This window comes from Micromonospora sp. WMMD998 (genome assembly GCF_029581235.1).
Taxonomy (GTDB): domain Bacteria; phylum Actinomycetota; class Actinomycetes; order Mycobacteriales; family Micromonosporaceae; genus Micromonospora.
In genome coordinates, this window is record NZ_CP120740.1 from 1887052 (window position 1) to 2809797 (window position 922746).

Here is a 922746-nt window from a genome sequence, read left to right on the forward strand (position 1 = left end):
CGGGCCCGGAGCTTCCTCGCCGCCGAGGCCCGGAACCTGCTGCCCGGCAAGCCGCAGACGAGCGAGGTCGAGCTGACCGTGGTCCGGCTGCGGGCCAAGCCGGAGAGCACCCCGGCGAACCCCCAGGGCATCTTCACCGTGCGGATCAAGGTGCAGCAGGTCGGCGTGTTGCGCGCCGACGGCACGCTGGGCCCGCCGGGGGCCACCGAGACCGAGTACGTGTTCCAACTGCGCCGCGCCGAGACCGGGCTGCTCATCACCAACCTGCCGAACGTGCTGTTGACGAGCGACGCGGCGCTGCGGGAATACTACCGGTCGCGCACCGTCTACTTCTGGAACTCGGACCAGACCCGCCTGGTGCCCGACCTGCGCTACCTTCCGTCCTCGGTGCCGGCCGAACGGCGCGTCACCGAGGTGGTGAAGTGGCTGACCGGCGGCCCCTCCGACTGGCTGGCGTTCGGGGTCACCGGGCTGCCGGACGGCACCCGGCCGATCAACAACGCCACCGGCGCGGACTCCCAGTGGGAGGTCAACCTGAGCATGCCCGGGGCCACCGAGGCGCGGCTGGCCCGGCTCGGCACCCAACTGGCGTGGTCGCTGCCGGAGCTGACCGGCCACCTCGACCTGAAGATCCAGAACCAGAAACGGTTGACCGTCGACCTGGAGCGGGAGCGCGACACGGATCCGGCGTACCCGCGCGGTGCGAACCCCAGCCGGTTCAGCGTCTATGACGGCGTCGTCCACCCGCTCGCCATCGGCAACGAGCGGCGGGACCCCGTGCCGCTGCCGGCGGCCGAGAACCGGAACGTGGTCTCCGCGTCGTTCGCCCGCGCCGACGAACACGTGCTGGCCGCCATGGTGGTGACCGGGCCGGACCGGAAGGTCCAGCTCAAGGTGGGCACCGGCCCGGAGCCGGTGGCGGTGTTCACCCGCAGCGACCGCGCCTACCACTCGATGAGCCGGCCCACCTGGCTGCGCTCCCTGGACGAGAACCATTCGGCGGGGCTGGTGGCGGCCGACGGCAAGCTCTACCGGTTCGACGGGACGGCCGAGATGAACCTTGTTCCGCTCAACGTCTCCGGGAGCGTGGTGGCGGTCGCCGGCTCCCTCGACGGCCACCGGATCGCGCTCGTCGCCGGCGGCGCCGTCTATGTCGCACCGGTGAGCGTCGAGGGCGGCGTGGTGAGCCTGGGCCCGCCCCGCCGGCTGCCGACGCTGCTGACCGGCGTGACGGCGGTCGACTGGATCACGGAGGACCAACTGGTCCTGGCCGGCAACGACCCGGAGCGCCGCTCGGCCATCCATCAGCTCACCATCGACGGCGCCTGGGAGTCCACGCTGAAGTCCGAGATCGGCGCACCGGTGACCCAGCTCGCGGCGTACCCCGGAGGTGGGGACCGGGGGCTGCCGGCGTTCTCCTACATGTGGGAGACGAACGGCGGGGCCTGGCGGAACAACCCGTTCGACTTCGTCACGCCGGAGCAGGTGCTGGGCCTTCCGGCGGGCAGCCGGACGGCCAACCCGACCGCGCCCTTCTTCCTCTACTGAGGTCCCGGTGCCGGGCCTGGGGGGACTCTGGTCCGACCTGACCGATCTGGTGCTGCCGATCGGCTGTGCCGGCTGCGCGACGCGCGTCCCGACCCTGCGGCAGGGCTTCTGCCCGCGCTGCGTCGACGAGTTGGAGTCGCTGCGTCCCGCGCCGACCACGCCGGATCCGGTCCCGCCCGGCCTGCCGCCGTGCGTCGCGCTCGGGCCGTACGGCGGGGTGTTGCGCGAGGGGTTGCTGGCGTACAAGGAACGGGGCCGGCACGGGCTGGCCCGGCCGTTGGGCGCGTTGCTGGCCGAGGTGGTGGCGACGGCGGTGGGGCGACCCGGCCCGGTGACGCTCGTCGCGGTGCCGGACACCGCCCGGGCCGCCCGGTCCCGCTACGGCGACCACCTGGAGCGGCTGGTCCGTCCCGCCGCGGCCCGGCTGCGCGCGGCCGGCTGGCCGGTACGGGTGCTCCGGCCGCTGCGGGCACTGCCCCGGCCGGACTCGGTGGCGTTGGACAGCGCCGGGCGGGCCGCCGCGGCGGAGGCGGCGTTCCGGCTGCGCCGTCCGGCTCCGGCTCCGGCGACACCGGCCGGGACCGTGGTGCTGCTCGACGACATCGTCACCACCGGCGCCACCCTGGCAGCGGTGAGCCGCAAATTGCGCCGCGCGGGAATGACGCCAAAAGTCGCGGCGGTGCTCGCGGCAACGCAAAAGCGGCACCGACGGTAACGCTTCGTGTATCCCTTTCACCCCAAGGTGTATGAGCTGTTAAATTTCGCGACCACCTTCGGGCACCGGGGGTGACTGACGACCGAACAGGAGTTAGCGTTTCGGTGTCGGGGGTAGTGAGGATGCACACCTTCCCCGGCACTGGAAGGAGGCGTAGCCGAACACCACCGGTCGACGCCGAGCGGAGCTCTCCCCGGCGGGTCGACCGGAAGATCCGGACCGAACGACCGTCCGAACAAGGGAGGTCACGTGGACATCGTGGTCAAGGGCCGTAACGTCGAAGTGCCGGACCATTACCGGGTGCACGTAGCCGAAAAGCTCGCGAAGATCGAACGCTACGACCACAAGCTCATTCGCGTGGATGTCGAGTTGTTCCACGAGCGCAATCCGCGCCAGGTCGACCACTGCCAGCGGGTGGAGATCACCTGCGTCACGCGGGGTCCGGTGATCCGGGCCGAGGCATGCACGAACGACTTCTACAGCGCGCTCGACGCCGCCATCGCCAAGCTGGACACCCGCTTCCGCCGGGCGGCCGACCGCCGCCGGGTGCACCGTGGGCGGCACGCCCCGCTCTCGGTGGCCGCCGCGACCGCCGGCCTGCCGGTGGCCGACCTCGACGGGCCCGGCCTCGCGGCGCGCGACGGTCACGGCACGGCCACGGCCGTCGCCGACCGGCCCGACGAGAACGTCCGTGAGGAGCCCGACGACCAGCCGTGGCACATCGCCCGGGCGAAGGTCCACCCCGCCGATCCGATGACCGTCGACGACGCGCTGTTCCAGATGGAGCTGGTCGGCCACGACTTCTACCTGTTCCTCGACAAGGAGTCCGGCCGCCCCAGCGTGGTCTACCGCCGGCGCGCGTACGACTACGGCGTCCTCCAACTCGACACATGACCCCTTGACCGGTCAGGACGGGCCCCCGCGCGGGGGCCCGTCCTCACTCTTCGTCGGTGGCGAGCCGGCCGTAGACCACCGAGTCGACACGGACGCCCTCCGGGCCGGGCAGCCGGCCGCGCAACAGCCCCTCCCGCCGGAAACCGGCCCGTTCCAGCACCCGCTGCGAGGCGACGTTGTCCGGCCGGGTGCCGGCCCACAGCCGGGCCACCCCGATGCCGAACGCCCACCCGGTGACCAGCCGGACCGCGCGCGCCGCCACGCCGCGCCGGCGCGCCTCGGGCAGCAGGCTGTAGCCGAGCATGGCCTGCCCGGTGGCCGGCTCGTCGTAGAACAGCGCGCAACCACCGAGGACGGCGCCGGTGGCCGCGTCGAGGATCGCCAGGTCGGCGGCCTCGCCCGCGAGCCAGCGGCTCGCCGCCAGCCGGCAGCGGCGCGCGAGCGCCGCACGCTCCGGCGCCACCGGCGGCACCCGGTTCGCCACCACCTCCGGCAGTGAGTGCAGCCGGTACAGCGCGTCCGTGTCCGCCGGCTCCACCGGGCGCAGCGTCACGACGCCGTCGGTGAGCCGGCCGTCCGGCAGGTCCGGCAGCAGTCGGGCGACCGGCCCGGGCGGGTCGTCGGCCAGCCGCACCCAGGCGATCAGATCCTGGCGTACGCCGTCGCCGTCCGCGCCCGCCGCCCGGCGTACGCCCTCGTGCCGGTAGCCGCAGGTCAGAGCGATGCGCTGGCTCGCCACGTTGTCCGTGCGGGTGAGCAGCTCCACCCGGGCCGCGCCGGCGGCGAACGCCCGCTCGGTCAGCAGCCGGGTGGCGGCGGTCGCCACGCCCCGGCCGCGCGCCGCCGCTCCCACCCAGTAACCGATCTCGTACGTCGCCCGCTCCGCGCTGAGCCGGGTCAGCCCGACGCTGCCGAGCAGCCGGTCGGTGGCCGGGTCGGCGATCGTGTACGCGGCCCCGCCCGCCGCCCACGCCGCGAGCGCGCCCTCGTCGATCCACCAGCGCGCGGCGTCGGCGTCGTACGGGTCGGGCAGCAGGGGCATGAACCGGCGGATCTCGGGGTCGTTGCACCCGGCCACCATGTCCGGTACGTCCGCGAGGTGGCACGGTCGCAGCCGGACCCCGTACCCCTCGATCGTCTCCGGGGTCATCACAGGTCCTGCGGCAACAGTCCGCCGATCCACACGTCCGGGCGCTCGCCGCGGTGCGGGACGCCGCCGCGCAGCGTGCCCTCGACGGTGAAACCGGCCTTCTCGGCGGCCCGGCGGGACGCGGTGTTGCCCACGTTGGCCCGCCACTCGACGCGGGCCAGGCCGAGCGTGGTGAAACCCCAGGCGCAGAGCGCGGCCAGCGCGGCCGGTAGGTAACCCCGGCCCCGGGCGTGCGGGGCGGTCATGAAGCCGACGTCGGCGACCACCGGGTCGGTGGGAAGGATGCGCAGGTCGACCGAGGCGACGTAGCGGTCGTCCGGGTCGGCCACCGCGAACATCGCGGCGGTGCCGCGGGCCCAGGCCGGCCGCACGAGGTCCCGCAGGTAACCTACGGCATGCTCGCGCTGGTAGGGGTGCGGCACCGTGGTCCAGCGGACGGTGTCCTCGTCCCGGCAGGTGGTCACGATCGCGTCGAGGTCGCGTTCCTCGGGCGCGCGCAGCCGCAGCTCGACGTCGCCCGCGGTGGCGAACAGGACCGGCTGCGGCCGGCCGAAGACCGCCGCGCGGCGGGCCTGGAGCGTGGCCGGACCGTACGGGACCGGATCGCCCGGCGCGGCCAGGTCGGTCGGGATCAGCGAGCCGATCCACCCCTCCGGCCGGCCCTCCTCGGACGGGTGGGCCAGGCGCAGCTCCCCGTCGACCCGGAAGCCGGCCCGCAGCGCGACCAGCCGGGAGGCGTGGTTGCCGATCTCGGCCTGCCAGGTGATCCGACGCAGGTCGAGCGCGTCGAACGCCCAGCGGGCGACGGCCCGGGTGGCGCGCACCGCGACGCCCCGCCCGCGGGCCCCCGGCGCGGTCCAGTAGCCCACCTCGGCCGAGTTCAGCCCGCGGTCGACGGAGACCAGGCCGCAGGAGGCGAGCAACTCGCCGGTGCCGGCGTCGCAGACCGCGAACGGCGCCCCGGTGCCGTCCGCCCAGGTGCTCGCGCTGACCGTGGTCACGAACGCGAGGGCGTGTTCGGGCAGGTACGGGCGCGGTACGGTGGTCCAGCGCTGGATGTCCGGGTCCTGGCAGGCGCGGTGCACCGCGTCGGCGTCCTCCGCCCGCCAGGGGCGCAGCACCAGCCCGTCCTCGACGATCTCCACAGGCTCCATCCGAGCCATGGTGCCGGATCGTTCGCGGACGGCGTAACCCGATTTGCCGCCGCCGCCCGCGCGGTCGCGGCATTATGTCGGGTTCGCGGGTCCGGACCGCCGCCACCAGTGACCATCGCCGCGCCGGAGCGCCTACGATGGTTCGAGACCGTCTAGGGGAGCGTTGATCCGTGTCGATTCTGGAAAAGGTCCTTCGCGCCGGCGAAGGCCGCATGGTGCGTCGGCTGAAGGCCATCGCTGCCGCCGTCAACTCGATCGAGGACGACTACGTCAACCTCGGCGACGACGAGCTGCGCGGCATGACCGACCAGTTCAGGGAACGGCTCGCCGACGGCGAGACGCTCGACGACCTGCTGCCCGAGGCGTTCGCGGTGTGCCGCGAGGCCGCCTCCCGGGTGCTCGGCCAGCGGCCCTACGACGTCCAGGTGATGGGCGGCGCGGCGCTGCACTTCGGCAACATCGCCGAGATGAAGACCGGTGAGGGCAAGACGCTCACCTCGGTCATGCCGGTCTACCTGAACGCGCTCGCCGGCAAGGGCGTGCACGTGATCACGGTGAACGACTACCTGGCCGAGCGGGACGCCGCCTGGATGGGCCGGGTGCACGACTTCCTCGGGCTCACCGTCGGGGTGGTGCTGCCCAACCGGCCCGCCACCGAGCACCGCGCGGCCTACGAGTGCGACATCACCTACGGCACCAACAACGAGTTCGGCTTCGACTACCTGCGCGACAACATGGCCTGGTCGAAGGAGGAGCTGGTCCAGCGCGGCCACTTCTTCGCGGTCGTCGACGAGGTCGACTCGATCCTCATCGACGAGGCCCGGACCCCGCTGATCATCTCCGGCCCGGCCGAGCACTCCGCCCGGTGGTACCAGGAGTTCGCGACCGTGGTGGCCCGTCTCCAGCCCGGTACCGACGGCGAGGGCGACTACGAGGTCGACCACTCCAAGCGCACCATCGCGGTCACCGAACGCGGGGTCGCCCGGGTCGAGGACCGGCTCGGCATCGACAACCTCTACGAGTCGGTCAACACGCCGCTTGTCGGCTACCTGAACAACGCGATCAAGGCCAAGGAGCTCTACAAGCGCGACAAGGACTACATCGTCAGCGACGGCGAGGTCCTGATCGTCGACGAGTTCACCGGCCGCATCCTGCACGGCCGCCGCTACAACGAGGGCATGCACCAGGCGATCGAGGCCAAGGAGGGGGTGGAGATCAAGCAGGAGAACCAGACCCTGGCCACCATCACCCTCCAGAACTACTTCCGCCTCTACGAGAAGCTCTCCGGCATGACCGGCACCGCCCAGACCGAGGCGGGCGAGTTCAACAAGGTCTACAAGGTCGGCGTCGTGACCATCCCGACGCACCGGCCGATGGTCCGGATGGACCGGCCCGACGTCATCTACAAGACCGAGAAGGCCAAGTTCAACGCCGTCGTCGAGGACATCGCCGAGCGGCACGAGCAGGGCCAGCCGGTGCTCGTCGGCACCGTCTCGGTGGAAAACTCCGAGATCCTGTCGCACATGCTGCGCCGCCGGGGCATCCCGCACGCCGTGTTGAACGCGAAGTTCCACGCCAAGGAGGCGGAGATCGTCGCCCAGGCCGGGCGCAAGGGCGGAGTCACGGTCGCCACCAACATGGCCGGCCGCGGCACCGACATCCTGCTCGGCGGCAACCCCGAGTTCCTGGCCGCCAACGAGCTCCGCCAGCGCGGCCTCGACCCGGTCGAGCAGCCGGAGGAGTACGCCAAGGCGCTGGAGGAGATCCTGCCGACCTGGAAGCAGGCCTGCGACGCCGAGGCGGAGGAGGTCGCGGCCGTCGGTGGGCTCTACGTGCTCGGCACCGAGCGGCACGAGTCCCGCCGGATCGACAACCAGTTGCGCGGTCGCGCCGGCCGGCAGGGCGACCCGGGCGAGTCGCGCTTCTACCTGTCCCTCCAGGACGAGCTGATGAAGCGCTTCCGGGCCGGCGCGGTCGAGGCCGTGATGGAACGCTTCAACATCCCGGAGGACGTGCCCATCGAGTCGAAGATGGTCACCCGCCAGATCAAGAGCGCCCAGGCCCAGATCGAGGGTCAGAACGCCGAGATCCGGAAGAACGTCCTCAAGTACGACGAGGTGCTCAACAAGCAGCGCCAGGTGGTCTACGCCGAGCGCCTCCGGGTGCTCAACGGCGAAGACCTGTCCGACCAGGTCCGCAACATGATCGACGACGTGGTCGGCGCGTACGTGGTGGGCGCGACGAGCGACGGCTACGCGGAGGACTGGGACCTCGACCAGCTCTGGTCCAGCCTGAAGCAGCTCTACCCGGTCGCCGTCACGGTGGAGGAGTTGGAGGAGGAGGTCGGCTCCCGGGCCGGCCTCGACCAGGACTTCCTGCTCGCCCGCCTCAAGGAGGACGCGAACGCCGCGTACGACAGGCGTGAGGAGCAGCTCGGCGAGGAGGCGGTCCGTCAGCTCGAACGGATGGTCCTGCTCCAGGTGATCGACCGCAAGTGGCGCGAGCACCTGTACGAGATGGACTACCTCCAGGAGGGCATCAGCCTGCGGGCGTACGCCCAGCGCGACCCGGTGATCGAATACCAGCGCGAGGGCTTCGACATGTTCGCCACCATGATGGACGGCATCAAGGAGGAGACGGTCGGGTTCCTCTACAACCTGGACGTGCAGGTCGAGGAGGCCGAGCCGGAGGCCGAGGAGGTGCAGCTGCTGGACAAGCCGGTGGAGATCCGGGCCAAGGGTCTCAACCGCACGCCGCAGCAGCAGGGCCTGCAATACTCCGCGCCCGCGGTCGACGGGGAGGCCGGTCGTGGCTCCCCGGTGATCGAGCGGGTCGAGCAGCAGGCGCCGGCGCTTGGCATCGGCCAGGCCACTCCGGAGCGTCCCGCCGCCTCGACGCCACGCCGGACCCGGGCCGGCGCCGGCGGGTCGAGCGGCCAGGCGGTCGCCGCGGGCACCGCCAGGCGGTCCGCCTCGCCGCAGGTCGACGGCGGCGAGGGCCCGTCCCGTAACGCGCCCTGCCCGTGTGGGTCGGGGCGGAAGTACAAGCGCTGCCACGGTTCGCCCAACGGCGGCAACTGACCTTCAGGTACAGCTCGACGGGCCCCGGCCACCGGCCGGGGCCCGTCGACGTTCCGCGGTCCCGTACGTGCGCAGCGGCCCGGTCCGGTCCCGCTCGATCCGCCCCGCCCGACGCCGGTTCGGCGAGGTGGCGGCATCCGGCCGCACGGAAAGCACCACTTCGCCGAGGTGGTGCGGATCAATGCTCAGAGGACGTCCAGGACGAGGCAGAACCAGTTGCCCCGGTGGCGCTCCAGACGCACGGCGACCGCCCAACTGGTGCCGCCGGCACCGAGGAACACGGCGGTGGCCTCGACCGCGCCCGCCCGGGGCTCGCAGACCCGCAGACGGCGCAGGTGCAGGGTGGGCCGGGCGGTGCGGCGGCGGACCGGGGTCACCCGGCGCGCCGCCCGGGTCAGCTCGGCTGACACCGTGCTGACGGCTTCGGGCAGGCAGAGCGGTCGTAGCTGCCCGGGCGGCCGGAAGCCGTTGACGATCTCCAAGAAGGTGCGGATGAACCGGTACGCCGCCCGCGCGGCCTCGGGCGTGGCGGCGGGCACGTCGGGCGCCGCCTGATCTGCGGCACCGGGCGGGGTGCAGCCCGCCGGTGGGCCGGCGGAGGACCAGCGGGGCCAGCCGGGAGCGCGGTCGGGGGCCCGGTTGGCGGGCCGGTCGGGCTCCCGTCGGCGCGGGTCGACCAGGTCGAGGGCGAGTTGGCCGGCATGACTCCAGGCTGGGTCGTCGTCGATGCAGGGCGGGTCGAGGGGCGGGGCGGGCCGGAGACGGACCGGTGGACGCGGTGCTCGGGGACGGCGGGTGTCAACCATGTCAGCCCTCGAATCCTTGCGTTTGCCTCTGTTTGCCTGCGACAGATGCTCATCTTCGGGCACGACAACCGCGCGCGTCAATGGCCCACCGTCAGCGGAAGGTCACTCCATGTCGCGCTCGCCGAGCGGATTTCCGCGTACCCATTCCGCGGTCTCGGCGTACTTGCGCTCGATGTACTCCTCCAAGCGCGCGCGCTCGACCCGCCACTGACCCCGTCCACCGATCTTGATGGCGGGCAGCTCGCCGCTGCGCACCATGTGGTAGACCTGCGAGTCCGACACGTTCAGCTCGGCAGCGACGTCGGACAGCAACAGGAACCTCGACTCCACGGTGACTCCCGGGGTTGGTTTCGTTTGCCTCAGTTTGCCACCAGGCGGTGACACCTCCCAGGCCCCATTTCGGCGGACACACCGGCGGAACGCTTCTCCTTCCGCGGGGGCGGGTGTATGACGGTCACGGCGTACGGCATGATCGGCGCCCGGAGCCGGCACCCGCCGGCGAGCGGCGGAGAGTGCGGGGAGAGACCGTGACCGACGAGCTTGTCCGGGTGTACCTGCCGGCGACCGTTCCGATGCTCGCCCGGCTGCGCGACGAGGGCCTGAGCGTCGAGGCGGCGCACGCGGTCACCCCGGAGCTGCGCGAGTGGTACGCCGAGGGTGACGAGGAGGAGTTGGAGTACGTGGCCTTCACCCGGGCCGCCCAGGACGCGCTGCTCCTGCTGCGGGGCGATCCCACCGCCTCCCGCCGGCGGGTGGTGGTCTCGGCCGACCTGCCTGTCCGGGCGATCGGTCGACACGGCGGCGAGTTGGGCTCCAGCGTGGTGCGTCCGGCCGGGCCGGTGCCGGTGACGTCCATCGCCGCGATCCACGTGGACGGCGCGGAGGCGGCCGAGGACGTGGCCGCCGCCGTCGAGGTGGTGGCCGAGGCGCAGGCCGGTGACCCGGACGCCCAGTTCACCGTCGACGGCGTCGAGGACCACGAGCTGGAGTGGTACGACGTGACCGAGCTGGATCTGCTGCTGCGCCAGGTCGGCTGAGCCGGTCGGACGCCGGGCTCAGGACGCCGGCGTGTCGTCGTCGTCCTCGTCGGCGACGGCGCGTGGCCCGAGCGAGCGCCCGAAGACGATGAGCGTGGTGAGCGCGCCCACGAAGAGCACCCAGATCCCGTTGTCCACCCGGGAGGTGCCGAGAGCGGTCTGCGCCACCCGGTCGGCCTCGCTGAGCGCGGCGGCGAGGTCGAGCAGGCCGCGCCCACCGACGCGGATGATCACCTCGGTGAGCAGCAGGAGCAGGCCGGCCCCGGCGCCGGCCACCAGGTACGCCGGCCAGCGCAACGGCGACGCCGCACCGTCCCGGCGTTCCGCCCGCCGGCGCGACCAGGTCAGGTAGAGGTAGGCCACCAGGCCGGCGAGCAACCCGGCGAGCAGCGACTCCGTCCGGGACACCCACTTGGCGGCGTCGAGCACCGACTGCTGGGTCTCGCCGGCCCCGAACAGCTCGGAGAGCGGGTCCCGGGCCCGGCTGAACACCACCACGAAGACCTGCGCGGCGAGCGTGGCGGCGGCGAGACCGGCCACCACCCGCGCCTGGCGCGCGCCGGCCATCGCCCCGCCGATGATCGTGGCCGCCGCCGTGGTGCCGGCGATCGTGTTGGTGGTGGCGTTGTCGGCGTACGTCAGGTTGATCGCCACCGCGGCGGCGAGCCCGGCGAGCAGGCCGGCGCCGACGGTGGCCAGGAAGCGCAGCGAGACCCGGCCCAGCCGGTTGGTGGCCGCCAGGGCGACCGTGGCGCCGGTGACGAGCGCCGCGGTGATCACGCCGGGCAGCGCGTACGCGGAGAGGCTGATCGCGGTGACCCCGGCCGCGGTCGAGGTGATCGCCTCGCGGGTGGACCAGAGCATGGCCGCCAGCCAGGCGATCGACAGCAGCGCCAGCGGCAGCGCGGCCGGCGCGTACTCCGGTCGGCCGACCGCCGGCGCGCCCTCGCCCACGGACTTGTCGCCGCCGGCGGGCGGCGCGACGGCCTCGGGCTGGTCCGGCTCCGCGGCCGTGGAGCTGCCGGGCTGGTTGCTCATCGTCTCCCTTTCGACGGACGCCGGATCTCCCCGCGCCGGGCGGGCAGGTCACCGGCCACCCAGCGTACGCGGCGCGGGACGCTCTCCCGGGCGGGCGGCCCACCGCGCCGACGTGCCGGGCGGGTGGCGGGAGGGTGCCGAAGGATCGCATGCCGAGTGTGGCTGTCGCCGATGTTTCGTCGGTCGTGACGCGGTCGGGCCGAGGGTCCGGAGAATGCGGGTGCCGTCTGTCGTGTGATGCCGAGCCCGGTGCGCGCGGGCCGCGTGAAACAATCGGCGCAGGTCCCGCCGCCGCGACCGGTCCGCCGCGCGGTGTCCGGCACCCGACCGCCCGGTCGGTGCCCGCGGGTCCGGTTTCGCCATCGCCGTCGAGATCGCACAGGAGCCTGAGATGGACGCCGTCTTCTCCGTCCCCGAGCCGCGCAACGAGCCGGTACACACCTACGAGCCCGGCAGCGCCGACCGGGAGCGGCTCCAGCGGCGGCTGGCCGAGCTGGCCGCCGAGCGGATCGACCTGCCGATGACCATCGCCGGCGAGCAACGGATGGCCGGTGGCGCGTCCATCGACGTGGTCCAGCCGCACAAGCACGCCCACGTGCTCGGCGTCACCGGGCACGCCACCCACGACGACGCCCGCGCCGCGGTCGAGGCGGCCAAGGGCGCCGCCGGGATGTGGCGGGCGCTGCCGTTCGAGGAGCGGGCCGCGATCTTCCTGCGCGCCGCCGACCTGCTCTCCGGCCCCTGGCGGGACACGCTCAACGCGGCGACCATGCTCGGCCAGTCCAAGACCGCGGTCCAGGCGGAGATCGACGCGGCCTGCGAGCTGATCGACTTCCTCCGGTTCAACGTCCACTTCGCCCGCCGGCTCCTCGCCGAGCAGCCGCTGTCCTCGCCGGGCGTGTGGAACCGCTTCGACCACCGGCCGCTGGAGGGCTTCGTCTACGCGGTCACCCCGTTCAACTTCACCGCGATCGCCGGCAACCTGCCGTCCGCGCCGGCCCTGCTCGGCAACACCGTGGTCTGGAAGCCGGGCCCGACCCAGCAGTTCGCCGCGCACTTCACCATGCGACTGTTCGAGGCCGCCGGCCTGCCGCCCGGCGTGATCAACATGGTCACCGGGCGGGGCGAGGAGGTCTCCGACGTCGTCCTCGCCGACCCGGACCTGGCCGGCATCCACTTCACCGGCTCCACGAAGGTCTTCCAGCAGCTCTGGCGGACCGTCGGCGACAACATCGCCCGCTACCGGGGCTATCCCCGGCTGGTCGGCGAGACCGGCGGCAAGGACTTCGTGGTCGCGCACTCGAGCGCCGACGTGGACGCGCTGCACACCGCGCTGCTGCGGGGCGCCTACGAATACCAGGGGCAGAAGTGCTCGGCCGCCTCGCGGGCGTACGTGCCGCGGTCGATCTGGGAGGGTGGACTGCGGGACCGGCTCGCCGCGTCCGCGGACGCGCTCACCTACGGCGACGTGACCGACTTCAGCAACTTCGGCGGCGCGGTGATCGACGACCGGGCGTTCGGCCGGCACACCGCCGCGCTGGAGCTGATCAGGGGCGACGACTCCTGCCGGGTCCTGGCCGGCGGCACGGCCGACGACTCGGTCGGATACTTCGTCCGGCCGACGCTCTTCGAGTGCTCGGACGCCGCGCATGAGACGTTCACCACCGAATACTTCGGCCCGATCCTCGGCGTGCACGTCTTCGACGACGCCCGCTTCGACGAGGTGGTCGCCCAGGCCGAGTCGATCGCGCCGTACGCGCTCACCGGGTCGATCTTCGCGACCGACCGCCGGGTGGTCGACCAGGTGGCGGAGAAGATGCGGTACGCGGCCGGCAACTTCTACATCAACGACAAGCCGACCGGCGCGGTGGTCGGGCAGCAGCCGTTCGGCGGCGCGCGGGCCAGCGGCACCAACGACAAGGCGGGCTCCTGGCACAACCTGGTCCGCTGGACGTCGCCGCGGACGATCAAGGAGACCTTCGTCCCGCCGACCGACCACACCTACCCCCACATGGGCTGAGGTGTAAGGAGGGGCCCCTTCTTAACAGACGTCTGTTAAGAAGGGGCCCCTCCTAACATCTGTCGTCGGGGGACGGTGCACTTCGGACCGCCTGGGAGTGGCGAAAACGGCAAAACCTGGACGCCGGAGTCGACAAAGTGGCAGCTTAGAGGGCATGGCGGAATCCGGAGTCAACCCGACGGCGGCAGCCCTGCTCGGTCTGCTGCACGACGGCCCGATGACTGGCGGCCAGTTGATGGCCGCTGCCGAGCGCCGACTGGCGCCGTACTGGTCGATGACCCGCAGCCAGGTCTACCGGGAGCTTCCGGTCCTGGCCGAGAAGGGTCTGGTGCGGCTCGGCAAGCCCGGGCCGCGGATGAGCCAGCCGTACGCGCTCACGGCGGCCGGGAAACGGACATTCTCCCGCTGGTTGGCGGAGAATCCCGGCAAGGACACCATCCGCAACCCGATCGCGTTGCGGATGGCGTTCGGCAGCCTGCACTCGTCCAGCCAGCTCAAGAACCTGTTCGCCTCGGCGAACGAATACCACACCGAGGCGCTGGCGGCGGTCCGGGAGCAGGTCAAGAACGCGAAGAAGGAGGGCGACAACTACGACGCCAGCGCGCTGGAGTTCGCCGTCGCGTACCACCGGGCGGCGCTGTCCTGGCTGAAGACCGCGCCAGCCGGCTGACCACCTGCGACAAGTCGCCGGACGTACGCAGTAGTCTTGTCTGTCGTGACCGCTGCCGATTACGCCGAACAGCTCAAGGAACTCGACGCCACGCTGCGCAACATCGAGGCCGTGCTCGACCTCGACAAGCTGCGCGAGCAGAAGGCCCGCCTGGAGCAGGAGGCCTCCGCGCCCGACCTGTGGGACGACCAGGCCAAGGCGCAGCAGGTGACGTCGCAGCTGTCGTACGTCAACGGCGAGATCAACAAGCTGGGCGACCTGCGCTCCCGGCTCGACGACGCCGGGGTGCTGCTGGAGCTCGCCCAGGCGGAGTCCGACCCGGGCGCGCTGACCGAGGTCGAGTCGGAGATCACCGGGCTGACCAAGGCCATCCAGGAGATGGAGGTCCGCACGCTGCTCTCCGGTGAGTACGACTCCCGGGAGGCGCTCGTCGCCATCCGGGCCGGCGCCGGTGGGGTGGACGCCGCGGACTTCGCCGAGATGCTGCTGCGGATGTACCTGCGGTGGGCCGAGCGCCACGGCTACCCCACCGAGGTCTACGAGACCTCGTATGCCGAGGAGGCGGGCCTGAAGTCGGCCACCTTCACGGTGAAGGTGCCCTACGCCTTCGGCACGCTCAGCGTGGAGTCCGGCACCCACCGGCTGGTGCGGATCAGCCCGTTCGACAACCAGGGCCGCCGGCAGACCAGCTTCGCCGGCGTCGAGGTGCTGCCGGTGGTGGAGCAGACCGACCACATCGACATTCCCGAGAACGAGATGCGGATCGACGTCTACCGGTCCTCCGGGCCGGGTGGGCAGAGCGTCAACACCACCGACTCGGCGGTCCGGATCACCCACATCCCGACCGGCATCGTGGTCACCTGCCAGAACGAGAAGTCCCAGCTCCAGAACAAGGCCTCCGCGCTGCGGGTGCTCCAGGCCCGGCTGCTGGAGCGCAAGCGGCAGGAGGAGCAGGCCAAGATGGCCGGCCTGAAGACCGACGCCGCCGGGTCGTGGGGCGACCAGATGCGGTCGTACGTGCTGCATCCTTATCAGATGGTGAAGGATCTGCGTACCGAGCAGGAGACGGGCAATCCGTCCTCGGTCTTCGACGGTGAGCTGGACAGTTTCATCGAGGCGGGTATCCGCTGGCGGAAGCAGCAGCAACTCAGCGCTGACGGTGCGTGATCGCGGCCGGACGGAGTGCGTCATCGATCTCGGTCTGACCCGGTAAATCGATGACGCGCACCGCATCTGGGGGGCGTGGGGCTTGGCTCTGCGGTTACACCGCGTAGACTCTCGACCCGTGATTCAGCTTGAGCAAGTGACGAAGACGTACCCGAAGGCGTCCCGGCCTTCGCTCGACAACGTGTCCGTCTCGATCGAGAAGGGCGAGTTCGTCTTCTTCATCGGTCCATCCGGCTCCGGCAAGTCCACCATCATCAAGTTGCTGCTGCACGAGGTGACGCCCAACAAGGGCCGCGTCGTCGTCAACGGCAAGGACGTCACATCGATGCGTTCCTGGAAGCGACCCCACTTCCGGCGTTCGATCGGCTGCGTCTTCCAGGACTTCCGGCTGCTGCCGAACCGCACCGCGTACGAGAACGTGGCGTTCGCGCTCGAGGTGATCGGCAAGACGAAGGCGGTGGCCCGTCGGGTCGTGCCGGAGGTGCTGGAACTGGTCGGTCTCGGCGGCAAGGAGCACCGCTACCCGCACGAGCTCTCCGGTGGTGAGCAGCAGCGTGTCGCGGTGGCTCGGGCGTTCGTCAACCGGCCGCTGATCCTGCTGGCCGACGAGCCGACCGGAAACCTGGACCCGGACACCTCGATCGAGATCATGCGCCTGCTGGACCGGATCAACCGCACCGGCACGACCGTCGTGATGGTCACCCACGACTCCAACATCGTGAACCAGATGCGGCGCCGGGTGATCGAGATCGAGAGCGGCCGCATCGTGCGCGACCAGGCCCGCGGCGTCTACGGCTGAGCCGACCAGGCGACCCGTTGATCCCGACGACGAACACCTCACGCCGGAGAGCCGGAGGAATATCCCGATGCGGATGAAGTACGTCCTGTCCGAGGTACTGGTCGGACTGTGGCGCAACGTCACCATGACGATCGCCATGATCATCACCATGGCGGTGTCGCTGTTCATGCTGGGCGGCAGCGGCCTTCTCTACCAGAAGGTCGGCGACATGAAGGATCTCTACTACGAGAACGTCCAGGTCTCGATCTTCCTGAAGACCGACGTCCAGGAGCAGCAGCGCGCCGACCTGGAAAGCAAGCTCAACGCCGACCCGTTGGTCAAGGACGTCACGTACGTCAACAAGGACGAGGCGTACAAGCGCTTCCAGCAGATGTACGCCGACGCGCCGGACCTGGTGAACGCCGTCAAGCCCGACCAGCTCCCGGAGTCGTTCCGGCTCACGCTCAACGACCCGCAGCAGTACAAGCAGATCTACGACCAGTACAAGACCGCCGAGGGCATCGACACGATCGTCGACCAGAGCAAGCTGCTCGACAAGGTCTTCGGCGTGCTCACCGGCATCCAGAACGGCGCGCTGGCGCTGGCGATCGTGATGGCCGCCGCCGCGCTGCTGCTGGTGGCGAACACGATCCAGGTGGCTGCGTACAGCAAGCGGCGTGAGGTCGCGGTCATGAAGCTGGTCGGCGCGTCCAACTGGTTCATCCAGGCGCCGTTCGTGCTGGAGGCGGTGGTGGCCGGCCTGATCGGCTCCATCCTCGGCCTGGTCGCGCTGATCGGTGTGAAGACGCTGGCGGCCGGCAGTTCGATGGCGGCCCTGGAGGGGCTGATCACCCCGATCTCCTGGTCCGAGATCTTCCTGACCTTCCCGCTGATGGCCGCCGTCGGTGGCCTGGTCAGCGCGATCACCGCGTGGGTCACGCTCCGCTTCTACCTGCGGGTCTAGTTGCCCGTACGGCTCTCCGAGGGCCCTCCCGCGCCGGAATAAACGGCGCGGGAGGGCTCTTGTGGTTCCGGTAGCATGATCTTCAGTCGATCGAGAGGGGGTGGCGCCGTGCCACGGGAAAAAGGGCGCAAGGTGGTCGCCTCCAACAAGAAGGCGCGTCACGACTACGCCATCCTGGACACGTACGAGGCGGGCATGGCGTTGACCGGCACCGAGGTCAAGTCGCTGCGAGCCGGGCGGGCGTCGCTGGTCGACGCGTTCGCCCAGGAGCGCGACGGCGAGCTCTACCTGCACGGCATGCACGTCCCGGAGTACGCCCAGGGCACCTGGACCAACCACGAGCCCCGGCGCACCCGCAAGCTCCTGCTCAACCGGCTGGAGATCAACCGGCTGCTGGGCAAGCTCAAGGAGAGCGGTCTCACGCTGGTGCCGTTGCAGGTCTACTTCTCCGACGGCTGGGCGAAGGTGGAGATCGGCCTGGCCCGGGGTAAGAAGTCGTACGACAAGCGGCAGGACCTCGCCAAGCGGGACGCCGACCGGGAGATCGCCCGGGCGGCGGGCCGGCGCGGCAAGGGAATGGATGACTGAAAAGTCCGCTTCGTCTGGTTGTCGGCTCGGCGGGCCGGCCTCGGGATGAATTCGGTTGCGGCAGGCGTTAGGCTTGGTGGTGCTGCCGACAGGGGCAGCCCGTCGAGGGGGTGACTGGTTTCGACTTCGTACGCAGCGACAGGGGAAGCGAGCCGAGGAAGCCGACGTCGTCTCGAGAATCGGTCGTCGGAAACCAATAAGCGCCAAGAACAATCGCGCTGACTTCGCTCTCGCCGCCTGAGGCGAGTAGCAAGTCTGTCGGCCTGGGAGCGCCTTCGACCCAGTTAGCCGGCATCAGCTAGAAGGCTGGCCAATCGGACCCGGTCGCGGGGTCCGTGCGGCGAGATCAATCAGCGACTGGGCCCGTCACACCAACTTGCTCGCGTGAGCGGTGGGGCCGAGTAGAGGCATAGCGAGCTGCGCTCGGAGAAGCCCTGACAAACCGGCGAAGGACCCGGGTTCGATTCCCGGCACCTCCACCACCCTGTGCGCCCCGGTCCACCAGGACCGGGGCGCACACTCGTCCCGCCCCGCCCCCCCCACTCCGCCGTCCCCGCGCTTTCACGGAAAGAGTGGCTATGCGGCGCGAAACAGCCACTCTTTCCGTGAAAGCGTGCGCTCGGGGCGGGGCGGGGCGGGGCGGGGCGGGGCGGGGTGGGGAACCGGGGCGGGGGGTGGGGCGTCCAATCCGTATGCGCCGATCTGTCGCCCTGTTCGGGCTTCCGCTGCTGGTCCTCTCCGGTTGCGCCGCGCCCGGGGCCGGCACCGCGCCGCCCGCCGGCCCGGACCAGCCCGCCGCGTTCACCCAACGCGCCGAGGAGGTGGCCGGACGCTGGCAGCCGGGGCAGCAGTGGCACGACGGGTACGTCCCGCTCCAGGACGCCACCGTGCTCACCGGCGACCCGGGCCTCACCGGCGACACGAAGGTGGCGTTCAACGCCGGCTGGTATCGGGATCAGATAAAGATGCCGGCCGCCGTCCCGCCGGACGGGTCGATCCGGTTCCCCGACGGCGAGCTGCGGGTGCCGCTGATCAGCGCCGCCGACGCGTACGCGCAACTGGACCAGGGGGATCCGCCGCCTTGCGACGGGCGGCCCGGTGAACCGCGGACGTCCCGGCCCGGATCGCCGGAGCCGGGCGGGCCGACCGTCGAGCCCGGCCCGGAGGGCCCGGCGTCGACCACCGCCGCGACGCCCTGCATCCCGCTCACCGTGACCGCGGTGCGGCTGGGCAGCGCGCCGGTGTGGACCAGCCGGGGCCGGGCCGAGGTGCCGGCGTGGCTGTTCACCGTGGACGAGATGGCCGTACCGGTGGCCCGGCTCGCGGTCGCGCCGCGCGCGGTGGGCGCGGCGCCGAGCGGCGCGGCGGACGGCCGGCCGCTGCCGGGCGGCCTGGTCGCCGCGGAGGGGCTGCGGGCGGTGGCGGGCGACCGCCTCGACTACACCGTCGGTGTCGGCGCCTGCGACAGCGAGCCCACCCCGCTGGTGCTGGAACGACCGGACGTGGTGGTGGTCGGCGCCTCGGTGGTCCGGCCCACCGGCGTCTGCACCCTGCAACTCAAGATGGCGCCGGTGAGCGTCACGCTCGACGCCCCGCTCGGCGACCGCACCGTGCTCGACGTCGGCAGCGGCCTCCCGCTGACCGTCCGACCCGGCTGAGCCGCCCCGGCCGGGCCGCCTCGGCGGGGCCGCCCCGGCCGGGCCGCCCCCGGATCACAGGATCCGGGGCACCTCGGTGCTGATCGGCGCCGCCAGCACCGTGGGCCGGTCCGCGGCCAGCGCCTCGGCGAGCGCCGCGCCCAGCCGGTCCGGCGACACCACCTCGGCGGCACAGCCGTAGCCGCGCGCCACCGCGGTCACGTCCAGCCCGGGCAGGTCCAGCGCCGGCACGCCCGGCGTGTGCTTCAGCTCGGCGAACGCCTTGAGGATCGCGTACTGCCGGTTCACCGGGACCACGACGGGCAGCGGCAGCCGCAGCCGCGCCGCGGTCCACAGCGCCTGCACCGAGTAGTGGAACGAACCGTCGCCGATCACCACGACCACCGGGCGACCGCGCCCGCTGTCCCGCTCGGCGAGCGCCAGCCCCACCGCCGCCGGCAACCCGAAGCCCAGGCCGCCGCTGGCCATCGTGAAGTACGAGCGTGGCCGGTCGATCCGCAGCCGGCGACGCAACGCGGACAGGTTGGACGGCGACTCCTGCACCAGCACCCCGTCCGCCGGCCAGGCGGCGGCGAGCGCCACGAAGAGCGCGTCGGCGCTGGGCGGGTCCGCCGGCTCCGGTTCCGGCGGTGGCTCGCGGGGCGGCGGCGTGGGCCGGTCGCTCGGCGGCAGCAGCTCCCGCAGCGCGGCCATGGTCAGCCCGGCGTCACCGAGCAGGCTCTCCCCGACCGGGGCCCGACCCGCCTCGTCGGGGTCGTCGGTGACGTGCAGCAGCCGGGTGCCCTCGGGTAGGTAGTCGCCCGGCACGTGCGGGTAGTAGCGGAACACCGGCGCGCCGACCACGAGCACGGTGTCGTGTCCGCGCAGCGCCTCCGACAGCGGCCCGATCGCGTACGGCAGGACGCCCCGGAACAGCGGGTGGCGTTCGGGGAAGACGGCCCGCTCCGGCGCCGGGGCGGCCCACACCGGGGCGGCCAGCCGCTCGGCCAGCGCGACGGCCGCCGGCCACCCGCCGGCCCGGTCCACGGCGGCGCCCAGCACCAGCGCCGGGGCGCGGGAAGCGGCAAGCGCGGTGGCGAAGCCACGCAGCCGGTCCGGGTCCGGCCCGAACCGGGTGGCGACGGTACGCACCTGGGGCGGCGGGCCGGCGACGCGGTCCCAGTCGTCCATCGGCAGGGACAGGAAGACCGGCCCGGCGGGTGGTTGCACCGCCGTGGCGTACGCCCGCATGAAGGCCGCCGGAATGTCCTGCGCGCGCGGTGGCTCGTGGGCCCACTTGACGTACGGCTGGGCCAGCTCGACCGCCCGGGGGCTGGCCAGCCGGGGCTCGATCAGCAGCATCTCGCGGGTCTGCTGGCCGGCGCTGACGATCAGCGGGGTCCGGTTGTGCCAGGCGGTGACGAGGTTGCCCATGCCGTTGCCGGTGCCCGGCGCGGTGTGCAGGTTGACGTGGGCGGGTCGGCCGGTGCCCTGCGCGTAGCCGTCGGCCATCGCGACCGCCGACGCCTCCTGGAGCGCGTGCACATAGCGGAAGTCGGCCGGGAAGTCGGCCAGGAACGGCTCCTCGGTCGAGCCGGGGTTGCCGAAGACGGTGGTCAGCCCGAGCGCGCGCAGCAGGTCGTACGTGGCCTCGCGCACCGTCGCCATCGCCGGCTGCCTCCGTCCCGGGCCGCGGTGCCGGAGACGGCCCGGTGCGCAGCCCCCGACCCACCGAATCTAGCGGGCCGGGGCGGACTTTTCGGGCGCTTCGCTCAGGGCAGGGGGAACGGCAGGGTGATGCCGTCCAACGCGGCGCCGCAACGGCAGTCCCGCTCGGCGGGCAGCGCGGCGACCGCGTCGAGCAGCAGCCCACGCAGCCGGTCGGTGTTCTCCGCGAAGACGGCGAACACCTCCTCCTGGGTGACCTCCTCGCCCGCCTCGACACCCGCGTCCAGGTCCGTGACGAGCGCGATCGAGGTGTAGCAGAGCGCCAGCTCGCGGGCGAGCACCGCCTCCGGGTGCCCGGTCATGTTGACGACCGTGCCGCCGATCGAGGCGAACCAGCGTGACTCCGCCCGGGTCGAGAAGCGCGGCCCCTCGACCACCACCACCGTCCCGCCGTCCACCGCCGCCACGTCCCGGCCGGCCGCCGCCGACAGCAGCGTCCGCCGCCCGGCCGGGCAGTACGGGTCGGCGAAGGAGACGTGCACCGCGCCCCGGTCGTAGTAGGTCTGCGCCCGCCCGCTGGTGCGGTCGATCAACTGGTCCGGCACCACGAACGTGCCCGGCCCCAACTCCGGCCGGAGACCGCCGACCGCGCAGGGCGCCAGCACCTGGCGTACGCCGAGGGAGCGCAACGCCCAGAGGTTGGCGCGGTAGGGGATCCGGTGCGGCGGATGCCTGTGGTCGCGGCCGTGTCGCGGTAGGAACGCCACCCGGCGCCCGCCCACCTCGGCGACCGTGATCGGATCCGACGGCGCGCCGTACGGAGTGTCCACCACGTGCTCCACGCCGTCGAGCAGGGCGTAGAGACCCGACCCGCCGATCACCGCCAGTTCGGCCTCCGTCGCCATCCGATCCTCCCTCGATCCGTTGCGCTCACCCGCCGGTCAGACCTTAGCCAGCGGGCGGGACGCAAGCTATGGTGCGTGACATGGCGTTGACAGCGTGGACGGTCGACGGCGTCAGGCCCGCACGGGCGCACGGCTGACGGGTGTCGGACATGCAGGGTGAGGGGCAGGCGATCGGTGGCCGAGCCATGGAGTCGATGACCGGACGACTGCTGGTCGCGACGCCTGTGCTCAAGGACCCGAACTTCGACCGTACGGTCGTGCTTCTGGTCGCGCACGAGCCCGGCGGCGCCCTCGGCGTGGTGCTCAACCGGGCCACCGAGGTCGCGGTGGCCGACGTCCTCGGCGACTGGAGCGACCTGGCGCGCGACCCCGCGGTGCTCTTCGAGGGCGGCCCCGTGCAGCCCGACTCCGCCATCTGCCTGGCCCGGATGCGCCACCCGGTCAAGCCGGTCCGGGGCTTCCACCGGGTCTCCGGCGCGGTCGGCACCATCGACCTCTCGGTCGACCCGGAGAAGCTGCGGGACGCCGTCGGCGGGATCCGGGTGTTCGCCGGCTACTCCGGCTGGGGCGCCGGTCAGTTGGAGCGGGAGATCGAGGAAGGGTCCTGGTTCGTGCTTGACGCGCTCCCCGGCGACGCCTTCGTCGACCGGCCGGATGATCTCTGGCCGATGGTGCTGCGCCGGCAGGGCGGCATGATGGCGGCGGTGGCCCATTTCCCGCCGGACGTGGCGCTCAACTGACCCCGTCGCGTGGGGGACCCCCGCCAGATGACCATGCCGAGCGGCGTGTGTATAGTTCTTCCCGTGCCCGGGCGACCGGGCCGATCGCAAGGGGCCGTGGCGCAGCTGGTAGCGCACCACACTGGCAGTGTGGGGGTCAGGGGTTCGAGTCCCCTCGGCTCCACCTCGCGTTTATGCAGGTGAACGGGCATCAGTCGTCGACTGGTGCCCGTTTCTCGTGGTCACGCCGTGGCCACCCCAGGCCGCCGCAGGGGTGCCTTGTGCCTCGTCAGGGTGCGAGCAGGCAGAGCGGGATCACCGCGATTCCGTCGGCGCGGCGGTACGCCTGAGACCCGGTGGTGATGACCGCCGCATCGAGTAGATCGTCGCCGAGTTGTCCACGCAGCCAGGTGAGGTGACGGACGTCGTCGTCGCTCACCGACGGAGACAGCTTGACTTCGAGCGCCACGATTCGTTGATCGGCGCGCTGGATGATGAGATCCACCTCGTGCCGACTGTCCCAGGTACGTAGGTGATGAACCGTGGCTTCAGCCGCCTGCGCGTAGACCCGCACGCTGAGCGTCACCAGCGACTCGAACAAGGCGCCCAGCAGGGGGCCGGGCTGGCGGACGGGCGAGTCCGGTGCGGAATCGTCGAGCAGGGCGGGCACGTCCACACCGAGGAGTCGGGCGGCGAGGGCCGGGTCGGCGAGGTGGTGTTTCGGTGCGGCGCCGAGTCTGCTGAAGGCGCTGTGGCTGGGCAGCCAGCCGGGCACGGGATCGAGTAGCCACAGTTGCGACAGCACGTCGCGGTACACGGTCGTTGTCGTCTTGGCGGGCTTGTTGGTCTCGCCCGGGGTGGCCGCGTCCAGGATGGCGTTGTAGGAACTTGTGGTTGCCGTCGCGGCGGCGTACGCGGCCAGCCATCCGCGCAGGGTGTCGGGGCGGCGTACCAGGTGGCCTTGCTCGGGAAAGTCTCGTTCGACGATACGGTTCAGGTAGCCGTCGAGCTGTGCCCTGCGAGCGCGCGGCGGCAGTTGACGGATGGCGGGGAATCCGGAGCGCACGATCTCCTCGGCGTAGTCGACCAAGCTCAGCGCGGTGCCTCCGCTCACGGCCAGTCGCCGTCCGGTGAGTAACTCCCGAAGGCTGACCGTCGGCTCGACCAGGGCCCGCTCGGCGAGGCTCATCGGTCGCATCCGGAGCTGGACGATGCGCCCGGCTCCGGAATGTGTCGGCGCGGACGTGGGGGTGGCGCTGCCGGTCAACAGGAACCGGGCCGGTGTGGGATTACGGTCGACGCTGCGCCGCACAAAGTCCCAGACCGCCGGTTCGCGCTGCCACTCGTCGATGAGGACCGGTGCCAGGGCTCGGTCGAGGCGCTGCGGATCGGCGGTGAGCAGTTCCCGCTGTGTCGCGTCGTCCATGGCGAAGACGGTGGCGGCGCGACGCTGTGCCGTCGCGGTTTTCCCGACGCCCTTCGGCCCCTCGAGACTGATGGCAGGCAAGCCGCCGAGCAGCTCATCCAGCTCTTGATCGACGGACCGTAGCTGATATGGCAGCATGCTGCAACGCTACCGCGGAACCATATCAAAGGCTACCGTTCACACATCTCCCATGCTCCCGTACAGGCAGACTCCGAGACTCCCGAAGGTGGAGCCAGCCATGTGTTCTCCCGGCGCGGTTTCGAAGGGATGGCGGCGCTCGGCATCGTGCCGGAGAGAGGTACGATGTTCCGGTGGGTGATAGAGTTGCGCGCTGCGCGGCTACCGGTATATGTCCGGACATATCCCCTGCCTACCTCTGGAGTGAGAGTTGACGATCGACCAGCGGACCGAGGCCGGAGCCGACGGGCGTACGGTCAACGGCCTGGAACGGGCGCTCGACGTCCTGCTGCTGTTCTCCCGCTCCGGCGTGACGAACCTCGGCGTCTCGGAGATCGGCCGCGAACTCGGCGTCTCCAAGGCTGTGGTGCACCGGATCCTGACCACGCTCTGCGGCCGGCGGCTCGTCACCGTCGACGAGGGGAGCCGGCGGTACGTGCTCGGTCCGGCCGCGCTGGCTCTCGGCCGCGCCTTCCTCGATCGCGTCGACGTGCGCCAGCTCGCCCGCGAGCCGCTGCGCCGGCTCAGTGAGCAGACGAAGGAAACCTCGACCCTCTCCATCCGGGTGCGTGACCTGCGTGTCTACCTCGACCAGGTGACGCCGGCGCGGGACGTGAAGATGGAGGTCCAGATCGGTGCGGCGTTTCCGCTGCACGCGGGGAGTTCCTCGAAGGTGTTCCTCGCCTATCTTCCGTCGGCGGAGCGCGAGGCGTATCTCGCCTCCGGTCCGCTGCCCGCGCTGACCGACCACACGCTCATCGACGCCAGCCACCTCCGGGACGAGCTGCGCCTGATCCGCGAGCGGGGTTACGCGGTGTCGTTCGGCGAGCGGCAGGCCGGTGCCGGCTCCCTCGCCGCGCCGGTGCTCGACCACGAGGGCAAGCCGGTGGCGGTCATCAGCGTGTGCGGCCCGGTCGAGCGGATCCGCGGCCGGATCGACGAACTCGCCAAGCCGCTGCTCGTCGAGACCGCGGAACTCTCCGCGCGGCTGGGCTTCGAGGGCTAGCCCCGGTCGTCGCTGGAACGATGATCCGCCCAGGGAAACGGTGAGGGCCTGGGGTTGAGCGTGACCAGCGGCGGCGGGTGAGGCTGCGGGAGCGACGGTCCGGACCACGGCGGACGTCGCGGTAGCCCGCCGGTCCGTGCCCGGTGTCCGGCTAAGCCGGCGACGGCTCGGCCCGCGGCGCGGCGTCGTCGCCCGGCGTGGTCGGCCGGCGTTCGGCCCAGCGGCGGGCGAGGACGGTGCCGGTGACGAGCTGGAGCTGGTGGAAGATGATCAACGGCAGGATGAGCAGGCCGGCGGCCGGGCCGGAGAAGAGGACCGTCGCCATCGGCAGGCCGGCCGCCGCGCTCTTGGTCGACCCGCAGAACGCGATGGCGATCTTGTCGGGGCGGTCGAAGGGCAGGGTGGCGAGCGTCAGCAGGACGGCGGCGAGCAGCGCGGCCTCGACGACGAGGAGCACCAGCAGGTCGGAGACGCTGACGCGGCTCCAGACGCCGCTGACGACGCTGGCGCTGAACGCGGTGTAGACGACGAGCAGGATCGAACCGCGGTCGACGACGGTGAGCGGTTTCCGGTGTCGCTTCATCCAGCCGCCGAGCCAGGGCTGGACCAGTTGACCGGCGACGAACGGCAGCAGCAGGCGGAGCGCGATGCCGGCGACGCTGGAGATGGACGCGCTGAAGATGGCGGCGGGCACGTTGCCGCCGGCGATCGAGGTGAGCGCGATCGCGCTTTGCACGGTCGACGGCACCGCGCACAGGAACAGCAGCCCCTGGTGGAGCTGGGGGTCGAGGACGCTCGGGGAGAGCAGTCCGAGCAGCAGCCCGTACGCGGGAAAGAGCGCGAAGGTGGTCAGGAGCACGGCGAGGTGCAGCCGCCAGTGTGCGGCGCCGGTCCACGCCTCGCGCCGCGAGATGCGGGCGCCGTAGAGGAAGAACAGCAACGCGACGGCGGCCGTGGTCGCCCAGCCGGCGATGGTCGCGGCGTCGCCGCGGGCCGGGAGCACGGTCGCGACCGCGACCGTCGCGACCATCGCGGTGACGTACGGGTCGACGGGTAGGCGTCGGGGCCGGCTCATCCGGTCGTCAACCGATCAGCGGCGCGAGGCCGAGGCCGCCGTCGGCGGCGACCACCTGGCCGGTGGTCGCGCCCGACCTCGGCGAACAGAGCATCGCCACGACGGTCGCGACCTCGTCCGGCGAGGTCATCCGGCCCAGGGGGATGGTCGCCGCCTCGTCCGCGAGCGCGGCCTCGGTCGACCGCCCGGTGGACCTCGCCACCTCCGCGAGATGCGTGCGCCGTCGCGGCGAGTCGACGCTGCCGGGTCGCACCGCGTTGACCCGGACGCCGTGCGCGGCGAACGTCACGGCGAGCAGGGAGGTGAGATGCTCGACGGCCGCGTTCACCGCCCCCGACTGGGGATTGCCGCCGGACGGTCGGACCGCCGCGACACCGGACATGTTGACGACGCTGCCGCGCTGCTCCCGCAGCGCCGGTAGCGCGGCCATCGCCATGGACCAGTAGCCGTAGCCCTTGGTCTCCACCATTTCCAGCCAGCCACCCAGGGTGGGTCCGGTGGCCGGCAGCGAGGCGTTGTTGACGAGGACGTCCAGCCGCCCGTACCGCGCGACCACCTGCTCGACGAGGGGCCGGTGCGCCGCCTCGTCACGCAGGTCGGCGCGCAGTGTGTCGTCGTCCTCGGCGGCGGCGGCCGGGTTCGGCCGGCCGACCACCACGACGTGGGCGCCCTCGGCGCGCAGGGTCCCGGCGATGGCGCGGCCGATACCCCGGGTGCCGCCGGTGACGAGCGCCACCCGGCCGGAGAGTTCGAGGTTCATGCCGCCACCCGGGACTCCACCACCCGGGACTCACGACGGATGATGCCGGTCAGGGTGTCGACCACGGCGGCGTCGTCCGCTATCGCGGCGGCGAGTTCCTCCCGGCACCGTTGCGGCTCGCGTACGCCACCGGCGGCGGCGTCACGGTCGAACTTCGACCTGGCCGCCTCGGCGACCCGGTCGTCGACAGTGGTGCCGAACGGATGGTCCGCGCTGCGCTCGACGACCCGGCCGTCCGGCGACGTCACCCGCACCACGGCGGGCCACACCTCCCGGTCGTTCTCGAGCCGGGCGCTCAACCCCTCGTCGCCCCGGATGGTGACCCCGTCGAACCTCGCCCGGGTCGCCTCGTCGCGCAGGCCGGCGGCGATGTCGTCCGGCCAGAGGAAGTCGCGCGTGGCGAGCACCCGGGCGCAGCAGTACCTGAGGTTCAGCGCGGCCTGGGCCGGCGTGTCCGGGAACGCGGACGAGGACCGGGCCAGGTCGAGGTGCTCCTGCGGAACGCGCACCTCGACAAGCGCCTGTTGGTCGCCGGCCGCGACGACCCGCACGAGATCCAGCGCGGTGGCGAAGTTGTGCGGCGCGCAGTGGAACTTCTGCGCCGCGTCGCGGATGTGCCACCCGGGACGCGGATCCGTCGGCGGCGTGGCTGTCGCGTGATGGGCGCGCAGGAAACCGTCCGGGGCCTCGAAGACGTCGGGGGCCGACCTCACCCCGGCGCGGGCCAGCGCGACCGCCTCGAAGCCGGCACGTACGGAGCTGCCGGCCTGCATGCGGATGGCCGAGTCGGCGCCGCGCGCCTGCCTGGTGAGCCCACCGACCAGGTCACAGGCGATGCCGAAGGCCGCGGCGCTCGTGGCGGTGGGTAGCCGGTCGAGGACGGTGAGCACGCCGACCGCGCCGAACGCGCCGCACAGGGCCGCGCTGCGGAAGCCGGCCCGCTGGCTGCTCAGCCGGGGGACGCCGTCGTTGAGGGCCCGCCCGACGACCTCCATCGCCTCGTAGCCCGCCGCGGTGGCGGTCGCCAACTCGTGCCAGCGGACCGCCCGCCCGGCCGCCGCCGCGAGCAGCGCGGGCAGGACGGCCGCCCCGGGGTGGGCCAGCGACCGCAGCGACGTGTCGGCCCAGTTGTTGGCGCCGGCCGCGACCCCCAGCCCGAACGCGGCCCGGGCCGGTTCGGCCCCGGCGAGCGTCAGCAGCGCGTCGAGGCGGGAGAGCGGCGGGCCGTCCGCGACACCCAGGTACGAGTAGGCGATGCGGGCGGAGGACGTCGCGTTTCCGCGCAGTGTCACGCCGACCCCGTCGACGAGGCGTCCGGTCGCCACGTCGAGGGGAACCTCGTCGGACGCCGCCCTGATCGCGTCGCACCGCTCGGCGAGAAGGTCCCGCAGGGACACGGCGCTCACCGTCCCGTGCCGCTGTCGGCCACCTCGACGACCATCTCGGTCTCACAGCAGATGTCCAACCCCAGCCCGGCGACCGCGATGGCGGAACGCGAGTGCCGGCCGCGCTCGCCGTACAGATCCATCAGCAGTTCCGAGCATCCGTTGGCGACCTCGGAGGCGCGGTTGAATCCGGGTACGGCGTTGACGAAGGCGACCACCTTGAGGATGCGGGTCACCTGGTCGAGGTCGCCGATCGTGCCCTTGAGCGTGGCGAGCAGGGCCAGCGCGTTGTACCGGGTCGCCCGACCGGCCTCCTCGACGGTGATCGCCTCGGGCACCGGCCCCTTGAACGGGTAGCCGCCATCCTTGTAGGGGCCGTGGCCGGCGAGGAAGACGAGGTTGCCGGATCGGGTCGCCCGCACCCGCCGGGTCTTGACCACGGGCAACTCGGGCAACGTGAACCCCATCGCGCTGATTTTCGCTTCGATCTCCACGGTTCTCCCTCTGGTTACGTGCGCGACGCGGCCGGTTGTCCGAGCATGCTTGTCACGCGCGGCGCGGCGGGAAGGTCACGGATCCGGCGGGCGACGTCGGCCGCCTCGGGTGACGGCAGCACGCGCGTCGCGTTGAGCATGAACTTGGTTTCGATGTCCTCGGCGGACAGCGGATGGTCGGGACCGCCCCGGGACGAGTGCACCCGGTGTTCGTGGGTGCGACCGTCGTCGGTCGTCAGGCGTAGCACCGCACTGAACGCGCGCGGGAACTCGTCGTCGCAGATCGGGTCGGCCACCACGGTGACCTTGGCGGCCAACGCGAGCCGGGCCGGGTCGGTGAGCGCGGCGTCGGTGAAGTCGTCCAGGTAGACGCCGAGGCCGCCGCCGCCGAGCATGGCCGTGGCGATGGCGAACGGTCCGGAGAACTTGGCGTGGTAGCCGGACCGCGGCCGGATCTTGTCCGGGCGTGGCTCGCCGATCGTCCGCAACGGCGCCGCGGCGACACCGAGTTCGGCCGAGACCACATCGGCGGCCGAGATCCCCCGGGCGCGCAGGGCGAGCGCGCAGTCGATGCCCGGGTGGGTGAAATGGTTCGACGGGTACGGCTTGTACACCGTCCGCAGCACCTCCCACCGCTCGCCCAACTCCTTCGTGATCTCCTCGGGAAACTGGTCGTCGCCGAGGAACGCCCGGAGGAAGCCGAAACGGCCCTCGATGACGGTGGGCGGTCCGGTGATGCCGGCGGCGGCGTACGTCGCGGCCTCGACGCCGGCGTGCGCGGCCCAGCCGCAGTGGATCCGCTTCACCGTGCCGCCGGTCCGGTTCGCCTCGATCAGACCCGCGCCCATGCTCGCCGCGATGCCGATGGCGTCGCTGATCTGCTTGTCGGAGAGGCCCAGCAACATCGCCGACGCCACGGCCGCGCCGACGGTGCCGCAGATGGAGGTGGCGTGCAGGCCGCGCTCGAAGAAGCTGGAGTTGCGCAGCCGCGGCACGTACGAGGCCAGGCCGAGCCGGTTGCAGACCTCGTCACCGACAGCGACGGCCGCCAGGAGGCTCGGACCCGAGGACTTCGCCGCCTCGGCGACCGCGAGCGCCGCGGGTACGACCGCCGCGCTCGGGTGGAGCACCGAGGGCAGATGCGTGTCGTCGAAGTCGAGCGCGTGGGCCAGGGTTCCGTTGACCAGGGCCGCGGCCGACGCCGGCAGCCGGTCGGCGCCGAACAGCGTGCCGGCCTCGGCGAGTCCGCCGCGGCGGCTCGCCACCTCGTGGATCACCTGGGCGGGCTCGGTCGCGCCGTCCGCCTCCCGTGCGGCCAGCGCGTTGCCGACCACGTCCAACAGTCGACCGACCGCGTCGGTCCGCACCGCCTCCGGTACGTCGTCACGATGGCTCGCCGCGAACTCGGCGAGCGTCTGGGCGATGGTCGGGCTCACGCGGGAATCACCGCCAGCGGCCGAACCGGCCCGCCGGTCGCGCCGACGACGTTGAGCGGGTTCAGGACCAGGCCGAACTCGGTCACCCCCAGGTCGATCAGCGGGGCCAGGTTCATGGTCTCCACGATGTTGACGCCCCGCTCGACGAGGAGCATGGAGTGCACCGGCAGGAGGGCGTGGCCGTCTCCGGCCGGAATGTGTTCGAAGGCGATCGTCTCGGCGCCGACGGCCCGGGGGCGGTGCTCGGCGAGCCAGTGCGCGGCGGCCGGTCCGGGGCCGGGAGCGCCCCACTCCTGACCGGTGAACAACGCCTTGTCGCCCCAGTTCCGCGACCAGCCGGTGCCGACGAGGACCACCTCGCCGGGCTCGATCTCGACCGCGGCGTCCCGCTGCGCGCGTTCGAGGTCGTCGACGGTGACCTCGTACCCGGGTGGGAGGCTGGCGACGCCGTGTACGGCGGTGACGTCGAGCAGGACGGCACGTCCCACGTACGGCTCGAACTCGTCGATCCCCAGGTGCGCGAATCCCTTGTTGCTCTGCAACGCCTGTGCCGACTGGCCGCCGTGCACCCGTCCGTCCTTGGAGACGTGGGCGAGAGCGTCGACGTGGGTGCCGACGTGGCCGCCGATGACGATGAGTTCGTTGGCCGCCGAGGCGCCGTCGCCGCGGACGTGGTCACCGTGGCGGCGCTCGAGCGCCAGCCGGAACGGCGGATGGTTCGGCGACTGCGGCATGCCGACCCGGTACGGGTGCGAGAGGTCCACGACCTTCGACTCCCGGAGCATCCGCCACGCGCGTTGTGGGCTCATACGATTCCGTTCACTCGTGGGAAGACCGCCGCCTCGATCGTGGAACAGTCCCGGTGGCTGAGGGCTTCGGCATTCACGGAAGTGACTGTTCCTTCCAGGGAAACGGAGTTCCACCGGCGACCGTACCGCATGTCGGCTGGTGGCGGAAGCGTCATCTCAATCGGTCGGCGCTGGTGGGTGGAGGAGGAAGCTCCGCTGCTCACGGCCAAGATTCGACCGTTGACGCCCTCCGGGTCGGGGTCTACTCTTCGGCCAAGTGGAACAGCGTTCTTCGCAAAGGAACGATGTGCCACGAGCTGTCTGAGCTGATGAAGACGTGCCGCTGTGACGCGGCAACACCGGTCGAAGTCAGGAGTGCTTGATGGATCTGGGGCGATTGAGGCTCAGTACGGTTGCGGACCAGATCGTCCGGTCGTGTGTGGCCGTGGCACCCGGCGAACAGGTCGCCGTGGTCGCGGACCTGGCCTCGGACTTCGCCGTCGTCGAAGCCCTGACGGGAGCGGTCCTCGCGGCCCGCGGCGAGCCGACCGTCGTGGTGATGCCGCCGCGGCAACAGGCGGGGGACAAGGCGACCGCCGTGGTACGCGCCGCTCTCGCCGGCGCCGACGTCATTCTCGCCCCGACCACCACGGCGTTGGGCTTCAACGAGGAGTTCAACGAAGCGCTGCAACGCGGCGCACGCGGTCTCGTCCTCACCGGCATCCGTGGCGAGAACCTGGTCGCCGGGGCCGCGCTGGCGGACTACGACGAGGTCAACGCCGTCACCGGCCGGCTGGCCGACCTGGCCGAGGCGGGCACGACGATGCGGGTCACGAGCGAACACGGCTCCGAGCTGACCGCGTCGATCCGGGGCGTACGGGTCGGCCGCGGGGCCTCCTTCGCGCGTGAGCCCGGCCAGGTCTCGGGGTTCCCCAGCGGCGAGTGCTGGCTGACCCCGGCGGAGGGCTCGGCGAACGGCGTCCTCGTCGCGGACGGCAGCGCGCACATGCTGGGCCGGCTGGACCAGCCGCTGGCGGTGCGGTTCGAGAACGGGTGGGCGACGGAGGTCACGGGCGGCACACAGGCCGTCGATCTCGTGAAGATCATCGACGCTGCCGAGAACGGTCGGCATCTGGGTGAGCTGAGCATCGGCACGAACGCGATGGCGCGCTTCACCGGAAACATCACCGAAGACAAGAAGGGGATCGGCCGGGTGCACTTCGCGCTCGGCCACAGCGTTGTGGGCTCCGGCGGACCACCCAGTCCCATCCACATCGACCTTCTCATCCTGCAGCCCAACGTCTGGATCGACGACACACCTGTCGTCGAGCACGGCCGGGTCTGCGTGTAGCGAACATCGACTCCGGGAGTTCCCACATGGCGACGACGACCCCCGCCGTCCAGACTTCGCAGCCCATCCAGATCCGGAACGTCTCCAAGGTCTACGAGGCGGCCGACTCAACCTCAGTGCACGCGCTGGATCGCATCTCGCTCGACGTACGTCCGGGTGAGTTCGTGGCGATCGTGGGTCCGAGCGGATGCGGCAAGAGCACCTTGCTGCGGATCGTGGCCGGCCTGGACGACGCGACCGACGGCGCGGTCCTCATCGACGGCGTGAACGTCGACAGGCCGACGGCGAACGCCGGCTTCGTCTTCCAGGCCGCCGTGCTGCTGCCGTGGCGGTCGGTGCTCGCCAACGTGACGCTGCCGTTGGTGGTGAAGAGGAAGGCCGGCCGCGAGGCGACCGAGCGGGCCCGGGGCCTGCTGGAAGCCTTCGGGCTCGGCGGCTTCGAGAACAAGTACCCCGGCGAGCTCTCCGGCGGCATGCAGCAACGGGTCGCCATCGCCCGCGCGTTGGTCTCCGACCCGGTCCTGCTGCTGATGGACGAGCCCTTCGGCGCCCTCGACGCACTCACCCGCGAGCAACTCAACGTGGACCTGTCCCAGCTCACCCACGAGAGCCGGAAGACGACGCTGTTCGTCACCCACAGCATCTCGGAGGCCGTCCTGCTGGCCGACCGGGTGGTGGTCTTCGGCGCCCGCCCCGGGCGGATCCTCGCCGACATCGAGGTGCCCTTCGACAAGCCACGCACGATGGCGATCACCGAGACGTCCGAGTTCGCCGCGCTCACGGCCCAGGTGCGGCACGTGCTCGTGGATGGATCCGACCTGACCGCATCGACGACTGGAGCGACGTCGTGACCGACATCTCGCTGAACACGAGGAACCCGTCCCTCACCGATTCGTCGGTGTCGGCGCGCTCCAGTAAGGCGCGACACCGCCGGGAGCTGTTGATCGGGTTCGTGCGCACCATCGTGGTGCTCGGCGCCGGCGTGCTGATCTGGCACCTGGTGGTGACCGCGTTCGACGTGAAGCCGATCATCATCCCGAGCCCGGCGGCGGTCTGGGACGCGTGGTGGACCGGGTGGACGACACCGGGCCTGGCCGGCTTCGCCGAGAACGCCCAGGCGACACTCATCGCCATCGTGCTGGGTTTCACCATCGGCACCGTCGTCGGCCTGCTGCTCGGGTTCCTCATCTCGCAGGCGCCGGTCATCGACAAGATCCTCTACCCCTACATCGCGATGTTCAACGCGGTGCCCAAGGTGGCCATCGCACCGCTCTTCGTGCTGTGGTTCGGGTTCGGGCTCGAGTCGAAGGTGTTCCTGACCGTCACCGTGACCTTCTTCCCGATCATGATCAACTCGATGGCCGGGTTCCGGTCGGTCGAGAAGGACAAGCGGGACCTCTTCCGTTCGATCCAGGCGGGCCGGCTACAGACCTTCCGGATGCTCACCCTCCCGGCCGCCATGCCGTTCCTGTTCGCCGCGTTGGAAGTCGGCATCGTCTACTCCATCATCTCGGCGATCGTCGGCGAGTTCGTCGGCGCGCAGCGGGGACTCGGCGTCCAACTGCTCAACGCCAACAACAACCTCGCCACCGCCGCCGTCTTCGCGATCCTGCTCAACCTCGCGATCCTCGGCCTGGTCGCGCTCTACGGGCTGCGGGCGATCCGCAAGCGCGTGCTGTTCTGGGAAGGTGGGCGGTGACCGCCAACGTCATCACCCCCATCCTGGTCGGCGTCGCGCCGGACGTGGACAAGTCCGCGTTCCTGTGGGGTATGCAGGCCGGTCAGCGGGTCGACAGTCCCAGCATCATCTGGGCGGTGACCGGAAGCTGGGGCACGATCGTGATGGACACCGGCTCCGGCACGCCCGAGTGGGTGAGCGCCCACCACCGCCCGTTCCGTCGCACCCCGGAGCAGGAGCCGCTCCGCGCGCTCACCGACGCGGGTGTCGACCCGGCGTCGGTGCGCACGGTGCTGCTGTCCCACCTGCACTACGACCACTGTGCCAACAACAGCCTGTTCAGCGCGGCCGAGTTCGTGGTCCACCGCGCGGAGGTCGCCTACGCGACCGCACCGTACCCGGTGCACGGCGCGGTCTACGAAGCGCCGACCGCCGGCCTCACGCCACAGTGGATGGGCGTGGCCGGACGGCTGCGCCCCGTCGACGGCGACGTCGACCTGGCACCCGGCGTAGGGGCGATCCACCTGCCCGGACACACGCCCGGCATGATGGGCCTCGTCGTGGAGACCCGGACCGGCCGGTACGTCCTCGCGGGCGACCACTGCTCGCTGCGGGAAAACTGGGAAGGCGTCGGAGCGCACCGGCACATCCCGTCGCGGACCTACGTCGACCTGGGCCACTACTACCGGTCGTACGAGAAGATCGAGGGTCTCGACGCGACCGTGCTTCCGGGCCACGACATCCGGGTCTTCGATCAGAAGTCGTACGGATGACTCCGTACCCGCACCTGCTCGCGCCCGGGCGGATCGGTGGCCTGGACCTCTCCAGCCGGGTGGTCATGTCGCCGATGGCGACAAACCTCGCGAACGCCGACGGCACCGTCAGCGAGGACATGATCGCCTACTACGCGCGGCGCGCGCGGTCGCGGCCCGGACTCATCACCGTGGAGATGACAGTCATCGACGCCCCGCGCGGCAACGCCGGCACGGTGTCACTGCGGATCGACGGCGACGACGTCATCCCGGCCCTGCACAAGCTCGTCGACGCGGTCGAGTTCTTCGACACCCCGGTGGCGTTGCAGATCGGCCACGCCGGTGGCAACACGACCCTGCGCAAGACCAGAGGCGTCCCACCGGTCGCACCCAGCGCGACGAGGTTCCTCGGCGGAAACACGCTCGCGGTCGAGGCGGATCACGCCACGTTGGAGCGGCTGTGCGTCGAGTTCGGCGAGGCGGCGGCCCGCGCCAAACGGGCCGGCTTCTCGGCGGTCAACCTGCACGGCGGCCACACCTATCTGCTCGCCCAGATGCTGTCCCCGCTGCGGAACCGGCGTACCGACGCCTGGGGTGGCGACCTGGACGGCCGGATGCGGTTCGTAACCCGGGTGATCGAGCAGATCCAGTCCCGGGCCGGGGCCGACTTCCCCATCATCTACCGCTTCAGCGCCGACGAGTTCCTCGACGGTGGCCGCGACCTGGCGGAGTCCAAGGAGGTGGCCCGGCGGCTGGAAGCGCTCGGCGTGGCGATGCTCGACGTCACCGCCGGAGCCTCCGCGCCGGTCGTGGACACCTCGGCCGGCGCCGAGGGGCGCTGGAAGGCCCTGCGGGCGGCCATCGAGCCGATGTCCTTCGCCGAGGGCTGGAAGGCCGGACTCGCGGGCGAGATCCGGTCGGTCGTGTCCATCCCGGTCTCGGCGGTCGGTGTCATCCGGACCCCCGCGACCGCCGAAAACCTATTGGCGAACGGCGTGGCGGACTACGTGACGCTCGGACGTGCCCTCATCGCCGACCCGGACTGGCTGACGCGGGTCCGCCGGGACACCGCCGGTCGCATCCGGCCGTGCATCTCCTGCAACGAGTGCAGCCGGGTACGCCAGGAACTCGACCGGCCGATCCGCTGCGCGGTCAACCCGGAGGTGGGCCGGGAACGGGTCCACCTCGCACGCCCGGAACCGGGCGGGAAGATGATCGTGGTGGGCGGGGGCGCCGCCGGGCTGGAGGCGGCCCGCCGGGCGGCGCTCGACGGCTGGCACGCCGAGGTGTGGGAGGCCGGTGACCAACTGGGCGGACAGCTCATCTGGGGTGCGATCCCCCCGTTCAAACACCGGCTGGAGAGCCTGCGCCGCTGGCTCGTCGACGAGGCCGGGCGAGCCGGCGCCCTGCTCCGGACCGGGACGACGGCCACCGTCGAGTCGGTCGCGGATGCGGCGCCGGACGCCGTGGTGGTCGCCGTCGGCGTCGACCCGCACACGCCGGACGGTGCGCACTCGATGACCGCGTACGACCTGCTGCGGACCGGAGAGCGGCTGCCACCGGGCCCGGTCGTCGTCATCGGCGGCGGGCCGACCGGGTGCGAGGCGGCGATGCTCCTGGCGGAACGGGGCCACCCGGTGCGACTGGTGACCCGGTCGATGCGCGCCGGCCTGGCCCAGGGTCTGGAGAACCTGTCCCGATCCGACGTCCGGGCCACGCTCGACGATCTCGGCGTCACCGTCGAGGAGTCATGCGTCTGCACGCCGGCACCGGACGGTGTGCTGATTTCCCGGCCCGGCCCGCCGGCCGAGCTGTGGACCGGAAGCGTGGTGTGGGCCGCCGGCGTGCGGTCCAGACCATTCGACGTACAACGGTTGCGCGATCGCCTGCCGCGCCAGGCGGTCGTCGTCAACGCGGGGGACTCACGGAATCCACGCAACATTCTGCACGCGGTCTCCGACGGCGCGCGTGCCGCTGCCCTGGCTACGGCCGGATTCGGCCGCGACGACGCCGACCGATCGGCGTGAGCTGGCCCGCTACCCCAAGCCAGTGCCAGAAGCAGACTTCGTACACGAAAGGAAACGGCAATGGCACGTAGAGCGAGATGGGTCGTTGTCCCAGTCATCCTCGCACTCACCGCGAGTGCGTGTTCGGAATCGGACGGCGGATCGAGCGCCGATGCCGGAGAAAAGCCGGTCATCCAGCAGTATCACTGCTCGCCGACGCTGTCGAGCAACTCGTCGGCGATCTTCCTCGGCCCGCAACTCGGCCTGACCGACAAGTTCACCATCAACGTGACGAGCGTGTCCGGAACCGGGGCCTGCGTGCAGGCGCTGTCGACCGGGCAGGCCAACGTCTCGTCGCCGGCTCCGGCGGCCCTGGCCACGCCCGTGTCCGAGAACGGCGACATCGGCGTCAAATACTTCTACGAGCTGGCCCGGTCGGACACCTTCAACATCATGGTGAAGCCGGATTCGCCCATCCAGGGCTACAAGGACCTCAAGGGCAAGCGGGTCGGCATCAACGGGGCCGGCGGCGTCGAGCAGTCCTTCGCGATCGGCGCGCTCAAGTCGGTCGGCCTCGCCGCGTCCGACGTCACGTTCATCGCGGTGGGCAACGGGGCGGCGGCGGCCAAGTCGCTCCAGGACGGAAAGGTCGACGCGATGTCGCAGGTCGACATCCGGTGGGGGACCTACAAGGCGCAGGGCTTCGAGTTCCGGGACCTGACCGCCTCGGAGCCCAAGTCCCAGACCTTCGGCGCCTCGTACGCCGCCAACACGAAGTGGCTCGAGTCGAACAAGGAACTCGCCGTCGAGTTCGCCCGCATGATCGCCCGGGCCACCATCATGACGATGGTCAACCCGGAGGCCGTGATCAGGAAGTTCTACCAGGTGTACCCGCAGTTCATCACGCCCGGCCTGTCGATCGACAAGCAGATCGAGGCGGACCTGCCGGTGCTGGCGGCCCGGTCCGCGAAGTACGGATTCGACCTGGAGAAGCAGACTCCGGACCTCGGACAGTTCACCGCGGAGCAGTGGGCGGCCGTGCTCGAGTTCAACGACCTCACGGTCAAGGACCCGACCGTCATGTACACCAACGAGATCGCCGCCGCCATGGGCGACATCGACGTGAAGAAGTGGGTCGAGTACGCCAAGAACTACAAGGACGGATGACAACACCGATGAAACTGACGACTGCTGAGATCGTTGGCGGCGTGCGTCGGGTGGTGGCCGTCCGGGCCGACGAGTCCCTCGTCGACCTGGCGGCCATGTCGGCCGGGCTCAACCTGGGCCCGGTCGGCTTCCCCCGCGACATGCTCGACCTGATATCGGCCGGACAGACCATGACGTACTTCCTGGACCTGTGCCAGGAGGCGATCGACGCCGGCCGGTCCGACGACTACACCCTCGCGGCCGGCTCGGCCCGCTACCTGGCCCCGATTCCGCGCCCGACCAAGATCGTGTGTGTCAACTCGAACCGCGCGAACTCCAACGTGGAGCTGCTCGAACCGAAGTGGGGCGGCGTCTGGCCCCGGCCCCAGTTCTTCCTCAAGGCGCCGAGCGCCGTCATCGGTCACGAGGAGCACATCCTCGTCGAGCCGCAGATGGGGCCGGTCCAGCCCGAGGGCGAGATGTGCCTGATCATCGGCCGGCAGGCGCGGCGCCTGACGAAGGAGAACGCGTTGGACCACGTGGCCGGCGTCTCACTCCTGGGCGACTACTCGGCGTCGACGTTCGGCCTCCAGGACGGCGTGATCCTGCACATCTCCAGCAAGGACGGCGTCGAGGACTTCATCAACCGACCGATGGCGCGGGCGAAGGGCGTGGACACCTTCTCGCCCATCGGCCCGTGGCTGATCCCGCTCACCGCCCTGCCCGACCTGGGGAGCATCCGGCTGACCACCGACATGGTCGACGCCGACGGCAAGCGGCTGACCATCCAGGACGGCACCATCGGCGAACAGCGGTTCACCCCCGCCGAGGCCCTGGTGACCATCACCGAGTGGATGACGCTGGAGCCGGGCGACGTCGTCGCACTCGGCGCGGTCAGCAACGTACCCGGCCGGCACCTGCGCGACAACAACATGGCGGAGTACCACAACGGCGCGATCGAGCTGCACGGCTCCGGCATCGGCACGTTGCGCAACCCGATCACCGTCTGCGCGGACGGTGAGTCCACCGCACTTCCGCCGGCGGTCATGCAGAGGAGGCTGCACTCGTGAAGCTGGGTACGGTCGACACCCCACACGGCGCGATCGCCGTGGTCGAGCGCGACGGCGCGTTCCGGCGGCTCGAATCGAGCGTGCGGGAACTGCTCCGATCCGGACCGGAGGCGCTGGCCGAGGCCGCGAGCCGCGCGACGGAACCGGTGACCTTCACCGACGCCGACCTCCTCCCGGTGATCCCCGACCCTGGCAAGATCCTGTGCGTCGGGCGGAACTACCTCGAACACGTCGAGGAACTCGGCAACACGGTGACCAAGTCACCCGAGATCTTCGTCCGCACCCCGACGACCCTCGCCCGGCCGTACGGCCCGGTCATCCACCCGAAGCTGTCGGACCGGTTCGACTGGGAGGTGGAGCTGGCGGTCGTCATCGGCAGGGCGGGTCGCCACATCACGCCCGAGGACGCCTACCACCACGTGGCCGGCTATACGATCTTCAACGACTTCACCGCTCGGGACTACCAGCGCCGGACAACACAGTGGACGCCCGGCAAGAACTTCGACCAGACCGGACCGCTCGGGCCCTACCTGGTGACCTCCGACGAGATTCCGGACCCGTCCGGCCTCGACATCAGCCTGACCATCGACGGCGAACAGATGCAACGCTCCAACACGCGCATGCTGATCCACTCTGTGCCGGCGCTCATCGCCTTCCTCAGCTCCTTCGCGACGCTGCTGCCGGGCGACGTCATCGCCACCGGGACGCCCGGCGGCGTGGGCGACGGGCGCGACCCGAAGGTGTTCCTGCGCAGCGGCCAGGTCGTCGTCAGCACCATCGAGGGCCTCGGCGAACTGCGCAACGTGGTCGAGGACGAAGTAGCCGGCTGAGCCGGCGAACCGAATGTCCGGCGAGCGCCGGCCGGATGAGTCCGGCCGACGCTCGCCGGCACCTGTCACCCCGGCACGTCGGGCAGATTCAGGGGTATGCCGTGGTGATCGTCGTTCCGCGGCATCGTGGTGGTGTTCGGCCTGACGGTGGGCGGCGTGCTCCTCCTGCGCCGAGCTCGACCACATCGGGCCCGCACCACGAGGGCGGCGGGACCGAGGTCGCCGCAGCGTGGCTGACCTCAGCGGCCCGCGACCACGAGCGCCCAGCAGAGCGCCCCGAAGCCGGCGGTGCTCGCCAGCGCGCGGACCACGTTCCAGGTGACCCAGGTGGCCTCGAACCGCTGCCGAGCGGCGTCGAGGTCGTCCGCGCCGGCCGTCGCGAGCGCGTCGTTCAGCGGGACGTTCACCGCGGCGGTGATGCCGACCATCACCACGTGGAGCGCGAGCCCGCCGAGGATCCACGGCAGGGCCGGACGGCCCGCGCCGCGAGCGGCCAGCACCGCCGACAGCACGGCGAGCGCCGGCGTGCCCAGGAAGATCAACAGAAACCAGCCGTTGACGATGGACACGTTGATCCGCTGCATCGCGTCCACGAACGTCCGGTCGTCCGCGCCCCGCAACGCCGGCATCACGGCGTAGGCGAACGCGGCGAAGAGCCCGGCCGTCAGCCCGGCTCCGAGAGTGGCCCCGAGCAACGACAGGTGCTGTGTGAGTCGCATGTGCTCATCTCACCGCCGGACGGTGAGACGCCCCATGGTCAGGACGCGCGATTGCATGTGTAATCGTCTCCGTGGACGTCGTCGCCGGCCTGCTCGACGGTCCCCGGGCCCGGGGCGCCTTCCTGCTCCGTTCCATCCTGACCCCGCCCTGGTCGATGCTGATCCGGGACGAGGCGCCGCTCACCCTGGTCGCGGTGGTGCGTGGGGACGCCTGGCTCGTGCCCGAGCAGGGCGTCGCCGCCCGGCTCGGCACCGGGGACGTGGCGATCGTGCGCGGCCCGGGTCCGTACACCGTCGCGGACGATCCGGCCACGCCGCCGCAGGTGGTCGTCCACCCCGGCCAGCGCTGCACCACACCGGACGGGCGCGAGCTGTACGAGATGACGCGCCTGGGCGTACGCACCTGGGGCAACGGCCCGGACGGCCGGACGGTGCTGCTCACCGGCACGTACCCGGTCCGGGGCGCGGTCGGCCGGCGGCTGCTGGACGCGCTGCCGGCGCTCGCCGTGGTCCCGCGCGCGTCCTGGGACTCCCCGCTGGTCCCGCTGCTGGCCACCGAGATCGTCAAGGACGACCTCGGGCAGGAGGCCGTATTGGACCGCCTGCTGGACCTGCTGCTCATCGCCGCGCTGCGGGAGTGGTTCGCCCGGCCCGGGGCGGCGGCGCCCGCCTGGTACCGGGCGCACGCCGACCCGGTGGTCGGCCGCGCGCTGCGGATGCTGCACCACGATCCCGCCCGCCCGTGGACGGTGGCGTCCCTGGCCGCGGCGACCGGGATCTCCCGGGCGGCGCTCGCCCGGCGCTTCACCGGACTGGTCGGCGAGCCACCCATGTCGTACCTCACCGGGTGGCGGCTGGCGCTCGCGGCCGATCTGCTCCGGGAGCCCGACGCGACCGTCGGCGCGGTCGCCCGCCGGGTCGGCTACGGCAGCTCGTTCGCGCTGAGCGCGGCCTTCAAACGCCGGTACGGCGTGAGCCCCCGGCACCACGTCGACGGCGGCAAGCCGCTGGTGGGCCAGTGAGCACCACGGACGATCGAGGCAGCCGGTAGCGGGTACGCCGGCCCGGCCGGACCGCGACGCGCGCGGTCCGGCCGGTCGCGTCAGCGGGGGCGCCGGGTCTTCGGCAGGTCGAACTGGTCCGCCCGGCGGCAGTCCTTCGGGCCGCCGACCGCGGCCGGGCCGACCCGGTCGAGGGCCTGGCGGGCCCGGTGCCGGCCCAGGTTCCAGGCGTACCAGGGATCGGGCTCGTCGAGCTCGTCGGCGATCCAGCTCAGCGTGCACCGCCGCACCGGGTCGGGGAGCCGGGTGAGGGCGGGCGTGGCGTCGGCGGACAACGCCCGCAGGTACCAGGCGTCGATCTTGCCGGTCTGCTCGTACCGCAGGGTGTTGCGCCGGGCCGCGTAGTCCTCCGGGTTGAGCACCGCGAGGCCGAGCAGCATCGCCACGGCCAGCGCCACGGTGGCGCCGGGGACCCACCGGCCCTGCCACCGCACGCCGGCCGCCAGGATCATCAGGAAGACCGCGCCCAGCAGCAGCTCGAACGCCATCACGAAGATGCGCTCGCCGGTGAAGCTGTAGACCTTCTGATAGGCCCACATGCGGGACAGCGCCGACGCCACGATCACCACGCTCAGCGCGCTGAGCAGACCGAGCAGTACGCGCAGCAGGGTGCGCTCGACCTGCCGCTCCCGGCCGGCCCAGCGGGTCACGCCGCCGAGCACCGCCACGGTCAGCAGCGTGACGAAGAGAAGCTGCCAGAAGCCGCTGCGGGCGTATTCGGCGTAGCTGAGCCCGGCGACCTTCTGCACGTGCCGCTGGCCGCCGAAGAGCACGGTGAACTGCACCACCACGAAGCCGGCGAAGAGCAGGGTCAGCGCCCCGATGGCAGGTGCCCACTCCAGCAGGCCGAGGTGGCGCTTGGCCGGTCGGTCCACCGTGGACAGATCCGGTGGGGCGGCAAGCGTGTAGACCGCGGCGACCGCGATCAGCCCGCCCACCGCGGCCAGGAACAGCCCGCGGAAGACCGACCCGACCTCGACCTCCGGTACGAGCGCGCCGAGTGCCTCGGAGAACGCCGCGTCGGCCGAGGCGAGCAGGCTGCCGAAGACCACGAGCACCACGAGCGTGGCGACCACCGAGACGGTGACCTTGCGGGCGGTGGCCACCTGCGGCGAGGCGGTGACGTGCCGACGCACCCAGGGCAGGCCACGCAGCGCCGCGAAGGGCGTGGCGAGCAGGCCGAACAGGATCGAACGGACCAGCCGGCCGCCGACGATGGCCAGGGTGGCGCAGCCCAGCGCGCCGAACACGCAGAACGTCACGAGCCACCAGGCGTTGCGGAACGCCGGCACGGCGAGCAGGGCCAGGGCGGCGACCGCCCAGCCGGCGCGGACCAGCCGGTCGACGCGGGGCAGCTCGGCGACCCGGGTCCGGACCGCCAGCAGCACCGCGACCGTGAGCGTGAGCCAGCCGAGGAACCAGCCGATGCCGACCCGGTTCAGCGGCACGAAGATCGCGCTGCCGAGCGCGCCGGCCAGCACCGCGAGCGGAACCGCCCGGCCGGTGGCCGGCTTCGGGCCGGGCCACCGGGCGCCGAGGAAGGAGGTGCGGGGCGTCGGCGGCCGGGCCGCCCAGCCCGGCGCCGGCGGGTAGTGCACCCAGGGCCGAGGGTCCTGGTGTCCCGGTCCGGGCGCCGGCGGCGCCGCCGCGCCGTGGACGGGCGGGGAGACGTGCCCGGGGGCCACCGGCGTACCGCCCGGCGCGGCGGTCGTCGGGGCGGCCCCAGGGGTGACCGGCCCGGCGCCCGCCACGGCGGAGACCGTCGGCCCGGTCGGGCTCGCGCCGGTCGGGTCCTCCGCTGCCGGGGCGGCGTCCGCCGGCCTGGCCGGGCTCGCGCCGGTCGGGGTTGCGCTGGTGGGGGCTGCGCTGGTCGGGCTCGCGCTGGTCGGGCTCGCGCTGGTCGGGCTCGTGCCGGTCGGGTTCTCCACGGCCGGGGCGGTCGCCTGGGTGGGCACCCCGGGCGTCGGCGCGTCGCCCGGGACCAGCGGCAGGAACAGCGCGTAGCCCTGGGTGCCGGGCGGCACGGTGACCGGGATCGCCCAGCCCGGGCGGCCCTCCGCGCCGGGCCACGGCACCGGCGGCGGCGCGCCCTCCGTCGGGGGCAGCACCAGCAGGTACGGCTGGACGGCGGGGGGCGCGTCGCCCGGCGGAGGCCCGCCCGCGGGGGCGGCGCGGGGCGGCTCGGAAGGCTGTTCCGGCTCGGGCAAGGCGCACTCCTCGATGACAGGGTGCCGTCACTCTAGGGCCCAGCCGGGCCGGCGCGCCGCCCCGCGCCCCGTTCGGCCCCTCACCGGTCGTGACACCGAGGTGGATCGAACCATTGCGGTCCCGCGTCCGTACCAGTGCCCGGGAGGTCGATCACATGGGCACACGTCGCGCGCTCGTCGCGTTCGCCGCCGTCGCCGCGACGCTGCCGCTCACCGCCGTGCCGGCAAGCGCCCACGGCGCGCCGACCAGCCCGATGAGCCGCGGGGCGGCCTGCGGACCGGAGGGTGGCCGGGCGGAGACGCCCGCCTGCCGGGCCGCGATCGCCGCCGGGGCGGCGGTGCGCGAGTGGGACAACATCCGGGTGGCGCGCGTCGACGGGCGGGACCGGGAACGCATCCCGGACGGAGAGTTGTGCAGCGGCGGCCTCTCCGCCTACCGGGGGCTGGACCTGCCCCGGGCCGACTGGCCGGCCACCACGGTGACCGCCGGTGCCCGGCACACCTTCCGCTACCGCACCACCATCCCGCACAAGGGCACGTTCCGGTTCTACGTCACCACCGACTCGTACGCCCCGGAACGGCGGCTGACCTGGGCGGACGTGGAGGCCAAGCCGTTTCTGGCGGTCACCGACCCGCCGATCCGCGACGGCGCGTACGAGATGCCGGGGCGGCTGCCGGCCGGGCGCACCGGGCGGCACGTCATCTACGTCATCTGGCAGAACTCGAACACCCAGGACACCTACTACTCCTGCTCCGACGTCGTCTTCCGGGCGGCCTCGGGCGGCTCCGGGGCACGGGCCACCCGGAAGGCGACACCGGCGACGAGCGCGGCGGCTCCGCGTACCCTCGCCGAGGCGGCGACCGGCGACGAGCCGGGGGTGCCGGTCGCGGCGGTGACCGAGACCGGCCCGCTGTCCCGGCCGCTCGTCATCGGCGCGGCGGCGGTGGTGGTCGCCGCGATGCTCGCCGCCGTGGTCGGCCTGCGCCGGCGACGGGCCGGCGGGCCGCCGCCCGGGCGGCCGTGCGGGGTCCGCAACCACCGCGCCGGGCGGCGCCGGATCTGGTGACGCTCAGCCGAGCAGGCGTTCGATCTCGGCCAGGTCCTCCCCGGCGAGGTCCAGGTTGTCGAGCGCGGCGACGTTGCCCTCCAGTTGGGCGACGCTGCTCGCGCCGATGATCAGGCTGGTCATCCGCGGGTCGCGCAGCGCCCACACCAGGGCGAGCTGGGCCAGGGTCTGCCCCCGTCGCCGGGCCACCTCGGCGAGCGCGCGAACGGTCGCCATCTTCGCCTCGTCGAGGTCGCTCTCGTTGAGGAAGACGCTCGTCCGCACGCGCGAGTCGGCCGGGATGCCGTCCAGGTAGCGGTCGGTGAGCAGGCCCTGGGCCAGCGGGCTGAACGCGATGCACCCGGCGCCGACCTGCTCCAGCGTGTCCAGCAGCCCGTCGGACTCGGTCCAGCGGTTGAGCATCGAGTACGACGGCTGGTTGATCAGCAGCGGGGTGCCCAGGTCGCGGAGGATCTCGGCGGCCCGGGCGGTCTGCTCCGAGTCGTAGTTGGAGATGCCGACGTAGAGCGCCCGGCCGGAGCGGACGATCGCGTCGAGTGCGCCCATCGTCTCCTCAAGCGGGGTCTCCGGGTCGAAGCGGTGCGAGTAGAAGATGTCGACGTGGTCCAGCCCCAGCCGGCGCAGCGACTGGTCCAGCGACGAGATCAGGTATTTCCGGGAACCCCACTCGCCGTACGGGCCGGGCCACATCAGGTAGCCGGCCTTGCTGGACACCACAAGCTCGTCCCGGTACGGCTTCAGGTCGGTGGCGAGCAGCCGGCCGAACGCCTCCTCCGCCGCGCCCGGCGGCGGACCGTAGTTGTTGGCCAGGTCGAAGTGGGTGATGCCGAGGTCGAAGGCGCGGCGGACGATGTCGCGCTGCCGCTCGAACGGCCGGTCCGGCCCGAAGTTGTGCCACAGCCCGAGCGAGATGACGGGCAGCTTGAGCCCACTGCGGCCACTGCGCCGGTAGTGCATCGAGTCGTAACGGTCGTCGCTGGCGAGGTAGGTCACCAGGTCATTCTGCCGCCACCGGCGAACAGGCATACGACCGCACCGGCGCGGGTAGCGTCGAGGTCATGCGTTTCGTGCGGCTCGACACCCCCAAGCCCATCTCGAAGATCGGCCTCGGCACGTGGCAGTTCGGCTCGCGCGAGTGGGGCTACGGACCCGACTACGAACGTCGGGCCGCCGAGATCGTACGGCGGGCGCTCGACCTCGGGGTCACCCTCTTCGACACCGCCGAGATGTACGGCTTCGGCCGCAGCGAACGCATCCTCGGCGCGGCGCTTCGACCACGCCAGCTCGGCGCGTCCGACGCCGCGCCGCGACCTGGCGCAGTCGGCGACGACCGGGCCAAGGTCGTGGTGGCCAGCAAGATCTTTCCGCTGCTGCCGGTCGCGCCGGTGGTGCAGCAGCGGGCGGTCGCCTCCGCGGCCCGGCTCGGCGTCGACCACATCGACCTCTACCAGGTGCACCAGGCCAACCCGGTGGTCGCCGACACCACCACCATGCGCGGCATGCGCTCGTTGCAGGACGTCGGGCTGGTCGGCGAGGTCGGCGTCAGCAACTACGACCTGCGCCGGTGGCGGTTCGCCGAGGCCGCGCTGGGCCGCCGGGTGCTGAGCAACCAGGTCCGCTACAGCATGATCGACCGCGGCCCGGAGGAGGACCTGATCCCGTACGCGGAGCAGGCCGGGCGGATCGTCATCGCATACTCGCCGCTGGCGCAGGGTTTCCTCTCCGGCCGCTACGACGCCTCGAACCCGCCGACCGGGGCGGTGCGGCGCGCCAACCCCTACTTCCTGCCGGAGAACCTGGCGCGCGGCGCCCAGCTCATTGCCACGCTGCGCGAGGTGGCCGACGCGCACGACGCCACGCCCAGCCAGATCGCGTTGGCGTACGTGCTCCGGCACCCCAACGTGGTGGCCATCCCCGGCGCGTCCGGGGTGGAACAGGTGGAGCGCAACGCCGCCGCCGCCGAGATCGACCTGACCGACGACGAGTACGCCGCGCTGGTCGCCGCCGCACACGCGTTCCGGCCGGTCACCGGCCTGGCCGCGGTGCCCCGGATGATCCGCGCCCGACTGGGGAAGTGATCGCATGGACGACATCACCGCACTGATCCTGGACGACCACGCCGCCTTCCGGCGCGGCTTCGCCCGGCTCGACGACGCCCGCGACCCGGCCGAGATGCTGGCGATCTGGGAGGCGCTCGCCCTGCACCTGGACATCCACGCCGAGGCGGAGGAGGCGATCCTCTACCCGCATCTGGTCAAACACGGCGACGACGGCGAGGACGAGACCGCCGACGCCATCGGCGACCACAACAAGATCCGCGACGCGATCGCCGAGGCCAAGCTGCACGAGGTCGGCTCGGACGCCTGGTGGGCGGCCGTGGGCGAGGCGCGCAAGGAGAACAGCGAGCATCTCGCCGAGGAGGAGGACGAGGCGCTGCCCGACTTCCGCCGGCACGCGAGCGCGGAACTGCGGGCCGAGTTGGGGGCGCGCTGGCTCACCTTCTACGGCGAGCACAAGAACGGCCGGGACCTGCCGTTCCGCGACAAGGACCCGGAGGGCTACGTGCGCGATCACCGCTGAGGTCCACCGGGCGGCGCGGGATTTCTGAGCTAGCGTGGGTCGGGTGACCGCTTCCCACCAGGTTTCCCCGGTCCCGCCGGCGGAGTTGCCCGGCACGCTCGGCGCGCTGCGCGCGGCGGGCCACCACTACCGCACCGTCAAGCAGGAACTCCGCGACAACCTCCTGGCCCGGATGCGCGCCGGCGAGGACCGTTTCCCCGGCATCGTCGGCTACGAGGACACGGTGCTGCCCGAGGTCGAGCGGGCGCTGCTCGCCGGCCACGACATGGTCCTGCTCGGCGAGCGTGGCCAGGGCAAGACCCGGCTGATCCGCTCCCTCGGCGGGCTCCTCGACGAGTGGACCCCGGTGATCCCCGGGTCGGTGCTCAACGAGCATCCGATGCGCCCGCTCACCCCGGCCTCCCGCGCGCTCGTCGACTCCGCCGGTGACGACCTGCCGATCGGCTGGCTGCACCGCTCGATGCGCTACGGCGAGAAGCTCGCCACGCCGGACACCAGCGTCGGCGACCTGATCGGCGACGTCGACCCGGTCCGGCTCGCCCAGGGGCGCACCCTCGGCGACCCGGAGACCATCCACTTCGGCCTGGTGCCGCGCACCAACCGGGGTGTGTTCGCCGTCAACGAGCTGCCCGACCTGGCCGAACGGATCCAGGTGGCGCTGCTCAACGTGCTTGAGGAACGCGACATCCAGGTCCGCGGCTACCAGTTGCGGCTGCCGCTGGACCTGCTGCTGGTCGCCAGCGCCAACCCGGACGACTACACCAACCGGGGTCGGATCATCACCCCGCTCAAAGACCGCTTCGGCGCCGAGATCCGCACCCACTACCCGCTCGACCTGGAGCTGGAGCTGGCGCTGATCCGGCAGGAGGCCGACCTGGTCGCAGGCGTCCCGGAGCACGTGCTCGAGGTGCTCGCCCGGTTCGCCCGCGAGGTGCGCGAGTCGCCGTCGGTGGACCCGCGCTCCGGCGTGTCCGCCCGGTTCGCCATCGCCGCCGCCGAAACCGTGGCCGCCGCCGCGCTGCGTCGCTCCGGGTTGCTCGCCGCCGAGGTGTTAGGCGGGGGCCCCGCCACCTCCGAAAGCGTTAACCGGGGCCCCCGCCTTACACCCGAGGCGCCGGTGGCGCGGGTCGGCGACGCGGTGTCGGTGACGTCCACGCTGCGCGGGAAGGTGGAGTTCGAAAGCGGTGAGGAGGGGCGCGAGATCGAGGTCCTCGCGCACCTGCTGCGTACCGCCACGGCCGAGACGTTCCGCACCCGGCTGGCCGGGCTGGACCTGTCCGGCTTCACCGCGCTGGTCGCCGAGGGCGGCGCCGTCGAGACCGGGGAGCTGGTCTCCTCGGCGGAACTGCTGCGCCAGGTCGGCACCGTACCGGGCCTGGCCAAGGTGCTCGACCGGCTCGGCCTCGGTGACGCGCCCAGCCCGGAGGAGGCCGCCGCCGGCATCGAGTTCGTGCTCGAAGGGCTGCACCTGACCCGCCGGCTGGGCAAGGACGTCACCGAGTCCGGGCGCACCGTCTACGGCGGCCGGGGCTGACCGTGGCCGGCAACCGGTTCCGGTACGGGCAGTGGCGTGGCGGCCCCGACCCGCTCGCCCCGCCGTACGACGTGCGTGCCGCGGTGGACGCGGTCGGCGCGGAGGTCCTCAACGGCGGCAGCCTGCGGGAGGCGCTGCGCGACCTGCTGCGGCGCGGCCCGGACGGGCGCGGCGGCCTGGCCGACCTCGCCGCCCGGGCGCGCCGCCTGCGCCGGGAGGCGCTGCGTCGAGGCGACCTGGACGGCGCGGTGACCCGGGCCCAGGCGCTGCTCGACCAGGCGCTCGCCGCCGAACGGGACGAGCTGCGGGGACGCGACGGCGACGACGCCCGGTTCGCCGAGGCGGTGCTCGACAACCTGCCCCGGTCCACCGCGCGGGCGGTGTCGGAGCTGGCCGGGTACGACTGGGCCAGCGCCGAGGCCCGGCAGACCTACCAGCGGATCCTCGACGGGCTGCGCGGCGACGTGCTGGAGCAGCGCTTCGCCGGGCTGCGGGACGCGGCGCGCGCCGCCGGCGACCCGGCGGTACAGCGGCAACTCGCCGAGATGATGGCCGACCTCAACGCGTTGCTCGCCCAGCATGCCCGCGCGGAGGACACCACCGACGCCTTCGCCGAGTTCATGCGCCGCCACGGCGAGTTCTTCCCGGAACGGCCCAGGAACGTCGAGGAGCTGATCGACGTGCTGGCCCGCCGGGCGGCGGCCGGGGAACGGCTGATGCGGTCGCTGTCGGACCGGCAACGGGAGGAACTGGCCGGGCTGATGCGCCAGTCCCTCGGCGACCGGCTCGCCGGTGAGCTGACCCAGCTCGACGGTCACCTGCGGTCGCTGCGCCCCGACCTGAACTGGCAGCGGGGCGAACGGGTCCGCGGCGACCAGCCGCTCGGCTACGGCGAGGCGGCCGGCGCGCTCGACGAGATCGCCGAACTCGACGAGCTGCTGGACTCCCTCGACCAGGACCAGCCCGGCGCCACCCTGGACGACGTCGACGTCGACGCGGTGGCCCGCACGCTGGGCCGCGACGCCGCCGACGACGTACGCCGCCTGCGCGACCTGGAACGGGAACTGCGCCGCCAGGGCTGGGTGAGCCGGGACGCGGACGGGCTGACGCTCAGCCCGAAGGCGCTGCGCCGGCTCGCCGGCACCGCGCTGCGCCGGGTCTTCGCCGACCTGACGGCCGGTCCGCGCGGCCAGCACGACCTGCGTTCGGCCGGCGCGGCCGGCGAGGTCAGCGGCGGGTCCCGCCCCTGGGAGTACGGCGACGAGCAACCCCTCGACGTGGTGCGCACCCTCACCCGGGCGGTCCGCCGCGCCGGCACCGGAGTGCCGGTGCAGCTCGCGGTCGAGGACTTCGAGGTGGTGGAGACCGAGCGGCGGGCGTCGGCGGCGGTGGTGCTCTGCGTCGACCTGTCGTACTCGATGATCTCGCAGGGGCGCTGGGGTCCGATGAAGCAGACCGCGCTGGCCCTGTCGCACCTGATGGCGACCCGGTTTCCGCAGGACGCGCTGCAGATCGTCGGCTTCGGGCGGGAGGCGATGCCGCTGACCCAGCAGGAGCTGGCGGCGGCGGAGCCGGACATGCAGCAGGGCACCAACCTCCAGCACGCCTTGCGGCTGGCCGGGCGGCACCTGCGCCGCCACCCCGGCGCCGAGCCGGTGGTGCTCGTGGTCACCGACGGTGAGCCCACCGCGCACCTGGACCCGGAGGACGGTGAGGCGTACTTCAACTGGCCGCCGCTGCCGGAGACCATCTCGGCGACCATCCGGGAGGTGGACCGGCTGACCCGGTACGGGGCCACGCTCAACCTGTTCATGCTCGGCGACGACCCGGGGCTGCGCCGGTTCGTGGACGCGGTGGCCCGTCGATCGGGCGGCCGGATGTTCACCCCCGACCTCAACGACCTCGGCGAGTACGTGGTCTCCGACTACCTCCGCGCCCGCCACGGCCGCCGCTGACCCCCCCACCCCGCCGCCCCGCGCCGTCGTGATTCCCGCAGATTCACGGAAAGTGTGCTCATCGCGCGCCGAATAGCCACGCTTTCCGTGAATCTGCGTGGGCGTGGGCGCGGGCGTGGGCGTGGGCGCGGGTGTGGGGCGGGCCCCGTATGGGTGAACGGGGTTGGGTAGGTGGGGTGCGGGTGGTGGTGGCGAGGGTTGGATGCGGGCATGGACGAGGTGGACGCCGCCGCGTTGCGGCGGGCGTACGACGAGTTGCTCGCGGAGGTGGACGCGGGCGGGTTCGGGCCGCCGCCGGAGGGCGAGCTGAGCGCCGAGCAGATCGTGGCGCACCTCGCCGCCAACGACGAGCTGATGAGCGAGGCGACCGAGGCGGTGCTGGCCGGGTCGCCGTTCGCGTACTACGACATGGACACCGTCCACCGCCCGCAGCTCGACGCGCTGGTGTCCGAGTGCGGCGGGCTGGACGGGCTGGCTGTCCTGCTCCGGGCCACCAGCCGGAAACTGTGCTCGCTGGCCGAACGGCTCGGTCCGGCCGCCGACACGCCTGTGGAGACGGTGCTACGTGAGGGCTTCGACCTCGACGTGGACGACTCGCTCCCGTGGGGGCGGGCCCTGGACCTGCACCTCCGGGTGCACCTCCCGCTGCATCTGACCCAGCTCCGCGCGCTACGTCGCCAGCCCCACCTGGCCTGAGACCGAAACCGGGGCCGAGGGCGCGCGGAAGGTGCGGCGGTAGGCCGTCGGGGACACGCGGTGGCCTGGTACGTGGCGGGCGCGCTGTCGATCGGCGCGGCCGGGCTCTCCCTGCTGCTGCGCCGGCGCGGCGCTCCGCCGGCGTTCGTACTGCCGGTGGCGGCCGGCCGGGCCTGGAGCTATCGGGGCTGACCGGTCAGCCGAGCGCCCACTGCTGCTCGGCGGCGCCGCCGCACGGGGCCTGTTCGAGCTCCCGCCCGGCCTCGGTGCCCGCGTCGTCGACCTGCGCGCACTTGCCGCTGTGCGCGGCGACCAGGAGCACCGGTCCGGCGCCTGTCGGGTTGAGTTTCCACTGCTGGTTGGCCTGCCCGTTGCAGGACCACTGCTGCACGTCGGCGCCGTCGTCGGTGCGCGCCTCGTTGACGTCGAGGCACTTGCCGCTCGCCGCGTTCACCAGCAGGTAGGTGTCGGCGGTCACCGGCGTGACCACCCACTGCTGCTCCGGCCCGCCGGTGCAGTCGGCGAGCGCGGCCTGCGCGCCCTCCGGGTCGTCCCCGGTGACGCCGACGCAGCGCCCGGACGGCACGCCGCGGATCACCTTCGGCGTGGCCACCGGCGCGGCCGGCGTGGTCGGCTCGGCGCTCGGCGAGGGCGTCGGCGCGGCCTCCGTGGTGGGCGGCGGCGCCGGACTCGACTCGCTCGCCGCCGGGGTCGGCGCCGCCGCCGGCACCACCGGCCGGTCGGCCCCGCCGCCGAGCACGCCGGTGGCGAAGAACACCCCCAGGAGTACGCCGACCAGGGCGACGCCCAGCGCGATCCGCATCAGCGGGTCCTCTGGCAGTCGGACGCCGCGCGCGCGGGGGGCGCGGTAGACGGTGCCGGACGGGTCGGAGTGCGGGTCGGCCATGGGGGCATCCTGACCCACCGGGCCGCCGAGGGCCAGTCGTCCCGGCGAGCGGGTGGGCTCGGGCCTTTTACATCCCACGAATTGTCGGGGCCGGGCGTAAGGTGCTCTCATGCGAGCTGTCCGTGATCATGAACGGGCGGTGGACACGCTGCGGCAGTCCTACGCCGCGGTGCCCGCCGGCGAAACCGTACGGTTGGCGAAACAGACCTCGAACCTCTTCCGCCCGCGATCCGCGCCCCGCACGCCGGGGCTGGACGTGAGCGGGCTCACCGGCGTGCTCGCCGTGGATCCGGCGGCCCGCACCGCCGACGTGCAGGGCATGTGCACCTACGAGGATCTGGTCGACGCGACGCTGCCGCACGGGTTGATGCCGCTTGTCGTGCCGCAACTGCGCACCATCACACTCGGCGGCGCGGTGACCGGGCTGGGCATCGAGTCCACCTCCTTCCGTAACGGTCTGCCCCACGAGTCGGTGCTGGAGATGGACATCCTCACCGGGGCGGGGGAGCTGGTCACCACCCGTCCCCAGGGTGAGCACGCCGACCTGCACCGGGCGTTCCCGAACTCGCTGGGCAGCCTCGGCTACGCCACCCGGCTGCGCATCGAGTTGCAACCGGTCCGCCGGCACGTGGCGTTGCGCAACATCCGGTTCACCCGGCTGGAGGAGCTTGTCGACGCGATCGGCGAGGTGGTCGCGACGGGCGCCTGGGCCGGTGAGCCGGTCGACGCCATGGACGGGGTGATGTTCAGCCCCGGCGAGTCCTACCTGGTGCTCGGCGCGTTCACCGACGAGCCGGGGACCCGCCCGTCCGACTACACCGGCCAGGAGATCTACTACCGCTCGCTGCGCCGCCGCACCCGCGACGTGCTCACCGCGTACGACTATCTCTGGCGGTGGGACACCGACTGGTTCTGGTGCTCGTCCGCGTTCGGCGTGCAGCATCCGGTGGTCCGGCGGCTCTGGCCGCAGCGCTACCGGCGCAGCGACGTCTACCACCGGATCGTGCGGCTGGAGCACCGGCACCAGGTGGCCGCCCGGGTCGACAGGTGGCGGGGCCGGCCGGCGCGCGAGCGGGTGGTGCAGGACGTGGAGATCCCGCTGGCCCGCACGCCCGAGTTCCTGCGCTGGTTCGCGGGCAACGTGAAGATGAACCCGGTGTGGCTCTGCCCGCTGCGGTTGCGTGAGCCCTCCGGCCCGGGATCGGCCCGGGCCTGGCCGTTATATCCGCTCCAACCGGGCGAGACCTATGTGAACATCGGCTTCTGGGGAAGTGTGCCGATCGCGGCGGGCGCCGCCGACGGGGATGTGAACCGGCAGATCGAGCACATGGTGTCGGAGACGGGCGGCCACAAGTCGCTCTACTCCGACGCGTACTACGACCGGGCCGCGTTCGACCGGCTCTACGGCGGGGAGACCTGGCGCGCCGTGAAGGATCGCTACGACCCGGATCACCGACTCACCGGACTGTACGAGAAGGCGGTATCCCGAGCATGAGTCTGACCGACCGAACACCAGGGGCGGCGAGCGCCCCCGCCGGCCCGCCGTCGGGCGGCCGGCGCACCGGACCCACCGTTGCGGACGTCATCCGCGCCGTCACCACCGGCGACCTGCCGGTCCGGGTCACCGCGTACGACGGCAGCGAGGTGGGCCCGGCCGACGCCGGGATCACCCTGTCGATCCGCACCGAGCGGGGCCTGTCCTACCTGCTCACCGCGCCCGGTGACCTGGGCATGGCGCGGGCCTACGTCAGCGGCGACCTGGGCCTGGACGGCGTGCACCCGGGCGACCCGTACGAGGCGTTGCGGGTGCTCAAGGACGAGATGCCGCTGCGGATGCCGCCGGTGGCCGACGCGCTTGCCCTGGTCAAGGGGCTGGGCTGGGAGCGGCTGCGGCCACCGCCGCCCCCGCCGCAGGAGGCGGCGCCGCGCTGGCGGCGGGTGATGACGGGCCTGCGCCATTCGCGGGTCCGGGACAGCACGGCGATCTCCCACCACTACGACGTGTCGAACGCCTTCTACGAGAAGGTGCTCGGCCCGTCCATGACGTACACCTGCGCGGTCTTCCGCAGCCCGGGTGACACGTTGGAGGAGGCGCAGCGGTCCAAGTACGACCTGGTCGCCGGCAAGCTGGCGCTCAAGCCGGGGATGCGGCTGCTCGACGTCGGCTGCGGCTGGGGCGGCATGGTCCGGCACGCGGCCCGGGAATACGGTGTCAAGGCGCTGGGCGTGACGCTGTCCCGGGCGCAGGCGGAGTGGGCGCAGGCCGCGATCGAGCGGGAGGGGCTGGGCGATCTCGCCGAGGTGCGGCACCTCGACTACCGGGACGCGCCGCGTGAGCAGTTCGACGCGATCTCCTCGATCGGGTTGACCGAGCACATCGGGGTGCGCAACTACCCGGCCTACTTCGGCGCGCTGAAGTCCCGCCTCAAGCCCGGTGGGCGGCTGCTCAACCACTGCATCACCCGCGCGGACAACCGTGCCCCGCACCGCTCCGGCGCGTTCATCGACAGGTACGTCTTCCCGGACGGCGAGCTGGCCGGTCCGGGGCGGCTGATCAGTGAGATCCACGACGCCGGGTTCGAGGTGCACCACGAGGAGAACCTGCGCCAGCACTATGCGCTGACGCTCGCCGGCTGGTGCCGCAACCTGGTCGACAACTGGGACTTCTGCGTGAACGAGGTCGGCTCGGGCACCGCCCGGGTGTGGGGCCTCTACATGGCCGGCTCCCGGATGGCGTTCGAGCGCAACGGCATCCAGTTGCACCAGGTGCTCGCCACGCACAACGGCCCGGAGGGGGTCAACGGTTATCCGTTGCGTCCCGACTGGACGCCCTGACCCCGTACCGACGAGAGGCCGCGCGGTCCGCGCGGCCTCTCGTCGACGCTATTGACAAAGAAGTTTTGTACGTACAAACTGATTTTGCCATGAGAGACGTCCTGTACCTGGAAGCACGTGAGCAGGCCGAAGTCCTGCTCAAGCCGCAACGCATCGAGGTGCTGCGGCAACTCGCCGAGCCCCGCACCTGCACCGAGGTCGCGGCCCGGCTGGAGCAGACGCCGCAGCGCGTCTATTACCACGTCAAGCAGTTGGTCGCGGCCGGGCTGGCCGAGCAGGTCGCCGAACGGCGGGTGCGCGGCATCACCGAAGGCATCTACCAGGCCGTCGCCCGGTCCTACTGGCTCTCCCCCCGGCTGGTCGGCCGGATCGGCGGCGCCCGCCGGGCCCGCGACGAGCTGAGCCTCGGCTACCTGCTCGACCTGATGGAGGAGGTCCAGGCCGACATCGCCGCGCTTGATCGCGCCGCCCCCGAACTGCCGTCGATCGGCGTCTCCGGTGAGATCCGGGTGCCGGCCGAGCGGCGCCAGGAATTCCTGCACGACCTGCAGTCGACGCTGCGGGACCTGTTCACCCGCTACGGCGGCGCCGAGGGTGACGCCTTCAGACTCGCCGTGGCCTGCTACCCGAAAGGTGACCACCATGAGTGAGCCACTGGTCGTCCGCGCCCGCCTCGCCGCCGCGGTGGCGGACGTCCGCCGGGCCCTGACCGACCCCGCCGAGCTGCGCGTGTGGCTGGCCGAGCACGCCGAGGTCGACCTGCCCCGGCGGTACGAGTTCTGGGGCCGCTTCACGCCCGAGGGCGACGCGCCACACCAGCGGCTGCTGCACGCCGACGACACGACGCTGCGCTTCGCCTGGACGCTCGACGGGGTGGAGACCACCACCGAGTTCGAGTGGGCGCCCGACGGCGAGGCCACGCTCCTCACGCTGCGGCAGAGCCACTTCAGCTTCGCCGAGGCGATGGACGGCAGCACCATCCGGGGCGTGCTCCAGACGTACTGGGCGCTGTCGATCGCCAACCTCAACGCCCACCTGGAGGGGCGTCCGCTGCTGCCGCGCACCGACTTCACCTCGGCCGACCTGCGCGGCGAGCTGCTGATCGACGCGCCGGTGGACAAGGTGTGGACCTCGCTCACCGACTCCGAGCAGGCAAGCGCCTGGTTCGGCTACCCGATCGGCATCGAGCCGTGGGAGGGCGGCCGGTACGCGATGGGCGGCTTCGAGAGCGGCTACGCGGCGAAGGTGCTCGACGTGACGCCGGGCCGGGCCATCTCGATCGACTGGGGGCCGACCGGCGTGACCAACTGGGAGCTGGCCGAGTCCGACGGCCGGACGAAGCTGACGTTCGTGCAGTCCGGCTTCGACGAGGGCAACCCCCCGTACGCGGCCTGGAGCGGCACCGTGGCGGGCCTGGCCGAGCTGCGCCGCTTCCACGAGCTCCCCACCTGGCACCCCATCTGGCTCTGAGGTGTAAGGAGGGGCCCCCGCTTAACGCATTCGGTAGAGGCGGGGGCCCCGCTTAACACCTGCCTCGGGTGGGTAATGGCGAGCGATGTTCTTCATCTTCGGGCTGCGGACCAAGGTCGACCGGTCCGGTGTCGTGAACCAGGTCTGCCGGCACTGCGGCAACCAGGCCGCACAGGTGATCACCCGGCGAGTGACCAAGTTCAGCCTCTTCTTCATCCCCCTGATCCCCGTACGCACCCGCTACGCGCAGCAGTGCACGTTCTGCGGCGCCCAGTACGACATCTCCCGCGCCGACGCCGAGCGCCTCCCGGTCGGCTGACCGTGACCAACTTCCTCTGCTGGCTGATCGGCCGGCCGCCGGTCACCCCGCCCGCCGTACCGGTCCACACCGCCACCCGCCCACCGTGCACGCCGGGCCGCCGGCACCGTCGCCGGCGCCGGCCGGTGGCGGGCGCGTCGTCCCCGCGTTCCCCCTGGAACCGCTCCGCCGACCGTTGACCGGCCGGTGGGGTGTTAAACGGGGCCCCCTCCTCTACCGGAGGCGTTAAGCGGGGCCCCCTCCTTACACTTCAGGGGTGGAAGATCGGCTGGGGGAGATTCGGGGTGGGGGGCCGCCGCGGCGGCACAACGCCCGCACCATCGCCGCGCTGACCGGCAACCCCGGCTGCACCCGGCGCGCCGTGCTGGACAGCGCCGGGGCGGACAAGCCGGCGCTCGCGCAGCGACTGGGCTTCCCGGCCTGGTTCGGGCAGTCCCGGTTCGCGATCACCCGGGGCAACGCGTTCGAGGCGCAGGTCAAGGCGGACGGCGGGGTGGAGCTGTTGCGCCTGGTGGCGGAGCGGCTCGGCGTACCCGTGCCGGCCGGCGCGACCTGGACCGACCTCGGTGGCGACGACGACCGGCCGGAGCGGTCCCGGGCGGCGCTGACCGCGGGCGGTGCCGGCCCGGCGCTGTTCGACCATCCGCTGCTCGGGCTGGACGTGGCCGGACGGCGGGTGCACCTGGAGCCGGACCTGGTGGCCGCCCGGCTGGGCGGCCGGTTCCACGTCGTGGAGATCAAGTCGTTCCCGGTGATCGACGGGCAGGCCGACCCGGCGAAGGTGGCCGCCGCCGCCATCCAGTCCGCCGTCTACGTGCTGGCGTTGCGCGAGCTGCTCGCCGCCGAGGGGCACGATCCGGAGCTGGTCTCGCACGAGGTGGTGCTGATCTGCCCGCGTGACTTCGCCAACCGGCCGGTGGCGAGCCTGCTCGACGTCCGTAGGCAACTGCTGGTGCTGCGCCGCCAACTGGCCCGGATGGCCCGCGTCGACGACCTGCTGGCCGCCGTGCCGGCCGGCTTCACCGCCGACCCGGCGGCCGACCCGGCCACGTTGGCCGCCGCGCTGCGCGAGGTGCCGGCCCGGTACGCCCCGGAGTGCCTGGCCGCCTGCGAGCTGGCCTACTTCTGCCGGCACGAGGCGCGCAACCGGACCGAGGCGTTGGGCCGGCCGGTCCGCGAGGCGCTCGGCGGGGTGGTCGAGGTGGCCGACGTGCTGGCGCTCGCCGACGGCGTACGCGCCCCCGAGCCGGAGCAGGCGGAGGCCGCCGCGCTGCTGCGGGCCGCCGCGCGCCTGCGCGCCGAGGCCCGCGCCGGAACCCCCGCGTGAGTACGCCTCGAAGCGCGCGCCGAGGCCCGTGCCGGGAAACCCACGTGAGTACGCCCCGAAGCGCGCGCCGGCCGGCGACCGAGTCCCGCGTCGGGGGTACGTGGTGAGCACGCTGCGCGCGTTGGCCCGGGCGCAGGCGGTCGCCGCCGGGCGGGCGCAGCCGGTGGCCACGGTCCGGCACCTGCACCTGGCGCAGCGGCCCCTGGTGCTGGTGCCGCTGGCGTTGGCCGGTGAGGCGAACGCCCCGCTGGCCGCCCTGGTCGGCGCCGCGCCCGACGAGGCCCGGCTGCTCGTCGTGCCGCAGCCCCGCAACCGCGACCAGCGGTTCGCCTTCGCCGCCGAGCTGGCCGGGGTCGTCCTGCCCTACCTGGACTCGTTCCGTGGCGTGACCGAGGCGGTGGCGGTGGACCGGGGCCGGGACGTCCGCCACCGGTACGTCGACGCCCCGCAGTTGCTGGTGCCGAACCCGGCCGGGGTCACGTTCCTGCGGTTGTTCGGCCGGTCCACCCGGTTCCGTCGCCCGGACGGCGACCACCCGGTGCACCCGTCGGTGCCGCTGCTCGGCCGCTGGCTGACCTTCTTCGCCGAGCGCGCCGAGCACCCCGGCTCGTCGGCGCTGGTGGCGCTGACCGAGGCGCTGACCCTGCACTGGGCGACCGGGCAGAGCGCGGTGGAGGATCTGCACCTGCCGGCGGTGCTCGGCTGGCTCGACCCGCCGCCGGGGCTCACCGGCGCCGAGGCGGCGGCCCGGGCCGAGGATCCGGCGTCGTGCCCGCCGGCCGGTCCGGCCACCGATCCGGACTTCGACAACCGCCGGCTGGCCCCGGCGATCGAGGCGTACGCCGGGACCGAGGGCGACCCGACCGCTCGCGCCGCGGCGTACGACGAGCTTGTCGGGCTGGTGCGCGGGCAGCTCGCGCCCACCTGGGAGCTGATGTGGCGCGGCGTCGGGTTGCTGCGGGCGCTGCCGCCGGGGGCGCGGGTGGCGGGCCGGTGGGCCGGTGACCGGGACGCCTTCTCCGGGTACGCCGAGCACGTGGACGCCGGGGGCGGTCCGCAGCCGCGCCGCGACGGCGCGGTGGCGGCGGCGCTGCGGTTGCAGCGGCTGGAACGGGCGCTGACCGCGTGGGCGGTGCAGCGGGCGTACGACGATCCGCTGGTGATGGCCGAGCACCGGCTGGCCGGGGAGGCGTTCGTGGGCGAGGTGACGCTCGCCGACCCGAAGCGGGTGGACGACTCGGGTAAGCGGCCGGTGCTGCGCCCGCGGATCCAGGTGGTGACCACCGAGCCGGTGCCGATGCCGGTGGGCGCGACGCTGTGGTCGCCGGCCCGGCCGGGGCAGAAGGCGAAGGTGGTGTTCGTGACCCCGGGCGGCGACGGCAAGACCGAGGTGGTGGTGGAGCTGTCCGGTGGGATGGGTCGTGGGCTGAGCGCGCCGCCGGGCAGCGTGCCCGAGGTGGGGGAGCGGATCTGCCTGACCAGCCTGTCGGACGGCTTCCTGCCGGGCGGCGCGTTCCCGGCGCCGGAGGAGACACCGTGGACGCACGGCGGGCCGCCGGGCGCGGCGGGGGATCCCGGAGAGCCGGCGCCGACGGAGGCGTGGTCCTGAGCGGATGCCGCTCTTGATCCCTTATGTCCCGGCGTGCAACACGCGGCGTGGCGGACCGCTAACATCCTGCGGACCCGGACCGGAGCCTCCGGTCCGTGCCGGTCCGATCAACGGGGGATTCGTTGAACGTTCATGCCACCCGCCGGTGGGGAGCCGCTCTCCTCGGCGTGGTCACCGTCTCGACCCTGCTGGGCGGGGGTACCGCCTCGGCCGTCAGCGGCGCCACCCCGGTGCCCGACGGCGTCCACGCCTTCACCGCCAAGATCACCTTCGGTGACCTGCGCGCCTGCACCGGCGCGCTCGTCGACCCGAGTTTCGTGGTCACCGCGAAGTCCTGCCTCACCGACGGCGGCACGCCGGCCACCGCCGGGACGCCTGCCCGCCCGACCACCGTCCTCGTCGGGCGCACCGACCTGACCTCCACCGCCGGCCACGAACGCGCCGCGGTCGCCGTCCTCCCGCACCCGGACCGCAACCTGGCGCTGCTCCGGCTCGCCGACCCGGTCACCGGCGTCGCCCCGGTCGCGCTCGCCACCACGGCGCCCACCGCGTCGGAGACGCTCACCATCGCCGGCTACGGGCGCACCGCCACCGCGTGGGTGCCGGACCGGCTGCACACGGCCGACTTCACCGTGCAGGGCGTCGACGCGGCCACCGCCGACATCAGCGGCGCCTCGACCGGGGCGACCCTCTGCCGGGGCGACGCCGGCGGTCCGGCGTTCCGCACCGTGGCCGGCACCCCGCAGCTCGTCGCGATCGGCGACACGTCCTGGCAGAAGGGCTGCCTCGGCGAGACCGAGACCCGTGACGGGGCCACCGTCACCCGGGTCGACGACGTGGGTACGTGGATCCGCGAGCAGACCGCCGACGTGCAGATCTTCGGCCTGACCGCCGCCGGTCAGCTCACCTACGGCGTGATCGACGCGGCGAGCGGCGAACTGCGCGCGAACCGGGTGTCCGCGGCGACGCTCGGCTTCACGCCGACGGCGATGGCCACGCTGAACGCCGACACCATCCTGGTCATCGACAGCGGCGGCCGTCTCCGTCGGGTGGACGTCACCGGCGTCGACCCGTTGACCTTCGACGTGGTGTCGGTGGACCCCGGCTGGTCGCCCTTCATCAACATGACCTACGACGGCTACGGATCGCTGTACTACGTCGACAGTCGGGACGGGGAACTGATCCGACGCACGGTGACCACGGCGAAGCCGGCCAGCCGCGACGACCTGACCCGCCCCGTCACGGTCGCCAACAGCGGATTCACCCAGGTGTCGCTGACCTCGCCGGCCGCGGGACGGGTGCTGGGTCAGGTGGCCACCGGTGAGCTGACGTCCTACCGGATCAACGGCGCCGCCGTGGCCGGCGAGTCGTTCTCCCGTAGTTCGCTCGCGGCGACCGGCTGGGCCGGCTACACCCACGTGCTCTCGCCGGGCGGCGGCTGGTACTTCGCCCGCACCTCGGCCGGGGGCCTGGACCGGTTCCGGGACGCCAACCCGGTCGACGGCAGCGGCACCGACCTGACGAAGTTCAGCACCCCGGTCAGCACCAGCGGGTGGAACCAGGTGCTGCTGTCGGCCCGGCCGTGGACCGGCGTCGTGTCGGTCTTCGGCGCCCGGCCGGACGGCCGGATCTCCTACACCGCGCTCGACCCGGTCACCGGTCAGAAGGTGGCCAGCACGGTCTCCCGGGCCACGCTCGGGTTCACCCCGAAGGCGCTGGCCACGCTCAACTCGGACACCCTGCTCGTCACCGACGGCGGTGCCCTCCACCGGGTCGACGTCACCGGCACCCAACCGCTGACGTTCACCCGCACCGCCGTCACCGGCTCCAGCAGCGGCTGGAGCCACGACCGCCTGGTCTACGACGGGTTCGGCACCCTGTACGGCATCGCCGGCGGTTCGATCCTGCGCCGCTACACCGTCACCAAGACGAAGCCGGCCGCCGCCGCCGACCTCGTGGGCGTGGCGGTCTACAACAGCGGGGGCGGCTTCACCCTGCCCACGCTCGCGACCGTCGGCAAGGACCGGATCATCGGCACCACCACCGACAACAAGCTCGCCATGTACAAGATGGCCGCCGGCACCGCGCCGTGGGCCCGCAGTGACCTGGCGGCCAGCGGTTGGGGTGGATTCACCTCGATGTTCTCGCCCGGCAACGGCGCCTACTACCGGCGGGACGCGAACGGCGTGGTGACCGGCTACCTCGACACCTCGCCGTACGACGGCAGCGGCGCCGACCTGACCGCGTACACGCCGACCGGCACGGCCAGCGGCGGCTGGGACGCGATCCTCTCCGCTCGGCCGTACGACTCCTGGCCGGACAGCACCCGTCGCTGGTGAGCGGCACGGAGGTCCACTGAGGACGCGGGCCGTCTCCACCTGGTGGGGGCGGCCCGCGTCAGGTCCGGTGGCCGACACCCCACGGCTCTGGCGGCGGCCCCCGGCGCTGACTAGGCTTGCGCCGTTCGTCGTCCGCCGTCCGGTCCTCGTCACCGAGGGCGCACGTCTGGAAGAGAGCCGGAGCGCATCGTTGTCCCCCCGCACGACGTGAGCCTCGCCGCCGCGGCGCCGGCCCGTCCACCGCTCACCGGCCGTGTCGGACTCGTCGCGGCCACCGTCGTCGTACTCGGGGAGATGGCCTGGCTGGTCGCCGGCCTGCCCGGTGCGGCCCTGGTGAGCGACCTCGGCGCGATGGCGGTGTCGAGCTGGGCGGCGGCGCTCTGCGTCGGCGCGGCCCGCCGGCACCCGGTCAACCTGCGGCGGTTCTGGTCACTGCTCGCCGTCACCATGATGCTTGCCGCGCTCGGCCGTGCGGTGTGGACGGTCGAGCGGCTCGGCGGGATCGAACTGCCCCACACGCCGCTTGTCGGTGGGCTCTTCACCGCCGGGATCGTCACCGGCACCGCCGCGTTGCTCGTCTCCCGGGCCGGCGGGCGCAACCTGGTCGGGCAGGCCCGCACGCTGCTCGACGGGGTGATCGTCGCGCTGGCCCTGATCCCGGTCGGCTGGGTGGTGGTGTTCCGCGACCTCGCCGACTCCGACGTGTCGGATCCGCTGCGCACGTTCGGGCTGCTCTATCCGATGTTCGACCTGATGCAGCTCACCATCCTGGTGGCGGTCGCCGGGCCGGGCCGCCCGATGTGGCGGGCGCTCACCGTGATCGGCGCGGGCCTGGCGATCCGGGCCGGCGCCGACGCGGTCTACGTCTCCCTCGTCGCGCACGGCAACTACGCCCCCGGGCATCCGGTCGACGTCTGCTGGCCGTTGAGCTATCTGCTGGTCGGCCTGGCCACCGGTCACCCACCGCCGGGCGCTGAGGAGGGGGAGGACGACGCCGGCGAGTCGCCACTGCCGCCGTGGTGGCGGGTCGCTCTGCCGTACCTGCCGGTCGGCGGGGCGATCGTGGCCGTGATGCTGTCCCGGCGGCCCACCGGGCAGACCCCGCACCTGGTCTTCGTCGGCATGATGGCGCTGCTCGGGGTCCTGGCGCTGCGGCAGGGGCTGGCCGCCAACGAGAACCTGCGGCTGGTCGCCCGGCTGCGCCGGCTGGCCTACTCCGACCAGCTCACCGGGCTGCCCAACCGGCTCACCTTCATCCGGCGGCTGCGCCGCGCGCTGCGCCAGGGCGGCCCGGTCGCCGTGGTGCTGCTCGACCTGGACGGCTTCAAGCAGGTGAACGACCGGTTCGGGCACGCCGCCGGGGACCGGCTGCTCACCACCACCGCCGAGCGCATGCGGGACGCGATCGGCCCGGACGGGATGATCGCCCGGCTCGGCGGCGACGAGTTCGCCGTGCTCGTCGCCGGCGACCGGCCGGTCTCACCCGAGCGGCTCGCCGCCCGGTTGCTCGCCGCCCTCGAACCGCTGCCCGGCGAGGAGGACCTCGGCGTCCACCCGTCGGCAAGCATCGGCATCGCCGAGTACGGCCCGCAGCACAGCTCGCACACCGACCTGCTCCGCGACGCCGACATCGCCATGTACGCGGCGAAGGCGGCCGGCAAGTCCGCGTACCGGACGTGCACGCCGGAGCTGCGTGAGTCGGCGGTCAGCCGGGCCGAGCTGATCGCGGACCTGCGCCGCGCGGTCGACGAGGGTCAACTGCTGATGGAGTTCCAGCCCATCGTCGACCTGGCCACCGGCACGGTACGCAGCGCCGAGGCGCTGGTCCGCTGGCGGCATCCCCGGCTCGGCGTGCTCACCCCGGCGAGGTTCCTGCCGCTGGCCGAGGAGACCGGGCTCATCCTGGCCATCGACCGGTGGGTGATCCACGAGGCGTGCCGGGCCGCCGCGACCTGGCGGGAGCGCGCGCCCGAGGTGACCGTGGCGGTGAACATCGCCGCCGCCCACCTGTGCCGACCCGACCTGATCGCCACGGTCACCGGCGCGATGGGCGCCGCCGGCCTGCCGCCCCGGGCACTCACGCTCGAACTCACCGAGTCGGCCCTGATCGAGGGCAGCGAGGCGGTGCTCGACCAGTTGGCGCAGCTCCGTGACCTGGGCATCCGCATCGCCATCGACGACTTCGGCACCGGCTACTCCTCGCTGAGCTACCTGCACCGGATCCCGGCCACCGAGTTGAAGATCGACCGTTCCTTCGTGTCCCGGTTGGATGCCGGCGACGCCCGCGCGTATGCCACGGTGGAGATGGTCAACCGGCTGGCCGGCGCGTTCGACCTGGCGGTGGTGGCCGAGGGGGTGGAGACCGGCGCGCAGCACGCGGCGGTCACCGCGATCGGCTGCCGGCAGGGTCAGGGCTGGCGGTACGGGCGGCCGACCGCCCTGCCCGACCTGCTCCCCACGCTCGTCCACGAGAAGATTTCCGGGTGACTTGACCCTCACGCTGCGGGAGGCGGGAGCCTTGGCGGCGGAAGGGAGGGAAACCATGGCGTACACGGTGGGACACGTGGCGCGGGCGGCCCGGGTGACGGTCCGCACGCTGCACCACTACGACGAGATCGGCCTGCTGCGGCCGAGCGGGCGCACGCCGGCCGGCTACCGCCGCTACGACGACGCGGACCTGGACCGCCTTCAGCTCATCCGCTACTACCGCGAGCTGGGTTTCCCGCTGGACGAGATCGCCGACATCCTGGACGACCCGCACGCCGACCCGGCGGCGCACCTGCGCCGGCAGCACGAGCTGCTGTCCGGGCGGATCGGCAAGCTCCAGGAGATGGTGGCGGCGATCGAGCACGCGATGGAGGCGAGAAAGGTGGGTATCCAGTTGACGCCGGAGGAGCGGTTCGAGGTGTTCGGGGACTTCGACCCGGACGAGCACGCCGAGGAGGTCCAGCAGCGCTGGGGTGACACGGAGGCGTACCGGCAGTCGCAGGAGCGGGCCAGCCGCTACTCGAAGGAGGACTGGCTGCGCAACAAGGAGGTGAACGAGGACTGGGGGCGGCGATTCGCCGCGCTGATGGACTCGGGCGCGCCGGCCGACGGGCCGGAGGCGATGGCGCTGGCCGAGGAGCACCGGCAGCTCATCACCGAGTGGTGGTACGACTGCCCGCTGGAACTCCACACCGGGCTGGCCGACATGTACGTGGCGGACCCGCGCTTCACCGCGTACTTCGAGACGATCCGGCCGGGGATGGCCGCCTACCTGAACGAGGCGATCCACGCCAACGCGATCAGCCGGGCGTGATGCCGGTGGGACGGCCCGAGTCGGTGGCCCCTCGCTGCGGCGCGAAGGCATCCTCAGCCGAGCTAGACGAAGACGTCGAGCAGGAGGACGCCGAGGAAACCGACCACCGAGATGATGGTCTCCATCACCGACCAGCTCTTGATGGTCTGCCCGACGGTCAGGCCGAAGTATTCCTTGACCAGCCAGAAACCGGCGTCGTTGACGTGCGAGAAGAACAGCGACCCGCAGCCGACCGCCAGGGCCAGCAGCGCCACCTCGGGGCCCTGGAGCGTGGTGGCCAGCGGCGCGACGATGCCGGCGGCGGTGATCGTGGCGACGGTGGCCGAGCCGGTGGCGACCCGGATGCCGACCGCGACCAGCCAGCCGAGCAGCAGCGGCGACAGGTTGGCGCCCTCGGCGGCGTCCGCGACCAGGTTGCCGACGCCGGCGTCGACGAGCACCTGCTTGAACCCGCCACCGGCGGCCACGATCAGCAGGATGCCGGCGATCGCCGGCAGCGAGCCGCCCAGGAAACCGGAGACCTGGCTGCGGCTGAAGCCGGTCCGGTAGCCCAGGAAGACCATGGCGAAGATGACGCCGGCGAGCAGGGCGACGATCGGGGTGCCGACGATGTCCAGCGTCTTGCGGCCGGCGGTGCCCTCGTCGAGGGTCAGCTCGCCGATGGCCCGCAGCAGCATGAGCGCCACCGGCAGCAGCACGGTGACCACGGCGGCCCAGAGCGCCGGCGCGCGGCGCGAGCGCGGCCCGGCCGGCTCGTCGATCGACGCGCCGGGACGACCGGCGCCGGGGTTGATCAGGTCGTCCTCGGTGACCAGGTCGCCGTCGGCGTCGACCCGGCCGTCGCCGGGGCGGGTGGGGCTGCGGTCGCCGGCGACCGCGACGTCGCGGCGGGTGGGCAGCAGCGCCTCCGGCGCGGTGGCCGGCACGTACCGGGCGATGAAGGTGCCGAAGACCGGACCGGCGATGATCACCGTGGGGATTGCCACCAGCAGGCCGAAGGCGAGGGTCTGACCGAGGTTGGCGCCGAGCGCGTCGATCGCGACCAGCGGGCCCGGGTGCGGCGGCACCAGGCCGTGCAGCACCGACAGGCCGGCCAGCGCCGGGATGCCGATCTTCATGAGGGGCACGTCGACCCGGCGGGACACCAGCAGCACGATCGGCACCAGCAGCACCACGCCGACCTCGAAGAAGAGCGGCAGGCCGATGAGCGCCGCCACCCCGGCCATCGCCCAGGGCAGTGCGCCGCCGGTGACCCGGGCGACCACCCGTTCGACGATGCCGTCCGCCCCGCCCGACTCGGCCAGCATGCCACCGATCATCGCGCCGAGCGCGATCAGCAGGCCGACGCCGCCGACCGTGGAACCGACCCCACCGCTGAACGAGGTGACGATCTTGTCGGCGGCGACGCCGGCGACCACGCCGAGCACCGCCGCGCCGAGGATCAGCGCCAGGAACGGGTGCACCTTGCCCCAGGCGATGAGCAGCACCACCGCGGCGATGCCGAGCACCGCGGCGAGGACGAGTTGGGTGTTGCCGGCGTTGGTGAGCGGTTCCGCCGGTGCGGCGAGCAGTGTTACCACGACGATCACGACCTCTGTTCGGTCATCGGGGAGGAGCGGTGGGTGGTGGCTCCGGCGGCAGGCTCGGGGCCAACCGCCGCAGCGACGCGAACGTGGGCACGAGCGCGTCGTACAGCTCGGAGAAGAGCGGGAGCAGCGCGCCGTACGTGGCGGCGGCGGCCGGGTCGGGGCGGACCGTCTCCTCGATCTGGACCAGGTCGGCGGCGACCTCGATCGAGGAGATCAGGCCGAGCGCCTGCATGCCCAGCAGCGCGGCGCCGAAACCGGACCCCTCGTGCCCGGCCGGGAAGCGCACCGGCATGCCGAGCGCGTCGGCGAGGATCTGCCGCCACAGCGGGCTGCGGGCGAAGCCGCCGCTGGCGCGGATCTCGCGTACCTCGTTGCCGGCCGCGCGGACCGACGCCAGGACCAGCGCGAGCTGCTGGCAGACCCCCTCCAGCGCGGCCCGCACCAGATGAGGGCGGCCGTGGCCGTGGGTCAGCCCGACGTACGCGCCGCGGGGCAGCGCGCTCCAGTGCGGGGCACGCTCGGAGAGCAGGTACGGCAGCATGATCAGCCCACCGGAGCCGACCGGCGCCTGGGCGGCCAGGTCGAGCAGTTCCTCCTCGGCCTGCTCGCCCAGCTCCGGGGCGAGCGCGTCGTGGGCCCACTGGAGCACGATCCCGCCGTTGTTGATCGCGCCGCCGACCACCCAGCGGTCCTCGGTGAGCGCATAGCAGAAGACACCGCCCAGCGGGTCCACGCCGGGGCGTTCCACCATCACCCGCATCGCGCCGCTGGTGCCGATCGAGCAGGCGACCACGCCGGGCCGCACCGCGCCGAGCCCGAGGTTGGCAAGCGGCCCGTCGCCGGCGCCCACCACGAGCGGGGTGCCGGCCGGCAGGCCGGTGGCCCGGGCGGCCTCGGCGGTCAACCCGGGCAGCACGTGGGTGGTGGGAACGAGCTGGGGCAACTGCTCCTCGGTGATGCCGGCGATGCGCAGCGCCTCGGTGTCCCAGGCCAGCCGGTGGATGTCCATCAGGCCGGTGGCGGAGGCGACCGAGTGGTCGGTGACGAGCGCCTCGGCGAGCCGCCGCAGCACGAGGTCCTTGATGCCGACCCAGTGGGAGACCCGCTCGTGCAGCTTCGGCTCCTGCTCGGCGAACCAGAGGAGCTTGGGCAGCGGCGCCATCGGGTGCACCGGCGTTCCGGTGCGCCGGTGCAGGGCCAACCCGGACGGCGTGGCCCGCAGCCGCTCGGCCTGCGCGCTGGCCCGGGAGTCGGCCCAGGTGATCGACGGGGTGAGCGGGTTGCCGACGGCGTCGAGCCCGATCAGGCTGTGCATGGCGGTGCTGAACGACAGGCCGGCGATCGGCGCGCCCAACTCGTCGACGACCGCGCGGATCACGCCGACCACGGCCTCGTAGATGAGGTCCGGGTCCTGCTCGGCCCAGCCCGGGTTCGGCTCCTCCAGCGGGTAGCCGATCGAGTGGCTGGCCAGTTGCCGCCCCTCGGTGTCGAACGCGACCGCCTTGCTGCTCGTGGTGCCGATGTCCACGCCCACCACGACGGTCGGGTCGCCCACCGATGCACCTCCACTCGTCACCGGGGGTCGCGTACGCCCCGCGCCTGCGGCTGACGTTACCGACGAGTCGGCCGACCCGCATGGCGAAGCGACGCCCCGCGGAAGCGGGTCAATCAGCCGTTCGGTCTAATCGGCGACTTTCGCGTGTCTTTGTACCCCCGCATTGCCGTTGATAGGGGTGAACACCCCGAATGGTGGGCTCGCGCGGCGGAGGAGTCGGCGTGGCGATGACTGATTCGACGGGTTCCACATGGCGCTACCGGTGGGCGCACCGGCAGAACGAACGGCGGCAGCGGGTCTTCCGCGCGGCCGACGAGGCGTGGCGCCGACGCGACGACGAACTGCGGCGGCTGCGTACCCTCGCGGTTTCCTTCCACGGCTCGGTCCGGGCCGGCGACGGCCTGCCGATGGAGCTGGCCCCCGGCGAGGTGGTCTTCTGGACGCTGCCCGCCGCGCAACTCGTCGAGGTGCGGCACACCGCCGTGCTCCCGGCCCCGGAACTGCTCGTCGACCCCGACCCGCCGGTGCTGCGTCCACGCCGCCCCGAGGGGGTCCGGGTGGTCGACGCCGGGCTGGCCGTGCTCACCAACCGGCGCCTGGCGCTGCTCGGCGGACGCGGCCGGCGCGACTGGGCGTACGGAAGGATGACCGGGCTGTCCCACGACCCGGCCGCGCCGGTCACCCTGATCCAGGTGCTGGACCGGCGGCGTACCTCAGGTCTGCTGCTGCCCACCGGCGTGGTGGCCGACTTCCGGTTCACGCTCACCCTGGCCTTCGCCGACGCGATCGAGCAGCGCGCCGCCGTCGTCGCCGAACTGGACGAGCTGATCGAGGAACACGCGGAGCTGCGCCCGCACCGACCCGCCGTGCTCACCCCGGCCCAGGCCAGGATCTCCACGCTGGTGCCCGGTGGCCGGCGGACCATCGCCGTCGGCGTGGCGCTCGCCCTTGTCGTGCCGGCGATGCTCGTCGAGTCCGACCCGCCGACCGGAGCCGGGTCGGAGCGCGCCGCCGCCGCCACGCCAGCGGCCACCGGCACGCCCCCGCCGCCGGTGGTCGCCCCCGCCGTCCAGGTCCGGCCCAGCACCAGCCCGGCCCCGCGCGGCACCCGGTCCGCGCCGCCGCGCGACCCCGACCGGCAGCCGGTCGCCGAGCGGCGCTGCGGCGCCCCACCGAACCCCTTCGGGTACGACTACTGCGGCGGCGACCGGATCCGCAAGCCCGCCGCCGGGGTCTGCGACTGGTTCGAGTGCGTGCCCGGGTTCTGGTCCGGGCGGGGCTGGCTGGTGCAGTGCCGCGACGGCACGATCAGCCGGACCGGCGGGCAGCCCGACGCCTGCGCCGACCACCGAGGGATGCGCCGCACCGTGTGGAGTTGAGGTGTAAGGCGGGGGCCCCGCTTAACGCTTTTGGTATCGGCGGGGCCCCCGCCTAACACCCCGGACGCGCAGCGGCAGCACGCCGGCCAGGATCAGCGCGGCACCGACCGGTAGCAGGTCCAGGTCCACCGCGATCGCCACGAACCCGACCAGCACCAGCACCGGCGCCCACACCGGCAGCAGCCGCGTCGCCGCCGCCCGGCACAGCAGCACCAGCAGGCCCAGCCCGAACAGCGCCGGCCCGCCGAACAGCACCACGTCGGGGGTGTCCACCGCGTCGGCGAAGAGCGGGAACAGGTCGCCGAGGATCACCCACACGAAGGCGGCGGCGCCGACCAGGCCGGCCATCGCGGCCACGTCGTCAAGCGTCCGCAGCCGGGTCGAGCGGGTACGCAGCAGGCCGTGCAGCCCGACGATCAGCGCGGCGAACCCGAGCGCGCCGAGCAGGAGCTGGCCGTGCCCGATGTTCCACGCCCAGGCGCCCTTGTCGCTGTGCCCGTCCAAGTGGTCGACTCGGCGCAGCAGTCCGGAGCCGATCAGCAGCAGCGCGGCGGTCACCGCGACCGGCCGCAGCCAGCGGTACGAGGGATCCGTCCGGGAATCGAGGAGGCTCATTGCCCCAGCCTGGCCGTCGCCCGTCCTCGGGACAACCGGGAGCGGCCCCGCACGGCTCCCGGAGGAAATGATTCGTGTCCCGTAGGGGTGCTCGGTTAGCGTCCCGACCGTGTCCCGCACCGTGACCCTGGTCCTGGTCGACGACGCCGGCCGGCCGCTCGGCGCGCTGCCGCCGTTCGAGGTGCCGGACCCGTGGTGGCAGCAGGTCGCGTCGATCGTCGACGGGGCCCGCCGCCGGTACGGCGTCGACGTGGCCGTGCTGCGGCTGCTCGACGCCGACCGTCCGCACCCACCCGGCGGTCACGTCCGCTACCTCGCCCAGCTCACCGGGGCACCGGCCGGGCCGGGAGCGGCGGGCGGCGTACCCCTGGAACCGGCGACCGTGGACCTCGCGCCGCATCTGCTACGCCAGCCGTGGGCGCAGGTCGGCGGGCCGGCCCGCAGCGTCGCCTGGGCCATCGACGAGCTGCGTCGTCTCGGCCGCCCGGTGACCGCCGTGGCGCAACAGCGCACCTGGAACCTCTCCGCGATCTGGCGTCTGGACACCCCCGAGGGCCCGGCGTGGCTGAAGCAGCTCCCCCCGTTCGCCCACCAAGAGCCCACAGTCCTGACCTGGCTGGCCACCGGCGCCGGGGTCGAGGCCGGGCCGGTGGTGCTGGCCGTGGGTGAGGAAGGGCGCCTGCTTCTGGAGGACGTGCCTGGGGAGGACCTCTACGGGGTGGGGGAAGAGGCACGGGCGGGGATCGCGGCGGCGCACCACTCGGTGCAGCTCCGCAGCGTGGGGGCGGTGGACCGATTGGTCGCGGCGGGCGTACCCGATCTCCGTGGGGTGGCGCTCGCGAGGTGGGTGCGGGAGCGGCTGGCGGGCCACGACGTGTCGGTGGCCGCGGGGCTGCTCGGCGGGCTCGACGAGCGGGTCCGGCGGCTCCGCGACTGCGGCCTGCCGGACACGCTCGTGCACGGCGACCTGCACCCCGGAAACGCGCGCGGCGGCGACGCCCGGCGGGTGGTCATCGACTGGGCGGACGCCTTCGTCGGCCACCCCGGCTTCGACATCCTGCGCCTCACCGAAGGTCTCGACGCGCCCGCCGCCGCCCGGCTGGTCGCCGAGTGGGCCGACCGGTGGCGGGCCGACGTGCCCGGCTGCCAGCCGCACCGGGCGGTCGACCTGCTCCGGCCGGTCGCGCCGCTGCGGCTGGCCGCCGTGTACGCGATGTTCCTCGCCGGCATCGAGCCGAGCGAGCACCCCTACCACGTGCACGACGTGCCGGCCGCGTTGGCGCAGGCAGCCGCCGAGGCGCGACGCTAGACCCGGCGCACCGGGATCCACAGCTCCGCGTCGGCGGTGCCGCCGCCCTCGGCGATCCGCACCTGGGAGATCTCCGGCCCGGGCCGGATCTCGTACGGATTCGACGGGAACCACTGGGTGAACACGTCCCGCCACAGATACTGCAACGCCTGCGGGAACGCGCCGGAGCTGCGGAAGACCGCCCAGTCGCCGGCCTCGACCGGCAGGCTGTCCAGATCGTCCGGCACCTCGGCGCCGGTCACCACCCCGTGCCAGTAGTCCAACTCGGTGCCCTCCGCCCGGGAACCGGCGAGGTCGTCGCTGACGTTGACGATCCCGCGCGGCTCCTGGTCGGACAGCGCCTCGATCCGGCGTGCGGTCTCCGGGTCCACGCTCTTGACGAACGCCACGATGTGCGGGTTCATCCCCTCGTGGACCAGCGGCACCCGGGCCTTGCGGCCGGCGAGCCGGAAGGCGTCCTTGGTCACGATTCGGTAGTCCATGCTGATACTCCCTTCGACGACGAGCCGGAAGGACATCCGGGGCTGGGACCGCAGCACCGAACCGCTGCGCCGCGCCTGCGCCGGGCCGACCCCGTGCACGGCCCGGAACGCGCGGGCGAACGCCTCGTTCGAGCCGTACCCCCAGCGGATCGCCACGTCGAGCAGCGACGCCCGGTCGGCGAGCACGTCGGCGGCGGCCAGGGTGAGCCGGCGGCGGCGCACGTACTCCGACAGCGGGATCCCGGCCAGCGCCGAGAAGAGCCGCCGGAAGTGGTGCTCCGACACGCAGGCGATCCGGGCCAGCTCGGTCACGTCGAGCGGCTGGTCGAGCCGCTGTTCGAGGTGGTCCATGGCCTGGTTGAGCCGATCCAGCACCCGATGCTCCTTCCTGATGACGCCCTCGACGTTAGGGAGCCGGCCGCCCTCCGACCCGACCTCACCGGACCCGTTCCGATCGGCTTCCGCCCCATCTGCGACGCGACACGCCGGCTTCGAATCGCTGACCGACGCCCGGCAGCCCATAGCATCAACGCTATGGGCTGGGGTAGGTCGAGCTGGAACCAGAGGTACGGGACTGGTTGGAGGAATTGTCCACCGCGGAGTTCGCACGAGCCGCCTTTTATGTCGATCTGCTCGCCGATCGAGGCCCGCTGTTGGGGGAGCCACACACCCGGCAACTCGACGGAAAGCTTCGCGAGCTGCGCTTCTACCTGGAGCGCGAAGCGATCAGGCTGACGTACTGGATTGCCTCCGATCGGAGCGGCACACCGTGGTTGAGGGGGTTGAGTGATGACGGAGCGGTCCGACTGGGGAGAGCTACGGCAGCAGCGAATGGTCGAGCCGGGCGCAAAGGAGGCGTACGCAGCGGCGCGTCTCGCCTTCGAACTCGGACAGGCCGTTCGCGAGTTGCGGGAGGGACTCGGCTGGAGTCAGACCCGGCTGGCACGTGCGGCCGGCATGACGCAGTCCGCCGTGGCCCGGTTCGAAGCCGGGGGAACGGTCCCGACCCTCGTCATCCTGGAACGACTGGCCGGCGCGCTCGACATGCGGCTCGACGTTCGGTTCTCGCCGCTCGCCGACGCCGCCTGATCTCCGACGCGGCCAGGGCAACTGGCGGCCGTGTCGCATCATGGCATCGTGATCATGCGGAAGCGGCACCACCGGAAAAAGAAGAAGGACCGCGGGTGCGACTGCGACCTGCCCGACTGCGACGGGCCGGGCTGCTGCGACCTGGGACTCTTCTCGACGCTGCTCACCCTCGGCTCGGTGACCGCCGGCGTGGTGCGGACTCCGGCCGTCGACCGGGCCGGGCGGGCCGCCATCCTCGGCTACCGGCGTTGGCTGTCGCACCGCTGGCCGGGGACCTGCCGCTACACGCCGACGTGCAGCGCGTACGGGTTGGCCGCGGTGGAGCGGCACGGGCTGGCGGTGGGCGGCCGGATGGCTGCCGACCGGGTACGCCGCTGCCGCCCCGACGTCCCGCGCGGCACCCACGACCCGCTGCGCTGACTCCGCGCTCGTTCCTGCGTGGCGCCCTCGTTCCTGCTTTGACCGAGGACCGATTCAGGGGAGTGCGGTGGGGCCACCGAAGACGACCGGGACGCCGGGGGAGTGGAGCACGCTCACCGGCGGCCCGTCCGGCGCGGGCAGGCCGGCGGCGGTGACCAGCTCGTCGTCCAGGTGCAGCAGGTCGGCGCGGTGCAACGGCCACCGCGGATGCCAGTTCGGCAGGTGCCGGGTGCGTGCGTACGCCCGGGTGTGCAGGCCCCAGCGCGCGGTGAGGAAGTGCTCCAGCGGCGTCGGCTCGGGGATCGGCGGGCCGACACGCACGGTCATCCGGCTGCGCGTGCCGGCCGGGCCGGGCCAGCGGCGGCGGCAGCGGTAGGTGAGCGTGTCGCCGGCGCGGTCCAGCCGCATCGCCGACCACTTGTAGGGCAGGCGCAGGCTGAGTTGGGCGACAAGCACCGGCACCAGCCGGGAGGCGTCGAGCGAGCGGAACACCACCGCCCGCCGGCCGGCGCCGTCGACCGAGTAGAGCCGCACGTTCGTCTCCCAGAACGTGCCGAAGAACGGGACGCCCGGCCCTCGGCCGAACCCCACCCCGACCATCCGGAAGCCGATCAGCCCGACGTAGGTGAGACCGTCGAACGTGTCCGGGCGGGTGCCGGCGGGCAGCAGCGGCGCGACCCGTTCCGGCGGCACCGCCCAGTGCAGGAACGTCAGGTCGTGCCAGCGTTGCGTCAGCCAGGACCGGCGGATGGCGCGGACCGGCGCGTGCTCGACCGGCTCGATCTCCACCGTGCTCACTCCGGCCGGTGGCAGACCGCCTCGATGTTGTTGCCGTCCGGGTCGCGGACGAACGCGCCGTAGTAGGTGGCGTGGTATTCCGGCCACACCTTCGGCGCGTGCAGCACCTCGGCGCCGGCGGCCACCGCGGCGTCGTGGAACGCGTGCACGGCCGCCCGGTCGGGCGCGGTGAACGCGATGTGCAGCGGCGCCGGGACGGCGTCGGCCGGCGCGGGCTCGACCCAGAAGTCGGGCGTGTCGACGCCGTAGCCGATCGGGCCCGGCTCCATGATCCGCCGACCGCCGAGCGGGGCGAGGACCGCGTCGTAGAAGGCGCCGCTGACCCCCAGGTCGTGCACCGCTATGGAGAAGTGGTCGAGCACGTCGCCTCCCTGCGATCGTCGATGCCCGTCAGGCTACGAGCCACGTACGACACTTCCGTACCGACACCCGGATCTTCATCGCAAGGTCGCGCGGCGTCCGAAAAGGATTGGCTACCGACGTTAGGATGCGGGGGACACAGTCGAATTCACGGGGGAAGCGATGTTCGAGCGACTGGGCAGATTCGTCGTCGGCAAGGCGTGGTGGGTGATCGGCGGCTGGCTCATCGCCGCGATCGCGATCATCGCCACCAGCCCGTCGTTGAGCGACATCACCTCGGCCGACCAGGAGAGCTTCCTGCCGCACTCCTACGAGTCGGTGCAGGCCACCGAGCTGGCCAGCAAGGCGTTCCCGCAGTCGGCGACCGCGACCGCCACCATCGTGGTCAAACGCGACGACGGCAAGCCGCTCACGCCGGCCGACGAGGCGCGAGTCGGGCAGCTCGCCCAGGCGCTCAAGGCCCGCGACATCCCGCAGACCTCCGGCTATCTCACCGGCCCGCAGGCGGTCGCGCCGGACAAGTCGGTGCAGATCATCTCCGTCGGCCTCGACGCCGACACGCCGGACGACCCGAAACTGCTCGACGCCGTCCGCGAGCTGCGCGGCAGCATCGGCTCGGAGCTCGCCGGCAGCGGCCTGACCGCCGGGGTGGCCGGAGACGTGGCCAGCTTCGTCGACAACGAGGACACGTTCAACTCGGCGTTCGCGATCGTCGGCGTCGCCACCATCGTCCTCATCATCGGTCTGATCTTGATCATTTTCCGCAGCCCGATCGCCGCGCTGCTCCCGGTGGTGGTGATCGGCGTGGTCATGTCCGTGACCACCGGGCTGGTCGCCGCCGCCGGCAAGGCGTTCGACCTCAACGTCAGCCAGGACCTCCAGACCATCCTGCTGATCGTGCTGTTCGGCATCGGCACCGACTACATCCTGTTCCTGCTGTTCCGCTACCGCGAACGGCTGCGCGCCGGCGACGACAAGCGCACCGCGATGATCGTCACGGTGCAGCGGGTCGGCGAGGTCATCACGTCCGCCGCGGGCGCGGTCATCGTCGCGTTCCTGGTGCTGCTGCTCGCCTCGCTCGGCTTCTTCGGCTCGCTCGGCCCGGCGCTCGCCATCGCCGTCGCCGTCATGCTGGTCACCTCGCTGACCCTGATCCCGGCGATCGTGTCGCTGCTCGGCCGGTGGGTGTTCTGGCCGTCCAAGGCGTGGCAGCGTACGCCCACGGCGAGCCTGTCCCGGCGGCTCGGCGCCGCGGTCGGCCGCCGGCCCGCCGTGGTGGCCGCGGCCTCCGGCGTGCTGCTCGTCGCGCTCGCCGCCGGGGTGCTCGGCTACAAGGCCGACTACGACTTCAGCGCCGGCTTCCCGCAGGACACCGAATCGGCGCGGGCCGCACAGGACCTCCAGCGCGGCTTCGCAGCCGGCGCGCTCGCGCCCACCGAGGTCTACCTGACCACCGGCGACGGCAGCCCCCTCACCGACCAGCAGATCAACGACTTCGCCGCCGCGTCGGCGAGCGCGCCGGGAGTGGCCCGGGTGCAGCCGGCCGAACGCAGCACCACCGACCCGAGCGTCGCCCGGATCAACCTGCTGCTCGATGAGAACCCGGTCTCCAACGAGGCGATCAGCCTGGTCCGCGACGACCTGCGGGACGCCCTGCACGCCAAGGCGCCGCAGGGCACCAAGGCCCTCGTCGGCGGGCCGACCGCGATCTTCGCCGACATCAACTCGGCCAACAACCGCGACCTGTCGGTGATCCTGCCGGTCGCCGCCGGCCTGATCGCGCTGATCCTCGCGCTGCTGCTGCGCAGCCTCGTCGCGCCGGTCTACCTGGTGATCGCGGTGCTGCTCAACTTCGCCGCCACGCTCGGCGCGACCGTCTACGTGTTCCAGGGGCTCCAGGGCAACCCGGGCGTCACGTTCCAGCTCCCGATCATCCTCTACCTGTTCGTGGTGGCGATCGGGACGGACTACAACATCCTGATGATCGCCCGACTACGCGAGGAAGCACGGGAGGGCAACGAACCGCACGAGGCCGCCGCCATCGGCGTGGAACACGCCGGGCCGACCGTCGCCGCGGCCGGGCTGATCCTGGCCGGCACCTTCGGGGTGCTGATGCTCGCGCCGATCTCGTTCCTCCAGCAGATGGGCTTCGCGGTGGCCATCGGGATCGTGCTGTCCGCGTTCGTCATGTCGATGTTCTTCGTGCCGGCGCTTACCGGGCTGATCGGGCACAAGGCGTGGTGGCCGGGGCACGGCGACGAGCGGCGGGTAAGTGAGCCGGACGTCCCGCCGGAGCCGGTGGGCGTGGGCCGGGTGTAGCGGGCGGCGGCGGGCATTTCGGGACCGGGGTGCCCGCCGCTGTCCTGCTCCATCGGTATTGATTGATGGATGGCAAGACCCGGGACACACTTTACGCAGCTGTGGCAGCCGGGGATCGTCCACGGGCACCTTCACCACGCCGCCTTCCGGCGCGCCTCGCCGAAGGAGTCGCATGAGGAGTACAGGACGATCCTCGCTGTCGGATCTCGGACAAGTTGAGGGTCTTGCTCATATGCCTTCGAGGCATGGGGAGGCCCGTGCCCGCTCGGTCATCGCTGCGGCTCTGCCTCACGGAGAGGGGAGGAAAGTGCCCTTGAGCAGGGCAAACCGCCACCAAGATCTGACTGCTTTCCCCGCAGCAATATCAACTTGCGGGGCTATTGACAGCGCAGACAGGGCAGCCGGGACCGGCTGAACGGCTGAAGACTCGGGGGTCCCGCTGGCAGGACGCGGGGCGATATGGTCCGAGCACCGTCAGTGGGGAGTGGGGTGACGGTACTTACCGAGGTGCCTTTCTCGACGGGGGGTAGGGTCGAGCGCGCTCCTAGCGGTCCTGGCAGCAGTGGGCTCGGGCGAATGCTGTGGCGGTGCCGACGTTCTGCCCTCCGCGGCCGGCGGTTCAACCTCGGTCATGCGCTGCCGTTGAGCTCGCAACCCCTGCAAGGCGTCAAGCCATGCTGCAACTTGGGCACGTTCTGCAGGGAGGGATCTGGGATGTCTCGCTGGGAAGCGTATGACGCTTGGAATGAAGCGATAGCCGAGGTCTTCTTCTCGGAAGAGCTAGGAGGCCAGCCGGTATATATCGATGTCGACAGTGACACCATTCCGTTGCTTGGTGAAAAAACCGGGACTCCATCTGATGAGGTTGAGGAGGCTCTCGCCACAGCTGTACGGGAGATTCTGCGCCTCGGGGGGAGTCGGCACACCTTCGGTGAGATCCTCACGCAACTCACCACTTGGCTTGGAACCTGGCGCCGCACTGCCCACACCTCGCGTCCAACTCTCAATCCACCCCCTGTCCTGGCCCTGTTGGCGGTGTTCAGCATGGCTGCAGAGCGCATGGGCCGTGACGCCGATATGGGGCCAAACAACTACTTCGGCAGGCTGGCGCAGCTCCTCGGAGCCCGGGATCAACACGAAAAGCAGCGGCTTAAGGCGCACTACCGCCAGCACGTCGTGACTTTCTGGAATGTGCTGGCGACCTGGCTCACCGGCCTCGACGGTATGCGCGGCCTCCCGTCGGCCGTGGCCATCTCCCACCGATACATTGGTCTCTCCATCTCGCAGGCTCTGGTTCGCGAACATGACCGGAGTAAGCTGCCGCGATTTTTCGCCGACTACGGGCTCCATCCCGGGCAGGAGGTGGCACCCCACGAAATGCAGCCACTCCTCGACGAGTGGATCCGGCGAGACCCACCTCCGATCAGTAAGAATCTCGCTGCGCTCTGGACCCGGCACGCGGCCACGCGGGAACGTATTGCCAGTGTCGTCTCGCTCGAGTTGCAGAACTGGGACGGCAGCGGCATCGAGGTAATTCCGCTCTCTGCAGAGGCTCTTCGGCCGCGTGGAGAGGTGAGGCTGGTTGCCTTAACTCGATCGAGCATGTTCGGGAGCAGCCTGGAGATCAGTATCGTGACTCGCATCCCGGGGGCTGCTGAGCCCCACTGCATGCAGATCGACAGCGCGATTGGCGATGATAAGCCGGTCCTCGAATTCATGCCGTGGGTAAATGGCTGGCACCGCCTTCCGCGGCCGGCGGGCCTCGAGAAGTCCTCGATCCTCGATGGCGTCCTGGTCCTGTCCGGTGAAGATGGCCAGATCGTCCAACGACGGCCTCGACGAGTGGTGCCCCTGCGCAAGGACGAGACCCTCGGCCTGTTCCTCGAAGTGGAGCGGCTGCAGCTGGCCGAGGACGGCTTGGTCTTTGCGTCCAACTCGCTGGCTGGGGAGGTCGCGGATGTGCTCAAGCAGGTGGCTCGCCCGGGATTCCAGAGAGTGGAGGGCGGATCTGAAGGTGTGCCAACCGGCTGGGTACTCTTCCGGGATGTGCAGATCCTGGGATTGCTGCCGCCCGAGGCTAGGTCCCGAGCGCGCGCCGACGTCAATGTGCTCCTGCCCTCGGTCTCCTCGCAGGTGGCCTTCGCCGAAGGGCTCAAGCTTCCGGGCCGGCTGCGAAAGTTCTCGGCATATGCGCCGCCGGAGATACGAGCAGTGTCGACCGGCGCAGAGCACATCCGCCTTCAGGTAGCGCGTCGAGACGCTGAAAGCATCGTGGGCGACGTCGACCCAAACGCCCTCGAGCGGGTGATCTGCGAGCGTGAGGGCGACGGGGCCGCGCTAATTCTGCATAGCGCCGATGAGCATCTCCCCGTGGGTGACTACGAGGCTTTGCTGTTTGTTGACGGTGCCAACGATCCCACGCAGCGCCTGCCCTTCCTGCTGCGGTCGGCTGACTCGGTAGACCTCGCAATGTGGACCCGCTGCCGGCGCCTCGCGCATCAGCCGGCGGTCCACCAGGGGTGGGCCGCGTTGAGCGCAGAACCGTATGAGGAAGAGTCGTCGCCCGTCATCGATGGGGCCGTGGCAACCGAGGCGTCACCGCTATCTCCAGCCGTGCAGGCACCCCGCTCCGTCTGGTGGACGCAGCAGCGGCCAACCCAGTATGGCGAGGTCGCTAGTGCGGTCCTGACTACCCCTGACGCGAAATCGTGTCTTGTCACCGGCGCTCACTACTACGAGCTGCCCTGCGCGAGTACTTCGTTTGTAACCGGGGTCTGCCGTAACTGCGGCCTTGTGAAGCGATTTCCGAACAATCATTGGGCAGCTCAGAAAAGCAAGCGGGCTCGGGACAAGGTCGAGGCAATGTATCGCGTCGACGTCTACGACGTGGAGCCGGTGCAGGCGAAGCCTTTGACCTGGGACGTTGGCCTCGATGGGCTCATGCACGCCGGTGGTGGCGCAATGTCTGCGCTTGAGGGTATCGCTCTGCAAATTGAAGGTTCTTTACTCTTCGTCGACACCTTCACTCGGACTCTTGAAGCGCTTGCCCACATCGCACTCCGACGGGATGAGCGGACTCTGGAGGCGGTCGAGTGGGAGATCGCCCCGCCCGCCTTGGCCCAGCTCGCCGACGGTGCCTACTTGCTAACCGGCTACTGGCCGCCAAGCTATGTCGAAACTCTTGAGGAGCTGGCGGCCGAGGCTGGGGCCAAGGTCGGGATCGAAAGCACCAGCCCGGGACTGAGCCGACGGACCCTCAGCGGATTGGCGCCGAAGACCGCCCAGGAACTGGCCAGCGCAATGGGGGACGTGACGGTCGCCGCGGATGCCGCCCGGGCCATCCTCCGCGCTGCTCCGGATCTCACCGCACTGGAGGCGTCGCTTCCGACAATCACCATGCCAGGTGCTCGTCGAATCCAACATTTTCATCTTGGTTCGGCCGCCTGGATCCCCCAGCATCATGCCGAAACTTCGGGTGCCTTCCGCCTTGAGTCGTTCGGCAGCACCTACATCGTACGACGGGACGTTGACCTCGTGAACGGAACGGCCCGCGTCGGCACGGCGCAACTCGTCAAACACCTTGAGGCGCTCAGGGCGGGCCGGCCGTTGCTGGCATACGACCCAGCGGCCCAGGCGCTTGACGTGCCGCTCGGTGCCGACTTACCAGGGCTTTATGGGCGGGCGGCGGTCCTATGTGCAGGGCGTCCACCTGCTCCGATCAAAGAGCGTCGGCTTCTTCGCTACTACAACGTGCCGGCCGACGTCGCTGACATGCTGGCTACCCGTCTCGCCCGCTGAGGAACAACATGACTAATCGCACCTTGTCCGCCAGTAGCAACCGGTCGTCGACGTTCCCCGCGCCCACCCAAGTTTACGGTGAGCTCCGGGATGCCTACCTTAGGTACTTCGATACAGCATTCTGGTTGCGGGACGAACCGCTCCGGCGGGAGCGACGACAACTACTGCAGGACCCCGGCCTCATCTTCACCGACATCCTGCTTGAGCCGGTCGTGCCATACGATGCGGACTACCCGCTGAAGCAGGCGGCAGAGGCGGCAGGTCTCGATCCCGTGGCGGCTCGCATTGTCGGCGAGGCGTTGTTTGGCGACTTCGTCGCCCCTGGCGAAGAGATCTTTCTGCGGTGCCACCAGGCCGAGGCGCTCATCCACTCGCTTAGCCCTGGCGAAGGACGGCGGAATGTTGTCGTCACGTCCGGCACAGGTTCTGGCAAGACTGAGTCCTTCCTGCTCCCGGTACTCGCCCGACTCGTTCGCGAGGCACTTACCTGGCGCAGTCAACCTGCACCCGACCGCTGGTGGCAGGCACCGGACAACGCGCTGCAGTGGCGGCCGCTGCGCGACCTGGAGAACCGCCCTGCCGCCCTACGGACGGTTGTCCTTTATCCGACCAATGCGCTCGTCGAGGACCAGATCGGCCGACTCCGCCGGGCTCTGCGGCGGATCGCCGCGACAGGACAAGTCCCACAGCTGTGGTTCGGCCGATACACGGGTGCCACCCTCGGCTCAGGCAGCCGGCCAGGTTCCGGGGATAGGTCGAAAGTCCGTGAAGCGGCGGCCGAGATTAGGAGCACGGAGCAGGACTATCAGGCACTCGTGCGTGCCTATCAGGATGACACGGATCGACGTGCGGTCGAGCAGATGTTGTCTCAGTTCTCCGACCCCACCGTCGGCGAGATGGTCACGAGGTGGGACATGGTCGCCTCGCCACCCGACCTCATGGTGACCAACTACTCCATGCTCAACGCAATGCTGATGCGGGACATCGAGCAGGAGATCTTTCAGAAGACGGCAGACTGGCTCGCTGCCGATCCGCAGAATAACGTTTTCACCATTGTGATCGACGAGATGCACCTGTATCGGGGGACCCAGGGCAGCGAGGTTGCCATGGTCGTTCGCAATCTGCTTTCCCGCATCGGTCTCGACGCAGACTCGCCGCAACTGCGGTGCCTCGCCACTAGCGCGTCGCTGAGCGACGACGAGAAGGGCGGCGAGTATCTGGAGCAGTTCTTCGGCGTGCCTCGCTCGAGCTTCCAGGTCACGGCCGGGGTGCCCCGACCGGTGCCTAACCGCGAGCCGCTGTCGCGCATAGAGTTCGAGGAAATCGCGCGATCCCTTCCTGAAGAACCGACGGTCCGTTCTGCGGCCCTGGCCGCTATTGCCGACAAGCGTCGCCTTTCGGAGGCGATAGCCGCTGCCTGTCGAGAGAAGCCGAACCAGCCGCTGCGAGCCACACGTCTCTCCGTCATCGAGGGGCGGCTGTTTGATAAAACTGTGGACGTCGGCGCCGCGATGGACGTCGTGCTGTCGGCGGTCGCCGAAGCGGGAAGCGGTCCGGCCAGCATCCCGCTGCGCGCCCATATGTTTGTCCGCACCGCGAGCGGACTCTGGGCCTGCGCGAACCCGAGCTGCGGTCAGGTTTCGCCCGAGCACGCCTACGCTGGGCGCGCGATCGGCAAACTTTTCAGCCGCCCGGCTACCACCTGCCCGTGTGGCGGTCGGGTTCTGGAGGTGCTGTATTGCTTCGACTGTGGCGAGGTCAGTCTAGGCGGCTACATCATCGAACGGCATACGGCCAGCAACCCGCCGGAGTTGGTCATCGGCTCTAATCCCGTCGAGATCCCGTCACCGCAGACCCGCCCGGTCAACATGCGGCCTCTAAACCAGTACATGTGGTATTGGCCGGGACAATCAGCCACGGGCACCTGGCAGCACAAGACGCCGCAGGGCCGGAGCGCGACCTTCAGCTTCCGGCCCGTGGAGCTGGATCCCACATCCGGCCGCATCATCGAGACGATGACAAGCGCGACCGGATTCATTCTGGCCGTTTCCGGTCTCGGCGCGAGCACAACGGCGAAACCGCCAGCGCTTCCAGAGCGTTGCCCGCGGTGCGATGCCAAGAACTACAACGGGGACCTGCGGCGATTCTGGCGCGGGATTGTGCGGTCGCCGATCCGGGGCCACCGATCTGGTCAGTCGCAGGCGATCCAGTTGTACCTCTCGCAGTTATTTCGGAGCATGGGCTCCACCGCGGCTGAGTCTCGCACGATTCTCTTCACCGACAGCCGCGACGATGCCGCCCGCACCGCCTCTGCGGTGGCCCGGAACCATCATCGGGATCTGGTGCGTCAGCTCATCCGGCACGAGCTAGAGCAGCGCCAGCCAGATCCTGTCGATCTGGTGTTCAAGTCGGCAAAGGAGCCGCTGGCCCCGGATGAGCTCCCTGCCCTGATGACGTTCCAGCGACAGCATCCGGATGTCTACGGCGCGGCCATGCGGGTAGCCGTCGGCGCGACGTCCCCGAGTGACGACGCACTCATTGCCAAGTACCGGCAGGCGAACGATCCTGCAGCGCGGATCCCCTGGACGCAAGCAGCCATTCGGCTGGAAGCGAGCATGCTCGCACTCGGGATCCACCCGGCCGGACCAGCGCGATCGGTGCGGGAGTGGCAGGGCGAGCCATGGTATCGAATCTTCGATCCTCCCGAGCCGGAGCTGTGGAGCCCGCTAGCCCCCCATACACGCATGGCCGGTGTCCAGCTCTACCGGCAAATGCTCGCTACAGGCATGGCGGAGGCGGTGTTCGACCGGGCCCGCCGCGACCTAGAGTCCACCGGGTTGGTGACGGTGGAGCCGCGTGCTCCGCAGCTCTCTGGCAGCGGCGTTGACACCGAAACCAGCCTGCAGATTCTGCGCTCGGTCATTCGGATCATGGGCATCCAAGGACGGTACGCGGGTGGCCAGTGGTTCAGCCCGAAGACCGACATGCCACGACCCGTCCGGACCTACATCCACGCAGTTGCCGACAAGCTGGGCGTCGACCGAAGCGGGCTCGAGGTCTGGGTAACGCGCGAGATCCGCGACCGCATCGCCCCGGACTGGGGGCTTCGCGTCAACAGCGCCGACGCGCCGTTCGTGCTGGTGAAAGGCAGTGATGCTGTCTGGGTCTGCCCCAAATGTAACTACCGGCACCTGCATGCGTCCGCTGGCGTGTGCGCCGCACGGGGCTGCCACCACGTCGGACTTGAGCAGCGGCCCGGAGACCCGATCGAGCAGGACTACTATGCCTGGCTCGCCGACCTGCCTCCGCGACGGATGGCCGTCGCGGAGCTGACCGGGCAGACCAAACCCCTGGCGTTGCAGCGAAAGCGCCAGCGCTGGTTCAAGGAAGCGCTGCTCAAACCCCCGACCGAGAACATCCTGACCACGCCGCTGGACGTTCTCAGCGTTACGACCACCATGGAGGTGGGCGTTGACATCGGCTCGCTGCGTTCGACCATCATGGCGAACGTTCCGCCGCAACGATTCAACTATCAGCAACGCGTCGGTCGGGCCGGTCGGCAGGGGCAGCCCTACTCCTACGCCCTGACCGTCGCCCGCTCCCGTACCCACGACGACTATTACTTCAACGCCACCGAGCGGATCACCGGCGACACTCCCCCGCAGCCGTTCCTCGACCTGCGACGGACGCGGATCGCGCGGCGCGTGATCGCCGCTGAGCTGCTACGCAGGGCCTTCGCCGCCAGCGATCCGGCCCCGGAGCGTACTCCGGACAGCATTCATGGGATTTTCGGCGGGCGCGACGACTGGCCGACATACCGCGCACAGGTTCAGGCATGGCTGGCTGCGGCACCAGACGTCCCCGCGGTCGTCGCCGCGCTGACGGTCCGATCGGGCATCGCCTCCGCCGAGATCAAGGAATTGGAGCGGTGGGCCGGTGCCGATCTGATCGGCGACGTCGATGCGGCTGTCTCCAACCCCTTCTACCAACAGAAGGAGCTCAGCCAGGTCCTGGCTAATGCGGGGGTGTTGCCGATGTTCGGCTTCCCGACGCGGGTGCGCTATCTCTACAAGAACCACCCGAGGGACAAGCGGCAGCTTGAGGCAGCGGTGGCCTCTGACCGATCGCTGGACATGGCAATTGCAAGCTTCGTTCCCGGCGCAGAGGTCGTCCGGGACGACGAAATCCACACTGCCGTGGGATTCGCCGCCTATGAGGTCAAAGGGCATGCCGTCTTGCCCGTCGACCCGCTCGGCACGGCAATCAGCGTCAGCAGGTGCGAGGACTGCGGCAGCACATCACTGGCCGCGCCGGCCGGCATGTGCGCAGTCTGTGGCGGAATGGTGAACACGTTTGACATGTACCAGCCGCTCGGATTCCGCACCGACTACCGGGCGCGTGACTACGACGTTGACGGGGAGACGGTCGCAGTTGTCGGTGCGCCCGAGCTGGCGATCGCCTCGGAGTCGAGCCGCTCGTCGTCGGTCGGCGGCCTCCTCGTCGAGGTATACGAGATGGCCGATATTCTCCGAATCAACGACAACCTCGGCCGGCTCTTCCCAATGGAGGATGCGGTCGACCGGAGCGTCGTGGTGTCCGACCAATCTCTCTACAGCAACGAAGTCTTCATCCCCAAGACCCGGGGACGGCGCGGCGAGGCCGCCATCGGCGATGTCCGCAAGACCGACGCCCTCGTCGTCACCCTCAACCGGCTGGCTCTGCCTGGTGGCATCATTCCCACCACACGCGAGGTCCAGCCTGCCGGGCTCCCGGCGCTATGGTCGCTGGCCGAAGTGTTGCGCAGGGGCTTCCAAGCAGAGTTGGACGTGGACTCCAGCGAGCTGACCGTTGGTCTCAGCCCCGCCCGGGTAGGCGACGAACAGACCCACCGCATCTTCGTCGCGGATAGCCTAGAGAACGGTGCTGGATACGCTTCGCTCCTCGGCCAACCCGAGATCTTCACGCAGGTGCTCAATCGCGTGCTCGACGACCTGCGACAGCGGTGGCAAACAAGCCGGCATGCCGTGGAATGCACAATGTCGTGCCCCGACTGCCTCAGGTCGTTCGACAATCAGCGGATTCATGGCGCGCTGGACTGGCGGCTCGCGCTTGACATGGCCGAACTTGGACTGGGCCGGGAGGTCGACTGGGGGCGTTGGCTTGATCGTGGTGACGTCCTCACCCGGGGTTTCATCAACTCCTTCGGTCAGTACGGCATCGAGCGGCACCAGGTGAACGAACTCTGGGTGCTGTCGAGCTGCGCTCGGCGGAAGGCGTTGGTCCTCGTCCACCCGTTGTGGCGTACCGATCCGGCGCTCTTCCGTCCGGAGCAGGCCGAGGCAATGCGCCAGGTGCAGGAGACGTTTCAGAGTGTGAAGACGGTGGATCTCTTCGAGCTCGATCGGACGCCTGTGGCAGTGGCTGGGCGCTTGCTGTCTTCGGCCTGACGGACACCTCCCTTCACGACGAAAACACCGCTGCGTCTGGACCTCTTCGTCCGCTACGGGTCGAACGAGTTCCAGCGCTTCCGTAAGCTGCCCGAGCTGTCTATGTGATGGGGGTGCGTAATGGATTTGGTTTGGCTGAGAGCAGAGCCGATCGTTGAGGACCTGATCGAGTCGTTGGAGGTCTGGCGGGAGACCAAGCGCAACAAGAAGGGCGGCATCGACGCGAACGTCTTCTGCGCTGGGCTCTACGTGACCGAACATCTCGGGCGGCACTACCCGCTGAGCCGTTCCGACTACCTTGCGGAATCCCAGGTGAAGGGCGCAGGCGGTCCGCAGGCTCAGCGCATCCTGAGGAAGCACGGGGAGGAGCGGACCTTTCTGAAGGAGGGAGGCAGGACCTCTCGAATGACCAAGGAAATCGCGGTCGAAATCGTAAACCTGATCGACGGTCATGCTCGGTCAGGAGATCTCCGCATCCTGTCCGCCATGGAGCTAGGCCAGGTCGCGAGGACCTTGCAGGCATGGTTCGTTGACCAGATCAAGGTCGAGTACTTCGGCAAGCAGCGGCTCAGGGCGGAGTTTGTTCCGGCGACCCCGGTCAAGCTCGTCGTCGCCGCTGTGCTGAGGGCAGCCCAAGAGCGAGGGGGCAATATGGCGGGCGCTGTAGCGCAGCACCTTGTGGGCGCAAAGCTCGCACTCCGATTCCCCGCCCTCACTATCAGTAACGAAAGCTACACGACTGCCGATGGTCAGACCGCTCGGCCCGGCGACTTCCTCGTGGGCGACACGGCGATTCACGTGACGATGAGTCCCGGCCAGTCGCTGTTCGAGGGGCGGTGCAAAGCCAACCGGGCTGCGGGTTACCGGTCCCGCGTGCTGGTGCCAGAGGCGAAGCTCGCCGCCGCCCTGCAGCTGTCGGAGCTCGCGCAGGTAGGGGATCACGTCGCGGTCCAGGCTGTGGAGGACTTCGTGGGCACCAACGTGGAGGAGATGGCGGAGTTCCGCGATCAGAGCATCCGGTCAGGGCTGCGGAAGTTGCTGGAGACATACAACAAACGCACAGCCGAGGTGGAGACCGACCCGTCGCTCTTGATTGAGCTACCCGAGAATCTGTAACCCGTCAAGGCGCGACTGGCCGGGTGGCTGCCCGGTTGACCCGCCCGACCGCGAACGAGCCCTCGTGTCGACTGCCTCGGCCCCGCTAGGTGGTTGATCAAGGTTAGGCCAGTAAGGTTGGGCCGTGACCCAGCTAGCGTTGATCTCCTCGGATGCCGGCATTATCAAGCCCACCGCTGCCGAGTTCTTCGCCGGCATAGGGCTTGTCCGCATCGGCTTGGAAGAAGCTGGCATTAAAGTCATCTGGTCGAACGACGTCGAACCGGACAAGCGAGACATGTATGTTCGGCACTTTGACGACCTGGAAGACGAGCACACCTTCCAACTCGGTGACGTGGCCGAGGTGACAGGTGACGAGATGCCCGACGGGCTGAGTCTCGCTTGGGCATCGTTCCCATGCACTGACCTGTCCTTGGCCGGTGCTCGACGAGGCCTGGCAGGCAGCGAGTCGGGAACGTTCTGGCACTTCGCGCGAGTGCTGGAAGAGATGGGCGGGCGACGCCCCCCCGTCGTGGCGCTGGAGAACGTGGTGGGACTGGCCACCAGTCATGGCGGCGATGACCTCGCTGCCGCCATCCGTGCGCTCAATGATCTTGGCTACTCCGTGGATGTCCTCACGCTCGACGCGCGCCGGTTCGTGCCGCAGTCGCGACCACGGCTGTTCCTCATCGGTGCGATCGATCCTCCAGCGGATGAGCCCGTGCCCAACAGTGAGTTGCGGCCGGACTGGCTCCAGGCGCCTTTCGGTGATTCCAGCCTGAGAACTCACCGGGCGATGTTGCCTGCACCCCCGGCTCCCCTGACCACCGGATTGACTCAGCTGGCTGACAAGCTGCCGCTCAACAGCGATCTGTGGTGGGATGAGCTGCGCAGAGCCGCCTTCATCGACTCCTTGTCGCCCATCCAGGCGGAGCGACTGGAAGCCTTGCGAAAGTTGCGCCGAATCTCGCGTCGGACCGCGTACCGCCGGACCCGAGGCGGTAAGCCGACCTGGGAAATCCGTCCCGATGACATCTCGGGATGCCTGCGCACCGCGCGAGGTGGCTCCTCGAAGCAGGCCGTCGTGGAGGCTGGTCACGGCAAGGTGCGGGTGCGGTGGATGACTCCCAGGGAATACGCCCGTCTCATGGGTGCCGGTGACTACCACCTCGAGGGGCTCCGCACGAACCAGGCCCTGTTCGGCTTCGGTGACGCTGTGTGCGTGCCTGTGGTGTCGTGGCTTGCCCGCGAGTACCTCATGCCGCTCGTACGCGGGGAGCTGCGGGCTGCCGAGTCGCTGCATCTGGCGGTGGTGGGTGCCTAGCATGCCCCGGCGGCTAGGACCCGCATTTCGACCGATGGTGAGGGGCATACCAGAAGAGTCTTGGGCCTCCAGCCCTGCGATCCGACGTGCCATGCAGGGCAATCGCAGTCGCAACACCACGCCAGAGATGGCGCTGCGGCGAGCCCTTCACGCCAAAGGGTTGCGATACCGCGTCTGCGCCCATCCGCTACCCGATTTGCGTCGGAAGATCGACATCGTCTTCAGGCCGGCCCGCGTCGCCGTTGAGGTCCATGGCTGTTTTTGGCACGGTTGCCCAGAACATCACCGTCGACCGTCGGCGAATAGCCAGTACTGGCGTGACAAGCTTGCCAGGAACATAAATCGCGACCGGCAGACCCGCCAGCAGCTTGAGCAAGCTGGCTGGCTATTGATCACTGTGTGGGAACACGATGATGTTGAGCTAGCCACGGAAAGGATCATCGGCGCAGTCCGAGCACGTCGACCCTAACTTGATTTTTAACCTGTGCAGCGTGGAAGGGGATTGACAGACTTCGTCTTCTTCGCGGCCGGTGTCGTGGCGTTCTTGGTGGTCGCGAAATGTGGGGGCTGCCGTACTAAGCGCGGTTGTTCTCTATCAATCTCGGCATGATCGGCTTCGTCCGCACCTCGAACAGGGGTGCACCCTCCCAGGACGGCCGAAGCCGTCCGATCGGCTCCCACCCCCATGCGTCGTACGCATGCTGGGCGGCGTTGTTGTCCGGCCGCACGAGCAACGCGGCCCGTTCTTCTCCCCGACTGCCGAGCAGTTCGTCGTGCAGAGCCCGAGCGATGCCTTGGCGTTGCCAGGAGCGCCGCACCACTAACTCACTGACGCCAAAGGTCCGTCGACCGTTTTCCTCCGTGAAGCCGTCCGGCACCGTCCCCTGGATGCCGTCCCACCACCGTGTGTCCGCTCCGAGCGGGAATCCATAGATGTAGCCGACCAGCTCATTACCAACCCAGGCCGTCACCGACGCCCAGCCCGGCCGGGGCATGTGCGCCGCGAGCTGCCGCTCGTACCGTTCGGCGGTGTAGAGCGGCCCGTCGTCGGCGTGGGCGTCGAGATACACGTCCACGAGTTGGGTCAGCAGGCCCTCGGCCTGCGAAGCCGAGTGGTGGTGCAGCCGAATATCCGCCACCATCAGGCCAACGAGCCGTCGTAGACGTCGAAGAACTGGCGGGCCTCGGGCACAGAGCGGTGAGCATCGAGGCCGGACCGCACCTCGGCGAGCACGCGCAGCGTCCGCCCGGAGCGCACCTGGCGAAGCTCGGGCAGCACTGCCATCGCGGCGTGAGCCGCGCCAGGCACGTCACCCTGCCGGATCGAGGCCCGGGCAAGTTGGGCGGTGGAGTAGACCCGGTTACGCCGGTGCGCGTCGGGCGGGCTGGTCGTGATCGCCCGGAAGCAGCTCGCGGCCCGTTCCGGCCGGTCGAGCGCCAGATACGAGAGCCCGTTGATGGCCGTGATTTCCTGCTCGGTCACGAACGAGATGAAGGGCAGGTCGTCCTCGTGGCTGCCACCCTCGAATGCCCGACGTGCCTTGGTCATCTCGCGCTCGAAGCCGAACGTGTCCCGGAGGATGGCGTGGGCGTGGGCGGCGCGCAGGTGGAGCAGCGTGGTCAGACGCGGCGTGGTCCATCCGGCGGCGACCCGCAACGCTGCTTCCGCACAGTGCATCGCCTCGGCCGGACGGTCCTCGCGCAACAGCAGGGACATGCAGGCGAGGGCGCGTACCTCCACGCGCGCATCATCGGCGATGCGTGCTCGGGCGATGGCCTCGTTCAGGTATGGCCTTGCCTCGGCGCGCCGGTCCGCGTCGATGGCGAGCCAGGCTGCCTGGATCGCCAGATGCGCCAGCGCGCTTTGCAACGCCTCGCCGACCGACCGGCTGTACGCGGCCTGTTCCGCCCAGGCGGACAGGCGCTGGTGTACCTGCATGGCGACGTCGCAGAGTGCGTCCGCGCCCACGGCCGCATCCGCCGAGCGGAACTGGTCGACGAGTGAGGCCGCGTACCGCACCTGTTCCATACCGAGGTTCGGCGGCGGCTCTACGCTTGCTGTCAGCAGGTCGAGGCCGCTGCTGGCCTGGATTCCGGCCAGTGCGGCCAGCGCGTGGAACTGGCGGCGATTCGTACTATCACCTTCTTCGATGCATGCGCCTGTCACCACTGTAGGTGCGGGCTCGCCGGGTAGAGCGAACCAGAGACGTGCCGGCGGAATCCGGAGCAGCGTCGCCCAGTGCGCCAGCCGGTCCAGGTGCACAAGCGCTGGCCCGTTCTCGATCCGGCTCAACTGCGCCTGCGTGATCCCCAACCATCCCGCCACCACGCTCTGCGGCAACGGATTCCGCCCGTGGTACGGGTGGTACCGGTACGCCCGGATGGCCCTTCCCAGGTGCCGTGACGTGAGCGCATGCCGCGCCGGTTCGTGGTCCCAGAACGACTCCGGCACCACCGGCGGCGCGCTCAATCGGTCTCGCTCGGCGGCCTGGCAGGGCGCGCACCGACCGCTGTCGTTGTCGCGGGCCAGGCGTCCGCCGCAGCGGGGACAGTTCGCGTGTCTCACCGGCAACCTCGCTCCACGCGGGTAGCTGTGTCCGAAATCGAGCCTAACCATTCAAACCGTTCCACCGCGTCCCGGTATGCATGCCACGCATACCGACGCCGCCGAGCGCGACAGTAACCGACCGCATACCGAGCGTGCATGTCCTCGACGATCGCGAGGGCATACGACCGCCGGCCACCAAGGTCGACAGTCGGCGCATGGCCCGGGGCGGGTGCTGGGCTCCGGTGGTGCCGCGTCCCCCCGACAGTGGCGGCCCGCCGACCCCGCCCGCCCCGGCGCCACTCCACGACACCCGACCCGGAGGCGCCCACCGATGTCCGCCGTACCCGCCGACTTCCCCACCCCGGCTACCGAGCTGCACCACGAAACCGAGTCGGCCAGCCGGTTCTGGGCGGCCGTGCAGGACCGTTGCCCGGGGTTGCTGCCGGAACGGGACGCCCCGCTGCTGCACGCCTCCCTACTCCGGCTGCTCGACGGCGGCGACGACCACGCCGGGCGCTCGGCGTTGCTGCGGGCGCTCGGGTCCGCGTACCGCAGCTTGGGGTTGCGGCCCTGGCACGCGGCGGCGATCGGCGACGCGATGCTGGCCGCGCCCGGTATGGGCTGGTGGCGCGCGTGGCGGCTGGTGGAACGGGCCGCCGCCCGGGTGGGCGACGGGCCGGCCTGGTGGGCGGCCGAGGTGGTCGGCCACCACCGCGACGTCGACACGGTCGCGGCGGTGACGGTACGGCCCTCGCGGCGGCTGCCGTTCCGGGCCGGGCAGGCGGTGCCGGTGTGCACGCCGCGCCGGCCGGGACGGTGGCGGTGGCTGTCGCCGGCCAACGCGCCGCGCGCGGACGGCACCGTCGAGTTCCACGTCCGCGCGCTGGCCGGCGGGTCCGTCTCCGGCAGCCTGGTCCATGAGGTACGCCCCGGAGAGCTGCTCCAGCTCGGCGCGCCCGCCGATTCCGGCCTGGAACTGGCCGGCGGTGCCGACGATCTGCTGCTGGTGGCCGGCGGCACCGGGCTGGCGCCGCTGCGCGCCCTGGTCGAGCAGGTCGCCGAAGCGCCCGCCGGCCGGCGGGTCACGCTTGTCGTCGGCTCGCGCACGTTCGCCGATCTGTACGACGCGATCGCGTTGGACAAGCTGCAACAGGCCCACGACTGGCTGACCGTCGTGCCGGCGTTCTCCGCCGACCCGGAGGCCGAGCCGGCCGAACGGGGCTCCGCCATCGCACTGGCCGGCTACCACCACCGTGCCGGCCAGCACGTGTACGTGTGCGGCCCGCCGGTCATGCTCGCCGCCGCCCGTCGCTGGCTGACCATCGCCGGCGTGCCCGCCGACCGTCTGCGCCTGCCCACGCTCGGGTGGCGTTGAGGGCTGGCCACGGCCGCGAAAATGCATTCCGCAACTGCATCAGGAAAGCGGCCGTGTTGGAAATTCCACCGATTTGGTCGACCGACCGTGCGGCGTGGGACATATTTCGGCATGGCGACAGGTTGCGCCCCGGCCGGGCCTGGTGATCAGGGAAGACGTCTCCCTATTCTGAGTTGATAGAGGGCTTCATCTATTTTCTGCGGGGGTTGTGGAATGGCTTTTCTTTCCGCGTACCGAATGGTGTTGGCCGTCGTCCTGATCGCCCCGCTCGGTGGCTTTCCCGCGCCGGCGGTCGCCGCCGCGAACCGCGAGATGACCGGCTACCTCGCGGCCCACCCGGGCGGCGTGCCGGTCGGCGACAACGAGATCAGCTATGGCGACGGCGCGCTCCTGGTCACGCTGCGCGCGCCCGCCGGCACCTACGCGACGGCCGACTGCCCCCTGGGCTGGTACTGCTTCTACGACCGGCCGGACTTCGGCTATCCCCGGGGCAAGCTCTCCGACTGCGGCCGGCAGAACCTCGCCACCTGGCAGTGGCAGTTCCGGGTGGCGTCCGCGCACTACAACCTCTCCAGCGGGTCGGTCACGTTCTACTACAACCAGACCGCGCTGTTCACGGTCAGTGCCCGCAGCCGGGTGCTCGCCGACGCCGGGCCCGACCGGGACTGGGCCAACTACGTCAACCGCCCCTGTTAGTCGACGCACGGCCGGTCGATGATGGTGTCGGTCCAGCCGCTGCTTAGAAACAGGTAGTAGGCGAGCGTCTCGTCGCCGGCGCCGATCTTCTCGTGGCTGAGCAACCGGCCGGTCCGCTCGTCGAACTGGAGCGTCTCCCGCTGGCCCTCGCCGTTGTCGGCGCTGATCGCGTGCCCGTCCCGGCCGGCCCGGTCGGGGTAGCTGCCACCGTCGATGACGCCGTCGGTCTCGGCGAGCAGCCGCCGCAGCGCCTCCCGCTGCGCCCGGGAGAGGGGCCAGAACTGGTGCATCTCGGCGACCAGTTCCAGCGTGCCGGCCGCGTTGCGCAACTCCGGCGGCTTCCGCTCCAGCAGCTCGGCGACCTGCTCACGCAGCCTGGCCAGGTGCTCCGACGGCGCGGGTGGCACGCCGGTCAGCTCGCCGCGGCCGAGCGTGGAGATCTTCGGCGGCGACCGGTGGCCGTGGGCGACGACCTGGACGGTACGCCGGCCGCTCCTCTCCCGCGTCCACCAGAGCCGCTCCTCCCGAAACCGGTCCAGGCGGTCCGAGTAGGGCCTGAGGTCGTCCGGGGACCACACCCGCAGGCAGGTGAACGCATACCGGCCGGGGCTCACCGGCGCGAACGACGGGGGTTCACGCTCGTCACCACGGCTCGTCGGCGGTGTCTCGGTCCGCACGGACGGGTGTGCCGGCGGGGTGGCGTTCCGGTCCGACGCGCCCTCCGCCGCCACGTACGGCACGAGGCAGCCGCCGAGCGCGACGACCAGCGCGAGGTTGACCCTGATCCGACGCCGGCCACCGATCCTGGCCCGGTGCCGTCCCCGCGTACCCGGCGCGTGTCCCAGGCCCGGAAGCAGGTGATAGTCGGGCCCGTCGACCCGCGGCCAGGCCACGTCCGGCGGCCGGGGCGCGTCGACACCGGCGGCCGGCGGCGTCAGCGTGGGGTGATGCTCCGCACGGTGGGCGTCCAACGCGGACGCGGCCAGCCGCAGGCACCACGACGGACCCGCCGGCCCCAGGTTGTCGTACGTGGTGGCGACGAGCGCGTGGACGGCCAGCGACAGCAGGTACTGCGTGCGCCACTCCGCTCGCCAGCCGTAACGCTCGGCGTACGCCGTCCCGGCCTCGTAGGTGAGCCGCACGAGATCGGCCAGTGCTCCCGGTAGTTGGCTCGGCGTGCGCTGATCCGGTCGGACCAGATATCGCAGGAGAGCATCCGCCTGCTTACGTGGCAGACCGGACGGCCACTCCCCGTCCGGGTCGCGTCGGGGCGCCACCGAGGGAAGAAGCAGCGACAGGAGCAGGACGACCGGGTCGCGGGTCAGCGGGGCGCGACTCTCGTACGACTCCAGGTCGACGAGGACGAACCGGCCCGGGTGGAGCCGGCCGTCGACGGACTCCGGGATCAGCACGTTGCCACCGTGCAGGTCGCCGTGGGCGAAACCCTGGAGGTAGCGGATGGTCAGGTCGCCGAAGAGCCCGCCCGGCTCGGCCAGCCGCAACGGATTCGGCAGCGCCCCACCGTCGATCTCCAGCCAGTCCCGGTCCAGGTCGTCGAGCCCCAGCCGGTCGGCGGCCGACCGGACCGCCCCCAGCGCCTTCGCCGCCGTCAATTCCCGGCGGACGTACGCGCGCACGGTGGTGACGTCGGTGGACGGTCCGCCGTTCCCCTCGGGGCGGTTCCAGTCCAGGTGCAGGGCGCTGACCACCTTGCCGAAGGACTCGACGAGGAGATCGTCGTCCTCGATCCGATCCATCGGGATCGCCCGGTCACCGCCGTTGGCGACGTCCTGGAAGGAGAGGTGACGACCGTCGCCGACCGGGTGCCACCCGACGTGCCGCCCGACCATGTGCCGTTCGGCGAAGCCGCCGCCCTCCCGCTTCGCCTGTGCGTGCCGGTCCGACTCCGGCGAACCGCCCTCGTCCGCCGGGTGCACCTTGACCAGCTTCTTGTGCTCGCCGGTGCGTCTCCGGCCGACGACCCGCGCCAGGCTGATCAGGGCGAGGTAGGCGTCGGTGTATCCGCGTAGGGGCTCCTTCTGCGGCAGGAAGGCGACGACGAGACCTTCGCCCTCCGCCCATTTCCGCAGCGCCGCCTGCACGCGCCGGTCGTGCCGCAACTGGGTCGGCGCGACGTCGAGACCTTCGATCATCGTGGTCGTTGATCCTTCTGGAGAGGTTGAGCGTCGGCTCAAAATACACGAAGCCCGACCAAGCGTCTGCTAGCTCGCACACCAGCGTAAAGAGTACTTTTCGACAGGGTTGAGGGGGGTGCCGTGCCGTCCCGGGCTGATTCCCTGCTCAGACGCCAGACCGAGCCGCCGATGATGTCGATGCTCCGGGCCATGACGGTCTGCCACACCCGCGCCCAACGCCTCGACGCGCTGCGCATCCTGGTCTCCATGGCGATCGCCGGCGCCGGCGCGACGGTCGCCTTCACCGGCATGTCGGCGACCGGCGTCACCGCGCTCGGCGCACTCTGGGCCGTGATCAACGCGCTCGGGCTCGCCTCCTGGTCACGCGGGCAGCTCCGACGGGCCGCCACCATCCAGGAGATGTTCGACGTGAACCTCTTCGGCCTGCCGTGGAACGAGGTGGCGGCCGGGGAACGGTTGACTGCCCCCGAAATCAGCCGCCGCGACCGCGCGTTCCGGGGCACCGAGCGCTACCTCCGTGACTACTACGAGATCCCGGAGTTGCCCGCGCCCTACGACGTGCTCGCCTGCCAACAGCAGAGCCTCGGCTGGGGCGCCCGGCTGCGCCGCCGCTACGCCCGCGCCGTACTCGCCGTCGTGGCGGCCTGGGCGGCGACCGGCGTCGTCTACGGGGTGCTGGCCGACCTGACCGTGGCACACCTGCTGCTCGCCTGGTTCGTGCCGTCACTCGGCGCGCTGCTGCTCGGCGTCGAGATTTACCGGGGGCAGCGCGACGTCGCCGTCGAACGCGACCATGCCATGACCATCGTGCAGCGGCACATCAACTCGGCCGCCCGCGACCCGTCCGCGCCCGTCGGGGACCTGCTCACCGTGGCGCGGCAGGTGCAGGATCTGCTCTTCCGCACCCGCTGCACCCAGCCCCGCGTGCCGAACTGGTTCTTCCGCCGATTCCACGCCGCCGACCGGGTGGACTTCCAGTCCACCATGGCCGGTCTGGACCAGATCCTGCACGCGCCGATCGCGGCGGCCCGGCCCGACGGGTGATCACGCCAGCACCGGGCCGGGCCGCGACCCGCGACGACATCGCCGGGTGGCTGGGGCGGTGCGAGGTCCGCTGGCAGGAGACCGACAACCCCGAGGGTACGAAGGAAGCGCTGGTGCTGGCGCTACGTTCCCGCTTCAACCGCCAGGTGTCCCGCTCCCGCTGACTGATCGGAGATCTACTTCAGTTCACGAAGACTGAGGGGGTAGGCGGTCGAGCGCTGGCTATCCTGAGTGTTCGATCCGTGACTCTAAGGAGGGGTGATGGCTGGTCGATGGGAAGCGGAACCGGCCGCGACGTTCACCCGGCGGCTCGGGCGGTCCGCCGCCGAGCTGGGCGAGAGCGGCGGCACGACCACCTGCCCCGACATCTGGGAACTCTCCAACGGTGACGTGGCGGTCATCGGCCGTGACCTGACGGACGCGTACGACGGGCGGCTGCCGGACGGGGTCAGCGTGGGCCGGGACGAGCGCCTGGTGGTCATCCCGCGCAGCATGATCCGGGCCGCCAAGCCGGACATCCCGGATGCGTGACCTCCTGCGGGCGGCGTCCGCGCGACGACTGAGCCTGCCCGAGTACGAGGCCGACTTCTACGCCACGGTGGAGACCGTGGACGGGGTGATTCTCAAGACCGAACGGCTTCAGACGTTCCGCGAGCCGGGCAGCCCGAGCTGGGAGGCGTTCGCCGCCGGTCGCTGGGACGAGGCGTTGCGGATCGCCGCCCAGCCCAACCCCGAGCTGGCGCAGTTCTTCGCCCGCCTCGACGAGATGGGGTCCGGGCTGCACCGCCTGCGGATCGTGGAGCTGCCCCTCACGCCGTACCTGATCTGGGAGCTGAACTTCCTCCGCTTCCGCGCCGAGGCGGGGGAGCGGATCGGTGTGCTCGACGCGGAAGCCGTGTCAGACCTTGAGGCAGACCATGGCCGGGTTCCGGAGCTGATGGTGGCCGGCAGCCGGGCCGTCTACGACGTTCGTTACGACGACGCGGGGACGCCGGTCGGCGCGGAGAAAATCGTCGAACCCGAGATCGTCGAAGGCTGTCGGGCGCAGGTCCTGGCGTTGCTCGACCGCGCCGAGCCGATCGAGTCCTTCTTCCATCGGGAGGTCGACGGCCGGACGCCCTCCACGGCCGAGCTGTAGTAGCCTGCCCGGACCGGCGAACGTGGAGGCAGGGATGCCCCGACCGCGGATGGCCACCAGCCTGGCCCGCCGGTCGGCCACGCCGACCGCGCTTCTGTTCGCCGTGCTGGCCATCCTCGCCGCCGTGCTGCTCACCCCGGTCGGTTATCGGTCGGCAGTCGCGGCGGGCCCGGCAGAGGACGCGGCACCGGCCGGGCCGGAACCGAGCGGACCGGTGCCGAACCGCGCCGCTGTCCACCTGGCGAGGGGTGTCCTCCTCGGCGGTGGCGTAGCTTTCGTCGGCCACTACCTGGCGCGACGGCTCACCGCTCGACGGGATTCGTCGTAGGAAGGCGTGCCGCGCGCAGCGCGTCGACCACCACCGCCCACCGGCTCGGCGTCATCTCGTCCGGCGCCCGCAGCACCTCCCCGTCGTGCACCACCACCCCCGCCTCCCGCAGCCGTCGCAGGTTCGGCCCGTACGCCGGGTGCGCGGCCAGCGCGGCCTTGACCCGGGGGAAGACGTGGATCGGCAGCCCGGTGCCGAGCAGCTCGTTGAGGATGCCCAGGGCCAGCGTGTCGCTCGCCCCCGCGGCCCACTTGTTGAGCGTGTTGAAGGTGGCCGGCACGACCGCCGCGGCGTCGGCCGGCGGGTGCGGCTCGGGGTCGCCGGGGCGGCGCCACTCGACCCGTACCGGATGACCGGTCTGGTCGGCGAGCGCGTCGCGGTCGAGCCAGCTCGCGGCGGTCGGGGTGATGATCAGGCAGACCCGCCAGCCGTCGGCCGCCAGCAGGTCGGCGAGTTCGCCGATCCGCTGGGCCGGGGGAGCGGCGCAGACGATGAGGTAGAGCACCGGGGCTTCACTCATGCCCGCAGTCTTACCCGGCGCGTGTTAAGAAGGGGCCCCGCCTATACCGAATGCGTTAAGAAGGGCCCCCGCCTTGCACGTGGTGGAGAGTGTGCTGCGCGATGTGCGCGAGGGTGCGCACCGGGGCGTCGTCGTCGACTCGCCGCCGGGCGCCGGCAAGAGCACCCTCGTGGTGCGCGCGGCCGTGGAGACCGCCGCCACCGGTGTGCCGCTGATGATCGTGGCGCAGACCAACGAGCAGGTGGACGACCTGATCGACCGGCTCGGCGGGAAGGCGCCGGAGCTGCGCGTCGGCCGGCTCTCCGCCACCGACTACCAGCCCACGGAGCGGGTGCGGAACCACCCGGCGGTCCGGGTCGCGGCGAAGGTCGCCGACCTGGGCGGGCCGGCCGTGACCATCGGTACGGCGGCCAAGTGGGCCACGGTCACCGAGGGGAGCTGGCCGTGGGCGATCGTGGACGAGGCGTACCAGATGCGCGCGGACGCGCTGCTGCGCGTGGCCGGGCGGTTCGAGCGGGCGCTGTTCGTCGGCGACCCGGGGCAGCTCGACCCGTTCTCCACCGTCGAGACCGCCCGCTGGACCGGCCTGACCTGGGACCCGATGCAGTCGGCGGTGGCCACGCTGCTGCGACACAACCCGGAGCTGCCGGTGCACCGGCTTCCGGTGTCGTGGCGGCTGCCCGCCTCCGCCGCCCCGGTGGTCTCCGCCGCGTTCTACCCGTTCACCGGGTTCCGGGCCGGCACCGGGCCGGCCGACCGGGCGTTGACGTTCACCGAGACCGGCCCGGGTGACGGCTACGACGCCTCGGTCGAGCTGGCCGCCGCCACCGGCTGGGCGTTGCACGAGCTGCCCGCCCGGCACACCGTGCGTACCGACGCCGAAGCCGCCGCGGCCTGCGCGGAGCTGGCGTTGCGGGTGTTGCGGCGCGGCGCGGTCGCGGTCAGCGAGGCCGCGCCCGGCGGCGCGCCGGTGACCGCGGACCGGATCGCCGTCGGGGCCGCGCACCGCGACCAGGTCGCGGCCATCCGGTCCCGGCTGGGCGCGGCCGGCGCGGGCATCACCGTGGACACCGCCAACCGCCTCCAGGGCCGGGAGTACGACGTGACGATCGTGCTGCACCCGCTCTCCGGGCGGCGCGACGCCACCGCGTTCCACCTGGAGTCGGGGCGGCTGTGCGTGTTGGCGTCCCGGCACCGGCACGCCTGCGTGGTGGTGGCCCGGGCCGGCATCGGTGAGCTGCTCGACGCCTACCCGTCGACCGAGCGGGTGCACCTGGACGTGCCGGTGAAGTTCCCGGACGGCTGGGAGGCCAACCAGACGGTGCTCACCCACCTGGACACGCACCGGGCCTGAGTACGCACACCTGGGTACGCGCACGGGTCGGAAGCGACGGGCGGGCCGGCCGGGCGGTCCGTTCGGATCTTCCGACGGCGGCGGGCGGTGGGCAGGATGGCCGGGTGCATCCTTACGACCCGTACCAACAGCAGCCGCCGTATGCCGCGTACCACCCGCCGCAGCCGGAGGAGGACGGGATCAACTGGTCGACGGTCCTCTGGGTCGCGGTGCCGGCGCTGCTGGTGATCCTGTGCTGTGCCGGGTGCGTGGTCTCCGGGTTCGCCGGGGCGTTCATGGAGGGCTTCCAGGAGGGCTACTCGTCGTCGTAGGACGGGGGCACCCCGAGACGCGCGGTTGGCGGCGGTGCGTTAGACAGGGATCATGACCGCGAGCGTGCTGCCCTGGCTGGTCGGGGCCGTGGTGGCGGTGGCCGCCGGGTTCCTCGCCACGCTGCTGCCCCGGCGTCGGGACCGGGACCGGGGCCGGCGGGTCGCCTGGTCGTCGGCGCGGGCGGCGATCCACGACGCGACCGTCAGCCGGGACGCGGCGACCGCGCCGGTGCCCGAGGCGGAGCGGCTGCTGGCCCGCGCCGAGATGCTCGCCGCCGCGCGCGGCGGCGGCGCGGACGCGGCGCGGGAGGCGGCCGAGCACGCCCGCCGCGCCGACGACCTGTGGCGGGCCGGCCGGTGAGGGTACGCCTGGAGGTGCTGCGCTGGTCGCTGCTCGTCGTCGCGGCGGTCGTGCTCGTGGTGTTCCTGGTGGCGCAGCGGCAGAGCGTCGAGGTCAGCTACGGGCAGTCGCCGTCGACCGCCTCGCTGCCCGCGGAGGGTTCCGCCGGGGAGCTGAGCGACGCAACCGTGCCGTCGGTGGCGGAGATGACCGCGATGGTGGCCGCCGATCCGGTGGTCCGCCTGCCCGGCGCGGTCGCGCGCTGGGACGAGGCGCGGGTCCGGGCGGCGGCCGGCGACACCCGGATCCTGGTCGCCCCGCCCGGGCTGGACGAGGCGGAACGCCGGCGGGTGAAGGACGTGGAGAACGCCGAGATCCGGATCGTCGGCACCGAGGTCAGCGGCGGTCTCTACCTGGCCACGTCGGACGACTTGCCGAGCTGGCGGTCACAGTTCGCCACCGCCGACGTCACCAGCCAGATCCTCACGCTGCTCGCCGCGTTGCACGAGCAGCCGTCCCCGCCGGACCGCGACGACCTGCGCTGGCGGGACCCCACCGCCGCCGAGCTGGCCCCGGTGACCGCCGCGCTGCGCGCCACCGGCCGGTACGCCGCTCCCGGCGCGACGCTGCCCCGGCTGCCGGAGAAGACCGCGAAGGAAGCCTTCCCCGGCGACGCCTGGTTCGTGGCGCTCCCGGTCCAGCCGTACGGGACGCCGCTGCCCGCGTACGGGCCGGCGCTGCACCGGCTCGCCCCGGACCGGCCGCTCGTGGTGATGTACGGCGGCTGGATCGAATACCACGGACCGGGCGCGGCGGAGTTCGCCGAGGTGGCCGGCGCGAGCTTCTACGCGCAGTACGCCGGTCGGCTCAGCCGCTACGACTATCCGCAGCTCAACGTGCTCGGCGCGTACCTGGCCCGGGTCACCGACGTGCGGTACGCGGGGCTGTTCGACAGGCCTCTGCCGTACCGGCAGTTGGACCCGCTGCGGGTGGCGCTGCCGGCGCTGCCGTGGCTCTTCGCCGGCTGCGTGGCCGGGTTCGTGGTGCTGTCGATCCGCACCGTGCGCGGCGCCGGCCGGGGCCGCCCGGGCGCCGTCGGGCCGGGCGGCACCCCGGCCCGGTTGGCCGGGCTCTCCGCGCTGGCCGTGGAGTTGTCCCTGCTCACCGACGCGCGTAGTGACCCGGCGCTGGTGCGGGGCATCGGCCGGCTGCGGTCCGCCCGGTCCGCGCTCGACGACGGGCTGCCCGACAACCACGTACGCGGGCTGCTCGCCGGCGCGGAGGCCGAACTTGACCACGTGGCCCGGGACGTGCGGATGCCCGGCTACCGGCCGGACGTCTACCTGCGGGGGAGGCTGTCATGACGGCGGTCGCGCGCCGGCTGCTCGGCCGGCTGGTCGGCAGCGCGTTCGGTCGGGCGGTGCTCGCCTGCCTGGTGCTGGCCGGTTGGGCGCTGTGGTCCGGCGGCATCCTCGACGGGCCGGTCGCCCGGCAGGTGCGCGCCTCGTCGGTCTACGTGGCGCCCGGCGTCGACGTGGACCGGGCCGCCGCCGAACGGGTCATCGGCAACCGGCGGCTGGTGGTGCTGATGATGGCGCCGGGTGCCGATCTGCGCGAGGTCTGCGACGACACCGAGCGCGCCACCGCGGGCACGCTGGTGCTGGCGATGAGCCGCGACGGCGAGGACTGGGACACGTACGGCTGCTCCCGCGTCGGCGGCGACAGCGCGCGTGACATCGGCCGGTCGATGGTGGTGGAGACCGTGATCAGCCAGGGGGCGGACGCCTTCGTGGACCGGCCGGTCGAGGCGCTGAAGGTGATCGTGCTGAACTACGACCGGCTGGTCCGCACCGGTCTGCTGCCCGACGGCGGGCGGACCATCAGCCCGTCGCTGCCCCGCTACCTGCTGGCCGGCGGCGCGATCGGCGGCGTGGTGGTCGGCGCGGCGGCGCTCTGGCTGGGGGGCCGGCGGGCCGGTCGGCTGGCCGACGCGCGGCGGGCCGGGCGGGACGCGCGCGCCGACGAACGGGCCGCGCTGGGTGCCGCCACCGCCGTGCTGGCCCAGCAGATCATCGACCTCGACCGGGCCGGCGGGCCGGGCGGTCCGGCGTACCGGCGGCTGGCCGGCGACTACGTCGGGCTGCTCGACGAGGTGTCCGAGGCCGACGGCGACTCCGTGGGCCGGCTGCGTGAGCGGGTCGAGACGTTGAGCCGGCGGGCGGCCGACCTCGCCGCCGAGCCACCGGCCGCGCGAGCGCCGCGCCAGCGGACCGGCGGGACGGTGACGAAGACGCGCGAACGGGGCCGGCGGTGACCCGCCGACCCCGTCACCGGTGCGTCGTCAGCGACCGGCGCCGACCACCGTGGCGGCCGGCCAGCTACCGCTGAAGACCTGGGCGGACGTCGCGCTGCGGGCGGCGAAGCCGAACAGCGAGTCGACCCGGGCGGCCTCGGCCGAGCTGGGGTACGGGTTGGTGCAGCTGGTGCCGGCGCTGCCGCCGGACATCAGGATGGCGCAGTTGCCGTTGTAGTTGTCCGGCAGGCCGAGGATGTGGCCGATCTCGTGCGTCATGATGCGCAGCGGGGAGTACTGCTGGGCCTGGTAGTAGTCGATGACCACGCGGCCGTTGCCCAGGCTGGTCCGCTGGGCGTACGACCCGCCGCCGTAGGTGTAGTAGATCATCAGGTTCGACCCGCACTGGGCCATGTTGATGTTGTTGGTGTAGTTGTTCCAGATCGATGCCGCCTGCACCGCGTAGCTGGCGAACGGGCCGGCCTGGCTGGTGTTGTAGCAGACGTTGCGGACCGCGGCGGAGGCCGGTGCCGGGTTGACGGCGACCGCGCCCAGCGCCGTCAGCGTCACGGCCGCGAGGGTGGCGAGGATCCGGGACAGCTTCGGCGTACGCATGGTTCACACTCCTGGGGGATGGGGGGTGTGCGGGAACGCCGACAGCCTATAGATAGGGATCCATCGATATCAAGTGTTACAAGGAAGGGCCCCCGCTTAACGTCTCCGGCATAGGCGGGGGCCCCGCTTAACACCTCAGGTGGCGGCGTGCGGGTCGGCCGCGTTCAGGGTGGCGACGACCTGGGCGTAGTCGCCGCGCGCCTCGGCGTGGCGGAGGAACTTCACCCGTTCGACGTGGATCTCGGTGGCGTCCGGCTGCGCCTCCAGCAACGCCACCACCTCGGCCACGAACTCGTCCAGCGGCATGGCGAACTCGCTGCTCTCCTGGCCGGGCAGCAGCCCGGTGCGCACCGCCGGCGGCACCAGCTCGACCACCCGTACCCCGGTTTCGGCCAACTGGAGCCGGACCGACTCGCTGAGCATGTGGATCGCGGCCTTGGAGGCGTTGTAGCTCGGGGTGACGCGCAGCGGCACGAACCCCAGGCCGGACGAGACGGTGACGATCGTGGCGTCCCCGCGTTGCCGCAGGTGCTCGACGAACGCGCCGATCAGCCGGATCGGACCGAGCACGTTCGTGGTCACCACCTCCTCGGCCGAGGCGAGGAACGTCTCGGGCGAGCGCCAGTCCTCGACCCGCATGACGCCGGCCATCGCCACCAGGACGTTGAGGTCCGGGTGCCGGGCCAGCACCGCCTCGGCCGCCGTGGCGATGCTCGCCGGGTCGGTGGTGTCGATCGGGACGGTGTCCAGGTCGGGGTGGGCCGCGGCGATCTCGTCGAGCAGCTCGGTACGCCGGCCGCCGACGATCACCGTGTTGCCCCGATCGCGCAGGGCGAGCGCCAGGGCCAGGCCGATCCCGCTGGTGGCGCCGGGGATGAAGATCGTGTTTCCGGAGATGTCCATGTGATCAGCATGGCCCGGCCGCCGTGGTCGGTGCAGAGATCCGCGATCGAGGGATCGCGGATCCCTGGTTCAGCCGGCCGGACGACGGATACTCGGACCATGGATCGCGTTGCCCTGGCCGACTTTCTCCGTCGCCGCCGTGAGGCGCTGCGCCCCGGCGACGTGGGGCTGCCGGAGGGCGCCCGGCGGCGGGCGCCCGGGCTGCGGCGGGAGGAGGTCGCCGCGCTCGCCGCGATGTCCACCGACTACTACAGCCGGCTGGAGCAGCGGCGCGGCCCGCAGCCGAGCCCGAACCTGCTCGCCGGGCTGGCCCGGGCGCTGCGGCTGACCGGCCACGAACGCGACTACCTGTTCCGGGTCGCCGGGCACAGCCCGCCCGCCGCCGTCGCCACCGCCACCCACGTCGCCCCGGCGCTGCTGCGGGTGCTGGACCGGCTGGCCGACACACCGGCGTTGATCCTGTCCAACCTGGGCGAGACGCTCGTGCAGAACCCGCTTGCCGCCGCGCTGCTCGGGGACAACTCCGGCCACACCGGGCCGGCCCGCAGCGGGATCTACCGGTGGTTCACCGACCCGGGGGAGCGGCGGCGCTACCCGGCCGAGGACCACGACCGGCAGAGCCGCGCCCAGGTCGCCAACCTCCGCGCCGCGTACGGGTCGATGGGCCCGCGGTCACGCGCCGGAGAGCTGGTACGGGTGCTGGGCGCGGCCAGCGCGGAGTTCGCCGAGCTGTGGGAACGGCACGAGGTGGCCCAGCGTTTCGCCGACCACAAGACGCTCATCCATCCGGAGCTCGGCCCGATCGAGTTGGACTGCCAGGTGCTCTTCACCGAGGACCAGTCGCAGTCGCTGCTCGTGCTGACCGCGCCGCCGCGCAGCGAGGGCGCGGAGAAGCTCCGGTTGCTGGCGGTGCTCGGGCACGAGCGCTTCCCCGCCTGATCGGTGCGGCGCCCCGGGCGTCCGTGCCGCGACCTGCGTGGCGGCTCGGGCACAGGAACGCAATTCACGCCGCCGGGAATCCCCGGTCTAGCTGTCAACCTCCCGTCACGCCTGGTGTTCAACTGACCTTTTCCGGTCGATAGCGTCGAGCCATTGCGCGTCGACGAAGGGCCGACCATGAACGACAACGGACACCCGTTCGATCGCCGGCGACTCCTCGCCGGCGCGGCGGCGGCCTCGGCGGTCACCCTGACCGGCCTGACCGTCGTCTCCACCACCGGCGCGGCGGCGGCTCCGGTCCGCACCGGAACGCCGCTGCTCACCCGGGACCGGATCGCCGCCGCCGCGCTGCGCTCGCCCGACGGCTCCGCGCCGGCGGTCGGCGTGCAGGCCGACTTCCACGCCCGGCTCGCCGCCTGGCTGGCGTTCTGGTCGGCGAACTCCCCGCCCACGTGGAGCGCGCCCACGCAGGTGGTCGCCCGGGTCGAGCCGGCCGGCGACGCGCTGGTCCTGCACGCGATCCGCTACCGGCGCGACGACCAGACGTACGCCGGGTTCGCCGCCGCCCGGCGCGACGCCACGCACCTGGCCACGCTCGCCAGCCTGCACCACCACTTCCCGAGCGTGCGGATCCGGCCGGACGGCACGATCCGGGTCGGCGACGGGCCGGCCGGGTTCACCGGCGCGCCGGAGCAGATCGCGTTCGCGGTCGCCGCCTGCCGCGAGCTGTGGGACGACGCGACGGCCACCGCCGGGCGCTGGCAGGAGCACGCCGGCCGGGTCCTCGCCCGCGCCGGCCAGCCCGCCGACGCCGCCTCGCACGCCGGCTGGGCGGCCTTCACCCGGACCAGCCTGCGTCGCGGGCTGGGCACCGAATCGTACGAGTGACCGGAGGTAACACATGGCCCGCAACGAGTTCCGCTTCGTGGTCGACGGTGTCGACCTGACCGCAGACCAGCAGACCCTGATCGCCGGCGAGATCCAGAAGGCCGGCCTGGCCGCCCTGCGTACCGCCAACGCCACGCTCGTCAACCCGCTCACCCTCGGTCACGGCAACCTCAAGCTGCGTCCCGAGTGGTACGGGCTCTGGGTGCTCGACGGCGTGCTCGCGCAGGACCTCGGGCAGAAGATCAACGACCTCGGGTTCTGGATCCAGCGGTGACCGACGCCACCCCGCCCGCCGGCCCGCCGGAGCGGATGTGCCCGAGCACCCCGGCGTCGAACGCCACGGTGTTCCTCGGCATGATCACTCCGGCGGGCCGGGTCGCCTACGTGACGCCGGCGGTGCCGGCCGAGGTGGCGCTCGCCGGTGCCGACGACTCCGCCGGGCCGATCGAGTCGCGGGTGCGGCTCGCCGGACCCTGCGTCACCTCGTCCTGCGGCTTCTGGACCGGCTCGCACTGCGGGCTGGGCGCCCGGATGGCCGCCTCGTACGCCGATACCGCGCCGCCCGCCGAGGAGACGCTGCCGAAGTGCGCGATCCGGCGTACCTGCCGGTGGTTCGACGAGCAGGGGCCGGCGGCCTGCCCGGCCTGCTCGCACGTGGTCACCGACGCCCGCCTCCCTTGACCGGCCGTTCACACTGGGTGCAACTACCGTCACCGACGGATGGAGGACGCCATGCGCTGGCTCATCGTCATTCTCGTCGTCGCGGTCCTGGTGGCCCTGGTGGCCTGGCGCCGACTGCGGCGCAGCGCGGCGGACCCGGCCGGTGAGGTCCGCGACCTGGCGGCGTCCGCCGAGGCGCGCCGCCGGCTCGACGACCACCGCAACCCGACCGACGGCAGCAACCTGCGCAGCACCGGAGGCGGCAGCCTCTGACGCCCACCGCCATGTCGGCGGCCCCAGGTGTCGGACCCGTCGACTAGCGTCGGGAGGCCATGGAGCCGCGGTTCGGCGAGGAGATGATCGGCCGGGAACACCCGGCGGGATTGCTGCGCGCCGAGGTGGCCCGGGTGATCGACAGCCACGGCGGCCTGGTCCTCGTCACGGGCGAGCCGGGCATCGGCAAGACCACCCTGGTCTCGGCCGCCGCCGGCGAGGCCCGCCGGCGCGGGGCGCTGGTGTTCGGCGCCGCCTGCTGGGACTCCGACACCGCCCCCGACCACTGGCCCTGGTTGCAGGTGCTGCGCCGGTTGGCCCGGTCCACCGACGTCCCGCCCGCCGCGCGGGAGGCCGCCGCGGCCGGGCAGGCGGCCCTGCTCGGCGAGCACGAAGCCGCCGACGCCGCGATCGCCGACCGCGGCGGCCCGGCCGACGACGGCGAGCGGGCGGAGTTCGTCCGGCACGACGCGGTGACGAGCGCGCTCGTCACCGTCGCCCAGCACCGGCCCGTCGTGGTGGTCCTCGACGACCTGCACTGGGCCGACCCGGCGTCGCTGCGGATGCTCCAGTTCGCCACCCAGCACACCTGGTTCGAGCGGCTGCTGCTGATCGGCACCTACCGCGACGCGGAGGTCGAAGCCGGCGACCATCCGCTGCGTCCGCTGTTGCTGCCGTTGACCGCGAAGGCCACCACCGTCACGTTGGCCGGCCTGGACCGCGACGAGGTGGCCGCGCTGATCAGCCGCACCGCCGGCCGGGAGCCCGGCGCGGGCCTCGTCGACGAGGTGCACCGGCGCACCGGCGGCAACCCGTTCTTCGTCGAGCAGACCGCGCGGCTCTGGCACACCGGTGGTCTCGCCGACACCATCGCACCCGGCGTGCGGGAGGCGGTGCGCCGCCGGCTCGACCAACTGCCCGCCCCGGTGGTCGAGGTGCTGACCGTGGCCGCCGTGCTCGGCCGCGAGTTCCACCGGCAGACGCTCGCCGGCTGCGTACCCGGTCCGGCCGCGCAGGTGGACCGGCTGCTCGACCGGGCCGCCGCCGCTCGGCTGGTGCTGGCCCGGGGCGGCGGCCGGTTCGCCTTCGTGCACGACCTGGTCCGGGAGACGCTCTACGACGGGCTGCCCGAGGACGACCGGCGCACGCGGCACGCCGCCGTGGTCCGGGCCGTCGACTCCGACCCGCTCGCGGGCCGGCTCATCCCGGCCGACCTGGCCCGCCACGCCTGGCTCGCCGGCGCGGAGCTGGACCCGGTACGCGCCGGTGACCTGCTGCTGGCCGCCGCGCGGGACGCGAGCGGCCGGCTCGCCGTGGCGGAGTCGGTGCGGCACTTCCGGCGGGCGCTCGACGTCACCGACGAGCCGGTCCGGCGGGTCCGGGTGCTGCTGGAGATGGCCGGCCTGCTGCATCACGCCGGGACGCCGGGGGAGGCCGAGCCACTGCTCGTCGACGCGGCCACGCTGGCCCGCGGGCTCGACGAACCGGTGCTACTGGCCCGGGTGGCGCTCACCGTCCACGGCCAGCACGCGGCCACCCGCCGCCGGCTCGACGCCGACGCGCTGGTCCGGGAGGCGTACGCGGGGTTGATCGGCCCGCCCGACCCGCAGCGGTCGACGCCGGCCATGGTCACCGACCTGATCACCGCCACCGAGACGTTGGCCCGGCACGGCCGCGACGACGAGGCGCTCACCTTCAGCCTGTGGGCCCGCCACGACACCACCTGGGGGCTCGGCACCGCGCCGGAGCGGGCCGCGGTCACCGCGGAGATCCGGGAGGTGGCCCGCCGTGGCGGCGACCGGGACACCGAGTTGTGGGCCACCTCGCTGCGCTGGGTGGCGCTGCTGGAGCTGGGCGATCCGGGCTACCGGCACGAGCTGACCGCGTTCGTCGCCGGCTGTCGCGCGGGTGACGTGGCCCGGCAGCGGATGGCGGCGGCCATCGACAGCGGCATCATCGCCGCGTTCCAGGGTGACTTCGCCGCCGCCGAGGCCAACTATGCCGAGCTGGACGGCTATGGCGAGTGGGAGCACTCCGAACACGCCTTCATGGCACACCACCTGCGCTGGTCGCTGCTGGTGCTGCGGGGGCGGCTCGCCGAGGCCGAGTCCCTGCTCGACCGGCCCGGCCCGGCCAACCACCCGCAGGTGGAGCTGCTCCGGGGGATCACCGCCGCCGAACGCGGCGACGCGGCGACCGTACGCCGGATCATCGGCGGGATCGAGGCCGCCGGGACCGCGTACCCCCGACCGGTGTCGACGTTGTGGCTGCGGCTGCGGGCCCAGGCGGCGGCCGTGGACGGCGATCCCCGCCGGTGCGCCGAGGCGCGGACGGCCCTGGCGCCCCACCGCGGGGGGTGGTTGGTGGCGTTGTTCGGCTGCGACATCGGCGGTCCGGTCGACCTCTGGCTGGCCGTGGTGGACGCGGCGGAGCGGCGGTGGGACGACGCGGTCGCCGGCTACGCGGCGGCCCGGGACACCGCCGACCGGCTCGGCGCCCGGCCCTGGTCGGTGCTGAGCCGGGCCGGGCTGGTCCGGGCGCTGGCCGGGCGCGACGGGCCGGGCGACGCGGCCGAGGCGGCGCGGTTGCGGGCCGAGACGGTGGCGCAGGCGCGGGCGCTGGGCCTGGCCCAGGTGGTCGAGCGGCTGGCCGAGGCGTCCGCGCCGGACGTGGTCCCGGTGGGGCGGCTGGCTGCGGCGTCCGCGCCGGACGTGGGTTCCGTGAAGCGGCCGGCGGCGGCGACGCTGGACACGACGCAGGACCGGCCGGCCGGGGCCGGGCGCCCGGCCCCGGACGGTACGGCCGGGCAGGCGGTCCCGGGCGGGACGGCCGGGCAGGCGGGTGTGCCGGTCGACGCGGGTGCGGGTGGGCCCGAGTTCTGCTTCGACGGGTCGGTGTGGCGGCTCGCCTACGCGGGCGCGGTGGCGCACCTGCCCGACGCGAAGGGTCTACACGACCTGCGGCTGCTGCTGAGCCGGCCGGGCGTGGACGTGCCCGCGGTCGAGCTGCTCGACCCGGCGGCCGGCGCGGAGCTGGTCGCCGCCCGCCGGCTCGGCGCCGACCCGGTGCTCGACGACGAGGCGAAAACCCGCTACCGGCAGCACCTGAGGCGGCTCGACGAGGAGATCGACCGGGCCGCGTCGCGCGACGACACGCGGCGGCTGGCCGCCCTGGACGCCGAGCGCGCGGCTCTGCTCGACGAGTTGCGCGCCGCCGCCGGGTTGGCCGGGCGCACCCGTCGGCTCGGCGACCAGGCCGAACGGGCACGTAAGGCGGTGAGCGGCCGGATCCGGGACACGCTGCGGCGGATCGAGCAGCGGCACCCGGCGCTCGCCGCGCACCTGCGCGAGTCGGTCACCACCGGCGGCACCTGCCGCTACCTGCCGGCCGAGCCGGTGTCCTGGCGACTCTGACCGACACCGTTACGCCGGGCCCCCGCCCGCTGAGCCCTCGCCTGACCCGGTGCGCTCGCCCGCCGCCCGCCGCCGACCATCGAGAGCGAGCTGGTGTCGATCAAGAAGGTCAGCGGCGGTTGTAGCGGCGCATGGTCAGGGTGCCGAAGACCACCACGAAGCCGGCGCTCCACAGCAGCAGCCACATCGTGTTCGTGGCGTCCGTGGAACCGGCCATCACGGCCCGGACCGAGGCGACCAGATGGGTGATCGGATTGACTTTCACGAACGCCTGCAACCAGCCCGGCATGGTGGCGGGCTCGACGAACACGTTGCTCAGGAACGTCAGCGGGAACAGCACCATCATGCTGACGCCCATCACCGACTTCTCGCTGCGCAGCACCAGGCCGAAGAACGTCCACACCCAGGAGAACGCGAACGAGAAGACCACCAGCAGGCCGATTCCGGCGAGCACCCCGAGCAGGCCGCCGTCGGGGCGGAACCCGAGCACCAGCCCCACCCCGAGGATGACGACCGCGGCCAGGATGTAGCGCAACACGTCGCCGAAGATCATGCCGACGAGCGCCGCCGGCCGCCACACCGGCAGGGTACGGATGCGGTCGAAGACGCCCTTCTCGATGTCGTTGTTCAACCCCACCCCGGTATACATGGTGATCATCACGACGCTTGTGACCATGATGCCGGGCAGGAAGAACTGGAGGTACGCCCGCGGGTTGTCGGCGAGCGCGCCGCCGAACAGATAGGTGAACATCAGCACCATGATGATCGGGAACGCGGTCACGTCGAACAGTTGCTCCGGCACGTGCTTGATCTTCAGCACGGCCCGCCAGCCGAACGTCAGCGACGCGGCGAGCGCGCTCGGCCGGGCCGGTCGTTCGGTGGGCGCGAGCACGGTGGCCAGCGCCTCGGTGGAGGGCACGTAGACGGAGGGCGCCGGCCCGGTGGTGGTCACGGTGTCGCTCATCGGGCTGCCTCCAGCTCGTCGTCCCGTGCGTCCGCCTCGACGGCCGGGTGGTCGGTCAGGGCCAGGAACACCTCGTCCAGGCTCGGCTGGCCGAGGGAGAAGTCGTCCACCACGATTCCGGCCCGGGCCAGCTCGCCCAGCGCGCGGGAAGCCTGCTCGCCGGCCTCCAGGTCGGTGCCGTCCTCGCCGACCCGGGCGGTGAGCGCCACCGGGTCGGCCGCGAGCTGCACCGGCACGTTCAACACCGTCCGCAGCACCTGCTCGGCCCGGGGCCGCTGCCCGGCGTCGCGTAGTCGTACGTGGACGGTGCCGGACCCGACCGACGACTTCAACTCGCCCGGGGTGCCCTCCGCGATCACCCGGCCGTGGTCGACCACCGCGATCCGGCCGGCGAGCTGGTCGGCCTCGTCCAGGTATTGCGTGGTCAGCAGCACGGTGGTGCCGTGTGCGACCACCGCCCGGACGATCTCCCACACCTGGTTGCGGCTGCGCGGGTCCAGCCCGGTGGTCGGCTCGTCCAGGAACAGCAGGTCCGGCGTGTTCAGGATGCTCGCCGCGATGTCGATCCGCCGCCGCATCCCGCCGGAATACTTCTTCACCTGCCGGCCCGCCGCCTCGGTCAGCCCGAACGCCGCGAGCAACGCCTCGGCCCGCTCCCGTGCGGCCGGACGGCTCAGCCCGAGCAGCCGGCCCAACAGGATCAGGTTCTCCGCGCCGGTCAGGTCCTCGTCGAGCGAGGCGTACTGGCCGGTCAGGCTCATCCGGGCGCGGACCGCGTCGGCCTCGGTGACGACGTCGTGGCCGAAGACCCGGGCCGTGCCGCCGTCGGGGCGCAGCAACGTCGCCAGCACGCGCACGGCGGTGGTCTTGCCGGCGCCGTTGGGACCGAGCATCCCGTACACGGTGCCGGCGGGGACCCGCAGGTCCAGCCCGTCGAGCGCCCGGGTCGAGCCGAACGACCGGACCAGGCCGTCGGCCTCCACGGCCAGGCCGGTGTTCCGGTTACTCATGATCGCTACCTCTCTCCGTGGGTGGTTCCACGGTCATCCCGTGCGGCGCGGTGAACGCCGTCCGGAGCTGGTCGACCGCGTGCAGGCCGACGGACCGGCAGCCGTACGCGACGTCGATCGCCTGTTTCAACGAGGCCGGCAAGCTGTGGTTGTACTCCGGGGTGACCACGACGAACGCCACCGCCCGCGCCACCTGCCGGCCTCACCCACCAGACGCCAGAAGGCCCGCCAGATCCGATCTGGCGGGCCTTCTGTCAGGGGGTCCTGGTCCAATCGACGGCATGAGCGAGGTACGCATCGTGCGATGGAGCGCCGACGACCTGGCGCTGCTGCAAGCGCTGAACAGCCCCGAGGTGCGGGCGCACACCGGCGGCCCGGAGACCGACGAGCAGGTCCGCGACCGGCACGAGCGTTACGTGCGCGGCCCCGGCCCGCGCAGCGGCCACATGTTCGCCGTGGTCACGCCGGACGGGACGAAGGTGGGCAGCGTCGGCTTCTGGCCGCGCGAGTGGCACGGCGAGCCGGTCTACGAGATGGGGTGGGCGGTGCTCCCCGGGCACCAGGGTCGGGGGCTGGCCACCGCCGCGGTGCGCGCGGTGGTCGAGGCCGCCTCGGCGGTGGGTGATCGCCGCAACGCGCACGCCTATCCGTCGGTGGACAACCCGGCGTCCAACGCGGTCTGCCGCAAGGCCGGCTTCACGCTGCTCGGCGAGACGGAGTTCGAATATCCGCCGGGCAGCCTGATGCGTTCGAACGACTGGCGGATCGACCTGACGGGCTGACCGGTCAGTGCGCCGCGTCCAGCCGGGTCCGCTGCGCGGCGGTCAGTTCCAGGTCCACCGCGCCCAGGGCCTCGTCCAGTTGTGCCACCGAGGAGAAGCCGACGAGCGGGATCGCCGGCGACTCGCCGCCCATCAGCCAGGCCAGCACGACCTGGTTGACCGTGGCGCCGGTCTCGGCGGCCACCGCGCGCAGCGCCGCCAGCCGCGCCGGGGTGCCGGGCAGCGCGTACGCCTCGCTGAGCCGCTCCGGCTTCGCGTACGCGCCCTTGAGCAGCGGTGAGTACGCGACCAGGGTGAGTTGCGGCTCGGCCCGCAGGTAGCTGGCCAGGTCGGGGCCGACCCAGCCGATGTCGCCGTCCGGGTCGAGGTCGCTCGGCAGGTCCACCCGCGGCGGCAGGTAGCTGCGGTGATATTGGAGCACCTCGTATCCGGGCAGGCCGGCCGCGGCGGCGAGGGCCCGCGCCCGCTCCACCCGCCAGGCGCGGTGGTTGCTCGCGCCGAGCAACCCGACCGTGCCCTCGGCGACCAGATCGGCGAAGCCCTCGACGGTTTCCCGCAGCGGGACGGTCCGGTCCTCGATGTGGGCGTAGAGCAGGTCGATCCGGTCGACGCCGAGCCGTTCCCGGCTGCGCTCGGCGGACTCGCGGATCACCTTCGCCGACAGCCCCTCCGGGTTGTCCAGGTAGCTGGTGCCGGGGGCGAGCGGACGGGCGCCGAGCTTGGTGGCGAGAACGATCTCGTCGCCGATCCCGCGGCTGCGCCGCCAACGGCCGAGCAGCGTCTCGCTCTCCCCGCCCTGGCCGCCGTTGTGCCAGAAGGCGTAGTTGTCCGAGGTGTCGACGAACGTGCCGCCGGCGGCGACGTAGCGGTCGAGGATGGCGTACGAGGTGGCCTCGTCGGTGGCGGTGCCGAACAGCATCGCGCCGAGACTGAGCACGCTCACCTGCCGGCGGGTGGCCGGGTCGGTGCCGATGGTGCGGTAACGCATGGAAGTTCCTCCCCGTCGGAGCGTTTCCGCCAGCCTGCCCCTTCGAGCGCGCGCGAAGTCAAACCCCGACCAGCGGCCGGCCGACCAGCGAGTCGCCGGAGGTCGAGCGTTGGTAGAGCACCAGGTGCTGGTCCCGCCGGCGGCGCACCAGGCCGGAGCGGAGCAGCACGCCCAGGTGGTAGGAGACGGTGGCCGGCGCCAGGTGGTGCCGCCGGCTCAGCTCACCCGTGGAGCGTGGCACGTCCAGATCGGCGAGGATGTCGGCCCGGCTCACCCCGACCAGGTCGCCGAGGCGTCCCCGGCGGCCGGGCGGCGGACTGGCAGCCGGGTAGGTCAGCACGGCGTCCCGGGCGTCGCAGAGCTGCACGGTGACCTGCGGCCAGGCCAACACCGAGGGGGTCACCACCACCTCGGTGTCGGACAGCGTCGTCTCGGTGCGGAACCGGCTCTCGACCGTCAGCGCCCCGGCCGTCCAGTGGATCGTCGGGTGCAGGTCGTCGAGCAGGCTACCGACCCCGCCGGCGGCCATCCGGGTGGCCCGCTCGGCCAGCTCGGCGTCCAGCAGCGTGCGCACCTGCGGCCACCGGTCGGCCAGGGCCTCCTGCCAGAACCGGCGCAGGCCCGCCGACACCCGCGTGGCGAGTGTGCCGTCGGCCACCGCGGCCCGCACCGTCGCAGGCGCCGGACGGCGGCCGTAGCGGGCCGCGACCTGCGCGGCCACCTGCTCGGCCGGGGTGGCCGCGATCGCCGCGAACTGTCTTTCCAGGACGGTCGCCGAGGGACCCGACGCCGGCTTCGGAGTGAGCAGGTCCGGCATGTAGCCGGGCTGGCCGACCGGGGTGAGCAACTGCGCCGCCAGTGCCGTGTCCGGGTGGCGCAGCGCGGCGCGGGCGACCGGACCCGGGTCGCCGTGGACCGGGTGCCCGGACCGGGTCAGGGCGACCCGCATCCAGTGCGTCGCCTCGGCGACCGGCGAGGCGGCCAGCCGGAGCCGGGACAGGCTGAGGCCGTCCAACCGCGCGACCATCACGCTCGCAGCGTACCGGGGCGCCGGCCGGCGCGGGGGCACCGTTCGAGCAGGATCGAATCATTACCACTCGATGGATGTGCCGGTATGCAATGGCTGGGCGCAGGGTTCGGCGGGTCGGATCTGACGGGGGTCGGCCCGCCGCAGGGCGCGGAGGAGGGGCCGCGTCGGCCCCTCCTCCGGCACTGCTCAGCTCGGCACGTAGTCGAACGTGTCCGGGTTCGGGCCCTGCCGACCGGCCTCGCCCTTGTCCAGCGCGGTGAGCCGCTCCATCGCGGCGTCGTCGAGCGTGAAGTCGAAGATGCCGACGTTCTCCTCGATCCGCTTCGGCGTGGTCGACTTCGGGAAGACGATGTCGCCGCGCTGCACGTGCCACCGCAGCACCACCTGGGCCGGGGTCCGACCGGCCTGCTCGGCGACGTCGACCACGGTCGGGTCGTCGAGCACCTTGCCCTGCGCGATCGGCGACCACGCCTCGGTGAGGATGGTGTGCGACAGGTCGTACGCCCGCACCTCCTCGTTGCCGAAGTAGGGGTGCGCCTCGATCTGGTTCACCGCCGGCACCACGTCCGCCTCGGCGGCCAGCCGCTCCAGGTGCGACACCTGGAAGTTGGACACGCCGATCGACTTGACCTTGCCGTCGCGCTGAAGCTCCTCCAGCACCTTCCAGGTGGAGACGTAGTCGCCGTCGTAGAGCGTGGGCAGCGGCCAGTGGATCAGGAACAGGTCGAGGTAGTCGAACTTCATCTCGTGCAGCGACTGCTCGAACGCCTTGCGGGCGTCGTCCGGGCGGTGGAAGCCGTTGTTGAGCTTGCTGGTGACGAAGACGTCGCCCCGGTCCAGCCCGGAGGCGCGTACCGCCTGCCCCACCTCGGCCTCGTTGCCGTACATCTGCGCGGTGTCGATGTGCCGGTAGCCGACCTCCAGCGCCGTGCCGACCGCCCGGGCGGTGTCCTTGGGGTCGATCTGGAACACCCCGAAGCCGAGCTGCGGGATGGAGTTGCCGTCGTTGAGCGAGATGTCCGGAACGCTGATGCCCATGTCGTGTCTCATCTCCGATCGTTCGGGGGCCCGGAAGCGCTTTCACGTGGCGGCTCCCGGGTCGTGCCACCCGGTCTACCTACCCGATCGGGGGGCATCCTCACATCTGAGACATCCGTCACCCCCAGATCGCCCGCGCCCACTCCGGGTGGTCGACGAACGGGTTGCGGTTGCCCTGCCAGCGCTCGTAGATGCGTTGGTTGCGGCGCTGCTCGAAGGCGTCCGGCGGGTCCTGGTCGTGCCAGGCCAGCAGTTTGGTCAGCCGCCCGAGCCGGGGCGTGCTGCCGTTGGCCACCGAGTCGTTCGGCTCCAGGTCCGGCCAGCCGTCGTCGCCCTCGTACCGGATCGCCATGTAGAGGATCATCCGGGCGACATCGCCCTTCACCGCGTCGCGGGGCTCGAACGAGTCGGCGTCGGTGTAGCAGCCGGGCGCCTGGGCGACCGCGCTCCCGCCGGTGTCGAAGTCCTTGTTGCCGCGGGCCGAGTTGACCGACACGTCCTCCGGTCGCAGATGGTGCACGTCGGTCCCGGGTCCGGTGGCGGTGCCGAAGTCACCGTGCGACTTGGCCCAGACGTGTTCCCGGTTCCAGTCGTCGACGCCGCCGCCGTTCGCGGTCTTGCTCTGTGAGCGTCCGCTGTAGAGCAGGATGACGTTGGCCGGGTTCGCCGGGTCCTGGTCGGTGTCCTTGAGCGCCTCCCACACCTGGTCGTAGGTGAGCCGGGTCTGCGTCCTGATGATGGTGTGCAGGGCGGTGCGCAGCGCCGGCCCGGTCTTGCCGGCGGCTGCCGCGTAGTAGGCGCTCGACGAGGTGGTGGGGCTCGGCGTGGCGCCGCCGCCCAGGCTCATCGTGCTGGGGTTCTTCAGGCCGCCGTGGGCGAAGTAGGCGGTCAGGGTGCCGGTGGCGGTAACCTGCCGACCCCGCAGGGACGGGTTGGTCAGCAGCCCGAAGCTGTTCCGCCAGGCGGCCGTCACCTGCACGTACAGCATCCGGGCGGTGCTGGTCTCGCCGGCCTGGTCGGCGATCGCGATCGCGGTGTCCGCGGTGTAGCCGGACGTGATCACCGTGGTCGTGGCTGTGGGCTGGCCGACGACCCAGCCGGCGACGGTGGCGGTGCGGCCGTCCTGGGCGGCGAGCGCCTGCGCCACGGTCAGGGTGGCCGCCGCCGACGCCGCGTTGGTCACCACGAGTGGGGTGGTGACGGTGACGGTCAGCACGACCGCCGTGATCAGCCGCCCGGGTCGCGAGCGGGTGATGCTCCTGATATTCATGACCGACAATGCTAGTGGTTGTCGGTGGACAGCCGCGCTCAGTCGGCGGTCAGGTCGCGCAGGGCCAGCACCGACTTCCAGTTGCGGGCCGTCGCCACCACGCCCAACTTCTTCTCCAGGTACGCGGTGGTGAACTTCGTCCGCCCGTAGTTGCCGGTCCGGTAGTGCAGGTGCACCTCCCGGCCGGTCACCGCGTACTCCAGGTCCTCGCCGGCCGGCACCGCCAGCTCGCCGACCCGCGCCGGCTCGGGCGCGGCGGACAGGAACGTCACGAGCACCCGGGTCGGGTCGTCCTGACGTCCGGCGTACGGGTTGGCGGCGACCACGGCGGCCAGCTCGCCGCCGTCGCGGACCAGGACCGGCACCCGCAGGCCCAGCTCGTCGGCGAGCCGCTTCGCGATGCCCTCGGCCAGGGTCTCGGCGCGGGCCGGCGGGCTGCTGAGGACCACGTTGCCGCTCTGGAGGTAGGTCTTGACGTCGGTGTGCCCGAGGTCGGCGACGACGCGGCGCAGGTCCGCCATCGCCAGCCGGGTGGTGCCGACGTTGACGCCCCGCAGCAGGGCGGCGTAGCGAGCCATGGCCGCCAGCCTAGATCAGGCCGACGCCAACCGGGCGTAGACGTCGCCGGAGCGACCGGCCGGACGGTACGCCTCCAGCAGCCGCACCAGGCCGGCGGCGTCCAGCCACTCGTCGGCGGCGAAGCGCATCGTCTCGACCGGCGAGTAGTTGTAGCGGTAGCCGCCCGCCCGCGCGCCCAGCCGCTCCACCAGGTCGAGCGCGCTGAGCGCGGCGTCGTGCGCCGGCGGCAGGTATTCGAAGGAGAGCCCGCGCACCGGCCGGCTCAGCCCGGCCAGCACGTCGACCTCGAAGCCCTCCACGTCGACCTTGCAGAACGCCGGTACGCCGTGCCGGGCGATCAGGTCGTCGAGCGTCACCACCGGCACCTCGACCGACCGGTCCCACCGCACCCCGGCGAAGCTCGGGTCGGCGGTGACCGAGTCGATCCAGGACGACGACATGGTGGACACCGTCGGCGTCGCCGACGACAGCTCCAACCGGGCCCGCCCGGATCGGGCGCCGACCGCGGTCGGTTCGATCACGACCCGGGCGTCCCGCCCGAAGGCCAGCCGCAGCACCCGCAGGCAGTCGGGCTGCGGCTCGACCGCGACCACCCGCGCGCCCAGCCGCCGCCAGGTGCGTACCCGGCCGCCGACGTGGGCGCCGATGTCGAAGCCGAGGTCGCCGGGGGAGAGGAACCGGCCGTAGAGGGCGCGGGCCCGCCGGTGCTTGGCCGGCTGACCGTGGTAGATGGCCAGGGACCTGGTGATCCCCCAGGCCCGTGCGAGCACCGTCACGACGTTCCTAACTGTGAGTCGTGGACTGCGGTCCGAAGGCCCGCAGGAACCGGTCGCGGAACGCCTCCATCGGCCACACCGGGGCGTCCGGGCCGGGGTTGAGGCCGTCCTGCCAGCGCCAGCCGGAGATCTGGTCGAGCACGGCCGGGTCCTTGGCCACGATGGTGATCGGCACGTCCTTGCCGGCCCCCTCCCCGGTGATCGCCCGGGCCGGCTGGTGGTCGCCGAGGAAGACCAGGACCAGGTCGTCGTCGCCGTACCGCTCCACGTAGGAGACCAGGGTACGCAGCGAGTACACGATCGAATTCCGGTACGCCCTGCGGGTGCCCTCGTCCGCGCGGTCGGCGTGGTTGGTGCCCTGGAAGACCGACCCGTCGCCGAGGGAGTCCCAGTCGACGAGCTTCGGCACCGGCGTCCACGGGATGTGACTGGAGAGCAGCGGGATCTCGGCCATCACCGGGGCGTGCCCGGGCGTCCGCTCGGCGCGCTGGAACGCCTCGAGCGTGAACTGGTCCGGCGGCGAGGAGAAGCTGAACGTCGGCCCCCGGTAGCCCAGGTCGTTCGCGCCGTAGACCTGGTCGGCGGCGAAGAAGTCGGCCTCCGGCCAGGCCCGGGTGAGGGCCGGCATGACGAGCGAGGTCCGCCACCCGGCGCGCTTGAACGCGCCGTTGAGCGTCAGGTGGTCGCTGTGCACCAGGTTGGTGTAGCGGAGCTGGTTGTCGGCCCGGATGCCGGTCATCAGCGTGGCGTGGGCCAGCCAACTGCCGCCGCCGGTGGTGGACGAGGTGAGGAACGCGCTGCGGCTGCCGTAGCCGGCCGCACCCAGCCGCCGGGTCCCCTCGTCCAGCGCGGCGTCCACCTCCGGGGCCAGCTCCGGGTCCTCCACCGCCACCCGGCCGTAGCTCTCCACGAACGCGACCAGGACGTCCTTGCCGCGCAGCCCGGTCAGCAACTGGTCGCCGGGGGTGTCCCGGAACGGGTCGCCGGCGAGCTGGGTACGCAGCCGCTCCTGGTCGTGCAGGCCGGCGTTCACCTGCCGGCCGCGGTCGTACACGCCGGTCGCGACGGTGTCGGCGGCGATCGGCAGCCCCGGCACGATCTGCGCGCCGAGCACGGCGCAGGCGACCCAGACGGCGCCGAGCGCGGCGGCGGCGCGGGCGCTCACCACCCGGTGGCCGGCCACCACCCGGGCGAGCCGCCGCACCGACAGCGCCACCAGCACCGGTACGGCGAGGACCGCGCCCACGGCCACCGCCACGGCGGCCACCTCGGCGGCCGACCCGTACGACTCGGACAGGAACTCCGCGCCGGCGGCGAGGAAAGCCCAGTCGGAGATCAGGTCGAAGGGGCGGTCCAGGACGGTCGAGAAGCCCAGGTCGGTGATCTTCAGGACGAGGACCAGGCCGAGCAGCGCGCCGAGCACGGTGGCCACGATCCGGCGCGGCTTCGGCGGCAGCACCAGGAGCAGGGCGACCGCGATCAGCCCCTCCACCGGGATGCGCAGGAACGCGGCGGGGGTGAGGTCGTTGACGTCGGTCGGCGCGACGAGTGCGACAAGTACGAGCCCGGCGGCCAGCACGGTGGCCGCCACCGATCGGATCCGGCGGTGCCGGCCACCCAGGTCGGCGGCCTGGCCCGCGGTGCCGTCGACCGGGCCCGTGGTGGCGTCGGGCACGGTCGCGTCGGCGCCGGTCACGAGCGCCGCCCGCCGACCTCGGCGCGGCCGACAAGCACGGGGGCGCCGGGTTCCCAGCCGGTTCGGCGAGCCGCCGGCACGGGAGCACGCATCGCCGCCGGACGGGCGACCTCCGGGCGCGCGACCTCCGGACGGGCGGGCTCCGAACGCACGGCCGCCGGGCGGACGGCCGCCGGACGGGCGAGCTCTTGTCGGACGGCTCGGGCGCGGTGCCGCCACAGCCAGAACACGTCGCGGCCGAACGACTCGACGAGCAGTGCGAGCGCGCCGACGAGCACCGCGACGGCCAGCGGCGCCGGCAGCACCCCGGCCGCCACCACGGCCAGCGCGATGCCCTGGGTCGCGGCGACGGTCTTGCGCCAGTAGCGGGGCGGCAACGAACCGTGCAGCCAGGGCAGCGCCCAGCCGGCCGCGACGAAGGCGTACCGCATCGCGCCGATCACCAGCACCCACGGTCCCACCTGGCCGGTCACGTACGCGCAGAGCACCAGCACGAGGAAGGAGTCGACCTCCATGTCGAACCGGGCGCCGAGCGCGCTCACCGTGCCGGTGCGCCGGGCCACCTGCCCGTCGACCCAGTCGAGGGAGAGCGCGACCGCGGTGAGCCCGACCAGCGCCGGAACCGCGATCGGTCGGCTGAACGAGTCCACCACCAGCGCGGTCACGCCGCCGGCCAGCGTCGCCCGAACCAGCGTCACCCAGTCGGCGGGTCCGAGCCGGTCCGCGCCCGAGCGGCGTCGGCCACGGTCGAGCACGGCGAGCAGCACCATCCCGTAGGCGAGGCCGGCCGCCCAGCCCGCCCGGCCCAGGCCGACGGTGCCGGCGAGCGCCGCCAGCACGCCCACCTGGAGGATCGCCCCCGCGAATGGATCAGTCCGAACCACTGACACTGTGCCTCCGAGTTGCGCGCCCACGACCCACTGGTCTGTACGAAGAACATGCCCGAACGGTTCGGTCTGATGCGCGGGTCGGGGCTTTCTTCGTTTGCACGTAACTACGTACTGGCGTAGTTTTGGGTCATGGCGAGCGTGGAGGAACGACTGGCGGCCCTGGAGGCCCAGGTGGCCCGGCTGGCCGCCGACCGGGCGACGGCACCGGTCGCGGCGGCCGGCGCGGCCGACCCGGAGGACGTGTTCTGGGCGCTCGACGGGCTCAAGCGGCGGCTGCCCACCGACAGCGCGGGCGCGGTGCTCTACACCGGCACCGTGCGCACCGCCGACCGGCACTACGACTGGCAGTACGGCGCCGGCGTCGACGACCTGCTCGACGGTGACTGGCCGGCGCTGGCCGGCACGCTCACCGCGCTGGCCCACCCGGTGCGGCTGCGACTGCTGCGCGAGATCCTCGGCGGCCGGCACGGCACCGCCGAGCTGGCCGACCTCGACGGCCTCGGCACCACCGGGCAACTCCACCACCACCTGCGGCAGCTCGCCGCCGCCGGCTGGCTGCGCAGCGGGGCCCGCGGGCACTACGACATCCCGCCCGAGCGGGTGGTGCCGCTGCTCGCCATCCTCACCGCCGCCCGCCGCTGACCGATTACCCACCCCCGACGGAAGGCAGCACCATGCGTACCCCGACCGTCCTCACCGTCGTCGCCGGCCTCGTCGCGGGGGCCGCCGCGACCGGCCTGATGCCCCGCGCCCCGGAACTCGGCCCGCGACAGACCGGCGACGCCGACCTGGCCGCGACCGTCCGCGCCGCCGTCGACGAGCCGCGGGGTTGGCGCGGCCTCGCGGTGGCCTCGATCGAGAGCGGTCGGGTCCGCGTCGCCGGCCTCGGCGACCGGGCGCCCGGCGGGCCGGCCGTCGAGCCGGGCACCCCGTTCGAGATCGGCTCGGTCGGCAAGCCGCTCACCGGCATGCTCCTGGCCCACCGGGTGGCGGCCGGCGCGGTCCGCCCCGACGACCCGCTCCGCAGCGTCCTGCCCGAGGTGACCGGCCCGGCCGGTGCGGCCACCCTCGCCGAGTTGGCCAGCCACCGCTCCGGGCTGCCCCGGCTGCCGACCGGTCCGGCCGCGCTTGCCCGGAACTGGTGGGCGTCGGTCACCGCCGGCAACGCGTACGCCGGTGACGACGTGGACAAGGTCGTGGCCGACGCCGCCGGCACCGAGCGGGACGGCGAGCGCGGCACGGTCTCGTACTCCAATCTCGGCCCGTCGCTGCTCGGCCAGGGACTTGCCGCGCAGGCCGGTGTCGGCTACCCGGAGCTGGTCCGACGCGACGTGCTCGGCCCATTGGGCATGACCGCGACCGTGGTCGCCACCGACCGGGCCGGGCTGCCCGCCGGCCGCGCCGAGGGCGCCACCGCCGGCGGCCGGCCCGTCGAGGAGTGGCTGGGCGCGGGCTACGCCCCGGCCGGCGTCGGCGTCTGGTCCACCGCCGGGGACCTGGCCCGGCTCATCGCCGGCATGCTCGCCGGCACCGCGCCCGGGGTCGACGCCGCCACCCCCCGCTTCGCCGACGAGGGCGGGCGCCGGATCGGCTACGGCTGGTTCACCAGCCGGTACGGCGACCGGGAGATCGTCTGGCACAACGGCGGCACCGGTGGCTTCCGGGCGTACGTCGGCTACGACCGCACCGCCGACCGGGGGATCGTGGTGCTCGGCAACACCGCCCGCGACGTCGACGCGCTCGGCCTGCGGCTGCTCGGTGTCCGTGGCGACGCGGCGAGCGAGTCGAGAGGTCTGCCCCGCTGGATCGGCGCGATCCTGGCGCTGGCGTTCACCTTCCTCGGCGGCCTGTCGCTGTGGAGCACCGCCCGACGCGGACCGGACCGGCTCACCGTGCTCTCCGCCGCCGTCTGGGCGGTGCTCTACCTCGCCCTCGGCCACCGGCTCGGCGACTGGTCGATCGTGCCCGGCTGGCTCTGGCCGCTCGGTGCGGCGCTGACCGGGGTCGCCGCGGCGCTCGCGGTCCGTCGCTGGCGCGGGCTGCCGGCCGTCGCCGGGGCGCCGCCGTGGCGGCGGTGGACCGGCGCGGCGCTCTCCGCCGCCTTCGCCGCGCTGGCCGTGGTGGTGGTCGTCGCCTGAGGACCGCGACGGTCAGGACACCTCGCGGCGCAGCGTCCGGATCAGCCCGGCGACAAGCGGCAGGAACACCCAGACGGCGAGTGAGACGCCGAGCCGGCCCCACTGCCCGGCCGTCACGTCCGACCCCAGCAGCGGCTCCATCGTGGCGGTGGTGTCCAGCCAGCGGGCCGGCTCCCGCAGCCCTTCGATCATCGCGGCCAGCACGCTCCACACGGTCGGCAGCAGCAGGTAGGTGACGATCGCCAGCGGCGTGCTCAGCAGCAGCAGGCCGAACCCGGCGCCCAGCAGCACGTTCGCCACCTGGAACACCGCCGCGTGCGGCAGCATCTGCCAGTCGAACGTCCAGGCGCCGGCCCCGCCGGTGGCCCTGGCGGCGAGCGTTCCGGCGGCGGCGACGAGGAGGCTGACCAGCACCGAGCCGAGCGCGGCCAGCACCACCGCGGCGAGCTTGGCGACGATCACCCGCTCCCGGCGGGGCACCAGCGCGAACGTGGTCAGCGCGGTGCGCTGCGACCACTCGCCGGTGATGGAGAGGATGCCCAGCACCGGCAGCAGCAGCCCGACCGGCAGCAGCGACGGGGCGAAGAACGCGGCGAACGTCTGTTCCGGCGCGTCGGTGACGAAGAGCTGCACCACCACGATGGCGACCGCGATCAGGCCGATCGTGATCAGTAGCCAGCGTCCGGCCCGGGTGTCGGCGAGCTTGCGCAGCTCCACCTCGGTCAGCCGGGCCAGCGAGGGGCCGGCGGTGACCGGCTCGTGCCGCGCCTGGGCGGCGGTGGGAGTGGTGGTGGCGGTGGTCATCGGACGGCCTCCTTGGTCGACGAGCCGGCGGTGAGGGTGAGGAAGAGCTGTTCCAGCCCGCCGGTGCCGGCCGGACGCAGCTCGGTGAGGACCAGCCCGGCGTCGGCCGCGGCCTGACCGACGGCTCCCGGCTCGGCGCGGACGACGAAGCCGCCGTCGGTGCCGGCGGTGGCCGGCAGCGCGGCCCGGTCCAGGGTGAGGCGCAGCGCGTGCTGGTCCCGGGCGCGGACCAGGGTGCCGGCGCCGGCCAGCAACTCGTCCTTGCCGCCCTGGGCGACCACCTGGCCGCCGCCGATCACCACCAGCCGGTCGGCCACCGCCTCCACCTCGCGCAGCAGGTGCGAGGAGAGCAGCACGGTGCCGCCCCGGTCGGCGTAGTCGCGCAGCAGGCCGCGCATCCAGTAGATGCCCTCCGGGTCGAGGCCGTTGGCCGGCTCGTCCAGGATCAACACCCGGGGGTCGCCCAGCAGCGCCACCGCCAGGCCGAGCCGCTGCCGCATGCCCAGGGAGTACGCGCCGACCCGCCGCCGCGCGGCGGTGCCGTTCAGCCCGACCAGGTCGAGTTTCGCCGCGACCTGCTCCCGGTCCACGCCCATGGTGCGGGCGGCCAGGGTGAGCGTCTCCCGGCCGGTGCGCCCGGCGTGCTGGGCCGAGGCGTCGAGCAGCACCCCGATCTCCCGCCCCGGGTTCGGTAGCTGCCGGTAGGGCCGGCCGGCCACGGTGGCCCCGCCCGAGCTGGGCGGCGTCATCCCGCAGATCATGCGCATCGTGGTGGACTTGCCGGCACCGTTGGGGCCGAGGAAACCGGTCACCGTGCCCGGTTCGCACCGGAACGTGACGTCCTCGACGGCGACGTGCGGGCCGTACCGCTTGGTCAGGTGGTCGACGTCAATCATGCCGAGAAGCCTGCCGGGGCCACCCGGCCGCCCGCTGCGGCCGGCGGTCGGTGCCGGCACCGACCTCGGTTCACCCTAGGCGTCGACTTTGGTAGCTGGGCGTCGGTCCGGTCGGCTCCCTAGCATTGGGCAGGTGAGCAGCGCCGTCGCACCCGATCATCCCTGGCTCCTGCCGGGCTCCCTGGTGCCCGCCCGGTCCGCCCGCCGGACCCCGCGGGACTGGTTCGTCGACGGCTTGCTGTTCCTGATCTCGCTGGGCTGGGTGCTCATCGCCCACGACGACGCGGTCAGCGGCAGCCCGGACTTCGCGCTGAACGCCGGCCCGGACTGGCTGATCGGGGTGGACCTGGTCGCCGGCCTGCTGGCCACCGGCGGGCTCTGGCTGCGCCGCCGCTGGCCGGTGGGGCTGGCGGTGGCGACCGCGCCGCTGACGCTCTTCTCGATCACCGGCGGAGTGGTGCTGCTGGTCGTGCTCTTCACCGTGTTGGTGCACCGGCCGCTGCCGATCGGGCTGGCGCTCGTCGGCTGGAACGTGGTCACCGCGCTGCCCTACGAGATGCTACGTCCCTCCCCGGCGCTGCCGCCCTGGGCTGCCGTGGCCTGGACCGCGCTGTTCATCGGCATCGCGGTGGCCTGGGCGCTGTTCGTCCGGGCCCGCCGCCAGTTGGTGGTGTCGCTGCGCGACCGCGCCGAGCGGGCGGAGGCCGAGCAGCAGCTCCGACTCGACCAGGCCCGCCGGCTCGAACGCGACCGGATCGCCCGGGAGATGCACGACGTGCTCGCCCACCGGATCTCGCTGCTCAGCCTGCACGCCGGGGCGCTGGAGTTCCGCCCGGACGCGCCCCCGGAGGAGGTGGCCCGGGCGGCCGGCGTGATCCGCGCCAGCGCGCACGCCGCCCTGCAGGACCTGCGTGAGGTGATCGGTGTGCTGCGGGCCGAGGTGCCTTCCGAGGCCACCCCGGAACGGCCGCAGCCGACGCTCGGCGACGTGCCCGCGCTGGTCGCCGAGAGTCGTGACGCCGGGGTACGCGTCAGCGTGGTCGACGAGGTGACCGAGCCGGCCGCGGTGCCGGTGGCGATCGGGCGCAGCGCGTACCGGATCGTGCAGGAGGGGCTGACCAACGCCCGCAAGCACGCCCCGGGCGCGGTGGTGGAGGTCCGGCTGTCCGGCGCTCCCGGCGACGGGCTCGCGGTCGAGATCAGCAACCCGTGGCCGGTGGGTGGACCGGTCACGTCGATCCCCGGCACCGGCACCGGGCTGGTCGGGGTCGCCGAGCGGGTCACCCTGGCCGGCGGGCGGCTCGACCACGGCCGGGACGCCGACGGCGACTTCCGGCTGACCGCCTGGCTGCCCTGGGCTCCCGCATGAACGAACGCACCGAGCGGAGCGAGGGCCGTGAGGGCATGCCCGGTCAGCTCGGCATGAACGAACGCACCGAGCGGAGCGAGGGCCGTGAGGGCATGCCCGGTCAGCTCGGCATGAGCCCGGTGCGGGTGCTGATCGTCGACGACGACCCGCTGGTCCGGGGCGCGCTGTCGATGATCCTCGGCGGCGTTCCCGACCTGCACGTGGTGGGCGAGGCCGCCGACGGCGCGGAGGTGCCCGCGGCGGTCGCCGCGCACGCCCCGGACGTGGTGCTGATGGACATCCGGATGCCCCGGGTGGACGGGCTGGCCGCGACCGAGGCGCTGCGGGCGGCGGCGGACCCGCCCGAGGTGCTGGTGCTGACCACGTTCGACGCCGACGAGCAGGTGCTGCGGGCGTTGCGGGCCGGCGCGAGCGGTTTCCTGCTCAAGGACACCTCGCCGGCCGAGATCGTGGCGGCGGTGCGCCGGGTCGCGGCGGGGGAGGCGACGCTGTCCCCGGCGGTGACCCGCACGTTGATCGCGCACGTCACCGGCGCCGCGCCGGCGCCCGGCCCGGATCCGAAACGGGAGCGGGCGGTGCGGCTGCTGGACGGGTTGTCCGAGCGGGAGCGGGAGGTCGCGCTGCTGCTGGGTCGGGGGCGGACCAATGCGGAGATCTCCGCCGAGCTGTTCATGAGCGTGGCGACCGTGAAGGCGTACGTCTCCCGGCTGCTCGCCAAGCTCGACCTGAACAACCGGGTGCAGGTGGCGCTGCTGGTGCAGGACGCCGACCTGGTGTGACCCCACCCCCACCGCGCTGCCCGTTTTGTCGCCGTTAACTTCATGATCAGTGTGCCTGGATGGAGATCTTGGAAGGGGAGGGCCCCTGGAGGGGCCGGGAGCTTCCAAGATCTGCGGCGCGTACGAACACCGGGCCCGACTGCCGGGAGCCGACGATCGCCCGCCGGTCGTCGGCGTGGTGCGGAACGGGTGTGCGGTCGACGGCGTGATCGCGCTCGGGCCCGAGGAACTGCTCACCGCGTGGCGCGATTGAACTGTCGCCGGTGTCCGGCCGTACCAGTGGGCGAGGATGTGGTGCGGCCGGTCCGCCGCACCGCTGCCGAGCTGCGGGAGGCCTGCCGTGCGAGTTGGTGAGCAGTCGAGGGATCCCATCGACCAGATCCTGGGCGACGTGCCGGTACCGGCGTCGTTGACCCCCGAGGACGTCCGCCTCGCGGTGCGGGCGGTGGTGGTGCACGCCGCCGAGGAATGGCCCGCGGGGCCGAAGTGCCGTAACGACGGGGCGGCGTTCCCCTGCCGGTTGCACCGCTGGGGGCGCCGGGTGCTGGAGACCCACGGTCTCAACGAGCGTCAGATCGACGCGCTGATCCGGCACGGCAACCCGTTCGTGCACGTGCCGTTCCCGTTCGTGTTGAGCGGCCCGTCGGCCCGACCCGGCGCTGGCCCGTCGGCCCGACCGGGTGCCGGCCAGGCGGCCCGGCCCGGCATCGCGCAGGCGGCCCGACCGGCTTCGCCCCAGACTGCCCGGCCGGGCGCGGGTCAGGCGGGCCGGCCGGGTGCCGCCGTTCCGGCCGCCCGGCCGGCCGCCGGGCAGGCGCCACGCGGCCCCGTCCCGCGAGTCGCCGCGCCGCCGGTACGGCCCGGACCGCGTCCCGCCGCCGGCCGGCCGGCTCCCGCCACCCGCCCGAGCTGGCCCCGGGCGAGCTGACCGACCGCCGCTCGGCTGCGGTGTTAAGCGGGGCCCCCGCCTATGCATAAAGCGTTAACCGGGGGCCCCGCCTTATCAGTTGACGCCGCAGTCCGAGGCCGACCAGTCGGTGGTGTTGGCCAGCCCGTCCTGCTTGTTCTCCCGGCGCGAGTCCACGTGCACGTGGTCACCGTGGTCCGGGTAGCCGGGTCCGAAGATCCCGCTGAAGCCCTGGTCGCGGGCCGACCGGGCGACCTCGCACAGCGTCCGGCTGCGTGAGATCAGGTCGGCCGCGTTGCCGTACAGGTGCTGGCTGCCGGCGGTGCCGCCGACCTTCCGGTTGCAGGCGACGCTGCGGAATCCGCTCGTGACGTAGAGCGGCTTGTCGCCGAGGCTGTGGCGCAGCGCCTCCAGCTTCCACATGGCGCGCAGCGCGTTCGCCCGGGTGGCCGACGTCGAGAGCGGACCACCGCTCCACCCGCCCGTGCCGCAGCCGTTGTCCAACTCGGCGTAGCTGAAGTGCTTCGGCGTGCAGTCGTTGTCCTGCAAGGCGTAGATCTTCGCGTACGTCTGCGGGCCGGCGATGCCGTCGACCCGCAGCCCGTACGCGGCCTGGAAGCGCTTGACGGCGGCGGCGGTCTCCGGGCCGTACCGACCATCGATGTGGACGATGTCGCCGTACCCGGCCCAGCCGGCCACCCGGATCTGGAGTTCGCGGACGTCGGCGCCCGATCGTCCCTGGGTGAGGGTGCGAGGCCAGGTGTAGCAGCCGTCGGCGTGGGCCGGCGGCGCGGCGACGACGGTCGCGACGGCGGCCCCGGGCAGGGCCAGCGCGAACGCGACGGCCGCCCGCTTCAGGGTGTTGACGCGCACAGGAGCCTCCCGGTGAGAAAGTGAATTCCTCCTCACCGTGACACCCTGTGAGCGTTTTCGTGGCGATAAGCGGAAATTGTTCACATTCGGCGGTTGCGGGAGGGGCGGGTAACGTCAGCTCCCGGGCCCCGGACCGACCCGGGCGGCGACCCGCGCGCGGGGAGGTGGGCGTTGGCACGTGGCGGCGTGTTCTGCGTCGAGGGGCAGTGGCACCGCGACCTCAACGAGCGGGGGTCTGTCCTGCCCACGCTCGAACTGCTCGAACGGCTGGGCCGGATCCGCTACATCCACAAGGACGCCGCCACCCGGGACGAGCTGTTCTACTTCCTCGACCGCTGGCTGCTGAAGCAGTACGCCGACCACCGGGTCGGCTTCTTCGCCATGCACGGCGAGCCGAGCCGGCTCTGCCTCACCGACTGGGACTCGGTCGAGCTGTCCGACGTGGCCGAGCGGATGGCCGGCCGCTGCGAGGGTCGGCGCCTCTACTTCGGCAGTTGCTCGGTGCTGCGCGCCTCCGACGCCACGCTCCGCGGCTTCCTCGACGTCACCGGCGCCGCGCTGATCTGCGGGTTCACCCGCGACGTGGACTGGGTCGAGTCGGCCGCCTTCGAGACCGTGCTGCTCGACGTGCTGGCCAACGGGCATCGGCACAACGCCGCCGAGCTGCGGATGGGCTCGGCGCACTGGGCGCCGCTCGCCGCGTACCTCGGTTTCCGGGTGATCTATGCCAACGGCCGCGCCTGGCGGCCCACCGCCCGCCCGCGCGTGCCCGAGCAGGTCGCCCCGCGCCGGGCCGCCGCCCGCCCGCGCTGAGATCCGCCCGCCGGCCTGGTAGAACCGAGGCATGCCACGCAGCATCGCGCGCAACACCCGGGTCGACCGGGACGCCCTGACCGAGTTCCTCCGCCCCCGGCACCGCGTCGTGCTCATGACCACCCGCGCCGACGGCCGCCCCCAGTCCTCGCCGGTCTCCTGCGGCGTCGACGCCGAGGGACGGCTGGTCATCTCCACCTACCCGGAGCGGGCCAAGGTGACGAACATCCGCCGTGACCCGCGCGTCTCGGCGTGCGTGCTCTCCGACGACTGGGACGGCCCGTGGGTGCAGGTCGACGGCGTGGCCGAGGTGCTCGACCTGCCGGCGGCGGTGGAGCCGCTCGTCGACTACTTCCGCAGCATCTCCGGCGAGCACCCGGACTGGGACGAATACCGGGCCGCCATGGTCGCGCAGGGCAAGTCGCTGATCCGGGTGACGATCGAGTCCTGGGGTCCGATCGCCACCGGCGGCTTCCCCGCCCGGCTCGCCGACTGACCGGATCAGTACGCGGCGGTGAACCGCGCGTTGCCGAACCTCGGGTTCTCGATCTCGTCGACGATCGCCACGGCCAGGTCCTCGTAGGTGAGCACCGAGCGGCCCTGCGCGTCGGTCACCGGCTGGTCGGTGCCGGTGCGGTAGTGCCCGGTCCGCTCACCGGGGTGGAACTCCAGCGGTGGCGGGGAGACGTACGTCCAGGTCACCCCGTCGGCGCTGGAGCGGTAGAACTCCAGTGCGTCGGCCTGACCCTCGGCCGAGTCGCGGTAGTCGGCCGGGAAGTCAGGTTCGTCCAGATAGCGGGTGCCCCTCGGGGTGAGGAGCGTCGCGCCACCCCCGACGTGGATCACCCGGGGTGGGTCGGGCAGGTCGCGCAGCGTGTCGACGAGCGTCCGGGCGGCGTCGCGCCACAGCTCTCGCTCGCCGCCGCCGATCGCCACCACCAGCGCGTCCGCGCCCTCGGCCAGCTCGCGTACGCTCCGCGCCGAGGTCGCGTCGCCGGTCACCGTGCGGACGCCGGGCGGCAGGTAGCCGACCGCCTCCGGCCGGCGGACGGCGGCGGTGACCCGGTGGCCCCGCTCGGCCGCCTCGGCGGCGATCCGGGAGCCCGCCGTCCCACCCGCGCCGAACACGACGATGTCGCTCATGCCTCACAGGCTAGGCAGCGGGGGGCCGCCCGGGTGCCGTTCCGCCGAACCGGCCGGAGCCGTCAGTCGACGAGCGCCGAGTAGACGAGCTGGCGCAACTGGCTGCGCAGCGGATAGACGCTCGACGGCATGAGCTGGGTGAAGAGCAGCGCGGTGACCTCCTCCACCGGGTCCACCCAGAACGCGGTGCTGGCCATGCCGCCCCAGTAGTACTGGCCGACGCTGCTCGGCACCCGTGCCGGCACCGGGTCCAGTACCACGGCGAAGCCCAGCCCGAAGCCGATCCCGTCGATGACGGTCTCGCTGAACCCCTCCGGCGAGAACGAGGCGAGGTCCCGGTTGCCGGGCAGGTGGTTGCGGGTCATGAAGCGCAGCGTGCGGGGGCCGAGCAGGCGGACCCCGTCCAGCTCGCCGCCGCGCAGCAGGCACTGGGTGAAGCGGTGGTAGTCGGCGGCCGTGGACACGAGCCCGCCGCCGCCGGAGTGCCAGCCCGGCTCCGCGAGCGCGGCCCGGCCGATCTTGTCGGCGCGTACCGCCTGGCCGGTCGCCGGGTGCGGGGTGTAGAGCGCGGCCAGCCGCTTGGCGTCCGCCGCGTCCACCCACCACCTGGTGTCGGTCATCCCGAGCGGACGGAGGATCCGCTCGGTGAAGAAGGCGTCGAGCGACTGCCCGGACACCACCTCGACCAGGCGGCCGAGGACGTCGGTGGAGACGCCGTAGTTCCAGCTCGTGCCGGGCTGGAAGAGCAGCGGCAGCCGGGCCAGGCCGGCCGACGCCGCGGCGAGGTCCGCCCCCGCCGGCACGCCCAGGTCGAAGCCGGCCGCCCGGTAGAGGCCGTCGACCACCGAGACCTGGGCGAAGCCGTACGTCAGGCCGGCGGTGTGGGTGAGCAGGTGCCAGATCCGGACCGGCTCGGTCGCCGGCACGGTGTACGGCTTGAGCACCGAACCCTTGTCGTAGACCCGGACGTCGGCGAACTCCGGCAGCCAGCGGCTGACCGGGTCGGTCAGCTCGAACCGGCCCTCCTCCCAGAGCATCATCGCGGCGACCGAGGTGATCGGCTTGGTCATCGAGTAGATCCGCCACAGCGTGTCCGCCTCGACCGGCGTGCCGGCCTCCCGGTCGCGCAGCCCGTACGTCGTGGAGTGGGCGACCTCGCCCCGGCGGGTGACCACGATCTGCCAGCCGGCGAGCCGGCCGTCGTCGACGTAGCGGGCGAAGTGCTCGTCGATGCGCGCCAACCGGGCGGGATCGAAGCCGACACGGCCGGGATCGGTGCTCACTGGAACGCTCACGCCGCGAACCTACCCGCCGGTACGCCTGGTCGGAAGTGTCGGCCGCCGGCACTAGTGTCGGTGGCATGTCGGAGCCGGTCGAGGACGCCACCTACCGCAAGCAGGACTGGTACGCCGAAGAGTTGGTCGACAGGCACTTCGTGCGGTGCGAGTTCTTCGACGTCGACCTCACCGAGGCGGCCACCCGGGGCGCCGTCTTCACCGAGTGCGTCTTCGGCACCGTGGCGTTCAACGCCTCCCGGCACACCGACTCGGCGTTCACCCGCTGCACGTTCACCCGGTGCAACCTGTTCGAGGCCGAGTTCACCGGCTGCAAGCTGGTCGGCAGCAGCTTCGACCGGTGCGACCTGCGCCCGCTTCGGGTCGACCGGGGCGACTGGTCCTTCGTCGCCCTGCCCGGAGCCGACCTGCGCGGGGCGCGGATCACCGACGTGCGGATGCGTGAGGTCGACCTGTCCGGCGCCGACCTGACCGGTGCGGTGCTCACCGGGGTCGACCTGTCCGGCGCCCACCTGCGCGGCGCCAAGCTGACCCGCGCCGACCTGCGCGGCAGCGACCTGTCCGGGCTGGACCCGACCGTTGTCGAACGCGCCGGGGCGCGGGTCGACGTCGAGCAGGCCGTGGCGCTGGCCCAGGCGCTCGGCTTCCAGGTCGGCTGAGTTCGCCGGGGCAGCGACGCCGTCTCGCCGAGGAGGCGGGGACTTTCGCCGTGCCGACGTGCGGCAGGTGACGGCCGTCGGGAAATTGGCCCGCGCCGACGACTTCTCGAAGATCGAAGCGTGTGTCATCCTGCCCTGCGGTGGGCCGCGTCGACGGCCGCCGGCTCCGGCAGCCGAGGGAGGGGCGGTGGCTGACGACGACATCACGCAGGCCGGAATCCGGGTGGGTGGCTGGCTGCCCGACGTGCCGGTCGAGCCGCCCGCCACGCCGCCGCCACCCGCCGGCCCGCGTCGCCTGCCCGGAGATCCGGACCTCGCCGCCATCGAACCCGAGCCGACCGAACCCGCACCCGCCGGCCCTCCGCTGGTCGGCCCTCCGCTCGCCGGCCCTCCGCCGGTCGGCCCTCCGCTCGCCGGCCCTCCGTCGGTCGGCTCCCTGCTCGCCGGCCCTCCGCCGGTCGGGTCTCCGCCCGGCGGCCCGGCGGCCCGCGGTGCCGCGTCGACCGGCCCCGGGCTGAGCGGCGGCCCCGGGCTGGGCGGCGGTGCCGGGCTGGGCGGCGGTGCCGGGCTGGGCGGCGGCTCCGGGTCCGGGCTGAGCGGCCCCGGGTCCGGGCGTGCCCCGCTGGTCGGGCCCGCTCCGATCGGGCTCGGCGTGGCCGGTCCGGCATCCGGCCGGTGGACGCCGGGAGCCGGTCGGGCCGCATCGAGGCCCCCGGGCCGCCCCCGGCCGGCCGGTGGTCATCCGTCCGGGGACGGCGACATCCGGCCGGCGACATCCGGCCGGCACACCGCCCCGGAGAGCCTCCGGGCACGGCTCGCCGGCCTGGCCGGCCCGCTCGCGACCCGGCTGCGCGCGGCGTCCATCCGGCTGCGCGCGGCGTCCGCCCGGCTGCGCGCGGCGTCCGCCCGGCTGCCGCGCGGTCGGCGTCCGGCGCCCGGTGCCGCGTCCACGCGCGTCGGTGCGGCCCGGGTCCGGCGTCGGCGCCGGCGCGTCGTCCTGGCCACCGCCGCGCTCACCGTCGCGGTGGTGGCGCTCGCCTACTCCGCCCGGTCACCGGCGCCGCCGGAGCGTCGTCCGAGCACCGCGCCGGTGGCCGCGCCGACGATCTCGACGCAGGCGCCGACGGCGGCGCCCCCCACCGTCGTGCCGGTCACCGGCGACCCGGCGTTGCCCGGCGAGCCGCTGCTCAACCTGGACCAGCAGTCGGTGCCGCCGTCGGCGTCGCTCACCCTGCTGGGTACGCGGGACTGGCGGCACTGGGGCGGCACCGGAGCGGACAGCGTCCAGCGTAAACAGCGCGGCACCGGCGAGATCGAGGACCCGGGCGGCGAGCGGCTGGAACACAACGCCGGGGTGTCGGGTCTCAGTTGGACCGACGGGACCCCGGTGGCACGGCAGGAGGGCACCCGGGCGGGCGTCTTCCAGCGGGGCGTCGGGAAGAGGTTCACGCTCGCCGTGGCCGGCAGCGGGGACCTGCGGACCGTCCGCCTGTTCGCCGGCGTCTTCTCGGCCGGGGCCCGGCTCGACGTCTCGCTCTCCGGCGGTGGCGACCCGGCGGTCCGGGAGGTGGCGCTCGCCCGGGGTGACCGGTTCTACCAGTACGTCGTCCACTTCCGGGCACCGCGCGGCGAGCGGCTGCTGATCAGTTGGCGCGCGCTCTCGGTGACCGGTGGGCAGAACGACGGGGTGTCGTTGGAAGCGATCACGGTAAGCTGACCGCCGGCTCGCCTACCACTTGGTAACGAACTGGAAACGCCCGTCGGTTCACATATGGCGCAAACGACCGGCCGGTGACAGCGTGAAGCCCGTCGCGCTCCGCCGCTTCCGGCGTCGCCGCGGGACACGAAGCGGAGGGTGTGGTGGGCGAGGAGGACCGTTCGCGAACCGGCCCCGGCTCGCATCGAGAGGGCCGCCCGCGTACCCGGTCCGCCTTGCGCCGGCTGCGGCGCCGACGGCGGTTGATGCTGGAGGGCCTGGCCGCGTTCCTCTGCCTTGCGGCGCTCGTGGCCTACCTCGGCACCGAGCGGCACGACACGCCGCGGGAGGAGAACGCGATGCTGCCGGTGGCGCCGACCGGCCGGGTGGGGCTGCCGAGCGAGGGCGACGGCGCGGTCGCCACCCCCGGCCTGCGGCCCCGGCAGCGGACGCCGTCGCCGAGCCCGTCACCGTCCGCGGTGGCGCCGTCCACGGTGGCGCCACCGACCGTCGCGGTCAGCCGCGCCGAGGTGCCCGCCCTGGTCGATCTCACCGCCGTGGGCGCCGTCGACTGGGTCCAGTGGGGACTGCTCGGCGCGGACCGGACGGTCCGCAAGAAGGGCGGCTCCGGCGAGATCCGGGACGAGGGCGGCCGGGGGAAACGGGTGAGCTACCGCAACAACCCGGAGGAGTACGCCTGGCGTGACGGTGTCCCGGTGGCCTCGGCCAGCGGCACCATGTCCGGGGTCTACACCTGCGATCGGGGCAGCGGCTTCCGGCTGTCGGTGGCCGGCAACGGTCAACCGCGCACCGTGCACCTCTACGCGGGACTGTGGATGGCCCGCGGCCGGCTCGACGTGCGGGTGGCCGACGGCCCGGTGAGCACGATCCGACTGGAGGACCCGCACACCGCGCTCACCGCCGACTTCACCCTCCGGTTCCGGGCGCCGCGCGGCGCGAAGCTGCTGGTGAGCTGGACCGTGGAGGAGTCGCTCGGGCAGTACGGCAACGTCAGTCTCCAGGCCGTGGCACTGCGCTGACCGCACACGGGACCGGCGCGCCGGGACAGTTTGTCCGTCGCGGGCCGGGCCGGGCGTCGTACCTTTCCGATGTCCCGTCCGACCATCCCCTGTGGAGGCTTGACCGATGAGCCGCCTCGCGCCCGTCGCCCCCGTCCGCCCGCCCGCCGACGGCGGTGTGCTGCGGGAGATTCCGCTGCCGCCCTACGTGACGGTCGAGGATGTCCAGTTCGCGGTGCGGGCGGTGGTGGTGCACGCGCCACGGACCTGGTCGGGCGGGACGATCTGCCGCAACGACGCCAGCCCGCACCCGTGCCGGCTGCATCGCTGGGGGCGGCGCGTGCTCGCACTGCGCGGCCTGCCGCCGGCCGAGATCGACGCGCTGGTCGAGCGCGGCGACCCCACCGCCGAGCCGCACCCCTACCGGCCCGGTGCCTGAGCGTCGGGCCACCGGCCTCACGGGCGTGGGGTGACCACCCGTTGCGCCGGGCCGCGTCCGCCCGTGCCCGGGCGCAGGACCAGCGGCGCGACGAGGGCGGCGAGCGCGCCACCGAGCAGCGGGAAGACGATGAACACCCAGAGTTGGCGCAGCGCGCTGCCGCCCTGGAACAGGGCCGGGCCGAACGACCGCGCCGGGTTGACCGAGGTGCCGTCCAGGGTGAGCCCGACCAGGTGCGCGGCGGCGAGGGCGAGGCCGATCGGCACCCCGGCGAACGCGGATCAGCAGCAGCGAGCCGAGGAACTCGGCGGCGTACCTGCGTGGGTCGTCCATGGCCCGAGCCTATGGACCGTCCGGCCGGCCGGCGGGAAAACGCCTGTTCACGCCAACCGCAGCCGATCACGTGGCTCTATTTGACGGATCCACCGGCAGGGTGCACGGTGGGAGGAGAGGGGCCGTCCGACCGCCCCGCTTCCGTGCGGCGAACGACGTTTCGTCCGCTTCTGCCGGTCGCGAGCCGACCGCGTGGGCCGAGTCGCCCGCGAATTCTCACCAGCCACGAGGAGTTCCGCCATGCTGACCATGACCGACAACGCCGTCCTGGTGATCCGTGACCTCGCCGCCCAGCAGGACCTGGCCGACGCGGGCGGGCTGCGTATCGCCGCCGACACCGACGCCGGCTCGCTCTCCATCGAGTTGGTGCCGCAGCCCGTGCAGGGCGACCAGGTGGTGGACACCGAGGGAGCGCGGATCTTCCTGGACTCCGACGCCGCCGAGTTGCTCAACGACACCTCGGTCGACGCGGTCGTCGACGACGAGGGCGTCGTCCAGTTCGGGTTCACCGAGCAGGACTGACTCAGCCGGCGCGGCGGGACTCCCCGCCGCGCTGCGGCCGGCCGGCCCGCCCCCGCTCCAGGGGGTCCTGGTCGGCCCGCCAGGCGCCGCGCGGCTCCCGATCGGTCCGGGCCAGCGCGGCCAGCACGTACGCCAGGTGGTGGGAGGTGCTCCAGGCGATCCGGAAGGACTCCGAGCCCGCACCGGCGCCGCGCCGGGCCCGGCGCAGGACCTCGTGGTCACCCCAGGAGAAGCCGGCGCCGGCCGCCGGCCAGTGCGGCGCGGCCACAAGCGTGCGGCACAGGTCGGCGAAGCGCTCGTCGCCCCGCCCACCCCGCCGGCACCACCGATAGATCCACCACGCGCCGCCCGCCGTCCAGCGCAGCGTCGGCAGCCGGTCACCCGGGGCGTCCGCGCCGCGCACCGCGCAACCCACGCCGTAGTCGCCGTACCCCAGGCGCAGGTCGGCCAGGCGCTGCCAGAGCAGCCAGTCGTAGCGGTCCAGGCGAACCGGCTCGTCGGTCGGGAGCCGGGACAGCGTCGGCGGCATCCCGCCCGCCGCCACGGTCACCGAACGCCAGGCGTGCCGCCGGGCCCACTGCGCCGCCCGCCGCACCCGTGGCTCGGCCACCCGGACGTCGGCCAGGCAGCACACGTCACCCGCGTCCAGCAGCAGGTCGCACTGCTCCGGCACCAGCCCGGTCGACCGCCACACCCGCTCCACCGCCGCGGTGGCGGCGTCCGGACCGATCCGGTCCGGGCCGGTGCGCAGCCGGACCACTGCCCGCCCCGCCCAGGCCCGGGCCGCCGCCCCGTGGGCCGCCAGCCGTCGGTCACTCTCCGCGAGGCCGATCACCGGCACCACGGGTACGCCCCATCGCACCGGATCGTGTTCCGGCACGTCCGGCAGCGCCGACACGTCCACCGCGGGCAGGACGCCGGCGGGCAGCCGCCCGAGCGCGTCGACCGGGCCCGGCTCGGTCGCGAGGACGTCGACGACCGGTGCGAGCAGCGCGGCGACGGTGTCGTCGAGGTGGGCCAGAGCTTCCAACTCACCCCGACGACCGGGCAGCACGGGACGGTAGATCGGGTCCGGCGGTCGGCCTTCGGGTGCGAGGACCATACTTCAAATGTAGCGGCTCGATTGCTCAGCGTCACCAGTCGCTCACGCGGGCGATGTGGATGACATTGACACGTCGAGCGTCGCGGTGGTGGCATGGTCGGGCGGGCGCGGCCGGGCAGGACGGGCAACCACCACCCCTGAGCCGACCCGTGCCACGGGTCGGCCCGCCTGGAAGGCCAACCCATGACCCCGCAGTCCCGCCTCCGGTCCGCCGCGGCCCTGGCCGCCGCCGCGACCGCGTTGCTCGTCGCCGGTCAACTGCCCGCGCTCGCGGTCGACGACCCACCCGCGCCGGTCACCGGCAACGCCACCCACTTCGACGGACTCGGCTCCCCGTACGGCGGCTGCGGTTTGCCGCAGTCCGAACTGGACTCGCCGGACTTCGTCGCGCTCAACGTCTACGACATGCCCGGCGACTACACGTCCTATCCGGTCCGGCCGCTGCCGCCGGCACAGGCGGACCGGATCGGGCTGTGGAACAACGGCCTCAACTGCGGCCGGTTCGTCCAGGTGACCATCGGCGACCGCTGCACCGGCACCAACGACGGCGCGCCGGGGCAACCGTTCTGCCGCAACGGATCCTGGGTCGCCGACGGCTACAACGGGGCGACCCTGACCATGGTGGTCGCCGACTCCTGCGGCGACGGCAACGCCTGGTGCCGGGACGACCGCAACCACCTGGACCTGTCCACCGCTTCGCTGAACCGCTTCGCCCGCGACGGCGTCCCGGTCGGCGACCTCTACCCGAACCACTGGAACAACCGCCGGGTCTCCTGGTCGTTCGTGCCGGCGCCCGGCTACTCCGGCGACATCCGGATCGCTTTCCTGCGTGGCGCGCAACGCTACTGGCCGGCCATCGCGGTCTCCCACCTGGCCAACGGCATCCACGGCGTGGAGTACCTGGCCGACGGGGTGTGGCGGGCCGCCACCATGAACAGCGACATGGGCCAGGCGTACGTGCTCGGCGCGGGCACCGACTTCCAGATCCGGGTGCGGGACGTCACCGGGGCGCTGATCAACGGCGGCCGGGTGTACCGGTTCTCGCTGCCGTCCTCGTGCGGCGGCACCTGCTCGGCCGCGTACACGCCGGTCGCCTACACCACGTCGGACGGCTCGACGGGGTCACCGACCGCCTCGCCCAGCCCGACCGTTTCGCCGAGCCCGACCGTCTCGCCCAGTCCGACCGTTTCGCCGAGCCCGACGCCCACCGGCACGCCCCCGTCCGACACGGGCTGCGCGGCGACCTGGACGGTCACCGGCGCGTGGGCGGGCGGCTTCCAGGCCGAGGTGACCGTGCGTAACACCGGCACGTCCGCCGCCGCCGGCTGGAGCAGCGAGATCGTGTTCGCCGGCGGGCAGCGGCTGGTGAACGCCTGGAACGCCGGCGCGACCCAGTCCGGCGCGCGGGTGACCGCCACGAACGCGGCCTGGAACGGTGCCCTGCCGGCCGGCGGTGCCACCAGTTGGGGCCTGGTCGCCTCCGGTGACAACCAGGCGCCGGCCGAACTGCGGTGCACGCTGCGGTGAGAACGGCGGGGCCGGGTACGGAGACCTCTCCGCACCCGGCCCCGCGGCCCCCGTTCGTCACGTCAGTCGTCGCCGCGAGCGCGGCCGTGGTCGTCGCCCCGGTCGTCCCTGCCCCGGTCGTCCGCCTCGGCTCGTTGCCGCTCGGCCTCCACGACCGTGCCGGTGCCCCGGTCGACCTTGATCTCGTGCCGCCATCCGTCCCGGACGACCTTGACGCTCCACGCCGGACGGCCGTGCTCGGTCTCCGCCTCGATCTCGGTGACCCGGCCGCCACCGGTCCGGGCCAGCGCCACCTCGGCGGCCCGCTGCCGGCTCACCCCGCCGCCGGCCGCCGGGACGGCGTCCGTGCCGTCGTCGTCCCGGCCCTGCCGGGCCGGGTTGTCCTCGCCGCTCGTGACGGCCGGAGCCGGGTCGTCGTCGGCCGTCCCGTGCCGGTCCGGATTGTCCTCGCCCCCGTTCGCCGACCGGTCCGGGTTGTCGTCGCCGGGCGTCGTCCCGGCCGGGTTGTCGTCGCCGGACGTCGCTCCGGCCGAGTCGTCGTCACCGGCCCGGGCCGGGTCGTCCGCCACCGTCACGGCGGCCGGCGCGGAACGCCCGCTCGACCGGTCCGCCGCGGTCACGCCGAGCGCCACGCCGGTCACCGCCAGCACGGCGACCCCACCGGCCGCCGCCAGCATCAGGGAAGTACGTCGCATGGTCGTCACCTTTCCTCGAATCCTGGCGTCGACGATGCGCGCCGGACGGTGAGGGTCGCGCTAGCCGAAGGACAAGGCGGGGTTAAGGGCTGCCGGCGGCGGACCGGAGGACACCACGCCTTCACGAGATCGATCATCACCCCCGGGCCTCGCCATTCCCGGAAGCGTGACGCGCTCCCTCGACCGCCCCCGCCCGCGTGATCCTGAAGTGGCGGCGCCAACGGCGGGGCGGTCAGTGTGGACGCACGACGTCCAGCCGGAGCACCACCCGGGCGCCGCCGCCCGGATTCGTCGACAGCTCCAGCCGGCCGCCCCCCGCGCGGGCGGCCCGCTCGGCGATGTCCAGACCGAGCCCGGTCGACCCGGCCCGGCTGGCCCCCCGCCGCACCGGGCCGGGCGGCAGCCCCGGGCCGCGGTCGGCCACGGTCAGCGCCGCCTCGTCGTCCTCCGCCGTGAGCCGCACCGCGAACGGGGTGCCGTCGGGCGTGTGGGCGAACACGTTGCCCAGCAGCGCGTCCACGGCGGCGGCCAGCTCGTCACCGCCCAACCGCACCGGCAGCGGACCGGGAGCGAGGTCGAGCGTCACGACCCGGCCGGTGTCCTCCGCGAGCACCGACCAGAACGTCACCCGCTCGCCGACCACGGCAGCCGCGTCGCAGGTGCCCCCGGCCGCCGCCGTGCTGCGCCACCGGGCCTGCCGGATCACGCCGGTCACGGCGCGTTCCAGGCCGTCGACCGCGGCGGTCAGGCGGGCGGCGTCGTCCCGGTCCCGCAACGACTCGGCCTCCAACCGCAACGCCGTCAACGGGGTACGCAAGCGGTGCGACAGGTCGGCCACCTGCTCGCGTTCCTCGCGCAGCAGCACCTGGATCCGCTCGGCGAGGTGGTTCAACGCGCCCGCGACCTCCCGCAGCTCGACCGGCCCGGCCGGTTCGACGCGGGCGTCGAGCTCGGCGTTCGCGAGCCGGTGGGAGACGGCGGACAGCGCCGAGATCGGCCGGACCAGGGTGCCGGCCAGCCGGTCGGCGACCACGAGGCCGACAAGCACGAGCAGCGCGCCGAGCAGCGCCAGGACCAGCCAGGCGCGGGTCACGCCGGCGGTCAGCTCGGCCGGGGGGACGACGGTACGGATGACGCCGGTCCCCTCCGGGCGGCCCTGCACCGCGACCACCACCTCCCGCCCGGCGTCGGACTCGACGGTCAGGCTCTGCCCCCAGGCGGCCAGCGCGACCGCCGGGGTGCGCGGCGCCCGCGCGCCGAGCACGGTCCCGTCGGCGAGGTAGACGCTCACCTCACGGCCGGTGTCGGTGGCGAGCTGGTCCACGGTCAGCCCGACGGTCTCCGGTGTGGCCGTGCCGACGACCGCGACCAGGCGCTGCACGTCGGCGGTGGCCCGGGCGGTCGCGCGGTCCGCGGCGACGGTGCGCACCAGCACCGCGAGCGGCACCAGGAACGCGATCATGACGAGCACCCCGACGGCCGCGACGAGGAGGGTCAGCCGGCCCCTCACCCGTCGTGCCCCGGCACGTCCAGCCGCACCCCGACGCCGCGCACCGTGTGCAGGTAGCGCGGCGCCTGGGCGCTCTCGCCGAGCTTGCGGCGCAGCCAGGACAGGTGCACGTCGACGGTCTTGTCGGCCCCGCCGTACGGGATCCGCCACACCTCGGTGAGCAGCTCCCGCTTGGTGACGACCTGCCCGGGCCGGCCGGCCAGATGATGCAGCAGGTCGAACTCGCGGGGGGTCAGCTCCACCGGCGCGCCGTCGAGTGTGACCTGGCGTGCGCGCCTGTCGATCCGCAGCCCGCCGACCACGAGCGCGGTCTCGGTCGCGCCGCCACTCGCGGCGCGTCGCAGCACCGCGCGGACCCGCGCGTCCAGTTGGGCGGCGGTGAAGGGCTTCACCAGGTAGTCGTCGGCACCCGCGTCGAGCAGGCGGACGATCTCGACCTCGTCGTCGCGGGCGGTCGCCACCACGACCGGCACCGCGCTGACCGCGCGCAGCATCCGCAGCAACTCGCCGCCGTCCAGGTCGGGCAGGCCGAGGTCGAGCACGACCAGGTCGGGCCGGTCGTCGAGCGCGTCGCGCAGTCCACCCAGGGCGGTCGACGCCGCCGCGACGGCGTGCCCGAACTCGCGTAGGGCGCGCAGCAGCGGAGTGCGGATGGTCAGGTCGTCCTCGATGAGCAGCAGGCGCGCCACGCAAGGCAGAGTAGCCCCCACCGGGGACGCCGCCGAGGCTCCTTAACCGGACCTTAGCGTTGCCCAGAGACCCGCCCAACCCGGTCGCGGGGCACACTCGGGGCATGGACCGCCGTACCCTCCTCGCCGTCACCGGCTGGCTGGCCACCACCGTCGCCGCCACGCTCGTCGGGTTGGCCGCCGTCGACCTGGTGGGTGCGGGCATCACCGGTACGGCGGGCGGGGTGCGCACCGAGCGGGACGTGGCGCGGGCGCTCGCCGTACCCGATCCGGGGGTGCCGAGCCCGACCGGCGCGAACCCGGCCGCGACGGCGACGACGCGCGGCCCGCGGTCGGCGACGCCGGCCGCGACGGGTGCCCGGCGCAGTTTCGTGACGCCCGGCGGCAGCGTGCTCGCCGAGTGCGTGCCCGCCGGGGTCCGCGTGGTGACCTGGTCCCCGGCGCCCGGATATCGGACGAAGGACGCCGAGGCGGGGCCGGACGAGCACGTCGAGGTGCGCTTCGTGGGCGGTGGGCAGGAGTACGAGCTTCGGCTGCGCTGCCGCGGCCAGGTGCCGACCCGTGACCCGGACGATTGACGTTTTCGCAGCTCACAGCCGCTGACTGTCCATGATCGGACAGCGCTGTCAGTGGTTGGTGGGCGGTGCGTCGGCATAGCTTCGGAGCAGGAGAGTGATCGGCGCTGATCGCCTGGCACACCACGAACGCCTTCCGCCGGCGTACCGGTAGTAGAGGGGACCACGATGTCCAGCCCCAGATCGAGGAGGGGAGCGACCGGCCAGCCCACTCCGAGCGTGCCGGAGGTCGCACGGGTCGACACCGAGATCAACTCGAACGGGGCGGCCGGACTGCCGGCGACCGCCCGCGTCCTGTTCGCCGTGGTCGACGCGAACGGCAGGCTGGTCCGCGGCCTCGGCGCCACGTCGGCCACCCGGCTCGCCGCCGGGATGTACCAGGTCGCCTTCGACCAGGACGTCGCCCGGGCGGCGTACGTCGGCACGGTGGGTCCGGCCAACGGCGGCGGGCTCGCCCAGCAGGGCGTGCTGACGGTGGCGCCCCGGGCCGGCATCGCCAACGCGGTCTTCGTCGAGACGCACGCGGCGAGCGGGCACGCGGACCGCCCGTTCCACCTGGCCGTGCTCGCCTGACCCGGCACACGAGCGCGCGGCGCCGCACGACCGTCCGGTCGTAACGTCGCCGCGCTCTGGCCGTCTCCCACCGTCGCAGCCGTACGGCGGTACGTCAGCGGGGACCTGGCTCGACCGGCCCAGCCCGCACCGGTCTTGTCGACGGCAGTTGCCCGTCCGGAGCGGATCCAAACCTGTCCGGCGTGGGGAATTCCGCCATCCGTCACTCCCGGCGTGGCGGGCACGCGAACGGGGTATGACCGGGACATGGAGCATTTCACGATCGCGACCGTCGCCGAGAAGAGCCCCGACTTCCGCCGCGTGCTCTGGACCGGGGAGCACACGCAGTTGGTCATCATGACCATCCCGCCGGGCGGCGAGATCGGCGAGGAGGTCCACGAGGGCATCGACCAGATCCTCACCTTCGTCAGCGGCACCGGCGAGGCGCGGGTGGCCGGGGAGAAGCAGGAGGTCGTCGCCGGCGACCTGGTGGTCGTGCCGTCCGGCACCAAGCACAACTTCGTCAACACCGGGCCGAACCCGCTGGTGCTCTACACCGTCTACGGGCCGCCGGAGCACGCCGACGGCGCGGTGCACCGGACGAAGGAGGAGGCGGACGCCGCCGAGGAGGCGGGCCGGGACGAGCCCCCGACGTCCTGACGCGCGCTCGCGCGCGCTGGTGTTAAGAAGGGGCCCCGCCTCTACCGGAAGCGTTAAGCAGGGGCCCCTCCTTATACCAGGTCGGGGTATTTGATGCCGGCGCCGGTGTTGAGCACGACGACGCGCTCGCCGGGCCGGATCCAGCCGCCGGCGCGCAGGTGCCGGGCGGCGGTCAGGCAGGCCGCACCCTCCGGGCAGAGCAGCAGCCCCTCCCGGGCGGCGAAGTCGCGCAGGTCGGTGAGGATCTCCGCGTCGTCCACCGCGATCGCGGTGCCGGCGCTGTCCCGGAGCGCGCTCAGGACCAGTTCGTCGCCGAGCGGGGCGGGCACGGTGATGCCGAACGCGACGGTCCGCGCGTCCGCCCACGGGGTGGCCCGCGCCTCGCCGGCCGCGAACGCGCGCACGATCGGCGCGCAGCCGGTGGACTGCACCGCCACCAGCCGGGGCGGCCGGTCGGAGACCCAGCCCAGCTCACGCAGCTCGTGCAGCGCCTTGTGGATGCCGATCAGCCCGACGCCGCCGCCGGTCGGATAGATGATGACGTCGGGCACCTGCCACCCGAGCTGTTCGACGATCTCGTACCCCATGGTCTTCTTGCCTTCGAGCCGGTACGGCTCGCGCAGCGTGCCGGCGTCGAAGATCCGCCCGTTCGACTCGGCGACCAGCCCGGCGATCTCCCGGCCGGCGTCGTTGATCAGGCCGTCGACCAGCCGCAGGTCCGCCCCGGCGGCGACGCACTCCTGCCGGCAGATGGTCGGCGCGGCCAACGGCATGGCGATGGTCGCGCCGATGCCGGCCCGGGCCGCGTACGTCGCCCAGGCCGCCCCGGCGTTGCCGTTCGTCGGCATGGCGATCCGCTCGACGCCCAGCTCCCGGGCCCGGCTCACGCCGACCGCCGCGCCCCGGGCCTTGAACGACCCGGTCGGGGTCAGCCCCTCGTCCTTGACGATCAGCTCGTCCACCCCGATCTCGTGGCCGTACGCCGGGGCGTGCCACAGCGGCGTCCAGCCCTCGCCGAGCGTGGTGACGAACCGGGGATCCGCCACCGGCAGCAGCTCCCGGTAGCGCCACAGGTCGGCCGGGCGGAGCCCGAACTGCTCCGGGGCCACCGTGGCGGCGACCGTGGCCAGGTCGTAGCGGGCCAGCAGCGGGGAGCCGCACCCGCACAGGTTCTGCAACGTGTCGGCGGGGTGTTCCAGGCCGCAGCGCGGGCACTCCAGGTGCGTCAGGTGCACGGTGGTCCTCAGCTCGCGTCGATGCTCAGCCAGTGCCGGCTGCGCCGGCCCGGCTCGTACGGGGAGTCGAGGCGCTTCGCCACCACTCCCGGGAGCTTCTGCTCACGGGCGGCCCGCAGGGCGTCCGCGCCGACTCCCGGGAACCACGGCGGAGTCTGCCAGTGCGGACCGGCGAGCGCCAGCGAGTCGAGCAGCTCGCGGCGCTGCGCGTACGGCACGTCCAGGGTGGTCAGGCCCTCCAGCCAGAGCAGGTCGACGGCGAGGAACTGGCCGTCCCGCCTGCTGGGCGGCTTGACCCGCCCGGCCGGGTCGATGCGCACCAGCACGCCGTCGAGCACCACCTCGGTGGGCGCCAACTCCTCGGCCATGGCCCGCAACCAGGGGTACGCGCCGGTGATCTCCGCGTCGTCGCCGTCGAGCAGCCGCAGTCGGCCACCGGAGACGTACGCCATCGCCCGCACGCCCGCCCAACGCGGCTCGTACCCCCAGGCGTCGGCGTCGTGCGGCAGCCGCCGGCCCTCGGCGGGTCGCATCGGGCGGACCAGCTCGGGCATCGGTGTCCAGCCCGCCGGCGCCGGGTCGGTGCGCCGGACCATCCAGTCCCGGCCCCGGCCGCCGGTGGCGAACAGGACGTACCGCCCTTTCGTGCGCCGCCCGTCCAGCACCACGACCACCTCGTCGTCGCGCCACTTCTCCGCGCGGTAGGTGCCGGTGTCATGGACCGTCATCCGCCCGCCGCCGTATTCCCCGGCGGGGATCTCGCCGTGGAACGTCAGGTATTCCATCGGGTGGTCCTCGGTGTGGACGGCGAGGTGGTTGCGGCCCGGGTCGCGGGGCAGGCCGCGCGGCACCGCCCAGGAGGCCAGCACGCCGTCGTGCTCCAGCCGCAGGTCCCAGTGCAGGCTGCGGGCGTGGTGCTGCTGGATGACGAAGCGGGGGGCGCGCCGCGTGGCCCGCTTCCGGGCCGGGGACCGCTCGGGCACCGGTTCCGGGGTACGCGCGGCGTCCCGCTTGCGCCGGTAGTCCGCCAGCCGGTCCGCCATTTCCGCATTCTCCGTCAGACCCGGCCCGCCCGCCGGAATGCCGGCGACGATCACGGGTAGAACGGTCGGCATGGACCTCGACCAACCCACCCTCCCGCTCCCGGGCGACGTCCGGATCCCGCTGCTCGGCTTCGGCACCTGGCGGGCCACCGGCGAGGACGGCTACCGGGCCGTGCTCGCCGCGTTGGACGCCGGCTACCGGCACCTCGACACCGCCACGATGTACGGCAACGAGAAGGAGGTCGGGCGCGCGGTCGCGGAGAGCGGGCTGCGCCGGGAGGACCTGTTCATCACCACCAAGCTGCCGCCGGACCGGGTGGGCCGGGAGCGGGAGACCATCGAGGCGAGCCTCGCCGCGCTGGGCGTCGAGTATGTCGACCTGTGGCTGGTGCACTGGCCGCCGTCGGCGCCGGGGGACAGCATCCCGCTGTGGCGGGAGATGCTCGCGGCCCGGGACGAGAACCTGGCCCGCGCCGTCGGGGTGAGCAACTACTCGATCGCGCAGCTCGACGAGCTGATCCAGGCCACCGAGGAGACGCCCGCGGTCAACCAGATCCGCTGGAGCCCGTCACAGTACGACCGGGGTACGCACGTCGCCCACCGGGACCGGGGGGTGGCGCTTGAGGGCTACAGCCCGCTCGCGACGAGCGACCTGTCCGACCCGGTGCTGGTCCGCATCGCCCAGGCGCACGACGTCTCGCCGGCCCAGGTGGTGCTGCGCTGGCACATCGACCACGAGATCGTGGTCATCCCGAAGTCGGTCACGCCGGAGCGGATCCGGGCCAACGCCGACGTGTTCGGGTTCTCGCTGACCGCCGAGGAGATGCGCGACATCGACGCCCTCGCCGGCTGAGCCGGCAGATGGTGCGGGGCGCGGTCCGCACGGACCGCGCCCCGCGTCGTTTCCGGTGTCAGCCCCGGGCGCAGGTGGTGCCGTTGAGGGTGAAGCTGCTCGGCGACGAGTAGCTGCCGTTCAGGTTCCCCTGGTAGCCGAAGCTGGTCGACGCGCCGGGGGACAGCGTGCCGTTGTAGCTGACGTTCCGTGCGGTCACCGCCGAGCCGTTCTGCGTCACGGTGGCGTTCCACGCGCTGGTGACCGTCTGCCCGGAGGGCAGGTTGTAGTTCAGGGTCCAGCCGTTGATGGTGCTGTTGCCGGTGTTCTTGACCGTCACGTCGGCGGTGAAGCCGCTGTTCCACGCGTTGGCCTTGTAGGTCACGGTGCAGGCGGCGTTGCCCGACGGCGGCGGCGTGGTCGGCCCGCCGGTGGGCGGCGGGTTGTTGCCGCCGAGGTTGACGCTCTGCGAGAACGAGGTGACCGCCAGCCCGACGCCGCCCTGCCACGGCTCGAAGCCGGCCTGGATGCTGGTCAGGTACCAGTCGTTGGTGATCGCGCCCCGGTTGCGGGTGTCGTTGATGAACGCCATCGCGTCGAAGCTGAAGCTGGAGACGGCGGACGGCGCCACGTACGAGATGACGTTGTTGGAGCCGTTGCTGCCCCGCCAGACCTCCCAGTTCCGGCCGGCGATGGTGGTGTTGCCGACGGGGGAGCCGATGGGCTGGATCGAGCCCTGCCGGTTGAGCCAGATCATGATCTCCATCTGGTTGACGCCGTCCTTCTTGGGCGACGGGTCGAGCCAGATGTCGTACGCGGCGTCGTAGGTCGCGCCGCCGACGTAGTTGAAGCTGATGCTGCTCGGTGCGCTGCTGATGTTCTTGACCTGGGCCGGCAGGTTCGTGCCGGGGGAGCAGTTGGTGTAGTGGCAGCCGAAGAAGATCGACGGGTAGGAGACCGGCGCGCCGTTGGTCGGCGCGGAGCCGTCCGCCCGGGTGATGGAGAAGCCGGACGAGGTGACGTTGATGCACTGCTGGGCGCTGGTGCCCCAGCGGTTGTTCTGGACCACGTACCGGCCGCCGACCGTGGTCGAGCCGTACTGCTCACAGATCTGGGTGTCGGCGGAGGCGCTGCCGCCGAGGGCGACGGCGACGACGGTGCCGGCGACCAGAAGACCGGCCGCGGCGAGGGCCCTGAGTGGACGCTTCATGATGCTCCTTGGGTCGGCGCGAGGGGCGCCGGTCGGTCGGGGGATAGGTGCGGGAGCGCTCCCATGGACCAGCATAGATTTACATGTTTGAAACTCCGCCGCAAATGAACCGGTTAAGATGAGAGGTTCACTAGGCACGAACGGCGTGCGAACCAGGGCCGACCGGCACTTCCGCCACCCGGTTGCGGCGAGTAGTGTCTTGCCTCCGTCGCGTTCCACACCCCTCCGGAGGCGTACCCCACGATGGGTGGTTCTCCCCTGCGCATCCTCGTCGTCGGCGCCGGCATCGCGGGCCTCGCCGTGGCCCGGGCGCTGCGCCTGGCGGGGTTCCGACCGGACGTCACCGAGCGGCTGCCACCCACCGAGCGCGTCGACACCGGTCTCTATCTCCCCGGCAACGCGGCCCGCGCGATGCGCCGGCTCGACCTGGACGGGCCGCTGCGACCGCTCGGGCAGGTGATCCACCGGCAGCGCTTCCTCGACGCCGACGGGGCGCCGCTGTGCGAGGTGGACCTGGACGCGCTCTGGGCCGGGGTGGGCGAGTGCCGGGCCCTGCCTCGCGCCGAACTGCACCGGGTGCTGCTCACCGGCGCCGGCGGAGCCGTCCGGCATGGCGCCGAGGTGAGCACCGTCGAACCGCTGCCCGGCGGCGTCGCGGTCGGCTTCACCGACGGCACGGGCGGGGAGTACGACCTGGTCGTCGGCGCGGACGGCCCGCGCTCCGCGGTGCGGGCCCTGGCCGCCCTCGGCGGTCCGCCCCGCCCCGCCGGGCAGGTGATCTACCGAGCCGTGGTGCGCGACGGCCCACCGGTCGCCGACTGGACCGCGCTGCTCGGCCAGCGGGCCGGCTTCCTGATGGTGCCGCTCGGCGCCGGGCGGCTCTACTGCTATGCCGACGAGGCCGGCACCACGGTGCCGGCCGACCCGCAGGCCCGGATGCACGAGCTGTTCGACGGCTACGGCGGGCCGGTGCCCGAGGTGCTCGCCGCGCTGGAGACGGTGCACGTGGACCGCACCGAGGAGGTCGAGTTGGGGCGCTGGTTCCACGGTCGGGTGCTGCTCGTCGGTGACGCCGCTCACGCCACCGCGCCGACCCTCTCGCAGGGGGCGGCGATGGCGTTGGAGGACGCCGTCGTGCTGGCCGAATCGCTCAAGGCGGCCGGCAGCGTCGAGGCCGCGCTGATCGCGTACGAGAGTCGCCGTCGGCCGCGTACCCGCTGGGTGCGGGACCGGACCCGGGACCGCAACCGCACCCGCGACGTGCCGCCGGCGCTGCGCGACCCGTTGCTGCGCGGACGCGGCGGGCGGATCTTCGGAGAGCACTACCGGCTCCTCACCGGCCCGCTGTAGGAGACCGAAGATCGTAGCTGCCCACCCCCGGCGGCGGGGCCACCTACCGGGGACTATCCTCCTTGCGGATGACGGCTGCGCCGATGACCAGCGCGCCGAGCGGGACAACCCAGAACCGGAGGCCACTCGTGACCACCGTCGCACCCAAGCCGGTCGTGACCCGGCCCTGGCCGGTCCGCGAGCCGGTCAAGGGGTCGGCCATCGCGCGGCTGCTGCGCACCACGGACGCGAAGCAGATCGGGATCATGTACATGGTCACCGCGTTCGCGTTCTTCATGATCGGTGGCCTGATGGCCCTGATCATGCGCGCCGAGTTGGCGCGGCCGGGGCTGCAGTTCCTGTCGCCCGAGCAGTACAACCAGCTCTTCACCATGCACGGCACGATCATGCTGCTGTTCTTCGCGACGCCCATCGTGTTCGCCTTCGCGAACTACGTGGTGCCGCTCCAGATCGGCGCGCCCGACGTGTCGTTCCCCCGGCTCAACGCCTTCGCCTACTGGCTCTACCTCTTCGGTGGCACGCTGGCCGTGGCCGGCTTCATCAGCCCCGGTGGCGCGGCCGACTTCGGGTGGACGGCCTACACGCCGCTGAGCACCGCCGAGCACTCGCCGGGCGTCGGCGCGAACATGTGGGTGGTCGGCCTGGCCATCTCCGGTCTGGGCACCATCCTCGGCGCGGTCAACCTGATCACCACGATCCTGACCCTGCGCGCCCCCGGCATGACCATGTTCCGGATGCCGATCTTCACCTGGAACATGCTCGTCACCAGCCTGCTGGCGATCCTGGTCTTCCCGCTGCTGGCCGCCGCGCTGTTCGCGCTCGCCGCGGACCGGATCATCGGCGCGCACGTGTACGACCCGGCCACCGGCGGGCCGATGCTGTGGCAGCACCTGTTCTGGTTCTTCGGGCACCCCGAGGTCTACATCGTGGCGTTGCCGTTCTTCGGCATCATCACCGAGATCATCCCGGTCTTCTCCCGCAAGCCGATCTTCGGCTACAAGGGCCTGGTCGCCGCCACCGTCGCCATCGCCGCCCTGTCGATGAGCGTGTGGGCGCACCACATGTTCGCCACCGGCCAGGTGCTGCTGCCGTTCTTCAGCTTCCTGAGCTACCTGATCGCCGTGCCCACCGGCATGAAGTTCTTCAACTGGATCGGCACCATGTGGCGGGGCCAGATCACCTTCGAGACGCCGATGCTGTTCGCCATCGGCTTCCTGGTGACCTTCCTCTTCGGCGGCCTGACCGGGGTGCTGCTGGCCAGCCCGCCGATCGACTTCCACCTGCACGACTCCTACTTCGTGGTGGCGCACTTCCACTACGTGCTCTTCGGCACCATCGTGTTCGCCGTCTTCGCCGGCATCTACTTCTGGTTCCCGAAGATGACCGGCCGGATGCTCGACGAGCGGCTCGGCAAGATCCACTTCTGGCTGACCATGATCGGGTTCCACACCACGTTCCTGGTGCAGCACTGGCTCGGCGCCGAGGGCATGCCCCGCCGGTACGCCGACTATCAGGCCACCGACGGCTTCACCACGCTGAACATGGTCTCCACCATCGGCGCGTTCATCACCGGCATCTCGACCCTGCCGTTCATCTGGAACTGCTGGAAGTCGTACAAGACCGGCCCGGTGGTCGAGGTCGACGACCCCTGGGGCCACGGCAACTCGCTCGAGTGGGCCACGAGCTGCCCGCCGCCGCTGCGCAACTTCGACCGGATGCCGCGGATCCGCTCCGAGCGGCCGGCCTTCGACCTGAAGTTCCCCGAGCTGGCCGCCGGGCAGAGCGTCGCCGGCCCGCCCGAGGGTGGTGCCAAGCCACTGAGCAGCGCGGTCAACGGTGGCGCCAGCTACCAGGAGGACACCGCGGGCAACCTCGACCAGCGCTGACCCCGCTCCGCGCCGACCGACGCGACGGGCGCCGCAACCCCTGCCGGGGTCGCGGCGCCCGTCGCGTTCCCCCACCCCGCCCAGCCGAGGGCCGGGTGGCGCGTCGAGCGCCGGGTGGCGCGTCGAGCGGGTGATCAAGGAGTTTGTGGAGCCACGCCGGCCAGAATTCGACGCAAACTCCTTGATCACGCCCGGGGAGGGTGGCCGGGTGGCGACAAGACGGGGAGTGGGGCGGCCAGGGTTGTTGTCCGGTGGTCCATTTGGCGGGAGTGTGCTCCCGGTGGGCGGGAGGCCACGCTTGATCGACTCCATTCCGCCGAGGTGGTGGGGTCGAGCGGTGGGGGATACCGCCACCTCGCCGAAGCGGAGTCGATCATGGTGCGGCAGCGGCATCTGTTTCCGGTCGGGCCTCGGGCGGTCACGTCGACGCTTCTATAGGTGGGCCGGTTCCGGGAGGCTGGTATCGGTAGGGTTCGACGTTGGTGATCGACGAGTGACTTATCCAAGATCTGGCCGCTGTCAGATGGTGTGCCGTGGAGTCGACTTGTCCTCGTGGGTTGCCGGCGTCGGCCCGGCCCACCTTGTTGGCCTGATCAGAAGCCTGTCCGTGACAGGGGTGTGCAGCCCGTGTCGCGTGACTCATCACAGATGTGCCGCCGGGTGATCGTCTCCCGGGCCGACGCCGTCCGAACGTCGTCCCGTGCAAGGGAGAACCGTCCGTGCTTCCTATCCTGGCAGAACGTCTGGCCGAGCGTGTCGACGCGGTCATCGGTGTGGATACCCATACCGATACGCACACCGCTGTGGTGCTCACCCCGGTCGGGACGGTGTTGACCGAGATCACCGTGCCGGCCACCGATGACGGCGCCGCTGTCCTGCTGGCCTGGGCCGGCCGGCAGACGACGGGGTTGGGAACGGGCCGGCGGGCCTGGGCCCTGGACGGCGCCCGGTGTCACGGTGTCGGCCTGCTGCGCGTCCTGCGCGCCGCGGGCGAGGACGTCCTGGAAGCACCCAAACCCGCTGCCGGTCGCCGCCGGCGAGGCGGCAAGTCCGACGTGTTGGACGCTGTGCACGCCGCTCGTGGCGTGCTGGCCGCCGACCACGTCGCCGCGCCCCGCGTCGACGGCGACCGGGAAGCCCTGCGCCTGCTGCTCGTCTGCCGCCGCCACTACAGCGACACCCGCACCGCCACCATCAGCTTGTTCAAATCGGTGATCCTCACCGCCGACGACGACCTCCGCTCACAGATGCGTGGCCTGAGCACCCTGCGACAGGTCCACCACGCCACCACCCTCACCACCACCAGCAGCGGCAGCGGCAGCGGCCTCGACCGACTGCGTCGCACTCAACTGGCAGCCCTCGCCGAGCAGATCCTGATCCTCGAACGGCTCCTGAAAGCCAATCTCACCGAGATCCGCACCATGGTCGACAAGCTCTGCCCGACTCTGCTCGACCAGCCCGGGATCGGCCCCGTCACCGCCGCGATCGCCCTGACCGCCTGGTCACACCCCGGCCGTTTCCGCAACGAAGCCGCCTTCGCCTCACTCGCCGGCGTCAGCCCCATCCCCGCCAGCTCCGGGCGTATCACCCGCCACCGCCTCAACCGAGGCGGCGACCGGACCCTCAACGCCGCCCTACACACCATCGCCAAAACCCGGCAACGATGCCACCAACCCACCAAGGACTACATCAACCGCCGCACCACCGAAGGCCGCACCCCAGCCGAGATCACCCGCAGCCTCAAACGCTACATAGCCCGCCAAATCTGGCGCACTCTCGAAACCACCGCTTGACAGAAACCTTCACAGATCTTGGACTTGCGGCACTTCCGACACCGGCCCGAAACCGGCATATCCTGGCACCACAAGTCCAATATCGAAGAAGCGCCAACCCGAACCCGCCCGACTCTCCGGCGGCAACCGCGCGCGGTCAGGAAGGTGGGGCGTGGGTGGTGAGGAACTGGGCCAACTGGTCGCGCAGGTCGACGTCGCCGCCCGCCTCCAGCACGACCAGGTTCACCCCGTGTGCCCCGGTGGGCGCGAGCACGAGTTGCCGGGCGGTGGTGCGCGGGGTGGCGTCGTAGAGCCGTCGGGTCGACTCCGCGAAGCTCGTCTCCAACTCCCCGACGCCGTAGAAGACCGGCGAGGTGATCTTCGGGACGGCCGCGAGGGCGTCGGCGTCGCCGTAGCCGGCGGGCGGGGAGAGCGCGACGACGGCGACCGGCGCGGGATCGAGGGTCGGCGCGGCGGCCAGCACCGCGCTGCCGCCCATCGACCCGCCCGCCAACACGATCCGGCTGGCGCCGTCCGTCCGTAGCGCGCCGGCTGCCGCCGTGATCTGCTGTGCCAGCGACACCCCGTGCGCCCGCGAGCCCTCGGAGCCGGCGAAGTCGAAGGCGAGCACCCGGTAGCCCCGGTCGGCCAACTCCCGCCCGTAGGGCAGCCACTGGCACACGTCGCCGGCGGCCATGTGCGCCAGCACCACGCCGGTGGGGCCGGAGCCGAGGAGGACGCCGCCCAGCTCGGCCTGGATCTCGTCGCCGAACACCACCTGTCTGCCGCTGTCGGCCAACGCGGGACAGCCGACGCCGACGCCGAGCCCGGTCGGCTCGGGTGCCGGCGCGGCCTCGGCGCAGGCGGCCGACGCCGCGATCAGGGCGAGTGCGACCAGGCGGCCCACGGTGCTCTTCACGGCGTGCCTCCCGGAGGATCGGCTTGGGAACGCTCCCATCGTCGCCCACACCACCACCCACCGTGGTCCCGTCCCCGCACACCGTGTCGAACCTGTGACCAGCCGGCACCGGCAGGCGGTGATCAAGGAGTTCGCGCCGGGAACCGGGCCGCCGCCGACACAAACCCCTTGATCGTCAGGGACGCCGCCGGTCGGCGGAGTGGATCAGGAGGTGAGGGGCGCGAGGTCGGGTTCGGTGGTCGTCGCGGACCGGGCTCGGCGGTGGCGCAGCTCGACCGGCAGCACCGCCAGGGCCACCAGGACGCCTATCGCGCCGGTCACCGCGAAGCCCCAGGCCGGCGCGGACGCGTCGATCACCGCGCCGGCGAGCGGCGCGCCCAGGGCGATGCCGACGGTGACGGCGGAACCGTGCAGGCCCATGGCCATGCCCCGGACGCCGGCCGGGACCAGCCGGCTCACCGCGTCCGCGGTGGACGCGATGGTGGGCGCGCAGAGCGCACCGGTCGGGATCAGCGCGAGGCAGAGCAGCCACCAGTGCGACCCGCCCAGGCCCACCGGGATCGTGGTGAGGCTGAGCGCCGCCATCAACGCCAGCGGCGAGAACGAGCGCCGCACCGCGCCGTAGGCGAAGCCGCCCACCAGGGAGGCGACCGCCCAGGCGGCCAGCACCGCGCCGGTCCAGCCGACCTCACCGCCGGCGCGGAGCACCGCCACCACGGCCACGTCGGTGCCGCCCAGCACCAGCGTGGCGGCCAGGCTGACCGCCAGCACGGCGAGCAGGCGCGGGGTGAGCCACTCGCGGCGGGGCGCCGGGCCGCGCACGTCGACCGGCTCGTCGGCGGCCCGGGTCGGCGGATCCAGCAGCCAGAAGCAGACGCCGGAGGCGACGATCCCGGCGCCCACCGCCCAGAGCGTGAGGCGTGGGGTGACGGCGGTGGCCAGGGCCACCGCGAGGGCCGGGCCGACCATGAACGACAGCTCCACCGACATGGAGTCCAGCGCGTACGCCGGGCGGCGCTGCTCCGCCGGGACCAGCGCGGCGATCGACTGGCGGACCAACGAGAAGACCGGCAGGGCGAGCAGCCCGGCCAGGAACGCGGTGGGCAGCAGCACCGGGTAGGACAGGGTGGGCGCGACAGCCCAGAACACGGCCTCGGCGACCGTGGTGAGCAGCAGCACCGGCCGTAGCCCCCGGCGGTCGACCAGCCGGCCCAGCAGCGGGGCGCCGACCGCGGCGCCGACGGTCGCGGCGGCGCCGACCAGCCCGGCGGCGCCGTAGCCCCGCCCCAGGTCGAGCACCACGTAGAAGGTGAGCGTCACCCCTACCGCGGTCAGCGGGATGCGGGCCAGCACCGACACCAGCAGCAGCGACCGCAGGCCGGGCAGGGCGAGCGCGTCCCGGTAGGGCTTCAGGTTCACGACGGGTCGTACCTCCCGCGCCATCCTGGGCGTCGGGTACGACAGTCGCAAGCGATTACCCGGTCAAGCGGTCCTGATCACAGGCTCACCCACCGTGGCCACCCCGGCGCCGTCGAGCGCGCGCAGCGCCACGTCGAGTGTCTCCGGCGCGACGGCGGCGGTCAGGTCCAGCAGCACGGTGGTGCGGAAACCCTCCCGCGCGGCGTCCAGCGCGGTCGCGCGTACGCAGTGGTCGGTGGCGATGCCGACCACGTCGACCCGGTCCACGTCGTGGCGGCGCAGCCAGTCGGCCAGGCCCTCGCCGTCGGGCGCGTGCCCCTCGAAGCCCGAGTATGCCGCCGCGTGCTCGCCCTTGTGGAAGACCGCCTCCACCCGGCCGGTCTCCAGCTCGGGGTGGAACTCGGAGCCGGCGGTGCCGACCACGCAGTGCCGGGGCCACGAGTCGACGAAGTCCGGCGGGTCGCCGAAGTGCGCACCCGGGTCGACGTGGTAGTCCTTCGTCGCGACCACGTGGTCCCAGCGGCCGGGTTCGGCGGCGAGCAGCCGGGAGATGTCGCCGGCCACGCCGGCCCCGCCGCCGACCGCGAGGGAGCCGCCCTCGCAGAAGTCGTTCTGCACGTCCACGATGATCAGGGCGTTCGGCATCTGGTCGGTCCTTCCTCAGGTGGCGGGTACGACGGTCAGCGGCACGGCGGGGTCGCCGCCGGAGAGCTTGAGCCCCTCCCACGGGATGGAGATCAGGCACTGCCGCAGGTGCTCCCGGGACTCGTCCAGGGTGGGCAGCGACACCGGTTCACCGGACACCACGTACGAGTGTTGGAGCAGCCTGTCGTTGGGCTGCCGGTCGGGCACGCCCTGCGGCACGACGATCTCCTCGGTGGCGGTGCCGGTCGGCTTGTGCCGGCGGACGGCCACCTTCCGGCCGCCGATGGTGGCCTTGTGCTCGGAGCGCTTGACCACCGGTCGCCCCTCCACCTCGACCAGCTTGTAGACCAGCCCGGCGGTGGGCGCGCCGGAGCCGGTCACCACGGCGGTGCCGGCGCCGTACATGTCGACCGGCTCGGCGGCGAGCGAGGCGATCGCGTACTCGTCCAGGTCGCCCGAGACGATGATCTTGGTTTCGGTGGCGCCGAGCGAGTCGAGCAGCTCGCGGGACTGCTGGGCGATCACCGCGAGGTCACCGGAGTCGATCCGGACCGCCCGCAGCTCCGGGCCGGCCACCGCGATCGCGTTGCGGATGCCCTGGGCGATGTCGTACGTGTCGACGAGCAGCGTGGTGTCCTTGCCCAGCGTGGCCACCTGGGACGCGAACGCCGCCCGCTCGTCGTCGTGCAGCAGGGTGAAGGCGTGCGCGGCGGTGCCCGCGGTCGGGATGCCGTAGCGCTGCCCGGCGGCCAGGTTCGAGGTGAACCGGAACCCGGCCAGGTACGCCGACCGCGCGGCGGCGACCGCTGCCTCCTCGTGCGCCCGGCGGGACCCCATCTCGATCAGCGCGCGGCCCCGGGCGGCGGTGACCATCCGGGCCGCCGCCGCGGCGATCGCGCAGTCGTGGTTGAGCACCGACAGCACGAGCGTCTCCAGCACCACGCACTCGGCGAACGTGCCCGACACGGTGAGGATCGGCGAGCCGGGGAAGAACAGCTCGCCCTCGGCGTAGCCGTCGATGTCGCCGGTGAAGCGGTAGTCGGCGAGCCACCGCGCGGCCCGGTCGTCGACCACTCCGGTGCGGCGGAGGAAGTCGATCTCGGCCGGGTCGAACCGGAAGTCGCGGATCATGTCGACCAGCCGACCGGTGCCGGCGACCACCCCGTAGCGGCGGCCGGCCGGCAGCCGCCGGCTGAACACCTCGAAGACGCAGCGCCGGTCGGCGGTGCCGTCGGAGAGCGCGGCGCTGACCATGGTCAGCTCGTACTGGTCGGTCAACAGCGCGGGGCGAAGGGTGCTCACCACCCCAGCCTAGAGTTCAGGCCGGATCCGTGCCGTCGTGCCCCGGCATCGACCGCAGCGCGGCCCGCAGCTCGCTGCGTCGGGCGACGCCGAGCTTGCTGTAGACCCGGTGCAGGTGGTTCTCCACGGTGCGGGCGGAGAGATAGAGCCGGGCGGCGATGGCGCGGCTGGTCAGCCCCGCGGCGGCGAGGTGGGCGATCTCCCACTCGCGGTCGCTGAGCGCGGGGCGGAGCAGCCGCAGCGCCGGCGTGGAGATCTCGTCGCAGCGGCGCAGCAGGTCGCCGAGGCGTTCCCGGGCCGGCCCGGGAACGCCGGCGCGGGCGTCGCGCATCCGGTGCAGCGCCATCGCGGTCGCCTCGGCCGCCCAGACGACGAGCTCCCGGGCGGCGAAGCCGTCGGCCACCGCGAGCAGGTCGTCCGGGGAGCCGTGGAACGCGGCCTGGCCGTACCTGGCGACAAGCGGCGGCAGCACGCCGTCGACCTGCTCGGAAAGCTCGGCCAGGCGCTGCGCCACGGTGCGCCGGCCGCCGTCGGTGCAGGTCGGTCCCACCGGCGCGGCGGCCTGGTCGAACCGGACCAGGTCGAGCAGGACGAGGAGCTCGTGACCGGCGAGGCCGTCCTCGCGCAGCCGGTCGGCAAGCGCGCAGAGGTGCTTGGCGGCGCCGGGCAGGTCGCCGGCCGCCGCCTGGGTCGCGCCCCGGGCCTGCTCCAGCCACGGGTAGAGGACGGCCATCCCGGGCGCGTGCGTCCGGTCCGCCTCGGCCATCGCCTCGGTCGCGTGTTCCGCGTCCCCGCGCAACGCCGCGGCCTGGGCGCGTTCGGCGTGCGCCAGGCCGGCGTACACCCGGCTGGTGGCGAGCACCGCGCAGGCGCCCAGGCTGGTCTTGAGCGCGTCACCGCCGCGCCCGCGCAGTCGCGCCGCGTACGCCTGGAGGATGGCCAGGTAGCCGGTGCCGAGCCGGAAGTCGCCGGCGCCGGCCAGGTCGGCGAACTCGTCGGCGACGATCGCGTCGATGCCGGCCAGGTCGCCGGAGAGCGCCAGCCGGGTGCCCCGGGCCAGCTCCATGGCGAGCTGGAGGTAGGGCATGTCCGACCGCCAGCACGCCGCCTCGGCCTGCACCCGGGCGATCGCGCTCGCGCTGCGGTGGTAGTGCCCCTGGGCGGCCTGGAGGTGGGCGAGGGTGCACCGGGCGAGTTCGCGGGCGGCCATCGGGGCGGCCGGGCGGTCCAGCACCCCCTGGGCCAGCCGCACCGCGACGTCGACGTCCAGCCGGTGCAGCCGCATGATGGCCTCGAAGGCGCGCACCCGGGCCCGGTCCGCGGGGTCGGTCAGCTCCTCGCCGCGGGCGGCGATCTCCTCCACCGTGGACTCCCGGTCGAGCCCCCAATAGCTGACCATGCCCCGGACGGTCAACCAGCGGCTGCGCCGCCGGTCGTCGCGGATCTCCCCGGCGACCTGGTCGAGCACCCGGAGCGCCTCCTCCGGGCGGTCGCCGAACATCAGGATGGTGGCGAGCAGCTCCGCCGCGTCGGTGCCGCCGCCGGCCTCCAGCGCGGCCCGGGCCAGCCGGGTGGCAAGCGGCACGTCGTACCGGCCGAACGCCTGCACGGCCGCGTCCAGCAGCAGCTCCACGTTCTGCGCCGTACCCGAGTCGAGCCGCCACACCGCGACCCGCAGCAGGTCGTCCCGGCGGCGCTTGCCGACCTGTTCCAGCAGCCCGGCCAGGGTGGCCTGAAGCCGGCGGGTGCGGCTGACCGGGCAGTGCCGGCGCATCACCTCGCCGTAGAGCGGGTGGGCCAGGCGGACGTCGAGCCGCCTGTCGTCGCGGACCATGGCGATCAGCCCGCGCTCCTCGGCCGCCTCCACGTCGGTCGGCTCGACCGCCTGCTCCAGCAGGTGCAGGCCCAACGGTTCGCCGAAGGCGACCAGCTCCACCACCGCCCGGACGCCGGGGGTGAGCTGGCCGATCCGGGCGTCGATCAGGTCGGTGAGGCTGGGCGCCAGCTCCAGCCGGCCGGTCCACTTCCAGATCCCGTACGTGCGCCTGAGCTCGTGGTCGGCGGCGAGCACCAGCTCGCGCAGCAGCAGCGGGTTGCCGGCGGAGAGCCGGAACAGCCGGTCGGAGGAGCCGGCGTCGACCGGGCCGCCGAGGATCGCGGCGAGCAGCCCGGTGGTCTCGCCGCGGTCGAGCGGACCCAGCTCGGCCAGGTCGGCCAGGTCGTCGGTCCACAGGGCGCGGATCGGCAGCGGGATCTGCTCGCCGTTGCGCAGCGTCCCGATCACCCGGGCGTTCTCCGCGCGGGCGATCAGGTGCACGAGCGCCGCCGAGGACGGGTCGAGCAGGTGTGCGTCGTCGATGGCCAGCACGATCGGCCGCCCGGCGGCCTGCTCCTGGAGCAGGTCCGTGGCCCAGCGCAGGACCCCGGCGGGGGAGAGACCCTGCGGTTGGGCGGCGGGGAGCACCTGGACCAGCCCGCCGAAGGGCAGGGCGGCCGTGGCGGCGCTGGCGGCGACCGACCAGATCGCGTAGCGCTCGGGGGAGAGCGTGGCGACCCCCTCCCGCAGCAGGCGGCTCTTGCCGACCCCCGCGTCACCGGTGAACATCAGCCCTCGGCCGTCCGGGCCATCGACCGCCGACAACAGACGGTGGAGTTCACCCGTTCGGCCGACGAAGCCCCACCTGGTCATCGTCGCAGCATATCGATGGTGCTCCGGTCGTGCGTGGACCGTCACGCAGCGAAGTTGAGTAATTCGCCCCGCATTCGTGAGTAGCGGACGTGTTCGGTGTCGGATGCACGACACCCGTACTCTTCGGACATCCCTGCCAGGGAGAATCCCCACGACCGGGCCAGGCCCGGTCGCCTCACCGGGAGGCCGCCTGATGAAGCCGGGTCCACTCCCTTCGGTCGACGTGCCCGGTCCGGGCGGGCGCGCCGGCCCACCGCGGTGCGTCCCGCTGCCCGTCCGGCCCGGTCCGACGGAACCCGGGCCGGGCGAGCCGCTCGCCGTCGTCGTGGCCGGCCCGGCCGGCGCGGGCCGGCGTGAGCTGATCGCCGGCCTGCTCGGCACGCCGGCCGGGACCCTGGTCGTGCCGAGCGGCAGTCACCTGCTCGTCAACCACGCTTCGGTCGCCACCCGCGCGGCGTACGTGCCGGGCTACCGCCAGCCGCACGCCTACAGCCCCGACCCGCTCGCCGCCGGCCCCGCGCTGGCCCGGCCGCCGCGCCGGGTCGAGCTCAGCCTGCCCGTGGCGCTGCTGCGGCACTTCGCGGTGCTCGACGCGCCGGACACCACCGCCCTCGGCGTGGCCGGTGGCCGGGTGCTGCGGGACGCCGTGGGCCGGGCCGGGGCGTTGCTCTTCGTGATCTCCGCGGACCAGACGTTCAGCGCGGCCGAGCTGCACCTGCTGGCCGAGGTGGCGCGTGCCCGGGTCACGGTGTTCTTCGCCGTCACCCCCGGCGTCACCGGCGGGGCGGCGTCGGCGGACGGCGGGACGGGGTCCGTCCGGTCCGGTCCCGCCGGCCGGCTCGACCCGGTGGTGGTCTCCATCGCGGCCCACCGCGCGGCGCTGCTCGCCGCGGTGCCCGCGCTCGCGGCGGCCCAGTGGTTCCCGGCCCGCCGGGCCGGGCTGCCGCACCTGCGCCGGGCGCTTGTCGGCTGGGCCGTGGCCGAGGGGCTGCGCCGGGCCGCCGCCCGACCGCCGGAGCCGCCCGGCACGCACGGCCGGGTGCCGGTGCTGGCCGGGGTCGACCCGGCCGACCTGGCCGACCGGCTGGACCGCGACACCCGCGGCTGCGCCCGGCGGATCCGCCAGCATCTCGCGCTGGAGTTGGCGAACATCCACCTGCGGGTGGTGCAGGAGATCGTCTTCGGGGTCGGCTGCGCCGGGCTGCCGCAGTTGCTCGACCGCGAGCTGGAGGCGTTGTCGATGCTCGCCACCGCGCAGTGCGACGAGGCGGTCCGGAGCATCGTCGACGACGCCGCCGCCCGCACCTTCGGCGCTCCGCTCGCCGAGGGCGTACGGCGACGGATCACCCATGCCGTGCGCGGGGGCCTGACCGACCATCCGGACGGTCGGGAGCTGGACCGCGTACTCCTGGTCACCAGCACGGCCGGGGTCGCCGGGCTGTCCGGAGCCGGCGCCCTGGACGCGCTTGCCGCCCTGCCCGGCGCGGAGCGCGACGAGGTGCTCCCGCCGCTCGGCGTGGCGCTCAACGGCGGCTGCTGGCAGCACTGGCGGGTGCCCGGCAACGACGACCCGAACGTCGCCCGGTCCTGGGCCCAACGCGCCCTGCGGGAGGTCGAACTCGACGTGTCCCGCGAGGTGTCCCGCCGTTTCGGGGTGATCCGGCTCTCGCTTGGCGCGGTGCTCGCCGATGCTGTCGACCACGGCATCCTGCTCGCCTGAGCCGGGGGCCGCCACGGTCGGTCCCGACCCCGCGTCCACGGTCCCGGCGGGCGATCCCGACCGCCGCGCCGTTCCGGTTCATCGGTTACCCGGATCCGGTGGCACGATGGGGGGCATGGCGGCTCCACAGGTTGCGCCGGTCGAGACGCCGGACACCGACGAGGTGCCGGTCTCCGACCGGCCATGGGTGACGATCGTCTGGGACGATCCGGTCAACCTGATGACGTACGTGGCCTGGGTGTTCCAGAAGCTCTTCGGCTACAGCCGGGAGAAGGCGGAGCGCCTCATGCTGGACGTGCACCACAAGGGCAAGGCGGTGGTCTCCAGCGGGGCCCGGGAGCGGATGGAGCACGACGCGGCGCAACTGCACGCGTACGGGCTGTGGGCGACGGTGGAGAGGTCATGAGCATGTTCCGTCGCCGGGGCGACCGCTACGTGGCCAGTTTCGCCGTCGACGAGGTGCGGGTGCTGCGCAAGGTCGCCTCCGAGGTGGTCGGCCTGCTCACCGACGGGTTCGACCACGGCGACCCGGTGGTCGGCCGGCTCTTCCCCGAGGTCTACCCGGACGACGACGCCGGCACCGCCGAGTTCCGCCGTTACACCGAGGGCGACCTGAAGACCGCGAAGATCGACCAGGCCGGCGCGATCCTCGCCGCGCTGCCCGACGGCGACGCCGGCGGTGAGGTGCGGCTGGACGCCGAGGCGGCCGAGGCGTGGCTGCGGGCGCTCAACGACGCCCGGCTGGCGATGGGGGTCCGGCTGGAGATCAAGGACGGCACGGACCTGGGTGACGAGCTCGACGAGGCGGTCGCCGCCGATCCGGCCTCGTCCCGGGTGTTCCAACTGTCGGTCTACGCCTATCTCGGATATCTCCAGGAATCCCTGCTCAACGCGCTCATCGACTGAGTGGTGACGGTCGCCACCTCGCCGCTCGCCACGGCCAGGCGCTAGGCTGGTCCGCGTGCTGAGCATCGACCGGTCGATCATCGACGCGATCGTCGCCCACGCGCGTCGGGACCACCCGGACGAGGCGTGCGGCGTGGTCGCCGGCCCCGTCGGCAGCGACACCCCGACCCGGCACATCCCGATGGACAACGCCGCCCGTTCCATGACCTTCTACGAGTTCGACTCGATGGAGCATCTGCGGGTGTGGCGCGAGATGGACGACCGCGACGAGGAGCCGGTCGTGATCTACCACTCGCACACCGCGACGGAGGCCTACCCGTCCCGCACGGACGTCTCCTTCGCCGGCGAGCCGGGCGCGCACTACCTGCTCGTCTCGACCCGTGAGCCCGACGCCGAGGAGATCCGCTCCTTCCGGATCGTCGACGGCGTGGTCACCGAGGAGCCGGTCGAGATCGTGGACGCCGCCGTGGACCCGCACGCCGTCCAGTCCTACATGTTCGGGCAGAGCCCGGCGACGGTCGACTACGAGTGTTCCGACCGCTGATTCCAGCACCGGCACACCCTTCCCTTTCCGTCACCCGGCACGACCCCGAACGAGGAGCACGAGACACCATGGCCATCGAGGTTCGCATCCCCACCATCCTGCGCAGCTACACCGGCGGCGCGAAGGTCGTCGAGGGCAGCGGCGACACGCTCGCCGACCTGCTCACCGACCTGGACTCCCGGCACGCCGGCCTGCGCGGACGCCTGGTCACCGAGGCCGGCGCGCTGCACCGGTTCGTCAACGTCTACGTCAACGACGAGGACGTCCGCTTCCTCGGCGCGCTCGACGCCAAGCTCAACGACGGCGACAGCGTGACCATCCTGCCCGCCGTGGCGGGTGGCGCGTTCGGCTTCGCGGCGGCAGCCGCGATCGCCTCGCACAGCGCGGCGGCAGCCGCGATCGCGTCGCACAGCGCGGTGACATCCGCGCAGGCGGTGTCCGCGCGCGCCACCGTAGCCCGCTAGGGGAGGCCCGCCATGGCGCGGTACGACAGCCTGCTCGACGCCTGCGGGGGCACGCCGCTCGTCGGCCTGCCCCGGCTCTCCCCGACCGTGCCCGACGGCGCGCCGCCGGTGCGCCTCTGGGCGAAGCTGGAGGACCGGAATCCGACCGGCAGCGTCAAGGACCGCGCGGCCATGTTCATGGTCCGCGCGGCCGAGGAGGCCGGCCGGCTCCGTCCCGGCGACACCATCCTGGAACCGACGAGCGGCAACACCGGCATCTCGCTGGCCATGGTGGCGAAGCTGCGCGGCTACCGGTTGGTCTGCGTGATGCCGGAGAACGTCTCCACCGAGCGGGTGCAACTGCTCCGGATGTACGGCGCGGAGATCATCTTCTCGCCGGCCGCCGGCGGCTCGAACCAGGCCGTCGCCACCGCGAAGCAGATCGCCGCCGAGCACCCGGACTGGGTGATGCTCTATCAGTACGGCAACGAGGCGAACGCCCGCGCGCACTACGAGACGACCGGGCCGGAGCTGCTGCACGACCTGCCGGGCATCACCCACTTCGTGGCCGGGCTGGGCACCACCGGCACCCTGATGGGCACGGGTCGCTTCCTGCGGGAAAAGGTCGACGACATCCAGATCGTGGCCGCCGAGCCACGGTACGGCGAGCTGGTCTACGGCCTGCGCAACATCGACGAGGGCTACGTGCCCGAGCTGTACGACGCCGGCGTGCTCTCCCGGCGCTTCTCGGTGGGCACCCGGGACGCCGTGCTGCGTACCCGGCAGCTCGTCGAGGTGGAGGGGATCTTCGCCGGCTTCTCCACCGGCGCGATCCTGCACGCGGCGTTGGCCGTGGCGCACGAGGCGGTCCGCGACGGCCGCCGCGCCGACGTGGCGTTCGTGGTCTGTGACGGCGGCTGGAAATACCTGTCCACCGGCGCGTACGGCGGCACGCTCGCGGACGCCGAGGACGCGCTCGACGGTCAACTCTGGGCCTGACGGCCCACGGTGGTCCGGCCGGTGGGGGTGCCCCCTCCGGGCCGGATCGCCGCGTTGTCCCGGATCCGGACGTGTATGGGTGTCACGTTGATGACAACTTCCGGTAGATGATTCTTGCTCGACCGGGCTGCCGCGTAGGCTGCCCAGCGTGGCGAGCGCGTCAATGGTGATCAACGGCGGGGCGGCTGCCGACGCATCGACTACCCACCGTGAGATCGAGGCAACCGGATGCGACTGACCGTCCTCGGCTGTGCCGGCAGCTTCCCGGGCCCCGAATCACCCTGCTCGGCCTACCTGCTCGAGGCGGAGGGGTTCCGCCTCCTGATCGACTTCGGTCCGGGGTCGCTCTCCACCCTCCAGCGTTACGCCGGGCTGCACGCCCCCGACGCCATCCTCCTCACCCACCTGCACTGCGACCACATGTTCGATGCGGTGAACTACGTGGTGGTGCGCCGGTACGCCCCGGACGGCCCCTATCCGCCGTTGCCGATGTACGCGCCCTCCGGCGCACCCGACCGGCTGGCCACCGCGTACGGGCAGGAGGACGCCACGGTCGAGGACGTCTACCAGTTCTACGGCCTCCAGCCGGGCACGTTCCCGATCGGCCCGTTCACCGTCACCGTCGATCGGATGAACCACCCGGTCGAGACGTACGGCGTGCGGTTGGAGCACGGTGGTCGGGTGCTCTGCTACTCCGCCGACACGGCACCCTGCGAGGCGCTGCTGCGCCTGGCCCAGGGCGCCGACGCCTTCCTCTGCGAGGCCAGCTACCTCGACGGGGTGGACAATCCGCCGGACCTGCACCTGACCGGCCGCGAGGCCGGTGAGGCGGCCACCAAGGCGGGGGTGGGCCGGCTGCTGCTCACCCATCTCGTCCCGGCCTGGGGCAGCGAGTCGCACACCATGGAGTCGGCGGCGGGGGCGTACGCCGGGCCGATCGAGGTGGTCCGGGCCGGCGCCGGCTACGACGTCTGACGACGCGCCCGCGGTGCGGGCACCGGCAGGCGGTGCGATCGGCGCACCGCATAGGGTGCAGGCATGGCGCGACCTGACGGGCGGCGGCCCGACCAACTCCGACCGGTGACCCTGACCCGTGGCTGGAGCACCCACCCGGAGGGTTCGGTGCTCGTCGAGTTCGGCGCGACCCGGGTGCTCTGCACGGCGAGCGTCACCGAGGGGGTGCCCCGCTGGCGCAAGGGTTCCGGGCTCGGCTGGGTGACCGCCGAGTACGCGATGCTGCCCCGGGCCACCAACACCCGCTCGGACCGGGAGAGCGTCCGGGGCAAGATCGGCGGCCGGACGCACGAGATCTCCCGGCTGATCGGTCGCAGCCTGCGCGCCTGCGTCGACCTCAAGGCGCTCGGTGAGAACTCGGTCGTGCTCGACTGCGACGTGCTCCAGGCCGACGGCGGCACCCGCACCGCGGCCATCACCGGGGCGTACGTCGCCCTGTACGACGCGGTCACCTGGCTGGCCGAGCGCAAGTCGCTCACCGGACGGGTGGAGAAGGTGATGCACCGCTCGGTGGGCGCGGTGAGCGTCGGCGTGATCGGCGGCGAGCCGATGCTCGACCTCTGCTACGCCGAGGACGTGACCGCCGAGGTGGACATGAACGTGGTCTGCACCGGGACGGGCGACTTCGTCGAGGTGCAGGGGACGGGCGAGGCCGGCGTCTTCGCCCGCGACCAGCTCGACGCGCTGCTCGACCTGGGCGTGGCGGGCTGCCTGGAACTGGCCGACGCGCAGCGGAAGGCGCTCAACCTGTGACCGACAACAAGGTGCTCCTGGCGACCCGCAACCGTAAGAAGCTCGTCGAGTTGCAGCGGATCCTCGACGGCGCGCTCGGCGCCCACCGGGTCGCCCTGCTCGGCCTGGACGACGTGGCGGAATATCCGGAGCTGCCGGAGACCGGCCTCACGTTCGGCGAGAACGCGCTGATCAAGGCGCGGGAGGGCTGCCGGCGCACCGGCCTGCCGACCGTCGCCGACGACTCCGGCATCGCGGTGGACGCGCTCAACGGCATGCCCGGCGTGTTCAGCGCCCGCTGGTCCGGCCGGCACGGCGACGACCGGGCCAACCTCCAGCTCCTGCTGGACCAGGTGGGCGACGTGCCGGACGAGCACCGCGGCGCCGCCTTCGTGTGCACCGTGGCGTTGGTGCTGCCCGGCGGCAAGGAGCACCTGGTCGACGGCCGGCAGCCGGGCCGGCTGCTGCGCGCGCCGCGCGGCGACGGCGGCTTCGGCTACGACCCGATCTTCCTGGGCGACGGGCAGGACCGCACCAACGCCGAGCTGACCCCGGAGGAGAAGGACGCGGTCAGCCACCGCGGCAAGGCCCTCCGCGAGCTGGCCATGCTGATCGCCAAGGTGCTCCCGCCGCTCAGCTGACCGCTGATGCACGGAAAGCGTGGCTACCCGAGCGCGAACAGCCACGCTTTCCGTGAATCGGCGCGCTGTGTGCTCAGGCGAGCGGGCCGACCTCCCGCTCGATGGCGGCGCGTAGCTGCGGGCCGGCTACGACGGATCGCGCCGCCTCCATCAGCGGGGCGAGGAACACGTCCGGCCCCGGGTCGCCGATCGTGTCGCCGAGCGCGTCCAGCGCGGCCCGGCCCGCCGGGGACGGCTCCAGCGGGGCGCGGAGCTGGAGTCCGCGTACCGCCGCCAGCAGCTCCACCGCGAGCAGGCTGGTCAGGTTGTCCAGCACGGTTCGTAGCTTCCTGGTGGCCGCCCAGCCCATCGAGACGTGGTCCTCCTGCATGCCGCTCGTGGGCAGCGAGTCCACCGAGGCGGGCGCGGCCAGCCGGCGGTTCTCCGCGACGATGCCGGCCGCCGTGTACTGGGCGATCATCAGCCCGGAGTTCACCCCGGCGTCGGGGGAGAGGAACGCGGGCAGGTCCCGGTTGCGGGCCACGTCGAGCAGCCGGTCCACCCGCCGTTCGGCGATCGCGCCCACCTCGGCGGCGGCGATGGCCAGGTAGTCGGCGGCGAAGCCGAGCGGCGCGCCGTGGAAGTTGCCCGTCGACTCGACCCGCCCGTCCGGCAGCACCACCGGGTTGTCCACCACCGACCGCAGCTCCCGGCCGGCCACCACCTCGACGAAGTCGAGCGTGTCCCGGGCCGCGCCGGCCACCTGCGGCGCGCAGCGCATCGAGTACGCGTCCTGCACCGCGTGCGCCAGGTCGTCGCGGTGCGAGTCCATCACCGCCGAACCCTGCAACAGCCGGTGGATGTTCGCGGCCGAGGCGGCCTGGCCGGGGTGCGGACGGATGGCGTGCAACTCGGGCCGGAACGGTCGCTCCGAGCCGAGCATCGCCTCGATGGCGAGCGCGGCGGTGACGTCGGCCATGGCGAACAGGTGCCGGGCGTCCGCCACGGCCAGCAGCAGCATGCCGAGCATGCCGTCGGTGCCGTTGATCAACGCCAGCCCCTCCTTGGCGGCCAGCTCGATCGGGGTCAACCCGGCCCGGCGCAGCGCGCCTGCGGCGTCGAGCCGTTCCCCGGCCGGGCCGAGCACCCAGCCCTCGCCGAGCAGCACCAGCGCGCAGTGCGCCAGCGGCGCCAGGTCGCCCGACGCGCCGAGCGAGCCGTGCTCCGGCACCCACGGGGTGATCTCGTGGTTGAGCAGGTCGACCAGGGCCTCGGCGACGAGCGGGCGGACGCCGGAGCGGCCGAGGGCGAGCGAGCGTACCCGCAGCAGCATCATGGCCCGCACCACCTCCCGGGGCATCGGCGCGCCCACCCCGGCCGCGTGCGAGCGGATCAGCGCGTGCTGCAACTCGGCCCGCCGTTCGGGCGCGACGAACGTGTTGGCGAGCGCCCCGAACCCGGTCGAGACGCCGTACACCGGGCGGCCGGCGGCCTCGATGCCGTCCACGATGGACCGGCTGGTCGCCATGGCGTCGACGGCGGCGGGGTCGAGCCCGACCGTGGCGGTGCCGCGGGCGACCGCGAGCACGTCGGCCGGGGTGACCCCGGTGGGCAGGATGGTGACGGTGGTCATCGTGGCACTCCGTTGTGCAGAACCTGGCGGATCAGTGGCACCCCCGGCCGGTAGGCCAGGTGCAGGTGGGTCGGGGCGTCGAGGACGACCAGGTCGGCCCGGGACCCGGGGGTCAGCCGGCCGACGTCGGTGCGGCGCAGCGCCGCCGCCCCGCCGGCGGTCGCGGCCCACACCGCCTCCGCCGGGGTCATCCGCATCTCGCGTACGGCGAGCGCGACGCAGAACGGCATCGACGAGGTATACGACGAGCCGGGGTTGCAGTCGGTCGCCAGCGCCACGGTCACGCCCGCGTCGAGCAGCCGGCGGGCGTCCGGGTAGGGCGACCGGGTGGAGAACTCGGCGCCGGGCAGCAGCGTGGCGACCGTCTCCGCGCCGGCGAGCGCGTCCACGTCGGCGTCGGACAGGTGGGTGCAGTGGTCCACGCTCGCCGCGCCCAGTTCCACTCCGAGCCGCACGCCCGGCCCGGGGCCGAGCTGGTTGGCGTGCAGCCGGACCCCCAACCCGGCGGCCTGCCCGCAGGCCAGGATCGCCCGGGCGTGGTCGGCGTCGAACGCGCCCCGCTCGCAGAACACGTCGATCCAGCGGGCGTACGGCGCGGCGGCGGCCAGCATCGGCCCGCACACCAGGCCCACGTAGTCGTCCGGGCGGTCGGCGTACTCGGCGGGGACCACGTGCGCGCCGAGGAACGTGGTGTCGTCGGTGAACTCGCCGGCGATCCGCAGCGAGCGGGCCTCGTCGGCGACGGTTAGCCCGTACCCACTCTTGATCTCGACGGTGGTGGTCCCCTGCCCCAGCATCTCCGCGCGGAGCCGGCCCACCGCGGCGCGCAGGTCGTCGTCGGAGGCGGCGCGGGTCGCGCCGACGGTGGTGCGGATGCCGCCGCCGGTGTAGGGCGCGCCGGCCATCCGGGCGGCGAACTCGGCCGCCCGGTCCCCGGCGAAGACCAGGTGGGCGTGGCTGTCCACGAAGCCGGGCAGGACGGCCGCGCCGCCCGCGTCGAGCCGCCGGTCGGCGGCGGGCGCGTAGCGGGCCGGACCGACCCAGGCCACCTGCCCGTCCTCGATCAGCACGGCGGCGTCCCGCCGGACCCCCAGCGGGTCGCCGTTCCGGCCGTCGTTGGTGACCAGCTCGCCGATGTTGTCCACCAGCAGGCTGCCCCTCATGACAGCACCGCCGCGATCGCGTCCCGCAACTCGGTGGGGACGTCCACGGTCAGGTGCCGGCCGTCGGCCACCACGGTCCGGCCGTCCACCACCACCTGCGTCACGTCGGCGGCGGTGGCCGCGAAGAACACGCCGACCGGCGGCACCCCGGCGGTGCGGGCGCTGTCCAGCCGTACCGTCACCAGGTCCGCCCGCTCGTCGACGGCGAGCCGGCCGGCGTCACCCCAGCCGAGCGCGGCGTGGCCGGTGACGGTGGCGGCGGCGAGCAGCTCGGCGGTGCCGAAGTGCCCGCGTCTGCGGGTCCGCAGCCGCTCGTCCAGCTCCACCGCGCGGGCCTCCTCGAACAGGTCCACCACGGCGTGGCTGTCGCTGCCCAGGCTGAGCGGGCTGCCCGCCTCGGCGATCCGCCGGGCCGGGCCGATCCCGTCGGCCAGGTCCCGCTCGGTGGTGGGGCAGAGGCAGACGCCGGTGCCGCTGTCGCCGAGCAGCGCCACGTCGGCGGCGGTCGGGTGGGTGGCGTGTACGGCGGTGGTGTGCCGGCCGAGCACGCCGTGCTCGGCCAGCAGCCGGGTCGGGGTGCGGCCGTGCACGGCCCGGCAGGCGTCGTTCTCGGCCGGCTGCTCGGAGAGGTGCACGTGCAGCGGCAGCCCGTGCCGGTCGGCCCAGCCGGCGACGGTGGCGAGCTGCCCGGCCGGGACCGCCCGCACCGAGTGCACCGCCGCGCCGCGCCGGACGTGCCCGTCGGCCGGGTCGAAGGCGTCGACCCGTTCCGCCCAGCGCAGCGCGTCGCCGTCACCGAACCGGCGCTGCGGCCCGACCAGCTCCGCGCCGTCCACACTCCCGGTCAGGTAGGCGGTGTCCAGCAGGGTGAGCCGGACACCGGCGTGCGCGGCGGCCTCCACGAGCGCGGCGGACATCGCGTTCGGGTCGTCGTACGGGGTGCCGCCGGGGCCGTGGTGCAGGTAGTGGAACTCGCCCACGCACGTGATCCCGGCGAGCGCCATCTCCGCGTACGCGGCCCGGGCCAGCGCCAGGTAGGAATCCGGGTCGAGGCGGGCGGCCACCGCGTACATCAGGTCCCGCCAGGACCAGAAGTCGCCCCGGCCGGCGTGGGTGCGCCCGCGCAGCGCCCGGTGGAAGGCGTGCGAGTGGGTGTTGGCCAGGCCGGGCAGCGTCAGCCCGGGCAACCGGGTCGCGTCCACCTCGACCCCGGCGGCCGGCGGGCCGCCGCCGGTCAGCGGCGTGACCGCGGTGAGCCGCCCGTCCGTCGCCTCGATCAGCACGTCCGGGGTCGGCTCGGCGTGGTCGGGCAGCCAGGCATACTCGGCCAGCCAGCGGGTCAGCGGCATGCCAGCTCCTCCAGCACCCGGGCCAGGGCGGCCACCCCGGCCGCGCAGTCGGCGTCGGTGGCGGACTCGGCCGGGGAGTGCGACACCCCGGTCGGGTTGCGCACGAACAGCATCGCGGTGGGCAGGTGCGCCGCCAGCACACCGGCGTCGTGCCCGGCGCCGGTCGGCAGCACCGGCGCGTCGAGCAGCGTCACCAGCCGCCGGGCCAGCCCGCCGTCGAACGCGACGAGCGGAGTCGTCGACTCCGGCGCGCAGATGAACGCGGTGCCGTCCCGGCCGGCGCGCTCGGTGGCCTTGGCGCGTACCGCCTCGACCAGACCGTACAGCGTCTCCGCCTCCGCGGCCCGCGCGTCCAGCCAACCGGTGACCCGGGACGGGATCGCGTTCGTCGCGTTCGGCTCCACCGACACCCGGCCCACGGTGGCGTGCGCGTCGCGCAGCCGGGCCTCCTTGTTCGCCGCGAGCACGGTGAACGCGAAGGTGAGCATCGGGTCGCGGCGGTCGGCCATCCGGGTCGTACCGGCGTGGTTGCCCTCGCCGGTGACGTCGAACCGCCACCTGCCGTGCGGCCAGATCGCGGACGCCACCGCGACCGGCGCGTCCGCGTCGACGAGCGCGCGGCCCTGCTCGACGTGCAGCTCCACGAAGGCCGCGAAGCGGCCGAGCAGGACCGGGTCGGCGCCCGCCGGCCGCTCGCCCAGCGCCTCGGCGAAGGTCACCCCGGCCCGGTCGCGCAGCCCGGCCGCGCGCTCGGTGTCGATCTCGCCGGTGAGCAGCCTCGACCCCAGGCAGGGTACGCCGAACCGCGCGCCCTCCTCCTCCACGAACGCGGCCACCACGATCGGCCGGTCCGGGGTGATCCGGGCGGCCCGCAGTTCGTCCACGGCGAGGAACGCGCTGACGATGCCGAGCGGCCCGTCGTACGCCCCGCCGTGCGGCACCGAGTCGAAGTGGCTGCCGGTGAGCACCGCTTGTCCGGCCGCGGGGTCGCCCCACCAGGCGAACAGGTTGCCGTTGCCGTCCTCGCCGACCGGCATGCCGCGCCGGTCCGCCTGCTCCCGGAACCAGCCGCGCAGCGCGCGTTCCGGCTCGCTGAGCGCGTACCGCAGGTAGCCGCCGCTGCCGGCGTCCCGCCCGACCGGCGCGATCTCGTCCCACAGCTCCCGGAACCGGTTAGGAAGGGGCCCTTCCTCTACCGAATGCGTTAACAAGGGGCCCCTCCTTACTCCGCCATCGGGACGCGGACGCCGGTGCGCGCCGCGACCTCGCGGGCGTCGTCGTAGCCGGCGTCGACGTGCCGGATCACGCCCATCGCCGGGTCGTTGGTCAGCACCCGCTCGATCTTCTGTCCGGCCAGCGCGGAGCCGTCGGCGACGCAGACCTGACCGGCGTGGATGGACCGGCCGATGCCCACCCCACCGCCGTGGTGGATGGACACCCAGGACGCCCCGCTGGCGGTGTTGACGAGCGCGTTGAGCAGCGGCCAGTCGGCGATCGCGTCCGAGCCGTCGGCCATCGCCTCGGTCTCCCGGTAGGGGCTGGCCACGCTGCCGCAGTCCAGGTGGTCCCGGCCGATCACCACCGGCGCGCTCAACTCACCCGAGGCGACCATCTCGTTGAACCGCACCCCCGCCTTGTCCCGCTCGCCGTAGCCGAGCCAGCAGATCCGCGCCGGCAGGCCCTGGAACGCGACCCGCTCGCCGGCCATCCGGATCCACCGCGCGAGCGGCTCGTTCTCCGGGAACAGGTCGAGGATCGCCCGGTCGGTGGCGGCGATGTCGCGCGGGTCGCCGGAGAGCGCCGCCCACCGGAACGGCCCCTTGCCCGCGCAGAACAGCGGCCGGATGTACGCCGGCACGAAGCCGGGGAAGTCGAACGCCCGCTCGTACCCGCCGAGTTTCGCCTCGCCGCGGATCGAGTTGCCGTAGTCGAAGACCTCCGCGCCCGCGTCGAGGAAACCGACCATCGCCTCGACGTGCTTCGCCATCGACGCCCGTGCCCGGTCGGTGTACTCGGCCGGCTTGGCCGCCGCGTAGTCCCGGGCGTCCGTCAGCTCCACCCCTTCCGGAAGGTACGACAGCGGGTCGTGGGCGCTGGTCTGGTCGGTCACGATGTCGATCCCGACGCCGCGCGCCAGCAGCTCGGGGAAGACGGTGGCGGCGTTGCCCACCACGCCCACGCTGAGCGCCCGCCGGTCCCGTTTGGCGGCCAGCACGCGGGCGACCGCGTCGTCGAGCGAGTCGGCGATCTCGTCGAGGTAGCGGTCGTGCGCCCGCCGCTCCAGCCGGGAGCGGTCCACGTCGACGATCAGGCAGACGCCGCCGTTCATGGTGACCGCGAGCGGCTGCGCCCCGCCCATCCCGCCACAGCCGGCGGTGAGGGTGAGGGTGCCGGCCAGCGTGCCACTGAACCTCTTGGCGGCGACCGCGGCGAACGTCTCGTACGTGCCCTGGAGGATGCCCTGCGTGCCGATGTAGATCCAGGAGCCGGCGGTCATCTGCCCGTACATGGTCAGGCCCAGCGACTCCAGCCGGCGGAACTCCGGCCAGGTGGCCCAGTCACCGACCAGGTTCGAGTTGGCCAGCAGCACCCGCGGTGCCCACTCGTGGGTGCGCATCACCCCGACCGGCCGGCCGGACTGCACCAGCATCGTCTCGTCGTCGCGCAGCTCGGTGAGCGTCCGCACCAGCGCGTGGTAGGACGGCCAGTCCCGGGCCGCCCTCCCGGTGCCGCCGTAGACCACCAGGTCCTCGGGACGCTCGGCCACCTCCGGGTCGAGGTTGTTCATCAGCATCCGCAGGGCGGCCTCCTGCGGCCACCCCTTCGCGGTGCGTACGGTGCCGCGGGCGGCGCGGACGGGCTGGTGCATCTCGTACTCCTCTCAGCCGAGGAACAACTGGCGGCGGGCGGCGGACGACTCGAACGCCTCGAGCCGGACCTGTGCCTCGGCCGGCGCGGCGTCGCAGATCGCCTGGAGCACCACCATGGCCAGGGTCATCGGGGCGGTGTGCAGGTCGAAGACGAGGTCGGTGCCGACGGCGGCGGACAGCACCACCTCGGCGTGGTCGATGGCCGGACTGACCGGGGAGTCGGTGATCGCCACCACCGTCAGCCCGGCGTCGCGGGCCTCGCGCAGCGCGTCCAGCGTCTCCCGGGGATAGCGCGGCAGCACGAACGCGAGCAGCGCGGTGGCGCCGGCCACGACGGCCTGGTCGAGGCGGTCGGCGAGCAGGCTGCCCCCGTCGTCGAGGACCCGCACGTCCGGGTGCACCTTCGCGGCGAAGTACGCGAAGTATGCGGCAAGCGGCGCGGCGGCGCGCAACCCGAGCACCGGTAGCGGGCGGCTGGCCGCGAGGAGCTTGCCCACCTCGGCGACCCGGTCGGCGTCGGCGAGTTGGGCGGCGAGCCGGTCGAGGTTGTCCATCTCGGCGTGCACCGCCCGTTGCAGCGCGTTCCCGGCGGCGGCCGGCTGCGCGGCGCCGGGTGCGTTCAGCTCCCGCAGCCGGCGGCGCAGCGCGGGGTAGCCGTCGTGCCCGAGCGCCATGGCGAACCGGGTCACCGACGGTTGGCTGACGCCGGCCAGCTCGGCCACCTCGGCCGCGGACAGGTAGGCCGCCGCGCCCGCGTGCCGCACCAGGCAGTGCGCGATGCGCCGCTGGGTCGGGGTGAGCCGGACGCCGTGGAAGAGATCGAGCAGGCGATCGGCGCTGGAGGCACCGCTTTCATTCACGCCACGACTCTATGCATGAAAACTTTCACCTGGCAAGGCCGGTGATTCCGGAGTTGTTTTCCCTGCTGAGCGCGGTGCGCGCGGACCGGACGGGGAGTGAGCACCCTTTGACCGCTTGTGCAGGGTGATGGGGATCTATAGCGTGCACCTGTCTTGTCTCGCTTCCACGGGGGTTGCCGTGACTACACGGTCGATGCATGCTGTCCACGTCAGATCGAGTCCCACGCAGGCATTCCGCATCGATGGCCGGCAGGCCACGTGGGCGTCCGATGAGCGCCTCCGGGCGGCGACCGCCCCTGCCGTGACGCGAGCGCTCGCCGGGGGACGGGCCGCGTAAGCAGCGGCAGGCCGGGGCCGGCGCTGCGCTGAGGGTGTCGAAATGCGGCCACCCTTCCTCGTCGCACGGGTCTTTTCGAGAGAACGCCAAGGGGTTTGGTGACGGTTCTCTCGACGGTTTTTCCTGAATGCCTGAGCGCATGTGAAAGCCGCCCGTCGGTGTTCTTCCTGCGCCAAATCTGATTGGAGTTGTAGATGAAAATCGTGCGATGGGCCGTGGCGGCGACGGTGGCCGCCGGCGGTGCCGCAGTGATCGTGCCGGCAACCATGTCGGCGGCGGCGGACACTCCGCCCTCCCTTGAGGAGGACTTCAACTACCCGGGCGCCGACAAGATCCTGGCGGACCACGGGATCAAGCTGTTCAAGGGTGACGGCCACATCATGTGGACGGCGACCCGGCCGATCGACGACGACCAGCCGTGCGCCGTGGGCGAGATCCAGGTGGAGCAGATCCCCGACGTCTCCGGGTTCTACCACTGCTTCAAGGTGCTGGGCGCATCCGGCTATCTCACCCTGGAGATTCCGGGGACCTTCGGGATCCGGGCCGGTAACGAGACCGTCGAGGCGACGGCGAAACTGCCGGACGGCGACAAGAAGTTCACCATCCCGCCGAACCGGCCGGTGCCGATCGATCCGGGCGACGGCGGTAGCCTGCCGCAGGCCATCCTGGTCGAGCTTCGGGTGAACTGACCGAGCGATACAAATGATGGGCCGTCACCAATTGGTGGCGGCCCATCATTCCGTCCGACCGGGCCTTGTGGACACTGCTGTTGATCGATAGCATTCCGGCTGTCTTGTCTCGCTTCCACGGGGGTTGCTGTGACTGCACAGTCAATGCGGGCTGCGCTTTTCAAAAATCATCGACTGACACCCGGCTGGGTGCGACGTGTCGCCGTCGCGACGGCGGCGGTGCTGATCGGATCGTTCATTCAGGCGGCGCCGGCGAGCGCCGAGGACGAGGAATATCCCTGGGACCCGGCGGTGGCCCGGGAGGTGCTCGTCACCTACGTGACCGAGGGCACCCCATCGGTCAAGCGTGCCGCCGCGGAGATGCTGCTGGCCGACGACGCCGCGATACGTACGTTCCTCGAGGGCGGGGTGGACGAGGCGTGGGCCGCCGACGCGCGTGCCGCGGCGGAGTCGCTCGCCTCGATGGACGGTCCCGCGATGCGGGCCGGCGCCCTCCAGGCCCTGGCCGGAACGCCGGCTGACGTTCAGGCGTACGTCGACGGGGGCTGGCGCGCGCCGTGGGCCGCGGACGAGCGGGTGCGGGCCTACCGCCTGCTGGAGTCCGGCGGGCCGACCATGCGGGCAGCCGCGCAGAAGGCACTCGACGGCACCCCGGAGCAACTCACCGAGTTCCTCGCCGAGGGGCGCGACGCGGCGGCGGTCGCGGACGACCGGCTGGCGGCGACCCAGATGCTCACCGGTGGGGCCAACAACTCCGGTCCGGTGCTCGACACGGCAGCCGCCCAGGCGCTCCAGGGCTCGGCCGACGACCTGCGGGAGTTCATCACCGCCGGCCAGTTCGTCGCCCGCGCGCGGGACAAGGAGCTGGCCTCCATCCGCAGCCTGACCGAGCAGGCGAAGCAGGCGAGTGAGACCACCGCCCGGGAGTCGCTCGCCGCGACGGAGGCCTCGAACCGGGCGGCGAACGCGGCCGAGGAGGCCAAGAAGCAGGCCAAGATCGCGGCGGACGAGACCGCCGCGGCGGGCGGGGCCGCCGCCAAGGCGTCGGCCGCCGCCGGCCGGGCCGCCGACGCGGCGGACGGCGCCGCCGACGCGGCCCGGGACGCGGTGAGCGCCTCGAACGCCGCCATGCGTGCGGCCCGAGTGGCGTCCGACGCCGCCCGGAAGGCGACCACCGCCGCCTCTCTGACCGCCCAGGCCGCCGCGCGTGCGCAGCGGGCCGCGGCGGACGCCCGGACCGACGCGGGCAAGGCCGCGGCGGCTCGACAGGCCGCGCAGCAGGCCCGGGACGCGGCCCGCAAGGCGCGCGAGCTGGATCAGGTACGCGCCCAGCGGGACCGCGCGCTCGCCCAGGCGAAGTCGGCGAGCACCGCGGCGAAGGGCGCGAGTGCCAACGCGGACGCCGCGGCGGCGGAAGCGCGGAAGGCGGGGGCCCAGGCCGGCGTCTCCGAGGCGCAGGCGAAGCGGGCGCGGGACGCGGCGGCGCGGGCGCAGGCGCAGGCGGCGGCGGCGTCGCGGGCGGCGGACCGGGCGTACGCGCTGGCGGTGGCGGCGGCGAAGGCGTCGGATGAGGCGTTCGAGTTCGCGCGGCGGGCGGCGGCGCATGCGGAGGCGGCGGCGGACGCGGCGGAGGCGGCGGCTGCGGCGGCGGGTGACGCGGCGAAGGCGGCGGCGGAGTCGGCGAAGCACGCGGCGGCTGCGGTGGAGGCGGCGAACACGGCGGTGGAGGCGGCGAACAAGGCTGTCGAGTTGGAGCGGCTGGCGCGCGAGGAGGACGACGCGCGGCTGGCGGAGTCCACCGAGCAGGGTGTGTTGGCGGCGCAGGACGCGCAGGCGTTCGAGCAGGCGAAGAACGCCGCGGTGGGTGATGTGGTGGCGTGGAACCGCAAGTTGTTGTGGGACACCGCGGAGGAGGATCGGGTCGACCCGGCCACCCGTCAGTTGCTCACCGAGGCGACCGCGTCGGGTGTCACCACCGCGGTCATGCTCGACCGGGGCCGGCGGGCCGCGATCAACCTGTTGACCACCGGCGGCGAGCACACGAAGGCATCGGCGTCGGAGGCGCTGACCGGCGGTGAGGTGGAGCTGCGGTCGTGGTTGACCGACGGTCGTCGGGTCGCGGTGGGTCAGGACGATCGGGCGCGGGTGTGGCACCTGGTCGACACGTTGCCGGACGGGAACGAGAAGTCGGCGGCGCAGGCGGCGTTGGACGGCGACGACGCGGCGGTGCAGGCGTTCCTGCGGACGCGGAGCTACCCGGGTAAGGCGACGGTCGATCGGCAGGCGATCTACAAGATCCTGGAGACGTCCGGGCCGACGCTGACGACGGCGGCGGAGCGGGCGTTGGCGGGGACGAACGCGGACCGCCACGAGTTCCTGCGCTCGGGGCAGTACACGGCCCGCACCGCCGACGAGCGGCTGGAGGTCTACCGGACGATCGATGCCGGTGGGCCGCAGGTGAAGGCGGCCGGGCAGGTGGCTCTGGCGGGGCCGCCGTCGTACATCTCGTACTTCCTGACGGCGGGCCGCTACCAGGCCGCGCAGCGGGATCAGGAGCAGGCCGCGCACGTGGCGGCGGTGCAGACGCTGATCGCGGAGGCGCAGCGGTACGCCCAGTCGGCCGTGTCGGACGCGGCTGAGGCGAACCGGGTCGCGGCGGTCGCGGCGGGCAAGGCGGCGGAGGCGAAGACGTACGCCGACCAGGCCAAGGCGTCGGCGGACAAGGCCGCGGAGTACGCCAATGACGCGAACACCTCGGCGGTCGCGGCGAAGAACTCCGCGGATCAGGCGGCCCAGTCGGCCACCACGGCACGCAACGCCGCGAACTCCGCCCAGGCCAGCGCCAACCAGGCCGCCCAGTCCGCCGCCACGGCCGGCGCGGCGGCCAAGCGGGCCCGCCAGGACGCCGCGGGGGCCGCGCAGGCCGCCCGGGACGCCCGCCAGGCGGCGAAGCAGGCCGGCGCCGACGCCGCCGCCGCGAACCAGGCGGCCCGGGAAGCGGAGCAGATCTACAACACCAAGCTGAAGGAGTGGGAGGCCGCCCAGCGGAACACCGCCCCGGGCAGCGCCTGGGACGGCGACGGTACGGCGCTGGAGCAGCACCGGACCTGGAGCTGCATGGTGCAGCCGTCCCAGCTCACCGCGGAGTGCGCGAAGGTCTACGTCGACTTCGCCGACGCGCTCGTGCGGCCCACCAAGTGCACCACCGCCGGGCTGAACACCGGGCCCGGCTGCGAGATGGTCGACGACATCAAGGAGTTCGTGAAGGACAACCCCGACCTGATCCTCGACGTCGTGCAGCTCGTCCTCATGGTGTGCGGCCTGGTGCCGGCGTACGGCGAGGCGTGCGACGGGGTGGACGCCGGCATCTCCTTCGCCCGGGGCGACTGGGTGGGCGGTGTGCTCTCCGGGCTCAGTGCGATCCCGATCGCCGGTTATGTGCCGGCCGGCATCAACATGGGTCGACTCGGGGACAAGTTCCGCGACGCGTGGCGGGTGTTCGACGAACTCGCCAAGAAGTGCGACAACGTGCCGAACAGCTTCGCGCCCGGCACGAAGGTGCTGCTCGCCGACGGCAGCCGTAAGGCCATCGAGCGGCTGCGGGTCGGCGACGAGGTCCGCTCGGCGAACGCGCTCGTCGGCGTCTCGGCGACCGGCCGGGTGATCGAGACCATCAAGGGCTCGGGCACCAAGGTGCTGGCGAAGGTCACCATCGACACCGACGGCGACCGGGGCACCGCGACCGAGACGCTCACGGCCACCTGGAACCACCCCTTCTGGACCACCGACGCCAACGCCTGGGTCAAGGCCGGCGAGCTGAGGCAGGGTCAGTCGCTGCTCACCGCCGACGGGCGCCGGGTCGAGGTCGACCACGTCGACACCCGCACCGAGCGGACGACCGTCTACAACCTCAACGTCGCGGACCTGCACACCTACTACGTCTTCGCCGGCAACGTCCCGGTGCTCGCCCACAACTGTGGCAAGATCGATCTCGATCACGGGGTCGCGGGCGCACATCCCAAGGACCACGTGGGGAAGACGGACACCGAGATCAAGACACGTGCCGAGACGGACCCGAAGGCCAAGGGTGTGGCGTCCACCCTCAACGGCGACACCTACCAGCAGACCGTGGACGCGGTCGTCGCCGACAACATCGACAAGATCAACAAGTGGGCGGCCAAGTCGCAGTCCGGCGCGGAGATCGAATACACCAAGCGGTTCAGTTACCCTGTGGGCCGGGTCGCGAAGAAGGGCGAGGCCACGCCCAAGGACGCGTACACGGTCACGCTGGTCCTCAAGCGAATCGACAAGGGCTACCAGGGACACAAGGGCGCCTGGGTGGTGAAGACCATCAAGGCGTTCTAAGCAGAGGACACGGTGGGGGTCTGAGCTCCGTGCGCGAGTGGGACGCGGCACCCGAGGCGGTCGCCAGCGACGTCGTGGCGTCGCTCGGCCGGTGCGACCGGGAGTTGGGCGACTTCGCGACCGGCGTCACGCTCGACTACGACTTCGGGCCGGACAGCGGCCTCTACCCGCACCTGATCCTCAGCACCGAGCAGGACGGGGTGCAGCAGGCGGACATCCGTAAGACGATCCGGATGCCGATCTCGCTGCACCCCTTCCTGAGCAACGAGATCTCCATCCGTCTCACCCTCGGCTTCACGCCGTCCGCGTGCCGTGTCACATCGGTCATCGAGGTCCACCTCGACCAGCCGATGGGGACCTTCGCCGCCGGCTCGCACATCCTCTACCACCGAGCGTCCGAGGGCCTGCCGCTCGCGGAGGCGTTACGGGCGGCGGAGGCGCACGTCCGCGACCTCTACCGGGTGGCGACATTCCCGGAAACGCTGGGGCTGCCGGCACGCGAATGAGCAGCGTGGGCGGACCAGCCGGCGGGCGCTGCCTCTGTATTATCCGCACGGCGGGTGAGCAGAGGAGTGGGGATGCAGCCGGAAGGTCCGTACAGGTTCACCGAGGTGCTCGGGGAGTGCCAGGTCGGCCGGGGCTGGGCGGCACTCGACGGGCAGGACCGGCCGGTGACCGTGGCGACGCTCGACGGCGCCGCGGCCGGCGACCAGCGCTGGCGGGAGGCTTTCACCAACGCGGCGAACGTGCTGGCCCAGACGCCCGGCGGTCACCGTTATGTGCACGCCGACTTCACCGCCGACCAGCCCTGGGTGGCGTATCCGTCGGAGGCCACGACCGCCGCCGACCGGCTGTTCCAGTCGCTCGGCATGGACTATCAACGCACCGCCACCGCTGACCTCCTCCCGCCGCCACCGCCGGTCTCGGCGCCGCCGCAGCCCGTCTCCTCCCCACCGCAGTTGCCGTGGAGCCCGCAGCCGTGGGCGATGGCCCCCGCGCAGCCGGTTTCCGGCGCGCCGTCGTCAGGTGTGCCGGTGTCGCCCGGCATGCCGGTGCCGGCCGCCCCGGCCCAGGCCACCGCCCCCGATCCGCTGGTGGCGACCGGCGGGCCCCGGATCACCCCGGTCCCGCGTCCGCCGCGCAACCGGACCGGCCTGTGGATCGGCGGCGTGGTCATGGCCGCCGTGCTGGCCGGCGGCGCCGGGCTGCTCGCCGGCCGCGCGCTCGCCGGTGACGGCGCGCCGGCCACCCCCGCGGCCAGCGCCTCCCCGGCGCTCTACGAGGCCACACAGTATTCGTTGAACAAGGCGAAGTTCGACGCCGGCCTGATGCCGCTCGCCGAGCTATGGCTCGACGAGGTCGGCGGCTGCGCGATCAACACGGAGAAGAGCGGCCCGGCGCTCGCCGCCGGCGAGAAGCAGCACGTCTTCTGCCGCTACCTGGGCGTGTCGCTGCACTTCGCGGCGTACGAGTCGGCCGAGAAGAAGGAAGCCGCCCGGGCCTTCCGCCAGCAGATGGGCATCATCGGCCGCGCGCTCGCGCCCGGGATGCGGGAGGCCGCGCAGGTCACCGGCGGCACCAGCAACGCCCCCGGCAGCTACGTCGAGTACGCCGGAAACGGCCAGGACGGGCGCCCGGTCTGCGGCATCTGGTGGGGCCGGGACGACAGCGTCGCCGCGATCTACATGGAGACGCCGTGCGGGGCCGGGCTCGGCGGCAACTGGGACGCCCTGCGCGACCTCTGGCACCGCCACAGCTAACGGAGCCGGGCGCCGTTCGGCGGTGGCACCAGGCAGACGTCGCTTCCCTTGGTGACGCCCGCCGCCAGGTCGAAGCGGACCACGCGCGCCCCGTTGAACTGCCGCTCGGTGACCGCCACGCCACCACCGCCGAGCCGGACGATGACGTCCCGGTTCGCCCCGTCCGCCCAGTCGGTGGCCTGGAAGAGCCACATCCGGGACCGGCCGGCCAGCAGCGTCGACACCACCCGGTTCGGGCAGCCGCCCGGTCCGGCCGCGACCACGTAGGCGTCCGCCGGTGGGCCGTACCAGGACTGGGCGTTCCAGGAGACGGAGGTGGCGAGCACCAGGTCACCGGGGCGCCGCTGGGCGTCCAGGTGGCGTAGCGCGGTGCGGTAGTCGGCCGCGTTGGCGCCGCCGCCCTGGGCGAAGGCCCGCGCCGGGTGCGCCGTGGCCACCACGTCGGTGGCGAGTTGCGGGACCGCCAGCGCGAGCAGGAGCAGAGCCCCGAGCGCCCACCGGATCCGGCCGGGCAGGCCGGGCCGGGCGACCGGCGGCGCGACGGCCAGGCTGGCCAGCAGCAGGCACGCCGGCACCGCGTAGAGCGCCAACCGGCCGTTGAACGGGTAGACCGACACGGCCGCACCGGCCAGTCCGGCCGCCAGCGGCACGAGCAGGACCAGCACCGCCACGCCGGAGAGCCGGCGTCGACCCACCACCGCGCCGAGGACCAGCAGCGGTACGACCACCCACGCCGACCGGGCCACGAACGGCACGGTGGCCAGGCTCCGGTAGGTCGCGGTGAACCAGTCCACGGTGGCCGGCAGGTCGGTCAGCGGACGCGCCGGATAGATCGACTTGCCGCGCCAGTAGGCGGCGAGCTGGGCGTCGTCCAGCCCCGGGGCCAGGAGCAGGACGTACACCACGAGCACCACCACCGCCCAGGCCGGCGCGGGCGCGACGAACCGCCCCAACTCCCGCCACCGGGACGCCCAGGTGCGGCCGGCGCGGGTGAGCGCCCGCGCGGCGAGCAGCACGCCGAGCGCGCCGGCGACCGGGATGGACAGCGTGCTGAAGAGCGCCGCGACGAGCGACACGGACCAGAACAGGGCCGCGCCGGCCCAGGTCGGGGCGCCCCGGGCCAGCAGCAGGGCCAGGCCGACGAGCAGCGTGACGCAGAACGCCTCGGCGCTGTACTGCTTCAGCTCGTTGGAGTAGCCGATCAGGAACGGGGCGACCGCGACCAGCAGCAGCGCCGCCAGGGCGGCCAACGGCGGCAGGAGCCGTCGCCCGAACCAGGCCACCAGCGGCAGCAGCGCCAGCCCGAACAGCAGCGGTACGAGGCGAAGCGCCCGTTCGCCGTCGCCGAGGCTGTCGAGCGTGAGCCGTTCCAGCCACAGCCAGCCGGGCGGGGCGGACTGGCTGAACGCCAACGGCCGCAACAGCTCCAGGTAGCCGCGTTCCCGCAGGTTGTGCGCCACGTACAGCTCGTCGCTCCAGAGGCTGCGCGCGTACGCCCACTGCCGGATCCGCAGCCCGGCGCCGAGCACCACGAGCAGGCCCGCGATCGCCCAGTAGGGGGACCGGGTCAGCCGGATCCACCCGCCCACCAGACGGGCCGACGGATGCGGCCCGGGCACCGGCGGCGCGGGGGAGTACGCCGCGGGGAGGACCGCCGCCGGGGGGCGCGTCACGGACACGGCGAGACGCTACCAAAGCGCCGTTCGCGTTCAGGTCCCCCGCGTGACCGGACCGGCACCGTCCGGCACCGGCGACCCGACCAGCCGGGCGGCCTCCCGGTGCCGGCTGTCCGGCCGCGGAAGTCCGACCAGGAACTCGGGGAACATGCCGAAGAAGGTCCGGGCGGAGCGCAGTTCCAGGCGGTGCGCCCGGGACCACCGCAGCGTGTTCGTCGCGCGGGCCCAGTGGTGCGTCCACCGCACGTCCCCGCGCACCGCGACCGGCCGGCCCCGCCGCCAGGCGCGCAGACCCAACTCGTGGTCCTCGTAGTAGAGGAAGAACCGCTCGTTCCACCCGCCCAGCGCGGCGACGTCGGCGGTCCGGCCGGCGACCGCCGCGCCCATCACCCAGGCCACGTAGCGCGTCTCACCCGGCGCGACCACCTGCCGGTACGAGGCGTGCAGCCGGGACAGCGGCCAGACGTTCCGGTTGCCCAGCTTGGCGGTGGCGTACGGGAAACCGCGCCCGTTGGCCTGCGGTGTGCCGTCGGTGCCGAGCAGTTGCGGGGCGACCAGGCCGCCGTGCACGTCCAGGTGCCCGGCCAGCACGGGCAGGTCGTCGGCGCGTACCTCCAGGTCCGGGTTGGCGAACAGGACGTAGCGGCCGGCGGCCTCGCGCAGCGCCACGTTGTTCGCGCGGGCGAAGCCGACGTTGCACGGCAGCCGGATGACCCGCGCGCCCAGCTCGGCGGCGACCGCGGCGGAGTCGTCCGCGGAGGCGTTGTCGACCACCAGCCACTCGTACGGTTTCCGGCCGCGCCAGCAGCGTCGCAGCGTCCCGGCCGAGTTGTAGGCGACCGTCACCACGGTCCACCGGTGCGTCATCGGGCCTCCCGGGTGGTGAGAAAGCCGCGCAGCGACGCGAAGCCGAACCGGCTGCCGGTCCACTGTCGGCGGGCGGCCGGCGCCTCGACCAGCCCGCGCCCGACGCCGCGCAGGAACGGCCGCAGCAGGCCCTGCCGGATCCGCCGGGCGGCCAGCGCGACGTGCGCCAGCGCGAGGACCGGCAGCGCGACGAGCAGCAGCGGCCCGGTGAAGGTGCGCGCCGCGACCAGCAGCCGGTTGCGGGCCAGCAGGAACGCCCGGTACGCCGACAGCCGGTCGTCGCCGGACACGCTGTGCCCACCGGCGTGCGGCAGCACCAGGTCCAGCCCGCGTGTGCGCAGGCCGGCGGCGTAGAGCCGGAACGCCAGGTCGGCGTCCTCGCCCCAGGCGAACAGGTGCTCCCAGAAACCGTCGAAGCGGCGGAACAGCGCGGTCGGGAAGACCGCCGCCCCGCCGGACGGGCCGAGCGGGGCCCGGCCGACCGTGGCCGGCCGGTCGATGAAGAGCGAGAGCGGGTTGACGTCGATGCCCACGTACTCGCCGCCGTGCATGGCCAGGCCCACCGCGACCGGGTCGTCCGGGCGCGCGGTGACGGCGGCGCAGATCCGGGCCAGCGCGTCGTCGGGCAGCCACACGTCCGGGTTGAGCAGCAGCACGTGGGACGTGTCGACGGTCGCCACGGCCCGGTTGCAGCCGGCCGCGAAGCCCGGGTTCGACGGGTCGGGCAGGTAGGCGTACCGGCCGGCGGGCAGGTGACCGGCGACGATCCCGGCGCACCCGTCGGCCGGCTGGTGGTCGGCGAAGACGAACCGGACCGGCAGGTCGCGCGCGGCGCGTACCCAGGTGGGCAGCGTCTCGGCGAGCATGCCGGCGGACCGGTAGAGCACGGTCACCACGGTCAGCCCGTGAAACGGCGTCCCGGTCACGTCGTGGTCCTTCCCAGCCGGTGCAGAACCACCAGGCCGGGCACCAGGCTCAACCAGGTCGGATAGATCAGGGGGTACAGCTCGTAGACGCCGAACAACGCGAAGTAGACGACGAACGCCCGGGCCAGTTGCCCGGCCGGCGCGGCGGAGAACTCGAACCACCGTTCCGTCCCGCCGACCGCCAGCCCGAGCACGGCCAGGAAGACCACCGCGCCGAGCGGACCCCAGTCGAGCAGCGGGATGGCCACGAAGGTGGCGGTGTTCATCAGGTACGGCTGGCTGAGCTGGGCGGTCAAGCCGTACAGGTCGGCCGTGCCGACGAGCGGCTCGACCCGGGAGCCGAGGAACGTCAGCGAGTAGGCGCCGTGCCGGGGCTCCAGGTGGGCCCGCTGCGACCAGACCCGCCCGAACGTCTCGGTGGAGGAACTCAGCGACAGGTCGAGCGATCCGGCGCTGCTGGTCAGCGCGTTGCTGCCGTACCGGGCCCGGAACTCGGTCTCGAACGCGCCGGTTCCGGCCATGGTGCGCTGCCCACCGAGGAACACCGCCGCGCCGAGCGCCACCGCGCCGATCAGCAGCACCACAGGCGTCCGCGCGGCCAGGAACGACGCGGCCCGACCCCGGGTACGCCGCACCGACAGCGCGGCGATCAGCGCCGGCGCGATGCCGACGAGCACCGAGTTCTTGCTCGCGCCGAGCGCCGCGCCGACGGTGAACACCGCCGTGAGCGCGTAGTAGAGCGGCAGCGCCGGCCGGCGTCCGGACAGCGCGCGCAGCAGCGAGACGGCCATGCCGAGCGTCCACGCCTCGGACAGCAGGCCGACGACCAGGTTGGACTGCTCGCGGAGCACCTGCCGGGCGGCGTCCGGGTTGTCGGCGAGCAGCGGCGGCAGGGTGCCGCGGAAGCGGACCGCCGCAGTCACCACCGCCACGCCGAGCAGCACGAACAGGTACGCCCGCAGGCGCCGCTCGGACGGCCAGGACAGCTCCGGGCGGGACGGCGCCGACCGTCCGGCGTCACGCCGGTCGACCAGCCGCCGCCCGGCCGCCCACGCCAGCAGGAAGACGGTCACGTAACCGGCGAGCACCGGCAGCACCCCGCGACCCGCCCACGAGTCGTACGGGCCGGGCAGCACCCGCACGGCGATCAGCGCGGCGGTCCACACGACGGCGCACGCGGCGAGCGCCCACATCCGGGCGCGGGCGGCGAGCGACGCGCCGACGGTGAACGCGAACGTGACCGCGATGCCCGCGTCCCAGGTCGCCAGCAGCAGGGCCGCACCGAGCGCGAACGGGAGCCCGACCGACCAGAGTCGACGTTCAGCCGGCGTCACGGGTCACCGTCCGGTAGAGGTCGAGCCAGGTGTCCACGCAGCCGGCGAAGGAGTGCCGGGTGGCGTACCCCCGGGCCAGCTCGCGGCGACGGTCGTCCCACGCCTGCGGGCGGGTGGCCGTGCGCACCGCGGCGGCCATCGCCTGCGGGGTCGGCTCCGCCCGGTAGGCGAGCACGCCGTCGCCGGCCGCGGTGACCTCGGCCAGGCCACCCACGCCGGAGTGCACCACGGGCACGCCGAGCGACATCGCCTCCAGCGCGCTGCGCCCGAACGCCTCCACCCGGGACGGCACCAGCAGGCAGTGGATCCGGTGCAGGAAGGGCGCCGCGTCCACCCGCCCGATCAGGTGCAGGTTCGGCCGGGCGGCGAGCGGCAGGTCGCCGGCGCCGGCGACCAGGAACTCGACGTCCGGCAGCGCCGCCGCGACGGCCGGCAGCAGGTCCGCGCCCTTCTCCCGTTCCAGCCGCCCGAGAAAGCCGACCCGGACCGGCTCGTCCGGCGCGGGCGCGGGCCGGTCGGCCGCCTCCGGCCAGATCGCCGGCAGCGGGTTCGGAATCACCCGCACGTCCCGCACCCGTCCGCGTACCCGCAGCTCCCGGGCCTCGAAGGCGGAGACCGCGACGGTCGCGTGCGGCCGGAGCCGGCGCATCATCAGGTCCGTGGCGATGTTCGCCTGCACGGCCGCCTTCGCCCGCAGCGACCCGGCCGCGTCGCGATACTGCCAGAGGCTGTTGTGCAGCGTCACCACGAGCGGTGTGCGCCGGCCGCGCACGCCCAGCCCGGCGCGGGCGTGCATGGCGGCGGAGAGCAGGTGCGCGCTGACCACGTCCGGCCGCAGCTCGTCGACGACCGCCCGGATCCGCCGCGCGTAGCCGAGGTCGACCCGCCCGGCGGCGGCGAGCGGCAGCCAGCGCACGCCCGCGGTCCGCAGCGCCGCCGCCACCTCGTCGTCTCCGGTGGCGGCGACCACGTCCACGCCCCGGTCGGCGAGCGCCGGCAGCATCTCGATCAGGAAACGCTCGGCGCCGCCGAGCTGCCGCCGGCCGGACCCGCCGGTGGTGCAGACGAACAGCACCCTCATCGGGCGGCCATGCCTTCGAGCGCGCCCCGGGCGACCGCCCGGCGGGCGCCGCCGCCCACCGCGGCCCGCGCCAGCACCCCGAGGGTGTACGCGGAACAGGCGACCGTGCCACGCCACCCGGCCAGCTCGCGGCTGGCCCGGATGAACTCCCGGGTCTGCCGGCGGGCGATCTCCTCCGCCGGCCACCGGCGCTTGGCGCTGGCGTCGTCCTCGTGCGTGACCACGGCGTCCGGCAGGTACGCCAGGCGCAGCCCCAGCCGGCGCACCGCCCAGCACAGCCGCAGGTCCTCGGAGTAGAAGAAGGACGACTCGTCGACGCCGCCGATCCGCTCCAGCGTCTCCCGCCGGATCGCCACGAACGGCCCGGAGAGCCAGTCCCCCCGCTCCGGCGGCGCGACGATCCGCAGCCTCGGGAGGACGAGGCTGAGCCCGGTGGCGTGCGCCACGCCGGCGCGCACGGTCAGGAACCGGCCGGCGGCGGTCCGGTCCACGCCGTCGACGTCGCGCACCCTCGGGAACGCGGCGCCCACCGCCGGGTCGTCGAGTTCCGCGGCCAGCCGCTCGACCGCGCCGGGGCGTACCTCGATGTCGTTGTTGGACAGCACGACCCGTGAGCGGGTGCTGTGCCGGACGCCGAGGTTCATGCCCCGGGCGTAGCCGAGGTTCGTCTCCGAGCGGACGTAGGTGGCGCCGGTCTCGGCGCACAGGGCCCGCAGCGCGTCGGCGATGCCGGCGGCGCTGCCGTTGTCCACCACCACCGTCTCCGCTCCGGCCGGCAGGGACCTGACACAGGCCCGGGTGCGCTCGAAGTCTTCCCAGGTCAACACCACGATTGAAACGTCCACCACTAGGCCATCCGACTGACGAGGAGGGGCGTGGCCCGGCGCAGGCGCGCCCGGGTCCGGAGCGCGTACACGACGTAGGCGACCGAGGCGGCGACCGCGGCGCCGAACGCGCCGGCCCACGGGATGAGCAGAACGTACAGCACCACCGACACCGACATGGTGGTCAGGGCCACGGCGGTGGTGGCCCGCTCACCGGCGCGCTTGAGCAGCGCGGCGCTCCACGTCTTGCCGGCCGACAGCGCCAGCGTCCCGGGCAGCAGGAGCAGCCCGAACACCCAGGCGTGCCGGTAGTCGGGGGAGAGCACGCCGAGCACCGCCAGGCCGGCCACGGCCAGCACGGCGATCGGCGTCGCGCCCCTGACCACCTCGCGGCCGTGGTCGCCGATGGCGTCCGGGTCCCGCTCGGCCAGGATCCGCTGCGCCCGCACCACGGCGCCGGACTGCGCGAACTCCAGCGCCGCCACGGCCAGCGCGAAGACACCGAGCGGGCCCGCGCCGGCGAACCGGGCCACCAGGACCTGGCTCAACCGGTACGTCAGCATCTGCGCGCACACCCCGACGTGCAGCCGGCCCACGGCCAGCAGGTCGGCACGGTAGTCGCCGCGCCCGGCGGTCGCCGTCGGGACCGGCCCGAACCGCCGCGCCCAGACCAGCACCGCCACCGCGAGCACGGACGCGGTGGCGAGCTGCACGCCCAGCCACAGCTCGCTCCAGTCCCCGCCGTCGAGCCGGCGACCCGACCAGAGCAGCGCGTACCCGGCGACCAGCACGGCCCCGCCGGCGGCCCGCACCGCGTAGACGAACCAGAACCGGCGCAGCCGCAGCCCCAGCGCGCCCGCCGTGTTGAAGACGGTGAGCGCGCACCCGGCCGTCACACCGACCGGGTGGCTGCCCAGCCCGGCCAGCGTGGTCAGCAGCGCCGCCGCGAGCGCGGTGAGCCCGAGCGACCCGGCGAGGATGCCGACGATCCACAGTCGCCCCCGGGACATGATCCAGCCGGCCGGGCGGGACAGCAGGAACGTGTCGACGGACAGACCGCCGAGCGCGGCGCCCACCGTGGCGCTCACCATGTTCGCGGCCAGCTCCCCCCGCTGGGCCGCCGGCAGGGTCACCGAGACCAGCGCGGCCAGCCCGGTCAGGCCGAGGGAGGCCAGATAGAGACGCTCGGGGGAGACGTAGCGTCGTACCACGTCGTCCTCCCCCGGGATGCGATGTCGCCGGCCTGTTCTACCCGACCGACGCGGCCCGCCGCAATCGCCCGCCGGCCGTGCCCGGCCGCCCGGTAGTCTGCCGCCTCATGGACCTCGCCCGCGTGCTCCGGCGTTCGTGGCCGATCGTGGTGGCGCTGGCGTTGCTCGGCGGCGTCGGCGCGGGCGTGCTCGCCGAGCGTCGCGAACCCGTCTACCGGGCGCAGACCCGGCTGCTCGTCACGTTCGCGGCCGACGGGTCCGCCGCGCCGCAACCCCCGCCGTCCGAGGAGGTGGCCGACCAGCTCATGCAGCGGCGGGTGAAGACGTACGCCACCATGATGAACACGCCGCGGCTGACCCGCCCGGTGATCGACTCGCTGCGGCTGCCGTACCCGCCGGACGACCTGACCGACCGCGTCGTCGCCTGGTCCACCGTGGACACCCTGACCATCGACGTGGCCGTGACGGACCGGCGGGCCGACACCGCCGCGGCGATCGCCAACGCGCTCGCCGCCGAGCTGCGACGGATCGCCCGACGCGACCTGCCGCCGGCCGGACTGGGCCTCAAGGCCCACGTGGCGGTGGCGACGCCCGCCGTCCCGCCGCGCCGGCCGGAGCGGGTGTGGTGGCCGCCGTACGCCGCCGCTGGCGCGCTCGGCGGACTCGCGATCGGCCTCGCCCTGGCCCGGGCCCGGGAGAACGGCCGGGCCGGTACGCCGATCGGCGCCGACGCCCGTGCCGTGTGGACGGCGGCGCGGGCGGCCGTGCGGCGCCGGCCGGTCGGCCCGGAGCCGGCAGACGGCCCTGCCCCGGACGGCCCTGCCCCGGACGGCCCTGCCCCGGACGGCCCTGCCCCGGACGGCCCTGCCCCGGACGGCCCGGCCCCGGACGGCCCTGAGCAGGACGACGCGGCTCAGGACGACGGGCCGGCGTCCCGGTCGGCGGTGAAGGAGCGGCAGGTGTCGTAATCCGGCAGCAGGCCCGCCGCGCGCGCCTGCGCCAGGCTGGGCGCCGCCGCGTCCCGCGCGGAGAGCAGCGGCGTCGCCGCCGGCCAGTCGATGGCGAGGTCGGCGTCGAGCGGATGCACGGTGTGCTCGCCCGCCGGGCGGTAGGTGGTGGAGCAGAGATAGCTGAGCGTGGCGTCGTCGGTCAGGGCGCAGAAGCCGTGCCCCAGCCCTTCGGCCAGGTAGACGGCCCGCCGGTCGGTGTCGTCCAGGCGTACCGTCTCCCACCGGCCGTAGGTGGGTGAGCCGACCCGGACGTCCACCACCACATCGAGCACGGCCCCCCGGACGCAGGTCACGTACTTCGCCTGACCGGGTGGGACGTCGGCGAAGTGGACGCCGCGCACCACACCGCGCGCGGACACCGAGAGGTTGCCCTGCGCCAGCTTCAGCGGGTGCCCGACCGCCTCGGCGAGCCGGTCGAAGCGGTACCACTCGACGAACAACCCGCGCGGGTCGCCGTGCGGCACCGGGGTGACCTCCCAGGCCCCCTCGATGCCGAGCGGCCGGATCTTCACGACCCGCTCCGGGGCGCCGGCGGCTCGGCCAGCAGGCCCAGCAGATAGCTGCCGTAGCCGCTGCGGGCCAGCGGCAGCGCCAGGCTCCGCAGCCGCTCGTCGTCGATCAGCCCGGACCGCCAGACGACCTCCTCGACGCAGCCGATCTTCATGCCCTGGCGCTCCTCGATCACCCGGACGAACTCGGCGGCTTGCATCATCGAGGTGAACGTGCCGGTGTCCAGCCACGCGGTGCCCCGGTCGAGCACGGTCACGGTCAGCTCGCCCCACTCGCGGTAGGTCTCGTTCACCGCCGTGATCTCCAGTTCGCCCCGCGCGCTCGGGGTGAGCTTACGGGCGATCTCGACCACCCGGCGGTCGTAGAAGTAGAGGCCGGGCACCGCGTACCGGGACCGGGGGCGGGCCGGCTTCTCCTCGATGGACAGCACCCGGCCGGCCGCGTCGAACTCGACCACGCCGTAGTCCGCCGGGTTGGCGACCGGATAGGCGAACACCCGCGCGCCCGCCGGGTCGCCGTGTTGCGCGAGCTGCGGGCCGAGCCCGACGCCGTGGAAGATGTTGTCGCCGAGGATCAGCGCGACCGACTCGCCGCCGATGAAGTCCGCGCCGAGCAGCAACGCCTGCGCGATGCCCTCCGGGCGGGCCTGCTCGGCGTACGCCAGGCGCAGCCCCCACTGGCTGCCGTCGCCGAGCAGCCGCTCGAACTGCGGGCGGTCCTCGGGCGTCGTGACGATCAGGATCTCCCGCACCCCGGCCATCACCAGAGTGGACAGCGGGTAGTAGACCATCGGCTTGTCGAACACCGGCATGAGCTGCTTGGAGACGGCCCGGGTGATCGGCCAGAGGCGCGACCCGGTGCCGCCGGCGAGAAGGATTCCACGCACCCGCGGAGACTACCGTCGCGTAAGCTCCTCCTCCCGTGAGGATTCTCGTCACCGGCGCGGGTGGGATGCTCGGGCGGGACCTGGTGACGGTGCTGCGCGCCCGGCCCGACCGGTCCGTCACCGCCGCCGCCCGCGCCGACCTCGACGTCACCGACGCGGAGGCGGTGCGGGACGCCGTCGCCGGGCACGACGTCGTGGTCAACGCCGCCGCGTGGACCGATGTGGACGGTGCCGAGACCCGCGAGCGGGACGCCATCGCGGTCAACGGGGACGCCGTCGCGCACCTGGCCCGGGCCTGCGCCGCGACCGGCGCGCGACTGGTGCACGTCTCCACCGACTACGTGTTCGGCGGCGACGCGACCGAGCCGTACCCGGAGGACGCGCCGACCGGCCCGGCCAACGCCTACGGGCGGAGCAAGCTCGCCGGCGAACGGGCGGTGACCCGGCTGCTGCCCGAGCACGGCTACGTGGTGCGTACCGCCTGGTTGTACGGCACGCACGGGCGCAACTTCGTCACCACCGTGCTGCGGCTGGCCGACGAACGCGACCGGATCGACGTGGTGGACGACCAGCGCGGGCAGCCCACCTGGTCGTACCGGCTCGCCGGACGGCTCGTCGCCCTCGCCGACGCGGCGCTCGCCGGCGACGCCGCCCCGGGCGTCTACCACGGCACCGCGGCCGGCGAGACGACCTGGTACGGCCTGGCCCGTGCGGTGTTCGCCCGGCGCGGCCTGGACCCGGACCGGGTCCGCCCGACCACGAGCGACCGCTTCCCGCGCCCGGCCCCGCGCCCCCGCTACAGCGTGCTGGGCCACGGCCGGTGGGCCGCCGCGAACCTGCCACCGCCGAGGGACTGGCACGCCGACCTGACCGAGGCACTGGCCGACCTCAGCGGCCGGCGCCCCGGAACACCTCCGTGACCGTCCGCAAAACGATCTTGATGTCGAGCCAGAGCGACCAGTTCTCCACGTAGTAGTTGTCGAACCGCGCCCGGTCCGAGATCGGCGTGTCCCCCCGCAGGCCACTGACCTGCGCGAGGCCGGTCAACCCCACCGGCACCCGGTGCCGCATCGCGTAGGCCGGGTATGCCACGGAGAACTTCTCCACGAAGTACGGGCGTTCCGGCCGCGGCCCCACCACGCTCATCTCACCGCGCAGGATGTTCCACAACTGGGGCAGCTCGTCGAGCGAGGTGCGACGCATGAACCGCCCGACCGGGCCGATCCGCCGGTCGTGCGCGATCGACCAGGTGGTCTGCGACTCGTGCTCGTCGGCCGGCCGCATCGAGCGGAACTTGACCACCCGGAACGGCCGACCGTAGCGGCCGATCCGCTCCTGCCGGAAGAAGATCCCCCGACCGCCGTCGAGGAACGTGGCGACCGCGCAGAGCAGCAGCAGCGGGCTCAGCACGACGAGCGCCACCACGGCGAAGACCACGTCGGACGCGCGCTTGACCATCCACCGTGGCCCGCCCAACGTGGTGTCACCGATCTTCACGATCGGGATGGCCCCGATGTGGTCCGGGTGGCCGCCCTGCGACCGGGACCCCCACAGGCGCGGCACCGCCCACAGGTCGCACCGCGAGCTGGCCGGCCGGAGCAGCGCCTCCATCAGCTCGGACTCGGAGCAGTCCGGGTCGGCGATGACGAGCACCTCGCACTCCACCACCGTGACGAGCTTCTCCACGTCGGCGAGCGTGCCGATCAGCGGCAGCGACCCGGGCTTCTGCCGCGACGGGACGTCCACCGCGCCCACGAAACGCAACCCGTACTGCGGGTAGCGCCGGAGCAGCCGGGCCAGCTCGCCGCCGATCGGCCCGCCGCCGACCACGATCGCGTTGTGCTCCACCCAGCGGCGCCTGCGGGCCAGCAGGACGATCCGGGTGTTGACCGCCCGCCCCACGACCACCAGGCCGGCGGAGAGCGCGACATCCCGCATGAAACCGCTGACGTAGGGCACCGAGTCGTGCCGCAGCGCCGCGATGATGGCCACCACCGCGCCGGAGGCCAGCAGCCGGCCACCGAGGCTGGGCAACTCGTCCAGGATGCTGATGTGCCGGCGTGGCCGGTAGAGCCCACCGGTGGCGAAGAACCCCACCGTGAGCGCGGCGTTGACAAGCGTCCCGCGCCAGTAGGTCTGGGCCAGCAGCAGCGGGGCGAGCAGCGCCGCGACGTCGATGGGCGCCGTCACCATCCAGGCCCGCAACCGGCGGGTACGTGTCGAGGCCCGGGACCCCGCGTACGGCAGCACCGTGGTCGCGTCCATGCTGCCGGTCATCGCCGCGGCACCGCTCGACAGCGCGGCCGACTGCTCGAACGCCGGTAGGCGTGCCATGGTCGAACCTCCCCCGTGACGCCCCCTACTTCCCGCTGGCCGCGAGGATGTCGGGAACGGAGTCGCGGCGGACCGCCTGGAACAGCGTCCGGGCGCGGGCCGGATCCGGGAACACCACACTCTCGCTGCCGACCCGGCCGGTGCCCTTCACCGGGCAGGTGAAGAACGTGAGGTTGCCGCCGCGCAGCCCGCGCATCTCCAACGCCAGGTCCGCGAGCGACAGCGACTTGTCGACCGCGACCGAACTGGAGGTGGCCCGTACGAACGAGTTCAGCTTGGCCGGGTTGGTCAACACGCCGCCGGACGCCGCCCGGTCCAGGATCGCCTTGATCACCTGCTGCTGGTGCCGGATGCGGGCGAAGTCACCGTCGGCGAAGGCGTGCCGCTCCCGCGCGTAGTCGAGCGCGGCGGCCCCGTCCATCCGCTGCCGGCCCGGCTTGAACGTGCGCGTGCCGATCAGCGAGTACTTCGTGGTGAAGCCCTTCTCCACCTCGACGTCGACGCCGCCGAGGGCGTCGATGATCTCCTTGAAGCCGGCGAAGTCGACCATCGCCACGTTGTCCACCCGTACGCCGCTGAACTTCTCCACGGTCTGCACCATCAACGGCACCCCGCCCCAGGCGTACGCGGCGTTGATCTTCGCGTCGCGGCCACCGCGACCCTCCTTCGACCGCGGCACGGCGGTCCAGGTGTCCCGGGGGATCGAGATGAGCTGGGCGCTCGCGCGGTCCTTCGGCAGGTGCGCCAGGATGATGGTGTCGCTGCGCGAACCGCCGGTGCTCTCCGGATCGCGGGAGTCACTGCCCAGGATCATGATGTTCATCGCGCCCCGGGCCTCGACCCGCGGCCGGGCCTCCTCGGGGACACCGATGAACGCGTCCACCCGGTCGATCGAGTTGTCGACCGACCGGTAGTAGAGACCGCCGGCCAGCGCGACACCACCGGCGAGCAGCGCCACCACGAGCAGCGCGATCAGGACGATCCGCCGGCCCCGGCGACGCCGTGGCGCCGGCTCCGCCACCGGCCCGTCGCCCTCCACATCGGAGGTCTGCGCCGGGGCGTCGGGATCGGCGAACGGGTGGCGATCGGACATGCCGAGGATGCTACTGATTCACGTTCCCGCGCGTGGACCCTCGTCCGGACGGACGACCCGCCCGGCCGACCGGACGGCCCGTCCCCGGTGGGCCTTGTCCGGCGAGGGCCACCGGATCGATGATGAACGAGACCGCAGGAGCGACCCGAGGAGTCGAGATGCAGGTGATCCACCAGCCACGGGTGGCGTGGGACACGGCGCGGACGATCGGCGACGCGCTCGCCGACGAGGCACTGTTCGGTTGGCTCAGCCACGAGTTCGACGCCCTGCTCGGCCCCACCGCCGGGGAGGCGCTCGCCGAGAGCCGCGACCGGGTCCGCCGGGCCGGCGCCGCCCGGCTGCCGGTCGAGACCGGCCTCTGGCGGGTCCGGCTGGAGGACACGCTGCGTCAGCGCCCCGAACTCGCCGGTGAACTGACCGGCCTCGCCGCCATCGCGCGCGCCCGCCGGTCTTAGCTTTCGCTTAGCCAGCTTGTCCGGCGGCCGGGCGGTCCGGCAGCATCGGCTGGCGTGACCGACGGCAGCACACCCCACCCACCGACCCCCACCGGCGACGGGACCCCGGCCGGCCGCCGGATTCCGCCCCGGACCCGGCGCCGGCTCGTCGCCGCCGGCCTGGCCACGCTCGCCGCCGTGGTCGCGGTCACCCTCGCGGTACGCGGCGGCGCCGCACCCGCCTGCGCGGCCCCACCCCGGGCCGCGGCCCCGCTCGCCGCCCCGCCCGTCGGTGGCGCGACGCACACCGGCAAGGCCACGTTCTACGACTCGAAGGGCGCCGGCGGCAACTGCTCCCGGCCCGCCGCGCCGGCCAACCGGCTCTACGTCGCGCTCGGCCCGAGCGAGTACGCGGCCGGCGCCTCCTGCGGCGGCTTCCTCGACGTCACCGGCCCGCGCGGAAGCGTCCGGGTGCTCGTCATGGACCAGTGCCCGGAGTGCGCCGCCGGCCACCTCGACCTCTCCGCCGAGGCGTTCGCCCGGATCGCCGACCCGGTGCAGGGCGTGGTGAAGATCAGCTACCGGGCCGTGGTGAACCCGTCGCTGCCCGGCCCGCTCACGTTCCGCCTCAAGGAGGGCTCGTCGCAGTGGTGGTTCGCCGTCCTGGTCGGCGACCACGGCAACCCGCTGCGCTCGGTCGAGGTCCGCCAGAACGGCTCGTGGCGGGCGGCGGACCGCCAGGACTACAACTACTGGCTGATCCCGTCGGGTGCCGGCCCCGGCCCGTACTCGATCCGGGTCACCGACGTGTACGGCCACCGCGCGACCGCCACCGGCATCCGGATGCGTCCCGGCCAGGTGCAGCGCAGCACCACCCGGATGTACGGCGCGGGCGCGGCGACCACGGCCCGCTCGGCGAAGCCGTCCCGCTCCCCGTCCACGCGCCCGCGACCCAGCGCCCGCGCCTCGGCGTCCCCGTTCCCGTCCCAGCCCACCCCGGCGGAAACCGCGGCCCTCTTCGACGCCGCCGCCCCGATTACCCCGTCCACCGTTACCGCCGCGTGCGGCTGACCCGCTCGGACGTCGACTGGCGCGGATTCGGCGTCCGCTACGAGCGGTAGGCGTCGCGCCGATGGCGGATCGAGTGAATCTCGACGACTCGCTTCGCCTCGTTTATCCGGTAGATGATCCGGTAGGTGCCGCGACGAGCGGAGTGGAAGCCGTCGAAGGGTTCATCGAGCGGCTTGCCGACCCGATAGGGGTTGACCGCGATCGCATGCTCGATGGTCTCCGTCGCGGCGATCGCCACCTCCAACGGCAGATCCTCGTGCAGGTTGCGGCGGGCCCGCCGGGAGAACATCACGGTGTAGGAACTGGGTGGTTCGCTGGAGAGGCCGTCCACCCGCCGGTCCGCCATCAGGCCGCTCTGCTTCGCCGCCGGTCCAACTCGGCGCGCACCTCATCCATGGAGAACGTGTCGCCGGAGACGAAGTCGTCCCGTGACTGACGCAGGTCCGCCAAGGCCTCGTCGTCCGACAGCAGGTCGAGTGTCTCGCGCATCGACTCGTACTCGGCAACCGAGATCAGCATGACGTCGGCGCGGCCGTTGCGGGTGATCGTGAAGTGGTCATGCTCCCGAGCGACCCGGTCGGCGAGCTCGGCGATCCGAGCCTTCGCCTCCGTGATGGGGATGATCTCCATGCAGGTCAGTATAGCGACCGGTCAGCATTCTGGTCTTCGGCTGGACCGGGCAAGTCGCGCCACATGAGGATCTCGTCGCGGGAGCCGGTGGGGGAGACGCGGAGGGCGGCGGGGAGGCGGCCTACCTCGCGGTAGCCGAGGCGGCGGTAGAAACCGTCCAGTCCGAGGCCGTCGCGGACGGTCACGTGCAGCGCCGCCACGCCCATCGTCCGGGCGACCCGCTCGGCCTCGCGCATCAGCGCCGCGCCGTGACCACGCCCCTGGGTGTCGGGGTGCACCATGACGCGCTTGAGCACCCGCCAGTGCGCCTTCAGGTGGAACCGGTTGTCGACGATGACGAGGACGGCGACGAGCCGGTCACCCTCGTAGCCGGCGAGCAACCGGTCCGGCCCGTCGGCGACCTCGGCGAGGGTCGACGCGGCGACAGGGTGCACCTCGGCCGCGGTCACCGGCGCGACGAAGCCGACCGCGCCACCGGCGTTCGTCGCGTCCACCCAGAGGGCGACGAGCTGCTCCCGCAGCTCGGGGGTGAGGTCGGGGTCGAGCACGAAGCGCAGGTCCACGCCCGCCATCCTGCGGGTGGTGACCCGGCGACGCCCCGCGTTCGTGACGCGGCCGACACCGATGATAGTGCGGGAGGGGGGTTTCGAACCCCCACGTCCTCTCGGACACGGGCTCCTAAGGCCCGCGCGTCTGCCGTTCCGCCACTCCCGCCGACCCGCTGAGTCTAGAGCGTCGCACCGAGAGGGTGTGCAGTCCGGCCCGCTGCGGTATGCGCGATGCCGTCGCCCTTGTTGCGGCCCGCGAAGGTGTCCGTCTGGCTGTGGCAGTTCGGGCAGAGGATCCGCAGGTTGGGTGGCCGGTTGTCGAGGAAGTCGCCGTTGATGTGATCGACGTGCAGGGTCAGTGGCCGACCGCGCCAGACCGGGCCGCAACCGCATTCCTCGCACTGCTCCGGCACACCGATGTCGCCCAGCGCCCACTTGAGGCGGGTGCCGGGCGTGCGCCGTGAGCCGGCCGGCAACAGCAGGAGCAGCTGTGCGGAGGAGGTGCGCCGCACACCACGCTGACCCTTGTTGTGCGGCTGCCTGGTGAAGTGCGACGTGTCGATGCCGAAGCGTTTGAGCTGCCGGCTGATATGCGCGTGCGACCCGCCGCTGACCCGCACCCCGAGCAGCCGCATGACCTCGGTGACGTTGCGCGCCCGTGCGGCGGTCGCGGCCAGCAGGTCGGGCGGGTATTTGTAACGCACCACGTGCCGACGGTAACGGCAGCCCCCGACAGGATCAGTCGAGCCCGAGGTCGCGGCGCAGTTTGGCGACGTGGCCGGTGGCCTTGACGTTGTAGAGCGCCCGTTCGATCTTGCCGTCCGGGTCGATGACGAACGTGGAGCGGATCACGCCGGTGACGGTGCGGCCGTACGACTGCTTCTCGCCGTACGCGCCGTACGCGGTCAGCACGGCCCGGTCCTCGTCGGCGACGAGCGGGAACGTGATCGCGTCCCGGTCGCGGAACTTCGCCAGCTTCGCGGGCTTGTCCGGCGAGATGCCCACCACCTCGTAGCCGGCGGCCTGGAGCGAGGCGAGCGAGTCCCGGAAGTCGCATGCCTGCTTCGTGCAGCCGGGCGTCATGGCGGCCGGGTAGGCGTACAGGATGACCTTACGGCCGCGCAGGTCGGCCAGGGAGAGCGTCCCGCCGTCGTCGGTGGGGAGGGTGAACTCGGGGGCGGCGTCGCCGGGGCTGAGACGGTCGGTCATGGCGGTGACGATACCGCCGCGCCTGCGGCGGTGGCCGACGGCGACGCGCGGCCGACGGTGATCATTCCCATGCCTTGTTGCAAGGTATTGGCAACAACGCCTGACGGGAAATAGGCTCGCCTCCGTGGACACCCTGGCGATGCACATCTCCAACGGGATCATCGATGGTCCCGTGGCCGCGATCTTCGCGGCTCTCGCGCTCGCCGCGCTCACGTTCTGCGTGCTGCGCGGCCGGGCCGACCTCGACGACCGGCTCGCGCCGATGGCCGGCCTGGTGGCCGCGTTCATCTTCGCGGTGCAGATGCTCAACTTCCCGATCTTCACCGCCGGGGTCAGTGGTCACCTGCTCGGTGGCGCGCTCGCGGCGCTGCTCGTGGGGCCCTGGGTGGGCGCGCTCTGCGTGGCCGTGGTGCTCGTGGTGCAGGCCCTGGTCTTCGGCGACGGCGGGGTGGCGATGCTCGGCCTGAACATCACCAACATGGCGATCCTCGGCACCGCCGCCGCCTACCTGCTGATCGCGTTGCTGCTGCGGGTGCTGCCCCGCAGCCCGGCCGGCCTGGCGGTCACCGCGTTCGTCTCCGCGCTCGTCAGCGTCGTGGTCGCGTCCCAGGGTTTTGTGCTCGAATACTGGCTGGGCGGCACCACCGACCTCGGCAGCAACCTCGGCGGGCTGGCCGGCACCATGGCCGTCGCCCACCTGCTGATCGGCATCGGCGAGGGCCTGATCACCGCGACCACCGTGGTCACCGTCGCGAAGGTCCGCCCCGACCTGGTGTACGCGCTGCGCGCCCTGAAGAAGCCGGCCGCGCCGGTGCCCGCCGTACCGGTCGCCGGAGGTGCCCGATGAGCAAGCGTTCCTGGCCGTTCCTCCTCGGCGGCCTGCTTGTCGCCCTGGTGCTGGCCGGTGTGGTCAGCAACTACGCCTCGTCGCACCCGGACGGGCTGGACTCGTCCCTGCTCAAGGGCTGCACGGTGAACGCCGACGACGAGATCACCGGCGGGAGCTGCCCGGCCCAGCAGGCCAGGGAACACGAGCTGGCGGACAGCCCGCTGGCCGACTACGGCGTACGCGGGATCGGCAACGACTTCCTCTCCACCGGCCTGTCCGGGGTGCTCGGCGTGCTGCTCACGTTCGCGCTCGGCGGTGGCCTGTTCTGGCTGGCCCGCCGCCGCAACCCGGCGAGCGCCACCTCGACCGGCGACCGCTGAGCCGGGGGCCGACGAATGGGCGCCGGGCACGGGCACGTGCTCTACCGCGAGTCCGGATCGCCGGTGCACCGCCTCGCACCGGAGGTGAAGATCACCGCCATGGTGCTGTTCACCGTGGCGGTGGTCGCCACCCCGCGGGAGGCGTACTGGGCCTTCGGCGGCTACGCGCTGCTTGTGGTCGCCGTGGCCGCGCTGGCCCGGGTCGGCCCGCGCTGGCTGCTCGGCCGGGCGCTGATCGAGCTGCCGTTCGTGCTGTTCGCGTTCGCGCTGCCGTTCCTCGGCGCCGGGGAGCGGGTCGACGTGGCCGGGCTGAGCCTCTCCGTCGACGGGCTGCACGGGGCGTTCAACATCCTGGCCAAGGGCACGCTCGGCGTACTCGCGTCGCTCCTGCTGGCGGCGACCACGACGACCCGTGACCTGATCCTCGGCCTGGACCGGCTGCGGTGCCCGCAGATCCTCACCCAGATCGCCACGTTCATGCTGCGCTACCTGGAGGTGCTGGTCGGGGAGGCCCGGCGGATGCGGGTGGCCCGGGTGTCCCGGGGCGACGACCCGCGTTTCCTCTGGCAACTGCGCGGCTTCGCGGCCGGCGTCGGCGCGCTCTTCCTGCGCGCGTTCGAGCGCGGCGAGCGGGTCTACCTGGCGATGGTCTCCCGGGGCTACACCGGCCGGATGCCGGCGGTGTGGCAGGGTGCGGGCGCGGCCACCGCCGGCCAGTGGGCGGTCGCCGCGACGGTCCCGGTGATCGCGGCCTCCATCGCCGCCGCCGCGCTCGTCCTGCAATGATCGGGTACGTGCAGCAGCCGCCCTCCCTGGACGTCCGTGGCGTCCGGTACGCGTACCCGGACGGTCACGTCGCCCTGCACGGCGTGGACCTGACCGTGCCGCGCGGCGACCGGGTGGCGCTGCTGGGGCCGAACGGCGCCGGCAAGACCACGCTGGTGCTGCACCTCAACGGCATCCTCACCCCGACCGGGGGGACGGTCGAGGTCGGCGGTCTGACGGTGACCCGCGACCGGGGCACGCTCGCCGAGGTGCGCCGCCGGGTGGGCATCGTCTTCCAGGACCCGGACGACCAGCTCTTCCTGCCCACGGTGGCGGAGGACGTCGCGTTCGGCCCGGCCAACCTGGGGCTGCGGGGGGCGGAGCTGTCCGCCCGGGTCGACGAGGCGCTCGCCGCGGTGGGGATGGTGGAGCACCGGGACCGGGCGCCGCACCACCTGTCGTTCGGGCAACGGCGCCGGGTGGCGGTGGCCACCGTGCTGGCGATGCGCCCGGAGATCCTGGTGCTGGACGAGCCGTCGTCGAATCTGGACCCGGCGGCCCGCCGTGAGCTGGCGGAGATCCTGCGCGCGTTGCCGGTGACCCTGCTCATGGTCACCCACGACCTGCCGTACGCGGCGGAGCTGTGCCCCCGCGCGGTGATCCTGGACGGCGGTCGGATCGTCGCCGACGCGCCCACCGCCGAGCTGCTCGCCGACGAGGCGACGCTTGCCGCGCACCGCCTGGAGCTGCCCTACGGTTTCGCTCCCCGCCCGGCCTGAGCGGGCTCGGCGGGCCGGGTCGCGCGGGCGTGCCGAGCGGCGGTGCGCAGGCGGAGCAGGCCGGCGGCCAGCGCGCCGGCGCCGGTGGCCAGGGCCACGGCGACGAGCACGCGGACCAGGCCCGGTGGGCCGGCCGCCGGGGGCACCGAACGGGACAGGACGGCGAGGTTCGCGATCCCGGCGAACAGGGCCAGGCACGCGCCGGCGAGCGCCAGCGCGAAGTCGGCGGCCGGGCGACGGGCCAGCGCGTACCCGCCGGCGGCGAGCGCGCCGAGGCCGGTGAGCAGCGTCCACACCTGGCCGGTGAGCAGGTCGGTGAGCACGCCGCCGGTGCCGGGGGCGCCGCTGTCGAGCGCCCGGGCGACGGTGAGCGCCACGGTGGCCGCGCCGCCCACGGCGAGCAGCCCGCCCACCGCGCGCAACGCGCGGACGCCGGCCGCCGTGCCGCCGGGCACCACCCCGGCCGCGCCGAGCACCAGGAAACCGAGGGTGACGGCGACCCACCACGGGTACGGGTCGGGCGGCGGCACCCAGTCCAGCGTGCCGCGTACCTCGGTCGGGGTGTCGCCGGCGCGCAGCGGGACCGTCCAGTCGCGGACCCGCTGCTCGCGGTCCGGGGCGGCGGCGACGGCGGCGGGGGGCCCGTCGCCGCGCCAGAGCGTGCGCTGGTCGTGCCAGCGGTAGGTCGGCCCGTCGTCGATCCGTCGCCAGGCCGGCGCGGCGGCCGGGTCGGCCTCGGCCGGCAGCTCGGTGTCCCCGGCGATGGTGCGGTTCAGCCAGGTGGCGGGGGAGCGGCTGTTCTCGAACACCCCGCCGGGGCCGATCCGCAGGTAGGGCTCGCCGGAGTAGCCGAGCACGGTGACGTCGGCGCCGGTGCGGTTGGTCAGTTCCAGCCGCGCGCCGGCCTCCACCATCCGGGCGGTGAGCCCGGGCCGGTGCGGGGCGACGCCGGTGACCGCGGCCCGGTAGTCGGTGCCGTCCGGGGCGTCCGCGCCGTGCGCGGCGGCCGGCGCGGCGAGCGCCAGCAGGGCGGTGGTCGCGACGGCGGCGACCAGCCCGGCCCGGCGCAGCGGGGCGGGGATCACTTCCCGGCCGCCGCCACGGCCGCCTTGATCCCGTCCGGGGTCTTGTCCTGGACCTCGGTGCCGTTGACCTTGACAGTCGGGGTGCCGGTCACGCCGGATCTGCTCGCCTCGTCGGTCACGTGCCCGGTCCACGACGTGTAGGTGCCGTCCCGCACACAGGAGCCGAAGTCGTCCCGGTTCAGCCCCACGCCCACGCCGATGTCGATCAGCTCGTCGTTGCTGAGCCCGGCGCTGCCCTCCGCCGGCTGCCGGGCGAAGAGCTGGTCGGTGAACTCACGGAACTTGCCGCCCTCGGCGGCGCAGCCGGAGGCGGCCGACGCGCGGGTGGAGTATTCGGTGGTGGAGAAGCGGTTCAGGAAGGCGACCGGGTGGAACACCACCCGCGCCTTGCCCTCGCTGACGAGCTGGTTCACGGTCTCGCCGTTGACCTGCTGGAACTGCTTGCAGACCGGGCAGAGGTAGTCCTCGTACAGGTCGATGGTGACCGGGCCGTCGCCGTAGACGATGCCGGTGCCGGCGTCGTTGGCGCCGGGCGGGGCGGTGAAGTCGTCCGACTTCTGGGAGGAGTAGACGGCCCAGCCGATGCCGCCGGCGATGACGAGCACCAGCACCGCGGCGATCGTGGTCCAGAGCGCGCGCTTGCGCCGCTTCTCCCGGGCGATCTGCTCGCGCACCACCCGAGCGGCGTCCCGGCGTCCCTTACGGCTGCTCATCGTCGTCCTCCACGGTGTCGCCCGCCAGCCAGCCGTCCACCGAGAACGGGGTGCGGGGCCAGATCAGCAGGAACCCGGCCAGTGCCAGGAACCCCAGGTCCCGGAGGATCTCCGGGAGGTAGCTCGGCGCCTGGCCGGCGCCGAGTTGACCGCCGCTGCCGAAGCACCCGCAGTCGATGGCCAGGCCGCGGGCCCAGGCGGAGGCGATGCCGGTGATGAAGATCACGAGCAGCGCCGCGGAGACGCCGGCGCCCACCCGGGTGGCCAGTCCGGCGAGCAGGAGCAGGCCCAGGGCCAGCTCCACGAACGGCAGCGCCGCCCCGATCACCGTGGCCACGTCGTACGGCATCACCTGGTAGGCGTTCACGGCCCGGCCGGAGGCGGCCAGGTCACCGACCTTCGTGGCGCCGGCGACCAGCCAGACGGCGGCCAGCCCGAGACGGGCCACGAAGCCCAGCCAGGGGCGCAGAGCCGGCCAGCGCCCGGCCCGGGTGGTGGAGGGGGTCACAGTTATTCGTCGTCCGAGCGCCACGGATGGTTCCCGCTATCCGGCGAGCGTGTCGCCGACGGCGTCGACCAGCTCGTCGCGGGCCCGGGCGACGCGGGAGCGGATGGTGCCCACCGGCACCCCCTCCACGTCGGCGGCTTCGGCGTAGGACAGGCCGAGCAGTTGGGTGAGCACGAACGCGGAGCGCCGCTCGGCGGGCAGCCGGCGGACCAGGTCGGTGGCGCAGAGCTGCCCCGCCGGGTCCGGGTGCGGCCGGTCGGTGGCCGCCTGGGCGGCGAGCCGCTCGTCGAGCCGGCGGCGGCGCACCACCGTACGCAGGTGGTCGGCGCAGGCCCGGCGGGCGATGCCGAGCAGCCAGGTGCGGGCGGTGGAGCGACCCTCGAAGCCGGGTAGCGCCCGGAACGCCCGCAGGTAGGTCTCCTGGGTCAGGTCGTCGGCGCTGTCCGCGTCGACCAGGGCGGCGGTGAAGCGCCACACCTCGGCCTGGGTGGCCCGGACGAAGGCGGCCTGGGCGTCCGGGTCGCCGTCCCGGGCGGCCAACGCCCAGGTGGTGGCCGCTTCCCGCGCAGCCCCGGACCCCGGCCGGGGGCGGTCGGCGGCGGTGTCGCGCGGGGCGGGGATCACGACAGACGAGGTTACGCGGCGTACCTGTGCGGCACAGGGTCCTTCGGCCCATTCCGTGTTCCGGCACACGCCGGGAACTTTTCCCGCCCGCCCGCCGACTACCCCGCCATGACCTCCGACCAGGTGCGGCGTGGCGCGCGCCGCCGCGCCGATCGGGCATCCGGAATCTCCGCCGGAGGTCGGCTCGCCGGCAACCGCGCCGTTCGGGAACCATGGCGGTCATGACTGCTGCCGTACGCCGCCCGCCCGGGGTGCTCGCCGCCCGCTCCGGGACCGTCGCCGGGCTGCTGCTCCTCCTGACCACCCTGCTGCTCGTCCCGGCCGGCCCGGCCAGCGCGCACGCGGTGCTGGTGAGCAGCAGCCCCGCCGCGTCCGCCGTGGTGCCCGAGGCGCCCGCCCAGGTGGTGATCACCTTCAGCGAGAGCGTCCGCAAGGTGCCCGGCAAGGTGCGGGTGATCGCCCCGGACGGTTCCCGGGCCGACCGGGGTGAGCCGACGTTCCAGGGCGCGGAGGTCACCATTCCGGTGGACCCGTCCGGCGGGCGCGGCACCTACCTGGTGAGCTACCGGGTGATCTCGGCCGACAGCCACCCGGTGTCCGGCGCGTTCACCTACTCGGTCGGCGCGCCGTCGGAGCCGCCGACCGACACCGGCTCGGACAACCGGGCGAACCCGGTGGGCGAGAACGCGGTCAAGGTGGCGAAGTACGTCGGCTACCTCGGGTTGCTGTTGCTGTTCGGTCCGGCCCTGGTGCTGGCCGCGCTCTGGCCGCGCCGGTTGTCCCGGCGCGGGCCGGCGCGGCTGGCCTGGGCCGGGCTCGGCGTGCTGGCGGTCGCCACCGTCGCCGAGCTGTGGCTCCAGGTGCCCTACACCAACGGCGGTGGGCTGTTCGACGTCACCTCCGCCAGCCTCGGCGACGTGCTCGGCAGCGCCTACGGCACCACCCACCTGGTCCGGCTGGGCCTGCTCGCCGCCGCGGCGTTCCTGCTCCGCCCGCTGTTCGCCGGGCCGGTCGGCCGCACCGACGGGATCATCCTGGCCGTCCTGGGCGGGGCGACGCTGTTCACCTGGCCGCTCGCCGGCCACCCGGCCGCCTCGCCGGCGCCCGCGGTCTCCGTGGTGGTGGACGCCATCCACCTGGGCGGCATGGCGGTGTGGCTGGGCGGCCTGGTGATGCTGGCGGCCTTCCTGCTGCCCCGGGCCGACGAGCGGGAGTTGGACGCGATCCTGCCGATCTGGTCCCGCTGGGCCGCGCTGGCGGTGGCCGCGCTGCTGCTCGCCGGCACCGTGCAGGGCCTGATCGAGGTGGCCAGCCCGGCGGCGCTCGTCGACACCACGTACGGGCGGCTGCTCCTCGCCAAGATCGTGTTGTTCGCGCTGGTGATCGGCGTGGCCGCGTACTCGCGGGCGCTGGTGCGGCGGCGGGTCGCCGCCGGCCGGCCGGGCGCGATGCGGCGGGCCGTGGTGGCCGAGCTGGTGATCACCGCGGTGGTGCTGGGCGTGTCGGCCACGCTCGTGCAGACCACCCCGGCGCGCACCGCGTCCGCCGACGTGGCGGGCGCGCAGGCCGGCTACTTCTCCGCCACGTTGAACAGCCCGATCTATTCGCTCCAGGTGGAGGTGGACCCGGCCGAGACCGGGAACAACTCGATCCACCTCTACGCCTACACCACGGACAACCGGCCGCAGCCGGTGCAGGAGTGGAAGGTCACCGCCGCGTTGCCGTCGGCGGGGATCGAGCCGATCACGGTGCCGCTGCTGCCGCTGAGCGACAACCACGCCACCGGCGAGGTCAGCCTGCCGGCCCGGGGTGACTGGCAGCTCCGCTTCACCGTCCGCACGTCCGACATCGACCAGGCGACGGTGACCGCCACCGTGCCGATCAAGTAATGGAAGGTCCCATCTGATGATCCGTCTCCGGCGCCCCGCGACCGCCGCCGCGCTGACTCTCGCCGCCGCCGCGGCCGTGCTCGGCCTGGCCGGGCCGGCCTCCGCGCATGTCACGATCAACCCCAAGGAGGGTACGCAGGGCGGCTACGGCCGGTTCGCCTTCCGGGTGCCGAACGAGAGTGACACGGCGTCGACCGTCAAGGTCGAGGTGACCCTGCCGGACAACGCCCCGGTGGGCTCGGTCTCCACCATGCCGGTGCCGGGCTGGACGGTGGCGGTGGAGAAGCGCAAGGTCGACCCGCCGGTCGAGGTGCACGGCAGCCAGCTCACCGAGGCGGTCTCCAAGCTCACCTACACGGCGGCGGGCAACGGCGGGGTGAAGCCGGGCGAGTTCCAGGAGTTCCCGGTGTCGATGGGGCCGCTGCCGCAGGTCGACACCATGGTGTTCAAGGTGCTCCAGACCTATTCCGACGGCAACGTCTCCCGGTGGATCGAGGAGCCCACGCCGGGCGGGGAGGAGCCGGAGGACCCGGCCCCGGTGCTCGCGCTCGCCGCGGCGGCGCCCGCGTCGGCGGGCGCGAGCGCGCCGGCCGCCGCTGCCGCCGCCGACGACGCCGATGACGACGACGGCGACTCCGGTGCGGGCACCGCGTTCGGGGTGGCCGGTCTGGTCGCCGGGCTGGCGGGCCTGGTCCTCGGCGGGCTGGCGTTCGCCCGTACCCGGCGGGAGCCGACCGCGAAGTCCTGAGCACGACCCGCACGACCGGCCCGGCGGATCCGTTCCGTCGGGCCGGTCGTGCTCGGTGGGTTCGGGTGCCGTGGATGTCCGGCGCTCAGGCGACCGGCCTCGGTAAGGTCGGCCGGGTGGTTCGGCTACCGAGAGGGACGACACGAATGCGTTTCGTGCGCACGATCGCCGGCGTGCTGCTGCTGGCCGTGGGAATTCCGGCGCTCCTGGCGGGTGTCGGACTGTGGCACGTCGCCCGGCACGCCGACCCGGCCGACGGCTACGCCGCCCGGTTCGGCGGGCTGGAGCTCGCGCTGCGCGGCGAGCTGCGGGCCGGTTGGTTCCCCGCCGTGGTGTGGGCGCTGCTGGCCGGCGGGACGCTGCTGACGGTCCTCGCCGTGGCCCTGCTGCTGCGCCCGCACCAGCCGCGTGAGGTGGTCTTCGTGGTCGAGCCGGAGCAGGTGCCGGTGTTGGCCGGGCGGCTCGGGATCACCTCGCTGCACGAGCTGGGCCGGCAGCCGGGTCCCCGGTCCGCGCCGGAACGGCACCTGGTGGCCGTCGGCTCGCCCGCCGGTGGGCGGACCCGCGCGCCGAGCGGCGGAGCCCCGGAAACGGCGGGCCCTCCGCGCTGCCGACGCGGAGGGCCATCGTCACCGGGGGATTCGGTGTAGCTGGGGCAATATTACCCTCGAACGTCATCTTTCACGAGGTCTGTACGGTTAACGACCTTCTCAGCGCGTCGGCGGGCCGGCAACACGGCCAGCAACAGCAGACTCAGCAGCACATAGGCGTTGCGGACGACGAAGTCGACCGGATCATCCGTGTGCACCGTCCCGGTGCCCCAGTCCTGGAACGTCACCACCCCGTACACGATCACCACGCCCGTGAACACGGCCAGCGCGAGCAGGCCGCGGCGCCGTCTCGTCGCCCGGCCGGCGTCGAGCGCCGCGTCCACGAGCACCACCACCGCCGGGATGAACCAGTACAGGTGGTGCGTCCAGGTGATCGGCGAGATCAGGCCACCCACCAGGCCGGTCAGGGTCAGGCCGGCAAGCGCGTCCCCGGCCCGCGCCGCCCGCGCCGCCCGCCACAGGCCGAACCCGGCGACCAGCACCACCAGCAGCAGCCACGGCAACCGGCCCGGCTCCGCCGGCGCGGTGATGCGGCTGAGCAGGCCGAACAGGGACTGGTTACCGGTGTAGTCGGTGCGGCCCACCCGGTCGGTGGCCCACAGTTCGTGGGTCCAGAACCGCCACGAGTCGCCCGGGGCGACCGCAGCCGCCAGCAGCGTGGCCGCCGCCGCGGTCGCCGTCGCCACCAGCGCCGCCCGCCAGCGCCGGGTCACCAGCAGATAGAGCACGAAGATCCCCGGGAACAGCTTGAGCGCCGCCGCCAACCCCACGCCCACACCGGCCCAGCGGCGCCCCTGGGGTACGGCGAACAGCAGGTCGGCGAGGATCAGCACCACCAGCAGCATGTTGATCTGCCCGAGCGTGATCGTCTCCCGGGTGCTCTCCACCGCCAGCACCAGCAGCACCGCGACCGTCAGCCCGAACCCGACCGGCAGGCCGTGCCGCCGCAGCACCGGCAGCACCAGCCAGCGGGTGGTCACCACCACGCCGGCAAGCGTCGGCAGCACGAAGGCGGCGATGGCGACCCCGAGCCGCAGGTGCGCGAACGGCGCCAGCAGCAGCGCCGCGAACGGCGGATAGGTGAAGTAGAGCGCGCCCTGCACCCGGTCCGGCTGGACGTAGTCGTAGAGCGGGTGACCGGCCGACCACCAGTCCATCGCCCGCATGTAGATCTTCAGGTCGTAGTAGTCGTGCCGCAGCGCGGGCAGGTAGAGCGCCGGCAGCAACGCGGCGAGCGCCAGCACGGTGACCACCCGCCGGGCCGTACGACCGCCCGCGTCGTCGTGGCTGACGGCGGGTGGGGCGACGGATTCGGCTGGCACGGGGAAACCCTAGCGGTCCACCTGGTCCACCGGGCCGAGGCGCGGGTGGGTCGGCGGCGCGTAGTCTGTTCCGGTGGCTGATCTTCTCGTCTGGATCGATTGTGAGATGACCGGGCTGGACCTGCGTCGGGCCGCCCTGATCGAGGTCGCCGCGCTCGTCACCGACCCCGACCTGAACGTGCTCGGGGACGGCGTGGACGTGGTGATCCACGCCGACGACGCGGCGCTCGACGGCATGCCGGAGATCGTGCGCACCATGCACGCCAAGTCGGGCCTGACCGAGGAGGTGCGCCGCTCCACGGTCACCCTGGCCGAGGCCGAGGACATGGTGCTCGACTATGTCACCAGCCACGTGAAGGATCCGCGCACCGCGCCGCTGTGCGGCAACTCGATTGCCACCGACCGGGGCTTCCTGGCCCGCGACATGACCCGGCTCGACGCCCACCTGCACTACCGGATGATCGACGTCTCCTCGATCAAGGAGCTGTGCCGGCGGTGGTACCCGCGGGTGTACTTCGGCCAGCCGCAGAAGGGCCTGGCCCACCGGGCGCTGGCCGACATCCGGGAGAGCATCCGGGAGTTGGAGTACTACCGGCGAACCCTGTTCGTGCCGCTGCCGGGGCCGGACGTGGAGACCGCCAAGGGGATCGCCGCGCAGCTCTGACAGCCGGGCCGGAACCCGGTGGACGGGCCCGGCCGGGATATGGCTATTATTGGTCCGCGCACCGCCCGGGTCGACCGGAGCGGCGAGCATGGTGGCTGTAGCTCAGTTGGCAGAGCACCGGGTTGTGGTCCCGGTTGTCGTGGGTTCAATTCCCATCAGTCACCCCAGACGACGAAGCCCCCTCCGGTCGGAGGGGGCTTCGTCGTAGGGGACTGGTAGGGGACGTCAGGCGGTCGGCTCGGCGCTCGGCGTCGCGCCCGCCGGCTCGTACGGCAGGGCGCTGCCCTTGACGTACTCATCCCAGGACATGTTCCAGTCCGTCCAGCCGTTGCCGTTCTTCAGCTTGCGCTCGGTGCCCTTGACCGTGATCGGGTCACCCAGCCGGGTGTTGCTGAACAGCCAGTTGCCGTCCTTCATCGACACGTTGACGCAGCCGTGCGAGACGTTCGTCTTGCCCTGCACGCCCTCCGACCAGGGCGCCGCGTGGATGAACTCGCCGCCCCAGGTGAGCCGCTGGGCGTAGTCGATCTCGGTGCGGTAGCCCTCCTCCGGGCCCAGCTCCTCCATCGTGTCGAAGACCGTGTGCCGCAGCTTCTCGATCACCACCATGGTGCCGCTCGACGACGGGGTGCTCTTCTTGCCGAGGCTCACCAGGATCGTCTTGATCTTCTTGCCGTCCTTGGTGACGGTCATCCGCTTGGTGCGGTTGTCCACGGTCATCACGAACGACGGGCCGATCTTGACGTCGACGGTCAGGTCGGAGCGGCCGTACCAGCCGTCGCCGAGCGGCAGCCCAGCCGCCTGCACCTGGTAGGAGACGGTGCTGTTGGCCTTCCAGAAGGTCTTCGGCCGGTAGTGCACCTCGGTCGGGCTGATCCAGTGCCAGATGCCCTCCTGGGCCGGCTTCGCGGTCACCGTCATCCGGCGCTGGAGGTCGTCGCGGTAGTCCTCCGGGATGGCCCGACCGAACTTGACGATCAGCGGCATGCCCACGCCGACGACCTGGTTGTCGCCGAGGAAGCTGCTCACCCGGACCTGCTTGGACGGCTTCGCCATGGTGGTGAACGTGCTGGTGGCGGTGGCCGGCTTGCCGTCGTCGCCGGTGGCGGTCACGGTCGCCGTGTAGGTCTCGGCGTAGGCCAGGGCGGCGGTCGGCTGCCAGCTCTTCCCGTCCGCGGTCATCTCGCCCTCGACCGCCTCGCCGGCGGCGTCCTTCAGCTCGACGGCGGTCTGCTGCGCCTCGGTGGTGGTGATCGTGATGGCGGTGGTGACCGGCACGTCCTTGGCGTCGGCGGCCGGCTCGCTGATGGTGGCCGCCGCCTTCGGGGCCTTCTCGCCAGCGTCGTCACCGCCCTGCCAGCTCGACGGCTTGTCGCCGCCGCCGCCGGTGCAGGCGGAGGTCAGCGCCATGGCGGCGACGAGCACCGCGGCGGCGAGTGCGCGGCGCCCGCCGCGACGGGCGCTCCCGTCCCGGATCAGTTCGTCCTGGCCAGCTCGCATGTCTTCCTCACAAGTGTGTTGCCGATCCCCATCGTCTGGTCAGACGCGCCGGACCGGCCGCCCGTTGCCGGGAGTGAAGCGGAACACCCCGACGACGATGTAACGATTCTGTTGTCGTCCGGCGCTTCGTTGCGGGGACGTGTCCCGACCGCTGCCCGAGGCAGCGCGTCAGACCACGTTACGCCGCATCAGAACGGTGAGCCCTGACCGCCCTCCGGCACCGGCAGGGCGCTGCCGGCGACGAACTCCTTCCAGGTCATGCTCCACGCCGTCCAGCCGTTGCCCGGCGCGAGCCGCCGCTCGGTGCCCTTGACCGTGATCGGGTCGCCGACCATCGTCCGCCCGAACAGCCAGCGGCCCTCGGCCATCGACACGTTGACGCAGCCGTGCGAGACGTTCCGGCGCCCCTGCACGCCCTCGGACCAGGGCGCCGCATGGATGTACTCGCCGCCCCAGGTGATCCGCTGGGCAAAGTCGATCTTCGTGACGTACTGGTTGTCCGGGTCCGGCTCGTCGCGGGTGTCGAAGACGGTGGACTCCTTCTTCTCCATCACCACCATCGTGCCGCTGGAGGAGGGGGTGCTCTTCTTGCCCAGGCTCACCGGCAGCGTGCGGATCACCGCGCCGTTCTCCTTGACGGTCATCCGCTTGGTCGCGTTGTCCACCGTCATCTCGAACGCGCGACCGATCTTCGCGGTGGCGCTCCGGTCCAGGTTGCCGTAGCGGCCGTTGCTCAGCGGGATCCCGGCCAGCGCCAGCCGGACGGTGAGCGTGGTGCCGGTCTTCCAGTATTCCGGGGCGCGGTAGTAGGCCTGGGTGCCGTTGCCGAGCCAGTGCCAGGCGCCGGGCTGCGGCGGGTCGGTCTGCACGAACATCCGCTTCTGCACCGCGGCCCGGTCCTTCTTCGGGATGCCGGGGGAGAACTCGGCGACCACGGGCATGGCCACCCCGTACGTCTTGCCGCTGAACAGGTAGAGCCCGGAGCCGATCATCGACTTGGGCTTGGCCATCGTGGTGAACGTGCTGGTGTCCTGGTGGGTCGCGCCGCCGGGATCGGTGCCGGTGACCGTGGCGGTGTACTTCGTCGCGTACTTCAGCGGGGCGGACGGCACCCAGCTGGAGCCGTCGCGTCGCATCCGCCCCTTGACGGCCTTGCCGTCGGCGGTGGTGAGCACGACCTTCGACACCGTGCCGCCGCCCGGGATCTTGGCGCTGATCTCGGTGCTGGCCGGCCGGCCGGTCGCCCCGTCGGCCGGACTCACCGACAGCGCCAACGCCGGCGCGGAGTCGGACGTGCTCGCCGAGGCGCTCGGATCCGGCGCGGCGGACGAGACGTCACCGACCTGCTGCTGGCCGGGCACGAACGCCGGCTTCTCCTCGTCGCCGCCGCACCCGGTCAGTGCCAGCGTCGCCGTGAGAGCCAGGGCGCCCACCGTCGCCCCGGCCCGCGCGAACCTACCCATGCCCACCCCTGTCGTAGCGTGCCTGGCGGACATCGTGCCCCATCGACGCTCCGAAGCCGTTCCCCGGACCGGCACGTGAGGGTTTTTTGTGCCCTTTTGCCGGTTAAGCTCGACCGAAGGGGTGAGCCCCGTATCGGATTGGAACCCGGTTCGGCGGGCGTGCTAAGGTTCTTCCCGTTGTCAGCGAGCGCCGCTAGCTCAACTGGCAGAGCAGCGGACTCTTAATCCGCGGGTTCGGGGTTCGAGTCCCTGGCGGCGCACCAACGAGCAAGGCCCCGATCGGCACATCCGTGCCCGTCGGGGCCTTTTTCGCGTACGATCGCGTTGACTACATATAGACGCTCAGTAATATGTCTGCGGGTTCGGCCCGTCCCGGGCTGATCGTCGGCGGGAGTCTCTGATGGGTGTGCAACGACGGCGCAAACCACGTCCGACCACGGTGATCGGCGTGGCCGGAAGTCTCGTGGCGGGATTGTTGACCACCCAGGCCGTCGCCGGCCCGGCGGTGGCCGACACCGGCCTCACCCTGGCGGTGGACGTCTCCGCCGCCCGGCATCCGATCAGCCCCGACATCTACGGCATGAACGGCGGCGACCCCGCGCTCGTCGCCGAGCTCGGCACGCCGGTGGCGCGCTGGGGCGGCAACGCGAGCAGCCGGTACAACTTCAAGAACCACACCTACAACACGGGCAGCGACTGGTACTTCGAGAACATCGTGGCCGGGCCGGACAACACGGTCGAGGCGTTCGTCGAGCGGAACCGGGACCACGGGACCAGGCAGGTGGTCACCGTGCCGTTGATCGGCTGGGTGGCGAAGGACTCGCCCTCGTCGCACCCGTTCGCCTGCGGCTTCCCGGCCACCCGTTTTCCGGAGCAGGACTCCTTCGACCAGTGGGACCCCAACTGCGGCAACGGCCGGCACGCCGAGGCGAACCTGGTCGGGGCGGTCCCCTCGGACACCTCGATCCCGGCCGACGCGTCGTTCGCCGGCGAGATGGTGTCCCACCTCGTGAGCCAGTTCGGTCCGGCGCGACGTGGCGGGGTGTCGATCTACGAACTCGACAACGAGCCGGTGTTGTGGAACTCCACCCACCGCGACGTGCACCCCGAGCCGGTGAGCTACGACGAGCTGGGCGGCAAGGGCACGGCGACCGCCGCGGCCATCAAGGCCGCCGACCCGCACGCGAAGGTGCTCGGCCCGTCCGGCTGGGGCTACTGCGAGTGGGTGGCCTCCGGCGTGGACGGGTGCGCGCCGGGTGCGGACGCGGCGGCGCACGGCGGGCTCAACCTGTCCCAGTGGTATCTGAAGAACATGCGGGACTTCAGCGACGCCCACGGCGGGAAGCGCTTCCTCGACTACTTCGACCAGCACTACTATCCGCAGATCAGCGGCGGTAAGGACCCGGACTCCAACGCGCTGCGGCTGCGCTCCACCCGGTCGTTGTGGGATCCGACGTACCAGGACGAGTCGTGGATCGGCGCCGGCGGGGTGAACGCGCCGCCGTTGCAGTTCATCCGCCAGATGAAGGCGTGGGTCGCGCAGTACTACCCCGGTACGAAGGTCGCCATCACCGAATACAACTGGGGCGCGCTGGACGACATCAACGGCGCGCTCGCGCAGGCCGACGTGCTCGGCATCTTCGGGCGTGAGGGTCTGGACCTGGCCACCATCTGGGGCGAACCGAAGCCGACCGACCCCGGCGCGTACGCGTTCCGGATGTACCGGAACTACGACGGCGCCGGCAGCAGGTTCGGGAACGTGAGCGTCTCGGCGGCCAGCGGCGACCAGGGGAAGCTCGCGGTCTACGCCGCGCAGCGCTCGTCCGACAAGGCGCTCACCGTCATGGTGGTCAACAAGACGGGCGAGGATCTGACGTCACGGATGGCGCTGGCCGGGTTCCACGGCAGTGGCAAGGCCCAGCGGTTCACCTACGGTCCGGCCGACCTCACCTCGATCGTCCGCGGCGAGGACCTGCGGGTGACCCGTGGCGGCGTCCGCGCGACGTACCCGGCGAACTCCGTGACGCTGCTCGTCCTGCCCCAGCGCCACCACTGAGCGTCCCACCCCCACCCCCGCACGCGCACCAAAGCGGTTAGGAAGGGCCCCCTCCTATACAAAAAGCGATAGGAGGGGGCCCCTTCCTAACCTCCGGCCGGAGCCGGGGTGACCGCCCGTCAGGCCACCGTGCAGGGGATGCCGTTGAGGGTGAACGCGGTCGGTTTGGCGGTGTTACCGGTGTGGGTGGCCTGGAAACCGATGTCGACGGTGGCCCCGGGCGCGATCGTGCCGTTGTAGCTGACGTTGCGGGCGCTCACCTGCCCGCTGGAGGGCGAGTAGGTGGCGTTCCAGCCCGAGGTGATGGACTGGCCCGAGGGCAGGGTGAAGACAAGCGTCCAGCCGTCGATCGTCGACGTGCCGGTGTTGGTGATGCTGATGCTGCTCGTAAAGCCGGAGTTCCAACTGTTCATCGTGTAGGAGACCCGGGGTCCGGTGCCGCCACCGGGCGTGGGCGAGGTGGTGGGCGTGGGCGTGGGCGTCGGCGATGCGGTGGGGGTGGCCGTCGGGCTGGGCGACGAGGTGCCGCCGCTGATGCTGGTCACGAACGTCATCACGCTGCGGGCGGGGAGCGTGACGGTGAGGGAGCCGTTGGACATGCTCAGCGCGCTCTGGGGCGCGACGTTCCGGCTCCCGTCGGTCAGCCAGTTCGAGACACTGCCGGACGCGGAGGTGTTCGACAGGGTGAACTGCTGGCTCACCGACGAGGTGTTCTTGTTCACGGCGACGATCACGACAGTGTTGTCACTCCGGTACGCCGAGACGAAGACGTTCGACGTCGGGTTCGCCGTCGCGTCGATCCGCACGTACCCCGGGCGGACGAACCTGGCGAAGTGCGTCATCATGGCGCCGCGCTTGCTGATCTGACCGTCCTCCCGCATGGGGCCGTAGCTGCGCCGGAGATACCACCAGACGTATGCCTGGAACTCGGCGTCCACCATGGCGTGGTGGATGTGCTCGCCCACGTCGAGCGCCTCGGGCCAGGAGTCCCCCGAGTTCGCGTTGCTGTTGGGGTAGTAGACCTCGGTCATCCAGAGGTCCTTGCCCGCGCCCTTCTGCTTGAAGAGGGGATAGGGGAAGTTCGAGTACGAGGTGCCGTAGAGGTGAGCCCCGATGATGTCCACGTTGGCGAGCGCCGCGGAGTCGTTGAGGATCGGGTCCGACATGGACTTGACGTACTGGAACGACTCGGGCGCCATGACCCTGGTGCTGATCGAGCCGGCGTTCTCCCGCAGGAACCGGACCATCTCGGCGGGCGTCCACCACGTCCAGTCGTACGCGTAGTCGGGCTCGTTCTGGACGGAGATGCTGTACAGATTCACCCCGTTGTTGCGCATGTACGCCGTGAAGTCGTTCAGGTGCTGGGCGTAGGCGGCGTACGAGCTGTACCTGAGGCGCTTGGCGTTGGTCTGGCTGCCGCGGGTGAAGGTCTCGATCATGCTGGCGGGGGGATTCCACGGCGACGCGAAGACGGTCGCGCCGAGTTCCACCGCCCGTTTCGCCGTCGCCAGGTCACGGCTCCAGTCCGACTGGTTCTCGCCGACCGGAATCCGCAGCAGCGAGAAGCCCAGGCGGCCCTCGCCGACGCCGAAAGCCGTGTCCCGTTGGGCGGCCGTCAGGTCGCCGATCCAGGCCGCGTGGGCCATGGCGCCGAAGCCTCGGATCGTCTGCCGCGTTGCCGACGGGTTGATGTTCGCCGTCGCGGCCGAGGCTTCCGTGGCCCCCACGACCGTCGCGACCGCCGCGACCGGCACGGCGCCCATCGTCGCCAGGACGGTGCGGCGGCTCAGCAGCCTCCGCTCGCCGCTCACCGGTTGCTTCTGATCGTGCGTCATGTCTCGTCCTCCTGGGTGTTGGTGGTGGTACGGGCCGGCTCGGGGCCGAGCCGGCCCTTGGTGGTCGGGCCCGACCTCGGTGTCGGTGGTCGTTTCGGCGTGGGTCGAGCTACCAGGTCAGCGGCAGGGTGCCGATGAACCGGGTGAGCGCGCCGGCGAGGAGTTGGTCGTCGCGCCGGGAGGGGTGCCAGTCGCAGCCCAGCTTGTCCAGGCCCAGGGCGTTGTCGTCGTAGTAGAGCGAGCGGACCCGGGTGTCGCCCCGGTCGGCGCGGGTCCGGACGATCTGCTGGATCGAGGAGGCGAGCGGCGTGTTGGACAGGTCCGGGTAGGTGAGGACGATGTACGTGTCGGGGCCGTACCGGGCCCGCAGTTTGTCGAGGAAGCCCAGGTACGCGGTCCGGAAGTCGGCGGCGAGTTGGTCGAGGGTCGCCCACCGCTCGCCGGCGTTGAGGGCGGTGGAGAAGTCGTTGATGCCCAGGCCGACGACGACCACTTGTGGTTTCCAGGTGCCCGGGTTCTGCCACGCCGTGCTGTTCCAGAGCGCCTGTAGGTCGGTCTCGTAGTAGGTGCGGAAGTTGTCCGTGCCCCCGCCGTTGTAGTTGCGCACCATGCCCAGGCCGGACCAGGCGATGAGCTGGTAGTCGGCGTTCAGGCTCTGCGCGGTGAGGGCGCCGAAGGTGAGGTCGGCGTTGGAGTTGCGGGTGACGCCGCCGTTGCTGGAACAGTCACGGGTCGTCGACATGTTGCCGTAGCCGGCGGTCCACGAGTCACCGATGAACTCGATCTGCCGGCTGCGGGCGGCCGGCTTCGCCAGGATCGCGCCGCCGGGTGCGGCGACGAGGCCGCCGAACTCGCCCGCGGCCCACGGGCTCTCCGTCCGCTTGACCAGTCGTACGGTGTGGTCGGCGTCGGCGAGGTTCCGGACCCAGTGGGTGGTCTGCCCGGGGGTGACCAGGGTGGCGACGGTCGTGCCGTCGATCTGCACGGCGTAGTCGTTCTGACTGTCGTTGAGGACGATCCCGACGCCGGTGCCGCGGAACCGCCCCTCGAAGTAGATGCCGGGCCAGGTGTACTGGACGCTGGTTCCGGCCGCCCTGAACCGCCCGACCGTGTTCGTCTGGGCCAGCGCGCCGGAGGCCGGCGGCGGGGCGGTGGTGGGCGGAGCGCTGGTTGGTGGGGTGCTGGTGGGTGGGGTGCTGGTGGACGAAGTGGTGGGGGCCGGGCGTCCGGTGCACGTGACGCCGTTGAGCGCGAAGTCGGTCGGCGCCGGGTTCGACGTGTTGTTCCACGAGCCGCTGAAGCCGAACTGCGCGCCGGCCCCGGTGCCGAGGTTGCCGTTCCAGCCGGCGTTGGTGACGGTGACCCGGTCGCCGGACTGGGTCACCGTGCCGTTCCACGACTGCCCGACCACCTGCCCGGCGGTGAACGACCACGTCAACCGCCAACCGGTGAGCGGGTCGCCGAGGTTGGTGACGTCGACGTTCGCGCCGAAGCCGCCGGGCCACTGACTGGTCACCGTGTAGGTGACCCGACAGCCGGCGGCGGCCTGCGCGGAGACGGCGGTGGTGAGTGCGCCGGCCGCGGCGACGGTGGCGGTGGTGCACACCGCCACCGCCAACCGCAGCCGGGTACGGGTGCGTGGCATCTGTGGTCCTCCGGACGATGGGACGGCGGTGGCGTCACGCGCCGGTGCAGGTGATCTCGCTCGGCGCCGGTGAGCTGTTGCCGTTGCCGAGGAAGCCGAAGCTCGTCGACCCGCCGGCGTTGAGGGTGCCGTTGTAGGGGGCGTTGCGCACGCTTACCGAGCCGCTGGTGCCGGTGGCCACGCCGTTCCACACGTTGTTGATGCTCTGCCCGCCGGCCAGGGTCATCCGGACCGTCCAGCCGGTGATCGCCGTGGTACTGCTCACGGTCACCTCGCCCTGGAAACCGCCGGTCCAACTGCCGATCAGCCGGTAGGTGGCGGTGCAGGCGCCCGACGGGTCCGGCGGCGGGGTGGTGGGCGGCGCGGTGGTCGGAGGCGCCGTCGTGGGCGGCGCGGTGGTGGGCGGTGCCGTCGTGGGCGGCGCGGTGGTGGGGGGTGCGGTGGTGGGCGTGCCGCCGTCCGGGGCGACCGCTCGTCCGGTGGCCGGCGAGATCATGCCGGCGCAGAGGCCACGGCCGGCGAGGTCGTTGACGATGCGGGGGATGGCCGCGATCGTGTTGGCCGGCCAGTCGTGCATGAGGATGGACTGGCCGGCCTGGAGCCGCCGGGCGTTCTGCACGATCTGGTCGGTGCTGGCGTTGTTCCAGTCCTGGGAGTCCACGTCAGCGTTGATCTCGGTCAGCCCGAACTGGGCCTCGACCGCCCGCAACGTCGCGTTCGACTCCAGGTAGGGCGGACGGAACAGCTTGGGCGCCGTGCCGGTGGCCTGCTGGATCACCTGCTGGGTCTGGGAGATCTCCGAGGTCATCTGCGCCTGGCTGAGCTGGGTCATGTGGGGGTGCGTCCAACTGTGGTTGCCGATCCACATGCCGGCGTCCCGCTGGGCCCGGACCAACGCCTGGTTGCCCTGCGCGTTCTGGCCGACGTTGAAGAAGGTCGCCCGTACCCCGGCGGCCTTGAGGGTGTTGATCAGCGTGGTGGTGTTGCCGGGGGTGGGCCCGTCATCGAAGGTCAGCGCCACATAGCCGGTGCACGCGGCGGCCATCGAGGGCGCGGCGGTGACGGCCAGGCCGGACGCCACCGCGGTCAGGAGCGCGGCGGTGGTGGCGACCACGGCCGCCGTACGCCGTGCGGGTCGGGTCGGGCTGGTCGAGTCGGTCGTGGCAGTCGTTCGTCCGGGTGGAACGGATCTCATCGGTGTCGTCTCCCGCTGGCGTTCGAGTGCCGCTCGGCGCCGTGCGGATCGATGTGCCCGGAGTCGGTCCGCGCCGTGTCCCGTCGAGGGCGCGCCGGTGGAGGGGGCGGCGGGCGTTCTCGACGATGCGCTGGCGGCGATGTCGTGTCGGTGGCCACGATGCGCCGGCCGGCAGCTCTCGTCGGCAGTGCACGCATCATGTAGTGCGGCCTGTGGCCAGCCCGGCTCCGGTGCGATTATGCCCGCATACTTCGGTGATCGTCAATTGGTTGCGCCGGCGCGGAACGCGCCCCGCTCGCGACGACGAGGGGTCACCCGGCCGGCACGCCCGGTGCGGGGAACGGCTCGCGGAGCGTGAACGCCTCCGCCGACGGCCCGTTCCGCCGCAGCAGCGCCAACCGCGCGGCGGCCTCCTCGATGGATGGCAGTGAGCCGGCCGGAATCCACCACAGCACCAGGTGCGCCCGGTCGAGCGGCACGAACCAGTCCCGCCGCCGGCGCATCGGCTCCAGGTGTGCGGTCCGGTAGACGAAGGCGCGCAGCGACTCGACCGTCTCCCACACGGTCAGGTTCACGATGACGTCCGGCTCGAACGGCCGGAACGCGGTCGCGTCCCCGGAGTCGTCCTGGAGCCGCCACACATAGCCGGGGGAGCGTTCGGCCAGGTCGTGGATCTCGGGTAGCCGGGCGACGAAGTCCGCGAGCTCGGGACTGTCGATCGGGGCGCGCAGCCGGGCGATGTTCAGTTGCGCGAGGTGATGGTCGGCCATGCGGCCAGACTAACGTCTATGTCAACGCTGATTGTTTTTAGATTGGATCGCCACGCAGCAGCCGGTCGGGCCCGGGTCCAGCCGCACCACCCGACCGCCGTCACCCACCACCGCTTCGAGCAGCGCCAGGTTCAACCCGCAGACCAGCCCCGGGTGCGAGTGCGCCAGCGCGTCGAACGGGCAGTTGCGCAACCGGATCGTCCGCTCGGCGTCCTCGTACGGCTCGTACCCGAGCGCCTCCAACCGGCCGACGGCGTCGCCGTCCGCGAGCTTCGCCCCCTGCTCATGGGCGGCGGCGTAGGCCGCCGGCTCCGCACCGACCCGCTCGATCGCGCTCGCCAGCACCCCCGCCAGCAGCCGGTAGTCGCGCGGCGGCAGCGTCACCGCGTGCTCGGCCGCCGAACGACGGTAGAGCTTCGCCGGCCGTCCCGCCCCCGGCCCGCCGGCGCGGGGCGCGAACGTCGCCTCCAGCAGCCCGGCGTCGGTCAGCTTGTCCAGGTGGAACGCCGCCAGGGTCCGACCGATGCCCACACCCTCGGCCACCTCGTTGCGGCTCACCGGCTCCGCCCGCGCGACGACAAACTCGTACACCGTCCGGCGCGCCGGCTCCCGCAGCGCGGCGATGGCCTCCAGCGACATGCCACCGACGCTACCCGCCGGATCTCCCGCCCCCGACAGCACACCGGGACCGGCGGCCAGGTCCGCCTGGACCGCACCCTCCAGATCACGGGGTACGCCGAAACGGGCGGGCGATCTCACGCCGGTGCTCGCCCGCAGCCTCCACCGGACCGCGAGGGGCCTGGTCGGGCCCCTGGTGCACGGAAGCTGCCCCTGCCGGCGCCGGTCGGCGCGAGGGCTGCTAACGTCTCGTCCCGTTGCCGATGAGCGCCGCTAGCTCAACTGGCAGAGCAGCGGACTCTTAATCCGCGGGTTCGGGGTTCGAGTCCCTGGCGGCGCACCAACGATCAAGGCCCTCACCCGGTGGTTCCGCTGGGAAGGGTCTTTCCTGAGCGTATGTTGGCCCGCTCCGGGCTCGGATTGTGCGATTATCGCACCATGGCCGGGGAGCAGCAGGATTGGCGCCGTATAGGCGAGCAGGTGCGGCAGGCGCGTCTGTCGGTGGGCATGTCCCAGCAGGACCTCGCTGATGGTGTGGGGCTCGACCGAACCATGTTGGCCAAGGTTGAGGCAGGTAGCAGACGCCTCGACGGGGTTGAACTGGCGCGTTTGTCCCGTGCGCTCAGGGTGTCGATGGAGTACCTGATCGAGCCGCGGCCGTCGGTGCTGTCCCGTCGGGCCGCGATGCTGACCGAAGAGACCGACACGGTGGCCGCGCGGTCCTCCGAGCGTCTGGAAATCGCCTTGGTCGAGTGGCTGCGAAATGTGCAGCAACTCGTCGAACTCGGCGCCCTGCGGTCAGTGCCGCTGCTGAGATACCCAGGCACGGTGGCATCCGAGGGTGACGCGAGACAAGCGGCTCGATGGTTGCGACAGCAGACCGATCTCGGGACCGAGCCGGTCGGACGCGTGATGGATCTTTGTGAGCGCGCAGGGCAGTGGGTGCTGGTGACCGACCTGCCGGGCGATGGCGCGTCTCTCGTCGAGGGAGATCTAGCTGTCGCGGTGGTGAGCACAGAAGGTGACCCTGGCCGTCGCCGAGCTACCGCCGCACATGAGCTGGGCCACCTGGTCGTCGGCGACGAATACTCCAGTGACCTGGGAGTCAGCACGTCCCGCGCAGAGCGCGAAGGGGTGATCGACGCATTCGCCGCAGAGCTGCTGCTACCGGTCGATGCGATGACCGGTGTCCTGAGCGGTGGCCGCGCGAGCCGGGAGCGGCTGATCTCCTACGCTGCTCGATACCGCACCTCCTGGGTGCTGGCTCTACGGCAGGCTGAGCGGGCCGGGGTGATCGACGCCGCGACACGTCAGGCGTGGAGCTTCCCTCGGCCCACGCGGGCGGAGTTCATGGAGGCACTGGGCTGGGCACCCCAGCCGGATCTTGCTTCGGTACGTGTATCGCCGGGCTATGCGCAGGCGGTCATCGAGGCGTGGCGAGCCAGCCGGATCACCAGAGCCAGGGCGCTCGAGTTGATGTACGGCGAGCTGGCCGATGCGGATCTGCCCGAGGAGGATGACCTGGAGACGGCTCCGTGAGTCATTCGGTGCCGCCGGGGTCGGTCCTCGTACTCGACACGATGCTGCTGGCCCACTTCACTCTTGCTGATCGGCTGGACGTTCTACAAGACCTGCTCGTCGGCGTCGACTGCTGGACGACGCAGGTGGTCCACGAGGAGCTGAGGGCCGGAGCCGCGATTCGACCGGAACTGCTGGCCGCCTGCGAGGTGGACTGGCTGAGACGGGCGCAGTTGGACACGCTCGATGCGGTCAGGTGCTTCGCCGCATGGGCCAGAAGACTCGGCGCCGGGGAGCGTAACCTCGGCGAAGCTTCTGTTCTGGCCGCCGCTGAGCTGCGTAAAGGTATCGCGATCACGGATGATCGGCAGGCCAGCAAGGTTGCCCGTTCTTACGGCGCAGAGGTCCATGGCACGATTTGGCTTCTCGCGGCGGCTTGCCGGATCGGCAAGCAGACGGAGACAGGCGCGGGAAACCTGATCGACGCCCTGCGGGCGACGAACGCTCGCCTGCCCTGTTCGGGCGCGGAGTTCCCGGCCTACGCCCGCCGGCACCGCCTGTTGTGAGCGGCCGTCAGAGCACCGGTCCAGGCGTAGCACCGCCTTCGTGATCGAGGAATTGCGGGGACGGAGAGGGTCAGGGGGTCCACTCCGGGTCGCGGCCGATGAAGCCCAGCAGCCGGGTCTGCGGGTCGCTGTCGTCCTTCACCGGCACGCGCGGGCCATACTGCCCGGACGAGCGGATGATCTCCTCCATCGGTTGCATCCCGGCCAGCAGTTGCGCACAGAAGTCCTGGTCGAGGCGGTCGTCCTGGCCGGTGGCGCGGGCCAGGTCCCAGGTGTGCATGAACACGTCGGAGGTGTAGAACCTGTCGATCGCGCGGTCCAGCGGCAGTTCGCCGAGGTGCGGGTTCGACAGGCGGCGGTCGGCCGTGGTCGGGTCGTCGAGCAGGGACTGCACGGCGTCGCTGTGGGTCTGCCACGCGGCGACCGGATCGTCGTCGACCGACGGCCCGGCGGGGAGCTGGACGCCGGCGCCGGCGGCCAGGAACGGCGGCAGCCATTCGACCAGGTGGCGCACCACGTCACGGGCGGTCCAGCCGGCGACCGGCGCGGGCGCGTCCCACGACCGGGTGCCCCGGACCCGGTCGGTGAAGCCGACGCTGACCTGTCGGTGTCGCTCGGCGGGCCGGTCAGAGAGTGCCATCGGCGAGCATCCCGTCGATCTTGGCGTAGCCCTCGTCGACCCCGACCTCCATGCCGCTGGCGAGCCAGGCGTCGCGGGCCTCGAAGCTGTCCACCAGGGACTGCGCGCGCAGGCGTGTCCGCCCGTCGCCGAGGGGCTCGAACCACAGCGTCTCCAGCGCCACACCGTCGGGTTGTCCCTCGAACGTGAACGTCTGGACGATCCGGTCCGGACGTACGTCGTGGAAGCAGCCACGGAACGCGTACCGCTGCCCGTCGCGGGTGGACACGTAGCGCCAGGCGCCGCCGGAGCGGGCGTCCCACTCCTCGATGGTGGTGTGCATCCCGTCGGGGCCGACCCAGCGCGCGAACAGCAGTGGATCGGTGTGGGCGCGGAACAGTTGCTCGGGCGTGGCCGTGAACTCCCGGGACATCCGGATGATCGGCACCTTGGGGTCGGCCTCGATGGTGGTGCCGGCGATGGCGCTCATGCCGCGCTTCCCCTCTCGGTCTGGTCGGTCTGGTCCTGGTCCATTTCCGCCAGCACGGCGTCCAGTCGGCGGTAGCGCTCCTCGGCCCGGCGGCGGTAGCGCTCGATCCACTTGTCCATCAGGTCGAAGACCTCCGCCTCCAGCCGCACCGACCGGGGTTGCGGCCCCGCCGGTCGGCTCACCACCCCGGCCTCCTCCAACACCCTGAGGTGCTTGTAGACCGCCTGGAGCGTCATCGGGTAGGACTCGGCGAGCTGGTTCACGGTCGCGTCGCCCGTGGTGAGTCGAGCCACCATGTCGCGCCTGGTCGGGTCGGCGAGTGCCGCGAAGACCCGCGACAGCGTGTCCGCCTGCATCGGCGCCTCCCTTGAACCGTCTGGTTGAAACGAAGCTACACCCGTTCATCGGCGGTGTAAACCAACTGGTTGAAACAGCAGGCGAGGGGCGGTCGAGGCGGCGTTGGCGCGCAGGCCGGGCATCCGCACGAGCGGCGCGAACGTCATGCCCTGCCCGGCCCGCTCGGTGCCACCACCTCGCGGGAGGTCAGCCGCCGGTCGCTGCGGTCGGGAAGCGGCGGAGGCGGGCCGCAACGCGCCGGACATGGCATTGACATATTTCACTGGCCGTCCTAGGGTTCGGCCGAATCGGTTCGACGTCGCGCTGTGGCGTTCCAGCGGGGCCGCGGCCGGTTCGATCGTGCCGCGGAGGCGGTCCTCGCCGACGCCACAGAAGCCGGCTGGTCCTGCCCGGGCAGGCGGACCAGCGGCGGAGTCCGGGCAACCGAGTCGACCGTGCCGGGTCCGGCGTACGCACTCAGCAGTGGTGGGTCGCAGCTTCCCGTACCCGAGCCGGTCCTTTTCCCGATGGCGAAGGAGCCGCAACATGGCATTACGCAGATCCATCTTCGGGCCCGTCGCGGCCGTCGCGATCCTGGTCGCGGCGGTGGCCGGAGCGACAGTGGCCGGCGGGGCGGGCGGGACCGCATCGGCCGCGACGGTCGGCGCGTCCGCGGTGACCGCCGGGTGCGGCAAGGCGCCCACGCTCACGAGCGGCCAGCGGTCGATCCAGAGCAGCGGGCAGAACCGCAGCTTCATCCTCCGGATCCCCGACAACTACGACCGGAACCACGCCTACCGGCTGATCTTCGGATTCCACTGGAACGGCGGCACCGCGAACGACGTCGACTCCGGCGGTGCGGACCGGGAGGCGTGGTCCTACTACGGGCTGCGGCAGCAGGCGAACAACAGCACCATCTTCGTCGCGCCCCAGGGCAACAACAACGGCTGGGCCAACCCCGGCGGTCAGGACACCACCTTCGTCGACGACATGATCAGGCTGATCGAGGCGGACCTGTGCGTCGACACGACGCAGCGGTTCGCGCTCGGCTTCAGCTACGGCGGCGGCATGAGCTACGCCCTGGCCTGCGCCCGGGCGAACGTCTTCCGCGCCGTCGCGGTCTACTCCGGTGGTCAGCTCAGCGGGTGCTCCGGCGGCACGCAGCCCATCGCCTACATGGGGATTCACGGCATCGGGGACCCGGTGCTCAACATCTCCGCCGGTCGGTCGCTGCGGGACACGTTCGTGCGTGCCAACGGGTGCGCCGCGCAGAACCCGCCCGAGCCGAGGGCCGGCAGCCTGACCCACATCACCACGACGTACTCCGGTTGCCGGTCCGGCTATCCGGTGGTCTGGGCCGCGTTCGACGGTGGTCACACGCCGGGTCCGGTCGACGGCGGCGGCGACAGCGGCGTCCGGACCTGGACCAAGACCGAGGTGTGGCGGTTCTTCACCCAGTTCGACGGCAGTGGGCCGACGCCGACGCCCACGCCGACCGCCAGCCCGACCACCCCGCCGCCGGGTGGCACCTCGACCGTCCGCAACGTCTCCGCCGGCCGGTGCCTGGACGTCAACGGCGCCTCGCAGACCAACGGCGCCGCGGCGATCATCTGGGACTGTCACGGCCAGAGCAACCAGACGTGGACCGTGACCTCGGCTCAGGAGTTGCGGGTCTTCGGCGGCAAGTGTCTCGACGTCAGCGGCGCCGCCACCGCCAACGGCAGCCCGGTGATCATCTGGGACTGCAACGGGCAGTCCAACCAGAAGTGGCGGCTCAACGCCGACGGCACGATCACCGGGGTCGGTTCGGGCCGGTGCCTGGGCGTGGCCGGCAACGGTACGGCCAACGGCACGCGAACCCAGATCCAGGACTGCACGGGTGCCGCCAGCCAGCGGTGGGTCCGTTGACGGACATGTTGTGTGAACGTTAACATGTGATGTCTTTAGAGATCGACGATTGTCAATTAACTGTGCTCGGGAGGCGGATCGATGTTCGGTACAGCAAGTCGTCCACGACGGCCGTGGCGGGCGGTGATGGCATCGGCGGCGGCATCGGTCCTGGCGGCGAGCGCCGTACTGACCGCGTCCGCCTCCCCGGCCCAGGCGGCGACCGCCATCACCATCAACGGCGGGTCCGGTGGGCGGGCGCTCGACGGGATCGGCGCGGTGAGCGGCGGCGGCGGAAACAGCAGACTTCTGATCGACTATCCGGAGCCGCAGCGCAGCGACATCCTGGACTACCTGTTCAAGCCGGGCTACGGCGCCGCGATGCAACTGCTGAAGGTGGAGATCGGCGGCGACACCAACTCCACCTCCGGCGCGGAGCCCAGCCACGAGCACACCCGGGGCAGCGTCAACTGCAACCGCGGCTACGAGTGGTGGATGATGGAGCAGGCCAGGGCGCGTAACCCCAACATCGCGCTGATCGGCCTGGTGTGGGGCGCGCCCGGCTGGATCGGCAACGGCAACTTCTGGTCCACCGACTCGATCGACTACCTGGTCGCCTGGTTGGACTGCGCGGGCACGCACGGCCTGAACATCAACTACCTGGGCGGCTGGAACGAGAAGGGCTGGAACACCACCTGGTACAAGAACCTGCGGTCCACGCTCAACGCCCGCGGCTACGGCAACGTGAAGATCGTCGCCTCGGACGACTGGGGGTGGGGCGCGGCCGACGACTCGCTCCGCGACCCGGCGTTCGCAAACGCCGTGCAGGTGTTCGGCAGCCACTACATCTGCGGCTACCGCGGTCCCCAGAGCAGCTGTCCCAGCTCCGCCAACGCCATCTCGACCGGCAAGCCGTTGTGGGCCAGCGAGAACGGCTCCGACGACTACAACGCCGGCGCGCCGGCGCTCGCCCGGGGCATCAACCGCGGCTACATCGACGGCAAGATGACCGGCTACATCAACTGGCCCGTGATCGCCGCCATCACCCCCAACATCCCCTGGGCGACCACCGGTGTGGCGGTGGCCCAGCAGCCCTGGTCCGGCGCCTACTCGATCGGCAAGAGCACCTGGGTCATGGCGCACACCACGCAGTTCGCCGCCCCGGGCTGGCGCTACCTCGACTCGTCGAGCGGATACATCGGCGGCAACCGCAACAACGGCAGCTACGTGTCGCTCAAGTCGACCAACAACAGCGACTACAGCACCATCATCGAGACGCAGGACGCCGGCTCGGCCCAGCAGCTCGACTTCACCGTCACCGGCGGGCTGTCCACCGGCACCGTGCACGTCTGGGCGACGAACGTCAGGTCGAACAACAGCGCCGACCACTTCGTCCGGGGTGGTGACATCACGCCGAACGGCGGTCGCTTCTCGCTCACCGTCCAGCCCGGCTACGTCTACAGCATCACCACCACCACCGGGCAGGGTAAGGGCACGGCGGTCAGCCCGGCCCAGGGCAACCTGAAGCTGCCGTACAGCGACGACTTCGACAGCTACGCCACCGGCCGCGAGGCCAAGTACCTGATGGACCAGCAGGGCTCGTTCGAGATCGCCGGGTGCGGCGGCGGCCGGAGCGGGCAGTGCGTCCGCCAGATGTCCGACCAGGCGCCGATCTACTGGACCTCCGGCAAGGCCGAGCCGTTCGCCCTGCTCGGCGACCTGACCTGGCGCAACTACACCGTCTCCTCGGACGTCCTGCTGGAGAAGTCCGGCTACGTCCAGTTGATCGGGCGCGGCAACACCTACAACCACCAGGGGCCGCAGAACCTGAACGGCTACTACTTCCGGGTCACCGACGGCGGCGCCTGGTCCATCCGGAGCAACAACACGAGCGGCAACTGGCGCACGCTCGCCAGCGGCAACATCGCGGCGCTCGGCACCGGGCGCTGGCACAACCTCTCGTTGAAGGTCAACGGCAGCACCCTCACCGCGGCCGTCGACGGCAACACGGTCGGCACGGCATCGGACTCCGCCTGGGTCGCCGGTCAGATCGGGTACGGCACCGGGCAGGGTGTCACCGCCCAGTTCGACAACCTCTCGATCACGCCGGGCGACGGCTCCAGCAGCCCGACCGGAGAGGTGCGCAGCGCGAGCGCCAACCGCTGCCTGGACGTCAACGGCGTCAGCCAGGCCGACGGCGCGGTCGTGCAGATCTGGGACTGCAACGGCGGGCCGAACCAGCAGTGGACGGTCGGCCCGAACAACCAGCTCACCGTCTATGGCAACAAGTGCCTCGACGTGCCGGGCACCGCGTCCGGCAGCCGTGCGCGGATCATGGGCTGCAACGGCGGCAGCAACCAGCAGTGGCGGCTCAACGCCGACGGCACCATCGTGGGCATCGGCTCGGGTCTGTGCCTGGACGTCAACGGCCAGGGCACCGCCAACGGCACCGCCGTCCAGATCTGGACCTGCAACGGCGGCAGCAACCAGCAGTGGGTACGCGGCTGACCCGCCGCGCGTCCTGACCGTACCGTCGCCAGCCCGGCCGCCCGCATCGGCGGCCGGGCTGGCGCGCTCTTTCTAGGATGACGGACATGGATGTGGCGATCGTGACCAACGCGGTCGTGGCCGCGGTCTCGGTGATCACCGTCGGTGTCTCGGCGTTCTTCGCGCTCCGGCAGTTGCGGCTGTCCCAGGGCGCGAACCACACTCTGGTCGCGATCGAGTTGCTCACCCGCGACCGGATGAGCGACGCCTTCCTGGACAGTCAGCAGTACGTGCTCTCCGAGCTGAGGGCCGCCTGCCCGCCGGGCATGTCGGTGAGCGAGCTGCCGGCCGACGCCCGCAAGCACGTGAACCGGATCGCGCTCTACTACAACGGGCTGGGCCAGATGCTTGCCTTCCAGGTGGTCGAGCCGGCCCTGCTGCTCGGCACGGGCGGATTCCGGGCCCGGGAGGCGTGGGCCGTGCTGGAGCCGTACATCCTCGCCGAGCGGGCGGCGCGCGGCGAGTCGTATCTGTCCAACTTCGAGCATCTCGTGGTGCTCGCCACCGAGACGCCGTGGCCGGTGGCGGTGCGCAAGCTGGGCCTGCGTCGGTTCGACCACTACCCGGCCGAGGTGGGTCTGCCACCGGCGGCCCCATCCAGTCGTCAACCCGAGGTTGACGATCGGGTGGCGTCAACCTAGAGTTGACGCATGACTGAGATTGAGCCGCTCAAAATGAGCCAACCGGTGCGCCTCGACGAGTTGATCGAGGGCATCAAGAAGGGGCGCACCGACGCGCTCGACCAGCTCGCCGACGCGGTCCTCGTCGCGGACCACCTGGGCGACATCGCCGACCACCTGATCGGCCACTTCGTCGACCAGGCCCGCCGCTCGGGCGCCTCGTGGACGGAGATCGGCCGCAGCATGGGGGTGAGCAAGCAGGCCGCTCAGAAGCGCTCCGCGGCCAAGGCGGAGACCGCCGCCGCGCTCGACCCGAACGCCGGGTTCGGCCGGTTCACCACGCGCGCCCGCAACGTGGTGGTGGCCTCGCAGGAGGAGGCGCGGGCCGCCGGCAACGCCGAGATCACCCCCGGGCACGTCGCGCTGGGGCTGCTCGCCGAGCCGGACGGGCTGGCAGCGGCGTTGATCGTGGCCAAGGGCGTACCCCTGGAGACGCTGCGGGAGGGCGTCACCGCGACGTTGCCGGCGAAGGCCGAGGCGGTCCCGGAGCTGATCCCCTACGACGCGCGGGCCAAGAAGGTCCTGGAGCTGACGTTCCGGGAGGCGCTGCGGATGGGACACAACTACATCGGTACGGAGCACATCCTGCTCGCCCTGCTCGAGGAGGAGGGCGGCGACGGCCCGCTCGGCGGGCTCGGCCTGACGAAGGAAGCGCTGGAGTCCGCGGTGGAGGGCGCGCTGGCCGAGCTGAACCGCAAGCGGGTTTGACACCGTGCCGGGCACGCGCCACGGGGGCGGGTGCCCGGCACGCGGGCGTCGTCAGCCGGCGGTCGGGAAGCCGTAGCGGGCGGCGTGCTCCGGGTCGGCCGGGTCGATCTGCCGGATGCCGGCGTCGGCCAGACGCTTGTTCACCTCGTCGAGGCGGTCCCGGACCAGTCGGGCCTCCTCCTCGGTGACCCGGCCCCGGTGCGGTCGGCCGGCGTGCTCGACCGTGCCGTAGTCGATCTTCTCGGCGGCGCGGCGGGCCTTCGGCGGCTTGACCCGCTCGGCGGTACGCAGCAGTTGCGCCATCGGCACGTCGGTGGCCATCGCGTCGAACTCGCTCGCGGTCAGCACCACCCGGCGCGGCTCGCCGAATCCGTGCCGGTCGTGGATCTCCACCACGGCCACGTCCAGCGCCGCGTCGTCGATGCTCTCCACGTCGACCGGCGTGGCGTCCAGTTGCACGGGCCCGGCGACCAGGTCCGGGTGCTCCAGCACGACGACCCGGACCACCTCGTCGTCGGGGGACAGCACCTGGCCGGTGAAGTCGGAGACGTGGATCGTCTTCTTGCCCATGCGCGGAGCTTCTCCTGTCGTAGGCCGGAATCGGACCAGAAGACGCTACCGCACACCTGTGCGAAGGCCCCGCACACCCGCCATCGGCGTGTGTCGCCCCCGCGTGCCGTCAGAGGCTGCCTCTCGGCGCGACCCATTCGGTGGGTTGGCCGGTGAGGGTGGCGATTCGGTCGTAGTCGACGTCGTAGTGCAACACGACCGCTCCGTTCAGCTCGGCGGTCGCCGCGATGACGAGGTCCGGCAGACGGAAGTGGCGGTGCTGGCTGTCCGCCGCCAACATGCGATGAACCGACATGGCCCGGTCCATCGCTTCGGTGGTCACGTCCAGCCAGCGTTGCCCACGCACTGCCTGCCAGAGGATCTCGTAGCCCTTCGGGTTGGGCGCGTTGTTCAGGTATTCGAGGGCGGTCATCTGGCACGTCGCCAGTCGTCCTTCCGCCAGCAGCGTCTCGAAGCGCTTCCGCACCGAAGGGTGACGGGCCTGCAGTACGTACACAGAGGTGTCGGCCAGGTAGATCCGGCCAGCCATCAGGCCGCCGCCTCGCCCTCGCGTGCGTCCTCGGCCAGCCGGCTCAGATCACGCCCTCCGCCGTAGCGCCACGTCTCCTCCGAGTCGGTGAAGTCCATCTCGACCTGGTCGAAGGCCGCGACGATCTCTTTGGCCTGCCGTCTGGTCGCGAACGCGTGCAGCGCGGCGTTGATGGTGGCGACCTTGGTGTCGGTGCCCAGGACTTCGCGGGCCGCCTCAAGCCATTCGTCGTTCACGTCCACCGTGATGCGTGTCATGCACCTGAACGTACACCAGTAAGTCTGCGACGGGCGCACCAAAGGTTGCGTGTTCTTGGTGTGTTATCCGGTGGTGAGGCCGCGCCAGGCGGACGTCTCGGCGGGCTGCGCGTTCAGCTCGGCCCAGGAGAGTCGTCGGTGGCGGGTCTCGCGGTACTCCGCCTGGACCGGGAAGCGGCCGGCGGAGGCGGTGGCCGGCCAGCTCCGTTCCGGGTCCTGCTGGAATCGGTCATTCGGCTTCTGAGGCATGACCACTACCGTCCCAGAGAAACTTGTCCATGTATGGAAATGAATATGACGGAGGATCGATGTGTTCGGTTCCCCGGTGATGGGTCAGATTGCGGCGATCGGCAGGCGGACCACGAACCGGCATCCGTCGCTGACGTTCCGCACCTCTACCCGCCCGCCGTGCGCTTCAACCAACCCGCGCACGATCGCCAGCCCGAGCCCGCCCGAGCCACCCGGCTCGACCGCCGCCGGCGTCCGGGCCGGCTCGCCACGGAACGCCACGTCGAAGACCCGCGGCAGGTCGTCCTCCGGGATGCCGCCGCAGGTGTCCGCCACGGCCAGCCAGGCGGTGTCCACCTCCCGCCCGGCGTCCACCCGCACCGTCCCGTCCACAGGTGTGTACCGGATCGCGTTGAGCAGCAGGTTGCCCACCACCCGGGCCAGTTCCCGCTCGCTGGCGAGCACCGACGGCCAGCCCGCCTCGGGCGCGACCAGCCGGATCCGGCGGGCGGCGGCCAGCGGCGCTGCACCGGCCAGCGCGTCGGAGACCACGTCGCCGAGCGCCACCGTGGACAGCGTCAGACGCAACGCGCCGGCGTTGATCCGGGACAGCTCGAACAGGTCGTCGACGAGCCTCGTCATCCGGTCGGTCTCCACCCGGATCCGGCGGTGGTACTCGGCCACCGTCACCGGATGGTGAACCACCCCGTCCTCAAGCGCCTCGGCCATCGCCCGCAGCCCCGCGAGCGGGGTGCGCAGGTCGTGCGAGACCCAGGCGACCAGGTCCCGGCGGCCCTTCTCGATCTGCCGCTCACGGGCGCGCGCCTGGTCGGCCCAGACGGCGGCGGCGGCCAACCGGCGGCCGAACGACCAGCCCACCGCCAAGGTCACCACGGCCGCGGCGGAGACCGTGATCAGCACCACCTGGAGGTCGTGCGGGGAGAGGAACATCGCCTGGGCGACGCCCGCCACCCCGGCGGCCACCGCGGCGACCGTCATCACCAGCAGCACCGAGATGTGCACCGTGATCGACCGGCCGCGCAGCAGCCGCAGCGCCACCGCGCCGGCCAGCCCGACCGCGAGCGCGGCGGTCAGCGCCACGCCGAAGATCAGCAGGAGGTCACGCATCGGCCGGCTCGTACCGGTATCCGACGCCCCAGACGGTGACGATGCGGCGCGGCCGGGCCGGATCGGTCTCGATCTTCTCCCGCAGCCGGCGCACGTGCACGGTCACCGTCGACTGGTCGCCGAAACTCCAGCCCCAGACCCGCTCCAACAGCTCGGCCCGGCGCAGCGCCCGCGCCGGATGCCGCATCAGGTGCGCCAGCAGGTCGAACTCGCGCAGCGTCAGGGTCAGCTCACGGCCGTGCAGGCGAGCCACCCGGGGGCCGGTCTCCACCTCCAGGCCGCCGTCGACGAGCAACTCCGGCGCGGCGCCGGCCGGCTCGCCGGCCCGGCGCAGCACCGACCGGACCCGCAGCACCAGCTCCCGCGGGGAGAACGGCTTGCTCAGGTAGTCGTCCGCGCCCAGTTGCAGGCCGAGGACCCGGTCGGCCTCGTCGCCGCGCGCGGTGAGCATCACGATGGGTACGCCGTCCGGCCGCTCCCGCAGCCGCCGGCACACCTCCAACCCGTCGACCACGGGCAGCATCAGGTCCAGCACGACCAGGTGCGGCGTGTGGCGGGCCACGCTGGCCAGAGCCGCCGCCCCGTCGCCGACGTGCTCGACCTCGTAGCCGGCGTGCTCCAGATAGCGGCAGACCACGTCGGCGACCGTCCGGTCGTCGTCGACCACGAGGATCCGCTGCGCCACACCGCACCTCCCACCGGCCGCGAGAAGCAAGCGTAGCCACGGGCGGGGCGGCGATCCATTGCCAGGTTCTTACGGTCGGGAGCGGTCCGGGCCGGTCGGAGCGGCGTACGATGATCATGTGCTTGACCGGCGGCTCTCCCTGCACCTGGCGACCCGGTTGGGGCAGTGGCCGGCGGGCCCGGGGCTGCACGTGGTGCGGTCCTACCGCCGCGCCCGCCCGGCCTGGGACGGGCGGCCACGTCCCGCGGTCGGCGTGACCGCGGGCGACAGCACCGTCCTCTCGGTGCCGCCGCAGCGCGTCGAGGAGGTGCGGGGGCTGGTCCGCGGGCGGCCCCTCGGGGAGTGGCTGCCCGCGCTGCCGGCGGCGGTCGGCACGCCGGAGCTCACCTGGCACTGCGGTGTCTTCCGCTGGTGCACCCGTCCGGCGCCACTGCCCGACGTGGGGGAATGGCTGCCGCCGACGGTGCCCGGCACCCCGCCCTGGCTGCACCTGTTCGACGCCGACGTGCTCGTGGTCCGGGACGCCGACGGCGCGTACCTCGCCGGTGTGGGGATCAAGCGGCACGACGCCTACGGGCACGAGCTGGCGGTGGGCACGGTCCCGGCGGCGCGGGGACGGGGACTGGCCCGGCGGCTGGTCGCGCAGGCGGCCCGGCGGGTGCTGGACGAGGGGCGGATCCCCACCTACGTGCACAACGCCGGCAACCACGCCTCCGCCCGGGTGGCCGAGGCGGCCGGCTTCCCGGACCGAGGCTGGACCTCGTTCGGCGTCTCCCCCCACTGACCGGCGGGCGCGGACCGTGGATCCCGGGCCGGATCCACGGTCCGCTGCCTCCTCCCCCCAGGCACCAACGCTGATAACGCTAAGTGCATCAACGAGTGCGGGACAAGAGGGCCGCCGCTGTCCAATTGCGGACTTGAGCTGGGAAATCCGTGTGGATCACGAGCCGTGCGGGCGTGACGCAGCGTACGGATCAGTCGGTGAGCCCGAGCACGTGCGCCGCCGCCCGACCGTTCGCGTGGCTGGCGCCGAAGGTGGCGACGAAGGCGCGCGCCCCGGCCGGCCGCCAGCCGCCCGGCCAGCCCATCTCCACCACCGTCACCGGATGCGCGGCGGCCAGCGCCTCGACCAGCTCCCGCGCCCCGGGCAGCCGGTGCAGGTGCCGCCCGACCAGCACCACCGGCCGCGCCCCGGCGAGCCGGCGCAGCCGCGCCGGGTCGGTCTCGCCGGCCACCGCGCTGGCCTGCTCGACCCCGGCCGCCAGATGCGGGCCCAACCCCCACGGCACCCGCCCCTCGGCGACCGTCGACGTGGCGTGCACCTGCACCACGAGTGGGACGCCCGGCCCGGGAAGGTCGCCCTCGACGCGGACCGCCCGCAGCGCGGCGGCGTAGCCGAGACCGTCGACGACCGGGGCCGGTGCGTCGGCCGGACGGGTCCAGGCGGCCAGCGCGGCGGTCCGGCCGGCGGCCTCCTCCACCCGGGCGCGATCAAGCCGGCCGTCCCCGATCGCGGCGACGACCTCGGCGGCGACCCGCTCCACCAGCTCGGCGTCGACCCGGGCACCGACGCAGAGCAGGTCGGCGCCGGCGGCCAGCGCGCGTACCGCCGCCGGACCCACCCCGCCGGCGGCCAGCGCCGCGCCCTGCATCTCCAGCGCGTCGGTGACCACCGCGCCGGTGAAGCCGTACTCGGCGCGCAACAGGTCGTGCAGGACCGCGCGGCTGAACGTGGCCGGACCGTCGCCGGTCAGCGCCGGCACCCGGATGTGCGCGGTCATCACGGCCCGCACGCCGGCGTCGATCACCGCGGCGAACGGCGGCAGGTCCCGCTCCCGCAGCACAGCCGGCGACACATCGACCGTGGGCAGCTCGTGGTGCGAGTCGGCGACCGTGGCGCCGTGCCCGGGGAAGTGCTTGGCGCAGGCGGCCACACCTGTCGACTGGAGGCCGACGACCGCGGCGGCCGAGTGGACCGCCACCCGCCCCGGGTCCGCGCCGAACGAGCGGGTGCCGATCACCGGGTTCTCGTCGGCGGTGTTCACGTCGACGGTGGGCGCCAGGTCGAGGGTGAGGCCGAGCGCGGCCAGCTCCGCGCCGATCGCCGCGTACACCGCCCGGGTGAGGTCCGGGTCGTCGACCGCCCCCAGCGCGGCGTTGCCCGGGTATGGGCTGCCGGTGGCGTGGGCCAGCCGGGTGACGTCCCCGCCCTCCTCGTCGATCGCCACGATCACGTCCGGGCGACCGGCGCGCAGCGCCGCCGTGGACGCCGCGAGCTGGGCCGGGTCGTGGACGTTGGTGCCGAACAGGGTGTGCCCGGCGAGACCGTCGCCGAGCAGCTCGACCGCCCAGTCCGGCGGGACCGGGCCGGGGTACGCGGCCAGCAAGGTGCCAAGCGCCAACCGGCGCAGTCCTGGATCCAGCCCCACTTGGTGCCCCTTTCCCTGCCGGATCGTCCGACCTCTGTCGGGCCGGCATGGCCGATACGCTAACGGGCACCTTTCGGCAGGCGTTTCCTGGTGCGAAACCTAACGGAAAATTGAGGACGTTGGCATGAGTGCGACCCGGCTGCCCGGCACCCCCCGACTGTTGCGGGCGCTCAACGACCGCGCGGCGCTGGAGTTGCTGCTCGAGCGCGGGCCGCTGACCCGGGCCCGGATCGGCGAGCTGACCGGGTTGTCCAAGGTCACCGCGTCCCAGCTCGTCGAGCGGCTGGAGGAGCGTGGCCTGGTCGCCCGGGTCGGCGAGCAGGCCGGCGGGCGGGGCCCGAACGCCCAGCTCTACGCGGTGCGCCCGGGCAGCGCGTACGTCGTCGGGGTGGACGTCGGCGCGGAACGGGTGGTGGCCGCGTGCGCGGACATCACCGGCGTGGTCGCCGGGCGGGTGGAGCAGTCCACGAAGGACACCGACGACCCGGTCGGCGTGGTGCACAACGCCGTCGTGCAGGCGGCCAGCAGCGCCGGCGCGGAGCTGTCCGCGGTCCGGCGCGTCGTGCTCGGCACCCCCGGCCTGGTCGACCCGCAGACCGGCGACATCACGTTCGCGTTCAACCTGCCGCGCTGGCACAGCGGCCTGCTCGCCGCCCTCCGCGAGGACCTGGACACCCCGGTGCTGTTCGAGAACGACGTGAACCTCGCGGCGGTGGCCGAGGCGCAGTCGGGCGCGGCCCAGGGCACCGCCGACTTCGTGCTGGTCTGGGTGGACGCCGGCGTCGGCCTGGCGATCATGCTGGGCGGCCGGTTGCACCACGGCAGCAGCGGCGCGGCCGGCGAGATCGGCTACCTGCCGGTGCCCGGCGTGCCCATCCCGCGCGACGTGTCTCGGCGCGCCAAACCGGCGTTCCAGCAGCTCGCCGGCGCCGACGCGGTGCGCGCGGTGGCCGCCGAGCACGGCTTCGCCACGGCGGACGCGGCCGAGCAGGGCGTCGCGGCGGCGCGGGCCGCCGAGGCCGTGCGGGCGGCCATCGCGGCCGGCGCCGCCGGCGGGCCGGTGCTCGACGAGTTGGCCCGCCGGCTGGCCCTCGGCGTGGCGAGCACCTGCGTGGTGCTCGACCCGCCGCTCGTGGTGCTGGCCGGCGCGGTCGGCCGGGCGGGCGGGGCCGCGCTGGCCGAGCGGGTGCAGCGCGAGGTCGCCGCGATCACGCTGGTCCGGCCCCGGGTGGTCACCACGGGCCTGACCGAGGAGCCGATCCTGCGCGGCGCGTTGCGCACCGCGCTCGACGCGGTCCGCGACGAGGTGTTCGGCTCGACGGTCGGCTGATCGCCGCCCCGGCCGGGGCGGCGATCAGCCGACACGCTCAGATCAGGTCGCGGCGGCGGAACACCGCGAACGCGGCAGTCACCAGCGCTGCCGTCAGACCGAGCAGGACCACCAGGCCCTCCGGCCAGCCGAGCGTGTACGAGCCGTCGCAGAAGCCGGAGATCCCGCCGCCGCAGGCGTTGCCGTCCCAGAACCGCACCTCACCGGCGAGCCAGGCCCCCAGGTAGCTGGAGAGCATGAACCGGTCCGGGCGGCCGACCTGGAGGATCTGGAACACCAGTCGCGCGCCCAGCTCCCACACCACCACGTACGCCGCGACCGTGCCGAGCGCCGCCGAGGTGTGCCGACCCAGCGTGGCCACGGCGAACCCGAGCGCCGCGGTCAGCAGCACCAGCACCACGCCGCGTGCCCAGACCGCGCCGAGCGACGCCCAGAACTCGCCGCCCATCCGGCCGGTCAGCCCGGACACCTGGCCGATCAGCCAGAACGCCGCGAGGTAGGCCACCGACGCCAGCACGGACAGCCCCAGCAGGCCGCCCAGCAGCGTGCCGAGCTTCGTGGCGAGCACGGTCCGCCGGCGTGGCCGCCACAGCAGCAGGTTGACCACCCCGCCCGAGTTCAGGTCCGCCCCGATGTAGGACGCGCCGACGAGGAACCCGAACAGCGCCAGGAACGCGATCAGGAAATAGAGCAGCGGCTCGGCCTCCTTGCTGAAGACGAAGACGCCGCTGAGATAGTCGGACGCGGTCGGCAACTGGTCCGACAGGGCCGGGTCGATCTGGGCGCAGTCCCGGGGCAGGTAGTCGTTCTCGTCCGGGCTGAGCGTGCCCGCCTTGATCCGCAGGCAGCGGTCGAACGCCATCTCCAGCCGGCGCACCTCCTCGGCGGCCTGCGCGTTGGCCCGGCCCAGCTCCACCGCCGTCGGCCGGTGCGACCCGCCGAGCGTGGTCACCACCGTCACCGCGAACGCGGCGGCCAGCAACACCACCATGAGCTGCACGAAGCGCCGGGCGGCGAGCCGCTCCAACTCGGCACGGACCAGGTTCACGCGCCCACCTCCCGGCTGTCCCGGACGTCCAGGTCGATCACTCCGTCGTACGCCGGGGCGCCGTCCACCTGCCGTGGCACCGCCACGTGCTCGTGGTCGCCGGTCAGCTCCAGGAAGACGCTCTCCAGATCGGGTCGCAGCGGCACCAGCTCGCGCACCCACAGCCCCTGCTCACCAAGCGTGCGGCTGATCACCTCCGGGTCGACCACGCCGGTCACCACCAGGTGGTCGGGGTTGCCGGTCACCGACAGCCCGGCCCGACCCAGCAGCTCCGCCGCCCGGCCGAGGTCGGCCACCCGCACCTGCCACTGGTGCTCGTCGAAGCCGGCCAGCACCTCGGCCACCGGCCCGTACGCGACCCGCCGCCCCCGGCTGACGATCGTCACGTGGTCGCAGATGAGCTGGATCTCGGCGAGGATGTGGCTGGACAGCAGCACGGTCACCCCGGCCTCGGCGAGCGAGCGGGTGAGGTCGCGCATCTCCCGGATGCCGGCCGGGTCCAGACCGTTCGCCGGCTCGTCCAGGATCAGCAGCTCCGGGCGCTTGAGCAGGGCCGAGGCCACCGCCAGGCGCTGCTTCATGCCCAGCGAGTAGCCCTTCACCCGCTCCCCGCCCCGGTCCCGCAGGCCGACCCGCTCCAGCACCTCGTCGACCCGGCTGGTGGGCACGCCGCCGGCCAGGGCCAGCAGCCGCAGCGTCCGGTGCCCGGTGAAGTTGCCGAAGAACTGCGGGCTCTCCACGATCGCGCCGACCCGCCCGGCCACTTTCGGCAACTGCTCGGGCGACCGGACGCCCAGCACGTGCATCCAGCCGTGGTCCGGCCGGACCAGCCCGAGCAGGGCACGCAACGTGGTCGTCTTGCCGGAGCCGTTCGGCCCCAGGAACCCGTGCACCTGGCCCGCCTCGACAAGCATGTGGAAGTCGTCGACGGCGACCCGCCGACCGTGGCGCAGGGTCTGGAACGTCTTGCGGAGACCGGCGATCTCGATGACCGCGCTCATCCGCCTTGCTCCCGGCAGGGGTCGGGCATGAGCCGTCCTTCCTCAGGCGGTGACCAACGACACGGCGCCCCACCCTATGGCGGCGGCGCCGCCCGTGGGGGGCGACGGGCCGGTGCGTGGTTGGATGGGGCGGTGACTGGTGACCTGATCCCCGGCGCCGTCGGCGCCCCCGCCCCCTCGACCGTGGACGCGGATCTGGTGGTCAGCCTGGACGGGGTCGGCGTCAAGCGCTCCGGCACCGCGCTGGTGCGCGACGTCGACTGGCGGGTCGAACTGGACGAACGGTGGGTGCTGCTCGGCCCGAACGGGGCCGGCAAGACCACCCTGCTCAACCTGGCCGCCGGCCGGCTGTACCCGAGTGACGGCGTCGCACACGTGCTCGGCGAGCGCATCGGCCGCACCGACGTCAACGAGCTGCGTACCCGGATCGGTCTCTCCACCGCCACCCTCGCCGAGCGGATCCCCGCCGACGAGCGCGTCGTCGACGTGGTGGTGACCGCCGCGTGGGCGGTGGTCGGCCGCTGGCGGGAGAGCTACGACCGCACCGACGAGGCGCGGGCCGCCGCGCTGCTCAGCCAGTTCGGCGTCGGTCACCTCGCCGACCGGGCGTACGGCACGCTCTCCGAGGGCGAGCGCAAGCGGGTGCAGATCGCCCGCGCGCTGATGACCGACCCGGAGATGCTGCTGCTCGACGAACCCGCCGCCGGGCTCGACCTGGGCGGTCGGGAGGACCTGGTCGCCCGGCTCGCCAAGCTGGCGTACGACCCGGACGCGCCGGCCATCGTGCTTGTCACCCACCACGTCGAGGAGATCCCGCCCGGCTTCACCCACGCGCTGCTGCTGCGCGAGGGCGAGGTGGTGGCGCAGGGCCTGCTCGCCGACGTGCTGACCGCCGACAACCTGTCCAAGACGTTCGGCCTGCCGCTCGTCGTCTCGCGGGCCGGCGACCGCTGGACCGCCCGCGCCGCCTGACAGTCATGTCGCAGACCCGGATCGCCGTCGTCGGCAGCGCCAACATGGACCTGGTCGGCACCGCCGCCGCGCTGCCCCGGCCGGGCGAGACGGTGCTCGGCAGCGACTTCGTCATGCTGCCCGGCGGCAAGGGCGCCAACCAGGCGGTCGCCGCGGTACGCGCCGGCGCGTCCTGCGTCTTCCTCGGCGCGATCGGCTCGGACTCGTTCGGCGTCACCCTCCGCGCCCGGATCACCGCGGCCGGCGTCGACACCGCGCACCTCCGGGTGGCGTACGGCCCGTCCGGCGTCGCCCTGGTCATGGTGGGCGGCGCGGGGGAGAACGCGATCCTGGTCACCCCCGGCGCGAACGAGGCGTTCCTCGGGCTCACCGACGACGAACTGGCCGCCGTACGCGAGGCGGACGTGCTTGTCGCGCAGCTTGAGGTGCCGGTCGAGACGGTGACCGAGGCGGCGCTGGCGGCCCGGTCCGCCGGCACCCGGGTGGTGCTCAACGCGGCACCGGCCCGGCCGCTGCCGGAAGGGCTGCTGGCCGCGACCGACCTGCTGGTGGTCAACGAGCCGGAGGCGCAGGCGCTTACCGGTCGTGGCCGGGACGAGCCGGCGGCGCTGCTCGACCTGGTGCCCCGCGCGGTGCTCACGCTCGGCGGCGACGGCGCCTGGTACGTCGACCGCGACCGGGCGGCGCAGCACGTGCCGGCGGTGCCGGTGGACGTGATCGACTCCACCGCGGCCGGCGACGCCTTCACCGCCGCGCTCGCCGTGGCCTGGGGCGAGGGCCGGGAGCTGGCCGAGGCGGTGCGCTGGGCGGCGGCGGCCGGTGCGGCCTGCGTCCGCAAGCTCGGCGCGTCCGTGGCGCTGCCGCAGCGCGCCGAGATCGACGCGCTGTTCGGCAGGTGTTGAGCGCGCTGTTCGCCCGGTTGTTAGGCGGGGGCCCCGCTTAACGCCGCTGGTTAAACGGGGCCCCCGCCTCTACCGAATGCGTTAAGCGGGGGCCCCGCCTTAACCCTCGGCGCGCTCGCCGCGCCGGCGGAGCATGCCGAGGCCGGGGATGCCGGCCACCGCGAGCTTCAGGTCACGGGTCACGTCCAGCAGGTCGTGCAGGTCCGGGCCGACCCGGTCCAGGGTGGCCAGGATCGGCAGCACGTCCGAGGTCAGGTGCTCCTTCAACTTCGGCAACTCGTCGACGAGGCGGATCGCGGCGGTCACCTCCTCCGGGCTGAGCTGCTCGACGAAGCGGGCCGCCATCGGCGCGGCCCGGCGCAGCGTCGCCTCGTACGCCGCCAGCAACTCGCTCGCGGTGCCGGCCGCCGCGTCGGCGGTGGCCACCGTGCCCGCCGCCCGGGTCGCCACCGTGTCCGCCTCGGCCACCACGCCGGCCGCCGCCCGCGCCACCCGATCGGCCTCGCCGACCACCGTGGCCGCGGCGGCGGAGACCCGCTCCGCCTCGCCGACCACCACCGCCGCCGCGGCGGCCACCTCGGTCGCGGTGTCGATCGCCCCGGTGGCGGCGGCGCTGATCACGCCCACCTCGCGCACCGCGGTCTCCGCGTCGGTGAGCACCCGGTCGGTGCGGTCGAGCGTGCCCTCGATCCGGTCGACCACCCCGTTGATCCGCCGGACCAGCGCCTCCACCTCGTCGAGCACGGCGAAGGCGCGGGCGGGCACGGCGGCGAACGCGGCGGCCGAGCCGAGGGCCTGGTCCAGCGCGGAACGGGTGAGGCCGACGACGGCGCCGGGCCGGGGGAGTGGGATCGCCATGCGGTCAAGTGTGCGTCGTGCCGGCCAGTGCTGCCCGGCGGCGCCGGATGGCGAACCCTCACTGCCAGTGCGACTGTCGAAGAGGCGCCCGAGCCTGCCTAACCGTTGCCCCCGGTGGATGTAATGCCGGAGGTGCCGTCAGTCGTCTTCGTCTGTCGGCTTGGGCCGGCGGTAGTCGCGGATGTATGCCTCGACATCGGATCGCAGCCACACCGAACCAGCTTGCAGGGTCTGAAACGGACGCGGGAAGTAGGGCTGCAAGATGATCTGCCTGAACCGCGACCTGCCCACGCCGAGCATGTCCATGATCTCGCCCGGACCGACAAGGGGACCAGGGACCTCCGGCTTACCCATGCGAACGACGGTAGACATCTGCTTGTCTACCCGAAGTGGTGCGGACTAATCGGTCTACGTGTACAGGTCTACTTGTATCGGTCTGCCAATATTGACAGAGCGCCACGCGCGGTGTGGAATCGGTTGCGCGGTGCCCCCGGTTCGGTGGAGCTGGGCTCGGCGGGCCGGGGTGCCGCAGAACCCACTGCTCGGGAGGCGGGATGCCGGACCTCGAAGTGCCTTTCCTCATCCAGGTCGCATGGCTTGTTCTCGACGACCACGCCGTCAATCGCTGCAATCGCTGCCACCCGGACGGCTGGTGCCCCCGCCTCGCGGTTTCGCGTGCCCGGGTCCTGGCCTGGCGACGGGCGAGGAACCTGGGGTGAGCGCCGTACTGCCGAAGGTTGGGGATCTGGTGCAGGTGACCCGAGCGGCCAGCCCGCAGTTCGTCAAGCCGATCATGTTCCGAGTGATCCGCCAGCTCGAATGGACGACCTATGACGGGTGGGTATGGCTCGACGGATACCAACTTGACCGGCATGGGGATGCGGTCGCCCGGCGGTCGCTCTTCGTGAAACCCGCCGCCCTGGTCATCCAACGACGGCCGCCCATGCGCCGGTTAACTAAACAACACGGGCGGTCCAGTGCGCGCGTGTAAGAGCCTGAACGGGCGCGGTATACCAGCTCTCAAGCCTGTGCGGCGAGGAGATGCGCCGCTGTCGATGGGGGCGGCGAGGGGATCAGCGGCTCGGCCGGGCCACCCGCAGCGCCCACCAGATCAGCGGGGCCTGCATCGGCACCCGCCCGTAGGCGATCGCCCGTTTCACCGGTCGACGCCGACGCCAGTCCCAGGCCATCTGGGCGTTGGCCGGCAGCACCGCGAGGAACAGCGCCGCGGCGGCGAGGCCGCCACGTCGTCGGGTCGCCGGATGCGCCACCGCCGCCGCCACGGCCAGCTCGGCGACGCCGGAGGCGTACGTCCAGAAGCGGGCCGGCCCGGGCAGGGCGCGCGGCACGATCGGGTCGTAGAAGCCGGGACGGGCGAAGTGGGTGACGCCCGCGGCGGCGAGCAGCCCGGCGAGCGCGACGGCCTCGCCTCGGCGGTGGGTCATCGACGGTCCCCCTGCTGTTCGACGGCGCGTTGCACGGCCCGGTAGATCTGCCCGAACCGTAGCGCGTCGGGCGTGCGGACCAGCATCGTCTCCCGCCCGTGGACCTGCACCCACAGCTCGTGCACCCGGTTGCCGCGTTCGTAGGACCGGTCCAGCCACCCGAGCGGCACCTCCAGGAACGGGGTGAGCGCCAGCCCGACCACCACGAACGCGGCCAGGATGATCAAAGCCAGCTTCCAGTTGCCCCGGTCCTGCGCCGCCCAGGCCAGCGAGAGCACGCAGACCAGCGCCACCAGCGGCGGCAGCGACAGCAACAGGACCAGCACGCCCCGGCCCAGCACCCGGCCCCGGACCGCCGCCGTGGTCCGTCCCCGGGCGTGCCAGACGTACGCGACGTCGGCGAGCGGGACGACCTGCCCGCCGGCGTGGATGGACTGCGAGGTGACCTGTACCGCGTCGTCCCGGTAATAGAGGGTCATAAATTAGCCTAACCACCCGCGCGCAACCGCTCTTGATCGACTCCATTCCGGCGGAGTGGCGGCATCGAAGCGCGTTCGTTCACGCCACCTCGGCGAAGTGGAGTGGATCAACAGGATAGGTGGGGGTGATGGGGCGTTCGCGTCACCAACTCGACAGGGAGCGCGCGGGCATCTCCGACCGGTGGCCCGCGACGGACGTAAGCGCGGATCGCTAGCGTGAGGGGTATGACCGATCAGGAGGCGCGCAACGTCGAGGTGGTCCGGCGCTACCTGCGCACGTTCGTCACCAAGGACCTCGCCGAACTGGCCGAGGTGGTCGACGAGGACGTGGAGGTCTACGGCTCCGGCGCGGCGGTGCGCGGGCGTCGCTACCCGGAGGCCGCCGTCTCCTCGCCCGGCCTGACCGTGCTCGACCAGCAGATCCTGGAGATCTTCGCGGCCGGTGACCGGGTGGTGGTGTCGATGGCGCAGACGTACCGGCGGGACGCGACCGGGGCGACCGCGGTGCAGAGCGCCTGCAAGATGTACCGGCTTGCCGGCGGCCGGATCGTGCAGTTCTGGGGCGAGCAGGACACCTACGGTCTGCTGTGCGGGCTCGGCCTGCTGCCGGACGAGCCGATCACGTTCTGAGCGGGAGCGGCGGGCACCCGCTCCATGGCGCGCTGCACGGCCCGGTAGATCTGGCCGAAGCGCAGCGCGTCGCGGGTGTGCAGCAGCCGCACCTGGCGGCCCTGCCAGGTCGCCCACATCTCCAACTCGCGGCTGCCCCGCACGTACGAGCGGTCCAGGTGTTCGAAGAGCACGTCGGCGAGGGGCCCGACGGCGAGGCCGACGAGCGCGGACGCGCCGACGACGGCGATGGTGACGGTGAGCGAGCGGTGCAGCCAGACGGCGAGCGCGACGCCCAGCAACGCGGCCACCAGCGGTCCGGCGAGCGCCGCGCCGATCGCGCCCCGGCCGGCGAGCACCCGCCAGGAGCGGCCACCCCGCCGGTGCCACACCGTGGTCAGCTCGGCCAGCGGGTAGCTGCGGTCGTCGACCCGCAGCGCGGTGGAGGTGACCCGTACCGACCGGTCGTCGTAGTAAGTGATCATGTGCACTCCCCGGGTCGGCTCTCCCACCGCAATATCTACCCCAACGACCCGGGTCGTAAGGTTGGCACGCGACTTCGACGAGGAAGTGAGGGCACCGTGGGCGAGTTCGTCAGGCTGGAAGTGAAGGACGGCGTCGGCACGATCCGGCTGGATCGGCCGCCGATGAACGCGCTCAACACCCAGGTCCAGGAGGAGTTGCGCGCCGCCGCGAGCGCGGCCACCGCCGACCCCGAGGTCCGCGCGGTCGTCGTGTACGGCGGCGAGAAGGTCTTCGCGGCCGGCGCGGACATCAAGGAGATGGCCGACATGTCCTACGTGGACATGGCGGAGCGGGCCGCCGACCTGTCCGGCGCGCTGGGCGCGATCGCCCGGATCCCCAAGCCGGTCGTCGCCGCGATCACCGGGTACGCGCTCGGCGGCGGGTGCGAGCTGGCGCTCGCCTGCGACTGGCGGATCGTGGCCGAGGACGCCAAGCTCGGCCAGCCGGAGATCAAGCTCGGCATCATCCCCGGCGCCGGTGGCACGCAGCGGCTGGCCCGGCTGATCGGCCCGGCCCGCGCCAAGGATCTGATCATGACGGGGCGGATGGTCGACGCCGAGGAGGCGCTACGCATCGGCCTGGCCGACCGGGTGGTCCCGGCCGCCGAGGTCTACGACGCCGCGCTGGCGTACGTGAAGCCGTTCCTGACCGGGCCGGTGCAGGCGCTGCGGGCGGCGAAGGCGGCGGTCGACGGTGGTCTGGACATGGACCTCACCTCCGGCCTGGCCTGGGAGAGCCAGCTCTTCGCGGCGCTGTTCGCCACCGACGACCGGCGGGAGGGCATGGCCGCGTTCGTGGCGAAGCGCAAGCCCGGCTTCACCGGCCGCTGACGCGAGGGTTGTTCACATCCGGCCTACCGGCCAGTAGCGTGTGACTCCGGTCGCGCGACGAAGGGGAGTGGCATGACGGAACGGGTCGAGGGGCACGGCGGCGTGCTGGCGCTCGCGGCGCTGCGGGCGCACGGCGTACGGGAGATGTTCACGCTCTCCGGCGGGCACGTCTTCCCGCTCTACGACGCCGCGCACTCCGCGGGCTTCCCGCTCTACGACGTCCGGCACGAGCAGACCGCCGTCTTCGCCGCCGAGGCGGTGGCCAAGCTCCAGCGCCGCCCCGGCCTGGCCGTGCTCACCGCCGGCCCCGGCGTCACCAACGGCGTCTCCGGCCTGACCAGCGCGTTCTTCAACGCCTCGCCGGTGCTGGTGATGGGCGGGCGGGCCCCGCAGTTCCGCTGGGGCGCCGGCAGCCTCCAGGAGATGGACCACCTCCCGCTCGTCGCCCCGGTCACCAAGCACGCCGAGACGGTGTTCAGCGCCGACGACATCCCGCGGGCCGTCTCCGCGGCGCTCACCACCGCGCTCACCCCGCACCGCGGGCCGGTCTTCCTGGACTTCCCCCTCGAAGCGGTCTTCTCCGTCGGCGACGCCGACCTGCCGGCGGTCACCGCGCCGGCACCGATCGAGCCCGACCCGGACGAGGTCGCGAACGCCGCCGCCCTGATCGCCGGCGCGTCCCGGCCGGTCATCATCGCCGGCTCCGACGTGTACGCCGGGGACGCCGTCGAGGCCCTGCGCGCCGCCGCCGAGGCCCTGCGGGTGCCGGTGTTCACCAACGGCATGGGCCGGGGCGCGCTGCCCCCGACACACCCGCTCGCCTTCGCCAAGGCCCGCCGGGTCGCGCTGAAGGGCGCCGACGTGGTCGTGGTGATCGGCACACCGCTCGACTTCCGGCTCTCCTTCGGCGACTTCGGCGACGCCAAGGTCGTGCACGTGGTGGACGCGCCCAGCCAGCGCGCCGGGCACGTGCAGCCGGCCGCCGCCCCCGCCGGCGACCTACGACTGATCCTCGGCGCGTTCGCCGAGCACCCCGGCGACCGGGTCGACCACACCGACTGGATCGCCGAGCTGCGCACCGCCGAGGACGCGGCGAAGGCCCGCGACGCCGAGGAGATGGGCGCCGAGACCGACCCGATCCGGCCGGCCCGGATCTACGGCGAGCTGCGCAAGGTGCTCGCCCCGGACGCCGTCACCATCGGCGACGGCGGTGACTTCGTCTCGTACGCCGGAAAATACCTGGAGCCCGCCCAGCCCGGCACCTGGCTCGACCCCGGGCCGTACGGCTGCCTCGGCACCGGCATGGGCTACGCGATGGGCGCCCGGGTCAGCCACCCGGACCGGCAGATCTGCGTGCTGATGGGCGACGGCGCGGCCGGGTTCTCGCTGATGGACGTGGAGTCCCTGGCCCGGCAGAAGCTGCCGGTGGTGATCGTGGTCGGCAACAACGGCATCTGGGGGCTGGAGAAGCACCCGATGCGCGCCATGTACGGCTACGACGTCGCCGCCGACCTTCAGCCCGGGCTGCGCTACGACAAGGTGGTCGAGGCGCTCGGCGGCGCGGGCGAGACGGTGGAGAAGGCCGCCGATCTCGGGCCGGCGCTGGGCCGCGCCTTCGACTCGGGCGTGCCCTATCTGGTCAACGTGCTGACCGACCCCGCCGACGCGTACCCTCGCTCGTCGAACCTGGCCTGACCGCGACGCCGCCGGGCCGCCGACCGGGTGACCGGCGGCGGCTTCGCGGCGCTCAGACCTCCGGGCGGTCCCGGTCGTCGGGACGGTCGCGTAGCTGCTCCTCGCGCCGACGCAGGTCGTCCTGCCGGCGCTGGAGGCGCTCCCGGTCCTCGTCGCGGGAACGCTTGTCGAGCGAGGCGAGGAAGTCCGGGTCGTCGTCCGGCGCGACCGGCCGGTGGGCCGGGGCGGTGGAACCGGCCGTCCCGGCGGCGCCGAGCGGGCCGTCCGGGCGCTCGCGGCCGGCCACGAACCAGGCGATCGGGCCGACGATCGGGAAGAACAGGATGACAAGCACCCAGACCAGCCGGGGCAGCGCCTTGACCTGCCCGTCCTCGGCGGAGAGACAGCCGATCAACGCGCTGGCGGCGAGCACGACCTGAGCCAGGAACAGCAGTACGTAGAGGCGGGCCATGCCCCATGATGGCGCACCGGCGGCGGTCAGTGCACCCGGCCGAGCACGTGCGCCACGCCGAGCAGGGCCAGCCCGACCGCGCCGAGCGCGGTCAGCGGCATCGACAGGCGCGCGAGACGACGCGGGCCGGACCCGGTGGCCCGACGCCAGTCGGCCGCCAGCACGACCAGCCAGATCACGACCGCGGCCCCGGCCAGCACCGCGTCGACGACGCGGCCGGTGAACGCCGGCCGGAGCTGGAGCAGCAGCACCGCGGTCAGGGTGAGCAGGGTGCGCCGCCAGGCCAGCCGGGTGCGCTCCGGCTGAAGGCCGGCATCCCCGGTCACGGGGTACCCCGCACCAGGACGGCGGCCACCAGCAGCAGCGCGCCGGCCGCGACGATCAGCGCCAGCACGGCCGGGAAGCGGGACGCCGGCAATTCCTCGCCGAGCCGGATGGCGCGTTCGGTGCGGGCCCAGTGGTCCACCGCCCGGATCGACACGGTCGCGCCGAGCAGCAGCAGTCCGACGGCGAGCGCCTCGCGCAGGTGGGCCAGGGGCAGCGGGGGCAGGAACTGCGCGGCGGCCAGCCCGCCCGCGACAAGCGCCAACCCGGTACGCAGCCAGGCCAGGAACGTCCGTTCGTTCGCCAGCGAGAAGCGGTAGTCCGGCGGGGTGCCGACCGAGCGCAGCTCCCGCGGGTCGAACCAGCGCCTGATCGACTCCCACACGACGCCGATTATCCGCTTTGCCCCCGGCCTAGCCTGGACGGGTGACCGATCTTGACGCTCGCGTGCTGCGCGAGACCTACGACAGCCAGATCCGCCCGGAGCTGCCGAACCCGGTGCCCGCCGGGGTGACCATCGAGCGGGACGGCCCGCTGTTCCGCGTCCTCGGCCTGGACCAGCGGGGCTTCCTCACCTACCGGACGCTCGACGGCCTGGCCGGCGCCGAGTTGGACGCGCTGATCGCCCGGCAGGTCGACTTCTTCCGGGCCCGGGGCGAGGCGGTCGAGTGGAAGCTCGCCGGCCACGACGAGCCGGCCGACCTGGGCGACCGGCTGCGCGCTGCCGGCTTCGTCCCGGAGGACGAGGAGACCGTCGTGGTCGGCCCGGTCGCGCCGCTGGCCGCCGCCGTCCCGGTGCTCCCCGAGGGGGTACGCCTGCGTGAGGTCACCGGCCGGGCCGACCTGGAGCGGATCGCCGCCATGGAGGAGGAGGTGTGGCACGACGACCGCAGTCACCTGGTGACCGGCCTGGAGCGCGAGATCGCGGCCGACCCGCAGTCGATCACGGTCGTGGTGGCCGAGGCGGGGGAGACGGTGGTCAGCGCCGGCTGGGTCCGCTACGAGGGCGACACCGGTTTCGTCAGCCTCTGGGGCGGGTCGACGCTGCCGCGGTGGCGCAAGAAGGGCATCTACCGGGCGCTGGTGGCCTACCGGGCGCGGCTGGCGCAGCAGCGCGGCCGGACGCTCGTGCAGGTGGACTGCTCGCCGGACAGCCGGCCCATCCTGGAGCGGCTCGGGCTCGTTGCGGTCACCACCACCACGCCGTACGTCTACACTCCGTGATCATGGACCGGTTGACGGCGGACGAGCAGCTCACCCTCAAGACCGGCGCGTTCGGTGCGGTCTTCCTGGTCTCCAACGCGGTGCCGGGGGTGCTGGGCATGGTGCGGGAGAGCATCGCCGCATCCGGCGCGCTCGCCGACGTGAGCGGCGTGGTGAAGGAGGCGCTCACCACCGGCCCGCTGCCGCAGTTGCCCCGCGACTCCGCGCTGGAGATCGAGTCGGTGGTGCTGCCCGCGCTGGGCCGGGCGGTGGAGATCCTGCGGGCCAAGTCGCCGGGGGACGTCGAGGCGTACCGGTCGGTGGTGCTGACGGCGGCGGACCGGGTGGCGCAGGCGCACCGGGGGGTGGAACCGGCCGAGGTGGCGGCGATCGACAAGATCCGGACAGCCCTGACCGAAGCGGCGTGACGGCGACCGGGTTACGGTGAGTCGCGTCACTCCGGGGTCCCGGCGAGGCGAAGCTACTTGCGGGTAACATCGGTCCGTGGGCAACCGCACAGCAGCCCGCGGTTGACCGACCGTTAAGTAACGCGGGAGGCTGCGCCCGTGACCGGGCGAGTGATCGCTACACCCAAACAGGAGGGTCGTCGAAGCGCGATGAACATCGTCGTACTCGTCAAGCAGGTGCCCGATTCGGGCGCGGACCGCAACCTGCGTCCTGACGACAACACCGTCGACCGCGGCTCGGCGAACAACGTCATCAACGAGATGGACGAGTACGCCATCGAAGAGGCGTTGAAGATCAAGGAAGCGCACGGCGGTGAGGTCACCATCCTGACCATGGGGCCGGACCGGGCCACCGAGTCGATCCGCAAGGCGCTCTCCATGGGGCCGGACAAGGCCGTCCACGTCGTCGACGACGCGCTGCACGGCTCCTGCGCGGTCGCCACCTCGAAGGTGCTCGCCGCCGCCCTCGGGCAGCTCAACGCCGACCTGGTCATCTGCGGCGCCGAGTCCACCGACGGCCGGGTGCAGGTCATGCCGCACATGATCGCCGAGCGGCTGGGCGTGGCCGCGCTGACCGGCGCGCGCAAGCTCACCGTCGACGGCTCCACCCTGACCGCCGAGCGGCAGACCGAGGAGGGCTACGAGGTGGTCACCGCCTCGACGCCGGCCGTGGTCTCGGTCTGGGACACCATCAACGAGCCGCGCTACCCCTCCTTCAAGGGCATCATGGCCGCGAAGAAGAAGCCGGTGCAGACGCTCTCCCTGGGTGACCTGGGCGTGGCCCCGACCGAGGTGGGCTTCGACGGCGCCACCAGCGCCGTGGTCGAGCACTCCAAGCGCCCGCCGCGCTCCGGCGGCGAGAAGATCACCGACGAGGGCGAGGGCGGCGTGAAGCTGGTCGAGTTCCTCGCCACCGAGAAGTTCGTGTGAGAGGTCTGGACATGTCTGAGGTTCTCGTCGTCGTCGAAGCCACCCGGGAATTCGGCGTCAAGAAGGTCACCCTCGAGATGCTCACCCTCGCCCGCGAGCTGGGCACCCCGAGCGCGGTCGTGCTCGGCGGGGCCGGTGCCGCCGAGGCGCTGAGCGCCAAGCTGGGCGAGTACGGCGCGGAGAAGATCTACGCCGCCGAGAGCGAGGAGATCGACGGCTTCCTGGTGGCCCCGAAGGCCACCGTGGTCGCCGAGCTGGTCAAGCGGGTGCAGCCGGCCGCCGTGCTGCTCGCCTCCTCGCAGGAGGGCAAGGAGATCGCCGCCCGGCTGGCGGTCAAGTTGGACAACGGCATCCTGACCGACGTGGTCGCCCTCGACGCGGACGGCACCGCCACCCAGGTCGCGTTCGCCGGCTCCACCATCGTCAAGTCCAAGGTCACCAAGGGCCTGCCGCTGGTCACCGTCCGGCCGAACTCGCTCAACCCGACCCCGGCCGCGGCCACCCCGGCCGTCGAGCAGCTCACCGTCTCGGTCACCGACGCGGACAAGCTGGCCAAGGTCGTCGAGCGGGTCGCCGAGCAGAAGGGCTCCCGTCCCGAGCTGACCGAGGCGTCGATCGTCGTCTCCGGCGGTCGCGGCGTCGGCAACGCGGACAACTTCAAGCTGGTCGAGGAGATGGCCGACCTGCTCGGCGGCGCGGTCGGCGCGTCCCGCGCGGCGGTCGACTCCGGCTTCTACCCGCACCAGTTCCAGGTCGGCCAGACCGGCAAGACCGTGTCTCCGCAGCTCTACGTCGCGCTGGGCATCTCCGGCGCGATCCAGCACCGGGCCGGCATGCAGACCTCGAAGACCATCGTCGCGGTGAACAAGGACGGCGAGGCGCCGATCTTCGAGCTGGCCGACTACGGCGTGGTCGGTGACCTGTTCAAGGTCGTCCCACAGGCCGCCGAGGAGATCCGCAAGCGTAAGTGACCCGGGGTCACGACACGAAGGCCGCCGCCCGGATCACCGGGCGGCGGCCTTCTCCCACGTGGGGAGCTGATCGGCGGGCCGGGGAGCTGAGCCGGCCCGCCGATCAGCCCGTCAGGGTGCCCCTCAGCAAACTGTCGCCGGAGTGGCGGGTGTTGTTGTCGTACCGTTCGGCGCTGATGTCGACCACCGAGTAGGTGCGCAGGTCCACGTTCGAGGGGATCGGCAGCAGCGCGTCCCCCGAACCGTTGCTCAGCGTACCCACCGAGAACATCTCCATCGTCTTCGGATCGATCAGCCAGACCTCGTAGTACCCCGGAACGCTCGGGAGATTCGCGACATGCAGGTGCAACCGGTTGTCACCGAGCACCCGGGCGTCGCCGGAGGCGTCCTTCGGCGTCGCGCCGAACGCCGCCAGCGGGGCGCTCGCGAGCACCGTCGGCTGCGGCGCCGGCTCGTCGGCGCCGGTGCCGAGCACCACGGCGGTGCCCGCCACCCCGATCACCGCGGCGGCGGTGGCGGTGACCGCGGTGCTCGCCCAGCGCGGCCAGCGGCGGCCCCGGCGCGGACGGCCCGTGGTGACCGCCGGCCCGTCCGGCTCGCCGGAGCGCGGTGGGCGCCTGTCGGTGAGCGCGGGCAGTTCCTCGGCGGCCCGGATCTCCGCGACGATGTCCGCCCAGAGGTGCTCCGGCGGGTCGGGCAGGTCGGCCAGGCCCTGGGTGCCGGCACCGAGGCCGGCCACGTGCCGGAGCGTGTCCAGCTCGCCCCGACAGTGCCCGCAGGCGCCGAGATGGGTGGCCTCACCGTCCACCGCCTCGCTCTCACCGAGCGCCAGAAAGACCAGCCGGTCGTGGTCCAGGTGCTGCACCGTCCACCTCCCATCTGCGCTTCAGGCTCTGCATGCCGCGCCGGATATGGCTCTTGACCGTGCCGAGCGGCACTCCGGTCACGGTTGCGATCTGCTGGTGGGTCAGGTCGTCGTAGAACGCCAGCTCCAGCATCCGACGTTGCTCGTCGGGGAGCCGGGCCAACTCGTCGGCGACCACCAGCCGGTCGACCACCGTGTCCGGGTCGGGGCCGGTGTTTGCCGGCTCGGGCAACTGCTTCACCGTCTCGACCACGCGGTTCTCCCGGGCCGTGGCGCGGATCCGGTCGACCACCTTGCGTCGCCCGATGCCGAGCAGCCAGCCGACAAGCGAACCCTTCGCCGGATCGAACGTCTCCCGGCCGAGCCAGGCGGCCACGAACGTGGCCTGGGTCACGTCCTCGGCGTCGCTCCGGTTCGCGAGCGTCGTGGTGGCCAGGTGCAGCACCGCCCGGCCGTACCTGTCGTACGCCTCCCGCAGGGCGGCCTCGTCGCCGTCGCGGAACCGCGTCGCGAGATCGTCCTCGCCCGGCGGCTCGGGGCCCTGCCTCGCCGCCGTCACCGGGCGGCTCGCCTTTCGTGGGGCATGCCGCACTGTAGCTCTCACCGCCCTCACTCCACTCCGCCGGTGTGACAGGCACGACCCTCGTCACCTCCCCTTCGTCGCCGAGGACCCGGACGGATGCGTCGTACGGCGGAAAAAGAAAACACATCGCGGGCGCATCCGGCGGTGGCCGGGCCGGCGTAACCCGTTCTGCACGCCAGTCCTGACGAATCAGCATGAACCATCAGGAGGAAGACAAATGTCTCTCACCATGTTCCGTCGGGTCGCCGCGGGCGGCGCGGTGGCCGCCCTGACCTTCGCCGGCGTCGGGGCCGCCACCATGAGCCCGGCCTACGCCGCCTCGTCCAAGGTCTCCGTGGTCCACGGCATCCCGGACACCCCGGTCGACGTCTACGTCAACGGCGAGAAGACGCTCGACAACTTCAAGCCCGGCGACGTGGCCGGCCCGCTCACCCTGCCCGAGGGGGAGTACGACATCGCGCTGACCAAGCCCGGCGAGGCGATCGACAAGGCGATCCTCACCGTCGACGACGCCGAGGTGCCGGGTGGGGCGAACATCAGCCTCGCCGCCCACCTGAGCGCCGACGGCAAGCCGCAGATCACCCCGTTCGTCAACGACGTGTCCAAGGTGGGCGCCGGCAAGGCCCGGTTGATCGTCCGGCACACCGCCGCCGCGCCGGCCGTCGACGTGCGGGCCGGCGGCAAGCCGGTCTTCGAGGGCCTGACCAACCCCAAGGAGGCCAAGGCCGACGTGGCCGCCGGCACCGTCGAGGCGGACGTGGTGCTCGCCGGCACCGACACCGTCGCCATCGGCCCGGCCGACCTGAACCTCAAGGAGGGCACCGCCACCATCGTCTACGCGATCGGCTCCGCCGACGACAAGAACCTGGACCTGGTCGCGCAGACCATCAGCGGGCTGCACTCGGCCCCGGGTGGGGTGCCCAGCGGCACCGGTGGTCAGGCCGGCACCGGCGTGGACACCTGGTGGTACGTGCTGGCCGGCGCCGGCGTGCTGCTCCTGGTCGGCGGCGGGGCGCGGGTGGCCACCGCCCGGACCGCTCGCCGGTGACGGTACGCAACCGCGGGGCGCTGGCGGCGATGGCCGCCGGCGCCGCCGCGCTCACCGTGGCGGCCCTGGTGGCCTGCGGGTCGCAGCCCGCCGACGACGTCGGCGCCGACGAGGCGGCGGCGCTCGCCAGCAGCACGCCCGCCCCGACGCCGACGGCGACCACGACGGGGGGCGCGTCGGTGCCGGTGAACGCGGGCACGCTGCCGGCGGACGGGACGACCGTGCCGCCGGTACGGCTGCGCATCCCGCCGATCGGGGTCACCGCCACGGTCGACCCGGTCGGCATCAACGAGCGCACCGACGAGTTCGAGGTGCCGCCGAGCGTGGACCAGGTCGGCTGGTACCGCCACGGCCCGGGCCTGGAGGCGGACGCCGGCTCGGTGGTGATCGCCGGGCACGTGGACAGCGCCGAGCAGGGCAAGGGGGCGTTCTTCCGGCTCCGCGAGCTGGACCGGGGGGACACCCTGACCGCCACCGGCTCGGACGGCCGGGACCGCCGCTACCGGGTGGTGGCCCGGGAGGAGTACACGAAGACGAAGATCCCGCTGGACCGCTACTTCGCCCGGGACGGCAGCCCGCGCCTGACGTTGATCACCTGTGGCGGGCCGTTCGACCCGAAGACCCGGCACTACCGCGACAATATCGTGGTCACCGCCGTACCCGCCTGAGTGCCGGGCCGCCCGTCCCAGCGGCACGGGACGGGCGGTCCGGCCACCGGCCGCCGGTGCGCCGGCCGTTAGGCTGACAGGTGATGGCATACCTGGATCACGCGGCGACGACCCCGATGCTCGACGAGGCACTCGAGGCGTACGTCGCCACCGCCCGCGAGGTGGGCAACGCGTCGTCGCTGCACGCGGCGGGTCGCCGGGCCCGGCGACGGGTGGAGGAGTCCCGCGAGCGGGTGGCCGCCGCGCTCGGCGCCCGCCCCTCCGAAGTGATCTTCACGGGTGGCGGCACGGAGAGCGACAACCTCGCCGTCAAGGGCATCTTCTGGGCCCGTCGGGACGCCCGGGCCGAGCGGATCCGGGTGGTTTCCAGCGCGGTCGAGCACCACGCGGTGCTGGACTCGGTGGACTGGCTGGTCGGGCGCGAAGGCGCGGAGGTCGGCTGGCTGCCGGTGGACGCGGCCGGCCGGCTCGACCCGGAGCGGCTCCGCGCCGAGTTGGCCGCGCACGGCGACCGGGTGGCGGTGGTGACCGCGATGTGGGCCAACAACGAGGTCGGCACCGTCCAGCCGGTGGCCGAGCTGGCCGCGGTCGCCGCCGAGCACGGGGTGCCGTTCCACACCGACGCGATCCAGGCGGTCGGTCAGGTGCCCGTCGACTTCGCCGCGAGTGGGGTCGCCGCGCTCACCGTGACCGGGCACAAGCTGGGCGGGCCGACCGGCGTCGGCGCGCTGCTGCTGGCCCGCGACGTCGCCGCCACCCCGCTGCTGCACGGCGGTGGCCAGGAGCGCGACGTCCGCTCCGGGACGCTCGACACCGCCGGCATCGTCGCGTTCGCGGTCGCCGTCGAGACGGCGGTGAAAGGCCAGCAGGAGTACGCGGCCCGGATCGCCGCGCTCCGCGACGAGCTGGTCGAGCGGGTTCGGCGGGCGGTGCCCGAGGTGGTCTTCAACGGTGATCCGACGGACCGGCTCCCAGGTAACGCGCACTTCTCCTTCCCCGGCTGCGAGGGGGACGCGCTGCTGCTGCTCCTCGACGCCCAGGGCATCGCCTGCTCGACCGGGTCGGCCTGCTCGGCCGGTGTGGCCCAGCCGTCGCACGTGCTGCTGGCGATGGGCGCGGACGACGACCGGGCCCGCTCGTCGCTGCGCTTCACGCTCGGGCACACGAGCACCGGTGCGGACGTCGACGCGCTCATCGCCGCGCTGCCGGCCGCGGTGGAACGGGCCCGCCGCGCTGCCGCCCTCCGTACGCCCCGCTGACCCGGATACCCTCGACAGGACGAGGGGAGTGGGCCGGTGAGAGTTCTGGCGGCGATGTCGGGCGGGGTGGACTCCGCCGTGGCGGCGGCACGTGCGGTGGAGGCCGGGCACGACGTGACCGGGGTGCACCTGGCGCTGGCCCGCAATCCCCAGACCTACCGCACCGGCGCGCGGGGCTGCTGCACGCTTGAGGACTCCCGGGACGCCCGGCGCGCCGCCGACGTGCTCGGCATCCCGTTCTACGTGTGGGACATGGCCGACCGGTTCCACGACGACGTGGTGGACGACTTCGTCGCCGAGTACGCGGCCGGCCGTACCCCCAACCCGTGCCTGCGCTGCAACGAGAAGATCAAGTTCGCCGCGGTGCTGGACCGCGCGGTGGCCCTGGGCTTCGATGCCGTGGTGACCGGCCACCACGCCCGGCTCGGCCCGGACGGCCTGCTGCGGCGCAGCGTCGACGCGGCCAAGGACCAGTCGTACGTCCTCGCGGTGCTGACCCGCGCGCAGCTCGACCGGTCGATCTTCCCGCTCGGCGACTCCACCAAGGCCGAGGTCCGCGCGGAGGCCGCCCGGCGCGGCCTCGCCGTGGCCGACAAGCCGGACTCGCACGACATCTGCTTCATCGCCGACGGCGACACCCGCGGCTTCCTGGCCGAGCGGCTCGGCGAGGCCCCGGGCCAGGTGGTGGACGCGCTTACCGGCGCGGTCGTGGGCAACCACAGCGGCGCTTATCAGTACACCGTCGGGCAGCGGCGCGGGCTGCGCCTGGACCGGCCGGCGGCGGACGGCCGCCCCCGTTACGTGCTCTCCATCACGCCGAAGACCAACACCGTGACGGTCGGCCCGGCCGAGGCGCTCGAAGTCTCCTCGGTGCGGGCCGCCCGTCCGGTCTGGACCGGCGGACCGCGCCCGGACGGGCCGATCGAGTGCGAGGTGCAGTTGCGGGCGCACGGCGACGTCGTCCCGGCCGCCGTCTCGGTGGACGCGGACGGGCTGCACGCCTCGCTGCGCCGCCCGCTCCGCGGCGTCGCCGCCGGCCAGGCGATCGTGGCCTACCGGCCGGACCCGGCCGGCGACGTGGTCCTCGGTTCCGCGACCATCGCCGCTGCCTGACGACGGGCGCGACTGCCAGCCGGGCGGCGCCCTGCCCTCGCCGGAGAGCAGCCCGCGGCCGGACCGTGATCCGCGCCAATCTTCCGGGTCCGGTTTGCGGGGTGACGGCACGGGCGGAGGAAGTCACCTTCAGGCGCCTAGAAACTTGATGACGTGGATGGGTCACCGCGACGGACGGCGGTCGGACTCCCACGGCGAAGGTCTGCCCGGAGCCGGGTTGACCATGACGAGTCATTTACGCCATCACGTTTCTAGGCACTTGATGGGGCATCCACGCGCCCGTCGGTCACGTGCCCGGACCATGCGCTGCCGTGCCGCACTGACGGGCGGTCGGGCCGGGCTGCCGCCGGCTCGCTGACCGCCGCGTCGTCCGCTGGGGCGGCACGGTGGATAGGCTTCGGCGGTGACTGATCAGCAGTGGCCCTGGCCGGCCGGGGCGGCGACCGGAATCGGTTCGCTGCCCGGCACCGACATCGCCGAGGCGCAGCGGATCGTGCTCGGTGAGCTGCCCGACCTGCCGTACCTGCCGGAACTGCCCGCCCGGGGGCCGGGAGCGGACCTGGTCGGCCGCACCGGTGGCCTGCTCGTCGAACTCCCGGTCGAGCTGTACGCGGCCCGCTGGCGGATCGCCCCGCGACCCGGCCGGGACCTGCGCCGCGCCCGTGACCTGATGGAGCGCGACCTCGACCAGCTCGCCGAGCAGGCCGAGGCGTACGCCGGTCCGGTCAAGATCCAGGCCGCCGGGCCGTTCACCCTGGCCGCCGCGCTGGAGTTGCCGCTCGGCGGCCGGGTGCTGCGCGACCCCGGCGCGGTGCGGGACCTCGCCGGCTCGCTCGGCGAGGGGCTGCGGGGGCACGTGGCGGCGGTGGCCCGGCGGCTGCCCCGCGCCTCGGTGCTGCTCCAGCTCGACGAGCCGTCCCTGCCGGCGGTGCTGGCCGGTCGGGTGCCCACCGAGAGCGGCTTCGGCACCCATCGTCCGGTGGAGGCGGAGGCGGCCCGGGGGCTGCTGCGCGGGGTGTGCGACGCGGCCGGCGTTCCTACGCTCGTGCACTGCTGCGCGCCGGACGTGCCGCTGGAGCTGATCCGCTCCGCCGGCGCGGCCGGGGTCGCCCTCGACCTGTCGCTGGTCACCGACCTGGACCCGCTCGGCGAGGCGATCGACGCCGGATTCGGGCTGCTGGCCGGCGCCGCGCCGACGCTGCCGCCCGCGTCCGGTCGGGCGCCGACCTCGGCCGAGGTCGCGGATCGGGTCCGCCGCGTCTGGGATCAGCTCGGTTTCCCCCGCCGCCGGCTGGCCGAGCAGGTGGTGGTCACGCCCGCGTGCGGCCTGGCCGGCGCCACCCCGGCGTACGCCCGGGCGGTGCTGGCCGCCTGCCGCGACGCCGGCCGGCGGCTCGCCGAGGAGTGACGTTTTTGGTCGTACCCCGGGGGCAGGATGACGGGCATGATCGGACGACTGCGTTCCACCGTGATCGACTGTCCCGACCCGCGCGCGTTGGCGGGTTTCTACGCGGAGCTGCTCGGCCTTCCGCTGCTCGAGGAGAACTCCGAGGGCGACGAGTGGGTGGTGCTCGGCGGCCCGCCCGGGCACCAGCCGCGGCTGGCCTTCCAGAAGGCGCCCGACCTGCGTGCCCCCGACTGGCCCGACCCGGAGCGTCCGCAGCAGTTCCACCTGGACGTGACCGTGGACGACATCGAGGCGGCCGAGAAGGCGGCGCTGGCCCTCGGGGCGCGGCGGCTGCCCGGCGAGGGGGAGGGCTTCCGGGTCTACGCCGACCCGGCCGGCCACCCGTTCTGCCTCTGCTGGGACTGATCGCGCGAGGCTTGCCCGGCCGGTGCATGATCGCCACCGTGACCGCCTCCACCGAACGCCGTGCCGCCGGCTCGCTCTTCGGCCTCGCCTACGGTGACGCCCTCGGCAAGCCGACCGAGTTCCTCACCGTCACCGAGATCGTCCGGCGCTACGGCCCGGCCGGTCCCCGCGAGCTGGCGGGTGATCCGGCGCTCGTCACCGACGACACCCAGATGGCGCTGGCGGTGGCGTGGGCGCTGCACGACGCGCCCGCATACACGGCGGAGGCGGTGGAGCCGCTGCTGCGGCAGCGCTTCCTCGACTGGGCGGCCAGCCCGGAGAACAATCGTGCGCCGGGCATGACCTGCCTGCGCGCCTGCGCCGAGCTGAGCCGGGGCGTCCGATGGCAGGAGGCCACGGTGGCCGGCTCGAAGGGCTGCGGCGCGAACATGCGGGTCACCCCGGTCGGGCTGCTCGACGTCGACCTCGACACGCTGGCCGGGCTGGCCCAGCTCCAGGCCGGCCTCACCCACGGCCACCCGACCGGGCTGGCCGCCAGCGAGCTGACCGCGTACGCGGTCCGGCTGCTGCGCGACGGCGCGGCGCTGCCGGCGCTGCCCGGCCTGCTCACCGCGCGGGCCCAGGCGCAGCGCACGGTCTACCGGGGCGACTGGCTCGGTGACCTGTGGCAGCGTCCCGGCGGCACCACCGCGGCCGAGTTCATCGCCCGGGGATGGGACGACTGCCTGCGGGTGCTCGGCCGGCTGGAGGCGGCGCTGGCCCGCCCCGACGACGGTGGCGACCCGTGCCGGCTCACCGGCGAGGGGTGGGTCGCGGAGGAGGCGCTCGCCACCGCGCTGCTCTGCGTGCTGTGGCATCCGGACGACCCGGTCGGCGCGTTGGCCCGGGGCGCCACCACCGCCGGCGACTCGGACTCCATCGCCGCGCTGGCCGGCGCGTTCGTCGGGGCGGCCTACGGCATGGCTGCCTGGCCGGCCGGCTGGGCGGGCCGGATCGAGTACGCCGACCAGCTCACCGCGCTGGCCGGCGCGCTCGACTGAGCGGCGTCGCCGTCACGCGGTGAGATGGGGAAGCCGGCGGACGCCGCGCCACACGTCGGCGTCGCAGTCACCGGCCCGGTCGGCGAACGCGGTCAACGGGACCGGGATCGGCTCGCTGACGTCCAGCCAACTGTCGTGCTCGGCGTCGGCGTCCCAGCTCCGGGTGGGGATGGACACGTGGTCGTCCCGGTCCGACTTGTCCTGACTGGTGATCTTCAGGACCTCGGCGTTCCGACCGTCGACCCGGAGCACCAGACAGGGGCGCACCTTCGAGCCGGTGCCGTCGGCGTAGGGCACCTCGGCCCACCAGACCTCCCCGGGGCGCGGGGCGTCCCGGCCCGGCCGCCCGGCGTCGCGCGGTCGCGGCGGCGCGCCGGCCCGGCGACCGTCGTTCCCGCCGCCGGCCCGGCCACCGCGGGGAGTCCTCCCGGGTCGGCTGCCGCCACCGGTGTGCCGGTCGCCGGGCCGCGCGCCGCGGCCCGTCCGGGCGGGCCGGTCGGCGGACCGACGACGCCACTCGTTCCACAGCCAGCCCGCGGCCACGCTTGCCACGATGAGAAGCGCCCAGATCAGCCCGTCGCGCATCCGTACCCGCCTTCCGTCCGCTTCGGCCCAGCGCCGCCGCCGCGATCGTCGCACGGTCGGCGCCCGACCGCCGGGCCGGCGCGTCGCACGCCGCCGAGGCGTCGGTCGCCTGCTCAACGCCGGTGGCCGGACGGTTGTCACCCCCGACCGTTACGGTTCTCGGGTAGCGCGAGCACGGGAGGTCGACAGCGGTGTCCGAAGACGGCGGCGTGTCCGAAGAAGCGGTTCCCCTGACGGTCGACGCCGCCCAACAGGCGGCGGCCGGCGCCGAGCCGACCCCGGAGGCCCGGGAGCGGCACGCCACGCTCAGTCAGGAGCTGACCGAGCACCAATACCGCTACTACGTGCTGGACGCGCCGACGATCACCGACGCGGAGTTCGACAGGCAGTTGCGCGAGTTGGAGGCGCTGGAGGCGGAATATCCGGCGTTGCGCACCCCCGACTCGCCCACGCAGCGGGTCGGCGGCACGTTCTCCACCGATTTCACCCCGGTCACCCACGCCGAGCGGATGCTCTCGCTCGACAACGCGTTCGCCGACGAGGAACTGGCCGCCTGGGCCGAGCGGGTCGAGCGGGACGCGGGCGGCCCGGTGCCCTACCTCTGCGAGCTGAAGGTCGACGGGCTGGCCATCAACCTCACCTACGCCAAGGGCCGGCTGGTGCGGGCGGCCACCCGTGGCGACGGGCGCACCGGCGAGGACGTCACGGCAAACGTGCGCAGCATCGAGGGGGTGCCGGCGCGGCTCACCCCGGCCGAGGGCTTCCCCGAGGTGCCGGAGTTGCTCGAGGTGCGCGGCGAGATCTACTTCCCGGTGGCCGCGTTCGCCGACCTCAACGCGAGCCTGGTCGAGCAGGGCAAGGCGCCGTTCGCGAACCCACGCAACGCCGCCGCCGGCAGCCTCCGCCAGAAGGATCCGCGGGTCACCGCCTCCCGGCCGCTGCGCCTGGTCGTGCACGGCGTCGGCGCCCGCGAGGGCTACCGCCCGGCCGCGCAGTCCGAGGCGTACGCCGCGCTCCGCGCGTGGGGGCTGCCGACAAGCGACCGCTGGAAGGTGGTCGACGACCTGGCCGGCGTGGCCGAATACATCGCCTTCTACGCCGAGCACCGGCATGACGTCGAGCACGAGATCGACGGTGTGGTGGTCAAGGTCGATCCGGTCTCCATCCAGGGCCGCCTCGGCTCGACCAGTCGCGCGCCACGCTGGGCGATCGCCTTCAAATACCCGCCCGAGGAGGTCAACACCAAGCTGCTCGACATCGACGTCAACGTGGGGCGCACCGGCCGGGTCACCCCGTTCGCCGTCCTGGAGCCGGTCCGGGTGGCCGGTTCCACGGTCGCGCTGGCCACCCTGCACAACGCCCGCGAGGTCGAGCGCAAGGGCGTGCTCATCGGCGACACGGTGGTGCTGCGCAAGGCCGGCGACGTCATCCCCGAGGTCCTCGGCCCGGTGGTCGAGCTGCGCCCGGCCGACGCCCGGCCGTTCGTCATGCCGACCACCTGCCCGGCCTGCGGCACGCCGCTCGCGCCGGCCAAGGAGAGCGACGTCGACATCCGCTGCCCCAACTCCCGCAGTTGCCCGGCGCAGCTACGGGAACGGGTCTTCCACCTGGCCGGTCGCGGCGCCTTCGACATCGAGGTGCTCGGCTACAAGGGCGCCGCCGCGCTGCTCGACGCCGGGATCATCGCCGACGAGGGCGACCTGTTCGGTCTCGACGCCGAGCGGTTGAGCCGGTCGCCGTTCTTCGTCAACAAGGACGGCACGCTCGGCAGCAACGCCACCAAGCTGATCGACAACCTCGCCGTGGCCAGGGAACGCGAGCTGTGGCGGGTGCTGGTGGCGCTCTCCATCCGGCACGTCGGACCGACCGCGGCCCAGGCGCTGGCCCGGCACTTCCGCTCGGTCAGCGCGATCGAGGAGGCCGCCGAGGAGGAGTTGTCCTCGGTGGACGGCGTCGGCCCGACGATCGCCGCGAGCATCAAGGAGTGGTTCGCCGTCGACTGGCACCGTGACGTGGTGCGCAAGTGGGCCGAGGCGGGCGTACGGATGGCCGAGGAGGCGGGCGAGGAGGGGCCGCGACCGCTCGACGGGGTCACCGTGGTGGTCACCGGCACGCTTGCCGGGTTCAGCCGCGACCAGGCCGCGGAGGAGATCCAGAGCCGGGGCGGGAAGGTGACCGGGTCGGTCTCCAAGAAGACCGGCTTCGTGGTGGTCGGCGACAACCCGGGCTCGAAGGCCGACAAGGCGGCCACGTTGAAGCTGCCGATCCTCGACGAGGACGGGTTCCGGGTGTTGCTGGAGTCCGGCCCGGAGGCGGCCCGGGCGGTGGCCCGCGTGGAGGAGTGACCAGCGCCCACAGCCGGATACCAACTTAATTACGACTGCCGCCTATTCGTGTCTGTCATGCCGGGCAAAGCCGCCCGGAGGGCGTTTCATTGGCGTACGGCGCGTGACCGCGCGCGCCGGAACCGTTTCCCGGGAGGTGCGATGGCGGCCGGCGACCCGCGCAACTCCGTCCCGCCGGGACGGAGCGGGCCGTTCTTCGGCTTCGTCGGCGCGGTCGGCCTGTTCGCGCTGCTCGTCTCGATCGGGCCGCTGACCGAGCTTCCGGGCCGGCTGACCGAGCTTCCGGTCGCGTTCTGGACCATGGCGGCGCTCGCCGTGGCCTGCGACGCCCGTCCGTTCGTCCCACCCGGGCGGCGGCAGACCTCGGCGGTGTTCCCCTCCACCTGTTTCACCTTCGCCATCCTGCTCGGCTGGGGGCTTGGCCCGGCGGTGGCCGTGCAGGCCGTGGCCGTGGCCGTCTCCGGTTGGCGGCTCGGTTACGCCGCGTGGCGCACCGCCTTCAACGCCGCCCAGTACGCTTGCGCGCTCGCCGCCGCGTACGCGGTCACCCGGTTCGGCCCCGGTGAGCTGTTCGGCGGCGGCCGGCTGCACTGGACCGACGTGGCGGCGGTGGGCGGTGCCACAGTGGCCTGGTTCGTGGTCAACTACGGCCTGGTCAACACCGCCATCCGGCTGCGGTTCGGGCGCCGGTGGTGGCCCACCGTCCGGCTCGGACTGGCCTACGAGCTGCTCTCCACCGGCTCGCTGCTGCTGCTCGCGCCGGTGCTGGTGGCCGCCGCCGCGACCAGCGCGGCGCTGATCCCGCTGGTGCTGGTGCCGCTCTTCGCGGTCTACCGGATGGCCCGGCTCTCCGACGAACGGGAACAGCTCGCCGACCTCGACCCGTTGACCGGGCTGCCGAATCGCAAGGCGCTGCTGACCGAGGTGGCCGAGCAGGTGCACCTGCACGCCGAGCGGGCCGCCCGGGGCGAGCCGGACGCCCACCTGGCCCTGCTGCTGCTCGACCTCGACCGGTTCAAGAACGTCAACGACGCGCTGGGGCACGCCGTGGGCGATCGGCTGCTGGTCGAGGTGAGCGCCCGGCTGATCGACGTCGCCGACGACGGCGAGCTGGTGGCGCGACTCGGCGGCGACGAGTTCGCCATCGTCGTACCCCGGCTGGCCGGCATCGAGGCGGCGCGGGAGCGGGCCGACCGGGTGGTCGCCGCGCTCGCCGAGCCGGTGCCGCTGGACGGGCTGCCGCTCGACGTGGGCGGGTCGATAGGCGTCGCGCTCTTTCCCGAGCACGGCGAGGACTTCGCCACCCTGATGCGGCACGCCGACGTCGCCATGTACGACGCCAAGCAGCGCAACGACACCGTCGCGGTGTACGCCCCGGAGTCCGACCATAATTCGGCCGAGCGACTGAGCCTCCTGGCCGACCTGCGCCGGGTGCTGGAATCCACGTCGTCCACCTCGGTCGGCGAGCCGGCGGGCGTACGCGGAGGTGACGGCGCCGCGCTGGCGCAGGGCCTGCCCGCCGCCCCGCCGCCTGGCGACGGGCGGCCGGTTCGCGAGGGCCGGGCGGTTCGTGATCATGGCCGGGACGGTGTGCGCCCCGAGGACGCTTCGCCCCGCCGGGGGCTGCGGTGGCGCCGGGCCCGGGTCGAGACGCGGACCGACGACGAACTGATCGACCGGATCCTCACCGGCGCCGACCCGATCCGGCGTCGGTCCGCGCGTACCGGCGCTCCGGCCGGCCCGGTTCGGCCCGGCGGCGACCCGGCCCCCGCGCCCGTGTCCGCTGCGCCCCCCGCGCCCGCCCCCGCGTCCGCGCCCACGTCCGCTGCCGTGCCCGCGTCGGCCGCGGGCGTCGCGCACGCCGTCGCGCCGGCCCACGCCGGGTCCGCTGCCGCGCCCGCGTCGGCCGCGGGCGTGGCGCACGCCGCCGGGCCGGTGCATGCCGCGTCCGCTGCCGGGGCGTCCCCGGTCGTGGAGGCCGCGCGGCCGGGCGGCGAGCCGACCGCTCCCGCCGATGCGACCGATCTTGCCGGTGCGACCGGGGGCGGTGCGGCCGACGGCGGTGCGGCCGGCGAGCGGATGCGGGCGCGCGAGACGGAGGACCCGGGCGAGATCACCATGTACTACCAGCCGCAGATCGCCATCGCGACCGGCGAGGTGGTCGGCGTCGAGGCGCTGCTGCGGTGGCGGCACCCGCGCCGGGGAATGGTCGATCCGGGGGAGCTGATCCAGGTCGCCGAGCAGAGCGCGGTCATGCGGCTGCTCACCCGCCGGGTGGTGGACGACGTCGTGGAGCAGCTCGCCAAGTGGTTCGCGGCCGGGCTCACACTGCGCGCGGCGCTCAACGTCAGCGTCCGGGACCTGCACACCGGCGAGATCGCCGACCAGATCGCCGACCGGCTCTCCCGGTACGGGCTGCCGCCGGAACGGCTCCAGGTGGAGATCACCGAGGGCGCGCTGATGGCCGACCCCCGACGGGTGCTCGCCAGCATCACCCAGTTGCACCGGATCGGCGTCGGCATCGCGCTCGACGACTTCGGCACCGGCTACTCGTCGTTGCAGCACCTGCGTCGACTTCCGCTGTCCGAGGTGAAGGTGGACCGGTCGTTCGTGCTGGGGATGGCCGACGACCCGGACGACGCGGCGATCGTCCGCTCGACGATCGAGCTGGCCGGCGCGCTCGGGCTGCGGGTGGTCGCCGAGGGGGTGGAGGACGAGCGCACCTGGCGGCTGCTGCACGCCGCCGGCTGCGACGTGGCGCAGGGTTGGTTCCACGCCCGGCCGATGCCGGCGGAGGAGCTGATCACCTGGCTGTCGCGGTACCGTCCGATCCACCCGGTGACGGCGGAGGGCGAGGGCCGGGAGGGGCCGGAGGCGGAGGGGGAGTCGAAGGCGTCGTCGTGACGGCGGGACAATAGACTCGCTCCGGTCACCGCGCGTCATCGTTCACCGTCGTACGCGCGGCCGGCCCACCGCAGACGTTCAGGACAGCCACGAAGGGGGCACCCGATGGCCGCCATCTCCCGCGAGGAGGTCGCGCACCTCGCGCGACTGTCGCGGCTCGCCGTCACCGAGGAGGAGTTGGACACCTTCGCCGGCCAGCTCGACGTGATCCTCCAGTCGGTCGCGCAGGTCGGCGAGGTCGCCGCGGCGGACATCCCGCCGACGTCCCACTCGGTGCCGCTGACCAACGTGCTCCGCGAGGATGTGGTGACGCCGAGCCTGACCCCGCAGGAGGCGCTGTCGGGTGCGCCCGACGCCGAGGAGCAGCGGTTCCGCGTCCCGCGGATTCTGGACGAGGATGTGGCGTCATGACCGACCTGACGAAGATGACCGCCGTCGAGATCGCTGGTCTGGTGGCGAACGGGGAGACCTCGGCGGTCGACGTCACCCGCGCCCACCTCGACCGGATCGGCGCTGTCGACGACCGGGTGCGCGCGTTCCTGCACGTCGACACCGAGGGCGCGCTCGCCGCCGCGCGGGCCGTGGACGAGCGCCGGGCCGCCGGCGAGGAGATGGGCCCGCTCGCCGGCGTGCCGGTCGCGGTCAAGGACGTGCTCACCACCAGGGGCGTGCCGACCACGGTCGGGTCGAAGATCCTGGAGGGCTGGCGTCCGCCGTACGACTCGACGATCGTCGAGCGGCTGCGCGCCGCCGGCACGGTGATGCTCGGCAAGACCAACATGGACGAGTTCGCCATGGGCTCCTCCACCGAATACTCGGCGTACGGGCCGACCCACAACCCGTGGGACCTCGACCGGATCCCGGGCGGCTCCGGCGGTGGCAGCGCCGCGGCGCTCGCCGCGTACGAGGCGCCGCTGTCGATCGGCTCGGACACCGGCGGCTCGATCCGCCAGCCCGGCGCGGTCACCGGCACCGTCGGCGCGAAGCCCACCTACGGCGGCACCTCCCGGTACGGGCTCGTCGCGTTCTCCTCGTCGCTCGACACGCCCGGCCCGTGCGCGCGTACCGTGCTCGACGCCGCGCTGCTGCACCAGGTGATCGCCGGCCACGACCCGCGCGACTCCACCTCGATCCCGGCCCCGGTGCCGGACGTGGTGGGCGCGGCGAAGCGGGGCGCGAGCGGCGACCTGACCGGCGTCAAGCTCGGCGTGGTCACCGAGTTCACCGGCGAGGGCGCCGAGCCGGGCGTGATGGCCGCGTTCCGGGAGTCCGTGGAGGCCCTGGCCAAGCTGGGCGCCGAGATCGTCGAGGTGTCCTGCCCGCACTTCTCGTACGCGCTGCCGGCCTACTACCTGATCGCGCCGAGCGAGTGCTCCTCCAACCTGGCCCGGTTCGACGGCGTCCGGTTCGGCCTGCGGGTCGGCGACGACGGCAACCGGTCGTTGGAGGAGGTCATGTCGCTGACCCGCGAGGCCGGCTTCGGGCCCGAGGTGAAGCGCCGCATCATGATCGGCACGTACGCCCTCTCCTCGGGCTACTACGACGCCTACTACGGCCAGGCGCAGAAGGTCCGCACGCTCATCACCCGGGACTTCACCGCCGCGTTCGAGCAGGTGGACGCGCTGATCTCGCCGACCACCCCGTTCGTCGCGTTCCCGATCGGCGCGCGCACCTCGGACCCCTACCAGATGTACCTGGCCGACCTGTTCACCATCCCGACGAACCTGTACGGCGGCCCGGCCATCTCGGTGCCGTGCGGGCTGTCGGACGGGCTCCCGGTCGGACTCCAGATCATGGCTCCGACCATGGCCGACGACCGGATGTACCGGGTCGCCGCCGCGCTGGAGTCCAGCGTCGGCACGTTCACCCCGCCGGCCCTGTAACACCGCCGCCGACCGGCGTCGACGGATCCCCGTCGGCGCCGGTCGGCGTTTCCGGGCGGTTCGCCGCCGCGCCGAGGTAGCGCCGTGCCTCCCGGATGCGGCGCCGGTGCCACCACGCCGCGCCCGACCAGAGCAGGACGGCGGCCATGGCGATCAGCCGGCTGGACCATCGGGACGCGGCGACCGCCAGCAGCGCCTGAACAGCGGCCAGGACGAGGCAGAACCACACGTACCAGCCCTGGCCGAGCCGGCGGTCGGCCTCCCGGCGGGCGGCGGCGTCGACGGCCGGGTCGGTGGCCCGGCCCGCGCGCAACGCGTCCCGCGCCGCGCGGGCCGGGCTCGACGCGGGGGTACGCATCGACGGCACCAGCCGCCGGCCGAGCAGCAACGCCGCCCCGGCGCCGATGACGGCGGATATCGCCGTGATGGCGACCATGGCCACCACGTCCTGGAAGTCGTGCTCGCTGTCGGCCACCCATATTGCGGTCAGCAGCGCGGGCAGGCCGAGCGTCACCGCCCCGGCGACGAGCACCACGCCGGTCGTCACCGGTCTGGCGGTCATGCCTCGGCCCGGTTCCGCATGGTCGACGCGTACCCCCGGGTCGGTTTTTCCATGCCGGCGCGGCGGGCCCCCGCGCGGCGATCTCGAAGCCCGGCAGCGGGGTGGCCGGGCCAGCCGATTAGGCTGGAACGGTTCTGTCCGGATCGCGCCTGGAGCTCAGATGACGACGACACTGCCCGCGTACGACGAGGTCGTCGCGCGCTACGAACCGGTGATCGGCCTGGAGACCCACGTCGAGCTGGGCACGAACACCAAGATGTGGTGCGGCTGCCCGACCGACTTCGGCGGCGAGCCGAACACCCGGGTCTGCCCGGTCTGCCTGGGCCTGCCCGGTTCGCTGCCGGTGGCCAACAAGGCGGCCATCGAGGCGACGATCCGGATCGGGTTGGCGTTGAACTGCTCGATCGCGCAGTGGTGCCGGTTCGCCCGGAAGAACTACTTCTACCCGGACATGCCGAAGAACTTCCAGATCAGCCAGTATGACGAGCCGCTCTGCTTCGACGGTTACCTGGACGTCGAGGTCAACGGCGAGCTGGTGCGGATCGGCATCGAGCGGGTGCACCTGGAGGAGGACACCGGCAAGACGCTGCACGTCGGCGGCGCGACCGGCCGCATCCACGGCGCCACCGAGTCGCTCGTCGACTACAACCGGGCCGGCATCCCCCTGGTGGAGATCGTCACCAAGCCGATCCCCGGCACCGGCGCGCTCGCCCCCGAGATCGCCCGGGCGTACGTGGCGGAGCTGCGCGACGTGGTCCGCTCGCTCGGCGTCTCGGACGTCCGGATGGAGGAGGGCTCGCTGCGCTGCGACGTCAACACCTCGCTGAACCTGCCGGGCGCGGAGTGGGGCACGCGCACCGAGACCAAGAACGTCAACTCGCTGCGCTCGGTCGAGCGGGCGGTCCGGTCGGAGATGCTGCGTCAGGCGTCGGTGCTGGACGCGGGTGGCCGGATCGTCCAGGAGACCCGGCACTTCCACGAGGACACCGGCGACACCACCTCGGGCCGGTCCAAGGAGACCGCCACCGACTACCGCTACTTCCCCGAGCCGGACCTGGTGCCGCTGGCGCCGGACACGGCGTGGGTGGCCGAGCTGAAGGCCGCCCTGCCGGAGCTGCCGCGGCTGCGCCGCAAGCGGATCCAGCAGGAGTGGGGCCTGTCCGACCTGGACATGGAGTCGGTGGTCAACGCCGGCGCGGTCGAGCTGATCGAGGCGACCGTGGCCGCCGGGACGACCCCGGCGGCGGCCCGCAAGTGGTGGCTGGGCGAGATGTCCCGCCGCGCCAACGAAACGGGCGTGGAGTTGGCCGACGTGGGCGCCACCCCGGCGCAGGTGGCGGAGCTTCAGGGGCTGGTCGACGCGGGCAAGCTCAACGACAAGCTGGCCCGCGCCGTGCTGGAGGGTGTGGTGGCCGGCGAGGGCTCGCCGACCGAGATCATGACGAACCGCAACCTGGAGGTCGTGTCGGACACGGGCGCGCTGACCGCCGCCGTGGACGAGGCGATCGTCGCCAACCCCGCCATCGCCGACAAGATCCGCAGCGGCAAGGTCGCGGCGGCCGGCGCGCTCGTCGGCGCGGTCATGAAGACCACCCGTGGCCAGGCCGACGCGAAGACCGTGCGCGAGTTGATCCTGGAGCGCCTCGGCGCTGCCTGACAAGTGTTAAAAGGGGCCCCCGCCTATGCAGAATGCGTTAAGCGGGGGCCCCTCCTTACCCCCCAAAGTGGGCGTCAACGGCGACGCCCGGATGGAGCAAGCGTGAACGAGCACGTCCTCGACGAGATCCAGCGCCGGGTGCTCTGGCTCGCCACCCGCATCGTCGACGCGGCCAACCACGACCGGGGCACCGGCGACGGGGTGAAGGTCGGCGGCCACCAGGCGTCGAGCGCGTCGCTGGTCACCGCGATGACCGCGCTCTGGTTCCAGCACCTGGACGCCGAGGACCGGGTCGCGGTGAAGCCGCACGCCTCCCCGGTGTTCCACGCCATCCAGTACCTGCTCGGCAACCTCGACAGGGCCTACCTGCCGAAGCTGCGCGCCCGCGGCGGCCTCCAGTCCTACCCGTCGCGCACCAAGGACCCGGACGAGGTGGACTTCTCCACCGGCTCGGTGGGCCTGGGCGCCGCCGCGCCGCTGTTCGCCGCCGTCACCCGCCGCTACGTCGACGCGCACTTCGGCGCACGGCCGCACTCCCGGTTCGTCGCGCTGATCGGCGACGCGGAGTTGGACGAGGGCAACATCTGGGAGGCGGTCGCCGACCCGGCCACCACCGGGCTGGGCAACGTGATGTGGCTCGTCGACTTCAACCGGCAGTCGCTGGACCGGGTCGTGCCCGGTGTGCGGATCAACCAGTGGCGGGGCCAGTTCGAGGCGGCCGGCTGGCACGTCGTGGAGGTCAAGTACGGCCGCCGGCTCGCCGAGGCGTACACCCGGCCGGGCGGCGCGGCGCTGCGCGACTGGATCGACCTGATGCCCAACGAGCAGTACCAGTCCCTGTTCGGGCTGGCCGGTCCGGCGCTGCGCAGGCAGTTCCTGGACGGCGCTCCGGAGCCGGTGGCCGCGTTCGTCGCCGACATCCCCGACGACGAGTTGGGGCCGCTCGTCACCGACCTGGGCGGGCACGACGCGCAGGCGATGCTCGACGCCTACGCCCAGTGCGACGCGGTCACCGACCGGCCCAGCGTCGTCTTCGCGTACACGGTGAAGGGCTGGGGGCTGCCGATCGCCGGGAACCCGCGCAACCACTCGGCGCTGCTCAGCACCGAGCAGGTGGACGCGCTGCGGGCCGCGCACGGCCTGACCCCGGAGACCGAGTGGGACCGCTTCGACCCGGCGTCGGCGGCCGGCATCCGGGCCGGCGAGCGCCGGGAGGCGCTGTCCCGCCCGCCGCGCGAGCGGGCGCTCGGCGTCACCGTCCCGGAAACCACGAGGGTACGCGTCAACAAGCCGGTCTCCACCCAGGAGGTCTTCGGCCGGGTGCTCGTGGACCTGGCCCGGGACCCGCAGGTCTCGCCCTACCTGGTGACCACCGCGCCGGACGTGGCCACCTCGACCAACCTGGCCGGGTTCATCAACAAGACGGGTGTGTTCGCTCCCACCGAGCAGCGGTCGTGGACCTCCGACCGGATGCTGCGCTGGACGGAGAGCCCCGCCGGGCAGCACATCGAGCTGGGCATCTCCGAGATGAACCTGTTCCTGCTGCTCGGTCAGCTCGGCCTGTCGTGGGACCTGTCCGGCCAGCCGCTGCTGCCGGTGGGCACGGTCTACGACCCGTTCGTGCTGCGCGGGCTGGACGCCTTCCTCTACGGCACCTACTCGGGTTCCCGGTTCGTGGTGGCGGGCACCCCGTCCGGCATCACGCTCGCCCCGGAGGGCGGCGCGCACCAGTCCACCATCACCGCCTCCGTCGGCCTGGAACTGCCCGGGGTGACGTTCTGCGAGCCCGCGTACGCCGGCAGCCTCGACTGGCTGCTCTGCGACGCGCTCGGTCAGATCGCCGGCGGCGGCGCGCCGACCGCCACCGCCGCGCCGGCCGAGGACGGGGCGTACTACTTCCGGCTCAGCACCCGGCCGGTCGACCAGGCGCCGTTCGAGGCGGCCCGGGCCCGGCTCGGAGACGCGGTGCTGCGCCGGCAGGTGGTGGCCGGCGCGTACCGGCTCGTCGACGCGCACCAGGCGTACCCGGATCTCGTGGACGCCCCGGTGGTGCAGCTCGCCGCGTCCGGCGCGGTGCTGCCCGAGGTCCTGGCCGCCGCCGCGGAGCTTGCGGAGGAGGGCGTCGCCGCGCACGTGGTGGACGTGACAAGCCTGGACCGGCTCTACCGGGCGTGGCAGCGGACCCTGCGTCAGGGCGTGCGGACCGCGACCGTGCCGAGCGTGCCCGGGGCGCTGCGGTCGGCGTTCGCCGACCGGGTGCCGGTGGTCACCGTGCACGACGCGGCCTCGCACGCGATGGCCTGGCTCGGCTCGGCGGTCGGCGCTCCGGCGGTGCCGCTCGGGGTCGACGAGTTCGGTCAGTCCGGCAGCGTGCGGGAGCTGTACGAGCTGCACGACCTGCTGCCCGGCAGCATCGTCAACGCCGCGCTCGCGGCCTTGGCGCTGCGCTGACCCGCCCGCCCCGCCGCCCCGCTCCGCCGGTGCCGCGCGGCGCAGATTACGTAGCGCAACCTTGGCGTGTGATTACTGATCGTAAGAGCGCTGCCTCGGGCGGACGAAGGGTCTTCGGTGCCTTTGCTCTGCAGCCACATCCGCACAACGGCGCTGAGCTGGCTCTATAGAAGCTGACCCATTCACGGTGCCGGGCCGATTTGGTGACGCTGGGTGCCTGCTGCGCGGATGGCTGCAGAGCAAAGGCGCGGACGGCCCATCCTCCGCTCGAACGCTTGTGTTACGCAGGGTGATGGGACGTGGGGGTCAGCCGGTGGTGGTGGGGGTCGGGCTCGTCGCGTTCGCCGACGGGGACGGCGACAGCGACTCCGGCGCACCGCGGGTGGGCGTCGGGGTGACCGGCACCTCGTCGCCCTTGGCCGGGTCCTGGATCACGTGCCGCTCCAGGTTCACCTGCGACTGCCCGGTGCCGCCCACGGTGATCTCGTCGTACGCCTGGAGCAGCTTCTGCTCGTCGAAGTAGAGCACCGTCATGGTCAGCGGGGTGGGCTTCTCGCCCTCCAGCCCGCGCAGCCCGGCTCCGCCGGTCGAGCCCTCCACCATCAGCGTCGTCGGTTGCTCACCCGGCACCTGCGGCAGCTTCGACACCTGCCGGGCGTGCTTGTGCCCGGAGAGCACCAGCGGTGTGATGCCGGAGAGCGGCCCGGCCGACGCCGGGTCGTGCACGAGCGCGATGTCCACCTTCCGGGGCGACTTCTCGACCGTGGCGGCGAGTTGCTCACCGGCGCCGATGACCTGGTCGGCGACCGTTGAGGTGAGGCCGCTGCCCGCCGGTGAGGTCTCCTTGTCCGGGGTGAACCGGGGGTCCCCGATGCCGGCGATGGTCAGCCCGCCGACCGTCGTCACGGCGTTGTCCAGCACCACCGCGTTCGGCTGCTGGGCCACTGCCGCGGCGGTGCGCGGCGAGTCGTGGTTGCCCCGGATGTACACGTACGGCTTCTTGAGCAGGCCGATCGAGCCGACGAAGGACGCCTCCGGCTCACTGCCCCAGTCGGTGATGTCGCCGGTGTCGATCACGACGTCGATGCCGAACTGCTCGACCACGGTGCGGATGAGCTGCCAGCCGGTGGGGTTGAGGTGCATGTCGGAGACGTGCAGCACCCGGGTGGTGCCGGGGGACGGCTGCACCACCGGCAGCGAGGAGACGGTGGTGTAGAGCTTGCTGACGTTGCCGACCAGATGTTGGAGTTGCTCGGCGTACTTCGTGTAGTCGTCGGCGATCCGCCGCGCGTCACCCACGATCGCCGGCGCGTTGACGAGCAGACCCTCGTACCGTGGCTCCTCGATCGCCTGCGGTCGCACGGTGGCCGCGGCCAGGCCGAGACTGCCGGCGGTGACGGCGAGGGCCAGCCCGCCGGCCCACGCGGTACGCCGGACGTCGCGGAAGATCAGCCCGGCCAGGATCAGGGTGGCCAGCACCGTCGAGCCGAGCGTCTTCAGGCCGAGCCGCATCACCCCACCGCGGACGTCCGCCACCGCCGACTGGCTGGCCCGGCTGATGCTCGCCGGATCGCCGATCAGCGCCTCGGTGCGCCCCTGGTCCAGTGAGCCCACCTTGACGGTCAGGTACGCCGGCCCGGTGTGGCTGTCCAGCAGCAGCGCGCCCAGCGGTGGGATGTCGACGGTGGTGCCGCCGTCCAGTGACGGGCTGAGCGTCAGTTCGGCCCGGAACGGGCCGATGTCGGTGCCGACGTGGCCACCGGCGTACGTGCCGATCACGATGCCGCCGAGCGTGACCGCGAGCACGGCCAGCACCACGCCCACCCGGCGCAGGTGGGGGCCGGGCCGCCACGCCGGGAAGCGGCGGGCACGCCCGGTGGCCGGGGACGTCGGGTCCCCGGGGCGCTGCTCTTCGTTCTCCTGGCCGTCCATGGTGAGATTCTGCCTGCCCGCTGCGTGATCTTGGCAAACCTGTCGGAAGTGGATCAGCTCCGGCCCGCGCCGCCGTCGGCGAAGACCAGGCGCAGGATCCGGTCGTCATCGGCCGCCGGCTTGCCCCGGCCGTCCCGGTTCGAGGTGCTGACCCAGAGCGAGCCGTCCGGCGCCACGGTCGCGGCACGCAGCCGCCCGTACCGGCCGGTGAGCAGCTCACGCGGCTGGCCGAGGACGGTCCCGTTGCCGGCCAGTTCGACCAGCCACAGCCGCTGACCCCGCAGGCAGGCGGTCACCAGCAGCCGCTCCACCGCGGCCAGGCCGGAGCAGGAGGCGTCGCCGGTGCGCCACTGCACGATCGGGTTCACGTAACGCGCGTCCTCGCCGCGCCCCTCGACCTGCGGCCAGCCGTAGTTGCCGCCCTGGTTGATCTGGTTGATCTCGTCCCAGGTGTTCTGGCCGAACTCCACCGCGTACATCCGCTTGTCCGGCGTCCAGGCGAAGCCCTGCACGTTGCGGTGCCCCAACGACCACACGGGGGAACCGGCGGTCGGGTTGCCCGGCGCCGGTTTCCCGGCCGGGGTGATCCGCAGGATCTTGCCGCCGAGGCTCTTCGGGTCCTGGGCGTTCTCGGTGCGCCCGGCGTCCCCGGTGCTCGCGTAGAGGAAACCGTCCGGGCCGAAACCCAACCCGCCGCCGTCGTGGTTGCCGGCCTTGGGGATGCCGGTGAGGATCGGCGTCGGCGCCTGGCCGAGTTGCAACCTGGCGATCCGGTTGTCCTCCTCGGCGGTGTAGTAGATGAAGACCGTGCGGTCCTTCGCGTATCCGGGGGAGACGGCGATGCCGAGCAGACCGCCCTCACCGCCGGCGGCCACCCCGGGCACCGTCTGCACCGGGCGCACGCTGAGCCCGTCCGGCCCGGACTCCGGGCCGACCTGGAGGATCCGTCCGCTGTCGCGCTCGGTGACGAGCGCCGCGCCGTCGGGCAGGAACGCGATCGCCCACGGCACCGCCAGCCCCTTCGCCAGCACCGTGGCCACCACCTGCTGGTTGGCCCCGCCGGAACTGGCCGGGCTCGACGGCGTCGGCAGGTTGGGCGGCTCGCCGGCCGGGTCCGGCTCGGGCTCGCCGAGGGAGCAGCCGGCGGCGGCCAGCAGCATCGCCACGCCGGACGCCGCCAGCGCCGTCCGGGGGCGGAGGAAGCGGGGGTACGTCGGGCGCGGGCTCACCCGACCAAGCCTAGCCGGACGCGCCGACGGACCGGGCGGGTCGGCCCAGCCGCCGCTCAGCCGGCCCGCAGGGCGAGCATGGCGACGTCGTCCTCGCGTCGGTCCGCCGCGGCGAGGAGGCGGTCGCAGAGGGCGGCCAGCGGGACCTGGGGCCCGTCGGCGACGAGTCGCTCGATCAGTTCCGCCTGCCCCTCGTCGATCGGCTGGTCCCGGCGTTCGATCAGCCCGTCGGTGTGCAGCAGCAGCGTGTCGCCCGGGGCGAGGGTCAACGTCCGCCCGGAGCGCCGGGGCGGGCGGGCCAGGCCGAGCAGGGGACCGCGACCCTCCGCCGCCGACACCGTGCCGTCGGCGCGGATCAGCAGCGGCGGCGGGTGCCCGGCGTTGCACCAGCGGACCCGCAGCCCGTCGTCGGCCGGGCGGACCCGGGCCAGCACGGCGGTGGCGACGGTGGGCACCCGCAGCCCGCCGATCGCCCGGTCGAGGCTGGCCACCAGATCCTCCACCGGATCGTCCCGCCCGTAGGCGTTGCCACGGACCAGGTTGCGCAACTGGCCCATGGTGGCGGCGGCCTCGATGTCGTGGCCGGCGACGTCACCGATCGCGGCGACCAGCTCGCCGTCGGGCTGGACGAAGGCGTCGTACCAGTCGCCGCCGACCTCGACCCGGTCCGCCGCCGGCAGGTAACGGGCGGCCATCTCGATCCCCGGCACCGTCGGCAGCACCGGCAGCATGCTGTGCTGGAGCACCTCCGCGACGTGCCGCTGCTCGCCGTAGAGCCGGCTGTTGCCGACCGCCTGCCCGGCCCGTACCCCGATGTCCTGCGCGGTCCGGAGGTCGCTCGTGTCGAAGCCGCGGCGGCCCGGACGGTTGACGAGCGTGACGGTGCCGATCACCCGGTCGCCGACAGCGGTGATCGGCACCGTCAGGTGGGAGCCGATGCCGAGCCGGTCGGCGAGCGGCACCAGCTCCGGACGGGTGGTGCCGCGCGCCACGTCGTCGGGGCCGGCGGTGGCGCGGATCACCGGCCGGCCATTGCGCACCACCGACCGGATCAGCGACTCCGGACCGAGGCCGGTGACCAGCAACTGGGCGAAACGGTGCAGATCGGCCTCGTGCCCGGGGTCGCGGTGCGCGCCGGAGACGCTGCGGGGTCGCCCCGCCGGATCGACGAGCGTGATCAGGCACCAGTCGGCGAGCAGCGGCACCATGGCGTGCGCGAGACGGTCGACCGCCGTGCCCAGGTCGAGCGTGGCGCCGAGCATCTCGCTCATTCCGGCCAGCATGGCGAGCCGGTCGTGCGCCTCCTCGGCGCGGCGGCGGGCCTGCTCGGCGCCGCGGACCGCGATCCGCAGCCGCAGCTCCGAGGAGCAGGCGGCGGCCAGGTCGGCGAGCGTCCGCAACTGCTCCTTCGTCCAGGCCCGCGGCTTGCTGTCGATCGCGCAGAGCGAGCCCAGCACCCGCCCGTCCAGGTCGGTCAGCGGCATCCCCGCGTAGGCCACCACGCCCAGGTCCTCGATGGCGAGGTTCCGCCGGACCCGGGGGTAGAGGCGGGCGTCGGGCAGCACCATCGGCGCCTCGGTGTCGACGACGTGCTGGCAGAACGAGTGGCTGAGCGGGGTTTCCCGGCGGGCCGCCCAGGGCTGCGGCAGCCCGGTCTCGCCGGGGAAGAACTGGCGGTCCGCGTCGACCAGGGACACCAGCGCGACCGGCACGTCGAGCAGGTCACCGACCAGCCGGGCGAATCGGTCGAACGCCTCGTCGGGCTCCGCGTCGAGGCGGGTCTCGTCGAGGGACAGCAGCCGGTCGGGATCGGTGAGCGCGGGCATCGGCGCCGCCCTCCGCTCCGGGTCGTCCTCGCTCATCGCCCCCCTGTCCTGCGCCGTCGCGACGCCGGCAGGCGTCCCGCCCCCGATTAAACCCTGTCGCACGTGTGTCCGACCGGCGGCGGGGCGTTCGCCACTGCCCGAACGGCACCGACCTGCGGGTACGGCTATCGTCGACGATCGTGAAGGCATGGATCCCGCACCCCGAGGGCCGCCGACTGCTCGGCGAGCTGCCACCCGACGTCACCGTGGAAGTGCTCGCGGATCCGGCCCGGCTTCCCTCCGCGCCGGAGGACGTGCGGTTCTGGGTGCCCCCCTTCCTGTCCGGCGCGGACGCCGGCGCGCTCCTGGCCGAGCTGCCGGACGTCGAGGTGGTGCAGCTTCTCTCCGCCGGCGCGGACGCCTGGGTGGAGCGGGTGCCCGAGGGTGTGACGCTCTGCGACGCCCGGGGCGTGCACGACTCGGCCACCGCGGAGTGGGTGGTCACCGCGATCCTGTCCGCGCTTCGCGGGTTCGCGCCGCTGGCCCGCGCCCAGGCCCGCCGGGAATGGGCGTACGACGAGGTGGCCCCGACCGACGAGCTCGCCGGCAAGCGGGTGCTGATCGTCGGCGCCGGCTCGATCGGCGCCGCGGTGCGGGCCCGGCTCGCCCCGTTCGAGGTGAGTTTCACCCTGGTCGCCCGCACACCGCGGCCGGACGAGCAGGTGCACGGGGTGGCCGAACTGCCGACCCTGCTGCCCACGGCGGATGTGGTGGTGCTGCTGGTGCCGCTGACCGAGCAGACCCGGGGCCTGGTCGACGAGCGCTTCCTCGCCGCGATGCCGGACGGCGCGTTGCTGGTGAACGCCGCCCGGGGGCCGGTGGCCCGCACGCCGGCACTGCTCGCCGAGCTGGCATCGGGACGGCTGCGGGCCGCGCTGGACGTCACCGACCCGGAGCCGCTGCCCGCCGACCATCCCCTGTGGGAGCTACCGAACGTGCTGCTCACCCCGCACGTCGCCGGGTCGGTGCGCGGACTGTTGCCGCGCGCGTATCGGCTGGTGGGGGCGCAGTTGCGCCGCTTCGTCGCGGGGGAGGAGCTGGCGAACCGGGTGGTCGACGGCTACTGACCGGCGCTGTCGTCGGCGGGCACCGCCTGGCCGGTGGCGGCGATCAGTCGGGGCAGGTCGGAGGCGCGCACCGCGGGCAGCACCAGCGCCTGACCGTCGTCCAGCCGGACGATCGCCCGGCCGCGGGGACCACCGCCCAGCTCGGTCACCCGGTCCCACGGCACCCGCCGTTGCCCGACGAGAGCGCGCAGTCGTAGCTCGCGGGCGTCGGCATCGGTGCCGGCCCGCCACACCCAGACCCCGACCACGAGCGGGACGAACAGCACCCAGAGCAGCCACCAGCGGGCGGTGGCCAGGGGCAGCGCGCCGATGAAGGCGACGATCGCGGCCACCAGGATGGCCTGGTTGTGGCGGAAACTGACGGTGTCGGCGCGGCTCACCCTCCGATGATCCCACCCGCCCAGCCCACGCTCCCGCCCGGCCACGCCTGTCACCGCATGCCGGCTCGGAGAGACCGAAAACTACCTTGCCCCTGTTCGCCCGCTTGCGCGTCTGCGTGGCGTTTCGAAGGGACGGAGTTACCTGGTACGCCGCCGCCCCGCTGAGGCCGCTCGCGTACCAGGACTCAGGCGTCGACCCGGCCCAGCTCCCGAATCGGCCGGTTCCCTTTCACCCTTGATCGACTCCACTTCGGCGAGGTGGCGGTATCTCGGCCCCTCGACCCCGCCACTTCACCGAACTGGCGTCCGGCCACCCGGCCGGATCCTCTCCGTGGGGGAGGGCGGGGGAGCGGGAACGGGTCATCGATGTGCATGTGACGGACGTCACTAGTGGTGTCGCGTCACCCGCCGCGTCCGGAATCGTTTCTAGGCATGGCCGAATCGGTCCCCGCCGATGCGGCCTTCCCACCCGGACAACCCACACGTCGCACCGCAACCGCACCGCCCCGTGCCCCCTCACGAAGGCGACCGCCGTGCCCGTCATCCCTTCCACCGGTCCCCGCCGGTGGCCGCCCCTGCCCGACCTCGCCGCCTCGCTCAGCGGCGCGTTCTTCCTCCTGGCGGGCCTCGCCGGGCTCGTGCCCGGCCCCGCCGCCGCGGCGCTCGCCGTCGCCGGTGGCTCCGCCCTCGCCTGTGTCCGGCTCGCCTGGCTCGCCGGCGTCCCACCCACGCCGGCCGCCACGCGCCACGAGCGCGCGGTGGGCTGGGCGGGGGGTTCGCCGACCGGGCGGCAGGCGCGCCGGGTGGCGCTGTCCCGGCGGGTCGCGGCGATCCTCGACGCCGCCGTCCTGGTCGCCGGCCTCACCGTCGCGGTGTTGCCGCTGAGCGATCGGGCACACCGGCTGCCGGTCGCGCTCGTCGGGTTGGGCCTCGCCACGCCGCTCTACGCCACGGCTCTGCTCCGGCTGCCCGGCCGTTCCCGGCTGCCGGGTCGGGAGCGGATGCGTCGGGCGGTCGACGCGCTCGCCCTCGGTGTCAGCCTGGTCTTCGCCGGCTGGATGCTGCTGCCCGCCGGTCCGGTGCCGCCGGCCGGGCTGGTCGCCAGCGTGGGCGGGGCGGCGACGCTCGCCGTGCTGGTGATGGCCGCGCTCGCCGAACGCCGGCGGCGGCCGGGCGCCGCGCGTTGCCACGCCGGGGCCGGGCTCACGCTCGGCGGGTTGGCGCTGCTCGTGGTGCTGCTGGCGTACGACGCCCCGGACCGGGCGCTGTCGGCCGTCGGGCCGCCGGTGCTGGCCGGCGCGCTGCTCACCGCCGCCGGCGCGCGGCGTACCTCGGCCGGGGAGCGACCGCGCCGCGGCCCCGCGCCGGCCGCGTGGCCCCGACTGACCGCGCCGGCCGGCATCGCCGCCCTGGCCGCCGGCGTGCATCTGGGTACGGTCGGGGAGTTCACCCCGGTGGCCATGGCCCTGGGCTTGTCGATCATTCCGCCGATCATGGTCAGCGAGTTGCTGGCCGCGGCCGACCAGCGGCACCGGGTGGAACGGCTCGCGGCCAGCGAGGAGTGGCTGCGGCGCCTCGTCGGTGGGGACGGCGACGCCGGTGAGCCGGCGCCGTTGACCCGGGCCGAGCTGGTGCGGGCGATGCCCCTGCGCAGCGGCGGCGCGCTGCTCCTGGTGGACCTGCACGACGACGTGGTGCCGGCCGGGCCGGTCCTGGCCGAGGTGGGGCGGCGGCTCCGCGCCGGCTGCGGCGCCCACGACCTGGTCGCCCGGGTCGGCGACGCCGGGTTCGCCGTGCTCACCGACCTCGGGCCGGTCCCGGCGTACGCGCTGGGGAACCGGTTGTTGGCCGCGCTCGCCGAGCCGTACCCCGGTCCGGGTGGGGTGGTCCACGTGCGGGCCAGCATCGGGCTGGCGGAGACCACCGGCGGCGATCCGGAGGATGTGCTGCGCCAGGCCGACCTGGCCCGGCGGCGCGCGGTGCAGCTCGGCCGGGACCGGGTCGAGTGGTACGACGCCTACCTGGAGGAGCAGTTGGTCCGCCGGCTGGACCTGGAGCGGGAGCTGCCCGGCGCGGTGGCCCGGGGTGAGCTGGACCTGGTCTACCAGCCGGTGGTGGCGCTCGCCGACCGGCTGCCGGTGGGCACGGAGGCGCTGCTGCGGTGGCGCAGCCCGGCGTTGGGCACCGTGCTGCCGGCGGAGTTGCTGCCGGTGGCGGCCGACCTCGACCTGCTCGGCGAGGTCGGCTGGTGGGTGGTGGACCGGGCCTGCCGGCAGCTCGCCTCCTGGTCGGAGGGGGGTCGGGAGCTGTGGATGGCGGTGAACGTCACCCCGCGGGAGCTGACCGCGACGGATTTCGTGGCGCGGACGGCGACCGCGCTGGCGGCGTACGACGTGCCGCCGGAGCGCCTGGTGGTGGAGGTGGCCGAGCCGGCGGTGGGGGCGGAGCTGTCCACGGTGGTGGCTCGGCTGGCCGGTCTGCGGTCGCTCGGCGTCCGCACCGCGCTCGACGACTTCCGTGCCGAGCACGCCTCGCTCGCCCAGCTCCGCCGGTTGCCGATCGACCTGCTCAAGGTCGGTCCGCACCTGGTCGCGCCGGGCGCCGACGGGCAGCGCCCGCTGATCGACGTGGTGGCGAACCTGGGGAGCCGGCTCGGTGTGGAGGTGGTGGTCGAGGGGCTGGAGTCGGACGGCCAGGTGGCCGGCGCGCGGCGGGCCGGCTGCCGGTACGGCCAGGGCTTCGCGCTGGCCCGGCCGGCGACGGCGGAGCGGGTCGAGGCGTGGTTCGAGGAGTTCCCGTCGCCGTCGCGGTGAGGCGTCGGGGGCGGAGCGTCGCGGTGCGGCGTCGCGGTGACGCCGATCCACTGAACCGGTTCAGCGGGCGCGCGGCGGTGCGGTGCTGCCCCGCGGGGTGAGGTGGGCGGTCTCGTCCTGCACGCCCGTCACCTCCGCGCCGGCGATCACGGCGAGGAGTTGCCGGGCGGCGTGCGCGCCGTACGCCGGGATGTCCCGGCCGAGCGCGGTCAGCGGCGGGTGGACGAGCTGGCAGAGCGGCGAGTCGTCCCAGGCCACGATGGACAGGTCGCCGGGGACGGCCAGGCCCATCTCCTGGGCCACGCTGAGCCCGGCGATGGCCATCACGTCGTTGTCGTAGATCACCGCGGTCGGGCGGTTGGCGGAGCTGAGCAGCCGGCGGGTGGCGCGCGCCCCCTCCTCGCCGGTGTAGTCGGACCAGACGGTGCTCGCCTCGTCCAGGCCGAGCCGCGCGCACACGTCGGTGAACGCGCCGGTGCGGATCTCGGTGTGCAGCAACGTCGGCAGCCCGCCCACCCGGGCGATCCGCCGGTGCCCGAGCGCGACCAGGTATTCCACCGTCTCGACCAGGGCCGCCGCGTCGTCGGACCAGACGCTTGCCAGGCCACCGGTGTGCCCGGGGCCGCCGATGACCACGGCGGGCAGTTGCAGTTCCTCCAGCGCGGGCACCCGCCGGTCGTCGGTGCGCAGGTCGCAGACGAAGACGCCGTCCACCCGGCGTTCGGCCCACCACCGCCGGTAGACCGCGATCTCCGCCTCCTGGTCGGTGACCACCTGGAGCGTCAGCGCGTACGAGCGGGCCGACAGTTCGGCCTCGACGCCGCTGATCAGCTCCATGAAGAACGGCTCGATGCCGAGTATCCGGGCGGGCCGGCACAGCGCCAGCCCGACCGCCTTGGCGGTGGCGCCGGAGAGCGCCCGGGCGGCACTGCTCGGGCTGAACCCGATCTCGGCGGCGATCGCCAGGATGCGCTGCCGGGTCGCCTCGGAGACGCCGGGTTGCCCGTTCAGCGCGTACGACACCGCGCCCTTGGAGACTCCGGCGCGCCGGGCGACGTCGGCGATGGTCGGCCGCTTCACCGAAGCGTTCCTCCCCTGTTGTCCGGCCCTCGCGGGCGCCTCTCGACCGCCGGGGTGGCCGGCGGGTGTGACGCTACTGCACCGGCGCGGCGGCGGGCCGGCCGGGACTGAACCGCGCACAGTGCGGAACTTGCCCGGTTCAGCGTACGACGGCCGGTGCGGTGGACGTGCTCCGGAAAGCGCTCCACCATGCATGGTTGAGCGGGAAAACCGCCGTGGAGGTTGCCGGACGGCCGCACTGTTAACCGGCCGTTGACACGGCCAGGGGTGGACCGTACGGTGTCGTCACTTATCCGGTTCAGTCGACGTCTCTCGATATCGGGAGCGTTTCCATTCGGCGCGGAGGATGACATGAAACGGTCCTGGACGCATGTGGCGCGCACGGCCGCCGTCGGCGCCCTCAGCCTGGCCATGGTCGCCGCATGCAGCGGCAGGAGCACCACCGGCGGCTCGGACGCGGCCGACGGTCAGGTCACCTTGAAGATCAATTTCTGGGGCGACTTCGGCCTCCAGGACCTCAAGACCAGGTACGAGGCCGAGCACAAGAACGTCAAGATCCAGCTCAACTCGGGCGAGTACAACGCCCAGCACGAGGACCTACAGAAGAAGCTCGTCGCCGGCAACGGCGCGCCGGACATCGCGGCGATCGACGAGGGCTTCATGGTCCAGTTCCGCAGCCAGTCCGACAAGTTCGTCAACCTGCTCGACAAGGGTGCCGGGTCGTACGAGAGCAAGTACCTGCCCTGGAAGTGGAAGCAGTCGCTGTCGGCCGACGGCAAGACGCAGATCGGCCTCGGCACCGACGTGGGCGGCCTGGCCATGTGCTACCGCACCGACCTGTTCAAAGCAGCCGGCCTGCCCACCGATCGCGACCAGGTGTCCGCGCTCTGGCCCACCTGGGACACGTTCATCGAGGTCGGCCAGCAGTACACCGGCCGGACCAAGAAGAAGTTCCTCGACGCCGGCACCAACCTGTTCAACCCGGTCCTCGGGCAGCAGCAGGTCGGCTTCTACAACGACCAGGAGCAGCTCCAGATGGACGGCGGCCCGAAGGTCGCCTTCGACTACACGGTCAAGGCCGTCGACGCCGGCCTCTCGGCCAACCTGGTCAGCTTCCAGGCCGACTGGGACAAGGGTTTCACTAGCGGCGCGTTCGCGGTGCTCGCCTGCCCGGCGTGGATGCTCGGCCACATCAAGGACACCGCGCCCGGCACCGAGGGCAAGTGGGACATCGCCGCGGTCCCTGGTGGCGGCGGCAACTGGGGCGGCTCGTTCCTCACCATCCCCAAGCAGGGCAAGCACGTCGACGAGGCGTACAAGCTGCTGGAATGGCTGGTCGCGCCGGAGCAGCAGATCGAGATCTTCAAGAAGGTCGGCAACCTCCCGTCGCAGCCGGCGCTCTACACCGACCCGGCCATCGCCGACTTCAAGAACCCGTTCTTCAACGACGCCCCGGTCGGGCAGATCTTCCCGACGATGGCGCAGGGCCTCACCCCGCAGTACCTGGGCAAGAAGAACGGCCCCACCCGGGTCGCGGTGGAGAACGTCATCCGGCGGGTGGAGAACAAGTCGCTGACGTCGGACGCCGCCTGGAACGAGGCGGTCAAGGAAGCCGAGAAGGCCGCCACGTCCTGACCCGCCACAGGCGCCGGAGCGGGACCCGACCCGCTCCGGCGTACCCGTCCACCGTCCCGGCCCTGGAGTGACCCGATGTCCAGCACCCGTGCCGCACCCGCGTCGCCGAACCGCCGCCCCGCGCGCGAGCGCGGCCGTTCCGGGGCCGACGACCGGCGACTGACCTGGCGCAACCGGCTGTACCGCTTCGACATGCGCTACATGCCGTACCTCATGATCGCGCCGTTCTTCCTGCTCTTCCTCGTGTTCGGGCTCTTCCCGCTGCTGTTCAACGCGGTGGTCTCGCTGCGCAACTACCGCCTGGACGATCCGACGTTGCCCTACTGGGCCGGCGTCGAGAACTTCAGCCGGCTCGTCGCCGACGAGGACTTCTGGAACGCGCTCTACAACACGTTCGGCATCTTCCTGCTCTCCACCGTGCCGCAACTCCTGCTCGCGCTGCTTGTCGCCTCGCTGCTCAACCGGAAGCTGCGGGCGCAGACCTGGTGGCGGGTCGGCGTGCTGCTGCCGTACGTGACGCCGATCGTGGCCTCCAGCATGGTGTTCAGCGTCTTCTTCTCCCGCGACTTCGGCATGGCCAACTGGGTCCTCGGCCTGCTCGGCATCGGCGGCGCCGACGACCCGATCGACTGGCGGGCCGACAAGCTGCACGCCTGGATCGCCATCGCCACCATGGTCAACTGGAAGTGGATCGGCTACAACGCGCTGCTCTACCTGGCCGCCATGCAGTCCATCCCGCGCGACGTCTACGAGGCCGCCGCCATCGACGGCGCCAACCAGTGGAAGCAGCTCTGGCGGATCACCGTCCCGATGATCCAACCGGTGGTGCTGTTCACCGTGATCCTCTCCACCATCGGCGGGTTGCAACTGTTCACCGAGCCGATGCTCTTCGACCCCAACGCCCAGGCCGCCACCGGCGGGCCGAACGGCGAGTGGCAGACCATCGCCCAGCTCATCTACAAGGTCGGCTGGAAGGACCTCAACCTCGGCTACGCCGCGGCCATGTCCTGGGCCCTGTTCCTGATCGTCCTGATCGTCGCCGGCCTGAACTACCTGCTGACGAACCGACTCTCCGGAGGTCGTCGATGACGACACGACGTGTGGTGGCCCGGGCGCCGCAGGACACCCCGGCGAGCCTCTGGACCTACCTGCTGCTCGCGGTGAGCATGCTGTTCGCCGCGTTCCCGCTCTACTGGATGTTCGTCATCGCCACCAGCAACGACGAGGCGTTGGCGAAGCTCCCACCGGCGGTCGTCCCCGGCGACCGGTTCCTCACCAACGTCGACGAGGTCTTCTCCCTCCAGGACGTCTACTTCGCCGCCTCGCTGGTCAACAGCGTCATCGTGTCGACCGTGGTCACCGCCTCGGTGCTGTTCTTCTGCTCGCTCGCCGGGTTCGCGTTCGCCAAACTGCGCTTCAAGGGCAGCAACGCGCTGATGGTCTTCGTGGTGCTCACGCTCACCGTGCCGAACCAGCTCGGCATCGTCGCCCTCTACATCGTGATGGGCAAGCTCGGCTGGAACGGGACGCTGCTCGCGGTCATCGCGCCCGGCCTGGTCACCGCGTTCGGCGTGTTCTACATGCGGCAGTTCATCGTGAACACCGTCCCGGACGAGCTGGTCGAGGCGGCCCGGGTCGACGGCGCCACGACCATGCGGGTGTACGCCACCATCGTGCTGCCCGCGATCCGCCCGGCCCTCGCCGTACTCGGCCTGCTCACGTTCGTGGCCACCTGGAACGACTTCCAGTGGCCGCTGATCACGCTGAACGGGACCGACTTCCCTACCTCGATGGTGGCCATCTCCGACCTGGCCAGCGGCAACTACGTTCTCTACCGTCGGGTGCTGGCCGGCGCGCTCATCGCCACCGCACCCCTGCTGCTCATGCTGTTCATCGGTGGACGCCAGATCGTCCGCGGAATCATGGAAGGCGCGGTGAAGTCGTGAGCCGTTCCACGCTGCTGCACGAGGGTTGGACGCTGCGGGCGGCCGACCCCGGCCCGGCGGTGCCGCCGGAGATCGCCGCGACGGCGGTGCCGGCGACCGTACCCGGGTGCGTGCACACCGACCTGCTCGCGGCCGGCCTCATCCCCGACCCGTACCTCGACGACAACGAGAACCGGCTGCTCTGGATCGGGCGCACCGACTGGACCTACGAGACCACGTTCGCCTGGCAGTCGGGCGACGACGACCGGGTGGACCTGGTCTGCGCCGGCCTGGACACGGTCGCCACGGTCACGCTCAACGACGTCGAGGTCGGCCGCACCGAGAACCAGCACCGCGGCTACCGGTTCGACGTCCGGGCGCTGCTGCGTCCCGGCGACAACACCCTGGCCGTACGCTTCGACTCGCCCTACCGCTACGCCGAGGCGCACCGGGACCGGCTCGGCGACCGGCCCAACGCCTACCCGGAGCCGTTCCACTTCATCCGCAAGACCGCCTGCAACTTCGGCTGGGACTGGGGACCGACAGTGGTCACCGCCGGCATCTGGCAGCAGATCGGCCTGCACGCCTGGTCCACCGCCCGGCTCGCGTCGGTCCGGCCGCTCGTCACGGTGGTCGACGGCGCCGGCCGGGTGGAGCTGCACGTCGAGGTCGAGCGGGCCGCCGACGGGCCGCTCACCGTCCGCGCCGCCGTCGCCGGCGTCACCGCCGAGGTCACCGTGCCGGCGGGGGAGCCGACCGCCGCGCTGACCCTCACCGTGCCCGACCCCGCGCTGTGGTGGCCGGTCGGGTACGGCGACCAGCCGCTGCACGACCTGGACGTGACCCTGCACGCCGCCGACGGGCGGGAACTGGACGCCGCGTCCCGCCGGATCGGCTTCCGCTCGGTGCGGCTCGACACCACCCCCGACGCCCACGGCACCCCGTTCACGCTGCACGTCAACGACGTGCCGGTCTTCGTCAGGGGCGTCAACTGGATCCCCGACGACGCCTTCCCCCACCGGGTCACCCGGGAGCGCCTGGCGCAGCGGTTCGGCCAGGCGGTCGACGCCAACGTCAACCTGCTGCGGATCTGGGGCGGCGGGCGCTACGAGTCGGACGACTTCTACGACCTGGCCGACACGCTCGGGCTGCTGGTGCAGCAGGACTTCCTGTTCGCCTGCGCGGCGTACCCGGAGGAGGAGCCGTTCCGCACCGAGGTCGAGGCGGAGGCCCGGCAGCAGGTGGCCCGGCTCGCCGGGCACCCGTCGCTGGTGCTCTGGACCGGCAACAACGAGAACATCTGGGGCTGGCACGACTGGGACTGGCAGGAACCCCTGGCGGGCCGCACCTGGGGGCGCGGCTACTACCTGGAGCTGCTGCCCGCGATCGTCGGCGAACTGGACCCGACCGTGCCCTACTGGCCGGGCAGCCCCTGGTCCGGCCGCGACGACATCCACCCCAACGACCCGGCGCACGGCACCACGCACATCTGGACCGTCTGGAACGACGACGACTACACCAGGTACCGCGAGTACGTGCCGCGCTTCGTCGCCGAGTTCGGCTACCAAGGGCCACCCGCGTACGCGACGCTGCGCCGGGCCATCTCCGACGATCCCCTCGCCCACGACTCACCCGGCATGGCCCACCACCAGAAGGCCGCCGACGGCGACCGCAAGCTCCAGCGCGGCCTCGACGCCCACCTGCCGCCGCCCGCCGACTTCGACGACTGGCACTACTACACCCAGCTCAACCAGGCCCGCGCCATCCAACTCGGCGTCGAACACTTCCGCTCGCACCGGCCCGCCTGCATGGGCACCATCGTGTGGCAGCTCAACGACTGCTGGCCGGTCACCTCCTGGGCCGCCGTCGACGGCGACGGCCGACGCAAACCCCTGTGGTACGCGCTACGTCGCGCCTACGCCGACCGGCTGCTCACCGTGCAACCACGTGACGGCGGGTTGGCGCTGGTCGCGGTGAACGAGACCCCGCGGGCGTGGACCGCGCCGGCCACGGTCACCCGGGTCACCGTCACCGGGGAGCCGAGGGCGAAGACCTCGGTCGACCTCGACGTCCCGGCGTACTCCTCGGTGGTGTTGACCTTGCCGGCGGAGCTGGCGCGGCCGGATGAGGACCGGCGTGAGCTGCTTGTCGCGGAGGCCGGCGACACCGCGGAGCGGGCACTGTGGTTCTTCGCCGAGGACCGCGACATCGACTGGCCGGCGGCCGAGTGGGACGCGACGGTCGAGCCGGTCGACGGCGGCCAGCGGATCGTGGTGACCGCCCGGACGGCGCTGCGCGACCTGACGCTGTTCCCCGACCGGCTGGACCCGTCAGCGCAGGTCGACACGGCGTTGGTGACGCTGCTGCCGGGCGAGAGCGCGACGTTCACGGTGCGTGCGCCCGCGCCGCTGGACGCGGCGGCGCTGACGCGCCGCCCCGTGCTGCGCTGCGTGAACATGTAAGGCGGGGCCCCCGCTTAACGCATTCGGTATAGGCGGGGGCCCCGCTTAACCACGATCATCTCACCCGAGCGCACTCTTCGTGGGATCAGCGGCCGTCGGGTGTGGGGGTCCGGTCCGGCCCTCGGGATGGAAATCCGGCGGTCGGCCGAGCCGTGCGCGGTGGTGACGCCACGGCTGCTCGCAGAGAGGCAAGGAGCCGCCATTCCCGCATCGGCGGCGCCTGCCCGGCGGGCGAGATGACCTGAAGGCAGACATGATCGGCGCCCGCTTCCAGATGCGAGCGGACGCGTTCGGCGGCCTGGTCGACGTCACCGCGGCAGAGCAACGCCTCGACGAGGCGAGCACTTCCGCCGTCGGCTAGGTCGGCCGCGGTGAAACCGCACTGGAGCAGGCTGTTGCGGTAGTTCGTCATGGCGAGGTAGCGGCTGAGATGCGCGCGGGCGAAGTCCAGGGTGTCGGCCGGGTCGCCCAGGATCACGCCCTGCTCCACGCACAATATCCGGTCCGGGCCCAACGCCGCTCGTGCCGACGCGGTGTGCGAGACGGGGACGAGATAGCTGAGGGCGCCGTCCGCCCGGGTGCGGGCCAGGTCGAGCATGCGCGGCCTGAGCGCGGCGAGCAGGCGGGCGGGCCGCAGCGCGGGCCGGTGACCTTCGTACCGGTCGACGACGCTGTCCATGCGGTCGAGGTACCGGGTCATGGCCTGGACCGGCCGCCGGTAATCGGCGCCGCGCTCGCGTCGCACGAAGCCGGCGTGACTGACCCCGAGGCCGAGCAGGAAGCGTCCGGGGTGGGCGTCGTGCAGGGTGAGTTGTGCGGTCGCCGTGGCCATCGGGTCGCGGGCCCAGATGCTCGCGACACCGGTCCCGATGACGCACCGGCGGGTGGCGCTCAACAGGACGCCGGCGTGTGTCAGCGCCTCCCGGTATCCGGTCTCGCCGATCCAGATCGTGTCGAACCCCAGATCCTCGACGAAACGGGCGGCGTCCGCGGCGACGCGCGCGGGCACGAAGTTGAAGGACCGCGTCCAGATCCCCAACCGTCCCAGGGCGTTCCGATCAGGTACGGCGTTGCCCATGCCGTGCCTCATGGTCGGCGCGTGCCGGTGCGGGCCGGCGCTCGGCGTCGTCGATGGATCTGACCCGTGCCAGCTTCGCCCCGGAGCGGTGCGGATCGAACTCGGCGTCCAGCCAGCACGTGACGATCGCGGCGACCACGGCGGCGTCGACGACGAGGGCGCCCATGGTGATGATCTGCGCGTCGTTCGACGCTCGGGCCCGCACGGCCGAGTAGGGGTCGTGCACTGTCGCGGCCCGTACGCGGTGGAATTTGTTGGCCACGATGGCCATGCCGAGGCCGGTTCCACAGACGAGAATTCCACGTTCGCACCGGCCGGACTGGATGGCTCCCGCGACGTCGGCGGCGATGTCTGGATAGGTGCGGGAAGGGCCACCGGAGAAATCGACCCACTCCAGTCCGCGATCGAGGAAGACCGCGGAGATCGTGGGGGCGAGCGGCATTCCCCACGAATCCGCTCCGAAGGCGATAACTGGCATTTTACTCGCCTTTTCCACATCGACACTCGTCCACGTCGGCGATAGACTATCGCGGTCCCACGCCATTGGGAACGGAGCGGCGATGAGCGACGAAGATCTGATCTTGAAGCTCGCTCGGCCGGGCACCACGAAAATATTGTTCTTCGTGATCGATGGGTTCGGTGGTTTTCGGAGCGCCACCCGGGGCTCCGAACTCGCCCTGGCCGTCACGCCGCACCTGGACGCGCTCGCCGAGGTGAGCGTACTCGGCCTCATCGATCCCGTCGGGCGCGGCGTGACGGCCGGCTCCGGCGCCGGGCACCTCGCCCTGTTCGGCTACGACCCGGTCGGTGAGCAGGTCAGCCGGGGCGCGTTCACGGCCGCGGCGCTCGACGTCCAGATGCGCCCCGGTGACGTCGCGGCGCGGGCGAACATCTGCACGTTGCACCCGGACGGCACGATCGCGGACCGCAGAGCGGGCCGGATGTCGACGGCCGAGGCCACCGAGGTGTGCGCCGCGGTGGCGTCCATCCCGCCGATCGACGGGGTGGAGTTTCGGCTCGTGCCCGAGATGGGGCACCGCGCGCTGCTGCTTCTGCGCGGCGACGGCCTGTGCCCCGCCATCGCGGACACCGATCCGCAACACACCGGCGTTCCACCCCTGGAGCCGCGGGCGCTGACCGATGCGGCGGCGCGCACCTCGGCCGCGATCCGGCAATTCCTGGAGCACTGCGCACGTGCGCTCGCCGACCGGCGGGACGGCAACTATCTTCTCCTGCGCGGGTTCGGCGGCCATCGGACGATGGCGCAATTTGGAGAAAGATTCCGGATGTCCGCCGTCTCGGTGACGAGTCACCCCTTCTATCGAGGAATCAGCCGCCTTCTCGGTTTCGATTGTCGGGTGGCGGACGATCTCGATCACGCCATCGCCCTGCTGCCGTCGCTGTACGACCACGGCAGCGAGTTCGTCTACCTCCACACCGGCGAGGTCGATCTGGCCGGGGAGGACGGCAACGTCGACCGGAAGGTCCAGCAGATCGAGGAGATCGACGCACGTATACCTGCTCTGCTCGCCTCCGGCGCCGATGTCATCGTGATCACCGGGGACCACGCCACGCCCACCCAGCTCGCCGCGCACTCCCATCACCCCGTACCCGTCCTGCTGCACGGCGGACACGCGGGAGCCGACGGTGTCCGGTGCTTCGACGAGGTTTCCTGCCGGGCCGGGTCGCTGGGGCGGTTCCCCGCACGGGCGCTGATCGGTGAGGTGCTCGCCGCGGCCGGCCGGCTGGACAAGTACGACTGCCAGGCGCTGCCGTGACCCCGGTGGCAGTCGAGCGGGTCCGGGCCCGGGAGGTGCTGAGCAGCCGAGGGCGCCCCACGCTGTCGGTGGCCGTGCGTCTGACCAGCGGTACGGAGGGCGTGACGTCGGTGCCCTCCGGCACCACCGACGGCGCGGGCGCCTGTCGGCAGCGGCGCGACGGCGACGAGCGTCGGTACGGCGGTGACGGTGTGCTGTCGGTGTGCCGCGCGATCGAGGAGGAGATCGCCCCCGCGCTCGCCGGCCGGGTCTTCGCGTGCCTCGCGGACCTGGACGACGCCCTGACGGAGATCGACGGCACCCCGGACCGGGCCCGGTACGGCGCCAACGCCTCCCTCGGCGTGTCGCAGGCCTTCGCGGTCGCGCTGAGCCGCCACCGGCGCCGTCCCCTGCACGCGCTCCTGAGCGAGGAGGCCGGCGTCCCGCCGGTGCTGCCACGGCCCTTCTTCAACGTGCTCAACGGCGGAAAGCACGCGGCCAACGGCCTCCGCATGCTGGAGTTCATGGTGGTTCCGACGGCGGCGCCGACGATCGGGGAGGCGATCCGGTGCGGCGCCGAGGTCTACCGCGCGCTCAACGACGTGCTCCAGCGGTCGGGCACCGCGTCGGGCCTCGGATTCGAGGGAGGTTTCGCGCCGGAGGTCCGGACCCCGGAGGAAGCGTTGGACCTCCTTGTCGAAGCGTTGTCGACCGCCGGCTACACACCGTCGGACGAGGTGGCGTTCGCCATCGACGTGGAGGCCGACAGCATCGTCGACGCCGACGGGTACGACGCGGGGGACGGGTCGCTGGGCACCGGAGAGCTAATCGAGCGCTATGCGGCGCTGTGCGCGCGTTACCCCCTGGTCAGCCTGGAAGATCCACTGGCCTCCGCCGACGTGGCCGGCCTGCGGAACCTCACCCGGCTGCTCGGGGCACACGTGCAGCTCGTCGGCGATGCCCCCCTCGGCACGAACGCCGCGCTCATCCGGCAGGCGGCTGCGGCGTCGCTCGGCAACGCGGCCCTCATCAAGCCGAACCAGGCCGGCACGGTCACCGCCGCGTTCGACGCGGTGCGCGCCGCCCGATCCGCCGGCTGGGGTACGTTGATCTCCCACCGGTCGAGCGACACGTGTGACTCCTTTCTCGCCGACTTCGCGGTGGGCTGCGCCGCCGGGCAGATCAAGGCCGGGGCGCCGGCCGGCGGCGAGCACGTCGCGAAGTACAACAGGTTGCTGGAGATCGGCGAGTCGGCTCCCGCGCTCCCGTTCCCGCCGCTCATCCAGGTGCTCAGGGGTTGATGCGGGCTACCTGACGCAGCAGGTCGAGCCACGCGTACCGGCCGAGCGGGCCCCAGTGCGCCCCGGTCCGCACCACCACCGTCCGGGTGGTCGGGCACACATATATGTATTGTCCGTAGTGGCCGATCGCGGCGAATTCTCGCTGTGCGGAAAGCCCGTCGTCGCGCGGGATCCACCAGCCGTACTTGTATGCCATGCCCTCCGGCTTGAAGGAGTGCGTGCGGACGTTGGTGAGCACGTCGGCCTCGGCGGCGTCGATCGATGTCGACTCGTCCACCCATTGGGCCGGAACCACGCGGCGGCCCTCGAATTTGCCGCCGTTCAGATAAACGAGCCCGATCTTGGCAAGCGTCTCCAGGGAGAGATACAGCCCCCCACCGGCGTTCTCCTGGGCCTCAGGTGACCTGGAGTCCAACAACCAGCATCCCGGTACGCGCATGCCGATGCGGTCGAACAGCACCCGGCGGCTGTAGTCGGTGAACGAGTCGCATCCGCCGACGGCGGTCAGGACCATCGCCAGGTGCACGGGCCCGAAGTCGTTGTAGGCCCAGACGGTGCCCGGTGGATGGCCGACGCGCGCCGACCGTGCCGCACTCGTTCGGCGCGCGGCGGTGTAGTACGCCGCCGCGGCGGTGGACCACGGTGTGTGGCCCTCCCGAAGGCGGAACCCGGAGGTCATGTTGAGCAGATGGCGGATGGTGATGCCCGCCGGGACCCGCCCCGGCAGGTAGTCGGCGACATGGTCGTCCACCGACGCGATCTCGCCCCGGCCCATCGCGATGCCGACGAGCGCGGAAACCACCGCCTTGGCCGTCGAGAACGCCGCGAGGGCGCTCGCCTCCGTCCGCCCGGCCAGGTAGCGCTCGTACCGCACCCGACCGTCGCGTACGACCATGAAGCCGGTCGTCCGGTTGGCCGCCAGCAGGGCGTCGAACCCGCCGTGGCGGTCGGTGTCGGGGGCGTCCGGAGCGATCCCGTCGAGGTCGATCTCCGGCCCACGGTCAAGCGTGGAGGGATGGGTCGACGGTTCGATGACCCGTACCGGAAACCGCAGATTGTCCTCGTGGGTGGGAAAGCGCCACAACGCGATGCGGGTGGCGTACGTCAGCCCGTGCCGAGCGCTCCGGCCGAATTGCGCAACGGTGCCAAGGATCTGGTTCGGCATGTGTCATCCTCGATGTTCGGGTCGCTCGAACCGTCTGTGCGACACCCTACTCCGCCCCGGTCCGACAGATCGTGCTGTGTTCGGCGGAGGGAATGCTGTCGTGTACCAGACCCATAATTGAGGGAGTCCCATCGGCGACGTACTGTCCGCTCAAGTTTCGCGATGATCAGATGGCCGGCTGCGCACGGTGAGGGGTGCCAATTGCGACCACGCCGAGCGCTGCGAGTGGCCGCCGTCGTGCTGTCGACCATCGGGCTGCTGATCCTCGCCGTCATCGCCCTCAACGGAAAGCTCCAGGCCGCCGACGCGCTGGCCAGTGTCATCTCCGGCACGTGCCTGCTGGTGGGTGCCATCGCCTGGGCGATGGGCCTGGGCCGGCCGACGAGTGGCGCGAGCGATCCGGACCAGCTCGACCTGGCGGCGAAGGCGCTCGCGGAGGCGGTCGAACACCAGTGGACGGGTGAGGCCGTGCAGCGCGGCGTCCGCAACTCGACGCCCGCGTCGCTGCGCTGGTCGTTCTCGCGCTCGACGAAGCCGAACAAGCGCCGGTCGGTGAGCCTGGAGAACCGGATCCTCGGCGTCTGGCGTGCCGCTCGCGGCGGCCGTCTGGTCGTGGTCGGCCCGGCCGGCTCCGGCAAGTCCGTCTTCGCGATGTTGCTGCTGCTGTCGCTCGTGCGCACGCCGAAGAACGGTGAACCCACCCCGGTGCTGCTGTCGCTGGCACCCTGGGACCCGAACGAGATGGAGTTCGACGACTGGGCGATCCGTCGGCTGAAGGAGACGTACCAGTTCCTCTCCGACGCGTCGTACGGCGGCGCCGCCGCGGAGGGTCTGGTGCGTTCCAAACGTCTGCTGTTCATCCTGGACGGCTTCGACGAACTCTCCGACGCCAACCGGTCCGCGGCGGTGGCGTCGCTCAACCGCACGGTGCCGGCCGACCGGCCGCTGGTGGTGACGGCGCGTGCCGACGGCGCGGCGACGCGGCCCCAGGACTTCGGGTTGGCCGGCGAACCGTCCGTGCTCACCCTCCAGTCGTTGTCACCGGAGAGCGCGATCACCTATCTGGAGGAGGGCAGACCCGGATCGTTCGCGCCGGTGTACGGCCCGCTGCGGGACACGTCGTCGCCGGTGGGCGCGGTGCTCCGGATGCCGCTCTACGCGGCGATCGTCAAGCGGCTCGCCACCGAAGGCGCCCTGACGCCGAGCGACATCGCGGCCATCTCCGACGACGTGGTGCTGCGCACCCGCCTCATCGCCGGCTTCCTGCGCTCGGCGCTGGCCTCGCTGGACCCCGCCCGACGGCGGCACCCGACCGAGGTCCGGGTCCGTCGCAAGCACGAGGTCGACCTGCGCTCCACGGCGCGGTACCTGGTCAAGCGGGGCGGCCACAACCTGCGGTGGTGGCGGCTGCACGACTCGATCCCGGCCCGCGACTGGGCCCTCGCGGTGAGCATCGTCGCGGGTCTGCTGTACGGGCTGACCGCCGGTCTGCCGAGTGGCCTGCGACGGGGCACGGCGCTGGGTTTCACCGTGGTGGTGATCTTCGGGTTGAGTCGGCTGAGGCTGCGGGGCTGGCGGGCCGGGGTGCTCACCGGCGTGGCCAGCGCCGCCGCGATCAGCGTGGTGGGCGCTTTCCAGATCGGCCCGGTGCCGGCGATGGTGGACGGCGTCGAGCTGGGGCTTGCCCTCGGCATCGTCGCCGGAATGTCACCGACGCTGGTTTCCGGCCGCAGAGGGATGTTCCTCGTGTCCGGCCTGGTCGGCCTCGCGCTCGGGCTCATGATGGGGACGCTCGACGCGATCGAGCAGGGTCCCGTCGGCGGCCTGGTCCGGGCGGCGACCACGGGCCTCGGGTCCACTCTGGTGATCATGATGCCCGCCCGGCTGATCCGGGGGCTGGGCATCCACGAGGAGCCACCACAGCCGGGCCGGATGAGCATGCAACTGATGGGCCGGGCCCGGCCGCTGCTGCTGCACCTTACCGTGGGCACCGTCAGCGGGATGGTGGTCGGCCTGAGCGGTGGCGTGGTGGCGGGCGTCCGCTACACGATGATGCACGGCGCCGAGCAGGGCCTTTCCTACGGCGTCCGCACCGGCTTCGTGTACGGCCTGAGCGTGGGGGTGGGGATCGGTCTGATGGGCGGACTGGTCAAGTGGTTCAGTCTGCCGTCGAGCACCCGCCTGGCGGCGTCACCCGTGTCGACGCTGCGGACGGCACGGGCGATCGCGCTCGCGTACCTGCTCGTTCCCGCCGTGGGCGGGGGAGTCACCATGCTGCTGCTCGCGGCTGCTGGGATCCGGATCCCGGGTGACACGGCCGGGACGGGCGCGGAGGCCTCACCGCTGGTCGGCCTGATGCTCGGCGCGAGCCTGGGCCTGGTCTTCGCCACCGCCTTCACCCCGTGGCCGACGTACCTCGCGGTCTGCTTCTTCGACGGGCTGTTACGCCGCCGCCCCTTCGGCCGGATGAAGCTGTGGCGGACCGCTCACGAACAGGAGATCTTCCGGCAGGAGGGCGCGTCCTACCAGTTCCGCCACGTCGAGATCCGAGACACCCTGGCGCGGTCCTGACGCCGCTCGGGGCGGCCGGCATCTCCACCGGCGGCAACGCGGACGCGGCAGCCGCTGCGGCGGCAGGGCTCCGACCGCCATCCGGCACGCCCGGGAGGCCGCCCTCACCGCGAGCCCACCAGCGGTGGCCGCTGAGCGGTCAGCGAAGCGCCAGCACCAGCCGCCAGACCATCGTGGAGGGGTTGGCCTCGGGTCGATCGCTAAGCCTTTGCGCCCGTTCGACGGCGGCGTCGAGCCCGTCACGGAAGTCGTCGAAATCGAGCCGGGTCTTGTCCCAGTTCCGGAGGTATCTGCGCAGCAGCTCCTTCGCCTTCTCCGCGTTCTCCAGGTGCCGCGTGCACGTGTCGAGGTGCAGGATGAGCCAGACCTCGAAGCAGGGGTTCGACCAGAGCAGGGTGACGTCGTGTCGCCGGGCTTCCCGTTCAGACTCGGCGGGCGGGAAGTGGTCGACGTCGCACACGACGTACGCCTGGTCGAAGTCGTTGTCGTCGCGACGGCGGGCGGCGCCCCGCACCGCGTCGATCGGTGAACCCTTTTCCACCGCCACGACGAGGCGATGGGCAAGCCACCGTTCCCGTCGGAGCCCTTCGAGGTACGCGCGCTCGGTCGACTCACCGTTGGTGACGGCGAGGACGGTTCGTCGTTGCTCCCGGGTGGCGAGCCTGCGTCGAAGGTCAGTCTCGCGGGTCGTGAAGCCCTTGCGCTGCGGTTCAGTCCGCCGCTTTGTCATCCACCGGTCCTCGTGCCGCGAGTGCCTGCTCGAACAGATACGCCGAAAGGTCCGGCACCGCGCCGTAGTTGCCGTTGAGGTAACGGCGCTGTCGGTTCTCCCCGTCCTTGCGCGGCTTGAAGTCGGTCAGCGGATACAAGGTGGAGGCGCCGTCCGCGTCCTTTTCGGTGAACCAGATCTCGTCCCGGCGCAGGATCTCCTCGGTGTCGATGGCGCCGAGGAGAGCGGCGTCGTGACTGGTGAAGATCAACTGGCTGCCCCGGGGGTTCGACGCGGCGGACTGAAAGAGACCGATGAGCTTCGCGGTCAGCAGCGAATGCAGGCTGGCGTCGATCTCGTCGACGCACATGGTGCCGCCACCGCTGAGCACGTCGGCGGCTTCGATGGCGAGCCCGAGCAGTTGTTGCGTTCCGGTCGATTCCTCGGCCAGTTCGAATTGCACCTCGCCCGCCGGCCCCTGATGGGCGAACCTCAGCCGTTTTCGTTCCCGTTCCAACGGGTTGCGAGGGTTTCGGAGCATCCTCCGCTCATTGCCGGGGTCCCGAGAGAGCGCTGGCTGGTCTTCGGTCACCGTGCTGGTCACCTCGACCACATCGACGATGCCCACGTCGGCCGCTCGCAACAGGTCGATCACGGTACGTCTGCTGGCGTCGCTCTCCGGCCAGCCGGGTCGGTAGCCGCCGCTCAATCGGCCGCCCAGGTGGGGCTGGCTGCGGCTGGACATCCGCTGGAACCACCGGTAGACATCGCGAAGCGGTTCGGGCTCGGCCCCGTCGGTTGCGGCCGGTCGGTGGTCGAAGCGGGCGATGGTGCTGAGGAAGAGGGCTGCGGGAGCGGTGACTTCGGCGATCCGCTCCAGCAGCGCTCGTTGGCCGGAATCCTCGCCCCAGGAGAAGGAGTCGCCGTTGCGCTCGAAGACCCGCCGCTTCCGCTTCAGTGGATAGTGGTAGAGCCACTCGTCGATCACGCCGTCGTTGTCGAGGGTGTAGCCGTAGGTGTGCCGGACGCCGTCCAGGCTGAGGTCGACGACGTAGTGCGACGGGGCATCGAGAGAGTCGGGGGTCATTCGGTACGGCTCGCGGGCCACGCCGAGGCCCGGCTCGACCTCCCGGTCGGAGAAGATCACGAAGCGACGCATGAACGCCAGGGCGTGCAGGCAGTTGGACTTTCCGGACGCGTTGGCGCCGAAGATCCCCACCACCCGGACCGCCTGGTCGTGGGCGTCGTCGCGGTAGGCCGGGGTCAGGTTGAGTTGCTGCTCGTCCCGGAACGATCGGTGATTGGCGAAGCGGAAGCTCAACAGCATTACTGTGCCCTCTGATTTCCGGGCCTTGCGGCCGTTCCATGCGAGTAAACCACGCGGAACGTCCTGAAGCCGCCACCGTGCCAGGGTCAGTCCTTCGACGAGTCGGCTGCTGGACGGAGAAGGCCACGTCATCGGTTCGGGCCGTGCCGGTGGTTCTGTCCGGTAGCTGACTGCGGGCCGGGCTCTCGCACGATCGGGTGAGCATCGCGTCGGATGGCACGCCGGGAACATCCCGGTGCCGGGAGTCCTTGCCGGTCGCACATGCGACTACGGTGGGGGCGGCACGGATTCGTGACCGTACGCGCACGAGGAGACAGCACCAAGCATGACCCATGACCGGACCGCGACATGACCGATCGTTATGCGCGGGCTTCCGCGGCACCCCGTGACACGCTCGCCATCCCGCTCAGCCTCTCGGAGCTGGAGCAGTATCTGGCCCGCGCCGCCGACCTGCTGCGCGGCAGCATCGACCAGGCGGACTTCAAGGCGTACATCTTCCCGCTGATGTTCTTCAAGCGGATCAGCGACGTCTACACCGAGGAGTACGAGCGGGCCCTGGCGGAGTCGGACGGCGACCATGCGTACGCGTCGTTCCCGGAGAACCACCGCTTCGGCATCCCCACCGGCAGCCTCTGGGAGGACGTGCGCGCCCGCACCGAGAACATCGGGCAGGCGCTGGTGACCGCGTTCCGGGCAATAGAGAAGGTCAACCCGGATGTGCTGTACGGCATCTTCGGCAGCGCCGCCTGGACCAACAAGGACAAGCTGCCCGACGCCAAGCTGCGCGATCTCATCGAGCACTTCTCCACCCGGACGCTGAGCAACGCGGTCGTCGCGCCGGACGTGTTCGGGCAGGCGTACGAATATCTCATCAAGCGGTTCGCGGACCAGTCGAACAAGAAGGCCGGCGAGTACTACACCCCGCGCCCGGTGGTGAGACTGCTCGTCGACATCCTCGACCCGCAGGAGGGCGAGACGGTTTACGACCCGGCCTGCGGCACGGGCGGCATGCTCATCGAGGTCATCGAGCACGTAAAGCGCCAGGGCGGCCGACCGCAGACGCTCTGGGGCAAGCTGTTCGGGCAGGAGAAGGTGCTCGCCACCTCCGGCCTCGCCAAGATGAACCTCCTCCTGCACGGCGTCCAGGACTTCAGGATCGAGCACGAGGACACGCTGCGTGCGCCGGCCTTCTTCGACGGCGGTCGCCTCACCCAGTTCGACTGCGTCATCGCCAACCCGCCGTTCTCGCTCAAGAACTGGGGCGAGCAGGCGTGGGGCACCGACCCGTGGGGCCGCAACCGGCTCGGGGGCGTGCCACCCAAGGGGTACGCCGACTGGGCGTGGGTCCAGCACATGATCGAATCCGCGGCGCCCGGCACCGGCCGGGTGGCCGTCGTACTCCCGCAGGGTGCGCTGTTCCGCCAGGGCGCCGAGGGGCGCATCCGCGAGTTCGTGCTGAAGGCGGACCTGGTCGAGGCCGTGATCGGCCTCGCGCCGAACCTCTTCTACGGCACCGGCCTGGCCGCGTCCGTGTTGATCCTGCGTCGGCGGAAGGCCGAAGAGCGCGCGGGCCGGGTGCTGTTCGTCAACGGCGAGACGCTGTTCCGGCGTGGCCGTAACCAGAACACGCTCGAACCCGAGCACGCCGACACGCTGCTGCGCACCGTCCAGTCGTTCACCGACGCACCCGGCCTGGCGGCCGTCGCCACGCTCGACGACATCAAGGCCAACGGCTTCAACCTCAACATCCCGCTGTACGTCGCGCCCGTCGACGACGGCGAGCAACGCACGTTGGAGCAGACCCTGGCCGACCTCGAAGCGGCCCACGCCGCAGCACGCGAGACACGCGCCGCGCTGGAGGTTGAACTGGCCAAGTGGGGCCTCGGCCCGACGGAGGTGACGGCATGAGCACCCGCATCACCCAGCGCGAGCTGGAGTCCTATCTGTGGGGCGCGGCCGTCGTGCTGCGCGGCCTCATCGACGCCGGGGACTACAAGCAGTACATCTTCCCGCTGGTCTTCCTCAAGCGGCTCTCCGACGTCTACGACGAAGAGCACGCCGCCGCGCTGGCCGCCTACGGCGAAGAGGCACTGGCCGACCTGCCGGAGAACCACCGCTTCGCCATCCCCGACGGCGCCCACTGGCAGGACATCCGCGCGGCCGGCGCCGATGTCGGCGCGGCGGTCCTGACCGCCATGCGGGCGATCGAGGCGGCCAACCCGGACACCCTGGCCGGCGTGTTCGGCGACGGCGAGTGGGGCAACAAGAGCCTGCTGCCCGACCGGACCGTCAAGGAACTCATCGAGCACTTCTCCACCAAGACGCTGTCGGTGGCGAACCTGCCGGAGGACGAACTCGGTCAGGGGTACGAATATCTGATCAAGAAGTTCGCCGACGACTCCGGCCACACCGCGCAGGAGTTCTACACCAATCGCACGCTCGTGCACCTGATGACGATGATGCTCAAGCCCGAACCAGGTGAGTCGGTCTACGACCCGACCTGCGGCACCGGGGGAATGCTCATCTCCACCGCCGCCGAGCTTCGCCGGCAGGGCAAGGAGTGGCGTAACCTGCGGCTGTACGGGCAGGAACTCAACTACGGCACGTCGGCCATCGCCCGGATGAACCTGTTCCTGCACGGCATCGTCGACGGCGACATCGCGTACGGCGACACGCTCACCAAGCCCGCCTTCCTCGACGGCAACCGGCTGCGCACGTTCGACGTGGTGCTCGCCAACCCGCCCTACTCCATCAAGGCGTGGAACCGGACCGCGTTCACGAACGACCCTTACGGCCGTAACATGTGGGGAGTGCCTCCGCAGGGGCGCGCCGACTACGCGTTCTTCCAGCACATCGCGGCCAGCCTCGATCCGGAGTCCGGCCGGGCCGCGATTCTTCTCCCGCATGGGGTGCTGTTCCGGCGGGACGAGCTTGCGATGCGGTCTGGGCTGATCAAATCCGACCTCGTTGAGTGCGTGTTGGGGCTGGCAGAGGGCCTGTTCTACAACTCACCCATGCCGGCGGCTGTGGTGATCCTACGAGCGCGTAAGCCGGCCGACAGGAAGGGGAAAGTCCTCTTCATCGACGCTCGGACGGAAGTCGCGCGGGAACAGAGCCAGTCGTTCCTGCATGGCCGCCACCAACAGAAGATCCTCGCTACCTATGAGGGCTTCGAGGAACAAGACGGCTTCGCTGCGGTCGCCACGCTCGACGAGATCGGCGACAAGGGGAACAGCCTCGCCATCCCGCTCTATGTCAGCCGCAACGGCGTGGACGATTCAGCCGAAGCTGTAGACGTCATCGACGCAATCGCCGCCTGGCGAGCCTCGGCGGCGGAGGCGGAGCGCGCCATCGGTGACGTGCTCGCCATGCTGCGGCAGGAGGTAGCCAAGTGAGCCTCAATCTGGACAAGAGCGGCTGGAAGCGCGTCGCGCTCGGAGACGTGATCAGGCACGTCACCGACCGGGTGGACCCGGAAACCTCTGGTCTGGAGCGATTCCTCGCCGGAGAACACATCCCCAGCAACAGCCTCCACATCACGGATTGGGGCGTCATCGGGCGCGACCCCATCGGCCCGATGTTCTACAAGCGCTTCCGGCCCGGCCATGTGCTCTACGTGTCGCGTCGTTCCTACCTGCGCAAGACGGCCGTGCCTGATTTCGAGGGGATCACCGGCGAGAAGACGTTCGTCCTGGAAACTCGTGATCCGAGCGTCCTACTACAGGAATTCCTGCCGTTCCTGCTCAGCGCGGATGCGTTTCACGCCTACGCGGTTGCCAACTCGCGTGGCTCAGTCAATCCCTATATCAACTGGGGTGATATGGCGAACTACCAGCTCGATCTTCCGGGCCTTGAGGAGCAGAAGCGACTTGCTGACCTGCTTTGGGCGATGGAGATTCATCGTCGCTCCCTTGTGCGCGTGCGGATCGCGGTAGTGCGTGAGCGTCTTCATGCCGTGGATCGACACGTTCATGCTGCTCTAGGCGTTAAGCAGGTTCCGCTCGCGGCAGTGGCCGAGGTCAGAGGTGGAATTCAAAAGGGCAAGGTCGCTCGTGGTGCACGGGTTGATCGACCATACCTTCGAGTGGCGAATGTTCAGAATGGAGCCCTAAATCTGGACGAGGTGAAGACCATTGAGGTCTCGGAGGAAGAGGCCGAACGCTATGCGCTCCGCGCTGGCGATGTTCTTATGACCGAGGGTGGCGATATAGACAAGCTAGGCCGCGGTGCTGTCTGGCGAGAGCAAGTCGAAGATTGTCTCCATCAGAACCATGTCTTTGCTGTGAGAGTTAGGCGCGATATCGTTTCGCCGGACTGGATAAGCCTGCATACCGAATCTTCTCACGGGCGATCCTACTTCCGTATTGCCGCAAAGAGAACCAGTAATCTGGCTTCTGTCAACAAGTCCCAGGTGGCATACTTCCCTGTTGGCCTGACGCCTCTCGACGAGCAGCGTCGAAGTGTTTCTGAAATCGGTTGCTTCAATCGCGCAATTGCAAGCTTAAAAAAAGAAGAAAATGCTGTTGTCGCGAATTCTTCAGCGTTGCTGAGGTCAATTTGTGGTGGCGATGTATGAGCTTCAACGAGGCCAATTCGGTTCGGGACTTTGTGCGTGATCTTGTCGCTTCGCGTGACATTCAGTTCGTGCCCGGTAAACAGTTGCCTCGCCGCGAGGACGAAGTCCTGCTGGAGGGGCCGCTCAAAGGGGCCCTGATCCGGTTGAACCCCTCGATCGAGGCGGATCCGCGACGCGCCGACGAGGTCATCTACCAGCTTCGGGCGATCATCCTGGCTGCACGCCGTACGCCGAACCCGGTGGTCGCCAACGAGCAGTTCGCCGCCTGGTTGACCGGGCAGAAGTCGATGCCGTTCGGCCCGGCTGGTGAGCACGTCACGGTCCGCCTCATCGACTTCGACAACCCGGATCCAAGTACCAATCAGTGGATCGTCTCGACGGAGGTGACCTACCGGGTCGGGCGGGTCGAGCGCCGCTTCGACCTGGTGTTGTGGTGCAACGGTTTTCCGCTGGTCGTCGGCGAGGCGAAGTCGGCAGTCCGCCCCGCGTACTCCTGGATCGACGCGGCGGCGCAGATCAACGAGGACTACGAGGTCAACGTACCGGCGTTCTTCGTGCCGAACGTGTTCAGCTTCGCCACCGAGGGCAAGGACTTCCGCTACGGCTCGGTCGGTATGCCGGTCGGCCTCTGGGGTCCGTGGCGGGAGGAAACAGACGACGACGCCCCGGCGCGGTCCGGTCTGGCGGTGGTGCGCGAGGCCGCCGAGGGTGTGCTGTCACCGGCGGCGGTGCTGGACTTCCTGCGCTTCTTCACGGTGTTCGCCACCGACAAGAAGCACCGCAAGATAAAGATCATCGCGCGGTTCCAGCAGTTCCAGGCGACGAACCTGATCGTCGAGCGGGTGCTGCACGGGCGGATCAAGCAGGGGCTGATCTGGCACTTCCAGGGTTCGGGCAAGTCGCTGCTGATGGTGTTCACCGCGCAGAAGCTGCGCGCCACGGCGGGGCTGACCAACCCCACCGTCATCATCGTGGTGGACCGGATCGACCTGGACACCCAGATCACCGGCACGTTCAACGCCTCGGACGTGCCGAACCTCGTCTCGACCAACAGCCGTCGAGAGCTTCAGGACCTGCTCAGCACGGGTGCGCGGAAGGTCATCATCACCACCGTGCACAAGTTCGGTGAGGCGCCGGGCGTGCTGGACGCCCGAGACAACATCATCGTCATGGTCGACGAGGCCCACCGCTCTCAGGAGGGTGACTACGGTCGCAAGATGCGTGAGGCCCTGCCGAACGCGTTTCTCTTCGGCCTGACGGGCACTCCGATCAACCGCCGTGACCGCAACACGTTCATGTGGTTCGGGTCCACAAAGGATGAGGGCGGCTACCTGTCGCGGTATTCGTTCCAGGACTCGATCCGGGACGGGGCGACGCTGCCGCTGCACTTCGAGCCGCGCCTGTCGGAGATCCACCTCGACGAGGCCGCGATCGACGCCGCCTTCGCGGAGTTGGCCGAGCAGCACCGGCTCACCGAGGCCGACAAGTCGACGCTGTCCAGGCGGGCCGCCTCGCTGGAGTCGCTGATCAAGTCTCCCGGGCGGGTTCGCCGGATCGCCGAGGACATCGCCGAGCACTTCCGGGCCAAGGTTGAACCGCAGGGGTTAAAGGCGCAGGTGGTCGTCTACGACAAGGAAACCTGCGTCGCCTACAAGGCGGCACTCGACGACATCCTCGGCCCCGACGCCTCCACGGTCGTGATGAGCCGCACCGCCCGCGACCCCGAGGAGTGGAAGGAATACACGCCCGACCGGGACGAGTTGGAGCGCATCACCGCCCGGTTCAACGATCCGGCCGATCCCCTGAAGATCATCATTGTGACGGCGAAGCTGCTCGTCGGCTTCGACGCGCCCATCCTCTACGCGCAGTACGTCGACAAGCCGCTCAAGGAGCACAACCTGCTCCAGGCCATCACCCGCACCAACCGCGTCTACCCGCCGAGCAAGACGCACGGCCTGATCGTCGATTACCTGGGCATCTTCGACAACGTCGCCAAGGCGTTCGCCTTCGACGAGAAGAGCGTCCAGCAGGTGATCAGCAACATCGACGTGCTGAAAAACCAGCTCCGCCCGGCTGTCGAGGCGGCACTGGCCTTCTTTCCGGGCGTCGACCGGACCGTGGGCGGCTACGAAGGGCTCGTCGCCGCGCAGAACGCTATCAGCAGCGACGAGGCCCGCGACGCCTTCGGCGCGGCCTACAGCATCGTCGCCCAACTCTGGGAAACCCTCAGCCCCGACCCGGTCGTCTCGCCCTACGCCACCGACTACCGGTGGCTCACCGACGTGTACGAGTCGGTGCGACCCTCGGACATCGCCGGCCGGCTGGTCTGGCACACCCTCGGGGCAAAGACGTTGGAACTCATCAACGAACACGTCACCGTCGAGGTGCCCCGCACCGACCTCGACACGATCGTGCTCGACGCCCAGGTGATCGAAGACCTGATGACCGGCCGGCGGCCGGACGTCGACCCGGTCGAGGTCGAAAAGTGGATCACCGCCCGCATCGCCAAGCACAAGGGCAACCCGGCCTTCGTCGAACTCGGCAAGCGACTCGCGGCGCTGCGGCAGAAGTATGCCCACGCTCAGCAAGCCAGCCTTGACTTCCTGAAGGAGCTGTTCGCCCTCGCCCGGGACACCGTCGCCGCGGAGAAGGCCGCCGCCCAGATCCCCCGCGAGGACCAAGGCAAGGCGGCGCTCACCGAGCTGTTCCAGTCGCTCAAGGGCAACGGAACGCCGATCATCGCCGAGAAGATCGTCGAGGAGGTGGATGAGGTCGTGCGAGCGGTGCGCTTCGACGGCTGGCAGGACACCCGCGACGGCGACCGCCTGGTCCAGCAGTCCCTGCGCAAGGTGCTCTACATCAAATTCAAGATCCGCGACAACGACGTGTATGAGCGCGCCCTCGGCTACATTCGCGAGTACTACTGAACGGCCCTGACCCGAGGGCGCCTGGTCTGGGCGGTGAAGGTGGTCCAGGCGGCGGGGGTGAAGGTGAGGACCGGACCCGCCGGGTCCTTGCTGTCGCGTACGGCGACGAGGCCGGGCAGGTTGTCGGCAACCTCGACACACTCGCCGCCGTTGCTGCCACTGCGGGTGCTTTTGCGCCACTGGGCTCCGGTCAGATCAGCCATGGTGTACCTCCCCGATGATCTTGTCGATCAACCGTCTCGACGGGCCCTGGTCGAGAGCAAGCTCATCGATGCTCGCCCAAACTTTCTCATATGCGGCGAGTTCCTGGGGTCGGTCCAGGTACAGCGCGCCGGTCCACGATTCGCTGTAGACGACTGGCGGCTCGGGCGTTGCCCGGTTGCCTGCGGGGAACGCCAACATGACGAATGTGCCAGCTTCGACGCCTCGATGCAGTCCGGCCATGAGCGGTAGCACCCGAATGGAGACGTTCGGTCGGTCGCTCAGGGCTGCCAGGTGACGCAGTTGACCTGCCATCGTCGCGCTGCTCCCGACGACCCGCAGCAGCGCTGCCTCGGAGAGGACGACGTCGCAACGTGGGGCAGGCGGCAATCGGCGGCTCAACAACGCTTGGCGTTGCAGTCGGACCTCGACCAGGCGTTCCCGATCCTCGTCGCTGACCTCGGACCGGTGCTGGAACACGGCGTGCGCGTATTCCCTTGTTTGGAAGAGACCCGGCACCATCGCGTCGTAGTAGAACCGGAGTCGGCTGGCTGACTGTTCCAGGCTCACGTACAGCTCGAACCAATCGGGGATGGCGTCGCCGTAGGCGTGCCACCAACCCTTCGCCTTCGTCTCGCTCGCCAGGGCGGCCAGCGCGCCGGTCAGCTCCGCGTTCGCGTCGTAGAGCTGGCACATCGCCCGCACGTCGACCCCGCGCGCCGAGCCGAGGCCGCTCTCGATCCGCCACACCTTCTGCCGGCTGCACTCCAGCGCCTCGGCCGCCGCGTCGAGCGTCACCCCGGCCTCGGTGCGCAACTGCCGCAGCGCGCGGCCGAGCTGCCGTCGCGGCACCGTCGAACCCATGTCCTCGGCCAACGCCCCCGCCTCCGTCCAATTTTGCAACACCCGGAATGCCCTCTCCGGAATGCATATCGGTTACGGAGAAATAAGTCAAGAATCGGGGCTTGAGTACGTTGCGCCGATGCCGGCAAAGCCACAAGATGGCCAGCGCGAAAGCTTTGTCCTAGCGGTTATCGGAAATAGGAGTGGCGTTCTCGTGTACGTATTCTGGGAATCCCATGGGTGAGCGTTTCGTGGCGCACCTGCCGTTCACCGCGACCGACCTGTCCGCCGCCCGGCACTTCGCCGGCACGCTGGCCCGCTCGGTGAGCTTCCTGTCCGAGGTGGACGCCGGTGAGGTCACCGTCAGCTTCGAGGACGAGCAGTCCGTACGCCATCGGGTCTTCTGCGACCTGCCGCTGCCCGACCGCCGCCGGTGCGCGCGTCGCGTCGACCACGACGGTCCCTGCGCGCCGAGGCCGCCGCGGTGAGCGACACGGCCGCGTGCCCGGAGTGCGACGGCGGCTGCCCGCGCTGCCACTGGCGGGGCCGCCGCCGCGCGCAGCTCCTGCTCACCGTCGCCAACACCGACACCGGCGCGGTCGCCTCCCACCGGGTGACGCCCGCCGACCTCGACCCCCGACCGGATCCGGCCGGCGGCGCGGTGGCCGACCTGACCACCCGGGTACGCGACCTCGCGTCCACCATCGCCGTCGCGCTCGACCCCGACCCGCTGCGGGTACGCCTCCCGCCGGCCTGGCGTCCCGAGCTGCCCGCCACCGAGCGGCACACCCTCGCGGCGCAGGCCCTCGCCGACGCGGCCCGCCGCCCGTGGCGGCTCTGGGTGGGCGGCTCGACCGCCCGGTCCCCGGTGGATCCCCAGATCCGGCTCGCCCAGCTCTGCCGCCTGGCCGACCTGCTCCTGCTCGACCTCGTCGTGACGGTCCGCCGATGCGACGGCCATCGGGTGTGGACGGTCCGCTACGAAGTGCCCGGCTCACCCGTTCCCGGCGGGCCGGTCGAGGGCAGCCCCGACCTGGCGACCGCGCTGACGCTGACCGACGCGCGGGCAGCCCTGGCCGGCCTCACCGAGCGGGGACGGTCCGCGCCGGCCCGGCCGCTCGACGCCGGCCCCCGGCGCTGCGGCACGGCGCAGGGACCGCCGGTTCCGGCACCGATCGAGCCGGTCGGCCGGATCGAGCGACGCGTCCTCGCCGAGCTGGCCGGCGGTGTCGACCGGCCGGGCGCCCAGGCGGTGTGGCGGGAGGGCGGCTGGTGGCTCACCGGCCTGCGGCGGGCCGGCTCACCCGGTCGGTCGGCGGTTCGGGGACGGCCGCCCCTGTGTCGGGTCGCCGAGCCACTCGAACCGTCCCGGCTCGGCGCACCGGCTCCCGATCGGGACCGCCCGGCGGTGCTGGTCACCGTCACCGACCTGCGGTACCGGGTGGTGCACCTGACCTGGCGGAGCGGCACCCCGGAGACCACCGGCACGGTGGCCACCGCGCCGGACGGCCGGTCGGTGGTGCAGCTCCCCGAACGCTACCGGCTCGGCGCGTGGGCGCGCGTTTTCGGCGTACGTGGGGAGGACCTGGCGGAGGCGGACGGCGGCCACATGATCGCCCGCGACCTGCGCGACGGATACGTCACCCTGCCCTGGGTCGGGGCCGACCCGGTGGGGGAGTACGTGCGCCGGGCCGGGGCGGACCTGCCCGCCGGTCGGCTTCTCGTCACCGCCGCCCGCCCGACGGTGCCGCCGCCTTCCGAGCTGGTCCGGCTCGTGCTCGGCCTGGACCTGGCGCTGCACCTCAGCGTGCTCGACCTGCGGCGGCATGCCGGCCACCCGCTGTGGCTGGACGGCCGGTGGTGGTCGGTGGAGGTACGCCCGCGCGACGCCCCGGTGCATCCGGACGACCTGCCCACCCGGCCCAGCCTGGCGGCAGCGCTCGACGACTGCCTCACCCACCTGACCGACGACGTGGCCGAACTGGTCCCCACCGACCCGGACGAGCCGCTCCCGGTGCCCGGCTCACCGGCCCGCGAGCCCGTCACCGACCCGGTGCCCGCGTTGCTCCGGCTCGCTGCGCAGCACGCCGGCCGGGCGTTGACCCTGCGCGTGACCCGCGACGGCCACACCGTGCACCGCCATGACGACGACGGCGTGCGCCTAGTTGGGTAGGGCAGCCAGCCCGGCCAGCAACTCCCACCGCTCGGCGTCGGTGAGCACCGCGTACGCGGGCTCGTCGCGACGGTCGGTGTCGGCCTCGATCGCCGCGCGCTCCGGCCCGTCGGGCAGCGCGCGGATCTCGTCGGCGGTCAGGCCGGCGGCGCGCCACGCGGCCCGGTGCGCGTCGGCGCGGTGGTGCCGCAGCGAGCCCAGCCGCGTCACCAGCAGCAACGCCGGGGACGCGCCCGCCGGCTCGTACGGCGGCGACATGGCCCGGAACGCCGGCCCGCCGGTCGCCTGCCCGTGCGTCAGCACCCGGCCGACCAGGTCCGCTAGCCGGGGCACGATGGTCAGGCCGGGCAGTACGCCGGGCAGCAGCGCCCCCCACAGTTCCTCGGCGGCCTCGCCGGTGGCCCGCTGCGCGAACAGCGTCAACTCCCGGCCCAGCTCGGTCAGGTGCCAGGCGCCCTCGTCGTCGCGGACGAAGATGCCCTGCTTCAGCTCTTTCTCCATGCTGCCGGAGGTGTAGACCAGGCCGTCGGCGAGCGCGTCGGCCGGGACCGGCCGGGCCAGTACGCCGGAGAAGAAGCTGTTCTCGGCGCCGAGGTCGCAGCCGCGTTCGGCGTAGAACGCCTCCATCCGGGGCCGGGCCGCCCACCGGGCACCCACGTAGACCCGGTCGATCGCCGGTCGGATCAGTCGTGCGTAACTCACCGTCGTCTCCACGTCGCCGGACCCTACCGGCGGCGGGTGTTAAGCGGGGGCCCCGCCTATACCGCAGGCGTTAAGCGGGGGCCCCTCCTTTCACTCCGGGACGCGGCGGTAGGCGCCGTCGCTGGCGGAGGTGGCCATCGAGGCGTACGCGCGCAGCGCGGCGGAGACCGGGCGCTGCCGGTCGAGCGGGGTGTAGGGGCGGTCGCGCTTCTCCTCGGCCACCCGGCGCGCCTCCAACTCGTCGGCGGGCACGTTCAGCTCGATGGAACGGGCCGGGATGTCGATGACGATCTCGTCGCCGTCGCGCACCAGGGCGATCAGCCCGCCGGAGGCGGCCTCCGGGGAGGCGTGTCCGATGGACAGGCCGGAGGTGCCGCCGGAGAACCGGCCGTCGGTGAGCAGCGCGCAGGACCGCCCCAACCCGCGTCCCTTGAGGAACGAGGTGGGGTAGAGCATTTCCTGCATGCCGGGGCCGCCCTTGGGGCCCTCGTAGCGGATCACCACGACGTCCCCGGCGACGATCTCCTTGGCGAGGATCGCGGTGACCGCGTCGTCCTGCGACTCGTAGACCTTCGCCGGCCCACGGAAGGTCAGGCACTCCTCGGGCACGCCGGCGGTCTTCACCACGCAGCCGTCCGGCGCCAGGTTGCCGTGCAGGATGGCCAGCCCGCCGTCGGCGCTGTAGGCGTGTTCGCGGTCCCGGATGCAGCCGCCGGCGGCGTCGGTGTCCAGCGAGGACCAGCGGTTGGTGGTGGAGAACGGTTCGGTGGTGCGCACTCCGCCGGGCGCGGCGTGGAACAGCTCGACCGCCTCGGGGGTGGCCGAGCCGCCCCGGACGTCCCAGTCGGCCAGCCACTGCTGGAGGCTGGGGGAGTGCACGGCGCGCACGTCGCGGTGGAGCAGGCCGGCGCGGTCCATCTCGCCGAGGATGGCCGGGATGCCGCCAGCCCGGTGCACGTCCTCCATATGGTAGTCGGGCGAGTTGGGGGCGACCTTGGCCAGGCACGGCACCCGCCGGGAGATGGCGTCGATGTCGGCCACGTCGAAGTCCAGCTCCGCCTCGCGGGCGGCGGCGAGCAGGTGCAGGACGGTGTTCGTCGAGCCGCCCATGGCGACGTCGAGCGCGACGGCGTTCTCGAACGCCGGCCGTCCGGCGATCGAGCGGGGCAGCACGGAGGCGTCGTCCTGGTCGTACCAGCGCTTGGCGATCTCGACGGCGGTGCGGCCGGCCTCGACGAACAGCGACCGGCGCGCGGCGTGGGTGGCGAGCGTCGAGCCGTTGCCGGGCAGCGCCAGGCCGATCGCCTCGGTCAGGCAGTTCATCGAGTTGGCGGTGAACATGCCGGAGCAGGAGCCGCAGGTCGGGCAGGCCGAGCGTTCGATCTCGCCGAGCTGGTCGTCGGTGACCGCCTCGTTGGAGGAGGCGATCATGGCGTCGATCAGGTCGATCTTGGAGTGGACGACGCCCTCGACGGCCACCGTCTTGCCGGCCTCCATCGGGCCGCCGGAGACGAAGACGGTCGGGATGTTGAGCCGCAGCGCGGCGAGCAGCATCCCGGGGGTGATCTTGTCGCAGTTGGAGATGCAGACCAGGGCGTCCGCGCAGTGCGCGTTGACCATGTATTCCACCGCGTCGGCGATCAGCTCCCGGCTGGGCAGCGAGTAGAGCATGCCGCCGTGGCCCATGGCGATGCCGTCGTCGACGGCGATCGTGTTGAACTCCCGACCCACGCCGCCGGCGTCGGCCACCGCGTCGGCGACCAGGCCGCCGAGGTCCTTGAGGTGGACATGACCGGGTACGAACTGGGTGAAACTGTTCGCGATGGCGACGATCGGCTTGCCGAAGTCGTCGTCGGTCATCCCGGTGGCCCGCCAGAGGGCCCGGGCGCCGGCCATCGTCCGACCATGGGTGGATGTCCTCGACCGCAGCTCAGGCATGGATACCAGTCTGACACCGCCGGGCCGTCCGTCCCCACCCGCGCGCCCCGTGTCCCAACAGTTGCACACCCGACGCCCCACGGGAGGCGCGAATCCGGCACAGTTGGACGTGTGCAGTCGTCCCCGGGGATGGTCACCGTCGCGTCGCTGAGCGGTCTCGTCGCGGCCGGCGCCGTCGCGATGCTCGCCGTGTCGGCCCGACGCCCCGTCTGCCCCCGCCGACAGGCCCACCTGCTGCTGGCCGTCGCCGGCGTGGCCGCCCTGCTCAGCCTGCTCCTCGGTCTCGGCGGCCTGCTTGCCGCCGGCGACCACTGGGCGCACCGGCAGGGCCAGCGCACGGGTTGGGCCACGCTGGTCTCGGTGTCGACCACCCTGGCCGGGCTCGGCCTCGGGGCCGCGCTGCTCCGGCTGCCCGGCGCGGCGGCGACCCGGGCCGCCATCGCCCGGCTGCTGCTCGACGGCGTCATCATGGCCACCGCGCTCTGGTTCGTCGGCTGGGTGGCCGTCAGCGCGCCGACCCGGCTGCTCGGCGCGGCGGCGCCGGTCGCCTGCCTGCCCATCCTGCTGGCCACCGTGAGCGCGGCGCTCACCGTCGGGCTGACGCTGAGCCTGGTGCTCCGGGCCGCCCCGCCGCGCGGCTGGCTGGCCCTGCTCGCCGCGGGGGCGATCGCGGTGACCGTCGGCGGGCTGGGCGTGTCCGCCGGGCTCTGCCAGGGCGGCCCGGGCATGCTGGCGGCCGGCGCCGCGGTGACCGCCGCCGGCCTGCTGGCCGTCGCCGTCGCCGGCCGGCACGCCGCCGCGACGCGGTTCGACGTCGACCTGATCCGGCGCGACGGCGAGTACGCCTTCGTGCCGATGTTCGCCATGGCCGCCTCCGCGATGTACCACCTCACCCAGGGCGGCCGGTTCGACGGATTCGGCATCGTGGCCGGCAGCGCCGAGGGGTTCGCGCTCGTGGCCCGGCAGTACCTGGCCCTCAACGACGTCCGCGGCTATGCCGTCCGGCTGGCCGAGCGGGAGGCGCACTTCCGTGAGCTGGCGCACACCGATCCGCTCACCGGCCTGGCCAACCGGCGCGGGCTGCTGCGCGCCCTGCACCGGTGCGCCGAGTCCGGCGTGCCGTGCGTGCTGCTCGGGCTCGACCTGGACGGCTTCAAGAACGTCAACGACATGCGCGGGCACGACGTGGGTGACGCGGTGCTGGCCGAGGTGGGTCGGCGGCTGCGCGGCAACCTCCGCCCGGGTGACCTGGCCGCCCGGCTCGGCGGCGACGAGTTCGCGGTGCTGATGCACGGCTCGGCCGAGCCGGGGCCGGTGGCCGAGCGGCTGCTCGGGGTGCTCGGCCGGCCGTACGAGCAGGCGGACGGGCCGGTCTTCCTGTCGGTCAGCATCGGGGTGGCCGGCAGTCACGGCAACCACGACGTCGAGCTGCTGCTGCGCAACGCCGACCTCGCGCTGCGCTACGCCAAGCAGCGCGGCAAGAACCGGATCGAGCGCTACGACGCGACGTACGACCAGTTGCTCAGCCGGCGCACCCGGTTGGAGCACGAGCTGCGGGGCGCGATCGAGCGGGACGAGCTGCGGCTGGTCTTCCAGCCGGTGGCCTCGCTGCCCTCGGTCCGGCCGGTCGGCGCCGAGGCGCTGCTCCGCTGGCACCACCCGGAGCTGGGCAACGTCCGGCCGGACGAGTTCATCCCGCTCGCCGAGGAGTGCGGGATGATCGCCAAGCTCGGCGCGTGGGTGCTGCACCAGGCCTGCTACCAGCTCTCCCGCTGGCTGGCCGACGGGCACGACGTCTGGGTGTCGGTGAACGTGTCGCCGCGCGAGCTGCACGCCCCGGAGTACGTGGTCCAGGTCGCCGACGCGCTGCGCGCCCACCACGTGCCGCCGCAGCGGCTGGTGCTGGAGGTCACCGAGCACGCCGTCGCCACCGACCTGGACGAGCTGATCCGGCGGCTGACCGCGTTGCGGCTGACCGGCGTACGGATCGCGCTCGACGACTTCGGCGCCGGCTACTCCTCGCTCGGGCAGCTCCGGCGGCTGCCGATCGACATCCTGAAGATCGACCACAGCCTGGTCGCCGAGCACGAGCCGGTCCGGCCGGTCGGCCGCGAGGGGCCGGCCTTCGCCCCGATGGTCGACATCGTCATGCGCCTCGGTCACCAGCTCGGCCTGGAGGTGATCGCGGAGGGGGTGACGAGCCCGGCGGAACTGGCCGCGGTGGTGGCCGCCGGCTGCCGGTTCGGGCAGGGCGCGCTCTTCGGCTGGGGGGTGCCGTCCGAGCACCTGGAGGCGATGTTGGAGGCGGCCACCGCGCCCGGCAACCGGCCCGCCGCGGCCCGGCCGGCGCCGCCGGCCCCACCGGTGCGAGCCCCGTCGCCGCTGCTGCCCAGGCTGCGGAACAATCCGCCCGCGCCGCGCCCTCAGGTGGAGGCTCCGCCGCAGGTGACACCGGGTGCGGAGGCGGTGCCGGCGGCCGAGCCGTCCACCCCGGTGAACCAAAATGTGGGATCAGTTGACTCATCGCGTGAGATGCGTCAGGCTTAGCCACATGTCGTCGAACCGGTCGCTGCGAGTACTTACCTGAGCGCACTCTCCCACCGAGAGTGCGCTGGCCCCGTGCATCTGCACGTGGGCTTTTTTGTTGCCGTCGGACCATCGCCGGGACGTCCGCGTCCCATCCTGACAACCGCGTCACCCACTCACAGCCGAAGGCCTGAACCGCCATGACGAGACCCACGCCAGAGACCCTCGCCCACTCCGCCCGACGAGCCCGCCCGGGCGCCGGCGCGGCCGGCGACCCCGATCACGCTCCCGCCCCCCGCCCGGGCGCCGCCCCGGCCGGAAACCGGGCCGCCCCGGCCGCGGACACCGCCGCCGCGCCCGCCCGGCAGCCCGCCACCGCGCAGGTCTCCGGCGCCGGCTCGCTGGTGCGGTCGCTGGAGGCGCTCGGCGTCGACGTGGTCTTCGGCATCCCCGGCGGCGCGATCCTGCCGGCGTACGACCCGCTCTACGACTCCACGGTGCGGCACATCCTGGTCCGCCACGAGCAGGGCGCGGGGCACGCGGCCACCGGTTACGCGCAGGCCACCGGCCGGGTCGGCGTCTGCATCGCCACCTCCGGCCCGGGCGCGACGAACCTGGTCACCCCGATCGCCGACGCCTACATGGACTCGGTGCCGATGGTGGCGATCACCGGCCAGGTGGCCCGGCCGTCGATCGGCACGGACGCCTTCCAGGAGGCCGACATCCAGGGGATCACGCTGCCGATCACCAAGCACAACTTCCTGGTGCAGACCGCCGACGAGATCCCCCGGGTGCTGGCCGAGGCGTTCCACCTGGCCTCGACCGGTCGGCCCGGCCCGGTGCTCGTCGACATCCCCAAGGACGTCCTCCAGGCGGAGGCCACCTTCTCCTGGCCGCCTACGCTGGACCTGCCCGGTTACCGGCCCACCCTGCACCCGCACGGCAAGCAGATCCGGGAGGCGGCCCGGCTGATGGCCGCGGCGCGTCGCCCGGTGCTCTACGTCGGCGGCGGCGTGCTCAAGGCCGGGGCCACCGAGGGGCTGCGCCGGCTGGCCGAGCTGACCGGGATTCCGGTGGTGACCACGTTGATGGCGCTCGGCGCGTTCCCCGACTCGCACCGCCAGCACCTGGGCATGCCCGGCATGCACGGCACGGTCGCCGCGGTCTACGGCCTCCAGAAGGCCGACCTGATCGTGGCGCTCGGCGCCCGCTTCGACGACCGGGTGACCGGCAAGCTGGACTCGTTCGCGCCGGACGCGACAGTGGTGCACGCCGACATCGACCCGGCCGAGATCGGCAAGAACCGGCACGCCGACGTCCCGATCGTGGGCGACGCGCGGCACGTGATCGACGAGTTGATCGCGGCGGTCGTCGCCGAGCGGGCCGCCCACCCCGCGGTCGACCTGGCCGACTGGTGGACCCAGCTCGACGACCTGCGCGAGCGTTACCCGCTCGGCTTCGAGGAGCCGGGCGACGGCACGCTCGCCCCGCAGCACGTGATCAAGCGGCTGGGCGAGCTCGCCGGCCCGGACGCGATCTACGTCGCCGGCGTCGGGCAGCACCAGATGTGGGCCAGCCAGTTCATCTCGTACGAGAAGCCGAACACCTGGCTCAACTCCGGCGGCCTGGGCACCATGGGCTACGCCGTGCCGGCGGCGATGGGCGCGAAGGTGGGCCGGCCGGACACCGCGGTGTGGGCGGTCGACGGTGACGGCTGCTTCCAGATGACCAACCAGGAGCTGGCCACCTGCGCGCTGGAGGGCATCCCGATCAAGGTCGCCGTGATCAACAACGGCAACCTGGGCATGGTCCGGCAGTGGCAGACCCTGTTCTACGGGGAGCGCTACTCCAACACCGAGCTGGGCACGCACAAGCACCGCATCCCCGATTTCGTCAAGCTCGCCGAGGCGCTCGGCTGCGTCGGGCTGCGCTGCGAGAACGCCGCCGACGTGGACAAGACCATCGAGGCCGCGATGGCGATCAACGACGCGCCCGTGGTCATCGACTTCGTGGTCGGCAAGGACGCGATGGTGTGGCCGATGGTGGCCGCCGGCACCAGCAACGACGAGATCATGTTCGCCCGGGGCGTGCGCCCTGTCTTCGACGAGGACGATATCTGATGACCTTGCACACGCTCTCCGTGCTGGTGGAGAACAAGCCGGGTGTCCTGGCCCGGGTCTCCGGGCTGTTCTCCCGGCGCGGGTTCAACATCGACAGCCTCGCCGTGGGCGAGACCGAGCACCCCGACGTCTCCCGGATCACCATCGTGGTCAACGCCGAGTCCTCGCCGCTGGAGCAGGTGACCAAGCAGCTCAACAAGCTGGTCAACGTGCTCAAGATCGTGGAGCTGGACCCGCAGGTGTCGGTGGCCCGGGAGTTGCTGCTGGTCAAGGTCCGCGCGGACCGCAGCGCCCGCGCCCAGGTGCTGGAGACGGTGAGCCTGTTCCGGGCCCGGGTGGTCGACGTCGCGCCGGACACACTCACCGTGGAGGCCACCGGCACCCCGGACAAGCTCGACGCGCTCCTGCGTGACCTGGAGCCGTTCGGCATCAAGGAGATGGTCCAGTCCGGCACGGTGGCCATCGGGCGTGGCTCCCGCGCCATCACCGCCGGCCCGGCGCTGCGCGCCGCCTGATCCGTACCCACCAGTTTTTCGACGGGCCGACGGGCACCGCCGTAGGAAAGGGAAGTCAATGAGCGTTGAGGTGTACTACGACGACGACGCCGACCTGGGCCTGATCCAGGGCCGCAAGGTCGCCGTGATCGGGTACGGCAGCCAGGGCCACGCGCACGCGCTGTCGCTCCGCGACTCCGGCGTCGACGTGGTGATCGGTCTGCCCGCCGGCTCGAAGAGCCGGCCGAAGGCGGAGGAGCAGGGCCTGCGGGTGCTCACCCCGGCCGAGGCGGCGGCCGAGGCCGACGTGATCATGATCCTGGCGCCGGACACCGCCCAGCGCGGCCTCTACACCGAGGCCATCGCGCCGAACCTGGCGCCCGGCAAGGCGGTCTTCTTCGGCCACGGCTTCAACATCCGGTACGGCCTGATCAAGCCGCCGGCCGAGGTGGACGTGGCGATGGTCGCCCCGAAGGGCCCCGGTCACCTGGTCCGCCGCCAGTACGTCGACGGCAAGGGCGTGCCCTGCCTGGTCGCCGTGGAGCAGGACGCCAGCGGCAACGCCTTCGGCCTGGCCCTGGCGTACGCCAAGGCGATCGGTGGCACCCGGGCCGGCGCGATCCGGACCACGTTCACCGAGGAGACCGAGACCGACCTCTTCGGCGAGCAGGCGGTGCTCTGCGGCGGCGCGGCGGCGCTCGTGCAGACCGGCTTCGAGGTGCTCACCGAGGCCGGCTACGCCCCCGAGGTGGCTTACTTCGAGTGCCTGCACGAGCTGAAGCTCATCGTCGACCTCATGTACGAGGGCGGCATCGCCCGGATGCGCTACAGCATCTCCGACACCGCCGAGTACGGCGACCTGTCCCGCGGCCCCCGGGTCGTCGACGCCCGGGTCAAGGAGGAGATGCGCAAGATCCTCGGCGAGATCCAGTCCGGCGAGTTCGCCCGCGAGTGGGTGGCCGAGGACGAGTCCGGCCGGCCCAACTTCGCCAAGTGGCGGGCCGAGGGCGCGGCGCACCCGATCGAGGAGACCGGGCAGAAGCTGCGCGCCATGATGAGCTGGGTGGACCGGTCGCTCACCGAGACCGCCTGACCCGACACACACCGCGCGGCCCGCGACCCGACGCTCTCCCCGGCGTCGGGCCGCGGGCCGCCGCATGTGTACGTGAACGGCGGATGTCGGGCGTGCGACGGGGCTGTGTGAGGGCACTCACCCCACGGTCCGGGACCCGGAGGGCGGGCCGCGCCCTACCATCCTTGGTGTGGTGCCCTCGCGCGGCACCCGACGGCCATGGCACGGATCGGCGCAGGGCGCAGCGCGGCGTCCCGACGCCCCGGGCCAACCGACTCCGAGCGTCTACGAGGACCGATGAATCCTGTCGTACTGATCGCCGAAGAACTCGCCCCCGCCGCCATCGAGGTGCTCGCGCACGACTTCGACGTGCGCCACGTGGACGGCACCGACCGCCCGGCCCTGCTCTCCGCCCTCGCCGAGGCGGACGCGGTGATCGTACGCAGCGCCACCCAGATCGACGCCGAGGCGGTCGCCGCGGCGCCCCGGCTGAAGGTGGTCGCCCGGGCCGGCGTCGGCCTGGACAACGTCGAGGTGCCCGCCGCCACCGCACGGGGCGTCATGGTGGTGAACGCGCCCACCTCCAACATCGTCTCCGCCGCCGAGCAGGCCGTCGCGCTGCTGCTCGCGGTGGCCCGCAACACCGCGAGCGCCAGCGCCGCGCTCAAGGCCGGCGAGTGGAAGCGGTCGAAGTACACGGGCGTGGAGCTTCAGGGCAAGACCGTCGGCGTGGTCGGCCTCGGCCGCATCGGCGTGCTGTTCGCGTCCCGCATCGCCGCGTTCGGCACCCGGCTGATCGCGTACGACCCGTACATCCAGCCGGCTCGGGCCGCGCAGCTCGGGGTGCGCCTGGTCGGCCTGGAGGAGCTGCTGCGGGAGAGCGACTTCATCTCGATCCACCTGCCCAAGACGCCGGAGACGGTGGGCCTGATCGGCGAGAAGGAGCTGGCGATCGTCAAGCCGGGCGTCCGGATCGTCAACGCCGCCCGGGGCGGGCTCGTCGACGAGCAGGCGCTCGCGGACGCGATCGCCGAGGGCCGGGTCGCCGGCGCCGGCATCGACGTGTACGCCAAGGAGCCCTGCACCTCCTCGCCGCTGTTCGCGTTCGACAACGTGGTGGCCACCCCGCACCTGGGCGCCTCCACGAACGAGGCGCAGGACAAGGCCGGCCTGGCGGTGGCGAAGAGCGTCAAGCTGGCGTTGCAGGGCGAGTTCGTGCCGGACGCGGTGAACGTGCAGGCCGGTGGCGTCGTCGCCGAGGACGTCCGGCCGCTGCTGCCGCTGGCCGAGAAGCTGGGCCGGGCCTTCACCGCCCTGGCCGGCGGGGTGGCCGCGAGCGTCACCGTCGAGGTGCGCGGTGAGATCGCCACCCACGACGTGTCGGTGCTCAAGCTCGCCGCCACCAAGGGGCTGTTCAGCTCCGTGGTGGAGGAGCAGGTCACCTACGTCAACGCGCCGCACCTGGCCGCCGAGCGGGGCGTCGAGGTCACGCTCGCCACGCCGGCCGAGACCGCCGACCACCCGAACCTGGTGACCGTGCGTGGCGCGCTGCCGGACGGGCGTACCGTCGGGGTCTCCGGCACGGTGACCCACTCCGGCGCCCGCGACGTGCTGAAGCTGACCGAGGTGGACGGTTTCGACGTCGAGATCGGCGCGGAGGGCATCCTGGTCTTCCTGCGCTACGTCGACCGGCCCGGTGTGGTCGGCACGGTCGGCACGCTGCTCGGCGAGGCCGGCGTCAACATCGCCGCGATGCAGGTGGCCCGGCGGGAGGCCGGCGGTGAGACGCTGATGACGCTCACCGTCGACCAGGCGCTCGGCGCCGACCTGCTCACCTCCGCGGCGGACTCGATCGGCGCGGTCGCGGCCAGCGCGGCGGACCTGCGCGACGAGTAGTCCGAACAGGACTGATCGGGGCCCGGCCGGTGCGGCCGGGCCCTTCGTCCCTTCCGGAGGGTCAGGAACGGACGCGGGCCGGGGGCGGGTAGACCGAGCCGTCCTGTGCGTCGAAGAGCATCAGGTCGTGCTCGCCGGCCAGCCGCTCGATGTCCAGCAGGACCTGGTCCGGGCACGTCGGGTGCAGGTTCATCTCGACGTGGTCGGCCGCCGCGTGCAGCGGCGCCACCGCCCACGGGGTGTCCGGGCGGGCCGGACGGTCGGGGTAGCGCGCCGTGATGGCGCGGTAGAAGCCGACCACCCGCGGGTCGGGGTGCTGCTCGCTGTGCCATCCGTCGCGGCACTGCCGCACCGCCGCCTGTACCCGTTCCGGTGTCGCCCCGTCCGGCAGGGCCCACACGCTCAGATCGAAACTCACGGCGGACAGCGTGCCATCCCGGGCGGCGCTCGTCACTTCTGCCCCGCCCCGGGGATTCACCTGCTGATTGTCGACACGACACCGAGAGGTCCGGTGTGGAGACTCTTGCGTCGAGTTGCGTCGATTCGCTAGCGTACCGGTGCGGTGCTTGGCTGAGTCGATTTCCCGGCCCGTCTTCGGGTGGCGCGGTCGGGGCGTGCGGCCGGTCGGCCCGCACCCCTCGATTGCGCGAGCCACGCGCACTCGTCGCTGACCGGCCCCCACGGTCGTTGCCGAGACCGCGGGGGCCGATCGCGGCCCACCTCCCGGATCCGAGCGCGGGGTGTGACGGCGGGTCAGCGGCGGTGGTGCGCGAAGAGCGCCCGGTAGTCCGAGCCGTCGTGGAACCAGGCCAGTCCGGCCGGGCCGGCGGCGTACAGGGCGGTGGCGTAGGCGTCGGCGACCGCCAGGTCGGGGCCGACCACGGTGGCGGCCACCAGCCGGTCGGTCGGTTCGCCGGTGTGCGGGTCGACGACGTGCCCGCGCCGGCCGGTGACGCCGGACGTGCCCACCGCGCCCGCGGTCATCTCCAGCACCAGCGGCGCCCGGCGCGCGTCGGTCGGGTGGTGCACGGCGACCCGCCACGGGCCGCCGTGCGCGGCGTGGCCGCGTACGGTCAGGTCGGCGCCGGTGAGCACGGCGTAGTCGTGGATGCCGGCGGCGCGCAACCGGGCCGCGGCCCGCTCCACCGCCCAGCCGCCGAGCAGGCCGCCGGGGTCGAAGCCGCCCGGGACCGCCCAGGCGTCGAACCACCCGTCGGTGACCGCCCGCATCGCGGCGCAGCGGTCCACCAGGTCGGCCAGCGGCGGGTACGAGTCGGGGCTGATCTCGTCGCGGCGCAGCCGGGACACCAGGCTGTCCGGCTGGTTGGGGCCGTAGGTGAGGTCGATGGCGCGCAGCTCGGCCACGGCGTCCCGGAGCGCCTCGCCGACGCCCCGGTGGCCGAACCAGTCTGGCGCGTTGAGCAGCAACGTGTATTCCGCGGTGGAGGTGCTGACGGTGTGGCGGACGCTGATCCGGTCGTAGGGGGCGGTGCCGTCGCGCTCCACCCGGTGGCTGCGGGCACCGAGACGCAGGTCGGGCCGGGGCTGGCGGAACGCGGACTGGTCGACCCAGCGGGCCCGGGGTTGTTCGTCCGCCCAGTGCGCCCGCCGCTGGTCGATCCGCATGACACCCGCCCCCTCGCTGGCCGCCGCGCCGTCGCGGCGATGCCGGTCCCGGGCGCCCGTCAACCCGGTGACCTGACCCTAAGCAGCGGAGATGACCGCGTCATGAATGCTGGCTGGGAGCATGCTGTGCATAGCATGTCCCGAATGTTGGACGATTCGTACCGGGAGGCGGGACAGCGACGTACCGTTGCGCAGAACGACGAGGTGAGGAGCGCCAGGTGGCACGCATCGCGGTGGTGGCCGGTGACGGCATCGGTCCCGAGGTGGTCGGGCAGGCCCGCAAGGTCCTCGACGCGGTGCTCCCCGGCATCGAGGCCACCGAGTACGACCTGGGCGCGGCGCGCTGGCACCGCACCGGCGAGGTGCTGCCGGACACCGTCCTCGACGAGCTGGCCGGCCACGACGCCATCCTGCTCGGCGCGGTCGGGGACCCGACCGTGCCGCCGGGCGTGCTGGAGCGCGGCCTGCTGCTCAAGCTCCGCTTCGCCTTCGACCAGTACGTCAACCTCCGCCCGTCCCGGCTCTGGCCCGGCGTGACCGGCCCGCTGGCCGCCGTCAAGCCCGGCGAGGTGGACCTCGTGGTGGTCCGCGAGGGCACCGAGGGGCTGTACGCGGGCGCCGGCGGCAGCCTGCACCGGGACACCCCGGCGGAGGTGGCCACCGAGGAGAGCCTGAACACCCGGCACGGCGTCGAGCGGGTGATCCGGGACGCGTTCGCGCGCGCCGGCCGCCGGGAACGGCGCAAGGTGACGCTGGTGCACAAGACCAACGTGCTCACCCACGCCGGCTCGCTGTGGTCCCGGGCGTTCGCCGCGGTGGCCGCCGAGCACCCGGACGTGACCACCGAATACCAGCACGTCGACGCCGCGGCGATGTTCCTGGTGACCAACCCGTCCCGCTACGACGTGGTGGTGACCGACAACCTGTTCGGTGACATCCTCACCGACATCGCCGCCGCGGTGACCGGCGGCATCGGGCTTGCCGCCAGCGGCTGCATCAACCCGGAGGGGCGCTACCCGTCGATGTTCGAGCCGGTGCACGGGTCCGCGCCGGACATCGCCGGCAAGGGCGTCGCCGACCCGGTGGCCGCCGTGCTCTCCGCCGCGCTGCTGCTCGACCAGCTCGGGCACGCCGACGCCGCCGCGCGGGTCACCGCCGCGGTCGCCGCCGAGCTGGCCGCGCGTACCCCCGGGGCGCCGGTGCGCACCGAGGAGGTCGGCGACCGGCTCGCCGGCCACGTCGTAGCCTGACCGGGCCGACCCTCCTGGCGGCCCGGATCCGGGCCGCCAGACCCGTCTCCGGGCCAGCTCCTCCCGATTGGCATCGTCGATGTACGGGGCCGGAGCTATCCGCTGAACGACCGTTCGGGGTAAGTTTCTGGCACCAGTGACGTCGGCGTGCGATCCCGCGCGCCGTGGGACCCGCAGGGAGGTCAGCGCGATGAGCGGTGGTGACAAGCTCGATTTCGAGATCCGTCCGAATTCCGCTTCGGTATCCGCCGCCGACCGGGCCGCCCTGCTGGCGAACCCCGGCTTCGGCCGGGTGTTCACCGACCACATGGTCACTGCCCGCTACGCCGAGGGCAAGGGCTGGTACGACGCCCGGGTCGAGGCGCGCGCGCCGATCCCGATGGACCCGGCCACCGCGGCGCTGCACTACGCGCAGGAGATCTTCGAGGGACTGAAGGCGTACCGGACCGGCGACGGGGCGGTCACCATGTTCCGCCCGGAGGCCAACGCGGCCCGGTTCGCGGCGTCCGCCCGGCGGCTGGCCATGCCGGAGCTGCCGCCCGCGACGTTCGTGGAGTCGCTGCGCCGGCTGGTCGAGATCGACCAGGAGTGGATCCCGGAGGACGAGGACGCCAGCCTCTACCTGCGTCCGTTCATGTTCGCCAGCGAGGTCTTCCTCGGGGTGCGCCCGGCCAACGAATACCTCTACTGCGTCATCGCGTCGCCGGCCGGGGCCTACTTCGCCGGCGGGGTGAAGCCGGTGACGCTCTGGGTCTCGCCGGACTACACCCGGGCGGCGCCCGGCGGCACCGGCGCGGCCAAGTGCGGCGGCAACTACGCCGCCTCGCTGGCGGCCCAGGCCGAGGCGATCGAGGCCGGGTGCGACCAGGTGGTCTTCCTGGACGCGGTGGAGCGGCGGTACGTCGACGAACTGGGCGGCATGAACGTCTTCTTCGTCTACGACGACGGCAGCCTGGTCACGCCGCCGCTGGGCGGCACGATCCTGCCGGGCATCACCCGCGACGCGGTCCTGACCCTGGCCGCCGAGGCCGGGCACGAGGTGCGGGAGCAGCCGGTCAGCTTCGCCGACTGGCAGGCGGACGCCGCCAGCGGCCGGCTGCGCGAGGTCTTCGCCTGCGGCACCGCCGCGGTGATCACCCCGATCGGTGGGGTGCGCTTCCCGGACGGTGAGTTCCTCGTCGGCGGCGGCGAATCGGGCCGCACCACGATGGCGTTGCGCCAGCAGCTCGTCGACATCCAGCGCGGTCGCGTCGAGGACCGCCACGGCTGGGTCACCCGCGTGCTCTGACGGCCGCACCGTGGCCGGCGCCGCCCCTCCGGGCGACGCCGGCCACGCGGTCACTCCAGCAGGTGGGCCGGGAGGGCCCGGAGCTGCTCGTCGGTGACGCCGGCGTGGGCCAGGTAGCCCTCGACCGAGCCGTGGCCCGCGCGCAGCTCGGCGAGGAACAGCTCCATCGCCTCGGCGGGGGAGGCCAGGAACGGCGGGGGTGGCTCCTCCGCGTCCGGCAGGGTGGCCCGCACCCAGGCGCCGAACCGCTCGGACGCCGCGGTGCTCAGCGCGTAGTCGGCGACGATGTCGGCGTCCGGCACGCCGAGCACGGCGAGGGTGAGCGCGCAGACGATGCCGGTGCGGTCCTTGCCGGCGACGCAGTGCACCACCACCGGGGCGTTGGCGCTGTCGGCGATCAGGCCGACCGCCTCGGCCAGCCCCGCGGTGCCGGTGCGGGCCAGGTCGGCGTACCGGTCGGCGAGGTAGCGGGCCAGGCTGACGCCGGAGGACTCGTAGCGCCGGGCGGCCCAGTCCTCGTGCTCGGGGTGGATGTGCCGGTAGGCGAGCCCGTCGTAGGCCGGCACCCGGCCGTCGCGCTCCACCTCGGTGGGGCGGCGCAGGTCGATGACCGTGCGGATGCCGAGCGCGGTGAACGCCGCCCGGTCGGTCTCGTCGATGCGGTGCAGGGAGTCGGAGCGGTAGAGCCGGCGGCGTCGGACGGTGCGCCCGTCCCGGGTGCGGTAGCCGCCGACGTCGCGGAAGTTGAACAACGCGGGGAAGGGATTCTCCGGTGCCTCCATCCCTGACACGGTAACGGCCGGCGGCGGCACCGGTGTGCCCCCGCCGGCCGTGTCCGGTGCCGGGTCAGGTCCGGGGCGGGCCGTCCGGCGGGAGCGCGGAGTGGTTCTCGCCGTAGTAGCCGCCGAGCTTGTCCCGGTAGGTCGGGTCGGCGTGGTCGGCCTCGTCGTACTCCGGGGCGGCCTTGATCTGGTCCTTGTCCCGGTCGACGAAGACCTTCCGCTCGTCGTGGTCGACGTGGTTCACGGTGCCGGCGGGCAGCATGACCTTCCGGTCGAAGATCCACGGGCCGACGTCGACCACCAGGTAGCTGTCGTCGACGTCGTGGCTGGCGCGGTCGATCTTCCCGATGCCGCCGTCGGTGGCCTCGACCTTGTAGCCGGTCAGGTCCGCGCTTGCCACTCCGGCCTCGTCCCGGTAGCGCCACGGGTCGAACGCGCCGCCCGGGGCGCCGCCCGCGACCGCGCCCCGACCGTCGTCGACGATCGGTTCGGTGCCGGCGTGCGTGGCGTGCGGGTCCAGTCTCTCCATCTGCCCACTCCCGTCCCGACGGCGGTGGCCGTCGCTTGCGACGCTCTCCTCCGACCCGGGGGTTACCCAGCGGGTCCGGGTGCCAACCCGGCGGCGGCGTCCCGGAATGTGGATTACGCCTCCCAAAAACCGGCGGAGGTGGCAGAGTACCGGTCGTGACCAGCTCCGTCCTGATCATTAGCAGCTAGCGCGCCGGCCTTTCCCCTCGCCGAGCGCGCCGACCTCCCGCATTCGCGGGGGGTCTTTTTGTTGCTCTCCCCAGGCACGAGAAGAGGACTCCGATGACCTTCCAGGTGTACGACACGACACTGCGCGACGGCGCCCAGCGCGAAGGGCTCAGCTACTCGGTGGTCGACAAGCTGGCGGTGGCCCGCCTGCTCGACGACCTCGGGGTCGGCTTCATCGAGGGCGGTTGGCCCGGCGCGGTGCCCAAGGACACCGAGTTCTTCCACCGGGCGCGCACCGAGCTGAAGCTGCGGCACGCGGTCCTGGTCGCGTTCGGCGCCACCCGCAAGGCCGGCCTGGCGGTCTCCGACGACCCGCAGGTGCGCGGGCTGCTCGACGCGCAGACCCCGGCCGTGGCGCTCGTCGCCAAGGCGGACCTGCGGCACGTCGAGCGGGCGCTGCGCACCACCGCCGAGGAGAACCTCGCGATGGTGCGGGACACCGTGGCCTACCTGGTGGCGCAGGGACGGCGCGTCTTCGTCGACGGGGAGCACACCTTCGACGGCTTCCGGCACGACCCGGGCTACACCGCCGCCGTGGCGGAGACCGCGCTGGCCGCCGGCGCCGAGCGGTTCGTGCTCTGCGACACCAACGGCGGCATGCTGCCCTCCCAGGTCACCGCCGTGATCGCCGATCTGGTCGGGCGGACCGGGGTCGCGCCCGGGCAGCTCGGCATGCACGCCCAGAACGACACCGCCTGCGCGGTGGCCAACACCATCGCCGCGGTCGAGGCGGGCGTGCGGCACGTGCAGGGCACCGCGAACGGGTACGGCGAGCGCCCCGGCAACGCCGACATCTTCGCGATCGTCGCGAACCTTCAGCTCAAGCTCGGCATGCCCGTCCTACCGGAGGGCTGCCTGGAACAGATGGTGCGGGTCGCGCACGCCATCGCCGAGATCGCCAACATCGCCCCCGACACCCACCAGGCATACGTCGGGGCCGCCGCCTTCGCCCACAAGGCGGGGCTGCACGCGAGCGCGATCAAGGTCGACCCGTTGCTCTACAACCACGTGGACCCGGCGGTGGTGGGCAACGACATGCGGATCCTGGTGACCGAGATGGCCGGCCGGGCCAGCATCGAGCTCAAGAGCCGCGAGCTCGGGCTGGACCTGGCCGACCATCCGGACGCCCTGTCCCGGGTCACCGGGCGGGTCAAGGAACTGGAGGCCGGCGGCTGGTCGTTCGAGGCCGCCGACGCCTCGTTCGAGCTGCTGGTCCGCTCGGAGCTGCCGGACGCCGCGCCGGCCCGGCCGTTCGCGCTGGAGTCGTACCGGGTGCTGGTCGAGCACCGCGAGGACGGCGCGGTGGTCTCCGAGGCGACCGTCAAGATCCGGGTACGCGGCGAGCGGGTGATCGCCACCGCCGAGGGCAACGGCCCGGTCAACGCGCTCGACGAGGCGCTGCGGGTCGGGCTGGCCCGGCACTACCCGGAGCTGCGCGAGTTCGAGCTGGCCGACTACAAGGTGCGCATCCTGGAGGGCAGCCACGGCACCGGCGCGGTGACCCGGGTGCTCGTGGAGACCGCCGGCGCGGGCCGGGACTGGACCACTGTCGGCGTGCACCCCAACGTGGTGGAGGCGAGCTGGCACGCGCTCGTCGACGCGCTCACCTACGGCCTCAGCAAGGCGGGGGCCCCGCTTAACGCCTCCGGCAGCGGAAGGGGCCCCGCCTAACACCCGTCGACCTCACGCCGCCGGCAGGCGCAACTCGGCCAGCAGCGCCCGGTGGTCGCTGCCGGGCACCGGCCGGGTGCCGGTGGCGAGGACCGCGATGCGCCGGTCGACGAGCACGTGGTCGATGGTGACCGGCGGGATCGGGTCGCCGCCGTACGGGCCCCAGGTGCCGGCGAGCCCGGCCCCGACCGCGTCGGCGGCGTCGGTGTAGCCGGTCGCGATCAGGCGGCGCATCGTGACGTGGTCGAGCGTGGCGTTGAAGTCGCCGGCCAGCACGCTGAGCCCGGCGGTCGGGGTGGCCGGCGGTTGGGCGCGCTGGTCGGTCCACCACTGCGGCACCGCGTCGAGGGTGTACGGCGCGCCCGGGTGCGCCGACTCCACCCGCAGCGGCGGCGCTCCCGGCACCAGCACGGTCGCGTACGCCTGGGTGAGGAACCATCTCCGATGACGCCGGTGGCCGGGGTCGCGCAGCGGGTGGCGGGCGTACAGGCCGGAGCCGGTGGAACCCACCTCCGGGCTCAACGACCGGTGCGGCAGCAGGGCGGCCAGTCCGAGCCGGTCCAGGTCGGCGGCGAGCTGCGGGGTGAGCTCCTGCACGGTGAGCACGTCCACCCGCTGCGCGCGGACCAGGTCCACAAGCGCCGCCGGGTCGGCCGATCCCAGCCGCAGGTTCGCGGTGAGCAGCCGCAGCGTCGGGCCGTCGGCCGGGGGCCGGTCGTCGGCGACCGCCCGCGGCGCCACCGCGCCGACGAGCGCCAGCGCGGCAAGCGCCGCGACCACCGCGGGGGCGCGGCGGCGCAGCGCGAGCGCCAGCACCGCCGCGACCGGCGCCACGGCGGCGACGTACGGGGTGAACGCGGTCGTCAGCACCAGCGGACCCCGCTCCAGCCCGGCCAGCCGCAGCACCGCCCAGGCGGTCACCGGCGCGACCGCCGACCAGCACGCCGCCGTCATCCACCGGCCGCCCCGGCGCAGGGGATCCTCACGTGTGATCACGACGGTGAGGCTACCGACGAAGGGCCCGTCGGCGCTGCCCACGAATCAATTTCGTGAATGGTCGAGCGTTAGTCTCTCGCAATTTTTGTCGAGTTCTACACGGGTGTCGGTCTCGCGATATCCGCTATTGACCTCCCCATTTTCCGGTGTTAGGTTCCACCTGGTTGAGGCATCTCAACTTGCCGTGTAACACCAGCTCAGCAGCGGTGCAGACGGAAATCGGATACCCGATTATCCGCAATTTCGCGCACCCGCCGTATCACCACGGTCAACCGAGGGGGATCTGTCATGGCTACATTCTTCAAACGCAAGGCGACGGTGGTGGCGCTTGCCGCGCTGGCCCTTACCGTGGCCGGCGGCGGGATCGCGGTCGCCGCCCAGCCCGAGTCGACGGGCCAGCCGGCCCGGGTGGCCGGGCAGCAGCCGACGGTGAGCGCCGCCGAGAAGCAGGCCGCGCGGTCCGCCATGCGGGCCACCCTGGCGCCGCCGGCCTCCGGTCAGGTCGCCTGGGCGGTGGTGTCGTCCACCGGGACCCTGTTGCAGCACTCCGGCAACGTGGTGTCCTCGTTCCGGTTCCCGGCCGGGCCGGGCGTGTGGCCGGGGCAGTACCAGGTGCTGCTCGACTACGACGTGAGCCACAAGGCGTACGTGGCGACGATCGGCACCAACGACTCGGCGAACGTCCCGCCCGCCGGCGAGATCTCCGTGGCGCCGCGCCTGCTGACCCCGAACGCGGTCTTCGTGCAGACCCGTACCTCCGCGGGTTCGCCCTCGTCGCGAGGCTTCCACATCGTGGTCACGAGCTGATCCGCTCCGCCGCGCACCGGCCCCCACCGTGGTGGGGGCCGGTGTCGTGTTCCGTCCCGGTCCGACCCGCGCGTCCCCGGTTCGCGTCGTTGCCGCCCGGTCGGGGAACTTCTCCCGGTCCGGGCCGTCCCGGGACGGAGTGGGGCCGATAATCCGACGTTTGTCCCCGGTCCGGCCCGGGAAGCAAGCACCGTGACGGACATCTCGGACACCCTGGCCAGCGTGCCCAGCCCGGTCGATGCGGACGCGAGCGGCGTCGAGCTGGACCAGACCCTCTTCGAGGTCAAACGCGTGATCGTCGGGCAGGATCGGCTCGTCGACCGCCTGCTCACCGCCCTGATCGCCGACGGCCACTGCCTGCTGGAGGGCGTACCGGGGGTGGCCAAGACGCTTGCCGCGCAGACGCTCGCCACCGTGGTCGGCGGCACGTTCTCCCGGATCCAGTTCACCCCCGACCTGGTCCCGTCGGACATCGTCGGCACCCGGATCTACCGGGCGTCCACCGAGGCGTTCGACGTGGAACTGGGGCCGATCATGGCCAACCTGGTGCTCGCCGACGAGATCAACCGGGCGCCGGCCAAGGTGCAGTCGGCGCTGCTGGAGGCGATGGCCGAACGGCAGGTCTCCATCGCCGGGCGGAGCTGGCCCGTACCCGACCCGTTCCTGGTGCTGGCCACCCAGAACCCGATCGAGTCGGAGGGCGTCTACCAGCTTCCCGAGGCGCAACGCGACCGGTTCCTGATGAAGGTCGTGGTCGACTACCCGAGCGACGCCGACGAACTGGCCATCCTCTACCGGATGAGCGCCGAGCGCCCCACCGCGCGGACGGTGCTCGACCCGGCCCGGCTGCGCGAACTCCAACGCCGCGCCGCCGACGTCTTCGTCCACCACGCGCTCGCCGAGTACGTGGTCCGCCTCATCCTCGCCACCCGCGACCCGGGACGCTTCGGCCTGCCCGACGTCGCGCCGCTGCTGGCGTACGGGGCCAGCCCCCGGGCCACCCTCGGCCTGGTCGCCGCCGCCCGCGCGCAGGCGCTGATCCGGGGACGGGACTACGTGCTGCCGGCGGACATCCGGGAACTGGCGGTGGACGTGCTGGCCCATCGGCTGGTGCTCTCCTTCGACGCGGTGGCCGACGGCGTCTCCGGCGAGGACGTGGTGCGCCGCCTGGTCGAGGCCGTGCCCCCGCCCCGGCTGGTGGCCGGACCGACGGCGGCGACGCCGGACCTGGCGGCGGCATGACCCGCCGGGCCGTCCCCGCGCCCACCCGGCCCGGCCCGGCCGCGTACGCCGGGACGGCTCCCGGTGCGTCCGCCGCCCGCCGGCATCTCGGCGGCGCCGAACCGCAGCTCGCCGACCTGGCCCCCGACGAACGGCTGCGCCGGTTGGAGCTGACGGTCACCCGGCGGCTCGACGGCCTGCTGCACGGCCGTTACCGGGGCCTGCTGCCCGGACCCGGCAGCGAGGCGGCGGGCAGCCGCGAATACCGCCCCGGCGAGGACGAGGTACGCCGGATGGACTGGGCGGTCACCGCCCGGACCACGGTCCCGCATGTGCGGGAGGTCGACGCCGACCGGGAGCTGACCACCTGGATGCTCGTCGACGCCAGCCCGAGCATGGAGTACGGCACGTCCATCCTGGACAAGCGGGAACTGGCGGTGGCGGCGGTGGCCTGCGTCGGCTTTCTCACCGCCGGCGTGGGCAACCGGCTCGGCGCCCAGGTGCTCGCCCCGGACGGGCTGCGCCGGTTCCCGGCCCGCAGCGGACGTACCCATCTGCTCGGGTTGCTCCGCGCGTTGCTCGGTGCCCCGCGTACCGGCGACCGGTCGGAGCCCGGCGCGACGGGCCTGGCCGACGGCCTGGCCGGGCTCCAGCGGGTGGCCACCCGGCGGGGGCTGGTCGTGGTCGTCTCCGACTTCCTCGACGAGCTGCCCGACGACCCGGACGCGCCGCCGCCCTGGGCGATCGCGCTGCGCCGGCTGGCGGTGCGGCACCAGGTGCTCGCCGTGGAGGTGACCGACCCGCGCGAGCTGGAGCTGCCCGACGTCGGGCTGATCACGCTCGTCGACCCGGAGAGCGGACGCCACCGCGAGGTGTGGACCGGCGACCCGGCGCTGCGCGAGCGGTACGCGCGCGCCGCCGCCGCCCAGCGCGACCGGGTGCGCCGCACCCTGCGCCGGGCCGGCGCGACCCACCTGGCGCTGCGCACCGACCGGGACTGGTGCGCGGACGTCGTCCGGCACGTGCACGAGCAGCGCCGGCTGGCCACCGCGCCGGCCGCCACCCGGGGAGGTGCCGCGTGAGCTGGCAGTCGCCCGCCCGCCTCTGGCTGCTGCTCGCGGTCGCCGCGCTCGTCGCCGGCTACCTCGTGCTCCAGCGCCGGCAGAGCCGGTACGCGGTCCGCTTCACCAACCTGCGCCTGCTGGACCGGGTGGCCCCGCGCCGGCCGGCGTGGCGGCGGCACGTCCCGGCCGGACTCTTCCTGGCCATGCTGGCGCTGCTCGTGGTCGGGTTCGCCCGGCCGGAGGCCGAGGTGCGGGTGCCCCGGGAACGGGCCACCGTGATGGTGGCGGTGGACGTGTCCACCTCGATGCTCGCGAGCGACGTGGACCCGGACCGGCTGACCGCGGCGAAGGAGGCGGGCCGGAAGTTCGTCGACGGGCTGCCGGACGAGTTCAACGTGGGCCTGGTGGCGTTCGCCGGCAGCGCCGCGGTGCTGGTGCCGCCGAGCACCGACCGCGAGGCCCTGCACGAGGGGATCGAGCGGCTCGCCGAGGGGATCACCGGCGTGCAGGGCACCGCCATCGGCGAGGCGATCAGCACCTCGCTGGGCGCGGTGAAGAGCCTGGACGCCTCGGCCGCGAAGAACCCGCCGCCGGCCCGGATCATCATCCTCTCCGACGGCGCGAACACCTCCGGCATGGACCCGATGGAGGCGGCCGACCAGGCGGTGGCGGCCAAGGTCCCGGTGCACACCATCTCGTTCGGCACGCCCGGCGGGTCGGTGGACCGGGGCGGCCGGGCGATCCAGGTGCCGGTGGACGGGCAGACGCTCAAGGCGGTCGCGGAGGCGACCGGCGGCGGCTTCCACGAGGCGTCGACGAGCCGCGAGCTGAAGGACGTCTACGAGGACATCGGCACCTCGGTCGGCTACCGCACCCAGCGGCAGGACATCTCAGCCCGCTTCATCGGCTTCGGGCTGGTCCTGGCCATGGGCGCCGCCGCCGGCTCGCTGCGGTGGTTCTCCCGACTGCCCTGACCGCACACCTGCGGCGGACGACCCACGACACGTGAGGAGCCAGGCATGGCAGTGCAGACCGGACTCGGCGAGCCGCGCGGCCCGTGGTTCGTCTCGCCCGAGCTGGACCCGGACGGGCGCGGCTGGTCCGACGTACCCGGGTCCGGCGGGCCGGCGGGGCGGCGGAGCTGGCGCGACCGGTTGCTGAGCGCGGCGGCCGTGGTGGCGCTCTCCACCGTCTCCGGCGCGGCGGCCGGCACCTGGGCGGCCGACCGGGACGGGCCCGGCCCGTCGGCGGCCTCCGCCGCCCCGGTGCCCGCCGAGCTGGTCACCGCCGCCGGCAAGACGGTCCCGGGGGTGGTCTCGGTGATGGTCGCGGGACGGGCCGGCGCGGGGGCGTCCGGTTCCGGGTTCGCCATCGACAACGAGCAGCACATCGTCACCAACGACCACATCCTGGCCCGGGGCGGCTCCGGCCCGGTGACCGTGGAGACCTCGGACGGGCGGCGGTTCGCCGCCGAGGTGGTGGGCCGGGCGCCGGACAGCGACCTGGCCGTGCTCAAGGTCCCCGCGTCGGCCGGGCTGCCACCGCTGCCGCTGGCGAAGGCGAACGCGACCCGGGTGGGCGAGCCGGTGCTCGCGGTCGGCTCCCCGCTGGGGCTCTCCGGCACGGTCACCGCCGGTATCGTCAGCGCGCTCAACCGGCAGGTCCGGATCGGCAACGGCCGGCACACCGCGGTGCAGACCGACGCCTCCATCAACCCGGGCAACTCCGGCGGGCCGCTGGTGAACGCGCGCGGTGAGGTGGTCGGGGTGAACACCGCCATCGCCACCATCGACGGGACCGGCTCGATCGGCATCGGCTTCGCCATCCCCATCGACCAGGTGCAGCACACCGCCGACACCATCATCGGCCGGGGCGGCTGACCTGCGCCGACAAGCCGGAACTGTCGGATATCCGGCCCAGAATCATCGGACCATGGAAATATCACGCTGAGTATGGATACTGGCGGAGGTGGAGCAAGCTGTCATCGCGGCCCTCCTCCTGGTGGGCCTGGTCATCGGCGCCGGGGTCGGCGCGTCGTACGCCCGCGCCAAGCGCGGCTGGAAGGACTACCGCGCCGCCCGGAACAGCGTGCCCGGCGCCCGGCGCAACGCCTGGACCGCGATCCGCGGCGTCGCCGTCAAGGCCGCCGTGATCGCCCTGCTGCTTGTGGGCGCCGCCGCGTACGCGGCGTCCGGCTCCGGCGAGGAACGGGCCAGCCCCACCCCGACCGCCACCACGAGTCACCGGCCGGGACGCTAGCCTCGGGGCGTGGACGACGGACTGCGGGTGACCGACCGGCTCGTGGTGCCGGCCGCCGAGCTGCGGGAGCGGTTCTCCCGGTCCTCCGGGCCGGGTGGGCAGGGCGTCAACACCACCGACTCGCGGGTGGAGCTGAGCTTCGACCTGGCCGGCTCGCCGAGCGTGCCGGAGGCGCTGCGGGAACGGGCCCTGGGCCGGCTCGCCGGCCGGCTCGTCGACGGCGTGCTGACGGTGGCCGCGAGCGAGCACCGCGCGCAACTGGCCAACCGGGAGGCGGCCCGGGAGCGGATGGCCGCGCTGCTGCGCGAGGCGGTTGCCCCGCCACCGAAGGCGCGCCGGCCGACCCGCCCGTCCCGGGGCGCCAAGGAGCGCCGGCTGGCCGAGAAGAAGCGCCAGTCCCAGCGCAAACGTGACCGCCGGGTGGACGGCGACTGACCGTTAACCCGGTTGAGCCGCCGATCGCCCGGATCGGAGAATCTGTTCCGTGTTGATCGACTTCTCCGTCAAGCCCACGCTCACCGGCGAGCGGGTGGTGCTGCGTCCGTTCACCGACGACGATCTGCCGGCGCTCGCGGCGGTCCTGGCCGACCCGGAGGTCGCCCGGCTCACCGGCAGCCCACCCGGCGAGGGGTTCGCGCCGGCCCGCCTGCGCGCCTGGTACGGCACCCGCAACCGGCAGACCGACCGGCTCGACCTGGCCGTGGTGGACCGGGCCACCGGTGTGTGCGTCGGCGAGGTGGTCCTCAACGAGTGGGACCGGGTCAACGCGAGCTGCAACTTCCGCACCCTGCTCGGCCCGGACGGGCGCGACCGCGGCCTCGGCACCGAGGCGGTCCGGCTGACCGTCGGATACGGCTTCGAGCGGCTCGGCCTGCACCGGGTCGGGCTGGAGGTGTTCGCGTTCAACCCACGTGCCCGCCGGGTCTACGAGAAGGTCGGCTTCGTGGCCGAGGGCACGCTGCGGCAGGTGCTGCGCGACGGCGACGACTGGGTGGACGCCACGGTCATGTCGGTCCTCGCGCCCGAGTGGACCCGACATCGGGGCCACCCGGAGGGTTGAGTCGCAGGCGTCGAAGCGCTTCAATGCGTACGGGAGCGTCAGGGCCGTCACCGTTGATCCGTCACGTGACAGGAGTCCCCACCGCATGTCCCGAAACCGCCTGCGCGCCGCGCTGACCGCACTCGTCGCGCTGCTGCCCGTCCTCGGCCTCGGCCTCGCCCTCACCTCCGCCACCGTGCCGGCCGCCGCGGCCGTCGCCCCGATCCGTGTCATGCCGCTCGGCGACTCCATCACCGGATCGCCCGGCTGCTGGCGCGCCGTGCTCTGGAACCGCCTCCAGTCCACCGGCTACACCGACGTCGACTTCGTCGGCACGCTCGGCCCGCAGGGCTGCGGCACGCCCTACGACGGCGACAACGAGGGCCACGGCGGCTACCTGGCCACGAACATCGCCAACCAGAACCTGCTGCCCGGCTGGCTCGCCGCCACCCACCCGGACGTGGTGCTGATGCACCTCGGCACCAACGACGTCTGGAGCAACATCGCGCCGAGCACGATCCTGGCCGCGTACTCGAAGCTGGTGGACCAGATGCGGGCCGCCAACCCGGCCACCACCGTGCTGGTCGCGAAGATCATCCCGATGAACCCGGCGAGCTGCGCCGAGTGCGGGCAGCGGACCGTCGCGCTCAACGCCGCCATCGACGGCTGGGCGGCGGGGAAGACCACCGCCGCCTCGCCGATCGTGGTGGTGGACCAGTGGACCGGCTTCAGCACCGCCACCGACACGTACGACGGGGTGCACCCCAACGCCGCCGGTGACCAGAAGATGTCCGACAGGTGGTATCCGGCGCTGACCGCCGCCCTGCGCCGGACGAGCCCGACGCCCACCGGTCCGCCGTACCCGACCGACAGCCCGTCGCCCACGACCACGCCGTCACCGACCTGGAGCCCGACCGGCCCACCGCACCCGACCGACTACCCGTCCCCGACCCGCACCATGGGCGGCTGCACGGCCACCTGGCGCACCGTGGGGCAGTGGCCGGGCGGCTTCCAGGCCGAGGTGACCGTCCGCAACACCGGCGGGGTGGCGATCCCGTCCTGGGTGGTCCGCTTCTCGTTCCCCGGCGACCAGCAGCTCAACCAGGCATGGAACGCCCAGATGACGCAGAGCGGGGCGGCGGTGGTCGCCCGCAGCGCGAGCTACAACGGCGCGCTCGCCCCGGGCGCCGAGGCGACGTTCGGCTTCCTGGCCACCGGCGCCGTCCCCAACCCGCCGCCGACGCCGGTCTGCGCCCTCGGCTGACCGCGCGCGTCCGGCCGGCTCCGCCTCGGCGGGGCCGGCCGGACGGGCGTCAGGTCTGATCGGACCGGTCCACCGCGGCCAGCAGTCGGGCCCGCAGCGCGGCGGCCCGCTCGGCGAACCCGCGCTGGGCGGTGGCGTACTCGGCCCGGCCCTCCGGCGTCTCCACCCGCACCGGCGGGTGGCCCAGGTCGGCCAGATCGTACGGGCTGGCCCGCATGTCCAGGGTGCGGATCTCCCGGGCCAGCGCGAACCCGTCCGCCACCAACTCCGACGGCACCAGCGGGGAGAGCTTGTACGACCACTTGTAGAGATCCATGTTGGCGTGTAAGCAGCCCGGCTGCTCCAACTCGTGCTGGCGCTCCCGGGTCGGCTGGAGCACGTTGAGCGGCCGGGCCGGCGCGGTGAAGAAGCGGAACGCGTCGAAGTGGCTGCACCGGACGCCCCGCTCCTCGACCACCGCGGCGGTCGCCTCCGGACCCAGCCGCAGCGGCCAGGCGTTGTGCCGCACCTGCTCCTGGCTCTGCCGGTAGACCATCGCCCACTCGTGCATGCCGAAGCAGCCGAAGTGCGCCGGGCGGCCGGCGGTGGCGGCCAGCAGCGCACGGATCCAGGCGATCGACTCGGCGCGACGTGCGCGTACCCGATCGGTGTCGAGGGTGAGACCGGCGGCGCCGGCGGTGTAGTCCGGGCCGAACTCCGCCGGGTCGGCGTCGCGCAGCGTCACGCCCGCACCCGGATGCCAGCGGCGAAGCTGGGCCGGGCGGTGCGAGTAGTAGGTGAAGAGGAAGTCCTCCACCGGATGCCGGCCGCCGGTGCGGCGGCGGGCCAGGTGCGGCGCCAGCCAGGCGTCCACCCGCTGCTCGTGGTCGCGCCGGCGGGCCCGCCAGTCGGCCGCGTCGAGCACGGCGGGGGCGAGGGCGGCGGTCACGGACCCAGGGTACGCACCGCCGCCCGGCTCCCCGATCAGTCCACGTCCACCCGCACTCCGGCGGAGAACACGCCGCTCCGCAGCTCCAACTGCTTCGGTGGCTGCGTCCCGGGCACGGTGAACACCAGCGGCAGCAGCGCCCGCCGGCCGGCGGCGACCGGTTGGGCGAACACGTCCCGGCCCAGGTTCGCCACCCTGGTGGCGTCCTCGTCGGCGGCCACCCAGTTGCCGCTGGGCAGGTAGGCACGCTGCAACTGCCCGTGCCACGTCTGCTGCTCGGACGTGACGTTACGCACGCCGACCGTGGCCAGGCAGGGCCGTCCGCCGCCCGGAGCGGTCGGCACGACACCGGTGGCGCAGGTCATCCGGTAGACGGTGAACTCGAACGCGGTCTCCCGCAGCGGCACGCCGAGCGTCCCGGTGACGCTCCTGCCCACCCACGCGCCGCTCGTCGGCTGTTTGGTGGTGTCCATCGCCGAGACCCGTTGGGTGGCGCTCCACGCCGCCGCGCCCACCACGCCGGCCAGCACCGCCGCCGCCAGGCCCACCGCCACCCAGACCGGCGGCCGGCGACGGCGGGACGCGGGCGCGGGGAGCGCCGGGCGGGGGTAGACGGTGCCCCGGTCGGTCGTGGCGGTGGTCGCCGTCACCGGGCCGGTGGGCTGCCGGCGTCGCCGGAGCGCCCACCAGAGCGCCCCGCCGGCCAGCACCAGCAACGCGGTGAGCGCGGCCAGCAGCACCGGCGGGCGGCGCCAGGCCGGGGCCGCCGCCGATTGCGCGGCCGGGGCCGTCGCCCCGCCCACCCAGGTCGCCGTGGCGCAGTCGTACGGGCGGGTGCCGTCGGTGCCGTAGACGCAGGCGGGAGCCGTCACCGCAGTGCCCGGACCGGTCACCGCCAGCGCGGTGTGCAGCGTGGTGGTGCTCCGCGCCGGCAGTCGCAGTCGCCAGACGATCGCGCCGCCGCCCGCCCCGCCCGTGCCGGTGGCGTGCCCGCCGCCGGTCACCGTGGTCGCCCGGGCGTCACCCGGCATCTCCTGCCGGACCATCGTCTCGACCATGCCCGTGCCGGCGTTGCGGACCTCGATCCGGTACCCCGGCGCCGGGGTGCCGGCCGCGCCGACGGCCACGCTCACCGGTGGCTTCGACGGCCGCACCGGCGCCGGGCCGGTGGTCGGCGCCGCCGGGGGCGCCGCCGGCACGCCGGTCGGGATCGGGGTGGCCGCCGCGGCGGGCCGGGCGGACGCGGCGGCCACGGCCGGCGGTGGCGCCGACGGGACGGGCACGGCGGTCGCCCGGAGCGCCGCCGGGGTCAGCGCCGGCACGGCGGCGATGACGCCGAGGCAGTTCACCAGCACGGCCAGGGTCCTGTGGTGTCGTCTCGATGCAGGCATACCAACGAACCTCCGGTCCCGAAGCTATGGGCCGGGGCCCGCCGGGCGGGTACGAAGCCGCCTTTCCCGCCCGGACCGGCGAGATCCGGCGTACCCTTGCGCCCTTTCCCGGTCGTGCCGGGTGTCACCTGGCGGTGTCCGACGGCCGGCCCGGCGGGCGGGGATAGATTGGCCGGGTGCGTATCGCTCGTTTCGCTCATGCCAAGGGAATGTCGTTCGGGGTCGTCGAGGGCGAGATGGAGGCCGGGCCGCAGGGCCTGACCATCGCCGAGATCGAGGGCCATCCGTTCGGGCAGATCCAGTTCTCCGGCGCCCGCTGGGCGCTCTCCGACGTGCGGCTGCTCTCGCCGATCCTGCCCAGCAAGGTGGTGTGTGTCGGCCGTAACTACGCCGAGCACGCCGCCGAGCACGGCAGCGAGGTGCCGAAGGAGCCGCTGCTCTTCCTCAAGCCCTCCACCTCGGTGATCGGTCCGCGGGACGCGATCCGGTTGCCGATCTTCTCGAAGCAGGTCGAGCACGAGGCGGAGTTGGCCGTCGTCATCGGCGCACCCGGCGCGCGCCGGGCCGACCGGGCCGCCGCCGAGCGGGCCATCTTCGGTTTCACCTGCGCCAACGACGTGACCGCGCGGGACCTCCAGCGCTCCGACGGGCAGTGGACCCGGGCCAAGGGCTTCGACTCGTTCTGCCCGATCGGGCCGTGGATCACCACCGGGCTCGACGTCAGCGACCTGGAGATCCGCTGCGAGGTGGGTCGCAACCCGGAGGAGATGGAGGTGCGCCAGCTCGGCCGGACCAAGGACATGGTGTTCGACGTGTCCGGCCTGGTGTCGTACATCTCCCACGTGATGACGCTGCTTCCCGGCGACGTGGTGCTCACCGGCACGCCGGCGGGGGTTAGCCCGCTCACCGAGGGGGATACGGTGACGGTGCGGATCGAGGGGATCGGGGAGCTCAGCAACCCGGTGGTTCCGGTCGCCTGATCCGGTCCGATAGCCCCGTTTCCGCAGCTCAGGTGCGGTTCGGGAGGTTGGATTTGGCCTGTCGGCACGGGAAGGGTAAAGTTCACTCCCGGCGCCGCAAGGGGCCAATGGGGTATGGGGTAATTGGCAGCCCGACTGATTCTGGTTCAGTTAGTCTAGGTTCGAGTCCTGGTACCCCAGCGCAGCCGCGGGTTCGTGAGGATCCCGGCCGCTGGATTCCGGCAGTTGCCACTGCCGGAGTGCACGAAAGTTCTGGCCCCGTCGTCTAGTGGCCCAGGACGCCGCCCTCTCAAGGCGGTAGCGCCGGTTCGAATCCGGTCGGGGCTACAGCACCGTCAGCCCGTCCCGTTTTCCGGGGCGGGCTGTTCTGTTTGTCCGTGGTGCCGGGGGTGACCCCCCCCCACGGCGGCGCTGAACCTGGTGCCGCTAGACTACTGCCGCACCGCCCGCGAGGGTCGGTGAAGCAGGAAAAAGTGCCTGGCCCCGTCGTCTAGTGGCCCAGGACGCCGCCCTCTCAAGGCGGTAGCGCCGGTTCGAATCCGGTCGGGGCTACGTTCACCGAACGGCCCGTCTCTCCGCGAGGCGGGCCGTTCGCCGTTTCGCGGGTCAGAGGCCGGAGAGGCGTTGGCCGGCTCGGACCACCGCCATGGCGTGGCGTTCGCCGGGGCGGCGGCCCAGGCGCTCGATCGGGCCGGAGATGCTGACCGCGGCGATCACCCGGCCCGTCCGGTCCCGGATCGGGGCCGAGACACTCGCCACACCGGCCTCCCGCTCGGCCACGCTCTGGGCCCAGCCGCGCCGGCGTACCTCGGCGAGGGTGCGGCCGGTGAACTTGGACCGGGGGAGCAGCGGCATGACCGCCTCCGGTGGCTCCCAGGCGAGCAGGATCTGCGCCGCCGACCCCGCCGTCATCGGCAGCACCGAGCCCACCGGGACGGTGTCCCGCAGGCCGCTGGCGCGCTCGGCGGCGGCCACGCAGATGCGCTCGTCGGCGCGGCGCAGGTAGAGCTGGGCGCTCTCCCCGGTGGCGTCGCGCAGCGCGGCGAGCAGAGGCTCGGCCGCGGTGAGCAGCACGTCCGGCGCCGCGTTGGCCAGCTCGCCCAGGCGTGGGCCCGGGCGCCATCGGCCCTGCGTGTCCCGGACCAGCATCCGGTGGATCTCCAGCGCCTGCGCCAACCGGTGTGCGGTGGCTCGGGGCAGCTTGGTGCGTTCAACGAGTTCGGCAAGGCTGGCGCCGTCGACACAGGCGGCCAGGATGACCACCGCCTTGTCGAGAACGCCGACACCGCTCATACTGTGTCCCACAAGCCGAAATTTACCTCCCAGAATTTAGGATGTCCAGATGGTGGGAGTCACTCAACCGAGGACCCTGGCCGAGAAGGTCTGGGACGCACACGTGGTCCGCGCCGCCGAGGGCGAGCCGGACCTGCTCTTCATCGACCTGCACCTGCTGCACGAGGTCACCAGCCCGCAGGCGTTCGACGGCCTGAGGTTGGCCGGCCGCGGCGTCCGCCGGACCGACCTGACGATCGCGACCGAGGACCACAACACCCCGACCGGGTACGACGACCCGGCGTTCCGCGCGCGACGCGGCGACCTGCTCACGATCGCGGACCCCACCTCCCGCACCCAGATCGAGACGCTGCGCCGAAACTGCGCCGAGTTCGGCGTGCGGCTGCACCCGCTGGGTGACGAGAACCAGGGGATCGTGCACGTCATCGGCCCGCAACTCGGCCTCACCCAGCCGGGCATGACGATCGTCTGCGGCGACTCGCACACCGCCACCCACGGCGCGTTCGGCGCGCTCGCGTTCGGCATCGGCACCAGCGAGGTCGAGCACGTGCTCGCCACCCAGACGCTGCCGCAGGCCCGGCCGAAGACCATGGCGGTGAACGTCGTCGGCGAGCTGGCACCCGGCGTCACCGCCAAGGATCTGGTGCTCGCGCTGATCGCGCAGGTGGGCACCGGCGGCGGGCGCGGCCACATCGTGGAGTACCGGGGCGAGGCGATCCGCGAACTCTCCATGGAGGGGCGCATGACGATCGCCAACATGTCCATCGAGTGGGGCGCGAAGGCCGGCATGATCGCGCCGGACGAGACCACGTTCGCGTACCTGAAGGGGCGGCCCAACGCGCCCCAGGGCGCCGACTGGGACGCGGCGCTCGAATACTGGCGGACGCTGCCCACCGACGAGGGGGCGACGTTCGACACCGAGGTGACGCTCGACGCGGGCCGGATCACCCCGTTCGTCACCTGGGGCACCAACCCCGGCCAGGGCGCGCCGTTGGGCGCGACCGTGCCGGACCCGGAGGAGTTCGTCACCGAGCCGGAGCGGGTCGCCGCCCGCCGGGCGCTGGAATACATGGACCTCACCCCGGGCACGCCGCTGCGCGATCTCGCCGTGGACGTGGTCTTCGTCGGCTCCTGCACCAACGGGCGACTGGAGGACCTGCGCGCCGCCGCCGACGTGCTGCGCGGTCGCCGGGTCGCCGACGGCGTACGCATGCTCGTGGTCCCCGGCTCCGCCGCGGTCCGGGAGGCGGCCGAGATCGAGGGGCTGGACCAGGTGTTCACCGACGCGGGCGCCGAGTGGCGGTTCGCCGGCTGCTCGATGTGCCTGGGCATGAATCCCGACACGCTGAAGCCGGGCGAGCGCTCGGCCTCGACCTCCAACCGCAACTTCGAGGGACGCCAGGGCCGGGGTGGGCGTACCCACCTGGTGTCCCCGCCGGTCGCCGCCGCCACCGCCGTGGTCGGCCGGCTGGCCGCCCCCGCCGACCTGTAGAAGGGCAGCCGAGATGGACAAGTTCACCGCACACACCGGCACCGCCGTGCCGCTGCGCCGGTCCAACGTGGACACCGACCAGATCATCCCCGCGGTGTACCTCAAGCGGGTGACCCGGACGGGTTTCGCCGACGGGCTCTTCAACGCGTGGCGGGAGGACCCGTCATTCGTGCTCAACAACCCCGCCTATTCGGGAGCGTCGATTCTGGTCGCCGGTCCCGAGTTCGGCACCGGCTCGTCCCGCGAGCACGCCGTCTGGGCGCTGCGCGACTGGGGCTTCCGGGCGGTGATCTCGCCGCGGTTCGGTGACATCTTCCGGGGTAACGCCCTGAAGGAAGGTCTCCTTCCGGTGGAGCTGGAATTGAAAGCCGTCGAGGAATTGTGGGATCTGGTGGAGTCCGAGCCGACCACTCCCATCACGGTCGACCTCACCGCCCGCGAGGTCCACGCCGGTGACGCCACCTGGACCTTCCCGCTCGACGACCACAGCCGGTGGCGCCTGATGGAGGGCTTGGACGACATTGGACTCACCCTCCGCCACGAGGCGGAGATCGGCACGTTCGAGGCCAGCCGGCCGGCGTTCCTGCCCTCGATCGCCTGACCGCGGACCCCTTTTCGCCCCCACCGGCCCCGCCGGTGGGGGCGAATCCGTTGCGACACAAGGGGTTTTTTCCACCGAATGTTTGTGTCCAGGCAGCACAGGGCATACGGTGCGCGCAGAATGGCTCGCGTCGAGTCAGTTGCACAATCGGGAGGAAGTCGTGAACAAGGCCGAGCTCATCGAGGCGCTCGCCGTTCGCCTGGGGGACCGGAAAACGGCGACGGCCGCGCTCGACGCGGTTCTCGCTGAGGTCCAGGCGGCGGTCACCAAGGGCGAGAAGGTGGCGATCACCGGTTTCGGAGCGTTCGAGAAGCGCGTTCGGGGAGCCCGAACAGCTCGCAACCCGCGGACCGGCGAGGCGGTGAAGGTCAAGAAGACCTCCGTCCCGACCTTCCGGGCGGGTGCGGGTTTCAAGGAGATGGTGGCCAGCGGCAAGGTTCCGAAGGACACCAGCGCCGCGAAGAAGACCACCGGAGCCGCCAAGAGCACCGCGGCGAAGAAGACCACGGCGGCGAAGACCGCCGGAGCCGCCAAGAAGACCACGGCGGCGAAGGCCACCAAGACCACCGCCGCGAGCAAGAAGGCCGCGCCGGCCAAGAAGGCCGCCGCGACCAAGACGGCCGCGGCGGCGAAGAAGACGACCGCGGCGAAGTCCGCCACGGCCAAGAAGACGACCGCGGCGAAGAAGACAACCGCGGCGAAGAAGACGACCGCGGCGAAGTCCGCCACCGCCAAGAAGACCACGGCGGCGAAGAAGGCGCCCGCGAAGAAGGCGCCGGCCAAGAAGGCCGCCAGCCGACGCTGACCGGACGGCCCACCCGAGGGCGCCCACCGTTCGCGGTGGGCGCCCTCGCGCGTGGGTACGCGCGTTGACCGGCCGCCACACCGGCCCGCAGAATCGCCGTGCCGAAACCCCCGCCGGTCACGAGAAGAGGCGCCCGTGCGGCACCGTCACCTCCCCACCCTCACGCTCGCCCTGGGCGTCGCGGTTCTGCTGGATGTGCTGCGGGTCTGGCTCCCGTCGGTCATCACCCTCTTCGGTCGGGCCGCCGAGACTCCCGCCGAACTGCTGGGTGCCTTCGCGCTCGGCTGGTTCGTGCTCGCCCTGGCCGCGCCCACCCTGGTACGCCGGCTCGGCGCCCGCCCGGTCGGCCTCGCCTCGGCCGGCGTGCTCGCCGCCGCCCGGCTGGCGCTGACCGCCGGACCGGGCGGCGCGCCCCAACTCTGGCTCGCGTGTGCCGGGCTGCTCGCCGGCCTGGTCTGGCTCGCCGCCACCGCGGCGCTTGTGGACCGGCCCGTTCCCGGGCTGGCGCTCGGCCTGGCCGGACAGGCCACCGGGCACGCCCTGCTCGGCACCGAGGATCTGGTCTGGCGCGGCGGGACGAGCGGCTGGACCCTGAGCGGCCTGCTGGTGCTGTCGTTCCTGGCCGCCACCGCGCTGGCGGCGCGGGCACGGCCCGGGACACCGGCGTCGACCGCGCCGGACGCGGCACCGCCGTCGACGGGCGGGCGTCGGGCGTGGTTGCTGTGCGGCCCGGCGCTGTTGCTGGCCAACCAGATCGCGCTCGCCCCGGCGGTCTGGGCCGCGGCCTCGGGCACCGGCTCGTCCGGCTTTCCCGGCCTGTCCCACGCGCCCGGCGGCGCCGCACCGCTCGGCGCGTTCGCGGTCGCGCTGTTCCTGCTGGCCGCCCTGTACCGGCCGCCGGCCCGGCTGGCCCGGCTGGCCCGGGTGCTCTGGCCGGTCGCCGTGTTCGCCGGGGCGGTGCTGTTCGCGGCCGGGCGGCTCGTGCCGGCGTACCTGCTCACCGCCGCCGGAATCGGCGGCTGCCTGGCGCTCACCGACACGGCCGGGACCGGCGGACAGGTCACGGGAGCGCGGGCGGCGCAACGGCGCGGTCGCGCGGCGGCCGTCGGGATGGTGGTCTTCGCGGTGGCCACGGTGGTCTACTACGCCGCCTACGACCTGGGGTACCCCAACGGGTGGGTGCCGATCGTCACGGCGGTCCTCGTCGTTCTGGTGGCGTTGGCCGGGCCGTCCTGGTCGCCGGTGGCGTTGCCCGAGCCGGCCCGGCGGTGGAGCACGTTCGCGCTGGTGCTGCTGACCGCGTTCGGGCCGCTGTTCCATCGCCCGCCGCCACCCGCGCCGCGACCGGCGAGCCCACCGACGGTGATCCGGGTGGCCGCGTACAACATCCGGATGGGCTTCGGCCTGGATGGGCGGCTGGACCTCGACGCGGTGGTCCGAGTGCTGCGCGGGGCGGACGTGGTGCTGCTCAGCGAGGTCGACCGGGGCTGGTGGCTCAACGGCGGCCACGACACGCTGGCGCTGGTGGCGGACCGGCTGCGGATGCCGTACGTCTTCGCGCCCGCCGCCGATCCGCTCTGGGGCGACGCGGTGCTCAGCCGCTTTCCGGCGCGTTCCGCCCGGAGCCGCGCGCTGGCCGCGCACGGCGCGCCGACCGGGGCGCAGGCCCTCGGCGTCACGCTCGACCTCGGCGGTCGCGAGCTGGCCGTGGTCGCCACCCACCTGCAACCGCCACCCGGCCGGGATCCGGTGGAGCAGGCCCGGGAGGTGGCCGCGTTCGCCCGCGGATACGCGGCGGGCCGGCCACTGGTGCTCGGCGGCGACCTGAACACCGAGCCGGACGACCCGGCGTTCGCCGAGTTCACCCGCGCCGGCCTGGCGGACGCGCTGGGCGCGGCCCGGCCGCTGTGGACCAGCCCGGCGGACGACCCGCGCACCCAGATCGACCACGTCTTCGTCTCGCCCGGCCTGAGCGCCGGCGGGGCGCGCGCCCCGCGCACCGAGGCCAGCGACCACCTCCCGGTCCGGGTCACGGTGGCGCTGCCCTGAGCGCCCCTGCGGGCGGTTAGGCGGGGGCCCCGCTTAACAGGCGGCGTTAAGCGGGGGCCCCGCCTATACCGAAAGCGTTAAGCGGGGCCCCCGCCTTACAACCGGTCGGGGGCGAGGAGGCGGTCGCCGGTGAACGCGAGCAGCCAGCCGCCGCCCTTGGCGGTGGTGAAGTCGTCGGCGCGGCCGGTGAGCCGTTCCAGCGCGCCCGGGATCACCTTGCCCTGGCTGCACACCGCCACCGGCTCGGCGGCGTCGGCCAACGCGGCCAGCCGCGCCGCGGCGGCAAGCGCGCACTCCGCGGCCTGCTGGCCCGGCTTCGGCTCGTCCAGGTCGCCGCAGACCTCGATCGGCAGGTCCAGCCGGGCCGCCGCCGGATCCAGCGTCTGCACGCACCGGCGGGCCGAGGCGGAGAGCAGGCGCACCGGGCGGACCAGGGCCACCAACGGGACCAGCGCCCGGGCCTGCGCCCAGCCCTCGGCGTCCAGCGGCCGGCCGTCGTCCGGACCGGACCAGGTGCCCCGCTTGCCGGCGTGCGCGTGCCGGACCAGCAGCACCGTGGCGGTGACCGGCGGCAGCGCCGCGTACGCGCCGATCACCTCGGCGTCGTGCGGGTAGCTGACCCGGCGGGCCGCCACGTCGACCGGTAACCAGGCCACCTCGTCCACCTCGGTGCCGGGCTGGAAGCCGCCGCTGCCGACGGCCCGCATCGACCACCAGTCGACCGCCTTGGCGCGGCCCTCGCTGCGGTAGCGGACGGTGGGCAGCCGCACCTGCGGCACCGCCCGGACGTCGGTCTCCTCCGCCACCTCCCGCACGGCGGCCACCAGCGGGTGCTCGCCGGCGTCCAACTTGCCCTTGGGCAGTGACCAGTCGCCGTACCGGGGACGGTGCACCAGGCAGATCTCGACGCCGGTGGGGCCCGGGCGCCACACGACGCCGCCCGCCGCCCGGATCCGCACCGGCTCGTCATCGCTCATCGGATCACCGTAAGCCGTCCGAACCGCTCAGTCCGCCCGCCCGCCGACGCGGCGCAACAGCAGGTCCTGGAGGTGGGTCAGCGGCTCGGCGCCGGTACGCCGGCTCCAGGTGCCGTCCGCGGCCAGCTCGAACGTGTCCACGTCGGGGTCGAACGCGGCGGTGAGCACGTGGTCCAGCTCGGCCCGGGCCACCGGGTCGCTCACCTGCACCAGCGCCTCCACCCGGCGGTCCAGGTTGCGGTGCATCAGGTCGGCCGAGCCCATCCAGAACTCCGCGTCGCCGCTGTTGCCGAACCGGAAGATGCGCGAGTGCTCCAGGAACCGCCCGAGGATGGAGCGGACCCGGATGTTCTCCGACAGCCCGGGCACGCCCGGGCGCAGCGTGCACATGCCCCGGATCAGCAGGTCCACGTGCACGCCGGCCCGGGACGCCCGGTAGAGCGCGTCGATGATCTCCTCGTCGACGAGCGCGTTCACCTTGAACTGCACCAGGCCCGGCATGCCCAGCCGGACGTGCTCGATCTCGCGGTCGATGCGTTCGATCAGGCCGCTGCGGATGCCCTGCGGCGCGACCAGCAGCCGCCGGAAGGCGGTCTGCCGGCTGTAGCCGGTGAGCACGTTGAACAGGTCGGTGAGGTCGGCCCCGATCTCCGGGTCGGCGGTGAGCATGCCGAAGTCCTCGTAGAGCCGGGCGGTCTTCGGGTGGTAGTTGCCGGTGCCGATGTGGCAGTAGCGCCGGATCTGGTTGCCCTCCTGCCGCACCACGAGCGCGGTCTTGCAGTGCGTCTTCAGACCCACCAGGCCGTAGACCACGTGGCAGCCGGCCCGCTCCAGCGTGCGCGCCCACCCGATGTTGGCGACCTCGTCGAAGCGCGCCTTCAACTCGACGAGCACCACCACCTGTTTGCCGGCGGCGGCGGCGTCGACGAGCGCGTCCACGATCGGGGAGTCGCCGCTGGTGCGGTAGAGCGTCTGCTTGATGGCGAGCACGTTCGGGTCGCCCGCGGCCTGCTCGACGAAGCGCTGCACGCTCGTCGCGAACGAGTGGTAGGGGTGGTGCACGAGCACGTCGCCGTCGCGCAGGGTGGCGAAGACGCTGCGCGGCACCTCCCCCTCGGCCAGGCGGGGGTGGGTGGCGGGCACGAACGGCAGGTCCTTCAGGTCGGGGCGGTCGGCCTCGCCGTACACCTGCCAGAGCGCGGAGAGGTCGAGCAGGCCGCGGACCCGCAGCACGTCGTGGTCGTCCACGTCCAGCTCGCGGACGAGCAGCTCCAGCATGTGGTCGGAGATGGAGGCGGCCACCTCCAGCCGCACCGGCGGGCCGAACCGGCGTCGGGCCAGCTCCCGTTCGAGGGCCTGGAGCAGGTCCTCGTCACGGTCCTCGTCGACCTCCACCTCGGCGTTGCGGGTGACCCGGAACAGGTGGCACTCGACCACCTGCATGCCGGAGAAGAGTTGGCCGAGGTGGACCGAGATGAGGTCCTCCACGGGCAGGAACCGGACGCCGGGCCGGTCCCGGGCGACCCGGACGAACCGGGGCACGTTGTTCGGCACCTTGACCCGGGCGAACAGCTCCGAGCCGCCGTCCGGGTCGCGCACCGACACGGCCAGGTTCAGCGACCGGCCGGAGATGTAGGGGAAGGGGTGCGCCGGGTCGACCGCGAGCGGGGTGAGCACCGGGAAGATGTGTTCCCGGAACCAGGTGCGCAGCCGTTCCCGCTCGGCGTCGTCCAGGTCGCTCCAGCGCAGGATGCGCACGTCTTCCTCGGCGAGCTTGGGCAGCACGTCGTCGACGAAGCAGGCGGCGTGCCGGGTGACCAGGTCGGCCGCCTTCTCGGTGATCAGTTCGAGCTGGGTGCGCAGCGGCAGCCGGTCGCCACCGCGCACCGGCAGGCCGGCGGAGAGCCGTCGCTTCAGCCCGGCCACCCGGACCATGTAGAACTCGTCCAGGTTGCCGGCGAAGATGGCCAGGAACTTGGCCCGCTCCAGCAGCGGCGTCCGCGGGTCCTCGGCGAGCGCCAGCACCCGCGCGTTGAAGTCGAGCCAGGACAGCTCCCGGTTGAGGAAACGGTCCTCCGGCAGTGGCTCCGTGGGCGGTGGCCCGGCGTCCGGGCCGGGCCCCTCGACCGGGTCGAGGGGGTCGTCCAGCCCGCTGGCGCCGGTGGCCTCCGGGTCGGTGTCGAGGCGTTCCTCGGGCGGGCGGGTGGGGCGGAATCGCCCGTCCGGGCCGCGGGTGGGGCGGCCGTTGCGGGGCGCGTCGGGGTCGAGAAGGGGCGGCGGTGGACCGGCGGGCTCGCGAGGGGTGCTCACCTCTTCATGATTCCCCGACGAGGGTGAACAGAAAATGAACTCCGCCCAGGTTTGTCAGGCCATCGTCGGCAAGGTCACCCGGATGATCTCGCCGGTGGCGTCCCGCTCCACCCGCACCCGCTGCCCGAGCCGCAGCAGGCGCAGCCCGGAGGCGTCGAAGGCGCGGGCCGGGAAGGCCAGCTCGGTCCCGTCGTCGAGCAGCAGCACCCCGCTGCGGGTCGACCCGTCGAAGGTGGCCACCGTGCCCTGCATGCCAGCACCGTACCGGACCGGGACGCCACGCCGGGCCAGCAGCGCGCCGGTGCGCGGACCCACCCCGAGCCCGGCGGCGGTGGCCAGGTCGGCGGCGGTGTCCACGTCCCGGCGCAGGCCGGGCCAGTCGCCGGTCAGCGGCAGCGCCCCGCTCGCCGCGTGCGCGTCGGCCGAACCGGGCCCGAACTCCGGCGCCAGCGGCACCCCGGCCGGCGCGGCCAGCAACACGGTGCCGCCGCCCGGGGCGTCGGCCACGAACCCGCGTACCCCCTCGGCCGCGCGCAGCGCCGCGGCCAGCTCGGCCGGGCGCAGCGCGGGCAGGTCCGCGGTGACGCCGGCCACCGCGGCGCGCGGCCCGGCCACCTCCGCGCCGTGCCGGAAGGCCGCGTTGAGCCCGGCCGCCGGGTCGGCCGCGACCCGGGCGCCCGCCGCGGTCACCGCCGCGGTCACCCGCGGGTCGTCGGTGACCACGAGCACCCGACCGACCGCCGGACACGCGAGCGCCGCGCCGACCGTGTCGGCCGCCAGGGCCAGCGCCAGATCCTCGTGGGGTACGCCGGGCAGCGCGCCCCGCAGGCGGCTCTTCGCCGCCCCGAGGCGCTTCACCGGCATCACCACGGTCCAGCTCGGCTCAGGCACGGTGACCATCCTGCCAGCGCGGGCGGTGGCACCCGCACTGGCCGGACCGGGGGCGAGCAGGCATGATTCTCACCCGGGGCGCGTGGGGCGGAACGAGGAGGCAGGGTGGCACCGCGGAGGCTGGGATTCTGGCCACGGTTCGCCGTGGTGCTGGTGAAGCCGGTGTTGACCGTCTGGACCCGGCGCACCTGGCGGGGCATGGAGCACCTGCGGCGCGACGGGGGCGTCATCATCGTGCCCAACCACATCTCGCACGCCGACCCGCTGGTCTCCGCGCACTTCATCCACGACGCGGGGCGCTGGCCGCAGTTCCTCGGCAAGGCGAGCGTGTTCCGGGTGCCGGTGGTCGGCTGGATCCTGCACCGGTGCAGGCAGATCCCGGTCGAGCGGGGCAGCGTCGAGGCGGTCAAGTCGCTCGACAAGCTGATCGCCGCGCTGGACGAGGGAGGCGCCGTGGTGATCTATCCGGAGGGGACCACCACCCGGGAGCCGGACCTGTGGCCGATGCGGGGCAAGACCGGCGCGGCCCGGCTGGCGCTGGCCACCGGCGCCCCGGTGATCCCGGTGGCCATGGTCGGCCCGGAGCGGATGTTCGACCCCCGTACGGCCCGGATCGGGCTGCGCCCGCGTATCCCGGTGACGGTGGTCGCCGGGCCGCCTGTCGACCTGGGCCGGTGGGCGGGCGCCACGCCGACCCGGGCGATCCTGGAGGAGATGACGGACACCATCATGCTGCGGATCCGGGACCTGGTCGCGGAGATCCGCGGCGGCACGCCACCGCCGCTCTGGCAGCGGCCCGCCCGCACCGGCACGCCGGAGGTGTCCGAATGAGCGGGCACGTCGCGGTGCTGGGCGCGGGGTCCTGGGGGACCGCGTTCGCCAAGATCCTCGCCGACGCCGGGCGGGACGTGACCGTGCTGGCCCGCCGCGCCGCCGTCGCGGAGGCGATCCGGACCGGGCGGCACAACCCGGAGTACCTGCCGGACGTGCGCCTGCCCGAGCGGGTCACCGCCACCGGCGACGCCGCCGAGGCGATCGAGGGGGCCGAGGTGGTGGTGCTCTCGGTGCCCTCGCAGACGCTGCGCGGCAACCTCGCCGAGTGGACCCCCCACCTGGCTCCCGACGCCACGCTCGTGTCCCTGATGAAGGGCATCGAGCTGGGCACCACCAAGCGGATGAGCCAGGTGATCACGGAGACGGCCGGGGTGCCGGCCGACCGGGTGGTCGTCGTCTCCGGGCCCAACCTGGCCCCCGAGATCGCCGCCGAACAGCCGGCCGCCACCGTGGTCGCCGGCACCGACAGCCGGCGTACGGCGCTGGTCCAGGCGTCGATCCGGACGCCCTACTTCCGCCCGTACACCAACGACGACGTGATCGGCTGCGAGCTGGGTGGGGCGGTGAAGAACGTGATCGCGCTGTCGTACGGCATCGCCACCGCGATGGGCTTCGGCCACAACACCCGGGCCATGCTGATGACCCGCGGCCTGGCCGAGACCGCCCGCCTGGGGGTGGCGCTCGGCGCCGACCCGATCACCTTCGCCGGGCTGGCCGGGATGGGCGACCTGGTCGCCTCCTGCTCCTCGCCGCTGGCCCGCAACCGCACCTTCGGTGAGCACCTCGGCCGGGGCGAGACGCTGGAGCAGGCCCAGGCGGCCACCCGGCAGACCGCCGAGGGTGTGAAGAGCTGCCTGGCCATCCGGGACCTGGCCCGGGCGCACGGGGTGGAGATGCCGATCACCGAGCAGATCGAGCGGATCTGCCACGAGGGGATGGACCCGCGCCTGGCCGTGGACACGCTGATGAGCCGCACCGCCAAGCCGGAGTCGTACGAGTGAGCGCCGACTGGGGGGACGGCACCCGCAGCGTGCACGCCGGGCTACCCGCGCCCGCGCCCGGTCAGCCGTTCCTGCCCGGCCCGGTCTTCGCCGCTCCCTACCACCTGGACCCGTGGCGCGGACCGGCGGCGGCCCCCGACGGGTACGGGCGGCCGGACAATCCGACCCGCCGGCTCCTGGAGGCGGCGATCGGCGAACTGGAGGGCGGTGACTGCCGGGTCTTCGCCAGCGGCCAGGCGGCCATCACCGGGCTGCTGCTGACCGTGCTGCGTCCCGGTGACACCGTGCTGCTCCCCGCCGACGGCTACTTCCCGGTGCGGGCGTTCGCCACCGACACGCTCGAGCGCGTCGGGGTGCGCGTCGGCTTCGTGCCGACCGCCGGGCCGTACCCGTCGTTCGACGGGGTCCGGCTGGTGCTGCTGGAGACGCCGGCGAACCCCGGGCTCGACGTCGCCGACGTGCCGGCGCTGGCCACGGCGGCACACGCCGCGGGCGCGCTGCTGGCGGTCGACAACACCACCGCGACGCCGCTCGGGCAGCGTCCGCTGGACCTCGGCGCGGACGTGGTGGTCGCGTCCGGCACCAAGGCGCTCACCGGCCACTCCGACCTGCTGCTCGGCTACGTGGCGACGCGCGAGGTCGCGCTGCGCGACGCGGTGACCGCCTGGCGGACCACCACCGGTGGGGTGCCCGGCGCGTTCGACTGCTGGCTGGCCCACCGCTCGCTGGCCACCGTCGACCTGCGGCTGGCCCGGCAGAGCGCCAACGCGGAGGCGCTGGCCGGGTTGCTCGCCGGACGGCCGGACGTCACCGGCCTGCGCTGGCCGGGGCGGCCGGCGGACCCGGCGTACCCGGTGGCGTCGGCGCAGATGCGGCGGATGCCCGGCGTGCTCTCCTTCGACCTGGGCGACGCCGACCGGGTCGCCCGCTTCCTCGACGGGTCCCGCCTGGTGGCCGCCGCCACCTCCTTCGGCGGGCTGCACACCACGGCCGACCGGCGGGCCCAGTGGGGCGACGACACCCCGCCCGGGTTCGTCCGGCTCTCCTGCGGCATCGAGGACAGCGCCGACCTGGTCGCCGACGTGGCCGCGGCGCTCGACGCCGCCACGGGCTGACGGCGGCCCGCGCGCTCCGCTATCGTGACGGGCAGCCACGGCCCGTGCGGCCCCGACGCGAGGAGGTGAGTCCGATCCACAAGCAGAGGACCGGCGCTCCCTCCGAGTCCGTGTCGCCCCAGGGCTGAGGCGACGCCGGGGGCGCCGACGAGCGTTCCCCGAAAGGCTTGCCATGGCATCCACCGTGTTCACCCCCGACCGTCCCACCCTCGTCCGCCGGCTGCGCGCCGCCGGTTGCGTCTTCGCCGAGGACGAGGCGGACCTGCTGATCGCCGCCGCCGACTCGGCGCGGGCACTGACCCGGCTCGTCGAGCGCCGCGTCGCCGGCCTGCCGTTGGAACACCTGCTCGGCTGGGCCGAGTTCTGCGGACGGCGGGTCGCCGTCGATCCCGGTGTCTTCGTCCCGCGCGGGCGTACCGCGCTGCTCGTCGACGCCGCGGCGGCGGTCGCCGGGCCGACGCCGGCGGTGCTCGACCTGTGCTGCGGGTCCGGCGCCGCCGCGCTGGTGCTGCACGAGCGGCTGGCGCCCCGCTGGCTGGCCGCCGCCGACATCGACCCGCTGGCGGTGGCCTGCGCCCGGCGCAACCTCGACCCGCTGGGCGTGCCGGTCTACCAGGGCGACCTGTTCGACGCGGTGCCGGCCGACCGGCGTGGCCGGCTGGACCTGGTGGTGGCGAACGCCCCGTACGTGCCGAGCGGCGCGCTGGCGATGCTGCCGGCCGAGGCGCGGCTGCACGAGGCGCCGGTGGCGCTCGACGGCGGCGCGGACGGGCTGGCGGTGCTGCGTCGGGTGGCTGCCGGCGCGGCCGAGTGGCTGACCCCGGGCGGGCACCTCGCGGTCGAGGTGAGCGTCGAGCAGGCGCCGACGCTCTGCGCGGTGCTCCGCGCCGCGGGGCTCGATCCGACCGTGGTGCGCGACGAGGAGCGGGAGGCCACCGCCGTGACCGCGTGTCGTCCCGGCTGATCTCCGCGTGGCGGGTGGACCCGGCGGGAACTAACCTCAGGTCAGGCTCGGCGGGGAGGTGACGGCGGTGGGCAACGCAGGGGTGCCGGTGGTGGTGGGGCTGGACAACGGCGGCACGAGCAACAACGCCACCGTGCTGACCGTCGACGGCCGGTTCCTGGTGGACGGGCTGCTGGAGATCCCGAGCGAGGTCGGCGCCGGCCCGGAGGCGGCGATCGAGGCGCTCGCGCGGGCGTTCGACGGCGTGCTGGCACACACCGGGGTGCCCCGGGAGCTGGTGCACGCGGTCGGCCTGGACACGCCCGGCCCGGCGAGCGCCACCGGGGTGATCTCCTCGCGCGGGTCGACCAACTTCGCCCAGCCGGCCTGGCGGGGCTTCGACGTGCGCGGCGCGTTGGAGCGGCGGCTCGGCCTGCCGGTGGTGTACGCCAACGACGGCAACGCCGCCGCCCTCTACGCCCACCACGTGCACTTCGGCGTGGCCGCGAAGACCCGCTCGTCGGTGTCCGCGATCGTCGGCACCGGCCTGGGCGGGGGCGTGGTGGAGAGCGGCCGGGTGGTCGGCGGCGCGGCCGGCATGGCGGGGGAGTTCGGGCACGTGCACATCCCGCTGGACGGGCTGCTCGAACCGGGGCAGCCGGTGCCGGTCTGTGCCTGTGGCTTCGCCGGTGACGCGGAGAGCGTCGCCTCGCTCACCGCCATCCGGCGCAACCTGTTGCCGTACTGGCTGTCCCGGTATCCCGATCACCCGCTGGCGGCGGAGGAGCCCGCCCGGGCCGCGAAGCTGCTGCGTGACCACGGCGAGCGGGGCGACCCGCTGGCCCGCCAGGTGTTCGGCCAGCAGGCCCGGGCGCTGGGGCGGCTGTTCACCATCGCGGCCAACTTCACCGACCCGCACGCGTACTTCGTCGGCGGGGGCGTGGTGGAGGCGGCGTCGGAGTTCCGCGACTGGTTCCTCGCCGCCGTCGCGGAGCACACCGTGCTCCGCGACGAGCAGCGTGCGCTCGCCACCTTCGCCCTGGTCCCCGACCGGGACATGGCTGGCGCCCGTGGCGTCGCCATCGCCGCCCTCGACCGGATGAAAGGCGGGGCCCCCGCTTAACGCCTTTGGTAGAGGCGGGGCCCCCGCTTAACGCCTTTGGTAGAGGCGGGGGCCCCGCTTAACACGCCCCGAGCGCGCCGAGCGTCGCGGTCAGGCGCGTGGGGGCGCGGCGGTGAAGGCGCTCCAGGCGGCCGGTGGGAACTCCAGCACCGGGCCGGCCGGGTCCTTGGAGTCGCGAACCGCGACCGACTCGGGTAGCGGCGCCATCTCGACGCAGGCGCCCTCGTCACCGCTGTGGCTGCTCTTGCGCCAGCCGGCCGCCGTCGGGTGGGGGCGGTTCGAGTCGTTCATGCGGTTACCTCTCGTTCAGCAGACGGAGGAGCTGGTCCCGACTGGCCGCCGGGCTCAGCGCCACGGTCCGCAGGTGCTCCATGATCTTGGTGCAGGTACGCAGGTCGCCCGGCCGGTCCAGGATCATCTGCCCGGCGACGGTCTCCACCGAGGCGATGATCGGGTCCTCGGGGTCGGCGAACTCCAGGATGTGCAGCGATCCCCGGGTGCCCCGGTGGTAGCCGGCGGCCAGCGGGATCACCTGGACGGTGATGTTCGGCAGCTCGGTCATCTTCAGCAGGTGGTGGAGCTGGTCGGCCATCACCGGGTGGCTGCCGACCGGGCGCAGCAACGCGCCCTCGTCGATGATGGCGTCGAGGATCGGCGGGTCCTCGCCGGAGATCCGTTGCTGGCGGTCCAGCCGGAGCTGGACACGTTGTTCCACCTGCTCGTCGCTGAGCGTGTGGGGGCCGCCGCGCATCACCCCGCGGATGTAGTCGGCGGTCTGCAACAGGCCCGGCACCACCGACGGCTCGAAGTTCGCGATGCCGGTGGCCTCGGCCTCCAGCGCGATGAAATCGATGGTGCGCCGGTCCAGCAGGTACGAGTAGGAGACCCACCAGCCGGGCTGGCGGGCGTCCTTGGCCAGTTGCACGGCCGCGGCGATCTCGTCGGGCTCCACGCCGTAGCAGGTGAGTAACGCGCGGACGGTGGCCGGACTGACCAGCGTCTGGGCGTTCTCGTAGCGGGACAGCGTGCTCCGGGTGCTGTTGATCTCGTTGGCTGCGGTCTCCAGGGTGAGGCCGGCGGTCTCACGGTGGGTTCGCAGGAGGATGCCGAGCCGTCGGGCCCGGGCGGTCTTCGGCGCCATGTATCGATGGTCGCACATCTGCTGGGAAATTGGGCATGAGAGAAAGCCGATGAGAGTTGCATTCACGGCTGTCCACCTGTCAATCTGTGACGGCATCCTCACCACCGGTTGTCGTGGCGACGGTGGTGGTGAGCGATCGGAGGGGATGGGGTGCGCGACGATCGGGTTTTACTCCCCCACGACCCGATCGTCGCGTGCCCGCACCGCCGAGACGGGGAGGAGTTCGCGATGACGGTGACGGCCCGCCCGGGGGACGGGGGTGGCCGGGAATGACGCCGACCCGGTTCCTCGTGGTCCTCACCGACGTGCGTCCGGCGAGCGGTCGTGCGCGTGACGAACGCACCAGCCCGGAACGCCGCCGGCAGGTCGTGGGCGCGAGCAGCCGGGAGGCGGCCGACCGGATCGCCGGCGCGTTCATGGCGCTGGGCATGGTGCGGGCCGGTCGGCAGCGGGTCAAGGTCATCGCGGTCGGTCGCCGGCTCCGGCATCCGGCCACCTGAACCACACCGGGCCCGGCCCTGGAACACGCGGCGACCAGGGTCGGGGAGAGCCGGGCGGCCGGTGGCAGGTCCCGCCACCGGCCGCCCGCGCTGGTTCGCGCATGTCGCGCCGTTACTCCCCGTATACGGCATCTTGACCGTTTGCCACGTGCCGCCGTGTCTCGCCGGGTATCAGCCACCGGCTCCGACGACGCACAGTAAGGTCAACCGGGTGAGCGCCACCGGCGAGCACGGCCAGCCGCAGCCGCGAACGATGAGGTGACCATGACCACCCCAGGCAAGACCCGTGTGGCGATCGTCTTCGGCGGCCGCAGCCCCGAGCACGGCATCTCCTGCGTCAGCGCCGGCAGCGTGCTGGCCGCCCTCGACCCGGACGAGTACGAGGTCGTCCCGGTCGGCATCACCCGGAAGGGCCAGTGGGTGCTCGCCGACGGCGACCCGGCCCGACTCGCCATCGCCGACCGCAGCCTGCCCGAGATCACCGCCGGCTCCGGCGCCGAACTCGTGCTGCGCGCCGACCCGGCCGTCGGCGGCCTGATGGTGCTCGACCCGGCTCAGGGCCCGGTGGCCCTGGCCGACGTGGACGTGGTCTTCCCGGTGCTGCACGGCGCGTACGGCGAGGACGGCACGATCCAGGGCATGCTGGAGATGGCGGACATCCCCTACGTCGGGGCGAACGTGTTCGCGTCGGCCGCCGCCATGGACAAGGAGTTCACCAAGAAGCTCTGCGCGGCCGAGGGCATCCCGGTCGGCCCGTACGCGGTGCTGCGCGCCGGGATGTCGCTGAGTGAGGAGGACAAGGCGCGTCTCGGGCTGCCGGTCTTCGTCAAGCCCTCCCGGGCCGGCTCCTCGTTCGGCATCACCAAGGTCGACGACTGGGCGCACCTCGACGCCGCGCTCGCCGCCGCCCGGGAGATCGACAGCAAGGTGCTCGTCGAGGGCGCCGTGGTCGGCCGCGAGATCGAGTGCGGCGTGCTGGAGGGCGAGGCCGGCGGCGCGCCCGAGTCCTCGGTGCTCGCCGAGGTGCGGATGATCGGTGACCGCGACTGGTACGACTTCGAGGCCAAGTACATCTTCGCCGACGAGGTCTGCGAGTACGACGTCCCGGCGGACCTGCCCGAGGCGGTGACCCGGCAGGTGCGCGACTACGCCGCCCGGGCCTTCACCGCGCTCGACTGCTCCGGCCTGGCCCGGGTCGACTTCTTCGTCACCCCGGAGCTGGACGTCGTTCTCAACGAGATCAACACGATGCCGGGCTTCACCCCGACGTCGATGTTCCCGCGCATGTGGGCGGCGAGCGGGCTGGAATACCCGAAGCTCGTGAACCGCCTCATCCGGACCGCCCTGCACCGCCGCGCCGGCCGCTGACGGCCGGCGCGGGCGTCAGGCGGAGCAGCCCGAGGGGGCCGTCTTCGCCGAGGGAACCGCGCTGACGATCGCGTCGGAGATCGGGGCCACCCACTGCAACGGCTGCTCGTAGGTCTTCGGCACCCGCACCTGGACCGGGGTCTCCCGATCGACGGCGGTCAGCACCGTGGCGTCGGTCTCCTGCACCGGGTGCCAGCAGACCTTGTTGACGGTCCACACCTCGTCGGTGTCCGGGAAACACCCTGCGGGCAGGTCGCCGCCGGCCGTGGGCGACGGGCAGGGCTTGACCGGCGCGGTGCCACCGCAGGCCACGGTGAGCGCCGGGTCGCCGTACGCCGCGTTCTGCTCCGGGCCCGCGGTCACCGGGCGCTGCCGCAGCTCACGCACGGTGTCGGGCAACTGCGACACCAGGGCGCGACAGAGGACGGCCGAGCGTTGGGCAAGCGCCGGGGCGGGCACCTCGACAGGTGTGCTGGACTGCGCCCGGGGGCTGGCCGACGCGCTCGACGTGGCGTCCGGGGACTCCGGGGCGAGCTTGGCGAACGTGAAGCCGGCCACCGCCACGGTCACCGGCACCGCCACCAGGGTGGCCCAGAGCGCGGCGCGGCGGGTGGCGTGGTCCCGGCGTGGGGTGGTCTCCGTCTGCTCCACTTACAGCCGCACCACCGAACACGTGAGGGTGCGGGTGATGCCGGGCACCATCTGCACCTTGCTGACGATGAGTTTGCCCAGCTCGTCGACCGTGTTCGCCTCGGTGAGCACGACCACGTCGTAGGGCCCGGTGACGGCGTCGACCCGCACCACGCCGGCAAGGTCCGCGATCAGACCGGCCACGTCGCGCGCCCGACCGACCTCGGTCTGGATGAGGATGTACGCCTGTACCACGACTCGACCTCCGTCCGTCGCCGCCTGGGGCGGCCCGAAGGGTGAAACTACCGTACCGAGCGGGGGTGATCCCTATCGGTCGCCTGGTGAACGCGGTGAGCGGGCACACGTCGGTGCGGGACAGGGGTGGGTCGTGCGGGATGACGGAGCGGGACGAGGGGACGGCATGACGGTCGCGGGTGTCGGGGAGTTCGGGCTGATCGACCGGGTCACCGCCCGGTTGTCGTACGGGGAGAGCTGCCTGCTCGGCCCCGGCGACGACGCCGCGCTGGTGGCGGCGCCGGACCGGCGGGTGGTTGCCTCCACCGACGTGCTGGTCGAGGGCCGGCACTTCCGGCGGGACTGGTCGGGCGCGCGGGACGTGGGGCATCGGGCCGCGGCGGCGAACCTCGCCGACGTGGCCGCCATGGGCGCCACCCCGACCGCGCTGCTGGTGGCGCTCTGCATGCCGGCCGAGCTGGACCCAACCTGGGCCGAGGAGCTGGCCGACGGGCTGGGCGCGGAGGCGGGTCTGGTCGGCGCGAGCGTGGTCGGTGGGGACATGTCGGCGAGCCCGACGCTCACCATCGCGGTGACCGCCCTCGGCGACCTGGGCGGCCGTCCACCGGTGGTCCGCTCCGGGGCGCGGCCGGGTGACGTGGTGGCGCTCGCCGGGCGTACCGGCTGGGCGGCGGCCGGCTACACGGTGCTGTCCCGGGGCTTCCGCACGCCCCGGCTGCTGGTCGAGGCGTTCCGCCGCCCGGAGGTGCCCTACGCCGCCGGGCCGTCGGCCGCCGAAGCCGGTGCCACCGCCATGATCGACGTGTCGGACGGGTTGCTCGCCGATCTCGGGCACGTGGCGGCGGCCAGCGGGGTCGCGATCGACCTGAGCCGGGACGCGTTCGAGGTGCCCCGGCAGATGCGCGACGCGGCGCAGGCGCTCGGCGCCGACCCGTACTCCTGGATCCTGGGCGGCGGCGACGACCACGCCCTGGCCGCGACGTTCCCGGCGGGCACGGCGTTGCCGGCGGGCTGGCGTCCGGTCGGGCGAGTGGCCGCGGGCGCCGGCGTCACCGTCGACGGCGCCGATTACGACGGCCCGCGCGGCTGGGATCACTTCCGCAAGGCGGAATGACCGGCTCGGCCGCGGGGCGGAATGACCGGCTCGGCCGCAAGGCGGAATGACCGGTTCGGCCGCGGGGCGGAATGACCGGCTCGGCCGCAAGGCGGAATGACCGGTTCGGCCGCAGGGCGGAATGACCGGCCCGGCTGCGGGCGGAATGACCGGCCCGGCTGCGGACGGGTGCCGGAACCGGTCGTAACCTGGCCTGGTGAGTGAGATCGAGATCCGGGAGCGGCCCTTCGACGCGCCCGAGTCGCAGACGTTGATCCGGGCGGCGCTGGCGGACCTCGGTGAGCGGTACGGCGGCAGCGGCGACGACACGCCCGTCGACCCGGCGGAGTTCGTCGCGCCGGTGGGCGTCTTCCTCGTCGCCTACGTCGACGGGCGGCCGGTGGGCTGCGGCGGCTGGCGCAGCCACGGCACGGACGGGGAGACGGCCGAGCTGAAGCGGATGTACACCGTGCCCGCCGTCCGGGGGCGGGGCGTGGCCCGGTCGGTGCTCGCGGCGGTCGAGCGGTCCGCCCGCGACGCCGGCCGCAAGCGGATCGTGCTGGAGTGCGGCGACAGGCAGCCCGAGGCGATCGCCATGTACACCTCGTCCGGCTACGAGCGGATCCCGAACTTCGGTTTCTACCAGGACGAGCCGGGCTGCCTGTCGTTCGGCCGTACCCTCTGACCGCCCGCGACGACCGCCCGCGACGACCGCCCGCGACTGGCGTCAGCCGACGGTGATGCGGATCTCTCCGGCGGCCCGGCGGGCGGCGACCGCCGCCTCGTCCGGCGTCGCGCCCCAGGCCATCAGGTGCCCGCTGCGGTGCGCCGAGGAGCGCATCTCGGGGACGGTCTGCCCGACTTTCGTGTCGACCCGCACGTCGAGCACGCCCGGCACCCGCAGCGCGTCGCGCCGGCCGTCCACCGCGGTCACCCGGCCGGGTGGGGCGACGAAGAACTCGATCGCCACCGCACCGGTCGGCCGGGTCGGCAGCGTCGGCCGCTCGCCGCGCAGCACCCGCAGGTACGCCTCGATGACGTCCCGCTCGTAGGCGATCGAGATGAGCGCGGTGATCATGTCGCCGGGCATCCGGGCGGCACACTCGACGAGCGTGGGCACGCCGCCGACCAGGATCCACTCGCTGTGCAGCATGCCGCTGCGGAAGCCGGCCGCCGTGGCGAGGCGGGTCGCCGCCGCCCGCAGCGCGTCGTGGTCGGACGGGGGTAGCGCGGACGGCACGGTGTGCCCGGTCTCCACCGGGTGCCGGCCGCCGGCGATCCGCTTGTCGGTCACGTTGGCGAAGAGCACGTCTCCGTCGGCGACCAGCAGCTCGACGCTGTGCTCGGAGCCGACGAGCAACTCCTCGACGAGCACGCCGGTGGGCAGGCCCCGATCGGTGGCCTCGGTGGGGGCCGGCGGGTCGGCGCTCGCCGCCCACCGGTCGGGCAACTCGCCCGGGTCGGTGATGAGCTGCACGCCGAGGCTGCCCGAGCGGCGGGTGGGTTTGAGGACGCACCGGCCGCCGTGCGCGCGGGCGAACCGGGCCGCCCGCGCCGGGTCGTCGACCAGCTCGTAGGCGGGGTTCGCCAGGCCGATCTCGTCGGCCAGCAGCCGCATCCGGTGCTTGTCCGAGAAGACGTCCGCGGCGGCCACCCCGGCGCCGGGCAGGCCGAGCCGGTCGGCCAGCCGGGCGGTGGCGCCCACCGCGTACTCCAGGCCGGGCAGGACCAGCCGGGCGGCGGTCAGGCCGGGTTCCCGGTTGAGCAGGGCGTCGACGTCGAGGCCGGTCTGGTATTCCGCCGCCACCAGCCGGCCGATCATGGGCAGGTCGTCGGCGAACCGGACCAGGTCGCGGCGACGGATCACGTCCGGTTCCTCGACCAGCACCACGCTTCCGGCCGGCAGTTTCTCGTCGAACCACCGCAGCGAACCGAGCGACGCGCCGACCACCACCAGTTGCTCGCGACCCAGATCGAGGTCCACCGGTCGTTCCTCCCCACGGCTCGCGCCAAGACCGGACGGCTGGCGCAGCAGCACCCTAACCGGCCCGGACCAGCGGGTCGCCGTACGGTTGGTCAGCCGTCGTCGCGGGTCGGACGGCGCGGAACGACAGCCAGAAGCCGCCCGGAGTCATCCGGGCGGCTTCTGGCGATGTCGCGGGGCGGGTCGTGATCGTGACCCGCGCGCCGGGTCAGGCGCGGACGACCTTGCCGGCCTTGATGCACGAGGTGCAGACCTGAAGCTTCTTGGTGGTGCCGCCACCGGCCGGGGTGCGCACCGACTGGATGTTCGGGTTCCAGCGGCGGTTGGTCTTCTTCTTGGACCAGGGCACGTTGTGGCCGAAGCCCGGCCCCTTGCCACAGACGTCGCACACGCTAGCCACGGGATACTCCTGGGATTGATACGTTCATGAGGTCGCCGGCAGGCGCTGCACGGACAACCTGGCCAGGTTACCCGATGCCGGGTGGCCCCGGCCAACCCGCCCCCGAGCGCGCCGGACCGGGCGCGTGTCGGTGTGCGCCAGTAGGCTTCCCGACGTGCTGGACACCCTCGACGCCGCCGCGGTGCGCCGCTGGTGCACGAGCGGGCTGGCCGCCCTCCAGCGGCACCAGGGCGAGATCGACGACCTCAACGTCTACCCGGTGCCGGACGGCGACACCGGCACCAACCTGGTGCTCACGCTCACCTCGGCCCAGCAGGCCCTCGCCATGGACCTGGAGACGCTGCCCGACGGCGGGCACACCCCGCACGGGCACGCGCTGCGGCTGATGGCCCAGGGCGCGCTGCTCGGCGCGCGGGGCAACTCCGGGGTGATCCTCTCGCAGATCCTTCGCGGCCTCGCCGACGCGCTGGCGCCCGTGCCGGTGGTCCGGGGCCGCCAGCTCGCCGACGCGCTGGCCGCCGCCACCACCGCCGCCTACGCCGCGGTCTCCCGGCCGGTCGAGGGCACACTGCTCAGCGTGGTCGCCGCGGCGGCCGGCGCGGCCCGGCGGGCGGACAGCGACGACCTGCCCGCGGTGGCCCGCGCCGCGGCCGTCGCGGCGACCCGGGCGCTGGCCCGCACCCGGGAGCAACTGCCCGAGCTGGCCCGCGCCGGCGTGGTCGACGCCGGCGGGCGCGGGCTCTGCCTGCTGCTCGACGCGCTGGTCGAGACGATCACCGGGGAGAGCCCCGGGCAGCCGGCGTCCGCGCCGCCCCCGCTCCGCCGGCCCGGGACGGCCGCGCGGGAGACCGGCTCCGAGGCGTACGCCTACGAGGTGCAATACCTGCTCGACGCCACCGACGAGGCGGTGGCGCGGCTGCGCGCCGAGTTGTCCGCGCTCGGTGACTCGCTGGTGGTCGTCGGCGACGGCTCCGGCACCTGGAACGTGCACGTGCACGTCAACGACGTCGGCGCCGCCGTCGAGGCGGGCGTGGTCGCCGGCCGGCCGCACCGGATCAGCGTGACCCGCTTCGCCGACCGGACCGCCCCGCCGCCGGCGGTGGCGCGGCCCGACGGCCGGGCCGCCGTGGTGGTGGCGACCGGCGCCGGCATCGCCGACCTGTTCGCCGCCGAGGGCGCCGTGGTGGTGCCGGCCAACCCGTCCACGGGTGAGTTGCTCGACGCGATCCGGGCCACCGGCGCGGCCCGGGTGGTGGTGCTGCCGAACGACCCGAACACGCAGTCGGTGGCGAGCGCGGCGGCGCGGGAGGCGCACGGCCTCGGCGTGAAGGTCAGCGTGGTGCCCACCCGCTCCCCGGTGCAGGCCCTCGCGGCGCTTGCCGTGCGCGACCCGGCGCGACGCTTCGAGGACGACGTGATCGCGATGGCGGAGGCCGCCGGCGCCTGCCGTTACGCCGAGGTCTGCCACGCCGGCCGGGAGGCGCTCACCGTCGCCGGTCCGTGCCGTCCGGGCGACGTGCTGGCCCTGGTGGAGGGCGAGGTGCACCTGATCGGGCAGGATCTGACCGACACCTGCACCGCCGTGGTCGACCGGATGCTCGGTGGCGGCGGTGAGCTGGTCACGCTGCTCTGCGGGGCGGACGCCCCGGCCGGGCTGGCCGACCGCGTCCGTGCCCATGTCGAGCGCTCCTGGCCGTTCGTCGAGGTGCAGGCGTACGAGGGCGGCCAGCCGCACTATCCGCTCCTGCTGGGGGTCGAATGACGAGCGAACCGGCCACCGTGGACACGCCGCTGACGAAGCTGGTGGGGGAGAAGACCGCCAAGGCGCTCGCCGCCCACCTCGACCTGCACACCGCCGGTGACCTGATCTACCACTTCCCGCGCCGCTACGACGAGCGCGGCGAGCACACCGACATCCGCTCGCTGGACGTGGGGGAGCAGGTCACCGTGCTGGCGCAGGTGCAGCGCACCGCGGTCCGGCCGATGCGCCAGCGGCGCGGTAACCTGCTGGAGGTCACCGTCGGCGACGGCTCCGGCGGCGTGCTCACCTGCACCTTCTTCGGCAACCAGGCGTGGCGGGAGCGGGAGCTGCGCCCGGGCCGGTGGGGGCTGTTCGCCGGCAAGGTGACCGAGTTCCGGGGCAAGCGGCAGCTCAACGGCCCGGAATACGTCCTGCTCGGCGAGGGCGGCGACGGCGAGGCGGCGGCCAACGAGGAGGTCGAGGAGTTCGCCGGCGCGCTGATCCCGGTCTACCCGGCCGCCGCCGCGGTGCCGACCTGGGTGATCGCCCGCTGCGTACGGGTGGTGCTCGACACGTTCACCCCGCCGGACGACCCGCTGCCGGCCACCGTGCGGGCCACCCGCAACCTGGCCGGCATCGACGTCGCGCTGCGGGAGATCCACCGGCCGTCCAGCAAGGAGGCGCTCTACCGGGCCCGCCGCCGGCTCAAGTGGGACGAGGCGTTCGCCGTGCAGCTCACCCTGGTGCAGCGTAAGCACCGGGCGGCGGCGTGGCCGGCACGGTCCCGGCCGGCGAAGGCGGGCGGCCTGCTGGACGCCTTCGACGCGCGGCTGCCGTACGAGTTGACCTCCGGCCAGCAGGCGGTCGGGCGGGAGATCGCCGCCGACCTGGCCACCGCGCACCCGATGCACCGGTTGTTGCAGGGCGAGGTGGGTTCCGGCAAGACGGTGGTGGCGTTGCGCGCCATGCTCCAGGTGGTCGACGCGGGCGGTCAGGCCGCGCTGCTGGCCCCGACCGAGGTGCTCGCCGCCCAGCACCACCGGGGCATCCTCGACCTGCTCGGTCCGCTCGGCCGGGCCGGTGAGCTGGGCGCCGCCGACGACGCCACCCGGGTGGAGCTGGTCACCGGGTCGCTCGGCGCGGCGGCCCGGCGGCGGGCCCTGGCCGAGGTGGCGGAGGGCCGGGCCGGCATCGTGCTCGGCACGCACGCCCTGCTCTACGAGGGGGTCGACTTCGCCGACCTGGGCCTGGTGGTGGTGGACGAGCAGCACCGGTTCGGTGTGGAGCAGCGGGACGCGCTGCGCGCCAAGGCCGACCAGCCGCCGCACGTGCTGGTGATGACCGCCACCCCGATCCCGCGTACGGTCGCGATGACCGTCTACGGCGACCTGGAGACGTCCACCCTGTCCCAGTTGCCGCAGGGCCGTTCGCCGATCGCCTCGCACGTGGTTCCGGCCGCCGAGAAGCCGGCCTTCCTGGACCGGGCCTGGCGCCGGTTGCGCGAGGAGGTCGCCAAGGGCCACCAGGCGTACGTGGTCTGTCCCCGGATCGGTGAAGGCCCGGTCTCCGACGAGGAGGCACCGCGGGAGGACGACAACGGTCGACGCCCGCCGCTGGCGGTGACCGAGGTGGCGCCGCTGCTCGCCGAGGGGCCGCTGCACGGGCTGCGGATCGGGGTGCTGCACGGTCGGCTGCCGGCCGACGAGAAGGACGCGGTGATGCGCGCGTACGCCGCCGGCGACCTGGACGTGCTCGTCGCGACCACGGTGGTCGAGGTGGGTGTCAACGTGCCGAACGCGACCGTGATGATCGTGCTGGACGCGGACCGGTTCGGCGTCTCCCAGTTGCACCAGTTGCGCGGCCGGGTGGGCCGTGGCTCGGCCGCCGGCCTCTGCCTGCTGGTCACCGAGGCGGCCGAGGGTTCGTCGGCCCGGGAGCGGCTGGACGCGGTGGCCTCCACCACCGACGGGTTCAAGCTGGCCGAACTCGACCTGGAGCAGCGTCGCGAGGGCGACGTGCTGGGCGCGACCCAGTCCGGCCGGCGGTCGCACCTCCGGCTGCTGTCGCTGCTGCGCGACACCGACCTGATCCGCGATGCCCGGGCCGAGGCGATCACGCTGGTCGAGGAGGATCCGGAGCTGGCCCGGCACCCGGCGTTGGCGGCGTCGGTCGCCGCGCTCGTCGACGCCGAGCGGGCCGAATACCTGGAGAAGGGCTGACCGCCAGCGCCTAGGCTCCGGCGGATGTCGACCTTTTCTCACGATCGCGGTGTGCTCCTGCTGGCCCGGGGCGACGAACTCCTGGTGGACGAGGTCGCCGGGGTCGCCGACGAGACCAGCGGGGCGCCCTGCGCCCCGGCCACCCGCTTCCAGATCGCCTCGATCAGCAAACAGATGGCGGCCGTCGCGGTGCTGCTGCTCGCCGAGCGGGGCGCGCTGCGCCTGACCGATCCCGTCGTGCGGTGGCTGCCCGACCCGCCGCCGGCGTGGTCCGGCATCACGCTTCACCACCTGCTCACGCACACCTCGGGCCTGGGCCACTGGGAGGAGCATCCGGCGGTCGACCTCGCCGCGCCGGCCGAGCCGGACGCCCTGCTCGCCGCGTTCGCCGCCGTGCCGCCGCTGTTCCGGCCCGGCGCGGCGTGGCACTACAGCAGCCCCGGCTACGTGCTGCTGGCCCGGGCTGTCGAGCGGGCCTCCGGTCGGCCGTACGCGGAGTTCCTCGCCGAGGAGGTCTTCGTGCCGTTGGGGATGACGGGTAGCTTCGCCGGACCGGGCGACGGGCGGCCGGACGTGGCGGTCGGGCACGAGGGCGGGCGGCCGGTGCCGTCGTGGGACCTGCGGACCGTGAGCATGGGCGCCGGTGACGTCTGGTGCACCGGGGCGGACCTGCTCACCTGGCTCGACGTGCCGCGCCGTGGCCGCCTGCTCGCCCCGGCCTCGGTGGCCGCGCTGACCGCGCCGCACGCGCCGACCGGCCGGCCCGGCGAGGCGTACGGATACGGGTTCTTCGTCGGCCCGCTGGCCGGCCGTCGGGCGGTCCACCATTCCGGGGACAACGGCGGCTACAAGGCGTTCGCCGCCTGGCTGCCCGACTCGGACCAACGGCTGGTGCTGCTGACCAACCAGGCCGAAATCGATCCGGCGGCGGTCACGTCGGTGCTCGACTCCGACCCTGCGTGATCCACACCAGCTCGGCGTGGTGGGGGTGTCCCGCGTGGTGTGATCCCGCCATCTCGGCGTGCCGGAGTGGATCAAGCGCCGAGGGCGCGCCGACCGGTTGGTCGACGCGCCCTCGGGGGCGAACCGGATGGATCAGGCGGTGAAGCTGATCCGGCGGCGGCGGGCCACCACGTACAGCACGGCGCCGGCGGCCAGCAGCAGCGTGGCGCCACCGGCGATGGCGCCCGCGGCCGGGCCGGTCACCGGCAGGCCGCCACCCTGGCCGGAGCAGTCCTCCGGCTGGGTGTACGGGATGGTCTCGGACTCCTCGGCCACGTCGTACCGCACGGTGACCTTGAGGCCCGGGTAGGCGTCGAACTCGACCGAGGCGGCCTTGCCCGGCTCGGAGACGAGCTTCTTGGTGACGCCCTTCTCGGTGGTGAGCGTGGCGGTGAAGGGGGCACCCGTCGCCGGGTTCTCCACGATGAAGGTCATCGAGTCGCAGTCCTGGTCCAGCTTGAAGATCGGCTCCGCCGGCGCGGCCGGCGTGGACGGGCTCGGCGGCACGGAGGCGGACGGCGTCGGGGTGGGCTCGGGCGACGTGGGCGACGGCGACGGCGACGCGCTCGGCGACGGCGAGGTCGCCGACGGCGACGGCGACGGGCTCTCCACCACCTCGCAGTTGCGGCTGGGCCGGGCCACGACGGTGCGCTCACCGTCGTGGGACTGGCGGCCCCGGTCCCAGTGCGCGCCCACGGTCAGCTTCAGCTCGGGGATTCGGCCGGTGAACGTGTGGGTCTGGGTGCCGGTCAGCGGCCCGTCGCCCTGCTTCTTCAGCTCCGCGCCCACGGCCAGGCCGCCGGTGATGTCACCGGGCACGGTGGATTCGAGCTTGGTGATCCGGCCGGAGATGTCACGCTCGCTGCTGATCACCGACCAGGTGACGGTGACCGTGCCGTCCTTGGTGGCGCAGTAGCTGCCGGACGGCTCGGGGTGGTGGGCGGCGGCCGGGGCGGCGACGACGGCCACGCCCGCGAGGCCGATCAGCGCGCCGGTGGTGAGGGCGGCGGCACGCCGGAGGTGGAGACGGTTCACGTCTTCTCCTGAGGAGGGGAGGATGGGAGAGGGCGGCGGCGGACGGGCCGAAATCGCGCGTCCGCACGGCAACCGGGGCAGACCCTAGCGAGATCGACACGACGGGCGTTACCGCGATCGACGGGTCGTAAAGGGTCCGTTATGGATCTGAGATCATTGATGTACGCCGGGTCACAGGTCGTTGCTCCGGGTGGTCGACCCGCCCGTTTCCGGCGTCGCGTAGCGTCGGGGGATGCGCAGGGATCACCGGTGACCCGGATCGTGGCCGGCACGCTCGGCGGGCGGCGGATCGCCGCGCCGCCCGGCGCCGGCACCCGGCCGACCTCGGACCGGGTCCGGGAGGCGCTGTTCAGCGCCGTACAGGCCGATCTCGACCTGGACGGGGCACGCTTCGCCGACCTCTACGCCGGCTCCGGCGCGGTCGGTCTGGAGGCGCTGTCCCGGGGCGCGGCGCACGTGCTGCTCGTCGAGTCGGACGCCCGGGCCGCCCGGGTGATCCGGGAGAACATCGCCGTGCTGCGGGCCGCGCCGGCCGCCCGCCTGGTCAGCGGCAAGGTGGCCGGGGTGCTCGCGGCCGGGCCGGACGGCGGGGCGTACGACGTGGTCTTCGCCGATCCGCCGTACGCGGCGCCGGACGCGGAGCTCACCGCGATGCTCGCCGCGCTCGTCGGCGGCGGCTGGCTCGCCCCGGACGCGCTCGTGATCGTGGAGCGGTCCCGGCGCACCGGCCCGGTCGGCTGGGTGGAGGGCATCACGCCGGAGCGCAGTCGCCGCTACGGCGAGACCACCCTTTGGTACGGTCGCCGATCATGAGACGTGCGGTCTGCCCGGGCTCGTTCGACCCGGTAACCAACGGTCACCTCGACATCGTCGGCCGGGCCAGCCGGCTGTTCGACGAGGTGATCGTCGGGGTGCTGGTCAACCAGTCGAAGCAGGGGTTGTTCACCGTCGAGGAGCGGATCAAGATGCTCCGCGAGGTGACCGCCTCCTACGACAACGTCCGGGTGGAGTCGTTCCGCGGCCTGCTCGTCGACTTCTGCCGCGACCAGCGGGCGAGCGTGCTGATCAAGGGCCTGCGGGCGGTGAGCGACTTCGACTACGAGTTGCAGATGGCCCAGATGAACGTCGGCCTGGCCGGGGTGGAGACGCTCTTCATGCCGACCAACCCGCTCTACTCGTTCCTCTCTTCCAGCCTGGTCAAGGACGTGGCCAAGTGGGGTGGCGACATCTCCGCCCACGTGCCGGACGTGGTCCGCGAGCAGCTCGTCACCCGCCTGCGCCCCTGACCCGCGACCGGGTCTCCGTCGACGGGCCCGAAGCGGCGACGCGCCGGCCGGGGGCGGGTGGGACGGGAGTGGTCGGCGCGCGACATGATGTGTGCAGCGCCGAAACCGGGCGCAGGCCGCATGATGGAGGGCGGCCGACGAGGACAGGAGTGAGGTACCGGTGGACCCGCTCGATCGCATCGACGAACTGATCGCCATGGTGGAGCAGGCCCGCTCCGTCCCGATGTCGCGCAACAACTGCATGGTCGACCGGGGCGAGATGATCGCCGCGCTCGACGAGATGCGCGCCGAGCTTCCCGCCGACCTGCGCCGGGCCGCCGCGTTGCTGGAGGAGCGGGACAAGATCATGGAGGCCGGCAAGCGTGAGGCCGACCGGATCATCAGCGAGGGTGAGGCGGAACACGCCCGGCTGGTGTCGGTGAACGAGATCACCGTCTCGGCCGAGCACGAGGGCGCCCGGATCATCGGCGAGGCGCGCGCCGAGGCGCAGCGCCTCCGCGAGGAGGTCGACGACTACGTCGACACCGCGCTCGCCAACTTCGAGCAGTTCCTCACCCGGGCGCTGGCCTCGATAGAGCGTGGCCGCGACAAGATGCACGCGCTGCGCGAGATCGGCACCTTCGGTGGGGACGAGGCCGACCGCCCGCTACCCTTCTGAGCGGCGCGCGGGCCGGTCGCCGACAGCCGGCTGCCGCCGGACCAGGGCGGGTGTGCCCCCGGTTCGACGGTCCGCCGGTCTCCCAGGTAACCTTTTTTGTCGGCCTCTCACCGGCCGGAGTCTGACTATGCCCAAACATTCGCCTCGCCAACTCGACCCCAGGGCGCCGCTGGTCCTCGACACGAGGGACCTGCCGCGTCGCCCTGGCGCGTTGCGTGAGCTCCGGCGGGTCGTGACGGCACCGGCGGACCTCGGCGTGGAGTTGATCGGCGTGCCGGAGGGCGCGGACCTCGACCTCGACCTGAGGTTGCAGTCGGTGTCCGAGGGCGTGCTCGTCTCCGGGACCGTCACCGGTCCCGTCCGGGGCGAGTGCGGCCGTTGCCTACGCGAGATCGACGACTCGGTGGCCGTGAACGTCCAGGAGCTGTACGCGTACGAGGACAGCACCACGGACGAGACGACCGACGAGGACGAGGTGGGCCGGATGCAGGGCGATCTGATCGACCTGGAGCCGGCGGTGCGGGACGCGGTGGTGCTCGCGCTGCCGACCAACCCGCTCTGCCGGCAGGACTGCCCAGGACTGTGCCCCGACTGCGGGGTGCACTGGGACGATCTGCCCGCCGACCACAGTCACCAGCAGATCGACCCGCGTTGGGCGGGCCTGTCGCAACTGACCCGTACAGAGGAGTAGGAACCGTGGCCGTCCCCAAGCGCAAGATGTCGCGCAGCAACACCCGCGCCCGCCGGGCGAACTGGAAGGCCTCGGTGGTGGCGACCGTTGCCTGCCCGCAGTGCAAGTCGCCGAAGCTGCCGCACGCCGCCTGCTCCGTCTGCGGCACGTACAACGGCCGCCAGGTCCTCGAGGTCTGACCTGGACGCCGAGTGACGCCCCCGACCACTTCTCGGGTGGCGCGCGCACCACGGCTGAAGCCCGGTGCCCCGGCTCCCTCCGCCGCCGGCCGTTCCTCGGCCGGCGGACCGTCGGAGCCGGGCACCGCGCGGATCGCCGTCGACCTCCTCGGCGGGGACGATGCTCCCGCCGTCGTGGTTGACGGCGCTCTGCGGGCGGTGCGCACCGACCCTGACCTGCGCCTGCTGCTCGTCGGCCCGACCGAGGCCGCCGACGGGCTGATCGGCGCGCTCGACTCGGCGCAACGCGCCCGGGTCACGGTCCGCCCGGTGCGGGCCGCCGTCGGCATGGCCGACGACCCGACCGCCGCGCGCGGCGAGAGCACGGTACGCACGGCCGTGCAGGCGGTCCACGACGGGCTCGCCGACGCCGTGGTCTCCGCCGGCTCGACCGGCGCCACCGTCACCGCCGCCGCGCTCGGCCTCGGTCGCTGGCCCGGGATACGCCGACCCGCGCTCGTCGCCACGCTGCCCGCCGTCGCGGGCCCGGTGGTGCTGCTGGACGTCGGTGGCACGCTCGAACCCGGCCCCGCCACGCTGGCCCGGCACGCCGTCCTCGGCGCCGCCTACGCGGCCGTGGCGCACGCTGTCACCGCGCCCCGGGTGGGGCTGCTCTCGGTCGGCCACGAGGCGGGCAAGGGCGACCGGCTCCGCCGTGCCGCCGACCCGGCCCTGGCCGCCGTGCCGCTGCCCTGCGGGGGCGGCTACGTCGGCCTGGTCGAGGGGTACGACATCGCCCTGGGCGCCCGCGCCGACGTGGTGGTGACCGACGGGTTCACCGGCAACGTCCTGTTGAAGGCGATCGAGGGCGCGTACGCGATGGCCGGCGGGCCCCCGGCGAACGGCGGCGTGCCGCGGGCGGCGGCCCTGCTCGGGGTGGCCGGCACGGTGGTGGTGTGTCACGGCGCGGCGGTCCCGGAGGACGTCGCCTCGGGCATCGCGCTCGCCGCCCACCTCTGGCGTCGCGACGCCGCCGGCACCGTCCGCGCGCTGCTCGCCGAGATCCCGCACGATCCCGCACCTGACCGCAACGACACCGAGGTAGCACCATGACCAACGAGAAGCGGCGGCGTGCTCCCGTCGGCCACCTGGAGACGGCGTTCGGGGTGTCGCTCGACCCGGAGCTGCTGGAGCGCGCGCTCACCCACCGCTCGTACGCGTACGAGAACGGCGGCCTGCCCACGAACGAGCGGCTGGAGTTCCTGGGCGACTCGGTCCTCGGCGTGGTGATCACCACCGCGCTCTTCCACAACCACCCGGACCTGCCCGAGGGGCAGTTGGCGAAGCTGCGGGCCAGCGTGGTCAACATGCGCGCGCTCGCCGACGTGGCGCGCGGCCTGGGCCCGGACGGGCTCGGCGCGTACCTGCTGCTGGGCAAGGGCGAGGAGGCCACCGGCGGCCGGGACAAGGCGAGCATCCTCGCGGACACGCTGGAGGCGCTGCTCGGCGCCATCTACCTCCAGTACGGACTGGACACCGCCGCCATCGTGATCCACCGGCTCTTCGACCCGCTGATGGCGGAGTCGGCCGGCCGGGGCGCGGCGCTGGACTGGAAGACCAGCCTCCAGGAGTTGACCGCCGCGCTGGGGCTGGGCGTGCCGGAATACCGGATCGAGGGCACCGGGCCGGACCACCTGAAGACGTTCACCGCCTGGGTCGTGGTGGCCGGCAACCGCTACGGCGGCGCGGAGGGGCGCAGCAAGAAGGAGGCCGAGCAGCGGGCCGCCGAGTCGGCGTGGCGGATGCTCACCGAGCAGGCGGAGGCCGCCGCGCGGGCCGAGGCCGCGACCGCTCCGGAGGGTCCGGCGGCGACCGCTCCGGACGCGGCGGCTCCGGAGGACGCGGAGGCGGGCGCCGGCCGTGCCTGAGCTGCCCGAGGTGGAGACCGTCCGGCAGGGACTGGCCCAGTGGGTCGTCGACCGGCGGATCACCGCCGTCGAGGTGCGCCACCCCCGGGCGGTACGCCGGCACGCGCCGGGCGGCACGCACTTCGCCGACGTGCTGGCCGGCCGGACGATCACCGACGTACGCCGCCGGGGCAAATACCTGTGGCTGCCGCTGGACAGCGGGGACGCGGTGATCGGCCACCTGGGCATGTCCGGGCAACTGCTGCTCCAACCGGTCGGCGCGGCCGACGAGCTGCATCTGCGGGTCCGGTTCCGGTTCGCCGACGACGGGCCGGAGCTGCGCTTCGTGGACCAGCGTACGTTCGGCGGGCTGTCGGTCTCGGCGGGCGGGGCGGACCTGCCGGCCGAGATCGCGCACATCGCCCGGGACCCGATGGACCCGGAGTTCTCCGACGCGGCGTTCGTGGCCGCGCTGCGCCGCAAACGCACCGAGATCAAGCGTGCGCTGCTCGACCAGACGCTGATCTCCGGGGTGGGCAACATCTACGCCGACGAGGCGCTGTGGCGGGCGAAGCTGCACGGCGCGCGGCCGGCCGACGCGCTGACCCGCCCGGCGGCGTTGCGCCTGCTCGGCCACGTGCGGGACGTGCTCGGCGAGGCGATCAAGCAGGGCGGCACCAGCTTCGACGAGCTGTATGTCAACGTCAACGGCGAGAGCGGCTACTTCGACCGGTCGCTGAACGCGTACGGCCGGGAGGGGGAGCCCTGCCCGCGCTGCGGCGCCCCGATCCGGCGTGAGGCGTTCATGAACCGTTCCTCCTACAGTTGCCCGCGGTGCCAGCCGCGTCCCCGGGGCGTCCTCCGGGGATGACCCCGAGCCGGCTCGGGGTTGCGCCGGTGTGCTGCGCCGTCCGGTCCCCGGCGGCGCGCCGGAACGTACCCGGAAACGCCCTTTTCCGCCCGACCGGCGCGGCCGGTTCCGGCCGGCTGGTGGGGTCAGCCCTATCGGGGAGGAGCCGGGGCCGTTCCCCGATGTCCGGGCCGCGCGTGCCTCCTAACGTCGGCAGACGTCGGCACGGGGCCGACGTCTGAAGGGGGAACCCGGATATGGGCAGGCGACCGGTGACCGTGCGGTTGGCGCGGTGGAGTGCGGAGCATCCCTGGCGGGCCATCGCGCTGTGGGTGGTGTTCGTCGCGGTGTGCTTCGTCGGCGGCAGCGCCGCCGGGCTGAGGGAGGCCAGCAACGCCGACCAGGCGATCGGTGAGTTCGGGCGGGCCGAGCTGATCGTCGACAGTGGCGGCTTCCACCAGCCGGCGACCGAGAACGTGCTGATCACCGCCCGCTCGGGGCCGCTCGACCCGGCCGCCGCGAAGGCCGTCGCGCGGGACGCGGCGGACCGGTTGCGGCAGGTCGAGGGCGTGGCCTCGGTCGGTACGCCGGTGTCGTCGCGGGACGGGACCGCGCTGTTGCTGCCGATCACCATGTCCGGCGACCCGGAGACCGCCGCGGACCGGGTGCAGCCGCTGCGCGACGCCACCGCGACGGTGCAGCAGGCCCACCCCGAACTGCGGGTGGAGGAGGTCGGCGGCCCGTCCATCGACAAGGCGCTCGACGAGACCCTCGGTAACGACTTCAAGCGGGCCGAGCTGCTCAGCCTGCCGGTGACGCTGGCGATCCTGATCATCGCGTTCGGAGCGCTGATCGCCGCCGGCGTGCCGGTGTTGCTCGCGCTCTCCTCGGTGGCCGCCGCGATGGGCCTCTCCACGCTCGCCTCGCACCTGGTGCCGGCCACCGACACCACGGCCAGCGTCATCCTGCTGATCGGCATGGCGGTGGGCGTGGACTACTCGCTGTTCTACGTGCGGCGTGAGCGTGAGGAACGGGCCAAGGGCCGGTCCGGCCTGGACGCGGTGGAGATCGCGGCGGAGACCTCCGGGCACGCCGTGGTGGTCTCCGGCACCGCCGTGATCATCTCGATGGGCGGCCTGCTGCTCGCCCAGGACGCGATCTTCTCGTCGCTCGCCGTCGGCTCGATCCTGGTGGTCGCGGTGGCGGTGATCGGCTCGCTGACCGTGCTGCCGGCGCTGCTGGCGAAGCTGGGCCGCTGGGTCGACCGGCCCCGGGTGCCGCTGCTGTGGCGGCTCACCGCCGCGCGCGGCAGCCGGGACGGGCAGCCCGCCCGGCCCCGGTTCTGGCCGGCCGTGCTGCGACCCGCGCTGCGCGCGCCGGTGGCCACCCTGGTGGTCTCGGTCGGGCTGCTGCTCGCCCTGGCCGCGCCCGCGCTCGGCATGAAGCTCAAGTTCCCCGGCACCGAGGACGTGCCGCGGACCACGGCGGCCATGCAGGCGTACGACCGGCTCGCCGCGGCCTTCCCGAGCAACGGCACCAGCCACACGGTGGCCGTGCGGGCCCCCGCCGACCAGGCCGACCGGGTGCACGCCGCGCTCACCGGCCTGGCCGGCCGGGCCGGCACCGACCCGCTCTTCGCGCCGGCCGAGGGGGACGGCCCGGAGATCCGGGTGTCGGACGACCGGCGGGTGTCGGTGCTGGAGGTGGCCACCCCGTACGCCAGCCGCTCGGACGAGGCGTCCCGGTCCCTGCACGAACTGCGCGACGACCTGGTCCCGGCGGCGCTCGGGGGCATCCCGGGCGTGGAGTACGCGGTCGGCGGCGGGGTGGCCGCCAGCGAGGACTACGCCGACCACATCTGGGCGAAGCTGCCGGTGGTCGCGGCGTTCGTGCTGGCGTTGACGTTCCTGGTGATGGCGTGGACGTTCCGGTCGGTGGTGGTGGCGCTCACCTCGATCCTGCTGAACCTGCTCTCCGCCGGCGCCGCGTACGGGCTGTTGGTGCTGGTCTTCCAGAGCCACTGGGCGGAGGGGCTGCTCGGGTTCACCTCGATGGACGCGATCGTCACCTGGTTGCCGCTGTTCCTGTTCGTGGTGCTGTTCGGGCTCTCCATGGACTACCACGTCTTCGTGGTCAGCCGGATCCGTGAGGCGGTCGACCGGGGCGTGCCCAACCGGGACGCGGTGGCGTACGGCATCACGTCCTCGGCCGGCGTGGTCACCAGCGCGGCCATCGTGATGGTCGGGGTCTTCTCGATCTTCGCCACGCTCAGCATGATCGACTTCAAGCAGCTCGGCATCGGCCTGGCGGCGGCGATCCTGCTGGACGCCACGATCATCCGGGCGGTGGTGCTGCCCTCGGTGATGACCCTGCTCGGCGACGCGAACTGGTGGGCGCCGCGCTTCCTGCGCCGCCGCTCGGCCACCCCGCCGCCCGAGCCGCCCGCCGCCCCGGCGCCGGAACTGGTCGCCGTCCCCTGACCGTCGGGGGGCCGGGCCGTCCCGGTCCGGCCCCCCGACACCCGGCCGACCCGGTCTCACGGCAGCGGGCAGGGTTCCCGCCAGGCGTCCAGCCGCCGGTCCTTGCGGATCGAGGCGAAGCCGTAGCCGACCGTGGTGACGCAGAACGCGGCCGGCTCGCCCGCGAACTCGACGTGGAACACCGGTTTGTGGGCGTCGGCGAACGGCAGCAGCTTCGCGCACTCGCGGCGGCGTACGCACTCCTGGTTGACCGCGAAGTCGAAGTCGGGGGCCAGCGCGGCCACCTGCGCCACGTCGTCGACCAGGCCGGGGGAGAGGTCGAACTGCCGGGCCAGCCCGGAAAGCCGGCGGTTGAACAGCAGTTGCTCGTCGAAACCCAGCGGGAAGCCGGAGCGACGCCGGTAGCCGTCCACGTCGGACAGCGCCACCGCGCCGAAGCCCTTGCCCCGGCACAGCCGGAACCGGTCGGCCAGCACCGGCGCGAGCGAGTCCCAGCGCCGGACGTCGAGCCACCGGCTCCCCGGCCGGCCCGGCACCGCCGCGCCGCGCACCACGGCCGGGAAACGGGCGGCGTCCGGGTCGCCGGCCGCGGACGTGCCGGCCCGGACGAGACAGACCAGCCGGCGGCCACGGGCGCGGAGCGAGGCGGTCTCGGTGGAGGTGGTCCGGACCGGGTCGAGCAGGAAGACGTCCGCGTCGACCGCGACGTCCACCGGGCCGGTGACCTGCCACTGCCACGTCCAGCGGGTGGCCATCCCGGTCGGCCAGGAGGTGGGCGCGCCCGGCGGCACGGTGACCTGCTCGCGGCAGGCCGGCACCGGGGCGACGAGCAGCGCGGTCAGCGCCAGTGCCACGCCCCGGCGCGGCCCGCGTCGGCGGACGCGGGCCGGCCGGGAGCGCGGCACGGCGCACGCCGGCCGGATCCGCATCGACCGCTCCCCGGACGCGGGCGGCCCGACGCCGCCCCCGACCGGTCAACGAGCGCCGGCCCGGTCACGACGCGCCGGTCAGCGGGGCGTGCCGAAGTCCTGCGTCCAGTACGGCCCGTTGCTGCGCGCCACGCCCACCCCGATCTGGGTGAACGTGCAGTTCAGGATGTTGGCCCGGTGACCCTCGGAGTTCATCCAGGCGTCCATCACCGAGGCCGGGCTCTGCTGGTTCCAGGCGACGTTCTCGCCGTACGCCCGCCAGGCGTAACCGACCCGGTCGAGCCGCTGGCCGACGTCGCTGCCGTCGCTGCCGTCGTGCGTCATCTTCTTGTGGTCGGCCTGGTCCTGGCTGTGCCGCTGGGCGGCGAGCGTCAGCTTGGTGTCGACGCTCAGCGCCTTGCAGCCGGCCTTGGCCCGCTCCTGGTTCACCAGGTCGACGACCTGCTGAAGCTCGGCGCTCAGCTCGCCCGAGGAGGAGGTGGTCCGGGCGGCGGTGCTGCTCGGCGCGCTGTTCCGGTCCCGCTGCCGCGACGGTGCGGTGGTCCGGCTCGGCTTCGGCGTGACCTTCCTCGTCGGGCTCGGCTTCGGCTTGCCCGTGGTCGGCACGGCCGACGGGCTGGCCGATTCCGGGACGAGCGCGTCGGCGGGGGGCGCGCTCGCGGTCTGCTCCGGCCCGTCCGGGGCGACGGCCAACGGCGCGTCGGCGGCGGTGCGCTCGGCCGGACCGTCGCCGTCGGGCAGCAGCACGGCACCCACTCCCAGGCTCACCACGAGGGTCGCCACGGCGGCGGCCCCACCGATCACGAGCGGACGGGACAGGCGTCGCTTCGGGCGGTGGCGGCTGCCGTCGACCGGGGCGTCGGTCACCGGCTGCCAGGCCGTGTCGGGCCGGTCCCAGCCGCCGGTCGGCTGCTCCTCGCCGTTCCAGCGGTCCCGGCCCGGCTGCCCGGCGCCGACCGGCTCGAACGGCGCCGGGTGGCCGTACGCCGGGTGCCCGGCGTCGTATCCGGGCTGGGCGTGGCCGTATCCGGGCTGCGCGGCGTCATACCCCGGTCGTGGGGCGTCGTATCCCGGCTGCGCGACGTCGTATCCCGGCTGCGGGTGGCCGGCTCCCGGCCATGCGGCGGTCCGATCGTGGTCCGGCCACGCCTCGGTCGGGCCGGCGTCGGGAGCCGGGCCGTATCCGTAGCCGCCGTATCCGTAGCCGCCGTATCCGCCGGTGTCGCCGTATCCGCCGGTGTCGGCGTACCCGCCGGGCTCGGGCGCGGGCGGGTGGGCCGGCTGGTCCCCGAAGAGGTACGACGACTGCGGCTCGGGCCGGCCGGTGTGCCACGCCGCACCGTTGTCGGTCGGAGACGGCTCGGGGCGCCGGGAGGCGTCGTCCGGGTCGATCGGGTCGGTCCAGCGGTACACGCCTGTCCCCTCCACGGGTCGGTGGTAAGCCGGGGTGACGCTACGGGCGCAGCCGAAGCTGCGGCAACGTGGCTAAGAAAGAGTTAAGGCGAAGCAGGCGGAAGGGTGAGGTGTTCCGACAATCCCGGGCGTACAGTGAAGGCGTCCGGACAGAGCGTGTCCGCGCCCTTGTGGCAGCCCCCCGACGAGTGGCCCGGCCGACGTGGAGATGATCTACGGCCTGCGCCAACTTGACGAACGAGGGGGGTTCAGCTCAATATGTAGGTGTCGCCAGTCGCGCCCAGCCACGCCCTGATATCTCGGGAATGGCAGCCGCGAACATCATGGGCGCGCGTTGGCCGGCCTTTCCGGCAGCGCATATCGAGGAGTTCAGCATGGCGAAGGCCCTCTACGGCCACGTAGGTGCAGCGTCCGACCGGCGTCTGCTCGACGAGGTCACCCGACTGCGGTCCAGGGTTCAGGCACTGGAGTTCGAGATCACGCGGCTGCGTGCCGAGAACGATCGGCTCGCGGCGGCAGCGGCGGAGGCCGACGACCTCCTCCGTCTCGCCGAGCCCGCGCTGACCTGAGTTCCGGTCGTCGGAAAACTGAATCGCACCACACCGAAAAGCGCGCCGACACTTCAGTGCCGGCGCGCAGCCATGTGCGTACCCGTTTTGTCGCCGACCGCAATTATCGATCTTGTCGGCGGTTCCGGGAATTGCGTCCGGAAATTGTGATCTTGCGGTTTCGGCGCGCGACGGCGGCGGTGCGGTTACGCACGCCGGGTGGGTCGCGTGCCGCCGGGGTCCCGGTCCCGGGTTAGTCTGCGGGTTCACCAGGTCCGCGCAGCCGGCGACGGTACGGCGGCCACCGGACGAGGATCGAGAAGGTGCATCTCAAGAGCCTGACGGTCAAGGGCTTCAAGTCCTTCGCCTCCGCCACGACGCTGAAGCTGGAGCCCGGGATCACCTGCGTGGTGGGCCCGAACGGCTCCGGCAAGTCGAACGTCGTCGACGCCATCGCCTGGGTGCTCGGCGAGCAGGGCGCCAAGGCGCTGCGGGGCGGCAAGATGGAGGACGTCATCTTCGCCGGCACCGCCGGGCGGGCGCCGCTGGGCCGGGCCGAGGTCACCCTCACCATCGACAACACCGACGGCGCGCTGCCGATCGAGTACACCGAGGTCTCCATCACCCGCCGGATGTTCCGCTCCGGCGAGAGCGAGTACGAGATCAACGGCGACTCCTGCCGCCTGCTCGACATCCAGGAGCTGCTCTCCGACTCGGGCATCGGCCGGGAGATGCACATCATCGTCGGGCAGGGCCGCCTCGACGGCATGCTGCACGCCAAGCCGGAGGACCGGCGCTCGTTCATCGAGGAGGCGGCAGGCGTCCTGAAGCACCGCAAGCGCAAGGAGAAGGCGCTGCGGAAGCTCGACGCGATGCAGGTCAACCTCAACCGCCTGACCGACCTCACCGCCGAGCTGCGCCGCCAGCTCAAGCCGCTGGGCCGGCAGGCCGAGGTGGCCCGGCGCGCCGCCGCCATCCAGGCCAACCTGCGCGACGCCCGGCTCCGGCTGCTCGCCGACGACCTGCACACGCTGCGGACCACGTTGGACAAGGAGATCGCCGACGAGACCGCGCTGCGCGACCGGCGCGAGCAGATCGAAGGCGAGCACGGCGAGGTGCAGGGTCGCCTCGGCGAGTTGGAGGCGGCCCTGGCCGAGGACGCGCCGCTGCTCGCGGCGGCGCAGGACACCTGGTACCGCCTCTCCGCGTTGCAGGAACGGTTCCGCTCCATCGAGCAGCTCGCCCGCGAGCGGCTGCGCCACCTCAGCGCCACCGGCGACGACGAGCGCCCCGGCCGTGACCCCGAGCAGTTGGAGGCGGAGTCGCGGCGGGTCCGCGAGCAGGAGGAGGAACTGCGCGCCGCGCTCACCGAGGACCAGGTCCGGCTCGCCGAGGCGGTCGAGCACCGGCAGGAGCTGGAACGGCAGCTCGCCGCCGCGGAACGGGAACTGGTCGCCGCCGCCAAGGCCATCGCCGACCGGCGCGAGGGGTTGGCCCGGCTGACCGGCCAGGTCAACTCCGCCCGGGCCCGCACCACGAGCGCGGGCGAGGAGATCGAACGGCTCGCCGCCGCGCACACCGACGCGCTCGGTCGCGCCGACAAGGCGCAGGCCGACCTGGACGCGGTGGCCGAGCAGTCCACCGAGGCCGACCGGGACAACGCCGACCTGGACGCCCGGCACGCCGAGGCGGTGGCCGTGCACGAGCAGGCCCAGGCGGCGGTACGCAGCCTGACCGACGGTGAGCGCGCCGCCGAGAAGGACGCCGCCACCTGGAAGGCCCGCGAGGAGGCGCTCTCCCTGGGCCTGCGTCGCAAGGACGGCGCGGGAGCGCTGCTGTCCCGCGCCGACCAGGTGCCCGGCCTGCTCGGCAGTCTCGCCGGCCTGCTCACCGTCGCCCCCGGCGACGAGGCGGCACTCGCCGCCGCGTTGGGCGGGCTCGCCGACGCGGTGGCGGTCACCGGCGTGGACGAGGCGGTCGAGGCGATGCGACTGCTCAAGATCACTGATGCCGGGCGGGCCGGGCTGCTCGTCGGCAGCCCCGCCGGGCCGGGCATGGACGGTTCCGCCGACGCGCTGCGACCGAAACTGCCGGCGGGCGCCCGGTGGGCGCCGGACCTGGTGGAATGCGCCGCCGGCATCCGTCCCGCCGTGCACCGGGCGCTGCGTGACGTGGCGCTCGTCGACGATCTCGCCGCCGCGGCCGAGCTGGTCGCCGCCAACCCGGAACTGCGCGCGGTCACCCCGGACGGTGACGTGGTCGGTGCGTACGCGGCGGCCGGCGGATCAACCAGGGCGCCCAGCTTCATCGAGGTGCAGGCCGCGGTCGAGGAGGCCCGGACCAACCGGGCCGCCGCCGAGCACGCCGCCGCCGAGCTGCGCGAGCAACTGGCCGAGGCGCGGGCCGAGGTGACTGGCGCCAAGGAGGCGGTGCAGCACGCCGCCGCCGCCAGGCGGGAGGCCGAGAGCCACCGCAACGCCGCCGCCCGACGCCTCGCCGAGCTGGGCGCGGCGGCCCGGTCGGCCCGGGCGGAGACCGACCGCCTCGGCGAGTCCCGGGCCCGCGCCGAGGCGGCCCGGGCCCGTGACCTGGAGGCGCTCGCCGAGCTGGCGGAACGGCTGCGGCTGGCCGAGGTCACCCCGATCGACGCCGAGCCGTCCACCGAGGAACGGGACCAGCTCGCCGCCATGGTCCCACCGGCCCGGCAGAACGAGATGGAGGTCCGGCTCGCGGTGCGTACCGCCGAGGAACGGGTGGCGTCGATCGCCGGCCGGGCCGACTCGCTGGCCCGGCAGGCGACCGCGGAGCGGGCCGCGCGGGAACGCGCGGCGGCCCGGCGCGCGGCCCGCACCCGCGGCGCCCAGATCGCGCGCGCCGTGGTCGGCGGCGCCCGGGAGGCGCTCACCCGGCTCACCGTCTCGATCGCCCGGGCCGAGGAGCACCGCGACGCCGTGGCCCGCGAGCGCGCCGCCCGCGAGGCCGAGCTGTCCGAGGTACGCGGCGCGGCCAAGCGACTCGCCGCCGAGCTGGAACGGCTCACCAGCCAGGTCCACCGGGACGAGGTGGCCCGCGCCGAGCAGCGGCTGCGCATCGAGCAGTTGGAGGCCAAGGCCGCCGAGGACTTCGGCCTGGACGTGGCCACGCTCGTCGCCGAGTACGGCCCGGACCAGCTCGTCCCGCCCACCGACGCGGACGTCGCGCTCGCCGAGTCCGACGGCCGGCCGGTGCCCGAGCCGGTCCGCTACGAACGGCCGGTGCAGGAGAAGCGGGCCGCCAAGGCGGAGCGGGAGCTGGCCCTGCTCGGCAAGGTGAACCCGCTCGCGCTGGAGGAGTTCGCCGCGCTGGAGGAGCGCTTCAAGTTCCTCTCCGAGCAGTTGGAGGACCTGAAGGCCACCCGGCGGGACCTGCTCACCGTGGTCAAGGACGTGGACGAGCGGATCCTGGAGGTCTTCGCCAGCGCGTTCGAGGACACGGCGCGGGAGTTCGAGCAGGTCTTCACCGTGCTCTTCCCCGGCGGGGAGGGCCGGCTCGTGCTCACCGAGCCGGAGGATCTGCTCACCACCGGCGTCGAGGTCGAGGCCCGGCCGCCGGGCAAGAAGATCAAACGGCTCTCGCTGCTCTCCGGCGGCGAGCGGTCGCTGACCGCGGTGGCGATGCTGGTGGCGATCTTCCGCGCCCGGCCCAGCCCGTTCTACATCATGGACGAGGTGGAGGCGGCGCTCGACGACGTGAACCTGGGCCGCCTGATCACCCTGCTGGCACAGTTGCGGGAGAAGAGCCAGTTGATCGTGATCACGCACCAGAAGCGGACCATGGAGATCGCCGACGCACTCTACGGCGTGACCATGCGCAGCGGCGTGACGCAGGTGATCAGCCAGCGGCTCAACCGGGCCGAGGACGACGGGCAGGAGACAGACGAGTGAGTCGGGAACGCGCCACGGCGCTCCTGGTGGACTTCGACGGCGTGCTGCGCCGCTGGGACCCGGCGGTGGCCGCCGGCGTCGAGCGGGAGTACGGGTTGACCGAGGGGGTCCTCGGTGAGATCGCGATGTCCTGGGGGCTGCTCCAGCCGGTGCTCGTCGGGCAGATGAGCCACGCCGCGTGGATGGCGAGCGTGGCCGACGCGCTGACCCCGTCGGTCGGCGACCCGGCCCGGGCCCGCGCCGCGGTCGACGAGTGGCAGCGCTACCGCGGCGAGGTTGACCCCGACGTGCTCGCGTTCGTCCGGGAGGCGCGGGCCGCCGGCATCCGGGTCGGGCTGGGCACCAACGCCACCGACCTGCTCGACGCCGACCTGGCCGCGCTGGGCCTGACCGACGAGCTGGACGTGGTGGTCAACTCCTCCGCCGTCGGCGTGCACAAGCCGGCGAAGGAATACTTCCAGGTCGCCTGCGCGGCGCTGGACACCCCGCCGGCCCGGGTGCTCTTCGTCGACGACGAGGACCGCGCGGTGGCCGGCGCCCGCGTCGCCGGCCTCTCCGCGCACCGGTGGAGCGGGCCGGCCGACCTGCGCTATCTGCGGGCCGCGCTGGCGTACTGAGCACGCCTCAGTCCGGGGCGGGGCGGGGCGGTGTTTTGCCGTGCAGGGCGTCGGTGAGTCGTTGGGCCAGATCGTCCGGGAGGGTGCCCTTCCCGTCGAGCACCGTTCCGACATAGCCGCGCAGCACCCGGCTGAAGTTGACGTACTGCGGCGAGACCGGCCGGAGCCGAGCGGTCTTGATCGCTTCCAGCAGCAGCGGAAGGTACGGGTACTCGTTCTGGATGTCCACGTCCTCGTAGACGGCGGCCCGGGTCGCGGCGAAGCCACCCTTCTCGAAGAGCGTCCGCTGGCCCTGCTCCCCGGTGAGATATTCGATCAACAGTTGGGCGGCCCGGGGCTGTCTGGTCTGCCGGGCGATCGCCAGGTTCTGGCCACCCAGCACGCTCGGCCCGGGCAGGGCCGCGACGCCGACCTTCTTCGCCGCCTCCGCCATCGCTCCCTTCGGGGCGGCCGACGACGGTGCCGACGTGGCGTCGTCACCCACCAACTTGCGGTACGCGACCGGCCAGTTGCGCATGAACGCGACCTGCCCGTCCGCGAACGCCTGCCGGCTCTGTTCCTCGGTCTGCTGCCCGCGCTCCTTGCCGAACGCCACGGACGGCCCGGCGTCGGACGGGGTCAGTGGCTTCAGCGCGGCGGCCAACCGCGTGGGGTCGATCGAGGCGTTCCCCTGATCGTCGACGCGCAGGTCGCCGCCGTGCGCCCAGAGGGCCTCCAACGCGTTGACGGTCAACCCCTCGTAGTCGCCGAGCTGGCCGGCGTAGCCGGCGGTGAGCCCGGGCGTCCTCGAAAGCAGCCGGGCCGACTCGGCCTCGATCTCCGGCCAGTCGAACGGGGGTTTGAGCCCGAGGTCCTTGCGGTAGTAGAGCAGCCCGGCGTCGGTGTTGAACGGCAACGCCCACAGCCGGTCACGGTAACGGCAGGTGCGCAGCGGCTGCTTGAGGAACACGTCGTCCGGCCGGTCGGCCAGCCTGGCCTCGTCGATCGGGCGCAGGAGGTCCTTCTCGGCGAACGCCGCGGTCCAGGTGACGTCGAGGTTGAACACGTCGATCTCCCCGCCGTCGTCCTTCCCCTTCTTCTCGCCGCGGTTGACCATCTCGGCGTACTGGGCGTCCGCCGTCTCGGACAGGGAGATCATCTTGGCCTGGTTGCCGGGGTTCGCCGTGTTCCAGAGGTCGATGAGAAACTGCCGCTGCTGGCCCTTGCTGTCGTCTCGGCCGGTGAGGATCAGCAGGTCACCCGGCTCCGGGCTCGTGGGCCCGGCGACCCTCCAGACCAGGACGGACGTCAGCGCGACCACCAGCGCGCCGCTGATCAACCCGAGCCCGAACGCCCACCACCAGCGTCGCCGCTCGTTCCGTGGCATCGAGCCGGTGCTCGGCGTCCGTGGCATCAGTCCACTCCCTTCCACAGCGCGGTGAACAACCCGTCCAGTGTCCCGTCGAGACGGTCGGTCCGGGTGTCGTAGCAGTCGCCGCCGGTGCCCTGAGCGAGGCGGTCGAGCGGCGAGCGGGCGCAGGTCGCGTCCCCCACCGCGAGGACGTAGAGGCGCACGCCGGCAAGTTCCGTCACGGTGGGCGGTCGCCGTCCGCTGGTGTCCCTGCCGTCGGTGACCACCACGAGCGCGCGCAACGCCTCGCCGCCGCCGTTGCGGAGTTGCGCCGCGCCCTCCTGGATGGCCTGGTGCAGCGGGGTGTCGCCGGAGGGCCGGATCCGCGCGACCTCGGCACCCAGGCGGCCGGCGCCCGCAGCGTTCTTCGGCCCGATCGGCACGATCTGCCGGGCGTTGGCGGCGACGCTGGAGAAGGTGAGGAGGCCGAACTCGTCCCGCGCGCCCACCCGCTTCAGCGACCGTTCCACCCCGTCCACCGCCACCCGGAACCGGCTGCGCCGCCGGTCCTCGCTCGGCTCGCGCATCGAGCCGGACGCGTCAAGCGCGACAAGCACCCGGCCCGGCCGGTGCGCCTTCCGGTAGACCTCTCGGACCTCTTCCTGCTCGTCGGGGTCGAGCTCGCTCAGGTCCCGGTTGTTGCCGAACGGCCAGTCGAACATCGCGCCGTGGGTGCGGTCCACCGGCGTGGTGGCCGACACGCCCGGCGCCCGCAGGCCGACCCGGAGCAGCGCCTGTTGACCCTCCTCCTCGTCGGACAGCCACCGGGCGAAGCTCGACGCCCCGGCCCGGACGGCGGGGCTCTGCACCGCGTCCGGCCAGTGGAGCCGGGTGACCGTGCGGAAGACCACGTGTGAGTCGGACGGATAGAACGCCTGCAGCCGTTCGGGCGCCGGTGGCGTCTGCTGGGCCGGGCAGCCGGCGCCCAGCGGCCGGCCCTGGTTGTAGCGCACCAGATCCTGCTCGGTGAGGATCACGGCCGGTGCGCCGACCCCCGAGGTGGCGACCGGGGTGGCCGCCGCCCGGGTCCGCTGCCGGCAGAGCACGGCGAGGTCGTCACCGATCGGGTACGAGCCGGAGTCCAGCGCCTGGTCCACCCACCGCTCGACGTCCTGCCGGGCCACCGACGGTGACGCCAGCCTCCGGTCACCGCCGTAGAGCGCGTGGGTGGCCAGGCGGGCGGGGGCCGACACTGCCGGGTCTCCGCGTACCACGCCGTTGCCAGCGGCGAAGCTGCCGAACAGCGCCAGCCAGGTCTTGCCCATCCGGCGATCACCGTCGACGACGCCACCGGCGGCGACCTGAGCCTGCGGTACGCCGAGCACCACCGGCGACGCGGCGATCTCGTCGGTGTCCTCGATCAGGCTCGCACCGGCCTGACCCAGCCGGGCCACGTCGTCCTCCGATTCCGGCAGCCACAGGTCCGGGTGCGGCCCGACGTCCTGAAGGTAGGAACGACCCGGCTGGCCGGGCGGGGTCCAGTTGGCGCCGATGCCGGCCCGCACGTCGTCGGCCGCCGCGGGATAGAGATAGAGCCGGGCCAGCGGGCAGCCCCGGTGCTGCCGGGCGGACCACTGCTCGAACGCGTCCGCCACCTCCTGGTAGGAATCGAGGGTCGTGGCCGAGGTGGCCACCCGCACCATCGGCGGTTGGAAGCAGCCGGCTTCGGCGGCCCCGACCGGGCCGGCATGGCCGACGGCGCCGCAGAGGAGCGCCCAGAGCACGAGGGCCGGCACGACGACCCGGCGTGGCAGCGAGCCGCGGCGGCCCGTCACCACGGCGGCCAGGCGCCCGGGTCGACGGCGCGGTGGTGGGGGCGGCGGCACCCGACCCGCCCACGCCACCCGGATCACCCCCTCCTTCCGGTAGACCGAGAGCGTGGGCCGCTGCCGGGTGCGCGCCTCGGCGACCCGGTCGGTGACGTACTGGTGCAGTTCGTCGGTGTCGACGACCCCGTCGCCGTTGCGGTCGGCCCGACCGGTGCGCAGCCCCTCGACCACCGCCCGGGTGAACACGCCCTGCCCGTCCCGCTCGAAGCTGAGCTCGGTGCCGGCGCAGGCAGTGATCACCACGTGGCCGCGCCCCTGGAACGGCACGGTCAGGTCGGTGGCGCGTGCGCCCCGGGCCCGCGCGTCGTGGGCGAAGGCGCCGCTGTAGCAGCAGTCGAGCAGCACGACGATCTGCTTCGCCCGGCTGTCCGCCATCTGGTGCCGGATGTCGGCGGCCGACAACGCGGTCGCCCGGATCAGGTGGCTGTCGTGTTCCGAGTCGCGTGCGGCGAAGAACAGGTCACCGCGTGCGTCCTTCAGCCCGTGCCCCGAGATGTGCAGGAGCAGCAGGTCGTCGGGCTCGACGTTGTGGAAGAAGACGGCGACGGCCCGGCCGATGTCGTGGACGGTGCGGTTGCGCAACACCCGTACGTCGTCGAAGGCGCCGATCGCCGGGTGCTCCAGCACCTCGCGGAGGGAGTCCGCGTCCGCCACGGCGCCGGGGAGGGAAGCGAACTGAGGATCCGTGTACGCCTCGTTCGCGATGATCAGCGCGCGTCTCATCGATCCGGTGGGAACACCCGGTCGACGAACGCCTCGATCAGCCGGCGCTGCTCGTCGGGGGTCGCGTTCTCCAGGACCAGCTCGTTGTCGCCGATGCGCACCTCGACCCGGCCGCGACCGCGCCGCCGCTGCCAGTCCCCGACGACGCGGAGCACGTCGACGACGAGGTCCGACTGGGCGGCCAGGGCGGCGAGCAGCGTGCCCAGCTCGACGAGTTCGCCGCCCCGGGCGCCGTCCGGCGCGACCGTGGCCGACGTCGCCGGGCGGACCGAACGGACGCCGTCGAGCTGGTGCAACTCCCGGCGCAGGCGGCGGGAGGCTTCCTCGGTCGAGTCGTTGTCGTCGTCGAAGGTGACGAACCGACTCACCACTGTGTCCATCAATCGAAGATTATCAGCCTTCCGCAAACCGGCGGTGACCTTCCGTGCACAGTGGTGGGTACGCGCCGACCGGGCGGCCCGTGGTCACGCCCCGGCCGCCGGCGGGGTTCCGGTGGGGCGGATCAGGAGCCGGTGACGCCGTCGATGCGTTCCCGGATCAGGTCGGCGTGGCCGTTGTGCCGGGCGTACTCCTCGATCATGTGCACGTAGACCCAGCGCAGGCTGATGTCACGGGTGCCCCCGTCGGGCCGGGTGTGCGGGAACGTGTGCTCCAGCGGCAGGTCGGCCACCGCCCGGTCGGCCGCCTCGATCTCCTCGACCAGGGTGGCGAACGCCTCGGCCGGGTCGGCGTCGGCGATGTCGTTGAGATCGGCGTCCGGGTCCTTGTCGTAGTCGTACATGTCGGGCAGCTTCTGGCCGGTGGCGCGGACGCGGAACCACCAGCGCTCCACGTCGGCCATGTGCCGCACCAGCCCGAGCAGGGTCAGCCCGGACGGTTCCACGCTGCGGGTGCGCAGTTGCTCGGCGGTCAGCCCGGCGCACTTGTGCCGCAGCGTGTCGCGGTGGGTGTCGAGCCAGCCCTGCAGCATGGCGCGCTCGTCGGCGATGAAGGGCTCGTGGCGGCGGTCGACGTCGGGTGCTCTCCAGGTCATGGTGCGGGATGTTAAGCGGGGGCCCCTATACAACGCTATGCGTTAACCGGGGCCCCCTCCTTACCCCTCATCAGGGGACGACGACGACCGGCCAGCGGCCGGTGCGGACCAGGCGGGTGGCGACCGAGCCGACCAGCTTGTGGCCGGCCTGCTCGGAGGAGCCGACCACCACCAGGTCGGCCCGGTGCTCGTCGGCGGCCCGGCACAGCTCGGCGTGCGCGTCGCCGCGCCGGCACAGGAACGTCACCGGCAGGTCCAGCTCCTCGGCGCCGCGCCGGCACTCGGCCCGCAGCTCGTCGGCCAACTCGTCGTGGGTCTGCTGCACCGCGCCGGCCACCACGCCGGACATGATCCCGCCGTACGGGGGCGGCGAGCTGACGAACACCACCACCAGCCCGGCGCCCTGCCGGCGGGCCAGCCCGGCCGCGTAGGAGGCGGCCCGCAGCGAGGTGCGGGTGCCGTCCACGCCGACAAGCACCACCCGGGGCCCGTCGGTGCCCCGCTCGAACGGCAACGGCCGGGCCTGCGGGCCGTACCGCTCACGCTCCGGTGCGTCCATCGCCTCAGTCCCGCCCGCCGGTCCGGATCACCACCGCGTCGTTGCCGGCGGCCACCGTCGACTCCCGCTCGACCTCGCCCGCGACCGGGTCGTGGTTGGTGCGGCGCAGCGGCACCTCCCGGATCAGCACCACGGCGATCAGGGCGAGCAGCCCGAACGGGGCGGCGGCCAGGAAGATGTCGCCGGCGCCGTGCCCGTACGCGGACTCCACCACGGCGCGGATCGGCGCGGGCAGCGCGTGCACGTCCGGCAGCGCGCCGCCGCCACCGGAGCTGGACGCCGGCACGCCCAGCCGGCTCAGTCCGTCGGCCAGGTAGCCGGTCACCCGGTGGCCGAGCAGCGCGCCGAGCGCGCTCACGCCGACCGCGCCGCCGAGGCTGCGGAAGAAGGCCACCACCGAGCTGGCCGCGCCGAGCTCGTGCGTGCCGACGGTGTTCTGCACGGCCAGGACCAGGTTCTGCATGGTCATGCCGAGGCCGAGGCCGATCAGCGCCATGAAGATCGCGAGCCGCCAGTACGGCGTGTCCTGGCGCATGCTGCCCATCAGCGCGAAGCCGGCGGTGAGCAGCGTCGAGCCGGTCACCAGCCAGCGCTTCCACCGGCCGGTGCTGGTGATGATGCGGCCGACCACGGTGGAGGCGACGAGCAGGCCGCCGATCATCGGCAGCGTCATCAGTCCGGCCATGGTCGGGCTCTCGCCGCGGCTGATCTGGAAGTACTGCCCGAGGAAGACGGAGGCGCCGAACATGCCGACGCCGACCGCGACGCTGGCGACCACGGCGAGCGTGATGGTGCGGTTGTGGAACAGCCGCGGCGGGATCATCGGCTCGGTGGCACGCTGCTCGACCCGGACGGCGAGTGCCCCGAGCAGGATCGCGCCGGTCACCATGGCCGCGCTGGTCCAGGAGATCCAGTCGTACTTGTCGCCGGCCAGGGTGATCCAGATGAGCAGCACCGAGACGGCGGCGGTGATCAGGGTGGCGCCCCACCAGTCGATGGTCACCGTGCGCTTGACCACGGGCAGGTGCAGCGTCCGCTGGAGCACGATCAGGGCCAGCACGGCGAACGGCACGCCGACGTAGAAGCACCAGCGCCAGCCGAGCCAGTCGGTGTCCACGATCACGCCGCCGATCAGCGGGCCGCCGATGGTGCCGACCGCCATCACCGCGCCGAGGTAGCCGCTGTACCGGCCGCGCTCGCGCGGGACGATCATCGTCGCCATGATCACCTGGGCCAGGGCGGTGAGGCCGCCCGCGCCGACGCCCTGCACCACGCGGCAGGCGATCAGCTCGCCCGTCGTCTGGGCCTGCCCGGCCAGCACCGAGCCCAGCACGAACACCACCAGGGCGAGCTGGACCAGGATCTTCTTGCTGGTCAGGTCCGCGAGCTTGCCCCAGATCGGGGTGGTCGCGGTGGTCGCCAGCAGGGTCGAGGTGACGACCCAGGTGTACGCGGACTGGGTGCCGTGCAGGTCGGTGATGATCCGCGGCAGCGCGTTCGAGACGACCGTGGAGGAGAGGATCGCGACGAACATGCCCAGCAGCAGGCCGGAGAGCGCCTCCAGGATCTGCCGGTGGGACATGTCGACGGCGGTCGCCCGGGTGGGCGCGGTCGCCTGGGTCATCGTGGAGTGCCTCCGAAGGGGAAAGGTGGAGCGTTGCCTCAGGCAACCGTATGGTTTGGTTGCCCAAAGCAACAACCTCGGGTGGTGTGCGTCCTATTCCCTCGCGGCGCAGGTCAGAACGTCTCGTTGAACCGGTGCATCAGCCGGGCGAAGTCCGCCACGTCCTCTTTCGGCCATTCTTCAAGCGAACGCCGGATCTGGCCCAGCCGGGCCGCCCGCGCGCCGTCGAACCGCCGGGTGCCCTCCTCGGTGAGGCTGAGCTGGGCGGCCCGCCGGTCGGTCGGGTCCGGATCCCGCCGGACCAGGCCCAGCGCCTCCAGGCCGCCGATCTGCCGGCTCAGCGTGCCCTTGCCGATGCCCAGCTTCACGGCCAGGTCGGTGAGGCGGATCTGCCCGGAGCGGCGCAGCCACAGCAGCAGCCCGTAGGCGTTCGGCTCCAGGTTCGGGTGGACCTCGCGGGCGATCTCCCAGGACAGCGCCCGGCCGCGACGCAGCAGCGCGGTCAGTTCGTCTTCCACGGCGCGCAGCGGCTCGTCCACGCTCAGAGGATAGTCATTCCCCGTCGGTGAGCCGCTGGCGCGCCACCGGCCGCAACTCGCCCCCGCTCGTGGTGCCCTCGATCACCACGGCGGCCGAACGACCACGGTGGGTGAGCGTGGCCACCGCGTTGCCGAAGTAGGGGCCGGCCAGCTTCCGCCACCGCACCAGCGGCCGGCGTACCCCGGCCGACCGGGCCAGCGCCCGGGCCGCGCCGGCCGGACCCGGGTTCCAGCCGAGCGTCATCAGCGGACGCATCGCGGCCGGCACCTGGTTGTGGATCGGCGAGCAGGTGAGCTGGTGCACGGGCGTGCGGACGCCCCGGTCGGCGAACCGGGCCCGGGCCACGTACGAGTGGTGCACGTCGCCGGAGAGCACGCTGATCGACGCCGGGCGCGGATACGCCGGCCCGGCGCCCACCCGGGCGCCGGTGCGCGCCGCGCCGCCGCTGCCCAGCCGGGCGAACACGTCGCCGAGCGCGTCGAAGGAGCGGGTGAACGCCGCCCAGTGCTCCAGGTCCCAGGCGCGGCGCATCCGCTCGGCGAGCCGACCCACCCAGGGCCGGTCGGAGTCGGCCAGGCGCTCGTTCCACGCCTCCACGTGGTGGATGCCCGGCGGCAGCAGCCACGGCAGCGACGTGCCCACCACCAGGTGGTCGTAGGCGCCGTGCGCCTGGTCCAGGAACCAGGACCACTCGCCCGGCGGCAGCATCGCCCGGTGGCCCGGCAGCAGCACCCGGCTGGACCGGTTGTCGAGCATGACCAGGCGGGTCCGCCCCAGGTCCAGCGCGTAGCTCCACTGGTATTGCACGGCCCGCCAGCGCTCGGTGTCGTGCGCCAGGTCGGCCTCGGTGTCCACCCGCTCGCCGAACTCGTGCAGCACGCCGGTGGCGTCCTCGGCGGCCGTCACCTTCGCGTACACCGGGTCGGCGGCGATCTCGTCCGGGCTCAGGTTGCCCAGGTGCTGGTAGACCCAGTAGGAGGCGAGGCCGCTGCGGATCCGCTCGGCCCACCACGGCTGCTCGCGCATGTCCGCCCGCCAGGACTGCGAGGTGTTCCAGTCGTCGATGACCTCGTGGTCGTCGAAGATCATCACGCTCGGCACGGTGGAGAGCAGCCAGCGGATCTCCGGGTCGCGCCAGGACTCCAGGTAGAGCTTCGTGTATTCGTCGAAGCTCACCACCTGGGTCGCCGGGGCGTCCTTCGGCCGCCGGCGGCGCCGCTTGAGCAGCTTGCGCACCGTCGGCGAGGTCTCGTCGGCGTAGACCTGGTCGCCGAGCAGTACCAGCAGGTCGGGCAGCGCGACCTCCTCGGGCGCGGCCATCACCCGTCGGGCGTACGCGTCGAGCGCGTCCGGCGGCAGCTTGCGCGCGGTGGAGTGCTGGGTGGTCTCCCGGCAGGAGCCGAAGACCAGGCTCACCGGCTGGTCGGCGTCGTCGGCCGCGCGGGTGCGGATCACGCTGGGCGGGAAGTCGCTGTTCGGCAGCGGCCAGGCCACCTCGTCGTCGATCAGCACCTCGTAGCGGGTGGTGGCGTCCGGGGTGAGCCCGGTCACCACCACGAGCGCGTAGTGGTGGTCGTACGCGGAGAAGGTGGGCGCGCTGCCGCCCGCGCCGTCGGCCGTGCGGACGGTGACCACCGCGGGCTCGCTCGTCTCCACCCAGATCGTCGCCCGCGTGTCGACGACCCGACGCAGCAGCGGGCCGATGAGCAGGCGCGAACCGGGCACGACGTTACCTCCGACAAGATCGTTTCGGTCACTTCCTACCCGGTCGGCGGTTGCGGCGCGCCGTCCAGCAGCGAGCGTACCCGCAGGTTGTTCGCGTGCCGAGGCGGTGAGTGGGACGCCGTCGCCGGCATCTGACAGGATTTCGGGCATGAAGGAATACCTCCTCGTCGCTCTCGCCCTGCTCGGCGTGCTCATCATCGGCGGCCTGAGCCTCGTGGTGCCCCGGCTGCGCCGGCGCCCGCAGCCGCCGCTGCCGCGCACGGAGGTCGACACCCGCACCGAGGAGGATCTGGCCGGCCCGCCGGTGGAGGCCCCGGAGGCGGACCTGAGCACCGGCGTGGTGGTCGAGGCGCCGCCGGTCGAGGCCCCCCCGATCGAGGTGCCCGAGCCCACCGCCGGCCGCCTGGTCCGGCTGCGCTCCCGGCTGTCCCGCTCCCAGAACGCCTTCGGCAAGGGCCTGCTCGGCCTGCTCAGCCGGGACCGGCTCGACGAGGACACCTGGGAGGAGATCGAGGACAGCCTGATCACCGCCGACGTCGGCATCGACTCCACCCGGGAGATCGTCGACCGGCTGCGGGAGCGGACCCGGGTGCTCGGCACCCGCACCGGCGACGAGCTGCGGACGCTGCTCGCCACCGAGCTGGTCAACGCGCTCGACCCGAGCCTGGACCGGTCGCTGCGGACCACCCCGACCGAGGGCGTCCCGGCCGTGGTGCTCGTGGTCGGCGTCAACGGCGCCGGCAAGACCACCACCTGCGGCAAGATCGCCCGGGTGCTGGTCGCGGACGGCCGGAGCGTGCTGCTCGGCGCGGCGGACACGTTCCGGGCCGCCGCCGCCGACCAACTGGAGACGTGGGGCGGCCGGGTGGGCGCGGAGACGGTGCGCGGGCCGGAGGCCGCCGACCCGGCGAGCGTCGCGTTCGACGCGGTCCGGCGCGGCATCGACACGGGCGTCGACACCGTGCTCATCGACACCGCCGGCCGGCTCCAGAACAAGGTCGGCCTGATGGACGAGCTGGGCAAGGTCAAGCGGGTGGTGGAGAAGCACGGCCCGATCGACGAGACGCTGCTGGTGCTCGACGCCACCACCGGCCAGAACGGCTTGGAGCAGGCACGGGTCTTCACCGAGGCGGTGAACGTCACCGGCGTGGTGCTGACCAAGCTCGACGGGACGGCCAAGGGCGGCATCGTGATCGCCGTGCAGCGCAAGCTCGGCATCCCGGTGAAGCTGGTCGGCCTCGGCGAGGGCAAGGACGACCTGGCCCCGTTCGACCCGGCGCAGTTCGTCGACGCGCTGCTCGGGACCGAGCCGCTCGGCCGGGACGCGTAGCCTCTCCCGTGACGAACGACGATCGCGCCTACGCGGGGTGGCGCGACCCCGACCACCCGGCGCCGCGCCTCGGGAGACCGTACGTGACTTCGCAGGAGATCCCGCTGCACGGCGGGAACGTCAGCACCGTGGTGCGGGTGGGCGACACGGTCCGGCGCAACGCCGGCCCGTGGACGCCCTCGGTGCACGCCCTGTTGCGCCATCTGGAATATGTCGGCTTCACCGGCGCCCCGCGCGCGCTCGGCATGGACGAGCGCAACCGGGAGGTCCTGTCCTACCTCGAAGGGGAGTGCGGGGAATATCCGCTCGCCCCGCACTGGGTGACCGACGAGGCCCTGGTCACCGTGGCCACCATGCTGCGGATGTTCCACGACGCCCAGTACGGCTTCACGCCGCCGCCCGGCGCGGTCTGGCGCTCGTTCGGGCCGCCCCCGCCGGACACCGAGGTCATCTGCCACCACGACGCCGCGCCGCACAACGTGATCTGGCGGCCCGACGGCACGCTCGGGCTGATCGACTTCGACCTCGCCTCACCCGGCGCCCGGATCTACGACGTGGCGTACGCGGCGTGGACCTGGGTGCCGATCTTCTCCGACCGGGACTCGATCACGCTCGGCTGGAAACATCCCGACCGGCCGCGCCGGCTGCGCCTGTTCGCCGACGCCTACGGGTTGATCCCGCGGGACCGGCACCGGCTCATCCGCACCATCCGCAAGCGCATCGTCGACCACGTCGAGGGCATCCGGCGGATGGCCGCCGCGGGTGAGCCGGCGTTCGTCCGGATCGTGCACAAGGGCCACCTCCGCCGGCCGATCCGGGACCTGCGCCTGCTCGACTACGAGCGTCACCACCTCGAGTACGCGCTGCGCTGAGCAAGATCCACCTTCTTCACACGCCGGAAACAACCCGTCACGTGTCGGAAATCGAGCGGTGTCGGTGCCGGAAACAGCGGCCGACCAAGCTTCCGCGCAACCGGCTGACGGGCGATGCTGCCAGGACTCAGTCGGAGGGAGGAATTCGACACCGAGAGGAGGCAGCGTGGAGATCGATACCGGGAACACTGCCTGGCTGCTTGTTTCAACTGCGCTCGTGCTGCTCATGACCCCCGGTCTCGCGCTGTTCTACGGCGGCCTGAACCGGTCCAAGGGCGTTCTGAACATGATGATGATGAGCTTCTCGTCCATCGGGCTCATCAGCATCCTGTGGTTGTTCTACGGCTTCACCGTCGCCTTCGGCGAGGGCGGCAAGTTCTGGGGTGACCTCGGCCAATACCTGGGCACCAAGACGTTTGTCGGCGAGAGCGACCTGTGGGGCGAGACCGGTATCCCGCTCTACGTCTTCATCACCTTCCAGATGATGTTCGCCGTCATCACCGTGGCCCTGATCAGCGGGGCGCTGTCCGACCGGGCGAAGTTCGCCGGCTGGCTGCTGTTCGCCTTCGGCTGGGCCACCCTGGTCTACTTCCCGGTCGCCCACATGGTCTGGGGCGGCGGGCTGATCGGCGGCGACATCGGCGCGCTGGACTTCGCCGGTGGGACCGCGGTGCACATCAACGCGGGTGCCGCCGCGCTGGCGCTGGTGCTCGTGCTCGGCCGGCGGGTCGGCTGGCCACGGGAGAGCATGAAGCCGCACAACGTGCCGCTCGTCGCGCTCGGCGCCGGTCTGCTCTGGTTCGGCTGGTTCGGCTTCAACGCCGGCTCGGAGCTGACCGCCGACGGGGTCACCGCGTTGGCCTTCGTCAACACCCAGGTCGCCACCGCCGGCGCGCTCCTCGGCTGGATCGTGGTGGAGTGGCTGCGGGACCGTAAGCCGACCCTGGTGGGCGCCTCGTCCGGCGCCGTCGCCGGCCTGGTCGCGATCACCCCGGCCTGTGCGTTCATCACTCCCGCCGCCTCGGTGCTGCTGGGTCTGGTGGCCGGCGCGGTCTGCGCCGTCGCGGTCGGGCTGAAGTACCGGCTCGGCTACGACGACTCGCTCGACGTGGTCGGCGTGCACTTCGTCGGTGGCTGGATCGGCTGCCTCTGGATCGGCCTGTTCGGCACCGCCTCGGTGAGCGAGCTGGTGACCTCCGACGGCCTGCTCGTCGGCGGCAACGCCTCGCTGCTCGGCAAGCAGTTCCTGGGCGCGCTGATCGTGACCGTCTACTCCTTCGTGATCGCGTACGCCCTCGGCTTCGTGATCGACAAGACGATCGGCTTCCGGGTCTCCGCCGAGGCCGAGGTGGAGGGCATCGACGTCGCGGAGCACGCGGAGAGCGGCTACGACATGTCGCCCACCACGGGCAGCAGCGCCGGTGGCGCGTTCGCCATGGCCGGGATCGGCGGCACCAAGCCGGCCTCGGAGTCCGCCGACGAGGCGGACGAGTCCGCGCCGGTCAGCGAAAAGGTCGCCGGTTAACGTTCCAGGGATGGAGGGGTTGGACATGAAGCTGGTGACCGCGGTCATCAAGCCGTACCAGTTGGACGCGGTGAAGGAGGCCCTGCACGCGCTCGGCGTGGCCGGGCTGACCGTCAGCGAGGTTCAGGGCTACGGCCGGCAGAAGGGGCACACCGAGGTCTATCGGGGCGCCGAGTACACGGTGGAGTTCCTGCCCAAGATCCGGGTCGAGGTGCTCACCGACGAGATCGACGTGGACAAGATCGTCGACGCCATCGTCGGCGCCGCCCGGACCGGCAAGATCGGCGACGGCAAGGTCTGGGTGACGGGCGTCGAGGAGGTCGTCCGGGTGCGTACCGGCGAGCGCGGGCTCGACGCCCTCTGAGTACGGAATCCGCCGACGTGACCTCGTTGACCACGGCAACCGGCCCCGGAGGGGGCGGCGTGTCCGTGGTCAACGAGGTCGCCGGCGTCCCGGGGGGCATCGGCCAGGCGGCCCGGTCCGCCCGGGCCGACGCGCTCGACGCCTGGCTGCGTCGGATCTTCCCGGGCCGGCCCGGCGTGGCGCTTGTCGCGGTGGGCGGGCTGGGCCGCCGCGAGTGCGCCCCCTACGGTGACCTCGACCTGGTGCTGCTGCACGCCGGGGTGCCCGGCATCGACGAGCTGGCCGCCTCGCTCTGGTATCCGATCTGGGACGCCGGGTTGCGGCTGGACCACTCGGTGCGGACCGTCGCCGAGGCGCTGTCGGTGGCCCAGGACGACGTGAAGGTCGCGCTGGGCCTGCTCGACGCGCGGCACGTGGCCGGCGACCCGGCCCTGACCGGCCAGCTCGCCCGCACCGCCACCGACCACTGGCGGCGCACCGCGATCCGCCAGCTACCCGGGCTCCGCGAGATCACCACGGCCCGCTGGGAGGCTCACGGGGAGCTGGCCTTCCTGCTGGAGGGCGACCTCAAGGAGGCGGCCGGCGGGCTGCGCGACGTCGGCATCCTGCGGGCCATCGCCACCGCGGGCGTCACCGACGCGCTCCGCCCGGCCGTGTACGCCGCGCACCGGCGCCTGCTGGACACCCGCGACGCCCTGCACCAGCAGGTCGGCCGCCGGGTCGACCGGCTGGTCGCCCAGGAACGCGACGGCGTGGCCGCCCTGCTCGGGCTGCGACAACCCCCGTTCGCCGTGTCCGACGCCGGGCCGGGCGGCAACGGTGCCGTTCCCGGTGACGCCGCCCCGCCGGCCGAGGGGGACGTGCTGCTGCGACGGGTGGCCGGGGACGCCCGCACGGTCCGCCACGCCCTCGACGACGCCTGGCGGGCCGCCGACCGGATCCGCTCCGGCCGGCACCGCGCCGCCCCCGGCCGGCCGTTGCGTCGCCCGGTCGCCCGCGACGTCGTCGAGCAGGACGGCGAGCTGGTGCTCGCCCGCACCGCGATCGGGGCCCGACCCGACCCGAGCCTGTCGCTGCGGGTGGCCGCCGCGGCGGCCACCACCCGGCTGCCCATCGCGCGCGCCACCTGCGAGTGGCTGGCCGCCTACTGCCCGCCGCTGCCCGCGCCCTGGCCTCCGGCCGCCCGGGCCGCGCTGATCACCCTGCTCGGCGCCGGTCCCGGCCTGGTGCCGGCCTGGGAGACCTGCGACAGGTACGGGCTGATCGACGGCTGGCTGCCCGAGTGGACTCGGCTGCGCAGCCTGCCCCAGCACAACCCGGTGCACCGGTTCACCCTGGACCGGCACCTGGTGCAGACCGCGTACGAGGCGAGCCGGCACACCCGGGACGTGGAACGACCGGACCTGCTGCTGCTCGGCGCGTTCCTGCACGACATCGGCAAGGGACTGCCCGGCGACCACTCGACCGTCGGGGCCCCGCTGGCCGAGGCGGTGGCCGGGCGGATCGGGCTGCCGCCGGCCGAGGTCGCGCTGATCGGCGCGCTGGTCCGGCTGCACCTGCTGCTGCCCGACGTGGCCACCCGGCGGGACCTGTCCGACCCGAAGACGGTCGCCGGTGTCGCCGAGCGGGTCGGCGACACCACCACCCTGGAACTGCTGCACGCCCTGGTCCAGGCGGACGCCGCCGCCACCGGCCCGGCCGCCTGGTCGGGGTGGAAGGGGCGGCTGGTCGCCGAGCTGGTGTCCCGGGTGCGCACCACGCTCGACACCGGCGTGGTGCCCGCCCCGCCGGCCCCCGACCCGGCGCTCGTCGCCGGGCCGCTGCCGGTCGTACACCTGGGGGAGGACCGGGTGTCGGTGGCCGCCGCCGACCGGCGCGGGCTGCTCGCCACGGTGGCCGGGTGCCTGGCGCTGCACCGGCTGGAGGTGATCTCCGCGGACGCCGCCACGGTGGACGGGCGGGCCCTGGTCGAGTGCCGGGTGCAGCCGCGCTACGGGCTGGCCCCGGACCCGATCGCGCTCAGCGCCGACCTGCGCCGCGCGGTCGCCGGCGACGTCTCGGTCATCCAACGGCTGCGCGGCCGGGCGCTCGCGGCCCGGGGTCGGGGCGCCGCGCCCCGCGTCGTGTGGCACCGGGAGGCGGCCACCGACGCCGTGCTGCTGGAGTTGCGCGCCGCCGACGCGGCCGGCCTGCTCTACCGGGTGGCGTGCGCGCTCGACGAGGCCGGCGCCCAGGTGCGCGCCGCCCGCATCTCCACCCTGGGCGGCGACGTGGTCGACGCCTTCTACCTGATCGGCGGCTGGCCCCCCGACGAGCAACGCGCCCGCGTCGAGGCCGCCGTCCTCGCCGCGGTGTAAGGCGGGGCCCCCGGTTAACGCCTCCGCTAGAGGCGGGGCCCCCGCTTAACCTCCGCGGCGTGCTGTACGCCCGCTGACGTACGCCGGGAACCGTCGCCGGGCCGACGCGCCGGGCACCCGGGAGCGGGACCCTCGGGGGCAGGAACCTGCCAGGGTGGACGCGGCGGGACGTCGGCTGGCCGGGACGGGGGCGTGGACGTGGATCACGGGCGCGGTGACCGGCAGCGGTGGTTCCTCGACGGACTGCTCGGCTTGGCCCTGCTGGCGATCGGGCTGGCCGGCACCGCGCCGGCCGGCTTCAACCAGGGCGTCCACACCGGTCCCGCCGCCTACCCGCCGGTCGTGGTGGCGGCGCTCGCGGTGACGGTGCGCCGGCGGTGGCCGCTGCCCGCCCTGGCCGTGGTCGCCGCCGCGACCACCGCGTACCTGATGCTCGGCCAACCGTACGGGCCGATCCTGCTGTCGTGCTTCGTCGCGGTCTACACGGTGGCCGCGCACCGGCCGGTGCGGGTCGCGACGGTGGCCGGCGCGGTCGTGCTGGCGGCGCTGCTGGCGCACGCTCTCGTCGGCGTGCGCCCGCCCGGCCCGGTCGGTCTGATGCCGGTGGCCGCCTGGGTGGTGGTGCCGTTCGCGGTCGGGGTCACCGTGCGGCTGAGCCGGGAGGCCGCCGCCCGGAACCGGACCGACGAGGCCCGGCGGCTGGCCGACGCGGAGCGGCTGCGGGTGGCCCGGGAGGTGCACGACGTGGTGGGTCACGGGCTCGCCGCGATCCACCTCCAGGCCGAGGTGGCGCTGCACCTGCTGGCCCGCCGGCCCGAGCAGGCCGAGGCGGCGCTCACCGCGATCAGCCGGACCAGCAAGGAGGCGCTGGACGAGCTGCGGGTCACACTGACAGTGGTCCGCCGCGAGGAGCCCGCCGACGAGCGCGCGCCGGCGCCGGGGCTGGGCCAGCTCCCGCACCTGCGCGAGCGGCTGGCCGGCGCCGGGGTGCCGGTCACCGTCGAGACGACCGGGGAGCCGCGCCCGCTGCCGCTGGCGGTGGACCTGGCCGCCTACCGGGTGGCGCAGGAGGCGCTGACGAACGTGCTGCGGCACGCCGGGCCGGCCACCGCCACGGTCCGCGTCGGGTACGCGCCGGGCGAGCTGACCGTGGAGATCACCGACACCGGCCGGGGCCGGGCCACCGGGCCGGACCGGCGCACCGGCTCCGGCCTGGCCGGCATGCGCGAGCGGGTCACCGCGCTCGGCGGTACGTTCAGCGCCGGGCCGGCCCCGCCCGCCGGCTTCCGGGTGTACGCCACGTTGCCCACGCGGGAGGCCACATGATCCGGGTGCTGCTCGCCGACGACCAGGACCTGGTCCGGATCGGGCTGCGGGCGCTGGTGGACAGCGAGGACGACCTGACCGTCGTCGGGGAGGCCGCGGACGGGCTGGCCGCCGTGGCGGTGGCCCGCCGGGAACGCCCGGACGTGGTGCTGATGGACGTGCGGATGCCCGGCGTGGACGGCATCGAGGCGACCCGCCGCATCGTCGGCGATCCGGCGCTGGCCGGCACCCGGGTGGTGGTGCTGACCACGTTCGAGCTGGACGAGTACGTCTTCGACGCGCTCCGGCACGGGGCGAGCGGCTTCCTCACCAAGGACACCAGCCCGGTCGAGCTGCTGCGGGCGATCCGCCTGGTCGCCGAGGGGGAGGCGCTGCTGTCCCCGTCGGTGACCCGCCGGGTGGTCCGGGAGTTCGCCACCCGGCCGGCCCGGGTGCCGCGCCCGCATCCCCGGCTCGGCACGCTCACCGACCGGGAACGTGAGGTGGTGGCGTTGGTGGGGGAGGGGCTGAGCAACGCCGAGATCGCCGACCGGCTGGTGGTCAGTCCGGCGACCGCGCGTACCCACGTCAGCCGGGCCATGGTCAAGCTGGGCGCGCGGGACCGGGCCCAGCTCGTGGTCTTCGCGTACCAGTCGGGCCTGGTCGGGTCCTGACAGCCGGCCGGGTCGGAGCGGCGCGGGAGGCGGCGGGCTACCCTAACGGTGGGCTGGACAGCCGGCCCGGCCGCTGTGCCCGCCGATGACGACAAACGGGATGTTCGCGTGTTTGACACCTTGAGTGACCGCCTGTCCGGGATCTTCACCAAGCTCCGTGGCAAGGGCCGGCTCACCGACGCCGACATCGACGCCACCGCGCGCGAGATCCGGATGGCGCTGCTGGAGGCCGACGTCGCCCTGCCGGTGGTCAAGGGCTTCATCGCGGCGGTGAAGGAGCGGGCCCGCGGGTCCGAGGTCTCCCAGGCGCTCAACCCGGCCCAGCAGATCGTCAAGATCGTCAACGAGGAGCTGATCAACGTCCTCGGTGGCGAGGGCCGGCGGCTCCAGTTCGCCAAGAACCCGCCGACGGTGATCATGCTGGCCGGCCTCCAGGGTTCCGGCAAGACGACCCTCGCCGGCAAGCTGGCCCGCTTCCTCAAGGGGCAGGGGCACCAGCCGCTGCTTGTCGCCGCCGACCTCCAGCGCCCCAACGCCGTCGGGCAGCTCCAGGTGCTCGGGGGCCGGGCCGGGGTCGAGGTGTACGCCCCGGCGCCCGGCAACGGCGTCGGTGACCCGGTGCAGGTCGCCCGCGACTCGATCGAGCACGCCCGCCGGGCCGCCCGCGACATCGTCATCGTGGACACCGCCGGCCGGCTCGGCATCGACGCCGAGATGATGCGGCAGGCCGCGGACATCCGCGACGCGGTCCAGCCCGACGAGGTCATCTTCGTCATCGACGCGATGGTCGGCCAGGACGCGGTCCGCACCGCCGAGGCGTTCCGCGACGGCGTCGGCATCACCGGCGTGGTCCTCTCCAAGCTCGACGGTGACGCCCGCGGTGGCGCGGCGCTGTCGGTCCGGGAGGTCACCGGCCAGCCGATCCTGTTCGCGTCCACCGGCGAGAAGCTGGAGGACTTCGACGTCTTCCACCCCGACCGGATGGCCAGCCGGATCCTCGGCATGGGCGACGTCCTCACGCTGATCGAGCAGGCCGAGGCGGCCTTCGACTCCGATCAGAAGGAGAAGATGACCGCCAAGCTGATGGGCGGGGAGACCTTCACGCTTGAGGACTTCCTCGATCAGCTCATCGCGGTCCGGCGGATGGGCCCGATCGCCAACGTGCTGGCCATGATGCCCGGCATGGGGCAGATGAAGGACCAGATCGCCGAGCTGGACGACAAGCACTTCGACCGGGTCACCGCGATCATCAGGTCGATGACCCCGACCGAGCGCACCAACCCTAAGATCATCAACGGGTCGCGGCGGGCCCGCATCGCCAACGGCTCCGGCGTCACCGTGATGGACGTCAACCAACTGCTCAACCGCTTCGCCGACGCGCAGAAGATGATGAAGCAGATGGGCGGCATGATGGGCCTGCCCGGCGGCGGCCGGCGCAAGGCGACCAAGTCGCCGAAGAACAAGCGCAAGGGCACGAAGGGCGGCAACCGGCCGCGTACCGGGGCCGGCGCGGCGGGCGGCTTCCCCGGCGGCATGCCGCAGCTCCCGCCGGGCCTGGACCCGGGCGACCTGGCCGGAGGCCAGGGCCTGCCGCCCGGCTTCAAGCTGCCGAAGATCGACTTCAACAAGCTCGGCAAGGGTGGCGACAAGGGCCCGCGCTGACGGCGTGTCGGTGACGGTGGGCGATGTCATCCTCTCTTAGGGTGACGTAGCCCCCTGGAAGGAGATGTCAATGACCGCGGCCCCGATCCTGCCGGAGCGGCACGAGTGGACGGTTGACGACCTGGGCGACCTGCCCAAGGACCTTCCGTACGAACTGATCAACGGAAGGTTGATCGTGCCGTCCCCCACTGCCCTGCACCAGGAAATCTGCGTCGAACTGCTGCTCGCGCTGCGCACCAACTGCCCGCCGGAGTTTCTGGTGACCATCGACCTGTCCATGCGGGTCGACCGCCGCAACGAGCCGCGCCCGGACGTGGTGGTGATCCGGCGCAAGCACGCCGGCCGCTCGCCGGTCCCGATCGAGGACACGCTGCTCGCGGTGGAGGTCGTCTCCCCGACGTCGCACTTCCGCGACCTCTACGACAAGGCGAAGGTCTACGCCCGCGCCGGTGTCCAGTCCTACTGGGTGGTGGACCCGCAGCAGGAGCGGATCGCGCTCACCGAATACACGCTCGGCGGCGGCACCCGCGAGTACGAGCAGGTGACCCACACCGAGGACCTGTTCGTCACCGAGCGGCCGTGGAAGGTCTCGGTCGACCTGCCGGCGCTGACGGCGCGCCGCAACGACCTGCTGGCCGGCGAGGACGGGTGATCGGGTAGGACTGTGCACATGGCTCTGCATGTGCGCGGTGTGTTCCTCCCCGACGACGAGGTCCGGGACGCCTGGCTGGTCGGCGACCGGGTCACCTTCGACCCGGTGCCGGGCGCCGAGACGGTGGCCGACGGCGGCTTCGTGCTGCCCGGCCTGACCGACGCGCACTGCCACATCGGCATAGCCCGGGGCGGCGCCCCGATCACCTCGCTCGACCAGGCCCGGGAGTTGGCCCGCATCGACCGGGACGCCGGCGTGCTGGCCATCCGCGACGCCGGCTCGCCGTACCCGTACCCCGAGTTGGAGGACGAGCCGGGACTGCCGCGACTGGCCCGCGCCGGCCGGCACGTCGCGCCGCCCAAGCGCTACCTGCGCGACATCGGCGTGGAGGTCGACGCCGCCGAGGTGGCGGCGACCGTGGCGGCGCAGGCCGCCGCCGGCAACGGCTGGGTCAAGCTGGTCGGCGACTGGATCGACCGGGGCGTGGGCGACCTCGCGCCGGCCTGGGACGCCGACACCATGACCGCGGCGGTCGCCGCCGCGCACGCCGCCGGGGTACGCGCCGCGGTGCACACGTTCTCCGAGTCGGCGGTGGCGACGATGGTCCGGGCCGGGGTGGACTCGGTGGAGCACGGCACCGGCCTGAGCCTCGACCTGATCGACCTGATGGCCCGGCAGGGCACCGCGCTGGTCCCCACCATGATCAACATCCGGACCTTCGGCCACATCGCGGACCAGGCCCGGGCCAAGTTCCCCGGGTACGCCGACCACATGATCGCCCTGCGCGACCGCTTCCCCGAGGTGGTCCGCGCCGCCCACGAGGCGGGTGTGCCGATCTACGTCGGCACCGACGCGGGCGGCGGCATCGACCACGGGCTCGCGGCCCAGGAGATGCTGCTGCTGCACGAGCAGGCCGGGATGTCCGCCGAGGACGTGCTGGCCGCCGCCTCCTGGCGGGCCCGGGAGTGGCTCGGCTTCCCCGGCCTGGTCGAGGGCGGCCTCGCCGACCTGGTGGTCTATCCCGAGGACCCGCGCCGCGACCTGCGCGTGGTCACCGCACCCACCCGCATCATCCTGCGCGGCCAGGTGATCCGCTGACCGCCCCGCCCCCCCCCCCGCCCCGCCCCCCCGCCCCGCCGCAGGCCGCTGATTCACGGAAAGAGTGCCTTCCCCGCCCCGGATAGCCGCGCTTTCCGTGAATCAGGGTGGGGGCGGGGGTGGGGTGCGTGGGGTGGGGGTGGGGGTGGGGTCAGTGGGGGGTGGCGGCAGTGTGGAAGAGGTGCACGGCCAGGTCGGCGAGGTGGGTGGCGGTCTCGTCCGCCGGGGCCGATGGCAGCACGATGTGACTCACCACCAGCCGGACGATGCTGTCGGCGGCGAACGCCAGGGCCGCCGGGTCGGCGTCGGGCAGGTGCCGCCCCGCCCACTCCAGCAGCGCCGTGGTCGACTCGGCGAGCACCATCTCGGACCGGGTGGTCAGATAGGGCAGCAACGCGTCCGAACCGCCCCGCGCGCTGGTCAGGATCGCCTTGATCAGCGGATTGTCGGCCGCCGAGGCGAGCGTGCGGCCGATCGCCGCGTACGCTGCCGCCCGCACGTCGGTGCCGTGCTCGTCCAACGCGGTGCGGACCTCACCGACGAACCGGTCCACCTCGTGCCGGGCGAGCGCCTCGGCCAGGCCCGCCTTGGTGCCGAACTCGTTGTAGACCGTCTGCCGGCTCACCCCGGCCGCCTCGGCCACCGCGCCCATCCGGACGCCGTCCCAGCCACCGGCCACGGCCTGCGCCCGGGCGGCCTCGACGATCGCGTCCCGCGCCTCACCCATCGCCGTCGAAGTCTACGGCCGCCGGCGCGACACGGCGGGGGCCGGCTCCCCGGCGCAGCGGCGGCCCGCGCGGCGCATAGGATGTGCGGTCATGGCGCGCGTGCTCACTCCCCGTGCGGAGGACTTTCCCCGCTGGTACCAGGATCTGATCGCCAAGGCGAAGCTGGCCGACAACGGCCCGGTTCGGGGCACCATGGTCATCCGACCGGCCGGCTACGCCATCTGGGAGCGGATGCAGGCCGAGATGGACGCCCGGATCAAGGCGGCCGGCGCGGAGAACGCATACTTTCCGCTCTTCATCCCGGAGAGCTACCTCAAGCGCGAGGCCGAGCACGTCGAGGGCTTCTCGCCGGAGCTGGCCGTGGTCACCCACGGTGGTGGCAAGCAGCTCGCCGAGCCGGTCGTGGTCCGCCCCACCAGCGAGACGGTGATCGGCGAGTTCATGGCCAAGTGGATCGACTCCTACCGGGACCTGCCGCTGCTGCTCAACCAGTGGGCGAACGTGGTCCGGTGGGAGCTGCGTCCGCGGATCTTCCTGCGCACCAGCGAGTTCCTCTGGCAGGAGGGGCACACCGCCCACGCCACCCGGGACGACGCCCGCGCCTACGCCCGGCGGATCCTGCACGAGGCGTACGAGGACCTGATGGTCAACGTGCTCGGCATCCCGGTGGTGGTCGGCCTGAAGACCGCCCGGGAGCGCTTCGCCGGCGCCACCGCCACCTACACGTGCGAGGGCATGATGGGCGACGGCAAGGCGCTCCAGTTGGGCACCAGCCACGAGCTGGGCCAGAACTTCGCCAAGGCGTTCGACATCAGCTACTCCTCGGCCGAGGGCGGCCGGGAGCACGCGTGGACCACCTCCTGGGGCACCTCGACCCGGATGCTCGGCGGGCTGATCATGTGCCACGGCGACGACAACGGGCTGCGGGTGCCGCCGAAGCTGGCGCCGGTCCAGGCGTACGTGATGATCGTGAAGGCCGGCGACGGTGTCGGCGAGGCGGCGAAAAAGCTCTCCGACGCGCTGCGCGACGCCGGGGTGCGGGTGGCGCTCGACGACCGGACCGACACCGCGTTCGGCCGCCGCGCCGTCGACGCGGAGTTGCGCGGCTACCCGGTGCGCGTCGAGGTCGGCCCCCGCGACCTGGCCGCCGGCAACGCGGTGGTGGTCCGGCGTACGGACGGATCGAAGGCCGCCACGCCGCTGGCCGACGTGGTCGGCGCGGTGCTCGCCGCGCTGGAGGCCGACCAGCGGGCGCTGCACGACCAGGCGCTGGAGTTCCGCCGGTCCCGCACCGTCGAGGTGTCGACGCTCGCCGAGGCGATCGAGGCGACCGCCACCGGTTGGGCGATGGTGCCCTGGTCGGCGGTCGGCGTGCCCGGTGAGGCCGAGGCGAACGCGCAGGGCGTGACGGTCCGTTGCCTGCTGCGCGCCGACGGCTCGGTCCCGGACACCGAGGACGAGCCCAACCTCGTGGCCATCCTCGCCCGCGCCTACTGAGATGCAAGGAGGGGCCCCCGCTTAACGCATTCGGTAGAGGCGGGGCCCCCGCTTAACAAGTGAGGGATGGTGAGCGTGCGCTTCGAACCCGGTCGGCTGGTCCTGCACCGCAACGTGCGGCACGGGCGGATCGGGTGGGTCCGGTCGGCCCGTGTGGTCTGCGACGACGATCGTGGGCTGCTGCTCTGGGTGGCGCGGAACGCGCCGGTGGCGTACGAGGTGACCGCCGCCGGGCTGGGCATGCGTGCGGTGCCGTTCACCGAGTGGATCACCTCGTCGTACGCGCTGAAGCGCGACACGTGGAACGGGCCGTCGGTGCTGAAGTTCCTGCCCACGGGCGCCGCCCACTCGGTGTGGTGGTTCACCGACGAGCGGGGTCGGTTCCAGAACTGGTACGTCAACCTGGAGGAGCCCGGTGTCCGCTGGGACGACGGCACGGTGGCCGGCGTCGACATCGTGGACCAGGACCTCGACGTGGTGGTGCACCCGGACCTGACCTGGCAGTGGAAGGACGAGGACGAGTTCGCCGAACGGCTCGCCTTTCCGGAGCACTACTGGGTGACCGACGAGAAGGCGGTCCGGGCCGAGGGGGAGCGGGTGATCCGGCTCGCGGAGTCGGCCGCGTTCCCGTTCGACGGGACGTGGCGTGACTTCGCCCCACCTCCAGAATGGGACATTCCGGACGGGCTGCCGCCCGGCTGGGACCGCCCGCCGGTGCGCTGAACACGTGTCCTTCGTCACCGCCCGGCCCGTCCGGGGCGTACGCGCCGGGTCCGGTGTGAGCGTTCCGGCGCGGATCTGGCAGAATGGACCGCTGGTATCCGGCGCGCGTCCGGCGCCCTCTAACCCGGGCGCGTCGCCAGTTCACCGAGCAGTCTCCGGCCCAAACCCCACTGTGCCGGTCGGCGCTCACCCGCCACACCGCCCGTACGGGCCGGTGAGATCGCAACAGGAGCGAAACAACTGTGGCCGTAAAGATCCGGCTCCTGCGGATGGGCAAGATCCGCAACCCGCAGTACCGCATCGTCGTCGCCGACTCGCGCACCAAGCGTGACGGTCGCGCGATCGAGTTCGTCGGTGTGTACCAGCCGAAGGAAGACCCTTCGGTGATCGAGGTCAGGTCGGAGCGGGTCCAGTACTGGCTGTCCGTCGGCGCTCAGCCGAGCGAGGCCGTGCAGCGCCTGCTGGAGCTGACCGGTGACTGGCAGAAGTTCAAGGGCCTGCCGGCGCCGCCGCCGCTGAAGGTCGCCGCGGAGCGGGCCGACCGCAAGGCGGCGTACGAGGCCGAGGCGAAGGCCGCCGCCGGCGTGGCGGAGACCCCCGCCAAGCCGGCCAAGAAGGCCGCCAAGGCGGAGGCCCCGAAGGCAGAGGCCCCGAAGGCGGAGGCCGAGGCGCCGAAGACCGAGGAGCCGAAGGCCGCCGAGCAGACCGGTGCCGAGTCCGGTGAGCAGGCCTGACATGCCACTGCGTCCCGCCCTGGAGCACCTGGTCAAGGGGATCGTCGACCACCCGGACGACGTCCGGGTGCGGATGGTCGATTCCCGTCGGGGCAAGCGGCTCGAGGTCCGCGTGCACCCGGAGGATCTCGGCACGGTGATCGGACGGTCCGGCCGGACCGCCAAGGCACTGCGCCAGGTGATCGGCTCCATCGGTGGGCGTGGGGTGCGCGTCGACATCGTCGACTCGTACTGATGCTTCTCGTCGTCGGCCGGATCGGCAAGCCGCACGGCATCCGCGGTGAGGTCACCGTGGAGGTGCGGACCGATGAGCCCGAAGCGCGCTTCGCCCCCGGTTCGGTGCTGGTCACCGAGCCGGGGGCGGTTCCGGCCGAGCCGGGCGCCTGGCGGGTGCCGCCGGAGCTGACCGTGGAGTCGGCGCGCTGGCACCAGGGCCGGCTGCTCGTCGCGTTCGTCGGCGTGGCCGGCCGGGACGTCGCCGAGGCGCTGCGCAACACGCTTGTCGGGGTGGACAGCGCCGACGTCGACGCGCCGGACGACCCGGAGGAGTTCCACGACCACCAGTTGGTCGGGCTCGCCGTGGTCACCCCGGACGGTGAGCGGCTCGGTGAGGTGGACCGCATCGACCACGCTCCCGCCTCCGAGCTGCTTGTGGTGCGGCGTCCCGAGGGGCGCACCGCGCTCATCCCGTTCGTCAAGGCGATCGTGCCCGAGGTGGATCTCGCCGGCGGTCGCGTCGTCGTCGACCCGCCCGGCGGTCTGCTCGACCTGTAGCTGGAGCCACCGCATGCGCGTCGACATCGTGTCGATCTTCCCGGACTACTTCGCCCCGCTCGACCTGTCGCTGATCGGCAAGGCCCGTGCGAACGGCACGCTGCGGCTGGCCGTACACGATCTGCGGACCTGGACCCACGACGTGCACCGCACGGTCGACGACACGCCCTACGGGGGTGGCCCGGGCATGGTCATGCGGCCGGAGCCGTGGGGTGAGGCGCTCGACGCGCTGGCGCCCGACGAGCTGAGCCCGGACGGGCACACGCTGCCCCGGTTGCTCGTGCCGTCGCCGGCCGGTGTCCCGTTCACCCAGGCCATGGCGCACGAGCTGGCCGCGGAGTCGCACCTGCTCTTCGCCTGCGGCCGGTACGAGGGCATCGACCAGCGGGTGCTCGACCACGCGGCGACCCGGATGCCGGTGACCGAGGTCTCGCTCGGCGACTACGTGCTCTTCGGCGGCGAGGTGGCGGTGCTCGTCATCCTGGAGGCGGTCACCCGGCTGCTGCCCGGGGTGCTCGGCAACGCCGGCTCGCTGGACGAGGAGTCGCACGCCCACGGGCTGCTGGAGGCCCCGCTCTTCACCAAGCCGGCGACGTGGCGCGGGCTCGACGTGCCCGAGGTGCTCCGCTCCGGCGACCACGCCCGGATCGCCCGCTGGCGGCGCGACGAGGCGCTGGGGCGTACGGCGGCCCGCCGCCCCGACCTGGTCGCCGCGCTGCCGTCGGAGAGCCTCGACCGGCGGGACCGGGCCGCCCTGGACCGGGGTGGGTTTCCGGTGCCACCGGAGCGTGTGGCAGAGTAGAGGGGTTGCCGCATCTGTCCACGCCGTGGGCGGCTGCGAGGACCCTCGACCGGGGTCGGCGTCGCCGGCCGTCACCCGGGGGTCAGAATCACCCGTTCGCGCATCGACTGACGATGCGCCGTGAGCCGCACGAGGACACCGCGATGAACATCCTGGACGCCCTTGACGCCCAGTCGAAGCGTGCCGACCTGCCCGACTTCCGCGCCGGTGACACCGTCAAGGTGCACGCGCGGGTCGTCGAGGGCAGCCGGTCCCGGGTCCAGATCTTCCAGGGCGTCGTGATCCGTCGCCAGGGTGACGGCCTGCGCGAGACCTTCACGGTCCGCAAGATCAGCTTCGGCGTCGGCGTGGAGCGGACCTACCCGCTGAACAGCCCCGGCATCGACCGCATCGAGATCGTGACCCGTGGCGACGTGCGGCGCGCCAAGCTCTACTACCTGCGCGAGCTGCGTGGCAAGAAGGCCAAGATCAAGGAGCTGCGGGAGAAGCAGCCGGCGAACTGACGAACGTTCGCCACGCCGCCCGAGCTGCGCGGATGTCGTATCGACCAGATCGCATTACCCTGGTCGGTACGGGCGCAGCCGGACGGCACGAAGCGATCCACTGCCGCCCGTGGGGTCTCCGCGAGGAGACTCCCGGGCGGTAGTGTCGTTTCCGCGGACCGGAGAGTGGCATGGTGCAGATGCTTGACGAGGACGGCACCGTCGATCCCTGGCGTCGACGGCCCCGGCGCTCCCGCCGGCAGATGCCGCTCTGGCAGGAGTTGCCGCTGCTGCTGATCGTGGCGTTCTGCCTGGCGGTGCTGATCCGCACGTTCCTGCTTCAGGCATTCTTCATTCCCTCCGGGTCGATGGAGAACACGCTGCTCATCGGCGACCGCGTGTTGGTCAACAAGGTCGTCTACGACATGCGTGACCCGATCCGGGGCGAGGTCGTGGTGTTCCGGGGCACCGACCGCTGGGTCGCCCAGGAGGCGCCGGCCCCGCCGACGAACCTCACCGGCAGGATCGGCCGCACCCTCGGTGACCTGGTCGGCGTCAGCCGCCCCGGCGAGAAGGACTTCATCAAGCGCGTCATCGGTGTGCCCGGCGACAAGGTCTGGTGCTGCGACGACGGCCGGGTCGTGGTCAACGGCGTGCCGCTGGACGAGCAGGCGTACGTCTCCGAGAACTCCCCGCTCGACCTTCCGCCCAACCCGAAGGAGTGCCGCTCCCGGCAGTTCACCGAGGTGGTGGTGCCGCCGGGGCAGATCTTCGTGATGGGCGACCACCGGCTGGTGTCGCAGGACGCCCGGTGCCAGGGCCCGGTGCCGATCGACAACGTCATCGGCCGGGCCTTCATGATCGTGTGGCCGTCGCAGCGGTGGACCAGCCTTCCCGTACCGGAGACGTTCGCGGGTCTGCCCCGTCCGGACGCCGCGGCGGCCCGCCCGGCCCCGGCCGACCCCGACCCGGTGGGCGGAGTCGTGCTCATCGTTCCGGTCACGGCCACGCTCGCCGTTCTCGCGGGTTCGGGGCGACTGCGCCGTACCCGGCGACGTAGGCTCCTCCCGTGATTGACGAGCAGACCGAAAAGCCGCGCAGCTCCTTCTGGAAGGAGCTGCCCATCCTCCTCGGTGTGGCGATCCTGGTCGCAGTGCTGGTTCGCGCCTTCGTGCTGCAGACCTTCTTCATCCCGTCGCCGTCCATGGAGAACACCCTCAAGATCGACGATCGGGTGCTGGTCAACAAGCTGGTCTACGATTTCCGTTCGCCGCACCGCGGCGAGGTGATCGTCTTCAAGGCGCCCACCGAGTGGAGCGGCAACCCCGACGGCGAGGACTTCATCAAGCGGGTGATCGGTGTCGGCGGCGACCACGTCGTCTGCTGCGACCGCGACGGCGGGCAGGAACGGCTGATCATCAACGGCAAGCCGATCGACGAACCGTTCGTCTACCCCGGAAACAAGGTGGCCGACCAGGACTTCGACATCACGGTGCCGGAGGGTCGGCTGTGGGTGATGGGCGACCACCGGGAGGCCTCCGGCGACTCGCTGGAGCACTGGCAGCAGTCCGGCGAGGACATCACCGAGGCGACCATCCCGGAGGGCGAGGTCGTCGGCCGGGCCTTCACCATCTTCTGGCCGTTCGACCGGGCCACCTGGCTGACCGTGCCCGAGCAGTTCGACGGGATCCCCAATCCCTGAGGCGGCGGTCGTCCCCGGCGTCTGGCAGGCTGGTGCGGTGACCGTCTACACCCCACGTCGCGCGGCCCGGGTGCTGCTTGTCGACGGGTCCGGCCGGGTGCTGCTGTTCGACGGCAGTGATCCGGGCCGACCGGGGCACCGCTACTGGTTCACCCCCGGCGGTGGGCTCCACCCGGGGGAGTCCCCGGCCGAAGGCGCGGCGCGTGAGCTGGCCGAGGAGACCGGCCTGCGGCTGGCCCCGGCCGAGTTGGGCGCGCCGGTCTGGTCCGAGACGATCGATTTCCCGTTCGACGGCGTGTGGTACCGCCAGGAGCAGGAGTTCTACCTCGTCCGGGTGCCCGGGTGGGAGGTCGACACCGCAGGCTTCGACGAGATCGAGCGGGCGAGCGTGCACGGGCACCGCTGGTGGGCGGTGGCCGAGTTGGCCGCCACGGCCGAGCGGTACTACCCGACCGACCTGCCCGACCGGCTCGGTCGCGTGCTGGCCGGGAGCGGCGGATGCTGACCCCGCCGCGCACGGTGGTGCGCCGCGACGGCGGGCTCTACGCGCTGGAGCGGGCCCTGCAACGACGGGGCTTCCGGCACGTGGCGGGCGCAGACGAGGCCGGCCGGGGAGCGTGCGCGGGGCCGTTGGTGGCCGCCGCCGCGGTGCTGCCCGAGGGGCGACGCGGCGAGATCGACGAGCTGGCCGACTCGAAGCTGCTCACCCCCGCAGCCCGGGAGCGGGTCTACCAGGAGGTGGTGGCGCGGGCCCTGGCGTACGCGGTGGTGATCATTCCGGCCGAGGAGGTCGACGCCCGGGGTCTGCACGTGTGCAATCTCGCCGCGATGCGCCGTGCGCTCGCCTCGCTCGCCACCCGCCCGGACTACGTGTTGACCGACGGCTTCGGCGTCGACGGGCTCGACGTGCCGGGGCTGGCGGTCTGGAAGGGCGACCGGGTGGCCGCCTGCGTCGCGGCGGCGAGCGTGCTCGCCAAGGTCACCCGGGACCGGATCATGGTGGACCTGGACGGGCGGTTCCCCGGCTACGGTTTCGCCGAGCACAAGGGCTACATCACCGCCGAGCACAGCGCCGCGCTGCGCGAGCTGGGGCCGTGCCGGGAACACCGCTTCTCGTACGTGAACGTGGCGGCCGTCTCCGGGCGGGACGGACGACCTCCCCGTGCCCGTCGACCGGCCTCGCCGGAGCCCGGCACGGCGGTGGCCGGCACGGCGGTGGCCGGGGCGTCCACCGGGCGTCCGGACGAGCCGATGGAGCACTCCGGCCCGTCAGGGGGTACCGTCGGCGTGGCGTTGGGCGACCAGCCGCGACCTCCGGTGTCGGTGGGGGAAGATGTGGTCATGGAAGGCGGAGTGCGATGAGCGCGGAAGATCTCGAGAAGTACGAGACCGAGATGGAGCTGCAGCTCTACCGGGAGTACCGCGACATTGTCCGCCAGTTCTCCTACGTGGTGGAGACCGAGCGCCGTTTCTACCTGGCCAACCAGGTGGACCTGCACGTCCGCAACTCCGACGGCGAGGTCTACTTCGAGGTCGAGATGCATGACGCCTGGGTGTGGGACATGTACCGTCCCGCCCGTTTCGTCAAGAACGTCCGAGTAATGACGTTCAAGGACGTCAATGTGGAAGAACTCGAAAAGCCCGACATCTCGCTTCCCGCAGATTCCGGCTTCGGCGGCTGAGCACGGCTGTCCGCTTTGGCGGCTGAGCGCGGCTCAGTCCGCCGGCACCACCACTGTGACGCGCTGCACCAGGTTGTTCGCGAACCCGCCCCGGTTCCACGGCTGCTCCACCGGCTGCGTCCGCCCCGAGGCGTCCGTCGCCCGGGCCCCCAGCACGTGGCGCCCCGGCGTCGCCGCCCAGTCCACCGACCACCGGCGCCACGCCCACCCACCACCGGTGGGCTCGTCCAGGGTCGCCGCCACCCACGTGTCGCCGCCGTCGAACGTCACCTCCACCGACGTCACCGGCCCGTGCCCCGACCAGGCCCGACCGTCCACCGTGCACCGGCCCGCCCGCACCACCCGGGTACGGGACATGAAATCGGGAAAGCCGGGCGGACGCACGAGCGCGCGCGGCTCGATCCGGGTCACCGGCACACCCGGGTCGTCGGCGTCGGCCCGCAGCCGGTAGGCCACCGCGTTCTGGTAGCCCTCGAAGGGCGCGGTCGTCACCCGGATGTCGCGCAGCCACTTGACGTGCGCCATGCCGTACCAGCCCGGCACGATCAGCCGCAGCGGGGCACCGTGCTGCGGCAGCAGCGGAGCGCCGTTCATCTCGTACGCCAGCAACACCTCCGCGCGCAGCGCGTCGGCCACCGGCAACGCCCGCTGGTAGTCCTGCTCGACGCCGCGCTCCACCCCGTGGTCGGCGCCGGTGAAGACCACGTCCACCGCGTCGTCAGCCAGGCCGGCGTCCCGCAGCAGCGGGGCCAGCGGGGTGCCCGTCCACTCGGCGTTACCCACCGCCTCCACCAGCCAGGGCTGGCTGACCGGGCGCGGATGCAGCAACGCCCGCCCGTTGCCGGCGCACTCAAGCGTGACCTGGTGGGTGACCCGGGGACGCGCCCGCAGCGCCGCCAGGTCCACCCGGAGCGGACGCTCCACCGCCCCGGACACGGTAAGCGTGTGCGCGTCGTCGTCGGCGTCCGGGATGTCGTAGTGGATGAGCAGATAGTGCAGGCCCGCCGGGGTCACGTCGTAGCGCAGCGCCTCCAGCGGGATGCCGTGGTTGCGCGCGGCGAGCTGAAGCTCCTCGGCGCTGATCGCCTCGTCCGGCCCGGCGACCCGGCCGGGCCGGCTGACGTCGTCCACGGTGGTCAACGCCGCTCCAACTCGTCGTAACCCACGAACTCGAACATCCGCGCGCCGCGCGCCAGCGGTCGGGGCGTGCCGGTGAAGCGGTGCGCCCCGACGCCCACGCCGTCGGCCGGGCTGCTCACCACCACCGGGACGAAGCCCTCCTCGGCGAACCAGGCGCAGATGGTGGGCACCAGGTCCGGCTCCCGGCGGTGCCGGGTCCACAGCACGGTGCCGCCGGTGGCGCAGAGCGACGCGCAGTGCCGCACCGTCGAGCGGATGCCGTCGTCGTCGATGTTGCCGAAGACGCCGCAGACCAGCACCAGATCCGCCGGCGTCAGGTCGGCGTACCTGTCGGTCACCGCCGCGTCACCCGTCACCACCTCCACGCCGGTCAGCCCGGCGTCCGCGGCGGCCCGGCGGGCCAGGTCGGCGTTGCGCGGGTCCAACTCGACCAACCGGGCGGTCACGTCACCGCCGCGCGGGTGCGCGGCGAGCACCGGGATCAGGTCGCGGCCCTGACCGGCGCAGAGGCTGACCGCGCGCAGCGGGCCGGACGGCGCCGCGTCAAGCGCCTCGACGATCCGCTGCCGCACCTCGTCGAGCCGTCGGGACAACGCGGAGTCGGGCTGGTCGTAGTCGCGATGCCAGTCCAACCAGTCCTTTGTCACGCGGCCAGCATAGGCGGCCCGGCCATAGCGCATCCGCCCCGATTTCGGGGGCTGTCCACAACCCGGTGTCTGTCCACAGCGTCGATCCCGGCCGGTGGCCTCGCGTCCGGCCGGCCGGGCAGAGTGCGCGGCATGAGGTTTCCGCCCGGCCCGGCCCTGCTGCTGCTCCTGCTCCTCGTGCCGGGCCTGCCGGCCGAACCCGTCGCGTCCCCGGCCGGTCCGGCGCTGTCCGCGGGTCCGGCGTCGTCGCCGCCCGCAGTTCCGGCGTCGTCCGCGTCGTCGCTGCCCGCGGTTCCGGCGTCGGCCGTGGGAGCGCCGCCGTCGGCAGCTCCGGTCCCGTCCGCGGCGTTGCCGCCGCCGGCAGGCCCGGTGCCGTCGGCCGCGTTGCCCCCGGCTACGAACGCGGCGCGCTTCCGGTGGCCGCTGCCCGGCCCGCCCCGGCTGGCCCGGCGGTTCGACCCGCCACCGGAACCCTGGCTGCCCGGGCACCGGGGCGTGGACCTGGCGGCCGAGCCGGGCGCCGCGGTGCACGCCGCGGGCGGCGGAACGGTCCTCTTCGCCGGCCCGGTCGCCGGACGGCCGGTGGTCACCGTCGGGCACGGCGACGGGCTGCGGACCACCTACGAACCGGTCCGGTCCCGGCTCGCGGCCGGTGACCGGATCGACGCCGGCACCCCGGTCGGTGACCTGCTCACCGGGCACCCCGGCTGCCCCGTCGTGGCGTGCCTGCACTGGGGGCTGCGGCGCGGCGACGACTATCTGGACCCGCTCAGCCTGCTCGGGCTGGGCCGCGCCCGCCTGCTGCCACTCGACCCGGACGACCGGGCTCAACCCTGGGCGAGCAACGCGGGCAGCCGCGCCGCCAGCCGGTCGTACTCCTCGGGACTGTTGTAGACCTGGCCACACAGCCGCAGATAGCCGCGCCCGTTCCAGCCGGCGACCGACACCTCCGCGCCGAGTCGGGCCGCGATCTCGGCCCGCAACGACCGGGCGGCGTCCAGCGTCGTCGCGACGCCCGGCGGCAACGGCACGAGCCGCATGGCGACCGCCGGTCCGCCGGGCGCGAGCAACCGCTCCGGCGCCACCCCCAGCGCGTCCCCGACGACCCGTTGCCCGTACGCGGCAAGCGCCGCGTTGTGCGCCCGGACCCGGTCCACACCGAGGCTACGCAGCGTGAACAGACCGACCGGGGCGGCCAGCCAACCGGTGTAGTCGAGAGTGGCCTGCCACTCCACCCGGGTGGGAAACCCGCTGCCCTGCTCCCACGAGACGACGAGCGGCTGGATCCGTTCCCGCCACGGCTCCGCCACCACGAGCGCGGCGGTGCCGCGCGGCGCGTACGCCCACTTGTGCAGATTGCCGACCCAGAAGTCGGCGCCGACCGACGCCACCGTGGTCGGCAACATGCCGGGCGCGTGCGCCGCGTCCACAAGCACCGGCACGCCCCGCTCCCGCGCCACCGCGGCGAGCGCAGCCGCCGGGAACAGCCGGGCGGTCGGCGAGGTGAGCTGGTCGACGATCAGCAGTCGGGTCCGCCCGGGGCGCAGCCCGGCCCGGACTATCTCGACCACCTCCTCGTCGGTGGCGGTCAACGGCACCGGCAGGGTCCGGGAGACCGCCCCGGTCCGCTCGCACTCCCGCGCCACCGACAGGGCGACCGCACCGTACCCGTGGTCGGTGGTCAGCACCTCGTCACCGGGGCGTAGCGCGAGCGACTGAAGGACCACGGCCGCACCGGCGGTTACGTTGCCGACCAGGGCGGTGCCGTCCGGGTCGGCGCCGAGGAAGGTGGCCAGGTGCCGCCGGGCGTGGCTGATCCGGTCGACCAGGCCCGCGCTGAAGAACCGCAGCGGATTGGCCTCCATCTCGTCGCGCAGGCGCTGCTGGGCGCGTTGCACGGCGATCGGCACGGCGCCGAACGAGCCGTGGTTGAGATGGCTGACGGACGGGTCGAGGGAGAAGAGCAGCCGAGCCCCGGGGATCGGCTCGGGCGGCTGCGGCACCGTCATCCGTCGATCCTAGCCCGCCGTGGATCATCGCCTCGCCGCTTCGGTCAGGCCCGCGGATGCGCCTGCCGGTAGGCCGCCCGCAGCCGCTCGACCGAGACGTGCGTGTAGATCTGGGTGCTCGCGAGCGACGAGTGCCCGAGCAGCTCCTGCACGGCGCGCAGGTCCGCGCCGCCTTCGAGCAGGTGGGTGGCGGCCGAGTGGCGCAACCCGTGCGGGGTCACCCGCGGCACCCCGGCCGCGTCGGCCCAGCCGGCCACGATCCGCCGCGCGGTGGTCGGGTTGAGCCGTCCACCCCGGGTGCCGAGCAGCAACGCGCCGCCCGATCCCGGCGTCGCCAGAGCCGGCCGGCCCGCGCTCAGCCACACGTCCAGCGCCCGCTGCGCCGGCACCCCGTACGGCACCGCCCGCTCCCGCCCGCCCTTGCCCAGCACGCGCACCACCCGGCGGCCCTGGTCGACGTCCGCGACATCCAGGCCGCACGCCTCGCTGATCCGGACCCCGGTGCCGTAGAGCAGTTCGAGCAGCAGCCGGTCCCGCACCAGGACCGCGTCGTCAACGACACCCGGTGCGCCGCCCCTCGCACCGTCGCCCGCCCCCGTATCGCGAACGGACCCAGGGCCGGCGTTCCTCGTTCCGCTGGCGTTCCTCGTTTCGTCGGCACGTGCCGTGGCGGCGCGGTTCGGCGTCCGGGTGGCGGTGCCGTGCGCCGGGGCGTCCATCAGCGCGGCGGCCTGGTCGGCGCGTAGCACGGTGGGCAGTTCCCGGCGCGCCCGAGGGCTGGCCAACGGCGCGGCGACGTCGGCGGGAAGCAACCCGGACCGGTGCGCCCAGGCGCTGAAGGTGCGCGCGGCGGCGGCGCGTCGGGCCATGGTCGTCCGGGCGGTCCCCATGGTCCGCTGCTTGGCCAGCCAACTGCGCAGCACCGCGAGATCCAGCGCGGCCGGCTCCGTGCAGCCCATCCGCACCGCGTGGTCCAGCAGCGAGACGAGATCCGTGACGTACGCCCGGACGGTGTGCGCCGAGCGGTTGCGCACCCGGGCCAGGTGGTCGGCGAAGTCGTCCACCGCCTCGCGCATCGGCGTCGGCAACTCCTGGTGCGCGACCCGCGTGCCGCGCCGCCGCTCACCCATCTGAGGTCTCCGCCCGCGCCCGGCGCATGTGGTAGCGCCGACCGGGTCGGGTGCTGTGGTCGGACACCGGTCCAGACTACGGGCGGAGCCCGCCCCCGCCCGGGGACGACCGGCCCGCGCTCGTCACCAGCGCGATGGCCCCACCCGCGGCACCGGGCGGCCACGTGGTGTCGCACGCGAGTCGCGGTGTCGCCCGCAAGACCCGGCGGCTCGATCCTGGTGCCCCCGACCGTCACGGCCCGCCGCCGTCGGCCGCCGTCACTGCCCGCCGCTGGCCGTCGTCGCCGGCCGCCGCCGCCATCGCTGGCCGCCGTCGCCGTCGGCCGCCTGTGTCAGCCGACCGCCGTCGAGTCCTACCGTCTGGGTGCGTTTGTTGCCGCCTGGACGACAACAGGTGCACCCCAATCCGGAAGACAACCGGTTACGCCGAACGGGGGGTGGCCCGAGGGGCTCTGGACAGGGGAAACTCGTGTGGGGGAAGAGGTCGGTGCCGGTCAGATCGGGCCGGCTTGGCCGGGCCGGGCGTCCCCGCGACGGTGACGCCGGTGCGAGGAGGGACCGGGCGTGGGAGTGGATGCCGTCCTCTACCGGCGGGTGCGGGTCGGGGCGGGCCGCCGAGGGCCGTCGTACGTGTCGATCGAGGTCGTGGCGGACCGGCAGGACGTGCTGCTCGACCTGCTCACGCGGGTGCGGGGCGGCGGGCGTACGCCGCTGCTGGACCGCGTCGAGCCGCTCGGTGAACTGACCGTGGACGCCGGACAGGTGCCGCACCTGCTCACCGAGCTGCGCTGCCTGCTGGAGGCGGCCCGGGCGCCGTACGAGGTCGACCAGATCCGCCGGCTTGCCCGGCTCGCACACCGCTGCCTGGAGGGCCGCGACGTCGAGCTGCGGTTCGAAGGCGACTGACGCCACCGGCGCGCTCACCGGCCGGCCCCGGCATCACGCCGGATGTCCATCGGCGGGGCCGTGTGGTGCCGCGCGTCGGTCGGCCGGGGCGTGTCGCGCGTGGCGGTCGGCGGGGCAGTGCCGTGCCGTGGCGGTCGGCGGGGCGGTACCGTGCCGCGCGTCGGACGGCCGGCGAGCGCCGCGTCCGTCGTCGGTCGGTGCCAGCGCGTAGCCGTCGTCGCGGCGTACCACCAGGGCCAACTCCTCCAGCATGGACAGCTTGCGCATCGCGGTGCGCAGGTCCACGCCGGCCCGCGCCGCGATGTGCTCCAGGTCGATCGTCCGGCGGCGGGGCATCGCCTCCAGCACCTGGGCAGCATCGTCGTCGAGCCGGTCGCGCGGGCGCTCCGGTCCGCGCGCGAGGGGCGCCAGGTCGTACCCGATCCGGCCCACCTCCTCCAGGACGTGCGCCGCGTTGGCGACCAGCCGGGCTTCGGGTTTCTCGCGGAGCACCTGGTGCCCGCCCACCGACAGGGCGGACGTGACCGGCCCCGGCACCACCATCGCCGGACGCTTGAGGCCGAGCGCCCGGTTGAGGGTCTGGGTGGCACCGCTGCGCGCCGCCGCCTCGACAAGCACCGTGCCCAGGGTCGCCGCGGCGATGACCCGGTTGCGGATGAGGAACCGTGGACGCAGCGGCTCCGCGCCCGGCATCCATTCGCTCACCAGCAGGCCGGTCTCGGCGATCCGGTCGAACAGCGCGGCGTTGCCCATCGGGTACGGGCGGTCCAGCCCGCAGGCGAGCACGGCGACCGTGCGCCCGCCGGCGGTCAACGCCCCGCGGTGCGCCGCCGAGTCGATGCCGAACGCCCCGCCGGACACCACCGTCCACTCCCGATCCGCGAGCCCGTAGCCCAGCTCAGTGGCGACGTGCGAGCCGTAGGGGGTGGCCGCCCGGGCACCGACCACGGCAACCGAGCGCTCCAACGTCTCGCCGAGCGGCCAGCCGCCGCGTACCCAGAGACAGAGCGGAGGGTCGGTCTCCACATCGACCCGACGGGTGGCCTCGGGCAGCCGCAGCTTGCTGAGGTCGGCGACCCGCGTCGGCCACTCGTCGTCCTCCGGGGTGACCAACCGCGCCCCGATCCGTTCGGCGCGCGCCAGCGCCTCCGCCGCGACCGCGTGGGCGTCGCCGGCCGCCGTCCGGACCGCCACGGCCGCCCGTCGTGCCCGGTCCGGCGCGTCACCGGACAGCAGCAGGTCGAGCGCGGCCACCGGGCCGTGCCGCTCGACCAGGTCGTGCACCGAGCGGGTGCCGGGCTCGGCGAGCCAGGTCAACGCGATCCGGGCCAGCCTGCGGTCGTCGTCCTCGTTCACGTGCCCTCTCCCGTCCTCAGTTGGATGGCCTCCGCGATGTCGTGCTCGTCCGGTCGATCCCGCCCGTCGAGGTCGGCGATGGTCCACGAGACCCGCAGGACCCGGTCGTATCCGCGCGCCGACAGCGAGCCGGTGTCCAGGCGGCGGCGCAGCTCCCGGGTGACCCGCGCCGGCAGGTGCCACGGCGGGCGGCGCAGATGGGGGCCGGGGACATCGGCGTTCACCCGGTGCCCGGTGGGCGTCCAGCGGTCGGCCGCGGCGCGGCGGGCCTCCACCACCCGGGCGGCCACGGCGGCCGAGGACTCGTGCGGCGCGTCCGTCCGCAGCAGCTCCGCCGCGCGTACGGGTGGCAGTCGGACCTGCACGTCGACCCGGTCGAGCAGGGGACCCGACAGCCGTCCCAGGTAGCGTCGCCTGGCCAGCGGGGTGCACTCGCAGTCGGCGTCCCCGGACGGCTTCGCGCAGGGGCAGGGGTTGGCCGCGAGCACCAGTTGCGTACGGGCCGGGTATTCCGTCGCGCCCCGGGTGCGGGCGACCCGGACCACTCCGCTCTCCAGCGGCTGGCGCAACGCCTCCAACGCGCCCTTGCCATATTCGGGGGCCTCGTCGAGGAAGAGCACGCCCCGGTGGGCCAGGGACACCGCGCCGGGCCGGGCCAGCCCGGAGCCGCCGCCGACAAGCGCCGGCACGGTGGCGGTGTGGTGCGGCGCCTGGAACGGGGGACGGCGCAGCAGCCCGCCCCCGGGTGGCAGCAGCCCGGCGATCGAGTGCAACGCGGTCACTTCCAGGGCGGCCTCGTCGTCCAGCTCCGGCAGGATCGACGGCAATCGCTCGGCGAGCATCGTCTTGCCGGCGCCGGGCGGGCCGAGCAGGGCGAGGTGGTGACCGCCGGCGGCGGCGATCTCGATGGCCCGCCGCCCGAGCGGCTGCCCGGCGACGTCGAGGAGGTCGGGGCCGGGCGGGACGGCGACGGGTGCCGGCTCGGGCGGGGCCAGCAGGGGGGTGCCGTCGCGGACGTGGGCGACCAGCCGGTGCAGGGTGTCGACCGCGTGCACCCGTACGCCGGGGATGACGGCGGCCTCGGCGGCGTTGCCGGCGGGTACCACGACGCGCGCGTATCCGGCCCGGGCAGCGGCGGCGACCATCGGCAGGGTGCCGCGGACCGGACGGACCGCGCCGTCGAGGCCGAGCTCGCCGAGGATGACTGTGGCGTCGAGGGCGACCGGCGGCAGTTCGCCGGACCCGGCGAGAACCGCCACGGCGAGGGCGAGGTCGAACGCGGAACCGTATTTGGGCAGGGTGGCGGGGAGCAGGTTGAGGGTGATCCGGCGGTTGGGCCATTTCTGGCCGGAGTTGACGATGGCGGCGCGGACCCGGTCGCGGGCCTCGTGCAGCGCGGTGTCGGGCAGGCCGGAGATGAGCACGGCGGGCAGGCCCGGGGCGAGGTCGGCCTCGACCTCGACCACGTGCCCGGCCACGCCGGCCAGGCCGACGCTGAGCACCTTGGCGTAGCCCATGTCAGAACGCCCCCCGGAGGTGCTCGACCCGGGCGTGGCCGGCGGCCGGCAGCCGGACGGAGAGCACGTCGAAGCGAACCTCGTCGGCGGTGGTGCCGGTTTCGGCGAGCCAGCGGGCGGCCAGGCCGCGCAGCCGGCGGGCCTTGGCCCGGACCACGGCCTCGGCGGGGGAGCCGAACTGCTCGGTACGGCGGGTCTTCACCTCGCAGAAGGCGAGGATCTCGCCGTCCCAGGCGATGATGTCGATCTCCCCGGCGGAGCAGCGCCAGTTGCGGGCGATCGGGCGCAGCCCGGTCTCGATCAGGTGCCGCAGCGCGCACCGCTCGCCGTAGGCGCCGACGGCCTGGTTCCGGTTCGTCATGCCGGTCAGGATGCGGGTATCGGGTCCGGCGGAGGGGGTGAGCGGAGTCCGCCTGTGGACAGAGACTGCCTTGTGGACAGAACCCCGACCGCCGGTCCGATCTGCTATGGCGAGACCGGTGGAGGCAGGTCGTCGTAGGACCGCTGAACACGTGGACGGCCTCGACGAAATGGGGGAACGCGGAGCGGCACGTCGTCCACTACGCTCCATCCGGATCTTTACGGCTGCGGGACGAGCGTTCGGGGGGGGGGGGGGGGGGGGGGGGGGGGGGGGGGGCCGGATGAAGTGGTTGCGGTGGCCGGGTCTGCTCGCTCCGACGGCGGTGCTGGTGTCGGTGCTGGTGGGCGTGCTGCTGTGGCTGACGTGGCCACGGGCGGGGGAACCGGCGCCACGCGAACGGCGGTACGAGGCGTTCACCGCCTGCCTGCTGACCGACGACCGGGGCCTGGCCGGCGCGGAGGCGAAGGCGGCCTGGGACGGCATGCAGGCGGTCTCCAACGTTCATCGGATCAAGGTGCAGTACCTGGCCGTCGACGGCCCGCAGACAACGGCGAATGCCCTGGCGTACTTCAACACCCTGGCGTTGGAGAACTGTGGGGTGGTGGTGGCGGCCGGAGCGGCGCCGGTAGCCGCGCTGAGCCAGGGCAAGGCCCGCTTTCCGGATGTTCGCTACGTGACGGTCGGGGCCGAACCGGCCGCTGCCGGGATCTCCGGCGTTCCGGCCGGCGTCGCCGAGGAGATTCGTACCGGCGTCGAGTCGGCGGTGGACCGCGCGCGAACCGGCGCTACCGCTTAATAATCTTATATACTTGGATGCTTGTGCTGACAGCAAACGTACAGGAAGACTCTGCTCCGTTGACGTGATCACGGGGGAGGGCTGCCATGGGCGGTCGGCGGCAGCATGCGCAGATGGCGGTTCCGGGCCGCCCGCGTCGCCATGGTCGGGCCGTGATGCGCCTGGCCACGGTCCTGGTACTGACGATGTTGATCAGCACGACCGCGCCCCAGGCGCCGCTACACCACCCCGGTCGCAGCGGCTTTCCCCTGTCCTGGCTCTCGGAGCTGCTGTCGGTGCGGTGGTCCTGGGCCGATCCACCCACGCCCAAGCAGCAGAAGGGCCGTTCGCCCGACCGTGGCCACTACGTGGCCGCACCGAGGATGCGGGACAACGCTCCGGTCCGCCCCGCGAAGGGCGAGCTGAAACTGCGGAAGTCGTATCGGCCCGAGACGGGTAACCGAACGACCCGGGCCGCACAGGGATTCCAAGCAGGCGTCAGCAAGCACGTTCCCGACGCGTCGACGAGCACGTCCGACGTCTTCCGGAACGCGGACGGTTCCTACACCCGCCGGGTCCACGCGTCCGCCGTCAACTTCAAGGACGGTCAGGGACGCTGGCAGCGGATCGACAACGGGCTGGTCGGCAAGGACGGGCGGCTGCGGGCACGAGCGGTTCCGATCGACGTCAGCCTGAGCTCCACGTCCGAGTCCACCGTCGACCCGCTGGTGCGGATGAGCCTCGGTGGGGGGCGGACGCTCGGCTACGACCTGGCCGGGGCTGCCGTCAGCGAGGCGGTCGTCGCGGACAACGTCGCCACCTATCCGAGCGTGTTCCCCGGTGTCGATCTCACGCTCCGCCTCAACGGCAGCGAGGTGAAGGAGACGCTCACCTTCCACTCGGCGGACGTGGCCACCGAGTATCTCTACCCGCTGCGCCTGTCCGGCCTGACCGCTCGGCTGGACGACGACGGCCAGGTGATCTTCGTCGACGAGGCGGGCAAGACGGCCGCCGTCATGCCGGTCGGCTGGATGCAGGACTCGACGGTCGACCGGACCGGCGCGAGGACGACCTCCCACGGAGTCCGGTACGACATCGTCGCCCATGGTGACGGGCAGGCGCTCAAGGTCAGCATCGACGGGGCGTGGCTCAGGGACCCGGCCCGCGCCTTCCCGGTAGAACTCGACCCCACCACCGGCACCATCGCGACGACCACCGGGGACACCTACGTCCAGTCGGGCAGCACCACGGTGCGATCCGGCGAGGACAACGTCGCGGTAGGTACCTTCGGAAGCGGCAAGGCCAAGGCCCTGTTGCCGTTTCCCACCTTCGGTGCCACCTACGCAGGCAAGCGCCTCAGCGCCGCGGACCTCAACGTCTTCATGAGCTACCAGGGCGTCGGGGGCACCTGCGCGGCCCGGAGCTTCAACGTGCATCGGGTGACTGAGATCTGGTGGGCGGCATCGGTCACCTACGACACGTTCCCCTCGTACGGCTCGTCGATCGGAACGGCATCGCCAAGCAGCACCGCCGCCTGCGGGAACAACGGCAACCCGCCGAACCGGACGGTCGGCACCTGGGTGTCGGTGCCGCTCAACGCGGCCGAGGTCAACGAATGGGTGACAGGTGAGGGCAATCGCGGGCTCGCCCTCACCGCGTCGGAGACCGACACCGCGGCATGGAAGCGGTTCACCTCCGCCAGCGCGGGCGTGAAGTGCAACAACAGCGTCTACGGCCTGATCGACTGCGGCCCGTTCATCGACGTCACCTACACCGACAACGTCGCCCCTCAGGTCGACACCCGGTATCCGTCGAACAACGCCACGCTCGACACGCTGACTCCGGAGCTGATCGCCCAGGGGCACGACTCGGACAACTGGCCGGCGAAGGGGCTGCGCTACAACTTCATCCTCTACAACGAGCAGGGGACGCAGATCACCAGCTCGGGCTGGGTCGCCGACGGAGTGTGGAAGGTTCCCGCCGGGGTGCTGGCGTGGAAGAAGTCGTACCTGTACGAGGTCCAGGCGAACGACTTCTCCTCCACCGGTCCCACCACTGCGAGGTACGCCTTCACCACCCAGGTGCCGCAGCCGGTGGTGACCTCGGCGCTCGCCCAGAACGGCGACAAGGGATATGACGGCAACGTCGGCAACTACACCACGTCCGACACGGACGCACAGATCTCCGCCGTCGGGCCGGCGCTCGCCGTCAACCGGGACTACAACAGCCTCGACACCCGACTGGACAACGCGTTCGGGCGTGGTTGGTCGTCGATCCTGGACATGGGGGCGACGGAGGTCCGGGACGCGGCGGGTGACCTGCGGACCGTCGCCGTGCGTTACCCGAACGGCCAGGAGGTGGCGTTCGGCCGCAACAACGACGGGACCTGGGTTGCCCCACTGGGACGCCAATCGGTCTTCAAGCCGATCACCGGCGGATACTCCCTGATCGACAAGGACGTGACGTCCTACGAGTTCACGCAGACGGTCGCAGCGGGCCGCTACGGGCTAACCAAGATCACGGACGCGCGTCCGGACGGGCCTTGACCTTCCGGTACGACGCCGCCGGTCGGGTGGACCGGATGACGTCGGTGGCCTCCGGGCGGACGTTGTCGATCGCCTGGTCCACCCCGCCAGGCGACACGCTGCCCCACGTGGCGAGCGTCACCACCGATCCCGTCGTGGCCACCGATGCGGCGTCGACGCAGACCTGGACCTACACCTACGACGGCGACCTGCTGACCTCGGTCTGCGAGCCGGGCACCGGCAGCGGGTGTGCCACCTACGGCTACACGTCCGTCTCGCAGCACGCCAATACCGTGCTGAACAGCGACCCGTACGCGTTCTGGCGGCTGAACGACGCCGCGGGCGCCACGGCGGCGACCAGCGCGGTGATCTCCGCCGACGGCGCGGACACCGGCTCATACACGGACGTGACCCTCGGCGGCGACGCGGCGCTGCCCGACTCGACATCCACCTCCGCATCCTTCAACGGCACCTCCTCGCTGGTGACCCTGCCGGACAAGGCGGTGGCCGAGAGTTCGTACCAGTCGATCGGCATGTGGTTCCGGACGAGCGCGCCGGGCGGTGTGCTGTTCAGCTACCAGAAGGATCCGGTGACGCCCGGCGCCTCCACCACCGCCGCCTATTCGCCCGCGCTCTACGTCGGTGCCGACGGCAAGCTCTACGGCGAGTTCGGCACCACCGACCCGGCGAACGCGATGTCGTCACCGGACGTGGTCACCGACGGCCAGTGGCATCACGTCGCGCTCGTCGGCAACGGCGCGAGCCAGCAGCTCTTCCTCGACGGCTCGCGGATCGGCAACCTGAACACTCCGGTCAACCTCTACAGCCTGGACGCCGGCAAGGCGTATCTCGGCGCGGGCTTCCTCGGTGGCACCTGGCCAGGCCGACCGAACAGCACGCCGACCGCCACGTTCTTCACCGGTTCGATCGCCGACGTCGCCTACTACAACCGGGCTCTGACCGACCGCGACGTCACCTCGATGTACGACTCGGGCCGGGCCGGGGCTCCACAGATGTCGCGCGTCACCAGTTCGGCCGGTCGGGTTCAGGCGCAGGTGGCCTACCACAGTGTGACTGGTCGGGTCAGTGAGATCACCGACGAGAACGGCGGCGTGTGGCAGGTCGGCGCGCCGACGGCGTCCGGGTCCAGCCTGGTCTACGTGTCGTCGGTGCTGGGGTCCCAGCCGACCGACTACTGGCGCCTCGGGGACACCGAAGCGCCGGCCGACGCGGTGAACGTCGTGCACAGCAACGAGGCCCGCTACAACGCGGTCACCTTCAACACCGGTCAGGCCGACACGAGTCCCTTCTCGGACACCTACGGCGCGATCTTCAACGGCACGTCCTCCTTCGTGCGGCCGTACGACCCCACCAACCAGTTGTATCCCGGGACTGACTTCCCGGGTGTCGACGAGGCCACGGTCGAGATGTGGTTCAAGACGCCGGCGAGTCACGCGGCGAGCGGGGTCCTCTACTCGTACCAGCTCAACGAGCTGAACAATTCCCCCGCCACGCCGAGCTGGACGCCCGCCCTCTACGTGGGCGCGGACGGGTTGCTGCGAGGAGAGTTCTTCAACGGCACCTGGAACGCGCCGATCACGTCCAGCACCAAGGTGAACGACGGCAAGTGGCACCACGTGGTGCTGTCGGCGTCCACCGCGCAGCAGACCCTTTACCTCGACAACAAGATGGTCGGGTACATGGGCGCGATGGTCGCCACCAACGCGCTGGTGTCGTACATCGGCGCGGGCACCACCAAGTCGTGGCCCAGCTCGTCGAGCGACGTCAGCTACTTCAAGGGCAACATCGCCGAGTTCGCCTACTACGATCGGGAACTGCCGCCCTGGGAGGTGGACGCCCACTACCGTGCCGCGAGGAGCGTCGCGCAGTCCGGGCCCACGGCGACCCTGACGCCGGTCGCCACCGTGAGCACCGTTGATCCGACAAACAAGACGGCAACCGACACCTTCGACCTGGTCAACGGGAATCGCCTCATCGCCTCCACCGACGCGCTGGGCCGGACCACCTCCTACGGCTACGACGTGGGGGGCTTCGAGTCGGTGGAGTTCGACCCGCTCGGCATGAAGACGGTGTCCGCACGCGACGTCCGGGGCAACATCATCCGCTCGACCGTCTGCCGGGATCAGATCTGGTGTGACAACACCTATTACAAATACTGGCCGGACGCGACGACGGTCAACCTTCCCCCGGATCCGCGCAACGACCAGTTGATCGAGGTACGGGACGGCCGCTCGCAGGATGCGTCGGACAACACCTACCTGACCAAGCTGGGCTACGACACCGCCGGAAACCGGGTCAGCGTCACGTCGCCGCCGGTCGCCGGGCATGCGGCCGGGCGCACCACCGCGATGACCTACTCGAACGCGTCGACCCCCGCGGTCGGCGGAGGCACCGCCCCGCCCGGCCTACCGCTCACCACGGTGTCCGCCAAGGGCGCGACGCAACGGACGGAGTACAACTCCGCCGGTGACGCCATGAAGATCACCGACCCGGCCGGACTCGTCACCGAGTTCACCTACGACGGGCTCGGCCGAACGCTCACCAAGACCGTCAAGGCCGAGGCGCCGCTGGGCGACCTGACCACCACTTACGTGTACGACGCCGCAGGGCAGGTCGTGGAGCAGACCGACCCGCCGGTCCTCAACCAGGTGACCGGCGCGGTCCACACCGCCCGGACCACCACCACCTACGACGCCGACGGAAACGTCACCAACCGCACGGTCGAGGACACCACCGGCGGCGACTCTCCACGTGCCACCAGCAGCGACTACGACACGCACGGCCGGATGGTGAAGTCCGTCGAGCCCGACGGCGCGGTCACCCTGTTCGCGTACGACGACTACGGCAACCGCACCAGCACCGTCGCGTGCGGCAGTTCCCCGCCGGCTGGGGAGTCGTGTCCCCAGGGAGACGTGCTGCGGATCAAGGCGGAGACCTACGACGCCGCCGGGCAGCAACTGACCACCACGATCACGGGCGCAGACGGCGTCAGCACCCAGGTGTCGTCGAAGGCATACTTCGCCAACGGAAATCTCGCCTCGGACACCGACGCGATGAACTGGGTCACCGAGTACGAGTACGACTTCAACGACAACGTCACGAAGGTGACCCGTACCGACGGCGTGAAGCGGTTCGTGCGGGAGGAGAACAGCTACGACGCCCTCGGCAACCTGAGCCTGCAACGGTCCGACAACGGCGCCAACTGGACCGTCTACGACTACGACGCGGCCGGCCGGCTCGTCTCCTCCACCGAGCAGCCGTTCGACCTGGAACGCGTCACCAAATATTCCTATGACGCGGACGACCACCTGGTCACCACCCAGAGCCTTGTCGGTCAAATGCAGACCCCGCTCAAGACGGTGCAGAACGACTACGACGCGATGGGGCGGGTGACGTCCGAGAGCGTCACGGTCAAGAGCGGAGCGCTGCCCACGGGTTGGTGGCGGATGGACGAGGCCGCCGGTTGGGAGGCGCACGACTCCTCACCGTCGCAGCGGATGATGTATTCCGAGTACAACCCGATCGGTCGCTCCGACGGCGCGGCCGTGTTCAACCGCACCGCCATGTACCGCACGGACCAGCCGGCGTTGAACACGACCCAGTCGTACTCGGTGTCGGCCTGGGTGAAGCTCAGTGACCTCAACCAGGACCAGGCGATCGTCGGTGAGGGCGGCTACAACAACGGGGCGTTTTTCCTGAAGTACAGCAAGTACTTCAACCGGTGGGAGTTCATCTCCGCGCTCGCCGACACCGCGTCCACGAGTTGGACCGCGGTCGCCCGGTCCAGCGCTGTTCCCGCCGTCAACACCTGGGTCCACCTGGTCGGCGTCTTCGACTCCGGCACGAAGGACATGAGCCTGTACGTCAACGGCTCGCTCAACGGCAGCGGAACGAATCCGAGCCCCTGGAACGGCATCACCCCGCTCTCCGTCGGCGGCATCCTGATCGGCCCGAACGACCTGCAGATGGTCAACGGCGCCATCGACAACGTCCAGATCTTCCAGGAGGCGCTGTCGGCCGACGAGGTCTCCAGCCTCTACGGCTCGGGCAACGGCCGTAAGGCGGCCACGACGGTGGTGCCGAAGAATCTCACCACCGACTACACCGTCGACAAGCGCGGCCTGATCACCGCCGTGACGGACCCGATGGGTAACCGGACCAGCTTCGAGTACGACTCGGCCGGAAACCTCGCCAAGGCCGTCGCCCCGTCGGTGTCCACCGAGACGTTCGGCGGCGGCGCGCCGGTCGCGGCCGTCCCGGTCTCGCGCACCGGCTACAACACGTTCGGCGAGCCGACCGAGACCCAGGACCCGCTGACCAACGTCCTCACCACCCGCTACGACGCGATGGGGCGGCCGATCAAGACGATCAGACCGTCCTACACCCCACCGGGCGGTGACCCGATCCCCGCCGCCGAGACCACGACCACCTACGACCAACTCGGCCAGGCCGAGTCGAGCACGGACGCGCTCGGCCGGACCACCACCTACGAGTACGACTCGCTGGGCAACACCGTCACGGTCACGAACCCGGCGGGCAAGGTCACCAGCGCCTCGTACGACAAGGTCGGCGACCTCATCGAGACCGTCGACCCCACCGGTGCCAAGACCACCGCCACCTACGACTACCTCGGCCGCGTCCTGACCAGCAGTCAGGTCGTGCGGCAGCCGACGCCGGCCACCAACACCACGGTCTACGACTACGGCACCGGCGCGTACGGCACGACGCCGGCGGCCGGGCCCTGGCTGCGGAAGGTCACCACGCCGGAGGGGGTCTCGACCTCCACCACCTACAACTGGGTCGGCGAGCCGATCAGCGTCACCGACGGCGCGGGCAACACGACTACCACCGACTACGACGGTCTCGGGCGGCCGGTCCGGACCGTCCTGCCCGACGCCACGAAGAAGACCGTCACGTACGACGGCGTCGGCCGCGCCGTCATGACGCAGAACCTCGATGCCGGGAACGTCGTCCAGACCACCGAACGGATGGGATACGACGACAACGACAACCTGATCTGGGCCAAGGACGCCCGGGGCACCACCACCAATTTCGGGTACGACGCCCGCGGCAACCTGACCAGCGAGACGCAGCCGGTCACCGGCACGAGCGCGATCGGCACGTCGTTCGGCTACGACCTCGCCGGCAACCGCACCCGCTTCACCGACGGCCGGGGCAACGCGTTCTGGACCACCTACAACTCGTGGGGGCTGCCCGAGTCCCGCATCGAGCCGGCCACGTTCGCGTACTCGAATGCCGTCGACCGCACCTTCACGGTGGCGTACGACGCCCTGGGCCGACCGGTCCGCCAGGACTCGCCCGGTGGTGTCAGCGTCACCAACGACTACGACGAACTCGGTCAGCTACGCCATGTCTCCGGCACGGGTGCGGAGGCGGCCACCGCGGACCGGGTCTTCGACTACGACGACGCGGGTCGCGTCACCGCGCTGTCCGTGCCGGACGGCACCAACACCATCACCTACGACGACCGTGGCCTGCCGTTGAGCATCAGTGGGCCGGTCGAGGCGAACTCGTTCACGTACGACCGCGACGGCCGGATGGCGTCACGCACCGACGCCGCCGGAACCACCGGCTACACCTACGACGTCGCCGGCCGGCTCAAGACGGTGGCCAACGCCACCACCGGCATCAACGTCGCCGTCGGCTACAACAAGACCTCGCAGCCGGCGACCATCACCTACGGCGCCGGGTCCCGCTACACATGGACCGACCAGCACACCGACGTGGTGGCGCAGTTCACCGCGACCGGCACCACGCTGGCGGGATCGACCACCTACGACCCGCTCGGCAACGTGCTCGGGACCAGCGGCATGGTCGGCAACCTCGGCTATCAGTCCGAGTGGACCGAGTCCGTCACCGGGCGGGTCAACATGCACGCCCGCTGGTACAACACCGCGACCGGCCAGTTCGACACCCGCGACACCGCCGACGTCAACCCGGTGCCCGACTCGATCGACGGCAACCGCTTCCAGTACGGCGACGGCAACCCACTCACCATCCTCGATCCCACAGGCCACTTCGGCTGGTCGTCGTTCAAGCGCGGGGTCAGCAGCGTCGCCCGAGCGGTGACGAACCCCGTCTCCACCTTCCGGGCGGCGACCAGCTACACCCGCTCCGCGTTCACGTACGTCTCCTCCGGCCGGGCCTGGAACGATGCCAAGAAGGTCACCAAGAAGGTGACCACCAAGGCTAAGAAGGCCTGGAACGTCACCAAGACGTCGTTCGAGCGCTGGAGCAAGAAAAAGGTCCAGAAGCTCAAGGACTCCTATCACGCGGCTCGGAGTTGTCTGTCCAAGGGCGTGGGCAAGTGCGTCAAGGAGACCGCGAAGAAGACGGTCAAGAAGGCGATAACCAGCGCCAAGGCGACCGTCGCGGCGATCAAGAAGGACCCGTGGCGTTTCGCTGCGACTGCTGCGGCGGGGTTGGTCGCCACCGTGGCCGTCGGCGCGTTGTGCGCCACCGGGGTCGGCTGTCTCATCCTGGCCGGTGTCGCCGCCGGTGCGTTGTCCGCGGGCACCGGCTTCATGGTGGACGTGTCCCGGGGTGACGAGGAGTTCTCGTGGAGTGGCCTGGCCGGCACGATGATCGAGGGCGGTCTCGACGGTGGGCTCTCCGCCGGCCTGAGTCGCCTCACCGGTGGGTTGGGTGCCAAGGCCCTCGGCGGTGGTGCCAGCCGGTTGCCGAGTCTCCGCAGCCGGATGCCGGGCGGCGGGTCCGTGCGGGCCGGCGGTGGTTCCGTCCGGGCCGCCGTGACGGCAAAGGGCGGTGGCGCGGGTGTGTCCGCTCCCCGCAGTGCTGGTCGCGCGCCAGGCGGAGATTCGCCTGACTACGCCCGGCGGGCCCGGCAGGACGACCCGGGCTGTCACAGCTTCGACCCGTCGACTCGGGTCCTGCTTGCGAATGGCACCCGCCGGCCCGTCTCGGACCTGAAGCTTGGCGACCGGGTCCTGGCGACGGACCCGGCGACGGGAAAGACGGCCGCGAGGCCCGTTACCCGCCTTCACCTCAACCGGGACAGTGACCTGACTGACCTGACTGTCCGTGACGGTAGGTCGGGCAAGAAGACGGTTCTCAAGACAACCGAGAACCATCCGTTCTGGGATGCCACCGACCGGCGCTGGGTGGACGCCGGGCAGTTGCGGCCAGGCCACCAGCTTCTCGTGCACGACGCCAAACGCCTCGAAGGCGACGGCACCGGCGCCGGCATGGGTGGTGGCGGCCCTGGACGTGCGGTCACCGTCGTCGCGGTCAGGAACCACAGCGGCAACAAGGAGATGCGCGACCTCACGGTCGCCGACATCCACACATACTATGTGCTCGCCGGCAACAAGCCCGTCCTCGTGCACAATGTAGGCGGGAAGAAAGGCGGGTATGGCGATGCCTGTGGTCTGTTCACCCCTGGCCCCAACGCGCATGAGTCGATTCCTGCACGTGGTCCTGAGCGTGACTTCACTGCCCAGGAGATCAGGGATGTCAATGCAATTGGTGACAAGTACGGATGTCACACGTGCTCTGCAGCCTCTTCGGGCTTTCCGAGCGGCACCTGGGTCAAGGATCATCAGCCGGTATCGACTTTCATTGTTCCAGCACGTCCGCAGTTGATTGTTCCGCAGATTCTTCTTCCGCAGTGTCGTGACTGCAGTGGCGCACAGGGCAGGGCGGCCGCTCAAATGAAGCGTGACGGCATAAACCCTTACACAGATTTCTGAGGTGATTTGATGTCTGATCAGGCCGGATTTTCTGCAACCTATCGGCATGGTGTTCCCTGGAGCACGCTTCGGATCGAAGGGGTAGGGACGTCCGGGGAGATCCCTGAGATCGACTTCTCTGAGTCACTCTTCGCCTTCAACGAAGGGTGCCTGACACTGGCTGTTGCGCCGGCGGAAGTTGAGGTTGAAATCAGGGTTTCAGACGAGGGCCCTCCTTCTGACCAAACGGTAGTCTTCGCTGGATTATTAGCGGTTCCTGATGGTGTGCTCGAGATCGGCGATCTAGTCGGTGATGACTTTGTGCACCGATTCCGAGTTCCTGCGGGTGTGACGGAGATAGTTGTCTCGGCCGACGTTCCAGAGGAGGCTATAAAGGTTGGGATAACGGTGCCGGCAATTTTAGGTGACCTGCCCTGAAGGAATGGTTATTTCAACATCAGGATGTGACGCCGGGGTGGCGGTGGAGATGGCTCGGCCGAGCCTGAGGTGGTCGGTTCTCGCCCAGGGCCCCGGCAAAGTCGTGATGGTGTCTGACCTGTAAGGCTTGGAGTAGAACCCGGTTTCCACAGATCAGGTGGTTGGCTAGTTCGCGAAATCGCGGGTTGAGCTGGGGAAACGTGGGTTGGCCCGGTGGCGGGGCGTGTCACTAGGCCGGGGTGTTCGTGCTGGTCAGGAGGTTGCGGGGGTGGCCTTGAAGGCCGACCAGGACGCCAACCGGCGCAAGAAGGGGTCGAAGGGTGGCCGGCCACCGGCCTTCGACCCGCACATCTACCAGCAACGTCACGCTGTGGAGTGCGGCATCAACCGCCTCGAACGCCACCGGGCACTGGCCACCCGCTTCGACAAACTCGCCGTCCGCTACGAGGCCACCGTGCACGTCGCCGCGATCAACGAGTGGCTGTGACCGACTTCGACACAGGCCCTAACCGCACCCCCGGCCCGAATGGCGCGGCTGGTGCCGGTCGCATACCGTGCCGGTCGTGGACGGACGACGGAGCTACCCCGAGGACCAGCAGGAACCGCGGTGGGGCGACCGCGGGTACGAGTCGGACTGGCGCGCAACGGGGGAGCCGCGCTACCGCGACGACGACTACCGCGCCCCGGAGCAGCGCGCCGGCGAGAGCCGCTACGGGGGTTACTCCGCAGCCGACCCGCTCGTCGACGACACCAGCGGTTGGCGGTCGCAGCGCCCGGACGACCCGGAGGTCTCCGGTGAGCTGCCCGGTCGCGCGGGTCGACGGGCGGCCCGGGAGGCGGCCGGCGGTGAGGATCCGCTGTCCCGCAGCGGCGTGGACGCCCTCGGCACGGCGTCGCGCGGGGCGACGAACCCGCTGGCCGACCCGATCCAGGCCGCCCGTGGCGGGGGCACCGACCCGTACGGGCTCGGGGCGCGCGGCGCGGACGGGCTGGCCGGCAGCGCCGATCCGGCTCGTCCCGGCCCGCTCGGCGGCTATCCGATCGTGGACACCGGCCGGTCGGCCGAGCCCGCCGCGACCGGCGGGACGCAGATATCCCTCGGCGGCCGGACGGATCCCGGCGCGGCCACCCCGCTGAGGGTGGGGGAGCGCCCGACCGGCGCGGCGGACCCGGCCGCGCCGGTGAACCCGCTGGAGATGCCGACCGGCCCGATGCCGGCGGTGGTGCCCCGTTCGGAGGGGCCGCCGCCGGGGGATGGCGTCTACCGGACCCGGCGTCCGGCGCTCGCGGTGCTGCTGGCGGCGTTGGTGGTGGTGCTGGAGGTGCCGGCGGTGCGGGTGTTGCTGCACGGGCTGATCGGGGACCCGGTGTCGACGTCGCACGTCGTGGTGGGCACGTTCCTGGTGGTCGGGCTGCCGATCTTCGGCGCCGGGCTGTACGGCCTGCGTACCGGCGGGTTGGCGCTCGCCGACGGCAGCCGCGGGTGGCTCCGGCCGCCGACCGCGTACCTGACCGTCGGTCTGGTGCTCTTCGTCGCCGCCGCGCTCGCGGCGCGCTGACCGCGGGGCGGTCGCCGGCCCGCTTGATCCACACGTCTACGCCGAGATGGCGGCATCCCCGCCACGGTGACACCGCCACTTCGCGAACCGGAGTGGATCAAGCGCCGGCTGGGCCGCCGCGAGGAGTGGATCAGGCCGGGCCGCCACGCGGAGGGGAAGCGCGGAAGGGACTCCGCACCCTGGGGCCGGGGTGCGGAGAGAGCGCGTACACTCGACGACGGCGACCGCCTCGTGCGGTCGACCTCGCGCGCCCTCTCCACGGTCTTCCCGCGGAGCGGCGGCCTCCCTGGTCCCGGCTCTTCACCCGGGCCCACCCTGGCCGACGACCGGGCGCCAGGCGTCCGGCCGCCGGCCGGACGGACAACCAGGGACAAAGTAGGAGTTAGCCACCATGGCCGTCGTGACCATGCGTCAGCTGCTGGAGAGCGGTGTGCACTTCGGGCACCAGACCCGGCGCTGGAACCCGAAGATGAAGCGTTTCATCTTCACCGAGCGCAACGGTATCTACATCATCGACCTGCGCCAGACCCTCGACTACATCGAGAAGGCGTACGAGTTCATCCGCTCCACCGTCGCGGGCGGCGGCAGCATCCTGTTCGTCGGCACCAAGAAGCAGGCCCAGGAGGCCATCGCCGAGCAGGCGACCCGGGTCGGCCAGCCGTACGTCAACCACCGCTGGCTCGGTGGCATGCTGACCAACTTCCAGACCGTGTACAAGCGGCTCCAGCGGATGAAGGAGCTTGAGGCCCTCGGTGACCTGAGCGGCACCGCCGCCGGTTACACCAAGAAGGAGACCCTCCAGCTCTCCCGCGAGAAGATCAAGCTGACCCGCACCCTGGGTGGCCTGCGGGACATGCAGAAGCTCCCGGCCGCGGTCTGGATCGTCGACACCAAGAAGGAGCACATCGCCGTCGACGAGGCCCGCAAGCTGGGCATTCCGGTGATCGCGGTGCTCGACACCAACTGCGACCCGGACGAGGTCGACTTCCCGATCCCGGGTAACGACGACGCCATCCGGTCGGCCGAGCTGCTGACCAAGGTCGTCGCCGCGGCCGTGGCCGACGGCCTGATCGCCCGTTCCGGCCGTGGCCGGGGCGGCGACGAGAAGCCCGAGGCGGGCCAGGTCGGCGCCGACGAGCCGCTGGCCGAGTGGGAGCGCGAGCTGCTTGAGGAGCCGAAGAAGGCCGACGAGCAGCCCGCCGCCACCGCGCAGCCGACCGCCGCTGCCGCCGAGCAGCCGGCCGCCACCGAGCAGCCGGCCGAGCAGCCGGCGACCGCCGCCGCCGAGTGATCGCAGCGCCGTGTCCCGCCGTCGGAGGGCGGCGGGACACGGCGGACACACCGGGGCGACATCGGCCCGGTTCCGGGTAACCGGCAGCTTGACCAACCCACCGCAGTAGTCACAGACACCGAAGAGAGAGTCATGTCCAACTTCACCGCCGCGGACGTCAAGAAGCTCCGCGACCTCACCGGCGCCGGCATGATGGACTCCAAGAAGGCGCTGACCGAGGCCGAGGGCGACTTCGACAAGGCCGTGGAGATCCTGCGCGTCAAGGGCGCCAAGGACGTCGGCAAGCGGGCCGGCCGCACCGCCGCCAACGGTCTCGTCGCCCACTCCGGCCAGGCGCTCCTCGAACTCAACTGCGAGACCGACTTCGTCGCCAAGAACGACGCCTTCATCTCGCTGGCCCAGCAGCTCGTCGAGCACGGCGTGACCAGTGGCGCCAGCAACGCCGAGGAGCTGCTCGCCAGCACCGTCGACGGCAAGAGCGTGGCCGACCTGATCCAGGAGCAGTCCGCCAAGATCGGCGAGAAGCTGGTGCTCAACCGCTTCGCCAAGCTCGACGGCACCACCGCGGTCTACCTGCACCGCAAGAGCCAGGACCTGCCCCCGGCGGTCGGCGTGCTGGTGCAGTACGCGGGCAAGACCGACGAGGCGGCCGACGCCGACGCGCGCGGCGTGGCCATGCAGATCGCCGCCATGCGGCCGAAGTACCTGACCCGCGACGAGGTGCCCGCCGAGACGGTCGAGTCCGAGCGGCGCATCGCCGAGCAGACCGCCCGCGAGGAGAACAAGCCCGCGGCGGCGCTGCCGAAGATCGTCGAGGGGCGGGTCAACGCCTTCTTCAAGGACTTCGTCCTGCTGGAGCAGGCGGCCGTCGCCGACAACAAGAAGACCGTCAAGCAGGTGCTGGCCGAGGCCGGCATCGAGGTGACCCGCTTCGTGCGGTTCGAGGTCGGCCAGGCCTGAGCCGCCGCGCCCGGCCGGTGAGTCCGGGCGCACGGAGAACGTCGACGAGGAGGCCGCCGGTGTACGCGACAGGCACCGCGGCCTCCTCGTCGCATAGGGTCGGCAAGGGCAGGTACGCGATGCCCGCGCGATGCGCGGGGAGAAGGGGCGGGGCGGATGACGCAGGTTGTGAGTGACCGGAGCCTGGCGGCGGAAGACCCCACCGCCCCGCCGCCCGGTCGGTCCCGTCGGGTGGTGCTGAAGCTTTCCGGCGAGGTCTTCGGCGGCGGCGCGATCGGCGTCGACCCGGACGTCGTGCAGGGCATCGCCCGGCAGATCGCCACCGTGGTCCGCCGTGGCGTGCAGGTCTCCGTGGTGGTCGGTGGCGGCAACTTCTTCCGCGGCGCCGAGTTGCAGAAGCGGGGCATGGACCGGGCCCGCGCCGACTACATGGGCATGCTGGGCACGGTGATGAACTGCCTCGCGCTCCAGGACTTCCTGGAGAAGGAAGGCATCGAGACCCGGGTGCAGAGCGCCATCACCATGGCCCAGGTCGCCGAGCCGTACATTCCGTTGCGCGCGATCCGGCACCTGGAGAAGGGCCGCGTGGTGATCTTCGGTGCCGGCGCCGGGATGCCCTACTTCTCCACCGACACGGTGGCCGCCCAGCGTGCGCTGGAGATCCGCGCGGACGTGGTGCTGATGAGCAAGAACGGCGTGGACGCGGTCTACACCGCCGACCCCCGGATCGACCCGACGGCGAGCAAGCTCGACTCGATCACCTTCTCCGAGGTGCTGCGCCGTAACCTGCGGGTGGCCGACGCCGCGGCGTTCAGCCTCTGCATGGAGAACGGCCTGCCGATGCTGGTCTTCGGCGCCCAGGGCGACGACACCATCGTCCGGGCCGTCGGCGGTGAGAAGATCGGCACGCTGATCACCGCCTGACCGGCCCGCCGGACCGGCAGCGGTCCTCTGCCACAGCCCCACAGCACAGCCCACGACGAGCGACAGAAGGAGGCGAGGAGACCGGTGATCGACGACACCCTCCTCGAGGCGGAGGAGAAGATGGAGCGTGCCATCGAGCACGCCAGGGAGGAATTCGGCGGGATCCGCACCGGTCGCGCCAACGCCGCCATGTTCTCCCGGATCGCCATCGACTACTACGGCAGCCCGACCCCGCTGCCGCAGATGGCGTCCATCGCGGTGCCCGAGCCGCGCATGGTGATCATCAAGCCGTACGACAACTCGCAGTTGGGCGCCATGGAGAAGGCGATTCGCGACTCGGACCTCGGGGTCAACCCGAACAACGAGGGCACCCAGTTGCGGATCGTGCTGCCGCAGATGACCGAGGAGCGGCGGCGGGACATGATCAAGATCGCCCGGCAGAAGGGCGAGGAGGCCAAGGTCGCCGTCCGCAACATCCGCCGCAAGGCCAAGGAGGAGCTGGACCGCCTGGTCAAGGACGGCGAGGTCGGCGAGGACGAGGGCCGGCGCGCGGAGAAGGACCTGGACGACCTGACCCAGCGCTTCGTCGCCACCGTGGACGAAATGATCAAGCACAAGGAGAGCGAGCTGCTCGAGGTCTGAGCGGCCCGCGTACCCGTCACGGCACCGCGTCGCCGCCGCCCGCGACCCGGGCGGCGGCCCGGTGCCGTCGTCGTGCCCGGACGGCGTCCACCCTCGGCGCGTTCCGGGTGCAGTAGGCTCGGCACGATACCCGACCACTACGGGGTGAACGGCGGGAATCGCCCGGCCGTCGGTCGGTCAAACAGGAAGTCTCACGCCGGTAGGGGATGGTCTTGGTCTTGCGTCATGTGGTGGCTTTCGTACCCTCTGCCGGTGCGTGATGTCCCACCCCGACCCCTACGGCAGCGCCGAGCCGCGAGGCTGGGACCGCCCGGCCGCCGCCCTGCCCTGGCCGGAGACCGACCTGGAGCCCGGCCCGTGGCGGCGTCCCGCGCCCGGCCCGGACGCGTACGCCCCGTCCGTCGACCGGGAGGCCTACGCCCCGCCGTACCCGAACGGTTCGCCGCGCCGCGACGGGCCGCGGCCGTCCGCCGGACCCCCGGCCGCGGAGCGCGGCCGGCGGGTCGGGCCGGGGCCCGGCGGTCCCGGTCCACGGCCCGACGACGAGTTTCCGACCGCGCAGATCGCGCCGGTGCGGGACGAGCCGACCGAGCACCTTCCGGTGGTACGCGACGAGCCCGCCCCCGAGCCGCCGGCCGGTCGCCGGTCGAAGGGGCGTCGGCGGGCGAGCGCGGAGCGCCCCCCGACCGCCGCGCCCCGGGCGTCCCGGGCGGGGCGCAACCTGCCGGCGGCGATCGGCGTCGGGTTGGGTCTCGGCGCGGCGATCGTGGTGCCGCTCTTCTTCTTCCTGCCGGCGTTCCTCGCCGTGCTCGTCGCCGCCGTGGCCGTCGGCACCTGGGAGATGACCCGGGCGGTCCGCCGCGGCGGCGCGCACCCGCCGCTGGTGCCGCTCGTCGCCGGCGGGGTGATCATGATCGGGCTGGCCTGGTTCGCCGGCCCGGACGCGCTCTGTCTCGGGCTGCTGGTCACCGTGCTCGGCACGATGATCTGGCGGCTGGGCGACGGCCCCGGCAACTATCAGCGTGACCTGACCGCGGGCACGCTGATCGCCGTCTACGTGCCCTTCCTGGCCGGTTTCGCCGCCCTGCTCGCCGCCGCACCCGACGACGGTCACCTGCGGGTGCTTGTCACGCTTGTGGCCGTGGTGCTCTCCGACACCGGCGGGTACGCCGCCGGGGTGGCCTTCGGCAAGCATCCGATGGCCCCGAGGATCAGCCCGAAGAAGTCCTGGGAGGGCTTCGCCGGCTCGGTCACCGCCGCCGCGGCGGGTAGCGCGTTGCTGCTGTGGCTGCTGTTCGAGGTGGCGCCGTGGTGGGGCGCGTTGTTCGGGGTGGCGATCTCCTGCGCGGCGGTGCTCGGCGACCTCGGCGAGTCGATGATCAAGCGGGATCTGGGCGTCAAGGACATGAGCAACCTGTTGCCCGGTCACGGTGGCCTGATGGACCGGCTCGACTCGATCCTGTTCGCGGTGCCGACGGCGTACCTGCTGCTCGCGGTCTTCGTGCCGGTGGTGGGCTGAGGGATGGATCACCTCGGCGCCCGGGGGCGGAATGGCCGGTCGGTCACGATTCGGGACCCACGGACGGGTGCGTGCGGCCCGGCGCGTGTCAGACTGGACGCGCCATGACGAGCCTCCCGCTGATCTCCGTAGACCCCGACGCCCGTGGCCGCCGGCCCACGATGCCTCCCCGCCACCTCGCCGACCTGGACCTGCCGGGCCGGCAGGCGCTCGTCACCGAGCTGGGCGAGCCCGCGTTCCGCGCCAAGCAGGTCTCGAACCACTACTTCGGCCGGCTGGTCCGCGACCCGGAGCGGATGACGGACCTGCCGGCGTCGACCCGGGAGCGGCTGGCCGGCACGCTGCTGCCCACCCTACTCACGCCGGTGCGCGAGCTGGCCTGCGACGACGGCGCGACCCGCAAGGCGCTCTGGCGGCTGCACGACGGCTCGCTCGTGGAGAGCGTCCTGATGGGCTACCCGGACCGGGTCACCGTCTGCATCTCCAGCCAGGCCGGCTGCGGCATGGCCTGCCCGTTCTGCGCCACGGGCCAGGCCGGGCTGACCCGCAACCTCTCCACCGCGGAGATCGTCGACCAGGCGGTCTACCTGGCCGGGGTGGCCGCCTCCGGCGCGGTGGCCGGCTCGCCGCCGCGGCTGTCGCACGTGGTGTTCATGGGCATGGGCGAGCCGCTTGCCAACTACTCGCGGGTGGTGGCGGCGATCCGCCGGTTGGTGTCGCCGGCGCCGGAGGGCCTCGGCCTGTCCCAGCGGCACATCACCGTTTCCACGGTCGGGCTGGTCCCGGCCATCCGCCGACTGGCCAGCGAAGACCTCTCGGTGACCCTTGCGTTGTCGCTGCACGCCCCCGATGATGGGCTGCGCGACGAACTCGTCCCGGTCAACCAGCGCTGGAAGGTGTCCGAGGTGCTGGACGCGGCGTGGGGCTACGCGGCCACGACGGGGCGTCGCGTGTCCATCGAGTACGCGATGATCAAGGACGTGAACGACCAGCCGTGGAGGGCCGATCTGCTCGGGCGACTGCTGGCCGGCAAGTTGGCCCACGTGAACCTGATCCCGCTCAACCCGACCCCGGGCAGCCGCTGGGACGCCAGCCCGAAGCCGGTCGAGCGGGAGTTCGTCCGGCGGTTGCGCGACGCCGGGGTGTCCACCACGGTGCGGGACACCCGAGGTCGCGAGATCGACGGGGCGTGTGGGCAGCTCGCCGCCGCCGAGGACACGGACAGCGACCCACGCGCGGCAACCGCGTAGCGGTACGAGACCAGGAGACATAGTGGCGAGTCAGGGGCAGCGTTTCCGGCGTAAGGCACTCCGCCGGGGATACAAGGTCGACGAGGTGGACGCCTTCCTGGACCGGGTCGAGGCGACCCTCGACGGCCAGCCGGTGGGCGCGCCCGTCGCCTCTCAGGAGGTCCACGACGTCGTCTTCCGGGTCCGGTTCAACGGCTACGACGAGTGGCAGGTCGACCTGCACCTCGACCGGGTCGAGCGGCAGCTCGCCGAGCTGGAGGAGCGCGGCGGCGCTCCCGGCGGGCGGGGCGTCGATCCCCGGATGGCCGACCGGCACGGCCCGCCGATGCGAGACGACCGGGGCCTGTCCCCGGTCCCGCAGCCGCCGATGCCGCCGCGCCAGATGCCGGCGCAGGCCGGCCCGCCCGCCGACCGCTACGGCAACCGCTACGACGAGCCGACCGGCGCGTTCGCCGGGGGCTACGACAACCCCCGCGGCGGCTACGACGCGCCGCGCGGCCCGGCCGGTCCCGGTCCGATGGGTCCGCCGCCGGGCGCGCCGATGGGCCACGGCGGCCCGCCGCCCCGTGGCCTGCCGCCCGGCCCGAGCGGGTACGGCCAGGACCCCGGCCACGGTGGCTACGGTGCGCCGGACCAGGGCCCGGGCGGGTACGGCCCGGAGCCCGGCCAGGGTGCGTACGGCGGCCCGAGTGACCGGTTCGACGGCTTCGAGGCGGGTCGGCACGGCCGCGCCGACATGACCGCGGAGATCCGGATGCCCGAGCGTGACCTGCGTGAGCTGCGCGGACGCGGCCCGGCCGGTCCGCCGGCGCTGCCGCAGCAGGGCTACGGCCCGCCGGACTCCGGCTACGGTGGTGGCCCCTCGATGACGGGTCCGCCGCTTGTCGGTCCGCCGGCCGCCGGCCCGCCGATGGTGGGTCCGCCGATGGCCGGCCCGCCCGGCAGCGACCTCTACCGGGTCGACCAGATCCGGCGCAGCTTCCAGGTCCGCCGGTTCGGCAGCGGGTACGACCCGGACCAGGTCGACCGGTTCTTCGAGACGCTGCTCGGCGGCATGCAGGGACGCAACGCGATGCCGGTGAGCCCGAAGGAACTCGACACGCTGCGGTTCGGGCTCGTGCCCGGCGGCTACTTCGAGGCGGAGGTCGACGCCGCGCTCAAGGACGTGCAGGACATTCTGCTGGGCCGTTGAGCCTGCTGCCGACGGCGAAGGGCCCGCCCCCCCGGGGGGGGGACGGGCCCTTTCGCGTACCGCTGGCGCCGGGCGTCAGGACCGCAGGCCGTTGCGGCGCAGCACCGCGTCGCCGATGACGATGGCGAGCAGCAGCGCGGCGATCCCGAACAGCCAGATGTGCTCCACCCGGCCCTGCTCGGTGCCGCAGAGCGCCATCAACACCAGGGCCACCGCCGACACCACCGCGCCGATCCGCCCGGACCTGCGGTGCCCGGGCTTGTGCTGATCTGGCGCGGTTACCGGCTCGTCTCCTGCCACTGTCGGTCCTTCCCTCGCGATCGGATCTCCGGTTAGTCTGGCACGCCCCGTGATCGGCCCGGCGCAGGGTCCGGCCGGACGGGACGCGGATGACCCGCGAGGGCGACCGCTACGGGCGTCGCGGAACGGCGACCACACTGTCTCCGGTAGCGTCGTGGCGTACGCCTGATGCCTTTTTCGAGGGGGACTACGGTGCGAGTGACCGGTACGGGCCACGCCAGCATGCGGATCGACACGCCCGCGGGCAGCATCCTGTGCGACCCGTGGGTCAACCCCGCCTACTTCGCCTCGTGGTTTCCCTTCCCGGACAACTCGCAGCTCGACTGGGCGACGCTGGGCCAGGTCGACTACCTGTACGTGTCGCACCTGCACCGGGACCACTTCGACGCCAAGCACCTGCGTGACGTGATCTCCAAGGACGCCACCGTCCTGCTGCCCGAGTTCCCCACCTCCGAGATGGAGGACGAGCTGCGGGCGTTGGGCTTCACCACGTTCCTCAAGGCCCCGAACGAGCAGGTCGTGGAGCTGCCCGGCGGGCTGAAGATCATGATCCAGGCGTTGACCAGCCCGACCGACGGCCCGATCGGCGACTCGTCGCTCTGGGTCGAGTACGACGGCGTCCGGCTGCTCAACCAGAACGACGCCCGCCCCACCGACCTGACCGTCTTCGCCGAGTTGGGCCACGTGCACGCGCACATGCTCCAGTTCTCCGGCGCGATCTGGTATCCGATGGTCTACGAGCTGCCGCAGTCGGCGAAGACCGCGTTCGGCAAGCAGAAGCGGGACCGGCAGTTCGACCGCACCTGGCGCTACATCGACGACCTGAAGGCCGACAACGTCTTCCCGATCGCCGGCCCGCCGTGCTTCCTCGACGACGAGCTGTGGCAGTTCAACGACATCTTCGGCGACGAGGGCAACATCTTCCCCGACCAGTCGGTCTTCCTGGCCGAGTACGCGAAGGTCGGCGGCACCAACGGCATCGTGCTGCTGCCGGGCAGCGTCGCGGAGGTCACCACCGAGGGCGCGACCACCACGCACCCGGTGCCGGTGGAGGAGTTCTTCGCGAACAAGGTCGCCCACCTGGAGGAGATGCGGGAGCGCAAGCGCCCGGTCATCGAGGCCGAGAAGGCGTCCTGGCGGCACCCCGAGGTCGACGTGCTGGGCGAGATGAAGCGCCGGATCGAGCCGCTGCTCGACGAGTCGATCTACCTGGCCAAGGGGGTCGGCGGTCCGGTCCGCTTCGACCTGGTGAGCTACGACGGCAACGACGTCGAGTCGATCGTGGTGGACTTCCCGGGCAAGGAGGTCCGGCCGTACGCGGACGAGAAGGTCCGCTACCGTTTCCGCACCGAGCGCGCGCTGGTCGAGCACCTGCTGCACATCGGCGAGGTGGACTGGGTCAACTCGCTCTTCCTGTCCTGCCGGTTCTCCGCGGCGCGGATCGGCCAGTACAACGAGTTCGTCTACGCCTTCTTCAAGTGCCTCTCCGAGGAGCGCCTCCAGTACGCCGAGGGCTGGTACGACGAGCACGAGCGGGCGGTCGACGCCGAGGACATCACGCTCGACGGCTGGGTGGTGCAGCGGCGCTGCCCGCACCTGAAGGCGGATCTGAGCCGCTTCGGCATCGTCGACGGCGACCAGCTCACCTGCCAGTTGCACGGCTGGAAGTTCGACCTGGCCAGCGGCCGTTGCCTGACCAGCGTCGGGCACAAGGTCCGCGCCCACCGGGCCGACGCGGAGACCCCGGCGCCGGCCGGGGAGGCGATCATCTGACGCTTTCGCCCCGCCGGCCGTCCCCGGCACGCGACCATCTCCTGGTGAGGGGGCGGCGTGACGGGGGCGGACAGGGAGTCGGAGTACCGGTTCGGGCGCGGGAGCGAGATGGCGCGGGACGCCTCCCGGGTGGAGGCGTTCAGTGACGCGGTGATCGCCATCGTGCTCACGCTGATGGCGGTCGAGCTGCTCCAGTTCGGTCCGGACGCCCCGGACGACAAGGGGCTGCCGGCGGCGCTCGGGCACGAGTGGCGCGCCTACCTGGCGTACGTGATCACGTTTGCGGTGGTCGGTCAGGTCTGGTTGACCCACCACAACATGTGGCGCTACGTCTGCCGGGTGGACCAGATGCTGCTGGTGTTCAACCTGCTGTTGTTGATGTTCGTGGCGGCCATTCCGTTCACCGCGAACCTGCTCGCGGACCACCTGCGCGGCAGCGTGGGTGACCAGCGGTTGACCGCCGCGCTCTACGTCGGCACGGTGCTCGGTGAGGCGTTCTTCTTCAACCTGAGCTGGTGGTGGGCGCGCAGGCGGGGGCTGCTGCACCCGGGTCTCGACCCGCGGCTGGCCCGGGCGGTGGCCCGCCGGTTCCGGCTCGGCCCGCTGCTCTACCTGGTGGCGTTCGCGGTGGTGTTCGTCGACCCGATCCTCAGCCTGCTGGCGTACCTGCTGCTCGTCGGCCTCTACGTGATCCGTGGCCCGGGCGACCTCCCGCGCGCCGGCCAGGAGGCCGCCTCGCCGTGAGGTGTTAAAAGGGGGCCCTTCCTCTACCGCAGGCGTTAAGCGGGGCCCCCTCCTTACATCTCGGCGAGGATGCGGCGGGCGGCGTTGTGGCCGGCGGCGCCGATCACGCTGCCCGCCGGGTGGCAGCCGGCGCTGCCGGCGTAGACGCCGGGAACGCCTGTCGCGTACGGCATCCGGTCGGTGAACGACACCGTGTTGTCGACGTGGTGGATGTGCCCGCCGGTGATGCCGAAGTGGGCCTCGATGCCGGGCGGGGGCAGCGGCACCGCGTCCGCGATCAGGTCGCCGGCGTCCGGCGCGTACCGCTCGCAGATCGCGACCAGCTTCTCCACGTAGCCGGGCAGCGCCGCGTCCCAGGTGGTGCCGGCCAGCTCGTAGGGGACCGACTGGACGAACAGGGCCGACGAGTGGTGCCCGGCGTCGTCGGACAGCGACGGGTCGACGGTGGTGTGCAGGTACCACTCGATGGTCGGCTCGTCCGGCAGCCGCCCGGCCCGCACGTCGGCCCACATGCCGCGCAGCGCGGCCATCGGCGACGCGCCGCCACCGCCGACCAGCGAGTCGGAGCCGGGGAGCAGGTGGATGGTGGAGCCGAACGGGCTGGGCGCGTCGGCCGGCAGGCAGGAGAAGCGCGGCAGCCCGGTGAGCGCCAGGTTGAGCTTGAGCGTGGTGCCGGGCCGGCGGACCGCCGCCATCCGCGCGCCCAGCTCCGCCGGGAGCGCGCCGTCGGGCAGCAGCCCCATCAGCCGGTACGGGTCGCACGCCCCGAGCACCACGGGCGTCGCCACCTCCCGGCCGTCGGCGAGCACCACGCCGGAGGCGGCGCCGCCGTCGAGCGTGATCGCGGTGACCGGGGCGCCGGTGACGATCCGGGCGCCCGCGGCCCGGGCGGCGTCGGCGAAGGTACGCGACACGGTGCCCATGCCGCCCTCGGCGATCATCCAGGTGCCGCCCGCGCCGGGCAGCCGGCACATGTTGTGCACCAGGAAGTTGTGCCCGGTGCCCGGGTCGTCCGGGCCGGCGTTGAGCCCGGACAGGCCGTCGGTCACCGCGTACATGCTGACCAGCAGCTCGGAGCGGAAGTCGAAGCGGGCCAGGTAGTCGGCGACCGAGCCGCGGACCAGGTCCACGAAGACCTGCCGCAGTGCCGGCCGGACGTACCGCTCGGCGGTCTCCTCGACCGGCAGCGGCTCGGCCAGCCAGGCCGGCGCGAGGTCGTCGCGGAGCTGGGCCAGCTCGGCCTGGAGCGCGTCGTCGGCGGCCACGTCCGCCGCCGAGAACATGTCGGTGAGCTGCCGCCGGGTGGCCGCGGTGTCGCGGCCGAAGAGGAGGTACGGCGAGCCGGGCCCGCCCGGCGTGGGCAGGAAGTAGTGCGGGTCGCGCCGGAGCACCGGAATGGTCACGTCGAGCGTGGCGAGCAACTCCGGCGGCATCAGCCCGAGCAGGTACGACCCGGTGGAGTGGCGCAGCCCGGGCACCAGCGGGAACGGGCTCTCCGTGCGGGTGGCCCCGCCGATCACCCCGGCGGCCTCCAGCACCAGCACGTCGAGGCCGGCGCGGGCCAGCAGGACGGCCGAGACCAGACCGTTGTGCCCGGAGCCGACCACCACGACGTCGGCGCGGGACGGCAGCTCACTCCCGTCGTTCATGGGACCGGAGCCTACTGCCGGGCCGACCCCGGCGGGAGGGTTCGCGGCGGGACGCTACGGTGACGCCCATGTCCGAGGGTGTCCAGTTCGCGCTCCTGGCGGGGCTCGCCGCGCTCCTGCTCGTGCTCGTGTTCCGGCGTGCCGCGGGCCGCCCCCGGGACCTGGTCGCCCCGGATCCGGCCACCGGCGGCGGGCAGGCCGAGGTGCTCCGGCTGGCCCGCGCGGGGCGGACGGTCGAGGCGGTCAAGCTGCTCCGCCAGCAGACCGGGCTGCCGCTGCTGGAGGCGAAGCAGGCGGTCGACGCGCTGCGGGCGGGCGGCACGCTGCCGGCCGCGCCCGCCGGCCCGGCCGACCCGGACGGTGAGGTGCGCGCCGCGGCGACCCGGCTCGTCCGCGCCGGCAAGAAGATCCACGCCGTCAAGCTGGTACGGGAGCACACGAGCTGGTCGCTGGCGGAGGCGAAGCGGTACGTGGACCGGCTCTGACGTCACCGCGCGTTCACCGGGCAGTGGCAGCGGTCGATGCCGGCCGAGGGTTACCGTCGGTGGGCGCCAACCGCCATCCCGGGAGGTCAACCGATGGATCGTCGTACCGTCCTGCGCGCCGTCACCGTGGCCGGGGGCACCGCCTTCGCCGGCAGCCTCTGGGCCGCCGCCGCTCCGGCCGCGCCCGCCCAACCCGGCCCCGGCCCCTACGGCGACCTGCTGGCCGCCGACGCCAACGGCCTCCAGTTGCCCGCCGGCTTCACCGGTCGGGTGGTCGCCCGGTCCAGCCAGCGGGTCCCCGGCACCTCGTACGTCTGGCACCCGGCGCCGGACGGCGGCGCCTGCTTCCCGGCCGGCGACGGCTGGATCTACGTCTCCAACTCGGAGGTCCCGCTTGTCGGCGGCGCCTCGGCCCTGCGGTTCGCGGCCGACGGGTCGGTCGTCGCCGCGTACCGGATCCTCAGCAACACCAACAGCAACTGCGCGGGCGGGGCCACCCCGTGGGGGACGTGGCTCTCCTGCGAGGAGGTGCCGCTGGGCCGGGTCTTCGAGACCTGGCCGGGCGGCGGCCGGTCGGGCGAGGAGCGGACCCGGATGGGGCGGTTCAAGCACGAGGCGGCGGCCTGCGACCCGGTCCGGCAGGTGGTCTACCTGACCGAGGACGAGCCGGACGGCTGCTTCTACCGCTTCCTCCCGGACACCTGGGGCGACCTGCGCACCGGCCGGCTCCAGGTGCTCTGCGCCCGGGACGGCCAGGTGACCGGGCCGGTCACCTGGCAGGACCTGCCGGACCGGGACGGCTTCCCGGTGCCCACCCGCCGCCAGGTGCGCGACGCGCAGTCGTTCGACGGCGGGGAGGGCTGCTGGTACGCGGACGACACCTGCTGGTTCACCACCAAGGGCGACAACCGGGTGTGGGCGTACGACGCGGTGGCGCAGCGACTGGATCTGGCGTACGACGACTCGCTGGTGGAGTCCGGCGCGGCGCCGCTGACCGGGGTGGACAACATCACCGGCAGCGCGGGCGGCGACCTGTACGTGGCCGAGGACGGCGGCGACATGGAGATCAACATGATCACGCCGGCCGGCGTGGTGACCCCGTTCGTCCGGCTCCTCGGGCAGGACGGCTCGGAGATCACCGGGCCGGCGTTCTCCCCCGACGGCAGCCGGCTCTACTTCTCCTCGCAGCGCGGCACCAGCGGCGCCAAGGCGGGCAGCGGCGGCATCACGTACGAGGTGCGCGGCCCGTTCCGGCGCTGACCGGCGGTCAGGGGCGGGCCGCCAGGTGGGCGGCCCGCCACCGGCCCAACGCCAGCGTGGCCGAATATCCGGCCAGCACGATCACGTGGAAGAGATAGAGCCAGAGCAGCACCGCCACCCCGGCGCCGATCTCGTCGAAGCCGCCGAACGGCACGCCCAGGTTCAGCGGCAGCGAGCAGAACAGCACGAAGCCGTGCAGGAAGCCGGAGAGGTTCGCGGCGGTGAACGAGCCCATGCCCAGCGTGGCGAGCCAGTCCGGGGAGGCCGGGCCGACCACCCGGAACACCCACACCAGCACCGGCGTGAGCACCAGCCACACCGCCAGGAACGACAGCACGACGCCGAGCGCGCCGATCCAGCCGCCCTGGCGCACCAGCCGGGTGGTCAGCGGCAGCGCCATCAGGATCGACAGCAGCAGCGCGGGGGCGGGCGCGAGCAGTGGCAGCAGCAGCAGCCGGCCGCGCCAGCCGACGAGCGCCCCGGACTCGCCGCGCGGCTCGGCCACCGAGACGAACGCCCGGCGCAGCCCCTCGCCGTAGAGGGAGGCCGGCAGCAGCGACGCCAGGGCCAGCAGCGGGGTCAGCCCCAACCCGGCGTCGACGAGCGCGGCCACCGCCCGGTGCGCGCCGATCTCGGTGGGCAGCGTTTCGATGGCGTACGAGGTCAGCCGGCGCACCTGGTCGTCGCCGGCGAGCAGCCCGGTGAGCCAGATCGCCAGCAGCGCCACCGGCACCACCGCGATCGCCCCGTAGAACGTGATCGCGGCGGCGTGCAGCGACAGGTCCCGGCCACGGACCGGCCGGAACGCCGCCGAGGTGATCCGTTTCGCCCGTTGCCACCCGTCGCCCATCGCCCCCTCGTTCCCCGTGCGGTGGCCGGCCACGCATTACGATCCGGCGTCATGATGATCGCCTCGACCGAGCGGCTCGTGGTCCGGGCCTGGACCGAGTCACCCGACGACCTCGCCCGGGTCTACGACATCTACTCCCGGGAGGAGGTGATGCGCTGGCTGGGCGGCGGCCGGGGGCGGATCACCGAGCCGGGCCAGGCGCTGGAGCGGGTGCGCTCGTGGCGGGAGCGCGACGCCCCGTACGACGGTCGGTGGGGCCTGTGGGCCATCGAGCCGCACGCGGCGGGTCGCGCGGCCGGCAGCGTCCTGCTCAAGCCGTTGCCCGGCCGCGACGGCGTCACGCCGACCGACGACCTGGAGGTCGGCTGGCACCTGCACCCCGACGCCCAGGGCCACGGGTACGCCACCGAGGCGGCCCGGGCGGTGCTGGCGCGGGAGTTCGCCGCCGGGACGGCCCGGGTCCACGCGGTGGTGATGCCCGGCAATGAGCCGTCGATGGCGGTGGCCCGGCGGCTCGGCATGACCCACGTCGGGGTCCGCACCGACTGGTACGGCGGCACCGAGCTGGAGACATTCGTCCTGAACCGTCCCGTCTAGCTCGTTGGCGCTTTGCCGACGGCCTCCCTACGGTGGTGGAGACGAGGGGGGTGCGGTGTGGTCGACGGCGGCGACGCGGCGCGTTGGCTGCAACTCACCGCGCCCCGGGGCGGGCCGGATGAGCTGTCGTTCCTGGTGAGCCAGGCCGCGCCGGCCGTCGATGCCAGCGAGATCGTGATCTACCTGGCCGACTACCCGCAGTCCGCACTCGTGCCCCTGCTCGGCGCCGGCCTGACCCGGAGCGAGCAGACGATCGAGACGACCCTGGCCGGTCGGGCGTACACCAGCCTGCGGGTGCAGCGCGCTCCCGACCACCCGGACCGGCTCTGGGTGCCCCTGCTGCTCGGGTGCGAACGGCTGGGCGTGCTGGAGATCGTGTCGCCGCGCGCCGGGGACCCCGCGCTGGACCGGCCGGCCTGGGAGGTGGCCGTCAACGTCGCCCAGCTCCTGGTGAACCGCCGGCACTACGGCGACGTGGTGGAACGGATCCGCCGCCGCCTCCCGATGCAGGTCGCCGCCGAGATCGTGTGGGGACTGCTGCCGCCGCTGACCTTCGCGACCGACGACCTGGTGATCACCGCCATCCTCGAACCGTGCTACGACGTCGGCGGGGACGTCTTCGACTACGCGCTCAACGGTGACGTGCTGAGCGTCGGGCTCTTCGACACCTGCGGGCACGGCATCAAGGCGAGCGCGTTGGCCTCGCTCGTGGTCAGCGCATACCGCAACGCGCGGCGTACCGGCCTCGACCTGGTCGACACGGCGGTCAGCATCGACAGGTGGGTGCGCGCCGAGCACCCCGGCACGTTCGCGACCGCGCTGCTCGGCGAGCTGGACCGGCGGACCGGCGTGCTGCGGATCATCAACGCCGGCCACCCCGGCGCCATGCTGCTGCGCGACGGCAGGGCCGTCCGGACGCTGCCGGGTCCGACCGCGCTGCCGCTCGGGCTGGGCAACCTGTCGGCGCACCGCCGTCCGCGGGTGCACGAGGAGGCGCTGCACCCGGGCGACCGGGTTCTCGCCTACACCGACGGCGTCACCGACGCGCGCGGCGCCGACGGGAAGCGGTTCGGGCTGGACCGGCTCGTCGACTTCGTCGAGCGCGCCCTCAACGACGCGCTGCCCAGCCCGGAGACGATGCGCCGCCTGGTCCGCGCCGTCCTCACCCACCAGCGGGACGAGCTGGAAGACGACGCCACCGCCCTGTTCCTGGAGTGGCAGCCGCCGCACCTGCCGTTGGCGCACCTGGAGCGCCTCACGTCGGCCCACGGCACCACCCACGCTCCCCCCGGTGATCATGAAGTTGTTGTCGCTCTGCCCGGCGTGTCGTCGCAATAACTTCATGATCACGGGAGAGTGGGGGCCCGCGGCTGGGTGGTGCGACGGACAACGTGTGCGAGCCGGGCGAAGCGGGGCAGCGCCGCTAGGGTGGGCGATAGCACGATTACCTGCCGAGGGGGTGAGCCCGATGGCCCAGGCCGCATTCGCGCCCGAGCCGGCACCGCAGCCCGCCGAGCCGTCGTTCGACGTGCTCCGCTGGCACGACGAGCCGTGGACCGCGCAGCTCGCTCTCGATCTCCTACCGGAGACCAACGGCCCGAAGGTCGAGGTCCTGAGCGGAAGCGTGATCGTGACACCACATGCCGGCTATGACCACCAGGACGCCGAACTGGATTTGGCCTACCTGCTGAAACAGGCCGCCCGACGTGCCAAGCTCTGGCTCTATCTGGAGAGCAACGTCGTGTCGGGCAAGGATCTCTTCATTCCCGATATCGTCATCCTCAACGTGCCCGGGGGTGGACGAACGACGATGGACATCCGCCACGCGGTTCTGCTCGGTGAGATCGTTTCACCGGGTAACCGGCGTAAGGACGTCATCGACCGGCCGCGGGAGTATGCCGCCGTCGGCGTGCCGTACTTCCTCCGGGTCGACCTGCGGAACCGCGTGCCCACAATCGCTCTGTTCGAACTCGTTGACGGCGACTACCGACCGCTGGCCGCTGCGGCGGCGGGCACTGCCTTCGTGATGCGGCAGCCGTTCGAGTTCACGGTCGATCCCGGCGATCTCCTGGGTGAGGAGGCATCGGACCAGGCGCGGTGAGGCGTCGGGAGGCGCCCGAGCGGTCCGAGTGACCATGATCCACACAGGGTCGGCGAGGTGGCGGGGTCGGAGGCGCGCGGAGTGCGCCACCTCGGGGAAGTGGAGTCGATCAAGGGTCGGGGCGGGTCGGCTGGCGCGCTGGGGAACAATGGGCGCGTGACCACACCCCGAGACCTCGTGCTGCTCGGCTCGACCGGCTCCATCGGCACCCAGGCCATCGACATCGTCAAGCGAAACCCGGGCCGGTTCCGGGTGGTCGCGCTCGGCGCGGGCGGCGGCAACGTGGAACTGCTCGCCACCCAGGCGCTGGAGCTGGGCGTGGACGCGGTCGGGGTGGCACGCGCGTCCGCCGCGCAGGATCTCCAACTCGCGTTCTACGCCGAGGCGAGCCGGCGGGGCTGGGCCACCGGCGACTTCAAGCTGCCCAGGATCGTGGCCGGGCCGGACGCGATGACCGAGCTGGCGCAGTGGCCGTGCGACGTGGTGCTCAACGGTGTGGTCGGCTCGCTGGGCCTGCCGCCGACGCTCGCCGCGCTGCGCGCCGGGCGTACCCTCGCGCTTGCCAACAAGGAGTCGCTGGTGGCCGGCGGCCCGCTGGTCAAGGCCGCGGTCACCCGACCGGGGCAGATCGTTCCGGTCGACTCCGAGCACGCGGCGCTGGCGCAGTGCCTGCGCGCCGGCGCCCGACCGGAGGTCCGCCGGCTGATCGTCACCGCCAGCGGCGGCCCGTTCCGGGGCCGGCGGCGCGAGGAGTTGACGGAGGTCACACCCGAGCAGGCGCTGGCGCACCCGACCTGGAACATGGGCCCGGTCGTCACGATCAACTCCGCCACGATGGTCAACAAGGCGCTTGAGGTGATCGAGGCGCACGAGCTGTTCGACGTGCCGTACGCCGACATCGAGGTGACGGTCCATCCGCAGTCGGTGATCCACTCGATGGTCGAGTTCGTCGACGGCTCCACCATCGCCCAGGCCAGCCCGCCGGACATGCGACTGCCCATCGCGCTCGGCATCGGCTGGCCGGACCGGGTGCCCGAGGCGGCCGGCGCGGTCGACTGGACCACGGCGCACACCTGGGAGTTCGCCCCGCTCGACGACACCGCCTTCCCGGCCGTGGCGCTGGCGAAGGCCGCCGGCGAGGCGGGACGCTGCCGCCCGGCGATCTACAACGCGGCGAACGAGGAGTGCGTGGCCGCGTTCGTCGCCGGTCGGCTGCCGTTCCTCGGCATCGTCGACACCCTCCGGCGGGTGTTGGAGGACGCTCCCGACTTCGACGAACCAGGTACCGTCGAGGACGTGCTCACCGCCGAGTCGTGGGCACGGGCGCACGCCCAGGAGATCATCGTCGGGTCGGTGGAAGGAGCTCGATGAGCTATCTGCTCGGGGTGGTGCTGTTCGCCCTGGCGATCCTCATCTCGGTGAGCCTGCACGAGGCAGGTCACATGGTGACCGCCAAGGCGTTCGGGATGAAGGTCACCCGCTACTTCGTCGGCTTCGGCCCCACGCTGTGGTCGTTCCGGCGGGGCGAGACGGAGTACGGCATCAAGGGCATCCCGCTCGGCGGTTTCTGCAAGATCGTCGGCATGACCCCGCAGGACGACGACGTCGAGCCGGGGGACGAGAAACGCGCCATGTGGCGCTACCCGGTGTGGAAGCGGACGATCGTGATGTCCGCCGGTTCCGCGATGCACTTCGCCATCGCGCTCATCGCGCTCTGGTTCATCGCGGTGACCGCCGGCCTGCCCAACCCGAAGTTCCCCACCAACGAGGAGCAGCTCCGGGCCGAGCCGGCGGTGATCGCGCTCGCCCCGTGCGTGGTGGTGGAGAACGTCAACCGCGCCTGCCAGGCCGGCGACCCGGCCAGCCCGGCCAACAAGGCCCAGCTCGCCGACGGCGACCGGGTCACCTCGGTGAACGGCCGCCCGATCTCGACCTGGGGCGACATGCTCGACGTGGTCCGCGCCACCAAGCCCGGCACGGCCACCGTCACCTACCTGCGCGACGGCGCCCAGGGCACCGCCACCGTCGACCTGGCCTCGGTGCAGCGCGCGCCGCTCGACGACCCGAAGGGCACGCCCTCGGCGGTCTCCGCGCTCGGCGTGCTCCTCCAGCCCAGCACCCCGACCCGGATCGAGTACGGCCCGGTCGCCGCGTTCGGCGCCACCGCCGACTTCACCGGCAACATGGCGGTGCAGACGGCGCACGCCATGCAGCGCATCCCGCAGAAGGTGCCGGCGCTGTGGAACGCGATCACCGGCGGCGAGCGGGACATGGACACCCCGATCAGCGTGGTCGGCGCCAGCCGGCTCGGCGGCGAGGCGGTGGAGAACAACGCCTGGCTGGTGTTCTTCATGCTCTTCGTGTCGCTGAACTTCTTCATCGGCGTGTTCAACCTGCTGCCGCTGCTCCCGCTGGACGGCGGTCACATCGCCATCGCCTGGTTCGAGCGCGTCCGGTCCTGGCTCTACGCCCGGATCGGCCGCACCGACCCGGGTCGCGTCGACTATCTCAAGCTCATGCCCCTCACGTACGCGGTGATCCTGGTCGGTGGCGTGTTCACGCTGCTCACCGTCACCGCGGACGTGGTCAACCCGATCACGCTCTTCTCAAGGTGAGTGCCTGAAGTGACCGCTGTCAGTCTCGGTATGCCCCCCGTACCGCCGCCGCCGCTGGCCCCGCGCCGGGCCAGCCGCCAGATCATGGTCGGCTCGGTGCCGGTCGGTGGCGGCGCACCGGTCTCGGTGCAGTCCATGACCACCACCCTGACCGCCGACGTCAACGCCACGCTTCAGCAGATCGCCGAGCTGACCGCGTCCGGCTGCCAGATCGTCCGGGTCGCCGTGCCGTCGCAGGACGACGTCGAGGCGCTGCCCGCGATCGCGAAGAAGTCACAGATCCCGGTGATCGCCGACATCCACTTCCAGCCCAAGTACGTCTTCGCCGCGATCGACGCCGGCTGCGCCGCGGTGCGGGTCAACCCGGGCAACATCCGGCAGTTCGACGACAAGGTCCGGGAGATCGCCCGGGCGGCCGGCGACGCGGGCGTGCCGATCCGGATCGGCGTGAACGCCGGCTCGCTGGACAAGCGCCTCCTGGCCAAGTACGGCCGGGCCACCGCCGAGGCGCTCGTCGAGTCGGCGCTGTGGGAGTGTTCGCTGTTCGAGGAGCACGGCTTCCGGGACATCAAGATCTCGGTCAAGCACAACGACCCGGTGGTGATGATCCGCGCCTACCGGCAGCTCGCCGAGCAGTGCGACTACCCGCTGCACCTGGGCGTCACCGAGGCCGGCCCGGCGTTCCAGGGCACCATCAAGTCGGCGGTGGCGTTCGGCGCGCTGCTCGCCGAGGGGATCGGCGACACGATCCGCGTCTCGCTCTCCGCCCCGCCGGTGGAGGAGATCAAGGTCGGCAACGCGATCCTGGAGTCGCTGGGCCTGCGCGAGCGCGGGCTGGAGATCGTCTCCTGCCCGTCCTGCGGCCGGGCCCAGGTCGACGTCTACAAGCTGGCCGAGGAGGTCACCGCCGGCCTGGAGGGGCTGCCGGTGCCGCTGCGCGTCGCGGTCATGGGCTGCGTGGTGAACGGTCCGGGTGAGGCCCGCGAGGCCGACCTGGGTGTCGCGTCCGGCAACGGCAAGGGCCAGATCTTCGTCAAGGGCCAGGTCGTCAAGACCGTGCCCGAGGGGCAGATCGTGGAGACGCTGATCGAGGAGGCGCTGCGGATCGCCGACGAGATGGGCGCCGAGATCCCCGAGGAGCTGCGCGACCTGGTGCCCGGCGCCACGGTCACGGTGCACTGACCCACGTCCCGCCTCGTCGTGCGGCCGTCCCCCACCGGGACGGCCGCACGCGCCGTCCCCACCCCACCCCGCAGTTTCACGGAAAGAGTGGCTATGGGCGGCGGGATAGCCACTGTTTCCGTGAAACAGGCGCGTCGGGGGTGAGGTGGGGCCGGGGTCACTCGGACTCGGCGAGGATGGCGTAGAGCTTGCGCCGGGTCTCGTCGAGGACCTGGGCGGCCCTGGCCCGCTGGTCGTCGGTGCCGGTCGTCATCACCTGCCGTAGCGCGTTCATGGCCTGCGTGCCGGCATCCCGGATGTCGTGCCAACTGTTGACCGTCTGCTCGGCGAACTCGGCCCACGGCGGGGCCTGTGCCGCCTCGGTCGCCTCGGCCTGTCCCTGGTCGGTGAGGGCGAACCGCTTGCGCCCGCCCTCGGAGTCGGGGGCGGTCGCGATGACGCCCTCGTCCTCCAGTAGTTGCAGGGTGGGGTAGATCGATCCCGGGCTGGGCCGCCAGGCCCCGCCGGTGCGGGAGTCGATCTCCTGGATCATCTCGTAGCCGTGCATCGGCCGCTCGGTGAGCAGCGCGAGCACCGCGCCGCGGACGTTCGGTCGCCGGCCGCGCCCGCGGCCACCCCGGCCGCGTCCGCGGCCGTGCGGGCCCGGCGGGAACGGCGGTGGCGGGGGTACGGGCGGGAAACCGAAGCCGCCGTGGCGGTGCATCTCGTCGCGCAGGGCGTGCACGTGTCGGTGGAAACCCATCGGGCTCTCCTTCTGTCGGGGTTATCGCTGATGCATCAACGATATATCGCCAACGCATCGGCGACAAGACGTCGGGTTGAATCGTTCGGGTGTCCGGTCGGCCCCCGCGCCACCGGGTGCGTCTGGCAGGCTGGTAACCGTGCTCACGATGCCGGTACGCCAACTGGGGGAGTCCGAGCGCCGCTCGGTCGAGCGGCTGCTCGACCTCGACCCGTACGCCGGCGCGCAGGTCGCCGAGCGGGTGGCGGCGCGCGGCCTGGCCTGGTGGCGGGCCGAGGCGCGGATCCTCGGCTACGGCGCCCGGCGCCACCTGGAGTCGATCTGCTGGCTGGGCGGCAACCTGACCCCGGTGCTCGCCTCGGAGACGGCCGTGGCCGCGTTCGCCGAACAACTGAGCGCCGAGGAGCGGCTCTGCTCCTCGATCGTGGGCCGCGCCGACGCGGTGCTCGGGCTCTGGGACCGCCTCTCCGGTCACTGGGGGCCGGCTCGGGACGTACGCCCGAACCAGCCACTGCTGGCCACGGACGCCCCGCCGCCGGTGACGCCCGACCCGCAGGTGCGTCGGGTCCGTGGCGGTGAGGTCGACCGGCTCTTCCCGGCGGCGGTGGCCATGTACACCGAGGAGGTCGGGGTCTCGCCGCTGGCCGACGACGGCGGTCGCGGCTACCGGCGGCGGGTGACCGAGCTGGTGCGCGCCGGCCGGGCCTACGCCCGGTTCGTCGACGGCCGGGTGGTCTTCAAGGCCGAGTTGGCCGTGGTGACCCGGCGCACCGCCCAGGTGCAGGGCGTGTGGGTGGCGCCCGAGTGGCGAGGCCGGGGCCTCGCGGCGGCGGCCATGGCCGCGGTGGTCACCGACGCGCTGGCCCGGGTCGCGCCCACGGTCAGCCTCTACGTCAACGACTTCAACCTGCCGGCCCGCCGGGTCTACGAGCGCTGCGGCTTCCGCCCGGTCGGCACGCTCGCCACCGTGCTGTTCTGAGGCGTCGCACCGGCCGGGCCGGTGCCGCCCACGTTCGCCCGGCGCGCACCGTCGGCCCGGCCCGCGCCGGGTAATTCGGTTGAGCCGGCGCGTCCGGACGGTGAGGCTGGAGTCACCGCCCCCACCGATCCGAGTCCGGAGGACCGTCAGATGCGCCTGCTCCGTGACCTCTGGGCCACCGCACCCCGGCGGATGGCGGCCGTCCTGCTGCTGATCGTGCTGGGCGCCGGTGGCCAGGCCGCCGCCTCCGCGCTGGCCGGGCCGGTGCTCGTGCACCGCTCGTCCGGTTGGTTCGCCGCGCTGGTCGTGGCGCTCGTCGCCGCCGTCGTCACCGACCTGGTGATCGGGCTGATCATGGCCCGGCTCACCGCCGACTGGTCCGCCGACGTGCGCCGCCGGCTCTGCCGGGTCGCCCTCGGCCAGCACCTGCCCGCCCTGGAGAGCACCCCGGTGGGCGAGCTGCTCGACCGGATCGACAACGACGTCTACCAGGTCGCCGCCGAGATGCGGAACACCGGCGTACGGCTGGCGCAGGGCATCGCCGTCTGTGTGCTCGCGACGGTCAGCGCGCTCGTCGTGTGGTGGCCGGCCGGCGTCGGGATGGTGCTGCTCACCGCGCTGCTCGCGGCCGTGCTGCGCCGGCCCACCGCCCGGATCGCCCCGGCGCGGATGGCCGAGGAGGAGGCCTGGTCCGACCTCGCGGCCGTGATGGAGGAGGCGGTGCACGGCCAGGACGACGTGCGCACCAGCCTCGCCCGGCCGTACGTGCTGCGTCTCTACGCCCGCCGGGCGGCGGCGGTGATCGCCCGCGGCGACCGGGTGTTCCGGCTCTCCGGCCGGGTCACCGCGCTGGCCGCCGGCGGCGTCCGGGTCGGCATCGCCGCCGTGGTGTTGGCCGGCGCGTGGGCGCTGGCGACCGGTCGGGTGGACGCCGCCCGGCTGACCGCCGTCTGGTTGCTCGCGATCGCGTTCGGCGCGACCGTCGAGCACATCGCCCGCTGGGTGCCGCACCTGCAACAGGCGTTCGGCGCGTGGGCCCGGGTGCAACTGCTTGCCGGCGCGCCGCAGGAACCGGTCGGCGGGGTCGCGCCCGCCGACGGCGACCTGACCGTGCGCGGGCTCACCTTCCGCTACCCGTCCACCGGGGACGAACGCGGCCCGGCGCTGCACGACGTGCGGCTCCACTTCGCCCGCGGCCGGTCCTACGCGCTCGTCGGGCGCACCGGCTCGGGCAAGTCGACGCTCGCGAAGGTGCTCACCCGGGCCGTGGACGTGCCGCCGCGCACCGTCTTCCTGGGCGACACCGACCTCGTCGACCTCGACGTCGAGGAGCTGCGCCGGTGGATCGCCGTGGTGCCGCAGCGCACCGAGATCCTCGCCGGCACGCTCGCCGAGAACGTCGCGCTGTTCGACCCGGAGCTGCTCGACGCCGCCGAGCGGGCGCTGGCCGAGCTGGGCCTCGCCCCGTGGATCGCCGAGCTGCCCGACGGCGTGCACACCCGGCTCGGCGAGGGCGGCCACGTGCTCTCCGCCGGGCAGGAACAACTTGTCGCGTTCGCCCGGATCCTGGTCCGCGACCCGCACGTGGTGATCCTCGACGAGGCCACCGCGCGGCTCGACCCGGTCACCGAGAACCGGGTCCGGCACGCCACCGAACGGCTGCTCACCGACCGGATCGGCATCGTCATCGCGCACCGGCTCTCCTCGGTGCGCCGCTGCGACGAGGTGGTGGTGATGGCCGACGGCGCGGTGCGGGAAGCCGGCCCACTGCGCGAGTCCACCCACTTCGCCGAACTGCTCGCCACCAGCCACGCCGGGGCGTACGCCGGGACCGGCGGCCGGGGCGGCGGCGTGGAACTGCTCGACGCGCCCGGCTGGGCCGACGAGCCGGTCGAGCCGGTCGGCCCGGCCGTCGCGCCGCGCCGCGTCGCGGTGCCGCGCGCCGATCCGCCGCCGGCGCCCCCCACGCCGCCCGCCCGCACCATGCGGGAGATCCTCCGGTTGGGCTTCAACGACCCCCGGTACGGCCTGGTCTCGGTCGCCCTGTTCGTCATGATCACGCTGCTCGGGCTGGACGGGTCGGTGCTGCCCTGGCTCTGGGCCGACCTGGTCGGCGGTGGCGACCCGTGGCTGCCGGCGCTGGGGATCGCCGCCGCGCTGCTCGTGGTGCTCCCGCTGCCCTACCTGACGAACGTGTGGTTCCCGCACTGGTGGATCCGGCAGATGCTGCGGATCAGCGCCCGCCTGGTGCACGGGCAGACCGGCGCGCGCCGGGTCAGCGGGCACACCCCGGCCGAGGTGGTGGCGCAGGGCGGCGACACCGACCGGGTGGTGCAGCTCGCCGACCACCTGCTGGACCAGTTCATCTCGCTTGCCGTCGTGCTCGCCATGACGCTCGTGACGGGCAGCTTCGTGCCGGCGCTGTTCTTCGTCGGCACGATGGTGGTCTCCGGCCTCGCGGCGACGCTGTTCGGGCCCCGGCTGGAACGCACCGCCGCCGGCACGGTGAAGGCGCGTGCCGCGTTCGCCACCGCGCTGGTCTCGACGCTCTCCGCCGCCCGCACGGTGAAGCTGGCCGGCGCCACCCGCCCGGTGCTGAACCATCTCCACGGGCTGGACGTGGTGCGCAGCGAGCGGCAGCGCCGGGAGATCGCCATGCAGGTGTGGGCCCGGTCCACCCCGTCGATCGCGAGCGGTCTGCTGCCGATCGGGGCCTGGGCGCTCTACCTGGCCGGCGGGCTCTCGGCCGGCGCCACCCTGGTCGCGGTCTCCACCCTCGGCGCGGCGCGCTGGTTCGCGTGGACCACCGCGGCGCTCGTCTCGCAATATCCGTCGGCGCGGGTGTGGACCCGGCGGACCGTGTCGATGACCGGGATGAGCACCTACTCGGCGCCGGTGCCCGGGCTCGACCTGGCCGCCGGCACCGCCCCGGCGCCCGAGCCGCCGCCCCGGCACCCGCTGCGCCGGCTGGAGCTGGCCGGGTTCGGCGCGTTGCACTCCGATGGCACGCTCGCCGTCCGCGACGTCGACCTGGTGGTCGAGCGGGGGCAACTGGTGCTTGTGGTCGGCCCGGTCGGCGCCGGCAAGTCGTCGCTGCTGCGCGCGCTCGCCGGCATCGTGCACCACGTCGGCGCGCTGCGGTGGAACGGCGAGCCGGTCACCGAGCCGGAGATGTTCCTGCGCCCGAACCAGGTCGGCTACGTCGGCCAGCTACCCCGGGTGCTCTCCGGCACGGTGGCGGAGAACATCGCGCTCGGCCACCCGGTGGACGCCGCCGGCGCGATCACCACCGCCCAGCTCGACCACGACCTGGCCGCCGCCGGGGGCGGGCTCGGGCTGCTCATCGGGCACAAGGGCACCCGGCTCTCCGGCGGCCAGCTCCAGCGGCTGGCGCTGGCCCGGGCGCTCGCCCCGCGTACCGAACTGCTCGTCGCCGACGACGTGTCCTCGGCGCTCGACGTGACCACGGAGCTGGCGCTGTGGGCGGCGCTGCGCGAGCACGGCGTGACAGTGGTCGGCTCGACCGCGAAGCGGGCCGCGCTGGTCCGCGCGGACCACGTGGTGGTGCTCGTCGACGGCGTGGTCGCCGACCAGGGCACCTGGTCCGACCTGGAGCCGCGCTGGAACCACCTGGCCGGCTGACCGGCTGGCCCCCGCCTCAGGGCGGGGGCCGGCACGGTCAGAACGCCCGGGCGTACGGGTCGGGCCAGGCGGGGGTGGCCCCGAGCTTCGCGGCGGCGCGGCGCGGCCAGTACGGGTCGCGGAGCAGTTCCCGGCCCAGCAGCACCAGGTCCGCCTCGCCCCCGGCGACGATCTGCTCGGCCTGCTCCGGCTCCACGATCAGGCCCACCGCGCCGGTCGGCACGCCCGCGTCGCGGCGGATCCGGGCGGCCATCGGCACCTGGTACCCGGGGCCGACCGGGATGGACGCCCGGGCAGCCGCGCCGCCGGAGGAGGTGTCGACCAGGTCCACGCCGGCCGCCGCCAACTCCCCGGCCAGCACCACGCTGTCCTCCACCGTCCAGCCGCCGTCCGTCCAGTCGGTGGCGGAGACGCGGGTCAGCACCGGCACCGCCTCGCCGACCGCGGCGCGGACCGCCCGGGCCACCTCCAGGGCGAGCCGCATCCGGCCGGCCCGGTCCCCGCCGTAGCCGTCCGTGCGCCGGTTGGTGAGCGGGGACAGGAACTCGTGCAGCAGGTAGCCGTGCGCCGCGTGGATCTCCACCGCGGCGAAGCCGGCGTCGAGCGCCCGCGCGGCGGCCGTGGCGAACGCGTCCACCACCGCGGCGATTCCGGCCTCGTCGAGCGCGACCGGGGTGCGGTAGTCGGGCACGAACGGGTCGCCACCCGGGCCGACCGGCGTCCAACCGCCTTCCGCGTCCGGCACGCCGCCGCGCCGCTCCGCCCACGGCCGGTACGTCGACGCCTTGAACCCGGCGTGCGCGAGCTGCACGGCCGGGACCGCGCCCTGACCGGCGACGAACGCGGTGATCGGCCGCCAGGCGTCCACGTGCGCGCCGGACCAGAGCCCGACGTCCTGCGGGCTGATCCGCCCCTCGGGCACCACCGCGGTCGCCTCGCTGAGCACCAGGCCGGCCCCGCCGACGGCCCGGGAACCGAGGTGTACGCGGTGCCAGTCGGTGGGCAGCCCGTCGGGCCCGGCACTGTATTGGCACATCGGCGCCAGCGCGATCCGGTTGGGCAGGGTGACGCCGCGCAGGGCGAGCGGGGTGAACAGGGTGGTCAATGCGGTTCTCCTCCGGTCGTGGCGACGGGTGCGTTCCCGTCGGACGTGGATCAGGCGGGTACGGGGGCGAGGCGCTCGTGCTCGACCGGCTCGATCAGGTCACGCCTGCCGGCCGAGTCGTACGCGGCCCGGTCGAGTGTGCCCTCCCGGGCGGCCACGATGGTCGGCACCACGGCCTGCCCGGTCACGTTCGTGGCGGTCCGCATCATGTCCAGGATCGGGTCGATCGCCAGCAGCAGGCCGGCGCCGGCCAGCGGCAGACCCAGCGTGCTCAGGGTCAGCGTGAGCATCACGATCGCGCCGGTCAGGCCGGCGGTGGCGGCCGAGCCGACCACCGAGACGAACGCGATCAGCAGATAGTCGGTCACACCCAGGTCCACGCCGAACACCTGCGCCACGAAGATCGCGGCCAGCGCCGGGTAGATCGCGGCGCAGCCGTCCATCTTCGTGGTGGCGCCGAACGGCACCGCGAAGGAGGCGTACTCGCGGGGGACGCCGAGGCGCTCGACCGAACGCTGGGTCACCGGCATGGTGCCCACCGAGGAGCGGGACACGAACGCCAGCTCGATGGCGGGCCAGGCGCCGGCGAAGAAGCGCAGCGGGTTGAGCCGGCCGGCGGCCACCAGCAGCACCGGGTAGACCACGAACATCACCAGGGCGCAGCCCACGTAGACGGCGGTGGTGAACGTGGCGAGCGGGGCCAGCAGGTCCCAGCCGTACGAGGCGACGGCGTTGCCGATCAGGCCCAGGGTGCCGATCGGGGCGAGCCGGATCACCCACCACAGCGCCTTCTGCACGATCGCCAGGACGGAACGGTTGAGCTGCACGAACGGCTCGGCGGGCTCACCGACGAGCAGCGCGGCGGCGCCCACGACGAGGGCGAGGAAGACGATCTGCAGGACGTTGCCCTCGACGAACGCGCCGATCGGGTTGGTGGGCACGATGCCGGTGAGGAAGTCGATCCAGGAACCGGTGGTCTTCGGCGCGTCGGCGCCGGCCGGGTTCAGGTTGACGCCACGGCCCGGGTCGGTGAGCAGGCCGAGGCCGATGCCGATGGTCACCGCGATCAGCGCGGTGACGCCGAACCAGAGCAGCGTCTTGAGCGCCAGCCGGGCGGCGTTCGCCACGCCGCGCAGGCTGACCACGCTCACCACGATGGCGGTGAAGACGAGCGGCGGCACGGCCAGCTTGAGGAGCTGGACGAAGAGGCCGCCGACGGTGCCGAGGGTGCTGGTCAGCCAGGCGAGGTCGTTGGCGCGGGCGAGGAAACCGAGCGCCACGCCGAGGACGAGGCCGAGCAGGATCTGCACGGAGAAGGGAAATTTGCGCAGGGCGGAAGCCATGAGGACGGGTCCAAGGTCTGGAGAGGGAAGGGGCGTCGGGGCGGAGCTAGGCCGGACAGACGCCACTGGCCTGCCGTCGGAGGTCGACGTACAGGCGCTCGGTGAGGCACCAGACATTGGTCATCGCCGGCCCACGCTACTCCCGCCGCCCCCGCGCCGGAAGGACCGCTCCCGTGACACCCCTTACAGCCCTGCTGGTAAGGCGGGGGCCCCTTTTAACACCCGTCGGTTAAGCGGGGCCCCCGCCTATCGCCCAGGCGTTAAGCGGGGCCCCCTCCTTACCAGCACCACGGCGGTGGCCAGCCCCCACGCGGCGGTCACCGTGAGCAGTGAACGCTCCAGCAACCCCACCAGCGTGCCCCGGCCCACCAGCAGCATGGCCAGCCCGACCGCGCCGGACAGCGGCAACGCCAGCGCCGCGCCGATCGCGGCGACCCGCCGCAGCGCCACGCCCACCGCGGGGGAGCACACGAGCGCCAGCATCGCGAAGACCACGGCGGCGGTCGCCGCGATGCTCGCTCCGCCGTGCACCAGGTCGGCCACCGTGGCGGCCTCGAACGGCGGCAGCGGGCAGCCGGCGCTGCACGTCACCGTGCCGGAGAGCGTCGTGGCGACCGCGCCGACGCCGAGCAGCACGGACGCCGCGCGCGCCGCCGTGGGCAGCGCCCCGGCGAGCAGGAGCAGCGCCGCCGCCAGCGTGAAGATCCCGATCCGGTACGCCCCGGCGTACCCGCTGTCGGTGACGCCGGCCTCGCTGACGTACCCGGTCGGGCCGGGGCCCGGACCGGCGACGACGGCGACCGTCACCGCGACCGCGCCGAACACGACGCAGCCGGCCGCGAAGGCGGCGGTGGCCCGGCGCGCGGCCCGGTCAGTCACGCCCGTGCGGCGTGGTCCAACCGGCCAGGTCCGGACCGAGCGGCACGATCCGGGTCGGGTTGATCATGTCGTGGGTGGCGTAGTAGTGCCGCTTGATGTGGTCGAAGTCCACCGTCTCGCCGAAGCCCGGGGTCTGGAACAGGTCCCGGGCGTACGCCCAGAGCACCGGCATCTCGGTCAGCTTCTGCCGGTTGCACTTGAAGTGGCCGTGGTAGGCCACGTCGAACCGGACAAGCGTGGTGAACAGCCGCACGTCCGCCTCGGTGATCGTGTCCCCCATCAGGTAGCGCCGCCCGGCGAGGCGCTCCGACAGCGCGTCCAGCCGGGCGAAGAGCGCGGTGTACGCCTCGTCGTACGCCTCCTGGGAGGTGGCGAAGCCGCACCGGTAGACGCCGTTGTTGACGTCGGTGTGGATCTCCGCCATCAGCGCGTCCATCTCCGGGCGCAGCGCGACCGGGTAGAGGTCCGGCGCGTCCGGGGCGTGGAACCGCCGCCACTCGGTGGAGAGGTCGAGCGTGAGCTGCGGGTAGTCGTTGGTGACCACCCGCCCGGTGAGCGTGTCGACGAGCGCCGGCACGGTCACCCGGCCGGTGTAGTCCGGGTCGGTGGCGAGGTATGCCTCGGAGAGGAAGCCGACGCCCAGCACCGGGTCGAAGCCGTCCGGGTCGAGGGCGAACCGCCAGCCCCGCTCGTCCCGGATCGGGTCCACCGTGCCCAGCGAGATCACCTCGTCCAGGCCGAGCAGGCCGCGCACGATCCTCGCCCGGTGCGCCCACGGGCAGGCCCGGCACCAGACCAGTCGGTAGCGGCCCGCCTCCAGCGGCCAGCGGCCCTGCTCGTCCGGGCCCCCGCCGGCCGGTGAGGTGGAGTGCGGGGTGACCCGACCGGTGAAGCGGTTGGGTTGGCGGACGAACGAACCGCCGCCGCTTGTCTCTGCGCTGAACTGGGCCCCGACCATGCCGCCAACCTATCCGCTCCGGGCGCGGATATCCTGGCGCCGTGACGCCCGGCGTGACCCGGCGGGCGACCCCGACCGACCCCTTCCCACCCCCGAAGGACGTGCGCGCGATGACCGTGGCCTACCTCGTTGCCGGAGTCCGTACCCCGTTCGGCAGGTACGCCGGCGCGCTCGCCGGGGTCCGCCCCGACGACCTCGCCGCGCACGTCGTCCGCGAGTTGGTGACGCGACACCCGTCGGTCGACTGGGCCCGCACCGACGACGTGATCCTCGGCTGCGCCAACCAGGCCGGCGAGGACAACCGCAACGTGGCCCGGATGGCGGCCCTGCTGGGCGGGCTGCCGGAGGAGGTGCCGGGCAGCACCGTCAACCGGCTCTGCGGCTCCGGCCTGGACGCGCTCGCCTCCGCCGCCCGCGCGATCGTGGCCGGCGACGCCGACCTGGTGGTGGCCGGCGGCGTGGAGAGCATGAGCCGCGCGCCGTTCGTCATGCCGAAGGCGACCACCGCGTTCGCCCGCACCGCCGAGGTCTACGACACGACGATCGGCTGGCGGCTGGTGAACCCGCTGATGAAGCGCGGGTGGGGCATCGACTCGATGCCGGAGACGGCGGAGAACGTGGCCGCCGAGTTCGGCGTGGACCGGGCGGCGCAGGACGGCTACGCGTACCGCTCGCAGCAGCGGACCGCGAAGGCGCAGGCCGACGGCCGGCTGGCCGAGGAGATCGTGGGCGTCACCGTGCCGGCCGGCAAGCGGGAGACGAAGCTCGTCGAGGTCGACGAGCACCCCCGGGAGACGTCGCTTGCGAAGCTGGCCGCGCTGCCCACCCCGTTCCGCGACGGCGGCACGGTGACCGCCGGCAACTCCTCCGGGGTCAACGACGGCGCGGTCGCGCTCCTCGTCGCCTCCGGGGCCGCCGTCGACCGCTACGGCCTCACCCCGCTGGCCCGGGTACGCGGCGCGGCGGCGGCCGGCGTGCCGCCACGGATCATGGGGATCGGGCCGGTGCCGGCGACCCGCAAGCTGCTCGACCGGCACGACCTCACGCTCGCCGACGTCGACGTGGTCGAGCTGAACGAGGCGTTCGCCGCGCAGTCCGTGGCGGTGCTGCGGGAGTTGGGCCTGCCGGAGGACGCCGAGCACGTCAACCCGAACGGCGGGGCGATCGCGCTGGGCCACCCGCTCGGCGCGAGCGGCGCCCGGCTGGCGCTGACCGCGGCGCTGGAGTTGCGCCGCCGGGGCGGGCGGCGGGCGCTCGCCACCATGTGCGTCGGCGTGGGGCAGGGCATCTCGCTGCTGCTGGAGTCGGCCGCCTGAGGTCGGACGGGGACATCGCCGCAAGTGGATCTCCCGTACCTGGTTCGGCCCGCATAGAGTGGGCTGGACCACATGATCCGCCTCACGGCGGCGACGACCTGGGGGACCGAGCGATGCACACGCCGGACGGACTTCCCGCCGAGATCGACCTGAGCCGGCCGAGCGCCGCCCGGGTCTACGACTACTTCCTCGGCGGGGCGCACAACTTCGAGATCGACCGGCAGTTGGCCGAGCAGATCGCGTCCATGACCCCGAACCTGGCGGCCACCATGCGCGCCGGGCGGGAGTTCCTGCGCCGGGCCGTCCGGGTGCTGCTCGACGCCGGCATCGACCAGTTTCTCGACATCGGCTCGGGCATCCCCACCGTCGGCAACGTGCACGAGGTCGCCCAGGCCGCGAACCCGCAGGCCCGGATCGTCTACGTCGACATCGACCCGGTCGCGGTGGCGCACAGCCGCGAGCTGCTGGCCGGCAACGACCGGGCCGCCGCGATCCTGGCCGACCTGCGCGAGCCGAAGCTGATCCTGGACCAGGCCCGGGCCAGCGGGCTGATCGACTTCGACCGGCCGGTGGGCATCCTGCTCGCCGGGGTGGTGCACTTCGTCCCGGACGCCGACCGGCCGGCCGACGTCCTGGCCACCCTGCGGGCCGCCGCCGCCGTGGGCAGCTACCTGGTCATCTCCCACTCCACGTTCGAGGACCAGCCGCAGGAGATGCTCGACGCGCAGCGGCTGTCGGCGCGTACCGCTACCGAGATCACCCTGCGCTCGCGGGCCGAGGTCACCGGCTTCTTCGGCGACTGGACGGTCCTCGAACCGGGGGTGGTGCACATGCCGCTGTGGCGGCCCGACTCGCCGTCCGACGTCGACGAGCACCCGGAGCGGTTCGGGGCGTTCGGCGGCGTAGCCCGGCACGACCGCGCCGCCGGGTGAGCCGACGTGCGTGCCCCGGAGCCTGACGGGGGTGACTTCAGCCGGCCCGGCGCCGCCGCGTACGCCGCCGAGTGGGCCCGGGCGGTGCGGCGGATCGGTTTCGTGCCGATGAGCGCGGCCGAGACCGAGCACCTGCTGGTGTCGCTCACCGAGCGGTTGGCCGGCGCGTTGCTCGCACCCACCTTCTCCGCCGGGCCGGCCCAGGAGGTGGGGCGTGCCCTGGTGGAGGCGCACCTCACCGAGCCCGGCGTGCTCGACTGGTCGGTGCAGGCGCTCGGTGACCGGTTGCTGGCCTGGGTGCTGCCGGCCCGGGAGGAGGTGCCCGAGCTGCGGGAGCGGATCGCGGCGTTGCAGGGCGCGTTCGCCGCCGGGTTCGCCCGGGCGCTGCGCGACCGGGTGTTCAGCCAGCAGGAACGGATCGCCCGTTCGGCCTGGCAGGCGCGGGACACCGTCGAGCAGGCGTTGCGGGACAGCGAGGCGCGCTTCCGGGCGGTCTTCACCGGCGCGGCCATCGGCATCGGCATCGCCGGCGTGGACGGGCAGATCATCGAGGTCAACCAGTCCTTCGCGGACATGCTCGGCTACACGGTCGGGGAGATGCGGCGGATGAACGTGTCCGCGCTCGCCTACGCCGACGACGCGGCCGGCATGTGGGAGCTCTACCGGGAGCTGATCGAGGGCAAGCGGGACAGCGCCCGAGTGGAGAAGCGCTACTACCGCAAGGACGGCAGCGTGGTCTGGACCGACCTGGCCGTCTCGCTGATCCGCTACGACGACGGCCGCCCCCGGTTCACCGTCGCCATGATCGAGGACATCACCCAGCGGTACGAGCTGCAACAGCGGCTGCGCTTCCAGGCGCTGCACGACCCGCTGACCGGCCTGCCCAACCGGACGCTGTTCTTCGAGAGACTCGGCGACCTCTTCGACACGGCCGGGCCGGAACAGCGCGTCGGGCTCTGCTTCATCGACCTGGACGGGTTCAAGGCGGTCAACGACAGTCTCGGCCACGACCTGGGCGACCGGCTGCTCCAGGTGGTCGCCCGGCGGTTGCGCGACTGCGTGTCCGGGCGCGGTCACCTGGTCGCACGGATGGGCGGCGACGAGTTCGTCATCCTGGTCGACTCCGGCGGTGGCCTCGACGACGCGGTGGAGGTGGCCGAGCTGGCTCTGGCCGCGGTCTCCGCCCCGGTGCAGGTCGCCGACCAGCAGCTCGCCGTCTCGGCAAGCATCGGCATCGTGGACTGCCCGGCGGCGGAGACCAACGCCGGCGAGCTGATGAAGGCCGCCGACACCACGCTCTACTGGGCCAAGGCGGAGGGCCGGGGCCGGTGGGCGGTGTACGACCCGGAGCGCAGCGCCGCCGACATCGCCCGGTCCGCGTTGGCCGCCAACCTGCCGGCGGCGCTGGACCGGGGCGAGTTCGTGCTGCACTACCAGCCGATCGTGTCGTTGCTGGACGGCACGATGGTGGCGGTGGAGGCGCTGGTCCGCTGGCAGCACCCGGAGCTGGGGCTGCTCGGGCCGGACCGGTTCATCGGGCTGGCCGAGGAGACCGGCCTGATCGTCCGACTGGGGGCCTGGGTGCTGCGCCAGGCGTGCCGGGACACCGAGTCGTGGCGGCGGTCCTATCCGGACACCACGCCCGTGGTGAGCGTCAACCTGGCCGCCCGGCAGGCCGACGACCCGGCCATCGTGGAGACGGTGGCCGAGGCGTTGCAGCACACCGGTCTCCCGGCCGAGCTGCTCCAGTTGGAGCTGACCGAGAGCGCGGTGATGGGCAGCGCGGGTGAGCCGCTGCGCGCCCTGCACCAGCTCGCCGACCTCGGGCTGCGGCTGGCCATCGACGACTTCGGCACCGGCTACTCGAACCTGGCGTACCTGCGCCGGCTGCCGATCCACTGCGTGAAGCTGGCCGGACCGTTCGTCGAGGGGATCCGGGACGACGGCGCGGACGCGGTCGCCGACCACCGCGACGAGCGGATCGTCGACGCGCTGGTCCGGCTGGCGCACGCGCTGGAGTTGTCGGTGACGGCCGAGGCGGTGGAGACCGAGGTGCAGGCCGAGCGACTGCGGGCGTTGCGCTGCGACACCGGCCAGGGCCGCCTGTTCGGCCCCCCGGTGCCCGCCGACGCCATCCGCACCCGCCTTGCGGGTTAAGGAGGGGCCCCCGCTTAACGCCTGCGGTAGAGGAGGGGCCCCCGCTTAACACCTCGGTTGCGCGGCACCCCACCGGGGAAAGAGGGAACTCGTGAGCTTGAGCGATTCGCAGGCGGTGGTGTCGCTGGTCGCCGCGCTGGCGATCCTGGCCGGGCTGGCCGGGGTGGTGGTGCCCGGTCTGCCCGCGCTGCCGCTGTGCTGGGGCGGGGTGCTGGTCTGGGCGTTGTTCGGCGACGCCGGCCCGGGCCGCTGGGCGGTGCTCGCCGCCGCCACCGTGGTCGCCGCCGGTGGCACCGTGGTCAAGTACCTCTGGCCGGGCCGGAACCTGAAACGGACCGGCGTGCCCACCCGGTCGCTGCTGGCCGGCGCGCTGCTCGGCGTGATCGGGTTCTTCGTCATCCCGGTGATCGGGCTGCCGATCGGCTTCGTCGCCGGGATCTGGGGCGCGGAGCTGCTGCGACTGGGCAGCAACCGGCTGGCCTGGCCGGCGACCGTGCAGGCGCTCAAGGCGGCCGGGCTGTCCATGCTCGTCGAGTTCATGGCCGGCGTGGTCGTCGCCGCCCTCTGGGTGGCGGGGCTGTTGTTCGCCTGAGGGGCGCGTGCCTGGCTCCCCTCGCTGACCGGCCGGCGTCCGCGCTCGGCACGGCCGCGGTGCCGGCGCTCGGGTGGGCGCCGGCGGGCCGGCCCGGCCTGAGGGTGCGGCGACGCGGGCGTCCGGGGGTACGGCGGAACGCCGTACATCAGTGAGAGAGAGGTGGACGCCGCGCGTCGCCGCGGACCGGGCGTTGCCGAGCGCCCGGTGCCGGCCCGTCGGGTCGGGCCTGGTCACGCCCCCAAGGATGCCCCCGACCGCCCGGCCCGACAACGCATTTAACCCGGGCGGTATTGACCGCCTTGATCGGCTGGGAGCAAACTGCGAGCACTCGTACGGGGACTCGCCCTCGAGGAGGTGTGCAGTGGCCACGACGCCCGCGCCGACCGCCGAACAGCCGATGGACGACGACGCCCGACGACTCGCCGAACTCGGCTACAAGCAGGAGTTGCGCCGCAGGTGGAGCGGCTTCTCCAACTTCGCCATCTCGTTCTCCATCATCTCGATCCTGGCCGGCTGCTTCACCACGTTCGGCCAGGCGTGGAACAACGGCGGCCCGGTCGCCGTGTCCTGGGGCTGGCCGCTGATCTCGATGTTCATCCTGATCATCGGGTTCTGCCTGGCCGAGTTGGTGTCCGCCTACCCGACCGCCGGCGGGATCTACTGGTGGGCGGCGACCATGGGGCGGCCGGTGCACGGTTGGTTCACCGGGTGGCTCAACCTGATCGGGCTGGTCGCGGTGACCGCCTCGGTCGACTACGGCTGCGCCACGTTCCTCAACCTGACGCTGTCGGCGCTCCTCGACGGCTGGGCCGGCACCGGGCACCAGACGTTCGGGCTGTTCGTGGTGATCCTCGCGCTGCACGGCCTGATCAACATCTACGGGCACCACGTCATCGACGTACTCCAGAATGTCTCGGTCTGGTGGCACGTGGCCGGCGCGGCCGTGGTGGTGCTGATCCTGGTCCTGGTCCCGGACGACCACCAGAGTTTCCGCTTCGTGTTCACCGAGCGGTTCAACAACTCCGGCTTCGGCGACGGCGACACCGGCGGGCTGACGTTCTGGTTCTACGTGCTGCCGCTCGGGTTCCTGCTCACGCAGTATACGATCACCGGCTTCGACGCCTGCGCGCACGTCTCCGAGGAGACCCGGGGCGCGTCCAGGGCCGCCGCGCAGGGGCTGTGGCGGTCGATCTTCTATTCCGCCGTGGGCGGCTGGATCCTGCTGCTCGCGTTCCTGTTCGCCGCCACCGACGTGGACGCGATCAACGATGCCGGCGGCTTCTCCGGGGCGATCTTCTCCACGGCGCTGACCCCGTTCTTCTTCAAGACGGTCATCATCATCTCCACCCTCGGGCAGTTCTTCTGCGGGATGAGCTGCGTGACCTCGATGTCGCGGATGGCGTACGCCTTCAGCCGCGACCGGGCGGTGCCCGGCTGGCGACTCTGGTCCAAGGTCAACCGCAACGGTACGCCGGTCAACGCCATCATCGGCGCCACGCTGGCCGGGCTGCTGCTCACGCTGCCCGCGCTCTACCAGCGCGGTGGCATCCCGGTCGCGTTCTACGCGGTGGTGTCGGTGGCGGTGATCGGGCTCTACCTGTCCTTCATCATCCCGATCTACCTGCGGCTGCGGATGGGCGACCGGTTCGTCCCGGGCCCGTGGACGCTCGGCCGCCGCTACCGGCTGCTCGGCTGGATCGCGGTGGTGGAGATCGCGATCATCGCGGTCTACTTCGTGCTGCCGATCGTCCCGGCCGGCGTACCCGGAAACGCCGACTTCAGTTGGACGGCGGTCAACTACGCGCCGCTGGCGATCGGCGGCGTGCTGCTCGGCGTGGCGATCTGGTGGTACGCCTCGGCCCGCAGGTGGTTCACCGGCCCCCGCCGCACCATCGAGGAGTCCTCTTCCGACGCCCCTTCCTGACCTCCGGCCCTCCGGCCCTCCGACCTTCTGCGTTGATCATGAAGTTGACGGCGATTGTTGATCTTTGAACGGCCGTCAACTTCATGATCACCCTGCGACTCGGTTCCCGGGTGGGTGCGGGAGTCGGCGGGGGGACTCGTTGACGCGGCCGTCCGGGGTGGCCCGGACGAGATGCCCGGTGGCGGTCTCGGCGGACCGGAGTGGTGGTGCGTCATGGGTGTCCGGGCGGGGTTGAGACACCCTTGGCGTTCCAGTCGACGTGCCGCGCGGCGATGGGTGGAACGCTATGGGTGTCAAAACGGGCCTGAGACACCCGTGGTGTTCCACCCGTGCGGCGGCGGACGCCACTTCGGCGAAGTGGTGTGGATCTGCCGATCAGTGGACCAGCGGATCAGGTGGCGGGGCGTAGGTGCTCGACCACGTCGACGAACGCGCGCCACGAGGCTGGGGAGACGTGGAGGGTGCCGGCCTCGTGATCCTTGGAGTCACGCACCAGCACCACGCCCGGCAGATTGTCGGCGACCTCCACACAGTCGGCGTTGCCGCTGCGGGTCGCCTTACGCCAGGTCGCGTCGCTCAGGTCCATGACGTGACTACCTCTTTCAGAAGTTCGAGCGACTGCCGGCGGGGCAACGCTTCGCTCCGGATCATCTCCCACCTCGACAGAAGAGTAGCCACCTCGGCATCACCATCGATCACGCTGGTGGTGAGCTGACACTCCATGCTGGCGACCCAGCCGCCTTCCTCACCGCGCGCCAGGGTGAACGGTCCGGACAGGCCGATGTGCAGACCGACATGCAGGGGAAGTACGTGAATGCTGACGTGTGGACGCTCCGCGCACGCCACCAGGTGCTCGACCTGTTGCGTCAGCAGGCCCCGGAAGCTCTCATCGCGCCGGTGCAGCAGGCCTTCGTCGAACACGGCGACGAGTTGGGGCGGATTCTCCTGCCGCAGCACGTCCTGACGATCCATCCGGGCCGTCACCCGCCGCTCCACCTCGGCGTCGCTCAACAGATCGTCACAACGGATCACCGCCCGGGCGTAGTTGGCCGTCTGGAGCAGCGCCGGGATGAGCGTCGGGTGGAAGCACCGCAACTGTCGGGCTTTGCGCTCCGCCTCCAGCCATGGCCTGAGCCAGGACGGCAGGCCGTCCCGTTCCGCCATCTTGAGCAGGGCGACAAGTAGTCCACCGGAGTTCAGCACCTCGTCGGCGCGGGCCAGGAAGAGGCGGTCGTACGGACGGCCGCCGGTCTCGACGGCCGACACCATCGAGGCGGAGTAGTGCACGAGCCTGCCGAATTCCTCCTGGTTGAGGCCGGCCGCGGTCCGCAGCCGGCGGATCTGTGCTCGGATCAACTCCGCTGTCGGCTCTGCCACAACTCCTCCACAGATCTGATCCGAGATTCGCTCGACGCTCGCCGGCCGGGCCGTGCCCGCACAGGTGCTTCGTGGCTGGGCTCGATGCCTTCCGACCGTAGTGGTGTGCGCAACAGACTGTCACGCATGCGGATCCGCTCGTCGCCGCCGAGCGCGGGCGGGTTCCCGCCGGGGCCGCCCGGTCCCGATGTCCACCGGGCGGCCCCCTCCACCGGGACGACGACGAGGAGGCCGACGGTGCCGAAGAGGGACGACGAGGCGCGGGCGATGGCCCGCCGCACGGTGCCACACGTCGCCGTACGCCCGCTGTGGCGGTGCCGCAACTGCGCCGCGGAGTGGCCCTGCCAGCCGGCGCGGCTGTCGCTGCTCGTCGAGTACCGGGGCGACCGCACGGCGCTGCTGCTCCACCTGGGCACCCTGATGGCCGAGGCGGCGGAACACCTCGCCCGGCTGAATCCGGGCCACGTGCCGGATCTGCACCACCGCTTCCTCGCCTGGGCGCGGGCGCGTGGCTGACGCCGGCCGGCGCCGTTGCGCGTACCCCCGGGGTCAGGGTGGGGGCTGGCGGTGGGTGAGCGGGAAGCGGAGGATGCGGTCGTCGCCGGCCGCCGGGGTGCCGCGCCCGTCGCGGTTGCTCGTGGTCACCCAGAGCGCGCCGTCCGGGGCGACCTCGACGGTACGCAGGCGGCCGTACGTCCCGACCAGCTCCGCCGCCGGTACGCCGACCTCGCCGGCGGCGTCCACCGGCACCGTCCAGAGCCGGGTGCCGCGCAGCGCGGCCACGTGCAGCGTGCCCCGGGCGAACGCGGCGCCGCTCGGTGACGCCTGCGCGGGCGTCCACACGACGACCGGGTCGCGGAAGCGTGGGTCGCCGGCGACGCCCTCGACGATCGGCCAGCCGTAGTTGCCGCCGGGCACGATCCGGTTCACCTCGTCCCAGGTGTTCTGCCCGAACTCGGTGGCGAACAGCCGGCCGTGCCGGTCCCAGGCGAGGCCCTGCACGTTGCGGTGGCCGTAGCTGTAGACGGGGGAGCCGGGGAACGGGTTGTCCGCCGGCGTCCCGCCGTCCGGCCGGATCCGCAGGATCTTGCCGTTGCGGCTGGTCAGGTCCTGGGCGCGGGTGCTCACCCCGGCGTCGCCGACGCCGACGTAGAGCAGCCCGTCGGGGCCGAACGCGATCCGCCCGCCGTCGTGGAAGGTGGCCCGGGGGATGCCGCTGAGCAGCACCTGCGGGACTGGCGTCGCGGCCAGCCGGAACCGGACGACGCGGATGTCGACGGCGGTCGTGTAGGCGGCGTAGACCAGCCCGTCGCGGCGGTAGGTGGGGGAGACTGCGAGCCCGAGCAGGCCCGCCTCACCCCCGGCCACCACGTCGGCGAGGCGGGCCACCTGCCGGGTCGGCCGGCCGGGGCGTACCCGCAGGATGGTGCCCTGGTCCCGCTGGGCGACCAGGGCGCTGCCGTCGGGCAGGAAGTCCAGCCCCCACGGCACCTCCAGCCCGGTGGCGACCACCTGCGGGTCCGTCAGGTCGTAGCCGACCGTCGGCGGTCGGGCGGTGTGCCGCTCGAAGCCGGACGGGCGCAGGTCGACCAGGTCCGGCTGCGGTTGCGGCGCGGCGGCCGGGCGGTCCGGGGCGGCGGGGGGCTGCCGGTCGGCGCGGGCGTCGGTGGCGCCCAGCCCGAGCGCGAGGACGGCGGCGACGGCCGCGACGATCCGACCACGCATGTGTCCTCCTGGAGTTTCACCCCCGGTCCCACCGGGGCATTGACGGTGATCCGGTTTGCCAGTAGACCTTGGTCATGGAGGCCCCTGATGAGTAGAACGCCGTTCTCGCTGGAGCAGTTGCGGGTCGCCGTCGCCGAGGGCGAGATCGACACGGTGGTGCTCGCCCTCACCGACATGCAGGGCCGCCTCCAGGGCAAACGGATCCACGCGCCGTTCTTCCTCGACCAGGTGGTGGCCAACGGCAGCGAGGGCTGCAACTACCTGCTCGCCGTGGACGTGGACATGAACACCGTCGACGGGTACGCGATGTCGAGCTGGGAACGCGGCTACGGCGACTTCGCCATGCGCCCCGACCTGGACACGCTGCGCCGGACGCCGTGGCAGCCCGGCTCCGCGATGGTGCTGGCCGACCTGGAGTGGCTGGACGGCTCCGGCCCGGTGGTCGCTTCGCCCCGGCAGATCCTGCGCCGGCAGCTCGACCGGTTGGCCGCGCACGGGCTGACCGCGTACGCCGGCACCGAGCTGGAGTTCGTGCTCTACCGCGACTCGTACGAGGAGGCGTGGCGGCGCGGCTACCGCGACCTGACGCCGGCCAACCAGTACAACGTCGACTACTCGCTGCTCGGCACCGCCCGGGTGGAGCCGCTGCTGCGCCGCATCCGCACCGAGATGGCCGGCGCGGGGCTCACGCCGGAGAGCGCGAAGGGCGAGTGCAACCTCGGCCAGCACGAGATCGCCTTCCGCTACGACGAGGCGGTGGCCTGCGCCGACCACCACGTCATCTACAAGAACGGGGCGAAGGAGATCGCCGCCCAGGAGGGCATGGCGATCACGTTCATGGCGAAGCCGAACGCGCGGGAGGGCAACTCCTGCCACATCCACTTCTCGCTGCGCGACGCCGCCGGCAAGTCGGCGATGCTCGGCGACGGGCCGGCGCACCTGAGCGTGACCGGGCAGCGGGTGCTGGCCGGGCTGCTCGCCACGATGCGCGAGTTCAGCCTGATGTTCGCGCCGAACATCAACTCCTACAAGCGCTACCAGCCGGGCTCGTTCGCGCCGACCGCGCTGCGCTGGGGCACCGACAACCGCACCTGCGCGCTGCGGCTGGTCGGGCACGGGCAGGGGATGCGGGTGGAGAACCGGGTGCCCGGCGCGGACGTCAACCCGTACCTGGCCATCGCCGCGCTCATCGCCGGCGCGGTGCACGGCATCGAACACGAGTTGGAGCTGCCGGCGGAGTGCACCGGCAACGCGTACGACGACCCGGCCGCCGAGCGCGTCCCGGCGACCCTGCGCGACGCGCTCGACCTGTGGCAGGCGTCCGAGGTCGCGCCCGAGGCGTTCGGGGACGAGGTGGTGGCGCACTACGCCAACAACGCGACGGTCGAGCTGTCCGCCTTCGACGCCGCGGTCACCGACTGGGAGCTGGTGCGCGGCTTCGAGCGGCTCTGACCGAGCTGGTGAGCGGTGGGAGGGGGAGCGCGTGGGTGAGGTGATCTCGCCGGTCAGCGGGAAGTCGCTGGGGGAGGTGGCGTCCACGTCCGTGGCGGACGTGGACGCGGCGATCGGGCGGGCCGCCGCCGCGTTCCAGCGGTGGCGGGCGGTGGCGCCGGGCGACCGGGCCCGCCTGCTGCGGCGGTTCGCGGCCGAGGTGGACGCGCACCGGGAGGAGCTGGCGCTGCTGGAGGTGCGCAACGCCGGCCACACCATCGGCAACGCGCGCTGGGAGGCCGGCAACGTCCGGGACGTGCTCGACTACTACGCGGGCGCGCCGGAGCGGCTGACCGGGCACCAGATCCCGGTGCCCGGCGGGCTCGACGTCACGTTCCACGAGCCGCTGGGCGTGGTCGGCGTGATCGTGCCGTGGAACTTCCCGATGCCGATCGCCGGCTGGGGATTCGCCCCGGCGCTCGCCGCCGGCAACACGGTGGTGCTCAAACCGGCCGAGCTGACCCCGCTCACCGCGCTGCGCCTGGCCGAGCTGGCCCGGGACGCCGGGCTGCCGGAGGACGTGTTCACCGTGCTGCCCGGCGCGGGCAGCGTGGTGGGCGAGCGGTTCGTCACCCACCCGGCGGTCCGCAAGATCTGCTTCACCGGCTCCACCGAGGTCGGCACCCGGATCATGGCCGGCGCCGCCGGCCAGGTGAAACGGGTGACGCTGGAGCTGGGCGGCAAGTCGGCGAACGTCGTCTTCGCCGACGCCGACCTGGACAAGGCGGCGGCCACCGCGCCCTCGGCGGTCTTCGACAACGCCGGCCAGGACTGCTGCGCCCGCTCCCGGATCCTGGTCCAGCGCCAGGTGTACGACCGCTTCCTGGAACTGCTCGAACCGGCGGTGCGGGCGTTCCGGGTGGAGGACCCGGCCCGGGAGACCGCCGAGATGGGCCCGCTGATCTCCGCCGCGCACCGGGACCGGGTCGCCGGGTACGTCGACGGCGCGCCCGTGGCGTACACCGGCTCCCGGCCCGACGGCCCCGGCTTCTGGTACGCCCCGACGGTGCTGCTCGCCGAATCACCGGCGGACCGGCACTGGCGGGAGGAGATCTTCGGCCCGGTCGTCTCGGTGCTCCCGTTCGACGACGAGGCGGACGCGATCCGGCTCGCGAACGACACCGAGTACGGGCTCTCCGGCTCGATCTGGACCCGGGACGTGGGCCGGGCGGTCCGGGTGGCGCGGGCGGTCGAGGCGGGCAACCTCAGCGTCAACTCGCACTCCTCGGTGCGCTACTGGACCCCGTTCGGCGGGATGAAACGCTCCGGCCTCGGCCGGGAGCTGGGTCCGGACGCGCTGCACGCCTTCACCGACGTCAAGAACGTGTTCATCGGCACCGAGGAGTGATCACAGTGCAGGGACGGCTTTCCGGGCGCGTGGCCGTGGTGACCGGCGCGGGCAGCGGCATCGGGCTGGCCACCGTGCGGCGCTTCGCCGCCGAGGGGGCGCGGGTGGTCTGCGTGGACATCGACGCCGACGCCGGCGCCCGGGCGGCGCAGGAGGTGGGCGGGGAGTTCGTCGCCGCGGACGTGGCCGACGAGACGGCGGTCCGCGACCTCTTCGACGGCGTGGTGGACCGGCACGGCCGGGTGGACGTGTCGTTCCACAACGCGGGCATCTCCCCGCCGGACGACGACTCGATCCTGGAGACCGGGCTGGACGCCTGGGAGCGGGTGCTGCGGGTCAACACCACGAGCGTCTACCTGTGCTGCAAGCACGTCATCCCGCACATGCGGCGGCAGGGCAAGGGCTCGATCATCAACACCGCGTCGTTCGTGGCGCTGATGGGCGCGGCCACGTCGCAGATCGCGTACACGGCCAGCAAGGGCGGGGTGCTGGCGATGACCCGGGAGCTGGGCGTGCAGTTCGCCCGCGAGGGCATCCGGGTCAACGCGCTCTGCCCCGGGCCGGTCGCCACCCCGCTGCTGCTGGAGCTGTTCGCCGAGGACCCGGAGCGGGCCGCCCGCCGGCTGGTGCACGTGCCGATGGGCCGGTTCGGTGACCCGACCGAGATCGCCGCCGCGGTGGCGTTCCTCGCCAGCGACGACGCCTCGTTCATGACCGCCGCGCAGTTCGTCGTCGACGGTGGCATCACCGGCGCGTACGTGACTCCGCTGTGAGCCGGCGGCCCGGCGGTGTCGGCCATGTCACAGTCGGCCGACCTGCGCCCCGGCCCGGCTCGCCCCCACCCGCCGGTTACGACAGGATGAGCCGGAGGTAACCAGCGCCCGTCGGCTCGTGTGCGTTACGTTGCTCCTCCGCCGGGGTAGTAGGCGGGGACGGTCGGCGTGGACACGCCGGCCGTCGTGAACTTGGCCGGAGCGGGAGGGTGCATGGGCTCGGCCCAGGGGGGCGGGGATGTCGGTTCATCCCCGGCGGCCGGCGAGGCGGCACTCCCACCGTTGCTGACCGCCGCGTTCGCCGCGGGCGGCGAGATGGGTGGGCGGCTGCGCGGTTTCGACTGGTCCGCCACCCGCCTCGGCACCCCCGACACCTGGCCCGCCGCGCTCTGTCACGCGGTGAGCACCATGCTGGCGTCCCGCGCCCAGATGGTGGTGTTCTGGGGTGAGGAGCACCTGGCCTTCTACAACGACGCCTACCGGCCCACCATCGGCGAGAAGCACCCGGCCGTCATCGGGCAGTCCGCCCGGCTGCACTGGCCGGAGACCTGGGACGTCCTCGGCCCGCTGCTGGACGGCGTACGCGGCACCGGCGTGCCCTACCGCGGCGAGGACCACCCGTTCGTGCTCAACCGCCACGGCTTCCTGGAGGACGTCTACTTCGACGTCTCGTACGACCCGATCCGCGAGGCCGACGGCACCGTCAACGGGATCTTCTGCTTCGTCAACGAGACCACCGGCCGGGTGCTCGGCGAGCGCCGGCTGCGGACCCTGGCCGAGCTGGGCAACGAGCTGGGCGAGGTGCCGAGCACGCTCGACCTGGGCCGGGCCGTGGCCCGGGTGCTCGACGCGCACCGCGCCGACGTGCCGTTCAGCGCGATGTGGCTCTCCGCCGTCGGCGGCGCCCCGGAGCTGGCCGGCTGCTCCGGCGTCGACCCGGCCGTGGTCGCCGGCTGGCCCGGCCCGCCCGCCGGCGAGCCGCTGACCGCGCCGCGCTGGATCGCCACCGCCGAGCTGCCCGGCGCGGTGCCGCCGGACGCCGCCGACCAGGCGCTGCTGCTGCCGCTGACCGCCACCAACGAGCCGGCCGGCGCGCTTCTGCTCGGCGTGTCCCGCCGGCTGCCGTTCGGCGACGACTACCGGGACTTCGTCGACCTGGTCGCCGCGCAGGTCTCCCGCGCCGTGGGCAAGCAGCGGGCGTACGACCAGGAACGCGCCCGCGCCGCCGAGCTGGCCGCGCTGGACCGCGCCAAGACCAACTTCTTCGCCAACGTCAGCCACGAGTTCCGCACCCCGCTCACGCTCGTCCTCGGGCCGATCGAGGACATCCTCGCCGACCGCGAGCTGCCCGACCGCTACATCGAGCGGTTGACCGTCATGCACCGCAACGGGCTGCGCCTGCTCAAGCTGGTCAACACCGTGCTCGACTTCTCCCGGCTGGAGTCCGGTCGGGTGGCCGCCCGCTACCAGCCCACCGACCTGGCCGACTACACCGCGCGGCTGGCGAGCACGTTCCGCTCGGCCACCGACCGGGCCGGGCTGCGCCTGGTGGTCGACTGCCCGCCGCTGCCCGCGCCGGTCTACGTCGACCGGGACATGTGGGAGAAGATCGTCCTCAACCTGGTGTCGAACGCGGTGAAGTTCACCTTCGACGGCGAGATCCGGGTCGGGGTGCGCGCCGGCGACGGGGTCGCCGTGCTGGAAGTGGCCGACACCGGGGTCGGCATCGCGCCGCAGGAGCTGCCGCAGGTCTTCGAACGGTTCCACCGGGTGGTCGGCGCCCGCTCCCGCACCCACGAGGGCACCGGGATCGGGCTCGCGCTGGTGCGGGAGCTGGTCGAGATGCACGGCGGCACGGTGACCGCGCGCAGCGTCGTCGAACGCGGCACCAGTTTCACCGTGACGGTGCCGTTCGGCTACGCGCACCTGCCCGCCGACCGGGTGTCCGCGCTCGCCACGGTGCCGCTGGGCGAGCCGGAGCAGGCCCGGCTCCACGTCGCCGAGACGGCGCTCTGGACCGACGAGGTGGCCCGGCCCACCGGGCTGCCCGCGCCGAGCGGCACGTCCGGGAGCGCCGGCCGGATCCTGGTCGTCGACGACAACCCCGACCTGCGCGAGCACGTCAGCCGGCTGCTCTCCCCGGCGTACCAGGTGGTGGCCGTGCCGGACGGCGTGGAGGCGCTGCGGCTGGCCGTGGACATCCCGTTCGACCTGGTGCTGACCGACGTGATGATGCCCCGGATGGACGGCTTCGGGCTGGTCGCCGCGCTGCGCGCCAACCCGCTCACCCGGGGCGTGCCGATCGTGCTGCTCTCCGCCCGGGCCGGCGCCGCGGAGGAGGTCGCCGGTCTCTCGGCCGGCGCGGACGACTACCTCACCAAGCCGTTCTCCAGCCAGGAACTGATCGCCCGGGTCCGGGCCAACGTGGAGTTGGGCCAGCTCCGCGGGCAGATCGTGCGCCGGCTGCGGTCGCTCGCCGACGCCGCGGTGGCGGTCAACACCGCCCGGTCCACCGCCGACGTGGTGCGCGTGGCCGCGCGGCACGCGCTCGGCCTGGCCGAGGCGGGTCGGGTGCTCGTCGTCGCCACCGCCGCCCGGCACGAGGAGGACACCGGCGAGGACCTGCCCGCCGAGCCGTCCGTGGTGCTGCCGCTCACCGGCACCACCGGCGAGCAGCTCGGCGAGCTGCGGGTGTGGCGTCGTGAGGGCGGCGGCGCCGAGGACACGGCGCTCACCGAGCTGGCCCGGCTGGTCGGGGTACGCCTGGAGAACGCCCAGCTCTACGAGGCCGAGCACCGGATCGCCACCACGCTCCAGCACAGCCTGCTGCCGCGTACCCTGCCGCAGTTGCCCGGCGCGGTGGTGGCCAGCCGCTACCTGCCCGGCAGCGCCGAGGTCGAGGTCGGCGGCGACTGGTACGACGTGATGGGCACCCCCGGGGGCGACCTGGTGCTGGTCATCGGCGACGTGGTCGGCAAGGGCGTGCGGGCCGCCGCCGCGATGGGCCAGCTCCGCAACGCGCTGCGGGCGTACGTCCTGGAGGGCTACGACCCGGGCGAGGCGCTGACCCGGCTCAACCGGCTGGTCGACTCCACCGGCGGCGGCTCCTTCGCCACCGTGGTCTGCCTCCGCTTCTGCCCACGCGACGGCGAGCTCCGGTACGCCAGCGCCGGTCATCCGTCGCCCCTGCTGATCCGAGGAGAGGACGTGGCCTTCCTGCACGATCGGGCTCTCGGGCCGCCGATCGGGGCGATCCCCGGCGTCACCTACCCGACCGTCGACGGCGAACTCGCCCCCGGCGGCCGGCTGCTGCTCTACACCGACGGCCTGATCGAGGACCGGGAGGCGGGCATCGACGCCGGGCTCGACCAGTTGCGGGTCGACGCGACCGCACGGGGCGAACACGTCGCCGACCTGGTGGACGCGGTGGTGGAACGGGTCGCCGGGCGGCCCCGGCACGACGACGTGGCGGTGCTCGCGCTGGAGGCGGCCGAGCTGAACCGCTTCGCGTTGCGGCTGCCGGCCGACCCGACCCGACTCAGCGTGCTGCGCAAGCGGCTGGAGGACTTCCTCGTCGCCCACGAGGTCGGCGAGACCGACCTGTTCGACCTCACGGTGGCGGTCTCCGAGGCCGCGGCGAACGCGATCGAACACCCGGTCGACCCGGTCGATCCGGTCATCGACGTCGAGGTCACCATCGCCGACCGCACGGTCACCGCCACGGTCCGGGACAGCGGCCGGTGGCGCGAGTCGAGCGGGTCGGCCTTCCGTGGCCGCGGGCTGGCGCTGATCCAGGCGCTCGGGGAGATGAGCGTGACCCGCACCGCGGACGGCACCGAGTTGACGCTGCGCCGCCGACTGACGGACGGGTAGAAGCTCCGCTTCTACACGCGTCTTCGTGGAACGCATCGGTGTCCGCGAGCTGAACCAGAACCCGAGTGCGGCGTTGGCCAGGTTGGTAGCGGCAGGGCGAGCCGTCGCCCCCACCGGCGGCGGCTCGGTGCCCTTCCACCGAAGCTCAACGAGAACGTGGACGGGGCAGCCTCGCTCGCCGCGATGCGTGACGAGGAGCGCTGGTGATCAAGCCGGCGAAGGCTCGGCGCAGGATCAGGCGATCTGACGGAGATCGCTGCCGAAGATGATCCGCATGCGGGTCTCAAAGGCGAGCCAGCCTGAGCGTGTCGACCAGTGGACGCTCCAGGCCCGGAACGGTCTCCGCGAGCATGTCGATCGCAAACGTTGACCGACCGGTGCGCCGCCGGATCGGTCTGACGAAGCGAACCTAGCCTTCGGCCAGCCAGCCCTGCTCGCCCAGGCCGGAGATCTCCAGCACCCGCCGGACCTGCCGGGACGGCAGCACGGTGAGCGCGGCCGGGAACCGCTGGGAGAGCCGGACCACCGCGTGGATGGCGGCCGAGTCGAAGAAGGTGACCGCCCGCAGGTCGAGCGTGAGCTGCTTGGCGGGCTCGCGCAGCGCGGTCTGGAACATGGTGTCGGCGGTCGCCATGTCGACCTCGCCGGTCACCAGGACGCGAAGCTGGTCCCCGTCGCCCTCCGCCGTCACCGAGAAGACGGACGGTGCGCCCCCTTGATCCACGCAGCAACAATGGCACAGTGCTTGCGCCCCGGCAACAACCTGCCCGGGAGGGCCGTGGCGGGGGCCACCGCCGGGGCCGGCGATAGGCTTGGGGCATGACCGTCCGTGCGCCGCTGACCCCAGGCACGCTCTCCCCGTGGCGGGCGGTGCCCGCCCACATTCCGCGCCCGGAGTACGTGGGCAAGAAGCGCCCGCAGGAGTGGCGTGGCTCGCATGTGCAGACCCCGGAGACGATCGAGAAGATGCGGGTGGCCGGCCGGCTCGCGGCCCGGGCCACCCAGCTCGCCGGCGAGCACTGCAAACCCGGGGTGACCACCGACGAGATCGACCGGGTGGTGCACGAGTTCCTCTGCGACCACGGCGCCTACCCGTCGACGCTCGGCTACCGGGGCTTCCCCAAGTCCTGCTGCACCAGCCTCAACGAGGTGATCTGCCACGGCATCCCGGACTCGACCGAGCTGCGCGACGGCGACATCATCAACGTCGACGTCACCGCGTACCTCGACGGTGTGCACGGCGACACCGACGCGACGTTCTGTGTGGGCGAGGTGAGCGAGGAGGCGCGGCTGCTCGTCGAGCGGACCCACACGGCGATGATGCGCGGCATCAAGGCGGTCGCACCGGGCCGGCAGATCAACGTCATCGGCCGGGTGATCGAGTCGTACGCCAAGCGATTCGGCTACGGTGTGGTCCGCGACTTCACCGGCCACGGCATCGGGGAGGCGTTCCACAGTGGCCTCTACGTGCCGCACTACGACAGCCCCCGCCCCACCGACGTGATGGAACCCGGCATGACGTTCACCATCGAGCCGATGATCACCATCGGCACCCACCACTACGACACGTGGGACGACGGCTGGACCGTGGTCACCAAGGACCGGAAGTGGACGGCGCAGTTCGAGCACACCATCGTCGTGACCGACGGTGGCTACGAGATCCTGACGCTGCCATGACCGAGACCCCGGCGGCGCTGCGCGAGGCGCACCACGCGGACGTGTCCGGCGGCTGGCTGCGGCCGGCGGTCTTCGGCGCGATGGACGGGCTGGTCACCAACATCGCCCTGATCGCCGGTGTCGGCGGCGGCGGGGTGTCCCCGCACAGCATCGTGCTGACCGGCACGGCCGGCCTGGTCGCCGGCGCCATCTCGATGGGCCTGGGCGAGTACACGAGCGTCCGCTCCGCCAACGAGCAGGTCGCCGCCGAGGTCGCCAAGGAGCGGCGCGAGCTGGAGCGGCACCCGGACGCGGAGGCCCGCGAGCTGGCCGACGCCTGGGTCGCCCGCGGCCTGCCCCGCGACCTGGCCACCCAGGTCGCCGAGGCGGTCCGGCGCAACCCGGAGGAGGCGCTGCGCGTCCACGTCCGGGAGGAGCTGGGCGTCGACCCGGACGACCAGCCCAGCCCCTGGGCGGCGGCGATCTCGTCGTTCGTCTGCTTCTCGATCGGCGCCCTGGTGCCGCTGCTGCCCTACCTGCTCGGCTTCACCAGCCTGTGGCTGGCGCTCGGCGTCGGCGGGGTGGGGCTCTTCGTCGCCGGGGCGGTCGTGGCCCGCTTCACCTACCGGTCCTGGTTCACGAGCGGCCTGCGGCAGTTGCTGCTCGGCGCGCTGGCCGCCGGCGCGACATACCTGATCGGCGCCCTGATCGGCGTAGCCGGCACCCTGAGCTGACCCTCCCCACCCCCTCACCCCCCACCCCCCCGCTGATTCACGGAAAGAGTGCGTATGGGGCGCGGAATGACCACGCTTTCCGTGAATCTGCGCGGATCTTGGGCGGGGTTAGGGGGTTGGGGTTAGGCGGAAGACCTTGATCTCGCGGCCGGCGGCCCGTTTCACGTACGTGCGGTAGGCCGGCCACTCGTGCACCAGGCGGTCGAACAGGCGGTCGCGGTCCGCGCCCACGACCTGTTCGGCGCGGACCGGGATCCGGCGTCCCCTGACGTCGATCTCGGCGGCCGGCTGGGCCAGCAGGTTGAACGTCCACGACGGGTGGTGCCGCTGCCCCCAGTTGGAGCCGATCACCACGTAGGCGTCGCCGTCGGGGACGTAGAGCAGGGGATTGCTACGGGGCTTGCCGGAGCGGCGGCCGGTGGAGGTGAGCACAAGCGTGGGCACCAGGCCGAACGCGACCACCCGCCCCTTCGTCAGGCGGCCGATCAGCCGGTCGGCGGGGACGAGCACGCGCATGGTGGTGGCGAACCACTGCTGGTGACCGAGGCGGCGGGTGAGTGATACCAGAGCGGACACCCGCCCAGTGTGCCGCTCCCGCCGGGCCTCGTCACCCCCGGAACCCGGCCGGCCTGTCAGTCGAGGCGGCGCTCGACGGGCAGGCGGGAGCGGGTGATCAGGGCCGCGCCGAGCATCGCCATCAATGGCACCAGCACCAGCACGGCCATGGTGAGGCCGGGCACCGTCACCGGGTACGGGGGCTGCACCGGCCACGAGTCCGCGTACCGCCTGTTGATCGCGGCCAGGATCACGACGGCCGAGCCGAGCCCGGCCAGGATGCCCAGCGCCGAGCCGAGCACCGCGATCACGCCGGCCTGGCAGAGCGACAGCAACCGGCGTACCCGGGGATCGGCGCCGACCGCCGCGAGCGTGGACAGGTCCCGGCGGCCCTCGGCGGCGGCCAGGCCGGTGGCGACCGCGGCGGCCCCCAGCGTGATCACCCCGGACGCGCCGGCCAGCAGGAGCAGCAGCGAACGCTTGTCGGACGGCGGGTCGGCGGTCGACATCTGCAGGGACATCGGCGTGAGAGCGGACAGCTCGTCGGTCAGGCGCTCGCGTTGCCCGTCGGTGGGTGGGCCGGTGGTGTCCACCAGGTATCCGATCGGCACGGCGACCAGACCGAGCGCCTCCGCGGCGGCGGGGGAGAGCACCAACCGGTCCACCGGGAGCCCGCCGCGCAGCGCGTACCCGGGTAGCAGGCGGGCCGTCGTCGAGGTGCCGGAGTCGTGGTTCACCTCCACCCGGACCTGCCCGTTCTCCACCTGCCTCGGGTCGGTGACCACGACGCCGCCCGCGGCCAGCGTCCGGCGCGCCGCAGCCACCTCGTCGGCCGGGGCGTCGGTGAGCGCGGGCAGCGCGGCACCGTCGTCCACCAGGACCGGCACGAAGACGTCGTTCGGCTCCCGGTCCGGCCGGACACACCGCGGATCGTCACGGGCCGAGGACGGTCCGGACTCGAACGGCCCGTACGGGCAGCGCTGCGCGGGCGGGCGCACCGCCAGGGCGACGCAGTAGTCGTCGACTCCCGCCGGCCGGGCGCACTCGGGCGAGGCGATGGCCGACACGGTCGCGTCCGGCAGCACCGCCCGGACCCGCTCGGTGACCGTGCCGGTGGCCGGCGGCGAGCCGGCCCCGCGGTCGTTGAACTGGAGCAACACGTGTCCCGGCGGCAGGCCGGGTTGCCAGAGCGCCCGTTCCCGCGCGTCGTCGCTGGCCAGGTAGACGCCGAGCGCGACGCTGCCGGCGACCGCCGCCATCACGGCCGAGATGGCCGGCGCGGCCGACGACCGGTTGCGGCTGGCGTCGCGCAGCGCGAGCCGGGGGGTCAACGGCAGCAGCCGGCCGGCCCGGGCGAGCACCCCGACGAGCGTCGGGGTGCAGAAGACCAGGCCCAACTCGCCGAGGACGACGCCGGCCAGCACCCCGCTCGGCGAGGTGCGGGTGGCGGCGAACGCGGCCACGGCGGTGCCGGCGACGGTGAGCAGCGCCCCCAGCAGCAGCCAGCGGGCGCGCGGCCGGGTCGCCTCGCGCCGGCCGGCCAGCCCGGCCACCACGTCCTGCCGGGCCGCGGTCCAGGCCGGGGCGAGCGCGGCCAGCACCCCGGCCAGCACCGCGACCGCGGCGATCGCGGCCAGCGCGGCGGGAAAGACGCGGTACGCGCCGAAGCGCTGGTGCAGCAGGTACTGCTCGACGAGCGGCCGTCCGGCGAACGCGGTCCCGACGCCGAGCAGCAACCCGAGCGCGGCCCCACCCGCGCCGAGCACCACCCCGTCGGCGAGCACGATCCGGCGCAGGTGGGCGGCGTCGCCGCCGGCCACCGCGACGAGCGCGAGGTCCCGCCGCCGTCGGCGGACGCCCACCGCGAAGGCCGGACCGACAAGCAGCACCACCTCCAGCAGGCCCAACCCGCCGACCAGCACCGAGACGCCGGTCTCCTCGGCGTCCGGCATCGCCGTGCCGCCGGCGACATCCTGCCGGCCGGGCAGCGGGTGCCGGGCGGACACCTGGATGCCCCGCGCGTTCAGGCGGTCGGCGAGCGCGGCATCCACCCGCCCGGGCACGTCCACCAGCCAACTGTCGTAGGTGGACGGGCTGTCCGGCGCCACGCCGGCGAGCGTCACCACCTCGCCCAGGTAGTCCGGGAACTCGACCACCCCGACCACCTGGTACGGCGTGCCGTCGGTGGTGCGCACCGGCGCGCCGAGGCGGGCATCCAGTCGACGCTGCGCGGCCGGACTGACCGCGATCTCGTCCGGGCGGACCGGCACCCGACCCTCGCGGACCGTGGCCAGCGGCCGGGCGAGCGGGTCGGTCAGGTCGAGGGCGCGCGCCTCCAACGACACCGTCCTGCGCCCGAGCCGGGTCTCGAACGGCATCCACCACCGGATCCGGGTGACATGACTGCCGGCGGGCAGAAGCGCCCGCAACTCGTCGGCGGCGACCGGGCGGGTCCGGGGCGTCGGGTCGCCCTCGGCCGGCCAGGAGTTCTCGCCCCAGGCGTCCTGCGTCACGGGGGTCAGGTTGGTCCATTGCAGCTCCGCGTCGGCCGCGCCGAGCCGGCGGTCGAGCCGCTCCGACCGGCTCAGGTCGGCCATGTCGTAGCTGACGGCGGCGAAGCTGAGCCCGAGCACCGGCAGCGCGATCATCACCAGCACCAGCAGGGTGCGCCGCCGGGACCGGCGGGCCTCCCGGCGGGCGATCCGCAACGCGGTACGCCACGAGCCCCGTGCCTCGGCGAGCCGGCCCGAGATCACCGGTCGCTGCCGCTGAGCAGGTGCTCGATGCCGATCAGCGGGGCGGTCGAGTCGACGAGCACGCCGTCGCGCAGGAAGACCACCCGGTCCGCCCAGCCGGCGTGCCGGGCCTCATGGGTGACAAGCACCCCGGCGGCCCCGTCGTCCACCCGGCGGCGCAGCAGGTGCAGCACCGCCTCGCCGGCCTGCGAGTCCAGCGCGCCGGTCGGCTCGTCGGCGAGGACCAGCCGGCGCTCGCCGACCAGGGCCCGGGCGATCGCCACCCGCTGCTGCTGGCCGCCGGACATCTGGTCGGGGAAGCGGTCGGCCTGGCCCGCGACGTCCACCTCACGCAACGCGGCGAGCGCGAGCCGGCGGGCCGCCCGCACCCCGGCGCCGTCCAACTCCAGGGGCAGCGCCACGTTCTCCACGGCGGTCAGGCTGCCGAGCAGGTTGAGGTCCTGGAAGACGTAGCCGATGCGGCGGCGGCGCAACCGGGCCAGCTCGCGGGCCGGCAGCCGGCCCAGCGACTCGCCCTCGACCAGCACGTCGCCGCCGGTGGGCCGGTCCAGGCCGCCGGCCAGGGCCAGCAGCGTGGACTTGCCGGAACCGGAGGGCCCCATCACCGCCACCAGTTCGCCGGCCGAGACGGTGAGGCTCACGCCGCGCAGCGCGTGCACGGTGGCCTCGCCGGTGCCGTGCGTGCGGTGCACCCGGCACAGTTCCAGCACCCCGCTCATCCTGTCGGCCTTCCGTGTCGCGTCACCGGCGGGCCTCGTCACCGGCCCGATCCAGCGCCTCGGGGTGGGTGACCGGGCGGCCCGGCGCCGGGCGGTGGCGGACCAGGCTGGTCTCGCAGTGGTCGAGCCAGCGCACCTCGGCCTCGGCCTGGAAGATCATCGCGTCCAGCACCAACCGCCAGGGCAGATCCTCCGGCTTGTCACTCGCGTACTTCAAGCGGGTGAACTCCTGGAGCGCGCGCATCGTGGCGGCACGCTGCGTCTGCACCACCGCCCGGACGTCCACCCCGGGCGTGGTCAGGGCCAGGGCCAGCTTGATCGACAGCTCGTCCCGGGGCCGGTCGGCGCGGCTGATCGGGGTGGCGAACCAGAGCGCCAGGTCCGCCCGTCCGGCGTCGGTGATCTCGTACGGCCGCTGCCCGCCCTCGTTCTCCGGCAGCGGGCGGACCAGGCCGTCGCGTTCCAGCCGGGCCAACGTGGTGTACACCTGCCCGATGTTGAGCGGCCAGGTCGACCCGGTCGACTCCTCGAACGCGGCGCGCAGCTGATAGCCGTACATCTGGCCGCGTTCGAGCAGGGCGAGCAGGCCGTGGCGGATGGACATGACCTGGAGTATGCATACCTGGTATGCGGGCCGCAACCGTGGGGCTGCGCCGGGTGACCGGCCCCGCGCTCAGGCCGGCCGCCCCGGAAACGGGACGGTGACCGGGTTCACCCCGGCCGTGCGCCGCCAGCGGGTCGCCCGCAGCGCGCAGTCGGTGAGCGCGGCGAGCGCCGTGTTCCGGTCGACGCCCGTGGTGTGCGGCAGCGCGGCCCGCCAGTGGCCGGCGGTCCGCTCCTCAAGCTCCACGGCCAGCCGCAGCGCCGTCGTCCGGTCGGTCACCGGATAGGGCAGGGCGTACCCGGCCTGATCGGCGGGCACCTGCCCGGAGCCCTCGGCGAGTTGCAGCAGCAGCGCGTCGCGGCGGGACCGGTGGGACGCCTCGGCGGCGCGGGCGGCCGTGCGGGCCGCGCCGGTGAGGTGCACACCGACCACCCCGTACGCCCAGATCGCCGCGTATTCGGCGGCGAGCGCGTCGGCGAGGGCCTGGGTGCGTTCGCTCATGCTGGTCCGGCTGGGCATGCGCTCACGGCCCTCGCTGCGCTCGGTGCGTTCGCTCATGCGGTGCTGGCTGGGCATGCGCTCACGGCCCTCGCTGCGCTCGGTGCGTTCGCTCATGCGGTGCTGGCTGGGCATGCGCTCACGGCCCTCGCTGCGCTCGGTGCGTTCGCTCATGCGGTGCTGGCTGGGCATGCGCTCACGGCCCTCGCTGCGCTCGGTGCGTTCGCTCATGCGGTGCTGGCTGGGCATGCGCTCACGGCCCTCGCTGCGCTCGGTGCGTTCGCTCATGCGGTGCTGGCTGGGCATGCGCTCATGGCCCTCGCTGCGCTCGGTGCGTTCGCTCATGCCAGGGCCTCCACGTGGGTGGCCCGGGCCGCGGCGATCGAGCCGAGCAGCGCGGCCCGCTCGGGCGGCGCGTCCGCGCACGCCTTGGCGGCGTTCGTCCGGCCCTGCTGTTCGGCGCGGCGCAGCTCGGCGACGACGGCGTCGGGCTCGGCGGCCGGCGTGCCCGACGCGGCGGTCGACGGCGGGCCGGACGGCGCCGGCCGCCCGATCACCCGACGCAACTCCTCCGCGTGTGCCCGGTGCGCGTCGGCGATCGGAGTGAGCCGCTCGGTCAACGTCGGGGCGGCGGTGGCGGCGGCCCGGTGTCGCGCCTCGAGCGCGAGCGCCTCCGCCACCAGCGGCTCCAGCGCGTCCGGCGGCGACGGCTCGTCGTCCCGATCGAAAAGATCACAACCAGTCAGCGGCGCGGTCGCGCCGCCGAGCGCCACGAGCCCACCGGCGCGCAGCAGAGCGCGCCGGGAATGCCCGGCTCGGCCCTGGTCGGATGGTGTCGTGCGGGTCCCCACCGGACAAGTCAACACCATCACCGCCGCCGCGTGGGGCAGGGTCCCCGGTGCGCCGCCCGGTCCGCCGCCGCGCCCAAGCGTTACGCTCTGCGCAGCCACCGGGCGCGAACGCCCCGGTGGCGTGCCGGCATGGCGGGTCGACCGCCACGTCCGGCCTGGGACAACCCGGCCCGAAAGGCCGGGGCAACAGCAGAGAGGTGCGCCGACATGACGCAGCGTGGCCGTGTCACCCGGCCGTCGGGCCCCGCCGGGCGGCCCCGCCGGTCCGAGGGCCCACGCGGCGCGGATCGCGGCGGCGCGCCCCGCGGCGACCTCGCCGCCCGCCGGGCCCGCCTGCGCGAGGTGATCGAGCCGGTGGTCACCGCCGCCGGCTACGACCTGGAGGACCTCTCCGTCTCCCGGGCCGGGCGCCGGCACGTGGTCCGCGTGATCGTGGACGCCGACGGCGGGATCCGGCTGGACGCCGTCGCGGACGTGTCCCGGGCGGTCTCCGCGGCGCTGGACGCGGCCGAGGAGTCCGGCGGGGACATCGTCGCCGGTGAGTACCAGCTCGAGGTCAGCTCGCCCGGCGTGGACCGTCCGCTCACCCTGCCCCGGCACTGGCGGCGCAACGTCGGCCGGCTGGTCAAGGTCACCGCGCGCGGCGACGCCGGGGACCGGCAGCTCACCGGCCGGGTCACGGCCGCCGACGACGAGCGGGTGGTGCTGGAGACCGACGCCGGCCCCGCCACCCACCCCTACCCCGAGCTCGGGCCCGGCCGGGTCCAGGTGGAGTTCTCCCGCCTGGACGACCCGGCCGACGCCGATCTCGGTGACGACACCGACGACGACACCGACGACGACACCGACGACGACGAAGATCTGGAGGACGAGGAGAGGTGAACATCGACCTCGCGGCGCTGCGCGCCCTGGAGCGCGAGCGGGAGATCCCGTTCGACACGATCCTCGCGGCGATCGAGACCGCGCTGCTGACCGCCTACCGGCACACCGACGGCGCCGAGTCGCACGCCCGGGTGGAGATCGACCGCAAGAGTGGAGCCGCCTCGGTCTACGCCCAGGAGCTGGACGACGACGGCTCGGTGACCCGGGAGTGGGACGACACACCGCACGACTTCGGCCGGATCGCCGCCATGACCGCCAAACAGGTGATCCTCCAGCGACTGCGGGAGGCCACCGACGAGGTGCACTTCGGCGAGTACGTCGGCCGGGACGGCGACCTGGTCACCGGTGTGGTGCAGGCGCACGAGACCCGCCGGGAGAAGGGCATCGTCAGCGTCGACCTGGGCAAGCTGGAGGGCGTCCTGCCCCAGTCCGAGCAGGTCCCCGGCGAGCGTTACGAGCACGGCGAGCGGATCCGCTGCGTGGTCGTGCACGTCGCCAAGGGCATGCGCGGCCCGCAGATCACGCTGTCCCGGTCGCACCCCGCGCTGGTGAAGAAGCTCTTCGCGCTGGAGGTGCCGGAGATCGCCGACGGCACGGTGGAGATCGGCGCGATCGCCCGTGAGGCAGGTCACCGCACCAAGATCGCGGTGCGGTCGACCGCGTCCGGTGTCAACGCCAAGGGCGCCTGCATCGGCCCGATGGGGCAGCGGGTGCGCGCGGTGATGAGCGAGCTGCACGGCGAGAAGATCGACATCATCGACTGGTCGGACGACCCGGCCACCTTCGTCGGCAACGCGCTCTCGCCGGCCAAGGCGCTGCGGGTCGAGGTGGTCGACCTGGCGAGCCGGGCCGCCCGGGTCACCGTCCCGGATTTCCAGCTTTCGCTCGCGATCGGCCGGGAAGGGCAGAACGCCCGCCTCGCGGCCCGGTTGACCGGTTGGCGGATCGACATCCGCTCCGACGCGGAGCAGGCGGGCACCGGCGGGCGGGGCGGAGCTGATCACGTGCCGGAGCCGGGCGGCGCGATCTCGAGCAGCTAGGGGTAGACTTTCTCAGTGGCACGACGCGCGCTGCCGGAGCGCACCTGTGTGGGCTGCCGGAAACGAGCGCCGGCCAGCGAGTTGTTGCGGGTCGTCGCGGTCGGTGACGAGGCTGGTCAGACCAGTCTCCGGCCCGATCCGACCCGCAGACTGCCGGGTCGGGGAGCGAATATGCACCCCAATCCGGCCTGCTTCGCGCAGGCGGTGCGGCGCCGAGCCTTCGGGCGGGCGCTGCGCGTCGCCGGGGTCCCCGACCACGGCGCGCTTGCCGAGCACGTCGACGCGCAACCCCCGACGACCGGTCAACCCGACCGGTCGAGGGTCGCTAGCAAGGTAGGACGACCGACATGAGCACACGATGAAGTCGCAGAAATGACCAGGCTTCAAGTGCACGAGTGAGGTTGCTGCGGGTGCTGCCCGCACGACCTCGGAGTGAGGAGTGCAGTGGCAGGAAAGGCCCGCGTACACGAGCTTGCCAAGGAGCTCGGGGTCGAAAGCAAGACCGTTCTCGCCAAGCTCAAGGAGATGGGCGAGTTCGTGAAGTCCGCGTCCAGCACCGTCGAGGCGCCCGTCGCCCGACGGCTGCGGAGCGCGTTCGTGGCGTCCGCCGGTTCGCCGGCGCCCGCCGCCCCGCCGACAGCCGCCCCGAGCGGCCCGGCACCGACCCCGACACCCACCCCGACCCCGGGCGCGCCCCGGGTCTCGGCCCGACCGATGCCGCCCCGGCGACCGGCCGCGCCGACCCCCGGACCGAAGCCCAAGGGCCCGGTCCCCGGCCCGCCGCAGCCGGCGACCCCGGTCGCCAAGCCGGCGAGCGCGCACGACATCGAAGTGGCGGCTGCGGAAGCGCGAGCCGCCGCGCTGAAGGCTGAGCAGGAGGCCGCGGTCAAGGCCGCCCAGGCCGCCCGCCAGCAGCAGCGTGAGACCGTTCGCCGGGAGCCTCCGGCCGAGGGCGGTCCCCGTCCCGGCCCGCGTCCCGGCCCGAACGCCATGCCGCCGCGTCCGGGTTCCCCGGCCGCGCGGCCCAGCGGTCCCGGCCAGGGCCAGGGTCCGGGCGCCCGCCCCGGTGGTCGTCCGCCGGCCCGTGGCGCCGGCAACAACCCGTTCGGCATCTCCGGTGGCCAGCAGCGGCCCCCGGCCGCCGGTGGGGGCGGTCCCCGTCCCAGCCCGGCCGGCATGCCGCCGCGGCCCAGCCCCGCCTCCATGCCGCCGCGGCCCAGCCCGGCGTCCATGCCGAGCCAGCGCCCGACCACGGGTCGCCCCGGCGGCCCCGGTGGCGGTCGTGGTGGTCCCGGTGGCGGTGCCGGTCGTCCCGGTGGCGGCGGCGGTGGTTACCGCGGCGGTCCCGGCGGCGGTGGCGGCGGCGGTGGTTACCGCGGCGGTCCCGGCGGCGGTGGCGGCGGCGGTGGTTACCGCGGCGGTCCCGGTGGTGGTGGCGGCGCTCCCGGCGGTGGTTTCCGTCCGGGTGGCGGCGGTGGCCGTCCCGGTGGCGGTGGTCGTGGTCGAGGCGGCGGCGCGGCGGGTGCCTTCGGGCGTCCGGGTGGCCGGCCGACCCGTGGCCGCAAGTCCAAGAAGCAGCGCAGACAGGAGTTCGACAACCTGTCGGCCCCGACCATGTCCTCGGGTGCTCCCCGCGGTCAGGGTCAGGTCGTCCGGCTGTCCCGTGGCGCCTCGCTGTCGGACTTCGCCGACAAGATCAACGCCAACCCGGGTTCGCTGGTCCAGGAGATGTTCAACCTGGGCGAGATGGTGACGGCGACCCAGTCGTGCTCCGACGAGACCCTGCTGCTGCTGGGTGAGCACCTCGGCTTCGACGTGCAGATCGTCAGCCCGGAGGACGAGGACCGCGAGCTGCTCGCGCAGTTCAACATCGACCTCGACGCCCACGTCGCGGAGGACCGCCTGGTCAGCCGTGCGCCGGTGGTGACCGTCATGGGTCACGTCGACCACGGTAAGACCAAGCTGCTCGACGCGATCCGCAAGGCGAACGTCGTGGCCGGCGAGGCGGGTGGCATCACCCAGCACATCGGCGCCTACCAGGTCCACGTCCCGCACGAGGGCGAGGACCGCGCGGTGACCTTCATCGACACCCCGGGTCACGAGGCGTTCACCGCCATGCGTGCCCGTGGTGCCCAGGTGACGGACATCGTGATCCTGGTGGTGGCGGCCGACGACGGCGTGATGCCGCAGACCATCGAGGCGCTCAACCACGCCAAGGCGGCGGACGTGCCGATCGTGGTCGCGGTCAACAAGGTCGACAAGCCGGACGCGAACCCGGACAAGGTCCGCCAGCAGCTGACCGAGTACGGCCTGGTCGCCGAGGAGTACGGCGGCGACACCATGTTCGTCAACGTGGCCGCGAAGCCGGGCATCGGCATCGACGAGCTGCTGGAGGCGGTCCTGCTGACCGCCGACGCGTCGCTGGAGCTGACCGCTCCGATCGACGGGCCGGCGCAGGGTGTGGCCATCGAGGCGCACCTGGACAAGGGTCGTGGTGCGGTGGCGACCGTGCTGGTGCAGAAGGGCACGCTCCGGGCCGGTGACTCCATCGTCGCCGGTGGGGCGCACGGCCGGGTCCGGGCCATGCTGGACGAGAACGGCAAGCCGGTCGACACGGCCGGGCCGGCGCGTCCGGTCATGGTGCTCGGTCTGACCACGGTGCCGGGTGCGGGTGACACCTTCCTGGCCGCCGAGGACGACCGCACCGTGCGGCAGATCGCCGAGCAGCGGCAGGCACGGCGGCGGGCGGCGTCGTTCGCCAACTCCCGTGGCCGGGCCACCCTCGAGACGCTCATGGAGCAGCTCAAGGAGGGCGAGAAGACCTCGCTCAACCTGGTGCTCAAGGGCGACGTCTCCGGTTCCGTGGAGGCGCTCGAGGACGCGCTGTTCAACCTCGACATCCCGGAGGAGGTCCAGCTTCGGATCATCCACCGGGGCGTGGGTGCGATCACCGAGAGCGACGTCATGCTCGCGAGCGCCTCGTCCGAGGCGGTCACGATCATCGGCTTCAACGTGCGGGCCGCCAACAAGGTCCGCGAGATCGCCGACCGCGAGGGCGTGGAGATCCGGTACTACACGGTCATCTACCAGGCCATCGAGGAGATCGACGCCGCGCTCAAGGGTCTGCTCAAGCCGGAGTACGAGGAGGTCGAGCTGGGCACCGCGGAGATCCGCGACGTCTTCCGCTCGTCCAAGATCGGCAACATCTCCGGCTGTATCGTCCGGTCCGGCCTCATCCGCCGCAACGCCAAGGCGCGGCTGCTGCGGGACGGGGCGGTCGTGGCGGACAACCTCACGATCAGCTCTCTGAAGCGGTTCAAGGACGACGCGACCGAGGTCCGCGAGGGCTTCGAGTGCGGTCTGACGCTCGGCGGTTACAACAACGTCCAGGTCGGCGACGTCATCGAAACCTTCGAGATGCGTGAGAAGCCGCGCGCCTGAGCGGTGTGCACGACCGGTCGACGGCCGGGGCCTTCGGGTCCCGGCCGTCGCCGTTTCCGCAGGCTGCGACAATTCCCACGTGATCGGGTACGCGCTGCTCCTCGCCCCCTCCGCCAACCGCGTCTACGCCGACGCGGCGGCCCGGCTGGCCCGCGCCGAACTGGCCGTGTTCGCCGGTTCGGGCGTGCTCCACACGGCCCCGGCCGACGCCGCGACCACCCGGATCGGCGGGGTGGAGTACCTGACGTTCACCGCGCCCGAGCCCGGCCTCGATGCCCGGGACCTCGCCCACCTGGCGAACCTGTCGGCGGCGTACGCGCTCTTCGAGCGGGTCGGCGACGACCTGCTCCGGCCGGTGCCGCTGCACCCGCTGGCCCGGTACGACTCGGACCTCGTCACCATCCCCAAGTACGCCGGCAAGACCAACGAACAGTTCACCCGGCTGCTGCTCAACGTCACGCTGCTCGCCTCGGCCGCCGCGCCCCGGATGCTGGACGGGCAGCTCGTGGTGCTGGACCCGCTCTGCGGCCGGGGCACCACCCTCAACCAGGCGCTCATGTACGGCCACCACGGCATCGGGATCGAGCGCGACGGCAAGGACGTGGACGCGTACGCGGCGTTCCTGCGCACCTGGCTGCGTCGCAAGCGGCTCAAGCACACCACGGAGACGGTGCCGGTACGCCGGGACCGCAAGCTGGTCGCCCGCCGTTTCGAGGCGGTGCTCGCACCCTCCCGTGACGAGCACCGGACCGGCGCCACCCAGCGGGTCACCGTGCTGCACACCGACACCACCCGGGCGCGGGAGGTGCTCCGCCCCCGCTGCGCCGACGTGATCGTCACCGACGCGCCGTACGGGGTGGCCCACGGCAGCCGCAGCGACCAGGGCCTGTCCCGCAGCCCACTGGACCTGCTGGCCGCCGCCGTACCGGTGTGGCGGGAGCTGCTGCGGCCGGGCGGCGCGTTGGGGTTGTCCTGGAACACCCACGTCACACCGCGGGCGGAGGCGGAGGCCGTGCTGACCGCTGCCGGCCTGCGCGTGGCCGACGGGCCCGGCTGGCGCGACCTGTCCCACCGGGTCGACCAGGCCATCGAGCGGGACGTGCTGGTCGCGGTCGCGCCCTAATCGCGTGCCGCGAGTCCGCCGGCCGCGTACCGTTGCTCGCCGTGTATACCGGAACCGCGCTGTTCGACCTGTTGCTCCCGGGTGACTCCCGGTCCCTGAAGGCCAAGCGGTCCTACGTCCGGCCGATCGTCGCCGCGCTGCGCAAGTTCGAGGTCTCCGCCGCCGAGGTCGGCGCGCTCGATCTGCACGGCCGGGCCGAGATCGGGGTGGCGGTGGTGGCCGCCGAGCCGGCCCACGTCCGCGAGGTGCTCGACTCCTGCGAGCGGCTGGTCGCCGCCCGCCCGGAGACCGAATTGCTGTCGGTGCGCCGCCGCCTGCACGGCGCGGACGACTGACGCCGTCGGCGCGTCGCGCGGCACCCCGGCGGTGCCGCGCGACGCCCGGCGGGGCGCGGGTAGTGTTCTCGGACGTTGGGCGGTCGGGCCCGGCGTCGTCCTCCCGGCCGGCTTCCCGATCGCGGCGTCAGGCACGCCGGGGGCGTAGGAACAGTGATCCTGGAGGTGGGGACATGTCGGATCCGGCCAAGGTACGCCGGCACGCGGAGCGCGTCCGTGAACTCGTCGCGTCGGTGGTGCGGAGCCAGATCAAGGACCCCCGGCTCGGCATGATCACGATCACCGACGCCCGGATCACCGCCGACCTGCGCGACGCCACCGTCTTCTACACCGTGCTCGGCGACGCGACGGCCCAGGCGAGCACCGCCGCCGCGCTGGAGAGCGCCAAGGGCATGCTGCGCAGCACCGTCGGCAAGGCGCTCGGGCTGCGGCACTCACCGACCCTGACGTTCGTCCTCGACGACGTGCAGAACCAGGTCAAGCACATCGACGACCTGCTCACCGCCGCCCGCTCGGCCGACGCCGAGGTGCAGCGGCTCGCCGCCAAGGCCGCGTACGCGGGCGACGCCCAGCCGTACCGGGTCGAGGAGGACGCCGACGAGCCGTCGCAGTCGTCTACCGACGACTCGTCCACGGACGAGCCCGGCGGCGATCGCCGGTGACCGCGCCCGCCGGTGACGGCGCGCCTGTCGCCACCGTGGCCGGCGTGTCGCCGACGCCCGGCGGCGCAGTGGGTGGCGGCGGTGGCCCCACCGACGCCGATTGGGCGGCTGCCGTCGCGGCGGTACGCGGGCTGCCCGCCGACGCGCGGGTGCTGCTGATCTGCCACGTCAACCCGGACGGGGACGCCCTCGGCAGCATGCTCGGCTTCGCGCTGGGCCTGCGCCGACTCGGGTTCCATCACCTCCAGGCGACCTTCCCCGGGCCACCGGGCGCACCGGAGCCCTTCCGCTGGCTGCCCGGCATCGAGCTGCTGGTGCCGCCCGGCGACGTGTACCCGGAACCGGACCTGGTGGTCTGCTTCGACGCGGCGAGCGAGTCCCGGCTGGGCGACCTGGCCGACCGGCTCGCCACGGCGGGCACGTCGCTGGTGCTGGACCACCACGCCTCGAACACCGGCTTCGGCGGCATCAACCTGGTGGACCCGCACGCCGCGGCCACCTCGGTGGTCGCGCTGGGACTGCTGGACCGCCTCGGGGTGACGCTGGACGCGGCGATGGCCACCGGCCTCTACGTCGCGCTGACCACCGACACCGGCTCGTTCCGGTTCGAGGCGACCACCCCGGCCGTGCACGAGATGGCCGCGCGCCTGCTGGCCACCGGCATCCGGCCGGGGGACATCTCCCGCCGCGTCTTCGACACCCGCCCGTTCGGCGCGGTCCGACTCTTCGGCGAGGTGCTCGGCCGGGCCACGCTCGAACCGGCAGCCGCCGCCGGGCACGGCCTGGTCTGGACGTACGCCACCCGCGACGACCTCACCCGCCACGGCCAGCCGGCGTACGTGCTGGAAGCGCTCATCGACTCGGTCCGCTGCACCGCCGAAGCGGACGTGAGCTGCGTGGTCAAGCAGTCCGGGGAGGCCGAATGGGCGGTCTCGCTGCGCAGCAAGGGCGCGGTGGACGTCAGCCGCGTCGCGGTCGGTCTGGGCGGCGGGGGGCACCGGTTCGCCGCCGGCTTCACCGGGCGTGGTCCGCTCGACGAGGTGGTCGCGAGCATCCGTGACGCCCTCCCGTCGAACGTCCTCCCCCCGAACTCCTAGAGGTCCAGTCCGGGAAGCAGATTCACCTCGCCCTCGGTGGCCCCGCTTCCGCGTCCGTGCGGCCGATGGAATTCCAATCGCCGCCTGGCCGGAGGGCGGGTGCAACGGTGCGGGTGTCTGCGGTGTCCGGACACCCTTGGCGTTCCACTCACGGCCTTGGCGGCGCACGGGTGGAACGTTGTGGGTGTCTCCGGCGCGTTGAGACACCTCTAGCGTTCCAGTCGTGGCCCAGGTAGAGCATGGGTGGAACGTTGTGGGTGTCTCCGGCGTGCTGAGACACCCCTGGCGTTCCAGTCGTCGCCTGAACGGAGCACGGGTGGAACACCACGGGTGTCTCCGGTGCGCTGAGGCACCTCTGGCGTTCCAGTCGTGGCCCAGGCGGGGCACGGGTGGAACGGTGTGGGTGTCTGATGGCGTGCGGAATCGGTGGCCGTGTGGCGGGTGGGTGGGGTGTCCGGTTCGGGGGTGGTGGGTGGCACTCCGACGGGTGGAATCGTCGCCGGGGTGGGGGCGTTGTAACCCGGTGAACGACCGAGGAAGGCCAGCGCCGACACCATGCCGCGCGGCCCGACCCGCCCCTGGGAATGACGGTGGGCAGCCGGTCGTTACACCCTTCACCCCGGCACCGCGTTGAGGCCCCGCCCCGCGAAGCCGGATCCCCCGAAAAGCTTGTGAGCGCCTGACGGTGCTTGCACACGCGCCCAACCTCCCCCGTGGTGTGTGTGTCGACCCCCGGAATGGAGCCCCCTGATGAACACGATCCTGCGTAAGAGCGTCCTGGGTATCGCTGGTCTGGCGTTCACCGGTGGTGTGTTCGCCGGTCCGATCGCCGCCCACGCCGACACCGCCCACGCCGCCACGGCGGGTAAGCCGGTCGCCGTGCAGGCCGAAGGTAAGCAGTCGAGCATCACCCTCAACGGTGAGCAGACCGCGAACGTCAAGGCGATCATCGCCGCGACGAAGAAGGCCGGCCTGCCCGAGCGGGCCGCGGTCATCTCCATCGCCACGAGCTTGCAGGAGTCGAAGCTGGAGAACCTGGGCCACCTGGGCGACTCCAACGACCACGACTCCCTGGGTCTGTTCCAGCAGCGCCCCTCCTCCGGCTGGGGCACCCCGGAGCAGATCACCGACCCCGAATACTCCACCCTGGCGTTCCTCAAGGGGTTGAAGCAGGTCGACGGCTGGCAGGACATGCCGCTGACCGAGGCCGCCCAGACCGTGCAGGTGTCCGCCTACCCCGACGCCTACGCGCAGTGGGAGAACCAGGCCACCGACCTCGTCGCCAAGCACTGGAACAGCTGACGAAACAGCGCTGAAGGCCGGCACCCCGAACCACGGAGGTGCCGGCCTTCAGCGTTTTCGAGGCAATCACGAGGCGTGCCGGCCTTCCCGCCTTACGTCACGCTGGGGACAATCGGGTGATGGACCACTCCCGCGAGCTCACCGTCGAGGCACCCCGGGTGTGGGACCGCCCCGTCGTCTCCGTACCGGTGTTGATCTGCCTCTCTCTGGTCGGTGGTCAACTGCCGTCGTTCTCGACCGCGGCGAACCTCTACATCCTCGGCACCGGCGGGGGGCTGATCTGGGTCGGCCTGAACAACCGGGTGCCCCGGCGGCCGGCACCGCGTCGGCTGCCGTCGGCGGCGCTGTGGTGGCTGCTGCCGGTCACCGTCTTCGGGGTCTTCGAGGGGGCGACCTTCGTGTTGTCGGTGGGCGACGACTTTCCCACGTTCTCCCGGCTGGCCGACCCGCTGCTGGAGGACCATCTGGTCCGCTCGGCGGCCTGGTTCACCTGGCTGGCTGCGTTCTGGGGACTGGTCCGCCGATGATGCGCGCACTGGCCATCGGCGGGTTCCTGGCCGCGCTGCTGCTGTTCGCGGTCGTCGAGTGGGCCGCGCGCCGGGAGGGTTCCCGGATCCCGTCCCTGGCCGACGTCTGCGCCTTCGTCATGCGATACGAGGTGGGCCCGGTGCCGGTGGGCCGGATCGGTCTGTTCGGCTTCTGGTGGTGGCTGGGCTGGCACTTCCTGGCCCGCTGAGACGTCCCCCGGGCGACGGTTTGTCCTGTCCGCATCGCGGGAACAGTGGGCAGTATCTGGAAAGTGAACGTTAATTTGGGTGAGAGGCCGGCGCTTCGCGGCGCTGGTCACGGGCGGTGGTGCCACACTCGGCGTCCCCTCCCTCCAGGGTCAGACCGACCCGGGCTCACGCTGCCAGGCGAGCCGCTCCGGTGATCCCGGACCGCTGCCGGGCGCTCAGCAGGCCGACGACTCCCGGTCGTGGCGTGACGGTTGTCGCGACCAGCCGGAGCGCCGGGCGCCCGTAGGGCCGCCGTGTCTCGGCGGTCCGCACCCTGGAAGGACCCTCACATGCCCAGCAAGCGCAAGCCGCAGACCGAGACCACCACCGACGAGGCGCGCGAGCAGATGCGCCGCGCGCTGCAGACGTCGATGGACACTCGTCAGTGACGCAAACCGCCCGGCGGTGACGCCGGCCGGGTCCGGCGCCGCACCGCGCGCCCGACCACGTGCCGGCGTCATCGCCGCGCCGGACGATGTCACCGTCACGCCGGACGACGTCACTGTCGCGCCGGACGCCCGGCAGGAGACGCCGGACGCCCGGCAGGAGAGCGGAGGCGCTACCGTCCTCCGGTGCGCCGCATCCTGGTCGTCGGCAACTCCGGCGCCGGCAAGAGCACGCTCGCCGCTGAGCTGGCCGGGCGGCTCGATCTTCCCCTGATCCACCTCGACCGGCACTACTGGCGGGCCGGCTGGACCGCGCCGCCCCTTGCCGACTTCCGCGCCGAGGTGGCCGCGCTGGCCGCCCGCCCGGCCTGGGTGATGGACGGCAACTATGCCAGCACCCTCGATCTCCGGCTGCCCCGCGCCGACCTGCTGGTGCTCTGCGACCCGTCCCGGTGGCGGTGCCTGGCCCGGGTGCTGCGTCGCCGCTGGGCCCACCGTGCCGCGCCCCGGCCCGATCTTCCCGAGGGCTGCCCGGAGCGGGTCGATCTCGATCTCCTGCGCTACGTCTGGCGCTACTCCCGCGACTCCCGTCCCCGGGTGCTGGCGGCCGTTGCCGCGTACGCCCCCACCCTGCCGGTTCAGCGTCTCCGCGGCCGGTGCGACGTGGCACGCCTCCGGAACGACCTGAGTAAGTAGTCACCGGGCTTGCGTGCCTTACCCGCCTCGTGCCAGGATCAGCGGCGATGAGCACGACCGCCGCCGTACCCGCCACCGCCGCCTCGCCCCGGCGGATCGCTGCGCTCGCGCTGCCCGCCCTGGTGGTGCTGGCCGCCGAGCCGATCTACGTGCTCGTCGACACCGCGGTCGTCGGCCACCTCGGCCGGGTGCCGCTCGCCGCGATCGCGATCGGCGGCACGGTCATGACGTTGACCGCCTGGATCGGCACGGTCGTCGCGTACGGCACCACCGGACGGTCCGCCCGCCGCTTCGGCGCGGGGGACCGTGCCGCCGCGGTGGCCGAGGGCGTCCAGGCGTCCTGGCTGGCGCTGGCCGCCGGTGTGCTGGTGGCGGTCGCCGTGGCCGTCGGCGGGGGCGCGCTGGCGCGTACCCTCGTCGGGGGTTCCGGCGAGGTGGCCGACGCCGCCGCCGGGTGGCTGCGGATCGCGGTGCTCGGCGCGCCCGGCCTGCTGCTCGCCGCCGCCGGCAACGGCTGGTTGCGGGGGATCCAGGACACCCGCCGGCCGCTGCTGTTCGTGCTCGTCCCCAACCTGCTCTCCGCGCTGCTCTGCCCGCTGCTTGTGTATCCGGCCGGGCTGGGCCTGGTCGGGTCGGCGGTGGCGAACGCGGTCGCGCAGACGCTCTCCGGCTGTCTCTTCGCGGCGGCGCTGGTGCGCGAGCGGGTCCCGCTGCGGCCCCGCCTCCGGGTGATCGGGCAGCAGTTGGTGCTCGGCCGTGACCTGCTGGTCCGGGGCGTGGCGTTCCAGGCCAGCTTCCTGTCCGCGACCGCCGTCGCGGCCCGGTTCGGGGCCGCCGCGGTCGGCGCGCACCAGATCGCCGTACAACTCTGGTTCTTCACCGCGCTGGTGCTGGACGCCCTCGCGATCGCCGCGCAGGCGCTGGTCGGGGCCGCGCTCGGTGCGGGCGACGCGGCGGGCGCGCGGTTCCTCGCCCGCCGCGTCGCCGTGCTCGGCGGGCTGTGCGGCGTGGCGTTCGCGGTGCTGATCGCCGCCGGCGCCGGCCTGGTGCCGGGCTGGTTCAGCTCCGATCCGCAGGTACGCGATCAGGCCATGGTGGCGTGGCCCTGGCTCGCGGCGCTCCAGCCGATCGGCGGCGTGGTGTTCGCCCTCGACGGGGTGCTGATCGGCGCCGGTGACGTGCGCTACCTGCGCAACCTGACCATCATGGCCGCGTTCGGCGGGTTCCTGCCGGCGATCTGGCTGGCCTACGGGCTCGACCTCGGGCTGGGCGGGATCTGGGCCGGGCTGACGCTGTTCGTGGTGCTCCGGCTGGTCGCCCTGCTGCTGCGGCTGCGGTCCGGCGCGTGGGCGGTGGTCGGCGCGGTCCGCTGACCCGCGCGGTATCCCCCGCCCGGGCTGATCGTCGCCGTCTGGCAGGCTTTCCGGTCGTGAGCGCAGATGGTCTGATCGTGGTCGACAAGCCCGGCGGCATGACGTCGCACGACGTGGTGGCCCGCATCCGGCGGCTGGCCCGGACCCGCCGGGTGGGGCACGGCGGCACGCTGGACCCGATGGCCACCGGCGTGCTGGTGATCGGGGTGGGCCGGGCGACCCGGCTGCTCACCTACGTGATCGGCGCCGGCAAGAGCTACGCGGCGACGATCCGGCTGGGTCAGGCCACGGTCACCGACGACGCCGAGGGCGACGTGGTCGCGAGCACGCCGGCCGGCACGGTCACCGACGACGCGGTACGCGCCGCGCTGGCGGCGTTGACCGGCGAGATCGACCAGGTGCCCAGCGCGGTCAGCGCCATCAAGATCAACGGTGAGCGGGCGTACAAGCGGGTCCGTGACGGGGAGAGCGTCGAGTTGCCCGCCCGCCGGGTCACCATCGCCAAGCTGGACGTGCGGGCGATCCGCCGGGACACCCCGGACGTGGTGGACGTGGACGTGGACGTGACCTGCTCGTCCGGGACGTACATCCGGGCCGTCGCCCGGGACGCGGGCCTGGCGCTCGGGGTCGGCGGCCATCTCACCGCGCTGCGCCGCACCGCCGTCGGCGGCTTCGACCTGGCCGAGGCGGCCACCCTGGCGCAGTTGGAGGAGCGCGCGCCGGACGTGGTGAACCTGCCGCTCGACGCCGCCGCGCAGCGGTTCTTCCCGCGCCGGGACGCCACCGTCGAGGAGGCGCGCACGCTGTCGCACGGCGGGCCGCTGGACCCGGCCGGCATCGCCGGGCCGTACGCGGTCTTCGGGCCGGCGGGCGGGTTGATCGCTATCGTCAGCGAGCGGGACGGGCGGGCCCGCGCGGAGATCGTCCTGGCCCCGGCCTGACGGCCCGGGCGGGACCTGGCCCGGCCGGACGGCACGGGCGGACAGGGGAGGAGCGGCATGCAGCGGTGGCGGGGGTACGAGGCGGCGCCCGGCGGTTGGGGGCGCTCGGTGGTCACCATCGGCGTCTTCGACGGGGTGCACCAGGGGCACCAGGCCACCATCGGCCACGCCGTGGCCCGCGCCCGGGAGTTGGGCGTCCGGTCGGTGGTGGTGACGTTCGACCCGCACCCGGCCGAGGTGGTACGCCCCGGCTCGCACCCGGCGGTGCTCACCGAGCCGGCCCGCAAGGCGGAGCTGATCGAGGCGCTCGGCGTGGACGTGCTCTGCGTGGTGCCGTTCACCGCCGAGTTCTCCCGGCTGCCGGCCGAGGCGTTCGTGCACGACATCCTGGTCGAGCACCTGCACGCCGCGCTCGTGGTGGTCGGCGACAACTTCCGGTTCGGGCACCGGGCGGCCGGTGACGTGGCGCTGCTGGAACGCCTGGGCCGCACGTTCGGCTTCGCCGTGGAGGGCGCTCCGCTCGTCGCCGGGGCGGGCACCGTCTTCTCGTCCACCTACATCCGGTCCTGCGTCGACGCGGGCGACGTGCGGGCGGCGGCGGACGCGCTCGGCCGTCCGCACCGGGTCGAGGGCGTGGTGGTCCGTGGCGACCAGCGCGGGCGTGAGCTGGGTTACCCGACCGCCAACCTGTTCACCCATCGGTACGCGGCGGTGCCCGCCGACGGCGTGTACGCGGCCCGGCTGGTGCGCCGTGGCGGCGACCCCCTCGCCGCGGCGGTGTCGATCGGCACGAACCCGACGTTCTCCGGGCGGGAGCGCCGGGTCGAGGCGTACGCGCTGGACTTCACCGGTGACCTGTACGGCGAGCGGCTGGCCCTGGACTTCGTGGCACACCTGCGTGAGCAACGGACGTACGACGCGATCGAGCCGCTGGTCGCCCAGATCGCCGAGGACGTGGAGCGTACCCGCCGGGCGGTGTCCTGACCGCGCGCCGGCCGCCCCGGGCCGGGGCTGGTAGGCTGACGGGGACGTCGGCTGACCGACGGGGGCCTCGCGTGCCTGCACGACGCCGCGGGTGCGAGGAACCGGTCCGTCGCACCGGTCACCACGACCGCTCCGACGGACCTCATCGAACCACCCACGAAACAGGGAGAACATGGCGCTCGACCAGGAAGCCAAAGCCAAGATCCGCCAGGAGTACGCGACCGCCGACGGCGACACCGGTTCGCCGGAGGTGCAGGTCGCGGTCCTGACCAAGCGGATCGCCGAGCTCACCGAGCACCTGAAGGTGCACAAGCACGACCACCACAGCCGCCGTGGGCTGCTGCTGCTGGTCGGCCGGCGCCGGCGGCTGCTCAACTACGTCCAGAAGAAGGACATCAACCGCTACCGGTCGCTCATCGAGCGGCTCGGCCTGCGCCGATGACCTGACGGGGGAGTGGCCGCTCGGCCGCTCCCCCGTTCCGGTACCACCGAGAAACCCCGGCCGCGACGACCCGAGAGGGAGCCGGTCAGCACCGGTCTCCGGTAGTGGCCCCCGGGAACCCCGGCAGACGAGCCGGCCCCCGGGCGCTTCGATCGAAGACCGGCCGCCTGAGCAGTTCCCGTGTCGTCGGCCGACGACGCGAAGGAGCACCACAGCACATGACCGAGACCAACCTCGGCACCGAATCCCGCACCGCCGTGATCGACAACGGGTCCTTCGGCACCCGTGAGATCACCTTCTCCACCGGCCGGCTGGCCCGGCAGGCCGCCGGCTCCGTCGTCGCCCAGCTCGGCGAGACGGTCGTCCTCTCCGCCACCACGGCCGGGAAGCAGCCGCGCGAGTCGTTCGACTTCTTCCCGCTGACCGTCGACGTCGAGGAGCGGATGTACGCCGCGGGCCGGATCCCCGGCTCGTTCTTCCGCCGCGAGGGCCGGCCCAGCGAGGACGCCATCCTCACCTGCCGGCTGATCGACCGGCCGCTGCGCCCGTCGTTCGTCAAGGGCCTGCGCAACGAGGTCCAGGTCGTCGAGACCGTCCTCGCGCTCGACCCGCTGCACCCGTACGACGTGGTGGCCATCAACGCCGCCTCGATGTCGACCAAGCTCTCCGGCCTGCCGTTCTCCGGCCCGATCGGAGCGACCCGGGTCGCGCACGTGGACGGCCAGTGGGTCGCCTTCCCGACCCTGGAGGAGCTGGCCCGGGCCACCTTCGACATGGTCGTGGCCGGCCGCACCCTGGCCGACGGCGAGGTCGCGATCATGATGGTCGAGGCCGAGGCCACCCCGAACGCGGTGACCCTGATCTCCGGCGGCGCCACCGCGCCGACCGAGGAGATCGTGGCCAGCGGCCTGGAGGCCGCCAAGCCGGCCATCCGCGAGCTGTGCCGGGCGCAGAGCGAGCTGGCCGAGGTGGCCGCCAAGCCGGTCGCCGAGTTCCCGATCTTCCTGGACTACTCCGACGACGCGTACGACGCGGTGGCCGACGTGGCCCGCGCCGACGTCGCCGAGGCCCTGAAGATCGCCGGCAAGGCCGACCGCGAGGAGGCCCTGGACCGGATCAAGGCCAAGGTCGCCGAGGAGCTGACCGGCCGCTTCGAGGGCCGCGAGAAGGAGCTGTCCGCCGCGTTCCGCTCGCTCACCAAGTCCGAGGTCCGCAACCGGGTGCTGCGCGAGCAGGTCCGCATCGACGGCCGCGGCCCGCGTGACATCCGCCCGCTGACCGCCGAGGTCGGCGTGCTGCCGCGGGTGCACGGCTCCGCGCTGTTCGAGCGCGGCGAGACCCAGATCCTGGGCGTCACCACGCTGAACATGCTGCGCATGGAGCAGATGGTGGACACGCTGTCCCCGGAGAACCGCAAGCGCTACATGCACAACTACAACTTCCCGCCGTACTCCACCGGTGAGACCGGCCGGGTCGGCTCGCCGAAGCGGCGCGAGATCGGCCACGGCGCGCTGGCCGAGCGGGCGCTGATCCCGGTGCTGCCGTCGCGCGAGGAGTTCCCGTACGCCATCCGGCAGGTCTCCGAGGCGCTCGGCTCCAACGGCTCCACCTCGATGGGTTCGGTCTGCGCCTCGACCCTGGGCCTGCTCTCGGCCGGTGTGCCGCTGAAGGCGCCGGTCGCCGGCATCGCCATGGGCCTCATCTCCGACGAGGTCGACGGCAAGACCCAGTACGTGACGCTCACCGACATCCTCGGCGCCGAGGACGCGTTCGGTGACATGGACTTCAAGGTCGCCGGCACCCGGGAGTTCGTCACCGCGCTCCAGCTCGACACCAAGCTGGACGGCATCCCGTCGGACGTGCTGGCCGCCGCGCTCCAGCAGGCGCACGAGGCCCGGCAGACCATCCTCGACGTGATGCAGGCGGCGATCGAGGCCCCGGCCGCGATGAGCGACTACGCGCCGCGGGTGACCACCGTCAAGATCCCGGTCGACAAGATCGGCATGGTGATCGGCCCGAAGGGTCAGACCATCAACGCGATCCAGGACGAGACCGGCGCCGAGATCTCCATCGAGGACGACGGCACCATCTACGTCGGCGCGACGAACGGCCCGTCCGCGCAGGCCGCGGTCGAGCGGATCAACGGCATCGCCAACCCGACGCTGCCGAAGGTCGGCGACCGGTTCCTCGGCACCGTGGTGAAGACCGCCGCGTTCGGCGCCTTCATCTCGCTGCTCCCGGGCCGCGACGGCCTGCTGCACATCTCCAAGGTGGGCGACGGCAAGCGGGTCGACAAGGTCGAGGACTTCCTCAACGTCGGCGACAAGGTCGAGGTCGAGATCGCCGACGTCGACGCGCGCGGCAAGATCTACCTGGACAAGGTCCGCCCGGAGGGCGCCGAGGCGCCGGCCGCCGGTGAGGCCGCCGGCGGCGAGCGTCCGGCCGGCCGCGGTGGCGACCGCGGCCCGCGTGACCGGGGCGACCGTGGTGGCGAGCGCGGCGGCGAGCGTCGCCCGGAGGGTGGCGAGGGCGGCGACCGCCCGCGTCGCCGGACCCGGCACAGCTGATCGACCGACCGGCCCGGGCGGCGTACCGTCGCCCGGGCCGGCACACGGCTCCAGGCCGCGCTCGGCGGGCTGGAGCCGTTCGTCATCCACCCCTTCGCGGCACGGAGAGCAGGTAAGTCGTGAGTTCGTCCTCCCCGGCACGGGCGGTCACCCGCACCCTCAGCGACGACCCGCTCGGCGGCACCGTCCGCCGCACCGTGCTCCCCAGCGGCCTGCGGGTGCTCACCGAGGCGATCCCGGCGATGCGCAGCGTCTCGTTCGGCATCTGGGTGGCGGTCGGCTCGCGGGACGAGACCGGGCCGCAGGCCGGTGCCGCGCACTTCCTGGAGCATCTGCTCTTCAAAGGCACGAAGAAGCGCACCGCGTTGGAGATCTCGGCCGAGATCGAGGCGGTGGGCGGCGAGACGAACGCCTTCACCACGAAGGAATACACCTGCTACTACGCCCGGGTGCTGGACGAGGACCTGCCGCTGGCCATCGACGTGATGTGCGACGCGGTCGCCGACTCGGTGCTGGCCGCCGCCGACGTGGAGACCGAGCGCGGCGTGATCCTCGAAGAGATCGCCATGCACGACGACGAGCCCGGCGACGAGGTGCACGACCTGTTCGCCCGCGCGGTCTACGGCGACCACCCGCTGGGCCGGCTGATCTCCGGCACCGAGGAGACGGTCACGCCGATGACCCGGCGGCAGATCCAGGGCTTCTACCGCAGCCGCTACACCCCGCCGCGGATCGTGATCGCCGCCGCCGGCAACCTCGACCACGCCGCCGTGGTCAAGCTGGTCCGGCAGGCGCTGCGGGGCACCCCGCTGGACGCCGACCCGGCCGTGCCGGCGCCGCACCGACCGACCACCCCGGCGGTACGCACGCAGCCGGCCACCACACTCGTCGAGCCGAAGGAGACCGAGCAGGCGCACGTCCTGCTGGGCTGCCCGGCGATCGACCGCACCGACGACCGGCGTTTCGCGCTGGGCGTGCTCAACAACGTGCTCGGCGGCGGCATGTCCAGCCGGCTGTTCCAGGAGATCCGGGAGCAGCGCGGCCTCGCGTACTCGGTCTACTCCTACGCCAGCCAGTACGCCGACAGCGGCGTGTTCGCCGTCTACGCCGGCTGCGCGCCCGGCAAGGTGGACGAGGTGCTGGACCTGACCCGGGCCGAGCTGGCGCGGGTGGCCGCCGAGGGCGTCACCGAGGCCGAGATGGCCCGGGGCAAGGGCATGAGCAAGGGCTCCTTCGTGCTCGGCCTGGAGGACACCGGCTCGCGGATGAGCCGGCTGGCCAAGGGCGAGCTGCTCTACGGCAACCTGATGCCGGTGGACGAGCTGCTGGCCCGGGTGGACGCGGTGACCCTGGCGGACGTGAACACCCTCGCCGCCGAACTGCTCGGCCGGCCGATGTCGCTGGCCGTGGTCGGCCCGTTCGACGACGGCGCCTTCATCGCCTGAGCCGGACCGCCGGACCGGCGCAGCGCACCGCCCCGGCTGGGATAGGTTGTGGCCCGTGACTGAGGAGCAGAGGAACGCGGCCCGGGTCGGCGTGCTGGGTGCCCGGGGCCGGATGGGCATGGAGGTCTGCAAAGCCGTCGACGGTGCGTCCGACCTGGAACTGGTCGCCGCCGTCGACCAGGGCGACGACCTGACCGAGGTCGCCGACGCCGGCGCCGGCGTGGTCGTCGACTTCACCACCCCCGACGCCGTGATGGACAACCTGCGCTGGTGCGTCGAGCGGGGCATCCACGCGGTCGTGGGCACCACCGGCTTCACCGAGCAGCGGCTCGCCCAGGTGCGCGCCTGGCTGGCCGACCGACCCGGCGTGGGCGTGGTGATCGCCCCCAACTTCGGCATCGGCGCGGTGTTGATGATGCAGTTCGCCGCCCGCGCGGCCCGGCACTTCGAGTCGGTCGAGATCGTCGAGCAGCACCACCCGCGCAAGCTGGACGCGCCCAGCGGCACCGCCACCCACACCGCGCGGCTGATCGCGGCGGCCCGGGCCGAGGCCGGTCTCGGCCCCGCGCCGGACGCCACCCGCGACGAGGTGGCCGGCGCCCGCGGCGCCGACATCGACGGGGTACGGGTGCACGCGGTCCGCGCCACCGGCCTGGTCGCCCACCAGGAGGTGCTGTTCGGCACCACCGGCGAGACGCTCACCATTCGGCACGACTCGTACGACCGGGCCTCGTTCATGCCCGGGGTGCTGCTGGCGGTGCGCGAGGTCGGCCGCCGGCCCGGTCTGACCGTCGGCCTGGACGCCCTGCTCTCCTGAGCGGGCGTAAGGAGGGGCCCCCGCTTAACGCATTCTGCATAACAGGGGGCCCCGCTTAACACGCCTGCCGCCGTGGCTCGCCGAAATAGGCGGTCGAGGGGCGGGCCGGATCCTAGGGTGGCGGTCATGATCGATTCTGGGGAGCGCGACCGCCTGGGCCGCCGGGTGACCCTGCGCCCGGTCAGCGACGACAACTGGCGGCCGGTGGCCGACGTGGCCCCGCGCGACGACCAGCGTGTAGGGGGCTACTTTGTGCGCGGCGCCAACGAGGGCTCGGACGAGGGCTGACCCGCCTCCGGCACGGCCACGTGCAGGCGGAGCTGGGGGACCAGCATGTCGTCCACGTCCAGCGCCCGGGTCGCGCCGTCCGGCTCCCAGCCGGTCGAGCCGAGGAACCCGCGGGTCGCCGCGTCCGCGTCGAACGCCCACGCCACCGCCCGGGTGAAACCGTCCTCCCGCCAGTGCTCGACCGCGGCGGCGAGCAGCCGGCTGCCGTGCCCGCGCCGACCCCATCGCGGCTCGACCAGCAGGTCGGTCACCGCCGCCAGGCCCGGGGTGAGCGCGTCGGCCGGCTCCCCGGGAGCCAGCGCCTCGGCATCGGCCGGACCCGAGGCGGCGAACCCCACCAGATAGGATTGGGCCGCCTGTTCGACGGCGACCAGCACCCGGTGCGCGCCGGAGGGCGGCTCCTGCACCGCCGCGCCCCACCGGCGGGCGAGGTACGCCTCGTCCAGGTTGTCGAGCACGTGTCGGGGCAGGATCCGGCGGTACGCGACCCGCCAGGTCGCGAGCTGGATGCGTGCGATTTCGGCGACGTCCTCGGGACGCGCGGGGCGGACGTAGCCTTCAGCCATGGCACGTGAGCCTACGCAGGGCGAGGAGGGTGACGGTGGCGCAGGGTGCCGGCCGCACGGCCGTGCAGGTCGCCGCCGTGGCGGCGCTCGCCGCGGCGGTCACCGTGTTCCTCGCCGTGGCCGCCGTCCGGCACGGCTTCTTCGACCTGCGGGTCTACTACGGCGCGCTCACCTACTGGGCACGTGACGGCGGCGAGATCTACGACTTCCTGAAGGCCGGCACCCAGTACGGCTTCACCTACCCGCCGTTCGCGGCGCTCGTCATGCTGCCGATGGCGTACCTGCCGTGGGGCGCGGCGATCGTGGTGAGCGTGGCGGCGACGGTGGCGGTCAGCGCCGTGGTGATCTGGTGGCTGCTGGACCCGGTCGCCCGCCGCTCCGGCTGGACCCGGTGGTTCGCCCTCGCGGTCGCGCTCTGCCTGGCCGCCGCGTACGAGCCGATGCGCGAGACGGTCAACTTCGGCCAGGTCAACATGCTGCTGCTGTTCCTGGTGGCGGTGGACCTGCTGCGGCTGCTGCCCGCGGGCAACCGCTGGGCCGGTGTCGGCATCGGCGTGGCCACCGCGATCAAGCTGACCCCGGGCATCTTCGTCGTCTATCTGCTGGTCACCGGTCGCTGGCGGGCCGCCGCCACCGCGATCGGCTCGGCCGCCGTCGCCACGCTGCTGGCCGCCGGCCTCTTCCCGGACGCGTCCCGGGAGTTCTGGACCGAGGCGCTGTGGAACACCGACCGGGTCGGTGAGTTGGCGTTCGTCTCCAACCAGTCGCTGCGCGGGGTGGTGGCCCGGCTCGACCCGGAGCACCCGAGCACCCTGGCCTGGCTGGTGCTCGTGCTGGTCACCCTGGCGGTCTGGGGTTGGCGCTGCCGACGGGCGGTGGCCGTCGGCGACGAGGCCACCGGCCTGGCCCTGACCGGCGCCGTGATGTGCCTGGTCAGCCCGGTGACCTGGGTCCACCACCTGGTCTGGCTGCTGCCGGGCCTGATCCTGCTCGTCGACAACGGCATGGCGGCGTCCGCCCGGGGGCGCCGCCGCCGCGTGCTGCTGGCCGCCGCGCTGATCGGGTACGCGCTGCTGTGCAGCCGGATCGTCTGGGCCTGGGAGAAGGACTTCACCGGCGTGGACGGCTTCCTCGGCAGCAACACCTACGTCTGGATCAGCCTGGCGCTGCTGCTCAGCCTGCCGATCCGCCGCTGGGCGACACCGACCGGCGGCGGCGGGCCGGCCGGGTCGGTGGGTCCGGCGGGGTCAGCCGTCGAGCCGGGCGGTGTAGCGCAGCTCGCGGAGCAGGACCGGGGCGCGCCCGCCGTGCAGCGGCACCGGATAGGCGGTCTCCTCCCCGTCCGGTGAGTGCCCGGCCCGCTCGTAGAACCGGCGGGCCCGGGCGTTGTCGGCGAGCACCCAGAGCCGATACTCGCGCCAGCCCCGCTCGACCAGGCCGGCCCGGGCCGCCGCGAGCAGCGCCGGGCCGATGCCCGAACCCCAGAACGCCGGTTCCAGATAGATGGCCAGCAGTTCGCCGTACGCCGGGTCGAGGTCGCCGCGGTCCTGGTTGTTCCGGTACGGCCCGAACGTGGCGAAGCCGGTGACCACGCCGTCGTCCTCGGCGACGAGCGTGGTGAACGGGTGCTCCGGGTCGGCGGTGCCGAGGTCGCGGCGGCGTTGCGCCCAGGCGGCCGGGTTCAGCCGGCGCAGCACCTCCGCCGGCATGATCCCGGCGTACCCGGCCCGCCACCCGTGGACGTGCACCCGGGCGATCGACTCGGCGTCGTCCGGTTCCTCCCGGCGGATGATGGGCACCTGTCCGTTGTATGCCTCGGCGGGCGATCGGTCCAGCCGCCGCACCCGACGACACGTCCCGCTCGGTGCGTCGCCGCGACCGGGAGGTGTCGTGTCGGTGGGCTGGATTAGGGTCGCGGCGATGGCCGTACCGGAATCGCTCTCGCTCGCCCAGGCCCGCCGGGTCGCCCTGGCCGCCCAGGGCTTCGCCGACCCGGCGCCCACCGGCGTGCCCACCCGCCGCCACCTGCGCCGGGTGCTCGGCCGGGTCGGGTTGATCCAGATGGACTCGGTGAACGTGCTGCAACGCGCGCACTACCTGCCGCTCTACAGCCGGCTCGGGCCCTACCCGACCGCCCTGCTCGACACCGCGGCCTACCGCCGTCCCCGCGAGCTGTTCGAATACTGGGCGCACGAGGCGTCGCTGGTCCCGGTCGAGCTGCACCCGGCGCTGCGCTGGCGGATGGCCAAGGCGCGCGACGACGCCTGGGGCGGCATGCGCCGGATCGCCCAGGAGCAGCCCGGGCTGGTGGCGTGGGTACGCGACGAGGTGGCCGCCCGCGGCCCGCTCACCGCGGCCGAGATCGAGCACGACGCCCCCCGCGAGACCGGCAACTGGGGCTGGAACTGGTCGACCGTGAAGCGGGCGCTGGAGTTCCTGTTCTGGGCCGGCGAGGTCACCGCCGCGGACCGCACCAGCTCGTTCGCCCGCCGCTACGACCTGCCCGAGCGGGTGCTGCCGGCGGCCGTGCTGGACGCGCCCACCCCGACCGACGCGCAGGCGCACCGCACGCTGGTGGCGATCGCGGCCCGGTCGCTCGGCGTCGCCGCCGAGCCGGAGCTGCGTGACTACTTCCGGCTGCCGGTGGCCGGCGCCCGGGCGGCGGTCGCCGAGCTGGTCGAGGCGGGCGAGCTGATCCCGGTCACGGTGCCGGGCTGGCGACTGCCGGCCTACCTGCACGCCGAGGCCCGGCTGCCCCGCTGGGTCCGGGGCAACACCCTGGTCAGCCCGTTCGACCCGCTGGTCTGGGAGCGGGCCCGGGCCGAGCGCCTCTTCGGGTTCACCTACCGCATCGAGATCTACGTGCCGGCGCCGCAGCGGGTGCACGGCTACTACGTGCTGCCGTTCCGGCAGGGCGAGCGCTTCACCGCCCGGGTCGACCTCAAAGCCGACCGGAAGGCCGGTGTGCTGCTGGTGCCGGCCGCCTGGGTCGAGCCGGGCGCCGACCCGGGGGAGACGGCGGTGGCGCTCGCCGCCGAGCTCTACCGGCTCGCCGGGTGGCTCGGCCTGGACGCGGTCGCCCCGCCGGCCGCCGGCGATCTGGCCGCACCGCTGGCCGCCGCGCTGGTGGGCGTGGCCGGTGTACGGTGAGCGCGTGACAAGCGTCGACCGGCCCGCCACCGCGCCCGACCTCCACCGGGAGTCGTCCCCGCACGCCGAGTCGTCCCCGCACGCCGAGTCGTCCCCGCACGGTGGTCCGTCCCCGCACGGTGAGCCGTACGGGCCTGGCGAGGGGCATGGGGCGGTGTGGCCGGCGGGGGTGGCCTACCAGCCGGTCGAGCCCGACCGGTTCACCCGGATGGTGCTGCGCCTGCACGCCCGCGCCCCGCGCTGGGCGGTGCCGCTGGCCGCGCTGGGCTGCGTCGGCCTCGGCATGACGTACGCGCTGATCAGCGATCCCACCGTGAGCGACCCGGACGCCCGGCCGACCTGCCTGCTCAAGCTCACCACCGGGCTGGACTGCCCGGGCTGCGGCGGCACCCGCGCGCTGTGGTACGTGCTGCACGGCGACCTGCCGGCGGCGGCCCGGCACCACTTCCTCTTCGTCTTCGCGTTGCCGTTCCTGGCCTGGCTCTTCGTCGCCTGGGCCGGCAACCGGGCGTTCGGCTGGCGACTGCCGGAGCCGCAGTTCAGCCCGAAGGTGATCGGCGGTTTCCTGGCCGCCTGGGCGGCCTTCTCGGTGGTCCGCAACCTGCCCTGGGCCCCGTTCCCCTCGCTCTACGTCTGACCGCTCGCCGGCGCGGCTGCCCCGGCCCGGGTAGGCGGATGACGTACTGCTGGTGGCCCTTTCGAGGTGAGTCGTCGGTGATGTGTCGCGACCTCGTCGTCGCGCGAACCGCCTCGCAGCCGTCGTCCTGCGCGCCCTGTCATCGGGCCCCCGGTTCACCATCCGATCCGTGCCGCCATCATCCCGGTCTGCGCTGTCGGCTACGGCGAGTGTGCGGATGGTGTGGCCGGGCAGCGAGATCTTGGCGAGTCGTCGCTTGCGTGCGAGCAGGAATCGTCAAATCGCCGCAAGCCGGAGTAAACGTCCACCTTTCGAGAATGATGTTCCACTATGTGAAATCGACGGAGATCTTGGAACGAAATGGCCCCTCCAGGGGCCGATTCTTTCCAAGATCTCTCCGAGCCGAGCCGAGCCGAGCCGAGCCGAGCCGAGCGCGGGGACACTGTGAGAGCTTGGACACCTGTGGGCTGAGCAGGTCGGCCGCGTGCCCGATTTCCGCGTTGGGGGCGGGCCAACTACAGTCCTCGGCATGCCGGAGATGGTGCAGCCCCAGGTCAAGCTGATCGCGTGGACGCAGTTCCAGGCGCCGGACGAGGTGCCGTGGTCGACCGACGCCGACGGCGGGCAGGCGCTCGCCGAGTTCGCCGGCCGGGCCTGCTACCAGAGCTGGAAGAAGCCGAACCCGGCCACCGCGACGAACGCCGGCTACCTGGCGCACATCCTCGACGTCGGCCACCTGAGCGTGCTGGAGCACGGCTCGGTGAGCTTCTACTTCAGCGGCGTCTCCCGGTCGTTCACGCACGAGCTGATCCGGCACCGGCACTTCTCCTACTCGCAGCTCTCCCAGCGCTACGTGCCGGAGCGGGACGCGGCGATGGTGGAGCCGGCGGTGATCGCCGAGGACCCGGAGCTGCACAAGCGGTTCGTCGAGGCGTCCGAGGCGGCGGTGCGGGCGTACACCGATCTGCTGGAAGGGTTGGAGGCCCGCTTCACCGACGAGCCCAACCCGACGTTGCGCCGCAAGCAGGCCCGGCAGGCGGCCCGGGCGGTGCTGCCGAACGCGACCGAGACCCGGATCGTGGTGACCGGCAACTACCGCGCCTGGCGGCACTTCGTGAAGATGCGCGCCACCGAGCACGCGGACGTGGAGATCCGCGAGTTGGCCGTGGAGTGCCTGCGTCAGCTCAAGGGCGTCGCGCCGAACGTGTTCGCCGACTTCGTGATCTCGACGCTGCCGGACGGCACCGAGGTGGCGGCGTCGCCGCACGCCGAGTGACTCGTCACCCTTCGCCGCCGGGCCACCGGTGGTCGTCCGCTAGGTTGTGAACATGACGCACGACCACTCCGCCGCCCCGCACCCGGGGGCGTCGCGCCCGTTCGGACGGGTGATCACGGCCATGGTGACGCCGTTCACCCGCGACGGCGCGCTCGACCTGGACGGCGCCACCCGACTGGCCCGCTATCTCGTCGACGAGCAGGGCAACGACGCGCTGGTGCTCAACGGCACCACGGGCGAGTCGCCGACCACCACCGACGCGGAGAAGGAGACGCTGGTCCGCGCCGTGGTCGAGGCGGTCGGTGACCGGGCCCGGATCGTCGCCGGGGTGGGCACCAACGACACCCGGCACACGGTCGAGCTGGCCGCGCAGGCGGAGAAGGCCGGCGCGCACGGCCTGCTCGTGGTCACGCCCTACTACAACAAGCCGCCGCAGGCCGGGCTGCTGCACCACTTCACCACCGTCGCGGACGCCACCGGGCTGCCGGTCATGCTCTACGACATCCCGCACCGCTCCGGCGTGGCGATCGCCACCGAGACGCTCGTCAAGCTCGCCGAGCACGGCCGGATCGTCGCGGTCAAGGACGCCAAGGGCGACCTGACGGCGACCTCGGAGGTGCTCAGCCGCACGGGCCTCGCGTTCTACAGCGGTGAGGACGCGCTCACCCTGCCGTCGCTGTCGGTCGGCGCGGTCGGCGTGGTCGGCACCTCGACGCACTTCACCGGCGCGCTGACCAAGCAGTTGATCGAGGCGTTCGTGGCCGGCGACCACGCCGGCGCGCTCGCGCTGCACCGGCGGCTGTTGCCGCTCTACACAGGTATCTTCCGCACCCAGGGCACGATCCTGGTCAAGGCCGGCCTCGCGGCCCAGGGCCTGCCGGCCGGCCCGGTGCGACCGCCGCTGGTGGAGGCCACCGGCGACGAACTGGCCCGGCTGCGCGCCGACTGCGCCGCCGCGGGCCTGCCCCTGCCCGAATGATTCAACGACACGACGGACGCCGTGCGACGGCGTCGCAGAATGAGGTGACGCGTGACCGAGGCGCACATCGAGGGTGAGTTGCCCCCGCCGCTGCCGGAGGGCGGCCTGCGGATCATCCCGCTCGGCGGACTCGGCGCCATCGGCCGGAACATGACCGTCTTCGAGTTCGACGGCAAGCTGCTGATCGTCGACTGCGGGGTGCTCTTCCCCGACGTCGAGCAGCCGGGCGTGGACCTGATCCTGCCCGACTTCGGCCCGATCCTGGACCGGCTGGCCGACGTGCAGGCGATCGTGCTCACCCACGGCCACGAGGACCACATCGGCGCGGTGCCGTACCTGCTCGCCCACAAACCCGACATCCCGCTCGTCGGCTCGCAGTTCACGCTGGCGCTCGTCGAGGCGAAACTGGCCGAGCGGCGGATCCAGCCCTACACGCTCACCGTCCGGGAGGGCGGCCGGGAACGGCTCGGCCCGTTCGAGTGCGAGTTCTTCGCGGTGAACCACTCGATCCCGGACGCGCTCGCGGTGGCCATCCGCACCCCGGCCGGCCTGGTGCTGCACACCGGCGACTTCAAGATGGACCAGCTCCCACTGGACGGGCGGATCACCGACCTGGCCGGCTTCGCCCGGCTCGGCGCCGAGGGCGTCGACCTGCTGCTGTCCGACTCCACGAACGCGGAGATCCCCGGGTTCGTCACGCCGGAGCGGGAGATCGGGCCGGTGCTCGACTCGATCTTCGCGAAGGCGAAGGGGCGGATCATCGTCGCCTCGTTCGCCTCGCACGTGCACCGGGTGCAGCAGGTCTTCGACTCGGCGGCCGAGCACGGCCGCAAGGTGGCGCTGATCGGCCGGTCCATGGTCCGCAACATGGGCATCGCCCGTGACCTGGGTCTGCTCAACATCCCGGCCGGTCTGGTGGTGGGGATCGAGGAGGCCACCAACCTGCCGCCCGAGCAGATCGTGCTGATGTCCACCGGTTCGCAGGGCGAGCCGATGAGCGCGCTGGGCCGGATGGCGAGCGGCGACCACCGGCACATCACCATCGCGCCGGGCGACACCGTGGTGCTCGCGTCGTCGCTGGTGCCCGGCAACGAGACCTCGGTCTACCGGGTGATCAACCGGCTGGCCCGGGCCGGCGCCGTGGTGGTGCACAAGGACGTGGCCAAGGTGCACGTCTCCGGTCACGCCCCCGCCGGCGAGCTGCTCTACCTGCTCAACGTGGTGCGGCCGAGCAACCTGATGCCGGTGCACGGCGAGTGGCGGCACCTGCGGGCGCACGCCCGGCTCGGCATCGAGTCCGGCGTCGCGCCGGACCGGGTGGTGCTCTGCGAGGACGGCGACGTGGTCGACCTGGTGGAGGGCCGGGCCAGCCTGGTCGGGCGGGTGAAGAGCCGGTACGTCTACGTCGACGGCCTCGCCGTCGGCGACGTCAGCGAGTCGTTGCTGACCGAGCGCCGGATCCTCGGCGACGGCGGGTTCATCGCCACCACCGTGGTCGTCGACTCGGTCACCGGCAAGGTGGTCGCCGGCCCGACCGTCTCGGCGAAGGGCTTCTCCGAGGACCCGGCCGCGTTCAACCCGGTGGTGCCGCTTGTCACCGAGGCGCTGAACCGGGCCGCCGCGGACGGCATCACCGACCCGCACCAGCTCCAGCAGATCGTCCGCCGGACGGTGGGACGCTGGGTGAACGACGCGTACCGCCGCCGTCCGATGATCGTCCCGACCGTCGTCGAGGTCTGACCCGACCGCTTCGCGCGCCGGCCCACCGTCCGCGGTGGGCCGGCGTCGTCGCGTTCCGGGTACGCCTCGACACGCCGCGTCGAAACCCCGCGCCGCGGTTCATCCGATCGGCGTCCGTCTCCGTACTCCCGGTCGTCCGGCGTGCCCCCCGCGCCGGGCGGGAGGAGCGTGGCGGATGGACCGCAGACGGATGACAGCCATCGGCGTACTGGTGGCGGCGGCCGGACTGGCGGCGGCGGTGACCCTGCCGTCGTTCGCCGGTGAGGGACCCCGGCGGTCCGCCCCGACCGCCGACGGCGTCGCCCCGGAGGTGCTGGACGCGCTGGGCCGCGACCTCTCGCTCACCCGCGACCAGGCGGTACGCCGGCTGCGCACGGAACGCTGGGCCGCCGGCACGGTCACCAGGCTGCGCGCCGAACTCGGCGCCGACTACGGCGGTAGCTGGCTCAGCGCCGACGGTGCCACGCTCACCGTGGCGGTGGCCGACCCGGCGCGGGCGGCGCGCGTCACGGCGGCCGGCGCGGTGCCGAAGCCCGTCGCGCGCGGCGTCGCCGAACTGGACGCGGTGAAGACCCGGCTCGACCGGGCCGGCGTCGACGCCGGCCCGGACATCGCGGGCTGGTACGTCGACGTGGCGACCAACTCCGTGGTGGTGGTCGCCCGGCCCGGCGCGGAGGCCGCCGGTCGCCGGTTCGCCGCCGCCGGCGGGACGGGCGCGGTCCGGGTGCGGACCGCCGACGAGGCTCCCCGCCCGCTGTTCGACGTCCGGGGTGGCGACGCCTTCTTCATCAACAACGCCGGCCGCTGCTCGGTCGGCTTCTCGGTGGTCGGCGGGTTCGTCACCGCCGGGCACTGCGGCCGGCCGGGCGACCGCACCACCGGGTCCAACCGGGTCGCCCAGGGCACGTTCTCCGCGTCCTCGTTCCCCGGTGACGACTGGGCCGTGGTCGAGGTCAACGGCGACTGGACGCCGCAGGGCGTGGTGAACGACTTCAACGGCGGCACGGTGCCGGTGAACGGCTCCACCGAGGCCCCGGTCGGCGCGTCGATCTGCCGCTCCGGCTCCACCACCGGCACCCGGTGCGGCGTGGTCCAGGCGAAGAACGCCACGGTCAACTATCCGGAGGGGACGGTCACCGGGCTGACCCGCACCGACGTCTGCGCCGAGCCGGGCGACTCCGGCGGCGCGTGGCTCTCCGGCGACCAGGCCCAGGGCGTCACCTCCGGCGGCTCCGGCGACTGCACCCGCGGCGGGGTCACGTTCTTCCAGCCGGTCAACGAGATCCTCCAACGCAACAACCTGACCCTGGTCACCGCCGGCGGCCAACAGGATCCCGCGGAACCGCCGGCCGGTGGCGGCGAGACGGCCCCGCCGGCCAGCGCGCCGCCCACGGAACCGCCGGCCGACGACACCGGGTGCACCGGCCAGGTGAGCCGGACCGGCCGGATCGCCGCCGGGCGTACCCAGGTGCAGCCGGACGGCCGTTTCTTCCGGGTGGCCGGCGGCGCCCAGGAGGCGTGCGTGGCCGTGCCGGACGGCGCCCGGGTGGTGCTGGAGCTGCAACGCTTCACCGGCGGCGCGTTCCGCACCGTGGCCCGCGCCGGCAACGCCGACGGCCCGGCCCGGCTGACCGCCGCCACCCCGGCCGGCGCCTACCGCTACCGGGTCGTCGGGCTGGTCGGCTCCGGCGAGTACACGCTGGCGTTCTCCGCCCGCTGACCGCCGGCCCCGAGACCGCGGCCCCCGACCCGCCACCGCCCGGTGGGTCGGGGGTCGCGCCGTGTCGGCGCCGCGTCCGGCTCAGCCCAGCGCGGCGACCGCCTCGGCGTACGCCGTTCCGGTGCGGACCGCGGCGGCCACCAGCACGGCGAGCTGGGTGGGGGCCACCCCGCAGGACAGGTCGGTGGTGACGCCCGCGGCCAGCACCAGCGTCCCGTCGCCGGGCTCGTGCACGTAGGCCGCGGGGCAGCAGCCGGTCGTGATTCCAGGCGTTGCAGAACGCGAGCGCCTCGGCGCGGCGGCCGGTCGGCAACCGGCGGGCCGCCACCACCCGGGCGTGCAGCACGTCACCGCGCCGACCGAGCCGGCGGAACTGGATCGTCGCCTCGCCCCACCGCCCGACGAGCGTGCCGTCCGGCTCCACCGTGTAGGTGTCGCCCCGGGCATCGAGCGCGGCGGTGAGCAGCGCCGCGTCGAGCGGGGCCGGCTCCTCCGGGGCGGGCGGGCCGGGTTCGGCCGGGTCGACCGCCGGCTCGTCGTCGAACTCGCTCTCGGCGGCCAGCGACACCGGCCCGGCGAGCGGCCGTTCGGCCAGCCAGGAGGCGATCCGCCCGGACTGGTGCCCGGTGCCGTTGCGGGCGTCGAAGCTCCCGGCCAGCGCGGTCGCCAGCGCCTGGAGTTGCGCGCCGAGCGTGGCCACGTCCACCTCGGCCGCCGGCCGGGAACCGTGCCCGGGGCGATGGACCCGCCGGCCACCGAGGCCGGCCTCCGCGGCCAGCCCGCAGAGCAACGCGCCCGCCGCGGCGAACTCCATCGCGGACAGGTCGTCCACCGCCCGGTCCAGGCGGGGCAACTGCACGGTCAGCACCTCCAGCCCGCGGTGCGGATACCCGCCCAGCGCGCAGAACCGCAGGTGCGAGGCGAGCAGCGGAAACGCCGCCCGCTCCCGGCCGTGCCGGCGGTAGGCGCGCACGTGCGCCCGGGCCGCCTCCGCCACCGCGCCGGTGCGCAGCCACGGGAGCATCCCGGCGGCCAGCGAACGTTCGGGCTGGTCGGTGCAGCCCGGCACGTCGACCGGCCCCGGCCCGAGCGCCGCGAGCGCCGCCTCCGGCTCGCCCCAGCCGGCCAGCAGCTCGGCCCGCCGGGCCGGGGCGCAACCCGGGCAGCCGCCCACCGGGTCCGCCGGATCGGCGGCCGTCCAGCGGGCGTACGCGGCCCGGGCTGCCGGTTCGTCGCCGAGGTGGTCGGCGAGCCGGCAGCGCAGTTCGGCGACCGGCCCGGCGTCCGGACCCATCTCCTCGGCGAGCGTGTCCAGCAGGGACCGGGCCTGGTCCAGTCCCACCCGGGGGGTGCCGAAGAGCGCCTCCACCGCCTGCCGCTGATGCCGGCGCAGCCGGACCACCTCGTCGGGGTGGGCGTCGAGCAGCCCCGGATGCCGGGCCAGGGTGGCCCGCAGGCGGCGCACCGGTTCCACCGTCCGCCACCGCTCGCCCAGGTACAGGTACGCCTCGACAAGCGCGAACCGCGCCGACAGGGCGGTACGCGGGTCGCCGGTGGCATCGGCCCGGACGGCGATCCGCTCCAGTTCGGCGCGGCGCTGCTCGCCGTCGGGCCGGTCCCGGGCGTCGGCGAGCGCGGCGGCCAGCCCCCGGTCGCGGGGCGGAGTCACCGGACCGACCCGCCGGGCAGGTCGGCGACGGCGTCGGCGAGCTGGCAGCCGGTGGTGACGCCGCCGTCGACCAGCCGGTCGAGCTGGTGCGGGGTCACCCCGCGCTCCAGGTCGGTGGTGACCTCGCCGCAGACCTGGGCCACCCCACCGTCGTCGACGTGCACGTACGCCTTGGGCCAGAGCCGGTCGTGGTTCCAGGTGTTGCAGAACTCGTGCAGCTCGGGCACCCGTTCGATGCCGAACCGGGGCGCGGCGACGGTGCGCACCTGGAGCAGTTCCCCGGCCGTGCCCCGGCGGTGGAACCAGATCAGGTGCCGTTCCCAGCGGCCGACGAGCGCGCCGTCGGGTTCCTGCGCCACCGCGTACCCCCGGTGGGCCAGCACGGCGGCGATCAGCGCGCCGGTCAACGGTCGCAGCGCCTGCGGGTGTCCGGCCAGCGGACCGTCCGGACCGTCCTCGATCTCCGGCGACGCCATCGGGCATCCCTTCTGAGGCGAATAACACAAACGACGGTCCGACCGTGCGGTGACACGCGGACACGACCCGGAAAAGCGGCGTTTCGCCGGGTGCCGCCGTTACCGTGACTCTATGGCGGGCCGTACCTCTCAGGCGAGCCGGCGACGCGGCGCGTCGCCACGAGGCTCCACGAACAACCGTGCCCGCCAACCGGCGAAGAAGGCGGCGCGCAAGCCCGTCCGGCGTCGACCGGCGCCGGGGCCCAGTCCGGCCGCGTTCGTCGGCCGGGCCGTCAACGCCATGTTCATGGGGCTGGCGCACTCGGTCGGCTGGGGCTTCCGGGCCGTCGGCCGGCAGGCCGCGTCCACCCGGGAGCTCGACCCGGAGCACCGTCGCGACGGCGCCGGCCTGCTGCTGTTCGGCCTGGCCATCCTCGCCGCGGTGGGCATCTGGGGTGGCGGCGCGGGGCCGGTGGGCCGGCACCTGGCCGACACCGTGCGTCTCTTCGTCGGGGCGATCTCGATCGTGCTGCCGGTGCTGTTCATGGTCGGCGCGTGGCGGCTGATGCGCACCCCGGTCGACCCGGAGCACCGCGGTCGCGGCCTGGTCGGCTGGGGTTCGATGCTGCTTGCCACCGCCGCGATGCTGCACATCGGGCAGAACCCGGTCGACGAGGTCCAGCGCGACTACGCCGGCGGCCTGATCGGCGCCGGGGTGGGCGACCTGCTGAAGTCGGCGGTGACCGCCTGGGTGGCGATGCCGCTGCTGCTCCTGCTGCTGGTGTTCGGCCTGCTCGTGGTCACCGCGACCCCGATCAACCGGATCCCGGAGCGGCTCGGCCTGCGCGCCGACCCGGACGCGCCCGAGGACGTCGAGGAGGAGCGGGACGAGGTCGAGGCGCCGCCGAAGCCGGCGCGCAAGCGGCCGGCGAAGCGGCTCCCGCCGCCGGCGGACCCGCTGGACCCGGACGACGAGCTGGCCGGCGTCGACCTCCAGGAAACCATCGTGCTGCCGCGCAAGATGCCCAAGGTGCCGGCGAACCGCAAGCCGGCCGAGCCGCCGGAGCACTCGCCGCTGCCCACCCGCGCCGAGCAGCTCGCGCTCACCGGCCTGGCCGGGGACTACACGCTTCCGCCGGCCAACATGCTCGGCAACGGGGCCGCCCCGAAGACCCGGAGCAAGGCCAACGACGAGGTGATCGCGGCACTGACCGGCGTGTTCGACCAGTTCGGCGTGGACGCCGAGGTCACCGGCTTCACCCGCGGCCCGACCGTCACCCGCTACGAGGTCGAGCTGGGTCCGGGCGTCAAGGTCGAGCGGATCACCCAGCTCTCCCGCAACATCGCGTACGCGGTGAAGTCGCCGGACGTGCGGATCCTCAGCCCGATCCCGGGCAAGAGCGCGGTCGGCGTGGAGATCCCGAACACCGATCCGGAGAACGTGTCGCTCGGCGACGTCCTGCGCTCGCGCGCCGCCACAAGCGACCACCACCCGATGGTGGTGGCGCTCGGCAAGGACATCGAGGGCGGCTACGTGGTGGCCAACCTCGCGAAGATGCCTCACATTCTGATCGCGGGCGCCACCGGGGCCGGGAAATCGAGTTGCCTGAATAGTCTGCTTGTGTCCATTTTGACCAGGGCGACGCCGGACGAGGTGCGGCTGCTGCTGATCGACCCGAAGCGGGTCGAGATGACCGGCTACGAGGGCATCCCGCACCTGGTCACGCCGATCGTGACCAACCCGAAGAAGGCGGCCGACTCGCTGGAGTGGGTCGTCCGCGAGATGGACATGCGCTACGACGACCTCGCCGCCAACGGGGTCCGGCACATCGACGACTTCAACCGCAAGGTGCGCAACGGCGAGATCACGGCGCCGCCGGGCAGCGAGCGGGAGATGCGGCCCTACCCCTACCTGCTGGTGATCGTGGACGAGCTGGCCGACCTGATGATGGTCGCGCCGCGCGACGTGGAGGACTCCGTCGTCCGGATCACCCAGCTCGCCCGCGCCGCCGGCATCCACCTGGTGCTGGCCACCCAGCGACCCTCGGTGGACGTGGTCACCGGCCTGATCAAGGCCAACGTGCCGTCCCGGCTCGCGTTCGCCACCTCGTCGCTCGCCGACTCCCGGGTCATCCTCGACCAGCCCGGCGCGGAGAAGCTGCTCGGCCGCGGCGACGGCCTGTTCCTGCCGATGGGCGCGTCGAAGCCGGTGCGGATCCAGGGCGCCTGGGTGACCGAGCGCGAGATCGCCGACGTGGTCAAGTTCTGCAAGGACCAGCGCGAGCCGGAGTTCCGCCCGGACGTGCTGGCCCCGGCGCAGGACACCAAGAAGAAGATCGACGAGGACATCGGCGACGACCTCGACCTGCTGGTGCAGGCCATCGAGCTGGTGGTCACCTCGCAGTTCGGCTCGACGTCGATGCTCCAGCGCAAGCTGCGGGTCGGCTTCGCCAAGGCGGGCCGGCTGATGGACCTGATGGAGACCCGGGGCGTGGTCGGCCCGTCCGAGGGCTCCAAGGCCCGTGACGTGCTGGTCAAGCCGGACGAGTTGGAAGAGGTGCTGGCCGGCCTGCGCGGCGGCGGGGAATAGGCCCGGCCACGAACGAGGGCCCGCCGGAATCCGGCGGGCCCTTCGTCGTGCGGGTGGCGCGGTCAGGCGTTCAGGATCGCGGCGGCGAGGATGAAGCCGAGGACGGCGCCGGCGACGCTCGCCGCGGCGGCGTACCAACCGAGCGGCTTGTCGCCGAGCACCGCGCCGACGATGCCGAGGACCAACCCGACCAGGCCGAGGAACGGTACGAAGATCGCGATGGCCGCGAAGACGAAACCGATGATGGTGCAGATCCGGGCGGCGTTGCTGTTGGAGCGGGCGGTGGCGGGAACGTCGGCCATGGTGTCCTCCGTGAGTGATCTTCTCGGTGAGCTGGAAGCCACCTACCCCGGCGGGGCGGCCGTCCAAACCGGATCACGCATCGATCAGTGGAACAGTTTCAAGCCGACCACACCGGCGACCACGAGCAGCAGGCAGGCGATCCGGGGCAGGTTCGCCGGCTCGCCGAGGGCGAGCATGCCGACGAGCGTGGTGCCGACCGCGCCGATCCCCACCCACACCGCGTAGCCGGTGCCGACCGGGATGTCGCGCAGCGCGTACGCCAGACCGGCCATGCTGCCGGCGAGCGTGCCGGCGAAGACGGCGGTGGGGAGGGGGCGGGTGAAGCCGGCGCTGCGGTCCAGGGCGATCGCCCACGCGGTTTCCAGCAGTCCGGAGAGCACAAGCACGATCCAGGCCATGGGTGTCACCTCTGACGGGCGGGCCCGGCGGTCGCACCGGGCGGTGGTCGTTTCCGCGGGGCGTCGTGCCTGACCGGGTACGCCCACCACTCGTCCGGGGCGGCCGTGGACCGCCGTGGCCGACGCTAGCACTGGCCGGGCCGGTCGGGCGGCGTGGTGACGAAGCCCACCATCGCTGGAGTTCACGCAAACTTCAGGTTGCACGATGGGGGTCATGACCGTGCTCTTCTCCGACGAGGACGTCGCGGCGGCCGTGGACGCCCCGCTCACCGTCGCCGCCATGCGGGACGCGCTGCTGGCCGCGCACCACGGGCGGCTGATCGCCCCACCCCGGGCGTCCGCGTCGCTGGGCGGCGGCCGGATGGTGCTCACCGCCGGGCACCTCACCGGCGAGTGGTACGGCTTCCGCTCGTACGACACGTTCGGGCACCCGGAGAGCGGGCAGCTCGTCGTGCTGCACGACGCGACCACCGGCGCGGTGCGCGCCATCGCCGTCGGCGAGGAGCTGGGCTCCCGGCGTACCGGAGGACTGGGCGGCGTGGCGGTGGACGCGCTGGCCCGTCCGGACGCCGCCACGCTCGGCGTGGTGGGTTCGGGGCGGCAGGCGTGGACCCAGGTGTGGGCCGCGGCGGCGGTCCGGCCGCTGCGCGAGGTGACCGTGCACAGCCGGTCAACGGCCCGGCGGGAGGCGTTCGCCGGCCGGGTCCGGGCCGAGCTGGGCGTGCCGGCGCGGGCGGTCGACTCGGCCGCCGCCGCGGTGCGCGACCGCGACCTCGTGGTGCTCGCCACCACGAGCACCGCCCCGGTGCTGGCCGCCGCCGACCTGTCCCCGGGCACGCACGTCAACACCGTCGGCTTCAAGCAGGTCGACCGGCACGAGTTCGGCACCGACCTGCTCGACGCCGCCGACCTGCTGGTCACCGACTCTCCGGGGCAGGCCGCCGCGTACGCGCCGCCGATGCTCGCCGCCGTCGAGCCGTACGCCGGGCGGTTGCGTGACCTGGGCGCGGTGCTGGCCGGGGCGGCTCCCGGCCGGACCGGCGCGGACCAGATCTCGGTCTTCTGCTCCACCGGCCTGGCCGGCACCGAGGTGTTCCTGCTCGACCGTCTCGCCCGCGCGTTCACCCCGGCGCGGTGAGAGGGTGACCCTTCTCTACCGCAGGCGTTAACAAGGGGCCCTTCCTTGCACCTGTACCCTCGGATGGTGTCTGACTCCTCCTTTGACGGGCGGCGGGTTGCGCTGCTGACTCTGGGCTGCGCCCGCAACGAGGTCGACTCGGAGGAGTTGGCCGCCCGGCTGCACGCCGACGGTTGGCAGGTGACCACCGACGGCGAGGGCGCCGACGTGGTGGTCGTGAACACCTGCGGCTTCGTGGAGAAGGCCAAGCAGGATTCGATCCAGACGCTGCTGGCCGCCGCCGACACCGGCGCCAAGGTGGTCGCCGCCGGGTGCATGGCCGAGCGGTACGGCCGTGAGCTGGCCGCCAGCCTGCCCGAGGCGCAGGCGGTGCTGAGCTTCGACGACTACCCGGACATCGCGGCCCGCCTCGACGCGGTGGTGGCCGGCGAGGCGATCGACGCGCACGTCCCGCGCGACCGGCGCGAGCTGCTCCCGCTCACCCCGGTCAAGCGCCGGGACGCGGCGGTGTCGCTGCCCGGCCACGGCACCCCGACCCGGGTCGCGCCGGAGACCGACGAGCACACCCCGGCGCACCTGCGGCAGGTGCTGCGGCACCGGCTCGACACCGGCCCGGTGGCCTCGCTGAAACTCGCCAGCGGCTGCGACCGGCGGTGCGCGTTCTGCGCCATCCCGGCGTTCCGCGGGGCGTTCGTCTCGCGTACCCCGGACGAGCTGCTCGCCGAGGCCGAGTGGCTGGCCAAGACCGGCGTCCGCGAGCTGGTGCTGGTGAGCGAGAACTCCACCTCGTACGGCAAGGACCTGGGTGACCCGCGGGCGCTGGAGAAGCTGTTGCCGCAGCTCGCCGCGATCGACGGGATCGTGCGGGTGCGGGCCAGCTACCTCCAGCCCGCCGAGACCCGGCCCGGCCTGGTCGAGGTGATCGCCACCACGCCCGGCGTGGCGGCCTACTTCGACCTGTCGTTCCAGCACTCGAGCGAGCCGGTGCTGCGCCGGATGCGCCGGTTCGGCTCCACCGACCGGTTCCTGGAGCTGCTCGCCTCGGCCCGCGCGCTCGCGCCGGAAGCGGGCGCCCGGAGCAACTTCATCGTCGGCTTCCCCGGCGAGACGAAGCAGGACGTGGCCGAGCTGGTCCGGTTCCTGACCGAGGCGCGGCTGGACGCGATCGGCGTGTTCGACTACAGCGACGAGGACGGCACCGAGGCCGCCGGGTTGCCCGGCAAGGTCTCCGCCGCCACGGTCAAGCGGCGCTACGACAAGCTCGGCGCGCTCGCCGACGAGTTGTGCTCGCAGCGGGCCGAGGAACGGCTCGGCTCGACCGTGGAGGTGCTCGTGGACTCGGTGGCCGACGACGTGGTCGAGGGGCGGGCCGCCCACCAGGCGCCCGAGGTCGACGGTTCGACCACCCTCGTCGCGCCGGACGGCGGCGGGGTGGACCTGGCCGCGCTGCGCCCGGGTGACCTGGTCCGGGCCAGGGTGACGGCGACCGAGGGGGTCGACCTGGTCGCGGTGCCGGACGAGATGATCTCGGCGGCGCCCGGCGCGGCCCGGTGACGGTGGGCCCGGACGGAGCGGGGGAGCGACGTGGGGCGATGTCGGACATGACCGGGGCGGAGCCGACGGTGGCGGCGCCCGTGCCACTGCTCAACGCGGCGAACCTGTTGACCGCGGCGCGGCTGCTGCTGGTGCCGGTCTTCGCGGTCACCGTGGCCGTGTCCGCGATGAGCCACGCCGGCTGGCGGATGGTGGCCTGCCTGATCTTCGTGGTGGCCTCGGCGACGGACCTGGTCGACGGCTGGATCGCCCGCCGGTTCGGCCTGGTCACCTCGCTCGGCAAGGTCGCCGACCCGATCGCCGACAAGGCGCTCACCGGCGCCGCCCTGGTGCTGCTCTCGTGGTACGACCGGCTGCCCTGGTGGGTGACCGTGGTGATCCTCGCCCGGGAGTTGGGCATCACCGCGCTGCGTTTCTGGGTGATCCGGCACGGGGTCATCGCGGCCAGCCGCGGCGGCAAGATCAAGACGGCGTTGCAGATCCTGGCGATCACCTGGTACCTCTGGCCGATGCCGGACGCGCTGGCCCCGGTCGGCCCCTGGATCCTGGGCGCGGCCGTGGTGGTGACCGTCGCCACCGGCTTCGACTACATCGCGCAGGCGCTGCGGCTGCGCCGTCCCCGGCGTTGATCGGTGCGACCGGCGACTAAGCCGGCGCGACGCGGGAAGAAGGGGCGGTCATGGACGACACCGACGCGAGGCACCGACGGCCCGCCGGCAGCCCGGCCGCCGCCGTGGTGCACCGCCTGCACGACCGCGGGGAGACGCTGGCCACGGTCGAGTCGTTGACCGGTGGCCTGCTCGCCGCCGCGATCGTGGAGATCGCCGGGGTCAGCTCGATCTACCGGGGTGGCCTCGTCGTCTACGCCACCGAGCTCAAGGCGACGCTCGCCGGCGTACCGGAGGACCTGCTGGCGGCGCGCGGCCCGGTCGACCCGGACGTGGCCGCCGCCCTCGCCGAGGGCGGCCGGCAGCGCTGCGGCGCGGTCTGGGGGCTGGCCACCACCGGGGTGGCCGGGCCGGAGCCGCAGAACGACAAGCCGGTCGGCCTGGTCTACGTGGCGGTCGCCGGGCCGGACGGCACGCGGGTGCGCCGGCTCGACCTGGACGGTGGCCGGGACCACATCCGCTCGGCCGCGGTGATCGAGGCGCTGCGCCTGCTCGCCGAACAGGTCCGGGTCGTCCGCGACGGCGAGGCCGTCGACCCGGCGGGCGTCGGCCGGCGATGACCCGGACGACGTCGACACGCCCGACCGCGGGCCCGTCGGAACGGCCCTTCTGCCGGGATTGGACAGGCGGGGTGGGATGTCGTCGTGGCGGTCAGCGGGTACGGTTGCGGGAAGGCTCCGGCGGGCGACGCCGGCGCCGGGGGCGGCGGATGGCCGCACTCGGCGCGGTGCGGCGCGGTCGGGCATGGTGACCCGTTCACGGGGAGGTGCGATGGTCCTGCTACGCCGGGTGATCGGTGACGCACTGCGGGCGCGCCGGCAGGGGCAGCACCGCACCCTCCGCGAGGTCTCGTCCGCCGCCAACGTCAGCCTCGGTTACCTCTCCGAGATCGAACGCGGCCAGAAGGAACCATCGAGCGAGCTGCTGGCGGCGATCTGCGACGCGCTCGGCGCCCGTCTGTCCGAGCTGCTGCGCGAGGTGAGCGACACGGTGGCGCTGGCCGAGCAGATGCCCGGCGTGCTGGTGCCGGTGGCCGACGAGCCCGCCGAGTCGACGTCGGTGGCTCCGCCGGCCGTGCGCAAGGCGGCGAACCAGGGGGTCCGGCAGGTCACCTCCGACGGCGCGGTGGCCGTCCAGGTCCGGCAGGACTCTCCGCTCAAGGCGACGCTGCGCAGCACGCGCGTGCGCCCCGCCGAGCGGGACGTGGTCTGCGCCGCCTGACCGTGCCGTCCGCCCGTGTCGCCGCTGGCGTCCACGTCGTAGTGTTGATCAGGGTCGTACGGGTGCCGGAGTGGCGTCCGACTGGGACGATGTAGGCGCGACGCTACTGTGAGGGGACGAGGCGGAGATGGCTAACCCGTTCGTCAAGGGTTGGAAATACCTGATGGCGGCCTTCGGCGCGAAGATCGACGAACACGCCGATCCGAAGGTGCAGATCCAGCAGGCGGTCGAGGAGGCGCAGCGGCAACACCAGGCGCTGGTCCAGCAGGCGGCGGCGGTGATCGGCAACCAGCGCCAGCTCGAGATGAAGCTGTCCCGGCAGATCACCGAGGTGGAGCAGCTCCAGGGCAACGCGCGGCAGGCGCTCACGCTCGCCGACCAGGCTCGGAGTCGGGGTGACGAGGCCGAGGCCGGGCGCTTCGAGCAGTCCGCCCAGATGCTGGCCACCCAGTTGGTCTCCGGCGAGCAGGCGTTGGAGGACTTGAAGACGCTGCACGACCAGGCGCTCAACGCGGCGGCGCAGGCCCGCAAGGCGGTGGAGAACAACTCGATGATCCTCCAGCAGAAGCTCGCCGAGCGCACCAAGCTGCTCAGCCAGCTTGAGCAGGCCAAGATGCAGGAGAGCGTGGCCCGCTCGCTGGAGTCGATGTCGTCGCTCACCGCGCCCGCCAACACCCCGTCGCTGAACGAGGTGCGCGACCGGATCGAGAGCCGCTACGCCACCGCCATGGGCCGGGCCGAGCTGGCCGGCAACTCGGTCGAGGGCCGGATGCTGGAGATCCAGAAGGCGTCGATCGACTCGGCCGGGTCGGCCAGGCTGGAGCAGATCCGGTCGAGCATGGCCGGCAAGCAGGTCGACGGCCGGTCGGAGCGCCCCGCGGTGGGGCCGGCGACCGACCCGGCGGCGACCGCCAAACTGGACGAGATCCGGGCCAGCATGAGCCGGGAGCGTGGCACCGGGGAGACCACCACCGGCTGACGGGCGGGGGAGAGCGATGGCGGACGAGCGGGCGCGACACTTCCGCCGGCTGGGCAGGCTGCGGCGCTCGGCGCGGCGGTGGAGCGTCCTGGCCGGCGGGCTCGGCGGTGCCGCCGCGGTGCTCACCCCGTACGCCGGGCTGGGCCTGCCGGACGCGGCCTGGGCCGCCGCCGCGGGCAGCGCGATCGCGGTGGCGTGCTGGCGGTGGGCCGACCACCGGGCGCTCGCGGCCGTGCCGGCCCCGCCCGCGCTCGACCCGGCCGAGGCCGCCGCGCGCTCCCGCGCCCGGCTGGCCGCCGCCGTCGAACGGCTGCCGGTGGGCCCGGGCGTCCTCGCCGAGGTGCGCCGGTTCCGTGCCCGCGTCGGTCTGCGCGGCACCGCTGCGGCCGAGCCGTGGGCCCGGCTCGACCGGGCCGCGCTCACCCTCGGTGGGTTGGCCGGTCGACTGACCGGGCTGGCCGAGCCGGCGGTCCGGGAAGCGGCCGAGGCGGACCGCTCGCTGCGCGAGCTGGCCACCCGGGTGGCAGGCGTGGAAGGCGCGGTGAAGCTCGCCCCGCAGGGGCCGCTCGTCGAGGCGCACGCGATGCTCGTCGCCCAGTTGGAGGACGGGGTGGCCGCCTACGAACGGCTGGTGGTGGCCGCCGCCGGCTACGTGGCCGAGGACACCCGCCCGAACACGGCGCACCCCGCCGCCGCCCGCCTGACCGAGGCCACCGACATGCTGCACGGCGTGGCCGCCGCCCTGGCCGAACTCCGCACCCCCCAGCCCCGCCCCTCCTGACCCGACCCCCCTCCCCCTCCCGCCCCGGCCGTCCACCCGGCGTCGGCGCTCCGCGCCTTTCCTGCGAACGTCGATCTTGGACTTGTGGCACCTCCGATACCAGCCCAGAACCGACATACCCTGGCACCAAAAGTCCAAGATCGACGAAGCGACCAACCAAACCCGGGGGTGCGGGGCGGGTCAGGGTGGGGTGGTGATGCTTGTGGCGGGGGTCCAGGGGGAGACGCCCACCACGTTCGTCGCGCGTACCCGGTAGTGGTAGGTGACGCCGCGGGACAGGCCGGTGTTGGTGAACCCGCGACCGGTCGCCCGGAAGGTGGCCGGTTCCCGGGTGAAGGCCGCGTCGAGGGCGCGCTCCACGAGGAAGCCGGCGCCCGGCCCGGCCGGCGCCTCCGCCGACCAGCCCAGCGTCACCGAGGCGGTGTCCGGGGACGGCGCGCCGACGGTGGCGGTCACACCTGAGGGCGTGGCCGGTCGGGGCGGAACGGTCACCGTGGCCACGGTGGACCAGGGCGACGCCGCGCCCAGGTAGGTGGTGCGTACCCGGTAGTAGTAGGTGGTGTCCGGGGCGACGGCCGGATCCAGGTGGGTCTCGCCGACGGCGATCGCCGTGGTGCCCGGCCCGCTGGTGAACGTCGGGTTCGTGGCCCGCTGCACGTCCACGCCGGTGGCGAACGAGTGGTTCGCCCAGTGCAGCGTCACCCGCACCGGCGCGGCCGGCGGCACCACCGCGGTCAGCCGGGCCGGCGGGGCCAGCCGCACCGAGGCCGGCGCGCTGTTGGACCAGGCCGAGCAGCTCACCGCGTTCTCGGCCCGGATCCGGTAGTGGTAGGTGACGCCCGGGGTGACCGTCGCGTCCGTGTACCGGGTCGCGGCGGCGGCCACCGTGATATCGGTGCGGCCGGCGGTGAACGCGCTGTCGGTGGCGCGTTGCAGCCGATGGCGCGTGGCCGGTGGGTGGCTGCCGTTGCCGGTCCAGGTCAGCGCGATGGCGGGCAGCGCGGTGGCCGACCCCGGCGCCGGGGTGGCGGTCAGCCCGGTCGGCGCGCGGGGCGACACCCGCAGCACCAGCGGCCGGCTCATGCCCTGGTCGCGCAGCCCCGCCGAACGGGTCTGCCAGCGATATTCCCAGCCCAGATTGACCAGTTGGTTGACCACCACCGTGGGCCGCCCGTCGACCGGGCTCACCGGGCCGGCATCCAGCCGCGCGCCGGCCGGGCGGGTCGGGTCGAGCAGCCGTACGCTGTCGCCGACCAGGAACGGCAGGCTGGGCGGGACCGGGCGCAGCGCCACGACCACGTCCTCCCGGGGGTTGACCCGGACGGTGTCCTTCCAACCCAGCTCGCCCGGGTCGGGCGGGCGGAGCGTGCCGTCCCAGCCGACCCGGTTGACCACCTGCACGTCGACGCCCTCGACGTGCACCGGGTGGGTGCGGTCGGAGTAGCCGACGATCCGCCAGAGCTGGGTGCCGTCCGCGGGCGCGCCCACCGGCACGGTCGGGTCGGTCGCGAACAGCACCTCGGTGGCCGGGTCGGCCGGGCCCAGCGGCAGGACGGCCGGGGCGAGTGGCCCGGTGATCGGATGGCCGACGCCGAGCCGGCCCACCGCCCGGCCGTGCCGGGGCTCGAACACCTGCCCGACCGACTTCACCGCCAGCGGCAGCGTGACCGGGGCGGACCCGCCGACCGGGGTGAACGTGACCGCGTCGGCCCGCGCCGGGACCAGTGTCGGGCCGGGGGTGCGGGTGCCGAACGCCGGGTCGTACGCCGGTTGCGGCACGATCGGCGGCGGCTGGCTCTCTGCGTACGCGCCGGGCAGCCGGGCGGCGAGCCGCCGCCTGTCGAAGCGTGCCGCCGGGGCGCCGGTCACCCGGATCTGGAGCAGCGTCCGCGTGTTCGGGCCGTAGCCGGGGTGGGTCGGCGGGAGGCCGCCCGTGGCGGTGCGGTCCGGCGCGCCGGTGTGGTGGTCGTAGCGGGGATCGAACCGGGGCAGCGGCGCGGGGCAGTCGTTGTAGAGGATCAGCGTGCCGCCCGGCGGCACCGTGGAGAAGTCCACCACCACGTCGGCGCGTTCGCCGGGGGCGAGCAGCAGCGTGTGCCCGTCCACGTTGAGCACGGTCGGGTCCTGCCGGTCGTACCGGTAGTCGACCGGCCGGTTCGCCAGCACGACCGGGGCCGGGAGCAGGCCGCCCTCGTTGCCGATCTGGATCAGCTCCGGGCCGGCGGCGGCCGGGTCGGGCACGCCGCCGTCGCGCCCGTCCGCCGGCCAGTCCGCCGGCCGGTCCGGCGCGCGGACCGCCTCGACCATCGGCACCTCGCCGGCGAGCGGGTCGGCCGGCCCGCCGTCGGGCGCCCACATCGGCCCGTCCGAGGCGGCCCGGTAGAGCTGGAGGTTGAGCGCCCGGTCCGCGCAGGCGTTGAGGATCCGGAACCGGTACGCCGTCGGCGTGACCTCCAGGTACGGGTAGGCGACGCCGTTGACCAGCGGGGTGTCGCCGTACGCCTCGGGGACCGCGGACGGGTGCGGCACGGCCGGGACCAGCGGCGGCTCGTCCGGTTCGGTGGCCGGGTCGTGGTGCGGGCTCGGCACCGGGGCGACCCACGGGCTCGCCCCGCCGTCCGGGTCGTGGGTCCACGGCCCGTAGTCCCAGCGGCCGGTCGGGTTGGTGCCGCTGAGCCGGTACGGGTTCTGCCGGGGCTGGTAGACGTGCGGGTGCCAGAGGCTGCCCTTGGCGCCCCAGCGGTCCCGGTCCCAGGTCGGGTCCTCGGCGGCGAGCTGCGCGTCGTCGGGCACGAACGTCTTGTCCTCGATCACCAGCGGGAGCTGGTCGGCGGGGAGGACGCCGTCGTCCACCAGCCGCTGTTCGGCCGGGTCGGTGAGCAGCCAGAGCGCGAGCTGCCCGGAGTAGGTGGTGAGCCGGGACAGGCCGAGCGTGTTGTCGTGCAGCCACATCAGCCGGCCGCTCTGGTCGTTCGGGAAGTAGAGCGTGGTGGCGCCCGCGCCCGGCGCGGGCATGTCCGGCACCGGAACCACACCCACCCCGACCGGGTACGGGGTGATCTCGCCGGCCGGGGTCACCCACTGCCACGGGTTGCCGGCGCTGGTCCATGCGGTACGCGCCCCGGCCAGGTGCGGCACGGCGCGGTTCTGCGGGTACGGCGCGGGCCCGTCGAGCGGCCCGGCGCCGGCCCCGTCGAGCGTCTCGTCGACCGGCAGGAACAGCTCGCCGGCCCGGCCGGTGGGGAGCTGGTTGATGAACTTGACCCGCACCGGCCGGCCCCGGCGCGCCACGATCATCGGGCCGAGGTGCCAGGGCCGGTCGGGCGGGCTCACCGTGTTGTGGCCGGACGCGTCGGTGCCCAGGTTGAGCTGGCGGTAGCCGCGCAGCCGGGTGGCCGGCAGGTCCCGGTGCAGGCGTTGTGCGTACTCCTGGAGGCCGATCTCGTAGTAGTCGCAGCCCGGCCAGGTGATGGTGTCGGGCACGGCGACCGGCAGCCGGGCGCCGAGCCCGGCGGTGGCCGGCCGGCCGGGCAGCGGCAGCGGGTCGACGAACTTGCGGATGCCGGTGCCGGGCACCGGCCGGCCGTCGGGGTCGAGCACGGGCAGCGGGCTGGCGGCGGTGTTCGGCACCGGGCCGAACAGGCGCGGCGCGGCGTCCGGGTCCAGGCTCGCCAGGGTCGGTCGGGCGGGCCCGACCGGTGTGGCCGGCGCGGTCGGCTTGTCGTCGGTGGCGCGGGCGGTGGGGACGGTGGGCGCGGTCTCCTCGGCCACCGTGGCGGCCCGGCCCGGCCGGAGTCTGCGGAACAGCACCATGTGGCTCTCCCCGGATCGGGGCGCGCGGCCGTCACCCCGGCGTGGCGGCGTACGCGCTGCTGACGAGCGGTGAGCGGTCCATCGCAGCATGCGACGCCGGAGGGGCGCGAGGGAAGTACCCAATCGTCCGTATCTCGGGGGATGTTAGGCGGTTCGTGGAAGTTCCACGTCACTCGCGTTCCGGCTGGCACGTCGGGCACCAGTAGGTGACCCGCTCGCCCTGCTCCTCCTTGCGGACCGCCGTGCCGCACCGCCGGCACGGCTGGGCCCGGCGGCCGTAGACGTAGCTGGTCCCGCCCCGGCGCAGCACCCCGGTGGTGCTCTGCGTCCAGCGGCCCCGGTTGGCCGCCAACAACCGCTGGGCCAGCGTGACGGTGCCGGCCAGGTCGGGCACCGCGCGCACCGGCGTCCACGGCGACAGCCCGCGCAGGAAGAGCACCTCACACTTGTAGAGGTTCCCCACCCCGGCCAGGTTGCGCTGGTCGAGCAGGGCCTCGCCGATGCTCCGCTCCGGATGCTCGGCCAGCCGGCGGGCTGCCTCCTGCGGATCCCAGTCCGGGCCGAGCAGATCCGGGCCGAGGTGACCGACGAGCGATCCCTCCTCGGCGGACGGGACCAGTGCCAGCTCGTGCAGGTGGTAGCCGACCGCGACCGCGGCGGGGGAGCGGAGCACCACCCGGATCAGGTGCGCCGGCCGGGCCGTCCACCGCTCGCCCGGCGTGTACGCCCGCCAGGCGCCGTCCATCCGCAGGTGCGAGTGCAGCGTCCAGTCCCCGGCGTCCGGATCGGCGAGTCGCAACAGCAGGTGCTTGCCGCGGCTGGCCGACTCCCGGACGGTCCAGCCGGTGAGGTCGGCGGTGGCGAGCTGCGGCACGCGGAAGTCCGACCCGGTGAGCCGGGCCCCGGCCAGCGCGCGTTCCAGGACGCGGGCGGTGTTCCAGACGGTGTCACCTTCGGGCACGCCACCATTCTCCCCGACCGAACGAAATTCGTCTGTTTCGCTATTTGTACCTATGTTTCGATTCATCCGGTTAACGGCGAGGATCAGGGGGTTCTGAGGAGAATCCCATGGCCCGAGTCCGCCGTACCTCCGTCGCCCTGACCGCCCTGCTCACCCTGGCCGCCGGCCTGCCCGGTGCCCCCGCGCCGGCCGCCGCCGCGCCGGCCCGCGCCGCCGCGCCCGGATCCGAACGCTGGTCCGCCGACCTCGCCGTCGGTGGCGGCGACGACGTCAACGTCACCTGGCGGTCCGGCCGCCTGCGGCTGGCCGATCCCCACCCCACCGCCCACACCCGGCCCGCCGCCGCGGCCGGGCCGGTCGCCGAGGGCATCCTGCTCACCGCGCCGCGCGCGCTCGACCACCCCGCCACCCGGGTACGCGCCCGGCTCGCCGCCCGCACCGGCGCCGGCGGCACGGCGGCGGCCCAGGTACGCGGCTGGCGGGCCGGCCGCTGGACCGAGTGGCGGGACGCCGCCGAGGCGATCTTCGACCAGCCGGTCACCCAGGTGCAGGCCCGTGTCGTGCTGACCGCCCCGAACGCCGCCGCGGAGGCCACCGTGACCGGCCTGACCCTCGCCGCCGACACCGCCGCCGCCACCACCGCCCCGTCGGCCGTCGCGCTCACCTACCGGGTGTACGCGACCCGGATCGGCCTCGTCGGCGGCGTCACCGCCAACGGGCACACCGTCGGCGTCCGGGACCACTTCGCGGCGCTGCCCTCCCGGCGTGGCCTCTCCCCGCGCGGGACCGGTGACTACACGGTCAAGGTCTGCACCACGAGCGGAAGCCGCTGCGAGTACGCGCCGGTCTGGGACGTCGGCCCGTGGAACACCCGGGACGACTGGTGGAACCCGTCGAACGTCCGGGAGAACTGGCGGAACCTGCCGCAGGGGCTCCCCGAGGCCCAGGCCGCCTACCAGAACGGATACAACGGCGGGCGGGACCAGTTCGGGCGGACCGTGCGCAACCCGGCCGGTCTCGACCTGGCCGACGGCACGTTCTGGGACGGACTGCGGCTCACCGACAACGCGTGGATCACCGTGACCCTGCTCTGGACGGCCGGCGGGGTCCGGGGCGTGGTCGGCTCCGGGCCGCTGAACCTGCGTACCGGCGCCGGCACGTCGTATCCGAGCCGGGGCCTGGCCGCCACCTACGCGCAGGTGCCGATCGACTGCTGGGTGACCGGGCAGCGGATCGCCGGGCCGTACCGCACCACGACCCGGTGGTACCGGTTGGTGGGTGGGACGTACGTGAGTCACGCGTACCTGTCCACGACCCTGGGTGGCGTGGGTTCCCGCTGCTGACGTCGTCCCGGGCCGATGATCGCCTGCGCCGCGGCCCCGCGCGGCCGGTCCCGGTGTCGGTCCCGCCCGGCCGGGTGTGCCTGCGTATACCGGTGGCTGGCTCGCCCGGCTGGGTCTGCCTGCGTGTACCGGTGGCCGGCTCGCCCGGTCGGGTCTGCCGGCGCGGTCCGGGTCGGCTCAGTCGCCGGTCACGGTGAGCACGTCGCCCGGCCCGACGCCGAGCAGGTCGACGGCGCGGCCGGTGCGTACCGCCACCGCCACCAGTGCGGCCGAGTCGGCGTACACCAGCAGCTCACCCGGCGCGACGTCGCCGAACGTGCGGCCGTGCACGGCCAGCCGGCCGCCCACCCGTACCCGGCCCGGCAACCCGTCCAGCAGCGCGGCCGGCGCGGCGAGTTGCACGTTGCCGAAGTGGTCGACGGTCACCACCTCGGCGCGGAACCCGCCCGCGTCGGCGTGGACCACCGGCTCCGGCAGCCGGACCAGAGCGGCCGGGTCGACGGCCGGTCCGGCCCCGGCCAGCGGCGCGCCCGCGGCCAGCCGGGCCGCCACCGGCGCGAACACGTCCCGCCCGTGGAAGGTGCGGGAGACCGTCGGCGCGAGCCACCACTCCGGGTTGGTCAACTCCACCGCCTCGGTCACCCCGCCGAGCGCGTCCGCCGCCGGCACGAGCAGCCCGTTGTCCGGGCCCACCAACAGCCCGCCCGGCGTGGCAAGCGCGATCCCGCGCCGCTCGGTGCCGACCCCCGGGTCGACCACCCCGACGTGCACCCCGACCGGCAGGTACGGCACCGTCTGCGCCAGCACCGCGGCGCCCCGCCGGACGTCGGCCGGCGGCACCAGGTGTGTCACGTCGATCACCCGAGCGGTCGGGGCGAGCCGGGCGAGGACCCCGTGGCAGGCCGCCACGAAGCCGTCCGCGAGCCCGTAGTCGGTGGTCAGCGAGACGCACGGCCCGTTCGCCGGCGGTGGATCGTCGGGCTGGATCGCCATCGGCCCCTCCTCCACGTGTCCGGCAACCCTAGCCAGTCCCGACCGGCTCTCCGCACCATCCCCGCTCACTCCCGTCCGTCCTTCCACATCGGTCCCTCCCTCCGTTCGTCCTCTCCGTCGCTCCCGCCCTTCCGGTCCTTGACTTCCTTCTCCTTACCCCTTCACTCCCTCCGCCCCTTCCTCTCTATCCATTCCTCCTGCTGTCCCTGCTCCAGTCCCCCGCCGCTTCTCAGCCTCAGAACCACGCTTCGATTCCACAATGCAAGAGTTCGCGTCCATCAGATAGGATCCTGTAGATCTTGGTACGAAATGGCCCCTCTGGGGGCCCTTTCGTACCAAGATCTCGTAGCCGGCGGGCAGGCGCGCCGAGTTGTGGCGATCGTCGGGCCGATCGGGGGTGGGAACAGGTGCCGGGGTGGGGTGAAGGGCCACGTGCCGCAGAGAGCCGTGCCTCCGTGCCGCCGCGCTGTCGTGCAGCCGCGTCTCCGTGCCGCCGCGTCTCCGTGTCGCCGTGCCGGAGGCGCGGGGCCGGAGCCTATGGGCAAGCCCGGAACGGCCCGCCCCCTCGGACACGCAGGGCCGGAGGTCAGGTCTGAGTGCCGGGGTGCGGTCAGCCGCGCAGGCGCAGGCCCCGGGGGGTGGCCCGGAAGCCGGCCGCGGTGAGCGCGTCGCGCAGCGGGGAGGAGTGCACCGCCTCACCGTCGGCGCGCTCCACCGAGATCGCGCCGAGCGCGCCGGAATGCACCGCGTCGGCGAGCGCCTTGCCCGCCGCGCCAAGCGTGTCGGCGTCGTCGGTGAACGAGAGGATCGTCCGCCCGCCCCGTTCGACATAGAGCACCAGGTCGCCAGCGACGAGCACCACGAGCGCGCCCGCCTTGCGTCCGGCCCGGTGACCGGTGGCCGGTGCCGCGCCGTCACCCGAGTCGACCACACGTTCGGGCCAGGGCAGCGCCGCGCCGTACGGGTTCGCCGGGTCGGTGGCGGCGAGCACCACGGTCGGCCCGCCCCCGGTCCGGCCGCCGTCGGTCGGGTCGGCCAGGGCGCGGATCCGGTCGACGGCGCCGGGCACCGCGAACTGCGCCGCGCCGAGCCCTTCGACGAAGTAGCCGCGTCGGGCCGCCCCGCGTTCCTCAAGCGCGGACAGCACCGGGTAGACCGCCGCGAAACCACCGGTCACCTGCTCAGCCACGACCGCGCCGCGGGTCACCACGCCGTGCCGTTCGAGCAGCAGGTCGGCCAGGGCGGCGGCGCGGCGGGTCGGGTCGAGGTCGCGGTCGGGCAGCCGGGACCACCGGCCGGCCATGGTCGGCGGGCCGCCGCGGCTGGGCAGCGCCACCCGGCCGGGGCGGCGGTAGCGGGTGCGCGGGGGCGACGGCCGGGACCGGTGCGCACCGCCGGCACCAAGTGCGGCGCGCAGCGGCGCGAGCGTGTCGTTGGTGAGGTGACCGGCCCAGACCAGGTCCCACACCACGGCCGAGAGGGCGGCGTCGTCGGTCGCGCCGACCCGGTCGGACAGGGAGCGGAAGAACAGCGCCTGCCCGTCGGCGAGCGCGTCGAGCACGGCCTCGTGGGTCGGCGTGAGCGTCAGCGCCTCGTCCGGCGGTGGCAGCAGCAGCGGCGCGACGTCGGCGTACGCGAGCGTCACCCACCCGTCGCCGCCGGAGATCGCCCCGGCGCCGGCCCAGACCACCTCGCCGCTGGCGCACATCTCGTCGAGTTGGGCGGGGGAGTAGTCGGCGACCCGGGCGGGCAGCACCAGCCGTTCCAGCGCCGACGCCGGCACGGTCACGCCCTGCAACTGCTCGACGGTGGCGGCGACCGCCTCGACCCCGCGGGCCGACGAGCCGACCTGCTGCCAGCGGGGCAGGAACGCGGCGAGCACCCGGGGTGGCACCGGCTCGATCTCCCGCCGCAGCGCGGCCAGGGAGCGGCGGCGCAGCAGGCGCAGCACCTCGGCGTCGCACCACTGCGTGCCGACGCTGTCCGGGGCGAACTCGCCGGAGACCACCCGGCCGTTGGCGGCGAGCCGGCGCAGCGCCTGCTCGACCACGAACACGCCGAGCCCGAACCGGGCCGCGCAGGTCGCCGCCGCGAACGGGCCGTGGGTGCGGGCGTACCGGGCGACCAGGTCGCCGAGCGGGTCGGCCACCGGCGTCAGGTATGCCTCGGCCACCCCGACGGGCAGCGCCACCCCGAGCGCGTCGCGCAACCGGGCCGCGTCCTCGACGACCACCCAGCGGTCCTCGCCGGCGATCCGCACCCGCAGCACCCGGCGGGCCGCCGCCAGCTCCGCCGGCCACTCCTCCGGCACCCCCCGCTCGGCCAGCTCGGCCGGACCGAGGTCGCCGACCACCCGGAGCAGCTCGACCACGTCCTCGGCGTCGCGGGGTCGCCGCTGGTCGGTGCGCCAGCGCAGTTGGCGTTCGGTCTCGGCGAGCACCGCCGGGTCGAGCAGCTCCCGCAGGTCGACCCGGCCGAGCAGCTCGCCGAGCAGCCCCGAGTCGAGCGCCAACGCGGCGGCGCGCCGCTCGGCCAGGGGCGCGTCCCCCTCGTAGAGGAACGCGCCGACGTAGCCGAAGAGCAGCGACCGGGCGAACGGGGACGGGCGTTCGGACTCCACCTCGACCAGCCGGACCTTGCGGGCGGCCAGGTCGCGCATCAGGTCGGCCAGGGCCGGCTGGTCGAAGACGTCCTGGAGGCACTCCCGGGCGGCTTCGAGCGTGACCGGGAAGTCGGCGTATTCCCGGGCCACGTCGAGGAGCTGCGCGGCCCGTTGGCGTTGCTGCCACAGCGGCTGCCGGCGGCGCGGGTCGCGGCGGGGCAGCAGCAGCGACCGGGCCGCGCACTCGCGGAACCGGGAGGCGAACAGCGCCGACGTGCCGACGGACTCCTCGACCAACTGGGCGATCTCGTCCGGGTCGAAGACCACCACGTCGGCGCCGGGCGGCTCCTCGGCGGTGTCCGGCAGCCGGACCACGATGCCGTCGTCGGAGGGCATGACCTGCGCGTCCACCCCGTAGCGCTCGGCCAGCCTGCGGCCGATGGCGAGCGCCCACGGGCCGTTGACCCGGGCGCCGAGCACCGAGTGCACGGCGAGCCGCCAGTCGCCCAGCTCGTCGCGGAACCGTTCGACCACCACCGTCCGGTCGTCGGGCAGCGACCGGGTGGCCGCCTTCTGCTCGCGTAGGTAGGTCATCAGGTTGCCGGCGGCCCAGTCGTCGAGCCCACCGGCGCGCAGCGCCGCCACCGCGTCGGGGTCGGACTGCCGCAGCAACGCGCGGACCCGGGCGCCGATCGCCCGCCCCAGCTCGACCGGGCGGCCGAGCTGGTCGCCCTTCCAGAACGGCATCCGGGCGGCCTGACCGGGGGCGGGCGAGACCAGCACCCGGTCGGGGGTGATCTCCTCGATCCGCCAGGACGACGAGCCGAGCAGGAACACGTCGCCGACCCGGGACTCGTAGACCATCTCCTCGTCCAGCTCGCCGACCCGGGCCGCCCGCTCGGCCCCGGCCAGGAAGACCCCGAACAGGCCCCGGTCGGGGATGGTGCCGCCGCTGGTCACGGCGAGCCGCTGGGCGCCGGGCCGACCGGTCAGCACGTCGGTCGCCCGGTCCCAGACCAGGCGGGGCCGCAACTCGGCGAAGGCGGTGGACGGGTAGCGCCCGGAGAGCATGTCGAGCACCGCGTGCAGCGCCGAGTCGGGCAGCTCGGCGAAGGGCGCGGCCCGGCGGACCAGCACGGCCAGGTCACCGAGCTGCCACGGCTCCAACGCCACCATCGCGACGATCTGCTGGGCGAGCACGTCGAGCGGGTTGCGCGGGTAGTGCAGCTCCTCGATCGCGCCCGCCCCCATCCGCTCGGCGACGACCGTGCAGGAGAGCAGGTCACCGCGGTGCTTGGGGAAGACCACGCCCCGCGAGACCGCGCCCACCTGGTGCCCGGCCCGGCCCACCCGTTGCAACCCGGCCGCGACGCTCGGCGGCGCCTCGATCTGCACCACCAGGTCGACCGCGCCCATGTCGATGCCCAACTCCAGGCTGGAGGTGGCGACCACGGCGGGGAGCTGCCCGGACTTGAGCGCCTCCTCGATGTGCTTGCGCTCCTCCCGGGAGACGCTGCCGTGGTGCGCCCGGGCGATCACCGCCGGCGCGCCGGCCGCCGCGCCGGACTGCGCCATCACCTCGGCCGGCTGCCGCGGCGCGCGGAGCGGCCCCACCGGCCCGCCGAACGCGTCCGCGCCGCGCCACCCGCCGCGCCCGCCCGCCTCCGGGGCTCCGGCTCCGCCGGTCGTGCTCGCGCCGTCGCCGGTGGCGCCCGCGCCTGTCGGGCCGGAGCCGTCCGCCGGGCCGCCGTCGCCGTCCGCCGGGCCGTCGCCGGCCGGTGGGCCGTCGCCGGAGGGCAGGAGATCGGATACGCGCACCGGCTCGCCGCCCCGGGCCACGCGGCTGCCGTCCGGGGCGGCCGTCGCCTCCGACTCCTCGGCGGCCAGCTCGTTGAGGCGGGCGCAGAGCCGTTCGGCGCCGCGCCGGGAGTTGGTGAAGACGATCGTGGACCGGTGCGCCCGGATCAACGCGAGCACCCGTTCCTCGACGGCCGGCCAGATGGAGGGCCGGCGTGGACCGGCGCCCAGCTCGTCCTCCGGTGGCTCCTGCTCGTCGAGGCGGGTCATGTCCTCCACCGGGACCTGGACGCTGACCTCGATGGTCTTGTCGGCCGGCGGCTGCACCACGTCGACCGGTCGGGCGCCGCCGAGGAAGCGGGCGCAGACGTCGATGGGTCGGACGGTGGCGGAGAGCCCGATCCGTTGGGCGGGCCGGTCGAGCAGCGCGTCGAGGCGTTCCAGGGAGAGCGCCAGGTGGGCGCCGCGCTTGGTGCCGGCCACCGCGTGCACCTCGTCGACGATCACCGTGTCCACCCCGCGCAGCGAGTCCCGGGCGGCGGAGGTGAGCAGCAGGAACAGCGACTCGGGCGTGGTGATGAGGACGTCCGGCGGGGTGCGGGCGAAGGCCCGGCGCTCGTCGGCCGGGGTGTCCCCGGTGCGCATGCCGACGGTGATGTCCGGCGGGACGAGGCCGAGGCGGGTGGCGGCCTGGCGGATGCCGATGAGCGGGGTGCGCAGGTTGCGCTCCACGTCGACGGCGAGCGCCTTGAGCGGGCTGACGTAGAGCACCCGGCAGCGCCGACGGGGATCGGTCGGCGGTGACTCCTTGCCCAGCCGGTCGAGCGACCAGAGGAACGCCGCGAGCGTCTTGCCGGAGCCGGTCGGCGCGACCACCAGGGCGTTGCGCCCGGCGGCGACCGAGCGCCAGGCCCCCTGCTGGGCGGGGGTGGGCGCGGCGAACGCCGCGGTGAACCACTCCCGGGTCGCCGCGCCGAAACTCGCCAGCACCCCGCCTGCCGGGGTCACCTCGTCCGCCACGCCCCCATCCTGCCGCGCCGGTACGACATCCGGCTCGGCGGCGGATGGTTCTGTCCCGCCCGGCGAATTGACGCGATGAATAAGCCAATTATTCCGTTAAGTCTCACTTAACTGCTTGCTTGCAAGCTACAACATAAAGTAACTTCACTCGCAACGCGGCGTGGGTGGAGGCGTGGATGACCGTGGACGATCGAGGCTTCACGACCGGCACCGACGTGCTCATCCGCAAGGTCGACAGCCGACTCGCCGCGCTCCGCACCGGCCTGGACGGCCCGGAGCTCGAGTTGGCCGAGGAGCTGGCCCGCCGCCTGCGCGAGATGGTGGTCGCCACCGCCCGTTCCAGCGCGGCCGACCGGGCCCTGGTCCGGGCCGCCGTGCACTACTTCGTCCTGCGGCGGGAGAGCCGGGACGCCCGGCTGCCGGTCCGCTCGCTCGCGGGCGCGCAGCGCGTGGTCGACCGGACGGCCCGGCAGCTCAACCGCCCGAACCAGGCGGCGCAGTCCCGCCGCAACGCCGCTCCCTTCCACTGACGGCCCCCCACCCGACGCCGCGTCGACCGAGGACCGTCAGCGCGTCGGTCGACGCGACCTCCGGCTCAAGCGGGCCGGGGCGGCGGGGTGGGGTGGGTTTCGGGGAAAACGGCCCGGCCGCCGGGGGAAGTGGCGTCTGATCGGTCGTGCACCCAGCGTGCCCCGGCGCGCTGTCACCTCGACCGGGAGCGCGCGTGCTCGTCCTGCTGATCCTGCACCTGGTGGCGGCCCTGCTCGCGCCGTCACTGGTCCGCCGGTGGGGTCCGCGCGCCTGTCTGCTGCTCGCGCTCGCCCCGGCCACCACGGCCGGCTGGGCGGTGGCGCACACCGCAGCGGTACGCGACGGCGGCGCGGTGGCCGAGACGTACCCCTGGATCCCGCAGTTGGGGTTCGACCTCGCGCTGCGCGTCACCACGCTGTCCTGGCTGATGCTGCTGCTGGTCGGCGGCGTCGGCGCGCTCGTGCTCGTCTACTCGGCCCGCTACTTCCGGGCCGGCTCGATCGGTCTGGGCCGGTTCGCGGCGGTGATGGTGGCCTTCGCCGGCGCGATGCTCGGGCTCGTCGTCTCCGACAACCTGCTGCTGCTCTACGTCTTCTGGGAACTGACCACCGTCTTCTCCTACCTGCTGATCGGCCACAGCGCGGAGCGCCGGTCCAGCCGGTGGGCCGCCGCGCACGCGCTCACCGTCACCACGCTCGGCGGACTGGCCATGCTCGTCGGGTTCCTGCTGCTCGGCCACCACGCCGGCGGCTACCGCCTGTCGACGGTGGCCGCCACCCCGCTGCCCGGCGGTGGATACCTGGTCACCGCGGTGCTGCTCATCCTGGCCGGCGCGCTTGCCAAGTCCGCGGTGTTCCCCTTCAACGCCTGGTTGCCGGTGGCGATGGCGGCGCCGACACCGGTCAGCGCGTACCTGCACGCGGCGGCCATGGTGAAGGCGGGCGTCTTCCTGCTCGGGCTGCTCGGCCCGACGCTCGCCCCGGCCGGGCCGTGGCGGCCGGTCACCGTGGTCGCCGGGCTGGTCACGCTCGTCGCCGGCGGGTGGGCGGCGTTGCGGCAGTGCGACCTGAAGCTGCTGCTGGCGTACGGGACGGTCAGCCAGCTCGGCCTGCTCGCGGTGGCGCTCGGCGCGGGCACCCCGGCCGCGGCGCTCGCCGGCGTCGCCATGCTGGCGGCGCACGCCTTGTTCAAGTCCGCGCTCTTCCTCGTCGTCGGGCTCCTCGACCACCAGGCGGGCAGCCGGGACCTGCGGGAGCTGTCCGGGGTGGGGCGGGCAGCGCCGGTGCTGGCCACCGTCGCCGCGTTGGCCGCCGCGTCGATGGCCGGCGTGCCGCCGCTGCTCGGGTTCGTGGCCAAGGAGGCGGTGCTCGCCGCGTTCGCCGACCGGCCGTGGGTGCTGGCGGCGCTCGTCGTCGGCAGCGCGCTGACGGTCGCCTACAGCATCCGCTTCCTGTGGGGGGCGTTCGGCACCCGGCCCGGCATGCCGGCCACCGCGGTGGCCCACGCGCCCGCGGCGATGCTCCTGCCGCCGGCGGTGCTCGCCGTGGCCGGGCTCGCCGCCGGGCCGGCCGCCGGTTGGCTGGGTGGCCTGCTCGACCCGTACGCCGAACTGTTCGGCCCGGTCGAGGAGCACCTGGCGCTCTGGCACGGGCCGACCGCGGCGCTCGGCCTCTCCGCCCTGGTGCTGGCCGGCGGCGTGGCGCTGCACCTGGCCCGCGCCCGGCTCGCGCCCGCGCTGGCCGCGCTGCGTTCCCCGGTCTCCGGCAGGCAGGGGTACGAGTGGGTGACGCACCGCTTCGACCGGTTCGCCATCCACGTCACGAGCGTCACCCAGCGTGGTTCGCTGCCGCAGTATCTCGGTGCGGTGCTCGTCGTCCTGGTGCTGGTGCCGGGCATGGCGATGGTCACCACCGAGCCGTGGCGGGTCCACCTGGTGCCCTGGGACAGCCCGGCCCAACTGGTGGTCTGCGTGGTGATCGCGGTGGCCGCGGTGCTGGCGGTCGGCGCGCGCCGCCGGCTCACCGCCATGCTGCTCGTCGGCGTGACCGGCTACGGCACCGCGATGATGTTCGTCCTCTACGGCGCGCCGGACCTGGCGCTCACCCAGTTCCTGGTGGAGACCGCGACGATCGCCGTCTTCGTGCTGGTGCTGCGCCGGCTGCCGGAACGGTTCTCGGCCCGCCCACTGCGCCGCAGCCGCTGGGTGCGGCGGGTCGTCGGGGTCGCCGCCGGCCTGGTGGCGGCCGGTCTGACGCTGACCGCCGCCGGGGCCCGGCGGGCGCCGGCGATCTCCGCGGCCTTCCCCGACCTGGCGGTCACCCAGGGGTACGGCCGCAACGTGGTGAACGTGACCCTGGTCGACATCCGGGCCTGGGACACCATGGGGGAGATCTCGGTGCTCGTGGTGACCGCGACCGGGGTGGCCAGCCTGATCTTCGAGCGCTCGCGCACCGGGCCGCGCCCACGCCGTCCGCGCCCGGCCGTGCCGCGCGCCGGGCGTACGGTCTGGTTGCGCGGCGGGCAGACGTTGCACGAGCGGCGGCGCTCGGTCGTGTTCGAGGTGGTCACCCGGCTGATCTTCCACACCGTGCTGGTCTTCTCGCTGTTCCTGCTCTTCTCCGGGCACAACGCCCCCGGTGGGGGCTTCTCCGGCGGGCTGGTCGCCGGCCTCGCGCTGACCCTGCGCTACCTGGCCGGCGGGCGGTACGAGCTGGCCGAGGCGGCGCCGGTCGGTGCGGGCATGGTGCTCGGTGCGGGCCTGGCCCTGTCGGTCGGCAGCGGCGTGATCGGCCTGGTGCTCACCGGCGAGGCGCTGCAGAGCGTCAAGGTCGATCTGTGGCACTCCTACCTGGTCACGTCGGTCTTCTTCGACATCGGCGTCTACCTGGTCGTGGTCGGGTTGGTGCTGGACATCCTGCGCAGCCTGGGCGCCGAGGTGGACCGGCACGTCGAGGCCGCCGGCGAGCCGGCCCGGGGTCTCGCCGTCCGGCGTGAGGGACAGTCATGACGCGGGGCGTGGCCGGGCCGACGCTCGTGCTCGTGCTGGCGGTCGGCGTGCTCGTCGCCACCGGTGTCACGCTGCTGCTGGAACGCAGCCTGACCCGGATCCTGCTCGGCATCATCCTGCTCGGCAACGGCGTGAACCTGCTCATCCTGCTCGGCGGGCGGTCCGGCGCGCCACCGCTCGTCGGCACGGCGCAACCCGACCTGATGAGCGACCCGTTGACGCAGGCCATGGTGCTCACCGCCGTGGTGATCACGTTCGGGCTGACCGCGTTCCTGCTCGCGGTCGCCTACCGGAGCTGGCACACGAGCGGTGACGACGAGGTGCAGGACGACCTGGAGGACCGGCAGATCGTCCGGCTGGCCGAGCGCAAGGAGATCGCCACCGCGGACCTCGGCGGCGAGGGCCCGGACAGCGACCCGGAACAGGTCGATCCGGAGCCGGCCCGCCGCCGGCTGCGCCGGGGCGGGGGCTCATGAGCACGCGGAGCGAGCCGGTCCCGGGAGCCCGGCGCTCGCCACGCGGGGCGGCGCCGTGAGCGGGCTGGTGCCGGTGCCGGTGGTGGTGCCGCTGCTCGGCGCGGCGCTCACCCTGATGCTGACCGGGCGGCCCCGGTTGCAGCGCGCGATAAGCGTGCTCTGCCTGGCCACCGTCCTGGTGGTCGCGGTCGTGCTGCTTGTCGGGGCGTACCGGCACGGCCCGGTGGTGACGCGGGTGGGCGGCTGGCCGGCGCCGATCGGCATCGTGCTGGTGGCCGACCAGTTGGCGGCGCTGATGGTGGTGGTCTCTGCGGCGGTCACGCTCTGCGTGCTGCTCTACTCGATCGGCCAGGGCCGGGCGGAGACCGGTGAGACCGCGCCGGTCAGCATCTACCACCCCACCTACCTGGTGCTCACCGCCGGTGTGGCGAACGCCTTCCTGGCCGGTGACCTGTTCAACCTCTTCGTCGGCTTCGAGCTGCTGCTGGCCGCGAGCTTCGTGCTGATCACGCTGGGCGGCACCGAGGTCCGGCTGCGCACCGGCTCGACGTACGTGGTGGTCAGCGTCCTGTCGTCGCTGCTCTTCCTCTCCGCCGTCGGACTGGTGTACGCGGCCACCGGCACGGTGAACATGGCCCAGCTCGCCGGCCGGCTGGACGCGCTGCCCTCCGGCGTACGCCTGGCCCTGCAACTGACGCTGCTGCTCGCGTTCGGCATCAAGGCGGCGGTCTTCCCGGTCTCCGCCTGGCTGCCGGACAGCTATCCGACCGCGCCCGCGCCGGTCACCGCCGTCTTCGCCGGCCTGCTGACCAAGGTCGGCGTGTACGCGATCATCCGCACCGAGACGCTGCTGTTCCCCGGGGGCGAGCTGTCCGGCCTGCTGATGGTGGTGGCCGGCCTGACCATGGTGGTCGGCATCCTCGGCGCGGTGGCCCAGTCGGACATGAAGCGGCTCTTCTCCTTCACCCTGGTCAGCCACATCGGCTACATGATCTTCGGGGTGGCGTTGAGCAGCGTCGCCGGCCTGTCCGGGGCGATCTTCTACGTGGTGCACCACATCACCGTGCAGACCACGCTCTTCCTGGTCGCCGGCCTGGTCGAGGAACGGGCCGGCAGCACCGACCTGCGCCGGCTCGGCGGGCTGGCGCGGATCACGCCGGTGGTCGCGGTGCTCTTCTTCGTGCCGGCGATGAACCTGGCCGGCATCCCGCCGTTCTCCGGCTTCCTCGGCAAGCTCGGCCTGCTCCAGGCCGGCGTGGCGGCCGGGGGCCCGCTGCCCGCCGTGCTGGTCGGCGCGGGCACGGTCACCAGTCTGCTCACCCTCTACGTGGCGTCCCGGGTGTGGAACATCGCGTTCTGGCGGTCACCGCGACTGGCCACCACCACCCCGGTGGCCCGGCTGCCCGGCCTGATGGTCGGCGCCACCGCCGCGCTCGTGGCGCTCGGCGTGCTGCTCACCCTGGTCGCCGGCCCGCTGTTCCAGGTCACCGCGGACGCCGCCACCGACCTGCGCCAGCGCACCCCGTACGTCCGGGCCGTCCTGCCGCGGGACGTGCCGTGACCGGCGACGTGCCCCCGGGCCGGGGCGACCCGCCGCCGGCCGCCGACCCGCCGGCGGTGGGCCGGGGCGGACGGTGGCGCGACCAGGCCGTCGCGCTCGGCTGGCTCGTCGTCGCCTGGCTGCTGCTCTGGGGCGACCTGTCCTGGGGCAACCTGCTCACCGGACTGGTGGTCGGCGCGGCCGTGCTGTTCTTCTTCCCGCTGCCGCCGGTCACGTTCGGCGGCCGGTTGCGACCCGGTGCGCTGCTGGTGCTGGCGGGCACGTTCGCCGCGGAGCTGGTCAGCGCCAGCGTGCACGTGGCGGCCGTGGCGCTGCGTCCCGGCTACCGGCCGCGCGGCGCGATCATCGCGGTGCCGCTGCGGGTCCGCACCGACCTGAACCTGGCGCTGACCGCCGAGGTGATCTCGCTGGTGCCGGGCACCCTGATCCTCGACATCGACCGGGCGCGGGGCGTGCTCTACGTGCACGTGCTGGACGTGCGCGGCCCCGAGGACCTGGCCGCCAGCCGCGACCGCGTGCTCGCCGTCGAACGGCGCATCGTCCGCGCCGTCGGCTCTCCCACCGAGGTACGCCAGCTCGACCTCGAACCCGCCGATCGGAGGAACCAACCGTGACCGCCCTGCTCGCCGTCGCGCTGGCCGTGCTGTTCTCCGCCACCGCGCTGCTCGCCCTGGCCCGGATCTACCGCGGCCCGTCCCTGCTCGACCGGATCGTCGGCGCCGACCTGCTGCTGGCGGCCATGCTCGGCGCGGTCGGGGCGGAGGCGGGGGTGACCCGGCACGCCACCACCCTGCCGGTGCTCGTGGTGCTGTCGCTGCTCGGTTTCGTCGGCTCGGTCTCGTTGGTCCGCTTCGCCGTCCGGGCCGAATCATGACTGCGGTCGCGGACTGGGCCGGGGGGATCCTGCTGCTCGGTGGGGCGCTGCTGAGCCTGGTCGCCGGCATCGGGTTGGTGCGGTTCCCGGACACCCTGGACCGGATGCACGCGGCCACCAAGCCGCAGGTGCTCGGCGTGCTGCTGCTTCTGGGCGGGCTGGCGTTGCGCCTGCGTACCGGCTCGGACCTGGGGATGCTGGCGCTGGTGGCGATCTTCCAGCTCTCCACCTCGCCGGTCGCCGCGCAGATGATCGGCCGGGCCGCCTACCGGTCCGGGCGGGTCGACCGGACCCTGCTCGACGTCGACGAGCTGGCCGACGGGTGAACCGGACCCGCGGTGCGGTTCCCGGCACCTTCAGCGGGCATCCAGCGGGCACCGATAAAATGGCGGCATGATCGACTCTCCTGCCCCGGAGGGCAGCAGTAGCCGGCCGGGTTATACCCGGCATCTCCCCTTTCCGACGACCCCGGGAGCCCTGAACCTCCCGTGCTGATCCTCGTCGGTCTCCTTCTCATCACCGTGCTCACCGCCGCCACCGGCTATTTCGTGGCGCAGGAGTTCGGTTACGTCGCCGTCGACCGCGGCAAGCTCAAACAACTCGCCGACGGTGGCGACCGGGCCGCCGCCCGGGCCCTGGAGGTCACCGGTCGGCTCTCCTTCATGCTCTCCGGCGCCCAGCTCGGCATCACCGTGACCGCCCTGCTCGTCGGTTACGTCGCCGAGCCCTACCTGGGCGCCGGGCTGGCCGACCTGCTCGGCGTCGCCGGGGTGTCGAGCGCGGTGGCGCTGCCGCTGTCGGTGGCGCTGGCCCTGGTCATCGCCACCGTGGTGCAGATGGTCCTGGGCGAGCTGGCCCCGAAGAACCTGGCCATCGCCCGGGCCGAGCCGCTCGCCCGGGCGCTGTCCCGGTCCACCCTGGTCTACCTGCGGATCGCCGGTCCGCTGATCACCCTCTTCGACCGGGCCGCCGTGCGGCTGCTCCGCCGGGTCGGCATCGAGCCGATCGAGGAGCTGCCCAGCGGCGCCACCCCGGCCGACCTGGAACAGATCATCGCCGAGTCCCGCGAGGAGGGGCACCTCGACGCGGAGATGTCCGACCTGCTCGACCGGGGGCTCGACTTCCGGGAGCTGACCGCGGGCGAGGCCATGGTGCCCCGGGTGGACGTGCACACCGTGCGGGCCGACGAACCGGTCAGCCGGATCGTCGAGATGCTCGACACCGGTCACTCCCGGTTCCCGGTCCGCGGCGCCGAGGGCGTCGACGACCTGATCGGCGTGGTCGGCATCGCCGACGTGCTGGGGGTGCCGCCGGCCGAGCGGGGAAGCACCCGGATCGACGCGGTGGCCGTACCCCCGTTGCTGGTGCCGGAGACGCTGCCGCTGCCGACGGTGCTGGACCGGCTGCGGTCCGGGCACCGGCAGTTGGCCTGCGTGGTCGACGAGTACGGCGGGTTCGCCGGCGTGATCACGCTGGAGGACCTGGCCGAGGAACTGGTCGGGCCGATCCGCGACGAGGACGACCCGCCGGAGCGGGCGCCGGCCCGGCAGGAGGACGGCTCCTGGGTGGTGCCGGCCCGCTGGCGGATCGACGAGGTCGTCGACAGCACCGGCATCGAGCTGCCCGAGGCGCCCGAGTACGACACGCTCTCCGGCCTGGTGATGCGGGAGTTGGGCCGGGTGCCCGAGGTCGGCGACCGGCTGGAGATCGCGCCCGGCGGCGCGGGCGACGAGCCGTCGTCCGGGCCGCGGGTGCTGGTCGAGGTGCTGGCCGTGGACCGGCACGTGGCCGACTCGGTGCGACTGCGGTCGACCGCCGACGTGTCCGGGGAGGGTGCGGCATGAGCCCCGGGTTCGCGCTGGCATTCTCCGTGGTGCTGTTGGCGCTCAACGGATTCTTCGTGGCGGCCGAGTTCGCGTTGGTCGCCGCCAAGCGGTACCGGCTGGAGCAGTCGGCCGCCGGTGGTGGTCGGGCGGCCCGCGCGGCGCTCGACGGCGTCCGCGAGCTGAGCCTGATGCTCGCCGGCGCCCAGCTCGGCATCACGCTGTGCACGCTCGGCCTCGGCGCGCTCGCCGAGCCGGCGATCGAGCACCTGCTCAGTCCGTTGCTGCACGCGGTCGGCCTGCCGGACGCGGCCAGTCACGTCGTCGGCCTGCTGTTCGCGCTCGCCCTGGTGACGTTCCTGCACCTGGTGGTCGGTGAGATGGCGCCGAAGTCGTGGGCGATCACCGACGCGGAGCGCTCGGCGATGCTGCTGGCGCTGCCGTTCCGGGCGTTCGCCCGGATCGCCCGTCCGGTGCTCTCCCTGCTCAACGGGCTGGCGAACGTGATGCTGCGGCTGGTCGGCGTGCAGCAGCAGGACCAACTCGCCCAGGTGCACGGCCCGGACGAGCTGCGCATCCTGCTGGAGCAGTCCCGGGAGCACGGGCTGCTCGGCGCGGAGCAGCACCAGTTGCTGACAAGCATGCTGGAGTTGCAGGGCACCACCGTCGCGCAGGTGATGGAGCCGTTCGACCGGATCGTCACCGTGCGCCGGGACGACACCGCCGAGCGGATCGAGCACGTGTCCCGGGACAGCGGCCGGTCCCGGCTCGCCGTCCTCGACCCGGGCGGCGAGGTGTGCGGCCTGGTCCACGTGCGGGAGGCGGTGCGGGCGGTCACCAACGGCCGGCCGGCGACCGCCGGAGAGTTGATGACGGGCGCGTTCACGCTGCCCGCCGAGGCGTCGGTGAGCGAGGCGGTGGCCGCCATGCGGGGCCGCCAGGCCCAGCTCGCGCTGGTGCGCAACGGCGGCGGACCGACCCGCCCGATCGGTTTCGTCGCGCTGGAGGACCTCCTGGAGGAGGTCATCGGCGAGTTCGACGACGAAACCGACCCGATCCCCCGAGGCCGCCGCCTCCGCTGACCACCCACGCCACCCACCCCACCCGACCCCACTTGGGCGCAGATTCACGGAAAGTGTGGCTATTCGAGGCCGGATAGCCACACTTTCCGTGAAACAGGGCGCGACCCGATGGGGGTGTGTGAGGGCGCGCGGGGGGAAAGCCGCAGCGTGCGGGTGACGGGGGTGTCCAGGGGGTCCTTCGGGATCGGGCTTTCGGTCAGCAGCACCCTGAGCAACCCGAGCACCCGGCCGGGTCTGCGGCTGCCGGGACGGGTGACGCTCGCCGCCGAGGGGGAGGACGTCCCGGTCCGGCGCATCCGGCTGGGACTTGTCGCGCAGGTCGAGCCGGAGGACCCGGGCGCGCCACGCCGGCTCGTGCAATATCACCAATGGACGGTCGCCGGGCGGTTCGTGGTGCCGGCCGGACGGCGGCGGGCGGTCGACTTCGCCGTGCCGCTGCCCTGGGAGACACCGGTCACGGTGTTCGGCGGGGTGCCGTTGATGACCCTGCGCACCGGGCTGCGTACCGAGGTGTCCGTCGACCCGGACCTGGACCAGGGCGAGATGGTGCCGGTCCTCATCCACCCGCTGCCCACCCAGCAGCACCTGCTCGCCGCGCTCGACACGCTCGGCTTCGTGATGCGGCAGGCGGGACTCCAGCAGGGCCGGCTGCCCGGGGTGGAGCAGGCGCTGCCGTTCCAGCAGCGGCTCGGGTTCTGGGCCGCCCCGCTCTACGCCGGGCCGATCACCGAGCTGGAAGTGATCATGTTGACGAACTCGGCCGGCATGGAGGTGCTGTTCTGGCTGGACCGGCGTCTCTCCCTGGCCGGGGTGACCCACCAGAGCATCAGCCGGTTCCGGATCTGGCACGCCGGGGCGGACCGGCGGGACTGGGTCTCCACGGTGGACGGCTGGTTGCGGCACGCCATCGACAGGCACGCCGCCGCCGCGGCGCACGCCGACTGGTCCGCCACCATCCGCGAGTCGGCGCACGTCAGCCGCGCTCCCGACCACCCGGTCGCCCCCGGGTACGGCCTGGGTGGCACGGCCGGCAGCGGAGGCGTCGGCGGTGGCGCCGGCGACGGCACCTGAGCGTCGCGCTCGCGCCGCGACGGGTGTTAAGCGGGGCCCCCGCCTCTACCAAATGCGTTAAGCGGGGCCCCCTCCTTACGCTGGAGCCGCCCGGCGAGGGCGCGTCGGGCGGTGGGCCACTCCTCGGCGAGCATCGAGTACTGCGCCGTGTCGCGCCAGGAGCCGTCCGGGCGCTGCCGGTGCCGCCGCAGCACACCCTCACGGGTCGCGCCGAGCCGGTCGATCGCCCGCTGGGAACGCTCGTTGCGGGCGTCGGTGTGCCAAGCCACCCGGATCGCGTCCAACTCCTCGAACGCCCGGGTGAGCAGCAGCAGCTTCGCCTCGGTGTTGATGCCGGTGCGCCACCACGGCCGACCCAGCCAGGTGTGGCCGATCGCCAGCGACCGGCGGGCCGGGTCGACCTCGTACCAGGAGGTGGTGCCGACCACGGCACCCGTCGCGGCGCAGCGTTGCACCCAGCACACCTGCTCGCCGCGCTGCTGGGCGTCGAGGTAGGCGGCGAGGATCCGGCGCATCCCGGCGGCGTCGGCCGGCTGCGGGCTGCCCAGGTGCCGCCACACCTCCGGGTCGTCGGTGGCCGCGTACAGGTCCTCGGCGTGCGCGAGGTCGAGTGGCTCCAGCACCACGTGCGCGCCGCGCAGCGCCACCGGCTCCAGCCAGGCCGAGCGCGCCGGTCGCAGGTACGCCGGCACCGGCGCGGTCACGCCGTCGGCCGGCTCGGGCCGCCCCGGCGTGAGGCGCAGCGGCAGCACCCCGGCCCAGTACGGCAGGCTCTCGTCGGCCGGCTCGTCGTTCACCCCGCCGGTGCGCATCCGCACCGACACCTCGCGCAGCGGCAGCGCCAGCACCGCCGTCTCGGCCAGCTCGCGCCGGTTCGGCGGCCGGCTGTCGGCGGACCGGCCGGCGGCCACCTTCTCCACGAGCGCGGTCAGCACCCGGGCCTTCTCGTCGGCGTCGTCGACGAGGCGGGCGGCGCCGTGCACGACCACGGACCGGTAGTTGGCGCTGTGGTGGAACTGCGAGCGGGCGTAGACCAACCCGTCGAGGTGGGTGACCGCGACGCAGACCGCCAGCCCGGCCTCGCCCCGGGCGGCGAGCAGCGGCCGGCTGCCGGTCGAGCCGTGCAGGTAGAGCGTGTCGTCGACGCGGACGTGCAGGGTCGGCAGGACGCGCGGCTCGCCGTCCACCACGAACGACAGCGCGCAGTGGTACGCCTCGTCGAGCAGCGCGTGGGCGGTGGCCCGGTCGTAGCGCATCCGATCGCGGGTGCGGGTGGCGGTGGTGCGATGGGTCGGAGGGTACATGCGACATCCCGCCTTTGTTCTAGTACAATGCTGAAACTGTGGCAGCACATTATCAGGTGACCGGCTCCACGTCGGCGGCCATTTCGGCGAGCGTGGAATCCGGCATCCGCACCGGCGCCCTCGCCCCCGGCGACTCCCTCCCGGCGGTCCGCGCGCTCGCCGCCGACCTCGGCGTCAGCCCGGCCACCGTCGCGCGGGCGTACCAGGACCTGCGGCACCGGGGCCTCATCGCGACCGCCGGCCGGCACGGCACCCGGGTCCGCCCCCGACCGCCGGTGGCCACCCGCCGCGCCGCGCTGGCGCCCCCACCGCGACCCGGCACCCGGAACCTCGCCGACGGGCACCCCGACCACCGGCTGCTGCCCCCGCTCGGTCCGCACCTGGCCGCGCTCGCCGCCGAGGTCGGCACCCCGACCGGGTACGCGGACGCCGCCGTCCTGCCCGAACTGGCCGCCGCCGCCCGGGAACGGCTCTCCGCCGACGGGGTGCCGGCCGACGAGCTGACCGTCACCGGCGGCGCGCTCGACGGCATCGAGCGGCTGCTCGCCGCCCACCTGCGCCCCGGCGACGCGGTGGCGGTGGAGGACCCGGGCTGGGCCAACCTGCTCGACCTGATCGCCGCGCTCGGGCTGCGTACCGTCGGGGTGCCGGTGGACGACGACGGCCCGAGCGTGGCCGGGGTGCGGGCCGCGCTGGCGGCCGGGGTACGCGCGCTCGTGGTGACCAGCCGGGCCCAGAACCCGACCGGCGCGGCCGTCTCCGCCGACCGGGCGGCGGCCCTGCGTACGCTGCTCGCCGGCCGCGCCGACCTGCTGGTGATCGAGGACGACCACGCCGCCGAGCTGGCCCGCGTACCCCTGCACCCGCTCGCCGGGGCGACCCCGGCGTGGGCCTTCGTCCGGTCGGTGAGCAAGCCCTACGGGCCCGACCTGCGGCTCGCCGTGCTCGCCGGCGACGAGGCCACCGTGGCCCGGGTGTCCGGCCGGGCGCGCGTCGGCGCCGGCTGGGTGTCCACCGTGCTGCAACGCCTGGTCCTGTCGCTCTGGCGCGACCCGGCCACCGGTGAGCTGGTGCGGCGCGCGGCCGGCGGCTACGACCGGCGGCGCGACGGTCTGGTCGCCGCGCTCGCCGCGCGCGGGCTGGCCGCGCACGGGCGGACCGGGATCAACGTGTGGGTGCCGGTGCCCGACGAGACGGTCGCGGTCACCGCGTTACGCGACGCCGGTTGGTCGGTGGCGCCGGGCAGTCTCTACCGGATCGCCGCCGCCCCCGCCGTCCGACTCACGGTGAGCACCCTGTCCGACCCCGACCTGCCGCCGCTCGCCGACGCGCTCGCCCGCGCGGTGCTGCCCGTGCAAGGCGGGGCCCCCTATTAACGCTTCTGGTAGAGGCGGGGGCCCCGCTTAACACGCCGGGAGATGCGGCGTGGCGGACGGCCGAGGGGGTAGAACGGTCGGCATGGCCGAGATCGACAGCGCGCCCGGGGCGCAGGAGTTCATTCCGCCGAAGGCGGACACCATCGCCGCGCTGCGGGCGGCGTCGGCCGGCTGCCGGGGCTGCGAGCTGTACCGGGGCGCGACACAGACCGTCTTCGGCCGGGGTGACGAGCGCGCCCGCGTGGTCCTCGTCGGCGAGCAGCCGGGAGACGTGGAGGACCAGCAGGGACTGCCGTTCGTCGGCCCGGCCGGTCGGCTGCTGCGCCGGGCCGTCGACGACGCCGGCCTCGACCCCGGCCAGCTTTACCTGACGAACACGGTGAAGCACTTCCGTTTCGAACTGCGCGGCAGGCGGCGCATCCACCAGACCCCGGACCGGGTGCACGTCACCGCCTGCCGCCCCTGGCTGGTCGCCGAGTTCGCCCGGCTGCATCCGGAGATCGTGGTGGTGCTCGGCGCCACCGCCGCCAAGGCGCTGCTCGGACCGACGTTCCGGGTGACGAAGCAGCGCGGCGAACTGCTGCCGTGGCCGGCCGCCGCGCAGCATCCGGAGGACTTCGCCGAGGTGCCGGTGGATCGCGCCGGCACGGTCGCCGACGCGCCGACCACCCGGCTGCTCGCGACCATCCACCCGTCCGCCGTGCTGCGCGCCGACAACCAGGACATCGCGTACGAGGGCCTGGTCGCCGACCTGAAGGTGGCGGCCGGGGCACTGCGCTGAGTCAGCCCGGGCGCTGGCCCTCGACCGCTCCGGCCCGTGCTCGTCCCTGCTGTCCCACCTCAGCCGATCCTCCGGCGTCGGGTGGAGCGCCAATCCGACTCACACCCTTGGGCCGGGTGGGGCGTGGGTGGAACGCTATGGGTGTCTAGAGGGACCTGAGGCACCCTTGGCGTTCCACTCGTGGGCCGGGTGGGGCGTGAGTGGAACGCTATGGGTGTCTGGAGCGGCCTGAGGCACCCTTGGCGTTCCACTCGTGGGCCGGGTGGGGCGTGAGTGGAACGCTATGGGTGTCTGCGGGTCGGAGGGCGCCTGCCGGGTGTGGTGGATGACGCCGGCGGGGTCACGGACGCCAGGTCAAGCGAGGCGTCGATCCTTGACCGCGGAGACGAACGTCGCGAAGGTCGCCGGGGCGAACACCAGCGCCGGCCCGTGCTCGTCCTTGCTGTCCCGGACGGCGACGACACCGGGGAGATTTGCCGCGACCTCCACGCACGCGCCGCCGTTGTTGCCGCTCTTGGTGCTCTTACGCCAGTGCGCGTTGCTCAGGTCCATGACGCCGCCGCTTCCCTGATGAGGTCGAGAGACTGCGCTCGGGGGAGCGCTTCGCTTACTATGCGCGCCCAGCGGCCTTCCAGGGTAGCGACTTCCCCTCGATCCTCGATGATCTGTGCCCTGACCTGCGCGTCTATGTGCGCTGTGCGGGTGCCGTCAGGCATCTCCGCCAGGATGAACGGCCCTCCCATCCCGGGGTACATCGGCGTGGCCGACGGGACCACGTGAACGCGCACGCAGGGCAACTCGGCGCAAGCAAGGATGTGTTCGCACTGCTCACGCATCAGGGTGTCGTCCTTTTTGATGCTGGCTGGACGGCGAAGGGCTGCCTCGTCCATGACGGCGATGAGCAGAGGCGGTCGGGACCTGTGAAGGACCGATTGCCGCTCGATCCGAGCTGAGACCAACTGCTCAATTTCGCCAGGGGTCAGCGACTCCATCGCGAGTGTCGCTCTGGCGTACGCCTCGGTCTGCAACAATCCCGGCACCCAGACCAGCTCGAACCATCGAAGCTCCAGGGCTTCCCGCTCGATGTCGGCCCAGGGGCGGAACCATGACGGCTCACGTCTCTTGAGTACGTCCGGCCACAGGTCCTTGACGTCCTTGCCGAGGATGGCGGCCACCCGGGAGCGGGCTAGGGGGCGAGGGATGCGCCCACGGCTGACCCAACGCTGTGCCGTCTTGGGGTCGACACCGGTCTGAGCTGCGAGGCTCTCCGCGGTCTCACCCGCTTCGGTCATGGCCGCTATGAGTCCGTGGTTCACGGTGCCCTCCCCAGTGGACGTCCCCGACGTCTCACGAACATACATCAACGCAGTGTGAGGGTCCTGTCACCGTTCGGCATCGTGTGGGAAAGCGGCGACGATGCGGAGGCCGGGGATGCCCAGGTGGAAATGGTTCCCACGAGAAGACGAGCCGGTCGACATGGTGCAGCCGGCCACGGCGTACCCGGATCGGGCCGGCGCCCACGCGACGCCGCCGTTTGCCGTGATCATGGCCGGCTACGTGCTCGACTTCCATCACCGGCTGCCCTGCTCGCGGTGCGAGGCGGACGGCGGTTGCGAACGACTCACACGAGCGTGCGAGACGCTGCGCGCCTGGCGGGACCGGACGGGGACCGATGGTGCTGAACGGCGGTGACCTCCTGCTTGTCACCAGGGCGGCGAGCGTCCAGTTCACGAAGCCGATCCGGTTCCGGGTGATCAGGGACGTCACCGACGCGGCCACCTTCGACGGCTGGCGGTGGGTCGACGGCTACGAGGTGGACGCGAAGGGCGAGGCGGTCAGGCGGCGGCGCATCTTCGTACAGTCGAAGGGGTTGCGGGTGGAGCGCCGGGCGGTCGGCGACGGCCGGGTGCGGCTGCCCGCCCGCTGAGTCAGCCGCGGCCCTGCCACGTGCAGAGACAGACCCGGTTGCCGTCCGGGTCAGCGAGCACCCAGAAGTTCGGCGCCTCGGCATCGCTGACAAGCGTGCCGCCCGCCGCGAGCGCCGCCTCGATGCGCGGCGCGACCTCGGCCGGGTCGACCCACACGTCCGGGTGCCAGCGCTGCCGGGGCTCGTCGCGGCCCGATGCCTGGAACCAGATCGTCGGCAGCGCGCCGGCCGGATCGCGCACCTCGTCGTCGGCGGCGCCGTCGTCCGGCCGCGCCCACGCCAGGACCGCCCGCCAGAACGGCGCCACGGCGGCGTGCTCCGGGCTGTCCAGCCCGAGTTCCAGCCGGGTCAGGCCGGCGGAGGTGAGCGTCAGCCCGGCGTCGGCGGCGAGCGCCGAGATGGTCCGGGCCAGCCGCAGGTCCCGGCCGGTGACCCCGCCGACGTCGTGCGACCACAGCCGCACGTCCACGAACGTGTAGCGCAGGTCCAAGTCGGGATGATGGTCGACCCGCTCGGCCTCCGCGCCGACCGCGGCCACCAGCGCCAGGCCGGCCGCGAAATCGGGGGTACGGATGCGGGTGTGCAGCGCCCCGAGCAGGTACGCCCACCCGGCCAGCCCGGCGTCGGCGATCTGTGCTCCGGTCAACGTGCCCATCCGACCATCCTGACGTGCCTCGGGCCGGCCGACCACCATCCACACCGGCATGCGCTCACGGCCCTCGCTTCGCTCGGTGCGTTCGCTCATGCGGCCCCTGTTCGGGGCGGGTGAGCGGTGCCAGACTGGCCGCCATGGAGCAGCATCTCTACCAGCCCGTGCACGAGGAGTTCCGGGACCTGTGCCGCCGGTTCCTGGCCCGGGAGGCGGTGCCGCACCACGAGCGGTGGGAGGCCGACGGCATCGTCGACCGCGAGGTGTGGCGCAAGGCGGGCGCGGCCGGCCTGCTCGGCCCGGACGTCGACCCGGCGTACGGCGGTGGCGGGCAGCGCGACTTCCGGTTCAACGCGGTGCTCGACGAGGAGATCGTCGCGTCCGGCTGCACCGGGCTGGGCTTCGGCCTGCACAACGACGTGGTGGCGCCGTACCTGACCGAGCTGACCACCGACGACCAGCGCAAGCGCTGGCTGCCCGGCTTCTGCTCCGGTGACCTGGTCACCGCGATCGCGATGAGCGAGCCGGGCGCGGGCAGCGACCTGGCCGGCATCCGCACCACCGCGGTCCGCGACGGCGACTCGCTCGTGCTGAACGGCCAGAAGACGTTCATCACCAACGGGGAGATGGCCGACCTCGTGGTGGTCGTGGTCAAGACCGACCCGGACCGGGGCGCGCACGGCGTGAGCCTGGTCGTGGTGGAGAGCGGCACCCCGGGCTTCGACCGGGGCCGCCGGCTGGCCAAGGTCGGCCTGAAGGCCAACGACACCGCCGAGCTGTTCTTCGACGACTGCCGGGTGCCGGCGGAAAACCTGATCGGCGTCGAGAACCAGGGCTTCTACCACCTGATGGCCAACCTGCCCCGGGAGCGGCTGAGCATCGCCGTCGGCGCGGTGGCGGCCTGCGAGAAGCTGCTCGCGCTGACCGTCGGGTACGCCCGGTCCCGGGAGGCGTTCGGCCGGCCGATCGGTGCGTTCCAGCACAACCGGTTCCTCCTGGCCGAGCTGGACACCGAGGTCACCATCGCCCGGACGTTCGTCAACCACTGCGTGGCCGAGCACGACGCGGGCCGGCTCTCGGTGACCGACGCGGCGAAGGCCAAGTGGTGGACCACCGAGTTGCAGACCCGGGTCGCCGACCGGTGCGTGCAGGTGCACGGCGGCTACGGCTTCATGCTGGAGCACCCGGTGGCGAAGGCTTGGTTGGACAGCCGGGTGCAGACCATCTACGGCGGCACCACCGAGATCATGAAGGAGATCATCGGCCGCGGCCTCGGCCTGTAGCGAAACCGGGTGCTCGTCGCCCGGCCCGGTAGGGGACGATGAGGCCCCCGCCGTACCCCAGGAGCGCCATGACCACCGACCTGACCGCGCCGGCACCGCCCCGGCCCGACGTCGCCGGCATCCAGCGGCGTACCCTCCGGCTGCTCGTCTGTACCCAGATCATCGGCGGCGTCGGCGTGGCCATCGGCATCTCGGTCGGCGCGCTGCTCGCGGCCCGGGTCGCCGGCACCGCCCTGGCCGGGCTGGCACAGAGCGCCGGCGTGGTCGGGGCCGCGCTGCTCGCCGTACCGGTGACCCGGCTGATGGCGGCCCGCGGGCGGCGACCGGGCCTGGTCGCGGCCTATCTGGTCGGCGCGGCCGGCGGGGCGCTCGTGGTGGTGGCCACCGCGACCCGCGTGGTGCCGTTGCTCTTCGTCGGCATGCTGCTGTTCGGCGGCGGCACGGCGGCGAACCTCCAGGCCCGCTACACGGCGGTCGACCTGGCCGCGCCGGAGCGCCGCGGCCGGCAGTTGTCGCTCGTGGTCTGGGCCACCACCATCGGCTCGGTGGCCGCGCCGAACTTCGCCGCGCTCGCCGACGACACCACCCGGGGGTGGGGCCTGCCGGTGCTGGCCGGCCCGTTCGCCTTCAGCGCCGTCGCGTTCGTGCTGGCCGCCGTCGTACTCCTGATCCTGCTCCGGCCGGACCCGCTGCTCACCGCGCGCCGGCTGGCGGCGGCCGAGGACGCACGTCCCGCCGGCCCCGCACCGGCGGTCACCCGCCGCGGTGGCATGGTCGCCGCGTGGCGGACGGTACGCGGACTGCCGGCCGCCCGCCTCGGCATCGCGGCGGTCGCGGTGGGGCACCTGGTGATGGTCGCGGTGATGTCGATGACCCCGGTGCACCTCGGCGAGTGGCACTCCGACGCGGACGTGCTGCGGGTGGTCGGCATCGTGCTCAGCCTGCACATCGCCGGCATGTACGCGCTGTCGCCGGTGGTGGGCTGGCTGACCGACCGGCTGGGCCGGCGGCCGGTGATCCTCGGCGGCGTGGCGTTGCTGCTGGCCGCGTGCGCGGTCGCCGGCACCGCCGGCCACCACACCGCGCCGCTCTCGGTGGGGCTGGCGCTGCTCGGGCTGGGCTGGTCGGGCACGATGGTGGCGGGCTCGACGCTGCTGTCGGAGTCGGTGCCCACCGCCGACCGGCCCGGCGTGCAGGGCCTGTCCGACCTGCTCATGGGGCTGGCCGGGGCGGGTGCGGCGGCGGTGAGCGGGTTCGTCCTGCGGGCCGTGGGGTACCCGACGCTGACCCTGCTGGCGGCCATCGCGGTGGTGCCGTTGGTGGCGCTGGCGTTGCGGAGTCCGGGCGGACATCAAGAGGAGGACTGAACACGTGCGGCTGACCGACTTCTGGACGCGGCTGGAGGAGGCGTTCGGGCCGGGCTACGCGGCCAGCATCGCCAGCGACCAGGTGTTGTCCCAACTCGGCGGGCGGACCGTCGAGCAGGCCCTGGCCGCCGGTGAGGAGACACACGTGGTGTGGCGCGCGGTGGTGGCCGCATATCCCGACCGGGTGCCCGCGCGACTACGCTGAGCAGCCTTTTCGCCGGTTCCGCGTGTCGCTTGCCCAGTCGTACACCTGTTCGGCTATTGTCCACAGCGGGGTGCTCGTCCACAGCTCGCGGCCCGTCGGCTGGTTTTCTGTCGGACCCAGCGCCTAGCGTGTCCCGCGTGACGCGAAGCTCAGGAAAGACGCCGGCGAAGGCAGGGGTGGCAACGATGGCGGCAGGTCCTGACCGGGAGAAGGCACTCGACCTTGCTCTCGCTCAGATCGACAAGCAATTCGGCAAGGGTTCGGTGATGCGGCTGGGGGAGCGGCCGGTCATCCAGACGGCGGTCACGCCGACCGGCTCCATCGCGCTCGACGTGGCCCTCGGCGTGGGCGGTCTGCCCCGGGGCCGGGTCGTCGAGATCTACGGTCCGGAGTCCAGCGGTAAGACCACGGTCGCCCTGCACGCGGTGGCCAACGCCCAGCGGGCCGGCGGCATCGCCGCGTTCATCGACGCCGAGCACGCGCTCGACCCGGAATACGCGAAGGCCCTCGGTGTCGACACCGACGCCCTGCTGGTCTCCCAGCCGGACACCGGCGAGCAGGCGCTGGAGATCACCGACATGCTGGTGCGCTCCGGCGCGATCGACATCATCGTGATCGACTCGGTCGCCGCCCTGGTGCCACGCGCCGAGATCGAGGGCGAGATGGGCGACAGCCACGTCGGCCTCCAGGCCCGGCTGATGAGCCAGGCGCTGCGGAAGATCACCGGCATCCTCAACAACACCGGCACCACCGCGATCTTCATCAACCAGCTCCGCGAGAAGATCGGTGTCATGTTCGGCTGCATGTCGTACTCGACCAGGGTCACCCTGGCCGACGGCACGCAGGAGAAGATCGGCAAGATCGTCAACCAGCGGATGGATGTCGAGGTTCTCTCCTACAACCCGGACACCGACCGGGTGGAGCCCAAGCGGATCACCAACTGGTTCAACAACGGGCCGGCGGAGCAGTTCCTCCAGTTCACCGTCGCCAGGTCCGGCGGCAACGGGCGGTCCCAGTTCGCCGCGACCGCCAATCACCTGATCCGGACGCCCGGCGGCTGGCGGGAGGCGGGCGAGTTGATCGCCGGCGACCGGGTGATGCTCGCCGAGTCGCGTCGTCTCAGCGAGCAGCAGTGGCAGGTCGTGCTCGGTTCGCTGATGGGCGACGGGGCACTGTCGCCGAACCAGCGGGACCGCTCCGGTGTCCGCTTCCGGCTGGGGCACGGCGTCCAGCAGGTCGCCTACCTCGACTGGAAGGTCTCCCTGCTGGGCAACATCGGCCATTCCCGCCGCACCGACGCCCGCGGCGCGAGCTTCGTCGACTTCACGCCGCTGCCCGAGCTGGACGAGCTGCGTCGCGCGGTCTATCTCGGTGACGGTAAGAAGCACTTGAGCTGGGACTACCTCAAGGCGTTGACCCCGCTGGCGCTCGCCGTGTGGTTCATGGACGACGGCTGTTTCACGCTGCGCTCCAAGGGTCTGCAGGAGCGGACGGCAGGTGGTTCGGGTCGGATCGAGATCTGCGTCGAGGCGATGGCGGAGGGGACCAGGGCCCGTCTGGTCGACCACCTGCGCGACGCGTACGGCCTGGACGTGAAGCTGGTTGCGCGAGGCGCCCGACAGACCGTGTCGATCATCTTCACCACCGACGCGTCGGCGACGTTCCAAGAGCTGATCGCGCCCTACGTTCCGGTCGCCATGGAGTCGAAGCTCCTGCCCCGGTTCCGCGGGCAGTGCGTGGTGGAGCCGCAGTTCGTGCCGGAGGAGCTCACCCCGGTGCCGGCGCGGGTCATCGACGTACGGGTCAAGCCCCGTACCCGGTCGATGAACCGGTTCGACATCGAGGTGGAGGGCAACCACAACTACTTCGTCGACGGCGTCATGGTGCACAACAGCCCGGAGACCACCACCGGTGGTCGGGCGCTGAAGTTCTACGCCTCGGTCCGGCTCGACGTGCGCCGCATCGAGAGCCTCAAGGACGGCACCGACGTGGTCGGCAACCGCACCCGGGTCAAGGTCGTGAAGAACAAGGTCGCCGCGCCGTTCAAGCAGGCCGAGTTCGACATCATGTACGGCAAGGGCATCTCCCGCGAGGGCTCCCTGATCGACGTGGGCGTGGAGCAGGCGATCATCCGCAAGTCCGGCGCCTGGTACACCTACGACGGCGACCAGCTCGGCCAGGGCAAGGAGAAGGCCCGCGAGTTCCTCCGCGAGAACCCGGACGTGGCGGCCGAGATCGAGAAGAAGATCCTGGAGAAGCTCGGCGTCGGCACCGGCGGTACGGGCGACGCCACCGGCGGCCCGGAGCTGCCGCCGGTCGACTTCTGATCCGCTGATCCGTGGCAGGACGACGCGCCCGTACGGGGCGGGGCTGGGATGCCAGCCCACCCCGTCCGGGTGACGCCACCGGCACGCCCCAGCCCCGCCGTGGGCGCCGTGGTCGCGCGGCGGAGCCCGAACCAGGGGAGGCTCCGGCTCCGCCGCGCGACGAGGCCGAGGTGGCCCGGGAGATCTGTCTGCGGCAGCTCGCGACCCGGCCACGCACCCGGGCCGAGTTGGCCGGCGCGCTGGCCCGGCGAGGCATCTCCGAAGAGGTGGCCGAGCAGGTTCTCGACCGCTACGACGAGGTCGGCATCGTCGACGACGCCGCCTTCGCGCGGGCCTGGGTGAGCAGCCGGCACACCGGCCGTGGGCTGGCCCGCCGGGCGCTTGCCAACGAGCTGCGCCAGAAGGGCGTCGACGGCGAGGTGGCCGGCGCCGCCCTGGACGGGCTCGACCAGGAGACCGAGGAGGAGACGGCCCGGGCCCTGGTGGAGCGGAAGCTGCGCACCGCCCGGGGCGAGCCCGACGCGGTGTTCCGGCGCCTGGTCGGCATGCTGGCGCGTAAGGGCTACCCGGCCGGCGTGGCGATCCGCGCGGTGAAGGACGCCCTCGCCGCGCAGAGCGCCGAGGCGGCCGAGTTCGCCGAGCACATCGACGCCGACGCGATGGCCGACGCCGAGAACGACCTCGACGCCCGCCGGCACGACTGACCGTCCCGGCCCGCCGACGTCGAGGAGGTGTACACCGGATGCTGAAGGCGTGCCTCAACGGTGGCCGACGGCGGGACGAGCATCCCGCGGTGCCGCTCACCCCGGCCGAGTTGGCGGCCGACGCCGTGCGGTGCGCGGACGCCGGTGTCGCGGCGGTGCACGTCCATCCCCGTGACGACAGTGGCGTCGAGTCGCTCGACCCGACGGTGATCGCCGCGGCGCTCACCGCCGTCCGGGCGGCCCGGCCCGGCCTGCCGGTCGGGGTCAGCACCGGCGCCTGGATCGTGCCGGACCCGGCCGAGCGGGTCGCCGCCGTCCGCGCCTGGACGGTGCTGCCCGACTTCGCCTCCGTCAACGCCCACGAGCCCGGGGCGGCCGAGGTCGCCGCGGCCCTGCACGAGCGTGGCGTCATGGTCGAGGCCGGCCTGTGGACGGAGGCGGCGGTGGACGCCTGGCGCCGCTGGTCGACACCGACCGGGCGGGTGCTCGTCGAGTGCATGGCCGAACCGGTGGAGGCGGCGCTCGCCGACGCGACCGCGATCCTCGCCGCGCTCGCCAACCCGGCCGCGACCCCGGCCCGCCTCGCCGACACGACCGCGGTCCCGGCGAGGCTCGCCGACATGCCCGCGACCCCGGCCGCGCTCGCCGACCCGGCCGCGACCCCGGCCCGGCTAGCCGACATGCCCGCGGTCCCGGCGAGGCTCGCTGACGCGACCGCGGTCCCGGCCGGGCTCGCCGACGTGCCCGCGATCGGCGTCGGGCTGCCGGACGGGTGCCCGCCGGTGCTGCTGCACGGCGAAGGCCCGGCCACCTGGCCGGTGTTCGCCGAGGCGGTCCGCCGGGGCCTGCACACCCGGATCGGCCTGGAGGACACGCTGCTGCTGCCCGACGGCAGCACCGCAGCGGACAACCTTGCCCTGGTGACGGCCGCCCGTTCCCTGTCCCAGGCTGCGTGATCCACTCCGTTTCGGCGAAGTGGCGGGGTCGATGGCGGTGGGATGCCGCCATTTCGGCGAGGTGGAGTGGATCTTCAGCGGCTGGGGGGGCGGCTCGGGTGGCTGGCTCGGGCCGAGTGCCGGGGCATGGGTCCTGAGCAGGCGGAAAAGGTCACAGGAAGGTGACGGGCGGCGAGGTTTGTCCGACGCTGTCCGGCATATTCTCAGCAGTCCGTGACGGCTCAACTTCTCTCCGTCCGGGTGGTTTGATCATGACTCCTTGACCGAACCGCCCCTCGCGACCTAGCCTCGCCATACAGGCTCACTTTGCCCGACCAGCGCAGGCTAAGCGCACAACATAGAACGCGTAACAAGACAGCATCACTTTGGCCAGCTTCACCGGCCTTTGACGGCAGCTCCGGATCCGTCCGGAGCCTCCGACAACTGCAACCGGCCGCTGGCGGTGCCCAACGAGGGGCACCGCCGACGGAAAGCTGCCCAGAGCCAGCCGCTCGGGTCGGGCGTCCAGAGCCGCAGGCGCGTCTTCGCGCGTGTCCTGCGGTCGACGTTCAGGGGAGGCGGCCATGGCACGGCGGCACAGGTTCACCGGCGGTCTGCCACACGGTCCCGGCCGGTCCTCGCCGGGTGCCCGATCCCGGCCGGCCGGCGATTCTCGACCGAAGGGGCGGCCACGGCCGCTCCACGCGGCGCCCCGGCCCGCCATGTCACGGCGGACACCCGGTGCGAACCGAACCGGCACGGCAGCGCGGACCGCGGGGGCGGCGTTGGCCGGCACGGCCGGGCAATTCGACGGGGCGACGCGGGCCGGAGGGGCTGCGTCGGCCGGCGCGGCGAAGCGGTTCGACAGGGCGACCGGGGCCGGCGCGGCGGCGCGGTTCGGCGGGACGGCGTCGGCCGGCACGGCGAAGCGGTTCGACGGGACGACCGGGGCCGGCGCGGCGGCGCGGTTCGACGGGGTGGCGCACCGGTACGGGATCGTGCGATGAGCGCCTTCGACGTGGTTCTCCTCGTGGTGGTCCTGCTGCTTGTCGCGGTGGTGGTCGGCGCGGTGCTGTTCGGCGTGCGTACGCTCAAGCGGCTCAGCCTGGCCCCCGCGCCGGAGGATCCGGCCTTCATCGCGGAGAAGGACCGGCAGGAGCAGTCCCTGGCCGCGCTCCGCAACGCCGCCGACGAGGCGAACAGCACCATCGACGTGGCGAAGTCGGCCGCGTCCGCCGCCCGCGCGGAAGCGGCTGCCGCGAAGGCCGAGGCGAAGGCCGCCCGGGCGGAGGCGCGGCGGGTGCTCGACGACGCCCGCGCCGAGGCCGACACCGTGCTGGAACGGGCGCACAAGCAGGCCGAGGCGGACGCCGACCAACTGCGCACCACCGCGCGGCGCAGCGGCGAAAGGGAGGTGGCGGTGCTCGCCGCCACCACCCGGGAGCAGGCCGCCGAGGTGGAGCGGCGGGCGGCCCGGATGGACGAGCGGGAGCGGCTGCACACCGAGGAGGTGGAGCGGCTGGCCGAGCGGGAGCGGCAGCTCACCGCCGCCACGGCCGCGCTCGCCGCCCGGGAGGCCGCGCTTGGCGAACGCGAGCGGGCGTTGACCGAGGTGGAGGAGCAGCGTCGCCGCGAGCTGGAACGGGTGGCCGGGCTGACCGCCGACACGGCTCGCGCCGAGCTGGTCGAGTCGATCGAGGGGCAGGCGAAGCGGGAGGCCGCGCTGCTGGTCCGGGAGATTGAGTCCGAGGCGCGGGGCACCGCCGAGCAGCGGGCCCGGCACATCGTGGTGGACGCCATCCAGCGGGTCGCCAGCGAGCAGACCGCGGAGAGCGTGGTCAGCGTGCTGCACCTGCCCGGCGACGAGATGAAGGGCCGGATCATCGGCCGGGAGGGGCGCAACATCCGCGCCTTCGAGTCGGTCACCGGCGTCAACCTGATCATCGACGACACGCCCGAGGCGGTGCTGCTCTCCTGCTTCGACCCGGTCCGGCGGGAGGTCGGCCGGCTCACGCTGGAGAAGTTGGTGCTGGACGGCCGGATCCACCCGCACCGGATCGAGGAGGTCTACGACCTGGCCCGGCACGAGGTGGAGGAGTTGTGCCACCGGGCCGCGGAGGACGCGCTGGTCGAGGTGGGCATCACCGAGATCCACCCGGAGCTGGTCACCCTGCTGGGCCGGTTGCGCTACCGGACGTCGTACGGGCAGAACGTGCTCAAGCACCTGGTCGAGACCGCGCACATCGCCGGCACCATGGCGGCCGAGTTGCGCCTTGACGTGCCGACCATCAAGCGTTGCGCGTTCCTGCACGACATCGGCAAGGCGCTCACCCACGAGGTGGAGGGCAGCCACGCGATCATCGGCGCCGACGTGGCCCGCAAGTACGGCGAGGCCGAGGACGTGGTGCACGCCATCGAGGCGCACCACAACGAGGTGCCGCCGCAGACCATCGAGGCGGTCCTCACCCAGGCGTCGGACGCCTGCTCGGGCGGGCGGCCGGGGGCGCGGCGGGAGAGCCTGGAGGCGTACGTCAAGCGGCTGGAGCGGATCGAGGAGATCGCGGCTGGCAAGCTCGGCGTGGAGAAGGTCTTCGCCATGCAGGCGGGCCGGGAGATCCGGGTGATGGTCAAGCCGGACGACGTGGACGACATCGGCGCGGCGGTGCTGGCCCGGGACGTGGCGAAGCAGATCGAGGAGGAGCTGACCTATCCGGGGCAGATCCGGGTGACGGTGGTGCGCGAGTCCCGGGTCACCGAGATCGCCCGCTGACGGACGTACGCGAAAGGGCCGGCCGGATGCGTTCCGGCCGGCCCGTCACGTCGAGGTCAGAGGGCTTGGCCGGTGCTTTCGGACTGGGAGGCCAGCGCGGCCGGCGGGGTGGGCGCCGGGCCGGTGGTCCGGCGGCCCCGGGAGAGGTGGCGCTCGGCGTACTGGGCCAGCTTCGACAGCGAGTAGTTGATCGCGATGAACAGCACGGCGATCACCACGTAGACCTGGATCGGGTTGCCGAGCACGCCGATGATCTGCTTGCCGATGTTGAGCGTTTCCTCGTAGCTGATGATGAAGCCGAGCGAGGTGTCCTTGAGCACCACCACGAGCTGGCTGATCAGCGCCGGCAGCATGATCCGGAAGGCCTGCGGGAGCAGGATCATCCCGGTGGTCTGGAACGGGGAGAGCCCGATCGCGGCGGCGGCCTCCGCCTGGCCCCCGGGCAGCCCTTCCATGCCGGAGCGCAGGATCTCGGCGATGACGACCGCGTTGTAGACGGTCAGGCCGATGACGAGGTACCAGAGGTTGTCGAACGAGATCCCGAACTCGGGGAAGCCGCGCGCCACGAAGAAGATGGTGATGACGACCGGCAGGCCGCGGAACACCTCGACGCAGATCCGGGTGATCACGGACAGCGTCCAGCTCAGCCCGCGTAGGAGGTAGGACAGCGGCGTGGCCAGGCCGGTGAAGCGCCGCCGGGTCAGGCTCTTGAGCTGGATCCGCAGCACGGCGATCAGGGTGCCGGCGACGAGCGACGCGACGATGGCCAGCGCGGCGGCGATCAGCGTGTTCTTGAGACCGGTCCCGAGCCGGTCCCAGACCTGGGAGAAGTTCTCGTTCGACGGGTCGATGAGCGGGCCCCACAGCTCCATCGAGAGCTGACCCTTGTCCGCCAGCGGCCGGTAGATCAACAGGTACGCCCCGGCCAGCAGCACCACGACGGCGACCAGGCTGCTGATCAGCGTGATCCGGCGCTGGCGCGGGCCGGGAACGTCGTAGAGGACGCTTGTCTGCCGGCTCATCGTGCCACCGCCTGTCGCTTCTCGATCCGGTCCAGCAGGGCGCCGAGCGGCACTGTCATGATCAGGTAGCCGACGGAGATGCCGATCGCCACCGGGATGAAGGCGTAGCCGCCGGCGGAGGTGAGCTGGTCGGCGGTCTGGGAGAGGTCACCCACGACGCCGAAGAAGCCGACAAGCGCGGAGTTCTTGATCATCGCGATGATGACCGAGCCGAGCGGGACCACGGACGCCTTCCACGACTGCGGCAGCACCACGTGGCGCAGGTTCTGGCCGAAGGTGAGGCCCAGCGACCGGGCCGCCTCGGCCTGGCCGGCCGGCACCGCGTTCACCCCGGAGCGCAGCGCCTCGCAGACGAACGCGGCCGTGTAGAGGACCAGGGCGATCAGCCCGAAGCGGAAGTAGGGCAGGTCGGTGCCGAGCCGGCTGAAGATCACCTCCAGGCCCGGGATCCGCAGGAACTCCGCGTTCGACCCCAGCGCCGGCAGGCCGAACGCGGCGAAGAACAGCACCACGGTCAGGGGCATGTTCCGGAAGATGTTCACGTAGGTGGTGCCGACGGCGCGCAGCGGCGGCACCGGCGAGATGCGCAGCACCGCCACGACGGCGCCCAGGATCAGGGCGCCGATCGCGGCGAGTACGCAGATCTGGAGGGTGAGCCAGAACCCGCCCGCGAAGACGTCGAACTTGTCGATGAGCACATTCACGGGTCGGTGTCCTCCCCACCCTCCGGATCAGGTCGAATCAGTAGCGGTTGATGGTCGGCGGGTCGCCCAGCGTGGCGCCGAACTTGCCGGCGGTCTCGTCCCACGCCTTCTTCCAGCTACCGTCTTCGAAGGACTTCTCCAGGACGTCGTTGATGAAGTCACGGAAGTCGGTGTCCTCCTTCTTGACACCGATGCCGTACGGCTCCTTGGTGAAGTTGTCGCCGGCCATCTTGAAGGACTCCTCGTCCTTGGCGATGTAGCCGAGCAGGATCACGTTGTCGGTGGTGACGGCGTCGACCTGCTTGCCCTTGAGGGCGTCGCGACACTTGTCGTAGGTGTCGAAGAGGACAAGCTGGGAGCCGACGTCCTTGACGTACTTCTTGATCTCCTCGGCCGGGGTGGAGCCGGTGACCGAGCAGACCTTCTTGGTGCCGTCCTTGAACGAGTCCGGACCGGTGATCGCGGTCTCGTCCTTGCGCACCATGATGTTCTGGCCGGCCTCGTAGTACGGCCCGGCGAACGCGATGCGCTCCTTGCGCTTGTCGTTGATCGTGTAGGTGGCGGCGACCAGGTCGACGGTGCCGTTCACGATGACGTCCTCGCGGACCTTCGACGGGGTTTCCACGTACTCGATCTTGTCCTCGGGGATGCCGAGTTCCTTGACGATGAGCTTCGCGATCTCGACGTCGAAGCCCTCCGGCTTGCCCGACAGGCCCTTCTGGCCGAAGCCCGGCTGGTCGAACTTCGTGCCCACCTTGATCGCCTGGGCCTTGTTCAGCCGCTCCATCGTGCTGCCGGCCGCGAAGTCCTTGCTCCCGGCGCCGGTGCCCTCGTCGCCGTCCTTGTCGCCGCAGGCGGCCAGGCCGAGCGCCAGAGTTGCCGCCGCGGCGACTGCCGCCACGCGCTTGTAACGCATCATCATTCTCCTTCTTCGACGGAGCCGCCGGGACGACTCCACTACGGGGACGCTCAGTGCGTGAGGATCTTGGAAAGGAAGTCCCTGGCCCGCTCGCTGCGCGGGTTCTCGAAGAACTCCGCGGGCGGGGCGTCCTCGACGAGCTGCCCATCGGCCATGAACACGACCCGGTTGGCCGCGTGCCGGGCGAAGCCCATCTCGTGGGTGACCACCACCATGGTCATGCCGTCGCCGGCCAGCGAGGTCATCACGTCGAGCACCTCGCCAACCATCTCCGGGTCGAGCGCGCTCGTCGGCTCGTCGAAGAGCATCGCCTTGGGCTGCATGGCCAGCGCGCGGGCGATCGCCGCCCGCTGCTGCTGGCCGCCGGAGAGCTGCGCCGGGTACTTGTCCGCCTGGTTGGCGATGCCGACCCGGTCGAGCAGGGCGAGGCCGCGCTCGCGGGCGGCGGCCGGCTTCTCCTTGCGTACCTTGATCGGCCCGAGCGTCACGTTCTCCAGGATGCTCTTGTGCGCGAAGAGGTTGAACGACTGGAACACCATGCCGACCTCGCTGCGCAGCCTGGCCAGGGGCTTGCCCTCGGCGGGCAGCGGCTGCCCGTCGAACGTGATGGTGCCGTTGTCGATCGGCTCCAGCCGGTTGATCGTGCGGCACAGCGTCGACTTACCGGAGCCGGACGGGCCGATCACCACGACCACCTCGCCCCGGCCGACGGAGAGGGACACGTCGTCGAGCACGTGCAGCGGCCCGAACCACTTGTTGACCCCGTCGAGCACGATCAGCGGGTCGCCCGTCGTCACGTCGTCCACCGTCCCTGTCGTCCCTGTCGTCCGTGCCGCAAAGGGGGTCGGTCGACCCCCGGTTGGGCAACTGTAGGCGGGGTGACGTGGCGGAACGCAACCGAGATGGTCACGGAGCGGTAACACCGGTCGACGGTGTGCCGGTGCGTCCGGATTCCGTTCCCGGGCGCGCGTCCGGGTGGCGCTGGCGTACCCCGGCGGAGATCATGAGGCGATGACCGACACGTTCCGGCTGACCGAACACGCCCGCGGCGGCGGCTGCGCCTGCAAGATCCCGCCGGGCGAGCTGGAGGCGATGGTCGCCGGCCTCGGCCCGAGCGCCGGCACGGCCGACCTGCTGGTCGGCCTGGAGAACGGCGACGACGCCGCGGTGGTCCGGCTGGACGCGCGCACCGGCCTGGTGACCACCGCCGACTTCTTCACCCCGGTCGTCGACGACGCCTACGACTGGGGCCGCATCGCCGCCGCGAACGCGCTCTCCGACGTGTACGCCATGGGCGGCACCCCGCTCGTCGCGCTCAACCTGCTCTGCTGGCCGCGTGAGGTGCTGCCGCTGGAGTTGGCCCGCGAGGTGCTGCGGGGCGGCCAGGACGTGGCGAACGAGGCCGGCTGTCACCTGGCCGGTGGGCACAGCGTCGACGACGACGGCCCGAAGTACGGCCTGGCGGTCACCGGCGTGGTCCGGCCGGAGGAGCTGATCACCCTGGACGCCGGGCGGGCCGGGCTGCCGCTGTCGCTGACCAAGCCGCTCGGCGTCGGCGTGCTCAACACCCGGCACAAGCAGACCGGGGAGCGGTTTCCCGAGGCGGTCGAGTCGATGGCCCGGCTCAACCGGGACGCCGCCCGGGCGGCGGTGGCCGCCGGCATCCGCTGCGGCACCGACGTGACCGGCTTCGGGCTGCTCGGGCACGCCTCGAAGCTGGCCCGGGCCAGCCGGCTCACGGTGGCGATCGACACCGCCGCGGTGCCGTACCTGCCCGGCGCGCGGGAGGCGCTGCGGGACGGGTACGTCAGTGGCGGCACCCGCCGCAACCTCGACTGGGTGACGCCGTGGACCGACTTCGGCGGGGCCGACGAGTCCGAGCGGCTGCTGCTCGCCGACGCCCAGACCTCGGGCGGGCTGCTGGTGGCGGGCGAGGTGCCGGGCGGCACGGTGATCGGGGAGCTGCGACCCGCCTCGGATCACCTGATCCAGCTCCGTTGACCGGCGCGGCAACCCGGGGAACCCGGCACCATACTCGATAAACTGTCACCTTCCCGCTACTCCGGGCAATGTCGCCCAGGGAAATTTTGCCCGGAATGGTCACAGACCGGTAACTTGCCCCCGGCTGAGGCTAAATGCCCCCCACCATCGTCAGTAAGGCCCGATCCGGAGGCCGGTGGGACGAGCGCAGCGAGGAGGCGGCATGACCGAGCTGTGGAACTGGAGAATCAACGGCGGCGCGCCGGTGGAGGTCTACCCGGCGATGGCCGAGGCGCTCGGCCGGGTGGTGATGCCCCTCGCCGTCGCCGACCCGGGCCGGCTTCCCGCGTACGCGGTGGTCTGCGACGTGTGGGAGGCGCCCGGGGCGTACGGCACGGTGGTCGACTGCTACGGCGTCCCCGAACGCCTGCCCGAGCTGCCCGCCATCGCGGCGCTGGCCCGGGTGCTGGGCCGCAACTGCCTGATGCGCGACGACACGCTCGACGCCGGCCGGCACCTGCTCGTCGCCCCGGACGGCACCATCCGCCCGGTGCACTTCGACGTGGTCGAGACCGACGACGGCGAGGTCCTCAGCGACCAGCGGCTCTGCACGCTCGCCGACCCCGGCTGCCGGGGCTGGTCGCGCTGCCACCGCTCCCGGTGGGCGCCGGACTCGGTCGCGCCGGCGCTCGCCGCCGCCTGACCCGTCGCCGGACCGCCGAGGGCGGGCCCCGGCGTCACCCGGATACGCTGTCCGGGTCATGACTACCGCAGCCGTGGGCAGCCCGCGCACCTACCAGGTGCGTACGTACGGCTGCCAGATGAACGTGCACGACTCCGAGCGCATCTCCGGCCTCCTCGAGGACGCCGGATACGTGCGGGCCGCCGAGGCCGACGACCAGCCCGACGTGGTGGTGTTCAACACCTGCGCGGTCCGGGAGAACGCCGACAACCGGCTCTACGGCAACCTGGGTCACCTGCGCCCGGTCAAGGCGAAGCACCCCGGGATGCAGATCGCGGTCGGCGGCTGCCTGGCCCAGAAGGACCGCGGCGAGATCGTCCGCAAGGCGCCCTGGGTGGACGTGGTCTTCGGCACGCACAACATCGGCTCGCTGCCGGCGCTGCTGGACCGGGCCCGGCACAACGCCGCCGCCGAGGTGGAGATCCTCGAATCGCTCGAGGTCTTCCCGTCCACGCTGCCGACCCGGCGCGAGTCGACGTACGCCGGTTGGGTCTCCATCTCCGTCGGCTGCAACAACACCTGCACCTTCTGCATCGTGCCCGCGCTGCGCGGCCGGGAGAAGGACCGCCGTCCCGGCGACGTCCTCTCCGAGGTGCGCGCGCTCGTCGACGAGGGCGTGCTGGAGGTGACCCTGCTCGGGCAGAACGTCAACTCCTACGGCGTCGAGTTCGGCGACCGGTACGCCTTCGGCAAGCTGCTGCGGGCCTGCGGCGACATCGACGGGCTGGAGCGGGTCCGGTTCACCAGCCCGCACCCGAAGGACTTCACCGACGACGTGATCGCGGCCATGGCGGAGACGCCGAACGTCTGCCACTCGCTGCACATGCCGTTGCAGTCCGGCTCCGACGACGTGCTGCGCGCGATGCGCCGCTCGTACCGGTCGGAGCGCTACCTCGGGATCATCGACAAGGTCCGGGCGGCGATGCCGGACGCGGCGATCACCACGGACATCATCGTCGGCTTCCCCGGCGAGACCGAGGCCGACTTCGCCCGTACCCTCGACGTGGTCCGGGCCGCCCGGTTCTCCTCGGCGTTCACCTTCCAGTACTCGAAGCGCCCCGGCACCCCGGCCGCCACCATGGACGACCAGTTGCCCAAGCCTGTCGTGCAGGAGCGCTACGAGCGGCTGGTCGCCTGCGTGGAGGAGATCACCTGGGCGGAGAACCGGAAGCTGGTGGGCGAGACCGTCGAGGTGCTCGTGGCCGTCGGCGAGGGGCGCAAGGACGAGCGCACCGGCCGGATGTCCGGCCGCGCCCGCGACGGCCGGCTGGTGCACTTCGCCACCGGCGAGCTGGCCGGGCGGATCCGCCCCGGCGACATCGTGCACACCGTCGTCACGTACGCGGCGCCGCACCACCTCAACGCCGACGGTGCCCCGCTGGCGCACCGGCGTACCCGGGCCGGGGACGCGGCCGAGGCGGGGCGGGCTCCGCGTACCCCCGGGGTGCTGCTCGGGCTGCCGACGGTCGGCGCGCCGGCCGCGCCGCCCGCCCCCACCGGCGGTTGCGCCGCCCGCTGACCCCGCCGCCCGGACGTTAGGAAGGGGCCCCGCTTAACACCTCGTGTTAAGCGGGGCCCCTTCCTCTACCGAATGCGTTAAAAGGGGGCCCCTCCTTACACCCTCAGCAGGTGGCGCTGTTGAGCTTTACGGTGGCGGGAGCTGCGGCGGTGCCGTTGGCGGTGAAGCCGACGGTGACCGACGCCCCCGCCGCCAGCGACGGCGACCAGCCCGGCGCGGCGGCCGTGACGGTGGTGCCGGACTGCGTGACGGTGGCGTTCCAGCCACTCTGGAGCGTGACCCCGGACGGCCAGGTCCAGGTGACCGACCATGGGTTGACCGCGCCGGTGCCGGTGTTCTTCACGGTCAGCTCGCCCTGGAAGCCGCCGGCCCAGGCGTTGATCTGCTTGTAGGTGGCGGTGCAGCCGCCGGTCGGTGCCGGCGTGGTCGGTGCCGGCGTGGTCGGCGCCGGTGAGGTGTTCGGGGTGCCGGTGGGCGACGGGCTGGTGGTGCCGCCGTTGCCGGAGGGCGGGATCAGGTACGGCTGGAGGATGGACTGTTTGGCCTGGTTGACAGTGGTCCAGTCGTCGTTGGCGATGCCGCCGGTGTCACCCGAGTTCGGGTTCCACGACCAGTAGGTGAAGGACATGCCGTTGACCCCGGTGCCGGTGTAGGCCATCAGGTTCTCCAGCCAGATCTTGTCCTTCGGGTCCTGGAGGGTGGTGCCGAACTCGCCCATCATGATCGGCGCGATGTTCTGCTTGTAGAGGTAGCCCCAGTAGTGGTCCCAGATGGCCGGCATGTTCGCCGGGTAGCTCGGGTCGTCGAACCAGGCCTGCCGGTAGACCGAGGTGGCGTACTCGTGCGGCGAGTAGACCAGCCGGTTGGCCACGTTCAGCCGCACCGGGAACTGCCCGGCCTTGGAGAGGTTGCCGCCCCACCAGCCGCAGTCCTCGTCGTTGCTGGGGTCGTTGTCCCAGACGTTCGACAGCCCGCCGCTCGGGCAGCTCACGCCCTCCACGAAGATCAGCCAGTTCGGCTGCACGCCGAGGATGGCGTTGCCGGCCCGCTCGGCGGCGAGCCGCCAGTCGCGGGTGGTGTCGCCGCAGCCCCAGCACGCGCCGGTGGCGGCCGGGTTGGTGCCCTCGGCGTGCGGCTCGTTGTGCAGGTCCGCGCCGATCACCGTCGGGTTGTTCGCGTACCGCTGGGCCATCGTCTTCCAGTCGTTGATCCAGGTCGCCTCGGAGACGCCCGAGGTGTACCAGAGCGGCGACTGCCCGGCCGAGGTCGGCCGGTGCCGGTCCAGGATGACCCGCATCCCCTTGCTGCCCGCGTAGTCGATGACCTTGTCCAGGATCTGCAACGGGGAGAGCCCGATCAGGTCCGGGTTGACGAAGTCGTTGATCCCGGTCGCCGTCGCGCCGGGCTTGACGGAGTCGTTCGAGTACGGGATGCGCAGCGTGTTGTAGCCGAGCCGGGCCATGGTGTCGAGTTGGCCGCGCCACGGGTTGCTCGACCACAGTCCGTGGAACGTCTTGTTGTCGGTTTCCATGCCGAACCAGTTGATGCCGGTCAGCCGGACGGTCGCGCCGGTGCTGTCGACGATCTTGTTGCCGCTGGTGTGCAGGTAGCCGGTGCCGGTGCCGCTGGCCGCCGCGACGGCCGGGGTGGTGCTGACGGTCGCGGCGACGAGGATGCCGGCCGCGGCGGTGGCGAGCGCGGTCAGGGCGCCGCCGAGGGCGGTGCGTCGGTGCATGGGTGCTCCACTTCGGATGCCCGCGCCGCTTGGGCGCCGCGGGCGGCAGGACCAGGAGGCCCGACCCGCTCGTCATCGAGTACGCGCACAGCGCGCGCCGGGCCGGTCACGTGGACGGCCACTCGCGAAGTTCACCCGGCGACCCTCAACGGCGAAGTCAAAACCGTCGACGCCCTCCCGCCGGAACCCAAGCTCCGACGCCCATTCTGATCAGCCCGCCCCCACCCGTCAATACGCACCCCCTCCCGCCCCCGGACGCGCTGATTCACGGAAAGAGTGCCTATCCGGCGCGGAATAGGCACTCTTTCCGTGAATCAGCGGGAGTGGAAACAGGGGTGAGGGGGTCAGCCGGCCTGTTCGGCGAGCTGGAGGAACTGGCGCTTCGACGTGAGGGCCTGCTCGGCCTCCTTGATGCGGCGGGCGTCGCCGGCGGCCTGTGCCCGGGCCAGGCGGTCCTCGGCCTCGGCCACCTGGGCGCGCATCTGCGCCAGCAGCGGGTTGTCCTCCTTGGAGGTGCGCCGCCACGCGGAGTCCATCACCTCGCGGACCTTGTCGTCCACGACCCGCAGCCGGCGCTCCAGGCCGGCAGCCGCCTCGCGGGGCACCCGGCCGGCCTCGTGCCACTGCGCCTGGATCTCCCGCAGCTTCGCCTGGGCGCCCTTCGGGTCGCCGTCCACGTCGAGCGCCTCGGCCTCGGCCAGCAGCGCCTGCTTACGCTCCAGGTTGGCCCGCTGCTCGTTGTCCCGGGCGGAGAAGACCTCGCTGCGCCGGGTGAAGAACTCGTCCTGCGCGGCCCGGAACCGTTCCCAGAGCTTCTGCTCGGCCTCCTTGGCGGCGCGCGGCGCGGCCTTCCACTGGGCCATCAGGTCCTTGAGCTGGCCGGCGGTGACGCCCCAGTCGGTCGACTCCTTGAGCTTCTCCGCCTCGGCGACCAACTCCTCCTTGACCGTCTGCGCCTGCTTGCGCTGCTGGTCGAGGGAGGCGAAGTGGGCACCCCGGCGGCGGGTGAAGCCGTCCCGGGCCGCCGCGAACCGCTTCCACAGCTCGCCGTCGGCCTTCTTGTCGACGCCGCGGATCGTCTTCCACTCGTCGAGGATCTCCTTGAGCCGGTCGCCCGCGGTCTTCCAGCCGGTCGACTCGGCGGCGAGCTTCTCGGCCTCCTCGACCAGGGCCGTCTTGCGCGCGAGGGCCTCGCCCCGGGCGGCCTCACGGGCCGCCTTGGCCTCGCCGGCCTTCTCCTCGGCGACCGTGGCCAGCTTGTCCAGCCGGGCGGCCAGGGCATCGATGTCGCCCACCACGTGCGCCTCGGGCAGCGACGCCCGGATCCGGCGGATCGTGGTCAGGGAGTGGCCGGCGTCCGCCGCCCCCGAGTTGAGCCGGGCCTCGGTCAGGTCCACCTCGGTCACCAGGTCGGCGAAGCGTCGGGCGAAGTGAGCGAGCCCTTCCTCCGGGGCTCCCGCCTGCCAGGATCCGACCACCCGCTCGCCGTCGCCGGTCTTGACGTAGACGGTGCCGTCCTCGTCCACCCGTCCGAAGGCAGTCCAGTCGCTCATGTGCCCATCCTCGTTCTCCCGACGTCGGGGGGACCGCCCTCGACGCCGCCACGGCGCAGCAAACTTTCTCCCGGCATTGTCACAGGTCCGCCCCCGTCCGTGTCGAGCGCCTGTCGTCGACCGTGACCATACGGTGTCGTACGCCCTCGATGGCCGGATCGGCGCGGGGACGCACCGGGACGCCCCGATAGGTTGGGGTCGTGCCCCTGGTCGCCGCCGCCGTCTGCCCCCATCCGCCGCTGCTCGTACCCGAGCTGGCCGGCGCCGCCGCGCCGGAGCTGGACGACCTGCGGGCCGCCGCCGACGCGGCGGTGACCCGGCTGCTCGCCGCCGGGCCCGAGGCGATTGTGCTCGTCGGCGGGGGACCGGAGACCGTCCGGTTCAACGCCGCCGAGCACGGCTCGCTGCGTCCGTACGGGCTGGACCGCCACGTGCGGCTGTGGAAGGTCAACTGCGCCGGCGGGGACCGCCTGCCGCTGAGCCTGACCATCGGCGCGTGGCTGCTGAACCGCTCCGGCACGGGGCTGCCCCGGCTGGCCCGGTCGGTGGCGCACGACGCCGCACCGCTGGAGTGCGCGGCGTTCGGCGCGGGCCTGATCGCCGACGACGATCCGCGGGTCGCGCTGCTCGTGCTCGGCGACGGGTCCGCCTGCCGGGGCGTCACGTCGCCGGGGTACGACGATCCGCGCGCGCCGGCGTACGACGAGGGGGTCGCGACGGCCCTGGCCGGGGCGGACGCCGACGCCCTGCGCGGCCTGGACCCGGTGCTCTCCGGCGAACTGCGGGCCGCCGGGCGGGCCGCCTGGCAGGTGCTGGCCGGCGCGGTCGGCGCGGCGGGCGGCGACTGGCGGGGCGACCTGAGCTACCACGCCGCGCCCTACGGCGTTGCCTACTTCGTGGCGAACTGGGAGCGGTCATGACGGTCGTCGCGGTGGTCGGGCCGACCGCGGCCGGCAAGTCGGCGCTGAGCATCGCGCTGGCGCACGCGCTCGACGGCGAGGTGGTCAACGCCGACTCGATGCAGCTCTACCGGGGCATGGACGTCGGCACCGCCAAGCTGACCCCGGCCGAACGGGAGGGCGTGCCGCACCACCTGCTGGACATCTGGCCGGTGACCGAGCCGGCGAGCGTCGCCGAATACCAGAAGCTGGCCCGCGCGGCGGTCGACGACATCCTGGCCCGGGGCCGGGTGCCGCTGCTCGTCGGCGGCTCCGGGCTCTACGTGCGGGCGGTGCTGGAGCGGTTCGAGTTCCCCGGCACCGACCCGGCGCTGCGGGCGCGGCTGGAGGCGGAGCTGACCGCGGTCGGCCCGGGTCCGCTGCACGCCCGCCTGGCCGAGGCGGACCCGGAGGCGGCGGCCGGCATCCTGCCCGGCAACGGCCGGCGGATCGTCCGGGCGCTGGAGGTGATCGAGCTGACCGGCGCGCCGTTCACCGCGTCGCTGCCCGCGCCCACGCCGTACTACCCGTCCGTGCAGCTCGGGGTCGACCTGGACACCGCCCGGCTGGACGAGCGGATCGCGCTGCGGGTGGACCGGATGTGGGCCGACGGCCTGGTCGACGAGGTCCGCGCGCTCGTCGGGCAGGGGCTGCCGGCGGGGCGGACGGCCAGCCGCGCGCTCGGCTACCAGCAGGTGCTGCGCTTCCTCGCCGGCGAGCTGACCGAGGCGCAGGCGCACGAGGAGACGATCCGCGCCACCCGGCGTTTCGTCCGCCGGCAGCGCTCGTGGTTCCGGCGCGACCCGCGGGTGCGCTGGCTCGACTCGGCCGCCCCCGGGTTCGTCGACACGGCGCTGCGGATCGCCGCCGGGGATCGGGAATGATGGGGGCGTGGAGTTCACCAAGGGGCACGGCACCGGCAACGACTTCGTCATCCTGCCCGACCCGGACGGCGCGCTCGACCTGACGCCCGACCTGGTCGCCGCGCTCTGCGACCGGCGGCGCGGGCTCGGCGGCGACGGCGTGCTGCGCGTGGTACGCGCCGCGAAGCACCCCGACGGCGTCGCGCTCGCCGGCGAGGCCGGGTGGTTCATGGACTACTGGAACTCCGACGGCTCGTTCGCCGAGATGTGCGGCAACGGCGCCCGGGTGTTCGTGCGCTACCTCCTGGAGACCGGCCTGGTCGCCCCCACGGACGGGACGCTGCCGGTGGCCACCCGCGCCGGCCTGGTGCGGGCCCGCGTCGAGGGCGCGGACGTGGCGGTCGAGATGCGCCGCCCCCGGCTGTACGACACGTCCACCGCCACGCTCGGCGGGCTGACCCTGACCGGCACGGCGGTGGACGTGGGCAACCCGCACCTGGTGTGCGCGCTTCCCGCCGCGCTGGACCTGGCCGGTCTGGACCTCAGCCGGGCCCCCGAGGTCGACGCGGCGGCGTTCCCGACCGGGGTGAACGTCGAGTTCACCACGCCGGGCGAGCCGGTCGACGGCACCGACGGGCACGTGCTGATGCGGGTCTACGAGCGGGGTTCGGCCGAGACGCTGTCCTGCGGCACCGGGGCCTGCGCGGTGGCGGCGGTGGCCCTGCGCGACGCCGGCCGGGACACCGGCATCGTGGCGGTGGACGTCCCGGGTGGCCGCCTCACGGTCACGGTGACCGCCGACTCCTGCTGGCTCGCCGGCCCGGCCGTGCTGGTGGCGACCGGAACCCTCACCCTGGACGCGCCGCGCCCCTGACCGGCGTTCCCGCCGGCCTCCCCCTCGGCGCTCGCGGGGGCGGGAGCGGTCAGGGCGTGGCGCTGGCGTTGGCGGCGATCTCGGGGAGGTCGGACGGACCCGGGTCGGCGGCCGGCGGCGGCGTCACGGCCGGGTTCTGGGCGGCGGCGCGCACCGCGGCGGCCACCGCGGGGGCGACCCGCGCGTCGAAGACGCTCGGCACGATCACCGTCGGGTTGATCTTCTCCTCGCCGACCACGTCCGCGATCGCCCGGGCCGCCGCGATCGCCATCTCCTCGGTGAACTCCTCGGCGTGCGCGTCGAGCATGCCGCGGAACACGCCCGGGAAGGCGAGCACGTTGTTGATCTGGTTCGGCTGGTCCGAGCGGCCGGTGGCCACCACGGCGGCGTGCTTGCGCGCCTCCCGCGGGTCCACCTCCGGGTCCGGGTTGGCGAGCGCGAAGACGATCGCGTCCTTCGCCATCGCGGCGACGTCGTCACCGGTGAGCAGGTTCGGCGCGCTCACCCCGATGAACACGTCCGCGCCGCGGACCGCGCCGGCCAGGTCACCGGCGTAGCTCTCCTTGTTGGTGTTCTCCGCCAGCCACTGCCAGGCCGGGTTCAGGCCGGGCAGGCCGCGGTGCAGGGCCCCCTGCCGGTCGTACGCGATGATGTCGCCCACGCCCTGGCGCAGCAGCAGCTTCATGATCGCGGTGCCGGCGGCGCCGGCGCCGGAGACCACGACCCGGACGTCCGCGAGCTGCTTGCCCACCACGCGCAGCGCGTTGGTCAGCGCGGCCAGCACGCAGATCGCGGTGCCGTGCTGGTCGTCGTGGAAGACCGGGATGTCAAGCGCCTCGCGCAGCCGGGCCTCGATCTCGAAGCAGCGCGGCGCGGCGATGTCCTCCAGGTTGATCCCGCCGTACGCGGGCGCGATCGCCTTGACGATCGCCACGATCTCGTCGGTGTCCTGGGTGTCCAGCACCACCGGCCAGGCGTCCACCCCGCCGAAGCGCTTGAACAGCGCCGCCTTGCCCTCCATCACCGGCAGTGAGGCGGCCGGCCCGAGGTTGCCCAGGCCGAGCACGGCCGAGCCGTCGCTGACCACGGCCACCGTGTTGCGCTTGATGGTGAGCCGGCGGGCGTCCGCCGGGTTCTCCGCGATCGCCATGCAGACCCGGGCCACCCCCGGGGTGTACGCCCGCGACAGCTCGTCACGGTTGCGGAGCGCGACCTTGGAACTCACCTCGATCTTGCCGCCGAGGTGCAGCAGGAACGTGCGGTCGGAGACCTTGCGCACGTCCACCCCGTCGAGCCCGGTGAGCGCGTCGACGACCTGGTCGGCGTGGGTGGCGTCGGCGGTGTCGCAGGTGAGGTCGACGATCACGTTCGTCGGGTCGGAGTCGACCACGTCGAGTGCGGTCACGATCGCGCCGGCCTCGCCCGCCGCGGTGGTCAGGCGGCCGATGGAGGAGGCGTCTGCGGGCACCGCGATCCGGATCGTGATCGAGAATCCGGCACTCGGCAGTCGGGTGATGGCCACGAAAATTACTCCTCCGTCGACGCTGAGCGGCTCGACTGGCATTTCTACCCGCCCGGCCAGGTCGGCCGGCATCCGGGCTCGCTACCGGTGGGTAGCGCCACGGGCATAACACGGGTGCGTCAGGCGTTGCCACATGTCAGGATTGCGGGCACGCGCCGAAAATTCCCGGCGATGCACATAACGGACAGGAGACGCGGTTTGCGCGAGCAGGAGACCTTCCATCCCTTCGAGGACGACGAGCTCGACACCACCACCGGTGACTACGAGCTGTCGGAGCGGCAGGCGCTGCGGCGGGTCCCCGGCCTCTCCACCGAGCTGACAGACGTCACCGAGGTCGAATACCGCCAACTCCGGCTGGAGCGGGTGGTCCTGGTGGGGGTCTGGACCGAGGGCGCCCAGTCCGACGCGGAAAACAGCCTGACCGAGCTCGCGGCGCTGGCCGAGACGGCCGGCTCGCAGGTGCTCGAGGGCCTGATCCAGCGCCGTAACCGGCCGGACCCGGCGACCTACATCGGTCGCGGCAAGGTCGACGACCTGGGCGCGGTGGTGCTCTCCACCGGCGCCGACACGGTGATCTGCGACGGTGAACTCTCCCCGTCGCAACTGCGCAACCTCGAACAGCGCACCAAGGTCAAGGTGGTCGACCGCACCGCGCTGATCCTGGACATCTTCGCCCAGCACGCCAAGAGCAAGGAGGGCAAGGCGCAGGTCGAGCTGGCCCAGCTCGAATACCTGCTGCCGCGCCTGCGCGGTTGGGGCGAGGCGCTCTCCCGGCAGACCGGTGGTAGCGGTCGGGGCGGCGGCGCCGGCGGCGGCGTGGGCCTGCGCGGCCCCGGTGAGACCAAGCTCGAGACCGACAGACGGCGCATCCGGCACCGCATCGCGCGGCTGCGCCGCGAGATCAAGGGCATGACCACGGTACGACAGACGAAGCGCGCCCGGCGCTCCCGCAACGCGGTGCCCGCGGTGGCCATCGCCGGCTACACCAACGCCGGCAAGTCCAGCCTGCTCAACCGCCTCACCGGGGCGGGCGTGCTGGTGGAGAACGCGCTGTTCGCCACGCTGGACCCGACCACCCGCCGGGCCACCACCTCGGACGGCCGGCTCTACACGCTCTCCGACACGGTCGGTTTCGTCCGGCACCTGCCGCACCAGATCGTCGAGGCGTTCCGCTCGACGCTCGAAGAGGTCGGCGACGCCGACCTGGTGGTGCACGTGGTCGACGGCACCCACCCGGACCCGGAGGAGCAGGTGCGCGCGGTCCGCGAGGTGCTCGCCGAGGTGAGCGCCGACCGGCTGCCGGAGCTGCTCGTGGTCAACAAGACCGACGCCACCGACGAGGAGACGATGCTGCGGCTCAAGCGGCTCTGGCCGGAGGCGGTGTTCGTCTCCGCGCACCGCGGGCGCGGGATCGACGAGCTGCGCGCGGCGATCGAGCGGCTGCTGCCGCGGCCCGCCGTCGAGGTCCGCGCGGTGCTCCCGTACGACCGGGGCGACCTGGTCGCCCGGGTGCACCGACAGGGTGAGGTGCTCAGCACCGCACACCTGCCCGAGGGCACGCTGCTGCACGTGCGGGTGGGCCAGGCGCTCGCCGCCGAGCTGGCCCCCTACCGGGCGGGGGATCGACTCACCAGCGACGAACGGGTGGGCGCCGGGCGGTGAGCCGTCCGGCGTCACCCGGCGGAAACCGGGGTCGTGCGACACTGAGCGCCATGCGGCACGTTGTCTCCTCGGTCACGCTCGCGCTCGGCCTGGTCGGCGCGGTCGTGGCGCCGGCCGGGCCGGCACTGGCGGCGCAGGGCGCGGCCCCGGTCCTGGCTGCGGCTCCCAAGAAGAAGTGCACGGTCTCCGACGACCGCCTTCGCGAGCTGTCCGGCCTGGTCGCCACCAGCGACGGCTACGTCGTCATCAACGACGGCTCCGACGATCCCAGCCGCAAGCGGGTCTTCTACCTGACCACCAAGTGCAAGGTCGACAAGGAGGTCCGATACTCCGGTGACGGCCCCCTCGACACCGAGGACCTGGCGCTCGGGCCGGACCGCAAGACGCTCTGGATCGCCGACACCGGCGACAACATCGAGAAGAAGACCCGGCGGGAGCGCGTCGCGGTCTGGACGATGCCGCTGAGCGGGTCGAAGGAGCCGGTCCTGCACCGACTCAGCTATCCGGGCAAGGAGCCGCACGACGCCGAGGCGCTGCTCGTCGGTGACGACGGCATGCCGCTGGTGATCACCAAGGACCTCTCCGGCACGTCGGAGATCTTCACGCCGACGGTGAAGCTGAAGGCCGGCGGCGATCTCGAGCCGGTCCCGATGAAGAAGGTCGGCGAGTTCACGCTGCCCAAGACCAACACCGAGAACAAGCTCGGCGCGCCCGGCCGGGCGCTCGTCACCGGCGCCGGTCGCGCACCGGACGGCGGCAAGGTCGTGATCCGCACGTACGCGGACGCGTTCGAGTTCGACGTGGCCGGCGGCGACATCGTCAAGGCGCTGACCGGCGGCAAGCCCCGGGTCACCCCGCTTGCCGATCCGTTCGGCGAGGCCATCTCCTACACGCCCGACGGCAAGTCGTTCGTCACCGTCTCCGACGGCGGCTCGCTCGACGACGCGGACCCGATCGACGTCCTCGCCTACACGCCGGCGACCACCGGGGTGGAGGCGCTGCCCAACGGCGGCAACGTCGACACCAAGCCGGCCGCGCAGAAGTCCTGGCTGGAAGGGCTCTCGCTGGACGAGATCACCTACCTGATCGCCGCGGTCGGGGTGCTCGGCGCGCTCCTGGTCGGCGCCGGTGTGTTCGGCATCCTGCGGGCCCGGCGCAGGCCGGTGCCCGTCGAGCCCGAGCGCAGTGGTGAGTTCCCGGTGGGTGGCGGCTTCCCGCCCGGCAACCGGCCCGACGCGCCGGCGCGCGGTGGCGTCTACGGCGGCGCCGCGAACGGCAACCGGCCGGCGGCCGGCGGGGTCTACGGCGGTGGTCGGCCCCCGGGCGGCGCGGTCTACGGCGGCGCGCCGCACGGCGGGGCGCAGGGCGGTGGCCGTCCGCCGGGCGGCGGTGGCGTCCAGGGCGGGCGTCCCCAGGGCGGTGGCCGTCCCCACGGCGGTGGCGCCCCCCAGGGAGGCCGTCCCCCGGGCGGCGGCGCGCCGGGCGCCGGTGTCTACGGCGGTGGCGGCGGGGATCGGGCCGGCCAGGGCGGTGTCTACGGCGGTGGAGGCGGCGGTCAGGGCGGTGCCCGTCCGGGCGGCCGTGGCGGCGGCCCGGGAAGCGCCGGCTACCACGGGCAGCCCGGCGGCGGGGGCCGGCGGGGCGACGGCGGCCGGGCCGAGCCGCCGCGCCGGGACCCGGGTCCGCGCGGCGCCCGCCGCGACGACGGCCACGGCGGGTACGGGCCGGTCTCCGGTGGCCGGGAGCACCGGGGCGACCGCTACTGAGACGACGCGCAGAAGGGGTGACCGCCTGCGGTCACCCCTTCTGCCGTCGGTGGGTCAGATCCGGCGCAGCACCGCGACCACGCGGCCCATGATGGTGGCGTCGTCGCCGGGAATCGGGTCGAAAGCCGGGTTCTGCGGCATCAGCCAGACGTGCCCGTCGCGCCGCCGATAGGTCTTCACCGTCGCCTCACCGTCGAGCATGGCCGCCACGATGTCGCCGACCTCGGCGTTGGGCTGCTGCCGCACGACCACCCAGTCGCCGTCGCAGATCGCCGCGTCGAGCATCGAGTCGCCCTTGACCTGGAGCATGAAGACCTCACCCTCGCCGACCAACTCGCGGGGGAGGGGGAAGATGTCCTCCACGGCCTGCTCGGCGAGGATCGGCCCACCGGCGGCGATCCGGCCCAGCATCGGCACGTAGGCCGGGGCGGGACGCTGCGCCCGGGCGGCCTCGTCGTCGACGTCGCTGGGGGCCCGGACGTCGACCGCGCGCGGCCGGTTCGGGTCGCGGCGCAGGAAGCCCTTCTTCTCCAGCTCCTTGAGCTGGTAGGCGACGCTGGACGGGGAGACCAGGCCGACGGCCTCGCCGATCTCGCGCACGCTCGGCGGGTAGCCGTGACGCTCGACCCAGGTGCGGATGAACTCCAGGATCCGACGCTGCCGGGCGGTGAGGTCGACCGTCGCCGGGTCGGGGAAGCTGCTGACCACCGGGGTGACCGGGCGCACCGCGGGCTGGACGGCACGGCTGCGGGCGGTGCGGGGGCGACGGGACGCCGGCGGGCCCGCCCCGTCGATCGGCTGCGGGTTCTTCTGCCGGCTGGCCCGGTCCTCGGTCACGTCCGTCCCTCCCTGGTCGGCGCTGGGTGCCTCGTCGGCTCGTGGTGCAGATGGTCCGACCGTATCGGTAAGATCGGCCTTTTTCAAACATCTGTACGACCTGACGTTGGCGTGTCGCGCCGGAAATCGGGTGCGGCGGAGGTCAGAGCGGAGCCGGCGCGAACAGTTCCTCCAGCCAACCCGGGACGGCGGCGGCGTACTCGGCGCGGGCCGGGTCGACCGGCGGCAGGGCCCGTCGCCAGGACAGCGAGCGGCTGACCGTGGTCACGGTCGTCGCCAGGGCCGCCGCCTCCCGCAGGGCGGCCCGGTCGTGCCGGTCGGTCCACGCCTCCAGGTACGCGTCCCGCAGGCGGAGCAACGCCGGGTCGCCCGCGGGCAGTTCGAAGGCGTGCGCGACCGAGCGCAGCGTCACCAGCAGGGTGCCGAACGGGTGGGCGAGGGAGGCGTCCCCCCAGTCGAAGAAGCGCGGGCCGTCGACGGTGACGAAGACGTTGCCGTCGTGCAGGTCGTCGTGCTGCACGGTCGGCTCGACCCCGAGGTCGGCGAGCCGCCGGCAGTCCCGCGCGTAGCGGTCGGCGTGGGCGCGCAGCCGGGCGTGACACTCCGGCGTGAGCCCGCCGTCCCGGCCGAGCAGCAGCGCGTCGGTGTCACCGAGCAGGTCGGTGAAGAGCCCGGGCAGCACCTGTGGCCGGTGGTCGGGCAGGCCGAGGGCGAGCAGCTCACCGGCGTGCGCGGCGCTCACCCGCTGAAGGTCGGCGTACAGGGGGAGGATGCGCTCCCAGCGCCCCGGATCGGGCTCGCCGGCCAGCACGTCGCGGAGGGTGGGGCCGCCCTCCGGCAGCAGGGACCAACCCCGGCCGGCGTCCACCGCCAGCGGCTCCGGCACGCGACCGGGCGCCAGTCGGGACAGCGCGGCCAGCACGCCTGCTTCGTACCGGGTGCCGTCGCTGTTGGCCTTGAACCAGGCGTCGCCGTCGTCGGTGGGCACGCGCCACACCAGCGACCACGGGCGTACGCGCTCCTGCACCGGCCCGGTGACCCGCCGGCCGTGCCGGCCGAGCTGCTCCGCCACCCAGCGCGAGGCGGACTCCCGCCACCCCGGCGCGTCCCACGCGCTGCCGATCACGTCTGCGTTCACGCCGGCAACTTAGCCGGTGGACGCCGGCCCGGCGAGGTGATTTCCAATCGAACGGGTGTTCCACCCCGGCGTGCCGTGACCGGGGGTGGCCGGGCGGCGTTGGGACCGTCGGCGGGTGACGCGCCGGACACGCCGGCCAACTTGACCTCGCTTGGGGGACGGCATACGGTCAACCCCTAGATGTAGTAGTGACACGGGCGTAAGTTGCCTACAGGTTGGGTTCGACTACCGAACGCACTCCCATCTCGCGCACCCGGCGACGGTCATCGAAGGATGACTCCGCCGCGTTGCCGCGTGCCCGGGAGCCGGTAGGCGCGCCCGTGAGCGATCGAGGAGGTCGGGCGATGCGGTGTCCGTACTGCCGGCACGCCGACTCCCGGGTGGTCGACTCGCGGGAGGCCGACGACGGCCAGCTCATCCGACGGCGGCGATCCTGCCCGGAGTGCGGCAAGCGGTTCACCACCGTCGAGGAGGCGGTGCTCGCGGTGGTCAAGCGCAGCGGGGTGACCGAGCCGTTCAGCCGCACGAAGATCATCGGCGGGGTGCGCAAGGCGTGTCAGGGCCGACCGGTCGACGACGACTCGATCGCGCTGCTGGCACAGAAGGTCGAGGAGACCGTACGCGCCAAGGGGGCGGCCGAGATCCCCAGCCACGACGTGGGGCTGGCCATCCTCGGTCCGTTGCGTGATCTCGACGAGGTGGCCTACCTGCGGTTCGCCAGCGTCTACCGGTCCTTCGACTCGCTCGCCGACTTCGAGCACGAGATCGAGACGCTGCGGGCCGCCGCGCGCGCCCGGGAGGGCGCCGGCGCGCCGGCGGCCGACGCCGCCGGCGCGATCAGCTGACATTTCTGATTTCCGACAGTGTGACCAGGCACGGTGGGTGACCGTGCCGACGAGGGGGCGAGGGCGTGACGACAAGCAAGTCACGGAACAAGGCCGGGGCGGGGCTGAAGATCGAGCGCGTCTGGACGACCGCGGGGGTGCATCCCTACGACGAGGTCGCCTGGGAGCGCCGCGACGTCGTGATGACGAACTGGCGGGACGGCTCGATCAACTTCGAGCAGCGCGGGGTGGAGTTCCCCGAGTCCTGGTCGGTCAACGCGGCCAACATCGTGACCACCAAATACTTCCGGGGCGCGGTGGGGACCCCGGAACGGGAGTGGTCGCTCAAGCAGCTCATCGACCGGGTGGTCGACACCTACCGCACCGCCGGTGAGGAGTACGGCTACTTCGCCTCCCCGGCCGACGCCGAGGTGTTCGCGCACGAGCTGACCTGGATGCTGCTGCACCAGGTGTTCAGCTTCAACTCGCCGGTCTGGTTCAACGTCGGCACGCCGTCTCCGCAGCAGGTCAGCGCCTGCCTCCCGTACGACTCGCTGGTCAGCACGCCGGCCGGGCTGGTCCCGATCGGGAAGCTTGTCGAGGACGGGGCCGTCGGCACCAAGGTGTACGACGCCAACGGTCTGACCAGCATCGTGGCCGTCAAGGCCAACGGGGTGCGCGAGGTTCTCCGACTGCACACCAAGGCGGGTTACACCCTCGATGTCACTCCGGACCACGTGGTGTGGAAGAGCACCGGCGCCGGCACCGGGGCCTGGGTGGAGGCCGGCACGCTGGAGCCGGGCGACCAGCTCGAGTGGCACCGCACGTACGCCTACGGCGAGAGCGAGATCGACCTACGGGAGATCCGTGAGGCCGCGCTGGCCGGCTGGCTGCAGTCGGACGGGTTCGTCGGCCAGTACGACAAGGGCACGAACCGGTCGCTGACCATCGAGGCGATGACCGTCAACGACGACGAGCTGGACTGGGTCACCGGCACCCTCGACGAGGTCTTCGCCGACGTCCACCGGCACGAGCGCACCGTGCAGACACAGAGCGACCAACTGGACTGCCGGCGTACCCGGCTCTACGGCGAGCACCTGCGCCCGTTCGTGGACAAGTGGGATCTGCTCACCCGTGGCGTCGACATGAGCGTGCCGGAGCGGCTGTTCACCGCGCCGCTGCCGGTCGTCGCCGGTTATCTGCGCAGCATCTTCCAGGCCGAGGGTTACGTGTCGGCCCGGGAGAACTCGACGCTCGTCGCGGTGGACATGGTCTCGGAGAAGCTGATCCGTGGCGTACAGAGCCTGCTGTTGCGGTTTGGGATCTTCTCCCGTGTCTCGCGCAAGCGGGACCCGCGTCCGGACCGCAACGACTGCTGGACGGTCCGGATCCAGAACGACGGCGACCGGGACCTGTTCGCCACGCACATCGGGTTCGTCGGCGCGGAGAAGATGGCCAAGCTCGAACGGAGCTTCGCGAAGGCGGGCCGGTCGGCCAACGGCGTCAAGCGGTTGGAGATCGACCACATCGAGCCGATCGGCGCGATGGAGGTCTACGACATCCAGACGGAGAGCGGCGAGTTCCTGGCCGGCAACCTTCGGGTGCACAACTGTTTCATCCTGGCCGTCGACGACTCGATGGACTCCATCCTCGACTGGTACAAGGAGGAGGGGCGGATCTTCCAGGGCGGCTCCGGCGCCGGGGTGAACCTCTCCCGGATCCGGTCCTCGAAGGAGCTGCTCTCCTCCGGCGGCACCGCCTCCGGGCCGGTCAGCTTCATGCGCGGCGCGGACGCCTCCGCCGGCACCATCAAGTCCGGTGGCGCCACCCGGCGCGCGGCCAAGATGGTCATCCTCGACGTCGACCACCCGGACATCGAAGAGTTCGTGGCGACCAAGGCGCGCGAGGAGGACAAGATCCGCGCGCTGCGCGACGCCGGGTTCGACATGGACCTGGGCGGCGCCGACATCGTCAGCGTGCAGTACCAGAACGCCAACAACTCGGTCCGCGTCTCCGACGAGTTCATGACCGCGGTGGAGAACGGCGGCGGCTTCGACCTGCGCGGCCGGCTCGACGGGCAGACCATCGAGACGATCGACGCCAAGAACCTGTTCCGCACCATCTCCCAGGCCGCCTGGGAGTGCGCCGACCCGGGCCTCCAGTACGACGACACCATCAACGACTGGCACACCTGCCCGGAGACCGGGCGGATCACCGCGTCGAACCCGTGCTCGGAATACCTGCACCTGGACAACTCCTCGTGCAACCTGGCCTCGCTGAACCTGATGAAGTTCCTCCGCGCCGACGGCGGCTTCGAGGTGGAGAAGTTCGTCCGGTCGGTCGAGTTCGTCATCACCGCGATGGACATCTCGATCTGCTTCGCCGACTTCCCGACCGAGAAGATCGGTGACACCACCCGCGCCTACCGACAGCTCGGCATCGGGTACGCCAACCTGGGCGCCCTGCTGATGGCCTCCGGCCTGCCGTACGACTCGGAGCAGGGCCGGGAGGTGTCGGCGGCGATCACCTCGCTGATGACCGGCACCGCCTACCGCCGCTCCGCCGAGCTGGCCGGCATCGTCGGCCCGTACGACGGCTATGCCCGCAACGCCGAGCCGCACAAGCGGGTCATGCGCAAGCACGCCGCCGCCAACGACAGCATCAAGCCGATCGGCACCGTGGGCACCGCCGTGCAGCGCGAGGCGACCAAGCAGTGGACGCTCGGCAACAAGCTGGGCGACAAGAGCGGTTGGCGCAACTCGCAGGCGAGCGTGCTCGCCCCGACCGGCACCATCGGCCTGATGATGGACTGCGACACCACGGGCGTCGAGCCGGACCTGGCGCTGGTGAAGTTCAAGAAGCTGGTCGGCGGCGGCTCGATGCAGATCGTCAACCAGACCGTGCCGCGCGCACTGCGCAGCCTCGGCTACCCCGAGGAGCAGGTCGAAGCGATCGTCGAGCACATCGCCGACCACGGGCACGTGGTGGACGCCCCCGGCCTGAAGCCGGAGCACTACCCGGTCTTCGACTGCGCCATGGGCGAGCGGTCCATCGCGCCGATGGGACACGTGCGGATGATGGCGGCGGTCCAGCCGTTCATCTCCGGCGCCATCTCCAAGACGGTGAACATGCCGGAGCAGGCGACCGTCGAGGACGTCGAGAAGATCTACTTCGAGGGCTGGAAGCTCGGCCTGAAGGCGCTGGCGATCTACCGGGACAACTGCAAGGTGGGCCAGCCGCTGTCGGTGGCGAAGCCGAACAAGGCAGTCGTCGAGGCGGCCGTCGAGGCCGCGGTCGAGGCCGCCGTCGCCGAGAAGGTCGTGGAGAAGGTCGTCGAGTACCGCCCGGTGCGCAAGCGGCTGCCGAAGAAGCGCCCGTCGCAGACGGTCTCCTTCTCGGTCGGCGGCGCCGAGGGCTACCTCACCGCCTCGTCCTACCCGGACGACGGCCTCGGCGAGGTCTTCCTGAAGATGTCGAAGCAGGGCTCGACCCTGGCCGGCGTGATGGACGCCTTCTCGGTGGCCATCTCCATCGGTCTCCAGTACGGCGTCCCGCTGGAGACGTACGTCAGCAAGTTCACCAACATGCGCTTCGAGCCGGCCGGCATGACCGACGACCCGGACGTGCGGATGGCCGCCTCGGTGATGGACTACATCTTCCGTCGCCTGGCGCTTGACTTCCTGCCGTACGAGCGCCGCGCGGAACTGGGCATCTTCACCGCCAAGGAGCGGGCCGCCCAGCTCCGGGCCGAGGCGGAGGCGGAGGCGAGCGGTGCGGACCTCACCGCGATGGCCGCCTCCGCCCCGGTCGAGACGCCCGAGCCGACGACCGGCCCGGTGGCCCAGCCGGCGCAGGAGATGGCCGACGTCGCCGCCGTGAAGCCCGCGCCGACGGTGGGCTCCAGCACCGAGCTGCTGGAGGCGGTGATCGGCAAGGCCGCCGACGCGCCGCTCTGCTTCACCTGCGGCACCAAGATGCGACCGGCCGGTAGCTGCTACGTCTGCGAGGGCTGCGGCTCCACCAGCGGCTGTAGCTGACACACCGCACGTCCCGTGGGCGCGGCAGGGCTTCCCTGCCGCGCCCGCGCGTGTGCACCGTCACAGACCCGGGTGCGCGGGGAACTGACATGCTCGGGTGATGAGCACGGCTGACATCTATCAGGCGTTCGCCGACCGTGAGGCGCGCGACGTCTCCCCGGCGTACGACAGGTTGTCGCGGGTGGTGGCGTGCGACCCGGAGCTGCTCGCGTTGCTCGACACGCTGCCGGCGGCCAAACGCCAGCCGAATCTGCTCTTCGGGGTGGTCCGGCTGGGTGGCGGGCCGGTGGACGACCCGGCGGCGTTCCGCGCGCACGTGGTGGCGCACTGGCCGGACGTCGCGGCGCAGATGCGGGTCCGGGCGACGCAGACGAACGAGGCCGGGCGCTGTGCGGCGTTGTTGCCGGTGCTCGCCGCGTTGCCGCAGCCGCTGGCGTTGCTGGAGGTGGGCGCCTCCGCCGGCCTGTGTCTCTACCCCGACCGGTACGCCTACCGCTACGGCGACCGGCGGGTCGGCGACGGCGAGCCGGTGCTCGACTGCGTGCTCGCCGGGACCGCTCCGCCGGACCGGCGGCCGGAGGTGGTGTGGCGGGCCGGGTTGGACATGAACCCGCTCGACGTCACCGACCCGGCCGACCTGGCCTGGCTGGACGCGTTGATCTGGCCCGAGCACACGCACCGCCGCGACCGGCTGCGCGCCGCGGCGGCGGTCGCGGCGGCCGACCCGCCGCTGCTGGTCCGGGGCGACCTGGTCGACGACCTGCCGGCGCTCGCGGCGCGGGCACCGGCAGGCGCGACGCTCGTGGTGTTCCACAGCTCGGTGCTCTACCAGGTGCCGTCCGCGCGTCGGGCGGCGTTCGCCGAGCTGGTGCGCACGCTGCCCGGGCACTGGCTCGCCAACGAGGACCCGGCCGTGCTGTCGCACGCCGGGCTGCCCACGCCGCCGGGCGGCGGGTTCCACAACGTGCTCGCGCTGGACGGACGTCCGCTGGCCTGGACCCGGGGCCACGGGCAGGCGGTCACCTGGTTCGGCTGACGGTCCACTCCGGCGTTCGGCTGACGGTCTACTCCGGCAGCGAGTCGACCGCCGAGGCGAGCACCCCGCGCAGGTCGGCCTCCGCGCCGGCCGGCAGCGTCTCGGGCTTGACCACCTGGTACGCCACGCGCACCTCGTAGTGGTCGCCCCGCCAGGCCCAGCCGTCGAACCGGGTCTCCCCGCCGTCCCAGGGTTTCACCGCCACGCAGGAGTTGTCGCCGGGCCCGGCGCCGCTCTGGTCGGCGCCGATGCGGGCGCAGCGGTCCCGCCGCCACGTCTCGTCGTACATGCCCCCGGCGTCGACGGCCACGGTGACGGCCAGGTCGCCGCGCATCGCGGTGCCGCTGGTCAGGTCGACCGCGCACTCGCGGGAGCCGCTGCGATCGCCGAGGTTCGACGACGCGGTCGGCTGCGCGCCGGGCGCGAGGCGGGCCAGCAGGTCGGTCGGGAGCAGCGCGCAGGGGTCGCGGAGCTCATCCGGCTGCGCTGTCTCGTCGGTGGCACAGCCGGCGGTGGCCAGGAGCGCACCGGTGACCACGAGCATTGCGGCCGATCTCGTCATCTGTCCTCCTTGGACGGTCGCGGGGGACCGTAGCAACGCTTCGCCACCCCCGGATGTCATGGGGGGACGTGTCCCGACCCGTAGACGTGCGCACTCTTCGTGCCGGCGGGGCCACCCCGCGTGGCTGTCCCGGATAAGGTGGACGGTCTCGGTGGAAGGAGATCGAGATGCGGGTTCGGAGTCTCCTCGCGACGGCACTGCCGCTGCTCTGGGGCGTGGTGGCCGGCTGGTGGACCCCGCGCGGCCCCGGCACGGTCGGCACGGCGCTCGCCTCTGTCGCGGTGAGCCTCGTCGTCGGGCTGGCCGCCGGCTGGTGGAGCCGCTCCCGCTGGGCCATGCTCGTCGCGCCGGTGTTCTTCGCGCTCGCCGTCGAGCTGGTCCGGCTCCGCCTGCGCGGGCCCACCGTCGACCGCCCCCACCTGACCGGCCTCGGCGTCGCGGCGCTGCTCGCCGGCCGGGGCGTACACGGGCTGCTCGCGTTGTTGCCGATGCTTGTCGGCACCGCGTACGGCGCCGGCCTGGCCCGCCGCCTCGACGGCGTGCCGCCACGCCGGCCGGTGCCCCGGTGGTCGGGTCGGGTGGGCATCGGCCTGCTCGCCGCGCTGCTCGCGCTCGTCACCGCGGGCGCGGCGGTGCCGGGCCGCACCGACCCGATCCCCGGTGGGATCGCCCGGTTCGACACCGTCGACTCTGGCGGGCGCGAGCTGGGCCTGCTGATCCGGGGTACGGACATGGGCGCGCCCGTGCTGCTGGTGGTCCCCGGACCACCCGGCGGTTCGGAGGTCGGCGCGGTCCGCCGTCACCTGTCCGCCCTGGAGCAGCACTTCGTGGTCGCGGTCTGGGACCGGGCCGGCGCCCCGCACTCCTGGTCGGCGTTCCGGTCTCCCGCCGACTGGCGGCTCGACGACGAGGTCGACGACCTGGTCGCGGTGGCCCGCCACCTGTGCGAGCGGTTCGGCCGCGACCGGATCCACCTGGTCGCCCACTCCGGCGGCACCACCGTGGGCCTGCTCGCCGTGCAACGGCACCCCGAGCTGTTCGCCTCCTACGTGGGCGTCGGACAGGTGGTCAGCCTGCGCGAGGCCGACCGCAGCCAGTACGCCGACACCGTCGCCTGGGCCCGCCGCACCGGCCGGACGGCGCTCGCCGACCGGATGACCGCCCAGGGCCCGCCGCCCTACCGCGACATCTGGGCGTACGAGGCGTTGCTGACAAACGAGGCCGGCGCGTTCCCGGTCGACCGGGCCGGCGCGGGCGAGGACGAGACCGGGACCGTCGGCAACCTGGGCGTGCCGGAATACAGTCCGCTGGAGAAGGTGCACGTGTTCGGCTTCCTCGACGGCTGGGACGTGCTGTATCCCCGGTTGCAGGATCTCGACTTCCGGCGCGACGTGCGGCAGCTCGCCGTGCCGGCCCGGTTCGTCGACGGCGCGCAGGAGGTGCCGGGCCGGCTCCGCCTGTTCGAGGAGTGGTACGCGCAACTCCAGGCCCCCCGCAAGGACCACCTGGTGATCCCGCGGGCCGGGCACCGGTCCCTGTTCGAGCGACCCGACGAGTTCGTGACGTACCTGGAGCGGATCCGCGTCGACGACACCCCACCCGGAAACTAGGGCCCCACCCCACCCCACCCCACTCGTGCGCCCTGTTTCACGGAAAGAGTGGCCATTCGAGCGCGGATAGCCACTCTTTCCGTGAAACCGGGTGTGGGGGCATCGGGTGGCGGACCGGCTGCCGGCACCCTCGGGTCGGTTCACGGGGGCGGGGCCGTGCGTCGGCCGTGGCGTCACTCCCGGACGGCTGGCACAAGCGTGCACATCGCCCTGTTCACCCTCGGCCGGACCACCGCCATGGCGGCCGGCACGGGCACCGGGGGCAGGTGGTCGAGGGCGGGTGCAGGTGCTCACCCGGATACCCCGGCGCGCGCCGCCGCCGGCGGTGGACAGTGACCGGCTGCCCGCCACCCGGGTGGCGCTGCACACGGTCACCCTCGACGACGACGTGGCGCTGCTCGACGCCGGCCCCGACCGCGCGGCGATCATAAGAGCGTTCGCGTGCCACGGCTGAGGGCTGTTAAGCGGGGGCCCCGCCTATGCAGAAAGCGTTAAGCGGGGCCCCCTCCTTACACTTCAGCGGTGGGGGATGAGCTGGCGGACCGGCCGCTGACCGAGCCGCACCCGTCGCGCCTGCCGCCGGGGCGCCCGGCGCGGGAGCGGATCCTGGCCGCGCACGCCGCCGCGCTGGCCGCCGGGGAGGCCGGCTACCTCGACCCGGAGACCGGACTGTTCGTGCTCAGCGCCGGGTTCCTCGCCCGGCGTGGCACCTGCTGCGGGCGTGGCTGCCGGCACTGCCCGTACGTCACCGACTAGCCGGCGGCCAGGCGCTCGGCCTGCCCACGGTGCAGGTCGCCCACCCACTCCCAGCCGGGCGCGGCCGACGGGCCGATCCGCCTGTCGTCGGGCTCGCGGCCGTCGCGCAGGGCGAGCACGTACGCCCGGTCCCGCTCGATCCGCTCGTACGCCTGGCCGGCCCCGCCCACCGACCCGTGACCGGGGACGACCACGTCGACGTCGGCCGCCACACCCTCCAGCAGCCGCAACGCCGCGAGGTAGTCCTCGATCGGGTCGGTGGCGTCCGGGTCGAGCATCGGGACGAGGACGTCGGAGAGCATGTCGCCGGCGACCAGGACCCCGTGCTCCGCGACGACCAGCGCCGCGTGGCCGGGCGCATGCGCCCGGTGTTCGATGATCCGGACCTCGGGGCCGGGCCAGGGCACCCGCGTCGTCCCGGCGGGCAGGGCGGTGATCAGGCCGTAGCCGTCCAGCGGAACCCGCCCGGCGATCTCCGTCTCGGCCAGGTGCTCGGTGATCTGCGCCGTGATGTCCGGGTCGGACAGTTGCTCCCGGGCCGCCGCCGCGCAGCGGGCCGTGCCGTACCGGGGGGCGTCGCCCAGGCGCGCGTGCCAGAGCAGGTGGTCCCAGTCGGGATGGGTGGAGAAACCCGCCACGACGGTCCGGCCCGAGGTGGACAGGTCGTCCGCGAGGCAGACCAGTTCGTGGTCCTGCAATCCGGGGTCGACGAGCAGCACGCCGGCCGGGCCCCGCACGACTGTGGTGTTGGTCTGGAGGAATTCGCTCCGGTGCACCAGCACGCCGTCGGCGACCTCGCTCAGCACGGGCTGGCGCCCCGGATGGCGTAGTGGTGCATGGTGACGCCCTGGGGGAAGGAACGCTGCTCGATCAGGTCGAGGTCGACCGGCCGGTCCCAGTCGTCGAACAGCGGACGGCCGAAGCCGAGGATCGCCGGGTGGGTGAAGAGCAGCAACTCGTCGAGGAGCCCGGCCCGGAGCAGTTGCGTGGCGAGCGTCGCGCCGCCCACCCCGAGGGTGCCGTCGGTCTCCGCCCGCAGCTTGGCCAACTGCTCGATCGCGTCGTCCCCACCGATGACCCGGGTGTGGTGGTCGGCGCTCGCGCGGGTGCGGGAGACAAGCACCTTCGGGGCGGAGGTCCAGATCTCGCCGTACTCGCGCATGACGTCCGGCAGTGACGTGTCCTCGCGTGCCCGTGGCCAGTATTCCTCCATCGTCTCGTAGATCACCCGGCCCTGGACCATGCCGGCGAGCGTGCCCGCCCGCGCGTTGAACTCCCGGTGCAACTCCTCGTCGATGCGCAGCCACTCGCCGGCGCCGTCGTCACCGGGAACCTGCTCGATCCGTAGGTCGAGGGACACGTTCATCCAGTACAGGAAGCGGCCCATCGTCCCCTCCTCCCGCTAGTGATTGCATTCTGCAACCACTATTGTGAGGGTCAACGCCCCTGTCAAGGAGGAGTCGTGACACCACGGTCCGGATGTCCGATCAACGCGGCCGTCGAGGTGCTCGGAGACCGATGGGCGCTGCTCGTGCTCCGCGACGTCGTCTTCGGCGACCGCCGCTACTTCCGGGCGCTGCTCACCGGCTCGATCGAGGGCATCGCGTCGAACATCCTCGCCGACCGTCTCGTGCGACTCGTCGAGGCGGGAATCCTCACCCGTGGCACCGCCGCGCGGGGACAACGCGCCCGCTACAGCCTCACCGAAGCCGGCATCCAGACCGTTCCCGTCCTCTACGCGCTCGGCAACTGGGGCCTCGACTGGTGCCCCGGCACCGAGGAACTCCGGACCCGGCAGCGCGTCATGCGGGACGCCGGCCCGGCGTTCGTCGAGGAGCTCATGGACGAGCTACGGACGCGCCACCTCGACGCCCCGCCGCGACACCACGACGGCCCGAGCCCGCTCGAACGCCTGACCGCCGCCCAGGAAGCCGCGCGGGAGGGGACCTGAGGGCTTCCGTCCCCGCCGGACGGGCCGTACGGTGTCCGACGGAACTCCGGCGGGCCGGCCCCGCCGCCGATCGCGGAGGTCTCCCCGTGCGCGCCCGAACCTGGCTGGCCACCTCGGCCGTCCTGCTCGCCACCGGCTGCGCCGACGACGCCTCCCCGGCGGCCGTGCCGGAGCCCCCGCCACCGGCCGCCGAGGCCGTCGCCGCCTCCTCCGGTGGCGCGTGCCGGCTGCTCGACTTCGCGGTGATCGCCGAGCACACCGGCGGTACGTTCGACGTGGCCGCCGCCACCGAACGCGGCGACACGCGCACCTGCGTGGTCCGCGCCCGGGACGCGGCGCTGCCGGAACTGACGCTCGCCGTGACGGACACCTCGATCGACACGGCGACGTTCACCGCCGACGTGCAGCCGCGCGGGGCGGTGACGGTGGCCAAGCTCGGCAAGATCGCCTACCGGCGGACGGCGCCGAAGACCAAGACCGCCGGACCGGTCGCCGAGGTGGGCTGGCTGGCCACCGGGGACCGGCTCGCCAGCCTCCGCTGGACCAGCCCCGAGGGCACCGCCACGGCCGAGGTGGAGAAGGCCACCGGGAAGCTGGTCGCCCTGGCCCAGGCGATCGACACCGACCAGTTCTGAGGCGGGCGCCGTCGGCGGGCCGCGACGTCAGCGGGCCGCGACGAAGACCCGGGAGGCCACCTCGCGGGGCAGCCGGACCCGGTCGCCGGAGCGGTCGATGGACACCCCGTCGCGCTCCTGCGCCACCGTGACGGTCGCGCCCGGGTCCACGCCGGCCGCGTGCAACTGCCGGAGCACGTCCGAGTCGGTCTGCACGCTCTCACAGATCCGCCGCACCACCACCGGCCCGGACAGGCCGGGGAAGGCCAGGTTGCGCTCGCCCTCGACGGTCTCGGCGAGGGTCTGACCCGGGTCGCCCAGCTCCTCCAGGCCCGGGATCGGGTTGCCGTACGGCGAGCGGGACGGGCGGTTGAGCAGGTCGTAGACCCGCTTCTCCACCGCGTCGCTCATCACGTGCTCCCAGCGGCAGGCCTCCTCGTGGGCCTCCTCGTAGGGCATCCCGATCACGTTCACCAGCAGCAGCTCGGCCAGCCGGTGCTTGCGCATCACCGAGACCGCGGAGTTGCGACCCAGCGGGGTGAGAGTCAGGTGCCGGTCGCCCTCGACGGTGAGCAGGCCGTCCCGCTCCATCCGGGCCACGGTCTGGCTGACGGTGGGGCCGCTCTGGCGCAGCCGCTCGGCGATGCGGGCACGCAGCGGCGGCACACCCTCCTCCTCCAACTCGAGGATGGTGCGCAGATACATCTCGGTCGTATCGACCAGTGAGTGAGCGTTTATCTTTATCACCCGTAAGCGAGGAACGAACCGGAATCTCCAGTGTCTCACGAAGTTGCCGTGAGCTGCCAACACCACGACGGGGGAGGGTCAGGGTGGCCGAGCCTGCACCGACGTCCGCAACCGTAGAGCTGCTTGTCGAGCCGGACCGGCTCGCCGCCGAGCTGGACCGGGCCGACCCGCCCGTGCTCCTCGACGTCCGCTGGCGGCTCGCCGGGCCGCCCGGCCGGGACGACCACGCCGCCGGCCACCTGCCCGGCGCGGTCTTCGTCGACCTGGACACCGAGCTGTGCGGCCGGCCCGGCGCCACCGGCCGGCACCCGCTGCCCGACCCGGCGTCGTTGCAGGCCGCGCTGCGGGCCGCCGGCGTCCGCGCCGGTCACCCCGTGGTGGTGTACGACGGCGGCGACGGCATGTCCGCCGCGCGGGCCTGGTGGACGCTGCGCTGGGCCGGGCACCGGGCGGTGCGGGTGCTGCACGGCGGCTGGCCGGCGTGGACGGCCGCCGGCCTGCCGGTGGACACCGCGACGCCCGAGCCCGTGCCCGGCGACGTGACGGTCACGCCGGGCGCGCTGCCGGTGCTCGACGCCGCCGGGGCCGCCCGGCTGGCCGCCGCCGACGGCGGGGTGCTGCTGGACGTGCGGGCCGCCCCGCGCTACCGGGGCGAGAGCGAACCGGTCGACCCGGTCGCCGGGCACATTCCGGGCGCGGTCAACCTGCCCGCCCCGGGGTACGTGACGCAGGGGCGGTTCCCCGCCGCCGAGGCGCTGCGGGAGCGCTTCGCCGCGGCCGGGGTGACCGGGGACGCGGCGGTCGGGGCGTACTGCGGCTCCGGGGTGACCGCCGCGCAGGCGGTCCTGGCGTTGCACCTGGCCGGCCGACCGGACGCCGCCCTGTACGTCGGCTCGTGGAGCGAGTGGGTGGCCGACCCGGACCGTCCGGTGGCGTCCGGTGGCGCCGCCGGCCGGTGAACGCGCGGCTCATGGGCGCGCCGCGGGCCACGTGCGACCATGGCCGTATGGCCGACGACACGGTGGTGGTGTGGGACGAGTCTCTCCTCGCCTACGACATGGGCGACCATCCCCTCGACCCGGTCCGGGTCGAGCTGACCATGGCGCTGGCCCGGGAGCTGGGCGTGTTCGACCGGCCCGGGGTGCGCCTGGTCAAGCCGGAGCCGGCCGACGACGCGCTGCTGACCCGGGTGCACGACCCGGCCTACCTGGCCGCGGTGCGGGCCGCGCCGCGTGACCCGCTCTTCGCCGGCTTCGGGCTGGGCACCTCGGACAATCCGGTCTTCGACGGGATGCACGAGTCCAGCGCGTTGATCGTCGGCGCGAGTGTGGCCGCCGCCGAGGCGGTGTGGCGGGGCGAGGCCCGGCGCGCGGTGAACGTGGCCGGCGGCCTGCACCACGCCATGCCGGCCCGGGCGTCCGGTTTCTGCGTCTACAACGATCCGGCGGTGGCCATCGCCCGCCTGCTCGACCTGGGCGCGGAGCGGATCGCGTACGTGGACGTGGACGTGCACCACGGCGACGGGGTGCAGGAGGTCTTCTACCGGGATCCGCGGGTGCTCACGGTCAGCCTGCACGAGACCCCGCTGGCGCTCTTTCCCGGCACCGGGTTCCCGGACGAGACCGGCGGGCCGGGCGCGGAGGGCACCGCGGTGAACCTGCCGCTGCCGCCGGGGGTCGGTGACGCCGGCTGGCAGCGGGCGTTCCACGCGGTGGTGCCGTCGGTGCTGCGCGCGTTCCGGCCGCAGGTGCTCGTCACCCAGTGCGGGGCGGACGGCCACCGCGCCGACCCGCTGGCCGACCTGCACCTGTCGGTGGACGGGCAGCGGGCCACCTACCGGGCGCTGCGGGCGCTCGCCGACGAGCTGTGCGACGGCCGCTGGGTGGCCACCGGCGGCGGCGGGTACGCGCTCGTCGAGGTGGTGCCCCGGGCGTGGACGCATCTGCTGGCGGTGGCCACCGGCGAGCCGCTCGACCCGGCCGCGCTCACCCCGCCGGGCTGGCGGGATCTGGCCGCGCGGCGGCGGCCGGGGCACCAGGTTCCGCTGCGGATGACCGACGACGTGGACCCGGAATACCAGCCGTGGCAGCCCAGCGGCGAGCCGAACGCGGTGGACCGGGCGGTCGCGGCGACCCGCCGGGCCGTCTTCCCGCTGCTCGGGCTCGACCCGCACGATCCGCGCGACTGAGCCGGCGGTGGGGGAGGACCGACCGGTGACGACGGTGGACGTGCTGCTCAGCGACGGCACGACGGTGCAGTTGCGACAGATCCGTGCCGACGACGCGGCGGCGATCGTGGCGATGCACGCGCGGTTCTCCGAGCGCACCCGTTACCTGCGCTACTTCTCGCCGTACCCGCGGATCCCGGAGCGCGACCTGAAGCGGTTCGTCACCGTGGACCACCGCGACCGGGAGGCGTTCGTGGTGCTGGCCGGCGAGCGGATCGTGGCCGTGGGCCGGTACGAGCGGCTCGGTCCCGCCTCCCCGGAGGCCGAGGTGGCCTTCGTGGTGGAGGACGCCTACCAGGGCCGGGGCATCGGCTCGGTGCTGCTGGAGCACCTGGCGGACGCGGCCGGCCGGCACGGGATCGCGCACTTCGTCGCCGAGGTGTTGCCGGCCAACGGGACGATGCTGCGGGTCTTCGCCGACTTCGGCTACCAGGTGCAGCGCCAGTACGCCGACGGCGTGGTGCACCTGAGCTTCCCGATCGCCGCCACCGAGGCGACGCTCGCGGTGCAGCGGGGCCGGGAACACCGCACCGAGGCGCGGTCGATCGCCCGACTGCTCGCCCCGCGCGGCGTCGCCGTCTACGGGGCCAGCACCACCGGCCAGGGCGTCGGCGCGGCGCTGCTCGGGCACCTGCGCGACGGCGGGTTCGCCGGCGCGGTCGTGCCGGTGCATCCGAGCGCGGCGACGGTGGCCGGGCTGCCGGCGTACCCGTCGGCGGTCGACGCCGGCCAGGCCGTCGACCTGGCCGTGGTGGCGGTCGCGCCGGAAGCGGTGACCGAGGTGGTCCAGGACGCGGCCCGGGCCGGCGCGCACGGCCTGGTGGTGGTGTCGGCCGGGTTCGCCGAGTCCGGTCCGGCCGGCGCGGCGGCGCAGCGGGCGCTGGTGCGGGCCGCGCACCTGGCGGGCATGCGGGTGGTCGGCCCCAACTGCCTCGGCGTAGCCAACACCGACCCGGCGGTACGCCTCAACGCCACGCTCGCCCCGGTGCTGCCGGCGCCGGGCCGGGTGGGCGTGTTCAGCCAGTCCGGCGCGTTCGGGGTGGCGTTGCTGGCCGAGGCGTCCCGGCGCGGGCTGGGGCTGTCCAGCTTCGTGTCGGCCGGCAACCGGGCCGACGTGTCCGGCAACGACCTGTTGCAGTACTGGCAGGACGATCCGGGCACCGACGTGATCACGCTCTACCTGGAAACGTTCGGCAACCCGCGCAAGTTCGCCCGGTTGGCCCGCCGGATCGGCCGGGACAAGCCGGTGGTGGCGCTGGCGTCGCTGGCCCGGCCACCGGGTGTGGGCGACGCGCCGGCGCTCGACGCCGCCGCGGTGAGCGCGTTGTTCGCCCAGTCCGGGGTGATCCGGGTGGACACCGTGGCCGAACTGCTCGACGTGGGGGTGCTGCTGGCGCACCAGCCGCTGCCGGGCGGGCGGCGGGTCGCCGTGGTGGGCAACTCGTCGGCGTTGACCGGGCTGGCCGCGACCGCGTGCGCCGCCCAGGGGCTGGTTGTGGCGGACGGCTACCCGCACGATGTGGGGCCGACCGGCGGCGCCGCCGCGTACGCCGCCGCGCTTGCCGCCGCGGCGGCCGACGAGCGGGTGGACGCCGTGGTGGCGGTCTTCGCCCCGCCGTTGCCGGGCCAGCTCACCGATCCGGAGGCGGATTTCGCGGCGGCGCTGCCGGCCACCGGCAAGCCGGTGGTGGCGACGTTCCTCGCCGGCCGGGTGCCGGCCGGGGTGCCGGCGTACCCGAGCGTGGAGGAGGCGGTGCGGGCGCTGGCCCGGGTCACCGGGTACGCGGACTGGCTGCGCCGGCCGCCGGGGGCGCTGCCCGAGCTGGCCGGGGTGGACCGGTCGGCGGGGCAGGCGGCGCTCGGCCCCGACGGGGCGGATCCGGTGGCGCTGCTGGGCGCGTACGGGATCGACGTGGTGGAGTCGGTCCCGGCCGGCTCGGCCGACGAGGCGGTGGCGGCGGGGGAGCGGCTCGGCTGGCCGGTGGCGCTCAAGGCGGCGGCCCCGGGGCTGCGGCACCGGCTCGATCTGGGCGCGGTCCGGCTCGACCTGGCCGACGCCGCCGCGCTGCGCCGCGCGTACGCGGAGGTGGCCCCGGTCTTCGGGGCGGAGGTGCTGGTTCAGCCGATGGTCGCGCCGGGGGTGGCGTGCGTGGTGGAGCTGGTGGAGGATCCGGCGTTCGGGCCGGTGGTCGGGTTCGGGTTGGGTGGGGTGGCGACCGAGCTGCTCGGCGACCGGGCGTGGCGGGCGGTGCCGTTGACCGACCGGGACGCGGCCGAGCTGGTCGACGAGCCGCGTGCCGCGCCGCTGCTGCGGGGGCACCGGGGCGCCGCGCCGGTGGATCGGGCGGCGCTCGTCGAGCTGTTGACGCGGGTCGGTCGGTTGGCCGACGAGCAGCCCCGGGTGCGTTCGCTGACGCTCAACCCGGTGTTGGCCCGCCCGGACGGCGTCTCGGTGCTGCACGCCACCGTCGGCGCCGGCGCGGCGTCGCCACGCCCCGACACCGGCCCCCGCCGCTTGTAAGGAGGGGGCCTCGCTTAACGCCTCCGGTATAGGAGGGGCCCCCGCTTAACACAATCCGGCCCCGGCGAAACGCCGGGACCGGATCGGGGGGAAGCGGGTCAGCAGGCGTACGCCTCCAGGCGGTTGGCCCGCTGCGGGTCGCGCAGCTTGAGCAGCGTGATCTTCTCGATCTGCCGGATCCGCTCGCGGGACAGGCCGAACTCGCGGCCCACCTCGTCGAGGGTGCGCTGGCGGCCGTCGTCGAGGCCGAAGCGCAGCCGGATCACCGCCTGCTCCCGCTGGGAGAGGGTGGCCAGCACGATGCGTACCTCGTTGCGCAGCTCGCCGTTGGCGGCGGCGTCGCCGGGCTCGGTGCGCGGGTCCACCGCGGCGACGAAGTCGCCGAGCGCGCTCTCCCCGTCCTCGCCGACCGCCTGGTCGAGGCTGACCGGCTCCCGGTCGTACGAGATCAGCTCGATCACCTGGTATTCGGGGACCTCGAGCGCCCGGGCGACCTCGCCGACGGTGGGCTCGCGGCCCAGCGTCACCGACAGCTCCCGGCGGACCCGGACCATCCGGTTGACCTGCTCGACCATGTGCACCGGGATGCGGATGGTGCGGGCCTGGTCGGCCATGGCGCGGGTGATGGCCTGGCGGATCCACCAGGTGGCGTACGTGGAGAACTTGTAGCCCTTGGTGTAGTCGAACTTCTCGACGGCGCGGATCAGGCCGAGGTTGCCCTCCTGGATCAGGTCGAGGAAGGCCATGCCCCGCCCGGTGTAACGCTTGGCGATGCTCACCACCAGCCGCAGGTTCGCCTCCAGCAGGTGGTCCTTCGCGGCGCGCCCCTCGGCCGCGATGAGCGTCAGGTCGTCGCGCAGCTCGGCGGAGACCGGGGTGCAGGCGGAGAGCTTCTCCTCGGCGAAGAGGCCGGCTTCGATCCGCTTGCTCAGCTCGACCTCCTGCGCCGCGGTGAGCAGCTTGGTGCGGCCGATGCCGTTGAGGTACGCCCGGACCAGGTCGGTGGAGACGCCGCGCTCGTCGGTGGCGTCGAGGTCGGTGAGGGTGACGTCCAAGTCCTGGTGCTCGATCATCTGCTGCGTCATCTCTGTCTCTCCCCGTGTCCTACGTGCCGTCCCGGCCCCGTGTCGTCGACGCGGTGGGCCGGTGACAAACAGCTTGGCGGTCGGGGCGTGAGACGGGAGTGAGGCGATCGGGGACCCGACACGAATCCGCGCGGATGTCCCGTTGTCGCTTGGCCGGCCCGGTTACCGTGCCAGCGACCGGCCCGGTGGGGCCGCGGACGGAAACGGCGATCGGAGAACGTGGTGGTCCTCAAGCGGTTGATGCAGGCGATGGGTGTCGGCGGGCCGTCGGTGGAGACGGTGCTGGCCAACCCGAACTGCCGCCCCGGTGGTCACCTGGAGGGCCGGATCCAGGTGGTCGGCGGCGACCACCAGGTGGATGTGAGTTGGGTCTCGCTCGGCCTGATGACCCGGGTCGAGGTGGAGAGCGGCGACTCGGAGTACGACACCAGTCAGGAGTTCGGCCGGGTCCAGGTGACCGGCGCGTTCCGGCTGGAGCAGGGACAGCGGTACGACGTGCCGTTCCGCTTCCCGGTGCCCTGGGAGACCCCGCTCACCGACCTGTACGGCCGGCACCTGCACGGCATGACGATGGGCCTGCGCACCGAACTGGAGGTGGCCCGGGCGGTGGACTCCGGTGACCTGGACGCGGTGGCGGTGCACCCGCTGCCGGCCCAGGAACGGCTGCTGGAGGCGTTGCTGCGGCTGGGCTTCCGGTTCGCGCGCGCCGACGTCGAGCGGGGCCACATCTACGGCGTACACCAGCAGTTGCCGTTCTACCAGGAGATCGAGTTCTATCCGGCGCCGCAGTACGCCGGCGCCATGAACCAGCTCGAGGTCACCTTCGTCACCGATCCGCGGCAGGTGCACGTGGTGCTGGAGCTGGACAAGCGGGGTGGCCTGTTCACCGAGGGCCGGGACGCGTTCGGCCGGTTCACGGTGGACCACGCCACGGCGGACCGCATCGACTGGGCCGCCCAGCTCGACGGCTGGCTGCGCCAGTCGCTGTCCCGCCGCGGCGTGTTCTTCTAGAGGTCCAGCAGGAGGGTACGGGGGCCGACGTTGACGCTCTCCACGAGCATGTGCGTGCGGAAGCGGCCGGTCTCCACCTTCGCCCCGCGGGCGCGTAACTCCTCGACCACGGCCTCCACCAGGGGTTCGGCGACCGGCGCGGGGGCGGCGGCGGTCCAGCTCGGTCGCCGGCCCTTGCGGGCGTCGCCGTAGAGCGTGAACTGGCTGACCACCAGCAGCGGCGCGCCGGTGTCGGCGGCGCTGCGCTCGTCGTCCAGGATGCGCAGCTCGTGCAGCTTGCGGGCCATGGTGGCGGCCACCTGCGGGGTGTCGGTGTGGGTGACGCCGAGCAGCACCAGCAGCCCGTCGGCGATCTCGCCGACCACCGCCCCGTCGACCGTGACCGCGGCCCGGCCGACGGTCTGCACAAGCGCCCGCATCAGTCGACCACCGGCTCGACGAGGCCGCGTTCGACCAGGTGGGCCACGATCGGGCCGGCCGCCTCGGCCAGCTCGTCCGGGGTCACGTCGTGTGCGGCGGCGAGCAGGGCGAGCTGGTCGCGCAGCGGCAGCCGGCCGTCGGCGCCACCGACGAGGGCGAGCACCAGCGGGTCGATCTCCTCGGACCAGCGCAGTCCGCGCGGCATGGCGAGGACCTGCCGGTCCACCGCCCAGCCGTCGTCGCCCATGGTGGCCTCCTGGCGTAGCTGGAGCCCGTCGGCGGCGCGGTAGCGGGCGGCGAGCAGCCCGTCGGTGTCCCGGGCGCGCAGCCAGTCCTGCCGGTCGAACCACTCGCCGATCCGGTCGCCGAGCGGCGGTTCCACCCGCTGGCGCAGGTCCTCCACCCGGATGATCGGCTGCTCGTGGCCGGACCGGCGCAGCGACACGAGGCCGAACCCGATCGCCTCCACCTTGTGCGCGTCGAACCAGTCCAGCCACGCCTCCATCCGCTGCGGGTCGGCGCTCTCCCCGACGTCGGTCAGCCACAGGTTCACGTACGCCATCGGGTCGGCCACCTCGCGCTGGATGACCCAGGCGTCCAGCCCGGTGCCGGCGAACCAACCGGTGACCCGCTCGCCCCAGTCCTCGCCGGTGACGTGCACCCAGTTCGCCAGGTACTGCATGGTGCCGCCGTCGGTGAGCAGGTGCGGCGCGGCGGCGGCCAACTCGGCGCCGATCGCGTCGCCGACCCGCCCCGAGTCGCGGTAGACGTGCGTGGTGGTGCCGGGGCCGACCACGAACGGCGGGTTGCTGACCACCAGGTCGAAGCGGCGCCCGGCCACCGGGGCGACCAGGTCGCCGCGGAGCAGTTCCCAGTCCTGCCCGTTGAGCGCGGCGGTGGTGGCGGCGAAGCGCAGCGCCCGCTCGGAGACGTCGGTGGCGGTGACCCGGCGGGCGTGGGTGCCCAGGTGCAGCGCCTGCACGCCGGAGCCGGTGCCGAGGTCGAGCGCGGTTCCCACCGGGCGGCGCACGGCGGCGCCGATCAGCGTCTGGGTGGCCCCGCCGATGCCGAGCACGTGTTCGGCGTGCAACGGCCGGCCGGGCCGGGCGCTGGCCGGCACGTCGGCGAGCACCCACCAGTCGTCGCCGTACGGCTCCAGGTCCACGCCGGCCCGCAGGCCGTCGCCGTGCCGCTCGACGATGCCCCCGGCGAGCGCCTCCGCCACGGTCAGGGGGGCCAGCGCCGCGGCCACCACCGGCTCCGGCTCGGTCTGGTCGCAGATGAACACCCGGATCAGCGTGGCCAGCCGGTCGCGGTCCTCGGTGGCGCGCAGGGCGGCGCGGTGGTCGTTGCGGGCGACCCCGCCGGTGGCCTGCGAGCCGAGCCGCCCGGCGATGCCGTTGGCGGTGAAGCGGGCCTGCGTCAGCGCGGTGCGCAGCGCGTCGACCCCGGCGGGGGAGAGCAGCATGTCGTGACGGTCCACGGGGCCATCCTGCCCCGCCCGCGGCCCGGCGTGGCGCGCACCCGCCGGATCCGCTTCCGCGGACGGTATTACCCGGCACCTATGTCTTTCACGGACATCGATGTGTGGCTAGCATCTCCATCAACATATGTCGATGGGCGGTCCGCCGGCCACGAACCGGCCCGCCCGGTAGGGAGCCAGAACATGCCCGACGTGTCCGTTCCCCGGCGTCGTGCGCTGCGCGCGCTCGCCGTCACGGCCGCCGCCGCGGCCCTCACCGCCGTCGCCTCCACCCCGGCCCTCGCCGCGCCCACCGGCCAGATCCGGTACGCCGGCGCGGCCGACGCCGTCAGCGGCAGCTACCTGGTCGTGCTCAAGGGCGACGCGGTCGGCGCCGCGAACAGCCGCACCGCCCGCACCGCCGTGCCGGACCGGGCCGCCGGCCTGGCCAAGCGGTACGGCGGCAGCGTCGGCGCGGTGTGGAGCGCCGCGCTCACCGGCTACAACGCGACGATGAGCGTCGGACAGGCGCGCCGGCTCGCCGCCGACCCGGCCGTCGCGTACGTCGAGCAGGACCGGCGGGTGACCGTCCAGGGCACCCAGACCGGCGCCACCTGGGGGCTGGACCGGATCGACCAGCGCAACCTGCCGCTCAACGGCACCTACACCTACCCGAACACCGCCACCAATGTGCGGGCCTACATCATCGACACCGGCATCCGGACCACGCACAGCGACTTCGGCGGCCGGGCCACCTGGGGCACCAACACGGTGGACAGCAACAACACCGACTGCAACGGTCACGGCACGCACGTCGCCGGCACGGTCGGCGGCAGCACGTACGGCGTGGCCAAGGGCGTACGCCTGATCGCGGTGAAGGTGCTCAACTGCCGCGGCAGCGGCACCACCGCCGGCGTGGTCAACGGCGTCAACTGGGTCACCTCGAACGCGGTCAAGCCGGCCGTGGCCAACATGAGCCTCGGCGGCGGGGTCAGCACCTCGCTGGACAACGCGGTGGCCAACTCGATCAGCTCCGGCATCACGTACGCGCTGGCGGCCGGCAACTCCAGCGCCAACGCCTGCAACTCCTCGCCGTCGCGGGTCGCCTCGGCGATCACGGTGGGCGCCACCACCAGCACCGACGCCCGTGCCTCGTACTCGAACTACGGCTCCTGCGTGGACATCTTCGCGCCGGGCTCGTCGATCACCTCGGCCTGGCGGACCAGCGACAGCGCGACCAACACGATCAGCGGAACCTCGATGGCCTCGCCGCACGTGGCCGGCGCGGCGGCGCTCGTGCTGTCCGCGAACCCGTCCTACTCCCCGGCCCAGGTCGCCAGCTACCTGACCAGCAACGCCACCACCGGCAAGGTGACCAACCCGGGCTCCGGCTCGCCGAACCGGCTGCTCTTCGTGGTGAACTGACCCATTCGGTAGGCGGCGCGGCCCGGTGGACCCCAGCGGAGTCCACCGGGCCGCGCCCTTCCCGCTACCGGGAACGGCAGATCGGCAACGTCTCAAGCCGTTGGGAGTAGTGGTCGGCCAGGGCGGGGAATCGGCTCCGAGCCTCGTTCACCAGGCCACCGTGCCATGCGTGCCGCAATTCGCTGACCGCGTGGGAGACCGCCTCCGACGTGTGTTCCGGATCTCCACCAGCGCTCTCCGCCAGCCGGCGGAAATGCTCGTGGTCGATCAGCGCCGGAACCGTCTCGCTGCCGAGACCGAGCGCCAAGGGCGACCACCGGTAACGCGAATACACCGAGAGTGAGTGGAAGTCGTAGACCGGGGCGAGTCGCGGCGTCCGGCCGTCCGGATAGACCAGTCCCCAGTTCTTTAGGTGCCCGTCGGTGTTCCCGACCACCAGCATCGCGGCGAGCCGGCGGACGAAGTCGAGATAGCCCTCCTCGCCGGTCAGTTGAAGGATGACCGCGGCCAGGGTGTCGTACGAGGTGCCCGACTCGCTGTACTTGAACATCGGTTCGATGTCGGCGACCTGGGCGAAGTCCTCGGCGTGGATCCGTCCTGCGGACGACCGGTCGAACCGCTGGATGAGGTAGACGAGATCGTTCGGATCCACCATGCCGTCGGGGAGACCCTTGACCTCGTCGGCCCGGATCAGGCGCACCGGCGGCACCGGGAAATCAGCCGACCGTAGCCAGCTCATGGTGAGGTATTCGTTGATCGGCAGATCCCGCAGCCCGTGGTCGGGCAGTTTCACGATCCACCACCCGCCCTGCCCGCTGACCGGAACGGCCAATCGCTCCGCGGAGATCGAATACTTCAGCTGGACGCCCGCCAGGGAGTGCCGGAGCGGATGATCGGCCTCCCCCGGTGTGTCCGGGAGGACATCATCCTCGGGCTCGGTGTCGGCGTGCACCGTCACCGCGCCCGGTAGGTCCCCGCCCACGCGCAGCAGCAGGGTGAAGTCGCCGACGTTCCCACCTCCCAGCTCCCGGACGATCTGGCGGCGGAGCGCCCCCTCCGGTAGCAGGTTCGCGAACCAGGCGGGCACGCCGACGCGGGCCCGTCGGATCGCCCGCGGATCGTCCTCGAAGATCTGCCCCAGCACCTGATGGCGAGGCGAGGCGAGGTCGTCGTCGTAGCTGAACTCCGAGCCTCCCTGTCGGAAACTCAGCTCGCCGACCGGACGGCCGTGCAGCCGCACCTGTGCGGTGACCTCGGCCATCTCAGGCGACCTGCCGGAGGATGTCGGCCGTGGCCCGCCCGTCCCGCGCGCCCCACTCGGCCATCCGGTTGACGTGGCCGGTGATGGTCCGCTCGCACACGCCTCCCCGAAGGTGGAGGAAGCCGTCCCCGTCCGCGCGCGCCAGGCGCTCCTGTGCGGCCTCGTCGATCAGATGACTGGCCGCGACCGTCGGTGAGACGGTCGCCATGAGGTCCGCCGTCAGACGTTCCCCGGGTGGCAGGACGAGTCGGTTGGCGATTGTCTGCCCGGCAGGTCCGTCGTCGGAGAGCAACGGACGCAGCGGACTTCCGTGATCGAGCAGGCGGGTCACGTCCAGAATTTCTCCGCTCGCCGGGTCGCGCGGCTCGGCGGAGAGAAGCCCCAACGTGTTGAGCTTCGTCATCGCGTGATTGAAGTGGACCTTGTCCAGTTCCGCGACGAAGTCCGGGAACTGCTGCACCTGCCGGAGCAGGCTCATCGCCGCGGTCTGCGGGTCGGCCGCGGCGACCGCCTCCACCTGATTGCGCACGTCGGCGACGCCCACGCCGCGGGCCCGGCTGCCGGCGACCGCGCTGCGCCATACCCACCTGCGGAGCAGGGTCGCCGGCCGGCCGGTCGGCACCCCGTGCAGACGGATGAAGCGAACCAGGATCGGCAGCACGTGGGAGTAGGGCAGCAGCCTGATGTGCGGGATGCCGCAGGGGCCGCGAAGGAAGTCGACCGCCTCACGCAGCCGCGCTGCCGCGTCCCGCAGCGTTTCGGCCGGGTCGTCCTGCGGCCCGAACTCCTGGCGGAAGTCCTCCCGGAAGATGTCCCCGCCCCGGTAGGCGAGGACACAGCGCAGGGTCAGCCGATCGTCGAGCGCGCCGAATCCCTGAGTGGCGGGCACCCGGCCGAGATCGTGCAGGCTGCTCAACTCGCCGCCCACGGCACCGGCGTGCAACGCCTGGAACACCTCGGACTTGGTCAACCGCTTGCCGGTGGTGTTCATGCGCGTGAAGATCTCGAGCAGGGCGTTCTCATCTGCCGAATGCACGACATAGGTCGGGATCTGATATTCGCGGATCGCCTTGGCGGCCTGGTCGGCCAGCGCGAGCTGAGCCTCGGAGAGCCAGCCGGAGTTGTCCCGCATCCAGCGCAGCAGGACCGCGGTGTCCAGCAGGAAACTCACCGGGATCCAGGGCCGTGGCGTTCGCTGACGTGTGCCTGCGGTATGGAATTCGCCGGTGTCGAGGTCGAGATGCACTCGGAAGCGGGGGTCGACAGCGCTATCCGCCCTGGTCAGCGCTCCGACAAGAGACACGATGCGCTGCTGGCCGTCAACGACCCAGAGCGCCGAGGCGGTTTCTGGCGCCTGGACGCCCAGCGGCCCAACCTGAAGCCGTTGGGCCGGTGCCGGACGTTGCCAGAGGAGCAGATTACCGATCGGGAAACCGCGCAGCAGGCTGTCGAAGAGCCGGACGATGTCCGTGCCCTCCCACTTGAACGAGCGCTGGAAGGGTGGGATCCGCACCAGTCCCGCCGTGACGTCCCGGACCAGGTCTTCTGGCGTGCGGTATTCGACGCGGGGTCTCTCCAGACTCGGCACGGCAACCTCCGTTGGGACGACGCACCGAGGGTAACCGTTCCGGTCCTTCCGACCCGTCCATGCGCTCGGTGTCGCCCCGGAGCGGGCGAGGGCGAGGGCGTGTCTCGTTGAACCCGTGTGGTCGGCGGGGTCTGTTGCGGGACCATGACTGTCATGACGTTGTCCTTGCCTATCGACCCCGCCGCGAACGACCTGCTCCACCGGAACCCGCTGGCGCTGCTCCTCGGCATGGTGCTGGACCAGCAGGTGCCGATGGAGAAGGCGTTCTCCTCGCCGTACGTGCTGGCGCAGCGGCTCGGCCACGAGCCGGACGCCCGGGAACTGGCCGGGTACGACCCGGAGGCGCTTGTGGAGCTGTTCGCCGGGCCGCCGGCGCTGCACCGCTTCCCCAAGGCGATGGCGGCCCGGACGCAGGAGGTCTGCCGGGCGCTCGTGGAGCGCTACGACGGCGACCCGGCCCGGCTCTGGTCGGACGTGAGCGACGGCCGGGAGCTGCTGCGCCGGCTCGGTGAGCTGCCCGGCTTCGGTCGGCAGAAGGCGCAGATCTTCGTCGCGCTGCTCGGCAAGCGGTTCGGGGTCGCCCCGGCGGGCTGGCGCGAGGCGGCCGGCGACTACGGCGACGCGGAGGCGTACCGGTCGGTGGCGGACGTGACCGATCCGGAGTCGCTGCGCCGGGTGCGCGAGTTCAAGCAGCGGGCGAAGGCGGAGGCGAAGGCCGCGAAGGGCTGACGGTGAGCGAGCAGCGGGGCGGGGGGCTCCTGCGCACCGGGTCCAGCCCGGCACGGGCCACCTTCCTGGAGCTCTTCTTCGACCTGGTCTTCGTCTTCGCGCTGACCCGGGTGTCCCAACGCATGGTGGCCGACGTCGACGGTGGGCACATGGCGGCCGACGTCGCGCGGACGCTGCTGCTCTTCCTGGTGCTCTGGCACGTCTGGACCATCACCACCTGGGTGACCAGCCGCTACGAGCCGGAGCGCGTGGTCATCCAGGCGGTCGTGGTCGGCGTCATGTTCGGCAGCCTGGTGCTCGGGGTGACGCTTCCCCGCGCGCTTGAGGAACGGGCGCTGGCGTTCGCGCTCGCGTACGTGGTGATGATGGTCGGGCGTCCGCTGGTGCTGGCGGCGGCGTTGCGCGGGCACCCGCGGCGGATGGTTCCGGTGCGGCTGGTTGGCTGGGCGGTGGCGACCACACCGCTCTGGTTGGCCGGCGCGCTGGTGCCCGACCTGCGCCTGCCGCTGTGGGTGGTCGCGTTGGCGGCGGACTATCTGGGCGCGTTCCTGGGCTGGCCGCTGCCCCGGCTCGGGGCGTCCCGCATCCGGAGCTGGCTGCTTGCCGGGGAGCACCTGGCCGAGCGTTACCAGCAGATCTTCCTCATCGCGCTCGGCGAGTCGATCCTGGTGATCGGCGTGTCCTCCAGCGGGGGGCGGTTCTCCACCCGGTCGGCCGCCGCGTTCGCGCTCGCGTTCGCGGTGACCGCGCTGCTCTGGCGGCTCTACTTCCACCGGGCCGGATACCTGCTCGCGGAGGCGTTGCGGCTGGCCGGCGCGCCGGGGCGGCTGGCCGAGTCGGCCGCACAGACCCACCTGTTCATGGTGCTCGGCGTGCTGAGCGCCGCGGTCGGCTACGAACTGGTCATCGCCCACCCCTACGAGGCCGCCGACCCGCGCTGGCTGGTCTTCGTGGTGGGCGGGCCGGCGCTGTTCCTGGCAGCCCGGTCCCGCTTCGAGTACGAGATCTTCGGCCGGGTGTCCCGCTCCCGCCTGGTGGGTCTGGTGGCGCTGCTGCTGCTCGCGCCGGTGCTGACCGCCGGGCCGGCCCTGCCGGCGCTGGGCGCGGTGGCCGGTGTGCTGGCGCTCGTCGTGCTCGCCGACGCGCGGCGTGCCCGGGGACGGCCGCCGGAGTCCTCCGCCTCGCCGGTCGGGCGGGAGCCCATCGGCGAGGCCGGCCCCGAGGCGTGAGCGCCCAGGCGGCGCCCGAGGCGTGAGCGCCCAGGCGGCGCCCGAGGCGTGAGCGCCCGCGGCGCCCGGGGCGTGAGCGCTCAGGCGGCGTTCGGGCGGGACAGCGAGGCCAGCGCGCGGCGCACGTCGGCGAGCGAGACCGTGGCCGAGTCGTCCAGGTCGGCCAGGCCGGCCTCGATCCACTGCCGCATCAGCGTGGTCACGCCGATGCCGCGCGCGTCGGCGGCGGCCCGGACCCGATCGTACGTCTCCAGCGGGAGGCGTACCGACCGGCTGACCATCGGCACGTCGGTGTCGGGGGTGGGCAGTTGCGCCGGCGACGTCTCGTCGATCAGGTCGGCGAACCCGTCGCCACCGGCATGGAACCGCTTGGTCGCCTCGTCACGGTGCATGGTGACCGCCTCCTCGTCGGCGTGATCTCCGCACCGCGTCGTCGTAGCGCTTGGCCTCGACGTCGCTCAGCTCGCGGGCGGAGAGGATGTCCCAGTCGTTGTCGGTGCCGTCGGCCTCGGCCAGCAGCACGGCGAGACGCCGGCCGCGGTGGTCGGTGGCGTAGACCACCATGACGTCGTCGCCGAGGTGCCGGATGACCCGGCGGTGGCTGTGCAGGGCCTCCCAGACTTCCCCGGGTGTGACGTCGTAGACCCGCAGGTTCGCCAGCGCCTCGTCGGTGAAGCTGAACCGGTTGGCCACAGGCGCAGCGTACCACCCGCGTAACACGTCGCCGGATCTTGGCCGATCGCCCGCGGGTAGTGACAGGATGGGGCGTATCCCCTCGTAGGAGGTCCGTGGTGAAGCGTCAGGCCTACCAGCCGATCCTGATCACCGACGCCCGGCGCAGCCAGGACGACCAGCTCAACAGCCGTCAGAAGCGGTACGTGCTGATGATGGGCGTCCGGGTCGCCTGCCTGGTGGCGGGCGCGATCCTGGTCGGCGTCAAGGCCCCGCTGCTCTGGCTCTGGTTGCCGCTCTGCGCGCTCGGCATGGTGCTCATCCCGTGGCTGGCGGTGCTGCTCGCGAACGACCGCCCGCCCAAGGAGGAACACCGGCTGGCCGCCCGCTTCCAGCGTCGCGGCCGGGACGAGACCCCGCCGATGGCACTGCCCGCCGAGGAACGCGCGCGCAAGGTCATCGACGCCGAGCCCTGACCGGTCCGGCCGCGTCGACGCCCGGACCGGTCCGCCGGTTCAGGGCGTGGGTCGGGCGCCCACCGTGGTCACGGCCAGCGCGCCGAGGTCGCCGGCGCGGGCCAGGGCGGCACGCGGACCGGCGCCGGCCAGCCAGGCGGTGAGCAGCCCGGCGGCGAACGCGTCCCCCGCGCCGGTCACGTCCACCACGGCCACCCCGGGCGCCGGGGCCGCCTCCACCCGGCCGCCACGCTCCACCCAGACCGCCCCGGCCGCGCCGCGTTTGACCACCACCCGGTGCGCCACCGAGGTCAACGCCCGCGCCTGCGCCGCCGGGTCCAGGCCGCCGGCCAGCACCGTCGCCTCGTCCGTGTTGACGAGCAGCAGGTCGACATCGCGTACCCAGGTCAGGAACGACCCGCCGACGCGCCGCAACGGCGCCGCGGAGGCCGCGTCGACGCTGACGGTCAGCCCGCGCTCGCGGGCGGCGGCCAGCGCGCGCAGGCCAGCGCCGCGCGACCCGACGTCCAACAGGGTGTACGCGGACAGGTGCAGATGCCCGGCGTCGGGCGCCGCGGCCAGGGCGGCGTCCACGTGCGCCGCGGTCAGCCGCAGGTTCGCGCCCCGCTGGCTGATCATGGTGCGCTCCCCGTCGTGGGCGAGCACGATCACGGTGCCGGTCGGGTAGCCCTCGTGCCGTTCCACCGCGCACTCCACGCCGACCCGGGTCAGCTCGGCGATCCGTTCCCGACCGGTCTCGTCGTCGCCCACGGCGGCCACGAGCGTCACGGCCGCGCCCTGGCCGGCGAGCCAGGCGGCGGTGTTGGCCGCCTGGCCGCCGCCGCTGAACCGGATCCCGGCGGCGGTGTCCGAGCCGGTCGCCAGCGGACCGGACAGCATCGCGACCACGTCGGTGATCACGTCGCCCACCACGACGACGCGCGGGGACCTCACGGGGCGCCGGCCGCGGCGACCGCGATCCGCGCCGCCAGGTCGGCGTTACGCAGGATGATCCGGACGTTCACCGCCAGGCTGGCGCCCTCGGTGGCGGCGTGGAAGTGCGCCAGCAGGAACGGGGTGACGGCCTTGCCGGTGATCCCCTCGCGGGCCAGCGCGGCCAGCCCGTCGGTGAGGGTGCGGTCGTGCAGCGCCGGGTCGAGCTGCTCGTCGGCCGGCAGCGGGTTGGCCACCACCAGCCCGCCCCGGTGCACGCCGTGCGCCGCCCGGGCGGCCAGCACGTCGGCCACCCGCTCCGGCGAGTCCACCGACCAGTCCAGGTCGAAGCCGGAGTCGGTGAGATAGAACCCGGGGAAGCGGCGGGTGCGGTAGCCCACCACGCCCACCCCCAGCGTCTCCAGCCGTTCCAGGGTGGCCCCCACATCGAGGATCGACTTCACCCCGGCGCACACCACCGTGATCGGGGTACGGGCCAGCGTGACCAGGTCGGCCGACTCGTCGAACGTCTGCGTCGCCTCCCGGTGCACGCCGCCCAGCCCGCCGGTGGCGAACAGCTCGATCCCGGCCGCCGCCGCCACCGCGCTGGTGGCCGCGACCGTGGTGGCGCCGTCCGCGCCGGTCGCCGCCGCCGGCGCCAGGTCGCGGACCGAGAGCTTGCTCACCCCGTCGACCGTGGCGAGGCGGGTGAGCTGGGCGTCGTCCAGTCCCACCCGCAGCTCGCCGGCGACCATGCCGATGGTGGCCGGAACCGCGCCCGCGTCGCGGACCGCCTGCTCGATCTGCCGCGCCACGCGCAGGTTGTCCGGTCGGGGGAGTCCGTGCGAGACGATGGTGCTCTCCAGCGCGACGACCGGACGCCGGGCACGCAGGGCGTCGGCCACCTCACCACCGAGGCTGATGCGAAATCTGGTCACGTCCGTTACGGTACGGGCCGCCCGCCGGGTGGCCTGCGGTGGACCCGACCCGGTCGGCCTGCAAAACTGGGAAGCCGGAGGTGGGGACGTGAGCACTGAGATTCTCGAACGCCCGGAGCAGAAGGACGCCGACACCGGCCCCGAGATGTTCCACTACGTGCGCAAGGACAAGATCGCCGAGAGCGCGGTCATGGGCACCTACGTCATCGCGTTGTGCGGGGAGACCTTCCCGGTGACCAAGGCCGCCAAGCCCGGCTCCCCGGTCTGCCCGAAGTGCAAGGAGATCTACGAGTCCTGGGGCGAGTGACCGCGGGCGGCTCCGCCGCCCGCCCACGTAACCTGCGGCGGTGACCACCTCCACCGCCCTGCTCCTCGCCGACCTCACCGGCGTGGCGGTCTTCGCCGCCTCCGGCGCCTCCGCGGCGGTGGTCAAACGGCTCGACCTGTTCGGGGTGGTCTTCGTCGGCGTGGTCGCCGCCCTCGGCGGCGGCATCTTCCGCGACCTGGTCATCGACGAGGTGCCCCCGCTGGCGTTCGCCGACTGGCGGTACGCGGTCACCGCGGCGGTCGTCGCCGCCGTCGTGTTCCGCCTGCATCCCCAGCTCGCCCGCCTGCGCACCGCCGTGCTGGTGCTCGACGCGGCCGGGCTGGCCCTGTTCACCGTCACCGGCACGCTCAAGGCGCTCGACGCGCACGTGCCGGCCGTCGGCGCCTGCATGATCGGCATGCTCACCGCGATCGGCGGCGGCCTCGGCCGGGATCTGCTCACCGGTGAGATCCCGGTGGTGCTGCGCCGGGAGATCTACGCCGTGGCCGCGCTCGCCGGCTCGATCGTGGTGGCGCTGCTGTCGACGTACGGGCAGGCCACCGCGACCACGCTCACCGGCGCGGCGGTCTTCGTCTTCGGGCTGCGCCTGATCTCGCTGCGCCGGCGCTGGTCCGCCCCGGTGGCGACGCTGCGCCCGCCGCGCACCGGCGCGCGCGGACCGGAGTGGTAGCCCCCTCCCGCGCCGGGGTGGGCGGAGGTGACAGGCGTGGCGTCGGGTGGGGCGGGACGCCCCCGCTGGTTATGCTGAGTCGGCCTTCGCGGCACGGGATGCGCGAGGGCGTTTTGATGGGCGGCGGCCCCCGGTGGCCCCGGTCGGGCCCGTCGCCGTCCGCGGCGGAGAGGAGCTGACCGTGCCACCCCGGTTGCCGGTGCTCGACACGTTCCCGCCCCTGCGTTCCTGGCAGCGCAGGGCGATGGTGGAATACCTGCGTCGCCGGGCCGAGGACTTCACCGCGGTCGCGACGCCCGGCGCCGGAAAGACCACCTTCGCCCTGCGGATCGCCGCGGAGCTGCTCGCCGACGGCACCGTCGAGGCGGTCACCGTGGTCGCGCCGACCGAGCACCTGAAGACCCAGTGGGCCCAGGCCGCGGCCCGGGTCGGCATCCAGTTGGACGCCGCGTTCCGCAACGCCGACCTGCACTCCGCCGCCGACTTCCACGGCGCGGTGGTCACCTACGCCCAGGTCGGCATGGCGCCGCAGGTGCACCGGCGGCGCACCATGACCCGCCGGACCCTCGTCATCCTCGACGAGATCCACCACGCCGGCGACGCCCGGACCTGGGGCGACGGCGTCAAGGCGGCGTTCGAGCCCGCGGTACGCCGGCTGATGCTCACCGGCACGCCGTTCCGCTCCGACGACAACCCGATCCCGTTCGTCAGCTACGAACGGGGTGGGGACGGGCTGCTGCGGTCCCGCGCCGACTCCGTCTACGGCTACGCCGACGCGCTGCGCGACGGCGTGGTCCGGCCGGTGCTGTTCCTGGCCTACTCCGGGGAGACCCGGTGGCGCACCAACGCCGGCGACGAGTTGGCCGCCCGGCTGGGCGAGCCGATGACGCAGGACCTGATCGCGCAGGCGTGGCGGACCGCGCTCGATCCGGCCGGTGACTGGATGCCGCAGGTGCTGCGCGCCGCCGACGCCCGGCTGAGCGTGCTGCGGGCCAACGGGATGCCGGACGCGGGCGGCCTGGTGATCGCCAGCGACCAGCAGGTGGCCCGCGCGTACGCGAAGCTGCTGGAGCAGGTGACCGGCGAGAAGGCCGCCGTGGTGCTCTCCGACGACCAGGGCGCGTCCGCCCGGATCGCGACGTTCGCGGAGTCCGAGCAGCGGTGGCTGGTGGCGGTGCGGATGGTGTCCGAGGGCGTGGACATCCCCCGGCTGGCCGTCGGGGTGTACGCGACGAGTGCCAGCACCGCGCTCTACTTCGCGCAGGCGATCGGCCGGTTCGTCCGGGCCCGCCGTCCGGGCGAGACCGCCTCGGTGTTCCTGCCGAGCGTGCCGCACCTGCTCGGGCTGGCCAGCGAGATGGAGATCGAGCGGGACCACGTGCTCGGCAAGCCCAAGGACCGCGAGGGCTTCGACGACGACCTGCTGGAGCGCGCCCAGCGCGACGACGGCGCCAGCGGCGAGATGGAGAAGCGGTTCGCCGCGCTCTCCGCGACCGCCGAGCTGGACCAGGTGATCTTCGACGGCGCGTCGTTCGGCACCGCCGCCCAGGCCGGCACGCCGGAGGAGGAGGAATATCTCGGCCTGCCCGGTCTGCTCACCGCCGACCAGGTTTCGCTGCTGCTGACCAAGCGGCAGGCCGACCAACTCGCCGCGCAACGACGCCGGGCCGCCCAACGGGCCGCTGAGCCGGCCGCTGCGGCCCCCGTGGCGGCGCCCCCTCCGATGAGTGCGGCCCAGCGTCGGGTGGCCCTACGGCGGCAACTGAACGCCCTGGTGGCCGCCCGGCACCACCACACCGGCCAGCCGCACGGCAAGATCCACGCCGAGCTGCGCCGGATCTGCGGCGGTCCCCCCAGCGCCCAGGCGACGATCGAGCAGTTGGAGGAACGCATCGCCACCGTGCAGACGCTGTAAGGAGGGGCCCCCGCTTAACGCCTCCGGTAGAGGCGGGGCCCCTTTTTAACACCTGTCGCGCCCCGGGCACGACGAACCGGCCGGATGCACCCGCGATGGGTGCCTCCGGCCGGTTATGTCGCGTTGCGGATTGGTTGTCGGCTCAGTTCGCCATGAGATCGGTGCCCCGCCAGCTGAACTCCGGGTCCGTCGCGTAGCGCACGGTGATCTTCACGAGATCCTCCGCGTACTTGTTCGCGTGGTGCCCACAGAACACCAGCTCGCTCCCACCCGACAGGGTGATCCGGAGCTTGCCGGCAGCATTACAGCGGTCGCACCGTTCATCGGCGGCCGGGGGGCTCACCGTCTCGGGCGGCGGCGTGAGGGTCGGGGTCATCGCCTTCCTCCTCTGGTCGTCACCGATGAACACACTCGTCGGTCGTTGCTCACCTATCGTGCAACACCCATCTCGGGCCCTGCCTTCCCTGTGTGCCCGCGGGGGACCGAGGTCACACCTGGCGTGGAAGACAGTGTGCCGTGCACCAAGGGTGCCACGTCAACGATCACAAACAGGCAACCGACCGATCAACGATCCGTGTTCTACGGCTGGTGATCAAACCGACACGACTGGTTGACGTGCGCGGTCAGTCCAGGTAGTCGCGGAGCACCTGGGAACGCGAGGGGTGCCGCAACTTGGACATGGTCTTGGATTCGATCTGGCGGATGCGCTCCCGGGTCACGCCGTACACCTGGCCGATCTCGTCCAGGGTGCGGGGCTGGCCGTCGGTGAGACCGAAGCGCAGGCGCACCACACCCGCCTCACGCTCGGACAACGTCTGGAGGACCTGCTGGAGCTGGTCCTGGAGCAGCGAGAACGACACGGCGTCGACCGCCACCACGGCCTCGGAGTCCTCGATGAAGTCGCCGAGCTGGCTGTCGCCCTCGTCGCCGATGGTCTGGTCGAGCGAGATGGGCTCCCGGGCGTACTGCTGGATCTCCAGCACCTTCTCGGGTGTGATGTCCATCTCCTTGGCCAGCTCCTCCGGGGTGGGCTCGCGGCCCAGATCCTGGAGCAGCTCCCGCTGGATACGCCCGAGCTTGTTGATCACCTCGACCATGTGCACCGGGATGCGGATGGTGCGGGCCTGGTCGGCCATGGCGCGGGTGATGGCCTGGCGGATCCACCAGGTGGCGTACGTGGAGAACTTGTAGCCCTTGGTGTAGTCGAACTTCTCGACGGCGCGGATCAGGCCGAGGTTGCCCTCCTGGATCAGGTCGAGGAAGGCCATGCCCCGCCCGGTGTAGCGCTTGGCCAGCGAGACCACCAGTCGGAGGTTCGCCTCCAGCAGGTGGTTCTTGGCCCGCTCCCCGTCCCGGGAGATCCACATCAGGTCACGTTGCAGGTCGCGGACGAGCTTCTCCTCGCCCTCGTCGGCGGCGCGCAGCCGCTCCGCGGCATAGAGGCCGGCCTCGATCCGCTTGGCGAGCTCGACCTCCTGCTCGGCGTTGAGCAGCGGGACCTTGCCGATCTGCTTGAGGTAGGCCCGGACCGAGTCGGCGGAGGCGGTCAGCTCGGCGTCGCGGCGCGCCTGCTTGAGCGCCTCGGACTCCTCGTCGTCCCACTCGAAGTCGTTGTCGGTGGCGGAGCTCGCCGCGTCCGCCGCGGCGGCCTGGGCCAGCTCGGCCGGCTCCTCGACCACCACGTCCTCGATCTCGGCGGCCAGTTCCTCCGGATCGACCTCGCCCTCGGCGCCCTCACCCTTGGCGCCGGCCTTGCCCGGCTTCGCCGCGGCGGTCTTGGCGGCCACGGTGGCCTTCGTGGCCCGGGTCGTCTTGGTGGCCTTCGCCGGTGCGGCGGCCTTGGCGGCCACCTCGGCGGTGGTGCCGGCGGCCTTGCGCGCCGTCGCCTTGCGCGGCGCCGGAGCGGGGGCCTCCTCGGCGGCCGGTGCCTGCTTGGGGGCGGGCGGAGCGGCCTTCTTGGTGGTCTTGGCGGTGGTGGCCCGGGAAGCCGGAGTGGCGGATCGGGCCGCGGCGACCCGGCGACGGGTGCTGGCGGAGCCGTCCACCACCACCGTCACGCCCGCCTCGGAGAGCGCGCGGAGGATCTTCTTGGCCTGGGCCGGGGTCACCTCGGCGGACTCGACGGTGCGCGCGAGCTGGGCCGACGTGAGCTGACCACCGGCGCTCTGCGCGTGGGCGATCAGGGTGTCGGTGAGCGAGCGAACGTCGGCGCCGGTCTGGCGTGGTTCTGTCACGAATGACCTTCCGGAGGCGAAGAGCGAGCACGGCCGGGTCGTCCGGCGCAGCACGAACGGCCGTGCCGGGCGAGTCTTTGAGGAACCCCCGTGTCCCGGTCCGTCCGGTCGCTGGCGGTCCGTGGCGCGTGGGCAGGGTGAATTGTAACGCCGTCTGCCGCGATCATCCCGCGCCGCACGGCGTACCGCCGGTCCGGGACCGCCGAATCGGCGCAGATGTGGACTTTGTAAGGATGATAACCACGCGCGATCCGGTCGGACCCGATCGTGCGGGAAGGGGACAAACATGATCACCTCGGCGCCCACGCCGCGGGAACTGCTCATGATCGCCGTCGAGGTGGCCCGGGAAGCCGCCGCCACCGCCCACCGGATGCGCGCCGAGGGCGTCTCGGTGGCCGCGACCAAGAGCACGGCGACCGACGTGGTCACCGCCGCCGACCGGGCGGTGGAGCGGCAGGTGCGCGACGCGCTGCGGGAGCGGCGGCCCGGCGACGCGGTGCTCGGCGAGGAGTACGGCGCGGGAGAGGCCGGACCGGCCGCGCCGGACGGGGTGCGGTGGATCGTCGATCCGATCGACGGCACCGTGAACTACCTCTACGGCCTGCCCTACTGCGCGGTGTCGCTCGCCGCCGAGGTGGCCGGCGAGGTCGTCGCCGGCGTGGTGCGCAACGTGTTCACCGGCGAGGAGTGGACCGCGACCGCCGGCGGCGGGGCCTGGCGGGACGACCGTCGGTTGCGGTGCTCCGCCGAGACCGACCTGGGGCAGGCGCTCGTCGCCACCGGTTTCGGGTACGACGCCGGCCGCCGGGCCCACCAGGCCCGGGTGGTCGCCGAGCTGATCCCGCACGTGCGGGACATCCGCCGGATGGGCGCGGCGGCGCTCGACCTGTGCCTGGCCGCCGAGGGGCGGGTGGACGCCTACTTCGAGAAGGGGCTGGCCGCCTGGGACCTCGCCGCGGGCGGGCTGGTCGCCCGGGAGGCCGGACTGCTGGTGACCGGCCTGTCCGGCCGGCCGGCCGGACCGGACCTGGTGCTCGCCGCGCCGCCGGCGCTGCACGCGCCGCTGCACACCCGGCTCGCCGACCTGGACGCCTCCGGCGGCCCCTGACCGGGTACGCGCCGACGCGGCCCCCGGCTGATGTCCGGGGGCCGCGTCGGGGCGTCGTCATCGGGGCCGGCGGACCGGCCCGACGGTCACTTCTCCACCGGCATCGGGCACGTCTCGGGCGGAGCCTCGGGAGCGCCCAGGTCGCCGAGCGACTGGTTGACCTCGGTGGTGGTGGCCAGTTGCTGGAAGTTGTTGCCGAGGACCACGTCGACGGTGTCGTCCTTGCGGTCCGGCTGGAACACCCGCTCGGCGTTGTTGAGGAAGTAGGCCCGCAGCAGGTGGGCCGAGCCGACGCCCTTGGGGCCGAAGCGCAGCACCGCCACGCCGTCGACCTCCTTCTTCTCGTTGCCGACCTTCTTGACCTGGAATTTCCGGTTGCGGAAGTCGTCCGCGACGCCACTGGCCCGGCCGGCCTCGTCGGTGGCGTTGTAGACGTTGATCTTCACGTCCTTCTGCTCGCGCAGCCGCAGGTCGACAAGAGGCCAGCCGTCCGGGCAGCCGGCGGCGGTGCCGGCCTTGCCCTGACTGTCGCGCAGGACGGCGATGAACACGAAGACCAGGGCGATGACCGCCAGCAGTCCGACGACAACGAGTGCCCGCACTCGCGCAAAACTCATCCTGGGCGCTCCCCGGACAGTGATTGGGTGGCGGCGGCCGCCGCGGTCGGGCCGCGTCTGTCGGCCGTCGAAGTACGCCGCTGAGGTTAACCCTTGTCCGGCTCCCGCGTGGAAACAGTCCGACATGCCGGCGCGCCACTGGGGGAACGGGTAGGACTACCCCTATCTTCGTGTCGCCTGAGTCACATTGGGAACAACTTCGGGCGCAGGGGCGTACATCTCTCCCGCGAGGGCGGTATACATGCCTCGCCCAATGGGGGGGTAAGGTTCCGCGCTCGCCGGGGGGTTCCCTCCGGCGAGCCCGATCCAACGGTCGTCGGGTCGGGTGCCCGACACAGATGGTGGCCGGCCAGGGGAACCGAAACGGCGTCGTCCGGCGTTACAACCGGCAGCGACCATATCGATATTGGAGAGTGAAACCGATGGCCACCGACTACGACGCCCCGCGTCGCGACGAGGTCGACCTCGGCGAGGACAGCCTGGAAGAGCTCAAGGCCCGGCGGGTCGACTCACAGTCGGGCGCCGTGGACGTCGACGAGGCCGAAGTGGCCGAGAGCTTCGAGCTGCCCGGCGCCGACCTGGCCGACGAAGAGCTCACGGTCAAGGTGCTCCCGATGCAGCAGGACGAGTTCAGGTGCGCCCGCTGCTTCCTGGTCCACCACCGTAGCCAGCTGGCGGTCGAGCGCAACGGCGACCTGATCTGCCGAGAGTGCGTCTGATCCCGAGCCGGGACACCGGCGGCGGCCTCGTCGACGAGGCCGCCGCTGTTCGAGCTGCCGTGCGACGGCGGCGGAGAGCTGCTTGACTCGTACGGGCGGCTGCCACGCCGCGCGGAGGAGGGCGGACGGGTGAGCGAGCGCAGCGAGCGGGCCGACGACACCGGTCGGACACCGGCCCCGGAGCCGGGACCGGCGTCGCCCGGCGGGGTCGACGACGCTGACGAGGCCGGCGCGGAGCTGGGCGCCACGGTCGCCGCCCTGACCGCCGACGACATCGCTCCGGCCCGCCGCCGGCAACTGCTGGTCCGGCTGGTCGGCCAGGCCCGCGCCCGCGGCCTCACCGACCTGTTCAAGCCCAAGGCGGCGCTGCGCTGGATGACGGACACCGTCGCCGAGGTCGCGCCGCACGTGCCGATCCGTGACCTCGCCACGCTGCGGCGGCACTTCCCCGGCCTGGACGACGACGCGCTCGCCGACCGGCTGGTCCGCAACGCGGCCCGGGCCACCGCCGGCATCGGCGCGGCCGGCGGCGGGGTCGCCGCGGTCGAGTGGGCGGTCACGCCCACCCTGCTCTCCGCGCCGGTCCTGCTGGCCGCGGAGACGGTTGCCGTGGTGGCCATCGAGCTGAAGCTGATCGGCGAACTGCACGAACTGCACCGGATGCCGCTGCCCACCGGTGGGACCGCGCGCGCCGTGGCGCTCGTGCAGTCCTGGGCCGGCCAGCGGGGGATCAACCCGATGATGCCCGGCGTCGGGGTGAGCGCCGTGCTGGGCACCGCCGCCCGCCGCGAGTTGCGGGACAGCCTGTTGCGCCGGTTCGGCCGCAACCTCACCACGCTCGGGCCGTTCCTGACCGGCGCCGCGGTGGCCGGTTACCTCAACCGGCGGGCCACCCGGGCACTCGGCGAACACCTCCGCAAGGACCTCCGGCACGCCGCCCGAGGGCTCCCCGGCAAGTCGACCTGACGGCGGCGGCTCAGGCCGCGTCGCGGGCGGCCAGCAGCGCGGCGGCCAGCTCCGTCGGGCGCCGGGTGCTGACCACCCAGAACGGGGTGGGATCCGCCGGGTCGTCCAGCACCACCTGGACGGCGCCGCCGATCCACGGGCGCTGCACCACGAAGGCGAGCGGGTCGGCGCCGACGCCGAGCACCTCGCGCCGGCCGGCGGCGTCCAGCGGCACCGCGTCCGCGACGTACCGCACCGGCAGGTGGGCGTCGTCGACCCGCAGCTCGCCGTCGCGCACGGCGACCGGGATCCGGCCCAGCCACCACAGGGCGGCCACCGTGCCGGGGATCAGCAGCAGGAACGGCAGCCAGGCCCGGAGGCCGGCCGCGCCCAGCCACAGCTCGGCGGCGAGCAACCCGGCCACGGCCAGCCCCGCGGGCCAGGCCCACCAGGGCAGCCCGAGACGCTCCGCGTAGGGCGCGGGGGCGGCCGTCGGGGCCGGGGACGACGACTGACGCACCCTGCGAGGGTACGGCGCGCCGCCGGCCGGTCAACCGGCAGGATGGCAGGGTCACCCCGCGAGGACCGGACGGAAGAGGATGACCGTGACAGATGTGGTGCCCGTGCCCGTACGGCAGCTCGACCCGGAGTTGCCGCTGCCGGCGTACTCCCATCCCGGCGACGCCGGCGCGGACCTGGTGGCCGCCGCGGACGTGGAGCTGCCACCCGGCGGCCGGGCCCTGGTGCCCACCGGGGTGGCGGTGGCGTTGCCGCAGGGGTACGTCGGGCTGGTCCACCCCCGGTCGGGACTGGCCGCCAGGCTCGGCGTGACGGTGCTCAACGCGCCCGGTACGGTCGACGCCGGCTACCGGGGTGAGATCCTGGTCAACCTGATCAACCATGATCGGGACACGCCGGCGCGGATCAGCCGCGGCGACCGGATCGCGCAGCTCGTGGTCCAGCGGGTCGCCCGGGCGGAGTTCGCGCCGGTGGCCGAGCTGCCCGCGTCCCGGCGCGGGACCGGCGGGCACGGGTCCACCGGCGGGCACGCCGGGCTGGTTCCGGCTCCGGCCGGCGGGCAGAGCGAAGAGGTGGCAGGGTGAGTGCGAACAGCGGAGGGTGGGCGCAGTGATCTTCTCTCGGAAGCGGGCCGACGAGGCGCGTGACAACGGGGTCCTCGACGCCGAGGAGACCCCGGCGGCGCCGGCCCGCGGCCCGTACGACGTCAGTGAGGCGCCCGACGCGCCCCGGCTCGATCTGGGCAGCCTCCAGATCCCGGCGGTGCCGGACGTGGAGGTGCGGGTGCAGGCCGACCCGCAGGGCGTGATCCAGCAGGTGGTGCTGGTGCACGGGCAGAACGCGCTCCAGCTCGGCGTGTTCGCCGCGCCCCGCTCCGAGGGCATCTGGGACGAGGTGCGCGAGGAGATCCGCACGTCGCTGGCGAACGACGGCGCGGTGGCCCAGGAGGTCGAGGGGGAGCGCGGCGCCGAGCTGCGCGCCCGGGTGCGTACCCCGGAGGGCGTGACCGACCTGCGTTTCGTCGGCATCGACGGGCCGCGCTGGATGGTGCGCGGTGTCTTCCAGGGCCAGGCGGCCACCGACCCGGCCGCCTCCGGGCCGCTCGCGGCCTGCCTGGACGGCCTGGTGGTGGACCGGGGCCAGGAGGCCAAGCCGGTCCGCGAGCCGCTGCCGCTGCGGCTGCCCCGCGAGGTGGCCGAGCAGCAGGAGGCCGGCGCGCAGGAGGTCTGAGCCACGTCGTGCCGGGCCCGGTCCGTCGGCCTCCGCCGCCGGACCGGGCCCGTCGCACGTCCGCCCCGCCGGTGCCGCCGGCGGGCCGGATCGGCGTACGCTGGCGGGACGGTTCCGCCCCCTGCGGAGCCCCGCCGGTGGAGAGGGTGACGCGGAGGTCATGACGACCGACCAGGGCCGGGTGTCGCTGCGGCGGCTCCTGCGACGGCTCACCGCCAGCGAGGCCGAGATCGAGGCGCAGGAGCTGCGCCGGGAGAGCGCCGAGTCCGGCGGCACCCCGACCCACCAGTGCAGCCGGGGCCAGGTGGTCTCGGTGTCCGGGCGGCTGCGCACGGTGGTCTACACGCCGCGCACCAACCTGCCCACCCTCGAGGCCGACCTCTACGACGGCAACGACGTGGTCACGCTGGTGTGGCTGGGCCGGCGGCACATCGCCGGGGTCGAGCCGGGCCGGCACCTCACCGCGCACGGCCGGGTGGCGGTCCGGGACGACCGCAAGGTGATCTACAACCCGCACTACGAGCTGGAGCCGCCGAAGTGACCACCGGACAGCAGCGCACCCCGTCGGGACTCGACCCGCAGGACGAGGAGCGGCTGCCCAGCATCGCCGAGCAGATGGCCGACCAGCTCGGCGGCTGGCGGGGCCTGGTCGAGTCGAGCATCCCGGTGGTGGTCTTCGTGATCGCCAACGTGCTGGGCGAGCTGCGGCCCGCGCTGATCGCCGCCGTCGCGGTGGCGTTGCTGATCGCCGTGCTGCGCCTGGTCCAGCGCAAGCCGGTGCGGCACGCCGTCAACGGGCTGTTCGGCATCGGTTTCGGCGCGCTGTTGGCCCTGCGGACCGGCGACGAGCGCGACTTCTATCTCCCCGGCATCCTCTTCGGCATCGCCTACGGCCTGGCGCTGCTGCTCTCGGCCGCGATCCGGCAGCCGATCGTCGGCTGGCTCTGGTCGGTGCTGGTGGCCAAGGGGCGCTCCGAGTGGCGCGACGACCCGAAGCTGGTGCGCACGTTCACCCAGCTCACCGTGCTCTGGGGCGTGGTGTGGCTGGCCAAGGTCGGCGTGCAGGCCGGGCTCTACCTGGCCCACCAGGACACCGCGCTCGGCGTGGCCCGGCTCGCGCTGGGCTACCCGCCGTACGCGCTGCTGCTGCTGATCACGGTCTGGGTGGTGCGCCGGGTCACCCGGGAGGGCACCACCGCCGTCACCCCGCTGCCGGGGGCCTGAGCCCCCGCCGCCGGTCAGGCGCGTCCGCGCTGCCGTTCGGTGCTCTCCGGGCCGAGGATCACCGCGCGCACCTCGTCCTCCACCTCGGCCGTGCAGACGAAGACCAGCTCGTCGCCGGCCTCGATCGGGTCGTCCGGGGTGGGCACCAGCACCCGCTTGCCGCGCAGGATCGCCACCAGCGCCGCGTCCCGGGGGATCGGCACCGCGTGGATCGGCTGCCCGACGTACGGCGCGGTCGGCGGCAGGGTGATCTCCACCAGGTTGGCCTCGCCCTGCCGGAACGTCATCAGCCGGACCAGGTCGCCGACGGTGACCGCCTCCTCGACGAGCGCCGCCATCACCCGTGGCTTGCTGACCGCGACGTCCACGCCCCACTGCTCGGTGAAGAGCCACTCGTTCTCCGCCCGGTTGACCCGGGCCACCACCCGGGGCACCGCGAACTCGGTCTTGGCCAGCAGCGAGACGACCAGGTTGACCTTGTCGTCGCCGGTGGCCGCCACCACCACGTCGCAGCCGGCCACGTCGGCCTCCTCCAGGCTGGCCAGCTCGCAGGCGTCGGCGAGCACCCAGTCGGCGGTCGGCACCCGGTCGGGCCGCAGCATCTTGGGCTGCCGCTCGATCAGCATCACCTGGTGGCCGTTGTCGATCAGCTCCTGGGCGATCGAGCGGCCCACGTTGCCGGCGCCGGCGATGGCGATCCGCATGGCTCAGAGCCCCCCTTCCGGCGGCGCCGCCGCCACCGACGTGACCGAGGCGACGATGTCGTCGGTCACCAGCATGAAGACCTGGTCGCCCTCCTGCACCACCGTGGAGGCGGTGGGCAGGGTGCCGATCCCGAACCGGGTCAGGTAGGCCACCCGGGCGCCGGCGGACTCCTCCAACTGCCGCAGCGGCTGGCCGATCCAGTCCTTGTGCACCGGCACCTCGATGATCGACACCGTGCTGGTGAGGTCCCGGAAGATCTCCACGTTGCCCTCGGGGACCAGGTGGCGCAGCATCCGGTCGGCGGTCCACCGGACCGTCGCCACGGTCGGGATGCCGAGGCGCTCGTAGACCTGGGCGCGGCGCTGGTCGTAGATGCGGGCCGCGACCCGGGACACACCGAACGTCTCCCGGGCCAGCCGGGCCGAGATGATGTTGGAGTTGTCGCCGCTGGAGACCGCGGCGAACGCGTCGGCCCGCTCGATGCCGGCCTCGCGCAGCACCTCGCCGTCGAAGCCGGCGCCGGTGACGGTGATGCCGGCGAAGTCGGGCCCGAGACGGCGGAACGCGTCCGCGTCCTGGTCGATCACCGCCACCGAGTGCCCCCGGGACTCCAGGCTCTGCGCCAGGGTCGACCCGACCCGGCCACAGCCCATGATCACGACATGCACGGTGTCCGCTCCTCCCACGGTGCCGCCCGCCGACCCGTCGTCTGCGAGCCTGCCACGTCCCCGCCCCCGACGGGGCACCGACCGTACCGTGCGGGCGCGCGCGAGGGTGATCAGCCACCCCACCGTCCCGCACACGGTGGCCGTACGCTTGTCGGTTGTGGCCAGCCCCACCTCGCTGCTGAAGCGACTCCTCCTCGGTCGACCGTTCCGGTCCGACCGCCTCCAGCACACGTTGCTGCCGAAACGCATCGCGCTGCCGGTCTTCGCCTCCGACGCGCTGTCGTCCGTGGCGTACGCGCCGGACGAGATCCTGTTGACGCTCTCCATCGCCGGCGCCTCGGCGTTCATCTTCTCGCCGTGGGTCGCCCTCGCCGTCGTCGTGGTGATGCTCACCGTGGTGGCCAGCTACCGGCAGAACGTGCACGCCTACCCCTCCGGCGGCGGCGACTACGAGGTCGCCACCGTCAACCTGGGGCCGCGGGCCGGCCTCGCGGTGGCCAGCGCGCTGCTCGTCGACTACGTGCTCACGGTGGCGGTGTCGGTCGCCTCCGGGGTGGCCAACCTCGGCTCGGTGGTGCCGTTCGTGGCCACCCACAAGGTGCTCATCGCGGTCAGCGCGGTGGTGCTGCTCACCGCGATCAACCTGCGCGGCCTGCGCGAGTCGGGCACCGCGTTCGCCATCCCCACCTACGGCTTCGTCATCGTCATCGGCGGCATGCTGCTGACCGGCGCGGTCCGGATCTTCGTGCTCGGCGACGACCTGCGTGCCCCGAGCGCCGGCCTGGAGATCCACGCCGAGCACAGCGTGACCGGGTTCGCGCTGATCTTCCTGCTGCTGCGCACGTTCTCCTCGGGCTGCGCCGCGCTCACCGGCGTGGAGGCGATCTCCAACGGCGTGCCGGCGTTCAAGTCGCCGAAGTCGAAGAACGCGGCGACCACGCTGCTGCTGCTCGGCGGCATCGCGGTCGCCATGCTTGTCGGCATCATCCTGCTGGCCCGCCGGACCGGCCTGCAGTTCGTCGAGAGCCCCAGCCAGATCGTCGCCGGCCCGGACGGGTACGTGCAGAAGACGGTGACGGTGCAACTCGGCGAGACCGTGTTCGGCGGCGGCTCGGTGCTGCTCTACGTGGTCGCCGGGATGACCGCGCTGATCCTGTTCCTGGCCGCGAACACCGCGTTCAACGGTTTCCCGGTGCTCGGCTCGATCCTGGCGCAGGACCGCTACCTGCCCCGCCAACTGCACACCCGGGGCGACCGGCTGGCGTTCTCCAACGGCATCGTCTTCCTCGCGGTCTCCGCGGTGGTGCTGATCGTCGGCTTCCAGGCCGAGGTGACCCGGCTGATCCAGCTCTACATCGTCGGCGTGTTCGTCTCGTTCACGCTCTCCCAGGCCGGCATGATCCGGCACTGGAACCGCCACCTGCGCACCGAACGCGACCCGGAGGCGCGGCGGCGGATGGTCCGCTCCCGGGCGATCAACACGTTCGGCATGGCCATGACCGGTGTGGTGCTGATCATCGTGTTGGTCACCAAGTTCCTGCTCGGCGCCTGGATCGCGATCGTCGCCATGGCGATGATGTACGTGGTCATGCTCGGCATCCGCCGCCACTACGACCGGATCGGCGCCGAGCTGGAGCCGACCGAGCAGCGGGCCGTGCTGCCCGCCCGTAACCACGCCATCGTGCTGGTCAGCAAGCTGCACAAGCCCACGCTGCGGGCCGTCGCGTACGCCCGGGCCACCCGGCCGGACACGCTCACCGCGGTCACCGTCAACGTGGACGAGCAGGACACCCGGGACCTCCAGGCCGACTGGGAGCGGCGGGAGCTGCCGGTGCCGCTGACCGTGATCGACTCCCCGTACCGGGAGATCACCCGGCCGATCCTCAACTTCGTCGCCTCGGTCCGCCGTGACTCACCGCGCGACGTGGTCACCGTCTTCATCCCCGAGTACGTGGTGGGCCGCTGGTGGGAGAACCTGCTGCACAACCAGAGCGCGCTGCGGCTCAAGGGCCGGCTGCTGTTCGAGCCCGGGGTGATGGTGACAAGCGTGCCGTGGCAGCTCGCGTCCACCGCCAGCAAGAACCTGGACCGCCTCGACGCCACGCTCAGCCGTGGCCCGGCCCGCGGCCCCCGGGTCGTGCCGCAGAGCACCCTGCCGCCGCCGGTCGACGCCACGCCTCCCGGCGAGGAGGGCCGGTCATGAGCGGCGTGCGTCCCGGGCTGGAGGAGGCCGAGCGGGTCGAGCTGACCGTCGACGCGGTCGCCCCGGGCGGGCACTGCGTGGCCCGGGTCGGCGGCCAGGTGGTCTTCGTCCGGCACGCGCTGCCCGGCGAGCGGGTGGTGGCCGAGGTGACCGAGCTGCACCGGGGCTTCGCCCGGGCCGACGCGGTGGAGATCGTCACCGCCGCGCCGGACCGGGTCACCCCGCCCTGCCCGTACGCCCGGCCGGGCGCCTGCGGCGGCTGCGACCTGCAGCACGTCGCCCCGGCCGCCCAGCTCGACTGGAAGGTCGCGGTGGTGCGCGAGCAGCTCACCCGGCTCGGCGGCCTCACCGACGCGGCGGTGGACGCGCTCGGCGTCCGGGTCGAGGCGTTGCCCGGCGGGCCGCTGGGCTGGCGCTCCCGGGTCCGTTACGCGGTCGACGCCGCCGGCCGGGCCGGGCTGCTCAAGCACCGCTCGCACGAGGTGGTGCCGATCGACCGCTGCCTGATCGCCCACCCGGCGATCCAGGAACTGTCGGTGCTGCCGCCCACCGGGGCGCGCTGGCCGGACGCCGACGCCGTGGAGGCGGTCGCCAGCAGCGGCGGGGACGTCGCCGTCGTCGCGTACGCCGAGGGGGTCGCCTCCGCCGTGCGCGGGCCGGAGCGGGTCCGGGAGACGGCGGCCGGGCGGTCGTTCACGCTGCCCGCGTCCGGCTTCTGGCAGGTGCACCCGGCCGCCGCGGACGCCCTGGCCGGCGCCGTTCTCGACCTGCTCGACCCGCGGCCCGGCGAGACCGCCTGGGATCTGTACGGCGGGGCCGGGCTGTTCGCCGCCGCGCTCGCCGGCCGGGTCGACGGGGCCCGGCTGACGGTGGTCGAGTCGGCCCCGGACGGGGTGGCCGCGGCCCGGACGAACCTGGCCGACCTGGCCGGCGTCGAGGTGGTGGCGGCGCGGGTGGAGACCGCGCTGGCCCGCCGCCGGATCACCGGCCCGGTGGACCTGGTGGTGCTCGACCCGCCGCGCTCCGGCGCGGGCGCGGCGGTGGTGCGCGGCGTGGTGGCCGCCGGGCCGCGCGCGGTGGCGTACGTGGCCTGCGACCCGGCCGCGTTCGCCCGGGACGTGCGCACGTTCGCCGAGGCGGGCTGGCGGCTGGCCGAGTTGCGCGGGTTCGACCTGTTCCCGATGACCCAGCACGTCGAACTGGTCGGCCTGTTCCTGCCCCCGGCGTGTTAAGAAGGGGCCCTTCCTCTACCGGAAACGTTAAAAGGGGGCCCCTCCTTGCGCATCGTGGGGTTGATGTCGGGGACGTCGTACGACGGCGTGGACGTTGTCGCGGGGGAGTTCACCCTCGACGGGGAGACGCTGCGGTTGCGGGCGCTCGGGCACCGGGAGCTGGCCTACCCGGATGAGCTGCGGGGCGAGATCGAGGCGCTGCTGCCGCCGGCGGCGACCACGATCGAGGCGGTCTGCCGGCTGGACAACCGCCTCGGCGAGGTGTTCGCCGACGCGGCGGCCGTCGGCGTCGAGCTGGCCGGGGGCGCGGCCGACGCGGTCGTCTCGCCCGGGCAGACCGTCTTCCACTGGGTCGAGGGCGGCCGGGCGCGCGGCACCCTCCAACTCGGCGCGCCGGCCCGGGTGGCCGCGCGGGTGGGCGTACCGGTGCTGCACGACCTGCGCTCCGCGGACGTGGCGGCCGGCGGCCAGGGCGCGCCGCTGGTCCCGGCGTTCGACGCGCTGCTGCTGGACGCCGGCACCGCCCCGCGGGCCGCGCTGAACCTCGGCGGGATCGCGAACCTCACCGTGGTCGCGCCCGGAGCGCCGGTCCTCGGGTACGACGTGGGCCCGGCCAACGCGCTGCTGGACGCCGCCGCCCGGCGTTTCCTGGGCCGGCCCTGCGACGTCGACGGGGCGCGGGCCGCCGCCGGCCGGGTGCACGTGGCGCTGCTGGCCCGGCTGCTCGCCGAGCCCTACTACGCCGCCCCGCCGCCCAAGTCGACCGGCAAGGAGCTGTTCCACGGCGGCTACCTGGACGCCGCGCTGGCCGCCCTCGGTGAGCCGGTGGCCGCCGACGACGTGCTGGCCACGCTCACCGAGCTGACCGCCCGCACGGTCGCCGACGCCTGCGACCGGCACCGGGTCACCGAGGTGGTGGCCGCCGGCGGCGGAGTGCGGAATCCCACACTCCGGACGCGGCTGGCCGCGCTCGGTGCGGGTCGCTGGCGGCTGCGCGTCACCGACGAGCTGGGCGTGCCGGCCCAGGCCAAGGAGGCGTACGCGTTCGCGCTGCTGGGCTGGCTGAGCTGGCACGGGCTGCCCGGGGCGGTGCCGTCGGTGACCGGCGCGTCCCGGGCCGCCGTGCTCGGCTCCTGGACCCCGTCCGGGCCGCCGTTCGCCGCGCCCCGGCCGACGCCGCCGCACCGGCTGGTGGTGGCGTCCTGAGCCACGGCTCGGCTGCGGACTGTGCCACGGCCGATAGACTCTCCGGTCATGAGTGTTGAAGAGGGCACGGCCAACCACGGTCGGCTGCTGGACACCGTCGGTGGCCCGCAGGACGTGAAGCGGATGACCGCCGAGCAGCTGGACATCCTCGCCGCCGAGATCCGTGACTTCCTGATCGCGAAGGTCTCCCGCACCGGCGGGCACATCGGCCCCAACCTGGGCGTCGTCGAGTTGACGCTGGCCATGCACCGGGTGTTCGACTCCCCGCGCGACCGGCTCCTCTTCGACACCGGCCACCAGGCGTACGTACACAAGATCCTCACCGGCCGGCAGGAGGGCTTCGACAAGCTCCGCCAGCGCGGTGGCCTCTCCGGCTACCCCAACCAGGCGGAGAGCGAGCACGACCTGATTGAGAACTCGCACGCCTCCACCGCGCTGTCCTACGCCGACGGCCTGGCCAAGGCGTACGCGCTGCGCGGCGAGAAGCGGTCCGTGGTGGCCGTGGTCGGCGACGGCGCGCTCACCGGCGGCATGTGCTGGGAGGCGTTGAACAACATCGCCACCGCCGGCAACCCGTTGGTCATCGTGGTCAACGACAACGGCCGGTCCTACTCGCCGACCATCGGCGGTCTCGCCGACCACCTGTCGTCGCTGCGGCTCAACCCCGGCTACGAGAAGGTGCTCGACACCGTCAAGGACGCGCTGGGCAACACCCCGTTCGTCGGCAAGCCGATGTTCGAGGTGCTGCACGCGGTCAAGAAGGGCATCAAGGACGCGGTCGCCCCGCAGGCCATGTTCGAGGACCTCGGCATCAAGTACGTGGGCCCTGTCGACGGCCACGACGTGCCCGCGGTCGAGGCGGCGTTGCGCGCGGCGAAGAACTTCGGCGGCCCGGTGATCGTGCACGCGGTCACCCGCAAGGGCTACGGCTACCGTCCCGCCGAGGACGACGAGGCCGACTGCCTGCACGGGCCCGGCGGCGCCTTCGACGTCGAGACCGGCCAACTGGTCGCCGCGCCGTCGGTGAAGTGGACCCATGTCTTCGCCGACGAACTGGTCCGGATCGCCGACGAGCGCCCCGACGTGGTCGGCATCACCGCCGCCATGGCCGGGCCCACCGGCATCGCCACGCTGGCCCGCAAGTATCCGGAGCGGGTCTACGACGTGGGCATCGCCGAGCAGCACGCGGCCACCTCCGCCGCCGGCCTGGCCATGGGTGGCCTGCACCCGGTGGTCGCGGTCTACGCCACGTTCCTCAACCGCGCCTTCGACCAGGTCCTGCTGGACGTGGCGATGCACAAGCTGCCGGTGACGTTCGTGCTGGACCGCGCCGGCATCACCGGCCCGGACGGGCCCAGCCACTACGGCATCTGGGACATGTCGGTCTTCGGCGTGGTGCCGGGCCTGCGGATCGCCGCGCCCCGCGACTCGGCCACGGTGCGCGAGGAGTTGCGCGAGGCGATCGCCGTCGACGACGGCCCGACCATCCTGCGCTTCCCGAGCGGCACCGTCGCCGCCGACCTGCCGGCCGTGCGCCGGGTCGGCCCGGTCGACGTGCTCGCCGAGTCCGCGCGTACCGACGTGCTGCTGGTCGCGGTCGGCTCCTTCGCCGGCCTCGGCATGGAGGTCGCCGCCCGGGTCGCCGAGCAGGGCTACGGCGTCACCGTGGTCGACCCGCGCTGGGTCCGCCCGATCCCGGCCGAGCTGGTCGAGCTGGCCGCCGGGCACCGCCTCGTGGTCACCGTCGAGGACGGCGTCCGGGTCGGCGGCGTCGGCTCCGCGCTGGCCCAGGCGATGCGCGACGCCGACGTCCGCGTGCCGGTGCGCGACCTGGGCGTACCGGCCGACTGGCACCCGCACGGCACCCGCGCGCAGATCCTCGCCGACCTGGGGCTGACCGCGCAGGACGTGGCCCGCGACGTCACCGGCTGGATCTCCGGCCTGGACGCCGCCCCGGTCGACCCGGCCACCGACGGGGCCGCCGCGCAGAACTGATCCCGGTCACGGTGCTCGGGCGGTCCCGCTGTCGCGGGGCCGCCCGAGGGCTTTTTCGGGTCATCGGCTGCGGGCGCCGCCAGTTCACCGGAGTGGCGGCATCGAGGTGGCCGGGATGCCGCCACCTCGGCGACGTGGAGTGGATCATGGAGGGGTGCGCCATGGACGTGCGTGAGGCCACGCCGGCCGACCTGGACCGCATCGTCGACCTGCACACCCGGGCCCGGATCGCCTACTACGGCGCGGGCGGGCTGCCGGCTGAGGAGATCGTCAATCCGGAGCTGGCCCGGGAGCAGCGGGACGGTTGGGCGGTGGCCATCGGCGCGCCGCACAAGCACGTCCGGTGTGTCGTCGTGGACGGTCGCCTGGTCGGCGTCCTGGCCATGGGGCCGCCGCACTCGTCGGAGGTGGACGCCGCCCAGCTCTACCAGATCCACGTCGACCCGGACTGCTGGGGCCGAGGCATCGGCAGCACGTTGCACGGCCTGTTCCTGTGCCACCTGAAGGTCGAAGAACTGTCCGTGGGCGTGCTGGAGGTGTGGGAGCGCAACGCCCGTGCCCGCGCCTTCTACACCCGACACGGTTGGCACCCCGACGACACCTCCCGGCCCGGCCCCCTGCCGTCCATCGACTGTGGCCGGCGATCATGAAGTTGTTGTCGGCGGCATCGGCGTGTCGCGACAACAACTTCATGATCACCGCAGCGGGATCGGGGTGGGGGGTGGGGTGGGCGGGGTCAGGGTGGGGGAGTCAGGGAGCGATACCAGGTTTTTTCGGTGCCGGCCAGGCTGAAGGTCTGTTTGCGGTCGGTCTGCTCGACCACCACCAGGCCCGGACGGTCGACCAGGCGGGTGGTGCCGGGCGGGGCGGCGAAGGAGGCGTCCCGGGTCCGCCAGGTCAGCACCGCGAGCGGCTGTCCCGGCACCGGCAGGTGGTATGCCTGGAGCGTGGTGGACCGGTCGGCGGGGGAGACCACCGGGGCGCCGTCGCCGGCCGGGCGGTAGAGCACGGCGGTCATGGTGCCGGTGGCCGTTTCCCAGGTGAGCTGCTCCAACTCGCCCGGCTCGCCGCCGCCGAGCGCCGCCTCGCCGAGCGACCGGGTGGCGATCTTCGCCATCGGCCAGGACTCGGGCGCGGAGCGGGGCGCCTCGCGGTCGCCGATGCGGCGCGGCAGGCTGCCGAAGGGCCCCCGCTCGCCGGCCAGGACGCAGGTGTCCAGGCCGGTCAGGGCGCGCCTGCCGGCGCCGGTCTCGTCGCGTACCAGCGGATAGCGGGGCGCCTCGATGGCCGTACCCAGGTCGAGGACGCGGTCGGCGGCCCGGCCGCGCGGCAGCGACGGGGTGGGCCGCAGCGTCGCGGTCAGCTCGACGGCCTGGCAGGCCGGCACGGCGACCGGCTCGGTGACCCCGTCGGTGCTGGCCACCGCGCCGCCGTCGGGGCCGAGCAGGCGCTCCACCCGGGCGGAGGTGAGATAGCGCCGGCCGGTGGGCTGCCGCACCGGCAACACGTCGGAGTAGACCAGGTAGCCGGGGTCGGTGTACTCGGTGGCGTGCGCCACCCGCCACCGCTGCCCGTCCCGGTCGAGTTGCAGCAGCCAGGAGGCGGCCTCGCCGGGCACGTCCGCGGCCACGAGCGCCAGCGGGGCGTCACCGACGCGGCCGGAGAAGAGGATCCCGGACGAGGGCAGATGGACGCGGTCGTCCACCGGGGAGCGCCAGTCCCGTACCGCGTCGGTGATCGCCGCGGTCACGGCCTCGTCGCGGGCCAGGCTGCCGCGCGGCGGCCAGACCGGGAGCGCGCCGTCCAGGCTGTCGTAGCCGACCCGCAGGTCCGCTGACCGTCGTTCCGCGACCGGGCCGCAACCGGCCGTGACCAGCACCAGGGCGGCCAGCGCGGTGCCCGTCACCGTGCCTCGGCGGGCTGAAGCCACACTGATCCCCTCGCCGGTCGTCGGTCGGAAGCCCACATGGTACGAGACGGTCGGTCTTTCGGCCGCGCCCGGCTCACCTGTTGGGCCGAGTGGCCGTCGCGGAACGTGACGCGCGATTCGGGTATCAATATCCGGCTCCGGTAGACTCCGCCGACTGTGACGCCTGCCGAGACCCGCGCCTCGACGCCGGCCGCCGACGCCTCGACGGGCTCTCGATCCGTCACCGAGGACTCACCACGGGTCACCCGGCCCGAACCCTCGCCGACCCCCGCCGCCCCGGCCACCGTGCCCGCCGTGCCGGCCGCCGAGGACGCCGCCCCGGCCACCGTGGACGCCGCCCCGGCGGCGCGACCCCGGTGGCGGTGGCGGTGGACGCGCCGCCGCATCGACCTCGTCGTGTACGCCGGATTCCTGCTCGCCGCGATCTGGGTGACGAGCGGCATCTGGGTCGACCCGGCCGGCCGGGTGGCCGCGCTCTACAGCAGCGACCCGGCGCAGGTGCAGTTCTTCCTGGCCCACTCGGTGCGGGTGGTGCTGCACGGCGAGTTCCCGTTCTACACCGAGCAGTTCAACTATCCCGACGGGGTCAACCTGATGGCGAACACCGCCATCCTGGCGCTCGGCATCCCGATGGTGCCGGTGACCCTCCTGTTCGGACCGGCGGTCTCCTTCGTCACGCTCGTCACGCTCGGCCTCGCCGGCACCGCCGCGGCGTGGTACCGGGTGCTCTCCCGGCACCTGGTCCGGCACCGCCCGGCCGCCGCGGTCGGCGCGTGGTTCTGCGGCTTCTCCCCGGCGATGCTGTCGCACGCCAACTGGCACCCGAACATCATCAGCCAGTTCCTGCTGCCGTTCATCACCTGGCGGGTGCTGGTGCTGACCCGGTCGACCCGCCCGGTACGCGACGGCGCGCTGCTCGCCCTGCTGGTCACGGTGCAGGCGTTCATCAACGAGGAGATCCTGCTCTTCACCGCGATGGCGCTGGGCGTGTTCCTGCTCGCCGTGCTGGTGCAGCAGCGCGAGCGGTGGGCGGTCGCCCGCCGACCGCTCGGCGTCGGGCTGGCGGTCTGCGCGGTGCTGGCCGGCGCGCTGCTGGCGTACCCGCTCTGGGTGCAGTTCGCCGGGCCGATGGCGTACCACGGGCTCAGCGACGCGGTCCGCGACTACGGCAACGACATCGCCGCGTTCTTCGCCCCCGGGTCGCCCACGTTCGGCGGCAACGAGCGGGCCAACGTCAACCTCGCGCCGAACTACTCCGAGGAGAACGCCTTCTTCGGCTGGAGCCTGTCGCTGCTCGCCGTGGGCATCGTCATCTGGCTGCGCCGGGACGTGATGGTCCGGGCGCTCGCCGCCACCGGGCTGTTCTTCGCCGTGCTCTCCCTCGGTGAGCGGATCTCCTGGTGGGACCGGGACCTGGTCGCCGGGCCGTGGGACCTGCTGGTGCGGCTGCCGCTGCTCGACGCCGTGGTGCCGACCCGGTTCGGTCTGATCACCAGCGTGACGGTCGCCGTGCTGCTGGCGTACGCGGTGCGTCGGGCCTGGGTGTTGCACGGCGTGGAGCGGCGCACGGCCCGGACGTTGACCGCCGCGGGCCTGGTCTTCGCGTTGCTGCCGATCGCGCCGATGCCGCTGCGGGTGACCACCCGACCGCCGGTGCCGGATTTCATCACCGCCGGCCGGTGGCGGCAGTACGTCGGCCCGGACCAGACGCTCGTGTCCGTGCCGGTGCCGGCGATGGGCAACACCGACCCGATGCGGTGGGCGGCAAGCACCGACCTCGACTTCAAGATCCCCGGCGGCTACTTCCTCGCCCCGCGCAACGGCGTCACCGGCGACCCGGGGCGCTTCGGCGGCCGGCGCAGCGGCATCGGCGAGCTGCTGGCCGACGTGGCGTCCACCGGGCGTACGCCGAAGTTGGACGACCGGCAGCGCCGCCGCTTCCTGGACGAGCTGCGGCACTGGAACGCGGCCGTGGTGGTGCTACCGCTGGACGAGCAGAACGCCGAGCCGCTGCGCCGCACCGTGGAGCAACTCGTCGGACCCGGCCGGCAGGAGTTGGACGTGTGGGTGTGGGACGTACGGACACTGACCGACCGGTCCACCTGACCGCGGCGGACCGCCCCGAGGCCACGCCCCCGCGCCGGTGGCGGCCCCGGCCGGTCGACGCGCTCGTGGTGGCCGGCTACCTCGCACTGGCCGTGCTGCTCACCGCCGACCAGTGGCGCCGGCCGGAGCGGCTGTTCCACCAGGCCGGCGACCAGATGCTGTTCGAGTGGATGCTCGCCCGGGCCGCACGCACGGTCACCGACGGCGGGAACCCGCTGCACAGCGCCGCGCTCAACGCCCCGGACGGGGTGAACCTCATGGCCAACACGTCGGTGCTCGGGCTGGGCGTGCCGCTCACCCCGGTCACCGTGGCGTTCGGCTCCCAGGCGGCGTTCCTGGTCGCCGTGGCGCTCAGCCTCGCCGGCACCGCCACCGCCTGGTACGCGCTGCTGGCCCGCCGGCTGGTCCGCTCCCGGGCCGCCGCCGCGGTGGGCGGGCTCTGCTGCGGCTTCGCCCCCGGCATGGTGGCGCAGGCCGGGGCGCACCTGCACATGGCCGCCCAGTTCCTGGTGCCGGTGATCCTCGCGCTGCTGTTCCGCCCGGCCACCGACCGGGTCCGCCGCGACGGCGTGCTGCTCGGGCTCGTGGTCGCGTACCAGGTGTTCCTCGGGGAGGAGGTGCTTGTCTTCACGGCCCTCGCCGCCGGGGTGCTGGCCGGGGCGTACGCGCTCGCCGACCGGCCCGCCGCGCGCCGGCTGGCCCCCGCGGTGGCGCGCCGGGCCGGACTCGGCGCGCTCGTCGCCGGCGTGCTGCTGGCGTACCCGCTGTGGTTCCAGTTCTTCGGGCCCGGCCACTACACCGGGATGCCGTTCCACACCGTCGGCTACCGGCTGGACCTGGCCTCGTTCACCGCCGCCGCCCGGCAGACCGTCGCCGGGGACGGTCACCACGCCGGACTGCTCTCGCCGAACCCCACCGAGCAGAACTCGTTCTTCGGGCCGATCCTGCCGCTGCTGGCGCTGCTCGTGGTGGTGCGGCTGTGGCGGCGACCGCTGGTGCGCGCGCTCGCCGCGTGCGGGCTGCTGTTCGCGTCGCTGTCGCTCGGCGCCACCGTCGTGGTGAACCGGCGCGACACCGGGCTGCCCGGCCCGTACCGGCTGCTCGCCGACGTGCCGCTGCTCGACCTGGTGGTGCCGGCGCGGTTCGCGCTCGTCTGCGCACCGGTGCTCGGGGCGCTGCTGGCGCTGGCCCTGGACCGGGTCTCCGGCGGCGACGTCCGCCGCTGGGCGCCGTGGGCCGGCGCGGTCGCCGTCGCGCTGCTGCCGCTGACCCCGACCCCGATCCGCACCGTGCCGGTGCCGCCGGTCCCGGCGGTCGTGGCCGGCGGCGGCTGGCAGGCGTACGTCCCGCCGGGCCGGACGCTCGTGCCGGTCCCGCCGGTCACCGGCGCGGCGAAGAGCCCGGCCATGTTCTGGTCGGCGCGCACCCGGCTGGCCTTCGACGCGCCGGGCGGCTACTTCATCGGCCCGCGCTCGGCCACCGACCCGACGGCCCGGTGGGGCGCGCCGGACCGGCCCACCTCGCGGCTGCTGCGCCGGGCCGCGGAGACCGGTCAGGTGCCGGCGATCGGCGACGTGGAACGCCGGCAGGCCGTGGCGGACCTGCGGCACTGGCGGGCGGCGGCGCTGGTGCAGGCCGACTCGACAGCGGGCGACCCGGTGCGCGCCACGCTCGACGCCCTGCTCGGCCCCGGTCGGGACGTCGCCGGCGGACACCTGTGGGACGTCCGTCCCCTGCTCGGCTGACCGGCTCGGGTGTTAGGAAGGGGCCCCGCTTAACACCTCGTGTTAAGCGGGGCCCCTTCCTCTACCGAAAACGTTAAGCGGGGCCCCCGCCTTACACCCGGTCGCGGACGTCCCACAGCCAGACGTCGTCGACCCGCTGCGGGGGGCCCAGCAGCGCGGTCATCAGGTCGCGCAGCACCGCCTCGCGCGGGTTCGGGCCGAGCACCACCACCGACGCCCGCCAGAAGCGCAGGTCCTCGACGGCCTGCCGGCGGTTCTCCGGGGTGATCTCCGGGACCTGGTTCGCGTCCATGGTGGAGTAGATCAGCGTGCTGGTCGGGCGGTTCGGCGCGCCGAAGACCCCTTCGCCCAGGTCGTTGGGGCCGATGAAGTAACCGGCCGGGATCGGGAACTCCTGCCCGGTCAGCGCGCTCCAGCGCAACGTCGGCAACCCGTGCACGTTGCTCGGGATGGGCACCGGCACCAGCGTCCGGCCCGCCGGCACGTACGGCCGCCAGCCACCGGCGGTGATGAAGTGCGGCGGCGGGTCGATGTGCTGCGCCGGCAGCGGGCGCGGGAACAGCGGCAGCAGGGCGGCCACGACCGCGGCGTACCCGACCAGGCGCACCGCCGGCCGCCGGCCGGTGCGGGACAGCGCGTCCCAGGCCAGGGCCAGCAGCACGCCGACCGCGGCGACCACCACCAGACTCAACCGGGTCGGCATCATCATCTCGACGAGCGGCAGGTCGTCCGGCACGTACGCCCACGGCCCGGCCACGTCGGTCTCCGCGCCGTCGAAGCGCACCACCGGCCCGATCGAGGCGATCGTGAACAGGACCACGAGCACGGCCAGGATCCGGGCCGGCACCGACCGGCGGACCAGCAGCGCCAGCGCGACCAGCCCGACCAGCACCAGCGGCCAGCCGAACCAGGTGTTCTGCTCGGTCAGCCCGATCGTCTTCTCCACCGCCTCGTTCCCGGCGACGCTGTCCCGGGGGAACGTGACGAAGGCCATCAGGTCCTCGCCCCAGTTGTGGAAGACCCCGCCCTGCAACCCCCGGTAGGACTGCGGGCCGTTGAACTGGAACCAGATCGGGTACGCGACGAGCAGCAGCGCCACCCCGCCGCCGACCCCGACCGCGGCCAGGAACGTGCCGGCCCGCTCCCGCGCCGCGCGTGGCCGCTGCACCGCGTACGCCGCCACCACGACCAGGCACGCGAGCGCGGTGAGCAGCAGCATCTCCTCGTTGATGAAGATCTGGTACGCCACCAGCAACCCGAGCGCCACCCCGTTGCGCCGCCAGCGGCCCGGCTCGCCGAGGCGCAACACCCGGGACACGATCAGCGGCAGCAGGAAGTTGGACACGAAGTTCGGCTGCCCGTTGGCGTGATGCACGATGCCGGGGGCGAAGCCGAGGAACGCGCCCCCGACGAACGCCGCCCCCCGGGAGCGGACCAGGTGCCGGGAGAGCGTCCAGTAGGACGTGGCGGCGGTGGCGGACAACGCCGCGCCGAGGTAGAGCGCGTACATCACCTGCGGGCCGAGCAGCATGGTCAGCGGCGCCAGCGGCAGCGTCACCCCGAGCAGTGAGGTGTTCGCCATCATGTTCACCCCGTCCGGCGCGTTCTGCCGGGCGGTGAACAGGGGATTCTCCAGGTGACGCACCGAGTACGCGCCGTGTGCGAACAGCCACTCGAACCAACTGTGGTCGGTCGGCAGGTGCGACGACACCCGGTGCTGCACGTCGCCCCAGTAGTTGAGGCAGACGAGAACGCCGAGCAACGCATAGGCTCCGATGGCCAGCACGTCGGCGCGGGCCGGCCGGCGACGGGACCGGCGCGGCGGATCCGCCACGACGGCGTCCATCTCGACGGACGAGGAGTTCAACGAGGGGTCCACCACCGGCACGGCCACGACGGGCCATCGTACAGGCGGCCCGGCATCGGTCCGGTTACGGCCGGGCGGCGGTCCGGCGGCGCGGGGAAGGGGTGGTCGTGACCGTCATCGATCTGGGTGAGCTGCGTGACGAGGCCCCGGCGTCCGGTCCGGCGGGGCGTCCGCCGCGTGCCGTGGGCCGGCCGTTCCGCACCGCGTTGGTGCTGCTGGTGGCGCTCGTGACGCTCGCCGCGGGAGCGCCGTGGACCCGGTCCGCGGTGGGCACGATCCCCGGCGGACCCGGGTCCACCGCGTTCGTCTCCGGTGACCGGGTGTACGTGGTGCGACCCCCGCACGGATGGCCGGACGCCGAGCGGGAACTCGTCGCGTACCGGGTGGGCCGGGAGCTGTGGCGCACCCCGTTGCCCGGCATCGGCGACGTCATGTCGGTGTGGCAGGCGGATGGCCGGGTGCTGGCCGCCGTGCGCACCGGCGACGACCAGGAATGGGAGACGGTGGCCCTGGACGCCGGCACCGGAGCGCCGCGCTGGCGACAACCGGGGATCGCCGTCCCGGCCGGTGACGGGCTGCTGCTGTTCCCGGCCGGCGGGTCGGCGTCGCAGACGGTTCGCGGGCTGGCGGTGACCGACGGAGACACCCGCTGGACCGCGCCGACGGGCGCGGACGTGCAGGTCAGTTACGGCCCGTCCGGGGTGGAGCGACTTCTGCTCCGGTCGACGGCCGGCGAGACCGTGGTGCTGGACGCGGTGACCGGCGCCCGGCTGGCCGCGCGTGACCTGCGCCCGGGTCAGCCGCCGGCCCGGCGACGGATGACCGCCGTCGCCGGGCTGCTGGTGGAGATCCGGGAGGCGGGTGACGCCGTCGACGCGTACGAGCTGGACACGCTCCGGCCGCTCTGGACCGCGACGTTGCCGTTGGTCGGCGCCCTGGAACGGTGTGGCGCGCTGCTCTGCGCCGGCCGGTCGACCGGCGGGTTGTGGGCGCTCGACCCGGTCACCGGCGCGGTGCGGTGGACCGTCGAGCGGTGGACGGGCGTGCTCCGGGCCGAGGCCGGTCGCCTGCTGGTCGGCGCCGAGGACGCCGGCGGCGCGCGGCTGGCGGTGCTGGCCGAGGCGGACGGGCGGCTGGTCGCCGACCTCGGCGGGTGGGGGGTGCTCGGTCAGAGTGAGGCCGACGACAGGCTTCTTCTCACCCGGCCGTTGGGCGGCGGCCGGCTGCTGCTCGCCGAGCCGGATCTGTCGGGCGGCCCGCCCGTGCCTCGGGACGTGCTGACCGGCACCGACTGCACCGCCGGGCGGACGCTGCTGGTCTGCCGGGACTCCGGGGGAGACTTCCTGCTGCGGCGGCTGCCGTGACCCCGGTGATCGAGCTGGGCGAGATGCGGCACGGGGAGGACGACGACGAGGTGCCCGCGCCGCCCCGGCGGCCACCCGGTCGGGCGGCCCGCGCGGTGGCGCTCGGCTGCCTGGTGCTGCTCACGGCGGCCGGCGCGTCCGCGCCACCGCGCCGGCCGGTCCCGGTCCGGGTGCCCGCGCCGCAGGGTGCCGTCTTCGTTACGCTTGCCGGCCGGTTGATGGTGGCCGACGGGCCGGGCACGGTCGGCCGCGACGGCCGGGTGGTCACCGGGCGCCGGCTGTCCGACGGGGCGCAGTTGTGGCGGTTCGCGCTGCCGGCCGGCGACCACGTGCTCGGGTTGGCCGTCATGGGCGACGGGCTGCTGGTGACGAGCAGCCCGGCCGGGGCCGGGGACACGCGCTCCACGCTGCTCGACCCGGCGACCGGCGCGGCGCGCTGGCAGCAGTCCGGCTACCCGGTCCGCACCGCGTCCGGCGGGCTGCTGTTCGAGAACCCCCGCGCGGCCGGCGACGGCAGCATGCTCGCCGTCGACCCGGTGACCGGGGCGGCGCGTTGGTCGCTGCCGCTGCCCACCCAGGGGGTGGCCTACCGGACGGACGACCGGGGCGTGACGCAGGTCGTGCTCGTCACCCCGGACGGCCGGGTGACCGTGCACGACGCGGACTCGGGGGCGCCGGTGCTCACCGGCCGGGTGCCGCCCGCGCCGGACCGCGTCTCCTACCGGTACGCCCAGGTGGTGGCCGGCCTGCTGCTTGTCGAGGGCGGGCCGGGCACGGTCACCGCGTACGGGCTGGACCGGCTGGACGCCAGGTGGACCGTGCCGGTGCAGCCGCGCGCCGGGCTCCGGTTCACCGACTGCGCCGGCATGGTCTGCCTGCGCGACCAGATCGGCGGCGCGCGGGCTCTCGATCCGGCCACCGGGCGGCCCGGCTGGGTGGACGAGCGCTGGTCCGGGGTGTTCCCGTTCGGCGGCCGGCTGATCGCGGCCACGCCCGGCGTCGGGCTGGAACAGCACCGGTGGGTGCTCGACCCGAGGACCGGCCGGGTGCTCGCCCGGCTGGGGCGCTGGCGCCTCACCGGCACCGACGGCGAGCCCGGGGGACTGCTCGGGGTGCGTCACCTCAGTGGCGACCGGACTCTTGTCGGCGCGCTCGACGTGCTGGCGGGGGACGTCCGGATCCGGGCGGTGCTGCCCGGCTCCTGGGACGAGTGCGTCGACCCGGGCGCGGTCCTCGTCTGCCTCGACCCGGCGGGCGGGTTGGCGATCTGGCCGGCCGACCGGTGATCACCAGTTGGCCTGGGCGGGCGCCGGGGGCAGCGGCACCGACTCCGGCCGCAGCACGTACGCGATCCCTCCGCTGCCGGCCTGCCAGGCCGCCTCGAACGGCGCGCGGGCCACGGTCCGGCGGACCCGCTCGTCGTCGGCGGCGTACGGGTCGTTGAGCACCGGGTCGCCGTCGCCGGTGAAGCCGGCCAGCACGACGAGGTGCCCGGCGGTGTCGTAGTCCAGCCCGGGCACCTGCCCGCGGGTGAACGCCGCCGAGACGACGAGCGGGATGCCGGCGGCCACGAAGCGTTCCGCCTCGGCCAGCGAGCGCAGCCGGGTGACGAACGCGTCCACCCCGTGCGTCGCCGCGTACGCGGTGTTGAACGGCCAGTTTCCGGCGCCGGCGTACCCGTGGTCGTAGCAGTGCCGGGCGGCGTGCACCACGGCCGGTCGGGGGCCGGGCGGGTCGACCCAGGCGTACCGGTGCGGGGCGGGTCCGGCACCCCAGAAGTCGAGCACCATCGACACGCAGGTGGGGCTGCACCAGGAGTCGCCGCCGCCACCCCAGCGGGTCTCCCCGCCGGCGTGCGGCCGCTGCGCGTAGCGCGGCACGTCGAGGACCCGTCCCCGCGCCCCGCCGCACCCGGCCGGCGCGCCCGCGGCCCGCCCGGCCGCGTCGGGCTCGGGCCGGCGCTCGGGCTCGGGACAGGGCGCGGCCCCGGGCTCGGCGGAGGGGGCGGGGTCGGCGGAGGCGACCACGCCGATGGTGCGCAGCGTGGGGCGGGCCGGCGCGTCGGGCCGGCGGAACAGCGTCACCCGGACCTGCCAGCCGGTCACCGTCGCACCCGTCACCCGCAGCGTGTCCGCGGCGACCCGGGCCCGCCCGTCGGACTGCCCGGGCACCGACGAGCGACGCACCGTGCCGTCGTCGGCCGCCCAGTGCCCCAGGTCGTACCAGCTTGTGGTGGCGGCACCGGCGTCCCAGCCCCGCAGCTCCACCCGGAGCCAGGAGCCGGACGGCGTGTCGGCGGTCCAGGAGGGCACCAGCTCGGTGGCGGCGAAGCCGACCGGCGTGACCGGGGAGGTCCAGCTCCCGGAGCACGGGCCGGTGTGCGTCGGTCGGCCCGCCGCCGCGTCCGGCGCCAGCCCGGCCGGCCCGGCGCCGAGCCCGTCGGCCCGCCCCAGGCCGCGGTCCGCCGGGAACCGGAAGCGGCGGTACGCGACGTCCCGCCACGGGTCGACGACTGCCATCGGGGCTCCCCTGCGCTCGGGCCCGGCCGCCGGCCGGAGGCGGTTGTCGGTCGCTGCCGGCGAGCATCGCGTACCCGAAGGTTTTCTGCAACGGCGGCGGGTGCCGGCCGGTTTGGCCCCCGGCACTAGGTTGTGGATGGTCACCAGGTGGGAGGCCGGGATGCGGGTACTTGTGGTCGAGGACGAGCGCAACCTCGCCGACGCGATCGCGCGCGGGCTGCGCAAGCGCGGCATGGCGGTGGACGTCGCCTACGACGGGAACGCCGGGCACGAGGCGGCGTTCGTCACCCGCTACGACGTGGTGGTCCTGGACCGAGACCTGCCCGGCGTGCACGGCGACCAGATCTGCGCCGACCTGGCCGCCTCCGGCGCGCTGACCCGGGTGCTGATGCTGACCGCGAGCGGCACGGTCGCCGACCGGGTCGAGGGGTTGCAGCTCGGCGCCGACGACTACCTGGCCAAGCCGTTCGCCTTCGACGAGCTGGTGGCCCGGGTGCAGGCGCTGGGGCGGCGGGCCACCCCGGCCGCGCCGCCGGTGCTGTCGGTGGCCGACCTGGAACTCGACCCGGCCCGCCGGGTGGTGACCCGGGGCGGCGCGCCGCTCGACCTGACCAACAAGGAGTTCGGCGTGCTCGCCGAGCTGCTCCGGGCGCGCGGCGCGGTGGTGTCGAGCGAGGAGCTGCTGGAACGGGTCTGGGACGCCAACACCGACCCGTTCACCACGATCGTCCGGGTCACCGTGATGACGCTGCGCAAGAAGCTCGGCGACCCGCCCCTCATCGACACGGTGGTCGGCGCGGGCTACCGGATCGAGTTCGGCCAGTGACGGCCCGGAAGGTACGCCCGACGCTGCGGTTGCGGCTGACCCTGCTCAACGGCGTGCTCCTGGTCGGCGCCGGGGCGATCCTGGTGCTGCTGGCCTGGCTGCTGGTCCGGGACGCGCTGCGCCCCACCGACGAGCTGCTGCCCGGCACCACGGTGGTGCTCACCGACGGCCGGACCCTCGACGCCGGGCAGTGGCAGCGGCAACTCGTCGACGCCGCCTCGCGGGAACTGCTGCTCAAGGGGCTGCTGGCGCTGCTGGCGATAAGCGTCGTCGGGGTGGCCGGGGCGTACCTGGTGGCCGGCCGCGCGCTGCGCCCGCTGCACCAGGTCACCGCCACCGCCCGCCGGCTCGGCGAGGCGACCCTGGACGAGCGGATCGGCTGGTCCGGCGCGGACGACGAGGTGGCCGAGCTGGCCGAGACGTTCGACGCGATGCTGGACCGGATCGCCGCCGCGTTCGAGGCGCAGAAACGGTTCGTCGCGAACGCCTCGCACGAACTGCGGACGCCGCTCGCGGTGATGCGTACCGAAATCGACGTGACGCTCAGCGACGACGACGCGGACCTCGCCGAGTACCGGCGGATGGCCGGCGTGGTGCGGGAGGCGTCCGAGCGGGCCAACGGCCTGGTCGACGCGCTGCTGGTGCTGGCCCGCAGCGAGGCGCAGACCGGCCGGCGGCTGGCCCGCCGCGCCGAGAGCGACCTCGCCGTGGGCACCGCCAACGCGCTCTCCGCGGTGTCCCGGGAGGTGGAGCGGATCGGCCTGAAGGTGCACACCTCGTTGCGTCCGGCGCCCGTGGTCGGCGACCCGGGGCTGCTCGACCGGCTGGCCGGCAACCTGGTGGAGAACGCGGTCCGCTACAACCACCTGCACGGCCGGATGTGGGTGCGCACCGGCACCGACGGGCAGCGGTCCTGGCTGGTGGTGGGGAACACCGGCTTCGAGGTCGCGCCGGCCGAGGTGCCCGGGCTGTTCGAGCCGTTCCGGCGCGGCGGGCAGGAACGCACCGGGGCGCGTGGCTCCGGCCTCGGCCTGTCGATCGTGCGGGCGGTCTGCGACGCGCACGGCGGCACGGTGAAGGCGGTCGCCCAGCCCGGCGGCGGCCTGGAGGTGACGGTCACCCTCCCGTCGGCCGACCCGCCGGCGGCCACCTGACCGCCGATCCGCGCCCGCCCGGGCGTACACCCGCCCCCACCTGATCGTGCGGCCCGACCCGGCTGTCCCGGCTGGTCGCGGCGGGTGGTCGGGCGTGGCGGCACGGTGGTCGGTCAGAAAGCTTGCCGCACGCTGGACGGCGATGCGGCCGTGGCTCAGGGTGAGCGGTGCGACACGCCTCACCGACGATCCTACGGAGCTGCCCGTGACCCACCCCTCGGCCCCGCGCCGCCGCGCCCTCGCGGCCCTCGCCGCCGTCGCGCTCACCGTGGCCGGCCTGGCGCCGGCCGCGCCCGCCGGCGCCGCGCCCGACCACGCCACAGTGGTCCGGGACACCCCCGCCACCACCTCGCCCGACATCACGGACGGCACCGTCGACGCGATCCACGACGCCGGCACGAAGATCATCGTAGCCGGTTCGTTCAGCACGGTGCAGAACCGCGACTCCGACGTTGACATCACCCGTAACTACCTGCTCGCCTTCGACAAGGCCACCGGCACCGTCGATACCGCGTTCGCGCCGTCGGTCGACAACGAGGTGTACGCCGTCGTCGCCGGCCCGACCCCCGGCACGGTCTTCGTCGCCGGGAAGTTCAACACCGTCAACGGGGTGACCCGGCGCAAGGTGGCGCTGCTCGACGTCGCCACCGGGGCGCTGGTCACCGGCTTCACGCCGCCGCCGTTCAACGGACTGGTCAACGACATCGCCCTGGTCGGTGACCGGCTGCTGGTCGGCGGCATCTTCACCGCCGCCGGCAACCCCAACCCGCGCGGCGGGCTGGCCTCGCTCAACGCCACCACCGGCGCGGTGGACGACTACCTCACCACCGCCCTCACCGAACACCACAACTACGACGGGGTCAGCGGATCCAACGCCGGCGTCGGCGTGGAGAAGATGGCCGTCGCCCCGGACGGCACGCGGCTCGTCGTGATCGGCAACTTCAAGATGGCCGACGGGGTGCTGCACGACCAGATCGTCCAACTGGACCTGGGCGCCACCGCCGCCACCGTGGCCGACTGGAACACCAGCCGATACACGCCGCGCTGCAAGTGGCAGGCGTTCGACTCCTACATGCGGGACATCGCGTACGCCCCGGACAGCAGCTACTTCGTGGTGGTCACCACCGGTTCGCCGTACGGCGGCACGCTCTGCGACGCGGCGGCCCGTTGGGAAGCCGGCACCACCGGCGCGGACCGGCAACCGACCTGGATCGACTACACCGGCGGCGACACGTTCCTGTCGGTCGCCATCAGCGAGCAGGCGGTCTACGTCGGCGGCCACTTCCGCTGGCTCAACAACAGCACCGGCGGCGACAACGCCCGGGCCGGCGCGGTCGGCCGGCCCAGCATCGCCGCGCTCGACCCGCGTACCGGCCTGCCGCTGTCCTGGAACCCGGGCCGGCACCCGCGCGGCATCGGCGCCTCCGAGATGCTCGTCACCCCGTCCGGGCTCTGGGTCGGCGGGGACACCCCGTTCATCGGCAACTTCCAGTACCGGCGGGAGCGGATCGCGTTCTTCCCGCTGGCCGGCGGCACGGCCCCGCACCCGACCACGTCGGCGACCCTGCCCGGCACGGTCTACCAGGCCGGCGTGCCCAAGCCGACGAACGTGCTCTACCGGATCAACGCCGGCGGTCCGGCGGTCGTCGCCACCGACGGGCCGGACTGGGCGGCCGACGACGGCGGCAACCCCAGCCCGTACCACAACAGCGGCAGCTCCGCGTCGAGCTTCAGCGCGGTCGGCGCCCTGGACGCGACCGTGCCGACCGGCACGCCGGCCGCCCTCTACAGCACCGAACGGTACGACGGGGCCGGCGCGCCGGAGATGACCTGGCAGTTCCCGGTGCCCACCGGGACCGAGGTGCAGGTGCGGCTCTACCTGGCCAACCGGTACGACGGCACCGCCACCGCCGGTAAGCGCGTCTTCGACGTGGCGCTGGAAGGGACCACCGTCCTCGACGACCTGGACCTGGCCGTCGACCCCGGGCACAACGTGGGCACCATGCGGGAGTTCACCGTGGTCAGCGACGGTGCCATCGACCTGGAGTTCCGTCACGTGACGGAGAACCCGCTCGTCAACGGCATCGAGATCGTCAAGACCGGCCCGCCGCCCCCCGGCACCGGCGACGAGGTGCAGGCCCGGTCGTACGACGGGGCGACCACGGTCGGCGCGGCGAGCCCGGTGGCGAACCCCGACGACACCCCCTGGTCCACGGCGAAGGGCGCGTTCTGGGTCGGCGGCACGCTGTTCTACGGGATGAACGGCGCGCTGTGGCGGCGGACGTTCGACGGCACCACGTTCGGCACCCCCGCCCTGGTCGACCCCTACCACGACGCCTACTGGGACACGGTGGAAACCGACTCCGGCCCGACCGGGCAGACGTACGCCGGGGTGAACAGCAGCTTCTACACCGAGATCCCCAACGTGACCGGGATGTTCCACACCGGCGGGCGGCTCTACTACACGCTCACCGGGCAGAACGGCCTGTTCTGGCGCTGGTTCACACCGGACAGCGGCACGGTCGGCGCGGACCGGTTCACGGTGTCCGGGTCGGGCGGTCTCGCCGACGCCGGCGCGGTCTTCGTCGCCGGCGACACCCTCTACAAGGTCAACCGGAACACCGGTGACCTGTCGGCCACCACCTGGGCCGACGGCGCCCCGACCGCCACGTTCACGGTGCGCAGCGGCCCGGCCGTCGACGGCGTCGACTGGCGCGCGAAGGCGGTATTCCTCGCCCCGTGAGGATGTAAGGAGGGGCCCCTTCTTAACGTTTTCGGTAGAGGCGGGGCCCCTTCTTAACACCCGCGTTCCCCGCTGACCGTCTCACTCCGGCGGGGCGCACCCGAACCGGAGGAAGCACCGTGAGTGCACAGATCCACTGCGTGACAGTCGAATCCGACGACCCGTACGCCCTGGCCGGATGGTGGGGCCGGGTGCTCGACCGCGAACGGCACGAGGACGACCACCCCGGTGACCCGGAGGCCGTCCTCGTCTCGCCCGGCGGGCACGGCCCCGACCTGCTCTTCGTCGAGGTGGGCGAGCGGCACGGCAAGGGCGCGTTCCACCTCGACCTGCAGCCGGCCGAGGGCACCCGGGACTCCGAGGTCGCGCGACTGCGTGACCTCGGCGCCACGGTGGTCGCCGACCGGCGCCGGCCGGACGGCACCGGCTGGGTGGTGCTCGCCGACCCGGAGGGCAACGAGTTCTGCGTCTGCCGCGGCGAGGCGGAACGCGCCGCGTCGGCCTGATCCGGAAACGGCGCCGGGCCCCCGCCGACGGCGGGGGCCCGGCGTTCCGAGCGGGGTCAGTCCTTCGTCTCGACCTCACCGCGCAGGTCGACGAACTCGGACTGGAGCTCGGTCGCGGATTTGAAATAGGCCACCACCATGCCGAGGCTGCCCTTGTCGGCCCAGACGCAGACGCCCACCGGGATGTCCTGCGCCTTGCCGTCGCCGCACTCGGCGTCGCCGCCGAGCGGCCCGGCGTCGACCGCCTTGAACTCCTTGGCGCCCAGCTCGGGGGTGATCGCGGTGATGGCGTCCGCCATCTCCTTCTTCGGGTCGGCGATGACGCCGGAGACACCGACGATCATGACCAGGTCCTTCTTCGCCGGGTCGCCGTAGAAGGCGCCCGCCGTGCTCGTCGCGTTCGGCACGTCCTTGCTCAGGTCGGTCTTCATCTGCGACGCGAGGGACTGGAGCTGCGGCTCGCTGACCTTCGGCCGGCCACCGAGCGTCGTGGGCTCGACGACGCGGGTCCTGGTGGCGGCGACGACGTCCTTGACCTCGTCGCCGGCGGCGAGCCAGAAGACGAGGCCGCCGCCGAGGCAGAGCACCAGGACGGCCGCCAGGACGATCAGCAGGATCTTGCCGGCCCCGAACTTCTTCTTCGGCGGGGCGCCGAGCTGGTCACCGCCGTACGGCGGCTGCGGCGGCGGGTACCCGCCGGGCTGCTGCTGCGGCGGCGGGGGGTGGGTGCCGGGGTAGGGGTTGAACGGCGGCTGGGACATGAAGGCGGCTCCTGTGAGAAGGCTGGACGCGCGTGATGGTAGCCACGGCCGCCGACGACCCGCCGTCCGCCCGGGACCGGTGTGATCGGGCCGGGCCCGGAACGCCGATCGCGGTGGCCGCACGTCCGTTCCGGACGGCCCGGCCACCGCGATCGGTCGCGGATCGGGTCAGCGCAGGCTGGCCATGCCGCGCGGCAGGAACCGCCGGCCGGTCACCCGCTCGGACGTGCCGGTCCGATCGAGGTACGGCGTGACGCCGCCCAGGTGGAACGGCCAGCCCGCGCCGAGGATCATGCACAGGTCGATGTCCTGCGCCTCGGCGACGACACCCTCGTCGAGCATGAGCCGGATCTCCTCGGCCAGCGCGTCGAGCGCGTTCTGCCGGACCTGCTCGCCGGTGAGCGGCTGGTCGCCGACCACGAGCAGTTTCGCGACCTCGTCGTTGATCTGGTCGTCGACCACGATCGGCTGGCCGGAGTCGGCGATCCGCTTGAGGTTCTCGCTGACGTCGAACCGGTCCGGGAACGCCTCGTGCAGGGTGCCACCCACGTGGTACGCCACGGCCGGCCCGACGAGTTGGAGCAACGCGAGCGGGCGCATCGGCAGGCCCAGCGGGTCGAGCGCGCTGTTCGCCACGTCCAGCGGCGTGCCGGCGTCGACGGCGGCGAAGACGGCGCCGAGGAAGCGGGTCAGCAGCCGGTTGACCACGAAGGCCGGGGCGTCCTTCACCAGCACTGACGACTTCTTGAGCTGCTTGCCGACCGCGAACGCGGTGGCGAGCGTGGCGTCGTCGGTCCGCTCGCCGCGGACGATCTCCAGCAGCGGCAGCACCGCGACCGGGTTGAAGAAGTGGAAGCCGACGACCCGTTCCGGGTGCTCCAGGTCGGCCGCCATCTCGGTGATCGACAGCGAGCTGGTGTTGGTGGCGAGCACCGCCTCCGGCTTGACGATCTTCTCCAGCTCGGCCCAGACCTGCTTCTTGACCGACAGGTCCTCGAAGACCGCCTCGATGACGAAGTCGGCGTCCGCGAACACGGACTTGTCGACCGAGCCACTGACCAGGCCGTACAGCTTGGCGGCGGTGCCCTTGTCCATCCGGCCCCTGCTGACGGCCTTCTCGATCTGGGTGTGCACGTAGGCCACGCCCTTGTCCACCCGCGCCTGGTCGAGGTCGGTCATCACGACCGGCACCTGGAGACGGCGGGCGAACAGCAGCGCGAGCTGGCTGGCCATCAGGCCGGCGCCGACGATGCCGACCTTGGTGACCGGCCGGGCCAGGCCCTTGTCCGGCGCGCCGGCCGGGCGCTTGGCCCGCCGCTGCACCAGGTCGAAGGCGTACAAACCGCTGCGCAGCTCCTCGGAGAAGACCAGGTCGGCAAGCGCCTCGTCCTCGGCCGCGGTGCCGGCCGCGAAGTCCGCGTCCTTCGCGGTCTCCAGCAGGTCCAACGCCTTGTACGCGGCCGGGACCGCGCCGTGCAGCCGCTGGTCGAGGGTCTGCCGGGCGAAGTAGAGCACGCCCGCCCACATGTCCTTGTCGACCTCGGGCCGGGTCACCGTGACCTCGCCCCGGACCACGCCGGCGGCCCACTCGAAGGACCGCTCCAGGAAGTCGGCCGGCTCCAGCAGCACGTCCGCGATGCCCATCTCGGCCGCCTGCTTCGGCTTGAGCATCTTGTTCTGCATCAGGGGGTTCTGCAGGATCACCTGGGTGGCGGCCGGGATGCCGATCAGGTTCGGCAGGAGCTGGGTGCCGCCCCAGCCGGGCACCAGGCCGAGCGAGACCTCGGGCAGCGCCAGGGCCGCCGCGCCGGCGGAGAGCGTCCGGTAGTGGCAGTGCAGGGCCAGCTCCAGGCCGCCGCCCATGGCCGCGCCGTTGACGAACGCGAAGGTCGGCACGTCGCTGTCCCTGAGCCGGGCGAAGACCCGGTGGCCGAGCCGGCCGATCTCCAGCGCCTGCTCGCGGTCCGCCAGCGCCGGCAGGCCGACGATGTCCGCGCCCACGCAGAAGACGTACGGCTTGCCGGTGACCGCGACGAACGCCGGGTTCGCCGCCAGCGCGGCGGTGATCGCCTCGTCCAGGCTGGTCAGGCCGTCCGGACCGAAGGTGTTCGGCTTGGTGTGGTCGAAGCCGTTGTCCAGGGTGATGAGGGCGGCGGGCCGGTCCAGCCCCGGCACGGTCACCTGACGCAGCAGCGCCCTGGTGACGACCTCGTTCGGTGCCTTCACTTGTCGCCCTCCCAGTGCGGGTTCTCCCAGATGACCGTGCCGCCCATGCCGATGCCGACGCACATGGCGGTGAGGCCGTAGCGGACCTCGGGGTGCTCGGCGAACTGCCGGGCGAGCTGGGTCATCAGCCGGACGCCGGAGGACGCGAGCGGGTGACCGATGGCGATCGCGCCGCCCCAGGCGTTGACCCGGGGGTCGTCGTCGGCGATGCCGAAGTGGTCGAGGAACGCGAGCACCTGCACCGCGAACGCCTCGTTCAGCTCGAACAGGCCGATGTCGTCGATGCTCAGGCCGGCGATGCGCAGCGCCTTCTCGGTGGAGGGGATCGGGCCGACACCCATCACCTCGGGCTCGACGCCGACGAAGCCGTACGACACCAGTCGCATGCCGACCGGCAGGCCCAACTCGCGGGCGGTCTCCTCGGCGACCAGCAGCGCGGCGGTGGCGCCGTCGTTCAGGCCGGCGGCGTTGCCCGCGGTGACCTTGCCGTGCGGGCGGAACGGCGTCTTCAGCCCGGCCAGCTTCTCCATCGAGGTGTCCCGCGGCGCCTCGTCCACGGTGGCCAGGCCCCAGCCGCCCTCGTCGTCGCGCACCGCGACCGGCACCAGGTCGCCCTGGAGCTTGCCGTCGGCGTACGCCTTGGCGGTCTTCTGCTGCGAGGCGAGCGCGAACGCGTCGGTGCGCTCCTTGGTGACGCGCGGGACCCGGTCGTGCAGGTTCTCCGCGGTGGCGCCCATCACCAGGGCGGACGGGTCGACAAGCTTCTCCGCGACGATCCGCGGGTTGGGGTCGACGCCCTCGCCCATCGGGTGGCGGCCCATGTGCTCGACGCCGCCGGCGATCGCCACGTCGTACGCGCCCACGGCGATCCCGGAGGCGACGGTGGTGACGGCGGTCATCGCGCCGGCACACATCCGGTCGATGGCGAAGCCGGGCACCGTCTTGGGCAGGCCGGCCAGCAGGGCGGCGGTGCGGCCGATGGTCAGGCCCTGGTCGCCGATCTGGGTGGTGGCGGCGATGGCCACCTCCTCCACCTTCTCCGGCGGCAGCTGCGGGTTGCGGCGCATCAGCTCACGGATGCAGCGGATCACCAGGTCGTCGGCGCGGGTGTTGCCGTACATCCCACCCGCCTTGCCGAACGGGGTACGGACGCCGTCGACGAAGACGACATCTCGAACTTCTCGGGGCACTTGGAGCCTCCCTCGGCACTTGCCATTTCCCCGGATGCTACTCGCCAGTAACCAATGGCGTCACCACTCCCGGTGTGGCCCACCCCACACCCACGCCCGCGATCAGGGGGTGCGCAGGGCCCCGGTGAGCGCGGGCAGGAGCAGGGTGATCTGCCACTCGCGGGCGCCCAGGGTGCGCAGCGCCTCCGCGACGGTGTCGTCGGTGATCTCCTCCGGCGGCTGCCAGGCCACCCGGCGGATCGAGTCCGGCGTGATCAGGTTCTCCGCCGGCAGCCGGTGCGCCGTGGCAATGCCGACCACCACCTCCCGGCAGCGGGCCAGCCGGCCCGCCGCCACCGGGTCGCGCTCCGCCCACCGGTGCGGCGGTGGCGGGCCCTCCACCGTCGGGCTCACCGGCAGCGCGTCGTCCGGAAGCTGGCGTGCGTCGTCCAACGCCGCCAACCAGGTACGCGCCAGCCGGCGCACCGATCGACCACCGAACCCGGGCAGGGTCAGCAGGGCCTTCTCGTCCTTCGGATCCAGCTCGGCCGCCGCCACGATGGCCGAGTCCGGCAGCACCCGGCCCGGAGCGGCGTCCCGCCGGGACGCGATCTGGTCCCGGGCGTACCAGAGGGAACGGACCCGGGCCTGGGCGCGCGCACCGCGTACCCGATGGATCCCGGACGTCCGTCGCCACGGCTCGGCCCGGACCCGGGGCGGACGGGCGCCGTTGCGCACCAGCGCGGCGAACTCCTCCGCCGCCCAGCCCGACTTGCCCTGCCGGTCGAGTTCGGCGTCCAGCACGTCGCGCAGGTCGACCAGGAGTTCCACGTCCAGTGCTGCGTACGTCAACCAGGACTCCGGCAGCGGCCGGCTGGACCAGTCCGCCGCGGAGTGGTGCTTCTCCAGGCTGAAGCCGAGCAGATGTTCGGTCAGCGCGGCCAGGCCGACCCGGTCGAACCCGGCCAGCCGGGCGGCCAGTTCGGTGTCGAACAGCCGGCGCGGACGCAACCCCAGCTCGGCCAGGCAGGCGAGGTCCTGACTGGCGGCGTGCAGCACCCACTCGGCCTCGGCGATCGCCGCGTCCAGGGCGGACAGGTCCGGCAGCGGCAGCGGATCGACAAGCGCGGTGCCGGCGCCCGCCCGGCGTAGCTGCACCAGATAGGCCCGCTGGCTGTAGCGGTAGCCGGAGGCGCGCTCGGCGTCCAGGGCCACCGGGCCGGTGCCGGCCGCGAAGCGGGCCACCACCTCGTCCAGCTCGGTCGAGGTGGCCACCGGCACGGGGGTGCCATCGCGCGGAGCGGTCAGCGGGACGGCTGCGCCCGGGTCGGTATCGGTCCCCGCGTCCGCCGGCTCCGGCAGGGCCGACGACGGATGCGGAGACACCTCTCCCGTACGGCTTTCAGCGGCCCGACGGCGCAGGGGTGGTTCGTCGGTCACCTGACAACCCTAGTAGGCCCGACGACGCGGCGCGCGCAGCCGGGTCCGGCGCGTGTCGAACGGATGTCCGTCGGTTGTCCGGAACGTGACGGGTTGCGCATGGGTGACAGGGTCGGACAACGGGGAAGACAAACCCTGTTCCCGCCGGTACGGTCCATCGAGCCGTGAGCAGCGTGGGGGCGGCCGGGACAGCGGTCGGACGTCGGCGGAGCCGGCGGGGAGGACGGGCGATCATGGCAGGCGGGTACGGAACCGGCGACGGCGTGCCGGAGCAGGACGGCGACGGCGCGGAGCGGCCGGGGCCGCTCCCGCCACGCATCGTGCCGCCCGGCTCCGCGTGGGGCGGCGGCTATCCGGGGCGACCGCCGTCCGGTGCGGGCGCGACCGCGTCGACCGCCCAGCCGACCTTCGGCGCCGGTCACCGGGGTCCCGGCACGACCTATCCCGCCCCGGCCGACCACGCCGGTCCGCCGGTCGGCGGAGCCCGCGGGGCATCGCCTGTCGTTCCGACCCAACCGTCCCCTGGTGCGGGGTCGCAGCCCGCCTCGGGCCCGGCGTACCCGTCCTCGGGTCCGGCCTATCCGTCCTCAGGTCCGGCCTATCCGTCGCAGCCCGCCTCGGGCGCGGCCTATCCGTCCTCGGGGCCGGCGTATCCGGCCCAGCCGACCTCGGGGCCGGCGTCTTCGTCCTCGGGGTCGACGATTGCGTACCCGGGTCCGGCGTATCCGACCCGGCCGAATTCCGGACCCGCGCGTCCGGGGCAGTCCGCCGGGGTGTCGTACCCGGCCCAGCCGGCGCCCCCGTACCCGGAGCGGCCGGCCGCCGGAGCACCGTACCCCGGGTCGCCGATCTCCGGCCCCGCCTACCCGGGCCAACCGGCCGGCGGTCCCGGGCAACCCGGGTTCGGCGTACCCCCGCTCGCCGGTCATCCCGAGCGGCCCCGGCGTCGGGGCGCGCTGCCGCTGGTGGCGCTGGCGCTGGCCGGCGTGCTGGCGGTGATCACGGGCGTGCAGGCGTACCAGATCCACCGGCTCGACGACCGACTCGCCGCCGCCGACCGGCGGGCCGCGGAGGCCCAGGGCGTGGACGCCCGCCGGCTCGACGGGCTGGAACAGCGCGCCGGGAGCCTGGAGAAGCAGGCCGGCGCCGCCTTCAACCCGGAGGCGGTGGCGAGCGCGGTGCTACCGAGCGTGTTCCGGGTGCGGGCCGGCCAGTTCACCGGTACGGCGTTCGCCGTCGGCAAGGCCCCGGCCGGCGGGGGCACCACGCTGCTCACCAACTTCCACGTGGTGGAGTCGGTCTTCGCCGCGGGCGAGCGCAAGGTGTTCCTGGAGCGCACCGACCAGCGGTTCGAGGCGACCATCATCGACACCGACAAGGACAAGGACCTGGCGCGGCTGCGCACCACCGCGAAGTTCAGCGGGCTGGTCGCGGCGCGTGCGCCGGTCAAGTCCGGCCAGCAGATCGTGGTGGTCGGCGCCCCGCTCGGGCTCCAGGACAGCGTGACCACGGGTGTGGTGAGCGCCTTCCGGCCGGACGAGGGAGGTTCCGGCCCGGTGATCCAGTTCGACGCGCCGATCAATCCCGGCAACTCCGGCGGCCCGGTGATCAACGGGTCGAAGGAGGTCGTCGGCATCGCCACGGCCAAGGCCCGCGACGCCGAGGGCATCGGCCTGGCGGTGCCGATCAAGACCGCCTGCGACCGGTTCAAGCTCTGCTGATCGGTGGCTCGACCTCGGCCCGCCCCCACGGGGACCAGCACATCTGGAGGAACGACATGACCCAGCCACCGACCGGCGCGGATGGTCAGCCGCCCCAGCCGCCGGGCGGCACGGTCTACGGCAACCGGCCCACGCCCCCGCCGTACGGCCCGGCCCAGGCCGAACCCGCTCGACCCCAGCAGCACGTGCCCGGCCAGTACGCGCCGGGCGCGTCCGGCTCGGGCGGCTATGCGCCGGGTGGGCCCGGGGCGGGCGGCTACGCGCCGGGCGGGCCCGGATCGGGGAGCTACGGCGCGGCCCCGTTCCCCGCGCCGGCACAGCCGATGCCGGCGCCACCGGTCCCCGTACCCCCGGTTTCCGGCGCCGGCTACCCGCAGCCGATGTCGGCCCCGCCCGGTTCCGGCCCCGGTTACGAACCGCAGCCCATGTCCGGGCCGCCCGGCGCCGTACCCCCGTACGGACCGGCGGGTCCGTACGGTCCGCCGGCGGGTGCGCCGGCCGGCGGCGGGCGGGGACGGACCACGCTGGTCCTCGGTCTGGTCGCCGGGCTGCTCCTCGTCCTCGGCGGTGTGATGACCACCCTCTACGTCACCACCAACAGCAAGTTGACCAAGGCGGAACAGCAGGTCAGCCAGCGCGACGGCACGATATCGGCGAACCAGCGGGAGATCGACAGGCTCAAGGGCGAGATGAAGACGGTCCAGGAGCGGCTGGCCGACACCGAGCAGGACCTGACCGGCACCAAGAACGACCGGGACGAGCAGGCCCGGCAGAAGAAGGTCATCGGGGACTGCCTGAACAAGTTGACCACGGCTCTCGCGGCGGCGTCGCGCGGCGACAAGGCGGCCTTCGAGGAAGCCAACAAGGGCCTCGACAAGGTCTGCGACGAGGCCGAGAACTACCTCTGACCCCGACCCCCTGATCCCCCTCCGTGATCCCCGACCTCGGTCGATCATGAGGTTGACGGCGATCTGGATCTCCGGAACGGCCGTCAGCCTCATGATCGCCAGGCTGTCGGGCGGGAATGGGGGTGGGTGGGGCGGGGGTGGTCGGGTGGGGTCGGTCAGGCGGCGCCGGCGGAACGGCGGGTGGGCAACGCGGTGACGCCGGGCGGCGGCAGGCCGGCCGTCGAGGCCAGCAGCGTGCACCAGCCGAGCAGGTGCGGGCCCAGGTCCGCCCGCAGCGGCGTCCAGGAGGCGCGGATCTCGATGTCACCGGCGGCGGGTGGCCCGGCCAGCTCGCCGAACCGGGTGGAGAGGGTCTGGGTGACGGTGCCGCCGATCGCCCGGTGCCCGGCGCCCTGCGCGTCAAGCGCGTCGGTCAGCCAGGTCCAGCCCACGCCCGGCAACAGCGGATCGCTGGCCAGGTCGACCTCCAGCTCGGCGGTCACGTAGGTGACCAGCCGCAGGGTGCCCTGCCAGGCCTCGTGCCCGGCCGGGTCGTGCAGCAGGATCAGCCGGCCGGTGGCCACCTCGTCGTCGTCGCGCATGACCGCGGCGGACAGGGCGAACGCGTACGGGGCCAGCCGCTGTGGCGCGCCGACCTCCTCCAGCTCGATCTCCGGCCGAGGTGTGACCGATCGCAACCCCGCGACCGCGCGAGCGAACGTTTCCGGAAGCGCGATCGGGGGGGCCATGCCGGCAGCCTATGCCGCCTCCGGCGCGCCGTGGGTGACGGCGCGCCGGGCGCGTCGCCGGCGCGGGTGTTAAGCGGGGGCCCCTCCTATACCAAAGGCGTTAACCGGGGGCCCCTCCTTCTCCGTCACAAATGCGGGCGGTGGGCGCGGGCGCCGGCGGGGGGCGTGGCACGATTGCCGCGATGACCACCGACACCACGGGCACTGTCGCCCGAGACGGAGAACCCCGCCGCGGCGGGCCGGCCGACTCGCCGTTCGTGCGTGCCTGCCGGCGTGAGCCGGTACCGCACACCCCGGTCTGGTTCATGCGCCAGGCCGGCCGGTCGCTGCCGGAATACCGGGAGATCCGGGCCAGCGTGCCGATGCTGGAGTCGTGCCGCCGCCCCGAGCTGGTCACCGAGATCACCCTCCAGCCGGTCCGCCGGCACGGGGTGGACGCGGCGATCCTGTTCAGCGACATCGTGGTGCCGGTGGCCGCCGCCGGGATCGACCTGGACATCGTGCCCGGCACCGGGCCGGTGGTGGCCGAGCCGGTGCGTACCGCCGCCGACGTGGAGCGGATCGCCCTGATCGGCCGCGACGAGGTGTCCTACGTGGACGAGGCGGTCCGGCTGCTCGTCGCCGAGCTGGGCGACACCCCGCTGATCGGCTTCGCGGGCGCTCCGTTCACGCTGGCCAGCTATCTGGTCGAGGGCGGGCCGTCGCGGACCCACGCGCGGACCAAGGCGCTGATGTACGGCGACGAGGAGCTGTGGCACGCGCTCTGCGCCCGGCTGGCCGAGGTCACGCTGTCGTTCCTGCGGGTGCAGATCGACGCGGGCGTCTCCGCGGTGCAGCTCTTCGACTCGTGGGCCGGCGCGCTCTCCGAGGCCGACTACCGCCGTTTCGTGCTGCCCCACTCGTCGTACGTGCTCGGCGGGCTGGTTGACGCCGGCGTGCCGCGTATCCACTTCGGGGTGGGCACCGGCGAGCTGCTCACCGCGATGGGCGAGGCCGGCGCCGACGTGGTCGGCGTCGACTGGCGTACGCCGCTCGACGTGGCCACCGGCCGGATCGGGCCGGACAAGGCGGTGCAGGGCAACCTCGACCCGACCGTGCTGCTCGCCCCCGGGCCGGTGGTGGAGGCCGAGGTGCGGCGCGTCGTCGAGCAGGGCCGGGCCGCGCCCGGCCACGTGTTCAACCTCGGTCACGGCGTCCTGCCGGAGACCGACCCCGACGTGCTGACCCGGGTGGTCGCGCTGGTGCACGAGCTGTCCGCGCGCCCGGCCCGCTAGGGGGCGTCGTGGCGCGTCCGTGGCGGGTGGCGGTCGTCGGTGGCGGGATCACCGGGTTGGCCGCCGCGCTCCGGTTGCGCGACCGCGCGCCCGCCGGCACCGAGATCACCGTGTACGAGCAGTCCGGCCGGCTCGGTGGCAAGCTGCGCACCGGTGCGCTGGCCGGCGGCCCGGTCGAGTTCGGGGCCGAGTCGTTCCTGATGCGCGACCCGGCCGGCGGGGAGTCGGCGGTGGTGACCCTCGCGCGCCGGCTCGACCTGGGCGAGCGGATCGTGCACCCGAGCGTCGGGCAGGCCGCCCTGCTGGTCGACGGCGGGTTGCGCCAGGTGCCGGGCGGCACGCTCGTCGGCGTACCCGGGGATCTGGCGAAGGTGGCGGCGGTGGCGCGGCCGGCGGCGGACGCCGACCGGGACGCGGGCCGCCCGCTGCTGGCCCCCGGCGAGGACCTCGCGGTCGGCCGGCTGGTCCGGGAGCGGTTCGGTGACGCCGTGGTGGACCGGCTTGTCGACCCGATGCTCGGCGGCGTGTACGCCGGCCGGGCCGACGACCTCTCCCTGGTCACCACCATGCCGGCGCTGGCCCGCGCGGCCCGCGCCGAGCACACGCTCGTCGGTGCGGTACGCGCCGCGCAGGCCGCCGCGCCGCGCGCGCCCGGCGCCCCGGTCTTCGGCACCCTGGCCGGCGGGCTGACCACGCTCGTCGACGCGGCGGCGCGGGAGAGCGGGGCGACGATCCGGCGGGACGCGGCGGTCCGCGAACTGCGCCGCACCCCGGCCGGTTGGCGGCTCACCGTCGGCCCCACCCGCGACCCCGAGCACGTCGACGCCGACGCGGTGCTGCTGGCGGTGCCGGCCCGGCCGGCGGCCCGGCTGCTCACCGGCGAAGCGCCCGAGGTGGCGGAGACGGTGGGCGTGCTCGACTACGCGAGCGTCGCGCTCGTCACGCTCGCCCTGCCCGGGCCGGAGCTGCCGGAGCTGTCCGGTTTCCTGGTGCCGGCCGGCGAGGGCCTGCTGATCAAGGCGGCCACGTTCTTCACCACCAAGTGGGGACACCTGCGCCGGGCCGACGGGATCGCGCTGGTCCGCGCCTCGGTCGGCCGGTACGGCGACGAGACCTCGCTCCAGCTCACCGACGACGACCTGGCCGCCACCGTGCACCGGGAGCTGTCGGCGGTGCTGGGCCCGGCGCTGCCCGCACCGGTGGCCCGGCACGTGCAACGGTGGGGTGGCGCGTTGCCGCAGTACCGGCCGGGGCATGCCGACCGGGTGGCGGCGGCCCGGACGGCGTTGCGCGCCGCCCACCCGACGCTGGCGCTGGCCGGGGCCGGTTACGACGGCGTCGGCATACCGGTCTGCGTCCGCTCCGGCGAGACGGCGGCCGAAGAGATCATCACGGCACTGGGAGGATCGGCGGCATGACCGAGCAGACCAACGCGGCGCGGCTGCGGGAACTCAACGAGACCATCCGCTACACCATGTGGTCGGTGTACCGGGCCACCAGCCCGCTGCCGTCGCTGCGGGACAACGTCGGCCAGGAGGTCGAGTCGCTCTTCGCGGAGCTGGCCGGCAAGGACGTGACCGTCCGGGGCACGTACGACGTGGCCGGGCTGCGCGCCGACGCCGACCTGATGATCTGGTGGCACTCGTCGTCGAGCGACGCGCTCCAGGACGCGTACCTGCGGTTCCGCCGGACCACGTTGGGTCGGGCGCTCACCCCGGTCTGGTCGCAGATGGCGCTGCACCGGCCGGCGGAGTTCAACCGCAGTCACATCCCGGCGTTCCTGGCCGACGAACAGCCGCGCGGCTACCTCTGCGTCTACCCGTTCGTCCGCTCGTACGAGTGGTATCTGCTGCCGGACGCCGAGCGGCGGGAGCTGCTGGCCGAGCACGGGAAGATGGCGCGGGGCTATCCGGACGTGCGGGCCAACACGGTCGCCTCGTTCGCGCTCGGCGACTACGAGTGGATGCTGGCGTTCGAGGCCGACGAGCTGCACCGGATCGTCGACCTGATGCGCGACCTGCGTGCCTCCGGCGCCCGCCGGCACGTCCGCGAGGAGGTCCCCTTCTACACCGGCCGCCGCCGCCCCATCGCCGACATCGTCACCTGCCTGGTGTGAAAGGCGGGGGCCCCGCTTAACGCTTTTGGTAGAGGCGGGGGCCCCGCTTAACACGCGGTCGTTAAGCGGGGCCCCCGCCTAACCGGCGGGAGGGGTGGGTCAGGCGGTGGTGGTGCAGGAGAGGATGCCGGGCACCGGGTTCGTTCCGGTCGACGTGCCGGTGAAGCCGAAGGACGTGCTCGCGCCCGGCGACAACGCCCCGTTGTAGGCGACGTTGCGTGCGGTGACGAGCGTTCCGCTCGTGCTCACCGTGGCGTTCCACGCCGAGCTGACCCGCTGGCCGTTCTGGTAGTTCCAGCTCACCGACCAGCCGCGGATCGGGGAGCCGCTGCCGTTCGTCACCTTCACCTCGGCCTGGAAGCCGCCGCTCCACTGGCCGGTGATCTGGTAGGTCGCGGTGCAGCCGCCGGCCGGGTTCGGCGTCGTCGGGCCGCTGGTGGGCGACACGGTGGGGCTGGTGGTGGGCGACGTGGTCGGGCTGGTCGTCGGCGACGTCGTCGGGGAGGTGGTCGGGGACGCGGTCGGCGACGGGCCGCTGCCACCGAAGTCCACGTCGCTGCACAGGTAGTAGGACTGGTCCAGGTGGCTGGCCTGCCAGATGGTGTAGACGATGTGCCGGCCGGTGCGGCCCGGCGCGCTCGCCGGCACCTGGATCGACACGCCCGACGCCTCCGGCGTCCACTGGCTGGCCGGGGTGTTGCCGATCTGGCCGACCTGCTCCAGGTCACTCCAGCGCAGCGGGGTGGTCAGCGCGTTGAAGCCCTGCTTGGTCACGTACACCCGGATGTAGTCGGCGCCGTGGCTGGCCTGGTCGGCCAGCTTGATCTTGAAGTTGGTGGAGATCGGCGTGGTCTTCCAGGCGCCGACCGTGTCGAGCGCGTTGTAGCGGCCGGCGGAGGTGTGCCCGGCGCTGCACAGTTGGCCGTCCGGGATGGCGCCCTGGTGGTTGCCGGCGACGCCCTCGCGGAACAGGGCGTTCCAGTTCCACATGGCGGAGGGGTCCGCCTGCCAGGCCTGCCAGCACATCGGGTCCTGGGTGGCCATCGCCGGGTTCTGGAAGTCGGCGCCCCAACGCTGCCAGCAGCTGTAGTTGCGCGAGGCCGGGTCGATCACGGACCCGTGCGCCGAGGCCGGGCCGGAGAACGCGGTGGTGAGCAGCGCGGCGACGACCGCGCAGACGCCGAGGATCGCCGCGCCGAGCGGGATCCGACGGCGGTACGGAGTGGACATGTGAAGCCTCCGGGTGGGGGTCGGTGCACGACGCCCGGACTGTCGGGAGTTGCCCTCTCCCGCGTGGCGGCTCGGTCCGCACGCTGCCATATAAAGCGACAAACGTCAATTAGTTGGGCTTCCGGCGCATCGGCGTGTGCGGGATGCCGTCATCCAGGTAGCCGGGGCCGCTCACCGTGAAGCCGTGACCGGCGTAGAAACCCACCAGGTGGGTCTGCGCGTCCAGCACGCACGGCCGGTCGCCGACCGCGGCCAGCGCCTCGGCCATCAGCGCGCCGGCCAGGCCCGCGCCGCGGTCCGCCGGCGCCACCACCACCCGGCCGATCCGCGCCACGCCGTCGGGGTCGGCCAGGATCCGCAGGTACGCCACGACGGCGCCGTCGCGGGTCAGCCACAGGTGGCGGGTGCCGGGCTCGACGTCCCGGCCGTCGAGTTCCGGGTACGGGCAGGACTGCTCCACCACGAACACGTCGATGCGCAGCCGGAGCAGGTCGTGGAAGGTGCGGGCGTCCAGGTCGGCGAAACCGGCCAGGTGGGACTCGACGGGCATCCGGCAAGGCTAGGCCGTGACCGCCGGGTGGCCGCCACCGGTGGGACCGAGCCCGCTCGGCTCGGCTGCCCGCCCCGCTTGATCCACGCCAGTTCGGGGTGATGGCGGCATCGAGCGCGGTGGGATGCCGCCACCTCGGCGGAGTGGAGTGGATCAAGTCGGCGAAACCACCACCGCGGGCGGAGCGGCGTTGGTCAGGCCGGGCGGGCGCCGACCGCGTCGCGGATCTCGGCGCCCTGGTCGCCCTCGACCGCGCGGGCGCAGTGGGCGCAGCAGAAGAAGCGGCCGGACACCTCCACCCCGTGCCCGACGATCTTGATCTGGCAGTGCTCGCAGACCGGTGCCATCTTGTGCACCGCGCACTCGAAGCAGTCGAACGTGTGCCGGGCGCCGTCCACCGTGCGTATCTCGAACGCCAGCCAGTAGTCGTTGCCGCAAACTTCACAGGTAGCCATAGGAAACCCCCCGAAAACGGACCCGTCATCCCAGGGTCGGGCAGCGGACACGCGGGAGCAACCGAAACCGGCGAACCTGGTCCGGCCCGACGGCGAGTCGCTCCCGGCGTGTCGCGCGTTGACCCTGGTGACGACCCGCCGAGCAACCCCCGGAGGATCCGTGATCAAGCGCAACAAGCTCTTCGGCACCCAGACCCGGGTGACCTTCTGCCTGCCCCGGGACGTGCCGGCCGGCACGGTCAGCGTGGTCGGCTGCTTCAACGGATGGGAGCCCGGCCGGCACGAGCTGGTGCCGCGTCGCGACGGCACCCGGACCGTGACCGTCCGGCTCGGCCCGGGCGACCATCGTTTCCGTTACCTCGCCACCGGCGGCCTGTGGCTCGACGACGAGGCCGCCGACCACGTCGACGAGACCGGCGGCCTGCTGCGCCTCTAGGCGCTCGGCTCCAGCCGCACGGAGATCGAGTTGACGCAGTGCCGGGTGTCCTTCGGGGTGAACCCCTCACCCTCGAACACGTGCCCGAGGTGGCTGTCGCAGCGCGCGCAGCGGATCTCCGTACGCCGCATGCCGAGCGTGTTGTCGGGGATCTCCTTGACCGCGCCCGGGATGGCGTCGTCGAAGCTGGGCCAGCCGCAGTGCGAGTCGAACTTGGCGTCGCTGCGGAACAGCTCCAACCCGCAGGCCCGGCAGTGGTAGACGCCGGGGGTCTTGGTGTCGACGTACTCGCCGGTCCAGGGCGCCTCGGTGCCGGCCTCGCGGAGCACCCGGAACTCCTCGGGGCTCAGCCGGACCCGCCACTCGTCCTCGGTGCGGGGCAGTTCGTTGTCGGAAAGACTCACCCCTCCACGGTACGTCGGGTGTCGGGGGGATCGCATATGGTCGCCTGATGGCGGGCAGCAGAAGCGCCGTCGAGGAGATCGAGGTCGCCGGGCGGGCCGTGCGGCTCAGCAGCCCGGATCGAGTGATCTTCCCGCAGCGCGGCTTCACGAAGGCGGACGTGTTCCGTTACTACCTCGCGGTGGGCGAGGGGATCACCCGCGCCCTGCGGGACCGGCCGACCACCCTGCAACGCTTCCCCGAGGGCATCGAGGGGGAGATGTTCTTCCAGAAACGGGTGCCGGCGCGTGGCGTACCCCCGTGGGTCCAGACCGCGGAGATCAGCTTCCCCAGCGGCCGGAAGGCGCACGAGCTGTGCCCGGCCGACCTGGCCCACGTGGCCTGGGCGGCGCAGATGGGCACCGTGGTCTTCCACCCGTGGCCGGTGCGCGCCGCCGACACCGACCGCCCGGACGAGCTGCGCGTCGACCTCGACCCGCAGCCCGGCACCGACTTCGCCGACGCGGCGACCGCCGCCGGCGAGCTGCGCGGGCTGCTGGACGAGCTGGGCGTGCCCGGCTGGCCGAAGACCTCCGGCGGCCGGGGCGTGCACGTCTACCTGCGGATCCAGCCGCGCTGGACGTTCGTCGAGGTGCGCCGGGCCACCATCGCGCTGGCCCGGGCGCTGGAGCGGCGCCGGCCCGAGTTGGTCACCACCGCCTGGTGGAAGGAGGAGCGGGGGCGTCGGGTCTTCGTCGACTTCAACCAGACGGCGCGGGACCGCACCATCGCCTGCGCCTGGTCGCTGCGGGCCAACCCGCGCGCCACCGTCTCCACCCCGGTCGACTGGGACGAGCTGCCCCGGGTCGACCCGGACGACTTCCACCTGGGCACGGTGCCGGCCCGGTTCGCCGAGCGGGGCGACCCGCACGCCGCGATCGACGACGCCCCGTGGGACATCACGCCGCTGCTGGAGTGGGCCGAGCGGGACGCCGCCGACGGCCTCGGCGACCTGCCCTACCCGCCGGAATACCCGAAGATGCCGGGCGAGCCGAAGCGGGTGCAGCCCTCCAAGGACCGCGACCGCCCGCGAGACGCCTGAGCGGTCGGCACCGTCACGTGCGACGACGCGTCGCATGCCCGACTGCCCGCACCGACCGCCGTCGATACCCTGTGCCGCGTGTTCTCCGACGCGCTACGGGAGCTTCGCCGGCGCGGCGCGCTGACGCAGGAGGATCTGGCCGCCCGGACGGGGCTGTCGGTCCGGCACCTGCGAGACCTGGAGGCGGGCCGGATCGCGCGCCCGCGACCCGTGACCATGCTGTTGCTGGCCGACGCCTTCGCCCTGCACGGGCCGGAACGGGACCGGTTCCTCGCCGGGGCGCCGACGCCGGCCCCCCTGGGCGGCGTGCCCGCACAACTGCCGGCGGACGGGTTCGGCTTCGTCGGCCGGGCCGGCGCGCAGGCCCGCCTCGACGAGATCCTGGCCGGGACGGCGGAGCAGCCCACCGCGATGGGCCTCGCGATCGTCTCCGGCACCGCCGGGGTCGGCAAGACCGCGCTCGCGGTGCACTGGGCGCACCGCGTCGCCCCGCTCTTCCCCGACGGCCAGCTCTACGTCAACCTGCGTGGCTTCGACCCGGGCGGCACCCCGGTCGGCCCGAGCACGGCGCTCGCCGGGTTCCTCAACGCTCTCGCCGGAGCGGGGGACCGCCCGCCCACCGGCCTGGAGGAACAGGTCGGCCGCTACCGCAGCCTGCTCAGCGGCCGGCGGATACTCGTCGTCCTGGACAACGCCGGTGACGCCGACCAGGTCCGCCCGCTGCTGCCGGGCGCGCCGGGCTGCTTCGTGCTCGTCACCAGTCGTGCCCAACTCCCGGGCCTGGTCAGTGTCAACGGCGCCCACCCGATCACCCTGGACGTCATGTCGGCGGACGAATCCCGCGAACTGCTGAGCCGGCGCATCGGCACGCGGCGGGTGACCGCCGAGCCCGAGGCCGTCGACGCCATCGTCCTCGCCGCCGCCGGATTGCCGCTGGCGCTGTCCGTCGTGGCCGCCCGGGCCGCCATCAACACCGGTTTCCGCCTGTCGGAGCTGGCGGCCGACCTGCGCCCGGTGTCCGGGCGCCTGGACGCCTTCGACGGTGGCGAACCCGTCACCGACCTGCGGCTGGTCATGTCCTGGTCGTACCGGACCCTCGACCCGGGCACCGCCCGCCTGTTCCGACTGCTGAGCGTCCATCCGGGCCCGGACTTCGCCGTTGCGGCGGCGGCCAGCCTCGCCGGGGTCGCGCCCGCCCAGGTCCGTCGCCACCTGGCCGAGCTGACCCGGGCCCACCTGCTCGGCGAACACCGTCCCGGGCGGTTCACCTACCACGATCTGCTCCGCGCGTACGCCGCGGAGCTGACGGCGGCCGAGGACGGCGAGGCGGATCGGCAGGCGGCCCGTGCCCGGTTGCTCGACCACTACCTGTCCGTCGCGTACCTCGCCGACGAACTGGTCTATCCGCAGCGGGACCGGCTGCCGATCGACCCGCCGGGGCCCGGGGTCGCACCGGTGCCCCTGGCCGATCGCGACCAGGCCATGTGGTGGTTCACCGAGGAACGCCAGGTGTTGCTCCCGGTCCTGGGGCTGGCGAGCAGCCACGGCTTCGACCGGCACACGGCCCACCTCGCCTGGGCGATCACCACCTACCTCAACCAGCGCGGCTACTGGGAGGACTGGACCAGCAGCCTGCGGGCGGCGTTGTCGGCGGCCGTCCGGCTGGGCGACGACCAGATCGAGGCGTACGCCCACGGGGTGCTCGGCTTCGCCGGCATCTCACTGGGCCGGTACGACGACGCGCGGCACCACCTGGCGCAGGCGTACGACGGGTACCGGCGGCTGGGTGACCTCGCCGGGCAGGCCCGGGTCGAACTCAACCTGGGATGGATCAGCGACCGGACCGGCCAGCCCGAGCAGGCGCTGGCCCACGCCCGGGAGGCGCTGCGCCTGCACCGGCAGGCCGGGCACGTCACCGGCCAGGCGTTCGCGCTCAACGCGGTCGGCTGGTCGCACGGCCAGCTCGGTGACCACCGTGCCGCGATCGAGAGCTGTGCACAGGCCCTGGCCCTGTTCACGTCGGTCGACAACGTGTTGGGCCAGGCCATCACCTGGGCCAGCCTCGGGCAGGCCCACCTCCAGCTCGACGGGTTCGTCGCGGCGGTCGACTGCTACGAGCACGCGGTCCGCCTGCGCCGCGAGATCGGCCACCGGCGGTTGGAAGCGGACGCGCTGGTGAGCCTCGGCGACGCGCACGTGGCCGCCGGCGACCCCGCGTCGGCCCGGCGGGTGTGGCAGCGGGCGCGGGACATCGTCGCGTCGCTGGACGTGCCCGACACCACCGGGATCGACGCCAAACTCGCCACCCTGCGCTGAAGGGGCCCGAAGTGCCGGCCAATCTCCGGTCCGGCTCCTGTCCGGGCCCGGTGGCGAACGAAACGATGGGGTGACAAGGCGCGCGCCGCAGCATCGCAGGCGCGACCGTCACCTCGACCAGGGGGTTCCCATGCTCCGACGTCTCGTCCGCCTCGGCCTCACCCTCGCGCTCACGGTCACGACCGCCGGCGGCGCGGTCGCCGTCTCGTCGCCCGCCCAGGCCGCCCTGCCGCACTGCAACGGTGCGGGCGTCTACACCTCCACCTGGTCCGGGGCGCGGGGCGCCACGGCCTGGATCCCGGCGTACATCACCAACACCTTCAGCTTCAACTGCCTGCTGACCCGCGGCGACCACAACTCCGGCGTCGGTGAGCTGCAGCGGACGTTGCAGGGCATCTACAGCCGGAATCTCGGCCCCAGCGGAGTCGACAACGACTTCGGCGGTTACACCCAGAGCGCGTTGCGCAGCGTCCAGTCCGACCTCGGCATCTCCGCCGACGGCGAGTACGGGCCGCAGACCCGCGACCACATGTGCTGGCGGTGGACCGGCAGCGACAACTCCTGCATCTGGCTCAACAACAACCACTGAGTACGCGCGGGACACATCGACGGGGGGTGCCCCGCAACCGACCGCCCCGGCTCCGGCCGGGGCGGTCGCCCTGTCTCCGCACTTCCCGGACCAGGCGGCGGTGAGGAGCGTGCGGATGGACGCCTGGCTGGGGTGCAGGCGGGTGGGATGGGGTAACGATCATGTAACGGGCGCGAACCTTTTCCCGAGCCTGGTGGGTCTTCCTGGTCATCGGCCCACCGGGGCCAGGGAGGGACATCGGATGAAGCTGGTGTGGAGGCGGGCGGTCGAGGCCCGTGGGCTGCTGCTCGCCGCCGCGGTCGCGGCGCTCGTCGCGGTCGGGCTGGTCACCGGGCTCTCCGACTACAACCGGCGGGCGGTCGAGGCGGGTGCCCGCGCCGTGCTCGACGCCGCCCCGGCGGAGGAGCGCAGCCTGCTGGTCAGCGGTTCCGGCGGCGCCGACGCCACCGCGTTCGCCGAGCGGGACCGGGCGGTCCGGGCGCAGTTCGCCGACGGACTGGGCGGGGCTCCCGTCACCGTCGCCGCCGCCCGCTACGGCACCGGGCGGGAGCTGACCGGCGACGTGGGCACCGCACGCACCGACGACGACCCGATGTTCGCCAACCTCGGTGTCCTGGACGACCTGCCGGCGCGCGCCGAGCTGACCGCCGGCACGTGGCCGACGCCCGGCGCGACCCCGCTCCAGGTCACCGTCCCGGAGAAGGTCGCCGCGCGGCTCGGCCTGGCGGTCGGGGAGCGGGTGCCGCTGTTCGACCGGGCGGCGGAACGCGCCGGCTCGGTGACGGTCGCCGGCACCTGGCGGCCCCGGGACCCGTCCGACGCCTACTGGCGGCTGGCCCCCGGCGTCGGCGACAGCCAGGGCGACGCGGCGAGCAGCTCGTACGGGCCGTTCGTGCTGGACCCGGCCGACTTCGCGCGTACCTTCCCGGGGTCCGTGTCGGCGGCCTGGCTGGTCGCCCCGGACCTGGTCCGGGTCGAGCCGGCCCGGCTGTCCGACGTCACCGCCGCGCTCGCCGACGTCACCGGTCGGCTGCCCGAGGCCACCGGCCTGGGTTCCTCCGCGCAGCAGGTCAGCCACCTGGACCGGCTCGTCGACCGGCTCAGCCGGGCCGACCTGGTGGGCCGGTCCGCCCTGCTCACCCCGCTGCTGCTGATCGTGGTGCTCGGCGGGTACGCGCTGGTGCTGGTGGCCGCGTTGCTCAACGAGGACCGGCGGGCGCAGACCGCGCTGCTGCGGGCCCGGGGCGCCGCGCGTGGCCAGCTCGCCGGGCTCGCCGTACGCGAGGCGACGCTCGTGGTGGCGCCGGCCGTGCTGCTGGCCCCGGCGCTGACCGGGCAGGCGGTCCGGTATCTCGGCGCGGACCTGGGGTTGACCGACGGCGGTGTCGCCCGGGTCTGGTCGGTCGCGGTCGGCGCCGCCGTCGGCTGCCTGCTCGCCATGGTGCTGCCGGCCCTGCGCCGGGCCGGCACCTACGTCGCGGACATGGCGGCCCGCTCCCGGCCCACCCGGGGCGCGGCCGTGCAACGGGCCAGCGTCGACCTCGTGCTGGTGGCGTTGGCCGTGCTCGCCTGGACCCAGTTGCGGCAGTACTCCTCACCGCTGGCCGGCGCGAACGGCCGCCTCGGCATCGACCCGCTGCTCGCCGCCGCGCCCACCATCGGCGTGCTGGCGGGCGCCGTGATCGCGCTGCGGCTGCTGCCACCGACCACCCGGCTCGCGGAACGCTTCGTCGACCGGCGGCCGTGGAACGCCACCATGTTCGGCATGTGGCAGGCCGGTCGCCGCCCGCACGCCGGGCCGGTGCTGCTGCTCGCGCTCGCCGTCGGCGGCAGCACCCTGGCCTGGTCGCTTGTCGCCTCCTGGGAGCGGTCGCAGCGCGACCAGGCCTGGCACACGGTCGGCACCGACCTGCGGTTGACCGAGCGCGACGGTGCCGCCCCCGACGACCGGGCCGCCGGGCTGGCCGCCGTTGCCGGGGTGGACCGGGTGCTGCCGGCCTGGCGGGACGACATCCGCCTCGGCCGGGAGGCTCTGCCGGCCACCGCGATCGCCCTGGACGCCGCCGCCGCGCGCGGGATGATCCGACTGGACGACGCCGACGGCGGGGCGTCCACCGCCGCGCTGCTGGACCGGCTGGTCGGCGGGCGGGGCGCGCCCGCCGGAGGCGTCCTGCCGGCCGGGGCGCGGACGCTGTACGGCACCGTCCGCACCCCGGTTGACACCGAATTCGGACCGCCGACGGTGACCGTGACCGCCCTGTTCACCACCGACACCGGCACCGCCTGGCGGCTGCGGCTGGCCGAGGCCGGCGGCGACGGCCGACCGGTGCGTTTCTCCGTCGCGCTGCCGGAGGCCGGCGGCGCGCCGCTGCGGCTGGCCGGCTTCGAGGCCGACGGCGGGGACGTACTCGGCTCCGCCTACCGGCTGCGACTGGACGGGCTGCGCCTCACCGACGCCGCCGGGGCCGCGCTGCCGCTCCCGGTGGACGGCGCGTGGCGGGTGATCGACCCGGCGAACGGTCCGCGCGGGGCCGCCCGGACCACCCCGACAAGCGTGGACGCCACCCGGACGTACGTCGTGCCGGAGGGGATGCTCGGGTACGCGACGACGCCGCCGACCCGGTTCGCCGTGGTGCCCCGGGGGGAGGACCCACCGGTGCCGGTGCTTGTCACCCCGGGTGTCGCGACCGCGTTGAGCGTGGGCACCGGCGACACCCTGAAACTGACGCTTGCCGAGGTGACGCTCGAGGTCACGGTGGTGGGCCAGGTCGCCGCGGTCCCCGGCGCCGACGGCGACGGGGTGCTCCTCGACCTGCCGGCCGCCACCGACCAGATGCTCCAACGACGCGGCGGCGTCCGGCCGGTGGCCGAGTGGTGGTTGCGGACCGGGGATCACGTCGCCGCGGCCTCGGCGCTCGCCGCGCTCGACGGCACCACCCTGCACGACCGGCGGCAGGTGGCGCGGGAGGCGGCCCGGGACCCGTACTGGCGGGGCGCCCGCACCGGGCTGCTCGCCGCCGCGCTCGGTTCGGTGCTGCTCGCCCTGGTCGGCCTGGCGGTGGACATCTGGGCCACCACCCGCCGCCGGCTCGGCGAGTTCGCGGTGTTCACCACGCTGGGCGCGACCAGCCGGCTGCTGGCCCGCGCCTACCTGGCCGAGCAGACGTTCCTCGCCGCCATCGGGGTCGCGGTGGGGCTGGCGATCGGCGCCGTGGTCGCGGCGACCATGGTGCCGTTGGTGATTCTCACCCCGGCCGCCGGCCGGCCGGTGCCGGAGGCGGCCTTCGTCGTGCCCTGGGCGCCGATCGGGCTGACCGCCGCCGGGCTGCTGCTCGCCGCGCTCGCCTTCGCCGCCGTCATCACCACCGGGATCCGCCAGCGGGTCACCGCCGTGCAGCTCCGGATCGGGGGAACCCTATGAGTCCCGTAGCGATCAGCCTGCCAGGTGCCGCGGGCCGGGTCCGGGCGTACGGGGGGCAGTTCCTGCTGCTCGCCGTCCTGACCGTGGTGACCGCCCTGCTGATCGTCGGGGTGCCGCGGATCGCCGACCGGCTCACCGGCCAGGGGCTGCGCGAGCACGTCGCCAACCAGCCGGTGGCGCTGCGCGACCTCACGTACGACACCGGCCCGGCCACGTTCCCGCCGACCCGCCAGCCGGTCGTCGCCGGCCAGGCCGCCCAGCTCGCGGCGATCGAGCACGGGATGCCAGGCGCGGTGCGGGAGACGATCGGGGAGCGCTGGTGGGTGGCGAACACGGCGGCGGGTCGGCTGCGCGGCCCGACGCTCGGCAGCGACAAGGGGCTGATCGACCTGGCCCTGCGGACCGGGAACGGGCTGCGCGAGGCGGCCACGCTCACCGGTGGGCGGTGGCCGGAACGCGGCGTCACCGAAGCCGGCGCGATCGAGGTGGCGCTCGCCGACACCGTGGCCACGAGCCTGGGCGTCGCACCCGGCGACCGGTTCCGCCTGTCGCTGCTGCGACCGAACAGCCCGACCGGCGAGGTGCTGATGTCCCGCCCGGTCGAGCTGGTCGGGGTGTGGCGGGCGAACGACCCGAAGGACGGGGCCTGGGACGGTCTGCCGCCGATGCTGCGGCTCACCCCGCCCGAGGGGGACGGCAAGCCCTACGTGGCGGTCGGCTACACCGCCGCCGCCGGGGTGGACGCCGCCGCCGCCGTCGGCTGGCCGGTGAGCTTCGCCTGGCGGTACCGCATCGCCCCGGACCGGCTCGCTCCCGGCCGGCTCGACGCGCTGATCGCGGGCCTCGACGGGCTGGACCGGGTCCGCCCCGCCTCGGTCCGGCTGAACCAGGGCGTGGACATCGTGCTGCGCCGCTTCGCCGCCGCGCTCGCCGCCGCGCGTACGCTGCTCGCCGTCATCGCCGCCGGGCTGCTCGCCACGCTGGCCGGGCTGTCCCTGCTGGCCGCCCGGCTGGCCGCGCGTCGTCGCCGCGCCGAGTTCCACCTGATCCGGGCCCGGGGCGGGTCGACGGGTGACCTGCTGCGTCGGGGCCTGGCCGAGTCGGCGTTGGTGCTGCCGGCCGCGGCCGGGATCGGCTGGCTGCTCGGCGGCCTGCTACCCGGCACCGGCACGTCGTCGCGGTGGGTGTTGCTGGCCGCGCTGCTCGCCACCGCGCTCCCGCCGCTGGCGGCGCTCGCCGCCGGCCGCCGGGGCGCCGAGCGGTCCGACCTCGGCGGCCGGTCCCCGGCGGTCCGGCTGACCGTCGAGGCGGCGGTGCTCGCGGTCGCCGTGCTCGGGGCGTTCCTGCTGCGCCGGCGCGGGCTCACCCCCGGTTCGGTGGATCCGCTGCTGGTGTCGGTGCCGGTGCTGCTGGCGGTGGCCGCGGCGTTGCTGGCGCTGCGCGCGTACCCGTGGCCGTTGCGGCTGCTCGGCCGGGCCGCGGCCCGGGCGCGCGGCAGCGTCGCGTTCCTCGGCGCCGCCCGCGCCGGCCGGGCGGCCAGCACCGGGCCGCTCGTCGTGGTGGTGCTGGCGGTCGCCACCGCCGCGTTCTGCGGGGTGGTGGCGACCGGCATCGAGACCGGCCGGGACACCGCCGCCGTCCACGCCGTGCCCGGGGACGTCCTGATCGGCGGCGAGCGGTTCGCGCCGGACACCGCCGCGCAGTTGGCCGCGCTACCAGGCGTCCGCGCGGTGGCGCCGCTGCTGACCGTCCCGGCCGAGCGGCCGTACGCCGACCGGGCCGGCCGTCCCGCGCCGCTGCGGGAGCTGCGGGTGCTGCTCGTCGACGGTGACCGCTTCGCCGAGGTGGCCCGCCGCGCGGGCGTACCGGTGCGGGTGCCGGACCTGCTGCGTGCCGGCGGTGACGGCAGCGTCCCGCTGCCGGCGCTGGTGTCCCCGGCGGTCGCCGGGGAACTGGCCGAGGCCGGGCTCGCGGACGCGCAGGGGCGGCGTCCCGCCTGGCTGGACGTGCAGGGCAACCGGCTGCCGGTGCGGACCGCCGCCACCGTCGACGGGTTCCCGCTCGTCGACGGCGACGTCAGCCGGTTCGTGGTGCTGCCCTGGCCGGCGCTGCCGGCGGACGCCCTGCACCCGCTCGCGCCCAACGGTTTCGTGCTGGCCGGGCCGACCGTGGATCCGGCCGAGGTGAACCGGGTGGCGATCGAGGGGCAGCGCCGCTACCTGCGGATCGGCGCGGTCGCCGCCGCGGACAGGGCACGCGCGCCGGAGGTGACGACCCGGTCCGCCGTCCGGGCCGAGCTGGGTGGCAGCGGCGTGAACGGGCTGCTGGTGTTCGGCTTCGCGCTCGGCGCCGGCGGCGGTGCGGTGTTGGGCCTGCTCGGGCTGGCGTTCGCGGTGCTCGCCGGCGCCCGCTCCCGCGGGCAGGTGCTCTCCCGGCTGCGCACCATGGGCCTGTCCCGCCGGCAGTGGCGCGGGATGCTGCTCGTCGAACTGACGCCGCTGGTGCTGGTGGCGGTGCTCACCGGCGCGGTGGTCGGCGCGCTGCTGCCGCTGCTGCTCACCCCGGTGCTCGGCCTGCCCGCGTTCACCGGCGGGGTGACCGTGCGTCCCCGTTTCGAGCCCGGCCTGGTGGCCGGGGTGTCGGCCCTGGCCCTGCTGGCCCTCGGCTTCGCGCTGACCGTGGAGGCCGTGAACAACCGCCGGATGCGCCTCGGTGAGGTGCTGCGGCTCGGAGAGGAGAGCTGATGACCGCGACCGCTTCCGCACCGGACCTGGCCGCCCTGCACCAGCGCGCGGCCGAACGCGCCGCCGAACGGGCCGGCGGGCGGGACCGGTTGCGCGGGCACATCGTCTGCGACGGCCTGGTGCGCATCTTCAAGACCGAGGGCGTCGAGGTGGTCGCCCTCCAGGGCCTGGACCTGGTGATCGACCGGGGTGAGCTGGTCGCGATCGTGGGCGCCTCCGGCTCCGGCAAGTCCACCCTGCTCAACATCCTGTCCGGGCTGGACACCCCGACCGCCGGCATCGCCCGGGTAGCCGAGTACGACCTGTTGGCCCTGTCGAACCGGAAACGCCTGGCCTACCGGCGGGAGATGGTCGGCTTCGTCTGGCAACAGACCGGCCGCAACCTGCTGCTGTACCTGACCGCGCTGGAGAACGTCGAGCTGCCGATGAAGCTGGCCGGGCGGCACGGCGGCCGGCGGGACCGGCGGGAGCGGGCCCGCCGGCTGCTCGACATGGTCGGGGTCGGCTACTGCGCGGACCGACGGCCGGGCCAGATGAGCGGCGGCGAGCAGCAACGGTGCGCGGTGGCGGTGGCGGTGGCCAACGACCCGGAGATCCTCTTCGCCGACGAGCCGACAGGTGAGCTGGACGAGGCGACCGGCGCGGAGGTCTTCGCGGCGCTGCGCACCATCAACGCCGAGCTGGGGGTGACCATCGTGGTGGTCACCCACGACCACGCCGTGGCCGGCCAGGTCCGCCGGACCGTCGCGATCCGCGACGGCCGGACCGCCTCCGAGGTACGCCGGACCGCCCGGGTCACCGCCGACGGCGGCACCGAGATGGTCAGCGAGGAGTACGCGGTGCTCGACCGCACCGGCCGGATGCAGTTGCCGGCGCCGTTCGTGGAGGCGCTGTCCCTGCGCGACCGGGTCCGGCTCAACCTGGAACCCGACCACGTCGAGGTGCGTCCCGGCGACCGGGCGCACGCCGAGGAGAGTGAGCGATGACCGACCGGGCCGTGGCGCTGCCGGCGACCACCGTCGAGGAGGTGGTCCGGGTCGAGGGGGTGAGCCGCACCTTCGGCCGGGGGGAACACGCCGTGCACGCCGTACGGGACGTCTCGTTCGTCGCCGGGCGGGGTGAGCTGGTCGCGCTCCGGGGCCGCTCCGGCGCCGGCAAGACCACGCTGTTGAACCTGGTCGGCGGCCTGGACCGGCCGGACACCGGGCGGATCCGGGTGGCCGGGCACGACGTGACCGCGGCGGGGGAGCGGGAGTTGCTGTCGTTGCGCCGGGGCACCGTCGGCTTCATCTTCCAGACCTTCGGCCTGGTGCCGATCCTGTCCGCGGCGGAGAACGTCGGGGTGCCGTTGCGGCTGGCCAAGGTGCCGGCGGCGGAGCGGGAGCAGCGGGTGGCGGTGCTGCTGGAACTGGTCGGGCTGGGCGCGCACGCGGCGCAGCGCCCGTACGAGCTGTCCGGCGGGCAGCAGCAGCGGGTGGCGGTGGCCCGGGCGTTGGCGAACGAGCCGGACCTGCTCATCGCCGACGAGCCGACCGGGCAGCTCGACTCCGAGACCGGCCGGTCGATCATGGACCTGCTCCGCGCCGTGGTGCACGCCCGGGGGATGACCGCGCTCGTCGCGACGCACGACCCGGCGCTGATCGAGCTGGCCGACCGCACCCTCGTCCTGCGCGACGGGCAGTTGGTGACCGACTGAGCCGGCGCGTCCTACAGCGCCAGCTTCATCCCCTCGTGGCTGGCCGCGAACCCGAGGCCGACGTAGAAGCGGTGCGCGTCGGCGCGCCGCTTGTCGGTGGTGAGCTGCACCAGCGCGCAGCCCCGCTCGCGCGCCCGGTCGATCGCCCAGCGCATCATCGCCCGGCCCAGCCCGCGTCCGCGTCGGTCGGAACGGACCCGCACGGCCTCGATGAGCGAGCGCTCCGCGCCGTGCCGTCCCAACCCGGGGATGTAGGTGATCTGGAGGCAGCCGACCAGCTCACCGCCGTCGTCGGCGACGATCAGGTGGTTGCGCGGGTCGGCGTCGAGGTCGGCGAACGCCCGCTCGTACGCGGCGTCGACCTCGGGGAGGTCGCGGGTGCGGCCCAGCACGTCGTCGGCGAGCAGCGCGAGCACGGCGGGCAGGTCGGCCCGGACCGCCTCCCGGAAGATCACATCGGTCACGCGGGCAAGCCTGGCACGGACCGTCAGCAGGCGTCCAGCCAGCTCCGCGGCGTCCACCACCAGTCTCCGGCCACCGCCGGCGTGGTCACGGTGATCGCGATGCGGGACCGGCCGGACGCCGCCGTCACCGGGCGGGGCAGCGCTGCCCCGCCCGGGGGACGGTGAGCGAGATCAGGTAGGCGTCGACGGCCGCGGTCACGCACCGCGTCTGCGGGTAGGCGGTGTGCCCCTCGCCCTCCCAGGTGAGCACCCGTCCCACACCGAGCATCGAGGCCAGCGCGGCGGTCTGCTCGTAGGGCGTGGCCGGGTCACCGGTGGTGCCCACCACCAGGATCGGCGGCGCGCCGTCCGCCCGCCCGGTCGGATAGGGGTCACGCCCACCCGGCCACTCCACGCAGCCGAGCATCCCCACCGCCAGCGCCGGGCCGAACAGCGGGTATTTCTGCCGCCACTGCGACTGCAAGGAGCGGACCTGCTCCCGGGTCGGCTTCTCGGCCTCGTCGGCGCAGTTGATCGCCAGGTTGGCGTCGAACAGGTTGGAGTAGTGCCCGTCGTCCGTGCGGCCCGCGTAGGCGTCGGCGAGCTTGAACACCCCCGCCGGATCGCCGCCCTGGAGGTCGTCGATCGCCTGGGCCAGCTCCTGCCAGCCCTGCTCGGTGTAGAGCGAGGAGATCACCGCGTAGAACACCCAGCCGGCGGTGGCCTCCCGGCCGCCCGCGCCGCGTACCGGGGAGACGTTGGCCTTGTCGATCGCGGCGGTGACCGCCCCGCGGGCGTCCGGCGCGATCGGGCAGCGGCCGGCGTTGGCCGCGCACCACCGGGAGAAGTTGTCGAACGCGCGCTCGAAGCCCTTGGCCTGGCTCTCCGAACCGGCGACGATCTGCTGTCGCGGGTCGACCGCGCCGTCGAGCACGAGCGCCCGCACCCGCTGCGGGTAGAGCTGCGCGTAGGTGGCGCCGAGCAGCGTGCCGTAGGAGTAACCCAGGTAGGTCAGCTTGTCGTCGCCGACCGCCGCGCGCACCGCGTCCATGTCCCGGGCGGCCTGCGCGGTGCTGTAGAGCGGGAGCTGGTCGCCGTACTTCGCGCCGCAGCGTTGCCCGATGCGCCGGTTGAGGTCGACGAAGCCGTCGAAGGCGGCCTGGCTCTCCGGGTCGGGGTCGTAGCCGAAGCTGGCGTCCAGGTCGGCGTCGGGGATGCACTTGACCGGGCTGGACCGGGCCACCCCGCGCGGATCGAAGCCGACGATGTCGAACCGGTCGGTGACCGCCGTCGGCAGGCCGCCGAACGCCGGGCCGAAGGAGAGGTAGACCGCGGTGTCCACGCCGGAGGCGCCGGGACCACCCGGGTTGATCACGAGCGACCCGATCCGGTCGCGCTGCTCGGCCGACCGGATCCGGATCAGCGCGATCTCGAACGTCTCGCCGGTGCCCGGCCCGGCGGTCGCGCCGGTCGCCGCACCGGCACCCCAGTTGCGGGGCACGGCGATCCGGGCACAGTCGTAGCGCATGCCGGAGGCGCCCCGACCGACCAGCTCGTCGGGCACCTCGGGGCAGGCCCGCCAGGTGGGCGCGGTGCCCGGCGGGGCCGCCTCGCCCTCGCTCTCGGCGCGCGGGGCGAACGCCGGCAGCGTGCAGCCGGCGGTGAGCACCACCGCCGCGACGAACGCGGCCAGCGCGGGCCGGATCCGGCGCGGCCGGGCGGGGAAGCGGGTCACGTGCACGCCCTCCATGATCGTGTCGACCGTCAGGCTACGCCCGGCCGCCGGCGTCGTTCACCGTCGCCGCCGGATCCCCGCGCAGCACCTCGTCGACGTCGTAGCGGATCGGGCGGTCGAGCTGGCCGTAGTCGCAGGAGCGCGGATCACGGTCGGGCCGCCAGCGCAGGAAGCGGGCGGTGTGCCGCAGCCGGTCGCCCTCCATCGCGTCGTAGGCCACCTCGACCACCAGCTCGGGGCGCAGCGGCTCCCACTCCAGGTTCTTGCCGCCGGTCCACCGGCTCACCCCGCCCGGGATGCGCTGGCCCCGCTCGTGGTCGCCGTGCGCCCACGGGTGCTCGCCGCCGACCTCGCGGTAGGGCTCCAGCTCGTCGAGCAGCTCCTTGCGGCGGGCCATGGTGAACGAGGAGCTGACGCCGATGTGGTGCAGCAACCCGTCGTCGCCGTAGAGCCCCAGCAGCAGCGAGCCGACCACCGGGCCGGACTTGTGCCAGCGGAAGCCGGCCACCACCGCGTCCGCGGTGCGGGCGTGCTTGACCTTGAACATCAGCCGCTTGCCCGGCTCGTAGGGCAGGTCGGCCGGCTTGACGATGAGCCCGTCCAGGCCGGCGCCCTCGAACACCTCGAACCAGCGCCGGGCGGTCTGCGGGTCGGTGGTCACCTGGGTCACGTGCACCGGCGGGCGGACCCCGGCCAGGGCCCGCTCCAGCCGCTCCCGGCGCTGCGGGTAGGGCCGGTCGATGAGCAGCTCGTCATCGAGGGCGAGCAGGTCGAACGCGACGAAGTCGGCAGGTGTGGTCTCGGCGAGCAGCTTCACCCGGGAGGCGGCCGGATGGATCCGCTGGGCCAGCAGCTCGAAGTCGAGGCGCGGCTGCCCGCCGGGACCGTCCCGGCGGATCACGATCAGCTCGCCGTCGACCGCGCACCGGGGCGGGAGCTGGCGACGCGCCTGCTCGACCACCTCGGGAAAGTAGCGCGTCATCGACTTGCCGCCGCGACTGGCCAGCTCGACCTCGTCGCCGTCGCGGAAGACGATGCAGCGGAAGCCGTCCCACTTCGGCTCGTAGGTCAGGCCGGGATCGCTGGGCAGCTCGGCCACGCTCTTGGCCAGCATCGGCTCGACCGGCGGGTTGATCGGCAGGTCCACGGCGACAAGTCAACCAGACCCCACCGACAGCCGTGAGGCAGATCACCGCCCGGCGGCGGGCGGCGTGTCCCGTCCCGGACCCGTTCATCACCCGCGACCGGATGGCGGAGGCGCAGGTCGGAGCTAGCGTCGCGGGGTGCCGGAGTGGAGCTGCGGATGCTGCGGTCGCTGGCGGGTCAGCGTGGAGCTGGTCCGGGGGCGCTACCGCTACCGGCTGGTGCACCGCTACCCGCCGGAGCACGGCGGTGGCGCGAACGTCGTCGGCGAGGTGGGCTCGGTGGCCGAACTGGAACGCCTGCTGCGGCGGTACGCCCCGGTCGGCCTCGCCGACCTGCGCGAGGCCGCCTGACGCGGATCGACGGCCGCCGGCCGCGCAGTTCGACCACCGCTCAGGCGTCGCTGCGAGCCGGAGTGACCTTCTCCAGCACCGCCAGGCGGTTGCCGTTCTCGTCCGACCGGTGCGCCACCACGAGATAGCCGCGCCGCGCGTACAACCCCAGGTTCTCCGCGCTGCGCGCGCCGGTGAACAGCGCGAACCGCGCCACCCGGTCGGCGCACGCCTGCTCGACCGCGGCCAGCAGCCGGCCGCCGATGCCGCGACCCTGCTGGTCCGGAGCGACCGACAGCCGGCCGACGTGGGCGGTGTCGCCGTCCACCCGGGCCCGCACCGAGCCGACCAGGCGGGCGCCGTGCCGGGCGACGAGCACCACGACCGGGCCGGACAGGGCGGCCCGGACCTCGTCCAGCGTCTCGGTCAGCGGGGGCAGGAACACGTCCCGGTAGCGTTGCGCCTCCACCAGGTAGGCGGCGCGCTGCACGGTGAGGATCTCACCGGCGTCCGCGACGACGGCGGGGACGACTGTCACGTCATCGGTCACCCGCTCAGCTCACCACATCCGCCCCGGGCGGTCGTACCCTGGCGGGTGTCCCCGTCCGAGGAGAGGTGGCCGAGGTGCCCGAGCTGACGTACCCCGAGGTGGGCGCGACCCGCGGCGGCGACCTGCCGGCCGGCTACCACCACCTGCGCCACCGGGTCCGGCTGCCGGAGGGCGCCTTTCCCACCGCGGCGGACGCGGTGCTCGGCTGGCGGCTGCACCGCGCCGCCGGCGTGGTGATGCGCGCCGACGCGCCGCGGGCCGCCCCCGGCGTGCGGGTCACGCCGGGACTCGGCGTCGGCCCGGCGCGGGTCTGGGGCCCGACTGAGGTGGTCTGGACCGTCGACGAGCCGGACCGGGCCGGTTTCGGCTACGGCACGCTGCCCGGGCACCCGGAGGTCGGCGAGGAGGCGTTCCTGGTCACCCGCGAGCCGGACGGGACCTGGTTCGAGGTGACCGCGTTCAGCCGGCCGGCACACTGGTACGTCCGCGCCGCCGGGCCGGTCACCCGGAGCTTCCAGCGGGTGTACGCCTGGTGGCTGGGGCGGACGCTGCGCCGGCTCGCCTCTCAGTAGCGGGCGAAGGAGCGGATCGGGGCGCGCGGCCCGTACCTCGGCGCCTGGATGCCGGCGGCCTCCAGCAGCACGCAGACCCGCCCCCGGTGCCCGGCGAACGGCTTCAGCAACGCCAGCATCCGGGCGTCGTCGCCACGCGGCTCCCCGGCCAGCGCCCAGGCCACCGTGTTCGGCACGTGGTAGTCGCCGACGCTCACCGCGTCCGGGTCCCCGTAGGCGATCCGGACCACCTCGGCGGCGGTCCACGCGCCGATGCCGGGGATCGCGGTGAGCCGGCGGGTGGCCTCGGCGGCGTCCGCGCAGCGTTCCAGCCGGTCCGCGACGGCGGCGGCGCGGCGCAGCGTGTCGGCCCGGCGCTGCTCCACCCCGAACGGGTGGAAGACCCAGTACGGCGTGGCTGCCACCGCGGCCGGCGCCGGCGGCAGCAGCAGCGGTTGCAGCGGGCCGGGCGCCGGCTCGCGGAAGTGCCGCACGGTCGCCGCGTACGCCCGGTACGCCTCCTTGCCGGTGACCTTCTGCTCGAACACGGCCCGCAGCAGGCGGGGGAAGACCTGGCCGGTGGCGGGCATCCGCAGCCCGTGGTGCGCCTGCGCCAGCCGGGCCACGAGCGGGTGCGCGGCGGCGAGCGCGGCGAACCCGGTCAGGTCGTCGCGTAGCCCGGCGACGCCGTCGGCGTGCTCGACCACCCAGGACGCCCCCGGGCCGTAGCCCTCGGCGACCAACTCGCCGGCCTCCGGGCGCAGCGCCAGCGTGGCCGGTCCGTCCGGGGTGCGGGTGGCCCACCAGAAGCTGCCGGCGGCGATCCGCGCGCACGGGTCGTACGGGCTGAAGGTCAGCGCCCGCACCGAGGCGGCCAGTCGGTAGCCGGTCGGCGGTCGCAGCGTCCGGCGGGCGTCGGGCGGGGTCACCCCGCCACTCTGCCACGTGGCCCCGCCGGCACGGACGACACCGCCGTGGGCGGTGGGCCCACGGCGGTGTCGGTCTGTCGGTGTGTCGGTGCCGGGAGGCGGGGCGATGCCGGTACGCCCCGCCTCCCGGGTCCACGACGGTGACCGGCCGCGCCCTCCCCGGCGGCGGCCGGCCACCGTGTCCGGTGCGGTCAGTACGAGTAGTCCGAGCCGCCGCCCGAGTCGCCCGAGTCGCTCGACGACGGGGGCGCCACCGCCTTCGGGGTGCCCTTCGGCAGGCAGGTCAGGTTCTTCTTGCCGTTGGGGTCGACGACGAACCAGGTGCCCCCGACGGCCTGGCCCTTCCACTGGCCGGGCTTCTTGTCGCCGATGTAGCGGTAGACCGGCCAGTCCCCGATGGTGATCTGCCGGGTGCCGTCCTGCCGGGTGACCGTGCCGATCTTGTCGTCGGAGACGCCCTGCAACTGCGGGTTGCCGTCGGTCAGCGCCGGCGGCCAGACCTCGGCGCACTTGTCCACGCAGTTGGACTGCGCGGGCTTCGACGAGTCCTTGTCGAACCGGTACAGCACCCAGCCGTCCTGGTCGGTGACGACCTTGCCCATCCGGGGCAGGGTCTTGCCGACCAACTGGTCGGTGAGCTTCACGTCCGACGGGGGTGCCGCCTGGTCGTCGGTCGGCACCTCGGGGGTGGCCGACGCCTCCGGCTCGGCCGCCGCGGTGGGTTCGGCCGCGGCGACGGCGACCGGCTCCGCCGCGCTCGAGTTCGCCCCGTCGTAGCCTGCTGGGGCGCAGGCCGTAAGTGCGACCATCGCGCTCGCGACGATGACGGTCGTCCGCTTGTGGTGTGCCACGTGCCCTCCTCGTTCTTGGCAGTTCGCCGAGTAGTACGGGCGGCGGCGCTGTCAAGGTTGAACGCGGAAGCGTGGTCCATTTCACAGTGGACCGATTGAACCGATCCCGCCCGCCGCGCGTGCGCCACCACGACGGGGCCGTCCGCACACGACGCGACGGCGCCGGGCGGTCTCGCCGCCCGGCGCCGTCGGCGCGGTGGATCTACAGGTCGGAGACGGTCACCAGCGGACTGGCCACCCCGTTGACGTCCACGGACTGCACCTGCACCTTCTCGATGTCGCCGAGCGGCGCCGAGGTGGACGCGGTCAGCTCCAGCCCGAGCGGATTCTGGTTGGTGCCGTACCCGCTGCCCGGCACCGACCAGGTGCCGACCACCTCAGTCGTGGCGTTCTTCCGCACCACGAGCAACCGGCAGGTGCGCGGGCCCGGCAGCCGGCTCAGTTGCACGGCGATCTGCGTGCCGTACTCCTTCTTCGCCAGCCACATCGTCGTCTTCACCCCGGTGCCCGCGTCGGTGGCGTTGTGCTCCTCGCCCTCCTGCTCGTTCCCGCCGACACCCGGCTGGTTCGGATCGACCGGTCCGCCGCTCGGCGCCGCCGTGGGCACGCTCTGTGTCGGCTCGGCCTGCGGCACCGGCGCCGAGTCGTCCCCGAGCATCCCGGCCGCGACCCCGCTCAGACCGCCGAGCACCACCACGGCCGCCGCGGTGGCGAGCAACTGCCGCACCCGGGTACGCCGCCGGTCCCGCCGCACCGCCACCAACGTGCGGTCCAGCAACGCCGGATCGGTGTGGGTCTGCTCCAACGCGGCCATCGCCTCGCCGTCGATGCCGGAGAGCATCCCCACCACCGGGACCATCGTCTCCAACTCGGCGGCACACGCCCAGCAGGTGGCCAGGTGCTCCTCGAACCGCTCCGCGTCCTGTGCGTCGAGCACGCCGAGCGCATATGCGGCGACGTCCATGTGGTCGGCCCGGCTCATTCCGTCACCCCCCTCTCCTGCAGAGCGGTGCGCAGCGCGCGCAGCGCGTAGTAGACCCGTGACTTGGCGGTGCCGAGCGGAAGGCCCAGCTCCTCCGCCGCCTCGGGGACGGTACGCCCCCGAAAGTACGTCGCCACCAGGATCTCCCGGTGCGACTGGCTCAGCGTCCGCAGCGCGTCCGCCACGGTCATCGTGCGCAACACCCGGTCGGTGCTGTCCGACTCGGCGAACGCGGTCAGGTCCCGGTCGTACGTCTCCGGTGGGCGGGCCTGCTCGCTGCGGTGCTCGTCGATGGCGATCCGCCGGGCCACCGTGACCAGCCACGGACGCAACGAGCCCTGGCCCTGCACACCCAGGCGGTGCGCGTTGCGCCAGGCCCGCAGCAGCGTCTCCTGCACGATGTCCTCGGCGCGCTGCCGGTCCCCACCGGTCAGTCGCATCACGAACATCAGCAGCGGGCCGGCGTGCTCGGCGTAGAGCAGGCGGATCAACTGGTCGGAGTGGCTGGCCTCGGCGGAGGTCGCCTGGTGGCGTCCGGGAGCGGGTCGCGGCGGCACCGGATCATTCTGGCGATCGGCGGGTCGGGCGTCGACCCCCCGATCCGAGCGCGCCGCCCGGGAGTGTGACTGCGCCCGGGCGAACATCCACTCGGGCCTCGCCACCTCGCCGTGCCAGCCGGCCGCCACCGCATGCATGCAGACCTCCGGTGTCCAATGACATCAGCCGGCCCCCCACGGGCATGGCCGCCCGGTGATACGCACCGGACCCACGAACGGATCAACGTTTGACAGAAAAAATTCCTGGCGGCGGCGGAGTGGAGTCGACGGCGTCCGCGTCGCGCACCACCGGCACGCCGCCGGCGAACCGGTCCAGCTCCGCGCCGGCCACCACCCGGCCGGGAAACCAGTCGCCGGCCGCGCGCCGGGCCAGCTCCGGCACCGGCGGCTCCACCCGGGACGCCACGAGCACCAGATTGCCGTACCGCCGGCCGCGCAGCACCGCCGCGTCGCCCACCAGGCAGGCCCGGGGCAACACGGTACGCACGGTGGAGACCTGCCCGCGGACGTGCCGCAACGGCGGGCCGTCGGCCACGTTCGCCAGGTACGTGCCGTCGGGCGCCAGCACCCGGGCCACCTCGGCGGCGTACTCCACCGACGTCAGGTGGGCCGGGGTGCGGGCGCCGGCGAAGACGTCCGCCACGATCACGTCGTAGCCGGCGTCCCGGCTCGACGCCAGCGTGGCGCGGGCGTCGGCCACCCGGACCCGCAGCCGCGGATCGGCCGGCCACGGCAGCTCCCGCCGCACCAGCTCCACCAGCGCGCCGTCCACCTCGGACACCCGCTGCGTCGAGCCGGGCCGGGTCGCCCGCACGTAGCGCGGCAGGGTGAGCGCGCCGCCGCCCAGGTGCAGCACCCGTAGCGCCGCGCCGGCGGGCGCGACCAGGTCGATCGCGGCGGCCAGCCGCCGCACGTACTCGAACTCCAGGTGCGTCGGGTCGGCCAGGTCGACGTGGGACTGCGGCGCGCCGTCCAGCAGCAGCGTCCACGAGCCGGGGCGGTCCCGGTCCGGCACCAGCTCGGCCCGCCCGGTGTCGACGTCGACCACCACCCGGTCGGTGTCGCGCCGCCGGCCCATCAGCGCCGCATCCCGCGCGCGGCCGACGTGAGCACCCGGTGCAGCAGCCGCGCGTCGCCGAGCATCCCGCGCAGCTTGCGCTCCAACCCGGCGATCGGCACCAAATTTTGCGGGGCGCGCGGGTCCTTGTACGGCGTCGACGCGAACCGGGGCAGCGTGACCAGCGACAGGTCGGCAAGCGCGATCGCCTCCGGCACGCTCAGCTCGGCCGAGCACTCCATCCGCACGATGCCCGCCCAGGGCGCCCCGGCGGCCACCGGCAGCCGCAGATACCACGACCAGCCGCCCCACGCGGTGCCCAACCGGAACACCGGGCAGCGCTGGCCCGGTGCCAGCCCGGTCACCACCGCGGTCAGCCGGGCGTCGAGGTATTGGCTGTGCTGCGTCTTGATGTAGCCGAGCGTGCGCGGCAGGTTCCGCCGGCTGCGCAGCGGACCGTCCACCACCAGCAGGTCGCCGTCGGCGCGCACCGCGTCCGACACGTCCACCTCCAGCGCGGTGAGCGGGCCCTGCACCGCGGCCGGCAGCTTGCTCAACTCGCCGGTGCCACCGACCCGGTGCACGGGGTAGCGGATCGTCCCGGCCACCACGTCCCCCGCCGACGGGCTGGCGGTGAACAGGCCCCGGCCCACCCGGGACCCGGCCAGCTCGGCGGCGCCCCGGTCCAGGTCACAGCGGACCACACCGGCCGCGTAGGAGGCGGCGATGCCGGGGAACGAGCCGCCGTCCTCCTCCGCCGTCCAGATGCTGGCGTCGATCCGGCGTACCCCGTCGACGAGCAGCACCACGTCCGGCGCCCGCACCCCCGGCCGGGGGCCGATGGCGCGCCAGTCGGTCACCGGCAGCTCGACGTCGGCCTCCACCTGGGCGCTGCTCGGCGTCGCCGGCCCGGCCCCGCCCGCCGCCTCGAACGACGCCCCGTACGCCGGATCCCACGTGTCGACGAAGAACCTGGGCCGTACGCTCACAGGCCGGTCCGCTCGATGCGGGCCGTGCGGGCGTCCTTGCGGACCTCGAAGCGGACCGGGATCCGCTCGGCCAGCGCCGGCACGTGCGTCACCACGCCGACCATCCGGTCGCCCCGGGCGGCCAGGTTCTCCAGGGTGGCCGCGACCGTGTCGAGCGTCGCCGCGTCGAGCGTGCCGAAGCCCTCGTCCAGCACGATCGACTCCAGGCTCGCCGCGCTCGTGGACATGCCGGCGAGCTGCTCCGACAACGCCAGCGCCAGCGCCAGCGACGCCTGGAACGTCTCCCCGCCGGACAGCGTCCGCACCCCGCGCCGCAGGCCGGCGTCGTGATGGTCGACCACGAAGAACTCGCCCTTGTCGTGGATCAGGTCGTACTGCCCGCCGGACAACTCGCGCAGGATCCGCGACGCGCCGTCGACAAGCAGGTCGAGCGCCTCGGTGAGCAGCCAGCGCTCGAAGTTGTTGGCCCGCAGGTGCCCGGCGAGCGCGCGGGCCACCCGCGCCTGGTGCTCGTGACCGGCCCGCTGCTCGCGCAACTCGGCCGCCTGCTCGCGGCGCTCGGTCAACCGGCGCAGCTCCGCCTCGGCCCGCTCCACCGCCACCGCGACGTCACGCAGCGGGTCGTCCGGCGCGTCCAGCCCGGCGGCGGTGAACGACGCGCCGATCCGGTCGGCCACCTCGGTCACCGCCCGCTCGGCCGCGTCGACCGCGTCGGCCAGCCCGCCCCGGTCGGCCCGTCGCCGCTCGGCCTGCTCGCCCGCCCAACCGGCGAGCGCCGCCCAGGCGGCGGCCACGTCGTCCCGGTCGGCGGCCGGCGGGCCGAACCGGGCCAGCCCGTCCCGCGCCGTGTCGAAGTCGCGCCAGGCCCGGCGCAGCCGGTCCTGCGCGCCGTCGAGCGTGCCCCGGGCCCGCCGGGCGGCCTCCCGGCCGGCCCGGACCGCGCCGGCCGCCTCGTCCAGCGCCGACCGCAGCCGGGCGTGCTCGGCGAGCGACGCGCGCAGTGCGTCCGGGGTGGCGGCGTCGGCGAGCTGCCCGTCGACCTCGGCCAGCCGCGCAGCCAGCCCGTCGTGTTCGGCCCGCACGCGCAGCAGCACCCGCTCCAGGTCACGGGCGGCGGTGTCGCGCTCCTGCACCACCCGCTTGGCGGTCTCGCTCGCCGCCCGCGCCGCCTTGCCGGCCGCGAGCGCCCGGCTCACCGCCGAACCCTTCGGCATCGCCGGCACGGCGGTGACCACCTGCTCGCACACCGGGCAGGGCGCGCCGTCGACCAGGTGCGCCCGCAGCGCCACCGCCTGGTCGGCCGCCTTCGCCTCCTCGTGCGCCCGGAACGCCGCCTCCAGCTCGGCCTCGGCCCGCGTCGCGTCGGCCCGCGCGTCGGCCAGCGCCGCCACCGCCGCGTCGTGCTCGACCCCCGCCGCGTCGACCGCGGCGCGGACCGTGGCCGCCTCGCCGGCCAGCCGCTCCCGCTCCGCGTATGCCCGCAGGTGCAGCCGCAGCGCGCTCTCGTCACCGGCGGCGGCCAGCTCGCCGCGCAGCTTCTCCTCCCGCTCCTCGGCCAGCCCGACCGCCGCGGCCGTCTCGTCGGCGGTCACCCGGGCGGCGGCCACCGCCCGAGCCAGCTCGGCGGTGCCGTCCGGCGGCCGGACCCCGGCCAGCACGCCCAGCTCGGCGTCGAGGGCGGCCAGCGCCGCGGCCCGCTCACCCGCCGTGGCCCGGGCCCGCTCCAGTTCCGGTACGGCCACGGCGACCGCGCCGGCCAGCTCGCGCACCACGTCGACCCGGCCCCGGGCGTCGGCCAGGCGCGCGTCGTCGACGTCGGTGAGGCCGCCGAGCATCTTGTCGACCGCCTCCAGTTTCGCCTCGGCCTGCCCGGCGCGCTCGACCGCCTTCTTCTGCACCCCCTCGTAGACGCCAAGCCCGAGCAGGTTGACCAGGATCTGCTGGCGGGTGGCCGGCTTGGCGTGCAGGAAGTCGGCGAACTGCCCCTGCGGCAGCACCACGCAGGAGGTGAACTGCTCGTAGGGCAGCCCGACCGCGTCGAGCACCGCCTGCTCCATCTCGGCCGGGGTGCCGGCCACCACGTCGCCCAGGTCCTCCGGGCTGAGCCCGGTGTCGAGCTTGGTGATGTCGAACCCGGGCGGCATGAGCTGGAGCCCGGCGTTCGTCGTCTTCACCGTGCCCCGGCCGTCGCGGCGGACCACCCTGGTGGCGACGTAGCGGTCGCCGGCGGACTCGAAGACCAACCGGACCCGCGCCTCGGTGGCCGACGGCGCCAGCGCGTTCGCCAACCCCCGGGCGCCACCCCAGCGCGGCACCGTGCCGTAGAGCGCGAAGCAGATCGCGTCGAGCACCGTCGACTTGCCCGAGCCGGTCGGGCCGACCAGCGCGAAGAAGTCCGCGTCGGTGAAGTCGACGGTGGTCTCCTCGCGGAAGACGGTGAAGCCGGCCATGTCCAGCCGCATCGGCCGCATCAGTGCTCAACTTCCTCGAGCAGCTCGTCGAAGAGCTCCCGCACGCCCTCGTCGGCGTGCCCGCGGCTGCCCAGGTAGTCGGCGAACAGCTCGCGCGGGGAACGACCGGCCCGCTGGGCGGTGCGGGTGCCGCTGCCCGGCGCCGGCATCAGCTCCGGGTCGATCCGGATCTCCAGCGCGCGGGGAAGCAGCTCCTGGACCTCCTCGCGCAGCCCGGCCCGGGGCTGCTCCCGGACGAAGACCCGCAACCAGCCGTCGGGTGGCTCGATCTCGGCGAGCTGCGCGAGGGTGCCCCGCACCGTGCGCAGCGGCACCGCGCCGGGCACCGGCACCTCCCGGATGCGCGCGGCGGTGGTCGCGGTCACCTCGACGATCGTCACCGAGCCGATGTTCTCCTGCTCGCCGAAGTCGACCGCGAGCGGGCTGCCGCTGTAGCGGATCGGGCAGGGGCCGATCACCCGCTGGGAGCGGTGCAGGTGGCCCAGCGCCACGTAGTGCGCGTTGCCGGGGAAGACGGTGGCCGGCACCGCGTAGCCGAGCACGGTGTGCGCGTCCCGCTCGCCGCCGCCGGTGCTCGCCCCGACCACGGTGAGGTGGGCGGTGACCAGGTGCACCCGGTCCGGCTCGGTGAAGCCCTCGGCCAGCTTGCCGAGCACCCGGCCGAGGTGGTCGGCGTAGGTCTGGTTGGCCTCGGCCGGGGTGAGCGCGTACATCTCCACCGCGCGGACGGCGTAGCGCTGGGAGAGGAAGGGCAGCGCGGCGACCTGCCAGCGCTCGCCGTCGCCGGTCACCCCGTCGACGACGTGCTCGGCCGGATTTTCCCGCACGCTGCCGCGCAGCGTGATGCCGGCGGCGTCGGCCCACGGCCGCAGCGCGTCGAGCGCCGCGCCGTTGTCGTGGTTGCCGCCGATGGCCAGCACGTCGGCGCCGGTGCGGCGCAGCGCGGTCAACGCGCGGGTCACCAGCCGGGTCGCCTCCGGGGTGGGCGCGGCGGTGTCGTAGAGGTCACCGGCGACGATCACCAGGTCCGGCCGCTCGTCGCGGGCGATGTCGATCACCTGGGCCAGGACCTGGGTGTGTTCCTCGGCCCGGGACTGCCCCTTGAGGACCTTGCCGACGTGCCAGTCGGAGGTGTGCAGGATCTTCATCTGGTGCCGCCTAGAACGGGATGTCGTCGTCGGAGGAGCCGGAGCCGACCACCGCGAACGGATCGGCGGCCTGGGTGATCGACCGTAGCGTCTCCGACGGGGCGCGGCCGGCCTCCGACACCCGGGTGGCCCACGCCGGGAACGGGAACTCCAGGCACAGCGGCACCGGGATGTCGGGCTGGTTGACGAACATGGTGCCCGGCTTGGCCAGCAGCGCCCGCTGCCGCTGGGCGGGCGGGAGGAAGCCGTATTCCGGGCGGGACGCCTCGGCCGGGTCGAGCCGGCCGACCACCCGGATCGCCGAGTTGGTGACGATCCGCCGTTCCACCTCGCTCGCCGTCTGCTGCGCGCCGACCAGGATCACCCCCAGTGACCGGCCCCGTTCGGCGATGTCGAGCAGCACCTCCTTGATCGGGGAGGACCCCTCGCGGGGGGCGTACTTGTTCAGCTCGTCGAGCACGACGAAGAGCAACGGCTTGGCGGTGCCCGCCTTCTCCTTGCGCTCGAACTCGCTCTTCAGCGTCACGCCGACCACGAAGCGCTGCGCGCGGTCCGGCAGGTTGTGCAGGTCGACCACGGTGACCTGGGCGCTCTCCGCGGTGTTGATCGAGTGCGGGCGGCGGGTGGCCAGATCCCCCCGGATCAGCCGGCCCAGGTCCTTCTTGCTGCCGATGAGCCGGCGGGCGAACGCGTTGACCGTGCCCAGCCCGACCGCGCTGCCGGCCCACTCGCCCCGGGTCTCGTCGTCGTTGAGCTGCTCGACGACGTGGTCGACCAGGTCGGCGTAGGAGCCGAGGCGGACCCCGTCGATGCTCACCCCGCCGTCGGCGGGCTGGGCGTAGCGGGCCAGGTGGGCGGCGACCGAGTGGACCACCATGGTGTATTGCTGGCGCTCGTCGTCGGCGTCGGCGAAGACGTAGGGCAGCAGGCGGTCGGCGCAGAACTCGGTCAGCGTCCAGTAGAAACTGTCCACGCCGGTGAGCCGGCTGCTCACGTCGGGCGTGCCGGACGAGTCACCGACCCGGGGCGGCGCGTACACCCGGACGTCGGGGAACGCGCCGGCGTCGAGGCCGAGCTTCGCGTACGCCGCGCGGGTCGGGTCGTCGAGCCGGCTGTTGGGGTGGTCGAGGAAGAGCAGGTCCTCGCCCTTGACGTTGAAGATCAGCGCCTTGGCGTTCACCGCGTCGCCGCCGAGCACCCCGGAGCGGAACACGGAGTAGAGCAGGAAGGTCGCGAAGCTGGTCTTGGTGGCGACGCCGGAGATGCCGGAGATGGAGACGTGCGCGCCCCGGGTGCCGTCGAGGAAGTCGGCGTTGAGGTAGACCGGCACGCCGTCGCGGCCCATCCCCATCGGGACCCGCCGTTCCATCCGGTCGAAGTGCAGCGCCCGGGCCCGGGCGTCGCCCTCGGCCCGGTGCACCACCGCGCCGGGGGTGGGCGGGACGTAGAACTCCGGGTCGACCCGGGTGGTGGTGATCTCGGCGGCCTCCTGCACCTGCGCCGGCAGCGTGCCGTCGGCGATGGCGAAGACGTCGGAGTCGAACTGCGCCCCCTCGTGCCGGGCGCGCACCTGGGTCACCACGCCGGCGATGGTCACCGGCTCGCGGTCGGGCAGGTCGCGCCGGGTCACCACCACGTCGTCGAGTTGCAGGTAGCTCCCCGGGGCGACGGCGGTCCAGAAGGTGAGCGGGGTGGCGTCGGCGGTGCCGAGCACCCGGCCGACACCCTCGCCGGGCCCGTCGATCTGGTCGTCGGTCATCGGCGGTCTCCGGTCGGCTGGTCGTTCCGGTCACGGCGCACGTCCTGCATCCTGCCCGAGGGATGCGACAGGTCGCCACGCGACGCGGCGGACGCCACGCCTGCCGGTCGCCACGCGGATCCGACCGACCACCGTGCGTGCGCACCCGCACCCTTGGCGCACCCGGATTCACGGAAAGAGGGCTCATCCCGACGGGCAAGGCCACGCTTTCCGTGAATCAGCGCGCGGTCGGAAGGGGGTCGCGGGCGTAGCGCAGCATCAGCACCCCGTCGGGGGCGGCGAGCACGTGACGCAGCGGGAGGTGGCGCGGCGGGCTCGCGGGGCCGGCGGTGATCCGGCCGGGACCGGCGCCGGCGAGCAGCGGCGCCACGGTCAGGCAGAGCTCGTCGACCAGGTCGGCCGCGGTGAGCGCGCCGAACAGGTGTGGCCCGCCCTCGCAGAGGAGCTGGCCCAGCCCGCGGCGGCGCAGTTCGGTCAGGCCGGCGGTCAGGTCGACCCGGCCGGCGCCGCAGCGGATCAGGTCGGCCACCTCGGTCAGGCCGGTGGGCGGCTCGGCGTCGGCCCGGGTGAGCACCAGCGGCCGGACCGGGGCGTCGGCGAAGCACGCCTGGGCCGGATCGAGGTCGAGCGAACCGGAGACCACGACGAGCGTCGGGAACTCGGCCAGCCCCCGGTCACGTCGCCAGGCCCGGCGCCCGGGGCTGAGCCGCACCGCGCGGTAGCCCTCGTGGCGTAGCGTGCCGGCGGCCACCAGCAGGCCGTCGCAGAGCATCCGCAGCAGCCCGAAGACGCGCTTGTCCGGCTCGCCGGAGAGCCCGGCGGAATAGCCGTCCAGGGTGACCGCGCCGTCCGCGCTGGCGACGAAGTTCAGCCGCAGGAGCGGGATGGGCGCGCGGCCGTAGAGCGCGGTGAGCTGCGGGTCGGTCAGCGGACCGGTGACGGGCGCGGGCCAGATCCGATCGATCGGGGTTCCGACGCTCATTCGCCGGCCGGACCGGTGACCGGCGGGGTGGGTTCGGGGGTACGGTGCTGGCAGTCGCACCACTTCCGGCCAGGACAGTCGTCGTGCCGCCGCTCCCGGCAGGCTCGGCAGATCATGCGGGCAGCCTATGCCGAGGAAGGACGGGACCACGTGCCGCGTCAGATCTTCCAGCTGATGGTGTCCCTGACCGGGGTCCGGCCGCCGCTCTGGCGGCGGGTGCTGGTGCCCGGCGGCTACACCCTGGACCGGCTGCACCGGGTGATCCAGCACGCGGTGGGCTGGCGGGACTGCCACCTGCACTCGTTCGACGTCGGCGGGCGGCAGTACGGCGAGCCCGACCCGGACGGCGAGTTGGCGCTCCGCGACGAGATGGACGTCCGGTTGGACGCGGTGGTGGGCAAGGGCGACCGGTTCCGCTACACCTACGACTTCGGCGACTGGTGGGAGCACGACCTCGTGGTGGAGGACGTCTGCGCCGCCGACCCGGACGAGCGCTACCCGGTCTGTGTGGACGGCGAGCGCGCCGCCCCGCCGGAGGGCGTGGGCGGCCCGGAGGGGTACGCCGTGCTGTTGGCCGCGCTCGCCGACCCGGCGCACCCCGAGCACCTGACCATGCGGGACTGGGCCGGCCCGGCGTTCGACCCGGCCGGGTTCGCCGCCGATCGCGCCACCACGTTGCTCCGCCGCTGCTGCTGATCAGCGGCCCAGCCGGGCGCGGATCAGGGGTAACGAAATGGGAACGCTCCCAGCGGCCTATTGACACCCCTGTTACCTGCCGGCAATCTCATGGGAGCGCTCCCGGGAGTGGCGTGGATCTCTTCCCCTGCCCGCTCCGGCACGAGCGACACGCACCCCCCACCACACAGATAACTCGCCTCACCACCGAAAAGAGGGGTCTGAAAGATGAGCGTCCCAATCCGCCGTCGGCAGCTCGCGGCCATCGCGCTCGCGTCTGTCGTGGTGCTCGGCACCGCGACCGCGTGCAGCGACGATGACTCGTCGAGCGGCGGCGACAGCGACGGCCCGGTCACCCTGGTCGTCGACGTCTTCGGCGATCAGGGCTTCGGTTACGAGGACCTGTACAAGCAGTACGAAGCCGAGCACAAGAACGTCAAGATCCAGGAGCGGGGCAAGGGCCTCGGCCTGAACGACTACAACACCCGCCTGACCCAGCAGATCACCGCCGGGTCCGGCGCCGGTGACGTGGTGGCCCTGGAAGAGGGCACCATCGTCCAGTTCTACGCCCAGGCCGACAAGTTCGTGAACCTCGCCGACCACGGCGCGAACGACCTCAAGGGCAACTTCCTGCCGTGGAAGTGGGAGCAGGGCACCACGCCCGACGGCAAGGTGCTGGGCCTCGGCACCGACGTCGGCAGCATGGCGCTGTGCTACCGCAGTGACCTGTTCAAGGCCGCCGGCCTGCCCACCGACCGCGAGCAGGTCGGCGCGCTCTGGCCGACCTGGGACGAGTTCATCGCCACCGGCCAGAAGTTCGCCGCCGCCGACAAGAAGCACAAGTTCGTCGACTCGGCGACCAACTTCTACAACGTCGTGCTGATGCAGATCGCGGGCCAGGGCACCGGCTACACGTATTACGACAAGAGCAACAAGCTGGTCATCGACCAGAACCCGGACGTGCAGGCCGCGTACCAGCTCACCACCAAGATGGTCGGCGCCGGGCTGTCGAACAACCTGCAGTCCTTCTCGAACGAGTGGAACGCCGGGTTCAAGAACGCCACCTTCGCCACCATCGCCTGCCCGGCCTGGATGACCGGTGTCATCAAGGGCCAGGCCGGTGACTCGGCGGCCGGCAAGTGGGACATCGCGAAGGCCCCCGGCAACGGCGGCAACTGGGGCGGCTCCTTCCTCGGCGTGCCGAAGTCGAGCAAGCACCAGAAGGAGGCCGTCGAGCTGGCCAAGTTCCTGACCAGCGCGCAGGGCCAGATCGGCGCGTACAAGGCGGTCGGCAACCTGCCGTCGAACCCGCAGGCGCTCACCGACCCGGCCGTGGCCGACTCGACCAACGAATACTTCAGCAAGGCCCCGGTCGGCAAGATCTTCGCCGCCGGCGCGAGCGAGCTGAAGCCGGTCTACCTCGGCCCGAAGAACAGCGCGGTGCGTACCGCGGTGGAGAACAGCCTGCGCTCGGTGGAGCAGGGCAAGTCGGCGGACGCCGCCTGGCAGGACGCGCTGAAGAACGGTGCGGCCGCCGGTAAGTGACCCGGTTGAGCCGCCCGCGGGTGGCGTCGGCAGCCCTGTGCTGCCGGCGCCACCCGCGGTGCCCGCAGAGCCCGGTGTCGCCCGAGTAGCGGGTGACACCGGCCGAGGAGAAGGACCTCCCATGAGCCTCGACCTGCACGCCACGGCGCCGCCCGAGCCCGGCCCGTCGCGCGCCACCCGCCCCGCGCACCGTCGCGCCACATCGACAAACAAGCTGGACCTGAAGTACTCGCCGTACCTCTACGTCCTGCCGTTCTTCGTGATCTTCGCGGTGTTCAGCGCCTATCCGATCGCGTACACGGTCTGGATCGCGCTCACCGACCGGTCGCCGCTGAACCCGACGATCTCCTTCGTCGGGCTGGACAACTTCGTCGAACTGATCACCAACGATCCGCAGTTCTGGAACGCGGTGGTGAACACCTTCGGCATCTTCGTGCTCTCCACCGTGCCGCAGTTGATGCTGGCGCTGATGTTGGCGAACGCGCTGAACCGGCGGCTGCGCGCGCAGACCTTCTTCCGGATGGCCATCGCCATGCCGATCATCACCTCGACCGCGGTGGTCGCGTTGATCTTCTCGATGATCTACGCGAAGGACTTCGGTCTGATCAACTGGCTGCTGGACAGCGTCGGCATGGACCCGATCGACTGGCGGGCGAGCCGCTTCGCCTCCTGGTTCGCCATCTCCACCATGGTCGACTGGCGCTGGGTCGGCTACAACGCGCTGATCTACCTGGCCGCCATGCAGTCGATCAGCAAGGACATGTACGAGGCCGCGGCGCTGGACGGGGCCTCCCGGCGACGTCAGTTCTGGTCGATCACGGTCCCGCAGCTGCGTCCCACGATCATCTTCACGCTGATCATCTCGACGATCGGCGGACTCCAGCTCTTCACCGAGCCGCTGATGTTCACCAGCGGCGCCGGCGCCCTCTCCGGTGGCTCCGAGGGACAGTTCCAGACCATCACGATGTACCTGCTCGACGTGATGAACCAGCGCTTCCGGTGGGGTTACGCCGGGGCGGTCGCGCTCGTGCTCTTCGTGCTCATCGCGTTGATGTCGACGGTCAACTACCTGCTGGCCCGACGCATCAGCTCCGACAAGTGAAGGTGACGAGATGACGACCACCACGCTCCGCCCGCCCGCCCGGCCGAAGGGGCCGGCGAAGGCCACCCACCAGGCCGAGCGGCTCTGGAAGGCCAGCCCGCTCACCTGGTTCGGGCTGGTCCTCGGCGTGCTCCTGTCGCTGTTCCCGTTCTACTGGATGATCGTGATCGCCTCGCGGACCAACGACGCGGCCAACTCCTGGCCGCCGCCGTTCCTGCCCGGTGGCAACCTCGGCGAGAACATCCAGCGGGTGCTCGACAACGGCGACGCCAACATCGTCAAGGGGCTGATGAACTCGTTCCTGGTCTCCGGGACGATCACCGTCGCCACGGTGTTCTTCGGCTCGCTCGCCGGCTTCGCGTTCGCCAAGCTGCGCTTCCGGGGCAAGAACGCGCTGCTGCTGATCATCCTCGCCTCGATGATGGTGCCGATCCAGCTCGGTGTGCTCCCGCTCTACATCCTGATGGCGAAGCTCGACTGGCTGAACACCATGCCGTCGGTGACCGTGCCGTTCCTCATCGGCGGCTTCGGGATCTTCATGATGCGCCAGTACGCGGAGCAGGCGGTCCCGAACGAGCTGATCGAGGCCGCCCGGGTGGACGGCTGCTCCACCTGGAAGGTGTACTGGCACGTGGTGATGCCCGCGCTGCGCCCCGCCGCCGCGGTGCTCGGCCTGCTCACCTTCATGGAGCAGTGGAACCAGTTCTTCTGGCCGTTCGTGGTGCTGGCCGACCCGTCCAACCCCACCGTCCAGATCTCGCTGCGGAGCCTCAACACCGCCTACTTCGCCGACAACTCGCAGATCTTCGCCGGTACGTTGATCGCGACCCTGCCTCTGTTCGTCGTGTTCGTTCTGTTCGGCCGCCAGATCATCGGCGGCATCATGGAAGGCGCCGTCAAGTCGTGAGCAACCCAGCCAGCCCGCCCGCCGTCGGCGTTCTCGACGAGGGCCCGGCCCTGACCTTCCCGCCCGGCTTCCTCTGGGGCGCGGCCACCGCCGCGTACCAGATCGAGGGCGCCGCGGCGGAGGGTGGCCGTACGCCGTCGATCTGGGACACCTTCAGCCACACCGAGGGTCGGACGGTGGCCGGGCACACCGGCGACGTGGCCTGCGACCACTACCACCGGATGTCGGACGACGTGCGGCTGATGGCCGACCTGGGGCTGCGGTCCTACCGCTTCTCCGTCTCCTGGCCCCGGGTGCAGCCGGGTGGCACCGGCGCGGTCAACCAGGAGGGGATGGACTTCTACCACCGCCTGGTCGACGAGCTGCTCGGCCACGGCATCGAGCCGTGGGTGACGCTCTACCACTGGGACCTGCCCCAGCCGCTGGAGGACGCCGGCGGCTGGCCGGCGCGGGACACCGCCGGAAGGTTCGCCGAATACTCGGCGCTCGTCGCCGACGCGCTCGGCGACAAGGTGAAATACTTCACCACGCTGAACGAGCCCTGGTGCTCGGCGTTCCTCGGCTACGGCTCGGGCGTGCACGCGCCGGGCCGATCGAACGGCGCGGACGCGGTCCGGGCCGGGCACCACCTGATGCTCGGGCACGGCCTGGCCGTGCAGGCGGTGCGGGCGTCCCGCCCGGAGGCGGAGCTCGGCATCACGGTGAACCTCTACCCGGTCACCCCGGCCAGCGACTCGCCGGCGGACGCCGACGCGGCCCGCCGCATCGACGCGCTCGCCAACCGCTTCTTCCTCGACCCGGTGCTGCGCGGCGCGTACCCGGCCGACCTGGTCGCCGACCTGCGCGGCGTCACCGACTTCGGGCACGTCCGCGACGGTGACCTGGCGACCATCTCCACCCCGCTGGACATGGTCGGGATCAACTACTACAGCCGGCACGTCGTCGCCGCCCCGGTGGAGGGCACGGAGCCGGAGCCCTACTGGCGGGCATCGTCCTGCTGGCCGGGCAGCGAGGCCGTCCGGTTCGTCACCCGGGGCGTGCCGGTCACCGACATGGACTGGGAGATCGACGCCCCGGGCCTGCTGGAGACGCTGGAGCGGGTCCACCGGGAATACACCGAGCTGCCGCTCTACGTCACCGAGAACGGCTCGGCGTTCGTCGACACGCTCGTCGACGGGCAGGTCGACGACCCGGACCGGCTGGCCTATTTCGCCGCGCACCTGCGCGCGTCGCACGCCGCGATCGAGGCCGGAGTGCCGCTGAAGGGTTACTTCGCGTGGTCGCTCATGGACAATTTCGAGTGGGCCTGGGGCTACACGAAGCGGTTCGGCATGGTCTATGTCGACTACGACAGCCAGGCCCGGATCGCGAAGTCCAGCGCCAGGTGGTACGCCGATGTGATCCGACGTAACGGCCTGGCCGCACAATAAGCTGGGCCAGCCAGTAACGGGCGGCCCGGTGCCGGGGGCCTCAACCGGTGCCGGGTCCGCCCGACCGTCGGAGGAGCACAGACGATGACAACGCAGCGCACCCGCTCGCTCGGGCGCCCGACCCTCGACGCGGTCGCGGCGCGTGCCGGCGTCGGGCGCGGCACGGTCTCCCGCGTGGTCAACGGCTCGCCACAGGTCAGCCCGGAAGCCCGGGCCGCCGTCCAGCAGGCCATCGCCGAGTTGGGGTACGTGCCCAACCGGGCCGCCCGGGCGCTTGTCACCCAGCGGACCGACTCGGTCGCCCTGGTCGTCTCGGAGTCGGGGGAGCGGGTCTTCACCGAGCCGTTCTTCGCGGCGATCGTCCGGGGCGTCAGTTCCGGGCTGCTGGAGACGCCGATGCAGCTCTGGCTGGCCATGGTGCAGTCGCCGATCGAGCGGGAGCGGGTCGAGCACCACCTGACCAACCAGCACGTGGACGGCGTGCTCCTGCTCTCCCTGCACGACGCCGACCCGCTGCCCACGCTGCTGGAGGAGCGCGGCCTGCCGGCCGTGCTCGGTGGCCGGCCGGCCCGGATGCTGCACCCGAACGCCCAGCCGGCGTGGTTCGTCGACGTCGACAACGTCGGCGGCGCCCGGCAGGCGGTGGAGCACCTGTTCACCCAGGGGCGGCGGCGGGTCGCCACCATCGCCGGCCCGCAGGACATGGGCGCCGGCCTGGCCCGGCTCTCCGGTTACCGGGAGGCGGTGCGGGCCGCCGGGTGCGCGGTCGAGGCGGGCATGATCGCGTACGGGGACTTCAGCGAGGGCAGCGGCACCGCCGCCATGCGCCGGCTGCTGGACGCCTGCCCGGATCTGGACGCCGTCTTCGTCGCCTCCGACCTGATGGCCTTCGGCGCGTTGCGCGCGCTGCGTGAGGCCGGTCGCCGGGTGCCGGAGGACGTCGCGGTGATCGGCTTCGACGACGCCCCGGTCGCCCGGCAGGCCGAGCCGCCGCTGACCACGGTGTTCCAGCCGGTGGAGGAGATGGGCCGGCAGATGACCCGGATGCTCGTCGCCCGCATCCGTGGCGAGGACGTGCCCTCGCCGCACGTCCTGCTGGACACCGAACTCATCCACCGCGCCTCCGCCTGACCGTCGGGCACTCAGGACCAGCGGCGCAGTTCGCGCCGGGCCAGGGAGGCGCGGTGCACCTCGTCCGGGCCGTCGGCCAGGCGCAGCGTGCGGGCCTGGGCCCAGAGCGCGGCGAGCGGGGTGTCCTGGCTGACGCCCGCGCCGCCGTACGCCTGGATCGCCTTGTCGATCACCCACTCGGCCATCGCCGGGGTGGCGATCTTGATGGCCTGGATCTCGGTGTGCGCGCCCCTGTTGCCGACGGTGTCCATCAGCCAGGCGGTCTTCAGCACCAGTAGCCGGGCCTGCTCGATGCGGACCCGGGACTCCGCGATCCACTCCCGCACCACGCCCTGCCCGGCGAGCGGGCGGCCGAACGCGACCCGGTCGAGGGCGCGCCGGCAGAGCAGCTCCAGGGCCCGTTCGGCCATGCCGACCAGCCGCATGCAGTGGTGGATCCGGCCGGGCCCGAGCCGGGCCTGGGCGATGGCGAAGCCGGTGCCCTCGGCGCCGACCAGGTTCTCCACCGGCACCCGGACGTCGGCGAAGTCGATCTCGGCGTGCCCGCCGTGCGGGGCGTCGGAGTAGCCGAAGACCGTCAGGCCGCGTCGCACCGTCACGCCCGGCGTGTCCCGGGGGACCAGGATCATGCTCTGCTGGTGGTGCCGCTCGGCGTCCGGGTCGGTCTTGCCCATCACGATGAGGATCTCGCAGCGCGGGTCCATCGCCCCGGACGACCACCACTTGCGGCCGGTGACGACGTAGTGGTCGCCGTCGCGGACGATCCGGGTGGCGATGTTCGTCGCGTCGGAGGAGGCGACCTCCGGCTCGGTCATGCAGAACGCGGAGCGGATCTCCCCGGCCAGCAGCGGCGTCAGCCAGCGTTCCCGCTGCGCGTCGGAGCCGAACTCGGCGAGCAGTTCCATGTTGCCGGTGTCCGGCGCGGCGCAGTTGAGCGCCTCCGGGGCCAGGTGCGGGCTGCGGCCGGTCAGCTCGGCCAGCGGCGCGTACTGGAGGTTGGTCAGGCCGGCGCCGTAGCGCGCGTCCGGCAGGAACAGGTTCCACAGCCCGCGTGCCCGGGCCTCGGCGGTCAGCTCGGCCAGCACCGGTGGACGGGCCCACGGGTCGCCGGCCGCGGCCACCTGAGCGTGGTGCACCGGCTCGGCCGGGTAGACGCACTCGGTGAGGAACGCCTCCAGCCGCTGCCGCAGCTCGGCCGTCCGGTCGTCGTACGCGAACTCCATCTATTTCTCCCGCACCGCGTGCAGACCGTGCGCGACGAGCGGCGCCACCATCTCGCCGATCCGGTCGAAGCCCTCGCCGAGGGTCTGCCCGAGGCTGTGACGGTAGTGGATGCCCTCGCAGATCACCGCCAGCTTGAAGCAGCCGAGCGCCACGTGCCAGCGCAGCGGGCCGACGTCGACGTCGCTGCGGTCGGCGTAGCGGTCGATCAGCTCGGCCCCGGTCGGGAAGCCGGCCCGGGGACCGAGGCCGTCGGCGACCGGGTTGCCCTCGGCGTGGTCGCTGCCGCCGAGCACGTCCCAGTAGGTGAGCAGCAGGCCGAGGTCGGCGAGCGGGTCACCGAGCGTGGCCATCTCCCAGTCGAGCACGGCCCGTACCGTCACCGGGTCGACGGTGGCGAGGAGATTGTCCAGCCGGTAGTCGCCGTGCACGATCCGGCCGGCGTTCGCGCCCTCCGGCACGCTGCCGGCCAGCGCGTCGCGCAGCTCGTCGACGCCGGGCAGCGGGCGGCTGCGGGAGCGGTCGAGCTGGCCGGCCCAGCGGCGGACCTGCCGGGACAGGTAGCCCTCCGGCCGGCCGAAGTCGGCGAGCCCGACCTCGGCCGGATCCACCCGGTGCAGCGTGGCGAGCGTGTCCATCATCGCCATGGCCAGGTCACGCCGCTGCCCGGCGGTGAGCGCGTCGGTCTGCCCGCGTCGCCGATAGACCTCGCCGTCGACCCTGGCCATCAGATAGAACGGGGCGCCGATCACGCTGTCGTCCGGGCAGAGCAGGAGCGGCTCGGGGACCGGCACCCCGGTCGGGGCCAGCGCCGAGATCACCCGGTGTTCCCGGGCCATGTCGTGCGCGGTGGCCAGCACGTGCCCGAGCGGGGGGCGGCGCAGCACCACCTCGCGGTCGCCGGCCCGCAGCAGGTAGGTCAGGTTGGACCGGCCACCGGCGATCAGTCGCGCGGACAGCGGCCCGGCCAGGTCCGGCCGGTGCGCGGCCAGGTGGGCGGCGAGCCGGGCGAGGTCGAGCCCGGGTGGCGTCGGACCGGTCGGGGGTCGGGCGGCGTCGACGGCCGGATCGGTCATCCGGATAGTTGATGGCAGCTCAGCTTTGTTGTCAAGGTCGGATTTTCCCGGCGGGACATGCCGCCGCAACGGGGTCGAAATGGTCACCCGGCAGGCTGGGGCCCAGCCTGCCGGCGGCTGCCGGCCCGCCGAGCGGAGGGATCAGACATGCTGCTGCGAGTTCGGGTGACCCTGCCGGACCGACCGGGCACGCTCGGCCAGGTGGCCCGGACACTCGGCGTCTCCGGCGCCGACATCGTGCAGGTGGTGGTGCTGGAGCGGCTCGGCGGGCGGGCGGTCGACGACTTCACCGTGGTCTGGCCGGGCGCGGCGCGGGTGGAGCGGCTGCTCGCCGGGCTGGCCGCGATCCCCGGCGTGCGGGTGGACGGGGTGTGGCGGGCGATCGGCGCGCCGACCACCACCGGCCAGGACGCGGAGCTGCTCGCGCAGGTGGCGGCGAACCCGACCGACGGGGTGGCCACGCTCGTCGACGCGGTGCCGGGGCTGCTCGCGGCGGACTGGGCGGTGGCCGCGGTCGTGCCGCTGGACTGGGCGTCGCGCAGCGGCGGGGCCGGCTCGGCCACGGTCGGGCACGCGAGCTGGCGCGCGCCGACGCCGCCCCGGCTGCCCGAGGTGACCCCGTTGCGGGCCCGCGCCATGACCAGCCCCCAGCGGCACCACTACGCGGTGGCGCCGTTCGGCCGGGCCGGCCTGGTGCTCGTGGTCTCCCGCGACCACAGCGAACCGCTCTCGGCGGCCGGGTTCCACTCCACCGAGGTGGACCGGCTCGCCCAACTCGTCCGTGCCAGCGCGGTGATTCTGGGCGACCGGCTCGACCTGGTGGGCGCGCCGCCGGTGACCACCATCACCTGAGCCGGGGCGGAGCGTCACCCGGGGGCAACGGGCGCGCAACAGGCGACCGGCATGGTCGTCGGTGAGGAAGGGAGACAACGATGGCGCTGTGGCGGATCCGAGCCACCGTGGACGACCGGCCGGGCTACCTGTCGGTGCTCACGGCGAGCCTCGCGTTGCGCGGGGTCAACATCCTCACCGTGCAGGTGCACACCACCGAGGTCGGTGCGGTCGACGACTTCCTGGTCGACGCGCCGGAGTCGGTGACCGAGGCGGATCTGCGGGCCGCGGTGGAGCGGGGCCGGGGACGGGACTGCTGGGTGGCGCGCAGCGAGGCGCGTGGGCTGGCCGACGAGCCGACCCGGGCGCTCGGGCTTGCCGGTCGGCTGGTGCGTGACCCGGAGGCGGCCGGCGCGACGCTGCGGACGCTGCTCGGCGCCGACGTGGTGACCTGGCGTCCGATCCCGGTCGCCGCGCCCGGCGGCGTGGGCGGCACCACGATGCTCCTCACCGACCCGGCGGGCGGCGCCTATGAGCTGCGCCGCCGGGAGCCGACCTTCACGCCGGCCGAGTACGCCCGGGCGCAGGCCCTGGTCGAGCTGGCGGCGACGGTGGGCCGGCGGGACACCGACCGGGTCGTCCTGGTGCTGCCCGACGGCGGCGAGGTGTCGGTGCGCACGGCCACCGCCGACGACGTCCCGGCCGTACGCGAGCTGCACGCCGGCTGCTCCGAGCGGAGCCGGCAGCGGCGTTACCTGAGCGGGGCGGCGGACCCGTCGCCGGCCCGGCTGGGCCGGCTGCTGGAGCCGGCCCGGGGGTTGACCCTGCTCGCGACGGCGGGCTCCGGCGGGGCGGCGGAGCCGGTCGTGGCGATGGCCAACCTGCTCGGCGAGGGGGACGAGGCCGAGGCGGCGCTGCTGGTCCGGGACGACTGGCAGCGCCGGGGCCTCGGCTCCGCGCTGTTGCGCCGCCTGGTCGGGCACGCCGACCAGGCGGGTTACGCCGCCGTGCTGCTGCACGTGCAGACCGGGAACACGCCGATGCTGCGGACGCTGCGCCGGCTGGACCGGCCCACGGCCCTGGAGCGCGACGGCGGCGTGCTGACCGCGACCGTGCCGCTGGCCCCGAGCCCGGTCCGGCCGGGCGTGGCCACCGTGCCGGCGCAGCGGTCGTGATGAGCTGACGGCCATCCCGGTCGTTTCCCACGGCGGGCCGCAACGGCGCGGCAGGCCGACGGGAAACGGCCGGCGGCCAACACCGGCGCCGTTACGGCGCCACCCGACCGACCTCCGATGCGGGGGACGGTGACACGGCGGGGCCCCCGGTGCGGGGGCCCCGTCCGTGTGTCCGGGGTCCGGTCGTCTTCCCAACGGGCGACCGTGAGATTACATTGTCAAGCATCCATGGGAGCGCTCCCGCGCCTCCGTGGTCCACCACACCACCACCGCTCCGCACGGCGGCCCGACCGGCCCTGGAGTCGCGTCGAGCCGCCGTGCGGCTTCCTCCACAGGAGCTCGCCATGCCCCGACCGACCCCGCCCCCGCGCGGTCGTCCTCACCGCCGGCTGCTCGCCGCCGGCGCCGCGCTGGTGGCCGCGCTCGCCGCCGCCGCGCCACTGCCGGCCGCCGCCGCGCCCACCCGGGCCGCCGGGGCGCAGGCCGCCGCCGCCACCTTCAACTACGCCGAGGCGTTGCAGAAGTCGCTGTTCTTCTACGAGGCGCAGCAGTCCGGCCGCAAGCCCTCCTGGAACCGGGTCTCCTGGCGCGGCGACTCGGCGCTGACCGACGGCGCGGACGTCGGCGTCGACCTCACCGGGGGCTGGTACGACGCCGGCGACCACGTCAAGTTCGGCTTCCCGATGGCGTTCAGCACCACCATGCTGGCCTGGGGCGCGGTCGAGTACCGGGACGGCTACGTCGCCTCCGGCCAGCTCACCCACCTGCTCAACAACCTGCGCTTCGTCAACGACTACTTCGTCAAGGCGCACCCCGCCCCCAACGTCCTCTACGGCCAGGTGGGCAAGGGCGACGACGACCACAAGTGGTGGGGGCCGGCCGAGGTGCTGCCGATGGCGCGCCCCGCGTACAAGATCGATGCGAGCTGCGGCGGCGCGGACCTGGCCGGCGAGACGGCGGCGGCGATGGCCGCCTCGTCCATGGTGTTCCGCCCCACCGACGCCGCGTACGCCGACAAGCTGCTCGGCCACGCCAAGCAGCTCTACACGTTCGCCGACACCGTGCGCAAGGCGTACAGCGAGTGCATCACCGACGCGGCGTCGTTCTACAAGTCGTGGAGCGGCTACCAGGACGAGCTGGTGTGGGGCGCGATCTGGCTCTACCGGGCCACCGGTGACGCGACCTACCTGACCAAGGCGGAGAGCGAGTACGACAAGCTCGGCACCGAGCCGCAGTCCACCACCCGCTCCTACAAGTGGACGCTCGCCTGGGACAACAAGCAGTTCGGCGCGTACGTGCTGCTGGCCAACCTGACCCGCAAGCAGAAGTACGTCGACGACGCGAACCGGTGGCTCGACTACTGGACCGTGGGCGTCAACGGGCAGAAGGTGCCCTACTCGCCCGGCGGGATGGCGGTGCTCGACTCCTGGGGCGCGCTGCGCTACGCCGCCAACACGTCGTTCGCCGCGCTCGTCTACAGCGACAAGACCACCGACGCGACCCGCAAGGCCCGCTACCACGACTTCGCGGTCCGGCAGGTCAACTACGCGCTCGGCGACAACCCGCGCAACTCCAGCTACATGATCGGCTTCGGCAACAATTCGCCGAAGAACCCGCACCACCGCACCGCGCACGGCTCCTGGTGGGACAGTCAGACCGTGCCCACCGAGACCCGGCACGTGCTCTACGGCGCGCTCGTCGGTGGCCCGTCGTCGGCCAACGACGCCTACAGCGACAGCCGCTCCGACTACGTGATGAACGAGGTGGCCACCGACTACAACGCCGGCTTCACCTCCGCGCTGGCCCGGCTGACCAACGAGTACGGCGGCAGCCCGCGCGCCGGTTTCCCGACCGCCGAGACGCCCGACATGGACGAGCTGACCGTGGAGACCACGGTGATGCAGGCCGAGCCGCGGGCCACCGGGCTCAAGGCGGTCATCTACAACAAGTCGGCGTTCCCGGCCCGCGCGCTGACCACCGGAAAGTTCCGGTACTACTTCCGGCCCGACGGCACCGGCCCGGTGACGGTCACGCCCGGCTACACCCAGGGTTGCCCGTCGCCGTCGACCGCCAAGCAGCTCAGCGGCGACATCTGGTACGTCGAGGTGGACTGCACCGGCTACACCATCGCGCCGGCCGGGCAGTCGCAGCACCGGATGGAGGTGCAGTTCAAGATCGGCGTGCCGGAGGGCGGCACCTGGGACCCGACGAACGACCCGTCGTACCAGGCCACCGCCGGGCCGAACCGGAAGGTGCCGCTCTACTCCGGCGGGGTCCGGGTGTGGGGTGACGAGCCCGGCCCGGCCACGCCGGACACCACCGCGCCGAGTGTTCCCGGCACCCCGGTGGCGTCCGCCGTCACGGCGACCGGCGTGACCCTGACCTGGCCCGCCTCCACCGACACCGGTGGCAGCGGCCTGGCCGGCTACGAGGTCACCCGCACCTCGACCGGAACCGACCCGGTCGTCACCGCGGCCACCGGAGCCACGCTCGCGGTGACCGGGTTGACGCCGGAGCGGACGTACCAGTTCACCGTGCGCGCGCTCGACGGCGCCGGCAACCGGTCCGCGGCGTCCGCGGCGGTGAGCGTCACCACGCCGGCCGCCCCGGCGCCGGACACCACCCCGCCGACCGCGCCCGGCACGCCCACGGCCTCCTCGGTCGGGTCGACCGGACTGACGCTGACCTGGGGTCCGGCCACCGACGCGGTCGGGGTCACCGGCTACCGCGTCTACCGGGGCGGGACTGTCCTGGTCGGTTCCACCACCGGCACCACGCTGGCGGTGACCGGCCTGACCGCCTCCACCACGTACACCTTCACCGTGGTCGCGGTGGACGCGGCCGGCAACGTCTCGCCGGCCTCGCCCGGCGTCACGGTCACCACCACGGCCCCGCCGACCGGCGGCGGCTGCGCGGTGACCTGGACGGCGAACACCTGGGACACCGGGTTCACCGCGAACGTCACCGTCACCAACACCGGCACGACGGCGATCAACGGCTGGACGCTCGCGTTCACCTTCCCCTCCTCGGGGCAGAAGGCCGGGCAGGCGTGGTCGGCGAACGTCACCCAGACCGGCACGTCGGTGACCGCGTCGAACCTGGCCTACAACGGGACGATCGCGGCGGGGGCGTCGACGAGCTTCGGCTTCAACGGCACCCACACCGGCAGCAACCCGAAGCCCACCGCCTTCACGCTCAACGGTTCCGCCTGCGCCGTCTCCTGAGCGTCGCGCGTGGTCGGTCACCGTACCGAAGTGACCGACCACGCGCGTCGTCGAGAAACTACCGAAACTTTTCCGAAACATATTGTCCGGACGGATGCCCGATGAAAGCATCGGCATACGTAGATTAATTGACCCAGACGTCCAGTCGTCCCCGCCCAGACGGCTCGGGTGCTGGCCAGTGAGGAGGCCACAGTGCCAATGAGCCCATCCGTTCATCCCGGCGGGACCCGGCGGCGGCGACCGCCGGCCGTCCGGGCGCTGCTCGCCGGCGCGGTAAGCGTCGTGACGGTGGCCGCGGTCGCGGTGATGATGCCGTCGGCGAACGCCGCGGCGAGCACGCTCGGCGCGGCAGCCGCGCAGTCGGGGCGGTACTTCGGCACGGCGATCGCGGCGAGCCGGCTCGGTGACTCGACGTACAGCACGATCGCGGCGCGTGAGTTCAACATGATCACGGCTGAGAACGAGATGAAGCCGGACGCGACGGAGCCGAACCAGAATCAGTTCAACTTCAACTCCGGCGACCAGATCTACAACTGGGCGACCCAGCGCGGCCTGCAGGTCCGGGGGCACACGCTGGCCTGGCACGCGCAGCAGCCGGGCTGGATGCAGCGCCTGAGTGGCAGCGCGCTGCGTAACGCGATGATCAATCACATCAACGGTGTGATGGCCCACTACCGGGGCAAGCTCGCCGCGTGGGACGTGGTCAACGAGGCGTTCAACGAGGACGGCAGTCGCCGTAACTCGAACCTGCAGGGCACCGGCAACGACTGGATCGAGGTGGCGTTCCGCACCGCGCGGGCGGCCGACCCGAACGTGAAGCTGTGCTACAACGACTACAACATCGAGAACTGGTCGTACGGCAAGACGCAGGGTGTCTACCGGATGATCCAGGACTTCAAGTCCCGGGGTGTGCCGATCGACTGCGTCGGCCTGCAGACCCACTTCACCGGTGGTAGCTCGCTGCCGGGCAACTTCCAGACCACGCTGTCCAGCTTCGCCGCCCTGGGCGTGGACGTGGCGCTGACCGAGGTCGACGTCACCAACTCCTCCACCTCCCAGTACGCCGGGCTGACCCAGGCGTGCATCAACGTGCCCCGGTGCATCGGCATCACCGTCTGGGGCGTCCGCGACAGCGACTCGTGGCGCTCCAACGAGAGCCCGCTGCTGTTCGACGGCGGCGGCAACAAGAAGGCCGCGTACAACTCGGTCCTCAATGCCCTCAACGCGGCGGCCCCGACCTCGGGACCGACCTCGGGGCCGACCACCGGCCCACCGCCGTCCGGCGGCGCCGGGCGGATCGTCGGCGTGCAGTCGGGCCGGTGCATCGACGTGCCCAACGCCACCCAGACGAACGGCACCCGGGTCCAGCTCTACGACTGCCACGGCCAGTCCAACCAGCAGTGGACGTACACGTCGAGCAAGCAGTTGATGGTCTACGGCAGCAAGTGCCTCGACGCGAACGGCGCGGCCACCGCGAACGGCACCGGGATCATCATCTACGACTGCAACGGCCAGTCGAACCAGCAGTGGAACATCAACTCCAACGGCACCATCAGCGGTGTGCAGTCCGGCCGCTGCCTCGACGTCTGGGGCACCGGAAACGGCCAGCAGATCCAGCTCTACGACTGCCACGGGCAGAGCAACCAGCAGTGGCGGACCGACTTCAACGGCTCCACCTCGGCGCCGCCGACGTCCACGCCGCCGACCACGACGCCGCCGCCGAACGGCTGTGCGCTTCCGTCGACCTACCGGTGGTCGTCGACCGGCGCGCTGGCCAACCCGCAGAACGGCTGGGTCTCGCTGAAGGACTTCACGAACGTCGTCTACAACGGCAAGCACCTGGTCTACGGGTCGAACGTCAACAGCAGTGGCCAGTACGGCTCGATGAACTTCAGCCTGTTCACGAACTGGTCCGACATGGCCTCGGCCGGTCAGACCGGGATGGGACAGGGCACCGTGGCGCCCACGCTGCTGTACTTCGCCCCGAAGAACATCTGGGTGTTGGCGTACCAGTGGGGACCGACCTCGTTCAGCTACAAGACGTCGAGCGACCCGACCAACGCCAACGGCTGGTCCTCGGCGCAGACGCTCTCCACCGCCAGCCTCCCCGACGCGCCGTACGGCGTGATCGACCAGACGCTCATCGGCGACGACCAGAACATGTACCTCTTCTTCGCCGGGGACAACGGCAAGATCTACCGGTCGAGCATGCCGCTCGGGAACTTCCCGGGCAGCTTCGGCTCCAGCTACACGACGGTCATGAGCGACTCGACGAACAACCTGTTCGAGGGCGTCGAGGTCTACAAGGTGGCCGGCCAGAACCAGTACCTCATGCTGGTCGAGGCGATCGGGAGCCAGGGGCGCTACTTCCGCTCGTTCACGGCCAGCAGCCTGGGCGGCTCGTGGACCCCGAACGCGGCCTCCGAGAGCAACCCCTTCGCGGGCAAGGCCAACAGCGGCGCGACGTGGACCAACGACATCAGCCACGGTGACCTGGTCCGCACCAACCCCGACCAGACCAAGACCGTCGACGCCTGCAACCTCCAGCTCCTCTACCAGGGCAAGAACCCCAACGCGGGAGGCGACTACAACCTGCTGCCGTGGCGGCCGGGTGTGCTGACCCTGCAACGCTAGGAACGGGGCTCAACCCGAGGGGCGTGTCCGGCACCGTGCCGGGCACGCCCCTTCGGTCACCGGCCGTCGATCAGTCGCCCAGGTCCTCGGCGAGCAGGTCCATCAGGAGGCCGTCGTGCCAGCGCCCGTCCGGGCCGCGCTCGTAGCGGCGCATGATCCCCACCGGGCGGAACCCCACCTTCGCGTACGCCCGGATCGCCGCCGTGTTCGCCGCCGCCGGATCGATGGTGAACCGGTGGTGGCCGTACTCGTCGGCCAGGTGCCGGGCCAGGGTGCGGATGGCGTCCCCGCCCAGACCGGACCCGCGTGCCGCCGGGTCGAGGAAGATGTCCAGGCTGGCGTGACGGTAGTCGGGGTCGGTCTCGGCGTACCACTGGATCGCGCCGACCAGCCGGCCGTCGTGCTCGATCACGTAGACGGTGAGCGAGTCGTCGGCCAGGTCGGCGCGGACCGCCCCGGCCAGGTCGTCGTCGCCACGCCACCAGCGGCGGACCTCAGGGGTGGCCCGGATCGCGGCCAGCGCGTCCACGTCGCCGTCCGTCGCCGGCCGTAGCGCCACCGCCCGTCCCCGCAGCATCCCCTCAGCCCCGCCGCTCGCCGTGCTCGACGCAGACCGCCGACCAACCGGTCGGCACGACCTGCACCTTCATCCGCCGCCGGCAGGACGCGCACCAGCGCGGCGGCTCCCACGCCCGGGCCGCCGCGCACGCCGGATGCGGGCCGGCGGCCACCGACTCGCCGCACCTGTCGCACCAGCGCGCCGCCGCGCCCGCGTCGCCGGCCGGCGCGGCGGGTCGAGTCAGCTCCGTCACCATCGCCTCACAGGGTCGCCGAGAGCGCCTTCACCGGCATCTTCAGGTCGTTCAACAGTTGCAGGTCGTCGGTCGCCGGTCGACCCAGCGTGGTGAGGTAGTTGCCGACGATGACCGCGTTCACGCCGCCGAGCAGGCCGTCGCGGGTGCCGAGATCACCGAGGGTGAGTTCCCGGCCGCCCGCGTACCGCAGGATGGTGCGCGGCATGGCCAGCCGGAACGCGGCGATGGCCCGCAGCGCGTCCTTGCCCTCGACCACCGGCTGGTCGCCCAGGGGCGTGCCGGGACGCGGGTTGAGGAAGTTCAGCGGCACCTCGTGCGGGTCCAGCTCGGCGAGCTGGGCGGCGAACTCGGCCCGCTGCGCCACCGACTCGCCGAGCCCGAGGATGCCGCCGCAGCAGACCTCCATGCCGGACTCGCGGACCATCCGCAGCGTCTCCCAGCGCTCCTCCCAGGAGTGCGTGGTGACCACGTTGGGGAAGTGGGAGCGGCAGGTCTCCAGGTTGTGGTTGTAGCGGTGCACACCCATCTCGACCAGCTCGTCGACCTGCTCCTGGGTGAGCATGCCGAGCGAGGCGGCGACCTGGATGTCGACCTCCGCGCGGATGGCCGCCACGCCCTCGCGCATCTGCTTCATCAGCCGGGCGTCCGGGCCGCGCACGGCGGCCACGATGCAGAACTCGGTGGCCCCGGTCGCCGCGGTCTGCTTCGCGGCCTCGACAAGCGCTGGGATGTCCAACCAGACGGAGCGGACCGGCGAGGTGAACAGGCCGGACTGGGAGCAGAAGTGGCAGTCCTCCGGGCAGCCGCCGGTCTTCAGCGAGACGATGCCCTCGACCTCGACCTCCGGCCCGCACCACCGCATCCGGACCTCGTGGGCGAGTTGGAGGGCGGCGGGCAGGTGCTCGTCGGGCAGGTTCAGCACGGCGAGGATGTCCGCCTCGCCCAAGCCGACGCCGCTGCCCAGCACCCGGGTCCGGGCCTGGTCGAGGATCTCTGGCATGGCTCGTAACCTAACAGGCCGCCGGAACGGCGGGAAACCGTCGTGAGCGGCCCGGCGAGCCGGGACCGCGCCACGCCGGGCCGGCCGACCGGGGTGGTAACTTCGCCCCGCGGAAGCGCCCGGTGGGGGCGACGCTCGGTGGGAGGGGACGACGCGGTGGCGGACTGGCTGGCGGCCCTGGACCGTGCCGCCTCCCGGCGGGCCGAGGCGGGCCTGACCCGCACGCTGCGCCCGCGCGCCGCCGACGACGCCGTGGTCGACCTGGCCGGCAACGACTACCTCGGCCTGGCCACCCACCCGGAGGTCACCGCCGCCGCCACGACGGCCCTGTCCCGGTACGGCCTGGGCGCCACCGGTTCGCGCCTGGTGCGCGGCTCCACCGACGCGCACCACGCGCTCGAGGACGAGCTGGCCGGCTGGCTCGGCGTCGACCGGGCGCTCGTGTTCTCCTCCGGCTACCTGGCCAACCTCGCCGCCGTCCGGGGCCTGACGCAGCCGCGTACGCTGCTCGTCTCCGACGCCCACAACCACGCCTCGCTGATCGACGGCTGCCGGATCTCCCGCGCCGAGACGCTGGTGACGCCGCACGCCGACGTCGCCGCGGTGGCCGCCGCGCTGGCCGCCGCGCCCGGCCGCCCGGCCGTGGTGGTGACCGAGTCGGTCTTCTCCGTCGACGGCGACCTGGCCCCGCTCGCGGAACTGCACGCGGTGGCCCGCCGGCACGGCGCGTTGCTGCTCGTCGACGACGCGCACGCGCTCGGCGTCACCGGCCCGGCCGGGGCCGGCGGGGTGGCCGCCGCCGGGCTCGCCGGCGAGCCCGACGTGGTGGTCACGGCGACGCTGTCCAAGGCGCTCGGCGGCGCCGGCGGCGTGGTCGCCGGCCCGGCGGAGTTCGTCCGGCACCTGGTGGAGACCGGCCGCACGTTCATCTTCGACACCGCGCCGCCACCGGCGGTGGTGGCCGGGGTGCACGCCGCCGTGCGGCTGGCCCGGGCCGGCGACGCGCTCCGCGCCGAGCTGGCCGACCGGGTCGCGTTCGCGGTGCGCCGGCTGGGCGCGGCGGGGCTGGCCGTCTCCGCCCCCGACGCGGCGGTGGTGTCGGTGGCCGCGCCCGGGCCGGAGGCGGCCACCGCGTGGGCGGCGGCCTGCCGGGACCGGGGCGTGGCGGTCGGCTGCTTCCGCCCACCGTCCACGCCGGACGACCGCTCCCGGCTGCGGCTGACCATCAGCGCCGGGGTGGACCGGGCGGACTTCGCACGGGCACTGGACGTGGTCGTGGAGTGTGCCGCCGTGAGCGCGAGGAGTGAGCCGGGTTTGCGAGCCCCGCAGTCGCGAACGAAGGAACGGTCATGAGTGACGGCTGGACCGGGCCGGTGCTGGTGACCGGCACGGACACCGAGGTCGGCAAGACCGTGGTGACCGCGGCCGTCGCCGCCGCCGCGCAGGCGGCCGGCCTGCGGGTCGCGGTGGTCAAACCCGGGCAGACCGGTACGGCCACCGGCGAGCCCGGCGACGTCGACTCGGTGAACCGGCTGGCCGCCCCGCTCACCGGCCGGACGCTCGCCAGCTATCCGGACCCGCTCGCCCCGCTCGCCGCGGCCCGGGTCGCCGAGCTGCCGCCGCTGGAGCTCTACCACGCGGTCGACGCGATCCGCGAGGAGGCCGACAAGCACGACCTGGTGCTCGTCGAGGGTGCCGGCGGCCTGCTGGTGCCGATGGGCGTGCGGCCGTCCGGCGAGCCGTGGACGGTGGCCGACCTGGCGGTGTCGCTGGGTGCCCCGGCCGTGGTGGTGGCCCGCGCCGGGCTGGGCACGCTCAACCACACCGCGCTGACGCTCGAGGCGCTGGAGCGGCGGGCCGTGCCGGCCGGCGTGGTGATCGGCGCCTGGCCGGCCGAGGCGGAGCTGGTGCACTGGCTCAACCTGTCCGAGCTGGTGCCGAACCTGTTCGGCGCGCTGCCGGCCGGCGCCGGTGGGATGGACCCGGGGGTGTTCCGCCGCTCGGCGCCGGGCTGGCTCACCCCCGCCCTGTACGGCGTGCTCGACGACTGGCGGGCCTGGGCCGAGGACAGCGGCTGAGTGTTAAGGCGGGGCCCCTTCTTAACGCATTCGGTATAGGCGGGGGCCCCTTTTAACACCGCCCCCGGCTCACCGCGGAGAGCGGCCGAGCACCTGACTTTCGTGGGTGCCCGGACCGGCCGCGCGTGGGTAGCGTGACCGCCGTGGAACTGCGCCCGCTGTCGTCGGCGGCCCGGCACCGGGCCGGTGACCTGCTGCTCTGGGCCGTGCTCGGTACGCCTGTGGCGTACGCCCGGCTCACCCCGCCGTGGCGGCCGAACGAGGCGGCGCTGCTGGCCGGCGTGTTGGCGCTGCTCGGCCTGGCGGTGGCATCGGCCCGGCGGTGGCCGCTCGCGGCGGTGCTGGCGGTGGTGGCCGGCTCGCTCGTCGACGGCAACGTGGTGTTCGCCATCCCGGTCTTCGGCTACCTGGCCGGGCTGCGCAGCGCGCGGGCCGGGCCGGCCGCGGCCGTGTTCGCCGCCGTCGCGGTGACCGGCACCGTGCTCAACCTGGGTCTGCTGGGCACCGAGCCGGCCACCTGGTTCCTGCTCGCCTCGGTGCTGCTCTTCGCCGGCGTGTTCCCCTGGCTGCTGGGCCGACTGCGGCGGCAGCACCGGGCGCTGGCCGCGGCCGGACGGCGGCACGCCGAGGCGGAGCGGCGGAGCGCGGCGGAACGGGTACGCCTGCGCGAGCGGGCCCGGATCGCCCAGGACATGCACGACTCGCTCGGGCACGATCTGAGCCTGATCGCGTTGCGGGCCGGCGCGCTGGAGCTGGCGCCCGAGCTGCCCCCGGCCCAGCGCGCGGCGGCGGGGGAGCTGCGGGCCAGCGTCGCCGCCGCCACCGAGCGGCTGCACGAGGTGATCGGCGTGCTGCGCGAGGAGCGCCCGCGACGGCCACCTGGCGAAACGGTCGCCGACCTGGTCGACGGCGCCCGCGACGCCGGCATGATCGTCGACCTGCGCGACGGGGCCGACGCCGTGGACGGGGCGGCCGGGCCGGACGCCGACCTGTCGCCGCTCGTCGCGCACGCCGTGCACCGGGTGGTCCGGGAGGCGTTGACGAACGCCGCCCGCTACGCCCCGGGCGCCCCGGTCACGGTCGCCGTGGAGCGCGCCGCCGACGCGGTCACGGTCGCGGTGGTCAATCCGCGGCCCCCGGCCGGCCCGCTGCCCGGGCCGGCGTCGCACGGCTCCGGGCTGCTGGCGCTGCGCGAGCGGGTACGCCTCGCCGGCGGCGCCCTGGACGCCGGCCCCCGGGACGGCGGTTGGGCGGTCACGGCACGCCTTCCCCGCTCCGGCGTCGGTCCGCTCGACGCCGATGGGCCGGAACCGTCCCGGCCGGCCGCCGACGACGAGGCGCACCGCCTGCGTGAGGCCCGCCGGCGGGTACGGCGCAGCCTGCTCGTCGCGTTCGGCGCGCCGGCCGGGCTGGCCCTGGTGCTCGCGCTCGTCTACTACCCGCTCGCCACGGCCGGCGCGGTGCTGGACCGGCCCGGCTACGACCGGTTGCGGCTGGGCGAGCACCGCGACGCGCTCGGGCTGCCCCGCCGGCAGGCCGACCCGCCCCCGGACGGCGCGGCGCCGGGCTGCGAGTACTACACCGACGGCAACTTCCCGTTCGCGGAGGCGAGCTGGCGGCTCTGCTTCATTGGCGGGCGACTGGTCAGCAAGGAGCGGATCGCGTCATGACCGACGACCACGGACGCCCGGTGCGGGTGGTGCTCGCCGACGACGAGGCCATGGTCCGCGCCGGGGTGCGGGCGATCCTGGCCGCCGACCCCGGCATCGAGGTGGTCGGCGAGGCGGGCGACGGCCACGCCGCGGTGGAGCTGGTGCGCGCGCACCGGCCCCGGGTGGCGCTGCTGGACATCCGGATGCCCCGCTGCGACGGGCTCGACGCGGCGGCGCAGATCCGCCGCCTGGTGCCGGAGACCGCGCCGGTCATGCTCACCACGTTCGGCGACGACGACCTGATCGCCCGCGCGCTCGGCCACGGCGCCGCCGGCTTCCTGCTGAAGTCCGGTGACCCGCGGGAACTGCTGGCCGGGGTGCGCGCGGTGGCCGACGGCGGGGCGTACCTGTCGCCCCGGGTGGCCCGCCGGGTGATCGAGCTGAGCGGCGGGCGGCTGGCCCGGGGCCCGTCCGCCCGGGACCGGCTGGCCGGGCTGACCGACCGGGAGCGGGAGGTGCTCGCCCTGGTCGGGGCGGGCCTGTCCAACGCCGAGATCGCCCGTCGGCTGCACCTGGTCGAGGGCACCGTGAAGAGCTACCTGACCAGCGTCTTCACCCGGCTGGACGTGCGCAACCGGGTGCAGGCGGCGATCCTCGCGTACGAGGCGGGGCTGGTGCCACCCACCGGCTGACCAGCCCCGCCCCGCCCGGACGCAGGTCAGGCGTCGCGCCGGGCCAACGCCCACCGGCCGAGCAGCAGCGTGGCGGCGGCCCAGCCGGCGAGCAGCAGCAGCCCCACCGCCGCCGGGTACGGCTCGGTGTCGCCGGCCAGGAAGTGGGCGCCGGCCACCGCGGGGAACCCGTCGGCGATCCGGGTGAGCACGGTGATGTCCGGCTCCTGCAACGACAGCGGCACGATGTAGAGCACCGCGAGGAGCACGGTCAGGGTCAGCACCGGGCCGCGCAGCGCCGCGGCCAGCCCGAGCGCCAGCACGCCCACGAGCGCCAGGTACCCCGCGCAGGCCAGCACGTCGGTCACGGTGCCGCCCAGCGGTGCCCGCCCCCACTCGCCGAGCACCGGCCGGGCCACCGCCACGCCGACCGCGCCGAGCAGCAGCCCGACTCCGAACGTCACCGCGCCGACCACGATCGCCTTGGCGGCGAGGACCCGGCCCCGCGACGGGGTGCAGCGCAGCGTGGTGCGGATGGTGCCGGTGGCGAACTCGCTCGTGACCGCGAACAGGCCGAGCGCGAGCACGACGAACTGGGTCAGCTCCAGCGAGCCGGCCACCACGTCCCCGACCGGCACCACGCCGGGATTCACGGTCGGATCGTCGTCGGTGTTGGCGTTCACCGCGTAGATGGCGAGCTGGGCCGCGGTGGCCGCCATGGTCGCCAGCGCCGCGACGAGCGTCCACCAGGTGGAGCGCACCGACCAGAGCTTCGTCCACTCGGCGGCGACCGCACCGGCGAGCGGGTGGCCGGACGGGGCGGGCAAGGACGCCGGCCGGGTCCGGTCGAGCGTGGGTGTCGTGGTCATCGGATCCCGCCTCCGGTCGGACCGGCGGCGTACTCGACGCTGCCGGCGGTCAGTTCCAGGAACGCCTCCTCCAGGGAGGGCGCCACCGGGGTCAGCTCGTGCAGCGGCACCGCCAGCTCGTACGCGAGGTCGCCGACCCGGCCGGCGGTGCTTCCGGTGACGGTCAATCCGTCCCCGTCGGCGGTGACCGTCGCGCCCTCGGCGGCCAGCCGGTCACCGAGCGTGGCGAGCGCGGCCGGCTCGGGTCCGCGTACCCGGACCGAGGCGGCCGGTCGGGCGGCGATCAGCTCGGCCAGCGGCGCGTCGGCCACCAGTCGGCCGCGGCCCAGCACCACCACCCGGTCGGCGGTCTGCTGCATCTCACTCATCAGGTGGCTGGAGATCAGCACGGTGCGTCCCTCGTCGGCGAGGTGGCGGGTGAACCCGCGGATCCACCGCACCCCGTCCGGGTCGAGCCCGTTGACCGGCTCGTCGAGCAGCAGCACCGGCGGGTCGCCGAGCAACGCGCCGGCGATGCCGAGCCGCTGCCCCATGCCCAGCGACAGCGCCCGTCCCGGCTTGCCGGCGGCCCGGTCGTCCAGGCCCACCAGGTCCAGCACCTCGACCACCCGCCGGGCCGGTACGCCGTTGCTGCGTGCCATCGCCCGCAGGTGCGCCACGCCGGAGCGGGCCGGATGCACGCCGGTGGCGTCGAGCAGCGCGCCGACCTCGTACAGCGGGTGTCGCAGCGTGCGATAGGCCCGGCCGTTGACCAGAGCCGTGCCGGCGGTGGGCCGGTCCAGGCCGAGCACCATCCGCATGGTGGTGGACTTGCCCGCACCGTTCGGGCCGAGGAACCCGGTCACCTGGCCGGGGCGGATCTCGACGGTCAGGTCGTGGACGGCGGTCACCCCGCCGAACCGTTTCGTCAACCCACGAAGTGTGATCATGCGCCGACGCTAGGCGGCGGCGCGGGCGCGCCACCGCCCCCGAACGGCACCCACCCACCCCCACTTTGGTAAGGCGGGGGCCCCGCTTAACGCATGTGGTAGAGGCGGGGGCCCCGCTTAACCCCACCTGTTAAGCGGGGCCCCCGCCTAACCAGCGCGGTCAGCGGCGGGCGGAGGGCGGGTCGGGATTCAGCTCCCATATCCGGGTGTGCTTCACCCGGACGCTCTCCAGCGCCTCGGGGACGGGCACGTCGTACGCGGCCAGCTCGTGGAAGCGTTCACGGGGCAGGTACGCCCGGTCCGGGTCACCCACGAGCACCCGCGCGCCGGAGCGGGCGGCCCGGAGCAGGAAGCGCAGCATCCGGCGGGCCATCGCCTCGCTGTAGAACACGTCCCCGGCCAGCACCACCTGGGCGTCCCCGGCGTCGGAGTCGAGAATGTCACCGAGTTCGGCGTCGACGCGTACCCCGTTGCTGTCGGCATTGAGCGCGACCGCCGCGACGGCCCGCTCGTCGACCTCGACGGCCCGGACGGCCGCCGCGCCGCGGCGCGCGGCGGCGATGGCGACCAGACCGGAGCCGGCGGCCAGGTCGAGCACCCGGCGGCCGGCGACCAGCTCCGGGTGGTCGGTCACATAGCGGGCGAGCGCCTGCCCGCCGGCCCAGGCGAAGGCCCAGAACGGGGGCGGCTGTTCGCTGCGGAACTCGCCCTCGGTCAGCTCCCAGAGGCCGATCGGCTCGTCGGCCTGGTAGAGCCGCACCTCGGGGACGAACGCGACCGGGGTGAGGCGGGCGTGCAGCCGGACGAACGCGGCGGACAGCTCGGACACCCGGAGATTGTGGCCCACCGCCGACCCCGGGCGTGTCGGCGGGTGGGCGTGACCGGTTCACCACCGTCGGTGAAACCGGCCCCCGATGTTGACATTGGGTGCGAACACGCCCGTCTACCGGCGCGGCGACCGCGCTCCTAGCGTTGCGGGTGGATACGACCGAGGTGGGGAGGCGTGGTGAGCGGGTGGCGGCAGGCGCTGCGGATCGGGCTGGTGCTGACCTGCCTGGCGGGAGCCGGGTACGGCGGGGCCGCGCCGGCACGGGCCGCGGCGACCTTCTCCACGGAGTTGAGCGGCCTGCCGGACGAGTTCACCGCGGGCGACCGGGTGGAGACGCTCTCCGCGGTGGTGTCCCGATCCGACCGCGCCAACCGCAACGACTGCGTCAAGGTGCGGTGGTCGATGCTTCTCCAGGTGCAGGGCCTGCGGTTGGACCAGGTCAAGGTGGACCGGGTGGAGGAGACCGGCTCGTTCCCGCTGGAGATCCGCACCGAGGGGGACACCGCGCGCCTGACCGACCGGCAGTTGGATCCGGGGGTGCTCTGCCCGGGCCGGACCGTGACCGCGCAGTACCGGGTGGCCTTCGCCGAGGACGTCGGGCGCGGCCGGGTGAGCATCGCCGCCGAGGCGTACGACCCGCAGTTGCGGCTGTTGGCCCGGCGGACCGCCTCGCGCCAGGTGGTGGGTGAGGCGGTCGAGCCGACGCCGGAGCCGTCGCCGACGAGCGCCGTGCCTACCGATCCGCCGAGCGAGGAGCCGCCCACCGAGGAGCCGGCGACGGACGAGCCGACCGACGCGGCGGTGGTGGAGCCGCCGCTGCCGGGCGCGGCCGGCCGGCCGGTGGCCGAGACCGGTGGCTTCGGCGTGGTGCAGGCCGCTTTCCTGCTGGGTGGGCTGCTGCTCTTCCTCGGCGGCGGGCTGTTGCTGCGCATGCGGCGTCTGCTCCGTCCCGCGGGGGAGCCGTCGCAGGAGGAGCCGCCGTCGTTCGGACAGCGGCGGACCGTCCGGCGGGAGTGGCACTGACACCACTTTACAAAAACTCCGGTCTTGTAAAAGTGCTCCCCGGCTGACACAGTCGGGTCAGGAGCAACAGATCGGAGTACGACGATGCGCGCCGACACCGTTCCGTGGCGGGACCCCCGCCGGCCGCTCTGGCCGCTCGCCCTGCTCGTCCCGGCGCTGCCGTTCGTGGCCTGGTCGATCTGGCACGCCGGTGGCGCCGGCTGGGCCTGGTGGCTCACCCCGGCGGTGGTCTTCGGCGTCATCCCGGTGGTCGACCTGCTGATCGGCGACGACCGGGAGAACCCGCCCGACGCCGCGGTGCCGGCGTTGCAGGCCGACGGCTACTACCGCTGGCTCACCTATCTCTACCTGCCCGCCCAGTACGCGGCCCTGGTGCTCTGCTGCGCCGTCTGGGCCGGCGGCCGGCTCTCCTGGCCGGCCGCCGCCGGTCTGGTCGCCACCGTCGGAGTGGTGGACGGCATCGCCATCAACACGGCACACGAGCTGGGGCACAAGCGGGAGCAGGCGGAACGCTGGCTGTCGAAGATCGCGCTCGCCCCGGCCGGGTACGGGCACTTCTTCGTCGAGCACAACCGTGGCCACCACACCCGCGTCGCCACCCCGGAGGACCCGGCCAGCTCGCGGCTCGGCGAGTCGTTCTGGGCGTTCTGGCCGCGTACCGTCGCCGGCAGCCTGCGCTCGGCCTGGCGGCTGGAGACCGACCGCTTCCGGCTCCGCGGTCGCAGCCCGTGGACCTGGCGCAACGACGTGCTCAACGCCTGGGCGATGACCGCCCTGCTCTACGCCGCGCTGGCGGTGGCGTTCGGCCCCGGCGTGCTTGTCTTCCTGGCGCTCCAGGCGGTGGTCGGCTTCTCCCTGCTCGAGGTGGTCAACTACCTGGAGCACTACGGCCTGGCGCGGCAGCGCACCGCCGCCGGCCGCTACGAGAAGGTCGACCCGCGACACAGTTGGAACAGCGACCGGACGGTCACGAACGTCTTCCTCTTCCAGCTCCAGCGGCACAGCGACCACCACGCCAACCCGCTGCGGCGCTATCAGGCGCTGCGCAGCTTCGACGCCTCGCCGCAGCTTCCGGCCGGCTACGCCACCATGGTGGTCGCCGCGCTGCTGCCCCCGCTCTGGCGGCGGATCATGGACCACCGGGTGCTGGCCCACTACGGCGACGACCTGTCCGCGGCGAACGTCCACCCGCCGGCCCGCGCCCGCCTCGCCGGCGGCCTCAGTCGAGTTGGCCGGGCTCCAGGCTCAGCTCGCGGGCGGCGACCAGGCGGACCCACTCGGCGATCTGCCGGCGGGTGATCACCCGCTCGTGCACCGCGAGCTGCACCGCCAGGCCGTCCATCACGGCGCTGATCCGCCAGGCCGCGCCGGCCGGGTCGGGGCAGTCGAAGGTGCCGTCGGCGACGCCGTCCGCGATCACCGCCGCCAGATCCTGCCGCCACCGCAGGTCGAGGCGGCGGGACAGCTTCTCCAACTCCGGGGTACGCAGCGACTCCGACCAGCCGTCGATCCAGATCGACCACGAGGCGGAGCGGCCGGTCGGCGCGTAGAGGCGGAGCATCCGGCGCAGCTTGGCCAGGGGTGGGGCGGTGGAGCGGAGCACCGCGTCGAGCCGGGCCAGGTCCTGCTCGACGGCGTACGCGAAGGCCTGCGCGAGCAGCCGGTCCTTGGTCGCGAAGTGGTAGAAGACGAGCGCCTGGCTGACCCCGGCGGCCTCCGCCACGTCAGCGGTGCGGGTGTTGGCGAGCCCTCGTTCCGCGATCACCTCGCAGGCCGTACGCAGCAGCGCGTCCAGGCGGATCTCGGCGGCTCGTCTCGTCACGCCGTTACGGTAACCCATCCGAATGACCACGAGGAGTTACCAGACCGGCCTGTCGAGGGTGAGACAGTCGGATGCCGGACACTCGGCCCCCCGGCTAGATTCGCAGGTGGACGGGCCTGTGATCGCCCGGCCAACCATCCCGCCCAGGCTCCTAGGAAGCTCGGAGGAGTGCGTACCGTTCACCTCGAACGCGCCCGAAGGGGGATCCGATTTGGCAAGCCTTCCTCCGCTCGGCTAAAGTTCTCATCCGTCACCGGGAAACGCCGGGGGCGTGCGGACGTAGCGCAGCTGGTAGCGCATCACCTTGCCAAGGTGAGGGTCGCGGGTTCGAATCCCGTCGTCCGCTCGGAGATGCCGCCACGCACGTCGGGGGCAACCTCGGTGGAGTGGCCGAGAGGCGAGGCAACGGCCTGCAAAGCCGTGTACACGGGTTCAAATCCCGTCTCCACCTCGGCAGTTGACGAGGGCGATTGGCGCAGTGGGAGCGCGCTTCCTTGACACGGAAGAGGTCACTGGTTCAAACCCAGTATCGCCCACCAGCGGAAAGGCCGTGTCGATCATTCGACACGGCCTTTCTCGTCGTCCCGGGGTCGGGGACACCGCGAGCGCCCCGCATGCCCGAGACTGGCCGGGTGAACGAACAGCGCATCCGAGCCCAGCAATTCCGTAGCCTGCACCTGCCCGGCGAGCCGCTGGTCCTGGTCAACGCCTGGGACGCGGCGAGCGCCCGGATCGTGGCCGCCGCCGGCGCCCGCGCGGTCGCCACCACCAGCGCCGGTGTGGCCTGGAGCCGCGGCGCGCCCGACGGCGACGCGCTCGCCCGGGAGACCGCCGTCGACGTGATCCGCCTGGTCGCCGCGACGGTGCGCCTCCCGGTCACCGCCGACATCGAATCCGGGTTCGGCGACACCCCCGACGACGTGGCCGACACCGTGACCGCGGTGCTCGCGGCCGGCGCGGTCGGCGTGAACGTGGAGGACGCGCGGCACGACGGGGACGGGCCGTTGCGCGACGTCGACGAACAGTGCGCCCGGCTCGCGGCGGTCCGGTCCGCCGCCGACCGCGCCGACATTCCGCTGTACCTCAACGCGCGGGTCGACACGTTCCTGAGTGGCGCGGGCGGGGTGCCGGAGACGGTCGCCCGGGCCGAGGCATACCTGGCCGCCGGCGCGGACGGCATCTTCGTGCCGGGGACGGTCGACCCGGAGACCGTGGCGGCGCTGGTGTCGGCGATCCCGGCGCCGCTGAACGTGCTCGTCGGGCCGGGGGCGCCGCCGGTGGCCGAGCTGGCGCGGCTCGGGGTGGCCCGGATCAGTCTCGGTTCGAGGGTCGCCGCGTCCGCGTACGCGACCGCCGGCCGGGCGGCGGCGGAGGCGCTCGGCGCCGGGACGTACGAGACGCTCGCCGATGGGCTCGACCACGGCACGCTGAACGAGCTGATGCGAGGCTGACCCGGGTACGCGGACGGGGGCGCCGCTGGGCGCCCCCGTCCGGACCAGGTCGGGGACCGATCAGCTCCGTCGGCCCCCCGCGGATCACATCGGCGGGTTGACGTCCCGCCGCTCCTCCACCCGGCGATATTCCACCGGCTGCTCGGCGGTGGTGGTGACCACCTGGCGGCGCCGGCTCCAGACCAGCGTCAGGATCAGGCCGACCACGCCGGCCGCCATCAAAATCCAACCGACGATGTCGAGGTCGACGCCGCCGACGGTGGCGTTCAGCGCGAACGTGAGGATCGCGCCGACCGCGATCAGGAAGATGCTCGTACCGATACCCACGACAGCCTCCTTCAGGGGGATGGTTGTGCTGTCGTGTCGCTCAGTACCCCGGTGGCGAGCAGCGCAATCGCCGTCGCTCGGGGGGCTGCCGCGGGTGGGTCCGGGCGTCGGGTAGAGTTCCCCCCGTCGCCGGCGCGAGCCGGCGACGACGCGGACGTAGCGCAGCTGGTAGCGCATCACCTTGCCAAGGTGAGGGTCGCGGGTTCGAATCCCGTCGTCCGCTCGCGAACTGCCCCGGGCGATTGGCGCAGTGGGAGCGCGCTTCCTTGACACGGAAGAGGTCACTGGTTCAAACCCAGTATCGCCCACCGAAGGATCATCCTCCGCCGCCGGTTTGATCGGCGTGCCTCTCCCACCGGCCGGTCGGTGCCGGCCACATCGGTCGCCCATCGCGCCGACAGCCTGGTCGGCATCCTCCGAGCGGATTATGGAGCCCAGGTCCGGCGCATGTCAGGGTGAGGCCCGATGCGCAGGGAGGCGGTCACATGCGGACCATTGGGCAGGGAAGATGGCGGCGGAACGCCGCCCGGCTTGGCGTGGCGACCATCGTCGCGGCGGTCGGGGTGACGGTGGGGGCCGCGCCCACGCAGGCCACCGCGACGCGGACCATGGCCTTCTGGAGCATGGACGAGCCGGCGTCGTCGACCCTCCTGAAGGACAGCAGCGGCAGCGGCCGGCACGGGACCGTCGGCGGCGAGGTGGTCACCGGCGCGATCTACGCCGGGGCGACCGGCCACCGCTTCGCCACCCACCTTCCCACCGACCAGGAGTACGTGCCGGACCACGTGAATCTGGTGCCGCACAGCACCGACTTCAACCCGGACGCCGGGGACTTCTCGGTGACCATCCGCTACCGGACCACGTACTCCTTCGGCAACATCCTCCAGAAGGGACAGGGCAACACCGCCGGCGGCTACTGGAAGTTGGAGGCGCCGGGCGGCCGGCCGAAGTGCCTGTTCCGCGGCGGTGACGGCGCCTCCCGGACCGGTTACACCGACGTGCCGATCGCCGACGGCCAGTGGCACACGGTGACGTGCAACCGCACCGCCGCCTACGTGGAGATGTACGTCGACGGCGTGCGGACCAGCCGGCTCAACGGGCCGACCAGCACCATCGCCAACTCCTGGCCACTCTCCATCGGCGGCAAGAGCCAGTGCGACGGTACGAAGGTGACCTGCGACTACTTCGCCGGTGACATCGACTACGTGAAGATCCTCAAGGGCTCGGGCGGCCCGGCGAACCAGCCGCCGGTGGCGGACCTGACGCCGTCCTGCTCCGGTCTGGTGTGCACGTTCTCCGGGGCCGGCTCGACCGACGCCGACGGCGCGGTCCAGGACCACCTGTGGGACTTCGGCGACGGGTCCAGCACCGGCACCGTGTCCGTGCCGACCACCTCCCACACGTACGCGGCGGCCGGCACCTATCCGGTCACGCTGACGGTCACCGACGATCGGGGCGCCGCCGGCACCGTGACCGTGGACGTCACCGTCGCGCCGGTGCCGGAGCGGATCTCCTTCGTCGGGCAGGCCACCGCGAACGCCAACTGGACCAGCCACACGGTGACCGTCCCGCCCGCCGTGCAGCCCGGGGACACACTGCTGCTCCTGCTCGGCCAGAACACCCACACCGGCACCGGTGAGCCGACCGGGGTGACCGGCTGGAACCGCCTCGACCGACTCGACGGGGGCTACGCCACCACCACCGCCTGGTGGAAGACCGCGACCGCGCAGGACGCGGGCACGGCGGTACGGGTGACTCTGGACAGCCAGGCGAAGGGCAACCTCATGGTGGCCGCGTACCGGGGGGTCGCGCCGGGCCCACCGGTGTTCGCCCGGGCCACCGACCCGGCCAGCGCCGCCATCCGGACCACCCCGTACGCGCCGGTGACCACCCCGCAGAGCTGGGCCGTGTCGTACTGGCTGCACGGCGACGCCGCCACCACCACCCTCACCCCGCCGGCCGGGGTCGCGGTCCGCAGCAACAGTTCGCAGACCGGCGGCGGCCGGGTGACCGGCCTGCTCGCCGACGCGGCGAGCAGCGTTCCGGTGGGCAGCTACGGCGGACTGGCCGCAGTCGGCGCCGCGGCGAGCACGACCACCACCACGTGGACGTTCATCCTGCCGCCGGCCTGATCGGGTACGCGCCGAAGGCCGGCACCTCCGTGGTTCGGGGGTGCCGGCCTTCGTGTGTGTCAGCTGTTCCAGTACTTGGCGACGAGGTCGGTGGCCTGGTTCTCCCACTGCGCGTAGGCGTCGGGGTACGCGGACACCTGCACGGTCTGCGCGGCCTTCGTCAGCGGCATGTCCTGCCAGCCGTCGACCTGCTTCAGGCCCTTGAGGAACGCCAGGGTGGAGTATTCGGGGTCGGTGATCTGCTCCGGGGTGCCCCAGCCGGAGGAGGGGCGCTGCTGGAACAGACCGAGGGAGTCGTGGTCGTTGGAGTCGCCGAGGTGACCCAGGTTCTCCAGCTTCGACTCCTGCAAGCTCGTGGCGATGGAGATGACCGCGGCCCGCTCGGGCAGGCCGGCCTTCTTCGTCGCGGCGATGATCGCCTTGACGTTGGCCGTCTGCTCACCGTTGAGCGTGATGCTCGACTGCTTACCTTCGGCCTGCACGGCGACCGGCTTACCCGCCGTGGCGGCGTGGGCGGTGTCGGCGTGGGCGGCGATCGGACCGGCGAACACACCACCGGTGAACGCCAGACCGGCGATACCCAGGACGCTCTTACGCAGGATCGTGTTCATCAGGGGGCTCCATTCCGGGGGTCGACACCACGCACCACGGGGGAAGGCTGGGCGCGTGTGCAAGCACCGTCAGGCGCTCAAAGCTTTTCGGGGGGGTCCGGCGGCTTCGCGGGGCGGGGCCTCAACGCGGTGCCGGGGTGAAGGGTGTAACGACCGGCTACCCACCGTCATTCCCAGGGGCGGGTCGAACGCGCGGCATGGTGTCGGCGCGGGCCTTCCTCGGTCGTTCACCGGGTTACAACGCCCCCACCCCGGCGACGATTCCACCGTCGGAGTGCCACCCACCACCCCCGAACCGGACACCCCACCCACCCGCGCACGGCGACCGCATCCCGCACGCCGTCAGACACCCAAGCCCACAATGGGAACGCCGGAGACACCCACACCGTTCCACCCGTGCTCTGCCTGGGCCGCGACTGGAACGTCAGGGGTGTCTCAACGCGCTGGAGACACCCACACCGTTCCACCCGTGCTCTGCCTGGGCCACGACTGGAACGCCAGGGGTGTCTCAACGCGCCGGAGACACCCACACCGTTCCACCCGCACTCCACGGCCGCCACCGCGCCGAGCCGGGTGGATCATTCTGCCGTTGGCAGATCCGCTCACTGTGAAACGGGGTGCCCCGGTTCCAGGCTGCCGGGCAGGGTGGGTCCATGCGACTGTTGATGCTGGGCGGCACGGGTTTCGTCGGTGGGGCGGTGGTGGCCGAGGCGGCGCGCCGCGACTGGTCGGTCACCGTGTTCAACCGGGGGATGCACGGGGAGGCGCCGGCCGGCGTACACCGGTTGCGGGGTGACCGCGACGCGCCCGGCGGGCTGGCCGCGCTCGTCGGCGGCGAGTGGGATCTGGTGGTGGACACCTGGGACGGCGCGCCCCGGGCGGTACGGGACGCGGCGCGGGCGCTCGCCGACGCGGCCCTGCACTACGTCTACGTCTCCAGCGGCTCGGTGTACGCGCCGCCGGTCGACCCGGGCAGCGGGGAGGAAGCGCGGACCGTCGCCGCGGAGCCGGACGCGGACGACGGCGACTACGCGAGCAACAAGGCCGGTGGGGAGCGGGCCGTGGTGGAGGTGTTCGGCGACCGGGCGTTGCTGGCGCGGGCCGGTCTGATCCTCGGGCCGGGGGAGGACATCGGCCGGCTGCCGTGGTGGCTGCACCGGATCGCCCGGGGCGGTGCGGTGCTGGCGCCGGGCCCGCGCGACCTCCCGGTGCAGTACGTCGACGTCCGCGACCTGGCGAGCTGGCTGCTGGACCGGGGCGCCGAGGGCGTCGGCGGGGCGTACAACGTGGTCAGTCGCACCGGGCACACGACGATGGGTGAGCTGCTCGACGCGGTGGTGGCGGCGACCGGGTCGGACGCGACGCTGTGCTGGACGGAGCCGGAGCCGATCCTGGCCGCCGGGGTGGAGCCGTGGAACGACCTGCCGGTGTGGATCCCGCGCGGGCACGAATACCGCTGGTTGCAGGAGCGGGACGTGGAGCGGGCGTACGCGGCGGGTCTGGTCTGCCGGCCGGTCGCCGAGACGGTCGCCGACACCTGGCGGTGGTTGCGCGAGGTGGGTCGTGTGCCGGCGCGGGCGGGACGGCCGGCGCGGGCCGCGGTGGGCCTGGCCCCGGAACGGGAGGCCGCGCTGCTGGCCACCCTGCCGGCCTGACCGGCGGGGTGCGGCGAGGGCCGGGCCGGCAGCGCGGAGGCCGGTGGGCAGCGGTCGGGCCGGCACGAACCGCGGTCGGCGGGTGGCGGCGGTCAGGCCGGCACGACCGGCAGGTCGAGCACCTCGTCGACCGGGCGGCGCGGGGTGGCGCATCCCGGCTGCCCGTAGCCGATCCGCATCACCATCTGCGGGGTGCCGAACCGGCCCAGGGACAGCCGCAGCGCCTCCCGCGCCGCCGGCACCTCGATCGGTTGGGAGAGCAGCGACGCGCCGAGCCCGGCGTCGGTGGCGGTGAGCAGCACCCGTTGCAGCGCCTGCCCGGCGACGACCTGGTCGGTGGCGGTGTTGCCGGGGGTGCCGAGGACGGCGACGAGCGGCTCCGGTTCGAAGTCCCGGCCGGGGGCGCGGTGGCGAGCGCCGAAGCCGCGCTGCGGCAGCAGGTCCTGCGGTTCGCTCTGCGGTCCGCCGGCGGCGGCGGGCACCCCGTCGGGGGCGGGCTCGGAGCGCATCCAGTCGACCCGCTCGGCCACGTACGCGGGGTCGCGTTCGAGGACCCGGTGGGCGCTGCGGGCGACCTCGGCGAGCGCGTTGACCGCGCTGGTGCCGATGACCAGTTCCAGCCAGCACGTCTCGGCCCGGGCCGCCTCGCCGAGCCGCCAGCGGGCCTCGGCCGGCACCGGGTCGGGCCAGAACGGCGCGCGGTTGCTGAACCGGCGGGCGATCGCCCCGTGCAGGCTCTGCTCGGTCGGGGTGGGCCGGCGCGGCACGTCGGGTTCGAGCCGGGCCACCACGTCCGGGTCGGCCGGGTAGGGGCGCAGCCGGACCGTGGCCGGGGTGCCCGCCACGGCGAGCGCCAGCCGCAGGTTGAACAGCGCCGCCCCGCAGGCGATCCGCGCGCCCCAGCCGGTCGGGTCGGTGGCCGGCAGGGCGCGCCGCGGGTCGACGGCGACCTCGATGCCGCCGTCGCGCAGCCGGAACCGCCACGGCTGGGTGTTGTGCAGCGACGGGGCGCGTACCGCGTCGGCCCCCGCGGCCCGCAGCTGCCGGACGGTGTATCCCATGGTCGTGCTCCCTCCGCTGGATCCACCCCCACGGTGCGTCACCGCGACGCGCCCTGAGCAGGGCCGGAGGTCCCCACCTGGGTGGGGCCGACCGTCCCGGTGGGGCGGGCCGGACGGGACCTTCGGCCCGTGCGGGAGCGCCGGGGGGACGGTAGAAAGGACTGATGATCCGCGTGTTCCTGCTCGACGACCACGAGGTCGTCCGTCGTGGCCTGGCCGACCTGCTGACCAGCAGCGGCGACATCGAGGTGGTCGGCGAGTCCGGCCTGGCCCAGGAGGCGGCGCGGCGGATTCCCGCGCTCCGCCCCGACGTGGCGATCCTCGACGCCCGGCTGCCCGACGGCAACGGCATCGACGTCTGCCGGGACGTCCGCGCCGTGGACTCGTCGATCAAGGGGTTGATCCTCACCTCCTACGAGGACGACGAGGCGCTGTTCGCGGCGATCATGGCGGGTGCCGCCGGCTACGTGCTGAAGCAGATCCGTGGCACCGATCTGGTGGACGCGGTGCGCCGGGTGGCGGCCGGGCAGTCGCTGCTCGACCCGGCGATCACCACCCGGGTGTTGGAGCGCATCCGCAGCGGGGTGGAGCAGCCGCGGGAGCTGAAGTCGCTCACCGAGCAGGAGCGGCGGATCCTGGAGTACGTCGCCGAGGGGCTCACCAACCGCGAGATCGCCGGCAAGATGTTCCTGGCGGAGAAGACGGTGAAGAACTACGTCTCAAGCGTGCTGGCGAAGCTGGGCCTGGAACGGCGGACCCAGGCGGCGGTGCTGGCCACCCGGCTGCTCGGCAAGACCCACTGACCTCAGGCGAGCGGGACGCTCCAGCGCAGCTCGGTGCCGTGCGGCTCGACCCGGCGCAGGGTGAATTCGCCGCCGAGCCGTTCGGCGCGTTCACGCAGGTTGACCAGGCCGCTGCGGGCCGCCTCCGGGCCGCAGCCGACCCCGTCGTCGGTGACCGTGACGTCGACCCGGCCGCCGTCGACCCTCACCCGCACCGCCACCCGGTCGGCGTGTGCGTGGCGTACCGCGTTGGACAGCGCCTCGCGCAGCACGGCGACCAGCTCGGGGCGCAGCTCGTCCGGGACGGCGCTGTCGACCGGGCCGACCAGTTCCAGGTCGGGCCGGTGACCCAGCGACTCGGCGGCGGCCTCGACCGCCTCCCGGATCTCGGTGCGCAGCGCCGCGCTCATCGGGGTGCGCAGCTCGAAGATGGTGCGCCGGATGTCGCGGATGGTGGCGTCCAGGTCGTCGACCGCCTGGTTGATCCGCTTGGCCGCCTCGGGCCGGGCGTTCATCGCGCCGCTCTGCAGTTGCAGGCCGGTGGCGAAGAGCCGCTGGATCACCACGTCGTGCAGGTCGCGGGCGATCCGCTCGCGGTCCTCCAGGACCACCAGCAGCTCCCGTTCCTCCTGCCCGCGGGCGCGTTCCATGGCCAGCGCCGCCTGGCCGGCGAAGCTGGCGAGCAGGGCGAGGTCGTCGTCGGCGGCGGGGCCGTGGTCGGGCCGGTGCGCGATCACGAGTACGCCGTGCAGCGTGTCGGCCGCGGCGAGCGGGGACACCACGGCCGGTCCGGCGATCACCGGGCGGGGCCACGGCGCCGCCCCGGCGAGGTCGTCGACCTGCTCGTGCCGGCGTTCCGTGGCCGATCCGGCGAAGCTGGTCTCGGCGGCGGGCAGGACCGCGCCGACCAGTTCCCGGGCGGCCGGGTCGGCGCCGTCGACCACCTCGACGGTGAACTGCGCCTCGTCCTCGTCGTAGAGCAGGACCAGGGCCAACTCCGCCTCGGCGACCTCGCGGGCGCGGCGGGCGACAAGCGACAGCGCGTCGGTGCGGCGGACCTCGCCCAGCAGCACCGAGGTGATCTCGGCGGCGGCGGCCAGCCAGCGCTCCCGCCGGTGCGCGAGCGCGTAGAGGCGGGCGTTCTCGATCGCCACACCGGCCGCGGCGGCGAGCGCGCTCACGATCTCCTCGTCGTCGTCGGTGAACTCGGCGGCACCCTGCTTCTCGGCCAGGTAGAGGTTGCCCCACACGTGGTCGCGGATGCGCACCGGCACGCCGAGGAAGCTGTGCATCGGCGGGTGGTTCGGCGGGAACCCGTACGACCGGGGATGGCGGGTGATGTCCGGCATGCGCAGCGGCTTCGGTTCGTCGATGAGCAGGCCGAGCACGCCCCGCCCGTGCGGCAGCTCGCCGATGCGGGCGTGCAGCTCGGGGTCGATGCCGTGGACGATGAAGTCGTGCAGCATCCGGTCGGGGCCGATCACCCCGAGCGCGCCGTAACGGGCGCCGGCCAGCTCGCACGCCGACTGCACGATCCGTTGCAGCGTGCTGCGCAGGTCGAGGTCGGAGCCGATGCCGACGACCGCGTCGAGCAGCGCGCGTAACCGTTCCCGGCTGGTCACCACCTCGCCGACCCGGTCGAGCATCTCCTGCAACAGCTCGTCGAGGCGGACCCGGGACAGCGGGGTCAGCCCGAGTGACGGCGTGACGTGCTCGTGCCGGGGGTTCGCTGCGGCTGCCACCGGGCGATGCTATCGCCCGGTGGCGCGGGCCGACGAGACCCTCAGGAGCTGTGGTCGCGTACCGCCGTGGTGTCGACCGTCTGCGCGGCGTCCAGCCGCGGGGTGTGCGGCGGGCCGGCCTGCGTCGGGTCGGCCAGGCCGAGCCGCATGCTCAGGTAGGGGTGGCCGAGACCGGCGAGCGTCTGCCGCAGCACCTCGCGGGTGCCGTCGACCTCCACCACGCCGGAGAGCGGCACCAGGGACACCCCGTGCCGGGTGGCTTCGAGCCAGGCGGCGGAGAGCGCCTCGCCGGCGCGCAGCCAGCTCATCGGCTCGTCCTCGGAGCCCCAGAGAATGGCGTAGACGGCGGCCTTGTCGTGGCCGGGGCCGATCGGCAGCGAACCGGGGTGGCCGAAGTCGCGGCCCGGCACGGTGGTCTGCGCCGGCTGGTCGGGCAGCACCTCCGGCGGCAGGCCGGTGCCGGTGCCGGTCCGGTTGATCCAGTAGGCCAGCTCCTCGCGCAGCTCCGGGCTGTCCGCCTCGACGACGGCGGCCTGCTGGGCGGCGCCGGCCAGCTCGATCTTCTGCATGTCGTTGAGGAGTTGCAGGTTCACCCCCTCGCGGGTGGCGGCCCGGTCGATGTCGCCGAGCGTGGCGGTGGGGACCTGCTCGTCGCTCACCGGCCGCCGGTCGGTGTGCCGCACCCGCATGCACTGCACCAGGCGCATGGCGTCCGGGTCGGCGCCGGTGTGGCGCAGCCCGGTGAGCCGGGCCATCAGGTCGGGCTGGTGCGGGTCGGGCAGGCGTTCCACCACCGGGGTCCAGCCCTCGGCGGCCAGTGCCATCCGGGCGTGGTGCAGCGCGGCGCCGCAGCTCACCACCAGCAACCGGCCCTCCGGGTCCATGACGCTGAGGTGACGTTCCCGGACGACCCGTAGTTCCAGCGCGTCGGGGAGGACGGTCCAGTGCCAGGGCTGGGTGTTGTGCACCGAGGGCGCGTGGCCGGCCATTCCGGCGGCCTCCGCGAGCGCGGTGGTCAGCGGGCGGTCGGTGGTCGGCGTCTCGTGGCTCATCGTCACGACCTTTCCTGTTTCTCCCCATCGTGCCCCACGCCGGGGACGCGCCGGGTGGGGTTACCGCTCCATCCTCTGGCATGGTCGGGCGGATCGCACGGGTCCTTCGACCTCCCGGTTTACCCGCGTTCGCCCTACCTGCTCCGCGCCGGCACTGAGACGATCCGGACATGGGAACCGGACCGCGCGAATGCGTACCCGAACGGCCGGCCCGGGCCCGGCGGGCCGTGCCGGCCGAGTGGGTCCCGCTGGCGCTGCTCACGCTGGCCGTGCTCGGCGGCGCGGCGCTGTGGTTCGCGGGGGCGCGGGGCGCGGCCGGTCTGGTCTGGGCCGCGGTCACCGTGTTCGCCCTGGCGCCGGCCGCCTGGTCGGTGCTGCGTCAACTGTGGCGCCGGCAGTTCGGGGTGGACGTCATCGCCGTACTGGCCCTGCTCGGCGCGCTGCTGGTGCGGGAGTATCTGGCCGGCGCCGTCATCGCGGTGATGGTCGCCACCGGGCGGGCGCTCGAGGAGTACGCCCGTCGCCGGGCCACCCGTGACCTGCGGGCACTGTTGGAACGTGCGCCCCGGCAGGCCCGGCGGCGCACCGCCGACGGCGGGATCGAGGTGGTGCCGCTGGACCGGGTGGCCGCCGGCGACCGGCTGGTGGTGGGTCCCGGTGACGTGGTGCCGGTGGACGGCACGGTCGAGGAGGCGGCCACGCTCGACGAGTCGGTGGTGACCGGGGAGTCGCGGCTGGTCGGCCGCGCCGCCGGCGAGCAGGTGGCAAGCGGCGTGGTCAACGCCGGCGCCGGTTTCGGGTTGCGGGCCAGCCGCAACGCGGCGGAGAGCACGTACGCCGGCATCGTCCGGCTGGCCGGGGAGGCGACGGCGCGCAAGGCCCCGATGGTGCGGCTCGCCGACCGGTACGCGGCCGGTTTCGTGCCGTTCACGCTGCTGCTGGCGGCCCTGGCGTGGCTGCTGTCCGGCGAGTTCGTGCGGGCGGTGGCGGTGCTGGTGGTGGCCACCCCGTGCCCGCTGCTGCTGGCCACCCCGATCGCGGTGGTCTCCGGGCTGTCCCGGGTCGCCCGCCGGGGGGTGCTGGTGCGTGACGGCGGGTCGCTGGAGCAACTCGGCCGCGCCCGTACCCTGCTGGTGGACAAGACCGGCACGCTCACCGCCGGCCGGCCCCGGGCCGCGGAGACGGTGGTGGCCCCCGGCGGCGACCGGGACGAGGTGCTGCGGTTGGCGGCCTCCGTCGAGCAGCTCTCGCCGCACGTGCTGGCCGCCGCGCTGGTCCGGCAGGCCCGCGAGCGGGGCCTGCCGCTGGCCGACCCGACCGGCGTGACCGAGGAACCGGGACGCGGGGTGACCGGCCGGGTCGACGGCCGGACGGTCCGGGTCGGCCAGCTCGACGGCGAGCCGCCGCCGTGGGCGGACCGGGTGCGGGAGCGGGCCGAGCTGTCCGGCCGGTCCACGGTGTGGGTGAGCGACGAGCGGGGGCCGCTCGGCGCGATCCTGCTGGAGGACCCGGTCCGCCCGGACGCGCGGCGGACGGTGCGGCGGTTGCGGGAGGCGGGGCTGACCCGGCTGGTCATGGTGACCGGCGACCGGCCGGGCACGGCCCGGCAGGTGGCGCAGGTCGTCGGCGTGGACGACGTGATCGCGCGGTGCTCGCCGCGGGAGAAGGCCGATCGGGTACGCGCGGAGTCGGCGCGGGCGGTGACCGTGATGGTCGGCGACGGGGTGAACGACGCCCCGGCGCTGGCCGAGGCGCACGTCGGGGTGGCGATGGGCGCCACCGGGGCGACCGCCTCCGCCGACGTGGCCGACGCGGTGCTCACCGTGGACCGGCTGGACCGGCTCGCCGACGCCGTCGAGATCGCCAGGTACGCCCGCCGCGTCGCGGTGCAGAGCGCCACCGTCGGGATGGGGCTGGCGGTGCTGGCCATGCTGGTGGCCGCCGCCGGCCGGCTGCCACCGGTGGCGGGCGCGTTCCTCCAGGAGGGCATCGACGTGCTGGTGATCCTCAACGCGCTACGCGCTCTCGGCGGCGGCCTGCGACGGCGTGCGATCCCCCCGCACACCCGGGAGCTGCTCGACCGGTACGAGCGGGAGCACGGCGGCGTCCGTGACGTGCTGGCCCGGCTGCGGGACACCGCGGACCTGGTGGCGACCCGCCCGGACGCGCCGGAGTGCGGGCCGGCGCTGCGCGACGTGCACCGCCGGCTGGTCGACGAGGTGCTGCCGCACGAGGAGGCGGAGGAACGGCAGCTCTACCCGGCGCTGGCCGGCCCGCTCGGCAGCGACGAGGCGACCTCGACGATGAGCCGGGCGCACGTGGAGATCGTCCGGCTGGTGGAGCGGATCGGCGGGCACCTGGCGACCCTGGACGGCCGGCTGCCCGCGCCGGAGGTGCCCGACCTGCTGGCGGCGCTCTACGGCTTGGACGCGGTGCTGCGCCTGCACCTGGCCCAGGAGGAGGAGGACTTCTTCTCCCTCAACCCGGCCGACCGCCCCGCCGAGCGCCCGGCGGGGCGCCCCGCCGGGCGTTAATAGGGGCCCCCTCCTCTACCAAAGGCGTTAAGAGGGGGCCCCTCCTTCACTCCCGGACGACCGCGACGGGGCAGGCGGCGTGCTGGATGAGCTGCTGGCTCACCGAGCCGAGCAGCATGCCCCGCAGGCCGCCCCGGCCGCGGCTGCCGACCACCACGAGATGCGCCGACCGGCTCGCCTCCACCAGCAGCGACGCCGCGCTGCCGGGAACCGCCGTGATCTCCACCGGCACGTCGGGGAACGTCTCCCGCCACGGGGCCAGCTCCGCCTCGACGGCGGCCCGCTCGATCCCGGTGCTCTCCTCCGGGTCGAAGCCCGGCGACGCCCACCTGTCGCGCGGGGGGTCCCAGGCCCGCAGCACCCGCAGCGGCACGTCCCGCTGGGCGGCCCGCTCGACGGCGAAGCCGAGCGCCCGCAGCGCCGGCTCGGAACCGTCCGTGCCGACCACCACCGGCCCGGACGTGGCGACCTGGCCGTCCCGGACCACCACCACCGGGCAGTGGGCGTGCGCGGTGACGGAGACCGCGGTGGAACCGGCGAGCAGGCCGCCGAAACCGCCGTGCCCCCGGCTGCCGAGCACCAGCATCGCCGCCTCGGCCGAGCGTTCCTGGAGCACCAGCGCGGGCGGGCCGTCGAACACCTCGCCGTGCACGGTGACGCCGGGCCGCTCGGCGGCGGCGTCCGCCGCCGCCTTGCGGACCAGCTCCTCCACCTGCACCCGGGCGTGCTCGTCCGGCCAGATCCCCGGGGCCACGCCGGGACCGATCCAGCCGGCCACGGTCAACCACTCGAAGACGTACGCCAGCCGCACCGGCCGGCCCGAGCGGTCGGCCTCGTCCAGCGCCCAGCGCAGGGCCACCGCAGCGTCGGCGGAGCCGTCGTAGCCGACCAGGATCTCCTCGTTCGCACTCATTCGCCACTCCTGACAGCGGGGTTGGTTTCGCGGATCCAGCGCCACTCGACGACCCGAGGGTCGTCCTCGCCGTACTCGCGGGTGTGGTCGCGGCAGGCCTGGCGGGTGTCCACCATCTCCTGGCGCAGGTGGGCGGCGCGTGACCGCAGCCCGGGCACCCGGTCGATGGTGTCGATGACCAGGTGGAAGCGGTCCAGGTCGTTGAGCATCACCATGTCGAACGGCGTGGTGGTGGTGCCCTCCTCCTTGTAGCCGCGCACGTGCAGGTTCTCGTGGTTGGTCCGGCGGTAGGTGAGCCGGTGGATCAGCCACGGGTAGCCGTGGTAGGCGAAGATGACCGGCTTGTCGCGGGTGAAGATCGTGTCGAACTCGTTGTCCGGCAGGCCGTGCGGGTGTTCCGAGGGCGGTTGCAGGCGCATCAGGTCGACCACGTTCACCACCCGCACCTTCAGGTCGGGCAGGTGCTGGCGCAGCAGGTCGGCCGCCGCGAGGGTCTCCAGCGTCGGCACGTCGCCGGCGCAGGCGAGCACCACGTCCGGCTCGGCGCCGTCGTCGGTGCTCGCCCAGTCCCAGATGCCCAGGCCACGGCGGCAGTGTTGGATCGCCTCGTCCATGGTCAGCCAGTTCGGCGCGGGTTGCTTCCCGGCCACCACCACGTTGATGTAGTGCCGGCTGCGCAGGCAGTGGTCCATGGTGGAGAGCAGCGTGTTGGCGTCCGGCGGCAGGTAGACCCGCACCACTTCGGCCTTCTTGTTGGCCACGTGGTCGATGAAGCCCGGGTCCTGGTGCGAGAAGCCGTTGTGGTCCTGTCGCCAGACGTGGCTGGAGAGCAGGTAGTTCAGCGAGGCGATCGGCTCCCGCCAGGGGATGTGCCGGGTCACCTTGAGCCACTTGGCGTGCTGGTTGACCATCGAGTCGACGATGTGGATGAACGCCTCGTAGCTGGTGAAGAGTCCGTGCCGGCCGGTCAGCAGGTAGCCCTCCAGCCAGCCCTCGCAGAGGTGTTCGGAGAGCACCTCCATCACCCGGCCGTCGGGGGAGAGGTGGTCGTCGCCGGGTTGCCGGCGGCCGACGAACGCGCGGTCGGTGACCTCGAACGCGGCGCCGAGCCGGTTGGAGGCGACCTCGTCCGGGCCGAACAGGCGGAACGTCTCCGGGTTACGGGTGATCACGTCGCGGACCCAGGGTCCGAGCGCGCCGGTCGCGCCGGCCACCGTGCCGCCGGGCTCCTCGACGTCGACCCCGTAGTCGCGGAAGTCCGGCAGGTCCAGCTCGCGCAGCAGCTTGCCGCCGTTGGCGATCGGGTTGGCGCTCATCCGGCGGTCGCCGGTCGGGGGCAGCGCGGCCAGCTCGGCCACCGGGCCGCCGGTGGCGTCGAACAACTCCTCCGGCCGGTAGCTGCGCAGCCAGCGCTCCAACTCGGCCAGGTGCGCCGGGTTGTCGCGTACCTCGGCGATGGGCACCTGGTGGGCGCGGAAGGTCCCCTCGACCTGCTTGCCGTCGACGTCCGCCGGCCCGGTCCAGCCCTTCGGCGTACGCAGCACGATCATCGGCCAGCGGGGGCGCTCGACGTCGCCGCCGGAGCGGGCCCGGCGCTGGATCTCGGCGATCTCGTCGACCGCCCGGTCGAGGGTCGCGGCGAGCAGGTGGTGCACGGCCGTCGGGTCGTCGCCCTCGACCACGTACGGCTGATAGCCGTAGCCGCGCATCAGGTCCAGCAGGTCCTCGGCGGGGATCCGGTCCAGCACGGTCGGATTGGCGATCTTGTAGCCGTTGAGGTGCAGGATCGGCAGCACCGCCCCGTCCCGGGCCGGGTTGAGGAACACATTCGACAGCCAGCTTCCGGCGAGCGGGCCGGTCTCCGCCTCGCCGTCGCCGATCACGCAGGCGACCAGCAGGTCGGGGTTGTCGAACGCGGCGCCGTAGGCGTGGCTCAGCGCGTACCCCAGCTCGCCGCCCTCGTGGATCGAACCCGGCACCTCCGGCGCCACGTGGCTGGGGATGCCGCCGGGGAAGGAGAACTGGCGGAACAGCCGCTGCATGCCGGACTCGTCCCGGGGGATGTGGTGGTGGAGCTCGCTGTAGGTGCCCTCCAACCAGGTGTTGGCGACGAGCGCGGGGCCGCCGTGGCCCGGGCCGGTGATGAAGATCGCGGACAGGTCCCGGTCGACGATGACGCGGTTGAGGTGCGCGTAGAGCAGGTTGAGTCCCGGGCTGGTGCCCCAGTGGCCCAGCAGCCGCGGCTTGATGTGCTCGGGCCGCAGCGGCTCGCGGAGCAGCGGGTTGTCGAGCAGGTAGATCTGCCCGACGGTCAGGTAGTTCGCCGCCCGCCAGTAGGCGTCCAGCCGGCGCAGGTCGTCGTCGGTCAGGGGGCTGTGCAGGTCCAGCGCGGTCTCCATGCTGCCTTACCCTCTCGTGGCTCGGGGTCGTCTGCCACTCGGGGAGGCGTCTGCCGTCCCCGACACGTCCAATCTCTCCCGTGCCCGGTGGCGCCGGTCAGGGCCGTAGGTCCCGGGCCGGGTGGGCGTCATGACCCGTCCCGGGCGTCCGGGTCGAGCCCGCGTACCACGATCAGCGGGGCCGGCGCGTGGTAGAGCAGGGACTGGCTCACCTCACCCAGGCTGGACCGCACCGGCCCGTCGCCCCGAGCGCCGACGAAGGTGAGCTGCGCCGAGCGGGACCGGTCGAGCAGGACGGCCCGGGGGTCGCCACGAACGGTCTCGCAGCTCGCGGCCACCTGAGGGTGTCGGGCGGCGTGGCGGTTGACCGCCTCTTCGAGTACGCCGTCGCCGTCGTCGTCGCGGTCCGGCTCGACCACCCGGACGGCGAGCAGCCGGGCGCCCCGGCGTTCGGCGCAGTCGAAGGCGTAGCCGAGGGTGCCGTGGGAGCCCGGCGAGCCGTCGTAGCCGACGAGCAGCGGACCGGGCGGGGCCGGTTCGGTCCGGCCGATCAGGACCGGGCAGCCGGCCCGGGCGGCCAGTTCGACGGCCGGCGCGTCGGCCGGTACGCAGGCCGGGCAGGTGGCCATGCCGCCGTCGCCGAGCGCGACCAGGAACGCGACGTCGGCGGCCCGCAGCAGCGCCTCGACCGGTGAGCCCTCCACGATCTCGCCGCTGACCGGCACCTCCGGCGCGGCGGCGGCGGCGATCTGGCGGGCCTGTTCGAGCAGGTTCTCCGCGTCGGTGCGGGTGCCGCCGGCCGGGGCGGGGCCGGAGGTCGCGGCCCAGTTGAACGCGTGCAGCAGGTGCAGCGGCCGGTCGTGCGCGGCGGCCTCGCCGGCGGCCGTGCGGACCACCGTGAGGGCCTCCGTCGACGGGCCCACGCCGACGACCACCGCGCCGTGGCCGGGTGCGGCCATTGCGGCTCACCTCCCGACCGCGCTTTCCCCCACGGTAGACGGGTGGTCGGGTCGGCCGGACCGGGTCGCCGGATTCGGCGGGGGTCGGGATGCTCAGCGCGGGGCGGGCAGGGTGGGGTGGACGCGCAGCACCACGGCGGTGGCGTTGTCGTCGCCGCCGGCGTCGAGGCTGGCGTCGAGGAGGGCCTGGGCGGTGCGGGTCGGGTCCCGCCGGACGGCGAGCAGGTCCCGCAGCCGGTGGTAACCGAGCTGGTCGCTCACCCCGTCGGTGCAGAGCAGCCAGGTGTCGCCGCGCCGCAGCGGCACGGCGAGCAGGTCCGGATCGGGCCGGTCCGGGTGGCCGACGTAGCGCAGCAGTTGGTAGCGGGCCCGGACCGCCTCCGGCGAGCCGACCGGCCACCAGCCGTGCAGCACGCCGAGCCAGGCCATCGTGTGGTCGACCGTGACCAGCTCCAGCAGCCCGTCGCGCAGCCGGTAGGCCCGCGAGTCGCCGATCTGCACCAGCCAGCCCTGGCCGCCGTCCGGCTCGACCACGAGCGCGGTGAGCGTGCACCCGGTCAGCCCGACAAGCGCCGCGCCGGCACGGCGCACCCGGGTCTGGGTCACGGTGGTGGCGGCCCGCAGCCCGGCGGCGTCGACGGTCGGCCAGGCGGCGCGGACCTGTTCGACGAAGGTCGCGGTCGCGGTCGCCCCGGCCACCCGGCTGCCCTCGCCCTCGCCCATGCCGTCGCAGACCACGGCCAGCGGCAGTGTCTCGTCGACGTGCAGCACATCGTAGTTCTCCGGGTAGTGGTGCCCGACCACGCTGCCCCCGGCGATCTCCAGGGTGAGCCGGCCGGCGGTGAGCCGGCGCGCGGCCCCGACCGGCTGGTCCAGCGGACGGCGACGGAACACCTACGGAACGTAACACCGGGTGGTGGCGGGCGGGGGACTGGCGACGGCGTGTCTTCTGTCAACCAGGGTTGACAGGAGCCGAGTGTCAACCTACATTGACGGCATGAGTCAAGCGACGGAACTCGCGGCGGCGGCCGGCAGCACCGACCCGAAGGTCGGCCTGCGCGCGGTCCTCGCCCTGCGCCGGCTGCTCGAACGGCTCGAGGTGGTCCAGGTGGACAACGCCCGGCGACAGGGCTGGTCCTGGCAGGAGATCGCCGACGCGCTCGAGGTCAGCCGGCAGGCGGTCCACAAGAAGCACGCCGGGCGGCCGGCGGTACGCGAGAGCTGGGAGGCATGATGTTGGAACGATTCACCGACCGGGCCCGGGCCGTGGTGCACCACGCGGTCGACGAGGCCCGGACCGAGGGCCGGCGTCCGGTCGGCACCGAGCACCTCCTGCTCGGCGTGCTGGCCGACCGCGACAACCTGGCGGTCCGGCTGCTCAGCGCCGGTGGCATCCAGGCCGACACCCTGCGCGCGGCGGTGGCCCGGCACACCGCGCAGGGCGTCGACGGGCTCGGCGCGGCGGACGCGGCGGCGCTGCGCGAGATCGGCATCGACCTCGCCGCGATCGTGGCCCGGATCGAGGAGTCCTTCGGCCCGGACGCGCTGCGCGAGGCGGCGCCGCGCCCACGCCGGTGGTGGCGGCGCCGGCACGGCAGCGGCCGGTTCTCACCCCGGGCCAGAAAGGTGCTGGAACTGTCGCTGCGCGAGGCGCTGCGGCTGCACCACCGGCACATCGGCACCGAGCACATCCTGCTCGGGCTGCTGCGGGAGGGCGACGGCCTGGCCGCGCAGGTGCTCACCGAGGCCGGCGCCGACCTCGACGACCTGCGGCTGCGGGTCGAGGCGGCGCTGCGCGAGGCGGCCTGACGCCGGCGACGATTCCAAACCTGATTGCGGTCCTCGCAACGACCCCGCCCGCCGGGTCGCCGCCGCGCCCGACGTCCTGCACACTGACGCCGTGGACGGTGCAGACGACAAGCGCCCGGTGACCGCGGAGAACCCGACCCCGCGCTCCGCCGTGGTGGTCAACCCGGTGAAGGTGGCCGACCTGGACGAGTTCCGGCGGACGGTGGACGGCGCGCTCGACGCCGCCGGCTGGCCGGCCCCGACCTGGCACGAGACCACGGTCGAGGACCCGGGTCGGGGCCAGGCCGAGGAGGCCGTCCGGGCCGGGGCCGAGGTGGTCTTCGCCTGCGGCGGCGACGGCACCGTGATGGCCTGCGTCACCGCGCTCGCCGGCACCGACGTGGCACTGGCCGTGCTGCCCCAGGGCACCGGCAACCTGCTCGCCGCCAACCTCGGCCTCTCCGGCGACCTCGCCGCCGGGCTCCAGGTCGCCGTCGAGCGCGGGATGCGCCGGCTCGACGTGGGCGTGGTCGGCGACCAGTGCTTCGCGGTGATGGCCGGGATGGGCTTCGACGCCCAGATGCTCGACTCCACCTCCGAGACCACCAAGAAGCGCATCGGCTGGCCGGCCTACCTGGTCGGCGCCGCCCGTCACCTGCGGGACCGGCCGATGCGGGTCTCGGTGCGGATCGACGGCGGGCCGCCGCTGCGCCGCCGCGCCCGCTCGGTCCTGGTCGCCAACGTCGGCCGCCTCCAGGGCGGGGTACGCCTGCTCACCGACGCCGAGCCCGACGACGGCTGGCTCGACGTGGCGGTGCTGACCCCGCGCCGGCTCGGGCACTGGGTGGCCATGGGCTGGGCGGTGATGCGTCGCCGCGGCAGCGTGCCCCGGATGGAGGTGTTCCGGGCCCGCACCGTCGAGATCGCCAGCAACCGGGCCCAGCCCCGCCAGCTCGACGGCGACCTGATCGAGCCGGGCCGCTCGCTCAGCGCCACCATCCGGCCCGAGTCGCTCTGGCTCTGCGTCCCGCAACCCGAGGACCACCCCGACCTGGCCGAGGACGCCGAGGCGGTCGGCGAGCGCGGCGAGCACCTGGTCGAGGAGGCGCGCCGTGAGTAGCACCAAGCTCGTCCCCGAGACCCGGCTGATGAGCTCCGACCAGCTCTCCGCCGACGACGCCTGGCACACGCTGCGCCGGCACGGGGGCTGGTGCCTGCTGCGGGACGCCTTCATCCGGTTCCGCTACGGCGACGGCTTCAGCCACTCCCGGGCCCTGGCGCTCCAGCTCTGCCTGGCCGTGGTGCCGTTCCTGATCGCGCTCACCGGCCTGATCACCGACCTCGGGGCGGACGAGGGCGGCAAGGTCGTGGCCGACACGGTGCTGGCGATCACGCCCGGGCAGAGCCAGTCCATGGTGCAGGAGCTGCTGTCCGACTCGGACCGCACCGAGGACGCCGGCGAGCTGGCGCTGACCCTCGGTCTGATCACCGGCCTGGTGGCGCTGACCACCACGATGGCGCAGATCGAACGCGGCGCCAACCGGATCTACGGCGTCGAGCGGGACCGCCCGGCGTTCCCCAAGTACGTGCGCGCCGCGGTGCTCGCCGTGGTCGCCGGCGTGCCCGCGCTGATCGGGTTCCTGATCCTCGTCGGCGGCGGCGCGGTGGGCGACTCGGTCCGCCGGCACTACGAATGGGGTGTCGTCGCCACCGTGATCTGGGACGTGGTCCGCTGGCCGCTCAGCCTCGGCCTGACCGTGCTCGCCGTCGCCGCGCTGTTCCGGCACACCCCTCGACGCCGGCAGCCCAGCCTGTCCTGGCTCTTCTTCGGCGCCGGCATCGCCATCGCCATCTGGTGGGTGGCCAGCCTGCTGCTCGCCGCGTACGTGAAGTACAGCGGCGGTTTCGGCCAGACCTACGGCGCGTTGACCGGCATGATGGCGTTGCTGCTCTGGGCCAACCTCACCGGGATGGCGCTCTTCGGCGGGCTGGCCTTCGCCGCCCAGTTGGAGGCGATGCGGATCGGGGTGGAGGAGCCGGCCCAGCCCGACCTGTGGGAGCCGGACGCGCAGCGCAAGGAACTGTTCGACACCGGCGACATGACCGCGCTCTGACGCCGCGCCGGCACGGCGTGTACGAAACCCACCGATCGGGTACACCGCGCCTCGCAGAAGAACGAGGGAGGTGCGGTGTGACCGAGGTCAGGGAGTCGGGTCGCCGGCCGCTCGGCCACTTCGCGGAGCGGAGCCTGGTCGGGCTGCTCGCGGTGGCCGGGGCGGGCGTGGCGTTCGGCGTGCTGCTCATGCTCGTCCGGTTCCGGTGGAGCCCGCTCCAGCACGCCGACCACGAGGCGGCCGAGTGGTTCAACAACCTCGTGGCGCCGCACCACCCGCTGGTCACGGTGCTCCAGGCGATCACCGACCTGGGCGGCCGACCGGTGCTGATCTGGCTGGTCACCATCGCCGTGGTGGGCCTGCTGATCCGTCGCCAGCCCCGGCTGGCGGTCTACCTGATCATCACCGGTGTGGGCGGGCTGATCCTCGACCCGTCGCTCAAGGCGCTCGTCGGGCGGCTGCGTCCGGTGGTGGACGTGCCGGTCGCGAGCGCGCCCGGCAACAGCTTCCCCAGCGGCCACGCGCTCGGCTCGTTCGTCGCGTACGGGGCGCTGCTGCTGGTGTTCCTGCCGGCCATGGCGCCGCGCTGGCGCAAACCGGCCATCGCCATCGCCGCCGTGCTCGTCTTCCTGGTCGGGCTGACCCGGATCGCGCTGGGCGTGCACTTCGTCTCCGACGTGCTCGGCGGCTGGCTGCTCGGCGCGGCCTGGCTGGGCGTCACCGCGTACGCCTTCCGGCTGTGGCGACGCGAGCGCGGCCGGCCGGTGCCGCCGCTGACCGAGGGCCTGGAGCCGGAGGCGGGCGCGGAGATCGCCCCCGCCCCGGCCGAGGAGAAGGTGCTGGAGCACCCCCGGTCCGCGGTGGCCGAGCTGCTGGTCGGCTGGGTGATCGTCTTCGGCGCGCTCTACGCCTTCGGCATGTACGTCAGCTACCACGCCAAGGGCACCGTCTTCGACTGGCTCGACACCGAGGTGCCCCGCTGGTTCGCCGCCCGGCACACCGACGCGCTCACGGATCTGAGCTGGTGGTGGAGCAAGTTCGGCGACACCCACGCCATCCTGCTGGTCTCGCTGGTGTTCTGCCCGATCGTGCTGGCCGTGTGGCGTCGCTGGCGGCCGGTGCTGTTCGTGGTGCTGGCGATGTTCGGCGAGCTGAGCCTCTTCCTGTCCAGCGCGCGGGTGGTGGAGCGACCCCGCCCGCCGGTAGAGAACCTGGACGGGCAGATGCCCACCTCGTCGTTCCCGTCCGGGCACATCGCGGCGACCATCTGCCTCTGGGCCGCGATGGCGATCATCGTGTTCCCCCGCACCGACAGGTGGTGGCGGTGGCTGTTTGTGGCGATGGCCGTGATCATGCCGGTCGGCGTGGCGACCTCCCGGATGTACCGGGGCATGCACCACCCGACCGACTTCATGGGCGCGATCATCCTCGGCGCGCTCTGGCTGTCGCTGCTGTGGTGGGTGATCCGGCCGAACGCCGACGTTGAGCGGGGCAACCAGCCGGCGATCGAATCCGAGCAGGTGGACGAGCTGGACGACGAGCTGGCCAAGGCCGGCCGGGCGGACTGACCCCGATGCTGCGGGTGATGACCTGGAACATCCGCACCGGCGGGCGGGACCGCGACGGCACCGACCGCCGGGACCGGATCGTCTCGGTCATCGCCGCGCAGCGCCCCGACGTGCTGGCGCTTCAGGAGCTGCGCGGGCTGGACCGCACCCTCGGCGGGCTGGCGGAGCGGGCCGGAATGGCGCCGTACGTGGCCCGGTCCTGGTTCGGCCAGCCGGTGGCGGTGCTGGTCCGCCCGCCGCTGCGGGTGCTACGCGCCGGGCGGGTGCGCCGGCCGTTCCACCACGCCGCCGCCCGGGTCGAGGTGGCCACCGGGGCCGGGCCGCTGACCGTGTTCAGCACCCACCTCAACCCGTACTCCGGTGGGCGGCGGCGGATGGAGGCGGACTGGCTGGCGGCGGCGGTGCGGCGCACCGGGGGAGAGCTGGCCCTGCTCGTCGGGGACCTGAACACGCTGGACCCGGGCGTCGAGCACACCGACCGGCTGGCCGGGCTCGCCCCCGGCTACCGGCGCCGGCACCTGCGCCGCGACGGCCGTACCGTGGACACCCGCGCGGTGGCCCGGCTGCTCGACGGCGGCCTGGTCGACCTCTGGCCGCGCTCCGGCGGCGACGAGCCCGGCGGGTTGACCGTGCCGACCCGGCACGGCGGCGCGGAGTTCGCCGGGATGCGCCTGGACTACCTGCTCGCCACCCCGGCGCTCGCCGACCGGGTCCGCGCGGTGCGGGTGGTCCGCGACGGCGGGGCCGACGCCGCCTCCGACCACTACCCGGTCCTGGCCGAGCTGGACCTCGGCCCCTAAACCAGGTCGGACAGCACGATCGCCACGAAGATCAGGATCACCGCCTCGCTGATGATCCACGAGTGCGCGTTGGACCAGTCGCGGACCTTCGGCAGCAGCCGCTCCGCGCGGGCGCCGAGCAGCACCAGCGCGAGCAGCGGCAGTGCCAGCAGCAGCACGGTGAGCACCAGGAACGGCAGCAGGTGCCACCACGGCCGGTCGTGACCGGCCAGGCTGCCGGCGACCGACGCCATGGTGACCTCGTCGCTGGGCATGGCGAGGAAGAGCACCACGCCGAGACCGAACGCGAACGCGGGCCGCGGATCCTCCAACCTGCGCATCCAGCCCGGCGGCTGGTTCCGCTCGCGCCTCAGGAACGTGATCACCATGAGTACGAGCAGCAGCACCAGCACGATCCAGTCGATCAGGTGCCGGCTGCCGCTGTCCTTCGCGCCGTTGCCGGCGCTGTGCCGGACCGCCCGGAACACGCCGTACCAGACGGTCAGCGGAATGAGCACCCCCAGCGCGGCGCCCGCCAGGTAGGCCACCGAACTGCGGCGCGGGTCGCGGCTGGCGGCCAGGAAGACCGCGCTGACCAGTTGCGGCCCGGCGACCATCACGAACGCCAGCGGCAGCACGGTCAGCAGGTTCATGGGCTCATTCTGTTGCCGCCCCAGCGGTGGCGCGGCCGGTTCCCGAAACGCGCGGCGTCACAGCTCGCGCAGTCGGGGCAGCAGTTCCTCCCGGGCCCAGTCGATGAACATCGGCTGACTGTCGCCGCCCACCTGGACCAGCGCCACGTGGGTGAAGCCGGCGTCGACGAACTTCTTGAACGCCTCGACGTGCCGGTCGGTGTCCGGGCCGCAGGAGATGCCCTCGGCCACGTCCTCCTCGCGGACGAACTGGGTGGCCGCCGCGAACGCGTCCGGGTTCGGCAGGTCGGCGTTGACCTTCCAGCCCATCCCGAACCAGCGGAACTGGTCGTGCACGATCTTGCGGCACTCCTCCTCATCCGGCCCGTAGCAGATGGCCACCTGGCCGTAGCGGGGTCGGCCCACGCCGCCGGCCTCCTCGTACATGTCGATCAGGTGGGACAGCGGGTCGGTGGCGATCATGGCGTCGGCGTACTCGGCGGCGAGCGTGGCCGACTGCCGGCCGGACGCGGCCACCGCCATCGGCACCGGGCGCTCCGGGCGGTCCCAGACGTAGGCGTCGGGCACGTCGAAGTGGTTACCGGAGAACGTCAGCGTCTCGCCGTTGAGCAGCGGCCTGATGATCTGGAGCGCCTCCTCGAACATCTCGTGCCGCTGCTGCACGTGCGGCCACCCGCCCACCACGTGCTCGTTCAGGTTCTCCCCGGCGCCGAGACCGAGCGTGAACCGCCCGTCCGAGAGCACGCCGATGGTGCTGGCCTTCTGCGCCACCACCGCCGGGTGGTAGCGCCGGATCGGGCAGGTGACGAACGAGAGCAGTTCGGGCCGGCTGGTCGCGTGCGCGACCGCGCCGAGCACCGACCAGGCGTACGGGGAGTGGCCCTGCGACTCCAACCACGGGTAGTAGTGGTCGGACATGACCAGATGGTCGAAACCGGCCGCCTCGGCGCGCACGGCGTGGTCGACCAGGTCCTTCGGGCCGGCCTGCTCGCACATCAGGGTGTAGCCGACGTTGACCATGTCGCCTCTCCTTCCGGGTGGATCGTCCCGGGATACCCCGCCGGGGGCCGGTCAACCTTGACGTGTGGCCAGATGCTGCCTAAGGTCCGGCTTAACCGGTTCAGGCCGGGAGGCGCACCATCCTGTGGTGGGGGTGACCGCCCCTGTGGCGGCCCGTGACGACACGGGCCGCCACAGGACTTAACCGGTTGCCTTCGGCGATGCATCGTCCTACGCTGATGCCGGCGTCCGGGACGTCGCCACCTTCTGAGGACAGCCATGAAGAAAATGCTCTCCGTCGCGGGCGTCGCCCTGCTGACGGCCCTCGCCTCCGTCTTCGCCTTCGGGCAGCCGGCGCAGGCCGCCACCGGTTTCTCCGTCTCCAACGGGCGGCTCTACGACGCCAACGGCACCGAGTTCGTCATGCGCGGGGTCAACCACGCGCACACCTGGTACCCGCAGCAGACCAGCTCGTTCGCCAACATCAAGGCGCTCGGCGCCAACACCGTCCGGGTGGTGCTTGCCACCGGCGACCGGTGGACGAAGAACAGCGCCGCCGACGTGGCGAACGTGATCTCGCTGTGCAAGGCCAACCGCCTCATCTGCGTGCTGGAGGCGCACGACACCACCGGGTACGGCGAGGACGGCGCGGCCACCACCCTGGCCAAGGCCACCGACTACTGGCTGAGCATCGCCGACGTGCTCAAGGGCCAGGAGAAGTACGTCATCGTCAACATCGGCAACGAGCCGTTCGGCAACCAGGGCTACAGCGCCTGGACCACCGACACCTCGAACGCGATCAAGCGGCTGCGCGCCGGCGGCCTCACCCACACGATCATGGTGGACGCGCCGAACTGGGGCCAGGACTGGACGTTCACCATGCGCGACAACGCCGGCACCGTGTTCGCCGCCGACCCGCAGCGCAACACCGTCTTCTCCATCCACATGTACGGCGTCTTCGACACCGCCGCGGAGATCACCGACTACCTGGGCCGGTTCCGCACCGCCGGGCTGCCCATCGTGGTCGGCGAGTTCGGCTTCAACCACTCCGACGGCAACCCCGACGAGGACACCATCATGTCGTACGCCCAGGCCAACCGGATCGGCTACCTGGGCTGGTCGTGGAGCGGCAACGGCGGCGGCGTCGAATACCTCGACATGACCACCAACTTCAACCCGGCCCAGCTCACCAGTTGGGGCCAGCGCATCTTCGCCGGGGCCAACGGCATCACCGCCACCTCCCGCGAGGCCTCGGTCTACGCCGGCAGCTCGCCCAGCCCGACGACCAGCCCCACCACCAGCCCGAGCCCGACCACGAGCCCCACCACCAGCCCCAGCCCGACCACGCCGCCGACCAGCACACCGCCGCCGGCCGGTGGCTGCACCGCCGCCTACACCGTCACCAACTCCTGGCAGGGCGGCTTCCAGGGCGACGTCAAGGTGACCGCGGGCTCCGCCGCGATCAGCGGCTGGACGGTGAAGTGGACCTTCGCCAACGGTCAGGCCGTCAGCCAGGCGTGGAACGCCACGGTCAGCAACAGCGGGTCGAACTGGACCGCCCGCAACGTGGACTACAACGGCCGGCTCGGCGCCGGCGCGAGCACCAGCTTCGGCTTCATCGGCAGTTGGACCGGCACCAACGCGACGCCCGCGGTGACCTGCACCGCGAGCTGACCGACCCCGCGCACGCCGGTGGCCGGGTCCGCGCGGACCCGGCCACCCTTCTCCGGGTACGCCTCAGGCCGGTGCGGTCGGACCGTCGGCGTGCCTGCTGGGAGGGCAGAGACGACTCAGCCTCCGCCGCCTCGGCTTCGATTCGACCGAACCATTCGGCGGTCACTCCGGCACCCGGACACACCCATACCGTTCCATCCACTAGCCGGGCGGGGCGTGGGTGGAACGCTATGGGTGTCTCCAGCGCCCTGACACACCCGTGGCGTTCCACTCGCCGGCCAAATGGGGCGTGGGTGGAACGCTATGGGTGTCTCCAGCACCCGTCGAGAGCAGCCGCGCGAAGCGGCGGAAGACGAACCCGGCGTACTCACCCTCGCCTCGAAACGCTTCTTAACCCGAACCGTCCTCTCGGAAGGCGACGCACTCTCGGGCGTGATCCTCGATCGCCTCAGCCAGTTCGGACAGCGCCGTGAGTCGATGCATCGGCAACGGTGAGCCGCACTCGCCGCACTCCAACCGGTCAATCCGGGTAGGCCACCACCAAACGTTGGTGTTGACTGGCACGCGCATCGGCTCTTCCTCGGACAGCACCGATCCACCTCCGTGACAAGCCGGTGGGGCGCCCTGATCCGTGCCGGGGGTCAGGACGCCCTCCGATGGCCGACGGTCCGCACCGACATGACGTCCACCACGAGCCGCGCCTTTCCTGAAAATCTAGTGCCAGTAGTGCAAGCAGGGCAAGCAGTGCCAGGCGTGTCAGCGGTGCTGATCCGGGTAGGCGGCACGATGACGCCCGTGCCCATCCCGCACACGGCGAAGGAGATCGCCGACGATCTGACCCGCCGCATCGGCGCCGGGGAGTTTCCGCGCGGGAGCCGCCTGCCGACGTACGACGCACTTGCCGCTGAGTACGGCTCAGCCCGGCGCACCGTCGCACGTGCCGTGGACATCCTCAAAGCGCACGGCATCGTGGTGGGCGTACCGGGGTCGGGAACATACGTTGCAGAGGCGTAGGCGCCCGGCGACGATCCTCAGGAAACGGCGTCGGCCCGAATCCTGACACTGGGCGAGGTGCGGGCGTACGGGCCGGGCTGCCGTACGATCTGGCGCGCGTCGCGCCGACCGGCCGGCGCGATCGTCGGGAGGGGACGCGATGAGTACGCCGGGGACCAGGGGACGACCGTCGGGGCTGGTGATCGGCTCGCTCGTGGCGATCTCGTTCGGGACCGTCTTCATCCTGGTCAACAGCGGTGGCCTGCCTTCGCCGTGGCCGCTCGTGGTGCGGGTGGTCGGTCTGCTGGTGGCCGCGCTGCTCCTGGTCGGCCTGTTCCGGGTGGCCCGGCACGCCCCACCGGCAGCGCAGGGACCGGAGGCGGCCGGGTTCATGGACCGCCGCTACTGGATCGTGGTGGCGCTGGAGGCGGTCGCCCTCTTCGGCGGCCTGGCCGTGATCAACGGCGTGCTCGACCGGCCCGCCGTGGCGGTGGCCTGGGTCGCGGTGGTGGTCGGCGTGCACTTCTTCGGCCTGGCGACGGTCTGGAAGATGCCGCGTTACCACTGGCTCGGCGCGGTGATGACCGCGCTCGGCGTGGCCGGCTTCCTCACCTACGCCCTCGGCGGCGACGCGGGAGCGGTCGGCCTGGTCTCCGGTGTGGGCTGCGGCGCCGCCCTGTTCGCCACCGTGGCCCTGGCGCTGCGCGACACCACCCGCCGGCCGACCTGACATCCGCTCGGCTTCGGGTGCGTCTGACGTTGTCCGAGCGACGACAGACGCACCCGAAACAGGTCAGACGGCGGTGACCTCCAGCAGCAGCGCCTGCTCCGGATGCAGGGCCGGCAGTTGCAGGCCGACCGCGCCGAGCACCGACCCGGCCAGCACCACCCCGGCACCGGCACCGGCCAGCCAAGCCGGCGGGGTCAGCTCCAACAGGGCCGGCTCCGGCACGCCGGCCGGCGGGCGCACCCGGTAGCGCCGCGCCGGGTCCAGTCCCGGCAGCCGTACCGCGCCCGGCACCTGCGCGACGGACGTGGCCAGCCGGCTGATCGCGTACACCGCCCGGGAGCGGTCGTGGGCGACCACGCCGTGGGCCTGCACGGCCTCATCCGGGTGGTCGACCCGGACGACCCGACCGCCGTGCAGCAGCGGGCGCAGCCGCTTGTGCAGCGCGACCCAGGCGGCGAGTTCGGCCCGCGCGGTGGCGTCGATCGCGCTGATGTCCCACTCGATGCCGTGGTGGCCGAAGAGCGCGGTGACCGCCCGGAAGCCGAGGTCGTGCACCCGGCGCGTGGTGTGCGAACGTTCCGGCCCGATGTGCGTGCCGATCAGCTCCGGCGGCAGCAGCAGCCCGGTCCAGCGTTGGATGGCGAGCCGTTCCAGCGCGTCGTTGCAGTCGCTGGCCCAGACCCGGTCGGTGCGGCGCAGGATCTCCAGGTCGACCCGGGCGCCGCCGGACGAGCAGCTCTCGATCTCCAGGCCCGGGTGGCGGGCGCGCAGCTCGTCGAGCAGGCGGTAGGCCGCGAGCGTCTGGGCGTGTACGCCGGGCCGGCCGGCGTGCCCGGCCTCGGTGAGGTCGCGGTTGTGGTCCCACTTCAGGTAGGCGATGCCGTCGTGCTCGGTCAGCACCGCGTCGAGCCGGTCGAGCAGGTGCGCGTACGCGCCCGGGTGGGCCAGGTCGAGCACCTGCTGGTGCCGCCACGGCAGGGGCAGCCGGCCGGGGGTCTGGAGCACCCAGTCGGGGTGGGCGCGGAACAGGTCGGAGTCGGGGTTGACCATCTCCGGCTCGACCCAGAGCCCGAACTGCATGCCGTGCCCGCGTACGTGGTCGATGAGGGGTTGCAGCCCACCCGCCCAGACCTGCTCGTCGACGAACCAGTCGCCGAGCCCGGCGAAGTCGTGCCGCCGGCCGCGGAACCAGCCGTCGTCGAGGACGAAGCGTTCCACGCCCACCTCGGCGGCCCGGTCGGCGAGCGTCCGCAGCCGGTCCAGGTCGTGGTCGAAGTAGACCGCCTCCCACACGTTGAGGGTGACGGGGCGGGGCGAACGCGGATGACCGGGCCGGGCGCGTAGATGGGTGTGCAGCACGTCGCTGAGCCCGTCCAGCCCGTTCGCGGAGTGCGCGGCGTAGAGCAGCGGGGTGGCGTACTCCTCGCCCGGCCCGAGCACGATCTCGCCCGGGGCGAGCAGCTCGCCGCCGCCCAGCGTGGCCTCGCCGGTGGGGCGTCGCTCGGCCACCGTGACGTGGTCGCCGCTCCACGCGGTGTGCACCGCCCACACCTCGCCGTGCCCGAAACCGAAGCCGGGGGTGCCGGCGACCAGCAGCAGCGTGGCGTCGTGCCCGGTGCGGCCGTGCCGCCCCTCGCGGACCCAGGCGCCCATCGGCCACGGGTGCCGCTGCGGCGCGCGTTCCCGGCACCAGCGTCCAGTCAGGTCGAGCAGTTCGGTGGCGACCGCCGACACCGGCAGCACCGGCGTCAGCTCGCGCAGCTCGTAGCGGCCGTCGCCGTCGTTGCGCACCCGGTGCCGCAGCGTCAGCACCCCCGCGTCGTCCAGCGTGATCTCGACGGTCAGCCCCAACCCCGCCCCCGGGTCCGCCGCCCGCACGGTGAGAAGGAGGGGGCCCCTGTTAACGCCTGGGGTAGAGGAAGGGGCCCCTCCTAACAGCTCGGAGGGCAGGTCTACGCCGGTGAGGCGGAAGGCGGTGGACCAGTCCCGGCCGTCGCGGTGACCGGCCAGCCCGGGACGCCCGCTCCACCCGGCGCTCGCCTCCGGCAGCAGCGACAGCACGGTCGGCGCGTCGAAGCTGCTCGGCACCACGGGCGCGACGGTGGCGTCGACGAGGGCGGGCAGGTCCTCGGCGGACAGCGGCCCCAGGTCGGCGCCCCAGTGCACGATCCGGGGCAGGCCCGGGCCGCGTGCGTCGAGCACCAGGCTGGTCCGCGCGCGGCGCAGATGGACGATCGTCATCCCTTGGAGGCTCCCAGCGTCAGACCCCGGACGAACTGCTTCTGGAGCAGGAAGAAGATCACCAGGGTGGGGATCGCGACGAGCACCGAGCCGGCCGAGACCAGGTTGTTGTCGGTGAAGAACTCGCCGCGCAGGTTGTTCAGTGAGCTGGTCACCGGGAACTTGTCGCCGGTACGCATCAGCACGGTGGCCCAGAAGAACTCGTTGTAGATCCAGGTCACCTCCAGCGTGGCCAGCGCGGCCAGGGCCGGCCGGCACAGCGGCATGGTCACCTGCCAGTACTGCCGCCACACGTTCGCCCCGTCGACCATCGCCGCCTCGTACAGCTCGTGCGGCAGCGCCTTCATGTAGTTGCTCAGCACGAAGACGCAGAAGCCGCACTGGAACGCCACGTTGACCAGGATCAGCCCCCAGTAGCTGTCGTAGAGCAGCTCCGAGTCGCTCATCCAGGCCGGCAGCGGGATCTCGGTGAACATCCGGAACAGCGGGATGAGCAGGGACTGCTGCGGCAGCAGGTTCGCCGCGGTGAAGAGGCCGAGCAGCGCGATGTTGAGCTTCCAACTGAACCTGGCGATCACGAAGGCCACGCACGAGGCGAGGAAGAGCGTGAGCAGCACCGCCGGGACGGTGATGTAGAGCGAGTTGAGGAAGTGCTTGCCGAACTCGGCGGTGCGCCACGCGGTGACGTAGTTGTCGACGGTCCAGCCGCCGAGCGAGACGTACCCGTGGACGGCGGTGTACCGGTAGGAGCGGAACGAGGTCAGCACCGCCCAGAGCAGCGGGAACAGCCAGCCGACGGCGACCGTACCCAGGAAGACGTGCAGGACGACCCGGGCGGGCCGCACCGGCCGGCGGCGCCCGGGGGAGACGGCGGCGGTCATCGCTTGTCCTCCCGCATGACGGTCCAGAGGTAGATGGTGATGAAGACGAGCGACACGGCCAGCATGATCGTCGCGAGCGCCGAGCCGAAGCCGATCCGGCTGGCCTCGCCGACCACGTTCTGGGTGACCAGCGCGGAGATCAGCTCCAGCCCGTTGCGGCCCTTGTTGATCACCCAGACCAGGTCGAACGCGCGCAGCGACTCGATCACGGTCACCACCAGCACGATGACGTTGATCGGGCGCATCACCGGGAAGACGACCCGGAAGAACGTGCTGGTCTCCGAGGAGCCGTCCACCGCGGCGGCCTCCCGCAACGTCGGGTCGACGCCCTTGAGGCCGGCCAGGTAGAGCAGCATGATGTAGCCGACGTGGCGCCAGCCGGCGGCCACCAGCACGGCCCAGATGTTGACGTCCGGGTCGCCGTACCAGTCGGTCTGTCCGCCGAACACGCCGTTGAGCAGGCCCTGGTCCCGGCTGTAGATGAGCTGCCAGATGAAGCCGACGAGCGCCAGCGAGAGCACCACCGGCAGGTAGAGCGCGGTCTGGTAGAACCGGCTGCCGCGCAGTTCCTTGTCCAGCAGCACGGCGAGGAACATGCCGAACGGGGTGGCCACCACGAAGAGCGCGGCCAGCCAGAGCAGGTTGTGCTGCACCGCGGGGACGAACGGCGGGTAGTTGTGCACCACGTCGTCGTAGTTCTTCCACCCCACCCAGTCGATCTCGCCGACCGGGCCGATGCCGTCCCAGTTCGTGCCGGAGAGCAGCACGGTCGCCGCCGCCGGCAACCAGACCAGGCCGAGGACGAGCAGCAGGGGCACCAGCACCATCAGCGTGATCACCACGCGGTCGGTGCGGGACAGGAGCCGTAGCCGTCGGCCGCGACCACCCGTGGTGGTGGTCGCGGCCGGTGGCGGCACGGCGCGATCCGCTTGGATCAGGGGCAGGTCGGACATGGTGTCCTTCCCCCTTCCGCCGTCAGCTTGTGAAGATCGACTTCTTCTGGTTCTCGACGCTCGTGAGCATCCCGTCGATGTCCTTCGGGTCCTTGATGAACTGCTGCAGCGCCGGGATCATCACGGTGGAGGCGAAGTCCGGCCGGGTGTCCCGGTCGAGGAACTGGGCGATCTCGGTGGCGGAGCCGACCAGGTCGGCGGCCTTCTTCTGGAGCGCGGTGTAGGCGCTGGTGTCCGCGCCGCTGTTGGCGACCAGCGTGCTCGGGTCGTTCTTGACCGTGATGTCGGCGGCGTCCTTCGAACCCAGGTACGTCAGCAGCTTGGTGGCCGCGTCCTTGGACTTCGGCTTGCGGGCCATCATGTAGCCGTCGATCGGCGCGTCCAGGGCCTTCGCGCCGACGGTGGAGTCGACCTCGGGGAACGTGAAGAAGTCCAGGTCCTCCAGGTCGGCGCCGCTGAACTGCTGGCCGACGAAGAGACCCAGCAGATACATGCCGCTCTTCTTCTGCTGCAACGACTGGGCGGCCTCCTGCCAGGTGCGGCCCAGCGCGTCCGGCTGGTGCAGCGGGAGCAGCCCGGCCCAGGTGTCGAAGACCTTCTTGACCTTGTCGGAGGTCCATGCCTCCTTGCCGGCCATCAGGTCGATGTGGAACTGGTAGCCGTTGATCCGCAGGTTGAGGATGTCGAACGTGCCCATCGCCGGCCAGCCGTCCTTGTCGGCGAAGGCGATCGGGTTCAGCCCGTCCTTCTTCATCTGCGCGCCGAGCGTGGTGAGCTGGTCGAGCGTGGTCGGCACCTGGTAGCCGCGCTGCGCCCAGACCGACTTGCGGTAGAAGACCGCCCACGGGTAGTACGACGCCGGCACGAAGTACTGCTTGCCGTCGTCGCCTGTGGACGCCTTCTTGAAGGCGTCGGAGAAGCCGTCGAGTTTGCCCCAGACGTCGCTGAGGTCGCCGGCCAGGCCCTTGGCCGCGAAGAACCGCATCCGGTAGCCGGCGAACCAGGTGAACACGTCGTCCGGTTTGCCCTGGAGATAGTTGTTGATGTTCTCCTGGAACGTGTTGTGGTCCACCGTGTTGATGTTGACGGTGACCCCGGAGGACGTCGTGAAGCCCTCCATCACCTTGGCGGTGACGTCCTTGGGCTTCGGGTCCGACTGGTTCGAGCCGAGCGAGACGGTCTTCGCGTCGCCGTCGGAACCGGAGTCGGAGTCGCCGCAGCCGGCGAGCGCGCCGGTGGCGAGCAGCGCGCCCGCGCCGGCCGTGCCGGCCAGCAGCGAGCGCCGGCGCAGGCCGGCGACGGACGGGGGTACGAGCCGGGCGAGGTATTCGGCTTGCGAGCGGGGACGGGACATTGTGCCTCCTGCGTGGAGAGGTGTGCGACGAGATCCACCGAGAATCCACACGTCCGAACAGAAAAAGCCGGTGGCGGTTGAAGCTACCCCTTGATTCTGCGCTGTCAATAGGGCGCAAAGGTGTTCTGGGCAGGGGGAAAAGCTGGTAAACGTTGTAACACCTGTCGATGTTGGAAAGTGTTGACTTGAGTGGCGTTCGGGGGCACCCTCAGCTCTCATGCGGACCTGGCACGGCGAGGGCATCTGGTACGGCGCCGACTACAACCCGGAGCAGTGGCCCGAGGAGGTGTGGGCCGAGGACGTCGACCTGATGCGCCGCGCCGGCGTCAACCTGGTCTCGGTCGGCATCTTCTCCTGGGCCCTGCTGGAACCCGCCCCCGACCACTACGAGTTCGGCTGGCTGGACCGGGCACTGGACCTGCTGCACCGCGGCGGGATCCGCGTCGACCTGGCCACCGCCACCGCCAGCCCGCCGCCGTGGCTGGCCCACCGGCACCCGGAGACGCTGCCCCGCCGCGCCGACGGCACGGTGCTGTGGCCCGGCGGCCGGCAGGCATACTGCCCCAGCTCACCGGTGTTCCGGGCCCGCTCGCTCGCACTCGTCGAAGCCGTCGCGAAGCGGTACGCCGCGCACCCGGCGGTCGTGCTCTGGCACGTCTCCAACGAGCTGGGCTGCCACAACGTGCACTGCTACTGCGACGTCAGCGCCGAGGCGTACCGCCGGTGGCTGCGCGAGCGCTACGGCGACCTGGACACGCTCAACGCCGCCTGGGGCACCGCGTTCTGGAGCCAGCGCTACCACGACTGGGCCGAGGTGAACCCGCCGCGCGCCGCGCCGACCTTCGCCAACCCGACCCAGCAGCTCGACTTCCTGCGCTTCTCCTCCGACGAGCAACGCGCCCAGTTGCGCGCCGAACGGGAACTGCTGACCCGGCTCGTCGCCCAGCCGGTCACCACCAACTTCATGATCGGCATCGGCGTCAAGCACATGGACTACCACTCCTGGGCGTCCGACGTGGACGTGGTCGCCAACGACCACTACCTCAGCGCCGCCGATCCGCAGCCGCAGGTCGGCCTGGCGCTCGCCGCCGACCACACCCGCGGCGTGGCCGGCGGCGCACCCTGGCTGCTGATGGAACACTCCACGAGCGCGGTCAACTGGCAGCCCCGCAACGTGGCCAAGACGCCCGGCCAGATGCGCCGCAACAGCCTGGCGCACGTGGCGCGCGGCGCCGACGGGGTGCTGTTCTTCCAGTGGCGCGCCTCCCGGGCCGGCGCGGAGAAGTTCCACTCCGCGCTGGTCCCGCACGCCGGGCCGGAGACCAAGGTGTTCCGCGAGGTCTGCCGGCTCGGCGCCGACCTGCGGGCGCTCGCCGAGGTACGCGGAAGCCGGGTCGACGCCGACGTCGCCCTGCTGTTCGACTACGAGGCGTGGTGGGGCGCGGAACTCGACTCCCACCCCAGCGTCGACGTCACCTACGCCGACCGGCTGGCCGCGCTGCACGGGGCGCTCTGGCGGGCCGGCGTCACCGCCGACGTGGTGCACCCGTCGACCGACCTGTCCCGCTACCGGCTCGTCCTGGTGCCCACCCTCTACCTCACCCGCGACGCCGACACGGCCGCGCTGCGGCGCTTCGTCGAAGCCGGCGGCACCGCGCTCGTCACCTACTTCAGCGGCATCGTCGACGAACACGACCACATCCGGCTCGGCGGCTACCCGGGCGCGTTCCGCGACCTGCTCGGCGTCCGCGTGGAGGAGTTCTTCCCGCTGCGTGCCGGCGAGACGGTACGCCTCGACGACGGTGCCCGCGCCGACGTGTGGACCGAGTGGCTGCACGCCGAGGACGCCGACGTGCTGGCCGCGTACGCCGACGGGCCCCTGCCGGGCGTGCCGGCGCTGACCCGGCGGGTCGTCGGCGCGGGCGCCGCCTGGTACGTCGGCACCCGGCTCGACGACGCGGCCACCGACAAGCTGGTGGCCCGGCTGCTCGCCGAGGCCGGGGTACGCCCGGCGGCGCCCGTGCCGGCGGGGGTGGAGGTGGTCCGCCGCCGGTCGGCGGACCGGAGCTGGCTGTTCGTGGTCAACCACACCGACGAGCCGGCGCGGCTACCGGTCACCGGCGTCGAGTTGCTCACCGGCGACAGGTGCGACGGCGAACTGACGGTGCCGCCGGGCGAGGTGGCGGTGGTGCGTGAGGAAACCGCGCCCGAACCCGTGACCGCCTGACCGGTAACCTGCCGCTCGCGCCGAGGAGGTCCACATGCTCGCCCAGCAACGGCAGAGCGCCATCCTGGAGCTGATCCGCCGGCGCGGCGGCGTCCGGGTCAGTCACCTGGTGAGCCGCTTCGGCGTGTCGGACATGACCATCCGCCGCGATCTGGAGGTGCTCGCCGAGCGCGGCCTGATCGACAAGGTGCACGGCGGGGCGACGCTCGCCGGCCCCGGCTCCACCGAGGAACCGGGCTTCGCCGCCAAGTCGGCGCGGCAGCAGGCCGAGAAGCGGGCCATCGTGGAGCGGGCCGCCGGGCTCGTCGAACCCGGCATGGCCGTCGCGCTCTCCGCCGGCACCACCACCGCCGCGCTCGCCGCCCGCCTCGCCGAGGTACGCGGGCTGACCGTGGTCACCAACTCGATCCCGGTCGCCGACGCGCTCTACCAGACCGACCAGACCGTCGTGCTGACCGGCGGCATCCGTACCCCGTCGGACGCGCTGACCGGCCCGGTCGCCGAGGCGGCCATCGCCGCGCTCAACGTCGACCTGCTCTTCCTCGGCGTACACGGGATGAGCCGCCGTACCGGCTTCACCACCCCCAACCTGCTGGAGGCGGCGGTGAACCGCCGGCTCATCGGCGCCGCCCGCCGCCTGGTGGTGCTCGCCGACCACACCAAGTGGGAGACCATCGGCATCGCCACCATCGCCCCGCTGGAGGAGGCCGACGTGCTGATCACCGACGGCGGCCTGCCCGAGCCGGCCCGCCGGGAACTCGGCGAACAGGTGGGCGAGCTGATCGTGGTGAAGGTCGGCTGACCTCGTCCGCCGTCGGGCTCGCACGGCCCGCCCTGGTCGGCCCGACCGACGCGGCGCCGCCGGTCCGGCATGATCCGGTGACCCCGGCGACGTCGATCCCCGGGACCGACGCCGGGGACCGCCTCGACCGCGGCCATGGGCAGTGGCGCGAAGATCGCGCCCGGCTCCGCGTCTCTGGGTGCAGTTGTTGTCGTCCTGGCAGCAACAACTGCACCCAAAACCGCGCTGCCGCCTACCGCCGAGCGTGCCCGCCTGCGCGTGGTGACTCTGCGCGTCTCACAGGCACTTCTCAGCGACGGCGGTTAGGGTGCCCTCACCATGCGTCCGACGGTCCATGTCGGAACGCCGTCCCCCGGGAGAGACGATGGTCTTCAAGAAGATGTTGAGCGCGTTCGGCGTGGGCGGCCCCAGCGTCGACACGGTGCTCGCCAACCCGAACACCCGGCCCGGGCTGGCCCTGGACGGGCACGTCAACCTGGTCGGCGGCGACGCGCCGACGCGCATCGAACAGATCAGCGTCGGCCTGGTCACCCGGGTCGAGATCGAGGGCGGCGACAGCGAGTACGCCGGCGTCATGGAGTTCCACCGGATGCCGGTGAGCGGCGCGTTCGAGTTGGCGCCGAAGCAGCAGCTCGCCATCCCGTTCCAGCTCCCGGTGCCGTGGGAGACCCCGGTCACCGACGTCTACGGCCAGCGGCTGCACGGCATGACCATGGGTCTGCGTACCGAGGTCGCGGTGGCCCGGGCGGTCGACAAGTCCGACCTGGACCAGGTGTCGGTGCACCCGCTGCCGATCCACGAGCGGATCCTCGACGCCTTCCAGGCGCTGGGTTTCCGGTTCAAGCACGCCGACCTGGAGCGCGGTCACATCTACGGCGTGCCGCAGACGCTGCCGTTCTATCAGGAGATCGAGTTCTTCGCCTCGCCGCAGTACGCGCAGACCGTCAACGAGGTCGAGTTGACGTTCGTGACCAGCCAGCAGGGCGTCGAGGTGATCCTCGAGTGCGACAAGCGCGGCGGTTTCCTCACCGCCGGGCACGACGCCTTCGGTCGATACTCCGTCCCGCACACCGACGCCGACCGCACCGACTGGGTGCCCGTGGTCGACGGTTGGCTGCGGGAGACCACCTCCCGGTACGGCGGCCTGCGCGCCCAGGGGTTCGGCGGCCACCCCGGCCACTACGGGGGCCACGGCCGGCGTGGCCCCGGCATGGGCGGCGTGGTGGCGGGTGCCGCGCTCGGCGTCGCCGGTGGTCTGGTCGCCGGTGAGCTGATGGAGGACGCGTTCGGCGGCGACGACGGCGGGGACTTCGGCGAGGAGTGACCACACGCGACGACGCCCCCGGGGCGGATCCCGGGGGCGTCGCCGTTGGGGTGGCGGAGCGGGTCAGTGCCGGCCCCGACGCTCCCGGCCGGAGCGGCGCGCGCTGCCCGCCTTGGACAGACCCCGGCTGACCAGGTACGCGCCGGTCAGCGCGGTCAGGTACCACCAGGCCTGGTTCGGGTTGTTGATGTTCAGACCGTTGGCGGTGGTACCCCGCCAGAACGCGGCGATCACGACGACCGCGGCGGCTGCGGCGTACACCCAGAACTCGGTGGTGAGGAACGCCTGCTTCGTCTCGGTGCCGGGGGCGGGCATCTCCTCCCGGTGACCGTCGTGCATCGACGGCATCGGACGCGTCGGCGACTCCTGCATGCCCGTCCGGCTCTGGACGTCGGACATCGGCCGGTTCATCGGCCTGGTGGATGCAGCCTGCGTGCTCATCTGGTCCTCCTCAGGATTTGATGAGTCGTTACCTGCACACCCTCGCCCCGCTACCGCAGGTCGGCCACGGCACGGTTCGCGCTCTGTGGCGGGGGCACCCTCCGTCTACCCGGCCCCCGAGACAAGGTAACCGCCGGATCCCGTCGGTATCCGCCGCGTCGTGGATCCGGACATTCCGCCATCCCGGTACGAGATGTCCGCTGTGCACGCCGTGGCGGACCGAGTGTCGCCGGTTTCAGCCACCGGCCCCCGGGCACGCACCGGGGACACCCACTCAGAGCTGCGAGGTGGTCGACGTGCGTGAGGACGACATGCGGCAGGACGCCGCCCGGCAGGCCGAACAGCGGGTCGCCGGCGGGGTGTACGGCGAGGGCGCGCTCGACGAGGTCACGGTGCCGCAGACCGACGTCGAGCGGATGCGGCAGGAACTGGACCCGGACGACCCGGCGGATGTGCCGGTCGACCCGACCGTGCTGCGCGACGGCGGTCCGACCCGGGGCCAGGGCGCGGTGACCACGACCGGCGGCACCGCCGGCCCGGCCAGCGCCCGCCGGGTGGCCCGGCAGCCGGAGCAGCACCGGGGCAAGGTGGCCCCGACCACCACCGGGGACGCCACGACCGGCGGCCTGAGCACCCCGGCCGGCGGCTCGACGAGCGACGCCTCGGCGCCCGGCGCTCAGGTCGGCAACGTCACCGACGAGGGCGCCGACCCCGGGTGAGTGGTGTTAATAAGGGGCCCCGCCTCTACCGAAAACGTTAAGCGGGGCCCCCTCCTTACACCCGGAGGATGCCGAGGCGCTGCGTGGCCCGGGTGAGGGCCACGTAGAGGTCGCTGTGGCCGCGGGGGGACTCGGTCACGATCCGGTCCGGGTCCACCACCAGCACCGAGTCGAACTCCAGGCCCTTGGCCTGCTCGGTGGCGAGCACCACCACCCGGTTCGCCAGTTCCGGCTGCTCGCCCACGGCCGCCTCCGGTAGCGCCGCCACCACCGCGCCGCCCAGCTCGGTCACCCGGCCGGTCGGCACGATCACGCCGAGCCGCCCGTCGCCGAGCGACGCGGCCTCCCGGGCGGTCGCCTCGACAAGTTCGCCGACGAGCCGGTCCGCCGGGACGGTCCGGTCCCACGGGGGTACGCCGGTGGCGCGTACCGAGCGGGGTGGACGCAACGCCGGGTCGATCTCGGCGAGCACGCCGGCGGCGACCGCCATGATCTCGGCCGGGGTGCGGTAGCTGACGGTCAGCTCCTCCAGCCGCCACCGGTCCGCCACGTACGGGCGCAGCGCCTCACCCCAGGACGGCGTGCCGGCGAGCGCGCCGGTCTGCGCCACGTCCCCGACGATCGTCATGGACCGGCTCGGGCACCTGCGCATCAGCAGCCGCCAGGCCATCGGGGACAGCTCCTGCGCCTCGTCGACGATGACGTGCCCGAACGCCCAGGTGCGGTCCGCGGCGGCGCGCTGGGCGGTGGTGAGCCGGTCGGACTCCTCCTGCCGTTCGGAGAGCCGGGCGGCGTCGATCAGGTCGGTCACGCCGAGGATCTCACCGCCGTCGGCCTCGTCCTCCACGTCGATCGAGCGGGAGCCGCGCCAGATCTCCAGCACACCTTCGGCGTACTCGCGTTCCATCGTGCGGATCCGTTCCCGGCGGGCGGCGGCGGCGCGTTCGTCCTCGCCGAGCAGCTCGGCGGCCTCGTCCAGCAGCGGCACGTCGGCCGGGGTCCAGCCGCCGGGTTCCCGGTGCAGGGCGGCCCGCTCGGCGTCGGTGAGCGTCGGCGCGGCGGTGGCGAGTCGCTCCGGCGACGCGAACAGGTCGGCGAGCAGGCGCTGCGGGGTGAGCACCGGCCACAGCTCGTCGAGCGCGGCCACGATCTCCGGTTCCTCGCGCAGCTCGCGGCGGATCTCCGCCCGGTCGGCCTCGGAGAGCAGATTGTCGCCGCCGAGCGGGTCGGCGCCGATCCGCTCGGCCACCTGGTCGGCGAGCGCGTGCACGATCTCGATGTCGAACAGCGCGCGGGCCAGGTTGTGCGGGCGGCCGGTGCGGCGGACCCGGTCGCGGGCCTGGCGCACGGTCTCCGGGTCGAGCGTGAGCACCTCCCGCTGGGGCAGCTCGACGGCGATCGGTTCGGCCGGCACCCACTGCCGGTCCCGGACCGCCGCGGCGAGCGCCTCGGCCCAGACGGCGCGGCCCTTGAGCGCGGCGGTGGTGGCGGGCTCGACGCGCCGGGCGTGCACGCCGGGGAAGAGGTCGGCCTGGGTGCGCAGCAGCACGCCGGTCTCGGCGAGCGCCGGCAGCACCTGGGAGATGTAGCGCAGGAACGTGGCGTTCGGCCCGACCAGCAGCACGCCCCGGGTGGAGAGCTGCTGGCGGTGGGTGTAGAGCAGGTACGCGGCCCGGTGCAACGCCACCGCGGTCTTGCCGGTGCCCGGCCCGCCCTGCACCACCATCACGCCGGGCAGGTCGGCGCGGATGATCCGGTCCTGCTCGACCTGGATGGTCTCGACGATGTCGCGCATCCGGCCGGTGCGCCCGGCGTTCAGCGCGGCCAGCAGCGACGCCTCGCCGGTGACCTCCTCGTGCGCGGTGGGGGAGGCGGCGGTGATGTCCAGCACCTCGTCGTTGAGCCCGGTGACCTTGCGGTCGCGGGTGCGCAGGTGCCGACGCCGGCGTACGCCCTGCGGGTTGGCGGCGGTGGCCAGGTAGAACGGGCGGGCGGCCGGTGCCCGCCAGTCCATCAGCAGCGGGTCGTAGTCGCCGGAGGTGTCGAAGATGCCGATCCGGCCGATGTAGCGGGCGGCGCCGTCGTCGCCGTCGAGGCGGCCGAAGCACAGGCCGGACTCGACGGCGGAGTACTGCTCGACCTGGTCGGCGTACATCGCCACGGTGGAGTCACGCTGCGAGCGGGCCTGCTGGGTGCCGCCGGTGTGGCGCAGCTCCTCGTCGAGCCGGCGGGCGGCCTGCTCGCGCAGCCCGTCCAGCCGGTCGTAGAGCATCGAGACGTACTCCTGCTCGCGACCGATCTCGTCGCCCTGGTGCAGCTCACCCGACACGTCGGAGTGCGTTGACAAGCCGGCTCCTCATTGACTAAAATTGCCGCAAGAATGGCATTCAAATGCCATTCTTTTTTGTGTCTGAACTGAGAAAGATAGCGCGTCGCCCGCCATTCGACCAAGCCCGGACACGGCTCGGGGCCCGGCCGGCGTGTGCCGACCGGGCCCCGAGCCCGGCGTCGTTCAGCCCTTCGCGGCCTCGTAGAGCCGCTCCGGCGTGACCAGCCCGGCCACCACCCGGCCGTCGTCGGTCAGCAGCACGCTGAACAGCTTGCCGCTGAGCAGCCGGCCGCTGCCCCAGTCGCCGCTCACCTTCGGCAGGTCGCCGAGCACCTGCGCGAGCATGTCGGCGTCCGGCGCGCCCGCGCCGGCCTTCGCCCCGCCGGCCGTCGCGCCGTCGGCGTCGCCGAGCTTGGCGACCACCACCGTGGTCCAGCCGGTGCCGACGGTACGCACGTCCGGCCGCTCCGTGTCGGCCCCGCCGGGCTTCGATCCGGGCGCCCTGCCGGGTGCCCGACCGGCCGGGCCGGGTCGCGCGTCGGCCGCCTCCTCGGTGACCTTCACACCGGGCGGCGGGTTGAACCGGAACTGGTCCGCCGCCGGGGTGCGGAAGTCGACCTGGGTGAACGCCACCTCGAACGCCGGCTCGTCCTGACCGTCGGCGAGCACCTCGAAGCGCAGCGGCACGTGCTCCTCCGCGTCGAGCGCGATCCGCACCTGGTGCACCAGCGACGCCTTGTCGCGCGGCGTGAGCACCAGCTCGTAGGCGTCCCGCCCGGCCACGGTGGCCGTCCGGCCGACGGTCACCGCCGTGGTCGGGTCGATCGCGGCCAGCGCCTGCTGGGCGGCGTCGGCCGGGGTGGCCGGCGCCGACGGCAGGTCCTTGCCGTCGGCGGGCAGCTCGCGGTGGACCGCGGTGTTCTCCCGGCTGTTCCAGGTCCAGACGTCGCGCCCGTTGCGCAGCACGTCCTGCTCGCCGAGCGTGTCGACCAGGGCCAGCCGCTGCCGGTCCTCGCCGCCGTACCAGACCCGCAGCGTGTGCGTGCCGGAGACCAGGCCGGCCAGCTCGTTGCCGGTGGCCCGGCCGGCGAGCGCGGCGATCGGCGGCAGGCCGAGGTCGGCGCGCTGCACCACGGTGCCGGAGAGCCCGTCCAGGCGGGACGTCCGCAGGTCGTCCAGGAGTTGGGCGGCGCTGCGCGGTGGCAGGGCCGGGTCGGCGCCGGCGGCGAACGCGCCGATGGCGGCGCCGCCCCCGATCACGGCGACCCCCGCGGTCACCGGGACCAGCCAGCGCAGCACGGCGCGGTTCTTCATCACAGACATAGTGTGCACCTCCTGCGCACCATGCTGCGGCACCGCCGCTGTGAGGACGCTGAGCTGATCCCCTACGGGTGACCCGGGGGTGGCACCCTGGACCGGTGCGGTTGCTGGTGGTGGAGGACGAGACGCGGCTCGCCGCGGCGTTGCGCCGGGGCCTGTCGGCGGAGGGTTTCGTGGTGGACGTGGCGGCCACCGGCCCGGCCGGGCTGGACGCGGCCCGGCACGGCGACTACGACGCGATGATCCTCGACGTGATGCTGCCCGGCCTCTCCGGCTACGAGGTGGTGCGCCGGCTCCGCGCCGAGCAGCGCTGGCTGCCGGTGCTGATGCTCTCGGCCAAGGATGGCGAGTACGACCAGGCCGACGGCCTGGACTGCGGCGCCGACGACTACCTGACCAAACCGTTCTCGTACGTGGTGCTGCTGGCCCGGCTGCGGGCGCTGCTGCGGCGCGGCGCGCCCCGTCGGCCGACCGTGCTCACCGTCGGCGACCTGCGCCTGGACCCGGCCCGACGGCGGGTCACCCGGGCCGACGTCGAGGTGGCGCTCACCAGCCGCGAGTACGCGCTGCTCGACTACCTGATGCGGCGTGCCGGCGAGGTGGTGTCCAAGACCGAGCTGCTGGACCACGTCTGGGACGCCTCGGTGGAGACCGCCCCGAACGCGGTGGAGGTCTACGTCGGCTACCTGCGTCGCAAGATCGGCCGGGAGCGGCTGGAGACGGTACGCGGGGCCGGCTACCGGCTGGCCACATGAGCCGCCCGTGGCCGCGACTCGGCCTGCGGGCCCGGTTGCTCGCGCTCGGCGTGCTCGGGCTGGTGCTCGGGTTCGCGCTCGGCGGCGCGCTGCTGCTCGGCGCGCTCGGCTGGACGCTGCAACGCTCGGTCGACGCGGAGGCGCTGCGTACCGCGGACGCGGTGGCGCTGCTCACCGCCGAGGACGCGCTGCCGGATCCGCTGCCGGTGGCCGGTGGGCAGCTGCGCGTGCAGGTGGTCGACGCGCAGGGCCGGATCCGGGCCGCCTCCATCGACGCGGACCGCCTGGTGCCGATGCTCGGCCCGGACCGGTTGCGCCCGGGGCAGCGGCAGCGGCTGGTGGTGGACGGGCGGCGGGTCGGCCTGTCCGGGCCGGTGCGGGTGGTGACGGTGCCGGCCGGCACGCCCGCGGAGCCGCGTACGGTGCTCGTCGCGAAGTCGCTGTCGGATGTGCGGCACAGCCTGCACGTGGTGCGCAACCTGCTGTTCGTCGGCTTCCCGCTGCTGGTGGCGGGGCTGGCGGTGGTGGCCTGGCGGGTGGTCGGGGCGACCCTGCGTCCGGTGGAGGAACTGCGCAGCGGCGCCGCCGAGATCACCGGGCGGGCCGGGGCGGAACGGCTGCCGGTGCCGGCCGGGCAGGACGAGATCCACCGGCTCGCGGTCACGCTCAACGACATGCTGGACCGGCTGGCCGCGTCCCGGGACCGGCAGCGGGCGTTCGTCGCCGACGCCGCGCACGAGTTGCGCAGCCCGTTGACGAACATGCGCACCGAGCTGGAGGTGGCCCGGCGTCTCGGCGACGACACCGACTGGCCGGCGGTCGCCGACGACCTGCTCGCCGACACCGAGCGGCTGAGTCGTCTGGTCGACGACCTGCTGCTGCTGGCCCGCCTGGACGAGCAGCCACCGCCGGACCGTCGTGGCCGCGCCGGGGACGGGCGGCCGGAGCACCGGGGCGGTGCCGGGGGCGAGCGGCCGGAGCCGCAGGGCCGCGCCGGGGACGGGCGGCCGGAGCCGCGGGGCGGGGCCGGAGACGGGCGGCTGACGCCGGTGGGCCCGGTGGAGCTGGGCGAGCTGCTGCGCGGGGTGGCCGCCCGCTACCCGTCCCCGCCGCTGCGGCTGACGACGCCGGCCGGGGCGCGGTGGACCGAGGGGGATCCGGGGGAGTTGCGCCGGGTGTTCGTCAACCTGGTGGAGAACGCGCTGCGGCACGCGGACAACGGGGTGGAGCTGGCGGTCTCCGGCCCGGACGGGCCGTACCACCTGGTCACGGTGACCGACGACGGGCCGGGCATCCCGGCGGCGGACCGGGAGCGGGTGTTCGCCCGGTTCACCCGGCTGGACGACGCGCGGGCCCGCGACGCCGGCGGCGCCGGCCTCGGCCTGGCCATCGTGCGGGAGCTGGTGCGCCGGGCCGGCGGCACGGTGGAGCTGGCCGACGCGACGCCCGGCGCCGCCGCGCCGGGGCTGCGGGTGACGGTACGGCTGCCGGTGCTTGCCGACGCCGACCCGGAGTGACGGTCAGCGGCGTCGTTTCGTGCAGACCGGCCCGGTGCGGGCGACCGTGTCGGTGGACCAGACGAGCGCCACGGTGAAGCAGTAGTCGGTGGTGCGGTCGAGCCCGTAGGCGATGTAGTCGCCGGAGCCGGCGGGCAGCGTCGCGAACGTGCCCTGCGGCTGGCCGGCGCGCCCACCGGCGACCACCACCGGGCCTTCCGCGCCGCGCGGGTACGTCCAGCTCAGCACGATGCTGTCACGCCTGTCGGTGAGCGTGAACCGGCCGGGTGGGGTGCCCGGGCGGGCGGCCGGTGGCGCGCTCGCGGTGGGACGGGTGGAGGCGGGCGGCCGGCTCGACGGGCCCGCCGACGGCCCGGTCGGTGACGTGACCGGGGCGTCGCGGGAGCCCACCTTGGACACACCGGCGATCACCGCGATGGTGCCGAGCAGCAGCGCCACCACCACGCCGAGCACCGCCAGCGGCAGCCAGGGCCGTTCCCGCCGGGGCGGAACGGGCGGGCGGGGCACGTGCACCGGCAGGTAGCGCGACGGCGACTCCGGGGGCGGCGGCACCCGGCGTACGCCGGGCGGCGCATCGTCGGCGAGCCCGGCCACGGTCGGCGGCAGCGCGTCCTCACCCGGCCGCCACGACCGCTCGGCCGGCTCGCTCGGCCGCCACGGCTGATCCGCCGGCTCACCCGACCGCCAGGGCTGATCCGCCGGCTCGTCCGGCCGCCAGGGCTGTTCCGCCGGCTCGTCCGGCCGCCAGGGCTGTTCCGCCGGCTCGTCGGGCGGCCACGGATAGTCGTCGTACGGGTCGTCGTCGGCCTCGGGCGGGGTGCGGGGCGTCGGCACGTGCGCGGTGTCGGCGGCCCGGCCGGGTGGGTGGTAGAGCGGCGTCTCCACCGGGTCGTCGAGCGCGGGCGGGGCGTAGGGCGGCAGGTCGGGCACCCCCTCGGCGGAGGAGGGGACGCGGGCGGCGGGCACCACGGGCGTCTCGCGCGCGGGCGGCTCGGGCGGCGCGGCGCAGGCATGGTCGGGGTCGGCGGCGGCCCGGGCCAGCCCGGCCACCTGCACGGCGAGCGGGTCGTCCACGGCCAGGTGCTGGCGGCACAGGTCCTCGGCGAGGGTCAGGTGCTCGTGCGCGTCGTCGTACCGGCCGCAGTCGCGTTCCATCGCGCCGAGCTTGGCAAGCATCTTGATGCCGCTGGCGTGCCCGTCGCCGTAGACCTCGCGGTGCAGCTCCCAGGCGTCCTGGAGCCGGTCCCGGGCCACGTCGCACTGGCCGCGCGCGTATTCCACAGTGGCCAGGTCGGCGTGCGCGGCCAGCACCCGTTGGGACTCCGGCCCGTCGCGGGCGGTCAGCTCGATGATGACGTCCGAGTAGAGCCGGGCGGCCCGGGCGTCGCTGCCGACGCGGTGCAGCACCGCGGCGAGCGTCGCGGCGGCGGTGACGGTGCGCTCGTCGGAGCGCCCGAACAGCCGGGTGGCCGCCGCGTACGCGAACGCGGCCCAGCCCCGGGCGGAGTGCGGCTCGCCGAGCGCGACGAGCAGCCGCGCCTGGAGGCCGGCCGCCTCGGCCAGCTCGGGGGAAGCGTTGCCGGGGCGGGGATCGGCGTCGCTGAGCGCGTCGGCGAGCAGTTGCTGCGCGCCGGTGAGGTCGCCTTCGGACACCAAATGGTGCGCCTGGACGGTCAGGTCAGCGAAGCCGGAGGACACGCCCCATCGTGCTCATCCGGCGACGTTTAGTACAAGCCCCGGAGTGGATCAGTTTGGTTCCGATCCGGTCAGGTGTTCGTCGAGCGTCTCGCTGATCCGGCGGAGCTGGTCGACCTGGGCCGGGCTGAGCGCGTCGAACAGGTGCCGGCGTACCCCCTCGACGTGGCCGGGCGCGGCGGCGGCCAGGGTGGCGAAGCCGTCGTCGGTGAGGACGGCGAGCTGGCCGCGCCGGTCGGTGGGGCAGTCCTCCCGGCGGATCCATCCGGCGGCCTCCAGCCGGGTGGCGGCGTGCGAGAGCCGGCTGCGGGAGGAGCCGGTGGCGTCGGCCAGCTCGCTCATCCGCAGCCGCCGGTCGGGGGCCTCGGAGAGGCGGACCAGGATCTCGTAGTAGGCGTGCGGCATGCCGGCGTCGCGTTGCAGCTCGCGGTCGAGCGTGTCCATCAGCGCGCGGGAGGCGGCGAGGAAGGCCCGCCAGGTCCGCTGCTCGTCGGGGTCCAGCCACCTGGTCATGACGCCCATCATACCGGCAATAGTTGAATGCTCAACTAAACCGCGCTACCGTCGCTGGCATGGGAATCCACCGCCTCAACCACGCCGTCCTCTACGTCAGTGACCTGGAACGCAGCGTCGCCTTCTACCGCGACGTGCTGGGCTTCCGCCGGGTGCCGATGACACCCGACGGTTTCCGTGGCGCCGCCTTCCTCCAGGCGCCCGACTCCACCAACGACCACGACCTCGGCCTGTTCGAGATCGGCGCGGCGGCCGGGGCGTCCGAGGCCGGCCGGCGCACCGTCGGCCTCTACCACCTCGCCTGGGAACTGGACACGCTCGACGAGCTGGGCGCCACCGCCGAACGACTGTCCGCCGCCGGCGCCCTGGCCGGCGCCTCCGACCACGGCACCACCAAGAGCCTCTACGGCCGCGACCCGGACGGGTTGGAGTTCGAGATCGTCTGGATCGTCCCGGCCGACCTGCTCGACGACGCGACGCTCGCCGCCCGCAAGCGGATCGGCCGGCTCGACCTCGACCGCGAGCGGCAGCGCTACGGCGGACAGACCCGCGGCGGCGTGGGCGTCTCCGTCCCGTCCTGACCGGGGTTCCCGGCCGGACCGGTCGCGCGGTGCGGTAGAAACGGCACCATGTCGACCGACGCCGTCCTGCGCGAGCTGCTCGTCCGCCAGCTCGACCACTGGCTTCCCGCGGCACTTCAGCGCGCGCGGCGGGCCACGCTCGCCCTCGCGTACGCCGGGAACGCCGCCACCGCCGCGGAGGCGGCGCTGGGCGTGGTGGGGGAGTTCGCCGACCGGCTGCGCGGGCGGCGGCTGACCGTGCTGGTGCTCGCCGACGGTGACGCGGACCTGCCGACGCGGATCGGCGCGGTCGAGGCGACCCTGCCGGCCGACGTCGCCGTGCACGTGGTGTCCGGCCGGCCGGACCGGCTGCCGGTGGCGCTCAAGGCGGCCGGCGCGGCCGGCGCGCCGCTGCTCGCCGTGGTCGACGGCGGCGAGCCCGACCGGGCGCTGCTGGCCGCCGTCGCGTCCGGTCGCCCGGCCGAGCTGTTGCTTGTCACCGAGCCGGGCCGGTCGCTGCGCCCGGCGCTCGCCGCCGCCGGCTTCCCACTGGCCACCGAGGTCGAGCTGGTGCCCGCCGGCGACGCGCCCACCCGGCTGCTCGGCTACGGCACCGGCTCCGACCGGGGCCTGGAGGCGCTGAAGGAGGCGCTCTGGGCGGTCGACGAGTTCGCCGGGGTGCGCTACCGCGACCCGGCCGACCCGGCGGGTCGACTGATCGACATCGGTCTCGCCCCGGAGTCCGGCCCGCTGCGCCGGGAACTGCTGGCCGAGCTGGGCCGCTCCGGCCCGCTCACGGTGACCGAGCTGCGCCGGTTCGCCGCGACCGCCACGGTCTACCGGGCCGCCGACGCCAACCGCGCGCTCGCCTCGCTGCTCGACGCCGGCGCGGTGACCCGCGACCCGGAGCCCGGCCGGCTCGGCGGGGACGTGGTGATCAGCGTCGAGCCGAGCGCCTGACCGCCCGATCCCCGAACGACGAGTGGGGTGCCGGCGAACCATCGGCACCCCACTTCTCCCGCCCGGCGATCAGGCCTTGTCCTGCTTCCAGGAGAGCGGCCCCGGAAGGTCCACGCGGTGGGCGCGGGTGTTCGAGTTCCAGGACCAGCGGCCGATCTTGATGCTCCACGAGGAAAACCCGTTCTGGGTGAAGTGGAGGATCAGCGGCCCATACTTCTTGCGCTTACGGAACTGGACGCCCATCGGGGTGCCTCCTTCGTCTCCCTGCCTCTGCGGGATCGAACATGCCCGGATCGACGAAAAGCGAAACCCGGTCGCCTCCGCTCTGGACGGTGGATGTCGCACCGGGCAGAATCTCTATCCAACTGGTAGGTTATAGGGGGCGGCGGATGCTGGTAGAAACGGATCGGCGCGAGAGTAACGATCAACATCTCACTGCATGGAAGAAGGCGGCGGCGTCGTGACCACCGTGGAGCGACCCGCCACCGTCGAGCTGCGCCCGGTCGACGTCGACTCGTTCCGTGGCCTGCTGCGCCGCCAGGCGACCACGGTCACCGTGGTCACCACGCCCGGCCTGCACGGCGGCCGGCACCTGCCGACGCTGCCGCCGGCCGGCTTCACCGCCACCTCGTTCACCTCGGTGTCGCTGGACCCGCCGCTGGTCTCGGTCCGCCTCGGTCACGCCTCGGCGAGCTGGCCCACCGTCGCACACGCCGAACACGTGGCGGTCCACCTGCTCGCCCCCGACCAGCAGGAGATCGCGCAGATCTTCGCCACCAGCGGCATCGACCGGCTCACCGTCCACCCCGGCTGGACCGCCGGCCCGTTCGGGGTGCCGCTGATCGGTGACGCGCTGGCCGTGCTGCTCTGCCGGGTGATCCGCCGGCTCACCGCCGACGACCACACCGTCGTGCTCGGCGAACCGCTGGCGCTCGGCCTCGGTGTGGACGACGATCCGCGCGGCCGTCCCGTCACCACGCCCGAGTCGTGGTGACCGCCCCGGTCAACGCGGCTCCCACGCGTCCGGCTGCGTGGTCAGCCGGCGCACGTGCGCCGGCAACCGGCCACTGACCAGCTCGTCCAGACTCACCTCGTCGACCACCCGCCGCACCGAGGCACGCACCGCCACCCAGAGCCGGGGCAGGTTCTCCGCCGCGCCCTCGTACCTGGTCTCCTCGGGGCGCAGGCCGCGTACCCCGGCCAGCGGGCCGTCGACGGCGCGCAACACCTGCCCGATGGTGACGTCGCGCGGCGGTCGGGACAGCGTGTAGCCACCCTCGGCGCCGCGCTGGGCCCGCACGAGCCCCGAGCGACGCAGGTCGGCCAGGACCGCCTCGAGGAACTTGCGGGGCATGTCCTGCTCCGCCGCGATGGCCTGGGTGGACAACAGGGTCGGGTACGCGGTGGCCAGGCTCAGGGCTGCCCGGACCGCGTAGTCGCCGCGCGCGGAGATCTGCACCCTGACATCATGCCTGGCCGGCCCGCACGGGGGAGTCGGCGGGAGGACGCGGGCGCACCGAACGGACGGGAAGCGGCTGCTCCCGGGCGGCCCGGAACGCGCCCGGGCTCACCCCGACCTCCCGGGTGAAGAAACGGCCGAAGTTGGTCGGCTCGGGAAAACCGAGCCGCCGGCCGATCCCGGCGATCGGCTCGTCGGTGGCGGCCAGCAACCGCCGGGCCTGCAACGCCACCCGCTCGTCGATGACCTGCTTGGCGCTGCGGCCGGTCACCGCCAGGCAGGCCCGGGTCAGGGTACGCACGGAGCAGCCGAGCTGGGCGGCGTAGTCCTCCACCCGCCGGGTCCGCCGGTAGCCGCGCTCCACCTCCCGGCACAGCCGCCGGAACGTCTCCGCCTCGGCGCCCGGCGTCGGCCCGTCCCCGGGGTGCGGCAGCAGGCTCAGCCGCAGCAGCAGCACGGCGAGCTGGTGCCGCAGCAGCGCCGCGGCGGCGGGCACCAGCGCGTGCCGGTCGGCGTCCACGGCCAACTGGGTCACCTCGCTGATCACCGCGTCCTCGTCCTCCCCGGCGAGCTGGCGGTAGGTGGGCACCGCGTCCGGGTCGACGTCGAGGCCGCGCAGCGCGTCCGGCCCCCAGCTCACCACCGTGGCGTCGAGCTGCTGGCCGAGGCAACGCAACACCTGGCCGGGCCGGGCGTGCAGCAACGTGCCCGGCCGGCAGGGCACCGCCCGGAAGTCCAACTCGGCGGCGCCGTGGCCGTGCGTGACCAGGATCAGCAGATCGTGGTCGAGCAGGACCGGCCGGGGCCAGCCGGGTGCCGGGGTGAGATCGTCGAGCGCGCCGGTGAAAATCTCGTCGGCGCTGAGGCGGGGCTCCGACAGGCCGGTGCGTAAGGCCGGGGAGGGCTGACCGGTAGTGACCATTGCCCCGACGTTAACCGGCTTGGCCGCACCTTGCATCTCGGCGGTTCACCTTGCCGGGGCGCCTGACGGACGGTTAGGTTACCGATCGGTAAGGCGCGGGTCGGCCGACGGCCGTGACCCGGCAGGACGGCGATGGGATGAACATGACGGATCTGTTCTCGGTCGACGGCAAGACGGTCCTGGTCACCGGCGGCTCGCGGGGGATCGGGCTGATGATCGCGCGCGGATTCGTCCGGGCCGGCGCCCGGGTCGTCATCTCCTCCCGCAAGGCCGACGTGTGCGAGTCGGTGGCGAAGGAACTCTCCGCCGACGGGCACTGCGAGGCGATCCCGGCGGACCTGAGCAGCGACACCGGCGCGCTCGGGCTGGCCGAGGCCGTGCGGCAACGCCACGACCGGCTGCACGTGCTCGTCAACAACGCGGGCGCCACCTGGGGCGCGCCGCTGGAGGACTACCCGGAGAGCGCCTTCGACAAGCTCTGGGCGGTGAACGTCAAGGCCGTCTTCCGGCTCACCACCGCGCTGCTGCCGGCGCTACGCGCCGCCGCCGACCCCGACGACCCGGCCCGGGTGATCAACATCGGGTCGATCGACGGACTCCGGGTGCCGTGGATGGAGGTGTACGCCTACTCCGCCACCAAGGCGGCCGTGCACATGCTCACCCGCGGCCTCGCCCACCAGCTCGCCGGCGAGGCGATCACGGTCAACGCGATCGCGCCCGGCCCGTTCGAGAGCAAGATGACCGCGTTCGCGCTCGACGACCCCGAGTCGCGCGCGGCCATCCGGCAGCAGGTGCCGCTGGGCCGGATCGGGCGCCCCGAGGACATGGCGGGCACCGCGATCTACCTCGCGTCGCGCGCCGGCGCGTACCTCACCGGGGCGGTCATCCCGGTCGACGGCGGGATCACCACGCGCGGCTGACCCGCGTACCCCCGGGTTGTGGGTGTGGAAAGACGGCCCGGGGCCGCGCGGACTCGGCAGATCCGCGCGGCCCCGGGTGTGGCGTGGTCAGCGACCGGCGAGCAGCCGGTTCACCGCGGTGTCGACGTCCAGGTGCTCGGCCTCCCGGCCGCGCGGAACGACGACGTAGGTCCGGCGCAGGAAACGCACCAGCACGCTGCGCGGGACCTCGAACAGGGCGTTGCCGTCCGGGGACGACAGCGCGAGCGCGACGAAGTCGCCGCGCGGGGTGGCCCACGGCCACACCCGGACGTCGCCGATGCCGGCCGGCTCGTCGAGCCCGGTGACCAGCAGCTCGCGGGCGAACGACCAGCTCACCGCCTCGCCACCGGCCGATTCGGCATGGAACAGGACATGGACCGCATACGGGTCAGCAGGGTCGTAACGCAGGCTGGCGCGCACCGGCAAGGCGGTGGCGTCAGGCGCGACGAGCCTTAGCGACGTCTCGACCTCGACGGTCGTCGGTCGAATGACACTCATGGACGTTCTCCCCCCGGCACCGCTGCGGAACGCGCGTGTCCCGCTTTTCCCATACTCAGGTGCTGCTCCTGGCTACGCTCCGCCATACGCTGACTTCACCCAGTGGTGGGAAGGGGGTCGGAAAGCCCTCGGGACCGGCCCGGCCCCGAGTAGAATTTCCGATTCCGCCCACTCCGTCGTTCCGCCCGGCAACGGGTGGTTCAGTCGTCGACTTACTCCGGTAACGTCCAGTCGTCAGCTCCGGTGACGGTCCCGGGCGACACTGGGGGTGGAAATGGCCACGAGGAGCGCCTCGGTGGCGACGAGGACCGCAGCCGATCGGGGGTACGACGTGCCGGTCGACGGGCGTTCGCAAAGCGCTCTCATGGAGCGGCGACGGCGGCGGGGCTGGCGCGCCCGCCTGCACACCACGCTCGACCTCATCCGCGCCAACCCCACCGGCCGCATCGCCCTCAAGATATTCATCGGCATCCTCGGCGCCGTCGTGGTCACCGTCGGCATCGCCCTCATCCCGCTGCCCGGCCCCGGCTGGCTGCTCGTCATCGCCGGCCTCGGCGTCTGGGCGGTCGAGTTCCACTGGGCCCGCCGGCTGCTTGCGTTCACCCGCCGGCACGTCAACGCTTGGACACGCTGGGTCACCAGCCGATCGCTCGGCATGCGCTTCGTGCTCGGCCTGGTCGGGCTGGTCTTCGTGTCCGTGGTGGTGTGGCTCTCGCTCAAGTACAGCCTGGGCATCGACGTGGTGGCGGGGATGCTGCACTACCTCGCGACGCACTGAGGCCCGGTTTTTGGGTCCGGCTCCCCATCGGGTAGAGTCATGCGCGCTGAGGGCGATTAGCTCAGCGGGAGAGCGCTTCGTTCACACCGAAGAGGTCACTGGTTCGATCCCAGTATCGCCCACCATCGAAATACGCAGAAGAGCCACCCTCGCGTGAGGGTGGCTCTTGCTGATTCCATCGTCAGTTGTCGTTGGCCGTCAGCGGATCGTCAGCGAACGCTTCCCGGATGCGTTGATCCCTCCCGGCGGATCGGTGGGTGTAGAGGTTGAGCGTTGTGGACGGCTTCTCGTGGCCCATCACCGCCTGGACGTCGTTGACCGGAACCCCACGCGACACCAGCTCGGTGGCGTAGGAGTGCCGTAGATCGTGGAACCGCAGCCCACCCGGCGCCATCTTCGCCACGTGGGCGACGGCTTCCCGTTCGGTGGTGAACTCGACCGACTGCTTGGCGCCTTCCAGGTCGACCCAGGAGCCGCACCACGTGAAGTGTCCGACGCGACTCACGTCCCCGAGGAGTCCGGCGCGGACCAGTGACGGCCGCCAGACGCGAGCACGGAACAGGGTTCGGCGCAGGGGGCCGGCGGACGAGTTGGTGAAGACCTCCCCGCGGGGACCGGGCGGGAAGGCGTCTCGGTGAGCCGCCAACAGGTCGGTGGCGAAGTCCGGCACCGGAACCGTGCGCCGGCCCGCCCGCGACTTCGGATAGGGCTTGATCGTGACGGTGCCGGCGACCTCGACCGCTACCCGGACCACGTGGACAGCCTTGGCGTCCAGATCGAGTGACTCCCAGCGAAGCCCGGTGCACTCGCCCCAGCGGAGACCGGTGCCACCGGCAAGGGCGACCAGGGCGCGGTATCGGTCCGGGACCGCCGGAAGGAGTCGGCCGGTCAGGTCGGCGCGGGCCAGGGTGTGCCCGTCGGTGTCCTTCTTTCGTCGGGAAGGGACCTTGACGCCCTCGCACGGGTTGACGCCGATCAGCCGGTCACGGACGGCAGCACGGAGGATCGTGGAGAGCAGGCGGAAGCACTCCGCCACGGTGGCGGGCGCGCGCCGGCCACCAAGCTCGGTAACCCACGACTGCACCGCTAGGTGATCGATCCGGGACAGCGGCACGTCCGACCAACGCAGAAGCACGTGCGTACGCAGGATCGAGGCGTCTCGGGCGCGGGTGGTCAACTCATCGTTGCGCGAGTCGCGCCACCGCTGCGCGTACTTCCCGAAGAGCAGCCGACCGGCGTGCGGATCGACGTACCCGCCGCGGGCGATGGAGGTCTCCGTCTCCGCCAGGAAGGACGCGGCCTGCCGACGGGTCGGAAACGTCTTGGCCTTCTGGCGCCCGGTGGCGTCCCGCCAGTTGGCGCGGAAGCTGCCCGCAGGCGTCTTGACGATGTGTCCCATCAGGCCCAGCCCTCCGGATCGGTCGCGGGTTCGGTGCATTCGTCGAGCCAGGTGTGGAAGCGCTTCTTGGGGATGACCCAGCGTCCGCCGAGCTTGCGAGCGGGTATCTCGCCCTCGCGGACCAGGGCGTAGGTGCTACCCAGCGACAGTGAGAGAAGCCGGGCCACCTCGCGGACGGAGTAGACGGCCCGGTTGTCGTTGAGGCGCACGATCCGGCGGGGCGCGTCGGGTGCGACGGTGGGCGGTTGGGTGGGCAGGGAGACGGCGGGGCGCTGCATCGTTCCTCCGGTGGTCAGGCGGTGATGGGACGGTCGGCGGTCGGATGGGTAGTCGCTGCTCTGTCTCTCGCGGCCAGGAGCGCGGCTTTCCACTGGGCGCGTTGGGACAGGGCTTTGAGGAGTCGGTGTTGCAGCGGCGGTAGATCAGGGTCATCCGGTCGGGCGAGTTCCCAGGCGTACGCGGGCGGGTCGTCCTGCTCGACGGCGGTCGCGTCGGTGGCGCCGGTGGTGACGCCGAGGAGGTTGCGGACCCAGGCGCGGGCGTCGGCGCGGTGGTCGGCGAGGGTCTTCCCGGACCAGTCGCGGGAGACGAGGATGCGCCGGCCGCCGATGCCGAGGGTGGCCCGTTGGTGGACTTTGCCCTTGCAGCGGCCGGCTTGCAGGCGTCCGTGTGCCTTCTTGGGTTGGATGCCGTAGAGCAGCCAGTTGGCGCACCGCTCGTTGCACGGGGTCACCCGCAGCTCATGCCAGAGCCGGTCGAGGTGGTCCCGTTGCCGGTCGGTGTCGGGCTTGTGGCAGTCGGCCGCGTTCTTGGTGATGTACTTCGTGATGTAGCCGATCGTGCGGTTGGCGTGCACGGTGCCGGGGGTGACGCCTTCGGCGTGGACCTGCGTGCCGAAGCGCACCACGTGCGCGGGTTGCGCGTCGGGGTCGGAGTCGATGAGGTCCAGGGCGTCAGCCCAGGCGGTCAGCGGTTCGCGGGTGTCGGGATCGATCCACTCGGCGCGGTCGGCATCCCAGACCGGTGGTCGGTCGAGGGAGTACACCGGTTCGTCGGCGGCCGGCCACCAGACTTGGTGGTAGGTGGCGGCGGCGACCTGCCGCAGCACCGCGCGCGGGATCGTGCCTCGGATGGCGAAGTGCGCGTGAGGGGCGAGGCGTCGTTGGGGCTCCACGCAGCCGGCGTACTGCACATTCCAGCCCGCGCACCGCCTGAGGTTTTGCCAGAACCGGTCGAGGAGCCGCGCGAAGTGCACCGCATCCCAGGCGGCGCGCCGGTAGTCGTAGCTGCCGGGGTCTACCGGGGTGCCGTCGGGTAGGACCCGCCCGTAGGTGTCGAGGGTGAGTGACAGCCACATGGACGGGCGGTGTTCGGTGCCGTCGGGCGCGGTGTAGACCTTCCCGACCGTGCGCGGCTCGACCTTCTTGCGCGGCAGGTCCGGGGCATCCTGCCGGCGGCGGGTGGAGCGCTTGCGCCGTCCGTGATCGTCGTCGTCCTGGTCGTGGGGAGGGGCGACGGCGCCGCGGAGTCCTTCGGCGGCGATGGCTTCCTCCACCTCCCCGATCGCGTCGTCGATGTCGGGGAGCTGGTCGAACTGGGCGGCGCGTTGGGCTTCGTCGCGGGCGAACTCCAGATGCGCGCGCAGCAGGATCAGCTCGCGTTGCGCGTCGGTGGTCGGGTTCGGGCCGGGTGCCGGTTCGTCGGTGCGGTGCCAGCCTTCCCGGATCTGGGTCTGTCGCAGCCGGCGGGCGCGTTTGGCGCAGGGCTCGCACTTGTCTTCGCGGGTGGCCCCGCAGGGCAGGTCCACGACTTCGGTCAGGCCGGTGTGTAGGTCGGTGCGGCGCAGGGTGACCGGGTGCAGGCACACGCCGTACTCGGCGGCCATCTCCGTGACGATCTTCCGCGACATCGGCAGCGCGAGGCGAGCGGCACGGGTGCCGGGCGCCGGCGCGACGTCGGCGGGAACGACCACCGGGTCGGTGTCGGTGGGCGGGGTGGGATCGGGGGTGAGGCCGGGAAGGGTCGGGGCGGTCATCGGGTCACCTCCGGGAGGTCGAACAGGACAGCGGGTGTGGTGCCGATCGGGGTGGTGCGGGGTGGGCCGGCGTGGCTGGCCCAGCGGCGGGCAGCCGGTTCGTGACGAGGGCAGGTGGTCTCGGCGCGGTAGCGGCCGGTGCCGGGGTGGCCGGCTTCGATGAGGGCGGTGGCCCACCTACGGCAGCGGGCGCAGTAGGTGGGCCGGGCCGTGGCGGTCAGTGCCGGCATCCCGAGCAGTGCAGCCCGCCGCAGGTGGCCTTGCGGCGCAGCAGCAGCACCGCGAGGACGAGCAGGACCAGGACGATGCCGACGGCGGCGGGTGCGTTGCGCTGGACGGTGTGCGCGACGTGGGCGGCGAGGTAGCCGATCCCGGCCAGGGCGCCGACGGCGGTGGTGGTGATGGCGGTGGCGGCGATGACCCGGCCGCGGCGCAGCCGACGCACCACCGGGGCGGGGGCGGTGCGGGCGGTGTCGAGGAACCGCACGGTGACGGTGACCCGGCCGTCGGGGTGCTGGCGGGGCCGGTCGGCGAACATCAGCCGGCCCGAGTCGCGGAGCACGGCGAGGGCGGCGGCGACTTCGGCGGGGGTGCCGACGACGCGGCGGGTCAGGGTGGTGGGGCCGCCGGTGCGGTGGGCGAGAGCGGTACGGGTGGGCGACGGCATCGGGCTTCTCCTGCTCTGGCTGGGTGGGGTGCCGCGGCGCGGTCGAGGGTGAGTCGGCCGCGCCGCAGCAGCCGTGACTATCGGCGGGGGTGGGCGCCGTGGGGCTTGGCGAGGTTGCGCATGTCGGTGTGCCGCCAGTAGGGGTCCTTGACGTCGACGTACTCGATGGGGCCGTTGCACACGGCGCACGTGTCGGTCAGGGGCGGGCGATTGAGCTGGTTCATCGGGTGACCTCCGAGACGATGTGGCCGTTGCGCGGGGCCTGAACGACCGACGACACGAGCGCCGACCGAACCGGCGCCGGAGTCGGCGGGGTGAACACGGGAGTCGGGGCGGCGGGGACGTCGACGGGTTCGGCGTCGACGGGCTCCCGCACCGGAGCCGGTGTGGGAGCCGCAGTGGGCCGGGACGGGGTGGGTGCCGCGGTCGGGGTGGGCGTGGGGGTGCCGGTGAAGACGAGCTTGGTCAGGGCCATGAACGCCAAGGCGGGCAGCGCGGACAGCAGCCACCCGGACGGGCTCGCATCGGCCACGGCGAGCTGCGCGGCGAGGGAGAACGCGGCGAAGGCCAGCATCAGGAACACCGGGTAGCCGATCGGGTCCCGGTGGCGTCGGCGGCGGCGGATGTCGAGCAGACACGCCACCGGCACGAGATCGGAGAGCACGGCGTTGGCCCAGCCGAAGGCGTCGGGGGTGCCGTCGGGGACGTGGCGCATGGTCCAGTCGTGGACGTGGGAGAACGACGCCCACCCGGCGGTCCCGGCAACGATGAGGAGGATGAGGACCAGGGCGACGGCTTCGAGTCGGCTCGTGTTCAGGCGGGTGGCGCTCACTTCGGGGCCTCCCATCGGGTGAAGTCGGCGTGCCGGCAAACCGGGCAGGGGACCTTCCACATGCGGTGAGCCGGCGGGGTCAGTTCGTAGGTCAGGCCGTCGGTCATGTCGGGGTTCCAGATCTGCATCTCGCCGCGCTGCTGGCACAGCGAGCAGTCATCCGGGTCGGTGACGAGCTGCAAGGGGCCGCCCCAGCCGACGACGAACACTGCGACCGGCAGCGCGAACGGGCCGCGTCCGGAACGGCCGGTCATGCCGCCCACCCCCAGGCTTCGGCGTCTTCGGCGGCGATCTCGGCGTGCTGGCGCAGCGCGGCGGCAATCACGTCGGTGACATCGGGGTCGGGTGCGCAGTAGGGGCAGGTCTGGTCGGGGTCGGTGTGGAGCAGGTCGAGGCAGGTCCGGCGGATCGGCCGGCGGTTGAGGCGACGGGTACGCATCACAAGCTCCAAGCAGGCGGGTTAGCGGGTGGTGGGGTTGACGTGCACGCGGATCCATTCCGGTGGCTCGCCGGTGGAGGCGACGGCTTCGGACAGGCAGCGCCACAGCGCCCACGCCTCCGCAGGGGTCAGGTACATGCGGCGCCGGCCGGCACCCACGGCGACGTAGAGGTCGGCGTCGGGGGTGACCCGGACCGTGACCGGCACGGAGGCTTTGTCGACGTGCGGGGCGCGCAGCCGGTAGAACCTGCGCGGTTCCGGGGTCTGCTGGTCGGGTTCGTCGGCGTAGGGCATCCGCACCGGGGCGCCGTCGGGGATCTCGTGGTGGGTCATCGGGGGTCACTCCCGTTCGTGGTGCCGTTGAGGTCCAGGGCGTTGAGCAGCGACGGCGGCAGCAGCGGCGCACCCTGCTTCGGCGGGGTGGGCCGGTAGGTGCGCCGGCCGTTGCCGGTGCTGGCGCGCGGCTTGGGCGCCGGCTGCACGACGGGTTCCGGTTGCGTCTCCGGCGGAGCGGGGAACGTCGCGGCCATGTCCCGGATCACGTCGTCGGCGAGGTAGGAGAACCGGACCCGAGCCGGCTCGGGCTGGCCGTCGAGGAGGACGTAGGCCACGCCCTTGCCGGACAGGGGGATCTGATCCGCGAGTGCGCCGCGGTCGCGGGAGCCGTCCCCGAGGAGGAGGTCGACGTGGCCGCGTTCGGTCAGGCCGAGGGCGATGCGGGTGGGGAACAGGTCGCGGACGGAGACGACTTCCTTGCGGGGGTCCTGGGTGGCGGCGACGACCAGGACGCCGAGGCCGGCACCCTGGGACAGCAGCAGCCCGAGCGCCTGAGCGATCCGCGCCCGGATCTCGCTGTCGGGCAGGTAGGCCAGGAGGGCGGCGATTTCGTCGATGACGACGACGATCAGCGGCTCGTCGACGGTCGGGGTGTGGACGCGGGCTTTGCCGCGCAGGATCTGCTGACGGGCGCGCATCCGGGCCACGGCGTCGTCGAGGAGGTCGGCCATGCGGGTCCAGTCGTCGTCGACGTAGCGGGAGAACAACGGCCGGCCGATCGCCAGTTCCATGCCGCCCTTCGGGTCGATCGCCCACACCCGCACCAGCCCCGACCGGATCCCCGCCGCCAGTGCCCGGAGCAGGGACCAGATGACCGAGCCCTTGCCCATCCGGGTCGCGCCGCCGATGAGCACGTGCGTGGCGAGGAGGCGGAAGGCGTAGACGGCGAGGTCTTCGCGCAGGCCCAGGGGTAGGGCGGTGAAGTCCGGGCGGGCCGGCACCGGCAGCGGCGCCACGATGCGGGTCAGCGGGTCACGGCGGATGAACACCAGCCACACGTGCCGGGGCCGGTCCCGCAGCCGCACCCGGTCGACCAGCCGCAGTACGACCGCAAGACGCCCCGAACGGTGCGGGATCGGGTGGCGGCGGGTGGAGAACACCCGGCAGTGCCGGGTACCGAACGAGTAGGCCAGGTCGCGGGCGGCCTTGTGGTACACCTCGGGGTTCTGACCCTTGGGCATCCGGAGGACGAGTTCGTCGGTGGCGTAGGAGCAGCGCACCGACAACAGCCGCGGCACGACCTCGCCGCCGTCGTACTTCTTCACCAGCCCGCACAGCGACATCACCTCGTGCCACTGCCGCCGATACACCCACAACCGCCGCCAGATGGAGACGGCCCGCAGGGCGACGTGGCGGTGGAAGGAGTCCCGGCCACGCCACCACCACACGCCACCCGAGGCGGTGAGGACGACGGCGACCAGGAGGTGAGGCACCCACCCGTGCGCCCGGTAGGTGTCGACGGCGATCAGGACCAGGGCGACAGCCGGCCACGCCCGCCAGTGCCGGAGCACGAACACGATCAGGCGGATCACGGCGGTGAGGAGGCGGAACAGCAGGAAGACGGCGGTGACGGTCCAGAGCAGCGGCCACGGCGCGGTGATCTGGAACCGGCGGAAGTTCACCAGCGGAGCCCGCACCATCACGCCACCGCCCGACGGCTGTTGCGCTGCTCGATCCACGCCTCAGCGCAGCCCTTGTGCACCGGCTTGCCCGACGGGCTCCGGCAGATCGCGGGCTTACCGCAGATGACACACGGAACCGGATCGCCGGCACCCGCACCGCGCGTCCAGTCCAGGACAACAGGCATGATGAACCTGCCCTTCCAGGCCGAGAGGGTTTGCGAGGGCAGCGGGGCGGTCGAGCTTTCCTAGGGCCGAGACCGCCCCGCGCCATCAATTTCAGATGCAGTTAGCGGTGACGCCGCTCGATGCGAACCGCCGCGTCACGGCTGGCCTTGCCAGCGCTACCCGAGCCCGACACCTGCCCCTGCCGGGTCGCGATCACCGCGATCTGCGGGCAGTAGCCACACGCACCCGAGTTGCCGCACGTGCACGACGGCGGGCGAGTACCTTTAGCCATCGGTGGGACCTCCTGTGTCCTGCCGACCGGTCCGCCGGGAGCTGCAACTCTCGGCGGACCACCCTTTGAGCCAGTCGGCTGACTGACCTCGCCCCGCACGCCGAACCGAAGTCGAAGCCCGGCGTGCGGCGACACCAGTCACCCCGCCAGCGGGTCAGGCCGCGGCCAGCCCGACCGACAAAGACTCACCAGCGTCAGCGAGAACACCGGCCAACCGGTCGATCTCGCTGCGCGGCAGGAACAGGGTCACGTCACCATCGGCACCACCGATCTGCACCGTCACCCGCTCCTGCGTCGGATACAGCGAGAACGACAACTCCGTGTCCGGCCTGACATGCACGTTCGCCGTGATGTGCACCCCGCCGGCCATCAGGCGGCCTTCCCACGCGACTCAGCCAGGGTCTTCGGCGCCACCAGCCCGGTCGCCCGGTACGAGAACGCCAGCCGGCCATTCGAACCGACGTAGGGCGTCACGTTCAGGCCCTCGAACTCCACCCGCTCGAACGGACCCACCGGCGGAACCGGCTGGTGGTCGGCCAGGATCTTGATCGCGACCTCACGCGACCGCGACCCCAACTCCGGGTCCATGTCCATCACCCGGCACTGCCACACCCGCTGCCCGGTCACCTTGTCCTTCGCCGGCGTCCGCTGACGAGTCACCTCGTTGAAGTCCTGCGCCTCCGCGATCGAGTCCGGCACGAACACCGCGCCATGCGGGAAGACCGCCTCAAACGGAACCGAGAACCGAGTACCACCCCTGAGGGCCATGGCCTGCTCCTTCGCTGCTGCGACTTGACCGGCAACCCGGTCTCTGTGATGCAGCCAACCTAACAACTGATATGGACAACAGTCAACTGTTAGGTACGAAGTTCTCGCGCTGAGTCACTGACCAGGCAGAACACCTTTCATCTGTTAGGCCCTGGTAACCTGAGGCCCGTCCTAACCGCTAGGACAGCCGGAGTGGCGCAAGCCCAACCAGCAGGGAGCAGCATGACCCCTCCCCGGGGCGGTACCGAGCGGCCGGAGGCCCGGCATCAGCAGGTGGCGCGCAACATCCGCAATGACATTGAGGCGGGTCGGTTGGCGCATGGCACGCCGCTGCCTTCGACCAGGAAGCTGGCGGAGGAGTGGGACGTCAGCGTCTTCACCATCACCGAGGCAATGAAGGTGCTGGCTGAGGAAGGCTTGGTGATCAACGAATCCCGCTCCAAGCGAGTCGTGAACGCCCCTGAACAACTCCGGCGGAGCGAGGTCCGACCTCAGCGGCCCCGGGTAATCCTGGTGGGCGGGTACGCAGGCAGCGGCAAGACCGAGCTGGGGCGCATCCTCGCGCGCGAGACCGGGTGGCCGATGCTCGACAAGGACACACTGACCCGTCCTGTGGTCGAGGCTGCGTTGGAGACGCTGGGCCTATCGCCGCACGATCGCGAGTCGCAGACCTACCTGAGCAAAGTCCGTCCGCGCGAGTACGAGGCGCTTCAGGACGCAGCCAGCGAGAACGTTCAGTGCGGGAACAGCGTGATCGTCACCGCCCCTTTCATCCGGGAGTTCAGCGACCCAGCTTGGCTAGCCCGAACCCGGGCGTTCTACGAGGCGGCGAAGGCGGTGGTGACCGTGGTCTGGGTCTACTGCGATGCCGACACGATGTTGACTTACGTACGTCGGCGAGGTGCTGCGCGGGATGCGTACAAGCTCGCTGACTGGGACGGCTATCTCGGCGTCATCAACCTCGACTTCCGTCCAGTGGACGCACACCTCGTAGTCGACAACTGCGCGTCGAGTTCGCCGTTGCAGGAGCAGGCCAAGGAACTGGTGAAGGGAATCCTTACGGACGAGGGCCAGTGATGCGGGGCGTGATCCTCTACGGTCCGCCAGCGGCGGGCAAGGACACGATCACTGCCGCTCTGCGCGACCTCGACGAGCGGTATCAGCTCTACTCGCGGTTGAAGGTCGGACCGGGACGGACGAGCGGCTACCGGATGTCCGACGAGTCGACCCTTGAAGGGCTGCGCCGCAGTGGCAATGTGGTGTGGGAAAACGAGCGGTACGGCGCCCGGTACGTTGTCGATCACCCGTCGCTGGTGACGAGTCTGTCGGCCGGGGTGCCCGTTGTGCACCTGGGCCAGCGGCCAGCCGTTGCCGCTGTCACCGCGGCTGTCTGCGGTGCTCGATGGTTTGTGGTCTACCTCTGGTGTCCGCGAGAGGTGGGGGAGCAGCGGATCATTGCCCGACGGACCGGAGACGCCGAGGCGCGTCTACAGGCATGGGATGCGACCGAGCCGCTACCCGAGGCCAACCTGAGTCTGAACACGGCCGAGGTGTCTCCCCACGAGGCCGCCGAGCGGATACACCGTCACGTCCTGACCGACGATGCTGCGGAAGCTCCCCAGGCCCGGCGCAGCAGTGCGAGCAGCTCGTAGCCGTCTTCAACCCTTGCGTCCGGTCGCAGGTCGTCGCGCGGCGATTCTCGGTCCGTGCGGGGTGAGCGCATGAGGATCGCGGCCTGGGCGCCGGCACGCCGAGCGCAGGCAACGTCGCGGCCGAGAGTGTCACCGATGAACCAGCAGGCGCCGATCGGTACGCCGATAGCGTCGGCCGCGAGGAGCGCGAGGTGCGGGTTCGGCTTCCGAGGGCCGGCTTCATCGCTGTAGAACTCGGCGGCGAAGAGAGCCGACAATCCGACGCTGGCGAGGAATTCACGGTGTGCCGCGCCGCAGAGAGTGTTGCTGACGACGGCGAGAGGCAGGCCAGCGTCGAAGGCTTCCTGTAGCGCTTCCGGAATTCCGGGTCTTACTTCCCATTCGGCGCGCCAGGTCCAGGCGTATGCCAGAGCGGTTGCTTCCCGCTCGACGGCGTCACGGGCCGGCTGAGGCCAGGTGCGGGTGACAAAGTCGGCCCACACCCGAGCGTGCGGCAGCTCGACCGGATGGCCGGTTCTGCCGACGTCGTCACGCCACCGCGCGTACGCCCGAGCGCCTTCGCGGAGATCGGTGGCGATCTGCTGGACGGACACCGTACCCGCGACGAGGTAGGAGAGCCGGTCGACCAGGTCCGTCGGCGCCGGAGGTTGCGGAGACGGGGCGTCGACCAGGACGCCACCGAAGTCCAGAAGGAGCGCGCTCGGGGACCGAAGCATGTTGGCCATCCTCCATGACTGGGAGGTGGCGTGGGTGAAGGAGACCGGGGGTGAGCCCAGGCAGGGGGCCGAGAGGGAACCGCGGAGCCGATGAGCAGAAGGACGAAAGGCGAGCACGAGCGGAGCCGATCGAGGAAGCCTGCGTCACGCGAGGATGAGCCCCACGCTTCCAGAGGCTGCACAGGATGGCGGCGGACGGGTGGCGTTGTGTTCGTGCCAGCTCGGTCGACTCGGCGCGCTGTCCGTGATCTGTTGCCGAATTAGCCTGTACTAGATCAAGCGCTCCGCGCGGCGCGGGCCGGGGCGCGGCAAACGGCTCCTGCGGAGCCGCCGCCCCGGCCGCCTACGGCGCCGGGGCGGAAAATCAACCGGCCCGAACCCCACGCCCCGCCCCCCGCGTCACACCTGGGTCAGTGAAGTGACCCGGTGACGAGTCCCGAAGGACGACTAGGGCCAGGCGGACACCTGCCACCCGGTTCCGACGATCCCGAATTAGCACGAGATCCGGCATGCCAACCGCGGCGGGCGAAGTTGCCGAACGGTTCCGCCCGGTCGCTCAGGCCCAGGGTGGGGGAGGGGTTGAGGTGGTGTAGGGGTGGTGGGTGAGGGTGGGGCAGGGGTTAGAGCTGTGCCTCCGGCGGGGGCCAGACGACTCCAGGATGGAGTTGCCGAACGGTTCCGGTGGTGGGTGGTTGAGGTGGGATGCCATCCCGCCAGCCACCGACCCAGGCAAGCCGAGCAGACCAGGGCCAGGGTGACAAGGTCGTACGTCCGGTAGGGCGCTCCACCTTGTCACCCTGGCCCTGGCCCGCTCCACGGTGTGTGGGTCGGCGGCAGACGGGATGGCAGGCAGGGGCGGTCCGTCTTGGTCTGGCGGTGGCGACTGGTCATGCCATAAGTTGATGAACGCCTCTTGTTGGTTCGGTCGGGCGAGAATCATGCAAATGGTTTTTGATAGCAATCTGGAGGGCGAGTGAAGTACCCGCTCATAAGCGACGAGCAGCGAAGCAGGGAGTACCTTCTGGAATTTGTGCTGCTTGCAGTTGGGCTTTCGCTCGCGGTCAACCTTATTAGCGGATTGATCGCAGAGTGGGCAGGAAGCACTATCCCTGGAATTGCTGGTATGGTCATTTGTGTTTTCGGCGTTGGTGTGATTGGGTACCTTCGGCTGAGGCGTCGTTCAGCAAACCTTGTTCCCAGAGTTGTGTTCCTGCTTGATCGTAAGGGTGAATCCGTCTCGATTCCTGGCTATAACTTCGGAAACGAATTCAGTCATCTGTCGAAAGCGGTGTTCGCGGAGAATGATGCCTTTCGGCGGCAGTGGGATGATGTAGACCGCAAAGACGACACCTGGAGGGATGGGCTGGAGCGGGGGCGCTACCGCTTGGTTCGCGAGCTGTCCGAGTACCTAATTCTGGAGCAGATTGTCGTCCACGTCCGTAGCTACTTCGAACGGGGAAAATTCTCGGACGATAGGCTTCAGCATTTCACGCGAGATTCCATCCCTGAAGTTCTGCTACGCAATCGGGTGCTAGATCTAGTGTCGCGAGATATTCGGGATCGGCCCGCCTTTTCCCCCGTTGATTTCGTTGAAGAGCCTGGCCGTACGTTGATCTCTCAATCGGGGCCTAATGGCTATTATTATCGATTTGAACTAACTTTACCAAAGGGTAGCAAGGTTAGTCGAAAGGCGGATGGTGGAATCGTATTCGAAAACCGTGCCGTCAAGCTGGAATTAGATGTTGCATTCGAGGGATTTGCGACGCACTTGGATTCAGAGTTCTATCAGTTTGTCGTCCGAAAGCCAGCGAACACGGTAAGTGCCTATAAAGTTAAGGTGCGCATAAGTGCGAGGCTGAAGTGGCCTTTCGTGCTTACTCGACGTAACCGCACCTACCATGGCTGGCTCGAATCCTTGCTTGCGGAACTTCAGAGCTCTAACGATGTAGACGAATTTATGGCAAGTATTGGTTGGAAGCAGAGCGGCGTGCTTTTGTCTGCCTTGACGCAGTATATGGACGATCCGGTGCCAACCTGGGAGCGTATCGAGCTAGTTGGCGAGGACGAGATGCAGGGCAATGGTGCGGGAGAGCGGTCGGGTGGCCCTTCTGCTGCTCCTGCTCTGTGATTCGTAGGCAGCATCTGCGTCGTTGACGCCAGCGAGCAGGCGTCCCGTTGCGGGCCAAGAGGGTCTGCGGTGCCTACGGGAGCGGGGGAGTTCGGTCAGCAAGAAGTCAGCAAGACAGTGCTGGTCGCCCGAGGTTGGTCGGTGTCAATCGGCGTCCATTCGGAACCTAGCGGCATCAGATGGTATCGGTTGAGGCACGCCGGCGAACGAGGTCAACGTTCACACCGAAGAGGTCACTGGTTCGATCCCAGTATCGCCCACCATGAATATTCGCAGGTAGGAGGCCCGTTGCCGGAATCGCCGGTAACGGGCTCCTTCGCTGTTGCCCCTTAAATTGGGAGCAGATTGGGAGCAGGCGGTCCGGCTTAGGTTCCCACCGCCGTCGGCCGGCCAGCGGCGGTACTGGTTACCGTTCCCGACCGCGCCGCCGGCTGATCGTGAAGCCGGAGGTACCGCGACCGGTACCCGCCTGAGGAAAGGGCGGCCCGCTCTGGCTCAGCGGCGTGACTGATGGCCGTCGGTCCGGTGGGCCGCCCAGTCGCCGGTCCACATCGCGAGGTCGTGTACCCAGCTCTCGGTGCTCTGCCGGGACTTCGCCGACCACTTCGATGCGTTCCTTGACGCGAAGTCGTCCAGGATGTCGCGGTCGGTCGCCGTCCATGCGGGAAACTGCGCTAGCCATTCTTCTGCTTGTTCGGCGCTGTGGCCGCTGCCGATCAGCCACTGGACGAGCAACGCGAGTTCGACCCATGGTGCGGCCTTGGTTGCCCACGCCCAGTCGACGATCCGTAGGCCGTGTGTGGTCACGATCAGGTTGGCCGGGTTGAGGTCGGAGTGGATGAGTGTCTTGCCGTCCATCGCCGGGTGCGCGAACCCGAGCCGGGCTGTCGGGGTGAACCACGGCTCGCCCGGCGCGGGAGTCTCCTGAAGTGCCTTCAGTGTGACTGCGAGCAGATCGAGATCCGCGTTGCCGGGTGACAGGTCGGGGTGGGGACCGGCAAGATGCTCGGTCCCCACCACCAGCCAGCCATCGGACTCGAAGTGCCACAGAACTGCGGGTGGGTGCCGGTCGATGGCCCGGGTTGCCGCCAGCTCGTAGCGCAGTGACCGAACGTTCAGCTCTCCCAGGGCCGCCTTGACGAAGACCGGTCCGGCGGGCCCGGTGACCGTCGAGGCGATCTCCGCGTGGTTGCCACTGGGAGCCGGGGTTACGTCGAAGGCTCCGCCGATCCGTTCGGCGATGCCTGTCGTGACACTGTCAGGCAGAGCGGTCCAGTCGCTACGCATCGGTTCTCTTCTCTGCTACTTGCCGGGCTGAGGAGGGTTCGGCGGGCAGCAGGACTCGGCCTCACCACCCCAGAATTCCATGTCGACCCGGTAGCCGGTGTCGTGCAGCGCCGCGAGTGTGTAGGTGATGGCGGTGCCGTCCTGCATGGCCTCAGTCAGGATCGGCCGGTGGTGTACGTAGTGGCCGGCGATCTCCTTGCAGGCGGTGGTGTATGGCTCGCTGATCTGGAGGGCGGCGTGCCATACGGCGTCGACCGGCCGGGTCGGCACGACCCGGTAGGACTCGCCGGTCGGCAGGAGCATCCCGAAGTCGGGCTGGTCCACACGGTCGGCGTACGCCTTCAGGAAGACGAGGAACTGCCCGACAGCGCGTTCGGCGTAGGTCTGGGTCACCTCCTGCCTGGCAGCGACGTAGCGGGCGATCTTGTCGAACACCTCGGCCGAGACGAGGGTGCGAGGGTCTGCGGCGGTCGTCGTGACCGGCCTGTCTGCGGTGATACTCAAGGCTCCTCCTTGGTTCTGTGCGGGTCAGCGAGGAAGGTGTGGCTTCGCGTCACCTTCGAAGTGGAGTTGCGTCCGTGCATGTCTTGCGTAGGCGATCATGGTGCGCGGGAGGCTCGCGGCAAGGTTGGTGTGGAGGCGCCCTCGCCCTCGGCAGGCGACAGCGCATGGTCACCGGCCCTCCAGGATTGACCTTCGGAACGGCACCCAGGCCACGAAGCGCTCGAACATCTCGCGCGGGCTCGGCCCGTCGTGCGGGTTTAGATGGAAGAGGTCGCGCATCGCTTCGTACATCAAGCCGCTGAGGTAGATCGAGAGGGCGGGGAGAGCGGACTCGTACTCAACTTTTAGTAGGAGACGCGCCTCGGCGCAGGGCCATGGCCGGCCACACGAGCGGCACGCCCAAATCGGCCGCAGCGGGGTATGCGGGGGTGCTGTCTCCGTCCTGTAGCTCGGCCGGCTCGGCTTAGGTCCGGCGCTGGGGATGGGCAGCTTGGACGTCATCACCAGCGGCCTCCATTCGCGCGCCACTTTTGCCCAGAACGAAGTTGCCCACCCGGCCCGGCTGCGCGATCGGAAGCAGGGCAGTGAGCCCCTTCCCCGAGGGAGCGGCGCTGACGGCCCGCACCTTCGGCGGTCTCACCAGCGGCCAATCGGGTGCGCGGGGTTGATTGGCATAGAGCGTCGAGGTCGACCACCTCAACACCACGGCCGCGGAGCGCGTCGACCAAATGTGAGCCGATGAATTTGGCAGCGCCGGTCACCACCAGCACCCGGGCCATCATCGCTGCCCGCCTATACCGGTCCGCTGCGCGAACACCCACTGCCATACGTACGTGAGTAAGGGCGGGTCCGCCAGCGAGACCGTCGCCCGGCCGGTAGCCGCCCGGACCGAGACGGGAATCGAGGGGTGTGGGGTGCCCGTGGTGCTGGCGAGGGCGTGCCGCGAGACGTAAACGGTCATTGCGCCACCGCCCGACGAACAAAGCTCCTCGGCTGCCAGTCCTGGCGGACCCGCCGGAATCCCGGCGGGTCCGCCAGCGCGAGGCGGCGGCTGGGAGCACCCCGCCGGTCACCCGCCCGCGCAGCCCTGATGGCGGTACGCGGACGAGGGGTCACCCTCACGAACGCGCATCCGGCCGCCGTTACAGTCGGACAGGTCAACTCACTGGCCGCCTTGCCTGACTCGATCAATCTGCCCACCATGAATCTCCTGGCGTCGATGACAATGGGTCGGTGAGCTGGCCCGCCGCTCGGCAGCGGTCTTCGACGCTCGTCAACAGCAAACCGTCCACAGGAGCCGGGCGGTACCGTCCACTACCCGTCCGCTCGCAACCGGGTAGTGACGGTCGGTAGCGAAGGTCGCTAGCGTCGACTGCGGTCGACAGGCAACGCGCGGAGGTGCTCAGATGACCGGGCGGCGCTATCCCCCCAACCGGCGGCTAGCGTGGGAGAGGCTCCAGCGGGGCTGGTCGTACGAGGAGGTCGCCGAGCGCATCCGCGCCGGAATGAGTCACACCGGAGAGACCGATACCGGTCTCAACGCGAACACGGTGCGGCGATGGAAACCGGCGAACGGTGGCCCGATCCCCGCTACCGCAAGCACCTGGTGGCCATCTTCGACAAGCCAGCCAGCCAGCTCGGCCTCCTCACCCCCGATGAGCTGGCCATGTGCCCGCAGGCGGAGACACTGCACGAGTTCAGGAGGTTGTGGGACATGCTCACCGGAGACGAGAACGAAGCCGGCTGGGACCGAGCAGCCGTCCTGCGAGCACTGTTCGGCGCCAGCATGCTGCCCCTCGTCGCGCCGCTGCTGTCACTGGACCCGCAGGCAGCGCATGCCGACACGAAGACCATCGACCCGGACGCGTACACCGACATCGTTCGCTGCCAGCGGGCCCTGTACTGGACCAGCCCGGCCCGGCCGCTCTACGAGGCCGCCTACGCCCACACCCAGCTCGGCACCGGACTCGTCCGAGCGGCGAGCGGCACCAGCCGCATCACCCTCGCCGCCGCCCTCGCCGAGTCCGCGCTCCTCACCGCCCGGCTGGCGTTCTTCGACCTCAACCAGCCCGCCATCGCCCAGCGCTGCTACGACGTCGCCCTCGCCGCCACCCGGGAAGCCGGAGACCACGCCCTGGCCGCCGCGGTCCTCGGCCACATGGCCTTCATCCCCGCCTTCAGCCACGACCCCTCCGCGGCCCGCCCGCTGGTCGACGCGGCGCTGCAGCACACCTGGCACGGCGTCAGCCCGGCCGTCCGGTCCTGGCTGCACTGCGTCGCCTCGGAGGTCGAAGCCCGCGCCGGCGCCGGAGCAGCCAGCCGCCACCAGATCGACCTCGCCGCAACCGCGATGGAGGCTAACCCGACCCCGCCGGAATGGCTCGACTTCTATGACGGCGGTCGGCTGCACTCCTTCGCCGGCTACGCGGCCCTCGCGGCCGACGACCACCCAGAGGCCGCCAGGCAGCTCACCCAGGCCCTCGCCGGCCTGACCCCCACCGCGGCCAAGCAGCGCAGCGTCATCCTCGCCGACCTCGCCTCCGCACACCGCAGCGACGGAGACCACGCCGCCAACTACCTCAACCAGGCAATGGATGCCCTACACAAGGACTGGTACGGCACCGGCCTGGACCGAGTCAGGGCCGTCCGGCCCTTACTCGGTGACAGCCGGCAGGGCAGGCAGCTCGACGAACGGATCGCCGCCCTCGCCGCCAGCCGAGCCGCCCTACCTGGGAGCTAGGCCGCCGACTCGTTGTGCTTGCGCACCAGTTCGGGCAGCTCAGCCAACGAGTCGAGCCGGAATACGCAGCGCTCGCTGACGGCCTGGTCGTCGAGGATGTATCCCCAGGGGCCGCGCCGAACCAGCGCGGTCGCGATCCCTGCTTCCTGCGCCGGCCGGATATCGTTGTCCAGCCGGTCCCCGACATACAGCACCTGGCCGGCCGGGCAACTCGCCTCCACCACAACACGGTCGAAGAACGCCCTCGACGGCTTCTCCACACCCCAGCCGTCCGACGTGCCAATCACGTCCACCGGCAGGTCCAAGGCGCGCAAAATCGTCTCGGCCCGTGCGGTCTGGTTACCAGCCAGCCCGACCTGCACGCCCAACTCGCGCAGCGCGGCCAGACACGGCCGAGCATCGGGGTACAGGTTCTCCTCGGAGAAGTGCTCCGGCTGACCAGCCGCTGCGCGGCGCTCCCGCTCCTCGGTCAGATCGAAGCCTGGCCGGAAAACCTGGAACGTCTCCCGGTAGTCCAAACCGCGCGCGATCACCGCGCCGAAGGCGGCCGAGAACGTGTGCCGGGGTACGCCGAGCCAGTCCGCCCAGGTCCCATACTCCCGAGACTCGTCGACGATCGTCTCGCCCACGTCGAAGAACACGCTCGCGATCACGGTCTGATTGTGCCCTGTCCGCTCCCGACAGGATCGTTGCCCCCTACGGTCGCCCATCGCCTACGAAGACGGTGGCGACAGAACTGATGGGCCGACCCAACGGGGGTGCTCCCGCGGTACGTCAAATCCGCGAAGTCCGCTTCGCTCGCTGCAATGGCCACCACCACCGCGGCCTGAAGGTCCTTGGCCCTGCCAACTCCTGACCGTAGCTCAGGCGAGCGGATTGCATTACACGGATCTCTGTCGGTGACGACCATGCGCTGAGTGCTGTCCCCGCAACCCACGGCGGCGGATCGAGGGTCACTCCGGGCCGCTCGCTTGTCGGTGCAAGCTTGTCTGCCACTTTCCGCCAGGCCCGGGCGGCGGCGTGAGCAGGTTCGGACGTGACCGGACGCGCGGCCGTTCTGTGTCTGTCCCCCGTCGGCCGACGGGGGACGCCGCCCGCTTGATTGACCCCGTCCGGTCACGGTCGCACGCCACCATGCCCCCGAACCCACAGGGCGAATGGATGACCGGCAGCCGAACCCGGCCTGCCCCTCCGACAGCAATCGGAACCTGGCGACGCGACCACCACCCACAACACCGTCTTCCGGCATCATCACGATGGCGTCCACGGCGCCGGCGCCAAGGCCAAGCCCCTACCGGAGTGGGCCTGCGGCCCACCCTTGGCCCCGACGCCGCACACATGCCTGCCCACCACCATGCCGGAATAAGGACGAAACAACCTCAACCGTTCAAACCCTCACCCTTGACCGGCCCCGCTCCTTCGTTGATGACGTGGCGGGCCGGGCGGCGGCCCGCTCCACAGAGGGCGGGTCGACGGCATCGGGATGGCACCGCAGTCGAAGGCACCCCTACCCCGGCGGCCCCAGTTGGTCCCAGAGGCCGCGCCCATGTTGACCAGCTCACACCGACCTAACACCATGTAGCGCCGGGAACCTGCCCCCTAGTCCTGGTTGCCGGCCACCGAATAAGGTATCAACACGGGCTGGTCTGACCCGGGCGACAGCTCCGACGCAGCCTGTCACACCATGCCGCTACCGTGGACCAACCATCCACAGCGCTGGAAAATGAACGGAGCGGCCCGCGTGACCGAGGACGACGTGCTCGAACAGGTGGAAGCACTGGCGAGGGCGAGCCGACCGATCTCTCTCGCCGACCTGGAATCCCACTTGTGGCAGGCCGCCAATATTCTGCGCGGGCCGATCGATCAAGCGGACTTTAAGAGCTACATTTTTCCGCTCCTCTTCTTCAAACGAATCTGCGATGTTTATATTGAGGAGTTCGGCCAGGCCCTTGAAGAGTCCGACGGCGACATAGAATACGCCCGCTTTTCCGAGAATCACCGGTTCCAGATTCCAGAGGGCTGCCATTGGGAAGATGTCCGTCGTGCACAACAGAACGTCGGAGCGAAGCTTCTCGCCGCCCTACACGGAATCGAGCAAGCAAACCAAGGCACCCTCTACGGGATCTTCGGCGATGCGCCTTGGGCAAACAAGGATCGCATCTCTGACCACGTATTGCGCACCCTGATCGAGCACTTCTCATCAAAACCACTGACCAATGCCGCGGTCGAGCCGGACATGCTCGGGCAGGCCTACGAATACCTGATCAAGAAGTTTGCTGACCTGTCGAACAAGAAGGCCGGCGAGTTCTACACGCCCCGGGCTGTAGTCAGGCTGCTTGTAGAAATACTCGACCCGCAGCCGGGTGAAACAATCTACGACCCGGCGTGCGGCACCGGCGGGATGCTAATTGAGGTCGTGCAGCACGTAGTTGACCGGGGACGCCGGCCGCAATTGCTTTACGGAAAACTCTTTGGGCAAGAGAAGAATCTGACCACTGCGGGCATAGCGCGGATGAATCTCTACCTGCATGGAGCGGACGACTTTGTCATCGCCCGAGGAGACACGTTGCGCAGCCCCGCCTTCTATGAAAGTGACAGGCTCTCCAGATTCGACTGTGTTATTGCCAACCCGCCATTCTCGCTATCCGCTTGGGGTGAGGAGGTCTGGTCGAAGGACCCCTTCCAGCGGAACTTCGCCGGCGTCCCCCCGCGGGGGTCGGCCGACTACGCCTGGGTGCAGCACATGATGAGCTCCATGTGCCCGGAGTCGGGGCGAGCAGCCGTGGTTTTGCCACAGGGCGCCCTGTTCCGTAGCAAGGGCGAAGCCAAGATTCGTCGTCGCGTGCTGGAGTCGGGGAAGGTCGAGGCAGTAATCGGGCTGGCGCCAAACATTTTCTATGGCACTGGTCTTGCCGCATGTATCCTGATCATTCGAGACCGCAAGCCGGCAGACCGCCACGACCAAGTGCTCTTCATCGATGCCGCAGATCAATTCCGGAAAACTCGTTCGCAGAACATCTTGGAAGTCGAGCACGTTAACCGCATCCTCGCTTGGTACCGATCCTTCGCCGAGGTTCCTCGTCGATCGCACGTAGCAGACATGGACGAGATCGCACGCAACGGCTACAACCTAAACATCTCACTTTATGTAGCCCCGCGAAATGCAAGGCAGCCGGCCAGCATGGACGAAGCGACCGCACGGCTGGAGGCCGCACTCGTCGAAGCGCGACACGCCGAGGAGCGACTTCGCGACCACCTTAAAGAGTGGGGACTGTTGCCATGACGAAGGCTGAAGGTCGCCTGACGCAAGCGGTGCTAGAGGCGTACCTCTGGGGCGCCGCGAAATTGCTGCGAGGGCTGATTGACGCAGGGGACTACAAGCAATACATCTTCCCGCTGCTATTCTTCAAGCGCATCAGTGACGTCTACGACGAGGAGCGGGCCGAAGCGCTTGCCGTGTACGAAGACGAAGCCCTAGCTGACAAGCCTGAAAACCACCGGTTTCAAATCCCGGATGGCGCCCATTGGGAGGATGTGCGCCAGGTACCGGAGAATCTCGGCGCGGCCCTAGCCAAGGCTATGTACGACATCCAGGCCGTAAACCCAGAGCGACTCGCCGGCATCTTCGGCGACGCGCAATGGACAAACAAAGAGCGGCTGTCGGACGAGACGTTGCGGAACCTGATAGAGCACTTTTCTACAAAGTCTCTCTCCTTGGCCAACGTTCCTGAAGACGAGCTCGGCCAGGCATACGAGTACCTTGTGAAGAAGTTTGCAGACGACTCTGGTCACACTGCCCAGGAATTCTATACCAACCGGACGCTGGTTCACCTAATGGTGAAGATGCTCGAACCTCAACCCGGGGAGAGCATCTATGACCCCACCTGCGGCACCGGCGGGATGCTGGTCTCTGCTGTTGCCGAGGTGCGAAGGCAGGGTAAGGAGCACCGTACTCTCCGCCTGTTCGGCCAAGAACGCAATGTAATGACCTCGTCGATTGCAAGCATGAACCTATTCCTGCATGGCATCGAGGAATTCCGTATCGAGAGAGGGGATACCCTCTCAGACCCAAGATTCTTGGTTGACGACCGACTCCGCACGTTCGATGTTGTCCTCGCGAATCCACCCTACTCAATTAAGCAATGGGATCGCAAGGCGTTCAGCGAAGACAAATGGGGCCGCAACCGCTGGGGAACTCCGCCCCAAGGGCGGGCAGATTATGCATTTTTCCAGCACATTATCTCGTCTCTGACACCCAGCAGTGGTCGTTGTGCCATTCTCTTCCCTCACGGGGTCCTCTTTCGCCAAGAGGAGCGGGCTTTGCGAGAACAACTTATTCGCTCGGACGTCCTCGAGTGCGTGCTGGGCCTTGGGCCTGGACTGTTTTACAACTCTCCGATGGAAGCATGCGTGGTCATCTGTCGCGCATCGAAGGCGCCGGAGCGGCGGGGGCGTGTCTTATTCATCAACGCCGTAGACCAGATCTCAAGACAGAGATCGCAATCCTTTTTGGGTCAACACCATATTGAGCGGATTCTGGGCGCCTACCAAGGCTTCGCAGATGTTGAGGGTTTCGCTGGCATTGCGACAACAGAGGAGATTTTCGCCAATGAGTCGTCGCTGTCCATCCCACTGTACGTCGCAGCAGCACAAACGGCTGAGGTAATCGATCGAGCCGGCCTTGAGGAAGCTATCGCTGCATGGGACATCCGAGGCCGGAGGACGCATAACGAAGTAGAGGTGCTTATGGCGACTATGCGGGGAGCCGCCAAGTGAACCTCGATCATTCTAAGTGGATCCGTGTTGCATTTGGCGACGTAGTTCGAAACATGACGGGAAGCGGGTTTGATCCGGCCGAGCGCGGCCTGGAGAGAGCCGTGGGTCTTGAGCATCTCGATTCGGGCGTACTCAACGTCCGGCGATGGGGAGTCCTAGGCGACGATACGACGTTTACTCGTCAGTTCCGAGCGGGCCAGCTCTTGTTTGGAAAGCGCCGCGTGTATCAACGTAAGGCGGCGGTACCGGACTTCGATGGCGTTTGTTCCGGTGACATCCTCGTCCTCGAGGCGGTAGCTGAACATCTCTTGCCTGAACTGCTGCCTTTTATCGTGCACGCCGACGTGTTCCTCCAGCATGCACTTAGGACGTCTGCCGGGTCACTCTCGCCAAGGACGAAGTGGAGTGACCTTGCGCGGTTCAACTTCCGCCTCCCTCCTATGGCCGAGCAGCGCCGCATCGCCGACCTGCTGTGGGCAGCGGAGGAATCCGCAGCAAGAAACGCAGATGCCTACGAGCAGGCACGGGAAGCGGAGATCTCGGTCCTTGCACGGGCCTATCACGATCCATCATGGCCCGTCCGCAAAGTGTCTGAGGCGGGTGAAGTGCAATTGGGTCTCAAACGAGAGCCCAAGGTGCACATGGGGACGAACCTGCGGCCGTACCTCAGAGTGGCCAACGTAGGCGACGACGAGTTCATGCTCGACGACGTGCTGAGCATGAACTTCAAAGAGAGTGACTTCGCCAAGTATCGCCTACTGCCCGGTGACATTCTCCTCAATGAGGGGCAGAGCCTAGATCTGGTTGGTAGGTCGGCGCTGTACCAAGGTGAAATTCCCGACTGCTGTTTTCAGATGACGCTGCTTCGGTTCAGGAGTGGCCCTGATGTAGTACCCGAGTTTGCCCATGGGTGGTTTCGACGCTGCTTCCATCTGGGGCAGTTCGCTAGGGTAGCAGCGAGGACGACATCGATGGCACATATGACCGCAAGCATTTTTTCCGCCTTGCCGATGCCTGTACCGACCCTAGACGTGCAGCGGGAGGTGGTGGCACGTGTGATGGCGGCTGGAGAGCTTCGCCGCCGACTCGCTGAGCATCTGGGAGCAACCCGACAACTCAGGCCACGGCTATTGAACTTCTTGCTTTCGGAGTTCTAATGAGCTTCAACGAGGCAAACAGTGTCCAAGCGCTAGCTCTTGATCTGCTGTCGTCGGCTGGTGGTGGGTGGCGCCTGGTCCGCGGCACAGAGTTGGACCGCTCTGAGCTCGACGTAGTGGTCGAAAGTGAGGTGCGCCAGGCGCTGGTGCGGCTCAACCCGGAGATCGCGGCAGACCCGGCCCGGGCCGACGAGGTAATGTACCAACTGCGGGGAATCATCTTATCGGCCCGGAGTGCCGGCTTGGTGCGAGCCAACGAAGAGTTTCGGCACTGGTTACTCGGCGAGAAGTCGATGCCCTTCGGGCGAGATCATCAGCATGTGCCCGTCAAGCTGATTGAATTTGACGACCCGTCTCGCAATTCGTACACAATTTCTAGTGAGGTAACTCTCCGCCACGGCAGAACTGAACGGCGCTTCGACGTGGTGCTTTGGATCAACGGCATACCGTTGGTCGTGGGTGAAACGAAGACCCCCTTTCGCCCCGCCGTGACTTGGGCAGACGGCGTGCTGGATATCCATGGCTACGAGGAGGATGTTCCTGCCTTCTTCGTTCCCAATGCTTTTTCGTTCGCCACCGAGGGTAAAGATCTGTACTTCGGCTCCGTTCGTTCTGAGTTGACGCAATGGGCGCCATGGCGGGGAGGGAACGAAGTTAGTTCAGACGGCCTGAGAGGCGTCGGTGCCGCATTTCTTAGCCTGCTGGCTCCGACAGTCGTCCTTGATATACTACGCAATTTTACGGTCTACGCGACGAACCGGAGTCACCGAAAGACCAAGGTGATCTGCCGATACCAGCAGTATGAGGCGACTAACCTCATTGTGGACCGAGTGGTAGCCGGGCGTGTTCGCAAGGGCCTAATCTGGCACTTCCAGGGCTCGGGCAAGTCACTTCTCATGGTATTCGCTGCGCAAAAGTTGCGGACTCATCCGAAGCTCGGCTCACCGACGGTTCTCATCGTTGTCGACCGTGTAGATCTGGACACCCAGATTACCGCGACGTTTAGCGCGGCGGATGTCCAAAATCTGGTTTCCACTGAGTCTGGCGAACATCTGGCCGAGTTGATACGCACCGAACAGAGAAAGATCATTATCACGACGATCCACAAGTTCCGCGACACAAGCGGCGTTCTGTCGAAACGTCAGAACATCGTGTGCTTGGTTGATGAGGCGCACCGGACGCAGGAGGGCGACTTTGGCCAGCGGATGCGGTCGGCCTTGCCTCGTGCGTTTCTGTTCGGGCTGACGGGGACGCCCATAAATGAGCGTGAACGAAACACCTTCCGCACATTCGGCGCGGATGCTGACCCTGGTCGTTACCTTTCCCGCTACACCCAGGCCGACTCGATTCGGGATCGGGCCACTCTTCCGCTGCACTTTGAGCCACGGCCTACCGAGTTTCATATTGATCACGTTGCGATTGAGGCCGAGTTCGATCGGCTGACAGATGGCCTGTCCGAGGAAGATCGAGAGAGCCTGTCCCGGCGGGCTGGCCGGATGGGGCGGCTCGTCAAGGCCTCGGACCGCGTCGCTAAGGTCTGCGGCGACATCGCAGAGCATTTCCGGGCCAAGGTTGAGCCGAACGGCTTTAAGGCCCAAGTGGTTGCTTTCGATAAGGAGAGTTGCGCACTCTACAAGGAGGAGCTTGACAAGCTTCTGGGGCCCGAAAGCTCTGCAGTCGTTATCTCCACCGGTTCGGGCACGCCTGCCTGGCTCAACAAGCGCTTCGCCCGGACGCCCGACGAGGAAAAGCAGTTGCTGGAGCGCTTCAGGGACCCGTCGGATCCTCTGAAGCTTCTTATCGTCACAGCGAAGCTACTCACTGGATTTGACGCGCCGATTCTTCAGGCGATGTACTTAGACCGGGTTATTAAGGACCACAATCTGCTGCAGGCGATTTGTCGTACAAACCGACCGTATGAGTACGGTGGTGAACGCAAGACGCATGGGCTGGTGGTCGATTACCTGGGCGTCTTCGATCATCTTGCCAAAGCACTTGAATTCGACGAGGCCGCGATGCAACAGGTCGTGACCGACATCGGGCTCCTGTCAGAGGAGCTGCCCGATGCGTTGGCTGCATGTTTGAGGTTCTTCCCGGACGTCGATCGAAGGGTCGAGGGCTACGAGGGGCTATTTGCCGCGCAAGAGCGGCTCCCTAACGATGCGATCCGGGACCATTTCGCCGCCGCCTACAACCGCCTAACTCGATTGTGGGAGGCGCTTTCCCCGGACCCTATTCTCGAGAGGTACCGCGGCGACTACGTCTGGCTCACCCAGGTCTACCGTTCCGTACAACCAGGGGGAAGGACGGGGAGACTGCTTTGGCACATGCTCGGGGCCAAGACGGTAGAGATCATTAACGCCCATGTTCGGGTCGACGTGCTGCGCGACGACTTGGAAACTCTGGTGATGGATGCGGAGATGGTCGAGGCGCTGGAACGTACGCCGGAGCGTAGTTTGCGACGGGTTGAATTCCAGCTGAGCCAACGGCTACGGCGGCATCAGGACAACCCCGGCTTCGTGGCCTTATCAGAACGGCTCGAACGGCTGCGTCAACATCACACCCTGGGGCAACTCACGAGCCTTGCTTTCCTCAAGCGGCTCCTCGAGTTGGCGAGGGAGGCAGTCGCGTTGGAACACGCCGTCTACGCTCCCGGCGAGAACCAAGCACGGAGCGCCCTCACGCGCCTTTTTCACGACGTTCGGAACGGTTCAACCCCGGTTGCCGTCGAGCGGATTGTTTCGGACATTGAGGACATTGTGCAGAAGGTTCGTTTTCCGGGATGGCAGCACACCATCAGTGGCGAGCGCGACGTCAAGCAGGCTCTGCGAAGGACGTTGCTCAAGTACAAGCTCCATCGTGATGAGGAACTCTTCACCAAGGCGTACGACTACATCCGTCAGTACTACTGAACGGAACCGGCGAGATGAGGCGGTCCGCCATGGCGTCACCTAGGGCCCTAGGCTCTCCGGCCCAACCTCGTGTTGTAACCGTCCGCGATCTGCTACGAGACCTCAACGACGGCAAGCTGTCCATCGAACTGGACCGGACCGGCGCTCCGGAGTGGCCTGAGCACCGGAAGCGACGGCTGCTGGACTCGGTCATGCGGGGCTGGCCAATCGGCCCTGTCTACGTGGCTGCCGGTACCGATCAACGCCGCACAGTTGTAGACGGCGGACAACGGCTGTCGGTGCTACGGGACTTTGTAGCTGGCAAGCTCGACGTCGATGGTCGTATGGCCCCACGCGACGATCTACTCCGTGAGGCCGATGGGAGCCTGTACGGCGAGTTGCCGGCCGGTCTCCGCGTTGCGATTGACGATTACCCGCTCGTTGTCATTGAGTTTGAAGGACTCACCGCGAGTGAGCTTCGGCCTGCCCTTGTCCGCCTTAACGATGCCGACCGTCTCTCCCCGGCTCAGCGTAAGGTTGTGGAGTCGGGCGCCTTCGGGGAGCAGGTCCGCCAGCTCGTATTAGCTGCGGCCGATTGGGGACTTACTAGCGACCGCATTGGCTTTTCGAATGCTGCCCTCGCATACGAGGACGTGATCGCTAGGGTGATGCTATCTGCTCAGTGTCGTGACGTGCGAGCCGCAGCCAGCGACTCCCCCTTTTCGGTCGAGTGGTTCAAGGATGCTCGGCCGGTGCCGGAGACCGTGTACCAAGAGGTCAGTGAGGCGTTGCGGAATTTTCTCTCCCTTCCTGCGCTGGACGAACCTGCCGTGCGGTTTGCAAAGGCGACGCTCGTTTCGTGGCTGCTGCTCCTGCTGCACGCTAAGCGGCGATTCGGATCGACTATCGAACATTACGTCGGTTACCTCATGGAGTGGTTTGAGCCTCAACGCCGCCGGCTGGCTGCTGGAATCGAGCTTGATAGCGAGGCGCCCCTCAGAGGCGCATTAGCGCACCTGCCGGCGGTGGAAGTGCTTGGCATATTCAACGAGCGCGCCGCGGTCGAAGCACTGACTGTCGGATCTATTACGGTGCGCGACACAATATTGTGGCTATTCCTGGTAGGAGTTGGAGGGGCGCCTAACGCGACAGCACCGCCCGCCCCTCTTGTATTGGCTCTAGCTGAAGAACTGTCACTACCTAGGGCTCGGGACCTCGATTTGTTGCTTACCCGGGCCGCGGCCGACCGAGAGTGGGGGCGCTGGGAGTGAGGCTGGCAGAGATTCGACGCCACTACGAACAGCTTCGAAGTGGCGAGGACTTGTTTCCGTTGGAAACGGTGTCTATTGATGGACACTCCTATCTCGGATCGGTGCTAGCCCGGATGGCTCCTGGTGTCACGGTACTTTGCGGAATCAGCGGAGTTGGCAAGAGTCAGTTCCTGAGTGTGCTTGCCGCACACCTGCAGGGTCGCGGGACTGCAGGTGTAGCCGTCGCTGCGATGGGAAACGATGTACGAGGTCGGGTCGAATCTGCGCGAGAAGGCGGCCAGGTTGAGCTAAATCAAACCACCGTCCGCTGCCTATACGTCGATACGGCATACGAATGTTACGACACAATTCGGCAAGTTCGGCAGACAGAGGGCCTTGAGGAAAAGCGCGCCGCCGCCGACGTCACGCCCCTTCGGGCGGACTGGACTAACCGCCTTCGGTACATCCTCGGCCGTGACTATGAGCAAGTCTCGTTCCAAGAACTCGAGCGAGAGAGCGCTGAGCCGACGGACTCGCCCACCTGGCATTACTATGAGCTTAGATATCAGGGTGTCGAATACGGACCAGACCAAATGAGCCTGGGTGAGCTGGCGGCCTCCGTCGTCCTACGTGCCCTTCGTAGTTCCCAAAAAGGCGACATTATTCTCCTCGATGAACCGGAGAACTTCCTTTCCCCTCGTGCCAGACAGGGCCTGCTCGATGTGATCGTCGAGCAGGCGGTCACCAAGAAGCTCTCGGTGATTGTCGCATCCCATTCCGCCGAGATTGTAAAGCGGCTACCTGGCAGCTCGATGCGCACAATTGAGAGGGGGTCCACTGGCGCCGTTATCTCCAACGCTTCTGCGGCATCGCAAGTTATCCGTGCGATCGGCCTCGAGGTACGGCCCGATGTACTCCTAATCGTAGAGGACGACTTCGCGGGAAAGCTTCTCAAGGCAATCCTGGCAAGGGTAATACCTCCACTTCACCGTGAAGTGGAGGTCGTCGCGGTTTGGGGCGAGGGGGAAGTGGCACGCGCGGCCGAGGTTCTCTGGCGCTGCAACCTTGGAGTTCGCGCGCTTGGTGTCCTTGACGGGGACCGCCGAGACGCTCCGCAATGCCAGCATGACTACCTCACCTTCCTTCCAGGTGGCACCGGTCCAGAAGATCTTGTCCTTCAAGCCATCACGGAGTCGTTACCTGAGGCCGCCCTGGCTATAGGGGTACCGATGGAGGAGTTGGGCAAGGCACTGCGGGCTGCAGAGGGTGCAGACCCTCACGATCGTCCCGAAGTAGTGGCTCAGGTCATCGGTGTGCAGGTCTCCGATCTGATCAGCTACGGAGCACGATGGCTTCTTGAATCCCCGGAACATGAGACGCACCTCGCGACAATGCGACAGCGCATTGATGCCTTTTTGGTGGGCGTAGCGTAGCCGAGGCATTGGTCTTGACTGGAGGCTTTGCAGAGGGAGTGCGCCCCCTCTGCCTCGCCCCTTGTAGCCCATCGTCCACAGACTCGGAGTCGACAAGCAAGCGAGGGCAGCCCTCCCAGTCACCCTCCGCCACGTCGACCAGGCCACAGGAATCCAACCGCTCCGCCGAGCCCGTGCGGAACGATCCCACCTTGGTGGCCGGGACTGCGTAAGTTTCCGTGTTTGACCTGGGTGTGGTCCGTTGGACAGGACGTTGATCCTGTCCAGGAAGGACCACGTCATGGCAGACAAGAAGAAGGCGGTTCAGCTTCCGCAGCCGACGGCGGCGGAGGTGGAGTTCGCGCAGCAGTTGGTCGAGCGGGCGAAGGCCGACGGAGTCTCGTTGGTCGGCCCGGGTGGCCTCCTCGCGGGGATCACCCGCACGGTCCTGGAGTCAGCGCTCGACGCCGAACTGGATGCCCATCTAGACGAGGCTGGTGTCGATGAGGAGTCGGGCCGGCGGGCCAACATCCGTAACGGTCACGGGGCGAAGACGGTGCAGACCGAGGTGGGGCCGGTGCGGATCCAGGTTCCGCGGGATCGGGCCGGGTCGTTCACGCCCCGGATCGTGCCGAAGCATGTCCGCCGGTTGGACGGGTTCAACGAGGCGATCCTGTCGCTGTATGCCAAAGGGTTGACCACCGGGGAGATTTCCGCGCATCTGGCGGACGTGTATGACGCCGACGTGTCCCGGGAGTTGATCAGCCGGGTCACCGACAGCGTCCTGGAGGAGATGGAAGCCTGGCGGCAGCGGCCCCTCGATCGCATCTATTACTCCAACGTCACTTCGCCTGTCTGCGCTGGTAGTGGGATCGGCGGGCGCGGGCTTGGGATGTTCGCCGCCAGATCGACCAGTGCAGGATGTGCTCCGGCGGTAGCGCCACGGTGAGGACGAAGGCGTTGAGGAGTCGACGGATCTCGGCGACGGTCAAAGCGATGATCTCCAGATCATCGTCGGGCTGCTGGATCGTGAGGATGGTCAGGACGGCCAGGGCGAGCATGGCCAGGGTGATGAACCGGTGCCAGCCGGTCCAGCCGCGGACCTGGTAGTGGTCCAGGCCGACCTGGCCTTTGCCGGTCTGGAACAACTCCTCGATGCTCCAGCGGGAACCGGCCACTCGCACGAGGGTGTGCAGCGGCACCGGCCGGGGTGACCAGCACAGGTAGAAGGCCAGCGCGCTGGTGGTGCGATTGCGGCGGATGAGCAGCCATCGATGCTCACCCCGTCTGGTGGCGGTGGTGACCCACGCCCACAGGTAGTCGCGGGGACCTTTCGCTCCCGGCCCGCAGCTGTGCTGCTGCCACTCGCGGGTGGGGATCCGCTCGGCGAGGTCGTCAACGCGGATGAGGGTGCGGCCGTCGTTGACGGCAACGCGCCGGTCGCAGCCGACAGCCAGGACGTAGCCGATCCCGCGGTGTTCCAGGTCGGCGCGTAGGCCGGGGTCGGCGCCGTAGACCTCGTCGCCGGTCACCCACCCGAATGGGACACCGGCGTCGAGCGCGGCGCTGATCATCTGCCGGGCCAGGGCCGGCTTCGTGGCGAACTCGACGTCGTCCGGGACGCCGGCGGCGGTGAGACGCTCGGGCCGCTCGCACCAGGTTGTCTCGGGTAGGTAGAGCCGGCGGTCGATCAACGCCCGCCCGTGCGGGGTGACATAGGCCAGGAACACTCCGACCTGGCTGTTCTCGACACGTCCGGCGGTGCCGGTGTACTGCCGCTGCACCCCGACTGAGCACACGCCCTTCTTCAGGAAGCCGGTCTCGTCGGTGGCCAGCACCGCGTCAGGGTGGCCAAGCTGCTCGACCAGCCAGGACCGCACGTCGTCGCGGACGGCGTCAACGTCCCACACCGCCGTGCGCAGCAGCCGCTGCATCGCCTGTGGATCGGCGTGACCGGCGCGTTCCGCCAACGACCAGCAGGTCTTGCGTTCCACGCCCGACAGCAGCCCTTCGACGAACTGCCCGGCCGTCCGGCGCGGCTCCGCCCGCACGAACCGGTCAGCGACACGCGTCACCGCCTCGTCGAGGGCGACCCGCCACCGATCAAGGTCTACGCTGTGGCACGCGGCCACTGCACGATCTTCGGTTGTCCTCACAAACCATCGATGATCAACGCGGTGGCCGTCTTCACGCCCGCGCCACGCCCAACGCCAAAGCCAAGTGACGTTGGAGTACTAGCCGAGATTAGGGGAGCGGGATGGGAGCAGACGGGCGCACTGAACGGCGTTGAACAGCGTCCAACGGCCCTGAACGGCATCCAACTACACCCACCACGACCTGCAAGTTCGCGTTCCCGCAGGTCAGAGTCGGTGCAGCGTCCTGCTTCACACGGAGTGCTCCGCGGTTTTGAGCAGCAGTCGACAGCGCTCTATGTCCCCTGGCAGGGGAGTGTGCGCAGGTCACGGCGGTAAGGAGCCACTGGAGGGGGCCGGCCTTGCACGTGGGTGCAGATTGGGTGCAGTTTGGCGAAGTGGTCACCGCGCCCGAGGTGCTCACCGACACCGGGCAGAGCCGAGGGCTTTGACCTGTGGTGATGTGGGCGAGCGGTCCGGCGTGACCTCCCAGAGAACACCGAAGTGGTCAGGTATCGCTGCTCCCCGCCTTCGCTGGCGTCAGCTGTCGTGCCGGGCTTGCCAGCTTGGTTGGGGGGTCTCGTCGCATCGACGTAGGGACTGAGCTTGTCGCATTCGCCGTCGGTGCTGGTCCCGCCGGCTGAGCCCCGGATCCCCCGGCTAGCAGTTGGTGGGCATGCCTCCTCAGCGGTGACCTCTTCGGCATGCAAGAAGTCGGGAATGCGCCTGTTGCAAGGCGCGGCACGCTGCGTTGCGACGGAGTCCGATTGGCGGAGATAGATACTCCTTCGCGCTAACCAGTTGTGATCATCCATTGACTGGCGGTTCGGTGGCGGCTACTTTTCGCTCACTCTTGATCGTGGGGACGGGGGATTGGGCGTGGACCAAGAGTTTCGTTCGTCGCGGGTAATTGCAGCGACCAGGTGGGTGCTGTGTCGGGGTGCGTTGGCTGCGTCGGTGTTGTTGGCGGTGACGTTATTGCCGTTCGTGCCGGCATACGCTGCGCCATCGCCCGGTGGTATGGCGGCAAGGGATCGCTCGGTTCGGGTGTCCCGTGTGGCGCCCCGCAAGCCGGTGGCGTCGCAGTCCAGCGAGCAGCAGTGGAAGCCCTCGCCTGGCCGCTTCGCGTCCGGCGGTTCGCTGGATCTGGAGGTAGCTGCTGCGGCGTCTGCTACTGGGCGTCGGGTCGATGTGGGCGGTCTGCCGGTTTCGGTGACGGCGGACGGGTCTGCGCCAGCTCCGCGTGGCGTGCACGTGCAGGTGTTCGATCAGGGTCAGGCGCGTAGGGCGCGAGCGGCGGCAGTGGTGCGGATCGCGGCCCGAGACACGATGACCGCTCAGACCCGGAGCCGGGTGGAGATCGACTACTCGGGGTTGACGGGGTTGTACGGTTCGGCGTGGGCCTCACGGGGCTTGAATCTGGTGTCGTTGCAGGGCTGTGTGACGGATGCGGCGGGGAAGTTGTCGTGTCGACGTGCAACGCCACTGCCGACGCGTAACGATCGCGCAGGGCAGGTGGTGTCCGCAGCGGTTGAGATACCAACGCGCAGTGCGTTGGGCCCGGAGTCGCCGCAGACGCAGCCGTTGGATGGGGCGATGGTGGCTTTGGTGGCGGGAGCTGCGGGTCAGACCGGCACGTTCCTCAAGACATCGTTGAGCGCCTCGGCCAGCTGGACCGCTGGGAGCCAGTCAGGTGACTTCTCCTGGTCGTATGACATGGATGTACCTGAGTCTGCGGGTGATTTGAATCCTGAGATCGCCTTGAGCTACTCCTCAGGACGCGTCGATGGGCAAACCAACGGCGAAAACACGCAGACGTCGTGGATCGGCGAGGGTTGGGACTACCATCCCGGATACATTGAGCGGTCGTACCGTACGTGCAAGGACGACCTGGCGAATGCACCGGCCTACACGAACGCCTCAGGTGACCTGTGCTGGCGTGACTACAACGCCACCTTGATGTTGGACGGCAAGTCCACCGAGTTGATACTCGACGACGCGACGCAGACGTGGCGGTTGGCCGACGACGATGGCTCCAAGATCGAGTACTTGAAGGGTGGGACCAGCACCACCCGGAACTGGAGCAACGAGCGGTGGCGCCTGACTACGCCTGATGGCACCCGATACACGTTCGGCGCGAACTGGGTCGACAGCCGGGAGACGTTCTCCGTCCAAGGTGTGCCGGTCTTCTCGAACCACTCCAGCGATCCTTGCTATAAGACGGGTGGTTTCGCCGGGTCGTGGTGTGCGATGGGCTACCGGTGGAACCTCGATCTCGAAGAGGACACGAACGGCAATGTCATGTCGTACTTCTACTCCAAGGAGTACAACAAGACTTCACTGGCAGGCAACACCAGTACCTTGACCACCTATGACCGGGCAGCGACGTTGTCACGGATCGAGTACGGCTCTCGCGGCTTCCCGCAGCCCACCACTGCGCCCCTGCAGGTGGTCTTCACTCCAGGTCCGCGCTGCCTGTCGTCGTGCGGCACGGAGGCGAGCCCGACGATTGCGAATTGGCCGGAAACTCCGTGGGACCTCGACTGCCCCGCCGCTCCATGCGCCGTGTCCGGCCCCACCTTCTGGTCGGCGCGGCGGCTGCAGAGCGTTACCGCACAGGTCCTGCGAGGCGGCACACACATCAATGTGGATACTTGGACGCTGACTCACCTGCTGCCTTCGACGGGTGAGACCCAAGCGTTGACGTCACCCGCGTTGTGGTTGGACAAGATCAGTCACACCGGAGGAGACGGCACTACCACCTCGTCGCTCCCTGACATCACCTTCGGCGGTAACCGGTACGCCAACCGTACCGACCACAACGTGAACGCTGGCGTTCCAGTCACGAACAAGTACCGCATCACCGCCGTCAACGATGAAACCGGCAGCCAGACTCTCGTGACCTACGAGGGCTCGGACTGCACTGTCACCGCTGTTCCCGCCGATTCGGCCCAGAACGGCAAACGCTGCTTCCCTCAGTACTACAGCCCGCCGGACAATGTCGGCGGCTGGTCCTGGTGGAACAAGTATCGCGTCAAGCAGGTAGTCGAACGCGACAACGTCGGCGGATCGCCCGACGTGACTACCACCTACGCCTACGCCACTACCGCGGTTGTCGGCTCGGTGACCGTCGGCTCGGCAAATAACGTGCTCTGGCATCACAACGACAATGCTTGGGCCCTGCCGTTGGAGAAGCGTAGTTGGTCGGAATTCCGTGGTTGGCCCATCGTCACGGTCACCCGGGGTGCCAGCTCGGAGACCCAGTCGCAGTCGATGTACGTGTACTTCCGCGGCATGAACGGCGACCGCACTGACGCCGGCGAGAGGACACGAACGGCAGCGGTGGTGGCCTCGGACAACTACTCGCTAACCGACTTCAATTCCTACGCCGGGCTACTGCGCGAACGTATCGACTTCGCTACCCCTGGCGGTCAACCCCTGTACCGGCAGATCTACGGACCGTGGCAGGGCCAGACCGCCAAGCGCGTCGAGCCGCCGGCCTACGCCCAGCCGACCACGTTTGAAGCGTTCTTCGCCCAACAGCGAGTCTTCCAGACCCATGAGTGGATCGCCGCCACCGGTACGTGGCGCAGCTCCGAGGTGTTTCACCGGTTCGATGCGACCTACGGCACTCCCACCAGCACCACCGACAACGGTGTCATGTCAGTGGCCGGGGACGAAACCTGCACCACCTACACGTACGCCCGTAACACCGTCTCAGGCTTTTGGCTGACCGAACTGCCCGCCGAGGAAATCACCACCGACTGCACCGCCAACCCGGCACCCGCGAACGTCCTCGCCGGATCCCGCACCTACTACGACGGCACGACGGCGCTAGGCGCCGCCCCCACCAAGGGGCTGGAGACCCGCGTTGACGAGTTGGCGTCGTACACCTCCACCACCCCAAACTGGATCACCACCGAGGCCACCACATACGACGCACACGGCCGTGTGAAGACCAGCAAGGACGGCCTCAACCGCACCACCACCTTCGACTACGTGCCCGTCACCGGCAGCCCCGTGACTGGCGTGACCGAGACCAACCCCGCCGGACACACCACCACCGACACCCTCGACCTCCGAGGCCAGCCCACCTCATCGGTCGACGCGAACACCAAAACCACTGTCGCCCGGTACGACCCCCTCGGCCGCCTCACCAAACTCTGGCTACCAGGCCGCCCCACCTCGCAGACGCCGAACACCGAGTACGCCTACAGCGTCACCAAGACCGCACCCACCACCGTGCAGACCAAGACGCTCGGCCCCAACGGCAACCAAATCAGCTCATACGAGATCTACGACGGTCACCTGCGGCCAAGGCAGACCCAGACCACCGCGCCCGACGGCAAGCGCGTCATCGGCGACACCCGCTACAACACCCGTGGCCTCGAAGTAGCTGAGTCGGCGTTCTACAACAACGCCTCCGCACCAACCGGCACGCTGTACAACTTCGCCGACGCCGACGTCAGCACCCAACGCCGCTATACCTACGACGGCCTGGAGCGCCCCACCGTCGACGCCCTCTGGGCTCAAAACGTCAAGAAGTGGGAGACGCTCGCCGCATACGACGGCAACCGTGTTGACCTCACGCCACCTGCCGGCGGCACCCCCGTCACGCTGATCAACGACGCGCAGGGAAACATCACTGCCAAACGCCAGTACCAGGGCGCCAGCCCCAGCGGTACATTCGACGAGACAAGCTACGGATATGACTTACTCGACCGGCTGACCTCGGTCACCGACGCCGCCGGCAACACCTGGACTCACGCCTACGACCGGCTCGACCGGCTGGTGGCCAGCACTGACCCTGACGCCGGCAACTCGTCCTACACCTACGATGACGCCGACCAACTCACCACCACCACCGACGGCCGCGGTGAGGTCCTCTTCCGCGCATACGACCCCCTCGGCCGCCCCAGCGAACTGCGCGACGACAGCGCCACCGGAAACCTGCGCGCCAGCTGGACCTACGACACACTCGCCAAGGGCTACCTCACCTCCGCCACCCGCCACGACACCTCTGGCTCCTACACCCAACAGGTCACCGGCTACACCGACCTATATCAGCCCACAGGTCAGAGCGTCCTCATCCCCGCCAGCCAAGGCGCCCTCGCCGGCACCTACACCACCGGCTACGGCTACCACGCCGACGGATCACTGGCCACGACAGACCTGCCCGCCAAGGGCGGCCTTCCGACAGAGACCGTCACCAACACCTACACCGACCAGGGCTACGTCACCGGCGTCACCGGCCTCGCCACCTACCTCGCCAGCACCCAGTACTACTGGCACGGCGCCGTCAAACAACAAGTCCTCGGCTCCGGCGCCAAGCGCGCCCGCTTCACCACCACCATCGACGACGCCACCGGCCGGCTCACTGCCCTCCTGGCCGAAACAGAGAATCAGATCACCCCTGACAACTGGGATGAGAAACTCACCGAGCAGTACAGATACGACGCCGCCGGCAATGTCACTAGCATCGCCGAAACCAATGCCAGCGCCGTCGTGGCCAATCAGTGCTTCGGCTACGACTACCTCCAACGCCTCACCGAGGCATGGACGACCAGCGCCGCAACCTGCCAAAGCACTCCAAGCCAAGCCATCATCGGCGGCGCCGACTCCTACTGGAGCAGCTACACCTACGACAAGACCGGCAACCGCACCACCGACACTCGCCACGCCACCGGCGGCGACATCACTCGCACCTACGCCTATCCCAACCCAGCGAGCAACCGTCCGCACGCTCTAACCAGCATCACGACCAACGGCGGCGAGCCCACTACGACCTACACCTACGACACTGGCGGCTACCTCAAGACCCGGACCGCCACCGGCAAGCCCAATCAAACGCTCACCTTCGACGCCGAAGGTGACCTCACCCACCTCGCCAACGGTGCCACAACTCACACCTACGTCTACGACGCCGCAGGCAACCGACTCATTGCCGACAACCCCGGCGCAGACAAGACCCTCTACCTCGACGACACCGAATACCACCTCAACCACACCACCGGGCAGGTCACCGGAACCCGGTACTACCCCAACGCCGTCCGCACGCCTGCCGGCCTCACCTGGACCGCCGCCAATCCCCACGGCACCAATCAACTCGCCATCAACAGTTCCAACCTCGCCACTACTCGCCGACGCCTCACCCCGTTCGGCGAAGACCGCGGAGCGCCCCCTAGCACGTGGCCAGACAAAAAGGGCTTCGTCGGGGGGACAACCGACCCGACCGGCTATACACACCTCGGCGCACGTGAGTACGACCCGAACACCGGACGGTTCCTCTCTGTCGACCCCCTTGCCGACTATGGCGACCCGCAAACTCTCCACGGATACGCCTACAGCAACAACAGCCCGATCACCTACTCAGACTCCGACGGACTCATGAGAACAGCTCGCGATGTCGGGGGAGGCGGCTCCGTCGGCGGGGGAGGCCGCGGCGGTGCTCGCATCCCGACCTATCGCGGACCCAACGGTGGCGCCACCAGTGCGCGAGCCGCTGCCCGCTACGCCAGAACCCCGCGTATGAACCCTCGTCAAGAAGCTCGCGAAATGCGGGCGATCAAGGATCATATTCGGTCGAACCCGAACAAAAATAGGACGTCGACTCCCTCGAGGAAGTACAAGCCTTCGGGTGGACGAAATGGCGCGAAGGGTAATAGCAAGGGCAAGACCTCCCGCAAGGGTGGAGGCACCAGCAAGGGAACCAAGAGCAGTAGGAGCAAGGGTGGTTCCGGCAAAAGCAAGGGCAAGGGTAAAAGCGGTGGGTCCAGACCCTCCAGCAAGGGTGCGAAGAGCAAGCCCAATGGGCAACGCAAACCTAGCGGGGGCCGGGGTAACAAGGACGGACGGCAGGATGTGCCGGAGCCGGCCGCAGAAGGACCGGCCCGTGTGGAGCGGGACAAGAACACCGTTGGTGACGGTCTGGATGCGATGCCGGGCGACGTCGCCGCAGGACTGAACAAGATCACCGAAGCGGCCCGGATCAAACCTGGCTCTGCCGGGACGGCGGCGACCCCCAAAACCGGCCCGGGCATCGTCCCCGGGCCACAGTCCACCGTTGACCTCGGTATTGCCAGCCTGCTCGCACTCGCGATCGCGGTAGGTCGCGTGATCAGCAAGTTGCGAGGACCGTAACGTGGATGACGTGATCGATGGTGAGCAGTCACCAACTGCCGACCCAGCGTTCCGGACGCTGGAGGCGCGGATGCTGCTGGCGGAGTTCCAGGGCGACGAGAGGCGGTGGCGGCGGCTCTCCGCAGAGATGGAGAGCGAGAAGTACGGGCTTGATGTCATGCAGGCTGCGTTCCATCTCGCCGTGCTGCGACGCTTCAGCGGCAGTGTGGAGCTTCGCGACGTCACCAGGTTCGTCCGAGAGTTCAACGCCGCCGCCCCGGAGAAGGCGCGAGTGCCACCTCGTGAGGCGGAAGCGGCGATTCGCATCTCGCTTGGTGAGGAGCACCTTGCCGAGTCCATGGGCGGAAAGGTGCTGGGCAGCACTCGGTATGCTCTGCTCTTCGCGCTGGTCGACGATCTAGGCCTGGACGACGATGAGATCATCGGACTGCTGAGGTCGGCGGAGGACGTGATTCTTACCGGCAGGCAGATCGGATTGTTCGGGTCGCTGGCCGGCGAGTGGTCGACGGTGCCGCGTACGGATGGGGACAGGATGCACTGGCGGTGGAGGCGGGGTGGCAGTGAAGGCGGGTAGGAAGCGTCGCCGCGCGGTTACCGGGCGGGAAGCACCATCCGGGCCAGCCACCTTGATGGGCCAGCTCCTGCGCGGGCTGGCGCTGCGTCAGTCCGAGGAAGTCGAGCGGGCTCGACGGGCGATGCACGAGCCCGGCGGTTCGGTCGACTCGATGGCGGTCATCGATGCGGCGTTCGAGCTCGCGGTGAGGCGTCGGTTCGTGCCGGGTGCTGATGTGCGGGAGATCGCCTCGTTCGTCGCGGACGTGAGGGTGGGTTTCGGGCCGACCATCGATGTGCTCGCGATGGAGGCGTTGATTCGGCAGGCGCTCGGCGAGGAGACCCACGTGGGTGATCTGAGCGCCAAGACCGTGATCGAGTTGAAGTGCGCCACCCTCGTGGCTGTGCATGATGTCTTGTCGTGGAGTGAAGCGGATGTCGACCAGCTGCTGGCTGAGGTGGAGGCGCTGGCGAAGACGAAGGGCTTCAATCCCGCGATCGGCTAGGGCGTGACCTGAGATTCCGTAGTGGTCGATCGCGACCCTGCGCAACGCCGCGTAGGATGGTGCCTTGTCAGGTCCATGTGGTTGCGCAGCGCTCCGAGGGAGCCTGTCGAGGGTCGCGGTCTTCCTCGACATCGCCGGCAACCGGTGGGACCTCCTCGGATCCGCGTGACGTCGCCGTAGTTGCCAGTCGAGGCGCCCAGGTCAGACGTCCTGATTTTGCCGCCGAGCGCCCGGCGCACGCTACGCGTGGGAACGCCAGTGCCGGCGCACCTGCGGGCGCTCGTAGCTTGATGAGAGGGCGCCCCGAATAGTACCCACTGCCATGGCTGGTCGCCGGTTTCCGGTGTCAACCGGTGGTGGGCGGTCCTTGACGGGTCACTTTCAATTTGCAAGTATGCCGCCATGAGCCTGTTCATCACCTGCCCGGTCGAGAGCGTGGAGCGCGCGACGGCCTTCTACACCTCCCTCGGCTGGACGCTCAACGCCGAGATGTCGGATCACAACGTGTCGTGCTTCGCGATCGCGCCCGCGCAGTACGTCATGCTCGGCAGCCGTGAGATGTACGCGAGCGTCGGCGGCGTCGAGGACATGGTCGGCGGACCGGACACTCCCTCCAAGGTGACCGTCTCGTTCGATCTTGGCAGCCGCGAGGCGGTCGACGCGCTCGTCGAGCGGGCCGGCGCCGCCGGCGGACGGATCGGCGACACCGACGACTACCCCTTCATGTACCAGCGTCAGTTCGATGACCTCGATGGCTACCACTACTCACCGTTCTGGATGAAGCCGAGCACCGACCTGGCCGGATGAGCGACCTTGCCGCGGCACTCGACATCGTCGGCAGCCGCTGGGCACTGCTCATCGTGGAGCGGCTGCTTGACGGACCGCAGCGCTACGGCGACCTGCAACGCGACCTCGGAGCGCCGACGAACATGCTCGCGACCCGCCTGCGCGAGCTCGAGGCGGCCGGCGTGCTGTCCCGTCTTCCACTTCGGCACAACACACGTGCATACGCGCTGACGGAGCGCGGGCTCGCACTACGAGAGGCAATCGTCGCGCTCGGACGCTGGGGCGCCGAAGGGGAGTAACCCGGCCCCATCGGCCAGGTCAACGCCGAGCCATCACCTGGCGGCCACGTCGAGGCCTGGCGCGCACCATCCGCTCATGCCGCAACAGTCGGCTGGGTGGGTGATCGGTCGCGGGCCGGTGCAGCTGGCCGCCGTGGAGGAGCGGCAGGCCGTCTCGCGCTTCGAGCTCTACGCGGCGTGGTTGGGCGAGTTGCCATCGCAGCGACGCACAGCGACCTGGTAGTGGCTTCGGCCGGCCGTCGGCTCCTCGACCGAGGTCGTGACCACACTGTCGACCGCCCTGATGCCGTCGTGCCCGGACGGGAGCATCGAGCGGGGCTGAACAGCGCTGGTCATGCGAGTGCTTGGTCGGTGATCTCGGCCGGGGTAAGGGTGGCGTCGGTGGAGGTCAGCTTGCCCAACGCGCGGTAGTGGTTGAGTGTGACTTCGGCGGTAGATCGATAGGACTGCAGGCCCGCGGTGATCCGGTTGGGGTGGTCGTCGACGCGTTGGAACAGTTCGCCCCCGCAGCGCTCGCAGACTTCGGGGGGTGTGGGGGCGGTGATCTCGGTCTGCCAGGGTTTGCCGCAGGCGTGGCATGTGCGGCGGCCGGCCAGGCGGTGTAGAACCTCGGTGTCGGGCAGGACGAGGTCGATTGCCCGGTCGAGGGGTGTGCTGAGGTCGGATAACAGGGCGTCGAGCGCCTCCGCGGTGACGACGTGGTTGGGGAAACCGTCGAGGACAAAGCCGCCGACGACGTCAGGTTGGGTGAGGCGGCCGCGGATCATGGCCAGAAGCACTCGGACGGGCACGAGTTCACCGGCGTCCATATGTTGCCGGGCCTGAAGCCAGCGGGGTGTCCGCCCGAATCTCGGCCTGGACGATGTCCGCCAGACTGATGGAGGGAACGCCGAGACGCGCCGCGATGGCGTTGGCGACGGCCTCACGGCCGCAGCCAGGTGGTCCGAGGACAGCCGTGCGCACCCGCGCAGCCTATCGGTGCAGGGGTGCATAGCCACGGGAGCCAGACGGTCCGTACGGGCGTGCTACCTGCGGGACAGGAGGTGCCCGCTGATCAGTTGCCGCCGTTCCCGGAGCCCGAGATTAGGGGAGCAGGATGGGAGCAGGCGGGTGCACCGAACTGCGTTGAGCAGGGCTCAACGGCATCGAACAGCATCCAACTGCACCCACCACAAGCTGCACGTTTTCGTTTCCGCAGTTCAGAGTCGCTGCGGCGTCCTACTTCACACAACTGCACTCAACGGCAGTAAACAGCAGTCAACGGTACTCTATGTCGCCTGGTAGGGGAGTGTCCGCAGCTCAACGCGGTAAGGATCCTGTGGCTGTTCATGCCTTGCAGGTGGGTGCAGATTGGGTGCAGCGTGGCGAAGTGGTCACCGTGTCCGAAGTGCTCCTGGCTTTGGGCGGAGAGGGGCGCCGTGAACTGCGACGATGCTGGAAAGCGAGTGGCAGTGAACTCCCAGAGAGGACCGAAGAGGTCAGCCATCGCTGCTCCCAGCCTGGCCGGTCCTGGCTGTCGTGTTGGAGGCCGCTGACGCGGGTCAAGACGACCTTGTTGCATCGACGTACGGCTCTGGGATGGGCCGTTCTGCTGTCGGTGTGGATCCCGGCACCCGAGACTCGAATCCCACCAGCGAACCTCTGGCCAGGGTTTGTTGCTCGGAGACCTCTTCGGCGTGCCCGAAAGCTTCAGTACCCGTGGCTCGAGTTCGCAGGCCGGCGACGTCCGCTCATGCCGAAGAGCGCGCGTTCGGCCCCCGACAGATCTCGCCGACCCTCCACGGCCGCACGCCCGGAGAACATGTAAGCCAGAGCCGCCTGATACTCCAGAAGTGCCGCGTCCAGCTCCGGGGGCAGCAGCTCGGCAGCGCGCAGACAATCAGCGATACCCGCATGGGCAAGAGGTCGGGTCGACGGCCGGCCCTACTCAGCGGTCCTGTGCCGAAATCAGGTCGAGGTCGCGGACGCAGAAGCCGTGGTGCTCGAACGTCTCGTTGAGCACCGTGCGGAGGCACTGCCGCACCGAGCGGCCCCGGGCGTACGGCGGCCAGACATCGTCGTCGGGCACCGGCGCTCGCGCGGCTAGTTGTACAGCGGTGACCTTGTCGAGCCAGGCCTCCAGCTCGGCGGTCTGTGCGTCACGCACGCTTACTATCTCGTTCAGGGCCGGGTCGGACGAGAGGTCAAGCCCGTGCGCTCCGCTGTAGGGCTCGACGCTCGTCCCGATGCCCATCGGCGTGAACAGCTGTGTCGAGCCCAGGCAGCAGCGGCGGAACCACGAGTCGTGGACGAAGACTAGGTGGCGCAAGGTCTGTACCGCTGACCACTCGTCGTTCACGCTGCGGCGCTCGATGCCGGGCGTCTGGCGGATCCGCTTGATCGTGGCGGCCCAGCCGGTATGGAGCTGACGTGCTGCCTCGCGCAGGTCGGCAGGGTCCTCGGATCGGATCAGCGCCCGTACCGGATGACGCCGGTCGAGCTCTGCTTCGACGTACTGCGTGACTTCGACACCGTTCACCACGAGGTTGGTGACCAGCCCGTCGATCACGACGTCTTGCATGACGACACCGATCAGCCGCGCCCCGGTCAGGTCACACTCGCGGAACTCTGCACCGTGCAGATCCTCGTCGACATATCGCGTCATGCGCCACACATTAGGGCCGCACACCGACAAGCCAGCCTCGGCTCGGCTGCACTCCGTGATCTCCCCACCAACTGTACGGCGGCCAATGGCGAGCCATGACGCATCGTGACGCACATCCGAGGCGGCCGGATGCACGCTCATGCCGCGATGCGCTCGTCGCGGGAGGGTAACCGGATCGCCGGTGCCCGCCTCCGGACATGCCGATAGGTGGATACCTTGACGAGAAGCGCGGGCGTAACGTGCAGTCGATGATCGGTGATGCCTGGTTGGATCGGTGTTCGTCTCCTTCGCCCCTGCTGCGAGGGCTGGCGAGGAACCCGGCAGCGCCGGTCAACGTGCTGTTGCGGCTGGTGGATTCGTGGCCGGAGCAGGTGTGCGACGGGCTACGCCGCCGCCGTGAGCTGCCGCCGCCGGTGCGGGATGCGATGCTGCACCATCCCTCGCCCAGGATCCGCGGAGCGCTGGCTGCCCATCCGCAAGTCGACGCCCTGGCGCGCGCCAAGCTGCTGGCCGACCCGGCGTGGCGGGTGAGAATGCGCGCGTTCGGCCGACCCGGTCAGGAGCCGCTGCCTGACGACGTGCTGGTCAGGTTGTTGACCGAGCTCGACGGCCCGCCCTCCGACATGCCGTTCAGCCGAGAGGAATTGATCGGCGAGTTGTTCGAAGCGACCAGGTATGACCGGCGTCTGTTCCGGCTGGCCGCCGCGCACCCCCGGCCGGGTGTGCGCCGGTTCGCGGCCGGTTCCTTGTACTGGCTGGACGAGCGCTCGCGCCAAGCGCTGCTGGAGGATGAGGTGCCCGACGTACGGGCGGCCGCCGTGGCGTCCGTCGCGTACCGGCAGCGGGTGATGGAGCCTGCGGATCTGCCGGATCAGCACTGTCACGCATTCTGGGACGTGCTGCAACGTCCACTGTCCCGGGCGCTGACCGATCAGGTGCTGGCCAGCGGCGACACGGCTGCGCTGCGGGTGATGGGCGAGAACCCGAGCGTTCCGCCGGACGTGGTCGAAACGCTGCTGCGCCACCCCGACCCGTCGGTCCGGCAGGGAGTCACCGGTCGCGTCGACCTGACCGGCGACCAGCTCGTCAGGCTCGCCACCGACTCAGCGGTCGAGGTCCGCACCGCTGTCTCCACCCATCCCGGCCTCACCGAGCAGCAGCGGGCCGGCATCGACATCGACGTGACCACTGTGCCGGGCGATGGCCACTTCGGCTCCGCGGACGTCCGCTGCCGTTGGGTCCCGTATCCCGACGATGCCGCGCAGAAGATCACCGACGCGCTGCGGTGGGCCCGTTCGGTCAGTCCGCTGCTGCGACGACGAGCGGCCCGCAACGCCGAGTTGCCGGCGGACATCGTCACCATGCTCGCCGACGACCCCGACCTGGGCGTAAGGGTCCTGCTCGCCCAGCACCACCCGGCCGCGCCGCCGGCGTTGCTGCTGCGCTGCTACCTGGAGTACCACTGCTGCGGCCGGGACCGGCTCAGCGAGCTGCCACAGTTCCCCACCGAGGGACTGGCCCGCTTCGCCGACAACCCAGACCCGGCGGTACGACGGCTCGTCGCCCTCGACCCGGACGCCGACCCCGAACTCGTCGACCGACTCAGCACCGACCCGGACGCCGCCGTGCGGCAGGCGATGGCAGGCAGCCCACGCCTTCCGGCACCGCGGGTCACCGCGCTTCTCGACGATCCCGAACTGGCCGAGGCCGCCGCGGCCAACCCGGCCCTGACGGTCGATCACCTACAACACATCCTGGACAGCGCCACCGAGGGTTAGCACCAGACCACGGAGACGGCGGTCCTGGCCGCGAACCACACGCTCATGCCGCTGGCCGCACGCCCGATCAGCGTTCGCTCGTCCCGACGATCGGAGCTGATGGCTCGGCTGCTTTCAGTCCTCGAGTGGATCCCAGTGGTTGCTGTAGCGCAGCAGTGATTGGGCCAGGTCGGGGTGAGCGGCCGCCCACACGGTGTCGAACAGGAACCACTGCTGGTACCCGAATGACTGGCCACAGTGCATGGTGACCTGCGCGAGGTGTTTCTCGACCTTGATGCGCGATGCGTCGGGGCGTCGGCCGTCGACGTAGCGGCCCGTTGTGAGAAGCGCCATGGCTTCGCCGTGGGCGGCGCCGTGCTCCTTGGGCAGGTTGGGCCACGGTTCGGCGTTGAGGTTGAAGCCGGGCCATCTGTTACACCGGTCCAGCGCCGGGGTGATGGCGTCTTCTTCGGGCGCGACGAGCGCTCGCAGGACCAGCAGCTCGGGTGGCCATGCTGCACCGCTGTCGGGGTCCGCGGTCCGGAGATGTCCGGCCAGTTCCCACAACCCGACCCCCGGGAATACCAGCGGCATGGAGCGGGCGAGGCTTTCGCCGTCGTAGAACGTGAGGAACACCGCGTACGTGCTGGCGTCACCGCTGCTGGCGGGCGTAACGACTGTCACTGGCACATCGGCGACGAACGACGTCAACTCACCTTCCCCAGCAGGCAACGGCCACGACTGGAACAGGTATGCCAACCGGTCGGGGGCGGCCGCGACCACCTCGTCATCGAGGAAGAAATAGGCCAGTTCCACCTCGTCGTCATCGGTCCGTACCCGAAGACTGTGATCGTCGAGGCGGATGAAGCCCTCGTCACCCTCGACGTACAAGTGCTCATGCAGGAGCTCGCGCAGCTCGCTGGTCGTTGCCGGCCGAGACAGGCCGTGCTTCCGAGCCGCCTCGAAGACCGAATCGAGGCCGTAGACGTCACCGCCCAGCTCGCTCTCGACCCAGGACTCCGGATCGTCGCAGTCCCAGCCTCGCCGGAACCAATTCAGCACGGTCTCGTCCGGCAGCCGCCGGACCCGCTTGCTCAACTGGCCCTCGTAGTGGGAGCGATACACGAAATGCACGGCATGACGGTACTGCAGCCGGTCACGCAGATGTCGACGGCCGGAGCCACTCGTCTGCCGCGGACCGTGCCGCGCAGTGTCACGATTGCGTGCGTCAGGTGCCGTCCGGTCGCGCCGATGACAGGGCGGGGGGATCGCCGATTGCGCTACGGATTGGCGGTCTGCCGGATGAACGACAAGACCCTCGGCAGGACGTAACAGAACTCGCCGCCACCCCACGAGTCCACGAGGCCACCGGCTCGTTCCATCGCGTCCCAAAATGGCTCAGTCGAGCGGATGATGTCCTCTGCAGTAGCCGGATCGATGTCGATGGCAGCGCAGACAGCCGCCGTCAGTTCCGCGCGAGATTCGGCGGGCATGTCCTGCAACGGATCATGAGGCATCCGCAGAAGCTACCTCAGGTGAGGTGCACGCTCATGCCGCTGATAAGGCGTGGCATTCCTGAGCACGTCCGGTTGACGAGCGGGCCGTGGGAGCGGGTCGGGAGCGACTGAGCCTCACGGTCGCTGGCCGGGCGCCGACGCCAGCCAAGGCCGCTCGGGTAAGCGGCCCCGATCTCTGACGAACGACCTGTAGGACGCCGTTCCAGCCTGGCTGCAGCAACCCGGTCACGGGCCCGGGATCGGGGGAGCGGGTTGGGAGCAACAGGGTGCACTGAACGGCCCTCAACCGCACGGAACGGCATCTGGCTGCACGCAACTGCACCCACCCCTGCCTGTGGCTTCTCGTTTCCGCTGGTCAGAGTGGGTGCGGCGTCCTGCTTCACACCGAAGAGGTCACTGGTTCGATCCCAGTATCGCCCACGCAGGTCAAAGGCCACTTCCTGGCTTCGGGAGGTGGCCTTTCTGCTTGCGTACAGCAGTTCCGTCAGCGGCCGAGTGAGTCACCGAGGCGTTTGAGTCCGTCTCTGGTCGCCTTCGTCGATACCTGCGTGTAGATCTCCATCGTCACGGAGAAGCGGGCGTGCCTCAGCACCTGCATGGCGACTCTGGGGTGGACGTCGAGGTCGGCCAGGAGCGTGGCGCAGGTGCGCCTCGCGTCGTGGACAGTGATCGGCTTGACGTTGGCCTTCTCGCATCTCGTCTACCAAGAGCACTGGAAGTTACGCGGCTCGATATCGCTGAACGGACCGGTGCACTCGGTGAGGCTGAAGCGGCGATGCCCATCCGTGGGATGAACGGTCACGGCGACAACGCTCTCGTCTTCGAATCGCAGCGTGAAGACGGGGTCGAGTTCGCACAGGAATGCAAAAGCCTCTCGGTCCTGGTCGCTCTCGCTGACCAGGCGACCGTCGGCCTCCCAGCCGCCGGTGACGGCGGCAATCACGATGGCCACCTCGACGCTGCCGAGCAGGTGGAGGAGTTCGCCCACCAGCCCAGCCAGCACCGGCCCTCGAAGCGGTCCATGCCGTCATCTTTGCAGGGTGAGGCCCGGCCAGCCGCCGGCCGGGTGGGAGAACTCTCCTCATAAGCGAGCGGTCGATGGCTCGTGGGATAGCAGCGGGTTACGTCGCCGGTGTGTTGTAGCGGTCAAGTGTCGCCTTGGACGTTGAGGCGTCGCGGAAGACGAGTTCCCACGGGCCGGTATTGACGTCCATGTCCTTGCCGAAGCCGATCCACTTTCCGGCCATCCGTCGGCCGGTCGGTTCGGCGATGAGTTGGATCGCCCCGTGGTATCGGGCACCCCGGTAGTAGCCGGTGGGGTCGGTCTGCTCGACCCAGGTGCCGGTGACGACGGCACCTTCCACGGTCAGGTCCAGCGAGAGAGACGATGACGCCGAGCCGGGAAGGCTACGGGCTGTGAGCCGATCGCCGTGCTGGAGCAGCACCACGAAGTGTTGTCCGGCGAAGGAGTCTCCCCGGCCGCTGGAGTAGAACTGGTAGCGGCTGAGCCACACGCCTTCGTACGACCGGCCGGCCGTGGTGGGCTTGGACGTCGGTGTCGGCGTGGCCAGGCTGGACACGGGAGAGGTCAGGTCGTGGCCGCCGTGGTCGTCGTCGGTGACATTCCCGCCGGGCACTGCGGCGAAGCCGAGCAGTGAGATGGGTAGCCCGGTGACCACCTCCAGGGCGCGGGCATAGACGGGGCGGGGCGCGGCGATCGCGCCGGACTCCCATCGCTGGACGAGTCTCTTGTTGGCGTCGTTGGGCTCGCCGACGCGGTGGCCGGCGGCCTGGAGCGCGCGAGCGAAGTCGTCCTGGCTCATACGCATTCCGGTACGGACGGCCCGTAGGGCGGTGTTGGGGGCGGCCATGACTGCCACAATAGTCACGTGTCGCCTTAATGTCGCCGGCTAAGTGGCCTGATTGTCGACTCTTGTGCCGTCGCGGCAGGTGACATCCCGACGTCACTGTGGATCTGCGACGGTCGGGGTGCCGCCGCTTTCACTGGCGGAGGTGTGGGGATGCCGGGTAAGGGCGACGAGTCGGCTACGAGTCGGGGCGAGCAGATTCAGGCGGCTGAGCGGGAGGCGGCGAAGCGGCGGCTTCTCGCTCAGGCGGAGGCGGATCGGATTCCGGTGGAGGAGACCACCCGGGCGGTGCCGGATCGGCGGTGGCGTCGTGGGCAGCGTTGAGCTGTTGCCGGTCGGTCGGCGGGTGGCGTATTGGCGGGGTCGGCGGAGGTTGTCGCAGCAGGTGTTCGCTGATCGGCTCGGGAAGTCGAAGAGCTGGGTGGACAAGGTCGAGCGGGGCGTGCGGCGGTTGGACAAGCTGTCGACGCTTCAGGAGATCGCCCGTGTGCTCCGTATCGACACGGCCGCGCTTGTGGGCCAAGACGCCGCGCCGATGCAGGTGACGGGTCGGGTTGAGGGCGTCGAGCGGATCCGGGTGGCGCTGTCGCGCTACGAGATCCCGTTGGGGAAGTCGGCGGGTCGCCGTCCGGTGGTGCCGGTGGATCGGATGGTGCGGGATGTGGGGTACGCGTGGACGACGTTCCAGCACGCCCGCTATCCACAGTTGGTCGATCTGGTGCCGGATCTGCTTACCGATGCGCAGCGCACCGATGCTGTGGCTGCGGTGGCGGGTCGGGTGCCGCTGGTCGAGGTGTACCGGGTCACCGCTGCTCTGTTGGTCAAGCTCGGCGATGCCGAGCTGGCGTGGCTGGCGGTGGATCGGGCGATGCTCGCCGCCACCGGCGACCGGGTCCTGGTGGCTGCCGCGGCCGTGCAGCTCGGGCAGGTGTTGCGGGCGCTCGGGCGGGCGCGGGAGGCGAAGTCGGTGATGCTCGCCGCCGCGTACCGCATCGCCCCACCCGTGATCGAGTTCGGGACGCCGGTGGAGTTGTCCCTGTGCGGGACCCTGCTCGTCCAGGCCGGACTGGCGGCGGCGCAGGGCGGGAACGAGTCCGCCGCCGGCGAGCTGCTCGACGAGGCTGCCGGTATGGCGGAGCAGGTCGGTGACGGGTGCGACCATCACCGCACCGGGTTCGGGCCGACCGCCGTCGACCTGGCCCGCGCCGCCGTGGCCGTGGAGAACGGCGACACCGGCGAGGCGCTCGCCTGGCACGAGAAGGCCACCGCGCGGTCCGGCTGGCGGTGGCTGCCCGCCGAACACCGCGCCGCGCACCTGCTCACCGTCGCCCGCGCCCACCTGCACGCCGGGGATCCGGGCAACGCCGCTCGCGCGCTGACGGAGGCCGAGCGCACCGCACCCGCCGAGATCACCCACCGGCCTGTCGCCCGGGACATCCTCGCCGAGATCGCCCTCGACCCCCGCGCCCCGACCACGATCGCGAAACTCGCCACCACGCTCGGGGTCGGCTGAGCAGCTACCCCCGGATGTCGCCGAGGAGTTTGTGCGCGATCCGCACCGTCCGGCTGATTTCGACGAAGGACTGACTCCAGGGCCAGCCCTTCGTCGTCTCTTGTGGTCGGGATGCGGAACCTCGCGTGCACTGATTTGGCTGGACTGCCCGTGGGTGACCGGGTGGTCCGGAGGTCTGTCGCGGATCTGGATCGTGGCTGTCTATGCGTTGCCCGTCGTCGACCGTCGATTGCCCTTCCAGATGGACCTGCCGGCGCAGATGAAGCCGACCAGGATGGGATAGACCGCGCAGCGTTCGACCAGGCCGATCAGGCTGGCCGATGAGCCGGCGACGGCCATGAAGCCGACCAGCGAGAGAAGACCGAAGACCCCGAGGGCGACCATGGCTCGGCCGGTGGTGGTATCGATTCCGGCCTGTCGATGCGCGCGCCCGAGCATGATGATCAGTACGTTGCCGCTGATGATGCTGGCCAGGGCGCCCACCGAGTGGAAGTCGATGGCACCGCTGTCGGGCGTCTCGCCGGTGCCGTGGAAGAAGGCCAGCAGCACGCCGCCGGCCGCGATCAGGAAGGCGAGGGTGCGTACTGCCCAGCCGCGTGGGCCGTGCAGGCCGGTGAGCATGGCGGTGCCGGCGAACAGGACGATCCCGAACAGGAAGAATCCGGTGTTCATGACCCACGCCAGCGGCGAGTACATGAGTTGCCCGAACCCCTGCGTGGGGCCGTGCACGCCGAGGTTGCTGATGTAGTCGTAGGTGTAGCTGTAGGGCGGATGCGTCCACGCGGCGGCGGCGATGAACTCCGCGACGAAGAAGACCAGTCCTCCGGCGATGAGCGCGACCCCGGCCGCGGAGCGTTGCCTCTGCTGAGCGTCCACCTGGGCGTTTGCGTTCACGGTTCCTTCTCTCCCGGCATCTCGCCGCGCGTGTTGATACCGCCGATCAATATCCGGTACGACACCGATACTGTATCAACACCAGTTATGGAGTCAATACATATGGCCAGCGGGTCCAGTACGATGTCGGCATGAGCGAGGGGCAGCGAAGCGGGCGACGGGAGCGCAAGAAGGCAGCGACCCGGGCATCGATCGTGCAGGCCGCCCACGAACTGTTCCTGGAACGAGGGTTCGACGCGGTGAGCGTCCGCGAGATCGCCGACCGGGCGGACGTGTCGCCGACCACCGTCTTCACGCACTTCCCGCACAAGGAGGCCCTCGCGTTCGGTGACGAGGACGTGCGACACGACCGGCTCGTCGCGGCAGTGGCCGACCGACCGCCGGGCACATCGATCTCCGTCGCGCTCAAGGCGCACTACCTGGCGGAGATGGCCGCGCTCGGGTCCGAACATGAGCGGCCGGTCCTCGCCTTGATGGAACAGACACCCGCCCTGGTCGAGTACGCCGAACGCATGTGGTTCCGCCACGAAGACGCCCTGATCGCGGCGATCACGCGGGAGTTCGGGCTTCCCGAGCCCAGCGACGAGATCCGCTTCTACGTCCGCTTCGCCCTCCAGATCCAGCTCAGCGCAACCCGGGCCGCCAACCCGGAGTCCACCATCGACGCAGGTTTCCGGCTGCTCGACGAAGGCTGGCTGCGCTACCAGCGCCAGTTCCACTAGCCGGCGCAGCCGAGGATCCAGTGCCCTGTCGGCACTGACCCGGCAGAGCGACCGTCTTCTATTCTGGTCACTGTCGGCGAACAAGCGCGTACGGCACGTTCCCGAGTGGGCCACGAGGGAGTGACATGGGAGTCGGGCAGTTGGTCAGCCGGGTGCTGAGACGGCAGGCGGAGGGGGTGGTCGCGATTGCCGTTCCGACCGTCGGCGAGGCGAATCCCGTTGGGCCCTCCCCGGCGTTCGTGCCGAACGAGGTCTATCTCGAGGTCCGCATCCGGCAGATGTGGCTGACCGAGGAGCGGCAGTTGTGGCGGGAGTACGTGCCGTTCGCGACCGTCGTGTCCGAGTTCATCAACCAGGGTCGGCGGGTCGCGGTGCCCAGCGTGCTGGGCTCGGCCGCGCTCAGCAACCGGTTTCAGGTCAGCAGAGCCGACGACGCCGTCGAGATCCGCAACGTACGCGTCGCCGGTCCCGTGCCCTACGAGGGCGACGACGTCAGCCTGCTGATCGCCCTGTTCCGGCTGAAGACGGCCGACTGGCTGGTGCCCTCGCTGAAGCTGATCGAGGAGATCGCCAGCGTGGTGGGTTTCACCGGCCTGACCGCGGCGGCGCCGGTCGCGGACACGCTGATCCGCGGTGTGGAGTCGTTTCTGTCCACCGACGACCTGGAGTTGCGAGTCGGCGCCTACCACTCCTGGACCGCGCCGAACGGCCCGGGTGAGCCGGTCTCGGCGACCACGCTGGCGCCGGCGAACTTCGCCATCCTCCGCCGACCGGAGGCCGGCATGACGCCCGACGAGGTGGCCAGCCTGTGCGTGAAGGACGGGCGGCTGCACCGGATGCACGGCGGCACCGCGACGCCGTACCGGGAACATGACTTCATCGTGGTCGGCCTCGAGGCACGGCCGTTCCGGGACGACTATCGCCAGCTCGAGTTCTACCGGCTCTGGCAGCAGACCCGGCGGTGCGTCGTCGACGGTGACCTGCGGGCGGCGCGGCGCCTGTGGCGCCAGACCGCCGGAGCGATCTTCACCGACGAACTGACCCAGCCGCAGCAGGAGATCCTCTTCGCCGAGTACGAGCGCCGCTACGCCGAGTTGGTCGACCGGTTCGGCCGCGGCGGTGCCGGGTACCGTGACATCGATCCGGGGGGCGGCCGACCAGCTCCCGACCGGGACGACGATCCCGAGGCGATCCTCCGTGGCGCGGTGGCCGATGTTTGAGCGTAGGCGCAAAAAGGACGAGCCGCGGGTCGAGGTCCTCGACGCCAAGTCGGTCGCCCAGATCAGGGGTCGCCACGAGGAGATGTCCCGGCTTGCCAGCCGGGCCACCGCGCTGCTGGGTGCCGGCCGCGTGGCCGAGGCCGAGCAGGTCCTGACCGCCGCCGAGGAGCCCGCGCGCACGTTCATCAGCGAGACCAGCTTCGTGGTGTTCAAGTTGCTCGGCCAATGTGCCCGGACGAATCGGCGTTTCGACGACGCTCGCAGGCACTACGGCCGGGCGTACCAGATCGCCTGCGACCTCGGCGACGAGACTGACCGCACCGCCGTCCTGTTGCGCAGCATCGCGATCGCGGGGTTCGCATCGGTGGAGCTGGCCGAGGGCGACCTGCCGGAGGCGAACAAGTGGTACGGCGTGGCGGTCAAGCTCACCCGGTATTGCAGCGACGGCCCCAACCTCGCCGCGGTACTACAGAGCCAGGCCGAAGTGTTGCACAGGATGCGCGACGACCGGGCCGCCGACCTGTACCGGGAGGCGCTCGGCCAGCAGGGCGTCGGTGCCGAGGGGCGGGGCATCATCCTCGACAACCTCGGCCGGGAGCTGTTTCGTCAGGGCAAGATCAGCGAGGCGATCGAGCACAGTAGGCAGGCCGCGGCGCTGCTGGCCGAGGCAGGCTCCGATTACCACCGGTACAAATCGCTCGTCAACCTCGCCGTCATGGCCGGCGACACCGACCCGGCCACGGCCACGGAGGCCTTCGTCGCGGCGCACGACCTCATTCACCGGCTGCACGCACAGGTCGACGCGGCGCACTACACCGAGGGCTACCGGCGTCAGGTCGAGTCGATCAACGAGGAGATCCGTCGCCGCCTGAACGATCCCGAGGTGCTGTCGCTCAGCCATCCCGACTTCGATGCGATGCTGCGCGACGTGGTCGCCCGACGCCGTGCGGACGGCTGGACCCTGGAGGGCTTCAGGTACGCGTTCAACGAGGTCACCGCTAAACACAGCGTGGCCGAAGCCGAGCGGCTGATCCTGGAGCGCCGGTACGTCGACGCCGCCCCCCGGCTGCGGCTGGCCGAGCTGATCTGGCGACACCTCGGTGCCCGCCACCGGCTGTCCCGGGTCTGGACGGCGTTCGGCAGCCTCTATGCGGCCACCGGCGAGGACGCCGAGGCGTGGACCGCGTTCGAGCAGGCGCGCCAGAACGCCCACCGGATCGGCGACGCCCAGTCCGAAGCCGGCGCGCTGATCGGGCTCTGCGGCGTCGCGGAGAGAGCCGGCGGAAGCGACGGGCTGAACTCGCTGGAGTTGCTCGCCCAGGCACGAGCCCTGCTGACCTTCGTCGCTGAACAGGCTGGCCGGAGCGTGCACGAGTTCGACGGCGGCGCGCTCGACCGCATGGAGTACGGCCTGTGCCAGACATACGGCGCGGTCGAGCTCGCGGAGCGCTACCTGCGGCGCTCCCTGGACGACGTCGGGGATCTACCGCTCAGCATCCGGGTCGCGAGGCTCTATCGGCTCGTCCGGTTCCTGGCCCGTCAGGAACGGTTCGACGAGACCGTCCCGATCCAGCGAGAGCTGCTGGCGATAGGCGCGGACACCACCGAGCCGCGCCTGCAGTACTACGTCAACGTCAGCCTGGGCACGATCGACCTGCGGGCCGGCCGGTGGACCGACGACGCCCTGCGCCGATTCCGGGCCGCTTTCTCGGCATTCGAGCAGCTCAATTCCGGTGCGCTCGACCTGAGCGAGGCCGACTACCTGGCCGTCGATGCGACGATGCACTACCTGTCGGCCGCCGAACTCGCCCTGCACCTCGGTCACGGCCAAGAAGCGTTTCACCTACTCGAACGGGCGAAGTCGCGCTCGCTGCTGCGGGCGCTCGGCGCCCGGCAGCCGTCCGGCGCGACCGATCAACCGCTGCTCGCCGAGGAGAGCCGGCTGTGGCAGCAGCTCGAGCGGCTGCGCGGGCAGGTGGGCCAGGCGCTGACAATCAATCCCGACGACCCGGCGTCACCGCGCGACCAGGCGCGCCGGCTGTTTGAGAACCAGGGAGAGCTGGACCGCCTCCGCACCGAGCTCACCGGCCTCTGGGACCGCCTCGCCGACGACCAGCCGCAGGTGAGAGCCCATCGCTTGGCCGAACCGATCACCGCGTCGGAGGCCGCGGCGCTGCTCGCCACGCCGGACGGTGGCACGCTGGTCGAGTTCTTCTGCGGCGACCGGGCCGTGCACGCCTTTGTCGCCTCCGCCGGCGGCCTGACCACCCGTCACGTCGCGGACGTCGACGACCCGGACCTCCTCGACCTGGTGCCCCTCCTCGTCGACGACTCGGCGTCCGCGACGGACCAGCTACTCACCAACGCCGCGTACGCCCGGCTCAGCCGCCTCATCGACGACGCGGCCGGAGCCGGACCGGTTTTCGTCGTGCCCCACCAGCGTCTGCACCTCGCACCGCTGCATCTCCGGCCCGGCGCGGACGGCGTCCCGGAGGTCCGCCCCCGCACCTACCTACTCCCCAGCGCATCGGCCCTGCGCAGCACCCGAACCGCGGCGCCGCGCCCGCGGGACGGCGCGGTGGTGATCGGTGGTGACCCCCTCGGCGACCTGCCCTTCGCCCGCGGCGAGTGCGTCCACGCCGCGATCCGGCTCGGTGCGGCCGGGCCACGGCTCGGATCAGCGGTGACCGCCGACTGGCTCACGCATGCGCTTCGGGAACCCGTCCGGCTGGTGCACCTGGCCTGCCACGCGGTGTTCAACGAACACCGCCCGGACCGCAGCGGGCTGATCCTGGCCACCGAAGGCGGCGAACCCGACCTGGTCACCCTGTCGCAGCTCGCCGGGCTCAACTGGTCCGGCGCCCTGGTCGTGCTCAGCGCGTGCCGCAGCGGGCGGCACCACGTCGACGCCGGCGACGAGTTGGCCGGCCTCGGCCGCACCCTGCTCGCCGCGGGCGCCGCGGCGCTGGTCGTCAGCTTCCGCCGGGTGCCCGACCTGTCCACGGCACTGCTGATGACCTGGTTCTACGACCAGGTGGACGCGACCACCGCGCTGGCCCTCGACGACATCGGGCAGGCGTTGGCCGGCGCTCAACGACGGCTGCGCGACGCCACCGCCCGCGACCTGGTCGCCTGGGCGGTGCGCGACGGCACCACCGGAGACGAGCGGACCACGCTGGCCTGCCGGATACTCGCCACCGCCCACCGGGCCGCGCACAACCAGGAGGAGTACACCACCTGGCAGGACCACGCGGAGAAGCTGCTCAACGGCGAAGGACCGCCGGCCGCATGGGCCTGGTCCCGCCAGGCCGCGGTCGCGTCCGATCCGGCCTACCGAGTCCGCCCGTTCGCCGCACCCACCAACTGGGCGTCCTTCTCCATCTTCGGCGCGGGGTGAAGCCCCGGCCGGTTTCGCCGGTCACCTCACCGACGGCCGCTTCGACGACCACTGGGGCGTCAACGCACGCGACGACGATCGCGGCTGGCACCTGATCGACGCGCGGATCGCCACCGCACGTCACGACAGGCGGTCGGCGAGGGCGCCGATCAGGTGCCGACGCGGCGTGTCTCGTAGGCCCACATCACGATCTCGACGCGGTTGCGGGCGTTGAGCTTGCGCATCAGGGCGGCGACGTGGGTCTTGACGGTGCTGAGGCTGATGGACAGCTCGTCGCCGATCTCGCTGTTGGTCCGCCCGCGAGCGGCAGCCAGCAGGACCTGTTCCTCGCGAGCGGTCAGCGGCTCGACCGGCTCAGGTGGCACCGAGCGCGAGCGGGTGTTCGCGAAGGAGGACAGGAGTCTCGCGGTGATGTTCGGTGCGATCAGGGCGTCGCCGCGGGCGGCAGCATGGATGGCCTGGGTGAGCATCTCGGCGCCGGCGTCCTTGAGGAGGAAGCCCCGGGCGCCCGCCTTCAGCGCGCCGTAGACGTACTCATCGAGGTCGAAGGTGGTGATGACGACGACGGCGAGAGGATCGGCGACGTCGGCCCCGGCGAGCTGGCGGGTGGCTTCGATTCCGTCGACCTCGGGCATGCGGATGTCCAGCAGGCACACGTCGGGGCGCAGCGAACGGGCCATGGCGATCGCCCGGCGGCCGTCGGCGGCGTCGCCGACGACGGCGATGCCCGGTTGGGCGTCCAGGATCATGCAGAGCCCCGCCCTGACGATGTCCTGGTCGTCCGCGACCAGCACGCGGATGGTCATGACGGCCGCATTGTCCGAGGCAGCGAGGCGTCGACGCTCCAGCCGCCATCCGGGTCAGGGCCCGCACGGAGGGTGCCGCCGAGCAGGTTCGCCCGCTCCGCCATGCCGCGCAGCCCGTAGCCGGCGTGCGGGGAACTGGTCGTGGTCGCCTCGCCGTCGTCGTGCACCCGCAGGTGCACCCGGCTGTGGGATGCGGTGACGCCGACGGTGACTCCGGTGGCGCCGCGGGCGTGGCGGGTCGCGTTGGTGACGGCCTCGGCGGCGATCAGGTAAAGGGCGGTGCCGACTGCCGGCTCAACGGCCTCGGCGTCACCGGAGACCTGCACGCGGACGCCCAGCACCTCGCCGCCGGGACGAGTGAGTCGTCTGATGTCCACCACCCCTCGCCGGGGCGCGAGCTCGGCGTCCGTTCCGTCGCGCAGCGCGCCCACGAGGGCTCGCATCTCCCTGAGTGTCCGGGACGCCTCTTCCTCGATGGTGACCAGGGTGGCCAGCGCGCGCTTCGGATCCGCGGCGGCCAGCGCGCGACCTGCCTGTGCCTGAACGGCGATGGCCGAGACGTGATGGCCGACCGTGTCGTGCAGCTCGCGGGCGAGTTCGTTGCGCTGGCGGAGCCGGACCTGCTCGATGTCGCGGTCGTGGCTTCTGGTGCGGTAGCGCACCGCCGCTCCGAGCGCGGCCGAGAACAGGAAGAAGCCGTAACCGGCGGCCTTCTCGGCGGGTGAGGTCGGCTCCGCGACGAGGGTGACGGGTATCCAGGTGAGGATGACGGCGAGTCCGAGGGCAACCTCGCGCCCTGCTCCCCAGCGCAGCAGGGCGTAGGGCAGGACGAGCAGCCCTGCGGTGCCCAGCAGGCCGGAGGCGTCAATGACCGCGATCCTCGCGATGTCGAAGGCGAGAACGGTTCCGAAGGCAACGGTGACCGCCGCCAGCGGCCGTGTACGTCGGTACAGCAGGCACGCCGCGACCACGACGCTGACACCGACCAGCAGTGGCGCCCATGCCCGGTCGTCGCGCAGCAGCATCTCGACGACCGAGATCACGACAAGGGCCGAGGACAGCGTCCAGTCCCGCCACACCCTCACCGGCGGGCGCGCGGGGCGAGGCTCGGCCCAGATCCCAGCAAGCATGCTTCCCCCTCTCGCCGAACGTAAGGGGGCCGCCGCTCGGGCGGATCAGCCGAAAGTACGGCGAACGTGCCGTGCCTGGGGCCGGGACAGCCCGAGCCCGCAAGCGGATGTGGCACCCGTCAGCGCTGCTCATAGTGAGGACATCGAGTGAGCCGACCTGGCTGACACCGCACCCGGGAGACGTGATGACCAGAACCAGGAAAGCAGTCGGTGCGCTCCAGGAGCCGCACCTCCCGGTCCAGGCGAAGCTCGCCGCCGCCTGGGGCAGCTTCATGTTCCTCTACATCTATGTTGACTACCTCGCCCTGTACAAGCCCGGCTTCGTCGACGACATCCTGGCCGGCGCCGTTCACGAGTTCGACACCGGGCCGACCTTCGTCGCCCTCGCGCTCACACTCATGGCCATCCCGATCCTCATGATCATTCTCTCCACGACACTTCCCGCCCGCGTCAACCGCGCCACCAACCTCACCGTGGCGACGCTCTACATTCCCGTCACCGTGTACAACGCGAACGGCGAGTCCTGGTCCTATCTCTACTTCTACGGCCTCTCCATCGGGCTCGAACTGCTGCTCCTGGCCTTCATCCTGCGCGCCGCATGGACCTGGCCCCGGGCCATTCGAGCCACCGCCAGCCGCGACCTCGCCCAGGTGTGACGCAACGCCACCAGCAACCGGTCGCGCAGGTTCTTCTGGCGTCGTGGACGGTGATCTGCCGCCCAGGTCGGCGTTTGCCACGGCAGGAAAGGTGGGATCTACGACGTTGCCGCCACGGGGGCGAGGCATCAGGCTGTGTGGCATGTCCGGTCGCAACGTGCTGATCCTGCTGTTCGCAGGTGTGCAGAGTCTCGACGTGACCGGCCCGCTGGAGGTGTTCGCGGGCGCTGGTTCGGCGTACCGGGTCATGACCGCCAGCACCGACGGCGAGGTGGTACGCACGTCGAGCGGCCTCACCGTGACACCCGATGCGGACCTGTCCGCCGTGCCGCCACTGGACACCGTGGTCGTGCCGGGCGGCGAGGGCACCCGGGACATCGATCCGTCGATCGTGGAATGGCTGCGGGCGCACGCATCGCGGGCGCGGCGGGTGGTGTCGGTGTGCAGCGGCGCGTTCTTTCTGGCCGAGGCCGGGCTGCTGGCCGGCCGCCGGGCCACCAGTCACTGGCGAGTCTGCGGCACCCTGGCACGACGGTATCCCGACGTTCAGGTCGATCCAGAGCCGATCTTCGTACGCGATGGGCCGATCGCCACCTCTGCCGGCGTGACCGCCGGCATCGATCTCGCGCTCGCGCTGGTCGAGGAGGACCTCGGCCGTGATGTCGCGCTGGCCATCGCTCGGCACCTGGTGATGTTCCTGCGCCGCCCGGCCAACCAGACACAGTTCAGCGCCCAGCTCTCCGCCCAGGTCGCGAGCCGTCCCCGGTTGCGGGAGGTGCAGCGGTGGATCGCCGACAACCCGCACGCCGACCTCCGTGTCCCGGCACTGGCCCGGCGGGCCAGCCTGTCGCCGCGGCAGTTCGCCCGGGCGTTCACCGCAGAGGTCGGCGAGACTCCAGGCCGCTACGTCGACGGTGTGCGCCTCGAAACCGCCCGCCGCCTGCTGGAAGAAAATGACGACAGTATCGACCGGATCGCTGCCCGATGCGGCTACGGCACGAGCGAGGCGATGCGCCGCGCCTTCATCCGCGTCCTGGGCATCCCACCTGCCGAGTACCGGCGCCGGTTCTGAGGGGAAGACAGCCATGCAGATCGCGATCCTGCTCTTCGACCGCTTCACCGCGCTGGACGCGGTCGGCCCCTACGATGTGCTCAGCCACCTGCCCGGAGCACACGTCACGTTCGTCGCCGAACAGCCTGGCCCGGTCGGCAACGAGGTCGGCAGCCTGCGCCTGTACGCCGACGCGGCGCTCGCCGACGTGCCCAGCCCGGACGTGATCGTCGTCCCTGGCGGCCCGGGACAGAACGCGCACATGCACGACGGCCCGGTCCAGCGCTGGCTGCGTGCCGCTGACCGGAACAGCACCTGGACCGCCTCGGTCTGCACGGGCTCGCTGCTGCTCGCCGCCGCCGGCCTGCTGACCGGCCGACGAGCTACCACCCACTGGCTGTGTCGCGACGACCTCGCCCCGCTCGGTGCCGTCCCGGTGAGCGAACGCGTCGTCGCCGACGGCAAATACATCACCGCCGCCGGCGTCTCAGCCGGCCTCGACATGGCCTTCACCCTTGCCGGTCGCATCGGCGGGGACATCACCGCCCAGGCCATCCAACTCGCCCACGAGTACCAGCCGCAACCGCCCTACCAGGCCGGTAACCCGGCCACTGCGCCCCACGCCGTCGTGCAGGCGGTCCTCGCCCGCCGCAAGACCATCGTGAACTGAGCCGGGCTGGCGCCGGAATCGCGCTGGTGGAGTCCGGCGGCCAACGCCGGGGATCGAGGGCGAAGCCGGGCCGTTGTCAGCGGCCGGTCGGTCCAGTTGGCGGCAGCGACGCCGGGGTGTCCGGGTGCCCGCTGGCCTGCCGCCCGGTGAGCACGGCAGCCACGGTCACCGGACGATCACCAGGCGCGCCGGCACCGCCGGCGCGGCCCCGTCGGTGCCGGCGTCGGTCGGGGGCGGGGTGAGTCGGGGCGTTCGGGTGTACTCGTTGCAGGTCGGGTAGGAGTTCTTGACGTGGGCCGGGATGTGGTCCGGCGAGGTGTCGGTCATGCCGAGCAGTCAACCGCCGCGGCGTCCCGGCCCACCAGGGGCACCGGTCCCGGCCGGTCCGGGACGGCGGCGCTCGACCGGACGGTGGAGGTCCGGCGCCGCACCCTGTGCCTGGCCGTCGTCCAGGAGCCACTGCTGGATGCCGCTCAGGAAGTGCTGGCGCTCGGCCGTGCTCAGGCTGCCCACGACTTCGAGAACGTCCTGCTCCGGGGAGACCACCAGGACGCGGCGGTCCCGCAGCGCGTCCTCGCCGAGCTCGCTGATGATGCGGCGCAGGTCCTCCTCCGGCTCCGGATCGCGGGCGATGATCGGGTTCCAGTCGGTTTCGGTCAGGATTCCGCAGGCCGTGAGGATCTCCGACCGATACCGGCGGATCTTGTCGTCGAGGCCCAACGCGGCGGAGCGCTCGAAGATCTGGCGCAGGACGTCGGACGCCTCGGGATAGCGGCGTGCCGCGCGATGGACGAGATAGATGTTCTCCAGGGACATGATCTCGTCCGGACCATGACCACGTCGCCGATAGCAGTCACGCGCCAGGTGGAGGAGATCCAGCGCCAGTGGCAGCCGACCGGCGCGGAGGTGGAGGTGTCCACGATCGTTGAACAGGTGGGCCTTCGACGCACGCTCATCCGGGTTCTCGCCGATGTGGTCGCGCAGCTCGTTCCGCTTCCGTTCCCGGTCGACGGCGGCCTCGTCGGCGGCCTGCGCCTCGGCGTCCCGGCCCAGGGCGGAGAGGATCTGTGCCCGCTCCAGATGGGCCACCGACAGCGACTCCAGCACGCCGTTGCGCCGTGCCACGTCCTCGTACATCGCGACGGCCACGTTGGTTTGGGCGAGGGCCGACTCCGCCCTGCCCTGGCCGAACTGCAGGTCCGAGAGCGCCCTGAGGGTCGTCCCGTAGTAGCGCGCCTGGGTGACGAGGTGGAAGCTGTCGAGTTGCCGGTACAGGGTCACCGCCCGTTCCAACGCGGCCTCCGCCTCGTCCGGCCGGTCCAGGTCGGCCAGGAGCATCCCGCGTACGCTCACCGAACGGGCGAGGTGGGCGACAACGTCGGCGTCCCCGCCGGCGGCCGGCTCCGTCCAGATGGCGATGGCCTCGTCGAGCGGGGTGAGCGCGTCGGCCGGGGTGTCCGTCCGCATCAGCGTGATGCCGGCGCCGTGCAGTGCCGCGGCGAGGTTGAGGTGGGCGGTGGGCGAGCCGTCCACGGCGAGCTCGCGGGCGAGCGCGACGGCTTCGGACACCGTGGCGCGGCACGCCTCATGGTGTCCGAGTCGGCCCAGGTCGACCGCGAGGTTGGTCAGCGCGGTGACCAACGCCTCCCGGTACGCCGATCCGGCGTCCGCGACCAGGTCCCGGTAGATGTCCACCGCGCGCCGGGACGCGGCCAGGGCGTCCTCGTGGCGCTCCAGTTCGGTCAGGACACTGCTGTAGGTCAGCAGGAAGGACGCGAGCCGAGCCGCCCGCGACCGCACCCGGTGCGGAACGTCGCCGAACCGGTGCGGTTCCTGACCCGGTGCCCCCTCCGTCCCCGCGAGCAGCCCCTCGTGAAGCTCGCTCGACTCGGCGAGCACAGCCGCCGCCTCGACCGATCGCCCGGTGGCGATCAGGATCTGCGCCGCCAGCACGGCGCTGTGGACGAAGTCGAGACCGTACGACGCGTCATCGCCGCATCGTGACACACCCCGGAGGGCGCCCGCGTGACGCGGAACCCTCCGGGGCCGGCGGTGTCGGATTTCCGATCCGCCCTCAGCTCGTGGGGCCGGACGCCGCCCCACCGAGGGTCACCTTGAGGATCTTCTCGTTGCTGTTGTTCGGGATGCTGTCCTTGTCCCCGCCGGTGCTCGTGGTCAGCCACAGGTTGCCGTCGAGGGTCGGTTCGACGGTGCGCAGCCGGAAGTACGTCCCGACGAAGTACTGCTGGACGTTGGTGAGCGTGTTGCCGCTGATCTCCGCCCGGTACATCCGGTTGCCGCGCAGGCAGGCGATGTAGAGCACGTCCCGGACGATCGCGATGCCGCTGCACGAGGCCTCGGCCACCGGGTACGTCCGGATCGGGGCCCGGAAGTTCGGGTTGGCGCAGTCGCCGGAGGTGCCCTCGCAGGCGGGCCAGCCGTAGTTGCCGCCCCGGACGATGATGTTGGTCTCGTCCATGACGTTGTTGCCGAACTCCTGCTCGAAGAGCCGGCCCTGGGAGTCGAAGGCGAGTCCCTGCGGGTTGCGGTGGCCGTAGCTCCACACGTAGTTGCCGAAGGGGTTGTCCGCCGGCACGGTGCCGTCGGGGTTGAGCCGCAACACCTTGCCGCCCAGGTTCTTGGTGTCCTGGGCCACGTCCGGGTCCTGTCCGTCGCCGGCGGAGGCGTAGAGCTTGCCGTCGGGGCCGAAGCGCAGCCGGCCGCCGTTGTGGTACTTGTTGCGCGGGATTCCCGTGACGAGCACCTGTTCGGTGGTGGTTTGCAGCGTGCCGTCGTAGCGGATGCGCACGATCCGGTTGTCGGTCGTGGTGGTGTGGTAGATGTACAGCCAGTGGTCGGTGGTGAAGGTGGCCGAGACGGCCAGCCCGAGCACGCCGCCCTCGCCGTTGGTGCCGGCCACGTTCGGCACGGTGCCGATGCTGTGCTTGCCGGTGCCGTCCGGGTTCATGGCGACGATGTCGAACAGGTCGCGCCGGCCGTAGAGGACCGTGCCGTCTGGTAGTTGCACCAGGCCCCAGGGCAGGTCCCGCTCGGTGGTGACCGCCGTGGCGCCGCAGACCGGGCTCGCGCAGCCGGAGCCGGTGTGCGCGGTGACCGCGGCGCTCGCCGCCGAGACGTTGCCCTGGGCGTCCCGGGCGGTCACCGTGTACCGGTAGTCGGTGTCGGGCGTCAGCCCGGTGTCGGTGAACGTGGTCGCCGGTGGGTTGCCGGTGGTGGAGCCGACCGCCGTACCGTCGCGCAGGATGGTGTAGCCGGTGACCGCGACGTTGTCGGTGGAGGCCGACCAGGTGAGCGTCACGTCGGTGCCGTTGACCGTCGCGGCCGGGTTGGTCGGCGTGCTGGGCGGGGACGTGTCCTGCTGGCAGAACGGCGGGGTGACCGAGAGCGTGGAGCTGGCCTGCGAGACGTTGCCGGCGGCGTCGCGGGCGTTGACGTACCAGCCCCAGGTGACACCCTGCACGACGCTGAGCGTGGCGGTCCGCGTCCATCCCGAGACCGAGGTGACGAGCTGGCCGTCGTGGTAGATGTCGTAGAAGGCGACGCCGACGTTGTCCCGGGAGGCGTACCAGGAGAGCGTGACGGACTGGCAGGTCAGCCGGGTGCTGCGCAGGCCGGTCGGCCGGGTGGGCGGGCTGGTGTCGGCGGCGGGCCGGGCCGCCGGCCGGCTCCCGGCCGCCGGTGCGGCCGGCGCGGCGGTGGCGGGTACGCCGGTCAGGATGGTGCCGGCGCAGATCAGCAGGGCGAGCGGGACGCGGTGTCGGCGCTGGTGGGGATTGGTCCGCACGGGTGCTTTCCTTCCGGGGTTCGTCAGTACGGGTAGCCGGGGACGTTGAGTCGCACGCTGTACAGGCCGGAGTCGTCCGTCCGGCCGGAGGTGATGTAGAGGGTCTGCCGGTCGGGTCCGCCGAACGCCACGTTCGTGGTGCCGGCGCCGCCGGAGCGGATCGTGCCGAGCTGCGCGCCGGCGGGCGAGTAGACGTGGATCAGCCCGTCCCAGCCGGAGGCCCAGTACACGTTGCCGGCGCAGTCGATGGTGACCCCGTCGGGACCGCCGAGGTAGTTCACGAAGACGCTGCGGGCGCCGGTGCTGCCGTCGGGCTGGACGACGTACCTGTAGATCTTGTTCTCGGAGTAGGCGCCCACGTAGAGCGTGCTGCCGTCCGGGGAGAGCGCGATGCCGTTGGGTTGCCGCAGCCGGTCGTCCACAAGCGACACCTGGCCGCCGGAGACGCGGAAGACGCTGGTACGTCCGCTCATCTGGTCGGGTCGGTTGCCGCGCTGGAAGGTGGGGTCGGTGAAGTAGACGACGCCGTCGGAACGGACCGTGACGTCGTTGGGTGAGTTGAACGCCCGGCCCTGGTAGTCGGCGGCGACGGTGCTGCGGGCCTGGTCGTTGAGCCGGTATGCGGAGACGTTGCGCTGGTCGTGGGTGGCGGCGATGATCTGCTGGGCGTCGGGGGTGAGAGCCAGGCCGTTGCTGCCGGCGTTGGCGACGAAGGTGTCGAAGGTCCCCGGCGGGGTGAACCGGCGGATCGTGGCGGGCTGCACGTTGTTCGGCCCGGCGCCCGCGCCCATGTCGGACATCAGCAGGTAGCCGCCGTCGGCGATCCAGACCGGTCCTTCGAGGAACGAGAACCCGCTCCGGATCTTCGTCGCGGAGACGGAGGTGGCCGGCAGGGGTGGGCCGTACCCGGTGCCGCCCGGGCAGACCCCGGGAGGCGCGCCGGGCGGGCCGGCGAGCGGGCGGGTGTGAGCGTTCACATGAGCGGTGTCCCGAAGGGGCGCGGCGCCGGCGGAGCCTGGTGCGGTGGTGAGCGCGAGGCTCAGGCCGGTGAGGGCGGCGATGGTTGGACGCCAGGTCATCGGGTACTCCAATCGGGATCGGTGAATGCGAGGCCCGTGGTTGCCGGTGAAGTGGATCCGACCACCGACGCCTACTATCGACAGACATCGATGTCTACGTGACGCAGCTTAGGCGAGGAAGCGGCGCCCCGCATCAGTTCTCCACGATCACCTTCGTTACATGCCCGAAACCGCCCGATGGACGGCCGGACCGGTGAGGCCGGGTCCTCACCGGTCCGGCTGGTGGTGATTGAGCATCTCCGGCTCATCGGTGATGATGAGGCGTGCGGAGCGTGCGGGTACGCCGACTGCTCGCAGTCATGGTCATCGGCGCGGCCGTCACCCTGCTCGCCCGGGTCGGTTGGGCGGTCCGCGCCCGGGATCTCGACTGGGGCAACAAGGTCGCCGGCATCGCCGGATTCCTGCTCCTGGCCGCCGGCACCCTGGCGGCGATCCTGCGCCGGCTCATGGGATGGGCCCAGCCGAAGCCCCTGGCCGACATCGACCTCCAGCAGGCCACCGAGAACCTGGCCGTGGCGCTCGGTCGAGTGTGGGCGAACGAGGAACGACTGCGGCGGATCAACGATCCATGGCCGCTGCCGGTGCGCTGGGAGACCGTCGACGGTCCGGCCACCACCGGCGAAGCCGGCGGACCGATCGGCGCTCCGGGTCACAGTAGCGGCGTGTTCACCGACGTCGCGGCGTTCTTCACCGCCATGACCACACCACGGCTGGTCATCCTGGGCAGGGCTGGTTCGGGCAAGAGCGTGCTGGCGGCCCGACTGGTCCGCGATCTCCTCGCGGCACGATCGGCCGGAGACCCGGTGCCCGTCGTCGTGCCGCTGGGCAACTGGCAGACCGGAGCGACACTGTCCCGGTGGCTGGCCGACGAACTGGTGAATCTCAGCCCGGCGCTCGCCACGCGGGTCCTGGCCGGAGACGACACGCCCGTCACGCTCGCTCAAGCGCTTGTCGACGCCGGCCGGATCCTTCCCGTCCTGGACGGCCTGGACGAGCTGTCCGCGCCGGAACGCGCCTGGGTGATCGAGCAGATCAACGCCTACGGCTCGGACCGGCCGCTGGTGATGACGAGCCGACCGGAGGAGTACCGGCTCGCGGAGCATCACGCCGGGCGTTCGATAGCTCTGGCCACAGCGGTGCGCCTGCGTCCGCTGTCCACCGACGAGGTGCGGCGATATCTCCTGGATGCCACCGCAGGCGGTCGGACAGGGCGGTGGCAGGCCGTCTTCGATGACTTCTCCGCCACCCCGGACGGCGCACCGGCTCAGGTGCTGACGAACCCGCTGATGCTGTGGCTGGCCCGAACCGTGTACGAGCGCCAGCACAACGACCCGACAGAGCTGCTCGGCTTTGCCGATGCGGCGGCGATGGAACAGCACCTGCTCGAAGCCTTGATTCCCGCGGTCTACGCCGATCGGCCGGGCCCTACCAGGTTTCGCTGCCGCCCCGACCAGGCGCGGCGGTGGCTGGTTGCGCTGGCCGCCGATCTGAACCGCGCGGACAGTCGAGATCTCGCCTGGTGGCGGATGAACGATCCGAACGTCACCTGGGTATCGCTCGTCGAGGCGGTGCGCTCCGCCGTACGCATGGCACTTCTCTGGGGTGTCGTCGCCCTTGTCGTCGCCATGGACGCCGCGGACGCGGGGCAGAACCTCTTCGTCGAGATGGGCCGACTGGCATCGGCGGGCCCCCTCGGTGCCACCCTCCCGTCGGAAGTGCCGAAGGAAATCGATATCTTGTCCGATCCTTCCTGGCTGCCGGAGGTTGACGTCGGCGTGCTGTTCGAACCGGGCATCTTCGCAACGTGGGTGGTGCTGTGGATGATCCTGGGTGGCACCCTTACCGCGCTGAGCCGTGCCGTGATGAGCCCGCGACTGCCCACGTCCTTTGAACACCGTCGGCTGCCCTGGCGGCTTCGGCTGGCCCTGGCATGGGCCGCCGCCGCGCTGACCGGGCTGGTGACCATCGGGGTGGTGCGGACCTGGCAGCCGCAGGTGGCGTTGCCGAAGCCCAATGGTTTCCTGATGGCGGCAGCGGTGTTCGGTGTCCTTGCGGCGGTGAACGCTCCGACCTGGCTGGTGCAGTCGGTGGACGTCTCCCGCGCCGTCGGGCCCGCACAGCTCATGCGGATGGACAGACGCGCCGGACTGATCGCCATGGTCGGCAGCCGCGCCGTCCACACGATCCTCATCTGGCTGTTCGCCGGCCCGGTCATGCTCGTCGGATACCTGGTCCATGCCACGGCCGACACCGCTGGGACTCTACTCTTCAGCGCCTTCGGCCCCGCGTCCCAGCGCTTCGCGGCGGTGCGGCTGTCCTACGCGCTCAGGTTCCGCCTGCCATGGCGGCTCATGCCGTTTCTGATCGACGCCCACCGGCGTGGCGTCCTGCGGCAGATCGGCGCCGTCTACCAGTTTCGTCACCTCCGGCTCCAGAATCACCTCGCCCAAGCCGATGCCGACAGCCTCGTGCAGAAGCGCGTGGAACAGTTCGTCACCTGGATCGAGCGGCGGCGGAACCTTCCCAGAACGGGTGGACTGGTCATGCAGCCGCTGCCCTGGTCCCGGCAACGCTGGCGCGACCCCGTCCTGGCCGCGAGGCTCGCCGCCCGCCCGTCGGCTCCCGGCGCCCACATTGCTGAGCCGCTCGACGGATGGCTCACCGACTGGACCGTCGCCCAGACCTGGCAGTTGGGTTCCTGGCGTCGACTGGCCGACGACAGCGCCACGCTTCCTGGCGAGCAGGTGAAACTTCACCTGCGCCTGCATCCTGTTGCGCTGCTTGTCCGGACAGCGGCACCCTGCGCCGCCATCGGCCTGTTCATCCTTCCGTGCCTCTCCCTGCTGATTGCGAGCCGCATCCTGCTGGCGGGCGTGCTGCTCATGGCCGTGGTTCTTCCAGTCTTCCTCTCCTTCCATGATCATGTGACCGTCACCGACCGGCGGATGCTGGTGGTGGCGCTGTCCGATCGTGTCGAGGTGCCTCTGCAACGGATCGTCGACCTGCGATACGCGCCTTCCCCACTGGGTCAGTTCTTCGGCTACGGACAGATTGAGGTCATCACCGCCGACACCGCCCGGGTCGGCGCGACAGTCCGACGGGCCAAGCGCCGAAGTGTCGGCTGGCACGACGTGACGGCAACCGCTGAAGGCACAGTCGTCGCCCATCTCAGGGGTGTCCGAGATCCGTCCCGCACCTGTGAGCTGATCCGTCACCTGCTCAAGCCAGGAAACGCCTCGCCCGCTCCACAGGATGTCCATGACGGGCCCGCCGCCGCCCCGCCCACGAGCCCCACGCCCACCTGAGTGCGGGACCTGCCAAACCCGGTACGGCCTCGACTATTCCTCCCGGGCGGGACGAAGCACTCGGCGTACGGCGTCACGAAGCCACTGGTGGGCGCCGTCGACGCTGTGGCGTGGGTGCCAGGCCATGCCGATCGTCAGTGGTGGCAGTGGCAGGGGGATCTCCAGCAGGCGCAGCCCCAGCGCGTGCGCCGCGTCGCTGAGCCGTGACGGAGGCTCGCCCGGCAGGGCGGTCGGCACCAGGCAGACCATGTCCTCGGCTGCGGCCAGCATCATCGCGGCGAGGTGTCCGGGCAGGACGGCGCCGACCCGACGGCTGAGCCCCTGCGCGGCCAAGGCCGTGTCCAGCGGTCCGGTGAAGCGCCCCCGGCGGCTGACCGCCACGTGCTCGGCCGCGGCGAGCCTGGCGGCCGTCAGAGTTCCTTCGGTGAGTGGGTGCCCAGCCCTGACGCCAGCCGCCATCCGCAGGGTGACGAGTTCTTCGACCCGAGTCTCCGGGTCGACGTGGTCGATGGCCCCGATCTCCAGGTCGATCCGTCCGTCACGCAGCGCGGGGCCGGCCTCCCACTCCTCCGCCAGCACCCGCAGCGAAACGCCCGGCGCCTGGCGTCGGGCGAGCCGGAGCAGACCGGGCGCGACTGCGGCGCCGACCAGGTCCGCAGCCTGCACGGTGAAGGTACGCCGCAGTGCCGCGGGGTCGATCCCGCCGCTCGGGGCGAGCAACGCCTCCAGCCGGCGTACCACCGCTGCGGCCTCGTCCCGCAGCGCCTCGGCGCGCGGAGTGGGCACCATCGTCTGTCCGGCCCGCACAAGTAGTGGATCTCGGAGCACCCGGCGCAGCCGGGCCAGGGTACGGCTCATCGCCGCGGGGGAGGTCCGCAGCCGCGCGGCGGCGCGGGTGACGCTCTGCTCGGTCAGCAGGGCGTCGAGAGCGACGGCGAGGTTGGCGTCGAGGTTCGGGGCTGGGCTGCTCACCGCACTTATTCCACTTCAGGCAATGATTGGATGCTGAGGTTCCCATTGTGGCAATGCGGCGGCACCCGCACGATGACTGGGTCCTGCCGATCCAACAATCGAGGTTTCATGATCGTCATTACCGGTCCCACCGGGAACATCGGGCGACAGTTGCTGTCGCTGCTGATCGAGGCCGCACCCGCAGGCCGTGAGGAGTTGCGTGTCGTCGTCCGGGATCCGGCCCGGCTGCCCGACGGCGTCCGTGGGCGGGTCGAGGTGGTCGTCGGCTCGCACGGCGACGCCGCGACCGTGGAGCGAGCCTTCGCCGGGGCGGACGCCGTGTTCTGGCTGGTGCCGCCGGACGCCTCCGTCCCGCCCGCCGAAGCCTACAGCGGCTTCACCCGCCCGGCCGCGCGGGCGTTCGCCGCTCACGGCGTCGGCCATGTCGTCGCCGTTTCGGCGCTCGGCCGTGGAACGCCGCAGGCCGCCCAGGCCGGGCTGGTCACCGCCTCCCTGGCCATGGACGACCTGATCGCCGACTCCGGCGTCGCCTACCGCGCCCTGGCCTGCCCGTCCTTCTACGAGAACCTGCTGGAGGAGGTCGACTCGATCCGCGACGACGGCGTCTTCACCGACACCGTCGCCGCCGACCGTCCGGCCCCCATGGTGGCCGTCGCCGACATCGCCGCCACCGCGGCCGTGCTGCTGTCGGACCGCTCGTGGGCCGGCGTGGGCAGTGTCCCTGTGCTCGGCCCGCAGGACCTCTCGCCCAACGACCTGGCCCGCATCATGACCGAGGAACTGGGCCGTCCGGTCCGTTATCAGCGTCAGTCGCTCGACGAACTGCGCTCCACCATGCTCGGCTACGGGCTCAACGAGGCGTTCGTCGAGGCCATGGTCGACATGAAACGCGCCAAGGACGACGGCCTGGACTCCGGCGTCGACCGCTCCCCGCAGGCGGGGCCGGCAACCGCATTCGCGCAGTGGTGCGCCCAGACGCTCAGGCCCGCCGTCCTCACCACCCAGGAGATCGCCGATGCCCACTGAGCGAACCGAGTCGCCGGTCACCGCTTTCATGCTTGTCAAGACCACGCCCGAGTGGCTGGCGATGACCGTGGCCGAGCGCGTCGAGGCATTCACCACCCACGTTCTCCCCGTGATCCAGGCCCGCACCCGCGGTGTCCGCTCCCGCTTCTACGACACGGAGTTCTACTCAGCGCGGGTCACCGACATCTGGGTCTGGGAGGCGGACGACCACGACGCCTACCGCCTGCTGATCGACGCCTTGCGCGAGACCCCCTTCTGGGACCGCTACTTTCAGGTCGTCGACCTGATCGTGGGCGTCGAGAACGGCTACGCCCGCACCTACGGCCTGGAGCCCCTGGCGACCCTCGCCACCTGACGCTCCGACAGACTGGCCGGTGCCGCCATCGCCCGACGGAAGCACCGTGACGGCACAGGGATGTCCGTGCTGGTCGGCACCGACCGAGACGAGGAGTTGCCATGACCGAGGTCGTCACCTACCGGCCCGAGCCGGCGGAGATGTCGTACACCTTCGGCGGCCGGGAGCCGGTCCTCCGGGTTCGGCCCGGCACCGTCGTGCAGCTCTACACCGAGGACTGCTACGGCGGTCGGGTGCGGGGTATCGACGACCTGCCGTCACGGGTGTGCGAGTTCCCCTACCTCAACCCGGTGACCGGGCCGATCCACGTCGAGGGCGCCGAACCGGGGGACACGCTCGCGGTGCACGTGGTGGCCATCGAACCGGCCCGGGACTGGGCGGTCTCCAGCACCTTCCCGCACTTCGGCGCGCTGACCGGCACGCGCGCCACGGCCACGCTGCACCCGCCGCTCGACGAGGTGGTCTGGAGGTACGACGTCGACGTCGCCGCCGGCACCGTGACGTACCGGGCCCGGCGCGGCGACTACACGGTGGCACTGCCGCTGGACCCGATGCACGGGACCATGGGGGTGGCGCCGGCGGCGTTCGAGTCGCGGATGACGATCGTGCCGGACGCCCACGGCGGCAACATGGACTCGCCCGAGCTGCGGGCCGGCGTGACCGCGTACTTCGGGGTCAACGTGCCGGGCGCGCTGTTCGCGGTGGGTGACGGTCACTGCCGGCAGGGCCACGGCGAGGTGTGTGGCAGCGGGGTCGAGGCGGCGATGAACACCACGCTGATCCTCGACCTGGTGAAGGGCATGTCGACGCCGTGGCCGCGCCTGGAGTCCGACGACGCGCTGATGAGCACCGGCTCGGCCCGGCCGCTGGAGGACGCGTACCGGATCAGCCAGCACGACCTGGTCACCTGGACGGCCGAGCTGGTGGGGTTGGACCAGCTCGACGCGTACCAGCTCATCAGCCAGGCCGGTGAGGCGCCGGTGGGTAACGTCTGCGACCCGAACTACACGATGCTGGCCCGGGTGGCCCGGCGTTATCTGGGCGGGGCGACCGCGTACGACGGCGTGCACGCGCGGCTGCGCGAGGCGGGCCGGGCCCACCTCGCCCACCGATGACCGTCGACGCGGCCCCGCTCACCGCGGTCCGGGCGAGGTGCCGAGGCGGGCGGGTTCAGCCTCGGTCACGGCCGTGCTCCGGTCCAGGTGACGCTAGTCGGGAGCGAGAACCCCGACCGGTGTGGACCGGTCGGTGCGGGTGCCGTCACCCAGTTGCCCGAACTCGTTACCGCCCCACGTGGCAACGGTGTAGCCGGTCATCAGCGCCATCGAGTGCAGGCCACCCGCGGCGATGACCCTGATCCCGAACAGGAAACGGCTGCAGGGCGCGACCTGTCCCACCGCACAGACCCGCACCGGGGTGGAACGGTTCACCCGGGTCCCGTCACCGAGCTCACCGAGGGCGTTGGCTCCCCAGGTGAGGACACCATTGCCGCTGCTCAGCAACGCCATGCTGTGGAAGCCCACGCTCGGGAAGCCGCCCGCGGCGATGGCCCTGATCCCGAACAGGAAACGGCTGCAGGGCGCGACCTGCCCCGCCGCACAGACCCGCACCGGGGTGGGACGGTTCACCCGGGTCCCGTCACCGAGCTCACCGGAGTAGTTCAGACCCCAGGAGACGACCGCGCCGCTGCCCAGCAACGCCATGGTGTGGAAACCGCCGGCGGTGACCGACCTGACCGCGGACAGAAAGCGATCACAGGGCGCGACTTCGCCTACCGCGCACACCCGGACCGGAGTGGAACGGTTGGCGGTGGTGCCATCGCCGAGTTCACCAACTCCGTTGTAACCCCACGCGACGGCTGCGGCGTTGCCCACCACCGCCACGCTGTGGAATCCGCCGCCGGCGATGGTCCTGACCCCACTCAGGAAACTGCCGCACGGTGCCGTCTCATCCACCGCACAGACCCGCACCGGGGTGGACCGGTTGTCGAGGGTGCCGTCGCCGAGTTCACCGTCTGAATTCATGCCCCAGGTCACCAACCGCCCGTCGCGTAACAGCGCCATGCTGTGGAATCCGCCGCCGGCGATGGTCCTGACCCCACTCAGGAAACTGTCACAGGGTGCCGTTTCACCCACCGCACACACCCGCACCGGGGTCGACTGGTGCGCACCGATGCCGTCGCGACCATTGCCGAGTTGACCCCAGTCGTTCGCGCCCCAGGTCACGACAGTGCCATCCCTGAGCAGGGCGAGGCTGTGGAAGCTGTTGGCGTCGGCAGCGATGGCGACCACCCGGTCGAGAAACCCGGTGCACGGAGCGGTTTGACCGACGGCGCAGACCCGCACCGGAGTGAGGCGATCCGTGGTGGTGCCGTCACCTAGCTGACCGATTTCGTTGTCACCCCAGGCCACGACGGTGCCGTCGGAACGCAGGGCGAGACTGTATCCGAAGCCGGCGGCAGTGGCGATCACGCCGGAGAGGAGCCGTGCCTGGGAGAGCGCGGGCGAGGGCACGGTGGAGCGGCTGGCGGGGGCGCCACCCGCAGACGCGGGGGCGGCGTCACCGACAAGCGGAATGGCGATCAGCACCCCGAGCAGGGCCGCGACGATCCGGCGCCGGCGGTGGGCAACGGTCGTGGCGCGCGCCTCGTCGGAATACGGTGGAGTCGAATCGCTGTCCATCCTTGCCTCCGGTGCGCGGGGGTCTTACCGAGGTAACGGCGCAGATCACCGTCAGGTGATGGGAGCGGGTAAACCGCGAGTTGCTCAGCTTATGGACATGCATCTATCCTTGGCAGCCCATCGACTGCCAGTGTCGGCAATCGACTGTCGTCGAAACGCTTCGACAACCCAGCGTGACGGTTGGTTCGAAGACGGGAGATGCTTGTGAAGTCCACACTGAGAAAAATTCAGTTCGCCATAGTGTCCGGCGTACTGGCGCTGGCCGGATCCGCCGCCGTGATGACGAGTTCCGCGTCGGCCGACAGCATGGCCCAGGTGAACGCCACCCAACTCGTCGCCAACATGGGGGCGGGCTGGAATCTGGGCAACACCCTGGAGGCCAACGCCAACGGGATCCCCAGCGAGACGGCATGGGGCAACCCGGTCGTGACGCAGGCGTTCATCGACCGGGTGAAGGCGGCGGGATTCAAGACGATCCGGATCCCGGTGTCGTACCTGGGAAACATCGGGTCCGCCCCGAACTACACGATCAGCTCCGCCTGGCTGAACCGGATCCAGGAAATCGTCGACTACGCCTACGGTCGCGGCCTGTACGTGCTGATCAACATGCACGGCGACGGCTACAAGACCATCACCGGCTCGTGGTTGATCTGTGACTCGTCGAACCAGACGACGATCAAGGAGAAGTACCAGAAGGTCTGGCAGCAGGTCGCGACCAGGTTCCAGAGCTACAGCGAGCGCCTCATCTTCGAGTCCATGAACGAGGAGTTCGACGGGCAGTACGGCAATCCGACCCAGCCGTGCTACTCGAACATCAACGCCTACAACCAGATCTTCGTGGACACGGTCCGCCGGACCGGCGGGAACAACGCCTCGCGCTGGCTGCTCGTCCCCGGCTGGAACACCAACATCGACTACACCGTGGGCAACTACGGCTTCGTGCTGCCGACGGACCAGTACCGGTCGTCGTCCGTGCCCGCCAACGAGCAGCGGCTCATGATCTCCGTGCACTACTACGACCCCTGGGACTTCGCCGGCGAGGAGAACGGCACCATCACGCAGTGGGGGCCGGCCGCCACCAACCCGGCGCGGAAGTCGACCTGGGGACAGCAGGACTTCATGGACGCCCAGTTGAAGAAGGTGCGTGACACGTTCGTCTCGCGTGGATACCCGGTGTTCGTCGGTGAGTACGGCTCGGTCGACAAGACGTCGGCCGACTCGACGAACAACAGGTACCGCGCGGACTACGCGCGGACCCTGGTGTCCACCGCCAAGAAGTACGGGGCGGCCACCGCCTACTGGGACAACGGCTACAACGGGGCGTACGGGTTCGGGTTGTTCAACCGCAGCAGCGCCACGGTCACCCAGCAGGGCATCATCGACGCCATCATGAGCGCCATCGGCAGCGGCACCCCGACGACCGCCCCGCCGACGACCGCCCCGCCGACCACGACCCCGCCGACCACGACTCCGCCGACGACCACGCCGCCGACGACTCCGCCGCCGAGCGGGCGGTCCTGTTCGGCGTCGTACACGGTGACCGGTTCGTGGCAGGGTGGCTTCCAGGCCGAGGTACGGGTGACCGCCGGCGGCTCGGCGATCAGCGGATGGACGGTGACCTGGACCTACGCGAACGGACAGCAGGTGACGCAGGCGTGGAACGCGACGGTGACCACCAGCGGCTCGACGGTCACCGCCCGCAACGTCAGTTACAACGGTTCGATAAGCGCCGGCGGCACCGCGACCTTCGGCTTCCTGGGATCGTCGACCGGCGCCAACGGCGTACCGTCGTTGTCCTGCGCGGCGAGCTGAGCAGGCCGTGACCCGCGTGGGCCGGGCGTCACGGACGCCCGGCCCACGCGGTGTCGTCGTCGCCCGCCGAGGTCACCGGGACGGCCGGGGCGGCCAGCTTGAGACGAGGGCGGTCGGCGTCCGGATGGCGTAGCTCGTCGAAGATCGTCAGCGCCTCCCGCCACGCCCGGCGCGCGGCGTCGAGGTCACCGGCGGCCCGCAGGCTGTCACCCAGGTTGTCGAGCACCTCGGCCTCGTCGTACCGGTCGCCGAGTTCCCGGTGCAGCGCCAGCGCCCGCCGGTAGCAGTCCGCCGCCCGGTCGTGGTCGCCCAGGCCGTGCCGGACGTAGCCGAGGCTGTCCCAGGTCAGCGCCGCGCCGTGCCGGTCACCGGTCTCCTCGTGCAGCCGCAGGGCCGCCTGGCAGCAGTGCAGCGCCGGCCCCGGCTCGCCGAGCCGGGCGTGCATCCAGCCCAGATTGTTGAGCGCCTTGGCCTGCCCGACCCGGTAGTCGGCGGCCCGGTACAGGTCGAGGGCCAGCCGGGTCTCGTCGAGAGCCGTCCGCAGCCGGCCCTGCCGCGCGAGCACCCAGCTCACCCCGAGGTGCGTGTGCGCCCGTCCGGTGTCGTCACCCAACTCGCCGTACAACTCCAGGTCGCGTCGGTAGTGCCGGTGCGCCGCCTCGTGCTCGCCCGACCATGTGCAGGCGATGGCGAGGCCCCGGTGCGCCAGGGCCTGCCCGGCCAGGTCACCCCGGCGCAGCGCCGCCGCCAGGGCGGTCCGCTGCGCGGCGGCCAGCTCCGGCCAGTGTCCGCTGCGGTCGAGGTACGTGGTGAGGGTCGCCGCGAGCGTCCACGCGTGCCGGTCCAGGCCGGTGCCCGCTGCCTGCTCCACGCACGCCAGCAGGACATGGTGCTCGGCGGCGAACCACGCGGTAGCCCAGGCGTGGTCCGCCCGGTCGCCCACCGTCACCCCCGGCCCGGGCGGCGGCAACGCGGCCGGCCGCGCCAACCGGTACGGGTCGAGTAGCTGGTCGGCCGCGTGCGAGGCGTGCAGGTAGTGGTCGAGCAGGCGGCGTCGGGCGGCCGTCCGCTCGGTCTCGGAGTCGGTGCCGTGACACAGTTCCGAGGCGTACGCGCGAAGCAGGTCGTGCATCGCGTACCGGCCGTCGGCGCGCTCGGTGAGCAGGTTCGCCCGAGTGAGGTCGGCCAGCAGCGGGCCGACCCGCGCCGGCGGCAGGCCGGCGAGGCTGGCCACCGCCGCCCGTCCGGCGTCCGGGCCGGGATGCAGGCCGAACAGCCGGAACAGCCGCGCCGAGTCGGCGTCCAGCGCCCGGTACGACCAGGAGAAGACCGCCCGCACGTCGGTCCCGGGGTCACCGGTGGCCAACGCGCTGAGCCGGTCCGGCTCGGCGTTCCGCAGTTCCGAGGCGAGCGCCGCCAGCGGCACGGCGGGCTGCCCGACGGCGTGGGCCGCGACGACCGCCAGGGCCAGGGGCAGGCCGGCGCAGCGGCGCACGATCTCGTCCAGCGCCGCCGTTTCGCGCACGGCGCGCCCACGACCGAGCCGAGCGGCCAGCAGCTCCCGGGCCTCGGCCGGCGGTAGCAGGTCCAGCGTCACCGGGTGGGCGCCGGCGTTGATCACCAGGCCGGTGAGGCGGTTACGGCTGGTCACCACGACCAGGCTGCCCGAGGAGCCCGGCAGCAGGGGCCGCACCTGCTCGTCGTCGCGGGCGTTGTCGAGCAGCACCAGGACCCGGCGGGCGGCGAGCAGGGTCCGGAACAGGGCCGCCTGCCCGGGCAGGTCGGTGGGCACCCGTTGGGACGGCACGTGCAACGCCTCCAGAAAGCCGCGCAGCGCCTCGCCCGGCGACACGGCCCGGCCGTCGAGGTCGAACCCGCGCAGGTTGACGTAGAGCTGCCCGTCCGGGTAGCGGTGCGCGACCCGATGGGCCCAGTGCACCGCGAGGGTGGTCTTGCCGACCCCGGCGGTGCCGGCGATGGCGGAGATGACCACCGCCCGGCCCGGACCGCCCTCGCCGCCGCCGACGGCTCCCGCCGGTTCGGCGGGCAGCAGCCCGTCCAGTTGCCGCAGCGCCGCCGTGCGACCGGTGAACCAGGCGGGGTCGCCGGGAAGCTGCGCCGGAGGCGGACCGGCCGGCTCCGCCGGTGCGGGCTCGGCCGGCGTCCGTTCCCGCAGCACCCGCAGGTGGGCCCCGCTCAACTCGGGGCCGGGCTCCACGCCCAACTCGTCGACGAGGTGGCGGCGGGTCGCGGCGTAGAGCCGCAGCGCGGCGGCCCGCTGGCCGCAGCCGGCCAGGGCGAGCAGGTACCCGGCCACCAGCGGCTCCCGCAGCGGATGCTCGGTCACCAGGGGGCGCAGGGTACGCGCGGTCGCGGCGAACCGGCCGAGGCCGAGTTCCACGGCGGCGAGCCGTTCGTACGCGAGCAGCCGCTGTTCCTCCAGGCCGGCGGCGGCAGCGTCGACGAAGGCGCCGGCCGCGCCGGCCAGCGCCGGCCCCCGCCACACCGCCAGGCCGTCGCGCAGCAGTCGCGCCGCTTCCGCCCGCCGGCCGGCCGCCTCCTCGGCGCCGGCCCGCTCGACCGCCCCGGAGAACTCGGCGAGGTCCAGCTCGGTCCCGCGTACGGTGAGCCGGTAGCCGCCGCCCTGGGTCGTCAGCAGGTCGGCCGCGCCCGCCTCCCGCAGGGCCGCACGGATCCGGGAGACGCAGACCTGGACCTGGGTCCGGGCGCTGGCGGGAGGCTCGTCGGCCCAGAGCGCCGACACGAACTGCCCGAGGGGCACCAGCCGGTCGGCGTTGAGGAGCAGCAGCGCGAGCACCGCGCGTTGCTGAGGGCGGTCGATGGGTAGGACCCGGCCCCCGGCGGTCACCTGGACGGGGCCGAGGAGGGACCACCGCATGGCTTCCTCGTCAGTCGTGGTCGGACGCCCACAGTCTATGGACGGCGCACCCGGCGCGGCCGGCGCCAAGCCGTCGGATAGCGGACGACAAACGGCCCCGCTCAGGCTCTTCCCAGCCGACGGACCCGCAGGTCCGGCGGGAGGCGGGCCGGCGCGGCGCCGGCCGAGGCGGAGAGGGAGAAGGACATGCGAGCAAACAGGGGGCGGGGCGTGCTGACGGCCGTCGTGTCGACGGCCGCCGTGGTGGCCGGCGTGGGCTGGGCGGCACCGGCCTCGGCGGCGCCGGCGGGGTTGGAGACGGTCACCCAGTCGGCGGCGAACAGCAGCGTGGACAAGTCGGCGCTCGCGTCCTGCCCGGCCGGCAAGGTGGTCACCGGGGGCGGCGGCTTCCTCCCCGCCGGCTCGTCGGCCGCCGGACGGGTCGGGCTGGACCGGTTGGAGCCGCTGGCGAACGGCACCGGGTTCATCGCGACCTTGCGGGAGGTGGGCCCGGTCAACTTCGCCGGCAGTTGGGGGCTGCAGGCTCTCGCCCAGTGCGCCACCGCGCCGGCCGGATACCAGGTCGTGACCGCGACCGGGGCGGCCGGGACGGAGTACGTCACGGCGAGCTGCGGGACGAAGAAGGTCATCGGCATGGGCGGGCGGATCAACAGCGGCCTGGGCGACGTCGTGCTCGACCAGGTGGTGCCGTCGTTCGACCTGACGTCGGTGACCGTCCGGGCGGTCACCGTGCAGGGCACCTCACCGACGGGCTGGAGCGCCACCTCGATCGCGGTCTGCGCCAACGCGCCCGCCGGGCTGGAGCGGGTCGCGGTCACGGGGACGAGCGCGAGCGACCCGTCCGACAGCCACCTCAAGGCGTGCCCGGCCGGCAAGGGCCTCTACAGCGCGGGCGCGGACATCGTCGCCGGCAACGGCCAGGTGCTGCTCACCGCGATCAACATCACCGGGGGGAACACCGCGCGGATGCGGGCGGACGAGGACGCCGACGGCTTCGCCGGCTCGTGGAGCCTCAACGGATACGGCATCTGCGCAAGCTGATCCGGGACCGGGGTCGCCACCGGCGGCCCCGGTCGCCCTGCCCGCGTCAGCCCGGTCCGGCCGCGCGGACGGCCTACCTGCGGACAGCGGTCAGGTGCCAGGTGGCGTAGGCGAGGGTGACGTCGCCGTCGACCGCGGTGGCGACCGTCGACAGGATCTCGGCGAGATCATCCGGTGGCAGGCTCGCGAGGCCGCCGGACGTGGTGACGAGTTCGAGCAGTTCGTCCGGGGCGTAGGTGCGCTGCCAGTCGTAACGGCGGATCTCGGGTTCGGCGAAACAGCCGGACGCGCGGACTCCCTCGGCGGCGCGGTCGTAGAGGGCGCGGTAGCCGTCGAGAATGGAACCGGTCGGTTGCCGGTAGGGCAGGTTCGGCGCAGCCCGGCGTAACCCGTCGGCGAGCGCGGCGGCGATCGGCGACGGCAGTTCGTAGACGTGGCCGAACGGCGCGAGGACGCCGCCCGGACGCAATATCTCGGCTGCCTTGGCGGCTCCGGCGACGGGGTCGACCCAGTGCCAGGCCGTGCCGGAGACGATCGCGTCGAAGTCGCGGCCGGCGGGCTCCCACGCCTCGAAGGTCGCCACCTCGACGTCGATGCCGCCCGCGCGGGCGAATTCGGCCATCCGGGGGTCGGGCTCGACACCGAGGACGGTACGCCCGGCGGCGCGGAACTGGCGGGCTGCGATCCCGGTCCCGCAACCGACGTCGACGAATGCGGGGCCCGGCGCGGCGGCGACGATGTGCTCGATCAACGCATCCGGATACGGCGGCCGACTGCGGTCGTAGCGCCCGGGGTCGGTTCCGAACGACTCTGCGACGCGGCGGGCTTCGTGCGGTTGCGGCGGTAGAGTGACCATGCGCCCACTCTAATGGGCGATCGCCCATTAACGAAGCGGGAGCGTTGCATGCCGACCGGCGTAGCTCTGCGCGATCCGCGCCAGCAACTGTTCGACGCCGCCGTGCGGGTGCTCACCCGCGGCGGTGTCACGGCGTTGACCAGCCGCGCGATCACCGACGAGGCCGGAGTCGCCAAGGGCGTGCTGCATCGGTACTTCGCCGACTTCGACGCCTTCCTGGTCGAGTTGGTGCTCGACCGCATCGCGCGGGTGGAGGCGGAAGGTGCGGCACTCCGCGGTGCGGCCGGCACGGGGACCGTTGCCGGCAACCTCACCGACGCGATGTTCAAACTCTTCGAGCCGGTCATGTCCGCGATCATCGTGCTCACCATCGCCCGCGACGAGCTGCGCAACCGCCTACGCGCCGCCGGCACCGCCCGGTTTCCCCTGGTGGGCGAGGCGGTCGCCGCGGTGGCCGGCTATCTGGCAGCCGAACGCGACCTCGGTCGGATCGCCCCCGACGCGGACGTGCAGGTGCTGGCGCCGACCCTGATCGGCGCCGTGCAGCTGTTGTTCACCGAGCACCGCGGCGATCCGCCGGTCGACGACGTGCACAACGTGGTGGCGAGCGTCCTGCGCTGACGCGGTGGGCCGGAGCGGACCATCCTGGCTAGATAGTCATGTTGCTTGTATATTCAACTCATGCGATCGACCTCGCGTCCCGCGCTGCGGGAACCGTCGTACTTCGTCCTTGCTGCCCTGCTCGGCGGCCCGCTCCACGGCTATGCCGTGATCAAGCGGGTCGCCGAGCTGTCGGACGGACGGGTGACCCTCGCCGCCGGCTCGCTCTACTCGGTGATCGACCGGCTGCTCGGCGAGGGCCTCGTCACCGCCGACGGTGAGGAGATCGTCAACGGGCGTGCCCGTCGCTACTACCGGCTCACCGACGAGGGCTACCGCCTGCTCGCCGAGGAGGCCGACCGGCTCGCCCGGGCCGCCCGGGTGGTCATGGACCGCCTGCCGCACCGGGGTTTACCGCAGGCAAGCACCCGGCAACCTTCTACCGCGAGGATCAGACCAGCATGAGTGCCGATGTTCTGGAGAAGCGCTACCGGATGCTGCTGCGGGCCTATCCGGCCGGCTACCGGCGCGAACGCGCCGACGAACTGCTCGACACGCTGATCGGTGACGAACCGACCACCCGCCGCTGGCCCAGCCCCCGGGAGGCGGCCTCGCTGATCCGGGGCGCCCTACGGGTGCACGGCGGCAGCACCGCGCCCCGACCCACCGCCGTGCTGCTCTGGCAGGGCATCCACTTGGGCGCCATGGCGGTGCTGGCGCTCGGCGCGCTCATCGGCCTCGACGACCTGATCGAGGCGTTCCAGTTCGGCGGGCTCGCCGAACCCCTGACCGTCCTGCGGAATCAGGGCGTCCACGAGGTCATGATCGGCGCAGCGCTGGTCGCGCTCGTCGCGGGCCGCACCCGCACCGCCGCCGTCCTGGTGGTGGCCGCGGCAGTGGTGCCGACCGTGATCTCCCCGTACCTCTTCCTCAACGGACTGCCGCAGTGGTGGGCGCCGGTGGTCGCCACGCCCCTGATCGTGGCGGGCCTGCGGCGTCCGGCGGACGTGCCGCCGGCGCCCCGGGCCAACGCCGTCCTGGTCACCGCCGGCATACTCGCCCTGCATCTGATCTCCGCGAACGGTCTCCGCATGGTCGACACGGGTGCCCGGATCGGCGCCGCCGCCCTGGTGGTCGTCGGATTGGCCGCCTTCCTCTGGGTGGCGACGGCCGACCAGCGCCTGCTGATCGCCGTCGCACCGACCCTCCTGCTGGGCACCCTCCACCAACTGGGCAACACCGGGTCGGCGGGGGAGTTGCTGCGCCGGCCCGACGCCCTGCCGTCGCTTGTGGTCGCGGTCCTCGTGGTGGTCGGCGCGATCGTCTCGACCCGGCTGCGGCAGCGCACCCGCGCCTGACCAGCCCCTGCCGTCCTGCTGGCGGCTGCGCGCCTGCTGGCGGTTGCGCGTCTGCTGGCGGTGCGCGCCGCAGACACCCATACCGTTCCACTCGTGCCGCGCGCTGGCCATGGGTGGAACGGTATGGGTGTCTCGGGGCACTTTTGACACCCATGGCGTTCCACTCGTGCGGCGTTCGGATGGCGAGTGGAACGGTATGGGTGCATCCGCGCAGCAGGCAGCGGTGGTTGTTACGTTGACGTGACTGGTCGGTGTACCGTCCGTGGTGGTTGTCCACTGGCGAGAGCTGGGGCGCGCGTTCCTCCTTCCTGCGCTGGGAGCGTCGTTGTGTCGCACATCGATCCGCGTTTCGGGGCTCGGTTGCGGGCGCTGCGTGTCGGCCGAGGGCTGTCGCTGCGGGCGCTGGGGCAGCTCGCGCATCGGGGCAAGAGTCATCTGCACGATCTGGAGATCGCCGCCAAGGCTCCGACGCCCGAGACGGCTCGGCATCTCGATGAGGTTCTTCAGGCCGGTGGGGCACTCGTGCGGCTTGTCGGCCTGCCCGTTGACCACGACGCGGAGGCCGATGAACTGTTGGCTCGGGTGCATGCCAGTGACGTGAGCGCCGAGACGCTGGGCCGGATCGAGGCGGGCGTCGACGATCTGGCAAGCGCGTATCCGACCACGCGGCCGGTGGACCTGCTTCCGATGGTGCGGCGGCATCTGGCGTACGTGGGTCGGCTGCTCGACGGCCGGGGCACCCTTGCGCAGCGGCGGCGTCTGATCGTCGCCGGCGGTTGGCTGACCGTGCTGCGGGCGACGGTGCACATCGACCTTCAGCAGCATTCCGCAGCCGGCGCGCACCTGGCTGCCGCTGTCAAGCTCGCCGGACACGGCGAGCACACGGAGATCCAGGCGTGGTGCCTGGAAACCCGGGCGTGGGACCGGCTCACCCGGGGCGAGCCCCGGCAGGCGCTCGAACTGACGCAGCAGGCCCAGCGGGTGGCACCTCGCGGGAGTTCGGCGTACATCCAGGCGACGGCGCAGGAGGCGCGGGTGTGGGCGCGCGTGGGTGATGTCCGGCGGACCCGCGATGCGCTGGACCGCTTGGAGCGGCTGACCGCGAACCTGTCCGTGCCGGAGCAGGCCGAACATCACTACCGGTACGACCCGACAAAGGCGTTGGCGTACACGGCGACGACGCTGTCCTGGGCCGGCGACCCGGCTGCGGAGCAGGTGGCCCGGGTCGTGTTGGCGGAGTTGGATCCGCGCGGGGACGGTGGCGACCGCCCTCGGCGCTCCGCTTCGGCGCGTCTCGACCTGGCCTTGGCGCTGGTCGCGGCCGATCAGCCCGACGAAGCGAGTGCGGTCGCTGCCGAGGCGATCCGCTCCGGGCGGGTCGTGCCGTCGAACTGGTGGCGGGCGCGAGAGGTGCTCCGGCGGGTCGAGCAGACCGGCGCGACAGACGTGTCAGCGCTGCGCGAGGTCTACGAGACGCACCGGCCCGTGTCCTGACAGCGGACAGCCAACTCGTTCAGCGGACACGTGGCACCTTGGGGTAACCGGCCATTCACTCGATGCTGTGGCCAGGGTGGATCACGTTCGGTCACGGTCGTCGCCGGAGAGTGACCCGCCTGGAGTCGGGCGCGGTGGTGTCGGTCCCTGCCGAACATGCCGTCGTGCCCCTACCAGCGGAGGTAGGGATGAGCGAGAAGACCCCGTCCGGAAGCCGAGGCGAGGAGATCCAGGAGGCGGAGCGGGAGGACGCCCGGCGTCGGCTTCTCCAGCAGGCCGAGGCGGATCGGATACCGGTCGAGGAGACGACCCGGGCGGTGCCGGACCGGCGGTGGCGCCGTGGACGGCAGTGACCTGCTGCCGGTCGGCCGGCGGGTGGCGTACTGGCGGGGTCGGCGCAAGCTGTCCCAGCAGATGCTGGCCGACCGGTTGGGCAAGTCGAAGAGCTGGGTGGACAAGGTCGAGCGGGGTGTCCGGTCGCTGGACAAGGTGTCGACGCTTCGGGAGATCGCCGTCGCCCTGCGGATCGAGACGGCGGTGCTGCTCGGTCGGCACGCCGAGCCGGCCGGGGTGGCCGAGCGCGTCGAGGGGGTGGAGCGGATCCGCGCGGCGCTGTCGACGTACGAGATCGCCCTGGGCCGTCCGGTCGGCGGTCGCCCGGTGCGGTCGGTCGAGGCGCTGGCGGGGGAGGTCGGGCACGTGTGGAGCACCTTCCAGCACGCCCGGTATCCGCAGGTGGTCGAGCTGGTGCCCCGGTTGTTGGCGGACGCGCAGCGCACCCACGGCCGAGCTCCGCCACCGCCCAGCCGGTCGGAACGTACTCCTTCGGGTCGCCCGCGACCCGCGCGCCCCGACGGCGCTCACCGACCTCGCGGCCACCATCGGCGCGGGATGACGATGACCGTCCCGTTGCGGCCGGCGGGTGCGGCGGAAGTTCCGGTCATCCGTCCGACGTGAACAGACCCTGGATGCCGACCACGATCGCGATGAGACCGAAGATCGCGAGCAGCAGGCGGACGCCCGTGGCCCCGCCCGGCTGCTCGGTCCGCGGCTCCTGCCGCCCGGTCAACCGGCTCCACAGCAGCGCCAACCCGACGCCGATGCCGACCACCTCGAAATGAAACACCCGGGGGCCGGAAACGAGGTGGACGATCAGGTAGTAGCCGCCGGTTACGAGCGCCACCAGGCCGACGATCCAGGCGACCGGGGCGGCTCGACCGGCCAACCGGTCCAGGTCGTCGCCGACCCGGGGCAACAGCCGCAGCAGCGCGGCAGCCAGCAGGAACCCACCGACGATATTGGCGAGGTCGAGCAGTAGCGCCATGACCACGAGGAATCTCCATTCTGGCGAGGGGCCGAGCCGTGGGAGCGCGCCCACGACCCCCGTTCTCTTCCCCCTGCGGACCGCCGCCATGCCTGTGGATGCGCGCACGGGCGTCCGGCGCAGCGCGTGGTCGATCCGGGCCGGGCCGTGCCATGCTGCACGGACCCGAGGGAGGGACGACGATGACAACTGGCGACGCCGTACACGCGCGGCCGGCGCGACGGTCGCTGCGACCGCTGGTGTCCGGAGCGACGCTTGTCGCGGTCCTCGCGCTGCTGTTCGGGCTGCCCTGGTGGACGTTGACGGTGGCCGCGCGGTGGCCGGGTCCGGTGGTGGCCGCCGGCACGGCGGTGTTCGTCGTCGCGCTTGTCGCGTTCCCCGCGCTGATGTATCTCGGACACGGCCGCCGGCGGCTGGACGCGGCGGCCCGCGCCGGCGACACGCTCCTCGGCCTGGTCTGGATCCTCTTCGTCTGGGCGGTGCTGGGCACCGTGGCCCGGCTCGTGCTGGCCGCGTCGGGCGTCGCGGACCCGGTCCGGTCCCGGGCCGTGGCGGTCGGCGTGGCGCTCGTCTCGGTCGTCCTGGCCGTCTGGGGGTACGCCGAGGCGATGCGCGTGCCCCGGGTCCGGCGGGTGGACGTCACCGTCGACCGGCTCGGCGCGGGCCTCGACGGGGTCCGGGTGGTGCTGCTGACCGACACCCACTACGGCCCGATCGACCGGGCCCGCTGGTCCGCCCGCACCGTCGAGGTGGTCAACGACCTGGCCGCCGACATCGTCTGCCACACCGGCGACATCGCCGACGGCACCGTCGAGCAGCGCCGGGCGCAGGCCGCCCCGCTCGGCGCCGTCCGGGCCCGGCTGGCCCGGGTGTACGTGACGGGCAACCACGAGTACTACGGCGAGGCGCAGGGTTGGGTCGAGCACATGCGGGCCCTCGGCTGGGAGCCGCTGCACAACCGGCACCTCGTGGTGGAGCGGGACGACGCCCGGCTCGTCGTCGCCGGGGTGGACGACGTGACCGCCGCCTCGTCCGGCCTGGCCGGTCACCGGGCCGACCACGCCGCGGCGCTCGCGGGCGCCGATCCGCAGTTGCCCGTGCTGCTGCTGGCCCACCAGCCGAAGCAGATCGGCGACGCGGTGGCGGCCGGCGTGGATCTGCAACTGTCCGGGCATACCCACGGCGGCCAGATGTGGCCGTTCCACTACCTGGTCCGGCTCGACCAGCCGGTCGTGCAGGGCCTCAGCCGGCACGGCCGGACCCAGCTCTACACGAGCCGGGGGACGGGGTTCTGGGGCCCGCCGTTCCGGATCTTCGCGCCGAGCGAGATCACCCTGCTCACCCTCCGGGCCGGGTAGCCCGGACCGCTCGGCACACCATCCGATGCGGTGACTACGGCGGTGGCGCGGCCATCGCGGGCCCGGTGTGTCACGGTGGAGGTCGGCGGCGGGGTGGCGGCGCGGGACCGGGGGGACACGGATGCGGTTGGACCGGATCGGCATGGTGGTGCACTCCGGCAAGGCGGAGGCGACCCGGGCCGCCGAGGAGATCCGGGCCTGGGGCGTCGACCGGGGGGTCGAGACGGTCGAGCTGGACGTGTGGCACGCGACCGAGCGGCGCACCGGCCGGGACGAGACACGGGCGATCGGCCTGCTCGACCTGATCGTCACGATCGGCGGTGACGGGACCTTCCTGCGTGGCGTGCACATCGCCGCGACGGTCGACTGCCCGGTCCTCGGGGTCAACGTCGGGCGGGTCGGGTTCCTCACCGAGGTGCCCCCGGAGCGCACGATCGAGACCCTTGAGGCGGCGCGGGTCGGCCCGGTGCGGGTGGAGGAGCGGATGACCCTGACCATGCGCGCCTCCCGGCCCCTGGAGATCCCCCCGGAACTCGGCACGCTGCTGCGCTACGGCCGGGGTCCGGCGATGCCTCCGCCCGGGGTGCGCGACAGCACGCCGGAGGCCGTCGGTTGGGGGGTGCCGTTGGACGTCGTCGCCGTCAACGACGTGGTCTTCGAGAAGCTCGCCCGGGACCGGCAGGCGAGCCTGGGCCTATACATCAGTGGGCGGCTGTTCGCCTCGTACTCCGCCGACGCGGTGATGGTCTCCACCGCGACCGGTTCGACGGCCTACAGTTTCGCGGCCGGCGGGCCGGTCCTGTCGCCACTGCTCGACGCGCTGGTGTTCACTCCGGTCGCCCCGCACATGGCGTTCAACCGCAGCCTGCTTCTCTCCCCGCAGGAGTCGGTGGGGGTGCGGGTGCTGCCCCGGTCGGGGCAGGTCGCGGTGAGCATCGACGGGCAGCTTCGGGGGGTGCTGGACCCGGGCGACTGGGTGGCCGCGTACGCCGCGCCGTGGCGGTTGCGGATCCTCCGGTTCGGCTCGACCGACTTCTTCGGACGCCTGCGGGACCGCTTCTCGCTCGCCGACGCGCCCGCCGCCACGGCGGACGGGGACGCCCCGCTGGTCTACCGGCCGGACAGCCCGGTGCCGGAGGACCTGCGGCACCTGCGGGACATGCGCGGTGAGTGACCGGAAAACCGGTTGGCGCGTGCGCGGGGTCCCGACACACTGCGTCGGTGAATCCCCCTGTGCTGGTCGTGGGCGCCGGGCCGGCGGGCCTGGTCGCCGCACTCGCCCTCGCGCGCCGTCGCGTCGGCGTCCGGCTCGTCGAGCGGGCCGCGTCGCCCGCGTCGGGCTCGCGGGCGAAGGGCATCCAACCCCGCACGCTTGACGTCTTCGACACGCTCGGCGTCGTCGAGGAGGTGCTGGCCGCCGGGGGGCCGTTCCCGCGCTGGCGGAGCTATCGCGCAGGTCGCCTGGCCTGGGAGAAGTCGCTTTACGACCTGCTCGGGATCGGCCAGCCGACGGCATCCCCGGGTGTTCCCTACCCGGAGACCTGGATGGTCCCGCAATGGCGGACCGAGGAGATCCTCCGGGGCGCTCTGCGTCGACTCGGCGTGGAGGTGGAATATCAGTCGATGCTGGTCGCGATCGCCGAGGACGAGGGCGGGGTCACCGCCACGATCCGCCGGCCCGGCGGGACCGAACGTCTCCGGTCCCCCTTCGTCGTCGCCGCCGACGGCGCGGCGAGCACCGTACGGAAAGCCCTCGACGTCACCTTCGACGGTGTGACCAGGGACGACGAACGGTTCCTCACGGCGGACGTCCGCACCTCGGGCCTGGACCGCTCCTACTGGCACAACTGGTCGCGTCCCGACGACCCGGCGGCCCGGGTGTCCGTCTGCCCGCTGCCGGGCACGGACACCTTCCAGTTCGTCGCTCCGCTCCGGCCCGGTACGGACGTCCCCGCTCTCGAACTGGCCACGGTCCAACGGCTGTTCGACGAGCGGTCCGAGGGCGTCGCGGTGACCTTCGACGACGCTCCCTGGATGACCGTCAGCCGCACGAACGAGCGGATCGCGAGCCGGTTCCGCGTCGGCCGGGTGTTCCTCGTCGGAGATGCCGCGCATGCCGTTCCGGCGGCGGGTGGTCAGGGGATGAACACCGCCATCCAGGACGCGCACAAACCTCGCCTGGAAGCTCGGCATGGTCCTGCGGGGCGCTCCGGCGGACCTTCTGGACACCTACGAGGAGGAACGCCGTCCGATCGCCGCGCGCCTGATGAACGGGCTGGACGCCGCCGACGACCGTGGCGAGACGGCAGACATCTTCCAGCTCCGGAACAACTATCGCGGACGCCGGCTCAGCCGGGACACCCGACCGGAGCCCGGCATCGTCCGGGCCGGTGACCGAGCCCCGGACGCGCCCCTCACCCTCGCGGACGGCTCACGACTCCGGTTGTTCGAGTTCATGCGGGGCGCGGAGTTCACCGCGCTCGCGTTCGGCGACGAAGCGGTCGGCGGCTGCGAGGCGGTGGTGGGCCGGGGCGGTCCGGCGAATGCCCTCCGCGTGCTCGACGTCCGGCGTGCGTCGCCGGGGAGCGCTGACGCGGTCCGGGCGATCTACGGCGCGGCACCCGACTCCCTCTTCGTCGTGCGCCCGGACGGGCACGTCGGGCTGGTCGCGGTGAGCCGGTTCGCCGAGGAGTTGGGCCGTTACCTCCCACTCCTGGCGGGTGGCGGGGCCTGAGGCGGGCAGCGGAGCAGCATCAGCCGCGACCGCGCACCAGGGGCAGGAACACCTCGTCGACTATCTCGACGAGCACCTCGTCGGGGACCGAGGGGACGCCGCGCATCGCGTACTCGGCGCGCAGCAGCATCATCGGTGTGGTCGCCACCCGGCGGTGGGTGGCCGCGGTCGGCGCCTCGCCGCGGGCCACGGCCCGTTCGAGCATCGTGATCCACGCGCGGTCCATGGTGTCCGCACCGGAGCGTTCGCGCATGAGGGTGAGCAGCTCCGGGTCGTCGGCCGCGGCGGCGAGCAGGCCGCGCAGGATCACGCCGTGCGGCGACGACCACGTCTCGTTGGCCCGCCGGAGCATCTCCAGCGCGTCGCCTCGGAGGCTGCCGGTGTCCGGGTTCGGCAGGGCGGCGTCGGAGAGGTGGCGGTACGCCGCGATGCCCAGCGCCGCGCGGTGCGGCCACCGGCGGTAGATGGCGTTCTTGTTGGTGCCGGCGCGGGCGGCGACCCGGTCCATCGTCATGCCCGGGTATCCGGACTCGCGCAGTTCCGCCGCCGCCGCGAGCAGGATCGCCCGTTCCAGTTCCGCGCCCCGACGCCTCGTGCCCATGGCTTGCAGGGTACCCGCCGTACCTTATAAGGTACGAGGCGTACCCTGAGGAGAGGCTCCCGATGCGCGTCTTCGGCATGAACTACGACACCGGCTTCGTCAGCGCCGGGTCCACCACCCACGAGCCGTTCGACCCCGACACCGTACGCAACGACATGCGCGTCATCCGCGACGAGCTGCACTGCGACGCGGTGCGCGTCACCGGCGGCGTCCAGGACCGGCTGGAGCTGACCGCGCGGCTGGCGGCCGAGGCGGGGCTCGAGGTGTGGTACTGCCCGTTCACCAACGGCCTGGACCGCGACGAACTCATGGCGTTCGTGCTCGACGGTGCCGAGCGGGCCGAACGGCTGCGGCGTGGTGGCGTCCCGGTCGTGTACCTCACCGGCTCCGAGATCTCCATGTTCACCGACGGCTTCCTGCCCGGCCGCGACCTGGCCGAGCGGATGGCGCTGTTCACCGACCCGATGCGGATGCGGGAGGCGGTCCCGGCCGCCCGGGCCGCGGTGCGCGACTTCCTCGCCGAGGCGGTGCCCGCGGTGCGCGAACGCTTCGGTGGCCCCGTCGGATACGCCTCCATCCCGCTGGAGGACGTCGACTGGTCGCCGTTCGACATCATCGCCAGCGACGCCGGCTACCGCGACGCGACGAACGCCGCGGCGTTCCCGCAGAGCCTGGCGGCGGCGGTTGGCCAGGGCAAGCCCTACGCCGCCACCGAGTTCGGCTGCTGCACGTACCGCGGCGCGGCCGACGTCGCGGGCGCGACCGAGCCGGTGACGTACGACGAACACGGCCGCGCCGCCACGCTCACCGCGGCGTTGGAGCGCGACGAGGAGGGCCAGGCCCGCTACCTGGTCGACCTGCTGCGCGACTACGAGGCCGGTGGGGTGGAGGCGGCGTTCGTCTACACGTTCGCCAACCGGCACCTGCCGACCACCGGCGACCCCGAGCACGACTACGACCTGGCCGCACGGGGGATCGTTCGGGTGCTGCCGGACGGCTCGTGGACGCCCAAGGCCGCCTTCCACGCCCTCGCCGAGTACGGCCGCTCCCGCGCGGCGCGGAGGCGGCCCGCCGGCTAGCCGTCCGCCAACTGCCCGGGGTCATTCCCCACGGCGCCGGGCAGGTGGCGTCACCCGTGCGCGGCGGCGTGCCCGTCGGCGGGGCCGACGTGCGACGCGACCAGGCGCCATCCCTCGTCGTCGAGGATCCAGGTCCGCGTGTAGCGGACCCGTGCGACGAACGGTTCGCCCGAGAGGGTTCCTTCCAGCGTGCCGAGGAACCACGTCACCCCGGTGCCGCCGACCACGAGGACCGCCAGGTCCTCCTCGTCCACCCGGGTCATCGTCTGCTGACCGGACCGATGCACGCGCAGGTCGTCCTGTTTCGAATAGAGAGCGCCGTCCGGCCCGGTGAACACGAGCCGGTCGTCGAGCAACCGATCCAGCTCCGCGACGTCGGAGGACAGTTGAGCGCGTTGCAGACGCCGTTCGGCGGCGCGTAGGGCCTCGACTCCGGCGACTTCCGTTCCGCCGGTCCCGGGAGCCTCGTCGGACGACTGGCGTGTGTGGGACATCGATCCCTCCGGCTGAGCTGGATGGGGCGGCCCCATCATCCTGGCACGTGTGCGCCCCCTCCCGGAGCCCCGGTCCGGAACGCTTCAGGACTGGTCGGCGCGTTCCTGGAGCAGTCGGTGCTCCACCCGCACCAGCCGCAGGAACGCCACCAGGCCCACCCCGCCGACGACGTTGCCCAGCACCGACCAGCCCAGTGCACCGAGCCAGTCCAGGTAGCCGAACGGGGCGTGCCCGGTCGCCAGCGCGGCGAACATCAGGATCGAGTCCAGCACGCTGTGGAACAGTTGCCCGCCGGCGAGCAGCGCGCCGAACAGCAGGGCCGGCACCAGCTGGACGCCGAGGCTCTCGGTGGCGTGCTGCATCCGGGTCATCAGGGTGATCACCATGCCGGCGAGCACCGCCAGGACGAACGAGCGCAGGTTGACGCCCAGGTCGGCGTAGAAGCGGCCGGACTCGATCGCGGTCTCGCGCAGCGCGGGCAGGCCGGTGACGATCAGCCAGGCCAGCAGCCAGCCGCTGACCAGGTTGCCCGCCAGCGTGACCGCCCACAGCCGCAGCAGCGACCCGAACGACTTGCGTCGGGCGACCACCGCGGTCACGGGCACCAGGAAGTTCTCGGTGAACAGCTCGCTGCGAGCCAGCAGCAGCGCCACGAAACCGATGCTGAACGCGAGCCCGGCCAGCAGCGGCTGCCCGGTGGCGTGCTCGACCAGCAGGTACCCCAGCACCCCGGTGCCCACGTCGATGCCGCCGAGCAGCCCGGTGGCGATCAGCGCCGGCCACGGCCGGGCCAGCCGCGTGTCGCCCTCCTCCACCAGCCGGTCGAACGCCTCTTCGAGCTCCGGCTCCGGTCGCTCGGGAGTGGTCTCCTCGGCGCGGTCGGCCTTCCGGCGCTGTTCGCTCATGGACGCGCCGTACCCGAACCGGGACGGATTAGCCCGAATATGGTCGTCTCGGTCGCCGTCGGAGGTGCCGGACCGCCTTCCAGGGCGGACCGGACGCGCTGCCGTAGCAGGTCGTACTGCTGCCGGCAGCGCCCCGGCGGTCCCGGCGGGCGGTGCTGCACCCGGGCGCCGACGACGGCCTCTCCCGGGTGGAACTGGTCGGCGGTGAGGTCGACGTCGTCGCCGCCGGGCAGCCGGTTCCAGTAGTGGTAACCGACTTTGACGCCGCCGACGAAGACCTCACCGAGGACGAGCGCGCCGCCGAGGAGGTCCTGCACGATCAGTGCGGTGACCCCACACTGCCCGCGGGCCGGGTTGCCGGGGTGCCAGTCCGCCACGTCGTGCGGATCGCAGGTGTCCGCTCCCCAACTCGCCCGCAGGATCGGCCGCAGCCGCTCCAGGTCGATCATCGGACGATCTTGTCGCGGGTCACGTTCTTCGAATGTCACGCACGAAGGGTGCGGGCTCCACCAGGTCGAGGGTCAAGGCAACAACGCGCGTACGCCTCCTGCGCCGGCACTGTCCCCGACAGTCGGCGCCACGACGGGAGGTGTCAGGCGCCGGCGCCGCCGTCCACCGGGACGATCGCGCCGGTGACCATGGCGGCGCGGTCGCTGAGCAGCCAGGCGGCGGCCTCGGCGACCTCGCGTGGTTCGGCCATCCGACCCAGCGGGATGGCGGTGTTGATCCGCTCGATCACGCCCGGGGACGCCGCCTCCCAGGCGTCGATCATCTCGGTCGCGGTGCCGCCCGGGGTGATGCCGTTGACCCGGATGCCCTGGCCGGCCCAGGTGACGGCGGCGGTCTCGGTGATGCTGTTGAGCGCCCGCTTCATCGCCCCGTAGGCGGGCAGGTCCCGGTTCGCGCGGCGACTGCCGATGCTTGAGGTGTTGACGATCGCGCCGCCGCCGGTGCGCCGCATCAGGGCCGCCTCGGCGGTCATCGCCGTCCAGTGCCCGCGGAAGTTCACGGTGAACTGCCGTTCCACGTCCTCGTCGCTCGTCGTGTCGAGCGGCCCGGGCTGCTGGATCGCCGCGCCGTTGTTGAAGGCGCCGTCGAGCCGGCCGTGCAGCTCGTCGACGCGCTCGACGGCGGCGCGCACGCTCGCCCGGTCGGCGAGGTCGAGGGTGACCGCGTCGGCGACGCCGCCGTCGGCGCGGATCCGGGCGACGATCCGGTGCAGGGCGTCCGCGTCGCGGGCGGCGAGCACGACCGTGGCGCCCTCGCGGGCGAACAGGTGGGCCGCGGCCTCCCCGATGCCGCGGCTCGCGCCGGTGATGAGCACGACCTTGCCGGTGAGCAGGCCGATCGGTGTGGTGTTCCCGTCGTTGGTCATGCCCCGAGCGTGGTGGCGGCTCGACCGCGCATACAGGCACCGGTGGTACCAGGTTCGGCCGCCGCGCGGGAGGCAGAATCGGGGGATGGACAGACACGAACTCGGGGCGTTCCTGCGCAGCCGCCGCGACCGGCTGCGACCGGAGGACGTCGGCCTCGCCCCGGGTCGGCGACGCCGTACGCCCGGCCTGCGCCGCGAGGAGGTCGCGGTGCTCGCGCACATCTCCACCGAGTACTACGTGCGACTCGAACAGGGCCGCGCGCCACGGCCGTCGGGCGAGGTCCTCGCCGCCGTCGCGGGCGCGCTGCGGCTGACCGACGTCGAGTCCGACCACCTGCACGTCCTCGCCGGCGCCACGCCGAGCCGCGCCGGGCTGCACCGCCGGGACGTACGCCCGAGCATCCTCGCGCTGCTCGGCCGGCTGCCGGGCACGGCCGCGTTCGTGACGTCCGCGACCTTCGAGGTGCTCGCCTGGAACGATCTCGCAGCCGCGCTCATGGAGGACTTCGGGCGGCTCGCCCCGCGGGAGCGCAACCTCGCGCGCCGGGCGTTCCTCGGGCCGGCGCTCGGCGCCGCGCCGATGTACGGCGTCTCCGACGCCGCCGAGTTCCGCCGACACGCCGTCCGGCGGTTGCGGGCCACCCACGCCCGGTATCCGCGCGACCCGGCGGTGACCGGCCTGGTCGCCGAGCTGCGCCGGGCCAGTCCCGACTTCGCCCGCCTCTGGGACCGCCACGACGTACGGGCCGCGTCGATGCTCACCAAGACCTTCCACCACCCGCTGGTCGGTGAGATCACCCTCGACTGCGACTCGCTCGACCTCACCGACCGCGACCAGCACCTCGTGCTCTACACCGCGCCGGCCGGATCCCCGGACGCCGACACCCTGGCCCTGCTCGCCGTGGTCGGCCCCGACTACGCCCCGACGCACCGGTCACCCTGACCGCACCGGCGCAGCCGGTGGCCGGGATCCGCTGACCACTGGCGGCAGGTGCGCGCCCGACCATGTCAGGCGATGTTTCGCCCCCCGTGGGAAGGGCATCTTCCGGCCGCGACCCACGTCGGTTGCCGTAGTGCCGGGATGGGGGTTCGCGATGACGGGTGGGGGTCCGAGGTGACCACGGGAGGGCGGCACACGGCGGCGGCGTTCCGGTCGGCGGTGCGCGACGGGCGTCTCGACCTGCCGTTGCCCGGCGGCGGACGGACGGCGGAGCGGTGGCGGCGTCTCGTCGAACTCGGCCGCGCCGACCTGGCGCTGGCGCGGCTGGGGGAGGGGCACGCCGACGCGCTGGCGATCCTCGCCGAGCTGGGTGCGGCGATCGATCCCGGGTGGCGTCGCGAACCGTGGGGCGTCTGGGCCGCCGCACCGGCCTCGGTCACCGCTTCCCGGGACGGCTCCCGGTGGCGGCTGACCGGTGACCGCCCCTGGTGCTCCGGAGCGGGGCTGCTGTCCCGGGCCCTGGTGACCGCCGTCGCCGCCGACGAGGTACGACTGTTCGCGATCGAGGTCGGCGCGGCCGGAGTCACCCCGGTGGCCGGCACCTGGCCCGCCGTCGGCATGGCCGCCAGCGACAGCCGGACCGTCCGTTTCGACGGCGTGACCGCCGTGCCGGTGGGCGGTCCCGGCGGTTACACCGCGCGGCCGGGCTTCTGGCACGGCGGGCTGGGCGTGGCGGCCTGCTGGTACGGCGGGGCGGTCGGGGTCGCCGACACCCTGCACGCCGCGGCGCGGCGCCGTGACTTCGGCCCGCACGCGCTGGCGCACCTCGGGGCCGTCGACGCGGCCCTGACCACCGCCCGGGCCGTCCTGTTCGCCGCCGCCGCCGAGATCGACGCGAACCCGACCGGCGACGCGGACCGGTTGGCGCACCGGGTTCGCGCCACCGTCGAGGCGACCGCCACCACCGTCGTGGACCGGGTCGGCCGGGCGCTCGGGGCGGGCCCGTTGTGTCAGGACGCCGACCACGCCAGGCGGGTCGCCGACCTCACGGTGTACGTGCGCCAGAGCCACGCGGAGGCGGACCTGGCCCATCTGGGTGAGCTGGTGACGGCGGTCGGAGACCCCGGATGGTGAGGCCGATCGCCGGCGCGGGCACCGACGAGACGATCTGGCGTACGTGGCCCGCCCCGGCCGCCTGGCCCGCGCTGGCCCTGGACGACCCGGTGCGGTCGACGCCGCCGCTCGTCGTCGCCCCCCATCCCGATGACGAGGTGCTCGGTGTCGGCGGCCTGGTCGCCATGCTCGCCGAGGGTCCCGGCGCTGAGATCGCGGTGGTGACCGACGGTGAGGCGTCCCATCCCGGTTCGACGGTCCACTCCCGGGCGGAACTGGCCGCGATCCGGCGGGCCGAGACGGTCACGGCGTGCGGACTGCTCGGCGTCGCGCCCGCCGCCATCGAGCACCTCGGGCATCCCGACGGTGGGGTCGACGAGGCGGCGCTCACCGACGCGCTGACCGCCCGGCTGGCACCCGGCCGGTGGTGCGTCACGACCTGGCGCGGCGACGGCCACCCGGACCACGAGGCGGTCGGACGGGCCGCCGCGGCGGCCTGCCGGCGCACCGGCGCGATGCTGCTGGAGTTCCCCGTCTGGACGTGGCACTGGGCCGAGCCGGACGAACCCGACGTGCCGTGGCACCGCGCGCGCCGGATCGACCTGACCGGGGCGGCCAGGGCGGCCAAGCGGGACGCGATCGACGCCTTCCACAGCCAGGTCCGGCCGCTCGGACCGGACCCCGCCGACGCCGCGATCCTTCCCCCGCACGTCCTCGCCCGCTTCGCGCGTCCCTACGAGACGGTGTTCGTGCCATGACCGCCCGACGCACTCCGGCGGCGTACTTCGACGACATGTATGCCGGGGCCGAGGACCCGTGGAGTTTCGAGACCCGCTGGTACGAACAGCGCAAGCACGATCTGACGGTCGCCTGCCTGCCTCGTCGGCGATACCGGTCGGCGTTCGAGCCGGGGTGTTCGACAGGCGTGCTCACCCGCCGTCTCGCCGCCAGGTGCGACCGGCTGCTCGCGGTCGACCTCGTCGCCGCGCCCGTGGCCCGCGCCCGGCAGCGGCTCTCCGACCTGGCGCACGTGCGGGTGGAGCAGATGCGCGTGCCCGACGAGTGGCCGGCCGCGACGGACATGCCCTTCGACCTGGTCGTGCTCTCCGAGCTGGGCTACTACCTCGACGACGCCGGCCTCGACCTGCTGACGGCCCGGGCGGTGGACTCGCTCGCGCCGGGTGGCACGCTCGTCGCCGTGCACTGGCGGCCCGTGGTGGCCGAGCACGTCCGTGGCGGGGACGACGTGCACCGGGTGCTCGAACACGTGGACGGGCTGGCGCGGACGGCGCGGCACGAGGAGGCGGACTTCCTCCTGGACGTCTTCCTCCGGGTGCCGCCGCCGGCCCGCTCCGTCGCGCAGGCCGAAGGTCTGCGGTGAACCGGATCGCGGTCGTGGTGCCCGCCCACGACGAGCAGGTGTTGCTACCCGGCTGTCTGACCTCGGTCCGCGGCGCGCTCCGGCACCTGCCGGTGCGCTCGGAGGTGATCGTCGTCGCGGACGACTGCCGGGACGGGACGGCCACCGTCGCCGAGCGCCTCGGCGCCGTCGTGGTGACGGTACGGGCCCGCAGCGTCGGCCGTGCCCGCGCCGCCGGCATGGCGTACGCCCTGCGTTACGGCTCGGACGGCCTGTGGCTCGTCACCACCGACGCGGACAGTCGCGTGCCCCGGCGGTGGGGCGGCTGGCAGTTGCGCCACGCCCGCGCCGGCACCGACCTGCTGGTCGGCACCGTGCGTGTCACCGACTGGGCGGTCCGTTCCGAGCAGGTCCGGGAACGCTTCGAGATCCGGTATCGGCAGGGCCTGACCGCCGCCGGTCACCGGCACGTCCACGGCGCGAACCTGGGTTGCGCCGCCACGGCCTACGAGCGGCTGGGCGGATTCTCCGACCTGCGACACGGCGAGGACCACGACCTGGTCGAGCGCGGTCGCCGGCGTGCCATGCGGGTCGTCGCCGACGCCGGCTGCCCGGTCCGGACCAGCGCCCGGCGGCACGGCCGGGCCCCGCACGGCTTCGCCGGCTACCTCGACGCCCTCGACGGCCGGACGGCGGCCCGCTGAGGCAGGCCCTAGGGTCGGGACGCCTGTACGAAGGTGACCCGGCCGAACCTGTGGTCGACGTGCGCGACCTCCCGGGCGTCGCCGAACCCGGCGTCGGTCAGGAGCGTGACGAGGCCGTTGCCGTGATTGCGGGCCACCACCGGCTGTGCGCGACCCGGGAACGCATGGGACGGGTCAGGGCCCGGAACGGGCGGTGACCGTGGCCGGGTGCGGGGTGCCCGGCATCCTCGGCGGTGGATGCCGGGCCGCCGAGGTCGACGATCGTGACCTTTCCTCCCGGCCGGAGAGCACGCCGCGCGTCGCGCGCGAACGCGACCCGACCGTCGTCGTCGACGTGGTGCAGGGCCAGCGACGACACCACATGGTCGAGCGAGGCGTCCGCGGCGGGGAGCCGGTCGGCGTACCCCTGGACGAGGGTGAGACCGACGCGGCGGCGGCGCGCCTTGCGGGCCGCCCTGCGGAGGGCGTCCGCGTCGGGATCGAGACCGGTGACCTGCGCGTCCGGCCGGGCGGCGAGCACGGCGAACGACAGGTTGCCCGTGCCGCAACCGACGTCGACCACGGCCTGGCCGGGTTCGATGCCGGCCAGTTCGACCGCGCGTTCGTGCAGCGCGCGGATGCCGGCCACGCGGCTGAAGGTGTCGTAGAGCGGCAGGAGCCAGGTCTTGCCCGCGCCGGGCAGGAACGCGCGGTCGCGCTCCTGCGGCGTTCGCTCGTCGAGGATGCGGACGTGGGTCGGAGCTGCCATCGATGCCTCCTGGTGACGGGCCGGGTCGGCCACCTCCGAGTCTTGGACTTTCCGGGGTTGTCGTGCAGGACCTAACGTGGCAATCGTGGGACATTCTTCGGTAGGTGACCCGCCGGATGCCGCGCGGGGGCTGCGCGCCGTGCGGCCCGACGGGACGCCCGTCTACCGATACCGGCAGCGTCCCGGCCGACCCGCCGTCTCGGTGACCCGCTTCGATCCGGAAGCCTCCCGGGCGAGCCTCCCGCCGGCGCACCGGCACGCCCACGACTTCCTCGTCCTGATCCATGTCGAGGAGGGCGCGGGCGCGTTCACCGTCGACGGCGTCGAACGGCCGCTGCGCGCCGGCGAGGTATACGCGGTGTCGCCCGGGCAGGTCATCGGCGTGGCGGTCGCGGCCGAACTCGCCCGCGGTCGCGCGTGGGCGGTCGCGTTCATCCCGGACGCCGTCCCGGCGCTGTCCTCGGTCTCCCCGCTGGCCTGGGCGCACCATCCGCTCCTGGCCCTGTTCGCGTCCGGCACGGGTCACGGCCGGATCGCCGAGCCCGACCGGGCGACCTGGTCGGCGTGGCTGGCGGACCTGGCCGGGGAACTCGCCGACCCGGACCGTGTGGGCGCCCGCGAGGCCGTCGGCGCCCTGCTCACCCGGCTCCTGGTCGCGTCGGCGCGACTCGCGCCCGACGCCGCGGCCACGCCGGATCCGCTCGTGGAGCGGGTCTTCACCGAGATCGACGCGACGTTCCGCGAACCGGTCTCCGCCGCCGACATCGCCCGCACGATCGGCTACACGCCGGGTCACCTGACGACCGTCGTCCGCCGCCGCACCGGCCGCCCACTGCTCGAATGGCTCACCGAACGGCGCATGATCGAGGTCCGTCGGATGCTGCGCGAGACCGACCTGCCGCTCGACGTCGTGGCGGCCCGGACCGGCCTGCGCGACGCCACCTATCTCGTCCGTCGCTTCCGCGAGCGCTACGGCATCACGCCCCAGCGGTGGCGTCGCAGCCAGCGAACCTGGTCGTGACCGTGGCTCGTGCGCGGTCGCGCCGACGGGCCGATGGTGCAGTTCTTACCGATCGGTGACGCGCCGGGAAAAGCTGATCGGCCGCACCCGGCCCGGCCGTACCCGAACGCGACGGCCGGAGCACCGGAAGGGCCGGCCCAGGCGACCGAGGAGAAGACGACATGAGAAGGCATTACGGCAGGCGACCGTCGGGCGGCGTGACACCCACCCGGGTCGTCGCGGTCGCGGTGGTGCTCGCCGCGACGGCCGCGCTGACGGCCACGTTCGTCTCCAGCGGCGGTAAGGGCACCGCGGACGCGGCGACGAACCTGTCGTCCTTCGTTCCGATCGAACGGGTCAGGCCGAACGTGGTCCGGCCCCGGACCGGGCCGGACGCCTCGACCGGCCGGTTCACCGTCGACTGCGGGACCAACGGCAACCGCAAGTTCAGCCCGGACAACCCGGTCGCCCAACCCGGGGTGCGCAACGGCGCCGAGCACGTGCACGACTTCGTCGGCAACCTCGCCATCACCGCGAACTCCTCGGACGCCGACCTGGACACCTCGGGCACCACCTGCGTCAACGGTGACAAGTCCTCGTACTTCTGGCCGGTGGTGCGGATCGACCGCTCGGTGCGCGCCGACGGCAGGGACATCCAGCGGGCGCTGGCCGCCACCTCGGGCACGGTGGTCTGCCCGTCCGTGCGTGACCGCCTCCCCGCCGTGCCCACCGGGGCGAAGGCGGTGGTCGACCGTCAGTTGGCCGACCTGGAACGGTACCGGGTCGCCGCCGACCGGCGCGTAACGGCCACCCGCGGCGTGCACGTCCAGCTCAACAACGACGTGTTGCAGTGGCTGCGGACGCGCCGTGCGGCCTCGCTGGCCGCGATCGGCGACACGATCCGTCGGGCCGGCGGGCAGCACCCGGCCCGGCTGCGCTCGCTCACCGACTGTGATGTCAGCTACGACGCCATCCACGGCCGTCTGCACGGCGGGCACACCACCGCCCCGAGGTCGGCCACCCCGCAGGTGACCTGCCCGTCCGTACGGGATCGTCTGCCCGGCGTGCCCCGGTCGGCCCTCGCCGAGGTCGACCGTGGCCTCGGTGAACTCGACCGGCAGATCTCCGAGGCGAACCAACGCCTGGTCACCAGCCGCGGCGAAGGGGGCGCCGGCTTCGTCGAGAACGCCGTCCTCGGCCCACTGAGGGCCAAGCGGACCGCCGTCCTCGACCGGATCGCCATCGCCATCGGCCGCGCAGGCGCCCGTCCCCAGGGCCTCGACGCCCTCGCCACGTGCACCCTCGACCAGCGCGGCGGCCAACCGTCCACGGCCCCGACCGGCAGCGCGAGCCCGCTCCCCGACCCGCAGGGCGCGAACCTGGAACTCCCCAACAACACCGGCGAGATCCTGCGACCGGCGTCGGTCCTCATCGAATACCGCGGCAACCCGGTCGGCAAGGTCGTGCCGATGCCCAAGTTCCTGCGCGAGCTGACCGGCGACGCCAAGCCCACAAGCCGCGGCCCCGCCAACGCCCGCGCCACCTGGACCTGCTCCGGGTTCACCGACCGGCTCTCCGACAGGTATCCGATCTGCCCGCCCGGCCGGCAGGTGCAACGGGTCCAGGACTTCCCCGGCTGCTGGGACGGCGCGAACACCGACAGCGCCAACCACCGCGACCACGTCGCGTTCGCCGACCGGGCCACCGGCGCCTGCCCGCAGGGCTTCGTCGCGATCCCGCAGCTCCGGATCACGATCTCCTACGACATCCCGCGGAACGTGCAGCTCAAGGGAGAGTACGCCCTCGACTCCTTCCCGGAGGAGAACCACAACCCCTTCTCCGACCACAACGACTTCGTCAACGTCAACTCCGCCCGGACCATGCAGCACATCGCCACCTGCCTGAACAAGGGCAGAAACTGCCGATGACCGCACCCGTGGGTAGGCTCCGGAGATGGACAACCCATCCCGGCCGGACCCGTCGGCCGAAACCGCGGCGATCAACCCTGCCGCGCCGCCGAGCGGAACGGGCTGCCTCGAGTGCGAGTCCGCCGGCGGTTGGTGGTTCCACCTGCGCCGCTGCGCCGCCTGCGGCCACGTCGGTTGCTGCGACTCGTCGCCGGGCCAGCACGCGACCGCGCACGCGGCCACCTCGGGTCACCCGCTCGTCCAGAGCTTCGAGCCCGGCGAGTCGTGGTTCTGGGACTACGCCCACGACAAGCTCCACGCCGACGGGCCGGAGCTGGCCGAGCCGCACGCGCGCCCGCTCGACCAGCCCGCCCCGGGCCCCCGGGGCCGGGTGCCGCAGGACTGGAAGGCCCGGCTGCACTGACGGTGAGGCCGACCGGGTCGACCGGGCGTCAGGAGGGCACGTCCGTCGCCGGCCGGGCGTCGGGTGCGCCTCCCGACGCCCGCCCGGCGTCCGACGTCCGGGCCATCCGCTCGCGTACCCCTTCGACGTCCGGATGGCCCAGGCCGTCGAGGATGACCAGGGCCCGCCGCCAGGTGCGGAGCGCGCCGGCCCGGTCACCCGAGGAGTGCCGGCAGTCACCGAGCCGGGTCAACGTGTCCGCCTCGTCGTAGCGGTCGCCGATTCGCTGATAGAGCGTCAGCGCCCGGCCGAAGCACCGGATCGCCCGGCGGTGGTGTCCGAGCCGCTCGTGAATGAGGCCGAGGCTGTCCCAGGTGTTCGCCTCCCCGTGCCGGTCGTCGGTGCGGCGCAGCAGCGCCAACGCCTGCTCGCAGTGCTCGCGCGCCGCGCCGTACCGGCCGAGCCGGGCGTGCGCCCAGCCCATCGCGTTGCGGGCGCTGCCCTGCCCGGCCTGGTGGCCGGTGCGCTGATAGAGCGCCAGCGCCCGCCCCGCGTGGTGCAGCGACTCCTCGTACCGGCCCAGCGCGTCCAGCATGGCGCCGAACGCCCGGTGGGTGCGGGCCTGCCCGCTGTCGTCGCCCAGGTCGGCGAAGAGCGCCAGCGCGTGGCGGTAGTGGCCGGCGGCCTCCTCCTCCTGACCCAGACGCACGAGGGCGCGGGCAAGGTCGCGGTGGGCGTTGGCCTGGCCGGCGCGTTCACCCGCCCGCCGCGCCGCGGTCAGGGCGGTCCGCTGGGCGTCGGCCAGGTCCGACCAGCGCCCCTGGCGTTGCAGGAAGTCCACCAGGGTCCGGGCGAGCCGCCAGGCGTGACCGTCGCACCGGGTGCGCCCGGCGTACACCACCGCCGCCAGGAGTACGCGGTACTCGGTGTGGAACCAGGCGAGCGCGTGCGCCGGGTCGGTGATCTCCTCGGGCACCACCCCGGGCGGGACGTCGTCGAGCGGGACCGGATCCCAGCCCGGTTGCAGCAGCACCGCGGCGGCGTGCGCGGAGCGCAGACAGTGGTCCAGTCCACGCCGGATCGCCGCCTGCCGCTCGTCGTCCGGGTCGAGCCGTTCGGTCAGCTCGGCCGCGTACGCCCGCAGCAGGTCGTGTGCGCCGAACCGGCCGGGGGCGTGCTCGGTGAGCAGGTGCGCGTGGGCCAGCTCGGCCAGCAGCCGGGGCATCCGGTCGCGGGGCAGACCGGCCAGGCTGGCCGCCGCCGGGACTCCGATGTCCGGGCCCGGATGGCAGCCGATCAGCCGGAACAGCCGCGCCGCCGGCGGGGTCAGGCTCCGGTACGACCAGGAGAAGACCGCCTGCACGTCGGTGCCGGCGTCCCCGGTGTCGAACACGTCCGACAGCCGGGCCGCCTCGCGCAGTTCGGCGGCGAGGGTGGCGAGTGGAAAGGCCGGGTGCGCCGCGCCCCGGGCGGCGAGCACCGCCAGCGCCAGCGGCAGCCGCGCGCAGCGCTCGACCATCTCGTCCACGGCCTGCGGCTCGACCGTCAACCGGTCCGCGCCCAGCCGCCGGGCCAGCAACTGCCACGACTCGGCGGCGCTGAGCAGCCCCACCGGGACCGACCGGGCGCCCTCGGCCGCGATCAGACCGGCGAGCCGGTTGCGGCTGGTGACCAGGACCAGGCAACCCGGGCTGCCCGGCAGCAGGGGCCGGACCTGCTCGACGTCGCGGGCGTTGTCCAGCAGCACCAGGATCCGGCGGTCGGCGAGCAGGCTGCGGTAGAGGCCGACCTGCGCGGACAGGTGCACGGGCATCCGCTCCGGTGGCACCCCGAGCGCCTCCAGGAAGCCGTGGACCGCCTCCGCCGGGGTCACCACCGTCCCGGTGGCGTCGAACCCCCGCAGGTCCACGTAGAGCTGGCCGTCCGGGAACCGGTCGGCGGCGTCCCGCGCCCAGTGCACCGCGAGGGTCGTCTTGCCCACCCCGGCGGTGCCCGACAGGACCACGATCGTCGAGGTGGGTCCACCGTCCGCCGGCCCGTCCCGGCCGTCGCCGGCGTCCAGCCGGGCCAGGTGCGCCGCACGGCCGACGAAACCGGGCAGGGCCGGCGGCAACTGGCGGGGTACGGGCAGTCGTGCCGGCCGGGAGCGCGCCCGCCCGCCGCCGGCCCGTACGGCGGGTGTCTCCTCCCGGTCCGGCTGCCGTCGCGCCTCCTCCACCCGGTCCCGCGCGGTGGCCAGCGCCCCCTGCTCGGCGGCGGTGGCCCCGAGCAGCCGGATCAGGATGTCGAACCGTTCCGTCGGCGGCAGGATGTTCCCGGCGAAGTACTCTCCGATCACCCCTCGCGACCAGCCGGTCTTCGCCGCCAGTTGCCGGTACGTCAACTGGGTCTCGCCCTGCTGCCGGGCCTCCCGGCGGCGCAGCTCGCGCAGCAGGCCAGCCAGTTCCGGCACGGTCCGGGCCGACTCGGCGGCGTGGATCAGTGGACTCGCGGAGCGGTCCGTCGCGGTCACGACCGGCGGTGTTCTCCGGGCACCACGACGCGCCACCTGATCGGACATCCGGCCTCCCCACTGGCCCCACCCGGCCGCCCACCGCGAGGTTAGGGCGGCCCACGCGCATCCTCATAGACCGAGGCTGATGTATGACAGTTCCCCTCCCGAAGGACGGGATCCGGACCGTCCGTGTCCGGCGGTGTCCAGCCGAGTCCAGGATGCGCGGCCGGGCACCGGCGACCCGTGCCACCGTCCCGGTGCGGGTTCGGCCCGTGCCTTGCCACCTGGGGAAAGGGAGCACCTGATGAGTCACCGACCACTGAGCACGCGGGGCGGACTGCTGCGTCGCGCCGCCGTCGCGGCGTTCGGCCTGGCGCTGCTCGCCACGGGCGTGTCCGCCGCGCCGGCCGCCGCCGCGCCGGCCGACAAGACGGTCACCACCCGGTCGTTCGTGGACAACACGCCGGCGCCGGCCGGCTTCGCCTCCTGGGCGGAGCTGTTCCGGGTGCAGCAGCGGATGAACACCGCCGCCGCGCGGATCGAGCGGGCGGCGCGACGGGGGCCGGACTCCGGGTTCGCCGGCGTCGTCGCCGACCCCACCACCCGACAACTGCGGGTCTACTGGAAGGGCGCGGCGCCCGCCGGCCTGCTGGCCGACGCCCGCAGCGTCGTACCGACCCGGGTGCTGCCCGCCGCGTACTCGCAGCGGGAGCTGGCGGTGGCGGCGGCCCGGCTGCGCGCCGCGGCCGGGAGCGAGGTCACCACGGTCGGGCCGCGCGCCGACGGCGCCGGCCTGCTCGTCGGTACGCAGGACGGGCTGCTCGGCGCGGCGAGCCTCGCCGGCGTCCCGGTGACCGTGCAGACCGGCGTCGCCGCCGCGCCCGCCACCCGGTGGGACGACTCGCCGCCGTGGTGGGGCGGCGCGGCGTGGCGTAACGCGACCACCGGCGGCGGCTGCTCGACCGGCTTCGGCGTCTTCCAAGGCGGGGTGTCGCGGGTGCTCTCCGCCGCGCACTGCGGCAACCTGAACAACGTCGCCACCGACCCGACCGGGCAGACGATCGGCATCGTCGGCACCCGCAACGTCGGCACCGACACGCTGCTGCTCGCGGGCAGCGGGGGCGGCCGGGTCTTCAACAACACCACCGACGCGGCCGGCGCGGTGACGAGCGAGTTCAGCAACCAGGTGATCGGCGCGCTCGCCAGCCAGGTCGGCAACTTCGTGTGCACCTCCGGCGCCTACTCCGGCACCCGGTGCTCGATCCAGGTCAAGGCCCGGGACCTGTGCATCAACATCCGCAACTTCGGCACGGTCTGCGGCCAGGTGCAGGCGGAGAGCACCACCCGCACCAACGCGGTCGGCCAGGGCGACAGCGGCGGCCCGGTGGAGATCGTGAACGGGGCGAACACCACCCAGGTCTACGCCACCGGCACGAACTCCGCCATCGACGACACCAACACCGCGACGACCTGCACCGGCTACGTCCCCACCGGCCGGGTCTGCGCGTGGCGGATGTACTACGAGGACATCTTCTCCGGCCTGGCCGGAGTCGGCGCCTCGGGGGTGGTGCTGGGCTGACCCCCGGGCGTGACGCCCGATCCGATGACCCGGCCGGTACGCGCTGCGCGTACCGGCCGGGGCTCACCGCTCGGCCGGACGCTCGGTCTCCTGCACCAGATAGTGCGGCCGGCGCTTGGTCTCGTAGTAGATCCGGCCGATGTACTCCCCGATCACACCCAGGAGCATCATCTGGATGCCGCCGAGCCCGATCACGCTCACGATGATCGTGGTGTAGCCGGGGACGTCGATGCCCTTCTCGACGGCGTCCGCGACCACCCAGGCCATGTAGACCACCGCGATGAGGGTGAGGAACAGGCCGCCGTAGATCGCCAGGCGCAGTGGCCGGTTGTTGAACGACAGCAGGCCGTCGAACGCGTAGTTGAAGAGCTTGCCGAACGTCCACCGGCTCCGCCCCGCCTGCCGGACCTCGTTGCGGTGCGCCACCACCACGGTCCGGAAGCCGATCCAGGAGAACATGCCCTTGGAGAACCGGTTGTATTCCGGCATGGTCAGGATCGCGTCCACCGCGAGCCGGGACAGCAGCCGGAAGTCACCCGCCCCGTCCAGCAGGCGCACGTCGATCCACCAGTTGATGGCCCGGTAGAACGACCGCGAGGCCAGCGTGCGGACGAACCGGTCACCGTGCCGGTCCCGGCGGGCGATCACCTGGTCGAAGCCCTGCCGGTAGAGCGTCACCATCTCGGGCAGCAGCCGCGGCGGGTGCTGGAGGTCGGCGTCCATGATGACGACCGCGTCGCCGGTGGCCCGCCGCAGGCCGGCGAGCATCGCCGCCTCCTTGCCGAAGTTGCGGCTCAGCGACGTGTAGTGGACGCGTCCATCGGCGGCGGCGAGCCGGCGCAGCGCGGCCAGGGTGCCGTCGGTGCTGCCGTCGTCGACGTACACCACCTCGATCTCCACGTCGGGCAGCCCGGCGAGCGCGGCGTGCACCGTCTCGTGCAACCGTTCCACCGACGCTTCCTCGTTGAAGCAGGGCACCACGATCGACAACCGCATGGCCGCCGTCCCGGCGCCGTCCCGGTCAGAGGCGGTAGACGAGCGCGCCATCGAGTTCCTCCCGGGTGATGCCCAGTCCGTCGACGGGTCGCGTCTCGATGCCCTCCCACGGCGTCCCCGCGGCCCGGCCCGGAACGGCCACCACCGAGCGCACGCCGATCCCGCGCAGGTACGCCACGCTGCCCGGGTCGGGGAAGGACGCGATGGCGGCCTTGGTCTGTGCCTGGCTGACCGGCTCGAAGCCGGCCAACCCGTTCGTCACCCGGGGGAATCCCTCTGTCGTCCACAGCATGTACGTCAGGTCGCCCACTCCGCCGGCGGGCAGCACCAGGATCGGTTCCGGCGCGGCCCGCATCGCCGCCGGCGGCGTCGGCACGGTCGGGTGGGGTGTGGTGTTGACCCCCTCCGCGGTGACCAGGCCCAGTGGCACCAGCAGGAGCAGCGGCATGAGGATCCGCGCGATACGGCCGGGGGTGTGCCGCCCCGGCGACCCGTCCGGCGCGGTCGCTTGGGTGTGCCGGCCCGGCGACTCGGCCAGCGCGGTCACCAGCCCGGCGGCCAGCAGGGCCAGCAGCAGGCTGGTCCAGTGCATCATCCGGCCCGGGGTGCGCAGCGCGTCCCAGCCCGGCAGGTGCGTGGACAACGTCAGGTAGCCGGGGTCCCCGTCCCCGCCGAGCGTGGCGCCCAGGCCCAGCAGCACCGTGCCGAGCACGCCGAGTCCGAGCGCGATCCGGCGTCGCAGCGGGTACGCCGAGACGATCAGCCCGGCCGCGGCCAGCCCGAGCACCGTCATCCCCGGCAGCAGCGCCATCTCCGGCGGCCAGCTCAACTGCTCGCGCGCGGCGGCGTGCCGCTCGCCCCACATCCACGAGTCGGCCGGTGCGGTGAGGAAACCCATCAACGGTGGGGAGAACATCTTCGTCCAGTCCAACGTCCGTTGGGCCTGCGGGTTGAGGTCGACCACGCGCAGGAAGACCAGGCCCAGCAGCAGCGTCACGGTGCCGAACACGGCCCCGCCGGCCAGATCCGCGAGCAGCAGCCGGCGGCCGAACGGCGGGCGTTCCCGCCGCCGCCACCAGGACCAGCCGTAGCCGCCGGCGGCCACCAGCACCGCGGCCAGCAGGAAGTAGACGAGCGGCAACCCGATGCCGAAGCCGAGGGTGACCTGCCAGGCGGCGACGAGCCACCCGGCCAGCGCCCAGCCGGGTCGTCGCCGCTCCGGCCGGTATCCGTGGCGCATTGACCAGCCGTGACCCCGGGCCAGCATCGCCAGCGACAGGGCGATGCCGCCGCTGGACAGGATGTTCAGGTGGCCGGAGTGGGCCAGCCGCCACGGCGCGAAGGCCCAGGCGATCCCGGCGACCGCGCCGCCCCACCGGTTCGCCCCGAGCTGCCGCGCCAGCGCGTACGCCCCGAAGCACGCGAGCGCGTGCAGCAGCACGTACAGCACGTTGTACCGGACCAGAGCCGCCTCGAATCCGGATCCGAGCATCCCGATCGGGGCATATCCGAGAAGCGTGTCGCTGTAGGCGTATGTGTATCTCTCGGGATAGAACGTGTTCGAATGCCAGAGATTGAGGGGCTCGTTGAGCAAGGCGTGTCCCGCCCAGGCGACCTGCCACGCCTGCAACGTCGGGTCGCCGAGATCGCCCGGGATCGTGGTCGCCGGGTGTCGCAACGTCGGCCACGTCAGCACCACCGCCAGCAGCAGGCTGGCCAGGGCCGCGACGACCCATTCGGGACGCGGCCGGCGTCGCCGGTCAGGCCCGCTCGGTGACGCTCCGGCGGGGGTCTGTTCGGGGCTCGCGCTCTCGGTGGTGGGTCGAGCGTCGGCGGACCGGGCATTCATGGAATCGATGCTCCGAGATGCTATTGACGATGTCGATCAGTGTCCGAAGTGTGGACCAGGCTGCTTGATTGAATAGCAATATGTCAATAGATTGAGGGCGGGCACCGCCCGAGCCGGGCACATCGGTCATAGCACCGACCAACCGCTGTGGCGCACCGCCGCGCCGCCACCGCAGCGCGTCGACGCACCGCGTCCGTCCAGGACACGCGCCGCCGTGCCGCTACCGCCCCGCTCGATGGCAGAAGGACCCTCCATGACGATTCTCCGTGCCCGCCCCGCCCCGACCCTGGCCGCCGCAGCCGCGCTGGCCGCCGCCGTGGCCGCGACCGGAACGGCCCTGATCACCGGCCCGGCCGCCGCCGCGCAGGGGTGCCGGGTCGACTACACGACCAACCAGTGGCCCGGCGGCTTCACCGCCAACATCAAGGTTTCCCCCGGCGACACCGCCGTCTCCAGTTGGACCGTCACCTGGACGTACGGCGGGGACCAGCGCGTCACGAACGGCTGGAACGCCACGGTCAGCCAGTCCGGGACGACGGTGACCGCACGTAACGTCTCGTACAACGGCAGCATCCCGGCCGGCGGTTCCACCGAGTTCGGCGTGCAGGGCACGTTCGCCTCCGGTGGCGGCGCACCCACCGGCTTCACCCTGAACGGCGTGCCGTGCAACGGCGCCGGACCGACCGGCGCCCCCACCACGACGGCACCGACCACCGCGCCCCCGACGACCGCGCCGCCGACCACGGCCCCGCCGACCACGGCGCCGCCCACCACGGTCCCGCCCACGACGGCGCCGCCGACCACCGAGCCGCCGGTCGGGTGCGCCGGGGCGGTGCTCTGCGACGGCTTCGAGAACCAGACCGGTTCGACGCCGTCCGGCGACTGGAGCGTGGTGAACCCGGACTGCTCCGGCGCCGGCACGGCCACCATCGACACGACCACCACCCACAGCGGCAGCCGGGCGGTCCGGATCAACGGCGCCGCCGGATACTGCAACCACGTCTTCATCCGGTCCACGAAGAACCTCGGCAGCGTGGGCAGTGTCCGGTACGCCCGGATCTGGGTGCGGCACACCACCGCCCAGCCCACCGACCACACCACCATGCTGGCGATGACCGACGCCGCCGACGGCAACAAGGACCTGCGGATGGGCGGCCAGAACGGCGCCATGCAGTGGAACCGCGCCTCCGACGACGCGACCCTGCCCGAGCAGAGCCCGGCCGGGGTGGCGCAGAGCCTGCCGCTGCCCACCAACCGGTGGGCCTGCCTGGAGTTCATGGTCGACGGCTCGGCCGGTCAGCTCCGTACCTGGCTGGACGGGTCCGCGGTCGCCGGGCTGACCGCGGACGGCACACCGACGCACGACATCGACGGCCAGTGGTACAACCGCACCTGGCGACCGCAGCTCACCGACCTGAAGCTGGGCTGGGAGAGCTACGGCGGCGGATCGGACACCCTCTGGTACGACGATGTCGCGGTCGGGTCCAGCCGGATCGGCTGCTGACCGGGCGGGAGCGCGCGACGGTCGGGGGTGCGCCCGGTGGACGGGGCGCACCCCCGACCGTCACCGTCGCCGGTCGGCCCGGCGCAGCATCGCGTCCAGCTCGGGATCGGGCAGGAGTTCCCGAACCTCCTGCGCGCAGCGGCAGCTCGCGGCGAACCGGGCGGCCCACGCCAGCGCCTCCTCGCGGGACGCCACGTCGACGACCACGAACCCGCCGATGACCTCCTTGGTCTCCGGGTAGGGACCGTCGGTGACCATCCCGTCCGTGGACACGACGCTCGCCTGCTGGCGTTCCAGTCCCGCGCCGAACACGAACACGCCGGCGTCCACGGCCTCCTGGGCCACCGCGTGCGTGGCCTTGCCCACCTCGGGCAACTCCGCGGTGGGGATGTGGTCCATCCCGCCGTCGTCGAACGAGATCAGATATCGCGCCATGCGTCGCTCCCGTCTCCGGGCGACCGTGCCCGGTCGCCCCTCACCTGTGCTACGAACGAGTCACCCCGTATTCGACCCCGGGCCGGCGGAATTCGCTCCCGATCGGCGCGCCCCGCCCGTGCCCGTCCGGTCCGGACGGCGGGGGACAGGTGGCAGACTCGGCGGAGTGAACGACGTGGCCGCATCGCCGACGGATGGCGAGCTGGAGAGTGTCAGCCTGGTGGACCTCGCCGTCACCCGGCTCACCCGGGAGATCCTCAGTGGCCGGAGCGACCCGGGCGAACGCCTGGTGGAGGAGCAGTTGACCCGGCGTCTGGGGATCAGCCGGGCGCCGTTGCGGGAGGCGCTGCGCCTGCTGGCCCAGCAGGGGCTGGTCGAGCACGTGCCCCGTCGGGGAGCCCGGGTCGCCACCCTCTCCGACCGCGACGTGCGGGAGCTGTACGAGCTGCGGGACGTGCTGGAGCGGTTCGCGGTGCGGGCGGGCGTCCCGGTGGGCCGGGAGAGCGACCTGGTCGGCCTGCGGGCGGCGCTGGACCGGATGCGGGAGTCGGTGCGGCTGGGTGACCGGATGGCGGTCGCCGGTGCGCACCGGGCGTTCCACGTCGCGCTCGTGGCGCTCGCCGGCAACCGGCAACTGTCGGCGGTCTACGACTCGATCCTGGTGAAGGTGCAGCTCTACATGGCGGTCAACCTGCGTCGTGAGGCGGAGCTGGCCCAGCCGTCCGACGGGGTGCACCGGCACGAGCGGCTGTTCGAGGCGGTCGCCGGGGGAGATCCGGAGGAGGTGCTCGCCGTGCTCTCCGCGCACGGCGCGCGCTCGTACCTCGGCTAGTCGCGCGTCACGGCGTCGTTACGAACCGCGCTATCGTTCGTAACCATACTGTCGACAATCGACAGTATGGCAGAGCGAATCGGCGCGATCGCGGCGCTCCGGGCGGCGTACCGCAGCGGCGCGACGAACGCCGCCGAACAGGCCGAACACGTCCTGGCCGGGCTCGCCGGGCAGGCCGGCGGGCCGGTCTGGATCAGCACCGTCCCGGCCGACGAGCTGCGGACCCGCGCCGACGCGCTGACCCGCCACCCCGACCCCGCCGCGCTGCCGCTGTACGGGATCCCGTTCGCGGTCAAGGACAACATCGACGTCGCCGGCATGGCCACCACGGCCGGCTGCCCCGACTTCGGCTACCGGGCCACCGAGGACGCGCCGGTGGTGCGCCGGCTGCTCGACGCCGGCGCGATGCTCGTCGGCAAGACCAACCTGGACCAGTTCGCCACCGGCCTAACCGGCTCCCGGTCGCCGTACGGCCGTGGCGAGAGCGTCTTCGGCGGCGGCCTCATCTCCGGGGGCTCCAGCTCCGGATCGGCCGTCGCGGTGGCCGCCGGCCAGGTCAGCTTCGCCCTCGGCACGGACACCGCCGGCTCCGGCCGGGTGCCGGCGGCGATGAACGGCATCGTCGGCCTCAAACCCACCCGGGGGCTGCTCAGCACCGCCGGCGTGGTGCCGGCCTGCCGCTCGCTGGACTGCGTGTCGGTCTTCGCCGCCGACGTCGCGGACGCCGTCGACGTGCTGCACGTCGCCCGGGGCGTCTCGACGGCCGACCCGTGGGGGCGCGAGCTGCCGGCGGACCGGGCGGTCGCCGGCGCGCCGGGAACGCTGCGCCTCGGGGTGCCCGGCGCGGCGGACCTCGACTTCTTCGGCGACGACGGGCAGGCCGACCGGTTCGACGACGGCGTACGGCGACTGGGCGCCCTGGTCGGCGGCGTGCGGCAGGTGCCGCTCGACGTCTTCTTCGAGGCGGGGGACCTGCTCTACCGGGGGCCGTGGGTCGCCGAGCGGCTCGTCGCGCTCGACGGGTTCCTGCGGGCGCACCCCGGGTCGGTCCTCCCGGTCACCCGGACCGTGCTGGAGACCGGGCGGGGCTACGACGCGGTCGACGCCTTCCGGGGCCTGCACCGGCTCCGCGAGCTGGCGGCCCGGGTCGACCGGCTCTGGCGGGAGGTCGACGTGCTCGTGGTGCCCACCGTCGGCACGACGTTCACGCTCGACGAGATCGCCGAGGACCCGATCGGGCGGAACCTGATCCTCGGCCGCTACACCCAGTTCGCGAACCTGCTCGACCTGGCCGCGGTGACCGTACCCAACGGTTTCACCGACGCCGGCCGCCCGGCGAGCCTGACCCTGGTCGGCCCCGCGTTCAGCGACCTCACCCTGGCCCGGCTCGCCGCCGCCCTCACCACCGGGGCCGACCCGGGGGACGGGACCGCGACGCCGGCCCACCCGTCCGGGGAGTTGCTGGTCGCGGTCGTCGGGCGGCACCTGGCCGGCGAGTCCCGCAACGGCGAGCTGACCGGGCTCGGGGCCACCCTGGTCGGCGCGGCCCGGACCGCGCCGCTCTACCGGCTCTACCGGATGGACACCCGGGACGGCGAGGGACTGCCCGGCCTGGTCCGGGCCGCCCCGGGCGGTCCGGACGGGCAGCCGATCGACGTCGAGCTGTGGCGGCTGCCGGCGTCCGCCGTCGGCGCGCTCCTGGCCGGGGTGCCGGCGCCGCTCTCGCTCGGCTGGGTGCGGCTGCACGACGGGCGGAACGTGCTCGGCTTCCTCTGCGAGGCATACGCCGTGGGACCGCAGGTCGAGGACATCAGCGCCACCGGCGGCTGGCGGGCCTACCGCCGCGCCGTCCGGCGGTGAACGGACACCGTGACGAGACAGCAGGGAGTGAGGATGGGCAGCATCGGGCCGGTACCGGCCAATCCCTACCCGTGGCCGTACGACGGCGCGGCGGACACCGCGCGTACCGCTCTGCTCTGCATCGACTGGCAGACCGACTTCTGCGGCCCGGGCGGCTACGTCGACGCGATGGGCTACGACATCGGCCTGACCCGGGCCGGGCTGCCGGCCACCGCCCGGCTGCTGGCGCACGTCCGCTCCCTCGGGATGCTCGTCGTGCACACCCGGGAGGGCCACCAACCCGACCTGGCCGACCTGCCGGCGAACAAGCGCTGGCGCTCGGCGCGGATCGGCGCCGAGATCGGCGCCGCCGGCCCGGCCGGCCGGATCCTGGTCCGGGGCGAACCGGGCTGGGAGATCGTGCCCGAGGTGGCCCCGGCGCCCGGCGAGGTGATCGTCGACAAGCCGGGCAAGGGCGCGTTCTACGCCACCAACCTCGACCTGGTGCTGCGTACCCGGGGCATCACGCACCTGATCCTCACCGGCATCACCACCGACGTGTGCGTGCACACCACCATGCGCGAGGCGAACGACCGGGGGTTCGAGTGCCTGATCCTCTCCGACTGCACCGGCGCGACCGACAAGGCCAACCACGACGCGGCGCTGCACATGGTGACCATGCAGGGCGGCGTCTTCGGCTGCGTCGCCACCTCCGACGACGTCATCGCCGCCACCACAGGATGAGGAGCAGCAGCATGGTGACCGTCGACGCCCGTCCCGCCCCCTACACGTTCGACCTTCCGAGCACCGCGCTGCTCGTCATCGACATGCAGCGCGACTTCCTGGAGCCCGGCGGGTTCGGTGAGAGCCTCGGCAACGACGTCGGCCAGCTCCGCCGCACCATCGCGCCGCTCGCCGCGCTGCTCGCCGACGCCCGCGCCGCCGGCCTGACCGTCATCCACACCCGCGAGGGGCACCTGCCCGACCTCTCCGACTGCCCGCCGGCCAAGCTGCGCCGGGGCGCGCCGAGCCGGCGGATCGGCGACCCCGGGCCCAACGGCCGGATCCTGGTCCGGGGGGAGTACGGCCACGACATCGTCGACGAGGTGGCGCCGCGCCCCGGCGAGCCGGTCGTCGACAAGCCCGGCAAGGGCGCGTTCCACGCCACCGACCTGGACGCCCTGCTCGTCGCGCGGGGCGTCCGCAGCCTCCTGGTCACCGGTGTCACCACCGAGGTGTGCGTGCACACCACCGTCCGCGAGGCAAACGACCGCGGGTACGAGTGCCTCGTGCTCGCCGACTGCGTCGGGTCCTACTTCCCGGAGTTCCACCGGGTCGGACTCGACATGATCGCCGCCCAGGGCGGGATCTTCGGGTGGGTCGCCGACTCCACCTCGGTCCGCGCCGCGCTGCCCACCGCCTCCCTTCCGCGGTCCTCCTCCTGACCGGGAGCAGCCATGGTCCCCTCCAAGTCCACCGCCGTGCCGCTCCCGTTCTGGGTGCGCGGCGACACCAACGCGTTCTTCGGTTTCGGCGTCAACGTCCTGGTGAACGTGCTCACCCTGACCGGGCTGTGCCTGGCGGTGGTGAACCTCCCCGAGGGGGAGGTGTTCGGCACCATCCTGCCGGCGCTCGGCATCGCACTGGTCGCCGGCAACATCTACTACACCCACCTGGCGCGGCGGCTGGCCCGGCGGGAGAACCGCACCGACGTGACGGCCCTGCCGTACGGGCCGAGCGTGCCGCACATGTTCATCGTCATCTTCGTCATCATGCTGCCGATCTACCTGCGCACCCAGGATCCGGTGCGGGCGTGGGAGGCCGGGCTGGCGTGGGCGTTCATCATCGGCGTCATCGTGCTGGTCGGCGCGTTCGTCGGTCCCTACATCCGCCGGTACGCGCCGCGGGCCGCCCTGCTCGGCACGCTCGCCGGCATCTCCGTCACGTTCATCTCGATGAATCCGGCCGGGCAGATGTGGCGGATGGCCTGGGTCGCCCTGCCGGTCTTCGCGCTGCTCCTGATCGGCCTGCTCACCGACGTGAAGTTGCCGTTCAACTTTCCGATCGGGCTCGCCGCGCTGCTGCTGGGCACCGCGATCGGCTGGCTCGGCGGGGCCATGTCGGTGCCGGACGTCACCGCCGCCGCCCGGGACGTCGCGGTCGCCGTACCCTCGTTCCGGGTCGACCTGCTGCTCACCGGCCTGGGCGACATGGCGCCGCTGCTGGCGACGGCGATCCCCCTGGGGGTCTACAACTTCACCGAGGGCATGTCCAACGTGGAGAGCGCCGCGACCGCCGGCGACAACTACAACCTGCGCAGCGTGCTGCTCGCCGACGGCGCGGGCGCGATGATCGGCGCGGCTCTCGGCTCGCCGTTCCCGCCGGCCGTCTACGTCGGGCACCCGGGCTGGAAGGCGGCCGGCGGCCGGAGCGGCTACTCGATGGCGACCGGCATCGTGATCGCGGTCCTCTGCTTCCTGGGCATGTTCGGCCTGCTGGCGACGATCTTCCCGACGCCGGCCATCGTGCCGATCCTGCTCTACATCGGGCTGCTCATCGGCGCGCAGGCGTTCCAGGCCACGCCGCGGGCGCACGCCGCCGCCGTGGTCGCCGCGCTCATCCCGAACATCGCGGCCTGGGCCACCAGCCAGATCGACAACGCCCTGGCGGCGGCCGGCACCACCGCCGCCGCGGTGGGCGACGACGCGCTCAACGGCGCGGGCGTGGTCTACGACGGGTTGCTGGTGCTCGGCCGGGGCGCGATCCTCGCCGGCCTGGTGCTCGGCGCGATCGTGGTCTTCATCATCGACAAGCGGTTCGTCCGGGCCGCCATCTTCGCCGGCACCGGCGCGGCGCTGTCGTTCATCGGGCTGATCCACGGCGAGAAGATCGAGTGGAACGCCAACGGCCCGGTGGCGCTCGGCTACCTCTTCGTGGCGGTGATCTGCGCGGTCTTCGCGCTGGGCCGCCCCACGCCCCGGGTACCCGACCCGGAGGAACGGGAACTGGACCGCCGGCACGAGCCGTCCTCCGTACCCACCGGCCCGGCCGCCGTCGAGCAGCCGGCGCCGGCGGTGAGCGGCTGAGGCCGGCGGAGCCGACGGCGGAAGGGGACGAACCGCATGGAGATCGACCGGTCGGACGTGGTGGCCGAGGTCACGGCGGCCTTCGCCGACTACGAGCAGGCGTTGGTCGACGGTGACGCGGACCGGATCTGCGGCTGGTTCTGGGATTCCGAGCGGACCGTGCGGTTCGGCCTCGCCGACCACCAGTACGGACTGGACGAGCAGCGCAAGTGGCGGGCCGCGCAGCCGCCGCTGCCCGCCGGCCGCCGGCTGGTCGACCCGATGGTCACCACGTTCGGACCCGACCTCGCGGTCGTGACGACCCGGTTCGGGTACGCCGGGACCGCCGCCACCGGCCGGCAGACCCAGACCTGGGTACGCCTGCCGGCCGGCTGGCGGATCGTCACGGCGCACGTCTCCGAACCCGCTTCCCCCGACTAGGATCGGCCCGGCAATCCTCGTCGGACGGAAGTGTCTCCCCATGCGCCTGCCCGCACCGGACGATTCGTCACCCGCGTTGGAGTTGGTCGGGCTGGTCAAGCGCTTCGGTCCCAAGACCGCGGTGCACGACGTCACCCTCCGGGTGCCCGCCGGCTCGTTCTACGGGCTGGTCGGGCCGAACGGCGCCGGCAAGACCACCGCGCTCTCGATGGCGGTCGGGCTGCTCCGCCCGGACGCGGGCCACGCCCGGATCTTCGGCGTGGACGTGTGGTCCGCGCCGGTCGAGGCCCGCGCCCTCGTCGGCGTGCTGCCGGACGGGCTGGCGTTGCCGGAACGGCTGACCGGCCGTGAGCTGCTGGTCTTCCTGGCCCGGTTGCGCGGGCTGGACCGGGCGACCGCGGCCGGTCGGGCCGACGAGCTGCTCGACATCCTCGACCTGCTCGACGCCGAGCGCACGCTCGTCAACGACTACTCCACCGGCATGCGGAAGAAGATCGGCCTCGCCACCGCGCTGCTGCACGCGCCGCGTCTGCTCGTGCTCGACGAGCCGTTCGAGGCCGTCGACCCGGTCTCCGCGCTCACCATCCGCGGGATGCTGCGGACCTTCGTCGCCGGTGGCGGCTCGGTCGTGCTCTCCAGCCACGTGATGGCCCTCGTCGAGCAGGTCTGCGACCACGTCGCGGTGATCGACGCCGGTCGGGTGGTGGCCGCCGGCACGCTTGCCGAGGTGCGGGGCGGTGGGAGCCTGGAGAGCCGTTTCGTCGCGCTCGTCGGCGAGGGCGCCGGCACCGGGAGGGTGCCGTCGTGGCTGGCGTCCTGATCGCGATGCGCCTGCGGGTGCTGGCGCACTCGCTCACCGGCTCCCGCGCGGCCGACATGATCACCGGTGGGGTGGCGGGCCTGCTGCTGGCTCTCGGCACCATCGCGCTTGTCGGCGCCGATCTCGTCCCCGACGCCGCCCGCGCCGACCTGCTCGCCGTGCTGCTGGCCGGCTGGATGTTCGGCTGGATCCTCGGTCCGGTCTACACCGGCGGCGGCGAGGACAGCCTGCGGCCGGAGCACTTCAGCCTCCTGCCGCTGCGACCGCTGCGCCTCGCGTCCGGTCTGCTCGTCGCCGGGTTCGTCGGCATCGCGCCGGTGGTCAGCCTGATCGCCTTCGCGTCGCTCGTCGTCTTCGCCGCCGGCCACGGCGCGGCCGGCGTCGCGGTCTCCGTCGCGGCCGTGCTGCTCCAACTGGTCCTGGTCCTGGTGTTGTCCCGGCTCGTGGTCGGAGTGCTCGCGGTCGCCGTCCGGTCCCGGCTCGGCGCGGTGCTGGCCGCGGGCGTCAACGCGGCCATGGCGGTGCTGCTCAACCAGTCCTGGGTGCTGATCTGGGCGGCGGTCGACTCCGAGCTGCTGACCTACGGGTTCCCGCCCCGGTTCGCCACCGTCCTGGCGTGGCTGCCGTCGTCGTGGGGGATGACCGCGATCGAGGCGGCCGGCGACGGCGACTGGGCCCGGGTGGTCGCCGCGCTCGGGGGCCTGGCGGTGCTGATCGTCGCGGCCCTGGCGATCTGGGCGCGCCTGCTGGTGCGCCGGCTCACCACCCGACCTCACCAGTGGGCGCCGACGGGCAGCGGGCGGCAGGGGTCGCTGCTCGACCGGCTCGCCGACCGTAGCGCCACCGGCATGGTCGCCGCGAAGGAGCTGCGCACCTGGTCCCGCGACCTGATGCGGACCCACCTGTTCTGCTACGCCGTCTTCTTCGGCGTCCTCTACACGCTCGTGCCGCTGGTGGTCGACTGGTGGGGCATGCTGCCGTGGGCCGGGCTGATCGTCGCGGTGATGGCGGCGGCCACCTCGTCGAACCTGATCGGCCTCGACGGCACCGCCCTGTGGCTGGGCCTGGTCAACCCCGGCGGGGAGCGCGCCGAGATCCGCGGTCGGCAGCTCGCCTGGCTGCTCCAGGTCGCCCCGGTCACCATCGTGCTCACGGTGGTCGGCACGATCCTCGGCGGCACCGCCGGGACCTGGCCGTGGGCGCTCGCCCTGCTGGCCGCGACGCTCGGCGGCGGCGCCGGACTGCTCGTCCTGATCGCGGTCTACGCCCTGGTCCCGGTGATGGAGCCGAAACGGCGCAGTGGCAACCCGCTCGAAGCCGGCCCGATCTTCGGACAGGTCATCGTTGCCCTGCTGCTGACCTGCCTCACCGCGGCGCCGGCCGCCGCGGTCGCCTGGATCGGCACCCACTTCGACCGGCCCGCGGTGACCTGGGCGGCGGTCGCGGTCGGCCTGGCCACCGGCGGATGGCTGACGGTCTGGGGCGGCCGGCGGGCCGCGGCCCGGCTGCGGGCGACCGGCCCGGAGCTGCTGGCCGCCATGCGCGGCGGCGGCACGGTGTCCCTGGCCGCCGTCGACAGGCAGGGGCGGGTCGCCGGGTCGGTGCCGGAGCTGCCCCGGCGTACGTCGATGTTCGTCACCTTCTGCTGGACGTTCTGCTGGATCCCGCTGATCCCGCAGGGCCTCATCCCGCTCTGGATGATCCACAGTGGTAGCGAGAGCCGGGTGTGGTTCGCCGCGCTCTACCTCGACGACCCGTGGCGCGTCCCGGTGGCCCTGGCGTTCGTCGCGCTCGGCCTCGCCCTGCTCGTCACCGGCACGGTCATCCCGCTGCGCCACCACCGCCGGCACCGCCTCGCCCGGTCACCACGGGAGCCGAGCCTGACCTGACCGCCCGGGACTCCGGACCGGAGAGTCCGCCGGGGTCAGCCGACCTGGCTGCTGTCCTTCAGCGCGCCCCACCCGTGCCAGCGGTCGATGTCGATCAACGCGCTGACCCGGGCGCGCTCCCGCCGCGGATAGGCGTCTCCGGTGTAGTGCCGCGCGAGCCGGTCGATGTCGGCGAGACCCTCGTCGTCGCGCAGCTCGGTGACGCGACCCATGATGCTCAGGTGCGTGTACCAGCCCTGCTCGTCGAGCACGGTGAGGGTGACCCGCGGGTCCTTGCGCAGGTGCGCCAGCCGGCGGCGGCCCTCGTCCATGTTCACCAGGATCCGGCCGTCGTCCCACAGATACCAGGTGGCCGCCGACACCGGCTGCCCGTCGGGGCGCAGCGTGGCGATGACGGCGGGATTCGGCTTGCGCAACATGGCGACGGCGGGCTCGGGCAGCGGCGGCTTCGACATTGCTCTCCTCTTCGCGACGGCTCTGTCTCCGCACTGTACGTACCGGCCGCGGCCGTCGCTCGCCGTACCGCAGGACGCGGGCCCGGAGCCGGGTGGCTCCGGGCCCGCTTCTCCACTGCGGTCAGGAGGTGGTGCAGGTGACGTTGCCTGGTGCGGTGGCGCCGTTGCCGGTGGCGGTGAACCCGAAGGTGGTCGAGGCGTTCGGGGCCACCGTGCCGTTGTAGGCGGCGTTCTGGACACTGACGTTGCCCGTGGTGCCCGTGTTGACGCCGTTCCAGAGGCTGCTGATGGCCTGGCCGCTGGCCATGGTCAGGCGTACGGTCCAGCCGTTGATGCTGGCGGCGGAGTTGTTGGCCACGGTGACCTCAGCCTGGAAACCGCCCGGCCAGGTGTTGATGGTGCGGTAGGTGGCCGCGCAGCCGGTCGGCGCGGGAGTCGTCGGCGGCGGGGTCGTGGGCGGGGTCGAGGTGGGCGGCGTGCTGGTGGGCGGCGTGCTCGTCGGCGGGGCGGTGGTCGGCGGCGTGGTCGACTCGAACTGGCTGAAGAACCGCCAGATCTCCCCCGACGTCCAGGTCCGGGAGTCGTTCGGGCTGCCCGAGCCGTCGACCGGGCTGGGGGTGTGGTCGCCGTCGAACGCGGCCCACTGCACCGGGTAGCCGGCGCGGCAGCCGGAGTAGGTGGTGGTGATGTGGCTGAAGCTGTTCATCGCCGGCTCGCGCGGGCTCTGCGGGGTGCAGCCGTTGTTCCGGACGAACGTGTCGCGCAGCGACCGGCCCATGGAGATGTTCAGCACGCTGTCGTGGGTGCCGTGGATGCCGAAGTAGGGCACGGGCTGGGTGCCGCCGTTGCATCCGCTGAGGTTGGCGCCGGACAGGACGGCGACCGCGCGGATGACGCTGGCCCGGGCGCAGGCCACCGCGTAGCTCATGGCGCCGCCGTAGCTCCAGCCGAGCGCGAACCGCTGGCTGGTGTCGACGCAGAGGTCGTTCTCGACCTGCCGGGAGATGTCGTCGAACAGGGTCAGGTCCCGGCCGTTGGTGTTGGCCCAGCCGGCGTCGATGCCCTGCGGCGCGACGAAGATCGTGCTGTTGTTCGACAGCGGCAGCAGGCCGTAGTAGCCGGCCGACGCGACGTTGTTCGCCGAGCCGTTCAACCAGTGGAAGCCGAAGACCAGGCGGTAGGGGTGGTTCCGGTCGTACCCGTCCGGGATCCGCAGGATGTAGCTGCGGTTCTGTCCGCTGCTGGTGATGGTGCGGGTGCCGTTGCTCAGCGTGGGTGCCTTGCCGCAGCCGGCGGTCGCGGCGAGGGTGCCGTTCGTCGCGGCCTCCGCCGCGCCGCCGAAGCCGGCGTTGAGCACGCCGGCGGCGGTCGCCGCGAGGAGCACGGTGGCGGCAGCGAGGGACGAGAGAAGCTGTGTGCGTTTCACTATTGCTTGCCTCCTTGCCAGTGGTGGTGGTCCGGTGCCCGGGCGCGCGCGGGGTTCGCCTGCGGGAGGGCGTGGGGGACAGGGCATGCGGCGGGCCGACATCGTCCGGCAACGACCTGCGGTCGCTGCCGTCGGCGCGACGGCCCGGACTGGTCACCGAGCGGCGGAGGTGTGCCTCGGCGGCACCTTCCGACTGCCGGGGTGACCGGGAGCGTGCCCTTCGCTCCCTGTTCCGAAAGATAGCAGTTTATCGATAACATTCTCAACCGCCCACGTTCCGGAACACGCCCCGGCGGCCGGCGGCGCCGACCGCGTTTCTCCCGGTCAGGTGAGGCGGGTCCCCACCTGCGAAGCGCGCCGACGCCGCCGAAACTCTCGCCCGGGCCGCCGGAAACTTCCGGACGGCACGATGACTGTTAACGCTCACAGCGAGCGGGCCGTCAGGTGTTCCGTGAGGTCCATCAGACGGTCGGCGTCGCCCGGGTCGAGCGTGGGGAGACTGAGTGGGAGCTGCCGGTTCCGGTCGACCGCGGTCAGCGGCGCGGTCGGCGGCGCGTCCAGGAAACGGTGGATCGGAGCCACCGCCTCCGCGACCGGGCGCGCCACCACCGAGGCCGCGGCCAGCAGCCCGCGGACGACAAGCGGAAGTGTGCTCCGGTCGCCGCTCCTGGTGAAACCGGGGTGGTAGAGCACGTACCGGGCGCGGCTTCCGGACCGTCGGGCGAAGCCGACGCCGAGCAGGTCGTTGGCGCGACCGGCCTGGAGCTGCGCGGTGACGGCCGAGTAGCCCGACACCAACTGCGGATCCGACCAGCGGACCCCGCCCCGGGTGACACCGACGCCGGCGACGTTCACGATCACCGGCGTGGCGGCCCGGTCCAGGGCCGGACGCAGCCCGAAACTGAGCAGGTAACGACTGAGGTAGTAGAGCGCGAACGTGCGCTCCAGCCCATCGGCGGTGACGACGCGGCGCGGGGCCACGGCGTTGGCGAACAGCGCCAGCGCGTCCACGACGGGGTAGGCCGTGACGAGGTGCTCGACGACCTGCCGGGTCTCGGCAACGCTGGACAGGTCGACGGGAAGGAAGGTGACGGAGGCGCCCGCCAACGCCTCGCCGCGCTCGCGGTTGCGGCCGAGGACCACCACCCGGTCTCCGCGTGCGGCGCGTTCCAGGGCGAACGCGCGTCCCATCCCATTGGTGCCACCGCTGACCACCACGACTGCCATGCCGCCCCCCGACTACCGTTTCCCGTTGACCGTGCTCATCCTGGGCGGGGGGCGGCGGACGCGAAAGAAGGCACTTTCATGGTCGCAGGGAACACCGGTGTGCGTACCGCGCTGACCGGGCACCGGTTGCCGGAGCCCGTTCCGGCCGGGGAGTATGAGCACTGCCCGGTGACCGACGTGCTGCGGCGGGTCAGCGACAAGTGGACGCTTGTGCTTGTCACTCTGCTGGGGCGGCGGCCGTACCGGTTCAACGAGTTGAACCGAGCCGTCGAGGGCATCAGCCAGCGGATGCTCACCCGCACGCTGCGCACGCTGGAGAGCGACGGCCTGGTCGAACGGGAGGTGCTTCCGACGTCGCCGCCGAGCGTCGAATATCGGCTGACGCCCCTCGGTGTCAGCCTGCTGGAGCCGCTGTCCGCGCTGGCCGGCTGGGCGGTCGACCACCACGCCGAGATCACCGCGGCCCGACGCGCCGCCGCCTGAGGTTCGGCGGGGCACGAGCCCGCCGCCGCGCCGGGCACTATCGTTCGGGCGTGCACATCCGTTTCGACGTCCCGGCCGATCCCGCCTACCCGGGCCGCGTGGCCGCCGCGCTCGGCAGAGTGCGGCTGCGCCGGTTCGGATACGTCGGCGCGGCGCTCGCGGCGGTCGGGGCGGTCGGTCTCGTGATCTCCCGGGTGGTCCCGGACGGCGGCCGGTTCTCGTCGCTGTGGACGGCGCTGATCGTCGGCGGCCTGCTGTCGATGCTCTACTCGCCCTGGGTGCGGTGGCGCGCCCGACGCCGCTCCGGTCGCTACGCCGTCGACGGCGGCTACGACATCACCGACGACAACATCATGATGCGCAGCGGCTCGGAGTCCGGCGGCATCGCCTGGGACGGGGTCGCCCGGGTCGAGGAGACCCCGGAGTTCTGGATCGTCTACGTCGGCCGGATGCCGGCGACCGTGCTCCCGCGCCGGCTGATGACCGCCGGGGACGACGACACGTTGCGCGCCTTCATGGCCGGACGCGGCCTGCTGCGGCGTCCGTGACGACGTCCTCGCCACACCCGCGCAACCGGCATCCAGGCCCCGCCGATCCCCGGATCAGCGGGGCCTGGTTGCGCCGGCCGGCAGCGGGCACCGTGGGGGTGCCGCCGGAAACTCCGGCGCGCGGAAGGGAACCCATGACAGGCGACAGGCTTCCCGGTGGCACCTACCAGGTGGGCGACCTCACCCTCACCCGCTTCGGCTACGGCGCGATGCAGCTCGCCGGGCCCGGCGTGTTCGGGCCGCCCAGGGACCGCGACGCCGCCGTCACCGTGCTGCGTACGGCCGTCGAGCTGGGCATCCGGCACATCGACACGGCGGACTTCTACGGCCCGCACGTCACCAACGAGATCATCCGGGAGGCGCTCGCGCCCTACCCGGACGACCTGCACATCGTCACCAAGGTCGGCGCCCGCCGCGACGAGCGGGGTGGATGGCCACCCGCCCGCAGCCCGGCCGAGCTGACCCAGCAGGTCCACGACAACCTGCGGCGCCTCGGTCTGGACGCGCTCGACGTGGTCAACCTGCGCGTCGGCGGCCTCGACGCGCCCGAGCCGGGCTCGATCGCCGAGCCGTTCGGGGCGCTCGTCGAGCTGCGCGACCAGGGGCTGATCCGGCACCTCGGGTTGAGCACGGTCACCGCCGAGCAGCTCGCCGAGGCGCAGGCGATCGCCCCGGTGGTGTGCGTGCAGAACCTCTACAACCTGGCCAATCGCGGCGACGACGAGCTGGTCGACAGCACCGCCCGGCAGGGCGTCGCCTACGTGCCCTACTTCCCGCTGGGCGGCTTCACGCCGTTGCAGTCCGGCGTGCTGGACCGGGTCGCGAACCGGCTGGAGTCCACGCCGATGTCCGTCGCGCTGGCCTGGTTGCTGCACCGTTCGCCGAACATCCTGCTCATCCCCGGCACGTCCGCCGTCGCCCACCTGCGGGAGAACATCGCCGGCGCGGCCCTGGAGCTGCCCGCCGACGCGCTCGCCGAGCTGGACGCGGTGGGCCGCTGAGCCGGCCGCGGCCCGACCTCGCCGGCGCGGCGCTGCACTAGGGTGTAGCCATGACGGCTCGCGTCGACGGGTTCGCCTTCCCGCCCCGCCGCCCGGCGGAGCGCCTGGGGGTGGCGGTGGTGAGCGAGCTGGTCGAGCTCGTCGTCACCGGCCAGCTCGGCGAGGGCGAGATGCTTCCCCCGGAGGGGCCGCTCAGTGAGCACTTCGGGGTGAGCCGCACGGTGATCCGGGAGTCGGTGAAGCGGCTCGAGGAGAAGGGCCTGGTGGTGGTCTCGCAGGGCCGCGGGACCCAGGTGGCCCGGGTCGGCTCGTGGAACATGCTGGACCCGATCGTGCTGTCCGCGCTCATCGACAACGACGAGTCGCTCGGTGTTCTGGACGAGCTGACCGTGGTCCGGGGCAGCCTGGAGGGGGCGATGGCGGGCGCCCTGGCGAGCCGGCGGACGACCGAGGAGCTGACCCGGGTCGAGCACGCGCTCGCGGCGATGCGCGAGATCCGGCACGAGACCGACTCGTTCCGGCAGGCGGACGTGGTCTTCCACTTCACGGTCATGGAGCTGTCCCGTAACCGCCTGGCGGAGAACATCTGCAAGCGGCTCTACCGGCGGGCGCTGGAGAGCAGCCGCTACCACGGGTTGAAGTACGAGAGCGCGTTCGAGTCGACGCTCGACGAGCACGCGCGGGTGGTCGACGCCATCTCCCGCCAGGACGTGGCGGGCGCCGAACGCGCGATGCGGGACCACATCGTCGGTTCCTGGCGACGCCGCCGGTTCCAGGGGCCGCCCGAGGAGCCGGAGCCCGGCGGCGCCCCGGCGTGACTCAGCGCTCGGGGACGAGGCGCAGGCCGGCCCGGCCGGGGCGGACGTGCGGACCGGCCACCGCGGGCGGGCCGGTGAGCGCCGGAGCGGCTTCGAGGCGCCGCTCGTCGACCCGGATGCCGAGGCCCGGCAGGTCGCCGAGGACGATGCCGCCGTCCGCGATCTCCTGGTCCACCGCCAACCCGATCGGCCAGGAGAAGTCCTGGATCTCGCAGGCCAGATGGTTGGGCACGGCGGCGGCGGCGTGCGCGAGCGGGTTGGCGTGGTACGCCACCGGGCTGACCGGCAGGTCCCGCCCGTGCGCCACGGCGGCAGTACGCAGGAAGTGGGTGATGCCCCAGACGCTGCCCACCTGGACGACGTCGACGGCGTCCGCGTCCAGCAGCGGCCGGTACTGTTCGAGGCCGGTGAGGTTCTCGCCGGTGGCGACCCCCGCCCGGACGCCGCGGCGGACCGACGCGAGACCGGCCGCGTCCCACCGGCGCACCGGCTCCTCGATCCAGGTCAGGTCGACGGTACGCTCCAGCGCGGTGACGAACCGGACGGCCTGCGTGCGGTTCCACGCCTCGTTGGCGTCGAACATCAGGGCCGGGCGGGGCGAGTTGCGGCCGAGGATCGCCCGGATCGCCTCCAGCCGGCGCCGGTCCCGTTCGACGTCGTGGCCGCCCTTGAGCTTGGCGGCGTCGAAGCCGCGCTCGGCGAAACGTTCGTACAGCCGCCCGAGCGCGTCGTCGTCGAGGGCGATGTCCAGCCCGGAGGCGTAGCCGGGGACGAACCGGTCGGCGGCGCCGATGGTGCGCCACAGTGGTTCGTCGGCGGCCTTCGCCTTGAGGTCCCACAGCGCCATGTCGATCGCGCCGATCGTCCCGAACGTCGCGCCGGCGTGGCCGGTCTTGAAGACCTGGTTCAACATCCGGTCGTACAGCGCCGGGGCGGACCGCGGGTCCGCGCCGTCGATCGCGTGGAACACCCGCTCCACGTCCGGGTGCGCGCCGAGGCCGACGCCTTCCAGGCCCGAGTCGGTCTCCAGGATCAGCACCGGCACGTCGGTACGGGTGTCCGGCATGACCCCGTTGGCGTCGCCGATCAGCCGTCCCCAGTCGTGCGCGGTGGTGCGGCTGCGGTAACCGGTGACCTTCACAGTGCTGTTCCCTCCGTGGGTGTCGTGGTCAATCCTTGGTGCCGCCCGCCGTCATGCCGGCGACCAGGAAACGCTGGGCGAATGCGAAGACGACGAGCACCGGCAGCACCGAGACGACGGTGGCCAGGGCGAGCGTCGGCAACTGCACCGACTGGGCCCCGGCCGAACTGGGGTTGAACGCCGGCGTGGAGGCGAGCAGCGAGGTCAGGCCGACCTGGATCGGGTAGCCGTCGCTGGCGGGCAGCATGACGAAGGGCAGGAAGAAGTTGTTCCAGTTCTGCACGAAGCTGAAGAACCCGACGAGCGCCACGATCGGGGTGGCCAGCGGCAGCGCGATCCGGGTGAAGACCTGGAACTCGCCGCACCCGTCGATGCGCGCCGCCGCCAGCAGGTCGCGCGGCAGCGCGGTGGAGAAGTAGACGTACGCGAGGTAGACGCCGAACGGGAAGAACGACATCGGCAGGATCACCGACAGCGGGCTGCCGATCAGCCCCACCACGTTGAGTTCGAGGAAGATCGGCAGCACCAGCGCGGTGTTCGGGATCAGCATGACGACGAGCGTCAGCACCAGCAGCAGCCGGCGCAGGCGGAACTCGGTGAGCGCCAGCGCGTACCCGGCCGGGATGCTGACGGCCACGGTGATGACGAGCGCGCTCAGCGCGTAGAGGGCCGAGTTGGCGACCCAGGTGGTGACCGCGCCGTCCTGGAACCGGAAGAGCTGGTGCCAGTTGTCGCTCAGGTCACCGACGCTCCCGGGGCGGAACGGGTCGGTGGCGACGAGATCGCGCGCCGACTTGGTGGTCGCCACCAGCAGCCACCCGATCGGGACGACGAAGAAGAGCACGAAGACCGTGACCACGGCCCCGAGCACCGCCCGGCCGGCGCGTGCCGTCATCGCGTCAGTCCGTTCCGAACAGGCCGCCGCGCACCACGAAGACGGCGGACAGGGCGAGGGCGACGACGAGGAGCAGCAGCGAGATGGCCGCCGCGCCGTTGAAGTCGTTGTGCCCGAAGGCGTACTGGTAGGCCAGTTGGTTGAGCGAGTAGTCGTTCGGCACGACCGCGTTGCTCGCCTGCGAGAGCAGTTGCGGCTCGACGAAGAGCTGGGTGCCGGCGGCGAGCGACATGATGCCCATGTACGAGATCCACTTGCGCAGCAGCGGGAGCTGGACGTGCCAGGCGATCTGGACGGCGTTCGCCCCGTCGATGCGGGCGGCCTCGATCACCTCCGCGCCGATGGTGTTCAACGCGCCGTACATGATGACGACCCACCCGCCCGCGCCGGTCCAGAACGCGATGATCGCGAAGATCGCGGGCAGGTTCCCCGGCACGATGACCTGCACGAAACTGTGGAAGCCGAACAGGCGCAGCAGCCCGCTGACCGGGCTCGCGGTGGGGTCGAGCACGAACAGCCAGAGCAGCACGCTCGACGCGCCGGCCACCGCGCCGGGCAGATAGAAGACGAGCCGGAGGGTACGGCTGAGCCACCGCACCCGGACGGCGTGCACGACGACGGCCAGGAACGACACGAGCACGACCAGCGCGGCGAGCCAGATCGCCAGGTAGAGCGCGACGTGGGCGACGGCCGGCGCGAACCGGAAGTCGTCGAGCACCCGGGTGAAGTTGTCCACCCCGGCGAAGCCGCCGGTCCCGGTGGTGAACGCCAGATAGAGGGCGTAGAGGGCGGGCAGCACGCCGAACGCCAGGGCCAGCGCCGCGTACGCCGCGACGAAGCCGTAGCTCAGCGCGCCGCGCCCCCTCGTGCCGCCGGCAGCCATCGGCGTCACGTGACCGTGTAGCCGTTGACCTGGGCCTGGTTCCGGATCGCCTGTTCCCACTCGGGGAGCAGTTCGGCCACGCGCCGGCCGCTCGCGATCGCCGGGGTGACCGTCTTGGCCCAGATCGCCTCCTGGCTGAAGACGCCGGAGCCCCAGCCGTTCCAGATGCTCGCCCCGGCCTCGGTGACCGGCCCGAGGTCGGTGGCGTAGTAGCCGCTCGCCTCCTGCTGCTTGATCCACTTCTCGGCGGCCGGCGCGTACGCCGGGTAGCCGGGGGCGAGCGTCACCTGGTAGTCGTCGGCGGTGGTGACGAACTCGACGAACCCCGCCGCCGCCTTCAGGTTGCGGGAGTGGCTGCTGACGAACCAGGTGCCGCCGCCGACGTTGCCGGTGACCGGCGTCTCTCCCCGCCAGGGCAGCGGGGCCGCGACGCCGAGCTGGCCGGCGGGCACGTCGAGGGACTGCGGGTTGTGGAAGATGGCCCCGGCGTACCAGGCCGGGCCGGGCAGCATGAGCACCTTGTCCGCGTACGTCTTGACGAACTCGGGGGTGAAGACGCTGATGTTGGGTGCCGTGCGGTTGCGGACCAGGGTGTCGACGAGCGTCGCGGCACGCCGGCACTCGGTGCTGTCCGTGTTCACCGTCACCGTGCGGGGGCCGGTGATGCCGTTGGCCTGGCACCTGCTGCCCCAGAAGTAGATCTCCGGGGTCCACGGGTCACCGACCGTGCCCACCAGATAGCCGGGGTGTTCCGGCGCCACCCGCTCGCCGAGCGCCTGGTAGTCCTCCCAGGTGGCGGGCAGGGTGTACCCGAACTCGTCGAGCAGCTTCCGGTTGTACCAGAGCACCACCGGGGCGAGGTCGTTACGCAGGCAGTACACCTTTCCGTCCACGGTGCACGGGTCGAGCGCGCCCTTGGTGAACCCGTCGAGCACGCCGCTTCCGACCAGCCCCCGGCCGAGCACGGCCGCGAACGCCTGCTTGCCGTTGCTCCGCTGGCTGGCCCACGCCGCGTCGTTGTTCTGGGTGGAGAACACGACGTCGGGCCAGCCGCTGCCCGCCCGGTCGAAGAGTTGGATCTTGGTGCGGAACGAGTTGGAGCCGTTGGCCGACCCGTCGTACGTCTCGACCTTGAGCGCGACGTCGGGGTGGGCCTTCCTGAACGCGTCGACGGCCTTCGAGCGGTCGGCGTCCACCCAGACCGTGATGGTGGCCTTGTCGTCCTGGGTGACCTGGGGAAAGCCGTAGGCGCCGGGGGAGGACTCGTCCTTGCCGCACCCGGTCAGCGCCAGGACGCCGGCGAGCGTCCCCGCGACACCGGCGGCGAGCAGCGACCGGCGAACGGCGATGACGCGCGGTGTGTGTGCCATGTCGGTGGTCCTTCCCGATCGCTGCCGGCCCGGTCAGCCGCGCAGGCTCCACTGCTGGTTGGCCTGGCCGTTGCAGGTCCAGAGGATCAGTTTGGTGCCGTTCGCGGTGCCGGCGCCGTTGGCGTCGAGGCACAGGCCGGATTGTTGGCCGGTGATGGTGCCGTTGGCGTTGACGTTCCACTGTTGGTTGGCCTGGCCGTGGCAGTCCCAGATGATCACGGCGGTGCCGGGGCTGGTGCCCTGGCCGTTGGCGTCCAGGCACTTCGAGCCGTACACCTGGAGTTGCCGGCCGGAGGTGACGGTGAAGCGTTGGCCGCTGGCGCTGCCGCAGTCCCAGAGCTGGACCTGCGTGCCGTTGGTGGTGGACGAGTTGGGCACGTCCACGCACCGGCCGGACTGCCCGCCGACGATCTGCCGGGTGCCGCCGGTGGGCGGCGGGGTGGTGGGGTCGCCGGTGCCCTGCGGGCCGGCGGAGTTCATCACGGTCTGCGCGCCGGACGGCCAACTGCCGTTGGTGACCGTCGTGTTGCCGTAGACGACGTTCCCGCGGTCGCCGTTCGTGACGTTCGTGCTGCCGTTCGTCGACCAGTTGTTGGTGACCGTCCAGTTGCCCATGTTCTCGCCGCCCCAGTAGTTGGCGGTGGCCCAGGTGCCGGTGTTGGAGAACACGTTGTTGGTGACGGTGTAGTACTTCGAGCCCTCGTCGAAGTAGACGCCGAAGTAGCCGTTGGTACGCAGGCAGTAGTTCTCGCTGATCAGCGCGTTCGGGTCCCACCCCAGGGTGTAGATGCACCCGCCGTCGTTCATCTGCTGCATCACGTCGTGGACGTAGTTGCCGACCACCCGGTTGTTGGACGCGGTCGTCGGCGTGCTGTAGCGCGGTTGGTAGTTGTAGAGGCCGCGGTTGGCGTACTCGTTGTTGCCGCCGGCGTCGTTCGATCCCCAGCCGTACCCGATCGTGATGCCCGAGTAGGGCAGGTTGTAGATCTCGTTGTGGCTGATCGTGGCGTTGGTGACGTAGGTGGGCAGCACGGAGCTGATGCCGCGGTAGTCGAGGCCGAGGTCGTGGATCCGGTTGTTGCTGACGGTGATGTCCCGGTTGGTCATCCGGGTGTCGCTCGGGTGGTGCGCGTCGGCGCGCACTCCGCCGATGACGAAGCCGCCGGCGGCGTTCCGGGCGATCTCGGAGCGGGTGACGGTGATGGCGCTGGCGCCCAGGCCCACGCCGGTGCCGTGCGCGTTGGCGTCGTTGCCGATGCCGATGGCCGTCTGTCCCAGGTTGACGAACTGGGAGTCGCTGAACGTGATGGTGTTGGCGGCCGAGACCTGCACCGCGGCGGGCATCTGGAACCAGTTCGGTCGGGCCGCCTCGAACTGCTGGCAGCCGGAGGTGCAGGAGCCGAACCCGGGCCACGACCAGGTGCCGGCGATGTACGAGCCGGTCTGCTGGTCGACCCAGCCCTGGTTGCTGCTGGGGCCCAGCCAGCTCGTGCCGGTGAAGGTGATGCCGCTGAACGCGATGTGGTGCGCCGGGCTGGCGTAGCTGCCACCGACCTGGACCAGGGACTGCACCACCGGGAACTCGACGTCCACGTTCGCCATGTTCTGGCCGGAGCGCGGGATGTAGTAGAGCGTGCCGGTGCCGGTGTTGACGTACCACTCGCCCGGGGAGTCGAGGAACTCGTACGCGTTCACCAGGTAGAACGGGCCGGCCCGGAACGGGTTCATCAGGGTGTCGTAGCCGAAGTTGTTGTTGTTCCACGCCGGCTGCGCCATGGTGAGCATGCCGCCGCTGATGCTCTGCACCGGCGAGTATCGGTCGGTGAACGAGTTGACGCCCTCGACCTCGACCCGGTTGGCGTTGGCGACGGTGTTCAGGTAGTTCAGGTTGCCGTTGGTGATCCGCAGCCCGCTGGCCGAGGCGCTGAAGTCCGACCGGTTCACCTGGGTGCGGGCCCGGGTGGCGACCTGACCGTCGACGTAGAGCTGCCGGGTGTCCAGCCCGGCGCCGACGGTGGCCTTCCAGATGTTGCGGCCGGAGTCGGCGACGGACCAGCCGGTCACCTGCTTCGCCCCGCTGATCGCCGGGTGCGCGCCGGACGCGGCCTGCCAGCGCACGGTGTGGCCGTTCGTCCCGGAGTCGGCCGCGCCGAACGTCAGCGGCGAGGTCACCCGGTAGACGCCGTCGGCGAGCTGCACCACGATGTCGTCGGTCATGCCGCCGGTCATCGTGCGCACCGTGGCCTGGGCCGTGGACAACGCGCAGGGTTGTGCCGCGGAGCAGGCGCTGCCGGTGCCGTCGGGGGCCGCGTACAGCGTGGTGACGGCGGCCGACGCGGACGAGGCGAAGGCCGCCACCGCGATGCCGGCGGCCACCGTCGCCAACGCGAGGCCGGCGGCGGCGGACCGTCGCAGGGCGGATGGGTTCACGGGGACCTCCCCGGTCGTGGGTGTGCGGTGCGACGGCGACGGCGCATCGGCGGGCAGAGGTATGACGTCTGATGTTAAGCGTCGATGTCGAACCGGTCAATATAGAGATACGTCTATAACGTGCGGGCGCGCGTTGACAGGCGTGATCGCCCCGACCTAGGGTCGGCCCACCAGGTGAACCGATTCGACGACCGTTGCCGGGAGCGGGATGAACATCGGTGAGATCGCCCGGCGGGCCGGGGTGTCCCGCAGCACGGTGTCGTACGTGCTGAGCGGCAAGCGACCGGTCTCGGCGGCCACCCGGCAGCGCATCCAGGCCGTCATCGACGAGCTGGACTACCGCCCGAACGCCAGCGCACGCGCCCTCAAGGAGGGCCGGACCCGCACCCTCGGCCTGGTCATCCCGCCCGCCAGCCAGCGCCTCACCGACATGCAGCTCGGTTTCGTCGCCAGCGTGGTCGAGGCCGCCGCCCGGGCCGACCTCGACGTCCTGCTGTCGCCCTCCGGCGGCGACCACGACCGGTCGTTCGAGCGGATCGTCACCGGCCGGCGGGTCGACGGGGTGGTCCTGATGGAGATCCGGTTGACCGACGAGCGGGTGACCCGGCTGGAGCAGACCGGCCTGCCGTTCGTGACCATCGGCCGCACCGCGCAGCCGGCCGGGATGAGCTGGGTGGACGTGGACTACGGCGGCCTCATCGCCAGGTGCGTGCACCACCTGGCGGACCTGGGGCACCGCACCGTCGCCCTGGTCAACCGGTCGGCCGAACTCGTCGCCGCGGGCTACGGCCCGGGCAGCCGGGCGCTCACCGGCTTCACCACGGCGACGAGGGAACGCGGCCTGGTCGGCGTCGACGTCTGCTGCGGCGACGACGTCACCGCCGGTGAGGCGTGCGTCGAGGAACTGCTGGCGAGCCATCCCGACGTCACCGCGGTGGCCACCGTCAACGAGGCGGCCCTGCCGGGCATGCAGCGGGCGCTGGAGACCGCCGGGTTGGTGGTGCCGCGCGACTTCTCCCTCACCGGGGTCGCCGCCCGGCACTGGGCGGAGAACTTCCGCCCGCCGCTGACCGCGGCGGACGTGCCGATCGTCGACATGGGCGCGGCGGCCGTGTCGCTCCTGCTGGAGCGGATCGCCGCGCCCGAGACCGCGCCCCGGCACCGG

The 922746-nt window shown here is 72.7% G+C and carries 825 protein-coding genes, 14 tRNA genes, 1 other RNA gene and 14 pseudogenes (2 of these 854 cut by a window edge); 510 read left to right on the forward strand and 344 right to left on the reverse strand.

Going from position 1 to position 922746, the window contains the following annotated elements:
• The 3 genes from O7619_RS09000 to raiA form a co-directional block, all read left to right on the forward strand.
• Window positions 1-1548 carry the 3' portion of an LpqB family beta-propeller domain-containing protein gene (locus tag O7619_RS09000; protein WP_282286940.1) on the forward strand. 243 nt of this gene lie to the left of the window's left edge, so 1548 of the gene's 1791 nt are visible here — the last part of the coding sequence; the start codon falls outside the window, past its left edge; the stop codon is at window positions 1546-1548.
• A gap of 7 nt (window positions 1549-1555) precedes the next feature.
• A complete protein-coding gene (locus O7619_RS09005; protein ID WP_282286942.1) occupies window positions 1556-2263 on the forward strand; it encodes a ComF family protein in 708 nt (235 codons plus the stop codon).
• Between the two features lie 249 nt (window positions 2264-2512).
• On the forward strand, window positions 2513-3157 hold the full coding sequence (gene raiA / locus O7619_RS09010) for a ribosome-associated translation inhibitor RaiA (protein ID WP_282286944.1): 645 nt from the start codon (window positions 2513-2515) through the stop codon (window positions 3155-3157).
• A gap of 43 nt (window positions 3158-3200) precedes the next feature.
• Here raiA and O7619_RS09015 read toward each other — a convergent pair whose 3' ends face one another.
• Both O7619_RS09015 and O7619_RS09020 read right to left on the reverse strand, forming a co-directional pair.
• Window positions 3201-4307, reverse strand: a complete 1107-nt coding sequence (locus tag O7619_RS09015) for a GNAT family N-acetyltransferase (RefSeq protein ID WP_282286946.1) — start codon at window positions 4305-4307, stop codon at window positions 3201-3203.
• On the reverse strand, window positions 4307-5461 hold the full coding sequence (locus O7619_RS09020) for a GNAT family N-acetyltransferase (protein WP_282286948.1): 1155 nt from the start codon (window positions 5459-5461) through the stop codon (window positions 4307-4309). Before O7619_RS09020 ends, O7619_RS09015 begins: the two co-directional genes overlap by 1 nt.
• Before the next feature lie 170 nt (window positions 5462-5631).
• Here O7619_RS09020 and secA point away from each other — a divergent pair, with 170 nt between their 5' ends.
• Window positions 5632-8541: a preprotein translocase subunit SecA gene (secA, locus tag O7619_RS09025; RefSeq protein ID WP_282286949.1), complete on the forward strand. Its 2910-nt coding sequence runs from the start codon at window positions 5632-5634 to the stop codon at window positions 8539-8541.
• A gap of 185 nt (window positions 8542-8726) precedes the next feature.
• On the opposite strand, the gene O7619_RS09030 is transcribed toward secA, so the two are convergent.
• On the reverse strand, window positions 8727-9347 hold the full coding sequence (locus O7619_RS09030) for an Rv3235 family protein (RefSeq protein ID WP_282286950.1): 621 nt from the start codon (window positions 9345-9347) through the stop codon (window positions 8727-8729).
• A gap of 102 nt (window positions 9348-9449) precedes the next feature.
• A complete protein-coding gene (locus O7619_RS09035; RefSeq protein ID WP_281584827.1) occupies window positions 9450-9677 on the reverse strand; it encodes a helix-turn-helix domain-containing protein in 228 nt (75 codons plus the stop codon).
• A 197-nt stretch (window positions 9678-9874) separates the two neighbouring features.
• Between O7619_RS09035 and O7619_RS09040 the strand changes: the two genes are divergently transcribed.
• Complete coding sequence (locus O7619_RS09040; RefSeq protein ID WP_282286952.1) at window positions 9875-10384, forward strand: hypothetical protein; 510 nt, start codon at window positions 9875-9877, stop codon at window positions 10382-10384.
• Between the two features lie 18 nt (window positions 10385-10402).
• Here the strand turns inward: O7619_RS09040 and O7619_RS09045 are convergent, their stop codons facing one another.
• The gene (locus O7619_RS09045) at window positions 10403-11422 is read right to left on the reverse strand and encodes a hypothetical protein (protein WP_282286953.1); all 1020 of its coding nucleotides are present in this window, start codon (window positions 11420-11422) and stop codon (window positions 10403-10405) included.
• Window positions 11423-11813: 391 nt separating this feature from the next.
• Between O7619_RS09045 and pruA the strand changes: the two genes are divergently transcribed.
• The 8 genes from pruA (at window position 11814) to O7619_RS09085 (ending at window position 19267) form a co-directional block, all read left to right on the forward strand.
• Window positions 11814-13442: an L-glutamate gamma-semialdehyde dehydrogenase gene (gene pruA / locus O7619_RS09050; RefSeq protein ID WP_282286954.1), complete on the forward strand. Its 1629-nt coding sequence runs from the start codon at window positions 11814-11816 to the stop codon at window positions 13440-13442.
• A gap of 154 nt (window positions 13443-13596) precedes the next feature.
• Window positions 13597-14112: a PadR family transcriptional regulator gene (locus O7619_RS09055; RefSeq protein WP_282286956.1), complete on the forward strand. Its 516-nt coding sequence runs from the start codon at window positions 13597-13599 to the stop codon at window positions 14110-14112.
• A 45-nt stretch (window positions 14113-14157) separates the two neighbouring features.
• Window positions 14158-15279 carry a peptide chain release factor 2 gene (gene prfB, locus O7619_RS09060; protein WP_281584822.1) on the forward strand — a complete coding sequence of 374 codons (1122 nt, stop codon included), beginning with the start codon at window positions 14158-14160 and terminating at the stop codon, window positions 15277-15279.
• Window positions 15280-15397: 118 nt separating this feature from the next.
• The gene (ftsE, locus tag O7619_RS09065; protein ID WP_013284225.1) at window positions 15398-16078 is read left to right on the forward strand and encodes a cell division ATP-binding protein FtsE; all 681 of its coding nucleotides are present in this window, start codon (window positions 15398-15400) and stop codon (window positions 16076-16078) included.
• Between the two features lie 67 nt (window positions 16079-16145).
• Window positions 16146-17021: a permease-like cell division protein FtsX gene (gene ftsX, locus O7619_RS09070; RefSeq protein ID WP_281584821.1), complete on the forward strand. Its 876-nt coding sequence runs from the start codon at window positions 16146-16148 to the stop codon at window positions 17019-17021.
• Between the two features lie 108 nt (window positions 17022-17129).
• Window positions 17130-17609 carry an SsrA-binding protein SmpB gene (gene smpB, locus O7619_RS09075; protein WP_281584820.1) on the forward strand — a complete coding sequence of 160 codons (480 nt, stop codon included), beginning with the start codon at window positions 17130-17132 and terminating at the stop codon, window positions 17607-17609.
• Between the two features lie 106 nt (window positions 17610-17715).
• Window positions 17716-18091: a transfer-messenger RNA gene (gene ssrA, locus O7619_RS09080) on the forward strand.
• A 210-nt stretch (window positions 18092-18301) separates the two neighbouring features.
• Window positions 18302-19267, forward strand: a complete 966-nt coding sequence (locus tag O7619_RS09085) for a hypothetical protein (protein WP_282286957.1) — start codon at window positions 18302-18304, stop codon at window positions 19265-19267.
• Window positions 19268-19321: 54 nt separating this feature from the next.
• Here the strand turns inward: O7619_RS09085 and mdlC are convergent, their stop codons facing one another.
• Together mdlC and O7619_RS09095 are read right to left on the reverse strand one after the other, a co-directional pair.
• On the reverse strand, window positions 19322-20914 hold the full coding sequence (gene mdlC / locus O7619_RS09090; protein WP_282286958.1) for a benzoylformate decarboxylase: 1593 nt from the start codon (window positions 20912-20914) through the stop codon (window positions 19322-19324).
• Between the two features lie 104 nt (window positions 20915-21018).
• The gene (locus tag O7619_RS09095) at window positions 21019-21819 is read right to left on the reverse strand and encodes an S-methyl-5'-thioadenosine phosphorylase (RefSeq protein ID WP_282286960.1); all 801 of its coding nucleotides are present in this window, start codon (window positions 21817-21819) and stop codon (window positions 21019-21021) included.
• A gap of 149 nt (window positions 21820-21968) precedes the next feature.
• On the opposite strand from O7619_RS09095, the gene O7619_RS09100 reads away from it, so the two are divergent.
• On the forward strand, window positions 21969-22559 hold the full coding sequence (locus O7619_RS09100) for a YqgE/AlgH family protein (RefSeq protein WP_281590486.1): 591 nt from the start codon (window positions 21969-21971) through the stop codon (window positions 22557-22559).
• A gap of 90 nt (window positions 22560-22649) precedes the next feature.
• Window positions 22650-22722: transfer RNA gene (locus tag O7619_RS09105), tRNA-Ala, on the forward strand.
• A 105-nt stretch (window positions 22723-22827) separates the two neighbouring features.
• Here O7619_RS09105 and O7619_RS09110 read toward each other — a convergent pair.
• Entirely contained in the window at window positions 22828-24102 is a 1275-nt protein-coding gene (locus tag O7619_RS09110; protein WP_282286961.1) for a DUF4143 domain-containing protein, read from the reverse strand.
• Window positions 24103-24352: 250 nt separating this feature from the next.
• Here O7619_RS09110 and O7619_RS09115 point away from each other — a divergent pair, with 250 nt between their 5' ends.
• A complete protein-coding gene (locus O7619_RS09115; protein ID WP_282286962.1) occupies window positions 24353-25147 on the forward strand; it encodes an IclR family transcriptional regulator in 795 nt (264 codons plus the stop codon).
• A gap of 151 nt (window positions 25148-25298) precedes the next feature.
• Here the strand turns inward: O7619_RS09115 and O7619_RS09120 are convergent, their stop codons facing one another.
• From O7619_RS09120 to O7619_RS09145, 6 genes are read right to left on the reverse strand one after another with little or no spacing between them, the layout of a single operon-like run.
• Window positions 25299-26222 (reverse strand): bile acid:sodium symporter family protein, encoded by a 924-nt coding sequence (locus O7619_RS09120; protein WP_282286963.1) that lies wholly within the window; start codon window positions 26220-26222, stop codon window positions 25299-25301.
• A 7-nt stretch (window positions 26223-26229) separates the two neighbouring features.
• Window positions 26230-26982, reverse strand: a complete 753-nt coding sequence (locus O7619_RS09125; RefSeq protein WP_282286964.1) for an SDR family oxidoreductase — start codon at window positions 26980-26982, stop codon at window positions 26230-26232.
• On the reverse strand, window positions 26979-28379 hold the full coding sequence (locus O7619_RS09130) for an MmgE/PrpD family protein (protein ID WP_282286965.1): 1401 nt from the start codon (window positions 28377-28379) through the stop codon (window positions 26979-26981). The genes O7619_RS09125 and O7619_RS09130 overlap by 4 nt, the downstream gene beginning before the upstream one ends.
• Window positions 28380-28384: 5 nt before the next feature.
• A complete protein-coding gene (locus O7619_RS09135; protein WP_282286966.1) occupies window positions 28385-28861 on the reverse strand; it encodes a RidA family protein in 477 nt (158 codons plus the stop codon).
• A 14-nt stretch (window positions 28862-28875) separates the two neighbouring features.
• Window positions 28876-30297, reverse strand: a complete 1422-nt coding sequence (locus O7619_RS09140; RefSeq protein ID WP_282286967.1) for an MmgE/PrpD family protein — start codon at window positions 30295-30297, stop codon at window positions 28876-28878.
• A complete protein-coding gene (locus tag O7619_RS09145) occupies window positions 30294-31106 on the reverse strand; it encodes a cyclase family protein (RefSeq protein ID WP_282286968.1) in 813 nt (270 codons plus the stop codon). The genes O7619_RS09140 and O7619_RS09145 overlap by 4 nt, the downstream gene beginning before the upstream one ends.
• A 418-nt stretch (window positions 31107-31524) precedes the next feature.
• Between O7619_RS09145 and O7619_RS09150 the strand changes: the two genes are divergently transcribed.
• The 8 genes from O7619_RS09150 to O7619_RS09185 are packed head-to-tail and all read left to right on the forward strand — an operon-like array spanning window position 31525 to window position 39918.
• A complete protein-coding gene (locus O7619_RS09150; protein ID WP_282286969.1) occupies window positions 31525-32436 on the forward strand; it encodes an aminopeptidase in 912 nt (303 codons plus the stop codon).
• Window positions 32437-32462: 26 nt separating this feature from the next.
• Window positions 32463-33287: an ABC transporter ATP-binding protein gene (locus O7619_RS09155; RefSeq protein WP_282286971.1), complete on the forward strand. Its 825-nt coding sequence runs from the start codon at window positions 32463-32465 to the stop codon at window positions 33285-33287.
• Window positions 33284-34135: an ABC transporter permease gene (locus O7619_RS09160; protein ID WP_282286973.1), complete on the forward strand. Its 852-nt coding sequence runs from the start codon at window positions 33284-33286 to the stop codon at window positions 34133-34135. The genes O7619_RS09155 and O7619_RS09160 overlap by 4 nt, the downstream gene beginning before the upstream one ends.
• A complete protein-coding gene (locus O7619_RS09165; RefSeq protein ID WP_282286974.1) occupies window positions 34132-34887 on the forward strand; it encodes an N-acyl homoserine lactonase family protein in 756 nt (251 codons plus the stop codon). Before O7619_RS09160 ends, O7619_RS09165 begins: the two co-directional genes overlap by 4 nt.
• The gene (locus O7619_RS09170) at window positions 34884-36893 is read left to right on the forward strand and encodes an FAD-dependent oxidoreductase (protein WP_282286975.1); all 2010 of its coding nucleotides are present in this window, start codon (window positions 34884-34886) and stop codon (window positions 36891-36893) included. The genes O7619_RS09165 and O7619_RS09170 overlap by 4 nt, the downstream gene beginning before the upstream one ends.
• A 60-nt stretch (window positions 36894-36953) precedes the next feature.
• A complete protein-coding gene (locus tag O7619_RS09175; protein ID WP_282286976.1) occupies window positions 36954-38039 on the forward strand; it encodes an ABC transporter substrate-binding protein in 1086 nt (361 codons plus the stop codon).
• 41 nt (window positions 38040-38080) lie between these two features.
• The gene (locus tag O7619_RS09180; protein ID WP_282286977.1) at window positions 38081-39088 is read left to right on the forward strand and encodes a fumarylacetoacetate hydrolase family protein; all 1008 of its coding nucleotides are present in this window, start codon (window positions 38081-38083) and stop codon (window positions 39086-39088) included.
• Window positions 39085-39918 carry a fumarylacetoacetate hydrolase family protein gene (locus O7619_RS09185; RefSeq protein WP_282286978.1) on the forward strand — a complete coding sequence of 278 codons (834 nt, stop codon included), beginning with the start codon at window positions 39085-39087 and terminating at the stop codon, window positions 39916-39918. Before O7619_RS09180 ends, O7619_RS09185 begins: the two co-directional genes overlap by 4 nt.
• A 239-nt stretch (window positions 39919-40157) precedes the next feature.
• Here O7619_RS09185 and O7619_RS09190 read toward each other — a convergent pair whose 3' ends face one another.
• Window positions 40158-40637, reverse strand: coding sequence for an anthrone oxygenase family protein (locus O7619_RS09190; protein WP_282286979.1), 480 nt, complete (start codon window positions 40635-40637; stop codon window positions 40158-40160).
• Between the two features lie 71 nt (window positions 40638-40708).
• Here O7619_RS09190 and O7619_RS09195 point away from each other — a divergent pair, with 71 nt between their 5' ends.
• A complete protein-coding gene (locus O7619_RS09195) occupies window positions 40709-41659 on the forward strand; it encodes an AraC family transcriptional regulator (RefSeq protein WP_282286980.1) in 951 nt (316 codons plus the stop codon).
• 80 nt (window positions 41660-41739) lie between these two features.
• Here O7619_RS09195 and O7619_RS09200 read toward each other — a convergent pair whose 3' ends face one another.
• On the reverse strand, window positions 41740-43905 hold the full coding sequence (locus tag O7619_RS09200) for a DUF4153 domain-containing protein (protein ID WP_282286981.1): 2166 nt from the start codon (window positions 43903-43905) through the stop codon (window positions 41740-41742).
• Between the two features lie 155 nt (window positions 43906-44060).
• On the opposite strand from O7619_RS09200, the gene O7619_RS09205 reads away from it, so the two are divergent.
• Window positions 44061-44972 carry a lytic polysaccharide monooxygenase gene (locus tag O7619_RS09205; protein WP_282286982.1) on the forward strand — a complete coding sequence of 304 codons (912 nt, stop codon included), beginning with the start codon at window positions 44061-44063 and terminating at the stop codon, window positions 44970-44972.
• A gap of 3 nt (window positions 44973-44975) precedes the next feature.
• Here O7619_RS09205 and mgrA read toward each other — a convergent pair whose 3' ends face one another.
• On the reverse strand, window positions 44976-45998 hold the full coding sequence (gene mgrA / locus O7619_RS09210; protein ID WP_282286983.1) for an L-glyceraldehyde 3-phosphate reductase: 1023 nt from the start codon (window positions 45996-45998) through the stop codon (window positions 44976-44978).
• A 32-nt stretch (window positions 45999-46030) separates the two neighbouring features.
• On the opposite strand from mgrA, the gene O7619_RS09215 reads away from it, so the two are divergent.
• From O7619_RS09215 to O7619_RS09240, 6 genes are all read left to right on the forward strand, one after another.
• Complete coding sequence (locus O7619_RS09215) at window positions 46031-47050, forward strand: aldo/keto reductase (RefSeq protein WP_282286985.1); 1020 nt, start codon at window positions 46031-46033, stop codon at window positions 47048-47050.
• Between the two features lie 4 nt (window positions 47051-47054).
• The gene (locus O7619_RS09220) at window positions 47055-47552 is read left to right on the forward strand and encodes a hemerythrin domain-containing protein (RefSeq protein WP_282286987.1); all 498 of its coding nucleotides are present in this window, start codon (window positions 47055-47057) and stop codon (window positions 47550-47552) included.
• 34 nt (window positions 47553-47586) lie between these two features.
• Window positions 47587-49086, forward strand: a complete 1500-nt coding sequence (locus tag O7619_RS09225) for a sigma 54-interacting transcriptional regulator (RefSeq protein WP_282286989.1) — start codon at window positions 47587-47589, stop codon at window positions 49084-49086.
• Window positions 49087-49088: 2 nt separating this feature from the next.
• Entirely contained in the window at window positions 49089-51041 is a 1953-nt protein-coding gene (locus O7619_RS09230; RefSeq protein ID WP_282286991.1) for a VWA domain-containing protein, read from the forward strand.
• A 219-nt stretch (window positions 51042-51260) separates the two neighbouring features.
• Window positions 51261-51737 (forward strand): hypothetical protein, encoded by a 477-nt coding sequence (locus O7619_RS09235; RefSeq protein ID WP_282288742.1) that lies wholly within the window; start codon window positions 51261-51263, stop codon window positions 51735-51737.
• 60 nt (window positions 51738-51797) lie between these two features.
• Window positions 51798-51929 carry a hypothetical protein gene (locus O7619_RS09240; protein ID WP_282286993.1) on the forward strand — a complete coding sequence of 44 codons (132 nt, stop codon included), beginning with the start codon at window positions 51798-51800 and terminating at the stop codon, window positions 51927-51929.
• Between the two features lie 4 nt (window positions 51930-51933).
• Here O7619_RS09240 and O7619_RS09245 read toward each other — a convergent pair whose 3' ends face one another.
• Entirely contained in the window at window positions 51934-52644 is a 711-nt protein-coding gene (locus O7619_RS09245) for an RICIN domain-containing protein (protein ID WP_282286995.1), read from the reverse strand.
• A gap of 109 nt (window positions 52645-52753) precedes the next feature.
• Between O7619_RS09245 and O7619_RS09250 the strand changes: the two genes are divergently transcribed.
• The 10 genes from O7619_RS09250 (at window position 52754) to O7619_RS09295 (ending at window position 65844) form a co-directional block, all read left to right on the forward strand.
• Window positions 52754-54139: an FAD-binding oxidoreductase gene (locus tag O7619_RS09250; RefSeq protein ID WP_282286996.1), complete on the forward strand. Its 1386-nt coding sequence runs from the start codon at window positions 52754-52756 to the stop codon at window positions 54137-54139.
• The gene (locus O7619_RS09255) at window positions 54136-55479 is read left to right on the forward strand and encodes a class I SAM-dependent methyltransferase (RefSeq protein WP_282286998.1); all 1344 of its coding nucleotides are present in this window, start codon (window positions 54136-54138) and stop codon (window positions 55477-55479) included. Before O7619_RS09250 ends, O7619_RS09255 begins: the two co-directional genes overlap by 4 nt.
• Before the next feature lie 89 nt (window positions 55480-55568).
• Window positions 55569-56129: a helix-turn-helix domain-containing protein gene (locus tag O7619_RS09260; protein WP_282287000.1), complete on the forward strand. Its 561-nt coding sequence runs from the start codon at window positions 55569-55571 to the stop codon at window positions 56127-56129.
• On the forward strand, window positions 56122-56949 hold the full coding sequence (locus tag O7619_RS09265; protein ID WP_282287001.1) for an SRPBCC family protein: 828 nt from the start codon (window positions 56122-56124) through the stop codon (window positions 56947-56949). Before O7619_RS09260 ends, O7619_RS09265 begins: the two co-directional genes overlap by 8 nt.
• An 85-nt stretch (window positions 56950-57034) precedes the next feature.
• A complete protein-coding gene (locus O7619_RS09270) occupies window positions 57035-57268 on the forward strand; it encodes a zinc-ribbon domain-containing protein (protein WP_282287002.1) in 234 nt (77 codons plus the stop codon).
• A gap of 256 nt (window positions 57269-57524) precedes the next feature.
• Entirely contained in the window at window positions 57525-58595 is a 1071-nt protein-coding gene (locus O7619_RS09275) for a hypothetical protein (protein ID WP_282287004.1), read from the forward strand.
• 103 nt (window positions 58596-58698) lie between these two features.
• Window positions 58699-60204 carry a hypothetical protein gene (locus O7619_RS09280; RefSeq protein WP_282287005.1) on the forward strand — a complete coding sequence of 502 codons (1506 nt, stop codon included), beginning with the start codon at window positions 58699-58701 and terminating at the stop codon, window positions 60202-60204.
• Window positions 60205-60326: 122 nt separating this feature from the next.
• Window positions 60327-62543 (forward strand): S1 family peptidase, encoded by a 2217-nt coding sequence (locus O7619_RS09285; RefSeq protein WP_282287006.1) that lies wholly within the window; start codon window positions 60327-60329, stop codon window positions 62541-62543.
• A 207-nt stretch (window positions 62544-62750) separates the two neighbouring features.
• On the forward strand, window positions 62751-65030 hold the full coding sequence (locus tag O7619_RS09290; RefSeq protein ID WP_282287007.1) for an EAL domain-containing protein: 2280 nt from the start codon (window positions 62751-62753) through the stop codon (window positions 65028-65030).
• A 55-nt stretch (window positions 65031-65085) separates the two neighbouring features.
• On the forward strand, window positions 65086-65844 hold the full coding sequence (locus tag O7619_RS09295) for a MerR family transcriptional regulator (protein ID WP_282287008.1): 759 nt from the start codon (window positions 65086-65088) through the stop codon (window positions 65842-65844).
• 62 nt (window positions 65845-65906) lie between these two features.
• Here O7619_RS09295 and O7619_RS09300 read toward each other — a convergent pair whose 3' ends face one another.
• Window positions 65907-67424, reverse strand: a complete 1518-nt coding sequence (locus O7619_RS09300) for an SLC13 family permease (protein WP_282288743.1) — start codon at window positions 67422-67424, stop codon at window positions 65907-65909.
• A gap of 22 nt (window positions 67425-67446) precedes the next feature.
• Window positions 67447-68988, reverse strand: coding sequence for a gluconokinase (locus O7619_RS09305; protein WP_282287009.1), 1542 nt, complete (start codon window positions 68986-68988; stop codon window positions 67447-67449).
• 221 nt (window positions 68989-69209) lie between these two features.
• Between O7619_RS09305 and O7619_RS09310 the strand changes: the two genes are divergently transcribed.
• Window positions 69210-70367: a hypothetical protein gene (locus tag O7619_RS09310; RefSeq protein ID WP_282287010.1), complete on the forward strand. Its 1158-nt coding sequence runs from the start codon at window positions 69210-69212 to the stop codon at window positions 70365-70367.
• A gap of 21 nt (window positions 70368-70388) precedes the next feature.
• Here the strand turns inward: O7619_RS09310 and O7619_RS09315 are convergent, their stop codons facing one another.
• On the reverse strand, window positions 70389-70982 hold the full coding sequence (locus O7619_RS09315) for a hypothetical protein (RefSeq protein WP_282287012.1): 594 nt from the start codon (window positions 70980-70982) through the stop codon (window positions 70389-70391).
• Window positions 70983-71091: 109 nt separating this feature from the next.
• On the opposite strand from O7619_RS09315, the gene O7619_RS09320 reads away from it, so the two are divergent.
• On the forward strand, window positions 71092-72291 hold the full coding sequence (locus O7619_RS09320; RefSeq protein ID WP_282287013.1) for an aminoglycoside phosphotransferase family protein: 1200 nt from the start codon (window positions 71092-71094) through the stop codon (window positions 72289-72291).
• On the opposite strand, the gene O7619_RS09325 is transcribed toward O7619_RS09320, so the two are convergent.
• Window positions 72288-73148, reverse strand: coding sequence for an AraC family transcriptional regulator (locus O7619_RS09325; protein ID WP_282287015.1), 861 nt, complete (start codon window positions 73146-73148; stop codon window positions 72288-72290). The genes O7619_RS09320 and O7619_RS09325 overlap by 4 nt on opposite strands.
• Before the next feature lie 414 nt (window positions 73149-73562).
• Here O7619_RS09325 and O7619_RS09330 point away from each other — a divergent pair, with 414 nt between their 5' ends.
• A complete protein-coding gene (locus O7619_RS09330; protein WP_282287016.1) occupies window positions 73563-73862 on the forward strand; it encodes a helix-turn-helix transcriptional regulator in 300 nt (99 codons plus the stop codon).
• Window positions 73863-73916: 54 nt separating this feature from the next.
• On the forward strand, window positions 73917-74282 hold the full coding sequence (yidD, locus tag O7619_RS09335; RefSeq protein ID WP_281590482.1) for a membrane protein insertion efficiency factor YidD: 366 nt from the start codon (window positions 73917-73919) through the stop codon (window positions 74280-74282).
• 54 nt (window positions 74283-74336) lie between these two features.
• Here the strand turns inward: yidD and O7619_RS09340 are convergent, their stop codons facing one another.
• On the reverse strand, window positions 74337-75071 hold the full coding sequence (locus O7619_RS09340; RefSeq protein WP_282287018.1) for a DUF2071 domain-containing protein: 735 nt from the start codon (window positions 75069-75071) through the stop codon (window positions 74337-74339).
• 5 nt (window positions 75072-75076) lie between these two features.
• Complete coding sequence (locus O7619_RS09345) at window positions 75077-75442, reverse strand: VOC family protein (RefSeq protein ID WP_282287019.1); 366 nt, start codon at window positions 75440-75442, stop codon at window positions 75077-75079.
• Between the two features lie 160 nt (window positions 75443-75602).
• On the opposite strand from O7619_RS09345, the gene O7619_RS09350 reads away from it, so the two are divergent.
• The 6 genes from O7619_RS09350 (at window position 75603) to vsr (ending at window position 89892) form a co-directional block, all read left to right on the forward strand.
• Window positions 75603-77759 (forward strand): MMPL family transporter, encoded by a 2157-nt coding sequence (locus tag O7619_RS09350; RefSeq protein WP_282287021.1) that lies wholly within the window; start codon window positions 75603-75605, stop codon window positions 77757-77759.
• 714 nt (window positions 77760-78473) lie between these two features.
• Window positions 78474-81557 carry a hypothetical protein gene (locus tag O7619_RS09355; protein ID WP_282287023.1) on the forward strand — a complete coding sequence of 1028 codons (3084 nt, stop codon included), beginning with the start codon at window positions 78474-78476 and terminating at the stop codon, window positions 81555-81557.
• Window positions 81558-81565: 8 nt separating this feature from the next.
• Window positions 81566-87004, forward strand: coding sequence for a DEAD/DEAH box helicase (locus O7619_RS09360; RefSeq protein WP_282287025.1), 5439 nt, complete (start codon window positions 81566-81568; stop codon window positions 87002-87004).
• Between the two features lie 120 nt (window positions 87005-87124).
• Entirely contained in the window at window positions 87125-88120 is a 996-nt protein-coding gene (locus tag O7619_RS09365; RefSeq protein ID WP_282287027.1) for a DUF4928 family protein, read from the forward strand.
• 124 nt (window positions 88121-88244) lie between these two features.
• Entirely contained in the window at window positions 88245-89423 is a 1179-nt protein-coding gene (locus O7619_RS09370; protein ID WP_282287028.1) for a DNA cytosine methyltransferase, read from the forward strand.
• 127 nt (window positions 89424-89550) lie between these two features.
• Entirely contained in the window at window positions 89551-89892 is a 342-nt protein-coding gene (gene vsr, locus O7619_RS09375; protein ID WP_282288744.1) for a DNA mismatch endonuclease Vsr, read from the forward strand.
• Window positions 89893-89998: 106 nt separating this feature from the next.
• Here the strand turns inward: vsr and O7619_RS09380 are convergent, their stop codons facing one another.
• The gene (locus tag O7619_RS09380; protein WP_282287029.1) at window positions 89999-90565 is read right to left on the reverse strand and encodes a GNAT family N-acetyltransferase; all 567 of its coding nucleotides are present in this window, start codon (window positions 90563-90565) and stop codon (window positions 89999-90001) included.
• Window positions 90565-91893 carry a helix-turn-helix transcriptional regulator gene (locus O7619_RS09385; RefSeq protein WP_282287031.1) on the reverse strand — a complete coding sequence of 443 codons (1329 nt, stop codon included), beginning with the start codon at window positions 91891-91893 and terminating at the stop codon, window positions 90565-90567. The genes O7619_RS09380 and O7619_RS09385 overlap by 1 nt, the downstream gene beginning before the upstream one ends.
• Before the next feature lie 409 nt (window positions 91894-92302).
• On the opposite strand from O7619_RS09385, the gene O7619_RS09390 reads away from it, so the two are divergent.
• Window positions 92303-93346: an FAD-binding oxidoreductase gene (locus O7619_RS09390; protein ID WP_282287032.1), complete on the forward strand. Its 1044-nt coding sequence runs from the start codon at window positions 92303-92305 to the stop codon at window positions 93344-93346.
• Window positions 93347-93559: 213 nt separating this feature from the next.
• On the forward strand, window positions 93560-94042 hold the full coding sequence (locus O7619_RS09395; protein WP_282287033.1) for a hypothetical protein: 483 nt from the start codon (window positions 93560-93562) through the stop codon (window positions 94040-94042).
• Here the strand turns inward: O7619_RS09395 and O7619_RS09400 are convergent.
• The gene (locus tag O7619_RS09400; RefSeq protein WP_282287034.1) at window positions 94039-96195 is read right to left on the reverse strand and encodes a hypothetical protein; all 2157 of its coding nucleotides are present in this window, start codon (window positions 96193-96195) and stop codon (window positions 94039-94041) included. The two genes, O7619_RS09395 and O7619_RS09400, sit on opposite strands and share 4 nt — an antisense overlap.
• A 123-nt stretch (window positions 96196-96318) precedes the next feature.
• Here O7619_RS09400 and O7619_RS09405 point away from each other — a divergent pair, with 123 nt between their 5' ends.
• The 5 genes from O7619_RS09405 to O7619_RS09425 all read left to right on the forward strand — a co-directional run bounded on the left by O7619_RS09405 (window position 96319) and on the right by O7619_RS09425 (window position 98708).
• Window positions 96319-97242: an S-4TM family putative pore-forming effector gene (locus O7619_RS09405; protein WP_282287035.1), complete on the forward strand. Its 924-nt coding sequence runs from the start codon at window positions 96319-96321 to the stop codon at window positions 97240-97242.
• Window positions 97239-97406: a hypothetical protein gene (locus tag O7619_RS09410; protein ID WP_282287037.1), complete on the forward strand. Its 168-nt coding sequence runs from the start codon at window positions 97239-97241 to the stop codon at window positions 97404-97406. Before O7619_RS09405 ends, O7619_RS09410 begins: the two co-directional genes overlap by 4 nt.
• 97 nt (window positions 97407-97503) lie before the next feature.
• A complete protein-coding gene (locus O7619_RS09415) occupies window positions 97504-97773 on the forward strand; it encodes a hypothetical protein (RefSeq protein WP_282287039.1) in 270 nt (89 codons plus the stop codon).
• Window positions 97766-98380, forward strand: a complete 615-nt coding sequence (locus tag O7619_RS09420; RefSeq protein WP_282287040.1) for a DUF6879 family protein — start codon at window positions 97766-97768, stop codon at window positions 98378-98380. Before O7619_RS09415 ends, O7619_RS09420 begins: the two co-directional genes overlap by 8 nt.
• 34 nt (window positions 98381-98414) lie before the next feature.
• On the forward strand, window positions 98415-98708 hold the full coding sequence (locus O7619_RS09425; protein WP_282287041.1) for a hypothetical protein: 294 nt from the start codon (window positions 98415-98417) through the stop codon (window positions 98706-98708).
• Here the strand turns inward: O7619_RS09425 and O7619_RS09430 are convergent.
• A complete protein-coding gene (locus O7619_RS09430; RefSeq protein WP_282287042.1) occupies window positions 98683-99228 on the reverse strand; it encodes a flavoprotein in 546 nt (181 codons plus the stop codon). The genes O7619_RS09425 and O7619_RS09430 overlap by 26 nt on opposite strands.
• Before the next feature lie 91 nt (window positions 99229-99319).
• Here O7619_RS09430 and O7619_RS09435 point away from each other — a divergent pair, with 91 nt between their 5' ends.
• The 5 genes from O7619_RS09435 (at window position 99320) to O7619_RS09455 (ending at window position 103547) form a co-directional block, all read left to right on the forward strand.
• The gene (locus tag O7619_RS09435; protein WP_282287043.1) at window positions 99320-100582 is read left to right on the forward strand and encodes an AAA family ATPase; all 1263 of its coding nucleotides are present in this window, start codon (window positions 99320-99322) and stop codon (window positions 100580-100582) included.
• Between the two features lie 104 nt (window positions 100583-100686).
• Window positions 100687-100893 carry a hypothetical protein gene (locus O7619_RS09440; RefSeq protein WP_282287044.1) on the forward strand — a complete coding sequence of 69 codons (207 nt, stop codon included), beginning with the start codon at window positions 100687-100689 and terminating at the stop codon, window positions 100891-100893.
• A 52-nt stretch (window positions 100894-100945) separates the two neighbouring features.
• Window positions 100946-101254 carry a DUF6403 family protein gene (locus O7619_RS09445; RefSeq protein ID WP_282287045.1) on the forward strand — a complete coding sequence of 103 codons (309 nt, stop codon included), beginning with the start codon at window positions 100946-100948 and terminating at the stop codon, window positions 101252-101254.
• Window positions 101251-102597 (forward strand): hypothetical protein, encoded by a 1347-nt coding sequence (locus tag O7619_RS09450; RefSeq protein WP_282287046.1) that lies wholly within the window; start codon window positions 101251-101253, stop codon window positions 102595-102597. The genes O7619_RS09445 and O7619_RS09450 overlap by 4 nt, the downstream gene beginning before the upstream one ends.
• The gene (locus O7619_RS09455) at window positions 102594-103547 is read left to right on the forward strand and encodes a hypothetical protein (RefSeq protein ID WP_282287048.1); all 954 of its coding nucleotides are present in this window, start codon (window positions 102594-102596) and stop codon (window positions 103545-103547) included. Before O7619_RS09450 ends, O7619_RS09455 begins: the two co-directional genes overlap by 4 nt.
• 27 nt (window positions 103548-103574) lie before the next feature.
• Here the strand turns inward: O7619_RS09455 and O7619_RS09460 are convergent, their stop codons facing one another.
• Both O7619_RS09460 and O7619_RS09465 read right to left on the reverse strand, forming a co-directional pair.
• Entirely contained in the window at window positions 103575-104141 is a 567-nt protein-coding gene (locus O7619_RS09460) for a snapalysin family zinc-dependent metalloprotease (RefSeq protein ID WP_282287050.1), read from the reverse strand.
• 135 nt (window positions 104142-104276) lie between these two features.
• On the reverse strand, window positions 104277-105044 hold the full coding sequence (locus O7619_RS09465; RefSeq protein ID WP_282287051.1) for an SDR family NAD(P)-dependent oxidoreductase: 768 nt from the start codon (window positions 105042-105044) through the stop codon (window positions 104277-104279).
• A gap of 99 nt (window positions 105045-105143) precedes the next feature.
• Here O7619_RS09465 and O7619_RS09470 point away from each other — a divergent pair, with 99 nt between their 5' ends.
• From O7619_RS09470 to O7619_RS09495, 6 genes are all read left to right on the forward strand, one after another.
• A complete protein-coding gene (locus O7619_RS09470; RefSeq protein ID WP_282287053.1) occupies window positions 105144-105983 on the forward strand; it encodes a helix-turn-helix transcriptional regulator in 840 nt (279 codons plus the stop codon).
• A 177-nt stretch (window positions 105984-106160) separates the two neighbouring features.
• Entirely contained in the window at window positions 106161-106871 is a 711-nt protein-coding gene (locus O7619_RS09475; protein WP_282287055.1) for a hypothetical protein, read from the forward strand.
• A gap of 13 nt (window positions 106872-106884) precedes the next feature.
• Window positions 106885-107145, forward strand: coding sequence for a hypothetical protein (locus tag O7619_RS09480; protein WP_282287057.1), 261 nt, complete (start codon window positions 106885-106887; stop codon window positions 107143-107145).
• Entirely contained in the window at window positions 107142-107552 is a 411-nt protein-coding gene (locus tag O7619_RS09485; protein ID WP_282287059.1) for a hypothetical protein, read from the forward strand. The genes O7619_RS09480 and O7619_RS09485 overlap by 4 nt, the downstream gene beginning before the upstream one ends.
• 39 nt (window positions 107553-107591) lie before the next feature.
• Complete coding sequence (locus O7619_RS09490; RefSeq protein WP_282287060.1) at window positions 107592-107804, forward strand: hypothetical protein; 213 nt, start codon at window positions 107592-107594, stop codon at window positions 107802-107804.
• Between the two features lie 59 nt (window positions 107805-107863).
• A complete protein-coding gene (locus O7619_RS09495; protein WP_282287061.1) occupies window positions 107864-111217 on the forward strand; it encodes an AAA family ATPase in 3354 nt (1117 codons plus the stop codon).
• 109 nt (window positions 111218-111326) lie between these two features.
• On the opposite strand, the gene O7619_RS09500 is transcribed toward O7619_RS09495, so the two are convergent.
• Genes O7619_RS09500 through O7619_RS09510 form a run of 3 tightly spaced genes read right to left on the reverse strand, consistent with a single transcriptional unit; the run spans window position 111327 to window position 113384 of the window.
• Complete coding sequence (locus O7619_RS09500) at window positions 111327-112181, reverse strand: ABC transporter permease (RefSeq protein WP_282287062.1); 855 nt, start codon at window positions 112179-112181, stop codon at window positions 111327-111329.
• Window positions 112178-113191: an ATP-binding cassette domain-containing protein gene (locus tag O7619_RS09505; protein WP_282287063.1), complete on the reverse strand. Its 1014-nt coding sequence runs from the start codon at window positions 113189-113191 to the stop codon at window positions 112178-112180. Before O7619_RS09505 ends, O7619_RS09500 begins: the two co-directional genes overlap by 4 nt.
• The gene (locus O7619_RS09510; RefSeq protein ID WP_282287064.1) at window positions 113184-113384 is read right to left on the reverse strand and encodes an NAD(P)H-dependent oxidoreductase; all 201 of its coding nucleotides are present in this window, start codon (window positions 113382-113384) and stop codon (window positions 113184-113186) included. The genes O7619_RS09505 and O7619_RS09510 overlap by 8 nt, the downstream gene beginning before the upstream one ends.
• An 88-nt stretch (window positions 113385-113472) precedes the next feature.
• On the opposite strand from O7619_RS09510, the gene O7619_RS09515 reads away from it, so the two are divergent.
• On the forward strand, window positions 113473-113973 hold the full coding sequence (locus tag O7619_RS09515; RefSeq protein ID WP_282287065.1) for a GNAT family N-acetyltransferase: 501 nt from the start codon (window positions 113473-113475) through the stop codon (window positions 113971-113973).
• Window positions 113974-113977: 4 nt separating this feature from the next.
• Here O7619_RS09515 and O7619_RS09520 read toward each other — a convergent pair whose 3' ends face one another.
• The 8 genes from O7619_RS09520 to O7619_RS09555 form a co-directional block, all read right to left on the reverse strand.
• The gene (locus O7619_RS09520) at window positions 113978-114961 is read right to left on the reverse strand and encodes an aldo/keto reductase (protein WP_282287067.1); all 984 of its coding nucleotides are present in this window, start codon (window positions 114959-114961) and stop codon (window positions 113978-113980) included.
• A 58-nt stretch (window positions 114962-115019) separates the two neighbouring features.
• Window positions 115020-115988 (reverse strand): DUF5937 family protein, encoded by a 969-nt coding sequence (locus O7619_RS09525; protein ID WP_282288745.1) that lies wholly within the window; start codon window positions 115986-115988, stop codon window positions 115020-115022.
• 189 nt (window positions 115989-116177) lie between these two features.
• Window positions 116178-117029, reverse strand: coding sequence for an aldo/keto reductase (locus tag O7619_RS09530; protein WP_282288747.1), 852 nt, complete (start codon window positions 117027-117029; stop codon window positions 116178-116180).
• A 118-nt stretch (window positions 117030-117147) separates the two neighbouring features.
• Window positions 117148-118299: an endonuclease gene (locus O7619_RS09535; RefSeq protein WP_282287068.1), complete on the reverse strand. Its 1152-nt coding sequence runs from the start codon at window positions 118297-118299 to the stop codon at window positions 117148-117150.
• Between the two features lie 38 nt (window positions 118300-118337).
• Window positions 118338-118877 carry a DUF1697 domain-containing protein gene (locus tag O7619_RS09540; protein ID WP_282287069.1) on the reverse strand — a complete coding sequence of 180 codons (540 nt, stop codon included), beginning with the start codon at window positions 118875-118877 and terminating at the stop codon, window positions 118338-118340.
• A 15-nt stretch (window positions 118878-118892) separates the two neighbouring features.
• Window positions 118893-119654: an FkbM family methyltransferase gene (locus tag O7619_RS09545; protein WP_282287070.1), complete on the reverse strand. Its 762-nt coding sequence runs from the start codon at window positions 119652-119654 to the stop codon at window positions 118893-118895.
• A 7-nt stretch (window positions 119655-119661) separates the two neighbouring features.
• A complete protein-coding gene (locus tag O7619_RS09550) occupies window positions 119662-121350 on the reverse strand; it encodes a sulfatase (protein ID WP_282287071.1) in 1689 nt (562 codons plus the stop codon).
• The gene (locus O7619_RS09555) at window positions 121347-122195 is read right to left on the reverse strand and encodes a CDP-alcohol phosphatidyltransferase family protein (protein ID WP_282287072.1); all 849 of its coding nucleotides are present in this window, start codon (window positions 122193-122195) and stop codon (window positions 121347-121349) included. Before O7619_RS09555 ends, O7619_RS09550 begins: the two co-directional genes overlap by 4 nt.
• 174 nt (window positions 122196-122369) lie before the next feature.
• Here O7619_RS09555 and O7619_RS09560 point away from each other — a divergent pair, with 174 nt between their 5' ends.
• Both O7619_RS09560 and O7619_RS09565 read left to right on the forward strand, forming a co-directional pair.
• Window positions 122370-122882, forward strand: a complete 513-nt coding sequence (locus tag O7619_RS09560; protein WP_282287073.1) for a helix-turn-helix domain-containing protein — start codon at window positions 122370-122372, stop codon at window positions 122880-122882.
• Between the two features lie 32 nt (window positions 122883-122914).
• On the forward strand, window positions 122915-124378 hold the full coding sequence (locus O7619_RS09565; protein WP_282287074.1) for a serine hydrolase domain-containing protein: 1464 nt from the start codon (window positions 122915-122917) through the stop codon (window positions 124376-124378).
• Window positions 124379-124390: 12 nt separating this feature from the next.
• On the opposite strand, the gene O7619_RS09570 is transcribed toward O7619_RS09565, so the two are convergent.
• Together O7619_RS09570 and O7619_RS09575 are read right to left on the reverse strand one after the other, a co-directional pair.
• A complete protein-coding gene (locus tag O7619_RS09570; RefSeq protein ID WP_282287076.1) occupies window positions 124391-125182 on the reverse strand; it encodes an ABC transporter permease in 792 nt (263 codons plus the stop codon).
• Window positions 125179-126078 carry an ATP-binding cassette domain-containing protein gene (locus tag O7619_RS09575; RefSeq protein WP_281584699.1) on the reverse strand — a complete coding sequence of 300 codons (900 nt, stop codon included), beginning with the start codon at window positions 126076-126078 and terminating at the stop codon, window positions 125179-125181. Before O7619_RS09575 ends, O7619_RS09570 begins: the two co-directional genes overlap by 4 nt.
• A gap of 133 nt (window positions 126079-126211) precedes the next feature.
• On the opposite strand from O7619_RS09575, the gene O7619_RS09580 reads away from it, so the two are divergent.
• The 3 genes from O7619_RS09580 (at window position 126212) to O7619_RS09590 (ending at window position 129154) form a co-directional block, all read left to right on the forward strand.
• Window positions 126212-127447 carry a histidine kinase gene (locus O7619_RS09580; RefSeq protein ID WP_282287080.1) on the forward strand — a complete coding sequence of 412 codons (1236 nt, stop codon included), beginning with the start codon at window positions 126212-126214 and terminating at the stop codon, window positions 127445-127447.
• A gap of 110 nt (window positions 127448-127557) precedes the next feature.
• Window positions 127558-128226, forward strand: coding sequence for a response regulator transcription factor (locus O7619_RS09585; protein WP_282288748.1), 669 nt, complete (start codon window positions 127558-127560; stop codon window positions 128224-128226).
• Window positions 128227-128566: 340 nt separating this feature from the next.
• Window positions 128567-129154, forward strand: a complete 588-nt coding sequence (locus tag O7619_RS09590; RefSeq protein WP_282287082.1) for a hypothetical protein — start codon at window positions 128567-128569, stop codon at window positions 129152-129154.
• Window positions 129155-129229: 75 nt separating this feature from the next.
• Here the strand turns inward: O7619_RS09590 and O7619_RS09595 are convergent, their stop codons facing one another.
• Window positions 129230-130006, reverse strand: coding sequence for a D-Ala-D-Ala carboxypeptidase family metallohydrolase (locus tag O7619_RS09595; RefSeq protein WP_282287084.1), 777 nt, complete (start codon window positions 130004-130006; stop codon window positions 129230-129232).
• Window positions 130007-130177: 171 nt separating this feature from the next.
• On the opposite strand from O7619_RS09595, the gene O7619_RS09600 reads away from it, so the two are divergent.
• Together O7619_RS09600 and O7619_RS09605 are read left to right on the forward strand one after the other, a co-directional pair.
• On the forward strand, window positions 130178-130819 hold the full coding sequence (locus O7619_RS09600; RefSeq protein ID WP_282287085.1) for a hypothetical protein: 642 nt from the start codon (window positions 130178-130180) through the stop codon (window positions 130817-130819).
• 31 nt (window positions 130820-130850) lie between these two features.
• On the forward strand, window positions 130851-131315 hold the full coding sequence (locus tag O7619_RS09605) for a PPOX class F420-dependent oxidoreductase (RefSeq protein WP_281584693.1): 465 nt from the start codon (window positions 130851-130853) through the stop codon (window positions 131313-131315).
• Between the two features lie 5 nt (window positions 131316-131320).
• Here the strand turns inward: O7619_RS09605 and O7619_RS09610 are convergent, their stop codons facing one another.
• Window positions 131321-131962, reverse strand: coding sequence for an NAD(P)H-binding protein (locus tag O7619_RS09610; protein ID WP_282287087.1), 642 nt, complete (start codon window positions 131960-131962; stop codon window positions 131321-131323).
• A gap of 62 nt (window positions 131963-132024) precedes the next feature.
• Window positions 132025-133257 carry a serine hydrolase domain-containing protein gene (locus tag O7619_RS09615; RefSeq protein WP_282287089.1) on the reverse strand — a complete coding sequence of 411 codons (1233 nt, stop codon included), beginning with the start codon at window positions 133255-133257 and terminating at the stop codon, window positions 132025-132027.
• Between the two features lie 65 nt (window positions 133258-133322).
• On the opposite strand from O7619_RS09615, the gene O7619_RS09620 reads away from it, so the two are divergent.
• From O7619_RS09620 to O7619_RS09635, 4 genes are all read left to right on the forward strand, one after another.
• Complete coding sequence (locus tag O7619_RS09620) at window positions 133323-133916, forward strand: pentapeptide repeat-containing protein (protein WP_282287090.1); 594 nt, start codon at window positions 133323-133325, stop codon at window positions 133914-133916.
• Between the two features lie 187 nt (window positions 133917-134103).
• Window positions 134104-135633 (forward strand): hypothetical protein, encoded by a 1530-nt coding sequence (locus O7619_RS09625; RefSeq protein WP_282287091.1) that lies wholly within the window; start codon window positions 134104-134106, stop codon window positions 135631-135633.
• A gap of 215 nt (window positions 135634-135848) precedes the next feature.
• Window positions 135849-136652 (forward strand): hypothetical protein, encoded by an 804-nt coding sequence (locus O7619_RS09630; protein ID WP_282287092.1) that lies wholly within the window; start codon window positions 135849-135851, stop codon window positions 136650-136652.
• Window positions 136653-136758: 106 nt separating this feature from the next.
• Window positions 136759-137070, forward strand: coding sequence for a hypothetical protein (locus tag O7619_RS09635; RefSeq protein ID WP_282287093.1), 312 nt, complete (start codon window positions 136759-136761; stop codon window positions 137068-137070).
• A gap of 17 nt (window positions 137071-137087) precedes the next feature.
• Here the strand turns inward: O7619_RS09635 and O7619_RS09640 are convergent, their stop codons facing one another.
• The gene (locus tag O7619_RS09640) at window positions 137088-137336 is read right to left on the reverse strand and encodes an aquaporin (protein ID WP_348774359.1); all 249 of its coding nucleotides are present in this window, start codon (window positions 137334-137336) and stop codon (window positions 137088-137090) included.
• Window positions 137337-137643: 307 nt separating this feature from the next.
• Between O7619_RS09640 and O7619_RS09645 the strand changes: the two genes are divergently transcribed.
• Entirely contained in the window at window positions 137644-137925 is a 282-nt protein-coding gene (locus tag O7619_RS09645; protein ID WP_281584685.1) for an iron-sulfur cluster biosynthesis family protein, read from the forward strand.
• 1 nt (window position 137926) lies between these two features.
• On the opposite strand, the gene O7619_RS09650 is transcribed toward O7619_RS09645, so the two are convergent.
• A complete protein-coding gene (locus O7619_RS09650) occupies window positions 137927-139027 on the reverse strand; it encodes a hypothetical protein (RefSeq protein WP_282287095.1) in 1101 nt (366 codons plus the stop codon).
• Window positions 139028-139210: 183 nt separating this feature from the next.
• Here O7619_RS09650 and O7619_RS09655 point away from each other — a divergent pair, with 183 nt between their 5' ends.
• Window positions 139211-140554 carry a cellulose binding domain-containing protein gene (locus O7619_RS09655; RefSeq protein WP_282287096.1) on the forward strand — a complete coding sequence of 448 codons (1344 nt, stop codon included), beginning with the start codon at window positions 139211-139213 and terminating at the stop codon, window positions 140552-140554.
• A 62-nt stretch (window positions 140555-140616) separates the two neighbouring features.
• On the opposite strand, the gene O7619_RS09660 is transcribed toward O7619_RS09655, so the two are convergent.
• The 3 genes from O7619_RS09660 to O7619_RS09670 all read right to left on the reverse strand — a co-directional run bounded on the left by O7619_RS09660 (window position 140617) and on the right by O7619_RS09670 (window position 143448).
• Complete coding sequence (locus O7619_RS09660; RefSeq protein WP_282287097.1) at window positions 140617-141249, reverse strand: PepSY domain-containing protein; 633 nt, start codon at window positions 141247-141249, stop codon at window positions 140617-140619.
• A gap of 232 nt (window positions 141250-141481) precedes the next feature.
• On the reverse strand, window positions 141482-142759 hold the full coding sequence (locus O7619_RS09665) for a HAMP domain-containing sensor histidine kinase (protein ID WP_282287098.1): 1278 nt from the start codon (window positions 142757-142759) through the stop codon (window positions 141482-141484).
• Window positions 142756-143448, reverse strand: coding sequence for a response regulator transcription factor (locus O7619_RS09670; protein WP_282287099.1), 693 nt, complete (start codon window positions 143446-143448; stop codon window positions 142756-142758). Before O7619_RS09670 ends, O7619_RS09665 begins: the two co-directional genes overlap by 4 nt.
• Before the next feature lie 104 nt (window positions 143449-143552).
• On the opposite strand from O7619_RS09670, the gene O7619_RS09675 reads away from it, so the two are divergent.
• From O7619_RS09675 to O7619_RS09685, 3 genes are all read left to right on the forward strand, one after another.
• The gene (locus O7619_RS09675) at window positions 143553-144026 is read left to right on the forward strand and encodes a septum formation initiator (protein ID WP_282287100.1); all 474 of its coding nucleotides are present in this window, start codon (window positions 143553-143555) and stop codon (window positions 144024-144026) included.
• Window positions 144027-144242: 216 nt separating this feature from the next.
• A complete protein-coding gene (locus tag O7619_RS09680; RefSeq protein WP_282287102.1) occupies window positions 144243-144596 on the forward strand; it encodes a hypothetical protein in 354 nt (117 codons plus the stop codon).
• Between the two features lie 246 nt (window positions 144597-144842).
• Window positions 144843-145235: a cupin domain-containing protein gene (locus O7619_RS09685; RefSeq protein ID WP_282287104.1), complete on the forward strand. Its 393-nt coding sequence runs from the start codon at window positions 144843-144845 to the stop codon at window positions 145233-145235.
• Between the two features lie 71 nt (window positions 145236-145306).
• On the opposite strand, the gene O7619_RS09690 is transcribed toward O7619_RS09685, so the two are convergent.
• Window positions 145307-146470, reverse strand: coding sequence for a threonine synthase (locus tag O7619_RS09690; RefSeq protein ID WP_282287106.1), 1164 nt, complete (start codon window positions 146468-146470; stop codon window positions 145307-145309).
• Window positions 146471-146478: 8 nt separating this feature from the next.
• On the reverse strand, window positions 146479-147513 hold the full coding sequence (locus O7619_RS09695; protein WP_282287107.1) for a DNA polymerase ligase N-terminal domain-containing protein: 1035 nt from the start codon (window positions 147511-147513) through the stop codon (window positions 146479-146481).
• A gap of 70 nt (window positions 147514-147583) precedes the next feature.
• On the opposite strand from O7619_RS09695, the gene O7619_RS09700 reads away from it, so the two are divergent.
• The gene (locus O7619_RS09700) at window positions 147584-148366 is read left to right on the forward strand and encodes an aldo/keto reductase (protein WP_282287108.1); all 783 of its coding nucleotides are present in this window, start codon (window positions 147584-147586) and stop codon (window positions 148364-148366) included.
• 58 nt (window positions 148367-148424) lie between these two features.
• Here O7619_RS09700 and O7619_RS09705 read toward each other — a convergent pair whose 3' ends face one another.
• A complete protein-coding gene (locus O7619_RS09705) occupies window positions 148425-149555 on the reverse strand; it encodes a cellulose binding domain-containing protein (RefSeq protein WP_282287110.1) in 1131 nt (376 codons plus the stop codon).
• Window positions 149556-149798: 243 nt separating this feature from the next.
• Between O7619_RS09705 and O7619_RS09710 the strand changes: the two genes are divergently transcribed.
• The 3 genes from O7619_RS09710 (at window position 149799) to O7619_RS09720 (ending at window position 154584) form a co-directional block, all read left to right on the forward strand.
• Window positions 149799-150905: an FAD-dependent monooxygenase gene (locus tag O7619_RS09710; RefSeq protein WP_282287111.1), complete on the forward strand. Its 1107-nt coding sequence runs from the start codon at window positions 149799-149801 to the stop codon at window positions 150903-150905.
• A 128-nt stretch (window positions 150906-151033) separates the two neighbouring features.
• Entirely contained in the window at window positions 151034-152791 is a 1758-nt protein-coding gene (gene ctaD / locus O7619_RS09715; RefSeq protein ID WP_282287112.1) for a cytochrome c oxidase subunit I, read from the forward strand.
• Between the two features lie 719 nt (window positions 152792-153510).
• Window positions 153511-154584 carry an IS110 family transposase gene (locus tag O7619_RS09720; RefSeq protein WP_282287113.1) on the forward strand — a complete coding sequence of 358 codons (1074 nt, stop codon included), beginning with the start codon at window positions 153511-153513 and terminating at the stop codon, window positions 154582-154584.
• A 136-nt stretch (window positions 154585-154720) separates the two neighbouring features.
• Here O7619_RS09720 and O7619_RS09725 read toward each other — a convergent pair whose 3' ends face one another.
• The 5 genes from O7619_RS09725 to O7619_RS09745 form a co-directional block, all read right to left on the reverse strand.
• Window positions 154721-155482: an alpha/beta hydrolase gene (locus O7619_RS09725; protein WP_282287114.1), complete on the reverse strand. Its 762-nt coding sequence runs from the start codon at window positions 155480-155482 to the stop codon at window positions 154721-154723.
• A gap of 204 nt (window positions 155483-155686) precedes the next feature.
• The gene (locus O7619_RS09730; protein WP_282288749.1) at window positions 155687-156925 is read right to left on the reverse strand and encodes an MFS transporter; all 1239 of its coding nucleotides are present in this window, start codon (window positions 156923-156925) and stop codon (window positions 155687-155689) included.
• Window positions 156926-156964: 39 nt separating this feature from the next.
• The gene (locus tag O7619_RS09735; RefSeq protein ID WP_282287115.1) at window positions 156965-157546 is read right to left on the reverse strand and encodes an isochorismatase family protein; all 582 of its coding nucleotides are present in this window, start codon (window positions 157544-157546) and stop codon (window positions 156965-156967) included.
• A 15-nt stretch (window positions 157547-157561) separates the two neighbouring features.
• Window positions 157562-158848 carry a nicotinate phosphoribosyltransferase gene (locus O7619_RS09740; RefSeq protein ID WP_282287117.1) on the reverse strand — a complete coding sequence of 429 codons (1287 nt, stop codon included), beginning with the start codon at window positions 158846-158848 and terminating at the stop codon, window positions 157562-157564.
• 16 nt (window positions 158849-158864) lie between these two features.
• Window positions 158865-161537 (reverse strand): LuxR family transcriptional regulator, encoded by a 2673-nt coding sequence (locus O7619_RS09745; RefSeq protein ID WP_282287119.1) that lies wholly within the window; start codon window positions 161535-161537, stop codon window positions 158865-158867.
• 193 nt (window positions 161538-161730) lie between these two features.
• Between O7619_RS09745 and O7619_RS09750 the strand changes: the two genes are divergently transcribed.
• The 9 genes from O7619_RS09750 to rdgB all read left to right on the forward strand — a co-directional run bounded on the left by O7619_RS09750 (window position 161731) and on the right by rdgB (window position 168536).
• The gene (locus tag O7619_RS09750) at window positions 161731-163257 is read left to right on the forward strand and encodes a hypothetical protein (RefSeq protein ID WP_282287121.1); all 1527 of its coding nucleotides are present in this window, start codon (window positions 161731-161733) and stop codon (window positions 163255-163257) included.
• 115 nt (window positions 163258-163372) lie between these two features.
• Window positions 163373-163663, forward strand: coding sequence for an ATP-dependent Clp protease adapter ClpS (gene clpS, locus O7619_RS09755; protein ID WP_282287123.1), 291 nt, complete (start codon window positions 163373-163375; stop codon window positions 163661-163663).
• Window positions 163660-164163 (forward strand): DUF2017 domain-containing protein, encoded by a 504-nt coding sequence (locus tag O7619_RS09760; protein WP_282287125.1) that lies wholly within the window; start codon window positions 163660-163662, stop codon window positions 164161-164163. The genes clpS and O7619_RS09760 overlap by 4 nt, the downstream gene beginning before the upstream one ends.
• A gap of 55 nt (window positions 164164-164218) precedes the next feature.
• Window positions 164219-164707, forward strand: a complete 489-nt coding sequence (locus O7619_RS09765; protein WP_282287127.1) for a M67 family metallopeptidase — start codon at window positions 164219-164221, stop codon at window positions 164705-164707.
• Window positions 164708-164775: 68 nt separating this feature from the next.
• Window positions 164776-165171, forward strand: a complete 396-nt coding sequence (locus tag O7619_RS09770; protein WP_282287129.1) for a MoaD/ThiS family protein — start codon at window positions 164776-164778, stop codon at window positions 165169-165171.
• 12 nt (window positions 165172-165183) lie between these two features.
• A complete protein-coding gene (locus O7619_RS09775) occupies window positions 165184-166149 on the forward strand; it encodes a cysteine synthase (RefSeq protein WP_282287130.1) in 966 nt (321 codons plus the stop codon).
• Window positions 166150-166377: 228 nt separating this feature from the next.
• Window positions 166378-167124, forward strand: coding sequence for an MBL fold metallo-hydrolase (locus O7619_RS09780; protein ID WP_282287131.1), 747 nt, complete (start codon window positions 166378-166380; stop codon window positions 167122-167124).
• 63 nt (window positions 167125-167187) lie between these two features.
• Complete coding sequence (gene rph / locus O7619_RS09785; RefSeq protein WP_282287133.1) at window positions 167188-167916, forward strand: ribonuclease PH; 729 nt, start codon at window positions 167188-167190, stop codon at window positions 167914-167916.
• Window positions 167913-168536 (forward strand): RdgB/HAM1 family non-canonical purine NTP pyrophosphatase, encoded by a 624-nt coding sequence (gene rdgB / locus O7619_RS09790; RefSeq protein WP_282287135.1) that lies wholly within the window; start codon window positions 167913-167915, stop codon window positions 168534-168536. Before rph ends, rdgB begins: the two co-directional genes overlap by 4 nt.
• 73 nt (window positions 168537-168609) lie before the next feature.
• On the opposite strand, the gene hutH is transcribed toward rdgB, so the two are convergent.
• From hutH to O7619_RS09820, 6 genes are read right to left on the reverse strand one after another with little or no spacing between them, the layout of a single operon-like run.
• A complete protein-coding gene (hutH, locus tag O7619_RS09795; RefSeq protein ID WP_282287137.1) occupies window positions 168610-170148 on the reverse strand; it encodes a histidine ammonia-lyase in 1539 nt (512 codons plus the stop codon).
• Complete coding sequence (hutI, locus tag O7619_RS09800) at window positions 170145-171311, reverse strand: imidazolonepropionase (RefSeq protein ID WP_282287139.1); 1167 nt, start codon at window positions 171309-171311, stop codon at window positions 170145-170147. Before hutI ends, hutH begins: the two co-directional genes overlap by 4 nt.
• Entirely contained in the window at window positions 171308-172654 is a 1347-nt protein-coding gene (locus O7619_RS09805) for a formimidoylglutamate deiminase (protein ID WP_282288751.1), read from the reverse strand. Before O7619_RS09805 ends, hutI begins: the two co-directional genes overlap by 4 nt.
• Window positions 172651-173871: an allantoate amidohydrolase gene (locus tag O7619_RS09810; protein ID WP_282287140.1), complete on the reverse strand. Its 1221-nt coding sequence runs from the start codon at window positions 173869-173871 to the stop codon at window positions 172651-172653. Before O7619_RS09810 ends, O7619_RS09805 begins: the two co-directional genes overlap by 4 nt.
• Before the next feature lie 11 nt (window positions 173872-173882).
• A complete protein-coding gene (gene hutU / locus O7619_RS09815; RefSeq protein WP_282287141.1) occupies window positions 173883-175529 on the reverse strand; it encodes a urocanate hydratase in 1647 nt (548 codons plus the stop codon).
• A gap of 12 nt (window positions 175530-175541) precedes the next feature.
• Window positions 175542-176390 (reverse strand): MurR/RpiR family transcriptional regulator, encoded by an 849-nt coding sequence (locus O7619_RS09820; protein ID WP_282287142.1) that lies wholly within the window; start codon window positions 176388-176390, stop codon window positions 175542-175544.
• A gap of 531 nt (window positions 176391-176921) precedes the next feature.
• Between O7619_RS09820 and O7619_RS09825 the strand changes: the two genes are divergently transcribed.
• The 4 genes from O7619_RS09825 (at window position 176922) to O7619_RS09840 (ending at window position 183541) form a co-directional block, all read left to right on the forward strand.
• Complete coding sequence (locus O7619_RS09825; protein WP_282287143.1) at window positions 176922-177416, forward strand: hypothetical protein; 495 nt, start codon at window positions 176922-176924, stop codon at window positions 177414-177416.
• 189 nt (window positions 177417-177605) lie between these two features.
• Window positions 177606-181781 (forward strand): polymorphic toxin-type HINT domain-containing protein, encoded by a 4176-nt coding sequence (locus O7619_RS09830; protein WP_282287144.1) that lies wholly within the window; start codon window positions 177606-177608, stop codon window positions 181779-181781.
• 29 nt (window positions 181782-181810) lie between these two features.
• Window positions 181811-182287: a hypothetical protein gene (locus O7619_RS09835; RefSeq protein ID WP_282287145.1), complete on the forward strand. Its 477-nt coding sequence runs from the start codon at window positions 181811-181813 to the stop codon at window positions 182285-182287.
• Window positions 182288-182359: 72 nt separating this feature from the next.
• A complete protein-coding gene (locus O7619_RS09840; RefSeq protein ID WP_282287146.1) occupies window positions 182360-183541 on the forward strand; it encodes a hypothetical protein in 1182 nt (393 codons plus the stop codon).
• Here the strand turns inward: O7619_RS09840 and O7619_RS09845 are convergent.
• Genes O7619_RS09845 through O7619_RS09875 form a run of 7 tightly spaced genes read right to left on the reverse strand, consistent with a single transcriptional unit; the run spans window position 183538 to window position 191460 of the window.
• Complete coding sequence (locus tag O7619_RS09845) at window positions 183538-185220, reverse strand: hypothetical protein (RefSeq protein WP_282287147.1); 1683 nt, start codon at window positions 185218-185220, stop codon at window positions 183538-183540. The two genes, O7619_RS09840 and O7619_RS09845, sit on opposite strands and share 4 nt — an antisense overlap.
• 30 nt (window positions 185221-185250) lie before the next feature.
• On the reverse strand, window positions 185251-186084 hold the full coding sequence (locus O7619_RS09850) for a glycosyltransferase (RefSeq protein ID WP_282287149.1): 834 nt from the start codon (window positions 186082-186084) through the stop codon (window positions 185251-185253).
• Entirely contained in the window at window positions 186081-187010 is a 930-nt protein-coding gene (locus tag O7619_RS09855; RefSeq protein WP_282287151.1) for a glycosyltransferase, read from the reverse strand. Before O7619_RS09855 ends, O7619_RS09850 begins: the two co-directional genes overlap by 4 nt.
• On the reverse strand, window positions 187007-188344 hold the full coding sequence (locus tag O7619_RS09860) for a hypothetical protein (RefSeq protein ID WP_282287153.1): 1338 nt from the start codon (window positions 188342-188344) through the stop codon (window positions 187007-187009). Before O7619_RS09860 ends, O7619_RS09855 begins: the two co-directional genes overlap by 4 nt.
• Complete coding sequence (locus O7619_RS09865; protein WP_282287155.1) at window positions 188331-189425, reverse strand: glycosyltransferase family 4 protein; 1095 nt, start codon at window positions 189423-189425, stop codon at window positions 188331-188333. Before O7619_RS09865 ends, O7619_RS09860 begins: the two co-directional genes overlap by 14 nt.
• Window positions 189422-190273, reverse strand: coding sequence for a glycosyltransferase family 2 protein (locus O7619_RS09870; RefSeq protein WP_348774360.1), 852 nt, complete (start codon window positions 190271-190273; stop codon window positions 189422-189424). The genes O7619_RS09865 and O7619_RS09870 overlap by 4 nt, the downstream gene beginning before the upstream one ends.
• A complete protein-coding gene (locus O7619_RS09875; RefSeq protein WP_282287157.1) occupies window positions 190273-191460 on the reverse strand; it encodes a hypothetical protein in 1188 nt (395 codons plus the stop codon). Before O7619_RS09875 ends, O7619_RS09870 begins: the two co-directional genes overlap by 1 nt.
• 107 nt (window positions 191461-191567) lie before the next feature.
• Between O7619_RS09875 and O7619_RS09880 the strand changes: the two genes are divergently transcribed.
• Window positions 191568-192428 (forward strand): lipopolysaccharide biosynthesis protein, encoded by an 861-nt coding sequence (locus tag O7619_RS09880; protein ID WP_282287158.1) that lies wholly within the window; start codon window positions 191568-191570, stop codon window positions 192426-192428.
• Here the strand turns inward: O7619_RS09880 and O7619_RS09885 are convergent.
• Window positions 192374-192982 (reverse strand): dTDP-4-dehydrorhamnose 3,5-epimerase family protein, encoded by a 609-nt coding sequence (locus O7619_RS09885; RefSeq protein WP_282287159.1) that lies wholly within the window; start codon window positions 192980-192982, stop codon window positions 192374-192376. The genes O7619_RS09880 and O7619_RS09885 overlap by 55 nt on opposite strands.
• A complete protein-coding gene (gene rfbA, locus O7619_RS09890) occupies window positions 192979-193866 on the reverse strand; it encodes a glucose-1-phosphate thymidylyltransferase RfbA (RefSeq protein ID WP_282287160.1) in 888 nt (295 codons plus the stop codon). Before rfbA ends, O7619_RS09885 begins: the two co-directional genes overlap by 4 nt.
• A 35-nt stretch (window positions 193867-193901) precedes the next feature.
• Between rfbA and rfbD the strand changes: the two genes are divergently transcribed.
• Entirely contained in the window at window positions 193902-194786 is an 885-nt protein-coding gene (gene rfbD, locus O7619_RS09895; RefSeq protein WP_282287161.1) for a dTDP-4-dehydrorhamnose reductase, read from the forward strand.
• On the opposite strand, the gene O7619_RS09900 is transcribed toward rfbD, so the two are convergent.
• A complete protein-coding gene (locus O7619_RS09900) occupies window positions 194755-196200 on the reverse strand; it encodes a sugar transferase (protein ID WP_282287162.1) in 1446 nt (481 codons plus the stop codon). The two genes, rfbD and O7619_RS09900, sit on opposite strands and share 32 nt — an antisense overlap.
• Window positions 196201-196225: 25 nt before the next feature.
• Window positions 196226-197293, reverse strand: coding sequence for an LCP family protein (locus O7619_RS09905; RefSeq protein WP_282287163.1), 1068 nt, complete (start codon window positions 197291-197293; stop codon window positions 196226-196228).
• A gap of 158 nt (window positions 197294-197451) precedes the next feature.
• Between O7619_RS09905 and O7619_RS09910 the strand changes: the two genes are divergently transcribed.
• The gene (locus O7619_RS09910; protein WP_282287164.1) at window positions 197452-197748 is read left to right on the forward strand and encodes a hypothetical protein; all 297 of its coding nucleotides are present in this window, start codon (window positions 197452-197454) and stop codon (window positions 197746-197748) included.
• A gap of 54 nt (window positions 197749-197802) precedes the next feature.
• Window positions 197803-198798: an expansin EXLX1 family cellulose-binding protein gene (locus O7619_RS09915; RefSeq protein ID WP_282287166.1), complete on the forward strand. Its 996-nt coding sequence runs from the start codon at window positions 197803-197805 to the stop codon at window positions 198796-198798.
• A gap of 37 nt (window positions 198799-198835) precedes the next feature.
• On the opposite strand, the gene O7619_RS09920 is transcribed toward O7619_RS09915, so the two are convergent.
• From O7619_RS09920 to bcp, 6 genes are all read right to left on the reverse strand, one after another.
• On the reverse strand, window positions 198836-199129 hold the full coding sequence (locus O7619_RS09920) for a type II toxin-antitoxin system RelE/ParE family toxin (protein ID WP_348774375.1): 294 nt from the start codon (window positions 199127-199129) through the stop codon (window positions 198836-198838).
• 14 nt (window positions 199130-199143) lie between these two features.
• A complete protein-coding gene (locus O7619_RS09925) occupies window positions 199144-199428 on the reverse strand; it encodes a type II toxin-antitoxin system Phd/YefM family antitoxin (protein WP_282287170.1) in 285 nt (94 codons plus the stop codon).
• Between the two features lie 5 nt (window positions 199429-199433).
• The gene (locus O7619_RS09930; protein ID WP_282287171.1) at window positions 199434-199991 is read right to left on the reverse strand and encodes a GNAT family N-acetyltransferase; all 558 of its coding nucleotides are present in this window, start codon (window positions 199989-199991) and stop codon (window positions 199434-199436) included.
• Window positions 199992-200059: 68 nt separating this feature from the next.
• Window positions 200060-200142: transfer RNA gene (locus O7619_RS09935), tRNA-Leu, on the reverse strand.
• A 13-nt stretch (window positions 200143-200155) separates the two neighbouring features.
• Window positions 200156-200683 (reverse strand): HNH endonuclease signature motif containing protein, encoded by a 528-nt coding sequence (locus O7619_RS09940; RefSeq protein ID WP_282287173.1) that lies wholly within the window; start codon window positions 200681-200683, stop codon window positions 200156-200158.
• Window positions 200684-200714: 31 nt separating this feature from the next.
• Window positions 200715-201185 carry a thioredoxin-dependent thiol peroxidase gene (gene bcp / locus O7619_RS09945; RefSeq protein ID WP_281584634.1) on the reverse strand — a complete coding sequence of 157 codons (471 nt, stop codon included), beginning with the start codon at window positions 201183-201185 and terminating at the stop codon, window positions 200715-200717.
• 124 nt (window positions 201186-201309) lie between these two features.
• Between bcp and O7619_RS09950 the strand changes: the two genes are divergently transcribed.
• From O7619_RS09950 to O7619_RS09965, 4 genes are read left to right on the forward strand one after another with little or no spacing between them, the layout of a single operon-like run.
• Entirely contained in the window at window positions 201310-202032 is a 723-nt protein-coding gene (locus O7619_RS09950) for an energy-coupling factor ABC transporter permease (protein WP_282287175.1), read from the forward strand.
• Window positions 202029-202394 (forward strand): PDGLE domain-containing protein, encoded by a 366-nt coding sequence (locus tag O7619_RS09955; RefSeq protein ID WP_282287177.1) that lies wholly within the window; start codon window positions 202029-202031, stop codon window positions 202392-202394. Before O7619_RS09950 ends, O7619_RS09955 begins: the two co-directional genes overlap by 4 nt.
• A gap of 15 nt (window positions 202395-202409) precedes the next feature.
• Entirely contained in the window at window positions 202410-203180 is a 771-nt protein-coding gene (gene cbiQ, locus O7619_RS09960) for a cobalt ECF transporter T component CbiQ (protein WP_282287179.1), read from the forward strand.
• Window positions 203177-203938: an ABC transporter ATP-binding protein gene (locus O7619_RS09965; RefSeq protein ID WP_282287181.1), complete on the forward strand. Its 762-nt coding sequence runs from the start codon at window positions 203177-203179 to the stop codon at window positions 203936-203938. The genes cbiQ and O7619_RS09965 overlap by 4 nt, the downstream gene beginning before the upstream one ends.
• On the opposite strand, the gene O7619_RS09970 is transcribed toward O7619_RS09965, so the two are convergent.
• Genes O7619_RS09970 through O7619_RS09985 form a run of 4 tightly spaced genes read right to left on the reverse strand, consistent with a single transcriptional unit; the run spans window position 203911 to window position 206868 of the window.
• Entirely contained in the window at window positions 203911-205020 is a 1110-nt protein-coding gene (locus O7619_RS09970; protein WP_282288754.1) for a hypothetical protein, read from the reverse strand. The genes O7619_RS09965 and O7619_RS09970 overlap by 28 nt on opposite strands.
• Window positions 205020-205736 (reverse strand): thioredoxin domain-containing protein, encoded by a 717-nt coding sequence (locus O7619_RS09975; RefSeq protein ID WP_282287182.1) that lies wholly within the window; start codon window positions 205734-205736, stop codon window positions 205020-205022. Before O7619_RS09975 ends, O7619_RS09970 begins: the two co-directional genes overlap by 1 nt.
• Window positions 205723-206250, reverse strand: coding sequence for a MauE/DoxX family redox-associated membrane protein (locus tag O7619_RS09980; protein WP_282288755.1), 528 nt, complete (start codon window positions 206248-206250; stop codon window positions 205723-205725). Before O7619_RS09980 ends, O7619_RS09975 begins: the two co-directional genes overlap by 14 nt.
• Before the next feature lie 30 nt (window positions 206251-206280).
• Entirely contained in the window at window positions 206281-206868 is a 588-nt protein-coding gene (locus O7619_RS09985) for a sigma-70 family RNA polymerase sigma factor (protein ID WP_282287183.1), read from the reverse strand.
• Window positions 206869-207080: 212 nt separating this feature from the next.
• On the opposite strand from O7619_RS09985, the gene O7619_RS09990 reads away from it, so the two are divergent.
• The 3 genes from O7619_RS09990 (at window position 207081) to O7619_RS10000 (ending at window position 210155) form a co-directional block, all read left to right on the forward strand.
• The gene (locus O7619_RS09990; RefSeq protein WP_282287184.1) at window positions 207081-208757 is read left to right on the forward strand and encodes a copper resistance protein CopC; all 1677 of its coding nucleotides are present in this window, start codon (window positions 207081-207083) and stop codon (window positions 208755-208757) included.
• A gap of 16 nt (window positions 208758-208773) precedes the next feature.
• On the forward strand, window positions 208774-209505 hold the full coding sequence (locus O7619_RS09995; RefSeq protein WP_282287185.1) for a YcnI family protein: 732 nt from the start codon (window positions 208774-208776) through the stop codon (window positions 209503-209505).
• A gap of 146 nt (window positions 209506-209651) precedes the next feature.
• Window positions 209652-210155 carry a hypothetical protein gene (locus O7619_RS10000; RefSeq protein WP_282287186.1) on the forward strand — a complete coding sequence of 168 codons (504 nt, stop codon included), beginning with the start codon at window positions 209652-209654 and terminating at the stop codon, window positions 210153-210155.
• Window positions 210156-210166: 11 nt separating this feature from the next.
• On the opposite strand, the gene O7619_RS10005 is transcribed toward O7619_RS10000, so the two are convergent.
• Complete coding sequence (locus tag O7619_RS10005; protein WP_282287187.1) at window positions 210167-211438, reverse strand: glycosyltransferase family 87 protein; 1272 nt, start codon at window positions 211436-211438, stop codon at window positions 210167-210169.
• Window positions 211439-211511: 73 nt separating this feature from the next.
• Between O7619_RS10005 and orn the strand changes: the two genes are divergently transcribed.
• Window positions 211512-212102 (forward strand): oligoribonuclease, encoded by a 591-nt coding sequence (gene orn / locus O7619_RS10010; RefSeq protein ID WP_282287188.1) that lies wholly within the window; start codon window positions 211512-211514, stop codon window positions 212100-212102.
• 91 nt (window positions 212103-212193) lie between these two features.
• Window positions 212194-212269, forward strand: a tRNA-His gene (locus tag O7619_RS10015).
• A 58-nt stretch (window positions 212270-212327) separates the two neighbouring features.
• Here O7619_RS10015 and O7619_RS10020 read toward each other — a convergent pair.
• Window positions 212328-213602, reverse strand: a complete 1275-nt coding sequence (locus O7619_RS10020) for an Ig-like domain-containing protein (protein WP_282287189.1) — start codon at window positions 213600-213602, stop codon at window positions 212328-212330.
• A gap of 188 nt (window positions 213603-213790) precedes the next feature.
• Window positions 213791-215065: an Ig-like domain-containing protein gene (locus O7619_RS10025; RefSeq protein ID WP_282287190.1), complete on the reverse strand. Its 1275-nt coding sequence runs from the start codon at window positions 215063-215065 to the stop codon at window positions 213791-213793.
• Between the two features lie 187 nt (window positions 215066-215252).
• Here O7619_RS10025 and O7619_RS10030 point away from each other — a divergent pair.
• Window positions 215253-215328: transfer RNA gene (locus tag O7619_RS10030), tRNA-Lys, on the forward strand.
• A gap of 185 nt (window positions 215329-215513) precedes the next feature.
• A complete protein-coding gene (locus tag O7619_RS10035) occupies window positions 215514-217121 on the forward strand; it encodes a glycoside hydrolase family 44 protein (protein ID WP_282287191.1) in 1608 nt (535 codons plus the stop codon).
• A gap of 119 nt (window positions 217122-217240) precedes the next feature.
• On the opposite strand, the gene O7619_RS10040 is transcribed toward O7619_RS10035, so the two are convergent.
• The 5 genes from O7619_RS10040 to O7619_RS10060 form a co-directional block, all read right to left on the reverse strand.
• Complete coding sequence (locus O7619_RS10040; RefSeq protein ID WP_282287192.1) at window positions 217241-218956, reverse strand: cellulose binding domain-containing protein; 1716 nt, start codon at window positions 218954-218956, stop codon at window positions 217241-217243.
• A gap of 109 nt (window positions 218957-219065) precedes the next feature.
• Window positions 219066-220601: a cellulose binding domain-containing protein gene (locus tag O7619_RS10045; RefSeq protein WP_282287193.1), complete on the reverse strand. Its 1536-nt coding sequence runs from the start codon at window positions 220599-220601 to the stop codon at window positions 219066-219068.
• 34 nt (window positions 220602-220635) lie between these two features.
• The gene (locus tag O7619_RS10050) at window positions 220636-221796 is read right to left on the reverse strand and encodes a polysaccharide deacetylase family protein (RefSeq protein WP_282287194.1); all 1161 of its coding nucleotides are present in this window, start codon (window positions 221794-221796) and stop codon (window positions 220636-220638) included.
• Between the two features lie 311 nt (window positions 221797-222107).
• On the reverse strand, window positions 222108-222566 hold the full coding sequence (locus O7619_RS10055) for a DUF3291 domain-containing protein (protein ID WP_282287195.1): 459 nt from the start codon (window positions 222564-222566) through the stop codon (window positions 222108-222110).
• 21 nt (window positions 222567-222587) lie between these two features.
• Window positions 222588-223205 (reverse strand): helix-turn-helix domain-containing protein, encoded by a 618-nt coding sequence (locus O7619_RS10060; protein WP_282287196.1) that lies wholly within the window; start codon window positions 223203-223205, stop codon window positions 222588-222590.
• 246 nt (window positions 223206-223451) lie between these two features.
• Here O7619_RS10060 and O7619_RS10065 point away from each other — a divergent pair.
• From O7619_RS10065 to O7619_RS10075, 3 genes are all read left to right on the forward strand, one after another.
• Window positions 223452-223527: transfer RNA gene (locus tag O7619_RS10065), tRNA-Lys, on the forward strand.
• 95 nt (window positions 223528-223622) lie between these two features.
• A complete protein-coding gene (locus tag O7619_RS10070) occupies window positions 223623-224723 on the forward strand; it encodes an XRE family transcriptional regulator (RefSeq protein ID WP_282287197.1) in 1101 nt (366 codons plus the stop codon).
• Window positions 224720-225268, forward strand: coding sequence for a hypothetical protein (locus O7619_RS10075; protein ID WP_282287198.1), 549 nt, complete (start codon window positions 224720-224722; stop codon window positions 225266-225268). Before O7619_RS10070 ends, O7619_RS10075 begins: the two co-directional genes overlap by 4 nt.
• A gap of 70 nt (window positions 225269-225338) precedes the next feature.
• On the opposite strand, the gene O7619_RS10080 is transcribed toward O7619_RS10075, so the two are convergent.
• From O7619_RS10080 to O7619_RS10090, 3 genes are read right to left on the reverse strand one after another with little or no spacing between them, the layout of a single operon-like run.
• A complete protein-coding gene (locus O7619_RS10080) occupies window positions 225339-225908 on the reverse strand; it encodes a TIGR03086 family metal-binding protein (protein WP_282287199.1) in 570 nt (189 codons plus the stop codon).
• Window positions 225895-226377, reverse strand: a complete 483-nt coding sequence (locus O7619_RS10085) for an SRPBCC family protein (RefSeq protein WP_282287200.1) — start codon at window positions 226375-226377, stop codon at window positions 225895-225897. Before O7619_RS10085 ends, O7619_RS10080 begins: the two co-directional genes overlap by 14 nt.
• On the reverse strand, window positions 226374-226733 hold the full coding sequence (locus tag O7619_RS10090; RefSeq protein ID WP_282287201.1) for a metalloregulator ArsR/SmtB family transcription factor: 360 nt from the start codon (window positions 226731-226733) through the stop codon (window positions 226374-226376). The genes O7619_RS10085 and O7619_RS10090 overlap by 4 nt, the downstream gene beginning before the upstream one ends.
• Window positions 226734-227259: 526 nt before the next feature.
• On the opposite strand from O7619_RS10090, the gene O7619_RS10095 reads away from it, so the two are divergent.
• From O7619_RS10095 to O7619_RS10110, 4 genes are all read left to right on the forward strand, one after another.
• Window positions 227260-228621: a ricin-type beta-trefoil lectin domain protein gene (locus O7619_RS10095; protein WP_282287202.1), complete on the forward strand. Its 1362-nt coding sequence runs from the start codon at window positions 227260-227262 to the stop codon at window positions 228619-228621.
• A gap of 126 nt (window positions 228622-228747) precedes the next feature.
• Complete coding sequence (locus O7619_RS10100; RefSeq protein ID WP_282287203.1) at window positions 228748-231108, forward strand: ricin-type beta-trefoil lectin domain protein; 2361 nt, start codon at window positions 228748-228750, stop codon at window positions 231106-231108.
• Between the two features lie 86 nt (window positions 231109-231194).
• The gene (locus tag O7619_RS10105; RefSeq protein WP_282287204.1) at window positions 231195-231788 is read left to right on the forward strand and encodes a hypothetical protein; all 594 of its coding nucleotides are present in this window, start codon (window positions 231195-231197) and stop codon (window positions 231786-231788) included.
• A gap of 9 nt (window positions 231789-231797) precedes the next feature.
• Window positions 231798-232535 (forward strand): Clp protease N-terminal domain-containing protein, encoded by a 738-nt coding sequence (locus O7619_RS10110; protein ID WP_282287205.1) that lies wholly within the window; start codon window positions 231798-231800, stop codon window positions 232533-232535.
• A gap of 51 nt (window positions 232536-232586) precedes the next feature.
• Here O7619_RS10110 and O7619_RS10115 read toward each other — a convergent pair whose 3' ends face one another.
• The 6 genes from O7619_RS10115 to O7619_RS10140 form a co-directional block, all read right to left on the reverse strand.
• Window positions 232587-233105: a hypothetical protein gene (locus O7619_RS10115; RefSeq protein WP_282287206.1), complete on the reverse strand. Its 519-nt coding sequence runs from the start codon at window positions 233103-233105 to the stop codon at window positions 232587-232589.
• Window positions 233106-233214: 109 nt separating this feature from the next.
• The gene (locus O7619_RS10120) at window positions 233215-233634 is read right to left on the reverse strand and encodes a PIN domain nuclease (RefSeq protein WP_282287207.1); all 420 of its coding nucleotides are present in this window, start codon (window positions 233632-233634) and stop codon (window positions 233215-233217) included.
• Window positions 233634-233891: a type II toxin-antitoxin system VapB family antitoxin gene (locus O7619_RS10125; RefSeq protein WP_282287208.1), complete on the reverse strand. Its 258-nt coding sequence runs from the start codon at window positions 233889-233891 to the stop codon at window positions 233634-233636. The genes O7619_RS10120 and O7619_RS10125 overlap by 1 nt, the downstream gene beginning before the upstream one ends.
• 63 nt (window positions 233892-233954) lie before the next feature.
• Entirely contained in the window at window positions 233955-234140 is a 186-nt protein-coding gene (locus O7619_RS10130; RefSeq protein ID WP_282287209.1) for a DNA repair protein, read from the reverse strand.
• Between the two features lie 84 nt (window positions 234141-234224).
• Window positions 234225-235247, reverse strand: a complete 1023-nt coding sequence (locus O7619_RS10135) for a HAMP domain-containing sensor histidine kinase (protein ID WP_282287210.1) — start codon at window positions 235245-235247, stop codon at window positions 234225-234227.
• The gene (locus tag O7619_RS10140) at window positions 235240-235932 is read right to left on the reverse strand and encodes a response regulator transcription factor (protein ID WP_282287211.1); all 693 of its coding nucleotides are present in this window, start codon (window positions 235930-235932) and stop codon (window positions 235240-235242) included. The genes O7619_RS10135 and O7619_RS10140 overlap by 8 nt, the downstream gene beginning before the upstream one ends.
• Before the next feature lie 118 nt (window positions 235933-236050).
• Here O7619_RS10140 and O7619_RS10145 point away from each other — a divergent pair, with 118 nt between their 5' ends.
• Window positions 236051-236716 (forward strand): GNAT family N-acetyltransferase, encoded by a 666-nt coding sequence (locus O7619_RS10145; protein WP_282287212.1) that lies wholly within the window; start codon window positions 236051-236053, stop codon window positions 236714-236716.
• 190 nt (window positions 236717-236906) lie between these two features.
• On the opposite strand, the gene O7619_RS10150 is transcribed toward O7619_RS10145, so the two are convergent.
• Window positions 236907-238361: a glycoside hydrolase family 3 N-terminal domain-containing protein gene (locus O7619_RS10150; RefSeq protein WP_282287214.1), complete on the reverse strand. Its 1455-nt coding sequence runs from the start codon at window positions 238359-238361 to the stop codon at window positions 236907-236909.
• A gap of 124 nt (window positions 238362-238485) precedes the next feature.
• Between O7619_RS10150 and O7619_RS10155 the strand changes: the two genes are divergently transcribed.
• Complete coding sequence (locus tag O7619_RS10155; protein ID WP_282287216.1) at window positions 238486-239691, forward strand: ROK family transcriptional regulator; 1206 nt, start codon at window positions 238486-238488, stop codon at window positions 239689-239691.
• A gap of 37 nt (window positions 239692-239728) precedes the next feature.
• Here the strand turns inward: O7619_RS10155 and O7619_RS10160 are convergent, their stop codons facing one another.
• Window positions 239729-240739 (reverse strand): ABC transporter permease subunit, encoded by a 1011-nt coding sequence (locus O7619_RS10160; RefSeq protein ID WP_282287218.1) that lies wholly within the window; start codon window positions 240737-240739, stop codon window positions 239729-239731.
• A complete protein-coding gene (locus O7619_RS10165; RefSeq protein ID WP_282287220.1) occupies window positions 240736-241740 on the reverse strand; it encodes an ATP-binding cassette domain-containing protein in 1005 nt (334 codons plus the stop codon). Before O7619_RS10165 ends, O7619_RS10160 begins: the two co-directional genes overlap by 4 nt.
• A 27-nt stretch (window positions 241741-241767) precedes the next feature.
• Between O7619_RS10165 and O7619_RS10170 the strand changes: the two genes are divergently transcribed.
• Together O7619_RS10170 and O7619_RS10175 are read left to right on the forward strand one after the other, a co-directional pair.
• On the forward strand, window positions 241768-242712 hold the full coding sequence (locus O7619_RS10170; protein ID WP_282287221.1) for an ABC transporter ATP-binding protein: 945 nt from the start codon (window positions 241768-241770) through the stop codon (window positions 242710-242712).
• Between the two features lie 5 nt (window positions 242713-242717).
• Entirely contained in the window at window positions 242718-243614 is an 897-nt protein-coding gene (locus O7619_RS10175) for a ribokinase (RefSeq protein WP_282287222.1), read from the forward strand.
• A gap of 99 nt (window positions 243615-243713) precedes the next feature.
• Here O7619_RS10175 and O7619_RS10180 read toward each other — a convergent pair whose 3' ends face one another.
• Together O7619_RS10180 and O7619_RS10185 are read right to left on the reverse strand one after the other, a co-directional pair.
• Window positions 243714-244472: a hypothetical protein gene (locus O7619_RS10180; protein WP_282287224.1), complete on the reverse strand. Its 759-nt coding sequence runs from the start codon at window positions 244470-244472 to the stop codon at window positions 243714-243716.
• A gap of 138 nt (window positions 244473-244610) precedes the next feature.
• Window positions 244611-244826: a hypothetical protein gene (locus O7619_RS10185; protein ID WP_282287225.1), complete on the reverse strand. Its 216-nt coding sequence runs from the start codon at window positions 244824-244826 to the stop codon at window positions 244611-244613.
• A 361-nt stretch (window positions 244827-245187) separates the two neighbouring features.
• On the opposite strand from O7619_RS10185, the gene O7619_RS10190 reads away from it, so the two are divergent.
• Window positions 245188-245463, forward strand: a complete 276-nt coding sequence (locus O7619_RS10190) for a hypothetical protein (protein WP_282287226.1) — start codon at window positions 245188-245190, stop codon at window positions 245461-245463.
• An 82-nt stretch (window positions 245464-245545) separates the two neighbouring features.
• Here O7619_RS10190 and O7619_RS10195 read toward each other — a convergent pair whose 3' ends face one another.
• Both O7619_RS10195 and O7619_RS10200 read right to left on the reverse strand, forming a co-directional pair.
• Window positions 245546-245917, reverse strand: coding sequence for a hypothetical protein (locus O7619_RS10195; RefSeq protein WP_282287228.1), 372 nt, complete (start codon window positions 245915-245917; stop codon window positions 245546-245548).
• The gene (locus O7619_RS10200) at window positions 245914-246396 is read right to left on the reverse strand and encodes a DUF6232 family protein (RefSeq protein WP_282287229.1); all 483 of its coding nucleotides are present in this window, start codon (window positions 246394-246396) and stop codon (window positions 245914-245916) included. The genes O7619_RS10195 and O7619_RS10200 overlap by 4 nt, the downstream gene beginning before the upstream one ends.
• A 225-nt stretch (window positions 246397-246621) precedes the next feature.
• Here O7619_RS10200 and O7619_RS10205 point away from each other — a divergent pair, with 225 nt between their 5' ends.
• Window positions 246622-247026, forward strand: a complete 405-nt coding sequence (locus O7619_RS10205) for a nuclear transport factor 2 family protein (protein WP_282287230.1) — start codon at window positions 246622-246624, stop codon at window positions 247024-247026.
• Here the strand turns inward: O7619_RS10205 and O7619_RS10210 are convergent.
• A complete protein-coding gene (locus O7619_RS10210; RefSeq protein ID WP_282287232.1) occupies window positions 246972-247490 on the reverse strand; it encodes a DUF6232 family protein in 519 nt (172 codons plus the stop codon). The genes O7619_RS10205 and O7619_RS10210 overlap by 55 nt on opposite strands.
• A 96-nt stretch (window positions 247491-247586) precedes the next feature.
• On the opposite strand from O7619_RS10210, the gene O7619_RS10215 reads away from it, so the two are divergent.
• Together O7619_RS10215 and O7619_RS10220 are read left to right on the forward strand one after the other, a co-directional pair.
• A complete protein-coding gene (locus O7619_RS10215; RefSeq protein WP_282287233.1) occupies window positions 247587-248360 on the forward strand; it encodes an enoyl-CoA hydratase-related protein in 774 nt (257 codons plus the stop codon).
• Between the two features lie 72 nt (window positions 248361-248432).
• A complete protein-coding gene (locus tag O7619_RS10220) occupies window positions 248433-250055 on the forward strand; it encodes an acetolactate synthase (protein WP_282287234.1) in 1623 nt (540 codons plus the stop codon).
• A gap of 52 nt (window positions 250056-250107) precedes the next feature.
• Here the strand turns inward: O7619_RS10220 and O7619_RS10225 are convergent, their stop codons facing one another.
• Genes O7619_RS10225 through O7619_RS10235 form a run of 3 tightly spaced genes read right to left on the reverse strand, consistent with a single transcriptional unit; the run spans window position 250108 to window position 251215 of the window.
• Complete coding sequence (locus tag O7619_RS10225) at window positions 250108-250506, reverse strand: PLD nuclease N-terminal domain-containing protein (protein ID WP_282287235.1); 399 nt, start codon at window positions 250504-250506, stop codon at window positions 250108-250110.
• Between the two features lie 26 nt (window positions 250507-250532).
• The gene (locus O7619_RS10230) at window positions 250533-250832 is read right to left on the reverse strand and encodes a DUF202 domain-containing protein (RefSeq protein WP_282287236.1); all 300 of its coding nucleotides are present in this window, start codon (window positions 250830-250832) and stop codon (window positions 250533-250535) included.
• Window positions 250829-251215, reverse strand: coding sequence for a DUF202 domain-containing protein (locus O7619_RS10235; protein ID WP_282287238.1), 387 nt, complete (start codon window positions 251213-251215; stop codon window positions 250829-250831). The genes O7619_RS10230 and O7619_RS10235 overlap by 4 nt, the downstream gene beginning before the upstream one ends.
• Before the next feature lie 41 nt (window positions 251216-251256).
• Here O7619_RS10235 and O7619_RS10240 point away from each other — a divergent pair, with 41 nt between their 5' ends.
• From O7619_RS10240 to O7619_RS10255, 4 genes are all read left to right on the forward strand, one after another.
• Entirely contained in the window at window positions 251257-252054 is a 798-nt protein-coding gene (locus O7619_RS10240; RefSeq protein ID WP_282287239.1) for a GNAT family N-acetyltransferase, read from the forward strand.
• Window positions 252055-252056: 2 nt separating this feature from the next.
• Window positions 252057-252461, forward strand: a complete 405-nt coding sequence (locus O7619_RS10245) for a hypothetical protein (protein ID WP_282287241.1) — start codon at window positions 252057-252059, stop codon at window positions 252459-252461.
• 189 nt (window positions 252462-252650) lie between these two features.
• Window positions 252651-253430, forward strand: a complete 780-nt coding sequence (locus O7619_RS10250; RefSeq protein ID WP_282287243.1) for an electron transfer flavoprotein subunit beta/FixA family protein — start codon at window positions 252651-252653, stop codon at window positions 253428-253430.
• Window positions 253431-253441: 11 nt separating this feature from the next.
• Complete coding sequence (locus O7619_RS10255) at window positions 253442-254401, forward strand: electron transfer flavoprotein subunit alpha/FixB family protein (protein WP_282287245.1); 960 nt, start codon at window positions 253442-253444, stop codon at window positions 254399-254401.
• Between the two features lie 103 nt (window positions 254402-254504).
• Here the strand turns inward: O7619_RS10255 and O7619_RS10260 are convergent, their stop codons facing one another.
• Window positions 254505-255266: an anti-sigma factor gene (locus tag O7619_RS10260; protein WP_282287247.1), complete on the reverse strand. Its 762-nt coding sequence runs from the start codon at window positions 255264-255266 to the stop codon at window positions 254505-254507.
• Window positions 255220-255825, reverse strand: a complete 606-nt coding sequence (locus O7619_RS10265; protein ID WP_282287248.1) for a sigma-70 family RNA polymerase sigma factor — start codon at window positions 255823-255825, stop codon at window positions 255220-255222. Before O7619_RS10265 ends, O7619_RS10260 begins: the two co-directional genes overlap by 47 nt.
• Before the next feature lie 241 nt (window positions 255826-256066).
• On the opposite strand from O7619_RS10265, the gene O7619_RS10270 reads away from it, so the two are divergent.
• The 7 genes from O7619_RS10270 (at window position 256067) to O7619_RS10300 (ending at window position 262790) form a co-directional block, all read left to right on the forward strand.
• Complete coding sequence (locus O7619_RS10270; RefSeq protein ID WP_282287249.1) at window positions 256067-256897, forward strand: DUF4397 domain-containing protein; 831 nt, start codon at window positions 256067-256069, stop codon at window positions 256895-256897.
• Complete coding sequence (locus O7619_RS10275) at window positions 256894-257565, forward strand: class F sortase (RefSeq protein WP_282287250.1); 672 nt, start codon at window positions 256894-256896, stop codon at window positions 257563-257565. The genes O7619_RS10270 and O7619_RS10275 overlap by 4 nt, the downstream gene beginning before the upstream one ends.
• 83 nt (window positions 257566-257648) lie before the next feature.
• Window positions 257649-258824, forward strand: a complete 1176-nt coding sequence (locus O7619_RS10280; RefSeq protein WP_282287251.1) for a cysteine desulfurase family protein — start codon at window positions 257649-257651, stop codon at window positions 258822-258824.
• Window positions 258825-258860: 36 nt separating this feature from the next.
• A complete protein-coding gene (gene mnmA, locus O7619_RS10285; RefSeq protein ID WP_282287252.1) occupies window positions 258861-259937 on the forward strand; it encodes a tRNA 2-thiouridine(34) synthase MnmA in 1077 nt (358 codons plus the stop codon).
• A gap of 403 nt (window positions 259938-260340) precedes the next feature.
• Window positions 260341-261345 (forward strand): methionine synthase, encoded by a 1005-nt coding sequence (locus O7619_RS10290; RefSeq protein WP_282287253.1) that lies wholly within the window; start codon window positions 260341-260343, stop codon window positions 261343-261345.
• 36 nt (window positions 261346-261381) lie between these two features.
• Window positions 261382-261750, forward strand: coding sequence for a VOC family protein (locus O7619_RS10295; RefSeq protein ID WP_282287254.1), 369 nt, complete (start codon window positions 261382-261384; stop codon window positions 261748-261750).
• 26 nt (window positions 261751-261776) lie between these two features.
• Entirely contained in the window at window positions 261777-262790 is a 1014-nt protein-coding gene (locus tag O7619_RS10300) for an ADP-ribosylglycohydrolase family protein (RefSeq protein ID WP_282287255.1), read from the forward strand.
• 12 nt (window positions 262791-262802) lie between these two features.
• Here the strand turns inward: O7619_RS10300 and O7619_RS10305 are convergent, their stop codons facing one another.
• Entirely contained in the window at window positions 262803-263375 is a 573-nt protein-coding gene (locus O7619_RS10305) for a type II toxin-antitoxin system PemK/MazF family toxin (protein ID WP_282287256.1), read from the reverse strand.
• Between the two features lie 209 nt (window positions 263376-263584).
• Here O7619_RS10305 and ligA point away from each other — a divergent pair, with 209 nt between their 5' ends.
• From ligA to gatA, 4 genes are all read left to right on the forward strand, one after another.
• Complete coding sequence (ligA, locus tag O7619_RS10310; RefSeq protein ID WP_282287257.1) at window positions 263585-265720, forward strand: NAD-dependent DNA ligase LigA; 2136 nt, start codon at window positions 263585-263587, stop codon at window positions 265718-265720.
• A 141-nt stretch (window positions 265721-265861) separates the two neighbouring features.
• Window positions 265862-268624 carry an EAL domain-containing protein gene (locus O7619_RS10315; RefSeq protein WP_282287259.1) on the forward strand — a complete coding sequence of 921 codons (2763 nt, stop codon included), beginning with the start codon at window positions 265862-265864 and terminating at the stop codon, window positions 268622-268624.
• Window positions 268625-268729: 105 nt separating this feature from the next.
• Window positions 268730-269035: an Asp-tRNA(Asn)/Glu-tRNA(Gln) amidotransferase subunit GatC gene (gene gatC / locus O7619_RS10320; protein ID WP_091063838.1), complete on the forward strand. Its 306-nt coding sequence runs from the start codon at window positions 268730-268732 to the stop codon at window positions 269033-269035.
• On the forward strand, window positions 269032-270507 hold the full coding sequence (gatA, locus tag O7619_RS10325) for an Asp-tRNA(Asn)/Glu-tRNA(Gln) amidotransferase subunit GatA (RefSeq protein ID WP_282287263.1): 1476 nt from the start codon (window positions 269032-269034) through the stop codon (window positions 270505-270507). Before gatC ends, gatA begins: the two co-directional genes overlap by 4 nt.
• Here the strand turns inward: gatA and O7619_RS10330 are convergent.
• Window positions 270488-271069, reverse strand: coding sequence for a hypothetical protein (locus O7619_RS10330; protein WP_282287264.1), 582 nt, complete (start codon window positions 271067-271069; stop codon window positions 270488-270490). The genes gatA and O7619_RS10330 overlap by 20 nt on opposite strands.
• Window positions 271070-271229: 160 nt before the next feature.
• On the opposite strand from O7619_RS10330, the gene gatB reads away from it, so the two are divergent.
• Window positions 271230-272726: an Asp-tRNA(Asn)/Glu-tRNA(Gln) amidotransferase subunit GatB gene (gatB, locus tag O7619_RS10335; protein ID WP_282287265.1), complete on the forward strand. Its 1497-nt coding sequence runs from the start codon at window positions 271230-271232 to the stop codon at window positions 272724-272726.
• 102 nt (window positions 272727-272828) lie between these two features.
• A complete protein-coding gene (locus O7619_RS10340; RefSeq protein ID WP_282287266.1) occupies window positions 272829-275177 on the forward strand; it encodes a pyruvate dehydrogenase in 2349 nt (782 codons plus the stop codon).
• A gap of 306 nt (window positions 275178-275483) precedes the next feature.
• On the opposite strand, the gene O7619_RS10345 is transcribed toward O7619_RS10340, so the two are convergent.
• From O7619_RS10345 to O7619_RS10355, 3 genes are read right to left on the reverse strand one after another with little or no spacing between them, the layout of a single operon-like run.
• The gene (locus tag O7619_RS10345; protein WP_282287267.1) at window positions 275484-277109 is read right to left on the reverse strand and encodes a metallophosphoesterase; all 1626 of its coding nucleotides are present in this window, start codon (window positions 277107-277109) and stop codon (window positions 275484-275486) included.
• A 53-nt stretch (window positions 277110-277162) separates the two neighbouring features.
• Window positions 277163-278338, reverse strand: a complete 1176-nt coding sequence (locus tag O7619_RS10350) for a PQQ-dependent sugar dehydrogenase (RefSeq protein WP_282287268.1) — start codon at window positions 278336-278338, stop codon at window positions 277163-277165.
• Window positions 278339-278394: 56 nt separating this feature from the next.
• Complete coding sequence (locus tag O7619_RS10355; RefSeq protein ID WP_282287269.1) at window positions 278395-280200, reverse strand: SpoIIE family protein phosphatase; 1806 nt, start codon at window positions 280198-280200, stop codon at window positions 278395-278397.
• Between the two features lie 143 nt (window positions 280201-280343).
• On the opposite strand from O7619_RS10355, the gene O7619_RS10360 reads away from it, so the two are divergent.
• Window positions 280344-281270 (forward strand): 2-hydroxyacid dehydrogenase, encoded by a 927-nt coding sequence (locus O7619_RS10360; protein WP_282287270.1) that lies wholly within the window; start codon window positions 280344-280346, stop codon window positions 281268-281270.
• Here the strand turns inward: O7619_RS10360 and O7619_RS10365 are convergent.
• Window positions 281264-281650, reverse strand: coding sequence for a PH domain-containing protein (locus O7619_RS10365; protein ID WP_282287271.1), 387 nt, complete (start codon window positions 281648-281650; stop codon window positions 281264-281266). The two genes, O7619_RS10360 and O7619_RS10365, sit on opposite strands and share 7 nt — an antisense overlap.
• Window positions 281651-282183: 533 nt before the next feature.
• Here O7619_RS10365 and O7619_RS10370 point away from each other — a divergent pair.
• Window positions 282184-284463 (forward strand): bifunctional diguanylate cyclase/phosphodiesterase, encoded by a 2280-nt coding sequence (locus O7619_RS10370; protein ID WP_282287272.1) that lies wholly within the window; start codon window positions 282184-282186, stop codon window positions 284461-284463.
• 60 nt (window positions 284464-284523) lie between these two features.
• Here O7619_RS10370 and O7619_RS10375 read toward each other — a convergent pair whose 3' ends face one another.
• Entirely contained in the window at window positions 284524-285543 is a 1020-nt protein-coding gene (locus O7619_RS10375) for a LacI family DNA-binding transcriptional regulator (RefSeq protein WP_282287273.1), read from the reverse strand.
• Window positions 285544-285894: 351 nt separating this feature from the next.
• Between O7619_RS10375 and O7619_RS10380 the strand changes: the two genes are divergently transcribed.
• The 4 genes from O7619_RS10380 (at window position 285895) to O7619_RS10395 (ending at window position 291565) form a co-directional block, all read left to right on the forward strand.
• A complete protein-coding gene (locus tag O7619_RS10380) occupies window positions 285895-287178 on the forward strand; it encodes an extracellular solute-binding protein (RefSeq protein ID WP_282287274.1) in 1284 nt (427 codons plus the stop codon).
• Window positions 287179-287253: 75 nt separating this feature from the next.
• Window positions 287254-288267 (forward strand): sugar ABC transporter permease, encoded by a 1014-nt coding sequence (locus O7619_RS10385; protein WP_282287275.1) that lies wholly within the window; start codon window positions 287254-287256, stop codon window positions 288265-288267.
• A complete protein-coding gene (locus O7619_RS10390) occupies window positions 288264-289124 on the forward strand; it encodes a carbohydrate ABC transporter permease (protein WP_282287276.1) in 861 nt (286 codons plus the stop codon). Before O7619_RS10385 ends, O7619_RS10390 begins: the two co-directional genes overlap by 4 nt.
• Window positions 289121-291565: a glycoside hydrolase family 2 protein gene (locus tag O7619_RS10395; protein ID WP_282287277.1), complete on the forward strand. Its 2445-nt coding sequence runs from the start codon at window positions 289121-289123 to the stop codon at window positions 291563-291565. Before O7619_RS10390 ends, O7619_RS10395 begins: the two co-directional genes overlap by 4 nt.
• Window positions 291566-291650: 85 nt before the next feature.
• On the opposite strand, the gene O7619_RS10400 is transcribed toward O7619_RS10395, so the two are convergent.
• On the reverse strand, window positions 291651-292604 hold the full coding sequence (locus O7619_RS10400; protein WP_282287278.1) for a TIGR03620 family F420-dependent LLM class oxidoreductase: 954 nt from the start codon (window positions 292602-292604) through the stop codon (window positions 291651-291653).
• Window positions 292605-292623: 19 nt separating this feature from the next.
• Entirely contained in the window at window positions 292624-293187 is a 564-nt protein-coding gene (locus tag O7619_RS10405; protein WP_348774376.1) for an RpiB/LacA/LacB family sugar-phosphate isomerase, read from the reverse strand.
• Between the two features lie 16 nt (window positions 293188-293203).
• Between O7619_RS10405 and O7619_RS10410 the strand changes: the two genes are divergently transcribed.
• Window positions 293204-294421 (forward strand): hypothetical protein, encoded by a 1218-nt coding sequence (locus tag O7619_RS10410; protein ID WP_282287280.1) that lies wholly within the window; start codon window positions 293204-293206, stop codon window positions 294419-294421.
• Window positions 294418-295701, forward strand: a complete 1284-nt coding sequence (gene eno, locus O7619_RS10415; RefSeq protein WP_282287281.1) for a phosphopyruvate hydratase — start codon at window positions 294418-294420, stop codon at window positions 295699-295701. Before O7619_RS10410 ends, eno begins: the two co-directional genes overlap by 4 nt.
• On the opposite strand, the gene O7619_RS10420 is transcribed toward eno, so the two are convergent.
• Window positions 295691-296866, reverse strand: a complete 1176-nt coding sequence (locus O7619_RS10420) for a serine hydrolase (protein WP_282287282.1) — start codon at window positions 296864-296866, stop codon at window positions 295691-295693. The genes eno and O7619_RS10420 overlap by 11 nt on opposite strands.
• Window positions 296867-297091: 225 nt before the next feature.
• On the opposite strand from O7619_RS10420, the gene O7619_RS10425 reads away from it, so the two are divergent.
• Window positions 297092-299437, forward strand: a complete 2346-nt coding sequence (locus tag O7619_RS10425; RefSeq protein WP_282287283.1) for an NACHT domain-containing protein — start codon at window positions 297092-297094, stop codon at window positions 299435-299437.
• A gap of 139 nt (window positions 299438-299576) precedes the next feature.
• On the opposite strand, the gene O7619_RS10430 is transcribed toward O7619_RS10425, so the two are convergent.
• Window positions 299577-300167, reverse strand: coding sequence for an RloB family protein (locus tag O7619_RS10430; protein ID WP_282287284.1), 591 nt, complete (start codon window positions 300165-300167; stop codon window positions 299577-299579).
• Entirely contained in the window at window positions 300148-301467 is a 1320-nt protein-coding gene (locus O7619_RS10435) for an ATP-binding protein (protein ID WP_282287285.1), read from the reverse strand. The genes O7619_RS10430 and O7619_RS10435 overlap by 20 nt, the downstream gene beginning before the upstream one ends.
• Window positions 301468-301821: 354 nt before the next feature.
• Between O7619_RS10435 and O7619_RS10440 the strand changes: the two genes are divergently transcribed.
• The 4 genes from O7619_RS10440 to O7619_RS10455 are packed head-to-tail and all read left to right on the forward strand — an operon-like array spanning window position 301822 to window position 308976.
• Entirely contained in the window at window positions 301822-303381 is a 1560-nt protein-coding gene (locus O7619_RS10440) for a class I SAM-dependent DNA methyltransferase (RefSeq protein ID WP_282287286.1), read from the forward strand.
• Window positions 303378-304868, forward strand: a complete 1491-nt coding sequence (locus O7619_RS10445; RefSeq protein WP_282287287.1) for a class I SAM-dependent DNA methyltransferase — start codon at window positions 303378-303380, stop codon at window positions 304866-304868. Before O7619_RS10440 ends, O7619_RS10445 begins: the two co-directional genes overlap by 4 nt.
• Complete coding sequence (locus tag O7619_RS10450; protein WP_282287288.1) at window positions 304865-306049, forward strand: hypothetical protein; 1185 nt, start codon at window positions 304865-304867, stop codon at window positions 306047-306049. The genes O7619_RS10445 and O7619_RS10450 overlap by 4 nt, the downstream gene beginning before the upstream one ends.
• Entirely contained in the window at window positions 306046-308976 is a 2931-nt protein-coding gene (locus tag O7619_RS10455; RefSeq protein WP_282287289.1) for a type I restriction endonuclease subunit R, read from the forward strand. Before O7619_RS10450 ends, O7619_RS10455 begins: the two co-directional genes overlap by 4 nt.
• Here O7619_RS10455 and O7619_RS10460 read toward each other — a convergent pair.
• Together O7619_RS10460 and O7619_RS10465 are read right to left on the reverse strand one after the other, a co-directional pair.
• The gene (locus O7619_RS10460) at window positions 308970-309179 is read right to left on the reverse strand and encodes a DUF397 domain-containing protein (RefSeq protein ID WP_282287290.1); all 210 of its coding nucleotides are present in this window, start codon (window positions 309177-309179) and stop codon (window positions 308970-308972) included. The two genes, O7619_RS10455 and O7619_RS10460, sit on opposite strands and share 7 nt — an antisense overlap.
• On the reverse strand, window positions 309172-310053 hold the full coding sequence (locus O7619_RS10465; protein ID WP_282287292.1) for a helix-turn-helix transcriptional regulator: 882 nt from the start codon (window positions 310051-310053) through the stop codon (window positions 309172-309174). Before O7619_RS10465 ends, O7619_RS10460 begins: the two co-directional genes overlap by 8 nt.
• Before the next feature lie 203 nt (window positions 310054-310256).
• Between O7619_RS10465 and O7619_RS10470 the strand changes: the two genes are divergently transcribed.
• Window positions 310257-310508 (forward strand): hypothetical protein, encoded by a 252-nt coding sequence (locus O7619_RS10470; RefSeq protein ID WP_282287294.1) that lies wholly within the window; start codon window positions 310257-310259, stop codon window positions 310506-310508.
• Window positions 310505-312193: a hypothetical protein gene (locus tag O7619_RS10475; RefSeq protein ID WP_282287296.1), complete on the forward strand. Its 1689-nt coding sequence runs from the start codon at window positions 310505-310507 to the stop codon at window positions 312191-312193. Before O7619_RS10470 ends, O7619_RS10475 begins: the two co-directional genes overlap by 4 nt.
• On the opposite strand, the gene O7619_RS10480 is transcribed toward O7619_RS10475, so the two are convergent.
• Both O7619_RS10480 and ilvD read right to left on the reverse strand, forming a co-directional pair.
• Window positions 312182-312895: a hypothetical protein gene (locus O7619_RS10480; protein WP_282287297.1), complete on the reverse strand. Its 714-nt coding sequence runs from the start codon at window positions 312893-312895 to the stop codon at window positions 312182-312184. The genes O7619_RS10475 and O7619_RS10480 overlap by 12 nt on opposite strands.
• 90 nt (window positions 312896-312985) lie before the next feature.
• The gene (gene ilvD, locus O7619_RS10485) at window positions 312986-314833 is read right to left on the reverse strand and encodes a dihydroxy-acid dehydratase (protein WP_282287299.1); all 1848 of its coding nucleotides are present in this window, start codon (window positions 314831-314833) and stop codon (window positions 312986-312988) included.
• Between the two features lie 111 nt (window positions 314834-314944).
• Here ilvD and O7619_RS10490 point away from each other — a divergent pair, with 111 nt between their 5' ends.
• The 5 genes from O7619_RS10490 (at window position 314945) to serA (ending at window position 322941) form a co-directional block, all read left to right on the forward strand.
• The gene (locus O7619_RS10490; RefSeq protein ID WP_282287301.1) at window positions 314945-317380 is read left to right on the forward strand and encodes a bifunctional diguanylate cyclase/phosphodiesterase; all 2436 of its coding nucleotides are present in this window, start codon (window positions 314945-314947) and stop codon (window positions 317378-317380) included.
• A 179-nt stretch (window positions 317381-317559) separates the two neighbouring features.
• On the forward strand, window positions 317560-319479 hold the full coding sequence (locus O7619_RS10495; protein ID WP_282287303.1) for an acetolactate synthase large subunit: 1920 nt from the start codon (window positions 317560-317562) through the stop codon (window positions 319477-319479).
• On the forward strand, window positions 319479-319994 hold the full coding sequence (gene ilvN, locus O7619_RS10500; protein ID WP_281584530.1) for an acetolactate synthase small subunit: 516 nt from the start codon (window positions 319479-319481) through the stop codon (window positions 319992-319994). The genes O7619_RS10495 and ilvN overlap by 1 nt, the downstream gene beginning before the upstream one ends.
• Before the next feature lie 58 nt (window positions 319995-320052).
• Window positions 320053-321066, forward strand: a complete 1014-nt coding sequence (gene ilvC, locus O7619_RS10505) for a ketol-acid reductoisomerase (RefSeq protein ID WP_282287305.1) — start codon at window positions 320053-320055, stop codon at window positions 321064-321066.
• Window positions 321067-321342: 276 nt separating this feature from the next.
• The gene (gene serA, locus O7619_RS10510) at window positions 321343-322941 is read left to right on the forward strand and encodes a phosphoglycerate dehydrogenase (protein ID WP_282287306.1); all 1599 of its coding nucleotides are present in this window, start codon (window positions 321343-321345) and stop codon (window positions 322939-322941) included.
• A 61-nt stretch (window positions 322942-323002) separates the two neighbouring features.
• Here the strand turns inward: serA and O7619_RS10515 are convergent, their stop codons facing one another.
• Together O7619_RS10515 and O7619_RS10520 are read right to left on the reverse strand one after the other, a co-directional pair.
• Window positions 323003-323359 carry a hypothetical protein gene (locus O7619_RS10515; RefSeq protein ID WP_282287307.1) on the reverse strand — a complete coding sequence of 119 codons (357 nt, stop codon included), beginning with the start codon at window positions 323357-323359 and terminating at the stop codon, window positions 323003-323005.
• A gap of 335 nt (window positions 323360-323694) precedes the next feature.
• Window positions 323695-324567 (reverse strand): FAD:protein FMN transferase, encoded by an 873-nt coding sequence (locus tag O7619_RS10520; protein ID WP_282287308.1) that lies wholly within the window; start codon window positions 324565-324567, stop codon window positions 323695-323697.
• Window positions 324568-324785: 218 nt separating this feature from the next.
• Between O7619_RS10520 and O7619_RS10525 the strand changes: the two genes are divergently transcribed.
• The gene (locus tag O7619_RS10525; protein ID WP_282287309.1) at window positions 324786-325817 is read left to right on the forward strand and encodes a 3-isopropylmalate dehydrogenase; all 1032 of its coding nucleotides are present in this window, start codon (window positions 324786-324788) and stop codon (window positions 325815-325817) included.
• Between the two features lie 190 nt (window positions 325818-326007).
• Window positions 326008-327105 (forward strand): branched-chain amino acid aminotransferase, encoded by a 1098-nt coding sequence (locus O7619_RS10530; protein ID WP_282287311.1) that lies wholly within the window; start codon window positions 326008-326010, stop codon window positions 327103-327105.
• Window positions 327106-327155: 50 nt separating this feature from the next.
• Here O7619_RS10530 and O7619_RS10535 read toward each other — a convergent pair whose 3' ends face one another.
• Complete coding sequence (locus tag O7619_RS10535; RefSeq protein WP_282287312.1) at window positions 327156-327887, reverse strand: tyrosine-protein phosphatase; 732 nt, start codon at window positions 327885-327887, stop codon at window positions 327156-327158.
• Window positions 327888-327951: 64 nt separating this feature from the next.
• Window positions 327952-328416: a PRC-barrel domain containing protein gene (locus tag O7619_RS10540; RefSeq protein ID WP_282287313.1), complete on the reverse strand. Its 465-nt coding sequence runs from the start codon at window positions 328414-328416 to the stop codon at window positions 327952-327954.
• A 281-nt stretch (window positions 328417-328697) separates the two neighbouring features.
• On the opposite strand from O7619_RS10540, the gene cimA reads away from it, so the two are divergent.
• Window positions 328698-330314 (forward strand): citramalate synthase, encoded by a 1617-nt coding sequence (gene cimA / locus O7619_RS10545; protein WP_282287314.1) that lies wholly within the window; start codon window positions 328698-328700, stop codon window positions 330312-330314.
• Window positions 330315-330326: 12 nt separating this feature from the next.
• Here cimA and O7619_RS10550 read toward each other — a convergent pair whose 3' ends face one another.
• The gene (locus O7619_RS10550; protein ID WP_282288756.1) at window positions 330327-331268 is read right to left on the reverse strand and encodes an endonuclease/exonuclease/phosphatase family protein; all 942 of its coding nucleotides are present in this window, start codon (window positions 331266-331268) and stop codon (window positions 330327-330329) included.
• 330 nt (window positions 331269-331598) lie between these two features.
• Here O7619_RS10550 and O7619_RS10555 point away from each other — a divergent pair, with 330 nt between their 5' ends.
• The 9 genes from O7619_RS10555 to O7619_RS10595 all read left to right on the forward strand — a co-directional run bounded on the left by O7619_RS10555 (window position 331599) and on the right by O7619_RS10595 (window position 338964).
• Entirely contained in the window at window positions 331599-332117 is a 519-nt protein-coding gene (locus tag O7619_RS10555; RefSeq protein ID WP_282287315.1) for a hypothetical protein, read from the forward strand.
• A 192-nt stretch (window positions 332118-332309) separates the two neighbouring features.
• A complete protein-coding gene (locus O7619_RS10560) occupies window positions 332310-333359 on the forward strand; it encodes a MoxR family ATPase (RefSeq protein WP_282287316.1) in 1050 nt (349 codons plus the stop codon).
• On the forward strand, window positions 333356-334420 hold the full coding sequence (locus O7619_RS10565; RefSeq protein WP_282287317.1) for a DUF58 domain-containing protein: 1065 nt from the start codon (window positions 333356-333358) through the stop codon (window positions 334418-334420). The genes O7619_RS10560 and O7619_RS10565 overlap by 4 nt, the downstream gene beginning before the upstream one ends.
• A complete protein-coding gene (locus O7619_RS10570) occupies window positions 334417-335376 on the forward strand; it encodes a VWA domain-containing protein (RefSeq protein WP_282287318.1) in 960 nt (319 codons plus the stop codon). Before O7619_RS10565 ends, O7619_RS10570 begins: the two co-directional genes overlap by 4 nt.
• A 45-nt stretch (window positions 335377-335421) precedes the next feature.
• Window positions 335422-336282 (forward strand): trypsin-like peptidase domain-containing protein, encoded by an 861-nt coding sequence (locus tag O7619_RS10575; RefSeq protein ID WP_282287319.1) that lies wholly within the window; start codon window positions 335422-335424, stop codon window positions 336280-336282.
• Window positions 336283-336370: 88 nt separating this feature from the next.
• Window positions 336371-336661 carry a hypothetical protein gene (locus O7619_RS10580; protein WP_282287320.1) on the forward strand — a complete coding sequence of 97 codons (291 nt, stop codon included), beginning with the start codon at window positions 336371-336373 and terminating at the stop codon, window positions 336659-336661.
• A 9-nt stretch (window positions 336662-336670) separates the two neighbouring features.
• The gene (gene arfB / locus O7619_RS10585; RefSeq protein WP_281584514.1) at window positions 336671-337096 is read left to right on the forward strand and encodes an alternative ribosome rescue aminoacyl-tRNA hydrolase ArfB; all 426 of its coding nucleotides are present in this window, start codon (window positions 336671-336673) and stop codon (window positions 337094-337096) included.
• 52 nt (window positions 337097-337148) lie between these two features.
• A complete protein-coding gene (locus O7619_RS10590; RefSeq protein ID WP_282288757.1) occupies window positions 337149-337721 on the forward strand; it encodes a GNAT family protein in 573 nt (190 codons plus the stop codon).
• Window positions 337722-337806: 85 nt separating this feature from the next.
• The gene (locus O7619_RS10595) at window positions 337807-338964 is read left to right on the forward strand and encodes a cellulose binding domain-containing protein (RefSeq protein ID WP_282287321.1); all 1158 of its coding nucleotides are present in this window, start codon (window positions 337807-337809) and stop codon (window positions 338962-338964) included.
• A 49-nt stretch (window positions 338965-339013) separates the two neighbouring features.
• Here the strand turns inward: O7619_RS10595 and O7619_RS10600 are convergent, their stop codons facing one another.
• Window positions 339014-339892, reverse strand: a complete 879-nt coding sequence (locus tag O7619_RS10600; protein WP_282287322.1) for a 3-methyladenine DNA glycosylase — start codon at window positions 339890-339892, stop codon at window positions 339014-339016.
• A gap of 35 nt (window positions 339893-339927) precedes the next feature.
• Window positions 339928-341283: a hypothetical protein gene (locus O7619_RS10605; RefSeq protein WP_282287323.1), complete on the reverse strand. Its 1356-nt coding sequence runs from the start codon at window positions 341281-341283 to the stop codon at window positions 339928-339930.
• Window positions 341284-341459: 176 nt separating this feature from the next.
• Between O7619_RS10605 and O7619_RS10610 the strand changes: the two genes are divergently transcribed.
• From O7619_RS10610 to O7619_RS10625, 4 genes are all read left to right on the forward strand, one after another.
• Window positions 341460-342263 (forward strand): fumarylacetoacetate hydrolase family protein, encoded by an 804-nt coding sequence (locus O7619_RS10610; protein WP_282287324.1) that lies wholly within the window; start codon window positions 341460-341462, stop codon window positions 342261-342263.
• Between the two features lie 108 nt (window positions 342264-342371).
• Window positions 342372-342443: transfer RNA gene (locus O7619_RS10615), tRNA-Gln, on the forward strand.
• A 74-nt stretch (window positions 342444-342517) separates the two neighbouring features.
• Window positions 342518-342590: transfer RNA gene (locus O7619_RS10620), tRNA-Glu, on the forward strand.
• A 152-nt stretch (window positions 342591-342742) separates the two neighbouring features.
• Window positions 342743-342815 (forward strand) — tRNA-Glu (locus O7619_RS10625).
• 54 nt (window positions 342816-342869) lie between these two features.
• Here O7619_RS10625 and O7619_RS10630 read toward each other — a convergent pair.
• Entirely contained in the window at window positions 342870-343556 is a 687-nt protein-coding gene (locus tag O7619_RS10630; RefSeq protein WP_036374687.1) for an IclR family transcriptional regulator, read from the reverse strand.
• Window positions 343557-343605: 49 nt separating this feature from the next.
• On the opposite strand from O7619_RS10630, the gene leuC reads away from it, so the two are divergent.
• From leuC to O7619_RS10650, 4 genes are all read left to right on the forward strand, one after another.
• Window positions 343606-345048, forward strand: coding sequence for a 3-isopropylmalate dehydratase large subunit (leuC, locus tag O7619_RS10635; RefSeq protein WP_282287325.1), 1443 nt, complete (start codon window positions 343606-343608; stop codon window positions 345046-345048).
• Between the two features lie 13 nt (window positions 345049-345061).
• The gene (gene leuD / locus O7619_RS10640) at window positions 345062-345649 is read left to right on the forward strand and encodes a 3-isopropylmalate dehydratase small subunit (protein WP_282287327.1); all 588 of its coding nucleotides are present in this window, start codon (window positions 345062-345064) and stop codon (window positions 345647-345649) included.
• A 160-nt stretch (window positions 345650-345809) separates the two neighbouring features.
• A complete protein-coding gene (locus O7619_RS10645) occupies window positions 345810-346454 on the forward strand; it encodes an HU family DNA-binding protein (RefSeq protein WP_348774377.1) in 645 nt (214 codons plus the stop codon).
• A gap of 135 nt (window positions 346455-346589) precedes the next feature.
• Entirely contained in the window at window positions 346590-348503 is a 1914-nt protein-coding gene (locus O7619_RS10650; protein ID WP_282287328.1) for an endonuclease/exonuclease/phosphatase family protein, read from the forward strand.
• A gap of 95 nt (window positions 348504-348598) precedes the next feature.
• On the opposite strand, the gene O7619_RS10655 is transcribed toward O7619_RS10650, so the two are convergent.
• The 4 genes and pseudogenes from O7619_RS10655 to cofC form a co-directional block, all read right to left on the reverse strand.
• Window positions 348599-349480 (reverse strand): NUDIX hydrolase, encoded by an 882-nt coding sequence (locus O7619_RS10655; protein ID WP_282287329.1) that lies wholly within the window; start codon window positions 349478-349480, stop codon window positions 348599-348601.
• Window positions 349481-349507: 27 nt separating this feature from the next.
• Window positions 349508-351790, reverse strand: a complete 2283-nt coding sequence (locus O7619_RS10660) for an RNA degradosome polyphosphate kinase (RefSeq protein WP_282287330.1) — start codon at window positions 351788-351790, stop codon at window positions 349508-349510.
• Window positions 351791-351844: 54 nt separating this feature from the next.
• A complete protein-coding gene (locus tag O7619_RS10665) occupies window positions 351845-352042 on the reverse strand; it encodes a cold-shock protein (RefSeq protein WP_282288759.1) in 198 nt (65 codons plus the stop codon).
• Between the two features lie 36 nt (window positions 352043-352078).
• Window positions 352079-352690, reverse strand: a pseudogene (cofC, locus tag O7619_RS10670) (2-phospho-L-lactate guanylyltransferase); the annotation flags it as partial.
• Window positions 352691-352786: 96 nt separating this feature from the next.
• Here cofC and O7619_RS10675 point away from each other — a divergent pair.
• From O7619_RS10675 to O7619_RS10695, 5 genes are all read left to right on the forward strand, one after another.
• Window positions 352787-353512, forward strand: a complete 726-nt coding sequence (locus O7619_RS10675) for a lysophospholipid acyltransferase family protein (RefSeq protein ID WP_282287331.1) — start codon at window positions 352787-352789, stop codon at window positions 353510-353512.
• The gene (locus tag O7619_RS10680; RefSeq protein ID WP_282287332.1) at window positions 353509-354516 is read left to right on the forward strand and encodes an NAD(P)H-dependent glycerol-3-phosphate dehydrogenase; all 1008 of its coding nucleotides are present in this window, start codon (window positions 353509-353511) and stop codon (window positions 354514-354516) included. The genes O7619_RS10675 and O7619_RS10680 overlap by 4 nt, the downstream gene beginning before the upstream one ends.
• A complete protein-coding gene (locus O7619_RS10685; protein WP_282287333.1) occupies window positions 354513-355631 on the forward strand; it encodes a cystathionine gamma-lyase in 1119 nt (372 codons plus the stop codon). Before O7619_RS10680 ends, O7619_RS10685 begins: the two co-directional genes overlap by 4 nt.
• A gap of 172 nt (window positions 355632-355803) precedes the next feature.
• Window positions 355804-356595 carry a putative protein N(5)-glutamine methyltransferase gene (locus tag O7619_RS10690; protein ID WP_282287334.1) on the forward strand — a complete coding sequence of 264 codons (792 nt, stop codon included), beginning with the start codon at window positions 355804-355806 and terminating at the stop codon, window positions 356593-356595.
• A gap of 67 nt (window positions 356596-356662) precedes the next feature.
• Window positions 356663-357697, forward strand: coding sequence for an ROK family protein (locus O7619_RS10695; protein WP_282287335.1), 1035 nt, complete (start codon window positions 356663-356665; stop codon window positions 357695-357697).
• A gap of 90 nt (window positions 357698-357787) precedes the next feature.
• Here O7619_RS10695 and O7619_RS10700 read toward each other — a convergent pair whose 3' ends face one another.
• Window positions 357788-357988 carry a DUF397 domain-containing protein gene (locus O7619_RS10700; RefSeq protein ID WP_282287336.1) on the reverse strand — a complete coding sequence of 67 codons (201 nt, stop codon included), beginning with the start codon at window positions 357986-357988 and terminating at the stop codon, window positions 357788-357790.
• A gap of 4 nt (window positions 357989-357992) precedes the next feature.
• Window positions 357993-358838 (reverse strand): helix-turn-helix transcriptional regulator, encoded by an 846-nt coding sequence (locus O7619_RS10705; RefSeq protein WP_282287337.1) that lies wholly within the window; start codon window positions 358836-358838, stop codon window positions 357993-357995.
• 269 nt (window positions 358839-359107) lie between these two features.
• Here O7619_RS10705 and O7619_RS10710 point away from each other — a divergent pair, with 269 nt between their 5' ends.
• A complete protein-coding gene (locus O7619_RS10710; protein ID WP_282287338.1) occupies window positions 359108-359338 on the forward strand; it encodes a hypothetical protein in 231 nt (76 codons plus the stop codon).
• Window positions 359339-359602: 264 nt separating this feature from the next.
• Window positions 359603-360706 carry a D-alanine--D-alanine ligase family protein gene (locus O7619_RS10715; protein ID WP_282287340.1) on the forward strand — a complete coding sequence of 368 codons (1104 nt, stop codon included), beginning with the start codon at window positions 359603-359605 and terminating at the stop codon, window positions 360704-360706.
• Between the two features lie 15 nt (window positions 360707-360721).
• Here the strand turns inward: O7619_RS10715 and O7619_RS10720 are convergent, their stop codons facing one another.
• Both O7619_RS10720 and O7619_RS10725 read right to left on the reverse strand, forming a co-directional pair.
• The gene (locus O7619_RS10720; RefSeq protein WP_282287342.1) at window positions 360722-361357 is read right to left on the reverse strand and encodes a DUF3515 family protein; all 636 of its coding nucleotides are present in this window, start codon (window positions 361355-361357) and stop codon (window positions 360722-360724) included.
• Window positions 361358-361591 carry an Lrp/AsnC ligand binding domain-containing protein gene (locus O7619_RS10725; RefSeq protein WP_013284547.1) on the reverse strand — a complete coding sequence of 78 codons (234 nt, stop codon included), beginning with the start codon at window positions 361589-361591 and terminating at the stop codon, window positions 361358-361360.
• Between the two features lie 166 nt (window positions 361592-361757).
• Between O7619_RS10725 and O7619_RS10730 the strand changes: the two genes are divergently transcribed.
• Together O7619_RS10730 and O7619_RS10735 are read left to right on the forward strand one after the other, a co-directional pair.
• Window positions 361758-362705, forward strand: a complete 948-nt coding sequence (locus O7619_RS10730; protein WP_282287343.1) for a thiamine-phosphate kinase — start codon at window positions 361758-361760, stop codon at window positions 362703-362705.
• A 196-nt stretch (window positions 362706-362901) separates the two neighbouring features.
• The gene (locus O7619_RS10735; protein WP_282287344.1) at window positions 362902-363369 is read left to right on the forward strand and encodes a GNAT family N-acetyltransferase; all 468 of its coding nucleotides are present in this window, start codon (window positions 362902-362904) and stop codon (window positions 363367-363369) included.
• 42 nt (window positions 363370-363411) lie between these two features.
• On the opposite strand, the gene O7619_RS10740 is transcribed toward O7619_RS10735, so the two are convergent.
• Window positions 363412-364668, reverse strand: coding sequence for an ATP-grasp domain-containing protein (locus tag O7619_RS10740; protein WP_282287346.1), 1257 nt, complete (start codon window positions 364666-364668; stop codon window positions 363412-363414).
• A 208-nt stretch (window positions 364669-364876) separates the two neighbouring features.
• A complete protein-coding gene (rpmB, locus tag O7619_RS10745; RefSeq protein WP_106316350.1) occupies window positions 364877-365068 on the reverse strand; it encodes a 50S ribosomal protein L28 in 192 nt (63 codons plus the stop codon).
• A gap of 154 nt (window positions 365069-365222) precedes the next feature.
• Between rpmB and O7619_RS10750 the strand changes: the two genes are divergently transcribed.
• From O7619_RS10750 to O7619_RS10760, 3 genes are read left to right on the forward strand one after another with little or no spacing between them, the layout of a single operon-like run.
• Window positions 365223-366830, forward strand: coding sequence for a DAK2 domain-containing protein (locus O7619_RS10750; RefSeq protein ID WP_282287347.1), 1608 nt, complete (start codon window positions 365223-365225; stop codon window positions 366828-366830).
• Window positions 366827-369028, forward strand: coding sequence for an ATP-dependent DNA helicase RecG (gene recG, locus O7619_RS10755; protein ID WP_282287348.1), 2202 nt, complete (start codon window positions 366827-366829; stop codon window positions 369026-369028). The genes O7619_RS10750 and recG overlap by 4 nt, the downstream gene beginning before the upstream one ends.
• A 24-nt stretch (window positions 369029-369052) precedes the next feature.
• Window positions 369053-369991, forward strand: a complete 939-nt coding sequence (locus O7619_RS10760) for a serine hydrolase domain-containing protein (protein ID WP_282287350.1) — start codon at window positions 369053-369055, stop codon at window positions 369989-369991.
• Between the two features lie 132 nt (window positions 369992-370123).
• Here O7619_RS10760 and O7619_RS10765 read toward each other — a convergent pair whose 3' ends face one another.
• Window positions 370124-371065, reverse strand: a complete 942-nt coding sequence (locus O7619_RS10765; RefSeq protein ID WP_282287351.1) for a cell wall anchor protein — start codon at window positions 371063-371065, stop codon at window positions 370124-370126.
• Window positions 371066-371314: 249 nt separating this feature from the next.
• Here O7619_RS10765 and rsmD point away from each other — a divergent pair, with 249 nt between their 5' ends.
• From rsmD to O7619_RS10810, 9 genes are all read left to right on the forward strand, one after another.
• A complete protein-coding gene (gene rsmD, locus O7619_RS10770) occupies window positions 371315-371878 on the forward strand; it encodes a 16S rRNA (guanine(966)-N(2))-methyltransferase RsmD (RefSeq protein ID WP_282287352.1) in 564 nt (187 codons plus the stop codon).
• Window positions 371875-372351 (forward strand): pantetheine-phosphate adenylyltransferase, encoded by a 477-nt coding sequence (gene coaD / locus O7619_RS10775; RefSeq protein ID WP_282287354.1) that lies wholly within the window; start codon window positions 371875-371877, stop codon window positions 372349-372351. Before rsmD ends, coaD begins: the two co-directional genes overlap by 4 nt.
• 160 nt (window positions 372352-372511) lie before the next feature.
• The gene (locus tag O7619_RS10780) at window positions 372512-373009 is read left to right on the forward strand and encodes a hypothetical protein (RefSeq protein WP_281584485.1); all 498 of its coding nucleotides are present in this window, start codon (window positions 372512-372514) and stop codon (window positions 373007-373009) included.
• A gap of 127 nt (window positions 373010-373136) precedes the next feature.
• A complete protein-coding gene (locus O7619_RS10785; RefSeq protein WP_282287358.1) occupies window positions 373137-373700 on the forward strand; it encodes a YceD family protein in 564 nt (187 codons plus the stop codon).
• 5 nt (window positions 373701-373705) lie between these two features.
• A complete protein-coding gene (gene rpmF, locus O7619_RS10790) occupies window positions 373706-373879 on the forward strand; it encodes a 50S ribosomal protein L32 (RefSeq protein ID WP_089156974.1) in 174 nt (57 codons plus the stop codon).
• A gap of 54 nt (window positions 373880-373933) precedes the next feature.
• Window positions 373934-374971 carry a phosphate acyltransferase PlsX gene (locus O7619_RS10795; protein ID WP_282288760.1) on the forward strand — a complete coding sequence of 346 codons (1038 nt, stop codon included), beginning with the start codon at window positions 373934-373936 and terminating at the stop codon, window positions 374969-374971.
• Entirely contained in the window at window positions 374968-375786 is an 819-nt protein-coding gene (gene rnc, locus O7619_RS10800) for a ribonuclease III (protein ID WP_282287364.1), read from the forward strand. Before O7619_RS10795 ends, rnc begins: the two co-directional genes overlap by 4 nt.
• A complete protein-coding gene (mutM, locus tag O7619_RS10805) occupies window positions 375779-376636 on the forward strand; it encodes a bifunctional DNA-formamidopyrimidine glycosylase/DNA-(apurinic or apyrimidinic site) lyase (RefSeq protein ID WP_282287366.1) in 858 nt (285 codons plus the stop codon). The genes rnc and mutM overlap by 8 nt, the downstream gene beginning before the upstream one ends.
• Before the next feature lie 236 nt (window positions 376637-376872).
• On the forward strand, window positions 376873-379095 hold the full coding sequence (locus O7619_RS10810; protein WP_282287368.1) for an MMPL family transporter: 2223 nt from the start codon (window positions 376873-376875) through the stop codon (window positions 379093-379095).
• 56 nt (window positions 379096-379151) lie between these two features.
• Here O7619_RS10810 and O7619_RS10815 read toward each other — a convergent pair whose 3' ends face one another.
• The gene (locus O7619_RS10815; protein ID WP_282287370.1) at window positions 379152-380024 is read right to left on the reverse strand and encodes an endo alpha-1,4 polygalactosaminidase; all 873 of its coding nucleotides are present in this window, start codon (window positions 380022-380024) and stop codon (window positions 379152-379154) included.
• Window positions 380025-380102: 78 nt separating this feature from the next.
• Entirely contained in the window at window positions 380103-381452 is a 1350-nt protein-coding gene (locus O7619_RS10820) for a CAP domain-containing protein (RefSeq protein WP_282287372.1), read from the reverse strand.
• A gap of 359 nt (window positions 381453-381811) precedes the next feature.
• Between O7619_RS10820 and O7619_RS10825 the strand changes: the two genes are divergently transcribed.
• The 3 genes from O7619_RS10825 (at window position 381812) to O7619_RS10835 (ending at window position 386525) form a co-directional block, all read left to right on the forward strand.
• Complete coding sequence (locus O7619_RS10825; protein ID WP_208813216.1) at window positions 381812-382006, forward strand: hypothetical protein; 195 nt, start codon at window positions 381812-381814, stop codon at window positions 382004-382006.
• Between the two features lie 302 nt (window positions 382007-382308).
• Window positions 382309-385908: a chromosome segregation protein SMC gene (gene smc / locus O7619_RS10830; protein WP_282287374.1), complete on the forward strand. Its 3600-nt coding sequence runs from the start codon at window positions 382309-382311 to the stop codon at window positions 385906-385908.
• Window positions 385905-386525, forward strand: coding sequence for an HAD-IA family hydrolase (locus O7619_RS10835; RefSeq protein ID WP_282287376.1), 621 nt, complete (start codon window positions 385905-385907; stop codon window positions 386523-386525). The genes smc and O7619_RS10835 overlap by 4 nt, the downstream gene beginning before the upstream one ends.
• 7 nt (window positions 386526-386532) lie before the next feature.
• Here O7619_RS10835 and O7619_RS10840 read toward each other — a convergent pair whose 3' ends face one another.
• The 8 genes from O7619_RS10840 to O7619_RS10875 form a co-directional block, all read right to left on the reverse strand.
• Window positions 386533-387918, reverse strand: a complete 1386-nt coding sequence (locus tag O7619_RS10840) for an extracellular solute-binding protein (RefSeq protein WP_282287378.1) — start codon at window positions 387916-387918, stop codon at window positions 386533-386535.
• On the reverse strand, window positions 387918-390467 hold the full coding sequence (locus tag O7619_RS10845; RefSeq protein ID WP_282287379.1) for a caspase family protein: 2550 nt from the start codon (window positions 390465-390467) through the stop codon (window positions 387918-387920). Before O7619_RS10845 ends, O7619_RS10840 begins: the two co-directional genes overlap by 1 nt.
• Window positions 390464-390847, reverse strand: a complete 384-nt coding sequence (locus tag O7619_RS10850; RefSeq protein WP_282287381.1) for a hypothetical protein — start codon at window positions 390845-390847, stop codon at window positions 390464-390466. The genes O7619_RS10845 and O7619_RS10850 overlap by 4 nt, the downstream gene beginning before the upstream one ends.
• A gap of 122 nt (window positions 390848-390969) precedes the next feature.
• Window positions 390970-391500: a DinB family protein gene (locus O7619_RS10855; RefSeq protein ID WP_282287383.1), complete on the reverse strand. Its 531-nt coding sequence runs from the start codon at window positions 391498-391500 to the stop codon at window positions 390970-390972.
• A gap of 70 nt (window positions 391501-391570) precedes the next feature.
• Entirely contained in the window at window positions 391571-392059 is a 489-nt protein-coding gene (locus tag O7619_RS10860) for a universal stress protein (RefSeq protein WP_282287385.1), read from the reverse strand.
• Window positions 392060-392063: 4 nt separating this feature from the next.
• Window positions 392064-393683, reverse strand: coding sequence for an MDR family MFS transporter (locus O7619_RS10865; protein WP_282287388.1), 1620 nt, complete (start codon window positions 393681-393683; stop codon window positions 392064-392066).
• 113 nt (window positions 393684-393796) lie between these two features.
• Complete coding sequence (locus O7619_RS10870) at window positions 393797-394222, reverse strand: MarR family transcriptional regulator (RefSeq protein WP_282287390.1); 426 nt, start codon at window positions 394220-394222, stop codon at window positions 393797-393799.
• Window positions 394223-394235: 13 nt separating this feature from the next.
• Entirely contained in the window at window positions 394236-395948 is a 1713-nt protein-coding gene (locus O7619_RS10875) for an alkaline phosphatase D family protein (RefSeq protein WP_282287392.1), read from the reverse strand.
• A 148-nt stretch (window positions 395949-396096) separates the two neighbouring features.
• On the opposite strand from O7619_RS10875, the gene ftsY reads away from it, so the two are divergent.
• The 10 genes from ftsY to O7619_RS10925 all read left to right on the forward strand — a co-directional run bounded on the left by ftsY (window position 396097) and on the right by O7619_RS10925 (window position 407787).
• Complete coding sequence (gene ftsY / locus O7619_RS10880) at window positions 396097-397278, forward strand: signal recognition particle-docking protein FtsY (protein ID WP_282287394.1); 1182 nt, start codon at window positions 396097-396099, stop codon at window positions 397276-397278.
• Window positions 397279-397286: 8 nt separating this feature from the next.
• Window positions 397287-398150: an aminoglycoside phosphotransferase family protein gene (locus O7619_RS10885; RefSeq protein ID WP_282287395.1), complete on the forward strand. Its 864-nt coding sequence runs from the start codon at window positions 397287-397289 to the stop codon at window positions 398148-398150.
• A gap of 166 nt (window positions 398151-398316) precedes the next feature.
• Window positions 398317-399675 (forward strand): ammonium transporter, encoded by a 1359-nt coding sequence (locus O7619_RS10890; protein ID WP_282287397.1) that lies wholly within the window; start codon window positions 398317-398319, stop codon window positions 399673-399675.
• A gap of 25 nt (window positions 399676-399700) precedes the next feature.
• Window positions 399701-400039 (forward strand): P-II family nitrogen regulator, encoded by a 339-nt coding sequence (locus O7619_RS10895; RefSeq protein WP_174537509.1) that lies wholly within the window; start codon window positions 399701-399703, stop codon window positions 400037-400039.
• 59 nt (window positions 400040-400098) lie between these two features.
• Window positions 400099-402396, forward strand: coding sequence for a [protein-PII] uridylyltransferase (locus O7619_RS10900; protein ID WP_282287399.1), 2298 nt, complete (start codon window positions 400099-400101; stop codon window positions 402394-402396).
• A gap of 192 nt (window positions 402397-402588) precedes the next feature.
• Complete coding sequence (locus O7619_RS10905) at window positions 402589-403722, forward strand: sensor histidine kinase (RefSeq protein ID WP_282287401.1); 1134 nt, start codon at window positions 402589-402591, stop codon at window positions 403720-403722.
• On the forward strand, window positions 403719-404375 hold the full coding sequence (locus tag O7619_RS10910) for a response regulator transcription factor (RefSeq protein ID WP_282287403.1): 657 nt from the start codon (window positions 403719-403721) through the stop codon (window positions 404373-404375). Before O7619_RS10905 ends, O7619_RS10910 begins: the two co-directional genes overlap by 4 nt.
• 108 nt (window positions 404376-404483) lie before the next feature.
• A complete protein-coding gene (gene ffh, locus O7619_RS10915) occupies window positions 404484-406037 on the forward strand; it encodes a signal recognition particle protein (protein ID WP_282287404.1) in 1554 nt (517 codons plus the stop codon).
• Between the two features lie 70 nt (window positions 406038-406107).
• Window positions 406108-406689: a Uma2 family endonuclease gene (locus O7619_RS10920; RefSeq protein WP_282287406.1), complete on the forward strand. Its 582-nt coding sequence runs from the start codon at window positions 406108-406110 to the stop codon at window positions 406687-406689.
• An 18-nt stretch (window positions 406690-406707) separates the two neighbouring features.
• Entirely contained in the window at window positions 406708-407787 is a 1080-nt protein-coding gene (locus tag O7619_RS10925; protein ID WP_282287407.1) for an amidohydrolase family protein, read from the forward strand.
• A gap of 151 nt (window positions 407788-407938) precedes the next feature.
• Here O7619_RS10925 and O7619_RS10930 read toward each other — a convergent pair whose 3' ends face one another.
• Window positions 407939-408514 carry a TetR family transcriptional regulator gene (locus O7619_RS10930; protein WP_282287408.1) on the reverse strand — a complete coding sequence of 192 codons (576 nt, stop codon included), beginning with the start codon at window positions 408512-408514 and terminating at the stop codon, window positions 407939-407941.
• 91 nt (window positions 408515-408605) lie between these two features.
• On the opposite strand from O7619_RS10930, the gene proS reads away from it, so the two are divergent.
• From proS to O7619_RS10990, 12 genes are all read left to right on the forward strand, one after another.
• The gene (gene proS / locus O7619_RS10935) at window positions 408606-410012 is read left to right on the forward strand and encodes a proline--tRNA ligase (RefSeq protein WP_282287409.1); all 1407 of its coding nucleotides are present in this window, start codon (window positions 408606-408608) and stop codon (window positions 410010-410012) included.
• 75 nt (window positions 410013-410087) lie between these two features.
• Window positions 410088-410735, forward strand: a complete 648-nt coding sequence (locus O7619_RS10940; protein WP_282287410.1) for a DUF402 domain-containing protein — start codon at window positions 410088-410090, stop codon at window positions 410733-410735.
• A 242-nt stretch (window positions 410736-410977) separates the two neighbouring features.
• On the forward strand, window positions 410978-411469 hold the full coding sequence (rpsP, locus tag O7619_RS10945) for a 30S ribosomal protein S16 (protein WP_282287411.1): 492 nt from the start codon (window positions 410978-410980) through the stop codon (window positions 411467-411469).
• A complete protein-coding gene (locus tag O7619_RS10950; protein ID WP_176308690.1) occupies window positions 411444-411704 on the forward strand; it encodes an RNA-binding protein in 261 nt (86 codons plus the stop codon). The genes rpsP and O7619_RS10950 overlap by 26 nt, the downstream gene beginning before the upstream one ends.
• Window positions 411704-412243 carry a ribosome maturation factor RimM gene (rimM, locus tag O7619_RS10955; RefSeq protein ID WP_282287412.1) on the forward strand — a complete coding sequence of 180 codons (540 nt, stop codon included), beginning with the start codon at window positions 411704-411706 and terminating at the stop codon, window positions 412241-412243. The genes O7619_RS10950 and rimM overlap by 1 nt, the downstream gene beginning before the upstream one ends.
• Window positions 412244-412256: 13 nt before the next feature.
• Window positions 412257-413045: a tRNA (guanosine(37)-N1)-methyltransferase TrmD gene (gene trmD / locus O7619_RS10960; protein ID WP_282287413.1), complete on the forward strand. Its 789-nt coding sequence runs from the start codon at window positions 412257-412259 to the stop codon at window positions 413043-413045.
• A gap of 143 nt (window positions 413046-413188) precedes the next feature.
• A complete protein-coding gene (rplS, locus tag O7619_RS10965; protein ID WP_282288763.1) occupies window positions 413189-413548 on the forward strand; it encodes a 50S ribosomal protein L19 in 360 nt (119 codons plus the stop codon).
• A 170-nt stretch (window positions 413549-413718) separates the two neighbouring features.
• Entirely contained in the window at window positions 413719-414600 is an 882-nt protein-coding gene (gene lepB, locus O7619_RS10970) for a signal peptidase I (protein WP_282287415.1), read from the forward strand.
• Entirely contained in the window at window positions 414597-415229 is a 633-nt protein-coding gene (gene lepB / locus O7619_RS10975; RefSeq protein WP_282287417.1) for a signal peptidase I, read from the forward strand. Before lepB (O7619_RS10970) ends, lepB (O7619_RS10975) begins: the two co-directional genes overlap by 4 nt.
• A gap of 37 nt (window positions 415230-415266) precedes the next feature.
• Entirely contained in the window at window positions 415267-415734 is a 468-nt protein-coding gene (locus O7619_RS10980) for an NUDIX domain-containing protein (protein WP_282287419.1), read from the forward strand.
• Window positions 415728-416591, forward strand: a complete 864-nt coding sequence (locus O7619_RS10985; RefSeq protein WP_282287420.1) for a ribonuclease HII — start codon at window positions 415728-415730, stop codon at window positions 416589-416591. The genes O7619_RS10980 and O7619_RS10985 overlap by 7 nt, the downstream gene beginning before the upstream one ends.
• Entirely contained in the window at window positions 416588-416911 is a 324-nt protein-coding gene (locus O7619_RS10990; RefSeq protein ID WP_007075222.1) for a DUF2469 domain-containing protein, read from the forward strand. The genes O7619_RS10985 and O7619_RS10990 overlap by 4 nt, the downstream gene beginning before the upstream one ends.
• A 33-nt stretch (window positions 416912-416944) precedes the next feature.
• Here the strand turns inward: O7619_RS10990 and O7619_RS10995 are convergent, their stop codons facing one another.
• Window positions 416945-418042 (reverse strand): sulfite oxidase, encoded by a 1098-nt coding sequence (locus O7619_RS10995; protein ID WP_282288765.1) that lies wholly within the window; start codon window positions 418040-418042, stop codon window positions 416945-416947.
• A 5-nt stretch (window positions 418043-418047) separates the two neighbouring features.
• Window positions 418048-418698, reverse strand: a complete 651-nt coding sequence (locus O7619_RS11000; protein WP_282287421.1) for an SAM-dependent methyltransferase — start codon at window positions 418696-418698, stop codon at window positions 418048-418050.
• Between the two features lie 132 nt (window positions 418699-418830).
• Between O7619_RS11000 and O7619_RS11005 the strand changes: the two genes are divergently transcribed.
• Complete coding sequence (locus O7619_RS11005) at window positions 418831-419592, forward strand: peptidoglycan DD-metalloendopeptidase family protein (protein WP_282287422.1); 762 nt, start codon at window positions 418831-418833, stop codon at window positions 419590-419592.
• Here O7619_RS11005 and O7619_RS11010 read toward each other — a convergent pair.
• Window positions 419526-420707 carry an aminotransferase class V-fold PLP-dependent enzyme gene (locus O7619_RS11010; protein WP_282287423.1) on the reverse strand — a complete coding sequence of 394 codons (1182 nt, stop codon included), beginning with the start codon at window positions 420705-420707 and terminating at the stop codon, window positions 419526-419528. The two genes, O7619_RS11005 and O7619_RS11010, sit on opposite strands and share 67 nt — an antisense overlap.
• Before the next feature lie 44 nt (window positions 420708-420751).
• On the reverse strand, window positions 420752-421837 hold the full coding sequence (locus tag O7619_RS11015) for a tyrosine recombinase XerC (protein ID WP_282287425.1): 1086 nt from the start codon (window positions 421835-421837) through the stop codon (window positions 420752-420754).
• Between the two features lie 564 nt (window positions 421838-422401).
• Here O7619_RS11015 and O7619_RS11020 point away from each other — a divergent pair.
• Window positions 422402-422743 (forward strand): hypothetical protein, encoded by a 342-nt coding sequence (locus tag O7619_RS11020; RefSeq protein ID WP_282287426.1) that lies wholly within the window; start codon window positions 422402-422404, stop codon window positions 422741-422743.
• 198 nt (window positions 422744-422941) lie between these two features.
• Here O7619_RS11020 and O7619_RS11025 read toward each other — a convergent pair.
• From O7619_RS11025 to O7619_RS11035, 3 genes and pseudogenes are all read right to left on the reverse strand, one after another.
• Window positions 422942-424099 (reverse strand): annotated as a pseudogene (locus tag O7619_RS11025) (DNA-processing protein DprA); the annotation flags it as partial.
• Window positions 424096-425616: a YifB family Mg chelatase-like AAA ATPase gene (locus O7619_RS11030; RefSeq protein ID WP_282287429.1), complete on the reverse strand. Its 1521-nt coding sequence runs from the start codon at window positions 425614-425616 to the stop codon at window positions 424096-424098. The pseudogene O7619_RS11025 and the gene O7619_RS11030, both read right to left, overlap by 4 nt.
• A gap of 1 nt (window position 425617) precedes the next feature.
• Window positions 425618-425977, reverse strand: coding sequence for a YraN family protein (locus tag O7619_RS11035; RefSeq protein ID WP_282287430.1), 360 nt, complete (start codon window positions 425975-425977; stop codon window positions 425618-425620).
• A gap of 280 nt (window positions 425978-426257) precedes the next feature.
• Here O7619_RS11035 and O7619_RS11040 point away from each other — a divergent pair, with 280 nt between their 5' ends.
• The 13 genes and pseudogenes from O7619_RS11040 (at window position 426258) to O7619_RS11100 (ending at window position 446782) form a co-directional block, all read left to right on the forward strand.
• Window positions 426258-426773, forward strand: a complete 516-nt coding sequence (locus O7619_RS11040) for a hypothetical protein (RefSeq protein ID WP_282287431.1) — start codon at window positions 426258-426260, stop codon at window positions 426771-426773.
• Between the two features lie 185 nt (window positions 426774-426958).
• Window positions 426959-429298 carry a DNRLRE domain-containing protein gene (locus O7619_RS11045; protein WP_282287432.1) on the forward strand — a complete coding sequence of 780 codons (2340 nt, stop codon included), beginning with the start codon at window positions 426959-426961 and terminating at the stop codon, window positions 429296-429298.
• Window positions 429295-437028, forward strand: coding sequence for a LamG-like jellyroll fold domain-containing protein (locus tag O7619_RS11050; protein WP_282287433.1), 7734 nt, complete (start codon window positions 429295-429297; stop codon window positions 437026-437028). Before O7619_RS11045 ends, O7619_RS11050 begins: the two co-directional genes overlap by 4 nt.
• 9 nt (window positions 437029-437037) lie before the next feature.
• Window positions 437038-437445, forward strand: a complete 408-nt coding sequence (locus O7619_RS11055) for a hypothetical protein (RefSeq protein ID WP_282287434.1) — start codon at window positions 437038-437040, stop codon at window positions 437443-437445.
• Between the two features lie 277 nt (window positions 437446-437722).
• Window positions 437723-437932, forward strand: a pseudogene (locus tag O7619_RS11060) (IS5/IS1182 family transposase); the annotation flags it as partial.
• A 76-nt stretch (window positions 437933-438008) separates the two neighbouring features.
• On the forward strand, window positions 438009-439004 hold the full coding sequence (locus O7619_RS11065) for a hypothetical protein (protein ID WP_282287436.1): 996 nt from the start codon (window positions 438009-438011) through the stop codon (window positions 439002-439004).
• Between the two features lie 391 nt (window positions 439005-439395).
• Complete coding sequence (gene rpsB, locus O7619_RS11070; RefSeq protein ID WP_282287438.1) at window positions 439396-440295, forward strand: 30S ribosomal protein S2; 900 nt, start codon at window positions 439396-439398, stop codon at window positions 440293-440295.
• 132 nt (window positions 440296-440427) lie between these two features.
• Window positions 440428-441255 carry a translation elongation factor Ts gene (gene tsf / locus O7619_RS11075; protein WP_282287439.1) on the forward strand — a complete coding sequence of 276 codons (828 nt, stop codon included), beginning with the start codon at window positions 440428-440430 and terminating at the stop codon, window positions 441253-441255.
• A gap of 156 nt (window positions 441256-441411) precedes the next feature.
• A complete protein-coding gene (gene pyrH, locus O7619_RS11080) occupies window positions 441412-442179 on the forward strand; it encodes a UMP kinase (RefSeq protein WP_013284607.1) in 768 nt (255 codons plus the stop codon).
• An 84-nt stretch (window positions 442180-442263) separates the two neighbouring features.
• Window positions 442264-442821: a ribosome recycling factor gene (gene frr / locus O7619_RS11085; RefSeq protein WP_282287441.1), complete on the forward strand. Its 558-nt coding sequence runs from the start codon at window positions 442264-442266 to the stop codon at window positions 442819-442821.
• A gap of 259 nt (window positions 442822-443080) precedes the next feature.
• On the forward strand, window positions 443081-444340 hold the full coding sequence (locus O7619_RS11090) for a phosphatidate cytidylyltransferase (RefSeq protein ID WP_282287442.1): 1260 nt from the start codon (window positions 443081-443083) through the stop codon (window positions 444338-444340).
• 104 nt (window positions 444341-444444) lie between these two features.
• A complete protein-coding gene (gene rlmN, locus O7619_RS11095; RefSeq protein ID WP_282287443.1) occupies window positions 444445-445590 on the forward strand; it encodes a 23S rRNA (adenine(2503)-C(2))-methyltransferase RlmN in 1146 nt (381 codons plus the stop codon).
• A gap of 22 nt (window positions 445591-445612) precedes the next feature.
• The gene (locus O7619_RS11100; RefSeq protein ID WP_282287444.1) at window positions 445613-446782 is read left to right on the forward strand and encodes a DivIVA domain-containing protein; all 1170 of its coding nucleotides are present in this window, start codon (window positions 445613-445615) and stop codon (window positions 446780-446782) included.
• Window positions 446783-446857: 75 nt separating this feature from the next.
• Here the strand turns inward: O7619_RS11100 and O7619_RS11105 are convergent, their stop codons facing one another.
• Window positions 446858-447082 (reverse strand): DUF2631 domain-containing protein, encoded by a 225-nt coding sequence (locus tag O7619_RS11105; protein WP_282287445.1) that lies wholly within the window; start codon window positions 447080-447082, stop codon window positions 446858-446860.
• A gap of 192 nt (window positions 447083-447274) precedes the next feature.
• Between O7619_RS11105 and O7619_RS11110 the strand changes: the two genes are divergently transcribed.
• Both O7619_RS11110 and O7619_RS11115 read left to right on the forward strand, forming a co-directional pair.
• A complete protein-coding gene (locus tag O7619_RS11110) occupies window positions 447275-448855 on the forward strand; it encodes a Rieske 2Fe-2S domain-containing protein (RefSeq protein ID WP_282287446.1) in 1581 nt (526 codons plus the stop codon).
• Window positions 448856-448963: 108 nt separating this feature from the next.
• The gene (locus O7619_RS11115; RefSeq protein ID WP_282288767.1) at window positions 448964-449599 is read left to right on the forward strand and encodes a TMEM175 family protein; all 636 of its coding nucleotides are present in this window, start codon (window positions 448964-448966) and stop codon (window positions 449597-449599) included.
• A gap of 53 nt (window positions 449600-449652) precedes the next feature.
• On the opposite strand, the gene O7619_RS11120 is transcribed toward O7619_RS11115, so the two are convergent.
• Window positions 449653-451248 (reverse strand): NAD(P)/FAD-dependent oxidoreductase, encoded by a 1596-nt coding sequence (locus O7619_RS11120; protein ID WP_282287448.1) that lies wholly within the window; start codon window positions 451246-451248, stop codon window positions 449653-449655.
• Window positions 451249-451316: 68 nt separating this feature from the next.
• On the opposite strand from O7619_RS11120, the gene O7619_RS11125 reads away from it, so the two are divergent.
• Window positions 451317-451733 (forward strand): 50S ribosomal protein L7/L12, encoded by a 417-nt coding sequence (locus O7619_RS11125; protein WP_282287449.1) that lies wholly within the window; start codon window positions 451317-451319, stop codon window positions 451731-451733.
• A gap of 93 nt (window positions 451734-451826) precedes the next feature.
• Complete coding sequence (locus O7619_RS11130) at window positions 451827-452993, forward strand: alkaline phosphatase PhoX (RefSeq protein WP_282287450.1); 1167 nt, start codon at window positions 451827-451829, stop codon at window positions 452991-452993.
• A 7-nt stretch (window positions 452994-453000) separates the two neighbouring features.
• Here the strand turns inward: O7619_RS11130 and O7619_RS11135 are convergent, their stop codons facing one another.
• Complete coding sequence (locus O7619_RS11135; RefSeq protein WP_282287451.1) at window positions 453001-453843, reverse strand: YhjD/YihY/BrkB family envelope integrity protein; 843 nt, start codon at window positions 453841-453843, stop codon at window positions 453001-453003.
• Between the two features lie 51 nt (window positions 453844-453894).
• Here O7619_RS11135 and O7619_RS11140 point away from each other — a divergent pair, with 51 nt between their 5' ends.
• The 6 genes from O7619_RS11140 (at window position 453895) to ispG (ending at window position 460338) form a co-directional block, all read left to right on the forward strand.
• Entirely contained in the window at window positions 453895-454440 is a 546-nt protein-coding gene (locus O7619_RS11140) for a GNAT family N-acetyltransferase (RefSeq protein ID WP_282287452.1), read from the forward strand.
• 57 nt (window positions 454441-454497) lie between these two features.
• On the forward strand, window positions 454498-455778 hold the full coding sequence (locus O7619_RS11145) for a PP2C family protein-serine/threonine phosphatase (RefSeq protein ID WP_282287453.1): 1281 nt from the start codon (window positions 454498-454500) through the stop codon (window positions 455776-455778).
• 130 nt (window positions 455779-455908) lie between these two features.
• Window positions 455909-456541: a Uma2 family endonuclease gene (locus O7619_RS11150; protein WP_281584424.1), complete on the forward strand. Its 633-nt coding sequence runs from the start codon at window positions 455909-455911 to the stop codon at window positions 456539-456541.
• A gap of 156 nt (window positions 456542-456697) precedes the next feature.
• The gene (gene dxr, locus O7619_RS11155) at window positions 456698-457912 is read left to right on the forward strand and encodes a 1-deoxy-D-xylulose-5-phosphate reductoisomerase (protein WP_282287454.1); all 1215 of its coding nucleotides are present in this window, start codon (window positions 456698-456700) and stop codon (window positions 457910-457912) included.
• The gene (locus O7619_RS11160; RefSeq protein ID WP_282287455.1) at window positions 457909-459156 is read left to right on the forward strand and encodes a site-2 protease family protein; all 1248 of its coding nucleotides are present in this window, start codon (window positions 457909-457911) and stop codon (window positions 459154-459156) included. The genes dxr and O7619_RS11160 overlap by 4 nt, the downstream gene beginning before the upstream one ends.
• Before the next feature lie 9 nt (window positions 459157-459165).
• Entirely contained in the window at window positions 459166-460338 is a 1173-nt protein-coding gene (gene ispG, locus O7619_RS11165; RefSeq protein ID WP_281584421.1) for a flavodoxin-dependent (E)-4-hydroxy-3-methylbut-2-enyl-diphosphate synthase, read from the forward strand.
• Between the two features lie 157 nt (window positions 460339-460495).
• On the opposite strand, the gene O7619_RS11170 is transcribed toward ispG, so the two are convergent.
• On the reverse strand, window positions 460496-461080 hold the full coding sequence (locus tag O7619_RS11170) for a PadR family transcriptional regulator (RefSeq protein ID WP_282287457.1): 585 nt from the start codon (window positions 461078-461080) through the stop codon (window positions 460496-460498).
• 139 nt (window positions 461081-461219) lie between these two features.
• Between O7619_RS11170 and O7619_RS11175 the strand changes: the two genes are divergently transcribed.
• Window positions 461220-462059: a DUF4081 domain-containing GNAT family N-acetyltransferase gene (locus O7619_RS11175; protein ID WP_282287458.1), complete on the forward strand. Its 840-nt coding sequence runs from the start codon at window positions 461220-461222 to the stop codon at window positions 462057-462059.
• A gap of 150 nt (window positions 462060-462209) precedes the next feature.
• On the forward strand, window positions 462210-465701 hold the full coding sequence (locus O7619_RS11180; RefSeq protein WP_282287459.1) for an ABC transporter ATP-binding protein: 3492 nt from the start codon (window positions 462210-462212) through the stop codon (window positions 465699-465701).
• Window positions 465702-465738: 37 nt separating this feature from the next.
• Here the strand turns inward: O7619_RS11180 and O7619_RS11185 are convergent, their stop codons facing one another.
• From O7619_RS11185 to O7619_RS11200, 4 genes are all read right to left on the reverse strand, one after another.
• Window positions 465739-466806 carry an NADH:flavin oxidoreductase/NADH oxidase gene (locus tag O7619_RS11185; RefSeq protein WP_282287460.1) on the reverse strand — a complete coding sequence of 356 codons (1068 nt, stop codon included), beginning with the start codon at window positions 466804-466806 and terminating at the stop codon, window positions 465739-465741.
• Window positions 466807-466856: 50 nt separating this feature from the next.
• Window positions 466857-468137: a dicarboxylate/amino acid:cation symporter gene (locus O7619_RS11190; RefSeq protein WP_282288770.1), complete on the reverse strand. Its 1281-nt coding sequence runs from the start codon at window positions 468135-468137 to the stop codon at window positions 466857-466859.
• 258 nt (window positions 468138-468395) lie between these two features.
• Window positions 468396-469028: a DUF998 domain-containing protein gene (locus O7619_RS11195; protein ID WP_282287461.1), complete on the reverse strand. Its 633-nt coding sequence runs from the start codon at window positions 469026-469028 to the stop codon at window positions 468396-468398.
• Window positions 469021-469986, reverse strand: coding sequence for a glutathione S-transferase C-terminal domain-containing protein (locus tag O7619_RS11200; protein ID WP_282287463.1), 966 nt, complete (start codon window positions 469984-469986; stop codon window positions 469021-469023). The genes O7619_RS11195 and O7619_RS11200 overlap by 8 nt, the downstream gene beginning before the upstream one ends.
• A 110-nt stretch (window positions 469987-470096) precedes the next feature.
• On the opposite strand from O7619_RS11200, the gene pcaF reads away from it, so the two are divergent.
• The 5 genes from pcaF to O7619_RS11225 all read left to right on the forward strand — a co-directional run bounded on the left by pcaF (window position 470097) and on the right by O7619_RS11225 (window position 476910).
• On the forward strand, window positions 470097-471302 hold the full coding sequence (pcaF, locus tag O7619_RS11205; RefSeq protein ID WP_282288772.1) for a 3-oxoadipyl-CoA thiolase: 1206 nt from the start codon (window positions 470097-470099) through the stop codon (window positions 471300-471302).
• 113 nt (window positions 471303-471415) lie between these two features.
• Window positions 471416-472234, forward strand: a complete 819-nt coding sequence (locus O7619_RS11210) for an SAM-dependent methyltransferase (RefSeq protein ID WP_282287464.1) — start codon at window positions 471416-471418, stop codon at window positions 472232-472234.
• A 6-nt stretch (window positions 472235-472240) separates the two neighbouring features.
• The gene (locus O7619_RS11215) at window positions 472241-474391 is read left to right on the forward strand and encodes an EAL domain-containing protein (protein WP_282287466.1); all 2151 of its coding nucleotides are present in this window, start codon (window positions 472241-472243) and stop codon (window positions 474389-474391) included.
• A gap of 91 nt (window positions 474392-474482) precedes the next feature.
• Entirely contained in the window at window positions 474483-474983 is a 501-nt protein-coding gene (locus tag O7619_RS11220) for a DUF456 domain-containing protein (RefSeq protein WP_281584411.1), read from the forward strand.
• A 364-nt stretch (window positions 474984-475347) separates the two neighbouring features.
• Complete coding sequence (locus O7619_RS11225) at window positions 475348-476910, forward strand: amino acid permease (RefSeq protein ID WP_282287468.1); 1563 nt, start codon at window positions 475348-475350, stop codon at window positions 476908-476910.
• A gap of 391 nt (window positions 476911-477301) precedes the next feature.
• On the opposite strand, the gene O7619_RS11230 is transcribed toward O7619_RS11225, so the two are convergent.
• A complete protein-coding gene (locus tag O7619_RS11230; protein WP_282287470.1) occupies window positions 477302-477496 on the reverse strand; it encodes a DUF397 domain-containing protein in 195 nt (64 codons plus the stop codon).
• Entirely contained in the window at window positions 477487-478287 is an 801-nt protein-coding gene (locus O7619_RS11235) for a helix-turn-helix transcriptional regulator (RefSeq protein ID WP_282287472.1), read from the reverse strand. The genes O7619_RS11230 and O7619_RS11235 overlap by 10 nt, the downstream gene beginning before the upstream one ends.
• A 267-nt stretch (window positions 478288-478554) precedes the next feature.
• Between O7619_RS11235 and O7619_RS11240 the strand changes: the two genes are divergently transcribed.
• Window positions 478555-478803, forward strand: coding sequence for a flavin reductase (locus O7619_RS11240; RefSeq protein WP_282288774.1), 249 nt, complete (start codon window positions 478555-478557; stop codon window positions 478801-478803).
• Between the two features lie 33 nt (window positions 478804-478836).
• On the opposite strand, the gene O7619_RS11245 is transcribed toward O7619_RS11240, so the two are convergent.
• On the reverse strand, window positions 478837-480012 hold the full coding sequence (locus tag O7619_RS11245) for a PQQ-dependent sugar dehydrogenase (protein WP_282287474.1): 1176 nt from the start codon (window positions 480010-480012) through the stop codon (window positions 478837-478839).
• An 87-nt stretch (window positions 480013-480099) separates the two neighbouring features.
• Between O7619_RS11245 and O7619_RS11250 the strand changes: the two genes are divergently transcribed.
• The 4 genes from O7619_RS11250 to O7619_RS11265 all read left to right on the forward strand — a co-directional run bounded on the left by O7619_RS11250 (window position 480100) and on the right by O7619_RS11265 (window position 487497).
• Window positions 480100-481464, forward strand: coding sequence for a glutamine synthetase family protein (locus O7619_RS11250; protein WP_282287476.1), 1365 nt, complete (start codon window positions 480100-480102; stop codon window positions 481462-481464).
• A 31-nt stretch (window positions 481465-481495) separates the two neighbouring features.
• Window positions 481496-482851 (forward strand): aldehyde dehydrogenase family protein, encoded by a 1356-nt coding sequence (locus O7619_RS11255; protein WP_282287477.1) that lies wholly within the window; start codon window positions 481496-481498, stop codon window positions 482849-482851.
• Window positions 482852-482856: 5 nt separating this feature from the next.
• Window positions 482857-483624 carry a 3-oxoacyl-ACP reductase gene (locus tag O7619_RS11260; RefSeq protein ID WP_282287478.1) on the forward strand — a complete coding sequence of 256 codons (768 nt, stop codon included), beginning with the start codon at window positions 482857-482859 and terminating at the stop codon, window positions 483622-483624.
• Window positions 483625-483837: 213 nt separating this feature from the next.
• Entirely contained in the window at window positions 483838-487497 is a 3660-nt protein-coding gene (locus O7619_RS11265) for a SpoIIE family protein phosphatase (RefSeq protein WP_282287479.1), read from the forward strand.
• A gap of 409 nt (window positions 487498-487906) precedes the next feature.
• Here O7619_RS11265 and O7619_RS11270 read toward each other — a convergent pair whose 3' ends face one another.
• Window positions 487907-488221, reverse strand: a complete 315-nt coding sequence (locus O7619_RS11270) for an STAS domain-containing protein (protein ID WP_282287481.1) — start codon at window positions 488219-488221, stop codon at window positions 487907-487909.
• 95 nt (window positions 488222-488316) lie between these two features.
• Here O7619_RS11270 and map point away from each other — a divergent pair, with 95 nt between their 5' ends.
• Window positions 488317-489174, forward strand: coding sequence for a type I methionyl aminopeptidase (gene map, locus O7619_RS11275; protein ID WP_282287483.1), 858 nt, complete (start codon window positions 488317-488319; stop codon window positions 489172-489174).
• A complete protein-coding gene (locus O7619_RS11280) occupies window positions 489171-489887 on the forward strand; it encodes a VIT1/CCC1 transporter family protein (protein WP_282287485.1) in 717 nt (238 codons plus the stop codon). The genes map and O7619_RS11280 overlap by 4 nt, the downstream gene beginning before the upstream one ends.
• A gap of 108 nt (window positions 489888-489995) precedes the next feature.
• Here O7619_RS11280 and O7619_RS11285 read toward each other — a convergent pair whose 3' ends face one another.
• The 6 genes from O7619_RS11285 to O7619_RS11310 form a co-directional block, all read right to left on the reverse strand.
• A complete protein-coding gene (locus O7619_RS11285) occupies window positions 489996-490463 on the reverse strand; it encodes a nitroreductase family deazaflavin-dependent oxidoreductase (RefSeq protein ID WP_282287487.1) in 468 nt (155 codons plus the stop codon).
• A 56-nt stretch (window positions 490464-490519) separates the two neighbouring features.
• On the reverse strand, window positions 490520-493198 hold the full coding sequence (locus O7619_RS11290; protein WP_282287489.1) for an ABC transporter permease: 2679 nt from the start codon (window positions 493196-493198) through the stop codon (window positions 490520-490522).
• A complete protein-coding gene (locus O7619_RS11295) occupies window positions 493195-493917 on the reverse strand; it encodes an ABC transporter ATP-binding protein (RefSeq protein WP_282287491.1) in 723 nt (240 codons plus the stop codon). The genes O7619_RS11290 and O7619_RS11295 overlap by 4 nt, the downstream gene beginning before the upstream one ends.
• Window positions 493918-493939: 22 nt before the next feature.
• Window positions 493940-494521, reverse strand: a complete 582-nt coding sequence (locus tag O7619_RS11300; RefSeq protein WP_282287493.1) for a PadR family transcriptional regulator — start codon at window positions 494519-494521, stop codon at window positions 493940-493942.
• A gap of 69 nt (window positions 494522-494590) precedes the next feature.
• Complete coding sequence (locus O7619_RS11305) at window positions 494591-495022, reverse strand: ferritin-like domain-containing protein (protein WP_282288776.1); 432 nt, start codon at window positions 495020-495022, stop codon at window positions 494591-494593.
• A 338-nt stretch (window positions 495023-495360) separates the two neighbouring features.
• Window positions 495361-495792, reverse strand: coding sequence for a hypothetical protein (locus O7619_RS11310; RefSeq protein WP_282288778.1), 432 nt, complete (start codon window positions 495790-495792; stop codon window positions 495361-495363).
• Between the two features lie 285 nt (window positions 495793-496077).
• Between O7619_RS11310 and rimP the strand changes: the two genes are divergently transcribed.
• The 20 genes from rimP (at window position 496078) to O7619_RS11410 (ending at window position 516467) form a co-directional block, all read left to right on the forward strand.
• Window positions 496078-496752, forward strand: coding sequence for a ribosome maturation factor RimP (gene rimP / locus O7619_RS11315; RefSeq protein ID WP_282287494.1), 675 nt, complete (start codon window positions 496078-496080; stop codon window positions 496750-496752).
• On the forward strand, window positions 496749-497792 hold the full coding sequence (gene nusA / locus O7619_RS11320; protein WP_281584392.1) for a transcription termination factor NusA: 1044 nt from the start codon (window positions 496749-496751) through the stop codon (window positions 497790-497792). Before rimP ends, nusA begins: the two co-directional genes overlap by 4 nt.
• A gap of 15 nt (window positions 497793-497807) precedes the next feature.
• Entirely contained in the window at window positions 497808-498143 is a 336-nt protein-coding gene (locus tag O7619_RS11325) for a YlxR family protein (protein ID WP_282287495.1), read from the forward strand.
• A 93-nt stretch (window positions 498144-498236) separates the two neighbouring features.
• Window positions 498237-501233 (forward strand): translation initiation factor IF-2, encoded by a 2997-nt coding sequence (infB, locus tag O7619_RS11330; protein WP_282287496.1) that lies wholly within the window; start codon window positions 498237-498239, stop codon window positions 501231-501233.
• Window positions 501234-501312: 79 nt separating this feature from the next.
• Complete coding sequence (locus O7619_RS11335) at window positions 501313-502356, forward strand: SAM-dependent methyltransferase (protein ID WP_282287497.1); 1044 nt, start codon at window positions 501313-501315, stop codon at window positions 502354-502356.
• 41 nt (window positions 502357-502397) lie between these two features.
• Window positions 502398-502691, forward strand: coding sequence for a DUF503 domain-containing protein (locus O7619_RS11340; protein WP_013284668.1), 294 nt, complete (start codon window positions 502398-502400; stop codon window positions 502689-502691).
• Between the two features lie 173 nt (window positions 502692-502864).
• Window positions 502865-503353: a 30S ribosome-binding factor RbfA gene (gene rbfA, locus O7619_RS11345; RefSeq protein WP_282287502.1), complete on the forward strand. Its 489-nt coding sequence runs from the start codon at window positions 502865-502867 to the stop codon at window positions 503351-503353.
• Window positions 503354-503421: 68 nt separating this feature from the next.
• Window positions 503422-504450, forward strand: coding sequence for a bifunctional oligoribonuclease/PAP phosphatase NrnA (locus O7619_RS11350; RefSeq protein WP_282288780.1), 1029 nt, complete (start codon window positions 503422-503424; stop codon window positions 504448-504450).
• A 750-nt stretch (window positions 504451-505200) separates the two neighbouring features.
• Entirely contained in the window at window positions 505201-505752 is a 552-nt protein-coding gene (locus O7619_RS11355; RefSeq protein WP_282287504.1) for a hypothetical protein, read from the forward strand.
• Window positions 505753-505871: 119 nt separating this feature from the next.
• Window positions 505872-506279 (forward strand): hypothetical protein, encoded by a 408-nt coding sequence (locus tag O7619_RS11360; protein WP_281584384.1) that lies wholly within the window; start codon window positions 505872-505874, stop codon window positions 506277-506279.
• Window positions 506279-506488, forward strand: coding sequence for a DUF6186 family protein (locus O7619_RS11365; RefSeq protein WP_282288781.1), 210 nt, complete (start codon window positions 506279-506281; stop codon window positions 506486-506488). The genes O7619_RS11360 and O7619_RS11365 overlap by 1 nt, the downstream gene beginning before the upstream one ends.
• A gap of 612 nt (window positions 506489-507100) precedes the next feature.
• On the forward strand, window positions 507101-507610 hold the full coding sequence (locus O7619_RS11370) for an adenylate kinase (RefSeq protein WP_282287507.1): 510 nt from the start codon (window positions 507101-507103) through the stop codon (window positions 507608-507610).
• A 47-nt stretch (window positions 507611-507657) separates the two neighbouring features.
• On the forward strand, window positions 507658-508983 hold the full coding sequence (locus O7619_RS11375; protein ID WP_282287509.1) for an MATE family efflux transporter: 1326 nt from the start codon (window positions 507658-507660) through the stop codon (window positions 508981-508983).
• Between the two features lie 56 nt (window positions 508984-509039).
• Complete coding sequence (truB, locus tag O7619_RS11380) at window positions 509040-509924, forward strand: tRNA pseudouridine(55) synthase TruB (RefSeq protein ID WP_282287510.1); 885 nt, start codon at window positions 509040-509042, stop codon at window positions 509922-509924.
• 57 nt (window positions 509925-509981) lie between these two features.
• Window positions 509982-510908, forward strand: a complete 927-nt coding sequence (locus O7619_RS11385) for a bifunctional riboflavin kinase/FAD synthetase (RefSeq protein ID WP_282287512.1) — start codon at window positions 509982-509984, stop codon at window positions 510906-510908.
• A 172-nt stretch (window positions 510909-511080) separates the two neighbouring features.
• A complete protein-coding gene (gene rpsO / locus O7619_RS11390; RefSeq protein WP_281584377.1) occupies window positions 511081-511350 on the forward strand; it encodes a 30S ribosomal protein S15 in 270 nt (89 codons plus the stop codon).
• Between the two features lie 218 nt (window positions 511351-511568).
• The gene (locus O7619_RS11395; RefSeq protein ID WP_282287514.1) at window positions 511569-513917 is read left to right on the forward strand and encodes a polyribonucleotide nucleotidyltransferase; all 2349 of its coding nucleotides are present in this window, start codon (window positions 511569-511571) and stop codon (window positions 513915-513917) included.
• A gap of 119 nt (window positions 513918-514036) precedes the next feature.
• Window positions 514037-515362 (forward strand): pitrilysin family protein, encoded by a 1326-nt coding sequence (locus O7619_RS11400; protein WP_282287516.1) that lies wholly within the window; start codon window positions 514037-514039, stop codon window positions 515360-515362.
• 55 nt (window positions 515363-515417) lie between these two features.
• Window positions 515418-516179 (forward strand): 4-hydroxy-tetrahydrodipicolinate reductase, encoded by a 762-nt coding sequence (dapB, locus tag O7619_RS11405; protein ID WP_282287517.1) that lies wholly within the window; start codon window positions 515418-515420, stop codon window positions 516177-516179.
• A gap of 126 nt (window positions 516180-516305) precedes the next feature.
• A complete protein-coding gene (locus O7619_RS11410; RefSeq protein ID WP_282287518.1) occupies window positions 516306-516467 on the forward strand; it encodes a hypothetical protein in 162 nt (53 codons plus the stop codon).
• Here the strand turns inward: O7619_RS11410 and O7619_RS11415 are convergent.
• On the reverse strand, window positions 516425-517033 hold the full coding sequence (locus O7619_RS11415; RefSeq protein ID WP_282287519.1) for a GNAT family N-acetyltransferase: 609 nt from the start codon (window positions 517031-517033) through the stop codon (window positions 516425-516427). The two genes, O7619_RS11410 and O7619_RS11415, sit on opposite strands and share 43 nt — an antisense overlap.
• A gap of 35 nt (window positions 517034-517068) precedes the next feature.
• Between O7619_RS11415 and O7619_RS11420 the strand changes: the two genes are divergently transcribed.
• Window positions 517069-518382 carry a glycosyltransferase 87 family protein gene (locus tag O7619_RS11420; protein WP_282287520.1) on the forward strand — a complete coding sequence of 438 codons (1314 nt, stop codon included), beginning with the start codon at window positions 517069-517071 and terminating at the stop codon, window positions 518380-518382.
• On the opposite strand, the gene O7619_RS11425 is transcribed toward O7619_RS11420, so the two are convergent.
• On the reverse strand, window positions 518281-518832 hold the full coding sequence (locus O7619_RS11425; RefSeq protein ID WP_282287521.1) for a GNAT family N-acetyltransferase: 552 nt from the start codon (window positions 518830-518832) through the stop codon (window positions 518281-518283). The two genes, O7619_RS11420 and O7619_RS11425, sit on opposite strands and share 102 nt — an antisense overlap.
• Before the next feature lie 121 nt (window positions 518833-518953).
• Here O7619_RS11425 and O7619_RS11430 point away from each other — a divergent pair, with 121 nt between their 5' ends.
• From O7619_RS11430 to O7619_RS11455, 6 genes are all read left to right on the forward strand, one after another.
• Window positions 518954-520183, forward strand: coding sequence for a crosslink repair DNA glycosylase YcaQ family protein (locus O7619_RS11430; RefSeq protein ID WP_282287522.1), 1230 nt, complete (start codon window positions 518954-518956; stop codon window positions 520181-520183).
• Entirely contained in the window at window positions 520173-520820 is a 648-nt protein-coding gene (locus O7619_RS11435) for a DUF2752 domain-containing protein (RefSeq protein ID WP_282287524.1), read from the forward strand. The genes O7619_RS11430 and O7619_RS11435 overlap by 11 nt, the downstream gene beginning before the upstream one ends.
• A 538-nt stretch (window positions 520821-521358) precedes the next feature.
• Window positions 521359-522096 carry an FAD-dependent thymidylate synthase gene (gene thyX, locus O7619_RS11440; protein WP_282288783.1) on the forward strand — a complete coding sequence of 246 codons (738 nt, stop codon included), beginning with the start codon at window positions 521359-521361 and terminating at the stop codon, window positions 522094-522096.
• Window positions 522097-522148: 52 nt separating this feature from the next.
• Entirely contained in the window at window positions 522149-523075 is a 927-nt protein-coding gene (gene dapA / locus O7619_RS11445; RefSeq protein ID WP_282287526.1) for a 4-hydroxy-tetrahydrodipicolinate synthase, read from the forward strand.
• A 51-nt stretch (window positions 523076-523126) separates the two neighbouring features.
• Window positions 523127-524815, forward strand: coding sequence for a ribonuclease J (locus O7619_RS11450; protein WP_281584366.1), 1689 nt, complete (start codon window positions 523127-523129; stop codon window positions 524813-524815).
• A 175-nt stretch (window positions 524816-524990) separates the two neighbouring features.
• On the forward strand, window positions 524991-526535 hold the full coding sequence (locus O7619_RS11455; RefSeq protein ID WP_282287529.1) for a S1 family peptidase: 1545 nt from the start codon (window positions 524991-524993) through the stop codon (window positions 526533-526535).
• Between the two features lie 81 nt (window positions 526536-526616).
• Here the strand turns inward: O7619_RS11455 and O7619_RS11460 are convergent.
• Window positions 526617-528204, reverse strand: a pseudogene (locus O7619_RS11460) (YbjN domain-containing protein).
• Window positions 528201-528680 (reverse strand): YbjN domain-containing protein, encoded by a 480-nt coding sequence (locus O7619_RS11465; RefSeq protein WP_282287532.1) that lies wholly within the window; start codon window positions 528678-528680, stop codon window positions 528201-528203. The pseudogene O7619_RS11460 and the gene O7619_RS11465 overlap by 4 nt, the downstream one beginning before the upstream one ends.
• Window positions 528681-528792: 112 nt before the next feature.
• Between O7619_RS11465 and O7619_RS11470 the strand changes: the two genes are divergently transcribed.
• Window positions 528793-531249 carry a DNA translocase FtsK gene (locus O7619_RS11470; RefSeq protein ID WP_282287533.1) on the forward strand — a complete coding sequence of 819 codons (2457 nt, stop codon included), beginning with the start codon at window positions 528793-528795 and terminating at the stop codon, window positions 531247-531249.
• A 62-nt stretch (window positions 531250-531311) separates the two neighbouring features.
• Here O7619_RS11470 and O7619_RS11475 read toward each other — a convergent pair whose 3' ends face one another.
• Window positions 531312-531551 carry a hypothetical protein gene (locus tag O7619_RS11475; protein ID WP_281584361.1) on the reverse strand — a complete coding sequence of 80 codons (240 nt, stop codon included), beginning with the start codon at window positions 531549-531551 and terminating at the stop codon, window positions 531312-531314.
• Between the two features lie 84 nt (window positions 531552-531635).
• Window positions 531636-531950 carry a multidrug efflux SMR transporter gene (locus tag O7619_RS11480; protein WP_282287536.1) on the reverse strand — a complete coding sequence of 105 codons (315 nt, stop codon included), beginning with the start codon at window positions 531948-531950 and terminating at the stop codon, window positions 531636-531638.
• Window positions 531951-532164: 214 nt separating this feature from the next.
• On the opposite strand from O7619_RS11480, the gene O7619_RS11485 reads away from it, so the two are divergent.
• From O7619_RS11485 to O7619_RS11515, 7 genes are all read left to right on the forward strand, one after another.
• Window positions 532165-533088 (forward strand): ornithine cyclodeaminase family protein, encoded by a 924-nt coding sequence (locus O7619_RS11485; RefSeq protein ID WP_282287538.1) that lies wholly within the window; start codon window positions 532165-532167, stop codon window positions 533086-533088.
• A 63-nt stretch (window positions 533089-533151) separates the two neighbouring features.
• Window positions 533152-534642, forward strand: coding sequence for a 30S ribosomal protein S12 methylthiotransferase RimO (rimO, locus tag O7619_RS11490; protein ID WP_282287540.1), 1491 nt, complete (start codon window positions 533152-533154; stop codon window positions 534640-534642).
• 47 nt (window positions 534643-534689) lie between these two features.
• Complete coding sequence (gene pgsA, locus O7619_RS11495; RefSeq protein WP_282288786.1) at window positions 534690-535271, forward strand: CDP-diacylglycerol--glycerol-3-phosphate 3-phosphatidyltransferase; 582 nt, start codon at window positions 534690-534692, stop codon at window positions 535269-535271.
• Window positions 535272-535321: 50 nt separating this feature from the next.
• On the forward strand, window positions 535322-535870 hold the full coding sequence (locus O7619_RS11500) for a CinA family protein (protein ID WP_282287541.1): 549 nt from the start codon (window positions 535322-535324) through the stop codon (window positions 535868-535870).
• Between the two features lie 211 nt (window positions 535871-536081).
• Window positions 536082-536531, forward strand: coding sequence for a helix-turn-helix transcriptional regulator (locus tag O7619_RS11505; RefSeq protein ID WP_282287544.1), 450 nt, complete (start codon window positions 536082-536084; stop codon window positions 536529-536531).
• Between the two features lie 127 nt (window positions 536532-536658).
• Window positions 536659-537510 (forward strand): PspA/IM30 family protein, encoded by an 852-nt coding sequence (locus O7619_RS11510; RefSeq protein WP_282287546.1) that lies wholly within the window; start codon window positions 536659-536661, stop codon window positions 537508-537510.
• 16 nt (window positions 537511-537526) lie between these two features.
• Window positions 537527-538291, forward strand: a complete 765-nt coding sequence (locus O7619_RS11515) for a hypothetical protein (RefSeq protein ID WP_282287548.1) — start codon at window positions 537527-537529, stop codon at window positions 538289-538291.
• Window positions 538292-538471: 180 nt separating this feature from the next.
• Here the strand turns inward: O7619_RS11515 and O7619_RS11520 are convergent, their stop codons facing one another.
• Window positions 538472-542194 (reverse strand): multicopper oxidase domain-containing protein, encoded by a 3723-nt coding sequence (locus O7619_RS11520; RefSeq protein WP_282287549.1) that lies wholly within the window; start codon window positions 542192-542194, stop codon window positions 538472-538474.
• Window positions 542195-542273: 79 nt separating this feature from the next.
• Window positions 542274-543065, reverse strand: coding sequence for a DNA-formamidopyrimidine glycosylase family protein (locus O7619_RS11525; RefSeq protein ID WP_282287550.1), 792 nt, complete (start codon window positions 543063-543065; stop codon window positions 542274-542276).
• Between the two features lie 107 nt (window positions 543066-543172).
• Between O7619_RS11525 and O7619_RS11530 the strand changes: the two genes are divergently transcribed.
• Window positions 543173-544408, forward strand: coding sequence for a hypothetical protein (locus tag O7619_RS11530; RefSeq protein WP_282287551.1), 1236 nt, complete (start codon window positions 543173-543175; stop codon window positions 544406-544408).
• A gap of 177 nt (window positions 544409-544585) precedes the next feature.
• On the opposite strand, the gene O7619_RS11535 is transcribed toward O7619_RS11530, so the two are convergent.
• The 3 genes and pseudogenes from O7619_RS11535 to O7619_RS30140 form a co-directional block, all read right to left on the reverse strand.
• The gene (locus tag O7619_RS11535; protein ID WP_282287552.1) at window positions 544586-545401 is read right to left on the reverse strand and encodes an SAM-dependent chlorinase/fluorinase; all 816 of its coding nucleotides are present in this window, start codon (window positions 545399-545401) and stop codon (window positions 544586-544588) included.
• Window positions 545402-546011: 610 nt separating this feature from the next.
• Window positions 546012-549641: pseudogene (locus O7619_RS11540) on the reverse strand (helicase-related protein); the annotation flags it as partial.
• 234 nt (window positions 549642-549875) lie between these two features.
• Window positions 549876-550820 (reverse strand): annotated as a pseudogene (locus O7619_RS30140) (DEAD/DEAH box helicase); the annotation flags it as partial.
• Between the two features lie 176 nt (window positions 550821-550996).
• On the opposite strand from O7619_RS30140, the gene O7619_RS11545 reads away from it, so the two are divergent.
• From O7619_RS11545 to O7619_RS11590, 10 genes are all read left to right on the forward strand, one after another.
• Window positions 550997-551350, forward strand: coding sequence for a hypothetical protein (locus O7619_RS11545; RefSeq protein WP_282287554.1), 354 nt, complete (start codon window positions 550997-550999; stop codon window positions 551348-551350).
• A gap of 194 nt (window positions 551351-551544) precedes the next feature.
• On the forward strand, window positions 551545-554358 hold the full coding sequence (locus O7619_RS11550) for a Na+/H+ antiporter subunit A (protein WP_282287555.1): 2814 nt from the start codon (window positions 551545-551547) through the stop codon (window positions 554356-554358).
• Window positions 554355-554834: a Na(+)/H(+) antiporter subunit C gene (locus O7619_RS11555; protein WP_282287556.1), complete on the forward strand. Its 480-nt coding sequence runs from the start codon at window positions 554355-554357 to the stop codon at window positions 554832-554834. Before O7619_RS11550 ends, O7619_RS11555 begins: the two co-directional genes overlap by 4 nt.
• A gap of 55 nt (window positions 554835-554889) precedes the next feature.
• On the forward strand, window positions 554890-556395 hold the full coding sequence (locus O7619_RS11560) for a Na+/H+ antiporter subunit D (protein WP_282287557.1): 1506 nt from the start codon (window positions 554890-554892) through the stop codon (window positions 556393-556395).
• On the forward strand, window positions 556392-557009 hold the full coding sequence (locus O7619_RS11565) for a Na+/H+ antiporter subunit E (protein ID WP_282287558.1): 618 nt from the start codon (window positions 556392-556394) through the stop codon (window positions 557007-557009). Before O7619_RS11560 ends, O7619_RS11565 begins: the two co-directional genes overlap by 4 nt.
• Window positions 557006-557269, forward strand: a complete 264-nt coding sequence (locus O7619_RS11570; RefSeq protein ID WP_282287560.1) for a monovalent cation/H+ antiporter complex subunit F — start codon at window positions 557006-557008, stop codon at window positions 557267-557269. The genes O7619_RS11565 and O7619_RS11570 overlap by 4 nt, the downstream gene beginning before the upstream one ends.
• Window positions 557266-557595, forward strand: coding sequence for a monovalent cation/H(+) antiporter subunit G (gene mnhG, locus O7619_RS11575; RefSeq protein ID WP_282287561.1), 330 nt, complete (start codon window positions 557266-557268; stop codon window positions 557593-557595). The genes O7619_RS11570 and mnhG overlap by 4 nt, the downstream gene beginning before the upstream one ends.
• A gap of 162 nt (window positions 557596-557757) precedes the next feature.
• Window positions 557758-559113 (forward strand): hemolysin family protein, encoded by a 1356-nt coding sequence (locus O7619_RS11580; RefSeq protein WP_282287564.1) that lies wholly within the window; start codon window positions 557758-557760, stop codon window positions 559111-559113.
• Complete coding sequence (locus O7619_RS11585) at window positions 559110-560174, forward strand: hemolysin family protein (protein ID WP_282287565.1); 1065 nt, start codon at window positions 559110-559112, stop codon at window positions 560172-560174. Before O7619_RS11580 ends, O7619_RS11585 begins: the two co-directional genes overlap by 4 nt.
• Before the next feature lie 147 nt (window positions 560175-560321).
• Window positions 560322-561245 carry a sporulation protein gene (locus O7619_RS11590; RefSeq protein WP_282287566.1) on the forward strand — a complete coding sequence of 308 codons (924 nt, stop codon included), beginning with the start codon at window positions 560322-560324 and terminating at the stop codon, window positions 561243-561245.
• Window positions 561246-561271: 26 nt separating this feature from the next.
• On the opposite strand, the gene O7619_RS11595 is transcribed toward O7619_RS11590, so the two are convergent.
• Entirely contained in the window at window positions 561272-562549 is a 1278-nt protein-coding gene (locus O7619_RS11595; RefSeq protein WP_282287567.1) for a bifunctional pyridoxamine 5'-phosphate oxidase family protein/GNAT family N-acetyltransferase, read from the reverse strand.
• Between the two features lie 38 nt (window positions 562550-562587).
• Between O7619_RS11595 and O7619_RS11600 the strand changes: the two genes are divergently transcribed.
• Window positions 562588-563925 carry an aminotransferase class I/II-fold pyridoxal phosphate-dependent enzyme gene (locus O7619_RS11600; RefSeq protein ID WP_282287568.1) on the forward strand — a complete coding sequence of 446 codons (1338 nt, stop codon included), beginning with the start codon at window positions 562588-562590 and terminating at the stop codon, window positions 563923-563925.
• Between the two features lie 82 nt (window positions 563926-564007).
• Window positions 564008-564706 (forward strand): UdgX family uracil-DNA binding protein, encoded by a 699-nt coding sequence (locus tag O7619_RS11605; protein WP_282287570.1) that lies wholly within the window; start codon window positions 564008-564010, stop codon window positions 564704-564706.
• A gap of 354 nt (window positions 564707-565060) precedes the next feature.
• Here the strand turns inward: O7619_RS11605 and O7619_RS11610 are convergent, their stop codons facing one another.
• Window positions 565061-565258, reverse strand: a complete 198-nt coding sequence (locus O7619_RS11610; protein ID WP_282287571.1) for a DUF397 domain-containing protein — start codon at window positions 565256-565258, stop codon at window positions 565061-565063.
• Window positions 565249-566022, reverse strand: a complete 774-nt coding sequence (locus O7619_RS11615; RefSeq protein ID WP_282287572.1) for a DUF5753 domain-containing protein — start codon at window positions 566020-566022, stop codon at window positions 565249-565251. Before O7619_RS11615 ends, O7619_RS11610 begins: the two co-directional genes overlap by 10 nt.
• A 356-nt stretch (window positions 566023-566378) precedes the next feature.
• Between O7619_RS11615 and O7619_RS11620 the strand changes: the two genes are divergently transcribed.
• Complete coding sequence (locus tag O7619_RS11620; protein WP_282287573.1) at window positions 566379-566633, forward strand: hypothetical protein; 255 nt, start codon at window positions 566379-566381, stop codon at window positions 566631-566633.
• A 1-nt stretch (window position 566634) separates the two neighbouring features.
• On the opposite strand, the gene O7619_RS11625 is transcribed toward O7619_RS11620, so the two are convergent.
• A complete protein-coding gene (locus O7619_RS11625) occupies window positions 566635-567288 on the reverse strand; it encodes a 4a-hydroxytetrahydrobiopterin dehydratase (protein ID WP_282287574.1) in 654 nt (217 codons plus the stop codon).
• A gap of 134 nt (window positions 567289-567422) precedes the next feature.
• Between O7619_RS11625 and O7619_RS11630 the strand changes: the two genes are divergently transcribed.
• The 9 genes and pseudogenes from O7619_RS11630 (at window position 567423) to rny (ending at window position 576873) form a co-directional block, all read left to right on the forward strand.
• Window positions 567423-568565 carry an acyl-CoA dehydrogenase family protein gene (locus O7619_RS11630; protein ID WP_282287575.1) on the forward strand — a complete coding sequence of 381 codons (1143 nt, stop codon included), beginning with the start codon at window positions 567423-567425 and terminating at the stop codon, window positions 568563-568565.
• Between the two features lie 68 nt (window positions 568566-568633).
• Window positions 568634-569932, forward strand: coding sequence for an MFS transporter (locus O7619_RS11635; protein WP_282287576.1), 1299 nt, complete (start codon window positions 568634-568636; stop codon window positions 569930-569932).
• Between the two features lie 4 nt (window positions 569933-569936).
• Window positions 569937-570137 (forward strand): DUF3046 domain-containing protein, encoded by a 201-nt coding sequence (locus tag O7619_RS11640; protein WP_018785963.1) that lies wholly within the window; start codon window positions 569937-569939, stop codon window positions 570135-570137.
• 185 nt (window positions 570138-570322) lie between these two features.
• A pseudogene (recA, locus tag O7619_RS11645) lies at window positions 570323-570937 on the forward strand (recombinase RecA); the annotation flags it as partial.
• Between the two features lie 3 nt (window positions 570938-570940).
• Window positions 570941-571789, forward strand: a pseudogene (locus tag O7619_RS11650) (recombinase RecA); the annotation flags it as partial.
• A gap of 171 nt (window positions 571790-571960) precedes the next feature.
• Window positions 571961-572464: a hypothetical protein gene (locus O7619_RS11655; RefSeq protein WP_282288787.1), complete on the forward strand. Its 504-nt coding sequence runs from the start codon at window positions 571961-571963 to the stop codon at window positions 572462-572464.
• 11 nt (window positions 572465-572475) lie between these two features.
• A complete protein-coding gene (locus O7619_RS11660; protein WP_282287577.1) occupies window positions 572476-573168 on the forward strand; it encodes a regulatory protein RecX in 693 nt (230 codons plus the stop codon).
• Window positions 573169-573206: 38 nt separating this feature from the next.
• Window positions 573207-574124 (forward strand): 3-keto-5-aminohexanoate cleavage protein, encoded by a 918-nt coding sequence (locus tag O7619_RS11665; protein WP_282287579.1) that lies wholly within the window; start codon window positions 573207-573209, stop codon window positions 574122-574124.
• A gap of 982 nt (window positions 574125-575106) precedes the next feature.
• Window positions 575107-576873, forward strand: coding sequence for a ribonuclease Y (gene rny / locus O7619_RS11670; protein ID WP_282287581.1), 1767 nt, complete (start codon window positions 575107-575109; stop codon window positions 576871-576873).
• A gap of 56 nt (window positions 576874-576929) precedes the next feature.
• On the opposite strand, the gene O7619_RS11675 is transcribed toward rny, so the two are convergent.
• Genes O7619_RS11675 through O7619_RS11690 form a run of 4 tightly spaced genes read right to left on the reverse strand, consistent with a single transcriptional unit; the run spans window position 576930 to window position 580324 of the window.
• Complete coding sequence (locus O7619_RS11675; RefSeq protein WP_282287583.1) at window positions 576930-577895, reverse strand: amino acid ABC transporter permease; 966 nt, start codon at window positions 577893-577895, stop codon at window positions 576930-576932.
• Window positions 577892-578599: an amino acid ABC transporter permease gene (locus O7619_RS11680; RefSeq protein ID WP_282287584.1), complete on the reverse strand. Its 708-nt coding sequence runs from the start codon at window positions 578597-578599 to the stop codon at window positions 577892-577894. Before O7619_RS11680 ends, O7619_RS11675 begins: the two co-directional genes overlap by 4 nt.
• A gap of 37 nt (window positions 578600-578636) precedes the next feature.
• A complete protein-coding gene (locus O7619_RS11685) occupies window positions 578637-579515 on the reverse strand; it encodes a glutamate ABC transporter substrate-binding protein (RefSeq protein ID WP_282287585.1) in 879 nt (292 codons plus the stop codon).
• 53 nt (window positions 579516-579568) lie between these two features.
• Window positions 579569-580324, reverse strand: a complete 756-nt coding sequence (locus O7619_RS11690) for an amino acid ABC transporter ATP-binding protein (protein WP_282287586.1) — start codon at window positions 580322-580324, stop codon at window positions 579569-579571.
• A gap of 205 nt (window positions 580325-580529) precedes the next feature.
• Between O7619_RS11690 and selD the strand changes: the two genes are divergently transcribed.
• From selD to miaB, 3 genes are all read left to right on the forward strand, one after another.
• On the forward strand, window positions 580530-581519 hold the full coding sequence (selD, locus tag O7619_RS11695) for a selenide, water dikinase SelD (RefSeq protein WP_282287587.1): 990 nt from the start codon (window positions 580530-580532) through the stop codon (window positions 581517-581519).
• 202 nt (window positions 581520-581721) lie between these two features.
• Window positions 581722-582201 (forward strand): hypothetical protein, encoded by a 480-nt coding sequence (locus O7619_RS11700; RefSeq protein WP_282287588.1) that lies wholly within the window; start codon window positions 581722-581724, stop codon window positions 582199-582201.
• A gap of 58 nt (window positions 582202-582259) precedes the next feature.
• Complete coding sequence (miaB, locus tag O7619_RS11705; RefSeq protein WP_282287589.1) at window positions 582260-583759, forward strand: tRNA (N6-isopentenyl adenosine(37)-C2)-methylthiotransferase MiaB; 1500 nt, start codon at window positions 582260-582262, stop codon at window positions 583757-583759.
• A gap of 103 nt (window positions 583760-583862) precedes the next feature.
• Here the strand turns inward: miaB and O7619_RS11710 are convergent, their stop codons facing one another.
• Window positions 583863-585494 (reverse strand): cellulase family glycosylhydrolase, encoded by a 1632-nt coding sequence (locus O7619_RS11710; protein ID WP_282287590.1) that lies wholly within the window; start codon window positions 585492-585494, stop codon window positions 583863-583865.
• A 344-nt stretch (window positions 585495-585838) separates the two neighbouring features.
• A complete protein-coding gene (locus tag O7619_RS11715) occupies window positions 585839-587047 on the reverse strand; it encodes a DUF349 domain-containing protein (RefSeq protein ID WP_282287591.1) in 1209 nt (402 codons plus the stop codon).
• 200 nt (window positions 587048-587247) lie between these two features.
• Between O7619_RS11715 and O7619_RS11720 the strand changes: the two genes are divergently transcribed.
• From O7619_RS11720 to dapF, 3 genes are read left to right on the forward strand one after another with little or no spacing between them, the layout of a single operon-like run.
• A complete protein-coding gene (locus O7619_RS11720) occupies window positions 587248-587967 on the forward strand; it encodes a hypothetical protein (RefSeq protein WP_282287593.1) in 720 nt (239 codons plus the stop codon).
• Entirely contained in the window at window positions 587964-588869 is a 906-nt protein-coding gene (gene miaA, locus O7619_RS11725; protein ID WP_282287594.1) for a tRNA (adenosine(37)-N6)-dimethylallyltransferase MiaA, read from the forward strand. Before O7619_RS11720 ends, miaA begins: the two co-directional genes overlap by 4 nt.
• A gap of 7 nt (window positions 588870-588876) precedes the next feature.
• The gene (dapF, locus tag O7619_RS11730) at window positions 588877-589722 is read left to right on the forward strand and encodes a diaminopimelate epimerase (protein WP_282287596.1); all 846 of its coding nucleotides are present in this window, start codon (window positions 588877-588879) and stop codon (window positions 589720-589722) included.
• 49 nt (window positions 589723-589771) lie between these two features.
• Here dapF and O7619_RS11735 read toward each other — a convergent pair whose 3' ends face one another.
• Window positions 589772-591244 carry an NAD-dependent malic enzyme gene (locus O7619_RS11735; protein ID WP_282287597.1) on the reverse strand — a complete coding sequence of 491 codons (1473 nt, stop codon included), beginning with the start codon at window positions 591242-591244 and terminating at the stop codon, window positions 589772-589774.
• A 171-nt stretch (window positions 591245-591415) separates the two neighbouring features.
• On the opposite strand from O7619_RS11735, the gene hflX reads away from it, so the two are divergent.
• Entirely contained in the window at window positions 591416-592906 is a 1491-nt protein-coding gene (gene hflX, locus O7619_RS11740; protein ID WP_282287598.1) for a GTPase HflX, read from the forward strand.
• 50 nt (window positions 592907-592956) lie between these two features.
• Window positions 592957-594672 (forward strand): hypothetical protein, encoded by a 1716-nt coding sequence (locus tag O7619_RS11745; RefSeq protein ID WP_282287599.1) that lies wholly within the window; start codon window positions 592957-592959, stop codon window positions 594670-594672.
• Window positions 594673-594726: 54 nt separating this feature from the next.
• Here O7619_RS11745 and lexA read toward each other — a convergent pair whose 3' ends face one another.
• Both lexA and O7619_RS11755 read right to left on the reverse strand, forming a co-directional pair.
• Window positions 594727-595509, reverse strand: coding sequence for a transcriptional repressor LexA (gene lexA, locus O7619_RS11750; RefSeq protein WP_282287600.1), 783 nt, complete (start codon window positions 595507-595509; stop codon window positions 594727-594729).
• Between the two features lie 142 nt (window positions 595510-595651).
• Entirely contained in the window at window positions 595652-596647 is a 996-nt protein-coding gene (locus O7619_RS11755) for an aminoglycoside phosphotransferase family protein (protein WP_282287603.1), read from the reverse strand.
• Window positions 596648-596991: 344 nt separating this feature from the next.
• On the opposite strand from O7619_RS11755, the gene nrdR reads away from it, so the two are divergent.
• The 5 genes and pseudogenes from nrdR to O7619_RS11770 all read left to right on the forward strand — a co-directional run bounded on the left by nrdR (window position 596992) and on the right by O7619_RS11770 (window position 602544).
• Complete coding sequence (nrdR, locus tag O7619_RS11760; protein ID WP_282287605.1) at window positions 596992-597492, forward strand: transcriptional regulator NrdR; 501 nt, start codon at window positions 596992-596994, stop codon at window positions 597490-597492.
• A gap of 65 nt (window positions 597493-597557) precedes the next feature.
• Window positions 597558-598010, forward strand: a pseudogene (locus tag O7619_RS30145) (vitamin B12-dependent ribonucleotide reductase); the annotation flags it as partial.
• A gap of 45 nt (window positions 598011-598055) precedes the next feature.
• A pseudogene (locus O7619_RS30150) lies at window positions 598056-598892 on the forward strand (LAGLIDADG family homing endonuclease); the annotation flags it as partial.
• Between the two features lie 189 nt (window positions 598893-599081).
• A pseudogene (locus O7619_RS30155) lies at window positions 599082-601508 on the forward strand (vitamin B12-dependent ribonucleotide reductase); the annotation flags it as partial.
• Between the two features lie 100 nt (window positions 601509-601608).
• Window positions 601609-602544 carry a DUF2332 domain-containing protein gene (locus O7619_RS11770; RefSeq protein ID WP_282287609.1) on the forward strand — a complete coding sequence of 312 codons (936 nt, stop codon included), beginning with the start codon at window positions 601609-601611 and terminating at the stop codon, window positions 602542-602544.
• 28 nt (window positions 602545-602572) lie between these two features.
• Here the strand turns inward: O7619_RS11770 and O7619_RS11775 are convergent, their stop codons facing one another.
• On the reverse strand, window positions 602573-603106 hold the full coding sequence (locus O7619_RS11775) for a hypothetical protein (RefSeq protein ID WP_282287610.1): 534 nt from the start codon (window positions 603104-603106) through the stop codon (window positions 602573-602575).
• A 167-nt stretch (window positions 603107-603273) separates the two neighbouring features.
• Between O7619_RS11775 and O7619_RS11780 the strand changes: the two genes are divergently transcribed.
• The 3 genes from O7619_RS11780 to O7619_RS11790 all read left to right on the forward strand — a co-directional run bounded on the left by O7619_RS11780 (window position 603274) and on the right by O7619_RS11790 (window position 605472).
• A complete protein-coding gene (locus tag O7619_RS11780; RefSeq protein ID WP_282287611.1) occupies window positions 603274-604716 on the forward strand; it encodes an alpha/beta hydrolase in 1443 nt (480 codons plus the stop codon).
• 280 nt (window positions 604717-604996) lie between these two features.
• Complete coding sequence (locus tag O7619_RS11785) at window positions 604997-605170, forward strand: hypothetical protein (protein ID WP_282287612.1); 174 nt, start codon at window positions 604997-604999, stop codon at window positions 605168-605170.
• A 68-nt stretch (window positions 605171-605238) separates the two neighbouring features.
• Complete coding sequence (locus tag O7619_RS11790; RefSeq protein WP_282287614.1) at window positions 605239-605472, forward strand: DUF5522 domain-containing protein; 234 nt, start codon at window positions 605239-605241, stop codon at window positions 605470-605472.
• Here the strand turns inward: O7619_RS11790 and O7619_RS11795 are convergent.
• Window positions 605469-606278, reverse strand: a complete 810-nt coding sequence (locus O7619_RS11795; RefSeq protein WP_282287615.1) for an MBL fold metallo-hydrolase — start codon at window positions 606276-606278, stop codon at window positions 605469-605471. The genes O7619_RS11790 and O7619_RS11795 overlap by 4 nt on opposite strands.
• Complete coding sequence (locus tag O7619_RS11800; protein ID WP_282287616.1) at window positions 606272-606859, reverse strand: dihydrofolate reductase family protein; 588 nt, start codon at window positions 606857-606859, stop codon at window positions 606272-606274. Before O7619_RS11800 ends, O7619_RS11795 begins: the two co-directional genes overlap by 7 nt.
• A gap of 75 nt (window positions 606860-606934) precedes the next feature.
• Between O7619_RS11800 and O7619_RS11805 the strand changes: the two genes are divergently transcribed.
• Entirely contained in the window at window positions 606935-607423 is a 489-nt protein-coding gene (locus tag O7619_RS11805; RefSeq protein ID WP_282287617.1) for a helix-turn-helix domain-containing protein, read from the forward strand.
• An 86-nt stretch (window positions 607424-607509) separates the two neighbouring features.
• The gene (locus O7619_RS11810) at window positions 607510-608058 is read left to right on the forward strand and encodes a hypothetical protein (RefSeq protein ID WP_282287618.1); all 549 of its coding nucleotides are present in this window, start codon (window positions 607510-607512) and stop codon (window positions 608056-608058) included.
• Between the two features lie 27 nt (window positions 608059-608085).
• On the opposite strand, the gene O7619_RS11815 is transcribed toward O7619_RS11810, so the two are convergent.
• Window positions 608086-608784: a metal-dependent transcriptional regulator gene (locus O7619_RS11815; RefSeq protein WP_282287619.1), complete on the reverse strand. Its 699-nt coding sequence runs from the start codon at window positions 608782-608784 to the stop codon at window positions 608086-608088.
• 83 nt (window positions 608785-608867) lie between these two features.
• Here O7619_RS11815 and O7619_RS11820 point away from each other — a divergent pair, with 83 nt between their 5' ends.
• From O7619_RS11820 to O7619_RS11830, 3 genes are read left to right on the forward strand one after another with little or no spacing between them, the layout of a single operon-like run.
• Window positions 608868-609743, forward strand: a complete 876-nt coding sequence (locus tag O7619_RS11820; protein ID WP_282287620.1) for a sulfurtransferase — start codon at window positions 608868-608870, stop codon at window positions 609741-609743.
• Window positions 609744-609790: 47 nt separating this feature from the next.
• On the forward strand, window positions 609791-610972 hold the full coding sequence (locus O7619_RS11825; RefSeq protein ID WP_282287621.1) for an acetoin utilization protein AcuC: 1182 nt from the start codon (window positions 609791-609793) through the stop codon (window positions 610970-610972).
• Between the two features lie 25 nt (window positions 610973-610997).
• Window positions 610998-613532, forward strand: coding sequence for a bifunctional GNAT family N-acetyltransferase/acetate--CoA ligase family protein (locus O7619_RS11830; RefSeq protein WP_282287622.1), 2535 nt, complete (start codon window positions 610998-611000; stop codon window positions 613530-613532).
• A gap of 98 nt (window positions 613533-613630) precedes the next feature.
• Here O7619_RS11830 and sigB read toward each other — a convergent pair whose 3' ends face one another.
• Window positions 613631-614617 (reverse strand): RNA polymerase sigma factor SigB, encoded by a 987-nt coding sequence (gene sigB / locus O7619_RS11835; RefSeq protein WP_282287623.1) that lies wholly within the window; start codon window positions 614615-614617, stop codon window positions 613631-613633.
• A 222-nt stretch (window positions 614618-614839) separates the two neighbouring features.
• On the opposite strand from sigB, the gene O7619_RS11840 reads away from it, so the two are divergent.
• Complete coding sequence (locus tag O7619_RS11840) at window positions 614840-615628, forward strand: sporulation protein (RefSeq protein ID WP_282287624.1); 789 nt, start codon at window positions 614840-614842, stop codon at window positions 615626-615628.
• On the opposite strand, the gene dtd is transcribed toward O7619_RS11840, so the two are convergent.
• Together dtd and O7619_RS11850 are read right to left on the reverse strand one after the other, a co-directional pair.
• The gene (gene dtd / locus O7619_RS11845; RefSeq protein WP_282287625.1) at window positions 615625-616047 is read right to left on the reverse strand and encodes a D-aminoacyl-tRNA deacylase; all 423 of its coding nucleotides are present in this window, start codon (window positions 616045-616047) and stop codon (window positions 615625-615627) included. The two genes, O7619_RS11840 and dtd, sit on opposite strands and share 4 nt — an antisense overlap.
• Complete coding sequence (locus O7619_RS11850) at window positions 616047-617531, reverse strand: methyltransferase (protein WP_282287627.1); 1485 nt, start codon at window positions 617529-617531, stop codon at window positions 616047-616049. Before O7619_RS11850 ends, dtd begins: the two co-directional genes overlap by 1 nt.
• A 183-nt stretch (window positions 617532-617714) precedes the next feature.
• Here O7619_RS11850 and O7619_RS11855 point away from each other — a divergent pair, with 183 nt between their 5' ends.
• On the forward strand, window positions 617715-618935 hold the full coding sequence (locus O7619_RS11855; protein WP_282287629.1) for a S8 family peptidase: 1221 nt from the start codon (window positions 617715-617717) through the stop codon (window positions 618933-618935).
• 64 nt (window positions 618936-618999) lie between these two features.
• Here O7619_RS11855 and O7619_RS11860 read toward each other — a convergent pair whose 3' ends face one another.
• On the reverse strand, window positions 619000-620196 hold the full coding sequence (locus tag O7619_RS11860; protein WP_282287631.1) for a HipA domain-containing protein: 1197 nt from the start codon (window positions 620194-620196) through the stop codon (window positions 619000-619002).
• Between the two features lies 1 nt (window position 620197).
• Window positions 620198-621784: a DUF262 domain-containing protein gene (locus O7619_RS11865; protein ID WP_282287633.1), complete on the reverse strand. Its 1587-nt coding sequence runs from the start codon at window positions 621782-621784 to the stop codon at window positions 620198-620200.
• Window positions 621785-621928: 144 nt separating this feature from the next.
• On the opposite strand from O7619_RS11865, the gene O7619_RS11870 reads away from it, so the two are divergent.
• The gene (locus tag O7619_RS11870; RefSeq protein WP_282287635.1) at window positions 621929-622513 is read left to right on the forward strand and encodes an HhH-GPD-type base excision DNA repair protein; all 585 of its coding nucleotides are present in this window, start codon (window positions 621929-621931) and stop codon (window positions 622511-622513) included.
• Window positions 622514-622515: 2 nt separating this feature from the next.
• Window positions 622516-623742 carry a low temperature requirement protein A gene (locus O7619_RS11875; RefSeq protein WP_282287637.1) on the forward strand — a complete coding sequence of 409 codons (1227 nt, stop codon included), beginning with the start codon at window positions 622516-622518 and terminating at the stop codon, window positions 623740-623742.
• 80 nt (window positions 623743-623822) lie between these two features.
• Here the strand turns inward: O7619_RS11875 and O7619_RS11880 are convergent, their stop codons facing one another.
• Both O7619_RS11880 and O7619_RS11885 read right to left on the reverse strand, forming a co-directional pair.
• Entirely contained in the window at window positions 623823-624134 is a 312-nt protein-coding gene (locus O7619_RS11880; protein ID WP_281584282.1) for a hypothetical protein, read from the reverse strand.
• Entirely contained in the window at window positions 624124-624435 is a 312-nt protein-coding gene (locus O7619_RS11885; protein WP_281584281.1) for a hypothetical protein, read from the reverse strand. Before O7619_RS11885 ends, O7619_RS11880 begins: the two co-directional genes overlap by 11 nt.
• A 98-nt stretch (window positions 624436-624533) precedes the next feature.
• Here O7619_RS11885 and O7619_RS11890 point away from each other — a divergent pair, with 98 nt between their 5' ends.
• The gene (locus tag O7619_RS11890; protein WP_282287640.1) at window positions 624534-624890 is read left to right on the forward strand and encodes a DUF3099 domain-containing protein; all 357 of its coding nucleotides are present in this window, start codon (window positions 624534-624536) and stop codon (window positions 624888-624890) included.
• Window positions 624891-624929: 39 nt separating this feature from the next.
• Here the strand turns inward: O7619_RS11890 and O7619_RS11895 are convergent, their stop codons facing one another.
• Both O7619_RS11895 and O7619_RS11900 read right to left on the reverse strand, forming a co-directional pair.
• A complete protein-coding gene (locus tag O7619_RS11895; RefSeq protein WP_282287641.1) occupies window positions 624930-625823 on the reverse strand; it encodes a PfkB family carbohydrate kinase in 894 nt (297 codons plus the stop codon).
• Window positions 625820-626740 (reverse strand): pseudouridine-5'-phosphate glycosidase, encoded by a 921-nt coding sequence (locus O7619_RS11900; RefSeq protein WP_282287642.1) that lies wholly within the window; start codon window positions 626738-626740, stop codon window positions 625820-625822. Before O7619_RS11900 ends, O7619_RS11895 begins: the two co-directional genes overlap by 4 nt.
• An 88-nt stretch (window positions 626741-626828) precedes the next feature.
• Here O7619_RS11900 and O7619_RS11905 point away from each other — a divergent pair, with 88 nt between their 5' ends.
• The 3 genes from O7619_RS11905 (at window position 626829) to O7619_RS11915 (ending at window position 629653) form a co-directional block, all read left to right on the forward strand.
• The gene (locus O7619_RS11905; RefSeq protein WP_091070524.1) at window positions 626829-627047 is read left to right on the forward strand and encodes a DUF3039 domain-containing protein; all 219 of its coding nucleotides are present in this window, start codon (window positions 626829-626831) and stop codon (window positions 627045-627047) included.
• 40 nt (window positions 627048-627087) lie between these two features.
• Window positions 627088-627738, forward strand: coding sequence for a TRIC cation channel family protein (locus O7619_RS11910; protein ID WP_282287644.1), 651 nt, complete (start codon window positions 627088-627090; stop codon window positions 627736-627738).
• A 181-nt stretch (window positions 627739-627919) separates the two neighbouring features.
• Window positions 627920-629653, forward strand: a complete 1734-nt coding sequence (locus O7619_RS11915; RefSeq protein WP_282287645.1) for a DEAD/DEAH box helicase — start codon at window positions 627920-627922, stop codon at window positions 629651-629653.
• Between the two features lie 142 nt (window positions 629654-629795).
• Here O7619_RS11915 and O7619_RS11920 read toward each other — a convergent pair whose 3' ends face one another.
• Both O7619_RS11920 and O7619_RS11925 read right to left on the reverse strand, forming a co-directional pair.
• Window positions 629796-630029, reverse strand: a complete 234-nt coding sequence (locus O7619_RS11920; RefSeq protein WP_091070720.1) for a hypothetical protein — start codon at window positions 630027-630029, stop codon at window positions 629796-629798.
• Window positions 630030-630276: 247 nt separating this feature from the next.
• The gene (locus tag O7619_RS11925) at window positions 630277-631887 is read right to left on the reverse strand and encodes an RNA polymerase sigma factor (RefSeq protein ID WP_282287646.1); all 1611 of its coding nucleotides are present in this window, start codon (window positions 631885-631887) and stop codon (window positions 630277-630279) included.
• A 286-nt stretch (window positions 631888-632173) separates the two neighbouring features.
• On the opposite strand from O7619_RS11925, the gene O7619_RS11930 reads away from it, so the two are divergent.
• Window positions 632174-632995 carry an inositol monophosphatase family protein gene (locus O7619_RS11930; RefSeq protein ID WP_282287647.1) on the forward strand — a complete coding sequence of 274 codons (822 nt, stop codon included), beginning with the start codon at window positions 632174-632176 and terminating at the stop codon, window positions 632993-632995.
• Window positions 632996-633081: 86 nt separating this feature from the next.
• On the opposite strand, the gene O7619_RS11935 is transcribed toward O7619_RS11930, so the two are convergent.
• Window positions 633082-633597 (reverse strand): LytR C-terminal domain-containing protein, encoded by a 516-nt coding sequence (locus O7619_RS11935; protein ID WP_282288788.1) that lies wholly within the window; start codon window positions 633595-633597, stop codon window positions 633082-633084.
• Window positions 633598-634034: 437 nt separating this feature from the next.
• Here O7619_RS11935 and O7619_RS11940 point away from each other — a divergent pair, with 437 nt between their 5' ends.
• Together O7619_RS11940 and O7619_RS11945 are read left to right on the forward strand one after the other, a co-directional pair.
• Window positions 634035-634331 carry a DUF4193 domain-containing protein gene (locus tag O7619_RS11940; RefSeq protein WP_013284790.1) on the forward strand — a complete coding sequence of 99 codons (297 nt, stop codon included), beginning with the start codon at window positions 634035-634037 and terminating at the stop codon, window positions 634329-634331.
• A 237-nt stretch (window positions 634332-634568) separates the two neighbouring features.
• Window positions 634569-635297, forward strand: a complete 729-nt coding sequence (locus tag O7619_RS11945) for a hypothetical protein (protein WP_282288790.1) — start codon at window positions 634569-634571, stop codon at window positions 635295-635297.
• A gap of 10 nt (window positions 635298-635307) precedes the next feature.
• On the opposite strand, the gene O7619_RS11950 is transcribed toward O7619_RS11945, so the two are convergent.
• On the reverse strand, window positions 635308-635796 hold the full coding sequence (locus O7619_RS11950; RefSeq protein WP_282287649.1) for a DUF3093 domain-containing protein: 489 nt from the start codon (window positions 635794-635796) through the stop codon (window positions 635308-635310).
• Window positions 635797-635881: 85 nt separating this feature from the next.
• On the opposite strand from O7619_RS11950, the gene dut reads away from it, so the two are divergent.
• The 4 genes from dut to O7619_RS11970 all read left to right on the forward strand — a co-directional run bounded on the left by dut (window position 635882) and on the right by O7619_RS11970 (window position 638249).
• Entirely contained in the window at window positions 635882-636379 is a 498-nt protein-coding gene (dut, locus tag O7619_RS11955; RefSeq protein ID WP_282288791.1) for a dUTP diphosphatase, read from the forward strand.
• 25 nt (window positions 636380-636404) lie between these two features.
• A complete protein-coding gene (locus tag O7619_RS11960; RefSeq protein ID WP_281584273.1) occupies window positions 636405-637025 on the forward strand; it encodes a DUF3710 domain-containing protein in 621 nt (206 codons plus the stop codon).
• Window positions 637026-637185: 160 nt separating this feature from the next.
• On the forward strand, window positions 637186-637566 hold the full coding sequence (locus tag O7619_RS11965) for an OB-fold nucleic acid binding domain-containing protein (protein ID WP_281584272.1): 381 nt from the start codon (window positions 637186-637188) through the stop codon (window positions 637564-637566).
• Window positions 637563-638249 (forward strand): DUF3159 domain-containing protein, encoded by a 687-nt coding sequence (locus O7619_RS11970; protein ID WP_282287652.1) that lies wholly within the window; start codon window positions 637563-637565, stop codon window positions 638247-638249. The genes O7619_RS11965 and O7619_RS11970 overlap by 4 nt, the downstream gene beginning before the upstream one ends.
• Window positions 638250-638263: 14 nt before the next feature.
• Here the strand turns inward: O7619_RS11970 and O7619_RS11975 are convergent, their stop codons facing one another.
• Both O7619_RS11975 and O7619_RS11980 read right to left on the reverse strand, forming a co-directional pair.
• Entirely contained in the window at window positions 638264-638953 is a 690-nt protein-coding gene (locus tag O7619_RS11975) for a TrkA family potassium uptake protein (protein ID WP_281584270.1), read from the reverse strand.
• A 3-nt stretch (window positions 638954-638956) separates the two neighbouring features.
• Window positions 638957-639622 carry a TrkA family potassium uptake protein gene (locus O7619_RS11980; protein ID WP_282287654.1) on the reverse strand — a complete coding sequence of 222 codons (666 nt, stop codon included), beginning with the start codon at window positions 639620-639622 and terminating at the stop codon, window positions 638957-638959.
• 157 nt (window positions 639623-639779) lie between these two features.
• Between O7619_RS11980 and O7619_RS11985 the strand changes: the two genes are divergently transcribed.
• From O7619_RS11985 to O7619_RS12005, 5 genes are all read left to right on the forward strand, one after another.
• Window positions 639780-641825, forward strand: coding sequence for an APC family permease (locus tag O7619_RS11985; RefSeq protein WP_282287655.1), 2046 nt, complete (start codon window positions 639780-639782; stop codon window positions 641823-641825).
• On the forward strand, window positions 641822-643057 hold the full coding sequence (locus O7619_RS11990) for a TRAM domain-containing protein (RefSeq protein ID WP_282287657.1): 1236 nt from the start codon (window positions 641822-641824) through the stop codon (window positions 643055-643057). The genes O7619_RS11985 and O7619_RS11990 overlap by 4 nt, the downstream gene beginning before the upstream one ends.
• Window positions 643058-643120: 63 nt before the next feature.
• Entirely contained in the window at window positions 643121-644263 is a 1143-nt protein-coding gene (locus O7619_RS11995; protein ID WP_282287680.1) for an anhydro-N-acetylmuramic acid kinase, read from the forward strand.
• Window positions 644264-644311: 48 nt separating this feature from the next.
• Window positions 644312-646258: a 1-deoxy-D-xylulose-5-phosphate synthase gene (gene dxs, locus O7619_RS12000; protein ID WP_282287681.1), complete on the forward strand. Its 1947-nt coding sequence runs from the start codon at window positions 644312-644314 to the stop codon at window positions 646256-646258.
• 161 nt (window positions 646259-646419) lie between these two features.
• A complete protein-coding gene (locus tag O7619_RS12005; RefSeq protein WP_282287682.1) occupies window positions 646420-646908 on the forward strand; it encodes an N-acetyltransferase in 489 nt (162 codons plus the stop codon).
• Window positions 646909-646994: 86 nt separating this feature from the next.
• Here O7619_RS12005 and O7619_RS12010 read toward each other — a convergent pair whose 3' ends face one another.
• Window positions 646995-648188, reverse strand: coding sequence for a hypothetical protein (locus tag O7619_RS12010; RefSeq protein ID WP_282287683.1), 1194 nt, complete (start codon window positions 648186-648188; stop codon window positions 646995-646997).
• A gap of 285 nt (window positions 648189-648473) precedes the next feature.
• Between O7619_RS12010 and O7619_RS12015 the strand changes: the two genes are divergently transcribed.
• Together O7619_RS12015 and O7619_RS12020 are read left to right on the forward strand one after the other, a co-directional pair.
• The gene (locus tag O7619_RS12015; protein ID WP_282288793.1) at window positions 648474-650294 is read left to right on the forward strand and encodes a hypothetical protein; all 1821 of its coding nucleotides are present in this window, start codon (window positions 648474-648476) and stop codon (window positions 650292-650294) included.
• On the forward strand, window positions 650252-652039 hold the full coding sequence (locus tag O7619_RS12020; protein WP_348774361.1) for a hypothetical protein: 1788 nt from the start codon (window positions 650252-650254) through the stop codon (window positions 652037-652039). The genes O7619_RS12015 and O7619_RS12020 overlap by 43 nt, the downstream gene beginning before the upstream one ends.
• Before the next feature lie 91 nt (window positions 652040-652130).
• Here the strand turns inward: O7619_RS12020 and O7619_RS12025 are convergent, their stop codons facing one another.
• Complete coding sequence (locus O7619_RS12025) at window positions 652131-653921, reverse strand: hypothetical protein (protein ID WP_282288794.1); 1791 nt, start codon at window positions 653919-653921, stop codon at window positions 652131-652133.
• A 92-nt stretch (window positions 653922-654013) separates the two neighbouring features.
• On the opposite strand from O7619_RS12025, the gene O7619_RS12030 reads away from it, so the two are divergent.
• Together O7619_RS12030 and O7619_RS12035 are read left to right on the forward strand one after the other, a co-directional pair.
• A complete protein-coding gene (locus O7619_RS12030) occupies window positions 654014-655270 on the forward strand; it encodes a PQQ-binding-like beta-propeller repeat protein (RefSeq protein ID WP_282287685.1) in 1257 nt (418 codons plus the stop codon).
• Complete coding sequence (locus O7619_RS12035) at window positions 655267-656556, forward strand: PQQ-binding-like beta-propeller repeat protein (RefSeq protein ID WP_282287686.1); 1290 nt, start codon at window positions 655267-655269, stop codon at window positions 656554-656556. The genes O7619_RS12030 and O7619_RS12035 overlap by 4 nt, the downstream gene beginning before the upstream one ends.
• Here the strand turns inward: O7619_RS12035 and O7619_RS12040 are convergent, their stop codons facing one another.
• Window positions 656557-657789, reverse strand: a complete 1233-nt coding sequence (locus O7619_RS12040; RefSeq protein WP_282287687.1) for a C39 family peptidase — start codon at window positions 657787-657789, stop codon at window positions 656557-656559.
• A gap of 160 nt (window positions 657790-657949) precedes the next feature.
• On the opposite strand from O7619_RS12040, the gene O7619_RS12045 reads away from it, so the two are divergent.
• From O7619_RS12045 to O7619_RS12060, 4 genes are all read left to right on the forward strand, one after another.
• Entirely contained in the window at window positions 657950-658615 is a 666-nt protein-coding gene (locus O7619_RS12045; protein WP_282287688.1) for a response regulator transcription factor, read from the forward strand.
• Window positions 658612-659769 carry a HAMP domain-containing sensor histidine kinase gene (locus tag O7619_RS12050; RefSeq protein WP_282287689.1) on the forward strand — a complete coding sequence of 386 codons (1158 nt, stop codon included), beginning with the start codon at window positions 658612-658614 and terminating at the stop codon, window positions 659767-659769. The genes O7619_RS12045 and O7619_RS12050 overlap by 4 nt, the downstream gene beginning before the upstream one ends.
• A 205-nt stretch (window positions 659770-659974) precedes the next feature.
• Window positions 659975-662512 carry a malectin domain-containing carbohydrate-binding protein gene (locus O7619_RS12055; RefSeq protein ID WP_282287691.1) on the forward strand — a complete coding sequence of 846 codons (2538 nt, stop codon included), beginning with the start codon at window positions 659975-659977 and terminating at the stop codon, window positions 662510-662512.
• A 119-nt stretch (window positions 662513-662631) separates the two neighbouring features.
• A complete protein-coding gene (locus O7619_RS12060; protein ID WP_282287693.1) occupies window positions 662632-663018 on the forward strand; it encodes a VOC family protein in 387 nt (128 codons plus the stop codon).
• Window positions 663019-663074: 56 nt separating this feature from the next.
• On the opposite strand, the gene O7619_RS12065 is transcribed toward O7619_RS12060, so the two are convergent.
• From O7619_RS12065 to O7619_RS12080, 4 genes are all read right to left on the reverse strand, one after another.
• On the reverse strand, window positions 663075-663779 hold the full coding sequence (locus tag O7619_RS12065) for a hypothetical protein (protein WP_282287695.1): 705 nt from the start codon (window positions 663777-663779) through the stop codon (window positions 663075-663077).
• A 168-nt stretch (window positions 663780-663947) separates the two neighbouring features.
• Window positions 663948-666005 carry a 3-hydroxyacyl-CoA dehydrogenase NAD-binding domain-containing protein gene (locus tag O7619_RS12070; protein WP_282287697.1) on the reverse strand — a complete coding sequence of 686 codons (2058 nt, stop codon included), beginning with the start codon at window positions 666003-666005 and terminating at the stop codon, window positions 663948-663950.
• Window positions 666002-667195, reverse strand: a complete 1194-nt coding sequence (locus O7619_RS12075) for an acetyl-CoA C-acyltransferase (protein WP_282287699.1) — start codon at window positions 667193-667195, stop codon at window positions 666002-666004. Before O7619_RS12075 ends, O7619_RS12070 begins: the two co-directional genes overlap by 4 nt.
• Before the next feature lie 102 nt (window positions 667196-667297).
• Window positions 667298-668614, reverse strand: a complete 1317-nt coding sequence (locus tag O7619_RS12080) for a ribonuclease D (protein WP_282287701.1) — start codon at window positions 668612-668614, stop codon at window positions 667298-667300.
• Window positions 668615-668847: 233 nt separating this feature from the next.
• On the opposite strand from O7619_RS12080, the gene O7619_RS12085 reads away from it, so the two are divergent.
• Both O7619_RS12085 and O7619_RS12090 read left to right on the forward strand, forming a co-directional pair.
• Window positions 668848-670335 carry a trypsin-like peptidase domain-containing protein gene (locus tag O7619_RS12085; protein WP_282287702.1) on the forward strand — a complete coding sequence of 496 codons (1488 nt, stop codon included), beginning with the start codon at window positions 668848-668850 and terminating at the stop codon, window positions 670333-670335.
• A 56-nt stretch (window positions 670336-670391) separates the two neighbouring features.
• On the forward strand, window positions 670392-671243 hold the full coding sequence (locus O7619_RS12090; RefSeq protein WP_282287703.1) for a hypothetical protein: 852 nt from the start codon (window positions 670392-670394) through the stop codon (window positions 671241-671243).
• Between the two features lie 155 nt (window positions 671244-671398).
• Here the strand turns inward: O7619_RS12090 and O7619_RS12095 are convergent, their stop codons facing one another.
• Window positions 671399-671971: a DUF3000 domain-containing protein gene (locus tag O7619_RS12095; RefSeq protein WP_282287704.1), complete on the reverse strand. Its 573-nt coding sequence runs from the start codon at window positions 671969-671971 to the stop codon at window positions 671399-671401.
• 182 nt (window positions 671972-672153) lie between these two features.
• Here O7619_RS12095 and hemE point away from each other — a divergent pair, with 182 nt between their 5' ends.
• From hemE to hemQ, 3 genes are read left to right on the forward strand one after another with little or no spacing between them, the layout of a single operon-like run.
• Window positions 672154-673245 (forward strand): uroporphyrinogen decarboxylase, encoded by a 1092-nt coding sequence (hemE, locus tag O7619_RS12100; RefSeq protein ID WP_282287705.1) that lies wholly within the window; start codon window positions 672154-672156, stop codon window positions 673243-673245.
• Window positions 673246-673253: 8 nt separating this feature from the next.
• Complete coding sequence (hemG, locus tag O7619_RS12105) at window positions 673254-674663, forward strand: protoporphyrinogen oxidase (RefSeq protein WP_282287706.1); 1410 nt, start codon at window positions 673254-673256, stop codon at window positions 674661-674663.
• Window positions 674660-675361 carry a hydrogen peroxide-dependent heme synthase gene (gene hemQ, locus O7619_RS12110; RefSeq protein WP_282287707.1) on the forward strand — a complete coding sequence of 234 codons (702 nt, stop codon included), beginning with the start codon at window positions 674660-674662 and terminating at the stop codon, window positions 675359-675361. Before hemG ends, hemQ begins: the two co-directional genes overlap by 4 nt.
• A gap of 99 nt (window positions 675362-675460) precedes the next feature.
• Here the strand turns inward: hemQ and O7619_RS12115 are convergent, their stop codons facing one another.
• From O7619_RS12115 to O7619_RS12125, 3 genes are all read right to left on the reverse strand, one after another.
• A complete protein-coding gene (locus O7619_RS12115; protein WP_282287708.1) occupies window positions 675461-676591 on the reverse strand; it encodes a lytic polysaccharide monooxygenase in 1131 nt (376 codons plus the stop codon).
• 109 nt (window positions 676592-676700) lie between these two features.
• Window positions 676701-677141 (reverse strand): GNAT family N-acetyltransferase, encoded by a 441-nt coding sequence (locus O7619_RS12120; RefSeq protein ID WP_282287710.1) that lies wholly within the window; start codon window positions 677139-677141, stop codon window positions 676701-676703.
• Window positions 677142-677335: 194 nt separating this feature from the next.
• Window positions 677336-677596, reverse strand: coding sequence for a Prokaryotic metallothionein (locus O7619_RS12125; protein WP_282287712.1), 261 nt, complete (start codon window positions 677594-677596; stop codon window positions 677336-677338).
• Window positions 677597-677756: 160 nt separating this feature from the next.
• On the opposite strand from O7619_RS12125, the gene O7619_RS12130 reads away from it, so the two are divergent.
• Window positions 677757-678032 (forward strand): isoamylase early set domain-containing protein, encoded by a 276-nt coding sequence (locus tag O7619_RS12130; protein ID WP_282287714.1) that lies wholly within the window; start codon window positions 677757-677759, stop codon window positions 678030-678032.
• Here the strand turns inward: O7619_RS12130 and msrB are convergent.
• Window positions 678029-678436: a peptide-methionine (R)-S-oxide reductase MsrB gene (msrB, locus tag O7619_RS12135; protein WP_282287716.1), complete on the reverse strand. Its 408-nt coding sequence runs from the start codon at window positions 678434-678436 to the stop codon at window positions 678029-678031. The genes O7619_RS12130 and msrB overlap by 4 nt on opposite strands.
• A gap of 47 nt (window positions 678437-678483) precedes the next feature.
• On the opposite strand from msrB, the gene ligD reads away from it, so the two are divergent.
• The 7 genes from ligD (at window position 678484) to O7619_RS12170 (ending at window position 690281) form a co-directional block, all read left to right on the forward strand.
• Window positions 678484-679515: a non-homologous end-joining DNA ligase gene (gene ligD, locus O7619_RS12140; protein WP_282287718.1), complete on the forward strand. Its 1032-nt coding sequence runs from the start codon at window positions 678484-678486 to the stop codon at window positions 679513-679515.
• A 78-nt stretch (window positions 679516-679593) separates the two neighbouring features.
• Window positions 679594-681831, forward strand: a complete 2238-nt coding sequence (locus tag O7619_RS12145) for a tetratricopeptide repeat protein (protein ID WP_282287719.1) — start codon at window positions 679594-679596, stop codon at window positions 681829-681831.
• A gap of 130 nt (window positions 681832-681961) precedes the next feature.
• Window positions 681962-682420, forward strand: coding sequence for a peptidoglycan-binding domain-containing protein (locus O7619_RS12150; RefSeq protein WP_282287720.1), 459 nt, complete (start codon window positions 681962-681964; stop codon window positions 682418-682420).
• Between the two features lie 241 nt (window positions 682421-682661).
• Window positions 682662-685841 (forward strand): FtsX-like permease family protein, encoded by a 3180-nt coding sequence (locus tag O7619_RS12155; protein ID WP_282287721.1) that lies wholly within the window; start codon window positions 682662-682664, stop codon window positions 685839-685841.
• Window positions 685838-688585 (forward strand): FtsX-like permease family protein, encoded by a 2748-nt coding sequence (locus tag O7619_RS12160; protein ID WP_282287723.1) that lies wholly within the window; start codon window positions 685838-685840, stop codon window positions 688583-688585. Before O7619_RS12155 ends, O7619_RS12160 begins: the two co-directional genes overlap by 4 nt.
• Window positions 688585-689571 carry an ABC transporter ATP-binding protein gene (locus tag O7619_RS12165; protein ID WP_282287724.1) on the forward strand — a complete coding sequence of 329 codons (987 nt, stop codon included), beginning with the start codon at window positions 688585-688587 and terminating at the stop codon, window positions 689569-689571. Before O7619_RS12160 ends, O7619_RS12165 begins: the two co-directional genes overlap by 1 nt.
• On the forward strand, window positions 689568-690281 hold the full coding sequence (locus tag O7619_RS12170) for an ABC transporter ATP-binding protein (RefSeq protein ID WP_282287725.1): 714 nt from the start codon (window positions 689568-689570) through the stop codon (window positions 690279-690281). The genes O7619_RS12165 and O7619_RS12170 overlap by 4 nt, the downstream gene beginning before the upstream one ends.
• 11 nt (window positions 690282-690292) lie before the next feature.
• Here O7619_RS12170 and O7619_RS12175 read toward each other — a convergent pair whose 3' ends face one another.
• The 3 genes from O7619_RS12175 to O7619_RS12185 form a co-directional block, all read right to left on the reverse strand.
• Window positions 690293-690745, reverse strand: a complete 453-nt coding sequence (locus O7619_RS12175; protein WP_282287727.1) for a GNAT family N-acetyltransferase — start codon at window positions 690743-690745, stop codon at window positions 690293-690295.
• Window positions 690746-690869: 124 nt separating this feature from the next.
• Window positions 690870-692459, reverse strand: a complete 1590-nt coding sequence (locus O7619_RS12180; protein ID WP_282288796.1) for an alpha/beta hydrolase — start codon at window positions 692457-692459, stop codon at window positions 690870-690872.
• 34 nt (window positions 692460-692493) lie between these two features.
• On the reverse strand, window positions 692494-693606 hold the full coding sequence (locus O7619_RS12185) for an ATP-dependent DNA ligase (RefSeq protein ID WP_282287729.1): 1113 nt from the start codon (window positions 693604-693606) through the stop codon (window positions 692494-692496).
• Between the two features lie 136 nt (window positions 693607-693742).
• Here O7619_RS12185 and O7619_RS12190 point away from each other — a divergent pair, with 136 nt between their 5' ends.
• Complete coding sequence (locus O7619_RS12190) at window positions 693743-693955, forward strand: hypothetical protein (RefSeq protein WP_282287730.1); 213 nt, start codon at window positions 693743-693745, stop codon at window positions 693953-693955.
• Window positions 693956-693995: 40 nt separating this feature from the next.
• On the opposite strand, the gene O7619_RS12195 is transcribed toward O7619_RS12190, so the two are convergent.
• Window positions 693996-694484, reverse strand: coding sequence for a GNAT family N-acetyltransferase (locus O7619_RS12195; protein ID WP_282287731.1), 489 nt, complete (start codon window positions 694482-694484; stop codon window positions 693996-693998).
• A 74-nt stretch (window positions 694485-694558) separates the two neighbouring features.
• Here O7619_RS12195 and O7619_RS12200 point away from each other — a divergent pair, with 74 nt between their 5' ends.
• Window positions 694559-695056 carry a DUF1990 domain-containing protein gene (locus O7619_RS12200; RefSeq protein ID WP_282287733.1) on the forward strand — a complete coding sequence of 166 codons (498 nt, stop codon included), beginning with the start codon at window positions 694559-694561 and terminating at the stop codon, window positions 695054-695056.
• Here the strand turns inward: O7619_RS12200 and O7619_RS12205 are convergent.
• The 10 genes from O7619_RS12205 to O7619_RS12250 all read right to left on the reverse strand — a co-directional run bounded on the left by O7619_RS12205 (window position 695050) and on the right by O7619_RS12250 (window position 706760).
• Window positions 695050-695964: a DNA-3-methyladenine glycosylase 2 family protein gene (locus O7619_RS12205; protein ID WP_282287735.1), complete on the reverse strand. Its 915-nt coding sequence runs from the start codon at window positions 695962-695964 to the stop codon at window positions 695050-695052. The genes O7619_RS12200 and O7619_RS12205 overlap by 7 nt on opposite strands.
• Before the next feature lie 191 nt (window positions 695965-696155).
• The gene (locus O7619_RS12210; RefSeq protein ID WP_282287736.1) at window positions 696156-696815 is read right to left on the reverse strand and encodes a hypothetical protein; all 660 of its coding nucleotides are present in this window, start codon (window positions 696813-696815) and stop codon (window positions 696156-696158) included.
• 202 nt (window positions 696816-697017) lie between these two features.
• Complete coding sequence (locus tag O7619_RS12215; protein ID WP_282287737.1) at window positions 697018-697797, reverse strand: zf-HC2 domain-containing protein; 780 nt, start codon at window positions 697795-697797, stop codon at window positions 697018-697020.
• Entirely contained in the window at window positions 697794-698492 is a 699-nt protein-coding gene (locus O7619_RS12220; RefSeq protein WP_282287738.1) for a sigma-70 family RNA polymerase sigma factor, read from the reverse strand. Before O7619_RS12220 ends, O7619_RS12215 begins: the two co-directional genes overlap by 4 nt.
• An 82-nt stretch (window positions 698493-698574) precedes the next feature.
• Window positions 698575-699432, reverse strand: coding sequence for a fused MFS/spermidine synthase (locus O7619_RS12225; RefSeq protein WP_282287740.1), 858 nt, complete (start codon window positions 699430-699432; stop codon window positions 698575-698577).
• Complete coding sequence (locus tag O7619_RS12230) at window positions 699432-700400, reverse strand: hypothetical protein (RefSeq protein ID WP_282287741.1); 969 nt, start codon at window positions 700398-700400, stop codon at window positions 699432-699434. Before O7619_RS12230 ends, O7619_RS12225 begins: the two co-directional genes overlap by 1 nt.
• Window positions 700397-702871, reverse strand: coding sequence for an SMC family ATPase (locus O7619_RS12235; protein WP_282287742.1), 2475 nt, complete (start codon window positions 702869-702871; stop codon window positions 700397-700399). The genes O7619_RS12230 and O7619_RS12235 overlap by 4 nt, the downstream gene beginning before the upstream one ends.
• Window positions 702871-704019: an exonuclease SbcCD subunit D gene (locus O7619_RS12240; RefSeq protein WP_282287743.1), complete on the reverse strand. Its 1149-nt coding sequence runs from the start codon at window positions 704017-704019 to the stop codon at window positions 702871-702873. The genes O7619_RS12235 and O7619_RS12240 overlap by 1 nt, the downstream gene beginning before the upstream one ends.
• A gap of 10 nt (window positions 704020-704029) precedes the next feature.
• Window positions 704030-705778: an ATP-binding protein gene (locus O7619_RS12245; RefSeq protein WP_282287744.1), complete on the reverse strand. Its 1749-nt coding sequence runs from the start codon at window positions 705776-705778 to the stop codon at window positions 704030-704032.
• A gap of 217 nt (window positions 705779-705995) precedes the next feature.
• Entirely contained in the window at window positions 705996-706760 is a 765-nt protein-coding gene (locus O7619_RS12250; protein WP_282287745.1) for a pyrimidine reductase family protein, read from the reverse strand.
• Between the two features lie 150 nt (window positions 706761-706910).
• Between O7619_RS12250 and O7619_RS12255 the strand changes: the two genes are divergently transcribed.
• The 6 genes from O7619_RS12255 (at window position 706911) to O7619_RS12280 (ending at window position 713550) form a co-directional block, all read left to right on the forward strand.
• Window positions 706911-707456 carry a plasmid pRiA4b ORF-3 family protein gene (locus O7619_RS12255; RefSeq protein ID WP_282288798.1) on the forward strand — a complete coding sequence of 182 codons (546 nt, stop codon included), beginning with the start codon at window positions 706911-706913 and terminating at the stop codon, window positions 707454-707456.
• Window positions 707457-707663: 207 nt separating this feature from the next.
• A complete protein-coding gene (locus tag O7619_RS12260) occupies window positions 707664-708980 on the forward strand; it encodes an extracellular solute-binding protein (RefSeq protein WP_282287747.1) in 1317 nt (438 codons plus the stop codon).
• 121 nt (window positions 708981-709101) lie between these two features.
• Window positions 709102-710082, forward strand: a complete 981-nt coding sequence (locus tag O7619_RS12265) for a sugar ABC transporter permease (protein WP_282287749.1) — start codon at window positions 709102-709104, stop codon at window positions 710080-710082.
• 10 nt (window positions 710083-710092) lie between these two features.
• A complete protein-coding gene (locus O7619_RS12270) occupies window positions 710093-710989 on the forward strand; it encodes a carbohydrate ABC transporter permease (protein WP_282287751.1) in 897 nt (298 codons plus the stop codon).
• Complete coding sequence (locus O7619_RS12275) at window positions 710986-712419, forward strand: GH1 family beta-glucosidase (protein WP_282287752.1); 1434 nt, start codon at window positions 710986-710988, stop codon at window positions 712417-712419. Before O7619_RS12270 ends, O7619_RS12275 begins: the two co-directional genes overlap by 4 nt.
• Window positions 712420-712503: 84 nt before the next feature.
• On the forward strand, window positions 712504-713550 hold the full coding sequence (locus O7619_RS12280; protein ID WP_282287754.1) for a LacI family DNA-binding transcriptional regulator: 1047 nt from the start codon (window positions 712504-712506) through the stop codon (window positions 713548-713550).
• A gap of 11 nt (window positions 713551-713561) precedes the next feature.
• Here the strand turns inward: O7619_RS12280 and O7619_RS12285 are convergent, their stop codons facing one another.
• Both O7619_RS12285 and O7619_RS12290 read right to left on the reverse strand, forming a co-directional pair.
• Window positions 713562-714773 (reverse strand): acyl-CoA dehydrogenase family protein, encoded by a 1212-nt coding sequence (locus O7619_RS12285; protein ID WP_282287756.1) that lies wholly within the window; start codon window positions 714771-714773, stop codon window positions 713562-713564.
• On the reverse strand, window positions 714774-715847 hold the full coding sequence (locus O7619_RS12290) for a phosphotransferase family protein (RefSeq protein ID WP_282287758.1): 1074 nt from the start codon (window positions 715845-715847) through the stop codon (window positions 714774-714776).
• A 147-nt stretch (window positions 715848-715994) separates the two neighbouring features.
• On the opposite strand from O7619_RS12290, the gene O7619_RS12295 reads away from it, so the two are divergent.
• From O7619_RS12295 to O7619_RS12310, 4 genes are all read left to right on the forward strand, one after another.
• On the forward strand, window positions 715995-716699 hold the full coding sequence (locus O7619_RS12295; protein WP_282287762.1) for an amino acid-binding protein: 705 nt from the start codon (window positions 715995-715997) through the stop codon (window positions 716697-716699).
• Window positions 716700-716779: 80 nt separating this feature from the next.
• Window positions 716780-717853 (forward strand): GNAT family N-acetyltransferase, encoded by a 1074-nt coding sequence (locus O7619_RS12300; RefSeq protein ID WP_282287764.1) that lies wholly within the window; start codon window positions 716780-716782, stop codon window positions 717851-717853.
• Window positions 717854-718197: 344 nt separating this feature from the next.
• Window positions 718198-721077 (forward strand): glycoside hydrolase family 9 protein, encoded by a 2880-nt coding sequence (locus O7619_RS12305; RefSeq protein ID WP_282287766.1) that lies wholly within the window; start codon window positions 718198-718200, stop codon window positions 721075-721077.
• Between the two features lie 192 nt (window positions 721078-721269).
• Window positions 721270-723711, forward strand: a complete 2442-nt coding sequence (locus tag O7619_RS12310) for a non-reducing end alpha-L-arabinofuranosidase family hydrolase (RefSeq protein WP_282287768.1) — start codon at window positions 721270-721272, stop codon at window positions 723709-723711.
• A 70-nt stretch (window positions 723712-723781) separates the two neighbouring features.
• Here O7619_RS12310 and O7619_RS12315 read toward each other — a convergent pair whose 3' ends face one another.
• Genes O7619_RS12315 through bioB form a run of 3 tightly spaced genes read right to left on the reverse strand, consistent with a single transcriptional unit; the run spans window position 723782 to window position 725526 of the window.
• Window positions 723782-724288: a GNAT family protein gene (locus O7619_RS12315; protein WP_282287770.1), complete on the reverse strand. Its 507-nt coding sequence runs from the start codon at window positions 724286-724288 to the stop codon at window positions 723782-723784.
• A 4-nt stretch (window positions 724289-724292) separates the two neighbouring features.
• Complete coding sequence (locus O7619_RS12320; RefSeq protein ID WP_282287772.1) at window positions 724293-724526, reverse strand: hypothetical protein; 234 nt, start codon at window positions 724524-724526, stop codon at window positions 724293-724295.
• A gap of 4 nt (window positions 724527-724530) precedes the next feature.
• Window positions 724531-725526, reverse strand: a complete 996-nt coding sequence (gene bioB / locus O7619_RS12325; RefSeq protein ID WP_282287774.1) for a biotin synthase BioB — start codon at window positions 725524-725526, stop codon at window positions 724531-724533.
• Between the two features lie 156 nt (window positions 725527-725682).
• On the opposite strand from bioB, the pseudogene O7619_RS12330 reads away from it, so the two are divergent.
• The 4 genes and pseudogenes from O7619_RS12330 to O7619_RS12345 form a co-directional block, all read left to right on the forward strand.
• Window positions 725683-726813, forward strand: a pseudogene (locus O7619_RS12330) (8-amino-7-oxononanoate synthase); the annotation flags it as partial.
• 62 nt (window positions 726814-726875) lie between these two features.
• Window positions 726876-727604, forward strand: coding sequence for a dethiobiotin synthase (bioD, locus tag O7619_RS12335; RefSeq protein WP_282287775.1), 729 nt, complete (start codon window positions 726876-726878; stop codon window positions 727602-727604).
• Between the two features lie 143 nt (window positions 727605-727747).
• A complete protein-coding gene (locus O7619_RS12340; RefSeq protein WP_282287776.1) occupies window positions 727748-729274 on the forward strand; it encodes a histidine kinase in 1527 nt (508 codons plus the stop codon).
• Entirely contained in the window at window positions 729271-729948 is a 678-nt protein-coding gene (locus O7619_RS12345; protein WP_282287777.1) for a response regulator transcription factor, read from the forward strand. The genes O7619_RS12340 and O7619_RS12345 overlap by 4 nt, the downstream gene beginning before the upstream one ends.
• A 26-nt stretch (window positions 729949-729974) precedes the next feature.
• Here the strand turns inward: O7619_RS12345 and O7619_RS12350 are convergent, their stop codons facing one another.
• The 3 genes from O7619_RS12350 to O7619_RS12360 all read right to left on the reverse strand — a co-directional run bounded on the left by O7619_RS12350 (window position 729975) and on the right by O7619_RS12360 (window position 732554).
• A complete protein-coding gene (locus tag O7619_RS12350; RefSeq protein WP_282287778.1) occupies window positions 729975-730796 on the reverse strand; it encodes an ABC transporter permease in 822 nt (273 codons plus the stop codon).
• Window positions 730793-731725: an ATP-binding cassette domain-containing protein gene (locus O7619_RS12355; RefSeq protein ID WP_282287779.1), complete on the reverse strand. Its 933-nt coding sequence runs from the start codon at window positions 731723-731725 to the stop codon at window positions 730793-730795. The genes O7619_RS12350 and O7619_RS12355 overlap by 4 nt, the downstream gene beginning before the upstream one ends.
• A 160-nt stretch (window positions 731726-731885) precedes the next feature.
• Window positions 731886-732554, reverse strand: a complete 669-nt coding sequence (locus tag O7619_RS12360) for a 50S ribosomal protein L11 methyltransferase (protein ID WP_282287780.1) — start codon at window positions 732552-732554, stop codon at window positions 731886-731888.
• Window positions 732555-732731: 177 nt separating this feature from the next.
• On the opposite strand from O7619_RS12360, the gene O7619_RS12365 reads away from it, so the two are divergent.
• Together O7619_RS12365 and O7619_RS12370 are read left to right on the forward strand one after the other, a co-directional pair.
• Window positions 732732-733577: a hypothetical protein gene (locus O7619_RS12365; RefSeq protein ID WP_282287781.1), complete on the forward strand. Its 846-nt coding sequence runs from the start codon at window positions 732732-732734 to the stop codon at window positions 733575-733577.
• Between the two features lie 84 nt (window positions 733578-733661).
• The gene (locus O7619_RS12370) at window positions 733662-734876 is read left to right on the forward strand and encodes an alkane 1-monooxygenase (protein WP_282287782.1); all 1215 of its coding nucleotides are present in this window, start codon (window positions 733662-733664) and stop codon (window positions 734874-734876) included.
• Here O7619_RS12370 and O7619_RS12375 read toward each other — a convergent pair.
• A complete protein-coding gene (locus O7619_RS12375; protein WP_282287783.1) occupies window positions 734797-735399 on the reverse strand; it encodes a TetR/AcrR family transcriptional regulator in 603 nt (200 codons plus the stop codon). The genes O7619_RS12370 and O7619_RS12375 overlap by 80 nt on opposite strands.
• 273 nt (window positions 735400-735672) lie before the next feature.
• Between O7619_RS12375 and O7619_RS12380 the strand changes: the two genes are divergently transcribed.
• The 4 genes from O7619_RS12380 to O7619_RS12395 all read left to right on the forward strand — a co-directional run bounded on the left by O7619_RS12380 (window position 735673) and on the right by O7619_RS12395 (window position 736850).
• Window positions 735673-735745, forward strand: a tRNA-Gly gene (locus tag O7619_RS12380).
• Between the two features lie 34 nt (window positions 735746-735779).
• Window positions 735780-735850: transfer RNA gene (locus tag O7619_RS12385), tRNA-Cys, on the forward strand.
• 13 nt (window positions 735851-735863) lie between these two features.
• A tRNA-Val gene (locus tag O7619_RS12390) sits at window positions 735864-735938 on the forward strand.
• A 93-nt stretch (window positions 735939-736031) separates the two neighbouring features.
• Window positions 736032-736850, forward strand: coding sequence for an isocitrate lyase/phosphoenolpyruvate mutase family protein (locus O7619_RS12395; protein WP_282287784.1), 819 nt, complete (start codon window positions 736032-736034; stop codon window positions 736848-736850).
• 84 nt (window positions 736851-736934) lie between these two features.
• Here the strand turns inward: O7619_RS12395 and O7619_RS12400 are convergent, their stop codons facing one another.
• A complete protein-coding gene (locus O7619_RS12400; protein WP_282287785.1) occupies window positions 736935-737177 on the reverse strand; it encodes a DUF6458 family protein in 243 nt (80 codons plus the stop codon).
• A gap of 150 nt (window positions 737178-737327) precedes the next feature.
• Here O7619_RS12400 and O7619_RS12405 point away from each other — a divergent pair.
• From O7619_RS12405 to O7619_RS12415, 3 genes are all read left to right on the forward strand, one after another.
• Window positions 737328-737400: transfer RNA gene (locus O7619_RS12405), tRNA-Gly, on the forward strand.
• Window positions 737401-737413: 13 nt separating this feature from the next.
• Window positions 737414-737485 (forward strand) — tRNA-Val (locus tag O7619_RS12410).
• Window positions 737486-737713: 228 nt separating this feature from the next.
• On the forward strand, window positions 737714-739309 hold the full coding sequence (locus O7619_RS12415; protein ID WP_282287786.1) for a PKD domain-containing protein: 1596 nt from the start codon (window positions 737714-737716) through the stop codon (window positions 739307-739309).
• 59 nt (window positions 739310-739368) lie between these two features.
• Here O7619_RS12415 and O7619_RS12420 read toward each other — a convergent pair whose 3' ends face one another.
• Window positions 739369-739920 (reverse strand): hypothetical protein, encoded by a 552-nt coding sequence (locus tag O7619_RS12420; RefSeq protein WP_282287787.1) that lies wholly within the window; start codon window positions 739918-739920, stop codon window positions 739369-739371.
• Window positions 739921-740573: 653 nt separating this feature from the next.
• On the opposite strand from O7619_RS12420, the gene O7619_RS12425 reads away from it, so the two are divergent.
• A complete protein-coding gene (locus tag O7619_RS12425) occupies window positions 740574-741575 on the forward strand; it encodes an NAD-dependent epimerase/dehydratase family protein (RefSeq protein WP_282287789.1) in 1002 nt (333 codons plus the stop codon).
• A 92-nt stretch (window positions 741576-741667) separates the two neighbouring features.
• On the opposite strand, the gene O7619_RS12430 is transcribed toward O7619_RS12425, so the two are convergent.
• Window positions 741668-742636 (reverse strand): nitroreductase family protein, encoded by a 969-nt coding sequence (locus tag O7619_RS12430; RefSeq protein ID WP_282287791.1) that lies wholly within the window; start codon window positions 742634-742636, stop codon window positions 741668-741670.
• A gap of 164 nt (window positions 742637-742800) precedes the next feature.
• On the opposite strand from O7619_RS12430, the gene O7619_RS12435 reads away from it, so the two are divergent.
• On the forward strand, window positions 742801-743439 hold the full coding sequence (locus O7619_RS12435; RefSeq protein WP_107159411.1) for a response regulator transcription factor: 639 nt from the start codon (window positions 742801-742803) through the stop codon (window positions 743437-743439).
• Between the two features lie 2 nt (window positions 743440-743441).
• Here O7619_RS12435 and O7619_RS12440 read toward each other — a convergent pair whose 3' ends face one another.
• Both O7619_RS12440 and O7619_RS12445 read right to left on the reverse strand, forming a co-directional pair.
• A complete protein-coding gene (locus O7619_RS12440) occupies window positions 743442-745109 on the reverse strand; it encodes a GAF domain-containing sensor histidine kinase (protein ID WP_282288800.1) in 1668 nt (555 codons plus the stop codon).
• A 92-nt stretch (window positions 745110-745201) separates the two neighbouring features.
• Window positions 745202-746212: a nitroreductase gene (locus O7619_RS12445; RefSeq protein ID WP_282287792.1), complete on the reverse strand. Its 1011-nt coding sequence runs from the start codon at window positions 746210-746212 to the stop codon at window positions 745202-745204.
• A 170-nt stretch (window positions 746213-746382) separates the two neighbouring features.
• Between O7619_RS12445 and O7619_RS12450 the strand changes: the two genes are divergently transcribed.
• Window positions 746383-748746 (forward strand): heavy metal translocating P-type ATPase, encoded by a 2364-nt coding sequence (locus O7619_RS12450; RefSeq protein ID WP_348774362.1) that lies wholly within the window; start codon window positions 746383-746385, stop codon window positions 748744-748746.
• Between the two features lie 46 nt (window positions 748747-748792).
• On the opposite strand, the gene O7619_RS12460 is transcribed toward O7619_RS12450, so the two are convergent.
• From O7619_RS12460 to O7619_RS12475, 4 genes are all read right to left on the reverse strand, one after another.
• On the reverse strand, window positions 748793-749659 hold the full coding sequence (locus tag O7619_RS12460; protein WP_282287794.1) for a universal stress protein: 867 nt from the start codon (window positions 749657-749659) through the stop codon (window positions 748793-748795).
• Window positions 749656-752058 carry a phosphoketolase family protein gene (locus O7619_RS12465; protein WP_282287796.1) on the reverse strand — a complete coding sequence of 801 codons (2403 nt, stop codon included), beginning with the start codon at window positions 752056-752058 and terminating at the stop codon, window positions 749656-749658. The genes O7619_RS12460 and O7619_RS12465 overlap by 4 nt, the downstream gene beginning before the upstream one ends.
• A 128-nt stretch (window positions 752059-752186) precedes the next feature.
• Window positions 752187-753017, reverse strand: a complete 831-nt coding sequence (locus tag O7619_RS12470; RefSeq protein ID WP_282287798.1) for a universal stress protein — start codon at window positions 753015-753017, stop codon at window positions 752187-752189.
• A gap of 93 nt (window positions 753018-753110) precedes the next feature.
• Entirely contained in the window at window positions 753111-753911 is an 801-nt protein-coding gene (locus O7619_RS12475; protein ID WP_282287799.1) for a PP2C family serine/threonine-protein phosphatase, read from the reverse strand.
• 103 nt (window positions 753912-754014) lie between these two features.
• Here O7619_RS12475 and O7619_RS12480 point away from each other — a divergent pair, with 103 nt between their 5' ends.
• The 6 genes from O7619_RS12480 (at window position 754015) to O7619_RS12505 (ending at window position 759287) form a co-directional block, all read left to right on the forward strand.
• Window positions 754015-754251, forward strand: a complete 237-nt coding sequence (locus O7619_RS12480) for an HTH domain-containing protein (protein WP_107159391.1) — start codon at window positions 754015-754017, stop codon at window positions 754249-754251.
• A complete protein-coding gene (locus tag O7619_RS12485; protein WP_282287801.1) occupies window positions 754248-754826 on the forward strand; it encodes a Clp protease N-terminal domain-containing protein in 579 nt (192 codons plus the stop codon). Before O7619_RS12480 ends, O7619_RS12485 begins: the two co-directional genes overlap by 4 nt.
• 91 nt (window positions 754827-754917) lie before the next feature.
• The gene (locus tag O7619_RS12490; RefSeq protein WP_282287803.1) at window positions 754918-755925 is read left to right on the forward strand and encodes a diacylglycerol kinase family protein; all 1008 of its coding nucleotides are present in this window, start codon (window positions 754918-754920) and stop codon (window positions 755923-755925) included.
• Complete coding sequence (locus O7619_RS12495; RefSeq protein ID WP_282287805.1) at window positions 755918-756919, forward strand: YihY/virulence factor BrkB family protein; 1002 nt, start codon at window positions 755918-755920, stop codon at window positions 756917-756919. Before O7619_RS12490 ends, O7619_RS12495 begins: the two co-directional genes overlap by 8 nt.
• Before the next feature lie 77 nt (window positions 756920-756996).
• Entirely contained in the window at window positions 756997-758487 is a 1491-nt protein-coding gene (locus O7619_RS12500; RefSeq protein ID WP_282287807.1) for a phosphatase PAP2 family protein, read from the forward strand.
• 5 nt (window positions 758488-758492) lie between these two features.
• On the forward strand, window positions 758493-759287 hold the full coding sequence (locus O7619_RS12505; RefSeq protein ID WP_282287809.1) for an endonuclease/exonuclease/phosphatase family protein: 795 nt from the start codon (window positions 758493-758495) through the stop codon (window positions 759285-759287).
• Here O7619_RS12505 and O7619_RS12510 read toward each other — a convergent pair.
• Together O7619_RS12510 and O7619_RS12515 are read right to left on the reverse strand one after the other, a co-directional pair.
• On the reverse strand, window positions 759284-759919 hold the full coding sequence (locus tag O7619_RS12510; protein ID WP_282287811.1) for a GAP family protein: 636 nt from the start codon (window positions 759917-759919) through the stop codon (window positions 759284-759286). The genes O7619_RS12505 and O7619_RS12510 overlap by 4 nt on opposite strands.
• Window positions 759920-759976: 57 nt before the next feature.
• Window positions 759977-760939, reverse strand: a complete 963-nt coding sequence (locus O7619_RS12515) for a TIGR03557 family F420-dependent LLM class oxidoreductase (protein WP_282287813.1) — start codon at window positions 760937-760939, stop codon at window positions 759977-759979.
• 258 nt (window positions 760940-761197) lie between these two features.
• Here O7619_RS12515 and O7619_RS12520 point away from each other — a divergent pair, with 258 nt between their 5' ends.
• The 4 genes from O7619_RS12520 to O7619_RS12535 all read left to right on the forward strand — a co-directional run bounded on the left by O7619_RS12520 (window position 761198) and on the right by O7619_RS12535 (window position 764315).
• The gene (locus O7619_RS12520) at window positions 761198-762592 is read left to right on the forward strand and encodes a cellulase family glycosylhydrolase (RefSeq protein ID WP_282287814.1); all 1395 of its coding nucleotides are present in this window, start codon (window positions 761198-761200) and stop codon (window positions 762590-762592) included.
• A 303-nt stretch (window positions 762593-762895) separates the two neighbouring features.
• A complete protein-coding gene (locus O7619_RS12525) occupies window positions 762896-763087 on the forward strand; it encodes a hypothetical protein (RefSeq protein WP_282287815.1) in 192 nt (63 codons plus the stop codon).
• Window positions 763088-763345: 258 nt separating this feature from the next.
• Window positions 763346-763606, forward strand: coding sequence for a winged helix-turn-helix domain-containing protein (locus O7619_RS12530; RefSeq protein WP_282287816.1), 261 nt, complete (start codon window positions 763346-763348; stop codon window positions 763604-763606).
• 139 nt (window positions 763607-763745) lie between these two features.
• On the forward strand, window positions 763746-764315 hold the full coding sequence (locus O7619_RS12535) for a hypothetical protein (RefSeq protein WP_282287817.1): 570 nt from the start codon (window positions 763746-763748) through the stop codon (window positions 764313-764315).
• Window positions 764316-764378: 63 nt separating this feature from the next.
• On the opposite strand, the gene O7619_RS12540 is transcribed toward O7619_RS12535, so the two are convergent.
• Genes O7619_RS12540 through O7619_RS12555 form a run of 4 tightly spaced genes read right to left on the reverse strand, consistent with a single transcriptional unit; the run spans window position 764379 to window position 769744 of the window.
• Window positions 764379-766556, reverse strand: a complete 2178-nt coding sequence (locus tag O7619_RS12540) for an alpha-galactosidase (RefSeq protein ID WP_282287818.1) — start codon at window positions 766554-766556, stop codon at window positions 764379-764381.
• Entirely contained in the window at window positions 766553-767437 is an 885-nt protein-coding gene (locus tag O7619_RS12545; RefSeq protein WP_282287820.1) for a carbohydrate ABC transporter permease, read from the reverse strand. Before O7619_RS12545 ends, O7619_RS12540 begins: the two co-directional genes overlap by 4 nt.
• The gene (locus O7619_RS12550) at window positions 767434-768390 is read right to left on the reverse strand and encodes a sugar ABC transporter permease (protein ID WP_282287821.1); all 957 of its coding nucleotides are present in this window, start codon (window positions 768388-768390) and stop codon (window positions 767434-767436) included. The genes O7619_RS12545 and O7619_RS12550 overlap by 4 nt, the downstream gene beginning before the upstream one ends.
• 22 nt (window positions 768391-768412) lie before the next feature.
• Entirely contained in the window at window positions 768413-769744 is a 1332-nt protein-coding gene (locus O7619_RS12555) for an ABC transporter substrate-binding protein (protein ID WP_282287822.1), read from the reverse strand.
• Between the two features lie 217 nt (window positions 769745-769961).
• Between O7619_RS12555 and O7619_RS12560 the strand changes: the two genes are divergently transcribed.
• From O7619_RS12560 to O7619_RS12570, 3 genes are all read left to right on the forward strand, one after another.
• Window positions 769962-771971, forward strand: a complete 2010-nt coding sequence (locus tag O7619_RS12560) for a beta-galactosidase (protein WP_282287823.1) — start codon at window positions 769962-769964, stop codon at window positions 771969-771971.
• Between the two features lie 34 nt (window positions 771972-772005).
• Window positions 772006-772773 (forward strand): DeoR/GlpR family DNA-binding transcription regulator, encoded by a 768-nt coding sequence (locus O7619_RS12565; protein ID WP_282287824.1) that lies wholly within the window; start codon window positions 772006-772008, stop codon window positions 772771-772773.
• Window positions 772774-773137: 364 nt separating this feature from the next.
• Complete coding sequence (locus O7619_RS12570; RefSeq protein WP_282287825.1) at window positions 773138-774097, forward strand: sporulation protein; 960 nt, start codon at window positions 773138-773140, stop codon at window positions 774095-774097.
• Between the two features lie 63 nt (window positions 774098-774160).
• Here O7619_RS12570 and O7619_RS12575 read toward each other — a convergent pair whose 3' ends face one another.
• Window positions 774161-774496, reverse strand: a complete 336-nt coding sequence (locus O7619_RS12575) for a hypothetical protein (protein WP_282288804.1) — start codon at window positions 774494-774496, stop codon at window positions 774161-774163.
• Between the two features lie 338 nt (window positions 774497-774834).
• Between O7619_RS12575 and O7619_RS12580 the strand changes: the two genes are divergently transcribed.
• On the forward strand, window positions 774835-775257 hold the full coding sequence (locus O7619_RS12580; RefSeq protein ID WP_281590414.1) for a hypothetical protein: 423 nt from the start codon (window positions 774835-774837) through the stop codon (window positions 775255-775257).
• Between the two features lie 55 nt (window positions 775258-775312).
• On the opposite strand, the gene O7619_RS12585 is transcribed toward O7619_RS12580, so the two are convergent.
• Window positions 775313-777529, reverse strand: coding sequence for an AAA family ATPase (locus tag O7619_RS12585; RefSeq protein ID WP_282288806.1), 2217 nt, complete (start codon window positions 777527-777529; stop codon window positions 775313-775315).
• Window positions 777530-777769: 240 nt separating this feature from the next.
• Window positions 777770-778909, reverse strand: a complete 1140-nt coding sequence (locus O7619_RS12590; protein WP_282287826.1) for a sigma-E factor regulatory protein RseB domain-containing protein — start codon at window positions 778907-778909, stop codon at window positions 777770-777772.
• 95 nt (window positions 778910-779004) lie between these two features.
• Here O7619_RS12590 and O7619_RS12595 point away from each other — a divergent pair, with 95 nt between their 5' ends.
• Window positions 779005-779661 carry a response regulator transcription factor gene (locus O7619_RS12595; RefSeq protein WP_281584163.1) on the forward strand — a complete coding sequence of 219 codons (657 nt, stop codon included), beginning with the start codon at window positions 779005-779007 and terminating at the stop codon, window positions 779659-779661.
• A complete protein-coding gene (locus O7619_RS12600) occupies window positions 779658-781178 on the forward strand; it encodes a HAMP domain-containing sensor histidine kinase (RefSeq protein ID WP_282287827.1) in 1521 nt (506 codons plus the stop codon). Before O7619_RS12595 ends, O7619_RS12600 begins: the two co-directional genes overlap by 4 nt.
• A 3-nt stretch (window positions 781179-781181) precedes the next feature.
• On the opposite strand, the gene O7619_RS12605 is transcribed toward O7619_RS12600, so the two are convergent.
• Together O7619_RS12605 and O7619_RS12610 are read right to left on the reverse strand one after the other, a co-directional pair.
• Window positions 781182-782876 carry a tetratricopeptide repeat protein gene (locus O7619_RS12605; RefSeq protein WP_282287828.1) on the reverse strand — a complete coding sequence of 565 codons (1695 nt, stop codon included), beginning with the start codon at window positions 782874-782876 and terminating at the stop codon, window positions 781182-781184.
• 48 nt (window positions 782877-782924) lie between these two features.
• Window positions 782925-783395, reverse strand: coding sequence for a MarR family transcriptional regulator (locus tag O7619_RS12610; protein WP_282288807.1), 471 nt, complete (start codon window positions 783393-783395; stop codon window positions 782925-782927).
• Window positions 783396-783445: 50 nt separating this feature from the next.
• Here O7619_RS12610 and O7619_RS12615 point away from each other — a divergent pair, with 50 nt between their 5' ends.
• Together O7619_RS12615 and O7619_RS12620 are read left to right on the forward strand one after the other, a co-directional pair.
• Window positions 783446-783967 (forward strand): VOC family protein, encoded by a 522-nt coding sequence (locus O7619_RS12615; protein WP_282287829.1) that lies wholly within the window; start codon window positions 783446-783448, stop codon window positions 783965-783967.
• A gap of 48 nt (window positions 783968-784015) precedes the next feature.
• Entirely contained in the window at window positions 784016-784906 is an 891-nt protein-coding gene (locus O7619_RS12620; RefSeq protein WP_282287830.1) for a hypothetical protein, read from the forward strand.
• 69 nt (window positions 784907-784975) lie between these two features.
• On the opposite strand, the gene O7619_RS12625 is transcribed toward O7619_RS12620, so the two are convergent.
• Window positions 784976-785149 carry a DUF4236 domain-containing protein gene (locus tag O7619_RS12625; RefSeq protein WP_064498970.1) on the reverse strand — a complete coding sequence of 58 codons (174 nt, stop codon included), beginning with the start codon at window positions 785147-785149 and terminating at the stop codon, window positions 784976-784978.
• Window positions 785150-785366: 217 nt separating this feature from the next.
• Between O7619_RS12625 and O7619_RS12630 the strand changes: the two genes are divergently transcribed.
• Window positions 785367-785900, forward strand: a complete 534-nt coding sequence (locus O7619_RS12630; protein WP_282287831.1) for a flavin reductase family protein — start codon at window positions 785367-785369, stop codon at window positions 785898-785900.
• 9 nt (window positions 785901-785909) lie between these two features.
• Here O7619_RS12630 and O7619_RS12635 read toward each other — a convergent pair whose 3' ends face one another.
• Entirely contained in the window at window positions 785910-786365 is a 456-nt protein-coding gene (locus tag O7619_RS12635) for an Rrf2 family transcriptional regulator (protein WP_282287832.1), read from the reverse strand.
• 7 nt (window positions 786366-786372) lie between these two features.
• The gene (locus O7619_RS12640) at window positions 786373-787287 is read right to left on the reverse strand and encodes an AraC family transcriptional regulator (protein ID WP_282287833.1); all 915 of its coding nucleotides are present in this window, start codon (window positions 787285-787287) and stop codon (window positions 786373-786375) included.
• A gap of 143 nt (window positions 787288-787430) precedes the next feature.
• Here O7619_RS12640 and O7619_RS12645 point away from each other — a divergent pair, with 143 nt between their 5' ends.
• Window positions 787431-788207 (forward strand): glucose 1-dehydrogenase, encoded by a 777-nt coding sequence (locus O7619_RS12645; RefSeq protein WP_282287835.1) that lies wholly within the window; start codon window positions 787431-787433, stop codon window positions 788205-788207.
• Between the two features lie 87 nt (window positions 788208-788294).
• Here the strand turns inward: O7619_RS12645 and O7619_RS12650 are convergent, their stop codons facing one another.
• Window positions 788295-788726: an SsgA family sporulation/cell division regulator gene (locus O7619_RS12650; RefSeq protein WP_007457244.1), complete on the reverse strand. Its 432-nt coding sequence runs from the start codon at window positions 788724-788726 to the stop codon at window positions 788295-788297.
• A 274-nt stretch (window positions 788727-789000) separates the two neighbouring features.
• On the opposite strand from O7619_RS12650, the gene O7619_RS12655 reads away from it, so the two are divergent.
• Complete coding sequence (locus O7619_RS12655) at window positions 789001-789504, forward strand: TIGR02611 family protein (protein ID WP_282287837.1); 504 nt, start codon at window positions 789001-789003, stop codon at window positions 789502-789504.
• A gap of 50 nt (window positions 789505-789554) precedes the next feature.
• Window positions 789555-789629: transfer RNA gene (locus O7619_RS12660), tRNA-Val, on the forward strand.
• A 56-nt stretch (window positions 789630-789685) separates the two neighbouring features.
• On the opposite strand, the gene O7619_RS12665 is transcribed toward O7619_RS12660, so the two are convergent.
• From O7619_RS12665 to O7619_RS12720, 12 genes are all read right to left on the reverse strand, one after another.
• Entirely contained in the window at window positions 789686-790903 is a 1218-nt protein-coding gene (locus O7619_RS12665; RefSeq protein ID WP_282287839.1) for a site-specific integrase, read from the reverse strand.
• On the reverse strand, window positions 790903-791181 hold the full coding sequence (locus O7619_RS12670) for a helix-turn-helix domain-containing protein (protein WP_282287840.1): 279 nt from the start codon (window positions 791179-791181) through the stop codon (window positions 790903-790905). Before O7619_RS12670 ends, O7619_RS12665 begins: the two co-directional genes overlap by 1 nt.
• Before the next feature lie 14 nt (window positions 791182-791195).
• Window positions 791196-792938 carry a replication initiator gene (locus O7619_RS12675; protein ID WP_282287841.1) on the reverse strand — a complete coding sequence of 581 codons (1743 nt, stop codon included), beginning with the start codon at window positions 792936-792938 and terminating at the stop codon, window positions 791196-791198.
• Between the two features lie 217 nt (window positions 792939-793155).
• Window positions 793156-793605: a hypothetical protein gene (locus O7619_RS12680; protein ID WP_282287843.1), complete on the reverse strand. Its 450-nt coding sequence runs from the start codon at window positions 793603-793605 to the stop codon at window positions 793156-793158.
• Window positions 793606-793682: 77 nt separating this feature from the next.
• Window positions 793683-793829 carry a hypothetical protein gene (locus tag O7619_RS12685; RefSeq protein ID WP_282287844.1) on the reverse strand — a complete coding sequence of 49 codons (147 nt, stop codon included), beginning with the start codon at window positions 793827-793829 and terminating at the stop codon, window positions 793683-793685.
• Window positions 793826-794437: a hypothetical protein gene (locus tag O7619_RS12690; RefSeq protein WP_282287846.1), complete on the reverse strand. Its 612-nt coding sequence runs from the start codon at window positions 794435-794437 to the stop codon at window positions 793826-793828. The genes O7619_RS12685 and O7619_RS12690 overlap by 4 nt, the downstream gene beginning before the upstream one ends.
• The gene (locus O7619_RS12695; protein ID WP_282287847.1) at window positions 794434-794691 is read right to left on the reverse strand and encodes a hypothetical protein; all 258 of its coding nucleotides are present in this window, start codon (window positions 794689-794691) and stop codon (window positions 794434-794436) included. The genes O7619_RS12690 and O7619_RS12695 overlap by 4 nt, the downstream gene beginning before the upstream one ends.
• Window positions 794688-794876, reverse strand: a complete 189-nt coding sequence (locus O7619_RS12700; RefSeq protein ID WP_282287848.1) for a hypothetical protein — start codon at window positions 794874-794876, stop codon at window positions 794688-794690. The genes O7619_RS12695 and O7619_RS12700 overlap by 4 nt, the downstream gene beginning before the upstream one ends.
• 21 nt (window positions 794877-794897) lie before the next feature.
• Window positions 794898-795209: a spread protein gene (locus O7619_RS12705; RefSeq protein ID WP_282287849.1), complete on the reverse strand. Its 312-nt coding sequence runs from the start codon at window positions 795207-795209 to the stop codon at window positions 794898-794900.
• Entirely contained in the window at window positions 795206-796852 is a 1647-nt protein-coding gene (locus tag O7619_RS12710) for an FtsK/SpoIIIE domain-containing protein (RefSeq protein WP_282287850.1), read from the reverse strand. The genes O7619_RS12705 and O7619_RS12710 overlap by 4 nt, the downstream gene beginning before the upstream one ends.
• Before the next feature lie 593 nt (window positions 796853-797445).
• Entirely contained in the window at window positions 797446-797661 is a 216-nt protein-coding gene (locus tag O7619_RS12715; protein ID WP_282287851.1) for a hypothetical protein, read from the reverse strand.
• Window positions 797661-798059, reverse strand: coding sequence for a transcriptional regulator (locus tag O7619_RS12720; protein ID WP_282287852.1), 399 nt, complete (start codon window positions 798057-798059; stop codon window positions 797661-797663). The genes O7619_RS12715 and O7619_RS12720 overlap by 1 nt, the downstream gene beginning before the upstream one ends.
• 222 nt (window positions 798060-798281) lie before the next feature.
• On the opposite strand from O7619_RS12720, the gene O7619_RS12725 reads away from it, so the two are divergent.
• Window positions 798282-799136, forward strand: coding sequence for a GntR family transcriptional regulator (locus O7619_RS12725; protein WP_282287853.1), 855 nt, complete (start codon window positions 798282-798284; stop codon window positions 799134-799136).
• On the forward strand, window positions 799136-799711 hold the full coding sequence (locus tag O7619_RS12730) for a kinase (protein ID WP_282287854.1): 576 nt from the start codon (window positions 799136-799138) through the stop codon (window positions 799709-799711). The genes O7619_RS12725 and O7619_RS12730 overlap by 1 nt, the downstream gene beginning before the upstream one ends.
• On the opposite strand, the gene O7619_RS12735 is transcribed toward O7619_RS12730, so the two are convergent.
• Complete coding sequence (locus O7619_RS12735) at window positions 799645-800427, reverse strand: HAD family hydrolase (protein WP_282288808.1); 783 nt, start codon at window positions 800425-800427, stop codon at window positions 799645-799647. The genes O7619_RS12730 and O7619_RS12735 overlap by 67 nt on opposite strands.
• A 973-nt stretch (window positions 800428-801400) precedes the next feature.
• Here O7619_RS12735 and O7619_RS12740 point away from each other — a divergent pair.
• Window positions 801401-802555 (forward strand): hypothetical protein, encoded by a 1155-nt coding sequence (locus O7619_RS12740; RefSeq protein WP_282287855.1) that lies wholly within the window; start codon window positions 801401-801403, stop codon window positions 802553-802555.
• A gap of 495 nt (window positions 802556-803050) precedes the next feature.
• Here O7619_RS12740 and O7619_RS12745 read toward each other — a convergent pair whose 3' ends face one another.
• The 4 genes from O7619_RS12745 to amcA all read right to left on the reverse strand — a co-directional run bounded on the left by O7619_RS12745 (window position 803051) and on the right by amcA (window position 805307).
• Window positions 803051-803842 carry a phosphotransferase gene (locus O7619_RS12745; protein WP_282287856.1) on the reverse strand — a complete coding sequence of 264 codons (792 nt, stop codon included), beginning with the start codon at window positions 803840-803842 and terminating at the stop codon, window positions 803051-803053.
• A 15-nt stretch (window positions 803843-803857) separates the two neighbouring features.
• Entirely contained in the window at window positions 803858-804346 is a 489-nt protein-coding gene (locus O7619_RS12750; protein ID WP_282287857.1) for a hypothetical protein, read from the reverse strand.
• Window positions 804347-804514: 168 nt separating this feature from the next.
• Window positions 804515-804847: a hypothetical protein gene (locus tag O7619_RS12755; protein ID WP_282287860.1), complete on the reverse strand. Its 333-nt coding sequence runs from the start codon at window positions 804845-804847 to the stop codon at window positions 804515-804517.
• 277 nt (window positions 804848-805124) lie between these two features.
• Complete coding sequence (amcA, locus tag O7619_RS30160; RefSeq protein WP_348774363.1) at window positions 805125-805307, reverse strand: multiple cyclophane-containing RiPP AmcA; 183 nt, start codon at window positions 805305-805307, stop codon at window positions 805125-805127.
• Window positions 805308-805904: 597 nt separating this feature from the next.
• Between amcA and O7619_RS12760 the strand changes: the two genes are divergently transcribed.
• The gene (locus O7619_RS12760; RefSeq protein ID WP_282287862.1) at window positions 805905-807086 is read left to right on the forward strand and encodes an XRE family transcriptional regulator; all 1182 of its coding nucleotides are present in this window, start codon (window positions 805905-805907) and stop codon (window positions 807084-807086) included.
• On the opposite strand, the gene O7619_RS12765 is transcribed toward O7619_RS12760, so the two are convergent.
• On the reverse strand, window positions 807083-807739 hold the full coding sequence (locus O7619_RS12765; RefSeq protein ID WP_282287863.1) for an HAD family hydrolase: 657 nt from the start codon (window positions 807737-807739) through the stop codon (window positions 807083-807085). The genes O7619_RS12760 and O7619_RS12765 overlap by 4 nt on opposite strands.
• A gap of 1088 nt (window positions 807740-808827) precedes the next feature.
• Between O7619_RS12765 and O7619_RS12770 the strand changes: the two genes are divergently transcribed.
• The 7 genes from O7619_RS12770 (at window position 808828) to O7619_RS12800 (ending at window position 819521) form a co-directional block, all read left to right on the forward strand.
• Window positions 808828-810369, forward strand: coding sequence for a class I SAM-dependent DNA methyltransferase (locus O7619_RS12770; RefSeq protein ID WP_282287864.1), 1542 nt, complete (start codon window positions 808828-808830; stop codon window positions 810367-810369).
• Window positions 810366-811862 carry a class I SAM-dependent DNA methyltransferase gene (locus tag O7619_RS12775; RefSeq protein ID WP_282287865.1) on the forward strand — a complete coding sequence of 499 codons (1497 nt, stop codon included), beginning with the start codon at window positions 810366-810368 and terminating at the stop codon, window positions 811860-811862. The genes O7619_RS12770 and O7619_RS12775 overlap by 4 nt, the downstream gene beginning before the upstream one ends.
• A complete protein-coding gene (locus tag O7619_RS12780; RefSeq protein WP_282287866.1) occupies window positions 811859-813019 on the forward strand; it encodes a hypothetical protein in 1161 nt (386 codons plus the stop codon). Before O7619_RS12775 ends, O7619_RS12780 begins: the two co-directional genes overlap by 4 nt.
• A complete protein-coding gene (locus O7619_RS12785; protein ID WP_282287868.1) occupies window positions 813019-815931 on the forward strand; it encodes an HsdR family type I site-specific deoxyribonuclease in 2913 nt (970 codons plus the stop codon). The genes O7619_RS12780 and O7619_RS12785 overlap by 1 nt, the downstream gene beginning before the upstream one ends.
• A gap of 29 nt (window positions 815932-815960) precedes the next feature.
• The gene (locus O7619_RS12790) at window positions 815961-817181 is read left to right on the forward strand and encodes a DUF262 domain-containing protein (RefSeq protein WP_348774378.1); all 1221 of its coding nucleotides are present in this window, start codon (window positions 815961-815963) and stop codon (window positions 817179-817181) included.
• On the forward strand, window positions 817178-818593 hold the full coding sequence (locus O7619_RS12795; RefSeq protein WP_282287871.1) for an AAA family ATPase: 1416 nt from the start codon (window positions 817178-817180) through the stop codon (window positions 818591-818593). The genes O7619_RS12790 and O7619_RS12795 overlap by 4 nt, the downstream gene beginning before the upstream one ends.
• 280 nt (window positions 818594-818873) lie before the next feature.
• Window positions 818874-819521, forward strand: coding sequence for a transposase (locus O7619_RS12800; protein WP_282287872.1), 648 nt, complete (start codon window positions 818874-818876; stop codon window positions 819519-819521).
• Here O7619_RS12800 and O7619_RS12805 read toward each other — a convergent pair.
• Window positions 819415-820647 carry an IS701 family transposase gene (locus tag O7619_RS12805; protein WP_282287874.1) on the reverse strand — a complete coding sequence of 411 codons (1233 nt, stop codon included), beginning with the start codon at window positions 820645-820647 and terminating at the stop codon, window positions 819415-819417. The two genes, O7619_RS12800 and O7619_RS12805, sit on opposite strands and share 107 nt — an antisense overlap.
• 1014 nt (window positions 820648-821661) lie before the next feature.
• On the opposite strand from O7619_RS12805, the gene O7619_RS12810 reads away from it, so the two are divergent.
• The 5 genes from O7619_RS12810 (at window position 821662) to O7619_RS12830 (ending at window position 829987) form a co-directional block, all read left to right on the forward strand.
• Window positions 821662-827844 carry an RHS repeat-associated core domain-containing protein gene (locus O7619_RS12810; protein ID WP_282287875.1) on the forward strand — a complete coding sequence of 2061 codons (6183 nt, stop codon included), beginning with the start codon at window positions 821662-821664 and terminating at the stop codon, window positions 827842-827844.
• Window position 827845: 1 nt separating this feature from the next.
• Complete coding sequence (locus O7619_RS12815) at window positions 827846-828418, forward strand: hypothetical protein (RefSeq protein WP_282287877.1); 573 nt, start codon at window positions 827846-827848, stop codon at window positions 828416-828418.
• Between the two features lie 55 nt (window positions 828419-828473).
• A complete protein-coding gene (locus O7619_RS12820; RefSeq protein WP_282287879.1) occupies window positions 828474-828902 on the forward strand; it encodes a hypothetical protein in 429 nt (142 codons plus the stop codon).
• A gap of 402 nt (window positions 828903-829304) precedes the next feature.
• Window positions 829305-829709 (forward strand): VOC family protein, encoded by a 405-nt coding sequence (locus O7619_RS12825; protein WP_282287881.1) that lies wholly within the window; start codon window positions 829305-829307, stop codon window positions 829707-829709.
• Window positions 829706-829987, forward strand: coding sequence for a helix-turn-helix domain-containing protein (locus O7619_RS12830; RefSeq protein WP_282287883.1), 282 nt, complete (start codon window positions 829706-829708; stop codon window positions 829985-829987). The genes O7619_RS12825 and O7619_RS12830 overlap by 4 nt, the downstream gene beginning before the upstream one ends.
• Window positions 829988-830319: 332 nt before the next feature.
• Here O7619_RS12830 and O7619_RS12835 read toward each other — a convergent pair whose 3' ends face one another.
• Both O7619_RS12835 and O7619_RS12840 read right to left on the reverse strand, forming a co-directional pair.
• A complete protein-coding gene (locus tag O7619_RS12835; protein ID WP_282288809.1) occupies window positions 830320-830979 on the reverse strand; it encodes a nucleoside monophosphate kinase in 660 nt (219 codons plus the stop codon).
• A 935-nt stretch (window positions 830980-831914) separates the two neighbouring features.
• Window positions 831915-832631, reverse strand: a complete 717-nt coding sequence (locus tag O7619_RS12840; RefSeq protein WP_281938949.1) for a DinB family protein — start codon at window positions 832629-832631, stop codon at window positions 831915-831917.
• Window positions 832632-832879: 248 nt separating this feature from the next.
• Here O7619_RS12840 and O7619_RS12845 point away from each other — a divergent pair, with 248 nt between their 5' ends.
• Window positions 832880-834409, forward strand: coding sequence for a hypothetical protein (locus O7619_RS12845; RefSeq protein ID WP_282287885.1), 1530 nt, complete (start codon window positions 832880-832882; stop codon window positions 834407-834409).
• A 114-nt stretch (window positions 834410-834523) separates the two neighbouring features.
• On the opposite strand, the gene O7619_RS12850 is transcribed toward O7619_RS12845, so the two are convergent.
• From O7619_RS12850 to O7619_RS12865, 4 genes and pseudogenes are all read right to left on the reverse strand, one after another.
• A complete protein-coding gene (locus tag O7619_RS12850) occupies window positions 834524-835522 on the reverse strand; it encodes a hypothetical protein (RefSeq protein ID WP_282287887.1) in 999 nt (332 codons plus the stop codon).
• A 146-nt stretch (window positions 835523-835668) separates the two neighbouring features.
• The gene (locus O7619_RS12855; protein ID WP_107162202.1) at window positions 835669-835905 is read right to left on the reverse strand and encodes a hypothetical protein; all 237 of its coding nucleotides are present in this window, start codon (window positions 835903-835905) and stop codon (window positions 835669-835671) included.
• Between the two features lie 484 nt (window positions 835906-836389).
• Window positions 836390-836638 (reverse strand): annotated as a pseudogene (locus O7619_RS12860) (tyrosine-type recombinase/integrase); the annotation flags it as partial.
• Between the two features lie 388 nt (window positions 836639-837026).
• Window positions 837027-837776 (reverse strand): XRE family transcriptional regulator, encoded by a 750-nt coding sequence (locus O7619_RS12865; RefSeq protein WP_282287889.1) that lies wholly within the window; start codon window positions 837774-837776, stop codon window positions 837027-837029.
• Window positions 837777-838119: 343 nt separating this feature from the next.
• Here O7619_RS12865 and O7619_RS12870 point away from each other — a divergent pair, with 343 nt between their 5' ends.
• On the forward strand, window positions 838120-839286 hold the full coding sequence (locus O7619_RS12870) for a helix-turn-helix domain-containing protein (protein ID WP_282288810.1): 1167 nt from the start codon (window positions 838120-838122) through the stop codon (window positions 839284-839286).
• 201 nt (window positions 839287-839487) lie between these two features.
• Here the strand turns inward: O7619_RS12870 and O7619_RS12875 are convergent, their stop codons facing one another.
• Complete coding sequence (locus tag O7619_RS12875) at window positions 839488-840180, reverse strand: DUF998 domain-containing protein (RefSeq protein WP_282287891.1); 693 nt, start codon at window positions 840178-840180, stop codon at window positions 839488-839490.
• 131 nt (window positions 840181-840311) lie between these two features.
• Here O7619_RS12875 and O7619_RS12880 point away from each other — a divergent pair, with 131 nt between their 5' ends.
• The 3 genes from O7619_RS12880 to O7619_RS12890 all read left to right on the forward strand — a co-directional run bounded on the left by O7619_RS12880 (window position 840312) and on the right by O7619_RS12890 (window position 845519).
• On the forward strand, window positions 840312-840902 hold the full coding sequence (locus O7619_RS12880) for a TetR/AcrR family transcriptional regulator (protein WP_282287892.1): 591 nt from the start codon (window positions 840312-840314) through the stop codon (window positions 840900-840902).
• Between the two features lie 125 nt (window positions 840903-841027).
• Window positions 841028-842122, forward strand: a complete 1095-nt coding sequence (locus O7619_RS12885) for a hypothetical protein (RefSeq protein ID WP_282287894.1) — start codon at window positions 841028-841030, stop codon at window positions 842120-842122.
• Window positions 842115-845519, forward strand: coding sequence for a CHAT domain-containing protein (locus O7619_RS12890; RefSeq protein ID WP_282287896.1), 3405 nt, complete (start codon window positions 842115-842117; stop codon window positions 845517-845519). Before O7619_RS12885 ends, O7619_RS12890 begins: the two co-directional genes overlap by 8 nt.
• 149 nt (window positions 845520-845668) lie before the next feature.
• Here O7619_RS12890 and O7619_RS12895 read toward each other — a convergent pair whose 3' ends face one another.
• Both O7619_RS12895 and O7619_RS12900 read right to left on the reverse strand, forming a co-directional pair.
• Window positions 845669-846325 (reverse strand): response regulator transcription factor, encoded by a 657-nt coding sequence (locus tag O7619_RS12895; RefSeq protein ID WP_282287898.1) that lies wholly within the window; start codon window positions 846323-846325, stop codon window positions 845669-845671.
• Window positions 846322-847455, reverse strand: a complete 1134-nt coding sequence (locus O7619_RS12900; protein ID WP_282287899.1) for a histidine kinase — start codon at window positions 847453-847455, stop codon at window positions 846322-846324. The genes O7619_RS12895 and O7619_RS12900 overlap by 4 nt, the downstream gene beginning before the upstream one ends.
• Window positions 847456-847640: 185 nt before the next feature.
• Between O7619_RS12900 and O7619_RS12905 the strand changes: the two genes are divergently transcribed.
• The 3 genes from O7619_RS12905 to O7619_RS12915 all read left to right on the forward strand — a co-directional run bounded on the left by O7619_RS12905 (window position 847641) and on the right by O7619_RS12915 (window position 849832).
• The gene (locus O7619_RS12905; RefSeq protein ID WP_282287900.1) at window positions 847641-848111 is read left to right on the forward strand and encodes a DUF6326 family protein; all 471 of its coding nucleotides are present in this window, start codon (window positions 847641-847643) and stop codon (window positions 848109-848111) included.
• 157 nt (window positions 848112-848268) lie between these two features.
• Window positions 848269-849183, forward strand: a complete 915-nt coding sequence (locus O7619_RS12910; RefSeq protein WP_282287902.1) for a GlxA family transcriptional regulator — start codon at window positions 848269-848271, stop codon at window positions 849181-849183.
• Between the two features lie 13 nt (window positions 849184-849196).
• Complete coding sequence (locus tag O7619_RS12915) at window positions 849197-849832, forward strand: DJ-1/PfpI family protein (protein ID WP_282287904.1); 636 nt, start codon at window positions 849197-849199, stop codon at window positions 849830-849832.
• Window positions 849833-849997: 165 nt separating this feature from the next.
• Here O7619_RS12915 and O7619_RS12920 read toward each other — a convergent pair whose 3' ends face one another.
• The 4 genes from O7619_RS12920 to O7619_RS12935 form a co-directional block, all read right to left on the reverse strand.
• Window positions 849998-850159, reverse strand: a complete 162-nt coding sequence (locus O7619_RS12920; protein ID WP_282287905.1) for a hypothetical protein — start codon at window positions 850157-850159, stop codon at window positions 849998-850000.
• 9 nt (window positions 850160-850168) lie between these two features.
• Window positions 850169-851839, reverse strand: coding sequence for a tetratricopeptide repeat protein (locus O7619_RS12925; protein ID WP_282287906.1), 1671 nt, complete (start codon window positions 851837-851839; stop codon window positions 850169-850171).
• A gap of 67 nt (window positions 851840-851906) precedes the next feature.
• On the reverse strand, window positions 851907-853637 hold the full coding sequence (locus O7619_RS12930) for a PQQ-dependent sugar dehydrogenase (RefSeq protein WP_282287907.1): 1731 nt from the start codon (window positions 853635-853637) through the stop codon (window positions 851907-851909).
• A 23-nt stretch (window positions 853638-853660) separates the two neighbouring features.
• Window positions 853661-854716 carry an SMP-30/gluconolactonase/LRE family protein gene (locus tag O7619_RS12935; protein ID WP_282287909.1) on the reverse strand — a complete coding sequence of 352 codons (1056 nt, stop codon included), beginning with the start codon at window positions 854714-854716 and terminating at the stop codon, window positions 853661-853663.
• 263 nt (window positions 854717-854979) lie between these two features.
• Between O7619_RS12935 and O7619_RS12940 the strand changes: the two genes are divergently transcribed.
• Complete coding sequence (locus O7619_RS12940; protein WP_282287912.1) at window positions 854980-858021, forward strand: NACHT domain-containing protein; 3042 nt, start codon at window positions 854980-854982, stop codon at window positions 858019-858021.
• Window positions 858022-858054: 33 nt separating this feature from the next.
• On the opposite strand, the gene O7619_RS12945 is transcribed toward O7619_RS12940, so the two are convergent.
• Entirely contained in the window at window positions 858055-858993 is a 939-nt protein-coding gene (locus O7619_RS12945; protein ID WP_282287913.1) for a LysR family transcriptional regulator, read from the reverse strand.
• Window positions 858994-859101: 108 nt separating this feature from the next.
• Between O7619_RS12945 and O7619_RS12950 the strand changes: the two genes are divergently transcribed.
• From O7619_RS12950 to O7619_RS12960, 3 genes are all read left to right on the forward strand, one after another.
• On the forward strand, window positions 859102-860019 hold the full coding sequence (locus O7619_RS12950; protein ID WP_282287914.1) for an NAD(P)H-binding protein: 918 nt from the start codon (window positions 859102-859104) through the stop codon (window positions 860017-860019).
• Entirely contained in the window at window positions 860009-860374 is a 366-nt protein-coding gene (locus O7619_RS12955) for a darcynin family protein (protein ID WP_282287915.1), read from the forward strand. Before O7619_RS12950 ends, O7619_RS12955 begins: the two co-directional genes overlap by 11 nt.
• Window positions 860375-860475: 101 nt before the next feature.
• Entirely contained in the window at window positions 860476-861489 is a 1014-nt protein-coding gene (locus O7619_RS12960) for an acetamidase/formamidase family protein (RefSeq protein WP_282287916.1), read from the forward strand.
• 93 nt (window positions 861490-861582) lie between these two features.
• Here O7619_RS12960 and O7619_RS12965 read toward each other — a convergent pair whose 3' ends face one another.
• Window positions 861583-863055, reverse strand: a complete 1473-nt coding sequence (locus tag O7619_RS12965; protein WP_282287917.1) for an RCC1 domain-containing protein — start codon at window positions 863053-863055, stop codon at window positions 861583-861585.
• Between the two features lie 240 nt (window positions 863056-863295).
• On the opposite strand from O7619_RS12965, the gene O7619_RS12970 reads away from it, so the two are divergent.
• On the forward strand, window positions 863296-864867 hold the full coding sequence (locus O7619_RS12970) for a cellulase family glycosylhydrolase (protein ID WP_282287919.1): 1572 nt from the start codon (window positions 863296-863298) through the stop codon (window positions 864865-864867).
• Window positions 864868-864895: 28 nt separating this feature from the next.
• On the opposite strand, the gene O7619_RS12975 is transcribed toward O7619_RS12970, so the two are convergent.
• A complete protein-coding gene (locus O7619_RS12975) occupies window positions 864896-867766 on the reverse strand; it encodes a BTAD domain-containing putative transcriptional regulator (RefSeq protein ID WP_282287921.1) in 2871 nt (956 codons plus the stop codon).
• 186 nt (window positions 867767-867952) lie between these two features.
• On the opposite strand from O7619_RS12975, the gene O7619_RS12980 reads away from it, so the two are divergent.
• The gene (locus O7619_RS12980) at window positions 867953-868807 is read left to right on the forward strand and encodes a hypothetical protein (RefSeq protein ID WP_282287923.1); all 855 of its coding nucleotides are present in this window, start codon (window positions 867953-867955) and stop codon (window positions 868805-868807) included.
• A 73-nt stretch (window positions 868808-868880) separates the two neighbouring features.
• Here the strand turns inward: O7619_RS12980 and O7619_RS12985 are convergent, their stop codons facing one another.
• Window positions 868881-869558 (reverse strand): class I SAM-dependent methyltransferase, encoded by a 678-nt coding sequence (locus O7619_RS12985; RefSeq protein WP_282287924.1) that lies wholly within the window; start codon window positions 869556-869558, stop codon window positions 868881-868883.
• 153 nt (window positions 869559-869711) lie between these two features.
• Between O7619_RS12985 and O7619_RS12990 the strand changes: the two genes are divergently transcribed.
• The 6 genes from O7619_RS12990 to O7619_RS13015 all read left to right on the forward strand — a co-directional run bounded on the left by O7619_RS12990 (window position 869712) and on the right by O7619_RS13015 (window position 874072).
• Window positions 869712-870284: a TetR/AcrR family transcriptional regulator gene (locus O7619_RS12990; RefSeq protein ID WP_282287925.1), complete on the forward strand. Its 573-nt coding sequence runs from the start codon at window positions 869712-869714 to the stop codon at window positions 870282-870284.
• A gap of 60 nt (window positions 870285-870344) precedes the next feature.
• Window positions 870345-870728: a helix-turn-helix transcriptional regulator gene (locus O7619_RS12995; protein WP_282287926.1), complete on the forward strand. Its 384-nt coding sequence runs from the start codon at window positions 870345-870347 to the stop codon at window positions 870726-870728.
• Window positions 870725-871621: a hypothetical protein gene (locus tag O7619_RS13000; RefSeq protein ID WP_282287928.1), complete on the forward strand. Its 897-nt coding sequence runs from the start codon at window positions 870725-870727 to the stop codon at window positions 871619-871621. The genes O7619_RS12995 and O7619_RS13000 overlap by 4 nt, the downstream gene beginning before the upstream one ends.
• 276 nt (window positions 871622-871897) lie before the next feature.
• Window positions 871898-873115, forward strand: a complete 1218-nt coding sequence (locus O7619_RS13005; protein WP_348774379.1) for a helix-turn-helix transcriptional regulator — start codon at window positions 871898-871900, stop codon at window positions 873113-873115.
• Window positions 873116-873303: 188 nt separating this feature from the next.
• Window positions 873304-873468 carry a hypothetical protein gene (locus O7619_RS13010; RefSeq protein ID WP_282287932.1) on the forward strand — a complete coding sequence of 55 codons (165 nt, stop codon included), beginning with the start codon at window positions 873304-873306 and terminating at the stop codon, window positions 873466-873468.
• Window positions 873455-874072: a helix-turn-helix domain-containing protein gene (locus O7619_RS13015; RefSeq protein ID WP_282287934.1), complete on the forward strand. Its 618-nt coding sequence runs from the start codon at window positions 873455-873457 to the stop codon at window positions 874070-874072. The genes O7619_RS13010 and O7619_RS13015 overlap by 14 nt, the downstream gene beginning before the upstream one ends.
• Here O7619_RS13015 and O7619_RS13020 read toward each other — a convergent pair.
• Window positions 874056-874439: a hypothetical protein gene (locus O7619_RS13020; RefSeq protein WP_282288811.1), complete on the reverse strand. Its 384-nt coding sequence runs from the start codon at window positions 874437-874439 to the stop codon at window positions 874056-874058. The genes O7619_RS13015 and O7619_RS13020 overlap by 17 nt on opposite strands.
• Window positions 874440-874621: 182 nt before the next feature.
• Here O7619_RS13020 and O7619_RS13025 point away from each other — a divergent pair, with 182 nt between their 5' ends.
• The 4 genes from O7619_RS13025 (at window position 874622) to O7619_RS13040 (ending at window position 878531) form a co-directional block, all read left to right on the forward strand.
• On the forward strand, window positions 874622-875797 hold the full coding sequence (locus tag O7619_RS13025) for a metallophosphoesterase (protein ID WP_282287936.1): 1176 nt from the start codon (window positions 874622-874624) through the stop codon (window positions 875795-875797).
• 121 nt (window positions 875798-875918) lie between these two features.
• A complete protein-coding gene (locus O7619_RS13030; RefSeq protein WP_282287937.1) occupies window positions 875919-876971 on the forward strand; it encodes an NAD(+)/NADH kinase in 1053 nt (350 codons plus the stop codon).
• Between the two features lie 47 nt (window positions 876972-877018).
• Window positions 877019-878191 carry an FAD-dependent monooxygenase gene (locus O7619_RS13035; RefSeq protein WP_282287939.1) on the forward strand — a complete coding sequence of 391 codons (1173 nt, stop codon included), beginning with the start codon at window positions 877019-877021 and terminating at the stop codon, window positions 878189-878191.
• A gap of 49 nt (window positions 878192-878240) precedes the next feature.
• Entirely contained in the window at window positions 878241-878531 is a 291-nt protein-coding gene (locus O7619_RS13040) for a hypothetical protein (RefSeq protein WP_282287940.1), read from the forward strand.
• Between the two features lie 19 nt (window positions 878532-878550).
• Here O7619_RS13040 and O7619_RS13045 read toward each other — a convergent pair whose 3' ends face one another.
• A complete protein-coding gene (locus tag O7619_RS13045) occupies window positions 878551-879132 on the reverse strand; it encodes a TetR/AcrR family transcriptional regulator (protein ID WP_282287941.1) in 582 nt (193 codons plus the stop codon).
• A gap of 62 nt (window positions 879133-879194) precedes the next feature.
• On the opposite strand from O7619_RS13045, the gene O7619_RS13050 reads away from it, so the two are divergent.
• Entirely contained in the window at window positions 879195-880211 is a 1017-nt protein-coding gene (locus O7619_RS13050) for a hypothetical protein (RefSeq protein ID WP_282287943.1), read from the forward strand.
• A gap of 50 nt (window positions 880212-880261) precedes the next feature.
• On the opposite strand, the gene O7619_RS13055 is transcribed toward O7619_RS13050, so the two are convergent.
• The 4 genes from O7619_RS13055 to O7619_RS13070 form a co-directional block, all read right to left on the reverse strand.
• Window positions 880262-880705, reverse strand: a complete 444-nt coding sequence (locus O7619_RS13055; protein ID WP_282287944.1) for a nuclear transport factor 2 family protein — start codon at window positions 880703-880705, stop codon at window positions 880262-880264.
• 84 nt (window positions 880706-880789) lie between these two features.
• The gene (locus O7619_RS13060; RefSeq protein ID WP_282287945.1) at window positions 880790-881611 is read right to left on the reverse strand and encodes a formate/nitrite transporter family protein; all 822 of its coding nucleotides are present in this window, start codon (window positions 881609-881611) and stop codon (window positions 880790-880792) included.
• Window positions 881608-882060, reverse strand: a complete 453-nt coding sequence (locus O7619_RS13065; RefSeq protein WP_282287946.1) for a hypothetical protein — start codon at window positions 882058-882060, stop codon at window positions 881608-881610. Before O7619_RS13065 ends, O7619_RS13060 begins: the two co-directional genes overlap by 4 nt.
• Before the next feature lie 143 nt (window positions 882061-882203).
• Window positions 882204-882986: an SDR family oxidoreductase gene (locus O7619_RS13070; RefSeq protein WP_282287947.1), complete on the reverse strand. Its 783-nt coding sequence runs from the start codon at window positions 882984-882986 to the stop codon at window positions 882204-882206.
• A gap of 85 nt (window positions 882987-883071) precedes the next feature.
• Between O7619_RS13070 and O7619_RS13075 the strand changes: the two genes are divergently transcribed.
• The 5 genes from O7619_RS13075 (at window position 883072) to O7619_RS13095 (ending at window position 887103) form a co-directional block, all read left to right on the forward strand.
• Complete coding sequence (locus O7619_RS13075) at window positions 883072-883929, forward strand: helix-turn-helix transcriptional regulator (RefSeq protein ID WP_282287950.1); 858 nt, start codon at window positions 883072-883074, stop codon at window positions 883927-883929.
• Between the two features lie 171 nt (window positions 883930-884100).
• Window positions 884101-885060, forward strand: coding sequence for an acyl-CoA dehydrogenase family protein (locus O7619_RS13080; RefSeq protein WP_282287952.1), 960 nt, complete (start codon window positions 884101-884103; stop codon window positions 885058-885060).
• Window positions 885054-885797 carry a PIG-L family deacetylase gene (locus tag O7619_RS13085; RefSeq protein WP_282287954.1) on the forward strand — a complete coding sequence of 248 codons (744 nt, stop codon included), beginning with the start codon at window positions 885054-885056 and terminating at the stop codon, window positions 885795-885797. The genes O7619_RS13080 and O7619_RS13085 overlap by 7 nt, the downstream gene beginning before the upstream one ends.
• The gene (locus O7619_RS13090; RefSeq protein WP_282287956.1) at window positions 885794-886420 is read left to right on the forward strand and encodes an SAM-dependent methyltransferase; all 627 of its coding nucleotides are present in this window, start codon (window positions 885794-885796) and stop codon (window positions 886418-886420) included. The genes O7619_RS13085 and O7619_RS13090 overlap by 4 nt, the downstream gene beginning before the upstream one ends.
• Complete coding sequence (locus O7619_RS13095; protein WP_282287958.1) at window positions 886417-887103, forward strand: glycosyltransferase; 687 nt, start codon at window positions 886417-886419, stop codon at window positions 887101-887103. Before O7619_RS13090 ends, O7619_RS13095 begins: the two co-directional genes overlap by 4 nt.
• Before the next feature lie 97 nt (window positions 887104-887200).
• Here the strand turns inward: O7619_RS13095 and O7619_RS13100 are convergent, their stop codons facing one another.
• Window positions 887201-887851: a class I SAM-dependent methyltransferase gene (locus tag O7619_RS13100; protein WP_282287959.1), complete on the reverse strand. Its 651-nt coding sequence runs from the start codon at window positions 887849-887851 to the stop codon at window positions 887201-887203.
• An 85-nt stretch (window positions 887852-887936) separates the two neighbouring features.
• On the opposite strand from O7619_RS13100, the gene O7619_RS13105 reads away from it, so the two are divergent.
• The 3 genes from O7619_RS13105 (at window position 887937) to O7619_RS13115 (ending at window position 891182) form a co-directional block, all read left to right on the forward strand.
• On the forward strand, window positions 887937-888872 hold the full coding sequence (locus O7619_RS13105) for an AraC family transcriptional regulator (protein WP_282287962.1): 936 nt from the start codon (window positions 887937-887939) through the stop codon (window positions 888870-888872).
• A gap of 197 nt (window positions 888873-889069) precedes the next feature.
• Window positions 889070-890779, forward strand: a complete 1710-nt coding sequence (locus tag O7619_RS13110) for a DUF1996 domain-containing protein (protein WP_282287964.1) — start codon at window positions 889070-889072, stop codon at window positions 890777-890779.
• A gap of 25 nt (window positions 890780-890804) precedes the next feature.
• Window positions 890805-891182 carry a UBP-type zinc finger domain-containing protein gene (locus O7619_RS13115; protein ID WP_282287966.1) on the forward strand — a complete coding sequence of 126 codons (378 nt, stop codon included), beginning with the start codon at window positions 890805-890807 and terminating at the stop codon, window positions 891180-891182.
• A gap of 28 nt (window positions 891183-891210) precedes the next feature.
• Here O7619_RS13115 and O7619_RS13120 read toward each other — a convergent pair whose 3' ends face one another.
• Window positions 891211-893673, reverse strand: a complete 2463-nt coding sequence (locus O7619_RS13120; RefSeq protein ID WP_282287968.1) for a helix-turn-helix domain-containing protein — start codon at window positions 893671-893673, stop codon at window positions 891211-891213.
• A gap of 286 nt (window positions 893674-893959) precedes the next feature.
• Here O7619_RS13120 and O7619_RS13125 point away from each other — a divergent pair, with 286 nt between their 5' ends.
• On the forward strand, window positions 893960-895234 hold the full coding sequence (locus O7619_RS13125; protein WP_282287970.1) for a hypothetical protein: 1275 nt from the start codon (window positions 893960-893962) through the stop codon (window positions 895232-895234).
• 72 nt (window positions 895235-895306) lie between these two features.
• Here O7619_RS13125 and O7619_RS13130 read toward each other — a convergent pair.
• A pseudogene (locus O7619_RS13130) lies at window positions 895307-896230 on the reverse strand (glycosyltransferase family 2 protein); the annotation flags it as partial.
• 25 nt (window positions 896231-896255) lie between these two features.
• The gene (locus tag O7619_RS13135; RefSeq protein ID WP_282287972.1) at window positions 896256-898079 is read right to left on the reverse strand and encodes a hypothetical protein; all 1824 of its coding nucleotides are present in this window, start codon (window positions 898077-898079) and stop codon (window positions 896256-896258) included.
• A gap of 253 nt (window positions 898080-898332) precedes the next feature.
• Between O7619_RS13135 and O7619_RS13140 the strand changes: the two genes are divergently transcribed.
• Complete coding sequence (locus O7619_RS13140; protein ID WP_282287974.1) at window positions 898333-899583, forward strand: cellulose-binding domain-containing protein; 1251 nt, start codon at window positions 898333-898335, stop codon at window positions 899581-899583.
• A 60-nt stretch (window positions 899584-899643) separates the two neighbouring features.
• Here the strand turns inward: O7619_RS13140 and O7619_RS13145 are convergent, their stop codons facing one another.
• Entirely contained in the window at window positions 899644-900018 is a 375-nt protein-coding gene (locus O7619_RS13145; protein ID WP_282287976.1) for a YciI family protein, read from the reverse strand.
• 166 nt (window positions 900019-900184) lie between these two features.
• Here O7619_RS13145 and O7619_RS13150 point away from each other — a divergent pair, with 166 nt between their 5' ends.
• The 8 genes from O7619_RS13150 (at window position 900185) to O7619_RS13185 (ending at window position 908904) form a co-directional block, all read left to right on the forward strand.
• Window positions 900185-900850 carry a GntR family transcriptional regulator gene (locus tag O7619_RS13150; RefSeq protein ID WP_282287978.1) on the forward strand — a complete coding sequence of 222 codons (666 nt, stop codon included), beginning with the start codon at window positions 900185-900187 and terminating at the stop codon, window positions 900848-900850.
• 66 nt (window positions 900851-900916) lie between these two features.
• Window positions 900917-902710 carry an allophanate hydrolase gene (gene atzF / locus O7619_RS13155; protein ID WP_282287980.1) on the forward strand — a complete coding sequence of 598 codons (1794 nt, stop codon included), beginning with the start codon at window positions 900917-900919 and terminating at the stop codon, window positions 902708-902710.
• Between the two features lie 33 nt (window positions 902711-902743).
• The gene (locus O7619_RS13160) at window positions 902744-903433 is read left to right on the forward strand and encodes an isochorismatase family cysteine hydrolase (RefSeq protein ID WP_282287982.1); all 690 of its coding nucleotides are present in this window, start codon (window positions 902744-902746) and stop codon (window positions 903431-903433) included.
• An 11-nt stretch (window positions 903434-903444) separates the two neighbouring features.
• Complete coding sequence (locus O7619_RS13165; RefSeq protein WP_282287984.1) at window positions 903445-904134, forward strand: cysteine hydrolase; 690 nt, start codon at window positions 903445-903447, stop codon at window positions 904132-904134.
• Between the two features lie 12 nt (window positions 904135-904146).
• Complete coding sequence (locus O7619_RS13170; protein ID WP_282287987.1) at window positions 904147-905775, forward strand: regulator; 1629 nt, start codon at window positions 904147-904149, stop codon at window positions 905773-905775.
• 36 nt (window positions 905776-905811) lie between these two features.
• On the forward strand, window positions 905812-906195 hold the full coding sequence (locus tag O7619_RS13175; RefSeq protein WP_282287989.1) for an AtzH-like domain-containing protein: 384 nt from the start codon (window positions 905812-905814) through the stop codon (window positions 906193-906195).
• A 40-nt stretch (window positions 906196-906235) separates the two neighbouring features.
• Window positions 906236-907015 (forward strand): ABC transporter ATP-binding protein, encoded by a 780-nt coding sequence (locus O7619_RS13180; RefSeq protein ID WP_282287991.1) that lies wholly within the window; start codon window positions 906236-906238, stop codon window positions 907013-907015.
• Window positions 907000-908904, forward strand: a complete 1905-nt coding sequence (locus O7619_RS13185; protein ID WP_282287993.1) for a hypothetical protein — start codon at window positions 907000-907002, stop codon at window positions 908902-908904. The genes O7619_RS13180 and O7619_RS13185 overlap by 16 nt, the downstream gene beginning before the upstream one ends.
• 35 nt (window positions 908905-908939) lie before the next feature.
• Here O7619_RS13185 and O7619_RS13190 read toward each other — a convergent pair whose 3' ends face one another.
• The 3 genes from O7619_RS13190 to O7619_RS13200 form a co-directional block, all read right to left on the reverse strand.
• Complete coding sequence (locus O7619_RS13190) at window positions 908940-909359, reverse strand: PPOX class F420-dependent oxidoreductase (protein WP_282287995.1); 420 nt, start codon at window positions 909357-909359, stop codon at window positions 908940-908942.
• Window positions 909360-909480: 121 nt separating this feature from the next.
• Complete coding sequence (locus tag O7619_RS13195) at window positions 909481-910788, reverse strand: cellulose binding domain-containing protein (RefSeq protein ID WP_282288813.1); 1308 nt, start codon at window positions 910786-910788, stop codon at window positions 909481-909483.
• Window positions 910789-911208: 420 nt separating this feature from the next.
• Window positions 911209-912012, reverse strand: a complete 804-nt coding sequence (locus tag O7619_RS13200; RefSeq protein ID WP_282287996.1) for an SDR family NAD(P)-dependent oxidoreductase — start codon at window positions 912010-912012, stop codon at window positions 911209-911211.
• A gap of 78 nt (window positions 912013-912090) precedes the next feature.
• Between O7619_RS13200 and O7619_RS13205 the strand changes: the two genes are divergently transcribed.
• The 4 genes from O7619_RS13205 to O7619_RS13220 all read left to right on the forward strand — a co-directional run bounded on the left by O7619_RS13205 (window position 912091) and on the right by O7619_RS13220 (window position 914862).
• Entirely contained in the window at window positions 912091-912495 is a 405-nt protein-coding gene (locus O7619_RS13205) for a helix-turn-helix domain-containing protein (protein WP_282287998.1), read from the forward strand.
• Window positions 912496-912545: 50 nt separating this feature from the next.
• The gene (locus tag O7619_RS13210) at window positions 912546-913043 is read left to right on the forward strand and encodes a YcxB family protein (protein ID WP_282288000.1); all 498 of its coding nucleotides are present in this window, start codon (window positions 912546-912548) and stop codon (window positions 913041-913043) included.
• Between the two features lie 134 nt (window positions 913044-913177).
• The gene (locus tag O7619_RS13215; protein ID WP_282288001.1) at window positions 913178-914044 is read left to right on the forward strand and encodes an aldo/keto reductase family oxidoreductase; all 867 of its coding nucleotides are present in this window, start codon (window positions 913178-913180) and stop codon (window positions 914042-914044) included.
• Window positions 914045-914094: 50 nt separating this feature from the next.
• Window positions 914095-914862 carry an FCD domain-containing protein gene (locus tag O7619_RS13220; protein WP_282288002.1) on the forward strand — a complete coding sequence of 256 codons (768 nt, stop codon included), beginning with the start codon at window positions 914095-914097 and terminating at the stop codon, window positions 914860-914862.
• A 1-nt stretch (window position 914863) separates the two neighbouring features.
• Here the strand turns inward: O7619_RS13220 and O7619_RS13225 are convergent, their stop codons facing one another.
• Genes O7619_RS13225 through O7619_RS13245 form a run of 5 tightly spaced genes read right to left on the reverse strand, consistent with a single transcriptional unit; the run spans window position 914864 to window position 921581 of the window.
• On the reverse strand, window positions 914864-916003 hold the full coding sequence (locus O7619_RS13225) for a mandelate racemase/muconate lactonizing enzyme family protein (protein WP_282288003.1): 1140 nt from the start codon (window positions 916001-916003) through the stop codon (window positions 914864-914866).
• 28 nt (window positions 916004-916031) lie between these two features.
• Window positions 916032-916898 carry a carbohydrate ABC transporter permease gene (locus O7619_RS13230; RefSeq protein ID WP_282288005.1) on the reverse strand — a complete coding sequence of 289 codons (867 nt, stop codon included), beginning with the start codon at window positions 916896-916898 and terminating at the stop codon, window positions 916032-916034.
• A 4-nt stretch (window positions 916899-916902) separates the two neighbouring features.
• Entirely contained in the window at window positions 916903-917781 is an 879-nt protein-coding gene (locus O7619_RS13235; RefSeq protein ID WP_282288006.1) for a sugar ABC transporter permease, read from the reverse strand.
• 5 nt (window positions 917782-917786) lie between these two features.
• Window positions 917787-919151 (reverse strand): extracellular solute-binding protein, encoded by a 1365-nt coding sequence (locus O7619_RS13240; protein ID WP_282288008.1) that lies wholly within the window; start codon window positions 919149-919151, stop codon window positions 917787-917789.
• Between the two features lie 33 nt (window positions 919152-919184).
• Window positions 919185-921581, reverse strand: coding sequence for a ricin-type beta-trefoil lectin domain protein (locus O7619_RS13245; RefSeq protein WP_282288009.1), 2397 nt, complete (start codon window positions 921579-921581; stop codon window positions 919185-919187).
• A gap of 208 nt (window positions 921582-921789) precedes the next feature.
• Here O7619_RS13245 and O7619_RS13250 point away from each other — a divergent pair, with 208 nt between their 5' ends.
• A protein-coding gene (locus O7619_RS13250; RefSeq protein ID WP_282288010.1) for a LacI family DNA-binding transcriptional regulator crosses the window boundary here: on the forward strand, window positions 921790-922746 show its 5' portion. Its footprint extends 63 nt past the window's final position; only the first 957 of its 1020 coding nucleotides appear in the window; its start codon is at window positions 921790-921792; its stop codon lies off the right edge, out of view.

What these genes read in the sequence shown, in the direction of transcription:
- O7619_RS13180 (WP_282287991.1), top strand. Translation starts at nt 906,236, where the DNA reads ATGCGCCTGCCCGCACCGGACGATTCGTCACCCGCGTTGGAGTTGGTC.
- O7619_RS09400 (WP_282287034.1), bottom strand. Translation starts at nt 96,195, where the DNA reads ATGATCGAAGGTCTCGACGTCGCGCCGACCCAGTTGCGGCACGACCGG.
- O7619_RS12800 (WP_282287872.1), top strand. Translation starts at nt 818,874, where the DNA reads ATGGCAGACAAGAAGAAGGCGGTTCAGCTTCCGCAGCCGACGGCGGCG.
- O7619_RS10840 (WP_282287378.1), bottom strand. Translation starts at nt 387,918, where the DNA reads ATGCCACGGACGCCGAGCACCGGCTCGATGCCACGGAACGAGCGGCGA.
- rlmN (WP_282287443.1), top strand. Translation starts at nt 444,445, where the DNA reads ATGACGAGCCTCCCGCTGATCTCCGTAGACCCCGACGCCCGTGGCCGC.
- O7619_RS12890 (WP_282287896.1), top strand. Translation starts at nt 842,115, where the DNA reads ATGTTTGAGCGTAGGCGCAAAAAGGACGAGCCGCGGGTCGAGGTCCTC.
- O7619_RS11475 (WP_281584361.1), bottom strand. Translation starts at nt 531,551, where the DNA reads ATGGCCGACGTTCCCGCCACCGCCCGCTCCAACAGCAACGCCGCCCGG.
- O7619_RS13205 (WP_282287998.1), top strand. Translation starts at nt 912,091, where the DNA reads ATGGTCGCAGGGAACACCGGTGTGCGTACCGCGCTGACCGGGCACCGG.
- pcaF (WP_282288772.1), top strand. Translation starts at nt 470,097, where the DNA reads ATGACCGTGGCCTACCTCGTTGCCGGAGTCCGTACCCCGTTCGGCAGG.
- O7619_RS09825 (WP_282287143.1), top strand. Translation starts at nt 176,922, where the DNA reads ATGAAAATCGTGCGATGGGCCGTGGCGGCGACGGTGGCCGCCGGCGGT.
- O7619_RS13100 (WP_282287959.1), bottom strand. Translation starts at nt 887,851, where the DNA reads ATGGCAGCTCCGACCCACGTCCGCATCCTCGACGAGCGAACGCCGCAG.
- O7619_RS10705 (WP_282287337.1), bottom strand. Translation starts at nt 358,838, where the DNA reads ATGGCGCCGAAGACCGCCCGGGCCCGACGGCTCGGCATCCTCCTGCGA.
- O7619_RS09045 (WP_282286953.1), bottom strand. Translation starts at nt 11,422, where the DNA reads ATGAGCAACCAGCCCGGCAGCTCCACGGCCGCGGAGCCGGACCAGCCC.
- O7619_RS11365 (WP_282288781.1), top strand. Translation starts at nt 506,279, where the DNA reads ATGCGCGCACTGGCCATCGGCGGGTTCCTGGCCGCGCTGCTGCTGTTC.
- O7619_RS12450 (WP_348774362.1), top strand. Translation starts at nt 746,383, where the DNA reads ATGGGAACCGGACCGCGCGAATGCGTACCCGAACGGCCGGCCCGGGCC.
- O7619_RS09505 (WP_282287063.1), bottom strand. Translation starts at nt 113,191, where the DNA reads ATGAGTAACCGGAACACCGGCCTGGCCGTGGAGGCCGACGGCCTGGTC.
- O7619_RS11385 (WP_282287512.1), top strand. Translation starts at nt 509,982, where the DNA reads ATGCAGCGGTGGCGGGGGTACGAGGCGGCGCCCGGCGGTTGGGGGCGC.
- O7619_RS12315 (WP_282287770.1), bottom strand. Translation starts at nt 724,288, where the DNA reads ATGCTGCGGGGACGGGCGGTGGCGCTACGGCCGGCGACGGACGGCGAC.
- O7619_RS12430 (WP_282287791.1), bottom strand. Translation starts at nt 742,636, where the DNA reads ATGGGATACACCGTCCGGCAGCTGCGGGCCGCGGGGGCCGACGCGGTA.
- ilvN (WP_281584530.1), top strand. Translation starts at nt 319,479, where the DNA reads ATGACCTTGCACACGCTCTCCGTGCTGGTGGAGAACAAGCCGGGTGTC.
- O7619_RS11415 (WP_282287519.1), bottom strand. Translation starts at nt 517,033, where the DNA reads ATGGCTGAAGGCTACGTCCGCCCCGCGCGTCCCGAGGACGTCGCCGAA.
- O7619_RS12225 (WP_282287740.1), bottom strand. Translation starts at nt 699,432, where the DNA reads ATGGGCCGGCGGCGCGACACCGACCGGGTGGTGGTCGACGTCGACACC.
- O7619_RS11090 (WP_282287442.1), top strand. Translation starts at nt 443,081, where the DNA reads ATGTCCCACCCCGACCCCTACGGCAGCGCCGAGCCGCGAGGCTGGGAC.
- O7619_RS12960 (WP_282287916.1), top strand. Translation starts at nt 860,476, where the DNA reads ATGACCGAGGTCGTCACCTACCGGCCCGAGCCGGCGGAGATGTCGTAC.
- O7619_RS11685 (WP_282287585.1), bottom strand. Translation starts at nt 579,515, where the DNA reads ATGCGTTACAAGCGCGTGGCGGCAGTCGCCGCGGCGGCAACTCTGGCG.
- O7619_RS12725 (WP_282287853.1), top strand. Translation starts at nt 798,282, where the DNA reads ATGACCCCTCCCCGGGGCGGTACCGAGCGGCCGGAGGCCCGGCATCAG.
- O7619_RS12480 (WP_107159391.1), top strand. Translation starts at nt 754,015, where the DNA reads ATGAGTCAAGCGACGGAACTCGCGGCGGCGGCCGGCAGCACCGACCCG.
- O7619_RS12760 (WP_282287862.1), top strand. Translation starts at nt 805,905, where the DNA reads ATGGAAACCGGCGAACGGTGGCCCGATCCCCGCTACCGCAAGCACCTG.
- O7619_RS13235 (WP_282288006.1), bottom strand. Translation starts at nt 917,781, where the DNA reads ATGGCTGCCGGCGGCACGAGGGGGCGCGGCGCGCTGAGCTACGGCTTC.
- O7619_RS12420 (WP_282287787.1), bottom strand. Translation starts at nt 739,920, where the DNA reads ATGAACACGATCCTGCGTAAGAGCGTCCTGGGTATCGCCGGTCTGGCG.
- O7619_RS13025 (WP_282287936.1), top strand. Translation starts at nt 874,622, where the DNA reads ATGACAACTGGCGACGCCGTACACGCGCGGCCGGCGCGACGGTCGCTG.
- O7619_RS10390 (WP_282287276.1), top strand. Translation starts at nt 288,264, where the DNA reads ATGACGACACGACGTGTGGTGGCCCGGGCGCCGCAGGACACCCCGGCG.
- O7619_RS11265 (WP_282287479.1), top strand. Translation starts at nt 483,838, where the DNA reads ATGGGCTCGGCCCAGGGGGGCGGGGATGTCGGTTCATCCCCGGCGGCC.
- O7619_RS12540 (WP_282287818.1), bottom strand. Translation starts at nt 766,556, where the DNA reads ATGACGATCGTCCATCTGCGCCGCGCGCGGACCAGCCTGGTGCTCGAC.
- O7619_RS12320 (WP_282287772.1), bottom strand. Translation starts at nt 724,526, where the DNA reads ATGGTGACGGAGCTGACTCGACCCGCCGCGCCGGCCGGCGACGCGGGC.
- O7619_RS11825 (WP_282287621.1), top strand. Translation starts at nt 609,791, where the DNA reads ATGGCCGACGACACGGTGGTGGTGTGGGACGAGTCTCTCCTCGCCTAC.
- O7619_RS12520 (WP_282287814.1), top strand. Translation starts at nt 761,198, where the DNA reads ATGAAGAAAATGCTCTCCGTCGCGGGCGTCGCCCTGCTGACGGCCCTC.
- mgrA (WP_282286983.1), bottom strand. Translation starts at nt 45,998, where the DNA reads ATGCCTGTTCGCCGGTGGCGGCAGAATGACCTGGTGACCTACCTCGCC.
- O7619_RS10920 (WP_282287406.1), top strand. Translation starts at nt 406,108, where the DNA reads ATGACCGCGGCCCCGATCCTGCCGGAGCGGCACGAGTGGACGGTTGAC.
- O7619_RS10430 (WP_282287284.1), bottom strand. Translation starts at nt 300,167, where the DNA reads ATGACAAAGCGGCGGACTGAACCGCAGCGCAAGGGCTTCACGACCCGC.
- O7619_RS12085 (WP_282287702.1), top strand. Translation starts at nt 668,848, where the DNA reads ATGGCAGGCGGGTACGGAACCGGCGACGGCGTGCCGGAGCAGGACGGC.
- O7619_RS11115 (WP_282288767.1), top strand. Translation starts at nt 448,964, where the DNA reads ATGGCGCGGGACGCCTCCCGGGTGGAGGCGTTCAGTGACGCGGTGATC.
- O7619_RS10760 (WP_282287350.1), top strand. Translation starts at nt 369,053, where the DNA reads ATGTCGACCTTTTCTCACGATCGCGGTGTGCTCCTGCTGGCCCGGGGC.
- O7619_RS09125 (WP_282286964.1), bottom strand. Translation starts at nt 26,982, where the DNA reads ATGAACCTCGAACTCTCCGGCCGGGTGGCGCTCGTCACCGGCGGCACC.
- O7619_RS12655 (WP_282287837.1), top strand. Translation starts at nt 789,001, where the DNA reads ATGGCCACGAGGAGCGCCTCGGTGGCGACGAGGACCGCAGCCGATCGG.
- O7619_RS09905 (WP_282287163.1), bottom strand. Translation starts at nt 197,293, where the DNA reads ATGTCCGATCGCCACCCGTTCGCCGATCCCGACGCCCCGGCGCAGACC.
- O7619_RS09445 (WP_282287045.1), top strand. Translation starts at nt 100,946, where the DNA reads ATGACCGCGAGCGTGCTGCCCTGGCTGGTCGGGGCCGTGGTGGCGGTG.
- O7619_RS11245 (WP_282287474.1), bottom strand. Translation starts at nt 480,012, where the DNA reads ATGCGTGGTCGGATCGTCGCGGCCGTCGCCGCCGTCCTCGCGCTCGGG.
- O7619_RS10855 (WP_282287383.1), bottom strand. Translation starts at nt 391,500, where the DNA reads ATGACCTGGAGAGCACCCGACGTCGACCGCCGCCACGAGCCCTTCATC.
- O7619_RS12685 (WP_282287844.1), bottom strand. Translation starts at nt 793,829, where the DNA reads ATGAACCAGCTCAATCGCCCGCCCCTGACCGACACGTGCGCCGTGTGC.
- O7619_RS09145 (WP_282286968.1), bottom strand. Translation starts at nt 31,106, where the DNA reads ATGAGCCCACAACGCGCGTGGCGGATGCTCCGGGAGTCGAAGGTCGTG.
- O7619_RS11395 (WP_282287514.1), top strand. Translation starts at nt 511,569, where the DNA reads ATGACCGAGACCAACCTCGGCACCGAATCCCGCACCGCCGTGATCGAC.
- O7619_RS12825 (WP_282287881.1), top strand. Translation starts at nt 829,305, where the DNA reads ATGAGCCTGTTCATCACCTGCCCGGTCGAGAGCGTGGAGCGCGCGACG.
- O7619_RS10300 (WP_282287255.1), top strand. Translation starts at nt 261,777, where the DNA reads ATGATCGCCACCGTGACCGCCTCCACCGAACGCCGTGCCGCCGGCTCG.
- bcp (WP_281584634.1), bottom strand. Translation starts at nt 201,185, where the DNA reads ATGACCGACCGTCTCAGCCCCGGCGACGCCGCCCCCGAGTTCACCCTC.
- O7619_RS11040 (WP_282287431.1), top strand. Translation starts at nt 426,258, where the DNA reads ATGAAGTGGTTGCGGTGGCCGGGTCTGCTCGCTCCGACGGCGGTGCTG.
- O7619_RS12170 (WP_282287725.1), top strand. Translation starts at nt 689,568, where the DNA reads ATGACCGACCGGGCCGTGGCGCTGCCGGCGACCACCGTCGAGGAGGTG.
- O7619_RS09560 (WP_282287073.1), top strand. Translation starts at nt 122,370, where the DNA reads ATGGCGAGCGTGGAGGAACGACTGGCGGCCCTGGAGGCCCAGGTGGCC.
- O7619_RS11990 (WP_282287657.1), top strand. Translation starts at nt 641,822, where the DNA reads ATGAGCGGCGTGCGTCCCGGGCTGGAGGAGGCCGAGCGGGTCGAGCTG.
- O7619_RS12575 (WP_282288804.1), bottom strand. Translation starts at nt 774,496, where the DNA reads ATGTCCGACGTCCAGAGCCGGACGGGCATGCAGGAGTCGCCGACGCGT.
- O7619_RS12160 (WP_282287723.1), top strand. Translation starts at nt 685,838, where the DNA reads ATGAGTCCCGTAGCGATCAGCCTGCCAGGTGCCGCGGGCCGGGTCCGG.
- O7619_RS10985 (WP_282287420.1), top strand. Translation starts at nt 415,728, where the DNA reads ATGCTGACCCCGCCGCGCACGGTGGTGCGCCGCGACGGCGGGCTCTAC.
- O7619_RS09190 (WP_282286979.1), bottom strand. Translation starts at nt 40,637, where the DNA reads ATGCGACTCACACAGCACCTGTCGTTGCTCGGGGCCACTCTCGGAGCC.
- O7619_RS13230 (WP_282288005.1), bottom strand. Translation starts at nt 916,898, where the DNA reads ATGACGGCACGCGCCGGCCGGGCGGTGCTCGGGGCCGTGGTCACGGTC.
- O7619_RS09360 (WP_282287025.1), top strand. Translation starts at nt 81,566, where the DNA reads ATGACTAATCGCACCTTGTCCGCCAGTAGCAACCGGTCGTCGACGTTC.
- O7619_RS12550 (WP_282287821.1), bottom strand. Translation starts at nt 768,390, where the DNA reads ATGTCCGACCTGCCCCTGATCCAAGCGGATCGCGCCGTGCCGCCACCG.
- O7619_RS09525 (WP_282288745.1), bottom strand. Translation starts at nt 115,988, where the DNA reads ATGGTCGCGCGGTTGGACGGCCTCAGCCTGTCCCGGCTCCGGCTGGCC.
- O7619_RS12895 (WP_282287898.1), bottom strand. Translation starts at nt 846,325, where the DNA reads ATGACCATCCGCGTGCTGGTCGCGGACGACCAGGACATCGTCAGGGCG.
- rny (WP_282287581.1), top strand. Translation starts at nt 575,107, where the DNA reads ATGAGCGCCTTCGACGTGGTTCTCCTCGTGGTGGTCCTGCTGCTTGTC.
- O7619_RS09760 (WP_282287125.1), top strand. Translation starts at nt 163,660, where the DNA reads ATGAGCATGTTCCGTCGCCGGGGCGACCGCTACGTGGCCAGTTTCGCC.
- O7619_RS13215 (WP_282288001.1), top strand. Translation starts at nt 913,178, where the DNA reads ATGACAGGCGACAGGCTTCCCGGTGGCACCTACCAGGTGGGCGACCTC.
- O7619_RS10380 (WP_282287274.1), top strand. Translation starts at nt 285,895, where the DNA reads ATGAAACGGTCCTGGACGCATGTGGCGCGCACGGCCGCCGTCGGCGCC.
- O7619_RS11535 (WP_282287552.1), bottom strand. Translation starts at nt 545,401, where the DNA reads ATGGCGATCCAGCCCGACGATCCACCGCCGGCGAACGGGCCGTGCGTC.
- O7619_RS10550 (WP_282288756.1), bottom strand. Translation starts at nt 331,268, where the DNA reads ATGACGGCGGCGTGCTGGTCGGCGGTCGCGCCGGTGACCGCCTGGGCG.
- O7619_RS12560 (WP_282287823.1), top strand. Translation starts at nt 769,962, where the DNA reads ATGCGGACCTGGCACGGCGAGGGCATCTGGTACGGCGCCGACTACAAC.
- O7619_RS11710 (WP_282287590.1), bottom strand. Translation starts at nt 585,494, where the DNA reads ATGCACCGACGCACCGCCCTCGGCGGCGCCCTGACCGCGCTCGCCACC.
- O7619_RS12935 (WP_282287909.1), bottom strand. Translation starts at nt 854,716, where the DNA reads ATGACCTGGCGTCCAACCATCGCCGCCCTCACCGGCCTGAGCCTCGCG.
- O7619_RS09030 (WP_282286950.1), bottom strand. Translation starts at nt 9,347, where the DNA reads ATGGTTGACACCCGCCGTCCCCGAGCACCGCGTCCACCGGTCCGTCTC.
- O7619_RS09520 (WP_282287067.1), bottom strand. Translation starts at nt 114,961, where the DNA reads ATGCGTTACCGCACCATCGGCACCGACCCGGCCACCCGCCGGCAGGTG.
- O7619_RS13090 (WP_282287956.1), top strand. Translation starts at nt 885,794, where the DNA reads ATGACCGCCCGACGCACTCCGGCGGCGTACTTCGACGACATGTATGCC.
- O7619_RS11455 (WP_282287529.1), top strand. Translation starts at nt 524,991, where the DNA reads ATGGACCGCAGACGGATGACAGCCATCGGCGTACTGGTGGCGGCGGCC.
- O7619_RS10460 (WP_282287290.1), bottom strand. Translation starts at nt 309,179, where the DNA reads ATGGCTGATCTGACCGGAGCCCAGTGGCGCAAAAGCACCCGCAGTGGC.
- O7619_RS12675 (WP_282287841.1), bottom strand. Translation starts at nt 792,938, where the DNA reads ATGACCGCCCCGACCCTTCCCGGCCTCACCCCCGATCCCACCCCGCCC.
- O7619_RS09880 (WP_282287158.1), top strand. Translation starts at nt 191,568, where the DNA reads ATGGACCTCGCCCGCGTGCTCCGGCGTTCGTGGCCGATCGTGGTGGCG.
- O7619_RS09415 (WP_282287039.1), top strand. Translation starts at nt 97,504, where the DNA reads ATGGCTGGTCGATGGGAAGCGGAACCGGCCGCGACGTTCACCCGGCGG.
- O7619_RS12975 (WP_282287921.1), bottom strand. Translation starts at nt 867,766, where the DNA reads ATGCGGTGGTCCCTCCTCGGCCCCGTCCAGGTGACCGCCGGGGGCCGG.
- rpsB (WP_282287438.1), top strand. Translation starts at nt 439,396, where the DNA reads ATGGCCGTCGTGACCATGCGTCAGCTGCTGGAGAGCGGTGTGCACTTC.
- O7619_RS12350 (WP_282287778.1), bottom strand. Translation starts at nt 730,796, where the DNA reads ATGACCACGACACCCACGCTCGACCGGACCCGGCCGGCGTCCTTGCCC.
- O7619_RS12345 (WP_282287777.1), top strand. Translation starts at nt 729,271, where the DNA reads ATGACCGACGACCACGGACGCCCGGTGCGGGTGGTGCTCGCCGACGAC.
- O7619_RS11160 (WP_282287455.1), top strand. Translation starts at nt 457,909, where the DNA reads ATGAGCTATCTGCTCGGGGTGGTGCTGTTCGCCCTGGCGATCCTCATC.
- O7619_RS12260 (WP_282287747.1), top strand. Translation starts at nt 707,664, where the DNA reads ATGAGCGTCCCAATCCGCCGTCGGCAGCTCGCGGCCATCGCGCTCGCG.
- O7619_RS12555 (WP_282287822.1), bottom strand. Translation starts at nt 769,744, where the DNA reads ATGTCCCGTCCCCGCTCGCAAGCCGAATACCTCGCCCGGCTCGTACCC.
- O7619_RS10530 (WP_282287311.1), top strand. Translation starts at nt 326,008, where the DNA reads ATGAGCGGTGGTGACAAGCTCGATTTCGAGATCCGTCCGAATTCCGCT.
- O7619_RS11800 (WP_282287616.1), bottom strand. Translation starts at nt 606,859, where the DNA reads ATGGGCCGCTTCCTGTACTGGATGAACGTGTCCCTCGACCTACGGATC.
- serA (WP_282287306.1), top strand. Translation starts at nt 321,343, where the DNA reads ATGAATCCTGTCGTACTGATCGCCGAAGAACTCGCCCCCGCCGCCATC.
- O7619_RS10575 (WP_282287319.1), top strand. Translation starts at nt 335,422, where the DNA reads ATGGCAGTGCAGACCGGACTCGGCGAGCCGCGCGGCCCGTGGTTCGTC.
- O7619_RS09500 (WP_282287062.1), bottom strand. Translation starts at nt 112,181, where the DNA reads ATGAGCGACACCGTGACCACCACCGGGCCGGCGCCCTCCGTCTACGTG.
- O7619_RS11855 (WP_282287629.1), top strand. Translation starts at nt 617,715, where the DNA reads ATGCCCGACGTGTCCGTTCCCCGGCGTCGTGCGCTGCGCGCGCTCGCC.
- O7619_RS10680 (WP_282287332.1), top strand. Translation starts at nt 353,509, where the DNA reads ATGAGCGGGCACGTCGCGGTGCTGGGCGCGGGGTCCTGGGGGACCGCG.
- O7619_RS10565 (WP_282287317.1), top strand. Translation starts at nt 333,356, where the DNA reads ATGACCCGCCGGGCCGTCCCCGCGCCCACCCGGCCCGGCCCGGCCGCG.
- pruA (WP_282286954.1), top strand. Translation starts at nt 11,814, where the DNA reads ATGGACGCCGTCTTCTCCGTCCCCGAGCCGCGCAACGAGCCGGTACAC.
- O7619_RS12980 (WP_282287923.1), top strand. Translation starts at nt 867,953, where the DNA reads ATGCGAGCAAACAGGGGGCGGGGCGTGCTGACGGCCGTCGTGTCGACG.
- O7619_RS09850 (WP_282287149.1), bottom strand. Translation starts at nt 186,084, where the DNA reads ATGACGCACCGGTGGACCGTGGTGACGGTCGCCTACAACTCGGCCGGG.
- O7619_RS09475 (WP_282287055.1), top strand. Translation starts at nt 106,161, where the DNA reads ATGAACGACAACGGACACCCGTTCGATCGCCGGCGACTCCTCGCCGGC.
- O7619_RS12830 (WP_282287883.1), top strand. Translation starts at nt 829,706, where the DNA reads ATGAGCGACCTTGCCGCGGCACTCGACATCGTCGGCAGCCGCTGGGCA.
- O7619_RS11515 (WP_282287548.1), top strand. Translation starts at nt 537,527, where the DNA reads ATGGCGGACGAGCGGGCGCGACACTTCCGCCGGCTGGGCAGGCTGCGG.
- O7619_RS11880 (WP_281584282.1), bottom strand. Translation starts at nt 624,134, where the DNA reads ATGCACCGTGACGAGGCGACCAAGCGGTTCCATGCCGGTGGCGACGGG.
- O7619_RS10470 (WP_282287294.1), top strand. Translation starts at nt 310,257, where the DNA reads ATGGGTGAGCGTTTCGTGGCGCACCTGCCGTTCACCGCGACCGACCTG.
- O7619_RS13190 (WP_282287995.1), bottom strand. Translation starts at nt 909,359, where the DNA reads ATGTCGAAGCCGCCGCTGCCCGAGCCCGCCGTCGCCATGTTGCGCAAG.
- O7619_RS11940 (WP_013284790.1), top strand. Translation starts at nt 634,035, where the DNA reads ATGGCCACCGACTACGACGCCCCGCGTCGCGACGAGGTCGACCTCGGC.
- O7619_RS12670 (WP_282287840.1), bottom strand. Translation starts at nt 791,181, where the DNA reads ATGCAGCGCCCCGCCGTCTCCCTGCCCACCCAACCGCCCACCGTCGCA.
- O7619_RS09990 (WP_282287184.1), top strand. Translation starts at nt 207,081, where the DNA reads ATGGCGGTCATGACTGCTGCCGTACGCCGCCCGCCCGGGGTGCTCGCC.
- gatC (WP_091063838.1), top strand. Translation starts at nt 268,730, where the DNA reads ATGGCCGCCATCTCCCGCGAGGAGGTCGCGCACCTCGCGCGACTGTCG.
- gatA (WP_282287263.1), top strand. Translation starts at nt 269,032, where the DNA reads ATGACCGACCTGACGAAGATGACCGCCGTCGAGATCGCTGGTCTGGTG.
- yidD (WP_281590482.1), top strand. Translation starts at nt 73,917, where the DNA reads ATGCGGAAGCGGCACCACCGGAAAAAGAAGAAGGACCGCGGGTGCGAC.
- O7619_RS12775 (WP_282287865.1), top strand. Translation starts at nt 810,366, where the DNA reads ATGACGAAGGCTGAAGGTCGCCTGACGCAAGCGGTGCTAGAGGCGTAC.
- O7619_RS12220 (WP_282287738.1), bottom strand. Translation starts at nt 698,492, where the DNA reads ATGCATGCGGTGGCGGCCGGCTGGCACGGCGAGGTGGCGAGGCCCGAG.
- O7619_RS10865 (WP_282287388.1), bottom strand. Translation starts at nt 393,683, where the DNA reads ATGACCCAGGCGACCGCGCCCACCCGGGCGACCGCCGTCGACATGTCC.
- O7619_RS12155 (WP_282287721.1), top strand. Translation starts at nt 682,662, where the DNA reads ATGAAGCTGGTGTGGAGGCGGGCGGTCGAGGCCCGTGGGCTGCTGCTC.
- O7619_RS10225 (WP_282287235.1), bottom strand. Translation starts at nt 250,506, where the DNA reads ATGGCCCGCCTCTACGTACTGCTGTTCCTGGCTCAGGTCGTGCTCGCC.
- recG (WP_282287348.1), top strand. Translation starts at nt 366,827, where the DNA reads ATGACGAGCGAACCGGCCACCGTGGACACGCCGCTGACGAAGCTGGTG.
- O7619_RS11975 (WP_281584270.1), bottom strand. Translation starts at nt 638,953, where the DNA reads ATGCGGATCGCCATCGCCGGCGCCGGCAACGTGGGCCGCTCGATCGCC.
- O7619_RS10700 (WP_282287336.1), bottom strand. Translation starts at nt 357,988, where the DNA reads ATGAACGACTCGAACCGCCCCCACCCGACGGCGGCCGGCTGGCGCAAG.
- O7619_RS10090 (WP_282287201.1), bottom strand. Translation starts at nt 226,733, where the DNA reads ATGCAGGCGGACACGCTGTCGCGGGTCTTCGCGGCACTCGCCGACCCG.
- O7619_RS10180 (WP_282287224.1), bottom strand. Translation starts at nt 244,472, where the DNA reads ATGGCGATCCCACTCCCCCGGCCCGGCGCCGTCGTCGGCCTCACCCGT.
- O7619_RS11655 (WP_282288787.1), top strand. Translation starts at nt 571,961, where the DNA reads ATGAACCGGTTCGACATCGAGGTGGAGGGCAACCACAACTACTTCGTC.
- O7619_RS12680 (WP_282287843.1), bottom strand. Translation starts at nt 793,605, where the DNA reads ATGCCGTCGCCCACCCGTACCGCTCTCGCCCACCGCACCGGCGGCCCC.
- ligD (WP_282287718.1), top strand. Translation starts at nt 678,484, where the DNA reads ATGGCGGGCAGCAGAAGCGCCGTCGAGGAGATCGAGGTCGCCGGGCGG.
- O7619_RS11295 (WP_282287491.1), bottom strand. Translation starts at nt 493,917, where the DNA reads ATGAGCGGGGTGCTGGAACTGTGCCGGGTGCACCGCACGCACGGCACC.
- O7619_RS12270 (WP_282287751.1), top strand. Translation starts at nt 710,093, where the DNA reads ATGACGACCACCACGCTCCGCCCGCCCGCCCGGCCGAAGGGGCCGGCG.
- O7619_RS10405 (WP_348774376.1), bottom strand. Translation starts at nt 293,187, where the DNA reads ATGGCGTGGGACCGCGATAGTCTATCGCCGACGTGGACGAGTGTCGAT.
- O7619_RS12900 (WP_282287899.1), bottom strand. Translation starts at nt 847,455, where the DNA reads ATGCTTGCTGGGATCTGGGCCGAGCCTCGCCCCGCGCGCCCGCCGGTG.
- cimA (WP_282287314.1), top strand. Translation starts at nt 328,698, where the DNA reads ATGACCTTCCAGGTGTACGACACGACACTGCGCGACGGCGCCCAGCGC.
- trmD (WP_282287413.1), top strand. Translation starts at nt 412,257, where the DNA reads ATGCGCGTCGACATCGTGTCGATCTTCCCGGACTACTTCGCCCCGCTC.
- O7619_RS10850 (WP_282287381.1), bottom strand. Translation starts at nt 390,847, where the DNA reads ATGGACACAGTGGTGAGTCGGTTCGTCACCTTCGACGACGACAACGAC.
- O7619_RS10895 (WP_174537509.1), top strand. Translation starts at nt 399,701, where the DNA reads ATGAAGCTGGTGACCGCGGTCATCAAGCCGTACCAGTTGGACGCGGTG.
- O7619_RS10825 (WP_208813216.1), top strand. Translation starts at nt 381,812, where the DNA reads ATGGCGAAGGCCCTCTACGGCCACGTAGGTGCAGCGTCCGACCGGCGT.
- O7619_RS11250 (WP_282287476.1), top strand. Translation starts at nt 480,100, where the DNA reads ATGAGTAGAACGCCGTTCTCGCTGGAGCAGTTGCGGGTCGCCGTCGCC.
- rimO (WP_282287540.1), top strand. Translation starts at nt 533,152, where the DNA reads ATGGTGTCTGACTCCTCCTTTGACGGGCGGCGGGTTGCGCTGCTGACT.
- O7619_RS09155 (WP_282286971.1), top strand. Translation starts at nt 32,463, where the DNA reads ATGGCGACGACGACCCCCGCCGTCCAGACTTCGCAGCCCATCCAGATC.
- O7619_RS09390 (WP_282287032.1), top strand. Translation starts at nt 92,303, where the DNA reads ATGTCCGCCGTACCCGCCGACTTCCCCACCCCGGCTACCGAGCTGCAC.
- O7619_RS13125 (WP_282287970.1), top strand. Translation starts at nt 893,960, where the DNA reads ATGAGTCACCGACCACTGAGCACGCGGGGCGGACTGCTGCGTCGCGCC.
- O7619_RS13075 (WP_282287950.1), top strand. Translation starts at nt 883,072, where the DNA reads ATGGACAGACACGAACTCGGGGCGTTCCTGCGCAGCCGCCGCGACCGG.
- O7619_RS10245 (WP_282287241.1), top strand. Translation starts at nt 252,057, where the DNA reads ATGGACCGGTTGACGGCGGACGAGCAGCTCACCCTCAAGACCGGCGCG.
- O7619_RS12510 (WP_282287811.1), bottom strand. Translation starts at nt 759,919, where the DNA reads ATGAACCTGCTGACCGTGCTGCCGCTGGCGTTCGTGATGGTCGCCGGG.
- O7619_RS11770 (WP_282287609.1), top strand. Translation starts at nt 601,609, where the DNA reads ATGAGCACGGCTGACATCTATCAGGCGTTCGCCGACCGTGAGGCGCGC.
- O7619_RS10205 (WP_282287230.1), top strand. Translation starts at nt 246,622, where the DNA reads ATGACCGATCAGGAGGCGCGCAACGTCGAGGTGGTCCGGCGCTACCTG.
- O7619_RS09775 (WP_282287130.1), top strand. Translation starts at nt 165,184, where the DNA reads ATGGCGCGGTACGACAGCCTGCTCGACGCCTGCGGGGGCACGCCGCTC.
- O7619_RS11585 (WP_282287565.1), top strand. Translation starts at nt 559,110, where the DNA reads ATGAGCCCCGGGTTCGCGCTGGCATTCTCCGTGGTGCTGTTGGCGCTC.
- O7619_RS09955 (WP_282287177.1), top strand. Translation starts at nt 202,029, where the DNA reads ATGAGCAAGCGTTCCTGGCCGTTCCTCCTCGGCGGCCTGCTTGTCGCC.
- thyX (WP_282288783.1), top strand. Translation starts at nt 521,359, where the DNA reads ATGGTGCAGCCCCAGGTCAAGCTGATCGCGTGGACGCAGTTCCAGGCG.
- O7619_RS12665 (WP_282287839.1), bottom strand. Translation starts at nt 790,903, where the DNA reads ATGGGACACATCGTCAAGACGCCTGCGGGCAGCTTCCGCGCCAACTGG.
- O7619_RS13070 (WP_282287947.1), bottom strand. Translation starts at nt 882,986, where the DNA reads ATGACCAACGACGGGAACACCACACCGATCGGCCTGCTCACCGGCAAG.
- O7619_RS12435 (WP_107159411.1), top strand. Translation starts at nt 742,801, where the DNA reads ATGATCCGCGTGTTCCTGCTCGACGACCACGAGGTCGTCCGTCGTGGC.
- O7619_RS13065 (WP_282287946.1), bottom strand. Translation starts at nt 882,060, where the DNA reads ATGATCGACCTGGAGCGGCTGCGGCCGATCCTGCGGGCGAGTTGGGGA.
- O7619_RS11625 (WP_282287574.1), bottom strand. Translation starts at nt 567,288, where the DNA reads ATGGGCACGTTGACCGGAGCACAGATCGCCGACGCCGGGCTGGCCGGG.
- O7619_RS11610 (WP_282287571.1), bottom strand. Translation starts at nt 565,258, where the DNA reads ATGGACCTGAGCAACGCGCACTGGCGTAAGAGCACCAAGAGCGGCAAC.
- O7619_RS11870 (WP_282287635.1), top strand. Translation starts at nt 621,929, where the DNA reads ATGACTGTCATGACGTTGTCCTTGCCTATCGACCCCGCCGCGAACGAC.
- O7619_RS12705 (WP_282287849.1), bottom strand. Translation starts at nt 795,209, where the DNA reads ATGACCCACCACGAGATCCCCGACGGCGCCCCGGTGCGGATGCCCTAC.
- O7619_RS09365 (WP_282287027.1), top strand. Translation starts at nt 87,125, where the DNA reads ATGGATTTGGTTTGGCTGAGAGCAGAGCCGATCGTTGAGGACCTGATC.
- O7619_RS09700 (WP_282287108.1), top strand. Translation starts at nt 147,584, where the DNA reads ATGGACCTCGACCAACCCACCCTCCCGCTCCCGGGCGACGTCCGGATC.
- O7619_RS12535 (WP_282287817.1), top strand. Translation starts at nt 763,746, where the DNA reads ATGAGTACGCCGGGGACCAGGGGACGACCGTCGGGGCTGGTGATCGGC.
- O7619_RS12965 (WP_282287917.1), bottom strand. Translation starts at nt 863,055, where the DNA reads ATGGACAGCGATTCGACTCCACCGTATTCCGACGAGGCGCGCGCCACG.
- O7619_RS10305 (WP_282287256.1), bottom strand. Translation starts at nt 263,375, where the DNA reads ATGCGCGACGGGCTGATCTGGGCGCTTCTCATCGTGGCAAGCGTGGCC.
- O7619_RS11355 (WP_282287504.1), top strand. Translation starts at nt 505,201, where the DNA reads ATGAACACGATCCTGCGTAAGAGCGTCCTGGGTATCGCTGGTCTGGCG.
- O7619_RS09055 (WP_282286956.1), top strand. Translation starts at nt 13,597, where the DNA reads ATGGCGGAATCCGGAGTCAACCCGACGGCGGCAGCCCTGCTCGGTCTG.
- O7619_RS12245 (WP_282287744.1), bottom strand. Translation starts at nt 705,778, where the DNA reads ATGACCGACGACCAGATCGACGGGCCCGGCGAGGGTGTCGGCCGGGTG.
- O7619_RS10130 (WP_282287209.1), bottom strand. Translation starts at nt 234,140, where the DNA reads ATGCCTCAGAAGCCGAATGACCGATTCCAGCAGGACCCGGAACGGAGC.
- O7619_RS09750 (WP_282287121.1), top strand. Translation starts at nt 161,731, where the DNA reads ATGAAGCCGGGTCCACTCCCTTCGGTCGACGTGCCCGGTCCGGGCGGG.
- O7619_RS09610 (WP_282287087.1), bottom strand. Translation starts at nt 131,962, where the DNA reads ATGAGCGACATCGTCGTGTTCGGCGCGGGTGGGACGGCGGGCTCCCGG.
- O7619_RS09205 (WP_282286982.1), top strand. Translation starts at nt 44,061, where the DNA reads ATGGGCACACGTCGCGCGCTCGTCGCGTTCGCCGCCGTCGCCGCGACG.
- O7619_RS09735 (WP_282287115.1), bottom strand. Translation starts at nt 157,546, where the DNA reads ATGCCGAACGCCCTGATCATCGTGGACGTGCAGAACGACTTCTGCGAG.
- O7619_RS10220 (WP_282287234.1), top strand. Translation starts at nt 248,433, where the DNA reads ATGACGGAACGGGTCGAGGGGCACGGCGGCGTGCTGGCGCTCGCGGCG.
- O7619_RS10355 (WP_282287269.1), bottom strand. Translation starts at nt 280,200, where the DNA reads ATGAGCGAGGACGACCCGGAGCGGAGGGCGGCGCCGATGCCCGCGCTC.
- O7619_RS12755 (WP_282287860.1), bottom strand. Translation starts at nt 804,847, where the DNA reads ATGACGTCCAAGCTGCCCATCCCCAGCGCCGGACCTAAGCCGAGCCGG.
- atzF (WP_282287980.1), top strand. Translation starts at nt 900,917, where the DNA reads ATGGCAGAGCGAATCGGCGCGATCGCGGCGCTCCGGGCGGCGTACCGC.
- O7619_RS10170 (WP_282287221.1), top strand. Translation starts at nt 241,768, where the DNA reads ATGAGCCGTCCTTCCTCAGGCGGTGACCAACGACACGGCGCCCCACCC.
- O7619_RS11240 (WP_282288774.1), top strand. Translation starts at nt 478,555, where the DNA reads ATGGCCCGCCGCACGGTGCCACACGTCGCCGTACGCCCGCTGTGGCGG.
- O7619_RS13170 (WP_282287987.1), top strand. Translation starts at nt 904,147, where the DNA reads ATGGTCCCCTCCAAGTCCACCGCCGTGCCGCTCCCGTTCTGGGTGCGC.
- O7619_RS11545 (WP_282287554.1), top strand. Translation starts at nt 550,997, where the DNA reads ATGACCGTGGACGATCGAGGCTTCACGACCGGCACCGACGTGCTCATC.
- O7619_RS09255 (WP_282286998.1), top strand. Translation starts at nt 54,136, where the DNA reads ATGAGTCTGACCGACCGAACACCAGGGGCGGCGAGCGCCCCCGCCGGC.
- O7619_RS09085 (WP_282286957.1), top strand. Translation starts at nt 18,302, where the DNA reads ATGCGCCGATCTGTCGCCCTGTTCGGGCTTCCGCTGCTGGTCCTCTCC.
- O7619_RS10845 (WP_282287379.1), bottom strand. Translation starts at nt 390,467, where the DNA reads ATGAGACGCGCGCTGATCATCGCGAACGAGGCGTACACGGATCCTCAG.
- O7619_RS12650 (WP_007457244.1), bottom strand. Translation starts at nt 788,726, where the DNA reads ATGAGTGTCATTCGACCGACGACCGTCGAGGTCGAGACGTCGCTAAGG.
- O7619_RS09710 (WP_282287111.1), top strand. Translation starts at nt 149,799, where the DNA reads ATGGGTGGTTCTCCCCTGCGCATCCTCGTCGTCGGCGCCGGCATCGCG.
- O7619_RS10730 (WP_282287343.1), top strand. Translation starts at nt 361,758, where the DNA reads ATGACGGTCGCGGGTGTCGGGGAGTTCGGGCTGATCGACCGGGTCACC.
- O7619_RS09865 (WP_282287155.1), bottom strand. Translation starts at nt 189,425, where the DNA reads ATGAGGGTGCTGTTCGTCTGCACCACCGGCGGGTCCGGCCGGCGGCAG.
- O7619_RS11005 (WP_282287422.1), top strand. Translation starts at nt 418,831, where the DNA reads ATGAGGTTTCCGCCCGGCCCGGCCCTGCTGCTGCTCCTGCTCCTCGTG.
- rpsO (WP_281584377.1), top strand. Translation starts at nt 511,081, where the DNA reads ATGGCGCTCGACCAGGAAGCCAAAGCCAAGATCCGCCAGGAGTACGCG.
- O7619_RS09470 (WP_282287053.1), top strand. Translation starts at nt 105,144, where the DNA reads ATGGATCGCGTTGCCCTGGCCGACTTTCTCCGTCGCCGCCGTGAGGCG.
- O7619_RS12620 (WP_282287830.1), top strand. Translation starts at nt 784,016, where the DNA reads ATGTCGACCGACGCCGTCCTGCGCGAGCTGCTCGTCCGCCAGCTCGAC.
- tsf (WP_282287439.1), top strand. Translation starts at nt 440,428, where the DNA reads ATGTCCAACTTCACCGCCGCGGACGTCAAGAAGCTCCGCGACCTCACC.
- O7619_RS11300 (WP_282287493.1), bottom strand. Translation starts at nt 494,521, where the DNA reads ATGTCCATCCGCCACGGCCTGCTCGCCCTGCTCGAACGCGGCCAGATG.
- O7619_RS12955 (WP_282287915.1), top strand. Translation starts at nt 860,009, where the DNA reads ATGCCCACTGAGCGAACCGAGTCGCCGGTCACCGCTTTCATGCTTGTC.
- O7619_RS12265 (WP_282287749.1), top strand. Translation starts at nt 709,102, where the DNA reads ATGAGCCTCGACCTGCACGCCACGGCGCCGCCCGAGCCCGGCCCGTCG.
- O7619_RS12515 (WP_282287813.1), bottom strand. Translation starts at nt 760,939, where the DNA reads ATGGTCAACGTCGGCTACACCCTGATGTGCGAGCAGGCCGGCCCGAAG.
- rplS (WP_282288763.1), top strand. Translation starts at nt 413,189, where the DNA reads ATGAACATCCTGGACGCCCTTGACGCCCAGTCGAAGCGTGCCGACCTG.
- O7619_RS12920 (WP_282287905.1), bottom strand. Translation starts at nt 850,159, where the DNA reads ATGACCGACACCTCGCCGGACCACATCCCGGCCCACGTCAAGAACTCC.
- O7619_RS12370 (WP_282287782.1), top strand. Translation starts at nt 733,662, where the DNA reads ATGCGCGCCGACACCGTTCCGTGGCGGGACCCCCGCCGGCCGCTCTGG.
- O7619_RS13115 (WP_282287966.1), top strand. Translation starts at nt 890,805, where the DNA reads ATGGACAACCCATCCCGGCCGGACCCGTCGGCCGAAACCGCGGCGATC.
- map (WP_282287483.1), top strand. Translation starts at nt 488,317, where the DNA reads ATGACCGTCCGTGCGCCGCTGACCCCAGGCACGCTCTCCCCGTGGCGG.
- O7619_RS13020 (WP_282288811.1), bottom strand. Translation starts at nt 874,439, where the DNA reads ATGGCGCTACTGCTCGACCTCGCCAATATCGTCGGTGGGTTCCTGCTG.
- O7619_RS11630 (WP_282287575.1), top strand. Translation starts at nt 567,423, where the DNA reads ATGGAGCAGCATCTCTACCAGCCCGTGCACGAGGAGTTCCGGGACCTG.
- O7619_RS10050 (WP_282287194.1), bottom strand. Translation starts at nt 221,796, where the DNA reads ATGAGATCCGTTCCACCCGGACGAACGACTGCCACGACCGACTCGACC.
- O7619_RS12720 (WP_282287852.1), bottom strand. Translation starts at nt 798,059, where the DNA reads ATGGCCCTCAGGGGTGGTACTCGGTTCTCGGTTCCGTTTGAGGCGGTC.
- O7619_RS10520 (WP_282287308.1), bottom strand. Translation starts at nt 324,567, where the DNA reads ATGCGGATCGACCAGCGGCGGGCGCACTGGGCGGACGAACAACCCCGG.
- leuC (WP_282287325.1), top strand. Translation starts at nt 343,606, where the DNA reads ATGGTGGGAGTCACTCAACCGAGGACCCTGGCCGAGAAGGTCTGGGAC.
- O7619_RS12090 (WP_282287703.1), top strand. Translation starts at nt 670,392, where the DNA reads ATGACCCAGCCACCGACCGGCGCGGATGGTCAGCCGCCCCAGCCGCCG.
- O7619_RS09655 (WP_282287096.1), top strand. Translation starts at nt 139,211, where the DNA reads ATGACCCCGCAGTCCCGCCTCCGGTCCGCCGCGGCCCTGGCCGCCGCC.
- O7619_RS10255 (WP_282287245.1), top strand. Translation starts at nt 253,442, where the DNA reads ATGTCTGAGGTTCTCGTCGTCGTCGAAGCCACCCGGGAATTCGGCGTC.
- O7619_RS09745 (WP_282287119.1), bottom strand. Translation starts at nt 161,537, where the DNA reads ATGACCAGGTGGGGCTTCGTCGGCCGAACGGGTGAACTCCACCGTCTG.
- O7619_RS09575 (WP_281584699.1), bottom strand. Translation starts at nt 126,078, where the DNA reads ATGATTGACGTCGACCACCTGACCAAGCGGTACGGCCCGCACGTCGCC.
- O7619_RS12525 (WP_282287815.1), top strand. Translation starts at nt 762,896, where the DNA reads ATGGGTGTCTCCAGCACCCGTCGAGAGCAGCCGCGCGAAGCGGCGGAA.
- cbiQ (WP_282287179.1), top strand. Translation starts at nt 202,410, where the DNA reads ATGGGCGCCGGGCACGGGCACGTGCTCTACCGCGAGTCCGGATCGCCG.
- O7619_RS11150 (WP_281584424.1), top strand. Translation starts at nt 455,909, where the DNA reads ATGGCCCAGGCCGCATTCGCGCCCGAGCCGGCACCGCAGCCCGCCGAG.
- mnhG (WP_282287561.1), top strand. Translation starts at nt 557,266, where the DNA reads ATGACTGCGGTCGCGGACTGGGCCGGGGGGATCCTGCTGCTCGGTGGG.
- O7619_RS10410 (WP_282287280.1), top strand. Translation starts at nt 293,204, where the DNA reads ATGAGCGACGAAGATCTGATCTTGAAGCTCGCTCGGCCGGGCACCACG.
- O7619_RS10930 (WP_282287408.1), bottom strand. Translation starts at nt 408,514, where the DNA reads ATGGGTGAGGCGCGGGACGCGATCGTCGAGGCCGCCCGGGCGCAGGCC.
- O7619_RS11465 (WP_282287532.1), bottom strand. Translation starts at nt 528,680, where the DNA reads ATGGCGTCGCCGGAGATCGAGGACGGTCCGGACGGTCCGCTGGCCGGA.
- O7619_RS09650 (WP_282287095.1), bottom strand. Translation starts at nt 139,027, where the DNA reads ATGGTCCTCGCACCCGAAGGCCGACCGCCGGACCCGATCTACCGTCCC.
- dtd (WP_282287625.1), bottom strand. Translation starts at nt 616,047, where the DNA reads ATGCGGGCGCTTGTGCAGACCGTCGGCCGGGCCGCGGTCACGGTCGAC.
- O7619_RS09215 (WP_282286985.1), top strand. Translation starts at nt 46,031, where the DNA reads ATGCGTTTCGTGCGGCTCGACACCCCCAAGCCCATCTCGAAGATCGGC.
- O7619_RS09570 (WP_282287076.1), bottom strand. Translation starts at nt 125,182, where the DNA reads ATGACCACCGCCACCACCACTCCCACCGCCGCCCAGGCGCGGCACGAG.
- O7619_RS11035 (WP_282287430.1), bottom strand. Translation starts at nt 425,977, where the DNA reads ATGACGAACCGGAACCAGGCCGTCGGCGCCTACGGCGAGCGGTGCGCG.
- O7619_RS10195 (WP_282287228.1), bottom strand. Translation starts at nt 245,917, where the DNA reads ATGACCCACCGCCGAGGCGAGGCCGTCGCGCTCGCCGGGCTGCTCGCC.
- ilvD (WP_282287299.1), bottom strand. Translation starts at nt 314,833, where the DNA reads ATGCCTGAGCTGCGGTCGAGGACATCCACCCATGGTCGGACGATGGCC.
- O7619_RS12240 (WP_282287743.1), bottom strand. Translation starts at nt 704,019, where the DNA reads ATGAAGATCCTGCACACCTCCGACTGGCACGTCGGCAAGGTCCTCAAG.
- O7619_RS10495 (WP_282287303.1), top strand. Translation starts at nt 317,560, where the DNA reads ATGACGAGACCCACGCCAGAGACCCTCGCCCACTCCGCCCGACGAGCC.
- O7619_RS12885 (WP_282287894.1), top strand. Translation starts at nt 841,028, where the DNA reads ATGGGAGTCGGGCAGTTGGTCAGCCGGGTGCTGAGACGGCAGGCGGAG.
- O7619_RS09455 (WP_282287048.1), top strand. Translation starts at nt 102,594, where the DNA reads ATGACGGCGGTCGCGCGCCGGCTGCTCGGCCGGCTGGTCGGCAGCGCG.
- O7619_RS09015 (WP_282286946.1), bottom strand. Translation starts at nt 4,307, where the DNA reads ATGACCCCGGAGACGATCGAGGGGTACGGGGTCCGGCTGCGACCGTGC.
- O7619_RS13175 (WP_282287989.1), top strand. Translation starts at nt 905,812, where the DNA reads ATGGAGATCGACCGGTCGGACGTGGTGGCCGAGGTCACGGCGGCCTTC.
- O7619_RS12295 (WP_282287762.1), top strand. Translation starts at nt 715,995, where the DNA reads ATGCTGCTGCGAGTTCGGGTGACCCTGCCGGACCGACCGGGCACGCTC.
- O7619_RS11230 (WP_282287470.1), bottom strand. Translation starts at nt 477,496, where the DNA reads ATGGACCTGAGCGACGCGACCTGGCGTAAGGCGACCCGCAGCGGCAAC.
- O7619_RS09295 (WP_282287008.1), top strand. Translation starts at nt 65,086, where the DNA reads ATGGCGTACACGGTGGGACACGTGGCGCGGGCGGCCCGGGTGACGGTC.
- O7619_RS09315 (WP_282287012.1), bottom strand. Translation starts at nt 70,982, where the DNA reads ATGAGCCTCCTCGATTCCCGGACGGATCCCTCGTACCGCTGGCTGCGG.
- O7619_RS12905 (WP_282287900.1), top strand. Translation starts at nt 847,641, where the DNA reads ATGACCAGAACCAGGAAAGCAGTCGGTGCGCTCCAGGAGCCGCACCTC.
- O7619_RS12590 (WP_282287826.1), bottom strand. Translation starts at nt 778,909, where the DNA reads ATGTCTGTGATGAAGAACCGCGCCGTGCTGCGCTGGCTGGTCCCGGTG.
- O7619_RS12745 (WP_282287856.1), bottom strand. Translation starts at nt 803,842, where the DNA reads ATGCGTAGCGACTGGACCGCTCTGCCTGACAGTGTCACGACAGGCATC.
- O7619_RS12545 (WP_282287820.1), bottom strand. Translation starts at nt 767,437, where the DNA reads ATGACCGCCGCCGTCTCCCCCGGGCGCCGCCGGCCGGTGCGGCCCGCC.
- hutU (WP_282287141.1), bottom strand. Translation starts at nt 175,529, where the DNA reads ATGCACCAGCCCGTCCGCGCCGCCCGCGGCACCGTACGCACCGCGAAG.
- O7619_RS10785 (WP_282287358.1), top strand. Translation starts at nt 373,137, where the DNA reads ATGCCCAAACATTCGCCTCGCCAACTCGACCCCAGGGCGCCGCTGGTC.
- rph (WP_282287133.1), top strand. Translation starts at nt 167,188, where the DNA reads ATGGCGCGACCTGACGGGCGGCGGCCCGACCAACTCCGACCGGTGACC.
- O7619_RS12845 (WP_282287885.1), top strand. Translation starts at nt 832,880, where the DNA reads ATGATCGGTGATGCCTGGTTGGATCGGTGTTCGTCTCCTTCGCCCCTG.
- O7619_RS12305 (WP_282287766.1), top strand. Translation starts at nt 718,198, where the DNA reads ATGCCCCGACCGACCCCGCCCCCGCGCGGTCGTCCTCACCGCCGGCTG.
- O7619_RS11125 (WP_282287449.1), top strand. Translation starts at nt 451,317, where the DNA reads ATGTCCGAGGGTGTCCAGTTCGCGCTCCTGGCGGGGCTCGCCGCGCTC.
- O7619_RS10095 (WP_282287202.1), top strand. Translation starts at nt 227,260, where the DNA reads ATGGCATTACGCAGATCCATCTTCGGGCCCGTCGCGGCCGTCGCGATC.
- O7619_RS11675 (WP_282287583.1), bottom strand. Translation starts at nt 577,895, where the DNA reads ATGAGCCGGCAGACAAGCGTCCTCTACGACGTTCCCGGCCCGCGCCAG.
- O7619_RS10155 (WP_282287216.1), top strand. Translation starts at nt 238,486, where the DNA reads ATGAGTGCGACCCGGCTGCCCGGCACCCCCCGACTGTTGCGGGCGCTC.
- O7619_RS09260 (WP_282287000.1), top strand. Translation starts at nt 55,569, where the DNA reads ATGAGAGACGTCCTGTACCTGGAAGCACGTGAGCAGGCCGAAGTCCTG.
- O7619_RS09780 (WP_282287131.1), top strand. Translation starts at nt 166,378, where the DNA reads ATGCGACTGACCGTCCTCGGCTGTGCCGGCAGCTTCCCGGGCCCCGAA.
- O7619_RS12820 (WP_282287879.1), top strand. Translation starts at nt 828,474, where the DNA reads ATGGGCCAGCTCCTGCGCGGGCTGGCGCTGCGTCAGTCCGAGGAAGTC.
- O7619_RS10020 (WP_282287189.1), bottom strand. Translation starts at nt 213,602, where the DNA reads ATGCGAGCTGGCCAGGACGAACTGATCCGGGACGGGAGCGCCCGTCGC.
- O7619_RS11180 (WP_282287459.1), top strand. Translation starts at nt 462,210, where the DNA reads ATGCGCCTGCTCCGTGACCTCTGGGCCACCGCACCCCGGCGGATGGCG.
- O7619_RS12505 (WP_282287809.1), top strand. Translation starts at nt 758,493, where the DNA reads ATGCTGCGGGTGATGACCTGGAACATCCGCACCGGCGGGCGGGACCGC.
- O7619_RS10250 (WP_282287243.1), top strand. Translation starts at nt 252,651, where the DNA reads ATGAACATCGTCGTACTCGTCAAGCAGGTGCCCGATTCGGGCGCGGAC.
- O7619_RS09620 (WP_282287090.1), top strand. Translation starts at nt 133,323, where the DNA reads ATGTCGGAGCCGGTCGAGGACGCCACCTACCGCAAGCAGGACTGGTAC.
- O7619_RS09975 (WP_282287182.1), bottom strand. Translation starts at nt 205,736, where the DNA reads ATGAGCAGCCGTAAGGGACGCCGGGACGCCGCTCGGGTGGTGCGCGAG.
- O7619_RS11030 (WP_282287429.1), bottom strand. Translation starts at nt 425,616, where the DNA reads ATGGGCTACGCCAAGGTGCTCAGCGTCGGCCTGGCCGGCGTGGCCGGG.
- O7619_RS12290 (WP_282287758.1), bottom strand. Translation starts at nt 715,847, where the DNA reads ATGACCGATCCGGCCGTCGACGCCGCCCGACCCCCGACCGGTCCGACG.
- O7619_RS10710 (WP_282287338.1), top strand. Translation starts at nt 359,108, where the DNA reads ATGACGCCGACCCGGTTCCTCGTGGTCCTCACCGACGTGCGTCCGGCG.
- O7619_RS10055 (WP_282287195.1), bottom strand. Translation starts at nt 222,566, where the DNA reads ATGGCCGACCATCACCTCGCGCAACTGAACATCGCCCGGCTGCGCGCC.
- O7619_RS12990 (WP_282287925.1), top strand. Translation starts at nt 869,712, where the DNA reads ATGCCGACCGGCGTAGCTCTGCGCGATCCGCGCCAGCAACTGTTCGAC.
- O7619_RS13030 (WP_282287937.1), top strand. Translation starts at nt 875,919, where the DNA reads ATGCGGTTGGACCGGATCGGCATGGTGGTGCACTCCGGCAAGGCGGAG.
- O7619_RS12065 (WP_282287695.1), bottom strand. Translation starts at nt 663,779, where the DNA reads ATGTCCCAGCCGCCGTTCAACCCCTACCCCGGCACCCACCCCCCGCCG.
- O7619_RS10910 (WP_282287403.1), top strand. Translation starts at nt 403,719, where the DNA reads ATGATCCGGGTGCTGCTCGCCGACGACCAGGACCTGGTCCGGATCGGG.
- O7619_RS13160 (WP_282287982.1), top strand. Translation starts at nt 902,744, where the DNA reads ATGGGCAGCATCGGGCCGGTACCGGCCAATCCCTACCCGTGGCCGTAC.
- O7619_RS09925 (WP_282287170.1), bottom strand. Translation starts at nt 199,428, where the DNA reads ATGGAGATCATCCCCATCACGGAGGCGAAGGCTCGGATCGCCGAGCTC.
- ilvC (WP_282287305.1), top strand. Translation starts at nt 320,053, where the DNA reads ATGAGCGTTGAGGTGTACTACGACGACGACGCCGACCTGGGCCTGATC.
- O7619_RS10715 (WP_282287340.1), top strand. Translation starts at nt 359,603, where the DNA reads ATGACCACCCCAGGCAAGACCCGTGTGGCGATCGTCTTCGGCGGCCGC.
- rimM (WP_282287412.1), top strand. Translation starts at nt 411,704, where the DNA reads ATGCTTCTCGTCGTCGGCCGGATCGGCAAGCCGCACGGCATCCGCGGT.
- O7619_RS10210 (WP_282287232.1), bottom strand. Translation starts at nt 247,490, where the DNA reads ATGATCACTTACTACGACGACCGGTCGGTACGGGTCACCTCCACCGCG.
- O7619_RS10605 (WP_282287323.1), bottom strand. Translation starts at nt 341,283, where the DNA reads ATGCCTGCATCGAGACGACACCACAGGACCCTGGCCGTGCTGGTGAAC.
- O7619_RS09250 (WP_282286996.1), top strand. Translation starts at nt 52,754, where the DNA reads ATGCGAGCTGTCCGTGATCATGAACGGGCGGTGGACACGCTGCGGCAG.
- O7619_RS12355 (WP_282287779.1), bottom strand. Translation starts at nt 731,725, where the DNA reads ATGATCACACTTCGTGGGTTGACGAAACGGTTCGGCGGGGTGACCGCC.
- O7619_RS12045 (WP_282287688.1), top strand. Translation starts at nt 657,950, where the DNA reads ATGCGGGTACTTGTGGTCGAGGACGAGCGCAACCTCGCCGACGCGATC.
- bioD (WP_282287775.1), top strand. Translation starts at nt 726,876, where the DNA reads ATGAGTGACGGCTGGACCGGGCCGGTGCTGGTGACCGGCACGGACACC.
- O7619_RS10125 (WP_282287208.1), bottom strand. Translation starts at nt 233,891, where the DNA reads ATGACACGCATCACGGTGGACGTGAACGACGAATGGCTTGAGGCGGCC.
- O7619_RS09465 (WP_282287051.1), bottom strand. Translation starts at nt 105,044, where the DNA reads ATGGACATCTCCGGAAACACGATCTTCATCCCCGGCGCCACCAGCGGG.
- O7619_RS11210 (WP_282287464.1), top strand. Translation starts at nt 471,416, where the DNA reads ATGCACACGCCGGACGGACTTCCCGCCGAGATCGACCTGAGCCGGCCG.
- rnc (WP_282287364.1), top strand. Translation starts at nt 374,968, where the DNA reads ATGACCAACGAGAAGCGGCGGCGTGCTCCCGTCGGCCACCTGGAGACG.
- O7619_RS13220 (WP_282288002.1), top strand. Translation starts at nt 914,095, where the DNA reads ATGACGGCTCGCGTCGACGGGTTCGCCTTCCCGCCCCGCCGCCCGGCG.
- miaA (WP_282287594.1), top strand. Translation starts at nt 587,964, where the DNA reads ATGACGGTCGTCGCGGTGGTCGGGCCGACCGCGGCCGGCAAGTCGGCG.
- amcA (WP_348774363.1), bottom strand. Translation starts at nt 805,307, where the DNA reads ATGACCGTTTACGTCTCGCGGCACGCCCTCGCCAGCACCACGGGCACC.
- O7619_RS10025 (WP_282287190.1), bottom strand. Translation starts at nt 215,065, where the DNA reads ATGGGTAGGTTCGCGCGGGCCGGGGCGACGGTGGGCGCCCTGGCTCTC.
- O7619_RS13050 (WP_282287943.1), top strand. Translation starts at nt 879,195, where the DNA reads ATGCGCGTCTTCGGCATGAACTACGACACCGGCTTCGTCAGCGCCGGG.
- O7619_RS10120 (WP_282287207.1), bottom strand. Translation starts at nt 233,634, where the DNA reads ATGGCTGGCCGGATCTACCTGGCCGACACCTCTGTGTACGTACTGCAG.
- O7619_RS09565 (WP_282287074.1), top strand. Translation starts at nt 122,915, where the DNA reads ATGCGTACCCCGACCGTCCTCACCGTCGTCGCCGGCCTCGTCGCGGGG.
- O7619_RS11010 (WP_282287423.1), bottom strand. Translation starts at nt 420,707, where the DNA reads ATGACGGTGCCGCAGCCGCCCGAGCCGATCCCCGGGGCTCGGCTGCTC.
- O7619_RS12250 (WP_282287745.1), bottom strand. Translation starts at nt 706,760, where the DNA reads ATGAGCGTCGGAACCCCGATCGATCGGATCTGGCCCGCGCCCGTCACC.
- O7619_RS13200 (WP_282287996.1), bottom strand. Translation starts at nt 912,012, where the DNA reads ATGGCAGTCGTGGTGGTCAGCGGTGGCACCAATGGGATGGGACGCGCG.
- O7619_RS13060 (WP_282287945.1), bottom strand. Translation starts at nt 881,611, where the DNA reads ATGAGCGAACAGCGCCGGAAGGCCGACCGCGCCGAGGAGACCACTCCC.
- O7619_RS10080 (WP_282287199.1), bottom strand. Translation starts at nt 225,908, where the DNA reads ATGGCACTCTCTGACCGGCCCGCCGAGCGACACCGACAGGTCAGCGTC.
- O7619_RS12700 (WP_282287848.1), bottom strand. Translation starts at nt 794,876, where the DNA reads ATGCGTACCCGTCGCCTCAACCGCCGGCCGATCCGCCGGACCTGCCTC.
- O7619_RS11780 (WP_282287611.1), top strand. Translation starts at nt 603,274, where the DNA reads ATGCGGGTTCGGAGTCTCCTCGCGACGGCACTGCCGCTGCTCTGGGGC.
- O7619_RS09100 (WP_281590486.1), top strand. Translation starts at nt 21,969, where the DNA reads ATGCAGGGTGAGGGGCAGGCGATCGGTGGCCGAGCCATGGAGTCGATG.
- O7619_RS10665 (WP_282288759.1), bottom strand. Translation starts at nt 352,042, where the DNA reads ATGCAGGGCACGGTGGCCACCTTCGACGGGTCGACCCGCAGCGGGGTG.
- O7619_RS12645 (WP_282287835.1), top strand. Translation starts at nt 787,431, where the DNA reads ATGACGGATCTGTTCTCGGTCGACGGCAAGACGGTCCTGGTCACCGGC.
- O7619_RS12600 (WP_282287827.1), top strand. Translation starts at nt 779,658, where the DNA reads ATGAGCCGCCCGTGGCCGCGACTCGGCCTGCGGGCCCGGTTGCTCGCG.
- O7619_RS10315 (WP_282287259.1), top strand. Translation starts at nt 265,862, where the DNA reads ATGGCGGCCGGCGACCCGCGCAACTCCGTCCCGCCGGGACGGAGCGGG.
- hutH (WP_282287137.1), bottom strand. Translation starts at nt 170,148, where the DNA reads ATGACCACCGTCACCATCCTGCCCACCGGGGTCACCCCGGCCGACGTG.
- O7619_RS10185 (WP_282287225.1), bottom strand. Translation starts at nt 244,826, where the DNA reads ATGGGTAAGCCGGAGGTCCCTGGTCCCCTTGTCGGTCCGGGCGAGATC.
- O7619_RS13140 (WP_282287974.1), top strand. Translation starts at nt 898,333, where the DNA reads ATGACGATTCTCCGTGCCCGCCCCGCCCCGACCCTGGCCGCCGCAGCC.
- O7619_RS09020 (WP_282286948.1), bottom strand. Translation starts at nt 5,461, where the DNA reads ATGGAGCCTGTGGAGATCGTCGAGGACGGGCTGGTGCTGCGCCCCTGG.
- O7619_RS10085 (WP_282287200.1), bottom strand. Translation starts at nt 226,377, where the DNA reads ATGAGCGCCATCGCCGGCACCACCATCGAGGCCGACCCCAAGGTGCCG.
- bioB (WP_282287774.1), bottom strand. Translation starts at nt 725,526, where the DNA reads ATGCCAGAGATCCTCGACCAGGCCCGGACCCGGGTGCTGGGCAGCGGC.
- lepB (WP_282287415.1), top strand. Translation starts at nt 413,719, where the DNA reads ATGGTGCAGATGCTTGACGAGGACGGCACCGTCGATCCCTGGCGTCGA.
- O7619_RS12095 (WP_282287704.1), bottom strand. Translation starts at nt 671,971, where the DNA reads ATGGCCCCCCCGATCGCGCTTCCGGAAACGTTCGCTCGCGCGGTCGCG.
- vsr (WP_282288744.1), top strand. Translation starts at nt 89,551, where the DNA reads ATGGCGCTGCGGCGAGCCCTTCACGCCAAAGGGTTGCGATACCGCGTC.
- O7619_RS12470 (WP_282287798.1), bottom strand. Translation starts at nt 753,017, where the DNA reads ATGGCCGCACCCGGCCACGGCGCGGTGGTCGTCGGCGTGGGCCCGTCG.
- O7619_RS12715 (WP_282287851.1), bottom strand. Translation starts at nt 797,661, where the DNA reads ATGGCCGGCGGGGTGCACATCACGGCGAACGTGCATGTCAGGCCGGAC.
- O7619_RS13240 (WP_282288008.1), bottom strand. Translation starts at nt 919,151, where the DNA reads ATGGCACACACACCGCGCGTCATCGCCGTTCGCCGGTCGCTGCTCGCC.
- O7619_RS11555 (WP_282287556.1), top strand. Translation starts at nt 554,355, where the DNA reads ATGACGCGGGGCGTGGCCGGGCCGACGCTCGTGCTCGTGCTGGCGGTC.
- O7619_RS09220 (WP_282286987.1), top strand. Translation starts at nt 47,055, where the DNA reads ATGGACGACATCACCGCACTGATCCTGGACGACCACGCCGCCTTCCGG.
- O7619_RS10535 (WP_282287312.1), bottom strand. Translation starts at nt 327,887, where the DNA reads ATGGAGGCACCGGAGAATCCCTTCCCCGCGTTGTTCAACTTCCGCGAC.
- O7619_RS11360 (WP_281584384.1), top strand. Translation starts at nt 505,872, where the DNA reads ATGGACCACTCCCGCGAGCTCACCGTCGAGGCACCCCGGGTGTGGGAC.
- O7619_RS09490 (WP_282287060.1), top strand. Translation starts at nt 107,592, where the DNA reads ATGGAGGACGCCATGCGCTGGCTCATCGTCATTCTCGTCGTCGCGGTC.
- O7619_RS11045 (WP_282287432.1), top strand. Translation starts at nt 426,959, where the DNA reads ATGTTGATCAGCACGACCGCGCCCCAGGCGCCGCTACACCACCCCGGT.
- O7619_RS10690 (WP_282287334.1), top strand. Translation starts at nt 355,804, where the DNA reads ATGGCATCCACCGTGTTCACCCCCGACCGTCCCACCCTCGTCCGCCGG.
- coaD (WP_282287354.1), top strand. Translation starts at nt 371,875, where the DNA reads ATGAGACGTGCGGTCTGCCCGGGCTCGTTCGACCCGGTAACCAACGGT.
- O7619_RS10595 (WP_282287321.1), top strand. Translation starts at nt 337,807, where the DNA reads ATGTCCCGAAACCGCCTGCGCGCCGCGCTGACCGCACTCGTCGCGCTG.
- hemQ (WP_282287707.1), top strand. Translation starts at nt 674,660, where the DNA reads ATGACCGAGCAGACCAACGCGGCGCGGCTGCGGGAACTCAACGAGACC.
- O7619_RS10555 (WP_282287315.1), top strand. Translation starts at nt 331,599, where the DNA reads ATGGCTACATTCTTCAAACGCAAGGCGACGGTGGTGGCGCTTGCCGCG.
- O7619_RS09265 (WP_282287001.1), top strand. Translation starts at nt 56,122, where the DNA reads ATGAGTGAGCCACTGGTCGTCCGCGCCCGCCTCGCCGCCGCGGTGGCG.
- O7619_RS13045 (WP_282287941.1), bottom strand. Translation starts at nt 879,132, where the DNA reads ATGGGCACGAGGCGTCGGGGCGCGGAACTGGAACGGGCGATCCTGCTC.
- O7619_RS12640 (WP_282287833.1), bottom strand. Translation starts at nt 787,287, where the DNA reads ATGGTCACTACCGGTCAGCCCTCCCCGGCCTTACGCACCGGCCTGTCG.
- O7619_RS12915 (WP_282287904.1), top strand. Translation starts at nt 849,197, where the DNA reads ATGCAGATCGCGATCCTGCTCTTCGACCGCTTCACCGCGCTGGACGCG.
- O7619_RS09995 (WP_282287185.1), top strand. Translation starts at nt 208,774, where the DNA reads ATGATCCGTCTCCGGCGCCCCGCGACCGCCGCCGCGCTGACTCTCGCC.
- miaB (WP_282287589.1), top strand. Translation starts at nt 582,260, where the DNA reads ATGACTACCGCAGCCGTGGGCAGCCCGCGCACCTACCAGGTGCGTACG.
- O7619_RS12150 (WP_282287720.1), top strand. Translation starts at nt 681,962, where the DNA reads ATGCTCCGACGTCTCGTCCGCCTCGGCCTCACCCTCGCGCTCACGGTC.
- O7619_RS09695 (WP_282287107.1), bottom strand. Translation starts at nt 147,513, where the DNA reads ATGGCGGACCGGCTGGCGGACTACCGGCGCAAGCGGGACGCCGCGCGT.
- O7619_RS12120 (WP_282287710.1), bottom strand. Translation starts at nt 677,141, where the DNA reads ATGCCCGTCGAGTCCCACCTGGCCGGTTTCGCCGACCTGGACGCCCGC.
- O7619_RS11130 (WP_282287450.1), top strand. Translation starts at nt 451,827, where the DNA reads ATGGATCGTCGTACCGTCCTGCGCGCCGTCACCGTGGCCGGGGGCACC.
- clpS (WP_282287123.1), top strand. Translation starts at nt 163,373, where the DNA reads ATGGCGGCTCCACAGGTTGCGCCGGTCGAGACGCCGGACACCGACGAG.
- O7619_RS09380 (WP_282287029.1), bottom strand. Translation starts at nt 90,565, where the DNA reads ATGGTGGCGGATATTCGGCTGCACCACCACTCGGCTTCGCAGGCCGAG.
- O7619_RS10270 (WP_282287249.1), top strand. Translation starts at nt 256,067, where the DNA reads ATGTCTCTCACCATGTTCCGTCGGGTCGCCGCGGGCGGCGCGGTGGCC.
- O7619_RS12785 (WP_282287868.1), top strand. Translation starts at nt 813,019, where the DNA reads ATGAGCTTCAACGAGGCAAACAGTGTCCAAGCGCTAGCTCTTGATCTG.
- O7619_RS11280 (WP_282287485.1), top strand. Translation starts at nt 489,171, where the DNA reads ATGACCGAGACCCCGGCGGCGCTGCGCGAGGCGCACCACGCGGACGTG.
- O7619_RS12710 (WP_282287850.1), bottom strand. Translation starts at nt 796,852, where the DNA reads ATGGTGCGGGCTCCGCTGGTGAACTTCCGCCGGTTCCAGATCACCGCG.
- O7619_RS12565 (WP_282287824.1), top strand. Translation starts at nt 772,006, where the DNA reads ATGCTCGCCCAGCAACGGCAGAGCGCCATCCTGGAGCTGATCCGCCGG.
- O7619_RS10175 (WP_282287222.1), top strand. Translation starts at nt 242,718, where the DNA reads ATGTCGCAGACCCGGATCGCCGTCGTCGGCAGCGCCAACATGGACCTG.
- O7619_RS09660 (WP_282287097.1), bottom strand. Translation starts at nt 141,249, where the DNA reads ATGCGACGTACTTCCCTGATGCTGGCGGCGGCCGGTGGGGTCGCCGTG.
- O7619_RS11505 (WP_282287544.1), top strand. Translation starts at nt 536,082, where the DNA reads ATGGTCCTGCTACGCCGGGTGATCGGTGACGCACTGCGGGCGCGCCGG.
- rimP (WP_282287494.1), top strand. Translation starts at nt 496,078, where the DNA reads ATGACGCAGCGTGGCCGTGTCACCCGGCCGTCGGGCCCCGCCGGGCGG.
- O7619_RS10060 (WP_282287196.1), bottom strand. Translation starts at nt 223,205, where the DNA reads ATGTCGCTGGAGGCCATCGCCGCGCTGCGGGAGCCGGCGCGCCGGACG.
- O7619_RS12880 (WP_282287892.1), top strand. Translation starts at nt 840,312, where the DNA reads ATGAGCGAGGGGCAGCGAAGCGGGCGACGGGAGCGCAAGAAGGCAGCG.
- O7619_RS11930 (WP_282287647.1), top strand. Translation starts at nt 632,174, where the DNA reads ATGATCACCTCGGCGCCCACGCCGCGGGAACTGCTCATGATCGCCGTC.
- O7619_RS09515 (WP_282287065.1), top strand. Translation starts at nt 113,473, where the DNA reads ATGAGCGAGGTACGCATCGTGCGATGGAGCGCCGACGACCTGGCGCTG.
- mdlC (WP_282286958.1), bottom strand. Translation starts at nt 20,914, where the DNA reads ATGGCGACGGTGCGCGAGGCCACGTACGACCTGCTGCGCGCGCTCGGG.
- O7619_RS10540 (WP_282287313.1), bottom strand. Translation starts at nt 328,416, where the DNA reads ATGGAGAGACTGGACCCGCACGCCACGCACGCCGGCACCGAACCGATC.
- O7619_RS10445 (WP_282287287.1), top strand. Translation starts at nt 303,378, where the DNA reads ATGAGCACCCGCATCACCCAGCGCGAGCTGGAGTCCTATCTGTGGGGC.
- leuD (WP_282287327.1), top strand. Translation starts at nt 345,062, where the DNA reads ATGGACAAGTTCACCGCACACACCGGCACCGCCGTGCCGCTGCGCCGG.
- O7619_RS12040 (WP_282287687.1), bottom strand. Translation starts at nt 657,789, where the DNA reads ATGGCAGTCGTCGACCCGTGGCGGGACGTCGCGTACCGCCGCTTCCGG.
- O7619_RS11605 (WP_282287570.1), top strand. Translation starts at nt 564,008, where the DNA reads ATGGCCGAGATCGACAGCGCGCCCGGGGCGCAGGAGTTCATTCCGCCG.
- O7619_RS11375 (WP_282287509.1), top strand. Translation starts at nt 507,658, where the DNA reads ATGAGCACGACCGCCGCCGTACCCGCCACCGCCGCCTCGCCCCGGCGG.
- O7619_RS12285 (WP_282287756.1), bottom strand. Translation starts at nt 714,773, where the DNA reads ATGGAGTTCGCGTACGACGACCGGACGGCCGAGCTGCGGCAGCGGCTG.
- O7619_RS10815 (WP_282287370.1), bottom strand. Translation starts at nt 380,024, where the DNA reads ATGCGGATCCGGCCGGCGTGCGCCGTGCCGCGCTCCCGGCCGGCCCGC.
- O7619_RS11595 (WP_282287567.1), bottom strand. Translation starts at nt 562,549, where the DNA reads ATGTACCCTCCGACCCATCGCACCACCGCCACCCGCACCCGCGATCGG.
- O7619_RS11305 (WP_282288776.1), bottom strand. Translation starts at nt 495,022, where the DNA reads ATGAGCGAACGCACCCAGGCCCTCGCCGACGCGCTCGCCGCCGAATAC.
- O7619_RS11920 (WP_091070720.1), bottom strand. Translation starts at nt 630,029, where the DNA reads ATGACCCCGACCCTCACGCCGCCGCCCGAGACGGTGAGCCCCCCGGCC.
- O7619_RS10040 (WP_282287192.1), bottom strand. Translation starts at nt 218,956, where the DNA reads ATGACGCACGATCAGAAGCAACCGGTGAGCGGCGAGCGGAGGCTGCTG.
- O7619_RS11620 (WP_282287573.1), top strand. Translation starts at nt 566,379, where the DNA reads ATGGTGCTGAACGGCGGTGACCTCCTGCTTGTCACCAGGGCGGCGAGC.
- O7619_RS09095 (WP_282286960.1), bottom strand. Translation starts at nt 21,819, where the DNA reads ATGGCGACGGAGGCCGAACTGGCGGTGATCGGCGGGTCGGGTCTCTAC.
- O7619_RS10925 (WP_282287407.1), top strand. Translation starts at nt 406,708, where the DNA reads ATGGCTCTGCATGTGCGCGGTGTGTTCCTCCCCGACGACGAGGTCCGG.
- O7619_RS12425 (WP_282287789.1), top strand. Translation starts at nt 740,574, where the DNA reads ATGCGACTGTTGATGCTGGGCGGCACGGGTTTCGTCGGTGGGGCGGTG.
- O7619_RS10345 (WP_282287267.1), bottom strand. Translation starts at nt 277,109, where the DNA reads ATGGACGGCCAGGAGAACGAAGAGCAGCGCCCCGGGGACCCGACGTCC.
- O7619_RS09170 (WP_282286975.1), top strand. Translation starts at nt 34,884, where the DNA reads ATGACTCCGTACCCGCACCTGCTCGCGCCCGGGCGGATCGGTGGCCTG.
- O7619_RS11965 (WP_281584272.1), top strand. Translation starts at nt 637,186, where the DNA reads ATGACGACCGACCAGGGCCGGGTGTCGCTGCGGCGGCTCCTGCGACGG.
- O7619_RS11410 (WP_282287518.1), top strand. Translation starts at nt 516,306, where the DNA reads ATGATCGATTCTGGGGAGCGCGACCGCCTGGGCCGCCGGGTGACCCTG.
- O7619_RS12215 (WP_282287737.1), bottom strand. Translation starts at nt 697,797, where the DNA reads ATGAGCCGGGCCGACCACATGGACGTCGCCGCATATGCGCTCGGCGTG.
- O7619_RS09245 (WP_282286995.1), bottom strand. Translation starts at nt 52,644, where the DNA reads ATGGCCGACCCGCACTCCGACCCGTCCGGCACCGTCTACCGCGCCCCC.
- O7619_RS10070 (WP_282287197.1), top strand. Translation starts at nt 223,623, where the DNA reads ATGGCCGGGGAGCAGCAGGATTGGCGCCGTATAGGCGAGCAGGTGCGG.
- O7619_RS12300 (WP_282287764.1), top strand. Translation starts at nt 716,780, where the DNA reads ATGGCGCTGTGGCGGATCCGAGCCACCGTGGACGACCGGCCGGGCTAC.
- O7619_RS11635 (WP_282287576.1), top strand. Translation starts at nt 568,634, where the DNA reads ATGACCACCGACCTGACCGCGCCGGCACCGCCCCGGCCCGACGTCGCC.
- gatB (WP_282287265.1), top strand. Translation starts at nt 271,230, where the DNA reads ATGACGACGACACTGCCCGCGTACGACGAGGTCGTCGCGCGCTACGAA.
- O7619_RS09910 (WP_282287164.1), top strand. Translation starts at nt 197,452, where the DNA reads ATGCAGGTGATCCACCAGCCACGGGTGGCGTGGGACACGGCGCGGACG.
- O7619_RS09420 (WP_282287040.1), top strand. Translation starts at nt 97,766, where the DNA reads ATGCGTGACCTCCTGCGGGCGGCGTCCGCGCGACGACTGAGCCTGCCC.
- O7619_RS09685 (WP_282287104.1), top strand. Translation starts at nt 144,843, where the DNA reads ATGGAGCATTTCACGATCGCGACCGTCGCCGAGAAGAGCCCCGACTTC.
- O7619_RS12865 (WP_282287889.1), bottom strand. Translation starts at nt 837,776, where the DNA reads ATGGCCGCCCCCAACACCGCCCTACGGGCCGTCCGTACCGGAATGCGT.
- O7619_RS10295 (WP_282287254.1), top strand. Translation starts at nt 261,382, where the DNA reads ATGATCGGACGACTGCGTTCCACCGTGATCGACTGTCCCGACCCGCGC.
- O7619_RS11200 (WP_282287463.1), bottom strand. Translation starts at nt 469,986, where the DNA reads ATGGTCGGGGCCCAGTTCAGCGCAGAGACAAGCGGCGGCGGTTCGTTC.
- O7619_RS09840 (WP_282287146.1), top strand. Translation starts at nt 182,360, where the DNA reads ATGCAGCCGGAAGGTCCGTACAGGTTCACCGAGGTGCTCGGGGAGTGC.
- O7619_RS09645 (WP_281584685.1), top strand. Translation starts at nt 137,644, where the DNA reads ATGCTGACCATGACCGACAACGCCGTCCTGGTGATCCGTGACCTCGCC.
- proS (WP_282287409.1), top strand. Translation starts at nt 408,606, where the DNA reads ATGGCGCGCGTGCTCACTCCCCGTGCGGAGGACTTTCCCCGCTGGTAC.
- selD (WP_282287587.1), top strand. Translation starts at nt 580,530, where the DNA reads ATGACCGACACGTTCCGGCTGACCGAACACGCCCGCGGCGGCGGCTGC.
- dapA (WP_282287526.1), top strand. Translation starts at nt 522,149, where the DNA reads ATGACGCACGACCACTCCGCCGCCCCGCACCCGGGGGCGTCGCGCCCG.
- O7619_RS10455 (WP_282287289.1), top strand. Translation starts at nt 306,046, where the DNA reads ATGAGCTTCAACGAGGCCAATTCGGTTCGGGACTTTGTGCGTGATCTT.
- O7619_RS09965 (WP_282287181.1), top strand. Translation starts at nt 203,177, where the DNA reads ATGATCGGGTACGTGCAGCAGCCGCCCTCCCTGGACGTCCGTGGCGTC.
- O7619_RS12570 (WP_282287825.1), top strand. Translation starts at nt 773,138, where the DNA reads ATGGTCTTCAAGAAGATGTTGAGCGCGTTCGGCGTGGGCGGCCCCAGC.
- O7619_RS09460 (WP_282287050.1), bottom strand. Translation starts at nt 104,141, where the DNA reads ATGCGTACGCCGAAGCTGTCCCGGATCCTCGCCACCCTCGCGGCCGTG.
- O7619_RS09395 (WP_282287033.1), top strand. Translation starts at nt 93,560, where the DNA reads ATGGCTTTTCTTTCCGCGTACCGAATGGTGTTGGCCGTCGTCCTGATC.
- rbfA (WP_282287502.1), top strand. Translation starts at nt 502,865, where the DNA reads ATGTCGGATCCGGCCAAGGTACGCCGGCACGCGGAGCGCGTCCGTGAA.
- hutI (WP_282287139.1), bottom strand. Translation starts at nt 171,311, where the DNA reads ATGAGGGGCAGCCTGCTGGTGGACAACATCGGCGAGCTGGTCACCAAC.
- O7619_RS11510 (WP_282287546.1), top strand. Translation starts at nt 536,659, where the DNA reads ATGGCTAACCCGTTCGTCAAGGGTTGGAAATACCTGATGGCGGCCTTC.
- O7619_RS13145 (WP_282287976.1), bottom strand. Translation starts at nt 900,018, where the DNA reads ATGGCGCGATATCTGATCTCGTTCGACGACGGCGGGATGGACCACATC.
- O7619_RS09585 (WP_282288748.1), top strand. Translation starts at nt 127,558, where the DNA reads ATGAGCCCGGTGCGGGTGCTGATCGTCGACGACGACCCGCTGGTCCGG.
- O7619_RS13000 (WP_282287928.1), top strand. Translation starts at nt 870,725, where the DNA reads ATGAGTGCCGATGTTCTGGAGAAGCGCTACCGGATGCTGCTGCGGGCC.
- O7619_RS11530 (WP_282287551.1), top strand. Translation starts at nt 543,173, where the DNA reads ATGGCCCGAGTCCGCCGTACCTCCGTCGCCCTGACCGCCCTGCTCACC.
- O7619_RS09540 (WP_282287069.1), bottom strand. Translation starts at nt 118,877, where the DNA reads ATGGCTCGCTACGCCGCCCTGCTGCGGGGCGTCAACGTCGGCACCACC.
- O7619_RS12835 (WP_282288809.1), bottom strand. Translation starts at nt 830,979, where the DNA reads ATGCACCCCTGCACCGATAGGCTGCGCGGGTGCGCACGGCTGTCCTCG.
- O7619_RS11700 (WP_282287588.1), top strand. Translation starts at nt 581,722, where the DNA reads ATGACCGAGCTGTGGAACTGGAGAATCAACGGCGGCGCGCCGGTGGAG.
- O7619_RS10860 (WP_282287385.1), bottom strand. Translation starts at nt 392,059, where the DNA reads ATGGACGCACCGGAGCGTGAGCGGTACGGCCCGCAGGCCCGGCCGTTG.
- O7619_RS11480 (WP_282287536.1), bottom strand. Translation starts at nt 531,950, where the DNA reads ATGGCCTGGATCGTGCTTGTGCTCTCCGGACTGCTGGAAACCGCGTGG.
- O7619_RS10330 (WP_282287264.1), bottom strand. Translation starts at nt 271,069, where the DNA reads ATGACCGCCAGACCGGTGACGACCGGCGTGGTGCTCGTCGCCGGGGCG.
- O7619_RS12445 (WP_282287792.1), bottom strand. Translation starts at nt 746,212, where the DNA reads ATGAGCCACGAGACGCCGACCACCGACCGCCCGCTGACCACCGCGCTC.
- O7619_RS13135 (WP_282287972.1), bottom strand. Translation starts at nt 898,079, where the DNA reads ATGAATGCCCGGTCCGCCGACGCTCGACCCACCACCGAGAGCGCGAGC.
- O7619_RS09480 (WP_282287057.1), top strand. Translation starts at nt 106,885, where the DNA reads ATGGCCCGCAACGAGTTCCGCTTCGTGGTCGACGGTGTCGACCTGACC.
- O7619_RS09270 (WP_282287002.1), top strand. Translation starts at nt 57,035, where the DNA reads ATGTTCTTCATCTTCGGGCTGCGGACCAAGGTCGACCGGTCCGGTGTC.
- O7619_RS12610 (WP_282288807.1), bottom strand. Translation starts at nt 783,395, where the DNA reads ATGGGCGTCATGACCAGGTGGCTGGACCCCGACGAGCAGCGGACCTGG.
- O7619_RS10280 (WP_282287251.1), top strand. Translation starts at nt 257,649, where the DNA reads ATGGCATACCTGGATCACGCGGCGACGACCCCGATGCTCGACGAGGCA.
- O7619_RS09605 (WP_281584693.1), top strand. Translation starts at nt 130,851, where the DNA reads ATGCCACGCAGCATCGCGCGCAACACCCGGGTCGACCGGGACGCCCTG.
- O7619_RS09110 (WP_282286961.1), bottom strand. Translation starts at nt 24,102, where the DNA reads ATGCTGCCATATCAGCTACGGTCCGTCGATCAAGAGCTGGATGAGCTG.
- O7619_RS11140 (WP_282287452.1), top strand. Translation starts at nt 453,895, where the DNA reads ATGATGATCGCCTCGACCGAGCGGCTCGTGGTCCGGGCCTGGACCGAG.
- O7619_RS13055 (WP_282287944.1), bottom strand. Translation starts at nt 880,705, where the DNA reads ATGTCCCACACACGCCAGTCGTCCGACGAGGCTCCCGGGACCGGCGGA.
- O7619_RS12790 (WP_348774378.1), top strand. Translation starts at nt 815,961, where the DNA reads ATGGCGTCACCTAGGGCCCTAGGCTCTCCGGCCCAACCTCGTGTTGTA.
- O7619_RS12735 (WP_282288808.1), bottom strand. Translation starts at nt 800,427, where the DNA reads ATGCTTCGGTCCCCGAGCGCGCTCCTTCTGGACTTCGGTGGCGTCCTG.
- O7619_RS11135 (WP_282287451.1), bottom strand. Translation starts at nt 453,843, where the DNA reads ATGGGCGACGGGTGGCAACGGGCGAAACGGATCACCTCGGCGGCGTTC.
- pgsA (WP_282288786.1), top strand. Translation starts at nt 534,690, where the DNA reads ATGACCGGGGCGGAGCCGACGGTGGCGGCGCCCGTGCCACTGCTCAAC.
- hemE (WP_282287705.1), top strand. Translation starts at nt 672,154, where the DNA reads ATGACCACCGACACCACGGGCACTGTCGCCCGAGACGGAGAACCCCGC.
- O7619_RS12855 (WP_107162202.1), bottom strand. Translation starts at nt 835,905, where the DNA reads ATGCCTCATGATCCGTTGCAGGACATGCCCGCCGAATCTCGCGCGGAA.
- O7619_RS10200 (WP_282287229.1), bottom strand. Translation starts at nt 246,396, where the DNA reads ATGACCCTCTATTACCGGGACGACGCGGTACAGGTCACCTCGCAGTCC.
- O7619_RS11470 (WP_282287533.1), top strand. Translation starts at nt 528,793, where the DNA reads ATGGCGGGCCGTACCTCTCAGGCGAGCCGGCGACGCGGCGCGTCGCCA.
- O7619_RS09330 (WP_282287016.1), top strand. Translation starts at nt 73,563, where the DNA reads ATGACGGAGCGGTCCGACTGGGGAGAGCTACGGCAGCAGCGAATGGTC.
- O7619_RS13165 (WP_282287984.1), top strand. Translation starts at nt 903,445, where the DNA reads ATGGTGACCGTCGACGCCCGTCCCGCCCCCTACACGTTCGACCTTCCG.
- O7619_RS11860 (WP_282287631.1), bottom strand. Translation starts at nt 620,196, where the DNA reads ATGGCCGAGGTCACCGCACAGGTGCGGCTGCACGGCCGTCCGGTCGGC.
- O7619_RS10000 (WP_282287186.1), top strand. Translation starts at nt 209,652, where the DNA reads ATGCGTTTCGTGCGCACGATCGCCGGCGTGCTGCTGCTGGCCGTGGGA.
- pyrH (WP_013284607.1), top strand. Translation starts at nt 441,412, where the DNA reads ATGACGCAGGTTGTGAGTGACCGGAGCCTGGCGGCGGAAGACCCCACC.
- hflX (WP_282287598.1), top strand. Translation starts at nt 591,416, where the DNA reads ATGCACATAACGGACAGGAGACGCGGTTTGCGCGAGCAGGAGACCTTC.
- O7619_RS10385 (WP_282287275.1), top strand. Translation starts at nt 287,254, where the DNA reads ATGTCCAGCACCCGTGCCGCACCCGCGTCGCCGAACCGCCGCCCCGCG.
- O7619_RS12625 (WP_064498970.1), bottom strand. Translation starts at nt 785,149, where the DNA reads ATGGGCGTCCAGTTCCGTAAGCGCAAGAAGTATGGGCCGCTGATCCTC.
- O7619_RS11015 (WP_282287425.1), bottom strand. Translation starts at nt 421,837, where the DNA reads ATGGGTGAGCGGCGGCGCGGCACGCGGGTCGCGCACCAGGAGTTGCCG.
- O7619_RS11500 (WP_282287541.1), top strand. Translation starts at nt 535,322, where the DNA reads ATGGACGACACCGACGCGAGGCACCGACGGCCCGCCGGCAGCCCGGCC.
- O7619_RS09120 (WP_282286963.1), bottom strand. Translation starts at nt 26,222, where the DNA reads ATGAGCCGGCCCCGACGCCTACCCGTCGACCCGTACGTCACCGCGATG.
- O7619_RS11995 (WP_282287680.1), top strand. Translation starts at nt 643,121, where the DNA reads ATGTCGGGGACGTCGTACGACGGCGTGGACGTTGTCGCGGGGGAGTTC.
- O7619_RS12235 (WP_282287742.1), bottom strand. Translation starts at nt 702,871, where the DNA reads ATGCGGCCGATGCGGCTGGACATGGCCGGCTTCACCGTCTTCCGCGAG.
- O7619_RS09495 (WP_282287061.1), top strand. Translation starts at nt 107,864, where the DNA reads ATGGAGCCGCGGTTCGGCGAGGAGATGATCGGCCGGGAACACCCGGCG.
- O7619_RS12995 (WP_282287926.1), top strand. Translation starts at nt 870,345, where the DNA reads ATGCGATCGACCTCGCGTCCCGCGCTGCGGGAACCGTCGTACTTCGTC.
- O7619_RS10990 (WP_007075222.1), top strand. Translation starts at nt 416,588, where the DNA reads ATGAGCGCGGAAGATCTCGAGAAGTACGAGACCGAGATGGAGCTGCAG.
- O7619_RS11665 (WP_282287579.1), top strand. Translation starts at nt 573,207, where the DNA reads ATGCTGAAGGCGTGCCTCAACGGTGGCCGACGGCGGGACGAGCATCCC.
- O7619_RS10045 (WP_282287193.1), bottom strand. Translation starts at nt 220,601, where the DNA reads ATGCCACGCACCCGTACCCGGCTGCGGTTGGCGGTGGCGGTGTGCACC.
- O7619_RS09635 (WP_282287093.1), top strand. Translation starts at nt 136,759, where the DNA reads ATGAGCCGCCTCGCGCCCGTCGCCCCCGTCCGCCCGCCCGCCGACGGC.
- O7619_RS13010 (WP_282287932.1), top strand. Translation starts at nt 873,304, where the DNA reads ATGAGCGAGAAGACCCCGTCCGGAAGCCGAGGCGAGGAGATCCAGGAG.
- O7619_RS12460 (WP_282287794.1), bottom strand. Translation starts at nt 749,659, where the DNA reads ATGAGTGCGAACGAGGAGATCCTGGTCGGCTACGACGGCTCCGCCGAC.
- O7619_RS11715 (WP_282287591.1), bottom strand. Translation starts at nt 587,047, where the DNA reads ATGAGCGACTGGACTGCCTTCGGACGGGTGGACGAGGACGGCACCGTC.
- O7619_RS12465 (WP_282287796.1), bottom strand. Translation starts at nt 752,058, where the DNA reads ATGGAGACCGCGCTGGACCTGCACAGCCCCCTGACCGACGACGACCTG.
- O7619_RS09530 (WP_282288747.1), bottom strand. Translation starts at nt 117,029, where the DNA reads ATGGGCATCAGCGTTCCGGACATCTCGCTCAACGACGGCAACTCCATC.
- O7619_RS12695 (WP_282287847.1), bottom strand. Translation starts at nt 794,691, where the DNA reads ATGACCGGCCGTTCCGGACGCGGCCCGTTCGCGCTGCCGGTCGCAGTG.
- O7619_RS12115 (WP_282287708.1), bottom strand. Translation starts at nt 676,591, where the DNA reads ATGTCCACTCCGTACCGCCGTCGGATCCCGCTCGGCGCGGCGATCCTC.
- O7619_RS09355 (WP_282287023.1), top strand. Translation starts at nt 78,474, where the DNA reads ATGTCTCGCTGGGAAGCGTATGACGCTTGGAATGAAGCGATAGCCGAG.
- O7619_RS12840 (WP_281938949.1), bottom strand. Translation starts at nt 832,631, where the DNA reads ATGACGCGATATGTCGACGAGGATCTGCACGGTGCAGAGTTCCGCGAG.
- O7619_RS11430 (WP_282287522.1), top strand. Translation starts at nt 518,954, where the DNA reads ATGGCCGTACCGGAATCGCTCTCGCTCGCCCAGGCCCGCCGGGTCGCC.
- O7619_RS11055 (WP_282287434.1), top strand. Translation starts at nt 437,038, where the DNA reads ATGTCTGATCAGGCCGGATTTTCTGCAACCTATCGGCATGGTGTTCCC.
- sigB (WP_282287623.1), bottom strand. Translation starts at nt 614,617, where the DNA reads ATGACGCAGCAGATGATCGAGCACCAGGACTTGGACGTCACCCTCACC.
- O7619_RS09430 (WP_282287042.1), bottom strand. Translation starts at nt 99,228, where the DNA reads ATGAGTGAAGCCCCGGTGCTCTACCTCATCGTCTGCGCCGCTCCCCCG.
- O7619_RS12585 (WP_282288806.1), bottom strand. Translation starts at nt 777,529, where the DNA reads ATGCTCTACGACCGGCTGGACGGGCTGCGCGAGCAGGCCGCCCGCCGG.
- O7619_RS12950 (WP_282287914.1), top strand. Translation starts at nt 859,102, where the DNA reads ATGATCGTCATTACCGGTCCCACCGGGAACATCGGGCGACAGTTGCTG.
- O7619_RS10810 (WP_282287368.1), top strand. Translation starts at nt 376,873, where the DNA reads ATGGGCAGGCGACCGGTGACCGTGCGGTTGGCGCGGTGGAGTGCGGAG.
- O7619_RS09175 (WP_282286976.1), top strand. Translation starts at nt 36,954, where the DNA reads ATGGCACGTAGAGCGAGATGGGTCGTTGTCCCAGTCATCCTCGCACTC.
- O7619_RS09705 (WP_282287110.1), bottom strand. Translation starts at nt 149,555, where the DNA reads ATGAAGCGTCCACTCAGGGCCCTCGCCGCGGCCGGTCTTCTGGTCGCC.
- O7619_RS10135 (WP_282287210.1), bottom strand. Translation starts at nt 235,247, where the DNA reads ATGCGTGACCTCCTGCTGATCTTCGGCGTGGCGCTGACCGCCGCGCTC.
- O7619_RS12280 (WP_282287754.1), top strand. Translation starts at nt 712,504, where the DNA reads ATGACAACGCAGCGCACCCGCTCGCTCGGGCGCCCGACCCTCGACGCG.
- O7619_RS12165 (WP_282287724.1), top strand. Translation starts at nt 688,585, where the DNA reads ATGACCGCGACCGCTTCCGCACCGGACCTGGCCGCCCTGCACCAGCGC.
- O7619_RS10105 (WP_282287204.1), top strand. Translation starts at nt 231,195, where the DNA reads ATGGATGTGGCGATCGTGACCAACGCGGTCGTGGCCGCGGTCTCGGTG.
- O7619_RS09730 (WP_282288749.1), bottom strand. Translation starts at nt 156,925, where the DNA reads ATGGCGCGGGAGGTACGACCCGTCGTGAACCTGAAGCCCTACCGGGAC.
- O7619_RS11745 (WP_282287599.1), top strand. Translation starts at nt 592,957, where the DNA reads ATGCGGCACGTTGTCTCCTCGGTCACGCTCGCGCTCGGCCTGGTCGGC.
- O7619_RS12005 (WP_282287682.1), top strand. Translation starts at nt 646,420, where the DNA reads ATGGACGTGCGTGAGGCCACGCCGGCCGACCTGGACCGCATCGTCGAC.
- ftsY (WP_282287394.1), top strand. Translation starts at nt 396,097, where the DNA reads ATGAAGGAATACCTCCTCGTCGCTCTCGCCCTGCTCGGCGTGCTCATC.
- O7619_RS10115 (WP_282287206.1), bottom strand. Translation starts at nt 233,105, where the DNA reads ATGGGCAAGAAGACGATCCACGTCTCCGACTTCACCGGCCAGGTGCTG.
- O7619_RS09770 (WP_282287129.1), top strand. Translation starts at nt 164,776, where the DNA reads ATGGCCATCGAGGTTCGCATCCCCACCATCCTGCGCAGCTACACCGGC.
- O7619_RS11520 (WP_282287549.1), bottom strand. Translation starts at nt 542,194, where the DNA reads ATGCTGCGATGGACCGCTCACCGCTCGTCAGCAGCGCGTACGCCGCCA.
- nrdR (WP_282287605.1), top strand. Translation starts at nt 596,992, where the DNA reads ATGCGGTGTCCGTACTGCCGGCACGCCGACTCCCGGGTGGTCGACTCG.
- O7619_RS09350 (WP_282287021.1), top strand. Translation starts at nt 75,603, where the DNA reads ATGTTCGAGCGACTGGGCAGATTCGTCGTCGGCAAGGCGTGGTGGGTG.
- O7619_RS11485 (WP_282287538.1), top strand. Translation starts at nt 532,165, where the DNA reads ATGACCGTGCTCTTCTCCGACGAGGACGTCGCGGCGGCCGTGGACGCC.
- dxs (WP_282287681.1), top strand. Translation starts at nt 644,312, where the DNA reads ATGAGTGTTGAAGAGGGCACGGCCAACCACGGTCGGCTGCTGGACACC.
- O7619_RS10165 (WP_282287220.1), bottom strand. Translation starts at nt 241,740, where the DNA reads ATGAGCGCGGTCATCGAGATCGCCGGTCTCCGCAAGACGTTCCAGACC.
- O7619_RS10420 (WP_282287282.1), bottom strand. Translation starts at nt 296,866, where the DNA reads ATGCCGAACCAGATCCTTGGCACCGTTGCGCAATTCGGCCGGAGCGCT.
- O7619_RS09900 (WP_282287162.1), bottom strand. Translation starts at nt 196,200, where the DNA reads ATGGCACGCCTACCGGCGTTCGAGCAGTCGGCCGCGCTGTCGAGCGGT.
- O7619_RS12125 (WP_282287712.1), bottom strand. Translation starts at nt 677,596, where the DNA reads ATGGCTACCTGTGAAGTTTGCGGCAACGACTACTGGCTGGCGTTCGAG.
- O7619_RS09535 (WP_282287068.1), bottom strand. Translation starts at nt 118,299, where the DNA reads ATGAATATCAGGAGCATCACCCGCTCGCGACCCGGGCGGCTGATCACG.
- O7619_RS09425 (WP_282287041.1), top strand. Translation starts at nt 98,415, where the DNA reads ATGCCCCGACCGCGGATGGCCACCAGCCTGGCCCGCCGGTCGGCCACG.
- O7619_RS12615 (WP_282287829.1), top strand. Translation starts at nt 783,446, where the DNA reads ATGGGAATCCACCGCCTCAACCACGCCGTCCTCTACGTCAGTGACCTG.
- O7619_RS13085 (WP_282287954.1), top strand. Translation starts at nt 885,054, where the DNA reads ATGGTGAGGCCGATCGCCGGCGCGGGCACCGACGAGACGATCTGGCGT.
- O7619_RS12730 (WP_282287854.1), top strand. Translation starts at nt 799,136, where the DNA reads ATGCGGGGCGTGATCCTCTACGGTCCGCCAGCGGCGGGCAAGGACACG.
- O7619_RS10655 (WP_282287329.1), bottom strand. Translation starts at nt 349,480, where the DNA reads ATGAGCGATGACGAGCCGGTGCGGATCCGGGCGGCGGGCGGCGTCGTG.
- O7619_RS10630 (WP_036374687.1), bottom strand. Translation starts at nt 343,556, where the DNA reads ATGAGCGGTGTCGGCGTTCTCGACAAGGCGGTGGTCATCCTGGCCGCC.
- O7619_RS11775 (WP_282287610.1), bottom strand. Translation starts at nt 603,106, where the DNA reads ATGACGAGATCGGCCGCAATGCTCGTGGTCACCGGTGCGCTCCTGGCC.
- O7619_RS10100 (WP_282287203.1), top strand. Translation starts at nt 228,748, where the DNA reads ATGGCATCGGCGGCGGCATCGGTCCTGGCGGCGAGCGCCGTACTGACC.
- O7619_RS12485 (WP_282287801.1), top strand. Translation starts at nt 754,248, where the DNA reads ATGATGTTGGAACGATTCACCGACCGGGCCCGGGCCGTGGTGCACCAC.
- O7619_RS11120 (WP_282287448.1), bottom strand. Translation starts at nt 451,248, where the DNA reads ATGAACGACGGGAGTGAGCTGCCGTCCCGCGCCGACGTCGTGGTGGTC.
- O7619_RS11170 (WP_282287457.1), bottom strand. Translation starts at nt 461,080, where the DNA reads ATGGGTTTCCACCGACACGTGCACGCCCTGCGCGACGAGATGCACCGC.
- ftsX (WP_281584821.1), top strand. Translation starts at nt 16,146, where the DNA reads ATGCGGATGAAGTACGTCCTGTCCGAGGTACTGGTCGGACTGTGGCGC.
- O7619_RS09675 (WP_282287100.1), top strand. Translation starts at nt 143,553, where the DNA reads ATGGACCGCCGTACCCTCCTCGCCGTCACCGGCTGGCTGGCCACCACC.
- O7619_RS10440 (WP_282287286.1), top strand. Translation starts at nt 301,822, where the DNA reads ATGACCGATCGTTATGCGCGGGCTTCCGCGGCACCCCGTGACACGCTC.
- O7619_RS10110 (WP_282287205.1), top strand. Translation starts at nt 231,798, where the DNA reads ATGACTGAGATTGAGCCGCTCAAAATGAGCCAACCGGTGCGCCTCGAC.